The organism is Micromonospora sp. WMMD754, assembly GCF_049315235.1.
GTDB classification, from domain to species: domain Bacteria; phylum Actinomycetota; class Actinomycetes; order Mycobacteriales; family Micromonosporaceae; genus Micromonospora; species Micromonospora sediminicola.
Window position 1 is genome coordinate 1,412,201 of sequence record NZ_CP186058.1, and the last position, 892,591, is coordinate 2,304,791.

Below are 892,591 nucleotides of genomic sequence, written 5' to 3' on the forward strand. Positions count from 1 at the left end.
GTCACCGGCCGCGCTGCGCGGCCGCTACCAGGGCGTCTTCTCGCTCTCCTGGCAGCTCGCCGGCGCTGCCGCGCCGATCCTCGGCGGCCTGGTGCGCGAGCACGCCGGCAACAGCGCGCTCTGGCTCGGCTGCGCCGGCATCGGCGTCGTGGCGGCGGTCGCCCACCTGGTCTCCGGCCCGGCCCGGGAGCGGCGCGCGGCCCGGCTGCGCGCCGTCGGCACGACGGTCACGCCGGTCACCGCCACCCGCACCCCGGCGCCGGAGGCGGCCGAGGCCGCGGCCACCTCGCCCGCCGAGCCGGTTCGGGTCGGCTCCTGAGTACGCCCCCGCGTGCCGGCCGCCGGACCGGCGGATACGGTACGCGGGGGCATCGGTAAGGAAACCTTCCTGGAGGACGGGTGCGCGGCCTGCGGCGCTGGTGGGACGACACGGCCGGCGGCCTGCCCGCCACCTTCTGGTACCTCTGGTCCGGCCTGCTGATCAACCGGGCCGGCGCGTTCGCGCTGCTGTTCCTCTCGCTCTACCTGACCGCCGCGCGGGGCGCCTCGCCGTCGCTGGCCGGGCTGGTGGTCGGCGCGTACGGCATCGGGGGCGCGGCCGGCACACTGCTCGGCGGGGTGCTCGCGGACCGGTGGGGCCGGCGGGCCACGCTGCTCGCCGCGCACCTCACGGCGGCCGGCCTGATGGCGGCGCTGGCGTTCAGCCGGCACCTCGCGGTCATCGCCGTGCTCGCCGCCCTGGTCGGGGTGGCGCACTCGATGCCCAGCCCGGCGTTCGTGGCGGCCATCGTGGACGTGGTGCCGGAGGCCCGCCGGTCCCGCGCCTTCAACCTCCAGTTCTGGGCGTTCAACCTCGGCATGGCGGTGGCGTCGCTGCTGGCCGGGGTGCTCGCCGAGGCGAGTTTCCTGGCGCTGTTCCTGGTCGACGCCGGGGCCACCCTGGCGGCGGCCGTGGTGATCGCGCTGAAGGTGCCGGAGACGTTGACCCGCCGGCCGGCGGTCACTCCGCGCGCGGTGGTGGGGCGGCGTCCCGGGCTGCACACCGCGCTGACCGACCGCACCTTCCTCACCTTCGTCGGGCTGACCTTCCTGCTGGCCGTGCTGACCATGCAGACGTCGACCATCATGCCGCTGGCGATGCGCGCGGACGGACTGCGTCCGTCGGCGTACGGGCTGGTGGTGGCGTTGGGCGGGGCGCTGATCGTGGCCGGGCAGCTCTTCGTCCCCCGGCTGATCGAGCCGTACCGCAGGTCGACCGTGCTGGCGGTCTCCACCGGGCTGATGGCGCTCGGGTTCGGCACGCTGACCGTCGCCGACGGGCTGCCGCTCTACCTCGGCGCGGCGGTGGTCTGGACGGTCGGGCAGATGCTCGCCGCGCCGCCGAACGCGCAGATCAACGCGGACCTGGCCCCGCCCGAGCTACGGGCCCGCTACCAGTCGGTGTTCTACCTGACGTTCCCGGCGGCGTCGTTCGTGGCGCCGGCGCTCGGCGGGCTGAGCCTGGAACACCTCGGCGAGCGGCACTGGCTGGTGGTGGGCGGGTTGGGCCTGGTCGCCGCGGCCGGGCACCTGCTCGCCGGGCCGCCTCGGGAGCGCCGGGTCGCGGCGCTGCGGGCGGCGACGCGGCACCCGGTCCGCGCCGCGCGCTGAACCGGGCTCAGGAACGGCCGAGCGCCCACCCCGACCCCCGTCGAGATGGGCGCTCGTACCGTACGCCCGGCGGCGGCGGGCGACACTCACCCCCGTAAGCGTCGCCCGCTCGCGCCGCCGGTTCCACGGGCGGCACCGTCCCCCAACGGTGTGCTCCACCCGATCTTCGCGTCTCGCCTGCGCGGATCTGATCGATCCGCCGCTCCCCCGAACGAAAACAAGCGTGACGCGGTGCAATAAAGTTAGTTCGACCGGATTCCGGATTCAACCCAGATCGCTGTCTCGCCCGTCACAGCACGCGTGTCGGCTATCCGGCTGTCAGTGCTCCGGTCTCTGGGATGGCCAACACGGGGTTCCCGGCGACCATTCCCGCAAACCTCAGCCGTCCTCACGATTCGGGTTCTCGGTACGGAAGAAGTTGCTCTGCCGACCGTCCCGCATCTGCTCCTGGTAGATCAGGTTCAGCCGCCGTGAGTCGAACGTCCGGAACCAGTCGTCCCAGGTGACCTCCCGGATCCGGCTGCTCTCCCGGTAGCCGGGGATGTTGAACGTCAGCACCCCGGGCCGGTCGCCGCGCTCGGTCCCGGCGATGGTCGCCGGTTTCGCCCCCCGGGCCCGCGCCCACCGCTGGATCACCTCGTGATTGCGGGTGACCAGGCTCCGGCCGGGACGCTCCGGACGGTCCGCGAGCGAGGTGATGAGCTGCGAGGACCCGATCGACCGACTGGACGCCGGCCCGAGCCTCGGCGCGGCCTGCGCCCGCGCGGATGCGGCCTTCCGCGCCGGGGCCGCCTTGGCCCGCGACGGAGCAGCCTTCGCCCGGGAAGGAGCAGCCTTGGCCCGCGACGCCGCCTTCGCCCGCGAAGGGGCAGCCTTGGCCCGCGACGCCGCCTTCGCCCGCGAAGGGGCAGCCTTGGCCCGGGAAGGAGCAGCCTTCGCCCGGGAGGGCGAGGCCGTCGCGCGGGCCGACGACGCCTTGCGCGCCGGGGCGGCCTTCGCCCGCGAGGCGGTCGCCTTCGCGCGCGCCGGGGCCGCCCTGCGCGTACCCGTCGCCTTGGCCCGGGCGCCGGTGGCGCGGGCGGCCGGCGCGGACTTGGCCGGAGACGTGGCCTTCCGGCGGGCCGCCGTCGTCTTCTTCGCGGCGGCGGTCTTCTTCGCCGCCGTGGTCTTCTTCGCGGCCGGGCGACCGGCCGGGCCGGTGCTCCGCCGGGCCGCGCCGCCCCGACCCTCCGACCGCATGGTCCGGGCCAGGGTCTTCACCAGCTCCGGCTTGCGCAGCGCGGAGGTCCCGGAGACCCCCCGCCGGCGGAGCTGGTTCCGGATGTCGTCGACCTTCATCCGGGAGATGTCGGACTCCGACACCCTCGGGGTGTTCGGCGTCTGGTTACCGGGTTGCCGCTTGGTCCGGGTCGCGGTCGTGCCGCGACCTGAGCTGTTGCGCTGAGCCATGGGACACGCTCCTCGACAGTCCGTCCTCGGCTCGCGGTGGGTCCCCACACACACTCCGCACCGCGCGGTGCGGCATACCCGTCAGGAGGACTCCGAACCTCCGGCGGCCGAGCCGGCCGGCGTCGAGGGCTCGAAGAGGTGGGCGAACGCGGCCAGGTTGGCGGTCGACTCGCCCCGCTTCACCCGCCACTCCCACTCCCGTCGGATGGCGGTGCCGAACCCGATCTCCAGCATGCTGTCGAACGACTCGTCGGCGTAGGTCAGCACCGAGCCGAAGAGCCGGTCCAGCTCGTCGGCGTCGAGCCCGGCCAGGTTGACCCGGCCGGTCAGGTAGACGTCGCCGACCGTGTCGATGGAGAACGAGACGCCGTACATCCGCGCGTTGCGCTGCAACAGCCAGGCCCACAGCTCCTCGCGCCGCTCGTCGGGCTGGCGCATCACGAACGCCTCGATCCGCAGCGCGTGCTCACCGACGATCAGGTTGCAGATCGTCTTGAGCTTGTGCGTGCCGGGCAGGGTCACCGCGTACGACGCCTCGCCGGTGGCTTCCCACTCCAGCTCCCGCTCGGCACAGACGGCCTCGATCAGCGCGGCGACCTCACTTCTGCGGCTCATCGCACCCACTCTACGGTCGCCCGGCCCGCCCCGCCCGACGGCGACGGGTCACCAGGAACAGGTGAGGGCCGGGTCACCGAGCCGGCCGGCCAGCCGGGCCCGGTGCTCGGTGATCGCCTCCCCGTAGACCGCGAGCAGCCCGGAGACGGTCCGCTGCCAGGAGAAGGCGCGGGCGTGCCGCTCGGCGCCCCGGGCCAGCGAGGCGCGACGCAGCCGGTCGGGCAGCAGGCGGGCCAGCGCCCGCGCCCAGTCGACCGGGTCGTGCCCGTCGATGAGCATCCCGCTGACCCCGTCGCGTACGGCGGTGACCAGCCCGCCCACGGCGGCGGCCAGCACCGGCGTGCCACACGCCTGGGCCTCCAGCGCGACCAGCCCGAAGGACTCGTTGTGCGACGGCACGGCGACCAGGTCGGCCGCGCGGTAGAGATCGGGCAGGCGGTCGCCGGTCTGCGGCGGGAGGAAGCGCACCCGGTCGGCGACGCCCAACGAGTGGGCCAGCTCCATCAGGGCGGTCGGCCGGTCCAGGCCGCTGCCGCTCGGGCCGCCGCAGATCACCACGGTCACCTCGTCGGCCAGCGCGGGCTCCCGCTCGCGCAGCGCGGCCACCGCGCGGACCAGCACGTCCGGCGCCTTGAGCGGCTGGATCCGGCCGACGAACGCCACCACGTGCCCGTCGGTCGGCAGGCCGAGGCGGCGGCGGGCGGCGCGGGTCGCGGCCTCCCGGTCACCGGCGGCGGGACGGAACCGGTCCAGGTCCACGCCCGGCTCCACCACGGCCACCCGGCCGGGCTCGGCGGCGTACCGGTCGAGCAGGTCACGGGCCTCCACCCGGGTGTTGGCGACCAGCCGGTCGGCCTCGGTGACCACCTGCTCCTCACCGATCACCCGGGCCTTCGGCTCGGGTCGGTCCCCGACGGCGAGCCGGGCGTTCTTGACCTTGGCCAGGGTGTGCGCGGTGTGCACCAGCGGCACGCCCCAGCGCTCCTTGGCCAGCCAGCCGACCTGGCCGGAGAGCCAGTAGTGCGAGTGGATCAGGTCGTAGTGGCCGGGCGGTCGGGCCGCCTCGGCCCGCAGCACACCGGCGGTGAACGCGCAGAGCTGACCGGGCAGCTCCTCCTTGGTCAGCCCCTCCAGCGGCCCGGCGGTGACGTGCCGGACGGTCACCCCGGGCGCCATCTCCACCACCGGGGGCAGGTCGCCGGAGGTGGCCCGGGTGAAGATCTCCACCTCGACGTCGGCCTCGGCCAGTCGTCGGGCGACCTCCAGGATGTAGACGTTCATCCCGCCCGCGTCGCCCGTGCCCGGCTGGTGCAGCGGCGAGGTGTGCACCGAGAGGGTGGCGATGCGGCGCGGCCGGGGCCACGGCAGGGCACCTCGCTGACGACCGACACCGGTGTGCAACTCCGCCACGTCCGCTCCCTCTGTCACGGTTGATGCCGTCCCGCACGACCGGCGCTTCTCGGTCAACCCGTACGCCGGATGTCATCTTCCCCATCGGGGTTCGGAAATGCCTGCGGCGGGTTCCCCGGCGTGACGGACCTCATCACGGCGGGCAGCGGGGCGGCGGGAGAGAATGTCCGGATGACCTCAGTCGCCATCGTCACCGGAGCGTCCAGCGGGATCGGGGCGGCCACCGCCCGCCGCCTGGCCGCCGAGGGTTTCCACGTGCTCGCCGCCGCGCGGCGTACCGACCGGCTGGCCGCGCTGGTCGCCGAGATCGAGGCGGCCGGCGGCGCGGCCACCGCGGTGGCGTGCGACGTGACCTCGGACGAGTCCGTCGCCGGCCTGGCCGCCGCCGCCGACGCCGCGCCCGGGCCGGTCACCCTGCTGGTGAACAACGCCGGCGGCGCGCGCGGCCTGGACCCGGTCGAGACCGCCGACGTGCGCGACTGGCAGTGGATGTACGACGTCAACGTGCTCGGCACGCTGCGGGTCACCAAGGCGCTGCTGCCCGCGCTGGAACGGTCCGGCGCGGGCACCGTGGTGATCGTCAGCTCCACCGCCGGCCACGTCGTCTACGAGGGCGGCGGCGGCTACACGGCCGCGAAGCACGCGCAGACGGCGGTCGCCGGCACGCTGCGGCTGGAGCTGTGCGGCCGGCCGGTCCGGGTGGTCGAGATCGACCCGGGCATGGTGCGGACCGAGGAGTTCGGCCTGGTCCGGTTCGGCGGGGACGCGGACCGCGCCGAGGCGGTCTACGCCGGCGTCGCCGAACCGCTGGTCGCCGACGACGTGGCCGACTGCGTCGCCTGGTGCGCCACCCGGCCGCATCACGTCAACATCGACCAACTCGTGGTGCGCCCGCTGGCCCAGGCCGCCCAGCACAAGGTGCACCGGACGTCCTGACCGTGGAACCGCGCCGGCCGCTCGGGGTGGTCACCCGGGGCACGACGAATCCGAACCGGCTCCGGCGGGTGGACAACTGGATCGTCGAGACCTGCGGGGACGCGCTGCGCGCCGCCGCCGACCCGCTCGTGGTGGACCTGGGCTACGGCGCCACCCCGGTCACCCCGCTCGAACTGCGGGCCCGGCTCGCCGCCCGGGTCCGCGCGGACGTGCGGGTGGTCGGGCTGGAGATCGATCCGGTACGCGTGGCCGCCGCCGAACCGGCCGCGGACCCGCCCGGGCTCACGTTCGCCCGGGGCGGCTTCGAGCTGGCCGGGTTGCGCCCGGCGTTGGTGCGGGCCTTCAACGTGCTGCGCCAGTACGACGAGAGCGAGGTGGCCGACGCCTGGCGGACGGTCACCGGACGGCTGGCACCGGGCGGGCTGCTGGTCGAGGGGACCTGCGACGAACCGGGTCGGCTCGGCGCGTGGGTGCTGCTCGACGCGGCCGGCCCGCGCACGCTCACGCTGGCCGCGAAGCTGACCGCGCTGGAGAGCCCGGCGACGCTGGCCGAGCGGCTGCCGAAGGCGTTGATCCACCGAAACGTGCCCGGTGAACGCGTCCACGACCTGCTCGCCGCGCTGGAACAGGCCTGGCGCTCAGCCGCCGGCTACGCCCCCTTCGGCCCCCGGCAGCGCTGGCTGCGCGCCGTGGCGACGGTGCAGGAGTCGGGCTGGCCGGTCCAGGACGGCCCCCGGTCCTGGCGCCACGGCTACCTCACCCTCCCCTGGTCCACCGTCGCCCCGTCCTGACCGCCCCTCCCCCGTCGATCTCGCGGTTGCGCCCCTCGAAACGAGCCGGTCGGCATTGATTCACGTGCCCCGACGTACGGCTTACAGCTCACGGGCTCACGGGTGACGCGTCACGGCTCCCGCCTCACAGCTCCCGGCTCACGGCTCCCGCCTCACAGCTCCCGGCTCACGGCTCACGGCTCACGGCTCACGGCTCACAGCTCCCGGCTCACGGGCACGGACCACGGGATCACCCGGTCACGGGGGCACCCGGTCACGGGGGCACCCGGTCACGGGGGCACCCGGTCACGGGGGCACCCGGTCACGGGGGCACCCGGTCACGGGGGCACCCGGTCACGGGGGCACGGGGGCACGGGTCCAGGGATCGCGCCATCCGGGTCACCGGTCACCGGGTCACCGGTCTCCGGGGCACCGGTCAACAGGTCAACAGGTCAATGGGTCACGGCTGGGAGATCTTGGTACGGAAAGGCCCCTCCAGGGGCATTTTCGTACCAAGATCTCTCCGCGTCCCACGAAGTAGAACACCAATCCCAAGACGCGGACTTCCACCTCCTGTTTCGGCGATCTTGGAGTTGTGGCACCTCCGACAACGGTTCAAAACCGGCACACCATGGCACCACAACTCCAAGATCGCCGAGAGCCGAGAGGGGAGGGAGGGCGGAAGGGAGGCAGGGGCGGTCAGATGGTGCAGTTGATCAGGACGGGCTCGGGGTGCAGGGGGACGCCGAACCGGGCGTGGACGCCGTCGCGGATCTCGCGGGCCAGGGCCACCAGGGCGGCGGTGCTGGCCGCGCCGGAGCGGTTCGTCAGCGCCAACGTGTGCTTGCCGGAGATGGCGACACCCTCCGGGCCGGCGTACCCCTTGCCGAAGCCGGCCTTGTCGATCAGCCAGGCGGCGCTGACCTTCACCACGTCGCCCGCGCCGGGCCAGTGCGGCGGCTCGCCGAGGTCGGCCGCGCGCTCCCGGAGCAGCTCGTACGCCTCGCGCTCCAGCACCGGGTTGGTGAAGAACGAGCCCACCGACCAGGTGTCCGGGTCGGCCGCGTCGAGCACCATGCCCTTGCCCGCCCGCAGCCGGCGCACGGTGGCCCGGGCGTCGGCGAGCGGCACCCGGTCGCCCACCTCGACGCCGAGCGCCCGGGCCAGCTCGGCGTAGCGAACCGGCCCGGAGAGCGGCGAGCGGGTGAGCCGGAAGTCGACCGAGAGCACCACCCAGCGGTCGCTGTACTTGAAGATGCTGCCCCGGTAGGAGAACCCGCAGTCCGCCGCCGCCATCCGCACCACCTCGTGGTGAGTGCGGTCGTACGCCTCGACGGCGACGATCGTCTCGGCCACCTCCTGGCCGTACGCGCCGACGTTCTGGATCGGGGTCGCGCCGGCCGAGCCGGGGATGCCGGAGAGGCACTCCAGCCCGGACCAGCCGCGCTCGACGGTGGCCGCGACCAGGTCGTCCCAGGGCTCGCCGGCGGCGACGCGTACCGTGACGGTGTCGCCCTCCTCGGCGACGACCCGGAACCCGCGTGAGCGGACGAGCACGACGGTGCCCGGGAAGCCCTGGTCGCCGATCACCACGTTGCTGCCGCCGGCGAGCACCAGCACGGCCTCCTCGCGGGCCTCGGCCTCGCGCACCTTCCGCACGATCTCGTCGGCGTCGGTGGCGATCTCCAGCCGGCCGGCCGGACCGCCGAGGCGTAGCGTGGTGTAACGCGCCAGGGTGGCCGGATCGGTCGGGCCGGCGGCGGTCGTCGGTTCGGCGTAGACGTCTGACACGCCTTTCACCCTAGGCTGAGGGGTAGCCGCGGCACCCACTGGTGGCCCGGTCACCCCCGGGAGGATGGCGATGAGCAGACTGCACCACACGAAGGACTTCTGGATCGGCGCGCTGCGGACGGAGGGTCCGGCCTTCGCCGCGGCGGTGTCGGAGGCGCCTCCCGAGACACCGGTGCTGTCCTGTCCCGGCTGGACGGTCACCGATCTCGCCCACCACCTGACCAGGACCTACGTCTGGGCGGGCACGGTGCTGACCGCCGGTTCCACCTCCCGGCCGGAGCGGCGCGACCCGGAGCCGCCGGCCGGTCTGACCCCGGCCCAGTGGTACGTCCAGGAGTACGAGCGCCTGAACGCGCTCTTCGACGCGCTGGACCCGGAGGCGCCGGCCTGGAACTTCGCGCCCCAGCCGAAGAAGGCCGGTTTCTGGCCGCGCCGAATGGCGCACGAGACGGCGGTGCACCGGTGGGACGCCCAGCTGGCCATCGCGGCGGGTGAGCCGATCGAGGCCAAGCTCGCCGCCGACGGGGTGAGCGAGGTGCTCGACACCTGGCTGCCGGCCGGCCGGCGGACCCGACCGGGCCAGTGGCACGGCGTGGTGCAGCTGACCGCGACGGACGCCGCGCAGGAGTGGTACCTGCGGCTGCGTGGCGAGGGGATCGCGCTGCTGGACACCGCGACGATCCTGGACCACGACGACCACCGGGCCCGCGCCCAGGTCACCGGCACCGCCAGCGACCTGCTGCTGGCGCTGATGGGCCGGGTCAGCTTCGACACGTTGGGGGTGGCCGGCGACCGCGGCCTGCTGGACGGCCTGCGGGTGGGCTGACACAGCACCCGATACCGGGCGGAGAGGGGCGGTCATCGCCCCTCTCCGCTTTTTTCGGACGCTCTGAGAGCGCTCTCTTGACAGGATGGAAGCCACCCAGCACGCTGTCGTGAGAGCGCTCTCTTAGTACCGGAACCGCCTTCCACCACCCGTTACGACCCCGAGAGGTCAGGACAGCATGCTCACCTTCACGCGCCGTCGACTGGCGGCGGTGGCCCTGGTCGCCGCCACCGCACTGCTCGGCACCACCGGCTGCGGCGGCGGCGACGAGGCCGCCTCCGACGGGCCGATCACCCTCACCGTCGACACCTTCGGCCAGCTCGGCTACGCGGATCTCTACCAGGAGTACATGGCCAGCCACCCCGACGTGAAGATCGTCGAGCGGGGCACCGGCAGCAACCTCGACGAGTACTCGCCCAAGCTCACCCAGTGGCTCGCCGCGGGCAAGGGCGCCGGCGACATCGTGGCCATCGAGGAAGGGCTGCTGGTCGAGTACAAGGCCAACCCGCAGAACTTCGTCAACCTGCTCGACCACGGCGCGGGCGAGCTGAAGGGCAACTTCCTCGACTGGAAGTGGAACCAGGGCCTCACCGCCGACGGCAAGCAGCTCATCGGCCTCGGCACCGACGTCGGCGGCATGGCCATGTGCTACCGCAAGGACCTGTTCGCCAAGGCCGGGCTGCCCACCGACCGGGAGGCCGTGTCCAAGCTCTGGCCCACCTGGCAGGACTACATCAGGGTCGGCGAGCAGTTCACCGCGAAGAAGACCGGCGCCGCGTTCCTCGACGCCGCGACGAACACGTTCAACACCATCCTGCTCCAGAACGCCGGCAACACCACCGGCTACAGCTACTACGACACCAGCAACAACCTGGTCGTGGGCAGCAACCCGGCGGTACGCCAGGCGTACGACACCACGATGGACATCATCGACTCCGGCCTCTCCGGCAAGTACGGCTCCTGGTCGGAGGAGTGGGTCTCCGCCTTCAAGCAGTCGAAGTTCGCCACCATCGCCTGCCCGGCCTGGATGACCGGGGTGATCGAGGGCAACGCCGGCCCGGCCGCCAAGGGCAAGTGGGACATCGCCCAGATCCCCGGCAACGGCGGCAACTGGGGCGGCTCGTTCCTCGCCGTGCCGAAGCAGAGCAAGCACCAGGCCGAGGCGATCGAGCTGGCCAAGTTCCTGACCAGCGCCAAGGGTCAGATCGGCGCGTTCAAGGCGAAGGGCCCGCTGCCCTCGTCGCCGCAGGCGCTGGCCGACCCGGCGATCCTCGACTCGAAGAACGCCTACTTCTCCGAGGCCCCCGTCGGCAAGATCTTCGCCGAGGGCGCCAAGAGCCTGAAGCCGGTCTACATGGGCCCGAAGAACCAGGCCGTCCGCACCGAGGTGGAGAACGCCGTGCGCACCGTGGAGCTGGGCAAGCGCTCCCCGCAGCAGGGCTGGACCGACGCGGTCGCCAACGCCGAGAAGGCCGCCGCCAAGTAACCCGAGCAGCGCGTGCGGGCGGTCCCGGTGACGGGTGCCGCCCGCACGGCGGAAAGGAGTCCCGGGTCATGGCCGTCCAGCTCGACGCCCGCCCGCCGGTCGCACCGGCACCCCGACACAGCCGTCCCGCACGGGGTGCCCGGCTCAGCCGGTTCGACACGAAATACTCGCCCTACCTCTACATCGCCCCGTTCTTCCTGCTCTTCGGCGTCTTCGGGGCCTACCCGCTGGCGTACACGTTCTGGGTCTCGCTGCACGACTGGGACCTGCTCGGCGCCGAGCACCCGTTCATCGGGTTCGACAACTACAGCCAGCTGCTCGCCGACCCGGACTTCTGGCACTCGGTGGTCAACACGCTGGGCATCTTCGTCATCTCCACCGTCCCGCAGCTGCTGGCCGCGCTCTGGCTGGCCAACCTGCTCAACCGACAGCTGCGCGCCCGCACCACCTGGCGGATGGCGGTGCTGGTCCCGAACGTCACCTCGACCGCCGCGGTGGCGATCGTCTTCGCGGTGCTCTTCGGTCGCGACTTCGGCATGATCAACTGGCTGCTCGACCATGTCGGCGTGAGCGCGATCGACTGGAAGGCGAACAGGTTCGCCGCCTGGGTCGCCATCTCCACCATGGTCGACTGGCGGTGGACCGGCTACAACGCGCTGATCTTCCTGGCCGCCATGCAGGCCATCCCGCGCGACCTGTACGAGTCGGCGTCGATCGACGGCGCCGGCCGGGCCCGGCAGTTCTGGTCCATCACCGTGCCGCTGCTCAAGCCGACGATCGTCTTCGCGGTCATCATCTCCACCATCGGCGGCCTCCAGCTCTTCACCGAGCCCCGGATGTTCAACTCCGGCACCAACGCGATCCGCGGCGGGCCGCTGCGCGAATCGCAGACGGTGACCATGTACATGTTCGAGAACGCCTTCGCCCCGCACTACAACTTCGGCTACGGCTCGGCCATCGCCTGGCTGCTCTTCGCGCTGATCGCGATCGTCGCGGCGATCAACGTGCTGCTCCTGCGCCGGCTCGGCGGCGGCTCCCGCAAGGAGGTCTCCCGATGAACCGCCTCTGGTCGGCCAGCCGACTCACCTACCTGGCGCTGACCATCTCCGCGCTGCTGTCGATCTTCCCGATCTACTGGATGTTCGTGGTGGCCAGCCGCACCAGCGACGCGATGGGGCAGGTGCCGCCACCGCTCACCCCCGGCGGCAACCTCGGCGCCAACATCGCCCGGCTGTTCGACAACACCGACGCCTACTTCCTCACCGGCCTGATCAACTCGACGATCGTGGCCGTCACGGTGACCGTCTCGGTGGTCTTCTTCTCCACCCTGGCCGGGTTCGCGTTCGCCAAGCTGCGCTTCCGTGGCCGCAACGCGCTGCTGCTGGCGATCATCGCCACCATGATGGTCCCCACCCAGCTCGGCGTCATCCCGCTCTACCTGCTGATGACGAAGCTCAACTGGAACGACCGGCTGCCCGCCGTGATCGTGCCCGCGCTGGTCACCGGCTTCGGCGTGTTCATGATGCGCCAGTACGCCGGCCAGGCGGTCAGCACCGAGCTGATCGAGGCGGCCCGGATGGACGGCTGCAACACCGCGCGGATCTACTGGAACGTGGTGCTGCCCGCGCTGCGCCCGGCCGCCGCCGTGCTCGGCCTGCTCACCTTCATGACCACCTGGAACGACTTCCTCTGGCCCTACGCCGTGCTCAACGACCCGGAGAACCCGACCGTGCAGCTGTCGCTGCGGGCCCTCTCCGACGGCTACTACCAGGACATGTCGCAGGTGTTCACCGGCACGGCCATCGCCACGCTGCCGCTGCTGCTGGTGTTCGTCGTCTTCGGCCGCCAGATCATCGGCGGCATCATGGAAGGTGCGGTGAAGGCATGACGGGTCTCCGTTTCCCCGAGGGGTTCGTCTGGGGGGCGGCCACCGCCGCGTACCAGATCGAAGGCGCCGCCCGCGAGGACGGTCGCGGCCCGTCCGTCTGGGACACCTTCAGCCGTACGCCGGGGGCGGTGTTCCAGGGCCACACCGGCGACGTGGCCTGCGACCACTACCACCGGTACGCCGACGACGTCGCGCTGATGGCCGAGCTGGGGCTGCGGGCGTACCGGTTCTCGGTCGCCTGGCCGCGCGTGCGGCCGGACGGCACCGGCCCGGTCGAGCCGCGCGGCCTGGACTTCTACGACCGGCTCACCGACACGCTGCTGGACGCCGGCATCGACCCGATCGTCACGCTCTACCACTGGGACCTGCCGCAGGGGCTGGAGGACCGGGGCGGGTGGACCGTCCGGGAGACCGCCGAGCACTTCGCCGACTACGCGGTCGCCGTGCACCAGTGGCTCGGCGACCGGATCCGCACCTGGACCACGCTCAACGAGCCGTGGTGCTCGGCCTACCTCGGCTACGGCAACGGGGTGCACGCCCCGGGGCGGGGGGACGCCGGGGACGCGTTCCGGGCCGTACACCATCTGCTGCTCGGCCACGGCCTGGCGGCGCGGGCGCTGCGCGCGGCCGGCGCGGAGACGCTCGGGATCACGCTCAACCTGGCCGACGTGCAGCCGGCGGACGCCGGCAGCGCCGCGGACGCCGACGCGGTCCGGCTGGTCGACGGCCTGCACAACCGGATCTTCCTCGATCCGCTCACCGGCGCCGGCTACCCGGAGGACGTGCTGGCGCACGTGAGTCGGATCGTCCCGACCGACTTCGTCCGGGACGGCGACGAGAAGATGATCGCCGCGCCGCTGGACCTGCTCGGCCTGAACTACTACTCGCCCACCTACGTGGCCGGCCGGGCGGACGGCGGCGGCAGCGACGCGTACCCGGGCACCGCCGGGTCGGTCGAGTTCCTGCCGGCGACCGGGTCGCTCACCGACATGGGCTGGTCGATCGAGCCGGCCGGACTGACGCGACTGCTGGAGCGGGTGGCGGCCGACCACCCCGGGCTGCCGCTGATGATCACCGAGAACGGCGGCGCGTTCCCCGACTCGGCCCGGGACGAGTCGGGCCGGGTGGCCGACACCGACCGCACCGCCTACCTCGACGGGCACCTGCGCGCGGCGCACGCCGCCATCGCCCGCGGGGTCGACCTGCGCGGCTATCTCGTATGGTCGTTGCTGGACAACTTCGAATGGGCCGAGGGTTACCGGAAGCGCTTCGGGATCGTCCACGTCGACTACCTGACCCAGCGGCGCACACCCAAGCAGAGTGCCCGCTGGTACCAGGAGGTGATCGCCCGGAACGGGCTGTGACGAGGTGGTGGTAACGGGGATGACGACGGCACAGCGGCCGACCCTGGAGGCGGTGGCCCGGCGGGCCGGCGTGTCCCGGGCCACGGTCTCCCGGGTGGTGAACGGCTCCACCACCGTGGCCGAGTCGATCCAGCAGGCGGTGCGCCGGGCGGTCGAGGAACTCGGGTACGTCCCGAACCTCGCCGCCCGCAGCCTGGTCACCCAGCGCACCGACTCGATCGCGCTGGTGATGCCCGAGGCGGCCACCCGGGTCTTCTCCGACGACCAGGTCTTCCCGGGCATCATCCGGGGGGCGGCGCAGGAGCTGGAGGCGGCGGACAAGCAGCTCGTGCTGATGCTCGCCGGTTCGCCGGCCGGGCACGAACGGGTCGAGCGGTACACCACCGGGCGGCACGTCGACGGCGTGCTCTTCGCCTCGCTGCACGGTGAGGATCCGCTGCCCGGCCGGCTGGCCCGGCTCGGCATCCCGGTCGTGTGCAGCGGACGGCCGCTCGACGGCGCCGACGTGCCGTACGTGGACGTGGACCACGAGGGCGGCGTCACCCGCGCGGTGGAGCACCTCATCGCGACCGGCCGGCGGCGGATCGCCACCATCGCCGGACCGCAGGACATGGTCGCCGGCATCGAGCGGCTGATCGGCTACCGGAACGCGGTCACCGCGGCCGGGCTGCCGGAGCTGGTCGCGTTCGGCGACTTCACCCGGGAGTCCGGTACCGCCGCGATGCGTGAGCTGCTCGCCGCCGACCCGGAACTGGACGCGGTGTTCGCCGCCTCCGACCTGATGGCGCACGCCGCCCTGCGGACGCTGCGGGAGGCCGGCCGGCGGGTGCCCGAGGACGTGGCGGTGATCGGGTTCGACGACATCGAGACGGCCGCGTACACCGAGCCACCGCTGACCACGGTGCGGCAGCCGATAGTGGAACTGGGGCGGTCGATGACCCGGCAACTGCTGCGGATCGCGGCGGGCGAGGACGTCGAGCAGGCGCTGGTGCTGCCCACGGAGCTGGTCCTGCGCGATTCCGCGTAAGGAGGGGCCCCGGTTAACGCCTCCGGTATAGGAGGGGACCCCGCTTAACAAACCGGTCGCGACGCCGCCGAGGCGTGGCTAGGGTCGCCCGGATGACTGACGTCGAGATCCGTCGTGCCCGTGCCGAGGACGCGTCCGCCGTGGTGGCGTTGCGCGCGATCGTCTTTCCCTACCTGGTCCGGGGCGTCGCGTCGACCCGCCGGATGATCGCCGAGCCGCCGCCCGGCGAGGACTGGGCGGCCTGGGTCGCCGACGCGGACGGGCAGGTGGTCGGCTGGGCGTCGGCGTACCGCAACATCCAGACCTCGACGCCGGGCGTGGGTGAGATCTCCACCCTGCACGTCCATCCCGACCACCGCGGCCGGGGCGTCGGCACCGCGCTGTTCGACGCCGCGCTCGCTCACCTGCGGACCCTCGGGTCGACCCGGGTCCTCGCCAACGCACGCGCCGAGTCGCTGCCGTTCGCCCAGCGGCACGGCTTCACCGCCAGTCGGGAGATGCGCTACTCGGCGCTCGACCTGGACCCGGCCCCGCCGATGCCCGAGCCGCCGCCCGGCGTACGGCTGCTGCCGGCCGCCGGGCTCGACCCGCGCCGGGTCCACCGCATCGACGCCGAGTCGGCCCGCGACGAGCCGGGCGACGTGCCGACCGACGCGCTCGACTACGACCTCTGGCTGCACGAGTGCTGGGAGAACCTGGGGCTGGACCGGGAATCCAGCACGGTCGCCGAGGTGGACGGCGAGCTGGTGGCGTTGAGCCTGGTGAAGCGCGACGGGGACCGGATGTGGTCGGACTTCACCGGCACGCTGCCCGCGTACCGGGGGCGGGGGTTGGCCCGGCTGACCAAGCAGGCCGCGCTGCACGTCGCCGCGGCGCGTGGGGTGCGGACGGCGTACACCTCCAACGACGAGGCGAACGCGCCGATGCTGGCGATCAACGCGCGGCTCGGCTACCGGCCGGTGGACAGCCAGTGGTCGTGCCGGCGCACGCTCAGCTGAGCCCGGCGGCGACCCGCACCGCGGTCGCGTACGTGTCCGCGCCGAACAGCACCAGCCGGGCCTCGACGACGTGCGCCGGGGTGGCCGCGTGCAGCACGGTCAACGCCTGGGTCACCGCGTCCTCGACCGGCCAGCCGTAGATCCCGGCCGAGATCAGCGGAAACGCGACCCGGGCCGCGCCCAGCTCGTCGGCGGTCCGCAGGCTGTTGGCGTAGCAGTCCCGCAGCAGCGCCGACCGGTCCTCGTGCGGCGAGAAGACCGGCCCGACCGTGTGCACCACCCAGCGTGCCGGCAGCTCGCCGGCCGTGGTGGCGACCGCCTGGCCGGTGGGCAACCCCCGGCCGTAGCGGGAGGCGCGCAGTGCCCGGCACTCGGCCAGGATCGCCGGCCCGCCGCGCCGGTGGATCGCGCCGTCCACTCCCCCGCCGCCCAGCAGGGAGGAGTTGGCGGCGTTGACGATCGCGTCGACCCGCTGCGCGGTGATGTCTCCCTCGATCAGCACGGTGTCCATCTCAGTGCTCCTCGACGTGTTGCCCGAGCGACCGGCGGGCCAGCAGCGCGGCCCCGGCGACGGCGGCCGGCATGACCAGCACCGCGCCGAGCGGGATCAGGAAGCACAGGAAGACCGCCACCCCGAAGCCGAGCGCGGTCGGCCGGTCGGCCCGCAGCCGCGTCCGCCGGTCCGGCAGCCGCATCCCGCGCCGCTGGAACGGCGCGCCGACCAGCTCCAGGGCCAGGAACCAGCCACCGACCAGAGCACCGACCACCGGAACCACCGTCTGGCCCACCAGCGGGATGAAGCCGGCCGCGAACAGGGGTACGCCGATCAGCGCGGACAGCGCCACCAGGCGCAGCGAGTCGGCGACGCTGCGCCGCATCGAGGACCAGAACGGCACGTCCACCGCGCCGGGGGTGCCGCCGAGCCGGTCCTCGACCCGCTCGGAGATGGCCTCGTAGAACGGGTCACCGATGACGAGCGTGACGGCGGTGAACGTGAGCACTCCGACCAGCCCGGCCACGCCGACGACGGCCAGACCGGCGGCGACCCGGAGCAGCCCGCGCCAGGTCGACGACCAGTCGTCGGCGAACGGGGTGAACCAGGCGGCCAGGTCGTCCACGAAGTACAGCAGCGCGGCGAACAGGGCCAGGTAGAGCGCGCCGGAGATCAGCGCCGGCACCACGCCGAGCAGCATCAGTTTCGGGCTGCGGACGTACATGCCGAAGCCGCGCAGCAGCAGGCCGGCGCCGCCGAGGAAGCGGGTGGGCGCGCCGGTGACGGGCGCGACGGTACGGGAGGCGTTCACGACGGCACAGCCTAGTGCGCCGCCGCACGCCGCCCGGGTGTTAGGAAGGGCCCCCTCCAATCCGTATGCGTTAAGAGGGGGCCCTTCCTTACACAATGGGGGGGTGCGTGCGTCGCGGCTGATCTCGTTGGTGCTGCTGCTCCAGTCAAGGGAGACGATGACGGCCGCCGAGCTGGCCCGCGAGCTGGAGGTGTCCGAGCGCACCGTCTACCGCGACGTGCTGGCGCTCTCCGCCGCCGGTGTCCCGGTCTACGCCGACCGGGGCCGGGCCGGCGGCTACCGCCTGCTCGGCGGCTACCGGACCCGGCTGACCGGGCTGAGCCGGGACGAGGCCGAGGCGCTGTTCCTCGCCGGCCTGCCCGGGCCGGCCGGGGACATGGGCCTCGCCGACGCGGTGGCGGCCGCCGAGCTGAAGGTGCTGGCCGCGCTGCCGCCGAGCCTGCGCGACGCGCCCGCGCGGACCGGGCAGCGGTTCCACCTGGACGTGCCGGGCTGGTTCCGGGAGACCGCGCCGCCGCCCCGGCTGGCCGAGCTGGCCCGGGCCGTGTGGCGGGACCGGACGGTCGAGCTGCGCTACCGGCGCGGGGACCGGGAGGTGACCCGCGCGCTCGCGCCGTACGGGCTGGTGCTGAAGAACGGGGTCTGGTATCTGGTCGGACGGGTCGGCGACGGCTGGCGGACGTACCGGGTGGACCGGGTGGTCGACGTCGAGGTGGGCGCGGAGGGCTTCGACCGGGACGAGAGCTTCGACCTCGGGGCGTACTGGCGGGAGCAGGCCGGCGCGTTCCTGCGCGAACTGCTGCGGGAGCGGGTCACGGTGCGGCTCGGCCCGGCCGGCCTGCGGGTGCTGCGCCACCTGGTGGACGCGCCGTTCGTCTACGAGGAGGCGGTCGCCGCGGCCGGCCGGCCCGACGAGCGGGGCCGGCTGGTGCTCCGGCTGCCCGTCGAGTCGGTCGACGTGGCGTACGCCCAACTGCTGGCGCTCGGCCCGGAGGTCGAGGTGCTCGCGCCGCCGCAGCTGCGGGCCCGGTTCGCCGAGGCGGCCCGCCGCGCGGCGGCGCTCTACGCGGACGAGCCCGGTCAGCGGTAGCCGGCGTCGTCGGCCGGCCGACCCGGCTTGACCACCTCCTCGTGGTAGCGGGCCCAGTGCGGGCGGGTGCCGTCGAGGTCGGTGAAGCCGTATACCTGGGCCAGACCACCGCTGTCCAGCGACTGGCCGTTCCAGCGGGCCCGGTCCGGGTCGGCGGCGAGCGCGACGACCGCCCGCCCGACGAACGCCGGCGTCTCGGACATGACGAAGTGCGGCTCGGTCTTCGCGCCGTCGCGCCAGGTCGCCTCGGTGACGCCGAAGTGCTCCAGCATCGCCTCGGAGCGCAGCCAGCCGGGCGTCAGCGCGACGGCGGTGCAGCCGTACGGGGCCAGCTCGTGCCCCTGGCTGAAGCCGAGCCGGTTCACCGAGACCTTGGCCAGGTCGTAGAAGACCGACAGGCGGTACTCGCCGTCGTTGTACTCCTTGGTGCCGTCGCCGATCTCGACGACCAGCCCGCCCGGGTTGCGGATCAGCAGCGGCAGTGCGAAGTGACTGGTGATGATGTGGGTGTCGACGGCCAGCCGCAACGTGCGGAAGCCGGCGTCGAGGGGCTGCTCCCAGACCGGCTTCTCCCAGGTGATCAGCGGGTCGGCACCCCAGATGTCGTTGACCAGCACGTCGAGGCGGCCCTGTTCGGCGTCGATCCGCTCGACCAGGGCGCGTACCTGCGCGGGGTCGAGGTGGTCGACCGCGACCGCGATGCCGGTGCCGCCGGCGGCGGTGACCAGCTCGGCGGTCTCCTCGATGGTCTCCGGCCGGTCCATCTCCGAGCGGCGGTCCCGGGTGGTGCGGCCGGTGGCGTAGACGGTGGCCCCGGCGGCGCCGAGCTGGACGGCGATCTGCCGGCCGGCGCCCCGGGTCGCGCCGGCGACGAGCGCCACCTTTCCGGTCAGTGGTGAGTTCATGCGACCACCGTGTCACCGATACCTGACAGCCGAAGTCCGGTTTTCCCGATCGCGCCGCATCGGCGATCATGACGGCATGCACCTGCTGCTCTCCGGGATCGTCGGCTCGGTCGCGTACGGGCTGGCCGGGCCGGGCTCGGACACCGACCGGATCGGCGTCTTCGCCGCGCCCACGGTCGCGTTCCACGGCCTGCACCCGCCCCGGGAGTCGGTGGTGACCACCGACCCGGACGTCACGCTGCACGAGGCGCGCAAGTACGCGCTGCTGGCGTTGAGCGGCAACCCGACCGCCACCGAGCTGATGTGGCTGCCGGACGACTGCTACGAGACCCGCACCGACCTCGGCGAGCGGCTGATCGCCATCCGCTCGGCGTTCCTCAGCGCCTCCCGGGTCCGGGACGCCTACCTCGGCTACGCCTCGCAGCAGTTCCGCAAGCTCACCACCGCCCCGCCGGACGTCGGCGGCCGGCGGCGCTCGGCGAAGCACGCCCGCCACCTGGCCCGGCTGCTGCACCAGGGCCGGGTGCTCTACGCGACCGGGGTGCTGGAGATCCGGCTCGCCGACCCGGGCTGGTTCCGGGCGTTCGGCGAGCGGGTGGCCGGCGGCGCGCTGGGCGAGGCACAGGCCCTGGTGGCCGACGCCGAGGCCGAGTTCGCCCGGGTGCGTTCGCCGCTGCCGGAACGACCGGACGAGGAGACGGCGGAACGCTGGCTGCTCGACGTCCGGGCGGCGCACCTGCCCGGCTGAGTCAGTCCGCGAGCCGGACCCGGACCCGGCGGTTGGCCCGTCCCTTGCTCTCCACCTTGACCACCTGGACCTTGCCGATCTGGGCGGTGGAGGCGACGTGGGTGCCGCCGTCGGCCTGCACGTCCAGCCCGACGATGTCGACGATCCGCACCTCCTGCTCGTCCGGCGGGATCAGGTTGGACTGGGTGCGGATGATGTCCGGCAGGGCCAGCGCGTCGGCGCGGGGCAGGACCCGGACGGCGACCGAGCGGTCGGCGGCCACCTCGGCGTTGACCAGTTCCTCGATGCGGGTCTTGAAGTCGGGCGGCACCTCGGGGAGGTTGAAGTCCATCCGGGCCTCGCCCGGCTCCATGTTGCCGCCGGTGACCAACGCGCCGAAGTCCCGGAACACCACGCCGCAGAGCACGTGCAGCCCGGAGTGGGTGCGCATCAGCATGGTCCGCCGGGCGTCCTCCACCGCGCCGGTCACCTCGGTGCCGACCGGCGGCAACGGGTCTCCCTCGGCCGGAACCAGCCACAGGTCGTCACCCTTGCGGGTGCCCACGATCCGGGTCTGCACGCCCTGCCAGAGCAGCACCCCGTGGTCCGGCGGCTGCCCGCCGCCGCCCGGGTAGAACGCGGACCGGTCCAGCACGACGCCCTGCTCGGGGTCGGCCGCCAGCACCCGGCACGTCCACTCGCGCAGCGTGGGGTCGGCGAGGTCGAGGCGGTGCGTACGGCCGTGATGAGTGACGCCCATGGCAGGCGACGTTACCCGTTGAGGAACGTCGAGATGCGCTCCCGCAGGTCGGCGCGTTCGGTCCAGGCGAAGCCGGGCCGGTCGTACACGTGCAGGGTGGCGTGGGGCAGCGCGGCGGCCAACTGCTCGGCGACGGCGGCCGGGTGCAGGTCGTCGCCCTGGCAGCCGATGACCAGGGCCGGGGCGGTGACCGCGGCGAGCGCGCCGGAATCGGTCAGCGGGGACTGCTCGGGCAGGCCGGCCAGCCCGGGCGCCAGCCCGTCGCGCAGCAGCTGGTCGAGCCGCTGCCGCAGGTAGGCCCAACCGGCCGGGGTGTTGCGCACCGACGGCGGCAGTTCCAGCGACACCACGTCGGCCAGCGCCGAGGCGTCGCCGTCGGCAACCGCGTCGAGCAGGCCGGTGAGTCGGGCGCGGGCCGCCTCGCCGCGCGGGGTGTCCAGCACGGCGGGCAGGAAGAAGACGAGCTTCTCGAAGCGTTCCGGGCTCTCGGCGAGCAACCGGCAGAGCGCGCCGGCGCCGAGGCTGGCGCCGAACGCGCGGGTGGCCCCGCCAAGGTCGGCGACGGCCCGCAGGTCACGGGCCAGGTCGAGGTAGGTCCACATCCCGGGCGGTGAGTCCGAGCGGCCGTGGCCGCGGAACTGGAAGAAGATCCGCCGCCCGGTGACGCCACTGCCGAACGGTCGGGTGGTGGCGATGCCGTTGCCCAGCCCGTGCGCGAACACGGTCACCGGGTCGCCGGTGCCGGTGACCAGTCGTTCCAGGCTCACGCCGTGCGGGGTGGCGACCAGGTCCGTCTCCGGCTCGGGCAGGGCGGGCCGCCCGGTGCGCGGCCCACCCGGGCCGGGACCCCAGGTGCGGGGACCGCCGTCCGGCGGTGGGGGCCAGCGGAAACCTCTCACCAGGACCCTCGGCCGTCGTGCAGGTCCCGCAGGCCGGGCCGCACGTCGAGCCAGTAGATGAGACCGGCCGCGATGCCGATCAGTCCGAAGAGGCTGATCGGGCCGAAGCCGAGCAGGGTCAGCAGCAGGCAGACCGCCAGGATCGCGACCCAGCCGCCCTTGGGCAGGGTGCCGAGCGCGGCGAAGCCGTCGCCCCGCTGGGTGACCGCGTGCACCAGGGCCACACCCTGGATGACCAGGGCGAAGACGAGCAGGATCAGCTCGATCACGGAGCGGACTTCGAACGCGAAGATCGGCGCGGCGTAGGCCATGCCGGCAAGCTTATGCCGAGACCCCGGAAACGTCCGACAGGACGCTGTCCGGGGTCTCGGTGGGGCCAGGGGTCACTCGGCGGTCGGGCGGGTCCGCTTCGTGGCCTTCGGCAGCTTCGCCGACGGCGTGGCCGGCTTGGCGGCGGAGGCCTTGGTGGCGGTCGCCTTGGTGGCGCGGGTCCGCTTGACGGCGGCCGGCTGGGCGGCCACCGCCTCGGCCACCTCGGCCGGGCTGGGCACCTCGGTCTTCGCCGCGACGTCCGCCGTCGTGGCGGGAGCCGTCGTGGCGGGGGCCGGCGTGGCCTCGGTCGCCTCGATGTCGGCGTTCACCGTGTCGGCGGCCTCCAGCACACCGGCGCCGACGACGCGCTCACCCCGGGCGACCAGCTCGGCGTACGCGGCCAGGGCCCGCTCCTGCGCGGCGTACGCGCCGGCGACCACGGCGGCGGCGTTGCGGGTGGCGGCCTCGCGGAGCTTGTCCAGGTTGGCCGCCTCGCGGAGCTGGTCCAGGTCGGCGGAGCCGGCCCGTTCGCGCAGCCCGGTGGCGGTCAGGTTGGCGGTCTTGAGCGTGTCGGTCGCCTTCTGGCGCAGCTCGACGCCGGTCACGACGGCCTTGCCACCGAGGTCGGCGACGACCCGGGTGCCGAGGCCGCTGACCACGGTGGGCAGCTTGCGCAGCTGCTCGATGGCCAGCTCGCCGGCGCCGGCGGCGGCGTAGAGGGGGGCGGGGATGCGGTTGGTCTTCGGCTGGGTCATGACTGCTCCTCTTCGGCCGCGGCGGCGGCCTTCCGGGCCGCCCGGCGGGCGGTCGTGCGCTCGTTGGCGGCGGTGGTCGGGGCGGGCGCGGGGCCCGCTTCGGTGACGGCGACCGACTCGAGGACCGCCTCGGTCGGGGTGCCCTCCGGCGTGACGGGGCCGGTCGCGGCCGGCGCGACGGTGGCCGGGGCCTCCGGGGCGGCCGCCGGCTCGGCGGGTTCCGCCGCCCGGTCGGCGCCGGTCGCCTCGGCCAGGCGCGCGTTCTCGCGGCGGAACGTCTCGTAGATCTGGGTGAGCGACTGCTTCTGGGCCATGGTCAGCTCAGGGTCGACGGCGATCGCCGCGAGCACGCCCTGCCCCTCCTTGTCGTCCAGCAGCCCGGCCCGCAGGTACATGGCCGGCGTGGAGACCCGCAGCGCGCTGGCGAGCTGCTGGAGCACCTCGGCGCTCGGCTTGCGCAGCCCGCGCTCGATCTGGCTCAGGTAGGGATTGCTGACGCCGGCCTGCTCGGCGAGCTGACGCAGCGAGATCTTCGCGTTGCGTCGCAGGTCGCGAATGAACCCGCCGACATCGGGAAGGTCCTTGCTGGTGGCCATGACTCCACGCTAACCCGGCCTGCTAGCTGCTGCAAGCAAAACGCTAGCCAGAGTTAGCGAAGTCACCCGGGGGCTGTTGCGGTCCCGGTGTCCGGTCCGTACCGTTCCCTCGTGACCAAGATCGAAGTCAACGGCGCCGAGATCGCGTACGACGAGGCCGGCAGCGGCAGCGTCGTCGTCCTGGTGCACGCCGGCATCGCGGACCGGCGGATGTGGCGCGGCCAGGTGCCGGCGCTGGCCGCCCGGCACCGGGTGATCGCCCTGGACCTGCGCGGCTACGGCGCGTCGACGCTGCCGACCACCCCGTTCGCCCACCACGACGACCTGGTCGGCCTGCTGGACGCGCTGGGCGTCGAGCGCGCCGCGCTGGTCGGATGCTCGTTCGGCGGCCGGGTCGCGGTGGACACCGCGCTGGCCCACCCGGAGCGGGTGAGCGCGTTGGCCCTCTTCGGCGCCCCGGTGTCCGGCAACGAGTGGTCCGAGGAGACCGAGCGGCTCTGGGAGGACCTGGTCGGCGACGTGGACCCGGAGGACTTCGCCGCCACCGCCGCTGGCGAGGTGCGGTTCTGGGTGGTCGGCCCGACCCGCGAGCCGGCCGACGTCGACCCCGAGCTGATCCGGTTCGCCGAGGAGATGGATCGTCGGGCGCTCGCCGCCGAGCAGGCGCTCAGCGCGGTCGAGGTGGAGGAGCTGGACCCGCCGGCCGTCGACCGCCTGGGCGAGCTGCGCATGCCGGTGCTGACCGCGGCCGGGGCCGACGATCTGGCGGACATCCGCCGACTGGCCGACCGCATCGCCGACGAGGCCCCCCACGGCACGCGTCTCCCCGACGTCCCCGACGCCGCCCACCTGCTCCCCCTGGAGCGCCCCGCCCCCGTCAATGAGGCGCTGCTGTCCTTCCTTCCCTGACCCCCGGCGGGGTCACCAGAGGGGGCGGACGGCGCCGACCGGGAGGCCGCCGCCGAGCAGGGGGATCTCGGTGTACTCGGTCAGGATCGGCGCCTCGACGTCCAGGCGACGCAGCGCCGAGGTCAGGACCGGCATGCGGGGGCGGGACGCGCCATCGTCGATCTTCAGGGCGACCGCGCCGACGCCCGGGACCGCCGCCGCGATGACACCCTCCGCGCCCACCTTGGCCAGCAACCCGGGTACGCCGCGCATCAGCCGGGTGTCGTCCGCCTGGGTGCCGCCGACCAGCTCCGGGTACGCCCGCATCGCGTCCGCCACGGTCCGCTCCACCGTGCCCGGCTCGGCGGTGACCAGCCGCAGGAAGGCCCGCGCCAGCCCGGTCAGCGAGACGGCGAGCACCGGCGCGCCGCAGCCGTCCACCCCGACCGCCGCCGCCCGCTCCCCGGCGAACTCCTCCACGGTCGCGGTCAGGCGCCGCTGGAGCGGGTGCTCCGGCCGCCAGTAGCCGTCCAGCGGCCACCCGGCGGCCAGGCAGGTGAGCAGCATGCCGCTGTGCTTGCCGGAGCAGTTCATCGACACCCGCGCCGGCCCGCCGCCGGCACGCAGCACCGCCTCCCGGGCGGCCTCGCCGACCGGCAGTTCCGGCGGGCAGTGCAACGCCTCCTCGGTCAGGTCGGCGCGGCGCAGCAGGGCGGCGACCCGTTCGAGGTGGAACTCCTCCCCGGCGTGGCTCGCGGCGACCAGCGCCACGTCGGCCGGGTCGGTCAGCGGCAGCCCGGCCCGGAGCATGCCGACCGCCTGCATCGGCTTGTTCGACGACCGGGGAAAGATCGGCGAGGTGACGTCACCGGCGCCGGCGACCGGCGCGCCGGCGCCGTCGAGCACCACCACGGAGCCACGGTGGACGCCCTCCACGAAACCGGACCGGACCACCTCGGCGAGCGGCACGCCGCCCTCGTACGTCTTTCCCACGAGATGGACGGTACCGACGGGGCGGGCCCGTCCGACACGGGGGTGAGCTGCGACGTCAGCCTCGGGCGTACAAGGGCGGGTGCTCGTGTGCCACTTACACGCCGAGCAGCGTTCGGGCCTCGGCGGTGGTCAGCGGCGGGCGCTGGGCGAGCTGGGCGAAACCGACGGCGCGCGCGACGAGCTGCATGTTGGACTCCACCGGCCGGCCCTTGGCGTACGTGACCGTGTCCTCCATGCCGACCCGGAGGTGGCCGCCGGTGGACAGCGAGGCGAGCATCACCGGGATGGTGCTGCGCCCAATGCCGGTGGCCGAGAACGTGGTGCCCTCGGGCAGGTCGCGCAGCATCTGCTGGGCCGCCACCAGGGTGGCGGTGGTGCCCGGCATGCCGCCCGGCACACCCATGACGAAGTCCACGTGCACGTGTCCGCCGTGCGGCAGGCCGTACTTGCCGAGCAGCCGCTGCAACGCGGTGAGATGACCGAGGTCGAAGATCTCGTACTCGGGGACGACGCCCCGCTCCTGCATCCGGGTGTGCAGGTCGACGATGAACTCCCAGCGGTTGAGGAAGACGTCGTCGCCGAAGTTGACGGTGCCCATGGTGCAGGAGGCCATGTCCGGCCCGGCGTCGAGCACGGCGAGGCGGGCGGCCTCCGGGTCGGTCACCGCGCCGCCGGAGGAGAGCTGCACGATCAGGTCGGTGTTCTCCCGCAGCGCCGCCACGGTGGCCCGCAGCCGGCCCTGGTCGAGCGTGGGCCGCGCCTCGTCGTCGCGGATGTGGACGTGGATCACGGCCGCGCCGAGCGCCTCGCACTCCTTGGCGGTCAGCACCAGCTCGTCGAGCGTCACCGGCAGCGCCGGCACCTCCGCCTTGGCCGACTCCGCGCCGGTGGGGGCAACCGTGATCAACGTCCCTGTCGTCATGCCCGGATCCTAGACCCCCGCCCACTGCCGGGTCGACCGAAGATTTTCCGGCGCGAGAGGCGTTAAGCAGGGGCCCTTCCTCTACCGAAGGCGTTAAGCGGGGGCCCTTCCTTACATCGCGTCGATGGCGGCCGCGCTCTCGCCGACCATCAGGCGGGCGTCGTCGGGCGTGTTGCGCTTCACCACGGCGAGCGCGATCTGGCCCAACTCGAAGTGGTGCACCGCGGTGCCGACGAAGCCGACGGTCCGCCCGTCGACCGTCACCGGCGTACCGGCGACCGGCGGCTGGTCGCTGGCCACGCCGTCCAGGTGCAGCAGCACGAGCCGGCGGGGCGGCTTGCCCAGGTTGTGCACCCGGGCCACCGTCTCCTGCCCTCGGTAGCAACCCTTGTCCAGGTGCACCGCCGGGGCGATCAGGTCGACCTCGGCGGGGATGGTGCGGTGGTCGGTGTCCACGCCGGCCCGGGCCCGCCGGGCGGCCACCCGGATCGCCTCGTACGCCCACAACCCGGCCACCGGCACGCCGGCGCCCCGCAACTCGGCCACCACCTGCGCCATGGCCGGCCGGGGCACCAGCAGGTCGACGCCGAGCGCCACCCGCCGGGCCCACCCGCCCACCGGCAGCGGCTTCACGTCGTACACCACGGAGGGCCGCGCGGGCAGCTCGCCGGAGCGGAACTTCGGGCCCGGCACCCCGATCACGTCGGGGGCGGCCAGCCCGGTGACGCCCAGCGTGTCGAGCGCGCCGGCGGCCTCCGGGCCGACCAGCGAGAGCAACGCGTGGTCGGCGGTGGCGTCGCGGGGGTCGACCTTGCTGAAGAAGCGCATCCGCTCCAGGTAGGACAGGAGTCCGCCGGTCGTCCCCGGCTCGGTGTCCAGCCAGGTGGTCTCGCCGTCGTCGGCGACCATCGCGTGCTGCTCGACGTGCCCGTGCGGCGAGAGCACCAGCAGCTCGGTGCCCTGCCAGGGGGCCAGCGCGGCCAGGTGCTGGCTGGTCAGCGTGTGCAGCCAGCCGATCCGCTCCTCGCCCGGCACGGCGATCACGCCCCGGTGCGAGCGGTCCACCAGCCCGACGCCGGTGGCCAGCACGCGCTGCTCGCGCATCGGGTCGCCGTAGTGGGCGACCACCGGACCGACCCCGGCCGCCCGGTGGGCCGGCTCGGGCTGGTCCCGGGTCTCCTCGTCGATGGCGTCGGCGGCCACCGCGCCCGCGATGTCGATCATTTGTTGTCCCCGTCCTGTGCGCACCGACCGCAGACCCCGAAGAGCGCGACGTGCCCGATGTCGACCTGGAACCCGCGCTGCCCGGCCAACTGGTCGGCGAGCGGTCGGAGCATCTCCGGGGAGATCTCGTCGATCGCCCCGCACTCCCGGCACACCAGGTGCACGTGCTGGTGCTCGCCGGCCGCGTGATAGGTCGGCGAGCCGTGCGAGAGGTGGGTGTGCGTGACCAGACCGAGCCGTTCCAGCAGTTCCAGCGTGCGGTAGATGGTGGTGATGTTGACCCCGGCCGCCACCTCCCGGACCGCCGTGTGCACCTGCTCCGGGGTGGCGTGCCCCAGATCGAGGACGGCCTGGAGGATCAGCTGCCGCTGCGCCGTCAGCCGCAGCCCGCGCGAGCGGAGCATTTCCGCGAGGGAGGATTCGGACACCGTCCGATCATAGTTCGGCCGCCGCGTCGGTCCCGCTCGCCGCGAGGTACGCCACTACGCTGCGCCCGTGGAGGCGACACGGGTGGCGGTGCCCGGCCGGGGGCTGGTGCCGGCCGGCGAGCCGGTGCTGCGCGCCGACGACCGGGGTGTCCTGCACGGCGACGGCCTGTTCGAGACGCTGCACCTGCGCGACGGCCGACCCTGGCTGCGCGACGCCCACCTGGACCGGCTGCGCGCCGGCGCGGCGGCGATCGACCTGCCGCTGCCCCCGGTCGCGGTGCTGGTGGAGCTGCTGCACGCGGTGTGCGCCGGCTGGCCCGCGCGGACCGAGGGCGCGCTTCGGCTGGTCTGCACCCGGGGGCCGGAGGGCGGCGGGCCGCCCACGGTGTACGCCACGCTCGGCGAGGTGCCCGCGTCCGCCCGGCGGGCCCGTCGGGACGGGGTGACGGTGGCCACGCTGCCGCTCGGGGTGGCCGCGCGCTCCCGCCCGGAGCTGGGGTGGCTGCCGAGCGGCGTGAAGTCCACCTCGTACGCGCTCAGCACCGCCGCCCGGCGATGGGCGCGGCGGACCGGCGTGGACGACGTGCTCTGGCTCTCGACCGACGGCTACGTGCTGGAGGGGCCCACCGCCAACGTGGTGTGGCTGCGCGGCGGCCGTCTCCTCACGGTGCCGGCGGCGCAGACCGGGGTGCTACCCGGCGTGACCGCCCACCACCTGCTGGGCCGGGCGGCCGAGCTGGGCCTGGGGGCCGGCGAGCACCTGCCCACGGTGGCCGACCTGCGCGACGCCGAGGCGATCTGGCTGACCAGCTCCCTGCGCGGCCTCGCGGAGGTCCGCACCCTGGACGGAACCCCACACCCCCGCTCCCCCCTGACCCACCGCCTGCTCACCCTCCTGGGCTTCCCCCAGCCCGCCGACACACGGTGATCAAGGAGTTCGCGTCAGCGGAGAGATCGACTCCGACGCGAACTCCTTGATCGACGCAGAACCGGGGGTCAGCCGGCTACCCGGGTGAGGCGGGCGGAGAGGTGGGGGCTGAGGGGCTGGCCCACGGCGGCCATCTCCTGGGCGTAGAGCAGGGCGCCCTCGACGATGCCGAAGAGGCGGGCGCCGGCGGTGACCTCCTTCGCCGTGGCCGTGCGGACGACCGCGTCGGTGGCGAACTCGATCTGGGTGCCCTTGCGCTTGCCGATGTGCAGCTCCATCACGCCGGTCGGCGTGGTCATCAACGCCTCCAGCTCGTCGGTGACCCGGTCGCCGTCCATCACCGGACGCCACCAGCCCACCTCGCGACCGGCCGGGCGGACCGGACGGCTCTGCTCGTCCAGGATCCAGGCCCGCGACTCGTAGAACAGGAACGGCCGGCCGTCGTGGCTGATCCGGATCTCCTGCGCGAAGTCGAAGTCATCGATCGTCGGGAACCCGCCCCGGCCCCGCCCGCGCCACACCCCGATGTACGGCAGCAGCCCGTCCAGGCTCCGGTGCAGCTTCGGACCGACACGCAGGTCGTGGCTCTCCTCGTACGGGTACGGGTCGACCGGCGGCGCGTTCAGCCACGGCGGCTGAAGCGGATTCTCACTCACAGATTCACCACTTACCTCTTGCGATACGCACAGCGACATAGACCAGGCCACCGGCGAGCGCGCCCAGGCCGGCGACCAGCAGGCTGACGAACCCGATCTCGGTAACCATCCGGGCCATCCTATGCTGGGTGCCATGGCGCGCACTCTCGTCGTCAAGGCCACCGCGGGCGCGGACGCCCCGGAACGCTGTGCCCAGGCGTTCACCGTCGCCGCCACCGCCGCCGCGGCGGGGGTGGACGTGTCGCTCTGGCTCACCGGCGAGTCGACCTGGTTCGCGCTGCCCGGGCGGGCGGAGTCGTTCGAGCTGCCGCACTCCGCGCCGCTGGGTGAGCTGCTGCACGTCATCCTGACCACCGGCCGGGTGACGGCCTGCACCCAGTGCGCCGCCCGCCGCGACATCGGCACGGACGACGTGATCCCCGGCGTGCGGATCGCGGGCGCGGCGGTCTTCGTCGAGGAAGCCATGACCGAGGGCGCGCAGGCCCTCGTCTACTGAGCAACCCGCCCGGGTTGTCCATTCTGCCCTGAGAGCCGATCCCGTCCCGACATGTCCCCAGGCTGCCTACCATTCGGATGTGAGTGAGGCGACCGAGCGGTTCTTCGCGTCGTTGCCGGCGCGGGCCGCGTCCGTCCTGCGCAGCCCGATAGCCGGGACCCTGCAGATCGACCTGACCGACGGCAACCGCACCGGGCACTGGTTCGTGACGCTCGCTCCCGGGTCGGCCCAGGTGACCCGGGAGGAGCAGCGACCGCCGGACGCCGTGCTGACCGTGTCCACCCGGCTCTTCGAGAAACTGGTCACCGGCGAGGAGGCGGGCATGGCGGCGGTGCTGCGCAACGAGGCCACCTTCAGTGGAAAGGTGGCGCTGTTCCTGCTGTTCCGCCGCTTCCTGCCCGACCGGCCCGGGGTGCGGGACCCGCGGGAGACCGCCCGAGAACACGCCCGGCGGTCGGTGTGAAGGAACGGGTCAGCATCCTCGACGGCAACACGTTCCTGGTCAGCGACGGGCGCGGCAACATCGAGCCGTCGTACGACTTCCCCACCGGGCTGTTCTCCTTCGACACCCGGTTCATCTCCACCTGGATCCTGTCGCTCGACGGCCAACTGCTGCACGCGCTCTCGATCGACGACTCGCTGTCCTACAAGACCCGGTTCTTCATGGTGCCCGGCGAGCCGACGCACTACCTGGACGCGAAGGTCTCGGTGATCCGCAGCCGCTCGATCGGCGGCAGCTTCGACGAGGAACTGACCCTGCTCAACCACTCCGAGCAGGAGAAGGAGTTCCGCCTGCGGCTGGAGATCGGGTCGGACTTCGCCGACCTCTTCGAGATCAAGCACCAGCGGGAGAAGAAGGGCCGCACCACGCCGACCGTCGAGGAGAACGCCCTCCGGCTCACCTACCGGCGCGAGGCGTTCCACCGCGAGGCCCGGGTGACCAGCACCGCCCCGGCCGAGGTCGACTCGAACGGGATGACGTTCCGGATCCGGGTGCCGGCACACGGCGAGTGGACCACCCGGCTGCACGTCGCCACCGTGATCTACGGGGCCCGCGGCGAGGACATCCGGGCCACCCTGCCGCTGGGCGGGCACCGCTCGGCGTCGGAGATCCACGCCGAGCAGAACGCGCTCATCGAACGCGCCCCGAAGCTGGGCTGCGACTGCGAGCCGCTGGCCGGGGCGTACCGGCGCAGCCTGAACGACCTGGCCGCCCTCCGGTACGAGTCGATCACCCTCGGGGTCCGGCTGGTCGCCGCCGGCCTGCCCTGGTTCATGACCCTGTTCGGGCGGGACAGCATGTTCACCTCACTCCAGGCGCTGCCGTTCCTTCCCGAACTGGTCCAGCCGACCATCCTCATGCTGGCGGGACTCCAGGGCAGCCGGATCGACGACTTCCGGGACGAGGAGCCCGGCAAGATCCTGCACGAGCTGCGGTACGGCGAGACCGCCGGCTTCGAGGAGCAGCCGCACTCGCCGTACTACGGCGCGGCCGACACCAGCGCGCTGTTCGTGATCCTGCTCGACGAGTACGAGCGCTGGACCGGCGACGCGAAGCTGGTCCACCAGCTGGAGTACGAGACCCGGGCGGCGCTGACCTGGCTCGACACGTACGGGGACCTGCTCGGCACGGGCTACGTCTGGTACATGAGCCGCAACCCGGAGACCGGGCTGCCGAACCAGTGCTGGAAGGACTCGCCGGACTCCATCTCCTACGCCGACGGCCGGATGCCGGACTTCCCCCGCGCCACCTGCGAACTCCAGGGGTACGCGTACGACGCCAAGCTGCGCGGCGCCCGGCTGGCCCGCACCCACTGGAACGACCCGGCGTACGCCGACCGGCTGGAGCGGGAGGCGGCGGCGCTCAAGGAGCGGTTCAACCGCGACTTCTGGATCCCGGAGCGGGAGTACTACGCGTTGGCCCTGGACCCGCAGGGGCGGCACGTGGACGCGCTCACCTCGAACATCGGCCACCTGCTGTGGAGCGGCATCGTCGACGAGTCCCGGGCGCCGGCGATCGCCGCGCACCTGCTCGGACCGCGGCTCTTCTCCGGCTGGGGGGTACGGACGCTCGCCGACGACCAGGGCCGGTACAACCCGATCGGCTACCACGTCGGCACCGTGTGGCCGTTCGACAACTCGATCATCGCCTGGGGCCTGTGGAAGTACGGCTTCCGCGACGAGGCCGGCCGGATCTGCGAGTCGATGCTGAGCGCGTCCCGCTACTTCGACGGGCGGCTCCCCGAGGCGTTCGCCGGCTACGAGCGCGGCCTCACCGACTACCCGGTGCAGTACCCGACCGCGTGCAGCCCGCAGGCCTGGTCCGCCGGCACGCCGCTGCTGCTGCTCCGGGTGATGCTGGGGCTGGAGCCGCAGGGCGAGCACCTGATCATCGATCCGGCCGTGCCGCCGGGCATGGGCCGGGTGGAGCTGCTCGACATCCCCGGCCGGTGGGGCCGGGTGGACGCCCTGGGCCGCAGCCGCACCGCGCACGACGAGCACCGGGGCCACCGGCACTGAGCGGGGTCAGCCGGGGCAGGAGGTGGTGACCGCGACCCGGACCCGCTCGTCGACCCGCTCGGCCAGCACCGCCGGGTCACCCGCCCGGGCGTACCGGTCGGCGGAGTCCACCACCGGCGCGGCGCCGACGCCGAACGCGGGGGCGAGCGGCTGGTCGGCCGCCACGGCGGCCTCGGCGCGGGCGGTCCGTGTGGTCCCTCCGCCCGGGCAGGGCGCGGCCAGCACCTGGACCGGCCCGGTGGCGCCGCCCCAGCGGCCCAGCGCGCGGGCCAGCGCGGCGGACTCGGCGGCGGCGTCGGCGGCGGGAGCGCGGTAGCCCGCACCGACCGGCCGGCAGCCGGTGGCGGCCGTCAGCAGCACCCGGCCCGGCCCGCCGGACCGGCCCTCGACCGCGACGAACTCCCCGGCGTCGGCGCGCAGCAGCGGCTCGCCGTCGAGCGTCGAGACACCGGCGCGCCACTGCGCCGGCAGCCGGTCGGCCACCCGACGCAACACCTCCCGGACGTCGACGTCGCCGGTCGCCACCTCGACGCCACGTTCCAGGGACGCGCCGTCGTCCAGCGGCGTCACCCGGCAACCCCGCTCCAGCCGGTCCGGCAGGAGCGCCGGGACGCCGTCCGCCCCGATCGCGGCGGTCAGCACGCCGACCGCCCGGTCCACCACCGGGCCGGCCTGGTCCAGCGAGCGCTGCTCCTTGACCGTCGGCGGGTCGTTGCGCACCGACCACCAGGTCAGCCCGGCGAGCAGCACGGCCCACACCACCGTGGCGGCCACCAGCCAGCGCAGCCGACGCCGGCCGGCGGCGGGCCGGTCGGGAGGGGTGGGCGGGGCGTATCCCGCCTGGACGGCACTCACCGGGCCATGGTGCCACGTGCCGGCGACCCGGCCGCCCGCGCCTCGGCAACCCCGATCCCCGGAACGGCTCGTGGCCCGTCACCCCGGTGGGGTGACGGGCCACGGTCAGAGCGTGGGTCAGGCGGCGACCGCGACGGTCACCTCGTTGATCCCCCGGGCCGCGGTCACGGCGGTGTCGCCGTTGCCGTGGCGGGAGAGCGCCCGCAGGGTCCACGAGCCCGGCGCGGCGAAGAACCGGAACTGGCCGGCCGCCGAGGTCACCACCTCGGCGGTGAACTCGCCGGTCGAGTCGAGCAAGCGGACGTACGCGCCCGGCACGACCTCGCCGGACTCGGCCAGCACCCGGCCGGTGATGACGGTTTCCTTCTCCAGGTCCAGGCTGGCCGGGAGGGGGGCGGCCTGGTCCGGCGCGGCGCAACCGGCGGCGGTGGGAGCGGTCGGAGCGGTCATGTCAGGCCTCCCCGGGCTCGTCACCGAGCGCCACCGGCACGCCGACCAGCGAGCCGTACTCGGTCCAGGAACCGTCGTAGTTCTTCACGTTGCGGTGCCCGAGCAGCTCCTGGAGCACGAACCAGGTGTGCGAGGAGCGCTCGCCGATGCGGCAGTAGGCGATCGTCTCCTTGCCGTCGTCCAGCCCGGCGTCGGCGTAGATCTTGCGCAGCTCGTCGTCGGACTTGAACGTGCCGTCCTCGTTCGCCGCCTTGGACCACGGCACGCTGATCGCGGTCGGCACGTGACCGGCCCGCTGCGCCTGCTCCTGCGGGAGGTGGGCCGGGGCGAGCAGCCGGCCGGCGTACTCGTCGGGGCTGCGCACGTCGACCAGGTTCTTGGTGCCGATGGCGTCGACCACCTCGTCGCGGAACGCGCGGATCGAGGTGTCCGGCTCCTGCGCCACGTACTGCGTCCTCGGCCGCTCGACCGCGTCGGTGACCAGCGGACGGGCGTCCAGCTCCCACTTCTTGCGGCCGCCGTCGAGCAGCTTGACGTCGCGGTGGCCGTAGAGCTTGAAGTACCAGTACGCGTACGCGGCGAACCAGTTGTTGTTGCCGCCGTAGAGGACGACGACGTCGTCGTTGGCGATGCCCCGCTCGGAGAGCAGCGCCTCGAACTGGGACCGGTTGACGAAGTCCCGACGGATCGGGTCCTGCAGGTCGGTCCGCCAGTCGAGCTTGATCGCGCCGGCGATGTGGCCGGTGTCGTAGGCCGAGGTGTCCTCGTCGACCTCGACGAAGACGACGCCCGGGGCGTCGAGGTTCTTCTCGGCCCACTCGGCCGAGACGAGTGCGGTGTCGCGACTCATCAGATCACTCCCTGGTGAGGATGGGTGGTGAGCCTGCGCGCGGGGATCGAGGTCGGTAGGTGTCGCACCACGCGCGGGACCCAGAGCTAGGAACGGATCACGGGTACGTGCGACGGCGCCGCTGCCGGGCGTTCAGGGGGGTGTTGCGGACCCTTGGTGCCGATGGTCGCTCAGGCGACCGGGGACAGCCCCGCCGTCAGATGACGGGGCGACACAGGCAGGTGGCCACGCGGCACAGGTCGACCGCGCGCCGTTTGGTGAGGTGGGTCCCCATGGGGAGGGAGACTACCAGCCGACCCGGCCGTAGGGCACCGGGCCGACCAGCATCCGGGACGTCAGCGGGCGGAGTTGATCGGCACGTTCTTCGCGTCCGCGTCCACGGTCAGGCCCTCCGGCGTCGGCTGGACCTTGCGAACGTTGAGCTGGAACGGCAGTTCCGGCAGCGGCACGTCGATCGAGATGCCCTTGGCGTAGTTGGCCAGCAGGCTCCGCGCCAGCGGCACGTTCGGCAGCCCTTCGGCGGCGAGGTCGTTGAAGCGCAGCGCCACCTTGCCGTCGACCACTGTCACGTCGGCGGTGCCGTTGACGGTCAGCTTGACGCCGAGGATGTCCACCGGGGCGGTGACGGCGAGCTTGCCGTCGCGCTCGCCCAGCGTCAGCCCGGGCCGGTCCAGCAGCTTGGCCAGGCTGTCGTAGGTGACCGTGCCCCGGCCGACGACGCTCTCCGCCACCACGTCGCCCTGGCCGGAGCGGAGCGTGTCCAGCGACGCGGTCACGTTGCGGGCGTCCACGTCCAGCCGCGGCACGCTGACCGCGTCGCCCTGGACGTTGCCCTGCACGTCGGTCAGCTGGATCGAGATGCGCTCGTACCTCCCGGCGAGAACCTGGTTCAGGAACGGGAAGCCGCCCACCTCGACCTGGGGCGCGGCGGACTGCGCGTCCTGCTTCGCCACCTCCTGGCGCACCTGGTCGGCGATCGCCCGCTCGGCCACGCCGGCGGCCACCCGGTCGGCGACGACCAGCAGCCCGGCCAGCACGAGCAGCAGGACGACGAATCCGATGAGCACCTTCCGACCCCGCCGGCGGGGCCGGCCCTCCGCCGGGTACGCCTCTGCCACGCCGCCTCCAGTCCTCGCCGCCGTCACCGCGCCTCGCGGCGCAACCGTACTTACCCGAGGCGAATCCTCCCCAACCGCGGGCTCAGAGGAAGAGCACGCACATCGCGTACGCGGCCGGCGCGGCGAGCGCGAAGCCGCCCAGCGGCCCCTGCATGTGCCGGGCCACCCACATGGTCGGCGGCTCGCCGGCCATCAGCCGGCCCGCCTCGGCGTAGCCCACGGCGAGGTCGGCCAGCACGGCGGTGGCCGCGGCGACCACGCCGACCAGCGCGGCGCTGGTCGGGGTGAACCCGACCAGGTAGCTGCCGAGCACGGCGCTGGTCAGGGTGCCGAGCATGGCGCCCGCCACCACACCGGCCGCGCCGCGGGGCACCTGCGGGGCGAGCCGGGGCCAGGGGGCGATGGCGTCGGTCAACCGGGCCACCAGCAGGGCCACCCCGGCGGCGGTGAGGCAGAGCGTGATCGCCTGGGTGCCCTTGGGGATCCGGCTGAGCACGATCAACGTGCCGAAGGCGACCACGCCGACCACGATGAGCAGGGTGCCGCCCAGCGACTCGGTGACCCGGGCCCGGTCGACCCGGCGGACGAGCTGACCCAGCACGCCGAGCAGCAGTCCGGCGGCGGCCGCGTAGCCGAGCGGGGCCAGGCCGGCGACGTCCGACCGGACGGCGGCGACGTCCGCGATGACCGCCGCGCCGACGCTGACCAGCGCGACGACCAGGAGGGCGGGCGGTCGCATGGCCATCGTCCAGGCGAGCACGAAGAGCAGCTGGACGCCGAAGATGATGATCGCGAAGGGCAGCCGGTGCCCGGGGCCGGAGGTCTGTGCTCCGAGGACCAGCCCCACGCCGAGCAGCGCGGCGAAGCCCGCCACGGTCAGCGCCAGCGGCCGGCGGAACTCCACCGGCGGGACCTCCTCCTCGGGGGCCTCGCCGGGCTCGTCGTCGGGACGCCGACCGGGGCCGCCCTTGCGGAGCCGGCGCGGGCCCTTCCGCTCCCGCCGTTCGCCCTCCTCTTCAGCGGGCCCGGTACGCGGGGCGGGCAGGTAGCCACGGGCGGGGCCGGACGGCCCGGGTGGCGGGTCGTCGGCCCACGGTTCACGACCGCTGTCGCGCGAGGTGGAGGGAAACACGCCCCCGATCGTGCCAGACCCGGGCGGCTCGGCGGAGGTCACGGTTTCGGCAACGTTAAAACCTGCGCCGCGATCGAGGGCAGATGGGGCAAACGGGAAAGGACGCGAAGGTGACGGCCGGACGATCGGTTACGCTCAACCCGTTACCCCGCCCGTCAGCGACGCCGGGACCCACGCAAGTTCACAGCGCCGCCCCACACCCGGGCGTGCCGCTGGTCGCGTGCGGCCGAAGGGCCGCCGGGACGGAGGTGATCGTGGAGCTCCTGCTGCTCGTGACCGCACGGGCGGGTGAGCCGTCGGCGGTGTTGCCGGCGCTCGACCTGCTGCCGCACTCGGTCCGCACCGCACCCCGCGACGTCCGCACGCTGGTCTCCGGCCCGACCCCGGACGCCGTCCTGGTGGACGCCCGCTCGGAGTTGAGCGAGGCGCGGGCCACCTGCCGGATGCTCCACGCCACCGGGCTGGGCGTGCCGCTGGTCGCGGTGGTCACCGAGGCCGGCCTGATCGCGCTGAACGCCGACTGGGGCGTGGACGACGTGATCCTCGCCGCGGCCGGCCCGGCCGAGGTGGAGGCCCGACTGCGGCTCGCGGTCGGCCGGTTGAGCAACGCCACCGCCGGCGCCGGCGGCTCGATCCGGGCCGGTGAGCTGAACATCGACCCGGACACCTACGCCGCGAAGCTGAAGGGCCGCCCGCTCGACCTCACCTACAAGGAGTTCGAGCTGTTGAAGTTCCTCGCCCAGCACCCGGGGCGGGTCTTCACCCGGGACCAGTTGCTCCGCGAGGTCTGGGGCTACGACTACTTCGGCGGCACGCGCACGGTGGACGTGCACGTCCGGCGCCTGCGCGCCAAGCTCGGTTCCGAGTACGAGTCGATGATCGGCACGGTCCGGCAGGTCGGTTACAAGTTCGTGGTGCCGCCGTCGCGTTCGCTGCCCGAGTCGGAGCCCGCCCCGATTCCGGTCTGACCGCTCCCCCGACGGGGGAACAGTTTCACTGAATGCCCTTTTTGCCCCATCAGTCAGTCATATCCTGACTGCCGGATTTGGCGGGTAAAGGGGGCGACGGTGCGCGCGGTGACCACGGGGGCGACGAACGGCCGGTACCACTGATGTCGGGCGCGACCGTGCGCGCGACCGGCATCGTGACCGTGGTGCTGGCCGGCCTCCTGGCCTCGGCCTACGTGCTGGGTCGCAGCCTGGTGCCGGAGCAGCACCCGACGACCACCGGGGTGGCCAGTTCCACCGCCGGGCCGCACTACGCCGACCAGCCGCCGAGCACCGAGTTCCCCGCGGCACCGGGCCGGGCGCTCCCCGACACCTCACCGGACGCCGACCCGAGCGCCCCGGACGGTGGCGACGACGGCCCCGGCCCGTTCGGCGCCCTGACCGCCACCGGCTCCGCCCGTGTCGCGCTGACGTTCGACGACGGCCCCGACCCCCGGTGGACCCCGCAGGTGCTAGCCCTGCTGAGCCAGTACGGCGTGAAGGCCACGTTCTGCGTCGTCGGCGAGAACGTCGAGAGCCACCCGGACCTGCTCCGGTCGATCGTGGCCGAGGGGCACACCGTCTGCAACCACTCCTGGCGGCACGACGTCAACCTGGGCAAGCGGTCGCCGGAGACGATCCGCGCCGACCTGCTGCGCACCAACGACGCGATCCTGGCCGCCGCGCCCGACGCGCACATCGCGTACTACCGCCAGCCGGGCGGCGCCTGGACCGCCTCGGTGGTGTCGGTCTGCGCGGAGCTGGGCCTCACCCCGCTGCACTGGAACGTCGACCCGTCGGACTGGAAGGCGCCGGGCGCGACCACCATCGAGGCGACCGTCCGCACCCAGACCGGCCCCGGCGCGATCGTGCTCATGCACGACGCCGGCGGCGACCGTTCCGGCACCGTGGCCGCGTTGCAGCGCCTGCTGCCCGAACTGCTGTCCCGGTTCGAGCTGGAACCGCTGCCCGTCGACGCCCCGTGACGAGGGCCACCGCCACCCGCCCGGAGCCGGCGCGAACGGCGGCCCGCGGGCCGCTACCGTGACACGGATGAGCAGCACCGAGCCGACGAGCGACGCAGGGCGGAGTGCGGCCGAGGTCGCCCCGGCGGACCGGCTGACGCCGGACGAGGTCACCGAGGTGCTGGCGCTGGCCCGCGCCGCCGGCGACGCCGACGGTGCCGACCCGCTCGACGAACACGTACTGCTGCGGCTGCGCGACCCGGAGGCACCGGCCGTGCACCTCACCGCCCGGACCCCCGACGGCGCCCTGACCGGCTACGCGCACCTCGACACCACCGCCCCGGCCGACGGCGTCGGCGTGGAGTTGGTCGTGCACCCCGCGCACCGGCGCCGGGGCACCGGCCGGGCGCTGGCCCGGGCGGTGCTGGCCGCCGCCACCGGGCCGGTGCGCGCCTGGGCGCACGGCGACCACCCGTCGGCCGCCGCGCTCGCGGTCGATCTGGGCTTCACCCGGGCCCGGGTGTTGTGGCAGCTGCGCCGGCCGCTGACCGCCGCGCTGCCCGAGCCGGTCCTGCCCGAGGGGGTGGAGCTGCGCGCGTTCCGTCCCGGCCAGGACGACGAGGCCTGGTTGGCGGTCAACAACGCCGCCTTCGCCCAGCACCCCGAGCAGGGCCGGTGGACGCTGGACGACCTCCGCGTACGACTCGGCGAGTCGTGGTTCGACAGCGCCGGCTTCCTGCTCGCGGTCGAGTCCGGCACCGGCCGGCTGCTCGGTTTCCACTGGACCAAGGTGCACGAGCGGCCCGGGTCGGCCCCGATCGGCGAGGTCTACGTGCTCGGTGTCGACCCGTCCGCGCACCGTGGTGGGCTCGGCCGGGTCCTCACCGCCGCCGGCCTGACCTACCTGCGTGACCGGCGAGGGCTGGACCGGGTGATGCTCTACGTCGACGAGAGCAACACCGGCGCTGTCGCGCTGTACGAGCGGACCGGCTTCGCCCGCTGGTGTGGACACGTCAACTACCAGACGGTCTGACGGTGCGCGGCAGCCGCCGGGGCGCTTTCGCGGGGCTGCTGTCCGTGCTGTCCGTGATCGCCGCGTGCGGCCCGGCGCCGACCCGGGAGCCGACCCCCGGGGTCGCGTGCGCCCGCGGCACCCTGAACGGCCAGGGCTCCTCTGCTCAGGCGGACGCTGTCCAGGTGTGGTCGACAGCCTTCCAGAGGGCCTGCCCCGGGACGACGATCAACTACGAACCGTCCGGCTCCGGGGCAGGAATCACGTCTTTCATCGCCGGCGTCGCCGACTTCGCGGGGACCGACTCGCCGTTGTCCCCGGACGAGCTGGAGCAGGCCCGAACCCGGTGCGTGGGCGCCGCCCCGCTCGCGCTGCCGATGGCGGTCGGACCGGTGGCGGTGACCTACCACCTGCCCGGCAACCCTCCGCTCCGGCTCACCCCCGGCACGGTGGCCGCGATCTTCTCCGGGGCGGTGCGACGGTGGGACGACCCGGCGATCCGGGCGGACAATCCCGGCACCGCCCTGCCGTCGATCGGGATCACCCCGGTGCACCGCGCCGATTCGTCCGGCACCACCGAAGCCTTCACCACGTTCCTCGCCGAGACCGCCTCCGGGCGCTGGCCCTACGGTGCGAGCCGGAAGTGGCCGCTGCCGGGAGGCGTCGGCGTGTCCGGGTCCAAGCGGGTGCCGGACGCGGTGGAGGAGAAGCAGGGCAGGATCGGCTACCTCGAACTGTCGTACCTGCGCGGCAGGGATCTGCCCGCCGCGGCCGTGCGCAACGGCGCCGGTGAGTTCGTCGCCCCCAGCTCGCGGGCCACCGTCAAGAGCGTCGGCGCACTCGGGCCCGACCTGCGGCTCTCGCTGGAACGGGCCACCCGGGCACCCGGGGCGTACCCGCTGGCCCTGGTCACCTACGAGGTGATCTGCGAGCGAGGGCTGGCGGTCGACAAGGCTCCGCTCGCCCGGGCGTTCTTCCGCTACACGATCAGCAGCCAGGGTCAGGGCGCAGCGGGCGACCTCGGGTACGCCGCGCTGCCCGAGGCGGTGCGGCGGCGGGTGGGGACCGCCGTCGACCGCATCTCCTGAGATCGGACACTCGCCGCGGCGGGAGCATCACGGTGGCGTCACGGCCCGGTAGCGCCCAGGTCACGCGTCGCCGGACAAATAACGATAAGAGGGACTTGCCCCCGGCAGTTCATGTAATGGACAACACACTTACAGCTTCCCGTCGGCGAGCGGATCGGGCTTGTTCACCCCTCGTTCACTTCTGACCGGCGAACCGTCCACCTGGCCCTCCTAACTTTCACGTCAGCCGGTCAGCGCCGGCCCCCGGCACCCCGGGCGACCTGACCAAAGACGTGAAGGGAAACCCCTCCAGTGAAGCTCCAGCGGCACGGCGCCATCGCCTGTCTCGCTCTTACCGCGGTTCTCGGTCTCAGCGCCTGCGGCTCGGACAACAACGAGCCGGCCGCCGGTGCCACCGGTTCCGCCGCCGCGGCGGACTGCGCCACCGGCACGCTGAACGCGCAGGGCTCCTCCGCGCAGAAGAACGCCATGGCCGAGTGGATCAAGGCCTACCAGCAGAAGTGCTCCGGCACCACGATCAACTACGAGCCGAGCGGCTCGGGCGCCGGCATCCAGGCGTTCATCGCCGGCACCGCCGACTTCGCCGGTTCCGACTCCGCCCTCAAGCCGGAGGAGCAGCCGCAGGCCGACGCCAAGTGCGCCGGCGGCCAGGCCCTCAACCTGCCGATGGTGATCGGCCCGGTCGCGGTCGTCTACAACGTCAGCGGCGCGGACAACCTCCAGTTCAGCCCGGCCACCCTGGCGAAGATCTTCGCCGGCAAGGTCACCAAGTGGGACGACGCGGCGATCAAGGCCGACAACCCGGACGCCAAGCTCCCGTCGACCGCGATCCAGGCGGTGCACCGCTCCGACGAGTCGGGCACCACCGACAACTTCACCAAGTACCTGTCCAAGACCGCCGAGGCGGACTGGACCCTGGGCAACTCCAAGGCGTGGAAGGCCCCGGGCGGCGTCGGCGCGGCCAAGTCCGACGGCGTGGCCAGCAAGGTCAAGAGCACCGACGGCACCATCAGCTACGTCGAGTGGTCGTACGCCGAGAACTCCGGCCTGAAGATGGCCAAGGTCAAGAACGGCGCCGGCGAGTTCGTCGAGCTGACCGGCGACTCGGCCGGCAAGACCATCGCCGGGGCCAAGTTCGAGGGCCAGGGCAACGACCTCAAGATGTCGATCGACTACAACACCAAGGAGGCCGGGGCCTACCCGATCGTCCTGGCGACCTACGAGATCGTCTGCAGCAAGGGCCTCGCCGCCGACAAGCTGCCCCTGGTCAAGGGCCTGCTCGGCCACGCCGCCAGCGCCGAGGGCCAGCAGGAGCTGGTGGAGCTGGGCTACGCCCCGCTGCCCGAGACCGTCCGCACCAAGGTCGAGGCCGCGGTCAAGAGCCTCTCCTGACGCCCTGATCGACACCTCCTCAACGCGAAGCGAGCGAGCAGATGGGTGACACCCCTCACCGCTCGGCGCACGCCGGCACCGGCGGGACCCCCGTGGCCACGAGCCACGAGCGGCCCGCCGGTGCCTCGGCGCGTGTGGCCGAGCGCTCCGGAAACCCCCTTGGCCGCCCCGGCGGCGACCTCGGCGGGGGCGGCGGCCTGCCCCGCGCCCGCGCCTTCGGCGCGGAACGGGCGTTCCGCGGCCTCACCCTGGCCGCCGGCACCACGGTGCTGGTGATCATCGCGGCCATCGCGATCTTTCTGATCGCCAAGGCCGTGCCGGCGCTGCGGGCCAACACCGAGTCGTTCTGGACCTTCGAGGGCTGGTTCCCGAACGACAACCCGCCGAAGTTCGGCATCGGCGCGCTCGCCTTCGGCACCGTCCTGAGCTCGCTGTTGGCGCTGCTCATGGCGGTGCCCGTCGCGCTCGGCATCGCCCTCTACCTGTCGCACTACGCCCCCCGCCGGCTCGGCAACGGACTCGGGTTCGTGATCGACCTGCTGGCCGCGGTGCCGAGCGTGGTCTTCGGACTCTGGGGTCGCGACTACTTCGCCCAGCCGGTCGCCGACCTCTCCGCCTGGCTGAACACGTACTTCGGCTGGATCCCGATCTTCGGCGACGGCCCGTACGGAAGCTCGATCCTGCTCGGCTCCGTGGTGCTGGCGATCATGGTGCTGCCGATCGTCACCTCGCTCTCCCGCGAGGTGTTCCGGCAGACCCCGACCGCCAACGAGGAGGCCGCCCTCGCGCTCGGCGCCACCCGCTGGGAGATGATCCGCACCGCGGTCCTGCCGTACGGCCGGCCGGGCGTCATCGCCGCGGTGATGCTGGGCCTGGGCCGGGCGCTCGGCGAGACCATCGCGCTGGCGCTCACGCTCGGCTCGACGTACGCCATCTCGTTCAACATCCTGCAGAGCGGCGGCAACTCGATCGCCGCGAACATCGCCAACCGGTTCGCCGAGGCGAACGACACCGGCCGCGGCGCCCTGATCGCCTCCGGCCTGGTGCTCTTCGCGATCACACTGATCGTCAACATCACCGCGCGCGCGATCATCTACCGCCGCCGCGAGTTCACGGAGTCTGCGGCATGACCTCCACTCTCACCCCCTCCCGCCCGCGCCCGCCGGCCCAGCCGGCCACGCTGCGGGCCCGACGCCTCCCGGCGTACGCCGCGCCCGTCATCGCCGTCGCGGCGCTGCTGCTCGCGGCGGCCCTCGTGTACGGCGCCGGCATCGGCGGACCGGTCCTGGTCGTGGTGCTCGGCGCGCTGCTCTACCTGGTCGGTCTCTACGTCGCGACGAACGCGGTGGAGGGCCGGCGGTCCGCCCGCAACCGGACCTGGAGCGCGCTGATCCACTCCGCCTTCGTGCTGGCCGTGCTGCCGCTGGCCTCGGTGGTGTGGACGCTGGTCAGCAAGGGCTCCGAGCGGCTGGACGGCAACTTCTTCGGCACCTCGATGAACAACATCGGGGCGCGGGACGCCAACGGCGGCGCCTACCACGCGATCATCGGCACGCTGGAGCAGGTCGGCATCGCCGCCCTGATCACCGTGCCGCTCGGCGTGCTCTGCGCCATCTACGTGGTCGAGTACGGCCGGGGCCGGTTCGCGTTCACCATCCGCTTCTTCGTCGACGTGATGACCGGCATCCCGTCGATCGTCACCGGCCTGTTCGTGCTGGCGTTCTGGGTGCTGATCGTCTCGCCGTGGTTCAACGACGGCCGGCCGAGCTTCTCCGGCTTCGCCGCCGCGCTGGCGTTGAGCGTGCTCATGCTGCCCACCATCGTCCGGTCCACCGAGGAGATGCTCCGGCTCGTGCCGGCGCCGCTGCGCGAGGGCGCCTACGCCCTCGGCGTGCCGAAGTGGAAGACCATCCTGCGGGTCGTGCTGCCGACCGCGCTGCCCGGCATCGTCACCGGCATCATGCTCGCCATCGCGCGGGCCGCCGGCGAGACCGCGCCGGTGCTGCTCGTCGCCGGTGGTGGCGCCTCGATCAACTTCAACCCGTTCGAGAACAACCAGTCGTCGCTGGCCCTCTTCGTCTACCAGCAGGCCGGCGAGGCCTCGAAGTACTCGCCGGCGCGGGCGTGGACCGCGGCGCTCACCCTGGTCGCGCTCGTCCTCGTCCTGACCGTCGCGGCGAAGTTGCTGGCCCGTCGAAACCGGCTCGGCCGATGAACCCCGGAGGTACCGCCACCATGGCCAAGCGCGTCGAAGCGTCGAACGTCACCGCCTACTACGGCGGGTTCAAGGCGATCGAGAACATCAACCTGACCGTCGAGCCGAAGACGGTGACCGCCCTGATCGGCCCGTCCGGCTGCGGCAAGTCCACCTTCCTGCGGTCGATCAACCGGATGCACGAGGTGCTGCCCGGCGCCCGGGTCGAGGGCAACCTGACCATCGACGGGCAGGACATCTACGACCGCGACGTGGACGTCACGGCCGTACGCCGGATGATCGGCATGGTCTTCCAGCGGCCGAATCCGTTCCCCACCATGAGCATCTTCGAGAACGTGGTGGCCGGGCTGCGGCTCAACGGCGTCCGACGCAAGTCGATCCTGGAGGAGACGGCCGAGAAGGCGCTCCGCTCGGCGAACCTGTGGGACGAGGTCAAGGACCGGCTCGGCAAGCCCGGCGCCGGCCTCTCCGGCGGTCAGCAGCAGCGGCTCTGCATCGCCCGCACCATCGCGGTCGAGCCGCAGGTGGTGCTGATGGACGAGCCGTGCTCGGCCCTGGACCCGATCTCCACGCTGGCCATCGAGGACCTGATGTTCCAGCTGAAGGACAAGTTCACCATCATCATCGTCACGCACAACATGCAGCAGGCCGCGCGGGTGTCGGACCGCACCGCCTTCTTCTCGATCGAGAAGACCGGCGACCCGGGCCGCCTGATCGAGTACGACAACACCCAGAAGATCTTCAGCAACCCGAGCCAGAAGAAGACCGAGGACTACATCACCGGCCGCTTCGGCTGAGGTGTAAGGAGGGGCCCCCTGTTAACGCATTCTGCATAGCAGGGGGCCCCTTTTAACACCCCGCTCAGCGGAGCAGGAAGCGCGGCTGGGCACCGTCCAGGTCCTCGATGCGCGGCAGGATGGGCGTACCCGGGTCGCGGTCCGCGGCGGCGCGGGCCACGCCGGCCAGGTCGCCGGCGGCGGCGATCTCGCCCAGGGTGACCATCGTCGGCGGCAGCATGGTCAGCTCCCCCGCCTCCGCCCGGGCCAGCGCGTCCGCCGGGCGCAGCCACAGCGTGTGGTCGGCCTCGCCGGAGACGTCGCGGGTCCGCTGCCCCTCGGGCAGCAGCGCCACGAAGAAGTACGTGTCGAAGCGGCGCGGCTCGAACTCCGGCGTGATCCACCGGGTCCACGGCAGCAGCAGATCGGACCGGAGCGTCAGACCGCGCCCGGCCAGCAGATCCGCGAAGCCGGTACGCCGACCCACCAGGTCCTGCCGGGCCGCCTCCCAGTCGTCGCCGCTCACGTCGCCGACCACGGTGTCCGCGTCCGGGCCGGCCAGCAGCACGCCCGCCTCCTCGAAAACCTCGCGGGCGGCGGCGCAGACCACCGCCTGCGCGTCCGCCGGGTCGAGCCGGAACCGCTCACCCCAGGCCGCCGGCTCCGGGCCGGCCCAGCCCAGGTGCGCCTCGGAGTCGGAGCGGTCCACCCCGCCGCCGGGGAAGGCGTACATGCCGCCGAACGTCATCGCCGCGACCCGGCGGATCAGGTAGACCTCGAAGTCGTCACCGGCCGGGCGGAGCAGCAGCACGGTGGCGGCGACCCGGGGCACCGCCGGCACGCCACCCTCGGCGTGGAACCGGCGGGCGTGCTCCACCAGGGCGGGGGGTGCGGCGAAGCCGTCGATCGTCATGCGGCGAGCCTAGTTCCCCTGGGGCGTACCGGTCGGCGACGGTGCCCGCCGGCCCACGCGCCGCCCGCCCAGCCCGTCCCGACCGGTGGATCACCCTGCCGACGGCGACGCCGTCCGGGATAGCGTGCCGGCATGACGCGTTGGGGAATCCTGGCCACCGGGCACATCGCCGCCTGTTTCGCCGACGATTTGCGGCTGGTGCCGGACGCCGAACTGGTGGCGGTCGGGTCGCGCACCCGGGAGAGCGCCGAGACGTTCGCGCGGCGGCACGACGTGCCGCGGGCGTACGCCTCCTGGGCCGAACTGGCCGCGGACCCGGACCTGGACGCGATCTACGTGGCCACCCCGCATGCCGCGCACCACGAGGCGGCGCTGGCCTGTCTGGCCGGCGGCAAGGGGGTGCTGGTGGAGAAGCCCTGCACGCTGGACCTGCCCACCACCACCGAGCTGGTGGAGACGGCGCGCGCCCGCGGGCTCTTCCTCATGGAGGCCATGTGGATGCGGACCAACCCGCTGATCCTGCGGGTGCTGGAGCTGATCTCCGACGGCGCGATCGGCGAGGTGACCCACGTCCGGGCCGACTTCGGGGTGGCCGGGCCGTTCCCGCCCGAGCACCGGATGCGGAATCCCGCGCTGGGCGGGGGCGCGCTGCTCGACCTCGGTGTCTACCCGCTGAGCCTGGCCCACCTGGTGCTCGGTGCGCCGCAGCACGTGCGGGCGTGGGCGCGGCTGAGCCCGGAGGCGGTGGACGAGAACACCGGCATCGTCCTGGGCTGGGACTCCGGCGCGGTGGCGACGTTGAGCTGCGGGATGGTCGGCGCCACCGCGATCACCGCGTCGATCACCGGGACCACCGGCCGGATCGAGCTGCCGGAGCCGTTCTTCCGACCCGCGTCGGCGGTGCTGCACCGGCTCGACGCCGAGCCGGAGACCATCCCGGCGGACCTGACCGGCGGCGGTTACCAGTACGAGGCGATCGAGGTGGGGCGCTGCCTGGCGGCGGGGCTGACCGAGAGCCCGTTGGTGCCGCACGCCGCCACGCTGGAGGTCATGACCCTGATCGACGACATCAAGGCCCGGATCGGCGTCTCCTACGTGTAAGGAGGGGCCCCTTCTTAACATCGGATGTCAAGAAGGGGCCCCTCCTCTACCTGAGGCGTTAAAAGGGGGCCCCGCCTTAGAACAGCGGGCGCACCAGCAGGTACGCGAGGCAGGCGATGGCCGCCGCCGCCGGGAACGTGATGATCCAGGCGATCACGATGTTGCCGGCCACGTTCCAGCGCACCGCGGAGAGCCGCTTCGTCGCGCCCACACCCATGATCGCCGAGGTGATCGTGTGCGTGGTGGAGATCGGAGCCTTGAGCACCAGCGCGTTGAAGTAGAGCACCGCGCTGGCCACCGTCTCGGCCGCGAAGCCCTCCGCCGGACCGAGGTCGATGATCTTCCGGCCCAACGTCCGGATGATCCGCCAGCCGCCCGCGTACGTGCCGAGCGCCAGCATCGTCGCGGAGGTCCAGAACACCCAGCCCGGGATGTGCGTCTTGCTCTCCTGGAAGCCGCCGGTGTAGAGCGCCAGCACGATGATGCCCATGGTCTTGGCGGCGTCCTGCATGCCGTGGCCGACCGACATGGCGGCGGCGGACACGGTCTGCGCCCAGCGGAAGCCCCGGCTGAGCTTGCCCGGCTGCCCCTTCCGGAACAGCCACATGATCGCCAGCATCACCAGGAAGCCGAGCACCAGGCCGACCACCGGCGAGAGGACCATCGGGATGATGACCTTCTCCAGGATGTTGCCCCACTGGACGATGCCGTCGGCGGCGAACAGGGTCGCGCCGACCAGGCCGCCGAAGAGGGCGTGCGAGGAGGAGGACGGCAGGCCGAAGTACCAGGTGATCAGGTTCCAGGCGATCGCGCCGAGCACGCCGGCGAAGACCACGCCGAGGCTCTCCACCCCGGTCGGTAGCGTCACCAGTCCGTCGCCGACCGTCTTGGCGACCCCGGCGCCGAAGTGCGCGCCGACGAAGTTGCCGACGGCGGCCAGCGCGAGCGCGATCCGGGGGGTCAGCGCCCGGGTCGAGATGCTGGTGGCGATCGCGTTGGCCGCGTCATGGAAGCCGTTCGTGTAGTCGAACGCCATGGCGACCGCGATCACCGCCAGCACGGCGATGAGTTCGGGTGTCACGGGATCAGGACTCCTTGACCGCGATGGTCTCGACGGTGTTGGCGACGTGCTCGAAGGCGTCGCAGGCGGCCTCCAGCTCGTCGGCCACCTCCTTCATCTTCAGCACCGTCAGCGCGTCGTACTCACCGGAGAAGAGGCGGACCAGCAGCATCCGGTAGGCCTGGTCGCCGTCGTTCTCGAGCCGGTTGCACTCGATCCAGTAGTCCTCGAGGTCCTTCATCGACTTCAGTCGGGGCATCGCCTCGGCGGTGAGCTTGGCCTGCTGGTCGAGCACGTTGACCAGCTCGTGCAGCTCGCGCGGCAGCGACGGGAGCTTGGTCAGGCCGTACAGGTAGAGCAGGTTGCCGACCGCCTCCAGGTGGTCCATCACGTCGTCGAGCAGCGAGCCCAGCCGGTAGATGTCCTCCCGGTCGAAGGGCGTGATGAAGGTGGAGTTGATCTTCTTGTAGAGGTCGTGCGTGATCTGGTCGCTGTCGTGCTCGACCTCGGTCAGCCGCTCGCTGATCGACTGCACGTCCGCGCCGGGCAGACCCAGCTCGTTGAGCAGGTCGGTCCCCTTCACCAGGTTCTGCGCGGCCCTGGTGAAGAGCTCGTAGAAGGCGCCCTCGGTGGGACGGAAGGAAAACTTCACAGCACGGACCTCGTCGTGTCGGTGGAAGGGTGGCCGTCGCCTGCGAGAGGCGTCTGCTCTGGGCATGCTAGGGACACGGTCGAACCCGGCATCGACCGGCCCACCCCTGGTCAGGCCCGATTCACCGCTCGTTCACCTGCTGTTCACCTGATCACTTGCCGCCCTGGTCGCGCAACCGGTCACGCTCCCGTTCGACGTCGAAATCGGCAGGCGGATACCCCAGATCCAACCCGTCGAACGTCTCCCGCAGCAGGTGGGCCAGCGCCCAGTCGCGGTACCACTTGCGGTCCGCCGGCAGCACGAACCAGGGCGCGGCGTCCGTCCCGCAACGCTCCAGCGCCTCGGTGTACGCGGCCCGGTAATCGTCCCAGCGGGCCCGGGTGTCCAGATCGCTCGGGTTGTACTTCCAGTACTTCGTCGGGTCGGTGAGCCGCTCCATCAGCCGCTCGCCCTGCTCCGCGTACGAGATGTGCAGCATGACCTTCACCACGGTCACGGACTGCTCGACCAGCTCCCGCTCGAAGTCGTTGATGATCGCGTACCGGGACCGCCAGGTGGCCTCGTCGACCAGTTCCTCCACCCGGGCGATGAGCACGTCCTCGTAGTGCGAGCGGTTGAACACGCCCACGTAGCCCGGCGGCGGCAGCGCCCGCCGGACGCGCCAGAGGAAGTCGTGCCGCCGCTCCTCCTCGGTCGGCGGGCCGAAGGAACGGATGTGCAGCCCGAGCGGGTTCATCGCGCCGGCCACCCGCTTGACCGCGCCGTCCTTGCCGCCGCAGTCCATGGCCTGAAGCACCAGCAGCACCCGGCGCGGCCGGTCACCGGCCAGCCGTGCGCCGGCCTGGCTGGGCGCGCTGGTGGCGCTCCCCGGCCCGGCCGCGCCCTGGGCGGCGGCGTAGAGCATCTCCTGCTGCCGGCCCAGCTCCGCGCCGACCAGCTCGACCTGCCCACGGGCCCACTCCTTGCGCGCCGACCCGTGCCCGGCCGCCGCCGGCAACCCCGGTGTCGACCGGGGGTCGATCGCCGCCAGGTCCACCGCCCCCGGGCCCACCCGCAACAACTCCCGCATCGACCCGCCCTCGGGCCCCACCACGCCACTCATCCCCCGATCCTCACCCCGCAACCCCGATCATGGGTACGGCGTGCCCGCTACGCCCGTTTTGCGACTCACCCTCCATCCGCCCACCTCCTCCACCCGTTCCCCGGCCAGCCCCGCCCGTCGGCAGTCCCCCGCCCCCGCCCGCCCGTTCACGCACGTCACCCCCTCTCGGAACCAGCGCCTCACCGAACGGAATCGATCTTCCACAAAGTGGGATCGGTCGAGATCTTGGTAAGAACTGGCCCCTATAGGGGCCGTTTCGTACCAAGATCTCCCGCCGGACTGGGCCGGACGGGCGCGAACGGCCGAACGCCAGGCGGCTTGGTCACGGCGGCCGGGAGGGAAGGCGGGTGAACGGGGGAGCCGGGCGATGGACGGCAGGCGGCGAAGCCGGGGCGACGGACGGCAGGCAGCGGGCGGGCGCGGCAGCGGGCGGTGGGCGGTGGGCGGTGCGGGGTGGGCGAGCGGGAGAATGGGTGGGTGGACGAGCTTGCGGGGGAGTTCGAGGCGGAACGGGGGCACCTCCTGGCGGTCGCGCAGCGGATGCTGGGCAGCCGCAGCGAGGCCGAGGACGCCGTGCAGGAGACCTGGCTGCGCTTCTCGGGCGCACTCGCCGACCCGGCCGAACGGGCCCGCGTCCGCGACGTGCGCGGCTGGTTGACCACCACCTGTTCCCGGATCTGCCTGGACGTGCTCCGCTCCGCCCGCGTGCGCCGCGAGGCGTACCCGGGTCAGTGGCTGCCCGAGCCGGTGGTGCGCGGCCTACCGGCGGCGGACGGTTTCGCCCCCGACCCGGCCGAGCGCGCGGTCCGGGCCGACCAGCTCGGCACCGCGCTGCTGGTGGTGCTGGAGCGGCTGACGCCGGAGCAGCGGGTGGCGTTCGTGCTGCACGACGTCTTCGCGGTGCCGTTCGGCGACGTGGCCGACGTGCTCGCCGTGACGCCGGAGGCGGCGCGGCAGCTCGCGTCCCGGGGGCGTCGGGCCGTGCACGGGCCGGACGCGCCACGGCACAGCGCCGACCTCGCCGAGCAGCGCCGCGTGCTCACCGCCTTCGCCGCCGCGGTGGAGTCCGGCGAGCTGGACCAGCTGGTCCGGGTGCTGGCCCCGGACGTCATGTCGATCGGCGACTCCGGCGGGCACTTCCCGGCGGGGCGCCGCCCGGTGGTCGGCACCGACGCGGTCGGCCGCCTGCTCCTCGGCCTGTACGGCCAGGCCCGGGGGCGGGGCGCCCTGCGCGGCCGGCCGGTGCTGGTGGACGGCACGCTGGGGTGGCAGTCGGAGTTCCTCCACCGCGACGGGCGGACGATCCGGATGGTCACCTCGTTCGCGGTGCACGACGGGCGGGTCACCGGCGTGTTCAACCAGCTCAACCCGGACAAGGTGGCCGACCTGCCGCCGCTCGGGCCGGACGCCGCCTGGCCGCCGCGCTGGTGACCGCGGTTCAGACCACCAGGGCCAACCACTTGCGGTACGAGGTGGCGAACGGCTCGCTGCCGTCGCCGAGCGCGCCGAGCAGCCAGCGGGCCGCCGCCTCGGCCTCGGCGACCAGGTCGTCCGGGTAACTCCACCGGGCCCGGTGCTCGGCGAACTCGTCCTCGTCGCGCAGCTCGACGACGCCGGTCTCCCGGCGACGCACCACGTCCAGGTCGAGGTCGACCAGGTGGACCGTCTCCTCACCCTCCCAGCGGGCCGGGGTGGCGATGTCGCAGTAGACCTCGCTGGTGCGCGGCGGCGGGTTGAACATCCCGGTCCACCAGCCGTGCCGGGGCACCAGCAGGACGAACGGGATCTGCTCGACCGAGGGGCGGCCGTGGTAGACCGACTCGGTGCCGGCCGGCACGCCGAGCCAGACGCCGAGGTCGTCCTCGGCGAGCCGGCGGGCCGGGTAGTCGCGGTGCGCGCTGCCGTCGTACTTGCGGTAGATCACGCGGACCACGTCGCTCGGCATGCCTGGCACCCTAACCGATTCCGGCCACGCCTCGCGATCGGGAGGTAACCGGACGCGACGCATCGACCGCGCCACGCGGCCGGAGCGGCGGGACCCCCGTCGGTGCCGGCGGGTACGGTCGCACGGTGAGCCCGTCCCGCACCGCCACCGGCCCCGCTGTCCCGAAGAAACGCCGGGCCGGCCGCGCCGACGGCGGGGCGCTGCTGGCCGCCGCGGTGGGCGCGGTGCCGGGCGGCGCGACCCGGCCGGGCCAGCAGCAGATGGCCGAGGCGATCGAGCGGAGCATCGCCTCCGGCGAGCACCTGCTGGTGCAGGCCGGCACCGGCACCGGCAAGTCGCTGGCCTACCTGGCCCCGTCCCTGACCGTGGACGGTCCGGTGGTGGTCTCCACCGCGACCCTGGCGTTGCAGTCCCAGCTCGTCGACCACGACCTGCCCCGGCTGGCCGACGCGGTCGAGCCGGTGCTCGGCCGCCGCCCCACCTTCGCCGTGCTCAAGGGCCGCCACCACTACCTGTGCCTGGCCCGGCTGGACAGCTCGGTGGAGGACGAGCCGGACGACGCGCTCTTCGACGCGCCCCGTCCCGGCGGGACGAAGTGGCTGGGCGAGGCCGGCCGGCTGGGCAAGCAGGTGCAGCGGCTGCGCGACTGGGCCGAGAAGACCGCCACCGGCGACCGCGACGAGCTGGACCCGGGCGTCGACGACCAGGTGTGGCGCAGCGTCTCCATGCCGGCCCGGGAGTGCGTCGGGGCCAGCCGCTGCCCGTTCGGGCAGGAGTGCTTCGCGGAGGCGTCCCGGGCCCGCGCCCGGGAGGCCGACATCGTGGTGACCAACCACAGCCTGCTCGCCGTCGACATGCTCGCCGGGCGGCACATCGTGCCGCCGCACAAGCTGCTCGTGGTGGACGAGGCGCACGAGCTGGCCGACCGGGTCTCCTCGGCCGCCCAGGCCGAGCTGGTGCCCGAGCTGATCGACCGGTCCACCCGGCGGGCCCGGCCGCTGCTCCGGCCCGACCTGGCCGACCGGCTCACCGAGGCCGGCGACGCGCTGACGGTGGGGCTGGCCGAGGCGCCGGCCGGTCGGCTCACCGCCGGCCTGCCGCCCGCGCTGCGGGAGGCGTGCACGCTGCTCGACGCGGCGACCCGGGCCGCGCTGGAGTCGATCGGCGACGTGAAGGCCGACGACCCCGACCCGGTCCGCAAGCAGCAGGCGAAGGCGGTGCTGGACGAGTTGTCCACCACCGCCCAGCGGCTGCTGGAGGAGGCCGACCACGACGTGGCCTGGGTGGAGAAGCCGGAGAACGGCAGCCGGCGGGCGCTGGTGGTGGCGCCGCTGTCGGTGGCCGGCACCCTCGCCACCCACCTCTACGACGAGCGCACCGTGGTCGCCACCTCGGCCACGCTCGCCCTGGGCGGCCGCTTCGACACGGTGGCCCGGGCGCTCGGGCTGGAGGCCCCGCCGCCCACCCCGCCGTCGCCGGCCGCCGCCGCGCTGGCCTCCGCGGCCGCCGCGGGTCGCACCGCCGGGCCGGCGCCGGTGGCCAGCACCGAGGGCAGCCGGGCGGCGATCGGCACGGTCCCGGCCACGGAGGGGCCCGGCTGGCGGTCGCTCGACGTGGGCTCGCCGTTCGACTACGCCCGGCAGGGCATCCTCTACGTCGCCGCGCACCTGCCCCGCCCCAGCGTGTCCGGCCTGCCCACGGCCGCCGGCGAGGAGTTGTTGGCGCTGGTCGGGGCGCTCGGTGGGCGTACCCTCGGGCTCTTCTCGTCGCGACGGGCCGCCCAGCAGGCGGCGGAGCTGGTCCGGGCGCGGACCGACCTGCCCGTGCTGCTCCAGGGCGAGGAGGCGCTGCCGCTGCTGGTCCGCCGGTTCCGCCAGGAACGGGAGAGCTGCCTGTTCGGGGTGATGTCGCTCTGGCAGGGGGTGGACGTGCCGGGCGACGCCTGCCAGCTCGTGGTGATCGACCGGCTGCCCTTCCCCCGCCCCGACGAACCACTCGCCGCGGCCCGCGCGGCGGCGGTGGACGCGGGCGGCGGCTCCGGGTTCGCGGCGGTGAGCGTGCCGATCGCCGCGGTCCGGCTGGCACAGGGCGTCGGCCGGCTGATCCGGGCCACCGGCGACCGGGGCGTGGTCGCGGTGCTCGACTCGCGGCTGGAGACGGCGCGGGGCTACGGCCCGTTCCTGCGCCGGTCGTTGCCGCCGTTCTGGTACACCACCCGGCCCGAGGTGGCCCGGGGCGCGTTGGAACGGCTCGCCAAGAGCTGACGCCCGCGCCTCCCCGGGTGGGGTGACGCGGGCGTCGACGGGTCGGGCCGGGTCAGGGCGCCTGGGAGGCGACCACCACGGCGTCCGGCGGGGTGTCCGGCACGGTACGCGCGGCGAGCCGCCGGACCGCGGTGTTGAGCACGGCGATCAGCGGCACCGCGACCAACGCGCCGGCGATGCCGGCCAGCACCACGCCGGCGGCGATGCCGATGATCACGGCGAGCGGGTGGATGGCCACCGCCCGACCCATGATCAGCGGCTGGAGCACGTGCCCCTCGACCTGCTGCACGCCGATGACCACGCCGAGGATGATCAGGGCGGTCACCGGACCGCTGTCGACCAGCGCCACCAGCACGGCGACCACGCCGGACAGGAAGGCGCCGACGATCGGGATGAACGCGCCCAGGAACACCAGCGCGGCGAGCGGGAACGCGAACGGGATGTCGAAGACGACCAGGAAGATGCCGATGCCGACGGCGTCGATGAACGCGACCAGAACGGTGGCCCGGACGTACGCGCCGAGCGTCGCCCAGGACGCGCGCCCGGCGTCGTCGACCTTCCAGCGCGCGGCGACCGGCAGCAGCCGGACCAGGAACCGCCAGATGTTGTTGCCGTCGCGGAGGAAGAAGAACGTCGCGAACAGCACCAAAACGGTGCCGGTGAGCACCTCGGCCAGCGTGGCGGCGGTGCTGAGCGCGCCGCTGGTGAACCGCTCGGTGTTGCCGTTGATCCAGCTCTGCGCCTCGTCGATGTAGCGGTCGAGCTGGCTGTCGGACAGGTGCAGCGGGCCGGTCTTGAACCAGTCCTGGATCTGCCGGACGCCCTGGGAGGACTTCTCGCTCAACTTCGGCACGCCCTGGATGAACTCGTTCACCACCAGGGTCAGCGTGCCGATCACCGCGGCCAGGCCGCCGACCAGCACCACGCCGGTCGCCAGCGAGCGGGGGAACCGGGCCTTGAGCAGCCAGCCGACCGCCGGCGCTAGCAGCGCGGAGAGCAGGAGGGCGACGGTCAGCGGGATGATCACGATGCTGATCGTGCCGATGATCTTGAGCAGCGCCCAGGTGACGATGCCGATGACGATCAGGCGCCAGCACCACGCGGCGGCGATGCGCAGCGCGTGCGGCACCTCCGTGTCGTCGCGGCTGACGGTCGAGTTGTGCATCGCGGCCGGCGGCTCGGCGCCCACCACGGTCGCCGAGGGCGCCGCCACCGGACCGGGCGAGACGGGCGAGGCCACGCCCGCGCCGGGCGGCGCCGAGTCCAGCTCCTCCCGGCCGGACCGGACGGACTCCCGGCCCGACTCGTACGCGCGGCGGAGCCGTCCGCGCATCCGCTCGAAGCGGCTCAAGCGCACCTCCGGCAAAGTTGGCCCACCCACGTCACAGGGGGGACAGGATACGTCCGACCGCCCCACCCTAGGGCGGCTCCGCCACACATTGCCCCGCCACGGCACGGGCCAACCACGGCGGGATCGACAGCGGGGCACGCGGTAGCGTCTTCGCGTGACCGCCGACCAGAGTCTCGACGCCGGGCTGCCCATCCGCCTGCTGCACGACCGCGTGCTCGTGCGTACCGAGGGCGCCGAGGGGGAACGCCGCTCCACCGCCGGCATCGTGATCCCGGCGACCGCGGCGGTCGGCAAGCGGCTGGCCTGGGCCACCGCGGTCGGCGTGGGGCCGAACGTGCGCTCGATCGTCTCCGGCGACCGGGTCCTCTTCGACCCCGACGACCGCTCCGAGGTCGAGCTGCACGGGCGGGCCTACGTGCTGCTGCGCGAGCGGGACGTGCACGCCGTGGCGGCCGAGCGGGTGGAGACCACCGCCGCCGGCTCCACCGGCCTCTACCTGTAGCCCGCCCCGGGCGCTGTTTGCGGCGCTGCCCGGCGGGAAGCCCAGGCACCTCAGCGCCCTGGGGAGGGACCATGCCGGTAGTGATCAAGAAGATCCTCGCCTGGGGATTCCTCGCGTTCCTGATCTACTTCATGGCGTTCCGACCCGACGGCGCGGCGCAGCTGTTCAAGGGGATCGGGGTGGCGCTGATGGCCATCGCCCAGGGGCTCGGCGACTTCCTCACCGGCCTGGTGGCCTGACGGTCAGCCGCCCGGGTGCCACGGGTGCGGGCCGTGACCGACGGGGGGCGGTGGCGGGGCCAGCACCACCGGGATCGGCACCACCGGCTCGTCCGGCGCGTCGACCGTGCGCTGCGACCCGTCCGGAAACCGCAGGTGGTAGCGCTGACCGTCCCAGACCCCGACCGGCGCCTGCGGGTCCCGACCGACGAAGAACGACCGGTACGCGGCGATCGCGTCCAGCAGCTCCCGTTCCTCCCGTGCCGTCCGGTCCCGCTCGGCGGGCTTGCGGTCCAAGCCCCGGCGCATCCCGTCGCGCAGCAACGCCAACCGGGTCGCGGCGAACTGGTAGCCGCGCATCGCCTTCACGCCGCCGTCGCCGGCCACCCGGCGGGCCCAGGTGCGGGCCGCGTGCCGCCGGCCCAGACTGCCCAGCGCCGCCACCTCCGGCGGGGTCAGCCAGCCCGCACGCACGTAGTCGGGCAGGGTGCGCTCGGTGAGCCGCCCCTCCCAGGCCCGCAGCCACACCGCCAGCCCCACCATGGCGAAGAAGATCGGCACCATCACGCCGAGGTAGCCGTAGAGCACGATCACCGGCTGCCCGGTGGCCTGGGCCAGCGAGGGCAGCAGGTTCCAGGTGCCGTGCAGCATCATGGCCAGCAGCAGGCCGGCAAGCGGGGCGAGGATCCGGACCCGGCGGTCGGCGGTCCGCGCGGCCACCCCCAGCCCGACGCCGGTCATCGAGGTGAACAGCGGGTGGGCGAAGCCGAACAGCAGGATCCGCACGATGAAGATCGCGATGACCTGCTGGGCGCCGGTGGCCGGGCCGTACTCCTCCACGCCGGTGCGGTAGCCGTACCCGCCCAGGTAGAGGATGTTCTCGACCATGGCGAAGCCGACCGCGGAGAGCCCGCAGTAGACCAGGCCGTCGGTGACGCCGGAGAACTCCCGGCGGCGGAAGATCAGCAGCAGGATCGGGCCGGCCGCCTTGGTCAGCTCCTCGATGAACGGCGCGACCAGCACGGCGGTCAGCGCGGTGGGCAGCCCCCGGTCCTCGAACAGCCGCGCGCCCGTCTCGTTGACCAGCAGCGAGATCGCGGTGGAGACGAAGGCGCCCCAGGCGAAACAGAAGATCAGGTATTTCAGCGGCTCGGGCTCGTAGCGGTCGAGCCAGAGGAAGCAGGAGACCAGCACCGGCACCGGCAGGATCGCCGCGATCACGCCGACCAGCAGAGCCTCCGCGCCCAGGCTCTCGCCCAGCGTGAAGACCATGAACAGCGCGCCGGCCGCGATCAGCAGCACCACCCCGGCCAGCGCCAGGAAACGTCGCCAACCGAGCCGGCGCAGCGGCATCCGGGGCGTCGGCGCGCCGGGCGGCGGGGCGGCGGGCGCGGACGGCGGCGGCGGCGCTCCGCCGGGCGGGGTGACGACCATGCGGTCAGCGTAGTCACCCGCGCCCCACTGGTCCGGCCGCATCGCGACGGCTATGCTCCCGAACAGGTCACGAGCGCCAGCGTCAAGCCCCGGCTTGCTGGCCGGCAACCCTCGTCGAGGTTCGCGGTGGGGTGCCCCGGGTGATGACCGGGCCCGGCGCCGACCCGTGTGCTGGGCAAGCGCGGACCCCGTCCCGACACCTCGGGGTCCCCCGGTGACCCGGAGGCTCCGGCATGACCCTCACCCTCGTACCGCCCGCTCCCGTGCTGCCCACGCCGGTCCGGCCCGACCCGCTCGGCGTGCTCGGCGTACCGGGGGAGATCAACCTGGACCACGCCGCCAGCGCGCCGTGCGCGCGGGCCGCGGCCGACGCGGTGGCCGAGCTGCTTCCCTGGTACGCGAGCGTGCACCGCGGCGCGGGCGCGCTGTCCCGGCGCTGCACGCTGGCCTACGAGCGGGCGCGGCAGACCGTGGCGGACTTCGTCGGCGCCCGCCCCGACGATCACGTGATCTTCACCCGGAACACCACCGACGCGGTGAACCTGCTGGCCCGGGCGCTTCCCGCCGGCACCACGGTGGTCACGTTCGGCGGCGAGCACCACGCGAACCTGCTCCCCTGGCCGCGCGGCTCGGTGCGGCTGCCGGTCCCGGACAGCCCGGCCGGCGCGGTCCGGTCCCTCGCCGCGGCACTCGGCGAGCTGGCCCGCGACGCCCGACCCGGCCTGCCGGTGCTGGTCGCGGTGACCGGGGCCAGCAACGTGACCGGCGAGTGCTGGCCGGTGGCGGAACTGGCCCGGGTCGCCCACCGGCACGGCGCCCGCATCCTGGTCGACGCCGCCCAGCTGGCCCCGCACGCGCCGGTCGACCTGACCGCGTCGGACGTGGACTACCTGGCGCTCTCCGGTCACAAGCTCTACGCCCCGTTCGGCGCGGGCGTGCTGGTCGGGCGGGCGGACTGGCTGGATGCCGCCCCGCCGTACCTGGCCGGCGGCGGGGCCACCAGCCACGTCGGCGCGGCCACCCACGAGGTGCGCTGGGCGACCGGCCCGGCGCGCCACGAGGCGGGGACTCCGAACCTGCTCGGGGCGGTGGCGCTGGCCGCGGTCTGCGAGGCGCTCGCGGCCGCCGACCGGGGCGCGCTGCACGCCCGCGAGCAGGCGCTGCTGGCCCGGCTGCGGTCCGGCCTGGCCGCGCTGCCCGACGTGGTGGAGCTGCGCACGTTCGGCCCGGAGGCGCCCCGGGTGGGCATCGTCAGCTTCGTGGTCGCCGGGCGGGACTCGGCCGAGGTGGCCGCCCACCTGGCGACCCGGCACCGGATCGGGGTGCGCGACGGCCTGTTCTGCGCCCACCCGCTGACCCGCCGCCTGCTGTCCGAGGCCGCCGCGCGCTCCGGCCGCACCGACCTGCCCCCCACCGCCCTGCGCGCCAGCCTCGGCCTGGGCACCACCGCACAAGAGGTGGACACCCTCCTCACCGCCCTGACCACCCTCCCCTGACTGTGAGCCTGTCGGTTGGACAGTCAGCCGACGGGGGGTGCGGTGGGGGGCTTGGGGGCCGGGCTCTGCTCGGTGGGCTCGCCGCTGCGCTGCTCCTTCTCGCCGAACGCCTGCCGGATCAGCCGGTTCGCCTCCTCCTGGTCGACGCCGGAGGCCACCAACAGGTCGCTGGCGGTGGTCCGCACCTGCGCGATCACCACGCTGCCGGAGAAGCCCACCCCCTCGGCGTACGCCCGGCCGGCCTCGCTGACCGCGCGCAGCGACCGCTCGCGGGCCTGCTCCGGCTCCTCGCCGGCGGCGAACTCGTGCCGCAGCAGGCGTACCGACTCGGCGAGGTGGGCGATCGCGTCCGGCATCGGCTCGGGGATCGGCTCCTCGTCCTCGATCATGGTGACCGAGCGGCGGATCAGGGTGCCGCTGTTGCGCATCGCCCGGTCGATCGGCTCGGCCGCCTCGGCGTAGTGGGTCAGCTCGCTGCGCCGGTGCCAGCGGGCCGGCGAGATGGTGATGGTCTCCTTGGCGCCCTCGATCGCCTCGGAGAGCGCCGCCAGCTCCTCCTTGTTCTCCCGCAGCCGGAACAGCGCCCGCTGGGCGGCGCCCCGGTCCTGGTTGCGCAGCGCCTCGGCGCAGGTGTCCAGCTGACCGGCGAGCAGGTCCAGCGCGGGGCGGGCGGCCCGGTTGATGACCCGCAGCGGGTTGAGCGGGAGCAAGATGGCGGTGACCAGCAACGCGATGCCACCGCCGAGGAAGGCGTCGACGAAGCGGGGGAACTCCAGGTTCTGGGTGGACGGGCTGAGCGTCACGATCAGCACCGCGGTGGCCGCCGCCTGGATCACGATGGCCACGCTCGCCCCGGCGAAGATGGTCAACAGGATCGCCGACGTCACCACCAGCGCGAGCTGCCAGGCGCCGGTGCCGAGGAAGTAGATCAGCACGTCGCCGACGAGGACGCCGACCGCGACCCCGACGATCAGCTCGACGGTGCGCCGGAACCGCTGGCCCACCGAGGCGGCGAGCGTGCCCACCGCGGAGATCGGGGCGAAGACCGGCTGCGGGTTCTTCAGCAGCCGGTGCGAGATCAGGTACGCCAGGCCGGCGGCGAGCCCGGCCTGCAGCGCCAGACCGAAGGCGGTACGGACGCGGTGCAGCCGGTCGTGCAGGGTGGCCTTGCTCCGATCCCGCAGCTCGTCCATGGCGGCGCTGATCCGTGGCCCGTCGAGGTCGCCCAGCTTTTCGCGGTCCGTCATACGCCGCAGGAGCGGTGGTCGTCGGTCCCGGGCCTCGGCCATGGCCGGTACTACCCGTCCCACCCCGGGTGAATCCTCGCGCCGCCCGCGATGGGGCAGACTTCAGCCGATGGACGACCTGACGGCACGGTGGCGGGACGCCGCCCACGCGGCCGGCGCCACCGACCCGGTGGGCGTGGACCGGGCCGGGGCGCGCCTGCTGGCCGGCTGGCGGGAACCCCACCGGCGGTACCACACGGTGGAGCACCTGCGGGCGGTCCTCGACGTGGTGGACGCGTACGCGGACTCCGCCCGCCGACTCGACCTGGTCCGGCTGGCCGCGTGGTGCCACGACGTGGTCCACGACCCGCGGGCCGGCGGCGACACCAACGAGCGGGCCAGCGCCGAGCTGGGCGACACGCTGCTCGCCGCCGCCGGGCTGCCGGCCGCGGCGGTGACCGAGGTACGCCGCCTGGTGCTGCTCACCGCCGGCCACGCGGTCGGCCCGGACGACCCGGACGGCGCGCTGCTCTGCGACGCCGACCTGGCGGTGCTCGCCGGCCCACCCGACGGCTACGACCGCTACGCCGCCGCGATCCGCCGGGAGTACGCCCACGTCCCCGAGCCGGACTTCCGCGCCGGCCGGGCGGCTGTGCTGCGGCACCTGCTCGGCCTGCCGGCGCTCTACCGCCTACCCGAGCCGCACGCCCGCTGGGAGGACGCCGCGCGGGCCAACCTGAGCCGGGAACTCGCGCGCCTCGGCTGAGGCGCGGGGCTTGGGGCGGCGCAGGTCGGCGGCGCGCAGCAGGCGGACGATGTCCCGGGATCCGACCACCGTCGCGCCCAGCCAGACCGCGACCCGGAACCGCTCGGCGGGCAGGTCGTAGTGGTCCCGGTCGAAGCCGCGCCGGGGCGCGCCGAGCATCTCGGCGAAGGCGTGCAGCTCCGCGTAGGAGACGTCGCTGATCAGGTGCGACCACAGCCGGCCGCGCCAGGGCACCGTGGGCGGGTCCAGGTAGAGCACGGCGACCAACGGTACGCCGGTAGCCTTCCCGGCATGGCCGCCCATCCCCTCCTCGACGACCTGCGGGCCGCGCTCGGCGACGCCGCCGTGCTGACCGATCCGGACCTGCTGGCCGGGCACGAACGCGACGAGGCGGACCTGTGCGCCTCGGGCACCCCGCTGGTGGTGGTCCGGCCGCGGGACACCGAGGGCGTGGTGGCGGCGGTCCGCGCGGCCGGCCGGCACGGCGTACCGGTGGTGCCGCAGGGGGCGCGGACCGGGCTGGCCGGCGCGGCGAACGCGGTGTCCGGCGCGCTGGTGCTGAGCACCACGGCGATGGACCGGATCCGGGAGATCGACCCGGTCGGCCGGTTCGCCGTGGTGCAACCGGGCGTGGTCAACGCGGTGCTGGCCGGTGCGGTCCGGGAGCACGGCCTCTGGTATCCGCCGGACCCGGGCTCGTGGGAGTCGTCGACCATCGGCGGCAACGTGGCCACCAACGCGGGCGGCATGTGCTGCGTGAAGTACGGCGTGACGACCGAGTACGTGCTCGGCCTGGAGGTGGTGCTGGCCTCCGGCGAGGTGTTGCGCACCGGCCGCCGCACCGCCAAGGGCGTCGCCGGGTACGACCTGACACGGCTCTTCGTCGGCTCGGAGGGCACGCTCGGCGTGATCACCGAGGTGACGGTGGCGTTGCGCCCGGCGCCGCAGGAGTCGCTGACCCTGGTCGCGGTCTTCCCGACCACGGCGGCGGCCGGCGGCGCGGTGGCCGGGATCGCCCGGCGGGGTCTCACCCCGAGCCTGTTGGAGCTGCTGGACCGGACCCACCTGCTGGCGATCGAGGCGTACCGGCCGATGGGTCTGCGCACCGACGCCGAGGCGCTGCTGCTGGCGGCGGTGGACACCGGCGCCCGGGCCGCCGACGACCTGGCCCGGATCGCCGAGGTGTGCACCGGGGCCGGCGCCGACGAGGTCTGGGTGGCCACTGACGCGACCGAGGCGGCCGCCCTGCTCCAGGCCCGACGGCTGGCCCATCCGGCGATGGAACGGTTCGCCGCGGAGACGTTCCCCGGCGGCAACGGCGGCCTGGTCATCGACGACGTGGCGGTGCCGCGCGGCCGGCTCGCCGAACTGCTGGACGGGGTGGCCCGGATCGCCGAGGCGTGCGACGTGCCGATCGGCGTGGTCGGTCACGCCGGGGACGGCAACATGCACCCCAACATCGTGGTCGACCGGGCCGACCCGGTGAGTCTGGACCGGGGGCGGCGGGCCTTCGACGAGATCATGCGGCTCGGGTTGGAACTGGGCGGTACCTGCACCGGGGAGCACGGCGTCGGGCTGCTGAAGCGGGACTGGCTGGCCCGGGAGATCGGCCCGGTGGGCGTCCGGGTGCACCAGGCGATCAAGGCGGCGCTGGACCCGGCCGGGCTGCTCAACCCGGGCAAGGTGATCTGAGTCAGCCCTTGTCCTCGGCCGGGGTCGCCTGGGTGAGCAGCAGCAGCACGTCGTAGGCGACCGTCGGCTTCGGCTCACCCGGGCAGTCCTGGATGGTCACGGTCAGCCCGGGCGGGACGAGCAGCGTCGAGGTCAGCACGCCGATGCAGCCCTGCTTGTACTGCCGCGCCTGGTCGGTCTCCCCGACCAACGCCGGGTCGGTGAGCATCTGCTGCAACCGCTGCGTCTGCTCGGGGTTGAGCGTGCCGGTCGCGTCGACACCGTCGCCGGCGCAGTCACGGCACTGCCACCGGCCGGTCGGGTCCACGTCGAGCGTGCGGACCGGCCCGTCCGCACCCAGCCGCTGCACCAGGGAGACACGTTTCCCGGCCGGGGTCGGTGCGGCGGAGCCCTGCTGACCGGGTGTGGTGGCCCCTTCGGCCCGGCCGAAAAGTGTGCAGCCGGTCAGGGTGGTCGCCAGCAGAATGCCGGCGGAGAGGGCGGCGACGCGCGACCAGGTTGGGCGAACCACGCGGGAAACCTACACTTCCGTAGGTAGCGCGCACCACCGGCCGAGCGGCCGGTAGGGGTTCCGGTTTCCTCAGCGCGGCGAGGTGGGGAGTTCGGTCCCTCGGTCGGCGGCGAAACCGCGCACGTCCGGCGCGCCGAGCCGCGCCGCGTCGGCCGCGACGTCGTCCGACATGAGCTGCGACTCCCGCTCGGCCTCGACCCGCGCCCGGTAGTGGGCGACCTCCCGGGCCCGGGTCGCCGCGTCCCAGCCGAGCACCGCGCCCATCAACTCCGCGGCGTGCTCGGCCGACTCCATTCCGCGATGACTGGTCTCGATGGAGATCCGGGTCCGCCGGGTGAGCACGTCCTCCAGGTGCAGCGCGCCCTCGGCGCGGGCCGCGTACGTCACCTCGGCGGCCAGATACTCCGGCGCGCCGGCCAGCGGCGAGCCGAGCAGCGGGTCGGCGTCGACCAGGGCGAGCAGGTCCAGGGTGAGGTTGCCGTAGCGCTCCAGCAGGTGCTCGACCACGCCGACCGCCACCCCGTGCCGGCGGGCCAGGTCGGCCCGGTCCCGCCACAGGGCCGCGTACCCGTCGGCGCCGAGCAGCGGCAGGTCGGCGGTGCGCGACGGCCGGGTCTGCCCGAGCCGGTGCATGGCCCGGTCGACCACGTCGGCGGCCATCACCCGGTAGGTCGTGTACTTGCCGCCGGCCACCAGCAACAGGCCGAGCATCGGTTCCACCACGGCGTGCTCCCGGGAGAGCTTGGAGGTGGAGTCCGCCTCGCCGGCCAGCAGCGGTCGCAGCCCGGCGTAGACGCCCTCGATGTCGGCGGTGGTCAACGGCCGGTCCAGCACGGTGTTGACCTGCGACAGCAGGTAGTCGATGTCGCCCGCGGTCGCGGCCGGGTGGGACCGGTCGAGCTGCCAGTCCGTGTCGGTGGTGCCGATGATCCAATGGCCGCCCCACGGGATGACGAACAGCACGCTCGTCGCGGTACGCAGGATCAGCCCGGTCTCGCCGACGATGGCCGAGCGGGGCACCACGAGGTGCACGCCCTTGGAGGCCCGGACCCGCAGCTTGGGGCGGAGCCCGACGTCGTTGAGCATCCGCGACATGTCGTCGCTCCACACGCCGGTCGCGGCGATCACGGTGCGCGCGCGTACCTCGAACTCGGCGTCCGGCGCGTCGGCCGGCGCCTCCAGGTCGCGCACCCGGACGCCGGTCACCTCGCGGGCCTGGCGGATCAGGCCGACCGCCCGGGCGCTGGTGACCACTGTCGCGCCGAGGCTGGCCGCGGTGCGGGCCAGCGTCACCACGAGGCGGGCGTCGTCGACCTGGCCGTCGTAGTAGCGGATCGCGCCGGCCAGCGTGTCCGGCCGGAGGCTGGGGAAGATCCGCCGGGCGCCCTCGCGGGTCAGGTGCCGGTGCAGCGGCATCCCGCGGCCCCCGCCGAACACCCCGGCGAACACGTCGTACGCGGCCACGCCGAGCCCGTAGTAGGAGCGGCGGAAGATCCGTCGGGGCAGGTCACGAGCGCCGCCCTCGGCCGGCAGCGGCACCAGGATCGGCACCGGGCGGACCAGGTGCGGGGCGAGCCGGGTGGCCAGCAGCCCGCGTTCGGTCAACGCCTCGTGGACCAGGTGGAACTCCAACTGTTCCAGGTAGCGCAGGCCACCGTGGATGAGCTTGCTGGACCGGCTGGAGGTGCCGGCGGCATAGTCGCGCGCCTCGACCAGGGCGACCTTCAGGCCCCGGGACGCGGCGTCCAGCGCGGCGCCCGCACCGGTGACGCCACCGCCGATGACCAGCACGTCGAACCGCTCGGCGCGGAGCCGGCGCAGCTCGTCGGCGCGGCGCTCGGCGGAGAGCTGACCGGCCTCGGATCGGGACACATTGGGGTCGCGCACCCGTCCACGGTAACCGTCCCCGCGTCACCGCGACACGTCCCGGCCGTACCGTGATGACCATGCTCACCGGCCCGCCCGCTGTTCCCGTACCCCCGCCGCCGCCCCGCGAGACCGGGCCGTGGCCGGTCGTCGCGGCGGTGCTGACCGGCCTCTGGGCCGTGCTCGTCACCGTGCCCGGCCAGGTCACCGGCTGGTTGGTCGACCAGGTGGTGCTGGTCAGCGGGCTGGACCGGGCCCTGGCGGTGTGGCCGGTGGTGGCGGCGGCCACCGTGCTGCTGGTCGGCGCGCCCGCACTGGCGTTGGCGCTGGCGCCCCGCTCACCGGCACTGCGGGCGACCGGCCGCGCCTGGACCGCCGGTGTGCTCGCGCTGGGCGCGACGACGCTGCTCCGGGTGGTGCCGCCGGTGCACCACGAGGCGTACCTGGCGGCGCTGGCGGTGACCGCCGCGCTGCTCGCGTTCGCCGCGGAGCGGATCACCCGCCGTCGCCCGGTCGTCCCTCCGGCGGCGACCGGGGAGGCGGGCCGGGGCGGGCGGTTCGGGGCGGTGCCGTTGCTGGCGATCGCCGCCGGGCTGGCCACGCTGCTGCCCTGGGCCTGGATCGGCGCGCTGGGCGGGGCGTTGGAGACGCTGCTCGCCGGGCTGGCCGCCGCCGCGCTCGGCGTCCTCGCCGGGGTGCTGCTGGGTCCCGGGTTCTGGGCCGCGTTCGGCGCCGGGTCGTCGCGCCGGCCGGTCCGGGCGGCGCTGCTCGGCGGCCTGGTCGCCGGCGTCACGCTGACGTTGCTGGCCGCCGGGGCCGGGCAGTCCGGCGCGCAGCTCCCGGCGCTGGTCCTGCTGCCGCCGCTCGGTTTCGTGCTGGGCGCGCTGGACGCCGCGGCCCGGCACGGCGGCCGGGCGGCCGGCTCGGCGCCGGCGCGCTGGCTGGTCGGCCTGGCGCTCGCCGGGCCGCTGGCCTTCACCGACCCGGAGGAGGTCACGCTCCTGCTGGCCGCCGCCCGCGACGTGCCGTACTGGGTCGCGGTCGGCACCGGCGCCGGGTTCGCCGTCGCGGCGCTGCTCGCCGTCGGGTACGGCGTGCTGTTCGCCCGGAGCCGCGCCGGCGCGCCCCGGCGCGGTCCGGCCGCGCTGGCCGCCGGCGCGCTGCTGGCCGCCGTGGCGGTGGTGTACGTGGTGCCCGGCCAACCGGGCCTGCACGGCGAGCGGCTGCTGGTGGTGCTGCGCGAGCAGGCCGACCTGCGTGGCCTGCCGGCCGGCGCGCCGGGCCGGGCGGGACGGGACGCGCGGGCCGCCGAGGTCTACCGGCGGCTGGTGGCCACCGCCGACCGGACGCAGGGCGACCTGCGCCGCACGCTGCGCGGACTGCGCCTGAACCCGACGCCCTACTACCTGGTCAACGCGATCGAGACGGACGGTGGGCCGGCGGTGCGGGCGTGGCTCTCCGGCCGCCCCGAGGTGGCCCGGGTGCTGGTCGGCCAGCGCCCGCGCCCGTTGCCCGCGGCGGCGCCGCCGGCCCGGGGTGACGCCCCGGCCCCGACCGGTCCGACCTGGAACGTGTCGCTGATCGGGGCGGACCGGGTCTGGTCGGAGCTGGGCGTCACCGGTGCCGGCGTGGTGGTGGGCAGCTCGGACTCCGGGGTGGACGGCCGGCACCCGGCGCTCGCCGCCGGCTTCCGGGGCGGCGACGACTCCTGGTACGACCCGTGGGAGCACCGCCGCGCGCCGGCCGACCGGGGCGGCCACGGCACCCACACGCTGGGCAGCGCGGTCGGCCGCGACGGGATCGGGGTGGCGCCCGGGGCGCGCTGGGTGGGCTGCGTCAACCTGGACCGCAACCTGGGCAGCCCGGCCCGCTATCTCGACTGCCTCCAGTTCATGCTGGCCCCGTTCCCGCCCGGCGGGGACCCGTTCACCGACGGCCGTCCGGCGCGCGCCCCGGACGTGCTGACCAACTCGTGGGGCTGCCCGCCGCTGGAGGGCTGCGATCCGGGGGCGCTGCGCCCGGCCACCGCCGCGCTGGCCGCCGCCGGCATCCTGGTGGTGGCCGCCGCCGGCAACACCGGTCCGCACTGCGGGTCGATCGTCGACCCGCCGGCGCCGTACCCGGACGTGCTCACGGTCGGCGCGGTCGACCGGAGCCGCCGGCTCACCGACTTCTCCAGCCGGGGCCCGGCCGCAACGGTCGACAAGCCCGATCTGGTGGCCCCGGGTGCGGCGGTGCCGTCGGCGTTCCCCGGCGGTGGTTACGCCACCCTGGACGGGACGTCGATGGCGACGCCGCAGGTGGCCGGCGTGGTGGCGCTGATGTGGTCGGCCAACCCGGCGCTGGTCGGCGACCTGGACCGGACCCGGCGGATCCTCGCCGACACGGCCACCCCGGCCACGGTCCCCGCCGGCGCGCCCTGCGGGGGCACCCGCGACCTGGTCGGCGCGGGCCTGGTCGACGCGTACGCGGCGGTGCGGGCCGCCCGGGCGACCTCCAGCGGTTAGGAACCCTGTCCATTGCCGCGCCGATGACCTAGGGTCGGCGACCATGGACGTGGAGATCATCGAGCTGGGCCGGGACCGCCTGCCCGAGGTCGTCGAACTCTGCCGGCGGTCGCTCGACCTGCCGGAGGACGCGGCCGAGGCGTCGGCCGTGGTGACCACGCTGGCCGACCGCGCCGCGGCCGACCGGACCGTGCTGCGGCTCGGCGCGGTACGCGACGGCACGCTGGTCGGGGTGCTGGTCGGGTCGCTGTCGGGGACCGATCCCCGGCTCGGCCACGTCGACCTGGTCGCGGTGGCCCCGGCGGAACGCCGCCAGGGGGTCGGTGGCGCGCTGCTCGCGGAGGCGGAGGCCCGGCTGGCCGCGCTCGGCGCCACCGAGCTGCTGCTGGCCGGCAACCCGCCGCACTACGCCTGGCCGGGCATCGACGTGCGCTACACACCGGCGGTCTGCGCCGCGTCGCGGCTCGGCTTCCGGCAGGACCGGACGGCCTGGAACATGACCGCCGAGCTGACCGAGGGGTCACCGGCGCTGCGCTCCACCGAGGCCGCCGAGCAGCGGCTGGCCGGGCGGGGCGTGACCGTACGTCGGGCCGGACCGGCGGACCTGCCGGCGTTGACCGCGTTCGCCCGGGCCACGTTCGGCGGCACCTGGGACGGCGAGCTGGCCGGTTCGGTGGGTCGCCCGGACGCGGGCGCGCACCTGGCCGAGCGGGACGGGGAGATCCTCGGCTTCGCGGCCTGGGGGTCGGCGCGACCGAGCTGGTTCGGGCCGATGGGCACCGCCCCGGCGGCCGAGGGGTCCGGCATCGGCGGGGTGCTGCTGCGCCGCTGCCTGCGGGACCAGGCGGCGTCCGGGATCGGCGCGGCGCAGATCGGCTGGGTGGGCCCGGTGCCGTTCTACTCCGGCGCGGCGGGCGCCCGGATCGAGCGCGTCTTCTTCCTCTACCGGAAAGCCATCAAAAGGGCATAACGCCGTTCACCCTCCATGGCGTCACCCGGGACCTACGGTCGGTAGGCAGGAGGAGGCGGTGCATGAGCACGGATGACGAACGGGCCGACGACCCGGCCACGGGCCGACGCCCGACCGATGAGCTTCCCGGGCAGCTCCCGTTCGACCGGCTCGACGTCGGCGACGCCGAGCAGCTCGCCGAGCTGGCCGGGGCCGACCAGCCACCCGTGGAGGAGCCACGGCAACCGGTGGACGAACCGAGATGGCTGCCGCCCCCGTACGACCGGGCGAAGAAGCGCCGCAACCAACGGCCGCTGCCCACCTGACACGTACGCGGAAAGGGGGCGGACCGCTGACGCGGCCCGCCCCCTTCGGCGTACTGGATGGAGCTGGACTCAGAAGTCCATCTCCCCGCCACCCGGGCCCGCCGGGGCGGCCGGGGTCTTCTCCGGCTTGTCCGCCACGACGGCCTCGGTGGTGAGGAACAGCGCGGCGATCGAGGCGGCGTTCTGCAGCGCGGAACGCGTCACCTTGGCCGGGTCGATGATGCCCGCGGCCAGCAGATCCACGTACTCGCCGGTCGCGGCGTTGAGGCCGTGACCCGGGTCGAGGTTGCGGACCCGCTCGACGACGACGCCACCCTCCATGCCGGCGTTGACGGCGATCTGCCGCAGCGGGGCGTCCAGCGCGATCTTGACGATCTGCGCGCCGGTCGCCTCGTCGCCCGCCAGGTCCAGCTTGTCGAAGGCGGTCTTGCCGGCCTGCACCAGCGCGACGCCACCACCCGGGACGATGCCCTCCTCGACGGCGGCCTTCGCGTTGCGGACGGCGTCCTCGATGCGGTGCTTGCGCTCCTTCAGCTCGACCTCGGTGGCCGCGCCGACCTTGATCACCGCAACACCGCCGGCCAGCTTGGCCAGACGCTCCTGCAGCTTCTCCCGGTCGTAGTCGGAGTCGCTCTTGTCGATCTCGGCCCGGATCTGGTTCACCCGGCCCTGGATCTGCTCGGCGTCGCCGGCACCGTCGACGATGGTGGTCTCGTCCTTGGTCACCACGACCTTGCGGGCGCGGCCCAGCATCTCGAGGCCGGTCGCGTCCAGCTTGAGGCCGACCTCCTCGCTGATGACCTGGCCACCGGTGAGGATGGCGATGTCGGTCAGCATGGCCTTGCGGCGGTCACCGAAGCCCGGCGCCTTGACGGCGACCGACTTGAAGGTGCCCCGGACCTTGTTGACCACCAGGGTGGCGAGGGCCTCGCCCTCCAGGTCCTCGGCGATGATCAGCAGCGGCTTGCCCGACTGCATGACCTTCTCCAGGATCGGGAGCAGGTCCTTCACCGACGAGATCTTGCTGTTGACGATCAGGATGTAGGGGTCGTCGAAGACGGCCTCCATACGCTCCGGGTCGGTCATGAAGTAGGCGGAGATGTAGCCCTTGTCGAAGCGCATGCCCTCGGTGAGCTCGAGCTCCAGGCCGAAGGTGTTGCTCTCCTCGACGGTGATGACGCCTTCCTTGCCCACCTTGTCCATCGCCTCGGCGATGATCTCGCCGACGCTGGGGTCGGCGGCGGAGATGGAGGCGGTGGAGGCGATCTGCTCCTTGGTCTCCACGTCCTTGGCGAGCTTGAGCAGCTCCTCCGAGACGTTGGCCACGGCCGCCTCGATGCCCCGCTTCAGGGCCATCGGGTTGGCGCCGGCGGCCACGTTGCGCAGACCCTCACGGACCAGGGCCTGGGCCAGGACGGTCGCCGTCGTCGTGCCGTCACCGGCGACGTCGTCGGTCTTCTTCGCGACCTCCTTGACCAGCTCGGCGCCGATCTTCTCGTACGGGTCCTCGAGCTCGATCTCCTTGGCGATGCTCACACCATCGTTGGTGATGGTGGGGGCACCCCACTTCTTCTCGAGCACGACGTTGCGGCCCTTGGGGCCGAGGGTCACCTTCACGGCGTCGGCGAGCTGGTTCATGCCCCGCTCGAGGCCGCGGCGCGCCTCTTCGTCGAACGCGATCATCTTGGCCATACGGCGTTGTCCTCCTGGACACTCACGGGCCACCCGGATGCCCGGATGGGCCGTCTGGTGTACGCACCTTGGGGACGTCGCCACCTGGCGACGACGACGTCTCCTCGGTCGGGCCGGACAGCCCGCGACGACCGGCCTCGTACCGCTCCGACGCCCTTCGGGCACCGGCGCGATCGTGGCCCTACCGCCCCGACCTTCTGGCACTCACCGTACGCGAGTGCCAATGACTTGTTTAGCACTCTCCCTAGCCGAGTGCAAGCACGACAGCCCCGCTCAGCCGAGTTCCGCCGCCAGTCGGGCCGCGTTCACCGGGCCTTCCTGCGCCCGCTGTTCGGCGTACGCGACGACCAGCCCGACCAGCTGCGCCAGGTAGGCCGGCGCGGCCAACGCGGCGCCGACCACGGCCAGCGCCACCGCGCCGACGGTGGTGCCCGGCGCGCTCGTCGGGTCGGCCCCGAACACCACCCCGCTCACCGTGCTGACCACCAGGTCCAGCACGGTCGCCGCGAGCAGCGCGCACATCACCAGCGCCACCCGGCCCAGCACCATGCCGAACCGCTGGTGGAACATCCGCCAGGCCCGCCCGATCGGCTCCTGCCGCTCGAACAGGTAGACCGGGCCGAACAGGGCGACCGCGAACCCGACGTAGACGCCGGGCAACAGGCAGAGGCACGCGCCCACGGTGATCAGCAGCGAGGCCACGATGGTCCAGCCCCAGAGACCGAGCGCGCGGCGCAGCCCGTACCGGAGGGCCGCGCCGAGACCGGCCGGCTCACCGGCCGCCTGGCGGGCGACCACCCACGTGCCCGCGCCCCAGCCGGCGGCCTGCACCGGGCCGAAGATCAGCGCGGCGAGCAGAACCACGCCGTAGAAGGCGAACATGTGCTCCAGGTAGCCGTCGGGCAGCACCGGCGCACCGTCCGGCCCGGTCACCGGCTCGTCGGTGGGCACCAGGTAGAGCGAGAGGACCGAGATGATCGCGGCCGGGACGCACTGGGCGAGCAGCACGATCGGCAGCAGCTGACGCCAACCGCGCCGCACCGCGCCGGCACACCGCGAGAACCAGCCGGCGACACCGGCGTGCGGCGGGGTGACCAGCGGGTCGTTCGGGTCGGCGGGCGGATACCAGCCGTAGTGGCCACCGGGCATCGGCTGGGCCGGATACGGCGCGCCGGGCATCGGGTGGCCCGGATACGCCGGCCCGCCGGCCGGCCAGCCCCAGCCCGTCGACGGGTCACCCGGCGGCGCGGGCCAGCCGGGCGGGGGCGTGGCGCCGGACGACGCGGGCCAACCCGGCGGAGGCGTGGCCGGGGTGGCGGGGTCGGGGTGGGCGGGCTGCGACGCGCCGGGGCCCGGCTGCTCGGGCACGACCGGCCGGGCCCAGGGATCGGCGGCCGGCGCGGGCGATCCGGACGGGCCCGGCTGCCCCGGCACCGGCCCGGCGGTCGGCGGCGTGGACCGGGTCGGGTCGGTCGGCGCACCGGACGACGCCGGGGGCATCGGTTCGGTGGAACCCGACGGGGGCAGGTCGGACATGGGCCCTCCTCAGCGGCAACGGCTGGAACGGCTCATGATCTTCCACGGTGCGGGGCCGCACCGCAGCCCCGGTCGGGGTGGCTCGGCCGCCGACGGCGGGCCCGGCCGGGTCAGGCGATGACGCGGACCCGCTCGGCCTGCGGACCCTTCTGGCCCTGGGCGATCTCGAACTCGACCCGCTGGCCGTCGTCCAGCGCCTTGTAACCGTCCATCTCGATCGCGGAGAAGTGGACGAACACGTCCTGCCCGCCGTCGACGGCGATGAAGCCGTAGCCCTTTTCGGAGTTGAACCACTTCACGGTGCCCTGTGCCACGGTGCACTTCCTCACTCTGCGCGGCGTTCCAAGACCCGGGAACCGGCGGACCGGCACCGGCGGCGCACCGGTTTCGGCGATCGGCGACGGCCGCTGAATCGGTGACCGAAATCGCACGCTACACGAGGCGTGACGACCGCGCACGACCACAAATCGGGCATATTCCGGCCCGGAACGCGGCACCCGCGTACGCCGTCCGGGGACGGTCCGGTATGCATGCGACATGACCAGCACGACCGTCCTGACCACCGTCCGCCGGATCCGTCCGGAGGACGCCGCCCGGATGCGCGCCCTCCGGTTGGAGATGCTCGCGGACAGCCCGCTGGCGTTCCTGGAGACCGTGGCCGAGGCGGCGGCCCGCCCGCACGCCGACTTCGCCGCCCGGGTGGCGGCGGTCTCGCGCGGCGACCACACCGCCCAGTTCGTGGCCGACCCGGGCGGCCGCCTGGTCGGTCACGCGGGTGGGGTCGCCGCGCCGGACGAGCCGGGCCTGACGCTGGTCTACGCGGTCTACCTGACGCCGGCCCGGCGGGGAAGCGGGCTGCTGGCCGCGCTGGTCGACGAGGTGGCGGCCTGGTCCCGGGCCTGCGGGCGGCCCGAACTGATGATGGAGGTGGTGGTCGGCAACGACCGCGCCTACCGGGCCTACCAGAAGCTGGGCTTCACCGACACCGGCGTACGCGTCGCGCACCCGCGCATCCCGGGCCTGCACGAACTCCAGATGCGCCGCGCGGCCTGACGGGGTGTTAAGCGGGGGCCCCTTCTCTACCTGAGGCGTTAAGAAGGGGCCCCTCCTTTCACGCGTGCCGGCGGCTCTGCACGACGCGGAACCGGTTGGCCACGTACGCGCCGTCGGTCAGCGCGGAGTTCGCCGCCGGGTTGGCGCCGGAGCCGTGGAAGTCGGAGAACGCGGCCGACTGGTTGACGAAGACGCCGCCGGTCAGGTTGCAGGACAGGTGCACGCCGGCGTCGATCGCCGCCTTCTCGGCCGCGTCCAGCACCGCCTCGTCGGTGGAGTAGACCGCCGCGGTCAGCGCGCCCTTCTCCCCCACCGTCTCGCGCAGGATGCGCAGGCTGTGCTCGGTCGAGTCGGTGGCGATGGCGAACGAGATCGGCCCGAACCACTCCCGCGAGTAGGTCGCCGTGTCGCCGGCGTCCAGCTTGACCACGGTCGGCGTCCGCACCACCGCGCCCGGGAAGGACGGGTGCGCGACGGTCCGCGACTCCAGCACCGGCTCGCCGACCTTGGTGACCTCGTCCAGCCGCTCCAGCACGCCGTCGTTGACGATCGCGCCGGTCAGCTCGACGCCCCGGGCCGGGTCGGCGGTCAGCTTGGCGACCGCGCCGGCGATCCCGGCGGCCACCTCGTCGAAGCTCTTGTGCCCCTGGTCGGTGTCGATGCCGTCGCGCGGGATCAGCAGGTTCTGCGAGGTGGTGCACATCTGGCCGCTGTAGAGCGTGAGCGTGAAGCCGAGGTTGCGGCAGAGCCCGGCGAAGTCGTCGGTGGAGTCGATGACGACCGTGTTCAGGCCGGCCTTCTCGGTGTAGACGGCGGCCTGCCGGGCGTTCGCCTCCAGCCAGTCGCCGTACTCGGTCGAGCCGGTGAAGTCGACGATCTTCACGGCCGGGTGCAGGGCCAGCGTCGAGGCGAGCTTCTCGCCCTGCGCCTCGGGGGCGAGCTGCACCAGGTTCGGGTCGAACCCGGCCTCGGCGAGCACCTGCCGGGCGTACTTCACGGTGACGGCGAGCGGCAGCACCGCGCGCGGGTGCGGCTTGACCACCACCGGGTTGCCGGTGACCAGCGACGCGAAGAGACCGGGGTACGAGTTCCAGGTCGGGAACGTGTTGCAGCCGATGACCAGGGCCACGCCGCGGGGCACCACGTGGAACGTCTTGGTCATCCGCAGCGGGTCGCCCTTGCCGGCGGCCTTCTCCCAGCCGGCCGTCCCCGGGTGGCGGCTCATCTCCGCGTACGCGTAGGCCACCGCCTCCAGCGCCCGGTCCAGCGCGTGCGCGCCACCGGCCTGGAACGCCATCACGAACGCCTGACCGCTGGTGAACTGCACGGCGTTGGCCAGCTCGAACACGTTCTTGTGGAGGCGGTCGAGGATCTCCAGGCAGACCCCCGCCCGAGCCTGCGGACCGGCGTCGCGCCAGGCCGGCAGCGCGGCGGTCGCGGCGGACACCAGTTGGTCGGCGCCGGCGTGCGGGTAGCGCACGTCCAGCGGCACACCGAACGGGCTGGCCTCGGTGGCGACGCTGCTGCCGTCGCCCGGCTGGTCGAGCGGGAAGTCCCCGCCCAGGTACGCCTCGAACGCGGCCTTGCCGTCGGCGGCGGCGGTCTCGCCGTACACCCGGGGGCTGGGCGACTCGGGATAGGCCGACCAGTACCCGCGCTCCGTGATCGCGGTCAGCGCCCGGTCGAGGGTCTCGCGGTGCCTGTCGTACAGGGGGTGCGGGGTCTCCGTCATGCCCGCCATCATGCAACAGGAAGCCACCAGATCAGTAGGGGCGTGTCACAACTGAAGATCGGTCGCCGGCGAACGGATCGGGCCGGAACGGCGACAGGGCCAGCGGGTTTCCGCTGGCCCTGCGCGAGGTTGGTCGGGAGGGACGTCCGCACAACGCCTCCGGCGTTGGGTCGCAAGAACTTGAAAAGTCTCCGGCGGATGCCCTCCCGCACGAAGCATCTTGCGCCGTCCGGTTCCTGTCGTCAAGTCCTTGTCGGCGGGTTTCTGGCACTCACCGCACATCGCCGGTTACCCACCGGTCCTGCCCGATCCCCCACCCGGGCGAGTCCCACCTCCACCGCCCGACCGAGTCGATCAAGGCTCAGGTGAGGAGGTCGGCGTCGCGGGCGGCGCGGAGGCTGGGCTTGATGCGGTGGGTGGGGCCGACCTGGGCGGCCACCGCGTCGAGCGTCTTGAGACCCTCGCCGGTGTTGAAGACGACCGTCTCCGCCGTCGGGTCGAGCCGGCCCGACTCGACCAGCTTGCGCAGCACCGCGACCGTGACACCGCCCGCGGTCTCGGCGAACACGCCGGTGGTGCGGGCGAGCAGCCGGATACCGGCACGGATCTCGTCGTCGTCGGCGTACTCCATCCAGCCGCCGGTGCGGCGGACCGCCTCCAGCGCGTAGAGGCCGGCGGCCGGGTCACCGATGTTCAGCGACTTGGCGATGCCGGTCGGCTTGACCGGGACGATGGTGTCGCTGTCGGCGTGCAGCGCGGTGGCGATCGGGTTGCAGCCGGCGGACTGCGCGCCGAACACCCGCCAACCGCCGGCCGGCGCCTCGACCAGGCCGATCTCGACCAGCTCGGTGAACGCCTTGTCGATCTTGGTGAGCAGCTCGCCGCTGGCCATCGGGATCACCACCTGGGCCGGGATCCGCCAGCCGAGCTGCTCGGCCACCTCGTAGCCGAGCGTCTTGGACCCCTCGGCGTAGTAGGGCCGGACGTTCACGTTGACGAACGCGGTGTCCTCGAAGTCGTCGGTCTCCACCAGCTCGCCGCAGAGCCGGTTCACGTCGTCGTACGAGCCGTCGACGGCGACCAGGTCGCCGCCGTAGACCGCGGTGGTGACGACCTTGCCCTGCTCCAGGTCACCGGGGATGAAGACCACCGACGGCACGCCGGCGCGGGCGGCGTGCGCGGCGACGGAGTTGGCCAGGTTCCCGGTGGACGCGCAGGCGTAGCGGGTGAAGCCGAGCGCCCGGGCGGCGGTCAGCGCCACCGACACCACCCGGTCCTTGAACGAGTGGGTGGGGTTGGCGCTGTCGTCCTTGACCCAGAGCGGGCCGGTGAGGCCCAGTTCGGCGGCGAGGTGCGGGGCGGACACCAGCGGGGTCAACCCGGGGTCGAGGGTGACCCGGGTGGCCGGGTCCTGGCCGGCCGGCAGGAGGTCCGCGTACCGCCAGATGCTGTTCGGGCCGGCCTCGATGCGCTCCCGGGTGACGGTGGCCAGAGCGGCGGTGTCGTAGTCGACCTCCAACGGCCCGAAGCACTCGTAGCAGGCGTGCTGGGCGGCCAGCGGGTACCGCGCGGAACAGGCGCGACAGACCAGGGCGCGGGCCGGGCTGCGGGTGGTGTCGATGCCGGGTGCGGCGGGAAGCGTCGACGTCATGTCGAGGGTGTCCTCTCATCTTTCCCCGCATCGCCGGGTGCGGCGGGGACGGAATTGGCACCTGCCCGCGATCGCTCGTCGTCGAGCGCGCGGGTGGTTGCCGGGGCGTCGTCGGGCCGTATCCCTCAGCCCCTCTGGATGAGGTATGCAGTTGTGCCGCCGAGTCTATGCGCCGCTCACGGCCACGCCACCTCGGGATCCCACGCTGTGGGCCGGCTCAGCGACCGACCACCGCGACCGGCTCGACCACCGCCGGCCGGTCCACCACGACCGCCGGCACGGGGGTCGCCGTCGTGGCCCGCCGGGCCGGGGTACGGGTGACCAGGTTCGCCGCCACCAGGGCGGCGACGGTCAGCCCGGCGCCGACCAGCTCGACCGCGCCCGGCCGGTAGCCGCGCAGGATCTGCACCGCGAACGTGGTCACCGGGACCAGATTCATGAACAACGCGGCGTCCGCCGCCCCGAGCCGCCGGACGCCGGTGTTCCAGGCCAGCACCGCGATCACGGCGGCGACCAGCACCGCGTACGCGAGCTGGGGGGCGACCGCGACGAGGTCGGCGGCGTGCGGGGCGTGCTGGACCCCGGTGAGGTCGGCGGCGGCGCTGGCGGCGAGCATGGCGATCGTGCCGGCGACGGCGGTCAGCGCGGTGTAGCGCAGCGGCGACCACTCGGGGAACCGGGTCGCGCCGTGGGTGTAGAACGCCCAGCCGAGCACGGCGCCGACCATGAGCAGCCCGCCGAGACCGAACTCGCCCAGCCCGTCGAGCCGGCCGCGGGTGATCACCAGGCCGACGCCGACGAGCGCGACCAGGGAGAGGCCGAGCATCGCCGGCCGGGGCCGGACGCCGTCCCGCGCCCAGCGGACCAGCTGGGTGACGACCGGCACGGTGGCGGCGAACAGGGCGATCTGCTGCGGGGCCGCGTGCCCGAGCGCGAGGTTGGTGAGCGTGTTGAAGCCGGCGAAGCCGAGCGCACCGAGCAGCAGCACCTCGACCCCGCGTCGCTGCGTGGTCAGGGCGGTCACCCCCTCCCGGGCCAGGAGCAGGGCGACCAGCACGGCGGTGGCGAGCACGTACCGGGCGGTGGTCAGGTTGAGCGCGTCGACCCGGGTGAGCGCGCTGGCCAGGACGGGGAACATGACGCCCCAACTGAGCACCGCGAAGAGCGGGAGGGCGGCGGAACGGGAACGCATCGCAGCTCCTATGTTCGAGTATCGTCGAACCAACGGAGCCGACTCTAGGAGGTTGTTCGACGGATGTCGAACATGGGTTACCCTGGTCACATGGAGCTGCACGAACCCGAGTTGCGCGACGTGCCGGTGACCGCGGTGCTGGCGGCGCTGGCCGACGACGTCCGACTGCAGATCGTGCGCACGCTGGCCGGGGGCGGCGAGCACGCCTGCGGCACGTTCGAGTTCGGCGTCTCCAAGGCCACCCGCAGCCACCACCTCAGGGTGCTGCGCGAGGCCGGCGTCACCCGCACCCGCGTCGCCGGCACCAGCCGATACGTGCGCCTGCGCCGCGAGGAACTGGACCGCCTCTACCCGGGCCTGCTCGACGCGGTCCTCGCCGCGCCCGACCGGGTGGCATGATCACCGGATGCGGAACGCGGCGGCCCGACTCGGCGTCATCGCGGGGCTGACCCTGCTGACCGCCTGCACCCCGACGCCGCGCCCGATCGACCCGCTGCCCACGCCACCGCCACGGCCGGGCGACGCCGCCGACGCCGCGACCCCCACCCCGGCCTGCTCGCCGGAGGGCATCCGGATCGTCGAACTCGGGGTGAGCGCCGCGATGGGGCTGCGGGCGATGGGCCTCGACCTGGTCAACTGCGGCAACCGGCCGTACGAGCTGCGCGGCTATCCGGCGGTCGCGCTGCGCGACGCCGACGGGGACCCGATCACGGTGCGGGTGATCCCCGGGGCCGCCCCGATCACCTCGGGCTTCGACGACCCACCCACCGCGCTCGTGCTGCGCCCCGGCGAACGGGCCGGCGCCGCGCTGATCTGGCGCAACCTGGTCACCGACGCGACGGTGGTGGCGACCGACGGCGTCGAGCTGGACGTCGCCCCGGTGGCCGGCCGGCCGGCGTACCCGGTCGCGCTGGACGGGCCGATCGACCTCGGCAACACCGGTCGGCTCGGCGTCAGCGCCTGGAAGCGGCGCGACCCGGCGCCGACCACGCAGGCGCCCGCGCCGTCCGCGCCGATCGGTCCGCCGTCGCTCGCGACCACCCCGGTCAACCCGCTCTGAGGTCCTGGCACGGGACGGGGAGTCCCGCACCAGGGCCCGGTGGGGGACCGACTCAGGCGGGGACCGACGTGCGGGGCGCGGGAGTGGCGTCCGCGGGCTCGCCCCGACGGCGGGACAGCAGCGCGTCGAGCGCCCAGGTGCCGGGGCCGAGCACCGCGACCAGCAGGAACGACCAGCAGAACATCGCGGCCAGCTCGCCGCCGTTGCGGATCGGCAGCAGGCCGTGCGGCTGGTGCACCACGAAGTACGCGTACGCCATCGAGCCGGAGGCGAGCAGCGCGGCCGGCCGGGTGCCCAGGCCGACGAGCACCAACGCGCCGCAGACCAGTTGGATCAGCGCGGCCCACCAGCCCGGCCAGGTGCCGAGCGGGACCGCCCCGCCGGTCGCCGGGTTGCCGCCGAGTATTCCGAAGATCGACGCCGCGCCGTGGAGCAGGAAGAGCAGGCCGACGACGATGCGGAACAGGGAGAGCACAGGGCCTTTCAACTGGCTCGGGACCATGGGAAACCTCCTGGGACGGGTATCGGACGACGTCCAGGATGGCGGCGCAAAAGATTGAAGTTAATCAATTCCTTGCTGGCGGGACAACTTCGTGGGAACGCTCCCATGATATGGAAGTCCGAAAGCCGCCGGGAAGACCTGCGGCTCGACTCAGCCCGGCTCGGCGAACCCCAGTTAGTCAGGCCCTCCTCAGTCGGCCCCGCACGGTCGGGTCAAGCTTCTCCCGAGTGCGATATGACTCTGAGTCATAATTATGACTCAGAGTCATAAGAGGGTTAGAGGAGACATTGCTTCTGACGGAGCGTTGCGGAGAGTGACCGCCGTAACCAGGCGAGAGTCGAGCTGGCCGACAGCCGACCGGCCCCGACGGGTCGGTGACGGCCACCTCAGCTCGTGACGTCCTTGCGGGTGAAGCGCCAGAAGGCCAGGCCCCAGAACAGCGTGGCGTAGACGATCGCCGAGATCGCGCCCTTGACCACGTCGTCGGTCTGCATCGGCGACGACAGCAGCCCCAGCCAGGCGCTGCTGTAGTGGGTCGGCAGCAGGTTCCGCAGTCCGCCCAGCGCGGTGATCTGGTCCAGGATGCTGGAGAGGATCCAGAGCAGCACCGCACCGCCGACCGCACCGAGCGCGGCGTCCGTGGTCACCGAGAGCAGGAACGCCAGCCCGGCCACCACCAGCAGCACCACCGCCAGGTAGCCCAGCACGCCGAGCAGCCGGAGCAACCCGTCGGTCGGCGCCAGCTCGGCGGAGACCTGGCTGCTCAGCGGCTTCCACCCGTACCGCAGCGTGCCGGCGAGCAGCGCGGTGCCGGCCAGCAGCACCAGCGCCAGCCCGGAGTACGCGAGCGCGACCACCAGCTTCACCGCGAGCAGCCGGGCCCGGGGCACCGGCACCGCCAGCAGGTAGCGCAGGCTGCCCCAGCTCGCCTCGCTGGCCACCGTGTCGCCGCAGAACAACGCCACCACGACGACCAGCAGGAACGACGCCGACACCAGGATCGAGAACAGGGTGAAGTTGAGGCCGCCCGAGGTGGCCAGGTCGGCCAGGCTGGCGAACTCGCCCCGGCCGCCGCCGTCGTCGTCCCCGGAGTCGAACTGGAACGCCACCAGGATGATCAGCGGCAGCAGCACCATGAACCCCAGCGCGAGCTGGGTCCGGCGGCGCGACGCCTGCCGCCGGAACTCCGCGCCGAACGGCATCGTGGCCGACGGCCGGTAACCGGCCGCCGCACCACCCGCGCCGGGCGCAGCCGTGCCGCCGGGGGCGACCGCGCCACCGCCGGACGACGCCACCGAAGAACCCGCCATCACCGGTCACCGCTTCCCCGAGAGTTCTCGCCCACCAGGGCGAGGAACGCGTCCTCCAGGCGGCGCCGGGGCACCACCCGGTCCACCCCGATGCCGGCCCGGACCAGCTCCGCCACCACCTCGCTCCGGGCGGTGCCGTTGGTGTCGACCACCAGCCCGCCGTCGGAGTCCGGCAGCACCCGTACGCCGTCCAGCCGGTCGAGCACCGTACGCGCCGCGTCCGGGTCGCTCACCTCGAACAGCACGCTCGGCGACTCGCCGACGATCTCCTCGACCGGCCCGGAGGCCACGATCCGGCCCTTGTTCACCACCACCGCGTGCGTGCAGGTCTGTTCCACCTCGGCGAGCAGGTGGCTGGAGACCAGCACCGCGCGGCCGTCGGTGGCGTACCGCTGGAGCACCCGGCGCATCTCCGCGATCTGCGGCGGGTCCAGCCCGTCCGTCGGCTCGTCGAGCACCAGCAGCTCGGGCAGGCCGAGCATGGCCTGCGCGATGGCGAGCCGCTGCCGCATGCCGTGGCTGTACTTCTTCGTCCGCCGGTGCACCGAGTCGCCCAGACCGGCGATCTCCAGTGCCTCGTCGAAGTGGGCGTCCTCCCACGGCCGCCCGGTGGCCCGCCAGTACGCCTTGAGGTTGTCCAGACCGGACAGGTGCGGCAGAAAGCCGGGCCCCTCGACCAGCGCGCCGATCCGGGAGAGCACCGGCGAGCCGGGCACCAGCCGGTGGCCGAAGACGTGGATCTCCCCGGCGGTGGGCTGGGTCAGCCCCATCAGCACCCGCAGCGTGGTGGTCTTGCCCGCGCCGTTCGGCCCGAGCAGGCCGACCACCTGGCCGGGGTGCACCTCGAAGTCCACGTCGGAGACCGCGACGAACCCGTCCGCGTACTCCTTGCGCAGGTTGCGCACGGCGAGCGGGACGCCCGCGTACTCCGGGTGCACGGAGCTGTCCTGGCGACGGTGCCGGCGGCGGGTGACCAGGACGACCACGACGAGCCCGACCACGATCGCGGCGAGCAGACCGGCCAGCACCCAGCGCCACACCGCGGCGGTGGTCGGGATCGGCGCGGCGTCGACGGTGGGCAGCACCAACGGGCCGTCGCCGAGCGCCACCGTGTGCACGGTCGGCTCGGCCGGTGTGGCGTACGCCTGGTCCGACGTCGCCACCACGAGCCGCAGCCGATGCCCGGCCTCGACCCGGCGGACGATCGCCGGCAGCGTGACCGTGACCGGGGCCGCCGCGTCCAGCGTGCGCGGCAGGCCGGTCAGCCGCACCGGCGCGACCAGGCCGGACGGCAACGTGGACGCGCCCTGCGGGTCGACGTCGTAGAGCTTGACGAAGAGCACCGCCTCGCCGGTCGGTGAGGCGGCCCGGATCCGCACGCTCGGCGCGCCGACCACGTCGACCGGGTCGTCCAGCGGCGCCGACTCGAAGCGCGCGTGCTGGCCGGGGATGTCCCCGGCCACGCCGTCGAGCAACGACCCGAGCGCGCCCGCGAACGGCACCGCGGAGATCGCCGCCGGGTTGCCGTTGGGCGGCACGGCGACCGGCTGGGCCCCGCCGGTCAGGGTGATCTCCCGGCGGTCCTGGCCGGCGACGCCCGGATAGTCGTCGGTGCGGAAGCCGGTGGCCACCAGGCCGCGGTCGAGCGCGTCGAAGCCGGCGATCCGGGAGAAGGTGAAGGTGTCGCCGGGGGCCGGGCCGTCGCCCCTGACGTAGTGGTCGAGCCACTGGGCGGTCAGGAACTTCACCCGGTCCGAGTCGGAGGTCGGGCCGGCGCCCCCGTCGTGCCCGCCGGTGAACCAGGCGACCCGCACCGGCGTGCCGGCGGCGGCGATGCCGCGCGCGTTGGCGTCCGCCTCGGTGAGCGGGAAGAGCGTGTCGGCCTCGCCCTGGACCAGCAGGGTGGGCGCCTTGATCCGATCGAGCACACCGGCCGGCGACGACCGCCGCAACAGCGCGACCGCCGCCGCGTCGGCCCGGCCGGTGGTGGCGATGCGCAGGTACGCGGCGCAGACGTCGGCGGCGAAGCGACCGCAGGACGGATCGGCGGCGGCGCCACCCGGCGCCCGTCCGGAGCTGCTGCCCGGGCCGGCGCCCGGCTGCGGGCTCGCCGGGCCGGCCGACGCGGGAGCGCCCTCCGGCTGGGCCGCGGTGGCGCCGGAGAGACCGGCCGGACCGGAGCCGGCGTTGCCGCCACCGCCGAAGAAGATGCCGGCCCAGCCCTTCTTGAACACGCCGTCGGTGGGCTCCCGGCCGGTGCTCTCCGGCAGGAACGCCCGGGACAGGTCGTTCCAGGTGATCATCGGGACGATCGCGTCGACCCGCTGATCCTGCGCGGCCAGCAGCAGGGCCAGGCCGCCGCCGTACGAGCCGCCGACCACGCCGACGCGCGGGTCGCCGGCCGCGTCCAGGCGCACCTCCGGGCGGGCGGCGAGCCGGTCCAGCAGGCGCTGCGCGTCCCGCACCTCGTGGTCCGGGCTGTCCAGGTGGATCTGGCCGCCGCTGCGGCCGAAGCCCCGGGCGGTCCAGGTGAGCACCGCATACCCCCGGGCGACCAGGTCCTCGGCGTCGGCGCGGACCGACTCCTTGGTGCCACCGAAGCCGTGCGCCAGCAGCACCGCCGGCACCCGGTTGCTCTCCGAGGCGTCGTCGGGCAGGTAGAGCGTGGTGTCCAGGTCGACCGGCTCGTCCCCGGTCGGTCCGGACCGGACGGTCACCACGGCCGCCTCGGTCCGGAAGTCCGGTCCCTGCGGGCGGACCGCCCAGACCAGGGCGGCCACGACCAGGACGACCACCACGACGGCGGCGACGATCCGGCGCGGACGGCCGGCGAGGGCGCGCCGGACCCGCGCGACGGGTGATCTCATGCGGCACACGGTACGGGCCGCCGGCTGAGCGTTCCCTGAGATCCGCCGTACGTCCGTCCGGCTGGGCCGTTCGTCGCGTGCCGTCCGTCGTCCGCAGAAGGTCCAGACCATCCCAGCGGGATGTATTCGGATCACGTGAATTCACATCTACAACCGCAAATCACCGTCGATGTCGCGTCTCGCCACGTCGATCGAACGCTCCGTGTTCACCCCTTCGACGTTCCGTCATACCCACCGAAGTGACGTGAAGCCGACTCATCGACCGAGGTTCCGACCACGCCCGGTTCGGCTACTTTTCCGGTCCGGTGCACGGGACTGCGTACGGCGACCTCCCGGGGCACCGCATCACCCTGCCGTCGCCGGAGGAGACAGACCATGACAGTTCCCGCGCCGCGGGTCCGTCGGCGGCCCTCCGTACCGGGCCGTGTCCTGCCCCTGCTGCTGGTGCTGGCGCTGATCGCCCCGCTCGGTCTGCTCTTCGCCCAGGCCTCCGGCACCACCGCCGACGATCACGACCTGGCGACCCGGGAACGCCTCGGAGTCCGCTACCTGCGCGCCCTCGGGCCGGTCACCGACGCGCTGGTCGAGGCCCAGTCCACCGCCGTCGCCGGGGCGCCGGTCTCCCGCGCGGCGCTCAACGCCGCGATCGAGCGGGCGGCCGAGGTGGACGCCGCCGTCGGCGACGAGCTGCGCAGTCACGAGCGCTGGGCCGGGCTGCGGGCCAAGGTGGAGGCGCTGCCGGACCGCGGTCTCGGCGACCCCGAGGCGGCCTACCGGGCGTACGGGGAGGCCACCGACCTGCTGCTGGCCCTCTACCGAAAGGTGCGGGAGAGCTCCGGCCTGATCCGCGACCCCCGGGCCGACTCCTTCTTCCTCCAGGACGGCATCGGCGGCGACCTGCCCACCGCGACCGTGCTGGCCGGCCGGCTCGCCGACCTGGTCCGGCTGGCCCCCGCCCGCCCCGCCGCCGAGCGGGTGAAGACCGGTGCCGAGCTGGCCGAGCTGCGGGTGGCCGCGCTCGGGCCCGCCATGGACCTGGTCGCCGACCTGCGCTCGGCGGTGGACAGCTCGGAGAGCACCGACCTGGGCGCCAACGTGCTCACTCCGCTGGACACCTACCAGCGCTCGCTGGAGGCGTTCACCGCGTTCTCCGCGCCCGGCCCGGGGCGCGCCGCACCGAGCACCGACCAGCTCACCAACGCCGGCCTGACCGCCCAGAACTCCGCCAAGGAACTCCGCACGGTGATCCTCGACCAGCTCGACGCGCTGCTGGAGGAGCGGCTGGACACGCTCGACCGGGACCGGCTCCTGGCCCGGATCGCGGCCGTGGTCGCGGTCGCGCTGCTGGCCGGGCTCGCCGTGGTCCAGCTCGCCGCGTGGCGCCGGGGCCGGCACCGCTCCACCGAGGCGCGGGAGCCGGCCGAGGCCGGCCGGCCGCCGACGGTCCGCCCGGACCAGCCGGCCGCGACCCGGCCCGCCGACCGCCAGCCCGTCACGGTGGGCGGCGGCGACGCCGAGCGGTGGAGGCCGTTCGATGCTGCTCGCTAGATTGCGGATCCGGGGCAAGCTCGCCCTGCTGGTGATCATCCCGCTGCTCAGCATGGTCGGGCTGGCCGTGCCGGTGGTCGTCGACCGGGTGGCCACCGCGCAGCGCGCCGCCGACACCGCCGAGACCGTCCGCGTCGCCAGCCGGATCGGCAGCCTGGTCCAGGACCTCCAGCAGGAACGCCTGCTCTCGGTCGGGTTGCTGCTCGGCCGGGTGACCCGCACCGAGCTGATCCAGAAGTCCGTCACCGTCGACGACCGGGTCGCCGACCTGCGCGCCGAGACGCTGCCGGCGCCGGTCCGCGCGGCCCTCGACGGGGTACGCACGCTGGCCGACGTCCGCACCACAGTGCTCGCCGGGCGGGCCACGCCGGAACAGATCCTCACCGCCTTCGCCGCGGTCGACACCGCCCTGATCGAGTCGTTGCGGCTGCCGTTCCAGGTGGACACCGACACCCCGGCCGGGCGGCAGGTGCTGGCCCTGGACGCGCTGCTGCGCGCCGACGAGGGGCTGAGCTCCTGCGCCACCCAGATCGTGCTGGTCAAGGCGACCGGCGACGCGAAGGTGGCCGGCTCGTACATCGCCTGCATGGCCGCGCTCAACGTGGACAACCAGCGGTTCCGCAAGCTCATCACGCCGGAGCAGCTCAAGCTGGCCCGGCTGGACGACGCCGCCGTGGCGGCCCGGACCAGCCCGACGTTCCTGGTCGACAGCGTCCGGGACCCGATCGGGGCGATCGCGCCGGTGCCGCTGGACGCGCTCTTCCCCTCGGTCCGCTCGATGATCACCCTGGGCCAGTTCGTAGAGAAGAAGGTCGTCGCGGACGTGATCGCGGAGACCCGCACCGAGCAGCGGACCGCGTTGACCGCGGCCTGGCTGGTCAGCGTGGCGGCGGTCCTGATCCTCCTCCTCGTGGTGCTGCTGAGCATGACCGTGGCGCGGACGGTGGCCCGGCCGCTGAGCCGGCTCACCCGGTCCGCCGAACGCGTCGCCCGGGTCGCCGAGGCCGAGCTGACCCGGGTCGCCGACGACGAGACCGAGTCGGTGCCACCGGTCCGCCTCGACCCGGTGGACGTCGACGCCCGGGACGAGATCGGCGACCTGGCCCGCGCGTTCGAGCGGGTGCAGCACACCGCCGCCCGGCTGGTCGAGCGGCAGGTGGCCGGCCGGCGCAACGTGGCGCAGATGTTCGGCCACGTCGGCCGGCGTACGCAGAACCTGGTCGGCCGCCAGATCGCGCTCATCGACCGGCTGGAACGGCAGGAGGCCGACCCGGCCCGGCTGGAGCACCTCTACCGGCTGGACCACATCTCCAGCCGGCTGCGCCGCAACGCCGGCAGCCTGGTGGTGCTCTCCGGCGCCACCGGCTCGGACGGGCACGTGGCGCCGGTCCCGCTGGCCGACGTGGTGCGGCTCGCGCTCGGCGAGATCGAGGACTACACCCGGGTCGACGTGCAGGTGCCACCCGGCGTCTCGGCCGCGCCCGCGATCGCCGGCGACCTGGTGCTGGCGCTGGCCGAGCTGATGGAGAACGCCACCTCCTTCTCACCGCCGCACACCCGGGTGGTGGTGGCCGGTGAGCTGACCGACGGCGGCGCCCGCCTCACCGTGGTCGACCACGGCATCGGCCTCACCGCCGAGCGGCTCGCCGAGGAGAACGCCCGCTTCACCCGACGGGAACGGCTCGACCTCGCGCCGACCGAGGTGCTCGGCCTGTTCGTGGTGGGCCGGCTGGCCCGCCGGCACGGTTGGACGGTCCGGTTGGCCGCGACCTCGGGCGGCGGGGTCACCGCCGGCGTGGAGATCCCGGCCGCCTCGCTGGTGGTCCGCCGGCCGGAGCGCCCCTCCGCCACGGCGGCCCGGGCCACCGTCGCACCCGCGGAGCGGCAGCCGGCACCGGCGGCCGAGGCGCCGACGCCCGCTCGGCCCGCCGAGGGCCGGCCGGTCGACCCCCCGCCGGCCGCCGTCGAACCGACCGGGTTCGACGCCGAGCTGCTCACCCGGGCCACCCGCAGCATCGCCACCGGCGAGTCGTGGGACGCGTTCGGCAGTCAGGCCGACACCCCGGACCCGGCCGGTCCGCGGGACGTGCCGGTGGCCGCCCCGGCCGGCGGCGCGCCGGTCGACGATCTCCGCTTCCCCACCGCCGGGCCGCCGCCGGCCTGGCCGCCCGCCGCCGGGCCGGCGACCACGCCACCCGCCGGTCCGGCCACCTACCCCGCCGGCCCGGCCACGTACCCCGCCGCCCCGACCCCGCCGACACCGGTCGTCGGCCCGGCACCGGCCGCTCCCCCGGCCGCCGGGCCGACGACCGGCCCCGCCCGCGTACCGTCCGACGGCCCGCCGCCCGGCGCCGCCTTCCCGCCGGCCGGCCCGCCGCCGGTGGCCCCGGCCGGACGGCCGTCCACCGGACCGGCTCCGGTCGGCCCGCCGGCGGGGCGGCCCGGACCGGCCGGCACCCGGCCGATCCGCAAGCGGGTGCCCGGGGCGAACCTGCCCACTGGTGCCCCGGCGGGCCCCGCCGGCCCGGCGACCGGACCACTGATCGGGGTTCCCGCCGACCCGGCCTCGGTCCGGGCGCTGGTCGAGGCGTTCCAGGACGGCGTACGCCGGGCCGAGGACGACGTCACCCCGGCCCCGCCGACGCCGGGACGTCCCCGGCTCAGCCGGCGGGTGCCCGGAGCCAACCTGGCCGTCTCCCCGGTGCCGGCCGCGCCCCCGACCAGCTCCGACCCCGGCGACCCCGTCGAGGTCCGCAACCTCATCACCGAGTTCGAGGCGGGCGTCGCCCGTGCTCTGCGCGAAGTCAGTACCGACCGTCGCTACGAAGAGGATCCATCACGGTGACCAGCCCGTTCCTGCACGACAACGTCGAACAGAGCTCCACCGGCGACCTCAGCCCCGAGGCGCGTACCTTCAACTGGCTGCTCGACTCGTTCACCTCCAGCACGGCCGGGGTGATGGAGGCGATCGCGGTCTCCTCGGACGGGCTGCTGATGGCCATGTCCGCCATCAAGGACCGGTCCAACGCGGAGCGCCTCGCCGCCGTCGTCTCCGGCATGACCAGCCTCGCCGGGGGCGCCGCGAGCTGGTACGCGCTGGGCGCGCTCAACCGGGTGATCGTCGACATGGCCGAGGGCTACCTGCTGATCAGCGCGATCAGCAGCGGTTCGGTCCTCGGCGTGGTCGCCGACCGCTCGGCCAACCTGGGCACCGTGGCGTACGAGATGACGCTCTTCGCGGGCCGCGCCGGTGGCGCCCTGAGCCCCCGCCTGATCGCCGAGCTGAAGAACGCCGTCCAGCAATGATCCCGGGGGCCGCCGGCGGGGACCCGGAGCCGGAACCCGGCGTCCGGATCCGTCCCTTCCTGCGCGCGTCCGCCCCGCTCACCGGGTCGGACGCGGGCGACGGGGAGCCGACCGGCCCACGCCCGTTCGTGCTCACCGCCGGACGGGTGGACGGTGACCCGGCGATCGGCCTGGAGACCCAGGTGACCGCCCGCGCGGGCAGCGGCACCTGGGCGGTGACCGCCCGGCTGGCCCCGGAGCTGGCGGCGATCGTCGCGATCTGCGCCGAGCCGGTCTCGGTCGCCGAGATCTCCGCCCGTACCCGGATGCACTTCGGGGTGACCCGGGTGCTGGTCGGCGACCTGCGCGCCGCCGGTCATCTCGACGTGCACGTCGCGGACGTCGACGACGCCCTCGATCCCGACATCATCCTGCGAGTGATTGATGGACTCCGTGCGATCTCCTGAATGGCCGGCGGCGGCCCTGGGCGGGCCGTCCGCGAACAGCGCCCCCACCCGCTACGGCGGCCCGGCCCCGCTGATCGGCCGGGCCACACCGCCCCCGCCCGCGCCGCCGCCGCTGCCGTACCGGCCCCCCGGCGCGCCCGGCGAACCGGCCCCGATCGTGCGGCGGGCGCCCGCGCCCCGCCCGCCGATCCCGGTGAAGATCCTCATCGCCGGTGGCTTCGGAGTCGGCAAGACCACCACCGTGGGCGCCATCTCCGAGATCGCGCCGCTGACCACCGAGGCGGAGATGACCAGCGCCGGCATCGGCGTGGACGACCCGGGTGGGGTGGCCGGCAAGACCACCACCACGGTGGCGATGGACTTCGGCTGCGTGACCATCGACCGCAGCCTGAAGCTCTACCTCTTCGGCACGCCCGGCCAGGCCCGTTTCGGCTTCATGTGGGACGACCTGGCGCGGGGCGCGCTCGGCGCGCTGGTGGTGGTGGACAGCGCCCGTCTCGACGACTGCTATCCCGCGATCGACTTCTTCGAGCGGGCCGGGCTGCCGTTCGCCGTCGGCGTCAACGCCTTCGACGGGAAGCTGGCGCTGGACCTGCCGTCGATCCGCTGGGCGCTGGCGATCGCCGAGCACGTGCCGCTGGTGCAGTTCGACGCCCGGGACCGGCTCTCCGTCCGGGACGCCCTGCTGGTCGTCCTGGACCGGGCGCTGGACCGGGCGACCCGGTCCCGGGAGGGTTGAACCGACGCTCGATCCGGTCCGTTTTCTGGCGAAGGGGGTGGACGCGATGAGGGGTGATCTGGACGAGACACTGGCCCGGCTGGCGCGGCGCGAGGAGGCGCGGCGCCGACGGGAGCCGCTGCCCGGCGAGCCGGCCGAAGCGGCCGAACGGGGTGGCGCCGCCGACGGGCCGGTTCCGGACGGGCCGCCGGACCGGCGGGCCGGGCACGGCGCGTACCGGCTGCGGGGCGGCGAGGCGGCGCACCGGCGGGACCCGGTCGAGGAGGTCGCCGAGGCGGTCCGACGGGTGGTCGCCGAGCATCCCGGGCTCGACGTGACGCTCCGGGTCGAGCTGGGCGGCCAGGCGTACCCGCTGCGGGTCTCCTGGGCGGGCCCGGCGGTGACGGTCGGCCCGGCCGCCGCGCCGGCGCCCCCGCCGGCCTGGCCGATGTCGGTGAAGACGGTGCCCGCGCCCGGGCACGACCCGCTGGACACCGACCCGGCGGCCCGGCTCGCCGAGATGATCCGCCGGGACCCGTCCCTGCTGGAGGACCCCGGCCCGCGCTGACCCCCGGCGGGGTGTGGTGCCGGCGGCTACTGTCGGCGGGTGGCCGAACCCGACCTGACCCTGACCGCGAGCCTGCGGCCGGCCGCGCTGGACGCCCGCCGGGGCGTCGTACGCCTGCACCCCGAGGTGCTGACCGCGCTGGCCCTGCGCCCCGGCGACCCGGTGCGCCTGACCGGTCGCCGGGTGACCGCCGGCATCGCGGCCGCCGCCGAGCCGGGCACCAGCAGCGCCCTGCTGTACGCCGACGACCTGCTGCTCGGCAACCTCGGCGTGCGGGCCGGCGGGCAGGTCACGGTGAGCCCGCTGGCGGCCGCCCCGGCGCGCCGGGTGACAGTGGCCGGCCCGGCCGCGGTGGTCGCCGCGGTCCCGCCGGAGATGCTGCGGCTCGCGCTGCTGGGCAAGGTGGTCACCGCCGGCGACGACGTCTCGCTGCTGCCGCAGGACGTGCTCCCGGACGCCGCCGTGCGCGGCCTGGTCGAGGCGGCGCGGCGCAGCCTCGCCAGCTCCGTCGGGTACGCCTGGACCAGCACCCTGCTCACCGTGGTCGCGGCCGAGCCGGCGACCGGCGCGCTGGTCACCATGGACACGGTGGTGGGCTGGGAACACGGACCGGCCACCCGCGGCTCCGGCCCGGCGGACGTGTCCGACTCCGCGCCCGTCGCGACGGCGGCCGAGGGTCTGCTCGGTCCGGAGGACGCGCCGGACGTGGACGAGCTGCCCGGCCTGCGGGCCCAGGCCGAGGAGCTGACCGAGCTGCTGGACCTCGGCTTCCACCACGGGGAGGTGCTGGGCCGGCTGGGCACCACCGTCTCGCTCGGGGTTCTCGTCGAGGGCCCGGCGGGCTCGGGCAAGGCAGCGCTGGTCCGCGCCGTCGCCGCCCGGGTGGGCGCGCGAATCCGTCCGCTCTGGGCACCGGAGCTGGCCGCGTCGACCGCCGACGCGGCGGCCCGACGGTTGCGCGAGGCGGCCTCGGCGGTACGCGCCGGCGGACCCGCCGTGCTGCTGGTCACCGACGTGGAGGCGATCGCCCCGGCCGACGAGCCGGGCCCGCTGGCCACGGTGTTCCGGCAGGTCGTCGCCGAGACGGTACGGGCCGGCGCGGCGGTGGTCTGCACCAGCGCGCGCCCCGAGGCGGTGGACCCGGCCCTGCGCGGCCCGGACCTGCTGGCCCTGCGGATCACCGTGCCGCTGCCTGACCCGGCGCTGCGCCGGGAGCAGTTGACAGTGCTCACCCGCCAGGTGCCGCTGGCCGGCGACGTCCGGCTGGACGAGGTGGCGGCGCGTACCCCCGGTTTCGTCGCCGCGGACCTCGCGGCGTTGGTCCGGGAGGCCGGGGTGCGGGCGGCGCTGCGGCAGAAGACGGCGGAGACGCCGACCGTGGCGATGGCCGACTTCACCGCCGCGTTGGAGGTGGTCCGGCCGACCACCATGGCCGCCTCCACGCTGGAGCTGGCGTCGGTGACGCTCGACGACGTGGGCGGGCTGCACGAGGTCAAGCAGACGTTGACCGAGTCCGTGCTCTGGCCGCTGACCTATCCGGACACGTTCGCCCGGCTGGGGGTGACGCCGCCGCGCGGGGTGCTGCTCTACGGGCCGCCCGGCTGCGGGAAGACCTACCTGGTCACCGCGCTGGCCGGCTCCGGGCGCGCGAACGTGCTGTCGGTGAAGGGCGCCGAGCTGCTCTCCAAGTGGGTGGGCGACAGCGAACGCGCGGTCCGCGAGCTGTTCCGCCGGGCCCGGGAGGCGGCGCCCACCCTGGTCTTCCTGGACGAGGTGGACGCCCTGGCCCCGGTGCGCGGCCAGGCCACCGACGGGGGTACCACCGACCGGGTGGTCGCCGCGCTGCTCACCGAGCTGGACGGGGTGGAGGCGCTGCGCAACGTGGTGGTGGTCGGCGCGACGAACCGGCCGGAGCTGGTCGACCCGGCGCTGCTGCGTCCCGGCCGGCTGGAACGCCTGGTCTACGTGCCCCCGCCGGACGGTCCGGCCCGCGCCGAGATCCTCCGGGCGGCGGCGCGGAACGTGCCGCTCGCGTCGGACGTGGACCTCGACGCGCTCGGCGGCGACCTGGACGGCTTCTCCGCGGCCGACTGCGCCGCGCTGGTGCGGGAGGCGGCGCTGGCCGCGATGCGCGAGTCGCTGAGCGCCCGCACGGTCACCGCCGGGCACGTCGAGGCGGCCCGTGCCCGGGTACGCCCCTCCCTCGATCCGGCGCAGCTCGCCCACCTGGAGTCGTACGCCGCCACCCGGCGGTGACGGCTCAGTCGGTGGGCAGCAGCGGCCCGAGCGGGCCCAGGTCGAGGTTGAGGTCCTCGGGCGAGAGTCCGAAGTAGTCGAGGAGCTGGGTCATCTGCTCCTCCAGCGCCATCAGCGTGGCGCCGATGCGCTCGACCTGGTCGTCGTCGAGGTCGCCCAGGTCGACCCGGCGCAGCGCCTGCCGTTCCATCAGTTGGCGGAGCAGCTCGACCACGGTGAGCACCAGGCTGGCCAGGCCGCGCTCGACCGAGTTCTCGTCCACCGCGAGCCGCCGGTCCAGCGGCCGGACCCGGGGCGCGGTCCAGGTCGACTCGCCCAACGCCGCGGCCAGCTCGGCCGCCTCGTTCCGGGTGGTCACGGCGCCACCGCCGACTCCGGCGCGACGGTTCCCGGCTCGGGCGGGGCGAGTGCCCCGACGGACGCGATCAGCGCGCGCAGCGAGATCCGGACCAGGTCGACGTCCGCGATGGCCAGCGTGATGTCGCCGGTGACCACCACACCGGCGGCGAGCACCCGGTCGAGCAGGTCGACCAGCGCCACCTGCCGGTAGGCCGACGGGTCGTCGACGCTGCTCGGGGCCAGTGCCGTCACGGCCATGCCGACTCCGCCGCCGGTTCCGTCACGAACGAGTACGCCGGCCACGGGCCGGTCAGCTCCAACCGCAGCTCCGGGTGCCGGTCGGCGAGCGCTCCCGCCAGCGCGCGGAAGCCGTCCAGCCCGGCGCGGTCGACCAGGTACGCGCCGTTGAGCGCCATCGCGGTGGCCGCGCCGGAGAGCCGACGGTCCTGCGGCGCGTGCCGCCGGGCGGCCACCGCGTGCCCGGCGAGCACGGCGTGCACGGCCGCCGCCGCGTCGGCGGCGATCCGCTGCCCCTCCTCGCGGGCGGTGAGCTGGGCCCGACGCCGGCGCAGGTACGCCGCCCCCGCGCCGCCCCCGCCGCCCGGCTCCTCGGTGCGCGGGGTGACGCCCGGCACCACGTACCCCTTGACGCCCCACTCCTCGCGGCCGGTGAGCCGGGCCAGCGTGCCGGACAGCTCGTCGTGCCGCTCGGCCAACACCCGGGCCACCCGGTCGTCGTCGCGGTGGACGGTGGCGAGCCGGGCCGGCACCACGGCCCCGGCGCGGGCGAGCGCGTCGACCACCGCGTGGTGGGCCCGCGCGGCGCGCTCCAGCCAGCCCAGGTCCTCCAGGTTGCGGCGCAACGCCTCCTCGCCGTACTCGGCCAGCGGCGCGTCGCCGACCACGGCGACGAGGCCCGCGCCGGTGACCGCGCGCACAGGCGTGCCGGCGATGCCGGGGATCCCGGCCAGGGTCGTCGGGGCGACCTCCGCCACCACGCCGTGCAGCCAGACGCCGCTGCCGGTCTCCGGCGCCACCGGCGCGGGTTCAGCTGTCGTCGTCATCCCACTCCTCCCTCGCGACACGGGCGGCGACGCGCGGCCGGCGGGACGCCTCGACCTCCTCGGGGTCGCGGGGTCCCGGCTCGACCGGTGGGCGGGCCCGGGAACTGAGCCACGGGTCGTGCTCCCACCAGTCGATGCCGATCTGCCGGGCGGTGTCGACCGAGGCGATGACCAGCCGCAGCTTCAAGGTCAGCAACTCGATGTCGAGCAGGCTGACCCGGATGTCGCCGGCGATGACGATGCCCCGGTCGAGGACCCGTTCGAGGATGTCGCCGAGGTTCGCCGGCTCGTGTCCGGCGCCCATCACCTGGCCGGTGTTCTGCACCACCGGCGGTTGCCGCGCTGTGGTCATCTCAGCCCCCGTCCCCCTTGCCGCGCTGGTAGCGGCGCGTCCGCCGGTAGCCGAGCAGGTCACCGGTCATGTCCAGCTCCACCTCGTAGAGGCCGAGCAGGTCGGTGGACGCGGGGATGCGATGGTCCTCGACCACCTCCACCCCGACCAGCCAGCCGTCGTCGGTAGGCTGGATCGAGGTGATCCCGAGCGGGTCCTTGCCGGTCAGCGCCACGACCTGACGCAGCCCCTCCCGGGCCGCCTCGGCCGTGCTGATCGCCTCCTCGTCGTTCTCGTCGAGGTAGCGTTCCTCGGCCCGGCCGTCCTGCCGCTGGCGGTTGCCGTCGCCGCGGATCCGTGTCGACGTCATGTCCTCCCCCTCGCCCCCCGTTGCTGCTCCCCCCGCCGGCGGGCGGGGCGTCGCCGGGCGGACGGCGGCGGTTGATCGCCGCCGTTCGCCCGGGACGCGCTACGGCCGGTCGTCGCACCCTGCGGCGTCAGCCGGTCCAGCACGCGCTGCTGGCCCCGGTCGCGCTCCTCCGGCGTGATGTCGCCGGCTTCCGCCGCCCGGTCCAGCTCCTCCAGCTCGCGGCGGATGTTCACCGGGTCGTGCTGCTTCGACTCCGCCTCCCGGGCGACCACCCTGACCATCGCGGTGAGCCCGCGCACCGGCGCGTACGGCAGGGTCAGCAGCGCCCACAGGATGTCCATGCTCACTCCGCCAGTTGGTGCGCGCTGACGAAGTCGTACGGGGCGAGCGGGCCGATCAGCCGCGTCCGGATCAGGTCCCGGCGCTGCTCGGCGAACTCCTCCACGGCCCGGACGAACTCCTCCTCGTCGTCGTTCGCGACCAGGAAGGCGATGTGCACGGCGTCCAGCTCGTGGCTGGGCGCGCGGGCCGCGTCGGCGACCACGTGTCCGCCGACCGCGTCGATCAGGTCCCGGTTCTCCGCCTCCCGGCGCAGCTCGACCGCCTGGCTGATCATCTCGCCGAGGCGGATCCGCTGCTCCCGGCTCTCCGCCTCCGGCCGACCTCGCACCTGGTCGGCGAGGGCGGCGGCGTCGCGGTTGCCGGCGAGCAGCTCGCCGATGAACTCCTGCTCGTCGAAGCGCCCGTGCACCGTGTACTGCACCCGGTCCTCGAACTCGTCCAGCGCGTCGGCGAACCGGTCGTGGTGCGCGTCGAGCAGGTCCTCGACCGCGTCCTCGCCGGTCACCACCGTGCCGAAGCGGACCGGCAGCACGGGCGCGACCTCGGCCGTCCCGTCCAGCAACCGCTCGTACGCGGACAGGTCCGCCGGCCGGCCCAGTGGCTCCTCCAGCCCCACCTCGCTGACCAGCGCGGCCAGCTCGCCGTGCCGGATCGCGGTCACCTCGCCGGGCGGGGAGCCGACCCCCTCGGCGTCGGAGGTCGGCTCCACGTCGGACGGCACGATGCCGTAGATGAACAGCCCGCTCTCCCCGGCCATCTCAGCGCTCCCCGTCCCGCCGGCGCGACCGGTCGCGCAGCGAGTCCGCCACCGCGCCGCTGATCTCCTCGGCGGCCTTGCCCAGGCCGGAGATCGCCTTGCCCTTCGCGGCCGACCCGGCGACGCCGTCCACCAGGTCGGGCAACGTCTTCTGCTCCTTCGGCACGATGTTCATCCGGTCGACCGTCTCGGCGAACCGGAGGTACGTCTCGAGGCTGGCGACCACCACCCGGGCGTTCATCTCCAGCAGTTGGATCCCGACGACGGCGACCGACACCTGCGCGTCGATCACCACGCCCTTGTCCAGCACGGTCTCCACGACGTCGGCGAGGCCACCACCACCGCCGCCGGTGCGCTCCAACGCGCTGCCGGGACTCCCGGCCGCGGCGGCGACGCTCACTCCCCACGCTCCTCACGCCGACGGCGGACCACCGGACGGCGGGGCGCCTCGGGGGCACGACGGGCCCGCTCCTCGCGGGGTTCCCGCTCCGCGCGCTGCGGGCGGCGGGCCCGCTCGGGCTGCCGCCGACGCGGCGGCTCCTCCTCCTCGGGCTCCTCGTCGTACTCGTCGTCCTCGAAGTCCTCGCCGTCGTCGTAGTCCGCGTACTCCTCCTCCGCGGGCGTGGGGCGACGGCGTGCCGGGGGCCGGCGGCGGCCACGCTCGGCGGGCCGGCGCTCCTCCTCGGGCTCGGTCTCCGGCTCCTCGGCGCGGCCCTCCTGCTCCTCGCGGAGCGCGGTCTCGTGGTCCTTGACCACCTGGGAGTCCTCGATCTCGCCGCGCCAGCCCTCGACGGAGTCGGGGTCGAGCACGGTCTCGGTCATCACGTGCCGGACGAAGTGCTTCAGCTCCAGGCGCACGCGGCGACCCTGGGCCCGCCAGAGGTTGCCGGTGTGCTCGAACAGACCCTGCGGGTGGTACTCCAGCACCACCAGGATCTTGGTCAGCTCGGGGCCGACCTCGTGGAAGCTGACCGTCCCGTCGACGGAGCCCTTCTCGCCCTTCGACCGCCAGTGGATGAGCCGGTCCGGGATCTGCCGCACGATGGTCGACTCCCAGGTCCGGTGCGACCAGAGGACCTGCGCCTTCCAGGTCATCTTCTCGTCTTCGTCGTTGTCGGCCTGCTCGACCTTCTTCATGAAGCTCGGGAAGTCGCCGAACGTCGTCCACTGGTTGTAGGCCACCCGGACCGGCACCCCGACCTCGATGGTCTCGACGATGTTGGTGACCTTGAGCTTCTTGCCGCCGCCCTTGCCACCCTTGCCGCCGCCGAACGCCGACATCAGCTTCTCCTTACCGCCGGCCAGGCCGGCATGGAACATGGCCTTCAGCGGGGAGTTGCCGTCGGCGAGCTTCTGCGCGCCGGTGGCCGCGGCGACCAGGCCGGGACCGCCGCCCTGCTTCGCGTACTCGCTGAGTCGACCGGTGGCGCCGGTGACCCGCTCGGTGACCACCTGCACGGCCCGTTCCCCGATCGCGGAGGCGAGGTTGCGCAGCTCGTCGCCGATCTGTTCACGTGCCCGGTCCGTCAGGCTGGTGGGGGCCATCGTCACCGCCCCCGTCCACGACGGACCGGGGCCGGCCGCTCGGCCCGGTCCCCGTCGTCGCGGTCCTCGTCGTCGACCATGGGCTGCTCGTCGAGCTCCTGCTCCTCGTCGGGCGCCGAGCGCTCGCCTTCCGGCTGCTCGCCGGAGCGGCGGCGCAACGCGTCGGCGCCGCTGCGCAGCCTGCCGCTGACCGCGTCGATGCCGCTGCCGGCGGCAGCGGTCGCCGCGGCCCGGCCGGCGGTGACCAGCGGCGCGCCGAGCTTGCCGAGGTTGCCCAGTTGCGGGCTCGACCCGAGCAGGCCGGTGGCCATCTGCTTCAGGCCGCCGGGGTTCTGGCTGGCCCGGCCGGCCGCGACGGCGGCGGCCAGGGTGAGTGCGGTCCGCAGCTTCCTGCGGCGGCCGAGGACATATCCGAAACCGACCGCCAGGGCGATCCGAGCTCCGCTCTTCATCAGTTCTCCTTCGCTCCCCGGCGGAAGGGACACCACATGCTGGAGCAGACCCGGAAGACAACTGCCGGGGATCAGCGAAAAAGGGCCAGCGACCGGTGTCCCGCCATCAGCGGACCCGGCGGGCAGTACCCGTCAGCACATGCGCGAAACATTTCCCGAGGGAATGCGAAGGGCGTCGCCGAAAAGGATGAACCTCGCACTCAATCCCAAGTGAGCAGGGAGAACACGAGGTGATTGTCTTGCGGCAAGCGTGCGTTCAGTGGCTCGGAATGGCCGAGTCGAGACACATTCTCGCGTGAATCCTGCCGTTCTCCTCGTGCAATTCCGCGCCGCATCGGCGAAGAACGGAAAGAGCGCCGGCATTGTCCGGTGTGGTGTCCGCGACGACCGTGTGCATTCCGGCCGCCGCAGCGGCGTGCAGCAACTCCCGCAGCGCGGCGGCGCCCAGGCCCCGCCCCCGGGCCGACCGGCCCAGCCACATGCCGGTCTCCACCACCCCGGGCTCGTCGCGGCGGGCCATCCGCACCATCCCGACCACCTCGCCGCCGGAGACGACGGCGTACATGGCGGTGCGGGTCGGGCCGGCCAGACCGCCGAAGCTGGCCCGGTGGAACTCGCGGAAGGCGTCCCGACGGGCCAACGACCAGCCGGCCGGAGCGTCCACCGGAGGCATCACGTCCTCCGGCTCGGCCTCGGCCGCCGCTACGGAGAGCAACGGCTCCAGGTTGCGCTCGTCCACCGGCTCCAGCCGTACCGCACCCGTCACGAGCCGCAGTCTGCCGCCCGTTCCGCCGCGCGTCCACCCCTTTGCCGACCTACTGCCGGTACGGCGGAGCGGGTCGGCCGGTCGTACCCCCGGGGTGTTCCGCCTCACGCTGCGTTGTCATCCGACCGGTCCTTCCGCGCGTGAGCGTGCTCACCCGACGGGTCCGAACTCGCAGAGCGCCACCGAGGCGTCGTCGGTCCGCTTACGCCGGCGCAGCCGGTCCGGGTGGTCCCGCTCGGCCACGCGGACCCGGTCGATCAGCCCCTCCGGCCCCTCCACGGCCGCCACCTCCAGCAGGCCGGCCCAGTCGAAGAGGCCGAACTGCTCGACCGCGCAGGAGGCCCCGTCGCTGAGCAGCGCCGCCCGGCGCAGCGCCCCCGGCCCGCGCAGCGGAACCGTGCCGGTCACCGCGTGGTAGGCGGCGTCCGGATCGGCGGCCGCCGCCCAGTAGCCGTGGGTGCGGTTCATCCGCGTCCGCTGCACGCTCACCGCACGCCGGAACCGGACGGTCGGGTCGACCTCGTCGCCGGGCAGCGCGGCGGCGGCGCGCCGCAGGTCGGCCAGCGCGGTCTCCAGCCGGTCGTCGGTGACCACCTCGATCTCCCGATCGGTCTGCAGCACCAGCGGGCTGTCGCAGAGCACCAGGTAGTCGGCCCGGTCGCCGCCCTCGCGCAGCAGGCACACGGTCGACGACGGGGTCCCCGGGTGGTCGAGGTCGCACACCCCGCCGTGGTCGGCCCGCACCGCCAGGATCGCCGCCGCCAGGCTGCTCATCAGCGTCGCACCGGGTCGGGTGGCGACCGCCAGGCCGATCCGGGCGGCCAGGTGCCGGACGTACCAGGCCGGGCCGTGGACGCAGCCGGTGTCGAAGCCCTCCGGCACGGTCGCCCCGTCGAGGACGCCCACCAGCGGACCGAACCGGAAGACCACGTCCTCGTTCTCCGGCCGGCCGGGCGCCGGGTCGGAGGCGGAGCGCACCCGCATCAGCGGCGCCTGCCCCACCGCCCGGGCCGGGCTGCTGCCGGTCGCGTACCGGCGGTCCGGTGCACCCATCGAGCCGCTCCCTCCGTCGTCGCACGCCGCCTACCCGGACGGCGCGGAGCCATGCGGGCCGGCACCGCCGGCGCATCTCGGCAACCCTCCGTCACCACTCCGCAACAGCCGGTAGCGTCATTCCCGATCGGGTCGGACCGAGCGTCAGGGGGATCGCGATGTTGGAGCGGTTGCACGAGTCGGGAATCCGGGCGGAGCACGCCTACGTCGCCGGGTTCGTCAGCATCGGGCTCTCGTTCACCAGCTGGTTCCTCTCCAAGAGCCTGGAGCGTGCCGGGGTGGCGCGGGCGGACCGGTGGGGCATCTTCATCGGCGAGTGGGCGCCGACCTTCTTCGCCATCGGCAACGGGCTGCGCACGTACGAGAAGTGAGGCCGGTCAGCGCCGGCGGTTGCGCGCCCGCGACGAGCGGAGCCGCCGCAGCCGGCCGATCAGCACCGGCTCGGCGGCGAGCGCGGCCGGATGGTCCAGCAACGCGTTGAGCAGCTGGTAGTAGCGGGTCGCGGAGAGACCGAAGGTGTCCCGGATGGCCTGTTCCTTGGCGCCGGCGTGCTTCCACCAGCGGGACTCGAAGGCGAGGATCCGCCGCTCCCGCTCGGTGAGCCCGGCGACCGGCTCCTCCCCGACCGGCCCGGCCGCGTCGAGGGACGGCGACTCGTCGGGCAGCGCGGACTCGACCGGCGGTGCCGAGCGGGGCGGGGGGACGGTGGGCGGCGCGTCCGGGGTGGACGGCTCGGCCCGGTCGGTGGCCCGTGGGGTGGCGTCGGCGGACACGGCGCTCCTCTCCGACGGCAGATGACCGGCGCGGGGCACGCGCCGGCCGGGGGGACCCCAGCGTAACCAGGGCCGTCCCCGGCCGCATCGCACGCGCGGTCCGCGCCGCCGGCGACGGCCGGCGGCGCGGACGGCGGTCAGGAGATGTCCCGCCGGCGCATCGTCCAGAACGCCCCGACCAGGGCCGCCACGGCCCCGACGCCGAACACCACTGCCGACTGCTGCCAGGTCACCACGTACTTGGCCGGTTCGCAGGCGCCCTTGGCGAACTGGCAGGTGTCGTAGTCGAACAGCTCCGCCTGCTTCAGGAACCACGACTGGGCGTACGTGGAGAGCACGTAGCGGTCGCCGAACGGCACCGAGAGCACGCCGACCGCGATCCGGATGCCGATCTCGCTGATCGCGAAGACCGCCACCGCCGCGCCCAGGGCCATGGCGGTGTGCCGACCCAGCGAGGCGAGCGCGAACGCCACCGCGCCGACCACCAGCACCAGGGCCACCGCCCGCAGCCCGTCCAGGCCGATCGAGCGCCAGACGCCGGCGGTCATCTTCGCGGTGGTGCCGCGGGACGTGCCGATCAGCCAGAACGCCGCGGTCCAGAGCGCGCCGAGCACCACCGTCACGCCGAGCACGGTGGTGAGCAGGGCGGCCAGCTTGGTGCCCAGCACGGCGAGCCGTTTCGGTCGCCAGAGCAGCAGGTTCATCATCCCGCCGGTGTTCCACTCGGCCCCCACGAAGGAGGCGCCGACGATGAACGCGAAGAGCGCCACGGCCCCGGCGAAGACGGCGATGAACGTGGGGAACTCGGCCCGGAAGTCGAACTGGTAGGGCAGGTTCCACTTCGGGTCGAACATCTCGGGCTGCGGCTGGTAGTCCTTGCCGCAGTTCGGGCCGAACCGCTCCTCGGTCTGCTCGCCGCGGGCCTGGGCGGCCTCGCAGTCGGCCACGGTGCGCTTCCAGTCCTCCACCGAGCGCTTGTACTGGGCGTCGGACTCGGCCTGGGCGGCGGCGACCACCTCGGGCGAGAGCTTGTGGCTGGAGAAGCTGAACGCGGTGGCGACGGTGGCGAGCCCGACCAGCAGCAGGACGAGCAGCAGCCGGGTGAGCCGGCGCTTGCCGAGCCGGCGCAGCTCGGTGACGAACAGGCTCATGCGCCCCAACCTCCTGCGGTGCCGGTCTGGTCGACCTTGGCGGACTGATCGACCTGACGGTGCTGGCCGGGGACCGGCGCGGTCGCGGTCAGTTCGAGGAAGACGCTCTCCAGGTCGACCGCGACCGGGGTGAGCTCGCTGACGTAGAGACCCTGCTCGGCGAGGAGCCGGCTGACCTCGGCCGGCTTGTCCACGCCGGACAGCATCAGGTGGTCGGCCTCGCTGGTCGCGACACGGATGCCGGAGCGGGTCAGCGTCTCGGCGGCCTGGGGCAGGTCGCTGACCGCCTCCAGCCGCACCCGCACGCTGCCCTGCGAGTGCGCCGCGAGCACCTCCTCGACCGGCCCGTACGCGACCCGCCGGCCGAGCGAGATGATGGTGACCGAGTCACAGATGAGCTGGATCTCGCCCAGGATGTGGCTGGAGAGCACCACGGTCATCCCGGACTCGGCCAGCCCGCGCATCAGCCCGCGCATCTCCCGGATCCCGCCCGGGTCGAGACCGTTGGCCGGCTCGTCGAGGATCAGCAGCTTCGGGTTTTTGAGCAGCGCCGACGCGACGGCGAGCCGCTGCTTCATGCCGAGCGAGTAGGTCTTCACCCGCTCGCCGGCGCGGTCGCGCAGCCCGACCAGCTCCAGCACCTCGTCGACCCGCTGCCGGGGCAGCTCGCCGGCCTGGGCGAGCAGGCCCAGGGTGTCCCGCGCGGAGAAGTGCGGGAAGAACTGCGGGCTCTCCACGATGGCGCCGACCTGCCCGGCGACCGCCGGCAGCGCGTGCGGCAGCTCCTGGCCGAGGATCGCCATCCGGCCGCCGTTGGGGCGGATCAGCCCGAGCAGCGTACGCAGCGTGGTGGTCTTGCCCGAGCCGTTCGGGCCGAGGAAGCCGTGCACCTGGCCGGCCTCGACCCGCATGTCGAAGCCGTCGAGCGCGTGGCGTACCCCGCGTTTCCGGCTCCGGTACGTCTTGCGGAGACCCTCGATCTCCAGGACAGCCGACACAGCTGACCTCCCCCGATGAGTAGGTGACAGCGACACCATACGCGGTATGCACGCGAAGGCAATACCGGGTATGCAGTGTCGGCGTGTCAAGAAGGGACCCCTCCCATACCGGAGGCGTTAAGAGGGGGCCCTTCCTTGCACCTCAGGCGCAGACGACGTGCACGCCCGCGTCCCGGAACGCCTGCACCACCGTCGGGGCCGCACCGGAGTCGGTCACCAGCGTCTCGATCCGGTCCACCGGGCAGATCCGGGCGAACGCGTGCCCGCCCAGCTTGGACGAGTCGGCGATGACCACGACCCGCTTGGCCCGGGCCACCATGAGGCTGTTCATGGCCGCCTCACCCTCGTGGTGCGCGGCGGCGCCGAGCTGCGGGTCGATCGCGTCCACGCCGAGCAGCGCGACGTCCAGGGTGACCTCGCGCAGCAGCGCCCCGCCCAGCGGGCCGACCAGCTCGAACGACTTGGGCCGCACCACGCCGCCGGCCACCACCACCTTCATCCGCGAGCGCACCAGCAGCTCGTTGGCGATGTTCAGCGCGTTGGTGACCACGGTGAGCTGGGCGCCCTCGGCGCTGGTGTTGAGATCCGGACGGACCGCCAGGGCGCGGGCCACCTCGGTACTGGTGGTGCCACCGTTGAGCCCCACCACGGTGCCCGGGGAGACCAGCGCCGCGGCGGCGGCGCCGATCCGCTGCTTCTCCGCCGAGTGCTTGGCCGTCTTGTAGCGCAGCGGCAGGTCGTAGGAGACGCCGTTGGCGACCGCGCCGCCCCGGGTCCGCGTGATCATCTGCTGCTGGGCGAGCTGGTCGAAGTCCCGCCGGATGGTGGCCTGGGAGACGTCGAGCCGCTCGGCCGCCTCCTCGACGCTGACCCGGCCGCTGTCGGTCAGCATCTCGAGCAGCGCGTTCCAGCGCGCGTAGCGGTCCACCGCGGGGGCCTCCCCTGACTGTGCACGAACGGTGATTGATTGCGTGCACAGTAGTGCGCGAAACTGGGTCTGCGCAAAACCCTGTGCTGCGCGAACCGGGAGACGGTTGCCACAGCCACCCGACTTCGCGCAGAATGACGCGCGAAAGACGGCTGTATCGCGCCCTATTGCGCAAGGTCTCCCCTGGCGAGGAGTTGTCATGGCGTTCGTGCACGCGGAGATCGCGAGCCAGCCCGACTGCTGGCGGGAGGCGGCCCGGCTCGCCCCGACCGTCGCCGGCCAGCTGCCGCGCCCCGGCGAGCGGGTCGCGGTGGTCGGTTGCGGCACGTCGTGGTTCATGGCGGCGTCGTACGCGGGGCTGCGCGAGGGCGCCGGCCAGGGCGAGACGGACGCCTTCCAGGCCAGCGAGTTCCCCACCGGCCGCCACTACGACCGGCTGATCGCGATCACCCGTTCCGGCACCACCACCGAGGTGCTCGACCTGCTCGCCGCGCTGCGCGGGCGGATCCCCACCACGGTCCTGGTCGGCGACCCGGACTCCCCCGCCGTCGCCCTGGCCGACGCCACCGTCGCGCTGCCCTTCGCCGACGAGCGCTCCGTCGTGCAGACCCGCTTCGCCACCACCGCGCTCGCGCTGCTCCGCGCACACCTCGGTGAGGACCTCGGCCGGCTCGCCGCCGACGCCGAGGTCGCCGTCCGGGCGCCGCTGCCGATCGACCCGGCCCGCATCGAGCAGGTCACCTTCCTCGGTCGCGGGTGGACCGTGGGGCTGGCCCAGGAGGCCGCGCTGAAGTGCCGCGAGGCGGCCACGTTCTGGGCCGAGGCGTACCCGGCGATGGACTATCGGCACGGCCCCATCTCGGTCGCCGCCCCGGGCCGGCTGGTCTGGGCGTTCGGCGACATCCCGGACGGGCTGCCGGAGGACGTGGCGGCCACCGGCGCCGCGTTCGTGCACAGCCGCACGCACGGGTGCCGCACGGTGCTGACCAGTTGGGCGGCCGGCCGCAACCCGGTCGACCCGATGGCCGACCTGATCCTGGCCCAGCGTTTCGCCGTCGCGCTGGCCACCAGCCGTGGTCTCGACCCCGACGCGCCGAGGCACCTCACCAGGTCCGTGGTCCTGGCGTGAGGGGGCGCGACGAGGTCGTCGTCGCGCTGGACGTGGGCGGCACCGGGATGAAGTGCGCCCTGGTCCGGCCGGACGGCACGACCGTGCACACCGAACGGCACGCCACCGACGCCCAGCGCGGCCCGGACGCCGTGGTGGACACCGTCCTGGACGTGGCCGACGGGCTGGCGGGCAAGGCGCGCGCCGCCGGCCTCACGCCGGTGGCCTGCGGCATCGCCGTGCCCGGGGTGGTCGACGAGGCCCGGGGGGTGGCGGTCTGGTCGGCCAACGTGGGCTTCCGGGACGTACCGCTGGGCGACCTGGCGGCCACGCGCCTCGACCTGCCCGCGGCGCTCGGCCACGACGTGCGGGTGGGCGGCCTGGCCGAGGCCCGGCTCGGCGCCGGCCGGGACGCCGGGCACGTGCTCTTCGTCGCGATCGGCACCGGCATCGCCGCCGCGCACGTGGTCGACGGGTCGGCCGCCGTCGGCGCGCACGGCGCCGCCGGGGAGATCGGCCACATCCTGGTACGCCCCGGCGGCCCGCCCTGCGGCTGCGGCCGGGCCGGCTGCCTGGAGGCGGTGGCCTCGGCCTCGGCGATCGGCCGTCGCTACACCGAGCTGGCCGGCACACCGGCGACCGCCGCCGAGGTGGCCGACCGGGCGGCGACCGGCGACCGGCTCGCCGAGCGGGTCTGGCGGGAGGCGGTCGAGGCGCTCGCCGACGGTCTGGCCACCGGGCAGGCGCTCTACGATGTGGCGACCGTGGTGCTCGGCGGTGGCCTGGCCCAGGCCGGTCCCCGGCTGTTCGACCCGTTGCGCGACGCGCTGCGGGAGCGGCTGACCTTCCACCGCGAACCGCGCCTGGTCGCGGCCGCCCTCGGCGACGAGGCCGGCTGCCTGGGCGCCGCCCTGCTGGCCCTGGACACCCTGGCGAAGGAGAGTCGATGACCCGGCGCGTGACCGGCAAGGTGGTGACCCCGACCGGCGTCATCCGGCAGGGCTGCGTGGAGATCCGGGACGGTCGGATCAGCGCGGTGGCCGACTACCCGTCGGTGCGCGACGGTCACTGGATCGTGCCGGGCTTCGTCGACATGCACACCCATGGCGGGGGCGGCCACACGTTCACCACGGGCGACCCGGAGTCGGCCCGGCAGGCCGCCGCGTTCCACCTCGGACACGGCACCACCACGCTGCTGGCCAGCCTGGTCAGCTCCCCGTTCGCGCTGATGCGCGACGCCACCGCGGCCTTCCGCCCGCTGGTCGAGGAGGGGGTGCTCGCCGGCATCCACTTCGAGGGCCCCTACCTGTCGGCCGACCGCTGCGGCGCGCAGAACCCGGAGTTCCTCCGTGACCCGTCCACGGCCGAGCTGACCGAACTGATCGAGCTGGGTGGCGGCGCGGTGCGCATGGTCACCCTCGCCCCCGAGCGGGACGGCGCGACGGCGGCGATCGAGCTGCTGGTCGGGCGTGGTGTGGTCGCGGCGGTCGGACACACCGACGCCTCCTGGGCGCAGACCCGCGCGGCGGTGGCCGCCGGCGCGAGCGTCGGCACCCACCTGTTCAACGGGATGCGCCCGGTGCACCACCGCGAGCCCGGCCCGGTGGTGGCGCTGCTGGAGGCCCCGAACGTGGTCTGCGAGCTGGTCGCCGACGGCGTCCACCTGCACGACGGCATGCTCGGCTTCGCCACCTCGGTCGCCGGCCCGGAACGGGCCGCGCTGATCACCGACGCGATGGCCGCCGCCGGCATGCCCGACGGCGAGTACGAGCTGGGCGGCCAGGCGGTCACCGTGGCCGACGGCGTGGCCCGGCTCAGCCGGGACGGGGCGATCGCCGGCAGCACCCTGACCATGGACGCCGCCCTGCGGCACGCGGTCGACGCTGGGGTCGCGCTGCCGGACGCCTGCCGCATGGTGTCCACCACCCCGGCCCGCGCGATCGGCCTCGGCGACCGGGTGGGCGCCCTCCAGACCGGCCTGCGCGCCGACCTGGTGGTGCTCGACGACGACCTGAACGTGGTCCGGGTGATGCGCGGCGGCGACTGGGTGGAGTGACCCGGCCGTCAGGCGGTGGGGACCTCGACGCCGAGCACGGCCTGCTCGTCCGGGCGGTGCACCAGCACGTCGGCCAGGTAGGACTGCACGGCCCGGCGCATCCCGACGTCCCGACCGGCCTGCTCGGAGAGCAGCCACTTGTGCTCGATGATCTGCGCGAACAGCTCCTGTGGCTCCAGCTTGCGCCGCAGGTGGGCGGGCACGGCCCGGACCACCGGCTCGAAGACCTCGGTGAGCCAGCGGTGCGCCGCCTGCTGCTCGTCGGTGAGGTCGCTCTCCACCCGGTAGGCGTCCAGGTCGTTGAGCAGCTTGCGGGCCTGGTTCTCCTCGGCGTCCAGGCCGGTGAGCCGCAGCAGCCGTCGGGTGTGGTAGCCGGCGTCGACCACCTTGGGTCGCACCAGGTAGCGCCCGTTGTCGACGGTCGACATGGCCACCTCGGCGACGTCGAAGCCCAGCTCGTTGAGGCGCCGGATGCGGCCCTCGATGTCGTGCCGGGCGGCGCGTTCGACCTGCTGCTCGTAGGTGATCTCGTGCCAGAGCCGCTCGTAGCGCCGCACGACCTCCTCGCACACCAACTCGGGGTCGATCGACTCGTGCAGCAGGCCGGCGGCCTGCAGGTCGAGCGCCTCGCCGAAGATGTTGACCCGGGCGATCTCCAGGTCCTCGCCGCGCTGGCCGTTGGAGAGCGAGGGGTGCAGCGCGCCGGTCTCGGCGTCCACCAGGTAGGCGGCGAACGCGCCGGCGTCGCGCCGGAACAGCGTGTTCGACAGCGAGCAGTCGCCCCAGAAGAAGCCGGTCAGGTGCATCCGGACGATCAGCGCGGCCAGCGCGTCGAGCAGCCGGTTCATCGTCTCCGGCCGCAGCGTGTTGGAGAACAGCGCGCGGTAGGGCAGGGAGAACTGGAGGTGCCGGGTGATCAGCACCGGGTCGAGCGGCTCGCCGTCGTCGGTCTGCCGGTCGGCCACGATGGCGATCGCCTCCACCGAGGGGAAGTCGATCCGCTCCAGCGCCCGCAGCAGGTCGTACTCGCGTTCGGCGACCCGCTCGCCGGTCTCCTTCACCGCGTAGACGTAGCCGCCGAGCCGGACGAACCGCACGATGTGCCGGGAGATGCCCTGGGGCAGCGCCACCAGGTGCTCGGCAGGCCACTGCTCCAGCGGGGTCGACCAGGGGAGGTCGAGCAGCGCCGGGTCGACGAGGGCCGAGGTGATCCGCACGGCAACCAGTGTGACCGGTGACCCCCGCGCCGCGCTTCCCTTCGTGGCTCGGCACACAGCCACCGATCGGGTCGGCGCGGTCGGCCGGTAGCGTGGTCGCGTGCGCCAGACCTCAGGGGTACGCCGCGACCTGCGGCTGCGACCGGTCCGACCGGCCGGGTGGTGGTTCGACGGGCTGCTGCTCGCGGCCCTGGTGGCGCTGACCGTGGCGCTCGCCACCGACCATCTCCTCGGGCTCGACCGGGCGGTCGCCGACTGGGCCGCCGCGCACCGCCCGACGGCCGCCCGCTGGGTGGCGATGGCGCTCAACCTGCTCGGCCAGGGCACCCCGCTGACGCTGCTGGCGGCCGGGCTCGGTGTGCTGCTCGCGCTGCGGCTGCGCTCGGTACGGCCGGTGCTGCCGCCGGTGACCGCGTTCGTGCTGACCTTCTTCACGATCGGCCCGCTGAAGGTGTGGACGGCCCGCCCGGCGCCGAGCGCCTCGGTGAAGGAGCCGTTCCTGCCGGCCGAGCAGACGCTGCCGCTGTTCCAGCACGACCTGCCGGTGCGGTTCGCGCAGTCGTACCCGTCGGGGCACGTGGCCAACGCGATCGTCTGGTACGGCGTGCTCGCCCTGCTGCTGGCCCCGTTGCTGCGTTCGGTCGGCCGGGCCGTCGGACCCCGGCTGGTCACCGTGGTCCGGGTCGTCCCCCCGGCGGTGGTCTTCTGCACCACCGTCTACCTGGGCTGGCACTGGTTCACCGACTCGGTCGCCGGGCTGCTGCTCGGGCTGCTGCTGGACCGGCTGCTGCACCGGGTGCCGTGGGACGACCTGCCGCTGCCCGGGCGGCTCGGCCCGTGGGCCCGGCCGACCGACCAGCTGCGCTGACCTTCCCGCCTCTTGTCCCGACGGATCGACGCCGGTATACATTTAGCAACCTTAACAGTTAAGTTTGTTAAATGTAGGAGGTGCACGTGCTGGTGAGACGAATCAGCCGCTGGCTGTCGGCGGGCGCCGCCGGTCTGCTGACCGCGGCCCTGGCGGTCGCCGTCGCCCCGGACGCGCGGTCGGCCGTCGTCGACGACGAGGCCTGCCGGCCCGACGGGCTCTACCGCACGCCCGGGGTCGCGGTGCCCTACTGCACCGTCTACGACACCGCGGGCCGGGAGAAGATGGGCGCCGACCACCCGCGCCGGATCATCGGCTACTTCACCAGCTGGCGCACCGGCCGCAACGGCGCACCCGCCTACCTGGTGAACCAGATCCCGTGGCAGAAGATCACCCACATCAACTACGCGTTCGCCCACGTCGACGCGAACAACCGGATCTCCGTCGGCAACCCGGCCGCCCCGGACAACCCGGCCACGAACATGACCTGGCCCGGCGTGGCCGGCGCCGAGATGGACCCGAGCCTGCCCTACACGGGGCACTTCAACCTGCTGAACAAGTACAAGAAGCAGCACCCGAACGTCCGCACCCTGATCAGCGTCGGCGGCTGGGCCGAGACCGGCGGCTTCATCGACGACAACGGCAACCGGGTGGACTCCGGCGGCTTCTACCGGATGACCACCACCGGCACGAACACGGTCAACACCGCCGGCATCAACACGTTCGCCGACTCGGTGGTCACGTTCCTGCGCACCTACGGCATCGACGGCGTGGACATCGACTACGAGTACCCGACCTCCAACAACAAGGCCGGCAACCCGCTCGACTTCGCCCAGGCCGACGCCAAGCGGGCCGGGCTCAACGCGTCGTACCAGGTGCTGATGCGCACGCTGCGGGAGAAGCTCGACCGGGCCGCCGCCGCCGACGGCAAGCACTACCTGCTCACCGTGGCCGCGCCCGCGTCCGGGTGGCTGCTGCGCGGCATGGAGTCCTACCAGGCGTTGCAGTACCTCGACTACGTCAACGTCATGTCCTACGACCTGCACGGCGCGTGGAACCACTTCGTCGGGCCGAACGCGGCGCTCTACGACAACGGTGACGACGCCGAGCTGGCCTCCGGCGGCGTCTACGGCGCGTACTCCGGGATCGGCTACCTCAACACCGACTGGGCCTACCACTACTTCCGGGGCGCGCTGCCCAGCGGCCGGGTCAACATCGGCGTGCCCTACTACACCCGGGGCTGGCAGGGCGTCACCGGCGGCACCAACGGCCTGTGGGGGCGGGCGGCGCTGCCCGACCAGACGAAGTGCCCGGCCGGCACCGGCGGCTCGATCGGCTCCACCATCCCCTGCGGCAACGGCGCGGTCGGCATCGACAACCTCTGGCACGACCTCGACGCCGCCGGCGACGAGGTGCCCGCCGGCGCCAACCCGATGTGGCACGCGAAGAACCTCCAGCAGGGCATCACCGGCGACTACCTGACCGCGTACGGGCTCACCCCGGCCACCGACCCGGCCGACCGGATCAGCGGCAGCTACGCCCGGAACTACTCGTCGGCGCTGGTCGCGCCCTGGCTGTGGAACGCCGAGAAGAAGGTCTTCCTCTCCACCGAGGACGACCAGTCGCTCGCCGCCAAGGCCGACTGGGTCACGGCCAAGGGCGTCGGCGGCGTGATGATCTGGGAACTCGCCGGCGACTACGCCTACGACTCCGCCAAGGGCCAGTACGGCATGGGCGACACGCTCACCACGCTGCTCTACGACCGGTTCAAGGCCGCGCCCGCGTACGGGGCCCGCAAGGCGGGCACCACCATGCCCACGAAGACGCTCGACGTGGCGGTCGGCATGGGCGGCTTCGCGCTCGGCGACAACAACTACCCGATCAACCCGGAGCTGCGGCTGACCAACAACACCGGCGCGCCGATCCCGGCCGGGGCGCAGCTGGAGTTCGACTACCCCACCACCACCCCGGCCACGCTCAGCCAGCAGTCCGGCTGGGCGCTCACCACGGTCTCCACCGGCCACACCGGCAGCAACGTGGGCGGCCTCAAGGGCGACCACAACCGGGTACGCCTCACCGTGCCGGCCGCCATCGCGCCCGGCGCGTACGCCGAGGTGACGTTGAACTACCAACTCCCGATCTCCGGCCCGGCCAACCTCACGCTCACCTTCGGCGGCCAGACGTACGCGCTGACCGGCGACTGGGCGCGCGGCGGCGCGGTGGTCAGCCCGTCGCCGAGCCCGAGCGGCTCCACCCCGCCCGGCGGCGGCACCTGCACCGCCCCGGCGTGGTCGGCGGCCACCGCGTACTCCGGCGGCGCGACCGTCTCGTACGGCGGGCACACCTGGAGCGCGAAGTGGTGGACCCAGGGCGAGACGCCGGGCAGCGCGGCGGTCTGGGCCGACCAGGGCGCCTGCGCCGGCTCCCCGACGCCGACGCCCACCGCCTCCCCGACGTCCACGGGTGGGGCGTGCACGACGCCGGCCTGGGCCGCCGGCACCGCGTACTCCGGTGGTGCGGTGGTGTCCCACGGCGGGCACCGGTGGACCGCGCGGTGGTGGACCCAGGGTGACGTCCCGGGGGCCGACAGCCAGGGCGTCTGGACCGACAACGGGCCCTGCTGAACCGGGACCGGTGCCGCCGGCGGACCACGCCGGCGGCACCGGCCGTTCACGTCCCACCCCTAGGCTGCGGATGTGGAACGGCTGGCACGACGACTCGGCGTACCCGACGCGGTCGTCATCGGGTTGGGGTCGATGCTCGGCGCGGGCGTCTTCGTGGTCTTCGCGCCCGCCGCGTCGGCGGCCGGCGGCGCCGGGCTGCTGGTGGCGCTCGCGCTGGCCGGTTTCATCGCGTTCTGCAACGCCACCAGCTCGGCCCGGCTCGCCGCCCGCTACCCGGAGTCCGGCGGCACCTACGTCTACGGCCGGGAACGACTGCACCCGTTCGCCGGCTTCGTCGCCGGGTGGGGATTCGTGGTCGGCAAGACGGCGAGCTGCGCGGCGATGGCGCTGACCGTCGGGGCGTACCTGTGGCCGGGGCGGGCCCGGCTCGTCGCGGTCCTCACGGTGGTGGCGGTGACCGCGGTGAACCTGCGCGGCGTCGGCAGGACCGCGACCGCCACCCGGGTCCTGGTCGGCGTGGTGCTCACCGTGCTCGCCGTGGTGGCGGTGACCGGCGCGCCGCAGGTCGCCGTCGACCGGCTCACCGACGGCGGCGACATCGGGGCACGCGGCGTGCTCACCGCCGCCGGCCTGCTCTTCTTCGCCTTCGCCGGCTATGCGCGGATCGCCACGCTGGGAGAGGAGGTACGCGATCCGGAGCGCACGATCCCGCGCGCCGTGCCGCTCGCGCTCGGCGCGGTGCTGGCCGTCTACCTGACGCTGGCCGTGGTCGCGCTCGGCGTGCTGGGCACCGACCGGCTGGCCGCCGCCTCCGCGCCGCTGGTCGAGGTGGCGTCGGCAGCGGGTCGCCCCGGGCTGGCCTGGCTGGTCCGGGCGGGGGCGGCCGTCGCGGTGACCGGGGTGCTGCTCTCCCTGCTGGCCGGCGTCGGCCGCACCACGCTGGCGATGGCCCGCCGCCACGACCTGCCGGCGACCCTGGCGGCGGTGCACCCGCGCCACCGGGTGCCGCACCGCGCCGAACTGGCCGTGGCCGCCGTGGTGATCGTCGTGGTGGCGCTCGGCGACGTGCGGGGCGCGATCGGCTTCTCCAGCTGCACCGTGCTGGTCTACTACGCGATCACCAACGCGGCGGCGCTGACGCTGGGGCGGGACCCGGCGCGGAAGCTGCCGGTGCGGGCGCTCGCGGCCCTGGGACTGGTGGGCTGCCTGCTGCTCGCGGTCAACCTGCCGCTGCCCAGCGTGCTCGCCGGCTTCGGCGTGCTCGCCCTCGGCGCCGCCTGGTACGCCCTCCGCCACCGCTGACCAGGCTCACTCCGCCGCCTCGCGGGGCGCTGGTGGCCCGGTCGGCGCGGGCGGTGGCGCGGGTGTGGTCTCCCGGAGCAGGGCGGTCAGCCCGGCCCGCCGGGCCACCACGGTCAACCGGTCGCCGGCCTGCAGCACCATGCGCGGGTCGACCGACCAGTCGGCCTTCTGGCCGACGCGGGTGTGCGCCAGCAGGCGCACCTCGCCCGGGCGGGCCACCGTGCCGAGCGGTCGCCCGTCCAACGGGGAACCCGCCACCACCGGCACCTCGGTGACCAGCAGCGCGTGCCGGTCGACCGGGATGGTGGCGATCACCGCGCGGTCCAGCAGGGCCGCCGCGAACGACGGCGCGGCCAGGTAGGACACGCTGCGCGAGATGCCGATGCCGAACGCCTGCTGGATCCGCTCGGCGAAGTCGCCGTCGAACAGCCGCAGCACCACCCGCAGGTCGGGGTCGAGCGAACGGGCGATCAACGCGGCACGCAGGTTCGTCCCGTCGTCGGTCGAGACCACCACCAGCGCCTGGCAGGTGTCCACCGAGGCGGAGCGCAACGTCTCCTCCCGACCGGCGTCGCCGACGATCAACGGCACCCCCAGCCGGTGCGCGAGCGCGGCGCCGCGCGCCTCCGCGTTCCGGTCGATGGCCACCACCTCGACCCCGAAGTCGTGCAGCTGCGCCATCACCCGGGTGCCGATGTTGCCCAACCCGACCACGACCACGTGGCCGGACCGGTCGGGTTGGATCCGGCCGGCGTGCAGGGCCAGCCGGGCGTTCACGATGCCGTCGACCACGGCGGCCGTGATCAGTGGGATCAGCGCCAGCCCGGCCAGGTTGAGCACCACCTGCATGATCTGGGCGGCGACCGGTTTGTTGACGTCCGGATCCTGGCCGCTGAGCGTGGTGACCAGGGTGAGATAGAGCGCCTCGCTCCAACTGACATCGGCGGCCCGGGCATTGAGCCAGCCGAGCACCGCGATCACCCCGAGCAGCACCAGCACCGCGATGCCGATCTTGCGGGTGGCGAAGCTGCGGACCGCGCGGAGCAGCACCTCGACCGGCTGCCGGCGCCGCCGGGCCCGGACCAGCCGCCGCGCGGCCAACTCGGTGCCGGGCGGCTGGCCGGTCGCCTCGGCGAGCACCACGTCGGCCGCCGCCTCGTCGGCGGGAAGCACCCGGACCAGCTCCGGATCACCGGTGACGGCCAGGCCGCAGACCACGTCCTGCGGGCGTACGTCGGCGCGACGGGCCACGTAGAGCGTGCGGCCGGCGTGCCGGAAGTGGGTCGGGGCCAGCTCGCCCAGCGCGGCGGCGACGAACGCCGGGGCGGCCATCGAGGCGTCGGAGAGCACCGCCGAGTCGGGGAAGAGCTGCCGCAGCCCGTCGGCCAGGTTGGTGTTGAACATCCGGACCACCAGGCGCAGCCGGGGCTCGACCTCCTGGGCGCAGAGCGCGGCGTGCATGTTGCCCACGTCGTCCTGGTGCAGCAGGGCCAGCCCGGCCGCGTCGGCCAGCCCGGCCCGGCGGAACGTGGCCTCGTCGAGCCGGTCGGCCCGCACCACCCGGACCCCGGGCACGTCCCGCCCGTCCGGGCCCTCGGAGCGGCGGCGCTCCGGCACCACCAGCGTGACCCGCACCTGGCCGTGGGCCCCGTCCGTGGCGAGCAGGGCGCGGACCACCCAGTAGGCCAGCGGGTCGGAACCGCAGACCACGAAGTGGGGTCGTTCGTCACCGTTCATCCGGAGCCGCCAGCCGGTCGCGCGGCGCGCGCGGTCGCGCAGGGGCTCGGCCATGCCCGGATCGTAGTCAGCCGCTCGCGGTGGGCGCAGCCCCCTCGATCATGAACGCATGGCGTCGCCGGGTACGGGTAGAGCACCGGCATGCAGACGTTCCTGCCGTATCCGGACTTCCTGGCCAGCGCCCGGGCCCTGGACCAGAAGCGGCTGGGCAAGCAGCGCGTGGAGACCATCCAGGTGCTGCGCGGCCTGACCCGCCCGGACTACGGCTGGCGCAACCATCCCGCGGTGAAGATGTGGGCCGGGTACGAGGAGGCCCTGACCCGCTACGGGCTGGACATGTGCGCGGTGTGGTGCGAGCCGGGCCGGGCGGACACCTGCGCCGCCACGCTCGCCACCGACCTCGCCGCCGCCTGCGGCATCGCGGTGATCCGGACCCAGGCCGAGCTGGCCTCGACCGGCGAGCTGCCGCCCTGGCTGGGCCGGGACGACCTGCACCGCAGCCACCGCTCGTCGCTGCTGCGCAAGGACCCTGCCCACTACGCCCCGCTGTTCACCGACGTCTCTCCCGACCTGGAGTACGTCTGGCCCCCCTCCGACCGCCCCCGCCGCTGCCTGCCGTGAAAGGAAGGGCCCCTTGTTAACGCCTCCGGTAGAGGAAGGGCCCCTTGTTAACACCTACCCCGCGCCCGCGCGGCGCGCGCGGGGCGGGGGCGCGGGGCGCGGCGCGGGGCGCGGCGCGGGGCGCGGCGCGGGGCGCGGGGCGTTAAAAGGGGGCCCCGCACATCCGTATGCGTTAAAAGGGGTCCCTTCCTTTCACCTCAGGCAGACTGGGGGGACCGCCGACTGGAGGATGCCCCGTGGGTCTGTCGCAAGTGGTAGGTCGCCTCATCGGCGTACGGGAGCACCTGGTGGACCCGGGCGGCGGTGGCGCCCCGCGCGTGCCGCGACCGGTGTCGGCGCTGGTGGTGGGCGGCGGCATCGCCGGCATGTCGGCGGCGGTGGTGCTGGCCGAGCGCGGCGTGGAGGTGACCGTGCTGGAGGCCGCGCCGCACCTCGGCGGCCGGCTCGGCGCCTGGCCGGAGGAGCTGCCGGACGGCGTCCAGCGCAACGAGCACGGCTTCCACGCCTTCTTCCGGCAGTACTGGAACTGGCGCTCGATCCTGCGCCGGGTCGATCCGGCGCTGGGTTTCCTCAAGCCGATTCCGGGCTATCCGATCCTGTCCGCCGAGTGGCCGACCGAGGAGTTCGGCAAGCTTCCGCCGGCCCCGCCGGCCAACCTGCTGGCGCTGCTGCTGCGCAGCCCGAGTCTGCGGCTGGCGGACCTGCGGTCGATGGACCGCGACGCCGCGCTGCCGCTGCTCACCTACGACCCGGTGCGCACCTACGCCGAGTTCGACGAGCGGACCGCCGACGAGCTGCTCAGCTCGCTGCGGCTGCCGGACCGCGCCCGGGCGATGCTCTTCGAGGTCTTCTCGCACTCGTTCTTCAACCACGAGGCGGAGATGTCCGCCGCCGAGATGATCGCCCAGTTCCACTTCTACCTGCTCGGCAACCCGGAAGGGCTGGCCTTCGACTGTCCGGACGAGGACTACGCGACGGCGATCTGGGAGCCGTTGACCCGGCACGTGGAGAAGCACGGCGGCCGGGTGCTCACCGGCGCTCCGGCCGCCCGGCTGGACCGTACGCCGGAGGGTTGGCGGGTGGCCGGCGTCGACGGCGACGTCTGGGAGGCCGCGCACGTGGTGCTGGCGGTCGACCCGCCCGCCCTGGCCGCGCTGGTCGACGCCTCCCCCGGCCTGGCCGTGGCGGCGCCCGAGCTGGTGGCGCGGATGCCCGCGTTCGGTCGGCCCGGTCCCCCGTACGCCGTGGCGCGCTACTGGATGGACGGGGACGTGCGCCCGGAGCGGGCGGTGTTCAGCGGGGTCTCCCGGCAGCCCACCCTGGACTCGGTGACGCTATACCACCGGCTGGAGTCCGAGCCGCGCCGCTGGGCGGAACGCACCGGCGGCTCGGTGCTGGAGCTGCACGCGTACGCCTGCGAGCCGGACGTGCCGGCCGACGAGCTGGCCGCGCGGATGTTGCGGGAGCTGACCATGCTCTGGCCGGAGGTGGACGACCTGCGGGTACGCGAGCTGCGCGCCCGGGTCGAGGCGCAGGCCCCGGCGTTCACCCCGGGCAGCCACGCCGGGCGGCCCGGGGTACGCACCGACGCGCCGGGTCTCTACCTGGCCGGCGACGGGATCCGCACCGAGTTCCCGAGCGCGCTGATGGAGCGCTCGGCGGCGACCGGGATCATCGCCGCCAACCACATCCTGCGTGCCGAGGGGGCGGCGGCCGAGCCGGTCCGTTCGATCCGCCCGCGTGGTCTGCTGGCCCGTCGCTGAGGCGCGGGTGAGATCGAAATGCGTTGCCCGCCTCTCCGGTGTGGACCTACCGTGAACGCGCAAGGTCAACCGCCGCTCCAGGAGCCGTCGATGTCGCTACGACCCGCCACCACGATGACGTCGTGGCTGCTCAGCGACGGCTGCCGGGCGGGAGGCCCACGGCCCGGAAGGTCCGACTGACGCGCGCCGCGCGTTCGTGTCGTCGCCGCCCGGTCCCCGTGGACCGGGCGGCTTTTTCGTCGCCGTACCACCGATCGTGAAGGGAGAGCCCGGTGGACGCCGTCCTCGTCATCAACGCCGACCTCGGCCCGCTGCACCGGGTCACCGTCAAGCACGCGATCCGGATGCTCTGCCGCCGGGTCGCCGAGATCCACGAGTCCGAGCCGGACCGGGTGATCGGCGTCTTCCCGCTGCCGCGGGTGGTCCGCCTCGTCCGGTACGTGGTGACCCGCTGGCGGTTCACCTCCGGTCCGGCCTGGTCCCGGGCCGGGGTGCTGTGCCGCGACGGCCGACGGTGCGCCTACTGCGACGGCCCGGCCAGCACGATCGACCACATCCTGCCCCGCTCGCGCGGTGGCCGGAACACCTGGGGGAACACCACCGCCGCCTGCTACGGCTGCAACCAGCGCAAGGGTGACCGGACCCCGGCCGAGGCGGGCATGCCGCTGCGGCGGGAGCCGGTGACGCCGAGCTGGGCCGCACTGGCGCGGTGACGGACGGCCGGCGGGCACAGGGGGCGGTGTCGGGGACCTTCCCCGGCGCGGCGCCCGCCGGCCCCACCGTCCCGGTCGCCGGACCCGGGCGGTGACGGTGGTCAGCCGTCGAGCTGCCGGGCGAGTCCGTCGAGCAGCAGGTCGAGTCCGCCGCCGAACTCGTCGTCCGGGCCGACCGCACCGGCCGCGCGTGCGGTCTCGGCCAGCAGCGGGAACTCGTCGCGGGGCAGCGCGGCGATGACCGCCGTGCCGGGGCCGCCCAGCGCGCCGAGGTGCTCCATCTGGATCGCCCCGACCACGTACGCGAGCAGGGCGCGGAACGCGACCACCCGCCGGGTGCCGGCGAAGCCGCCCCGGGTCAGGACGGCGAGCGCCGCCTCGCCCCAGCGCAGGATCCCGGGCGAGCGGTGCCGGTGCGCGGGGAGCAGCGGTACCACGGCCGGGTGGGCGCCGACCGCGGCGCGCACCCGGTCGACCAGTTCCCGGATGCCGTCCGGCCACGGCACGTCGAGCGGCGGGCGCATGTCCACCCCGTCGAGGACCCGCTCGACGACCAGCGCCTCCAGCTCGTCGCGGTCGGCGACGTAGCGGTAGAGGGCCATCGTGCTGGTGCCGAGCCGCGCGCCGACCGCCCGCATGGTGAGGCCGGGGAGGCCGTCCCGGTCGAGCACCGCGAGCGCCGCGTCGGCGAGCTGGGCGGGGGTCAGGGAACGGGGACGGGGCATGGCCTTGACAGCGTACAAGATACGCCTACGGTTGTAGGAGTACGTTGTACGCCTACAACGGGAGCACGCATGGACGTCGTCACCCCCCGCCACCTGACCAGCGTCACCGGCGCCGAGGTCGCCCTGCCGGATCCGGACCGCCTGGTCCACCTCCAGTTCCGGCGGTTCGCCGGCTGCCCGGTCTGCAATCTCCACCTGCGCTCGATCGTCCGCCGGCACGCCGAGATCGAGGCGGCCGGCGTCCGTGAGGTGGTGCTCTTCCACTCCCCCGCCGACGAACTGCGGGAACACGTCGCCGACCTGCCGTTCGCCGTGGTGGCCGATCCCGACCGGCGGCTCTACCGGGAGTTCGGCGTGGAGTCCGCGCGGCGGGCTCTGCTCGACCCGCGCGCCTGGCTGCCGATCCTGCGCGCCGTGGCGAGTGGCACCTGGCACGTCCTGCGCGGCCGGGAGCGGCTGCCGTCGCGCACCCCGCACGGCGGTCGGCTGGGGCTGCCGGCCGACTTCCTGATCGCCCCCGACGGCCGGGTGCTCGCGGTGAAGCACGGTGAGCACGCCTCCGACCAGTGGTCGGTGGACGAGTTGCTGGTCCGGGTCAGCGGGAGCCGGTCGGCGCGGTGACCGCCGGATCGCCGGGGTGTTCCCGCAGGAACGCCTCGGCCCGGGGCGCGTCCCGGAGGATCTGCCAGCAGGCGAACGCGAACATCACGGTGGTGAAGCCGAACAGGAGGAACCACATCGGGGCGAGGCTGAGCAGCAGTTGGCCGAGGTTCAGCGTCACCAGCCCACCGATGATGGGGATCTGCCTCCGATTCCGGACCATCTGCGCGGCGGCGGTCCGCAGCCACGGGAGGTCGTCCGGCGAGTCCACCGCGCCGCGCCGAACCGCCCGGGCCAGCTCGCGGCGGCGGCGGAAGCTCACCGCCCACAGGCGGGACTCCCGGTCGGCCCGGTAGCTGCCGCTGCGAACCAGACCGACCAGCCCGACGATCTCGAGCACCAGGCCCAGCACCGCCAGGACCCCGCCGGTCACCTCCATCCAGCCGGGCGGGTCGCCGCGTTCCAGCCAACTGCCCGGGAACGCGCCGCCCGCCGTCAACCCGACCAGCAGCGACACCAGCGCGAACGCCAGCACCGTGCCGACCAGCAGCAGGCGGAACCGGCGCCGCTTCCGCTGGATCTCCCGACGCTCCGGATCACTGTCCATGATGGCCCCCGTTCGACGGTCGGGACGTACCCGTCGGGGGGTGTCGGTCAAACGGCGGTCAGCGGGCGGCCGGCGGGGTCCAGCCGAAGCGCGGGGGCCGGCGCTCGTTGATCGCCGACACCCCCTCGCGGGCCTCGCCGCTGTCCCGCACCTGGGCGTGCCACCAGGCCAGCCGGTCGGCGTCGGCGCGCCCGTCGACGATCTCCTTGGCGGCGGTCACGGTCAGCCGGGAGCGCTCGGCGATCGTGGTGGTCAGCGCCGCGACCCGATCGGCCAGCACGTCGGCCGGCAGCACCTCGTCGACCAGGCCGATCCGCAGCGCCCGCTCGGCGTCGACCAGCTCGCCGGTGAAGAGCAGGTGCTTGGCCGCGGACGGCCCGACCAGCCCGGCCAGCCGGCGGGTGGTCGGCGCCGGGTAGACCAGGCCGAGCCGCGCCGGTGGTACGCCGAACCGGGCGTCCGCCGCGGCCAGGCGCAGGTCGCAGGCGACGGCGAGCTGACACCCGCCACCGACGCAGGCGCCCTCGATCGCGGCCACCGTGGGGCGGCCGAACGCGGCGAGCCGTTCCTCGGCCGCCACCGCGATGCTGCCGTCACCGGCGGCCAGCAGCTCGTCCAGGTCACCGAGGTCGGCGCCGGCGCAGAACGTGCCACCCGCTCCGGTGAGCACCAGCACCCGGACCGCCGGGTCGGCCTCCAGGCCGTCGAGCAGCACCGGGAGCTGTCGCCACATGGCCGGGGTCATGGCGTTGCGGCGGGCCGGGTTGCGTATCACCACGGTCGCCACCGGGCCGTCCACCGTGACGGTCAGTTCCGCGTCGGACATGGCTCCGACCGTAACGGGAGGGGCCCGGTGACCACCCGCGTGGGGTGGCCGCCGGGCCCCGGGGTCGGGCGGTCAGGTCAGGAGACGTTGACCGCGGTGTCGTCCACGACGAACGAGGTCTGCAGCGAGCTGTCCTCGGTGCCGGTGAACTTCAGGGTCACCGTCTGCCCGGCGTACGAGGCCAGGGAGAACGACTTCTGGCTGTAGCCGCTGGCCTTGTTCAGGTTCGAGTAGGTCGCCAGCGTCGCCAGCACGGAGCCGGAGGAGCTGAGCACCTGCACGGTCAGCTTGTCGTACTGCACGCTCGAGGTGGTCTCCGCCGAGTCGATGTGCAGCCAGAAGCTGAAGTTGTACGTCGAGCAGCCCGACGGCAGGCTCACCGACTGCGAGAGCGTGTCGGTGTGGGTGCTGCCGTAGCCGTCCAGCCAGGCGTTCCAGGTCCCGCCGTGGGTGGGCTGGCCCTGGGAGCCGTACTGCCCGATCACGCCGGAGCTGGCGGACCAGACCGTGTTGCCGGACTCGAAGCCCGGGTTGCCGAGCTTCTGACCCGCGCCGGTGCAGCCGCCGCCGGTGCCGGTGACGGTCAGCGAGTAGGTCGCGGTCTTCGTGCCCGACGCGGCGCTGCCGGTGACCGTCACCGAGTAGGTGCCGGTCGGGGTGCTCGCGCTGGTGGCGATGGTGAGGGTGGACGAGCCGCCCGAGGTCACCGAGGCGGGGCTGAACGACGCGGTGGCGCCGGTCGGCAGGCCGGACGCGGAGAACGTCACGGTCTGCGCGGCCCCGTTGGTGGTGGCGGTGGCGACGGTGGCGGTGGCGGACCCGCCCTGGGTCACCGAGCCGGCGGTCGGGGAGAGCGAGACGGAGAAGTCGTTGCCGGTGGAGCTGCACGGGGCGTCGTTGCCGGCCACGTTCACCGCGGTCCACGCCGCCTGGACGGCCTTGTACTCGGTCGAGCAGTTGCCGTACAGGTCGGTCGCCGCCTTCAGGGTGTACGCCCGGGCGGTGTTCGACGGGGTGGTGTTGTTGACGTACGAGGTGTTCGAGGTGAAGTACACGTCGAGCGCCCGGTACCAGATCTTCTCCGCCTTGGCGCGACCGATGCCGGTCACCGCCGGGGCCGAGCCGCAGACCGGCGAGGTGCCGTACGCGGTGGAGCCGGTGCCCTCGGCGAGGTTGAAGAAGAAGTGGTTGCCGACGCCGGAGGAGTAGTGCACGTCCTTGTTCTTCGTGCTGGTGGACCAGCAGGAGTCGGACGAGCCGTCCAGCGACGGGTTGTACATGTAGCGCAGCGGCGTACCGTTGCCGTTGATGTTGATCTTCTCACCGACCTGGTAGTCGCCCGGGTCGCTCGGCGCGGCGGCGTAGAACTCCACCATGTTGCCGAAGATGTCGCTGGTGGCCTCGTTCAGGCCACCGGACTCACCGGAGTAGACCAGCCCGGCCAGCGCCTCGGTGACGCCGTGGCTCATCTCGTGCCCGGCGACGTCCAGCGAGACCAGCGGGCGGGAGTTGCCCGAGCCGTCGCCGTAGGTCATCTGGGACCCGTCCCAGAAGGCGTTGACGTAGTTGTTGCCGTAGTGCACCCGGCTCGGCACGCCCTGCCCGTTGCCGAAGATGCCGTTGCGGCCGTGCACGTTCTTGAAGTAGTCGAACGTCTTGGCGGCGCCGAAGTGGGCGTCCACGCCGGCGGACTGCCGGTTGGAGGTGGCGCCGTTGCCCCACGCGTTGTCCGCGTCGGTGAACGTGGTGCAGGTCGAGGTCCCGTTGTTCATGTCGCAGGTCCGGCCGTTGCCGTGCGACGGGTCGATCATCTGGTAGGTGCTGCCGGAGAGCGTCGTGTCGATGCTGACCGTGCCGGTGTAGATGCCCTGGCCGCTGCCGACCACCGACTCGATCTCGTCGTACGAGCCGATCACCTTGCCGGTGCTGGCGTCGGTGACCACGTGCAGCTTCGACGGCGTCTGCTTGTCCGCCTTCCACCCGGTGGCGACCGTCTCCCAGGCCAGCCGGCCCTTGCCGCTGCTGGCGTCGACGAACAGCTCCGGCGCGCCGATCGAGGTGAGGGTGCCGGAGAACGCCTTGCGCGCGCTGGCCTTGGCCGCGGACGCGCCCACCTTGGCGGTGGTGCCCAGGGTGAGCGGGGCGGACAGGCCGACCGAGGTGCCGGTCATGGTGCCGTTCGGGGCGGTGTGGACGACGAAGTCACCGCCGTAGACCCGCAGGCCACGGTAGGTCCGGGAGTAGCGGGTGTGCGCCGCCCCCGAGGGGTCGACCTTGGTGCGGACGGCCTGGTAGGCCTCCCCGCTGGCGCCCTGGACGGCGCCGGGGTTGGCACGGACCAGGCTGTCGGCCCGGGCCGCGGCGGCGGGCTCGGGGCTGGGGGCGCTGGGCGCTGCCGCGTGCGCCGTGGTGGTGACGCAGGTCAGCACGCCGCTGGTGAGCAGCGCTGCGCTGACGGCGGCGACGGATCTTTTCACGGGCCCTCCTCCGAAGGCGAAGTTGTGACGGGGGTAGTCACTGGTGTAGATATAGCGATACATCGAAGAACGTGAAAGAGGTCGACGGCTTCCCGTCCAAGACACTGACCGAACGGATGAGGAGGACGCGGTGGTCCGGAACCGGGTGGCCTCGCCGTGCGTCCGATCCGGCATGAGAGCAGCCCCCGCCGTGGCGGCCGCCGTCGCCGCCCTCCTGATCCCGCTCGCCGGCTGCGCCCGGACCGACTCACCGGCGCGCGTCGGCCCGGCCGTCACGTCACTGCCCGGCGTCGAGGTGGTGCTCGTGCGCTCGGGCGGCATCGCCGGGCTCACCGACACCATCACCGTGCACGCGGACGGCACCTGGACGACCACCGACCGGGCCGGCGCCGAACGCGAGGGCCGGCTCTCCGAGGCGGACCTCGACCGGTTGCGGCGGCTCGCCGCCGACCCCCGGCTCACCGCCGAGGCCGCCGTCACCGTGCCGGCGACCATGTGCGCCGACGCGTTCAGCTACCAGCTCACCATCGGGCCGACCACCAGCTCCTACGTGGACTGCCCGCCGCAGGCCACCCCGCCGGCCGCCACCGCCGAGGTGGTCGACCTGCTCACCCGCGCCACCGGCTGACCCGCCCGCTCACCAGCCGGGCGCCGCCGCCAGCAACGCCCGGCGCACGGCCTGGACCTCGCGCCGGCCGGCCACCGCCGGCCGCGCCGCGAGGAAGAGCGTATTGAGCGGGGGCACCGGCGGCGCGAGCAGCGCCCGCACCGCGCCGGAGGCCAGCTCACCCCGGCAGAGGTACGCGGGCAGCACGCTCGCCCCCGCACCGGCCACCACCGCCGCCCGGACCGCCCGCAGGTCCGCCACGACCAGGCTCGGCGTGCGGGTGAGCCGGGTGTCGAAGACGGTCCGCCAGTACCGGCGCAGGATCGGCGCCTCCTCCCCGTAGGCGACCAGCGGCACGTCCCGCAGCGCCGCCGGGGTCACCGGGTCCGGTAGCCGATCGGCCCAGGCCGGTGCCGCCACCAGCACGAACTCCTCGTCGTAGAGCGGCTCCACCACCACCCCCCGCCGACGCGGCCGCACGCTGGTCACCGCCAGGTCGAGCCGGCCGGCCACCAGGTCGTCCAGCAGCCGATCCGGCAGCCCGGCCGCGACCCGCAGCTCCAGCCCTTCGGCCACCAGCCCGCCCAGCGCCGGCAGCACCCGCTCCGCGAGCAGCTCGGCCGGCCCGCCGAGGAAGACCGTCCGGGCGTACGCGGCTTCCGGCTCGTCGGTCAGCACGGCCGCCAGCCGGTCCAGCGGCTCGGCCACCCGGCGGGCCAGCTCGTCCCCGGCGGCGGTCGGGGTGACACCGCGCGGCAGTCGGTCGAAGAGCGGCCGACCGACCGCCTCCTCCAGCGCGCGCAGTTGCGCGGTCACCGTGGGCTGCGCCACACCCAACAGCTCGGCCGCGCCGGTGACCGACCCGGCCCGGTGCACGGCGAGGAAGCTGCGGAGCAGGTCCAGGGACACCTTCACATCAGCAAACCTATCGCCGACGTGACTCTTGCCTATTGGTCAGCTATGGATCAGCGCGCCAGCATGGTGGCATGACTCGTGCACTCATCGCCCTGACCAGCCACTCCGAACTCGGTGCCACCGGCCGCAAGACCGGCTACTACGTCGGCGAGGCCGCCGAGCCGTGGGAGGTCTTCCGGGCCGCCGGGTACGACGTCGACCTGGTGTCCGTGGCCGGCGGCGAGCCGCCGGTCGACGGCCGGGACACCGACGACCGGACCCAGAACGACTTCCTGGCGACGGCCGGCGTGACGGACACCCCGAAGGCCGCGACCGTGGACCCGGACGGCTACGACGTGATCGTCTTCGCCGGCGGCCACGGCACCATGTGGGACTTCCCCGACGACCCGGACCTGGCCCGCATCGCCCGGGCGGTCTACGAGCGCGGCGGCGTGGTGGCCGCCGTCTGCCACGGCCCGTCGGCGCTGGTGAACCTCACCCTCTCCGACGGCTCGCGGCTGATCGCCGGCAAGCGGGTGGCCGGTTTCACCAACGACGAGGAGGCGGCCGTCGGCCTCACCGAAGAGGTGCCGTTCCTGCTCGCCGACAAGCTCACCGAGGCCGGCGCGCAGCACGTCCCGGCGCCGAACTTCACCGAGCACGTGGTGGTCGACGGCCGCCTGGTCACCGGCCAGAACCCGCAGTCGGCCCGCGCGCTCGCCGAAGCCGTGGTCAAGCTCCGCGGCTGACCCGTCGGGCGCGCCGCCCGCCTCGCGCGTCGTTCCGCGAGGCGGGCGTGGTTCGGGTGTCAGAACCGGTAGTCGTCGGGGAAGCCGGTGGCGCGCAGGTCGGGCGGCAGGTGGGCGGCGTCGTTCAGCGCGACCACCGTCGGCGGGCCGGCGTCGCTGTAGCGGATCACGGTCAGCGCGCAGTTGGCGTGGTTGAGCCCGATCCAGCGGCGCTCCGGCGCCTCCAGCGCGTGCCGGACCAGCCAGGCGACCAGGAAGTTGTGCGTGATCACCAGCTCCCGGACGTCGCCCTCGGCGGGGGCGGTGGCGAACCGGGCCACCGCCTCCGCCGTCACGCGCGGCCCGTCCCGCCGTTCCGCGTCGGTGAACTCGGCGAGGAACGCGGCGTACCGCGCCGGCAGGCCGGTCGGGTCGGTGTCGTGCGGCATGTGGTCGCCGGCCCGCTCGTCCTCGTGGACCGGAACGCCCGGCAGCTCCTTCGCGACCAGCGCGGCGGTCTCCGCGGCCCGGGCCAGCGGCCCGTGGTGCACGGCGTCGATGCGCGCGCCGCGCAGCCGCTCGCCGAGCAGCGTCGCCTGCCGGCGCCCCCGCGCGGAGAGGCCGACCTCCGGCGCCTCCGTCCCGGTGTCCTCCTGCTCGCCGTGCCGGGCCAGGAACAACAGGCGGCTCGCCATCGGTCACCCCTTCAGGATCGGGAGTGGCCGACCCTAGTCGGTCGCTCCCCGACCCCGCAGCCCCGTGGTCAGCCGTTCGCCCACTGCTCCCGCGGGTGCATCTGGCCGATCCGGATCCGGTTGCCGAACGGGTCCCGGATCCCGAAGTCGATCCCGTACGGCCGGTCGGTCGGCTCGTCGGTCACCTCGACCCCCTTGGCCACCAGATCCGCGTACGTCTTGTGCGCGTCGTCAGTGGTCAGGAACAGGAAGCCACCGGCGGCGCCCTTGGTGAGCAGCTCGCGGACCTGCTCGGCGGTCTTCGGGTCCAGCGCCGGCGGGCCGGGCTTCTCCAGCAGGATCTCCCGCTCGGCGTCACCCGGCACGTTCACGGTGAGCCAGCGCATGAAGCCGAGATCCTGGTCGGTGTTCACCTCCATGCCCAGCTTGCCGACGTAGAAGTCGAGCGCCTCGTCCTGGTCGAGCACGTAGATCTGCGAGCGGGAAATCGAAGTCATCGTCATGCCGTCGACGCTAGAGCACCGCCCTGACCTGCTGCTTATCCAAAACTGCTGGGTCTGGTCCAGGATTTGGCGAAGCAGCTCGGCACGTTCGCGGCGGCGGACCGGCGCCGCCGGAAGTCGCGGGGCGACTCCCCGACGATGTCGCGGAACGTCCGGCTGAACGTGCCGAGGCTGGTGAAGCCGACCGCGAGGCAGATGTCGGTGACGTCCCGGTCGGTCTCCAACAGCAGGGACATGGCCCGCTCGACCCGACGCCGCTGCAGGTAGCGGTGCGGCGTCTCGCCGAAGGTGGCCCGGAACGTCCGGATGAAGTGCGACTCGGAGACGTGCGCGATCCGGGCCAGCGCGGGGATGTCCAGCGGCTGCGCGTACGCCCGGTCCATCGCGTCCCGGGCCCGCAGCATGGCCCGGTTGGACTCCTCGGTCGCCCGACTCATCCGGCGACCACCAGGTCGAGGTCGGCGAGTTGGTCCGGGTCGGCCACCACCTCGATGCCGATGATCCGGTCGGTGACGGCGAAGCTGAGCGCGAGTCGGATCCGGCCGTCGAGCACCACCGCCGCGCCGGCCGCTCCGTCGACCCAGGCGGGCACCGCCGCCTGCGCCCGACCGTTGAAGAAGCCGGCGACCGCCGACGAGCCACGGACCTCGGCGCTGCCACCCATCCGTACGGCGGCGGCGTCCTCCCGCAGCACCACGTGCGGGTCGAGCAGCGCGACCAGGTCGTCGAAGCGACCCTCCCGGGACGCGGCGAGGAACGCCTCGACGACCCGACGCTGCCGGGCCGGGTCGGTCACCGGATCGGCGGAACGGCCCTGCACCCGGCGACGGGCCCGGCCGGCGATCTGCCGTACCGCCGGGGCGCTGCGGTCGACCACCGGCGCGATCTCCTCGAAGGAGACGGCGAACATGTCGTGCAGCACGAACACCAGCCGCTCGGTGGGGCCGAGCGTGCTCAGCACGACCTGGAGCGCGTGCCCGACCCGCTCGGCGAGCAGCGCCTCCTGCTCCGGCTCCGGCACGGTCGAGGGCTCCTCGCCCACCGCGTCGACGGTCTCCTCGTGCCGATGCCCGGCCGACCGCAACCGGTCCAGGCAGACCCGGCCGACGGTGGTGGTCAGCCAGCCCGGCAGGTTGTCGATCCCGGGAATGTCGGCCCGGTTCAGCCGCAGCCAGGCGTCCTGCACCGCGTCGTCCGCCTCGGCGGCCGAGCCGAGCATCCGGTGGGCCACCGCCCGCAGGCGGGGCCGCTGCTCCTCGAAGCGCCGGGCCACCAGGTCCGCGTCGGTCACGACCCCCCGCCCTTCACCGCCGCGTGATCGCCGTCACATCCGTCACACCACCGGCCCGGATCTCGACAGACGGGCGAGGACGGCGAACGGACGCCGCCCAGCCTACAAGGACAGGACGGACGACCATGAGCCTCGAAGCCCGCATGCCGAACCCGGCCGCGCTGCTCCCGGACACCGTCAAGGCGGTCAACCTGCTCTACCGGGCCGCGCACTCGGCCGGCGTGCCCGGCGGCACGTTGGAGCTGGTCCACCTGCGGGCCAGCCAGATCAACGGATGCAGCGCTTGCGTCGACTCGGGGGCGCGCGGCGCCCGCAAGAACGGCGAGACTGAGGAGCGGCTGTTCGCGGTGGCGGCGTGGCGGGAGACGCCGTACTTCACCGACGCCGAGCGGGCCGCGCTCGACCTGGCCGAGCACGCCACCCGTCTCGCCGACCGCGGCGACGCGGTGCCGGACGCGGTGTGGACCGAGGCGGCCCGGCACTTCGGGGAGAAGGAACTGGCGGCGTTGGTGCTCTGGATCGCCACCACCAACTTCTTCAACCGGATCAACGCGACCACCCGGCAGCCGGCCCCGCAGAACTGGGGCTGATCCTCGGGGCCGGCGCGGGCCCCCACCCTCGGCCTCCGCGCCGGCCCGGACCGGGTGGGCCCTCGACCGCCGACCCGCCGGGTGATACTTCGGTGCTCGCTGATCATCCCATCGAGGAGCAGCCACGTGGAATCGCCGTCCGCCCCGGTCGAGGACGCCGTCGCGCGCGCCCGTGACCTGGCCCTCGCCCAGGAGTTCCGGCCCGCGGTCGCGCTGCTGCGCGCGCACCTGCGGACCCACCCGGACGACAGCCTCGCGTGGCGTCGACTGGCCGGCGCGCTCATCGGGCTGGACGATTGGGCCGGCGCGATCGACGCGGCCGGTCGCGCGATCGACATCGACCCCGGCGACGTGGCGGCCTGGCGGCATCGGGCGCTGGCCCGGCACCTGCTGGGTCGGCACCGGGCGTCGTATGCCGACGCGCGACGCGCGGTCGAACTCGCCCCGGACGATCCCGAGGCGCTGAGCCTGCTCGCCGCCAATGTGCTCACCGTCGACCGCGACATGGCCCGGTTCCGCGAGCTCTACCGGCGGGCGCTCAGCGTCGACCCGAGCAGCGCGCCGGCCCGGCACAGCGCTCGGCTGGACCGGCGGATCCGCCGCCGTGGCGCGGCGACCCTTCTACTCCTCGCGGCACACCCGCCCTCGTGCCTGCTGTTCCTGCGCTGGATCGCCATCGACGACGGCTCCACCGACACCAGCTGGACGATGTGGCCCACGGTTGCCGGCGTGGCCGTCATGATCGTCGCCGCCGTGGTCGGCCGGACGGCGGGCACCGTGCCACTGGTGCTGACCTGGCGCGGGATCGTCGGGGCCGCGGGTGTGGCAGGGGCCGGTGCCGCCGGGGCGCTCTGGGGCGGTACCCGCACGGCGACCATGGCTGCCGCCTTCGGGCTCGCGGCCGTCGCGATATCGCTGCTCTTCTCGCTCGCGCTCCGACTCCGGCACCGGCGGGCGGGACGCCTGCCGGAGGAGGACGCCACCGGCGGCCCGGCGCGCGAGTCGGCCCGGGTCGCCTGATGGAACTGGAGCCCCCGGCCGGGATCGAACCGGCGACATCTCGCTTACAAGGCGAGTGCTCTGGCCAGCTGAGCTACAGGGGCGCGTGTGACGGGCTCAGCATAGCGAGTGGCCTCCGGAAATCCCGCCTGGCAGGGCTCCCGAGCACGGAAAACGTCAATTTCCCGACCGGCCGCGCCGACGGATCGTCGGTCTGACGCGCTTCGGGCGGGGAGATTGATGCCTCGCCGTGCCCGGCTGACCGAAATGTGTATGCCGTCCGTCCCACCCGCTGTTCCTCGTCTTGGCACGGCCGCGAAAGCCGTTTACGGTGCAGTGACACGGACGACACTCCGGTTGGCCTCGGCTGCCCTGAGCGACGACCCCGTTGGCCGGTGCCTTGGGCGCCGGTCGCTCCTTCACTCGGATCGTCCGGCACGTTCCTGCCGGTGAAAGGAAGCGCTCCATCATGGCTACGGTCACCTACGCGAAGGCGTCCCGGATCTATCCGGGCACCGAGCGCCCCGCCGTCAACCAGCTCGACCTCCAGATCGGTGACGGGGAGTTCCTCGTCCTGGTCGGCCCGTCCGGCTGCGGCAAGTCCACCAGCCTGCGGATGCTCGCCGGCCTGGAGGACGTCGACGACGGCGCGATCTACATCGACGACCGGGACGTCACCCACCTCCCGCCGAAGGCCCGCGACATCGCGATGGTCTTCCAGAACTACGCCCTCTACCCGCACATGACGGTGTACGAGAACATGGCGTTCGCCCTCAAGCTGCGCAAGACCTCGAAGTCGGAGATCGACCGGCGGGTCAAGGAGGCGGCCGGGCTGCTCCAGCTGGAGGAGTTCCTCAGCCGCAAGCCGAAGGCGCTCTCCGGCGGTCAGCGCCAGCGTGTCGCCATGGGCCGCGCGATCGTCCGCGAGCCGCAGGTCTTCCTCATGGACGAGCCGCTGTCGAACCTCGACGCCAAGCTGCGCGTCCAGACCCGTACGCAGATCGCCTCACTCCAGGCGAAGCTCGGCGTCACCACGGTCTACGTCACCCACGACCAGGTCGAGGCCATGACCATGGGTCACCGGGTGGCGGTCATGCTGGACGGCGTGCTCCAGCAGGTGGACACCCCGCGGGCGCTCTACGACACCCCGGCCAACGTCTTCGTCGCCGGCTTCATGGGCTCCCCGGCCATGAACATCAAGACGGTGCCGCTGGCCGAGCAGGGCGCCGCGTTCGCCGAGATGACCGTGCCGCTGACCCGCGAGCAGGTCGCGGCGGCCCGGGCCGAGGGCGGCGACGGCAAGGTGACCGTCGGCTTCCGTCCGGAGGACTGCGACCTGGTGAGCCCGTCCGAGGGCGGCATGCCGGTCGTGGTCGAGCTGGTCGAGGACCTGGGCTCCGACGCCAACATCTACGGCCACGCCGCGCTGGAGGGCCACAACGAGCGGTTCGTGGTTCGCACCGACCGGCGCAGCATGCCGAACATGGGTGACACCGTGTTCGTCAAGCCGCGTGCCGGGCGCAACCACGTCTTCCACGCCACCACCGGCAAGCGGATCTGACGTCAGCGACAGCGAAGGGGCGGTCCGCCGTGGCGGACCGCCCCTTCGTCGTACGTGCGGTCAGGCCTCGACGGACCGACGGCGGGCGACCTCGGCGAGCGTGACCGCGGCGGCGACGCTGGCGTTGAGCGACTCCACGTCCGAGACCATCGGGATGCTGACGGTGAGGTCGCAGGTCTCGCCGACCAGGCGGGACAGCCCGCGTCCCTCCGAGCCGACCACCACGACCAGCGGGCCGACCGCGGCCTCCAGGTCGTACAGGTCGGTCTGCCCGTCGGCGTCGAGGCCGACCACGACGAAGCCGGCGTCCTTGCACGCCTTGAGCGACCGGGTCAGGTTGGTGACCTGGGCGACCGGCACGCGCGCGGCCGCGCCGGCGCTGGTCCGCCAGGCGGTCGCGGTGATCCCGGCGGCACGCCGCTCGGGTACGAACACACCCTGCGCGCCGAACGCGGCGGCCGACCGGATGACGGCGCCGAGGTTACGCGGGTCGGTGACCCCGTCCAGCGCGACGAGCAGCGGGGCGGCCTGCTCCAGCGCGGCGGCGACCAGGTCGTCGAAGGGCTCGTAGGCGAACGGCGGCACCTGGAGGCCGACGCCCTGGTGCAGCACGCCGCCGGTCATCCGGTCCAGCTCGGCGCGGCTGACCTCCAGGATCGCGATGCCCCGGTCGGCGGCGGTGCGGACGATCTCCTTGACCCGGTCGTCCACGTCGATGCCCTGCGCGGTGTAGAGCGCGGTGGCCGGCACCTGGGTGCGCAGCGACTCCAGCACCGGGTTCCGCCCGACCAGCAGCTCGGGGCTGTCCTTCGCCGGGTTGGCCTTGCGCCCCGGCGCCACCCGGGGGCCGCCACGGCCGCCGGGCTTGCCCTTGCCGCCCTTCAGCGGCACGCCGGCCCGGGTGCCCTTGCCCCAGGTGGTGTCCTTGGTGCCCGGGTTGCCAATCTTGGGCGCGCGCCCTTCCTCGGCGGCGGCGCGGCGCTCCTTGTCCTGCTTCCAGGCGGTGCGCTGGGGCAGCTTCTCGGTGCCCGAGTACGCCTTGTGCCACGGCCGCTCGTCCGCCGGCAGGGTGCGGCCCCGCCCGGCGAGGGAGTCCTTGTTCTTGCCACCGGTGCCCTTGGGGGCGCCCGACTTCGACGTCAGTCGCCGGCCACGGCGCTGCGAGTTGCCGGCCATCAGTCCTGCTCTCCAATAGTCCAACGCGGGCCCTGGGGGGTGTCCTCGACGACCACGCCGGCCTGCTTGAGCTGGTCGCGGACCGCGTCGGCGGCGGTCCAGTCCTTGCGGCTGCGGGCCTGGGCGCGCTGCTCCAGGGCGAGCGCGATCAGCGAGTCCACCACACCGCGCAGGTCGTCCGTGCGCCCACCGCCGGTCCACGCCGGGTCCAGGGGGTCGACGCCGAGGATATCCAGCATCGCCCGCACGGCGGCGAGCGTCGTGCGGACGGTCACATCGTCGCCGGCGGTCAACGCCGTGTTGCCGTCCCGGACCACCTCGTGCAGCACCGCCAGCGCCGCCGAGGTGTTCAGGTCGTCGTCCATCGCCGCCGCGAAACCGGCCGGCAGGTCGCCGGGCCGGGCGGCGCCGACCCGTTCGACCGCCCGCTGCACGAAGCCCTCGACCCTCCGGTACGCGACCGCGGCCTCGCGCAGCGCGTCCTCCGAGTAGTCGATGCGGGAGCGGTAGTGCGCGGCGACGTAGTAGTAGCGCAGCTCCACCGGGCGGACCCCGAGCGAGGCCACGTAGTCGAGGTCGAGCGTGTTGCCCAACGACTTGCCCATCTTGGTGCCGCCGATGCCGAGCAGGCCGTGGTGCACCCAGTAGCGGGCGAACGGCAGGTCGGCGGCCTGGGACTGGGCGATCTCGTTCTCGTGGTGCGGGAACGTCAGGTCGAGCCCGCCGCCGTGGATGTCGAACTCGGCGCCCAGGTAGCGCCAGCACATGGCCGAGCACTCGATGTGCCAGCCGGGTCGGCCGCGACCCCACGGCGACGGCCAGTAGGCGTCGGCCGGCTCGTCCGGCTTGGCGCCCTTCCAGAGCGCGAAGTCACGCGGATCCCGTTTGCCCCGGTCGGGGGCGTCCCCGGCGGACTGCATGTCGGCCGGCGACTGGCCGGACAGCGACCCGTAGGCCGGCCAGGAGGCCACGTCGAAGTAGACGTCGCCGGAGCCGTCAGTGGCCGGGTAGGCGTGCCCGGTCTCGATCAACCGGGCGATCAGCTCCTGCATCTCCGGCACGTGACCGGTGGCCCGCGGCTCGTAGGTCGGCGGGAGCACGTTCAGTGCCCGGTAGGACGCGGAGAGGAGCTGCTCGTTCGTGTAGGCGATCGACCAGAACGGTCGCCCCTGCTCCATCGCCTTGGCCAGGACCTTGTCGTCGATGTCGGTGAGGTTGCGGATGAACGTGACCTCGAAGCCCTTGCTCAGCAGCCAGCGGCGCAGCACGTCGTAGTTGACGCCGGAGCGAAGGTGACCGATGTGCGGCGGGGCCTGGAGCGTGAGACCACACAGGTAGACCCCCACCTTGCCGGCTTCCCGCGGGACGAAGTCCCGCACCGATCGGGTGGCGGTGTCATACAGGCGTAGCGTCACCTCACAAGCGTAGCCGTCCGCACATTTCCCGGTTGGGCGGAGCCGGGCCGTACGCTGCGTGCGTGGACACGGCGGCACGCCCGGGTGAGACGGCGCAGACCCTGGACCGCGGGCTGCGCCTGCTGCACCTCGTGGCGGACGCCCCGGGCGGGCTGACCGTCACCGAGGCGGCGCAGCGGCTCGGCATCGGGCGCGCGGCGGTCTACCGGTTGGTCGGCGCGCTGACCGGGCACGGCATGCTCCGGCGCGACGGCGAGGGCCGGCTGCGGATCGGCATGGGCGTGCTGCACCTGGCCCGCCGGGCCCAGCCCTTGCTCGCCGAGGGGGCGCTGCCCGCGCTGCGCCGGCTCGCCGAGCGGACCGGGGCGACCGCCCACCTGACCGTCGTCGAGGGTGGCGAGGGGGTGGCGCTGGCCGTGGTCGAGCCGAGCTGGACCGCCTTCCACGTGGCCTATCGCACCGGCTCCCGGCATCCGTTGGAGCGGGGCGCGGCCGGGCGGGCGGTGCTGGCCGGGCGGGCCGGCGAGTCCGGGCCGGTCAGCACCAGCGGCGAGTTGCAGTCCGGCGCGTACGGGGTGGCGGCGCCGGTGCTCGGGGTGCCAGGGCTGGAGGGGAGCGTGGGGGTGGTCTCGCTGACCCCGCTCGACGTGATCGAGGTCGGCGCCCAGGTCACCGCCGCCGCCGAGGCGGTCGCCGCCGCCCTCTCCTGATCCGCCTCACCCGCCGACACGAGGCCTGGCCGGGCGGCCCACGCCAGTCCGCCGACGTGGCGGCATCACCACAGCCCGGACGCCACCACCTCGCCGAACTGCAGACGATCAACGACCGGGGACGCGCCGGCCAGACCACCCGACCCTCCCACCGCAGCACCGCCACCCCGGAAGTGACCCCACCGAAGCCCATCCCCCACCACTACGCCGAAGTTGCTGCATCACCACGCCCGGACGCCACCACCTCCCCGAACCGCAGTCGATCACCCTGCGGCCCGAGCGCGAGGCGTTACCACACCGGCGGCCGGGTGAGGCGGTTGTCCACAGGTCGCGGTGGATGGCTCGGCCGCGGCTGTCCACAGGGGTGTCGAGTGCCGCCCCGACCACGCCAGGCTGGTCGCATGCCACCTCATCCTCATCGACCAGCGGAGTTGGCCTGGCAGGTCTTCCGGGGCTCGGCCGCGATCCGGCGCGGCCTGCTGTCCCGACACCACCTCCGGGGGGCGTCCTGGATCCGGCTCCGGCAGGACGTCTACGCCGACGCGCGGCTCGACCGTGATCACGCGCTGACCTGCCGCGCGGCTCTGCTGCGCATGCCACCCGGCACTCTGGTCGCCGGCCCCTCTGCGGCCTACCTGCACGGTGTCGAGCACGCTGCCGGCTTCACGGACGACGTGCACGTCCTGCTGCCGGCCACGGTCAGGGCCGACTCGCAACCGGGTGTGCGGGTGCACCATGCCCCGATGTCGACCACCCGCTGCGGCCTCCTGGTCCCGGCCGGCACAGCCACAACCCCCGGCACCACCAGGGCCGCCGTCACCGGCGCGGCCGCGGGCACCACGCCGACCAGGCGCACCGGTCCGCCCGCTCGCACGCCCTCGTCGCCTGCGGCGGACCGATCATCGGGCCTGCCCCTGGTCATGACCGAGCCACCGCCCCGCACCGATCCGGTGACCTGTGCCTGGGAGACCGCGGTCTGGGCCGAGCCGGTGAAGGCGGTCGGCATCATCGACGGCCTGCTGCGCACCGGCTCGGTGGGCCGCGCGGAGTTGGCCAGCGAGGCGGCCCGGAACGTCGGTCGCCCCGGAGGCCGACGGGCGGCGTGGGTGTTCGGCCTGACCGACGGGCTGGCTCATTCTCCGCCCGAGTCCCACCTGCGGGTGCGGCTGATGTTCGCCGGCCTGCCCCGTCCGGTGGCCCAGCATCCGGTGCGCGTGTCGACCGGCCTGATCCTGCATCCCGATCTCGCGTGGCCGGAGTTCCGGGTCGCGGTCGAGTACGACGGCCAGTGGCACTCCGACGCCGACCGGATGCACCTGGACCGGCGGCGCCTCAACCAGCTCGTCGAGGCCGGCTGGCTGGTGCTGCACGTGACCGGCCGTCGCCTGCGCAAGGAGTTCCCCGCGCTGGTCCGGGAGATCCGCACTGCCCTGGTGGCCCGGGGCTGGCGGCCGTGACGAGCGCGAGAAAGCCGACGTGGCGGCGCCCGGGAGTACCGGACACCGCCACGACGGTCGAACGGGTGTTACGGGCGAGCGTTGGGCTTCAGCGGGGTCTTCACCGCGGCGTAGGCGTCGACGATGCCGTAGCCGTAGAAGCCGTTGAAGTTCAGCGAGCCCGCGCAGTACGCGTTGAACTCGGCGTCCCGACCCTCGTTGGTGTAGGTCTGCAGCCGCGGCTCCGGGCAGGCGTGCTCGGCCGCCGTCCGGTAGAGGTGCTGCTCGACCAGGTCCGGCGACATGCCGAAGCCGTTGCGGCCCTGCTGCTTGCCGTAGCGGCTGACGATCAGCGCCGCCACGCCCGCGGCGTGCGGGGACGCCATCGAGGTGCCCTGGAGGTAGGTGTAGTAGCCACACTCACCCTTGGCGGTGCACTGCTTGAACACCGAGTTCTCGAAGCCGGCGACGATGTTGCCGTCCTCGTCGACCGAGCCCTCCTCCTGCAGCACCTTCTTCGGGTACGTGGAGAGGATCATGTTGGCGTCGGCGCGGTAGGTGTCGGTGCCGAAGCCGTCGCGGAACCAACCGCCCGGAGCCGCCACCGAGATCTGCTCGGTGCCGTAGTTCGAGAAGTCGGCCTTCTTGCCGGACGGGCCGACGGCCGACACGCCGATCACGTGCGGGCCCTCGGTGGGCAGGTCCCAGCAGCTCGCGTTGTCGATCGGCCGCGGGTACGGGTCGGAGCCGTAGTCCGGGCTGCTCACGTCGGTGCGCGGGTTGCCGAGGTCCTCGTGGTTGTTGCCCAGCGCGCCGACCAGCGTGACGCCCTTGCGGTGCGCGAAGGTGAGCGCCCGCTTCATGGCCTCGATGATGGTCCGCTGCTCGGCCTGCGCCTCCGGCGAGTCGGCCGGGTTGGCGGTGCAGTTGTAGAGCCACGGGTCGACGTAGAAGGACATGTTGACCACGTCCAGGCCGGAACGGCCCGCGTAGACCAGGGCGTTGACCACCGGGTTGAGGAAGAAGTAGCCGCTGTCCTGGCCACCCTTCAGCTCGACCAGGGAGACCTTCGGCGCCACGCCGGAGAGGCCGAAGCCGTTGGCGGCGGCGCCGATGGTGCCGGCCACGTGCGTGCCGTGCCCGCCGTCGTCGGTGCCGACCGGGTCGAGGCAGCTCGCCACCTCGCACGGGCCGTCGACGTCGACGAGGTCCGGCGCGAAGTTGCGCGACAGCGCCCAGTTGAAGTTGGGGGCCAGGTCCGGCTGGCTGGCGTCGACGCCGGTGTCCAGCACGCCGACGGTCACCCGACGGTCACCCGGCTCGATCGTGCGGGCCTTGTCGGCCCGGATCATGTCCAGACCCCAGAGCTTGTCGTCCAAGGGGTCCATCTTCTTGGCCTTGCCCTTGGCGGCCTTGCCCTTGCTCGCGACGGCGGCCAGCAGGTGCTCCTGCTCGACCCGGTCCAGCTTCGGCTTGCTGCCGATCGCCTTCTCCTCGGCCGCACCGAGCAGCGCGCCGGCGGCGGTGGCCCGGCTGGCGAAGTCCGCCCGGTCGCTGGTCACCTGGAAGAGGCCGACGTCGTCGGTACGGGAGACGACCTTGCCACCGGCCGCGGTGATCGCGGCGATGGCGGCGTCGTTGGAGACGCCGCTCTCGGCCAGCACGGTGAAGGTCCGGGTGCTGGACGGCGCGGCGGCCGCCGGAACGCCCAGGCCGGTCACCGTGAGTGCCAGCGAGGCCGCAGCCGCGACCGCGCCGGCGGTGAAGCGCTTGCTCACCACATCAGATCCTCTCGTTGAGGGACGTGGTGTCATCCCACATCACGGGAGCGAGTTCCGCCAGATCCACGTCCGGTATAGACCCCAATCAGGCATTCGCACTTGTCAACGCCGCGATGGCCTCGGGCAATTCGGCCAGCGTGGACACCTCCGCGTCGGGGTCGAGCCCGGGCGGGCGGGGCAGTCCGCCCCGGTTGAGCCAGACCGCGCGCAGCCCGGCCCGCTGGGCGGCGACCACGTCGTGCTCCGGCGAGTCGCCGACGTGGACGATGCGCGCGGCCGGCAGTCCGGCGGCCGCGACCACGGCCGCGAAGAACGCCGGCGCCGGCTTCTTCGGTAGGCCGCCCTCGTGCGCGTACAGCTCGAAGGCGAACTGGCCGGGCAGGCCGCAGCGTTCGGCGCGGCTGTTGCCGTTGGTGGCGAAGCCCAGCAGGTGGTGCGGGCGCAGCGCGGCCAGCGCCGGCAGCGCGTCGGGGAACGGCCTGCTCAGCGCGTACCGGCGGGCGAAGAACAGCGTCGCGAACTCGTCCAGGTGCGCGTCCAGTCCGGCCCGGGCCAGCGACCGGGCCAGCGCGGCCCGTCGGATCTCCTGCACCGGTGCGGCGCTGAGCGCGCCGAAGACCGCACCCCAGTCCCCCTCCAGGTCCGCGAGGGACACGTCGGCCGCCGCCGGGGTCCGCCGCCGCATCTCCTCGAGTACGGCGACCAGCCCGCCGGTGACCGCCGGGCGCAGGTCGATCAGGGTCTCGTCGGCGTCGAAGACGACCGCGGCGCGGGGCGTGCTCATCGCTCGCCGGCCAGTGCCGGCGCGGGCGGAGCGGGTGCCGCCGACTCGGGTCCGGCCCGCAACTCGTCCATCCGGACCAGCGCGACGCCGCCGACGATGAAGACGCCGCCGACCAGTTGGATCCCGCTGGGCAACTCGTTCAGCACCAGCCAGGCGATCAGCACCGCGAACATCACCTCGGTCAGCCCGATGAAGGAAGAGAGCCGCGCACCGAGCAACCGGGCCCCGGCGACGCCGGCCAGGTAGGCGACGACGGCGGCGATCAGCGACAGCCCGACGATCGGCACCAGCCAGCTCATCCGGTGCCCGGCGAAGCTGACGTCCCCGGTGCCGGCGGCCAGCGGCAACGCCCCGACCGCGCCGAGCAGCAGCAGCACCAGCGCCCCGACGGCCATGCCGCCGCTGGCCATCACCACCGACGGCAGTTCGGCGTCGACGCGGCCGGCGATGACGTAGTAACCGGCCAGCCCGACGCCGGCGCCCAAACCCCAGAGCACGCCCACCGGGTCGAGGCCGCCGGCGCCGGTGAGGTCGAGGACGAGCGCCAACCCGCACAGGGCGGTCAGCGAGCCGGCCACGGTCAGCAGCCGTGGGCGTTGCCCGTGGACCAGCCACATCCATCCGACCACCATCACGATGCCGAGGTACTCCAGCATGAGCGCCACCCCGACCGGCAGATACTGGACGGCGTTGTAGAAGCAGGCCTGGGCCAGCGCCACGCCGAGCAGACCGAACAGCACCACCGCGACCCCGTTGCGGCGCAGCACCGGCCATCGGCCGCGCAGCGCGAGCAGGGCGGGCACGCCCAGCACCAGCGCGGCGACACCGACCCGGGCGATCACCACCGCGGCGGCCGACCACTCCCCGTCGAGCAGGGGGCGGGCGAACGTGCCCGAGGTGGCGAACGCGAGCGCGGAGAGCAGGGCCAGACCGAGCCCGGCGCGGGGCCGTTCACGCATGGGCAACTCCTGGTCATGAGTAAAAAAGCGTTATGCTGATGACGCTAGGCGGAACCTCCGACAGGAGTCAAGGTGCTCTTTGCTCATGACACGGAGTGCGCGCTGGTCGCCGCCGCCGCACTGGTGAACACGGCGGGTCCGGGCCGGGACGAGCTGCCCGACGTGGGCGCCCTCGACGACTTCGTCAGCGTCCACGGCTTCAGCGGCCGGCACGAACACACCGACGTCGAGCTGCGCCAGGTCCGCGCCCTGCGGCCCCGGTTGCACCGCGTCTGGCACGCCGACGCCGACGAGGTGGTGGACATCGTCAACGGCCTGCTCCGCGAGTCGCACGCGCTGCCGCAGCTCATCCGGCACGACGACGAGCCCTACCATCTGCACGCCGTGCCGCGGGACGCGCCGCTGGCGACCCGGATGGCCGTCGAGGCCGCGATGGCCCTGGCCGACCTGATCCGCATGGGTGAACTGCGCCGGCTGCGGCACTGCGACCACCCGGACTGCGCCAACGTGCTGGTCGACCTGTCGAAGAACCGGTCCCGCCGGTTCTGCGACGCCGGCTGCGGCAACCGGGCCGCGGTGAGCGCCTACCGCGCCCGCAGGGCGGCGTCCCACTCCTGACGCGCCGCGGGCCACTCCTCGCGGCGCAGCTCGTACTCCACCTCACCGTGCTCCGTACCCGGGATCGGGTCGTCGAACGTCAGGTGGAAGGTGCGCACCCAGCGCAACCCCGCGCGGGCCATCACCGCGCGCGAGCGATCGTTGACCGCCATGGTCTCGGCCCACACCCGCCGCACGCCGACCGTCTCGAACGCGTGCCGCACCAGCGCCCGCGCCCCCTCGGTGGCCAGGCCGTGCCCCCACACGGCGCGGCGCAGCCGGTAGCCCAGCTCCCCCTCGGCGCCGTCGTCGGACGGATCGAGCGCGAGCCAACCCAGGAACTCGCCGGTGAACCGGTCGAGCGCCGCCCAGCGGCCGAGCCCGGGGTGACGGCCGTACTGCCCCAGCAGCCGGGGCAACACCTCGTGCCGGATCGTCCCGGCGGGCGTCGGCTCACCGTTGGTGAGGAACCGCATGACCTCCCGGTCGGCGTCCAGCTCGACCAGCCGGCCCACGTCGTCCATGGTGAACCGGCGCAGCGTCAGCCGCGCGGTCTCCAGCAACACCCCGTCGTCAGGCACGGTCGGATCATCCCGCGCACCCGGTGACGGGGCGAGGCAATTACCGGCGTCGCGGCGTCCCGCTCAGGGGTGGGTCATCCGGAGCAGGTCCAGCGCCTCGTCGAGCTGGGTCTCGGTGAGCGTGCCCGAGTCGACGTGCCCCCGGGAGATCACCACCTCCCGGATGGAGACCTGCTTGGCCAGCGCCTCCTTGGCGATCGAGGCGGCCTCGTCGTAGCCCAGGTGGCGGTTGAGCGGGGTGACGATCGACGGCGACCCCTCCGCGTACGCCAGGCAGACCTCGGCGTCCGCGACCAGGCCGGCCACCAGGCGCTCGGCGAACAACCGGCTCGACGCGGCGATCAGCTTGATCGACTCCAGCAGGTTGCGGCCCATGACCGGGAGCATCACGTTCAACTCGAAGTCGCCCTGCGAGCCCGCGAACGCCACCGCCGCGTCGTTGCCGATGACCTGGGCGCAGACCTGGCGCATCGCCTCGGCCACCACCGGGTTCACCTTGCCCGGCATGATGGACGAGCCGGGCTGGAGGTCGGGGATGCGCAGCTCGCGCAGGCCGGCGCGCGGCCCGGAGCCCATCCAGCGTACGTCGTTGGCGATCTTGTAGAGGCCGACCGCGATGGTGCGGAGCTGGCCCGAGGTCTCCACGAGCGCGTCCCGGGCGCCCTGCGCCTCGAAGTGGTTACGCGCCTCGCTGAGCGGCAGGCCGGTGGAGTCCCGCAGCCGGCCGATCACCTTGCCGGCGAAGCCGAGCGGGGTGTTGATGCCGGTGCCCACAGCGGTGCCGCCCAGCGGCAGCTCGGCCAGCCGGGGCAGCACGGACTCCAGTCGCTCCACGCCGTAGCGGACCTGGGCGGCGTAGCCGCCGAACTCCTGCCCGAGCGTGACCGGCGTGGCATCCATCAGGTGGGTGCGGCCCGCCTTGACCACCGTCTCGAACTCGGCCGCCTTCTCCTCCAGCGCGCCCGCGAGCTGCTTCAGCGAGGGGATCAGGTCCTCCACCACGAACTGCGTGGCGGCCAGGTGGATCGAGGTCGGGAAGACGTCGTTGCTGGACTGCGAGGCGTTCACGTGGTCGTTCGGGTGGACGTCGCGGCCCAGCTCCCGGCCGGCCAGCGTGGCGATGACCTCGTTGGTGTTCATGTTGGACGAGGTGCCGGAGCCGGTCTGGAAGACGTCCACCGGGAACTGGTCGTCGTAGCCGCCGTCGGCAACGTGCGCGGCGGCGGTGGCGATCGCCTCCGCCACGTCCGCGTCGATCACCCCCAGCTCACCGTTGACCTGGGCCGCCGCCCCCTTGATCTGCGCCAGCGCCTTGATCTGGGCCGGTTCGAGCCCGCGTCCGGAGATCGGGAAGTTCTGCACCGCGCGCTGGGTCTGCGCCCGCCACAGCGCCTCGGCGGGCACCTCCACCTCGCCCATCGAGTCGCGTTCGATCCGGTAGCCGGTCGCCTCTGGAGTCGTCACGCATACCATCCTGCCGCGCCGGCCGTCGGCGTGCAGGGAAAGCGGGGGGCGCTCAACCCAGCTCGGCCAGCAACTCCTCGGTGGCCCACCGGTCCGGCGACTCGATCTGACGGAACAGCGCCACCGCCCGGTTGGCGTACCGCCGTGCCTGGTCGGAGTCGGTGTACCGCAGGCACCGGGCCATGCCGTCCAGCGCCCGGGCCTGCTCGTAGCGCGCGCCGAGCCGGGTGGCGTCGGTGAGCACCCGGCGGTGCAGGTCCAACGCGCTGCTGACGTCGCCCTGGTCTCCGATCGCCCGGGCGAGCAGGTTCCGGGAGGCGCACTGCCCGATCACGTCGCCGGCGTCGGTCATCGCGGCGAGCGCGGTCCGGTGCCGGGCGGCCGCCCGGTCCGGGAAGCCGGCCTCGCGTTCCAGCACGCCGATCTCGTTGAGCACCTCGCCCTCGCCGTAGCGGTTGGCGGCCCGGCGCTTGAGGCGCAACGCGACGTGGAGCAGCCGCCGGGCCGGGCCCCGGTGACCCAGCCGGTGCCGGGCCATCGCGACGTGCCCCACGGCCTGACTGAGCTGCCGGAAGTCACCGGTCTCCCGGGCCAGCACGAGATGCCGGCGGGACACCTCCAGCGCCTCGTCGTACCGCCCCCACAACAGCAACGACAGCGCCGTGTTGTTGAGCACGTTCGCCAGCGCCGCGGCCTCGTCCAGCTCCCGCGCGAGCTGCGTGGCGGCCGCGTACGTCTCGATCGCCCGCCGGTGGTCGCCGTTGTGGGAGTAGGCGGTGCCCAGGTTGTTCAGTGAGTTGCGGAGCGCGTGGCGCCGGCCGAGCCGCCGGTAGACCTCGACGGACGCCTCGGTGAGCCGCACGGCCTCGGCGAAGCGGGCCCGACGGAAGTGCGCCGAGGCGAGGTAGTTGAGCGTCATCGCCACGGCCTCGTCGTCCTGGAGGGCCAGGGCGGCGCGCAGGCCGATGGTGTGCGCCTCGACCAGCTCGTCGAGGTGACCCCCGTCGAAGTGCGCCTTCCAGCAGGCGCGGGCGAGCTGCCAGCAGTACCGCGGAAATCCTTCGACCTCCGCCAGCCGGATCAGGGCGAGCAGGGCGGCCCCGTTCTCGTCGAACCAGGGCCGGCCGAGGGGGGCGACGGCGGCCACGAGGTCCGGCCGGGCCGGCTCGGGCAGGTCGAACAGGTGACCGTTGCCGGGCAGCTCCATCACGCGGGCGATGGCGAGAGCGACCTGAAGGTGGTATTCGAGGAGCCGTTCCAGCGCCGCCCGCCGCTCCGCCGCGGTCTCCCGGTCCGCGCCGAGCGTGCGCCCGTACTCCCGGATCAGGTCGTGCAGCCCGTAGCGGCCCGGCTCCACCTCCTCGACGAGGTGTGCGTCGACCAGGTCGTCGAGTGCGTCCTGCGCCTCCGGCAGCGACAGGTCGGCGAGCGCCGCCGCCACCCGGTTGTCGACCCGGGCGCCCGGGTGCAGCCCGATCAGGCGGAAGACACGCTGCGCGGCCGGAGCCACCTGCTCGTACGACAGGGCGAAGGCCCGGGCCACCGAACGTTCCCCGGCGGTCAGCTCGGCCAGCGGATCCGCCGCGGTCGCCAGCCGCTCGGCCAGGTCGGCCACCCGCCACCGCGGCCGGTGCGCGAGCCGGGCGCCGGCCAGCCGCAGGGCGAGCGGGAGATGGCCGCAGCGACGGGCCACCTCCGCGGCGGCGTCGGGCTCCGCCCAGACCCGCTCCGCGCCGGCCACCCGGGCGAGCAGTTCGACCGCCTCGTCGGCGTCGAGCACCGGCAACGAGGACGGCCGGCCGCCGTCCAGGCCGATCAGCCGCCGACGGCTGGTGATCAGCACCAGGCAGTCCGGGCCGTTGGGCAGCAAGGGTACGACCTGGGCGGCGTCCGCCGCGTTGTCGAGCACCACGACGGCCCGCCGTCCGGCCAGCTCGGAGCGCCACATGGCCAGCCGGTCCGCCAGGTCCACCGGTACGCGTTCGGCCGGCACACCGAGCTGCCGGAGCAGGGTGGCCACCGCGGCGGCCGTGCTCAACGGGCTGCGTTCGCTGTGCCCGTGCAGGTCGACGAAGAGCTGCGCGTCCGGGAAGCGCTCGCCCAGCGCGGTCGCCACCTGGACGGCGAGCGTGGTCTTGCCGCTGCCCGCCATGCCGTCGACCAGGTGGACCCGGACACCGTCCTGTTCGATCTCCTTGACCAGCCGGGCCACGGTCTGCTGCCGGCCGGTGAAGTCGCTGATGGCCCGGGGCAGCGCCCGCACCGGCGTGGCGGCGCGCGTCTCCGACCCGCCCAGCGCCAGGTCACCGGCGAGCACCCGCTGGTGCAGTTCCTGCAACGCCGCACCGGGTTCGATGCCCAGCTCGTCGGCGTAGATCCGCCGGCCCTCCCGGTAGACGGCGAGCGCGTCCGCCTGGCGCCCGAGCGCGGACAGGGCCAGCATCAGCTGCCCGCGCAGCCGCTCGCGCAGCGGGTGGCGTTCGACGTTCTCGGCCAGCTCGTCGACCAGGTCGGCCGCGCGCCGCAGCCGCAGCTCCACGTCGACGCACTCCTCCAGCACCGCGAGCCGCTGCTCGTCGAGCGTCTGGGCCCGTCGCCGGACGCTCCGGGCCGGAACCCCCGCCAGCGCCGGACCCCGCCAGAGCGCCAGGGCCGCCCGGTAGTGCCGCCGCGCGTCCGCCACCCGGCCGCCGGCCGCCGCCGCGCGGGCCGTCTCCACCCCGCGGGCGAAGACCTCGGCGTCGAGGTCGTCCGGCTCGACCCGGATGCCGTAGCCGGCCGGGTCGGTGACGATGGTCTCGGCGGGCAGCCCGAGCAGGGCGAACCGCTGCCGAAGTCGGGACACGCAGATCTGGAGCTGGGCCCGCGCGGTGGCCGGCGGGCGCTCCTCCCAGACCGCGTCGACCAGTTCCTCGGTCGACACCACCCGCCCGGCGCGCAGCAGCAGCATGGCGAGCACGATCCGGTCCCGACCCGCGGTGACGGTGGCTTCACCACCGCCGACCCGCAGGGGTCCCAGGATCCCGAAGCGCATCTGTGCCACCACCCGCCCCCGTGAGTGCAACTTCCAGCAGCGTAGCCCGATGGTCACGGAATGCCCTGTCGAGGCGATAGCGATGTGATAGCGGATCGACAGCGACGGCGACCAGACTCGTCCCGGGTTGTCGGTGACGGCATCCGACGGGGGCGGTGCGCCCGTCCGGCCGTCCAGCCGGGCGGGCGCACCGATGTCGGTGCACAGCGGACACGCGGAGGGGCGCCCGGGAGGACTCCCGGGCGCCCCTCGCGCCGTCAGCGGGTCAGCGCCGGCCGACCGTGAGCACCGGCTTGGTGACCTCGGCGAAGAAGTCGTTGCCCTTGTCGTCGACGACGATGAAGGCGGGGAAGTCCTCCACCTCGATCTTCCAGACCGCCTCCATGCCCAGCTCGGGATATTCGAGCACCTCGACGTGCTTGATGCAGTCCTGGGCGAGGCGGGCCGCCGGTCCGCCGATCGAGCCGAGGTAGAAGCCGCCGTGGGCCGCGCAGGAGCGGGTGACCTGGCCGGACCGGTTGCCCTTGGCCAGCATCACCAGCGAACCGCCGGCGGCCTGGAACTTCTCCACGTAGGCGTCCATCCGGCCGGCCGTGGTCGGGCCGAACGAACCGGACGCGTAGCCCTCGGGCGTCTTGGCCGGGCCGGCGTAGTAGACCGCGTGGTCGCGCAGATATTGCGGCATCGGCTCACCGGCGTCCAGCCGCTCGGCGATCTTGGCGTGGGCGATGTCCCGGGCGACCACCAGCGGACCGGTCAGCGACAGGCGGGTCTTCACCGGGTATTTCGACAGCTCGGCGCGGATGGAGTCCATCGGCCGGTTCAGGTCGACGCGGACGACCTCCTCGGTCTCCAGCGTCTCGTCGGTGACGTCGGGGAGGAACCGCGCCGGGTCGGTCTCCAGCCGCTCCAGCCAGACGCCGGACGGGGTGATCTTGGCGACCGCCTGTCGGTCGGCCGAGCAGGAGACCGCGATCGCCACCGGGCAGGAGGCCCCGTGCCGGGGCAGCCGGACCACCCGCACGTCGTGGCAGAAGTAGCGCCCGCCGAACTGCGCGCCGATCCCGAAGTTGCGGGTCAGCTCCAGCACCTCGACCTCCAGCTCCAGGTCGCGGAAGCCGTGGGCGCTCATCGAGCCCTGCGTCGGCAGCGCGTCCAGGTATTTCGCGGAGGCGTACTTGGCGGTCTTCAACGCGTACTCGGCGGAGGTGCCGCCGATGACGATCGCCAGGTGGTAGGGCGGGCAGGCGGCGGTGCCGATCAGCCGCAGCTTCTCCTCCAGGAACTGCATCATCCGCGTCGGGTTCAGCAGCGCCTTCGTCTCCTGGTAGAGGTAGGACTTGTTGGCCGAACCCCCGCCCTTGGCCATGAACAGGAACTTGTAGGCGTCCGGGTGGCCGTCCGGGTCCTCGGCGTAGAGCTCCACCTGGGCGGGCAGGTTGCTGCCGGTGTTCCGCTCGTCCCACATGGTCAGCGGCGCGAGCTGGGAATAGCGCAGGTTGAGCCGGGTGTAGGCCTGGTAGACGCCGCGCGAGATCGCCTCCGCGTCGGCGCCGTCGGTGAGCACGTGCCGGCCACGCTTGCCCATCACGATCGCGGTGCCGGTGTCCTGGCACATCGGCAGCACGCCGCCGGCGGCGATGTTGGCGTTGCGCAGCAGGTCCAGCGCGACGAACCGGTCGTTCGGCGAGGCCGCCGGGTCGTCGATGATCGACCGGAGCTGGGCCAGGTGCGCCGGGCGCAGGAAGTGGGCGATGTCGTGCATCGCCTCGGCGGTCAGCGCGGTCAGCGCGGCCGGCTCCACGGTGAGGAACCGGCGGCCACCCGGGCCGTTGACGACGTCCACGCCCTCGTCGGTGACCAGGCGATACTCCGTCTGGTCGGGACCGGTCGGCAGCAGGGGTGCGTACGAGAAGGCGGCGGCACTGCTCATGACCGAAAAGCCTAGGGCAGAGCCGTCGATCGGTGACACCCGCAGGTCGGTCGTGGGACGGCGCTCTCACCCGGCGTCACTTGCCGTCGGCGCAGAGTTCCCGCTTCGGACCGCAGCTGCCCTGGTCAGTCGGCGGACGCCAGGTGTCACCCGGGTCGGGCGCGGGCACGGCGTCCTCGTTCGACGGCGGCGCTCCGGCGGCCCCGGCGCCCCAGCGCACGTACCCGATCTCCCGCCCCTCGCCGATGATCATGCCGTTCGGGCCGACCGCCAACGCGTTCGCCGACGTGCGCAGCTCGACCAGCACCCGACCCCCACGCGGCTCGACCGCGACCAGCCGGGACGGCTTCTCCTCGCTGATCACCGCCGCGTACGGGGTGAGCGCCGCGCCGCTCTTGCCGCCGGCCGGCCGGGTCCACCGGGTCCGGTCGGCGGACAGCTCCCGGCCGAGCAGCGAGTCCTTGTCGGCGCTGCGCACCACCGCGTACCGGTCGTCGACCGCGAGCAGCTTCTCGCCCTCCGCGCCGACCTGGAGCAGCCGGCCGTCGTAGCCGTCGAGGACCGCCTCCCGCCCGTCCGGGGCGACGCCGATGAGCACGTTGCGGGCACCCTGCGGATCCTCCCGCTGCACGCAGCCGGCGTAGTCGGCGGTGCGCAGGTTGATCCCGGCCCGCCGCCACACCTGCTGCCCGGTGGCCGGGTCGACGGCGGTGACGACGAAGTAGCAGCTCCCGTCCCGGGAGGTCGCCGCGATCCGGAGCAGCCGCCCGCCGACCACCGCCAGGCGCTCCTCCCGCCCGGGCTGGACGTTCTGCAGCACCCGGCCGGTGGCGGTGTCGACCACGTGCACCCGACCGTCGACCGGAAAGCCCAGCAGCGGCGGGACCGACTCCGGCCCGGCCACCCCGCCGTCGATCCGGGTCGCGCCCAGTCGTCGGGTGCCGAGCAGTTCGGGGTTGTCGGCGAGCACGCCGCTGTGCACGCCGGGCAGGAACGCGCTCCACAGCGGAGTCGTCCCGCGCGGCTCCCAGGCCCGCAGCGTGCAGTCGGTGGCCTGCACGCAGTACGCGTCCAGCAGCAGGTTCCGGTAGGTCCAGACGGCGATGGCCCGCTCGTCCCGGCGGCGGGTCACGCCGGTCACCGGGTCGAGCACCTCGTACCCCTTGTCCAGCAGCTTGCCCACCGCGACGACCGACTCCCGGCCGCTGCCCGCCACCGCCGACCAGTCGGCCTTGCGTTCCCAGAGCTGGCTGCCGTCGGCGAGCGTGCGCGCCTCGATCCGGGTGCGCTGCTCCACGATCACGGTGTCGCCGGCGATGGTGACGCTGCGCGGGGTGCCGCCGACGCGCTGCTGCCAGACCACGTCCGGCTCGGAGATCGGCTTGCTCCGGTCGACCCAGTCCCAGAGGCCGGGGAACGGGTTCCAGACCCCGGTGGCGGCGAGCACGACCACGGTGACGAGCCCGAGCAGCAACCAGCCGCGTACGCCTAGGCCCTTCACACCGCACACGGTAGCGACGATCACCGCTGCACCGGGCCGCCCGCGGGGCGTGTCGCGCCGCTTCTTGCCCGGGTTCGGATGTTAAGAGGGGGCCCTTCCTCTACCGGATGCGTTAAGCGGGGGCCCTTCCTTCCCCCCGGGCGGCGGAGCGGACGAGGGGGAGCGTGCGGTAGGGGATCTGCTCGGCCAGCGCGATGATGGTGGAGGCGCGCCGGATCCCCTCCGAGGCGACGATCTGGTCGATGACCCGCTGGAGGTCGGTGTTCGACCGGGCCACGATCCGGCAGAGCAGGTCGCTGGAGCCGGTGATGGTGTGCGCCTCCAGCACCTCCGGGATGGCGGCCAGGTGCGCGGTGACCTGGTCGTGGCCGTGCCGCTGGCTGATCTCCAGGGTGACGAAGCTGGTCACCCCGAAGCCGATCGCGGCCGGCGAGATGTCCGGCCCGAACCCGCCCACCACCCCGCGACCGACGAGCTTGTCGAGCCGCGCCTGGACCGTGCCCCGGGCCACGCCGAGCCGCCGCGAGCACTCCAGCACCCCGATCCGGGGCTCCTCGGCGAGCAGTTCGATCAAGCGGGCGTCCAGCTCGTCGAGCTGTACATCCTGACCAGTGTTCATGGCGACCAACCGTACCGAATGCGCAACCTGACCAGGAATATCGCCAACTATTGCCCACCTTACGGTCGGCCGTAGATCCTCGCCGGAAGAGCACATCCACGGCGGCCCACGAGGCCGGCCGGTACGCGAGGGAGGCCACCATGACCCAGGCGATCGACCGACCCCAGTCGACCGAGGACGTCGACGCCGACGTTCTCGTCGGCGCCGTCGACCATGACATCAGCCGGGACCCGTTCCCGGTCAAGGGCCTCGACCACCTGCACTTCCTGGTCGGCAACGCCAAGCAGGCGGCGCACTACTACTCCACCGCCTACGGCATGACCTGTGTCGCCTACCGCGGCCCGGAGCAGGGCTACCGCGACCACGCCCAGTACGTGCTGACCAGCGGCTCGGCCCGGTTCGTGCTGACCGGCGTGGTCCGCCCGGGCGCCGACGGCGAGGCGCACGTGGCCAGGCACAGCGACGGCATCTCCGACATCGCGCTGGAGGTGCCGGACGTGGACGCCGCGTACGCGCACGCCACCGCGCAGGGCGCGACCGGTCTGGTCGAGCCGCACGACGTCAGCGACGAGCACGGCACCGTCCGGATGGCGTCCATCGGCGCGTACGGGGACACCCGGCACACGCTGGTCGACCGGTCCCGCTACACCGGGGTGTTCCTGCCCGGCTTCGTCGCCCGCGGCCCGTTCGTGGACCGGCAGCCGATGATCGACGCCGGCCTCCAGCCGAAGCGCTTCTTCCAGGCCGTCGACCACGTGGTCGGCAACGTGGAGCTGGGCCGGATGGACGAGTGGGTCGAGTTCTACAAGCGCGTCATGGGCTTCACCAACATGGCCGAGTTCGTCGGCGACGACATCGCCACCGACTACTCGGCGCTGATGAGCAAGGTGGTGGCGAGCGGCACCCGCAAGGTGAAGTTCCCGCTCAACGAGCCGGCCGTGGCCCGCAAGAAGTCGCAGATCGACGAGTACCTGGAGTTCTACCAGGGCCCGGGCGCCCAGCACGTCGCCGTGGCCACCAACGACATCCTGGCCAGCGTGGACGCCATGCGGGCGGCGGGCGTCGAGTTCCTGGACACCCCGGACTCCTACTACGAGGACCCGGAGCTGCGCGCGCGCATCGGCAACGTCCGGGTGCCGATCGAGGAGCTCCAGTCCCGCAAGATCCTGGTGGACCGGGACGAGGACGGCTACCTGCTCCAGATCTTCACCAAGCCGGTGCAGGACCGCCCCACCGTCTTCTTCGAGCTGATCGAGCGGCACGGCTCCCTCGGCTTCGGCAAGGGCAACTTCAAGGCCCTGTTCGAGGCGATCGAGCGGGAGCAGGAGAAGCGCGGCAACCTGTAACACTGTCGGCGTGATCGAGCCTCCCCCGAGCAGCACGCCGCCGCCCGCCGGGCCCCCGCCCGCGGGCGGCGGCTTCGCGCCGCCCACCGGCCCCGCGGTGCCCGCGCAGCACACCCCGCCGACGTATGCCCACCTGCCCGGCTATCCGCCCCCACCCCCGGGGTACGCGCCGCACGCCGGGTTCGTGCCGCCGGCCGTCGCCCCGAACGGTCAACCGCTGGCCGGCTTCGGGGAACGGCTGGTCGCCTGGCTGATCGACACGGCTCTCGCGTCGGCGGTGCTGATGGTGCTCTTCGCGCCGGTCTTCGTCTGGCTCGTCGTCCGGATGATCGACCGGATGCCGGCGGCCGGACCGGACGGCACCGTGGCCGAACCCGACCCGTCGGTGATCTTCAGCGACATCTTCCTGCCGCTGCTCCTGGCCGAGCTGGGGCTGTTCCTGCTCCTGCTGGTCTTCTACTGGCTCTACCACGTCGAGTACGCCCGCCGGACCGGCCAGACGCTCGGCAAGAAGGTGATGAAACTGCGGATCGTGCCGCTCCAGCCGGACGCCCCGCTGACCCGGGGCGCCCTGGGCAAGCGGTACCTGGTCGAGTTCGTCGCCGGTTCGCTCGTGCCGTTCCTCAACTACCTGGACGGCTTCTGGCAGCTCTGGGACAAGCCCTGGCAGCAGTGCCTGCACGACAAGGCGGCCGGCACGGTCGTCGTTAAGGTTGCACCGTGAGCGCGAGGAGTGAGCCGGGCCTGCGAGCCCCGCAGTCGGGAACAAGGACGGCCCCGTGAGTGTGGAACCTGGCTGGCACGTCGACCCGGCCGATCCGGAGACCCGCCGGTGGTGGGACGGTGAGGGCTGGATCGGCGCGCCGATCCCGGTCGACGTCACCCCGCCCGACGGCCCACCGCCCGCCGAGCCCGAGCCGACCCCGGTGGCGGCGGGCGCCGACCCCACCGCCGCCCGGCCGACCTCGGGCGCGACCGGTGGCGCGGCCGTCCCGCCGGTCTCCGGGCCGGGCGCGGGCCAGCCGCCGGCCGGGCCGTACCCGCTCCCGCCGACCGCCGCTCCCGGGCAGCCGGGCCCGAACGGGCCGTGGCCGGGGCAGCCCGGGCAACCCGGACAGGCCGGGCCGTGGCCGGGGCCGCAGGGGCCGCCGCCGGGCTGGCCGTACCCGCACTGGCCGGGCCGGCCGCCGGCGCCGCGTCCGCACGGGTTGCCGCTCGCCTCGTACGGCTCGCGACTGATCGCCCGCCTGATCGACCTCGGCGTGGTGTTCCTGCTCAACGCCGTGGTCAACGGCTGGTTCGTCTGGCGCTACTTCGAGGCGGTCTCGCCCTACCTGCGCGAGTCGATGCGCCGGGCCCTGAACGGGGACACCTCCACCGAGGGGCTGCCGCAGATCGACGAGCAGGCCGGCGGGTTGCAGATCGCCATCCTGCTGATCGCCACCGCGCTCTGGTACGCGTACGAGGTGCCGTCGATGGCGGCGCGCGGGCAGACCTTCGGCAAGCGGCTGATGGGCGTACGCGCGGTGCCGATCGAGGCGGACCAGCCGCTCGGCTTCGGCCGGGCCACCCGGCGCTGGAGCACGATGGGCCTGCCCACGCTGCTCTGGTACTGCTGCGGGCTGGGCCTGCTGCTCCAGTTCGTCGACGCGGTCTCGCCGCTGTTCGACCAGCCGCTGCGTCAGGCTCTGCACGACAAGCGGGCGCAGACCGTGGTGGTCCAGCTCCCTCGTGACCGGACCGACCCCCGTACCGCCCCGCGCGACCGCGCCGACCCCCCGGGAGACACCCCATGACCGACACCGGACGTCACCAGCCTCCGCTGCGGCTCACCCGCGCCGACCTGGACGCGCTGCCCAACTACGTGCCCGGCCGCAGCCCGGCCGACCTGGCCCGGGAGCTGGGCCTGCCCGAGGCCATCAAGCTGGCCAGCAACGAGGTTCCGTACGGCCCGCTGCCCGGCGTGGTGGAGGCGGTCGCCGAGGCGGTCGCCGGTTCGCACCGCTACCCGGACATGGGCGTGGTGGCGCTGCGCCAGGCGCTGGCCGAGCGGTACGGCGTGGACGCCGACCGGATCGCCACCGGCTGCGGTTCGGTGGCGCTGGCCGAGCACCTGGTGCGGGCGACCTGCCTGCCCGGTGACGAGCTGCTCTACTCGTGGCGCTCGTTCGAGGCGTACCCGATCATCGCGGCGACCAGCGGCGCGACCAGCGTGCGGGTGCCGAACGACGCCGGCCACGGGCACGACCTCGACGCGATGGCGGCGGCGGTGACCGACCGGACGCGGATGGTCCTGGTCTGCAACCCGAACAACCCCACCGGTACGGCGGTGCGCCGGGCCGAGCTGGACCGCTTCCTCGACGCGGTGCCGGACGACGTGCTCGTGGTGATCGACGAGGCGTACCGCGAGTTCGTCACCGACCCGGAGGTGCCGGACGGCCTGACCTACCTGGACCGGCCGAACGTGGCGGTGCTGCGCACGCTGTCCAAGGCGTGGGGTCTGGCCGGGCTGCGGATCGGCTGGCTGGTGGCCGCGCCGGCCGTGGCCGCCGCCGTGCGCAAGGTGGTGACGCCGTTCTCCACCAGCATGGCCGCCCAGGCCGGCGCGCTGGCCGCGCTGGCGCAGGCCGACGAGGTCGAGCGGCGCTGCGCGCTGGTGGTGGCCGAGCGGGACCGGGTCACCGAGGCGCTGCGCAAGTTCGTGCCGGACGTGCCGGAGAGCCAGGCCAACTTCGTCTGGCTGCCGCTGGGCGAGCGCGCGGTGGCGTTCGGCAAGGCGTGCGAGGCGCGCGGCGTGATCGTCCGGCCGTTCCCCGGCGACGGGGTGCGGGTCACCATCGGCACCCCGGCTGAGAACGACGCGTTCCTGGCCGCCGCCGAGGCCGCGCTGGCCTGACCGGAACGCGTCCGAGGCCGGTCCGTCAACCCCCTACGGACCGGCCTCGGACGTCTCGTCCGACGACCATCGGCTGAGAGAACTGTAGTAGCTTTTGTCCGTTTTGTTAGCAGATTCGGTCACGTGGCGGCGAGCAGCACCGGCTCCGCCATCAGGAAGTACCCCTGGTCGTCGTCCTCCGGGCGGGCCCGCTCCCGCAGCCGCTCCACCGCGACGTAACCGTCCACCGCGTACGCCCGGCCCGGTCGCCAGGCGATCCCGTCCCGCCCGAGGTCCAGCACGGACGTCGACCGCGTCGCGCCGGTGATCGGATCCACGGTGACCAGCTCCCGCCGGTCGGTCAGCAGGTGCACCCGCCCCGGCTCGACCGCCAGCACCCGGGCCGGGTGGATGTCCGCCCGACGCCACAGCTCCTCGCCGGTGCGGGGCGACCGCCCGACCACCACCGGGCCGGACGTGTCCACCACCCGCTCGCCGTCCAGCGCCGTGTCCGGACCGTCCAGGCCCGGCGCGGCGGTCGGCTCACCCGGGTCCGCCACCAGCCAGCCCCGGCTGTTCTCGCCGCCGGGCCCGGCGGTCCGCAGCCCCCGGCAGCCGGAGTGCCCGTCGCGGCAACCCACCGGGCTGACCACCAGCTGGTCCGGCGCGTCCGGCGGCCGCCAACGGGTCCGTACCGCGCCGGTCGCCGCGTCCCGCAGCTCGACCGCGGCCGGCCCGGCGCAGCGGTCCACCCCGACCAGCTCGCCGCTGGCCGTCGTGCCCACGTCGGTCCGGCAGCCGCGCCCGACGTCGACGCGCCAGAGCCGGCGGCCGTCGCCGAGGTCGTACCCGCCGAGCGCACCCGGACCGGCGGCGAGCAGCACGGTCCGGCCGGCCGCCGTCCGGGCCACGTGCAGGCCGGCCGGGTCCCAGACCGTGGCGGCGTAGGTGCGGCGCGGCTCCGGCACCGACCCCGGCTCCGGGCCGTCCGCGCGCCAGGCCACCCGGCCGGTCCGCGCGTCCAGTGCCACCAGCGTCCCGTCGGACCAGCGGCTGACCACCGTGGTGCCCTCGGCGAGCACCCCGACGAGCGTCGCCGGCCAGCGGCGGTAGGACCAGAACGGGGTGACCCGATGCCGTCCGGTGACCGGCTGGTCCGCGTACACCTGGCGGGTGCCGGCGTAGACCCGGAGCCGGCCGTCCACGACCAGCGGCGCCACCGGCAGCCGCGCGATCACCCCGGCGGTCGGCGCGGGCGCGGCCGGATACGGGTCCCGGGCGACGGTCTCGACCTCGGCGGGCGCCAGCACCCGGACGACCACGGCGACCGACGCCGCGACGGCCAGCACCGCCAGCAGCGTCGTCAGGATCCGCCGCCTCGCGGCCTTCGCCATCCGCCACCTCCGCCCCGGCACCCTACCGGCCGGGTCCGGGCCGGGGTGCGGGGAGCGGTCGGGTCGGCTCAGGCGGCTTCGGCGGAACGGGCGGGGCCGGCGGCCAGCGCCAGGTCGGCCAGGTCACGCCGGAGCGCGCCCTCCACCGCGCGGGCGGCCAGGCCGCCGAGGATCAGGGCCAGCACCCGCCCGTACGGCCGGGTCGGCACCGCCTCCTGCTCGACGGTGACCTCGGTGCACCCGCGCCGCCGCCGCTCGACCGTGCGCAGCGTCCAGGTGATCCGGTAGTCGACGCCCGCGCCGCGCGAGTCGAGCACCAGGCGGGCCGGCGCCACCGCCTCGACCACCTCGTACTCCTCCGGCTCGGTGCCACCGTCCGGCCGCAGGCGGGTCTCCCGCCAGACCGTGCCGGGCGCGAAGCCGCCGGCGCCGAGGACCTCGACCGCGCCCACCGCCGAGAGCCAGTCGGCGCGGGCCGGGAGGTCGGTGAGCAGGCGCCACAGGTCGTCGTCCTGCGCTTCGATGAATGCGGAAACCGTCACCGTCGACATGGCACCTCCCGTGTCGTCCACGGTACGGGCCGTCACCGGAAACCGGGAGCCTTGCGGTGACATTTCCACCACCGGTGCCCCGAGCGGGGCACCGGGGCATCCGACGAGCGGTCAGCCGCGGAGCGTGCCGCCCCGCAGCGCGGTGACGAACGCCGTCCAGCCCGGCGGGCTGACCGCGAGCGCCGGACCGTCCGGGTCCTTCGAGTCGCGTACGCCCACCACGCCGTGCGCGGGGACCACGTTGGTCGCCACCTCGACGCAGAGGCCCTGATCGTTGGAGCGGCTGCTGGTGCGCCAGACGGCTCCGGTCAGCTCGGTCATGCTCGGTCCTTCCTGTTCGGCTTCTTCCGACTCGGGCGCGCCCCGGAGTGGCCGCCCGGGGCGTACGCGATCCGAGTCGATCAACGCGGAAGGAAACGGCCTCGATCGCACCCGATGTGCGATCGAGGCCGTCCGGCCGACAGGTGGTTCAGCGGGCGGGGAGGACCGTCCCGGTGACCTCGCCCAGCGCGATGGTGGTGCCGTCCGGGCCGGGCGCGGTGGCGGTGATCGTCACCGTGTCGCCGTCCTCCAGGAACGTCCGCTCGCTGCCGTCGGCGAGCTTGACCGGCTCGGACCCGCCCCAGGTCAGCTCCAGGAACGAGCCGACCTGAGCGCGCTCGGGGCCGGAGACGGTTCCGGAGGCGTAGAGGTCGCCGGTGCGCAGCGAGGCGCCGTTCACGGTGAGGTGGGCGAGCTGCTGGGCCGGGGTCCAGTACATGGTGGCGAACGGCGGCTCGGCGACCCGCTCGCCGTTCCACTCCACCGACAGGGTCAGGTCCAGCCCGAGGTGCGGGGTGTCCCGCAGGTAGTCCTGCACCGGCGGGTCCTGGTCGGGCGCGGGCACGAACGCGTCGGCAAGTGCCTCCAGCGGGGTGACCCAGCCGGAGACCGAGGTGGCGAACGACTTGCCCAGGAACGGGCCGAGCGGCTGGTATTCCCAGGCCTGGATGTCCCGCGCGGACCAGTCGTTGACCAGCACCACGCCGAACACGTGGTCGGCGAAGTCGGCCGTCGGCACCCGCTCGCCGAGCCGGCTCGGCACGCCGACCACGAAACCCACCTCGGCCTCGATGTCCAGGCGTACGGACGCGCCCGTGGTGGGGCCCTGCGCGCTGGCCCGCTGCCCGGAGGGGCGGACCACCGGGGTGCCGGAGACGACCACCGTGCCGGCCCGGCCGTGGTAGCCGATCGGCACGTGCTTCCAGTTCGGCAGCAGCGGCGGCTGGCCGGGCCGGAAGATCTGCCCGACGTTGCCGGCGTGGTGCTCGGAGGAGTAGAAGTCGACGTAGTCCGCGACCTCGAACGGCAGCAGCAGCTCGACCTCGCGCAGCGGCACCAGCAGCGGCTCCACCGCCGGGCGGTGCGCCGGGTCGGTGAGCAGCTCGACGACCCGCTGCCGGACGGCGGTCCACTGCGGGCGGCCGAGCGCCAGGAAGGCGTTCAGCGTGGGTCGGCCGAGCGCCCCACCGGCCAGCACCAGCCCGGCCGCCTCCGCGCCGGCCAGGTCGAGCGCGAAGTCGCCGATGCGAACGCCGATCCGCGGCTCGCGGTCGCCGTGCCGGAACACCCCGTACGGCAGGTTGGTCACCCCGAAGGCCGAACCCGCCGCACCCGAAACCCACGTCATGTCTCGTACCCCCCGTTCACCAGCCCCAGCCGGATCAGATCGGTCAATGGTTCGGAGATGCTGCACGAGCCGTAGCCGACCCAGAGCGGTCGCGCGGACTCGCGGCGGGCCCGGGCCGACTCGACCACGCGCAGCGGGTCGGTCGCGGCCAACAGCTCGGCGACGGCGTCCACCTGGGCGCCCTCGACCGCGGCCAGCGTGGCGGCCAGCACGTTGACGAAGCCGTGGTGGGTGAAGCCGGTCTCCGGGTCACGGTGCCGGATCGCGTGGTGCAGCCCGGCGGTGAGCTTGAACGGCAGCTCGCGGTCGCGGCAGGCGCAGATCACCGCGGCCAGCTCGACCGGCGTCGGGAACAACTCGGCGGCCAGCCCGCCGGTGCGGAACTTGGCCGCCACCGGAAGCCCGCCGGCCCGGGCCCGGGCGAGCGCGTCCAGCGCGTCCATCAGGCCGAGCGTCAGCGGGATCTCCGCGTACACGGAGGCGCCGTCGAGCCGGCCGGCGAGCGCGACCAGCTCGGCCACCCCGGGGGCGGGGTCCTCGCCGCGCTTGGCCACCGGCGCCTCGACCTGCCGGGCGGTCACGCCGTCCGGCGCCAGGGCCGACAGCGCGGCGGGCAGCCCGTCGAGGCCGGTGTCGCCGATCAGGCCGATGACGAGGCCCTCGGAGGGGTCGACCAGGCCGGTCAACGCACCGGCCCGGAGGTCGGAGGCGGGCAGCAGCAGCGGGCCGACCAGGTCGGCGTACCAGGCCGCGCGGTGCCGGCGGTGCGCGGTGACCGCGTCGGGCAGCGCGGCGTTGCCGGGCGGGAAGACCGCGGCGTCGTCGACCAGGCCGGCGAGGAGGCGGGGCACCTGCGTTGACACGAGACAAGAATGTACGGGACGCTACGAGGAACGGACAACCGCGTCCGATTATCGGACGCCACCGGCCGGAGAACGGGACATAACGGGAGGCGAGATGCCGTACTACCGCAGCGTCGGCGAGGTGCCCCGCAAGCGCCACACCCAGTTCCGGCAGCCCGACGGCACGCTCTACGCGGAGGAGCTGGTCGGCCAGGAGGGCTTCTCCTCCGACTCGTCGCTGCTCTACCACCGGCACGCGCCGACCGCGATCCTCGCCGCCGAGGAGTTCGCCCCGCCCACCGTCACCCGGGTGCCGAACCTGCCGCTCAAGCCGCGCCACCTGCGCACGCACAAACTCGACGGCGCCGGCGCGGACCCGGTGCTCGGCCGGCAGTATCTGCTCGCCAACGACGACGTCCGGATCGCGTACGTGCTGGCCGACCGGCCCTCACCGCTGTTCCGCGACGCCACCGGCGACCACTGCCTCTACCTGGAGTCCGGCTCGCTGCGGGTGGAGTCGCCGTTCGGCGTGCTCGACGCGGTGGCCGGTGACTACGTCGTCATCCCCACCTCGACCATCCACCGCCTGGTGCCCACCGGCGACGAGCCGACCCGGCTGCTCGCGGTGGAGGCGTCCGGCCACATCGGCCCGCCCAAGCGCTACCTCTCCGTACGCGGGCAGTTCCTGGAGCACTCGCCCTACTGCGAGCGTGACGTCCGGGGACCGGACACCCCGCTGCTGGTCGACGGCGAGGAGGTGGAGGTGCTGGTCAGGCACCGCCGCGGGTGGACGAGGTACGTCTACGCGAACCATCCGTTCGACGTGGTCGGCTGGGACGGGCACATGTACCCGTGGGCGTTCTCCATCCACGACTTCGAGCCGATCACCGGGCGGATCCACCAGCCGCCGCCGGTGCACCAGACGTTCCAGGGCCCGAACTTCGTGATCTGCTCGTTCGTGCCGCGCAAGGTGGACTACCACCCGGCCGCCATCCCGGTGCCGTACAACCACCACAACGTCGACTCCGACGAGATGCTCTTCTACACCGGCGGCAACTACGAGGCCCGGCGCGGCTCCGGGATCGGGCAGGGCTCGATCTCGCTGCACCCGTCCGGCTTCACCCACGGCCCCCAGCCGGGCGCCGCCGAGCGGTCGATCGGGGCGGACTTCTTCGACGAGCTGGCGGTCATGGTGGACACGTTCCGCCCGCTGGACCTCTGCGACGCGGCGACCGCCTGCGAGGACGACGGCTACGCCTGGACCTGGGCGCGCAAGCCCTGACGTACGCGAGAAGGGGCCGCGCCCGGCACGGACGCGGCCCCTTCGCACGGAGTCGTCAGAACGTCGAGGCGTCGATGACGAAGCGGTAGCGCACGTCGGACGCGAGCACCCGCTCGTACGCCTCGTTGATCTTCTCGGCTCCGATCACCTCGATCTCGGCGCCCAGCCCGTGCTCGGCGCAGAAGTCGAGCATCTCCTGGGTCTCGGCGATGCCGCCGATCATCGAGCCGGCGAACGACCGCCGGGCCGGGATCAGCGAGAACGCGCGCACCGACAGCGGGTCCTCCGGCGCGCCCACGTTGACCAGCGTGCCGTCCACGGCCAGCAGGCCCAGGTACGCGTCCAGGTCGATGGCCGCGCTGACCGTGTTGACGATCAGGTCGAACGAGCCGGCCAGGTCGGTGAACGTCGCCTCGTCCGAGGTGGCGTGGTAGTGGTCGGCGCCGAGCCGCAGCCCGTCCTCCCGCTTCTTCAGCGACTGGGACAGCACGGTCACCTCGGCGCCCATGGCGTGGGCCAGCTTGACGGCCATGTGGCCCAGACCGCCCATGCCGATCACGGCCACCCGCCGGCCCGGCCCGGCGTTCCAGTGCCGCAGCGGCGAGTAGGTGGTGATGCCGGCGCAGAGCAGCGGCGCGGCCGCGTCCAGCTCGATGCCGTCCGGGATGCGCAGCACGAAGTCCTCGGTGACCACGATGGCCTGCGCGTAGCCGCCCTGGGTCGGCTCGCCGTCCCGGCCCACCCCGCCGTACGTGCCGATGTTGCCCTTGAGGCAGTACTGCTCCAGGCCCTTGCGGCAGTTGTCGCACTCCCGGCAGGAGTCGACCATGCAGCCGACGCCGACCCGGTCACCGACGGCGAACTTCGTCACCGCGGAGCCGACCTCCCGCACCACGCCGGCGATCTCGTGACCCACCACGATCGGGTAGGTGGTCGGGCCCCACTCGCTGCGCGCGGTGTGGATGTCGGAGTGGCAGATGCCGGAGAACTTGATGTCGATCGCGACGTCGTCCGGTCCGAGGTCCCGCCGCTCGATGGTGGTCGGGGCGAGCGGTTCGGTCGCGGACGTCGCCGCGTAGGCATTGACGGTGAACACGGATTCCCGCTTCCTGCAGCCGGTGGTTTCCTTCCGCGCCGGGACACGCCCGGCCCGCGACACAGCCTGTCGCTCCGGCTTTCCTACCCCCGGGCCACCCCGGTCGACACGTTCGCTTCCTCACCCCGGGGACGGGAATAGCGGCACGGCTCAGCGGCGGGCGAGCACCGTGAAGCCCGCGAGGACGGTGGCGGTGACCGCCCCCACCAGCGGCCACGGGCCGCCGACCAGCGCGTACACCGCCAGCAGCAGCGGCGCGGCGGCCGCCGCGTAGATCGCCGGGGCCAGGCCGCGCGCCATCGCGTCGCGCAGCCCGGGCAGCCGGGACGCGGGCCGCCAGAACAGCAACCCGGCACCGACCGCGGCCAGCACGGCGAGAAGGCGGGACGCGCCCGGGGCGGCCGGGGCCAGCACCGCCACCAGCACGGCGGCGCCCAGCGACCAGCCGGCGGCGGACAGCACCAGCCGGCGCAGCCCGGCGTCCGCGGTGCGGGCCGGATCCACCCGCGCCGGGGTCAGGTCGACCACCTCGGTCAGGTCCTCCAGCGTCTCGGCGTAGCGGCGCCGCTCCAGCCGGGCCACGCCGGTGTCCTGCCGCGCCCCGGCCAGTTCCGGATCCAGCCGCAACGCCTCCCGGTAGGCCCGCTCGGCCAGGTCGAACAGTTCGAGGCGCACCGCGACCAGGCCGAGCACCAGATGCGCCTCCGGCTCGTCCGGCGCCAGCTCGACACCCCGCCAGGCCGCGTCGAGCGCCGCCTGCCCGTTCCGCGAGGCGGACAGGATCGCGGCGGCGCCGCGCTGCGCGTACGCGTCGGTCGGCCCGAGCGCGAGGATCTCGTCCGCGGTGGCCGCGGCGGCCTTCCAGCGCTCCAGGTCGAGCAGCGCGAGACCGCGTACCACCAGCGCCGGCACGGTGCCCGGTGCGGTCGCCGACGCCGCCTCGGACGCGGCGAGCGCCTCCGCGGGACGGTCGGCGGCGAGCTGCATCCGGGCCAGCATGGTCAGCGCCTCCAGATGCGCGGGTTGCGCCGCGATCAGGGCGGTGAGCTCGTCGATCCCCTCGTCGTAGCGGCCCAGCTCGGCGAGGAGGTGGGCACGCTGCAGGTAGCCGTCGGCGGCGGACTGGTCGGGGGCGGCGTCACTCGGCATCCCGGCGAGCGTAACCGCCGTCACCCCGCCGCGCGGAGCGGGTCAGTCCGCCGGCGCCTCGTAGACCAGGGCCACCGCGATGCCGGTCAGGCCCTCACCGCGGCCGGTGAAGCCGAGGCCGTCCGTGGTCGCCGCGGACACCGTCACCGGCGCGCCGACCGCCTCGGAGAGCACCCGCTGCGCCTCGTCCCGGCGCGGCCCGATCTTGGGCCGGTTGCCGATCACCTGGACCGAGACGTTGCCGATCCGGAAGCCCGCTGCACGCACCCGGCGGGCGCTCTCGGCCAGCAGCGCCACCCCGGACGCGCCGGCCCACTCCGGCTGGTCCACCCCGAAGTTCGCGCCCAGGTCGCCGAGGCCCGCCGCGGAGAGCAACGCGTTGCAGGCGGCGTGCGCCGCCACGTCGGCGTCCGAGTGGCCGGCCAGGCCGTCCTGCTCCGGCCAGTGCAGGCCCGCCACCCAGCAGGGCCGCCCGGCCTCGAACGCGTGCACGTCGGTGCCGACGGCCACCCGAGGAACGATCATGACCAGAGGGTACGCGCCGCGCCTCGGCTGCGGCCCGGACTGTGGTCAGCACTGGTTCTCGTACGCCCCAGCGCGCCGATCAACCGTCGACGAAATGGGATCCACGTTCCAGATCCCAGGATCTCGAAGCCACGCACCGGGGGAGGGCGGCGCGGGTCAGGCGCCTGTGGTCAGCAGGTGTTCGGCGAGGGCCAGGTCGAACGGGCGGGTGATCTTCAGGGCCAGCTCGGAGCCGGGTACGCAGGTCACCGCGCCCCCCTGCTTCTCGACCAGCCCGGCGTCGTCGGTGAGCGCGTCACCCGCCGACCGGTGGGCCGCGACCAGCACCGACCGGCGGAAGCCCTGCGGCGTCTGCACCGCCCGCAGCGCTGACCGGTCGACCGTGCCGAGCACCCGTTCGGCGGCGTCGACCTCCTTGATCGTGTCGACCACCGGCAGCACCGGGATCACCGCGTCGTGCCCGTCGCGGACCGCCGCGGCCACCGACTCGACCAGCTCGGGCGGGGTCAGCGCGCGGGCCGCGTCGTGCACCAGGACGATCTGCGGCCCGGCGGGGACGGCGGCGAGCGCGGCCGCCACGGATTCCTGGCGCTCGGCGCCTCCGGGCACCACGGTCACCGGCGCCACCGCGCCGAGCATCGCCCGCACCGACTCGACGTCGGCGGCCGGCGCGGCCACCACGATCGTGTGCACCGAGGGCGCGGCGGCGATCCGGCGTACGGCGTGCACCAGCAGCGGCTCGCCGGCGAGCAGCCGGAGCGCCTTCGGGGCACCGGGGCCGAGGCGTACCCCGGCACCGGCCGCAGGAACGAGGACCGCGACGTCACCGCGCGGATTGAGCTGCGCGGTCACGTCGCGGTCCTCGGATTCGTTCGCTGCGGGACGGGTAGAGGCAGAGGTGTGGATCAGGCCTCGGTCAGCACCTTGTCGAGCAGAGTCTCGGCCTCGTCCTTGGTGCTCTTCTCGGCCAGCGCGACCTCGCCCACGAGGATGTCACGGGCCTTGGCGAGCATGCGCTTCTCGCCCGCCGACAGGCCCCGCTCCCGCTCCCGGCGCCACAGGTCGCGGACGACCTCGGCCACCTTCAGCGGGTTGCCGGAGGCCAGCTTCTCCAGATTCGCCTTGTAACGCCGCGACCAGTTGGTCGGCTCCTCGGTGTGCGGTGCACGGAGCACGTCGAAGACCTTGCCCAGGCCCTCTTCGCCGACCACCTCGCGCACACCCACGATCTCGGCGTTCTCGGCGGGCACCCGGACCGTCAGGTCACCCTGCGCGACCCTCAGGACGAGGTACTGCTTCGGCTCGCCCTTGATGACCCGAGTCTCGATTGCCTCGATGAGTGCGGCCCCGTGGTGGGGGTAAACAACGGTCTCGCCGACACTGAAAACCATAGGTTCGAAACCCCTTTCGCTGTGTCTAGGGTAACACGCTCAGGCACCGATGTCTCACCGCTGTCCTGACCGTTGGCGCAGCTCAGGGGCCCTGTGAGAGGTATTTCTTCGGCTTGACAGGCGGTCAAGTCGATGGTTTCAACACGCTCCGTGACGAACGAATGACAACCCGGTACGGGTGACGGGAGCGTCCAGATCTAGGGCAATGCGCTCCTTCCATGGTAGCTCCGTAACTCCACTCGCGCCCAGGTGTGGCGGTACGGCCCCCGGTGCGGGACGCTGGTGGAGGACGCGACGTCCGCTCACCGAGACGTTCCTGGGGGTCCGATGGGCGTGCCTGACGCAGACGGCCAGGGGCCGCCGGACGGGCTGCCCGGGCTCCCGCCCGAGTGGGGCCGGGTGGTCGTCCCCGACGACGCCTCCGCGCTGGCCGACGAGGCCCGGCAGGTTCGCCGGGAGCTACGCCGCGACCCCCGGCAGGCGCCCCGGCCCGGCCCGGTCCGGGTCGGGCTCCCGGCACTCGCGCTGCTGGTCTCGGTGCTGGTCACGCTCGCCGGCCTGGCCGCCGTCACCTGGCCCCGGTCGAACCGCTCCGGCGGCGCCCCGACCGTGCTGCCCCGGACCACCGCCACGCCGCTGGCGGTCGGCCCGCTCCCCGCGCTCGACCTGGTCGGCAGCGACGACACGCCGGTGCCGCTGCGCAGCCTGCTGCCCGCCATGATCATCCTGGTGGACGCCTGCACCTGCGCCGACCAGGTCGGCACGGCGGCCGCCGCCGCACCTCCCGGAGTCACCGTGGTGACCGTGACCGAGGGCCGCAGCGCCGGCCCCGCCACCGTCCCCGGTGTGCGGCCCCTCGGCGACCCGGCCGGCGGACTGCGGTCCTACCTGCACCTCGTCGCCCACCCCGGCACCGCCGCCGCGCTGCTGGTGGACCGGCAGGGCACGCTGGTCCGGCTGGTTCCCGAGCTGGGCCCGGCGACCGACTACCGCGACGACCTGGTCCGGCTCGGCGGCTGAGCCGGGTTCAGTAGAGCCCCGCCAGGGTCGCGTCCAGGTCCAACTGCCGCTCGCCGGCGAAGAAACGGACGGTCACCGGCCCACCGGCGGCGACGAGGGGCTGGTTGATGGCCGCCCCACCGCAGTCGACCAGGAGCTGCGTCTCGTCCTCCTCCGTGCCCGTCCAGGACACGGTCAGCGGACCGGGGCCGCGGCAGGCCGCGCTGAGCAGGAGACGTGCCCCCGAGGCGGAACTTGCCTGCCGTTCCAACTGGTCGCCGGCCCGCAGGTGGGACCCGTCGTGCCAGAGCGGATCGGGGCGCACCTCCTCGCCGCCCGCCAGCACCGACCCGATGCCCGGCCCCGGACTCGCATCCCCGGTGCCCGGGTCGACGATCCACACGCGCGAACCCAAGGCGGGCTCGCTGGCCGGGCTGGGCTCCGCCGCGACGGTGGCGCGAGCCGCCGGGACCGGGGCGGCCGACCGCCACCACCACGCCCCGACCGTCAGGGCCAGCACGGTCAGACCGGCCAGCAGCGCCGACCGGGTCCGCTCCTCGGAGACCATGCGGCGAAGCGTATCGGGGGCCCGTGTCGCCCGCCGACCCTCAGGACTCCCGTTCGAGCAGTGCCGCGTAGAGCGTCAGCCCGGGACCGAACGCCAGCATCACCACCCGCCGGGGCGGGCGCTGCGCACGGCACAGCCGGTCCAGGATCAGCAACACCGTCGGCGACGAGCAGTTGCCGTGCTCGGCCAGCGTCTCCCGGGACGCGGCCAGCGCCGTGGGCGGCAGGTCCAGCTCACGCTCCACCACGTTGAGGATCCGCGGGCCGCCCGGGTGCACCGCCCAGCCGTCCACCTCGGAACGGTCGCACCCGTGCCGGGCCAGCAGGTCGTCGACCAGGTCCCGGACGTAGCGGGACAGCACCTGCGGCACCTTCGGCGACAGGCCCATCCGGAAGCCGGTGTCGGTGACGTCCCAGGTCATGTGGTCGGCGGTGGAGGTGTCGGTGACCGAGGTGACCTCGCGCAGCGCGTACCCCCGGCCGCCGGGCACCACCACGGCGGCGACCGCGGCGTCGGAGAAGAGCGCGTGCGAGACGATCTGCTGGGTGTCCACCCGGGCGCCCGGCGGCTGGATGTGCAGGCTGGTCAGCTCCGCGCAGAGCAGCAGCGCGGGCCGACCCCGGGCGGTGACGAAGTCGCTCGCCGCGCCGAGCCCGGGCAGAGCGGCGTAGCAGCCCATGTGCCCGACGAACATGCGCTGCGTGCCCGGGGCCATGCCGAGGTCCCGGGCGAGCAGGATGTCCAGCCCCGGGGTCGCGTACCCGGTGCAGGAGCAGACCACGAACAGGCCGACGTCACCGGCGTCGAGGCCGGCCGCGGTGAGCGCGCGCCCCACCGCCTCCTTGCCCAGCGGCAGCGCCTCGACCTGGTAGCGGCGCATCCGCCGTTCGGTCGGCCACTCCGAGACGTCCTCCAGCAGCGGGTTCACCGCCGCCTGCCGGCGGGTCACGCCGGAGTTCGCGAAGATCCGTTCGGCCAGCGCCCGGGTGGTCCCGGAGAAGTGCCGCGCGAAGAAGCCCGACCACAGCTCGTCCTGCGCGGCGGCCGGCGGCTGCGCCGTACCCAAACCCGCGATCACCGGTACGTCCACGTCCCCCACCTCTCGGATCCCTCAGCCCTCGCGCTCACCGGGCCGTCCTTCGTTCGCGACTGCGAGGCTCGCAACCCCGGCTCACTCCTCGCGCTCACCGGGCCGTCCTTCGTTCGCGACTGCGAGGCTCGCAACCCCGGCTCACTCCTCGCGCTCACCGGGCCGTCCTTCGTTCGCGACTGCGAGGCTCGCAACCCCGGCTCACTCCTCGCGCTCACCAACGAGGGGTCGAGCCGTCACGGTCCGGGTCGCCGCCGAGCGCCGCGATGCCGAGCCAGTCGGCGCAGACGTCGGACGTCGCCGGGTGCAGCGAGCCGCAGCGGGCGTCCCGGTAGAGCCGCTCCAGCGGATGGCCCCGGCGGGTCGCCGAGGTGCCCGCGGCCTCCAGCATGGACGCCGCCACCTCGGCCGCCGTGGTGCCGGCCAGCAGCTTGGCGCGCCACACCCAGCGGTTCGTCTCCGCGTCGCCGGGGGCCTCGTCGACCCGGCGGGCCGCCTCGGCGACCACCAGCTCGGCGGCGGCGGCGGCCGCGTCCGCCCGGCCCAGGCGGGCCCGGACCGCCGGTAGACCGGCCAGGTTGCGGGCGTTCAGGTGCTCGGCGGCGGCGTCGATGGCGGCCCGCGCCACCCCCACGTAGACGGCCGCGTAGCTGGCCACCAGCCAGTGCGGCATGAGCTGGGCGACCACCAGGGCCAGCCCCTCGACCCCGCCGAGCAGTCGGTCGGCGGGGACCGTCACGTCCAGGTGCAGGTCGTGCGAGGAGGTGGCCCGCATGCCCAGCGAGTCCCAGGTGGGCTCGACCGTGATGCCCTCGCCGGCCGGGACCAGGAACTGGGAGACCACCGACTGGTCGGTGGCGCTGCGGGCGGCCACCAGATAGCCGTCCGGGTGGCCGGCGCCGGAGCAGAACGTCTTGCTGCCCTTGATGTGCCAGCCGCCGTCCACCGGCTCGTAGACCGTGCTGAGCTGGGACAGTCGCGCGCCGGCGCCGCGTTCGCTCATCGCCACCGCGTACCAGGACCCGTCGGCCGCCGCGCGCAGCAGCCGGTCGCGGGCGGCCAGCGCCTCGTCCGGTACGCCGAGCGCCTCGGCCAGTTCCTCGGTGACCGCGCCCAGCGCCCCGGTGACCGAGGCGTGCATGTTGAACACCAGCGCGGTCGCGCCGTTGCCCCGGGCCAACTCGGTGGCGACCGCCGCGTACTCGGCGAAGCTGGCGCCCCGGCCGCCCAGCGCCTGCGGCACCATCAGCCCGAACAGGCCGGCCGCCCGGAGGTCGGCGAAGTCGTCCACCGGGAACGAGCCGTCCCGGTCGTGCTCGGCCGCGCGGGCGGCCAGTCGCGGCGCCAACCGGCGGGCCGCCTCCAGCGCGTGCACACTCATGTCGCCCCCTTCTCGGCGTCCCTTTACCCCGGGCCGTCCCGGCTACCCGCTCCGGCGCCCCCTGCCCTGATAGAGCACGGCGGTGGACCGGGTCGGCACGATGCGCGGCTCCGTCCGGGCCGGACGGTCGCCGCCGCGCCACCGGCGCAGCAGCCAGGCCAGCGTGCCGCCCAGCTCCGGCCGGACCCCGCGCAGCCGCAGCGACACGCCGTGCCGGGCGCACTCGGCGACCAGCGCGCGGGCGTCCACGAACAACCGTGGGTCGTGGATTCCGCGCGGCACGGTGGGCAGCCGCTCGCCCACCTCCACCGCGACCAGCCGGGCCAGCAGCGTGTCGTTGAGCGTGTCGAGCACCAGCAGGCCGCCGGGGCGCAGCAGGCGGCACGCCTCGGCCACCGCCCGCCGCCAGTCCGGCACGTGCTCCAGCAGCTCGCCGGCGGAGACCACGGCGGCGCAGCCGTCGGCCAGGGGCACGGCGGTGGCGTCGCCCTGGAGCACCGTCACGCCGTGCGCGGCGGCCTGGTCGAGCGCGGAGCGGGTCAGGTCCACCCCGACGTGCCGGTAGCCCTTCCCGACCAGGTGCGGCGCCAGCAGCCCGGCTCCGCAGCCGAGGTCGACCAGCAGGTCGTCCGGGGTGGACGCGGGCGGCACCAGGGCCGCGCGGGCGCGGGCCAGCCAGTGCAGCATCGCGAACGCGCCGTCCGGCCGCCACCACTCCCCGGCCAGGTCGTCGTACTGCCGGGGGTCGTTCGGCGGCAGCACCCGGTGCGGTGTGGACACCGGGGACGCTTCTGGCATGGTCCGAGCGTGGCACGACTCCCCGGTAACGACCAGACTTCCCTTATGTCGACGCGGGTGTTAGGGCTGGTCAGGGCGAGCCATCCGGAGCCGGCGGCGGCGGTCGTCGTGGTCGCCGCGCTGCTCGCGGCCGGCGTCGGGCACTCCGCCGTCGGCGTCGCCGTGGTGGCGTTGACGGTGCTGGCCAGCCAACTCGCGGTGGGCTGGAGCAACGACCTGATCGACGCCGAGCGGGACGCCGCGGTGGGGCGTACCGACAAGCCGGTGACCACCGGCGCGGTCGCCCGGCCGACGCTCGCCCGCGCCACCGCGGTGGCCGCGGTCGCCACCCCGCTGCTGGCGCTGGCCGGCGGACCGGCCGCGGCCGCGTGCGCCACCCTGGGACTGGTCTCCGCGCTGCTCTACAACCGGCCGCTGAAGTCGACGCCGGTGTCGGTGCTGCCCTACGCGGTCTCGTTCGGCGCGCTGCCCGCCTTCGTGGTGCTGGCCCTGCCCGGCTCGCCCGCGCCACCGGCCTGGCTGGTGGCCGCCGCCGCGCTGCTGGGCGCCGGGGCGCACTTCGCGAACGTCCTGCCGGACCTGGCCGACGACGCCCGGACCGGCGTGCGCGGACTGCCACACCGGCTGGGGTCCGGGGGCAGCCGGCTGGCCGCCGCCGGGCTGCTCCTCGCGGCCACCGTCGCGCTGGTGTTCGGACCACCCGGGCCGCCGTCGTGGACCGGCCTGTCGGCGGTCGCCGCCGCCGTCGCGGTGCCGGCCCTCGGCTGGTACGCGGGACGCGCCGCAGCCCGGGCCGGGGGCCGGCCGGTGACCGCCTTCCGGGCGGTGCTGGTGGTGGCGTTGATCGATGTGGTGCTGCTGGTGGCGAACGGCCGGGTGGTCTGAGAAGTCCCCTGCGCGGGGGGCATTGCCGGGTCCGCGTGCGGGCCTCGATCAGCTCCAACTACCCTGGAGTGCGGTCTGCGCGGGTATGGCCACCCCGTGCCCGGGGGTCGACCGGGCGGGGATCGTGACGAGGAGGACCGACGTGACGCGCTCGATCAGGGGTTCCCGGGGGCCGGCCCTGCTGCTGGCCGGCACGGCGGCGGCGGCGAGCCTGCTGCTGTCCGGGTGCGGCGCCGGGCAGATCGCCGAGACCGCCAACAAGATCCCGTCGGTACAGGGCGTCAACGTCCAGACCTCCGACAACCTCTACAAGGTGCGCGGGCTCTACGTGCAGTTCCCGGGTCCGAAGGGCTACGAGGCGGGCGCGACCGCGCCGCTCAACGTCGTGATCTACAACGACAGCCAGGCCCCGGTGACCGTGACCGTCACCACCGACAGCGCCCGCGAGATCCTGCTCACCGGCGGTGCCGGGTCCAGCGGCGCGGCCACCCCGACCGGCTCGCCGACCGAGCCGGCCTCGGCCTCGCCGACCGCCGCCGACCCGAGCGCCTCGCCCAGCCAGTCGCTCGACGTCACCGGCTCGCCGTCGGCGGGCGGGTCCGCCTCGGCCAGCCCGTCGCCGTCGGAGAGCGAGTCGGCGCCCGCCGGCCAGCCGGCCCGGATCGAGATCCCGGCCCTCTCCTACGCCCAGCTGAACAGCGGCAACCCGCAGTTCCTCCAGCTGGTCGGCCTGAACCAGAAGCTGCTCGTCGGCCAGCAGGTCAACCTGACCTTCGACTTCGGCGGCGGCAAGGTGATCAAGACCCCGGCCCCGATCGGCGTCCCGCTCACCCCCGAGGCCGAGCCGTCCGCGGTGGTCAACCCGCGCGAGCACGCCGGCGAAGAGGGTGGCGTCGAGGGCGGCAGCCACGGCTGACGCCGTTCCCCGTTCCGCCGACACCGCCGTTCGTGGCCAGCGCCACGCCGGCGGTGTCGTCGTTCGGAGGGTGGGCGTTCGTCGTACCGTCCGGTTAGCGTCCTGAGGTGACCTCGCCCCGATCGACCTCCTCCCGTGCCGGCGCCGGCCGTGGTCGCGCCGCCGCCCGCGAACCCCGCCCGGCCTACGAGTGCGACGCGTGCGGTCACCAGCCGCCGAAGTGGGTGGGCCGGTGCCCCGAGTGCGGCGAGTGGGGCTCGGTGGTCGAGTGCACCGTCACCGGCCCGCTGGTCTCCGGCCGGGTGGTCAGCTCCCGGATGCCGGCCGAGCCGGCCCGGCCGATCGCCACCATCAGCGCCGCTCCGGCCCGTGCCCGGCCGACCGGGGTCAGCGAGCTCGACCGGGTGCTCGGCGGCGGCCTGGTCCCCGGCGCGGTGGTGCTGCTGGCCGGCGAGCCCGGCGTGGGCAAGTCGACGCTGCTGCTCGACGTGGCCCAGCAGTGGGCGGTCGGCGCGGGCAGCCCGTCGCTCGTGGTCAGCGGCGAGGAGTCGGTGAGCCAGGTGCGGCTGCGCGCCGAGCGGATGGGCACCCTGCACGACCAGCTCTACCTGGCCGCCGAGAGTGACCTGTCGGCGGTGCTCGGCCACCTCGACGCGGTCAAGCCGGGGCTGCTGGTGCTCGACTCGGTGCAGACCATCTCCACCACCGGCACCGAGGGCGTGCCCGGCGGGGTCACCCAGGTGCGCGCGGTCACCGCGGCGCTGGTCGCGGTGGCCAAGGAGCGGGGCATCGCCACCGTGCTGGTCGGGCACGTCACCAAGGACGGCCAGGTGGCCGGCCCGCGGGTGCTGGAGCACCTGGTCGACGTGGTGCTGCACTTCGAGGGCGACAAGCACTCCTCGCTGCGGATGGTGCGCGGCGTGAAGAACCGGTTCGGCGCGGCCGACGAGGTGGGCTGCTTCGAGATGCACGAGGGCGGCATCAGCAGCCTCGCCGACCCGTCCGGCCTCTTCCTGACCCGCTATTCCGAACCGGTGCCGGGCACCTGCGTGACGGTGGCGATGGAGGGGCGGCGGGCGCTGGTCACCGAGGTGCAGGCGCTGATCGGGGCCACCGTCGCCGGTTCGCCCCGGCGCACCGTCTCGGGTCTCGACGGCGCCCGGCTGGCCATGGTCCTCGCGGTGCTCCAGCGGCGCACCGAGCGGCTGACGCTGCACGACCGGGAGGTCTTCGCCGCCACGGTCGGCGGCATCCGGGTGGTCGAGCCGGCGGCCGACCTGGCCGTGGCGCTCGCCGTCGCGTCCGGCGGGCTCAACCTCGCGCTCAACGCGCACCTGGTCGCCATCGGAGAGGTCGGGCTGACCGGCGAGGTGCGCCGGGTCGGCGCGGTCCCCCGACGGTTGGCCGAGGCCGCCCGGCTGGGCTTCCGGCTGGCCCTGGTGCCGCCCGGCTGCGGCCCGGGCAGCAGCGGCGTCGCCCCGGAGAACATGCGCGTGATCGAGGTCACTGACGTGCGCGCCGCGCTCCAGGCTGCCGCCCGGGCGTCGGCGGAGTGACGGTGGGTAGCGCTGGGGCGGGAGCGGTCGGGCGAATCGGACAGGTCGCGCAGGCGGGCGGCGAGCGCCGGAGCCGGGCATCGTGACACATCACAGTAACCACGAGAGCACCCACCGCACCGCAGTCCGTAGACTGTGCCCGTGCCGATCGACCGCGATGCCACCAAGCCCGCAACGGCGACGCCGCACGCCCGCACCGGCGCCGTGAGCGGAAACCCCGCCCGTGCCGCCATCAGCGTGACCGTCACCGGGAGCGTCGGTGGGGCCGGTGGCGATCCGCTGCGGGCCAATCTCGCCCTGATGGCACCGGGCACCGCGCTCCGGGACGGCCTGGAGCGGATCCTGCGCGGCCGCACGGGCGCGCTCATCGTGCTCGGCTACGACAAGGTGGTCGAGCAGATCTGCACCGGCGGCTTCCCGATGGACGTCGAGTTCTCCGCCACCCGGGTCCGCGAGCTGTGCAAGATGGACGGCGCCGTGGTCCTCTCCAGCGACGGCACCCGGATCGTCCAGGCCGGCGTGCACCTGATGCCCGACCCGTCCATCCCCACCGAGGAGTCCGGCACCCGGCACCGCACCGCCGAGCGGGTGGCCCGGCAGACCGGCTACCCGGTCATCTCGGTCAGCCAGTCGATGCGGATCATCAGCCTCTACGTCAACGGCCAGCGGCACGTGCTCGACGACTCGGCGGCGATCCTGTCCCGGGCCAACCAGGCCCTGGCCACGCTGGAGCGCTACAAGCTGCGGCTGGACGAGGTCTCCGGCACCCTCTCCGCGCTGGAGATCGAGGACCTGGTCACCGTTCGCGACGCGGTGGCCGTGGTGCAGCGGCTGGAGATGGTCCGGCGGATCGCCGACGAGATCGCCGGCTACGTGGTCGAGCTGGGCACCGACGGCCGGCTGCTGGCACTCCAGCTCGACGAGCTGATGGCCGGCGTGGACGCCGACCGCACCCTGGTCATCCGCGACTACCTGCCCGTCGGCCGCAAGTCGCGCACCCTCGACGAGGCACTCGTCGAACTCGACCTGCTCACCGCCACCGAGCTGATCGACCTGGTGGCGGTGGCGAAGGCGATCGGCTACCCGTCCGCCTCCGACGCGCTCGACGCGGCGGTCAGCCCGCGCGGGTTCCGCCTGCTGGCCAAGGTGCCCCGGCTCCCGGCGGCCGTGGTCGACCGACTGGTCGTGCACTTCGGCAGCCTCCAGCGGCTCCTCGGTGCGACCGTGGAGGACCTCCAGGCGGTCGAGGGCGTGGGCGACGCCCGCGCCCGGGGCGTCCGCGAGGGGCTGTCCCGGCTCGCCGAGGCGTCCATCCTGGAGCGGTACGTCTGACCCGGCTCAGCCGGTGACGGTCAGCTTCACCGGCTCGCTGATCTTGGTGCCCACCCGGGCGAAGACCTGGTACGTGCCGATCGGGGCGTACTCGCCGTTGGCCAGCCCGCCGGCACACCGGTTGTCCAGCCGGCCGTTCCAGCCCAGCTCGTAGGCGCGCTCGAAGTTCGGCGTGAACGACTGCACGTCGTTGCCCTTGCCGGTGCCGCAGGTGTCCGACGACCAGATTTTCTCCGCCCCGGCCTTCACGTACAGCTCCTGCAGGTCGGCGCCGACGTTCCGGCTGCACGTGCGGTCCGAGACGTTCTTGACCTTCAGGCGCAGGGTGACCACGGTGCCCCGCTGGGCGCTGGCCGGCACCGCCACCGGCGTCACCAGCAGTTCGGAGTCGGTGCAGGTGCCGTCGTCGGAGACCGGTTGCCCGGATGCCCCGCCGTCGCCCGTGCCCGAGCCGCCCCCGTCGCTCGTGCCGCCGCCGCTGCTCGATCCCCCACCGTCCGAGCCGGTGTCGCCCGAGGCGCCCGGTGTCGGCGACGGGCTGCCCGACTGCGGGCTCAGCACCGAGCCCGACGGGCCCGGGGCCGCCCCCGCGGTGCCGCTCGGCGACGGGTTGCCGGACGGCGGGCCGGCGTTGCGATCCGTGCCCGTGCAGGAATAGAGCAGGACAATCAGGAAGAGCAGCCCCGCACCGAGCACGACGGCACGACGCCGCCAGTACACGGCGGGGGGCAGGGGGCCGACCGTCAGACGCATGATGCGCCTACCGTATCCGCGCGGTGCGCGACGCGTGGGTCCGACGCGCCGGTGACACCGCGCCGCCCGGCCCGAAGCATCCACAGTGGAGGGCGACGTTCACCGAGCGACGTCGCCGGACCACTCCCGGTCAGAGATAGACCTGGCGCTGGTAGACGGCGTGCGCCCCGGCCACCCGGTCGAGAAAGAGCAGCCCGGCGCAGTGGTCGATCTCGTGCTGCAGCGCGCGGGCCTCGAAGCCGTCGGTGACCAGTCGCACCGGCTCCCCGCTGCCCGGCAGCGCCCCCTCCACCACGAGGCGACTCGCCCGCTTCACGTCCCCGGTCAGATCCGGCACCGACATGCAGCCCTCGCGACCGGCCTTCCAGCGGGTCGCCTCCACCACCCGGGCGTTGCACAGCACGAACGTGCCGTGCACGGTGACCGCCTTCGGATGGCCGGTCACGTCCACCGCGAACACCTGGGCGCTCACCCCGACCTGCGGTGCCGCCAGGCCCACACAGCCCGGCGAGACCCGCATCGTGGCCACCAGATCGGCGGCGAGTCGCACCACCTCGGGGGAGGTCGGGTCGACCGCCGGGCCCGGCCGGCTCAGCACCGGCTCCGGGGCGGCCACCACCTGACGTACCTCGCCGGGGACGCCCAGCTTCTCCGGCGTCCAGCCGCCCAACCCGGCGTACTCCTCGGCGGTCACAGCAGGTCCGTGTCCGCCGGGCGCAGGCTGACCCCGACGCCCAGCTCCGCGGCGGCGCGGGTGAGCCGGCCGGCGACCTCGTCCGCGCTGCCCGGCGGCAGCTCGACCTCGGCGACCACCACGTAGAGCGATCCGGTGAGCCGGGTGCTCAGATCGGTCACGTTGCCGCCCGCGTCGGCCAGCACCCGGGTCATCGCCGCGACGATGCCCATCCGGTCCGCGCCGTGCACCGCCAGCACGTACGGCTCGCCCGCCACCGCGCTGCCACCGTCCGGGGTCACCGCGCGTACGGTGGCCAGCAGGTGCCCGTCGGCGGCGAGCGGGGCCAGCGCGGCCTCCACGTCGGCGGCGGCCGGGCCGACACAGATCAGGGTCATCGCGAAGTGTCCCCGCAACCGGGTCATCGTCGAGTCGGTGAGGTTCGCGCCCAGCCGGGCGAGGACCTCCGCGACGTCGGCGACGATGCCCGGCCGGTCCCGGCCGATGACGGTGATCGCGAGCTCGTTCATTCGGACATTCTGCCCCGCCGTCCATGATCGGCCGCGTCGGCCCACCCGGGTCGCCCAACCAGCGGGATCTCCGCCCGTGACATCATCGTCAGCGCCATGACTGAGCCCACCTTCGCCGCCCAGGTCAGCCGCTGGTACGAGCGCAACGCCCGCGACCTGCCGTGGCGCCGGCCCGGCATCGGCGCCTGGGCGATCCTGGTCAGCGAGGTCATGCTCCAGCAGACCCCGGTGGTCCGAGTGGTGCCCGCCTGGGAGGCGTGGCTGGCCCGGTGGCCGGAGCCGCGCGCGCTGGCGGAGGACACCCCGGCCGAGGCGATCCGGATGTGGGGCCGGCTCGGCTACCCCCGTCGGGCGGTGCGCCTGCGCGAGTGCGCGGTGGCCGTCGTGGAACGGCACGGCGGCGTGGTGCCCGACCGGCTGGACCAGCTGCTGGCGCTGCCCGGCGTCGGCACGTACACGGCCCGGGCGGTGGCGGCGTTCGCCTACGGGCAGCGCCACCCGGTGGTGGACACGAACGTCCGGCGGGTGGTGTGCCGGGCGATCGCCGGCGAACCCGACGCCGGACCGACCACCCGCCCGGCCGACCTGGTCGCCACCGAGGAACTGCTGCCGATCGAGCCGGCCGCCGCCGCCCTGGCCAGCGCGGCCTTCATGGAACTCGGCGCGGTGGTCTGCACCGCCCGCGCGCCCCGCTGCGCGATCTGCCCGGTCGAGTCGAGCTGTGCCTGGCGGGCGTCCGGCCAGCCGGCGCCGGCTGGCCCGACCCGCCGCCCGCAGCGCTACGCCGGCACCGACCGGCAGGTACGCGGGCTGCTCCTCGCGGTGCTCCGGGACGCCACCGGTCCGGTGCCGCACCAGCGGCTGGACCAGGTCTGGCAGGACGACGTGCAGCGGGCCCGCGCCCTGGCCGGCCTGGTGACCGACGGCCTGGTGGAACCGGTGGGCGAGGAGTCCTTCCGCCTGGCCGGCGACGGCCCCGCCGTCCCCCTCCCCTGACAGCCCCCCGGCCCCGGCCCCCGCCCCGGACCCCGGCCGGGGCCTGCCCCGTCGATCATGAAGTTGGCGGCGACAAATCGGACGCCACGTGCGGTCAACCTCATGATCGACGGGGCGAGGGCGGGCGTGAGGGCGGGCGGGCGGCACCGGGAGCGAGGTGCGGTGGGCATGGGAAAGGCGGCGGCCCCGGTGGCTTTCGCCAGCCGGGGCCGCCGCCCTCGATGTTCCGCCCGGATCAGGCAGCGTCGTCCGCGCCGGTGGCGGCAGTGCCGCCGAGGTCCGCCGGGACCGCGTCCGGCACGGCGTCCGGCCGGTCCGCGCCCCGGAAGACGAGCTTGGACTTGTCGATGTTCTCGGGGTCGCCCTCGCAGTCGACCACCACGATCTGACCCGGGGTCAGCTCGTTGAACAGGATCCGCTCGGAGAGGTTGTCCTCGATGTCGCGCTGGATCGTGCGACGCAGCGGCCGCGCGCCCAGCACCGGGTCGAAGCCCTTCTTCGCCAGGTACTTCTTGGCGTTGTCGGTCAGCTCGAGACCCATGTCCTTGTTCCGCAGCTGCGACTCGATCCGCTGGATCATGATGTCGACGATCGAGAGGATCTCGTTCTCGCGCAGCTGGTGGAAGACGATGGTGTCGTCGATCCGGTTCAGGAACTCGGGCCGGAAGTGCTGCTTGAGCTCGTCGTTGACCTTCTGCTTCATCCGGTCGTAGTTCGACTCGGAGTCCTCAGAGGCCTGGAAGCCCAGCGAGACGGCCTTCGCGACGTCACGGGTACCGAGGTTGGTGGTCAGGATGATGACCGTGTTCTTGAAGTCCACGATCCGGCCCTGGCCGTCGGTGAGGCGCCCGTCCTCGAGGATCTGCAGGAGCGTGTTGAACACGTCCGGGTGGGCCTTCTCGATCTCGTCGAACAGCACCACCGAGAACGGCCGGCGACGCACCTTCTCGGTCAGCTGCCCGCCCTCGTCGTAGCCGACGTAGCCGGGAGGGGCACCCACCAGCCGCGACACCGTGTAGCGGTCGTGGAACTCGGACATGTCCAGCTGGATCAGCGCGTCCTCGCTGCCGAAGAGGAACTCGGCGAGCGCCTTGGACAGCTCGGTCTTACCCACACCGGACGGGCCGGCGAAGATGAACGAGCCGGACGGGCGCTTCGGGTCCTTCAGGCCGGCCCGGGTCCGCCGGATCGCCTTCGAGACCGCCTTGACCGCGTCCTCCTGGCCGATGACGCGCTTGTGCAGCTCGTCCTCCATGCGCAGCAGGCGCGAGGTCTCCTCCTCGGTCAGCTTGTAGACCGGGATGCCGGTCCAGTTGCCGAGCACCTCGGCGATCTGCTCGTCGTCGACCTCGCTGACGACGTCCAGGTCACCGGCCTTCCACTCCTTCTCCCGCTGCGCCTTCTGACCGAGGAGCTGCTTCTCCTTGTCGCGCAGCTGCGCGGCCCGCTCGAAGTCCTGCGCGTCGATCGCGGACTCCTTGTCGCGGCGCACCTGGGCGATGCGCTCGTCGAAGTCACGCAGGTCCGGCGGCGCGGTCATCCGGCGGATCCGCATCCGCGCGCCGGCCTCGTCGATCAGGTCGATCGCCTTGTCCGGCAGGAAGCGGTCGGAGATGTAGCGGTCGGCCAGGGTGGCCGCCGCGACGAGGGCCGCGTCGGTGATGCTCACCCGGTGGTGCGCCTCGTAGCGGTCCCGCAGGCCCTTGAGGATCTCGATGGTGTGCGCCAGCGAGGGCTCACCCACCTGGATCGGCTGGAAGCGGCGCTCGAGGGCGGCGTCCTTCTCCAGGTGCTTGCGGTATTCGTCGAGGGTGGTGGCACCGATGGTCTGCAGCTCGCCACGGGCCAGCATCGGCTTGAGGATGCTGGCGGCGTCGATCGCGCCCTCGGCCGCACCCGCACCCACCAGGGTGTGGATCTCGTCGATGAACAGGATGATGTCACCGCGGGTGCGGATCTCCTTGAGCACCTTCTTGAGGCGCTCCTCGAAGTCACCGCGGTAGCGGGAGCCGGCCACCAGGGCGCCCAGGTCGAGCGTGTAGAGCTGCTTGTCCTTGAGCGTCTCGGGCACCTCGCCCTTGATGATCTTCTGGGACAGCCCCTCGACCACGGCGGTCTTGCCGACGCCCGGCTCGCCGATCAGCACCGGGTTGTTCTTGGTGCGGCGGGACAGCACCTGCATGACCCGCTCGATCTCCTTCTCGCGCCCGATGACCGGGTCGAGCTTGCCCTCGCGGGCGGCCTGGGTCAGGTTGCGGCCGAACTGGTCCAGCACGAGGCTGGTCGACGGCGCGGCCTCGCCCGGCGCGGCGCCGGCCGCGGCGGGCTCCTTGCCCTGGTAGCCCGAGAGCAGCTGGATCACCTGCTGGCGGACCCGGTTCAGGTCGGCGCCGAGCTTGACCAGCACCTGGGCGGCGACGCCCTCACCCTCGCGGATCAGGCCGAGCAGGATGTGCTCGGTGCCGATGTAGTTGTGGCCGAGCTGCAGCGCCTCGCGCAGCGACAGCTCCAGCACCTTCTTGGCCCGCGGCGTGAACGGGATGTGCCCGCTCGGCGCCTGCTGGCCCTGGCCGATGATCTCCTCGACCTGCTGGCGCACGCCCTCCAGGGAGATGCCCAGGCTCTCCAGAGCCTTGGCGGCGACGCCCTCACCCTCGTGGATGAGGCCCAGCAGGATGTGCTCCGTACCGATGTAGTTGTGGTTGAGCATCCGGGCCTCTTCTTGGGCCAGGACGACAACCCGTCGCGCTCGGTCGGTGAACCGCTCGAACATGCCCTCGTGCTCCTCACGTGCCGTGCGCCTTGATGGTCAGATCTCGGCGGGGCCGGTGCGCGGACGTCCGGGACGGCGTCCGTGCCTCCTTACTCTATCGCCGCGGACCGTCTCCGCTGAGGTCGTGTGTCCCCGCGAATGACCGTTCCGACGTCGTTTCTGACAACCGTCCACGCTCAGGAGGTGTTCCGGGACCCCTACCTGTACGCGCAGAGCGAAATTCGACCGGCGGTGGAAAGTCCCGGTCGGGGGGTTCGGGCGGGGTGTACGCGCCCGCCACGGTCGTCCACAGCCTGTGGACGGAATCTCCACCGCCTGTGGACAACCGGTCCGGACGGGGTTTTCTTCCCGCCGGCGCGGGGTCGGCCCGGAACCGGACACGCGGCACCCCGGGGCGGAAACGGCGACGCCGGCCCGGAGTCGCACTCCGGTCCGGCGTCGGGTCGCCCGTCTCACGAGGGTCGGGGTCAGTGCCCCGCCTTCGCGTGGTACTCGTCCACGATCTCCTGCGGGATCCGGCCCCGGTCGGAGATGTCCTTGCCGGCCTTCTTGGCCCACTCGCGGATGGCACGGTTCTGCTCACGGTCGGCGGTGGCGCCGCCCCGACCGCGCGCGGCCCGGCCGCCCACGACCACACCCCCACGACCCACCCGCGTGCCGTGCGCGATGTACGGCGCGAATACGTCGCGCAATTTTTCAGCGTTGGAGGCGGAGAGGTCGATCTCGTACTGCACGCCGTCGAGCGCGAACTTGACAGTCTCGTCAGCGTCCCCGCCGTCCAGGTCATCGACCAGCTTGTGAATGATCTGCTTGGCCACGTCCCACATTCCTTTCGAGCAGGGTCACGCTCCTGCGAATACTCGCAAGCACGATAACCCGCCCGATGCTTGCTCCGTCAATAGGACCGGGTAACGAGCCGGAGAAGGTTTGCGCGCCTACTCGGGCCGGACCAACGGGAACAGGATGGTTTCCCGAATTCCCAGGCCGGTCAAGGCCATCAGGAGCCGGTCGATTCCCATTCCCATACCACCGGCCGGCGGCATTCCGTACTCCATGGCCCGGAGAAAGTCCTCGTCGAGTCGCATCGCCTCGTCGTCGCCGCGCGCCGCGAGCTGCGCCTGGGCCACCAGCCGCTCCCGCTGCACGACCGGGTCGACCAGCTCCGAGTACGCGGTGCCCAGCTCGAAACCGAGCACGTAGAGGTCCCACTTCTCGGCCAGGCCCGGCTCGCTGCGGTGGGCCCGGGTCAGCGGGCTGGTCTCCTCCGGGTAGTCGCGCACGAACGTGGGCGCCTGCAGGGACGGCACCACCAGTTCCTCGAACAACTCCTCCGCGAGCTTGCCCGGTCCCCACTTCGGGTCGACGGAGAGGCCGACCTTGTCCGCGTACTCGACCAGGCGTGACCTTTCCGTGCGGACGGTGACCTCCTCACCGAGCGCTTCGGAAAGAACACCGAACAGCGTCACCGACCGCCACTCGCCGCCCAGATCGAACTCCCGGCCGTCGGCGTGCGTCACCACCGTGGAGCCGGCGACCGCGACGGCGGCCTGCTGCACGAGATTTCTCGTCAGCTCCGCCATCGTGTCGTAGTCGCCGTACGCCTGGTAGGTCTCCAGCATCGCGAACTCCGGCGAGTGCGAGGAGTCGATGCCCTCATTACGGAAGTTGCGGTTGATCTCGAAGACGCGGTCCACGCCACCGACCACCGCGCGCTTGAGAAACAGTTCCGGCGCGATTCGCAGATACAGATCGGTGTCGAGCGCATTGCTGTGGGTCACGAATGGGCGGGCCGCCGCGCCACCGTGCAGCAACTGCAGCATCGGCGTCTCCACCTCGATGAAGTCCTGCCCGTGCAGCGTGTCGCGCAGGCTGCGCACCGCGGTGGCCCGGGTGCGCACCATCTGCCGGGCCTGCGGGCGCACCACCAGGTCCACGTACCGCTGGCGGACCCGGGACTCCTCGCTGAGCGGCTTGTGCGCCACCGGCAGCGGGCGCAGCGCCTTCGCGGTGACTGCCCACTCGTCGGCCAGCACCGACAGCTCGCCGCGCCGGCTCGTGATCACCTCGCCGGTCACGCCGACGTGGTCACCGAGGTCGACCAGGCGCTTCCAGTCGGCCAACCGCTCCGCGCCGACCCGGTCCAGCGAGAGCATCGCCTGAAGCTCGGTGCCGTCGCCGTCGCGCAGGGTGGCGAAGCAGAGCTTGCCGGTGTTGCGGATGAAGATCACCCGACCGGTGACCGAGACCCGGTCCCCGGTGGCCGTGTCGGTGGGCAGCTCGGCGTAGCGCTCGCGGAGCCGCGCGAGCGTGGTGGTCCGCGGGAAGCCGACCGGGTACGGCTCGACCCCCTCGGCGAGCATCCGGTCCCGCTTCTCCCGGCGGACCTTCATCTGCTCGGGAAGGTCGTCGGCGGGGTCGGTGGGCAGGGCGTTCTGCTCGGTCACGGCACGCTTCCTCAGGCCTTGGGGAACAACGGCGGGGTCAGCCCATGAGCGTACTCAAGCGGCGTGGCGACCGTTACGGGATAACCTGCCCGCCATGACCGACCCCACTCCGGCGCTCTCGTTCGGCGCCGCCGCCGCCGCGTACGACCGGTTCCGGCCCCGCTATCCCGAGGCGGCCCTGCGCTGGGCGCTGGACGGGCTGGACGCCCCGGCCCGGGTGGTGGACCTCGGCGCCGGCACCGGCATCCTCACCCGGGGCCTGCTGGCGCTCGGGCAGCACGTCGTACCCGTGGAGCCGGATCCGGGGATGCGGGCGCAACTCGCGGCCGCCACGCCGGGCACGACGGCGCTGGCGGGCGGCGCGGAGGCGGTGCCGCTGCCGGACGTGTCGGCGGACGCCGTGCTGGCCGGGCAGGCCTACCACTGGTTCGACCGGGAGCGGGCGCACGTCGAGATCGCCCGCGTGCTGCGCCCGGGCGGCACGTTCGCGCCGGTGTGGAACGTCCGGGACGAGCGGGTCGCCTGGGTGGCCGAGCTGACCCGGATCGCCCACCTCGGCGACACCGCCGGTGACGTGACCGGCCGGTACGCCGACTTCGGTCCCGCCTTCACGCCGGTCGAGGTGGGCGAGTTCGCGCACGCGACCACGCTCACGCCGGACCAGGTGGTGGGCATGCTGCACACCCGGTCGTACTGGCTGACCGCCACCCCGGCGGAGCGGGCCCGGGTCGACGACGGGCTGACCGAGCTGTTCGCCGGCCACCCCGACCTGGTCGGCCGGGACACCGTCGAGCTGCCGTACCGGACGCTCGTGCTCCGGGCCCGCCGGCGTTAACAGGGGGCCCTTCCTCTACCGGAGGCGTTAAGAGGGGGCCCTTCCTTGCACCTCAGGTGTTGCGCTCGTAGACCATCCGCAGGCCGATCAGGGTGATCATCGGCTCGTGGTGGGTGATGGTGCGGCACTCGCCGAGCACCAGCGAGGCCAGGCCGCCGGTGGCGATCACCGCCCTGACGTCGCCCAACTCCTCGGACATCCGCTCGACGATCCGGTCGACCTGGCCGGCGAAGCCGAAGTAGAGACCGGCCTGGAGGCACTCGACGGTGTTCTTGCCGATCACCGAGCGGGGACGGGTGGCCTCCACCTTGCGCAACTGGGCGGCGCGGGCGGCCAACGCGTCGAAGGAGATCTCGATGCCGGGCGCGAACGCCCCGCCGAGGAACTCGCCCCGGTCGCTGATCACGTCGAAGTTGGTGGTGGTGCCGAAGTCCACCACGATCGACGGCCCGCCGTAGAGCGTGTACGCGGCCAGCGTGTTCACCACCCGGTCCGCGCCCACCTCCTTCGGGTTGTCGATGGCGAGCTGCACGCCGGTGCGGACGCCGGGCTCGACGATCACGCTGGGCAGGTCCGCGTAGTAGCGGCCAAGCATGGTGCGCAGCGAGCGCAGCGCCGCCGGCACGGTCGAGCAGGCGGCCACCCCGGTGATCTCCACGGCGTCACCGGCCAGCAGCCCGCGGAACATCAGGCCCAGCTCGTCCGCTGTGGAACGGGCGTCGGTCTTGATCCGCCAGGAGTGCACCAGCTTGTCGCCGTCGAAGGTCGCCAGCACGGTGTTGGTGTTTCCGATGTCGATGCAGAGCAGCACAGCGGCAGCCTAGACGGCGCTCGCGCCGCGGTCGAAGCGCGCGGAGTGAGCCGGGGTGGCGAGCCGCACGTCATTCCTCGCGCAGGTCGAGGGCGATGTCGAGGATCGGCGACGAGTGGGTGAGCGCGCCGACGGAGAGGTAGTCGACACCGGTGGCCCCGTACTCGGCCGCCACCGGCAGGGTCAACCCGCCGGTCGCCTCCAGCTCCGCCCGGTCGCCGACCGCGGCCACCACGTCGCGCAGCTGCGCCGGGGTCATGTTGTCCAGCAGCAGGAACCCGGCCCCTGCCTCGACCGCCTCCACCGCCTCGGCCAGGGTGTCCACCTCCACCTGCACCGGAACCTCCGGGAACGCCGCCCGGACCCGGCGGAACGCCGCCCCGATCCCGCCCGCGCCCACCTTGTGGTTGTCCTTGATCATGGCGACGTCGTAGAGGCCCATCCGCTTGTTGGTGCCACCGCCGGCCCGGACCGCGTACTTCTCCAGCGCGCGCAGCCCCGGCGTGGTCTTGCGGGTGTCGAGCACCATGGCCTTCGTGCCGGCGAGCGCGTCGGCCCAGGCCCGGGTGTGGGTCGCCACCCCGGACATCCGGGAGAGCAGGTTGAGCGCCGTCCGCTCGGCGGTGAGCAGCAGCCGGGTCGGCCCGGTCACGGTGGCCAGCACGTCGCCGCGCGCCACCCGCTGCCCGTCGTGGGCCACCAACGACACCTCGACCGTACGGTCGGCGCCGGTCACCTCGCCCACCAGCTCGAACACCGCGGCCGCCACCGGCAGCCCGGCCACCACGCCGTCCGCGCGCGCCACCAGGTCGGCCGTGTCCTGCTGTTCGGCCGGAATGGTGGCGACGCTGGTGACGTCGAGGAAGTCCGGGCCGAGGTCCTCGGCCAGGGTGTCGACGACGATCCGCCGGATCGACTCCGGGTCCAGGCCGCCGTCCCGCAGCGCCCGCCGCGTCGACTCGATCACGAAACATCCTCCCAGTTCTCGGTCAGCCGCCCGTCCGGGCCCACCTCGGCCACCAGGTGGCCCCGCCACCTGTCGTCCGCCGACGGGAAGTCCTCCCGCCAGTGGCAGCCCCGGGTCTCCCGCCGGGCGTACGCGGCGGCGACCAGCGTCGACGCCACCGTGATCAGGTTCGTCGCCTCCCAGTCGGCGGTACGCGGCACGCCCCGACCCGCGCCCAGCGCGGTGAGCGCGGCGGCGGTGCCGGCCAGCGTGTCCGCCGAGCGGAGCACGCCCGCGCCCCGGGTCATCGCCCGTTGCAGGTCCGGCGTGCCCCCGGCCGGCACCAGCCAGCCCTGCCCGCCGACCCAGGCGCCGGTCTCCGCCGGCCGGACCTGCTCGGGCAGACCGGCGGCGATGTCCTCGGCGATCCGGCGGGAGAAGACCAGCCCCTCCAGCAGCGAGTTGCTGGCCAGCCGGTTGGCGCCGTGCACCCCGGTGCAGGCCACCTCGCCGCAGGCGTACAGGCCGGGGATCGAGGTGCGGCCGCGCAGGTCGGTCCGGACGCCGCCCGACGCGTAGTGGGCGGCCGGGGCCACCGGGATCAGGTCGGTCGCCGGGTCCACGCCGATGGCCAGGCAGGACGCCACGATGGTGGGGAACCGCCGGGCCAGGAAGTCGCCGCCGAGGTGCCGGGCGTCCAGGTGGACGTGGTCCACGCCGGTGGCGAGCAGGACCCGGTGGATGCCCTTGGCCACCACGTCGCGGGGGGCCAGCTCGGCCAGCTCGTGCTGGCCGACCATGAACCGCTTGCCGTCGCCGTCGACCAGGTGGGCGCCCTCGCCCCGCAGCGCCTCGGAGACCAGCGGCTGCTGCGCCAGGCCGGCGCCCGGCCCGCCGGCCGGCACGATCAGCGCGGTCGGGTGGAACTGGACGAACTCCAGGTCGGTGACGGCCGCGCCGGCGCGCAGCGCGAGCGCCACCCCGTCGCCGGTGGAGACCGCCGGGTTGGTGGTGGCGGCGAAGATCTGCCCCATCCCGCCGGTGGCCAGCACCACCGCGCGGCCGAGGACGGCGCCGACGCCGTCCTCGCTGCCCTCACCGAGCACGTGCAGGGTGATCCCGCAGGCCGGACCGAGTCCGCCCGGCCCGTCGCCGGGCGCGCGCAGCAGGTCCAGCACCAGCGCGTGCTCGACCAGCCGGATCCAGGGGTCGCGGCGTACCGCCGCGTGCAGCGCCCGCTGCACCTCGGCGCCGGTGGCGTCGCCGCCGGCGTGCACGATCCGGTCGGCCCGGTGCCCGCCCTCCCGGGTGAGCATCAGCGAGCCGTCCGGGTTGCGGTCGAACTCCGCCCCGATCCGCATCAGCTCGCGGAGCCGGGTCGGGCCCTCCTCCACCAGCGCCCGCACCGCGGCCGGGTCGCAGAGGCCGACGCCGGCCACCTCCGTGTCGTACGCGTGCGCGCCCGAGCTGTCCGCCGGGTCCAGCACCGCGGCGATGCCGCCCTGCGCCCAGCGGGTGGAGCCCTCGTCCATGTCGACCTTGGTGACGACGGTGACGTGCAGGCCGGCCTCGCGCAGGTGCAGCGCGGCGGTCAGCCCGGCGACCCCGGAGCCGACCACGATGACGTCGGTCGTCTCCACCCAACCGGGCGCGGGCGCGGCGAGCAGCCGGGGCAGCGCCGGCAGGTCGACGGTGGATAGGTCCATGCGGACAGTCAACCCGAAGCGTCCTCGCTCCGGGCCACGGGGGCGGGACGAGTGGTTTCGGCTACCTCGTCCGGAGCGGCAGCCCGGCCGGGCCGGCGCCCTTCAACGAGGCGGTCACGGTGCGGTCGCTGAGCCACAGGTAGCACCGGACGCCCCGGTCGCCCACCGCCCAGCGGGCCGCGCCGGGCGGGCGCACCACCACGCCGCTGCGGTAGCGCAGGACCGGGTCGGCGGGCACGCCGGTCCAGCGCGCGACGGCGCCGTAGCAGCCGTCGTAGAGCGGCGCCCAGTCCGCCGGCCGGCTCGGGTACGGGCGGGCCGGCGCGAGCCAGACGCCGACGAACTCGGCGTCGTGCGCCACCGCGCAGTCGACCGGGGTGAGCGTCTGCACCCGCCGCCGGTCCTGGCCGGTGCGCTGGCAGCCCAGACGCAGCGGGGACGGCGGCTTGAGCGCGTCCCGGAGGCTGCCGGTGCGGGTCACCACGGTGGCCGCCGCCTCGACCGTGTTCAGCTCGGTCAGGTCGCACCGGAACCAGCGGGAGCCGGCCGTCCAGCCGGCGCCGGTGGGCACCGCCACGGCCAGCCGGAGCCGCCCGGCCCGCCAGTCGTCGCCGACGAAGCCGCTGGCCCGGGTGTCGCACTCGGCGAAGGCGGTGCGCAGCTCGGGTGAGTCGAGCGGGGGCGGCGTGGCCCGGCCGACGGTGAACGCCCCGACGTGCACGGTCTCCACCCGGTGCGGCAGGTCGCAGCCGACCGGGGCGTACGCGGCCAGGCCGACCGTCGGGGTGAAGTCGGCGACCTGGCACACCCCGGCCGCCGGGGTGAACGGACCGGGCCGACCCATCGGCGCCCAGTCGTCGGTGAGGTCCCCGTCCAGCCCGCCCGAGGAGGCGCACCCGACCAGCGCCGCTGTCGCGACCACGGCGGCGAGCAGGCCCCGCGTCACACGGCCCATCGCGCCTCCCCCAGCCCGACGACCGTCGATTCCGACGGTCCGCTCAGGGTAGCCGAAAATGACCTTCCGGTAACAGACCGCGCCGGCCCCCACCTCCGACCCCGTGGATCTTGCAGTTACGGCCCGGATGAAAGGTGCAGACCGGGCGAACGAGGGGCCGAAAGTGCAAGATCGACGGGCGGGGGCGGGGGCGGGGGCGGGGGCAGGGGCGGGGTCAGTTCAGGGCGGCGGCGAGGGGGTTGGGGACGGGGTCGCCGGCGGTGCCGGGGGCGGCGGTGGTGGGGTCGGCGGTCAGGTCGACGACCCTGTTGTCCGCGTCGACGTGCACCACGCGGGGCTGGTAAGAGCGCGCCTCGGCGTCGTCCATCTGGCCGTACGAGATGAGGATGACCAGGTCACCGGGGTGCACCAGGTGCGCGGCGGCGCCGTTGATGCCGATCACGCCGCTGCCCCGCCGGCCCGGGATCACGTACGTCTCCAGCCGGGCGCCGTTGGTGATGTCCACGATCGCGACCTGCTCGCCGGGGATCAGGTCCGCCGCGTCGAGCAGGTCCTCGTCCACCGTCACCGAACCGACGTAGTGCAGGTCGGCCTGGGTCACCGTGGCCCGGTGGATCTTCGACTTGAGCATGGTCCGGAGCATCGGGGTGCCTTTCCGCGTTCGTGGTGGGGTCAGGGACGCGGCGCGAGGTGGAGCGCCGTGTTGTCGATCAGTCGGGTGGCGCCGACCCAGGCGGCGATCAACAGCCGGGCCGGGCCGGAGACCGGACCGGGCTCCAGGCCGGTGTCGGTGAGCACCAGGTAGTCGAGGCGGGCGTCCGGCGTACCCGGGTCGAAGGCCCGGTGCGCGGCGGCCAGCACCGCCCCGGCGTCGTCGCCCCGCTCGGCCGCCGCGACACCCGCGCGCAGCGCGGCGGACAGGCTCAGCGCGGCCCGCCGCTCGTCGGCCGACAGGTAGCGGTTGCGGCTGGACAGCGCCAGGCCGTCCGGCTCCCGCACGGTCGGCACCCCGACGATCTCGGTCGGCACGTCGAGGTCACGGACCATCCGGCGCACCAGGGTGAGCTGCTGGTAGTCCTTCTCGCCGAAGAAGGCCAGGTCGGGGCGGGTGAGCTGGAGCAGCTTCATGACCACGGTGAGCACGCCGTGGAAGAAGCCGGGCCGGCTCAGGCCCTCCAGGTCCTCGCCGAGCGGGCCCGGGTCCAGGCGCACCGTCGGCTGACCCTCCGGGTACATCTCGGCCACCGGGGGCGCGAACACCAGGTCCACCCCGGCCCGCCGGCAGATCTCCAGGTCGGAGTCGAGCGTGCGCGGGTAGCGGTCGAAGTCCTCGTTCGGGCCGAACTGCAACGGGTTCACGAAGATCGTCACCAGCACGTGGTCGGCCCGCTCGCGGGCGGCCCGCAGCAGCGTCTCGTGCCCGGTGTGCAGCGCGCCCATGGTCATCACCACGCCGACGGTGCCGGTCAGCCCCTCCCGGGCCGCCGCCAACTCCTTGCGCGTGTGCAGCACGTCCACCATCAGGCAGCCACCTCGATTCCGTCCAGCACGTCCCGCAGCGACGCGGCGTCCGCCGGGCGCAGCCGGCCCGCCGCGACGGCGCGGTCCGCCGTCCGTCGGGCCAACGCCAGGTAGGCCGGCACGGATTCCGGCGCGGTCCGCGCCAGCCGGTCCAGGTGCCGGCGTACGGTGCCCGCGTCGCCCCGGGACACCGGGCCGGTGAGCGCGTCGTCGCCGAGCCGCAGCGCGTTCTCCAGGGCCGCCCGCAGCAGCGGGGCGAGCACCTTCTCCGGCCGGTCCACCCCGGCGTCGCGCAGCCGGTCGGCCGCCTCGTTGACCAGGGTGACCAGGTGGTTCGCGCCGTGCGCCAACGCCGCGTGGTAGAGCGGCCGGTCGGCCTCCCCCACCCACTCCGGCACGCCGCCCAGGTCGGCCACCAACCGGGCCGCGAACGGGCGCAGCTCGGCCGGCGCGGTCACGCCGTAGGAACTGCCGGCGAGCCGGGACAGGTCGTCCGGCGTACCGGTGAAGGTCATCGCGGGGTGCAGCGCGAGCGGCCGGGCGCCGGCCGCGGCGGCCGGGGCCAGGACGGCCAGCCCGTGCGCGCCGGACGTGTGCGCGACCACCTGGCCGGGGCGCAACGCGCCGCTCGCGGCCAGGTCGGCGACCACGTCGGCCAGGGCGTCGTCGGGTACGGCCACAATCAGCAGGTCGGTGGCGGCGCGGGCCACGGCGGCGGCGGAGCGGAGCGGGGTCTGCGGCAGGAGCAGCGCCACCCGGGCCCGGCTGGCGCCGGAACCGCCCGAGGCGGCCACCACGCGGTGACCGGCGGCGGCGAGGGCCGCGCCGAGCACCGAACCGACCCGGCCGGCGCCGAGCACGCCGACGGTGAGGGTGCGGGGGAAGGCGAGCGGGGCGCGAGTGGCCCGCGGGCGCAGCGGTGCGCTCATGGCAGCGATCCAGTCCTCGAAGGGGGTACCGGTCGATGGCAAGTATGCGCCCGGGTGACAGACCGGAAACAAGAAGGTGTGAAAACCTTCACCGACCGCCCGAAGCGCCCGCCCCGGTGGCGGAGGAACCCCCCGTACGGGTACGTCCGCGCCGCTCGACGCCAGGTCGGCGGGTCGCCGGACGACCCCGGCCAGGGCGGGCCGTAGGGTCGGCCCGGTGACGTCCGGGTACCCCGCGCTGCGCTGGCGCGACGCGATGGAACGGGCCCTCTACGGGCCGGACGGCTTCTTCGTGGCCGGCCCCGGCCCCGCCGCCCACTTCCGCACCAGCGTGCACGCCTCACCGGTCTTCGCCGCCTGCCTGCTGCGGCAACTCGCCGCCGTCGACGAGGCGCTGGGGCGGCCGGCCCGGCTGGACGTGGTCGACGTGGGCGCCGGCCGGGGCGAGCTGCTCCGCGCGCTGCTGACGCGGGCCGACCCGGACCTGGCCGACCGGATCCACCCGGTCGCGGTGGAACGCGCCGAACGCCCCGCCGACCTGCCACCCGGCATCGACTGGCGCCACGAGATCCCCGAGGGGATCACCGGCCTGCTGCTGGCCACCGAGTGGCTGGACAACGTCCCCCTGGACGTCGCCACCCCCACCCCGGACGGCTGGCGCCACCTGCTGGTCGACCCCACCACCGGCCACGAGACCACCGGCCCCACCGTCTCCCCCACCGACACCACCTGGCTGACCCACTGGTGGCCCCCCACCCCGACCCGGGCGGAGGTGGGGAGGACCAGGGACGAGGCGTGGGCGGAGGCGGTGGGACGGGTCGAGCGGGGGCTGGCGCTGGCGGTGGACTACGGGCACCTGCGGGACGCCCGGCCCCTGGACGGGACGCTGACCGGGTACCGGGACGGGCGGCAGGTGTCGCCGGTTCCCGACGGGTCGTGCGACGTGACCGCGCACGTCGCCATGGACTCGGTGGCCGCCGCCGGCGCGCGGGTCGCGGGGTGCGCGTACACCCTGGTGTCGCAGCGGGAGGCGCTGCGGGCGCTCGGAGCCGACGGCGGCCGACCACCGCTGGCGCTGGCCTCCCGGGACCCGGTCGGCTACCTGCGCGCGCTGGCCGGTGCGTCGGCGGCGGCCGAGCTGACCGACCCGGCCGGACTCGGCGGGCACTGGTGGCTGCGGCAGCCGGTCGGCGTCGCGCCCGAGGCGACCATGGCACGATGACGGGCATGACCACGGACGCCGGCGACCTCCGCGAGCTGACCGTCGGGACCGGCGCCGGCGGTGAGCAGCTCGGCACCGACATGGTGCTCAACATCGGGCCGCAACACCCCTCGACGCACGGCGTGCTGCGGCTGAAGCTGGTGCTCGACGGGGAGCGGGTGGTCGCCGCCGAGCCGATCGTCGGCTACATGCACCGGGGGGCGGAGAAGCTCTTCGAGGTACGCGACTACCGGCAGATCATCGTGCTGGCCAACCGGCACGACTGGCTGTCGGCGTTCTCCAACGAGCTGGGCGTGGTGCTCGCGGTCGAGCGGTTGATGGGCATGGAGGTGCCGGAGCGCGCCACCTGGCTGCGGATGGCGTTGGCCGAGCTGAACCGGGTGCTGAACCACCTGATGTTCCTCGGCTCCTACCCGCTGGAGATCGGCGCGATCACGCCGATGTTCTACGCGTTCCGGGAACGGGAGACCATCCAGGCGGTGATGGAGGAGGTCTCCGGCGGCCGGATCCACTACATGTTCAACCGGGTCGGCGGCCTGAAGGAGGAGGTGCCCGCCGGCTGGACCGGCCGGGCCCGCGCCGCCATCGCCGAGGTACGCCGCCGGATGCCGGATCTGGACCACCTGATCCGGCGTAACGAGATCTTCCTGGCCCGTACCGTCGGGGTCGGCGTGCTCTCCGCGGCCGACGCCGCCGCGTTCGGCGCGTCCGGGCCGGTCGCCCGGGCCTCCGGGCTCGACCTGGACCTGCGCCGGGACGAGCCCTACCTGGCCTACGACCAGCTCGACGTGCCGGTGGTGACCAAGACCGCCGGGGACTGCCACGCCCGGTTCGAGGTGCTGCTCGACCAGGTGTACGCCTCGCTCGACCTCGCCGAGCAGTGCCTGGACCGGGTGGACCGGATCTCCGGGCCGGTGAACACCCGGCTGCCCAAGGTGGTCAAGGCGCCCGAGGGACACACCTACGCCTGGACCGAGAACCCGCTCGGCATTAACGGCTACTACCTGGTCTCCCGGGGCGAGAAGACGCCGTGGCGGCTCAAGCTGCGCACCGCCTCGTACGCGAACGTGCAGGCGCTGTCGACGCTGCTGCCCGGGTGCCTGGTCCCCGACCTGATCGCCATCCTCGGCTCGATGTTCTTCGTGGTCGGCGACATCGACAAGTGAGCCCGGGGCGCGGTCAGCGCCAGCGGTCGTCGGTGTCGCGGGGCGGCTGACCGTAGCCGCCGGGCTCCGGCCGGCGCCACTCCGGCTCGGGCTGCCGCCACTCCGGCTCGACCTCGCGCCACTCCGGCTGGCCGCTGCGCTGCGTCGGCGGTCGCCACTCCTGCGGTACCGGGACCCCGCCGGCCGGCAGCGCCGGGTGGCTCTCCGGCGACCAGCCGCCGCCCGGTGCGCCACGGACGGAGGCCCACCGGTCCTCGACCCGGTACTCGGTGCCCCCGCCGTCCTCGTGCACCGCGGCCCGCCGCTCCCCGACCCGGATCTCCCGCCCCCGGTCGTCGTCGCGGACCGCCGCCCAGCGGTTGCCGGCGGCCCGCACCTGCGACCAGTGCGCGCCGTCCGGCTCGGCCACCTGCGCCCGCCCGGCCTGCTCCGCGGGCGGCCAGGAGCGGTCGCCTCGCGCCCCGCCCGCCGCCGGACCGGTCCGGTCCTCACCCGGGCCGGACCAGTCGCGCTGCTCGTCCGCCGGCCGGTCCGATACCGGGCCCCGCGACCAGTCGTCGTCCGCCGGCCAGCCCCGCTGGCCGCCCGCGGCCCGGCCGACACCGGCCCAGGGGTGCTCGCGCCCGTCGCCGGTCCGCGCGTATCCGTCGCCGGACGGGCCGGGTCGGTAGCCGTCACCCGACGGGCCGGGTCGGTAGCCGTCGCCGGACGGGGCGGGCCGGTAGCCGTCACCCGACGGGCCGGGTCGGTAGCCGTCGCCGGACGGGGCGGGCCGGTAGCCGTCACCCGACGGGCCGGGTCGGTAGCCGTCGTCCGACGGGGCGGGCCGGTAGCCGTCGCCGGGCGCGCCGGCCCGGTAGCCGTCGTCGCGGGCGCCGTCGTCGCGGGGCCAGGTCCGTTCCGCGCCCGGGACGGACCGCAGGCCGCCCAGCCAGCCGTCCTCCTCCGAGCCGGACCATCCGGATCGGGCCGGCTCGTCCCGGCCCGACTCGCGGTGCCCGACGCCCCGGTGGTCGGCCGCCTCCGTACCCCTCGGCCGGTCGTCCGCTCCCGGTGACCAGCGGCCGGCGAGCCCGCCGTACCGGCTGCCCGCCGGTTCGCCACCGTCGACGATGGTGTGCCGGGTGGTGACGTGCACCGTCTCGGTGTGGTGGACCACGCCGACGGGGCGGGACTGCTCCGGCCGGGCCGGCTCGGCCACCCGCGCCGCGCCGTAGACGCCGGCCGACGACCGGTCCTGGCCGTATCCGCCGGGCGACGGCCGGTCCTGGCCGTACCCGCCGGCCGACGGCCGGTCCGCGCCCGGCGCGCCGGCGGACGGCCACTCCGTGCCGCGCGGGTCGGACCGGGCCGGTTCGGCGCCGTAGCCGGCGAACCCCGGGCGGTCCGCGCCGGAGCGGTCCGGGTCGGCCCGGTAGCCGCCCGGCTCCGCGCGCTCCCCGGCGTACGGGCCCGACGGGTCGGCGTCGTACGGCTCGGGCCGGCCCCAGCCCGTACCGGCGTGAGCGTCGGGGCGGTCGACGTCGTGCCGGGACGCGTCGTCGGCGCCGTAGCGCGCGCCCGACGACCGGCCCGGGGCGTCCTCGTCGCGGCCGGCCGGGTGCGCCCGTCCCGCGTCGTACGCGCCGGCCACCGGCACCCGGGCCCGTCCGCCCGGGCGCTCATCGGCGGGCGCGGCGGCCAGACCCGCGGCTGCCGCGTCGAGCCGCTGACGCACCGCGCCGGCCGTCTCCTCCGCCCGCCGAGCCTGGTCGAGCGCCTGATTGCCACGTTGGGCGGCGGCCACGATCTCGGACCGCAACTCGCGCCGGAGCTGCTCCAGCTCCTCGCGCAACTCCTCGGCCCCGGCGTCACCGGAGCCGTTCTCGGCCCGCAGCGCGATGGAGAGACCGATCAGCACCACGGCGAGGATCGCCAGCACGGCGCCGAACCGCAGCGTGCCGTTGCCGTCGGCGACCAGCAGGATGAGCGCCGCCAGGGGCGCCAACCCCACGCCGATCCAGAACAGGACGGTCAGCGGCGTCGGGGTGCGCTTGTCGGCGGGGGCGACCGAGGCGGGCATGGCTGAGCAGATTACCGAGAGTTCCACCGGAGGGGAACGGGTCGACGCGATCGGATGCACGGTCGCTGACCAGCAGCCCCGTCGGGGATCGCCGCCGGCCGGCCGGTTCGACCGGCCGGCGGCGACGGATCAGCTCGTGGCGAGCGCCGCGTCCGAGGAGAAGACGAGCCCGACGCTGGCGGCGCCGGTCTTCAGCGCGTTCTTGGTCTGCGGGCCACCCGCGTCCAGCGAACTGAACGAGCCGGCCTTGAAGTCGTAGACCTCGACCAGCCCGGCCTGGCACTTCGGCCGCTGCGGGCACTCCGGCGGACCGGCGAGCACGGTGGCCTGCCCGGAGCACTTCGCGGCCAGGTCGGAGAGCGTCGACAGGCCGTACTTCTCGGCGAAGGCCTTGGTCACCGCGAACGCGTTCTGGTCCTGCGCCTGGGAGGGCTGGCCGAACACCAGGCCCGCCTTGTCGCCCTCGGTCTTGAGCGCGGCGACGGTCTTCTCCAGCTCGGGGGACGAGACCGGCTGGGCGTCCTTGCCGTTGGCCTTGGTGTTGAGGAACTCGGCCATGGTGGCGGCGTATTCCGGGACGACCTGGACCTGGCCCTTCTCCAGGGCCGGCTCGTAGAGCTCCCGGTTGCCGATGGTCTGCACCTTGACCTGGTAGCCGGCCGCGGTGAGCGCGATCTTGTAGAGCTCGGCGACGGTCTGGCTCTCGCTGAAGTTGCCCGCGCCCACCGTCACCTGGCCGCCCGGACCCTTCTCGATCCCGTCGGTCACGCCGTTGGCGGCGGCGAACTCCTGCGCCGCCACCTGGGGCGTCTTCCGGTCGACGTCGACCGCCCGGTTGAGCTGGATCAGCTTGGGGGTGTCGAGCTTCGCCGAGACCTTGTCCAGCGCGGCGACCAGCTGCGGCGTCGCCGCCTTCTTGTTGATCGCGGGGAGGACGTTGTCGGTGTTCTGCAGCTTCTTGTCGTCGGTGAGGACGACCAGCTGGTCACCCGCCACCGGGGCGCAGCCGGCACCCGAGGCGCCCGCCTCGGGAGCGTCGGTGCCGGACGAGCCGGCGTCACCGCAGCCCGTGAGGAGAGTTGCCGCGGCGAGGGCGCCGAAGGCCCCCGCGGCCAGCCGTGCACGTGCGCGCATCAGTGCCCGCCTTCCGTGTCCCGGCGCGACCCCGATGGGGGCCGGCCGCGTGTCCGACGGGCGATCCGGACGGCCGCCCGCGACTTCACCCAACATCCTCCGGACCCGACCGACAAACTCGGAGCGGTTTTCGTCATCCGATCGTCACCAGCGGGTCGGATGCGCTGTGATGCCGGACTCACCGACGGGCCGGCGAGGGGCCGCCGGAAGATCAGCCGCCGGCCGTGGCCGCGGCCGCGCGGCGGTTCGCCCGCCGGCTGACCCGGCGCAGCGGGCGTGGCGTGACCACCCGCTCCAGCACCGCGAGGATCCCCTCGACCAGCAGCGCCAGGCCGGCCACCAGGACACCGCCGGCGATGATCTGGCCGCCGCCGGCCGCGATGTCCAGCCCGAACCCGGCCCGGATGATCTGGCCCAGCCCGCCACCGTTGACGAAGGATGCCAACGCCGCGGTCGCCACCACCTGCACGGCCGCGGTGCGGAACCCCGCCGCCAGGTAGGGCACCGCGAGCGGCAACTCCACCCGGCGCAGCACCTGCCCGCCGGAGAGCCCCATCCCGCGCGCGGCGTCCCGGGCCTCCGGGTCGGCCTGCCGCACCCCGGTGTACGCGTTCGCCAGCAGCGGCGGCACCGCGAAGACCGCGAGCGCCACCACCACCGCCGACCGGCCGAACCCGAGGAAGGTCAGCGGCAGGATGGTCAGCAGGGCCAGGGTCGGGATCGCCAACGTGACGTTGGAGACCAGCAGCACCAGCCCGCCGCCCCGGCCGCTGTGGCCGAGCCAGAGGCCGATCGGCCACGCCACCAGGCAACCCAGCAGCACCGCCAGGGCGGACATGCTCAGGTGCTCGCCGAGGCGGTCCAGCACGCCGCCGGGGTTGGTCCAGTTCAGCGGGTCGTTCAGCCAGAGCACCGCCTGCTGCACCGGGTTCACCGTGCCTGCCCTCCGTTCGCGACTGCGGGGCTCCGCTGCGCTGCACTCCTCGCGCTCACCGGACCCGCCCGCGCAGCCACGGCGTGAGCAGCCGGCCCACCCCCGCCAGGACCAGGTCGAGCACCAGCGCCAGCAGCACGCAGAGCACCGTGCCGGTCATGATCTGCGCCTTGTAGAAGTTGTTCTGGAAGCCGGCGAAGATGAGCTGGCCCAGCCCGCCCCGACCCACCACCACGCCCACGGTGACCAGCGCGACCGTGGAGACGGTCGCCAGTCGTACGCCGGTGAGGATGCCGGGCAGCGCCAGCGGCAGCTCGATCCGGACCAGCCGGCCCCAGCGGCCGTAGCCCATGCCCTCGGCGGCCTCCCGCACCTCCGGTGGCACCTGGTTCAGGCCGGCCAGCGTGTTGCGCACGATGACCAGCAGCGCGTAGAGCGCCACCACGGTGAGCACGGTGATCGCCCCGATGCCGAGGTAGGGCGCGAGGAAGGCGAACAGCGCCAGCGACGGGATCGTGTAGAGCACGCCGGTCAGCGCCAGGATCGACGCGGCCAGCGAGCGGAACCAGTACGCTGCCACCGCGAGCGGCAGCGCCACCAGCGCGGCGATCACCACGGCCCGGGCGGTCAACCAGGTGTGCTCGCGCAGCGCGGCGAGGATGGTGTCAGAGTTGTCCCGCACGTACTGCCAGGAGAACCACGGATTGCCCGGGGCGGCCCGGTAGCTCAGGTGGAGGAACACACGTGGACGTTACCCCGGGCACCACCGCCGGTCACGGCGCCGCCTCGATCACGCTGGAGCGCATCCGCAAGCGCTACCCGGACGGCACCGAGGCGGTCCGCGAGCTGAGCCTGGAGGTCAAGGCGGGCGAGCTGGTGGTGCTGATCGGCCCGTCCGGCTGCGGCAAGTCGACGGTGCTGCGGATGATCAACCGGCTGATCGAGCCGACCGACGGCCGGATCCTGCTCGGCGACGACGACGTCACCCGGGTCGACCCGGTGACCCTGCGCCGCCGCATCGGATACGTGATCCAGAACGTCGGCCTGTTCCCGCACCAGACCGTCGCCGCCAACGTGGCGACCGTGCCGGGGCTGCTCGGCTGGCCGCGCGAACGCACCCGCGCCCGGGTCGGCGAGCTGCTGGAACTGGTCGGCCTCGACCCGGCGCAGTTCGGCCGGCGCTACCCGCACGAGCTCTCCGGCGGGCAGCGGCAGCGGGTGGGCGTCGCCCGCGCCCTCGCCGCCGACCCGGTGGTGCTGCTGATGGACGAGCCGTTCTCGGCCGTCGACCCGATCGTGCGGACCCGGCTCCAGGAGGAGTTCCTGCGGCTCCAGGCCGAGGTGCGCAAGACCATCGTGCTGGTCACCCACGACCTCGACGAGGCGGTCCGGCTGGGCGACCGGATCGCGGTGCTCTCCGAGGGTGGCGTGCTGGAGCAGTACGACAGCCCGGCCGCGCTGCTCGGCTCGCCCGCCTCGGCGTTCGTCCGCGAGTTCGTCGGCGCCGACCGGGGCATCCGCCGGCTGGCGGTCACCCCGCTGACCCGCGCGGTGCTCGACCCGCTCCCGGCCGACGGCGGGACCGGGCTGCCCACGGTGCCGCTCGGCGACTCGGCCTACGACGCGCTGGGCGCGCTGCTCACCTCCGGCGCCGACCACGCGCTGGTCACCGAGGACGGCAGCCCGGTGGGGCTGATCGCGCGCAGCCGGGTGCTGAGCCTGGGCGCGGTGGACGGCGCCTGACCGGCCCGCGCGGCCGGCCGGACCGGTCACCGGAGGATCAGGCCCGGCCCGCCGTACGGCGAGTCAGGCCCGGCCGCCCAGGCTGGCCAGACCGACGATCCAGCCGGCGAAGAAGCCGTACGTGACGCCGCCGCTCGCGGCCTGGAAGGCGGCGAAGAGCGTGCCGTGCGGTCCGAGGAGCGTGGCGAGCAGGGCGGTGATCCCGCCGGCCAGGGCGTACGCGCCCCAACCGGAGAGGAACTGGCTGCCCGAGGCGGCCACCCGGTCCACCTGCGGGCCGGGCAGCAGGTAGAGCAGCGCCGCGGCGACCACGAGCAGCAGGATCGCCCGCAGGTTGGTGGTGAGCAACCCCTCGTCGGCGTGCCACCGCCAGGCCGGCCAGGAGAGCAGCCGCAGGAACCAGCCACCGGCTCCGGTCGGGTCGGTGCTGCCCTGCGCCCAGTCCCCGTACATCGGGCTGCCGCCGACCGCGACGAGCAGGAACGCGGCGAGCGTGCCGGTGCCGGCGGCCGTGCCGTACCGGGAGACGGTGCGGGGGCGGTTGGTGAGGGCCATGGAGCGGTCAGTTCCCGGGCCGCCGCGCCGGGCAAACCTGCGCGTCCGCGCGACCGCCGTCGGCCGGCGGGCGGCCACGGGTCAGTGCTTCATCAGGTAGTCGATGAAGGCGGCGCGCAGCAGCGGCGCGGACTCGTCGTAGCCGTGCCCGGTCAACTCCCGCCACAGCGCGTTGGCCTCGTCGATGGTCGGCCCGACCGAGTTCGGCGCGCCGTCCAGGGCGGCGGCCTCGTCGGCGTTCGGCAGGTGCCGCAGCACCGACCAGAAGAACCCCACGTCGCGACGCTCCCGGGCCAGGTGGAACGCCTGCTCGCGCAGCTCCTCGGTGGAGAGCTTGTCGAGCTCGTCGAAGGTACGGCCGCCGGGGGCAGGAGTCTCGCTCATGCCGCCGAGCCTAACCGGCGAGATCAGCTCCGGCCCGCCGGACGCGACCCCCGCCGGAGCCGACCCTCCTCGACGTCAGCGGTCGGCGTCCCAGCGCCGCGGCTCGCTCTCCCAGCGGGGCGCCTCCCAGGCGTCGACCGGGGTGTCGGTCTCGCGTACGGGCAGCACCGACGGCCAGGTGTCGGTCGGCTCGGGCGTCGGGGTCGTCGTCCAGCCGGTGCTGATCCGGCCGTCCCCGACCGGGCGCGGCGGGCCGGGCACGGCCGTCACGTGCGGGGCCGGGCGGGGCCGGCCGAACGTCTCGACCAGCCGGGTGACCAGCAGCCCGGCGCCGAGCACCGCCCCGCCCAGGGCCCACCGGCCGATCGACCAGTCGTGCGCCACGGTCCAGGCCAGGAACACCACCACCAGGCTGACCGCGATCAGCGTGCCGAAGACACCGCCGCGCCGGCCGTACGCGCTGGTGCCGCCGAGCAGGACCGTGCCGACCGCCAGCACCGTCCAGTCCAGCCCGGTGCCGGGGGCCACCGGACCGTCCCCGTTCGCGGCGATCAGCACTCCGCCGAGCATCGCCAGCACCGTGGAGCCGACGAGCGCCAGCGCGGTCACGACGGCGGCGACCGCCCCGCGCCGCCGGGCCGGGTCGGTGACCGGACGGAACCGGCCGATCAGCCGGCGCACCGGTTTGATCGCACCGAAGAGGCCACCGAGGACGGCCACCGCGGCGAAGCCGACGAAGAGGTAGAGCGCGGTGCGCCGGGGGTCGTACTCGCCCTGGACCGCGACCGGGGCGGTCCGCCGCTCCAGGTAGACGATCACGCCGGCCGCGCCGGCCAGGCTCGCCGCCCAGCCCGGCACGTGCAGCACCACCACGACCAGTGCGAGCGCCAGCCCGCCGACCGCGGCCACCGCGAGCGCCGGGAGCAGCGCCTCCCGGGCACCCCGGTCGCCCTGCTCGGCGAAGTGCATCGCGGCGGCCAGCGCGACCGGACCGACCGCCAGGTTCACCGCGGCGGCCCGCAGGCTCAGCCCGGCGGCCAGGGTGAGCAGGCCGAGCCCGGCCACGTCGACGAGCAGCGTCTTGAGCGCGCCGCCGCGCAGCGCGTCCGCGTCCTCCCGCCAGAGCAGCCAGGTCACCGCGGCCAGCCCGGCCAGCAGCAGGAACTCCCAGACCACGTGCACCGCGATCCGGTCCCGGCCGGGTTCGCCGTGGGACGGGTCGTCGAAGACGTTCTCCAGCACGGCGGCCGGTACGCCGGAGGAGGTCTCCGGTGACGCGGTCCGGTCCGCCTCGTCGTACCCCATTGGCCGCGCCTCCCAGGTGGCCGCGTCCGGCCCACGGGCGGGCGGACCGGTGGCGGCCGTCGCTCTCCGGTCGCCAGGGACGGTACCTGCGGGCCGGGGTGTGGGGAACCCCCTGATCAGAGGCGCCCGCGCGGGGTCTCCCGGTCGCCCGGCTCGCGGTCGGAGTCGTCCTCCTGCTCAGGCACCCGGCACGACCGTTCCAGCCAGAGCGCCGCCGCGACCAGGGCCAGCGAGGCGACCAGCCCGGCCACCGCGGCGGGGCGGTCGCCGACGGCGGCGTTGGTCGGCTCGACGAAGAGCCAGCCGGCCAGCCCGGCGTAGAAGCCGGCGAAGATCGCTCCGGCCAGCGCGGACGCCTTGGCGAGCACCACGAAGCGGGCGACCAGCAGCGGGTTCACCGGCTCCCGTCCGGGTCGCCGTTCGATCCGGCCCCGGGTGTTGACCGCCGCGTAGCCCTCCAACACGGCCAGCCCGGCCAGCGTGATCACCGGCAGCCAGGGCAGGTCGGCGGCGAAGTCGCCGTAGAAGTTGCTGATCAGCAGCCAGGCCACGGCGGCGGCGGCCAGACCGGCCACCACCAGCGTGGAGACCCGGGTCGGCCCCATCCGGAAGCGGTCGGGATCCTGTGGGGACCGGGTCGTACTCATGTGTCCGACTCTAGCGTCAGATCCGGTCGCGGGCTCAGTTCCAGGGCGTCGGCGGCCAACGGCTCGGCGTTGAGCAGGTCGGTCAGCCAGCCGTGCCCGGGTAGCCGGCCGTGCGGCTCGATGTCGATCCACGGGCGCAGCACGAAGGCGCGCAGGTGGGCGCGGGGGTGCGGCAGGGTCAGCTCGGGGTCGTCGTTGAGCACCGGGTGGCCGGCGTCGTCCCAGACCGCGATCACGTCCACGTCGAGCGTGCGCGGCCCGTACCGCCGGTCCGCGTCGCGGGTGCGCCCGGCCGCCGCCTCGGCGGCCCGGGCCCGCGCCAGCCAGTCGCCCGGCGTCGCCGCCGGGTCCGCGACCATCACCGCCGCGTTCAGGTACGCGGGCTGGTCCGCGTCCCCCCACGGTGGAGTCTCGTAGACGCCGGAGACCAGCAGCACGGCGTCGCCGAGCGCGGTCACCGCGCCGCGCAGGTGGTCGAGGCGGTCGCCGAGGTTGCTGCCGATCGACAGCACGGCCCGGGTCACCGGGTACGCCGCATGGTGACGGCCACGTCCCGGAAGGCGTGCGGGATCGGGGCCTCCGGCTTGTGCACGGTCACCGTCGCGGCGGCGACCAGCGGCTCGGCCAGGCAGACCGCGAGCAGCCGGTCGGCGAGCGTCTCGATCAGGTTCACCGGGTCGCCGGTGATCACCGCGACCAGCCGCTCGGCCATCTCGCCGTAGTGCACGGTGTCGGTCACCTCGTCCGAGCGGGCGGCCGGACCCAGGTCGAGCTCGAGCACGGCGTCGACGACGAACTCCTGGCCCTGGGCGCGCTCGAAGTCGTAGACCCCGTGCCGGCCGTGCGCGCGCAGGCCGGTCAGCTCGATCCGGTCGGTCATCGGTCCCCTCCTCCGGTCGCGCCGGCGCCCGCGGTGGCCAGCCGGGGGCGGCCGGTGGCACGCCAGACGGCGAGCGCGTCGGCGGTGCCCCGGACGTCGTGCACGCGTACCCCCCAGGCGCCGGCGGCCACGGCGAGCACACTGGTCGCGATCGTCGCGGCCTCCCGGCCGGCGGGGGGGCGGGGCGCGCCCGCCGGGTCGGTGAGCAGCCGGCCCAGGTAGGACTTGCGGCTGGCCCCGAACAGGACCGGGAAGCCGAGGTCGACCAGCTCGGGCAGGCGGGCGCTGAGTTCCCAGTTGTGCGCGGCGGTCTTGGCGAAGCCGAGCCCGGGGTCGACGACGATCCGGTCGGCGGCCACGCCGGCGGCGAGCGCCGCGTCGACCCGCGCGCCCAGCTCGGCCCGGACGTCGGCCACCACGTCCGTGTAGTGGGCCAGGTCGCGCATCTCGCGGGAGTGGCCCCGCCAGTGCATGAGCACCCACGGGCACCCGGCGTCGCGGACCACGCGGGCCATGTCCGGGTCGGCGAGCCCGCCGGAGACGTCGTTCACCACGGCCGCGCCGGCGGCGAGGACGGCCTCGGCGACCCGGGCCCGGCTGGTGTCGATGCTGACCGGGATGCCGGCGGCGGTCAGCTCCCGCACCACCGGCAGCACCCGGGCGGTCTCGGTCTCCGCGTCCACCCGGTCGGCGCCGGGCCGGGTGGACTCGCCCCCGACGTCGACCAGGTCCGCCCCGTCGGCGCGCAGTCGCACGCCGTGTGCGACGGCGGCGTCCAGATCGGCGTATCTGCCGCCGTCCGAGAAGGAGTCGGGCGTGACGTTGAGGACGCCCATCACCACCGGGGTCTCCGCCCGTACCAGATCGGTCACGGACCCGACAGTACCGTTCGCCGGCAGGACTTCCGGCGGCCGGGCGAGCCCCGGGCCGAGGGCCCTGACGTGCTCATTGGAACAGGTGTACGATCGGTCGTCCGGGTCGTTACGGGTCCACTCTTCGCGGCTTGTCGCAAAGGTGGCCGGCCCGTACGCTTTGGAATTGCCCAGCATCGAGATGGCGAAGCCTGGAGGGAGGGCCGAAGCGGGACGAATCCCCCCAGAGCTCGCCACGCTCCGTGGTGAGTGACGGACCCAGCGTCGACGGCGCTGTCTCTGACGAGCACCATCCCGCCAGGCTTGCCTAACTGCACCACCGCGGCACCGCCGGCCGCGACCTTTGGGGAGGTTTCCAGTGATCGCCATCGAGCTCATGGCAACGGCGTCGACCGCCGTCGACCACGCGCTCCACACCCTGGCGTCGACTCCACTCGCCGAGCCGGCCCCGAAAGGCATCGACACCGACAACGTCGTCACCTTCTTCGCCAGCAAGGTCGCGCCGATCCTGCTCGCCGTGCTCGGCGTGATCTTCATCGGCCGGGCCAGCCGCGGTGAGATCTCCAAGGTGCTGACCAGCTCGGCCATCGCCATCATCGGGCTGGCCTTCATCGCCGGCGCGGCCACACTCTTCTTCGTCGGTGACTACCTGATCAACCTCATCTTCGAGTAGGGCGTTGGGCGACGATGCGGCTGCGCACCGACGACGACATCTACCGGGCACGCCTCGTCTACCTGGGCCCGCCCGGCTACACCCTTCCCGTCCACCTGCCGTACGCCCAGTACGGCCTGTTCATGCTGCTCGTACCCCTCTACGTGTTCATCCACTGGTTGTTCACGCTCCAGATCGAGCTGTTCCCCGCCTGGGAGATCTCGCTCGCCATCGTGACGACCTCGTTCATCTTCCGGTACGTCGACCCGGACCGGCCGGCGCGCATGGTCATCCGGACCGCGCTGACCGACTGGCGACGCACCCGGGAGCCGGCCGCCGAGCTGCGGGACCCGCGCCTCGTCGCGAGCCGGATCAGGATCCGGGAGGAACTGGCATGACCAGGCGTACGCCGACGGCGCAGACGAACGACGCGGGTGAGGCGGTCGCATGAGTCGCTCTTCCACGCCGGGTTCCCCGGCCGGGCACCCGGGCGGATCGCCCGGTAACCGTGCGCGATCGTTCGACTACCCACCGGACGAGGACCTCGACGAGATCGTCCTCGACCCGGCGCTCGTCACCACTCCCGGCCACGGGCGGGTCGGCGTCTTCCAGCCTCCGCGTCCGCTCACCCCCCGGGGCGCCGAACCCCGCGAGCCGATCCGGCCCGAGGGCGACATCGACTCGCCCTTCCTCGACCTGTTCGGCGGCGCGCCGCCCCGGGTCCGTCGGCCGGCCGGCCCGCCCGCCGGGACGACCCCGCCCGCCGCGCCGGTCGAACCGGTGGTGGCGCCGCCCCGACGCGGTGTCGGCCGGGAGGCGCTGCCGATCCCGCACCAGCACGCCGCGCCGGTCGAACCGCCCCGACCCGAACCCGCGCCGCCGGCCCGGGAGCAGACCTCCGGCGTACGCGCGGTAGGCCGTCCCCGGCCGGAGCCGGCGCACGCCCTGCCCGAGCCCGTCCAGCCTCCCGCGCTCGACCCGCCGCCCCCGCCGCGCACGAGGGTGCCGCAGCAGGCCGGTGACCGCCTCCCTGCGCTCCGGCCCCCGGCCGAGCCGGAGCCGATCCACGAGGCGGCCGTCGCCCCGCCGCCGGCCGAGACGGCGCCCCCCGCGCGCCGCGTCGACCGGCGGGAGCCGGACCACGACCTGCCGGACCCGTACGCGGCGGCGCCGGCACCGACCCGCGAGGTCGGGCGGCCGGCGCACCGCGAGGTGGCGCCGCCCCGGCAGCGTTCCGCCGCCCGCCGGGACAAGCCGACCAAGCCGGTCCGGGTACGCGCTCCGAAGATCAAGTTCGGCGACCGCGACCCCGCCGTCGAGCTGGCCATCACCGAGATCGCCGGCCACCTCACGTTCACCCCCAACACGGTCACCGCCTGGTACTGGCTGCCCGAGGTCCGCTGGGCGTTCCGGCCCGACGCCGAACGCGAGGCGCTGCTCTCGGCGATCTCCGAGCAGTACGCCGGCCTGGCCGGGTTCCGGCTGCACCTGCGCCGCACCACCCGGCCGTTCCCGGCCGACGAGTGGGCGCGCACCATCGACACGCACACCGCCGCCCCGCTGCCGGACGTGCCCGGCACCACCGGCTGGGCCGACCACCTGGTCGCCGCCCAGCGGCACCTGATGGCGGTCAACCACGCCGAGGGCCAGACCTACCTGGGCGTCACCTTCGCCCGCCGGTCGCTCGGCGACTCGCTCACCGAGCGCCTGCTGCGCACGTTCGGCCGGGGCACCGCCGACGGCGAGCGCCGCCGGCTGGGCCGTACGGTCGAGCAGTTCGACGAGGTGCTCGGCGCGTTCGGCATGCGCGGGCGCCGGGTCACCGCGCCGGAGCTGGAGTGGCTGCTCTACCGCTCGGTGGCGCTCTGCATGGCGCCGCCCGGCGTGCTCTCCCCGATCACCAACGGCCGCTGGGAACGCGGCGACCTGCTGGCCCTGACCGAACAGGTCGAGCGCTACCGCACGCCCTACGGCTCGACGGTCAAGCTGGTCAACCGGATGACCGGCGAGGAACGGCACGTGGCCGTGCTCGCGGTCGGCCGGATGGAACCGCTGGAGATCCCCGAGCGACACGAGCCGTGGCTGCACTTCCACGAGCGGCTGCCCTGGCCGATGGAACTCTCCACCCGGGTCGACATCCTCGGCCCCAACGACTCCTTCCGGAACCTCGAACACCGGCTCCGGATGATCCGCTCCCAGCAGCTCGACTACGCCGAGCACGGCATCGACGCCCCGCCGGAGCTGGAACGCCTGGCCAAGCGCGCCCTGGTGATCGGCGACGAGATGACCACCGGGCTGCCGGTCGACTCGGCCCGCGCGCACGGGTGGCACCGGATCGCGGTCGGCGGCCGGACCCGGGAGGAGTGCCTGGAACGGGCCCGCCGGCTCATCCAGCTCTACTCGCGGGAGCTGCGGATCTCGCTGCAGCACCCGAAGAACCAGGACTGGCTGGCCCGCGAGTTCATCCCCGGCGAGCCGATCGCCAACACCGGCTACGTCCGGCGGATGCCGGTCAACCTGCTGGCCGCCGCGCTGCCCCAGGCCGCGTCCACCGTCGGCGACCGGCGCGGCGACCTGATCGGCCGCACCGCCGGCACCTGCCGTCGCCCGGTCTTCCTCGACCTGCACTTCCCGATGGAGGTACGCGAGCGCTCCGGCCTCGCCGTCTTCGTCGCCGAACCCGGCGGCGGCAAGTCCACGCTCCTCGGCGCGCTCGGCTACCTGGCCGCCCGGCGCGGCGTGCAGGTGACCCTGCTCGACCCGTCCGGCCCACTGGCCCGGCTCTGCGCCATGCCCGAGCTGGCGCCCTACTCGCGGGTGCTCAACCTGACCGGCTCGGAGCAGGGCACCCTGGCGCCGTACGCGCTGATCCCCACGCCCCTGCGCAGCGAGTTCGGCACCGGGGCGGCCGGTGATCGGGAGTTCGAGATCGCGGTCTCCAACGCCCGCGCCGAGCGCCGGATGCTGGTGCAGGACATCTGCATGATGCTGGTGCCGCCACAGGTGGCCCGGGAGGCGTCCACGGCCACCCTGTTCCGGCACGCCGTACGCCAGGTGCCGGCCGAGGAGACCTCCACCCTCGACGACGTGGTCACCTGCCTCCAGGGGCTCGACGACGACGCCGGACGCGAACTGGCCCACCTGCTGCTCGACACCGCCGAGATGCCGCTGGCCATGCTCTTCTTCGGCCGGCCGCCGGAGGGGCTGCTCGGCGCCGACGCCGCGCTCACCGTCATCACCATGGCCGGGCTCCGGCTGCCCGACCTGAAGATCGAGCGGGAATACTGGTCCGCCGAGGAGGCCCTCGCGCTGCCGATGCTGCACACCGCGCACCGGCTGGCGGTCCGCCGCTGCTACGGCGGCTCGATGTCCTCCCGCAAGCTGGTCGGCCTCGACGAGGCGCACTTCATGGAGGGCTGGCGCTCCGGGCGCTCGTTCCTGGTCCGCCTCGCCCGCGACTCCCGCAAGTGGAACCTCGCCGCGCTGGTCGCCTCGCAGAACCCGAAGGACATCCTCGGTCTCGACGTCCAGAACCTCGTCTCCACCGTCTTCGTCGGCCGGATCGCCGAGGACAGCGAGATCGCCTCCGAGGCGCTGCGGCTGCTGCGGGTGCCGGTGGACGACGGCTACGAGGCCACACTCGCCTCGCTCAGCCAGGCCGACAGCGGCTCGGCGTCCCGACTCGGCTTCCGCGAGTTCGTCATGCGCGACGTCGACGGCCGCGTGCAGAAGGTCCGGGTCGACGTGTCGTACGTCAACGGGCTGCTGGAACACCTGGACACCACCCCCGGCACGGTCGCCCCGGCCGCCGGGCAACTGCCGACCGTCCTGGCTGATCTGGAGGCGTGACATGGCAAGGGCCTGTGTCAGAGTCCCCGGTCGAGGCGAGGCGGAGTCCAGGCGGCGTCCGGCAAGGCGGAGATTCGTCCGGATACCGGTGTTGTATCTGGACGAATCTCCAACGCGGCCGGTCGTCGCCTGGGCCCGCCGCAGGCCGGCCAGGGACTCTGACACAGGCCCTCGGGCCCGGGCACGGATCGCGGCGCTCCTCCTCGCGCTCGGCGTACTCGCCGGGGCCACGATCTCCTGGCCGGTGATCGGAGCCGCCACACCGGCGTACGCCGCCGGCCCGACCGTCCAGGCCCGGGCCGAGCTGTGCAGCACCAAGGAGTGGCAGGCCGACTTCCGCGCCTGCGTGAACCGGCTCCAGGCGGTCAGCGAGGACCAGATCGAGTGCCGCAAGCCGCCGGTGCCGGCAGCGCCGGACTCCGGCCTGGCCGGCTGGTTCGCGTCCCGCCCCGACTCGGCCAAGGAGCCCGGCCCGAAGGGCCTCTACAGCGACTACGGGTACGCCGGCTACAGCTACGTCACGTACGACGTGGACGGCGGCTGCGCCTCGTCCGTGCTCCACCCCGACTACCGCTTCACCACCATGGTGGCGAACGGCGAGTTCATGTTCGCCAACGCGGTCATCGGCGCGTCGAACGCGCTGCGCGAACGGGCCTGGGACCCCCGGACCATGTGGCGCTGGGCGGACCCGCTGGTCGAGCAGGCCACCAAGGCCGTCTACCAGAAGGTGTTCAGCGTCTTCGGCATCATCACCATCTGCGTCGTCGGCCTCTACCTGCTGTGGCGCTCCCGCCAGTCGGACATGAGCAACGCGATGACCACGGCCGGTTGGGCGCTGCTCGTGATGGTGGCGGTGACCGCGCTGGCCGCGTGGCCGGTCAAGTCCGCGAACATGGCCGACAGCACGCTGATCACGACACTCGGCGTGGTGCACGACGCGGTCGGCCCGTCGTCGAAGGACACTCCTCCCGGCCAGTGCGACGACCCGAATCCCGAGGCGTGCAAAGACCATCGCCCGCCGGCGGTCCGGGCCAGTGACACCGCCACCGAGACCATGCTCTACCGGAACTGGTTGCGCGGCGTGCTCGGCTCGGCCGACAGCGAGACGGCCAAGAAGTACGGCCCGGCCCTCTACGACGCCAAGTCGCTGACCTGGGAGGAGTCGGAGAAGCTCCGCCAGAACCCGGCGACCCGTGAGGCCACGATCAAAGCCAAGCAGCAGCAGTGGGCCAAAGTCGCGCAACAGATCAAGACCGAGGACCCGGAGGCGTACGAGTACCTGCAGGGCACCCGTGACATGGACCGGATCGGCGCCGGTTTCATCGCGGTGCTGGCCTCGCTGCTCTTCGCCATGTTCGACCTCACCGCGTCGCTGCTCGTGCTGCTCGGCTTCCTGATCTTCCGGTGGGCGGTGATCGCCGCGCCCATTCTGGGCACCGTCGGCCTGATGCGCCCGGCCAGCGCCGGCCTGCGTCGGCTGGCGAACGCGGTGGTGGCCGCCGTGTTCAACATCGCCATCTTCGGCACCGGTGCGGCCATCTACCTCTTCGCGGTCGACCTGATCATGAACACCGCCACGCTGCCCGGCTGGCTCCAGGTGGTCCTGGTCTGGCTCTGCGGCGTGGTGGGCTGGCTGCTGCTGCGGCCGTACCGACGGATCACCCAGCTCGGCGGCAAGGACAGCAGCGAGGCGGTCAGTTCGGCCGGCTCGTGGCACCGCCGCTTCTTCCGGGACATGCGGATCGCCGCCCGGCTGGACGTGGCCGAGCCCGGCGGTACCAACGAGCCGGCGTTCGGCCGGCGCCGTACCGTCACGGCCGACCAGCGCAGCCTCCGGCCGGAGGCCCGGCACGAGGACCCGGCGCACGCCGCCACCTCCGTCGAGCGGGAGCGGCCGGACGGGCGGGAACGGCCCGAGGAGGCGCCCGTGGTCGAGCGCCGCGGCGACCGTCCGGCCGCCGCGCCCCGGCCCCGCCGAGCCCCCTCCACCTGGACCGAACCGGACGTGCCCGAGGAGGCGCCCTCCTACGCGGTCTACCGGCCGGACTCGGCGGACCGCGCCGCGCCGCCCGCCCGCCCGGCGCCGCGGATCCGTTCCGAGGCCCGGTGAGACCGGTGCGACGGGCACTCGAATTCCTCGTCACCCGGGTCCTCCGGTCCCGGCTCGGCATCGCGCTGGTGATCGCGGTGCTGGTCTTCGGCGTGATCGGCGCGGCCCGACTGGTCTCCGGGCCGGTCGACTCCGGTCTCGGGCTGACCACCCGCCCCACCCAGCCGATCAGCACCGTGGATCCCGGGGCCGGTGAGGACGGCGTGCTGTCCAGTCCCCCGGCGACGGTCGCCCCGCGGACCCGGCCGGGCGAGGCCACCCCCGAGCAGGTCGCCGGCCGGTTCACCACGGCCTGGTTGACCGGGCCCGGCACCACCGGCGACGCCTGGCAGGCGAAGTTGCGTCCGCTCTCCACGCCCGCGCTGGTGGAGAAGATGACCGGCGCCGATCCGGAGACCGTGCCCGCCCGGCGGACCGCCGGCCCGCCGACGCTGCGACCGCGCACCGAGTCCTTCGTGGAGGCACTGGTCCCACTGGACAACGGCACGCTCCGGCTCGAACTGGTCGCCGAGGACGGTCCGTGGCTGGTGGACGCGGTCGACTGGGAGCGGTCGTGAGCGGCGAGCCGGCCGTCGCCGCGCAGGTTCGCCGCAAGCTGCGCGTCGGCGTCCTCGCCACCGCGGTCACCGTCGCACTCGCCCTGCTCTGTTGCGTCGGCGGCGCCGGCGCGTTCTTCCTCACGGAGCTGGGCGGCGACCAGGAGGATCCGAAGCTCGCGGCCCTCGACTGCGACCCCGCCTACCGGGTGAACCTGACCGGGGACATGCCGCGCTTCGCCGAGTACGGCGAGGCTCAGCTGCGCAACGCGGCCGTCATCATCAAGGTCGGCCAGGACATGAAGGTCCCGGCCCGTGGCTGGGTCATCGCGCTGGCCACCGCGATGCAGGAGTCGGCGCTGCGCAACCTGGCCAACAGCACGGTCCCGGCGTCGCTGGCCCTGCCGCACGAGGGCGTCGGCGCCGACCACGACTCGCTGGGCCTGTTCCAGCAACGTCCCGGCTGGGGCAGCGTCGAGCAGCGGATGACGCCCTCGTACACGGCGCGCAAGTTCTACCAGAAGATGGTCAAGGTCCCGAACTGGCAGCAGCGGCCGCTCACCGTGGTGGCCCAGCGGGTCCAGGTCAGCGCGTTCCCGGATGCCTACGCGAAGCACGAGGAGCTGGCCGGGCGGATCGTCGACGCGCTGGCCGGCGGCGCGGCCCGGACCGTGGAGATCGCCGGCCGGGCCGTCTGCGACGCTGCCGCCGGGGCCCGGATCGCGGCCTCCGGATGGACCGCCCCGCTGCCCGGCGGGGTGGTGTCCGGCTTCCGCACCGCCGCCCGCCCGAGCCACAACGGGGTGGACCTGGCCGCGGGGAAACGCACCCCCATCCACGCCGCGTCGGCGGGCCGGGTGCTGGTCGCGCGCTGCGATCCGGACCGCTCGGGACGGCGGGACTGCGATCGGGACGGCTGGCCGGACAAGGGCGGCTGCGGATGGTTCGTCGACATCCTGCACGCCGGCGGGTTCATCACCCGCTACTGCCACATGATCGAACGACCTCGGGTCACGCCGGGTCAGGCGGTGGAGGCCGGCGAGGTGATCGGGCTCTCCGGCAGCAGCGGCAACTCCTCCGGCCCGCACCTGCACTTCGAGGTGCACAACAGCGGCGACCGGTCCAGTCGCGGCGCCGAGGACCCGCTGCCGTTCATGCGCAAGCGGGGCGCGCCCCTCGGCAAGTCCGAGTGAGGTGCCCCGCATGAGCAACCCGCTGCCCGACCCCTTCGCCGACCGTCCCGACTGGGCGCCGCTGCCACCCCGGCCGGTCGAGATCGTGCCGGCCACCGGCGGAACCGACCTGCGCGGCCGCCGCGTGCTGGTCGGTCTGCCCGGTCTCGGCTGGCGTGCCGACCTGCGGGCCGACGAGCGGGTGGTGCAGGGCAGCCGCACCTACGTGCCGGTCATCCCGGAGCACGAGTGGTATCGGGCCGAGTCCGAGCAGGTGGAGGTGTTCGCGCCGCTGGTACCGGTGGAGCGGGTCTGGGTGGAGACGATCGGTGACCGGCCGCCACCCGCCGCCGCGTCCGGGTCGGGCATCCGGCTGGTCTCGCTCGACGCGCCCACCCGCCGGCCGCCCACCCCGGCGTTCGAGGCCGACGCGGTGACCGGACGGCGCGTGGTGCACGTGGACGGCGGTGTGGAGCGACGCGACCTACGTGCGGTCACCGAGACCTACTCCGGCGCGGACGGCGACATCTGCGTCCGGGTGACGTCGGAGCTCGAGTGGTACCGGTGGGCCTGGCGCGGCCAGGCACCGACCACCCTGGAGGTTCCGGTTCACCTGCTCTGGCTGGAGTAACTTCCGTTTAGCCGACCTTCTCTGCCCCGCAGACACGCCAGCCATTCCGGTCGACCACACGGAACCGCCAGTCCTCACGCCGGCTACTCCGACTCTGTCCGTTGGCCGAGCTGGAGATGGTCAACGTCGTGGACACGTCCTCATCAACGCCCCTCTTGACTGTGCTCAACGGTCCCCAGCTAACTCTCACGACAACATCGAAGTTGGCCTCGCGTTGCTCTACCTCCGCACGCAGCGCGCGAACCGCGTCCAGGTCAGCCTCAGATGCACAGGCAAACTCCTGTGCTCTCGTGTCGTTGCGGTCAACCAAGAAAGCTCGAAGGTAGTTGTCGACCACCACGTCGGGGGCGCTGCGGTCCGGGGCTGTCGCCCGGTCGTAGAGGACGAACCCGACCACCGCTCCCCCCGTGCAGAGCAACGCGAGCACCCCCGCGACGACCATCAGCACGGTGCGCAGCGGGCGCTTGGGGCGTACCGGAAGCGGAGCCGGCGCGGGGGGCGCCATCTGCTCCGGCGGGGTCCGCTGCGCCGGTACGCGGGAGACCTGGGAACCGGCGGGGGGCTGCACTGATTCCACCTCCTGAGGCTATCGGCTGCGCGCCGCGTACCCAATGCCTCAGAACTGGCGGATCGTGGCGAACCGCCGGACGGACGCCGCCCGGCGCGCGGGCCGGCGCGGGGTGAGGCTGCTCACCGCCGCGCAGCTCACCGCGCCGACCGACATCCCGGTGGACGGCCCGCGCCTGGGTTACCGTCACTGATCGGGAGGAGATGTCGGCCTCGGGAAGAGAGGTGGACGCGGTGGCGACTCCGAAGGCGCGCGCCGGTCGGGCCGCCGCGCTGCACCGCCGGGCCGAGGCCGCCGCGACCGCGGCGGCGGGCATCCTCGACGAGATCCGGCCCGCCCCCGCCGATCACCACCGACAGTACGAGCTGGCCGAACGCCTGCGGGCGGCGGCCGAGCGGGCGGCGCCCGGGTGGGCCGGCGCGGCGGTGGAGGCCCTCACGCCGGCGACGCCACCGGGCGACGGTCCGCCGGCCCGGGTCCGGGTGGGCGCCGCCGCGCCGCTGGACGACGCCCGCTTCCCCGCGCTGGTCCCGCTGTTCGGCAGCGGTCACCTGAGCATCGACGCCGACGCCGCCGACCCTCGGGTGGCCGGGCTGCTCCGGGCCCTGCTGCTGCGCCTGTTCGCGGCCACGCCGGCGGGCGCGCTGCTGGCCCGGGCGGTCGACGGCGGTCCGGGCGACACCTTCGCCGGATTCGCGGCGCTCGCCGACGCGGGCCTGCTGCCCCCGCCCACCGCCGACCTGACCGGGCTCCGGGCGGTGCTGGCCGAGGCGGAGCAGTGGGTGGCCGCCGGGACCTCGCGGCAGCGCGGGCACGACCGTACGCTGCTGCTCGTGGTGGCCGCCCTGCCCGAGGGCGCGACCACCGCCGACCTGGACCGGCTCGCCGACCTGGCCGACCGGGGGCCGCGCGCCGGGCTGCACCTGGTGGTCGCCGGGTGGCCCGACGGCGGTCCGCTGCCCCGGGCCACCCCGCTCGCGGTGCGCACGGCGTACGCGCTGGTCGGTGACCCGCCGCTCACCGGGTTCAGCAGCCCGGGCGCCGAACCGCCGGGTGGTCTCCACTCGCCGGTGTTCCTGGACGAGGATCCGGCCACGGAGCTGGTCACCGAGGTGTGCCGCCGGCTGGCCCGGCAGATCGAGGACGGTTCCCGGCTCGCCCTGGCCGACCTGCTGCCCGCCGACGGGCTGTGGACGGCGGACTCGGTCGACGGGTTGAGCACCACGGTCGGTGACGCCGCCGGGCGTCCGGTCAGCCTCGGTTTCACCGAGCTGACCCCGCACTGGCTGGTCAGTGGCCGGTCGCAGGCCGGCCGGTCGGCGTTCCTCACCGACGCGTTGTTCGGCCTGGCCGCCCGGTACGGGCCGGAGGAGCTGACGCTCTACCTGGCCGACCTGGGCGACGGCGAGTCCTTCGTGGAGTTCCTGCAGACCGAGCGGGACCGGTCCTGGGTGCCGCAGGTGCGGGCCGCCGGGATGGCCGCCGACCGGGAGTACGTCGCCGACCTGTTCGGCGAGCTGGAGGCGGAGGTGCGCCGCCGGGAGGAGGCGTCCCGGCGGGCCGGCGGGCAGCGCTACGCCGAGTTGCGCCAGCACCAGCCGCTGCCCCGGATCGTCTGCGTGATCGACAACTTCCCGCTGCTGCTGCGCGACCGGGACCGGCTCGCCGCCGACGTGCTGGCCCGGCTGGACGCGCTGGCCCGCACCGCCCGGTCGTACGGGGTCCACCTGGTGCTGGCCGGCGAGGGCGACCTGGGCATCGGTGGTCCGCGTGACCCGCTGCTGGGCCAGTTTCCGGTGCGGGTGGCGTTGCCGGGCGGCTCGGCGGTGCTGGAGCCGGCCAACGACTCGGCGGCCGGCCTGCCGGTGGGCAGTGCGGTGGTGAACACGGCCGGCGGGCTGGGCGGCCCGCGCGGCGCGACCCGGGGGCACGAGCGGATGATCCGCTTCCCCGACCCGTACGAGGATCCGCAGGTGCTGGCGGACCTGCGGCGGCGGCTCTGGTCGAACCGGACCGAGGAGGCCGTCCCCCCGGTGGTCTTCGCCGGCTACGCCCGCCCGCTGCTCGCCAACGACCCCCGGCACCGGGCCGCCCTGGCCGGCCGGGCGCACGGGCCGGCCGCGCTGCTCGGCCGGGCGGTGGACGTCCGGCGCAGCACCGTGGCCGTCCCGCTCGGGCCGGCCGCCGGCCGGAACCTGGCCGTGCTGGGTCGCGACGAGGAGGCCGAGCGGCTGTTGGTCACCGCGGTGCGCAGCGCGGCGGCGGCCCATGCGGGCGCGGCGCGGTTCGTGCTGGCCCCCCTGGCGAACGGGTCGGCCGAGCCGGCCGGCGTGCTCGCCGCCGAGCTGGCCGGGCGGCACCGGGTGGAGACGGTCGACGCGGCCGGGCTGCGGTCGGCCGTGGAGTCGGACGAGCCCGGCTACCTGGTGGTGTTCGGGCTGGACGTGCCGGACGCCGCCGAGCTGCCGCCGGAGCTGCTGCGGTCGCTGCTGCTGGAGGGCCCGCCGGCCGGCCGGCACCTGCTCGGCTGGTGGCGGACGCCGGCGCCGCTGGCCGGGCTGCTCGGTCCCGAGGGCGAGGTGGACAAGCTCACCGCCGTGGCGGTCACCGACGTGCCGGGCGGTCGCCTGGAGCAGCTCTTCGACCGGCCGGTGTGGTGGCGGCCGCGGCCGGGCCGCGCGGTGCTCTGGGACGGCCCGGACGAGCAGGGCACGGTCTTCGTGCCTTTCGGCACCGGGGAGACGAGCTGATGAGCGAGACCGGCACGACGGTGCCCGGGCCCCGGGCCGGTGGCGCGACCGTGGCCGTGGACCCGGCCGAGTCGGCCTGGGCGGACTACGTGGCGGCCGCGCGGCAGCTCGACGGCGTACGCCGGGCGGCGGCCACCGCCGCCGGGGAGCAGGCCCGGTCGGTGGCGGCGGCCCGCGAGGAGTTGACCGCGGTACGCGAACGGCTGGCGCCGCAGCAGGCCCGGCTGCGTGAGCTGGGCGTACCGGCGATCTCCCTGGTGCCGACGCCGCCGGAGGTGACCGAGGCGGCCCGGTCGATGGCCGGCGGTCCGGCCGCGGTGCTGGCGGCGCTGCGTGCGGCCGGAGGGTGGGCGGACGCGGCGGACGACACGCTGAGCGCACGGGGTCTGCCCCGGCTGGCCCGCTGGCCGGCCCGCCCGCGCAACCTGCTGGTGTACGGGCCGCTGGCGCTGGTGGTGCCGCTGCTCCAGCTCGCCCTGTACGCGCTGGCCGGCGCGGGGCCGGTGACCGCGTTGGCGCTGCTGGTGGGGCTGCCGCTGCCGGCGGTCGCGTTCATGCTGGGCTGGCTGGCGGTGGGGCGGCTCTTCCGCCCCCGCCCGACCGACCGGGTGGACCGGACTCCTCGGTTCGGCGCCCTGGTCTGCCTGATTCCGGCGGTGCTCACCGCCGCCGTGCTGCTGCTGGCCATGCTGCCCGGCTGACGTTCCGCGACGGCGACGGCCGCGCCTCCCGGGTGGGAGCACGCGGCCGTCGAGGTTGCCGGGTCAGCGGTGCATGATCAGCGCCATGGCCTCGGCCCGCGACTTGGCGTCGTTCTGCAGGCCGCCCCGGACCGCCGAGGTGATGGTCTTGGCGCCGGACTTCTGGATGCCGCGCATCGCCATGCACATGTGCTCGCATTCGAGCACCACGATGACGCCGCGCGGCGCGAGGCTGGACATCAGCAGGTCGGCGATCTGCGAGGTGAGCCGCTCCTGCACCTGCGGCCGGCGGGCGAACACCTCGACCAGCCGGGCCAGCTTGGACAGGCCGGTGATCCGGCCGTCCGGGCCGGGGATGTAGCCGATGTGGGCGCTGCCCCGGAACGGCAGCAGGTGGTGCTCGCACAGGCTCATCACGTCGATGTCCCGGACCAGCACGAGTTCCTCGTGGTTGGCCTCGAAGGTGGTGCGGAGGACCTGCGCCGGGTCGACCCGCAGGCCGGCGAAGAGCTCGGCGTACGCGCGGGCGACCCGGGCCGGCGTCTGTTGCAGGCCGTCCCGGTCGGGGTCCTCCCCGACGGCGATGAGGATCTCCCGGACGGCCTTCTCGATCCGGGCTAGGTCGACGCTCTGCTCCACCGGGCCACCGGTCAGCTTGCCGCTGATCAGGCGCGCGGCCACGTAGTCGAGCGCGTCGTCGCCGTCGGGTTCGGTCGCGGAAACGGCCGGCTCCCGGTGAGGGGAGCCGGCCGTCGGGTCGGTGCTCAGTGCGTACCGTCCGAGTTGTTGCTGGACCCGCCGACCGAGATGCCGTCGGCCGTGGCCTGCTTCTGCAGCGCGTCCTTCTCGGCCGGGGTGAGCACGGGCGGCTCGGTCGAGGGCTGGCGCTTGCCGAAGCCGTGGTAGGGGGCCATCGGCGGGCGCTTGACCACCCGGGCGCAGATGCGGGCCATGTCGGCGGTGGAGAGGGTTTCCTTCTCCATCAGCTCCAGGACCATGTTGTCCAGGACGTCCCGGTATTCCACCAGGATCTCCCAGGCCTCGTCGTGGGCCAGCTCGATCAGCGCGCGCATCTCGCCGTCGATCTCGGCCGCGACCGAGTCGGAGTAGTCCCGCTCGTGGCCCATGTTACGGCCGAGGAACGGCTCGTCGCCGCTGGTGCCGTACTTGATCGCACCGAGCTTGGAGCTCATGCCGTACTGGGTGATCATCGCGCGGGCCAGCTGGGTGGCCTTCTCGATGTCGTTGCCGGCGCCGGTGGTCGGCTCGTGGAACACCAGTTCCTCGGCCGCCCGGCCGCCCAGCGCGTACGCCAGGGTGTCGATCATCTCGGCGCGGGTCTGGGTGTACTTGTCCTCCGTGGGGAGGACCAGCGTGTGGCCCAGCGACCGGCCCCGGGACAGGATGGTCACCTTGTGCACCGGCGCGGCGTGCGGCAGCGCCCAGGCGACCAGCGCGTGCCCACCCTCGTGGTACGCGGTGATCTTCTTCTCCTGGTCGCTCATCACCCGGGTCCGGCGCTGCGGACCGGCGATCACCCGGTCGATCGACTCTTCCAGCGAGTCGTTGGTGATCGCCCGCTGTTCCTTGCGGGCGGTGAGCAGCGCGGACTCGTTGATCACGTTGGCCAGGTCGGCGCCGGAGAAGCCCGGGGTACGCCGGGCGACCGCGTCGAGGTCGACGTCGGGCGTGAACGGCTTGCCCTTGGCGTGCACCCGCAGGATGGCCTTGCGGCCCTCCATGTCGGGGGCGTCGACCGGGATCTGCCGGTCGAAGCGGCCCGGGCGCAGCAGCGCCGGGTCGAGGATGTCCGGCCGGTTGGTGGCGGCGATCAGGATGACCCCGCCCTTGGTGTCGAAGCCGTCCATCTCGACCAGCAGCTGGTTGAGGGTCTGCTCCCGCTCGTCGTGGCCGCCGCCCATGCCGGCGCCACGGTGCCGGCCGACCGCGTCGATCTCGTCGACGAAGACGATCGCCGGCGCGTTCGACTTGGCCTGCTCGAAGAGGTCGCGGACCCGGCTGGCGCCGACGCCGACGAACATCTCCACGAAGTCGGAACCCGAGATGGAGTAGAAGGGCACGCCGGCCTCGCCGGCCACCGCGCGGGCGAGCAGCGTCTTACCCGTGCCGGGCGGGCCGAAGAGCAGCACACCCTTCGGGATCTTGGCGCCCAGGGCCTGGTATTTCGCCGGGTTCTGCAGGAAGTCCTTGATCTCGTGCAGTTCCTCGACGGCCTCGTCCGCACCGGCCACGTCCGCGAAGGTGGTCTTCGGCGTGTCCTTGGTGATCATCTTCGCCTTGGACTTGCCGAAGTTGAGCACCCGCGAGCCGCCACCCTGCATCTGCGACATGAAGAACAGCAGCAGGAGCACGAGCAGCGCGATGGGGAGGAGATTGACCAGCAGGCTGACCCAGATGCTGTCCGACGACACCTTGGTGTCGACCGGGCCGGTGATCCGGTCCGCCGCCTCGGCCTCGCGCACCTGGTTCCAGACCTGGCCGCCGACCTCGTACGGGAACTGCGCCTCGATCTTGTCGGTGTTGGTGTCGCCGAACTTGGCCTTGTCCTTCAGGTCGAGCTGGAGCGTCTGCTCCTTGTCCTGGAAGACGACCTTCTCGATACCGCCCTTGTTGAGCTGGTCGAGCGCGACGGACGTGTCCACGCGGTGGTAGCTGGGACCAGCGGTGAACAGTTGACTGAGCACAACGGCGCCGAGGATGACCAGGATGATCCAGACCACCGGTCGGCGGAAGAAACGCGTACGTTCCATGCTGTCGTCGGGCGCCGAGACGCCCGCATCCTCCTGATCGACGTCCTGACCGTCTGAATGGTGTCGCCGCCTCGGGCGGCGGCCGTGGCCGCCGTGCGGGCCGGCCCGACCCCCGGGGCGCGCGAACTGCCGCACCACGGTCATTCGACGGTACACCGTACGAGCGAGATGTGAGCTTGTGAGCCCGGCACTTACGCGTAGGGCGAACCAGGGTTTGAGCCGGCGTGGCGGGGAGCTCCGCACCCGACCCGCCCACACCGCCCGGTCACGCGGCTCGAGGGGTCGGGCGTGGAGGGTGCCTCCACGTCACCGGCCTCTACCGTAGACCGAAAGGCTGAGAGCCCGCTGAACGTCCGCTGACGAGCGACCCGACGGCGCTCAGGCGCGGGCGTAGACCTCGGGCTTGAGCACGCCGACGTAGGGCAGCTCGCGGTAGCGCTCACCGAAGTCGAGGCCGTAACCGACGACGAACTCGGTGGGGATGTCGAAGCCGACGTACTTCACCGGCACCTCGACCTTGACCGCGTCCGGCTTGCGGAACAGCGCGACCACCTCGACGCTGGCCGCCGAGCGCGACTCCAGGTAGCGCAGCAGCCAGGAGAGCGTCAGGCCGGAGTCGACGATGTCCTCGACGACGACCACGTGCCGGCCGGCGATGTCGCGGTCCAGGTCCTTGAGGATGCGGACCACGCCGGACGAGGTGGTGCCCTGGCCGTACGAGGAGACGGCCATGAACTCCAGCTCGGCGGGCGGGCCCTGGCGGCCCAGCGCGCGGGCGAAGTCGGCCATGAACATGACCGCGCCCTTGAGCACGCAGACGAGCAGGAGACCGTCCTCGACGTGTGCGTAGTCCGCCGAGACCTGCTTGGCCAGTTCCGCGGTCTTCTCGCGGATCTGCGCCTCGGAGATGATCACGTGGTCGATGTCGGCGTCGTACCAGGAGCCGTCAGCCATGCTCCTAGCCTGCCGTACGCCGGATGGCCTCCGTCGGCGGGGCCGCCCCTTTTGGCGCGGTCCCGCCGGGGATTTTCGGCGCGAACGAGGCAAATCACCTCAGCAGGTGCGGGAGCGCCAGCGCCGCCCGTCATCGGTCGGCTTCCAGTCGGCCGAGTCGCGGGTGTCGGCGGTGAGCCCGAGGGCGCTGGCGCCGACGAGCAGGAGCAGGAAGAGCAGGAGCAGGAGAACGGTCATGGCGGCGCTCGCTTTCGCGTGGTTCGGATGGTTTTCGCCGCCGGTGCGCACCGGACACCATCTAGTTTCCGACCCGCCGTCCGGTCCGGACAGTGGCAGGAATGCCAGCGGGCATCGATTTCCTGCCACCTCTCGGGTTACCCTCGTCACATGCTCCGCTCCGTCGCCGTCATCGCGCTCGACGAGGTCGCCGCGTTCGAACTCGGCGTCGTCGCCGAGGTGTTCGGCACCGACCGCACGGTCGACGGCTTCCCCGGCTACCGGTTCGACGTCTGCACCGCCGACGGCGCCCCGGTCCGCAGCCGCTCCGGCTTCCTGCTCACCCCGACCGCCGACCTCGCGCCCGTGGACGAGGCCGACCTGGTGGCGGTGCCGGCGCACGCCGAGGGGACGCCGGTGCCCGAGCCGGTGCTCGCCGCGCTGCGCCGCGCCGCCGACCGGGGCGCCTGGCTGCTCAGCGTCTGCGCCGGCGCGTTCGTGCTCGGCGAGGCGGGCCTGCTCGACGGGCGCGACTGCACCACCCACTGGCGGCACGTCGACGAGCTTCAGCAGCGCTTCCCGGCGGCCCGGGTCCGGTGCAACTCGCTCTACGTGCAGGACGGCCGGCTGCTCACCAGCGCCGGCACCGCCGCCGGGATCGACGCCTGCCTGCACCTGGTCCGCCAGGCGCACGGCTCGGCCGTGGCCACCCGGCTGGCCCGGCGGATGGTCGTCCCGCCGCACCGCGACGGCGGGCAGGCCCAGTACGTCGAGGCGCCGATCCCCCGCGCGCCGGAGGCCCCCACGCTCGAACCGGTGCTGGAGTGGCTGATGGGCCACCTCGACCGCACCGTGACCGTGGACGAGCTGGCCGCCCGGGCCGACATGGCGCCGCGGACCTTCGCCCGCCGGTTCCGGGCCGAGACCGGCACCACCCCGCACGACTGGCTGACCAACCAACGGGTGCTGCTCGCCCGACGACTGCTGGAGGACACCCGGCTCAGCGTGGAGAGCGTCGCCGACCAGGCCGGCTTCGGCGACGCGGCAGCGCTGCGGCACCACTTCACCCGCCGGGTCGGCACCACCCCGCACGCCTACCGGACCACGTTCCGCGAGCGCGCCGACGCCTGACCGTCGCCCCGCCGCGACGGTCAGCCGAGCAGGCGGTCGGCGTGACGGCGGACCGGACGACCGCCGGGCAGGTGCACCGGCCCCTGCCCCCGCCAGCCGGTGACCAGGGCGTCCAATGCCGCCACGTGCCGCTGCGACAGGGCAGCCGGCGCGGCCCCCAGCTCCCGGGCCCAGGCGTGCAGCACCCGGGTGCGCACCGCCGCGGGCAGCGCGGCCAGCTTGTCGACCGACAACCCCTCATCGCCGGCCCGGACGTCGGCCAAGGCGGCGTCGGCCAACGCGTCCAGGGCGGCGGTGTCGGCCGCGAGCAGCCGGGCGGTCCGGGCCAGGTTCGCCACCACGCCCGGGCCGAGCGCGGCGACGAGCGCCGGCAGCGCGTCGGCCCGGACCCGGGCCCGGGCGTACGCGGGGTCGGTGTTGTGCGGATCGGTCCACGGGTCGAGCCCGAGCGCGGCGCAGGCCGACCGGGTGTCGTCGCGCGCGACGTCGAGCAGCGGGCGCAGCAGCGGCACCCCGTCGAGGTCGCGCCGTTCCGGCATGCCGGACAGTCCGCGCGGGCCGGCGCCCCGGGCCAGCGCCAGCAGCACCGTCTCGGCCTGGTCGTCGCGGGTGTGCCCGAGCAGGACCCCGGCCGCGCCGTGCCGGCGGGCGACCTCGACCAACGCCTCGTAGCGGGCCCCGCGGGCGGCGGCCTCGGGACCGCCGGGCCGCCCGTCCACGCGTACCCGGAGCACCTCGACCGGGTCGAGCCCGGCCGTGCGGGCCCAGGCGGCGACCGCGTCGGCCCGCTCGGCGGAGCCGGGCTGGAGGGCGTGGTCGACCGTGACCAGTCCGGCCGGGCGGCCGAGCCGGGGAGCCACGAACGCGGTGGCGGCGGCGAGCGCCAGCGAGTCGGGGCCACCGGAGCAGGCCACCAGGACCGGTCCGGCGGCGGGCAGGTCGGTCAGCAGCCGCCGCACGGCGAGCCGCACGGCCGCCACGGACGGCGCGGGCGCCGGGCCGACCGGCGGCCGGAGGGCCGGGTCAGCCGGCGGCCGGGGTGGCACCGGCCGGCCCGTGCACCCGGTTCACCCAGGCGTCCGGATCGCCCAGCTCGTCGAGCCGGGGCAGGGTGAGCGGGGAGGAGAAGATCTTGTTGAAGCCGGCCATGCCGACCCGGTCGACCACGCCGTGCACGAACTTGCGGCCCTCGGCGTACTGGCGCATCTTGACCTCGATGCCGAGCAGCCGGCGGATCGCCTTCTCCAGCGGGTTGCCGGACTCCCGGCGGCGGTTGAACGCGGCCCGGATCGCGCCGACGCTGGGGATGACCTCGGGGCCGACGCCGTCCATCACGAACTCGGCGTGCCCCTCCAGCAGCGTCATCAACGCGGTCAGCCGGTCCAGCACGGCGCGCTGCGCCGGGGTCTGCACGATGTCGAGCACGCTGGCCCGGCTCTCCGGGTCCTTCACCGCGTCGGAGAGCGTCGCCACGCCGCGGCGCAGCCGCTCCAGCAGGTGCTCACCGCCCTGCGAGGCGTCCACGAACGCCTGCACCTCGCCGAGGAAGTAGGCGCGCATCCACGGCACGGCGGTGAACTGGGTCCGGTGGGTCACCTCGTGCAGGCACACCCAGAGGCGGAAGTCGCGCGGGTCCGCGCCGAGCTTCCGCTCCACCTCGACGATGTTCGGGGCCACCAGCAGCAGTTGGCCCGGGTCGCCGGCGAAGACCTCGTACTGGCCGAGGACCCGGCCGGAGAGGTAGGCCAGCACGGTGCCGGCCTGCACGCCGGTGAGCCGGGAGCCGATCGCCTCGGTGAGCGCGCCGGGCCGCTTGTCCCCGGAGAGCCGCTCGACCAGTGGCGTGACCACCTCGCGCAGCCCGGCGATGTTGGCCGCCGCCCAGTCCCGGCGGTCGACCACGCGCACCGGCGGGTGGGCCACCTGGGCGCGCAGCCCGGTGTAGTCGGCCACGTGACCGGCGGCCTCCTCGGTCAGCCGGCGCAGGTCGCCCACCACGTCGGTGGCCTCCGCGTATGACACGCGGGGGCCCGACTTGCCCAGCGCCCCCGCGGTCGCGGCGGCCAGATCCCAGTCCACGAACTGCGCCATGAACCCACCGTACCCGCGCCGCGACACCCCCACCCGGGCTCGCGTCGGCCGATCGACGTCGGTCGGTCAGCGGCAGCCGCAGCCGGCCAGCGCGGAGGTGATCCGGTCGAGCGCCTGCCGGGTCTCGTCCAGCGAGCCCTGCGTCCGGTCGGTGAGCACGGCGAAGGTGAGCAGCCGCCCGTCGGCGGTGAGCACCGTTCCGGCGATCGCGTTCACCCCGGTCAGGGTCCCGGTCTTGGCCCGCACCACGCCGGCGCCGGCGGCGGTGGCGGCCGCCCGGTAGCGCTCGTCGAGCGTGCCGGACCAGCCGCCGACCGGCAGCCCGCCGAAGATCGCCGCCAGCTCCGGGTGGCTGCCGTTCCCGGCGAGCGTGATCAGCTCGGTGAGCAGGGACGGGCTGATCCGGTTGGTGCGCGACAGCCCGCTGCCGTCGGCGAGGCTGATCTCGCCGGCCGGCAGTCCCAGCTCGCCGAGCACCTCGTCGGTGGCGGCCGCGCCCCCGGTGAACGAGCCGGGCTTGCCCTTGGCCAGCGCCACCTGGCGGGCCATCGCCTCGGCGATCACGTTGTCGCTGTCGCTGATCATGATGTCGACCAGCCGGATCACCGGCAGGGACTCGACCTTGCCCAGCTCGGTGCCGGGCGCCGGGCCGGCCGACCCGGAACCCCCGGCGGTCGGCGCCGCGCCCCGGGTCACCTGGGCGGCGCCACCGGTGAGCCCGAGCAGCTTGGCGAACTGCCGGCCGGCGGTCAGGTCCGGCTGGGGCACCCGCTCGGCGGCGTGGTTGGTCTCCTCGGCGGTGCGCCGCGCCAGCGCCGGGTCCTTGCGGGCGCCGTCGGTCATCAGCGCGGTGATCGCCGCGCCGAAGTCGCCGGTGGGGATGTCGGCGTCCCAGCCGGGCTCGAAGACCGGCCCGCTGAACAGCGACGAGTCGACGATCACCTTGGTCGGTGCGGTGCCGCCGAGCGCGTCGCGCACCTGGGCGGCCAGGTCGTCCAGCCGGGCCGCGCCCGGGTAGAAGCCGTTCTTGTCCACCGCGAGCGTGGGGTCGCCGCCGCCGACCAGCACCACCTCGCCGGGGTTCGGGCCGGCCACCGCGCGGGTGGGGATCCGGTAAGCCGGGCCACGCGCCGCGAGCACCGCGACACCGGTGGCGAGCTTGGTCACCGAGGCGGGCACGGTCGGCGCGTCCGGTCCCTTGCCGTAGAGCGCCTCGCCGGTGGCCACGTCCGCCACCGAGACGTTCACCCGGTCGCCGAGCGCGGCGGCGCCCACCAGCGGTTCCAGCGCGGCCCGGATCCCGGCCTCGGTGGGCAGCGGCGCGTTGGCGTCGGGACCGCCGAGCACGGCCGGCGGGTCCGGCTCGGGCGGCGCGGCGGTGGCACCGGACGGGGTGGCCTCGCCGCCCAGCAGACGGGCGACCGGACCCGGGCGGAGCACCGCCAGCCCGGCCACCGCGAGGACCAGCACCAGCACGCCCGCCAGCGCCGCGACCAGGCGGCCACGACGGCGGCGCGGCGGAACGGCGGGCGGGGGCGGCGGCGGGGCGGCGCCGACCGGCGGGACCGGCGGGCTCACCGGGATCGGAGCAGGCGCGCCGGGCCAGCTCACCGGGGCCGCCGCCGGGTCGCCGGTCGGGGTGACCCGGGCCGATCCGCTGGCCGGGGCCGGACGATGGGGAACGTTGGCGCCGGGGACGGACACCCGCCCGGTGGCTCCACCGGAACCGGATCCGACGGACCGTCGCCCGTCAACCCCCTCGGGGCGGTAGTGTGAATCTTCCCTCCCCACGGCCCCCTCCTCCCCGCTCGAAATCACCTTGGGTGACACTACTTCGGTCCGAACACTATGCGGCGGCCGGAGCCGGCGGGGGGCGTTCACCCGTGCGGGCGGCGAGCCGCTGGTTCCGTTAGCCAGCGTGGGCAAACGAGGGAGCGTGGGAAATGGATTTCGACGTCACGGTTGAGATCCCCAAGGGTCACCGCAACAAGTACGAGGTGGACCACGCGACCGGCCGGATCCGGCTGGACCGCACCCTCTTCACCTCCACGCAGTACCCGGCCGACTACGGCTTCATCGAGGGCACCCTGGGCGAGGACGGCGACCCGCTGGACGCGCTGGTGCTGGTGCCCGAGCCGACCTTCCCCGGCTGCCTGATCCGCTGTCGCACCATCGGCATGTTCCGGATGACCGACGAGAAGGGCGGCGACGACAAGGTCCTCTGCGTCCCCTACGAGGACCCGCGCCAGGAGCACCTGCGGGACATCCACCACCTGGGCGAGTTCGACCGCCTGGAGATCCAGCACTTCTTCGAGGTCTACAAGGACCTGGAGCCGGGCAAGTCGGTCGAGGGCGCGACCTGGGTCGGCCGGGTCGAGGCCGAGGCCGAGATCGCCGCGTCCTACCGGCGCGCCAAGGAGGCCGAGGAGCGCGGCGAGACGCTGCACTGACGGTCAGGTTCCTCGAACGGCCCGGGTCGCGCGTCGCGGTCCGGGCCGTCGCGTATTCAGGCGAGCAGGCCGCGGGCCCGGTCGTAGAGGTCGAGCACCGCGCAGGCCACCGGGACCACCGCGACCACCAGGGCGGTGTCGGTCAGGTCGGCCAGCCGGCCGAGGTACGGGGACACCGGTCGCCGGGCGTACGTGGCGCCGGCGGTCACCGCCACCAGGGCCAGGGCCAGCCCGCCGACGGTCAGCGCGAGTCGCCCGCCCGGACCGGCCCGTTCCGCCAGCACCGCGCCGAGCAGGGCGTACCCGGCGAGCCCGGCGACGACGGCCGGCAGCCGGTGCCGCACCGCCACGAAGAGCCGGGAGCGCAGCAGCAGCACCCCGCTGCCGACGGCGACCAGCAGCCACGCGGCGGTCCCGCCGGCCGCGACGAGCACCCCGATCGCGCCGACGGCCAGCGCGGCGTGGCCGATCAGCATCCCGGTCAGTACCTCCTCGGCGCGGGCCACGGCGGCGTGCACCCGTCCCCGGTCGGGCAGGTCACGGGTGCCGGCGGGAGCGGGCAGGGTGAGCGGCGGCAGCGGCAGCTTGCCGAGCCGGATGGCCAGCAGCGGCAGCCCGCCGAGCGCGAAGACCAGGACGGCGAGCAGCACGGCCGCGGTGCCGGCGGGCGTCAGCAGCAGCCCACCGAGCGCGGCCACCGCCCCGGCCGCGCCCACTGTGACGCCGGCCACGAAGACCCGGGACCGGCTGGCCACCCCGAGCAGGCCGAGCACCGCCACCAGCAGCAGCGCCACCGAGCCGACGAGCAGTTCGGGGGCGCCGATCCAGCGCAGCCCGGGGATCGGACCGACCGGGTCGCCCGAGCCGACCGCCAGCGCGCCGGCCGTCGCCGCCCAGGGCAGCGCGTACCCGCCGAGGGTGGCGCCGACCGGGCCGTCCCCGTACGCCCGGGACGCCGCGGTGGCGGCGAGCACCAGGATCAGGGTGACCGCCGCGGCGACCGGCCAGTCCCGGCCCCCGGCGCCGGCGGTCAGCACGGCGACCAGCCCGACGGCCAGCGGCACGCCGGCCCCGGCCAGCGCGGCGGCCCGGGTGGCCGGGGCGGACCAGGCGGCGCCCCGGCGTCGGGCCCCGTCGACGATCGCCTCGACCACGTCGTCGTACTCCAGTTCGGGCCACTCGGCGCGGGCCGGCACGAGGTGCAGCACCTCGCCGTCCCGGACGCCCTGCGGCAGCAGCGCCTGGGCGGTGGCGAGCACCGCGCCGTCGGTGCGCCGCAGCAGCCAGCCGCCGTGCCGTTCCCCGTCGTCGGCCAGCCCCTCCCCGGCGTGCCGGAGCACCTCGGGCAGCAACTCGGCCAGGGGGACCTGCTCCGGCAGGGCCACGTCGACCCGGCGCCGGGGCGCGCTGATGGTGACCCGGGCGAGCCCGCTTGTCATCGACGTATCTCCATCCGGGACCGGATCGGTGGGCTGACGGACGAGAGGACTTTACCTACTATGAGCCAGGCTCGGGTTACCGAGAGCCATGGGAGGATCGTTGTCCACTGTCGTCATCAAGCGGCCGCCGCGCCGCCCGGCCCCGGAGATCCCGGTCGGCGAGCTGCCCGTCGAGGCGCCGCCGGAGATCCCGGTGGCGACCGGGGGGCGCTGGCAGCAGGCGTTGATGGTGTTGCCGATGCTCGGCGGGACGGTGGCCATGGCGATGATGTTCGGCCGGGGCGGCGGGGCCTACTCGTACGCGGTGGGCGGCATGTTCGGGCTCTCCTCGCTGGCCATGCTGGTGACCACCTGGGGCAGCGCCGGCCCGAAGAAGTCCGAGCTGATGGCCGCCCGCCGGGAATACCTGCGCCACCTGGCCACGCTGCGCCGCCGGGTCCGGGAGACCGCCGGCGCCCAGCGGGCCGGGCTCTCCTACCGCCATCCCGAGCCGGGCCGGCTCTGGTCCACGGTGGACAGCCACCGGGTCTGGGAACGCCGGCCGGCCGACCCCGACTTCGCCGTGGTCCGGGTCGGTGTCGGGCCGCAGACGCTGGCCACGCCACTGGTTCCGCCGGTCACCCGGCCGCTGGAGGAGTTGGAGCCGATGACCGCCGGGGCGCTGCGGCGCTTCCTGGACGCGTACTCGGTGGTGCCGGACCTGCCGGTGGCGCTGTCGCTGCGCAGCTTCGCCCGGGTCTTCGTGCGCGGTCCGGCGGGTCCGGTACGCGGCGCCGGCTCGCCCGCCGCGCAGGCCCTGGCCCGGGCGGTGCTCACCCAGCTCGCGGTCTTCCACGCCCCGGACGAGCTGCTGGTCGCGGTCTGTGCCGGGCCGGAGCGCCGGGACCGGTGGGAGTGGGTGAAGTGGCTGCCGCACGCCCACCACCCGACGCGTACCGACGCCCTGGGCGCGGTGCGCCTGGTCACCAGCTCCGCCGCCGACCTGGAACGGCTCCTCGCCGACGTGCTCGGCAGCCGGTCCCGGTTCAGCCCGCACGGCCCGGCCACCGACGGGCCGCACGTGGTCGTGGTGCTCGACGGCGGCGACCTGACCGGCGCCGCCGACCTGGCCGGCGACGGCGGCATCGACGCGGTCACCGTGCTCGACCTGGACACCCCGCCCCCACGGCTGCTCGACCGCTACGCGCTGCTGCTCGACCTGGTCGACGGCCGGCTGCACTCGCACTCCGCGGAAGGGCACGCCGAGGTCGGCGCCGCCGACGCGCTGCCGGCCGCCGACGCCGAGGCGGTGGCCCGGCGACTCGCGCCGCTGCGGCTGGCCGGCACCGTACGCGGGCCGGACGCGCCGCCCGGCGCCGAGCCGGGCCTGCCCGAGCTGCTCGGCCTCGGCGACCCCGAGGGCTTCACCGCCGAGCAGGGGTGGGCGCCCCGGGCCGCGCGGGACCGGCTGCGGGTGCCGATCGGGGTGGGTGCCGACGGCGGGGCGATCGACCTCGACCTGAAGGAGTCGGCGCAGGACGGGATGGGGCCGCACGGCCTGCTGATCGGCGCCACCGGCTCGGGCAAGTCGGAGCTGCTCCGCACGCTCGTGCTCGGCCTGGCCGCCACGCACAGCTCGGAGCAGCTCAACTTCGTGCTCGTCGATTTCAAGGGCGGCGCCACGTTCGCGCCGTTCGAGCGGCTGCCGCACACCGCCGCCGTGATCACCAACCTGGCCGACGCGCTGCCCCTGGTCGACCGGATGGTGGACGCGATCAACGGGGAGCTGATGCGCCGACAGGAGCTGCTGCGCCGGGCGGGCAACTTCGCCAGCGTGCGCGACTACGAGCGGGCCCGGGCGGCCGGCACCCCGCTGGCCCCGCTGCCGTCGCTGCTGCTGATCTGCGACGAGTTCTCCGAGCTGCTCTCCGCCAAGCCCGACTTCATCGACCTGTTCGTGCAGATCGGGCGGCTCGGCCGGTCGCTCGGGGTGCACCTGCTGCTGGCCAGCCAACGGCTGGAGGAGGGCCGGCTGCGCGGGCTGGACACCCACCTGTCCTACCGGATCGGTTTGCGCACGTTCTCCGCGCTGGAGTCCCGGACCGTGCTCGGCGTGCCGGACGCGCACGAGCTGCCCCGCACCCCGGGCCACGGCTACCTGCGCTCCGGCACCGACCCGCTGGTCCGGTTCAAGGCCGCGTACGTCTCCGGGACGGTCCGCCGCCGCCCCGGCCCGGCGGGTACGGCCGGCGCCGGGAGCCCCCGCGTGCTCGCCTTCTCCAGCCACCTGGTCCCGGTGCCCGAGCCGGCCGCGCCGGCGGCCCTCCCGGTCGAGGAGGAGACCGGCGGGACCCTGCTCGACCTGCTGGTGGACCGGCTGGCCGGGCAGGGCCCGCCGGCGCACCAGGTGTGGCTCCCCCCGCTGGACGCCTCGCCGACGCTCGACGAGCTGCTCGGCGCGATCGGGAGCGACCCGGTGCGCGGGCTGACCGTGGCCAATCCGGAGCTGCACGGCGCGTTGCAGGTGCCGGTGGCCGTGGTGGACAAGCCGTTCGAGCAGCGGCGGGACCTCTTCTGGCTGGCCCTCGACGGCGCGGCCGGGCACGTCGGGGTGGTCGGCACCACCCGCAGCGGCCGGTCCAGCCTGCTGCGCACGCTGGTCTGCGCGCTCGCCCTCACCCACACGCCGGCCGAGGTGCAGGTCTACTGCCTCGACCTCGGCGGGGGGACGCTCGGCGCGCTGCGCGACCTGCCGCACGTCGGCGGGGTGAGCGGGCGCACCGACGGCACCGCGGTCCGCCGGACCGTCGGCGAGGTCGTCAACGTGCTCGTCGAGCGGGAGCGGCGCTTCACCGAGTCGGGGGTGGAGTCGATGGCGGCCTGGCGTCGGCGACGGGCCGCGGGCGGGCCGGGCGGCGCCGACCCGTTCGGGGACGTGTTCCTGGTGGTCGACGGCTGGAACACCCTGCGCGGCGAGTACGAGGACCTGGAGCCGCTGGTCACCGAGCTGGCCACGCGCGGCCTCGCGTACGGGGTGCACGTGGTGGCGACCGCGCTGCGCTGGTCGGACTTCCGGCCGGCGATCCGCGACCTGTTCGGCTCCCGGCTGGAGCTGCGCCTCGGTGATCCGGCCGACTCGGCGGTGGTCAAGCGGGCGCTGGCGGCGACCGTGCCGGAGGAGCGGCCGGGGCGCGGGATCACCGCCGGCGGACTGCACTTCCTCACCGCCGAACCGCGGGCCACCACCCTGGGCGCCGAGACCGGCGACCTGGTCAAGGCGGTCGCCGGCGCCTGGGCCGGTCCGGTGGCGCCCCGGGTGCGGCTGCTCCCGCCGGTGCTGCCGTACGCCGAGCTGGACCAGACCTCGACCACCGGGCTGGCGTTCCCGGTGGGGGTGGCCGAGGCGGACCTGTCCCCGGTGGTGCTCGACTTCGCCACCGAACCCAACTTCGTGGTGTTCGGCGACGCCGAGTGCGGCAAGTCCTCGTTCCTGCGCGCGTTGGCCACCTCGATCGTCCGCCGGTTCACCCCGGAGCAGGCCCGGGTGATCCTGGTGGACTACCGGCGCAGCCTGATGGGCACGATCGACACGCCGCACCTGATCGGGTACGGCACGGCCGCGCCGCACACCACCGAGCTGATCGAATCGGCGGCCGGCTACCTGCAGGGGCGGCAGCCCGGTCCCGGGGTGACGCCGGCCGAGCTGCGCGCCCGGTCCTGGTGGACGGGGCCGGAGCTGTTCGTGCTGGTGGACGACTACGACCTGGTGGCCGGCGGGCCGAGCAACCCGTTGCGCGCGTTGGAGGAGCACCTCCCGCACGCCCGGGACGTCGGGCTGCACCTGGTGCTGGCGCGGCGCTCGGGTGGCGCCGGCCGGACGTCGTACGAGCCGGTCATCCAGCGGCTGCGGGAGCTGTCCACGGCCGGGCTGGTGATGTCGGGGGGCCCGGAGGAGGGGCCGCTCGTCGGTCAGGTGAAGGCCGGCCCGCTGCCCCCGGGACGGGCCCGTCTGGTCACCCGCCGTGAGGGCGTACGTCTGGTGCAGTTGGCCCATCTTCCGCCCGGGTGACCGGGCGTGCGGAGTTGCCCCGTGACGGTCGGGACAACCGGTAATCTCCGAGCAGCATGTGTCGGACGCGACGGAATGGCTGGGGAATGTGACCAGGGAACGGCAGGGAGCTCCCGGCGTGCCATCCCGGCGTCTCACCGGACGGGCACTGCTCGCCGCGGTGTCGGCGCTGGTCGTCGCGGGCGGCCCGCTCGCGCCACCGGCGCACGCGACAGCGGCTGTCCCCGTCGCCCGTCCGCTGCCGGCCCGGGCGCCCGACGCGGCGGTCCGCACCGACCAGGTCCGCGACGAGCAGTGGCAGTTGGCGGAGTTGCGGGCGAAGACCGCCTGGCGCACCTCGACCGGTCGCGGCGTGGTGGTCGCGGTGATCGACTCCGGTGTGGACGGTGCGCATCCGGACCTGGCCGGGCAGGTGCTGCCCGGCCTCGACCTGGTCGACCCGGACGGCGCGGGCGGGCCGGACCCGGTCGGGCACGGCACCACGGTGGCCGGGCTGATCGCCGGGCGGGCCGACGACGACCGGGGCGTGGTGGGGCTGGCGCCGGACGCCCGGATCCTCCCGGTCCGCGTGCTGGACGCGGAGAACCGGTACGACGACGCACTGGTCATCGCGAAGGCCGTGCGGTGGGCGGTGGACAACGGCGCCCGCGTGATCAACCTGTCGCTCGGCGGCAGCGGTGACAGCCCGGCCCTGGCCGCGGCGCTCGACTACGCGTTCGCGCGCGACGTGGTGGTGGTCGCCTGCACCGGCAACCTGGCCACGTCGACCAGCACCAAGGTCTGGTACCCGGCCCGGGAGCCGGGCGTGCTGGCGGTGACCGGGCTGGACCGCAACAGCGAGAACCTCTGGTCCGGCTCGGTCACCGGCCGCGAGACCATCCTCAGCGCCCCGGCCACCGCCCTCTACGGCGCGCGGCAGCAGGGCGGCTACTGGCGGGTGCAGGGGACGAGCTTCGCCGCGCCGCTGGTCGCCGCGACGGCTGCCCTGGTCCGGGCCCGCTATCCGCGGATGCCGGCCGGGGACGTGGTGAACCGGCTGATCAGCACCGCCCGGGATCTCGGCCCGACCGGGCGGGACGACCGGTTCGGCTTCGGCATGGTGGATCCGGTGGCCGCGCTCACCGCCGACGTGTCGCCGGTGGGGCGCAACCCGCTCGACGACAACGCCTCCCCGGGTGTGGTGGGCTTCGGGCCGGCGCCCGGCGAGGGCCGGGACAGCCGGGCGGCGGGCGCGGGGCAGGGCGGCGATCCGCTCGGCCGTACGCAGCAGTCCGGGTGGTCGGCCCGCCCGGCCGGGCAGGCCGACGACTCCGCGCCGGAGCGGTTGTGGACCGGGCTGGCGTTGTTCGTCGCCCTGGTCACCGGCACCGCGCTGATGGTGCGCCGGTTCCGGCAGAGCCGCCGCTGACCGGCGCGGCCGGTCTGATCAGGCCGTGCCCTGGGTAGTGAACGGCGCATGAACACCACCGGTCCGACGTCCATGCGGGAGCGGTCCTGGCGGGCCCGCCGCCTCGACCCCGACCACTCGCTGGGTCTCCGGCTCACCCTGGCCGCCACCGCGGCCTTCCTGGTGCTCGTGCCGTTCGCCCTGCTCGCGCTGCTGGTGCTGGGTGCCTGGCCGCCGCTGCTCCGACTGGACGCGTCGATCACCGACACGTTCCACGGCTACGCGGTGGACCATCCGGCCTGGGTCCACGTGATGACCGTGTGGACCCACGCGCTGGGGCCGGGGCCGTTGCGGGTGGCCGCCGCGGTGGTGGTGGTGTGGCTGCTGCGTCGCGGCGCGCCCCGGCTGGCCGTGTGGGTGGTCGCCACCATGCTGGTCGGTGGGCTGCTCGGCGCGTTGCTGAAGCTGCTGGTCGGGCGGGACCGGCCGGAGCTGCTGGATCCGGTGGCGCGCGCGGCGGGCTACTCCTTCCCGTCCGGTCACGCGTTGAACGCGGCGCTGGCGGCCGGGGTGTTGCTGCTGGTGTTCCTGCCGTTCGCCCGGGACAGCCGGACCGGTCGGGTCGCGCTGTGGACGGCTGCCGCGCTGGTCATGGTGGTCACCGGGCTGAGCCGGATCGCGTTGGGCGTGCACTGGACCAGCGACGTGGTGGGCGGCTGGGTGCTCGGGGTGGCCGTGGTGGCCGCCACGGCGGCCGCCTTCGCCACGTGGCGGACCTCGACCGGCCGGCGGACCACGCGTCCGCTGCGCGAGGGGATCGAGCCGGAGCTGGCCGAACCGGGGCCGGACGACCCACGGGCGTAGTCCGGCGCGGATCTGGGTAGATGGCGGCCCATGTCCGATGTCGTGGTCCGGGTCACCCGGCGGGTCCTGCTGCCGCTGGCGCTGCTGTTCGCTCTCATGGTGGGGTTGGGACTCCTGGTCACCCGGGTCCTCGCGCACACCTGGCCGTTCACCGTGGAGGACGCGGTCAACCGCGAGCTGGCGGCCGACCGGACGGGGGGCTGGAACGACGTGTCGCTGGTCTTCAGCACGTTGGCCAGCACCCAGATGATCGTCGTGGTGACCGTGCTGGCCGCGCTGGTGCTGCGGTTGGTGCTGCACCGCTGGCGGGAGCCGCTCTTCCTCTGCGCGGCGGTGATCGCCCAGGCGTTGATCTTCCTCTTCACCACCATGGTCATCGACCGGAACCGCCCGGCCGTCGAGCACATGGACGCGTCCCCGCCGACGTCCAGCTTCCCGTCCGGGCACACGTCCGCCGCGACCGCGCTCTACGTCGGCCTCGCGGTGCTGCTGGCGCTGCGGGCGCGCAGCACCCCGGCCAAGGTCACCTGGTGGGCGCTGCTGGTGCTGGTGCCGGTGGGGGTGGCGTTGACCCGGATGTACCGGGGCATGCACCACCCCAGCGACGTGGTGGCCTCGTTCCTCAACGGCGGGACCTGCGTGGCGATCATGGCGCGCGCGGTGCTCGACCGCACGCTGACCTGGGGGCGCGCGAAACTGCCGCTGAACCGGTCGGGCGACGACGTGGCGCCGGCCGGCGCGCCGGCCGGGGGCTGAACCCCGCGCCGCCCGGCCGCCGTCGGCCGGCTCAGGTGCAGTCGCCGGTGCCCACTCCCCGGGTACGCTCCGCGCCCGCCAACGCCACCGACCGCGCCTCGGCCGCGGTCACCGCGAAACCGGTGTTCGGGTCGTCCGCGGCCGCCGCGAAGATCACCCCGAGCACCAGCCCGTTCGACGAGACCAGCGGTCCGCCGGAGTTGCCGCTGCGCACCAGCGCCCGGATGGTGTAGATCTCCCGGGTCACGTCACCGGCGGAGTAGATGTCCGGCCCGGTGATCCGGTCGACGTCGCGGACCCGGGCCGGGCGGGCGTCGTACGGGCCGTCGAGCGGGAAGCCGAGCACGATCGCGTCCGCCCCGCTGCCCGCCTCACCCGCGGCGAAGCGCAGCGACGGCCCGGGCAGGCCGGGCACGTAGAGCACGGCCAGGTCGCGGTTCGGGTCGTAGACGACCACCTCGCCGTCGTACCGCTCGCCGCGCAACTCCACCGCCACCGAACGGGTGCCGGCCACCACGTGCGCGTTGGTCATCACCCGGTCGTCGGCGTAGACGAAGCCGGAACCCTCGATCCGGCGCGAGCAGCTCGGCGCGGAGCCGAGCACCTTGACCACGGACCGCTTGCTGTTCTGCACCACCTGGGAGTTGGCCAGCGCCGGGTCGGGTGGGGACACCTGCCGGGCCGTGGTGCGGTCCAGCCCGTTGAACACGTCGGGGAAGCCGTTGGTGTCGACCGTGTCGCGCAGCGCCGTGGACAGTTCCTGCGCCTGGTCGGGCAGCACCCGGTCGACGACGGTGAGCAGCGCGCTGTTCTTGACCGAGGCGGCCAGCCAGGGCACCGAGGAGGAGCCCAGCGGCACCGCGACGAGCCAGGCCACCAGCATGACCGCGATGACGGAGATGAACGCGCCGCCGACGTCGTCGATCTTCTTCCCGGCCGGCCCGGTGATGGCCGCGCGCAGGTTGGAGCCGAGCCAGCCGGCCAGCGCCTGCCCCAGCACGGCGAGCCCGAAGATCGCCACCAGGGAGATCAGGACCCGGGTGCCGCTCGCCGCGAACTGCTGGGCGATCAGCGGGCCGATCTGGAGGCCGAGCAGCGCGCCCAGGAAGAACCCGGAGAACGACAGGGCCCCGATGACGAAGCCCTGGCGGTATCCGCTGATCGCGAACACGAGCATGAGCAGGAGCAGGACGAGATCCACGGCGGACACGCCCCAAGGGTACGGGCACCGGGCCCACGGGAGGCTCAGCGCTCGCTGAACGTGACCTGAGGGTGCGCCCGGGTGATCAGCGCACCCGGGTCTCGTCCACCGCGTCGGTGCCGGCCGACGGGGCGGGGGTGGCGCCCACCGGCGGCAACTCCACCACCCGGCTGCGCGGCCACGGCCGGGCCCAACCGCCCATCTGCAACAACGTGTCGATCACACCGGCGGTGAAGCCCCAGACCAGCATGCCGCGCACCGAGAAGGCGGGGCCGATCCAGCCGCTGGGATGGCGTACCCGCATGCGGTTGTCCGGGTCGACCAGCTCGGCGACCGGGAGCCGGGCGACGTGCGCGACCTCGGCCGGCTCGCGCGGGTGCACCGGGTGCGGCTCGTGCCACCAGGCGAGCACCGGGGTGACCACGAAGTCGCTGACCGGGATCCAGAGCCGGGGCAGCTCGGCCAGCACGGTGACGCTGCCGGGGTCGAGGCCGACCTCCTCGTTCGCCTCGCGCAGCGCGGTGGCGCGGGCGTCGGCGTCCTCCGGGTCGGCGGCGCCGCCGGGGAAGGCGGGCTGCCCGGCGTGGTTGCGCAGCGTCGCGGCGCGCTGGAGGACCAGCACGTCCGGCCCGGCGTCGGGTTCCTCGCCGAGCAGCACCAGCACGGCGCTCTCCCGGCCGCCGCTGTCCGGGGTGACGATCCGGGTGAAGTCCTCCGCCCGGGCGGTGCCCAGCCGGCCCAGCAGCGGGTCGAACCACGCGGGCGGCCTCCGGGTCACACCGTCACCCCGAGATGGGTGCGGACCAGCTTCGCGAGCCGGTCGTCGTCCAACGCGCCGGTCGCGTCGACGTGCCGGATCCGACCGTCGGCGTCGACCAGGACGGTCAGCGGGAACGCGTTGCGTTCGAGCGAGCGTTGGAATGCGTCACCCTGGTCGACGAGCATCGGGAAACCGACGCCGAAGTCCTCGCCGATGGACTGCGCGCCGCCCCGGCTGTCCCGGCTGTTCACGCCGATCACCTGGAACCGCCCGTCGGCCCGCTCGCTGAGCCGTTGGAAGGCGGGCAGCTCCTTGCGGCACGGGGCGCACCAGGACGCCCACACGTTGATCACCGCCGGGCCCTTGACGTCCCGCACCCGCACCGGCGCGCCGCCGGTGAAGCAGTTGAGGGTCAGGTCGGGCAGCTCGGCGCCGGCGGCGCCGGCCGGGGCCGGGGCGGCCGACGCGGGCGTGACGGTCAGCGGGGCGCAGTCGGCGAACGGCGACGGACGCTCGGCCCGGGTGGCCGGCGCCGGGCCGGCCGGCTCCTCGGCCGTGGCGGTGCAGCCGGCCGCCGCGAGCAGCAGCGGGACGAGCAGGTAGGCGAGCCGGCGCGTCACGGCACGTCCGCCGCGGCCGCCTGCTGCGGCACCAGGTCGGGGTCGAGGCCGACGGCGACCGCCAGGTCCCGCGCGCGGGGGCCCTTCAACAGCTTGGCCGCGGCCGCCGGCTCGGTCGGCCCGGTGCCATAGGCCGGGCAGAGCTTCGCCAGCGTGCACGCGCCGCAGGCGGGCTTGCGGGCGTGGCAGACCCGACGGCCGTGGAAGATGATCCGGTGCGACAGCATCGTCCAGTCGCGCTTCGGGTAGAGCCCGCCGATCGCGTGCTCGATCTTGACCGGGTCGGTCTCGCTGGTCAGCTGCCACCGTTGCACCAGCCGCTGGAAGTGGGTGTCGACGGTGATGCCGGGGACGTCGAAGGCGTTGCCGAGGATCACGTTCGCGGTCTTGCGCCCGATCCCGGGCAGCGTCACCAGGTCGGCCAGCTTGCCCGGCACCTCGCCGTCGTAGCGCTCGCAGAGCGCGCGGCCCAGGTTGATCAGGGAGCTGGTCTTGTTGCGGTAGAACCCGGTGGGCCGGATCAGCTCCTCCAGCTCGCCCCGGTCCGCCCCGGCGTAGTCGGCGGCGGTGCGGTAGCGGGCGAACAGCTTCGGCGTGACCTCGTTGACCTTCTTGTCGGTGCACTGGGCGGAGAGGATCGTGGCGACGGCCAACTCCAGCGCGTTGGAGTGGTCGAGTTCACAGTGCGCGTCGGGGTGGGTCTCGGTCAGCACCCGACCGATGCGGCGGGCGCGACGCGTACGACCGAGGTCGGTCTCGGGAGAGCGCGTGGTCACGCCGGCCAGCCTACGTCGCGGGGCCGACGCTCCGGCGGGTCCACGCGGGCGGCGTGCGCTCAGCCACCCGCCGACGCGCTGATCTTGCCGCTCGGGTCGAGCTTCGCACCGGTGTCCGGGAAGTCGGCCGCGGTCACCTCGCGGACCAGGCCGAGGCCACGGTCCTGCCGGTCGACCGACGGCTTGCCGACGCCGTTCATCGCGGTCGAGGTGAAGGTGCCGCCGACGAAGCGGCCCTCGGCGGTGAGCGACACCTTGAGCACGCCGCCCCAGCCGAGCCGGCCGGCGCTGTTCAGCGACTTCCCGCCGCCGGCGAAGTTGCCCAGGCTGTAGGCGATCAGCCGGCCCTTGTAGAACTCCATGCCCCGCAGCACGTGCGGCCCGTGCCCGATCACCAGGTCCGCGCCGGCGTCGATGACCGCGCGGGAGAAGCGCATCGGGTCGCCGCGGTTCTCGCCGACGTACGTCTCGGTGCCCGGCTTCACCCGGGCGCGGTCGGCGCCCTCGGCGCCCATGTGCACCTGGACCACCACGAGCTGGGCCTGCTCCTTGGCCAACTCGATCACCTGCTTGGCGGCGTCGATGTCGATCAGGCTGTTCGACCAGGGGTACGACGAGAAGCCGACCACCGCGACCTTGACGCCCTTGACGTCCACCACGGTGATCTCGCCCGGCGCCCCGGTGTGCTTGAGCCCGTGCGCCTCCAGCGCCGACTGGGTGTTCTCGTAGCCCTGCTGGCCGTAGTCGTTGCCGTGGTTGTTGGCCTGGTTGAGCAGCTGGAACCCGGCCGAGCGCAGGTGCGCCGCATAGCCGGGGGGCGCCCGGAACTGGTAGCAGTTCTTCGGGTTCGGGCCGCACTTGCCGGCACCCGTGTCGTCGGTGAGCGGCTCCTCCAGGTTGCCCATCACCAGGTCGCCCTTGAGCGCCGACTTCACGTCGTCGAAGAAGCCCTTGCCGCCGTTGGGGGGCAGCCGGTTCGGCGCGTTACCCATGATCACGTCGCCGGTGGCGGTCAGCGAGATCGTCCGGTCGGCCGCACCGTCCGCGGCCGGCTGGTCGGCCGTCGCGGGAGCGGCCGAGCCGGGGGTCCCCCCGCCCTGCCCGGTCTGCCACCGCGGGTCGTCCCCGCCGGAGGTCGAGCAGCCGGCGACCAGGAGGACGGCGAGGAGCGCGGCGAGCCCGGCGAGGCGTCGACCGGGGACGGCGGGACGCGGGCCGGGAGCGGCGGCGCGGCGGGACCAGGGCGCAGAGCGGGCGGAAGCGTACATCGTCGGCGACGCTACCGTCCCGGGATCGCTCCGACGAGGGCCGATCGGTCGGATTACCCGTCGTGGCACGTCAGACCCCCCGCCGGTCGGACCAGGGCACCACGGTGCCGGCGCCGCCCGCCCGGACGGCGGCGTGCACGGCCCGGGCCAGCGGGCCGCCCCAGGTCGAGCGGGGCCCGCCGTACGGGGCCGGGTCGCCGTCGGCGGGGCAGAGCACGGTGACCGCGTCGGTGGGGGTGCCGGTGGCCGGCAGGCCCAGCTCCCAGATCGCCTGCGCCTTCGCCTCGGTGGCCGTGGCCACCGCGTTGACCAGGGCGGCCTCGCCGAGCCGGGCCGGCACGTGCACGACGATGTTGACCGTGCCGACGCGTTGGGCGGGCGGCGCGGGCGCGGGCGCGGCGGCCCACACCGGGGTGCCCAGGCCGACGGTGGCCCAGACCCGGACGCCGCTGTCCGCGCGGTGCACCACCTCGGTCACGTCCACCCCGGTGAGCAGCCCGACGCCGGGCCCGTCCAGGTCGAGGTCGCGGGCCATCTCGGCCAGGTGGGCGGCGGGGTCGTCCCGGTCGTACGACATCGGCACGGTCGCGTTCACCACCCACCGGCGGACGCCGATCCCCCCGCCCAGCGGGGCGGAGCCGACCGCCAGCAGCGGCGCCTCGGACCGCCAGACCAGGAGCGGGATGTCCCAGCCGGTTTCGGACCGGGTGGTCAGGATCGGCGCACAGAGCACGCCGGTCACCCTACGATCGCAGGTGGGAACGGGTGGCGCCGGCCCGGGCCGGAGGCGGGATCCTAGCCGCTCACCAGGTCGGGCAGGTTACGCCCAACGATCAAGATTCCAGGGGTGCACCTCTGATTCCTGCTCATGTGCGCCTAGACTGGCGGCGCGCGAGGGATCAGCGGACGGCGGACCCGGCCGACGGACGGCACGCGCAGGCGGAGGTGCGCGATGGACGAGGTACTGGCCCGCAGCGGGATCTTCCAGGGTGTGGACCCGGAGGCTGCCGAGGCGCTCGCCAAGGAGATGGAGACGATCGAGGTCCGCAAGGGCGAGGTCGTCTTCAACGAGGGCGAGCCCGGAGACAGTCTCTACATCCTTCTGTCCGGCAAGATCAAGGTGGGTCGCCGCGCCGCGGACGGCCGGCAGAACCTGATCGCCGTGATGGGCCCGTCGGACATGGTGGGCGAGCTGTCGCTCTTCGACCCGGGCCCGCGTACGGCGACGGCCACGGCGGTCACCGACACCCGGCTGGTGCGGCTGCGCAAGCAGGCCCTGCGCCCCTGGCTCAACAACCGGCCCGAGATCGCCGAGCAGCTGCTGCGCGTGCTGGCCCGCCGGCTGCGCCGGACCAACGACTCGCTGGCCGACCTGATCTTCACCGACGTGCCGGGCCGGGTCGCCAAGAACCTGCTCCAGATGGCCGGCCGTTTCGGCACCCGGGACGGCGGCGTGCTGCGGGTGACCCACGACCTCACCCAGGAGGAGATCGCCCAGCTCGTCGGCGCCTCCCGGGAGACCGTCAACAAGGCGCTCGCCGACTTCGCCTCGCGCGGTTGGCTGCGCCTGGACGGCAAGAGCATCATCATCCTCGACCCGGAGCGCCTGGCCCGCCGCGCGCGCGTCTGACCTCCGCACCGGCTTTCCCGGCCCGGCCCGCCTCGCGCGGTCCGGGCCGGCGCCGTCTCTGCCCGGCGCAGAATTCCTGGACGGCCCGGCGGTCGGCGGCCAGGCTGGGGCGATGCGTGAACGTGTCGCCGTCCTCTCCGACATCCACGGCGTGCTGCCGGCGCTGGAGGCCGTCCTGGCCGAGCCGGACGTGGCCAGCGCCGACCTGATCGTGCTCACCGGCGACATCGCCGACGGCCCGCAGCCGGTCGAGGTGCTGGATCGGCTCGCCGCGCTCGGTGACCGGGCGTGCTGGGTGGGCGGCAACGGTGAACGTGACCTGGTGGCGGCCCATGCCGGCCGTCCAGCCCCGTACGACGTCTCCAACTGGGCCGCCGCCCAGCTCCGCGACGACCAGGTGGCCCGGCTGGCCGCGCTGCCGCAGCGCGTCACGCTGCCGGTCGCCGGCCTGGGTGAGGTGCTGTTCTGCCACGCGACGCCCCGCGACGACGAGGAGATGGTGCTCGTCGACTCCCGCCTCGACCGCTGGGCCGAGGTCTTCGCCGGCCTCCCCGCCGAGGCCACCACCGTGGTCTGCGGGCACACCCACATGCCGTTCGCGCGGCTGGTCGACCGCCGCCTGGTGGTGAACCCGGGCAGCGTCGGGATGCCGTACGGGGGCGCGGGCGCCTGGTGGGCCCTGCTCGGCCCCGGCGTGCAGCTGCGCCGGACGCCCTTCGACGTGGACGCCGCGTGCGCCCGGATCGCCGCCGGGTCCACCTTTCCCGACGCGGCGGCGTGGGCCGACGAGTACGTCCGCTCCCGCCACTCCGACGCCGACGCCCTCGCCGTCTTCGGGCCCCGCGACGGCCGCTGACCGTTAACAAGGGGCCCTTCCTCTACCGGAGGCGTTAACAAGGGGCCCTTCCTTTCAAAAAAGTCAGGCTTGACTGTTTGTTTCGAGGGCGGCAGGCTGTCCCCGTGCCCGCCGCATCGACCCGCGTCCCTCAGCAGGACCGCAGCCGCGCCACCCAGGCCCGACTGCTGGAGGCGACCGTCGAGTGCCTGGTGGAGCACGGCTGGTCCGGCACCACCACGACGGTGGTGGCGGCCCGCGCGGGCGTCTCCCGGGGCGCCCAGCTGCACCACTACCCGACCAAGGCGGCGTTGGTCACCGCCGCCGTCGCCCACCTGACCGAGCGTCGGGCGGTCGAGCTGCGCACCGAGGCGGAGGCCCTGCCGGCCGGCCCGCGCCGGCTCGACGGGGTGGTCGACCTGCTCGCCGCCGCCTTCACCGGCCCGCTCTTCGTCGCCGCGCTGGAGCTGTGGGTGGCCGCCCGCACCGACGCCGAGCTGCGCGACGCGCTGGTCCCGCTGGAGGCCCGGATCGGCCGCGAGATGCACCGGCTCACCGTCGAGCTGCTCGGCGTGGACGAGCGCCGCCCCGGCGTCCGCGAATCGGTCCAGACCACGCTCGACCTGCTCCGCGGCCTCGGCGTGGCCAACCTGCTCAGCGACGACTCGACCCGCCGCACCACCCTGCTGCACGCCTGGAAGCGCCAGCTCGCCGTGCTGCTCACCGCGGAGGGCGAGCGGCACTGATCCCCTGACGGCCCGTCCCGCCCGGAGGCACCATGGTCGACCTGACAGCACTGCTCGCGGATCTGGCCGCCGAGTCCGAGCAGCTCGACGCGCTCGTCGCGGAACTGCCGCCGGCGGGCTGGGACCGGCCGACACCGGCCCCCGGCTGGACCGTCGCCCATCAGGTCGCGCACCTCGCCTGGACCGACCACGTGGCTCATCTGGCCGCCACCGACGAGTCGGCGTTCTTCGCCTCGGTCACCTCCGCGCCGGACCCGTCCCGTCTGGTCGAGGACGGCGCCGAGTCCTTCCTCGCCCCGCCACCGGCGCTGCTGGCCCGCTGGCGGGCCGGCCGCTCGGCGCTCGCCGACGCGCTCGCCGCGGTCCCGCCCGGGCAGAAGATGCCCTGGTACGGCACGAGCATGTCACCCGCCTCGATGGCCACCGCCCGGCTCATGGAGACGTGGGCGCACGGCGAGGACGTGGCCGACGCGCTCGACGTCCGACGTACCCCGACCGCGCGGCTGCGGCACGTCGCGCATCTCGGCTTCCGTACCCTCGGGCACGGCTTCGCGGCCCACGGCCGCGCGGTGCCCACGGCGCCGGTGCGGGTCGAGCTGACCTCGCCCGCGGGCGGTGAGCCGTGGGTCTTCGGGCCGGCGGACGCGGCCGACCGGGTGACCGGGCCGGCGCTCGACTTCTGCCTGCTGGTCACCCAGCGCCGGCACCGCGCCGACCTGGCCCTGGTCGCGACCGGGCCGGTGGCCGACGAGTGGCTGGACGTGGCCCAGGCCTTCGCCGGCCCGCCCGGCGACAAGCGGGAGCCGGCGAGCGGAACGCCCTCATGAGCGTGCTGCGGGTCGGGAACGCGTCCGGGTTCTACGGCGACCGGTTCGACGCCTGGCGCGAGATGCTCGACGGCGGCGAGCTGGACGTGCTGACCGGTGACTACCTGGCCGAGCTGACCATGTTGATCCTCGGCCGGGACCGGATGCGCGACCCGTCGCTCGGCTACGCCAAGACGTTCCTGCGCCAGGCGGAGGGCGTGCTCGGCACCGCGCTGGAGCGAGGAGTCACGCTGGTCACCAACGCGGGCGGCCTCAACCCGGCGGGGCTGGCCGACGCGATCCGGTCGCTCGGCGACCGGCTCGGCCTCCAGGTGCGGGTCGGGTACGTCGAGGGCGACGCGATCCAGCGGCCGGACGCGCTGACCGCGAACGCGTACCTCGGCGCGTTCGGGATCGCGGCCTGCCTCGACGCAGGCGCGGACGTGGTGGTGACCGGGCGGGTCACCGACGCCTCGCTGGCGGTCGGCCCGGCCATCGCCCGCTTCGGGTGGGGCCGGGACGACCTCGACGCGCTGGCCGGGGCGACCGTGGCCGGGCACCTGATCGAGTGCGGCGCGCAGGTCACCGGCGGCAACTTCAGTTTCTTCACCGAGCTGCCGGACGGCGGGCGGCGCCCCGGCTTCCCGATCGCCGAGCTGCACCCGGACGGCTCGTGCGTGCTCACCAAGCACCCGGGCACCGGTGGCGCGGTCACCGTCGAGACGGTCACCGCGCAGCTGCTCTACGAGGTGGGCGGGCCGGACTACCTCGGGCCGGACGTGGTGACCCGGTTGGACACGGTGCGGCTGGACCGGGAGGGCCCGGACCGGGTACGCGTCACTGGGGTGCGCGGCACACCGCCGCCGGACACGCTGAAGGTGGGCGTCAACAACCTCGGCGGTTTCCGCAACTCGATGACGTTCGTCCTGTGCGGGCTGGACGTGCCGGCCAAGGCGGCCCTGGTCCGCAGCCAGATCGAGGAGTCGGTCGGCACCGAGGGGCTGGAGTTCACGCTGGCCCGCACCGACCACCCGGACGTCGGCGACACCGAGGCGGCGAGCGCGCTGCTGCACGTCCACCTGCGCGACGGCGACAGGTCGCGGGCCGGGCGGGCGTTCTCGGCGGCGGCGGTGGAACTGGCGCTGGCCTCCTATCCGGGCTGCACGCTGACCACACTGCCCGGCGACGCCACGCCGTACGGGGTGTTCACCGCCGACACCATCGCGCAGGACGCGGTGGAGCACGTCGCGGTGCTTCCCTCCGGCGAGCGCGTGCCGGTCCCGCCGCCGACCGTGACGAGCGGTTTGCAGGGGGCCCCTGTACAACACGAGGCGTTAACAAGGGGCCCTTCCTTGCACGCCACCCGGCGGGGGCCGCTGGGTGAGCTGGTGGGGGCGCGGTCGGGGGACAAGGGTGGCGACGCCAACCTCGGCGTCTGGGCCCGGACGGACACGACCTGGGCCTGGCTGCGCGGCTGGCTCACCGTGGAGCGGCTGTCCGAGCTGTTGCCGGAGACCGCGCCGCTGACCGTCGAGCGGTACGAGCTGCCGAACCTGCGCGCGGTCAACTTCGTGATCCGGGGGCTGCTCGGCCAGGGCGTGGCCGCCTCCACCCGGTTCGACCCGCAGGCCAAGGCGCTCGGCGAGCTGCTGCGCTCCCGGGTGGTCGACCTGCCGGCGGAGGTGTCGGCGTGACCATCGTGGACACCCCCGAGCGCCGCCAACTGCGCGAGCTGACCCGTTCCTTCGTCACCCGCGAGGTGCTGCCCCACCTGGCCGGGTGGGAGCGGGCCGGCGAGGTGCCCCGGTCGCTGCACGAGACCGCCGCGAAGATCGGGCTGCTGGGCATCGGCTTCCCCGAGTCGGTCGGCGGCAGCGGCGGCGACCTGCTCGACTCGATCGTGGTCACCGAGGAGATCATCCGCTCGGGCGGTTCGTCCGGGCTGATCGCCGCCCTGTTCACCCACGGCATCGCGCTCCCGCACATCGTCGCCGCCTGCGGCGACACCGCCGGCTCGGGCGCCGGCGGTCCGCAGCATCTGATCGAGAGGTACGTGCGGCCCACCCTGGCCGGGACCATGATCGGCGCGCTGGCGATCACCGAGCCGGACGGCGGTTCGGACGTCGCCGGCATCCGCACCTGCGCGGTCCGGGACGGCGGCCACTACGTGGTGAACGGCGCGAAGACCTACATCACCAGCGGGATCAGGGCGGACTTCGTGACCACCGCGGTCTGCACCGACTTCCCCGGGTCGGGCTCGCTGAACCTGCTCGTGATCGACAAGGGCTCGCCCGGGTTCGCCGTGGGTCGGCGGCTGGAGAAGCTCGGCTGGCACTGCTCGGACACCGCCGAGTTGTCCTTCGTCGACGTGCGGGTGCCGGTGGCGAACCGGATCGGCCCGGAGGACACCGGCTTCCTCGCCATCATGCAGCAGTTCGCCACCGAGCGGCTCTCGCTGGCCACCCAGGCGTACGCGACCGCGCAACGCTGCGTCGACCTGGCCGTGCGGTGGTGCCGGGACCGCTCCACGTTCGGCCGCCCGCTCGCCGGGCGGCAGCTCGTCCGGCACCGGCTGGCCGAGATGCACACCCGCGCCGAGGCGGCCCGGGCGTACGTGCACGAGGTGGCCGAGCGGGTGGCCGCCGGACAACCGGTGGTGACCGAGGTGGCGATGGCGAAGAACGTGGCGGTGGCCGCCTGCGACCAGGTGGTCGACGCCGCGCTGCAACTGCACGGCGGCTTCGGCTACCTGCGCGACGCCGAGGTGGAGCGGCACTACCGGGACGCCCGCATCCTCGGCATCGGCGGCGGCACCACCGAGATCATGAATGAGATCATCGCGAAGGGCATGGGCCTGTGACTGTCCTGCAGAGCACGATCGACACATCCGCGCCGGCCTTCACCGCCAACCGGGAGGCGCTGCGGGAACGCCTAGCCGAACTGGAGACCGCGCTCGACCAGGCCCGGGCCGGTGGCGGCGAGAAGTACGTGACCCGCCACCACGGGCGCGGCAAGCTGCTCCCCCGGGAGCGGATCGAGCTGCTGCTCGACCCGGACAGCCCGTTCCTGGAGCTGTCGCCGGTGGCCGCGTACGGCACCGACTTCCCGGTCGGCGCCAGCACCGTGACCGGCATCGGCGTGGTCGAGGGCGTGGAGTGCCTGATCGTGGCGAACGACCCGACCGTACGCGGCGGCGCGATCAACCCGTGGTCGCTGGCGAAGACGCGGCGGGCGGGCGAGATCGCGCTGGCCAACCGGCTGCCGATGGTGAACCTGGTCGAGTCCGCCGGCGCCGACCTGCCCACCCAGGCGGAGATCTTCATTCCCGGCGGGCGGGTGTTCCGCGACCTGACCCGGCTCTCCGCGGCGAAGATCCCCACGGTCAGCGTGGTGTTCGGCAATGCGACCGCCGGCGGCGCGTACGTGCCGGGCATGTCGGACTTCACCATCATGATCCGGGACCGGTCGCAGGTCTACCTGGCCGGGCCGCCGCTGGTGAAGATGGCCACCGGCGAGGTCACCGACGACGAGTCGCTGGGTGGCGCGACGATGCACGCCACCACGTCCGGCCTGGCCGACTTCCTCGCCGAGGACGAGCGGGACGGCATCCGCCTGGCCCGGCAGTGCGTCCGCCGGCTCAACTGGCGCAAGCACGGCCCGCCGCCGCGCACCCCCCACCCGCTGCCACCCCGGTACGACCCGGAGGAGCTGCTCGGCATCGCCAGCGCCGACCTGAAGGTGCCGTTCGACCCGCGCGAGGTGCTGGCCCGGGTGCTCGACGACAGCGCGTTCGACGAGTTCAAGCCCGGCTACGGCACCGCGCTGGTCACCGGCTGGGGTGAGCTGCACGGCTGGCCGGTCGGCGTGCTGGCGAACGCCCGGGGCGTGCTGTTCAGCGCCGAGGCGCAGAAGGCGGCCCAGTTCATCCAGCTCGCCAACGCGGCCGACACCCCGCTGGTCTTCCTCCAGAACACCACCGGCTACATGGTCGGCACCGAGTACGAGCAGCGCGGCATCATCAAGCACGGCGCCCTGATGATCAACGCGGTGTCGAACTCGACGGTGCCGCACCTGACGGTCAACCTGGGTGCCTCCTACGGCGCCGGCAACTACGGCATGTGCGGCCGGGCGTACGAGCCGAGGTTCCTGTTCACCTGGCCGAACGCGAAGTCGGCGGTGATGGGACCGGCGCAGCTCGCCGGCGTGCTGTCGATCGTGGCCCGGCAGGCCGCCGCCGCCCGGGGCCGCGAGTACGACGAGGACACCGACACCGCCATGCGGATGATGGTCGAGCAGCAGATCGAGTCGCAGTCCGGGGCGCTGTTCCTCTCCGGCCGGCTCTACGACGACGGGGTGATCGACCCCCGGGACACCCGTACCGTCCTCGGGCTCTGCCTGTCGGCGATCCACAACGGACCGGTGAAGGGCGCCGACGGTTTCGGCGTCTTCCGGATGTGAGGGGACAGCCATGATCACCACCCTTCTCGTGGCGAACCGGGGGGAGATCGCCCGCCGGGTCCTCGCCACCTGCCGGGCGCTCGGCGTGGCGACGGTCGCCGTGCACTCCGACGCGGACGCCGACGCGCCGTTCGTCGCCGAGGCCGACCAGGCGGTACGGCTGCCGGGGAACACGCCGGCCGAGACGTACCTGCGCGTCGACCTGATCCTGGACGCGGCCCGGCGGTCCGGCGCGGACGCCGTGCACCCCGGCTACGGCTTCCTCGCCGAGAACGCGGAGTTCGCCGCGGCCGTCACCGACGCCGGCCTGACCTGGGTCGGACCGTCGGCCAAGGCGATCGCCGCGATGGGCGACAAGATGGCCGCCAAGGCGCTGCTCGCCGACGCCGGCGTGCCGATGCTGCCCACCTGGACCGACCCCGGGCAGGTCACCGACTTCCCGGTGCTGGTCAAGGCCAGCGCGGGCGGCGGCGGCCGGGGCATGCGGATCGTCCGCGACGCGGCCGGGCTCGCCGAGGCCGTCGCGGGCGCGCGCCGCGAGGCGGCGGCGGCGTTCGGCGACGGCACGGTCTTCATCGAGCGGTACGTCGAGCGGGGTCGTCACGTCGAGGTGCAGATCTTCGGCGACACCCACGGCACGGTGGTGGCGCTCGGGGTACGCGACTGCTCGATCCAGCGCCGCCACCAGAAGATCGTCGAGGAGGCGCCCGGCGTGCTTCCCGACGAGGTACGCGAACGGCTGCACGAGGCGGCGGTGGCGGCCGGCCGGGCGGTCGACTACGTGGGCGCCGGCACGGTGGAGTTCCTGCTGGCGCCGGACGGCCAGGTCCACTTCCTGGAGATGAACACCCGCCTCCAGGTCGAGCACCCGGTCACCGAGCTGACCACCGGCCTGGACCTGGTCCGCCTGCAACTGCTGGTCGCCGAGGGCGAGCCGCTGCCGGTCAGCACCACGCCGGCCCCGGACGGCCACGCCATCGAGGTACGGCTCTGCGCCGAGGACCCGGCCCAGGGCTTCCGCCCGGCCACCGGCACGCTGCACCGGTTCGCGATCCCGGGGGTCGCCGCCGAGTTCGGGCCGACCCGCGGGCTGCGCCTGGACTCCGGCGTCGTGGACGGCTCGACGGTGCGCGTGCACTACGACTCGATGCTGGCCAAGTTGATCGCCTGGGCGCCCACCCGCGCCGAGGCGGCCCGCGCCCTGGCCGGCGCGCTGGCCCGGGCCGAGCTGCACGGCGTCGCCACCAACCGGGACCTGCTGGTCCGCGTGCTGCGCAGCGAAGAGTTCGCCGCCGCCGACGTGGACACCGGCTTCCTGGAGCGGCATCCCGAGGTCTTCGCGCCGCTGCTGCCGGCCGCGCAGTTCCCGCTGGCCGCGCTGGCCGCCGCGCTGGCCGGCGCCGCCGCGCGCCGGGCCGCCGCGCCGGTGCTGGCCGGGCTGCCGTCGGGGTGGCGCAACGTGCCGGCCGTTCCGCAGGTCACCCGGTTCACCGGGCCGGACGGCGCGGAGATCGAGATCCGGTACCGGCTCGACCGCACCGGCGCGCTCGCCGCGTGGTCGACAGATGCAAGGAAGGGCCCCCTCTTAACGGATTCGGTAGAGGAAGGGGCCCCTCTTAACAACGTGGTGGAGCTGGTGAGCGCCGCGCCGGATCGGGTGGTGCTCGACGTCGACGGGGTGCGGCGCGCGTTCCGCGTACACCGGGTGGGGTCGTCGGTCTTCGTGGACGGCCCGGACGGGGCGGCGAGCCTCACCGAGCTGCCCCGGCTGCCCCGGCCCGCCGCGGAGCTGGCGGCCGGGTCGCTGCTCGCGCCGCTGCCCGGCGCGGTGACCCGGGTGCACGTCGAGGTCGGCCAGCGGGTCGCCGCCGGTGACCTGCTGCTGACGCTGGAAGCGATGAAGCTCGAACATCCCGTGCTCGCACCCGCCGACGGCGTGGTGGCGGAACTGCCGGTGCCGGCCGGCGGCCAGGTCGAGACGGGTGCCGTACTGGCCGTGGTGGACCCCGAGGAGGACCCGCAGTGAACTTCGACCTCACCCCCGAGCAGGACCAGCTCCGCGACGCCGTACGGGAGCTGGGCCGCAAGTACGGCCACTCCTACTTCGTCGGGAAGGCGAAGGCGGGAGAGCACACCACCGAGCTGTGGCACGAGGCCGGCCGGCTGGGCTACCTGGGCGTGAACATCCCCACCGAGTACGGCGGCGGGGGCGGCGGCATCACCGACCTGGCGCTCGTGTGCGAGGAACTGGCCGCGGCGGGCTGCCCGCTGCTGCTGCTCGTGGTCTCCCCCGCCATCGCCGCCACGGTGATCAACAAGCACGGTACGGAGGAGCAGCGCAAGAAGCACCTCCCCGGCCTCGCGGACGGCTCCCAGAAGATCGTCTTCGCGATCACCGAGCCGGACGCGGGCTCGAACTTCCACCGGCTCGGCACCGTCGCCCGGCGCGACGGCGACGACTGGCTGATCTCCGGCCGCAAGGTCTACATCTCCGGCGTCGACGAGGCCGGGCACGTGCTCGTGGTGGCCCGCACCGAGGACGCCGCGAGCGGCAGGTTGAAGCCGGCGTTGTTCATCGTGCCCACCGATGCTCCGGGCCTGGAGAAGTCCAAGCTGGACATGGAGATCCTGTCCCCGGAGAACCAGTTCCTGCTCTACCTGGACGACGTCCGACTGCCCGCCGACGCGCTGGTCGGCGAGTCGCTCGACGCCGGGCTGCCGGCGCTGTTCGCCGGGCTCAACCCGGAGCGGATCACGGTCGCCGCGATGGGCGCCGGCACCGGCCGGTACGCGATCGAGAAGGCGTCCGACTACACCGCCACCCGCAAGGTGTGGGGCGGCCGGTCGATCGGCTCGCACCAGGGCGTCGCGCACCCGCTCGCCCACGCGGCCGTGCAGGTCGAGCTGGCCCGGCTGATGATCTACAAGGCGGCCACGCTCTACGACGCCGGTCGCGACCTGGAGGCGGGCGTCTCCGGCAACATGGCCAAGTACGCGGCCGGCGAGGCCGCCGCGCTCGCCGTCGACACCGCCGTCCAGGCGCTCGGCGGCGCCGGCATGACCACCGAGTACGGCGTGGCAACGCTGCTCGGCGCGGTACGGGCCGGCCGGATCGCCCCGGTCAGCCGCGAGATGATCCTCAACTTCGTCGCCCAGCACGTCCTCGGTCAGGACAAGTCCTACTGACCGCTCAGTCGACCGTGCGGCAGGCGGCGTCGATGCGGTGCACCGGGCGGACCCGGCGGCCCAGCCCTTCCAGCAGCGAGTCCTCCACGTGGAAGTCGCGCACCCGCAACTGCCGCCGGGGCAGCTCGTCCTCGCTCGGGCAGAGCACCTGGGCGCGTACCTGGTCGACCGGCAGGTAGCGCACGCCGCCGCGCTCCTGGAGCAGCACCACGTCGACGTCGTCCACGGTGACGACGTGGCCACGCACGTCCTCGGTGACGCCCGGCGCGGACTCGACGGTGGTCACGGTCAGCGGCAGCACCGGCGTGCTGATCACCGGCAGCGCGGCCCAGACCAGCATGGCCAGCACCGCCGCCTCGGTGATCGACGCGAGCGGCCGGATCACCGCCGCCGGCAGCGGGCCGGTCACGAACAGGGCCAGGACCGGGGGTACGACCAGCAGCACCACCGCGAGCGCCTCCCCCTGCCGGCCGGCGTCGAGCAGCGTGGGCCCCAGCAGCCAGAGGTAGCCGACGAAGCCGGCGCCGAGCAGCAGCAGCCGGGGCAACCGCTGCTCGTGCAGCCGCTCCGGGCTGAGCTGGAACGCGGCCACGAACGCCGGCAGCAGCAACGGCAGGTAGAGCAGCGGCCAGGTGACCAGCGCGAGCAGGAAGCTGGCCACCGCGAACCAGGCCGGGGTGCTGTCCACCCAGCGCGCGAAGAGCGGGCGGCGCATCCCCGACGACATCCGGTCCACGCTGACCCGCAGCACCGCGCCGAGCGCGAACACCGCGACCAGCGCGGTGGAGAGCAGGGCGGCGGCCGTGGTGAGGAAGCCGGCCAGCAGGTTCACCGTGCCGACGTTGGCCACCAGCAGCAATGTGGTCTGCAACTCGCCGCCGGCCTCGACGCCGAGCCGCAGCACCGAGAAGACGGCGGGCACGCCGACGACAGCGGTCCAGAACGACTGGCTGGCCCGGGCGCGGCGCTCGGCGGGGTCGGCCGGCCGCGGTGCGGGACGGGTCGACTCGACGGTGTCCGGCAGGGTCGCCGGCGCGGTCATCGCCGGGGCGCCTTGTCGTCGAAGTCGACGAGCTTCGGCACGTCGAGCGGCTGCGGCTGGGACTTGTCCGCCTTCAGCCACGGCCCGAGCGTGCGGTTGTACGCGGTCAGCCAGGGGCTGCTGATCCCGTCCCGCCCCTCCAGGTAGCTCTTCTGCAGGAAGAACGCGACCAGGTCGCGCAGCGCCGGGTCGCCGATCGGCACCCCGATGCCGAGCAGCTCGCTGGTGCCGAACGGCATGTCGACGATCTCGAACTCGGTCGGGTACTGGGAGAGGAAGCCGGCCAGGATGGTCTCGTCCGAGCTGACCGCGTCGTAGCGCCCCTCCCGGATGCCCCGGACGCAGTCGCCGACCTCCTTCACCACGTACGCCCGGACCTGGTGCTTCTCCAGCTCCGCCTCGGTGGTCGAGCCGCCGCTGGTGCAGATCTTCAGCTCGGGTCGGCGCAGGTCCTCGATGGTGCGGACGCGGTCGCGCAGCCGCTTCGGCACCATCACCTCCTGGGTGGTGACGAAGTACGGCCCGGCGAAGCTGACCAGCTTCTGCCGCTCCTCGGTGATGGAGAAGCTGGACACGACCAGGTCGACGGTGCCGCCCTGGAGCGCGGGGATGCGGTCCTCGGTGGCCAGCGACACCCACTCGATCCGCTGGTCGCCCGCGAAGCCGAGCGACGAGGCGACGTAGCGGGCGATCTCCACGTCGAAGCCGGTGTGGGTGCCGTTGCGCAGCTCGCCCATCAACGGCTCGGTGGTGGCCACCCCGATCTTGATCTTCGCCTGCCCGTCGATGTGCGACTCGCGCAGCTTGTCGAGGACCGAGGGCAGCGGCGGCTCGCGGCGGTTGTCGCAGCCGGCCACGGCGGCCAGCGTCAACGTCAGCGCCACCGCCAGCGTGGTGGCGAGGGAACGGAACCGGTGGCGGGAAAAGACCTCGAGCATCGGGCGACCTCGATCGGGAACACGACGACGGGCACTCAGGGTAGCGGTCGGCGCACACTGCGCCGCGCATCGCCGGGCCCGGGGTACGGCGGGTGCCCGATCACCCGCCGTACCCCGGGGGTTCCTCAGCGCACGGTCAGCGTGCCGACCGCGGGCCGCGGCGTCGCCACCGGCGGCAGCCGCTTCGGCTCGCCCCGGCCGGGCTCGCCGGCCTTGGCCAGCGCGCTCTTGGACGCGTCCGCGCGGTCGGCCGCCGGCTCGTCCTGGAACGGCTGCGCGTCACCGACGCAGACCGTGCCCTTGGCCGGCAGCTTGCCGGTGAGCAGGTACGTGTCGATCCGGCCGGTCACGCACGCCGACGTGCCGTACGCGGTGTGCCCCCAGCTGTCGCTGCTCAGCAGCCGGCTGTTCGGCAGCAGCTTGGCCGAGCCGACCGCGCCCTGGTAGTTGGTCGCCGGGTCCCAGTAGTTGCCGACCACCAGCACCGGGGCGGCGGTGACGCGGTTGAACGGCCCGGTCCAGGCGTCCTCGTCGCGCACGGTCCAGGTGTTGCGGGCGCAGGGCGCGGTGCCCCAGGCCCAGGCGCGCCCGAAGTACGGCGCCCGCCGGTCCTCCTTGGCCGACAGCGCCGGCCACGCGTCCGCGCTCTTCGGGTGGTACGCGTCGGTGCAGTCGACGGTCAGGAACGTCTCCAGCCCGTTGTCGTACGGGAAGTCGTACCCCCGCTGTTGGCGGGCCTGCGCCGCGCGGGCGGCGAGCGCCTGGCGGGCCGAGGCGGCGGCGGCCTTGCCGGCGGCCGGATCGGTCAGGGCCAGCAGCTGGCTGGTCAGATCCACCACGGAGGTCCAGCCGTACGGGTCGTAGAGCGCACCGAGCGTGGCGCCGACGAAGTCGGCGTAGGTGACGGTGAACGAGCCGAAGTCCGGGTCGTCGATCACCGCCGGCTTCTTGCGCAGCCGCTTCGCCACGGTCTCGTACGCGACGACCGGGTCGCCGGTGGCCGCCAGCGCGCACTGCTCCGGGCCGGCCTTGTCGCACCGGACGAGGATCTCGTGCAGCGCCTGGTACGCCCCGTCGGCGCTGCGCAGCCGGGTCTCCTGGAGCTGGTCGCGGGCCTTGCCCTGGCCGACCCAGGCGTTCGGGTTGAGCACCCCGTCGACGACGAGCGCGCGGAAGCGGTCCGGGAACATGTTGGCGTAGTACTGCCCCAGCGCGGTGCCGTAGCTGAAGCCCAGGTAGCTGAGCTTCTTGTCGCCGACCGCCCGGCGCAGCACGTCCATGTCGCGGGCCACCTCGGCGGTGGACGCGGCGCCGGTCAGCGGCTTGCCGGTGGTCGAGCACGCCTTGCCGACCGCCTTCGACGCGGCGACGTACGCCTTCTCCTCCGCCTTCGTCCACGGGAACGCGACGTTCAGCCCGGCGTACGCCCGGGTCTGGTCCTTCACCGACCGGAAGCACCTGATGTTCGAGCTGGCCTCGACGCCACGCGGGTCGACACCGACGATGTCGAAGCGGTCGAGCAGGTCGTCGCCGAGGAAGTAGGGTGCGGCGAGCGCGATGCTGGTGCCGGAGCCGCCCGGGCCGCCCGGGTTGAGGAAGAGGCTGCCGACCTTGTGCTGCTGGTCGCGGGCCTTGACCCGGAGCAGCGCGACCTCGGTGGTGGCGCCCTTCGGGTTGTCGTAGTCCAGCGGGAGCCGGACCGTGGCGCACTCGGCGTAGTCGTAGCAGGCGTACCAGTCGAGCTTCGGCGTCGGCACACGGTCCACCCGGCGTGCCTCGGCCGCGCTGGTGCGGTCGTACGCGGGCGGTTGCGGTGTCGCCGCCGCGGCGGGCGCGACGGCCGGTCCGGCGAGGAGGACGCCGGCGATCCCTGTTGCGGCGAGGGACCGGATTGCACGGGGCATGAGGCTGCCTTCCGTCGGGGAACAGTTCCGTCGAGGAGACCTCGACCCCCGTCACTTTAGGGAGAGACGGCCACGGGAGCTGCCCCCCAAACGCGGACCGACGCCGCAAACAGCCAAGGAATGTAACGATTTTTTCTCGATCGACGCTTTTCGCCGCTCCGAAGTGGAGCGTGGGTGACGGGAAGCCGTCCCGGGCCGGCGGTTGACAGGTCGACGCGCTGGGCCATGCTTGTCGGGTGAGTTCGTTCCCGAAGCCCGATGCGCGGGCGAAGGCCGTCGTCGCGTCCGTGGCGACGGTCGTCGCGGTGGTGACGCTGGCGGTCTGGCGACCGCCCGGCATCCTCTCGGTCGTGTTGGCCCTGGTCTGTGTCCTGCTCGGCATGGTCGCCGGGGTGACGGTCACCGCGGCCCGGCAGGCCGGCCCTCCGCCGGCCCCGGCGGAGAGCACCTGGCCGACCCAGGACCCGGGGTACGGAGTGGACGCCGACACGCTGGAGGCGATCGACCCGCGGGCGGTGCGAAACCTGCGCACCCCCGCCGGTCATCCGGTGGACGCGGACACGCTGGAGGCGCTCGACCCCCGGGCCGTCCGGCAGCAGCGGACCGTGAACGGGCTCAGCGACCGGTGAGGGTGGGGCTGGCGAGCGCGTCCACGCCCCGCCCGGCCAGACAGCGGTAGGTGCGGCCCGGCTCGGTCGAGGCGGGCGGCAGCACCTCCAGGTTCCACCCGGCCGCCGGCCCGATGCCGCTGACCAGCTGGAACGTGCCGACGTTGCAGACCTTGCGGACGGCCGGGTCGGCGACGACCGTGTCGTGGCCCGCCCCGGTGAGCGCGACGGGCAGGTCACCGGCCGCGTAGGTCTCCCAGGTGTGCCGACCGTCGCACGGCACCCGGCTCGCCTCGGCGCGGTCGCGCCGCAACCGCACCGGGCCGTAGCACTCCAGCTCGGCCGCGCAGTGTGCCCCGTCGGGGAGCCGGACGTCGGCGGAGGCACACCCCGGCACCGGTGTCGCCCCGACCACGCCGGTGGCCACCGGGGTCGGCGACACCACCGACGGCGCTCCGCCGGCCATCCAGGCGCCCCCGGCGGCCGACGCGGCCAGCGCGAGCACCCCGGCCCCGCCGAGGAACCAGCGCCGGGGCCAGCGTCGGCTCCGGGTCGGCACGGTCGGGTGGTCGTGCTCGGCCGGCGGTCGCGGGCTCGGCCCGCCGGCACGACCGTGCGGGCCGCCCGCGGCGCCACCGCCGGGAGTCAGGAACGGCGAGCCGCTCACCGGGATGTTCGGGTCGAGCGGGAGCGAGGCGAGCAGGCCGCGGAGTTCCACCGCGGAGGGGCGTTCGCCCGGGTCGTTGGACATTCCGAGGCGGAGCACGTCGATCAGCTCGTCGGGGACGCCGGGCAGGCCCGGGATCGGCTGCTGGAACATCTCCAGCACGGTGACCAGGCTCGGGTTGCGTTCGGACTGCCAGCGCGGGGGGCGGCCGTGCATCACCGCGTAGAGCGTGGCGCAGAGCGCGTAGACGTCGACCGCGGGGCTGGGCGGGCTGTGGCTGAACATCTCCGGCGGCGCGTACGCCGGGGTGAGCACCTCCAGTGTGACCGAGGCGTCGCGCACCTCGGCCAGCACCGCCAGGCCGAAGTCGGCCAGCACCGCCGAGTTGAACTCCGAGTGCAGGATGTTGGCCGGCTTGACGTCGCGGTGCAGCACACCGGCCGCGTGCGAGTGGGCCAGCGCGTCGGCGATCTTCACCCCGAGGTCGCGGGTCTCCAGCGGGCCCAGCGGCGAGGTCTTCATGCGCTCCGCGTACGAGCCGTCGCAGAGCTCCATGATGAGGTAGGGATGCTGGTCGACGGTGACGCCGACGTCGAAGAGGTCCACCACGTGCGGGTGGGACGACATCCGCCCGGCCGCGCGCGCCTCGCGCAGGAAGCGTGCCTGGTCGCGCTCGTGGTCCAGCGTCCGGTTCTCCACCTTGACCGCCACCTCGCGCCCGACGGAGATCTGGGTGGCCCGGTAGACGGTGGCGTAACCGCCCCGGGCAAAGACCTTCAGATCGGTCAGACCGGGCACGATGGGCAGCCGCAGGGCGCCGGGCGGGGTCTCGGTCACGGCTCGAAAATACCCAACGGTCCCGGTCGCTCAGCGCGCCGCGTCGGGGGCCGGCGCCGCCGCGGAGTCGTCGGGCCGGGTCGACCCGGCCGCGCCGGCGGCCGCCCGACGGGCGTCCCACCACAGGCCGACGGCGGTCGCGACCGCGCCCAGCCCCTCCCACGCCGCCACCCCGAAGAACCGGTCCGGCGCCACGTCGGAGAGCACCGCGATGGTGAACACGGTGAACGTGACCAGCCGGAACCAGACGGTGAACCGGTAGAACGGGCGCCACTCGGTGGCGACCGCGAGCAGGTAGTAGACCCCCATGTTGAAGGAGGCCATCGAGGACGCGGTGAGGAACGTGCCGGTGTAGTCACCGGGGGCGCGCTCCGTCGGCACCTCGAAGCCGAGCAGGCGCAGCTGCGTCTCCGGCCAGATCAGGCCCAGCGCGCCGAGCAGCAGCGCCAGCAGCCCGAAGACCGCGATCGTCCAGCCGGCGCCGGAGCGCGGCAGCCTCATCGTTCCTCCCCAGCAACGGTCCGCCGGTGGCCGCTCGGGCACACCGGTGGTGGCCGTCGATCCCGACGGCAGCGCCCCACGCTAACCGGCCCCACCGACGAGCACATCCCCGGAACCGGCAGAACAGGGGTGGGTGGTCAGCCGCCGGCGAGACGGGCCCGCAGCGCGTCGGCGGCGGCCCGCTCGCTGCGCTGCTCGGTGGCGTACGCCAGACGCACCGCCTCCTCGGCGCCGGCCAACGCCTCCGCCGGACGTCCGCAGGCGTCGAGCGCCTCGGCCAGGACCAGCTGCGCCACCACCTGACTGCGGACGTCCTCGGCCGGAGCGGAGACCGCCCGCCGCGCCCAGTCCAGCGCCTGCTCGCGCTGGCCGTGGGCGAGGAGCGCGGCGGCGTACCGGGCCATCGTCTGCCGGCGGGAGAACAGCAGCGACGGCGCGTTCGCCGCGCCGGTGGCGACCGGGGCGAGCAGTCCCACCGCGGTGCCCGGGTCGCCGGCCGCGACGCGGGCCATGGCGAGCAGCACCCGCGGCGCGACCTGGGCCGGAGCCTGCGGGTTGTGCGGCTCCACAGTGGTCAGCACCGACCGCGCCTCCCGCTCCGCGGTCTCGTGGTCGCCCATGTCCAGCGCCACGAAGCCGCGCAGTGTGCCGGCCATCCCGGTGAGCAGCGGGTGGGTGGTGCGGTCGGCGTAGGCCAGCGCGTCGGTGAACAGGTCGGCGGCGTGCTCCGGCTCGCCCAGCCCGCGGGCCACCACGCCACGCACCACCAGCGCGAAGCCCTGCCCCCAGTCGTCACCCACCTCGGCGAAGTCCCGGTAGGCGCGGCGGGCCGCCCGGTCCGCCTCGGCCAGGTCACCCAGTTCGGCGGTGGCGTACGCCTCGACCGCCCGCAACGTGCCCACCGCCCACGCCTCGCCGACCCGCTCCCCGAACGGCAGGAAGACCCGCGCCAGCCGGCACGCCTCCCGCAACCGACCGGCCAGCAGCCGGGCGAACGCGGTGGTGCCGCGCAGCCAGGCCCGCCCGTACGGGTCCTTCAGTTCGGCGAACAACCGGGCGGCCCGGCCGAGCACCGCGTCGGTGCCGGCGAAGTCGCCGCGGGTGGTGGTCACCCAGGCCAGGTTCTGCAACGACCAGGCCTGCCCGCGCGGATCCCTCGCGGCGAGACTGACCTGGTAGGAGGCGGCCAGGCGGCTGCTCGCCTGCCCCAGCCGGCCGGCGATGAAGTCGGCCATGCCGAGCCGGCGCATCGCCGAGGCCCGCACCGTGGGCAGCTCGGCGTCGGTGGCCACCTGCAACGCCTCCTGCCAGCTGCGCTCGGCCCGCTCGGCGTCGCCCAGCGTCTGCTGGGCCTGCCCGGCGAGCAGCAGCGCGGCGGCCCGGATGGTGGGTTCGCCGGTGTTCGCCGCGATCTTCTCGGCCGAGGCCAGCGCGTCGGCCGGGCGGCCGATCTGCAGCAGCGCCCGGGCGTGCACCACCCGGTCGGCCGGCGGCACCCCGTCGCGGGCCAGTTCGGCCGCGCGCTCGGCGTACTCGACCGCCATCGCCGGTTCCCCGGAGCGCAGCGACCGGCGGGCCGCCCGGCTCAGCGCGGCCACGCCCAGCGGGGCGACCGCCCGGGCCGGCGCGTCCGGGCGGAGCTTGACCGCGTCGGCGAGCCGGGTCGCCCGCTCGACGTGCTCGGCGACGAAGTCGTCCCGGGCCGCCTCGGTGAACCCGCCGGCCGGCGGGCCGGTCCCGTCCACGCTCTCCGGTGCGGCCCAGCGGGCCAGCGCGGCGTGCCGCTCGGCCAGCTCGGCCTTGCTCACCCCGGCGTACGCGGCCTCCCGCATCAGCGGCGTGGCGAACGCGAACCCGGTGCGGGTGCGGTGCAGCATCCGGCGTTGCAGCAGCTCCTCGATCGCCCGGTCCAGCTCGACCGCGGCCACCGCGGCGGGCCGGCCGTCCCGCCCGACCCGCTGTTCGCGCAGCGCCTCCAGCGCGCCGCCCGGCACGGTGTCACCGACCACCGCCGCGTCCCGCAGCACCGAGCGGGCGTCCGGCGGCAGCGCGTCGATCCGGGCCGCGAGCACGGCGGCGAGGTCCCGGGAGAGCAGCCGGCTGCCCAGCGAACCGGGGGCGAGGCGCCAGCCGACGTCCGCGCCGCGACCCGGCCCGGCGGTCAGCGCGCCGCGCTCCATCAGCAGCGTGACCAGCTCGGCCAGGTAGAACGCGTTGCCCTGGGCGGTGGCCAGCAGCCGGTCCGTGTCGGCCTGGGGCAGGCGGCCACCGGCCAGGTAGCTGGTGAGCAGCCGGGACGCGTCCGCGCCGCGCAGCGGCGGCAGCGCGTGCACCTCGGCGTCCGCGAGCCGGGTCAGGGCGCCGGCGGTCCGCACCAGCTCGGGCCGGCCGAGCAGGAGCACCAGCACCGGGCCGGAGAGCCGGTTGAGGGTCAGCGCCAACGCCTTGACCGTCTCGGCGGTGGCGTCGTGCAGGTCGTCCACCACGATCACCAGGGGCGCCTCGCCGGCGAGCGCGCTGAGCAGGTCCGCGACCGCGTTCGGCACCGCTTCGGCGTCCGGTGGCGGGGCCGCCGCGCTCCACTCGCCGGTCTCCGTCCCGGCGGGCAGTTCGGCGTACCCGAGCAGGGCCAGGAGCTGGTCGACGGCGATCGGCGGCAGGTCGCCGGGAAGTCGGGCGAGGCGCTGCCCGAGCCGGCGCAGCCGTTCCTCGACGGCGGCCCGGGTGATCGCGGTCGCCGCGTCGTTGGGCAGGCCGACCGCCGCGCGGACCAGGTCGGCCAGGGGCGCGAGCCGGCGGCGCTCGCCGAACGCGGCGCAGCGGACCGAGAGCACCCGGGCGCCGGTGTGCGCCGCGTACCTGCCCGCGCCGACGTCGTAGCCGGCGGCGAGGCGTTCCACCTCGGCCGCGAACCGGGACTTGCCGATGCCCGCCTCGGCGGTCACCAGCAGCACCCGGGGCTCACCCCGGTCGATCACCTCGGCGAGCCGCCCCGCGACCCGGCCGATCTCGGTCTCCCGGCCCACGAAGGGGGCCTCGTCACCGAGTCCGGAGCGGGTGCCCGGCGCGTCCAGCAGGCCCAGCAGCTCGTACGCCTCGACCGGCTCGCGCTTGCCCTTGAGCCGCAACGGGCGCAGCGCCCGCCAGGACGCCACGTGCCGGGTGGCGGCGGAGGTCCGCCCGCCGGCGTAGACCGCGCCGACCGCGGCGGCGTCGGCCAGCCGCGCCGCCGTGTTCACGGTGTCGCCGATGACGGTGTATTCGATGGCCGCCTGGATCCCGGCGATCACGTCGCCGGTGTTGAGCCCGACCCGCAGGCCCAGCGGCGCGCCGCCGCCCCGTTCGTCGTCGAGCACCCGGCGGACCGCCCGCTGCATGGACAGCGCGGCCCGCACCGCCCGCTCGGCGTCGTCCTCGTGCGCCACCGGCGCGCCGAAGACCGCCATGATCCCGTCGCCGGTGAGCTTGTCGACGTGCCCGCCGAACGTCTTGACCGCGCCGGCCAGCGCGGCCAGCACCCGGTCGGTGACCGCGCCGACCCGCTCCGGGTCCAGGTCCTCCGACCAGGAGGTGAAGTCGGAGAGGTCGCCGAAGAGCACGGTGACCACCCGGCGCTCGGCGGCCGGCAGCGTGGCGGCGGCCGGCAACGCGGCCCCGCAGTTGTGGCAGAACCGCGCGCCGGGCACGGCGACGGTTCCGCACACCGGGCAGGTCACGGCTGTTCCACCCCGAGGTATTCCAGCTGGGCGCGGACCGACCACTCGGCGGCCCACCACAGCGACCGGTCGACGTCGGCGTAGACCACCGCGACCACCTCGGGCGCGGTGGTGGCGCCGGCGGCCACCGCGGCACGCACCTGGTCGAGCCGGGCCCGCCGGTGGGCCAGGTAGAACTCGGCCGCCGCGCCGCAGTCGGCCAGCGCCGGGCCGTGGCCCGGCAGCGCCCGGACCCCGCGGTACGTGGAGAGCAGCTCCAGGCTGGACAGGTAGTCACCGAGGTTGCCGTCGGGGTGGGCGACCACGGTGGTGCCCCGGCCCAGGATCGTGTCGCCGGTCAGCACGACCCGTTCGTCGCCGTGCGCGGCCAGCAGGCAGACCGAGTCGGCGGTGTGCCCGGGCGTGCTCAGCAGCCGGACGTCGAGGCCCGTGTCGAACGTGCTGTCGGCGGTCAGCGGCGCCCCACCGGCGGTGTGCGCCGGGTCGGCGGCGAGCACCGGCACGCCGCCGAGCAGCTCGCGCAGCCGGGGTGCCCCCTCGGTGTGGTCCGCGTGCCCGTGCGTGATCAGCACCAGCCCGACCGGCCCGTGCGCCGCGATCGCGGTCAGGTGCGCCTCGTCGGCCGGCCCCGGGTCGACCACCACGGCCGGCGCGTCCGGGCCGGCCCGCAGCACCCAGGTGTTCGTCCCGTCGAGCGTCATCGGCCCCGGGTTCGGCGCCCGCAGCAGCGAGACCCACCCGGGCAGCTCATCCGCGAGCGCCCCTGCGGCCCCGCTCACACGCCCACCCATGGCAGCGATCGTACGACTCCGCCCGCCACTCCCCGCGATCTTGCAGCTCCGGCCCCGGGTTTGTCCCCGTCTGGGGGCTTGTGCCGGGGCGGGAACTGCAAGATCACGGGGACGGGGCGTTACGCCACCTCGACGATGACCTCGACCTCGACCGGGGCGTCGAGGGGGAGTTCGGCCACGCCCACCGCGCTGCGGGCGTGGCGGCCGGCCTCGCCGAAGACCGACCCGAACAGGTCGGAGGCGCCGTTGATCACGCCGGGCTGACCGGTGAAGCCGGATGCGCTGGCCACGAAGCCGGTCAGCTTCACCACCTTGACCACGTTCTCGAGGCCGACCAGCGCGTCGATCGCGGCGAGCGCGTTCAGCGCGCACCGCTGCGCCAGGTCCTTCGCCTGCTCGGCGGAGACGCCGTTGCCGACCTTGCCGGTGGCGAGCAGCTTGCCGTCGGCCATCGGGAGCTGACCGGAGACGTACACGTGCTGCCCGGACTGGACGGCCGGCACGTAGCTGGCCACCGGCGGCACCACCTCGGGCAGGTCGAGACCGAGCTCGGCGAGCTTCGCGTGGGGTCCGTTGCTCATGCGTCGATGTCCTTCGTTCGCGACTGCGGGGCTCGCAACCCCGGCTCACTCCTCGCGCTCACACTCAGCCCTTCGGGCGCTTCAGGTACGCGACGAGCTGCTCCGGGTTCGGGCCGGGCACCACGGAGACCAGCTCCCAGCCGTCCTCGCCCCAGTTGTCGAGGATCTGCTTGGTCGCGTGGACCAGCAGCGGGACCGTGGCGTATTCCCACTTCTGCATCGGAGGAAGGCTCCCTTGCCTGACTTGGACTTCGGTCAGGCACAGCCTACGGTCCGCCGCCCTCAGCGGGACGCGGGACGCTGCTCCGGCGCGGGCGGCTCGCCGCACGGGCCCTCGTGCTCGTAGCGCTGCGGGCAGCGGCTGCGGTCGGGCAGCAGCAGGTCGCAGAAGACGCGGTGCCGGTTGTTCTGGTCGTCGGCGGTGGAGACGGTGGTCTCGCCGGCGTCCAGCTCGACCAGGAAGCCCAGCGAGGTGGCCACCGTCCCGGCCAGCGCGGTGGCCGCCGCCAGATCGGGCACCCGCACGGGCAGGTGGATGACGTAGCCGGGCTCCTCCTCGTCGCGACCCCGCCCGGCCGGCCGGACCAGCGTGCGGACCACCTCGACCGGGGGCCGGTACGACCGCTCGTTGAACGGCGTGCCCGTGCCGGGAACCTCGGCGTCGCCGGGCCGCCCGGCCCGGTCGCCGGGGAACTGGGCTCGGGGAATGTTCTCCGCGTCGCGCATCCGCTGCCTCCGGGCGTCGTACCTGTTCACCACCACCACCGTCCGGCTCGGGACCTCCCCGGTCCGGCCCCCCGCGTCGCGACGAACGTAGGACCTGGAGCCAGTCCCGGCAACGGGACGCGCACGTCTGATCACGTCAAGTCACATATGCGACACAAGGCTGGTCCGGAACGCGACGACGACGCGGCGCCCGGCACGGGCGTACGCGGGGCTGGCAAGCGGCCCGGCGACCGCTACCCTTCCGGACTGGGCGCGCGCCGTCGCTCGCCCGCACCTCGACCTCGTGCCCGTCGCCTGGGGCGGCGACGGGCGCGCCGCAACCCGGGGGAGACACATGACCCAACCGCCCGTCGGGGGCGCCACCGGCACGCCCGGCGACCCGATCCCGCAGCCGGCGTCCGCCGGCCTCACGCCGCCCGGGCCCGGCGTTCCGGCCCCCGGCGCCACACCGCCGCCCGGGTCCGGTCCCGCTCCCGGCCACCCGGCCTACCCGGCGGGGCCGCCGCCGCGCAAGCGTCCGACCCTGTTGATCGCCTCCCTCGTGCTGGCCGCGGCGGTGCTGCTCTGCGGCGGCGGGGGGACGGCCGCGTTCCTCGCCCTGCGCGACGGCGAGGACGGCCGGGGCGCGAAGGAGCCGCAGGTGGCGGTGGAGGGCTTCCTCAAGGCGGTCTACCAGGAGCGGGACGCCGAGAAGGCGGCCACGTTCGTCTGCTCCGCGGCCCGTGACGACCGGAAGATCGCGGCCAAGGTCGCCGAGGTGCAGAAGTACGCCGGGCAGTACCAGAACCCCCGGTTCCGCTGGACCAACCCGGTGGTCGACAACCAGACCGGTGACCGGGCCACGGTCTCCACCCGGGTCACCATGACCACGGCCGACGAGAAGGTCGCCGACCAGGAACTGCGCTTCACCGTGGTGCAGAAGACGGGTTGGTGGGTCTGCGAGGTCGCCTGATCCGCCGGGCTGGTTAGGCTCGACGGGTGGCAGCGAGTGAGCAGCCGGCCGAGACCGCCGGCAGATGGCCGGCCCGCCTGCACGTGGTGACCGGCAAGGGCGGCACGGGGAAGACCAGCGTGGCCGCCGCGCTGGCCCTCGGGCTGGCCGCCGGGGGCCGGCGCACCCTCCTGGTCGAGGTGGAGGGGCGGCAGGGCATCGCCCAGCTCTTCGGCACCGAACCGCTGCCGTACGAGGAGCGACACCTCACCGACGCGCCGGGCGGCGGTGAGGTGCGGGCCCTGGCGGTCGACGCCGAGGCGGCGCTCCTCGAATACCTGGACATGTTCTACAAGCTGGGCGCCGCCGGCCGGGCGCTGCGCAAGCTCGGCGCGATCGACTTCGCCACCACCATCGCCCCGGGCCTGCGCGACGTGCTGCTCACCGGCAAGGTCAAGGAGGCGACCACCCGCACCAGCGGGTCCCGTCGGGCGTACGACGCGGTGGTGCTGGACGCCCCACCGACCGGACGGATCGGCCGCTTCCTCAACGTCACGGCGGAGACCGCGCGGCTGGCCAAGGTCGGCCCGATCAAGACCCAGAGCGAGGGCGTGTCCGCGCTGCTGCGCTCGCCGATGACCGCGGTGCACGTGGTGACGCTGCTGGAGGAGATGCCGGTCCAGGAGACGCTCGACGCGGTCGCCGAGCTGACCCAGCTCGGCTTCCCGGTCGGCCGGGTGATCGTCAACGGCGCCCGCCCGCCGGTGCCCGCCGGGCGCGCGGTGACCGCGGCGGAGCTGAAGCGGGGGTTGTCCGCCGCCGGTCTGCCGACCGATGCCCGGACCGTGGCCGGTCTCGCCGCCGAGGCGCGCGACCAGCGGGTACGCCGTGAGCTGGAGGACTCGCTCCGCGGTGACCTGGTGGAGCTGGGGCTGCCCCTGACCGAGCTGCCGCTGCTGCCCGACGGGGTCGACCGGGCCGGACTGGAGACGCTGGCCGAGGTCCTCGTCCGGGCGGATTGACTCACACCTGCGGCCGGCACGGAGCAGAGACGCCCTCGGGACCGATACGCTCGATTGGTGCCTTCCGAAGACGCGGCGCCTCCGCTGGACGTCGACCAGATCCTCGCCGACCCCGGCGTGCGGATCGTGGTCTGCTGCGGGGCGGGCGGCGTGGGCAAGACGACCACCGCGGCGGCGCTGGCGCTGCGCGCGGCCGAGCAGCACGGCCGACGGACGGTGGTGCTCACCATCGACCCGGCCCGCCGGCTGGCCCAGTCGCTCGGCCTGACCGAGCTGGACAACACGCCCCGGCAGGTCAAGGGCATCGACGTCGAGTCCAGCGGCGGCGAGCTGCACGCCATGATGCTCGACATGAAGCGCACGTTCGACGACGTGGTGCTCCAGCACACCGACCCGGCCAAGGCCGCGGAGATCTTCTCGAACCCCTTCTACCAGGCCATGAGCTCCACCTTCGCCGGCACGCAGGAATACATGGCGATGGAGAAGCTGGGTCAGCTGCACGCCCGGGGCGAGTGGGACCTGATCGTGGTGGACACGCCGCCGTCCCGCTCCGCGCTCGACTTCCTCGACGCGCCGGCCCGGCTGTCCCGGTTCCTCGACGGCCGGATGCTGCGGCTGCTGCTGGCCCCGGCGCGCACCGGCGGGCGGAGCATGTTCAGCCTGGTGACGGCGAGCTTCGGGATGTTCTCCAAGGTGGTGCAGAAGGTGCTCGGCGCGCAGCTGCTCACCGACCTGTCCGGCTTCGTCGCCGCGCTCGACTCGATGTTCGGCGGGTTCCGGCAGCGGGCCGAGCAGACGTACCGGATCCTGCAGGCCGGGGAGACGGCGTTCCTGCTGGTCGCGGCGCCGGAGCCGGACGCGGTCCGGGAGGCGGCCTACTTCGCGGGCCGGCTACGTGAGGAGCGGATGCCACTGGCCGGGCTGGTGCTCAACCGGGTGCACGAGCCGGCGGTGCCGGAGCTGACCGCCGCGGAGAGCCTGGCCGCGGCGGAGCGGCTGGCGGCCGAGGGCGGGCACGAGGGCACCGTCGAGGTGTTGCGCGCGCACGCCGCGCTGGCCCAGCAGGCGGTACGCGAGCAGCAGGTGGCGGCCCGCTTCACCGAGGCGTTCCCGGCGGTGCCGGCGGCGTCGGTGACGGCGCAGCCCGCCGACGTGCACGACGTCGACGGGCTGCGGACGATCGGTGAGACGATCAGCCGGCGATGATCCCGCCGACCCGCGTGGCGGTCAGGTGGCGGTGGTGACCAGGACCTTGTCCTTGCCGGCCTTCTCCTTGGCGTTCTTCTTCATGGCCGCCTCGAACATCTTGCGCCAGCTCGTCACCTGCGGGTGCCGCCGCAGCAGCGCGCGTCGCTCGCGTTCGGTCATGCCACCCCACACACCGAACTCGATCCGGTTGTCGAGCGCGTCGGCCAGGCACTCGTACCGAACTGGGCAGCTCCGGCAGATCCTCTTCGCCACGTTCTGTTCGGCGCCCTGTACGAACAACGCGTCCGGGTCCCCGTTCTGACACGCCGCCAGTGACGGCCAGTCAGTGATCATGCCCATCTGTACACGTCCCCCCTTGCAGTACCTACCGACTTCGCGCGAGCAGCCAGCTCTTCGGACCCCCCGGTCGTCCGCCCGGCCTCCCCAGGGCGGCGCGGACGACGTGTGGCTGCGGTCGCCGCCACCATCATGCTGTGTAGTCGCCCGATTACGCAACGTTGTCGGCTAAATCCATCATTCCGGACACTCCCGGCTTCCCGGGCCTTCGCCCGCCGTCTACCCGGCTCGGGTACGGGAAAACGCTGCGCCGCACGTGGAGTCCGGAGGACACTTCTGCGGATCTCACGCAACCCCGCACCAGGGCTCGTGCGTTTAGCACAACGAGGCCGGCGCGTGCAGGAAATGGGGAAAGTTCCCCGCGCGCCCGCCGATCCCTGCTCGCGTACCCTGTCGAGGTGACCTGGATGCGGAAACGTGACCACAACGTGTTTACCAACGCCGCATCGCTACTGATCTGTGGCCTGCTGGCCGGCGTGGTGGTCGCCGCGGCGGCCTTCCCCGCAGTGGCGATGTCCGGACTTGCCGCCAAGGCGGGTGCCGAGACATTCGGCGCGCTGCCCAAGGAACTGACGGTGGCCCGGGCCCCGCAGATCACCTACCTGCTGGCCTCGGACGGCAAGACGCCGCTGGCCACCATGTACGACGAGAACCGCAAGGACGTCAAGCTCAAGGACATCTCGCCGTACATGCAGAAGGCCATCGTCGCGGCCGAGGACCACGACTTCTACAAGCACAACGGCGTGGACCTCAACGGCGTGGCCCGGGCGTTCGTCAACAACCAGTCCGCCGGCTCGTCCCGGCAGGGCGCGTCGACGCTCACCATGCAGTACGTCCGGCTGGCCATCTCCTACTCGGCCACCCACCCGGCCGACGTGGTCGCCGCCACCGAGGACACCAGCACCCGCAAGCTGCGCGAGATGAGCCTGGCGCTCCAGGTCGACAAGGAGCTCTCCAAGGACGAGATCCTGGAGCGCTACCTGAACATCGCCGCGTTCGGCAACGGCGCCTACGGCATCTACGCCGCCAGCCAGGTCTACTTCGGCAAGCCGCCGAGCAAGCTCGACATCCAGGAGTCGGCCATGCTCGCCGGCCTGGTGAAGGCGCCGACCGACTTCAACCCCACCACCAAGGCCGGCTACCCGGACGCGGTCGGCCGGCGTGACTACGTCATCGACAACATGGTGCAGATCGGCGCGATCACCCAGGCCGAGGCGGACGCCGCCAAGAAGGTCAAGCTCGAGGTCAAGGGCAAGCGCACGCCGAACGGCTGCGTCCAGACCACCACCCGTTCCTGGGGCTTCTTCTGCGACTACTTCTACCGCTGGTGGCTCCAGCAGGAGACGTTCGGCGGCACCTCGTACGACCGCGAGCGGCGGCTGAAGAGCGGCGGCTACAGCATCGTCACCAGCCTCGACGTGCAGGCGCAGAAGGCCGCCGACAAGGCGGTGCGCAACCACCTGAGCGAGAGCAGCAAGGCGGCCCGGATGGTGGCCGTGATCGAGCCCGGCACCGGCCGGGTGCGGGCCGTGGCGGTGAACCGGAACTTCAAGCTCGACGACCCGGCCAACCCGCAGAACAAGATCTCCAGCGACCCGCGCAAGGCCAAGAAGAAGATCCGGGGCAACTACCCGAACACGGTGAACCCGCTGGTCACCGGCGGCCCGGGCATCGCCGGCTATCAGGCCGGCTCGACCTTCAAGATCTTCACGCTGGTGGCCGCGCTGGAGAAGGGCTACCCGCTCAGCTACACCATCAACGCGCCGGATCAGTTCAAGTCCGACTACCCGGTCGAGTTCAACTCACCGGCCGCCTGCAAGGGCACCAGCAAGTACTGCCCGACCAACGCCAACAAGTCGATGGCCGGCACGCACACCATGTGGAGCGGCTTCGGCTTCTCGGTGAACACGTTCTTCATCGACCTCCAGCAGCGGGTCGGCGCGGAGAACGCGGTCAAGGCGGCACAGAAGTTGGGCATCTCGTTCCGCTCGTCCAGCGACGCACAGCTCGCCGCCAACCCGCACCAGTGGGGCGCGTTCAGCCTCGGCGTCTCGCAGACCACCCCGCTGGAGCTGGCCAACGCCTACGCCACGCTGGCCGCCGACGGGAAATACTGCGAGCCGATCCCGGTGCAGGAGATCCGCGGGCCGGACGGCGAGAAGCTCGACATCGCCAAGCCGCACTGCGAGCAGCGGATCAGCACCGAGGTGGCCCGCGCCGCCGTCGACGCCGCCCGCTGCCCGGTCGGCGACCGCTCCTCCACCTCGAAGTGCGGCACCGCCACCGCCGGCAACGTCCGCGGCATCGTGAAGGCGCCGGTGGCCGGCAAGTCCGGCACCACCGACTCGGAGAAGACCTCCTCGCTGGTCGCCATGACCAAGCAGTACGCGGTGGCCGGCATCATGGCCGACCCGGACTGGGCCCAGACCACCCAGAAGATGGGCCACGACGTGCCGAACGGCATCAACCCGGCGGTCTACGAGACGCTGCGCGACGCCATGAAGGGTAAGGAGCGGAAGGACTTCACCCCGCCCAGCGGCAAGATCGTCCTGGGTGACCAGCGCTCGATCCCGGGCGTGAAGTGCGAGTCCGTCGAGACCGCGAAGTCCCGGCTGAAGGGCGCCGGCTTCGAGCCGGTCGTCTCCAGCAACAAGGTGCCGTCGGAGTGCCCGGCCGGCACCGCGGCCGGCACCAGCCCGGACGGACGCACCATCAAGGGCGGCGTGGTCATGATCGAGGTCAGCTCCGGCCAGGGCGGGCCGACGCCCGGCAACAGCGCCGGTCCGGGCGGGCCCCCCGCTCCCCCGGGCAACGGCAACGGCCGGCCGGGACGCCCACGCGGCTGACCGGCGAGCGACGACGACGGGCGGGCACCCCAGCGGGTGCCCGCCCGTTTCCGTCGGTCAGCGGCGGTCGGAGGCGGTCAGAGGCCGAGCTGGCGGCGTACCTCGGCGGCGACCCGGCCGCCCTCGGCCCGGCCGGCCACCGCGCCCTGGGCCGCCTTCATGGCCGGGCCCATCTGCGCCTTGCCGGTGAAGCCGCCCGCGGCGAGCGCCCCCGAGACCAGCTCGGCCAACTCCTCGTCGGAGAGCTGCTTCGGCAGGTAGCGCTCCAGCACCTCACCCTCGGCGGTCTCCTTGCCGGCCTGCTCGACGCGCCCGGCGTCGGCGAAGGCGGTCGCCGCCTCGCGCCGCTTCTTCGCCTCCTTGGTCAGCACCGCGAGCACCTCGTCGTCGCTGAGCTCGCGCTTTTCCCGGCCGGCGACCTCGGCGGTGCCGACGGCCGCGAGGGCCATCCGCAGCGTGGAGGTGGTCAGCTCGTCGCGCGCCTTCAGGGCGGCGCGCATGTCGGCGGTGAGACGGTCCTTCAGCGTGCTCATGGACGGTGAAACTACCCTGAACGCCATGCGAAAGCGCACACTATTCCGGCTCGCGGCCGGGACCGCCGCCGTCGGCGCGGCCACCCTGGCATACGCGTCGCTCGTCGAACGCAACCTGTTCACCCTCCGCCGGTACGACGTGCCGGTGCTCCCGACCGACGCCGAACCGCTGCGCGTGCTCCACCTGTCGGACCTGCACATGATGCCCGGCCAGCGCCGCAAGCAGGACTGGGTGGCCTCGTTGGCCGCGCTCGACCCGGACCTGGTGGTGGTCACCGGCGACAACATGGCCGACCCGGAGGCGGTGCCCGGCGTGCTGCGCGCCCTGCAACCGCTGCTCGACCTGCCCGGCGCCTTCGTCTTCGGCTCCAACGACTACACCGGGCCGGTCCTGAAGAACCCGTTCACCTACTTCCTGCCCGACCGGGAGTACACCGAGGGCGTGGCGCTGCCGTACGAGGAACTGCGCGACATCCTCACCGGCGCCGGCTGGGCCGACCTGAACAACGCCCGCACCACGCTCAAGGCCGGCGGCCGGGAGATCGAACTGGTCGGCGTGGACGACCCGCACATCGAGCGGGACGATTACGACGCCGTGGCCGGTCCGGTCGGCGACTCCGCCGCGCTGTCGATCGCCCTGGCGCACTCGCCGGAACCGGCGGTGCTGGACCGGATGGCCGCCGACGGCTTCGGTCTGCTGCTCGCCGGGCACACCCACGGCGGGCAGGTCTGCGTGCCCGGGTACGGCGCGCTGGTGACCAACTGCGGGCTGCCCCGGTCGATGGCGCGCGGGCTGCACCGCTGGCCCGGCTCGGACTCCTGGCTGCACGTCTCCGCCGGCCTGGGCACCCATCCCACCGCCCCGGTCCGCTTCGCCTGTCCGCCCGAGGCGAGCATCCTGACCCTGATCTCCCGCTGACGTCCGACCCCGGGCGCGGGGCACGGGGGTACCGAGTTTGACCACGGAGGCGGGTGGGCTACTATTTGTCGGCACGCCTCGGGGTGTGGCGCAGCTTGGTAGCGCGCTTCGTTCGGGACGAAGAGGTCGTCGGTTCGAATCCGGCCACCCCGACCAGGTGAGAGGGCACATCCGATTCATGGATGTGCCCTCTTGTGCATCCTGGGTGACCAACTGAGTGACTACGCCTCAGCAGTCGGCGCAAAGATGCGATCCATGACCGCCGCGCCCTGGAGCATCACCGGCCGGAGCTGGTGACGGTAGACCTTCTCCGTGACAGTGGTGCCCGAGTGGCCGCACAGGTCGGCGATGGCTTCCAGGCTGACCCCACTGTCGGAAAGCAGCGACACGAAGCTGTGCCGCAATTCACGAGGAGTCCAGGCGGCCGGATCCATGCCGGCCAGGGTGACCACGCGGCGGAAGGCCCGGCGGACGTTGGCCGCATCAAGGGCAGTGCCGACCGTGGTGGCGAAGACCAGTCCGAGCGCATGCCAGTCCTTGCCGGCGGTCTTGCGCTCCTGGTCCTGACGCTGACAGTGCAAGGCCAGCGCGGAGACACACCGGGCAGGCAATGCCAGGGTGCGTCGGGATTTCTTGGTCTTGGTGTCGCCGCCAGCCCGGACGGAGTGCCACACCTGCACGGAGGGCGGCAGCGGCGGATCGATGTCGGCTCGGCCATCCAGGTCCACTCGATCCCACGTCAGGGCGCGCAACTCCTCGGTACGCGCGCCGGTCAGCAGCGAGAGCACGACGTAGGCGTGCAGCCGGGTCCCCTCCGCAGCATCGAGGACCGCCTTGGCCTGATCGAGAGTCAGAGACTTGGAGGGCCGGCCCTCCTGGCCGCGCGGGACGGAGCACAGTGCGACGACGTTGCGCTTCACCTTGTCCCGGGCCATGGCTCGGTTGACCGAGCGGTTGAGGCACCCGTGCAGATCGCGGAGAGTCCGGGTGCTAAGGGTGGCGGCCTTGTCGGTCAGCCACCGGTCGACGTCCTGGGCGCGAAGCTCGCGCAGCTTCCGAGCGCCCAACGCCGGGAGGATGTGGGTGCGGCACAGGATCTCGCACTTAGTCTTGGTGCGATCTGATAGGCCGTTGAGTCCGTAGGTGAGCCAGTCAGTGACGGCTTCGGTGACGGTGTAGTGGTGCTCGGCGATGGCGAGCCCGTCTTCGTAGTCGCGGATCTTCTCCCGCAGTTTGGTGCGGGCTTCGGTCTTGGTCTTGCCGCTGCCTTTGCGCACGATGCGCTTGCTGGCCGGGGTGTAGCCGACGGTGACGGTGGCGATCCAGCGTTGCCGGGACTCGTCCCAGTGCAGGCCGCCTTCTCCTCGGGCGCGGCGGGTGGTCATCGGGTGCCTCCTTTCGTGGCTTCCAGTTCGAGCAGGTCGACGTAGGCGGTGATCGCGGCGGCCGGCACCAAGCGGGTTCGGCCTTGTCGGACGGTTCGCAGGCGGCCGGAGCGGATCTGTTCGTAGATGACCGAGCGGGACAGGCTGAGCAGGGTCATGGCTTCGGGGATGCGGTAGAGCGCCTTTCTCTCGGGTGCGGTCAGGGTTGTGGGCAATGGGCGTCCTCTCCTGTGTTGGGCGGTCGACCGTCAAGCCGGTCTTGACGGCGAATCGGTGGGCGGGTCAGGCAGCAGCGGCGAACTCCTCGCGGGCGATTTCACGGCGCTCTCGTGCCATGGCGGCGGCGGTGTTGGCGAGCAGGGCGTCTCCGGTGGTGCGCCAGCCGGAACCGGCGTAGGACAGGAGGCCGACGATCAGAGTCAACTCCTCGGGTTGCTCGGCGTACTCGTGGCCGAGTTCGGTGCGTCGCCAGATGGTGCGGGCGTCGCGCAGGATGCGGAAGGTGACGGAGTAGCGGCGGCTCTTGGTGAGGAAGTGGCCGCCGAAGCCGAGCATGTGCGCCCACCGTCGAAGCATCTGCCAGTCGCGGTGCTGGCCGATGGTCCAGCAGGCGTCGATGAGGCGTTCGGGGTGGGTGCCGTGCTCGTTGGCGTAGAGGTCGATGACGTCGCCGTCGAGGCGGCGGGAGACGTGTCCGGTGGCCTCGGTGCTCTTGGTGGCGTACTTGGCGAGGTAGCCGGCGACTTTTCCGTCGGTGACCTCGCCGTCGGCGGTGATGGTGCGTACGTCGATGCCTTTGTCCGGGTCGCCCCAGGTGATGCGCCACCCGGACGGGTTGGTGGGGTGTGGGCGGGTGGTGAACGCGACGGTCGCGGCGGCGTGCTTCACGGCGGCGGCCAGGTCGTCAACGCCGAGGCCGACTGGCGGCACGATGGCGTCAGGATCGGCGTCGACGCCGTCGAGGCGGACGATCGCGTGGTAGTGCACGACGGCCCGGCGTTGCATCTCCGCGACCTTCCCGAACGACGGTTTGACCGGTGCCACGCGGCGGACTGTGCCGCTGTCGGTCACCTGGACGACCGGCGGTAGACCGAGCTGGCGGGCGCGGGCGTGCAGGCGTTTGCGGATGCCTTCGCTGGTGCGGCGCCACAACTCCGGCGCGGAGTGGTTCCACACCACCTGCCCGGCATAGTCGTGGCAGTCCAGACACAACGGCTGGCCGAGCCGGGGATCGTCGTCCTCGTGCCGGGCCCAACACACCGTGGGTTGCCCGTGCTCGCACGGGCGGGCGGTGGGGTCTGTGGCGCGGCGGGGGTGGCAGGGTTCGGCCCGGCAGTCGCAGCGGCGGCGGCCGGCGCAGGTGTGGCGCTTCACGGCCCGGGTGTGCACGGTGCCGAACGACGGTGCGGTCAGGGTGACGAACACCGCCGGGTGGCCGGCGACGGTGTCAGGGATGCCTTTGCCGCCGGCGAGGCCGGCGCGCCCGTTCGCCGCTCAGCACGCCATCACCGGAGAAGTCCCACTCGACAGCGTCCGACGAGTCGCCGTGCTCACCGACGGAGTTGCTCGCCTGGTAGCCCTGTTCGGACTGCTCGACTGGCCCGACGTGCTCGACGTCCTAGAGCGCAACGGACCGACCGAGCTGATTCGCCGGGTACGCGCCATCGAGGCCGCCGACCCGTCCTGCATGAAATGGGCACGCAACAAGCGCAGCGACGACGCCACCGCTGTCTACGCGGCCTGAGCAGCAGTTCCGTACCTTGACCGGCCGACTGCCGGTGATGCCTGGTCTCGCATGATGGTTGACGGAACGGCGTCGCAGGACGCTTGACGTCAGGTCTAGATCGAATACTGGTGATCTGGTGCTGACGTCGATGGTATGGCGTGGCGGTGGTGTGCCTGGCCGACTGCTCTGGGTGTCGTGTTAGACGAGCCGGAGGATCTCTACGAGTTGGGAGAAGGTCGGGGTGACGGTCCGCCAGGAGCATTGCTTCGGGTCGGTCCAGAAGTCGCTGGCGACGACCCGGGGGTCGGCGGGGTCGGTGCGGTAGTCGAGGGCCATCGCGACGTCATCGCCGGGGATGCGGTTGACCGCGATGAGGACTGCCTGTTCTGCGTCGAGCCAGGGCAGTTCGACGCCCGCGGTGGAGATGCTGCCCCGTGCTTCCCGGAACAGGTGCGAGGAGGGTGGGTCGTCGGCAAACAGGGTGAGCGATCTGCTCTCGCCGCGTATCTGTTCGGAGCTGGTGAGGAAGTCCAGCGGAGATTCGAACCAGGGCATGAGATCACGAAGGACGTCGTCACCTGGATGTCGCCAGCGGCCACCGTTGAGCAGTTCGGTCAGCAAGGTGGGCAGCACCAGGCGATTGACGTCCAGGGTGTTCTCCACGCGCTCTTTCCCGTTTCCTCAGTATGGTGCCGACGGACGCGCCGGCGGGCATGGTGCCGATGACGAGACTAGGTGTCGTGTCGAGGTCAGCGCCGGGAGGTAGTTATCTGGTGTTTGGCCTTGGTTCGGTTCAGGTCGGTGGTGCTGCGGCGGGGCACGGCTGTGATCGGGGTGTCGGCGTCGTAGACGGTGACGGTGTGCTCGTCGAGGGCGACGGTGACGAGCTTGCGGGCGTGGGCTTTCCCGACTTGGATCTTCTGTCCGGCGACCTGGATGCTGCCGTTTATGGACACGATCCGCTGAACGGTCGGGGCGGTGGCCGGTGGTGGGATGGGGGAAGCGGGTCGGGCATCGCGGATGCGGCCAAGCGCGGTGGGCGGCAGTGGGCAGCGCAGGGTGCGACGCAGCTGCCCGGCGTCATCGATGACGTGCAGGAGGACCCCGTCGACGCGGATGCGGATCCGTTGACCGGCAAGCGGCATGCCGACGCTGATCTGCCGGCCGGCGATGCTGATCCCGCCGCAGGCGTTGACGACCCGGTCGACCTCGACAGCGGTGGTCTGCGGCTCGGTCTGCGGCAATGGCGGTGGTCCGGCGGGGACGCCGCCGTCGGCCAGGAGGCGGGCAAGGTCACGTTGGGACAGCCGGGACGGGCTGGACTTGATCCGGGCGCCGTCGGCGGTCAACACGTGCAGCCGGTCGGTGTCGACCCAGATCATGACCGGGGTGCCGGCGAGGACGGGGCCCAGCCACACCTGCTGTTGGGCGACGGTCAGGTTTCCCGACGGCGGAACGACCCGGACGAGCTGCACCGGCTGCGGCCGGCCGGTGGACACGGTCACCGAAGCGGTGTCGACCTCGACAGGGAGTGGCTTCCTGGGGCCGGTGCTGCGATGGGCAGCAGCCCACCCGGCAGGCGCAGCGGCAGGACGTCTGCCGCCGTCTGGCTCTGTCCCGGAGTCGGTCGGTGGAACCGGTCGGCAGGGAAGGCGTCGTCGATGCCCTGGTGGGGCCGGTCGTAGTTGTATTCCGCGGCGAACGCGTCCACCGCGGCCTGGGCTTCCTCCACGGTGGCGAACACCCGCCCGTCCAAGCACTCACCTTGCAGGCTCTGGTGGAACCGCTCAACCTTGCCGGTGGTCGTCGGGGTGCGGGGTCTCGTATTTCGAGCCACGATGCCGTTCTCCCTGCAGATCCGCTCGAACAGCACCTCACCCGGGCGGGGCTTGGTGAACCGGCCGGTGAACTGCTTGCCGTTGTCGGTCAGCACCTCACCCGGCGTCCCGAACCGGGTCAGAGCGGCGGCGAACGCGGCGCATACGGCCCGGCCGGTGGCCCGGCGAACCACGGTGGCGATGACGCAGTAGCGGGAGTGATCGTCCAGTCCGGTGACGACCTTCGCCTCCGTGCCGTCAGCGAGCAGTACCCCGCCGACGATGTCCATCTGCCACAGCTCCATCGGCTCCGGACGTTCCCACCGCCGATAGTCCTCCCGCCGACGCTTACGCGGCACGGCCGGCACCAAGTTGTTCCGCCGAAGGATCCGATACACCGTCGCCCGAGCCGGCGCAGGAGTGACACCGCGACGGCCGGCCTCGAACCGCAGCCGACGCGGACCCCACCGCGGATGATCCCGGCGCAGCTCACACACCAGCGCCTCCGTGGAGGGGTCTACCCGGTGCGGGCAGACATGCGGCCGGTGAGACCGGTCCTCCAAGCCCTTGATGCCCTCGGCCGCATAGCGGGCGAGCCAGTTGTGGATCGTCTGCCGCGACACCCCATACCGGGCGGCGACCTCTGTCTTCGGCGTGCCGCCCAGGCACTCCATCACGGCGTGAAACCGCTGCTCCATGACGCTCAACTCCGCGAGTCCCACCCGGTGCTCCTCCCGCCTGAGTTACAGGCGCAACGAGCACAGGCCGACCAGGTGTCAAACATCAGCCGAGGCCGCCGTGTCAAACATCAACCGGCGCAGGACAGCCGACTGCCGGTGAAGTGGTGAGAACTTTCTGTACGTCTTCAAGGCGGCCCTTGACGGGCCGCACGCGCCGCCGCCTGGGCGCGCGCCGGCCGCTGCCGCTGTCGCTCTGCGGCCGTCACGCCTGATGCCCGGCGGCTGGCGCGGAGAGCGGGGAGCCCGGGGCCGCCGCAAACGGGATAGCGGGGAGAGTGGTGGAGGTTCGTCGCCGGCAGCCGGCCGCGCCGCGCCCGAGCAGCGCGGCGCAGGGAAGGGCACGCCGGGGCCGTGCGGCGGGTCGCGGTGGCGAACCGGTCGCGGTCACTGCGCCTCCGGCGGGGGCGCAACGACTCCAGGATGGCCGGGGCTCCGTCCGCGCCTTGCGGTCCGTGGGTGGTTGCGCAGGGCCATCCCGCCAGCCACCGACCCGGGCAAGCCGAGCAGACCACCGCCCGGCCCGCCAGCGCCCGTACGAGCCGTCAAGGCCGTGTTGACGTGGCGGACCGGGCGGCGGCCCGCTCCCCGGAGGGCGGGTCGGCGGCAGACGGGATGGCAAACGGCGTGCGTTCTGTGGGTGTGCCCGATGCGTGCTCCTGGACAATCGCGTCGTACGGGTGGGATGCTCTGGATCATGGCTGACAACAGAAAGGCCCATGGGGCGTAAGCGTCCGGGCGCTTTGCGTGCCCTTGGCAGCGCGCCTGAACAGGAACTCGCCGACCGCATCCGGCTACCGGACATGCCACCCAGGGTGGCCACGGAGCTTCGACGTCGCAGGCTGGATCGGTCGTTCGCGTCGGCATATCGATCGTGGCGATCGTTCGTCTACAAACCTGGCGCGTACAGCTCGGACAGTCCGTACTACGGCTGCCCGTGTTGTGGCCCTAGCGACCCCCGTGACCGACTTCAGTGGGTCTTGGAGACGATGCCGGCGTGGTCTCGCGGTGCGCTAATCCAGCTCATTGCTCCCCTGGACCGTCAGTATCGAGCAATCACCTGGCCGGACCCGACCGCCCCGCAGACCTGGCCGTGGTGGTGGCGACGTGTTCGCTGAAGTACGGCGCTTCAGGCTGGGTGACCAACTGGGTGACGACGGCCACGAGCAAGGCCGGACGACCGTGGACTCTGGTGGACCGTTCGGGCAGCTGAACCCTGCTACTCGCGCAGCTCATCGACGGTTGAGCGTTCTTTCGGGACGAAGAGGTCGTCGGTTCGAATCCGGCCACCCCGACCAGAGGTCAGAGGGCACATCCGATCCACGGATGTGCCCTCTGGTGCGTCTTGGTGCCCAACCCCGGGCAGGGCCCGCAGCGATCCGAGCCAGCACCGCCGCGCACTTCCCGCCCGTTCACGTCCGGAAGATCTGCAGCTCGTCTCCCCAGCCTTCGAAGACGGGGGTCAGCACCGGCACGGAACGCTCGTCGTCGAAAGTCGCGCAGAGGCTCTCGACCCGCGCGAAGGTGGTCCGGATGGCGGCCGGATCGCCGTCCAGGGTGGCCTCCAGCAGGGACAGGAGTCCACCCGCCTCCCACCCGGGCAGCGGGTGTTCACCCAGTTCCCAGGGCAGGTACTTGTGGTAGGGGCGCACCCGCCCGGCCAACGTGAAGATGACGTCCAGCAACCAGGGCACCGACTCGGCGGCATCGAGCCGGCGTTCCAGTCCGCGCCCGTCCCGGTCGCTCTTGAGGGCGCGGTAGGCATGGTTCAGCCACCCGTCCAGGCGGTCGTGCTCGACCAGGATCGCCTCCGCCTCGTCGGGCGTGACCGTGGCCGCTCGATGAAGCGCTACCGGCAACCGGCCCTCGGTGCGGTCAAGGAGGATCGGGACCCAGGCGAACGACCAGCGGAACCACCAGCCCCCGCTCCCGAACGGCGGCACCTCTTCCAACTGGGACAGCGGGACCGGAATCTCGTCGACGTCAGGGGATCGGGTCGTCCTGCGGCCGCCCATGCCCCCGTCGGTGAGAACGACGTAGACGTCCAGGTCCGAGCGCTCGGTGGCGACACCCCGGCCCACCGAACCGGAGAGGACCAGGCCCAGCAGGTCCTCGCCGTGATCCGCGTCGTTCCGGGCCGCGAGCTCGATCAGCAGGCGGCGGCGCTGAGGGGAGAGACCTGACGGGATGGTCAGGCCGTGGGGAGAGTGCGTCACACGCAGCACCCTTCCCTCCCCGAACCGTCTGCGGCAAGCACGTTCCGCGTCTCCGGAGAAGGGCCGGGGTGACGGCGGTCACCGTCTCAGTAGGATGCCCACATGGCCCGGCCGGTGATCTTCGATCTGTTCCACACCCTGGTCCACGGGGCCGACGCCGAGCGCGACCGGGTGGTCGGCGAGATGGCGCTCGTCGTCGGGGTGCCGCCGGACGCGCTGGTCGCCGCGTACCACGCGACGTGGCGGGACCGGCTGGTCCGCTGGGACGTCGAGGAGACGATCCGGATCCTCGCCGGCCGGCTCGGCGTCACGCCGACCGACGAGCAGGTGAGCCGGGCCGCCGAGCACCGCCGGGCGCTCGCGCGCCGGGTGCTGGGCCGCGTCTCGCCCGCCGTCCTGGACGTGCTCGACGCGCTGCGCGCGGGCGGGCGTCCGCTCGCCCTGATCAGCAACGCGACCGCCGAGACCGCCGAGGCGTGGCCCGGAACCGCCCTGGCCCACCGCTTCGACGTCGCGGTCTTCTCCAGCGACGTCGGGCTGGCCAAGCCCGACCCGGCGATCTACCGCCACGCGGCCGAGCGGCTGGGCGTCGCCCCGGGCGACTGCGTCTACGTCGGCGACGGCGCGGACGGCGAGCTGGCCGGGGCCGCCGCGGTCGGGATGACCGTGCTGCGGACCACGGAGCACCAGGACACCGACCCGGGTTGGGACGGGCCCTCGTTCGCGAGCCTGACCGACCTGCCCGCCCTGCTCAGCGGATCGCTCCCAGGTCGAGCACGACCAGCTCCGCCTCCGTCGTACGCAGGGTGAGCACCTCGGGGATACACCCCGGTACGGCGGCCGCACCAGGCCGGGCCACGCCGCACCGAGCCGGGCGAGCGCCTCCTGTGCCAGGTCGGCCGCGTCGTGCGGGTTCGCGGTGAGCACGTACCCGTAGCGGACGAGCGCCGCCCACCGTGCCCGGACGAACTCCTCGAACGCCGGTTCGGCACCAGCCATCGGCCACCTCCTGCCACCGGGACGCCCGAGCGTTGTGGGCTGTTGCACCGTCACGGCGGCCGGCGCTCGGGGCGTCGAGCGGGACGGGAGGAAAGCGGTGCGAAGGCGTCCGGCCACGGGCGGTTGATCGATTCACCTGGCATGGTTGACGCATGCCAGCGATGATCCGATCCCGCCTGACCGATTGGACCACTGTCGTACCCCTGGTCGCCGTGCTCCTGCTCGTGGTCACGTGGGGCCGGGAGCTGCCCGGTGTGCTCATCGCCGTGGTGGCCGCCCTGCTCGCGGCCGCCGTGCTGGCGGCCGTGCACCACGCGGAGGTGGTGGCCCACAAGGTCGGTGAGCCGTACGGCTCACTCGTGCTGGCGGTCGCGGTCACCGTGATCGAGGTCGGCCTGATCGTCACCCTGATGATCAGCGGTGGGGACAAGACGCAGGCGCTGGCCCGGGACACCGTGTTCGCCGCCGTGATGATCACCTGCAACGGCATCCTCGGGCTGGCCCTGCTGCTCGGCGCGCTGCGCCGTCAGGTCGCGGTGTTCAACCCGGAGGGCACCGGCGGGGCCCTGGCGACGGTGGCCACCCTCGCCACGCTCAGCCTGGTGGTGCCGACGTTCACCACCAGCCGTCCCGGTCCGGAGTTCTCCCCGGCCCAGCTCGCCTTCGCGGCGGTCGCCTCGCTGGCTCTCTACCTGCTCTTCGTGATGGTGCAGACCGGCCGGCACCGCGACTACTTCCTCCCGGTCACCCAGGAGGGCAGCATCATGGCCGAGGACCGCGACGGCGACGGGCACGCCGAACCGCCGTCCACGCGTACCGCCCTGGCCAGCCTGGCGCTGCTGGTCGTGGCGCTGGTCGCGGTGGTCGGCGACGCGAAGACCATCTCCCCGGCGATCGAGTCCGCCGTCCAGGCGGCCAACCTGCCGCAGGCGTTCGTCGGCGTGGTCATCGCCCTGCTGGTGCTGGCGCCGGAGACGCTGGCCGCCGCCCGGGCGGCCCGGCGGGACCGGGTGCAGATCAGCCTCAACCTCGCCCTCGGTTCGGCCATGGCCAGCATCGGCCTGACCATCCCGGCCATCGCGATCGCCTCGATCTGGCTGGACGGCCCGCTGCTGCTGGGCCTGGGCGGCACCCAGATGACGTTGCTCGCACTGACCGCGGTGACCGGCGTGCTGACCGTGGTGCCCGGGCGCGCCACCGTGCTCCAGGGCGGGGTACACCTGGTGCTGCTCGCCGCGTTCGTCTTCCTGGCCGCCAGCCCGTGACCGGGTCGGCCGGTCAGTCGTGCAGTTCGGTGCGGGCCACTTCGGCGAACGCCGCGTTCAGGTAGTCGGCGAACGGGCGTCCGGTGACCGTGAGCAGGTCGGCCACGAGCAGCGGGGCGTGCCGGGCGACGGCCGCCGGGTCGGGCGGGTTCTCGTCGTCGCCCGGGTCGTAGACGCCGAGCGCGCCGGCCAGCAGCACCAGCAGCACGTGCGGGTCGACCTCGGGCCACCACGTGGCGGCCGACCGGGCGCAGCGCTCCAGGACCTGACGCACGTCGTCGCCGTCCAATCCGTCCGGGTGCCCCTCCTCCAGCAGCAGGCGCACCGCGCCGCCGAGCACCAGCCCGGCCCGGTCGGCCACGGCGAGTCGTTCGACGGCCGGGCGGTACGCGGCCGCGTCCCGGTCCCGGGCGGCGGCGACCGCGTCCGTGGCGGTCTCGGCGATCTCGCGGGCCGGGGCGGGCAGGTGGCGCCAGGTCGTGCTCACCGGGCCAGCATGGCAGACCGGGTGTGCTTGCTCACCTTCCGGCTCCGCGACCGTGGTGGGCGCGGGGTAAACGGGTCGCGGCCGTCGTACCCGCCGCACAGAATCCAGCCATGCTGCGCCGCGCCCTGCCCGCCCGTCCCGAAGCCCGCCGGATCCTGGTCGGCACGCTGCTCTCCGCGGTCGGGCGCGGCCTCACCCTGCCGTTCCTGTTCATCTACCTGACCGACGTACGCGGGCTGACCGACGCCCGGGCGGGTCTGGTGATCGGCTGGTTCGGCGCGGTGACGTTGGCGCTCTCTCCGCTGGGCGGGACGCTGATCGACCGGTTCGGCGCCCGGCGGGTGGTGCTGCCGTGCCTGGTGGTCGAGGCGGTCGGCACCGGGTCGCTGGCGCTGGTCGACTCGACCGCCTCCGCGTTCGGGGTGATGACCCTGGTCGCGCTCGGCAGTTCGGCGATCTGGGCCGGGCAGAACACCATCCTGGCGTCGCTCACCGGTGACGGTGAGCGACAGCGTGTCTTCGGGTTGAACTTCGCCCTGCTCAACCTCGGCATCGGCGTCGGCGGCCTGATCTCCGGCGCGGTGGTCGACGTGGCCCGGCCGGCCACGTTCCAGGCGATCTACGTGCTGGACGCGGTGAGCTATCTGACCCCCGCCCTGATCCTGCTCACCCTGCCCCACGTCGGGCGTCGCCCGGCCACGACCGCGGTCCCGGAGGGCGGCGTCACCCCGGTCAGCGGTGGCTACCTGACGGTGTTGCGGGACCGGCCGTTCCGTCGGCTGGTCGTCTTCGGCCTGGTGCTGACCACCTGCGGGTACGCGCAGATCGAGGTGGGCTTCGCCGCGTACTCGGTGCGGGTGGTGGAGGTCACGCCCCGCGTGGTGGCCTGGGCGCTGGCCGCGAACACCGTGATGATCGTGCTCTCCCAGCTGCTGGTGCTCCGCCGGCTGGAGGAGCGCAGCCGCACCGGCGCGCTGGCGACGGTCGGCGCGGTCTTCGCGGGCGCCTGGCTGGTGCTCGGTGCGGCCGGTGTCGTCGGCGGTGGCAACGCGGTGCTCGCGGCGCTCGGCGTGGTGGCCTGCTCGGCGATCTTCGGGTTCGGCGAGACGATGCTGTCGCCGGTGATGCCGGCCCTGACCAACGCGCTGGCCACCGACGAGCTGCGCGGTCGGTACAACGCCATGAGTTCGATGATCTTCGGGATCAGCGGAGTGGTCGGTCCGGTCACCGCCGGGCCCCTGATCGGCGCGGCCGACGGGCGGGTCTGGGTGGCCGTCGTGGTGGGCGGCTGCCTGGTCGCCTCACTGCTCGCGCTGTCACTGCGCCCCCTGCTCACCCAGGCCCAGGACGGCCGCCCGGCGCGGGGCCCCGAGCCCGTGCCGGTGGCCTGACCTCCCCCAGGCTCATCGACCAGGGAGTTCGCGTCACGCTTCGGCACCCTCCCCGACGCGAACTCCTCGACCGGCACGGACGCCAACGGGCCCCGGAGCAGCGCTCCGGGGCCCGTTGGCGGTGCGGTGCCGTCAGGCGGCGGGAACCTCCGCGGTGGTCCGGATCCGGTCCAGCGCCGGCGCGGACACCGGCGACTTCTCGGTCAGGTACGCGGTGAAGGCGTCCAGGTCGATCTGGCCGGTCACCGCGTTGGTGCCGCCGGTCAGGACGCTGAAGCCGTCGCCGCCACCGGCGAGGAAGTTGTTCACCGTGACGCGGTAGGTCGCGGTGTCGGTCACCGGGGTGCCGTTGATGGTGAGGCTGCCCCGGACCACCCGGGTGCCGGCGCACGGGGTGCCGGCCGGCGCGGTGGCGCCGTTGACGTCGACGACGTAGTTCACGGTCGAGGACGCGTAGAGCACCCGGGCCACGGTGAACTGCTGCTCCAGCATGCAGTAGAGCTGGGCGCCGGTCAGGTCCAGCGTCACCAGGTTGTTGGCGAACGGCTGGACGGTGAACGCCTCGGCGTAGGTGACCGGGCCGGCGTCGAGGTCGGCGCGGACGCCACCGGGGTTCATGAACGCGGCGACCGCGTTCTGCTCGGTGTCGGTCGCGGCGAGCTGGGCGTCCGCGATCAGGTTGCCCAGTGGCGACTCACCGGTCTGGTACGTCGGCTTGCCGTTCGCGTCGACCCCGGTCTGGTACAGGTTCTCCTGGGTCTTGGTGATCGCGGTGGTGGTCTCGCCGACAACCCGGTCGGCCACCGGGCCGAGGGCGGTCTTGTACCGGTTGATCAGCTCGGTCGAGGCCGGGTCCTTCTCGACGGTCCGGGTGACCACGACGTTGTTGGCCGACGCGCTGATGACGTCCCGGGTACGCGGGTCGATCTTCAGGTTGATGTCGGTGACCAGGCGGCCGAACGAGCTGGCGCTGGTGACCAGCTTGCCGTTGATGTTGCAGTTGTACGCGGCGTGGGTGTGCCCACTGACGATCACGTCGATGGACGGGTCCATCCGGTTGGCGATGTCGACGATCGGGCCGCTGAACCCGGTGCAGTCGTTGATGCCGCCGCCGTTCTGCACACCGCCCTCGTGCAGCAGCACGACGATGCTCTTGACGCCGAGCAGCCGCAGGATCCTGGCGTACTTGTTGGCGGTGTCGGCCTCGTCGGTGAAGCGCAGGCCGGCGACGCCCTGCTGGCTGACGATGTTCGGGGTGCCCTCCAGGGTCATCCCGATGAAGCCGATCGGCACGCCCTTGACGATCTTGATGCCGAACGGCTGCAGCAGCGGCAGGCCGGTCTTGGTCTTGAAGGCGTTCGCCGAGAGGTACTTGAACGTGGCGCCCTCGAACGGGGTGCCGTCGGCGCAGCCGTCCACCGGGTGGCAGCCACCGCGCTGCATCCGCAGCAGCTCGGCCGCGCCCTCGTCGAACTCGTGGTTGCCGACGCTGGCGAACTCGAGCCCGGCGAGGTTCATCTCCTCGATGGTGGGCTCGTCGTGGAACGCGGCGGAGAGCAGCGGCGAGGCGCCGATCAGGTCGCCGGCGGCGACCGTGACCGTGCCCTTGCCCTGCTGCTGGGCGGCCGCGCGCATGGCCTTCAGGTGGCTGGCCAGGTATTCCGCGCCACCGGCGGGCTGACCGTCGATGGTGCCGCTGGACCCGCTCGGCGGCTCCAGGTTGCCGTGGAAGTCGTTGATCGCGAGCAGCTGGACGTCGACCGGCTTCGAGTGGGCCTCGGCCTGGTCGGGGGTGACGGCGACCGCGCTGAACGCGGTCACGGCGAGTGCGGCCAGGCCGACGGCGGCCCGGCGGCGCATCCCGGGGACGGACATGGAACTCCTCGTGAGATACCGGCGCGTGGTGTCCGGACGATGGTTCGCCCGGTGACCCTGATCCGTGCCGTGACAGGGGTCGATCGCGGAAGGCGGCACTCGGGGGAACGCCGCCCCGCCGGGGGTAGCTTCTCATCCACCGGCCCGCAGGTCGACCGGGGCGGCATCCGGAATCCTCGCCCCGCTGGGCGACCCGTGCCGGTCTGCCCGACGAGTCCGACATGACGGTCAGGTGAATTCCCGCACGGGGCACGCTGTCGTTCCGCGGTGTCACCCAGGGCGCCGGCCCCCAGGGACCAGGGAGCCGGCGCCGTCGCTCATGTCACGCGGAAACCGTTGCGCTGGCAACCTTCCTAACCGGAAAAACTCCCGGCGGACCACCCGTCGCGAGCCGAACGGTCGTTCACACCGGACGGACCGGCACCCGAACCGAACTGTCCGAACTCGACTCACCGTCGGAGGGAGGTCCTCCGCCGGCCACCACGCGCAGCGCCGACCGGCTCCACCGACCGGCGACCCCGGGCCGGCCCGCCAGGTAGTCGACGGTCCGCGCGACGTCCCAGCCGTGCGCCTCCCGCAGCCCCCGCGCCAGCATGCCGAGGTAGACCGGCGCCGGCCGGGTCCACGGCACGTCCACCGCCCGGTGCGGGGCGGTGAACGTGAGCATCGGCAGGCCGTCGCGGGTGCCGACCCGCAGCAGCGTCTCGTAACGGCCCGCCCCGAGCGTGGCCCGGCCGGTGGTGATCGCCGCGCGGATGCCGCCCAGGTCGGCGCCCGGCGCCCGGTACATCTCCTGCGCCGCGATGTCGGCGAACTGTTCGACCGTCACCAGGTAGCCGCGCGCCGCCGCCCGGCCGGGCAACCCCGGGTCGTAGAACGCCATTCCGCCGGTCCAGGCCCGGGACTCACCGGCGAAGTAGACGCCGCCGGGGATCAGCGCCGCGACCGTCCGCTCCGGTGGTCGGCAGTCCCGGCAGCCCGGGTACGTGCGCAGCCCGCCCGGCGGACGCCCGCCGCGCAGGTACCAGTCGAGCCGCGCCGCGTGCAGGTTGGAGCCGTACGCGACATACCAGAGGAGCGGCACGGCGGTTAGAACCAGCAGGTCCGCCCCGCGGCGTGGCTCACCTGGACGGTGTGCGTGACGCAGCCACCGTCGGCCACCCGGTGCAGCAGGAACGCGGTCGGCTCGGCGACCAGGCCGATCTCCTCCTCGTCGGTCATGGTCAGGCTCGCCTGCACCCAGGTGCTCGGCGCGGTGGTCAGCACCGTGCCGGCGAACGCGCTGGTCACCGGGCGATGCAGGTGACCAGCGGCGACGCGTACGACGTGGGGGTGCCGCGCGACCACGGCGGCGAGCGCGTCCCCGTCGGCGAGCCGGATCGCGTCGGCGGCCGGGATGCCCACCGCGATCGGCGGGTGGTGCAGGCACACGACGGCGGGCGCCTCCGGGCGGCCGGCGAGCACGCCGTCGAGCCAGTCGAGCTGCTCGTCGCCGAGCCGCCCGTCGGAGCTGCCCGCGGTGAGCGAGTCGAGCACCACGAGCGTGGCGTCCGGATGGTCGACGTGGTAGTGCGCGGAGAACCCGCCGGCCAGGTGGGGGGTGCCGCCGAACGTGTCGAGCAGCGACTCGCGGTCGTCGTGGTTGCCGGTGGCCAGGTGGACGGGCAACGGGAAGCGCCCGACGATCTCGCGGAGGGCGAGGTATTCGTCCGGCCGACCGTTGTTGGTGAGGTCGCCGGTGATCACCACGCAGTCGGGCCGGGGACGCAGGGCGAGCACCGACCCGAGCGCCCGGTGCAGCCCGGAGGCCTGCTCGGCGGCGAGCGGACCGGTGGTCACGTGCGGGTCGCTGAGCTGGGCGATGAGCATCGGCGCCTCCTCGGAGCCCGGGGCCTCCACGCTATCGCCGGCGGGCCGCGCCGCGCAGGCCCGCCCGGTACCCACAGGCCGCGTCCACAGCCTGTGGATAGCACATGTGTACGAAGGTCGTCGGCCGCCGCGCTGAGTACATTTGATCGCACCCGACCCCCTCCGAGCAGGAACGACGTGGATCACGAGCGAGTTCTCCGCGACGTCACGGCACGCCTTCCCACGGCGTCGACCGTGCCGGAGGCGTGCCAGTGGACGGTCGCCGCGCTCGCCCGGCACACCCCGGCGACCGCGACGATCCTGCTCCGGGTCCACGACCGGCTCCGGTGCGTCGCGGCGACCGGCGCCTGGCAGGTCTTCTCGCACGTCCCGGCGACGACCGACGGGGCGCCGGCCCACCACCGGCCCGAGCCGTCCGTGGTGCGGCGGGTCTACGCCTCCGGGGAGACCGCCGCCGTGCCCGACGTGGCCGCCGACCCCGACTACCTCCCGGTCCGGCCGGACGTCACCGCGGAGCTCTGCGTGCCGGTACGCGACCCGGACGGCCACCCGATCGGCGTGCTCGACCTGCAGTGGAGCGAACCGGTCGGACTCACGCCGTGGCGGGAGACCGCCGAGCGGCTGGCCGACCGGCTCGGCGCCCGGATCGCGGCGCTCGGCGGCCCGCCGGCCGAGAGCCGCAGCGAGAAGCTGCTCCGGCACGCGGCCGCGTTCACCGCCGCGCCGACGGACTGGGACCTGACGACCGCCGCGATCGCCGCCGCCCGGGACGTGTCCGCGCTCGCCGCGGCCGTGCTGGTGCTCACCGGCCGGCGCGGACCCCAATTGAACGCGCCCACCGACACCCCGGGTGAGCTGGAGGCGCGGATCCGGGCCGAGCTGGCTGAGGCCGGGCCGGTCGCGCTGGACCGGATGATCGACCGTGCCCACCGGTACGGCTCGGCGTACACGCTGGGCGAGGCGGGGCACCCGCCGACCGAGGAGTATCTGCCGCTGACCCGGGCCGGCGCCCGCACGCTGGTGGCGGTGCCGGTCGGCACGCCGACCGCCGGCGGGGTGCTGCTGGTCGCCGACGAGCGACTGCTGCGCCCCGACCCGACCACTGTCAACCTGATCGAGTTGCTGGCCGGGCAGGCGTGGACCTGCCGGGACCGGTTGCGCACTCTGGCGCGGCTGCGCGAGCAGGCCAACTCCGATCCGCTCACCGGCCTCCGGCACACCGGCCCGTTCGGGCAGCGGATCGCCAGCGCCACGCCGGGGCGTACCGCCCTGCTGGCGATCGACGTGGACGGGTTCAAGGACGTCAACGACACGTACGGCCACCAGGCCGGCGACCGGCTGCTGGTAGGGCTGGCCCGGGCCCTGGAGGGCGCACTGCGGCAGGGCGACGAGCTGTACCGGACCGGGGGCGACGAGTTCGTCGCGGTGATCGAGGTGAGCCGCCCGGAGGAGGCGGTCCGGATCGCCGAGCGGTTGACCGAGGCGGCCCGCCGCACCGGCCGGACCATCAGCGTCGGCGTCGCACTGCCCCGCCCCGGCGAGACCCCCGAGCGCACCCTCCACCGCGCCGACCAGGCCCTCTACGCGGTCAAACGCCACGGCCGAGACGGCATCCACCTCTCCGCCGCCTGACCCGCCACCCCCACCCCCACCCCCACCCCCACCCGCCGTCGATCTTGCAGTTCCGGCCCCTAATGCGCGGCATATGTCCATGATGCCCGGGCACGAAGTGCAAGATCGCGCAGGAAGCGGGGGCAGGTCAGGAGGTCAGGAGGTCAGGGGGTGAGGGCCTTGGCGAGGAGTTCGGCGATCTGGGCGGTGTTGAGGGCGGCGCCCTTGCGGAGGTTGTCGCCCGTCACGAAGAGGTCGAGTGCTCTGGGGTCGTCCACGGCGCGGCGAATGCGGCCGACCCAGGACGGGTCGGTGCCGACCGCGTCGATCGGCATCGGGAACTCCCCGGCCGCCGGGTCGTCGACCAGGATCACGCCCGGCGCGTTGCGCAGCACCTCGCGGGCACCCTCGGCGTCCACCTCGGTGGCGAAGACCGCGTGCACGGCGACCGAGTGACCGGTCACCACGGGCACCCGGACGCAGGTGGCGGAGATCTTCAGGTCGGGCAGCCCGAGGATCTTGCGCGACTCGTTGCGGAGCTTCATCTCCTCGGAGGACCAGCCGCCGTCGGCCAGCGAGCCGGCCCACGGCACCACGTTCAGCGCCAACGGCGCCGGGAACGGGCCCAGCTCGTCGCCGACCGCCTGGCGCACGTCGCCGGCGCGGGACCCGAGCACCCGGTCCCCGGCGATCTTGCCGAGCTGGAGGTGCAGCGCGTCCACCCCGGCCTGCCCCGCCCCGGACACCGCCTGGTACGAGGCGAGGACCAGCTCGCGCAGGCCGTACTCGCGGTGCAGCGGGGCGATCGCCACGATCATGGCCAGGGTGGTGCAGTTGGCGTTGGCGATGATCCCCTTCGGCCGGTTGCGCACCTGCTCGGGGTTGATCTCGGGGACCACCAGCGGCACGTCCCGGTCCATCCGGAACGCGCCGGAGTTGTCCACCACCACCGCGCCGCGCGCCACCGCGACCGGCGCCCACTCGGCCGCCACGTCGTCCGGCACGTCGAACATCGCCACGTCGACACCGTCGAACGCGTCGGCGGTGAGCGCCTGGACGGTCAGCTCCTCACCTCGGCACAGGATGCGGCGACCGGCCGACCGCTCGGAGGCGAGCAACCGGATCTCGCCCCACACGTTGCGGCGGGAGGAGAGGATCTGGCACATCACCGTGCCGACGGCACCTGTCGCCCCGACCACGGCGAGGGTGGGTAACGACGCCATCCGCGCTACCGCCCGGTGCCGGCGTAGACGACGGCTTCGGTGTCACCACCCAGCTCGAAGGCGTCGTGGATGGCCCGGACCGCCTTGTCGAGGTCGGTGTCCCGGCAGACCACGGAGACCCGGATCTCCGAGGTGGAGATCATCTCGATGTTCACCCCGGCGGTGCCGAGCGCGGCGAAGAACCCGGCGGCGACACCCGGGTGCGAGCGCATGCCGGCGCCGATCAGCGAGACCTTGCCGACGTGGTCGTCGTAGAGCAGGCCCTTGAACTTGACCGACTCCTGGATCTTGCTGAGCGCGGCCATCGCGGTCGGGCCGTCCGCCTTGGGCAGCGTGAACGAGATGTCGGTGCGGCCGGTGCCCTCGGTGGACACGTTCTGCACGATCATGTCGATGTTGATCTCGGCGCCGGCCACGGTGTCGAAGATCCGCGCGGCGGCGCCCGGCTCGTCCGGCACGCCGACGATGGTGATCTTCGCCTCGCTGCGGTCGTGGGCGACCCCGGTGATCAGTGCCTGTTCCACAGGAAGGTCCTCCATCGATCCGGTGACCATCGTGCCGGTGTTGGTCGAGTATGACGAACGGACGTGGATCGGCAAGCCCGCGCGCCGGGCGTACTCGACGCTGCGCAGGTGCAGCACCTTCGCGCCGCAGGCGGCCAGCTCCAGCATCTCCTCGTAGGTGATCTGCTTGATGTGCCGGGCGTTCGGCACGATCCGCGGGTCGGCGGAGAAGATGCCGTCCACGTCGGTGTAGATCTCGCAGACGTCGGCGTGCAGCGCGGCGGCGAGCGCCACGGCGGTGGTGTCGGAGCCGCCCCGGCCGAGCGTGGTGACGTCCTTGGTGTCCTGCGAGACGCCCTGGAAACCGGCGACGATGACCACCGCGCCCTCGTCCAGCGCGCCCTTGAGCCGCCCCGGGGTCACGTCGATGATCCGGGCCCGGCCGTGCACCGAGGTGGTGATCACGCCGGCCTGGGAACCGGTGAACGAGCGGGCCTCGTACCCCAGGTTGTGGATGGCCATGGCGAGCAACGCCATGGAGATCCGCTCCCCGGCGGTGAGTAGCATGTCCAGCTCGCGGCCCGGCGGCAACGGGCTGACCTGGTTGGCCAGGTCGAGCAGCTCGTCGGTGGTGTCGCCCATGGCGGAGACCACCACGACCACGTCGTCGCCCGCCTTGCGGGCCGCCACGATGCGCTCGGCCACCCGCTTGATCCGCTCGGCGTTGGCGACGGAGGACCCGCCGTACTTCTGCACCACGAGTGCCACGACGGTGCACTCCCTCCCAGCGACGACCCTGAGCGTGCCGACGCCGCCGGGCGTTTCGTCCGGCGGCGTGTGTCAGACCTCCTCAGGGTATCGGGCGGGCCACGACGCCGGGTCGGGTGATCCCACCATCCGGCCCCGGCGTGGGGCGGCTCACCAGCCCCGCGGACCACGGACACGCCAAGCGGTACAGCCGTACGGTGGGCTGACCCGGGCCACCACCAGCCAGCAGAATGGGCCGGTGCACGCTCATCGACGCGCGGTTCCGAGGCGGACCGGCGTACTCGCGCTCCTCCTGCCGACGGTGCTGGCCGGATGCGGGGCCGACCCGCCGGCGGTGACCCCGACGGGCGGCGCCGACCCGGTCCCGGTGCAGGTCGACGCCGCCCGCGACGAGCTGGCCGGGGTGGCCGCCGCCGCGCAGGACCGACACTTCACCGCCACCTACGCCTTCACCCCCACCGGCGGCACTCCCCGCGCCGTCGCGGTGACCAGCGCCGACGACGGCAGCTGGCGGGTCGACGTGCCCGGCTGGGCGCACGACGGCACGGTGGACGTCTCGCTCGCCGCCACCTCCGACGGGCTGTTCCAGTGCGCCCTCCCCTCCGCCGGCCGGGCGGAGCCGGCCTCCTGCGCACGTCTCGGCGACGCCGACGACGCGGTGCCCCGCCGGCTGGACCCCCGGGTGCAGCACCCGTTCACCGACTGGCTGGAGGTGCTCACCGACCGGCGGGCCCCGCTGGCGGTCTCCCCCGCCGACGCGCCGACCGGCGTCACCGGCAGGTGCTACGCCGTCGACTCGACCTCGGCCTCGATGAACGCCCCGCTGGACGTCGGCATCTACTGCTACCGGGAGGACGGCACCCCGGTGGCGGTCCGCGCCGCGTTCGGCATGCTCACGCTGACCGGTGAGCCGGGCCCCGCGCCGGCGACGGTGGAGCTGGCCGGCGCGGTGGGCGACGGCGAACCGGTCGGCCGGGACGCGCCGGAGCCGACAACGTCGTAGCGCTTTGTCCGTTACGGGTGCCCTTGACCACATCTGGCGACCCCGGGGCGGCCCGATGACACACCCCTCGGGAAGTCTGTCCCCATGGCCGACCTGACCCCGCTGCTCGCCTTCCGGTGGAGCCCGCGCGCCTTCGACCCCGACGCGCGGCTGAGCACCGACGAGGAGGCCACCCTGCTGGAGGCCGCCCGGTGGGCCCCCTCCGCGGGCAACGCCCAGCCGTGGCGGTTCGCGCTCGGACACCGGCAGGACGAGACCTGGAAGCGCATCCTGGTCGGCCTGCCCGATGCCGACCAGGGCTGGGCCCGGCACGCCGCCGCCCTGCTGCTCGCCGCGCACGCCGGTGACGACCCCGAGCGGAGCGCGTACGACCTGGGCCAGGCGGTCGCCCACCTCACCGTGCAGGCCACCGCGCTGGGCCTGCACGTACGCCAGCTCACCCGGCTCGACCGGCCCCGCCTCGCCACCGAGCTGGACCTGCCCGACGACGTCCGGCCGCTGGTGGTGGTCGCCGTCGGCCGCCTCGGCGACCCGGCCACACTCCCGCCCGACCTCTACGCCCGGGAGACCGCGCTGCGCCGCCGGCGCCCCCTGCCCGCCCTGCTGCTGCGCTGAGCCTCGGACGATCGACCGTCGTGGCGCCGGCGGCCGGCGATGCCGGGTCAGACGCCGCGCGGGGCTCGGAGCAGAGCCGCCCCGACGTCGGTGTTGCGATAGAGCACGTGCCGCCCGACCCGGCAGCGGGCGACCAGCCCGGCCGCGTGCAGCGCGGTGAGGTGCTGGGAGACGTTTCCCGCCGACATCCCGGTCAGCCGGGCCAGGTCGGTCGTGGTCACCGCCGAGTCGAGCAGGTGCAGCAGCGCGGCCCGGCCGGCACCGACCACCCGGGCCAGCGGGTCGCCCGGTGACGCCGGGGCCCGCTCCCAGAGCGTCCCAACCGCCCGCACCGGGTACGACCCGGCGGGCAGCGAGTCCTCCAGCAGGTTCCACAGCACCCGCCGGTCGGTGAACACGCCCGGGTTCAGCGCCAGCCCCCGGCCACGCAGGTCGAAGTCGCGCTCGAACGGGTCGTCACTGACCACCCGGTCGCCGAGCCAGCGCAGGCTCGGGTGGATCTGCTCGAACAGCCGGCCCGCGCCACCCTCGGCGAGCTGGGTGGCCCGATGGGTCACGTCGGCGTCGAGCAGCGCCCGCATCCGGGGCCAGTCCGGGGCGATCGCCTCGTCGTGCCAGACACGGACCGCGTCGACGAGCTGCGGCAGCAGCCCGCGCGGATCGGCCAGCAGCGCCTCCCCGAACGGACTCAGCGGCCGTCTCGGGGTGGTCGCCAGCAGATCCTGGACCACCACTGCCGGCGGCGTCGCCGCGATCTGGTCGAGTTGCTCGACCATTCCCGCGTCCGGCCGGGCCGCCGGGGTGAGGAAGTCGGGCAGCCAGCGGCGCGGCCCGGTCAGCTCCACCAGCGGGCGGACCCGCACGGCCACCTCCGGGCGGCGCAGCGTCACCCGGGCCCGGTCGATCCACGGCAGGTGCACCGCGTAGCGGACCGGATCGGCCAGCGCCCACATGCTCATCACCGTCTCGTTGGCCGGCGACACGGCGAACCGCACGCCCGCCACATCGGCCAGGCTGAACCGCAACTCGGACACGCACACCCCCGGATGCAGGATTCGACCCAGACTAAAAGGCTCGACCGGAGCGTGGGGGACACGGTTGGCTCAATGGTCATGGGGGCCAGAGAGAACATCCGCACCGCTGTCCGACACGTCGTACCGCCGGCCGGGCTGACCCGCGCCCTGGCCGTGCAGGCCATGGTGTTCGCCGTCGGCCACGGTCTGTTCCAGGCCGGCAGCGCGGTCTTCTTCACCCGGGCGCTGGGGCTGAGCCCGGCCCAGGTCGGCCTCGGTCTCTCGCTGGCCGCCGGGGCGACGCTGCTCGGCACCGTGCCGCTGGGCGGCCTCACCGACCGGTACGGCCCGCAGCGGGTGTGGATCGTCTGCCTGCTACTCGACGCGGCGCTGTTCGCGACGTACCCGTTCGTCACTGGCTTCGCCGGATTCCTCGCCGTGGTGCTCGCGTTGGCCATCACCGGTGCGGCGACCGGGGTGGCCCGCCAGGTCTACTCGATCAACGTGTTGCGCCCGGAGGAACGGGTCACCGCGATGGCCTACCAGCGGTCCTCGCTCAACGTCGGCTTCGGGCTGGGCGCGCTGATCAGCGGCCTGGTGCTGGCCGTCGACACGATCTGGGCGTACCGGGGCATGGTCTGGTTCATCTCCGTGGTCTTCCTGGTGACCGCCGGCTTCGTGAACCGGCTCCCCCGGCTGCCGGAGGTGACCCGGCCGACCGAGCCGATGAGTCGGCTGGCGGTGCTGCGGGACCGCCCGTTCATGACCGTCTCGCTGCTGTCCGGGCTGCTCACCGCGCACCAGACGCTCTATCTCACCGTGATGCCGCTGTGGATCCTCACCCACACCGACGCGCCGAAGACGCTCATCGCCGCGCTGGTGCTGCTCAACACGGTCCTGATCGTGCTGCTGCAGGTGCGGGCCAGCCGGGGCGCGGACACCGCGTCGGGCGCGGCCCGGGCCTCCCGCCGGGGCGCGCTGCTGATCGCCCTGTTCTGCGTGGTCCTGCCGATCTCGGCGCAGACCCGGGGCTGGCTCACGGTGGTGGCGCTGGTGGCCGCCGCGACGCTGCTCATCCTGGCCGAACTGATCGAGTCGGCGGGCACCTGGGGGCTCACCGCCACGCTGCCGCCGGCCGCCCAGCGCGGCGCGTACGTGGGCGCGTTCGGCCTCGGCTCGCAGCTCCAGTTCCTGATCGCCCCGGCGGGGCTGACCGCGCTCGGTGTGACGACCGGCGGCTGGGGCTGGTATCCGACGGCGGCGATCTTCGTGCTGGTCGGGTCGGCGATCGTGCCGGCGGTGGCCTGGGCGGAGCGGACGCCCCGGCTGGGTGGAGTGCCGGAATCCACCGAAGCGGTGACTCCGGTCCCATAGTCCGGACCAGCCTTCCCACCACCCGTCCCACCACGTAGGGTGACCCTGTCATGTGGCAGGCGTACCTTCTCCTTGGCTGCCGCGACGAGGCCTGACCGGCCGGCACCTCGTCGCGGAGTTGAACCGCGCCGTCCAGCACATCCGATCTTCTTCTCGGCATCGCCGCGCACCGTCGCCCGGCATCTCGCCGACACCGTCCGATCTGCTGACGCCACATGTTCCAGGGAGCACTCCGAGATGGCTCAACCTGTCACCGAGACCGATCCGTTCGCCCGCCAGCGGCCCAGCCGGATGCCGGTCCACCGTTACCTCCCGTACGACCGGCAGTTCCGGGTCGACCTGCCCGACCGCGCCTGGCCCACCCGCCGCGTCGAGACCGCGCCCCGCTGGTGCGCGGTGGACCTCCGCGACGGCAACCAGGCGCTGATCGACCCGATGTCGCCGGAGCGCAAACGCCGGATGTTCCAGCTCCTGGTGCAGATGGGCTACAAGGAGATCGAGGTCGGCTTCCCGTCGGCCAGCCAGACCGACTACGACTTCGTGCGCCAGCTGATCGAGCAGGACCTGATCCCCGAGGACGTCACGATCCAGGTGCTGACCCAGTGCCGGGAGCACCTGATCGAGCGGACCTTCGAGTCGCTGCGCGGCGCCCGCCGGGCCATCGTGCACTTCTACAACTCGACCTCGACGCTGCAGCGCCGGGTGGTCTTCGGCCTGGACCGCGACGGCATCACCGACATCGCCACCCAGGGCGCGCGGCTCTGCCAGAAGTACGCGGAGATCCACACCCCGGACACCGACATCCACTACGAGTACTCGCCGGAGTCCTACACCGGCACCGAACTGGAGTACGCGCTGGAGGTCTGCGCGGCGGTGATCGAGGTCGTCGACCCCACCCCGGACCGGAAGCTCATCGTCAACCTGCCGGCCACCGTCGAGATGGCGATGCCCAACGTCTACGCCGACTCGATCGAGTGGATGCACCGGCACCTGCCCCGGCGGGACAGCCTGTCGCTGAGCCTGCACCCGCACAACGACCGGGGCACCGGCGTGGCCGCCGCCGAGCTGGGCCTGCTGGCCGGCGCCGACCGGATCGAGGGCTGCCTGTTCGGCAACGGCGAGCGCACCGGCAACGTCGACCTGGTGACGCTCGGCCTGAACATGTTCTCCCAGGGCATCGACCCGATGATCGACTTCTCGAACATCGACGAGGTCAAGCGCGCCGTCGAATACTGCAACCAGCTGCCGGTGCACGAGCGCCACCCGTACGCGGGCGACCTGGTCTACACCGCGTTCTCCGGCTCCCACCAGGACGCGATCAACAAGGGCTTCGCCGCGCTGCACGCCGACGCGGCGGCGGCCGGAGTGCCGGTGGACGAGTTCACCTGGGCCGTGCCCTACCTGCCGATCGACCCGAAGGACCTGGGCCGCACCTACGAGGCGGTCATCCGGGTCAACTCGCAGTCCGGCAAGGGCGGCGTCGCGTACATCATGAAGAGCGAGCACCAGCTCGACCTGCCGCGCCGCCTCCAGATCGAGTTCTCCGGCGTGGTCCAGGAGGTCACCGACCACGACGGCGGCGAGGTCGAGCCGGGCACCATGTGGGAGATCTTCGCCCGCAACTACCTGGTCGACCACCAGGTCGACCCGGCGGTCACGCTGGCCGGCTACACCATCGGCACCGTCGACGGCAAGGTCGAGATCGACGCCCGGGTCGGCGTCGACGGCGAGACCCGGCCGCTCACCGCCGTCGGCAACGGCCCGATCGACGCGTACGTCAACGCGTTGCAGTCGCTGGGCGTGGCGGTACGCGTGCTCGACTACCACGAGCACGCGCTGTCCTCCGGCGGTGACGCGCAGGCCGCCGCGTACGTGGAGTGCGAGGTGGACGGCCGCACGGTGTGGGGTGTCGGGGTGGACGCCAACATCGTCACCGCCTCGATCAAGGCGGTCACCAGCGCCGTCAACCGCACCCGCTCCTGAGGTGAAAGGAAGGGCCCCTTCTTAACGCCTCGTGCAGAGGAAGGGGCCCTTCTTAACACCCCCGCACCCTTCGGGCGTCGGTGTTAACAAGGGGCCCCTCCTCTACCGGAGGCGTTAAGAGGGGGCCCTTCCTTTCACCGGGCGGTGGATGAGCACCACGGCGAGCAGGGCGCCGCCCAGCAGCAGCCCCGCGCACCACGCCATCGCCCCCCGGTACGCGTCGGCCAACGCGCCCTTCTGCTCGTACCCGGTCCCGGAGAGTCCGACCAGCAGCGGCAACGCGGCCACCGCGAGCAGGCCGCCGGCGCGGGAGGCGGCGTTGTTGAAGCCGCTCGCCACCCCGGCGAACCGGTCCGCCACGGCGCCGAGCACCGAGGTGGTGAGCGGGGCGACCACCAGCGTGAGCCCGGCGCCGAACAGCGCCACGCCGGGCAGCACGTCCACCCAGTACGAGGCGCCCGGCCCGACCCGGCGCAGCAGCAGCAGGCCCGCCGCGGCGACCACCGGACCGACGGTGAGCGGCAGCCGGGGGCCGATCCGCGCGGACAACGCGCCCGCCCGGGGCGAGCCGACCAGCAGCAGCAGCGTCATCGGCACCGTGGCCAGGCCGGTGAGCAGCGCCGACCAGCCGACCACGTTCTGCAGGTAGACGGCGAGAAAGAAGGTGAACCCGCCGAGCGCCGCGTACACCACCACGGTGAAGACGTTGAGCACCGAGAAGAGCCGGCTGGAGAACAGCCCGGTGGGCAGCATCGCGGTGTCTCCGCGCCGCCGCTCGACGAGCACGAACACCACCACCGCGACCACCCCGACCACGGCGGCGGCCAGCACCGCCGGGGAGGCGCCCTGCGCCGGGGCGTCGATCAGCGCGTACGTGACGCCGCCGAGCGCCAGCGCGCCGAGCAGCGCGCCGGCCACGTCGAACCCCCGCCCTCCCCCGGTTCGCGAGACCGCCTCGTCCCGGCTCTCCGGCACCCAGCGCATCGCGGCGAGCACCACGCCGACGGCCAGTGGCAGGTTGACGAAGAAGATCCACCGCCAGGAGAGCGTGTCGATCAGCCAGCCGCCGAGCAGCGGCCCGAGTGCGGTGGACACACCGGACAGGCCGGACCAGGTGCCGATCGCCTTGCCCCGGTCGTCGGGATGGAAGCTGGCCTGGAGCACGGAGAGCGAGCCGGGGGTGAGCAGCGCCCCGCCCGCGCCCTGGAGGAACCGGGCGGCGACGAGCCAGCCGGTGCCCTGGGCCAGCCCGCAGAGCACCGACGCGACGGCGAACCAGGCCACCCCGATCAGGAAGACCCGTCGCCGGCCGAACCGGTCGCCCAGCGCGCCGCCGAGCAGCACGAACGCGGCCAGCATCAGCAGGTAGCCGTTGACGGTCCACTGGAGACCGGCCACCGTGGCGTCCAGCTCCGCGCCGAGACGCGGCAGCGCGACGTTGACCACGGTGCTGTCCAGGAACACCATGCCGGAGGCGAGGATCGCGGCGAGCAGGGTGCCACGCCCGGCGGCCGAGCCGGTACGCAGTGCGGGAGCGGGTGCGGTCACGGCTATCCACTCTGCCCGGCGCTCCACCCTCGACGCCACGAATCACGGAAACCGCCGCCGGGTACTGTGCGGACTCGCCCGGAGCCCGCAAGCTGGAGAGGTGTCGTCTGTGCGTACGAGATCAGGATTCCGAGCCGGGCTGACCGCCGCGCTCGCCGCGGTGCTCGCCCTCGGCGCGGCCGGTTGTGACCCCTCCGTCACCGAGCCGGACGCGCCACCGAGCGCCGCCGGGAACGTGAACCAGCAGCTCGGCGAGCTGACCGTGGCCGCCGCGGGGTCGATGAAGGGTTACAGCCGCTCCCGCTTCCCGCACTGGCGGGACACCGGCAAGAACTGCGACGTCCGGGACACCGTGCTGCAGCGCGACGGCGAGGGCATCAAGCTCTCCGGCTGCAACGTGGTCGGCGGGCGGTGGGAGAGCGTCTACGACGGGGTGGTGCTGACCGACCCCTCGGACGTGGACATCGACCACATCGTGCCGCTGGCCAACGCGTGGCGTTCCGGCGCGGACGAGTGGGAGGACTCGAAGCGCGGTGACTTCGCCAACGACCAGACCCGGCCGCAGCTCATCGCGGTTTCTCTGCGCTCCAACCGGGCAAAGGGTGACCAGGACCCGTCCCAGTGGAAGCCGGCGAACCGGTCGTACTGGTGCCAGTACGCGGCGGACTGGGTGACGGTCAAGCACTACTGGCGGCTGACGGTGACCAGTGCCGAGAAGGCCGCCCTCACCGACATGCTGGAGGGCTGCACATGGGCGAGCAAGCCGTGACCGGGGCGGGTGGCACACCGGCGCCGGAGAGGACGCCGGACGCCACCGGCGAGGACGCCGCGGCGGCCGGTGACACCACCGCGACCGGCCCGGCCTCGGCCGGGATGACGGCTGACGGTCGGCAGCCGGAGCCCGCCGACGTCTCCGGGGCGGGCATGTCCGCCGACGCGGTTCCGGGCGCGCCGACCGGGGGCGCCCCGGCCGGGCCGGCCGCCCGGACGGCCGACATCACCGCCGGTCCGGGTGGGGTGATGACCGACGAGGTCGGCGTGGTGACCGGCGAGCTGACCCTGCGCACCGAGCACGCCGACGGCCGGGTGACGCTGCGGGTGCAGTACAAGGACGCCGACGAGTGGTATGCGGTGACCGGCGGCAGCGCCCCGCTGGCCGACCCGGCCGCGGTGGACGCGGTGCACACGATCGCGGTGGGCCTGCTCAACCGCCCCGAGGGCTGAGCCGGCGGCGCGTCCCCGTCCGGGTCCGGGTGGGGACGCGCCGCCGCGCGCTCAGACGTACGAGCCGGGCTCGCTGGGCGCGGAGACCACGCCCGGCTCTTCGCCCTCGCCCTCGGGCCGGCTGATCGTCGCGGTCACCTCGTGCGGGCGCAGCTCGCCGGCGGCGATCTGCTCGGCCCAGTGGCAGGCCACCCGGCTTCCGCCGATCGGCCGCAGTTCGGGGCGTTCGTCGGCGCACCGGGTCGGCTGGGCCCAGGGGCAGCGGGTGTGGAACCGGCAGCCCGACGGCGGGTTGGCCGGCGACGGCAGGTCTCCGGCGAGCAGGATCCGCTCCCGCCGGTCCTCGACGTCCGGGTCCGGGACCGGCACGGCCGACATCAGCGCCCGGGTGTACGGGTGCAGCGGCTCGGTGTAGAGCCGCTCGCTCGGCGCCTCCTCGACCAGCGCGCCCAGGTACATCACGCCGACCATGTCGGAGATGTGCCGCACCACGGCCAGGTCGTGCGCGATCACCAGGTAGGTCAGGCCGAGGCTCTCCTGGAGTTCGTCCAGCAGGTTGACCACCTGGGCCTGGATCGACACGTCCAGCGCGGAGACCGGTTCGTCGGCGACGATCAGCTCCGGCCCGAGGACCAGCGCCCGGGCGATGCCGATGCGCTGCCGCTGGCCGCCGGAGAACTCGTGCGGGTAGCGGGAGAGGGCCCACTTCGGCAGGCCCACCGCGTCCAGCGTCTCGCCGATGATCCGCCGCCGATCGGCGCGGTCGGCGCCGATGCCGTGCGTCTGGAGGCCCTCGGTGAGGATCGACTCGACGTTCTGCCGGGGGTCCAGGCTGGACATCGGGTCCTGGAAGATCATCTGCATCCGGCGTCGCATCGACCGCAGCTTGCCGGCGGGCAGCGTGGTCAGCTCGACGCCGTCGAACGTCACCTCGCCGCCGGTCGGCGGGGTGAGCTGGAGCAGCGCCCGACCGAGCGTGGACTTGCCGCAGCCCGACTCGCCGACCAGGCCGTACGTCTTCCCGCGCGGGATGCTCAGGTCGACGCCGTCGACCGCCTTGACGTGCCCGACGGTCCGGTCGAACAGCAGCCCCCGGCGGATCGGGAAGTGCACCTTCAGGTCGCGGACCTCGACGAGGATCTCGTTGTCACTCATGGGGTGTCTCCTCCTCGCGCGCGGCCGGTCCGAAGCCCGGCACGGCCGGCGGGTCGGCGGGTTCGGCCTGGGCCGGCACCGCGCCGGGCGCGGCCTCGGTCGGCACGGTGGCCGCGACGTCCGCACCGGGGGTCAGGCCGGGCACCGGCACCGGGTTGACGCACCGGTAGCCCCGCCCGTCGTGGGCGATCACCAGCTCCGGCGGCTCGCCCACGCAGTCGTCGACCCGGCGCGGGCAGCGCGGGGCGAACGCGCAGCCGTCCGGCCAGGGCAGCAGGTCGCGTACCGAGCCGGGGATGGGGTTCAGCCGTTCGCCCCGGCCGGCGTCCAGGCGGGGCACGGAACCGAGCAGACCCTCGGTGTACGGGTGCCGGGGCTGGCGGAACAGCGGACGGCGGGTGGCCGTCTCCACCACCCGACCGGCGTAGAGGACGTTGATGGTGTCGCACATGCCGGCCACCACGCCGAGGTCGTGCGTGATCATCACGAGCGCGGTGCCCGAGTCGCGGACCAGGTCCTTGAGCAGTTCCAGGATCTGCGCCTGGATGGTGACGTCCAGCGCGGTGGTCGGCTCGTCGGCGATCAGCAGCCGGGGCTGGCAGGCGACCGCCATGGCGATCAACGCGCGCTGCCGCATGCCGCCGGAGAGCTGGTGCGGATACTCCTTGAGCCGGCGGCGCGGGTCCGGGATGCCGACCCGGTCGAGCAGCTCGGCGGCCTCCTTGGTGGCCGCCTCGCCCTTCATTCCCCGGTGCCGGGTGAGCACCTCGGTCACCTGGAGCCCGATCGGGATGACCGGGTTCAGCGAGGAGAGCGGGTCCTGGAAGATCATCGCGACGTCCCGGCCGCGGATGTCGCGGCGGGACCGGTCGTCGAGCTGGATCAGGTCGGTGCCGTCGAAGACCGCCTTGCCGCCGACCCGCAGGCCCGGCTGCTTGGGCAGCAGGCCCATGATGGCCAGCGACGTGACGCTCTTGCCGCAGCCGGACTCACCGACCAGGCCGACGACCTCACCGGCGTCGACCGAGAAGGACACCCCGTCCACCGCGTGCACGGTGCGCTGCCCGCGCCGGGCGAACGTGACGGAGAGGTCGTCCACTTCGAGCAGTGCCATGACTGACTGACCTACTTCCGCAGCTTCGGGTCGAGGGCCTCGCGCATCGCCTCACCGAGCAGGGTGAATCCGAGCGCGGTGATGATGATGCCGAGCGCCGGATAGACCGCCAGCCCGGGGCGGATGCCCAGGTAGGGCTGCGCGTCGGCGAGCATGACGCCCCACTCCGGAATGGCCGAGTCGGGGTTGCCGAGGCCGAGGAAGGACAGCGCGGCCGCCTCGATGATCGCGGTGGCCAACGTCAGGGTCGCCTGCACGATGACCGGGGCGATCGAGTTCGGCACCACGTGGGTGAGGGCGATCTTCGACCGCTTCACCCCCAGCGACGTCGCGGCCAGCACGTAGTCGCTGTTGGCCTGCGCGATCATCGAGCCGCGCAGCAGCCGGGCGAAGATCGGCACCGACACCACGCCGACCGCGATCATCACGGTGGTCAGGCTGGCGCCGAGCAGCGCCGCGATGCTCACCGCGAGGAGCAGGCTCGGCATGGCCAGCAGCATGTCGATGAAGCGCATCAGGGTGGTGTCGATCCAGCGTCCCCAGCGCCCGCCGAGGCCGGCCGCGGCGCCGGCGACGCCACCGATGAACGCGCCGACCGCGAGGCCGATCAGGGTGGAGACCACGCCGACCAGCAGCGTCTGCCGGGCACCGACGATCAGCCGGCTGAACTCGTCCCGACCCTGGTGGTCGAAGCCGAGCCAGTGGTCGGCGGAGGCACCCGGGATGATGCCCTGGCCGGACTTGACCAGCCCCTCGCGGATGCCGATGGAGTCCGTCGGGCTGTACGGGACGAGGAACGGACCGACGACGGCGACCAGGACGAAGACCGCCAGGATCACCACGCCGATGACGGCGGCCGGGTTGCGCCGGAGCCGGCGGAACGCCTCCTTCCAGAGGCTCACCCCCTGCTCGTCGTCGCGGGCGGCCAGCTCGGCGAGCCGGTCGATCTTCTCGCGCTTCTTGCCTGTGGTGATGGTCATCGCACCCTCACCCTCGGGTCGATCACGCTGTAGGAGAGGTCGACCAGGAGATTCACCAGCACGTACACCACCGCAATGATCATGATGAAGCCCATCAGCACCGGATAGTCCCGCTGACTGATCGACTCCGCGACGAACGCGCCGATGCCGCTGAACGCGAACACGGTCTCGGTGAGCACCGCGCCGGAGAGCAGGAGACCGGTCTGCAGACCGATCGAGGTGGCCACCGGCAGCATGGCGTTGCGCAGCACGTGCCGCCGGCGGACGGTCCGCTCGGTCAGGCCCTTGGCCTCGGCGGTCCGCACGAAGTCCTCGTTGAGCACCTCCAGCACGCTGGCCCGGGTGATCCGGACGATGATCGCGAGCGGGATGCTGGCCAGCGCGATGCCCGGCAGCACGAGGTGCCAGAGCGCGTCGGCGGCGGCGTCCCACTCGCGGGTCATCAGCCCGTCGAGGACGAAGAAGTTGGTGACCCGGGTCGCCCCGATGGTCGGGTCCTGCCGGCCGCTGGACGGGAACCAGCCCAGGTTCTCCGCGAAGATCGCCTTGAGCACGTACGCCAGGAAGAAGACCGGGATGCAGATGCCGATCAGCGACCCGCCGACGGAGGCGTGGTCGAGGAACCGGCCGCGCCGGCGGGCGGCCAGGTAGCCGAGCGGGATGCCGATGCCGACCGCGAGGATCATGGCCATGATCGTCAGCTCGACGGTGCCGGGGAACCGTTCCACGAACTCCGTGGTGACCGCTCGCTTCGTACCGGTCGAGGTGCCCAGGTCGAGCCGGATCATCCGCCGCAGGAAGCGGGCGTACTGGACCAGGATCGGCTCGTCGAGGCCGAGGTTGCGCCGGATGGCGGCGCGCGTCTCGGGCGTGCCCCGTTCACCGAGGATCGCGGTCTCGGGCCCGCCGGGAAGTCGGTGGAGCCAGATGAACAGCAGGACGGAGAGCCCGAACAGCGTGGGTATCAGCTGTAGCAGGCGTCTGACGATGAACCGGAACACGGGCGCCTCGGAGGGGGTGCGGAGGGGTGCGGGCGGGCGCCGTGGTCACAGCGCCCGCCCGCGTCAGTGCCTTCAGATCACTTGAACTCTGCGGTCGCGTACCGCTCGTCGGTGAGCGGGCTCGCCTTGATCCCGGTCACGTCCTTGCCGAACACGATCGCCGGCGGGGAGTGCGAGATCGGCACACCCGGCAGGAAGTCCATGATCGCCTTGTTGAGGGCCTTGTACTTCTCCGTCCGAGCCGCCGCGTCGGCGGTGGTGTCGGCGTCCTTGAACTGGGCGAAGAGCGCGGGGTTGTTGAAGCCCCACTCGTCCTTCGGCCGGTCGAAGAAGGTGCCGATGAAGTTGTACGCGTCGCCGTAGTCACCGGTCCAGCCGAGGAAGTGCAGGTCGTGCTTGCTGCCGGAGGTGGTGGCGTTGAGGTAGTCCGGGCTCCACTTGAGCGGGATGGCCTGGACGTTGATGCCGACCGCCTTGAGGTCCGCCGAGAGCAGCTCGAAGATGTCCTTCGGGTTCGGCATGTACGGCCGGGTGACCTCGGTCGGGTAGTGGAACTTCAGCGTCAGGTTCGTCGCGCCGGCCTCGGCCAGCAGCTGCTTGGCCTTCTCCGGGTTGTAGTCGTACTTGGTGACGTCGCCGTTCCAGCCCTCGACGGTGTCCGGGAAGAAGTTCATCGCGACCTTGGCGCCCGGGGGCAGCTTCGAGTCGACGAGCGCCTGCCGGTTCAACGCGTACGCGATGGCCTGCCGGACCTTGATGTCGGCCAGCTTCGGGTTCCCCTTCTGGTTGATCGCCAGGTAGAGGATGTTGAAGGCCGGGCGGGTGAGGACGTTGAAGCCCTCCTTCTTCAGCGGCTCCACGTCCGCCGGACCGACCAGGTCGTAGCCCTGGATGTCACCCGAGCGGAGCGCCTGCTTGCGGGCGTTCTCGTCGGAGATGGTCTTGAAGATGATGGTCTTCAGCTTGGCCTTGTCGCCGTAGTAGTCGTCGTTGCGCTCGATGGTGAGCGTCTTGTTGGCGACGTCCCACGACTTGAACTTGAACGGCCCGGTGCCGGTCGGGTGCTCCATCGCGTACGACGGGTACTTGATGTCCTCGGCGGTGCCGGTGACGTTGCTGGCGTCGTACTGCTCCAGCGCCTTCGGGCTCTGGATCGAGAACGACGGCAGCATCAGCGCGGCCGGGATCTTGCTGGAGACCCGGTTGAACGCCAGGTCGACGGTGGTGGCGTCCTTGGCGGTGCAGGACTTGAAGAGGCTCGGCGGCAGGTCCGGGTTCTCGTTCTTGGCGAACCCGCCCATGACGTCCTGCCAGTACGCGGTCACGTCCGGGCTCTGCATGAGGCCCTTGGCGTTGTACCAGCGGTTGAAGTTGTAGCAGACGGCTTCCGCGTTGAAGTCGGAGCCGTCGTGGAACTTGACGCCCGAGCGGAGCTTGAAGGTCCAGGTCGTGCCCGCCGCGTCCGGGGTCCAGGACTCGGCGAGGCCCGGCGTCACCTTGGTGCCACCCTCCTCGGGGCGGACCAGGGTCTCGAAGACCTGGCGGGCCACGCGCAGCGACTCACCGTCGCTGGCGAAGCTGGGGTCGAGCACCTTCGGGTCTCCGGCGACGCCGAAGACGAGGGTGTCCTTCTTGCTACCTCCGGAGCCACTGTCGCGGTCGCTCTCGGCGCAGCCTGCTACCGCGAGGGCCGCGACCGCGACGGCCGCGATCGCGGCCTTCGGCCTGGGTGCACGCATGGTGCTTCACCTCGTCCTTGGGGGTACGGACAACGTGGTGACAGGGGTCACCGATGTGCGGTGACCTTAGCCCCAGGGCGGAGCATGCGGAAACGCCAGGGGGGCGGGTTGGTATCGGATCGTGTCTTTTCCGCAGCGAGGCATTCGATTCGAAGGGTATCGCTGCTGTTCACCTAATGTTCGTCGGCCGAAGGGCCGAATTTGTTACGTCGATCCGGTCCCGGAGGCTCGTACCTGTCAGATCGACGAACGTCGGAGATCCGGTCCGGAGACACCGCCGGCGGGCACCCCGCAGGGCACCCGCCGGAGGCGACACGACGGTTCTCAGACCGCTCGACGGCCCTCGAAGGCACGACCCAGCGTGATCTCGTCGGCGTACTCCAGGTCGCCGCCGACCGGCAGGCCACTGGCCAGCCGGGTCACCGCGATCCCCATCGGCTTGACCATCAGCGCCAGGTAGGTCGCCGTCGCCTCGCCCTCGGTGTTCGGGTCCGTGGCGAGGATCAGCTCGCGGACCGCGCCGCTGCCGAGACGGGTCATCAGCTCACGGATCCGCAGGTTGTCCGGGCCGATGCCCTCCAGCGGATTGATCGCGCCACCGAGCACGTGGTAGCGGCCGCGGAACTCGCCGGTCCGCTCGATCGCCACCACGTCCTTCGGCTCCTCGACCACGCAGAGCACCTCGTCGGTGCGCCGGGGGTCGCGGCAGATCCGGCACTGCTCGGACTCGGCCACGTTGTAGCAGGTCGTGCAGAACCGGACCAGGTCCTTGACCTTGCGCAGCGCGCCGGCCAGCCGGTTGACGTCGGCCGGATCCGCCGACAGCACATGGAACGCGATCCGCTGGGCGCTCTTCGGGCCCACGCCCGGCAACCGGCCCAGCTCGTCGATCAGGTCCTGGATGGCACCTTCGTACATCTGCCGGCTCAGAACCCGGGCAGGCCGAGGCCGCCCATCCCACCCGCGACCGGGCCCATCTTCTTCTCGGTCAGCTCGCGGGCCGCCTCGGCGGCGTTGTGCACGGCCGCGACGACCAGGTCCTCCAGGGTCTCCACGTCCTCCGGGTCGACCGCCTTCGGGTCGATCTTGATCGCCTTCAGCTCACCGGTGCCGGCGACGGTGGCGGTGACCAGGCCACCGCCCGCGGTGCCCTCCAACTCCGCCTCGGCCAACTCGGCCTGGGCCTTGGCGATCTGCTGCTGCATCTTCTGCGCCTGCTTCAGCATCTGCTGCATGTTCGGCTGTCCACCTGGGCGCACGGACCGCTCCTTCTCGCACTCGTCTGCTCGGCCGCGCCCAGCCTAGTCGGGCCACGGCACCGCTCCTCCGGGTCGACCCGCGCTCAGCGCGCGTCCACCTCGTTGATCTTCTCGGCCCCGAACGTCTCGCGCAGCAGCTGCACCGCCTGCTCCTCGCTGGACTGCCGGGCGGTCCGCTCGTCGATCACCTCGTCCAGCGGCTCGTCGCCCGGGTCGAAGCCCTCGTACGCCGGTGCCGCGGCCGCCGGCGCCCGACCACCCCGGACCGGCCCGTCGAAGTCCGGGTCGTAGGGCGGCTCACCGGCCCACTCCGCGTCTGCGGTCTTCCGCGCCGGCTGCGCGGCCCGCGTCCCCTTGCCGGGCCCACCGCCGGCCGCCGCGGCCGCCGCGGCCGCGCGGGCCGCCGCGATGGCGCTGTTCTTCGGCCCACCGCCGCCCGCCGGCGCCGCCGGGGGCGCGGCCGGCTTCGGTACGGCCGGAGCGGCGGTCGCGGTCGCCGCGGTCGCCGTCGACCCGCCCGGACGGGCCGCCGCCGGCCAGTCCTCCCCGTCGACGGCGGGCGTCGCGGCGGGGGTACGCACCGGATTGGTGGCGCCACCGGGTCGCACCGGCTCCGGCCAGTCCTCCTCGTCGTCCTGCTTTCCGGCGGCCGGCGCACCCGCCGACGCCCGGGTCGACCCGCCGGCCGGCGCGGCCCCGGTGCCGGAGCGGCCGCCGCCCGGACCCGCCGGCCCACCGACGCGGTTGCCGTGGTCGTCGGCGCGGTTGCCGTGCGCGGACCGGGTGCCCGAGTCACCGGTCGAGCCGGCCGGTGCGGCCCCACCCGGGCCGGACGCCGAAGGCGCGGCCCCGCCGTTTCCGGAGTCCGGACGGCCGTCGGCACCGTCGGGCCCACCGGAGTCGGGGCGCCCACCGGCACCGTGCGGGCCACCCGGGCCCGGACGCCCGTCGGCGGCGTCCGGCGTCCCGGAGTCGGGGCGCCGGCGGGCGGCGTCATCCGGACCGGAGGTGGCCGGGGCCGGGACGGCCTCGGCGGGGGCGCGGCTCGCGCCGGACGGGCGGGACGGGCCGCCCAGCGAGGACGCGCCCCGCTCGCCGGCCACCTCGCACCGGATCTGCCAGCGACCGCCCAACTCCTCGTAGAGCGCGTCGGTGAGCACGGCGGCGTGGTCGGCCATCATCTTCGCCAGCACCGTCGACTTCACGGTCAGCACCAGCGTGTCGCCGTCCAGGTCACGCACCACCGCGTCACGCATCAGCGCGGCGATCCGCTTGTTGCTCCGGTTGACCTTGCCGACCACCTCCGGCCAGACCCGGCGCACCGCGACCGCGTCCAGCGCGCCGGGGTTCGCCGCGCCCGGGCGGGGCGGCTCGGGGGTGGCCGGGTCGGGCATCACCGCCGAGGGCGGCACCGGGCGGCGGGCCGGGGCGGCCGGGGCATCGGCCGTCGGGCCACCGGATGCGGCTTCGGCAGCCGGGGCACCGGCTGCGGCACCGGAGGCGCCGGGCGCGGCACCGCCCGCGGCGGCACCACGGGGGGAGCCGGCGGCCAGGGCGGCGGCGCGGGCGGCGGCCGCACCGGTCGGGGCGTCGGCAGCCGCCGGCGTGCCGGCGGTCTCCGGGTGGACCGCGGCGGCAGCCGCGCCCGGGGCGGGCGTCGCCGGGCGTACCTCCGGGGTTCCGGTGGCGTGCGCGGCGGCCGGCTCGGCGCCGCCCAGGGTGAGCCGGCGCTCCATCCGCTCCAGGCGCTGGAGCAGGCCGCCGGACGAGTCGTCGACGCCGGGCAGGAGCATCCGGGCGCAGATCAGCTCCAGCAGCAGCCGGGGCGCGGTGGTGCCGCGCATCTCGACCAGGCCGTTGTGCACGATGTCGGCGCAGCGGGACAGCGTGGCCGGGCCGAGCCGTTGGGCCTGCGCGGCCATCCGCTCGATCTGGTCGGCCGGGCCGTCGATGAGGCCCTTGGCGGCGGCGTCCGGCACCTGCTGGAGCACGATCAGGTCGCGCAGCCGCTCCAGGAGGTCGGTGGCGAACCGGCGCGAGTCGTGGCCGGCCTCGGCGACCCGGTCGACGGTGGCGTACGCGGCCGCGCCGTCCCCGGCGGCGAGCGCGTCGCACATCTCGTCGATCAGCGCGGAGTCGGTGACGCCGAGCAGCGCGGCGGCCCGGGCGTAGCCGACCCCCTCCGGACCGGCGCCGGCGATGAGCTGGTCGAGCACGGAGAGGCTGTCCCGCATGCTGCCGCCACCGGCGCGCACCACCAGGGGGAAGACCGCCGGCTCGACGGTCACCCCCTCCGCCTCGCAGAGCTGCTCCAGGTAGGGCCGGACCACCTTCGGCGGGTAGAGCCGGAACGGGTAGTGGTGCGTCCGCGACCTGATCGTGCCGAGGACCTTCTCCGGCTCGGTGGTGGCGAAGATGAACTTGACGTATTCCGGCGGCTCCTCGACCAGCTTGAGCAGGGCGTTGAAGCCGGCCGACGAGACCATGTGCGCCTCGTCGATGATGTAGATCTTGAAGCGACTGCGGGCCGGCGCGAAGAACGCCTTCTCGCGCAGCTCGCGGGCGTCGTCGACACCGCCGTGGCTGGCCGCGTCGATCTCGATGACGTCGATCGACCCGCCGCCGTCGGGGGCCAGCCCGCGGCACGAGTCGCACTGCCCGCACGGCTCGGGGGTGGGGCCCTGCTCACAGTTGAGCGAGCGGGCCAGGATCCGGGCGCTGGAGGTCTTGCCGCAGCCGCGGGGGCCGGAGAAGAGGTACGCGTGGTTGAGCCGACCGCTGCGCAACGCCTGGGACAGCGGCTCGGTGACCTGCTCCTGGCCGATCATCTCGGCGAAGGTGCGCGGCCGGTACTTGCGGTAAAGGGCCAGTGCCACCCGTCCCGCCTCCTCTCGACCGAGCCATTCTGCGCCGGTCGGCCCCGGGTGACCACCCACCACCCCGTGACTCGACCCGAGGCGACGTTACCGGGACCCGGAGACAGAAAGGCCTCCCGTGCACCCGGCAGAGCTCGCTTATCCTTGCTGCCTTCCGGCCCTGGGGAGGTTCACGAGATACCGCCGCACGGGAGGTGGGACCAGCCTACCCGACGCCGTGTGGATCTTCCGGGAGGGTGGGGTGGCCCGCCGTCGGGGGACCTGTATCCTGGCTCGCGGAGGATTCGCCTAGAGGCCTAGGGCGCACGCTTGGAAAGCGTGTTGGGTTCACACCCTCACGAGTTCGAATCTCGTATCCTCCGCCGTCGACGAAGGGCCGGCACCTCGGGTGCCGGCCCTTCGTCGTTCCCGCCGCCGTGATGCCGTCCGGCCCACCGACCAGCGACCCTTGACCGGTTCACAAGGCCTCCCGTTCGACGAGTGTTCGACTGGGCATTGACAAAGTTAACCGGTTAAGAAGACCATCGTTGATATCTTCGCCGGGTCGACCGCCGGGAGGGCAACCGACGGTCCGGCCCGTCCGGGCGACGAGGACTCCCCCGCACCCACCACCCGTACGGGAGTTCCTCATGAACCAGCGCACCCGCACGCGGGCGTGTCTGGCCGGGGCGGCCGCAGCCGTCACCGCGCTGGCCACCGCCCTCGTCACCACGCCACCCGCCCAGGCCGCCGCCGGCGCCTGCTCGGTGACCTGGCAGGTCACCAACGACTGGGGCGGCGGTGCCACCACCAACGTCACGATCACCAACACCGGGGCCGCCGTGAACGGCTGGACGCTGGGCTGGGCGTTCCCCGGCAACCAGGTGATCGGCGACATGTGGAACGCGACGAAGACGCAGTCCGGCGCGGACGCCACCGCCACGAACGTCTCCTACAACGCGAGCGTTCCGGCGGGCGGCACGGTCAGCTTCGGCTTCAACGTCACCTACACCGGGTCGAACCCGACCCCGACCGCGTTCACGCTCAACGGCGCGGCCTGCGGCGACACCGCGCCGCCGAGCCCGACCGGCAGCCCCACGCCCAGCCCCACCGGCAGCCCGAGCCCGAGCCCGACGGTGGACCCGGACCCGACCACCACCCCCACCGGCAACCTCGCGCTGAACCGGCCGGTCGCCGTCTCGTCGACGGAGAGCCCGAACGTCGCCGGCCAGGCGGTCGACGGCAACGGCGGCACCCGCTGGTCCAGCCTCTACGCCGACCCGCAGTGGATCCAGGTGGACCTCGGCGCCACGTACCCGATCACCACCGTGCGGCTGCGCTGGGAGGCGGCGTACGGCAGGGCGTACCAGATCCAGACCTCGACGAACGGCGCCACCTGGACCCCGGTGTTCAGCACCACGACGGGCGACGGCGGCACCGACGACGTCACGCCCGCCGGGGCCAGCGGCCGGTACGTCCGGATGTCCGGCACCGCACGCGGCACCGCCTGGGGCTACTCGCTCTACGAGTTCGAGGTCTACGCGGTGAAGCCGCCCGCCCCGCCCGGCCCGGACTGCGGCCAGGCGCCGGCCGACCCGCAGGCGAACTCGAAGGCCCGCAACCTGATCTGCTACCTGCGGACGCACACCTACGTCAGCGGTCAGACCGACCTGCCGGACGCGGACCGGGTGCAGCAGCTGACCGGCCGCTACCCGGCGATGGTGGCGTTCGACTTCATGGAGTACACCCGGGGCAGCATCCAGACCCAGCAGGTCATCGACTGGGCGAGGTCGCGCAACGGCATCGTCGCGTTCCAGTGGCACTGGTACTGCCCGCGCGGCGGCAACTACTCCGCGCCCTGCGACTTCCAGCCCGACCTGAACAACCCGTCGTCGAAGCTCTACCAGGACATCGACCTGGTGGTCCGCGAGCTGAAGAAGATGGGTGACGCCGGGGTGCCGGTGCTGTTCCGCCCGCTGCACGAGGCGAACAACAACTACATGTGGTGGGCGAAGAAGGGTCAGGACGCCTACAAGCAGCTCTGGCGGCTGATCTACCAGCGGGCCCAGCTCGCCGGCGCGCACAACATCGTCTGGGTGTTCAACGGCATGGCCAGCGGCCAGGGCACCTCGCTGGCGTCCTGGTACCCGGGCGACGGCTACGTCGACCTGGTCACCTCCGACTACTTCCAGAGCGCCTCCGACTTCGCCACCACCAAGGCGGTCAGCGGCGCCAAGACCACCGGTGTGGCGGAGACGTTCAGCCCGCTCAACCCGAACTCCGACCCGGCGTGGCCGTACTTCGTGGTCTGGGCCTCGCGTGACTGGAACGGCAGCGGCAAGGACGTGGCCGGGCTGTGGCGCACCGCGATGGCCAACCCGAGGACCATCTCCATCGACCAACTCCCCGACATGTCCGCGTGGTGACGACCTGATCGCCAGGGGGCCGGGCCCGTCGAAGGTCCGGCCCCTTCCGCGTACGCGCAGAGCAGCCAGCAACATATGCGCCGCCTGTATACCGCGCAGTCACGCAGCGAGTTCAATGAGCTGATGACCGCGATGACGAGGCGAGCAGGTTGCGCCCGCTGCGGGGCCGGCCTGGCGACGGACAACAACTCCGGGCGTTGCGCCCCCTGCCAACGGGCGGAGCGGGACCGGGTCGTCGCAGCGCCCGAGGTTCCGGCCACCTTCTGGTCGCACGAGCCGCTTTGGCGAGCCTTGGCGGAACGGCACCTCGGCCGCGTGATTCGGGCCTACCGCCACCATCCGTACCACGGCCGGCAGCCGCTGCCTCAGGCCACGGTGGCCGGTTGGTTCGGGGTCACCCAGGCGCAACTCAGCCGCGTCGAGACAGGGCCGCCGATGGTGCACCTCGACCGGCTCGCCCATTGGGCTCGGGTGCTGGGATTCCCGCCCACATCCTGTGGTTCCGCCTCCCGCCCGGGCGCGACGACGCTCCGCCACACGTCGACGGAGAAGCCGGTCCTCACCTGCTCAGCGCGCTTCGATGCGCCGACCGGCAGATCGGCGGATCGGCGGATCGGCGGACGGAACCTGTACCGCGGGGCGCTTGCGCACATCACCGCGTTCTTCCCGCCGACGAGGCAATCGTCCGCCCTCCCTCGGCCGACGCTGTTGGCGGCTGCGACGCTGCACGAGATGGCCGGCTGGATGGCGCACGATTCCGGCGACTCGACCACGGGCCGCCAGCACTTCCGTGACGCGTTGGCGCTCGCTGTCGACAGCGGCACCCGCCTCCTTGTCGGTCAGGTCCACGGCAGTCTCAGCCATCTCGCATCCCACGACGGCAACGCAGCGGCAGCCATCGCCCATGCCATCGAAGGGCTCGGCGTAATCGCGGACGAGGAAGCGGGCGCACGGGTCCGCGCACGGCTGTTCGCCCTACAGGCGCGCGGTCTCGCGGCAGCGGGCCGAGCCGCCGAGTGCCACTCGACTCTCCGTCTCGCCGAAGTCGCACTCGGCCAGGCAGCAGCGTCGCCAACCCCATGGCTGAGTCCGTTCGACCGCACCTCACTCGACATCGAGACGGCCCGGTGCCTACTTCGCCTCGGTGACGTGACGGCCGCGCTACGCCTGCTCGACGACATCGTGACCGACGAGCCGACCACCCGGGTACGCAGTCAGGCACTTGCCCGGACGCTCCTGGCCACGGCGCTGGTCGGGCAGGCCCGGATCGACGAGGCGTGCCTGGTCACCCATAAGACCATCGACCTCACCCACGGGCTCGGCTCCACCGTCGTCCTCGATCAGCTTCGGCATCTCGCACTACTGCTGCGGTCACATTCCATCCACCTCCCCGACGTGCCGCAGCTTCTGGACCGGCTTCGCGACACGTTCCGGGAACGGAGTTGGCTGGCGCTGCCACTGCCGACCGGATGACACCCATCGACAATGGGCCTCATGGCCGACGAGCGTCCCCTGTACGAGCGAGATCCAGCAGCCTGGCGCGCACACCTTGCGGAGGGCAATGCGCGCCAACCGCGCAAGCGGGTCGGGGTGGACGTGCTCCTGCGCAACGAGCGGGGCGAGGTCCTGCTGGTCGACCCTCGCTACAAGCCGGACTGGGATCTGCCGGGCGGCATGGCCGAGGCGAACGAGCCACCGCACGTCACTGCCGCACGGGAACTCCACGAGGAACTCGGGCTGGAGCTGCGCGTCGGGTCGATGCTGGTGGTGGACTGGGTGGCCCCGCACGGCCCGTGGGACGACAGCCTGATGTTCGTCTTCGACGGAGGCGTGCTGCCGGCCACGGAACAACTTCGGCCGACGGACGGCGAGCTGGCCGAGGCTCGTTTCGTTGCACTCGACGACGCGCGGGCGCTGCTTCGCCCGTACATCTGGCAGCGGTTGCGTCACGCGGTGGCCGCGCTCGCCGACGGACGCCCGAGGTATCTCGTCGGCGGCAACGTGGCGTGACGCCAGCCGGTGAGGTGTCATGCGCATCGTCGTCGACTTGCCGGAGCCATTCGGGCCGAGGAAGCCGGTGACGACCCCCGGCCGAACCTGGACGGTCAGCCCGTCCACGGCGACCCGGCCCCCGTAGCGCTTGGTCAACTCACGTAGTTCGATCACATGATCGACGCTAGGCAGCGCCGTCGGTCGCCAGAAGGCGGAAACCATCCGACTCCGTCCGGGGGTTTTCCGCCCCCCGTCCCCGGTAACGTCTCGGGACACACGGGAGGAGGCGTCGTACACATGTTCTATCCACAGGCTGTGGATGCCGAACGGGTCGGATGAGCTATCAGCTCAGCGCCGTGGTCGCCGACGTGGAGCTGCTCCGCGAGCGGACCGCCGGCCTGGACCACGCGGTGCTCGCCGCGCTCCGCCAGGACTTCGCGCTGCTGCCGGTGACTCCGCAGCTGGTCGAGGAGCTGACCGGCCGGCTGCCGGACTTCGCCACCGACGACCCGTGCGCCGAACGCCCGTTCCGACTGGTCCTCTCGCCTGCGCTGGCGGAGCTGCTGGCCGGCTGGTCGGAGAACGGGCCGGTGGCCTACCTGGAGGCGGAGTTCGCCGGCGGGCTCGGCCACCAGTCCGCGGTGGTCTGGCTGGGCGGCGACGTGAGCTGGGGGCCGCGCTACGACCAGGCGCTGGACCGGCCGCGCGTCGAGTGGCCGATCAACACCGCGCTGGCCCGGCTGGGCGCCGAGCCGGGCGCGTGGATCGACCCGTTCGCCGAGCTGGGCCTGCACCTGGAGCGCGACACCGAGGGCTGGCTGGCGCACGGCCGGCGCGGGCTGTCCGCCGACTACTGGGACGAACTGGCCGACGAATGGGAGCTACGCCAATCCGACCCGCACCAGCAACCTCGACGCCCCGGTCCCGTTGTGGACTGGGGGATTGCATGAAACTACGACAATTCGGCTTTATCGCCGCGCTGACCGCTGCCGCGTCCATCGCCGGCAGCGGCGTCCATCCACAGTGGCCGGCCCGGCCGGTCGGGGCCGCCGAGGTGGTCAGCCTCGACGGCCTGCGCAACGCGGAGTTCGGCGACACCGAGGAGGACCTCACCCGGCGCGGCCTGCTGCACACCGACGAGGAGGCCTGCGGGCCCACGCTGACCGGGCTCGGCTCGGTCAGCCCGATCTTCGTCGACGACCGGCTCGTCCTGCTCTGGCTCGACGACCCGATGAGCACGCCGGAGGGGATCAGCGCCGGCACGCCGGTCGCCGACGTCCGGTCCGCGTACCCCGGTGCCACCGCGCTGCCGGCGCCGCCCGGCAGTCACCGCTTCGCCGGGCTGCTCGCCCGCGACGGCGACCGCGCGTACCTGTTCCTGCACGACGGCGTCACGGTCCGAAAGATCATCGCCGGGTACGCGGACTGGGCCCGCCGCCTCTTCGACGAGGGCTACGGCCCCTGCTGATCCGACCCGTCGGAACTCAGGTGTGACCGATACAGCGACTCGACCAGTCCTTGAGGGTGGAAGCCGTCGGACACCAGGAGTGAGCTGTGGACCAGAACCTGCACGTGCTCTTCGAGCGGGCGCTCGGCGTCGAACCCGCGCCCCCGACCGGAGAACTGGCCCGGGAGGCCATGACGGCGGGAGCGATCCTGCGGCGCAGACGCCGCCTACTCGCCGGCGGTGCGGCAGCCGGCTTCGCCGCGGTCGCCGCCGCCATGGTCGCGCTGAACCTGCCCCTGACGCAGGGGGCGCCCGTGCCACCGGTGGTGGCGGCCGGGGCACTGATGCCTGCCACGAGCGCCGCCTGCGACCGGCAGGGCGGACACGCGACGGCCGACGTCCGGGTCTTTCTGCGGCAGGACGTCACCGATCAGCAGCGGCTCGACCTCCAAGACACGCTCCGATCCGATCCACTCGTACGCAGCGTGACATTCCAGGGCCAGGACGAGGCGTACGCCAGGTTCAAGGAGATGTACAGGGACAATTCGGATCTGGTCAATGCGGTCAAGCCGGAGCAGATGCCCGAGTCCTTCCAGGTCACACTCGCCAGGGCGGGGGACGCCGCCCGGCTCATCGCGGACTTCCACGACAGGGACGGCGTCGATCAGATCCTGGGCGGTCCGTGTCCGGCGCGCCCGGAATCCGGGGAGGGTGAGTGACCAGCGGCCAGATCGACGTGCGCGCCACGCCGTCCGCCGAACGCCCGGCCGGCCCACTGGCCCGGTGGAGCGCCGCCCGCCGTCGTGAGCGCAGCACCCGGGACGAGGACTTCAGCGCGTTCGTCGCGGCGACCGCACCCCGGCTGAGACGGACCGCCTACCTCATGTGCCGGGACTGGCACCTCGCCCAGGACCTCGCCCAGATCACGTTTGCCAAGATGTACGCCTCCTGGGGCCGGGTCCGGCACAGCGCAAACCTCGACGCGTACAGCCGTCGGGTGCTCATGAACGCCGTCTTCGACCAGCGAAGCCGGCGCAGCGACACCGAGGTGGTCTGCGCCGACCTGCCGGAACGGCCGGAACCAGCAGCGACGACCGACCTGCACGTCGCATTGATGTCCGCACTGGCGACACTGCCGATCCGGGACCAGGCGATCGTGGTGCTGCGACACTGGGAGGACCAGAGCGTCGCCACCGTCGCCAGGATCCTGGGGATCTCCGCTTCGGCGGTGAAGATGCGCGACGCCCGGGCACTGGGGCGGATCCGCACACTGCTCGGCGACGACTTCACCGGGAGCTGACCCGGAACGCGGAACGCCCGGTGTGATCCTCACGGATCGCACCGGGCGTTCTCGCTGTTCACGAGCGGTGGCGGCGGGATTTGAACCCGCGGAGGGCGTAAACCCTCACACGCTTTCGAGGCGTGCTCCTTAGGCCACTCGGACACGCCACCGCCGACGAGGGTACAGGACCACCGGTCTGGACGCCGAACCGGTATCCCTCCGGCCGGCCTGGCAGGATCTTTGCCATGAGTACGCACATCGGCGCTGAGCCGGGAGAGATCGCCGAGCGGGTCCTGATGCCGGGCGACCCGCTGCGGGCCAAGTGGATCGCGGAGACCTACCTCGAGGAGGCCCGCTGCTACACGACGGTGCGCGGCATGCTGGGCTTCACCGGGCGGTGGAACGGCGTCGACGTCTCCGTCCAGGGTTCCGGCATGGGCATGCCGTCCGCCTCCATCTACGCCCACGAGCTGGTCAACGAGTACGGCGTGAAGTCGCTGATCCGGGTCGGGTCCTGCGGGGCCCTGACCGAGGACCTGGCGCTGCGCGACGTGGTGGCGGCGATCGGCTCGTCCACCGACTCGAACATGAACCGGATGCGTTTCGACGGGCTGATCGACTACGCCCCGGTGGCCGACTTCGGGCTGCTGCGTACCTCGGTCGAGGTGGCCGAGCGGCGCGGCATCAGCATGCGGGTCGGGCCGATCCTGGCCGCGGACGCCTTCTACACCGACCGGCCGGACCTGTACGACACGCTCGCCGACTACGGCGTGCTGGCGGTGGAGATGGAGTCGGCGGCGCTCTACACGATCGCCGCCCGGTTCAAGGCCCGCGCGCTGACCATCCTGACCGTCAGCGACCACATCAAGACCGGCGAGAAGACCACGTCGCAGGAGCGTGAGCAGACCTTCGGCCAGATGGTCGAGATCGCCCTCGACACCATCATCGCCTGACCGATCCGTTCCGCCGACCGCCCCGTCACCACCAGGTGCCGGGGCGGTCGTCGTCCGGGCCGCGACGGGTTCCGGTTCGGGCGTCATGACTCAGCGGCATAAATATGCCTCAGAGTCATATCGCAGGAAAGCAACATGCCCGTCGGGCCGCGACACGCCGCGACCGACGCGCCGCGGCGCACCCGGTCAGCGAAAGAACGCGCGCAGCAGCGCCGCGCTCTCCACCTCCAGCACACCCCCGTACACCTCGGGGCGGTGCGTGACGCGGCGGTCGCGCAGCACGTCCCAGAGCGAGCCCACCGCACCCGTCTTCGGCTCCCACGCCCCGAACACCACCGTCGAGACCCGGGCCAGCGCGATCGCACCGGCGCACATGGTGCACGGCTCCAGCGTCACCACCAGGGTGCAGCCGTCCAGCCGCCAGCGGCCCAGCCGCTGCGCGGCCCGGCGCAGCGCCAGCACCTCGGCGTGCGCCGTCGGGTCGCCGGTCAGCTCCCGCTCATTACGCCCGATCGCCAGCTCGGCGCCGTCGGGGGCGTAGAGCACGGCGCCGACCGGCACGTCGTCGGCGTCCTCGGGGGTGTCGCCGTCCGGGCCGGTCACCGCGACCTCCAAGGCCCGGCGCATCCACAGTTCGTGCCGCTGCCGGCGACCCAGCTCGCCGGGCCCGGCCAGCCACTCGTCGGCACCCGGCCCCGCGCCCGGCGGTCCCACCGTCTCCAGCGCCGGATCGGTGGCGTCGACCGGTTCCGCCGCGCCGGGGGTGACCGACTCGCCCGGCTCAGACCTCACGCAGCTCCTCGACGTCGTCCGCGCAGCCGAGCACCTGGCAGATCTCGGCGGTCACGTCCGCCGGCATGGAACCCTCGTGGGCGCAGAGCGCGAGCAGCTTCTGCGCCGGGATGCCCAGGTCGGCGAGGAGGTCGGCGTCGCCCACCGGGTCGGCCTCCGGGTCCACGGCCGGCTGCTCGCTGTCCTCGTCGCCGCCGGTCGGGCGCGGCTCGTCGACATCTTCCAGCCCGGTGACCGAGGTCTTCAGGTCACCCACCAGCAGCGCGCCCAGCCGGGACTCCTCCGCGTAGGCCGAGTCGGAGCCGAAGACCCGCAGGTCCTCCCCCTCGTCCAGGCGCAGGATCACCAGGTACGTGTCGTCCGCCTCGACGAAGAGCAGGGAGAGGTCGGCGTCCGGCTCGACGTCGCGCAGCCGGTCGGCCACCTCCTCGATGTCGGTGACGCCCCGCAGGCTCACCTCGCCGGCGGTCCAGCCACCGTCGACGCGCGCCACGGCAGCAGCGAAGTACGACACGGTCCCCCCAAATTGGCCTCGGCAGCACGCCGACACGTCACGCGATGCACGTTAACCGGTCGGGTCGGCGGGCGACCGGTCAACGCCCCGTAAGGGGCCGGCCGTTCCTGGAGAAAGTGGTTCAGCCGGCGACGCGCCGACGGGTGGCGATCAGCTGGCGCAGCCGCTCGGTGCGCGCCCGCTGCGGCCGTTCGCGCTGCTGTACCGCACGCGCACCGGCCAACTCGGCGAGGAGTTGCAGGCGACGGCGGCTCCGCTCGGGGTCGAGCCGCGGCGGTGTGGTCCAGGCCATACCGCGAGCGTGAACCGTCACCACGCGTTCGTCAAGATGGTCTTCGCTACGCAGCGAAACCGGCACCCAAGGTCACCAGAGCGGCCAGTCGCCGGACTGCGCCCACCGCACCGCGACGACCGCGGCGGCGATGCTCCAGCCGCCCGCGGTGACGATGGCCACCCCGGTCGCCACCCCGCGGTCGCCGTGGCGGACCAGCGCCGCGGCGGCCGCCCAGGCCACCCCGCCGGCGAACAGCGTCCACCACGCGTAGCCGGGCACATCGCGGCCGACCAGCCCGAACAGCAGCAGCCAGGCGAACGCGGCCACCGCGCCCACCGCGACGCCGCCGCCGGTGACCGGGTGCGGTTCGCGGTAGCTGGGCCGCATGGGCCCGCCGGACGGGAAGAGCCCCGACGGCGTACGCGGCGGCGGGTGCGCCACCCCCGGACCGGGCCCGTCGGGTACGCCGTACCACCCGTTCGCCACCGCTGCCCCCTTCCCGGACGACCCACCTCGACAACCACGCACAGTCACCGATCTATGCGGCCGACTCTCGGCGTTCGTCCCCACGGTAGTGGTCTGCCAGGATGATCGGATGCGCTCGCCATCGATCGGACGCCGCACGCGTCCGGCGTACCCGGTCCTGCTGCTCGTGGCGGCGCTGGCCGCCGGGTGCGACCGCCCCGCCGCGCCCGCCGACGCCTGGCGGGACCCGAGCCCGATGGTGACCGCCGCTCAGCCGGCCGAGCCGGCGAGTCCCCGCCCGACCCCGCCGGCCGCCTCCTCCGCCGCCCCGACGCCGACCCGCACCGACGTGCGGCGGGTCTTCCCGGTCCGGGCCGGCAACGTCGACTACCACCCGACGCACGGCGGCTATCCGGGCACCGACCTCTTCGCCGACTGCGGCGAGCCGGTCGTGGCGGTCACCGACGGCGTGGTCCTGGAGGTCAGCCGGGTGGACCGGTTCGACAAGCGCGGGCCGCTCGGGCCGAACAACGGCGGACTCTCGGTGTCGCTGCTGGGCGACGACGGGGTGCGCTACTACGGCTCCCACCTGAGCGCGATCACCGCCGGCGTCGACGCCGGCGTACGCGTGCGCGCCGGCCAGCAGCTCGGCAAGGTGGGCCGCACCGGCAACGCCAACAACGTCTGCCACCTGCACTTCGGGCTGTCGCCGAAGTGCACCGGCACGAGCGACTGGTGGATCCGGCGGGGTGTGGTCTGGCCGGCGCCCTACCTGAACTCGTGGCGTAAGGGCGGTAACCGGTCGCCGGTCGCCGAGGTCACCGCCTGGCAGCGCAAGCACGGCTGCCCGACGTCGCCCGGCCGGTCGGCCGTCGGCGGCTGACCCCGACGCGCGGTGCGGGGCCGCCCGGCGGGCGGCGCGAGCGCGTAGGTTCCAGGGCATGACTGCCCGGGACCCCATCGCCGACCTGCGCCGGATCGCGTTCCTGCTGGAGCGGGCGAACGAGGCCACCTACCGGGTCCGGGCGTTCCGGTCGGCGGCCGCGGCGCTCGGCGCGCTGCCCGCCGGGGAGGTGGCGGAGCGGGCCCGCACCGGCAAGCTGACCGAGCTGGCCGGCGTCGGCGACGTGACCGCCCGCTGTGTCGTCGAGTCGCTGGCCGGCGAGGAACCCGTCTACCTGCGCCGGCTGGTCGCCACCGAGGGCACCGACCTGGACGAGGAGGCGGCGCGGCTGCGGGACGCGTTGCGCGGCGACTGTCACACCCACTCCGACTGGTCCGACGGCGGCTCGCCGATCGAGGAGATGGCGCTGGCGGCGGTCGAGCTGGGGCACGAGTACCTGGTGCTCACCGACCACTCGCCCCGGCTCAAGGTGGCCCGGGGTCTCACCGCCGACCGGCTGCGCCGGCAGCTCGACCACGTGGCCGCCGTGAACGAGGCGCTGCCGAAGGGCTTCCGCATCCTCACCGGCATCGAGGTCGACATCCTCGCCGACGGCTCGCTGGACCAGGACGACGAACTGCTCGCGCGGCTGGACGTGGTGGTCGGCTCGGTGCACAGCGGCCTGAGCGACGACCGGGCGCGGATGACCCGCCGGATGCTGGCCGCGATCGGCAACCCGCACCTGGACATCCTCGGCCACTGCACCGGCCGGATGGTCTCGTCCCGGCCGGCGGGCGTGACCGGGCCGGGCGACCGGGGCCACCGGGCCCGCACCCGCAAGGAGAGCGAGTTCGACCCGGACGCCGTCTTCGCCGCCTGCGCCGAGCACGACGTCGCCGTCGAGATCAACTCCCGGCCGGAACGGCAGGACCCGCCGAAGCGGTTGATCCGCCGGGCGCTGGAGGCCGGCTGCCGGTTCGCGATCAACACCGACGCGCACGCGCCCGGGCAGCTCGACTGGCAGCGCTTCGGCTGTGAGCGGGCGGCGCGTTGCGGCGTGCCGGCGGACCGGGTGGTCAACACGTGGACGGCCGCCCGCCTGGTGAAGTGGACGGCGGGCCGGGGCTGAGCGGTCAGCCCCGGGCGGCCGGCTCGACAGTGCGGGCCGCGGGGGCCACCGGTTCCGGCCGGCGTCCACGCCTGCCGAACAGGCCCTGCGCGACCGCCACCCCGACGAGCACCACCAGCGCGCCGACCGGCTGGTGCCAGTTCATCCGCTCGCCGAGCACCACCGCGCCGACCAGCACCGCGAACACCGGGATCAGGTAGGTCACCGTGGACGCCGTGCTCGCCCCGGCCAACCGGATGTTGCGCATGTTGATCACGAAGGCCAGCCCGGTGCCGAGCGCGCCGAGCGCGAGCACGCTGGCCGCCACCCGCAGCGACAGGTCGGTCGGCATCGGGGGTGCCCCCGCCACCAGCGGCGCGACCAGCGCGAGCTGCGCGGTGGCCACGAGCAGTTGCGCCGCCGACAGCGACAGCCCGGAGTGCGCGCTGCCCGCGATGAACTTCTTCTGGTACGGGATCGCCAGGCCGTAGCAGGCCGCCGCCCCGAAGCACATGAGCTGGCCGGTGAAGTGGGCGCCGCCCACGCCCTCCCAGACGCCGAGCACCACCAGCACGCCGACGAAGCCCAGCCCCAGCCCGACGGCCCGCCGCACGGTCAGCCGCTCGGTGCGGAACACCAGCACGGCCAGCGGCAGCACGATCAGCGGCGTGGTGGCGTTCCAGATGCCGGCCAGCATCGACTCGACCCGCTGCTCGCCGAAGCCGAAGAGGGTGAACGGCAGCGCGACGCCCAACGCGGCGACCACCAGCATGTGCGCCCAGACCCGGGGCTCGCGGGGCAGCCGGTCACGCAGCACGGCCAGCACCACCAGAAGCGTGACCGCGCCGGTGGCGACCCGGAAGAGGGTGAGGTGCACGGGGTGCAGCTCGGCCACCCCCACCTTGATGAAGAGGAAGCTGGAGCCCCAGATGGCGGCGAGCGCGACGAACCCGGGCAGCCAGCTCCGCAGCGGCGCGCGGTCAGGAGTGGTCTCGACTGTCACCCCTGACACTCTGCCCCCGGGGTACGACGATGTCGCGCGAAATTCAGACGCCGTGTCGACCACCACAGCAACCGCCTTACAGTGGAGGCGTTGACCAGCCGAGGAGGTGAGACGTCGATGGCCATGCCCACGCCGTTCGATCCGCTCGTCGACTTCGACGGGATGTGGACCACCGAGCTCGCCGACCGTTACCTCCCGTTGCGCGAGCTGCCGAACGCGCGCTACGAGTGCATCGACGGAAGGCTGGTCATGACCCCCGCCGAGACCGGCACCAACAGCTATGCCGAGGGCGAGCTGCTGCATCTGCTCAAGCCCGCGGCGAAGGAAGCCGGCTACTACGTCTTCGGCCAGGTGAACCTGACCTTCAGCCCGGACCGCTGGATCCAGCCCGACCTCACCGTCCTGCACGCTCTGCCCGAGACCGACCAGGATGATCGCTGGATCCCGGTGCGGCTGTGCACCATGGCGGTCGAGTTCGTGTCGCCCGGCAGCCGCCGTCAGGACTTCGTGGACAAGCCCCGCCGCTGCGCCGAGGCCGGCGTCCCGTACTTCATGCGGGTGCAGGTCGTCCGCCAGATCCGTCACGTCGGCGTCGAGTTCCTCACCCTCCGCGACGGCGGCTACGTCAGCACGGCGCAGGCGGTCAGCGGCCAACGACTCAAGCTGGACGCACCCTTCACGATCGACTTCGATCCGGTCGAGTTGCTGCCCTGAGCCGTCGGGTCGCCGCCGGCGAACACGGCAAACGCTGTCGACACCGGGGTGGCCCGGTCACGTAGGGTTCGCCCGTGGGACGAATCGATGACCTCGCCAACCGGTACGTGGCCGAGTGGGCTCCGCTGAGCCCGACCGGCGCCACCTACGTCGGCATCGCCGGCTACGACGACCAGCTCGACGACCTCACGCCGGACGGCTACGCGGCCCGGGCGGACCTGACCCGGCGCACGCTGGGCCAGCTCGACGTGACCGAGCCGGAGACCGAGGCGGAGCGGACCGCCAAGGAGGCGATGCAGGAGCGCCTCGGCCTGGAGCTCGCCCGGCACGACGCCGGGGAGACCACCAGCGAGATCAGCGTGATCGAGAGCGGCCTGCACGAGATCCGGATGGTCTTCGACCTGATGCCGACCGACGGCGAGGAGGCGAAGGCCAACGTGGCCACCCGACTCAACCGCTTCGCCTCGGCGCTGGAGGGCTACAAGCGCACGCTGCGCGAGGCCGCCGCCGAGGGCCGGGTCAGCTCGCGGGTGCAGCTCGTCGAGGTGGCCAAGCAGTGCGACGTCTGGGTGGACCCGGAGGGCGACAACTTCTTCCACGGCCTGGTCGAGCGGCTCGACGCGGACGGCGCGCTCGGCGCGGAGCTGCGCAAGGGCGCCGCCGCCGCGACCGCGGCCACCGCCGAGTTCGGTCAGTTCCTCCGCACCGAGCTGGCCCCGGTGGGGCGGGAGAAGCAGGCCGCCGGCCGGGAGCGCTACGAACTGGCCTCGCAGTACTTCCTCGGCGCCAAGGTCGACCTGGACGAGACGTACGCCTGGGGGTTCGCGGAGCTGGCCCGTCTGGAGGCCGACATGCGGATCGTGGCCGGGCAGATCGCCGGTCCGGGCGCCACGGTCGACGAGGCCGTCGCCGCGCTCGACGCCGACCCGGCGCGGACCGTGCGCGGCAAGGAGGCGTTCCGCGACTGGATGCAGGAGCTCGCGGACAAGGCGATCACCGAGCTGAACGGCACCCACTTCGACATCCCGGAGCAGGTCCGCCGGATCGAGTGCCGGCTGGCGCCGACGAGCGACGGCGCCATCTACTACACCGGCCCGAGCGAGGACTTCTCCCGCCCGGGGCGGATGTGGTGGGCGGTGCCGCAGGGCATCACCGACTTCTCCACCTGGCGCGAGGTGACGACCGTCTACCACGAGGGCGTGCCCGGCCACCACCTCCAGGTCGCCCAGACGGCCGTCCGGGCCGACCTGCTCAACCGCTGGCAGCGGCTGCTCTGCTGGGTCTCCGGGCACGGTGAGGGTTGGGCGCTCTACGCCGAGCGCCTGATGGACGAGCTGGGCTATCTGGCCGACCCGGGCGACCGGCTCGGCATGCTCGACGGGCAGGCGCTGCGCGCGGCCCGGGTCATCGTCGACATCGGCATGCACCTGGAGCTGGAGATTCCGGCGGACAACCCGTTCGGCTTCCACCCGGGCGAGCGCTGGACGCCGGAGCTGGGCTGGGAGTTCATGCGGGCGCACTGCCGGGTGCCGGACGAGAACCTGCGTTTCGAGCTGAACCGCTACCTGGGCTGGCCGGGGCAGGCGCCCTCGTACAAGGTGGGCGAGCGGATCTGGTTGCAGGCGCGGGAGGAGGCGAAGGCCCGCAAGGGCGCCGACTTCGACCTGAAGGAGTTCCACCGCCAGGCGCTCGACCTGGGGGCGCTGGGGCTCGACCCGCTGCGCCGGGCGCTGGCCCGGCTCTGAGCACGGCGACGGCCGGGAGTCGGAGTTCCCTCCGGCTCTCGGCCGTTTCGCTGTCCGCGCCGGTCAGGCCAGGTCGACCCGGAGCACCGGCCGGGCGGTGAGTGACTTCGAGTTCTCGTACGCCAGCTCGATCACCGGGTCGGTGAAGCTGATCGGGATCGGCGAGGTGATCGGGATGCCGTCCGGGAAGGGCAGGTCCGGCGTCAGCGTGATCTTGATGCCGAGCAGGTAGCCGACGAACCGGGTGGCGTAGAAGGCGACGTCGCCCTCGACGGTGAGCCGGTCGGTCACGTACCGCTGCTTCTTGCCGGCCGGGCCGCTGGCCAGCAGCGTGAAGTCGTCGGTGACCGCCTTGTCCATGGTGAACTTCAGGCACTTGAGCGTGCCGTCGCGGGTGGGCAGCTCGACGATGCCCTCGAAGCGCAGCCCCGTCATCGTGACCTTGGAGCCGGTGAGCCGGGACGGCGGGTCGGCGACGATCGGCTGGTCGGGGTCGGCGGCCAGCTTGGGCAGCGGCTTGCCCTCCTCGACCGGCTTCGGCTTGGTCGGCGCCGGCTTGTCGTCGTCGCAGTCGGCGCCCGGCTCGGCCGGGGTCGACGGCTTGGCGCTGCCGCTGGGCTTCGGCGTGGCGCTCCCACTCGGGGTCGCCGCGGCGGCGGCCACGGCCGACGCGGACGGCGACGGCGACGGCTCGGCCTTGTCGTCGTCACCGCCGGTGAACAGGCCGGTGATGCCGTCGACGATGTCGGTCAGCAGGTTGCCGTCCTTCTCCTCCGCCGGCTCGGCCGGCGCGGTGGTGCTCGGACTGGCCGACGGGGAGGCCGTCGGGGTCTTCGAGGCGGACGGCTTGGGCGCCGGGGCCGAGGTGGTCGGGCAGGCCGCCGGCGCCGCGATCGCCGGCCGTTCGTCGCGGATCGTGACCAGTCCGGCCGCGGAGACGGCGAGGACCAGCAGGATCGCGTACGCCCGGGGCGGCTGCCCGGAACCACGCGGCGCGTCCGCGGGCGGCGCGTCCACGGCCGGTTCCGCCGGGGCCGACTCCCGCAGCGGGTTGCGCGGCTCCGGCAGGGTGTCGGTGAGCACCCCGGTGGTGTCGTCCTCCCGCTGCCGGGGCAGCAGCTCGTCGACCAGGGCCGGCTCCGGCTCGTCGGCCGGCTCCTCGACCGGCTCGTCGTCGGTCGGTTCCGCCGGAGGCACGTCGGCGGCCGGGCCCTTGCGCGGCACCCAGGCGAAACCGAGCGCGCTGCCGACCATGCCGAGCAGCAGGCCGATGAAGAAGCCGCCGAGGTTCACGCCGATCAGCGAGTAGAGCGCGGTGATCGCCGCGACCACCGCGTAGAACATGCGCTGCGCCGGGCTGAACCAGAGCAGCATGCCGCAGGCCACGAGGATGGTGGGGATGAGCCAGGACAGGAAGCCGGTGGGCCCCATCTGGAAGGTGAGGCCGTTGAGGCTCAGCTGGGTGGTGGCGAAGATCTCCAGGCCGGCCAGGGTGGTGAAGAGCCCGCCCCAGAACGGCCGCGCCCGGCGCCACCGGCGGAAGCCACGCCACGCCTGGCCGAGCCGACCGGGCCGGGCCTGCTGCGTTTCGGCGGTTGTCACGTACTCCTCCTGGCGGTGCTGACGGGGTGAGACATGGTCGAGGCCCGCGGAGGGCGCCCTCCGCGGGCCTCGAGTTCAGATCAGAAGCATTCCTTGGCGTCCTTGCCCACGTTGACCTTGAGCTTCAGGCCGTTGAGGGTGAAGACGCCGGCGCTGGTGGAACGGGCCACCTGCTCCAGGTCCGTGATGGTCACCGCGTCGGCGCTCTGGCCGAAGGACTTCGGCACGACCGGCTGCGCCGGGTTCATGGAGGCCGCGTCCCGGCCGATCTTGATGTTCTCGAACCGGGCGTCGCCCTCGAGCGAGTCCATGTCGATCAGCAGGTTGGTGGCCGTGGCCGGCTTGCCGCCGCCGCCGGCGTTGATGGTCAGCACGATCGGCACGCCGGGGATGCTGGCGTTGACCGACTGGCAGAGGTCGTAGAGCTTGGCGTCGGCGATCTCGGAGACGGCGACCGGGTGCTGGGTGCCGTCCGACTCCTTGGCGATGCCGCCGTACTGCTTGAAGCCGGTGCCCTCCAGCTTCGAGGCGCCGACCTTGAAGGTCTGGCCCGACACGGCGAACGACGCCGCGATGGCGCCGTTGGCCATACCCAGCACGATGCCGCCGGCCACGACGGTCGCGGGCACCATCACCGCGGCGAAGCGCCGCCAGCGGGTGCCGCCACTCAGCTCGCGGTTCTCCGATTCACTCACAAGGTCCTCCTCGACGGGGGTGCGTCTCCGGACGCGGGACGCGACGCGGGACGGAAAGCTGCGGGGCGGCGCGGGTGCCGTTGTGCCGAACGGGCCGCGCGGTCGCGGATTGGATGCTCTCGCGAAGCGACAGACCTCACAAGCCCCTTGCTACTGACGGGTAACACAGCTGTGGTATCAAGATCGCCTACGGTTACCATCGGTTAACGTCCCGGCGACAAGCGGCCCCGGGCAAACCGGCCTGATTACGACACGATGGCGCAGAGGTTTCACCTGTGGTAGCCATCACGGTCAAACATCACAGTTCGGTAACGGCCAGCTGACAAGCCGCTGAGGGTGAGGTGCCGATCACCCGTCCGGCCGACCCGCGACGACGACCGGAGACCGGTCAGCTCCGGCCGTCCAACCACGACCCCAGCAGGTGGCGGTCGATCGAGTCGATCCGGCCGAGCGGACGACCGGCGGCGACCCGGGCGCGCAGCTCGTCCCGGGTGAACCAGCGCGCCTCCACCACTTCCGCACCGTCGACCCGGACCTCCGTCGACGCCGCCGTCGCCCGGAAGCCGACCATCAGCCCGGCCGGGAACGGCCACGCCTGCGAACCCTGGTAGACCACCCCGCGCACCGCGATCCCGGCCTCCTCGGCCAGCTCCCGCCGAACCGCGTCCTCCAGGCTCTCGCCGATCTCCACGAACCCGGCCAGCAGCGACCACGAGTCCTCGCCGGCGCCACGGTGCCGGGCCAGCAGGCAACGCTCCGGCTCACCGGACGCCTCCACCAGCATGATCACCGCAGGTTCGATCCGGGGAAAGAGCAGCCGACCGCACCCACCGCCGGTGCAGGCCCGGGTGTGCCCGCCCGCCCCGGCGACCGTCGCCGCACCGCACGCACCGCAGAACCGCTGACCCCGGTGCCAGTGCAGCAACCCCTTCGCGTACGCCTGGACGGCCGCCTCGGCCGCCCCCAGCCCGCCCACCAGGGCCCGGACGTCCACCGCCTCGACGGCGCCGGCCAGGTCGCGAGCCTCGCCCTCGGCGCGGCCGGAGAGGTCGGCGGCGAAGACCGCCCGGCCCTCCGCCAAGCCGAGGAAGACCGTCTCGTCGGCGGCGGCGAGCAGGCCGGCCGCACCGACCACCGCCGGTCGCACCGGCGTCCGCCCGGCGTCGACGAGGCACCGGTCCCGCCACAGCGGCAGCACCACGCTCTCCGGATCGGCCAACCGCCCGGCCAGCCAGGCCGGGTCGCCGCGCAACGCCGCCGCCCGGTCCAGCCACCCACCGCCGTACGCGGCCACCACCCGGTCATCCGTCCGCACCCGCCCACCGTGCCACGACCGGCCACGGAGCGGGGGCCCCGAAACGGGTGACGGGTACGACACCGGCACTCGCCCGACACGACTGCCGGCCGGAGACTCCCGACCGGCTCGAGCGTTGGTTACCGTAGGTGTCTCCCGCGGGGGAAGCGGTCCCCGCGTGTCTTTCCGATCGAGGTTGCAGTGACGATGTACGGCGAGAAGATGCCGGCTGCCGACGACCGGCCCACCATCAAGGTGGCGGCGGTGAGCTGGCCCGGCGTCGAGCTGGAGCCGGTCGCCACACCGCCCGACACGGGCGGCGGGGAGAAGCCCGGGCGGTCCCGGCGCGGCCGGCTGCTGCTGGCCGGCGGGCTCACCGCCGCCGTGCTCGCCGCGGGCGTCGGCGTCGGCGCCTACGCCTACGCCGGCGACGTGCCCCGCGGCACCACCGTGCTCGGCACCGAGCTGGGCGGTCGGAGCCGGGCGGACGCGGCCCGGGCGCTCCGCGCCGAGCTGGAGCGCCGCGCCGAGACGCTGAACGCCCCGCTCACGGTGACCGTGGGCGAGAAGAAGACCGAACTGAAGCCGGCGGACGTCGGGCTCGCCATCGACGTGGACGCCACCGTCGCGGCCGCCGCCGCCGCCGACGCGCACGCGGTCAGCCGGCTCGTCGGGTCCCGCACGGTCGAGCCGGTGGTGACCGTCGATCCCGCCCGGCTGGAGGCCGCCCTGCGCAAGGCGATGGGTTCCCAGGGCCGGGAGATGACCATGCCGGCCATCATCTGGACCGGCACCACTCCCAAGCCCGTCTACCCGAAGCCGGCGCTGACCGTGGACACGGCCGGCGCCACCGAGGCGCTGACGTCGGGCTGGCTCGCCGCCCGGCCGGTCACCGTGCCGCTGGTGGAGAAGTGGCCGGCGACCACCCGCGAGGAGGTCGACCGCCTCGTCGCCGAGCTGGCCCGGCCGGCCGTCTCCGCACCCGTCACGCTCACCACCGACGGCGGGTCGGTGACCATCCCACCTGCCGCCATCGCCCGGTCGCTGCGCTTCTCGGCCGACGACGCCGGGACGCTCACCCCCCGGGTCGACGTCAAGCGGCTGCGTGCCGCGCTCGGCGGCAAGCTGGCCACGCTCGAGGTGGAACCGCGCGACGCCGGGCTGACCATCAGCGGCGGCAAACCCAAGGTGGTGCCGAGCCGTGCCGGTCGCCAGGTCGACGCCGCCGCGCTCGGCCCCGCCCTGCTCGCGGTGCTGCCCAGGTCGACCGGCCGCTCGGTCAGCGCCGAGCTCAAGCCGGCCGCGCCGGAGCTGACCGAGGCCGCGCTCGCGGAGCTGGGCATCAAGGAACGCGTCTCCACCTTCACCACCCGGTTCCCCGGCGGCCTCTCCTCGCCGCGCAGCCAGAACATCGTCCAGGCCGCGAAGGACGTGGACGGAACGATCGTGAAGCCGGGGGAGATCTTCTCGCTCAACGGACACACCGGTGAGCGCGGCTACGACCAGGGCTACCAGGACGCGCCGACGATCGTGGGCGGCAAGCTGGTGCCGGGGGTGGGTGGCGGTGTCTCGCAGTTCACCACCACGCTGTTCAACGCGACCTACTACGCCGGGATGCAGGACGTCGAGCACAAGCCGCACTCGTTCTACTTCAGCCGCTACCCGGCCGTGATCGAGTCGACCATCTTCTGGCCCCAGCTCGACTTCAAGTTCCGCAACAACACGCCGCACGGTGTGCTCATCGACACGTCGTACACGTCCAGCACGATCACCGTGTCGATCTGGAGCACCAAGATCTACGACAGCGTGAAGACCGAGTACGGCCCGCGTCGGAACATCACCCAGCCGAAGACCGTCTACCTGAAGCCCGGGCCGGACTGCATCGCCGCGGCGGGCAGCGTGGGGTTCGCGCAGGACGCGTACCGGGTGATCAAGAAGGACGGCAAGGTGATCAAGCGGGAGAAGTTCAGCTGGCGCTACGACCCGGAGCCGCGCTTCATCTGCGCACCCGAGCCGGGCGCCTGACCCGCGCACACGACGAGGCCCCGCCCGGCATGGCCGGCGGGGCCTCTCGCTGTTCTCAGTGGTTCTCAGGGCCGCGCCGCGGCCAGGCCCTCCCGTACGCCGTCCGCGTCGCGGTCGGTGCCGTAGACCGGCGTGTCCGGCTGCTGGCGCCAGCTCTCGTCCAGCGTGCCGGCGTCCACCGGGTCGAAGCCCAGCTCGTCCACCAGCCCCATGACGATCCGCTTGGCGTCCGCGTCGTCGCCGGCCACCGGCAGGGCGATCCGGCCCGCGGCGCCCGCCGGCTTGCCGTTGTCCATCAGGTGCGCGGCCTGAATGTTGTTGAAGACCTTGACCACCCGTGCGCCCTTGAGGTGGTCCGCCGTCCAGCGGCTCGAGCTGAGGCTACGGTCCAGCAGCTCCGGGATCTCACCGTCGCGCTGGGCGTAGTAGTTGTTCGCGTCGACGACGAGCTTGCCGTCGAAGAGCGCCGCCGGCAGCTGCGGCACCGCCTTGAGCGGGATCGCGACGACCACCAGCTCCGCGCCCCGGACGGTGTCCTCCAGCCCGGCCGCCCGCGCGCCGGTCTCGGCGGCGAGGTCGGCGAGGCTCTCCGGCCCGCGGGAGTTGGCCACCGTCACGTTGTGGCCCAGTGAACTCAGACGACGGGTGAGGGTGCCCCCGATGTGCCCCGACCCGATGATTCCGATCTCCATGACCACTCCTGTACCCCGGCCGGTCCGTCCCGATCACGAACCCGCCGTACGCCACGTCACGTTTCCGTAGCCGCCAGGGGCGGCCGGGCGCACGGAAGGATCCCCGACCGACGGTACGAGACAGCCCGGGCCGGCCGTGGTGATTCCGGCCGGACCGGCGGGAGAAATGCGTCAGGGCCACCCCGTGCGGGGTGGCCCTGAGCTGAAGATTGTCCGGCGGTGTCCTACTCTCCCACACCCTCCCGAGTGCAGTACCATCGGCGCTGGAGGGCTTAGCTTCCGGGTTCGGAATGTTACCGGGCGTTTCCCCTCCGCCATGACCGCCGTAACTCTATGAACATGTCAACCAACCCACGTCGGGTGGTGTTTGTTCAGAGTTGCACAGTGGACGCGTAGCAGCTTGGTAGTCAAGTCCTCGGCCTATTAGTACCGGTCAACTGAACCCGTTACCGGGCTTACATTTCCGGCCTATCAACCCAGTCGTCTAGCTGGGGGCCTTACCCCACAAAGTGGGTGGGATACCTCATCTTGAAGCGAGCTTCCCGCTTAGATGCTTTCAGCGGTTATCCCTTCCGAACGTAGCTAACCAGCCGTGCCCCTGGCGGGACAACTGGCACACCAGAGGTTCGTCCGTCCCGGTCCTCTCGTACTAGGGACAGCCCTTCTCAAGTATCCTACGCGCACGGCGGATAGGGACCGAACTGTCTCACGACGTTCTAAACCCAGCTCGCGTACCGCTTTAATGGGCGAACAGCCCAACCCTTGGGACCTGCTACAGCCCCAGGATGCGACGAGCCGACATCGAGGTGCCAAACCATCCCGTCGATATGGACTCTTGGGGAAGATCAGCCTGTTATCCCCGGGGTACCTTTTATCCGTTGAGCGACACCGCTTCCACATGCCAGTGCCGGATCACTAGTCCCGACTTTCGTCCCTGCTCGACCTGTCAGTCTCACAGTCAAGCTCCCTTGTGCACTTGCACTCAACACCTGATTGCCAACCAGGCTGAGGGAACCTTTGGGCGCCTCCGTTACCCTTTAGGAGGCAACCGCCCCAGTTAAACTACCCACCAGACACTGTCCCTGAACCGGATAACGGTCCGAAGTTAGATACCCAAATCAACCAGAGTGGTATTTCAAGATTGCCTCCACCCATACTGGCGTATGGACTTCACCGGCTCCCACCTATCCTACACAAGCTAATTCAGATACCAATGTCAAGCTATAGTAAAGGTCCCGGGGTCTTTCCGTCCTGCCGCGCGTAACGAGCATCTTTACTCGTAATGCAATTTCGCCGGGCCTGTGGTTGAGACAGTGGGGAAGTCGTTACGCCATTCGTGCAGGTCGGAACTTACCCGACAAGGAATTTCGCTACCTTAGGATGGTTATAGTTACCACCGCCGTTTACTGGCGCTTAAGTTCTCCGCTTCGCCCCGAAGAGCTAACAGGTCCCCTTAACGTTCCAGCACCGGGCAGGCGTCAGTCCATATACATCGAATTACTTCTTCGCATGGACCTGTGTTTTTAGTAAACAGTCGCTTCCCCCTGCTCTCTGCGGCCATACAACGCTCCACCCGCGCGGGGCTTCACGTCTCCGGCCCCCCTTCTCCCTAAGTTACGGGGGCAATTTGCCGAGTTCCTTAACCACAGTTCGCCCGATCGCCTCGGTATTCTCTACCTGACCACCTGTGTCGGTTTGGGGTACGGGCCGCTCAGAACTCGCTAGAGGCTTTTCTCGGCAGCATAGGATCACTGACTTCACCTGAATCGGCTCGGCATCACGTCTCAGCCTACATGCACCGCGGATTTGCCTACGGTACGGCCTACACGCTTACCCCGGCACAACCACCGGCCGGGATCAGCTACCTTCCTGCGTCACCCCATCGCTTGACTACTACCCGCCAGGTTCCCACGCTCCCCGCATCAGACCCGAAGGTCATCCACGGTTTGGGTGGTTAGCACAACGAGGTTCATCAGGGTCGCTCTTTCGCGGGTACGGGAATATCAACCCGTTGTCCATCGACTACGCCTCTCGGCCTCGCCTTAGGTCCCGACTCACCCAGGGCGGATTAGCCTGGCCCTGGAACCCTTGGTCATCCGGCGGAAGGGTTTCTCACCCTTCTTTCGCTACTCATGCCTGCATTCTCACTCGTGCCGCGTCCACAGCTGGGTCACCCCGCTGCTTCACCCCCGGCACGACGCTCCCCTACCCATCCACACACCTGCACAAGGAATCAAGTCCAAGCGAGGTTGAAATGTGAATGCCACAGCTTCGGCGGTGTGCTTGAGCCCCGCTACATTGTCGGCGCGGAACCACTTGACCAGTGAGCTATTACGCACTCTTTAAAGGGTGGCTGCTTCTAAGCCAACCTCCTGGTTGTCTATGCGACCCCACATCCTTTTCCACTTAGCACACGCTTAGGGGCCTTAGCTGGTGATCTGGGCTGTTTCCCTCTCGACTACGAAGCTTATCCCCCGCAGTCTCACTGCCGCGCTCTCACTTACCGGCATTCGGAGTTTGGCTGATTTCGGTAAGCTTGTGGGCCCCCTAGACCATCCAGTGCTCTACCTCCGGCAAGAAACACGCGACGCTGCACCTAAATGCATTTCGGGGAGAACCAGCTATCACGGAGTTTGATTGGCCTTTCACCCCTAACCACAGGTCATCCCCCAACTTTTCAACGTTGGTGGGTTCGGCCCTCCACGCGGTCTTACCCGCGCTTCAGCCTGCCCATGGCTAGATCACTCCGCTTCGGGTCTAGAGCATGCGACTGAATACGCCCTATTCAGACTCGCTTTCGCTACGGCTCCCCCACACGGGTTAACCTCGCCACATGCCACTAACTCGCAGGCTCATTCTTCAAAAGGCACGCCGTCACCCCGCAAGGCTCCGACGGATTGTAGGCGAACGGTTTCAGGTACTATTTCACTCCCCTCCCGGGGTACTTTTCACCATTCCCTCACGGTACTCGTCCGCTATCGGTCACCAGGAAGTATTTAGGCTTACCAGGTGGTCCTGGCAGATTCACGGCAGATTTCAGGAGTCCGCCGCTACTCGGGAACACCCACAGAAGACTGGCAACTTTCACCTACCGGACTATCACCGTCTACGGTCAGCCATTCCAGACTGTTCGACTAGCCACCAGCTTTGTAACTCCTCGAGTGCGTGTCAGCACACTCAGCAGGGTCCCACAACCCCAACCACGCAACCCCTGACAGGTATCACACGCAGCCGGTTTAGCCTCAATCCGCTTTCGCTCGCCACTACTCACGGAATCACTATTTGTTTTCTCTTCCTACGGGTACTGAGATGTTTCACTTCCCCGCGTTCCCCCCACACACCCTATGTGTTCAGGTGCGGGTGACATCACATGACTGATGCCGGGTTTCCCCATTCGGACACCCTGGGATCACAGCTTGGTTGACAGCTCCCCCAGGCCTATCGCGGCCTCCCACGTCCTTCATCGGCTCCTGGTGCCAAGGCATCCACCGTTCGCCCTTGACAACTTGACCACAAAGATGCTCGCGTCCACTGTGCAATTCTCAACAAACAACCAACCCACAACCCACAGCCCCACACCAAACCCGACCACCGCCGGCGGTATGCAAGACCAGGCCATGCCTGGCGCCTCGACAAGCTTCCGCTCATCATCAAGGCTCTGAAAGACAACCACCACGGGTTGTTCCTTCAGGACCCAACAGGGTGCTTACATCAGTCACCAGCCGCACCACGAACTCGTTCCCACCACCCCCCAAAAGGGGCAGCTGTACTAGAAGATCCGCAGCCGTTGCCGGCACCCGACTTGCCAGTGTCTCCGCCATCTGAGCACCCCGCCACCACATTCGGGCAGCGCGGGCTCCATGCCACCTTTCAGTGGATGGTGCTCCTTAGAAAGGAGGTGATCCAGCCGCACCTTCCGGTACGGCTACCTTGTTACGACTTCGTCCCAATCGCCAGCCCCACCTTCGACGGCTCCCTCCACAAGGGTTGGGCCACCGGCTTCGGGTGTTGCCGACTTTCGTGACGTGACGGGCGGTGTGTACAAGGCCCGGGAACGTATTCACCGCAGCGTTGCTGATCTGCGATTACTAGCGACTCCGACTTCACGGGGTCGAGTTGCAGACCCCGATCCGAACTGAGACCGGCTTTTTGGGATTCGCTCCACCTCACGGTATCGCAGCCCATTGTACCGGCCATTGTAGCATGCGTGAAGCCCTGGACATAAGGGGCATGATGACTTGACGTCATCCCCACCTTCCTCCGAGTTGACCCCGGCAGTCTTCGATGAGTCCCCGCCATAACGCGCTGGCAACATCGAACGAGGGTTGCGCTCGTTGCGGGACTTAACCCAACATCTCACGACACGAGCTGACGACAGCCATGCACCACCTGTGACCGCCCCCGAAGGACCTGCCATCTCTGACAGTTTTGCGGCCATGTCAAACCCAGGTAAGGTTCTTCGCGTTGCATCGAATTAATCCGCATGCTCCGCCGCTTGTGCGGGCCCCCGTCAATTCCTTTGAGTTTTAGCCTTGCGGCCGTACTCCCCAGGCGGGGCGCTTAATGCGTTAGCTGCGGCACAGGGAACCGGAGAGGCCCCCCACACCTAGCGCCCAACGTTTACAGCGTGGACTACCAGGGTATCTAATCCTGTTCGCTCCCCACGCTTTCGCTCCTCAGCGTCAGTATCGGCCCAGAGACCCGCCTTCGCCACCGGTGTTCCTCCTGATATCTGCGCATTTCACCGCTACACCAGGAATTCCAGTCTCCCCTACCGAACTCTAGCCTGCCCGTATCGACCGCAGGCCTGGGGTTGAGCCCCAGGTTTTCACGGTCGACGCGACAAGCCGCCTACGAGCTCTTTACGCCCAATAAATCCGGACAACGCTCGCGCCCTACGTCTTACCGCGGCTGCTGGCACGTAGTTGGCCGGCGCTTCTTCTGCAGGTACCGTCACTTACGCTTCGTCCCTGCTGAAAGAGGTTTACAACCCGAAGGCCGTCATCCCTCACGCGGCGTCGCTGCATCAGGCTTCCGCCCATTGTGCAATATTCCCCACTGCTGCCTCCCGTAGGAGTCTGGGCCGTGTCTCAGTCCCAGTGTGGCCGGTCGCCCTCTCAGGCCGGCTACCCGTCGTCGCCTTGGTAGGCCATCACCCCACCAACAAGCTGATAGGCCGCGAGCCCATCCCAGGCCGAAAAACTTTCCACCACCAACCATGCGATCGGAGGTCATATTCGGTATTAGCCCCGGTTTCCCGGGGTTATCCCAAAGCCTAGGGCAGGTTGCTCACGTGTTACTCACCCGTTCGCCGCTCGAGTACCCCGAAGGGCCTTTCCGCTCGACTTGCATGTGTTAAGCACGCCGCCAGCGTTCGTCCTGAGCCAGGATCAAACTCTCCAACAAAAATCATTTGTCGGACACAATGTCCTGGCAACAAAAGTGTTGCCAAAGGAATCCCAACCAGCCAAACCAAACGGTCCGACCAGTCCGGGGTATAAAACAATTGGCACTGGCTTTACAAGCACCCTGTTGAGTTCTCAAAGAACAACCACACACCAACCAGAAGCCCCACACCCGTGGAACCCCGCTCGGGGCATCTCGTTCATGTCCGCCGCTCTCGCGCCGGGCACTTTTACTACGTTACCTCACCGTCTCCGCCGTGTCAAACCGTGTGTCCCGGTCTGTCATGCTTCGTACGGGTTGGCGCCGCTGACCGCACGCAGCGGCAAGCCGTGCGCTTGATCATCGGATTTGGCAGGCCGGCCGCTGCGGTTTCCCGCAGGCTCGCCCGGTGCCCTGCCGGTCGACAACCTTACCCGGTCGGTTCCGCTCCGCCAAATCCGCCCTGCGGCGTTTCGGCGGGCCTCGCCCGGACCGCGTCCTCAGGAGGCAGTGCCTCCGTCCGACCCGGTACCACCTCGGTTCGGCACTCCCGGGCTTTCGTCCCGTTTGCCCCGTTCCGCGCTGGCAGAGAGAAAGTTACGCGTCTGCGGGTTTGATCGTCAAATCCAGGGGTAGCGTCCCGCGTCACACCATCCTCGACCGCAAATCTCCCCAGCTCAGCACCGCATCCGCGCCGGCTCGGCACCTCGTCCGGCCCCGTTGACCAAGGAGTTCCGGTCAGGAGAACGGTCCCTGACGGACGCAAACTCCTTGGTCAACGCCGGGATTGTGGGAGAGGTAGGCGTGGGCGGGCGGAGGAAGTCAGCGGCGGCGGGTGGCGAGCCAGGCGCGGAGGCCGAGGACGCCGACGGTCGTCCCGATGGCCAGGGACGCGGCGATGAGCAGAGCGTGCACCCAGAGGAAGGCGGTGGGATCGCCCTCGCCGACGACGCCGGCGGACCAGGCCCGCGGGTCGTTCCAGATGGCGACCGCGAACCTCGGCCAGATCACCCAGGTCCACACGCCGACCCCGAGCAGGAACAACGACCAGCCACGCGACAGAACCATGGTCGGCCAGTATGCCAGCGGCAGCTCCCGGCGCCGGCGGGCCGGACGATCCGACCCGCCCGTGGACCCGAGGAACGGAACGGCCGGCGCGCGCGGACGGCCCGACCCACCGGCCGGGAGCGGAGACGTCAGAAGCAGGTGACCGCCCCACCGATGGCCGGGTTGGCCCGGTCGTGGTGGTGGACCACTCCCGACGGGTCGGTCATCGAGCCGCCCCAGACGACGCACCGGGCGCGGACGTAGCCGTGGACCGGGCCGGCGGCGTAGCGGCGGCTGCCCTGGTCGACCACGAAGGGCAGGTGTTCCGGACCGACGTAGACGCGGGTCTCGGTGAACGTGCCGGCGTACGCGGACTTGACCGTGACCGCGCAGCCGTAGCCGGTCAGGAGGTTGCGCAGCAGGTGCACGCTGCCGAGCGGCTCCCCGGTGGCGGCGTCGTGGATCGGGTCCTGGTCGACGGCGGCGTAGCCGGGACCGCAGAGCGCCTCGGGGAGCGACGTCGGGGTGGCGCCCGTGAGCGCGACCAGGACGGCCGTCGCGGCCGTCGAGACACCGACGCGTCGAATGAGCCGTTGCATCTGCACTCCTTTGTTCGCTGCCACCGATGCGGGCAGAGAATGGTCGACGCGGCGACCGCCGCCGAATGTGCGCCGGTCACACCACGGCTGGTCCGCCGATGTGCCGACCGACCGTCGTAGCGGCCCTGAACTGGGGCGGAGACGATACGGCGCGGGCTATGAGCTATCTCGCAGGAATGAGGCGAGGTGAATTCAAAATTGCGTCCGCGTTTCCGGCGGCGCTCGGCCGGGCACCGTCGATAGTGCCGAGACGACGATCCGGAGGTGCCGTGATGCAGCCGTTCAACCCGTGGTCCTGGCGGGATCCCGCCGCTCTCGCCGGGGGTTACCAGCAGACCGACCCGGACGACGTGCCGCAGCAGCGCTCCGGGGACGCTGACGACCGCCCGGACGCGCCCGGCCCGGGCACGCCGATCGACCTCACCGGCTACCGGGTGGAGGCGACCGACGGCCGGATCGGCTCGATCGACGAGGCGAGCGAGGACGCCGACGCCCGGTACCTGGTGGTGGACACCGGGCCCTGGATCTTCGGGAAGAAGGTGCTGCTGCCGGCGGGCACCGTCGCCCGGGTCGACCACCCGGAGCGCGTGGTGCACGTGGACCGCACGCGGGATCAGGTGAAGGAGTCCCCGGCGTTCGACCCGGACGACTTCGGCCGGCCCGACTACCGGGACCGGGTCGGCAGCTACTACACGGAGAGCTACCGGCAGCACTGACCGCCTGAGGGGCAGCCGGCGGCGCCGGCGAGCCGCTACCGTGTCAGACATGCCCCGGTCGAACACCTGCGACCCGGAGACCCCTGTCGGTCTCCGGGGTCGCCGTGCCGACGACGGCCGGGAGCAGATTCTCGACGTCCTTCGTGCCGGCGGGCTGCGGTTCCGCGCAGGCGGGCGATGGCGGCGCTCGCTCTGACGAGCCCGCCTCCACCGATCCGGGCCACCCGGGTCGGCCCGCGCATCCGCGCGTCCCCGCCAGCGACCGGCACGAAAGGCGTACCACCATGTCCTCAGCACGCATGCTCACCGGCGACCGCCCGACCGGGCGGCTGCACCTCGGCCACTACGTCGGCAGCATCGCCAACCGGGTGCGGCTGCACCAGCGCTACGAGAGCTTCTTCATCATCGCCGACCTGCACATGCTCACCACCCGCAACAGCCGGGCCGACATCGAGCGGGTCGCGCACAACGCCCGCGAGATGGTCACCGACATCCTCGCCGCCGGTGTCGAGCCGGACCGGGCCACGTTCTATCTCCAGTCGGCGATCCCCGAGGTCGGTGACCTGAACACCCTCTTCCAGAACCTCGTCACGGTGCCCCGACTGGAGCGGGTGCCGTCGCTGAAGGAGATGAGTCGGGACGCGGGCAGGGACGAGATGCCGTACGGGCTGCTCGGCTATCCGGTCCTCCAGGCCGCCGACATCCTCTGCGTGAAGGGGCAGGTCGTGCCGGTGGGCAAGGACAACGCCGCGCACGTCGAGGTGACCCGGGAGATCGCCCGCCGGTTCAACCACCTCTACGGCGAGGTCTTCCCGGTGCCCGACCTGATCATGTCGGAGACACCCACGCTGGTCGGCACCGACGGCGCCGGGAAGATGAGCAAGAGCAGGGGAAACGCGATCGCGCTCGCCGACGACGCGGCGACCGTGCGCCGCAAGGTGATGGGGATGTACACCGACCCGAACCGGGTCCGCGCCGACGTGCCCGGGACGGTCGAGGGGAACCCGGTCTTCGAGTTCCACGACATCTTCAACCCGGACCGGGCACAGGTCGAGGACCTCAGGACCCGCTACCGGGCCGGCCGGGTCGGTGACGTCGAGGTCAAGGAGGCCCTGGCGACCGCGCTCAACCGGTTCCTCGACCCGATCCGGGAGCGCCGCGCCCGGTTCGAGGCGCAGCCCGGTCTGGTCGACGAGCTGATCGTCGCCGGCACCGAGCGGACCCGCGCCGAGGTGCGCCGCACGCTCGTCGAGGCCCGCCGGGCGATGGGTCTGACCGGCGCGTACACCCAGGTGCGGCGACGGGCCGAGCGCTACCGCAAGGCCGTGGCCACGCCGGCCTGACGACCCGCCGGTCCGGGGTACGCGGTTGCGCGTACCCCGGACCGGCCGGTTACGCTGCCGACATGACCAGCGCGCAGGCGTACCCGACGGCGTCCTCCGACGTCCGGCTCGGCGCGCTGCGACGCCGGCGGTCCCGCGACCGCCTGCGCTGAGCCTTCCCCTCCTGCGACCGGCGGATCGAGCCGCCGGTCGTCGTCGATCGTCCTCGTTCCGCCGCAGTCCCGACCGGTGATCCGCGCGACGGATCCGAGCGAGATCGGCGTACCGATGGATCTTGAAAGGTTGTTGTCCGACCGGCTGGCGCCGGCGTTCGCGGCGGTGGCCGGCGTACCGGTGGACCCGGTCGTGCGGCGCTCGCAGCACGCGGACTTCCAGTCCGACGCGGCGCTGGGCCTGGCCCGGCGGCTCGGCCGGCCGCCGCGGGCGGTCGCCGAGGAGGTGCGGGAGCGCGCGGAGCTGGCCGACCTCTGCGCGGCGGTCGAGGTCTCCGGGCCGGGTTTCCTGAACCTGACCGTGGCCGACCGGACGCTCGGCGGGATGGTCTCCGCGCTCGCGGTCGATCCGCGGCTCGGGGTGCCGGTGGCCGCCACGCCGGAGACCGTGGTGGTCGACTACTCGGCGCCCAACGTGGCGAAGGAGATGCACGTCGGGCACCTGCGGTCGACGGTGATCGGCGACGCGGCGGCGCGGACGCTGGAGTGGCTGGGGCACCGGGTGTCGCGGGCCAACCACCTGGGCGACTGGGGCACCCCGTTCGGCATGCTGATCGAGCACCTGGTCGACCTCGGCGAGGCCGAGGCGGCGCAGGAGCTGTCGATGGGGGACCTGGACACGTTCTACACGGCGGCGCGGAGGAAGTTCGACGACGACGCGGCGTTCCGGGACCGGTCCCGGTCGCGGGTGGTGGCGTTGCAGGGCGGCGATCCCGCCACGCTCCGGCTGTGGCGGCTGCTGGTGGCCCAGTCCGAGAGCTACTTCCTGACCGTGTACGACCTGCTCGACGTGACCCTGTCCCGGGCCGACTTCCGGGGTGAGAGCAGCTACCACGATCTGCTCGCGCCCACCGTCGACGAGTTGGACCGGCTCGGGTTGCTGCGGCGCAGCGACGGCGCGGAGTGCGTGTTCCCGCCGGGTTCGGTGGGGCGTGACGGCGAGCCGCTGCCGCTGATCGTGCGCAAGTCCGACGGCGGGTACGGCTACCCGGCGACCGACCTGGCCGCGCTGCGGCACCGGACCGGCACACTGGGCGCGACGCGGCTGCTCTACGTGGTCGGGCTGCCGCAGCGGCGGCACTTCGAGATGGTCTTCGCGGCCGCCGCGCAGGCCGGCTGGCTGACCCCGCCGGCGCGGGCCGAGCACGTCGGGTTCGGGTCGATCCTGGGTGCGGACGGCCGGATGCTGCGCAGCCGGGCCGGTGGTTCGGTGAAGCTGGTCGGGCTGCTGACCGAGGCGGTGGAGCGGGCCACCGCGTTGGCCCGCGAGCGCAATCCGGAGCTGGGCGAGGCGGAGGCGGCCGAGGTGGGGCGCGCGGTCGGCATCGGCGCGATCAAGTTCGCGGACCTGTCCGGCGACCGGCACAAGGACTACGTGCTGGACTGGGAGCGGATGCTGGCGTTGGACGGCAACACCGCGCCGTACCTGCAGTACGCGTACTCGCGGATCCGGTCAATCTTCCGGCGGGCCGGCGTGGCCGCGCGTCCGGACGCGGGGATCTCGCTGGCCGAGCCGGCCGAGCGGGCGCTCGCCGTCGAACTGGTCGGGTTCGCGGCGGTGGTCGACGCGGTGGCCGGCAGCCTGGAGTTCCACCACCTGGCCGCGTACCTGCACCGGCTCGCCGCCGCGTTCAGCGCGTTCTACGAGCGGTGCCCGGTGCTGCGGGCGGAGGGGGCGGTGCGGGAGAGCCGGCTGGTGCTGTGCGACCTGACGGCCCGGGTCCTGCACCAGGGTCTGCACCTGCTCGGCATCCGCACCCCGGAGCGGTTGTGAGCGGGCCCGCTCATGCTCGGACCCTGACGGCCGGTGCCGTCCGTTAACCGATTCAGGCGTGCGCTCGGACGTGCCCAGGCTCGTGACGTCATCGATAACGTTCGAATAACGCGGTGTTTCCAGCGCTTGACGCTCGATACCTTAACCGGTTCAGTGAGCGGTGGCGACGGCCGGACATCGACGGACGCCGTCGCCGCCCGGTCGCCGCCGGCCCCGGCGGCACAGCTGCGGAGGTTTCCGATGACACTGCGCATCCGCCGGACCGTCGTCGTCGCGGTCCTCGCCGCGCTGGCGACGACCGCCCTGCCTGCCCCACCGGCAGGGGCCGGCGCCCGGCAGCAGGCACCCGACGAATCGGCCCGACGCGCCGACCACACGTTCGTGGTCCGCGACGGCACCCGGCTGACCCTCGCCGGGCGGCCCTTCCGATTCGCCGGACCCAACATGTACTGGCTGGGCCTGGACGAGAACGTCGGCGGCACCGACCCGGCCGACCCGCCGGCCGTCGACCACCCCACCTACTTCCGGATCCGCGACGGGCTCACCACGGCCCGGCGGATGGGCGCCACCGTGGTCCGCGCCCACACCCTCGGCGTCTCCACCGGACACCCACGGTCGCTCGAACCCGCGCTCGGCGAGTTCAACCCGGAGGCGTTCGACCGGATCGACTACGCGATCGCCGAGGCGCGCCGGCAGGGCCTGCGGCTGATCGTCCCGCTCACCGACAACTGGCAGTACTACCACGGCGGCCGGTACGACTTCCTGCGCTGGCTCGGTCTGAGCACCGACGACGACGGCGCGGCGTTCTACACCGACCCGGCGGCGCGCGCCGCGTTCAAGCAGTACGTCCGGACGCTGCTCACCCACGTGAACCGCTACACCGGCACGGCGTACACCGACGATCCGACGATCATGGCGTGGGAGTTGGGCAACGAACTCAACGGGATGACCGCCGACTGGGTCGACGACCTCGCCGGCCACGTCAGCACGCTCGCCCCACGCCAACTGGTCGCGGCCGGCAGCCAGCACGGCGTCGACCCCGCCGTCCTGGCCTCGCCGCACGTGGACATCAGCGACTCGCACTACTATCCGCCGACCGCGGCGGGCATCGCGGCGGACGCCGCAGCGGCCACCGCCGCCGGCAAGGTCTACATCGCCGGCGAGTTCGGCTCCGGGCAGGCCACCGACGAACTGCTGGACCAGGTGGCGGCCAACCCGGACGTGACGGGCGCGCTGTTCTGGTCGCTCTTCGGCCACCACGACCACCACGGTTTCGTGCCGCACGGCGACGGCTTCACGGTGCACTATCCGGGTGACACCCCGGCCATGCGGACGGCGGTCGCCGCCCTGACCCGCTTCGCCGGCCGGATGTCGGGCCGCCCCGCGCCGGCCGTGACCGGGGACCGACCGCTGCTGACCGCGATCGACGCCGACTACGGCATCAACACGCTGCGCTGGCGGGGAACCGCGGGCGCCGCCGGCTACCTGGTGCAGCGGCGCGGTCCGGGCGGGGCCTGGGCCACGGTCAGCGGCGCCGAGCCGGTGGGCGCCGACGACGCCCCGTGGTTCGACCTGACCACCCCGACCGGCCCGGTCACCTACCGGGTGGTGGCGGTCGACGCCACCGGCGCCGCCCTGGCCGTGTCCCGGCCGGTCGGCACCACCGGAAGCCAGGACCAGGTGTACGACCCGCTGGAGGACTGGTTCGTCAGCGCCGGGCACAGCGACTCGTTGCGCCGGACGCCGGCCGGTGACGGCGTGCTGGTCGCGCCCGAGCGGGGTCGCTCGGGCGAGCTGCGGTACCGACGCGCGGACCTGACCGCGGCCACGGTCACTGTCGCCTCGGCCGGGCGTCCCCGCGCCGTGCTCCAGGTGTCCGCCGACGGCACGAGCGGTTGGCGTACGGTGCGGCCCCGGATCGACCGGGTCGGCCCCGGCCGGTACGCGCTCTCCGTCTCCGGCCTGCGCGGGGTGGACGGGATGCGCGTGGTGTGGGGGCGGGACGCCCGCTTCGCGGTCGCCTCGGTGGCGCTGACCGCCCGCTCCGACGCGACGGCCAGCACCGCGCCGGGTGCCTTCGCGCTGACCGCGCCGGCGCCGGACGCGACCGGGGTGAGCCGGCTGGCGGCGCTGGACTGGTCCGCCGCGCCGGGTGCCGCGTACTACTCGCTCACCGTCTCCGAACACGCCGACCTGAGCGCGCCGCTGGTGGCGGTGTCGGGCCTGCGTACCCCCGGGTTCACGCCGACCACGGCGTGGCCCGCCGGGACCACGCTGCACGTGCGGATCACCGCCACCAACGGGTACGGCTCGACCGCCGCGACCGCGGCGTTCACCACCCGCGCCGACCTGCCCGGTGTGGTCGTCGACGACTTCGACACCTACCCGTCGGACGCCGCGCTGGCCGCCGCCTACCCGCGCAACACCGGCGGCGACCCGATCACCGCGACGCTGGCCCCGGCCGGGGAGGGCAGCGGGCACAGCATGCGGCTGGACTGGACGCCCGGCGCCAGCGGGTACGCGGGCGTCATCCGCAACCTGTCCGTGCCGCAGGACTGGCGCGGCACCACCGGGCTGCGGATGTGGGTCGAGCCGGGCGCGGACGGGCAACAGCTGACCGTCCAGTTCGTGGCGTCCGGCTTCTACTGGGAGAAGACGCTCACGTTCGCCGGGACCGAGGCGCGGGTGGTGGAGGTGCCGTTCGGCGACTTCGCGCCGCCGCCGTGGGCCACCCCCGGCCCGCTCGACCTGGGCTCGGTCACGCAGGTGTCGCTCTACCCGGGCGGGACCACCGGCGCGAGCAGCCTCCGGATCGACTCGGTCACCGCGTACGCGTCGTGACGGCGGGCGCCGGGTTGGGGAGGCCACCCCGGCCCGGCGCCCGCCCGGTGTCGGGGCCACTCAGCGGCGGTTGCGGGATCGCCGGAGCGCCCAGATCCCGCCGGCCACGGCCACCAGGGCCGGCAGCACGCAGACGACGGTCAGGACGGCCAGGTGCCACGGCTTGATCGCTCCCATGTGCCGAACGCTAGCCGTGAGCGTCCACCCGGGCCCTACGCGGAAGCCCGTGCCGCCCTGCCGTCGAGCCACAACGTGTCGGTGGCGTCGCGGTGCGAGCCGGTGGAGCCGACGTGCCTGGCGCTGATCGTCGGGCCCTTCCTGATCACGTGGACCAGGGCCATCGCGTGTCCCCGGCCCAGGCCGTACTCCTCCTTCAGCCAGTCGACGATCACGCCGGCCTTCACGTCGGTGCGGTCGTAGCCGCGCTGCCTGGCCTCGTCGACCAGGGCGCGCGGGGTCTTGCCGGTCCGGTCCTCGATCGCGTCGAGGTAAGCCTGGAAGGACATCTGGTCGCCCCCGGTGTCGTTCGTTCTCCGTTGTTGTCGACCACCAGCCTCGGTCAGCGGCACCGGGCGATCAACGACGATCGGGAGCACAACCGTTGCCTCACAGACAACGGTCAGGGAGCCCGACCCGCGTCCGCGCGGGTCGGGCTCCCGGTTCCCGGGTACGTCAGCGCTGCAGGGTGAGCAGGCCGGGGCGGTAGGGCAGCAGGCCGTAGTCGCCGCCGGAGTTGGTGGCGCGGCCCTGGTAGAGCAGTTGCAGGTTGCAGGGGTCGACGGTGAAGGTCTGGTCGGCGCTGGTGCGGATCAGCTCGCCGTGGCTGATGTCGTTGGTCCAGGTGGCGCCGCTGTTGGCCTTGCCGGCGAACGGGTTGCTCTCGGTCGCCGCCTGTGGGGTCCAGGAGCCGTTGAGGCTGGTCGCGGTGAAGGAGCGGAAGTAGCGGCCCTGCGCCCCGATCGCCTCGACGATCATGAGGTAGCGGGTCTGGCCCTGCAGTTTGTAGACCTGGACGGCTTCGAAGAGGTTGTTCGTCGAGTCGCTCATGATCGTGGTGTAGGTCGAGCCGAAGCTGCCGGGGAAGTTCCCGATCGGCATGCTGGCCCGGTAGATCTTGCCGTTGTCACCGGCGAAGAACAGGTACATGTTCTGGCCGTCGGCGATCAGCGTCTGGTCGATCGGGCCGGTGCCGGAGCCGGAGATGCTGCCGGTGAACAGCGGCTGCGCCGACGACCAGCCGTTGGGGTTGCTCGGGTCGGTCGAGGTCTTGTAGGAGAACGCGGTCGGACCCCACTGGTAGGCCAGGACCCAGATGTTGCGCGGAGCGAAGTAGAACAACGTCGGCGCGACGGTGCCCTGCGACATGGCGTTCTGAGTCGCCGAGGCCATCTCCGACCAGTTGCTGAACAACCCGAAGTTCATCGACCCCCACGACGACCCGTAGTCGTGCGTCGTCGCGTACACCAGATGCCGACCGTTGTACGGAGCGACCGTGAAGTCCTTCAACGACACCCAACCCGAGCGCGGGTTCGCCAACGGACCGGTCGAACTCCAGCGGTAGCTCGACGGCAGGCTGCACCCACCGCTCGGCGGCGGCGTGGTGGGGTTGCCCCCGCCGTCGACGCGGACGAGCTGCCACTGCTGGTTGCTGCCGTTCCAGTCGTCGTACTGGACGATGCTGCCGCCGTCGGCGGTCGAGGCGCCCTGCACCTCCACCACCTTGTTGCTGTTCCGGTTGATCAACCGGACGTAGCCGCTGTCCGAGTCGGCGAGCCGGAACTGCTGGTTGACGCCGTTGGCGTCGGACCACTGCACGATGTTGCCGCCGTTGGCGGTGGAGAAGTTGTAGACGTCCAGCACCTTGCCGGACAGCCGCGACCGAAGGCGGTAGTAGCCGCCACCCGAGTCCACGAACTGCCACTGCTGCTGGTTGCCGTTGTTGCGGGCCCACTGGACGATCCGCGCGCCGTCGTTCGTGGCCAGGTTGTAGACGTCGAGGGCCTTGCCACTGTTGCGGTTGACCAGCACGTACCACGCGCTGGTGTCGACCGTCGCCGCGGCGGCGGGGGTCGACACCACCGCCGCGGCGCCGACACCCGCCAGCACCGCCGTCACGCCGGCGGCGACGACCCGTGGCAGCCACCTGCGCCGTCGGGGCGACGACACGATCGATGGGGACCTATCGAGGGCGAACATGATCCTCCTCCGGTGAGCAGAGCCGTGCGATCCGCCCGGGGCCGGACGGACCGGGACGTGGGTCAGGACCTGTTAGCGCTAACACTTGGCGCTACGCATGGTGAGGCACGCCCGACCCAGGGTTCGACGAAGCAGGGCCTGCCCGGTAAGCCACAGGCGTCGCCGTCCTATGACATCGACTGTGAGCGATAACACGCTGTTCGTCAAGACGTAACGTCTTCACGCTCCACGCCGGAGGGACGCGAGCCGGACACACACATGTTGCGATCAGGTGGCCGATTTCTGTAAAAGTCTGGACTTTTGAATCATGCCTGATGCCCAAAAAGGGGCATAATATTGATCCCTCGCCGCACGTACGACGCCACCGCCGACACTCGCCGCACTCAGTCTTATGAGGACCGTGTCGCACCGGTGGGTTGATGGTGATCAACCTATGGACGCACTACGGTAGGCCGTCGCTTCATGTGCCCGCACGGCGCGCACACGAATACCTAAGGAAGACTCATGACAACCGCACCCATGCCCCAGGATGAGCCCCCGGTGTCGCTGGGCAGGGTTCGCGCGGAGCCGCTGGACCGCCTCTCCGCCGCGGACATCTCGCCGATCGTGCGCCGGGTCATGGCGGCTCACCTCGATCAGTCCAGGATCCCCGCCGCGAAGTTCTCGTCGTTCATCTGATCCGGCGATGTCCCCCGGGCCGGCCCGCGCGGCGCTGACCGAGTTCGTGCTGAAGGTCCACTCCAGATGCGATCTGGCGTGCGACCACTGCTACGTCTACGAACACGCCGACCAGAGCTGGCGCCGACGCCCGGCGCGGATGACGCCCGAGGTGCTCCGGGCTGCGGCCGGCCGGATCGCCGAGCACGCCGCCGCGCACCACCTGCCGCGCGTCTCGGTCATCCTGCACGGCGGGGAGCCGCTGCTGCTGGGCCCCGAGCGGCTGCGCCGGGTCCTCGCCGACCTCCGGGCCGCCGTCGCCCCGGTCACCGACCTGCGGATCGGCATGCAGACCAACGGGGTGCTGCTCTCCGAACGGTTCTGCGACCTGCTCGCCGAGTACGACGTCGCGGTAGGAGTCTCACTGGACGGCGACCGCGCCGCCAACGACCGGCACCGGCGGTTCCGCAACGGCGCCAGCAGCCACGACCAGGTGCTGCGGGCCCTCGCCCTCATCCGTCGCCCGGCCTACCGGCGGCTCTGGTCCGGGCTGCTGTGCACGGTCGACGTCCGCAACGACCCGCTCGCCGTCTACGAGTCGCTGCTCGCCGAGGGACCGCCCCGGATCGACTTCCTGCTCCCGCACGCCACCTGGGACAGCCCACCCCCACGGCCGGGCGGCGGCGCCGCGTACGCCGACTGGCTCCGCGCGGTCTACGACCGCTGGCGGGCGGACGGACGTCCGGTCCCGGTCCGCCTCTTCGACTCGCTCCGGTCCACGGCCGGCGGCGGTCCCAGCGGCACCGAGTGGCTCGGCCTCGACCCGGTCGACCTGGCCGTGATCGAGACGGACGGCGAGTGGGAGCAGGCGGACTCGCTCAAGACCACGTACGACGGCGCGCCCGCCACCGGCATGACCGTCTTCTCGCACTCGGCCGACGACGTCGCCGGAAGCCCGGAACTGGCCCGCCGCCGCGCCGGCCGCGCCGGGCTCAGCGACGAGTGCCGGCGCTGCCCGGTGGTCGCCCAGTGCGGTGGGGGCCTCTTCGCCCACCGCTACGGCGACGGGCACTTCGACCACCCCAGCGTCTACTGCGTCGATCTGAAAGAGCTGATCGTGCACGTGAACGAGAACCCACCGGCGTCCGCGCCGGCCCCGTTGGCCGCCGAGCCGGCCGACGACCTGATCGACCGTCTCGCGGCCTCGACCGGCGACCGGTCCGCCGTCCGCCGGCTCGTGGAGGCGCAGACCGCCATCGTCCGCGCGCTGCTCGGCGCGGTGGCCGGCGACCTGCCGGGCGCCGGCCCGGGGGCGGACGGCTGGGCGGCTCTGACCGATCTCGACCGGCACGCGCCGGATTCGGTCGCCCGGGTCACCGCCCACCCGTACGTCCGCGCGTGGGCGGTCGAGTGCCTGGCCGGCGCCGGCACCGGCGCCCGCTACGGAGCCGACTACCTCGCCGCGATCGCCGCCGCCGTGGCGCGCGACGCCGGTGTCACGCTCCGGCTCGCCGTGCCGGTCCGGGCCGGCCGCCTGCACCTGCCGACCGTCGGCACCGTGCTGCTGCCCGAGGTCGGCGACGGCGCGGCGGAGGTCCACGTCGGCCCCGGGTCGCTGCGGGTGACCGCCGGAGCGGTGACGGTACGCGTCGACGCGGCCGGGAACGAGCCCCGCTGGCAACCCACCCGGGCTCTGGTCGCGGACGACGTGACGGTCCTGCTGGAGGACGGCGACCCGCACCGCGACTGCCACCGGCTGCCCGCCGCCGGGCGGCTCGACGACGCGACCGCCGCCCACTGGGCGACCACGTTCGGCGCCGCGTGGACGATCGTCCGGGACGAGACGCCGGGCCACGCCGAGGAACTGCGCGCCGGCCTGCGGGCCCTGGTGCCGTTGCGACGCAGCGGCGCCGGTGTGAGCGAGGCCTCGACCGCGCGGCAGGCGTTCGGCGGCGTCGCGGCCACGGAGACCGACGCCGGCTCCCTGGCGGTGCTGCTGGTGCACGAGTTCCAGCACAGCAAGATGAACGCCCTGCTCGACCTCTACGACCTCGTCGACGGCACCCGGCCGGCAGGGATCACGGTCGGCTGGCGGCCCGACCCGCGCCCTCCGGAGGCCGTGCTGCAGGGCATCTACGCGCACGCGGCGGTGGCCGACATCTGGCGCGTCCGGGCCGACCGCCACGTCGACGGGGCGCAGGCGGTCTACCGGCGGTACCGGGACTGGACGGCCGAGGCCATCGGCGCCCTGGAGCGGGCGGACGCCCTCACCCCGGTGGGTTCGCGGCTGCTCCGGCAGGTGGCCCACGCGGTGGCCGGGTGGCCGTCGTGACCACCGCCGTCCGCGCCGGGCACCGACTCGGCACCCTCACCGCCGAGCTGCGGGCGTTGGGGCTGGGCCCCGGCGACGTCGTGCTCGTGCACTGCGCGATGCGCGCCGTCGGCCCGGTCACCGGTGGCGCGGCCACCCTGGCCCGGGCGCTCCGGGCGGCCGTCGGGCCGGCGGGCACCGTCGTGGTGCCGGCGCAGACCCCCGACAACTCGGTCAGCAGCGCGGCGTACCGCACCGCGACCGCCGGGATGACGGACGACGAACGCCGGGCGTACGAGGAGCGGATGCCCGGCTTCGACCCGGCCACCACACCGTCGTTCGGGGTGGGCGCGCTCGCCGAACACGTACGCCGGCTGCCCGGCGCGGTGCGCAGCCGCCACCCCCAGACGTCGTTCAGCGCGTGGGGCCCCCGGGCGCAGGCGCTGATGCGCGTCCACGACCTCGACTCGCACCTCGGCCAGCGGTCCCCGTTGGCCGCCCTGGAGGCCGCCGACGCGCGGATCCTGCTGCTCGGCGTCGGCTGGTCGTCATGCACCGCCCTGCACCTGGCCGAGTACCGGTCGTGCTTTCCGCCGATGATCCGCCCCTACCGCTGCTACGTGCTCCGGGACGGCCGCCGGGAGCGGCTCGACTTCGTCGCCCCGCACCTGGACGCGGCCCCGTTCGCCGCGATCGGCGAGGACCTCGACCGGGCGGACTTCACCCGCCACGGAAAGGTCGGGGACGCCGTCGCCCGTCTGCTGCCGATGCCGGCGGCGGTGCGCACCGCGGTCGGCTGGATGGATCACCACGCCGGACGGTGAGGCCTGTTCACCGGTGGGCACCGTCTCTTACTCTGATCGATACGCACAACGTGTCGACTGGAGAGCAGCGCGTGATCATTACCGGTTGGCGGTCGGAGGTTCCGTCCACGCTGGACGGGTCGTGCCGACGTGAGTCCTGAGAGGCCCGTCCTCGCCGGCGCACGCTACTTCTTCCTCAGCTACGTCCCCCCACCGACACACAGCGACCGCACCCTCGGCGACCACTGGGTCCGCCGCTTCTACCACGATCTCAACCTCGCCATCGACGGGCGCCCGGGTGCGCGGCTGCGCCGGCGGGGCTTCGCCGACTTCACCGTCCGGTTGTCGGAGGACCGGGCGGAACAGAAGCGCGTGGCGCTCGCCGAGGCCGAGGTGTTCGTCCCGCTCTACTCACCGGACTACCTCAACCGGGACGACTCGCGCCGGGAACGGGAGTGGTTCCGGCAACGGCTGCTACGGGCCGGCCGGCCGGCCGACGGGGACAACATCCTGCCCGTGCTGTGGACCCCGTCACCCGCCGCCGTCCACGCGACCGACCAGGCCCGGGCGCTGGCCATGGCCGCGGACGTGGAGGCCTACGCCGCCAACGGGATGAGCGCGCTCTGCCGCCTGCAGATCTTCCAGCGCGACTACCAGGAGGTCCTGGGCCGGCTGGCCCAGCACATCGTCGACACCGCCGAGCAGACTCCGCTGCAACCGGCCGAGCCGCCGACCGGGCCGACCGACGTGCCCTCGTCCCCGACCAGCGAGGTGCCCTTCCTGGCCGTGGTCATCGCCCCCGGTCAGCTGCCGGAGGCGGGCCGGCTCAACGGGCGGCCCGACACGCACGCCGCTCGGTGGCGACCGTTCCGCGACCGACCGCCGGTGGTCGACGACGTGACCGACGCGGTCCAGCGGTTGCGGATGCCCATCGACGTCCAGGACTTCGCGCCGGACGAGGGCCTGTTCCGGGGCTGCCCGGGTGTCCTCATGGTCGACCCGCGGGTGGTCGAGACGCCGGACGGCACGGAGGCGGTCCGCGCGGCCGTCGACTGCCTGCACAGCTGGGTGGGGGTGGTGGTGCTCATCGACGACCCGGCACCCGGTCGCCGCTCCCACGCCACGGTGCTGCTCGACCGGGCGGTGGCGATGTTCCCCCCGACGGCCCGCCCGCTGGCGGTCAGCACGTACGACGACTGGCGGGCCGGGGTGCACGGCCTGGTCGACCGGATGCGACGCCGCTACCTGGACGCGCGACCGGCCTACCCGCCGCCGGGACGGCCGATCAGCAAACCCCGGCTCTGGGAGAACCCGCCGCCCGACGAAGGAGTGGAGCCATGACCCGACCCGAGGGACAGGTCGTCACCTTCTACTCCTACAAGGGCGGCACCGGCCGGACCATGGCCCTGGCCAACGTGGCGTGGATCCTCGCCGCCAACGGCAAGCGGGTCCTGGCCGTCGACTGGGACCTGGAATCCCCCGGGCTGGCGCGCTTCTTCGCGCCCTTCATCGACCGCGACGCGCTGGAGAGCACCGGCGGGGTGATCGACCTGATCCGGGAGTACGAGTGGGCGACCACCACCACGCAGGACAAGGGCGACGACCGCTGGCACGAGCAGTACGCCCGCGTGCACAAGTACTCGTTCTCGCTGAACTGGTCGAACTTCCCCGGTGACGGCACGCTCGACTTCCTCTCGGCGGGCCAGCAGAACAACGACTACGCCGGCGCGCTGGCCGGGATGAACTGGGACGAGTTCTACGAGCGGCAGGGCGGCGGCCACTTCTTCGACGCGCTGCGCGCCGACATGAAGCGCAACTACGACTACGTCCTGATCGACAGCCGCACCGGCTTCTCCGACGTCGCCGACATCTGCACCATCCAGCTCCCGGACGTGCTCGTCACCTGTTTCACCCTGAGCGAGCAGGGCATCACCGGGGCGGCCAAGGTGGCCCGACTGGTCGAGCACCGCTACGGCTCGCGGCGGATCCGGGTGCTGCCCGTGCCGATGCGGATCGACCCGGCCGAGAAGATCAAGGCGGACACCGGGCGGGCCGTGGCCCGGCAGCGCTTCAGCGGCCTGCCGAGCGGGATGAGCGAGGCCGAACGGGACCGCTACTGGGCCCGGATGCAGGTCCCCTACCAGGCCTACTACGCGTACGAGGAGTTGCTGGCGACCTTCGCCGACCAGCCCGGCGTCAACGGCTCGCTGCTGTCGGCGTACGAGGTGCTGGCCCGGGAGATCACCCGGGGCGAGGTGGAGTCGCTGCCCCCGATGAGCGGCGCGGTGCGCGACCGGGTCAACGCCCGGTTCACCCGCACGTCCACCTCGGTGGAGAACGAGATCCTGCTGCGGCACGACCCGTACGACCGGGTGTGGGCGGAGTGGATCGGCAACCTGCTCGCCTCGGCCGACGTCCGGGTGACCGACCCCTGGTTCGCCGACGACGAGGCGCCCCGCACGGCCCGGGAGCTGATCATCGTCTCGGAGGCCAACGCCACCGAGGAGGCCGTGCTCGCCGCGCCGGACCGCTCACCCGACCAGGTGCCGCTGGTCGTCTACGTCGCGGACGTGCGGCGGCTCGCCAACGTGCCGGCCGCGCACAGCGTCTCGGTGGCCGGGCTGGAGGCCCGGACCGCGGCGACCCGCATCCTGCGCCTCGTCGGGCGGGAGGGCGTGAGCGCCGACGTCGAGCTGCCGACCGGCCCCCGGTTCCCCGGCCGGGACAACAGCGTCTTCGAGGTGCCCGGCCGGAACAAGCGCTTCACCGGCCGCGAGGCGGACCTGCGGGAGCTGCGGACGCTGCTGCGCAGCAGCCCGAAGGTGGTGCTGGCCGGCACCGGACCGGTGGCGTTGCAGGGCATGGGCGGCATCGGCAAGAGCCAACTGGCGCTGGAGTACGCCCACCGCTACCGCGCCGCGTACGACATGGTGTGGTGGGTCGACGCCGACCAGGTGCCGTTCATCGAGTCCGCGATCGGCGACCTGGCGCCCTACCTGGGCGTGCAGTCGTCGGAGTCGAACCGGGAGAACGCCCGGCTGGTCCTCCAGGCGTTGCGCCACACCGACCTGCGGTGGCTGCTCATCATGGACAACGCCGACGAGGTCGAGGGCGTGCTGCCCTACGTGCCGGACGGCAAGGGCCACGTCCTGATCACGTCCCGCAACCTCCAGTGGGTGGAGCGGGCGACCACCGTGCAGGTCGACGTGTTCAAGCGGGCGGAGAGCATCCAGCACCTCACCGAGCGGGTGCCGAACATGCGGCCGGACCAGGCCGACAAGATCGCCTCCCTGCTGGGTGACCTGCCGATCGCGGTCACCGCCGCGGCGGCCTGGCTGGCCGACACCGGCCACTCGGTCGACAGCTACCTCACCGAGATCGCCCGCTTCGGTCCGGGCGCGGTGATGGAACCGAACAGCAACGTCTCGGTGGAGGCCACCTGGGAGTTGTCCCTCAACCACCTGCGCACCCGGAACCCGGCGGCCTACCGGGTGCTCCAGCTCTGCTCGGTGTTCGCGCCGGAGATCTCGGCCGATCTGGTCTACAGCAACAAGTTCGCCGAGGCGCTGGTGCCGTTCCACCCGCAGGCGAAGGAGCGCCTGGTCCGCCAGCAGCTGGTGCAGCAGGCCAACCGGCTCGCCCTGGTCCGGGTCGACCTCCGGGCCGACAACCCGTCCGGCGGCGAGCGGAGCCGGGGCGGGCTCGTGCTCATGCACCGCCTGCTCCAGCACGCCGTCCGGTCCCGGATGACGGAGGAGGAACTCGACGAGGCGCGCGCCCAGGTCCACCTCGTGCTGGCCGCCTTCCGGCCCGAGGGCGAGGTGGACGACCCGGTCAACTGGCCCAAGTTCCGGGTGATCTGGCCGCACCTGGAGCCGTCGAAGGCGGCGCTCAGCCAGAAGGTCGAGGTGCGGGCGCTGATGATCGACCGGGTCCGCTACCTGCAGTTGCGGGGCGACCTGGAGACCGGCCGCCGGCTCGGCGAGGAGGTCGTCCGGACCTGGAAGGGGATGCTGGCGACGGAGACCGACGAGCGGGCGCGGGAGGACCTGCGCCGGCAGTTGCTGCACCTCCAGTTCAACCTCGCCAACATCCTCGCCTTCCTCGGGCAGTTCAAGGATTCCCGGGCGCTGGACGAGAAGGTGCTCGCGGCCCAGCGGGAACTGCTCGGCGACGACCACCCGCACACCCTGATGACGGCGGGCGGGCTGGCGCGCGACCTGCGGGGCATGGGCATGTACAGCGAGGCGCTGCGCCTCGACGAGGCCACCTTCAACGCCTGGAAGCGACTGTTCGCCGAGGACCATCCGCGTACCCTCGCCGCCCTGAACAACCTGGCCAGCACCCAGCGCCTGATGGGAGACTTCCAGGAGGCGCGCAAGAACGACGAGATGGTGCTGGAGGGGCGCCGCGGCACCCTCACCGACAGCCACCCGGACACGCTGGCCTCCTCCGCCTACGTGGGCATCGACATGCGCGACGCCGGAGACTACGAGCAGTCGATCGCCCGGCTGCGGGCCGTCCACCGGGACCTGCTGCACACCGCTGGCGCCGAACACCTGATCACCCTGCGGACGCAGACGAACCTGGCGGTGTCGCTCCGCGCGGCCGGGTACGCGGTCGAGGCGGGCAAGCTGCTCGAGGCCGCCTACGAGCTGCTGACCGAACGGTTCGGGCCGGACAACCCGGAGACCCTCACCTGCCGGCTGAGCCTGTCGATCAACCTGCTCACCGTCGACCTCCACCAGCGGGCCAGCCGGGAACTCACCGAGGTGCACCGCATCTACCGGCGCAACCTCGGTCCCGAGCACCCGTTGACCCTGGTCTGCCAGGTCAACCTGGCGATGGTGGCCCGTCGCGCCGGGGACTTCGTCGAGGCGCGGCAGCTCGCCGGCAGCTCGGCGGACGCGCTCGCCGCCGTGCTCGGCGACGCGCACCCGTACCCCCTCTCCGGCTGGATGAACCAGGCCATCTGTCTCGCCGAGCAGCCGGACCCGCCGGAGGGCCGGGAGGCGGCGGACCGGGCGGCGCTGGAGCTGTTGCAGCGTGCCTCCCGTGGTCTCGACCGCGTGCTCCAACCGGAGCATCCGAACGCGCTGCGCTGCCGGGCCAACCTGGTGCTGATGCGGGAGCGGATGGAATCCGGCCGGCGGGCGGAGATCGAGACGGTGGCCGACAAGCTCGCCCGTCGGTTGGGCGAGCACCATCCGGCGGTCGAGGCGCTCCGCCAGCACCGGTTCCAGCGGCGGATCATCGACCCGCATCCGATCTGACCGGGGTCCGCTCCGACGGGCGGGTCAGCCAGGCCAACATCTCCGGCAGCACCTCGACCGCGCCGAAGTGCGCGCTGCGGTGCTGCACGTGCAGTTGTGCGCCGGGGATCCGACCGGCCAGCCACCGGGTGTGGCTGGCCGGGGCGAAGTTGTCGTCGGCACCGTGCCACAGCCGTACCGGCATCCGGATCTCCGCCAGCGAGATGCCCCAGTCGGCGCGCAGCGCGAGGACGTCGTCGATCCAGCCGTCCGGCCCCCGCCGCAGCGCCTCGGCGTAGGCGTCGGTCAACTGCCGGCGGATCGGCACCCCGGCCACCACCCGACGGTCGGCCTCGGTCATCTGCTCGACCAGCAGCGCCAGCAACGAGCCCGGGTCGTCGATCGTCCGCTCCGCCCGCAGGCGCAACTGCTCGGCGAGGACCACCTCGTCGTGCTCGGCGGTCCCGTAGTCGCGGACGTTCGCCTCCGTCATGCCGCCGAACCAGTCCAGTCCGGTCGCGCCGGCCGGGGCGAGGCCGACCAGCACGGCGGTGCGCCGTACCCGCTCCGGCAGCAGCGCCGCGCAGGCCAGGGCGTGCGGGCCGCCCCCGGAGCGGCCGACCACCGAGAACTCGTCCAGGCCCAGGTCGTCGGCGATGGCCGCGACGTCGGCGGCGGCGTCGGCCACCCGGCGGCCCGGCAGCCGGCTGGAACCGCCGTAGCCCGGTCGGTCGTAGGAGATCAGCCGGACGCCGAGCCGGTAGAGCACGCTCGATCGCGGGCGCGGCCCGTTGCGGCTGCCCGGCGTGCCGTGCATCAGGAACACCGGCCAGCCGCGCTCCGCGCCGGCCACGTCGACGGCCAGGCTGCGCCTTCCGGATCGGACGATGTGCTCGCGGTGCGTGGGCGGGTGTGACAAACCGGGCCTCCGGGACGGTGGTGGTGGCGGGGGTGGCGGGCCGGGCCGGGCGCGCGGTCAGAACCCATCGGCGGCCGGGCCCTGATCGGTCGCCGCGAGGACGCGCAGCGTGTCGACGGCGGCCGTCAACGTGACGTCGGCGGGCACCCGGTCGTGCGCCCGCAGGTAGTCGAGGAGCAGCCGGCACAGGCTCGTCTCGTCGAGGAACTCGTCGGGCAGCCGGTGCGCGAGCAGGGCCGCCATGGTCCCGGGCCGGATCTTCCGCCAGGCCAGGTCGGCGTACTCGCTCAGCGCCATCAGCAACCACAACGCGGTGCGGTTGTCGACCCGCGCGGCGGCGAACTGCTCCGCCATCTCGGCGGAGACCACCCCGTCCTCCAGGGGCAGCTCGGCGAGCCGCCCCTCGATGTCGGCGAGCACCGCCCGCACCCGGGGCACGTACTCCGCCGGCAGCCGGTCGAGCCCGTGCCGGAGGATCAGCGCGTGCAGGACCGCGTGGTCCTCCGGCGTGCCGATCGAGTCGAGCAGCTCGGGAAACTCGTCGATCAGGTACGGGCACGAGATGATCAGCTCCGGGGGCGCGGTCACCGACCGGGGCAGTCGGTCCAGCGCCACCCGGGTCAACCCGCAGACCACCTCGCGGGGCAACTGCGCGCCGTCCTCGGCGAGGCATTCCAGCAGCACCGTGGCGCTGGTGCTGGACACCGCGCCCGGCGATTCGACGGCCCGTTCCCACAGCCGCCGGTAGCTGCGCTCGTCGTAGAGGATGAGCTGGTGCAACGACGGCACCGGCCAACGCCGGGTGGCCAGCGACACCAGGTCCGCGTGGAACCGGCCGGCCTCGAAGCTGTCCGGCTGCCGGCCGCGCCACGTCCGCGCGCCGGCCTGCAACTGGCCGTACGTGGTGATGTCGCCGAGCAGCCGGGCCTCCTCGGCGGCCACGCTCACGGTCTCGCCCCGGCGCTCGCGCCGCCGTTCCGCGGTGATCCGGCCGTCGGCGTCCCGCCCCAGCCAGCTGATCATGGCGAGCTGGCCCTTCTCGTCGAGCCCGGCCCGCCACAGCCGCACCGTGGAGACCCAGGTCTCGTCGTCCATCAGGTCGGTGTGCCGTACGCCGTCGGGCGACACCAGCGCGGCCAGCGCGACCAGGTTGGCGGTGTACGCGGCGAGCAGCCGCACCGGGTCGTAGGGCGACGGCCGGTAGCCGTCCACCCCGGCGACGTTGCCCCGCTGCCGCGCCTCGGCCAGCAGCTCGGCGACGGTCTCGATGATCGCGCCACGCTCCTCCGGGTGCCGGGCGCTGAGTTCCCGGGCGAACCCGACCACCGCCTCCCGTTTCACCAGGGGCTGGTGGGAGAGCAGGGCGCGGAACTGGCCGGTGTCCAGTTGGTAGCCGAAGCCGGCCGGGGTGCGGGTCCGCCGCCGCAGCTCGGCCAGTTCCCGCAACGACCCGATCACGTACTCCGCGATCAGGAAGTCGCCGATCGTCGCGTGCAGGAACTCGTAGGTCCGGCGGGCGTCCTCGCCCTGGAGGTCGTCCGGGCCGTACACGACGAAGAAGGCGGCGGTGACCAGTTGCTCCGGCCCGAGCACGTCGCCGAGCTCGAACCGGGTGCCGTCGCCGGAGCCGGAGCCGAAGCAGCCCAGGTCGTCGCGGAGCGCGGCCCGGTTCACCAGCTCCCGGTTGCGGTTGAACATGGCGAACGCGGTGATCGCCAGGTCGCGCCGCAGCCGGTGTTCCCGGGCCTCCCGCTCGCGTTGCGACAGGTCACCCGGCGCCTTCTCGCCGATCTGCCGCCGGATGAAGGCGGTGAGCAGGCCGGTGAACAGGTCGGACCGGGAGATGCCCAGGTCGGGGGGTCCTTCCACCCGGTGCTCGTCGTAGTAGATGGCCAGCAGGGTGAGCAGCAGCGGCTGCCGGGCCAGCTCGCCGTGCGACAGCAGGTCCCGGGCGGACAGGCGACGGTAGCCGGACCGGTCCTCGTTGGCTCCGTTGACGGCCGACACCCAGGTCGTCACCTGCGCGTCGGTCAGGTCCTCCAGCCGGACCAGCACGGTGCCCTGGGGCACGCTGGCCCGGTCCATCACCAGCATCCGTGAGGTGATCACCGGGATGACCGAGTAGCCCAGGTCCCACTGGGCCTCCTGGAACTCGGCCACCCGGTCGATGTACTGGGAGTGGGCGGTGCCGGTGACCTGGACGAGTTCGTCGAACCCGTCGAAGACGACCACGACCGTGGTGGTGCTCGTGGCGCGGCGCAGGTCCGCCCACCGGATGCGCTCGTCCATCAGCTGCTCGATCGCCGACTCGATCTGCTCGGTCGGCGAGGTGTCCCCGGACATCCGGCGCAGCGGTACGACGATGGCGGTGAACCGGTTCGCCGGCAGCCGGGCCGCGATCACCCGGGTCAGCAGCGTCTTGCCGGCGCCGGGCTGACCGAGGACCAGCAGCGGGCGGTGCAGGCTGGCCGGGTCGGTCAGGTAGTCGGAGAGGAACCCGACCAGGTCGCCGCTGCGCGGCTGCTCCTCCCACCAGCGCTCCCGCTCCGGCGCAGCGCGCTTGTCGTATTCCGCGACCCGGAAGTCGGGGCTGATGAACCCCCGCTCCACGGTGGGCAGCCGCAGGTGGAAGTCGATGTCCTTGATCCGCAGCAGCGGCTGCCGGAACACCGCGCCCAGCGAGCCGGCGAGCCGGTCGAGGGATTCCCGGAGCCGGTCCGGCTCGGGCGCGGCCGGGCCGGCCAGCCCGGCCAGGTTGCGGGACAGGTCCGCCAGCGCGTCCAGCCGGTCCGCGACCTCGGCGGTCAGCTTCCGGTTGTCGACCAGGTTGTGCTCGATCGCCTGCCGGACCATCCGGAACCCGAACTCCGGCAGGTCGGTGGCGAGCCGGTCGAAGCGGTCCTCGTAGTGCCACATGCTGCGCGCGACCACGCGGGACCGCAGCGAGGTGAGGTCGAGCCCGCGCCGCACCGCCGGCCAGGCGGCGAGGCCGTCGCAGAAGGCGATGGTGGCGTCGTACAGGGTGACGTAGGCCGCCTCGACGTCCCGCCGGGTGTCGTCCATGCCGTGCACCGACGACGGCAGCGGAAAGTATCCGGCGTCGATTTCCTGGGGCAGGGTGTGTCGACGTCGCTCGGCCGGCACCATGGCGACCTTTTCCGCGTCGGTCAGTTCCAGCCGGTCGAAGCCCGGGCCCACCTCGTCCCGGAATCCGTCGAAGAACGCGGACAGCGCCAGCACCGTGTGGCTGGCCTCCAACAGTTCGTAGTACGCCTTTCCGCCGGATGCGCGTATCCGGCCGGCCTGGTTGCCGGTGGCGTCCCGGACGAGCTGCATGAGCGCGTTCTTCGGACCGAGCAGGGCCAGCGCCGCACCGTGCGAGAGCGCGCCCGCGCCCAGGATTCCCGCGTTGACGACCTTGTCGGTCTCGGTGATGCGCGCGCTGCCGGGCGCCAACAGTCGTAACGCATCTCGATAGCTGAGGCTCGAACGGCGCGGCATGCCGCCCCTTTCGCTGCGGGCGATCGGATCCTTCAAGGATAGAAACTTCACTGACGGAAAGCTATCGATTCCGCACCGGGGCGAAGGCTTTAGCACGACTTGCCGCTCATTCATTTCATTCACCCGATAAATGGGAGTCAAGGGGTTGAAGGCGGTCATTTCATCGCGCACACCGGGGCCGGAGGTTTGGCGGGAGCCGCGATCGGTGAATGACGGCCCATGTCATCGCTGTCCGCGCGGACGCGCGGGGCCGCCTCCCGCGCCGCCGACAACTCCTGGCTGGAGCGCCTGACCCGGGCCGGCTTCGTCGGCTACGGCATCCTGCACCTGCTCTTCGCGTACGTGATCATGAAGGTCGCCCTCGGCGGGCCGGCCGCCGACGGGGACCAGTCGGGCGCCATGCAGCAGATCGCCGACGAGCCGTTCGGCGCGGCGCTCATCGGGGCGATCGTCGTCGGGTTGATGGCCATGGCGGTCTGGCAGGTGCTGGAAATCTTCCGGGAACGCCGGCTGACCGAGCGGGCGGCGTCGGCCGGCCGGGCGGCGTTCTACCTCTACCTCGCGTTCAGCGGGGTCAAGGTGCTGCGCGGCAAGAAGTCGTCCAGCGCCGACACCCAGCAGGACGCCGCCGCGGGGCTGCTCGCCTCCGACGCCGGCCGGGTCGCCGTCATGACGGCGGGCCTGATCCTGGCGGGGATCGGCGTCTGGCTGGCGATCGTCGGGATCACCAGGCGCTTCGAGAAGCACCTGCACGTCGGCCGGATGGCGGCGGCGACGCGACGGCTGGTCGGCCGGCTCGGCGCGGTGGGTTTCACGGCCAAGGGCCTGGCGTACGCGATCGCCGGGATCCTGTTCGTGGTGGCCGCGTGGCGGTACGACCCGGAGAAGGCGCGCGGACTCGACGCGGCGCTGCGCGCGCTCGCCGACGAGAGCTACGGCACCTGGCTGCTGCTCGTGGTGGCGGTCGGGTTCACGGCGTACGGCCTGTTCGCGGTGACCGAGGCGCGCTACCGCAAGGTCTGACCCGGGGCGCGCCGCCGGGCACCCCGTCAAGATCGATGCCGGGTATCGTCCGGGGACCGACCGGGAGGTGCGATGGGCGCGAAGACGGCGCTGTTGGCGTTCGCCGACGGCGACCTGCGGCCGTTGTTGCGGGCCGCGGGCGCCTCGGACCCGGCGGAGGCCGAGGCCGCCGTCCGGCAGGCCCTTCCCGGGTACGACCTCACACCGGCCGACGACAGCACGCTCGACGTGACCTGGCCGCCCGAGGACGTCACCCACGTCGCGGCGCTGCCCGGAGCCACGGTCCTGTGCGACCGCCGGCTGGTCCTCGACCGCCCGTCGGAACTGCCCGAGCACCTGCTCCGCCTCGGTACCGGCCGGCGGATCGTCATGCACGGCATGCACTCGGGCGTGGACGGGCTCTGTTTCGCGGTCTGGGAGGACGGGAAGCTGGTCCGCTCGCTCAGCCTGTCCCCGGACGGCGGCATCGCCGAGAACATCGGGGAGCCGTACGACTTCGAGCGCCCGTACTGGGACGGCCAACATCCGGCGAAACCGGTCCCCTACCCGCTGCCGTTCCACCCGCTGGAATTGGGCGAGGACGCCCTGCGCGCCCTGTTCGGCTTCACCATCGAGGGCCGGCGTCGGCCGGACGACGTCGACGCCGACGCCGTTCCCGTGCACGTCTTCCGCGTCGCGGACCCCACGGGTCGGGAACAGGCGGCGCGTGCGGCCGCCTACGCACAGGCGATGCGCGCCATGGGGCCGCCGCGAAGGTTCCGCCTGGGACCGGACGGGACGCTGGAGGAGGTCACGCCGTGACCTCACCGCCGCACATTCGCGCCGTGGCCGTCGCCGTGGTGCGACGCGGGGACGACCTCCTGGTCTTCGAGGCGCACGACGCGACGAAGCGGGAGACGTTCTACCGGCCGCTGGGCGGCGGCGTCGAGTTCGGGGAGTCGGCCGCCGAGGCCGTGCGGCGGGAGCTGCGGGAGGAGCTGGCCGTCGAGCTGTCCGGTGTGGAACTGCTCGGCGTCCTGGAGAACATCTTCACGGCGTTCGGCCGCGCCGGTCACGAGATCGTGTTCGTCTTCTCGGCCGACCTGGCCGACCCGTCGATCTACGACCGGGACGCCGTCGGGATCGTCGCGGACGAGGGCAGCCCGGTCAGCTGGCAGCCGCTGCGCCGCTTCGCCGGCGGCGAGGCGATCCTCTACCCGGACGGCCTCCTGGACCTGCTGCCCCGCGCCCTCCCGTGACCGCCCGGCCCTCAGCGTCGCCGCTTCCGCTTGTGCCGGATGCGGACGGTGGCGTCGGTGCCGCCCGCCCCTGGTGCGGCGGCCGGACGCGGCGGCGTACGGCGGCGTGACCGGCTCGGCCACCGGAGCCGGGACAGCGCGAGGGGAATCGCGACCACGAGGAGCATGAAGCCCGCCGCGCCGAGCCCGCCCTGGAGCCGGCCCCGGTGGCCGCTCAACTGGCCGAAGTCGGTGACGAAGTCGCCCGGGTCGACCCGGTTCACCCAGATCGGCACCTCGTCGCCGATCGACCGGCACACCTCGACGCAGGCCACCTCACGCTCGTACGTCCGGCCGTCCACCTCGTAACGGAAGTACATCGTCTTCGACGTGCCCCCGCGTTTCGTCACCTGGTCGTGCACGAGCGCCCGCGTCGGCACACCACGGGTGCGCAGCTCGGCCTGCCAGTCGTCCAGCTCGTTCTGGGTGTGGATCGGCAGCCAGAGCAGTGCACCACCGGCCACCAGCAGGAACACGCAGCCGAGGGCGGTCAGGGCCGGCGACCGCCACGGCGGGGTCGAGGAACGCACCGAGCCATCATGTCGGTCCGACGCAAGCGGTCACCACGGGTCGTGGGTGGTACCCGGCAGGCCGCGTCGAAGGGGTCGTGTCAGGCGGTGGGACGCAGCTCGGCGAGGAGCCCCTCCACCCGGGTACGGATGTCGTCGCGGATCGGGCGGACCGCGTCCACGCCCTTGCCGGCGGGATCGTCGAGCTTCCAGTCCTCGTACCGCTTGCCGGGGAAGACGGGGCAGGCGTCACCGCAGCCCATCGTCACGATGACGTCCGAGGACTCCGCGGTCTCGTACTCGAGGAGTTTCGGGGTCTGGTCGGTGATGTCGATGCCGACCTCGGCCATGGCCTGGACGGCCGCGGGGTTGACCGCCTCGGCGGGCGCGGAGCCGGCGGAGCGGACCTCGACGGTGTCGCCGGCGAGGTGGCGGAGCCAGCCGGCGGCCATCTGGGAGCGGCCGGCGTTGTGGACGCAGACGAACAGGACGCTGGGCTTGTCGCTCATGACGTTCTCCAGGGAGGTATGGTCGCCGCGCGGTGGGCCGCGGCGCGGTGCGGTCGAGTCACCTCGCGGCCTGGGTGCCGGGGGTGGGGAACAGCCGGCGGCGGGCCCACAACGACACGTAGACCAGGCCGACGAGGACGGGCACCTCGATCAGGGGACCGACGACGCCGGCGAGGGCCTGACCGGAGGCCACGCCGAACGTGCCGATCGCGACCGCGATGGCCAGTTCGAAGTTGTTGCCGGCGGCGGTGAACGCCAGGGTGGTCGTGCGCTCGTAGGTCAGGCCGATGGCCCGGCCGAGCAGGTAGGACCCGGCCCACATGACGGCGAAGTAGGCCAGCAGCGGCAGGGCGATGCGGGCGACGTCGACCGGCCGGCCGGTGATGGCTTCGCCCTGGAGGGCGAACAGGATCACGATGGTGAACAGCAACCCGTACAGGGCGACGGGCCCGACCCTGGGCAGGAACCGCTGCTCGTACCAGTCGCGGCCCTTGGCGCGCTCGCCGAGGCGACGGGAGAGGTAGCCGGCGAGCAGCGGGATGCCGAGGAAGACGAGCACGTTGCCGGCGATGTCCCAACCGGAGACCTCCAACGCGGCACCGTCCAGACCCAACCAGCCGGGCAGCACCGACAGGTAGAACCAGCCGAGCAGACCGAAGGCGAGGACCTGGAACACGGAGTTGAGGGCGACGAGGACGGCGGCGGCCTCCCGGTCGCCGCAGGCGAGGTCGTTCCAGATGATGACCATGGCAATGCAGCGGGCCAGGCCGACGATGATCAGGCCGGTGCGGTACTCCGGCTGGTCGGCCAGGAACAACCAGGCCAGGGCGAACATGAGGGCGGGGCCGACGATCCAGTTGAGGACCAACGACGAGACCAGCAGGCGCCGGTCGCCGGTGACGGTGTCGAGGCGGTCGTAGCGGACCTTGGCCAGCACCGGATACATCATGATCAGCAGGCCGAGCGCGATGGGCAGCGAGATGCCGCCGATCTTGACGGCGTCCAGGGCGGCGTCCAGCCCGGGAACGATCCGGCCGAGCAGCAGCCCGGCGACCATGGCCAGGCCGATCCACACCGGCAGGAGCCGGTCGAGGCGGGACAGACGTGCCGCCACCGGTGCGGCATGGTCGGCTCGGGTGGCGGTGCTCATGGAGACTCCCGTGGGTCGTCGGTGCTGGCGCGTGCGCGTCGAGCGAGGTCACCGACGTCGCGTGACGTTGGACTGGCGTATCCCGGGTCCTCGCCCGGGTGACCGGTGCGGGCGGGACGGTCGGCGAGCAGGTCTCGGACGCGGAGCGGATCGGTCGGCAACCTGGTCACATCGCCGTCGCCACCGGCGAGCCGGGCCGTGGGACCAGGATGCCGATCTGATCCAACAGGTGGCGGACGCGGCGTTCGACCTCGTCCCGGATGGGTCGCACGTCGGCCAGGTCGAGGCCGGCGGGGTCGTCGAGGTCCCAGTTCTCGTAGCGGGTGCCGGGAAAGACCGGGCAGGCGTCGCCGCAGCCCATGGTGACCACGACGTCGGCGGCGCGCACGACCTCGTCGGTCCACGGCTTGGGGAACTCCTGCGAGATGTCGATGCCGCGTTCGGCCATGGCGGCGACGGCGGCGGGGGCGACGGCGGCGCCGGGTTCGCTGCCGCCGGACCAGGCGACGGCCCGGTCGCCGGCGAGGTGGGCGAAGAACCCGAGCGCCATCTGGGAGCGACCGGCGTTGTGGGTGCACAGGAACAGCACCACGGGGCGACCGTCCCGGTGGTGACCCTCGACCCGGGCCAGAGCCTGCAGGCGCTGGCGGGCGAAGCGTTCGGCGAGCAGGGGCAGGTAGTGGGGGATGGTGCTGTCGGTGGCGAACTGGTCGTGGCTGGAGTGCAGGAACCGCTCGATCGTCTCGGCGCCGTAGACGCCGGTGAACTCCTCGGCGAGCCGCGTCGCCGCGGTGCGCAGGGCGACCTGCTGGTCGATGGAGACCTCTTGGCGGAGGTGGGGGCTGGTGTCAGTCATGACGGTTCTCCGGGCGCGATGGTGACGGCGGGGGCGACCCGGTCGACGCGGGCGGCGAGGTCGGCGAACGCGGCCTCGAACGCCTCGTCGGTGTCGACACGGACCGGATCGGGCACGGACCAGTGCAGGCGCGGGCGGACGGGCCCGGTGAGGTCTTCGTGGGCGTTGTCACACACGGCGATGAGCAGGTCGTCGTCGCGGGCGACGTCGGTGACGTGGGCGGTGGCGGTGGGATCCAGACGCAGCCCGTGCCGGCCGGCGACCGTCACGGCGCGGGGATGCACCCGGGAGGCCGGTTGCGTTCCGGCGGACGCAGCCGGGGTGTGGGTGCGGTCGCGCCAGAGCGCGGCGGCGAGTTGGGAGCGCGCGGAGTTGCGGGTGCAGACGAACACCACCCGGCCGACCCCGGTCAGCGGGGGCGGGGTCAGCACGGCCAGGGACTCCGCCCGGAGCCGCAGGTAGGTGCGGCGCTTGTCACCCTCGGAACGGCCCTTGACCACCAGGCCGGCTTCGGTGAGGACCTTGACGTGGTGGGCGACGAGGTTGGTGGGCAGGTCGAGGGTGTGGGCGATCTCCCCCGGGGACGCGTCACCGAGGGTGAGGGCGTCCACGATCGCCAGCCGCGCCGGATCGCCGAGCGCGGCGTGGATGCGCGCCCGCCCCGCCAGGGAGTTAAGCTCAACGTCCATTGACTCAACGTTAGCTGACTTAACGTCGATTGCCAACGCCACCCCCGGGAAGCACCCCTCCCGGACTCCCCGACAAGGACCGCCAGGGCCGCTACGGCGCGGCGGGCTCGACGGAGAGCAGCGACGCCAACTGGCGAAGGACGCCTTGCCGGGCGCGGTAGTAGACCCAGGTGCCGCGCCGCTCGGCGTCGACCAGGCCGGCCTCGCGCAGCGTCCTCAGGTGGTGCGAGATCGTGGGGCCGGTCAGGTCGAACGCCGGCGTGAGATCGCAGACGCAGGCCTCCCCGCCCTCGGCGGAGGCGATCATCGACATCAACTGGAGACGCACCGGGTCGCCGAGCGCCTTGAACGCCGACGCGAGCGCACCCGCCGCCTGCGCGGGCACCGGTCGTCGGGTCAGCGGCGCACAGCAGGAGGTCTCCGCGTTCAGGTCGATGGCGACGAGCGGCGTCGACTGCTTAGACATGCCTCTAGGTTGACATTCTTCTAATCAACGTGCAACTCTCTGATTTGACGGACGTCGAGACAGACCAGGCGGGAACGGCACGCGAATCCCGGGCCACCACCCGCATCGCTGATTCGACAGTTATCAACACAGAGGAGTTGCCTGATGAGCGCCCTGGACACCCTCCCGGTCGTGGTGATCGGCGCCGGACCCGTCGGCCTCGCCGCCGCCGCCAACCTGCACGAACGGGGCCTGCCCTTCCTCGTCCTCGAAGCCGGCGACACCGCCGGCGCGGCGGTGCGCCAGTGGGGCCACGTACGGGTGTTCTCCCCGTGGCGGTACGACGTCGACCCCGCCGCCCGGCGGCTGCTCGACGACGCCGGCTGGGTCGCTCCCGACGCCGACGCCCTGCCCACCGGCGCCGAACTGGCCGCCGACTACCTCCAGCCACTGGCGGAGCTGCCGGCGCTCAAGCCGCACCTGCGCTACGGCGCCCGGGTCGAGGCGATCAGCCGGCTCGGCCTGGACCGGCTGCGCACCGTCGGTCGCGACACCACCCCGTTCCTCATCCGCCTCACCGACGGCGAGGAGGTGCTCGCGCGCGCGGTCATCGACGCCTCCGGCACCTGGCGCACGCCGAACGTCCTCGGCGCCTCCGGCCTGCCCGCCCTCGGCGAGGCCGAGGCCGGCGCGTACCTCGAGCACGCCCTGCCCGACGTGCTCGGCGCCGACCGCGACCGCTTCGCCGACCGCCACACCCTCGTCGTCGGCGCCGGTCATTCCGCCGCCAACACCCTGCTCTCCCTGGCCGACCTCGCGGCCGAGCACCCGGGAACCGCGGTGACCTGGGCGATCCGCACCGCCTCGCCGGCGCGCACCTACGGCGGCGGCGACGCCGACGCCCTCCCCGCCCGCGGGGCGCTGGGCTCCCGGCTGCGGGCCCACGTCGACGCCGGCCGGATCCGGCTGCTCACCGGCTTCTCCGTCCACGCCCTCACCCCGACCGGTGACGACCGGGTGACCGTCGTGGTGCGCCACGGCGACGGCAGCGAAGAATCGGTCACCGTGGACCGCATCGTCGCCGCCACCGGTTTCCGCCCCGACCACTCCATAGCCGCCGAACTGCGCCTGGACCTCGACCCGGTCATGGGTGCCACCCGCGCCCTCGCCCCGCTCATCGACCCCAACGAGCACTCCTGCGGCACCGTGCCTCCGCACGGGGTGGACGAACTCGCCCACCCGGAGGTCGGCTACTACGCCGTGGGGATGAAGAGCTACGGGCGGGCGCCCACGTTCCTGATGGCCACCGGCTACGAGCAGGTCCGCTCCGTCGTCGCCGCCCTCGCCGGCGACTGGGCCGCCGCCCGCGACGTCCAGCTCGACCTGCCGGAGACCGGCGTGTGCAACAGCAACCCCGACGACTCCGCCACCGGCGACGGCTGCTGCGGACCCGCGCCGGCCACCGAGCCGACGTCACGCGGACTGGCCACCGGAATCTCCGGCGGGTTGCTCGCCGCGCCGCTGAACCTGGTCACGCTCGACGCCGCACCCGTCGACGCCCAGACCGGTGGCTGTTGCGGCAGCTGATGCCCACCCCCACGGCGGTCGCGCGATGCATGATCGCCGGCTCGATCACCGCCACCGGGGCTTGACAAGGAAAAAGCCTGACCCGCGTTTCCGCGGGTCAGGCTTTTTCCATCTTGTGCGCCCGAAGGGACTCGAATCCCTAACCTTCTGATCCGTAGTCAGGAGGAGAGGGTGCGCGTGACCTGCAGCTATATAGGTTTGTCCGGATACGGCATGTAGCAGTGTCGACGGAACGTGACGCTAGACCGCGTTCTCATCCCCCACGGTGCCACTCAAGTGGCACGGTTGATGCCGATGTGCAGCGAGACCGGCTACAGGCTCGCGACTGCTAACGGGCTAGCCGCCTCGTCCTGCAGGTACAGCGACGCCTCCGACCTGCTGAGGATTGCCCACCAATCAGTTGATGTTATGTGAACGAAGATCGAGTCCGGCTCGCGCAGGGCGATCCTATCGACCAAATTTCGCCTACACTTCGTGCGTGGCCGACAACGAACAGGTGTTGCTCGATCAAGTCCTGGTCCAGCGGCAGGCCGACCGGTCCATCCCAATCCGCGACGATGAGGCATTCGAGATCTTCGCTGCGGAGCAGGCACTCACCGCGCGGCAACTGTCCTCGGAGGAGGTAGCCGAGGGCGTCATCGGAGGCAGCAACGACGGGGCGATCGACGCGATCTACGTGTTCGTCGGCGGGGTGCTCCTCTCCGAGGACAGCGACGTGCTGCAGGACGGGTTCTCCGCGGTCAAACTACCGCGCGGCGTGAAGCTTGAACTCTGGTTGGTGCAGGCTAAGCGAGAGACGTCGTTCACCGAGACGGCCATCGACAAGGCTGGGAGCGCGCTTGCGCGGCTACTGAACCTCTCGGAGAACGAGGACGATCTCCTCAAGCTGTATTCGCCGGGCACGGTCTTGCGGACGGGGTTCTTTCGGAAGGCTCTCCGAGTGCTGGCCACGCGGCACCCTCAGGTCGAGATTCACTTCGTGTATGCAACCCGGGGGCGCGCCACCGGCCCGAACTCGATCAACACCAAGGTCGAGATCAAGGCTCGCGACCTGGAGGCTCAGCTCGCCAGCGTTATCCCCGGCGCCAACGGTCGCGTCGAGTTCCTCGGGGCCGCCGAGTTGTGGCGCAGGGCGAACGCTGTCCCGTCATACACGACGGAACTGACCTATCAGGAGAACGCGACCAGCGGCAACAGCCACGTCGCCCTGGTCAAGCTACGCGATTACCTGACCTTCCTGGCCGATGAGAACGGCCACCTACGACGGCACATCTTCGACTGGAACGTCCGCGACTACCAAGGCGATGTCGAGGTGAACCGGGAGATCCGACAATCCTTGGAGGACCCCGAGGGGCCGGAGTTCTGGTGGCTGAACAACGGCGTCACCATCGTCTGCTCCAAGGCCACCACGGTCGCCAAGACCTATTCTCTCGACGACGTGCAGGTGGTCAACGGATTGCAGTCATCGCACACCATCTTCAATTTCCTGCGAACGGCGCCCGCGGACCATCCAGCGTTCGAACGCTCGGTGCTGGTCCGCATCCTGGTGACCGGCGATGACCTAGCCACCCGGGATCTCGTCATCCGTGCAACCAACCGGCAGACATCGGTGCCGGCGGCGTCGTTGCGCGCGACCGACGACATTCAGCGCGACATCGAGGCGTACTTCCTCGGGCAGGACTGGTACTACGACCGGCGGAAGAACTTCTACCGCAACAGCGGGCGCAGCGCGGAACGGATCGTGAGCATCTCGCTGCTTGCGCAGGCTGTCATGGCAATGGGTCTCAGCCGCCCGGACAACTCGCGAGCCCGGCCATCGAGCCTCCTTAAGCGTGACGAAGAGTACCGGCGGATCTTCTCCAAGGAGTTCCCGGTGAAGATCTATCTCTGGGTCGCCAGGGCTCAGAAGGAGATCGACGCGTTCCTGGCGTCGGAGGCCGCCGGTGTCAGCGTGCCGGAGCGGAACAACTACCGCTTCCACTTAGCCATGGTGGCAGCCGCGAGGCTTGTAGGGCAGCCGGTGCGGTCCCCGAAGCAGCTCAACCACCTCGCGTCGGCAGGTACTCCGCTGGCCGAAGCGGATCTGCCGGCGGCCTTGGAGTTCCTACGGGATGAGTTCGCCGCGCACGAGCGCCGAACCGGCAACTCACCCGACAAGATCGCCAAGGGCCCCGACTTTGTCGAGCACCTGCTCGGGATACCCCCAGAGAAGATGTCCAAGGGACCAGACTTCGTTGAGCGCCTGTTCAAGCGCTTCTCGTAGGGCGGCAGTAGTGACAGGCCGCTGGTCTCGCGACTCTCCGCAGAGGCAACGGCGCCCCAGCGACTAACCCGGAGTGGCTGCATCGACCGGACGACAAGGATGTTCGACCACTCGCTTCGTTGGCCACACCCACCCGCCACGTCGTCTGGTCCGGGATGGCCAATGATCCGCGCAGTGACGATCCAGGACGCGGATTGATCGTCGGCAGGCGCAGGCCGCTCACCGCAAGCCACGCCGCTGGTCACGCTGTGGCAACTGCGGCGCACCCGTGCCACCGAAGTGGCACGAAAAACGCCCCCCTGGTCGATCACTATCGATCGCCAGAGGGGCGTTTCCGCAGGTCAAACCCTGTGCGCCCGAAGGGACTCGAACCCCTAACCTTCTGATCCGTAGTCAGATGCTCTATCCATTGAGCTACGGGCGCCCGGTGCTCGGCCAGTCTACACAACCGGCTTTCGCGCGGAGACTCCGGGATTCGAACCCGGGAGGGGCTTTAAGACCCCAACCGCATTAGCAGTGCGGCGCCATAGACCAGACTAGGCGAAGTCTCCCTGGTGGCCCGGAGGTCACCGCGCCCGAGAATACAGGTCCGCACCCGCCCGGAGCAAAGCGACTACCGGCGCCCGGTCCGGACGGCGTGTTTCCACCGTGTGCCAGATCACGTCCACGGCTACGCTCCATCGATATGCAGGAGCACCCGCCGAGCGATCCGCCCCGTCGCGAGCCCGCCGCCAAGGCCCGGCGGAGCCGCTCCCCCCGACCGACGTTCAGCCCGCCACCGGCACCGGAGCCCGCCCCGGTGGAGGCGACGGAGGACACACCGCCGCGCCGGCGACCGCGTCGGACCGCGCCGACCGTCCTCTTCCAGCCGCCGGCCCCGGCCGCCGAGGCGTCGCCGGCGCCTCGCCCACGCGCCGGCGGCGACCCCGCCGAGCCCGATCCAGGTTCGCCGTCCGGCCCGGCCGCCGCCGCGCCGGACGACACCGGCCCGGGTACGCGATCCGGCGGGGGGACCGCCGAGCGGGACGACGCCGGTTCCGGTACGCCGCCGGGCGAGCCGGAGGTGACCGGTCAGCCGCCGGCGGCCGTCGACCCCACGCCGAACGAGGTTCCCACCGGGAGTACGGCGTCCGGGGGGCCCTCGGTCGGGGCGACCGCGACCGGGGCGACCTCGGTCGCGAAGGCGACCCCGAAGCGGGCACGGCGTGCCGCCGAGGACAGGACCACGCCCGACGCGGAGACCACCCCGGCCGGGAAGACGACCGCCCCGGCGGCCAGGAAGGCCGCGCCCACCCCGCGAAAGGCGGCCGGTGCGAGCCGGAGAACCCCCGACGCGCCCGAGTTCACCGCGCCGGCCGGGGCTGGGGCGTCCACGGCCGGGCCGCAGCCCGCCGACGCCGAGCCGACCCCGGTCGAGGAGCCGGCAAGCCCGGTCCGCCCGGCGCGGGCCCGCCGGACCACCAAGGCCACCCCGGCGGCACGGACCAGCCCCGCGAAACGCACCGCCAGGCAGGCGGCCGGGGCTGTCCCGCCGACCCCGTCACCCGCCGATGCCCGGACGGACGCGGGCCCCATGGCGGAGATCCCGGACCGACCGGACACCGTGCCGGACGCCGGCCCCACGGCGGAGGGCCCGAACAGGGCGGACCCCCGGCCGGTCGCCGGGCCGACCTCGGACACCCCCGCGCACGGGGTCATCGGCAGGGACGCCGCAGCGGCGGGCACGGGTGAGCGGATCACCCGGGCCGCCGACGGGTCGGCGGCGGTGGCGCGTACCCCGGTGGAGGGCTGGCGGGCGGTGGGGCCGAGGTTGCGTGACCACCCCGGGTTCGCGCCGGAGTTGCTGGCCCTGGCCGCGGTGGACGCCCTCGGTCCGCGTGCCCGGGACTGGGTGGAGCAGGTCCGCCGGGCCTACCCGCAGGCGGACGCGGACGGGGTGGCCCGGTTGGCGACCCGGCGGTTCGTCCGGATGGCCGGCACGGGCGGCGCGTTGGCGGCGGGCGCCGGGCTGTTCGCGCCGGTCGCGGAGCTGACCGCCGTGCTCTGGACCCAGGCGAACCTGGTGCTGCACCTGGCCGCCGCCTACGGGCGGGAGCCGGCGCATCCGGACCGGGCGGCCGAGTTGCTGGTGCTGACGTCGGTGCACCCGGACGACGGCACGGCCCGGGCGGCGCTGGCGGCGGCCCGGGCAGCCGACGAGCCGGCGGACGGGCCGTGGGGGCGGGTGGCCGAGGCGGCCTGGCGGCTGGCCACGCCGGTGGCCGCGCAGGCGGGCGGGTGGCTCGGGTTGCGGCTGGCCGCCCGGTTGCTGCCGGGCGCGGCGGCGCTGGCGGCCGCGACCGGTGGGACGGCCGCCGCCGAACGGCTCGCCGCCCGGGCGGTCGCCCGGTACCGGCCCACCCGCGCCTGATCGACACCGGGTACGGCGAGGTGGTGGCATCACCCGCCACCTCGCCGACCTGGCGCAACGCTCAGAGCCAGCCGAACCAGGACCTCGGCAGCAGCGCGTAGCCGACGAAGGCGACCACGTCGAGCAGGGTGTGCGCGACGATCAGCGGGGCCACCCGGCGCGTGCGCAGGTAGAACCACCCGAAGATCAGCCCCATCACGGCGTTGCCGACGAACGCGCCGAAGCCCTGGTAGAGGTGGTACGAGCCGCGCAGCACCGCGCTGGTCGCGAGCACCGCGCCGATCCGCCAGTTGAGCTGCCGCAGCCGGGTGACCAGATAGCCGACCACGATCACCTCCTCCAGCACGGCGTTCTGCACGGCGGCGAGGATCAGCACCGGCACCGCCCACCAGAGGTCCGGCAGGGCGGCCGGAACGAGGGTGGCGTTGATGCCGAGCTGCGCCGCCACCCAGAACAGCGCCAGGCCGGGCAGGCCGATGAGCGCGGCCAGGCCCGCGCCGCGGACCAGGTCGGAGCCGGGCCGGCGGAGGTCGACGCCGAGCGTCCGCGCCGGGTCGCCGGGGTCGCGCGCCAGCAGGTGTACGGCGAGCAGCACCGGCAGCAGCGCGAAGACGATCCCGAGCAGCTGGTAGGTGAGGTCGAGGTAGGGCCGGGCGGACGCGGAGGTGTTCAGCGCGGCGGTCTGCTTCGACAGCCCGCCCGACGCGGTGAGCTTGGCGACCAGCGAGACCAGCGCGTACACGGCCGACTGGCCGAGGGAGAGACCGAGCACGAGCAGCGTCTCGGTGCCCAGCACCCGGCGGGAGACCGGCCGGGCCAGCTCGTCAACCGTCACCGGACCATGAAACCACCTCGGCGACGAGGTGGGCCGGTCGCACATCGTGTGCGACCGACGGACACGCTGCGTGGACATTCTATGGGGGCCGATCCGCCCGTACGGAGAAGGAGCGTGCCCCTGTGGAGAACTTCGCGCGGCTGCTGAAGGAGAGCTGGGCCCTGGTGGAGGAGCACCGGGAGCGGCTCAGCGGCCACTTCTACGCCCGGCTGTTCCTCCTCGACCCGGAGCTGCGCGCGCTCTTCCCGGTGCAGATGAACGGGCAGGGCGACCGGATCCTGGAGGCCATCGTCACGGCCACCCAGACGGTGGACGATCCGGAGAGCTTCGACGAGTACCTGCGCGCGCTGGGTCGGGACCACCGGAAGTACCACGTGTCGTCCGCCCACTACGAGACCATGGGCGTCGCCCTGCTCGACGCGCTGCGCAGCACCGCCGGCGACGGCTGGAACCTGGAGTACGACCAGGCGTGGCGGGAGGCGTACGCGAGCATCAGCGAGCGGATGCTCGCCGGCGCGGAGGCGGACGGGAACCCGCCGTTCTGGCACGCCGAGGTGCTCACCCACGAGCGGCACGGCCCGGACACGGCGGTGCTGACCGTCCGTGCCCTCCAGGATCCGCTCGCCTGGAAGGCCGGTCAGTACGTGAGCGTGGAGGTGCCCCGCCACCACCCCCGGGTGTGGCGGACGTACTCGGTGGCGAACGCCCCGAACGAGGAGAACGTGCTGGAGTTCCACGTCCGGACACCGGCCGGGGCGGCCGGCTGGGTCTCCGGCGCGCTGGTCCGCCGGACCAAGCCGGGTGACCTGCTGCGGGTGGCCGCGCCGATGGGCTCGATGACGCTGGACCCGGACTCCACCCGGGACATCCTCTGCGTGGCCGGCGGGGTCGGGCTGGCCCCGATCAAGGCGTTGGTGGAGGAGCTGGCCCGGGTCAACCGGACCCGCTGGGTGCACGTCTTCTACGGCGCCCGCCGCCCCGAGGAGCTGTACGGGCTGGCCGGCCTGGAGGAGCTGGTGGCGACCCACCCCTGGCTGTCGGTGACGCCGGCGTGCAGCGAGGACGCGGACTACGCCGGTGAGCAGGGTGACGTCTCCGAGGTGGTCACCCGGTACGGCCCGTGGACCACGCACGACTGTTACGTCTCCGGTTCGGCGGCCATGGTCCGGGCGACGCTGCGGGCGCTCGCCGCCGACGACGTTCCGCCGGACAACATCCGCTACGACACGTTCGGCAACCTCTGAGCCTTTCTCCCCCCGAGCCGGGTCGCGTGCCCCCGCCCCCTGGGGCACGCGACCCGGCCCCCGTGTCAGTAGCGCCAGGGGGTACCGGTCTCGCGGTATTCCTCCACCGGCACCAGCGGCACGCCGGGGGCCATCCGGTCGACGTACAGGCGCCCCTCCAGGTGGTCGATCTCGTGGGCGACCAGCCGGGCCATCGCGTACTCGAAGGACGTGATCACCCGGCTGCCGTCCCAGAGGGCGTGTTCCACGTCGATCCGCAGCGGTCGGGGCACCAGGCCGCGGTGGTCGAAGTAGGAGAGGCAGCCCTCGTACTGCTCGTCGGTCTCGGCGGCGGCGTCCACCACGCGGGGGTTGAGCAGCACCACCGGTTCGGCCGCCCGGTCGGCGGGGCGGACCAGGGCGGCGGCCCAGCCGAGGCCGAGCTGGGGTGCGGCGAGGCCGACGCCCTTGCTGAACGGGTGCAGCTCGTCCAGGCGGACCAGCATGCCGGCGAGCCGGTCGACCACCTTCCGGGCGTGCGGCTCCTCGGCCGGCAGGTCGAACGGGCGGGCCGGTTGCCGGAGCAGGTCGTCGCCGCGTTGCACGATGCCCACCGCGCGCATCCGGTCGCTGGCCCGCACCCGGCCGCCGGCCGGCGGGCCGTCCGGCTCGGCCTCCGGCGCCGGACTGCGGAACCGCCACTGCAAGCGGTAGCGGGCGTTCAGCGGCGGGTCGTCGGTCCCCCAGTCGAAGATCAGGCGGTCGTCGGCCGCGGTGCGCTGGATCGGCGTCCGCAGCGGTCCCTCCTCCGCCGACAGCGAGGTCTCCGCGCCCCACACCTTCGGGTCGAGGTCCGCGGGCAGGTCGAGGCGCACCGCCAGGTGCCGGGTGGGCAGGCGTACGGCGCGCTGGAACCAGGGGCCCCACTTGTCCCGGCCGACCTGGTACGCGTACTCGATGGTGACCCGGTCGCCCGGGTAGAGCGGGAAGCGGCCCTCGTCGTTCTCGAAGAGCAGCCAGATCTCCTTGAACGCGTCCCGGTCGTGTTTGGCCCGCCAGTGCATCGGCTCCCGCCCGCTGCCGTCGTCCCGGTACGCGGTGAGTTGCAGCTCGGCGAAGGTGAGCGGGTGCTCCCGGTGGTGCCGGTTGGAGCGGCCCGGATCGTTCGGGTAGCGGTCGACCGCGACCCGGACCAGGTAGCGGGTGACCGGCTCGGTGCCGGCGTTGTAGAGCTCCCGGCGGATGGCGCAGTGGTAGCCGTCGCCGGTGTGGGTGAGCGTGGCGACCTCGCGCTCGACCACCAGGCCGGTGCCGGGCGGCAGCCACTGGCCGGGTACCGGCGGGTCCCGGTGCGCCCCGGCGGCCCGGCCGTGCCGCAGTTCGTCGTACTCCCGGAAACGCTGCCAGATCGCGCCGCTGGCCTCCAGGACGGCCTCGGCCCGGCGGGCGAAGTCCTCGGTGGGCCGGTGGCGGCGCCCTTCGACGTGGCTGACGTAGGACGGGTCGAAGCCCATCAGCGTCGCCAACTGTTTCTTGGACAGCCCTCGGCCGGTCCGGTGCCGGGCGAGTTCGGCCGCGAACGAGTCGGCGGCACGCTCGATCGGTGAGGTCGTCATCAGCTTCCTCGTAGCCGGGACGACCATTTTCACGTTGGGTGGCCGGACGTGTACGGAAACTGCCTCGTATTCGACACTCGCCTTGACAATTCAACGGCGCACGTCGATGCTTGCGCGACCCGCCCGGCCCGCCCGGCGGCGTTTTCCGCCCACCCCGCCGGGTAGTACGCGACGGCGACGGAGTGACCGGGACCTCCCCCTGAAGCCCGTGGCACCACTTTCCCTCCGCCGGGGAATGTGGTTAGGCTAGCCTTAGCTTCGGTCGACGGCACGCGCCGGCCGGCAGGGCGACCAGACAGGGGACGGCCAGGTGACTGCGGTGATGCCGGGGCGCGAAGTCGCCACCCCGTTCGCCCCGGTGACCGCGACCCTGCGCGTCATGTTCGGCACCGACGACCTGCCCGGGCTCGCGCCCGGCCTACTGGTCCGCGACGAGCTGGACCGCTGGACCCCGGCCGCCCGCCTGGTCGACGGCACGCTGCTGCCCGAGTTCCTCACCGCCGCGGGCCGGCGCTGGGGCGGCACGCCGCACGCCTGCGCCGCGCTGGCCTGGAAGTCCTACAGCTACTGGACCGCGCTGCCGGCCGTGCTCGGCTGGGCCTCGGCCCGCCGGGTGCCGCTGCTCGACCCGGCCCACGTGCTGGTGCACTTCGAGGACCACCACCAGTTGCTCACCCTGGGGCTGCGCGCCTCGACCCCGGTGGCGGTGCTGCCCGGCGACCCGCTCGCCCTCAGCGGCGCGCCGGGGATCCGGGTGGTCGCCGACGAGACGGCACTGCTCGGCGAGCTGCGCGCGTCGCTGCTCGACGCGCACTTCGCCCCGCTGATCACCGCCATCCAGGGCGAGGTCCGGATCGGCACCCGTACGCTGCTCGGCTCGGTGGCGTCCGGCATCGCGCACGGCATCCTGCGCGCGGCGGACGCGCTGCCCGGCTCGTCGGCCGCGACCGTGACCACGCTGCTGGACGCGCTCGACCTGGGCGACCTGGTCGAGCTGGTGCCCGGCCCGACCGGCGAGCCGACCGTGCAGCGGCGCACCTGCTGCCTCGCGTTCACGCTGCCCCGGCCCAAGGTCTGCCAGGGCTGCTGCGTCCGTCAGGGCTGAGCGCCCGACGCGCTCAGTCCACCAACGGCCGGACGTTCCACAGCCACACCCCGCCGGAGCGGGTGGGCGTGATCCCGGTCAGCTCGGTCATCGCCCGGCGCAGCGCCTCGGCCTGCCGCAGCCGGGGGTCGAGGATCACCACGCCGGCCCGCCAGTACCGCAGGTCGTCGACGGCGGCCACCCGGTCCTGCGGAGTGATCGGGGGCACCGCGTCGGTGCGCCGCACCGTGTCGAAGAACGTGCTGGTGGGACGCGGTGGCGCGGTGAAGAGGGCGATCCGGTCGCCGCCCGGGCGGGTGTCCGGATAGAGGAAGTAGCCCCGGGCCAGCGGCATGTCCAGCCCGGTCTCGGCGGACCAGCGCAGCGGGACCGCGTACGTGGTGTCGGGCAGGGGGAGCGTGACGACGCTCCGCCCGTCGGCGACGTAGGGACGCCAGGTTCCGGCGGTGACGAACGCCGGGGTCGGGTCGAGTCGCTTGGCCGGCAGCGGGGTGGGCAGGATCGGCAGCAGCGCCATGGCCAGCACGGTGCCGGTGGCGAACCGGATCTGCCCGCGTGCCGCCGGGTGACGCGCGGCGAGACGTCGGGCCCGGTCGGCCCCGAGCGCGAGCAGCACGCCGACGATCGGGGTGAGCGCGAGCGACCAGCGGGTGGGCACCACCGAGTGCAGGACCGGCAGGTTCTCCAGCGCGGCCCACGGGCCCGGGACGCCGGTGTCCCGCCCGTCGAACCGGACCTGTCGGCCGAGCGAGAAGAGCGCGAACATCAGCCCCACCGCAGCCAGCCCGAGCACCACCGCGTCCCGGCGCAGCCACCAGACGAGCGCGGCCACCAGCACCACGAGCGGCCACCCGAAGAACGCGTTCTCCTCGGTGGCGTTCTTCACCAGTGGTTCGCTGCCCCGGGCGTCGCCGGCCACCGACTCCCGGGACCACGCGACGTACGCGGCGAGGTCGGTGGAGTAGCCCCGGATCAGGGTGGAGAGCCCGCTGTAGGCGCCGGGGCCGAAGAACTGCACCCGGAGCGGGTACGCGAGCAGCGCCCCGGCGACCACGGCGGCCACCCCGAGCCCGGCGGCGAACGGGCGTGCCGCCGACCGCAGCGCGGGCCGCCCGAGCGCCAGCGCGAGCACCACCACGCCCAGGCCGATGGCGGTCATCAGCAGGATCTCCAGGTTGAGGAACGCCTGCCAGACGATCACCAGGCCGAGCAGCACGCCGTTGCGCAGCCAGCGGCCGGGCTGCGCCAGCCGCAGCGTCCGCCAGACGATCAGGGGCACCACGAACTGGCTGACGATGTTCGGGTGGGCGTTGGCGTGCGACACCATCGCGGGCGCGAACGCGCAGAAGCCGGCGCCCAGCCAGGCCGGCCCGCGCGCGCCGATCACCACGCGGGAGAGCAGGAAATACCAGGCCGCTCCGGTGGCGGCGAGGCCGAGGGTGAGGAAAATGAGAAAGGACCACCGCGGCCCGCACCACAGCGTTATCGGCGACAGCGGCACCGAAACGGATAATACGGACGTATTGGCCATGAGATTGACCACGTCCGGCACATTCATCCGGTCCGAGGTGAACGGATAGGCGAAATCCGTGACGACGCGCGCACCGTGCGCCATCATCCATTCGAATTGCGCCTGATCGGTGCGATTGTCCCGGACCCCGTTCGCCGGATCCACCCAAAGGCGAGCGGTGACCCAGAACGCGAGCAGCACGAAGCTGAGCACGGCGAGGGCGTCGAACCGCCGACCACGTGGGCCCACGTCCGATTCCGGAGTAGTCATGACATTTCAGAGCGTAGTCAGGGTATGACGGGCCCGTGACATGTTTCCGGGACTCACGTACTATGTGCCGAGTTCGCCGACCGCCGATCACGTGCCCCACCCGACCGCAATTCGGCCACCCCGGTGCCCCGATTTCCCCACCAGCCATCCAGATGGTTGACTCTGACGGTCCAGGCGCGGGTCAGTCATATCGTGAGGAATCGACGCATGGCAGAAATCACTGGGGATCAGCGCGTCCAGTCGGAGGTGCTCGAAGGCCTGGCGACGGCGGTCAACCACCGACGGTGGTTCGTCGAGCTGGCCGTGCCCTACCTCGGTGACAACCCCATCGAGATCGGCAGCGGCCTCGGCGACTACGCGTTGGAGTGGGCCGAGCACCTGCCCCGGATCACCGCCACCGAGGCCGACCCGGAGCGGCTGATCAAGCTCAAGGAACGGCTGGCCGACCACCCGGGCGTCGAGGTCCGGCAGATGCTGCTGCCGCACACCGAGCGGGGCGACTACAGCGCCGCCGTCTCCTACAACGTGCTGGAGCACATCGACGACCACGTGGGCGCGCTGCGCAGCATGCGCGACCTGGTCCGGCCCGGCGGCGCGGTGGTCATCATCGTGCCGGCGTTCCAGTTCGCGATGAGCCCGGCGGACATCGCCACCGGCCACGTGCGGCGCTACACGAAGAAGACGCTCGGCGCGGCGATGACCGAGGCCGGGCTCACCGTGGAGAAGATCCACTACGCGAACGCGCTCGGCCTGATCGGCTACTTCATGGCCACCAAGGTCTTCCGGCTGATGCCGAAGGAGGGCCCGATGGTGAAGGTCTACGACACGCTGGTGCTGCCCGCGACCAAGGCCGCGGAGCAGCGGGTCCGGCCGCCGTTCGGCCAGTCCGTCTTCGCGGTCGCCCGCGTCCCCGCCTGAGGCGCAAGGAGGGGCCCCCTGTTAACGCCTCCGGTATAGATGGGGCCCCCTCTCACACCCGCGTGTTAAGAAGGGGCCCCTGCTTACCTCTGGTCAGTCCTTGACCTGGTAGGTCGGGCGGATCACGGCGCGGGCCAGGGTGTGGAACGCCAGGTTGAAGCCGACGAAGGCCGGGCTGGCGTCCTTGCCCACGTCCAGGCGCTCGACGTCGACCGCGTGCACCGCGAAGACGTACCGGTGCGGTCGGTCGCCCGGGGGCGGCGCCGCGCCGCCGTAACCGGTGTCGCCGTAGTCGTTGCGGATGCTGAACGCGCCCCCGAGGTCGGCCTCCGCCACCCCGGTGGGCAGCTCGGTGACGGACGCGGGCACGTCCACCAGCACCCAGTGCCAGAACCCGCTGCCGGTCGGGGCGTCCGGGTCGAAGCAGGTGACCACGAAGCTCTTCGTCTCCGCCGGGAAGCCGGACCAGGACAGGTGCGGCGACACGTTCTCGCCGCCGGCGCTGCCGTGCGCGTACCGCGCGTCCATCGGCTCGCCGTTGTGCACGTCGTCGCTGGTCAGGTCGAACGCCGACACCGTCGGCAGCAGCTCGTACGGGTCCGGGGCGATCGGTCGTTCCAGGGTCATCGAAACGGTCCTTCCGGGTGCGCGAAATGTTCTGCGCCCCTTCATACCCCGCTCTCGTGCTGCCGGCGCACCATCTCGGTGATCCAGATCGGCGCGTACGGCGACGTGCAGCCCGGCGGCGTCGGATAGTCCTTCAGCACCGCCAGGCGCTCGCCGACGGCGATCGCCCGGTCACGGTGCCCCGCGTGGTCGATCCCGATCTGGGCCAGGCAGTGGTTCATCGCCCACTGGAGGCGGTCCGGGGCGTCCCGCATCTCCGCCTCGATCACGTCCAGCAGGCCGGCCAGGTCGAGCCCGTCCGGCTTGCGCGCCACCCGCTCGGTGGTCAACGCCCAACCGGCGCTCGCCACCACCGGATCCGGGTCGGCGAGCCAGGCCAGCCGCAGCCGTTCGGCGTGCGGGCTCTTCTTCACCACGTAGGCCACGAGCCAGTCGTGCACCTTGGGCGTACGCGCCTCGCGCAGCATGCCGTCCAACTCGTCCGCCCCGAACGCCTTCGGCCGGCAGACCAGCAGCGCCAACAGCCGGGCCGCGCTGTCACCGGTCGCCCACAGCTCGCGGGCCAGCTCCTGCTGCGTCCTCAGCCGCTTCGCGACCGCCCGCAGCCTGCCCAGGTTGACCCCGTGGTCGTCGCCGTGCCGTTCGTTGACCGCGCGGACCCTCGGGTCCTCCAGCGCGACCAACTCGGCCATCACCTCGGCCAACGCCGCGTCCGTCACCTCGGCCTCCTGGGCGTTGCGGGCGGAGGGTGTGGGATTCGAACCCGAATAGAGCCCCACGTCATGGAGTCAGACCCCGCCCCGGCCTGCTGATAGCTCCGGTCGGCTCCTGTCTTCTCCGGTCTGCTCCGGGACCGCCCCCCCCCCAGATTCCCCCCACCGTCGGGGGCGGGAAGCATGCCGGCGACGGCGGTCATGATGCCCTCGTCGACCTCCGTCAGCAGGTGCCCGTACACGTCGGAGGTGACCGCGATCGACGCGTGACCCATCCGCCGGGAGATCGCCGTCAACGGCCGCCCCGCCGAGATCAGATGCGCCGCGTGGGTGTGCCGGAGGTCATGCAACCGCACACGCCCCAGCCCCGCCTCGTCGAGGATGCGGGGCCACACCCGTTGGCGGAAGTTCCGGGTCACCGGCCGCTCCCCGTCGAGGTCGGTGAACACCATGTCGTCCCGGTCCTTCCCGACGAGCAGCGGCGCCAGGGCGTGCCCGACCGCGGGCGGAAACGTCACCGTGCGCCGGGACCGCTCCGACTTCGGGTCGGTGAAGATAGGCACTCCCCCGATCCCGTCGTGCATCGCTTCGAGGACTTCGAGGCGGCCGGCGAGCACGTCCACCCGGCCGACCCGCAGCGCGGTCGCTTCCCCGTAGCGCAGGCCGGTGGCGACGAGCAGGGTGACGAGAGGCTTCCAGTGCTCGGGGGTGGCCGCGAGCAGCCGGCCGATCTCCGGGGTGGTGAGGAACCGCATCTCCTGGCGGCGGATGCGCGGCAGGCCGGTCGACCCAGCCGGGTTGATCCGGATGAGCCGTTGCGCGACTGCGGCGTCGAGGAGCTTGTGCAGGATCGCGTGCGAGTTCCTGATCGTCTTCGGGCTCAGCGGACGCCCGGCCGGGTACTGGCCAGCGGCGAGCCGGGACACGAACTGCTGCACGGCGAGCGAGTCGACCTCGTCGAGCGGCAGGCTGCCGAGGATGGGTCGGATGTGGTTGCGGACCCGGGAGTCCTCGGTGCGCTGGGTGGTGGGCTTCAGCGTCGCCGCGTACGACGGCCACCAGGCGTCGATCCACGAGTTGAGGGTGACCCGGCCGGCGCGGGGGTCGATGTACTCGCCGCGCCAGCGGTCGGCCGTCATCCGCGTCATGGCCGCCTTCGCGGCCGTCTTCGTCGGGTAGCCGGACTCGATCGTTACCTTCCGGCCACCGACCTGCTCGCGGATCCGCCAGCCCGGGCCGTGCTTCTCGACCCACACAGGGGATCAGCCTGCCCGGCGGGGTCGGCCCTCGGACGGGCGAGGCGCCGTCGCCTCGAACCACTCGTTGACCCGCGCGACGAAGCTCAGCAGCTCGGACCGGCGGTTCGGCTCGGCCGTCTGGTAGTGGTCGAGCAGCGCCTCCAGCTCCGGCGGCAGCTGCGTGGGCGTGGACGCCTGCGCGAAGCCCTCGGCGACGCCGGCGCGGGCGGCCAGGTCGTGGGCCGACACGTCGAGCGCTGAGGCGAGCTTCGTGATCGCGGCGAGGCTGGGCTTCTGCTTCCCGGACCGCCAGTTGCTGATCGCCGAGTGGCTGATGTCGGCGGCTTCGGCCAGCGCAACGTCGTAGCGGAACCCGCGGGCTTCCTTCAGCCGGTCGAGGTGGGCGACGAACGCCTCACGCTCCGGCCACTCGACTGTGCGCACGCGCACGAGATTAGGGACGGCTGCGCGACCTGTCACGTGCGTGTGATCACGCACATCGTCGATGCCTTGCGTGTGGGCGCCGAGGTTGGGCGACATCCTCTTGCTCTCCCCGCATTTCCCGGTGTGCGCGGCTCGCACATCCGACTTTCAGATGATGCCAGACCGTCCCTCTGTCCCTCTTGTGCGTGCGCGCACATTCGCGCTACCTTCTGTGCGCGGCCGAAAACCGGAGCAGACCGGAGAAGGCCGGAGAGAGATCGAAAGGAGGTACGCCATGACCAGCGAGAAGTGGCTGACGATCGACGAACTCGCCGAGCTGATGAACGTCAAGCGCTCCTGGGTGCGGGACAAGGTCACCGCCCGAGTGCTTCCCCACCGCCGCCCCGCCGGCGGCGTGCGCTTCGCGCCGGAAGACGTCGAGGCCATCAAGCAGCAGCTGTTCGAGCCGGCGATCACCGCCACCCCCAGCCGCGCCGCTGGCCGCGTTCGCCGCGCCGCTCGCCCGGCCGCCTGAACCCATCCCGGTGCCCGCCCGGGCCCCGGACAGCAAGCAGCCCCGCTCACCCAACCAAGAGCCGCGGGGCCGCCGTACCGAAAGGCAGGTTACCGGATGGCCGGGACCACCACCCAGACCAAGACCAGCCACCCCGCCGGCGGGTCGCCGCGCTGGACCGTCGCCGGGCCCGCGGGCTCCGTCGTCTTCGACGTCCTCGGCAACCACCTCGCCCTCATCCCCGCCAGCGGCGACATCGACTCGGTGATGGGCAAGACCCTCGCCCGGGTCCGCGAGTACGCCCAGCTCGGCGAGGACGACGTGGTCTTCCAGATCCTCGGCGACCTGTACCGCACCGAGCCGGAGTTCCAGGCGATCGTCGAGACGTCGTACACGGACCGGCGCTGCCGCCGCTGCGGCGCCACGCAGGACCTGAAGGCGCTGTACTCCGGGCTCGGCTACTCCCGCCGGGAGTGGGAGTGCTTCGACGGCTGCAAGGGCGGCCTGAAGTGACCGCCGCGCCCACCATCCCGAGCTACCCGCACTTCGCCCCCGGCGAGCACCGGCAGGCCATCGCCGCCATCAACCGCTGGCTGCGCACCAACGGCTGGACCCGCCTCGGCTCCTACGGCTACCGGTACAACGCCCCGAACATGGTCGACGCGACCGTGTGCATCGGCTGGTCGGACTCCTGCGAGCTGATCGGCGTCAGCCGGCGCGGCACGAACGGCGGCTGGCAGTTGACGCCGTTCCACCACCGGGTGACGCACCCCGCCGAGGCCGTGCGGTGCCTCATCGCGGTCGGTGTGCTCCCCGTCGGCTTCGAGCAGGTGACCCGGTGACCGCCCCGACGCTGCGGCCGGTGCACGTCACCGCCGCCTGCCGCGCCGAGTGCGCCCAGATTCGCCCCGCCGACCCGGCCGCCGACATCACCGCCCACACCGGCTGGACCCGGCCCGCACCCCACGGCGGAGACGACCTGCCCCCACCCACCCCCGACAACCCCACCCCCGGCCGACCCGGCCCCTGCCACCGGCCTTCTGTCGACGAGCTGTGCGCCGACAGCCGGGCCGTCGTCGCCGACCTGCACGAGGCCATCGCCCGGTCCCGCCGGGCACGCGGCGCCGACCTCCCGGAGGTGGCGTGATGACCGGCCCGATCAGCGTCTACATCACCCCGACCGGGCAGCCCGCCGGCATCCCCCCGTGCTGCCCCAACACCCCCACCGGCTGCCCCGACGACGACACCGCCTGCGGCACCTGCCTGCACGGCTGCCCCGCCCCCGCCGGTGAGCCCTGCTGCCTCGACGGGAGTGACCCCCGATGACCGCCCTCCTGCTCGCCGTGCTCGCCCTCGCCGCGCTCGCCGCCGCCTACCTGGCCGGCGTCCACGTCGAGCACCGGCGCACCGCCGCCGACTTCACCGCCCTCAAGGGCGAACTGGACAGCACCTACGCGGCGATGGTGTCGATCCCCGACTGGACCACCGACGCGGTCATCCACCGGCAGGAGGTCGGCATCGAGCACCGGCTCGCGCAGGCCGAACCCCGCGCACGTCTGGACTTCTACTTCGGCCAGGGCAGGGCGGCATGACCCGCCGCCGCACCTGGGGTGCCTCCCTCGCCATCGGTGCCGCCTTCTGGGCCGCCGTCATCTTCTTCCTGATCTGGAGCTTCTGACCATGACCGACCTGACCGACTTCACCGTCACCCTCAAGATGGCCCGGAGCACCGGCTCCCTCTCCGACGAGGTCGAGCACCGCACCTTCACCGTCACCGGCCCCGCCCGTCACGCCAAGGCCGCCGAGGCGATCGCCTTCGGGCTGGGCCACGGCATCAACGAGGCCAGCGGCTACGCCTGGAAGTTCTGCGGCGGCTCCGACAGCGTGACCGTCGAGACCGCCGACGAGACGCAGGCCGAGCTGAACCCGGCCGGCACCGCCTCGTGGCTGAAGAGCCGGGTCGCCGAGCTGACCGCCGACGCCGCCCGCGCCGACCGCCTCGACCAGGACAACACCACCCTCCGCGACGACAACGCCGACCTCGACCGCCGGCTCCGCGCCGCCAACGCCGAGATCGCCAGCCACAACAAGGCCGTCACCGCGTGGGCCCAGCAGGTCGAGGAGCTGAAGGCCGAGAACGCCAAGCTCCGACAGGACGGGATCTGGGAGGCACCGGCCGAGCCCGCCGACATCACCGCCGTCCGCGACCGCACCGGGCAGCTGTGGGTCTGCCCCGGACGCCCCGGCGACAACCTGTGGTGGCGCGACCAGCTCGGCCGGGGGATCGGCTACGAGTGGCACCAGCTCATCGCCGCCCTCGGCCCGCTGACGGCCGCCGCGAAGGCGGAGGTGGCCTGATGCCCGCCGACATCCTCGCCGCCACCATCCTCCCCACCGCCCTCTGCCTCAGCCTCGCCTGGGCGCTGCGCGGACAAGGCGGATCCCGCACCGCCGGCATGACCCGCCCCGACGCCCCCTACATGAACCCGCTCACCGCCCGGGAGCGGGCCGCAATCCGGAAGTACGCCCTGCTCGACCTGGAGGGCCGCACCCCGTACGTGAACACCGTCAACAGCGAGGTGACGTCGTGAGCGACACCAACTGGCGGCTCCGCGGCAGCTGCGTCACCCAGCGCGTCGACCCCGACGTCATGTACCCCGACAGCAACGCCGCCGACGAGTTCCTCGCCAAGCGCATCTGCAACGGCTGCCCCGTCTCCACCGACTGCTTCCTCGACTCCATCGCCAACCGCGACTGGGAGGGCGTCCGCGCCGAGATGACCGGCAAGCAGCGCAAGGACTGGTTCGACCAGAACCACCCCGACGGCAAGCAGGCCCGGCAGCGGCAGGTGGCGGCGTGACCCCCATCGCTTGCGCCGTCCCCGGCGGCGGCCAAACCCGCCGCCTCCACGACGACACCAACCACCGCTACCAGGTACCCGACATGGACACCGTCCTGGCCCGGGCCGCCGCACTCAAGCAGAGGAGGGCCGCCGCGTGACCACCACCGAGCAGATCATCACCGAACCCGGCATCCACGACGGCATGCCCGAGGACGTCTACCACGCCGACCCGGTCCCCGGCGGCAGCCTCTCCAGCAGTGGCGCCCGCCGGCTGCTGGAGACCTGCCCCGCCCGGTTCGACTACGAGCGCCGCAACCCTCCGGCCAGCCGCGAGGAGTTCGACCTCGGCAAGGCGTTCCACTCCTCCGCCCTCGGCGTCGGCGCCGAAACGGTCGTGGTCGACGCCAAGAACTGGCTCACCAAGGACGCCAAGGCCGCCCGCGCCGACGCGTACGCCGCCGGCAAGGTGCCGCTGCTCGCCCACCAGGCCGCCGAGGTCGCCGCCATGACCGACGCCGTCCGGCAGCACCCGCTCGCCGGCGCACTCCTGTCCAAGGGCGACGTCGAACAGTCCCTGTTCTGGGTTGACGACCGCACCGGCATCTGGCGGAGGGCCCGCATCGACCTGCTCCGCACCGACGCGATCGTCGACCTCAAGTCCTGCGAGTCCGCCGACGAAGAGCACATCCGCAAGGCGATCGCCCGGTACGGCTACCACGCCCAGGCCGACTACTACCAGGACGCCGCCCGGGCGCTCGGCCTCGGCGAGCTGCCGTTCCTGTTCGTGTTCGTCGAGAAGCGCCCACCGCACCTCGTGCACGTGGCGCAGCTCGGCGCGGACGAGCTGGCCGCTGGCCGGCACCTCAACAACCGGGCGGTCGACGTGTTCGCCGAGTGCCAGCGCACCGGGGTGTGGCCGGGCTACGCGTCCGACATCACCACGATCTCTCTCCCCGCCTACGCCCTCCGAACCCTGGAGTTCTGACATGGGCAAGCCCGTACCCGTCCGCGACCGGCTCATGGCCAAGGTCCAGATCGCCGACAACGGCTGCTGGAACTTCACCGGCGCCCACAGCGCCACCTACGGCCAGATCTGGTGGAACCGGCGCCAGTGGCTCGCCCACCGGGTCTCCTACGCGATCCACGTCGGCCCGATCCCCGAGGGCAAGCAGATCGACCACAAGTGCCGCAACCGGTCGTGCGTCAACCCGGACCACCTAGAGCCGGTCACCGCCTGGGAGAACGCCAACCGCGCCGGCATGCCCGCCGGCACCCGGCAGCGAAGCAAGACCCACTGCCCCGAAGGCCACCCGTACGACGAGGCCAACACCTACGTCGTCCCCAAGAGCGGCCACCGCCAGTGCCGCACCTGCAACAAGCGAAGGAGCGCAGCTCGATGACCGACGTCGCCATTCCCCAGGACATCGCCATCCGTGAGGGCCAGCAGTCCGCGGTCGTCGCCCACTCGGGGCACGACAGCGCAGTCGCCCGGCTCGCCGACTGGGCCCAGACCGCCGCCGCGATCCACAGCCTGGCCGAGCGGATCGTCCGCACTCAGTTCGTCCCCCAGGCGTACCGGGGCAAGCCCGACGAGGCCGCCGCCGCCATGCTCGCCGGCGCCGAGGTCGGCATCAGCCCCATGGCGTCGCTCCGGGCGTTCCACAACATCAACGGGACGCCCGCGCCGGCCGCGATCACGCTCCGCGCCGTCGTCCAGTCGCACGGACACGAGGTGCGGATCGAGGAGTCCGACGACCAGCACGCCGTCGTCATCGGCCGGCGCCGCGGGGAGACCACCTGGCAGACCTCCACGTGGACGGTCGAGCGGGCGCAGCAGGCCGGCTACGTCCAGAAGAACCCGAACTGGCGGAGCAACCCCGCCGCGATGCTCGTCGCCCGGGCCACCGCCGAGGTGTGCCGGTGGATCGCCTCCGACGCCATCATGGGCATGCCATACACCGCCGAGGAGATCCGCGACCAGGGCACCACCGTGGAGGCCCGGCCCGCGCCGCGGCTCGTCTCCGCCGCCGACTTCATCGAGCAGCCGGCCGTCGAGGCCAAGCCCACCCCCTACGGCGTCGACGAGGCCCTCGAGGACATCGCCGGCGCGGTCAACCAGACCCAGCTCGACGAGATCCGCGCCGCCTGCGCGGCGTCCGGCATCCGTGACCAGGAGGTCCGCGACGCCTGGTCGGCCCGGTCCGCGCAGTTCGCCGAGGCGGCCTGAGCCATGACCACCGCCACGCTCTCGAAGCAGCTACCCGCCAAGGGCCCATACGCCCGGGTGCCCTACTGCGACGAGCACAACCGGGCCGTCACCGGCTGCCCCAAGTGCCGCGCCTGGAACAACTGGCGCCTGCGCGTCTGGCGACGCCGCCGGGAGAACGGCCAACGCGCCACGGTCCCCGTCCCTGAGATCCGCGCGCACCTTGAGAAGCTCCGCGCCGCCGGCATGAAGGGCCGCGACATCTACACCGCGGCCGGGGTGTCCCGCGGCACCTACGAGGCCGTCGCCTACAAGCCGAACCGGAAGTTCGTGCTCGCCGACGTCGGCGAGAAGATCCTCGCCGTCCCGGTCCCCCCGAAACCGGACAGGCTCCCGCCACTGAGCAACCTCGTCGACCCCACCGGCGCGGTCCGCCGCGTCCACGCCCTCCAACGGATCGGCTGGACGTTCCGCGACATCTGCGAGGCCGGAGGACTCAGCACCAGAGTCGAAGGGATCGCCACCCAGACCTGGATCACCCGAGACACCGCCGCCGGTGTACGCCGCGCCTACGAGTCCCTCTCCATGACGCCCGGCCCGTCGGGGATCACCGCCAAGCGTGCCGCCCGAGCCGGATGGCCCCCGCCGTTGGCCTGGGACGACGCGACCATCGACGACCCGAACGCCGAGCCGGTCCTCAACGCCGAACCCGCCGGCGACCCGGACGCCTACGACCCGATCACCGTCGGCCTCGCCGTCGACGGGCGGCTCACCTACGAGCAGATCGCCGGGAACCGCGCCGACCTCGTCGAGGTCGTGCGTCGCCTCGCCAAGCAGAAAACCGACCAGCAGATCGCCGACCACCTCCGCTGGCCCGGCGCCGACGACGGCGAGGTCGGGAAGACCCGCGGACAGGCTGCCGTCTGCAAGCTCCGCAACCGCGAAGGCATCGCCGGGCCCGAGCGGTTCGAGGCCGTCTACGCCTACCGGCCCGGCGGCAAGCGCACCCCCCGCACACGCGCCAAGGCCGCCTGATGACGGCCCGCCCTGACACCGGAACCGGCCGGGACACCCGCGCTCACGTCGCGGCAGGGCGCCACACCACGACCACCACAACGACCAGGGGGGACCTGATGACCAGCACCACCCCGACCGCCGGCGGCATCCTCAACGCCGCCGCGGCCTTGCAGGACCCCACGCGACAGACCTTCACCCGCGCCGAGGTCGCCTACCTGATGCGCCTCGCCTACGACTCCGGGCGCACCGCCACGTACCTCGGCGACCTCGCCCAGCAGCACTGCACCTGGCTGGACAACGCGACCGCCCGTCGCACCTACGAGCAGCGCATCGCCGACGAACTCGCCGACATCGAGGCCCAGTACGGGCCGCCCCGCTACGGCGGAGGCCCCGTCGACTACGAGACGGGCCGCCCGATGCGGCACCTCGAGGTGGCGGCGTGACCGACATCGACCTGTGGGAAGGCATGGACACCGTGGCGCCACCCGAGCCCAACCCCTTCGGCGCCGGCACGCCCGAACACGAGGCGTGGCAGCGGCAAGAGGACCAGGCCCGCGCCGACGTGCTCGCCGCCCGCCGCAAGCAGCGCCAGGACGAAGAAACCGACCGGCAGCTCACCCTCATCCGCGCCCGGCACGCCGCCGAGCAGATGTGGGCCGAAGAGCAGGCCGCTCTCGCCAAGGCCGCCGCCGACGACGCAGCCCGCGTCCACGACGGCGCCACGTTCCTGCTCGACCTGCCACCCACCCCGCCCGCCCTGTGGGGCAAAGGCGAAGACATCCTGTGGGCCCGCGGCGAAGCACTGATGATCGCCGGACCGCAGGGCGTCGGGAAAACCACCATCGCCGGGCAGCTCCTGCGCGCCGTCGCCGGCCTCCACCACGAAGTCCTCGGCCTGCCCGTGGAGCCGTGCGAGCAGCGGGTGCTGTACCTGGCCATGGACCGGCCCGAACAGGCCCGCCGCAACCTCGGCCGCATGTTCGCCGGCAACACCGACGAGCGGGAGTTCCTCGCCGAGATCCTCCGCTTCTGGTCCGGGCCGCCGCCGTCGGACTTCGCCGCCGACCCCGCCAGCCTGCTGCGGCTCGCCCAGCAGCACGGGGCCGACGTGGTGTTCGTCGACAGCCTGAAGGACGCCGCGGTGGGCCTGTCGAAGGACGAGGTCGGCGCCGGCTACAACCGGGCCCGGCAGCTCGCCCTCGCCGAGGGTGTCCAGCTCGTCGAGCTGCACCACGTGGTGAAGAACGGCGCGGACGGCAGCAAGCCGAACAACATCAACGGCATCTACGGGTCCACCTGGCTGACGTCGGGGGCCGGGTCGGTGGTGCTGCTGTGGGGCGAGCCGGGTGACCCGGTCATCGACTTCGTGCACCTGAAACAGCCCATGAACGAGGTGGGTCCGCTGAAGGTGCTGCACAACCGGGACACCGGGCTGGCGGAGGTCTACCACAACGAGGACACGGACGTGGTGGCGCTGGCCCGCCGGTGCGCGAGCACGGGTGTGTCGGCGCGGGAGGCGGCTGGCTGCATCTTCTCCGCGGAGAAGCCGACCAACGCCCAGGTGGAGAAGGCCCGGCGGAAGCTGCGCGAGCTGGTGAAGCAGGGGCTGCTGACGGAGCGGGCGGCGAACGACGGGAAGGGCGGACGGGGGCAGGGGGACCGCTGGTTCGCGGCTGCTCCGGGGTCCTGGATTGAGGATGAGGAGCCCTCCGATGACCGATACGGGCAGTGACATGACGGGTGCGGAGCGTGGCGAAGAAACTCACGCGGAAACTCACACGGCCCTCTCCGGCGAAAACTCACGGGGAAAGTCACGCGTCGATACGTCCGCCGAGTTTGCGCAGGTCAGAAACTCACACGCGCCTTCACAGAAACTCACGCGGCCCCTCCCTCGGAAACTCACGTTTTCCGGCCTCTCTATAGGGAGGCCGGAACGTGAGCCCGAGAGGGGGGAGATCAACAAAACCACCGAGCCGGAGCCGGTCGGAGCCATCGCCGAACGCGTCCTCGACGACCTCGCCGCCCGACAACGCGAAGCACTCAACCGCCTCCGCCGCACCCTCGCCCCGAAGGAGAAGCCATGACCCAGCCCAGCCCGCCGGTGGCCGACGCCGACGACCTGCCGCCCACGCAGTACCTGATCCTCGAAGTCCTCGCCGCCCGGCACCGCACCGGCGAGACGCTGTGGACCTTCCCCGCCAAGCTCCGCCCCCACATGGACGCCCTGGCCAACCTCGGCCTCATCGGCTGGAAGAGCGGCATCACCGAAGGCACCATCCGCGCCTGGCTCACCGAGCAGGGCCTGGCCGCCGCCATCAGCCCCACCTACATCACGCCGAACGCCGAGTGGTCCATCCGCTACCCCGGCGGCACGGTCAACCGCGTCGGAACCTTCACCGAAGCAGGAGCCCGGCAACGCGCCGACGAACTCGGCGCTGAGGCCGTGTGGCGCCCGGTCGGCCCGTGGCAGCCCGCCCCGGCCACCGCCGAGGTGACCCGATGAGCCACTACCGGTCCGGCACCTGGTTCGAGCACAAGACCATCGACGACCTCCAGGACAACGGCTACGAAACCATCCGCGCTGCCGGAAGCAAAGGCAGCACCAAAGTCGACATCGTCGCCCTCAAGCCCGGGCAGTTGCTGTTCATCCAGTGCAAGCGCTCCGGCGCCCTGCCGCCCGCCGAATGGGACCGGGTCGTCGAGGTCGCCGGCTGGGTCGGCGCCATCCCGCTGCTCGCCGCCAACGGACCCCGCGGCCGAGGCGTCACCTACACCCGCCTGCTCGGCCCGAAGGTGCCCCGGGCCCGGATTCAGCCGTGCGAGCCGTTCCTGCTCGACCAGCTCGCCGAGGTGGCGTCGTGACCGCCTGGATCTGCCCCGACTGCGCCGACGGGCGCTGCGAAGACTGCCTCACCCCCCGCTGCGACCACGACTGCCAAGGCCTCAACGACATCGACCCCGAGCCGGCGTGACCCGCCTCGCCATCGCCGCATGCGGCCATGTCCTCTGCCACCCGCAGACCCCGACGCCGCGCACCCAGCCGATCAGCCTGCCGCCCTCGACCGGCTGGCGTGACCGCCTCGACGACGCCGACATTCGCGCCGCCCGAGCCGCCCGGCTCGCCGCGCAAGCCCGCGGCTTCGGCCTCGAACGCGACCCGATCATCCCCGCCCACTGCATCCCCAACGAGTGCGGATGCCCAAACCCGCCCGATGGCATGGTCCCCGACTGCTACTGGACCGGACAGCACCTCAAGGACCCGAAATGACCGAACTCCGCCACGGCTACACCATCGCCGACCTCCACACGATCGCCCGCCTCGCCGTGCACACCGCCGGCACCATGGCCTCCGACTGGCGCGACCGCTACGACACCGCCTGGTCCGCCATCGCCGAACACCTCTACGCCGCCGAGCACTGGCCACCACGCCACGCCCTCGTGCGCGCCGGCCAACTCGCCATCTACGCCACCGTCGACCAGGCACGGCAGGCGCACGGCTACTACCGGCGCAAAACCGACGGCGGCGTCCACGGCGCCGCCTCCTCGCCGGCGTTCCGCGCCTACTGGTGGGACCTGTGCGGCGCAACACCATCCCGGTCCCCGGAGAACCGCGTGGTGGAGCGGTACGCCCTGGCGCAGATCCTGCCGACTCTCACCCCAGCCCAACGCGAGGCGATCACCGCGCTGGCCGTGCACGACAACTACCAGAGAGCCGCCGACGCCCTCGGATTGAAGTACGCGACGTTCAAGGGCTACGTCGCGGCGGGCCGCCGCCGGTTCCTCGCCGCCTGGCACGAGGGAGAGAAGCCGAGCCGCCCGTGGGGCTGCGACCGGCGAGTCGGCTCGTACGCCGAGGTGGCGTCGTGATCCCGCAGACCGGCCCCGAAATCGCCGCCCGCATCCGACAAGCACCCGCCCGCGTCCGCCGACTCCTCATCGTCGCCGCCCGACGCCGCCGCACCCGCCCACTCATCGCCCGCAGGAGGCACTGACCATGACCCGCGACTGGAGCCCGATCATCTATGACCACGCCATCCGATCCGCTGGCGAGGTTCCGCAGCCCGGCCAGCTCATCGCCTGCTCCGACCGGCGCGCGTACCGAGTCCTGCGCGTCTTCGAGCGTGACTTCGTCAATTGGCACGAGCGCTCCGTCAAGGAGTGGGAGCGCGTCGGTCGCCCCGAGCCCGCGAAGTGGAAGGACCGCGAGCGCGGCCTGGAGCTGGAGCCCGTCGTCAAGCCCCACCCCAGCGGCAAGGAGCGCGTCGGCATGCGCGTCACGCCCTGGGCGTACAACCCGCAGTGGTGGGCGTTGCCTGACCCGTACCCGGCTTGCGTCGAGTGTCAGATGCTCTGGCCTTGCCCGTGCGACGACAGGAACCGTGCCGCCACCGCTGCGATGAAGGAGCTGGAGCGCCTCGGTGGCGTACTCCCCGGCTGCTGCTGGGCGTGCTCCGAGCCGATCACCTCCCGGCAGCACTCCATTGAGTTCGTCGGGGAGAACCTGCTCCTGCCGGGAGCACCATCACCGATCTTCCACACCTCGCACTCCCGCAAGGCGCATCAGGGCACCTGCCGGAGCGAGGCCGAGGCGTACGAGGAGAAGTGGGTGGCCGCTGAGCCGGGCCGCCTCGTGCGCCTCCGCTGCGACGGCGTCCTGTTCCGGCACTTCGGCTTCAGCGAGTGCACCGCTCAGGACGCCTGCCCGGGTGACAGCGCGACGCACAAGGACTTCGTTCACTGCACCACCGGGATGTACGTCGCCTGGAGCCAGGGCAGCGGAGGCGAGTCGATCAGCCCGCTCACCTCGTGCGGCGAGCGCGGCTGCCGCGGCCCGAAGCCATAAGCAGTGACCCGATAGCTCCCATTAACCCATGAGATCAACAGGCAAGACGATCACGAAAGGAGGGGTGATGACCCGCAGCGCCGCCCACCGGTTCGACAACGACCTCCGCCGCCGCGCCGAGGACCACCCCGACCAGACCGCCCTCACGCCGACGTACATCCTCGACCCGGTTCGGGAGATGCTCGGCGGCACCATCGAGCTGGACCCGTGCACCACCCCCGACAACCCGGTCGACGCGGTCCGCTTTTACACCCCGCCCGCCGACGGTGCCGCCGAGCCGTGGGACGCGGACACCATCTGGTGCAACCCGCCGTACGGCGAGGCCCGCGCCCGCTGGGTCAACCGGTGCATCGAGGCCGCCGCATTCGGCCGCCAGGTCGTGCTGCTCATTCCTGCTCACACCGACACCCGCACGTTCCAGAAGGCCCTGGAGCACGCCACCACCGCGCTGCTGATCCGAGGGCGGGTCAAGTTTGGTCTGCCCCGCGCCAACGGCCGGCAGGTCGCCGCCAGCCACCCCAGTGCTCTCATCGCCTGGAACGCCGACCTCGCCCGGTGCGCGCACCTTGGGCTGGTCATCAAGCCGGCGGTCGCCCAGGCAGACCTGTTCGGAGGTGCCGCGTGAGCCCCGAAGACATCGCGCGTCGTATCGCCGAGGCGATCGAAGGCGACTACCCCGAGGTAATGCTGGTCGCTCACATCGACAGCGACCCCACGGCGGTGTGGGTCGAGGCGACCGACAACGACGGCGTTACCCGCGAGTTCCGCCTGACCGTGGAGGCGCAGCCGTGACTGACCTCGTTCCCGTGCAGCGGCCGGGCGACCACCTCGCCCGGCTCGCCGCCACCTACCGCCGCCCGTAGGTCCATAAGCCCCGTTATGAACCCCACGAACGATCAAGGAAGGACCGAGATGAGTCAGCCGACCATCGTCCCGGTGGCGCTACCGAACGAGATCGACGGGGTCCCGCTGTCGTGGGAGCCGTGGGATCTCGCGCCGATCATGTCCCACATCCCGTACGACTGCGAGCACTGCGCATTCGATGGCGAGCCCGCTACGGCGCTGGCGACCTCGACCGAGCAGCGCGGCCGGTGGACGGCCGTGCGGTGCCGCCGGTGCCAGGCAACCACCGTCACGACGTTCCAGCCAGAAGCGGGCCGCCTCGGGCGCTACGTCCGGGTGTGGTCCGCCCCGCCGCAGCCCTGGACTGCGGAGGTGTCGGCATGACCGGCCTCGGCATCGTGCTCGCCCACCTCGTGGGCGACTACGTCATCCAAAGCCACTGGATGGCTTGCGAGAAGACCAAGCGATGGTGGCCCGCCGTTGCCCACGGCATCACCTACACGCTGCCGTACCTGCTGGTGACCCGCTCCCCGTGGGCGCTGCTGGTCATCGGCGGCACGCACATCGTCGTCGACCGGTACCGGCTGGCCCGGCACGTCGTGTGGGTAAAGAACCAGTTCGCTCCACGCGGCCAGTACCGGCCGGTGGAGCGCACGTCGACCGGCTACCCGCTCGACACCCCGCCGTGGATGGCGGTCTGGCTGATGATCGTCGCCGACAACACCCTGCACCTTGCGATCAACGCGGCGGCGGTGATGTGGCTGTGACTGACCTTGCCACCGTGGCCGAGCCGGGCGACCACCTCGCCCGGCTCGCCGCTACCTTCGTCAAGGCCAAAGGCCGCAAGAGCGAACACACCGAGGACGCCTACCGCCGCGACCTCGCCTCCTGGCTCACCTGGGCCCTCACCAACGGCATCAACCCGCTCGACGCCTGGCCCGCCCACATCCAGCTCTGGCTGGCCCACCTCGGCCAGCTCGGCGAAGCCGGCACCACCCAAGCCCGCCGGCTCGGCGCGGTGTCGTCGTTCTACGACTGGCTCATCCGCCACCAGACCGCCCCGCGCAACCCCGCCAAGCTCACCAAGGAGGAACGCCCCGTCCGCGCCCCGCGGCCCGCCGCCGCCCTCTCCGACGAACACGCTGCCCAACTCCTCGCCGCAGCCGACCGCGACACCCCACGCGCCGCGCTCATCGTCTGGCTGCTCCTGCACACCGGCCTGCGCGTCACCGAACTCGTCACCGCCCGCCTCGGCGACGTAGGCGTCGACCGAGGGCACATGGTGCTGCACGTCCACGGCAAAGGCGGCAAAGGCCGCACCGTCGTCCTCGTGCCCACCGTCGTCGCCCGCCTCGACGCCCACCTCGCCCAACGCCCCGACGGACCCGCCAACACCATGGTCCTCGCCGGGCAGGCCGGCGCCGGACGGGACCGGCCGCTCATCGCCACCGCCACCGGCAAGCCGCTCGGCCGGCACAAGGTGCGGCTGCTCCTCCAACGCCTCGCCCGCGCCGCCGGACTGCCGCAGGCGGTGGTGGACACGCTCAGCCCGCACTCCACCCGCGCCACCTACGTCACCGCCAGCCTCGCCAGCGGCGTGTCCATCTACGACGTCGCCCAAGACGTCGGCCACTCGTCCACGGACACCACACGCGGCTACGACCGCTCCCGGTACGACCCGGCCCGCTCTGCTGCGTACCGGCTGCAAGACCGCTTCGCCCGCCACCTACCGACCGGGGAGCGCTGATGGGCGTCCTCGCCCAGGCCCGCGCCCGCCACCAGCAGGAAGGAACCCCACTGTGAGCACTGACGACATGCAGCGCTACCGCGAGATCCGTGACAACGCCGACCCGGAGGACCCGACCAAGGCGTTCCTCGCCAGCCTCGCCGTCTCCTACGACCAAGCCATCGCCGAGGCGATCCGGCTGGAGCGCGGCGGCAAGTCCGGCAGCCTCGACCGGACGCTGCGCCGCATGGGGCTCACCGAGACCGCCGATCTGCTGAAGGAGCCGATCACCGGCAATGGCCGGTGCGGTGACATCGCTCCGAGCCTGGCCCTGATCGCCAGCCGCGTTCGTCAGGTGTGCTGCCTGACCGCCGGTCACGCCGGATGGCACCGCGGTGACGACGGCAGCGAGTGGTCGTACGGCCAACCGACCTGAGAACGACGGTGGGCCGGTCGGGGTCGCCCACCCCACACCGGCCCACCGGAGCAACCACCCAAAGGCAGCCAGCTCAACCACCGGCAAGCCTACAAGGGGGGACCACATGCACCAGCACCTTTGCGTCGCCGCGCACTGCCACACACCCCACCAGCACGGCCCCGCCTGCCCGGGCGGCAACTGCCGCGGCTGCCTGCCCCGACTCGCCGCCGACGGACTCCGGCTGTGCCCGGTCGACGTGCGCAGGCTCGCCGAGGACGCCCGGACTGCCGCCGTGCTCCACGAAGACCTCGCGCTCACCCTCATCCGGCGGGGCCGTGGCGGTGAGAAGGTCGCCGGGTCCAGCTCGGGGGCGCCCGTGCCAGACGACGAGGTGATGGAGGCGCGGACCGCGATCCGGGCGACGCTCGTCAGCCTGTGCCGCATGATCGCGGAGGAAAGGGGCTCTCATTTGCCCGTAGACGCGATTTCGGGGCTTGCCGAGTATGTCGCCCACCATGCGGTGTGGCTGGCCGCTCACGGGGCCGCTGACGAGCATGCCCGGGATTTGCGGGACATCGCCTCCGATCCGCGTACCCGGCGGCTGGCGTACCCGGCCGGGTCGGACCGGTTGTACATCGGCGACTGCCCGCTGGTGCTGGTCGACCTCGACGGGGTGGAGAGTGTGTGCGGGGAGCGGCTGTACGTGTACGGCGCCCACCACCTCGTGCACTGCGCCGGCTGCGACACGGAGGAGACTGTGGAGTGGTGGCAGAAGCAGCTCGTCGGTGAGGCGGGCGCGCTGGTGGACGCGTACGCGGGGGCGGCGGACCTGGCGATGCGGTACAACCGGCCGGTCGATCCGGGGCTGATCCGGAAGTGGGCGTCGCTGGACAAGGTGCAGCGGCATGGGCGGGACGGGAAGCGGCGGACGTTGTACGACGTGGCGGAGCTTCGGGCGTACGCGGCGCAGGTGTGGACGGAGGTGGCAGCATGAGCGGCGTGGACGACCTGGTGACCTGGATGCGTCAGCAGCTCGACGACGACGAGCGGGCAGCGCGGGCGTGGCTGCCCCTCGGCAACCCCGCCGCCGCTGACCGCGAGCACATCGCCCGCCACGACCCGGCGCGGGTGCTCGCCGAGGTGGACGCCAAGCGGCGCGTCATCGATGTGCTGCGCGGCTTCGAGCCGAACGACGAGTGGAGCACTCAGCCGGACATGGGGCTGCGGCAGAACAACGCCGCCGGCGCGCTCCGGGCGCTGGCCCTGCCGTACGCCGACCGGCCCGGCTACCGCGACGAGTGGCGGCCGTGACCAGCGGGCCAGCTTGACAGGATGTCGATCACGGAACACCATTACTGATAGCTTGAGATGACGTGTCGAAGGGGCCTGGCAGACGCCGGGCCCCTTTCGCATACCCAAAGAAGCCCCGGCACCTGCTCGCAACAGGCCCGGGGCGCGGCCGACTGGTTTGGAGTCGACATGGATCAGGTTACCTACCGCTGCTCGCTGACCCGCAAGGACGAGCGGGAGTGCCTTCAGCCAGTCCCGCCGGACGCACCAATGCGGCTGTGCATGCAGCATCTGCAAGAGGCATGGCTGTACATCACCGACCAAATCAAGGTCAGGTCGCAAGTCAACGCTATCGCCGCCAAGGCGGCATACGAGGCACGGACCTCGGACGCCTCGGTGGTCTACTACGTGCGGATACGTGACCACGTGAAGATCGGTACCACGGTCAACCTCCGGGCCCGGATGAACTCGCTCGATCCTGACGAAGTGCTAGCCACAGAGCCCGGCGGAGTGGACCTGGAGCGGAAGCGGCACCGGCAGTTCGCTCACCTGCGTGCGCGGCGCAAGGAGTACTTCGAGGCCGCCCCTGAGTTGATGGCGCACATCGACGCGATCAAGCGAGCAGCGTAGCCACTCAATCGAAGACCGAAGCCCCGCCGTCCCCCCGACCGGCGGGGCTTCGTCATGTCCGGGGGTGACCGGATGCCGCGAGCACTCAAAGCCTGCGCGGAACCCGGATGCCCCGAGCTGGTCAACAAAGGCAGATGCCCGACCCACGCACGGCAGGTCGACCGGGCACGAGGCAGCAGACAGCAGCGCGGCTACGACCGAGAGCATGAGCTGATCCGCGAGCAGCTGCTGCGTGACTTCGTGCCCGGCACCCCCTGCCCTGTGTGTGACCAGCCCATGTTGGCCGGGCAGAAGCTCGACGCTGGACACGGCACCGACCTGCGCGCCGACCGCAGAGCCAAAGCCGACCGGCTTGAGCACGCCGGCTGCAACCGAGGCTGGCGACGCCGGCAGTCACGGTGAGTGACCGAAGGGGTGGGGGGTGACCCCCATTGCCGCAGGTCGCAGGACCGCCGGGGAGGTGAGCCGGTGGTGCGCCGGGTTCAAACCGGTTTCAAGATCCACGACCGTCACGCGATGTGACGGTCCGTCCGATGCCGCGCGATGCGGCTGAGGGGTGATCGACGATGGGAAGCGGAGGCGCGCGAGCCCGCTCCGGGCCGGCTCCTGATCCGAACGCGCTGCGGCGCGAACGGGACCAGGGCGAGTGGACGATCCTCCCGGCATCGGGCCGCCCCGGCGAGCCGCCGGCGTGGCCGCTGGCTGGTCAGTCCGACCGCGAGGTAGAGCTGTGGACGGCACTCTGGCGCAAGCCGCAGGCGCTGATGTGGCAGCGGTACGGCCAAGAGCTTGAAGTGGCGCTGCACGTCCGGAACCTGGCCCTGGTGGAGATGCCCGGCGCTCCGGTGAACCTGGGGACGCTGGTCCGCCAGCAGCAGGACTCGCTGGGGCTGACGACCCCCGGCATGCGGGCAAACCGTTGGCGGATCCCGGGTGATGAGGTGGCGCAGAAGCGCGGCGACCGTTCGGCGCCGCCCGCGCCGGCCCAGACTGCGGCGCGCGATCGACTGCGCGGTATCGCAGGCGGGAAGGGTGCGTGAGGATCAGCCGCTGCTGGTCGCCCTGGATTGGATTCCACGCCATTGTGTGATCCCTGACGGGTTCCGCCGCGGCCGTCCGTTTAACCCGTACGACTACCAGTTCGAGTACCTGGCGAACTTCTACCTGGTGAAGGGCTCGGCCCGGTGGGTGCCGGCTGACCCGATCCTGGGGCCGGCGTTCGTTTACCGACGTGGCTTGCTGGTGGACCCGCAGAAGAAGGGCAAGAGCCCGCTGGCGGCCGGGCACATCTGCCTGGAGGGCGTGGGACCGGCCCTGTTCGCCGGATGGGCGGGCAAGGACGACGGCTACGCCTGCGTGGACCACGGCTGCGGCTGCGGCTGGGAGTACCCGTACCAGCCGGGCGAGCCGATGGGCATGCCGTGGCCGACTCCGCTGATCCAGATCACGGCCCTGTCCGAGGAGCAGACGGACAACGTCTACGACGCGCTGCGGCCGATGATCGAGCTGGGCCCACTGGCCGATCTGATCCCCAAGACGGGTGAGGAGTTCATCCGTCTGCCGGGTGGCGGCCGGATCGACACGGTGACCAGCTCGGCGCAGTCGCGGCTGGGTCAGCGGGTGACGTTCGTGCCGCAGGACGAGGTCGGGCTGTGGACGGCCGGCAACCGGATGACGAAGGTCGCCGACACCCAGTACCGCGGCCTGGCGGGCATGGGCGGCCGGGCCAGCCTGACGACGAACGCGTGGGATCCGGCGGAGCGGTCGGTAGCGCAGCAGCAGTACGAGTCGCAGGCCACGGACGTCTACCGGCAGTTCCGGCAGCCGCCGGCGAACCTGTCGTACCGCAACAAGGTGGAGCGGCGTCGCATCCATCGGTTCGTGTACGCGGAGGCGTTGCGGGAGAACGGCGGGCACATCGACCTCGACGCGATCGAGGCTGAGGCGGCGGACATGCTGGAGCGGGACCCGGCGCAGGCTGAGCGGTTCTTCGGCAACCGGCTGGTGTACGGCCAGGGTTCCTGGCTGCGTGAGGGATTGTGGGAGTCGCGGCAGGTGGCGGCGTGAAAATCCGCGCGTGCCTGGGCTTCGACGGCAGCCTCAACAACGACTGGACGGCGATCCGGGCCGAGACGGTGGACGGCTTCCAGTTCACCCCTAGGTACGGCCCCGACCGCCGCCCGACGTTCTGGGACCCGGCGCAGTGGGGCGGCGAAATTCCGCGTGGCGAGGTCCGGGCGGCGGTGGACGAGCTGTTCACCGAGTACGAGATCGAGCGGTCGTACTGGGACCCGGAGGACTGGGATAGCGAGATCGACGACTTCGCGCTGCGCTACGGCGAGCGCCGGGTGGTCGCGTGGCGCACGAACCGGGTGACGCAGATGTACGAGGCGATCCGGCGCATGGAGACGGACCTGATCACGGGTGCGATCACTCACGACGGGTGCAAGACGACCGCCCTGCACGTCGCGAACGCGCGGAAGGTCGCCAAACCGGGTCAGAAGTACGTGCTGGGCAAGCCGGCCGAACACCAAAAGATCGACCTTGCGATGGCGTCTGTGCTGGCTCACGAAGCTGCGGCCGACGCCAGGGCGGCGGGATGGTCCGCCGAGGAGCCCACCTCGAAGATGGTCGTCTTCCGTGGCAGGAACCGAGGTAGGAGGGGGTCGTAGCAGTGGCGATGACCCCGGAGGAGACCGTCTCCTACCTCGACGCGAAGCTGCTGAAGGCGCAGCGCCGCCTGCGGAAGCTGGACGCCTACTACGAGGGTGAGCAGCCGCTGCGGTTCCTCGCTCTGGAGTTGAAGCAGGAGTTCGGGGAGCGGCTGGCTGAGCTGGTCATCAACTGGCCGGAGATGGTCGCTGACGCCTACGAGGCGCGGCTGGATCTGACGGGCTTCCGGTTCCCGGGCTCCACCTCCAATGGCGTTGACGTCGACGAGGCCGACGCGGACGTGTGGGGCATCTGGCAGGACAACGACATGGACCGGCAGGCGCCGCAGGCGCACCTGGAGTCGATCGCGCTGGGCCGGTCGTACGCGATCGTGGGTGCCCGCCGCGGACTCGACGAGGGGCCTGCGGCTGACGTGCCGGACCCGTTCGACGAGGACACCGATTCGCCGCTGATCACGGTGGAGCATCCGACGCAGTGCATCACGGAGCAGGATCCGCGGACCCGGCAGCCGGTGAGCGCGTTGAAGCGGTGGAAGGACGCCGACAACGTGCAGCGGGCGACGTTGTACCTGCCGGACTCGACCCGGCATTTCTACCGGGCGCGCCGCTGGGTTGAGGTAGACCGGGATGAGCACCGGCTGGGTGTAGTGCCGGTGGTGCCGCTGGTGAACCGGGGTCGGATGCTGAAGCACGACGGCCGGTCGGAGTTCGCGTCGGTGATCCCGATCGCGGACGCGGCGAACAAGATGGCAACGGACATGATGGTGTCCGGTGAGTTCCACGCGATGCCGCGCCGGTGGGCGCTGGGCATGTCGCGGGAGGACTTCGAGGACGAGGACGGCAACCCGGTGTCGCCGTTCGAGCAGATCGCCGGCCGGATGTGGGCGCACTCGAAGAAGCCCGGCGAGGTGGCGGTCGGCCAGTTCCCCGAGTCGGACCTGGCGGTCTTCCACAACACCATCCGGGTTCTGGCGCAGATCGCCGCGCAGCTGGCGGCCCTGCCGCCGCACTACATGTCATTCACGACCGACAACCCGGCCAGCGCGGACGCCATCCGGTCGTCCGAGGCGCAGATGGTGAAGCGGGTCGAGCGGAAGCAGACCGGTCTTGGGGCGGATTGGCGGCGGGTGATGGCGATCGCGCTGCGGGTCCGTGACGGCGAAGGCTGGGATACGCGGGCACGGCGCATGAAGGTGGTGTGGCGCGACGCGTCCACGCCGACGGTCGCGCAGGCGGCGGACGCTTCGGTGAAGAAGCGGCAGATGGGCATCACGACGTTGCGGCAGGCCCGCATCGATCTCGGGTACGCGCCTGAGGAGATCCGGCGCATGGAGCAGGAGGACGCCGCCGAGCGGGCCGCCGACCCGGTGCGTGAGATCGCCCTCGGCTTGGCCGGTGGCGGACCGGCCGGTGGTGAGGACGTTGGCGACGCCGGCTGAGGTCGCGGCGGAACACGCCGCGCACCGGCGCCGCCTGGCGGTCGCCGCCGCCGCAGAGGCAACGAGCATGTGGTCGCAGGTCGACCCCGGGCGGGTCGCCGAGTCGTGGCTGGGCATGCTGGCTCGCCTGTTGGCGCTGGTGACGGGCGCGCAGCGGGTCGTCGCCGCGCGGGCGGACCGGTATCTGGCCGACGTGCTCGACGCCCAGCGGATTCGGGCGGCGCCGGTCGGCGAGGTTCAGCCCGGGGCGCTGGCGGGGGTCGCGTCGGACGGCCGCGGCTTGGACGGGGTTCTCTACCAGCCGGTGGTCACTGCGCTGGGGAGCGTCGGACGCGGCGCGTCGGTCGAGCGGGCCCTGGCCAGCGGCGCGGCGTCCCTCGACATGATCGTGCGGACGCAGGTAGCTGACGCTGGCCGGGCGGCGGACACGGTGGCGATGGCGGCCCGGCCGGGCGTGTCCGGCTACCGGCGGATGCTGGTGGGCGCGTCCTGCTCGCGGTGCGTGGTGCTCGCGGGGAGGTGGTACGGCTTCAACGCGGGGTTCGACAGACACCCGCGTTGTAGACCCGGGGCGACTGCGTGCACGTGCCGGCCCGGGAGGACACCGCCGAGGCGGTGCAGACGAACCCTCGGGCGTACTTCGACAGCCTGTCCCAGGCGGAGCAGAACAAGGCGTTCACGGTGGCCGGCGCGGAGGCGATCCGGCTCGGCGCGGACATCGGTCAGGTCGTCAACGCGCGGCGTGGCGCTCTGGGGCTGACGCCAGCCGGTGCGCGGATCACCGCTGCGGAGGCGCGGATGCTGCGCGGTGGCCGTGACCTGGGGCGCCTTCAGACCCGCGACGTGTTCGGCCGGCAGGTCTTCACGACCACCGAGGGCACGACGGTGCGCGGCCAGGCCGGCATCCGTCTCGGCGCCCGGGAGACGGGCGTGAGGCTGCCCGGCGGCCGGTACCGGTCAGCGAAGACACCCCGGCTGATGCCGGAGAGCATCCTCTCCGCCGCCGGCGGCAACCGCGACGAGGCTGTCCGCCTCCTGCGGAGGTTCGGATACATCACGTGACGCGGGCGCGACGCCCGGTCCCAACCTGGAAGGTCGCGATGACCCTCACCAGCACCAAGCCGGGGCTGCACGCCGCAGGCGACCTGCCGCTGCACCCCACTCTCACCCACCCGAAGACCGGCGCCCCGATCCGGGCGCTCGGTGTGCGCCGCAACGGTCAGGCGATCTGGCCGGTCCTCGGTGCCGCTCCGGACGACGGAGGCGAAGGCGAGGGTGGCGGGGACTCCGGCGGGCCCGAAGGCGCCAAGCCGGAGGGTGAGTCCGGGAAGCCCGAGGGCGAGGGCGACAAGCCACTCGGCCCGGGCGGCGAGAAGGCGCTCCGCGAGGAGCGGGAAGCCCGCAAGGCGCTGGAGAAGCGAATCGCCGTGCTGGCGCCGCTGGAGAAGCTCGCGGCAGCCCTCGGCGGCGGTGACGTCGACAAGGGCAAGAGCGAGGTGGAGCAGCTCACGGAGCGGCTCGCCGCGCAGGAGCGGGCCATCGCCGAGGAGCGGACCGCCCGCTGGCGGGCGGAGGTGCAGGCCGAGAAGGGCCTCACCGCGGCGCAGGCGTCCCGCCTGGTGGGCGGGAGCCGGGAGGAACTGGCGAAGGACGCGGACGAGCTGCTCGCCGCGTTCGCCGGCGCCCGTCAGGACGACGACGGCCAGGGGGGCACCCGGCGTCCGGGCATGCGCCCGGATCCGGCTCAGGGCGCGAGGCCCGGGCAGAAGACGTCGTCGCTGGACGCCGGCCGGTCTCTGTACGCCGAGCGGCACAACAAGACGAAGACCACGACAACCTAGGAGCGCGAGGGCATGAACCTCAACCCCGTGACCGAGACCTTCCAGAACGAGGACCAGCGGTGGCTGGGGTCGGCCCACGGCACCAGCTCGGCAGAGTCGATCACGCTCGACACGAGCGCGTTCACCGCCGGCACCCACTACCCCAACGGCTACTTCCCCAGCGGTCTGCCGCTCGGGAAGATCACCGCGACCGGGCTGTACGGCCCGTACGACGACGCCGCAGTCGACGGCAGGCAGACCCTCGTCGGGTTCCTGTTCTGCACCGTCGACGCGCCGAGCGTCAACACCCAGGACCCGCAGGGCGCGCTGCTCTGGCACGGCAAGGTCGTCGAGGCCCGCCTGCCGATCGCGGTCGACGCCAACGGCAAGGCCGACGTCGCCGGCCGCATCCGATTCGTCTGAGAGGGGGTAGCTGACCATGCTGCTCAACGCTGACTACATCGAGCCCGTCGAGCTGACCGGCTACGCCCGGGAGGCCGCGGCGAACCTGCCGGACAACCAGTTCACGCTGGCCCGGTGGCTGCCGAACCGGCCGATCGACGACCTGGAGTACCGGTTCACCAAGGGCGGTGAGGGTCTGATCGAGGCCGCCACCTACCGGGCGTACGACGCCGAGTCGCCGATCGGCTCCCGGCCGGGCCTGACCCGGGTGTCGGGTGAGCTGCCCCCGATCTCGCGGAAGATCCGGCTCGGGGAGTACGACCGGCTGCGGCAGCGCTCCGCGAACGCCGACGCCATCCGCAACAGCCTGCTCACCGACGCGGAGCGGATGACCCGCGCCGTGTCGGCCCGGCTGGAGCTGGCCCGCGGCGACGCCCTCGTGAACGGGTCCGTCACCATCAACGAGAACGGCGTCATCGCGACCGTCGGTTTCGGTCGCTCCGGAAGCCACTCGGTGGCGCCGGGCACGCTGTGGTCGACGATCGCGACGGCGACGCCGCTGGCGGACCTCCTGTCCTGGTCGCAGACCTACCGGAACACCAACGGTGAGGCGCCGGGCGCGATGGTCATGTCCAGCACCGTGCTGGGCTACCTGCTGCGCAACGCCGAGATCCGTCAGCTCGTCGGCAGCACCCTCGGCGCGCCGTCGCGGGTGTCGCAGGCCGCGCTGCGGGGCATCCTCGACGACCACGGCCTGCCGCCGTGGTACATCGTCGACGAGCAGATCAACGTCAACGGAGTAGCCACCCGGCCGATCCCCGCCGACCGGTTCCTGTACCTGCCGGCACCGGTGGACCCGAACGACGGTGAGGCCAGCCAGCTCGGTGCCACCCTGTGGGGCACCACCGCCGAGTCCCTGGACCCGCGGTACGGGCTGGAGGAGGGCGAGCGGCCGGGCATCGTGGCCGGCGCGTACGCCACCGAGGACCCGATCGCGCTCTGGACGAAGGCGGCCGGCATCGGCCTGCCGGTGGAGGCGAACCCGGACCTCAGCTTCGTGGCGGACGTGGCATGAGCGGGAAGCTGGCCACGTACGTGCACGTGGCGGACGAGCACGACCAGATGCACGTCTTCGGGCCCGACGACTCGGTTCCGGCGTGGGCGGCGAAGAAGATCACCAACCCGGGTGCCTGGGTCGGCGGCAAGGTGCCGTCCGCGGTCGAAGACCCGCAGGCGGAGGCGGACCGGCTGCGGGCTCGTGTCGCCGAGCTGGAGGCGCAGGCCGCCGGCGGTGGCGACGAGTCGCCGCAGGACGGTCCGCCGCCGAAGGGTGGCGCCGGTTCGGGTGCTCCGGCGTGGCGTGCCTACGCCGAGCGCAACGGTGTCGAGGTGCCGGCGGACGCGTCCCGCGAGGACGTCGTCGCCGCGCTCGACGCGGCGGGTGTCCGGACCGAGTGATGGGCGGGGCCGGGCGGTATGCGGGTGCCGTCCGGCCCACCAACCTGATGGGGGTGGGCGGTGGCTGACCTGTTCGAGCTGTCGCAGCTCGCCTCGTACATGCAGCAGGATCTGGACCTGGCGTCGGCGGAGTTGGCGCGGTCGCTGGCCACCGCGCTGATCCGCGCCGAGGTGGGGGCGACCCGGTTCGACGCGCTCACGGACCTGTCGCCGTTCCTCCCGGTCGCCTTGGAGGTGGCGCGTCGTGCGCTGCTGAACCCGGGCGGTGTGCGGTCGGAGCAGGTGGATGACTACTCGGTGACGTACGCGACGGAGTTCGTGGGCGGTGCCGCGTTGACGGAGGCGGAGCGGGCTCTGGTGGCCGCTGCTGCGGGCGTCCCGTCCGGGGGCGCGTTCACGATCAGGCCTGCCGGGTGGCGGCCGGTGCGGGCTTGTTGAGGAGCTGACGGTGGCCAACGGATACTTCACGCCCTTCACTGAGGGCCTGCTCGACGCGTCGATCGATCTGGACACGGCGGTCATCAAGGTGGCGCTCGTGCGCGGCTACACCTTCAGCGCCTCGCACAAGTTCGTCAGCGACGTGACCACGGCCGGCGGGACGATCAACGGCACGTCGGCGGCGCTGGCGAACAAGACGGTGACGGGCGGGGTGTTCGACGCCGACGACACCACGATCTCGGCGACGGCGAACGCCACCAACCACGGGCTGCTGCTGTTCCAGTCCAGCGCGGTGACGGGTGGCGCGGACGTGGCGGCCACCGCGCAGCGGGTGATCGCCTGGTACGACACCGGTACGGGTCTGCCGATCCAGCCGGGCACCGGCACGGTGACGATCACCTGGCCGGCTTCCAACCCGAAGATCCTGAAGGTGGGCTGATGGCTGCTCCGATCATCCGATCCATCACGGCGGCGAAGTCGACGCTGCAGCCGGGTGAGTCGACGCTGGTCACGGTGGACGCGTTCGACCCGGACGCCCGGACGGTCACCCTGTCGGGGGCGGTCACGGATGCGGGTGGGACGGTGTCGACGGTGTCGACGACGCTGACGGTCGGTGACCCGATCAGCTACGAGCTGACCAGCTCCGACCCGGCGGTGACGATCGTGGCGGACCCGCAGATGCCGGGTCGTTTCACGGTCACGGTCTGATGGGTTCCCGCCCGGTCACGTTGACCGCGCGGGTTCGCGACGCCGCCGGGCACGTCACCGCGACCACGACTTCGTTGACGGTGGGCCGGCCCGCGCTGCTGGGCTGGTGCCCGCCGGACTCGACGACCACGGACCTGACAGCGATGCTCGGCGCGTTCCCGAATCCGAAGGTGGTGCGCCTCTACACAGGCATCGGTGGTGGCCTAGCGTCATGGTCCTCGGGTCCGCTGTCGATGGTCCCGGCAACGTCGGTGTGCTGGTACAGCTTCAAGGACTGGGTGGCGTCGTCGAGTCCGCAGAAGATCCGAGACTGGTTGTCGGCGCGGCCTATAGCCCGCCGCGGTGTGGTCGATGTGGTGACCCTCGACCATGAGCCGGAGCAGCAGGACTCGGGGGATCCGACGCCGGCGCAGTTCCGGCAGGAGTGGGCGGAGTTTACTGCCGCCCTAGCCGGACACCCTCGTCGAAGCGAGGTGCGGCTGGTGCCGGTGTTCACGGAGTATTACGCGCGCCGGACCGCCAGCTGGTGGTCGGACTTCGGGCAGGTCGCCGCTCTGGCAGGCGTGAACGGGGTGGGCTTCGACATCTACGACACCGGCTACTCGACGTACCGGTCGGTGATGGAGCGCAACGAGTTCGCTCTGGCGACGGCGCGGCGGGCGGAGGTGCGCAAGCCGCTGCTGATCGCCGAGTGGGGGATCGCCCGCAAGACCGGTGATGACGGGTCAGGGGCGGCGAAGGCGATGCGGGACAACATGGCCTACCTGCGCTCCCAGCCGGATGTGGATCTGGTGTCGTGGTTCTACCGGGGTGGCTGTGATCTGACGAGTCGGGGGCCGGAACGGCAGGCGTTCGTCGAGCTGATGGGCTGACCGGGAGGGCGTTGTGGCGGTCTCCTACTTCGATGTTGCTGCGGGGAACTCGGAGTCGGCTACCCGCACCAGCTTCGACACCGCTCTGCCGGCCGGGTGGGCGGCTGGGGATGTGGCGGTGCTGGTCGGGCACGTGTCGGGTACGAACCTGACCATGGACCCGGGTGCCGGTTGGACCGAGGTGCCGGGGTCGTGGCCGGTGAACCAGGGCAGCAACAGCCGCATGTACGTGTGGTGGCGTGTGCTGCAGTCCGGTGACACCGCCCCCACGATCAGCAACTCGGGGTCGGTGACGGGCGGCTGGGAACTGGTGGTTCTGCGTGGGGCTGCCTCGGTTGTGCAGGCTTCCACCGCGGTGGTGTCGGCGTCGTCGCTGACCCTGCCGACCCTGTCCGGGGTGGGTGCCGGCTCGGCGCTGTTCGTGGCGGCGCACGCCCGGGTGGCGTCCGGGACGATCCCCACCAACTTGACCTTCGACGGCGTTTACACGGAGGTCGTCGACCACGCGACGTCGCGGAATACCGGCAGCGCGAATGTGCGGGCGGCCGTCGGGTATCGGTTGCTGGGCGCGGGCGGTTCGTACGGCGGGGAGTCGGTCACCTCGACGGGCTCGGCGTCGATGGTCGGCGTGCTCGTTGAGGTGTCGGCGGCGTCGGTGGACGCGACGGTCGCCCCTGACGGCGTGGCGGCGCCGGTCGACTTGGGTGTCCCGTCGGTGGACGGCACGCTGACCACCGCTGCGGATGGTGTGGCGGTCCCAACGTCGGTGGGTTCACCGGCTGTGGACGGCTCTCTGGGCGTCGCTGCGGGCGGGGTGTCCCTTCCGGTGGCGGCGGGGTCTCCTGGCGTCTCCTGGTCGCTCTCAGCGGCCCCTGACGGCCTGCCGTCGCCGGTCGCCGTTGGCGTTCCGGCGGTGGGCTGGTCGGCTGCGGCCACGCCGGACGGTCTGGTGGTCCCGGCCGCCGCTGGTGCCCCGTCGGTGGGCTGGTCGGTGCAGGTCGGCCCGGACGGCGTCGCGGTACCCACTGCGGTGGGCGGTCCGGTGCTGCTCGGTGCGGTGCTCAGCCCGGACGGCCTCGGTTTGCCGGTTCAGGTCGGTGGCCCGTCGGCGGGATGGGCTGGCGAGGTGGCCCCGGATGGGGCGGAGGTGCCGGTGCTGGTCGGCGCCGCGGGTACGTCGGTGCCGGGCCGGCAGGTGTCGCGTCCGTACACCGGTACGGTGGCCCGTCCTGCGGGTGTGGTTGTTCGGCCGTCTGTCGGGGTGGTGTCGAGACCGTAAGGGGGCGCGCGGGTGGATGCTCTGCTACACCGCGGCCGAGCCGCCGCCGAGCGGTTGATGGTCGACCAGTGCGTGGTGCGGCGTCCGTCCGGTGAGGGGTCGGATGATGACGGCAATGTCGTGGTCACCTACGAGCCGGTCTATGCCGGGAAGTGCCGGGTGCAGCAGCCGAACGCGCAGGCCGCCCAGTCCGATGCGGGCGAGGACTACCAGTTGCTGCTGCGGCTGGAGGTGCACCTGCCCATGTCGGTGGTCGGGGTGGAAGTCGGCGACGAGGTGGAGGTGACCGCCTCGGTGCACGACCCGGACCTGGTCGGCCGGGTGTTCCTGGTGCGGGACCTGGCCCACAAGACCCACGCGACGGCGCGGCGGCTGGGTGTGACAGAGCGGACGAGCTGATGGGCTTCAGAGTTGAGCACCGGGATCTGGATCGGTGGGTGGCGAAGCTTGACGGCGCGCTGTCGGGGGCGCCGAAGGAGGTCACCCAGGTGGTCGCCAGAGGGGCCCTCAATGTGAAGAAGGACGCGCAGGACAGGGCGAAGCGGATCGGCCGGCATGTGCGCCGGTATCCGTATTCGATCGGCTATGACCTGCGTCAGGGCCTGCGGGGGCCGGTGGCGGAGATCGGCCCGGAGGTGGGGCGGGGTCAGGGCTCGCTGGGCAGCATCTTGGAGAACGGTGCGCCGACCAGCCCTCCGCATCCGCACATGCTGCCGGCTGGTCAGGCTGAGGCGCCGCGGTTCGAGCGGGCGTTGGAGGACCTGGCGGCGCGGCTGCTGGAGGGGTCATGACGGTGCGGGCGCACGCGGACGCTGTGCTGGCTCTGCTCGCCGCCGCCCCGGGTAACCCGCTGCGGGTTCTGGATGGGGCGGTGCCGAAGGAGACCGCCCCGCCGTACGTGCTGGTGTACTTCGGTGACGAGGACCCGGAGCTGCCGGACAGCAGGGCGTTGGAGGGCTCGTCGGAGCGGTTCGTGCTGCGTGCGTGGGTGCACTGCGTGGGTGGGAACGCGGCGGCGGCGCGGGCGCTCGGTGAGCGGGTCCGTGCGGCGCTGCTGGACGTGGTCCCGTCCATCGCGGGCCGGTCGTGCTGGCCGATTCGCCGCGAGGAGGGCAGCCCGCCTCAGCGTGACGAGTCCACCGGCACGTTGGTGATGGATCGCGTTGACGTCTACCGGTTGGAGTCGGTGCCGGCTTAGCGGCGGGCGACGAACGTGAGCACGCCGTAGGTGATGGCGAAGACCAGCACGAACACGATGACGTGCGCGGTGCCGGTGGCACCGGCGAGCGCGCCGATCCAGCCGACGAGTAGGCCGATGATGACGGCCAGGAGCACCCGGTTGCCGGTGTGGGTGAGGGACCACCGCGATTCGTGCTGCTCAGAAGTCATGCCGCGCACCGTACCTGGGGTGCGCCAGTAGCGCCGCTGCCTGTTCGGGCGCGGTTGTAGGGATTCTCATTGAAGGGGGTGCGCCGGATGGCGCTGCTCACCGCAATCTCGGTCACCAGCACGGCGACCGCTATCACCGCGGCGGCGGTGGCGTCTTCCGACACGATCTCCGCCTCGGACATCGGCCCGAACGGGGCGCTGCTCCAGGTCATCAACGGCTCCGGCTCGTCGGTGAACGTGACGATCGCGGACCCCGGCACCACCGCGGTGGGCAACGCCGGCACGGCGGTCGCTCAGGCGGTGCCGGCCGGCGCGGACCGGTGGTTCCGGCTCAGCCCGGGCCACGTCAACCCGTCCACTGGTGTCGCGACGGTCACCTACTCGGCGACCACCTCCGTGACCTACAAGCTGATCCGCTGCTGAGAGGGCCTGTCATGGCGAAGACGAACTACTGGCTGACCGACGGGTACGGCGCGAAGGCGCTGGCCACCGGTGCGGAGGAGCGGGACCGGTGGGTGCCGCGCGGCTGGTCGGAGTCCACGGAGCCGGCCGGCTCCGACCAGGTGTGGATGCGGCACACCGACCACGGCGGTCACGCGCAGTTCGCGGCGGACGTGGTGGAGACGTGGCGGGCGCTGGGCTGGGAGCCGTCGGCGCCGCCAGAGCCGGTGGACGTGCTGCACGACGCGCAGCTCGTCGACGTGCAGTCCACCTCGACCGCCGCCAGTACCACCAGCACGTCCCCGACCACCTCGAAGCCGGCCAGCGGCGCACCGAAGGAGAGCTGATTCATGCCCGACATCACCAGTGACGGCAAGACCCGGGTCGCCTGGGTGCCGTCCATCAGCAACATCAACGCGCCGACGACGACGGAGCTGAACGCGGGGATGCTGCTTCAGTCGACGTTGACGGCGGACGGTCTGGTGGGTCTGCGGCCGGAGACCGCGGACGTGGACACGTCGGCGCTGGACAGCACCTTCAGCACCACGGTGAACGGTCGGACCTCGTTCTCCGGCACGATGCTGCGGCTGAAGAAGCAGTCCGGCACCGACACCATCTTCGACACGCTGGTGCGGGACGCCGCCGGCTACGTGGTGGTCCGCCGGTCGGTGGCCGCGTCCACGGCGTGGGCCAGCGCGCAGAAGGTGGAGGTGTACCCGGCGCTGTGCGGTGAGGTCGCGCGGGTGGACCCGGAGCCGAACACGGTGGAGCGGTACGAGATCCCCCTGAAGATCACGTCGAGCCCGGCGCTGCGCGCGGCGGTCGCCTGATCTCTCTGAGCGTGCCCGGCCGGTCCTGTCCCGGAGCCGGCCGGGCACCCCATCCGGGACCCGGGACAGGAGAGTCATGACCGACTTCAAGACGCTGCTCGCCGGCGCGAAGCTGCCCGAGCGGACGGTGCCGATCTGCCTGCGCGGTGACCTGACCGCCGAGTTTGAGGAGCTGGAGCAGCAGCTCGAAGACGCGCTGCGGGTTCCCGCGTCGTCGCTGGAGGGCGATGGGTCGGCGGCGATCGCCGAGCAGATCCAGGCGCTGCGGGAGCAGATGCAGGCGCACACCTACCGTTTCCGGCTGCGGGCGATGCCGCACCACGTGTGGATGGCGTTCTGCGCCGAGCACCCCCCGCGCAAGGACGACGAGGGCGGGGTCGACGAGCGGGACAAGCTGCTCGGGGTGAACGCGGAGACGTTCTGGCCGGCGCTGGTCCGCCGGTCGGTGGTCGACCCGCAGCTCGACGACGCGGAGTGGGCGACGCTGGGTGAGGCGTTGACGGACCGGCAGTTCAACGCGCTCGCCGACGCGGCGTGGGCGCTGAACCGCAGGGACGTGGATGTCCCTTTCTCGCCCGCCGCCTCCAGGATGACCCGGGGTACAGGGACCGAGTAGAGGCGGCCGAGCGGCTCGGTATCCCACCCAGCCGCTTCGACGGTCGGGAGCCGGTCGAGACGACGACGCATGTCTACAGCCGGCGGGGACGGCTGGTCCGGTCGGTCACCGTGCGGGAGCCGGAGTGGACCGAGCAGGACCGGGCGGAGATCCTCGCGCTCGCCCTGTACCGGTCGAAGCTGTGCCCGCTGCACGGTGGGCCGCTTGAGGAGTGCACCTCGGCGGAGGAGACCGGCACGCAGTTCGAGGCGGCCCGGTCGACGTGCCGCGCGCAACTCGCGCTGATCGAGGCGCAGCGGGCCGCTGACGACGGCAAGAAGCCCAGCCCGTACGCGGGTGCCCGGCTGTGGACGCTGCGGAAGAGGGGGTGACGGGATGGCGCTGCGAGTCGTTGGGGTGAAGCTCACCGCCGAGGTCGCCGGGTACATGAACGGCCTGAAGCAGGCCGGTACCGCCACCCGCAGCCTCGTCGGGGAGATGGACAAGGCCGCCCGGGCGGGGCACCTGGATCAGGTTGCCGACTCTGCCGCGGTCGCCGGCGCCGGGCTCCTCGGCCTGGCCGGCGCGGCCGTGAAGTTCGGCATGGACTTCGAGAAGCAGATGTCGGCTGTATCCGCGGCGACGCACGCCTCGGTGGGTGACATCGAGCGGCTGCGCGCTGCCGCGCTTCAGGCCGGGAAGGACACCTCGTACAGCGCGACGGAGGCGGCGCAGGGCGTCGAAGAGCTGGCCAAGGCCGGGGTGTCCACGGCGGCGATCCTCGGCGGTGGCCTACGTGGTGCCCTGGACCTCGCCGCGGCTGGCGGGCTGGACGTCGCCGAGGCCGCCGAGACCGCGGCCAGCGCGATGACCCAGTTCAACTTGCAGGGCTCGGACGTGCCACACATCGCGGACCTGCTCGCCGCCGCCGCCGGTAAAGCCCAGGGCTCCGTGCACGACATGGGGTACGCGCTGTCGCAGGCCGGTCTGGTCGCGCACCAGATGGGCATGTCGGTGGAGGACACCACGGGCACGCTGGCGGCGTTCGCCAGCGCCGGCCTGCTCGGCTCGGACTCCGGCACCAGCCTGAAGTCCGCCCTGTTGATGCTGGCCAGCCCGTCCGACAAGGCCGCCGCGCTGATGGGAAGGCTGGGCATCAACGCGTACGACGCGGCGGGGAACTTCGTCGGTATCGCGCAGATGGCCGGGCAGTTGCGCGAGAAGCTCGGCGGGCTCACCCAGGAGCAGCGCAACTCGGCGCTCGCGACGATCTTCGGTTCCGATGCGATCCGCGCCGCCTCAGTGCTGTACGAACAGGGCGCCGACGGCATTCAGGAGTGGATCGACAAGACCAACGACGCCGGGTACGCGGCCGAGACCGCCCGAATGCGGACCGACAACCTCGCCGGTGACATCGAGCGGCTGAAGGGCTCCCTGGAGACGCTGGCCATCGAGTCGTCGTCCGGCGCGAACGGTGGCCTTCGGACCCTGACCCAGGGCCTTGATGGCGTCGTGGGCGAGTTGTCGCAGCTACCGCCGGCGGTGGGGAACACGCTGGTCGTGCTCACCGCGTTGGGCGGCGCGACGACGCTGCTCGGCGCCGGGTGGGTGAAGACCCGCCGCATGAACGCCGACTTCCGCGCCGAGCTGGAGGCCACCGGACCGGCCGGGGCGCGGGCGGCGCGTGGGTTGGAGACGGCGTCGAAGTGGGCTGGGCGGGCGGCGGTGGCGTTCGCTGCGTTCCAGGTCGCGGGCGCGGTAGTCAATAAGATCGTCGGTGACCTTTCCCCGCAGGTGGACGCCCTGGCGACCGGCTTGGAGCGGTGGGGGCAGTCGGGGGCGCTGGCTGGTGAAGCAGCCCGCGTGCTCGGCGGCGACATGGCTGACCTGAACACGGGCTTGAAGTTCCTGGCGGACACGGACAACGACCGTCGCAAGTTCGCGCGCTGGGGCCAGGACATCCTCGAAGGGGTCGTGCCTGGGCTGGACTCGACGAACACGTCGCTGACGCGGACCCGGGAGCGGGTCATCGCGATGGACTCGGCGTTCGCGCAGCTCGTGTCCAGCGGGAAGGCGGATGCGGCGCGGCAGGCGTTCGACCGGCTCGCCGTCGAGGCCGGCAAGTCCGGCGTGTCGGTGGAGGAGTTGCGGAAGCTGTTCCCGCAGTACGCCGCGGCGATCGAGACCGCGGCGGGCGCCACCAAGGAGGCGGTGGCGCCGACGTCTGACCTGGCGGGGAAGACGCTGGAGTACAAGACCGCCGCTGATGCGGCTGCGGCTGCGGCGCGCGGCCAGCGCGATGCCCTCGCTGACCTGGCCGGCAAGATGAAGGCCGAGACCGATCCGGTGTTCGGTTTCATCGACGCGCAGAACGGCTTGGCGAAGGCGCAGAAGGATGCGGCGAAGGTGGTCAAGGAGCACGGACGTAACTCGGACGAGGCCAAGGCTGCTACCCGGGACTTGGCGTTGGCGGCGATCGAGCTTCAGGGCAAGGCGGGTGAACTGGGTGCCGCGTTCGACGGGAAGATGACTCCTGCGCTGCGGGCGACGCTGTCCGCGGCCGGTCTCACCGACAAGCAGATCGCGGACGTGGCGAAGCAGTTCAGGACGGCTAAGTCGGATGCCGAGAAGTACGACGGCGAGTACAAGGCGAATGCGTCTGCGCCCGGGGCGACCGAGGCGGACAAGAAGCTGAAGGAAGCCAAGGGTAAGGCTGACGCGTTCGACGGGGACTACAAGGCGGCGATTTCGCTGGTCGGCTACCCGGTGGCGCTGGAGCGGCTGGAGCGGCTGTACACGTATCAGCAGGCGTTGAAGAAGGGCACGATCCCGAAGGGCTTCCAGGGGCCGGTGCAGGGCCGGGACTACCATGCCGGCGGTTGGACGGGGCCGGGCAGCAAGTACGAGCCGGCGGGCATCGTGCACGCCGACGAGTTCGTCATCCGCAAGGAGTCCCGGCAGCAGATCGAGAAGCAGCATCCAGGTCTGCTGGAGGAGATGAACGCGACCGGCCAGGTGGCCGGGTATGCGCGTGGTGGCGCGGTGAGTCTGCCCTATCCGACGACGGTGCGGCAGACGCGGATCCCGTCGCGGCGTGAGGTCGCGGAGGCGGTGACGCCGGCGTTCGGGGATTGGCCGGCGAGCCCGGGTGCGCAGCGCGGGGACTCGGGGGTGTGGCGGGGCATCGTCGCGATGATCCGCGCCACCGGCCCGCTGTCCGGCGAGTTCGGCAACGGGTACCGGCCTGGTGATCCGCTGTGGCATGGGTCGGGGCGGGCGGTGGACTGGATGGGCTACAACCAGGACGCCCTGGCGCGGGTGTTGGCCGGCAGGCGGCCCTTGGAGCTGATCCACCGGACGAACAGCCGCGACTACGCGTACACCCGCGGCGTCAACAAGGGCTCGTTCAACAACAGCCTCATGGAGGCGCACCGCAACCACATCCACATCGCGATGGCGAACGGCGGGATCATCCAGGAACCGGTGTACGGGTACGGGCTGCGGTCCGGTAACTCCTACAGCTTCGGTGAGCGGGGCCCAGAGCGGGTCGTGCCCGGCGTCGGCGCCGGCGGCAGCACCACCGTGGTGCAGGTGACCCTGACCAACCACGGGGTTATCGGGTCGCAGCCGGAAGTGGAGAACTGGCTGGCCACCTCGCTGGACAACCTGAAACGGCAGGGCCGGGCATGAGTCTGCCGGACTACGAGGTGTGTATCGACTGGTCCGGCGACGGCCTGTTCACCGGCGTCGGGGAGGACGTCACCGCCCGGGTGTTCGACCGGGGCACCCTGCTGACCGCGCAGTATGGGCGGGAGAACGGCCGCGCGTTCGACCCGCTCGCCGGCGGCCGGGGCGGCTTCGAGCTGGACAACCGCTCCCGGGACTACACCCCGGAGAACGCGTCGTCGCCGCTGGCGGGGAAGCTCCGGTCGGGGCGGGAGCTTCGGGTGCGGGCCACCTACGGCGGCACAACGTACGGGCTGCTGCGCGGCTACGTGGACGACGTGGAGCTGCAACCCGCCCTGGAGCAGCGGTCCGTTCAGGTGACCGCCTTGGACGGGCTGGCCCGGCTGCGCAACGTTCGTCTGTCCACGCCGCTGTACTCGGCGGTGCGGACCGGTGCGGCGATCGGGCTGCTGCTCGACGCGGCGGGCTGGCCGGCGGACCGGCGGGACCTCGACGTGGGCGCGTCGACGCTGCCGTGGTGGTGGGCGGACGGGGTCGACGCGTTCGCCGCCCTGCAGCAGATCCTCGACTCCGAGGGGCCCGGCAGCCGGGTCGCGGTCGACACCAACGGAACGTTCGTGTTCCGCGACCGGCACCACCGGCTCCTACGGGCGGCATCGAAAACGGTGCAGGCGACATGGCGGTCCGGTGGTGTCGAGCCCTGCTACTCGGCGCCCATGTCGTACAACCCGGGCTGGCGGGACGTCGTCAACGACGTCACCTACAGCATCCCCGTCAGGGTGCCGTCTGGGCAGCTGGAGAACGTGTGGCAGATGGCCGGAACGCGGTCCCTTGCCGACGGTGAAACCGTCGCCCTGGCCGCCCGCTCCGGTGAGCCGTTCTTCGGGGCGGTCCCGCCGGTGGAGGGCGTCGACTACACCCCCGCGTCGGGGACGGTGACGACGTCGCTGTCGCGGACGTCGGGGCAGTCCACCACGGTGTACGTGACTGCGGTGGGCGGTCCGGCGGTCATCGACGGGATGGCGGTGCGCGCGTACCCGGTGGCGACGCAGACCGAGGTGGAGGTCCACGCGGAGGACGCGGCCAGTATCAGCGATATCGGCAGCCGGCAATCGTGGCCGTCCGAGCGTGAACCCTCTCTGGCCAGCCTTGCGGATGCGATCGCCATCGCGGACATCATTCTCGCCGGGCGGGCACGCCGGCAGCCGACGCTAACGGTGACGTTCCGCGGTGGGATCCCGGCACGGCTGATGCAGCAGTTGGGCCGCGACCTCAGCGACCGGGTGCGGGTCGTCGACTCGGGCACCGGCCTGGACGCGGACTGCTGGGTGGAGCGCATCGAACACGCTGTCGGCCGCGGCGACCACGTCACCACGTTCACGGTGGAGCGGATCCCGAAGGTGGCCACGAACCCGTTCACGTTCAACACGACCGGTCAAGGCTTCAACCAGGGCGTTTTCGGTGACACCGGCCGGGATGACGCCGCCACGGTGTTCATCTTCGACCACGCGACGCAGGGCAAGTTCGATGTCGGTCTGCTCGGCAACTGACAGGAGGCCGACGTGGCGCAGGCGTATGTGAATCACGGGCGTTGGGTGGCCGACTGCGGCCGGCCGTACTGCGGCGGCGCCGAGCAGGTCACGGCCGGGCAGGCGGTGTTGTCGTGCTCCAACTGTCGGCTGGTGCAGCCGGTCGCCTGGCCTGAGGACGCCGCCGCGATCTGGGCGGCCCTAGCTGTGAGGCCGGTGCCGCAGACCCGCAACTGGGCGCCGCCGGGGCACCGTCAGGCCGTCGCCTGCGGCGTGCCAGGCGGCCAGTCGGTGGCGGACCTGATCGATGAGACGCGAGAGCACGAGGTGGTCTGATGGCCTGGGTTTCCCCGATGACGGCAGTCGCGAACAGCGTGTTCACCGCCGCGCAGTTCAACACCCACGTCCGTGACAACCTGCTGGAGACGGCGCCAGCGAAGGCGACTGCCGCGGGCCGCATCATGGTGACCACGGGGCCGAACGCGATCGCGGAGCGGGTGGTCGGCTCGGACACGGTCATCACCGCGCAGACCACCGCGTCCACGCTGTGGACGGATCTGGGGACGGTGGGCCCGCAGGTCACGATCACTACCGGCACGACGGCGCTCGTCATCCTGTCGGCGCTGATGTCGAACAACACGGCCGGGGCGAACGCGCAGATGGGCGTGGCCGTGTCCGGGGCGTCGAGCGTCGGCGCGAACACCGACAACGCGGTGATCGTCGAATCGTCCGCGTCCGGTGACCTGTACCAGGTCAGCTACGCGTTCCCGATCACCGGGCTGACCGCCGGAACGAACACGTTCACGGCGAAGTACCAGGTCGGCGTGGGTGGAACGGGCACGTTCCAGCGGCGCCGGCTGATCGTGCTGCCGTTCGGCTGACCTGCGCCGAACCCCTGCTCTCACCTCTCTACGAAAGGCAGGCCCGATGGGTCGTCCTGTGATCTTCTGCGTCCCGCACCCCGACGACGAAACCCTGGGCGCGGGCGTCTCCATCGCCGAGCACGTCGCCGCCGGCCGGGACGTGCACGTGCTGCTGATGACGAAGGGCACCTCATCCGGCGCCATCGACAAAATCAACGGCAGTCTGTGGTCGCCGTGGTGGGGGGCCCCGCACAACCCGCCGGTGGAGGGCTACCAGCCGCTCGACGCGTACAGCCTGGGCGTGGCCCGGCTGCGGGAGATCCGCGCCGCCCTCGGCTGCCTCGGCGTGCCGGCCGACCGGATCCACTACGCCTGGGACCTGCTCGGCGAGGAGCCCCTCGACACGCAGGTCACCATCGCGCAGGCGAAGGCGGCCATCAAGGCGCTGCACGGCAAGGTGATGGCCGACAACCCGGACTCGGGGAACTGCGGCCTGTGGGCCCCCTCGCACACGGTGGACGACAACCCGGACCACCGGAACATCGGCCAGGCGTCGTGGGACCTGTACAAGGCCGATCCGGTGACGTGGGCGGACCGCCGCTACTGGGTGCTGCCGCCGTACTGGAACGACGCCCGCCTCAACCAGGTGCCGGGCCGGATGTGGGACTACCCGGCGGACGCGCAGACCGCCAACAGGGTGCGTAACGCGTGCCGGGCGTACGCGTCGTGGGCGCCGGCGGAGGGCTTGTACGCGTTCGGCTACCACTCGGTGGCGGACATGTTCGCGCTGATGGACGGCAGCACCAGCACCAACACCCCGAAGTGCCTCATCCACAAGTAGGAGGAGCTGGTGGCCACGACCGCACCGCAGACGCTGCTCGACGCCCGCCGGCTGCTGCTGGAGCACCTCGGCCGAGGCGGCCTTGAGTCCGTCGAAGTGGGCATCGTCGGAGACACCGCCCACCAGCGGCAAGGCGACTCCTACCACCTCGGCAGGCCGGAGCAGCGGTCGTACGGCTACTCGGTCAGCGAGTCCCCGCGGGACGCCGCCCTGACCGAGTTCGCCTGCGCGCTGGACATCGGCACCTTCTCGGTGCGTTCCGGCGGCGCCACGCACACGCTGCGGACGTTCTCCACCTGGCTGGTCGCCCAGTGCGCGGCCGGGACGGCGGACACCCGGGACATCCGGGAGGTCATCTACTCCCCGGACGGGCGGACGGTGCGGCGCTGGGACCGGCTCGGCAAGCGTTCGAGCGGCGACAGCAGCCACACCTTCCACACGCACATCAGCTTCCACCGGGACGCGATCCGCGCCGGCCGCGACCAAACCCCGGTGATCCGCCGCTACCTCACCACCATCGGACTCATCCAGGGAGACGACATGCCGCTCACCAAGGCCGACATACCGATCATCCGCGAGGCGTTGCACGGCTGCGAGATCGGCCGCTCCGGCGTCACCATGGGCGCCGTCCTCGACCTGATGCGCGGCATGCCGTCCCAGGTTGCCGCTGTGCGCGCCGACGTGGCCGGGCTGGCAGGTCGGGACCTGGTCGACGAGCAGCAGGTCGCCGTCCAGCTCGCCCCGCTGGTGCTCGCCGGCCTGTCGCCGGAGCGCATCGCCGCGGCGATCCCCGCCGAGCTGGCCCGGCAGGTCGCCGACGAACTCGCCGCCCGACTGGCGGACTGAGGCGACGATCGACAACTACATGACGGGGGCGGCGGATGGACCTGCTCGGCATACCGGGAGACGTACTCGCCGACCGAAGCGGCTGGGCAATCGCAGGGGTGTTCGTGCTCCTCATGGCCCTCGGACGCCTCATCCCACGGTCATCACACACTGACCGGGTCGACGACAAGAACTCCCAGATCGCTGACCTGAAAGAGACCATCAAGGTCAAGGATGAGCAGATCCGGGTAAGAGATGAGCAAGTAGCCAAGCTCCTGCCGAACACCGAACTCACGGTGCACCTGCTCCAGGAGCTGGCACGGGAGGCAGGCCGTCGTGATCTGGCGTCGTAAGCGCAGACCCGATTCCCGCGCGGTCGAGGAAGCACGCCGGATGCTCGAACGCGCCAAGGAGCAGCTGGAAGAGGCGCGCGCCGACGATGCGCCCGTCAACGAGGCCGCCCGGAAGCTGACTGAACTGCGCCGCCGCAACCACTTCGGGCCGATGATCACAGAAGCGTTGAGGGGGTCCCGGTGAGCAACCTGAACACGGCGCTCGCCGCGATCGGCGCCGCGGCGTGCTGGTACTTCGTGGTCGCGTTCTGGGTGACCACCGGCGGGGATTGGCGGCACAACCCGGGCGGCCGGCACGTCATGCAGTTCACCGCGAACCTGGGCCTGCTGATGTCCCTGATCGTCCTGGCGCGGGTGTGGCCGGACTACCCGGGTCGGGTGACGGTCACATTCGTGACGTTCGCCGCGCTGGTGGGCCAGGTCGTGTGGCGGTGCGTGCTGCTACACCGCGCCCAGCAGGCGCACCGCGAGCCTGCCGGCCGGCTTTAGTAGGCGTCGGGCCGGCGGACCCGCCACTGCCCGTCGAGGCCGCCGTCGGTGTAGATCCGCGCCAGCTCGGCCCGCGCATCCCGCTCGGCCTGGTCGCCGTCGAACACGGCCACCTGCGACGGCGCGCTGGCCGGCGAGTTCAACCTGATCTCCCACCGGCCGCTGCCGTCCCGGTGCTCGAACAACCTGACCAGCGCCAACGGCAGCCACGGGTCGTCAGGCCCGTACAACCAGCCCGCCTCGCGGAGCTGCGACATCCCAGCCACAACCGGCGACGCTACCCCGCGTCCCCGCCCGATTCCTAGGAGTCCTCGTGAAGCTGTTCGGTCGTGAGCCGGCCCTGGTCATCGGCGCCATCGGCGCCACGCTGACCGTGCTGGCCTCCCTCAACGTGCCCGGCATCGACGCCGGGGCCGCCGCCGCGATCACCGCGTTCGTGTCGGCGCTCATCATCGCCGTCACCACCCGGCCGGTCGCGCCGGCCCTGTTCACCGGTGTCGTCGCCGCCGGCGCCGCCCTGGTCGCGGAGTACGGCATGAACGTGCCCGACGGTGTCACGGGCGCCATCTCGGCGGCGGTGCTGGCCGGGTTCGCGCTGTTCGGGATCCGCCCGCAGGTGGAGCCGACCACCGGTAGCGCGGAGCCGGTCGGCGCGTACGAGCGCACCGCCTGACCTACCGCACGCTGCACAGACTGCGGCCCCCGCTGGAGCTTCGCGCTCCGGCGGGGGCCGCTTCTTTGTGCTCAGGCGGTGGCCAGGTACCGGCGGTGCACCAGACCCGAATCGCCGATCCCGTCGGCGTCGCTGTCGTCGATGGCCATCACGACCACGTTGCCGGTGACCCGCGGACCCTCCAGCGCCATCACCCGGGTCACGCCGGCCAGGAACTCCGCGTTGTGTCCGTCGGCGCGCTGCGGGTCCGGCAGCAGCCGGTACTCGCGTCCGGCAACGATCGGCCCGGCGGGGACCTGCTTGCCGGCCAGCGCCGCCGTGAGGTGCCGGGCGGCGGTGTGGTCGAGGGTCACGCTGCCGCTGGTGGTGAGGTGGATGAGGTCGTCGCCCTGGTCGACGGCGATGATGTTGCCGTCCGGGTCGGTGTAGCTGTACAGCTGCATGCCTTTTCTCCTATCGGGGGGTCAGTTCCTGCGAATGAGCGCTGTCCTGAGGGCTACCAGTCCCGGCCGTCCACCACCCCCACCACCTTCGGATCCGTCGCCTTCCGCGCCGCACACCACAAACCGTGCAGCTCATGCGCAGCCAGGCTCCGGTCAGCCTGAAACCGGCACATCGCCTCATACGCGGCCTCGTACACGTCCAAGTCCACGTCCAACACCAACGTGCCACCCGACACCACGGCCCCGCGATTGTTCACCACCAGCCACTGCCACAACCGGCCCGGACGACCCTCACCAGTCACCAGCGGCTTCCAGTCCGACGGCAACGGGAACTGCTCGAAGAAGCTAGGACGACCCCGGTACGTCGCCCACCGCCACACCACCAGCGGACTCACCGGACCGCCATCCACACACCAGCCGTGAACACCAGCGCGAACAGCAGACCGAACCCGGCCGCCAACTTCAGCACAATCGCCCACTGCTCAACGACCCGCCTGAACAGCCCCTTGATGGCCTTCTTCGTGGCCATCAGATCCCGGTAGGCGCGCTGGGCACGCGCGTACGCCTTCCCCACCGGCCAGGCCAACGCCGCCCCGACCAGCATCCCGATCACCAGCCCGGTCACGACTGCACCTCCACATCCCGCCGCCGGAACCGCTCCGTGTCCGCCTTCATCCGCCGCACCACCCGGCGCCGCTCCGCGTCCGTCGGATACGCCGCCCGGTACTTCCGGATCCCGGTCTCCGTCGCGAAGAACCCGATCCCCGCCGTCTCCTCCGTCTTCGGCAGCTCGTGCGCCGGATACAACTTCGACGACCCCGGCCCGAGGATCGTGTTGACGATCTCGTCGGAGGTCACCCGCAGACAGGTGACGTAGCCGAACAGGTCCCGCACGTCACCGATCGTCGACTTCTGCGACAGCTGCGAGCAGGCCAGCACACCGAACCCCGCCGCCCGGGCCGTCGACAGGAACACCAGGAACGCGTCCGACGCCTTCACCTGCGACCCGTCGATCCGCACCTTCGCCGAGCTGGTCGACATCGCCAGCACCGTCAACAGTTCGTCGATGACCATCAGGTCGAGCGGGTTCTCCCAGGTGAACGGGTTCTTCCGCAGCCCCGCCTTGCGGAGCATCGCCTGCCGGACCTCCATCGCCCGGATGGCGTGCTCCAGGAACTGCGGCCACTTCGTGGGGTTCCGCTCGTAGTAGTAGGCGGAGTCCTCCAGCTCGCCGAACTCCTGCCCGCCCTTCGGGTCGAACACCCGCACCCGGTGCGGGATCCCCGCCTCCTGCAACCCGTGCAGGGTCGCCCACACCTCGGACGACTTCCCGGCGCCCTGCATGCCGACGATCAGGTTCGGTAGGCGCATGTCCTTCTCGATCGCCTGGCCGTCCTCGTCCAGACCGACGACCACGGACAGACGCTTCGTCGGGGCGGGGAGGCCGGCGAGACGGATGATTCGGCGGAAAGGATCATCGAAGGTGAGTGTCCAGAGGTGGAAGCCACCTCCGGTGTCGGTCACCTTCACGTCCCGGCAACCGAACCCCGAACGCAGCTTGTCGGCCTTGCCGCGCACGTCCGCCGCCGACAGGCTCACGCCGCCGGCGTACACCTTGATGGTGACGCCGAGCGGAGTCGCCCGGACCCGCACGCGCTTCGGCATGCGCTTCACGGTGGACCCCTCGGCGGGCTGCTTCGCCCATCCACAGTCGGTCATCACCATCACCCAGCGTCGCCGGATCCTCTTCTGCCGCTTCCGGAATTTGGCAGACGTGTGTAGGATCGCGAGCGACTGCCGGCGCTCGCGCCCTCCCCAGTACGCCGATCCCATCGCCGCGCAGGACCCGACGACCCCGAGCGTGATGTGACCAACCGTCACGGGGGTTGCAGCCGCGAGAGTCACCGCGGCGCCGGCCGAGGCCCACGGGTGGCGGACGACCCGCCCGGCGACCCACCAGCCCACACCGGCAGCTTGATCACCGGCACGGACCAGCCGCCGCCCTACGCGGGCGGCGGTTTTGTTGTGCCGGGACGCGCGGCGCCCGGTGGGGGGTGGGGGTGCGGGGGTAGGGGGCGAGGCCCCGAGGTGGACCGCTGTCATGATGTGGGTTCCTCCCTGATGGGGTTGGAGGCGGTGCCCGGCCCGGCTGTAGGAGGTGGGACCGGGCACCGCGGCTTGTGGGTCAGGCACTGATCTGGTCCAGCTCGGCGGGCGAGTCCGGAACGTGGACCGGACCACCCTGCGACTCGCGCTGCTTCCGGTAGATGCGGACCGCCTCCGTCGCGTCGGCCTTCCGCCACCCGTACCGGTTCACCACCCGACTCACCGACTCCGGACCGTCCTGGTCAGCGGGGTGGTCCACCCACAGCTGGTCCACCATCGCCAGCACCCGCGGCGCGGGCTCACGCTGCGGCGTGGACCGGGTGGAACGGACGGCACGCTTCGGGGCGGTGGACCGCTTCGCCGGGATGTGGACCGGCGGCGTGTGGACCGGCGGCGTGTGGACCGGGGCCGGCTCGGTGTGGACCGGCTCGGCGTGGACCGGGGTGGACCACTGCCACGGGTCCACCGGCTCGGGGTCCACCACCAACGGCTCCGGGACGACATGGACCTCAGCCGGCTGGTCCACTGCGGCGGTCCGCTGCGCGGGACCCGAGCCGCCGAACACGCTGGCCGCCTCGACGAGCGTCACCAACAGGTGCACCGACAGCGCAAGCATCACCGCCGGGATCGCCGACACCGCGAACCGGACCTCCCGCTCCTCGATGACGAGCGCGGCCCCGGCCGGCGGGATGGCGTGCAGACCGTTGCAGGCGATCGAGATGGCCGCACCGACGAGGACGACTGCCCACGGGTACCACTCGGTCTTGCCGGTCAGCCGGCGCAGCACCACCGCAGCGATCGTCGCCACGGCCATCGCCCCGTCCACAGAGACCGGCAGGAGCCACGCCCACTCGGTGCGGATGCGTGAGGCGATGCCAACCGCGCGGATCGCGTCGTAAGAGAGCGCGAAGCCAGCGACGGTGACGGCGATCGTTCCAGCGGACGCGACGACGCCAGCGAGAACGCCGAAGGCGATCGTTCGGATCTTCGGCCAATTCACCGGTCCACCTCCACCGAGTCGATCAAGTCGCATCGGCCGAGGTCGTCGCACCGCCACACCAGCACCGAATCGGCGCCGACGCTCAGGGCGTGCTGTCGGGCCAGCTCCACCGCCTCGGTGTCGTCGGCGGCGGTGAACCGCCAGACACCGCGGTGGGTGCCGCGCTCGTAGATGTCGGCCTTGAAGTCCATGGCGGCAACCATACGTCTATACCAGGCTAGGTAGCAAGGACGTGTACAGTGCGACATGCGAAGGACTTGCGCCATAAGGCAGTAAGGTTCAGCGAAAGATCAGCCCAGCCGAAGGAGCGCCGGATCATGGGACAGCCGAGGTGGACGACCACCTCCGACCAGTACCTCACCCCGACCGCCGGCGACGCCTGGGCGAACGAAGCCGCCGAGACCGGCCAGCGGGGAAGCCAGCGCATCCTCGACGCCCGAACCGAGCCGGCACTAGCCGACATCACCGCGCACCTCGGCGCCGAGCCGGGCACCGAGGTTGTTCTGCGTCGGCGACTCATCCTCGCCGACGACTGGCCCGTCGAGATCGCCACCTCGTACTGGCTGGCCAGCCTCGCCGGGCTGACCGCCCTCGCGCAGCCCGCGAAGATCCCCGGCGGAACACCCCGCTACCTGGCCGAGCTGGGCTACGAGCCGGCCGAGGTGCGCGAAGACGTCACCACCCGCTGGGCCACCCCCTACGAGCAGACCACCATGGCGATGGAGAAGCCCGAGCCCGTGCTCAAGCTGACCCGCATCCTGCTCGACCACACCGGCCAGCCCTACCAGGTCGACGTCAACGTCATGCGCGCCGGCCGCCACATCCGCTACGTCCGCAAGGCAGGCTGACATGCCCACCCCGCGCGACCCACGACCCCGCTCCCACCAGATCGCCGCCGAACTCCGCGCGCAGATCATGGCCGGAGACCTCGCGCCCAAGGCGAAGCTGCCGTCAACCGCCGAGCTGATGAGGCGCTACGACACCTTCGGCGCCACCATCCAGAACGCGTTGAACATCCTCAAGGCCGAGGGCTACCTCGAAGGCAAGCCCGGCAAGGGCGTGTACGTCCGCGACACCCAGCAGCAGACCATCACCCCCGCCGACTACGCCCGCCCCTACACCCCCGGCGAGCCCTACGCGTGGATCACCGCCGCAGCCGAACACGGCCGCCGCGGCTCCTACCGACTCCTCGATGTCGGCGAAGTTCCCGCGCCCGTGCAGGTCGCCCACGCGTTCAACCTCGAACCCGGCACCCCGGTGTTGCGCCGGCAGCTGGTCGGCTCCATTGACGACGAACCGGTCGAGCTGGTGTGCACCTTCTACCCCCTCGACCTGGCCGCCGGCACCGCCCTCACCGGGAAGCGGCTCATCAAGGGCGGCTCACCGGCGGTGCTCGCCGAGCTGGGCGTGGAGCCTGTGACGTTCGAGGACGTCATCTCGACCCGGCCGCCGACGTCGGAGGAGTTCGTGGCGTTGGAGCTGCCGACGGAGGTGCCGATCCTGCGCACGTTCCGGGTGGCGGTCGCGGCGTCGGGGCGGCCGGTGGAGTGTCAGCTGATGGTGAAGGCGGGGCACCGGCACGAGGTGCGTTACCGCTGGCCGTCCTGAACTTGCCCGATCCGGTTATCTCGTCAAGAGGAGATGCAGTGAAGCTGCACGAAGAGACCATGCGCCTCAACGACATCGCCGAGCCGACGATCCATGAGCAGATCCACCTTCCGCACTGGACCGAGGCCGAGGCGGTGCTGTACCGCTTCTTCGACGACCGCGGCATGCTGCTTTACGTCGGCGTCACGGGAGCGCTGAAGACCCGCATGCAGAGCCACAGCCGCGGCCGGTGGTGGGACCACGTCGACCACAGTCGTACGAAGTTGGAGTGGCACTGGACGCGTGAGGGAGCGCTGCGCGCCGAGCGGGCAGCGATCCAGGCGGAAAAGCCGATCTGGAACATCCGCCCCTGGTAGCCGCTTGCCCGGGATCTACTCAACGCCCGAAGACGATCTACTCAGACGATCTGGCGGATGGTGCGAAACCAACCCGCGAGTAGCTGCCACAAAAACGGACACATCAACCGCGATCATGCTGACCGTACGGACACGCGCGATCACCAGAGGGTGCGAATCCCGCCCACCTATACGACGATGTACAGCTCACGGCCAGGCACGCGACACTCCTTGCCTGACGACAACCACGGTGGCGAGTTGAGCAGCCAGCCCGCCACCCACAGAAGTCCCGTGAGTCGGACGACGGAGATCACCACCGGGGGGAGGTGAGCCACATGCGCCGCAGCATCCACCGCGTCATCCTGATCGCCGGCCTCGGCGCCGGCGCCACCCTCGGCGTGCTCGCCCTCACCGACGACCCCGCCCGAGCGGACGACAAGCCGGCGGCCGTGGCCGAGCGCCCGGGGGGTGCGCTCGACCGCGGCCTGCCCGGACGGCCGGTGAAGAAGTTGCTCGACGCGGTCACCGACGTGGTGCCGGTGAAGGTGGACTCGAAGCCGGACGAGCCGGCCGACGAGCCCAAGCCGCCGGCGCCGAAGCCCGACCCGGAGCCGACCCGCGAACCCGAGCCCAAGCCGGAACCCACCCGCGACCCGGAGCCGGAGCCGACCAAGCCCGCCGAGCCGACCGCGGACCCGGAGCCGACCGCCGAGCCAACGCAGCCCGCCGAGGACCGCGACACCGACCAGACGTCCGAGCCGGAGCCCACCGAGGCCGCGCCGACACCCGAACCCACCCAGACGACCGCGCCCCTGTGCGACGTGCCGCTCGTCGACGGCGTCTGCCAGGCCGTCGAAGACGTCGTCGAGGTGGTCGACGAAGTCGTCCCCCCGGTTGAGGTCGACGTGCCCCCGGTCGTCGTGGACGTGCCCCCGCTGGTGGTCGACGTGCCGCCCATCGTCGTGGACGTCCCCCCGGTCGTCGTCACCCTCCCCGCCACCGACCCGGCCCCACTGCCCGACGCCGACGCCACCCCGCAGCCGACCACCACCCCGGCGCCGGTCGTGACCGCCCCCGGCAGCCTGCCCGTGCCCATCGGCCCCCAAGCCGCCGAAGCCACCACCACCGCGGTGGCCACCGTCGGCGAGCTACCCGCCGCGGCTCTCGAAGACCTGCCGCCACCCGACTGCGCCGAACCCGCCGACCAGACCACCGCCGGGCACGTCGACTACCGCACCGTGCTGGAACGCCACCGGCTCACCAAACGGGGCATGCGCGTCGGCACCCGCTCCGCGCCCGGCTGCCCGAAACCCGGCCAGCCCGACGGCGGCAAGAGCTGCACCGACGCCACCACCACCAGCGGCGGCAACGGCGGTCAGCAGCACGGGCAGCCCCTCGGCGACATCACCGCCATGCTCGCGCAGCCCACCCTCGACCAGCTGCGCCACGCCCGCCCGCGCTCGCAGATCCCGCCGTCACGGCACACCAGCATCGAGCCCGGCCCCGCCTGAGCCCGCCCCCGCCCACCGCGCGAACAAGTGGGCACGTGCCGGCTATGCCGGCAGGAGGCAGGGCGGACCGCGAACGAACCCGCCTCCGATCCCGTCCCAGGTCAAAGACGATCGGAGCTGAACAGACCGTGTACCACCAAGCGAAACGGCCGACAGCCGTCCTCTGGTCCATCGCCGGCGGAGTCTGCGCCCTCGGCGGCGTCTCGGTTGTCGCCCGCGCCCTCGACACCTACACCCACTTCACCCTGCGCGAGCCATTCGACAGCCTCTCGTTCGCGCTCGCCCTGATCTGCTGGTTCACCGGCCCCGCCATGGTGGGGTGGCTGCGCGCCCTGACCTACAAGCAGCAGGCAGCGGAGATGGCACACGAGAACCGGCTGCTGCGGGAGGACCGGCGACGCATCGACCAGCTCGCCGAAGCGATCCAGCGGGTCGACCAGCAGGCCGAGATCAACACGGTGCTTCTGCGCAAGGTGATGAAGACGCTCGAAGAGCAGCAGATCCCCGTGGGGGACACCCAGCCCATCGGCCGGCTTCACTCCATCAACGGCGGGGGTGGCGCCTGACTCCCCCCACCATCCCCCCATCAACGTTCAGCCCCGGCCTGAAAGCCGGGGCTGAGCTGCGTAAACGGGGCTTTGGTGATCGCGGAGGGTGTGGGATTCGAACCCACGAAGACATCGCTGCCTTACCGGTTTTCAAGACCAGCGCCATCGGCCACTAGGCGAACCCTCCCGACGTGCTCCCCGAGGGGAACCCGACCGCGCATAGTCTGCCACGAACCCGGGATCGGGTAAGACTGAGCCATGCGCGCGATCACGATCACCGAACCCGGCGGACCCGAGGCCCTCGTCTGGACGGAGGTGCCCGACCCCGAGCCCGGCCCCGGCGAGGTCGTCGTCGAGGTGCGGGCCAGCGCGGTCAACCGGGCCGACCTGCTCCAGCGGCAGGGCCACTACCCGCCGCCGCCGGGCGCGCCCGCGTACCCCGGGTTGGAGTGCTCGGGGACGGTCCGCGCGCTCGGTCCCGGCGTGACCGGCTGGTCGGTGGGCCAGGAGGTCTGCGCGCTGCTGGCCGGCGGCGGATACGCCGAGCAGGTCGCCGTGCCGGCCGGGCAGCTGCTGCCGGTGCCGGCCGGGGTGGACCTGGTCGACGCCGCCGCCCTGCCGGAGGTGGCCTGCACGGTCTGGTCGAACGTGGTCGACCTGGCCCGGTTGGCCGAGGGCGACACGCTGCTGGTGCACGGCGGCGGCAGCGGGATCGGCACGTTCGCGATCCAGCTCGGGGTGGCGCTGGGCGCGACGGTGGTGGTGACCGCCCGGTCGGCCAAGCACGACCGGCTGCGCGAGCTGGGGGCCGCGCACACGATCGACTACCGCGAGCAGGACTTCGTCGAGGAGGTACGCCGGGTCACCGACGGGCGCGGCGCGGACGTGGTCCTCGACATCATGGGCGCGTCCTACCTGCCCCGGAACGTGGCGGCGCTGGCGACCGGCGGGCGGCTCGTGGTGATCGGCATGCAGGGTGGCCGCAAGGGCGAACTCGACCTGGGGATGCTGCTGGCCAAGCGCGGCTCGGTGCACGCCACCGCGCTGCGGTCCCGTCCGGTGGCGGAGAAGGCGGCGATCACGCGCGGCGTCCGCGAGCAGGTGTGGCCGCTGGTGGAGGCCGGTCGGGTGCGCCCGGTGGTGCACGCCCGGGTGCGGATGGCGGACGCCGCCGACGCGCACCGGCTGGTGGAGACCAACGACCACCTCGGCAAGGTGCTGCTGGTGCGGTGACGCCTCAATCCCGGGGGAGCACCAGGCGGGCGCCCGGGCCCTCGGCGGCGAGCGAGTCGCCGGGGTTGTAGAGCGTGCAGCGCTGCAACGACAGGCAGCCGCAGCCGATGCAGCCGTCCAGGTCGTCGCGGAGCTTGCCGAGCAGCCGGATCCGTTCGTCCAGCCGGTCCCGCCAGGCTCGGGAGAGCGCGGCCCAGTCGTCCGGGGTGGGCGTACGCCCGGAGGGCAGCGAGTCCAGCGCCTCCCGGATCTCGTCCAACGAGACGCCGACCTGCTGGGAGATCCGGACGAAGGCCACCCGGCGCAGCTCCGTGCGGGCGTAACGACGCTGGTTGCCGCCGGTACGGGCGGCGCGGATCAGGCCCAGCCGTTCGTAGTAGCGCAGCGCGGAGGGCGCCACGCCGCTCCGCTCGGCGAGCTGGCCGATGGTCAGGGTTGCCTCATGCATCACAGGGCCTTGAGTTGAAGTTCGCTTCAGGTCCGAGGCTATCCGTATGACGACGACCACCGCCACCGAGCTGGCCGCGCTGCTGGACCGGGTCCGCGCCGGCCGCGAGTTCGGCCCGAACGTGTACTCGACGCTGGACGTGCTCCAGGTGCTCTACGACCGGGTGCTCCGGATCACCCCGGCCACCGTGGACGACCCCGACCGGGACCGGTTCCTGCTCTCCAAGGGGCACGCGGTCGCCGGCTACTACGCGCTGCTCGCCGCCCGCGGCTTCGTACCGGTCGAGTGGCTCGACGACCAGGGCGGCCCGGCGAGCCGGCTCGGCGACCATCCGGACCGCACCCTCGTGCCGGGGGTCGAGATCGGATCCGGCTCGCTCGGTCACGGCCTCGGGTTGGGCGTCGGCACCGCGCTCGGCCTGCGGGCCCAGGGACGGACCGGCCCCCGGGTGTACGTGCTGCTCGGCGACGCCGAACTGGACGAGGGATCCAACCACGAGGCGATCGCGTACGCCGGGGCGACGGGCCTGGCCGACCTGACCGCGATCGTGGTGGACAACCACTCGGCCACCCACGGCTGGCCGGGCGGCGTGGCGAGCCGGTTCACCGTGCACGGGTGGAGCGCCGCCACCGTCGACGGGCGCGACCACGACGCCCTGCACCGTGCCCTCATCGGACACGACCACCACCGGCCGCACGTCGTCGTCGCGGTCGTCGACAACGGGGAGTGACCATGACCACGACCATGCGCGAGGAGTTCGTCAACACGGCCGAGGAGGTGCTCGCCGACCCCCGGAGCGTGATCGTGCTCGCCGACATCTCCGCCGCCGCCTTCGAGCCGGCCGCCGCCCGCTACCCGGACCGGGTGGTCAACGTCGGCATCCGGGAACAGCTCATGATCGGCGTGGCCGGTGGACTGGCGTTGACCGGGCAGCGGCCGATCGTGCACAGCTACGCCCCGTTCCTCGTCGAACGCGCCTACGAGCAGATCAAGCTCGACCTCGGCCACCAGGGGGTGGGCGCGGTGCTGGTGGGCATCGGCGCCTCCTACGACCGGGCGGCGTCCGGACGCACCCACCTCGGACCGGCCGACGTGGCCCTGGTCGACACGCTCGACGGCTGGACCGTGCACGTGCCGGGCCACCCGGACGAGGTGCGACCGCTGCTGCGCGCGGCGGTGTGCGGGGCGGGTTCGGCGTACCTGCGGTTGTCCACCCGGAGCAACGCGACCGCGTACCCGGAGGCGGGTGAGCTGCGGGTCGTCCGGGACGCCGGACCGGGCGCGCCGCTGCTGGTGGCGGTCGGGCCGACGCTGGACGCGGCGCTGGAGGCGGTGGCCGCCCGGCCGGTCACGGTGGCCTACACCCACCGGCCCCGGCCGTTCGACACCGCCGGGCTGCGGGCGCTGGCCGGCGCCGAGGTGATCCTGGTCGAGCCGTACCTGGCCGGCACCTCGACCCGGGTGGTGAGCGAGGCACTGGCCGACCGGCCGCACCGGCTGCTCGCCCTCGGCGTCGGCCGGGCGGACCTGCGCCGCTACGGCGGGCCGGAGGACCACGACCGCTGGCACGGACTGGACGCCGCCGGGCTGCGCCGCTCGGTCGACGCGTTCCTCGGACCCACCGCATGAACCCGGACACGACAGGACCCCGCGACCCCGGCCGACGCCGGGATGCGGGGTCCTCGTGTCGTTCGGGTCAGCGCGCGGCGGCGGGGCCGACCGGGCGGCGCCGGGCGCGCTCGCGGGCCAGGATCCAGATCGCCTCGACGCCGTCCTTCCAGGTGATCTTCTTGCCCTCCTCGCGGCCCCGGGCCCGGTAGCTGATCGGCACCTCGTAGGGGCGGATCCGCTGGCGGAGCAGCTTGCCGGTGACCTCGGCCTCCATGCCGAAGCCGCGCGAGCGCACCTGGAGCGAGCGGTAGAGCTCCAGCGGCATCAGCTTGAAGCAGGTCTCCAGGTCGCCGATGTACGAGTTGTAGAGCACGTTGGCCGCCAACGTGACGCCCTTGTTGCCCATCACGTACCAGAAGCTGTAGGAGCTGTGGCTGCCGAAGGTGCGATTGCCGTAGACCACGGTGGCCCGGCCGTCGAGCACCGGCTCCAGCAGGCGCGGGATGTCCTGCGGGTCGTACTCCAGGTCGGCGTCGAGGATGACCATGTACTCACCCTCGGCGTTGTCCACGGCGGTCTTGATGGCCGCGCCCTTGCCGGCGTTACGCGGGTGGGTGATCACCCGCAGGCGGACGTCGTCCACCCGGCCGAGCACCTCGCCGGTGCCGTCCCGGCTGCCGTCGTCCACGACGACCAGCTCGATCTCGCAGGGGTAGTCCACCGCCAACGCCTGCTTGAGGGCGTCCGCGATGCGTTCTTCCTCGTTGTAGACCGGCATGAGGATCGAGAGCTTCACGGGTTCTCCACAAAGGCGGCGGCAGGTCGGGGCATAGCCTAGCCTGGTAAATCCCTGAGGTCACCCACAGCCCGCCCGGTCAGCCCTGCTTGGCCGGAACGACGACCAGTCGGGCCACTCCGCCGTCACCCTGCGTGGCCCCGGCTACGCCCACCGTGGTGCCGATCTTGATATCACTCGACCGAACGGTGGAACGGCGCTCCACCACCCGCAGCTTCTCGTCGTACGTCCAGGTCTTCGTGAAGCCGTCGGTGGACTTCACGGTCATCGAACGGTCATCGATGGCGGTGACCTCCCCCCGCTGCACCGCGACGGTCTTCGTGCCCTCCTTGGTCTGCACCACGACCTCGCCGTGCAGGGTGTTCTTGCGCAGCAGCACCCGGGCGCGGTGTCGCTTGCGCCACTCCTGCGCCCCGGCCTTGCGGTCCGGTCGGGCCTGCTCGTCCGGCGTGCCGGAGGCGGACGGAGCGGGCGCGGCGACCGGGTCGACGTCCAGGTCGGCGGCGTCCACCCCGAGCGCGGCGAGCGCCTGGCCGTCCGCGCCCATCGCGGCGGCCACCTCGACCGCGGTCTCCCGGACCGGCTCGGCGCCGACCCGGCCCGCGCCGCACCCGGACAGGCCGAGCGCCGCGGCGGCGAGCAGCGCGGTGGCGCCGGTGACGATTCGCTGGCGTGCCATCTGTGTTCCTCTCGTCGGTGGTGACGTCAGCGTTCCCCACCCCCACGAGCGGATCGTCAGGCCGATGTTCGAGCCAGGTAAGGATCTCCGGGCAGCCGGACGGTGAAGGCCGCCCCGCCCTCCGGGGCGTGCGCGGCGGTGATGTCGCCGCCGAGCCGGCGTACCAGCCCGGCGGCGAGCGCCAGCCCGAGGCCGCTGCCCACCTTGCGCACCCCCCGGTACCGCTGGTGCAACGCGCCCCGCTCGAACGCCACCGCCAGGTCGTCGTCGGTGAAGCCGGGGCCGCCGTCCCGGACCTCCAGCACGCCGCCGGCCGCCGGGTCCGCGCCGGCGGCCCGGACCGCGAGCACCACCGGCGCCCCCGGGGGTACGACCCGCAGCGCGTTCTCCAGCAACCCGTCCACCACCTGCCGGATCCGACCCGGATCGGTGTACGCGGGCACCGGCGCGCCCGGCGACTCGACCCGGAACGGCACCCCGACCGCCGCGCACCGGTCCGACCAGGTCCGCTCCGCGTCGGCGGCGAGCCGGCTCAGGTCCACCGGACCGGGATCCAGCGGGAAGTCGGCGGCCTCCAACCGGGCCAACGCGAGCAGGTCGCTGACCAGTCGGTCCAGGTGCTCCGCCTCGGCGAGCACGGTCCGGCCGGTCGCCGGCACCGCGTCGGCGTCGATCACGCCGTCGGCCAGCGCCTCGGCATAGCCCCGGATGGCGGTGAGCGGGGTGCGCAGCTCGTGCGAGACGGAGAGCAGGAACTCCCGCTGCCGGCCCTCGCTGGTGGCCAGCGCGGCGGCCAGCCCGTTCAGCGCGTACGCCAGGTCCGCCACCTCGTCGGGCGGCTCGACCGGCACCCGGACCGCCCGGTCACCGGCCCGGAGCCGGGCGGCGGCGGTGGCCGCGACGCGGATCGGCCGGGCCAGCCGGCGGGCGAGCAGCAGCCCGGCGGCCGCGCCGGCGGCGAGGCCGGCGAGCAGCGGCAGCCAGAGACCGCGCAGCACCTGCTGCCACGGGCCGGTGGTGACGGCCCGGGTGAGCACCACCCCGTCACCGCCCGGCAGCGCCCGCGCCTCGACCAGCCGGCGTTCCCCGTCGACCAGCCGTCGACCGGAAACGTTCTTGCCGGCGGCGACCCGGGTGACCAGCGGTGCGGGCAGGCCGGGGCGGTCGACCCGACCGCCCCGGATCACGTACACCTCGATCTTCTGCTGGCGGAGCTGGCGGATGAGCCGGTCCCCGGCGCTGTCCCGCTGGCGGACCGCCCGGACGCGGAGCACCTCGGCGGCGAGCCGGGCCTGGGCGGCCAGCGCCTCCTGGTCCCGCCGTTCGGCGCCGCGCACCGCCAGGGGCACCGCGACCAACGCGGTGACCAGCACCGACACCAGCGCGACGGCGCAGGTGACGAGCACCGCGCGGGCGGTCAGCGTGTGCGCGCTCCGGCGGCGGGCGGGCGGCGCCGGCGGGCCGACGACCGGCAGCGCGACGGTGGGGTGGTCAGGCATCGGCCGCGTACCCGACGCCGCGGTGGGTGCGGATCACGCTGGCCGGGCCGAGCTTCGCCCGAACCTGCGCCACGTGCACGTCGACGGTCCGGGTGCCGGCGTGCGCCGCGTACCCCCAGACGCCGGCCAGCAGTTCCTCCCGGGTGAACACCCGGCCGGGGCGGGCCATCAGGTGGGCGAGCAGGTCGAACTCGGTGGAGGTGAGCTGCACCGGTACGCCGCCGACGGTGACCGTGCGGCGGCCCGGGTCGAGGGTGACCGCGCCGAGCACCCGTGGTCGCTCGGCGGTGGCCGGTGTGCCCGACGTGCGGCGCAGCACCGCGCGGACCCGGGCGACCAGCTCGCGCGGGCTGAACGGCTTGGTGACGTAGTCGTCCGCGCCCAGCTCCAGCCCGACCACCCGGTCCACCTCGTCGTCGCGGGCGGTAAGGAAGATGACCGGCGTCCAGTCGCCCGACGTGCGCAGCCGCCGGCAGATCTCGGTGCCGGCCAGGCCGGGCAGCGCGATGTCGAGCACGCAGGCCACCGGGCGCAGGCGCCGCGCGGCGGCCAGGCCGGCGTCGCCGTCCCGTTCCAGGTGTACGCCGAAACCGTCCCGGGTCAGGTAGAGCCGGACCAGGTCGGCGATGGCCGGCTCGTCCTCCACCACGAGGACGAGCCCGCGCTGTGCGGCGTCGGCGGTCACCGGCCCATGATGACCGCTCGGTGGTCCCCGGGAAGGTCCGGGGAACGTTCGGGTCAGGTAAGAAGAACGTCAGCGCGCCGGCGCCGGGCGGAGCACGGCGGGCCGAGCGGCGGTCGGGGAGTCGCCGATGGTGGCGACGAGCCGTTCCGCCGGCGTCCGCAGCCGGGTACGGAAGGCGTGGTTCAGCAGGGCGTCGAGCTGCCACACCTGCTTCGGGTGGTGGGTGCGGATGAGAAACCGTTCACGGACCCCGTCGATCGCGGTGGCCGCCAGCTCCAGGCTGTGCGCCCGCGGGTCGGGGCTCCAGGTGACGTTGCTCAGCTCCCGCAGCTCGGTGTTGAGGTGCAGGCGGAGCCGGTGCAGCACCCGGGTCTGCCGGGTGACCACCAGCCGGCGGTGGGTGAGGAGCATCAGGTACTCGCCGCCGACCGGGTGGTCCGGGCGGCTGCATCGGGTGACCAGGATGGTGGCGTCGCCGGAGCCGACGCACCGGCGGAAAACCGGCATGTGTCGGGTGACGGTCTGGGTGGCCAGGCCGGTCTCGGCGGCGGCCGGAAGGAACGTTCGCGAGAACACGTCCATGCCCGGTGCAACGAGCGGCTGACCAGGGGTGATATGGGTCACGCCCGATTTTTGGAACTTCCACCCGTGCAAATCGCACCTGCGGTGCGACTGCGCCGACTCCGGCTCAGAGCAGCTCGACGATGGTGGCGTTGGCCATGCCGCCGCCCTCGCACATGGTCTGGAGGCCGTAGCGGATGCCGTTGTCCCGCATGTGCTGGAGCATCGTCGTCATGATCCGCGCGCCGGACCCGCCGAGCGGGTGGCCGAGCGCGATCGCGCCGCCCCGGGGGTTGAGCCGCTCCGGGTCGGCCTCGGTCTCGGCCAGCCAGGCCAGCGGCACCGGGGCGAACGCCTCGTTCACCTCGTACACCCCGATCTCCTCGATGCCCAGCCCCGCGCGGCGCAACGCCTTCGCGGTGGCCGGGATGGGCGCGGTGAGCATGGCGACCGGGTCGTCGGCGGCGACCACGGCGGTGTGCACCCGGGCGAGCGGACGCAGGCCGTGCCGGCTGGCCCACTCGCTGGTGGTCACCGCGAGCGCGGCGGCGCCGTCGGAGATCTGCGACGCGGACCCGGCGGTGACCACGCCGTCGGGGCGGAACGGGGTGGCCAGCTCGCCGAGCTTGGCCAGTGAGGTGTCGCGACGGATGCCCTCGTCGGCGGCGAACTTGGCGCCGTCGGCGAGCGCCACCGGCGCCAGCTCCGGGTCGAACGCGCCGGCGTCCTGCGCGGCGGCCGCCTTCTCGTGGCTGGCCAGCGCGAACTCGTCCAGCTGGGTACGCGAGAACCGCCACCGCTCGGCGATCAGCTCGGCGCCGACGCCCTGGTTGAACGGCAGCGGCGAGTCCTCGGCGACGCCCTCGACGCCGCGGTAGCGCTCCAGGATCGCCGGGCTGAACGGCATCCCGCCGGCCACGCTGGAGCCCATCGGCACCCGGGTCATCGACTCGACGCCGCCGGCGACGACCAGGTCGGCCTGGCCGGAGAGGACGGTGGCGGCGGCGAAGTGCAGCGCCTGCTGGCTGGACCCGCACTGCCGGTCGAGCGTGGTGCCGGGGACCGACTCCGGCCAGCCGGCGGCCAGCACCGCGTTGCGCGCCACGTTCCAGGACTGCTCGCCGACCTGCGACACACAGCCCCACATCACGTCGTCGACCTGGCCCGGGTCGATGGCGGTGCGCTCGGCGAGCGCGCGCAGCACGTGCGCCGACAGGTCGACCGGATGCACCCCGGCGAGACTGCCCTTGCGTCGCCCGACCGGGGTCCGCACCGCGCCGACGATGACCGCGTCACTCATGTCTACTCCCCGGTAACCTCGCTTGCCCCGATCCTACGTGCTGACCCGACCGGTCGTCCTCCCCCGCCCTGCGGGCACCGGCGGCTGGCATGCTGGTCGGATGGATCCACAGTCGTCACCGGCCCGACAGTGGCGGGTGCCGCGCACGTCGCCGGTGGTCAAGGCGCTCGGCGCGCTGCTCCTGCTGGCCCTGGGACTGCTGCTCGCCGCCGGCGACCCGGTCCGCCCGGCGCTCGCCGGGCTGGCTGCCGCCGGACTGCTCGCCTGGGCGCTGCGCGACGTCGTCGCGCCGGTCCGACTCGCCGTGGACCCGGAGGGGATCACCGTGATCCGCGGGTTCGCCGGGCGCCGCAGGCTGCCCTGGGCGACCGTGGAGGCGATCCGGCTGGACCGGCGCAGCCGCCGCGGGCTCACCGCCGAGACGCTGGAGATCGACGCGGGGGAGTCGCTGCACCTGTACGGCCGGCGCGACCTGGACGCGCCACTGGACGAGGTGGCCGCCGCGCTCACCGCCGCCCGCGCCGCCGCGCGCTGAGCCCCACACCGACCGTTCACGTGCGCCGCGCGACGCCCGCCGCCGTCAGGCTCGGGCGATCGCGCGCCTTCAGCCGCGGGCCGGCCGGACCGAGCCGATCGCCAGGGCCTGGCATCCCGGCCCGGACGGGACCGAGACGGGCCGAGCCGGGCCGAGCCGGGCCGAGCCGGGCCGGGAGGGGCGGTGGAAGCCGCAGGAGCGGGAGCCAGCGGGACAACTCATCACTGATGAGCGATATACCGCTCAGTCATAATTATGACTGAGCGGTATATCGCTCTCGGGCACACTGTCGCCGAGACGCGACCCGCCTCGTGGGAACACGCCCGAGGCGCGACGTCTCAAGGGTCACGCCCGAGGTGGACACGTCCAGAGGAACAAGCCCGAGGTCGACATGCCCAGGGAACACGCCCCAGGGACCACGTCCCAAGGAACACGCCGGAGAGGAGGCCTCCGGGGCGACCTGGCCGAAGGCAACCTGGCCGAGCGTTGCCCCACTGCGCGGCCCTGCCCGCGCAGTGCCACGCCTCGACCGCCGGACCTGCTCGCGCGAAACCGGGGTCGTCAGCCGCGGCAGCGGGTCAGCCGAGCAGCGCCGCGGTGCGGACGACGGCCAAGCCGATCAGGGCGACCAGCAGGATCGCGCCGCCCGCCGCCTGGAAGACGGTCCGCCGCATCCGCGGGGCGTACGCCAGGACCAGGGCCATCACCGCGCCGACCACGAGCCCACCGAGGTGCCCGGCCACGGAGATGCCCGGCACGGTGAACGTGAAGATCAGGTTGATCACCAGGATCGGCACGATCGCCGAGGTGTCCCGCCCGAGCCGACGCATGATCACGAAGATGGCGGCGAACAGGCCGAAGATGGCCGTCGACGCGCCGACCGCGGGCTGGTTCGGGGCGCTGAAGAGATAGACCGCGACGTTGCCGCCGAGCCCGGCGATCAGGTAGAGCGCCAGGAAGCGCAGCGGCCCGAGCACCGCCTCCAGCGTCCGGCCGAGCACCCAGAGCGCCCACATGTTGAGCAGCAGGTGCACCAGGCCGTAATGCAGGAACATCGCGGTGACCAGCCGGTACCACTGGCCCTCGGCCACCCCGCCGACCGTGCCGTCGGGGAACATCGCCTGGCCGAGCACCGCACCCCAGTTGGTCAGCGGCGTCGAGCCGCCCATCAGGCCGCCGAAGCCGGAGCCGCCGGCGGCCGCGTCACCTCCCCGGTCGGAGGCGATGGAGAGCAGCATGACCAGCACGTTCAGCGCGATCAGGACCTTGGTCACATAGCCCTGGCGGCCGGCGGCACCGCCACCGAAGGCGGTACGCGCCGGCCGCACGCTGCGGCGTCCCTCGGCGACGCACTCCGGGCACTGGTGGCCGACGGAGGCGTCCCGCATGCACTCGGGGCAGATCGGCCGGTCGCATCGGGTGCACCGGATGTACGTCTCCCGATCGGGGTGCCGGTAGCAGACCGGAGTGGTCGGCACCGGCCCCTCGGTGGCGTCACCTGCCTGCCCGGAGCGCTCAGTCATGCGAGCAAAGGTACCCGCGTGACGCTCAGGACGGCTGCCGCTCGATCTCGACCCGCTCGATCACCACGTCCTGCAGCGGCCGGTCACTCGGCCCGGTCGGGGTGTTGGCGATCGAGTCGACCACCTTCGCGGACTGCTCGTCGGCCACCTGTCCGAAGATGGTGTGCCGGTTGTTCAGGTGCGGGGTCGGCCCCACGGTGATGAAGAACTGCGAGCCGTTGGTGCCCGGCCCGGCGTTCGCCATCGCCAGCAGGTACGGCCGGTCGAAGCGCAGCTCCGGGTGGAACTCGTCGGCGAACTTGTAGCCCGGGCCGCCGCGCCCGGTGCCGGTCGGGTCGCCCATCTGAACCATGAAGCCGCTGATCACGCGGTGCGAGATCGTGCCGTCGTAGTAGGGCCCGCTGCCCGGCTGGCCGGTCCGCGGGTCGGTGTACTCCCGCGTGCCTTCGGCCAGCTCCACGAAGTTGCGGACGGTCTTCGGCGCGTGGTTCGGGAAGAGCTCCAGCCGGATCGGGCCGGCGTTGGTGTGCAAGGTGGCGTAGACAGCCTCGGCCACGGGTACTCCTCACTCGTTGGTCAGTTCCTTGCGGATCCTCCCATGTGCCCGATCTGGCCATGCGGAGGCATCCGAAGGTGGAGGATGACGAAGGAACAACTCCCAGGAGGTGGGACCGTGTTTGGAATCGGGCGGCGAAAGACCCAGGGCCAGCTCGCGAAGGCCGAGCTGAACCAGGGCATCGGTCACCTGCGGCAGGCCGCCACGCACGCGGCGAAGGGCGCCGGGGCCACTGTCGGTCCGCGGGTCCAGGCAGCCCGGGTCGCCGTCGCACCCACCGCCGTCCTGGTCCGGGACCGGGCGTCCAGCGGGGTCGCGTCGAGCGTCGCCGCTCTCGCCCCGGTGGTCCTCGCCGTGCGCAACGCGCGGACCGAGGCCGCCGGCAAGGCGTCGACCGGTCGCCGGGCCGTGGCGGCGAAGCAGTCCGCGATGACGAAGAAGGCGAAGAACATGAAGGTGGGCAAGAAGAAGCAGCGCAGGTCGCGTGGCATGACCACCGGCCTGCTGATCGCCGGCACCGTGGCCGGCCTGGCCGGGGCGATGGCCATGCGCCGCCGCCGCGAGCAGCAGGAGTGGGCCGAGTACGACCCGACCGGCACGCTCGGCCCGACCGGTCAGGACAAGCTGGAGCCGATGCGGGAGGACGTGGACACGATCGTGGTGGAGACCCCCGACGCGAGCGCGAAGGTGACCCAGGCCGGCCCGACCGGCGCCGGCAGCTCCGCCGTCGCCAACGGCAGCAGCTCGTCGACCACCGCCCCCGCCGGTGACCCGGTGATCCACCCGAACAGCAAGGTCCCCTCGGTCGCCGAGGGCGCCCGGGACGTCAGCGGCCGTCCGGCCGACGACATCACCAAGGCCACGCAGAACGGCAAGAGCGCCGCGAAGGCCAGCGGTCGCCGCTGACCCCAGGTTCTCGGAGCAGCGCCGGCGCGCGGGTACGTCCCGCGTGGCCGGCGCTTCCCGTTGCCGGCGGCGTGCCTACAGCCAGCCGTTGCGGCGGAACAGGCGGTAGAGCGTGAAGGACGCCGCCAGCATCAGCGCCCACACGCCCGGATAGCCGTACGTCCACCTCAGCTCGGGCATGTTGTCGAAGTTCATGCCGTAGATGCCGGCGATCGCCGTCCACACCGCACCGATCGCGGCCCAGGCGGCGATCTTGCGCATGTCGTTGTTCTGGTCGACGGTGACCTGGGCCAGCCGGGCCTGGAGGATCGAGTTGAGCAGGTCGTCGTAGGAGTTCACCTGCTCGACCGTGCGGCTGAGGTGGTCCTGCACGTCCCGGAAGTAGCGGCGCACCTCCTGCGGCACCGCGCGGTTGACCTGGGAAGTGAGCGTCATCAGCGGGCGCTGCAGCGGCACCACCGCGCGCTTGAACTCGACCAGCTCCCGCTTCATCTGGTAGATCCGCTGGATCCGGCCGCTGCTCTGGCGGTCGAAGACGTCCGCCTCCAGCACGTCGAGGTCGTCCTCCAGCCGGTCGGCGACCTCCAGGTAGAGGTCGACCACCCGGTCGGTGATCGCGTACGCGACCGCCCACGGCCCCTGCCGGAGCAGGTCCCGCTTCGCCTCCAGGTCGGCCCGGACCGGCGACAGCCGGCAGGCGTCCCCGTGCCGGACGCTGATCACGAAGTTCGGCCCGATGAAGAGCATCACCTGGCCGGTCTCCACCACCTCGGAGTTTTCGGTCAGCTCGGTGTGCTCGCAGTAGCGGGCGGTGCGCAGCACCAGGAAGACGATCTCCCCGAAGTGCTCCAGCTTCGGGCGCTGCTCGGCCTTGACCGCGTCCTCCACCGCCAGTTCGTGCAGGCCGAAGGTGGCGGCGATCTCGGTCATCTCGGCCAGGTCCGGCTCGTGCAGGCCGAGCCAGACGAAGCCGTCCCGCTCCCGGCGGGCGGCGGCCAGGGCCTCGGCGTACTGCGGGCGGCCGGGCTGACGCTCGCCGTCGACGTAGAGCCCGCAGTCGACGATGCCGCTGCGACCGGGGCCGGCCGGCTGGGGCGTACGCGGGGAGCCGTCGGCGTTGAGGATGCGGGACATCGCGCGTACCGGGGCGGCCCAGGCGCGTGGCCGGAGTGCCCGGCCGCCGTTCTCCCCGGCGGTGCGGTCGCGTGCCACCCGGTCCGTCATCTCTCGCCCCCTCTCCGCGAAGCTGCGGCTTGCAGGTTACGCCGATCGGGAGCGGGCGCGGCACGGGCGGACGCGGGTCCGGACGGGCGGCTGCGACGGGCGTCACGCGGTGTGGCGCCGGGCGGGCCGGGCCGCGTCAGGGGGGTGAGGGGCGACACGGCCCACCCGGCACCCCTTGGGGGCGGGAGTGATGCTGGGCGCGCCCCCGGCCCGGCCCGGGGCGGGGAACTGCCGCCCGGGGCGTGCGGGCCGGTCACCGGGAAAGGTGAGCGGCGCTCGCAGCATTGTGGGCCGCCGGCCGGCCCAGCGGGAGAGCCGAGCCGGCCAGCAGGGCCGTTCTGTCAAAAACCCGACAGAAAACTAGCCGCGAACCGCCGCCATCGCCTCGGCGAGCCGCCGGACACCCTCGTCGATCCGGTCCGCCGTCACGGCGGAGTAGGCCAACCGCAGCGCGTGCCGGCCGCCGTCGACCATGAAGTCGCTGCCCTTCACCACCGCGACGCCGCGCTCGGCGGCGGCCGGCGCCAGCCGGTCGACCTCGACGTCCTCCGGCAGCTCGACCCAGAGGAAGTAGCCACCGTCCGGCTCGACGAACCGGGCCTCCGGGATGTGCCGGCGCAGCGACTCGGCCAGCACCGCGGCCCGCTCGCCGAGCGCCGTGCGGACCGTCCGGATCGACTGCTCGATCGACCCGGAGACGCAGAACTGGTGCACGATCGCCTGGGCCACCATGCCCGGCGAGATGTAGAGGTTGGTGGCCCGCTTGGCGATCGCCGCGATCAGCTCCGCCGGGCCGACCAGGTAGCCGACCCGCACGCCCGGGCAGACCGTCTTGGTGAAGCTGGAGGCGTGCACCACCACGCCGCGGCTGTCCATCGACAGCATCGACGGCAGCGGCTCGCCCCGGAAGCGGACGTCCGCGTACGGGTCGTCCTCGAAGATGGTGAACTCGTACTCGGCGGCGAGATCGAGCAGCTCACGGCGCTTCTCCAGGGAGAGCGTCACGCCGGCCGGGTTCTGGTAGTTCGGGATCACGTGGGCCAGCTTCGGCCGGACCCCGGACTCCAGCAGCTTGCGCAGCTCGGCGGTGTCGAGGCCGTCCGGCTGGATGGTCACGCCGTGCACCTCGCCGCCCATCTGCTGGAGGTTGAGCAGCGTGCGGTCGTACGTGGGGCGCTCGACGACCACCGCGTCGCCGCGCCGGACCAGGTGGTCGAAGAGGAACGCGTCGGCCTGCAGCGAGCCGTTCGTGACCAGCACCTGATCCGCCTCGACGCCGTGCTTCTCGGCGATCCAGCGGCGGAGGGGCGGGTAACCGACGGAGGTGCCGTACGCCGTGACCCCGGCGGGGTCGGCGTCGAAGGCGCGGACGGCGGCGGCCTTGAGCCCCTCGACATCGACGATGTCCAGCGAAGGAGCCCCACGGGCGAAGGAGATCAGCTGCTCGGCGGTCATGCGCAGAGCCTAGGGCCTGCATCCGGCGGTCCGACCGGCATACACGCGAAGTTCAACATGCGGGCAGAACTCGGTGGGCCGGGCGTACCGTTTCGGCCCCCGTACTTGTTGTCCACTCGCCCCACCGGCCAAGATGGTGCGGTCCGGGCGGCGGGCACCCGCCGGCCGCCCGTCGACATCAGACAAGGTGGTGGATGGCAAGGTGTCCGACGACATCGATCGGCTCGACGATCAGGCCTTCGCGCGCTGGCTGGCCGGACGCGCCGGCGAGGCGCTGACCGCGCTGCGCGCCGGCCAGGGCTTCGCCGACCCGCGGGCGCTCAAGGACGCCGGCGACCAGGCCTCGCACGAGCTGATGCTGGCCGCGCTGGCCCGCTACCGGCCGACCGACGCGGTGCTCTCCGAGGAGCAGGCGGACTCCCGACAGGACTTCTCCACCGGCGACCGGGCGGCCCGCCTCGACGCCGACCGGGTGTGGATCATCGACCCGCTGGACGGCACCCGGGAGTTCTCGGAGGAGGGGCGCACCGACTGGGCCGTCCACGTGGCCCTCTGGGAGCGCTCGGCCGGCCCGGACGGCGGTCTGACCGCCGGCGCCGTCGGCATGCCGGCGCGGACCGGCGCGGACGGCACCCCGCTGATCCTGGGCACGGGCGAGCCGACGCCCGCCGCGGTCGACGGTCCGCTGCGGATCGCGGTCAGCCGCAGCCGGCCCCCCGCGTTCGTCCCCCAGCTCATCGAGGACCTCGGCGCGGAGGCGGTGCCGATGGGCTCCGCCGGCGTCAAGGTCTGCGCGGTGGTGACCGGCCAGGCCGACGCGTACGTGCACGCCGGCGGGCAGTACGAGTGGGACTCCGCCGCCCCGGTGGCGGTCGCGCTCGGGGCGGGGATGCACGCGTCCCGGATCGACGGGTCACCGCTGCGCTACAACGCCGCCAACCCCCGCCTGCCCGACCTGCTCGTCTGCCGGCCCGAGCAGGCCGAGCAGCTGCTGAAGGCCATCGACCGGTTGCTGTGACGGCACCGCACCGACCCGCCGCCTCGCTCGTTGCACTATGCGGTGACGCCGGTGCTGAGCCGGGAGACAGCTGACACGCCGATCCGGAGGAGGATCATGGGACCCGGCCCGTCAATCGCACCCGTTCGCGATGCCCACCCGGCCCCGACCCCACCCCCGGGCCGGCGGCCACGCCGCCTCTACCGGCGCGGCTGGCTCGTCGCCGTCACCGCGACCGTCGTCCTGCTCAGCACGACGGTCGCCGTCGCGGTCACGCAGGAGCGGGAGCCCGCACGGCAGCCGGCCCCGGAGGCGAACGGGCCGGGAAGCATCGCGACCACGCCCGGCGGGGCCGCGTCCCTGTCCGCCCGTCCGACCGGTGGGGTCGCCGGGCTCGGCGCCAACCCGAGCCTCTCGCCCGGCCAGTCCCCGTCGGCCAAGCCCGGCTTCCAGCCGTTCCCGGCGCCGCGGGCCACCCTGCCCGGGGCGAGCATCCACCTGGTCGGCGGCGAGAGCTTCAGCGCCGGCGTGGCCCGTTCCGACCGCACCTACGGCCCGTTGCGGATGGTCCGGGTGTTCTACCCGGGTCTGCCGCCCGCCTGGTCGGGCAGCCGCGCCGACGTGGTCGACCGGACCGTGGTGGTGTCCTTCAAGGCGCCGCCGGCGGAGGTCGCCGCCGGCAAGCACGACGCCCGGCTGACGCAGTGGTTCGCCTCGATCCCGCGCGACCACGACGTCTACTGGTCGTACTTCCACGAGCCGGAGAACGACGTGGAGAGCGGCAACTACACCACCGCCCAGTTCCGGGCCGCCTGGCGCCGGGTGGCCGGCCTCGCCGACCGGGCCCAGAACCCGCGGCTGCGGGCGACGCTGATCCTCATGTGCTGGACGCTGAACCCGAACTCCCGGCGCAGCTTCACCGACTACTACCCCGGCGGCGACGTCGTCGACGTGCTCGGCTGGGACTGCTACAACAGCGGCGGCAAGTACAACCGCTACACCGAGCCGGCCAAGGTCTTCGGGCCGATGATCAGCAAGTCGAAGGAGCTCGGCAAGCCCTGGGGCCTCGCCGAGACCGGCAGCGTGCGGATCGCCGGGGACAGCGGCACCGGCCGCGCCGCCTGGATCCGGTCGATGAGCAGCTACCTGAACGGGCAGCGCCCGCTCTGGGTGGCCTACTACGACTACAAGGTGTCCGGCGGAGACTTCCGGCTCACCGACCAACCCAGCAAGGACGCCTGGCGCGCCTGGTGCTCGGCGTCCGCCTGACCGCTCCGGCTCAGATGCCCCGACCGCGCTTGTGCAGCGTACGCAGGACGCGGTCGGGGTCCACGGCCTTGCTGGCCACGGCGAGCGCCAGGTAGGCGCGGGCCTCCTTCGGGTTGCCGGCCAACGTGCGGCGGGCCCAGCGGACGGCCTCCCGACGGTTGCCCATCGCGGCCTGGGCGAACGCGATCTGCCCGGCGACCCGGGCCTCCCCCGCCGGCACCGTGGCGAACTCGGGGTAGCGCTCCAGCAGCCACTGCAACGCGGTGGAGATGGTCTCCCAGCGCTGGGCGAAGTATGACCGCTTGTGCCAGCGCACCGTCACGTACGGCTCGGTCAGGTTGACCAGCGGCGCGTGCCGGGCGGCCCGGAGCAGGAACTCGTAGTCCTCCGCGTAGCTGCCCGGGATCTCCTCGTCGACCAGCCCGATCGCGTCGACAAGCGCGTCCCGCCGGATCAGGAACGTGGACGGGTGCAGTTCGGTGTGCCGGTCGCGCAGCAGCGACGCCAGCGGCACGCGGTTCATCGACAACGAGCGGTCGACCTGGCGGCCGTCGTAGTCGACCCGGATGCCGCAGCTGACGAACGCGCCGTCCGTGGTCGCCTCCAGCGCGGCGACCTGGGCGGCCAGCTTGCCGGGCAGCCACTCGTCGTCGTCGTCGCAGAACGCGACCAGCTCACCCTCGGCGGCGAGGATGCCGGTGTTGCGGGCACCCGCGAGGCCGGGGGTGCGGCTGTTGGTGATCACCCGGATCCGCGGGTCATCGGCGAGGGTGTGGTCGGGCTCGGACTGGTCGTAGACGACCACCACGTCGATCCCGCCCGGGTAGTCCTGACCCAGGATCGCGTCGAGGGCGGCGCGCAGCAGCACCGGCCGGTCCCGGGTGGGGACCACGGCGGTCACCTGCGGTGGGTTGCTCCCGGTCACGACGCCTCCGTGCTGTTGGTTCGGCCACCGCCGAGGTATCCGTAGCGCAGGCGCAGCGGCAGCGTCGCGGCGCTGACCACGGCCCGGCTGCGCGTCGGCAGGTTCTCCCGCCAGGCGTTGTCCTGGCGCACCTTCAGCGGACCCGCGCTGAACCGCAGCGGGTTGCCGGCGATGCTGTGCGCCCGGACCAGCGGCACCGGCGGCTCGTCGAGCACCCGCAGCGCGTCCGGGGTGTCGGTGAGGCCGGCGAACCGGCGCACCCGGGTCACGGTGCCGCGCGGGTCGGCGGTGAAGTCCTCGTAGCGCAGCCGGACCACCGGCGCCCGCTGGGCGAGCAGGTGGAACGCCGCGTTCTGCGCGGTCCACAGGCTGCTCACCGTGAACGGGGAGAAGGTCGGCATGTAGGCCTCGCCGTCCACCACCTCGGGGCGGCGGACCTGCTTGGCCCACGAGTAGGCGACCGCCCGGCTGTCCCGGACCAGGTGGACGACCCGCAGGTCGAGATCGGGCGCCCAGCGCAGGGCGAACGCCGTCGAGGCGTGCTTGCTGGAGTCCACCACCACCTCGGCGCCGGTGACCTCGGTCGCCGCCCGGTAGATGCGGGTGTAGAGGTCGGCGTAGCGGCGCACGGCGGCCAACTGCCCGGCCGGCAGGTCGCCCCGGGCCAACTGGGGGATGTGCCGGGTCCGGTCGACCTCGGCCTTGAGCGCCAGCACCTCGTCCCGGTCGACCGCGTCCCAACCGCCGAACGCGTGGTCGCCGACCTGCTGCCAGAACCCGCAGACCGTGAAGCGCTCGCCGCAGCCGCAGCGTTCGTCGCCACCGAGGGCCCGCTCCCAGAGGTGCACCACCTCACCCACGGCACAGACGTCGGGGTGCTGGGCGAGGATCAGCTCCAGCAGGGTGGAGCCGCTGCGTCCGAGGCCGCCGACGAAGAGCACGCGGACCGGCGCGGTCACCGCCACCACCGGCGTCGTCCCGACGCACGCTGGCGTACCAGGTCCTCGACGATCTGGCCGACGCGCGCCGCCGCGGCGGCGCGGGGGTCGGGGCGGTCCGGGTCGGCGTCCAGGCGGAAGGTCGCCGGGTCGACGAGCGCCTTGTCGAGCGCCTCGACCAGGTCGGCCTCGGTCTCGACCAGTCGCACCATGCCGGCGGAGCCGAGCCGGCGGGAGAAGAGCTGCTGGTGGTTGTCGACGTGCTCGTGGTGGGCGGGGTCGCGCGGGACCACGATCGGCAGGTGGCCGTTGCGTCGGGCCTCGGTGATGGTGGCCGGCCCGCCGTGGCAGACCACGACGTTCGCCTCGGCGATCGCCCGCTGCAACTCGTCGTGGGCCAGGAACGGCACCGCGTCCGGCAGGTTCGGCGGGGTGCTGCTGCCGTACTGGAGGACCAGCCGGACCTGCCGCGGACCGTCGGCGCGCGCGGTCCACCAGCGTTCCAGCCAGCCGACCAGCCGGTCGAACCTGTGCACGTCGGTGCCGACCATGGCCAGCACGGTGTCCGGCTCCGGTTCGGTCTGCCGCTGCCGGGGGATGAACGAGGTCACAGCAGATTCCCCACCACGGTGCCGTCGGGATAGAAGCGGCGCTGCTCCTCCCACTGCACCAGCATCGCCGAGAGGAACGGACGGCAGAGCCGGGCGGTGAGCGTGGGGCTGTCGATCCGGTCGTACACCTCGATGTAGACGGTGGGGATCCCGCGCAGCCGCGCCACCACGACGAACGGCAGCGCGACACCGGCACCGGTGGTGACCACCGCGTCGACGTTGCGGCGCTTGAGCGTCCGGACCGCGAGCAGCATGTTCCGGGCCAGGTTCTTCACGTTGCGGGTGGTGGGGTGGTGTGCCCACACGACCTGCTCCCCGTCGAGCAGCGAGCGCGCGTCCGGGGTGTCGAAGGTCACCCAGGAACGAGCGCGGTCGCGATACCAGGGTGCGAGCGCCAGCAGCTGGGCAAGATGCCCGCCACTGGAACCCACGAGCATGACTTCACCGGGCTCCACGTCTCCAACCGCCTCCCCCACCGCACACCCGTGCCACTTCCGTGGGACGGTCAGCTGAGCGCCGGAACAATCTAACGGCACCGCACGCGGAACAGAAGTGGGAGTCACGATTCACGTCCTGCCGGCCGGATTCCTTCACGCATTCCGCCAATCCCCGGCTCCTCCGATCGCGCCTACACTGCCGCTTGACATCCACCGGGGACGAGGAGAAGCGATCGATGACGGCCCAGCAGCCTGCGGCAGCGGACGGTTCCGGGGCGGGCGCTCCGTCCGGCACCGACCGGGTGACGGTGCTCTACGTCTGCGGGATGCCGCGCAGCGGTTCCACCCTGCTCGACCTGATGCTCGGCCAGTTCGTCGACCACTGCGACGTCGGCGAGCTGTTCTACCTGTGGCAGTCCGGGGTGGAACGGAACTTCCGCTGCGCCTGCGGGGAGCACTTCGACGAGTGCCCGTTCTGGGGTGAGGTCGGCCGACGCGCGTACGGCGGTTGGGCGAACATCGACGTGCAGGAGGTCCGCGCCCTGCAACGCCGGGTCGACGCCACCGGCAAGGTTCCGATGATCAAGGGGGCCCGGGTCGTGCCGGGCTTCCGGCAGGACCTGGAGCGCTACACGACCCTGATCACGAAGCTCTACCGGGCGATCGCCGAGGTGTCCGGCGCCAAGGTGGTGGTCGACTCGACCAAGCGCCCCTCGCTGGCGTACATCCTGGCCCGCGCGCCGGAGATCGACCTGCGGCTGGTGCACATCCTCCGCGACCCGCGCGGGGTGGCCTACTCCTGGAGCCAGCTCGTCGAGCTGCCCGAGGGCACCTCCACCAAGGGCCGGATGAACCAGCGCTCGGCCCGGCTGACCGCGCGGCGGTGGGTCACCGTCAACGCGATGATCTCGTCGCTCGCCCGGTCCGGCGTCCCGCGGGTGGTCGTCCGGTACGAGGACCTGGTCCGCGACCCACGGACGGAGCTGGGCCGGATCGCCGCCCTGACGGCCGACGTGACCGGCCAGGTCGACCCGCTGTCGTTCCTGCACGGCACCGAGTTCGAGCAGGCCGGGTCGCACGCGGTGGCCGGCGGACGGATCCGGATGCGCACCGGGCCGATCGCGCTCAGCCTCGACGAGAAGTGGCGTCGTGAGTACGCGCCCGGCCGCCGCCGGATGGTCGGTGCGATGACCTGGCCGCTGCGTCGGCGGTACGACTACCGCTGAGCGGCCGGTCCGGCGGGCCGGTCACCGGCCCGCCGGAACCGGTCAGGCCCTCGGGGTCGCCGCCGCGGCCAGGTGGGCGTCGAGGACGTCGAGCAGCTCCGGGTTGCGCTCGTAGTCGAACTTGCGGGCGAAGTGAGCACCGCTGGCCAACGCCCGGGGCAGGTCGTCGGCAGTGAGCGACTTCGGGTGGTTGAACGTGCTGTTCCGGAAGTCGAAGTAGCGCTTGCAGTCGGGCACCAGGTTGAACCGGTCCGCGCTGCACACGATGGTCTGGAAGACCGCCTCCACCGGCGAGAGGCAGTGCCGGAAGTAGTCGACCACGTCCGGCCGCCGGTCGAAGTATTCCCGCAGGTAGGCCACCACGGGCCAGGTCAACGACGAGAACGCCGACCCGCCGTGCAGCCGCAGGTCGGGTCCGAACGGGGTGCGGGCCCGCCGACCCACCACCAGCCCGTACGACACGTGCACCCGCATCAGCGGCTGGATCCGGTTGACCGCCTGCACCGGCCGGAGCAGCTTCTTGGCCCGCGGGCTGAGCCCGCGCAGCCGACGGTGCTGGAAGTGGTAGCGGGAGCGGACCCGACGTTGCGGCCAGTGGCTCTCCGGGCCGAACGCGTCCCAGTACTCCATGAACCCGTCGGCGCCGGAGCCGATCAGCTCGGCCTCCGCCTGGTCGAGCGGACGGATGGGGTAGTCCTGACCGGTGATGTTCACCAACCAGTCGACCTGGACACCCTCACCGTTCAGCCAGTCCACGGCCGCCATGTAGCGATCGACGTGACTGAAGTCGCCGTAACCACCCTCGTGGTACTGAACCGTCACGTCGCGTAGTGTGCGCAGCTCGGAGAGGTCGAGCGGAGCCCCGTTCACGTCATGGCTGATGTGCACGATACTGTCCGGACTGTACCGCTTCACCGCATGCACCAGCCTGGTCAGCTGGTCGGGCGAACGGTGACTCTGGATGTGATAGCAGAAGCGCACCAGTGCATTATCGTCCCGGCACCCTCCGGGCAGAAGTGGCGGACCCTCGGCGACTTCCACTCTCCGCTCCGATCAGGGAGACTCAGAATTCACCGTGGCGCGGACGTCCCACGGCTGACTGGCCGGTCCGGTCGAAAGGGAGCGACACACTCCGATGCCCTCACCTCACCGCCCCGATGTGCAGCACGACGCGGACGGGCCCACGCTGATGTCCTACCTCGAGTGGCTCCGCCGCCGATGGTGGATCCTCGCGCTCGCGGCCCTGCTCGGCATCGGATCGGGTCTGCTCGTCACCAAGCTGCAGACGCCCACCTACACCTCCACCACGTCGGTGCTGGTGCGCCAGGTCGGCCCCGACGCGGTGCCGGGCAGCAAGGTCAACCTCGACACCGAGGCGCAGGTGGTCCGTTCCCTGGTGGTGGCCGAGCGGGCCCGCGCCCTGCTGAAGACCAGCACCAGCAACGAGGACCTGGTGCGGTCGCTGTCGGTCACCGTGCCGCCGAACAGCCAGGTGCTCCAGATCGCGTACGAGGGCACCACGCCGCAGGCGGCGCAGAACGGCTCGCACTCGTTCGCGCAGGCGTACCTCGACCTGCGGCTCGCCACGGCGGCCAAGGCGGTGGAGAACGAGATCACCTCGATCAACCAGCAGATCGCCGAGGTCAACAAGCAGCTGACCGCGGCCGTCGGCAAGATCGCCGCGGCGCCGGCCAACTCCGCCGCCCGGGCCCAGGCCGAGGCCAGCAAGCAGGTCCTCACCAACCAGCTGACCCGACTCAACGAGCGGCTCAGCCCCCTGCAGGACAACGCGCCCGACGCCGGCCAGATCATCTCCGACGCGGCCCTGCCCCGGAAGCCCAGTTCGCCGAACCGCACGCTCAACCTGGCCAGCGGGATGGGCGCCGGGCTGCTCTTCGGCATCGTGCTCGCCCTGGTCCTGGACCGGCTCGACACCCGGGTCCGGCGGGGCCGCGACGTGACCGCCCGCACGGGCCTGGCGACGCTGCTGGAGCTGCCGCTGCGCGCGCCGTCGCTGAGCATCCTGCCGCCCACCCACCGGGTCTCGCGTGAGTTGGGCCGGCTGCGCAACGTGCTGCTCTCGATCATGTCGGAGCCCCGGCCGGGGCGCGGCCGCCAGCTGCTGCTCACCGACACCTCGCCCGGTCCGGTGGCCGGTTTCGTCGCCGGCAACCTGGCCGCCGCCTACGCCCGCACCGGCGCCCAGGTCGCGATCGTCACCACCCGGCCCGACTCGCCGCTGACCGCCATGTTCGGCGGGGCGAAGCCGCGGCACACCCTCGCCGACGTGCTGCGGCACGACGTCGGCGCGCTCGCCGCGCTCACCCCCGCCCCCGGGCTGAACACGCTGCGCGCCCTGCTGCCCGGCGAGCTGGACACCGACGTGGAGCTGCCGGTCGCCACCATGCTGGGGATCCTCGACGAGCTCGCCGACCGCTTCGACCACGTGCTGATCGAGACCGCCCGGCCCACCCAGGCCGTCGAGGCGCAGGCCCTGGCCCGGCACGTCGACGGCGTGATCCTCGTGATCGAGAGCGGGCGGACCCGGACCAGCGAGATCACCGCCGCCCTGCAGCAGTTCGAGCAGGTGGACGCGCCGGTGCTCGGCAGCGTGATGGCGCCCCGCCTGCCGGAGCAGGCCGGCGGCCCAGCCGCCGGCGCCCCGTCCACGGGTGACAACCAGCGGGACGACAGGCGACCGTCGCCCCGCCCGCGCCCGGAGCCCGTCTTCCGCCCGGGTGGCCAGCCGACGAGCGACAGCACGATGATCCTGCCCCGGCCGGTCGGCTCGTCGACCGGTGGTTCCGCCCCGCGCAAGCCGGCCCCGGGCCCCCGCAAGCCGACCCCGAACCCGGCCCCGAGCGCCGTGCCCGCCGCCAAGCCCGGCCCGCCCGCACCGGTCCAGGCCGGCGGCGCGGTCCGGCAGCCGCCGTCCACCGTCTACCGCTCGAAGCGCGACATCGACGGTGTCGACGGCCAGGGCCGGCTCTCGATGGCCTTCGACCCGGTGGAGGACCAGGAGTGAGGCTCCGACGGTCTGTCGTGGCGTCGGCCGTCGGGGTGCTGGTCGTCGCGCTGGGTGCCGCGTGCAGCGACCCGCCGCCTCCGGGTGCGACCGACCTGGTCGACCCGGGCACCCCGGCGCCGAAGCCCAGCCCGACGCCCAGCCTGCCGGCGGGGCCGCTCTCCGGGCAGCCGCTGACCCAGCCGGGCGTGGAGGCGCGGCAGGCGCTGGCGGTGCCTATCCGGGTGAGCGAGTCCGGCACCGCGACCGGCCTCGACGCGGCGGACCTGGTCTACCAGGAGTTCGCCGAGTCGGGCAGCCTGCACCTGAGCGCGGTCTACCAGTCCCGCGACGCCGCGAAGATCGGCCCGGTCGCCGAGATCCGCCCGGTCGACATCCGCAGTGTCGGCGTGCTCCGCCCCTGGCTCGGCTACGACGGTGGTCCCACCGGTTTCGTCAGCCAGCTCAAGGCCGCCGACCTCAGCGGCGTGACGCCGGCGCAGCGCAGCTCCGCGTTCCCGGGCGGAAACACCTCCACGACGGCACTGCGGGCCACCGCGCCGAAGGGCGGCGCCGCACCGGCGCCGCTGTTCGACTACGCGACCACGGGCACGCCGCTGGCCACCCGGGACGTGACACCCGCCGGGAAGCTCACCGTCTCGGTGTCCGGTCACCGCACCCAGACCTGGACCTACGACCAGGCGAAGCAGCAGTGGTCGGGACGGGTCGGGAAGACCACCGTGACCGCCGCCTCGATTGTCGTGCTCACGATGGAATACCGGACGCTCACCGTCCGCAAGCCCAGCCCCCGCTCCCTGCCGAGCGCCAACGTCTACGGCAAGGGCGCGGCCCTGATCGTGTCCGGGCCGTCGAGCGCCAAGGCGCAGTGGAGCAAGCCCGGGCAGAAGCTCGTCTGCAACGTCACCGACCTGGCCGGTTACCAGGTCCGCCCGCAGCCGGGCACCACCTGGATCGTCTACGCGCCGATGACGGCCCGGGTAGCGGTCACATGAAGACGCTCGTCCCGCTCCAGCCCTCGCGGCCGGAGCCGGTGCCGAGTGATCCGGTGCCGACGGGGGCGCCGGCCGGCGTACGCGCCGCCGGACGCCGAGGTCTGCCCACCGCGTGGCCGCTGATCGCGCTGTTCGTGCTCTACCCGGTGTGGTGGGCGCTCGGCCTGCCGTCGTTCATCTTCGCCATCCTCGCCGTGCCGATGGCGTTCCAACTGCGTCGGCGCGACCACATCCGGGTGCCCCCCGGCTTCGGGTTCTGGCTGATCCTGCTCGCCTGGGTGGTGCTCTCCGGGCTGATGCTGGACGTCACCGCGCCGAACACGCTGGCCCCGGACGGTTTCGGCCGGTACATCGGCTGGGGCATCCGGGTGATGAACTACACGGCGCTGACCATCACGATGCTCTACGTGCTCAACCTGAGCGAGAAGGAACTGCCGCGGATCCGGATGCTGCGGCTGTTCGGGTTCCTGGCCGTGGTCACCGTGATCGGCGGCTACGTCGGCGCGCTGCTGCCCGACCTGAAGTTCACCGCCCCGCTCAACTACATCCTGCCCGACGTCATCGCCAAGGAGCCGTTCGTCAACCGGCTCATGCACGTCGAGGTGGCCCAGGTGCAGGAGGTGCTGGAGGGCGAGGCCAGTTCCCCGCGTCCGGCCGCCCCCTTCGAATACACGAACACCTGGGGCGAGAACATGGGCATCCTGCTCATCTGGTTCCTCGTCGGCTGGGTGGTGTACGGCCGGGGGCTGCGCCGGCTCGGTGGATACCTCCTGGTGGCCGCCGCGATCTTCCCGATCGTGTTCTCCCTCAACCGCGGTCTCTGGATCGGGCTGGTGATCGCCGCCGTCTACGTCGCCCTGCGGCTGGCGCTGCGCGGCCGGATCGCCGTCCTCGCCGGCATGGCGCTGGCCACCGCGCTGGCCGGGGTGCTGGTGCTGGCCTCGCCGCTGGGCGGGCTGCTCGACGAGCGGATGCAGAACGGGCACAGTGACGAGATCCGGGCCACCCTGTCCAACGGGGCCGTCGAGGCGGCCAACCACTCACCGGTGCTGGGTTACGGCGCCAACCGGGCGCTGATCGGCAGCAACCGGTCCATCGCGATCGGCAAGTCGGCCGACTGCCAGCAGTGCGGCAACCGGGAGCTGGGCAGCAACGGGCAGGTCTGGAACCTGCTCGTGGGCCAGGGCTGGGTCGGCGCGTTCTGCTACAGCGCGTTCTTCCTCTGGTGCCTGTGGCGGTTCCGGCGCGACCATACCGCCATCGGCATCGCCGGCAGCGCGGTGCTGATCCTGATGCTGTTCTTCCAGTTCCTCTACGGCGCCCTGAACACCACGCTGGCGTACGGCCTGATCAGCGTGGCGGTGCTGGCCCGCAACGACTGGCACCTCCGGACGCTGCGCCGGGAGGCGCTGGCCGCGGCGGCGTCCGCCGTGCCGACCAACCGACGGGAACGGACCCGCTGATGACCGCAACCCCACGAGTCGATGACGCGCGCGCGGCGTACCTGCCCGAGCTGGCGGCCGTGGTCTGGCCGGAACCGGCCGGCCCGACGCTGCGCCGCGGCGGCGCCGGCTACGCCGTGGTGCCCTCGGCCGCGCGACCCCGGCTGCTGGTGCCCGCCGGCTCGCGGCGGGCCGCGGCCAGCGCGGTGCGGCACTCGACGGAGGCGGTGGGTACGAAGGCCCGGCTGCGCCGGTCGCTGCTGGCCACCGCCTTCCGCACCGGTCTCGGCCGGCTCGCCTTCCGGGACCGTCTCCAGGTCGGGGCGACCGGCGGAACGCTGGAGGAGCACCTGGCCGAGGTGCTCGGCCGCCCGGCGTTGCTGAGCGTGCACATCGGTCCGGCCCGCGCCAACCGCAAGCCGGTGATCCAGCTGCTCGACGACCACGGCCGACCGTTGGGGTACGCCAAGCTGGGCGTGGACCCGCTCACCCGCGGCCTGGTCGACGCGGAGGCCGAGGTCCTGCGCCGGCTCGCCACCGTCGACCTGCCCGGGATCGTGGTGGCCGACGTGTTGCACCACGGCGCCTGGGGCCCGCACGCCCTGCTCGTGCAGAGCGCGCTTCCCGTGGGGCTGCCCCGGGCGACGCCGGCGGCGGCCGCCGAGCGGGAACGCGAGGCGATGGTGGCGGTCGGCCGCTGCCTCGGCGTCGACCGCCGGCCCCTCGCGGGCAGCGGCTACGCCGACCGTCTCGCCGCCGAGGTCGAGGCGCTGGGTGACCGGCCGGAGACCGCGCGGCTGCGCGCGGTCCTGGCCACCGTCGTCGGGCTCGACCCGACGCTCGACCTCGGCGCCTGGCACGGCGACTGGAACGGCGGCAACAGCGCGGCGCTGGCCGACGGACGGATGCTCGTCTGGGACTGGGAGCGGTTCGCGGCGGGCGTGCCGGTCGGCTACGACGCGCTGCACCGACGGCTCCAGACGGCGATCACCAAGGCCGGGGTGGAGCCGACGACGGCGGCCCGCGAGCTGCTGGGCGGGGCGGCGGGCACGCTCGCCCCGTTCGCGCCGCCGGCCGGCACCGAGGACCTGGTGGCGGTGCTCTACCTGGTCGAGCTGGCCGCGCGCTACCTGCGCGACCGACAGGCCGAGGCCGGCGCCCGGCTGGGACACGTGGCCGCCTGGCTGTTGCCGGCGGTGGAGGATCACCTGGCGACCCGGCCGGGTGCGGGAGGAGTGCTGAGATGACGCTGGCCAAGGCCAAGGCCCGACGGGCCGTGCGGTCGGTGACGCGGACGGTCGGTCGGTGGACGGCGAACTCGCGGATGACCCCCGACTTCCTGATCGTGGGCGCCCAGCGGTGCGGCACGACGTCGCTGTTCAAGACGCTCTCCCAGCACCCGGGCGTGCTGCCGGCGGTCTACCACAAGGGCGTCCACTACTTCGACACCGGTTACGACCGGGGCATGGACTGGTACCTCGGGCACTTCCCGACGAACCGCCGGGCCGAGGCGGTACGCGCGCAGCTCGGTGTGCGCGGGGTGACCGGCGAGTCGAGCCCGTACTACATGTTCCACCCGCTGGCCGGCGAGCGGATCGCCGCAGACCTGCCCGAGGTCCGGCTGCTGGTGCTGCTGCGCGACCCGGTGGAGCGGGCGTACTCGGCGCACGCGCACGAGTCGGCCCGGGGCTTCGAGTCGGAGACGTTCGAGCGGGCGCTCGAACTGGAGCAGAGCCGCATCGCCGGCGAGCGGGAGCGCCTGCTCGCCGACCCGACCGCGCACAGCCACCACTACCAGCACAACGCCTACCTGACCCGGGGGCAGTACGTCGAGCAGCTGGAGCGACTCGAGTCGATCTTCGGGCGGGACCGGCTGCACGTGATCGACGCCGACGACTTCTTCGCCGACCCGCGGCCGGCCTTCGACGGGGTCTGCGACTTCCTCGGCCTGCCGCACTGGGCGGACATCTCGTTCGGCAAGCACAACTCGCGGTCCCGCTCGGCGATGGACCCGGAGCTGCGCGCCCGGTTGGAGGCGCACTTCACGCCGTACGACGAACGGCTCGCCGCCTGGTGGGGACGCGTACCGTCGTGGCGACGGTAACTCCCACCCGACCGGCGGGGGGCGCCGAGCTGGGCGGGGCCGCCCGGCACGGGGTGCTGAACCTGCTCGGCGTGGCGGTGGCGGCGGTCGCCGGCTTCGGGCTGAACATCGTGGTCACCCGTGGCTGGTCGATGGCGGACGCGGGTCTGTTCTTCGCCGCGACCAGCGCCTTCATGATCGCGTACGCGGCCGCCCGCCTCGGCACGGGCATCGGCTCCGTCTACTTCATCAGCCGCTACCGGACGCTGGGGCAGCCGGAGCGGATCCGGGCCTCGGTTCTGGCCGGGCTGCTTCCGCTGCTGGTCATGGGCGTTCTGCTCACGACGGTCGGCTGGCTGTTCACCCCGCGGATCGTCGAGCTGACCTTCGCCGAGCCGGTGCCGGGCGCGGTGCCCGCGCTGCGCGCGCTGCTGCTCTTCGTCCCGGTGGCCGCGCTCTGCGACTTCACGCTGTCCGCCTGCCGGGGCTTCGGCAAGATGCGTCCGCTGCTGCTCATCGAGCGGCTCGGACGCACCCTGCTCCAGTTCCTCGCCGTGCTGGTGGTCGCCGTGCTCGGCCTCTCCGCCACCACGGCGCTGCCGCTGGCGTGGGCGCTGCCGTACGTGCCGGCCGCGCTCGCCGCCGTGTTCTGGCTGACCCGCCTGGTCCGGCGGGCGGAACGCTCGGCCGGCCCGGACGCGCCGCGGCCGGTGAGCTGGCGGGAGGAGTTCGTCCCGTACTGGCGGTACAGCGGGCCGCGCGCGTTGAGCGGGCTCGCCCAGATGGTGGTGCAACGGCTCGACATCGTCCTGCTGGGCGCGCTGCGCGGGCTGTCCGAGGCGGCGCTCTACACGGCGGCCACCCGGTTCCTGACCCTCGGTCAGCTCTCCGGTCAGGCCCTGTCGACCGCCGTCCAGCACCGGCTGGCGGAGCATCTGGCCCGGGACGACCGGGCCGCGGCCGGCCGGCTGTACCAGGCCGCGACCGCGTGGCTGGTGCTGCTGGCCTGGCCCGCCTACCTGCTGTTCGCCTCGTTCGCCGAGCCCATGCTGTCCCTGTTCGGCTCCGGTTACGACGCCGGGCGGACGGTCACCGTCTACCTGGCCCTGACGATGCTGGTCGCCACCGGCTGCGGCATGGTCGACACCGTGCTGAACATGGCCGGGAAGACGGCCTGGACGTTCTACAACGCGCTCTCCGGCACGGTGGTCAACGTGGTCGCCAACGTGCTGCTCATCCCGCGCTACGGCGTCATGGGTGCGGCGATCGCCTGGTCCGCGTCCATCCTGATCACCAATCTGGTGCCGCTGGTCCAGCTGCACCGCGCGTTCCGGCTGCATCCGTTCGGGCCGGGCACGCTCACCGCCGCCGGGCTGGCGCTGGCCTGCTTCGGTGCGCCGTCGTTGGCGCTGCACGCGGTCACCGATCCGGGTATGGCGTCCCTGCTGGTGGTCGCCGCACTGGGCGGCGCCGGCTACGCCGCGGCGGTCTGGCGGCTCCGTGGCGTGCTCCAGCTCGACGCCCTGCGGGCGCTGCGGCGCCACCGGGGGCGATGACCGGCGACTCCACACGACATCGATCACCGGCCCGGCCGGTGGCACCAACACGGGGAGGCACGGCAATCATGAAGTGGGTCCGCAGTTCGGCGGCGCTCCTGATCGGAGCGACACTCGCCCTGACCGCCTGTCAGCGGGAGGCGCCCGCGCCCCTCACCCCGGCCCCGTCGACCGGCGGTCAGACCGCGCCGGTGAAGCCCCGGCCGGTGGGCGGCCTGGAGACCACCGGGCGGGGCCCGGAGATGCCGGCGCAGGGCGCCTGGCTCGGCGCCTGGGTGAAGCCGACCTGGCAGACGCCCGACGGTCGGGTCAGCGCCCTCACCGCCTTCGGTGAGCAGACCGGCGGCAAGGTGACGCTGGCGCACATGTTCCACGAGTGGGAGGACGACTTCCCCGGCCCGACCGAGAACGCGTTCCAGGCCGCCCAGATGCTGCAGATGATCTCCTGGTCCGGCGCGGACACCCGGTCGATCACCGACGGCGTGTACGACCAGCTGATCCGGCAGCGGGCCAAGAAGATCAAGGACTTCGGGGTTCCGGTGCTGCTGCGGTGGCGGTGGGAGATGGACCGGCCCAACCTGCGCCAGAGCGTCCGGTCGCCCGAGGACTACGTGGCCGCGTGGAAGCACATCCGGGCCATCTTCACGGAGGAGGGGGCGACGAACGCCGGCTGGGTGTGGTGCCCGCACGTGCTCGGCTTCGTGGACTCCAGCCGTAACGCCGCCGCCTACTACCCGGGTGACGACCAGGTCGACTGGCTGTGCACGGACGTCTACCCGGGCAAGGACTACGACGGCTTCGCCGAGCAGATGGACACCTTCATGGCCTTCGCCCGACAGCGGCCGCGACCGGTGCTGATCGGCGAGTTCGGCGTCACCCACGACGGCGGGCCGGGCCAGCGGGCGGCGTGGCTGCGGGAGGCGCGCACCTACATCAAGCAGCACCCGCAGATCAAGGCGGTGGTCTACTTCTCGGCCAAGCAGACCAAGGGCACCACGTACGACAGCACCTTCGACGACGACCCGGAGGGTCTGGCCGCGTACCGCGAGTTGGCCGGGGACCCGTACTTCTCGGCGCCCGCGCCGACGGCCACGCCGGGGGGCCCGGTGAACTGACCTCCACCGTTCGTGTGGCCGGTTCGCCTCTCCCGGTATCCGTCAGGTCGTGTGGACGGGTATAAAGGTCATCCGGGGTGGACGCCATAGCTGAAATGCGGAAGTGTGTGCCCATCACGCGTCAACCGGCCGTGCGCCCCCGATCGGCGACCCCTGCACCCCTCGCCCGATCGGCCGGGCCGGCCACCTCGTTCTCCGTCACTCCTCCGGAGCTGCCCGTGCTAAATCTTCCCGCGACCACGCGCCGATCATTCGCGCTGGTCACCGCCGCCTTCCTCGGTGTCGGTGGTGTGCTGTCGGCCAGCCCCGCGCTGGCCGCACCGGACCACAGCACCATGGTCAGCAGCACCCCCGCCACCACCACGCCGAACATCAAGGACGGCGCGGTCTACGCCATCTACGACGCCGGCAGCAAGGTGATCGCGGGCGGGTCCTTCACCGAGGTGCGTAACCGCGACAAGTCCCAGGACATCCCGCGCACCAAGCTGCTCTCCTTCGACAAGGCCACCGGCATCGTCGACCCCGCGTTCGCGCCCGTCATCGACGGCGACGTCTCGGCCGTCGTCGCCGGCCCCACCGCCGGCACGGTCTACATCGCGGGTTCGTTCAACACCGTCAACGGCGTCAACCGTCGGAAGCTGGCGCTGCTCAACATCGCCGACGGCTCGCTGGTCACCACGTTCAAGGGACCGGCCTTCAACGGTCTGGTCAACGACATCGTCAAGGTCGGCGACCGCCTGCTGGTGGGTGGCATCTTCACCACCGCGGGCACCGGCGTGAACCGCGGCGGCCTGGCCTCCATCGACGCCGACACCGGTGCGGTGGACGACTACCTGACCACCAACCTGACCGAGAACCACAACTGGACCGAGGGCAGCACCGGCACCGCCAAGGCGGGCGTGGGTCCGGAGAAGCTCGCCGTCTCGCCCGACCGCAAGCAGATGGTCGTCATCGGCAACTTCAAGAAGGCCGACGGCGTCGTGCACGACCAGATCGTCCGGATCAACCTGGGCGACAGCGGAGCCACCGTCGCCGACTGGAACACGGACGGCTACTCCGGCGCCTGCAAGTACGCCGCGTTCGACTCGTGGGTCCGCGACGTCCAGTTCTCCCCGGACGGCAAGTACTTCGTGGTGGTCACCACCGGCGCGTCCTACCCGGGCACGCTCTGCGACTCGGCCGCCCGCTGGGAGGCCGACGCCACCGGTGGCGGCCAGCAGCCGACCTGGACCAACTTCAGCGGCGGCGACACCTTCCTCTCCGTCGGCATCAGTGAGAAGGCCATCTACGTCGGTGGTCACTTCCGCTGGTCGAACAACCCGATCGCCCGCGACAAGGCCGGACCGGGCGCGGTGCCGCGGGCCAGCATCGCGGCCCTCGACCCGGCCAGCGGCCTGCCGCTGTCCTGGAACCCGGGCCGCCACCCGCGCGGCTACGGCGTGACCGAGATGATGGTCACCCCGCAGGGCCTCTGGCTCGGCAGCGACCAGGACTACATCGGCGCCGGCGAGCACCTGCGCAAGAAGATCGCGTTCTTCCCGCTGGACGGCGGCGACGCGCCCCACTCGACCAGCACCAAGGGCCTGCCCGGCGACGTCTACCAGGCCGGCCGGGCGGCGCAGACCGAGGTCCTCTACCGGGTCAACGCGGGTGGCCCGGCCATCCCGGCGACCGACGGCGGCCCGGACTGGGCGGCCGACACCGACGCCGCGCCGAGCCCGAACCACAACAGCGGCAGCAGCGCGAAGGCGTACCCCACCAACGCCACGTTCGACAGCACCGTGCCGGCGAGCACCCCGGCGACGCTGTTCAACACCGAGCGGTGGGACCAGACGACCGCCCCGGACATGCAGTGGGACATCCCGGTCGCGGCCGGCACCCGGGTCGACGTCCGCCTCTACCTGGCCAACCGGTACACCGGCACCGCCACCGTGGGCAAGCGCAAGCTCGACGTCACCATCGACGGCGTGCTCAAGCTGAACGACTTCGACCCGGTCGCCTCCGCCGGTGGCACCGACCGCGGCACCATGCGGTCCTTCTCGCTGGTCAGCGACGGCGTGGTCGACATCGACTTCGGCCGCGTGCTGGAGAACCCGCTCATCCAGGGCATCGAGGTGGTCAAGACCGCCCCGACGCCGGACGCCTCGGACGTGCTCTACCGGGTGAACGCCGGCGGCGACCAGCTGGCCGGCGCGAACGGCCCGGCCTGGGCCGCGGACACCCTGGCCGCGCCGAGCAGCCTGCACAACGACGGCAGCACGGTCACGACGTACCCCACGAACGCCTCGGTCGACGCCACCGTTCCGGCCGGCACCCCGGTCGAGCTGTTCAACAGCGAGCGGTGGGACCAGACGCCCACGCCGGACATGCAGTGGGACTTCCCGGTCCCGGCCGGCACGCCGGTGCAGGTGCGCCTCTACCTGGCCAACCGGTACGCCGGCACCGCCACCGCGGGCAAGCGCAAGTTCAACGTGAGCATCGACGGTGTGCTCAAGCTGAACAGCTTCGACCCGATCGCCGCGATCGGCGCCACCAACAAGGGCACCATGCGGGCGTTCCCGATCACCAGCGACGGCAACATCGACATCGACTTCGGTCGGGTCCTGGAGAACCCGCTGGTGCAGGGCATCGAGATCGTGAAGCTCCCGCCGGTGCCGCCGGCCACCACGGTGGACAGCATCACCAAGCGGTCGTACGACGGCGCGACCACGGTCGGCAACGCGATGTCGGTGGCGAACCCGGACGACACCCGCTGGTCCACCGTCAAGGGCGCGTTCTGGGTCGGCGGTGACCTGTTCTACGGCGTCGGTGGCGACCTCTACAAGCGCTCCTTCGACGGTGCCGAGTTCGGCAGCCCGAAGAAGCTGGACCCCTACCACGACGCGAAGTGGGACACGGTCATCACCGGCTCCGCGCCGGAGGGCCAGACGTACGCCGGCATGACGGTCAACTTCGCCGCCGAGCTGCCGAACGTGACCGCGATGTTCTACAAGAGCGGCCGGCTCTACTACTCGCTGGCCGGTCAGAGCACCCTGTTCTGGCGCTGGTTCACGCCGGACACCGGCACGGTCGGCGCGGAGCGGGCCACGGTTGCCGGCACCACGGCGTTCGCCGACGCGGGCGGTCTGTTCCTGGACGGCGACAACCTCTACGTCGTCTCCCGGACCACCGGCAACCTGTCCTCGATGGCGTGGTCGGACGGCGTGCCGACCGGCTCCGCGACGGTCCGCAGCGGTCCCGGCGTGGACAACGTGGACTGGCGCGGCACCGCGGTCTTCGTCGGCCCCTGACCGGGGCGGACACGACCTGACAGCACCGCAAAGCGACGATGGCCCGGCCGGTATCGGCCGGGCCATCGCCCGTTCCGGGCCGGATCAGGTCCCGGTCGGCGCGTGCTCCCGCGCCCACACCCGCATCAGGTCCCGCACCGAGATCACCCCGGCGACCTCCCGGCCGTCGAGCACGACCAGGTGACGGAATCCGCCCCGGGCCATCGCCGCGGCCGCCTCCTCCACCGTCCAGTCCGGGCCGGCGTAGACCACGTCCCAGGTCAGGTGGGCACCGGTGCGCTCGACGTCCGGGTCGAGCCCGGCGCCGATCGCCTTCAGCACGTCGCGCTCGGTCATGATCCCGACCCCTTCGGAGTCCGGGTCGATCACGACCGCCGACCCGACACCGCGGGCCGACATCATCCGGGCCGCCTGGCGGAGCGTGTGCTCCGGGCCGACCACGAGAACCTCACTGGACATCGCTTCCCGAACCTGCATCACACATCACTCCTGTGGGACGGCGACTGGGTACGGACATGGTGGGCCATCGATGCGTACCGGGACAAGAACGGGCATCGCCGGAACCGGTGCGGATGGCTACTGTCGGAGGGTGCCCACCGAGCCCCTCCGCTGTGCCGGCGCGCTGATCGTCGACGACGACGGCCGCATCTTCATCCAGCGCCGATCCCCCGAGCGGCGCATCTTCCCCAACTGCTGGGACATCGTCGGCGGCCACCTCGAACCCGGCGAGGAGATCGACGACGCGTTGCGTCGCGAGGTCGCCGAGGAGACCGGCTGGGCGGTGTCGCACGTGCTCGGCCTGGTCGGCGAATACCGGTACACCGCCAACGACGGGCTGGCCCGGGTCGAGACCGACTTCCTGGTCCGGGTGGACGGCGACCTCAGCCGGCCCCGGCTGGAGGCCGGCAAGCACACCGAGTTCCGCTGGCTGGCCGAGTCGGACGTCGCCCTGCTCGACGAGCACCGAGACGTCAACGACGGGTTGATCCGCCGGATCGCCGAGGACGGCTTCGCCGCCCTCCGTTCCATCGGGCTGTAGGGCGATCACGGGCTGCACCACGGCCGTCCGGCCGCCGACGATATCCTCGCCACGTGGAATCCGGTCGAGAAGAGGAGCGTGTCGGCATGATCGGGATGGTGCTCGCCGCCGGTGCGGGGCGCCGGCTGCGGCCGTACACCGACACCCTGCCCAAGGCCCTGGTGCCGGTCGACGGGGAGACCACCATCCTCGACATCGCGCTGCGCAACCTCGCCGAGGTGGGGCTGACCGAGGTGGTGATCGTGGTCGGCTACGCGGCGGACGCGGTCCGGCAGCGGCAGGCCGACCTGGAGCAGAAGTACGGCGTGACGCTCACGCTGGTGCACAACGACAAGGCCGAGGAGTGGAACAACGCGTACTCGCTCTGGCTGGCCCGGGAGCACTTCGCCCGCGGCGTGCTGCTGGTCAACGGCGACACGGTGCACCCGGTGAGCGTGGAGAAGACGCTGCTGGCCGAGCGTGGCCCCGGCATCCTGCTGGCCGTCGACACGCTCAAGGCGCTGGCCGAGGAGGAGATGAAGACCACCTTCGACGCCGCCGGCCAGCTCACCCGGATCACCAAGCTGATGGACCCGGGCGAGGCGTACGGCGAGTACATCGGCGCGACGCTGATCGAGCCGCAGGTGGCCGACGCGCTCGCGGACGCGCTGGAGGCGACCTGGCGGCGCGACCCGAACCTCTACTACGAGGACGGCTACCAGGAGTTCGCCGACTCCGGCGGCGAGGTGCGGGCGGCGCCGATCGGTGACGTCTCCTGGGTCGAGGTCGACAACCACGAGGACCTGGCCCGGGCGCGGGAGATCGCGTGCCGCTACTAGCCCGTAGCGTCCTCACCCCGCTGCACATCGACGTGCGGCGGGGCGCGGTGGCGGATCTGGCGGCGATCCTCTCCGACGGCCGGATCTCGGCCGGCGGCGACGTCGCCGTGGTGGTCGGTCCGGGGCAGGGCGAGAAGATCGCCGAACTGCTCCGGCCGTCGCTGCGTTCGGCGGACGTGTTCACGGTGGCCGGGGGCACCCTGGACGCCGCCGACGAGCTGGGCGGCAAGCTGCGCGCCCGCTCGTACGACGCGGTGGTCGGCATCGGTGGCGGCAAGACCATCGACGTGGCCAAGTACGCGGCCACCCGGCGCGGGCTGCCGATGGTCTCGGTGGCGACGAGCCTGGCCAACGACGGCATCGCCTCCCCGGTGGCGAGCCTGATCACCGAGGGCCTGAAGGGCTCCTACGGCGTGCACATCCCGATCGCGGTGATCGTCGACCTGGACTTCGTGGAGGCCGGCCCGGAGCGGCACAACCGCGCCGGGGTGGGCGACGTGGTGAGCAACATCAGCGCCCTGGCCGACTGGGAGCTGGCTCGTACGGTCCGCGGCGAGCCGTTCGACGGGCTGGCCGCCTCGCTGTCGCGGGCCGGCGCGGAGGCGGTGCTGAACCATCCGGGCGACATGACCGACGACGGGTTCGTCACGGTCCTCGCGGACGCGCTGATCTCCAGCGGTCTGGCGATGGCCATCGAGGGCACCAGCCGCCCGTGCAGCGGCGGCTGCCACGAGATCATGCACGCGGTCGACGCGCTCTTCCCCGGCACCGCCTCGCACGGCGAGCTGGCCGGGCTCGGCGCGCTGTTCTGCACGTTCCTTCGTGGCGACGATCGCCGGTTCGCCGAGATGTCGGCCTGCCTGGCCCGGCACGGGCTGCCCCGGCTGCCGGCCGAGGTGGGGTTGACCGACCACCAGTTCGTCGAGGCGGTGCAGTTCGCGCCGGCCACCCGACCGGACCGCTACACCATCCTCGAACACCTCGCGATGTCGTCTACCGAGACCCGGGAGCGGCTGGCAGACTACGCCGGTGCCCTCCGCGACCACCTTGGCTGAGCCCCGTCCCACCGTCGCCGACTTCCACCGGGTCAACCGGGGCGGCGGCCTGTTCAGCGAGTCGATCAGCCAGTGGATCGGGGCGGCCTTCGCGCTGGTCGCCCAGCGGCTGGGGCTGCGCCCGACCGCGCTGACCCTGGCCAACCTGGTGCTCGGGCTGGCCGCCTCGGTGACAGTGGTCGCGCTCGCCGACGAGGTGGCCGCCGGCTCCGTCCCGGCCTGGGTGGTCGGGCTGGTCGCCCTGGTCGGCTGGCAGGTCGCGTACGCGCTGGACTGCGCCGACGGGCAGCTCGCCCGGGTCACCGGTCAGGGCAGCGCGGCCGGCGCCCGGGTCGACGTGCTCTGCGACGTGGCCGCCCAGATCGCGCTGGTGGCCGCGCTGTCCGCCACGGCCGTGGCGCAGCGCCCGTCCACCCCGGTCTGGCTGGTCGCGGTCTTCGCCGGCACCTGGATGGTCAACCTGGTCACCTCGGTGATGCAGGCCGGCCCGAACGCGGCCAGCATGGTCACCTCGACCTCGTTCCCGGTGCGTGTGGTGAAGCTGGTCCGCGACTACGGCGCGGTGATCTTCCTGGCCGGGCTGGTGCTGGTGTTCGCGCCCGCACTCGCGTTCTGGGTGGTGGTGGCGTTCACGGTGGTCAACGGCGGCTTCCTGCTGGCCAGCATCGCCTTCTCCGCCCGCGCCTCCCTGCGCTGAGGTGCGGGAGACCTAGTCGGTGCCGGGCGCCGCGACCGGTAAGCCCACCGAGACGGCGATGTCCGACATCCGCTTGTCGTATGTGACCAGCGTGTCGAGCGCATCACCGAGGGCCTGGGCACTCGCCACGTGTAGCGCGTCCAACGTCCGGATGCCGGCGGGAAGGGCCGCCGCCGAATCACGGACCTCCTCGGTCACCAGGATCTCGGTGAAGTGCCGTACCAGCATCTGCATGGCGTCCGGGTAGTCACCGATCCAGTCGAGGGTGCGTACCGTCTCAACGAATCCGACTGAGCTGGTTCCCATCGGCATGCCCGCCCGGCTCGCCAGGAATTCCTGGAGTTCCGTGACGTAGGTACGGCCGGCGATCAGAGTGATCAGGGCGGACGAGTCCAGATAGATCACCGCTCGTCGTCCTCGCGGTCGGCCAACAGCAGCTCAAGGGGCGACGCGTCGGGCGGCACGTCGTAGCGGGGAAGCCGGTCGATGTCGCTCGTGGTGGTCGCCTTGAGGCGGATCACCCCTTTCGCCACCAGGGTGGAGTACCTGCCCAGCGTCCCCGAACCCGGCAGCAGCACGGCGATCACGCTGCCGTGCCGCGTGACCTCGATCGTCTCGCCCTGTTCCACGCGAGCGAACATCGCGCTGGGGTTGTAGGAGAACTCGCGCACGGACACGGTGCTCACCACCCACCTCCCTTGTGCCGACAACAGCCCAATTGTACTTACAAGCAGGCCTCGACGACCGCCACTCAGGTGAGCGAGGCGTAGACGTCGATCAGGCGCTTGGTGATCACGTCGGGGTGGAAGGTCCGCTCGTAGCGGCTCCGCGCCGCGCCCGCCAGCGCCGGCGCGTCCGCCGAGGCCAGCGGCAGGGCGGCGGCCAACGCCTCGACCTCCGGCGCCACCACCCAGCCGGCCTCGCCGCGCTGCACCCCCGACGGCAACGCGACCCGGCCGTCGCCCGGGGCCGCGGTGGCCACCTCGGCCGGCCCGGTGCCGGCGGGCTCGCGCGGGGTGTCCGCGCCCACCAGGTACGGGATGCCGCCGAGCGCGGTGCCGAGCACCGGCCGACCGGCGGCCAGCGCCTCGATGATCACGGTGGGCAGCACGTCGTGCCACGTCGAGGTGGCCAGCACCACGGAGCTGTCGGCCAGCGCGGCGCGTACCCCGGCCCGGTCGAGCTGGCCCAGGTAGTGGACGTCGGGCCGCTCGGCGGCGGCCTCCTCGGCCAGCGGGCGCAGCTCGCCGTCACCCGCGATGCGCAGCGGGCCGAGCGTGCCCACCGGGTGCCGCCGCCACGCCGCCAGCAGCAGGTCCAGCCCCTTCTCCGGGCTGAGCCGGCCCATGAAGAGGAAGCCGTTCCCGACCGGCGCCGGGGCGCCCGGGTCGGGCACGGCGTTGGGTTTCACCACGATCCGCTCGTCCGGGATGCCGTAGTCCCGGAGATGGTCGGCGACCGCCGTGGTCAGCGCGATGAAGCGGTCCACCGACTTCCAGGTGGGCCGGTGCACGGCGAGCGTGGTCGCCATCAGCGCGCTCTGCGCCCGGGAGTTGCGGTAGCAGCGGTGCACGACCGCCGGCACGCCCAACGCCCGGCCGCGGCAGTCCTGACAGATCACGCCGTCGCGGAAGTATAGGCCGGACGAGCACACCTGCCGGTAGTTGTGCACCGTCTGCACCACCGGCACGCCGCGCCGGTGCGCGGTCCGCACCACCCAGGGCGAGAGCAACGGGTACGGGTTGTGCAGGTGCAGCACGTCCGGCCGGTGCTCGGTGAGCAGGCGGTCGAGGTCGTGCTGGGCCTTCGGGGCCCAGATCGGCGAGATCGGCAGCAGCGCCTTGGCGGACCTGGACATCGACGGGATCTCGTCGGAACTGCGCAGGAACGGCAGCACCTCCACGCCGGCGGCGGTGAGCTCGGCGATCTCCGCGTCGACGATGGTGTTCTCGCCGGAGGGCTGAGCTTCCCGGTACCGGTTGTGCGCCACCACGATTCTCACGGAAAAGAAGGCTACCGTTGTCCCGTGCCTGAACTACCGGAGGTGGAAGCGCTCGCCGGTTACCTGCGTGAGCGGGCGGTGGGCCGGCGGGTCGACCGCTTCGAGGTCGCCTCGATCAACGCGCTCAAGACGTACGACCCGCCGCCGAGCACGGTCGCCGGGCGGACGGTCACCGGAGCCGGCCGGTACGGCAAGTTCCTCGACGTCCGGTTCGACGAGGGCCTGCACCTGGTGGTCCACCTGGCCCGGGCGGGCTGGCTGCACTACCGGGAGGCGTTCGCGTCCACGACGCCGCTGCGGCCCGGCAAGGGACCGATCGCGGTGCGGCTCCGCCTCGACGACGGCTCCGGCTTCGACCTGACCGAGGCCGGCACGCAGAAGAAGCTGGCCGCCTACCTGGTCACCGACCCGGCCCAGGTGCCGGGCGTGGCGAAGCTGGGTCCGGACGCGCTGGAGGCGGACCTGCCCACGTTCGCCGAGCGGCTGCGCAGCCGCCGGGGCCAGGTCAAGGGCGTGTTGACCGACCAGGCGGTGCTCGCCGGCGTCGGGAACGCGTACTCGGACGAGATCCTGCACGCGGCGCGGCTCTCCCCGTTCGCGATCACCGACCGGCTGACCGACGACCAGCTCGCCACCCTGCATGCGGCGACCCGGACGGTGCTCGGCGACGCGGTGCGGCGGTCGATGGGGCAGCGGGCCGCGGAGCTGAAGGGTGAGAAGCGCTCGGGCCTCAAGGTGCACGCCCGGAAGGGCCTGCCCTGTCCGGTCTGTGGCGACACGGTGCGGGAGGTCTCGTTCGCCGACTCGAGCCTCCAGTACTGCCCCACCTGTCAGACCGGCGGCAAGCCGCTGGCTGACCGAAGGTTGTCCCGTCTCGTACGGTGAGTGACCGAACCCGCCGACTACTGAGCGGAATCGTCCGGCGATCGCCGAAGGTCCCGGTCGCCGGCTCTACCCGAGCCGCCATCCATCGGTATAGTGGCTCGGTCCCCGGCTTCACAACTGACTCGGAGCCGGCCAGATCCCTACGGGCAACGTGGGAGACTGGGACGGTGAGCGACCCGGGTCCTTACGGCGAGTGAGGGCGCGGGTCATGCGGGAGGACATGGGTTGAGGTGACGACAAGCCTCCAGCGCCCGGTAACCGACACAGGCCGGAGCAAGAGCGTGCGGCACGTCGACAGCTTTGAGATCCAGCCGCCGACTCCGCCGTCGCACAACGGCGTACCCCGGTTGGCGTGGGCTCGCGCCCGGCGTCGGGTCTCCCGCTGGCACCGCCCCTACATCGCGATTCTGCTGCTGCTCGACTTCGGGGCGGCGGCCCTGGCCAGCTTCCTGGCCGTGCAGATCTTCGAGCAGGCCGACTCCGGTTTCAAGAATTCGCCGCAGGCGTGGTTCTACACGGTGGCGTTCCTGCTCCTGCCGCTCGGCTGGGTGCTCATCCTGTGGGGCAACCGGACCTACGACCGGCGTTACCTGGGGCTCGGGCCCGACGAGTACAAGCGGGTCATCCGCTCCGGCGTGGCGGTGGCCGCCACCGTCTCGTTCCTGGCCTTCGCCACGGTGACGTCACTGTCCCGGTGGACCGTCGGGTTCGCGCTGCTCGGCGCCATGCTGCTGATCCTGCTCGGCCGGATGATCGCCCGGGCCGGTCTGCACACGCTGCGCCGCCGCGCCGGTCACGCCGGGCACCGGATGGTGCTGGTCGGCACGCTGCCGGAGTGCCTGGAGGTCTTCACCACGGTCACCCGTCACCCCGGCGTCGGGCTGGTGCCGGTGGCCATCCACCTCACCGACGGGTACGCCGCCGCGCGGGGCATGGAGACGCCGGTGCCGGTGTACGCCGGCCGGGACGTGCTGGCCCTGGTCCGGGAGGTCGGCGGCGACACCATCGCGGTCTGCGGTTCGGCCAGCGCCGAGCCGGGCGAGCTGCGCCGGCTGGCCTGGCAGTTGGAGGGCTCCGGCGTGGACCTGGTGGTCGCTCCGCAGCTCACCGACATCGCCGGCCCGCGGGTGCACATCCGCCCCATCGAGGGCCTGCCGCTGCTGCACGTCGAGGAGCCGACGCTCTCCGGGCCGGCGCTGCTGCTCAAGAGCCTGATGGACCGGGTCGCCGCAGGGCTGGGCCTGCTGCTGCTGACCCCGCTGTTCGCCGCGATCGCGCTGGCCATCCGGATCTCCGACCCCGGGCCGGTCTTCTTCCGGCAGCCCCGGGTCGGGCACGAGGGGCGTACCTTCCGGGTCTGGAAGTTCCGCACCATGTACGTGGACGCCGAGGAGCGGCTGGCCGGCCTGGTCGACCAGAACGAGACCGACGGCATGCTGTTCAAGATGAAGCAGGACCCCCGGGTCTTCCCGGTGGGCCGCTTCCTGCGGGCCTCGTCGCTGGACGAGCTGCCCCAGCTGATCAACGTGCTCTGGGGCGAGATGTCGCTGGTCGGCCCGCGTCCGCTCCCCGCCGACGACGGCGACTTCCTGGGCGACGTCCGGCGCCGGCTGCTGGTACGCCCGGGCATGACCGGGCTGTGGCAGGTCTCCGGTCGCTCCGACCTGTCCTGGGACGAGGCGGTCCGGCTCGACCTCTACTACGTCGACAACTGGTCGCTGGCCTACGACCTGAGCATCCTGTGGCGGACCGTCGGGGTGGTGCTGGCGCGCAAGGGCGCGTACTAGCCTTCGCTGCGTGGGTGGCAACCTCTCGGCCGTCTTCGCCGTCGTCTCGCTGGTCACCGCGTTGGCCGCGGCGCTCTGGGCGGTGCTGCGCCTGCGTGCCCGGCGGGGCATCGCGACGGCCACCCAGCGGGCCACGTACGAGGTGCTGCACACGGCGGGCCTCGCCGCCGAGCCGCTGCGCGCGGGCCTGAGCACCGCGGACGCGGCGAAGGCCGTACGCCATCTGCGCGCCCTGGTGGGCGCGGCGGGCCTGGCGCTGACCGACCGGGACGCGCTGCTGGCCATCGACGGGCGCGGCGCGCACCACACCGACCAGCTGGTCGCGGCGGCCCGGCGGGCGGTCGGCAGCGGGCGCTCGACCGTGCTGCACGAGTCGGAGTTGCACTGCGACCTGGTCGACTGTCCGGTACGCGGCGCGGTGGTGGCGCCGCTGAGCGCGGACGGGCGGGTGGTCGGGGCGCTGGTGGCGGTGGCCGACGAACGGCCGGCGCCGGGCCTGGTGCAGGCCACGCTGGAGACCGCGCACTGGGCGGGGGACCAGCTCGCCCTGGCCGAGCTGGACTCGTCGCGGGAGCGGCTGGCCCGGGCCGAGGTCCGTGCGTTGCGCGCGCAGATCAGCCCGCACTTCATCTACAACGCGCTGACCGCGATCGGTTCGTTCGTGCGCACCGACCCGGAGCGGGCCCGGGAGCTGATCCTGGAGTTCGCCGAGTTCACCCGCTACTCGTTCCGGGCGCACGGGGAGTTCACCACGCTCGCCGAGGAGTTGCGCTCGATCGACCGCTACCTGACCATCGAGCGGGCCCGCTTCGGCGAGCGGCTCCAGGTGCGCCTGCAGATCGCCCCCGAGGTGCTGCCGGTGACGTTGCCGTTCCTCTGTCTCCAGCCGTTGGTGGAGAACGCGGTCCGGCACGGGTTGTCCCGCAAGCCGGGCACCGGCATGGTGAGCATCGAGGCCCGGGACGCGGGCGCCGAGTGTCACATCACGGTGGAGGACGACGGAGTGGGGATGGATCCGACGACGCTGACCGCCGGCATCGCCGAGGTGTCCGGCGCGGGCAGCGACCCGGCCGACGACCCGGGGCAGCACGTCGGCCTCTCCAACGTCGACGAGCGGCTCCGGTCGGCCTTCGGGGACCGGTTCGGCCTGGTCGTCGAGACCGGCCTGGGCTCGGGTACGAAGGTCAGCATGCGGGTGCCGAAGTTCCACCCGGGCGTCCGGGTGTCGTCGTGAGCGAGCGAACCGGGTCGGCGTGGTGAGCGCCTCCGGATTCCTGCGGGTGCTGGCGGTCGACGACGAGCCGCCGGCGCTCGACGAGCTGGCCTACCACCTGCGCGCCGATCCACGGGTGGCTCGGCTGCACACCGCCGGGGACGCCACCGAGGCGCTGCGGGTGCTCCGCGACGACGACGTGGACGTGGTGTTCCTCGACATCCGGATGCCCGGGCTGGACGGCATGGAGCTGGCCCGGGTGCTGCGCCGGTTCGCCCGGCCGCCGGCGATCGTCTTCGTCACCGCGTACGACGACGGTGCGGTGGACGCGTTCGACCTGGGCGCCACCGACTACGTGCGCAAGCCGGTCCGCGCCGAGCGGTTGGCCGAGTCGCTGCGCCGGGTGATCGGCTCGCGGGTGGTGCCGTCGCACCCGGCGGCGCTGGCCCGGGCGGAGGAGGATCCGACCATCCCGGTGGAGCTGGCCGGCACCACCCGGATGCTGCCCCGGTCGGCGGTGCGCTGGGTGGAGGCGCAGGGCGACTACGCCCGGCTGCACACCGCGGAGGGGTCGCATCTGGTCCGGGTCTCGCTGGCCACGCTCGCCGAGCGCTGGGCGGATGCGGGGTTCGTCCGGATCCACCGCTCCTACCTGGTGCAGCTGCGGCTCATCGCCGAGCTGCGGTTGGTCAACTCCGGCTACGTGGTGGTGATCGACGGGAGCGAGCTGCCGGTGAGCCGCCGGCACACCCGCGAGTTGAAGGACAAGTTGGTTCGCGCCGCCAAGCAGGACTGGAGCCGCTGACGCGCTGACGTACAATGTACGGCAGACGGTACGAGAGAGCGGAGAGCGCATGACCGATGACCGCTTCGACCCGGGCGCCGAATTCGACCGCCAGCTCGACCACCTGGTCCGGCTCGGTTACCCGGCCCTCGCCGGGCGCACCGAGGAGGCGTTCCGCACCCTGCTCGGCCCGCTGCGCGACGCGGCGGTCGCCGGCGCCGTCGGGTTGGCCGGCCCCACCGACGCGCGAGCGCCGTTCCTGCTGGTGACCACGCGGGAGCTGACACCGGTCCCGGAGCGGATCGCGCTCACCACACTCGCCGGCAGACGCAAGCCCGGCGTGCTGGACCGGAACTTCCCCGCCGACGACCTGCCCACGTTCCACCCGATCAAGGAGCTGGAGGTGCCGCCCGGGCCGGCGTACCTGCTCTTCGACGTGGACCGCGGCGAGGAGTACCGGAACCGGACACCGTCGGCCGCGCTGGAGGACATGACCGCGAAGGGCCGGCTGCCGATCACCATCGACGAGGGCCTGGCCCTCGTCACCCTGCGCCCGCAGGCGCTGGCCAGCAACCGGTGCTTCTCGCTGGTCGGCTCGCGCTGCGGCGACAAGCGGGTGCCGGCGCTCTGGATCAGCCAGGGCGCGCCGAAGCTCGGCTGGTGCTGGTTCGGCAACCCGCACACGTGGCTCGGCTCCGCCACCGCCCACCCGGTCCGGGTCGGCCTGGAGTGAGTCCACAGTCGATCCCGCCGGTACGGCTGATCGATGCCTGTCACACCTTGTCGCTATCCTTTCCGAGCCGATCCCGGACGGGGCGCGGGGGGCGGCGTGGGCGGAGCCTGCGTGGGGTCGCCCCGACCACTCTCACGTTGGGACGCAGATGCGCTTTGCCCTCGCACGTCGTGCCGCCACGGCGGCCGTCGTCACCGGCCTCCTGGTCCTGCCCGGGGTCACCCCGGCGCAGGCCGCGGAGACCAGCACGGTCAGCGGACGACTGACCACCAGCGCCGGCGCCGGTGCGGCCGACGCCCAGGTCGAGGTGTTCGACGCCGACAGCTACGCCACGGCGGGCTGGACCACCACCGACGGCGACGGCCGCTGGTCGGTGGGCGGTCTGGACGCCGGTCGCTACATCGTCGGCTTCCACCCGGTCGACCGCCCCGACCAGTACTACCGGCAGAAGGCCATGATCTGGGACGCCGACCCGGTGACGGTCGGCAGCGGCGAGAGCGTCACCGCCGACGACCAGCTCCGGGCCACCGGGCTGCTCACCGGGCGGATCACCGACACCGCCGGCGCGCCCGTCGCCTGGCTGAGTGTCTTCGCCGACGAGTCCGAGAACTCCGAGCACGCCTACGGGTCGACCGACGAGGACGGCCGCTTCCGGATCGCCGCCGTCCCCGGCAGCTACACCCTCTCCTTCCGCCCGATCGAGGGCTCCTACCAGACCCAGTACGTTCCGGGGAAGCTCGACGAGGTCGACGCCGGCCGTTACCGGGTGACCGCCGACGAGGAGACCGTCGTCGACGAGACGGTGCTGCCCACCGGCAGCCTCACCGGCCGTTTCACCACCGCGGCCGGCGAGCCGCTCGCCTCCGCCCAGGTCGCGGTGAACACCGCCAACATGTACGGCGGGGTCGACACCCAGACCGGGGCCGACGGCACCTTCACCGTCCCGGCGCTGCTGGCCGGCTCCTACAAGGTGCGCTTCGAGGCCGGCGACCGGACGCAGTACTACCGCGGCAAGCTCGACTACACCGACGCGAACCTGGTGGTGGTGCGGGGTGGCCAGCGGACCCGGATCACCGACGCGCTGGTCGGTACCGGATCCGTGCGGATCCGTGCCGTCGACTCGGTCAGCGGCGCCCCGGTGACCGACTTCTGCGTCAACTCGGACGAGACGTGCAGCGGAGGCACCGGCGTCGTCACCCTCACCGGCCTGCCGCAGGGCCGGCACGACCTCTACCTCCACTCACCCGATTCCCTGCACTTCGCCCGCCAGCTCACCGGCGTCAAGGTGGTGGCCGGCCAGACCACCGAGGTCGCACCGAAGATGCGGCCGGGCGCGGCCATCAGCACCACCATCGTCGACCGGGCCACCGGACGGCCGGTGGCCGACGTCTGCCTCGACGCCTTCCTGCCCAAGCAGGCCAGGCTGGTGGACGGGCACGGCAACTGCAGCGACCAGGCCGGTCGGATCCGGGTGGGTCCGCTGGCCGCCGGCACCTACCGGCTCTTCGCCGACCCGGGCCAGACCGCCTACGGCCGGCAGTGGGTGGGCGCCGAGGGCGGCACCGGTGACGAGCGGCAGGCCGCCACCGTCGCCGCGACCGTCGGCACGGTGACGGCCGGGCCGCAGGTCCGGCTCGACCCGGCCGGCCGGATCACCGGCACGGTGACGGACGCGGCCACGGGCGAGCCGGCGAACTCGGTCGACGTCTCGGTGCTGACCGGTCACCCCGGTGTGGGTGTCAACGATGCCACCACCGACGAGCAGGGCCGGTACACGCTCGACCGGCTCGGCCCGTACGACTGGCCGGTGGTGTTCAGCGCCCACCCGTACGCCCCCCACTGGTCCGGTGACGCGGTCAGCCGCTACACCGCCACGCCGGTGACGGTGACCGCCGGCGGCACGGCGACCCACGACACCACCATGCGGCCGGGCACCACGGTGACCGGCACGTTCACCGACCCGGACGGCGCGCCGTTCACCAGCGGCTGGGTCATCGCCCGCAGCGCCGACACCGGCGACATCGCCGGGGCCGGCTGGATGTCCGACGGGCGGTTCACCATGCGGGTCACCGGCAAGCAGCGCGTCTACTTCACCTACGACGTCAGGCTCGCCGACCAGGACTACTCCGGCCGCTACCTGGTGACCGGCCCGGACGGCACCCGCAAGCTGGGGCTGTTCGTCGTGCCGGCCACCGGCACGCTCACCGCGGACCTGGTGGTCCCGACCAGCTGATCCGGACGACCTCCGCGAGGGCCGGTCCGGTGGGACCGGCCCTCGCGGCGGCTCAGGGGGACGCCAGCAGGAACCGGTCCCAGGTGCGCCCCACCTGCCCACTCACGGGGCAGGAGGAAGGTTCCGGGCGACGCTCAGAAGATGTCGGCGATCGGCAGGACGAGCGGGAACGGCCGATCGGTGCGGTGCACCTCCGCCGCGGAGAGGACCGTCGCCTCGCGGTAGCCGGCACCGACGTGTTCCAGCACCGTCAGGGTCTGCTTGCGCGGCTCCACCAGCCAGTAGTGCGGAATGCCGGCCACGCCGTACTCGTGGCGCTTGAGCACCAGGTCACGCCCGGCGTTGCCGGGTGAGACGACCTCGACCACGAGCAGCACGTCCGCCGGAGCGAGCGCCGCGCCGCCCCGTTCCAGCGCCTCCTCGTAGGCGACGAAGACGTCCGGCACGAAGTAGGACGAGCGCTTCGCGCTGACCCCGACGTCCTGCCCCACCAGCAGACCGGCCGGGGCCTGCCGATCGAGGAGCCTGCGGAGGCGGTTGGCGATCGCCCCGTGGCGGACGTCCGCGTGTGGGGACACGAGCAGGCTCCCGTCGAAGATCTCGTAGTCCTGGCCGTCCTGGGGGAGGTCCTGGAGGTCGTCCACCGTCCAGAAGTCACCGCTGCTGGGCCGTGCCGGGGTGGTCACTGTCACACCTCCTCTCTACCGGGTCACCCTGACATCCCGCTCGGTCGTCCACAACGACTCCCCGCTCATCCACCGGCTTGTCCACAGGTGTGGAGCGTTATCCACAGGTTGTGCACAGGGGCGGCCGACGTGCTCTTGACATTCGGGCGGAGCAGGCGAGACTGCCGGGGGTGACCGGAGCCGAGGAAGAGCGTCGGCCGGGGCGGCCCGTCGAGGCGGCCCCGGTGCCCGGCCCGCGCCCGCCGCGACCGGCCGACCCGCCGCGGCGGACCCGGATCGTGCTGGCCGAGGTGTCCCGGTCCGGCAGCCGGGCCGACCGCACCCGCTCCGAGCTGACCCAGCAGACCCGGGTCGGCGAGACGCTGGTGCAGGGGCTGATGCGGGCCCAGCTCTCGCTCGCGCTGCGGCTCAGCCTGCTGGTGCTGATCGGGCTGGGCGGGCTGCCCTGGCTGTTCGCCATCGCGCCGTCGGTCGGCCGGGTCACCGTGCTCGGGGTCAACCTGCCGTGGCTGCTGCTCGGCGTGGCCGCCTTCCCGTTCCTGATCGTGGTCGGGTGGGCGTACGTGCGGCTGGCCGAGCGCAACGAGCAGGACTTCGTCGACCTGGTGCACCGGCCGGAGCGCTGATGTCCAACGGCTATGTGGTCCCGGCGATCGTGGCGGTCACCCTGGTCACCGTCGGCATCGGCTTCTACGGGCTGCGGCTGGCCCGCACCACCTCCGACTTCCTGGTCGCCTCCCGGGCGGTCAGCCCCACCTGGAACGCCGCCGCGATCGGCGGCGAGTACCTGTCCGCGGCCAGCTTCCTGGGCGTCGCCGGGCTGATCCTCAAGTACGGCGTGGACGTGCTCTGGTACCCGGTCGGTTTCGCCGCCGGCTATCTGGCGCTGCTGCTGTTCGTGGCCGCGCCGCTGCGCCGGTCCGGCGCGTTCACCCTGCCCGACTTCTGCGAGGTGCGGCTCGGCTCGCGCCGGCTGCGCACCCTGGCCACCGTCTTCGTGATCTTCATCGGGTGGCTCTACCTGGTGCCGCAGTTGCAGGGCGCCGGGCTGACCCTGGCCACGCTGACCGGCGCGCCCTACGCTGTCGGCGCGCTCCTGGTCGCCGTGGTGGTGACCGCGAACGTGGCGCTGGGCGGGATGCGGGCGATCACCTTCGTCCAGGCCTTCCAGTACTGGTTGAAGCTCACCGCGCTCGCCGTACCCGCGATCTTCCTGGCCTTGCAGTGGCAGGCCGACGCCCGTCCGGCGGTGGCCCCGCCCGACGGGCCGACGTTCCGGACCGCGACCACCGTGGTGGTCGAGCACCGCGCCACGCTCACCCTGCCCGACGGCGACGTCCGGGAGGTACGCCCCGGCGACCGCCTCGACTTCGCCGCCGGTGACCCCGTGCCCGAGGTGTCCGGCGCGGCGACCGCCGCCGTCGACTGGCTGCTGCCGGACACCGCCGGCGACGACGACCGGAGCCTGTTCGCCACGTACTCGCTGATCCTGGCCACGTTCCTGGGCACCATGGGGCTGCCGCACGTGCTGGTCCGCTTCTACACCAACCCGGACGGCGCCGCCGCGCGCCGCACCACGCTGGTGGTGCTGGCCCTGGTCGGCGTCTTCTACCTGCTACCCACCATCTACGGCGTGCTGGGCCGGATCTACACCCCGCAGCTGCTGGTCACCGGGCAGACCGACGCGGTGGTGGTGCTGCTGCCCGGCGCGGCGCTGGGCGACGGCACCACCGGCCGGCTGCTCGCCGCGCTGGTCGCCGCCGGCGCGTTCGCGGCCTTCCTGTCCACCTCGTCCGGCCTGCTCACCAGCGTGGCGGGGGTGATCTCCACGGACGTCCTGGGCCGGGGCTCGGTACGCGGCTTCCGGATCGCCACGGTGATCGCCGGCGGGGTGCCGGCGGTGCTCGCGTTGAACGTCTCCGGGCTGGACGTCTCCCAGGTGGTCGGGTTGGCGTTCGCGGTGGCCGCGTCGAGCTTCTGCCCGCTGCTGGTGCTGGGCATCTGGTGGCGCGGCCTGACCGACCTGGGCGCCGCCGCCGGGGTGCTGGTCGGCGGCGGCGCGGCGATCGGCGCGGTGCTGCTCACCGTGCTCGGCCCGCCGCTGAGCGGCTGGCCCGCGACGCTGACCACCCAGCCGGCCGCGTGGACGGTGCCGCTGGCGTTCACCGTGATGGTGGTGGTCTCCATGGCCAGCCGACGGCGGCTGCCCCGCGACGTGGGCGCCACCATGCTCCGCCTGCACACCCCGGAGTCGCTGCGCCTGTGACGCGGGGCCGCCGCCCCCACCGGACGGCGGGGGCGGCGACCACGGGGTCAGCAGGCGTCGGTGCCGGCGCAGAGGCGGTCCGCCACCGACGAGGCGGTCCGGCGGGCCTCGGCCGGGGTCGTCTGGTGGTCGATCCGGAGTTGTGCCACCAGGTCGCCTCGGCGGACGACGAGCCACCGGCTGGGAGTCCCCTCTATCTCACTGCCCACCAGCAGGGCGTCGTCCCCGCCCAACGATTCGGCGAGGATCGTCAACGAGTCACCGGAGCGGGCCGGCGCACAGCCGGTGACCAGTTGGCGGACCCGCTGCATCACGGTGGCGGCGGACGTGCCCGAGTGCCGGGTCACCCGCTGCACGATCCAGTCGCTGGGCGAGTCGAACTGCACCGACCTGCTCGCCACCTGCCCCACCTGGAGCGACGGCGACTCGTTCCCGCAGTAGATGGTCACCGACTCCAGGGACCAGTCGCCGTCGACAGTCGTCGTCCTGGTGAAGCCGGTGGGCAGGTCGGCGAGTTGCAGCATCGCCGCGGCGGGGACCGCCCGGCTCGGCGGTCGGGCGGAGGGCGTGCCGCTGGTGGCGGCCGGCGCGGACGGGGTGGTGCGGCTCGGGCTCCCGCTCGGCGTCGGCTCGGCCGACCGGGAGGGGCTCGGCGTGGGCGTCGGCGTGGTGGGCTCGACCGTCGCCGGGGGCACCGGCGGTGCGGTCTTCTCCGGCGGGCCGGCGAACGCGACCACGCCGGTCGCGACGACGCCGACCGCGACCGCGGCGGCCAGGCCGGCGGCGATCCGGGTACGCCGGGCGCGCTGCCGGCCCCGGCGGCGCACCTGGTCGGTGGGAGCCCAGATGAGGTGCTCGGTGTCCTGGTAGAGGCCCGAGAAGATCGGATCAGGCATGGCGGACCTCCTCCGGGAGAGTCACGTCGAGGAGGGTGGCGAGGGCCCTGCGACCTCGGGAGAGGCGGGCCTTGACGGTGCCGGTCGGCACGCCGGTCTGCGCGGCGATCTCCGCGACCGACAGGTCGGCCAGGTGGTGCAGGACGATGGCCTCCCGCTGCTCCGCGGACAACTGCCGCAGCGCGGCGATCAGCGCGACCGTGTTCTCCGAGGGTGGACCGACCGCCGGTTGCGGGCCGTGCCGACGGTAGGCGACGACACTGTTGCGCATCTTCCGCCACCGGTTGACCAGGAGCCGGTGCCCGACGGTGCGCACCCACGCCTCCGGGTCGTCGTACGCGCTGACCTGCGACCAGCGCTGCCAGGCGCGCGTAGGCCTCCTGGGCGGCGTCCTGCGCCTCGCCGCGGTCGCCGCCGAGCGCGTACAGCACCGTGACGACCCGTTGCCTGCTGTTCCGGTAGAACTCCTCGAACGCACTGTCCGGATCCATCTCTCTCCCCGTTGCCGTCCCTGCGCCTGACACCCACCAGCGGGGGTGTCGGTTGCACCCGGTCCGTGATCCGACTCGTACCCCTCAGGTATGACGCGAAGATCGTCCTTCGGCCGGACTGCGCGGTGGCCGGCGCGGGCTACGGTCGGACCATGACCGATCAGCACCCGGCGCTCTCCCTGCGTGGCCTGGCCAAGCGGTTCGACACCAAGGTCGCGGTGGCGGGCGTCGACCTGGCCGTGCCGACCGGCTCGTTCTACGGCCTGCTCGGCCCGAACGGGGCCGGCAAGACCACGACCCTCTCCATGGCCGTCGGCCTGCTGCGGCCCGACGCCGGCGAGGCGCGGGTGCTCGGGTACGACGTCTGGGCCGATCCGGTACGCGCCAAGAGCCTGCTCGGCGTGATGCCGGACGGGGTCCGGCTCTTCGACCGGCTGAGCGGGGCGGAGCTGCTGGCGTACCACGGGCTGCTGCGGGGCATGGACCCGAAGGTGGTCGACCAGCGCGCGGCGGAGCTGCTCGACGTGCTGGCGCTCTCCGACGCGGGCCGCACGCTGGTGGTCGACTACTCGGCCGGCATGAAGAAGAAGATCGGCCTGGCCTGCGCGCTGCTGCACGGCCCGCGCCTGCTGGTGCTCGACGAGCCGTTCGAGGCGGTCGACCCGGTGTCGGCGGCGCTGATCCGGGACATCCTGCACCGCTACGTGACCGGTGGCGGCACGGTGATCTTCTCCAGCCACGTGATGGAGGTGGTCGAGCGGCTCTGCTCCCACGTGGCGATCCTGGCCGACGGCCGGATCAAGCGGGTGGGCACGCTCGCCGAGGTGCGCGGCGACCGGTCGCTGGAGGACGTCTTCGTCGAGGTGGTCGGCGGCCGGACCGCGACCGGTGAGGAGCTGTCGTGGCTGTCCCGGTGACCGCCGTCGAGCCGCCGGCCCGGGCCGTCTCGCCCCGGCACTTCGTCCGGCTCAAGCTGCGGGTGCTGGGCAACAACTTCCGCGGCCAGGCGTGGCGGATCGCGCTGTTCGTGCTGGGCGTCCTGTTCGGGCTCTGGTTCGCCGGGGTCGGGTTCTTCCTGCTGGCCGCGCCGGGCCTGGCCGGCGAGTCCCGGTACGCGCTGATGGCCGCCGCGTTCGGCGGCGGCGTGCTGACGCTCGGCTGGCTGCTCCTGCCCCTCGTCTTCTTCGGCGTGGACGAGACGCTGGACCCGGCCCGGTTCGCGCTGCTCCCGCTCTCCCGCCGCACCCTGGTCACCGGCCTGCTCGCCGCCGCGCTGGTGAGCGTGCCGGCACTGGCCACCGTGGTCACGGTGGCCGGGCTGGTGGTCACCGCCGGCGCGCTGGGCGGATGGTCGGCCGCGCTGGTCGGCGCGCTCGGGGCGCTCGGCGGGCTGCTGGTCTGCGTGGCCGGGGCGCGCGCGGTGACCAGCGCGTTCGCCACCATGCTGCGCTCCCGCCGGGTGCGGGACCTGGCCGCGGTGCTGCTCGCGGTGCTGGCCGCGCTGCTCGGGCCGTTGCAGCTGTTCGTGGTCGCCGCCGTGCAGCAGGCCGACTGGGACCGGTTGACCGGGGTGGCCCGGGTGGTCGGCTGGACGCCGTTCGGCGCGCCCTGGACCGCCGGCGTCGACGTGGCCGAGGGCCGGGCCGGCGCGGCGGTGGCGAAGCTGCTGATCACGGCCGCGACGCTCGGCGTACTCCTGCTCTGGTGGTCGCGGTCGCTGGAGTCGGCGATGGTGGGCGCGGCGAGCGCCGGGCCGGCCCGCGCGCCGCGGGGTGCGGTCGGCGGCGCGGTCGCGCAGCTCTTTCCCCGTGCGGTCGGCTGGACCCGGCGGGACCGGTTCGGCGCGCTGGTCGCCCGGGAGTGCCGCTACTGGTGGCGGGACGCCCGGCGGCGGGCCAACCTGATCACGGTCGCGGTGGTCGGCGTGTTCGTGCCGGTGATGGTCAACCTCGGCGGGGCCAGCTTCGTGGTCGAGGGCGGCGCGGCGTTCGGCGAGGCCACCGCCGACGCGAGCCCCGTGCTGGTCAGCCTCTCCATGGTCTTCGTCGGGGTGCTCGCGTCGGTGACGCTGGCCAACCAGTTCGGCTTCGACGGCAGCGGGTACGCGGCGAACGTGGTGGCCGGCGTGCCGGGGCGGGTGGAGCTGCGCGCCCGGATGGTCGCGTTCTCGCTCTACGTGGTGCCGATCCTGGTCGTGGTCGCGGCCGTGCTGGCTCTGGTGCTGGGGCGCCCGCAGTGGCTCGGCGTGATGGCCGGCGGGCTGTTCGCCGCGTACGGGTGCGGGTTGGCGATCAACGGGTTCATCTCGGTGCTGGGTGCCTACTCGCTGCCGGAGACGAGCAACCCGTTCGCCATGAACACCGGCGCGGGGATCGCGAAGAGCATGTTCACGCTGCTCTCCATGGTCGCCTCGACGGTGGCGGCGGTGCCGTTCGTGGTGGCCGCCGCGCTGCTCGGCGACGTCTGGCTCTGGCTGGCGCTGCCGCTCGGCCTGGCGTACGGGGCGGGGGCGGCGCTGCTCGGCGCGTACCTGGCCGGGGATGCGCTCGACCGCCGGCAGCCGGAGCTGCTGGCCGCGGTCACGCCGAGGCGCTGATGCCGGTCGTCGAGGCGGTCACCACGGTTCCGGTCCCGCCGGACCTGGCCTTCGCCGTCTCCCAGACCGTGGCCCCGGTCCGCTACCGCTGGGACCCGTTCGTGCGGGAGCAGCACTTCGTCGACGGGGCGACCCGGCCGGGCCGGGGCGTGCGGACGTACACCCGCTCCCGGCACGGCCTGGTCATGGTCAGCGAGTACGTCTCCTGGGCTCCGCCGACGAACGTCGGCATGAAGATGGTGCGGGGGCCGTGGTTCTTCGAACGGTTCGGCGGCGGGTGGCGCTTCGCACCCGGGCCGGACCCCGGCACCACGGTCGCGACCTGGCGGTACAACTTCCGCTGCCGCCCGGCGTTCCTCCGCCCGGTGGCCGACCGGATCGGCGTCTGGCTGCTCGGTCGGGACATCCGCCGCCGGATCGCCGGGTACGCGGCCGGCTGCGCCGACCCGGAGGTGCTGGCCGCCGCCCGCCGCGCGCTCGCCGACCCAGGGCCGGGGCCGGTCAGGGCCGGCGAGGGCTGACGACGCCGTCCTGCCAGTGGGGGGCGCGGCCACCCGCTCCGCCCAACCACACCGACAGCGGACCCTGGTTCCGACCCATCGACCGACGCATGGCGTTGACCAGGTCCAGTTGCGCCCGGGCCGGCGCGGCCATCGCCCGCTCGAACTGCTCCTGGGACAGCGGCGCGGTGGTGGTGTCCACCGCCGTGGTGTCCAGGAGCACCTGTACCGCCTGACCGAACCTGTCGATCTCGGTGGCCACCGAGATCGGGGCGACGAGGCTGGCCGACATCAAGGCGGCGCTCCACGCCCCCCAGTCGTAGTCCCAACCCGTACGTCCCAGGTGGGCGCGACGCAGGATCATCGTGAACGTGGCGTACTCCCGCAGCAGGTCCTGGTAGGCCACGAGCTGCCGGTCCCGTAACCAGTGCCGGTCCTGGGCGCGGCGGGTGAGCATCCCGCCGGCGAGCACGCCGACGGTCGCCGAGAGCGCGCCGCCGATGGTGGTGACGGCGATCTCCAGCAGTGCCACGGAGCCTCCCGGGCTCAGGTGGTGCGGCGCACGGCCGCGTAGACGTGGTGGCCGTCGCCGACGCTGAGCACGTTGACCAGTTCCCAGCCGTAGTTCGACAGGTGCTCCACCGCCTCCATGAGCGGCGGGAACCCGCTGCTGCCCCACTTGTGCCGGGCGATCACCATCAGGTGCTTGTACGGGTAGGCGCGCAGGTCGACCTGCCCGCCGAGGACGGCGTCGGCGGTGACCACCCGGTCCTGGGCGAGCTTCTGCGGTGGGACGAGAGCCATGCCGGCAGGGTAGGCCGATCAGTCCAGCCTCGCCCGCCGCAGGTGCGCGACCAGGGACTGCCAGGTGTCGGCGGTGAGGGTGAGGGTCGGGCCGGAGGGGTCCTTGCTGTCCCGGACCAGCACCACGCCGGGGAGGTTGTCCGCCACCTCGACACAGTTGCCAGCGTTGTCGGATCGGGTCGACTTACGCCACCTCGGTTGGTTCACGCCGTCACCTTCAACTTTCGAATCAGGTCAAGTGAGGCATGCTCCGGCAGCGCCTCGCCGAGCAGGATCTCCCACTTGCGAAGCATCAGGCGAATCCACTCCGGATAGTCGGCGATCTGTCCACGGGCGGGATTGTCGAGGCAGAGCACATGCTCACCATCGGGCAGCTCGGCGATGGCGAACCCACCGCCCAGCGAGAGGTGTGCACCGACATCGAGCGGTAGCACGTGTAGGCGCACCTGGGGGTGCTCCGCAGCTTCGAGCAGACGGTCGAACTGGCCGTCCATCACCTCGGGCCCGCCGATGGATCGCTGCAATGCGCTCTCGTCGATGATGAAGACGCACTCCGGTGGATCGGACTTCGCCAGCACGTTCTGCCGGGCCATACGCAGCGCCAGCAGCTCCGCGACCTGCTCCGTGCGATACAGGCGTCCCGCCTCGAAGATCGCTCGGGCGTACTCCTCGGTCTGAAGAAGTCCAGGAACCGCACATGGCTCGAAGTTGCGCAGGAGCACCGCTTCATCCTCGTATCCCTGCCAAGGCAGGAACCAGGACGGCGAGCGGTCGCCCTCGTACTCCTTGAGGAGGCTCGCGAGGAGGCCGCCGGTGGTGAGGGCCTGGTCGGCGGCGACCGCGAACTCCATGGTCGGCCGGCGGCGGCCGGTCTCGATCGCGGCGACCGTCGACGGGCTCCAGCGAATGGTGGCCGCCAGCGCCTCCTGGGAGACGTCCGCCCCGGCCCGGGCGGCCTTCAGAGCCCGGATCCACACCTCGATGTTCATCCTTACCTCTCCGGTAAGTACGTGACCGCGCTGCGTAGTAAGCCCTGGAATCCTCCCTCGCCGACACGGCCGAGTCCAGGGTGGAGGCACGCGGCCCGGCCGGTGGAGGCGACGACCCGGCGGCCGGTCCTGCGCCGGGTCGCCCCGACCACTCCCGGCCGGGGCGACCCCTTCCGGGAGGACGCCGATGCGGAACGAGCGCGGACGAACGAGGTACGGCTCCAGCCCCGTGCGGAGTCGGGGACACCTGCCGATGCGGCCGGCGTGGCGGTGCCGGGCGTGCGGGGCGCCCTGGCCCTGCCAGCCGGCGCGGCTCGAGCTGCTGGTCGAGTTCCGGGGCGACCGGACGGCGTTGCTGTTCCACCTGGGCGGGCTGCTGGCCGAGGCGAACGCGCAGCTCACCGATGCCACCGACCTGCACCGGCGCTTCCTGGGCTGGGCCCGGGTCCGGGGCGGCACAATGTTTCACGTGAATCATGAGCCGGGTGCCGAGATCCACCACACCGATCCGTTCGCGGTGCCGGCCGGGCAGCGCTCGCCGGTACGCCGACTGCGCGGGCGGCTGGCCGCCCCGGTGACGCTCTGGACCGCGCCCGGCCCGGCCGGGCTGACCGTCTCGTCCACGCTGGTGGCCGAGGGGGAGCCGGACAAGCTGCTCGGCCTGGTCGACCCGGAGTCGGACCTGTGGGCGGCGGTCGAGGAGGCCGGGCGGTTCGCGGTCACACCGCTGGGTCCGCACCACCGGCAGCTCGCCGACCGGTTCGCCGGCCTGTTCCCGTCGCCCGGCGGACTGTTCGCGCTCGACGCGTGGACCGACACCCCGTACGGGCCGGTGCCGGCGGACGCCGGCGGCTGGGCCGGGTGTCGGCTCGACACCGCCCGGGAGTACGGCTGGGGCCTCCTGGTCGAGGCCACCATCGAGGCGGTGGACCTCCCCCAGGACACCCCACCCCTGCTGCACTACCGAGGCCGCTACCACGACCTGACCGACTGACCTCACCTCGTCGATCATGAAGTTGGCGGCGAAAAATCGGGCAACCGCCACTGCCAACTTCATGATCGACGCGGAAGGGGTGGACCGGTTAGCGGAGTGACGTGGGTCACTGGGCGCAGCGGGAGTGCCGTTCGGCGCAGGTGTCTGCCGGGGGTCGACCGGGCCTTTCCGGGCTGGGAGCGCGCTCTCTACCGTGCGCGAAACTCCCCACGCCTGCGAAGGTGGTGATCCACAGATGTCCACGGACACACCCGCGTCCGCACCCTCCGAGTCGACGGCGGACCGGTACCTCGCCGTCCAACGATCGGACGAGTTCGCCGGGTTGCGGCGCACGCTGCGCGGCTTCATCTTCCCGATGACCGTCGCGTTCTTCCTGTGGTACGCGCTCTACGTCATCCTCTCCGCGTACGCGCGGGGATTCATGGGCACGAAGTTGATCGGCAACATCAACGTCGCCCTCGTCTTCGGCCTGCTCCAGTTCGTCTCGACGTTCGTCATCGCCTGGCTCTACTCGCGGTTCGCCAACCGGCGGATCGACCCGGTCGCCGACCGGATCCGGGCCGAGATGGGGGAGGTGACCCATGAACACGGTCCTCGCGGCTGAGGCGGGCAGCACCACCGCCCGGAACCTCACCATCACACTGTTCCTGGTGTTCGTGGCGATCACGTTGGCGATCACCGTCTGGGCCAGCCGGCAGACCAAGACCGCCACCGACTTCTACGCCGGCGGCCGGTCCTTCTCCGGCTTCCAGAACGGCATGGCGATCGGCGGCGACTACATGTCGGCGGCGTCCTTCCTGGGCATCGCCGGCATCATCGCCCTCTACGGGTACGACGGCTTCCTCTACTCGATCGGCTTCCTGGTCGCCTGGCTGGTGGCGCTGCTGCTCGTGGCCGAGCTGCTGCGCAACTCCGGCCGGTACACGATGGCGGACGTGCTGGCGTTCCGGATGCGGCAGCGGCCGGTCCGGACCGCGGCGGCGGTCTCCACCATCACCGTGTCGATCTTCTACCTGCTGGCCCAGATGGTCGGCGCCGGCGCACTGGTGGCCCTGCTCCTGGGCATCAAGCCCGGCACCACGTTCCTCGGCATGGACGCCGACACCGCGAAGGTCGCCACCATCATCCTGGTCGGCGCCCTGATGATCATCTACGTCACGGTGGGCGGCATGAAGGGCACCACCTACGTGCAGATCGTCAAGGCGTTCCTGCTGATGAGCGGCGCGCTGGTGATGACGCTGCTGGTGCTCGCCAAGTACAAGTTCAACCTCTCCTCGCTGCTCGGCGACGCGGCCGACGCCTCGGGCAAGGGGGCGGCCTTCCTCGAACCCGGATTGCGCTACGGCGTGGAGACACCCGGCGACGCACTGAAGACGTTCTACAGCAAGATGGACCTGCTCTCGCTGGGCATCGCGCTGGTGCTCGGCACGGCCGGCCTGCCGCACATCCTGATCCGCTTCTACACCGTGCCGACCGCACGGGCGGCCCGCAAGAGCGTGCTCTGGGCGATCGGCATCATCGGCAGCTTCTACCTGCTCACGCTGGCCCTCGGCTTCGGCGCGGCGGCAATCGTCGGCGGCCAGGCGATCACCGCGCAGGACAAGGCCGGCAACACGGCCGCGCCGCAGCTCGCCGAGGCGCTGGGCGTGGACTTCCTCGGCGGGAGCCTGGGCGGCGCGACACTGCTGGCGATCATCGCGGCGGTCGCGTTCGCCACGATCCTCGCCGTGGTCGCCGGACTGACCCTGGCGTCGTCGTCCAGCCTGGCGCACGACTTCTACGCGAACGTGATGAAGAACGGTCAGGCGTCGGAACGGCAGGAGGTGACCGTCGCCCGGATCTCCGCACTGGTGATCGGCGCCGTGTCGATCGTCCTGTCGATCTTCGCGCAGAGCCTGAACGTGGCGTTCCTGGTGGCGTTGGCGTTCGCGGTCGCCGCCTCCGGCAACCTGCCGGCGATCCTCTACAGCCTGTTCTGGAAGCGGTTCAACACCTCGGGCGCGGTCTGGGCGATCTACGGCGGCCTCGTCTCCGCGGTGCTGCTGGTCTTCTTCTCCCCGGTCGTCTCCGGGGCACCGACGGCCATGTTCCCGGACCACGACTGGCACTGGTTCCCGCTGTCCAACCCGGGCATCATCTCGATCCCGATCGGCTTCCTGTGCGGCTGGCTCGGCACGATCCTGTCCAAGGAGAGCGACGACGACAAGTACGCCGAACTGGAGGTGCGCTCGCTGACCGGCGCTGGCGCCCACTGATCGGCATGCTGGACCGGAGGGACCCCCGTCCTGGGCGGGGGTCCCTCCTCACCTGTATAGGCTGGCCGGCATGAAGGTCGCTCCCCGCTTCGGTGCCGGACACCGCATCCTCGTCACCGGCGGCGCCGGTTTCGTCCCGTCCCACCTGGTCGACCGGCTGGTCGAGCGCGGCTGCTCGGTGGTGGTGCTGGACAACTTCGTCACCGGCTCCAAGGACAACCTGGTCCATCTGCTGGAGAAGCCGACCTTCACGCTGGTCGAGGCGGACATCTCGGACGGCCTGCCGACCCACCACCCGGCGGTGGCCGAGCGGTTCGACGCGATCCTGCACATGGCGTCGCCGGCCAGTCCCACCGACTTCGAGAAGCTGCCGGTGGAGATCCTCCGGGTCGGCTCGGTGGCCACGCTGGCGCTGCTGGAGCGGGCCACCGCCGACGGTGCCCGGTTCCTGATGGCCTCCACCTCGGAGGCGTACGGGGACCCGAAGGAGCACCCGCAGCGCGAGACGTACTGGGGCAACGTCAACCCGATCGGCATCCGGAGCGTCTACGACGAGGCGAAGCGCTTCTCGGAGGCGGCCACCATGGCGTACCACCGCAGCCGGGGCACCGACACCGCGATCGTGCGGATCTTCAACACGTACGGCCCGCGGATGCGCCCGGACGACGGCCGCGCGATCCCGACCTTCATCTCCCAGGCGCTGCGCGGCGACCCGATCACGGTGCACGGCACCGGCAACCAGACGCGCTCGATCTGCTACGTCGACGACCTGGTACGCGGCATCCTGCTGCTGCTCGACTCGACCGAGACCGGCCCGATCAACTGCGGCACCGAGCACGAGATGTCGATGCGGCAACTGGCCGAGACGATCGTGTCACTCACCGGAAGCACATCTGAGGTGAGCTACATCACTCGCGCCTCGGACGACCCGGAGATGCGCCGGCCCGATCTGACGCTCGCCCGCGAGCTGCTGGGATACGAGCCGACCGTGACGCCCGAAGACGGCCTCCGACGCACGATCGAGTACTTCCGCGGGCGGCTAGGGTACTGAACCCGGCTGGCAACCGGCTGACACCGGTGCGCGCCTGAGGGTGAGGGTGGCCGGGCCGACCTACCCTCGGTTACATGTCAGCGACCTCGTCTGCCGGCGCTCCGCTCCCGCGTCCCCTGAACCGCGGTGCGGGCCGCGCCCAGGTTCCCGGCCCCGGCCGGAGCACCGCCGCGCGCGCCCGTGCCACGGATGCCCGCTGGTACCCCTCGGCCGACGAGGCGCCCCGCTCGGGCGGCCCCGGCGGGCCGGTGGGACCCACCGGGCCGGGCGGACCAGGTGACGGGCCGGGCGGGCCGGGTCGACGCGGTCCCCGCCCGCGCTGGGGCCGGATCGGCCTGGTCGCCGGCATCGCGGTGCTCGTGCTGGCGCTGCTCGGCGGCGTCGGCGCCTGGCTCTACGCCCGCAATCTCGACGGCGACCTGGCCCGGACCGACCCGTTCTCCGAGATCACCGGCGGACGGCCGGCGAAGCAGGTCGACGGCGCGCTGAACATCCTGCTCGTGGGCAGCGACTCCCGGGACCCGGACGCCCCGGTCGACGGCGCCGGCAAGTGGCGCGCGGACACCGTGATCGTCATGCACATCCCGGCCGACCACAAGAGCGCCTACCTGGTCTCCATTCCGCGCGACCTGTACGTGCCGATCCCGGAGAACGCGGGCGCGACCTGCGACTCCGGCTCGCGTAACAAGATCAACGCGGCGTTTGCGTTCGGCGGCCTCCCGCTCGCGGTGAAGACCGTGGAGTGCTTCACCGACGTACGGATCGACCACGTCATGGCGATCGACTTCGCCGGCTTCAAGGACGTCACCGACGCCCTGGGCGGGGTCGACCTCAAGGTGGAGCGGACGATCACCTCGATCCACAAGCCGTACCGGACGTTCACCAAGGGCGTGAACCACATGAACGGCGCCGAGGCGCTGGACTGGGTCCGGCAGCGCAAGCAGTTCCCCGACGGCGACTTCGCCCGGATGCGCCACCAGCAGGAGTTCCTCAAGGCGCTGATGGACAAGGCGGCGAGCACCGGGACGCTGAGCAACCCGAAGAAGCTGAACGACTTCCTCCAGGCGGTCACCGCCGCCGTCACGGTCGACCAGGGGTTCTCGTTGACCGACATGGCGGTGCAGTTCCGCAGCCTGCGCGGCGAGAACCTGACGTTCGTCACCAGCCCCAACCTGGGCGGCCAGACCATCGACGGCCAGTCGGTGGTGGTTTCCGACCGGGAGAAGGCGCTGGCGATGTACCAGGCGATCGTCGGGGACAAGATGGCCGAGTGGATGCGGGCCAACCAGAAGAGCGCGGGCGACTGACCCCCACCGTGCGGCGCCACACCGGCCAACCGTCGTCCGGTCGCTCTCCCTCGCCCGTTCGGCTACAACTCGGGGAGATCGGCCGGTATTGACGGGAATAGCCGCCTCAGGAGGTCGCGAGAACGGGAACAGGTACGTACAGTGGTCCCGCCCCCGATCATCGAGCTGGAGCACGCATGTCGGTCCAGACCAGCCGCCGCCCGCACTCACTGGAGCCCGGATCATCCGGGCGGGTCCCCCCGATCATCCCCACCCAGCCCGGCCCCGGAGGCCGTGGACCCGGTGGCGGGAAGAAGAAGCGCACCAAGCGCAAGGACCCGCTCTGGGCCAAGCTCACCCTGGTGCTCGGCGCCGTCCTGATGGTGACCAGCGGGGTAGCGATCGTCGGCAGCAAGGCCGTGATCGGCCAGGCGACCAACAACATCGCCCAGCGCAACCTGCTCGGCGAGGCGGGCAAGAGCGAGGCCGAGGGCGGCAGCAGCCTGGAGGGCCCGATCGACATGCTGCTGCTCGGCGTCGACGCCCGGGCGCGCTGGGCGGCCGACGACGTGCGGTCGGACACGATCATCATCCTGCACATCCCGGCCAGCCACGACCAGGCGTACCTGATCTCGATCCCGCGGGACACCGAGGCTCGCATCCCGGCGTTCAAGGACAGCGGCTACAAGGGCGGCACCGACAAGATCAACGCCGCCTTCTTCCACGGTGCGCAGAACGGCGGCGGCTGGGAGGGCGGCGCCCAGCTGATGGCCAAGACCATCAAGGGCATGACCGGGATCAGCTTCGACGGCGCCGCGATCATCAACTTCGGCGGGTTCAAGAACGTCATCGACGCGCTGGGCACCGTGCGGATCTGCGTCAGCCACGAGGTTCCCTCCCACCACATGTCGATGGTCGAGGGCAAGCCGATGTGGAACGCGGACGCGAAGAAGACCGGCAAGCCCTACAAGCCCGTGGTGCACAAGAAGGGCTGCCGGGAGATGGAGGGCTGGGAGGCGCTCGACTACTCCCGCCAGCGCTACGGCCTGCCGAACAGCGACTACGACCGGCAGCAGAACCAGCAGCAGCTGATCAAGGCGATGGCCAAGAAGGCCACCGAGGGCGGCATGCTGACCAACCCGATCAAGCTGAACTCGCTGATGAAGGCCGCCGGCAAGGCGTTCGTCCTGGACACCGGCGGCGTGCCGATCGCCGACTTCATCTTCACGCTCAAGAACCTGAGCGGCAACGACCTGGTCACGCTGCGCACCAACGGCGGCACGTTCGCCGGCAACGGCAACGGCCGGGAGACGTTCAACGCGACGACCATGGAGATGTTCCAGGCGGTCAAGAACGACAAGCTGGCCGACTTCATCGTGGCCAACCCGACCGTCCTCTCCACCCGTAAATGACCGAAGCCGGCATCCGCCGGCCGATCCCCCCGTAGCCTGACGTGAGCGGGTCTCATGTCGCGACCACGGGGGGATCGTCACGTCCAGGCCAGCACGGAACCGACGCGGGCCGGCCCGACCGGCCCGCTGGCCCCGGTTCCTGCTCGGCGCCGGGCTCGCCCTGGTCCTGCTCGCCGCGCTCGGCGTCGCCGGGCTGAACTGGCTCACCCACCGCTACGACCGCACGGTGGCCAAGGAGCAGCTGCTCGACCCGACCGCCCGCAAGAAGCGGACGAACCTGGACGGGGCGCTCAACTACCTGCTGATCGGCTCCGACCACCGCCCCGGCGCGAACCCGGAGGACCAGCGCTCGGACAGCATCCTGATCGTGCACGTGCCGGCCGGGATGCGGCAGGCGTACCTGATCTCGGTCCCGCGCGACCTGCTCGTCGCGGTCCCGGCCGCGCCCGGCTTCCCGGGCGGCCAGGACAAGGTCAACGCCGCGTACGAGCACGGCGGTGGGGGCGAGGGCGGGGCCCGGCTGCTCAGCGCCACCCTCACCCGGCTCACCGGCATCCGCTTCGACGGCGCCGCGCTGATCGACTTCTCCGGCTTCAAGCAGGTGATCGACCATCTCGGCGGCATCACCATGTGCGTGGACACGCCGGTCCGCTCGATCCACACGAAGACCCGGTTCGACGTCGGCTGCCAGCAGATGGACGGGGCCCGGACGCTGGACTACGTCCGGCAGCGCTACGACCTGCCCGGGGGCGACTTCGACCGGCAACGGCACCAGCAGCAGATGCTGCGGGCCGTGCTCGACCGGGCCGGCGAGACGCACCTGCGCACCGACCCGGTGAAACTGGACCGGGTGCTGCGCGCCGTCGGCGGGGCGCTGACCGTGGACACCAACGGCGTACCCCTGGACGAGCTGCTGTTCGCGCTCCGCGGCCTGCCCGCGGACGCCCTGCGCGGCGTCCGGGTCCCCTCCTACCCACAGACCATCGATCAGGTGTCGTACGTGGTGCTGGACAACGGCGGCGACGGGCTCTTCACCGCGCTGCGCGACCGGCGGGTGCCGGAGTGGGCCGGCGCCAACTCCCGCTGGGTCACCCGGCTCTGACCGGTCCGGGCGGCTAGGCTTGGCAATCGTGTTCGGAGCCCAGCTTCCCAGCGTCCCCGCGTCGGCCGTGCCCGACGACGTCTACCTGCTCGACGTCCGTGAGGACGACGAGTGGGCCGCCGGCCACGCGCCGGCCGCCTATCACCTGCCGATGACCGAGCTGCCGGCCCGGCTCGCCGAGATCCCCGACGACCGTGAGGTGGCGGTGATCTGCCGCTCCGGCGGGCGCTCCGGCCAGGTCGTCGGCTACCTGCTCCGCAACGGTTGGGACCAGGTGCGCAACGTCGAGGGCGGGATGGGTGACTGGGCCGCCGCCGGCCGCCCGGTGGTCACCGACGACGGGCAGCCGGGCCGGGTCGCCTGAGGCACGTCCCGGCCATGACCGCCCCCCTGGTCTTCGCCCATCGCGGCTCCTCGTACGACCTGCCGGAACACACCCTCGCCGCCTACCTGCGGGCGCTCGACGAGGGTGCGGACGGGCTGGAGTGCGACGTCCGGCTGACCCGCGACGGTCACCTGGTGTGCGTGCACGACCGCCGGCTGGACCGGACCAGCAACGGCCGTGGGCTGGTCAGCGCGCGGACGCTCGCCGAGCTGGAGGCGCTGGACTTCGGCTCCTGGCACCCCGCCGCCGCGGTGGCCGAGGGCGCCGCGCCGCTCGACGAGTCGCACACCCGGCTGCTCACGCTGGAACGGCTGCTCGAAGCGGTGCTGTCCGCCGGGCGACCGGTCCGGATGCTGATCGAGACCAAGCACCCGTCGCGTCACCGGGGCGACGTCGAGCGTCGCCTGGTCGCCCTGCTGCGCCGGCACGGCCTCACCGAGCCCGGCCCGGACGACCCGGTCCAGGTGACCGTGATGTCGTTCTCCCCGCTGGCCGTGCGGCGGATCCGGGAACTCGCCCCGGCGCTGCCCACGGTGCTGCTGCTGGAGGTGCTGCCGCGCTGGCTGCGGCTGGGCCGGCTGCCCTTCGGCAGCCGGATCGCCGGGCCGGGGGTGGAGCTGGTGCGGGCCCGCCCGCAGCTGGTCCCGGCGCTGCGGGCGGCCGGGAACTCGGTCTACGTCTGGACCGTGAACGAGCCGGAGGACCTGGAACTCGTGCTCGCCGCCGGGGTGGACGGGGTGATCACCGACCGGCCCGCCCGTACCCTGGCCCGGTTGGGCCGGTGAACCTCGTCGATCCGTCCGGCGGACGGTCGCCCGGGTGGGGGTGTCCACGGCGCGGACGGCGCGGCACACTCGGGACATGCCGGAGCGAACCGACTACCCCGCCCTCATCGCCGGTCACACGTCCGTGATCAAGATGATCAACTCGGGCGAGTCCGGCCTCGCCGTGCTCACCAGCCTGCTCCGTGAGGTCGAACCCGCGGTCGGCGCGGCAGGCCTGGTCTTCGTGGAGTTCACCCCGGCCGGCGGTCGGGTGATCGCCGCGACCGGCAGCGCCGAGTTCGTGATCGGCCGCCCGCTGCCGGCCACCGACCCGGCCACCGTCTGCCTCCTGGCCGGCCCACCGGTGCGGGAGGTCCGGGTGGACGCGATCCCCGGCGCGCTCGCCGACGAGGTGGCCGGCCGGGGTCTGAGCCGGATGATCGTGGCGCGCGCGGAGATCGGCGGGCTGACCGTCGGCAGCCTGCACGCCCTCTACCCGGCGGGCGAGCCGCTGGACGCCTCGCAGCGCGCCGTCGTCGGCTACGTCGCCGCCTGCATCGCGCACATGTACGGCGACCAGACCGGCCTGCCGGTGCACGGCGACGGCCCGGTCGTGGCGGCGCTCGCGGACGGCCTGGCGGTGGTCGACCGCGACCACCGCGTCCGGCTCTGGAACCCGGCCGCGGCCCAGGTGACCGGCCGGCCGGCGGACGAGGCACTGAGCCGGCCGCTGCCGTTCCCGCTGCCCCCGCCCGGGCAGGTGCTGGACCACCGGATGGCGGACGGGCGCTGGCTGCGGATCACCTCGGGCGAGCTGCCCGGCCCGACCGCGCTGCGGGTGGTCACCTTCCGGGACATCACCGACCAGCAGCGGCGCGACCACGACCGCGACCTGTTCGTCGCGGTGACCAGCCACGAACTGCGTACCCCGGTCACCGTGATCAAGGGGTACGCGGACACGCTCACCGACCACTGGGAGTCGCTCAGCGACGACGACCGGCGGCAGGCCGCCCGGATCATCGGGCAGCGCGCCAACGAGCTGGCCCGGCTGGTCGACCGACTGCTGACCGCCGCCACCGAGCACCGCTCCGGCGGTGAGCCGACCGCCCCGTTCGACCTGGTCGACGCGCTGCGGGCGGCGGTCGCCGACCTGCCGGCGGACATCCGGCACCGGGTCGTGCTCGACCTGCCGGCCGACCTGCCGAAGGCCCTCGGCGATCGGCACAGCCTGAGCACCGTGCTGACCGAGCTGGGCACCAACGCGGGCAAGTACTCGCTGCCGGACACCCCGATCGAGATCCGGGCCGAGGCGAACGAGCGGACCGTGTCGTTCCGGGTCGCCGACCGGGGCATCGGCATCCGGCCGGAGCACGTGGAACGCGCCTTCGACCGGTTCTGGCAGGGGGAGTCCGGCGACCGTCGGCGCTATCCGGGGGCCGGGTTGGGGCTCTATCTCGTCCGCCAGATCGTTGAACAGCAGAATGGATGGGTATCCCTCCGACCAAGGGCCGGTGGAGGTACGGTCGCGGAGGTGCGGCTGCCCCGGGGTTGACCCGGGCGCCCACGGGGGTGGAAGGAACGACGTGTCGACGGGTTCGGCCGAACGATCGTGGTGCGTGGTGGTGCCCCACCACGCGACCGGTGCGCGCCTGGCCCGGCACCGGCTCGCCGACGAGCTGACCGGCCTCGTCCCCCCGGCCCTGCTGGCCGACCTGGTGGCGGTCCTCGCCGAGCTGGTCGGCAACGCGGTCCGGCACGCCGACCCGCTGCCCGGCGGGGTGGTGCGGGTGGCCTGGCGGCTGCGGACGACCGAGCGGGGGCCGAGCGTCCAACTCCGGGTGACCGACGGCGACTCCGGCGCCGGCCCGCGGATGCGGGTCGCGTCCCCGGACGCGGTCGACGGGCGGGGTCTGCACATCGTCTCCGGGCTCTCCAGCCGGTGGGGCGTCGACCGGGACGGCCTCGGTCAGAGCGTCTGGGCGGAGTTCGACCCGGCCGGATCGCACCGACCGGACCTGGTCGCCGCCGGCTGAGCCGGCCGGGCCCGCGGGTCCGCCCCCGGCAGGTCCGGATCGGCATCTAGGCTGTGGGGCCGTGAGCAAGCGTCGAAAGAGCCAACGGGCCGCAGATGCCACCCCGAAGCGGGAGAAGGTGCGCGACGTCTTCGTGCCCCGACCGTTCGAGGGTCTGACCGACGAGCCGGAGTGGATCGCCCTCCGCGAGCTGGTGCCGGCCGCGTCCGCGCCGCTGCGGCTGACCCCCGAGCTGGTCGAGGAGTACGGCGACCGCCCGGTCACCCTGGCCACCGTCCTGCCGATGGCCGCCCCGGCGATGACCAAGCCGGACGGGCGGGTCTTCATCGGCCTGCAGCGGCACCAGCAGTCCGGCGACGTCTCCCGGGACCTGGCCGACGCGCTGCTCAGCGCGCTGCGCACCGAGCCGGGCGGCCAGGTGAGCGTGCCGCCGCTGCCCGGGCCGGGCCCCCGCCTCCAGGACGTCCTGGTGGACGGCCCGCTGGAGATCAGCATGCACGACGGGTTCGAGTTCTGGCTGGACCCGGGTGCCGCCGACGACCCGAACGTGCAGGCGTCGCTGGAGCGGGCCAACGCGGCGATCTACCCGACGGTCAAGCTGGCGGCGGCCCGGGCCGCGTACTGGTGCCAGGTCACCGAGAAGGCACACGTGCGCTGGGTGCTGCCGGAGGACGAGGACACCGCGCTGGACGCGCTGTCCCGACTGTCCGCGGCCGGCTCGCTGCGGCTGGGCGACGACACCCGGTTCGCCGGCATGTTCCGGGCGCACGGCCGGCTGGTGCCGGTCTGGGACCTGCCGGAGGACACCCCGGCCGCCGAGTGGGAGGCGCCGGTCGCCGAGTTCGCCAAGCGCTACGCCGAGGCGGTGGCGGAGCGGGAGGCGCTGGACGCGGCCGGCCGCCGCGCCCGGCAGGGCCTGCTCGGTCGGCAGTTGACGCTGCGCTGAGCGGCCCCGGCCGGGCCGGTCTCACCCGCGCAGCGGCTCGCGTACCAGCGGGCAGGACATGCAGCGGGGGCCGCCCCGGCCGGAGCCCAGCTCCGAGCCGGCGATCGCGATCACCTCGATGCCGGCGCGCTCCAGCTGCGCGTTCGTCTCCACGTTGCGTTCGTAGCCGACGCAGAGCCGCGGCGCGAGCGCGAGCGTGTTGTTGCCGTCGTCCCACTGCTCGCGCTCGGCGGTGACCGGGTCCAGGCCGGTGTCGATCACCCGGAGCTGGTCCAGGTCCATCGCGTCGGCGGCGGCCCGCAGGAACGGCGCCGGCCCGTCCACCCGCGGCTCGCCGCCGTCCGCGCCGGCGATCACCGTGTACGCGGACAGCTCGCTGGCGATGTTCGGATACATCAGCACCGTGTCGACGTCGACCATGGTGCAGACCGTGTCCAGGTGCATGGTGGCGCGTTCCTGGGCGATCGGCACCACCAGGATGGTGTGCGCCAGCCCGGCGGCGAACACCTGCCGGGCCAGCCGCTCCGCGCCGGCCGGGGTGGTGCGCTCGCCGACGCCGACGGCGAGCACGCCCGGGGCGAGCAGCAGCACGTCGCCGCCCTCCAGGTGCTCCAGGCGCGGGTGGTAGACGAACTCGGTGCCGACGAAGCGCGGGTGGTGCCGGTAGATCGCGTCGGTCAGCGTGGTCTCCCGCCGGCGCGCCGGCATGGCCAGGCTGGTGACCCCGACCCGGTCGCCGATCCACACCGACGAGTCGCGGGTGAACAACAGGTTCGGCAGCGGGTCGATGACGAAGTCGTGCCGGTCCATCAGCGTCCAGACCAGACCGCCGGGCCGGTCGGCGCCGACGCGCAGCTCCTCGTGGGCGAGCCCGGCGACGAAGACGTCGGCCAGGGCGGCCGGATCGAGGTAGGCCAGGTGGTCGGCGACCCGGCGGCGGAGGGTGTCGCCGAGTCGGCGGGACCGCAGCACCTGCTCGGTCAGCTCGGCCCGGGCGTCCGGCACGGCGAGGGTTTCGGCGAGCAGGTCGGCCAGGTAGAGCACCTCCACCCCGCGCGAGCGCAGGGCGGCCGCGAAGGCGTCGTGCTCCTCCTGCGCCCGTCCCACCCATGGGATAGCGTCGAACAGAAGACTGTCGTTGTTGCGCGGGGTGAGGCGGGCGAGTTCCGGTCCCGGGCGGTGCAGCAGCACCGTGCCGAGTCGGGCCACTTCGCTGTCCACGTAGTGGGTCACCCTCGCAGCGTAGGGCAGGCTTCCGCACCATCCGGAAAAGAAGTGTGAATGAATATGGCATTCATCCGCACTCACTCCGGCGCTCCAACTTGCCGAGCCCCCCGGGGTGCAACGTAGGGTAGTGGAGACATAACTTCGAGAGACCTTTTGCCGGAGGTCGCGATGACTGTCTTTCCCGCTCGTCGAGCCGTACCGAGCCGGGCACTGCCGCCCCGCTCGGTGCCGCATCCCCGGGTCGAGGCCACGTCGGTGCTCGAGCCGGCCCGACCCACTCCCCTGGAGTGGGCGCGCCGCCGTCGGGCCGAACGGGGCGCCCGCCGGTTGGAAGCGGCCGGGGCCCGTGCCCTGGGGCAGCTCGACCACCTCGGCCCCGCGTGGCACGTGATCGAGTGGCCCCGGACGGATCCCGCCGACGCCCTCTTCGACCACGCCCACGACGACCGGGCCGGGTTCCTCGCGATCGGGCCGAGCGGGCTCTTCGCGGTCACCATCGCCGACCACGGCCGGGCCCGCGTCCTCGTCGCCGGCGACGTGGTGCAGATCAACGGCAAGCGTCCGCCCTATGTGGCGGAGGCGCGCCGCGACGCCAAGCGGGCCAGCAAGGCGCTCTCCGACGCGGTCGGCCTGCCGATCCCGGTCACCCCGGTGCTGACGTTCGTCGGCTCCGGGGTGATCAGCGTCTACGGCCTGCCGAAGGACTGCCTCATGGCCACCCACCGGGAGCTGGACCGGCTGCTCGTGGCCGCCGGCAACCGGATCAGCCCGGCCACCGCCGAGAAGCTGTCCCGGGTCGCCCAGGCGCCGTCGACGTGGCTCAACGGCACGTACCGTCCATCCGCCGACTACCGGTGGTATGACGAGGGCCGAACGGCCGCTGACAAGCGGGCCGCCCGCCGGTAACGTCTCCGACGACGCCACGCGGTCCACGGCTCCGCCCCGACCGGTTCCGTCGGTCCGCGTCGTCGCCGGCCGCCCGGCCCCGGGGTTCCCGTCGCACCGACGCCTGTCCCCCGGTCCCCGAGCCGTCCGACCCACGGGTGGCACCGGCGACCGGAAGCGCAGCGCGGCCGGGAGGCCGCCGTGCCGACCGGCTAGCGTGGACAGACCGTCGGTGTACATAGGAGGCGCGGTGGCCCACGTCGAGCTCTCACTCTCGGAAGTGTTCGGGAAGGCACCGGCCGAGCAGGAGTCCGACAACGTCGGGCAGTGGTCCGGCACCGTCTCCCGGGCCGCCGAGCCGTGCCTGCTGATCGACGCCGACACCTGCGTGGTGGCGATCTCCTCGTCCGGCTGCGACCTGCTCTGCCTGGGCGCCCCGGAGGACGTGATCGGCCTGCCGCTGCTGGAGGGCGGTCTGCGCCTGGTCGACTTCACCGCCAGCCCGAGCGAGCTCACCGAGCAGGAGACCGACAAGATCCCGCCGCTGCTCGCGCTGCACTCCGGCCGCCTCGCCCGCGGGCTGCTCCGGGTCCGCAGGCCCGGCTCCGACGCCGGTACCACGGTCGACGCGATCTCCACACCGGTGCTGACCGGCGCCTCGGTGGCCGGGTCACTCACGTTCTTCTCGGTGGTCTGACCACCGGTCTTTCACCCCGGCGGATGATCCTCCTACGATGGGCTCGGCCCTCGGGCCGCGTCGACGCCCCTCGATGTCGAGGACTCCACAGTGCCCCGCACCGCACCCCGCCGCCGGTCCGCCCCGGTGACGCTGCTCGCCCTGCTCGCGCTCACCGCGTGCGGCACCCCGCCCGAGCTGCGTGAGCCCGTCGCCACCGCCGGCCCCCGCGCCTCGACGTCCGCCACGCCCACCCCGAGCGCGCCGCCGACCCCACCGGTCACCCCGGCCGCGCCGCCGCCCACCACCCGGATCCCCGATCCGGCTGCCACACCCTGCCGGGGCAAGCCGTCCGGCGACCGGATCGTGGCGCTGCTGCGCGGTTCCGCCGGGGTGCTGCCCCGGGACGTGAAGGTCACCGTCCGGACCGGACCGCTCTGCGCCGAGGGCTGGCACTACACCGTCCTGGCGGTCACCGGGCACGAGGAACTCCAGGTGGTCACGCGTGGCTCGTCCGGCGCACCCACCCTGGTCACCGCCGGGACCGACGTGTGCGGCGTCGAGGTGCGCGCCGCCGGTCCCCCCGGCATCCGCACCCTGGCCTGCGACGGCGCCCCGGGTGCGTAGGCTGGTCGCCATGCCGGGAACACCGCCGACCCGCTTCGTCTACCTGGGCCCCGAGGGCACCTTCGCCGAGCAGGCGTTGCGCACCGTGCCCGCCGCCGAGCGGGGGGACCGCACGCCGGCCCGCAGCGTCGGCGAGGCGCTGGACGCCGTACGGGCCGGGGAGGCGGACGCCGCCCTCGTGCCGCTGGAGAACTCGATCGGCGGCGCGGTCGGCGTCACGCTCGACGAGCTGGCCGAGGGGGACCCGCTGGTGATCACCCGCGAGGTGGTCCTGCCGGTGGAGTTCGTCCTCGCCGGCCGACCCGGCATCACGCCGGCCGACGTGCGCAGCGTGGCGGCCCACCCGCAGGCGTCCACCCAGTGCCGGGGCTGGCTCCGCGACCACCTGCCCGACGCCACCGTGGTCGACGTGCTCTCCAACGGCGCCGCCGCGGCCGGCGCGGCGAGCGGCGAGTACGACGCCGCGATCTGCGCCCCCATCGGCGCCGCCCGGCACCGGCTCACCGTCCTCGCCGACAAGATCGCCGACCATCCGGACGCGGTGACCCGGTTCGCGCTGGTCTCCCGCCCCGGGCCGCCCCCGCCGCCCACCGGCGACGACCTCACCTCGCTGGCGGTCTACATCGCGCACGACCGGGTGGGCGCGCTGCTCGGGGTGCTCATGGAGCTGGCCGTGCGCGGGGTCAACCTGACCCGGATCGAGTCCCGCCCGACCGGTGAGGCGCTCGGCCGCTACGTGTTCTTCCTCGACTGCACCGGGCACGTCGCCGACGTACGCCTCGGCGAGGCGCTCCGCGGGCTCCGCCGGGTCTGCGCCGACGTGCGCTTCCTCGGGTCGTACCCCCGGCACCGCTGGGGCACGGCGGCGGCCGACCGGCCGACGCCCGCGCCGGCCGGCCTCTCCGACGCCGACTACGCCGACGCGGCGGCCTGGCTGGCCCGGCTGCGCGCCGGCGAGCTGAACTGAGACCGCGCCGGGTGCTCCCCCAGGGCGCACCCGGCGCGGCCGGTCACTGGAGCAGGCCGCCGAGCAGGCCACCCTGCTGCTGCTGGGCGCCGCTGCCGGCCACCGGCGGCTCCTCCGACGGCTGCACCACCACGAAGCCCTGCCCGGCGAAGCTCATCGTGAACGCCTCGCCGGTGCTGCGTCCCAGCAGCGTGCCGAGTCCGAGCTGCTCGGCCCGGTGGTAGCCGGTCTGGAGGTTGGCCGACCAGCAGACCGCCGCCTGCGGGTCGACGTACGTCGGGGCGTCCACGTTGAGCACCACCGGGGTGCCCTTGGTGGTGATCGCGATCCGGCCGTGCCCGGTGAAGACGCAGTTGAACAGGCCCGACGACGACGCCATCCCGGCGCCGCCGACCATCTTGATGTCGTACTGGAGGGTCGAGTCGAAGGCGAGCACGCTGGAGCCGTTGATGGACAGGGCGTCGCCGGGCTCCAGGTCGATGATGTGCACGTCCTTGGCCAGCTCGGCCAGGAACACGTCGCCGCGCCCGGTGAGCTTCATCAGCGGGACGCCCTCACCGGTCAGCCGCTGCTTGATGAACTTGCCGATGCCGCCCGAGCCGAGCGCCTGGAACTGCACCTGGCCCTGGTACGCGACCATCGACCCGACGCGGGCCATCGCCTCGCCGTTCAGCTCGATCTTCAGCATCTTGGAGTTCTGCAGCCGCATGCCCGGCTGCTGGGACTCCTTCTCGAGGTTCTCCGCGGAGAACAGCGCGCTGCGCATGGGGTTTCCTCCTGCATCGGGATGTGCCTGATCCGGAGGTTAGGGGACCGGCGCAACCGACGGGATCAGCCGAGCGGGGACGCGCCGGGGACCGGTCAGCCCCAGCCGAGGGCGTGCAGGCGCTCGTCGTCGATGCCGAAGTGGTGGGCGATCTCGTGCACCACCGTCACCGCGACCTCGTCGACCACGTCCTCGTCGGTGTCGCAGATCGCCAGGATCGGGTTGCGGTAGATCAGGATGCGGTCGGGCAGCACGCCGGAGTAGTCCCAGCCGCGCTCGGTGAGCGCGTGCCCCTCGTAGAGACCGAGCAGGTCCTCGCCCGGGGGTGGATCGTCCTCGACCAGGATGACCACGTTGCTCATCAGCCCGAGCAGTTCCTCGGGCACCTCGTCGAGCGCCTCGCCGACCAGTTCCTCGAACCGGTCCCGGCTCATCTCCACGGCCACGCGGCCCGGTCACTCCCTCGCGGTCGGCACGCGGTGCGACGGGGGCGCCCCGGAGGACGCCCCCGTCGTCCCGTACGTGGTGTCAGGCCAGACGGGCGTTCAGCGTGATCTGCGCGCCCGGGGAGAGGAGCCGGGAGATCGGGCAGTTCTCCTTGGCCGCCTCGGCCAGCTTGGTGAACTCCGCCTCGTCGAGGCCGGGGACCTGGCCGACGGTCTCCAGGTCGATGCGGGTCACGGTCATGCCCGCGTCGGTCTTGTCGAAGTGCACCTTGGCGGTCGTCTCCACCGACGTGTCGGTGGCGCCGGCGTCGGCGAGCTGCTTGGAGAGGGCCATCGAGAAGCAGCTCGCGTGCGCGGCGCCGATCAGCTCCTCGGGGTTGGTGCCCTCGCCCTCCTCGAAGCGGGACTTGAAGGAGTAGTTGCCGGACAGGCCGCCCTTGCCGGTGCGGACGGTGCCCGACCCCTCGGTCAGGTTGCCCTGCCAACGAGCGGAAGCGGTACGGATAGGCATGGCACCGACGCTAACCGAAAGCGGGCCGCCCCGCACCGGTCCGGCGGCTCGCGGTCCGGGTGCCCGGGTGTCGGCTGTGCCATGATTCGACGCAGGCCCGCGTACGGGAAGGGTGGCCGATGTCGCAGGATCTCCCCATCCCCAGGCAGGACGACCGGCACGACGGCACCACCGTCGTGGAGTGGGGTGACGCCGACACGACCCCGCCCGGCCGGGTCGGCCGGGCGTTTGCCGGCCTGGGCCGCGACCACCGCCTGCCGCCGGTGCTCGTCGGGCTCGGCGCGGTCGCCGCGCTCGCCTCGCTGATCGGCGAGTGGGTGGTGATCGCCATTCCCGCCGACTCGCGGGAGGAGGGCGCGCGGGCCCAACTGGCCGACGGCATCGCCGAGACGGGCGCCTTCGGGACGGCCTACCTGGTGGGTCTGCTCGGGTTGTCGGTCGCGCTGGTGTTGGCGCTGCGTGGCGCCCCGACGGTCCGGCGGCACGCCCGGATCGCCGGCCTCGGTCTCGCGGCGCCGCTGTTCGGCGTGCTGGTCGCGACCGCCGCGTCGCTCCAGCAGCTCGCCCGACGCATCCTCTTCTTCCCGACCGAGCAGAGCCTCCAGGTGGAGCACGGGCGGGGTCTGGTCACCGCGTTCCTCGCCGTCGCGCTGCTGGCGGCCGCGCTGCACCTGAGCGGCCGGACCGGCGACCGGGGGACCGATCCGGTGGAGGTCGGAGCGGAGCCGGGCGACGAGCCGCCGGGAACACCGGCCGGCCGCCGGCGGCGGCGGTCCGCCGAGGACGAGGCGCCCCCGGCGCCGGCCGACCTGACCGTGGAACCGACGGTGCCGTTCGCCGGCCCCGAACGCTCCCGCTGACGGGTCCGGCCCCCGCCGGGCGGTCACCTGGCGGCCGCCGGGGATTCGCGGCCGATTCGCCGGAAAGCCGTGGTTGCCGCCCGTTTCGCGAGATACGGTTGCTGCCCGTCGTTCGAGGGTCGCGGCACCGAGGACCTGGCGGCCGACGTGACGGCGGCGGGCGAAGGAGGAACCATGACCCGCCCGGGCCTGCCCAAGCTGATCGCCACCGACCTCGACGGCACGCTCGTCCGCAGCGACGACACCGTCTCCGCGTACACCCACGGGGTGCTGGACCGGGTGCGCGCCGCCGGGATCCCGGTGGTCGGCGCGACCGGACGCGGACCGCGTCTGACCGAGCTCACCCGCAACGACATCCGCGCCGCCGACTTCCTGGTGATGGCCGGCGGTGGCCGGGTGGTCGACCAGAGCGACCCGGCCGGGCCGCTGGTGCTGCGGGACGAGCGCCTGCGCGGTGAGGTGCTGGCCCAGCTCCTGACCGACCTGGAGGCCGCCGTCGGGCCGCTGACCGTGATGGTCGAGGCGTCCGACGAGCACGACGCGCCGCTCTGGGGCGACTACCACCCGAGCTGGCCCTACCCGGACCGGTTCGAGGCGCGCAGCCGCGCCGAGTGCCTCTCCTGTGACGTGATCAAGGCGTTCGCCCGGACCGCCGACCACCACGTCGACGACCTGCTGGCGGCGGCCCGCCGGATCGTCCCGCCGGAGGTGGCCACGCTCACCCAGGCCGGGCTGGGGTTCGTCGAGATCTGCCCACCGGGCGTGGACAAGGCCACCGGGCTGAGCGTCATCGCCGACCAGCTCGGGGTGGACCCCGCCGACGTGCTGGTCTTCGGCGACCAGCCCAACGACCTGCCGATGTTCGGCTGGGCCGGCTGGGCCCGGGTGGCGGTGGCGAACGCGCACCCCGACGTGCGCGCCGCGGCCGACGAGATCACCCTGCGCAACGACGACGACGGCGTCGCGGTCTACCTGGACCGACTACTCTCCCGGTGATGGGAGATCCACCTCGGCTCGTCGCGACCGACATCGACGGCACGCTGCTGCGCGACGACCGGACGCTCAGCCCGCGCACATCGGCGGTGCTGGCCCGGATCGTCGCCGCGGGCACGCCGGTCGTGCTGGTCACCGGCCGTCCGATCCGCTGGCTCCAACTCGTGTACGACCAGCTCGCCGCGCCGCTGCCGGCGATCTGCGCCAACGGCGCGGTGGTCTACGACCCGGTGGCGGACGAGGTGCTGCGTGCCGACCCGCTCGCCCCGGAGCTGCTGGCCGAGGTGGCCCGGCGGCTCCGGGCCGAGGTGCCCGGGGTGAGCTTCGCGGTGGAGATCGTGGACAGCCGGCAGATGCGGCACGAGGCGCACTACCCGCTGCGCTGGGACGCCGACGCGGAGGCGATCCGGGCGGTCGAGTCGCCCGAGGAACTGCTCGCCGCGCCGGCGGTGAAGCTGCTGGTCCGCGCCGGCGAGCAGGACCCGGACCTGTTCGTCCGGGTGGTGGCCGGCGCGCTGGAGGGGCTGGCCGAGGCGACCCACTCGTCCTACAGCGGGCTGATCGAGATCTCCGCCGCCGGCGTGACGAAGGCGGCCGGCCTGGCCTGGTACGCGGAGCGGCTGGGCATCGACGAGCGGGACGTGCTGGCCTTCGGCGACATGCCCAACGACGTGCCGATGCTGACCTGGGCCGGGCGGGCCGTGGCCGTGGCCAACGCCCACCCGGCCGTGCGGGAGATCGCACACGAGGTCACCGGGCCGAACACCGAGGACGGCGTCGCCGCGTACCTGGAAGAGGTTTTCGGGGTGGACTGACCGGCCGGGGCGCGTGACGCGCCCCGGCCGACGGGTCACAGGTACTGGCCGGGCGCGTGGCCCTCGTTGTTGCCGGGCATCCCCGGCATGCCGGGGATCATCCCGCCGGGGCCGCTGGGCAGCGCCTGCCGGCCGGACCGCATCTGCTCCAGCTGGACCCGGGCGGCCATCTGCTGGGCCACCAGCGCGGCCTGGATGCCGTGGAACAGCCCCTCCAGCCAGCCCACCAGCTGGGCGTGGGCGATGCGCAGCTCGCTCTCGCTGGGCGCCTGCTGCTCGGTGAACGGCAGTGAGATCCGCTCCAGCTCCTCGCGCAGCTCAGGGGCCAGGCCCTCCTTCAGCTCGACGATCGAGCGCTCGTGGATCTCCCGCATGCGATGCCGGCTGGCGTCGTCCAGCGGGGCGGCCTTCACCTCCTCCAGCAGCTGCTTGATCATGCTGCCGATCCGCATCACCTTGGCCGGCTGCTCGACCAGACGGGTCGGGTCCTCGCCCTTGCCCTCGTCGGTCTGCACCGTGCCGACCGGGCGGCCGTCCGGCCCGACCACCACCACGGTGCCGGGGATGCCATCGTTGCCCTGTTCGTCGTCGTGTCCGGCGGAGTGCGCTTCGGTCATGGCACCCATCTTTACCCACCCCGACCACGCGCACGCGCCCGGACCGGGGGCAGGTTACCGTCGCCGCATGTCCAGCGACCCGCGCGACGTGCTGACCCGGCCGGCTCCCCCGCCGGACGCGACCGTCGCCTACGGCGACCACCCGGACCAGTGCGCCGACCTGCGCCGACCGGCCGGCGACGGGCCCGCCCGCCCGCTGGTGGTCGTGGTGCACGGCGGCTTCTGGCGGGCCGGGTACGACCGCGCCCACACCGGCCCGATGGCGGCGGCGCTGGCCGCGCTCGGCCATCCGGTCGCCCAGATCGAATACCGCCGGACCGGTCAGCCGGACGGCGGATGGCCGCACACGCTCACCGACGTACGCACCGGGGTCGCCGCCCTGCCGGCGCTGGCCGCCGCCGCGCTGCCCGGCCGGGTGGCGCCCGTCCCGCCGCTCCTGGTCGGTCACTCGGCCGGTGGGCACCTGGCGCTGTACGTCGCCGGACGCGCCCCGGAGACGGTCGGCGGCGTGCTCGCGCTGGCGCCGGTCGCGGACCTCGCCGAGGCGTACCGGCTGGACCTGGACGCCGGCGCGGTGGCCGCGCTGCTGGGCGGCGGTCCGGCCGACGTGCCGGATCGGTACGCGGAGGCGGATCCATCGGCGTTGGTGCCGATCCGGACACGCACCGTAGTCATGCATGGTCTTCTCGACCGTCAGGTCCCGGCCGCGATCAGCCGCGCCTGGGTGGCCGCGGACCGGGCCGCCGGAGGCGAAGCCGCGCTGGTTGAGCTGCCGGAATGCGAACATTTCGGGTTGATCGCGCCGGACTCCGCGGCGTGGCCGCAGGTGGTCGGGGCGTTGCGGTCCCTTCACAATGATCATCCGGGCATTGACGCAGCGTTGCCGACCAGGTAGAACGCCGGAGGGGTGTGCATCATGGCCACCCCGTCGGGAAGGAATTTCGGTGGCACAGATGAACCGCAGGCGGGCGCTGCAACTGCTGGCCGCGCTGGGCACCACCGGGCTCGCGGCGGGCTGCGGTTCCGGTGACGACTCCACGGAGCAGGCCCCGGCCGGCAGCCCGATCAAGATCGGTCTGATCGTGCCCGGCGGTGGCCCGAACAAGGTCATCGGCGAAGAGATCACCAACGGCTTCCAGCTCTTCCTCAGCCTGCACTCCCAGCAGCTCGGCGGCCACCCGGTCACGCTGGTGCCGGCCGAGGAGGGCAACAGCGCCGCGACCGGCAAGGCCGCCGTCGACCGGCTGCTCAAGGAGGGCGTGCTCGCGCTCACCGGCGTGGTCGACCCGGTCGTCATGACCGGCATCAGGGACACCGTCGAGCAGGCCCGGGTGCCGCTCATCGGCTCCAACGCCTCCCCCGCCACGTTGCAGGGCGTCGTCTACATCTGGCGCACCTCCTACGTGCTCGACGAGCCGGGCGTGGCGCTCGGGCAGTACCTGCGGCAGAACCTGGACGCGTCCAGCCGGATCGCCATCTTCGGCACCCAGGGCCCCGGCAGCCAGGACGTCGTCGCCGGCTTCCGGCGCGGCTACGAGCAGGGCCGTCGCCTCACCGAGGACCCGATCTACACGGAGGACTACGCCACCCCGAGCAAGCGGGCCTACTCCGGCCCGATCCGCAAGGCGCTGGAACGCAAGCCGGACGCGGTCTTCTGCCACTACTCCGGCCCGCAGGCGGTGCAGTTCGTCAAGCAGCTCTACGATGAGGGCTACCGGGGGCCGGTCTACGCGCCCGGGTTCCTGACCGAGGGCACCGTCCTGGACCAGCTCGACGACGGCGAGAAGGGCCGCGACCGGCAGCTGATCGAGAGGTTCGGCATCGAGACCGCGCTGAACTACTCGGCCGACCTGAACAACACCGCGAACCGGGTGTTCGCCTCCGCGTACCGCAAGACGTTCAACGCCTCCCCGACCACCTACGCGATGGCCTCGTACGACGCCGCGCTGGTCCTCGACAAGGCGATCCGGCTGGTCGGCAGGGACCCGTCCCCGCAGCAGGTCAACCTGGCGCTCGGCAAGATCGGCCAGGTCGACAGCCCGCGCGGGTCCTGGCAGTTCAACCAGCCGCGTACGCCGCAGCAGAAGTGGTACCTGCGCAAGGTCCAGCTCGACGGCCGGATGCTCTCCAACGTGGTGATCAACGAGCTGGCCACGCTCGGTTGACACGCGAGAAAGGGCGGCCTCCCCCGGGGGAGGCCGCCCTTCGTGCGTGCGGGGGTCAGTGCCGCAGCTCGGCGATGCAGCACTTCACGCTGCCGCCGCCCTTCTTCAGCTCGGCCAGCTCCACCGGCACCGGGTGGTAGCCGGCCGCCTTCAGCTTGCCGGCCAGCCGGGTCGCCTCGTTGTTCAGCACCACGTTGAGCCCGTCGCTGACCAGGTTCAGGCCGAAGGCCAGGGCGTCCTCGTCGTCCGCCACGACCGCGTCGGGGAACAGCTGGGTCAGCACCCGCTGGCTGGCCGCGGAGAAGGCCCCCGGGTAGTAGACGATGTTCTCGTCGTCGATCGAGGCGAGCGCCACGTCCAGGTGGTAGAAGCGCGGGTCGACCAGGCGCAGCGAGACCACCGGCCGGCCGAGCGCCTCCTGCGCCTCGGCGTGCGCGGCCGGCTCGGTCCGGAAGCCGTGGCCGGCCAGGACCAGCCCGCCGTGCGCCTCCGGCAGGTACGCGAAGTCGCCCTCGCCCTCGTTGGTCTCGCTCGGCGCGATGAACCGCCAGCCCCGCTCCTCGTAGAACGCCCGGTGCGCGGCGGCCTCGGCGGCCCGCTGCTCGTGCTTGAACTGGGCGCCGTAGACCGTGCCGTCGACCACGAACGCCCCGTTGGCCGCGAAGACCATGTCCGGCAGGCCGGCCTCCGGCGTCAGCAGGTGCACCTCGTGACCGAGCCCGACCAGCGTCTCGCGCAGCCGGTCCCACTGCTTGACCGCCAGGTCGGCGTCGACCGCCGTGGTCACGTCCATCCACGGGTTGATCGCGTACTCGACCGCGAAGTGCTCGGGCGAGCACATGAGATATGTCCGCTTTCGCGAGACTCGCTGCTGGTTCACGGTCACCAAGAGTAGGTACGGTAGAACTTTGGTAACAGCCACAACCATTGCTTCCCAGAGGCGGAACGTTGCAGATAGACGCGGTCGACCAGCGAATCATTGCGTTGCTCGTGGCAGACGCCCGCGCCTCGTACGCGGACATCGGCACCCGGGTGTCACTCTCCGCCCCCGCCGTCAAGCGACGCGTCGACCGGCTCCGCGCGGCCGGGGTCATCCGCGGATTCACCGCCGTCGTCGACCCGGCCGCCGTCGGGTGGACCACCGAGGCGTTCGTCGAGCTGTTCTGCGCCGGCCGGACCACCCCGGCGCAGATCGGCGCCGCCGCCCGCCGGCACCCCGAGGTGGTCGGCGCCTACACCGTCTCCGGCGAGGCGGACGCACTGGTGCACCTGCGCGCCGCCGACATCTCCCACCTGGAGGAGGCGCTGGAGCGACTGCGGGCCGAGTCGTTCGTCACCTCGTCCCGCAGCACCATCGTGCTGTCCCGACTGGTCGAGTCCCCCGGCGTCGGACCCTCCACGCCTTGACCTCAACCCGGCTTCATGTCGTGCACTGGTGACCGGCTTGACGCAAGGGGGCGGTATGCGTGCGGTGTGGCTGCGGGAGTTCGGCGGACCCGAGGTGCTCGTGCCCGGGACAGCACCCGACCCGGCACCCGGACCGGGCCAGGTGCTCGTCGACGTGGCACACGCCAACATCACGTTCGTCGAGACGATGTTCCGGGCCAGCGGCTTCGGGCCGTTCGGCGCCGAACTGCCGGTGATCCCCGGTAACGGGGTCGGCGGCACGATCACCGCGCTGGGAGCGGGCGTCGACCCGGCGCTCGCCGGCCGCGTCGTGGTCACCGCCACCGGCGGCACCGGCGGGTACGCCGAGCGCGTCGTGGTCGACCGGAGCGCGCCGGTCCCCGTACCCCCGGGGTTGGCGCTCGACGCGGCGGTGGCGCTGATGGCCGACGGCCGGACCGCCCTGATGCTCGCCCGGGCGGCCGGGCTGCGGCGGGGCGACCGGGTGCTGGTCGAGGCGGCGGCCGGCGGCGTCGGATCGCTGCTGACGCAGCTCGCGGCCGCCGCCGGTGCGACGGTGGTGGCCGCCGCCGGCGGCGCCCGCAAGGTCGACGTGCTCCGCGCCGCCGGCCTCGACGTGGTCGTCGACTACCGGCAGGCCGGCTGGACCGACCGGGTCCGGGACGCCGTGGGCGCCGTCGACGTGGTGTTCGACGGCGTGGGCGGGCCGCTCGCCCGGCAGGCGTTCGACCTGCTGGACCGCGGCGGGCGGATGCTCAGCTTCGGACTGGCCGGCGGCGCCTGGGCGGACATCCCGGCCGAGTCCGCCGCCGCACGCGGGGTGACGCTGCTGAACCCCCGGCCCGGCCCGGACGAGCTGCGCGCCCTCACCGAGGCGGCGCTCGCCGAGGGCGCGGCCGGACGGCTGCGGCCGCTGATCGGGCAGCGCTTCCCGCTGGCCCGGGCCGCCGCCGCGCACGCCGCGATCGAGGCCCGGGAGACACTGGGCAAGACGCTGCTCGACGTGCGCTGACGCGCGGTCAGAGATACATGCCGGTGCGGTGCTCCTCGGCCCGCGCCGGCTTGTCGCCCTCGCCGAAGAAACGCTTGCCACCGAACTCGCCGTGCAGCCGGTCGTCCAGCTCGTCGGCCAGACCGGTCATCACCTGCACCGCCAGCATCAGGTGGGTGGCCTGGAAGTTGCGGCCGAAGACCGGGATCGACGCCCAGACCGTGTCGTCGGCGCAGTAGAGCCGGCCGATCGGCATCCGGTTGGTCAGCTCGGAGAGCTTCACGTAGAGCCGCTCGGTCGGCTCCACCTCGGTCAGCACCGGCGAGAAGACGTCGACCAGCGGCGGGTTGTCGCGCACCCGCACGAAGACCATCGCCGAGCCGGCCCGGATGTTGATGTCCCCGTCGGAGTCGACCTGGACCTGGTCGGAGTTCGACTTCAGCATCGTCGACACGACCGTCCGGACCCGCTCCTCCAGCGCCAGCACGTCGTTCTCGCCGGCCTGGGCCGCCGCCGCGGCCGCCAGCGCCTCGTCCAGGTCCGCCTCCACGTCCCGGTCCGGGCCGAACTCGCTGCGGGCCGTGCCCAGCGGCTCCACCGGCAACGGCTCACCCTCGGCGTCGTGCACCAGGTAGACCAGGAAGGCGGGGTGCGGGGCGCCGTAGACGTCGCGCAGCGTGCGGGAGAGCACGGCGGACAACCGGGTCGCCTCGTCGACGCCGCAGTCCAGGCCGAACTGCTCGCCCGAACCGGGCACCACCCCCGGCGGCGACCAACCCAGCGCGACCATGTCGGCCACCGCGGCCCGGTCCAGCCGGTAGCCCTGCGGCAGGGTGGCGTTGCCGACCGCCCGGGCGGACAGGCGACCCTCCTCGCCGGCGTCCGCGCTGACCGAGTAGACGGCGTCACCGGTGCCGGAGGCGGTCGGGTCGAGCGTGACCTCCAGGTGCCCGCCGGCGGGCAGCCCGCGCAGCCGGTCGGCCAGCGCCCGGGCGAACTCCCGCCAGGCCTCGGTCACCTTGGCCCGCAGATCGGCCGTGGTCGGCTCGTCGAGCAGGATCGACTCGTGCTGCTCCGGCGTACCGCCGGAAGGCTGGTCGACCGGCGCCGAGGGGTGGTCTGCCGTCATGATCGCCTCCGTCCGTTCCCGCCACCCTACCCATGGGCGGTGGGCGTCGAACCGCGCCCGAGCGCGGCTACTCCGCCGGTACGGTCCCGTCCAGTTCCACCGGCCAGGAACCGGCCAGCGCGCTGAGCCGCGCGGCCGCCGCGGCCGGGTCCGCGCCGCGTCCCACGGCGACCCCCAGCAGGTACGCGGTGACCGGCGCCCCCGGCCGGAGCACCTGGTGCGCCACGTCCCGGGCGACGTCGAGCACGCTCGACACCGGCACCTCGGCCGGATCCAGATCCAGCTCGGCGCAGGCCGCGGTGACCCAGTCGTCCAACACCGTCATCTCGTCCACTCCTCGGCCCGGCGTACGTCCTCGTCAGTGTCGCAGTCGAACCAGGGCGGCGGTCCCGAGCCGGTCCACGCCACCTCACGGACCGCGACACCGGCCAGCAACCCGCGTACCGACGCGCCGTCGACGGTGCCGCCCCGCTCCGCCGCCAGGCGGTCGAGGGCCGCCCGCAACGCCGTGACCCGCCACACGCCGCAGAGCTGCTGCCGACGCCCGTCACCGTCGACGTAACAGGCCAGCCCGGCCCGCGACCCGTCGAGCGCGCGCCGCAGCCCGTCCACCGCCGCGGCGGTGAGCAACGGCAGGTCCGCGGCGAGCAGGGCGACGGTGGTCGTACCGGGCCTCAGCAGCGCCAGCCCGGCCGCGGTGGCGGCCACGGGTCCACCGCCGGGAGGCTCCTCCCGGGTCACCCGCACCCCTGCGGGCACCGGACCGGCCGGGCCGACCACGATCCGCTCGTCCGCGCCGGCGACCGCCTCCAGCACCCGGTGCAGCATCGGTCGCCCACCGACCGGGCGGGCGGGCTTGTCCACGCCGCGCATCCGTCGCGCCGCGCCGCCGGAGAGCAGCACCGCCGCGTACCCCGTCACCGCCTCACCCTACCCACGGGCACCGCCCCGAACCGGTCCCGCGCCGGCGGGACGGGGGCGGGGTGCGGGGGCGGGCCGGCGCGGGAGCGGGACCGGACCACAGGGCCGTCGGGGGCGCGGACGCCGCGAACGTGCGGGTGGGGCGGCGCGCGGGGGAGGATGGCGGCATGGGACGGGCGACGGACCGGCGGAGCGTGCTGCGGATCGACCTCGGGGCGGCGGCCGACGGCCGGGCCCGGATCCGCCGGCAGGACACCCTGTCCGTGGAGGAGCCGCTGGAGATCCGGGTCGGGCCGGGCGGCCCGGGGCGACGCCGGCCGCTCGCGGTCACCATGCGTACGCCCGGCGACGACCTCGACCTGGCGATCGGCTTCCTGCTCACCGAGGGGCTGATCCGGTCGGCGGAGGACGTGCACACGGCGCAGCTCTGCGCCGGGGCGGAGACCCCGAACACCTACAACGTGGTCGACGTGGTGCTGTCTCCGGGCGTGCCGGAGCCGACCACCGACCCGGCGCGCAACTTCTACACGACCAGCTCCTGCGGCGTGTGCGGCAAGGCGAGCATCGAGTCGGTCCGTACCCGTTCCCGGTTCGCGGTGCGGGAGGACCCGCTCGCGGTCACCGCCGAGCTGCTGGCCGCGCTGCCGGACCGGCTACGCGCCGCCCAGCGCGCGTTCGACCGGACCGGCGGCCTGCACGCGGCCGGTCTCTTCACCGCCGACGGCGAGCTGGTGGTGCTGCGGGAGGACGTGGGCCGGCACAACGCCGTGGACAAGGTGATCGGCTGGGCCGTGCGGGAGGACCTGCTGCCGCTGGCCGGGCACGTGCTGCTGGTCTCCGGTCGGGCCAGTTTCGAGCTGACCCAGAAGGCGTGGATGGCCGGGGTGCCGCTGCTCGCGGCGGTCTCCGCGCCCAGCACGCTCGCCGTCGAACTGGCCGAGGAGGCCGGGATGACGCTCATCGGTTTCCTGCGCGGGCCGACCATGAACGTCTACGCCGGGGCGCAGCGCGTAGCCGGGTGAACGGCGCCGGCTCACCGGCGCGGACGGCGACGACGGCGGCGCAGCACCGACGAACCGGTGACGACGGGCCAGCCGTCCAGCTCGGACGGGGCCAGCCCACGGCGGAGCGCGTCGTCGAGGATCACCGCGAGCGAGTGGTCGGGGTGGGCCGTGAGCACCCGTTCCAGGGCGACCGCCGCCAGCGCGCCGTGCCCGGCCCGCCAGGCGGCGAACGCGAGCAGGCTGCCCGGCGCCCCGATCAGGTCCGGCTCGGCCCGGCGCAGGACGTCGGTCCAGAGGCTGATGTCGGTGTCCCGGCCGTCGGTGCGGGCCCAGGCGTGATCGCGAACCGGGATGTGGGTGAGCAGCACGGTCAGCCAGGCCACCTCGTCGTCGTCCAGCCGCTCACCGCGCCGTTGCCGCCGGAACGCCGCCCGCACCGCCGCCACGCCGGCCGCGCGCACGGCCCGCGCCGCACCGCCGGATCCGACGACCACCACGGGGTCACCCTCGGCCGGTGGCCCCTCCGCCGAGGTCTCCCCGGTGGGCGGGACATCGGCGGGGACACCGACCGTGACGTCCTCGGGCGGGGCGCCGTCGACGGATGCGCCGGCGAGCACGGCCAGCCGGCGGCGAGCCCGTGCGGTGGCCCGGCGCATGGCGAGCCGGACCGGGCCGTCGAGCGCGGACACCTGGGCGGCCAGCGCGGCCCGGTCGGGCAGGGCGACCTGACCGGCGAACACCGCCGCCGCGCCGACCTGGCTCGCGACCGGGTCGTACGGGGTGCCGTCGGCAGGGCAGCAGGCCGGCTCCGCGCAGAGGTAGGACCACCACCGGCCGTCGGTGACCCGCAGGGCGTCCAGGACGGTCAGCCCCGCCGCGTCCAGCGCGTCGCCGACCGCGTCCACGGTGCCGGTCACCCGGGCGGCCGGCCCGTAACCGACGACCGTGGCGGCGTCGACCTCCTGGCGGGCCACCACCTCGGCCAGGTGCCGGGCCGCCGGAGCGGGGTCGACGCCGGCCCCGGGCAGGTCGCCCCGCGCGGCGAAGACCACTCGCCGGCCGCGTACCGCGACCACCACGATGCTGTCGGCCGGGTGGAAGCCGAGCAGGTAGGGCACGGCCGCGACGAGGTCGCCGGGCGAGCGGACGGACAAGCGTGGGCGCTCGGTGGAGTTCATGCCGGGAGCGTCCGTGGTCGTCGGGGCCCGCGTCCGACCCTGTGGACGACACGCGGTCCGTCCCCAGATACGGAGCGTATCGGCGCAGGTGGCCGGCGATCGACGGCCGCCGCGGTTCCGTCACGGTCCCCGGCTGTCCCAGGTACCGGCTACCTTGCGCTCATGGACCTGGCATACCTGCGGGCACACCCGGAGCACCTGCCGACCTTCCTGACCCACCAGCGGATCCGGGAGACGCCGGTCTCCGGTGGCGACATCTGCACCGCGTCCCGGCTCACCCTGGACGACGGGCACTCCGTCTTCGCCAAGACCTGGCCGGAGCGGTCGGCGCGGCCGATTCCGGAGGGCTTCTTCGCCACCGAGGCGGCCGGCCTGCGGTGGCTGCGCGAGGCCGACGCCGTGCCGGTGCCGGAGGTGCTGGTCACGCTGCCCGACCTGCTCGCGCTCGACTGGGTGGAGCCGGGCGAGCCGACGCCGGAGGCCGCGGAGGCGTTCGGGCGCGGCCTGGCCCGGCTGCACGCGTCCGGCGCGACCGCCTTCGGCGCGGAGTGGACCGGGTTCATCGGCGCGTTGCCGCAGGACAACACGCCCGATCCCGGCCCGTGGCCGGACTGGTTCGCCCGCCGTCGACTGCTGCCCTACCTGCGGATGTCGGTCGACCGAGGGGCGCTCGACGGCGGGGGGGCCGCCCTGGTCGAGCAGGTCGTCGACCGGATCGGCGAGTTCGGCGGCGACGAGCCGCCGGCCCGGGTGCACGGTGACCTCTGGCCCGGCAACCTGCTCTGGGGCGCCGACGGCCGGGTCTGGCTGGTCGACCCCGCCGCGCACGGCGGCCACCGCGAGACCGACCTGGCCCAGTTGGCCCTCTTCGGTGGCCCGCCGCACCTGGAGCGGATCCTGGCCGCCTACCGGGAGGCCCGGCCGCCGGCCGACGGCTGGCGGGAGCGGGTGCCGCTGCACCAACTGCACCTGTTGCTGGTGCACACCGCGCTCTTCGGCACGGCGTACGCGGACGCGGTGGTCTCCGCCGCCCGTGGCGCGCTGCGGGGCGTCCGACGCGCTACGGTCGACGGATGACCGCCCCCCGGACGCCGGCCGACGGGGTCCTCGCCGACCGGTACGGTCGCGTCGCCCGGGACCTGCGGGTCTCGCTGACCGACAAGTGCAACCTGCGGTGCACCTACTGCATGCCGGCCGAGGGCCTGCCGTGGCTGGCCGGCCCGCAACTGCTGACCGACGACGAGATCGTCCGGCTGGTCGGCGTCGCGGTGGGCCGCCTCGGCGTCACCGAGGTGCGCTTCACCGGCGGTGAGCCGCTCATCCGGCCCGGCCTGCCCGGGATCGTGTCGGCGGTCGCCGCGCTGACGCCCCGGCCGCGCATCTCGGTGACCACCAACGGGATCGGGCTGGCCCGTCTCGCGCCGGCGCTGCGGGCCGCCGGTCTCGACCGGGTCAACGTCTCGTTGGACACGCTCGACCCGGCCCGGTTCGCCACGTTGACACGGCGGGACCGGCACGCCGACGTGCTCGCCGGGTTGGCCGGCGCGGCGGAGGCCGGGCTGACCCCGGTGAAGATCAACGCGGTGCTGATGCGCGGTGTCAACGACGACGAGGCGCCGGCCCTCCTCCGGTTCGCCCTGGCGCACGGCTACGAGCTGCGGTTCATCGAGCAGATGCCGCTCGACGCCCAGCACGGCTGGGACCGCTCGACCATGGTCACCGCCGACGAGATCCTCGCCGCCCTGCGGAGCGAGTTCGCGTTGCGCCCCGATCCCGCCGAGCGGGGCGCCGCACCGGCCGAGACCTGGCTGGTGGACGACGGGCCGGCCCGGGTCGGGGTGATCGCCAGCGTGACCCGGCCGTTCTGCGGCGACTGCGACCGCACCCGGCTCACCGCCGACGGCCAGGTGCGCAACTGCCTCTTCGCCACCGAGGAGTCCGACCTGCGGGCGGCGCTGCGCGGCGGTGCCGACGACGACGAGTTGGCCCGGCGCTGGCGCGCCGCGATGTGGGGCAAGCGGGCGGGCCACGGCATCGACGATCCGACCTTCCTCCAGCCGGCCCGGCCGATGTCCGCGATCGGAGGGTGAGCGTGGAACTGACCGTCCGCTACTTCGCCGGGGCGCGGGCCGCGGCCGGCCGCGCCGAGGAGACCGCATCCGCCGGCCGGTCGCTGGACGAACTCCTCGACGACCTGGCCGCCCGGCACGGCGAGCGACTGTCCGTGGTGCTGAAGGCGGCGAGTTTCCTGGTCGACGGCGTGGCCTGTCATGATCGTCAGGCACTGTTGCCGGCCGGGGTGACGGTGGACGTGCTGCCGCCCTTCGCGGGCGGCTGAGGAGGCCGACGTGCTGGCGATGGCGACATTCCTGATCTTCGTCGTGCTCGTCATCGGCCTGATCCACTTCTACCTGTGGAAGCGGCTGGTCCGGGACACCACCCGGCCGGGTCGGTGGCGCCGGCTCGGCGCGGCCGTGGTCGCCCTGCTCGCCCTGCTCGTGCCGGCGACCATGGCCGGCACGAGGAACGGCTGGTCCTGGCTGGCCTGGCCGGGCTACCTCTGGCTGGCGCTGATGTTCTACCTGCTGGTGCTGCTGCTGGTGCTGGAGGTGCCGATCGCGGTGGTCCGGCTCGTCCTGCGCCGCCGCGCCCGCGCCGCCGCCACGGGCCCCGCCCCCGAGCCGGCGCTGATCGGCGCCGGGGCCGGGGCCGTCCCGCCCGGGTCGACCGGCGACGCCGTCGGCACCCCGTCCGGCGGGACCGCCGACGGTGGCGACGCCCCGCCGGCGGACACCGTGCCCGCCGACCACGACCCGTCCCGCCGGTTGCTGCTCGCGCGCGGCGCGGCGATCTTCGCCGGGCTCACCGCCGCCGGCGTCACCGGGTACGGCGTCCGCACCGCGACGGGCCCGCCCCGACTGGACCGGGTCCGGATCCCGCTGGCCAAGCTGCCCAGGAGCATGGACGGCCTGCGGATCGCCACCGTCTCCGACATCCACCTCGGGCCGCTGCGCGGACGGGCGCACACCGAGCGGATCGTCGCCATGATCAACCAGCTGGACGCCGATCTGGTGGCGGTGGTCGGCGACCTGGTCGACGGGACGGTGGCCGAGCTGGGCTCGGCCGCGGAGCCGCTGCGCGACCTGCGCTCCCGCTACGGCAGCTTCTTCGTCACCGGCAACCACGAGTACTACTCCGGCGTGGAGGAGTGGGTCCGCGAGGTGGACCGGCTCGGCCTGCGGGTGCTGCAGAACGAGCGGCAGGAGATCCGGGCCCGCGGCGGGGTGCTGGACCTGGCCGGGGTCAACGACGTGACCGCCGCCGGCACCGGTCTGGCCGCGCCGGCCGACTACGCCGCCGCCCTCGGCGACCGTGACCCGAGCCGCCCGGTGGTGCTGCTGGCCCACCAGCCGGTGGCCGCGCACGAGGCGGCGAAGTTCGGCGTCGACCTGCAACTCTCCGGGCACACCCACGGCGGCCAGATGGTGCCGTTCAACCTGGCGGTGAAGCTCCAGCAGCCGGTGGTCTCCGGTCTGGGCGAGGTGGACGGCACCAAGGTCTACGTCACCAACGGCGCCGGGTTCTGGGGTCCGCCGGTGCGCGTCGGCGCCCCGCCGCAGGTGACGCTGGTCGAGCTGCGCGCCCCATAGCGCGCCGGGGACGCCGAGTCCAGCACCGCATTGCTCAGGTCACGCGTACGCGTGGCGGCGGGCGGGCGGGCAACCGGACGTGACAGGATGCGGCGTGCCTCCGTTCAGCGCCGCACCCCCCGGTGGCCTCCCGCCCTACGTCGCGGATCTGCACATCCACTCGAAGTACTCCCGCGCGTGCAGCCGTGACCTGACCCTGCCGAACCTCGGCTGGTGGGCCCGACGCAAGGGCATCGGGGTGCTCGGCACCGGCGACTTCACCCACCCCGCCTGGTACGACCACCTGCGGGAGACGCTGCACCCGGCCGAGCCCGGCCTCTACCGGCTCTCGCCGGAGGCGGAGCGGGACATCGCCCGGCGGCTGCCGCCCCGGCTGGCGAGCGCGGCGGAGGCGGACCCGGTCCGGTTCATGCTGAGCGTGGAGATCTCCACCATCTACAAGCGGGACGACCGGACCCGGAAGGTGCACCACCTGATCTACCTGCCGGACCTGGACGCGGTGGGCCGGTTCAACGCCGCGCTGGGCCGGATCGGCAACCTCGGCTCCGACGGCCGGCCGATCCTCGGGCTGGACTCCCGCGACCTGCTGGAGATCACGCTGGAGGCCAGCGGAGACGGCTACCTGGTGCCGGCGCACATCTGGACGCCCTGGTTCTCCGCGCTCGGCTCGAAGTCCGGCTTCGACGCGATCGCCGACTGTTACGCCGACCTGGCCGAGCACATCTTCGCGGTGGAGACCGGCCTCTCCTCCGACCCGGAGATGAACTGGCGGGTCGGCAGCCTGGACCGCTACCAGCTGGTGTCGAACTCGGACGCCCACTCGCCGCCGGCGCTGGCCCGGGAGGCCACGGTCCTCACCGCGGCCCGCGACTACTTCGCGATCCGGGAGGCGCTGCGCACCGGGGACGGGCTCGCCGGCACCGTCGAGTTCTTCCCGGAGGAGGGCAAGTACCACGCCGACGGGCACCGGCTCTGCGGGGTGAACTGGTCGCCCGAGCGCACCCGCGAGGCGGGTGGGCGCTGCCCGGAGTGCGGCAAGCCGCTCACCGTCGGCGTACTGAGCCGGGTCGAGGAGCTGGCCGACCGTCCGGTGGGGCACCGCCCGGCGCACGCCCGCGCGGTGGCGCACCTGGTGCCGCTGGCCGAGATCCTCGGCGAGATCAACCGGGTGGGCGCGCGGTCGAAGAAGGTGGCGGGCAAGCTCCACGAGCTGGTCGCCGCGCTCGGCCCGGAGTTGGAGATCCTGACCCGTACGCCGGTCGAGGAGATCGGCCGGGTCGGTGGCGAGCTGCTCGCCGAGGGCATCGGCCGGCTGCGCCGCGGTGAGGTCCGCCGGGTGCCGGGCTACGACGGCGAGTACGGGGTGATCACACTGTTCGATCCGGCGGAACTGGGCGCCACGGCCGGCGGGTCGGGGCAGGACGCGCTCTTCGACGTACCCGTGCCCGCGCAGCGACGGCCCGCGGAGCCGGCGCCGAGACCGAGGGCCAAGCGCCCGGCGGCGGCCCGGCCCGAGCCGAAGCGCACGCCGCCGCCGGCTCGCCCGATCGCGCCGCCGCCCTCCCCGCACGAGCCGTTCGAGCCGATGCTCGCCGGCATGGAGGAGGTCGGCACCGGCCTGCTGGACCGCCTGGACGCGATGCAGCGGGTGGCCGCGTCCGCGCCGGGCGGTCCGCTGCTCATCGTGGCCGGGCCCGGCACCGGCAAGACCCGGACGTTGACCCACCGGATCGCGTATCTCTGCGCGGAGTTGAACGTCTTCCCCGACCAGTGCCTGGCGATCACGTTCACCCGCCGGGCGGCCGAGGAGCTGCGGCACCGGCTGGACGGGCTGCTCGGCCCGGTCGCCGAGGACGTCACCGTGGGCACGTTCCACTCGCTCGGCCTGACCGTGCTGCGGGAGAACGCGGCGGCCGCCGGGCTGCCGGCGGACTTCCGGATCGCCGACGAGACGGACCGGGCGGCGGCCCGCGCCGAGGCCGGCGAGGACGACGAGCGGTACGTCGCGCTGCTGCGCAAGAAGGACCTGGTCGACCTGGACGAGCTGCTCACCCTGCCGGTGGCGCTGCTCAAGGGGGACCGGAAACTGGTCCGGGAGTACCGCGAACGGTGGAAGTGGATCTTCGTTGACGAGTACCAGGACGTCGACGCGGTGCAGTACGACCTGCTGCGGCTGCTCAGCCCCGCCGACGGCAACCTGTGCGCGATCGGCGACCCGGACCAGGCGATCTACTCGTTCCGGGGCGCCGACGTCGGCTACTTCCTGCGCTTCTCGCAGGACTTCACGGACGCCCGGCTGGTGCGGTTGAACCGCAACTACCGCTCGTCGGCGCCGATCCTGGCCGCCGCGGTGCAGGCCATCGCGCCGTCGTCGCTGGTGCGCGGTCGCCGCCTCGACCCGGCCCGGCTCGACCCGGAGGCGCCGCTGGTCGGCCGGTACGCCGCGACCTCGGTGGCCGACGAGGCCGACTTCGTGGTCCGCACCGTCGACGAGCTGGTCGGCGGCCTGTCCCACCGCTCGCTGGACTCGGGCCGCATCGACGGGCGGACGACGTCGCTCTCCTTCTCCGACATCGCGGTGCTCTACCGCACCGACTCCCAGGCCGCGCCGGTCGTGGACGCGCTGGCCCGGGCCAACATCCCGGTGCAGAAGCGCTCGCACGACCGGCTGCGCGACCGACCCGGCGTCACCGCCGTCGCCCGCGAGCTGCGCCAGGCCGGCCTCGACGGGTCGCTGGCCGCCCGGGTACGCCAGGCCGGTCAGCTCCTGGCGGAGCGCTTCGCCGTGCCCACGCTCGACGGCACCGGCGCGGTACGCCCCGAGGACGTCCGCACCGCCGTGGACCTGCTCACGCCGCTGGCCCGGCGCTGCGGTGACGACCTCGGGCTGTTCCTCAACCAGCTCGCCACCGGCGCGGAGGTGGACGCCCTGGATCCGCGCGCCGAGGCGGTCACGCTGCTCACGCTGCACGCGGCGAAGGGGCTGGAGTTCCCGGTGGTGTTCCTGGTCGGCGCCGAGGACGGCCTGCTGCCGCTGCGCTGGCCCGGCAGCGAGCCGGACGAGGACGCGGTGGCCGAGGAGCGCCGGCTCTTCTTCGTCGGCCTGACCCGGGCGCAGGACCGGCTCTACGTCAGCCACGCCGCCCGGCGGGCCCGGCACGGCGCGGAACGCGAGACCCGGCCGTCGCCGTTCCTCGACGTGATCGACCCGGCGCTGTTCGACCGGCTCGGCACGGCGGAGCCACGCCGGCCCCGGGATCACCAGCTCCGGCTGATCTGACCGGCGCGCCTCGCCCGCCGACACGCGCGCGGCGGCCTCAGGTGAGCAGGACGGCGAGCCAGGCGCCGGCGAGGATCGCCGGGCCGAACGGCAGCGGCGTGTCCCGGCGTACCCGGCCGGCGGCGAGCAGGACCAGCACCGTCACGCCGGCGAGCACGTGCGGGAGGAGCAGCCCGAGCCGGAGCGTCGGCCAGCCGAGCCAGCCCAGCGGGAGCCCGAGCGCGGCGGCGAGCTTCACGTCACCGAAGCCGAGCCGGGCGCCGGGCACCAGCGCCAGCAGCAGGTAGCCGGCGAGGGAGAGCGCGGCGCCGGCGCCGGCGGCGGTCAGGCGACCCGGCTCTCCGGCGGCCAGCGCGGCGCCGGCGAGGCCGAGCCCGCCGCCGAGCGCCAGCGCGCCGACCAGCGGGTCGGGCAGCCGCAGGGCGGTCAGGTCGGTGACCACGAGCAGCAGCCCGACGCCGGCGACCAGCAGCAGGGCCGGTAGCGCGGGCCCGGCCCCGTGGGCGGCGGCCAGCCCGCCGAACACCACCGCACCGGTCGCGGTCAGGACCGCCCGGCGCGGAGCGGGGCCGCCGCCCACCAGGGACCGACCCACCGGTACGGCCACCAGCCCGGCGAGCGCGCCGAGCAGCGCCACCCCGGTCACCAGCGCCGCCGACACGGGCCGGGACGCTACCGCTCCGCCGTCTCCCGGGCCGTCCCGTCCACGGCAGCCGGCGCGGTCCGGCGCGGACGCTCGGTGCTCACCACCACCGCCACGCCGGCCACGATGACCGCGCCGCCGAGCAGCACCTGCGCGGTGACCGGCTCGGCGACGAGCAGCGCGCCGAGCGCCACCGCGACCGCCGGGTTCACGTAGGCGTACGTGGACACCAGGGAGAGCGGCGCGTGCGCGAGCAGCCAGACGTACGCGGTGAAGGCGACCAGCGAGCCGGCCACCATCAGGTAGACCAGCGCCACCCAGGACCGCGTGGTCACCTCGGCGGGGGAGAAGTCGGCCAGCTCCCCGCGAGCGGCCGCGACCACCGCGAGCGCCACCGCTCCGGCCACCATCTCGTAGACGGTGGCCACGAACGGGTCGGCGGGCATCCGGATCCGTCCGGACAGGAACGAGCCGACGGACCAACTGACCGCGCCGGCCACCACGATCAGCGCGCCGACCAGCGGCACCCCGTCCACGCCGTCGCGGGGCAGCACCAGCAGGACCAGCCCGACGAAGCCGAGCGCCACGCCGGCGAACGTCCAGGCCCGGGGCCGGTCCCCGCCGGCCGTACGCAGCACCACCACCAGCAGCGGGACGGTGGCCACCAGCAGCGCGGCGACACCGGAGGGCACGGCGCCGCCCGGCGGGCCGGACTCGGCGAGCACCACCAGCCCGTTGCCGCCGGCCAGCAGCAGCACACCGACCAGCGCGGCCGAGCCGAGGCGTCGGGCCGGCACGCGGAGCGCACCGGGCCCGCGGCGCAGGCGCAGCACCAGCGCGAGCACCACGGCGGCCGCGGCGAACCGCATCGCCGCCGAGGTGAGCGGCGGCAGGGACTCGACCGCGACCCGGATGCCCAGGTAGGTCGAACCCCAGAGCAGGTAGACCAGGGCGAGGGCGGTCCAGATCAGGGCGGGGCGGGCCGACCGCGCCGGGCTGTCGGCGGCGGTCGTCGCACTCTCGGGGCGTGAGCTCATCGGTGGACCACGCTACGGTGACCACGGCGTCGGCGTCCCGTGTTGGTGGCCGGCCTCTCAGCACTGGCGTACGCAGGAGGCGTTCATGTCGAACTTCGGACCACCGGGCGGCGGCTCACCCGAGCCGTGGGGGGGACGGCGGCCCGACGACGGGTACGCCCCGCAGCCGGCCGACCCGCACTACGGCCCGGCGCCCGGCGGTCCGCAGTACGGGCCGCCGCAGCAGTACGGCGCTCCCACCGAGCAGTACGGCGTCCCGCCCCAGCAGTACGGGCCCCCCACCCAGCAGTACGAGCCGGCCGCGCCGGGGTGGGCGCCCGGTCCGCCGCAGTACCAGGGATACCCCGCCGACCCGGGCTACGGCGGGCAGCCGCCCTACGCCGGGGGGCAGCCGCCGTACGCCGGTGGCGAGCCGGCCTACGCCGAGCCCACGCCCCCGAAGCGGGGCAAGGGTCCGCTGCTGGTGGTGATGGTCGTGCTGGCGGTGCTGCTGCTGGGCGGCGCCGGCGCCTGGTGGCTGCTCGGCCGGGACGAGAAGAGCCCGACGGCCGGGACGACGGCGGCCACCGCGCCGGCCGCGGACCCGACGGCGGCGGCGCCGAGCGATCCGGCTGAGGCGACGCCCACCGCACCGGCCCCGGCCTCGTCGACCGACCCGCGCTTCGTCAAGGCGGGCCAGTGCGTCGCCAACGAGGGCGGGGGCGGCCAGCCCAAGCTGGTGATCGCCGACTGTGCGCCGAAGACCTACCAGGTGCTGCGCCGGATCGACGGCGCGACCAGCGGCAAGAAGGACGCCGAGGCCAAGTGCGGCAAGGTGACCGGCTACACCGACTGGTACTTCTTCGACAGCGAGCTGGACACGCTCGACTTCGTCCTCTGCCTGAAGCGGCGGTGAGCCGGTAGGCAAAACTAGGGCTGTCTAGCGTGGACGCTAGACAGCCCTAGTTTTACGTCGAGGCCGACACGCGGTAGCCACCTCTACGCACGTCTAGCCTGGCCGCTAGACGACCCGATACTGTGCGATTCGTGGATCCGGTCCGCAACCCGTACGCGCCGGGCGCCGGCCAGCGCCCGCCCGAACTCGCCGGGCGGGGGCGGGAGCTGGACGTCTTCGACGTGGTCCTGGAACGGATCGCCCGCGGCCGGCCGGAACGCAGCCTGATGCTCACCGGGCTGCGCGGAGTCGGCAAGACGGTCCTGCTCAACACGCTGCGCTCGGAGGCGATCAGCCACCTCTGGGGCACCGGCAAGATCGAGGCCCGACCGGACCAGTCGCTGCGCCGGCCGATCGCCGCCGCACTGCACATGGCGGTCCGCGAGCTGGCCCCCCGGCACCGGGCGCCCGACCGGATCGACGCCTTCCTGGGCGTGCTCAAGGCGTTCGCGCAACGGTCCACGCCGCCGAGCGGGCGGGGTGGCGCGGCGCCGAAGCTGCGCGACCGCTGGCAGCCCGGCATCGACGTGCCGGCCAGCAGCGGCCGGGCCGACTCCGGCGACATCGAGATCGACCTGGTCGAGCTGCTCAGCGACGCGGCGGCGGTCGCCACCGACGTGGGCACCGGCATCGCCGTGTTCATCGACGAGATGCAGGACGTCGGCGCCGAGGACGTCTCGGCGCTCTGCGCCGCCTGCCACGAGCTGTCCCAGCTCGGCGCGCCGCTGATCGTGGTGGGCGCCGGGCTGCCGCACCTGCCGGCCGTGCTCAGCGCCGCCAAGTCGTACTCCGAACGGCTCTACCGCTACCAGCGCATCGACCGGCTCGACCGGATCGCCGCCGACCAGGCGCTCTGCGCGCCGGCCGAGCGGGAGGAGGTCGAGTACGAGCAGAAGGCGCTCGACCTGCTCTACGAGAAGTCCGGCGGCTATCCCTACTTCGTCCAGGCGTACGGGAAAGCCACCTGGGACCACGCGCCGCGCTCACCGATCACCGCGGCGGACGTGCGGGTCGCCGCGCCCGAGGCGGAGGCGGAGCTGGCGGTGGGGTTCTTCGGCTCCCGGTTCGAGCGGGCCACGCCGGCCGAGCGCGAGTACATGCGGGCGATGGCCACGCTGGCGCTGGTGGACGGCGAGGAGGGCGGCCGGGACGACATGGACGCCGCGGTGCCCACCGCGGAGATCGCCCGGGCGCTCGGCCGCAAGCCGGCCAGCCTCTCCCCGGCCCGGGACGCGCTGATCAAGAAGGGCCTGATCTACTCCGGCGAGCGGGGAACCGTCGCGTTCACCGTCCCGCACTTCGGCCGTTACCTGCGCACCCAGCCCGCCTGAGCGACGCTCACACCCGCGACCAGGGCGGCGGGAAGACCACCTCGCCCGCCGGGGGTGGCGGCTCCTCGCCGGTGGACGGCGGCAGCACCAGCGCCTGCCACGGCTCCCCCAGCCCGGACCACGGGCTGGTCAGGCCCAACCGGTCCGCCGGGCCGAACCCGAACCGCCGGTAGTACGCCGGGTCGCCCAGCACCACCACGAGCCGCTCGCCCAGCTCGGTGGCGGCCTCGAGCGCCGCCTGCACCACCGCCGTGCCGTGCCCGACGCGTTGCCGGTGCGGGGCCACCGCCACCGGTCCGAGCGCCAACGCGGGCCAGGTGCCGCCGTCGGTGCGTACGCCGACGCGGGTGAGCAGCGCGAAGCCCACCACCTCGCCGCCGTACTCGGCGACCATGGCCAGCTCCGGGATCCACGCCGGGCCGTGTCGCAGCTCCTCGACCAGGCCGACCTCGGGCGGGGTGGCCACATCCGGCCGGGCGAAGGCGGCGGCGAGCACCCGGGCCACCGGTGCCTCGTCCGCCGGGTCCTCCGGGCGCAGTCGCAGCGTCGTCACCCGCGCGACCTTACCGAACACGGCCGGTCCATCCGCGACGGTCGCTGAAATCGGCGTGGCCCGGACGTCCACGTCGGCCGATACCTTTCGTGTGTTGCGGGGGTGACGACGCCCGCGACGGGGTATGACTGAGCCATGAAGCCCGTGCGCTCCCTCGCCCGAGTCATGTTGAGCGGCATCTTCGTGGTCAGCGGCGCCCGCAACCTGCGCAACCCGGAACGTTTGGTCCCCGCCTCCGAACCGGTCACCGACAAGATCGCCCCGCTGATCCAGAACCTGCACCCGCGCATCCCGACCGACACCGCGACGCTCATCCGGGCCAACGCCGCCACCCAGCTGGTCGGCGGCCTGATGCTGGCCACCGGCCGGTTCAGTCGCCCGGCCGCGCTGGTCCTCGCCGCCACGCTGGTGCCGACCACCGCCGCCGGCCATCCCTTCTGGAACAACGACGACCCCGCCGCGCGCAACAACAACCAGATCCACTTCCTGAAGAACCTCGGACTGCTCGGTGGGCTCCTCCTCGCCGCCGCGGACACCGAGGGCAGGCCGGGGCTGCGCTGGCGCGCCGGCCACCGGATCGACCACTCGCGCCGGTCGGTCAAGCGCGCGGTCCGCACCGCACGCCGGGAGGCGAAGATCGCCGTACGCTCCGCGGCGACCGCCCGTCGCATGCCCGGCTGACCTGCACCCGTACGGCCACCACCCCCCGCAAGGCCACCAATCACCTGAACCGCCCGACACCCGTTAACGCGGTGGAAATGTCGCGAAGACGTGTGGGATCGGACACGGTCGTGTAACGCGGGAGGCAGCGACGTGAGGCACCGTTCTAGGCTCCGTTCTGGACCTGGACGGGCACGACGACCTTGGTACGGGGGTGGCCACGCCATGCCGACGACAGTCGGTAGACGGACGGACCGCCTCGCCGAGGTCTCCCGTGTCCCGCGCGGTGTCGACCGTCGGATCGTCGTCCGCGTCGGCGTCGTGGCCGCCGTGTCGTACGCCGCGTGGCTCGCCGTCGGCGCGTTCGGCCGTCCCTACAACTTCTTCGACATGAAGATCTACCACGGTGCCGTGCTGTGGTGGGCGGGCGGCAACGAGCTGTACGACTTCGTCGCTCCCTCGACCACCCTCGGCTTCACCTACCCGCCCTTCGCCGCCCTGGTCATGTTGCCGATGTCCTGGCTGCCGGTCGACGGGGCCGGGTTCGTCAACGCGCTGGCCAGCATCGCCGCGCTCGCCGTGGTGCTGGCCGCGTTGCTACGTCCCATCGTGGACCGGCTCGGCTGGCCGCTGTGGTTCACCGTCGCCGTCGCCACCCCGGTCGCGCTGGCCATCGAGCCGTCCCGGGAGACCCTCGGTTACGGCCAGGTCAACCTGCTGCTCTTCGCGCTGATCATGGCGGACCTGGTCGGGCTGCGGTGGCGGGCCAAGCGGGGCACCCACCACGAGACCGCCGACTCGCCGCTGGCCCGGTTCGTCTACAGCGGCGCCTGGGCCGGGGTCGGCATCGGGCTCGCCACCGCCGTGAAGCTCACCCCGGCGCTGTTCGTCTTCTACCTGATGCTCACCCGGCAGTGGCGGGCCGCGATGATCGCGACCGGCACCGCCGTCGGGGTGACGCTCGGGACGTTCGGCGTGCTCGGTGCGGAGTCCCGCGCCTACTTCACCAGCGTGCTGTGGCAGACCGAACGGGTCGGCGCGGCGGACATGACCGCCAACCAGTCCCTCGCCGGCCTGCTGGCGCGCCTCTACGACTCGATCGAGACGCCCGGGCTGCTCTGGCTCGCCTTCTCGGTGCTGGTGCTGGCGCTGGGCCTGTCCCGGGCGCTCAGCGCGCGCGCCGACGGCGACGAACTGACCGCGTTCACGCTGGTCGGGCTCACCGCCAACGTGATCAGCCCGATCTCCTGGTCGCACCACCTGGTCTGGGTCATCCCGGCGATCATCGTGCTGGCCGACGCCGCGGTACGCCGCCGTGACGCCAGCCGCCGCCTGCCGCCGCGCGGCAACGGCATGCTCTCGGCCAACGGCGTGCCCACGCTGCGCCCGCCGATCTGGTACCCGACATTGACCGGGCTCCGGCACGGCGTCGGCGCGCTCGGGCTCTATCTGCTCTTCCTGATCTCGCCGATCTGGCCGTACGAGCACCAGCTCCCCGAGGTGTCCCACTACCAGGACGGCCTGTTCGGCGCGTTGATGGAGAACTCCCTGGCCATCGCGCTGATCGTGCTGGTCGCGGCGCTGCCGTGGCGCCCCGGCGCGGAGCCGGCGTTCTATCCCGAGCGGCTGGCCCGCACCGCCCCGCTCGCCGCCCGGCGCTGAGCCACCCCGCTCAGGGGCAGTTCACCCACTCCTCGGTGCCGTCGTCGAAGACCTGCCGCTTCCAGATGGGCAGCCGTGCCTTGACCTCGTCGACCAGGCGGGCGCAGGCATCGAACGCCGCCGCCCGGTGCGCCGTGCTGACCGCCGCCACCAGGGCGACGTCACCGATCTCCAGGGGCCCGATCCGGTGCGAGACAGCCACCGCGTAGACCGCCGGGTCGGCGGCGATCTCCGCCGCGACCTCGCGCAGCACCGCCTCGGCGCTGGGGTGACCCTCGTATTCCAGCCGGGTGACCGCACGCCCGTGGTCGTGGTCGCGGACCACGCCCTGGAAGGACACCACCGCACCGGCCCGGCGGTCGCCGACCGCCGCCTCGTGCGCGGCCAGGTCGAGCGGCCGGTCGGTGACCGCCCCGAGCACCATCCCCACCGGATCGATCACGACCGCTCCCCGGGCATCAGCGGCAGCGGGACGAGCGGCACCCGGTCGCCGGCCGCGCCGCTCGTGCCGGGCCGGATCACCGCGAAGCCGTCCGCGCCGGCCAGACCCCGCAGCATCGCCGAGCCGACGTGCCGCACCGGGTGCGCGGTGCCGGCGACCCGGTCCCAGCGAGCCAGCGCCAGGTGGGTGTGGTCGCCCCGGCCGGGCACCGGCTCGGCCAGGGTGACCTGCGGAAGCACCGGCATCGGCCGGCCGGTGAGGCCGGCGAGCAGGGGTGCGACGAGCGAGACGAGAGCCACCACCGCGGACTGCGGGTTGCCGGGCAGGCCGGCCACGAAACGCACCCGGCCGTCGCCGTCCACCAACCGGGCGAGCAGCATCGGGAAGCCGGGGCGCACCGCCACGGTGTTGACGACGTAGTCGGCGCCGAGCGCCTCCAACGTCGGGTGCAGGTGGTCGACCGGGCCGTGCATGGTGCCGCCGGTGGTGCAGACCAGGTCGGCGTTTGCCAGCGCGCCGCGCAGCGCCGCCACGTGCGCGGGCAGCGTGTCGGCGACCGGGCCGACCACGTCGCCGCCGCGCACCTGGCAGCCGTAGCGGCGCAGCCAGCCCGGCACCGAGGGGCCGAGCGCGTCGCGGACCCGGCCGGCGCCCGGCGGGCCCGATGTGAGCAGTTCGTCGCCGAAGACCAGCAGCGCCGCCCGGGGTGGGCGGCGGACCCGCAGCGTGTCGTACCCGCAGGAGGCGGCCAGGCCGATCACCGCCGGATCCACGGGCGTGCCGGCCGGCACCAACTCCTCGCCGAGGTGTGCCTCCTCGCCCGGCTCCCGCCACTCCGGCTGGGAGCGGGGTGTGCCGGCGACCCGACCGTCCGCCGTGCGGGTCGACTCCTCGATCCGCAGGATCGCGGTCGTGCCCGCCGGGACCATCGCGCCGGTGGCGATCTCCACGGTGCTGCCGTCCTCGTCCAGCGGGGACGCGGTCTGCCCGGCGAGCACCCGACCGGCCACCCGCCACGGCCCCGCCCCGCGCACCGCCCACCCGTCCACGCTGGAGGTGGGAAACGCCGGCAGGTCGGTGCGCGTGGTCAGCGGCTCGGCCAGGGTGTGCCCGTCGGTGTCGGCCAGCGGCCGGGCGACCGCGGGCAGCGCGGCGGAGAGACCGACCGCGTACACCCGGGAGCGGGCCTCCTCCCACCCGGCCGGTGGCGGCGTGCCCACCTCGGCCCCGGTGGTCTCGGTTTCGGTGCTCATCCGGCGAGCCTAGCGCCGGCGCACGCGCGCCGCGGGTTCAGTGGTCGCCCCCGCGGAGCTGGTCGACCGCGTGCCGCAGGATCGGCCCGAGCACGGCCAGCCCGTCGCGGGCCCCGCCGCGCGAGCCGGGCAGGTTGACCACCAGCATGCGGCCGGCCACCCCGGCCAGGCCGCGGGACAGCGCGGCGGTCGGCACCGTGTCGCGGCTGTGCGCCCGGATCGCCTCGGCGATGCCCGGGATCTCGTAGTCGAGCAGTGAACGGGTCACGTCGGGGGTGCGGTCGGTCGGGGTGATGCCGGTGCCGCCGCTGGTCACCACCACGTCGACGCCCTCGTCGCGGGCCGCCCGCAGCGCGGCGCCGACCGGCTCCCCGTCCGGCACCACCACCGGCGCGTCGACCGTGCAGCCCAGCTCGCGCAGGCCGGCGACGAGCAGCGGACCGCTGGTGTCCTCGTAGACCCCGGCGGCGGCCCGGTTCGAGGCCACCACCACCCGGGCCCGGATCACGGCCGGTCCTCCGGTCGCACCCACTCGCCGGTCTTGCCGCCGGACTTGCGGAGCACCCGGACGGCGTCCACCGAGGCGGCCGGGTCGACGGCCTTGACCATGTCGACCAGGGCCAGCCCGGCCACGGCCACGGCGGTGAGCGCCTCCATCTCCACCCCGGTGCGGTCGGCCGTCCGCGCGGTGGCGGTGATCTCGACGGTGTCGGCGGTGAGGCGCAGGTCGACGGTGACGCCGTGCAGCGCGATCGGGTGGCAGAGCGGGATCAGGTCGGGCGTGCGCTTGGCCCCCATGATCCCGGCGAGCCGGCCGACCGCGAGCGCGTCGCCCTTGGGCAGGCCGTCGCGGCGCAGCAGCTCCACCACCTCGGCGGTGGTGCGGAGCCGGCCGGCGGCGACCGCGAGCCGGCCGGAGACCGGCTTGGCGGAGACGTCGACCATCCGGGCCGCGCCGGCCGGATCGACGTGGGTGAGCTGCGCGGGTTCGGTCACCGCCCGACCCTATCCGCCGGGTACGACGACGGGCGTCGCTCGGGGCCGTCGGCGCCGCTCGGGCCGTCGGCGGGGAGGGACGTCGCGGCGGGTGCCGATGCGCCGGGCGACGCCCCTCCCTCACCTGCCCACCGTCGATCCGCTGGGGTGGATCGACGGTGGGGGCCTGGTCGGCCGGGTCCCGCGCGGGCGGGAACCCCCCGTTTGGCCGATGAGGGAACGCTAGACGGCACCGCGATAAGAAATCGATAAACCGGTTCAGGCGACTGGTGACGGCGGTTCGGCGAGACGCCGGCGGAGTTCGTGGCGCTCGGGCACGCCCATCCGGTCGAAGATCGCCAACGCCCGCTGCCGGTATCGACGCGCCTCCGCCGGCTGGTCGCCCTCCAGGTGCTCGGCCAGGCCGCACAACGCCCGACCCTGCTCGTACGGGTGCGCGATCCGGGTGGAGATGGTCAGCGCCTCCTGGAACATGGCCGCCGATTCCTTCCACCGCCCCGTCGCCCGGAGGGTGAGGGCCAACTCGTTGCGTGCCTCTGCCTGGACGTGACGCTCCCCCGACACGGTGGCGGCGTCGATCGCCGCCTCGTGGTGGCGCAGGGCGTCCTGGTAGCGACCGAGCTGCCGACACGTGCCGGCGAGGTCACTCAGGGTCTCGGCGCGGGCGAACCCGCTTCCGGTTCGGTCGCGGAGCGTCAACGAGGCACGAAGCAGGCGCTCCGCCTGGAGATGCTGACCCAGGCGGTACCGAACGCCGCCGAGGTGCCCCAGGGCGTTGGACATGTGGAAATGGTCGCGTCTGATCCGGGCGACATAGAGATGGAGCCGGTGCACGGCCATCGACTCGTCGTAGCGGCCCAGGTATCGAAGCGTGAGGCCGAGGTTGGGCAGAACGGGGATCGTGTCCGACACATTGCGCAACGCGCTGAGGTTGGCGTCGAGGGACTGCTGGAGCCGCCCGGTGAGCCAGTGCACAACTCCGAGGTTGACCCGGGCGCGCTGCGCGCCGTCGGCGTCCCCGAGTGCGGTACGGATGGACACGACCGCGTGCAGGTGGGCGGAGGCCTCGCGGTAGGAGCCGGTGCGGACGCAGGCGGAGGCCAGGTAGTTGTGCATCAACGCGATGGCGTGCTCGTCCCCCGATCGGCGCGCCGCCGTCAGCCCGATCTCGTGCGTGGCGGTGATGTCGTCGTAGTAACTGCGCGTGTAGGAGAAGCGCCAGCTCGCCCGGGCCAACCGCCACGCCATCGACTCGTGACCCTCCTGAGCGGCCTGCCGGACCAAGCCGTCCAGGTTCAGGCGCTGATCCTCCAGCCAGTTCAGATCACCGATGGCGCGCCCGTCGAGCAGATCGGGCCGAAGCGGGGCTTCGAGTCGTAGGTGCGCAGCGATCAGCTGTGGGTCCTCGATGAGCGCGGAGGCCCGGACCACCGAGTGCAGGACGTGGTCGAGCAGGCCCCATACGGCCTGCCTGCCCAATGTCGCCTGGTCCTCCCGGCGGGCGAGCTCGGTGGCATAGCGCCTCATCAGGTCGTGCAGGCGATAGCGCCCGGGGGTGGCTTCCTCCACCAGGTGGCGGTCGACAAGTTCGTCCAGCAGGTCGGCCGCCTGCGGCAGGCGCAGGTCCGTCAGAGCCGCCACCATGGCGCTGTCGAGGTGGTTCCCGGCGACCAGGCCGAACGACCGGAAGACGCGCCTCGCAGCCTCGCCGAGCGGCTCGTAGGACTCGGCGAAGGCTTCGGCCACGCTCCGCGCCTCGGCGCGCAGGCCGGGAAGGAACAACGGTCGCCGGCTCAACCTGTCCACCAGCTCCGACACCCGCCAGTCAGGCCGATGGGCCAACCGGGTCCCGGCCAGCCTGACGGCGAGCGGGAGGCAACCGCAGATGCTGACCAGTCGCCTCGCACCCTCCGGATCCGCTGCCAACCGTCGCCTACCGATCAGCGTGCCGAGCAGTTCGAGCGCCTCGGACTCGGTGAGCACCGCGAGAGACACCGGTGGTCGCTCGGTGAGGGCCAGCAGACGTCGCCGACTGGTGACGAGCACCGCCACGGAACCGTGGCTGGGCAGCAACGGCTCGACCTGTGCGCTGTCCGCTGCGTTGTCGAGCACCATCACGACGCGCCGCCCGGTCAGCTCCTGCCGCCAGGTCTCCAGCCGATCGGAGAACCGGGCCGGGATCCGACCGGCCGGTACACCCAGCTGGCGGAGCAGGATGTCCAACGCCGCAGCGGGTCGGATCCGGGTCTGCCGCGCGTGACCCCGCAGGTCGATGAAGAGCTGTCCGTCGGGAAAGGCGTCGGCCAGGTGAGCCGCCACGTGCAGGGCGAGGGTCGTCTTGCCACACCCCGCCATTCCGTCGATCATCCGCACCGTCGGGCCGGAGTCGTGGGCCTCGGCGAACTCACGCAGCAGCGCCTCGACAAGTGCCTCACGGCCGACGAGGTCCGAGACCGCCCGCGGTAGCCAGTTGGTCTGCGCCTGGCTCCTCTCCGCCGCGCGGGCGGCCTCCGGCGGACCACGTCGGGCGTCGGTCGCCGCAACCCGGAGGTGCTCCAACTCTTCGCCGGGTGGCAGTCCGAGCTGCTCGGTCAGGGCGTCCCGCGCCGCGTGGTACACGGTGAGAGCACCACTCGCGTCGCCGGTCTCGATGAGCGCCCGCATCAGAAGGACCTGCGCCCGCTCTCGCAGGCGTTGGCGTACGGCGTGCTCGCGCAGCAGCGGGACCGCAAGCTCCGCGCGGCCCAGGGCGAGGTATGCCTCCGCCAACAGTTCCAGCGCGGACTGGCGTTCCTGTTCCGAGGCCTCACGATGGGCGGTCAGCGCCGGACCCACGGCGAGTCCGGCCAACAGCGGAGCCGGACCGGGGTCGACCACGTCGCTCAACCCGGCGATCACCTGCGAGGGCTTTCCGGCGCGCATGAGTTCACGGGCGCGACGCCACCGGGCGCCGAACCGGTGAATGTCGATCAGCTCCTCGTCGGCAACGAGGCGGTAGCCGCCCGGTTCACGGACGATCCTCAGTCGGCCGCCCCCAGCGGAGTCGAGACCTCGACGAAGATTGGCGGCGTACGTCCGGACATTGGGAACTGCGGACCGGGGCGGATCGTCGGGCCACAACTCGTCCACCAAGTCGTGCAGAGTGACCAGTTGGTTGACCCGAACGGCGAGTAGCGCCAACACCAGCTGCTGCTTGGGTGTCCCGAGGGCGAGGTCGGCTCCGTCGAGCCGTACCGACAGGCCACCTAGCACTCGTATTTCCACGCCGCGTTTCCAGCCTTGTTCGGCACTCGTCCCAAACCGAACGCCAGGGTAATCCACTCGTCACTCGACCGTTGTCCCACGGCCCGTGGACGCACTCGGCACGACTCGTCGAACCCACAAGGGATCCGGCCAGAAGCACGGTTGTAATGTCTCCCCGCCCAGACGACGCTACAGAGGGCATGCGGTACCGCGCGATTTCGGATGGCACTGAGCGACAACGCGGGTACGCAAGGAGACGATCCGTTCCGCTCCGCATACAACTTGTGGACAGAACGTCATTTAAGCCGTGATAGTTCCTTATATTGCGCATAAGGACATTAATTCTTCCTTACCACTCACTCCTCCGCCTAGCCTGCTCTTCAACCGGCTGGGCACAGATACGCGCAGAAGCGATATCCGAGGAGGGTCGCGACAATGCGGCGCACCGATTGAGAGCGACGAACTCGGTCCGTGGCGATTCCGACCCGAAGCGATATCCGAGGAGGGGTGAACAATGCGCAGCACCGAATGGGGATGAGAGTTTCCCGGCCAGGAGCGACGCGGTAGGCTGCCGCTCATCGCGTACCGACGGTGAGCGGCGGGTGACTCCGGTTGAGCCGAACGACGGAAGGCCGAACGGCTGTCGACCCGGCCCTGCGCGGACTCGTCTACACCCTCGTCCTCGGGGCGGCGACCATCGCGCTCGTCGCGATCCTCGCCGCCCGCAAGCAGCCTCCCGACTCCGTGCGGGATCTCGTCACGGTAGCGACGCTCGTGGTGACGGTCGCACTGGCCACCGTCATCAAGACCCGGCTACGGATCCGGTCGACGACCTTCTACTTCGCCTGGGTCGAGACGGCGATCGTCATCGGCCTCGCCGTCGCCCCGCCCTCCTGGGTCGTCCTGGCCACCGGCATCGGGGTGGCCTGCGGGTCGATCACCCGGCTGGCGCCGATCAAGGTGGCGTTCGCCATCGCGAAGCACACCCTGGTGGCCGGTGGCACCGCGGCCACCACACTGCTGCTCGGAGCCGCCTGGCCACCACGCGAACCGGTCGGCATCATCGTGCTGCTGGGATTCGTCTACCTGGTGGCCGCGGTCCTCGACGACGTGCTCGCGATCCCGGTCATCGCGCTCGCCTCCCGTACGCCGATCCTCCGCCAGTTCCGCAACGATCTCGACCTGCGGATCGCCGGCTTCGGCGTGCGCTTCCTGGTGGCCGTCGCCACCGTGCTCATCTTGCGGATCGATCCTCGACTGCTGCCCGCCGTGCCGCCACTCGTGCTCAGCCTGCACCTGGCCTACTCGTCCAGGATCCGTACCCGCACCGAACAGCAGGCGTGGCAACGCCTCGCCCGCGCCACCGACGCCCTCAACGTGGTCGACCTCGACCAGGTGCTGACCACCGCCGTCACCGAAGCCGCCGAACTCTTCTCCGCCGACGAGGTCGAGGTCGAACTGCGCGAGGGTGGACGCACCGTGCGGGGCAGCGCCCCCGCGGTCGCGTACGACGGCACGGCGCCACCGCCCAGCGAGGTGGACGGCCGGATCATGCCGGTCACGCTGGAAGGTCACGACCGGACCGACAACCTGGGCATGCTGCGGCTCAGGTTCGCCGGGCCGGTGGAGCTCTCCGAACGCGAGCAGTACACGCTGCGCACCTTCGCCTCCGCCCTCTGCACCGCGGTGCGCAACGCCCAGGCGTACACCGAACTCGCCCGCATCGCCGACGCCCACGCCTACGCCGCCACCCACGACGCCCTCACCGGCCTGTCCAACCGCCGCCACCTGCTGGACGAGGGCACCACCCACCTCACCACCCGGCACGCCGACGGCGTCACCGCCCTGGTGCTGATCGACCTCAACCACTTCAAGGAGGTCAACGACACCCTCGGGCACGCCGCTGGCGACCGGGTGCTGATCCAGGTCGCCGAACGGCTACGCGGCGCGGCCCGACCCGACGACCTGGTCGCCCGGCTCGGCGGCGACGAGTTCGCGGTGCTGCTGCGCGCCCTGCCCGCCCCGGCCGTCGCCGCCCACCGGGCCGAGACTCTGCTCGCCGCCCTGCACGACCCGCTCGACCTGGACGGCATGCGGATCAGTGTGGAGGCCAGCGGCGGCATCGCCGTCGCCCCCGCCACCGGCGGGATGGCCGAGCTGCTGCGCCGCGCCGACGTGGCCATGTACCAGGCCAAACGGGCCGGCCAGCGGATCGCCACCTACGCACCCGCCCGCGACACCGCCGACCTGGGCCGGCTCACCCTCGGCGGGGAGCTGCCCCGGGCCGTCGCCGACCACGAGTTCACCGTCAACTTCCAGCCCATCGTCGACCTGGCCAGCGGCGAGGTCACCGGCGCGGAGGCGCTGGCCCGCTGGCACCACCCCACCCACGGGCTGATCGACCCGCTGCGCTTCCTCGAAGCGGTGGAACGCTCCGGGCTGCTGCCCGCCTTCGCCGAGGCGATCCTCGACCAGGCGCTGATCGCGGCCGGCACCTGGCGCGACGCCGGCTTCGACCTGCCCGTCTCGGTGAACGTCTCGCCCCGCAGCCTGCTCGACGCCCGCTTCCCCGGCGCCGTCCTGGCCCGGCTGCGCGCCCACGACCTGCCACCGGACCGACTCGTGCTGGAACTCACCGAGACCCTCACCCTCAGCCAGCTCGACGTGGTCGACCGGGTGCTCAGCCGGCTCCGCGACTCCGGTGTCCGGCTCGCCCTCGACGACTTCGGCACCGGCTACTCGTCCCTCTCCCTGCTCTCCCGCATCCCGGTCCACGAACTCAAGATCGACCGCAGCTTCGTCACCGCCATGGAGACCGCACCCGAGGCCGCCGCCGTGATCCGCTCCACCCTCGACCTCGGGCGCAGCCTCGACCTCACCGTGGTCGCCGAGGGCGTGGAGAGCGAACCGCAACGCCGCGCGCTCTGGGAATTGGGCTGCGCGGCCGGGCAGGGCCACCTGTTCGCCCGCCCGCTACCCGCCGGCGCGCTCCTCGCCGCCCTCCAGCGCGGCGCCGGCGGCCGACCCGGCGCGCTCGCGCCGCCCCTGCACGACACCGGCGCCGTCATCCGCCTGCCCGGCCGCCGCACCGGCGGCCCGCGCACCCGCCCCGCCGCACCCGCCGCCGACTCCCGGCAGCCCTGACCCGGCCGGGCCGCACCGCCGGTCTGCCAGACTGGCCCGCGTGACCGCCCACGCCGACCCGCCCGGCCCCGCCTCCCGCCGCTGGTCGGCACTCGACACCGCCGCCGGCGGCCTCGCCCTCGACCTGGGGCTCTACGCCGCCGCCACGATCTTCGCCGCGATCACCGCCGCCACCTCCACCCTGCCGCCGCACCGCGCCTGGGGCGCGATCGCCACCGTCGGGTACGCCCTCGCCACGCTCGCCGCCGCCACCCAACTCCTCGCCCGCCGCCGCGACCCCGGCACCGCCCTGGCCGGGCTGCCCGCCCGCTGGACGGTCACCGCACTCACCTGGGCCACCACCGCCCTGCTGCCCGTCGTCGTGCAGAGCGTCCAACGGGCCGGCGGACGCACCGACCGGGCCCAGGAGGAGGTGATCGTGGTCGAACACGCCGGGACGCGCCTCGCCGAGCACGGCACCCCCTACCTCGGACCCGACGCGATCGCCGCCCTGCCGCCGGGCGAGCAACTCCTCGGCTACACCCCCTACCAGCCCGGCATGGCGCTGTTCGGGCTGCCCCGCGCCGCCGTCGACGCCTGGTGGACCGACGCCCGCGTCTGGTTCGCCGTGGTCACCGCGCTCGTCCTCGCCGCACTGGTCACCACACTGCGCACCACCGGCGGCCCGACCACGCCCCGCCGCACCGCCGCCGTGCTGCGTGCCGTCCAGGCCGCCACCGTGCTGCCCGTCTGCGCGCTCACCCTCGCCACCGGCGGCGACGACCTCCCCGTACTCGCGCTCTGCCTGCTCGCCCTCGCCCTCGCCGCCGCCGACCGACCCGGCCGCGCCGGCCTCGCGGTCGGCGCCGCCGGCGCCCTGAAACTCTTCGCCTGGCCGGTGGCGATCGTGCTGGTCTGCTGGGCCGCCACCCGCCGCGCCGCCGGCCGCACCGCCCTCGGCGCCCTCGGCCTCCCCGTCCTCGCCCTGGTGCCGGTCCTCCTCGTCGACCGCGACGCCCTGGTCGAGAACGTGCTGCGCTTCCCCCTCGGCCACGGCCTGGTGACCAGCCCCGCCCAGTCCCCGTTCCCCGGCCACCTGATCGCCGAGACGCTGCCCGCCGGCCGCGCCGTCGCCGCCGCGCTGCTCGTCGCGGTCGGCCTGGCGATCGCCGTCCGGCTGCTGCGCCGACCGCCGCGCACCGCCGCCGCCACCGCCACCATCTGCGGGTACGGGCTGCTCGCCGCGATCCTCCTGATGCCCTCCACCCGCTTCGGCTACCTGCTCTACCCGGTCGCCCTGCTCGTCCTCGCCCCGGCGCTGACGCGCACCGAACGCCCGAACCGGGACCCCGGCGCCCCGCCATTCCCGGCAACCGCCCGCCGCGACGCGGCCGGAGGGCGTACACCTGAGGGATGACCACCTACCGCGACCGGACCGAGGCGGGACGCGACCTCGCCGAACGACTCACCGACCTCGCCGGCCGACCCGACGTCATCGTCCTCGGCCTGGTGCGCGGCGGCGTACCCGTCGCCCGGGTGATCGCCGACCGGCTGGGCGCCCCCCTCGACGTGCTGGTCGTCCGCAAGCTCGGCGTGCCCTGGGCGCCCGAGGTCGCGTACGGCGCACTCGGCCCCGGCGGCGTGCAGGTCCTCAACGACATGGTCGCCGGCCGGATCAGCGAGAACGACCGGGCCCAGGTCCGCCGCCGCGAACAGGCCGAACTGGAGCGCCGCGAACAGCGCTACCGCGCCGGCCGCCCACCCCTGGACCTGACCGGACGCACCGCGGTCGTCGTCGACGACGGGCTCGCCACCGGCGCCACCGCCCGCGCCGCCGTCCAGGTCGCCCGCCACCTCGGCGCCACCCGCGTGCTCGTCGCCGTCCCGGTCGGCTCCGAGCAGGCCTACGAAATGCTCGCCGACACCGCCGACACGGTCGTGAGCTGCCAACTCCCGCCGGACTTCGCCGCCGTCGGCGCCTACTACGACGACTTCCACGAGGTCTCCGACGACGAGGTGACGCAGGCGCTGACCGCCACCGCGTGAAATCACCCGGTACCGTCGATGTCATGCAGCTCACTTGTCCCAAATGCCACGGAGAGATGCGCCAGTACGAGCGCAGCGGAGTAGTCATCGACCAGTGCGGCGAGTGCCGCGGAATCTTCCTCGACCGCGGCGAGCTCGAGAAGCTGTTCGAGGCCGAGGCCAACTGGAACCAGCAGCACGGGGGCGCCCGACAGGCCGCACCCGCCGGCGCCGGCTACCCGCCGCCGCCACCCCCGCCCGCCGCCGCGCCGCACCAGCCCGGCTACGGCGCGGTCCCCCCGCCCCCTCCGCCGCCCCCGCCCGGCCACGGGTACCCGCAGCCCGCGTACGGCCACGGTCAGCAGCAGCACTACGGCTACCACGGTCACTACCGGCGCAAGAAGAAGCACGGCTTCCTCGGCGAACTGTTCGACTGACCGCTCGCCGCCCCTGTCGGCGGGGGTCCTTCCGGTCGTCTCGACGGCCTGGAGAGCCCCCGCCCGACCCCTCGCCGCCGTGCCGACCGTCCCGCGCCGTGGCAGGCTGCTCGGCATGAGCCCGATCCGGCCGCACGAGGCGCTGGCCCAGGCCTACGACGGCATCACCGCGGTCGTCGCCCCACTCGACGACGCCGGCCTGCAACGGCCCACCCGGTGCCGCGGCTGGCTCGTCGCCGACCTGCTCTTCCACGTGCTCTGCGACGCCCAGCGCGCACTCGTCGCCCTGGCCAGCCCGGCCCCCGGCCCGGCCGACGTGGACGACGTCAGCTACTGGCGGGCGTTCACCCCCGACGACGACGGGGCGGGCGCGCGACACGCCTGGTGGGCCCGGCGCTCGGCCGCCGCCTTCGACCGGCCCACCGGCATCGTCCGGATCTGGTCCGACACCGCCCCCGCGGCCGTCCGCGCGGCCGCGACCGCCGACCCCGACGGGTACGTGACCACGCAGGGCCACGTGCTGCGCGTACCCGATCTGCTCGCGACCCTGACCACCGAGGCGGTCGTCCACCACCTGGACCTGGTGGTGGACCTGCCCGACGCGCCGCTGCCGGCGGCGGACCCGACCCGGGTCGCGGTGACCACGATGGACGGCCTGCTCAGCGACGAGGCGGTGCGGCCGGCCGGGTGGGACGACCACGAGTATCTGCTGAAGGCCACCGGGCGGATGCCGCTGACCGACCGGGACCGGGTGGAGCTGGGCGAGGCCGCGGGGTGGTTCCCGCTGATGGGCTGACGCCGTCAGACGATGGCCATGTCCACGAACCGCGACAGGTGCAGCTGGGCCGCGACGGTGACGGTGTCCGTCGGCCCATTTCTGTGCTTGGCGATGATGAAGTCCGCCTCCCCAGCGCGGGGTGACTCCTTGTCATAGTAGTCATCACGGTGCAAGAGGATCACAACGTCAGCATCCTGCTCAATTGAGCCCGACTCGCGCAAATCAGACAGTTGCGGTCGCTTGTCGGTACGTTGCTCCGGGCCACGGTTCAGCTGGCTCACCGCGATCACCGGGCACTCGACCTCCTTGGCCAGCAGCTTCAGGCCACGGGACAGGTCCGCGACCTCCTGCTGCCGGCTCTCGGTGCGCTTCGGTGACGTCATCAGCTGGAGATAGTCGACCACGATCAGCTTGAGGTCGTGCCGCTGCTTGAGCCGCCGTGCCTTCGCCCGGATCTCCATCAGGTTCATGCTCGGGGTGTCGTCGACGAAGAGCGGCGCCTCGCTGATCTCGCCCATGCAGCGCGCCAGCTTGGTCCAGTCGTCGTCGGAGAGCTGCCCGCTGCGCAGCACGTGCAGCGGTACGCGCGCCTCGGCCGAGAGGAGTCGCATGACGATCTCGACCTTGCTCATCTCCAGCGAGAAGATCGCCGACGCCTGGTTGGCTCGAATAGCCGCATTTCGGGCAAAGTCCATTGAAGCCGTACTTTTTCCGAGACCAGGCCTGCCTGCCACAATGATCAATTGGCCGGCGTGCAGGCCGTTGAGCAGCCGGTCGAGGTCGGTGAAGCCGGTCGGCACGCCGGTCATCACCCCGCCCTGGGCGCCGACCGCCTCGATCTCGTCAAGGGTCGGCTGGAGCATGTCGGCCAGGACCGCGAAGTCCTCGCTGACCCGCTTCTCGGTGACCTCGTAGACGGCCTGCTGGGCCAGATCGACGACGTCGTCCACGTCCCGGCTGCCGCCCTGGCCGGTGCCGTAGCCGAGCTGCACGATCCGGGTGCCGGCCTCCACCAGGCGGCGGAGCACGGCCCGCTCGCCCACGATGCGGGCGTAGTAGGCGGCGTTCGCGGCGGTGGGCACGCTGGCGATCAGCGTGTGCAGGTAGGGCGCGCCGCCGATGCGGGCGAGGTCGCCGGAGTCGGCGAGCGCCGCTGCCACCGTGATCGGGTCGGCGGGTTCGCCCCGGCCGTAGATGTCGAGGATGGCGTCGAAGATGGTGGCGTGCACCGGGCGGTAGAAGTCGTTGGTCTTGAGGATCTCGACGACGTCCGCGATGGCGTCCTTGGAGAGCAGCATGCCGCCGAGGACGCACTGCTCGGCGGCTACGTCCTGGGGCGGCGTCTTCTCGAACGGCGCGTCGCGTGGCGGTTGTTCGGACGGTGGCCCCCCGGCCCGTTCCGCCCGTGTCTCGTCGGTGACCGACACGGGTCCCCCCTTGTTGCGTCGGGTCGAGTCCAGCTCTATCGCCTGGGTACGACAACTTCCGCCGACCCTCCGGTCGATCGGGGGTCATCGTCCGGCGGTCGGTGGCCACGATACGGAACCCGAGGTCAGCCACCAACAGGGCCGGTGGACGAGCCTCGGGACAACCTGTGGACGCACGGGGGGCGACATGTGCGCAGGGTGTGCACAGGGGTGTGGAAAAGTGATGGGGAATTCCGGGCCTATCGCTCCTGACCTGGGCTTTTCCCATCCCCACCCTGTGGACGGAAGATTTCGGGTCGAGCCTTGCCGCCGATCGTCCCGTACTATCGCTGCGAACGGCTACACCTGGACAGCGGGTTGCACTTTCGGGTTGAGAAGGGTCACGCTCCGGCCGTGAGACACCGGGACTGGGGAAGCGGGGAGGACAGCCCGCGCGAGCGCCGGCCGAGCGGTTCCTGGGACGATCCCGCCGGTTCGCGCGGTGTCGAGCCGTACGCGTCGGAACGTTCCCGCACCCAGAGCCGGCGGCGGGCGATCGAGCGTGGCCAGGACGAGCCGGTGGACGCCTACCTTCCGCGGTGGGCGGTGGAGTCGGGGATCAGTCGTGCGGACGGTGGCGGGCGGCATGCCGCGCCGGACGACGACGAGGTTGAGCCCTACTCCGTCAGTGACCGGCGGCCGGAGGCCGGCCGGCTACGGGACGACGGCCGGCGTGAGCTGCGGGCGATCGGCGCGGGCCCGGTGTCGGACCACACCGCCGAGTGGACGATGGACGCCCCGCAGGAGCAGGGGTACGTCGGGAGCCGGCGGGCCGAGGGGGCCGAGGACGGGCCGGTGTCGGGGGTGGCGCCGCGGGCGCGTCCCCGTCGTGCGGCGAGCCGCAAGCCGCAGGTGACCTGGTCGGGGCTGGCGGATGAGGCCGGTCCGGTCGGTGACTCCGGTGGGTGGGAGGCGGAACGGCCGACCCGGCGGAGCCGGCGGGCGGCCAGCGACTCGTCCTGGTCGCCGCCGGCGGCGGAGCCGTCGTGGTCTCGGCCCGCGGCGGCGGAGCCGTCGTGGCCGCAGCCCGCGGTCGACCCGTGGGAGCGGGGCCGGGCGGTGGAGCCGGGTCCGGCGGAACCGCCGGCGGTGGATCCGTGGGACGCGTCGGGTGTGCACGCGTGGGGTCGGGCGGCCACCGGGAGCAGGTGGGACCAGTCGGAGAGCCGGTGGGACCGCACCGAGCACACGGGTGAGTGGGACCGGTTCACCGATACGGGCCATCTGGAGCGGGTGCGCGACGGCGGCGACCGCTATGCGGACGTCGATCCCTGGGATCGGACGGCGCCGCCGGTCCGGGAGGGCTGGGCGTCTCCGGAGCGGGCCGAGGAGTTCTGGTCGGGTACCCGGCTGGCGGGTGACGATCCGCGCTGGATGGAGACGCCTCCGTCGGCGCCGCGGTCGCCGATGGTGGCGTACACCGCTCCGCGTCCGCGTGCCGCGCCGCGCCGGCGGCCGGTGGAGCCGGTGCGGTCGGGCGGGTCGGCGCTGCGGCAGCGGGTGGAGACGATCGGCGGCGGCTCGTGGAGCCGGCGGCTGGAGGACGACCTGCTGGACCCGGACCCGGGTGGTCCGTTGCGGCCGCTGGTCTACACGGCCGCCTGCTATCTGGTGCCGGCGGTGTTGCTCTTCCTGGGTCTGGTGTTCCTGAACGGGCAGGCTCCGGCGGGCTGTGTCACCGACCTCACCGGCGGGGGTTGCGACTCGCCGCGGGCGCATGCGCTCGCGTCGTTGTTGGCGGCGGCGCCGCGGTTCGGGCTGGCGATGGTGAGCAGCCTCGTGGTGGCGGTGCTGTTGCGGCAGGTCGGCACGACCTGGCGGTCGGCGACGGTGGCGTTGGCGGCGGCCGTGGTGGGTGGCGGGCTGTCCACGGTGGTGATCAGCGCGGTGACCGGCCAGCCGATCGGTTGACGTCGGCGCGGGGCGCGGTGGGATGCGGAAGGGCCCGCACCGGTGTCCGGTGCGGGCCCTCGCGTCGTGCTGGTGGCGTCAGCCCTTGACCACGTTCAGGTCGAACTTGGCGGTCACCTCGGGGTGCAGCCGGATGCTGACCGGGTAGGCGCCGAGCGACTTGATGTGGCCGGGCGTCTCCAGCCGGCGACGGTCCAGGGTCGGACCGCCGGCGGCCTTGACGGCCTCGACGATCTCGGCCGGGGTGACCGAGCCGAAGAGCCGCCCGCCGTCGCCGGCGCGGGCCTTGAGGTTGACCTTCAGGCCCTCGAGCTGGCCCTTGATCTCGTTGGCGTGGCCGAGGTCGCGGACCTCGCGGGCCGAGCGGGCCCGCTTGATGACCGTGACCTGCTTCTCGGCACCCTTGGTCCAGGCGATCGCGAAGCCCTGCGGCAGCAGGTAGTTACGGCCGTAGCCGTCCTTGACCTCGACGATGTCGCCCGGAGAGCCGAGGCCGGACACCTCCTGAGTCAGGATGATCTTCATGTCCGTGCCTCCTCTCAGCGGGTCGTGGCCGTGTACGGCAGGAGCGCCATCTCGCGGGCGTTCTTGACCGCACGGGCGATCTGCCGCTGCTGCTGCGAGGTCACGCCGGTCACCCGTCGAGCGCGGATCTTGCCGCGGTCGGAGATGAACTTGCGCAGCAGCGCGGTGTCCTTGTAATCGATGTAGGTGATCCCGTCCTTGTCGAGCGGGTTCACCTTCTTCTTCGGCTTGCGCAGTGCCGCAGCCTTCGCCATTGCTCTTGCTCCTGGTTTGCGATCGCGGGCGCTCGGCGCCATCAGAACGGGGGCTCCTCGTCGAAGTTTCCGCCGCCCGAACCACCGCGGGAGGGGGCCGGGGCAGCCGAGGCCCAGGGGTCGTCGAAGTTGCCTCCGCCGCCACCCTGGCCGCCACCACCACCGAAGCCGCCGCCACCGCCACCGGAGCGGGACATCTTCTGCACCTTCGCCGTGGCGTAGCGCAGGGACGGGCCGATCTCGTCGACCTCCAGCTCGATGACGGTGCGCTTCTCACCCTCGCGGGTCTCGTACGACCGCTGACGAAGCCGGCCGGACACGATCACCCGGGCGCCGCGCTGCAGCGACTCGGCGACGTTCTCGGCGGCCTGGCGCCAGACCGTGCACGAGAGGAACAGCGGCTCGCCGTCCTTCCACTCGCCGGACGCCTTGTCCATGAACCGGGGCGTCGAAGCGACCCGGAACTTGGCGACCGCCGCGCCGGAGGGGGTGAACCGCAACTCGGGGTCATCGGTCAGGTTGCCGATGACCGTGATGGTGGTGTCTCCTGCCATGACCATCTCCTCGCGCACTCATCTTTGTGCCGTACAGGCTCTCAGAGCCGTACGACAGCGTGGATGAGGCTTGTGATCCGGACGTGCCGGGTCTAGATGCTCAGCGCATCTCCGGGCGGATGACCTTGGTGCGCAGCACCGACTCGTTGAGTCGGAGCTGACGGTCCAGCTCGGCCACGGCCTCCGGCGACGCCTGGAGGTCGATGACGGCGTAGATGCCCTCGGCCTTCTTGTTGATCTCGTACGCGAGGCGCCGGCGGCCCCACACGTCGGTCTTCTCCACCGAGCCACCCGCGGTCCGGATCACGTTCAGGTACGTGTCGAGCGACGGGGCGACGGTGCGCTCCTCGAGGCTGGGGTCGAGGATCACCATGACTTCGTAATGACGCAAGACGTGCTCACCTCCTGTGGGCTAAGCGGCCACGGTCCTTCCGTGGCAGGAGGTCGTGCGTCGCTGCCCGCCCGGTGCCGGGGGAACCCGGCCGGACGCGGACAACCGGACCAGGATAGCCGGTCCGGACGATCATGCCCGGGCCGGTGGCCCGGACGCGGTGACAGGGGCCCACCGTCGACGTCGCGCGCCGTGCGGTGGACCCCTGTCCACGGGGCCGCGGGGCGTCCCGTCCGCATTCCTTGGGTGGGACCTGGGGAGGAACGACCACACCGATGAGGTTGGATCGAGGACGCCCCGCGGAGCTTTATCGTGTTGTCACCTGGTCTGACCATACAACGGCTCTCGTCACCACTTGGGGTAAATGGAGGAATTCGTCCATCTGGCTCCGGGTGGTGCCGGCGTACCGGCGGATCCCGCCCCGTCGTGCCGGGCCGCACGGCGGGGCGTCCCGTTACCGGGGGTCTCCGCTCATCCGTCCGTGCTGTGGACCACGTCCGGCGGAGCGTCGACCATCGATCCCACCTCGGACAACGACCGCCGGGGCGGGTGGTGACGCGTCCACCCGCCGGAACCCCCCGCGCGCGTGCGTACCGCGCGTCGCAGGCGAGACGTAGGCTGCCCTGCATGCGAATCGGAGCCCACGTCGATCCGACCGACCCGCTGGCCGAGGCGGCCGCCCGGGACGCCGAGGCGGTGCAGTTCTTCCTCGCCGACCCGCAGGGCTGGAAGGCCCCGAAGCCGCGGGAGGACGCCGAACGCCTCCGCGCCGCCGACGTCGACCTCTACGTCCACGCGCCGTATGTGATCAACGTGGCCACGCTCAACAACCGGATCCGCATCCCGAGCCGCAAGCTGCTCCTCGGCCACGCCGCCGCGGCGGCGGCGGTCGGCGCCAGGGGGCTGATCGTGCACGGCGGCCACGTCAACGCCGGTGACGACCTGGCGGTCGGCTTCGACAACTGGCGCAAGACCTTCGCGTACGCGGCGGACTCCGGCGGCTTCCCGCTCCCGGTGCTGATCGAGAACACCGCCGGCGGGGACAATGCCTGCGCCCGGCACCTGGACGCGCTGGCCCGCCTCTGGGACGCGCTCGGCGACCACGAGGTCGGTTTCTGCCTCGACACCTGCCACGCCCACGCCGGCGGCGAGGAACTGCTGGGCCTGGTCGACCGGGTCAAGGCGATCACCGGCCGGATCGACCTGATCCACGCCAACAACTCCAAGGGCGCCTTCAACTCGGGTCAGGACCGGCACGACAACCTGACCGGCGGCACCATCGACCCGGAGCTGCTGGTGGCGGTGATCCGGGCCGCCGGCGCGCCGGTCATCGTGGAGACGCCCGGCGGTGTCGACGGGCAGGCGGCCGACATCGCGTTCCTGCGCGGCCAGCTGGGCGCCACGGCATGACCACCGAGCAGTCCGGCGTCGGCGGCCGGTCCGACGCCGACTCGCGACCGGCGCCGGAGGAGACCGAGGCGGAGAAGCCGGCCGCGACCGGCGACACGCCGCCCAATGCCAGCTCGCGACCCGGCGGGACGGCGGCGTCCACCGACGCGGCGCGGGCCGACGCCGAACCCGGCACCGGGCGGCGGGCCGGCAGGAAGCGCCGGGCCCGGAAGAAGAGCCCGGCCGTGACCGCCACCGTGGCCGGTGGCGGCGCCACCGGCGACGAGGGCAGCGGGACGACCGCCGGTGACCGGGCCGAAACCGGCGACGACGCCGCATCGCGGGCCGGCGCCACCGGCGCCACCGACGACGACGCCGCAACGCAGGCCAGCGCCACCGAAGACGCCACCGGCGACCACGCCTCGGGCACCGACGGCGCCGAGGACGGGGACCGCGACGACAAGCCGGCCGATCCCTTCTCGGCGTTCGGGCCGGCGCCCGAGCCGGTGCTCGGCCGGGTGCGCCGCGCCACCCGCGCGGTGGGTCGGTTCCTGGTGCACGAGTGGACGCTCGCCGCCGTCGCCGCGCTGGCGGTGGCCGTGGCGATGACCTGGCCCACGCTGCGCTACCCGCGCTACACGTTGCCGCAGGACTACTGGGACCCGAGCCTGCAGGCGTGGCAGATGGCGTGGTCCGGGCACATCCTGCGCACCGACCCGGCGATGCTGTGGCACTCCAACGCGTTCTTCCCGGAGAACTGGAGCTTTGCGTTCTCCGACACCCTGCTCGGCTATGCCCCGGCGGGCCTGATCGGGGTCGGCCCGGAGCACGCCGTGCTCCGCTACAACATCATGTTCGTGCTGGCGCACGCGCTCGCCGCGTTCGGGGCGTACGCGTTGGCGCGGCAGCTGGGCGCGGGCCGGATCGGCGGCGCGGTGGCCGGGGCGGGCTTCGCGTACGCGCCGTGGCTGCTGGCCCAGGCGGGCCACCTGCACATCATCTCCAACGGCGGCATCCCGCTGGCGCTGGCCATGTTGGCCCGGGGGCACGGCTGGTCGCTGCGGTACGGCTACCGGCCGCGTCGCCGGCACGCGGGGTGGGCGTTCGCCGGCTGGCTGGTGGCCGCCTGGCAGCTCAGCCTGGGCTTCGGCATCGGGTTGCCGTTCGCCTACCTGCTGGCCGGTGTCGTGCTGGTCGCGGTGGTGCTGTGGTTCGTCCGGCGGCGCCGGGTGAAGCGTCCGTTCGGTCGGCGGCTGTTCCTGGCCGACCTGCTCGGCGGGCTGGTCTTCGCGGTGGTGGGCGGGTTGCTGGCGATCCCGTTCTTCAAGGTCGCCGAGCTGCACTCCAACGCGGCGCGCACGCTCGCCGAGATCCAGCTCTACTCGCCGCCGGCCAGCGGGTTCTTCACCGCGCCGGCCGAGTCCCGGGTCTGGGGCGAGCTGCACGAGGGGGCCCGGGCCGTGCTGCCCTGGAGCCCGGAGATGACGCTGCTGCCCGGCTTCGTGCTCTACGCGCTGGCCGCCGGTGGGCTGTTCTTCTCGGTCTGGCGGGTCCGGCACCGGCTGTTCCTGCTCGCCGGGGTGCTGGTGACGATGGCGCTGGGCATGGGCACCCGGTTCCTCGGCGGCCGGTTCACCTACGTGCCGCTCTTCGACTACCTGCCGGGATGGAACGGGCTGCGCACGCCGGGCCGGATGATGCTGTGGACCACCCTGCTCCTCGGTCTGCTCGCGGCCGGCGCGGTCACCGCGTTCTGCATGCGGGTGCGCGAGCTGGCCGCCGAGCGGGTCCCGCCATGGCCCGGCCCGTGGCTGCGGCTGGCCACGCTGGTGCCGCTGCTGCTGGTGCTGGCGGAGGGGCTGAACGTCACCCCGCACCCGGTGGTGCCGCAGCAGCCGGCGGTGATGCGGATCGTCGACGGCCCGATGCTGGTGCTGCCGAGCAGCCAGAACCTGGACCAGCCGGTGATGCTCTGGTCGACCGACAAGTTCCAGCCGATGGTCAACGGCGGCAGTGGTTTCACCCCGAACTCGCAGACCCAGATCCGCGAGGCCACGGTCAGCTTCCCCGACTTCGCCAGCATCGACTACCTGCGGCGGGTCGGGGTGAAGACCGTGGTGGTGCTCCCCGAACGGCTCGGCGGCACCCCGTGGGAGGGGATGCTCGACCGACCGGTCGAGGGGCTGGGCGTGAGTCGGGAGCAGGTCGCCGGGGCGGTGGTCTACCGGCTGTAGGGCCGGCCGGCTCCGCTCAGACGGGGACGGGTTCGACGGGGCGGTCGACGGCGCCCGAGCGCCAGCGTTGGTGCCAGGGCGCGTCGGGCGCGCCGTCGAGCAGCCCGCCGTCCGGGTCGTCGGCGTAGGTCTGGCGGACCGCGTCCCGCTCGGGCCGCAGGATGTCCCGGATCACGAAGCCGCAGAGCACCGCCACGGTGACCAGGCGCAGGCTGGACGCCAGCACGAACACGCCCTCGGGGAAGACCGGCCGGGACGTGGCGGTGCCGAGTAGTTCGCCGTAGAACGCCGCGAAGTAGCAGACCTCGGCGAACTGCCAGGCCAGGAACGCGCCCCAGCGGGGCCGGGCGAGCACCGCGAGCGGCAGCAGCCAGAGCACGAACTGCTGCGACCAGACCTTGCTGAAGATGAGGAACGCGGCGACCACCAGGAAGGCGAGCTGCGCCAACCGGGGCCGGCGCGGGGCGAGCAGCGCCAGCGCGGCGACGCCGAGGCAGGCCGCCCCGAACAGCAGGTACGACACCCAGTTGAGGGTGGAGATGTTGGCGTTGAGCCACTCGAACGGCCCGAGTTCGCCGGGCGCGGAGGGGCTGATCCGGCCGTCGAGGTAGCGGCCGATGTACCAGAGCGTGCCCCAGTCGATGGGGCGGGTGGTGTTGAGGTCGAAGAAGCGTTCCCAGTTCTCCCGGTAGGGGATGGCCACCGGAAGGTTCACCGCGACCAGCGCCACCAGTGCGGAGGCGGTGGCGACGAGCCCGGCCAGCAGTCGACCGGCCCGCGCGCAGAGGACGAGGATCGGCCCGAGGAGGAACAGCGGCCACATCTTCGCCGCGCCGCCGAGCCCGATCAGCACGCCGGCCAGCCCGGGCAGCAGCATGCCGTACCGGTCGGGTCGGGTACGGGCCCAGGCCAGCAGCCCGAACGCGGCCAGGCCGACGGCGAGCAGGTCCCAGTTGACGGTGGCGGTGAGCACCAGGGCCGGGGAGAGCGCGAACAGCGCCGCGTCCCAGGGTCGTCGCCGGCGCAGGTTGAGGATGACGGCGACGGTGGCGACGGCGAGCGCGCCGAGCACCAGTGCGGTCAGGTTGTAGAACCACTGGCCCTGGTTCATGCCGGGGTTGTCGACGCCGACGGCGTGCACCGGCAGGCCGATCGCGCCCATGAGGTAGCCGGTCAGCACCGGGTATTCCACCGGGTGGTCGGCGTAGGGCACCTTGCCCTCGTTGAGCCCCTCGGCGTAGTAGAGCGCCAGCACGTCGGTGTAGCACATCCGGGTGTACTGGACGTTGTTCTGCCAGGCGCCGTCCTGGCACGGCGACTTCTGCACCCAGTGCAGGGCGAGCGTCAGGCAGACCAGCGCCAGCACGATCCGCGCGGCGGTCCAGAACCGACCCTCCCGGCCGGCGGGCCGGTCCAACGCGGTGGCGTGGTCACCCAGCGGCCCGCCGATCAGGCCGGAGGTGCCCCGGACGAACCAGTCCGATCGGGACGGGTGGTCCACGGCCGTTGCGGGTCGTGGCACGGCCCCGGACTCGCCGGGCTCGTCGATGCCTGCGGGCGACTGGGTGCTCATGGAGAGGCATCCTGCCGTACGCCGGGGGTCGCCGTCCCGTCGCGCGCGGAGAAATTCCGGTCCGCGAAACGGCGGCGGCGGCCGGACCGCTGGGGTCCGGCCGCCGCCGTCAGGTCGTACGCGTCAGTTGGTCTGCCGCGTCGGTGGTGTGCTCGGGAGCAACCCGCCACCGCCACCGCCGCCACCGGGGAAGCCACCCCCACCGGGATTGCCCCCGCCGCCCTGGTCGCCGCCGCCGCCCGGGTTGCCACCGCCGGGGTTGCCCCCGCCGGGGGTGCCCCCGGGGCAGAACAGGCCCAGCGGGTCGCAGCCCGGGCCGCCGGGCTGACCCGGCTGGGTGGGCGGCGGCGGGGGCGCCTCGCCGTTGCCGGTGTCGTCCTTGCCCACGTTCGCCGCCGGCGGGAAGTCTTCCTTGTCCTTGCCCTTGAGCGCGGCGTTCATGAAGCGCTCGAAGATGTCACCGGGCATCTTGGCGCCGCTGATGCTCGCGCCGCCCTTGTACTTGATCGCCTTGCGGTCCTTGACGTTGCCGACCCATACGGCGGTGGCGAGCTGCGGCGTGTAGCCGATCATCCAGGCGTCGCCGTTGTCGGTGCTGCCGTCGCCGAGTTCCCAGGTGCCGGTCTTCTCGGCGGCCTTGCGTCCGTCGTCGAGCCGGTGGTTCACCTGTGCCGGGTACTTCTCCAGCACGGAGGTGACGTCGGCGACGATGTCCTTGTCGATCCGCCGCTGTCCCTTCAGCTTCTCGGCACCGACCAGGTCCCACTTGCCGGTCACCGGGTTCTGCTTCTCGACCTTCCGGATGAAGTGCGCCTTGTTGTAGATGCCCTGGTTGGCGAAGGTGGCGACGCCGTTGGCGTGGTCGAGCACGGTGATCGGGTACTGGCCGTAGCCGATCACGTGGAAGAACGGGTTGGGCGCCAGGTCCTTCGGGTCGGCCTTGGTCAGGTCGTGGGCCTTGGCCGGGTTCGTGTCGGTCTGCCACATGGTGGTGACGCCGGCCTGCTTGGCCATGTCGAGCACCTTGTCCGGGCCGATCTTCTCGGTGATGTAGTAGAACGGCACGTTCAGCGACTTGAGCGTGGACAGTTCCAGGGTGCAGGAGTCGCCGCAGGAGACCTTGTCCGCGCCGGCGTTGCTGACCTTGAACTTGGTGTCCTTCGGGGTGAACGCCGAGCCCTTCCACCGCGACTTGATCGAGATGCCGGCCTTGAGCGCCGCGGCCAGCGTGTAGATCTTGAAGCTCGAGCCCGGCGAGTGGCCGCCGCTGACCACGCCGTTCTCGACGTTCTTGCCGGCGTAGTCGGTGCCGGTGCCGTTGTCGCCGCCGTAGTAGGCGAGCACCCGACCGGTCTTCGGTTCGACCGACACCACGGCCGCCATCAGGTTGCTCGGCTGCCCGTTGAGCTCGGACTCCTTCCGGGCCCGCTGGGCCGCGTCGAGCGCCGCCTCCTGCATCTTCCGGTCGATCGTCGTGGTGATCTTGTAACCGCCGCGGCTGAGCGCCTTGGAGCAGAGCGGCTTGGCGTCGGTCGCCTCGGCCTCGTTGTCGGTGCACAGCTTCATCTCGCGCAGTTCCTGCGAGACGTAGTTGACGACGTTGCCGTACGGCGTGTCGATGCCGAAGCCACCGGCGCTGTTCTTGGTCGGCTTCTGCAGCGTCTTGGTCGGATACTCGGTGGGGTGGTCCGGCATGTTCGGCGCGTCCAGCCACTTCTCGGAGATCATGCCGTTGATCACGTAGTTCCACCGGTCCACCGCGGGCTGCGGGTTGATGGCCGGGTCGTAGCCCTTGTGCGTGGAGCTCGGCTCGGGCTGCTTGATCAGCGCCGCCAACACGGCGGCCTCGGCCACCGTGAGCTTGTCGACGTTCTTCTTGAAGTAGGTCTGCGCCGCCGACTGGATGCCGTACGCGCCGCGCCCGAAGTAGATGACGTTCAGGTAGTGCTGCATGATGACGCGCTTGTCGTAGCGGTCGTTCAGCTTCGAGGCGAGGATCGCCTCCTTGACCTTCCGGCCGTACGTGTCCTGGTTCAGGTTGTCGAACGCGTTGCGCGCGTACTGCTGGGTGATCGTCGACGCGCCCTGCTTGTCACCGCCGGTGAGGTTGTTCCAGGCGGCCCGGGCGATGCCCTTGTAGTCCACTCCGGAGTGCCGGTAGAAGTTCCGGTCCTCGGCCGCGGCGACCGCGTGCTGCACGTGCTCCGGGATCTGGTCGATGGTGACCAACTGCCGGTTCTGGTCGCCGATCCGGGCAATCATCTTGCCGCCCGAGTCGTAGACCGTGGTGGACAGCGGCGGGATGGTGTCCTGCGGGAGCGGCACTCCCTGCGAGTACCAGGTGAAACTGACCACGCCGATGCCGGCGAGCATGATGAACACCGCGAAGCTGGCGATCAGCATGTTGATCCGCCGCCGCTTCTTCGCCTGGGCCGGGTCACCGCCGCGGCCACCACGGCCGGGACCGCCGGGGCCGCCCGGCCCGCCCGGGCCAGCGGGCCCGCCCGGGCCAGCGCCGGAGAAGCCGGGTACCGAGGCCCGACCGCCGATCGACGCCGCGCCCACGCTCGCCCGCCCGGCGCCGCCGACGCTCGCCGCGCCCACCGAGGCGCGACCGGCCGGACCGGCCGGGGAGATCGGCACGGACGCCCGGCCCGCGCGCCCGGGCGCACCGGGAGCCGGCGAGACCGGCACCGAGGCCCGGCCCGCGCCGGCCCGGCCCACCGAGGCCGCGCCCGAGGCGCCCCGCGGCGCCGGCGCGGCGCCACCGACCGAGGCCCGGCCGCCGGTGCCGCGCGGTGTCACCGAGGCGCGCGCCGAGGCGCCGCCCTCCGGTGCGCCGGACCAACCGTTTCCGCGCGGACTCCGCTCGGAACCGGGGTCGCCGTTCGGGCCCGGGATCTGGGCCCGCCCACGCGAAGAACTGGGATCGCCGTAGTTCATTCCTCACACCCTGCCGGTCGCGGTGGGGCGCGGGGGCGCCACCACCGGGTTGCCGTGAGCTGGAACACGGGACGTTACCTGCCGGCCGCGCCGGCGTACGCCCGTCAAATCCGACCTATTCGGACCAATTACGCTTAATGGCTGTCGCTCGTGCCACCCGGTCACCGGGCCGGCAGCGGTCGGGACAGCCGCGTTCACCGTTGCGCCTCTCGCCTTCGCCGAGGGGTGGAGCCGTTGGCCGCGACCGACTCGCCCGCGTCCTCCGCCTCGCCCGCGAGACCGTCCCGACCGAGCAGGAACTGCTCGACGAGATGGTTCCAGTCGCAGCCGGGGCACACCTCCACCACGAACACCTGGAACTCACGCAGCGTCATGGCCAGGACGGGCAACTCGGCCCGGGTACGCGCCTGGCCGGCCGACTGCTTGAGTTCGTCACCGTAAATGTAGTGGACGTGGATCAGGTTCTCGCTGCGGCAGATCGGGCAGCGGTGGTCGGTCGGCTCACCGTGGAAGCGGGCGGCGTTCTTCAGGTACGGCGACGCGTCGCAGACGTCGTACGTGCCGATCCGCCCGGCGAGGAGCTCACGCAGCACCGCCCGCTTCTGGAGCGAGTAGTCGACGACCTGGCGCTGCGTACGCATGCGGCAAAGGGTACGCGCTCCGTCGAACCGAGGCGACCATGGTCACCATCGGTGACGACGGTGTCGCGTAACCCGGGGTTTGCCCTGCCCACCCCTCTCCGCTACCGTGCGATGTATCGGTCCGATACATCGCGGTGGTTAGCGCTCCGCGCAGGGGGAAAGAAGGGATGGCCCGTGCTCGAATTCGCCATCCTGGGCCTCCTGCAGGAGGCTCCGATGCACGGCTACGAGCTGCGCAAGGAGTTGACCGCCAAGCTCGGCGCCATCCGGGCGGCGATCAGCTACGGCACGCTCTACCCGACCCTGCGCCGGCTGCAGGCGGCGGGATGGATCACCGAAGCCGCCGAGACACCCGCGACCGCCGAGGAGGTTCCCGCGCTGACCAGCCGACGCGGTCGGGTGGTCTACACCATTACCGCGGAGGGCAAGGAACGCTTCGCCCAGCTCATAGCGCAGGCTGGACCCGAGACGTACGACGACACGGGCTTCGGGGTGCACTTCGCGTTCTTCGCCCGGACCGACCAGGCCACCCGGCTCCGGATCCTGGAAGGTCGTCGTCGAAAGATCGAGGAACGCCGCGAAGGTCTTCGTGACGTGCTCGGCCGGGCAGCCGAGCGTCTCGACGCGTACACCCTGGAACTGCAACGCCACGGGCTCGACGCCTGTGAGCGTGAGGTCCGCTGGCTGGAGGAGCTCATCGCCAACGAGCGCTCCGGCCGGGCCCCGACCGCCCCGCGACCCGGGACGACCGGTGGCCGAGGAGACAACGACAGCCCGCCCACGCCTGGCACGTCCAGGTCAGAGCGGCCGTGATGAAGAAGAAGGAGGCAGACGCTATGGGCTCCGTCCGCGTCGCCATCGTCGGTGTGGGTAACTGCGCCTCGTCCCTCGTGCAGGGCGTGGAGTACTACCGGAACGCCGACCCGAACGACCGCGTCCCGGGTCTCATGCACGTCACCTTCGGCGACTACCACGTCTCCGACGTGAAGTTCGTCGCGGCGTTCGACGTGGACGCCAAGAAGGTGGGCATGGACCTCGCGGAGGCGATCGTCGCCAGCGAGAACAACACGATCAAGCTCTGCGACGTCCCGCCGACCGGCGTGACCGTGCAGCGCGGGCCGACCTTCGACGGTCTGGGCCAGTACTACCGGGAGATCGTCGAGGAGTCGGACGCCCAGCCGGTCGACGTGGCGCAGGCGCTGCGCGACGCGCAGGTCGACGTGGTCGTCTCCTACCTCCCGGTGGGCTCCGAGCAGGCCGACAAGTTCTACGCCCAGGCCGCGATCGACGCCGGCTGCGCGTTCGTGAACGCCCTGCCGGTCTTCATCGCCTCCGACCCGGAGTGGGCGCAGAAGTTCACCGACGCCGGCCTGCCGATCGTGGGTGACGACATCAAGAGCCAGGTCGGCGCCACCATCGTGCACCGCGCCCTGGCGAAGCTCTTCGAGGACCGCGGGGTCGAGCTGCTGCGCACGTACCAGCTCAACTTCGGCGGCAACATGGACTTCATGAACATGCTGGAGCGCAACCGCCTGGTCTCGAAGAAGATCTCGAAGACCCAGTCGGTCACCTCCCAGATCCCGCACGAGATGAGCAAGAGCGACGTGCACATCGGCCCGTCCGACCACGTGCCGTGGCTGGACGACCGCAAGTGGGCGTACATCCGCCTGGAGGGTCGTTCCTTCGGTGACACCCCGCTCAACGCGGAGCTGAAGCTCGAGGTGTGGGACTCGCCGAACTCGGCCGGTGTCATCATCGACGCCGTCCGGGCCGCGAAGATCGCGCTGGACCGGAAGATCGGTGGCCCGATCCTCTCCGCCTCGTCCTACTTCATGAAGTCCCCGCCGGAGCAGTACGCCGACCACGACGCGCACGCCGCCGTCGAGGCGTTCATCGCCGGCGAGGTCGAGCGCTGACGCGCTGACCGGAACACCGTCGACGGCCGGGTCCGCAGGGGGCCCGGCCGTCGTCGTTCCGTCAGGCCGACATCTCCAGGTACGGCGACAGCCGCAATGCCAGCTCCTCGACCGAGTCGACCTCTCCGCTTTTCAACGCGTCCGTCAACGCCATGCGCTCCTTCGCCGGCATGGCCAGACGAAAGCCGGCACGGATCAGGAAGACGCGCATCGCGGCCCAGGCGAGCCCGGCATTCCACAGGTCGAGGGGACGCCAGATCATCAGCCCGTGCAGCAGTGCGGCGGCCTTGTCCAAGGCGGTCGGGTAGGCGGCCCGCCCGATCAACCGCGCGTGTGGCCGGGCCGCCGCCACCACCGGTATCCCGGCGTCCCGCACCTGGCTCCGGGGGCCGGTGTGTTCAGCGAGCAACGTCAGCAGGTCCTCCGCGTCCGGCCAGGGACGTGTCACCGGTCCCCAACATCTCGAAGAACTCGGCATCCTCCTTGAGAACCCTCCGCGCGGCCTGCCGGGTCCACTCGTCGCGCTCGTGCCGGTCCAGGTACGCCTGAACCGCCACCTCGACCGTCTTGTGCATCGAGCGGTGCTCCGCCTCGGCGAGCTCCTTGAGCCGTTGCTCGACCTCGGGTTTCAGGTTCAACGTCTCCTCCTCGATCAGCTCGGATCCAACCGGGCCAGATGATGGCGAGGATCGCTCGGACCGGGGCGGACATCGCGCTCAGCGAAGCCAGTCGCGGCGCAGCGCCGCCGAGGCCTCCAGCTCCAGCAGCGTCACCTTGCGCGGCAGCCCGCCGCCGAAGCCGACCAGCTTGCCGCCCGCGCCGACGATCCGGTGACAGGGCACGATCACCGGCACCGGGTTGCGGTTGCACGCCACCCCGACCGCCCGCGCCGCGCCCGGGTCGCCGAGCGCCCGGGCCACCTCGCCGTAGGTGGTCGTCTCGCCGTAGGGAATGCGGGTCATCTCCCGCCAGACCGCGCGCTCGAACTCCGAGCCCCGGGGCGCCGACACCGGCACGCTGAACTCGGTCAGCTCACCGGCGAAGTAGGCCCGCAGCTCGGCCACGGCCAGCCGGGCCAGGTCGTCGCCGGGCTCGTCGGCCGCCGACGCCACCCGGCCGAAGTGCGCGCCGCGCACGGCGTCGTCGTCCGTCCCCACGGAGAACTCCCCGATCGGCGAGTCGAGCACGGTCCAGCGCATGCCACCCATTGTCGCGCGGCGGGCAAAGTTTTCCCCGCCCCGGGCGTCGGAGAGACGGAGGTGGACGGTGGCGGAGGTCGACCGGGAGTTCACCGCGTTCGTCAACGAGCGCGGAGCGGTCCTGCTGCGGGTCGCGTACGCGCTCGCCGGCAACCAGCACGCGGCGGAGGACCTGCTCCAGAACGCGCTGGCCAAGGCGTACGCCCGGTGGCCCCGGATCCGCGGCGACGCGGAGCCGTACGTGAAGCGGATTCTCTACCACGACCAGGTCTCCGGCTGGCGACGGCGGGCGCGACGGGCGGAGGTGCCGGTGCCGGAGCTGCCGGAGCGGCCGGCGGCCGGCGACGACAGCGACCTGCGACTGCTGTTGCGCGACGCGCTGCGCGCGCTGCCGCCACGCCAGCGCGCCGTGTTGACGCTGCGCTACCTGGAGGACCTGAGCGTCGAGCGGACCGCCGCGCTGCTCGGCTGCCGGCCCGGCACCGTGGCCAGCCAGAGCGCCAAGGCGCTGGCCCGGCTCCGGCACCTCGTGCCGGCGCTCGACGAGCTGACCGACCGGTCGGAGGTGACCCGATGAACTCGCCGCTGGACGAGATGCTCCGCAGTGCCGTACGCGACCTCGCCGACGGTGCCGCACCCGCGCCGGACCTGGCGTCGCGGGCGCTCGGTCGGGGCCGGCGGCTACGCCGGCGCCGGCGCGTCGCCGCGACCGCCACCGCGCTGGTCGCCGTGGTGGCGGTGACCCTGCCGTTCGTTCTGCTGCGCCCCCGCACCGGCCCACCGCCGACCACGCCCACGACGCCGCAGGTCACCGTCACCCCCTCGCCCGCGCTCCGGGCCGCACCCGGCGCGGACTGGGCGCAGCGACCGCTGGTACTGCCCGGCGACTGGGTGGTCACCCGGGCCCAGGTGGCGGGCGGCTCCGGCAGCGGACTCCTGCTCGACCGCGGACGCGGCCGGTACTTCGCCACCGACCGCTACGACGGCATCTTCCCGGCTCCGACCGGTTCCCTCGTCGCGGTCCGGGACGACGACCGTCCCCGGGAGATCGGCCTGTTCGACCTGGCCACCGGACAGACCCGCTGGTACGAGGTCGGCCGCGCGCTGACCGCCCCACGCTGGTCCCCGGACGGACGGCGGCTGCTGTTCACCAGTCAGCAGGTCGACCACTTCGGTTTCGTCGTGCTCGACCTGGACGGCACGAAGAGGACGCATCCGGTCGGCCTGCTCGGCTGGCCCTGCGCCGACCGGTGCGAGTTCACCTGGACGCGCGACGGCCGGGAGGTCGCCCTGACGCTCAGCAAGCAGAAGTCGGAGGCGTGGCCCCGCGACCTCGCCAAGGGTGTGCAGCTCCTGTCGGTCGACGACGGCCGACCCACCCGCCTGCTCGACATGCCGGGCGGTCCGGTCGGTCCGGACGCCTGGTCGCCGGACGGGAAGCTGGTGGTGGTCCAGGGCCGGCAGGAGCCGCTGCTGGTGGAGACGGCGACCGGCCGGGTGGTGAATGCGCTGCCCACCGCCGACGTCGTCTGGGTGACCGACGACCGGCTGCTCTACCGTCGGCCGCTCGGCGCGGGCGACTTCGTGCTCGCCGACACCACCGGCCGGGAACTGGTCCGCCAGCCGCTGCCGAAGCAACTGGTCGGTCTGGAGCTGACGATCGCGCCGCGCTGAGCGGTCGCTCGGCGGAAGCTGAACGTTCGCTGCACGCAGTCGATGTTGCGCGACGTCGATACCGTGCAGGTCGTGGCCACGGGGACGCTCATCTTCCTGATCATCGGCGGAGCCGGGGTCGGCGTGCTGACGCTGGCCCTGCTCGGATCGGGCGTGCTGCACCTGGGCCACCCGGACGTCGACGGGCCGGTGTCGCTGGAGGCGGTCGCCGGGTTCACCGGGGCGTTCGGGTTCGGCGCCGCGATCGTCAACGAGCTGCTCGGGGGTCGTACCTCCGGGATGATCGCGGTGGCGGCGGCCGGCGGCGCGCTCGCCGCCGTGCCCACCGCCTGGCTGGCGGCCCGGTTGAGCCGCGCGGCCCGCACCATGCGCACGGACCCCACCCCCACCCGTGACCACCTGGCCGGCGCGATCGGCCTGGTGGTCACGCCGATCCCCACCGGCGGATACGGCGAGGTCCGGGTACGCCTCGCCGGGCAGCCGGTGAAGCTCAACGCCCGGGCCGACCGGCCGATCCCGATCGGTGCCCGCATCTTCGTGGTCGAAGCGCTCAGCGAGACCAGCGTGCACGTCGAGACCTACTGATCCCTCAGCACAGACGGGAACCCCCATGCCCCTGCTCGTCGCCATCGGCGGCGCGGTCCTCCTCGCCGTCCTGCTCGTCCTCTTCGTGCTCTCCCGGATCAAGGTGGCCGGGCCGAACGAGGCCTTCATCGTCACCGGTCGCAAGGGCCGGACCACCCAGACCGCCGACGGCCAGCGCTCCACCGACATGTCCGGGCAGAAGGTCGTGCTCGGCGCCTCGGTCTTCGTGCTGCCGGTGGTGCAGAAGCTGCAGTCCCTCGACCTGTCCAGCCGGCGGATCGACGTCGGCATCCGGGGCGCGGTGAGCAAGCAGGGCATCCGCGCCGACCTGCACGGCGTCGCGATCGTCAAGGTCGGCGGCACCGAGGACGCGATCCGGGCCGCCGCGCAGCGGTTCCTGCACCAGCAGGACGAGATCGACAACTTCACCCGCGAGGTGCTGGCCGGCGCGCTGCGCTCGATCGTCGGCCGGCTCACCGTCGAGGAGGTCATCCGGGACCGGGCCGCGTTCGCCAGCGCGGTCGCCGAGGAGGCCGAGCACTCGATGACCAACCAGGGCCTGGTGCTGGACACGTTCCAGCTCCAGGACATCCTGGCCGAGGGCTCCTACCTCGCCGACCTGGGCCGGCCGGAGGCCGCCCGGGTGCTCAAGGACGCCGCCATCGCCGAGGCCCGGGCCCGCCAGGCGGCCGAGCAGGAGCGGCTGCTCGCCGAGGAGGCGATCGCCGAGGCGAACCGGAACCTGTCGCTCAAGCAGGCCGGCATCCAGGCCGAGATCGACGCGGCGAAGGCACGGTCGGCCGCGGCCGGGCCGCTCGCCCAGGCCGAGCGGGACCAGGCGATCCTCTCCGAGCAGCAGAAGGTGGCCGAGCGCAACGCCGAACTCAAGCAGCGCCAGCTCGACACCGAGGTGCGCAAGCCGGCCGACGCCCAGCGGTACAAGGTGGAGCAGGAGGCCGAGGCGGCCCGCAACGCGGCGGTGCTGCGTGCCGACGCCGAGCGGCAGGCCACCATCGCCGCCGCGCAGGCCGTCGCCGAGCAGTCCCGGCTCACCGGTGAGGGTGAGCGGGCCCGGCGCGCCGCGCTGGCCGAGGCGAACGCGATCGAGGGCGCCAAGGAGGGTGAGGCGGAGCAGCGCCGGCGGTCCGCGATCGCCGAGGCGGTCGAGCGGGAGGGCCAGGCCGAGGCCGCGGCCATCCTCGCCCGGGGCCAGGCGGAGGCCGACGCGATGGCCCGCAAGGCCGAGGCGTTCGCCGCGTACGGCGAGGCCGCCGTGCTGGACCTGCTGGTCAAGGTGCTGCCCGAGGTGGTCGGCGCGGCGAGTGCCCCGATCGGCGCGATCGACAAGATGACCGTCATCTCCACCGACGGCGCGTCGTCGCTGACCAAGTCGGTGGCCGGCAACGTCGCCCAGGGCCTCCAGCTCGGCAGCGACCTGACCGGCATCGACCTGGCCGGGCTGCTGGCGCGGCTGGGCAGCGCGCACACCAACGGCAAGAGCACCGTGGACGGCAGCACCGTCAACCCCTGACGACGAGGGCGCCCGCCGGTTCCCCGAGGGGAGCCGGCGGGCGCCGTGGTGGTACGGGTCAGAGTGCGCTGAAGACGAACTTCTCGCCGGCGCCCAGACCGAGGGTCTCGCTCTCCCAGTCGATGACGCGGCTGGCGATGAGCTGGCTGGTGCCGGTGCTGCCCGCGGTGACCGCGTTGCCGTTGGCGTTGGCCCGCACGTAGACCGAGCCGTCGGCGTTGTAGTCGAGGAAGTCGAAGGCCTCCCAGGCGCCGACGGCGGTGGCCTTGGCGATCAGGGCCCGGTTTCCGCCGGCGTCCGCGGTGACGAACTGGTTGTTGATCAGCGCGCGCAGGGCGAAGAAGCCGTCGCCCAGGCTGACGACCTCGTACTTCTCCCAGGCACCGACCGTCGCGGCCCGGGCGATCAGCGGCTGCTTGCCACTGTTCTCGGCGGTCACGTACTTGCCGTTGGCCACCGCCTTGATGCCGACGACCGGGGCGGCCGCGTCGAAGTCGAACTTCTCCGCCGTGCCGATGGAGGTCTTGCTGGCGATCAGCGGGGTGGTGGCGTTCGACGCGGTGACGTACTTGCCGTTGGTCACGGCCTTCAGGCTGACGGTGCCGTCGGTGTTGGTGACGATCTGGAACTTCTCCCAGTCGCCGATCGAGGCGGACCGGGCGATCAGCGGCCGGTTGCCACCGCTCTCCGCGGTCACGAACAGGTTGTTCGTCACCGCCCGCAGACCGACGTAGCCGCTGCCGGCGTCCACCACGTCGTACTTCTCCCAGGCGCCGACCTCGACGCCGCGAGCGACCAACGGCCGGTTGCCGCCGCTCTCGGCGGTCACGTAACGGCCGTTGCCCCGGGCCTTCAAGCCGTACGACTCGCGCGCGACCACCGGGGCGCCGATGTGCAGGAGCCGGTCGGCGGAGCCCATGGTGTCGTGCACCGCGCCGTCGACACCGGTGCTGACGACGGAGTTGCGCACCTGCTGCGGCGTCCAGGTCGGGTGCTCCTCCAGCAGCAGCGCGGCGGCGCCCGCCACGTGCGGGGAGGCCATCGAGGTGCCGCTCATCGAGGTGGAGCCGGAGGTGGTGCCGGCCTTCGCCGAGACGATGCCGGCGCCCGGCGCGAACGTGTCCAGGCAGCTGCCGTAGTTGGAGAACCAGGCCCGCATGTCCAGCCGGTCGGTGGCGCCGACCGTAATGGCGGCCGGCACGTTCGCCGGCGAGGAGCCGCAGGCGTCGGTCCAGCTGTTGCCGGCCGCGACCGCGTAGGTGATGCCGGAGGCGATGGAACGCGCCACCGCGTCGTTGAGCGCCGGGTCGTTCTCACCACCGAGGCTCATGTTCGCCACGGACGGCCCGCTGGCGTGACCGGTGACCCAGTCGATGCCGGCGATGACGCCCTCGGTGGTGCCGTTGCCCTCGCAGTCGAGCACCCGGACCGCGACCAGCTTGACCTTCTTGGCCACGCCGTAGGTGGCGCCGCCGAGGGTGCCGGCCACGTGCGTGCCGTGGCCGTCGCAGTCCTGCGCGACGTCGTCCTGGTCGACGGCGTCGTAGCCGTTGCTGGCCCGGCCGCCGAAGTCCTCGTGGTCGATGTCGATGCCGGTGTCGATGACGTACGCGGTCACCCCGGCGCCGGTCGACGAGTAGGTGTACTCGCCGTCCGTTCTGGTCCTGGTCTGGTCGAGCCGGTCCAGGCCCCACGGCGGGGTGGTCTGGGTGTCGGTGGCCGTGTAGCGCTGGACCTGCTGCACGTACGCGACGTCCGGGTCGGCGGCGAGGCGCTCGGCCTGCCGACGGTCCATGCTGGCGGAATAGCCGTGCAGCGCCTTGCCGAAGACCCGGCGGACGGAGCCGCCGTGCTCACCGGCGAGCGCCGACGCGGCGGACTTCACCTTGGCCGGGGTGGCCTTGCCGTCCTTGAGGACGACGATGTAGCGGCCGGGAACGGCCCCGGGCAGGTCGGCGCCCCGGACCGGGGCCCGCTTGGCGTCGCCCGGGTCGGCCGAGGCGGCACCGCCGGTGGCGGCGCAGATGATCGAGGTGGCGGAGGTGAGGGCGAGCCCCACCAGCGCGGAGCGGCGCAGCGCGCCGGAACGTGACACCGAATTGTCTCCCCGTGTCCAGCGACCGTCCGGATCGGACGGGCGGATGTGATCAGGACAGCCGCACCCGTCGATCCGGGGGGCTGGTGATGACCAACATCATGCGGGAGACATCGACCGGAACGCGTCAACCGTTCGGTCGACACGCTGGCGTATCGTCGTCGTTTTTCCGCCGCGGGGTCAGCCGACGATGCCCTCGGCGCGGGCCCACCGCAGCAGCTCCGCCTCCGCCTCGTCGCGGTCCAGCGGACCGCGCTCCAGGCGCAGCTCCTTCAGGTGCTGCCAGGCCCGGCCGACCACCGGCCCGGGCGGCACGCCGAGCAGCTCCATGATCGCGTTGCCGTCCAGGTCGGGCCGGACCCGGGCCAGGTCCTCCTCGGCGGCGATCCGGGCGATCCGCTCCTCCAGCGCGTCGTAGTCGGCCGCGAGCTGGGCCGCCTTGCGCCGGTTTCGGGTGGTGCAGTCGGACCGGGTGAGCTTGTGCAGCCGGGACAGCAGGTCACCGGCGTCGGTGACGTAGCGGCGCACCGCCGAGTCGGTCCACTCGCCCCGGCCGTAGCCGTAGAAGCGCAGGTGCAGCCCGACCAGCTTGACCACCTGGGAGGTGATCTCCTTGGAGTAGCGCATCGCCTTCATCCGGGCCTTGGTCAGCCGGGCGCCGACCACCTCGTGGTGGTGGAAGCTGACCCGGCCGTCCGGGCCGACCGCCTTGGTGGCCGGCTTGCCGACGTCGTGCATCAGCGCGGCCATCCGCAGCACGAAGTCGCAGCCGTCCTCCTCCAGCGACATGGCGTTGCTGACCACGGTGAGCGTGTGCTCGTAGACGTCCTTGTGCTGGGCGTGCTCGTCGATGGTCAGCTTCAGGCCGGTCAGCTCGGGCAGGAAGCGCTCGGCCAGGCCGGTGTCGACCAGCAGCCGCAGCCCGGTGATCGGGTCGGCGCCGCAGAGCAGCTTGGTGAACTCGTCGCGGATCCGCTCGGCGGTGATCCGGTCCAGGTCCGTCGCCATCCGGGTCATCGCCGCCCGCACGTCCGGGTGGACGGCGAAGCGCAGCTGGGCGGCGAACCGGGCCGCCCGCAGCATCCGCAGGGGGTCGTCGCGGAACGACTCCTGCGGCGTGCCGGGGGTACGGATGATCTTGGCGGCCAGGTCGGCCAGGCCGCCGTACGGGTCGGTGAACCGGTGGTCCGGCAGGCTCACGGCCATCGCGTTCACGGTGAAGTCGCGGCGCTTCAGGTCCTCGGTCAGGCTGGTGCCGTACTGCACCACCGGATTGCGGCTGACCTGGTCGTAGACCTCCGCGCGGAACGTGGTGATCTCCAGGTTGAGGCCGTCGCGCTGGCAGGCGATGGTGCCGAACTCCCGCCCGGTCTCCCAGATCGACTCGGCCCAGCCCCGGATGATCCGGACGGTGTCGTCCGGGTGCGCGTCGGTGCAGAAGTCGAGGTCGTTGCCGAGGCGGCCGAGCAGCGCGTCCCGCACCGATCCGCCCACCAGGTGCAGTTCGTGACCGGCCCGGGCGAACCGCCGACCCAGCTCGTCGGCGACCGGGGAGACGCGGAGCAGCTCGGCGACGGCGTTGCGCTGTGCGGTGGTCAGCTCACGGCGGTCGGCGGCAGCGGAGGCGGAGGCTTCGGACATGGGAGCGCCAGCCTATCGGGCCGGGGGTGGATCGACCGCGCCGGGCGCGGGTAACGGGTCGAGGTTGACTAAGGTTCCGGTTGTGCGGGGCCGGCGGGGCCCGGTTCCGGCGTACCCCTTGGAGGCTGTGGAGATGAGCGGCGGCGGGCTCTACCGCAGCGCGAACGCGCACGACGGCGGCCTGCCGCCGGACGACGGCGCGACCTTCATCTCGGCGGAGCCGCTGAACCAGCCGGGCGTCGAGTCGGTCGCGCCGCCGCAGGAGGTGGTCGGCGAGACCAGCGCCGCCGCGAACAGCGCGGTGATGGCGATCGGCAGCCTGGTCAGCCGGGGCACGGGCTTCATCCGCAACCTCATGATCGGCGCGGCGCTGGGCGGCGCGCTGGTCGGCGACGCGTTCACCACCGCCATCTTCCTGCCGAACCAGGTCTACGAGTTCCTGCTCGGCGGCGTGCTCACCAGCGTGCTGATCCCGGTGCTGGTCCGGCGACGCAAGGCCGACCCGGACCGGGGCGAGGCATATTCCCAGCGGTTGCTCACGCTGGCCGTGCTGGCGCTGGCCGCCGTCGCGCTGATCGCCATGGTCGGGGCGCCGGTGTTGACCTCCATCTACGCGGGCGGCAAGGACGACAACTACCAGGACCTCGTCACCGGCCTGTCCTACCTGATGCTGCCGATGCTGTTCTTCACCGGCGTGAGCGCGCTGATCGCCGCGGTGCTGAACACGCGCGGGCACTTCGCCGCCCCGATGTGGGCGCCGATCCTGAACAACCTCGTGGTCATCGGCGTCTGCGCGCTCTACATCGCGGTCTTCGGCGCCAAGATCATCCAGCCCGGCGAGATGGGCTGGGACCGCATCCTGCTGATCGGCGGCGGCACGCTGCTCGGCGTGGCCGTGCAGACCGCCGGCCTGCTGCCGGCGCTGCGCAAGGTCGGCTTCCGGTGGAAGTGGCGGTTCGACTTCCGCGCCCTCGGCCTGAGCGAGCTGGCCCGGCTCGGTGGCTGGATGTTCTGCTACGTCGGGGTCAACCAGCTCGGTCTCTTCGTGGTGGTCAACCTGCTCACCCGCGCCGCCGGCGGCGACAACGCCGGCCTGCTGATCTACAACAACGTCTTCCTACTGCTGATGATGGCGCACGGCATCATCGCCGTCTCGATCATCACCGCGCTGATGCCCCGGATGAGCGCGGCCGCCGCCGAGAACCGGTTCGGCGACGTCACCGCCGACCTGTCCCGGGGCACCCGGATGGTCAGCGCGGTGCTCGCGCCCATCGCGGTCTGCTACGCGGTGCTGGCCGCCCCGATCTCCGTGGTGGTGTTCCGCTACGGCGCCTTCACCGGCGACAACGCGGTGGCCACCTCGACCGTGCTGCTGGTGGCGGCGCTCGGCCTGGTGCCGTTCGCGGTCAGCCAGCTCTTCACGTTCGCCTTCTACGCGCTGCCGGACACCCGCACCCCGGCCCTGGTCAACATCCCGGTGGTGATTCTGCGCGTCCTGCTCCAGGTGGGCCTCTTCCTGCTCTTCTCGAACACGTTCGCGGCGGCCGGGATGATGCTCGGCAACGCGGTGTCGTACCTGGCCGCGGCGATCATCTCGGCGATGCTGCTGCGGCCCCGGGTGGGCCGGATCGGGCTGGGCCGGATCATGCGGACGCTGGGTCGGGTGGTGGTGGCCGCGCTGGGTGCGGCACTGGTCGGCGTGCTCGTGGTGGCGGTGCTCCCCGGCGACCCGGCGGACCTGAGCTGGGCCGCCGCCGCGGTCCAGTTGGTGATCGGCGGCGCGGCGATCGGCGCGACCTACCTCGGGCTGGCCATGCTGCTGCGGATCGGCGAGATCACCGAGGTGGTCGGGATGGTCCGGCGGCGACTCGGGCGCTGACCCGCCGCCGGTGACCGACGGTGAACGAGGATCACCAGGCTGGGGATACGGCTGTGGATAACTCGGAATTCCGCCGTCCAGTGGGCCTCTCGGCCTGTGGACAACCAACCGTACGGACGAGGGTGCCCAGGCCGGGGGCGGGAACGCCACACCGGTACGCCCCTGCTCCGATCACTTGCGGTCAACCTCTAGATTGGCGGTACGTGTCCGGGTCGGGCGCCGGCGCGGGTGTTCCGACCTGTTCGGAACCGCGGTGACTGGCTTCCCACCGGCCGCAGCGGGAAGATGACATGTCGGAGAACCGGGCATCCCGGGTAAGGTCGCTCTCGACGGGTACGGCAGGTGCCGACGTGGGCGTCGGCGCCGGCGTGCCGGTTCCACCGAGGCCAGAGCGGGAAACACATGCCCAGCAACACGGGTCCATCGATCGACACGATCACCGAGGGAGGACGGGTGACCCAGGTCGGCGAGGGTCAGGAAGCGGAGGAAACCTCTCCTGCGGTCGTGACCTTCGGTGCTCCCTCGGTCGGTGAGCTCCTCGCCGAGCGCTACGAGCTGGTCGAGCACATCAACAACGACAGCGCGGGCCGGCTGGTCTGGCGCGGGGTCGACGTCATCCTGCGCCGTCCCGTCGCGGTGGTCCTCCGCTACCCGGGTGGCGACTCCGCCACCGAGATGCTCCAGGCCGCGGTCGCGGCGAGCCGGGTCATCCACCCCAACCTGGTCGGCGTCTACGACGCGATCGACGAGGACGACCGGGCGTACGTGGTCCGCGAGTGGGTGGACGGGCAGTCGCTGCGCGAGATGGTCGCCGCCGACGGACCGATGGACCCGACCCGGGCCACCGCGATCGGCAACGCCGTCGCCAGCGCCCTCGCCGCCGTCCACGCCACCGGCATGGTGCACGGCAACCTCCACCCCGGCACCGTGATGATCAGCGACGACGGCCGGGTGGTCCTGGCCGACGCGCGCACCGACGGGGCGGACAGCCAGGAGAGCGACCTGCGGGCCGTCGGCGGGGTGCTCTACTTCGCCCTCACCGGGCACTGGCCGCACGGCGAGGCCCCGCTGCACGGCGCCACCGCCGGGCACGGCCGGGCCGCCCTGCCGGACGCCGTCCGGGACGCCGGCGGCGCCATCGCCGCGCCCCGTCAGGTCCGCGCCGGCGTGCCGGCCTACCTCGACGACCTCACCATGGACCTGCTCGACCCGGAGATCGCCCCGCCCTCGTCGGACGTGCTGGCGGCCGAGCTGAGCCGGCTGGACATCCCGGCCGACGAGCAGTTCCTGGAGCAGGCCGGCCCGCTGCGCTTCACCGCCGACCCCGGCGAGGAGCCGTCGCCGCTGGCCGCCGCCGGCGGACGCCGGGTCGCCATGGGCATCGCCGGCCTCCTGGCGGTCGCCCTGATCGGGCTGCTCATCGGCGTCAACGCCCTCGGTGGCGGGGACGACGGCGACAAGGAGCCGGTGGCCCAGCCGTCCAGCAGCGCGCCCGCCGGCGGTGGCAGCAGCGAGGCCGCTCCGCCGGTCCGCAAGCTCACCATCCAGGACGTCCGGGTGATCGACCCGGACAGCAACGACCGCGCCGAGGTGCGCGACGCCGAGAAGGTGATGGACGGCAGCGACGACGAGGGCTGGGAGACCCAGACCTACAAGAACAACGGCAAGTTCGGCGGCCTCAAGAAGGGCATGGGGATCTGGATCGACCTCGGGGCACCGCACACGGTCAAGTCGCTCCAGGCCAGCCTGTCGTCCACCGACGCCTCGGCCGAGCTGCGCACCGGCACCAACGGTGACTTCCCGTCCACCTCCAAGGGCGACAAGGACCTCGTCGCGGCGTATCCGACCGCGATCGGGCAGCCGTTCGAGGACTACAACGGCACCACCATGACGTTCGACGGCTTCGACCCGGACAAGAAGTACCAGTACCTCCTCTTCTGGATCACCGAGCTGCCGAAGAAGGACGACGGCCCCGGGTGGAAGCTCGGCGTCCAGGAGATCACGGTCCAGGGCTCGTGATCCGTCCGCCGTACCCGTCGCGCCACCTCCGCCGGACGTGGTGATGGCGGGCTCCGGCGGCGGCGAGCCGGGCAGGTCCGACCTGGAGCTGCTCCGGGCCCATGTCGCGGGCGACCGGGACGCCTTCGCCGAGTTGTTCCACCGGCACCGGGACCGGCTCTGGGCGGTGGCCCTGCGGACCATCGGCGACCGCGAGGACGCGGCCGACGCGCTCCAGGACGCCATGCTGTCGGCCCACCGCGCCGCGGCCCGCTTCCGGGGCGACTCGGCGGTCACCACCTGGCTGCACCGGATCGTGGTGAACGCCTGCCTGGACCGGATGCGTCGGCGTCAGACCCACGCCACCGTCCCGCTGCCCGACGGGGTGCACACCGACGGCGAACCGGGCCGGCACACCGGCGGGATCGAGCCGGCCGCACCCGCCCGGGACCACGAGACCGCGCTGGTGGTCCGGCAGGCGCTCGCGGCGCTGCCGGCGGAGCAGCGGGCCGCGCTGGTCCTGGTGGACGTGCAGGGCTACCCGGTGGCCGAGGTGGCCCGGATGCTCGACGTCGCCGAGGGGACGGTGAAGAGCCGCTGCGCCCGGGGCCGGGCCCGACTCGCCATGCTTCTCGGGCACCTGCGCACCGGCTCGGACGACGCCGTGGACGTGCCCCGGGTCACGGCGGGGAACCGCCGGCCGTCCGAGGGCGTCGGATCCTCGTCGGGAGCGTCCCGGCACTCGGTCAGCCAGGAGGAGCCGTGACGTCCCGGGAGTTCAGCGAGGTCGACCACGACCTGCTCGCCGACTACCTCGGCGGGGCGCTGGAGGGCACCCCCGAGCAGGCGACCGTCGCCCGGCTGGTCGAGCGGGACCCGGCGTGGCGCGAGGCGTATGCGAGCCTGGCCCACGCGGTCGACCTGGTGCACGCCGACCTGGCCGACTGGGCCGCCGAGCCCGCACCGGAGATGCCGGTGGCGGTGGCGGACCGGATCACCGCCGCGCTCTCCGGCGCCGGACCGGCACCGGCCACCGACCCCGACCACGCGCTTCGGGACGTCGTACCGGCACAGCCGGGCCGGGTGACCCGCCCGCCGGGCACGGCGGAGCGCCCCGCGCGGAGCACCGGTCCGGGCCGGCGTTCCCGGCGCTGGGCCCGACTGGCCGGTCCGGTGGCGCTGGCCGCGGCCTCGGTCGCGGCGGTGGGCCTGGGTGTGGGTCGGCTGGCGGACGTGGGGGGCGACAGCTCCGGCAGCACTGCCGACCGGGCGGCCGGGGAGGCGGCTCCGATGGCCGCCGCGCCCTACCGGACGACCGGGCCGACGCTGCGCAGCGGCACGGACTGGACCCCGGAACGCCTCGCCGGCAGCCGGGCCAGCGCCGCGGCCGTCCCGTCGCCGAAGTCGATGCGACCGGACATGGCCGGGCCGTCGGGTGCGGCGGAGGGCGGCCGGGAGACGCCGTTCTCCGCGGAGAAGAACCGCCTCGGCGCCGTCGGCGGGCTGGACCGGCTGGACCGGCCCGAGGCGCTGGCCGGCTGCCTGACCGCGATCGGCGCCGAGCACGGCGCCACGCCCCTCACCGTCGACGTGGTGGACTACGCCCGGTTCCAGGGGGCGCCGGCGCTGGTGGTGACGTTCTCCGACGCCGACGGCACCCGATGGGGGTGGGTGAGCGGCCCGGAATGCGGCGTACCCGGGTCCGGCGCGGACACCCGGTTCCGTACGCGGGTAGGGTGAAACCGCGGTCACCGCGCCTGTCCCGCCACGTGACGTGACCCACCGGATGACCGGCTCGGGAATCCCCGCTTCGTACGATGGCGTTCTGCAAGTCAGGCGCCGGCGCCTCGGAGAGCCGTCGGCACTAGGGATCGACATCGGTGCGCACCGGTGACGAACACACACATCGGGAGACGGCAGTGGACGAGGTCCGCAACCTGATCATCATCGGCTCCGGGCCGGCCGGTTACACCGCGGCGGTCTACGCCGCGCGTGCCAACCTCAAGCCGCTGGTGATCGAGGGCGTGCAGTCCGGTGGCGCGCTGATGACCACCACCGAGGTGGAGAACTTCCCCGGCTTCGCGGACGGCATCCTCGGCCCCGAGCTGATGGACAACATGCGCAAGCAGGCCGAGCGGTTCGGCGCCGAGTTCCTCACCGACGACGTGACCCGGGTCGAGCTGAAGGACACCGGCGAGATCGGCTCCGACGCGGTGAGCACCGTCTGGGTGGGCGAGACCGCCTACCGGGCCCGGGCCGTCATCCTCTCCACGGGCTCGGCGTGGCGTCCGCTGGGCGTGCCGGGCGAGCAGGAATACCTGGGCCACGGTGTGTCGTCCTGTGCCACCTGCGACGGCTTCTTCTTCCGCAACCAGCACATCGTGGTGGTCGGCGGCGGCGACTCGGCCATGGAGGAGGCGAGCTTCCTCACCCGCTTCGCCGAGTCGGTGACGATCCTGCACCGCCGCGACTCGTTCCGCGCCAGCAAGATCATGGCCGAGCGGGCGCTGGGCAACGAGAAGATCAAGGTCGAGTGGAACACCACCGTCGAGGAGATCCTCGGCGAGGACGGCAAGGTCAGCGGCGTCCGGGTGCGCAACGTGCACACCGGCGAGAGCAAGGTGCTCGACGTCACCGGCGTCTTCGTGGCGATCGGTCACGACCCGCGCAGCGAGCTGTTCCGCGGCCAGGTCGAGATGGACGACGAGGGTTACGTGAAGGTCCAGGCGCCGAGCACCCGCACGAACGTGCCGGGCGTGTTCGCCGCCGGTGACCTGGTCGACCACACCTACCGGCAGGCCATCACGGCCGCCGGCACCGGGTGCGCCGCCGCGCTGGACGCCGAGCGCTTCATCGCCACCCTGCAGGGCTGAGAATTTTCACGAGGAGGAGGGGTTCATAGTGGGAGCCACCAAGGCGGTCACGGACGCGAGCTTCGCGAGCGACGTGCTGAAGTCCGACAAGCCGGTTCTGGTCGACTTCTGGGCGGAGTGGTGCGGTCCGTGCCGCAAGGTCTCGCCGCTGCTGGAGGAGATCGCGGGCGAGATGGCTGACCAGGTCACCATCGTCAAGCTCAACATCGACGAGAACCCCGAGACGGCGCGTACCTACCGGGTGATGTCCGTGCCGACGCTGACCATCTTCAAGAACGGCGAGCCGGTCCAGTCGATCGCCGGCGCCAAGCCCAAGGGCGAGCTGGTCCGACTCATCGAGTCGGCGCTCTGACCCGGACCGACACCGTCGGAAGCCCCGTCACCCCACCCGGGTGGCGGGGCTTCCGGCTTTCCTGACCTGCGTGAACACGAAGCCGGAGAGTGACGGGCCACGGTACGCTCCGTAAGCGTCCGTCGGAGTTCCCGGTCCGCCAACGTCCGTGCAGAGGGGGTCGTCGTGCGTCCGATCCGACCCGGTGACCGGGGACCCGCGGTGGCCGAGATCCGCACCGTCCTCGCCGGCCTGGAACTGCTCCCGGCCGACGGCCCTGGCCACGACGACTACGACACCGCGACGGAACGCGCCGTCCGTGCCTTCCAGCAGTCCCGGGGCCTCAGTGTCGACGGGCGGGTCGGCGCGGAGACCTGGCGGGCGCTGGACGCGGCCCGCTGGCGGTTCGGCGCCCGCGCCCTCTACCACGCCGTGCCCGAGCCGCTCACCGGCGAGGACGTCCGGTCCCTCCAGGAACGTCTGCTGGAGATGGGGTACGACGTCGGCCGGGCCGACGCCATCTACGGCATCCGCACCTCACGGGCGGTGGCCCAGTTCCAGCGCGAGATGGGTCTCAAGCCGGACGGCTCCTGCGGTCCGCACACCGTCAACGCGCTGCGCCGCCTCGGCCGCAAGGTCGTCGGCGGGCGGCCGCAGTGGCTACGCGAGTCCGACGCCATCCGCCAGGCCGGCCCGACCCTGGTCGGCCGGACCGTGGTGATCGACCCGGGTCACGGCGGCACCGACCCCGGCGTGGTGGTGCCGGACGGCACACTGCGCTGGACCGAGGCGGACCTGGTGCACGACCTGGCCAGCCGACTGGAGGGACGGCTCGCCGCCGCCGGCGTACGGGTGCAGTTGACCCGTGGCCCGGCACCGGCGACCTGCCTGCCCGACGCGGACCGGGCCCAGCTGGCCAACTCGCTCGGCGCCGACGTGTTCATCTCGCTGCACGTCGACGGGCACGCCAATCCGGAGGCCGACGGCGTCGCGACCTACCACTACGGCACCGACAACGGCGTCACCTCGGCCACCGGGGAACGCCTGGCCGGGCTGGTGCAGCGGGAGATCGTGGCCCGCACCGGGCTGCGCGACTGCCGCACCCACGCGAAGGCGTGGGAGCTGCTGCGCCTCACCCGGATGCCGGCGGTCCGCGTCGAGGTGGGCTACCTGACCTCCCCGGACGACCTGGGCCGGCTGGTCGACCCCCGGTTCCGGGACCGGGTCGTCGAGGCGATCGTGGCCGGGGTGCAGCGGATGTACCTGCCGATCGAGCGGGACGTGCCGACCGGCTCGATCGACGTGAGCGAGCTGCGGGCGATCGTGGCCGCCGGCACCGTGGTCGACTGACCCGGTCAGCTCGTCGAGCGGGTGGCCGGCGCCGGCCGCACCGGGCGCAGCAGCGTCTCCGGGCTCATCGACCCGAGCAGCTTCTCCAACGCGTATTCGACGTCGGACTTCCAGCTCAGCGCCGTCCGCAGTTCCAGCCGCAGCCGCGGGTAGCGCGGGTGCGGGCGGACGGTCTTGAAGCCCACCGAGAGGAAGAAGTCGACCGGCGCGAGGCAGGCCCGGGTCGGGCTGTCCGCGTCGTCGCCGAACTTGGCGTCACCGAACGCCTCGATCGCCTTGATGCCACGCTTGGTCAGGTCGCGGGCCACGCCTTGGACGAGCATTCGGCCCAGGCCGCCGTCGGCGAAGGCGGGCACCACGTGCGCCGTCATCAACAGCGCCGCATCCGCCGAGACCGGCGAGGTGGGAAAGGCCATCGAGCGCGGAACGTACGCCGGTGGGGCGTACATGACGAAACCGGCCGGCATGCCGTCGACGTAGACCAGCTTGCCGCAGGAGCCCCACTCCAGCAGCGTCTGGGAGACCCACGCCTCCTTCTCCAGGCCCGGGTCGCCGGCCGCGCAGGCCCGCTCGGCGGAAACCGGATCCAGCTCCCAGTAGACGCACCGCCGGCAGGATCGGGGAAGGTCCTCCAGGGTGTCCAGGGTCAGGCTGACCAGACGTCGCGACATGAGCGCACCCCACCAACAGTCTCGGAGCGTCGGCCTGCGCGGTGTCCCGCAGCCCTCCTGCCCCCGACGAGCGATCGTACGCCGCCACCCGCCGGTACGGGAGAGGACGCGCGAACCTCCACCCGGGCGGCGGACCGCCGGTCCGGGATGTGGACGTGTCCACACGGTGGGTCCCGTGACGGTCACCAGGGACTACGATCGACCAACCGGCCGCGTGCGCCGCCAATGGATGCCGGCATCGCGGGTACCACACCGGGCGGCAGCCCCGCCGACACCCGATCGAGGTGATGTCATGACCGGCACGACGCTCGACGACTACACCGACCGGTACGCCCGGCGCGTCCGGGGGATGACCGCGTCGGAGATCCGGGCACTCTTCGCGGTCGCCAGCCGCCCGGAGGTCGTCTCGCTCGCCGGTGGGGCTCCCTACATCGCGGCGCTGCCGCTGGACGCGGTCGGCGAGATGCTCGGCCGGCTCGGCGCGGAGCACGGCGCCACCACCCTCCAGTACGGCATCGGCCAGGGCACCCCGGAGCTGCGTGAGCGGATCTGCGAGGTGATGTCCCTCTCCGGGATCGACGCGTCGTGCGGCGCCTCCCCGGAGGACGTGGTGGTGACCGTCGGCGGTCAGCAGGCGCTCGACCTGGTGGCCCGCCTCTTCCTGGACCCGGGTGACGTGGTGCTCGCCGAGGGCCCGACGTACGTCGGCGCGCTCGGGGTGTTCCAGGCCGCCCAGGCCCAGGTGGCCCACGTGCCGATGGACGACGAGGGGCTCATCCCGGAGGCGTTGGAGGTGGCGATCGCCGACCTGGCCCGGGCCGGCCGGCGGGTGAAGTTCCTCTACACCATCCCGACCTACCAGAACCCGACCGGCGTGACGTTGAGCGAGGAGCGGCGGGAGCGGGTGCTCGACATCTGCGAGCGCGCGGGGCTGCTCGTGGTGGAGGACGACCCGTACGGTCAGCTCGGTTTCTCCGGTGAGGCGCCCGCGCCGCTGCGGGCCCGGCGGCGCGACGGCGTCTTCTACCTGAGCACGTTCTCCAAGACCTTCGCGCCCGGTCTGCGGGTGGGCTGGATCCTCGCCCCGCACGCGGTCCGCGACAAGCTGGTCATCGCCAGCGAGGCGCAGATCCTCTGTCCCAGCGGCTACGCGCAGGCGGCCGTCTCGACCTACCTGGGCACGATGCCGTGGCGGCAGCAGCTCAAGGTCTACCGCGAGGTCTACCGCGAGCGCCGGGACGCGCTGCTCGACGCGATGGCCGACCTGATGCCGGAGGGCACCACCTGGACCACGCCGGGTGGCGGCCTGTTCGTCTGGGCGACCCTGCCCGAGGGCCTCGACTCCAAGGCGATGATGCCGCGCGCCGTGGCCGCCCGGGTCGCGTACGTGCCGGGGACCGGCTTCTACGCGGACGGCACGGGCGCCGGGAACATGCGGCTCAACTTCTCCTTCCCGCCGCCGGAGCGGATCCGGGAGGGCGTCCGCCGGCTGGCCGGCGTGATGGAGCAGGAGATCGCGATGCGGAAGGTCTTCGGTGCGGTCGGCGGCGCCGGTACGCGCCGACGCCAGGGCGGCTCGGACGCGCCCGGCCCCGACTTGGCATGATTCCCGCATGGCCGACAGCCCTGCCGCACCGACTCCCGTGACCGGACCCACCTCCGACGAGCTGCGCGTGCTGGTGCTCGCCGGCGGACTCTCCTACGAACGGGACGTCTCGTTGCGGTCGGGCCGCCGAGTGCTCGACGCGCTGCGCGCGGTCGGCGTGGAGGCGGACCTCCGGGACGCCGACGTCGCGCTGCTTCCCGCCCTGACCGCCGACCCGCCGGACGCGGTGGTGATCGCCCTGCACGGCGCGACCGGCGAGGACGGCTCGCTGCGCGGCGTCCTCGACCTCTGCGACGTGCCCTACGTCGGCTGCGACGCCCGCTCCTCCCGGCTCGCCTGGGACAAGCCGTCGGCCAAGGCGGTGCTGCGCGAGGCGGGCATCCCCACCCCCGACTGGGTGGCCCTGCCGCACGACCGCTTCTCCGAGCTGGGTGCGGTGGCGGTGCTGGACCGGATCGTCGACCGCCTCGGGCTGCCGCTGATGGTCAAGCCGGCGCAGGGCGGGTCGGGCCTGGGCGCCGCCGTGGTCAGGGAGGCCGCGTCGCTGCCGGCCGCGATGGTCGGCTGCTTCGCGTACGACCAGACGGCGCTGGTGGAGCGCTACGTGCCCGGGATGGACGTCGCGGTCTCCGTGCTCGACCTGGGCGAGGGGCCGCGAGCCCTGCCGCCGGTGGAGATCGTGCCGCGCAACGGCGTCTACGACTACGCCGCCCGCTACACGGCGGGACGCACCACGTGGCACGCCCCCGCCCGACTCGACGCCGCGACCACCGCTCAGGTGACCGAGGTGGCGCTCGCCGCACACACCGCCCTCGGCCTGCGCGACCTGTCCCGGGTCGACCTGATCGTCGACGCGGAGGGCCGGCCGCACGTGCTGGAGGTCAACGTGTCGCCGGGCATGACCGAGACCTCGCTGCTGCCGCTCGCCATCCAGGCGGCCGGGCTCGACTTCGGCCGGGTGCTCGGCACGCTGGTGAGCCGGGCCGCCGCCCGCCGCCGCTGACCCGGGTCAGCCGGCGGTACGCGCCGAGGCCGCCCGCCCGCCGTTCCCGGAGGACCGGCCGTTCTCGTCCGTGACGCCGGCGGACGGCTCGTCGTTCTCGCCCTCCGGCTCGTCGCCCGCGGCCGCGCGTCCGGCGGTTCCGGCCTCGACGCTCCCGCTCTCCTCGCCCACCGGATCACCGTCGGCGTGCTCGTCGGCGGCGGCATCGGCGGGGTGGCCGCTGCGCATCTCCAGGTCTTCCGCGACATCCGCCTCGGCGGTCTGCTCCGCGGCCTCCGACTCGGGGATCTCGTCCGCCGCCTCGATCACCGATGCGGACTCCTCCTCGGGCTCCTCGGCCACGCTCGTGGGCGACGGCGAGAGGGTGGACGGCGCCTCCCACCGGATGCGGGGCGGCTCGGCGAGCGGACGACCACCGAACTCGGCGAGCCACGCGGCGACCATGGCGAGGTTCTCCCGCCACTGCTCCTCGGAGATCGGCGGCAGGATCGAGTCCCAGAGCGACAGGAACGTGCCCCGCAGTTGCAGTCGGCCGTACGGCCGGGCCAGGAACCACATGTGCAGGTGCGCCGAGCCGTCGCCCCACCGGTTGACGTGCACCCGGGCCACCCCGTCCAGCGAGCGGACGGCCCGCTCCAGACGGACGGTCATCACGCCCAGCTCGGCGGCGAGGAGGTTGGGCAGGTCACCGAGATCGAGGTGGGAGCGGGACTCCAGGATCAGCACCATCGGCAGCCCGGTCGGCCGGTCCATGGCGCGCACCCGCCACCGTTCGCCGACCCAGATGTACGCCTCGTCGGGCGCGTTGCAGGCGGTGCACTCGCGGTCCGCCTCTCCCCGGCGGGGAGGTTCGACCGCGACGGGATCGTCGATCTGCTTGACGCGGAGATCGCCCTCGAAGGGGAAGGAGGGCCACTGGGTGAAGTCCGGGACTGAGGGAGGGGTGTCCTGCACGACGCTGACCCTAACCGAGTTGGCGACGCCTGTCCCTACCCGTTCCCCCGGGCCATCGGTGGGCGGGCGACGATCCACAGCGCTTGTCCACCACGTTGTCCACAGGGTGCCGAGATCACCAGTACGGACCGTCATCCACAGCTCAGCAACGGTTTCCGCGCCGTGTTTCACGTGAAACGGGGCCAGCCTGTGGACAACGCCTGTGGATAACCGAGGGAGCTCGTTCGGAGCCTCGGCCCTCCCTTCTCAACGAGCGACGCATCGATCCGTGCCGGCGTTGTCGGTGCGGAAAGGTGGCGGTAGTCGCGCCCGGGGCTCCGAGGGCTTCGTCGCCGGCCGCCAGCTACCGCGGCGTTCGTTTCACGTGAAACCGGGCCACGGAATGACGGGTCGAAGCGGCTGCGAACCCCGGTCGCAGGCCCGTGCGGCGGGCCGGTCAGGGGTGGTCGCCGACAGGAGGGGCGTTCGGGGTGCCCGGCTCCCTTTCCCCGTTTCACGTGAAACGGCGGCCTCAGGGGCCCAGGAAGGCCGTTCTGGGGCGGATGCCTCCTCGGACCCCGGCTCGGCGATCTCGTCTGCCTGGTGACGACTCAGCGGCCTGGGCACGTCAAGACGGCGGCGAGGGTGGGGCGACGCGCAATTTCTGGGCTGAGGGCGAGGGGCGAGCGGGTGCTCGCGATGTCGGCCGGCTCTCTGCCGTTGGCGGTTCTCAACTCCCGAGGCCACCGGTTCGACGCCGTCCGCTCGCGCGACCGGGAGCAGTGACGGCCGACGTCGGACCGGGAGCAGTGACGGCCGACGTCGGTCGGGTAGCAGCGACGGCGGTCGGCCTCCGTGCCGGGCGCTGACCGTCCGCCGTTACCGGTCCGGTTCGGCGGGACGTCGCGGGGGCCTCGGCGGAGAGGCGGTCGGTCGACGATCGGCCCGGCGGCCCGGCGGCCCGGCCCGCAGGACGCCCAAGCCGACGAGCCGCCAGCCGGCCCGCCCGACACAGGTCGGCTCGACGCACGGTGGACCGTCGGATGTCGGCCCGACCGCTCGGCGATGTCGGGGACGTGGTGGCCGGCGACGGTTGGAGCCGGCAGCCGCTATCGCCCGAGCCCACCAACAACCCTGCCCCTCGAAGGCCAGGCGATCCAGGAAGGTCCGCGAGTGGGGGACTGTGAACCCCGGACGCGATCCCCGTCAGCCGCCCGGGCGCAGTGTTGGCCGACTCCCGCCGGTGGCCTCGGATCAGTCGAACCCGCCACGGCCACCATTTCGTCGGCCGACCGTCGCGCCCCTCCGACAATCCCCTCTCCCTGTTTCGACACCCGGGTTGGCCGTTTCACGTGAAACCGGCCGCCAGCGAGGGGCCGAAGCACCGTTCACGCCGGCCGCCCGTTGCGGATACCGGCTCGGCTCGCAGCTCGCCGGCGAGGACCGAGCAACGCGGAGACTTGCGAGACGCCGGACCGAATGAGTCCGGCCGCACCTCCCTCACGGGCGGTGCGGCCGGGAAACGAACGAGGGCCGGAACTCAATCGTCGGGTTGCTGCTCCTCGCCGACGCCGATGATGCCGACGATCCGCTCCAGGTCGTCGACGGTCGCGAACTCGATCGTGATCTTGCCCTTGCTCCGGCCGATGTCGACCTTCACCCGGGTGTCGAACCGGTCCGAGAGCCGGTCGGCCAGATCGGAGAGCGCGGGAGCGTGCGGCTTGGTCCGCCGCTTCGCCGCGGGTGCCTTCGCCGGTCCGTCCGCGAGCGCCAGCGCCACCAGTTCCTCGGTGCCGCGTACCGAGATGCCCTCGGCGACGATCCGGGTGGCGAGATGCTCCTGGGCGTCGGCGTCCTCCAGGCTGAGCAACGCTCGGGCGTGACCGGCCGAGAGCACGCCGGCGGCGACCCTGCGCTGTACGGCGGCGGGGAGGTTCATCAGCCGGATCGTGTTGGAGATCTGCGGGCGGCTGCGGCCGATCCGCCGGGCCAGCTCCTCGTGGGTGGCCCCGAACTCCTCCAGCAGTTGCTGGTACGCGGCCGCCTCTTCGAGCGGGTTCAGGTTGGCGCGGTGGATGTTCTCCAGCAGCGCGTCCCGGAGCATCGCGTCGTCCTTGGTCTCCCGGACGATCGCCGGGATGTTCTCCCGGCCGACCGCCTGGGCGGCGCGCCAGCGCCGCTCGCCCATGACGAGTTCGTACTTCTCCGGGTCGAGCTGCCGGACGACGATCGGCTGGAGGAAGCCGACCTCCTGGATCGAGGTTTTGAGCTCCTCCAGCGCGTCCTCGTCGAAGACGTGCCGGGGCTGCTTCGGGTTCGGCACGATGGCGTCGACCGGGATCTCGGCGAAGCGGGCACCCGGCACCGGGCTCAGCTGAGGCTCCGGCGCGACGGCGGGGGACGCGGTCCCGCCGCTCGCTCCGGTCACTGCTGCCGTGGCGCCGTTGGCGGAGGCCACCGGCGCGGGGGCCGCCGCCGTCGACTCGCCACCTTCCGGGTCGGCTCCTGCCACCGGCCCGGTGGGGATGAGGGCGCCGAGCCCTCGGCCCAGACCGCCGCGGGGACGGTTCTTCATGCGACGCCTCCCAGCGACATCTCCGCACTACGCATTCCGGCTCACCGGCTCCTTGACGCCTCGCTCGGCGATCTCCTGGGCGGCCTCGAAGTAGCTCGTGGCACCCCGCGAACCGGGATCGTAGGTCATCACCGACTGGCCGTAGCTCGGCGCCTCGGAGACCCGCACGTTCCGGGGGATCACGGCCTGCAGCACCTTGTCCCCGAAGTGGTTCCGGACGTCCTGCTCCACCGCGTCGGCCAGCCGGGTGCGCCGGTCGTACATGGTCAGCAGGATGGTCGAAACCTCGAGCTGCGGGTTCAGGTGCTGGCGTACCAGGTTGATGTTGTTGATCAGCTGGTTGAGCCCCTCCAGCGCGTAGTACTCGCACTGGATGGGGATCAGCACCTCCTGCGCGGCCACGAGCGCGTTGACCGTCAGGAGGCCGAGCGACGGTGGGCAGTCGATGAAGACGTAGTCGAAGTGCCCGGGGTACGCGGCGATGGCCCGCGCCAGGCGGGACTCCCGGGCGACCACCGAGACCAGCTCGATCTCGGCACCGGCCAGATCTATGGTGGCGGGCACGCACCACAGGTTGGGGATGCCCTCCACCGCCTGGGCCACCTCCTCCAGCGGCACGCTGTCGATGAGGCAGTCGTAGACGTCCGGCACGCCCGTGTGGTGGGGCACGTTGAGCCCGGTGGACGCGTTGCCCTGCGGGTCGAGGTCGACCACGAGCACCCGGTTGCCGTGCAGCGCGAGCGCCACCGCCAAGTTCACGGTGGTGGTGGTCTTACCCACGCCACCCTTCTGGTTGGCGACGCACATCACCCGGGTCCGGTCGGGGCGCGGCATGGTGACCTCGCCACTGGGATTCAGGATCTGCACGGCGCGCATCGCCTCCATAGCCAACGGTGGGTCATCCTCTTCGCGCGTCGGGGTTTCACGTGAAACGTACGTGGTGGCCCCGGTGTCGTCCCCGTACCCGGCTGCCGGTGGCGTGTCGGCCGGCACGGCCGACACGGGGGCAGAGTCAGGGGTGGGCTGATGCGGCACGGCGGACACCGGTGGTTGGGGCTCGAACCGGCCCGACACCGCCGCGTTCCCACGCGCGACCGCCGGGCGTGGGGTCGGCGCGTTCACCGGGCCCTCGCTCGGGTCGAGCGGGTCGCGGGCCGGCGGCACGTTGACCGGAACGGACGACACCGGGCGTACGGCGCCCGCCGCGGGAGCGTCCCGCCGCGGCGTCGGGTCGACGGGCTGATGCGGTGCCGCGTCGCGGGGATCGTTCACCACCCACTCCTGGTAGCTGGTTTCACGTGAAACGGGATCACCGGTGGGTTGCCCGTCGGGCCCGGTCAGCCGTGGATCGTCGTACCTGCCGTCGTCATGCACCTGTCATCCCTACCCGCTCCGGATGGTCGGTCCGCACCCCGTCAATCAGGCCTCGCGCTTCGCGCGACGTCATCGGCCCGGTGGGAGCGGTCGGGTTCGGACGCCGCCCGGCACCGCCGCTCCACACTATCGACGCGCGGTCAGCCTACGGCCGACGGGCGCGGCGGGTCCACGTCGGGTTGCGATCGATCAGGTCACGCCCACCCGGTCCAACGACCGGGTGGGGTGCCGGGAAAGCCCGCCCGGGTCAGCGATCCCGGTTACGACCACCGCGATTGCGGCCACCACGCGACCGCTTCGGCTTCTTCGCGCGCGGCGGGTTCACCACGCGCTCCCGGACCACCTCGACCACTGTCGCCGCCGGCTCGATGACCCCGGCGCCGCACCGGTGAAGTTCGGGTGTCCCGCCACCCAGGCGGACCACCGCGTCGGTGTGTTCGGCGATCTCGTCCGCCGCCGAGGCGCCCTTGAGCGCCAGGAGTCGACCACCCGGCACCGTCAACGGCAGGCACCAGGCGGCGAGCCGGTCCAGCGCGGCGACCGCACGGGCGGTGACGATGTCGGCGGCCAACGGGTCCCGGTCCCGCGACCCGGCTGCCGCCTCCTCGGCCCGTCCCCGAAAGACGCGAACGGACCGGGTGAGGCCGAGCCGCTGCACGGCCTCGATCAGGAACGACACCCGCCGGGCGAGCGGCTCGACCAGGGTGACGGTGAGATCGGGGCGCGCGATCGCCAGCACCAGACCGGGCAGTCCCGCTCCGGAGCCGACGTCGATCACGCTGGCCCCCTCCGGGATCCGCTCCGCCATGACCGCGCAGTTGAGCAGGTGCCGGTCCCACAGCCGGGGCGCCTCGCGAGGTCCGATCAGACCACGCACCACGCCCTCGGTGGCGAGCAGCTCGGCGTACGCCGCGGCGAGGTCCAGACGCTCACCGAAGAGCGTCCTGGCCGCCTCCGCCAGCTCGGGTGGCAGGGTCGCCTCGGCCGGATCGGGCGCCGCCTCCCCGAGAGGCGCGTCCGCACCGTCCACCGAGGACGGTTCCGGTTCGGCGAAGACCGGGCCGACCGGGCCGGACGGGGCGTCGGACGCCGCGTCCACCGGTGGTTCACCGGAGAAGGCCGGCATCACGTCGGCCGCGGGATCGGTCGCCACGGAGTCGCCGGTCGCCGCCGGCTCGCCGGAGAAGGCGGGCTCGACCGACGCGGCGGGCCGGTACGCCGGGTCGGCCGACCGGTCCTCGTCGGAGAAGACCGGATCGGCGCTCGGGTCGGGCCGCACAGCGGACGGCCCGGGCGGCGTACCGCCCGGGCCGGCCACGGCATCAGCCGTCGTGTCGTCGGAGACCACTGCCTCAGTCCGCCACCGGGCGGACGACGATGCGCCGGTTCGGCTCGACACCCTCGGACTCGCTCTCCACGTCGGTCATCGCGTTGACCACGTCGTGCACGCACTTGCGTTCGAACGCGGACATCGGCTCCAGGCGCACCGGTTCACCGTGCTCCTTGACCTTCTCGACCGCGTTCTTGGCCACCGCCGCCAACTCCTTGCGCCGGGCGGCCCGGTAGCCGCCGACGTCGAGCAGCAGCCGGCTCGGCGTACCGGTCTGCCGGAACACCGCCAGGCGGGTCAGCTCCTGGAGCGCCTCGAGGGTGGCGCCGCGCTGGCCGACCAGGTTCTGCAGGCGGCCACCGACCACCTCGACGACCGGGCGGCCGCCGGAGACCAGCTCGTCGATGTCGCCGTCGTAGTCGAGGATGTCCAGCAGGCCCTCGACGTAGTCGGCGGCGATCTCACTCTGCCGGAACAGGTCGCTGTCGGCCGGGGCCTTCTTCTCCCGGGCCTCGGCCGTGCCCTCCTCGGTCTCGGTGGCGGTGGCCGTGGGGGTCTCCTCGTCCAGGGACTGGTCGGCGCTGGGGATGCTGGTGTCGGTCACGGTCTCATCTCCGTACTCGCTCGGCCGGACCGTCGGGGTCCGCTGGTCTCCCGGGGGCCGGCGGGAGGTTCGCCGGGTGCCCACGGGCACGTCTGTACGGGCCAGTCTCGCCCGTGGCCGCGCTGCGCGCGGCGGTTCCGGCCCGGCGCCGACCCTCGGTGGCAGCTCGGGAACCGGACGGGCCACCGCCGGGTGGCGGTGGCCCGGCGGGGCTCAGCCCTGACGCTTGGCGGGTCGGCCCGCGCCCTTCTTCGGGTTGACCGGCTTGGCGCCCGGCTTCGGGCCGGCCACCTTCGGCGCGGCGGCCGGCGCCTTGACCGCGGGCTGGGCGGTCTTGCGGCCTAGTAGACCGGTCTTGGCCGGCTGAACGGGGCTCTTGCCCGGGGTGGCGTTCTTCTTCGGCGGCACCAGTGGCGGGAACTTCCGCAGCACCCACTGCTGCTGGCCCAGCGTGAACAGGTTGTTGGTGACCCAGTAGATGATCACACCGATCGGGAAGATCGCGCCCGAGACCAGCAGGGAGAGCGGGATGCCGTAGAGCATCAGCCGCTGCACCATCCGCTGCTGCGGGTCCTCGGCCCAGCCGGTCTTGAGGATCATCTGCCGGCTGGTCAGGTAGGTGGTGGCGATCATGATGAGCACCAGGATGCCGGCGACCACCTTGACCGTGCCGGTGTTCGCGCCCAGCCGGGACAGCTCCTCTGCGGTGGAGCCGAACTTGCCGGAGATCGGGGCGGTGAAGAGACTCGCGTTGGACGCGCTGTTGAACTGCTCGACGGTCCAGCCGTACAGGGTCTTGCCCGGGTTGTCGGGGTTGAGCCGCTTCAGCGTGTGGAACAGGCCCAGGAAGACCGGGATCTGGAGGAACATCGGAAGGCAGCCCATCAGGGGGTTGGCCTTTTCCTTCCGATAGAGCTCCATCATCTCCTTCTGGAGCGTCTCCCGGTCACCCTTGTGCTTCTCCTGGAGCTCCTTCACCTTGGGCTGGAGCGCCTGCATGGCACGCTGCGACTTGATCTGCTTGACGAAGACCGGGAAGAGGATCACCCGGACCGTCACCACGAGGAAGACGATGGCGAGGATCCAGGCCCAGTTCGTGCCGATCACCGCGTCGACGGGCACCCCGATGGCGTCCCAGGCCGAGTGCCAGGTCAGCAGGATCCACGAGATCGCGTAGTAGATCCAGTCGAGACTCAATTCTCAGGCTCCAGTCACGTCGGCACGGCGGCGATCGCCCGGCTCCGGCACCGGGTCGTGACCACCTGGGTGAAAGGGGTGGCAGCGCGACAGCCGCCGGACCGTCAGCCAGGCCCCCCGCAGCGCACCGTGCCGGGACACCGCCTCCACGGCGTAGGCACTGCACGACGGGTAGAACCGGCAGCGGGCCGGCAGTGCCGGACTTATCCACCGACGGTACGCGATGATGGGCGCCAGCAGCATGCGGGCACCGGTAGTCGGCGACGGGGTCGGGGGCGCACCGTTCACCGCGACCGCCGTCCCCGGGGCGACCGCGCGGCGGCGAGGGCGGCGTCCAGGTCGGCTCCGAGCCGGGCGTACGTGGCGTCGGCGGCCGGGGGCAGCGCGCGTACCACCAGGGTGGTGCCGGCGGGCAGTTCGGCCAGGCGTTCCCGGACCAGGTGCCGCAGGCGGCGACGGACCGTGTTGCGAACCACCGCGCCACCGACGGCCTTGGACACGACGAAGCCGGCGCGGCGGGGTGCGGAGATCTCCGCACCGCTGCTCCGCGCCGGCTCCGGCGAGGTGGTCCCGGTGGGGCCGGTCGGCTCAGGGAGGCTCAGGTGGACCACGACGGCGCCACGGCCGACGCGTCGGCCACCGCGAACCGCTGCGGCGAAGTCGCTACTGCGCCGCAGTCGCTGCGCGGCGGTCAGCACGACTGCCCACGTCCCCGGACCGGACCGGTCGGCCTCAGGCCGACAGGCGGGTGCGGCCCTTGGCGCGACGGGTCGAGATGATGGCGCGGCCGGCACGGGTGCGCATGCGCAGCCGGAAGCCGTGGGTCTTCGCGCGCCGGCGGTTGTTCGGCTGGTAGGTGCGCTTGCTCACGTCAGGCTCTCCGTTGTCGTACGCCCCGCGCGGCGGATCGCCCGGGGTCGTGTGCTGGTCCAGATCACCTCGGCGGTGACCTCCGATCGGCGCTGCCCGGTGACGCGACCCCCGACGGTGCGGGGCGACAGCCACGGACAGCAAGCATCCATCACCCTAGCAGAGGGCGAGAGAGCAGCCGCTCCAGCCTACGCAGGGGCGCAACGACCGTCAAACGTCACACTCCGGCTCCGACCTGCGCCGGAATGGCGACCGAAGGGGCGGTTTTCACTGATGTTGCCAACGCCGCCAGGGTGTCGGCGGTTGATGGTGTGGGGTCCCCGCTGTTAGCGTGCGCGATTGCGGTCGGCGTCGGGGGTCCGAGTTTGTCGCCGATCGGCAAGACCGGACAAGCTGTTGAATCGTTCGGCACGATGAACCCGCTTCAGCGCCTCCGCGAACCAGGGGGCAGGTCCGACCCGCGTCCGGTGGGCGGCCACAATCGGTCGGTACACACAGGCTGTGGATAACTTGTGGATGACGACCGGTCAGCCGTCCGGGCGGGCGTGAGGATCAGGCGAGGGGGTGGCACGACGGTGACCGGAGCGAACGACCTCGCCGCGGTGTGGACGGCGACCACCGAGGAACTCGCCGACGAGATCATCTCCGCGCAGCAGCGGGCGTACCTCCGGCTCACCCGGCTCCGGGCGATCGTCGAGGACACCGCCCTGCTCTCCGTCCCGGACGCCTTCACCCGGGACGTGATCGAGTCCCGGCTCCGCCCCGCCATCACGGAGGCGTTGAGCCGCCGGCTCGGCCGGCCGATCCAGGTGGCCGTCACGGTGCGGGTCGCCGAGGACCCGGCCGGACGCCCGGCCGGCACGGTGTACCGCAGCGCTCCGGAGCCGCTCGCCGAACCGGACGGCCCCGCGGACCTGCTTCCCGGCTTCGACCAGCCGGCCGCACCGGCCTTCCCCGCTCCCCGCCAGGAGCCCGGGTACGCCGAGGCGCGGCCGGACCAGCCGGTGGACGAGCCCGCCCCCCGGCAGCGGACCGCCGACGGCGGGCGACCCCAGCTGATCCCGGCCGGCCGGGACGGGCAGGACACCCTGTTCGGCGCCGCGTTCGCCGAGCCGATGCGGGCCGCGCCGGAACGCCGCCCCTACGACGAGCGGCCCCGGATCGAGCCGGCCGCTCCCGACGCCGGCGGGTACGAGCCCCGCTACCGCGAGGCCCCGGGACCGGTCGACCCTCCCCCGATGCGCGGCCTGCCCCGCGACGGCGCGACGGACAGCGGCCCGGGTCGCGGCGGCACCGACCACCACCGTCCCGGCGGCCAGGCCGACCGCCGGCTCCCCGGTGCCGGGGACAGCGGTGGCAACCGGCTCAATCCGAAGTACATGTTCGAGACGTTCGTCATCGGCTCGTCCAACCGCTTCGCCCACGCGGCGAGCGTGGCGGTGGCCGAGTCGCCGGCCAAGGCGTACAACCCGCTGTTCATCTACGGCAGCTCGGGGCTGGGCAAGACCCACCTGCTGCACGCCATCGGGCACTACGCCACCACGTTGGGCAACGCCCGCTCGGTCCGGTACGTCTCGACCGAGGAGTTCACCAACGACTTCATCAACTCGCTGCGGGACGACAAGACCAGCGCGTTCCAGCGCCGCTACCGGGACGTGGACATCCTCCTGATCGACGACATCCAGTTCCTGGAGAACCGGGAACGGACGCAGGAGGAGTTCTTCCACACCTTCAACACGCTGCACAACGCCAACAAGCAGATCGTGATCACCTCCGACCGCTCGCCGAAGCAGCTGGCGACGCTGGAGGACCGGCTGCGGACCCGGTTCGAGTGGGGACTGCTCGCCGACATCCAGCCGCCGGACCTGGAGACCCGGATCGCGATCCTGCAGAAGAAGGCGGCGCAGGAGCGGCTCTACGCCCCGCCGGACGTGCTGGAGTTCATCGCGTCCCGGGTGTCGAACTCGATCCGGGAACTGGAGGGGGCGCTGATCCGGGTCACCGCGTTCGCCAGCCTCACCCGTTCCTCGGTCGAGCTGTCGCTGGCCGAGGAGGTGCTGCGGGACTTCATCCCGGACGGCGCCGGCCCGGAGATCACCGCCGACCAGATCATGGTCTCCACCGCCGACTACTTCGGGGTGAGCCTGGAGGACCTGCGGGGTCACTCCCGCTCCCGGGTGCTGGTCAACGCCCGGCAGGTGGCCATGTACCTGTGCCGTGAGCTGACCGACCTGTCGCTGCCCCGGATCGGCCAGGCGTTCGGTGGCCGGGACCACACCACCGTGATGCACGCCGACCGCAAGATCCGTCAGCAGATGGCGGAGCGACGCTCGCTCTACAACCAGATCGCCGAGCTGACCAACCGCATCAAGCAGAACACCTGAGCCCCACCCCTGCGGCCCTCCCGCCCGTCACTTCGGCGCGGTGATCAAGGGCTTGGTGTCGGGGCGACCCGTTCTCGGTGACCCGCGCTCCCTGCTCGACACCAGAAGTCGGCCGCTGGCTGTCCTGCCGCGCTGCCCGCTCGCTCATTCCTTCCGCCCGGACGGGCCACCGGTCATGGACGTGTTTCGCCTCCGGAGGGGCCGAGATCCCGGGTTGCGGGGAGCGGGCGGCGGGAGCGGTTGACCCTCGACCCGGTGAAGGGCACAGGATCGGTCGCGTGCTCGTCCACAGCTCGTGCCCGTTGTCCACACCCCCTGTGTCACAGGCGGTGGAAAACCACCCTGTGCATTCGGCCGGTTACCCACAGACTGTGGACAACTCCTGGGGACGACGCTGTGGATGCCTGGGGACGACGGCTCCGTTGTCCACCGACGACGGTCCGCCTGTGGGCGGCCTGTTGAAGGTTCTGGGGACAACCGCGGTCGACGGCGTCGGCGCTGTCCACAGCACTGGGGAGAAACCCGGTGGATTACCGGTGGACAACCGGTGGACAGCCGTGGAAAACCCGGGAGCTGGCGACGGCTGTGGACCGGGACACGGGTTGTACCCCTGGTTCTCCACAGCCAAACCACCGGTGGATAACCTGTCTGACCTGCGCGGACGCGGGTTCTCCACAGTTTGCACAGGTGCGATGAAGACGATGAGTTATCTCTTCTAAACAACAAAAACCAATCATCACCGTTGGACTTCCTGTGGATCGGGCCGGAGCACTGCCGCCGGCAGTCGCCCGGGCACCTGGATCCACGGGGTCGGGCGCACAGCCGATGCCCACGCGCCCTAAGGTGCGATGGGTACCCGCACGGTCGGGCGGGACGGGTGGCAGCGGTCGGCATGAGAGAGTTGTCGCTGACGTCGACGCGGAGGCATTGATGAAGTTCCGAGTGGAGCGCGACGCGCTCGCCGAGGCGGTCGCGTGGACCGCCAAGAGCCTGCCCAACCGACCCTCCGTACCGGTGCTGGCCGGGGTGATGCTCCGGGTGACCGACGGCAACCTCCAGGTCTCCGGCTTCGACTACGAGGTCTCCAGCCAGGTGACCGTCGAGGTGCAGGGTGACGCGGACGGCGCCGCCCTCGTCTCCGGTCGACTGCTCGCCGAGATCACCAAGGCCCTGCCGGCCAAGCCGGTGGACATCGCCGCCGTCGGCGCCCACCTGGAGCTGGTCTGCGGCAGCGCCCGGTTCACCCTGCCGACCATGCCGGTGGAGGACTACCCGACCCTGCCGGAGATGCCGGAGAGCGCCGGCACCGTCGACGCCGCCGCCTTCGCCGCCGCGGTGGCCCAGGTCGCCGTGGCCGCCGGCCGGGACGAGACGCTGCCGATGATGACCGGCGTCCGGCTCGAGCTGTCCGGTGGCACCATGGCGATGCTCGCCACCGACCGCTACCGCCTCGCGCTGCGCGAGATGGAGTGGAACCCGGACGACCCGGAGATCAGCCTCAACGCGCTGGTTCCGGCCCGCACGCTGCACGACACCGCCAAGGCGCTCGGCCCGCTCGGCGGGCACGTCACCATGGCGCTCTCCTCCGGCGGCGCCGGCGAGGGCATGATCGGCTTCTCCGGCGGCACCCGCCGGACCACCAGCCGGCTGCTCGACGGCGCCAACTACCCGCCGGTGCGGTCGCTCTTCCCGGCCGACCACAACGCCGAGGCCCGCGTCCCGGTCGCCACCCTGATCGAGGTGGTCAAGCGGGTGGCGCTGGTCGCCGAGCGCACCACCCCGGTGCTGCTCAGCTTCAGCTCGGACGGGCTCGTGGTGGAGGCCGGCGGCACCGAGGAGGCCCGGGCCAGCGAGGCCATGGAGGCCACCTTCAGCGGCGACCCGCTCACCATCGGCTTCAACCCGCAGTACCTGATCGACGGCCTGAACAACCTGGGCGCCCAGCACGCCCTGCTGCGGTTCGTCGACGCGTTCAAGCCCGCGGTCATTTCCCCGGCCGGCGAGGATGGCGAGGTCATCCCGGGGTACCGGTACCTCATCATGCCGATCCGCGTGTCCCGCTGATCGCAGGCAGCACGACCCTGACGTACGGAGGTAGGAGCAGATGCAGCTCGGCCTGGTAGGACTCGGCCGGATGGGCGGCAACATGCGCGAGCGGCTGCGCGCCGCCGGGCACGAGGTGGTCGGTTTCGACCGTAACCCGGAGCCCAGCGACGCCGCGAGCCTCGCGGAGCTGGCCGAGAAGCTCGACTCGCCGCGCGCGATCTGGGTCATGGTCCCCGCCGGCGTCACCGACGCCACCATCGACGAACTCGCCGACGTGCTCGGCGAGGGCGACATCATCATCGACGGCGGCAACTCCCGGTTCAGCGACGACGCCCCGCGCGCCGAGCGGCTGAACGAGCAGGGCATCGGCTACATCGACGTCGGCGTCTCCGGCGGCGTCTGGGGCCGGCAGAACGGCTACGGCCTGATGGTCGGCGGCGCCCAGGAGCACGTCGAGCGGCTCATGCCGATCTTCAACGCGCTCAAGCCCGAGGGCGAGTTCGGCTTCGTGCACGCCGGTCCGGTCGGCGCCGGCCACTACGCCAAGATGGTGCACAACGGCATCGAGTACGGCCTGATGCACGCCTACGCCGAGGGCTACGAGCTGCTCACCGCCTCCGAGCTGGTGACCAACGTCCCCGGCGTGTTCAAGTCCTGGCGGGAGGGCACTGTTGTCCGGTCCTGGCTGCTCGACCTGCTCGACCGGGCGCTCGACGAGGACCCGGAGCTGGCCGAGCTGAGCGGCTACACCGAGGACACCGGCGAGGGCCGGTGGACGGTCGACGAGGCGGTCCGGCTGGCCGTCCCGCTCAACGTCATCACCGCCTCGCTGTTCGCCCGGTTCGCGTCGCGGCAGGACGACTCACCCGCCATGAAGGCCGTCGCCGCGCTGCGCCAGCAGTTCGGCGGCCACGCCGTCCACAAGCGCTGAGCGCTGTCCACAGCCTGTGTACGTCCGCCGGCTCGAACTGGTCGACTTCCGCTCCTACGAGCGGGTCGGCGTCGACCTGGAGCCGGGTCCGAACGTGCTCGTCGGCGCCAACGGCGTCGGCAAGACCAACCTGGCCGAAGCGCTGGGCTACGTGGCGACCCTGGACTCGCACCGGGTCGCCACGGACGCCCCGCTGGTGCGGATGGGCGCCACCTCGGCGGTGATCCGCTGCGCGGTGGTGCACGACGGCCGGGAGCTGCTGGTCGAGCTGGAGATCGTCCCGGGCAAGGCCAACCGGGCCCGGCTCGGCCGGTCCCCGGCCCGGCGCGCCCGGGACGTGCTGGGCGCGCTGCGCCTGGTGCTCTTCGCGCCGGAGGACCTGGAACTGGTCCGCGGCGACCCGGCCGAACGCCGCCGCTACCTGGACGACCTGCTCGTCACCCGCCAGCCCCGCTACGCCGGCGTGCGCGCCGACTACGAGCGGGTGGTCAAGCAACGCAACGCGCTGCTGCGGACGTCGTACCTGGCCCGCAAGACCGGTGGTACGCGCGGTGGTGACCTGTCCACCCTCGCCGTGTGGGACGCCCACCTGGCGCAGCACGGGGCCGACCTGCTCGCCGGCCGGCTGGAGCTGGTCGCCGCGCTCACCCCGCACGTGGCGAAGGCGTACGACGCGGTGGCCGCCGGCCGGGGCGCGGCCGGCATCGCGTACCGGCCGTCGGTCGAGCTGCCCGAGCCGGCGGCCGACCGGGCGGCGCTGGCCGAGGCGCTCACCGCCGCGCTCACCGCGAACCGGTCCGCCGAGATCGAGCGCGGCACCACGCTGGTCGGGCCGCACCGCGACGACCTGGCCCTCACGCTGGGCCCGCTGCCGGCCAAGGGGTACGCCAGCCACGGCGAGTCCTGGTCGTACGCGCTGGCGCTGCGGCTGGCCGGCTACGACCTGCTGCGGGCCGACGGGATCGAGCCGGTGCTGGTGCTGGACGACGTCTTCGCCGAGCTGGACGCCGGCCGGCGGGAACGGCTGGCCGAGCTGGTCGGCGGCGCCGGCCAGCTCCTGGTGACCTGTGCCGTGGACGACGACGTGCCGGCGACGCTGCGCGGCGCCCGCTACACGGTCGCGGAGGGGACGGTGCGACGTGTCGGATGACGAGGTGCGACTCCCGCCGGCCCGGCTGGGGCCGGGACGCGACGCGCGTACCCCCGGGAAGTCGGCGGACGGCGAGCCGGCCGCGGGCCTGCCGGAGGGCGCGAGCGGGCCGGAACTGGCCCGGGCGGTGCTCGACGCGGCGAAGGCCCGGCGCCAGACGGCGGCCCCCCGGCGGCGTGCCGCGGTGCGCGGCGACGGCGAGCGGCGGCTGCGCGGCTACTCCGGGGCCGGGCCGGACCCGCGTGACCCGCAGCCGCTCGGCGCGGTGCTGGACAAGCTGGTCAAGGCGCGGGGCTGGCAACAGCCGGCGGCCGAGGCGACCGTCTTCGGCGCCTGGGAGAAGGTGGTCGGGCCGGAGGTCGCCCAGCACAGCCGCCCGGTGAAGCTGGAGAACGGCGAGCTGACCGTGGAGGCCCGCTCGACGGCGTGGGCCACCCAGCTGCGCCTGCTGGCCGGCTCGCTGCTCAAGCAGATCGCCCGTGAGGTCGGCCACAACGTGGTGCGCAAGCTGCACATCCACGGTCCGGCCGCGCCGTCCTGGTCGCGGGGGCCGCGCCGGGTGCGCGGCCGGGGACCGCGCGACACCTACGGCTGACCGTCGCCCCCGGCCCGGCGGGCCTCCCGGCGGGCGCGCTTGAGTTCCCGTTGTTCGCGGCTCCACTGCTTGCGCCGCTCCAGGTCCTGTTTCCAGGCCTCGCGCGCCAGCCGCGAGCCGCCCTGCACGGCACCCTGCACCTGGGAGGGGCCGGCGAGGTTGCGGAAGACCCAGCCCAGGAGGCGTCCGCCCTGGCCGGAGGTGTCGCCCACCTGCTCGTCGCTGCTCATTGGCACCCTTCCCAGACGATTGGCGTACAAACAATTGGTACACCAATCGTTGGTATCATCGCAACGACGACGAGGAGGGCGCACGTGACCGACCGGGTCGAGGACGATCCCCTGGCGCTGGAGCAGCAGGTCTGCTTCGCCCTGTCCGTCGCCGCGCGCGGTGTGGTCGCCGTCTACCGCCCGCTGCTGGAACCGATGGGACTCACCCACCCGCAATACCTGGTCATGCTGGCGCTCTGGCAGCACGCGCCGCTGTCGGGCCGGGAGCTGAGCCGGTTGCTCCAGCTCGACCCGGGCACGCTGTCGCCGCTGCTGAAGCGCCTCGAAGCCGCCGGCTACGTACGGCGCGAACGGGACGCCTCCGACGAGCGCAGCCTGGCCGTCTCGCTCACCGCCGAGGGGCGGGCCCTGCGGGCGCAGGCCGAGCGGATCCCGCCGGCCATCGTGCAGCGGCTCGGCCTGCCGCTGGCCGACCTGCGGCAGTTGCACGACGCGCTCACCGAGGTGATCGCCGCCGCCAACCGGGCCACCACCGGGCCCGGCGGGGCGGGGAACCCGGGTCAGGCGTCGGCGTAGACCGCGAAGCCGCGCTCGGCGCACCGCCGGTAGAACGCGGCCAGCACGCTCAGCTCGGCGCAGGTGAAGTTCCACTGCGGCGGATCGCCGCTCTCGTCCCGCAACCGGTCCAGCCGGCTGTCCAGCCAGCGGAGCTGCTGCTCGGCGAGCCGACCGTCGCCGAGCAGCGCGCGCAACACCTCGCTGACCGACTCGAACGTGACCGCCTCGCCGTACGGGCGGTGTCGGGCGACGAACTTCTCCACGCCCTCGGCGATCCAGGAACACCCGTCCGGGTCGATCACCGGATCCTCGTCCTCGGCGGCGTTCTCCGTGGCGTAGAGCACATTCTCCAACCCGAGGATCAGGTCGACCAGCTCCGTGTACACGGTTGCCCGCACCGTGCCGGTCTTCGCGATCAGCTCGGCGAGCGCGGCGGTCGGTGCGGAGATCCGTGGCATGTCCACGATCTCGCCGAAGTCCACGAACTCAGCCGGCGCGACCGGGTCGTAGAAGCGGCCGGTACGCGGCCAGTGCACCGCGACGTTGTCCAGCCCCATCTGGCGTCACCTCTCACCAAGCGTCGTCGGACCATCTCCGGCGATGGTCCCCGGTTCGGGCGCGAAAGATCAAGACCGCAACGGCGGCGCCGCAAAAGGTACGGCACGTCGAGTTCCACCGCGACCCCCGGTCGGCGCCCGTCGTCGGCCGGGCCGGCGAGCGGCCACGGGTCGCGGCGGCCGATGGCGCGGCACGGCCCCAGTGGCGTGTAGGGGGAGTCGCGGGCAGCGAGGTTCGTCCGGCTACGGCATTCTCAGCCGCCTCGGAGAGGGTGCCGAGTGGCGGTTTGGTCGGCTCCGCACAGTAAGATTGGGGGCGAGACGAAAGACCCGACACGGAGCGACGGACGCGGGCCCCCAGGGCCCTTGATCATTGTCCCGCATCGGGTCCGAGCCGATCGCTATCCGCGGGCATCCGCGGCGACCGGTGTGCACGATCCGTGACCTGGCGATCCCGGGGGCGGCCCGTGCGCGCCGACGTCGCGTCCTGTCCGCCGAACCCGCGCCCCGCGCCCACGCGCGGCCGGTGCGAGAAAGTGGCCGAGGGTGGCAGCGGAGGACAACAAGAAGTACGGCGCCGAGTCCATCACCGTGCTGGAGGGCCTGGAAGCGGTCCGGAAGCGGCCCGGTATGTACATCGGGTCCACCGGCGAGCGCGGTCTGCACCACCTGGTGTGGGAGGTCGTCGACAACGCGGTGGACGAGGCGCTGGCCGGGCACTGCGACACCATCGACGTGGTGCTGCTCGGCGACGGGGGGGTCCGGGTCACCGACAACGGCCGTGGCTTCCCGGTCGACCTGCACCCCAAGCTGAAGAAGCCGGGTGTCGAGGTCGCGCTGACCGTGCTGCACGCCGGCGGCAAGTTCGACGGCAAGGCGTACGCGGTCTCCGGCGGCCTGCACGGCGTCGGCGTCTCGGTGGTGAACGCCCTCTCCACGAAGATGGCCGTGGAGATCCACAAGGACAACTTCGTCTGGCGCCAGCGCTACGACCACTCCAAGCCGACGCCGCTGGAGAAGGGTGAGCCGACCGACCGGACCGGTTCCGCGGTGTCGTTCTGGCCCGACCCGGACGTCTTCGAGACCGTCGACTTCGACTTCCACACCATCTACCGGCGACTGCAGGAGATGGCCTTCCTCACCCGCGGCCTCACCATCCACCTGCTCGACGAGCGGGTGCCGGAGGACGAGGAGGGGAAGCTCCGCGAGGTCACCTTCCACTACGAGGGCGGCATCGCCGACTTCGTCCGGCACCTCAACGCCTCGAAGAACCCGATCCACAAGACGGTGGTCGAGTTCGGCGCCGAGGAGACGGGCATGTCGGTCGAGATCGCCATGCAGTGGAACGAGTCGTACGGCGAGTCGGTCTACACCTTCGCCAACAACATCAACACCCACGAGGGCGGCACCCACGAGGAGGGCTTCCGGGCCGCGTTGACCAGCGTGGTCAACCGCTACGGCGCCGAGAAGAAGCTGCTCAAGGGCGACGAGCGGCTCTCCGGGGAAGACATCCGCGAGGGCCTGGCCGCGATCATCTCGGTCAAGCTCACCGACCCGCAGTTCGAGGGTCAGACCAAGACCAAGCTGGGCAACACCCCGGTCAAGGGCTTCGTGCAGCGGGTCTGCAACGAGTCGCTGGTCGACTGGTTCGACCGCAACCCGGCCGAGGCGAAGACCATCATCCAGAAGGCGTCCCAGGCCGCCCGGGCCCGCATCGCCGCCCAGCAGGCGCGCAAGCTGGCCCGCCGCAAGTCGCTGCTGGAGTCCGGCTCGATGCCGGGCAAGCTGGCCGACTGCCAGTCGACCGACCCGCGCGAGTCCGAGGTCTTCATCGTCGAGGGCGACTCGGCCGGTGGTTCGGCCAAGCAGGGCCGCGACCCGCGCACGCAGGCGATCCTGCCGATCCGCGGCAAGATCCTCAACGTGGAGAAGGCCCGGATCGACCGGGTGCTGAAGAACAACGAGGTGCAGGCGCTGATCACCGCGCTGGGCACCGGCATCCACGACGACTTCGACATCGAGAAGCTGCGCTACCACAAGATCGTGCTGATGGCCGACGCCGACGTCGACGGCCAGCACATCCAGACGCTGCTGCTCACCCTGCTGTTCCGGTTCATGCGGCCGCTGGTCGAGCTGGGGCACGTCTACCTGGCCGCCCCGCCGCTCTACAAGATCAAGTGGAACAAGAAGGGCGACGACGCCCAGTACGCGTACTCCGACCGGGAGCGTGACGGGCTGATCGCGCTGCGCCAGCAGAAGAAGCCCAACGCCCGGCCGGACGACATCCAGCGGTTCAAGGGTCTCGGTGAGATGAACTACCCCGAGCTGTGGGAGACCACGATGAACCCGGCCACCCGCACCCTGCGCCAGGTCACGCTGGACGACGCCGCAACCGCCGACGAGCTGTTCAGCGTCCTCATGGGTGAGGACGTCGAGGCGCGCCGCTCGTTCATCCAGCGCAACGCCAAGGACGTGCGGTTCCTGGACATCTGACGGACCGGTCCGGGCCGGCCGGAAATCCACCGGCCGGCCCGGCGGTCCACAGAGTTATCCACAGTCTGGCCGCTTTCCACAGCCGTTATCCACAGCGAGATCACGACTCTGAGTCTGATAAGGGTTAACAGTGACCGATACTCCCGAGTCCACCCCGAACGAGCCGGAGACCCCGGAGACAGTGGCCGCGGTCGTCCAGCACGACCGGATCGAGCCGGTCGGCCTCGAGGTCGAGATGCAGCGCTCGTACCTCGACTACGCGATGAGCGTCATCGTCGGGCGGGCCCTGCCGGACGTCCGGGACGGGCTCAAGCCGGTCCACCGCAAGATCCTCTACGCCATGTTCGACTCCGGCTACCGGCCGGACCGCGGCTACGTGAAGTGCTCCCGGGTCGTCGGCGACGTGATGGGCCAGTTCCACCCGCACGGTGACTCGGCCATCTACGACGCGCTGGTCCGGATGGCGCAGCCGTGGTCGCTGCGCTACCCGCTGGTCGACGGCAACGGCAACTTCGGCTCGCCCGGAAATGATCCGGCTGCGGCCATGAGATACTGTATTACGGCAGATGTCCGCATTCGCACCTTTGATGGTAGCTTCCGGATCGGCGACGTCGTGCCGGACGCGGCGCCGAGCAGCGAGACCGACGTCGACCTGAAGGTTCGCGACCGCAACGGCGACCTGGTCCGCGCCAGCAAGTTCTTCCACTCCGGCGAGCAGCCGACGCTGCGGCTGCGCACCCGCGAGGGGTACGAGCTGACCGGCACCCACAACCACCCGGTGCTCTGCCTGGTGAACGTGGCCGGCGTGCCGACCCTGCTCTGGAAGCTGCTGGCCGAGATCTCGCCCGGCGACCGGGTGGTCCTCCAGCGCAGCGTGCCGGACGAGATCGGCTACCCGATGCTGGAGCACGTCGAGGCAGCGGTGCTGGCCGGTGCGCTCGTTAGCGAGGGCTGGATCTCCCACGAGTGGGTCGAGTTCGCCAACGCGGACCGGGAGTTCTTCACCCGAGTTGTCGCGGCCTTCGACCTTGCCGTTGGTGGCAAGCGCTGGTTCGGCGAAGAGATCATGCCCTCGGGTAAGACCCTGCACCGGATGCGAGCGAGCATTCGGCAGCTTGCCTCTACTGCGCTCGGTGACCTGGTGGGCCGGCGCAGCGCCGCGAAGTTCGTGCCGGAGTTCGTCTGGCGCGGGTCGGCCGCGGTGAAGCGCGCCTTCCTTCAGGCGCTGTTCGAGGGCGACGGCTCCTCGTCGTTGCTGCCGCGCCACACCATCCAGGTCTCGTACTCCACCCGCAGTGAGCGCCTGGCCCGCGAGGTGCAGCAACTCCTGCTGGAGTTCGGCATCGTCAGCAAGCAGTGCCGGTACGAGAGTGGCGAGATCAAGGTCGTCGTCACCAACCGGCGGGACGCCCGGATCTTCGCCGCTCACGTCGGTTTCCTCGGCCGCAAGCAGGCCAAGTTGGAGTCCGAGCTGGCCCAGGTGCCGGCGAGCAGCACCGCGCTCTCCGGCGACCACGTGCCGTTCGTCGGCGACTTCATCCGTGAGCACGGCGCGAGCCGCTGGACCGAGCGTGACTGGCTGCGCCGGCACAACGTCGACCGGATCGAGCGCTGGGAGCGGGACCGCGACGAGATCGCGGGCCGGATCACCGAGCCGGGCATCCTCGACGTGGTCGAGCCGCTTGTCGACGGACGCTTCTACTACGCCGAGGTGACCGGGATCACCGACGCCGGGGTACGCCCGGTCTACAGCATCCGGGTGGACACCGACGACCACTCGTTCGTCTCCGACGGCTTCGTCAGCCACAACACCGAGTGCAAGCTCGACCCGCTCGCCATGGAGATGCTGCGGGACATCGACGAGGACACCGTCGACCTGCAGGACAACTACGACGGCCGGGCCAAGGAGCCCACCATCCTGCCGTCGCGGATCCCGAACCTGCTGATCAACGGATCCGAGGGCATCGCGGTCGGCATGGCCACCAAGATCCCGCCGCACAACCTGCGCGAGATCGGCGCGGCCGTGCAGTGGTGCCTGGAGCACCCGGAGGCCGACGAGGCGACCACGCTGGAAGCCCTGCTGGAGATCGTCAAGGGCCCGGACTTCCCGACCCACGGCCTGATCGTCGGCCAGGCGGGCATCCAGGACGCGTACCGGACCGGGCGTGGCTCGATCCGGATGCGCGCGGTGGTCGAGGTCGAGGAGGACAAGCGGGGCCGGCCGGCGCTGGTGGTCAGCGAGCTGCCCTACCAGGTCAACCCGGACAACCTCGCCGAGCGCATCGCCGAGCTGATCAAGGAGGGCAAGCTCGCCGGCATCGCCGACATCCGGGATGAGTCCTCCGGACGTACCGGCATGCGGATCGTGCTGGTGCTCAAGCGCGACGCGGTCGCCAAGGTGGTGCTGAACAACCTCTACAAGCACACCCAGCTCCAGGAGACGTTCGGCGCCAACATGCTGGCGCTGGTCGACGGTGTGCCGCGCACGCTCAACCTGGCCCAGTTCATCCGCTACTACGTCGAGCACCAGATCGAGGTGATCCGCCGGCGGACCGCGTTCCGGCTGCGCAAGGCGGAGGAGCGCGCGCACATCCTGCGCGGTCTGTCCAAGGCGCTGGACGCGCTGGACGAGGTGATCGCCCTGATCCGGCGTTCGCCCACGGTGGAGGACGCCCGGCAGGGGCTGATCCGGCTGCTGGACATCGACGAGGTCCAGGCGACCGCGATCCTGGACATGCAGCTGCGTCGCCTGGCCGCCCTGGAGCGGCAGCGCATCCTGGACGACCTGGCCAAGCTCGAGCTGGAGATCGCCGACCTCAAGGACATCCTGGCCAAGCCCGAGCGGCAGCGGCGGATCGTCTCGGAGGAACTGGGCGAGATCATCGCCAAGTGGGGCGACGAGCGCCGCACCAAGATCGTGCCGTTCGACGGCGAGGTCTCGATGGAGGACCTCATCGCCCGCGAGGACGTGGTCGTGACGATCACGCGCACCGGGTACGCCAAGCGGACGAAGGTCGACCTCTACCGGTCGCAGCGGCGTGGGGGCAAGGGCGTCAGCGGGGCGACGCTCCGGCAGGACGACATTGTGAGCCACTTCTTCGTATGCTCTACCCACGACTGGATCCTGTTCTTCACGAACAAGGGTCGGGTCTACCGGGCGAAGGCTTACGAGCTTCCCGAGGCCAGTAGGGTGGCCAAGGGCCAGCACGTGGCCAACCTGCTCGCGTTCCAACCGGACGAGCAGATCGCGCAGATCATCGAAATCCCGAACTACCAGGTGGCGCCCTACCTGGTACTGGCCACGAGAAACGGCCTGGTGAAGAAGACGCGGCTCGAGGAGTTCGACTCCAACCGTTCCGGCGGCATCATCGCGGTCAACCTGCGCGATGAGGACGAGCTGGTCGGTGCGGTCCTGGTGGCTCCGGAGGACGACCTGCTGCTCGTGTCGAAGAACGCGCAGGCGATCCGCTTCAACGCCACCGACGAGGCGCTGCGTCCGATGGGCCGGGCCACCTCCGGTGTGATCGGCATGCGCTTCAGCGGCGAGGACGAGTTGCTCGCGGTCGAGGTGGTCCGGGAGGGTCTGGACGTTCTGGTTGCGACGAACGGGGGTTACGCGAAACGTACCCCGATCGAGGAATACCCGGTCCAGGGCCGGGGAGGTAAGGGCGTGCTGACTGCGAAGATCACCGAGCGACGCGGTGGTCTGGTCGGCGCGGTCGTGATCGATCCGGAGGACGAGCTGTTCGCCATCACCAGCAACGGCGGCGTCATCCGGACTCCGGTGAAGCCTGTACGCCGTACGCGTGACCGGAACACAATGGGGGTCAAGCTGATGGACCTCCCGGACGGCGTGACTATCGTGGCGATTGCTCGCAATGCCGACGAGCCTGACGAACAGGACTAGTTGATGACGGAGACACAGGCGAAGTCGGGGAACAAGGGGACCTCGGCCACCCCGGTCGACGAGGAGGCCGCGCAGGGCGGTACACCAGCGACCGGCCGCGCGGCCGTGGGTCGGGCCACGGTCCCCGCCGACGCGCCTGCCCCGAAGTTCACCCGGGCCCCCGGCATGGCCCCGCCTCCCGACAAGCCCGGCGAGGACTCGGGGACAAGCGACGCCACCGAGACCAAGGTCGACGCGCCCACCTCGGCCGACGGCCTGGCCGCCCCGGCCGCGGCGAAGCCCGCCACGAGCACACCGCCGACCACGCCGACGGCGGCCGCCCGGCCGTCCCCCGGGACGACCGGCACCCAGCCGCGCATCGGCGCCGGTCTGGGCACCGCGCCCAAGCCGGCGCCCGACGCTGCCCGGCCCGCCGGCGGCACCCAGGCCCAGCAGCCCCAGGGCCGCCCCGCCAACGGCGGTGGCCTGCCGCCGGGGATCAGCGGCGCGGCGGCCGTCGGTGCCGCGCGCGTCGGTGAGGCGGTACGCGCCGCGCGTACCTCGGTCAGTTCGGCCGCGTCGCGCGGGCCGCGCCGGGCCCGGCTGAACCTCAAGCGGATCGACCCCTGGTCCGTGATGAAGTTCGCGTTCGCGGTCTCGGTCGTGCTCTTCATCGTCGTGGTCGTGGCGACCTCGGTGCTCTACCTCGCGCTCGACGCGATGGGCGTGTTCAAGAGCGTCAACGACAGCCTGACCGACCTGGTCAACGCCGGCGGCGGCTCGGGCGGCGGGGGCGGGTTCCGGATCACCGCCAAGGGCGTGATCCTGACCTCCGCGCTGATCGGCCTGGTCAACGTCGTGCTGTTCACCGCGCTGGCCACGCTGAGCGCGTTCGTCTACAACGTCTGCGCCGACCTGGTCGGCGGGATCGAGCTGACGCTCGCCGAGCGGGACTGAACCGGACGACGCCGGGGCGCCGCCGCGTAAAGCGGTCGCCCCGGCGTCGTGTCTCCGGGTAGGTTCCGTCATGGGCCCCCCGATTTGGGGGCGAAGAAGGCGATGGGTTAACCTTGCTCGTCGCTACGCGGGGCTATAGCTCAGTCGGTTAGAGCGCAGAGCTGATAACTCTGAGGTCGCTGGTTCGATTCCAGCTAGCCCCACCGCACACCGTCCGACGGTCGTCGAGCGCGAGGGGTCACGCCCATGTTCAAGAAGCTGCTGATCCTGGCCGGCATCGTCGGTGTGGCCGCCGTCGTGGCCAAGAAGGTCAAGGCCTCGAACGACGAGCGCGCCCTGTGGCACGAGGCCACCACCGCGCCCGACCTGCGCTGAGCTGACACCGGGCGGTTGCCGCCCGACACGGGGCCCTAGCTCAACTGGCAGAGCACTGCCTTTGCAAGGCAGGGGTTAGGGGTTCGAGTCCCCTGGGCTCCACCAGCACTTCCACCGGTTGATCTCGGTCCCGAGTGCAGCCATTCGTACAGCCAAGCGGTCACGCCGTCCCCTCCTCGCCGAGGACCCGGTCGATGGCCGAGGCAGCCTGACGAGCCCGCGCCGGCAGGACGTGCCCGTAGGTGTCGGCCGTCATCCGGATCGTGGAGTGCTCGAGCAGCTCCATCACCGTGGGCAGCTCCTCGCTTTCGTCGAGCAGGAACGTGGCGAACGCGTGCCGCAGGTCGTGCAGGTGCAGCCAGTCCAGACCGGCCGCCACGCGGAGCTGCTCGAAGTGCCGGTTGACGTTCCGCGGCTCCATCGCGGTGCCGATGGTGCTGGCGAAGACCAGGCCGAGATCCGACCACAGCTCCCCGGCCGCGAGCCGTTCCTTGGCCTGGCGTACCCGCTGCGATTCCAACGCCCGTACCGCGAGGGACGACAGCGGCAGCGGACGGCTCGACCGGTGCGTCTTCGGTGGCACGAACTCCAGCCCGCTATCTGTGCGCTGGAGCGTCTGCCGAACGAACAGCGCCTTCCCCGGCAGGTCGACATCCGACCAGCGCAGGCCCAACAGCCGCCCCGAACCCCGACCCTCCTCAGAGATGCCGCGGATCACCTCGCCGGGCACCACACGGGCTACCAGCCTCCCCGGACGGGGACAAGGTGGAGCGCCCTACCGGACGAACGACCTTGGCCCCGTCCGGGGAGGCTGGACGGTCTACGACTGCCCGACGAGGAGATCCGCTCAGCTACCGAGAGACCGCACCCCTGCGAGGAGCTGCCCGAATCGCTCTAGCGCCGCCTCGGCCTTGTCGAGCATCTTTTCTGCGTGAGTTGGGCCGAATCGTGCGGCGACTGCGCCAACGAACATTGCGTTACTGAAGGCGGTCGCCCAAGCATGTCCCGCCTCCGCTTGCCATGGATCGAGGGGACAACCTGCCACTTCCTCCCACGCCCGAAGATACGCGGAGAAGCCGCCTGACGACGCCTCGGCGGACAGGGCGACGTCTAGCATGATCGGGCCAACTCGCGCGCTTCCCCAGTCGATCAGTCGAGGCTGCGTACCCTCATCGTCTACAACGACAACGTTGTGTCCGTATACGTCGCCGTGTAAGAGCGCGGCGGGTAGCACGTGCAGCCCGACGTGGATGCGTTCGTCGCGGGACCATCGATGGAGCAGATCCAGGGCACGGTCGTGCACCGGATGGGGTTTTTCGCGCCGGGCATCGTGAATCCACGACGATGCGAAGTCCATCAACGCGTGGCGGCAGAAGCTCTCATCCACTCGAGGAAGATCTACGGGAAGCCTGCTCGAACGTCCGAGGTATCGGTGGTGCAACCGGGCCAAGCTCGCGAACACCACCTCCGGAACCTCCGCGTCCCACGGCAGCGTCGAGCCGGGATAGAACGGCGTCACCACCCACGGGCCGGAGCCATCAGTGCCAGCGTCAATCAGCTCCGGGAAGGCATCGGCGGCAGGTACCGTCGCGATCTCATGCAGGGCGATCACCTCGGCGGAAGATGCACGCTTTGCGACGACCTCGAACCGATCCCGCTCCCCGGTCGTCCGCACGGCGGTGACCTCGACCCGCTCGACAAGAGGTGAGTCCACGCCGCCGGCCAAGGGATGCCGCCGTCCGATCGCAATGGCGTCGAGATCAGTGGAGAGCCACCGGGCGAGGGCGACCTCCCGAACCGGAACGGTCAGGTTCGGCGGTGCCGTCATGGTGTCGGTGACCTTCCCTGGCTGCACAGCCAACCGTACAGCCACGCCAGCCGACAGGCACCGGTGAGGAGCGGCGGCATTCGACAGGCCGAGCAGATCAGCCGCACTGGCAGACGCCAGCCGACAGCGCTCCTGATCTTTGCAAGGCAAGGGGTTCGAGTCCCCTGGGCTCGACACAATTCTCTTATCTGCGGCTCTTGGCTGGACCGCAGTCGTCATGCGAACCAGTTGATCGAGGGTGCGAGTCTTTCCTGGCGAGCGAGCGATGATGCATGCATAATGAATGCATGGTTGCTCTCCAGATTCGGGACGTGCCGGAAGAAGTGCGAGACGCCCTGGCGGCCCAGGCCAGGGCGCGCGGGCAGTCACTCCAGGCATACCTGCTGGAACTGGTGGAGACGCAGGCTCGACGGCTGCGCAACACGGCGGCCCTTGATCGCTTCGCCGGCCGATCCGACGGTGCTCGCTCTCTGCCGGGGGAGAGCGCCGCAGAGTTGAACGACCAGCGGGAGCAGCGCGGATCGTGGGGAAGCGCCGCGTGATCGTCGTGGATGCGTCGGTTCTGGCCGACGCTCTGGTCGATGATGGCCCGGTCGGGGACGCGGCGCGGGCGGAACTGACCGGAGATCCGCACTGGGCCGCGCCGAGTCATCTTCTGGTCGAGGTCATGTCTGTGATCAGAGGCAAGGTCCTCGGCGGGAAGCTCGGCCTTGCCCGGGCTCAGGAGGCGATCGACACCCTGCCTTCGTTGGTCATCGACGAGGTTGGCGTCGCGATGCTGGTTGACCGGATGTGGCAGATGCGGGGCAATGTCACGGCGTACGACGCGGCTTACGTCGCGGCGGCGGAGTTGATGGCCTGCCCACTCGTGACCGGTGATGGTCGGCTCGCCAAGGCCAGCGGTATCCGCTGCGAGATCCGACTGCTTGCCGCGTCCTGACAGCGGCCGCCGGAGGATCATCGGCCAGACGCCCTTGGACCGGCCATCCTGAGTGGAAGCGGCTCACCGACAATCGTCGCACGGTGGTTCCTCGGGCCTGCCCGCACTTTCCCCGTTCGACCTGGAGTCCGAGTACAGTCAAGCGGTCATACCGGTCCCGGTCAGCGCTGGTCAGGGCGAGGGGGCAACGCACCTACAGTTCGTCCCGCTGACGTACTGTCGCCGGTCATGCCGCGAACCCCTCAGCCGCTGACAGCAACACCTCCGGCCGGCGGGGCACCGCCAATTTCGCCGCGCAGTCGGGTAGCCACTGGAATTCAGGCGTGTGAAGATCGCGCCGTGCTCACCTCGTCAGCATCGCCTCCGGTCGCCTTCCTGTGGGTCGCAGCGCTGTTCGGCATCGCTGTCGCAGCACTGGGGATCGGAACAATCGTCACGCGGCGTATCCCGTCGCTACTTCAAGGTCTTGCACGCCGGACGTCGCCACCGCAGCCGATGCGTAGAGGCGGCTGCTTGACTCTGGCAGGTGTCGCCATCGTCCTGAGAGTGTCAGCGTTGTTTCCGTCAATTCCGGATCCGGTCGCAGTGGCACTGACCGCAGCGGCTTCTGTCGCCATCGCGGCCTCTGCAGGCTGCCTGATCTTTGTGCGGCGCTGAAGCGAGGTCGCCTGGATCGACAACTCCAGCTCTGATGATCCGGGAGCCACGGGCCGAGGCGCCGCGACGAACCGTTGTGCTGTTCTGTCGACGGGCGTGCGGGGTCGCGACGGCGATGAGTCTCGCTCGGGTGTCCGGTCTGTACTGCCGGGAGCACCTGTCTCCCCGGCTCTCGCGAAGAGGGTCATGGCCGCTACGTACAGGAGGCAAGCGTGAAACTTCTTCTCACGTCCGCGGGCGTCATGAACCCGAGCATCCGCGATGCGCTGGTCGACCTGCTGGGCAAGCCGATCGCCGACTCCAGTGCCCTCTGCATCCCCACGGCGACGTATCCCATGGGCGGGCCGGCCTCGGCCTGGCGCTTCATCACCGGGCAGACGCCCCTACCCATGTGCGACCTGGGCTGGAAGTCGCTGGGCGTCCTCGAGCTGACAGCACTGCCCAGCATCGGTGACGAGCGGTGGGTCTCCTGGGTTCGGGAGGCCGATGTCATGCTCGTGGGCGGCGGTGATGCGACGTACCTGTGCCACTGGATGCGGCAGTCCGGGCTGGCCGATCTCCTGCCGTCGCTGCGGGACACCGTCTGGGTGGGGTTGAGTGCGGGGAGCATGGTGTTGACCCCCCGGATCGGCGCGGACTTCGTCGCATGGCAGTCCGCGCCCGACGACCGCACGCTGGGGGTCGTCGACTTCTCGATCTTCCCGCACCTGGGTCTCGAACCGGACAACACCATGGCTGGTGCGGAGAAGTGGGCGGCCGAGATCGGGGGGGCGGCGTACGCCATCGACGACCAGACGGCGATCAAGGTGGCCGACGGCACCGTCGAGGTCGTTTCCGAGGGGCACTGGAGGCAGTTCCCCGCGTAGCCGCTTCCTCGTCGCCGAGGTCCAGCATGAACGGCGATCCCGGACGAGTCGGCTGCCATCCGCGTCCGAGCGCCTGGCGTACGGCGGCGGCGACCGTCGAGGGCACCACCGTGGAGCCGGCGGCGTTCATCCAGTTGTCCGGTCGAGGGGACGCCACACGGACGACGAGGGCGGCGCAGCCAGGTGGGTCCGTCCGCTCGACGGCGAAGCTCAGCGGTGACCAGGCCAGGCCCTGGCCGTACGTCGGCTTCCGGCGGACCGACCAGCGATAGCTCTCGCCGTCGACGGCGATCGGCCTGACCGCGGCGAGGTCGACCACCGGAACGATCATGTCGCCCTCGTTGTATGCAAGCGGTGACTTGCCTATTGTGGTGGACGTGGGCGATCTCTTCCAGGCGCTGGCCGATCGCACCCGCCGCCTGATCCTCGACGAGCTGACCGAGCGCGACGGTCAGACCCTGTTCGAGATCTGCGGTCGGTTGGCGACGCGGCACCAGGTCGGCTCGTCCCGGCAGGCGATCTCGCAGCACCTCGACGTCCTGGAGACCGCCGGCCTGATCGTCACGCGGCGGCAGGGTCGCTACAAGTTCCACCACCTCGACACCCGCCCGCTGCGGTCCATCACCGAGCGATGGCTCAGGTCCGAACCCACCGAGGAGACGCCATGAGGATCAACCTGACGAGCGTGTACGTCGACGACCAGGAGAAGGCGCTGCGCTTCTACACCGACGTGCTCGGCTTCGTGAAGAAGACCGACGTGCCGACCGGGGAGCACCGCTGGCTGACGGTCGTCTCGCCCGAGGCCCCGGACGGCGTCGAGCTGCTGCTGGAGCCCGACGCGCACCCGGCCGCCAAGGCGTTCAAGGAGGCGCTGGCCGGCGACGGCATCCCGCTCACGCAGTTCGCGGTGGACGACGTCGCCGCCGAGCACGACCGGTTGCGCGGGCTCGGTGTGTTGTTCACGCAGGAGCCCGTCGACATGGGTCCGGTGGCCACCGCCGTGTTCGACGACACCTGCGGCAACCTGATCCAGATCGCGCAGTACAAGTAGCACTGGACACGGCCGGTCACCCTGACGGCATGACCCGGTGGCAGCGACCGTACTCACTGGACCTGGAGACCGCCGGCGCGCTTCTCGGCGTGCTGCTGACGGCCGGCGTCGGGGCGTTTCTCGTGGTCGGCGGCCTGTACGGAGTGGTCCCGGCGCCGGTGGCCGTGTTCGGTGCGGCCTGGCTCGCGCTCGGCCTCGTGGTCGGGGTCCGGCAGGCGATGCTGGGCGTCTACGTGAGCGACGTCGGCGTGCGCTCCCGTGCGATGTTCCGCACGACGACGGTGCCGTGGGCGTCGGTGGCGGAGATCCGCAGCGGCACGGGCTCGATGGCCGGGCTGGACATGGGTCGGCTGGCGATCGTCATCGACCGGGTCGACGGCGTGCCGGTGCAGACGCCGTTGCAGCGCGGCCACTTCCGGCTGTTCTCGTTCAACCCGGAGTTGGGCCGGCTGGCGACCTGGCCGGAGCACTACGACGAGATCCTCGCCACCCTGCGGGCGCACCACCGGGCGGCCCGGCCGGCGGGCCCGCCGGTCCGTCCGCCGTTCCCGACGGCGGAGACCGGGCCGGCCGGCTCACCCACGCTGAGCGCCGACCAGCGCCGGGACCTTCACGTGCTGACCCGCCAACACCAGCGGGGTGCGCTCACCGACGCCGAGTACGCCGCCGCGGTGGCGCGGCTGCGGGACGCCGGGTGAATCGTCAACCGAGTCGGGCGAGGAGGTCGCGGCTGCGGCCCACCACCTGCGCGGTCGCGTCGGCGTCGTACGACGGGAGGGAGCGGTCGGTGAACAGGTGCCGGTCGCCCGGGTAGACGTACAACTCGCCGCGCTCGGGGCCGACGATCGACACCAGCTCCCGAGCGGCGTCGACGTCACCCTCGAGGCCGAAGAACGGGTCCTGCTCCATGCCGTGCACCTGCACGGCCACGCCGTCGGGCCAGGGGCCGATCGCCCACTCGCCGGTCACCGGCAGGCAGGCCTCGTAGAGCAGGGCGGCCCGTGCGCCGGGCCGCGTCTGGGCGAGCCGCTGGGCGATGGCGGCACCCCAGGAGATGCCCGCGTAGACCAGGTCGGGGCGCAGGTCGGCGACGATCCGGTCGGCCCGCTGGTCGAGGACGTCGCCGCCGATCCGTTTGACCAGCGCCGAGCCGTCCTCCAGGGTCGCCGGCCGCTCGCCGTCGAAGAGGTCGGGGACGTGCACGGTGTGCCCGGCGGCACCGAGCGCGTCGGCGAGGGCGCGGACGCCGTCGGTGAGCCCCCGCAGGTGGTGGAAGAGGAGGATCTCGGCCATCCCTAGACTCCTGACTGTCGGACCAGAATCATCGAACGAACCAGAATCTTAGAACGGTCGAGAAATGTCGGTCAATCAGCGGATCCCGGACTACGACCTCGACGACCTGCTCGTGGTCACCGCCCCCGAGCAGTTGCGCGCGCTCGCCGACCCCCTGCGCGGCACCCTTCTGGAGCTGCTGCTGGAACGCGCGGCCACGGTGAACGAGCTGGCCCGTGCCGTGGACCGGCCCAAGAGCAGCGTGGCCTACCACGTGAACCAGCTGCTCGACGCGGGACTGCTGCGCGTGGTGCGCACCCGCCGGGTCCGGGCCATCGAGGAACGCTTCTACGGCCGGGTCGCCCGCACGTTCTACGTCGGCGCGCTCCACCGCGCCGAGGACAAGCAGGTCGTCGCCCGGATCAACGGACTGGCCGAAGCCGCGGCCGAGGCGGCCGCCGCGCACGCCGCCGACGAGCTGCGCTGCACGCTGGTGCACGCCCGCATCCCGATCGAGGACGTCCGCGAGTTCTGGGCGGAGGTGCAGGCGCTGGCCCGCAGATTCGCCCAGATCCCCCGCGCCGGCGACCAGGTGTACGGCTTCGCGGCCGGCCTGTACCCCACCGACGCGCCCAGCCTCCCCGACGCCGCCGACGAGCGGGACTGATCCGGCCGGGGTCCCGCCGGGTCGGCCTCCGGCGCAGGCTAGCGTCGGAGCGTGAGCACCGGAACCCCGCGCGTCCTGCCGGCCGACAGTGGCATCGACGAGGCCGCCGCCGTGCTGCGCGCCGGCGGGCTGGTCGCCTTCCCCACCGAGACCGTCTACGGGCTGGGCGCGAACGCGCTGGACGCCCGCGCCGCCGCGCGGATCTTCGAAGCGAAGGCCCGGCCCAGCTTCGACCCGCTGATCAGCCACCTGGCCGACGCCGCCGACCTGACCGCCCTGGTCGGTGCGGTGCCGGCGGCCGTGGCCGCGCTGGCGGACCGGTTCTGGCCCGGCCCGCTCACCCTCATCGTGGACCGGCCGGCGGCGATCCCGCCGATCGTCACCTCCGGCCTGGAGACCATGGCCGTGCGGGTGCCCGACGAACCGGCCGCCCGGGCGCTGATCGCCGCCGCCGGCGTGCCGGTGGCCGCCCCGAGCGCCAACCGGTTCGGCCAGCTCAGCCCCACCCGGGCCGAGCACGTCGTGGCCGGGCTGGGCGGCGCCGTGGACGTGGTGCTCGACGGCGGACCCACTCGGTGCGGGATCGAGTCGACCATCGTGGACGCGCGCGGCGACCGGCCGGTGGTGCTGCGGCTGGGCGCGCTGCCGGTCGAGGCGCTGGTCGAGGCGGTCGGGCCGGTCGACGTCCGCCTCGGCAGTTCCGGCCAGCCCGTCGCGCCCGGGACGCTGGCCGCGCACTACGCCCCGCGTACCCCGTTGCGGTTGGGCGCGGCGGGCGAGCCCGACGGCGGCCGGCGCGGGTTCCTGGCGTTCCGGGAGCCACCGGCGGAGGGTGACTGGGCGGCGGTGGAGGTGCTGTCACCGGACGGTGACCTCACCGCGGCGGCGGCGCGTCTCTTCGACGCGCTGCACCGGCTCGACGCGGCCGGGGTGACCGAGATCGTGGCCGAGCCGGTGCCCGACGAAGGGGTCGGGCGGGCCGTCAACGACCGGTTGCGCCGGGCCGCCGCCACCTGGCACTGAGGGTCAGGACGAGCCGGGCTGCGGCAGGCGGTCCACCAGCCGGGTCAGCGCGCCGTTGGCGAACGTCGCGCCCAACGCCGAGCCGGTGGCGATGGTCCAGCCCACCGGGCCCAGCGGCGTACACCCGAAGAACTGGCTGACCCCCGGCGTCTGCACCACCACGACCAGCACCCCGACGGACGCGGCGGTGGCCGCCAGCACGGTCGGGCTGGTGCCGCCGGCCAGCACGGTCTGGCCGAGCTGGGTGCCGATCAGCGAGGCGAGCGCGACGGTGCCGGCCCGGCGTCGGGTGCCGGTCCACCGGGCGATCGTCCAGCCCGCCGTCGCGCCCAGCGTGGTCGCCGCCGCCCGGAGCCCGATCTCCCGGGTCATGGTGGCGCCGAGCGAGGAGTCCGGTCCCTCGCGCAGCAGATGGTCGGCGCGGTCGTCGGCCGGCGGCCGGACCGCGATGGCGAGCGCCGGCGCGAGGTCGGTGAGCAGGTTGACCAGCAGCAGTTGGCGTCCGGTCAGGGCGGACCGGCCGGTCGACGCGGCGGTCAGCACACTGAACGCGATCTCGCCGAGGTTGCCGCCGACCAGGATGCTGAGCGCGTGGCGGACCGAAGACCACATCGCCCGTCCCTCGACCAGCGTGGCGATGATCGTCTCCAGCCGGTCGTCGGTCACCACCAGGTCGGCGGCCGCCCGGGCGGCCGGGGTGCCCCGCTGACCGAGGGCGATCCCCACGTCGGCGAGGCGGATCGCCGGGGCGTCGTTGGCGCCGTCGCCGGTCATCGCCACCGTCCGGCCCCGGCGCTGCAACGCCTGGATGATGCGGACCTTGTGCGCGGGCGTGCACCGGGCCACCACGTCGGTGGCCATCAGCCGCTCCGCCAGCGCGGCGTCGTCGAGCCGGTCCAGGTCGGTGGCGGTCACCACCCGCTGCTGCCCGTGGTCCGGGCTGATGGTGGCCGCGATCGCCTCGGCGGTCGCCGGATGGTCACCGGTGATCATGACGGTGTGCACGCCGGCCGCGCGGATCCGTTCCACCGACGGCCGGGCGCTCTCCCGCACCCCGTCGGCGAGCGTCAGGAAGCCCACGAACACCAGCCCGTCGACCTGCTCGTCGCTGACCGAGTCGGTGGACACGGGACACTCCGCGACGGCGAGGATGCGGTGCCCGGCGCCGGCCCGGGCGGCCAGCATGGCCTGCACCTCGTCCCGGCCGGCCGCGTCCAACGGGCGGTCGCCCCCGGCGGTACGCCGGGACGCGCAGCGCGGCAGCACCGACTCGGGCGCGCCCTTCACACTCAGCAGCAGGCCGTCGGCGGTCCGCCCGACCGTGGCGCTGTAGCCCCGCGACGGCTCGAACGGCAGCCCGCCCGTCGCGGTCCAGCCCGCCGCGCCGGTCTGCTCGGCCACCCCGGCCGCGTTCGCGCCCCGGCGTACCGCCCGGTCGGTCTGCTGCGGCAACTCGTCCGGGTCGGCGGCGAAGGGGGTGGCACGCAGCGCGGCCGCCAGCGTCGCCCGCAGCGGCTCGTCGAGCCGGTCCGCCGGGCCGTACCGGTCGTCGCCGGTGCCCACGCCGGCCAGCAGCAACTTCCCCTCGGTGAGGGTGCCGGTCTTGTCGAAGCAGAGCACGTCCACCCGGCCCAGCGCCTCGATGGTGCGCGGGTTGCGTACCAGGGCACCGTGCTCGGCCAGCCGTCGCGCCGCCGCCAGCTGCGCGGCGCTGACCAGGAACGGCAGCCCCTCCGGCACCGACGCCACGGCCAGGTTCGCGGCGGTCGCCGCCGTCTCGGCCAGGGGTACGCCCCGGAGCAGCCCCGCCCCGGCCACCGCGATCGCCGAGCCGGCAGCCAGCGGCACGGCGCTGCTGGTCAACCTGCCGAGCCGCGCCTCCACCCCACTGGTCGGCGGGGCCTCCCGGGCCATCGCCATGCTCCGCCCGGCCTCGGTCTCCGCGCCGGTGGCCACCACCACGGCGGTGCCGTGCCCGGCGGCGACCGTGGTGCCCTCGAAGAGCATCGAGTGCCGCTCCGCGATCGCGGCGGCGACCACCGGCTCCGGGCTCTTCGCCACCGGCAGGGACTCGCCGGTCAGTGACGACTCGTCGGACTCCAACCCGTCGCTGGTCAGCACCCGGCAGTCGGCCGGTACGGCATCCCCGGAGCTGACGCTGACCACGTCGCCGGGCACCAGCTCCTCGGCGGGCACCACCCGTTCCACGCCGTCCCGCAGCACCCGGGCGGTGACCGCGGAGCGGGACAGTAGCTCGGCCAGCGACCGTTCGGTGTTCCGCTGGTGCACGGCGCCGACCAGCGCGGAGCCGCCCACCAGGCCGCCGACCAGTGCCGCGTCGACGAGCGAGCCGAACGCGGCGGAGAGCACCGCCCCGGCGGCCAGCACCGGGGTGAGCGGGTTGGACAGTTCGTCGACGAACGCGCGGAGCAGGCCGGCCGGTCCGTTCCCGGCCCCGCCCGCCGGGCCGCGGCGGCGGGTCGCCTCCTCGTCGGTCAGCCCGGTCGGGTGGGTGCCGAGCTGGTCGAGGACCGTCTCCACCGGCATCAGGTGCCACGCGGTGAGCACGGGCACCGGCGCGCCGGTCCGGTCCGGCAGGCGGTGCGCCCGGAAGACCCCGTGCGCGAAGGCGGCCGCGGCGGCCCCGTTCACCGCCGCCATCGTCCGACCGGGCAGCTGCCGGGGGGCTGCGGTGAACGCGCCGAGCGCGCCGAGTCCGCTGCCGGCCATGGCGATCCTGAGGTTCTGCCCGGTCATCCGGCGAGCGACCCCGGCCGCGTCGATCAGCAGGGCGGGGATGCGCAGGTCGTCGCCGACGAGCAGGTGCGCGCCCCACGGGGGCAGGTCGTCCGGCGCGGCGACGCCGAGCCCGCAGTCGGCGGCCGCGAGAGCCGACCGCTCGCCCGAGACCACCATCACCACGGCACCCTCCCGTTGCAGGTCACGGACCGCTTCGGCCAGCCGTGACCCACCCGGTACGCGGCGGTCGGCGAAGTCGTACCGGCCGTCCTCGGCGCCGGCGACCACGAGGCGTAGGCCGGCCTGGCGGGCGGCGGACGCCAGCGCGTCCACCCCGGGTGCGGGTTCCGGCTCGACCCGGAGCACAGCGGCGAGCCGGCCGCCCCGGGCCAGCCCGAGCAGCCGTCCCCCGTCGGCGCGCAGCCACCCACTGTCCGGGGTGTCCCCGGGGTCCTCCGCGTCGATCCGGTCCAGCGGCCCGATCCGCCAGTCGTCGACGTCCCGTACGGCGTCCGGTTCGGCCGGGTCGAACAGCGCGAACGCCCGGGCGGCGACCTGCCCGGTGTCGGCGCCGGCCAGCGGCGCCAGGTCGGCCAGCACCCCACGGTCGGAGCCGAGGACGGCCGCGTCCAGCACGACGGTGTCGATCCGGTCCAGCTCCCGCAGCACGCTGCGGTCCATCGCGATCACGCCCCGGCGGGCGAGCATCCGGCCGAGCTGGGCCGCGTACCCCTCACGGCCGCTGCCCGGGGCCTTCGGCAACGAGGAGAGCGCCAGCGCGGCGGCCCGTTTGCCGCCGGCCACCGGGATGGCGGCGGCCCCGGCCACCGCGCCGGCCGCCAGCATCCGCTTGATGTAACGCTCGGCCTGGCCGTCCGGGACCGGGCAGGGCCGTTCCCCGTCCGGCACCCGGGCGACAGCCCGCTCCGGGTCGCCGGTCAGCGCCGGTTCGGCCCGGCTCCACGCGGCGAGCTGGGCCCGCGCCTCGCCCCACTGCACCACCCGCTGCGCGCCGTCGAGCACGATGCCGGCCCAACCGCCGGTGAGGCCCTGCACCACCGCCTCGGCGAGCGGGAAGAGCACCTCGGCGCGGGGGTCGGCCCGCAGGCCCCGGCCGGCCAACGCGTGCAGCTTCGGGTGCAGGTCGACAGCGGTGAGCAGGCCCGCCACCTCGCCGGGGACCGGAGTGAACGGCAGGATCCGGGTGGCCGCGGAGATGGTCAGGCCGAGCGCGTCGGAAGCCAGCGCGCCGAGCGTACGAGGGGTTCGCGGCCCCTCCTCGGGCGGGTGCGGCGGCGGGATCTCCGGGTCCGGCTCGTAGGGGCACGCCCGCTCGGCGCGCGCCACGGTCGCGATCAGGTCGCGCAGCTTCGGCGCCGGTCCGCCGGTCGCCACCACCACCCGGCCGGAGGGCGCGTTCACCCGCGCCCAGGTCACCCCCGGCACCGCCTCCAGCGCCGCCTCGACCTGCCGGGCCAACCGGTCTCCGCCGTCCTGACAGACGCCGTGCACCTCGATGTGGTGCCGGCCGTCCCGTGACCAGACGCGGCGTCGGGTCAGCCCGGCCAGGCGGGCCAACCGGCTGGCCGCCGTACCCATGCTTCCGGCCGCCTGCGCGACGGCCGGCGGCACGGGTGGGCCGGGCAGGGCCGACCCGACGGTACGCGCGACCCGCGCCATGGCGTCCGGTACGGCGGCCGGCGACAGCAGGAGACCGGCGATCCCGTACGCCATGTCGCCTCCCGGTCTCGTCCCGGCGGCCCGACTTCCCGGCGCGGCGTCCGTTATGCCCCTCGGGTGGGGGAAGTTTCCCTGCTGCCCGGGGCATGGACGCCGGGGGCGGTGGAATGCCGGTCGGGTCGATGCCGTCGCAACCGGGGAGGCAGGGATGAGCACGCTGACACGACACCTGAGCGGATCGCGGGAGATGGTCAGGGCCTACTGCCGCCGGGTGGAGGTTCCGCTGCTGGGCGAGGTGGCCGTGCCTCCGCCGGACAAGCTGGCCTACTACGCGGGCATCGGTGTGCTGGCCGCGTTGCAGGTCATCGAGTGGCCGCTCGCGTTGGTGATCACGGCCGGCCACGTGCTGGCCGACCAGCACTTCTCCGGGCTGGTGAAGGGCGTGGGCGAGGCGCTGGAGACCGCCTGACGAGACCGGGCACACAGTTGACCTCAACCGGGGTTGAGGTCCCAGGCTGGTGCCCATGACGACCGCCACCGCCGCACCGGCAAGCGACCCGCTCGATCTGTGGTCGCCGCGCCTGCGGGCCATGACCGTGGGCATCGTCGCCCTGGTGTCGCTGCTCGCGTTCGAGGCCCTCGCGGTGGGCACCGCCATGCCGACGGTGGCGCGCAGCCTGGACGGGCTCGGCCTGTACGCGCTGGCGTTCGGCGGTCCGTTCGCCTCCGGCGTGGTGGCGATGGTCGTCTCCGGCATCTGGTGCGACGCGCGCGGGCCACGCCCGGCGATGTGGCACGGGGTGGCCTGGTTCGTCGCCGGGCTGGCGGTGGCGGGTGCCGCCACGACCATGGGGACGCTCGTCGCCGGGCGGGTCGTGCAGGGCTTCGGCTCCGGGCTGCTCTCCGTGGCGCTCTACGTGATCGTCGGGCAGGCGTACCCGGAGGGGTTGCGGCGGCGGATCTTCGCGGCCTTCGCGGCGGCCTGGGTGGTGCCGTCGCTGGTCGGGCCGGCGGTGGCCGGGCTGATCGTCGAACACCTGGGCTGGCGCTGGGTGTTCCTCGCGGTGCCGGCGATCGCGGTGCCGGCGGTGCTGCTGGTCCAGCCGGGCCTGCGCGCACTGGCCGCACGGGTGCCGACCAGGCCGCCGACCGGCGCGCTGGCGCGGATCGGCTGGGCCTGCGGGGCGGGGGCGAGCGCCGCACTGCTGCACCACGGGGGGCAGCAGCGCGGCGTGCTCGCGGCCGGCCTGGTCGGTGCGGCGCTGGCCGGGCTGCTCGTTTCCGTGCCGCGCCTGCTGCCGGCGGGCTTCCTGCGGGCGGCGCGTGGACTGCCGACGGTGATCGGGCTGCGCGGATTGGCCTCGGCGGCGTTCGCCGGCGCGGAGGTCGTGATCCCGCTGATGCTCTCCCGCGAGCGCGGGTTCTCGCCCACCGGCGCCGGGCTGGTGCTGACCGTCGGCGCGCTCTCCTGGTCGGTGGGGTCGTGGATCCAGGGCCGGATCCCCGCACCCCGCTCGGCGGCGAGCCTGCCCCGGGCCGGCCTGGCCTGCATCGCCGTCGGCACGGCCGGCGTCACGCTGGCCCTGCTGCCGGGCGTGCCGGTCGCGCCTGCGGTGCTCGCCTGGTCGGTCGCCGGACTCGGCATGGGCCTGCTCTATCCCTCGCTGTCCGTGCTCACCCTGGAGTTGTCCGCCCCGGCCGAGCAGGGCCGGAACAGTTCGGCGCTGCAACTGGGGGACTCGCTGGCCGCGGCCACCGTGCTGGCGCTGACCGGCGCGGTGCTGGCCGCCGGCTCGTCGCCCGGCCCGGCGAGCTACGCGAGCACGCTGGCCGTCGCGGCCGGCTGCGGACTGCTCGGCCTGCTGCTCGCCGGCCGGGTCGTTCCCCGCACGGCCGCCTGACCGCCCCGCCCGTGCGGCTTCCCGCCCCCCGCCCGGTTCCGACCCTGCCGTCTCCGGGCTCTGAACCAGCGGCCTCCGGTCTCTGAACCTGCCGTGCCCAGGGTTCCGGCCCTGCCGTGCCCGCCGACTCCCGGTTCGGGCCTGCCCGGAACCCGAAAGGTGGCCCACCCTTTCCGCCGGTCCGGCGCGGACACGCTCCGTGACGCCCCGGCGAACGCTATCCACCTGTAGGCGTTATACCGCTACGTCATATTCATGACCCAGTGGTATATCCCCTCTCCGAGGAACCACGCTCCGCTCCGGTGATCAAGGAGTTTGCGTCAGATGCCGGGCCTCGCTTGACGGAAACTCCTTGGTCAACCGGGGGAGGGTCCGGGGATTGAGGCGGGCGCCGTGCGGACCGATCCGGGCCAGGGTGGTCGTCGGGTGGCGCAGGATCGGATGGGAGGCACCGGTTGCCCGGACCGGGCGGCGGTGGCCCGTCGGGCTGTCACGATCAGGGACGCCGCCTCGTCCCATCGCCGGGCCGGAGTGGATCGGCTGCGGACGGCCAGCCGTCACGCGGCGTCAACAGTCACGTGGAGCGCGGGCGTGAACGTGATCCGCGGAGCGTGGGTCAGCTGCGGGGCGCGCGGGCGTGAACGTGTTCCGCGGAGCGTGGGTCAGCTGCGCGGCGCGCGGGCGTGAACGCGCTGCGTGGGGCGGGGGGCGTAGACAGCGTTGCGTGAGGCGTGGACAGGGTTGGCGGCGCGTGGACGGAAAGCGCGCGGGCGTGTGTGGACCAGGGCGAGAAGGAGTGGCGATGCGGGTGCTGGTGACCGGGGCGACCGGACGGCTCGGGCAGGTGGCGGTACCGCGGCTGCGGGACGAGGGTTTCCTCGTCCGGGCGGTGAGCCGCCGGCCGCGTGACGGCGCCGGTGTCGAGTGGGTGACTGCCGACCTCGGCACCGGCGCGGGGCTCGCGGAGGCGGTCGACGGGATGGATGCCGTGCTGCACCTGGCCTCGTCGCCGAACCGGCGTACCCACGAGATCGACGTGCTCGGCACCCGCAGGTTGACCGTGGCCGCCGGGCACGCCGGGGTGCGCCACCTGGTGTACGTCTCGATCGTCGGCGTGGACCGGGTGCCGCTCGGCTACTACCGGCACAAGCTGGCGGCCGAGCAGGTGGTGGCCGCCGGCCCGGTGCCGTGGAGCGTGCTGCGGGCGACGCAGTTCCCCGGGTTCCTGGCGGACCTGCTGCGCGGCGCGAGCCGGCTCGGCCCGGTGCTCGGGGACCCGGCAGTGCTCGCCCAGCCGGTCGATCCCGGCGAGGTCGCGGACCGACTCGCGGTGCTGCTGCTCGCCGGACCGTCCCACCGCACCGAGGACTTCGGTGGGCCGGAGGTGCTCCGCTTCGACGAGGCGGCCCGGGCCTGGTTGGCCGCCCGCGGATCGCGTCGTCCGTTGGTTCCGCTGCGGATTCCCGGGCGGCTCGGCCGGGAACTGCGTGCCGGCGGCCTCACCACGTCCGCCGGCCCGACCGGTGTGCGGACCTGGGCCGACCATCTCGCCGACACGTACGGGGGAACCGGCGGAAGGTGAGACCTGGTCGGTTCCGGACCGACCTACCGTGACCGCATGCTGGTCTTCGTCGCCACCGTCGTGCTCTACGTCTTCGGCTTCGTCTTCCTCTACGGCGTGATCCGGGTCGGTGTCCGGCACGGCATCGAGGACGCCGAGGCGAACCGACCCGAGGTGCTGCGCCGGCGGCAGCTCGGCGCCACCGAGAACCGCGACTTCGCCCAGGAGAACGCGTTCCTCACCAACCCCAACTGAGGCGCGGGGCCGGGCCCCCGGGCTCATCGGATCCGGGAGTGGACGGGGTCCCGCTCACCAGGCGGGCCGACGAGCGGATGGCCGGCGCGGGTGCGAGGATCGCAACCGTGATGGGGACGTTGAAGACCGAGCCGGCCCGGGCGCGGCTGGACCTGCTGGCTGCTCCGGTCGCCGCGGCGGTGGAGCGGTGGCCGGACGAGGCTCCGGTGGACGTGGACGAGGTGCTGGTCGCCCCGATCGACGCCGAGCTGGCCGACACGGCGGCCTTCTGCGAGGCGTACGAGGTGGGGTTGGAGGAGTCGGCCAACTGCGTGGTGGTCGCCGGCAAGCGGGGCGGCGAGACGCGATACGCGGCGTGCATCGTGCTCGCGACCACCCGGGCGGACGTCAACGGCGTGGTCCGTCGGCTGCTCGACGTCCGCAAGGCGAGCTTCGCGCCGATGGCCGAGGCGGTGGAGCTGACCGGCATGGAGTACGGCGGGATCACGCCGATCGGGTTGCCCGAGGAGTGGCCGATCCTGGTCGACTCGCGGGTGATCGCCACGCCCCACGTGATCATCGGATCGGGCGTACGGCACAGCAAGATCGCCCTGCCCGGGCCGGCGCTCGGCGCCCTGCCCGGGGCGAGGGTGGTGGAGGACCTGGCCAGGCCGGCCTAGGGCCTCATCCGCATCGATCTTGTTCCACGTGAAACATCACCCGTCCGCTTCGCGCTGCGCCACCTCACGCAGCGCGGCGAGCAGCGTTTCCGGCTCCTGGGCGCCGGTCACCGCGTACTTCCCGGCGAGCACGAAGGTCGGCACGCTGGAGACGCCGAGCTGGTGTGCGCTGCTCAGGTCGGCGGCCACCTCGCGGCGGCCGAGGTTGGACTCGAGGTAGCGCCGGGCCTCGGTCTCGTCCAGGCCGACCTCGCCGGCCAGCGTGACCAGCGTGTCGACCGACCCGACGTCCAGGCCGTCGAGGAAGTGCGCCCGGTAGAGCCGCTCGACCGTCTCGGCGGCGCGGCCGTGCTCGGTGGCGAAGCGGACCAGCCGGTGCGCGTCGAACGTGTTCGCCGCGATCGCGCGGTCGAACCGCAGATCGAGGCCGGCGCCGGCGGCGACCTTGGAGACGTGGGCGGCCATGCCCTCGGCCTTGTCCCGGCCGCCGAACTTGTCACCCAGCGCGGCGAGCAGCGGCGTCGGCTCGGTGACCGGCGTCGGGTCGAGCTGGAACGGCCGGTACCGGACGGTCACCTCGCCGTCGTACGACTCCAGGGCCTGTTCGAGCCGGCGCTTGCCGATCCAGCACCACGGGCAGACGACGTCGGCGTAGATCTCGATCTCCATGACCAGCGACAACCCGCCGGTCAGGAGATCTGTTCCCGCACCTGGCGCTTGAGCCGGGCCAGGATGGCGGTGCCGCCGCGTACCCGGAGCGGGCTGATCGCCTGGGCCAGTCCCATCCGCTGGTAGAGGTCGTCCGGGACGGCCAGCACCTCCTCGGCGCTCGCCCCGGCCAGCCCTTCGGCGAGGATGCCGGCGAAGGCGCGCGTGGTGGGCGCCTCCGGAGGGCAGTCGAAGAGCGTGCTCACCGTCTTGTCCGCGTTGACTTCGGCGCGCAGGAAGAACGACGTCTGGCACTCGGGGACCTGCTCCAGCTCGGCCCGGTCCACGCCTTCGGGCAGGGGCGGGATCACGTCGGCGAACTCCAGCAGCATCTCCAGCACGACGTCACGCGGTGCGGCGGCGAACTCGTCGACGATCTCGGCCAGCTTGGTCGGCATCTCGGGCATGGGTCGAGGCTATCCGCCGCGTCGGGCGCGAGCGGGTGGGGTGTTAAGAGGGGGCCCCTCCTCTACCGGAGGCGTTAAGAAGGGGCCCCTCCTTTCACAGGTTCGGGGCTGCTTCGCTGATGTCGCTGAGTGCCGACCGGGGGTCGAGCTGCATGGCCAGGTCGCCGAGGGAGACGATGCCGACCAGCTTCCGGTCGCTGTCACAGACCAGCACCCGCCGGATGTTGCGCTCGCGCATCAGCGCCGCCGCCTCGTTCGCCGTGCAGTGCTGCTCGATCATGACGACCTCACGGGTGATGATCGACCCGATCGTGGTGGTGCCCGGGTCGGCACGCTCGGCCACCGCCCGCACCACGATGTCCCGGTCGGTCAGCATGCCCGCGAGGGTGGCGCCGTCGGTCACCACCACGTCGCCGATGTCCGACTCCTTCATCACCCGGGCCGCCTCGTCCAGCGGGGTTTCCGCCGGCAGGTAGACCACCTGTCTGGTCATCACATCACTGACGCGGTACATGAGAGCCTCCGAAAAACGCCTCGGTCGATCCTTCTGCGGTACCCGGTGGCGCGTTCGCTACACCCGGTCGCGGCGCGTCGCGCCCACCTCGTCGCGCAGCCGCTCGACGAGCGCCTCCACCGGCAGCTCGGTCCGCTCGCCGGTGGCCCGGTCGCGCAGCTCGACGTACCCGTCGGCGAGGCGGCGGCCGACCACGACGGCGCGCGGGATGCCGATCAGCTCGGCGTCGGTGAACTTCACCCCGGCGGAGACGTGGGTGCGGTCGTCGACCAGCACCCGCAGGCCGGCGGCGGCCAGCCGCCCGCCGAGGTCGAGCGCCGCGTCGAGCTGCGGCCCCTTCCCGGCGGCCACCAGGTGTACGTCGCAGGGCGCGACCGCGGCCGGCCAGACCAGCCCCCGGTCGTCGTGGTGCTGCTCGGCCACGGCGGCGACCGCCCGGGACACCCCGATGCCGTAGCAGCCCATGGTCGGCCGGACCGGCTTGCCCTCGGGCCCGAGCACGTCGACGGCGAAGGCATCGGTGAACCGCCGGCCGAGCTGGAAGATGTGCCCCACCTCGATGCCCCGCCGCGTGGTCAGCTCACCGTCCGGGCAGGCCGGGCAGGGGTCACCCGGGCGCACCTCGGCCGCTTCGATCGTGCCGTCGGGGACGAAGTCACGCCCGCATACCACGTCGGTGGCGTGCCGCCCCGGCTCGTTGGCCCCGGTCAGCCAGGTGGAGCCGGTCACCACCCGGGGGTCGACCAGGTAGCGGATGCCGTGCTTGGCCAGGATCTGCGGCCCGAGGTAGCCACGGACCAGCTCCGGGTGCGCGGACCAGTCGTCGAAGACCGCCACGGTGGCGGGGTGCAACACCGCCTCGACCCGCTTCAGGTCGACGTCGCGGTCCCCGGGGAGGCCGACGACCAGCAGTTCGGTCTCTTCGGCGCCGGGGCGGCGGACGGTCAGCACCACGTTCTTCAACGTGTCGGCGGCGGTCCAGCCGCTGCGGCCGCCGAGCGCCCGGGTGTTCGCCAGGTCGACCAGGGACGCGATGGTCGGTGTCTCCGGGGTGTCGTGCACCTCCGCGGCGCGGTGCGCGTCCGGGTCGCCGGCCGCCGGGGCACGGGTCACCACGGCCTCGGTGTTGGCCGCGTAGTCGCAGGCCGTGCAGCCGACGTAGGTGTCCTCACCGACCGGCGTGGCGGCCAGGAACTCCTCTGACGCGGAGCCGCCCATCGCCCCGGACGTCGCGGCCACCACCGTGACGTCCAGCCCGAGCCGGGTGAAGACGCGCCGGTAGGCCTCCCGGTGCCGGTCGTAGGCCGCCTGGAGTCCGACGGGGTCCAGGTCGAAGGAGTAGGCGTCCTTCATCAGGAACTCGCGTCCGCGCAGCACGCCGGCCCGGGGCCGGGCCTCGTCCCGGAACTTCGTCTGGATCTGGAACAGCGTCACCGGGAAGTCCCGGTAGGAGGTGAACAGGTCCTTCACCAGCAGCGCGGCCATCTCCTCGTGGGTCGGCGCGAGCAGGTGCTCGGCGCCCTTCCGGTCGGCGAGCGTGAAGAGCAGGTCCCCGTACTCCGTCCAGCGGCCGCTGGTGCGATACGGCTCGGCCGGGAGTAGCGCCGGGAAGTGCACCTCCTGGTCACCGATCGCCGTCATCTCGTCCCGGACGATCGCGGTGATCCGGTCCAGCACCAGCTTGCCCAGCGGCAGCCAGGTGTAGCCGCCGGGCGCGGCCCGGCGCACGTAGCCGGCGCGGAGCAGCAGCCGGTGGCTCGGCACCTCGGCGTCGGCCGGGTCCTCGCGCAGGGTCCGGAGCAGCAGGGTCGACATGCGCAGCAGCATTGGCGCAGCGTACGACCACGGTCACCGGTCGGCGATCCCTTTCCGGTTCCGATGACCGTCGTACCGCCGGGGTAGGAAGGCCACATGCAACAGCGCCCCCGGTTCTCGTTGACCACCACGGTGCTCGACGCACCGTCCGCCCAGGACCTCGCCGCCTTCTACGAGCGGCTGCTCGGCTGGCCTCGGAGTGAGGACGAGCCGGAATGGGTCGTCCTCACTCCGTCGGGCGGTGGCGCCGGCCTCGCCTTCCAGGACGAGCCGGCGTACGTGCGTCCGGTCTGGCCGGCCGGGCCGGGTGACCCGCCGATGATGCTGCACCTGGACATCAAGGTCGACGACCTCGACGCGGCATCGGCGTACGCGGTGTCGCTCGGCGCGACCGTGCCGGACTTCCAGCCGCAGGACGACGTGCGCGTGCATCTCGATCCGGCCGGGCACCCGTTCTGCCTCTACCTCTGAGCGGTGACGGGTGCAGCGCCGCATCCACGGATGCGGCGCTGCCTCCCGTACGACTGGTCAGCTGACCTTTTTCCGGTAGATCGCGGTCGCGGCGGCGTAGGCGGCGACGAGCAGGCCGGCGCACCAGGCGAGGGCGATCCAGATGTCGTTGCCGACGGGCTGCTCCGCGAACAGCGCGCGGAGGGTGTTCACGATCGACGTCACCGGTTGGTTCTCGGCGAACCACGCGACCGGGCCGGGCATCGAGTCGGTGGGGACGAACGCCGAGCTGATGAACGGCAGGAAGATCAGCGGGTAGCTGAACGCGCTCGCGCCGTCGACGGTCTTGGCGGACAGGCCCGCGATGACGGCGATCCAGGTGAGCGCGAGGGTGAACAGGATCAGGATGCCGGCGACGGCGAGCCAGTCGGCCACGGACGCCCCGGTGCGGAACCCCATGGCCAGCGCGACGCCGGTGACGATCACCAGCGAGGCCAGGTTGGCGACGAGCGAGGTCAGGACGTGCGCCCACAGCACGGACGGTCGGGGGATCGGCATCGACTGGAAGCGCTCGAAGATGCCGCCCTGCATGTCCAGGAACAGGCGGTACGCCGTGTAGGCGATGCCGGAGGCGATCGTGATGAGGAGGATGCCCGGCAGCATGTAGTTGATGTAGGAACCGCCGGATCCGATGTCTATGGCACCGCCCAGCACGTACACGAAGAGCAGCATCAGCGCGACGGGGGTGACCGCCGTGGTGATGATGGTGTCCGGGCTGCGGAGGATGTGCCGCAGAGAGCGGCCGGTGAGGGTGCCGGTGTCACTGAGGACGTGGGTGGTCATCGGGATTCCCCTCCGCTGTGGCCGACGAGGGCGAGGAAGACGTCCTCGAGGGTCGGCTGCTTCTCGACGTATTCGACCCGGGCGCTCGGAATGAGCTGCTTCAGCTCGGTGAGCGTGCCGTTCTGGATGATCGTGCCCTCGTGCAGGATCGCGATCCGGTCGGCGAGGTGTTCGGCCTCGTCCAGGTATTGAGTGGTCAGCAGGATGGTGGTGCCGTCCTCGGCGAGCTGCCGCACGGTCCGCCAGACCTCGATGCGGGCCTGCGGGTCGAGGCCGGTGGTCGGCTCGTCGAGGAACACGACCGGCGGGTTGCCGACGAGGCTCATCGCGATGTCGAGCCGCCGGCGCATGCCGCCCGAGTACGTCCCCGCCCGGCGGTTCCCGGCGTCGGTGAGCGAGAAACGGGCGAGCATGTCGTCGGCGACCGCACCGGGGTTCTTCAGGTGACGGAGCTTCGCGACCAGGACCAGGTTCTCCCGGCCGGTGAGCACCTCGTCGACGGCGGCGAACTGGCCGGTCAGGCTGATCGACTCGCGGACCTCGCGCGGTGCCGAGGCGACGTCGAAGCCGTGCACGGTCGCGGTGCCGCCGTCCGCCTTGAGCAGCGTCGAGAGGATCCGTACCAGCGTGGTCTTTCCGGCGCCGTTCGAGCCGAGCAGGGCGAAGATGCTCCCCGCCGCCACGTCGAAGTCGACGCCCCGCAGCACGTGCAGGTCCTTGTAGGACTTGGTGACGCCCCGCACGCTGATCGCGGGTTCGCGCGTTCCGGTGGTCATGCGTCCTTCTCCTCGCTGGTGTCGCCGGCGGCGGCGTCGATCGCCGTCCGGAGTCGCTCGCGCTCCTTGTCGATCCACTGCCGGCCCGAGTACGCCCGCAGGAACGTCTCGGCGAACTCGACCGGGTCGTCGCCGACGATCGCGCGGACCGGCGTGCCGTCGGCCGCCGCACGCTCCCAGAGGTCGACGAAGTCGCCGAGCATCGTGATGAGCGTGTTCCCGTCGACGATCCCGCCCTGGTACATGAAGTACCGCTGCAGGGCCTTGGCCGCGCCGCGGTGCGGCTCCGGCAGGGCCTCCATGCGGGCCATGTGCTGCTTGTACTGCTTCTTCTGGTCGAGCGATCCGACGAGCGTCTCGATCCACTTCGCGGCCATGGTCATGCTCCTTCGTCGTGTGCGTTGTCGGTGTCGCGAAGTTGCTCGATGCGCTCCGTGAGGACGCTCCACGTCCCCCAGAACTCGGCGAGTTGCTCCCGCCCCTTCGCGTTGAGCGAGTAGACCTTCCGCGGGGGCCCCTTCTCGGAGGGAACCTTCTCCACGTCCACGAAGCCGCGTTGCTCGACGCGGACGAGCAGCGCGTAGATCGTGCCTTCCGCGATGTCCGAGAATCCGCGGTCGCGCAGCCACGCGGTGATCTCGTAGCCGTACGCGGACCGGCGGGCCAGGATCGCCAGCACGATGCCTTCGAGCGTGCCCTTGAGCATTTCGGTCATCTGGTTGCCCACGTCGTCATCCCCTCGCTACCAAGTGACGCTGACTACCAGTAGAAAGTAACACTAGGTACCGCTAGATAGCAACGCTGAATACCGAGGTTCTGTCCTACCGTCGACGGGTGACCACCACACCGTCGGCTCGCGCCGTGAGCCAGTACGCGACGACGACCGACAACCTCACCGCGCGCATCGCGCTGCACGGGTACGGGACGAACCCGCAGGACTGGTACTCCTGGCTCGGCGAGCGGTTGCCGCTGGCCGGGGACGTGCTGGAGGTGGGCGCCGGCACGGGCGAGCTGTGGCGGCGGGTGGAGCGCCCCGCGGCCGGGCTGCGGCTCACGCTGACCGACTTCTCACCCGCGATGTGCGCGCGGCTGCGCGAGGTGCCCGGGGCCCGGGTGCAGCGCTGCGACGCCACCCGCCTGCCCTACGCCGACGCCGCCTTCGACGCGGTGATCGCCAACCACATGCTCTACCACCTCGACGACCCCGACGCCGCGCTGCGCGAGTTCGCCCGGGTGCTGCGCCCGGGCGGTCGGCTGGCCATGGCGCTGAACGGTCGCGACCACCTCGCCGAGCTGGACACGCTCGGGCCGGCGGTCGGCCGTGCCCAGGTGGCCGCCGGATTTCACCAGGACGGCACCACCGCCGAGGAGGCACCGGCCCGGATCGCCGCCCACCTGGGCGACGTGACGGTCGAGCGCTACCCGGACGAGCTGGCGGTGCCCACCGTCGAGCCGGTCCTCGCCTACCTCGCCAGCATGGTCGGGCCGCTCACCGCCGCGCAGGAGTCGGCCGTCCGGGACCGGGTCCGCGCCCGGATCGAGGCCGAGGGCACCTTCCGGGTACGCAAGCACACGGTGCTGATCAGCGCGACGCGCGGCCCCCGCTGACCCGGACGAAGGCGCGCCAGGCGGCCGGACTGAAGGTGAGGACGGGACCGGTCGGGTCCTTGCTGTCGCGCACGCCGACCACCCCGACAAGATTGTCCGCCACCTCGACGCACTCGCTCTGCCCGCTCCGCGTCGAGGTACGCCAGACAGCGCCGATCAGCTCCATGACTCGACCACTTCCTTCATCAGCTCGATCGACTGGCGGCGGGACAGCGCCTCGCTGCGGACGCTCTCCCACCTGGACAGCAGGATAGCCACGTCCTCATCGTTGTCGATCACCGTTCCGCCGAGCTGGTTCTCCAGATAGCCGACCCAGCCACCGTCGCCGCCGCGGGCTAGCGTGAACGGTCCGGTCAGTCCGATGTGCAGACTGACGTCGACCGGTATGACGTGAACGGCGACGTGTGGCAGCTCGCTCGCCTCGATCAGATGGGCCACCTGTTGACCCATCACCCCACGGAATGACTCGTCCGCACGTCGCAGCACGGCCTCCTCGATCACCGCGACGAATTTGGGTGGATCGGGGCGGGTGAGCACGGACTGCCGGTCCAGTCGGACCGCCAACCGACGGTCGGCCTCCTCGCTGTCCAGCATGTCGTCCGTGCGGATCATGGAGCGGGCATAGTTCTCGGTCTGCAACAGGCCGGGGATCAGGCTGGGCTGGTAACAGCGCAGCTGCTGGGCCTGGCGTTCGGCTTCGAGCCAGGGGCGGAACCAGCTCGGCTGGCCGTCCCGCTCGGCGAGCTTGAGCAGCGACGTGAGCAGCCCACCGGTGCCCAGCACCTCGTCGGCCCGCTTCAGGAAGAACCGGTCCAGCGGCCGCTGGCCCAGCTCCACCGCCGACACCTGCGAGTTGGAGAAGTGCACCAGCCTCCCGAACTCCTCCTGGCTCAGTTCGGCCTTGAGTCGCAGCCGCCGCAGTTGCGTGCGGATCAGCTCGGCGGTCGGCTCGTTCTCCACCCGTCCTCCTCGGTCACCCGCCGGTTTCCCGACCCCTCCCCGGGCCGACGCCGACGACTTCCGAGCGTAGTGGTGTCCTCAGCAGACTGTCACGCATGATCCTTCCCGTACCCCGGCTCGGGCCGCACCCGGACCGGCCCCGCCCCTACCCGCCGGACCACCCGGCGCACCTGCCGATCCGGCCCCTCTGGCTGTGCCGGGCGTGCGGCGCGCCGTGGCCCTGCGCGCAGGCACGCCTGCTGCTCAAGGTCGAGTACGCCGACCACCCCGTCGACCTGGCCGTCTACCTGTCCGGGCTCTACCACGAGGCCACCCACGACCTGTTCCGGCTCAACCCGCACGACGGGCCCACCCCGCGCGAGCTGTTCGAGCGGTTCATCGGCTGGGGGCCGTACCGGCGTGGCATCCGGGAATGACCACCGGTTGAGGCTTTCCGGCACCCTCGTGCGCCGAGGTGGCGTGAAGTCTCCACGGGAAGTTCAACGATACGATTCAAGGGCATGACCACCGGAGACTTCGCTCTGACCATGGACGAGCTGCGCGAGGTGACCCGCTACGTGGCCCGGCACGCGGAAGACGTCCTGCCGGTCTACGAACGGGCCGTACCCGGCGACCCGCGGCCCCGCGCGGCGATCGAGGCCGCCCGCGCGTTCGTCGACGGCGCCGACCGGACCAATCGGCAACGGGTCACCTCCGTCGACGCGCACCGGGCCGCCCGGTCCGCGCCGTCCGAGGCCGCGCGCCTGGCCGCACGGTGCGCCGGGGACGCCGCGTCGGCCGCGTACCTGCACCCCATCGCCCGGGCCACCCAGGTCGGCCACATCCTGCGCGCCGCCGCGAGCGCCGCACGCGTGGGCGAGCTGGCGGCGGGCGACGCCCCGGCGGTCGGCGAGGCGCTCCTGGAACGGTCCCGGCGGTGGGCCACGCCGACGCTCGTCGACGTGCTCCACCGGTACCCGCCCACGACCGGTGGCGGCAGCCGGGTCGCCCGGCTGATGAACGCCCTGGACACGGCGCTGCGGGGCACGCCGTCCACCGGATCGGAGCGCCGGTCGTGATCCTCCCGAAGGTGCGGGACCCCCGCTTCACCACCATCCGTCGGGGCGGGACCCTCACCGACGCCGACCACCACCTCCTCGCCCTGTGGGCCGCCGTGTGCGCGGAGCACGTGCTTCCCCTCTTCGAGGCGGCGCAGCCCGAGGACCCGCGTCCGCGCGAGGCGATCGAGCGGGTCCGAGCCTGGACGCGGGGTGAGGTGACGATGACGTCCTCGCGCACCGCCGGCGGGCACGCGATGGGCGCGGCCCGGCCGCTGCGCGGGGCGGCGCGCCATGCCGCGTACGCCGCCGGCCAGGCCGCCGTGGTCGCCCACGTCGCGGCGCACGAACTCGGCGCGGCCGCGTACGCGATCAAGGCGGTACGGGCGGCGGCGCCGGCCGACCGGAGCGTGGCGGCGGGGCGGGCCGAGTGCCGGTGGCAGCGCGACCGGTTGCCGGCGGCGATCCGCGAACTGGTGCTGGACGACCAGCGGTTGCGCAACGACATCTGCTGGTCGGTGTTCGACTGCTGAGCGCGAAGTCGTGGAAAGACGACCGGCCCGCCGGCAACCATTCCGCGACGGGGCGACGTCTGGAAGGGCATCCCCGCCGACGCACCACCTGACCCGAAGGACCGGCTCGTGTGGACCCTCTCCTGAGTGAGTTCGACTCGTTCGTGCGCACCCGAACGCCGGCGCTCCTGCGTTCGGCCTACCTGCTGACCGGTGACCAGCACCTCGCCGAGGACCTCGTGCAGTCGGCCCTGGCCCGCACCCACCGCTCGTGGAGCCGGCTGCACGACAGCGGCAACGCCGAGGCGTACACCCGGAAGATCATGTATCACCTCCAGGTCTCGTGGTGGCGCCGCCGCCGGGTGGCCGAGTCGATGCCGGGCGACCTGCCCGAGCCACGCGGAGGCGACTCGGCCCTCGACCACGCCCGCCAGATCACGCTGCGGCTCACCCTCCGGGCCGCGCTGGCCCGGCTCTCCGCCAAGCAGCGGGCGGTGCTGGTGCTGCGGTTCTTCGAGGACCGCACCGAGGCCGAGGCCGCCGACCTGCTCGGCGTGACCGTCGGCACGGTCAAGAGCCAGACCTCCAAGGCGTTGGCCAAGCTGCGCAACGTCGCGCCGGAACTCGCCGACCTGTACGCCACGGAAGGAACCACCCGATGAACCAGGACCGCCTGCGCCTCGACCTGGCCGACCTGGCCGACGAAGTCACCCCGGTCGACCTGCGGGACCGGGCCCTGCGTACCTCCCGACGGCTCGGTATCCAGCGGGTCGTCGTCACCTCGGCCGCCGCGCTGGCGGTGCTGGCCGTCGCGACCGGCACGGCGCTGGCGATCCGGCCGAACGGTCAGGCGCCCGCGCCGGCCGGGCCGTCGGTGACCAGCACCGCCCCGCCGGTCGAGCCCACCCCGACCGCGCCGGTCGAGCCGTCCCGTACGCCCTCGACCGCACCCGACGACACCACCGGCGGCGGACCCGGCGTCGACGGAACGATCGGCCGGCTCGTCTACGCCCCGTCCGAACTGGCGAACGCGCCGTCGTCGACGAGCACCGTCCGGCTGCAGTCCTGGCGACCGGGCGGTGACCCCGTCCGCCTGCTCGGTATCCCGTACCGGCCGGCGCAGCTCAACGTCGCCGTGGCACCGGACGGGCAGCGGGTGGCCTGGGTCGAGGAGACCGGCGCGGTGTGGGTCTCGGCGCTGGACGGGTCGGGGCGGCGCAAGCTCAGGGACGGAGTCGACGACATCTGCTGGTCGCCCGTCTGGTTGCCGAACTCACGACAACTCGTCGTGCGTCTGGCCGCCGACCGCGGCGGCTACTCCGACACCGGCCTGCTCGACATCTCCTCCGGGACGTTCACGAAGGTCACGGGCCTCGACGGCTGTCACGCCGTGTTCGCGGCGGACGGCACGCTGGCGTTCGCCGACGGTTCCGACGGGACCGTCGTCCTCACCGACCGGAGCGGCAGGACGCGACGGACGGTGCCGGGCCTGGGCGTCAAGGGCAGCCGGTACGTCTGCTTCGACCTGTCCAGCCTCTCCCCGGACGGCCGGCGGATCGCTCTGTACCGGATCGACCGGAGCGGCACGTACGGCGACGCGGCGCGGGACCTCGTGGTCAACGCCGTGCTCGACACCCGGAGCGGGAAGGAACTGGCGCTGCCGCTGGGGGGACGTCAGCTGCGGCAGGTCTTCTTCCAGTCCGACGGATCCATGGTGGTCCGGGTCCGCGACGGTGACCGCTACGCGGTGGTCCTCGTGGACGCCGCAGGCAACAAGATCGCGGAGCGGGCGGAGCCCTCCGGTCTGCGGGAGATGCAGATCGTCAGCGCGCTCGGCTGAGACGACGCGTCCCGGGTGGGCCACCGTCGGGTGGCCCACCCGCACAACGGTCAGCGCAGGACGGTGACCGCCGCGTCCGCGCTGACGTGCTTCCACGGCACCAGCACCACCGTCCCGTCCCGCTCCAGGACCTTCGCGTCGCTGCCCTCGGTGCCGGCCGACCGGGGTCCCTCGGCGAGCACCGCCGCCTTCCCGGTCGCCGGGTCGATCCGGACCAGCCGCGGCGCGAGGTCCCGGTGGTCGCCGACCTCCCAGGCGAGCACCCCCTGCTCGTCGAGGCGGATCAGCTCCACCTCGCTGTCGGTGTGCCCGGTCGAGACCCAGCGCCGCTCCCCGGTGGCCAGGTCGATCGCCACCACCTGGTTGGCCTGGCGCATCTTGCCCGGCACGTTCGCCGCCTCGGTGGGCAGGTAGAGCGTGTCGCCGTCGGCCAGGTAGGGCCGGACCGCCGGACCCTCCACCGTGTTCGAGCGGTTGACCGGCAGGTCGCTGAAGCGCGTACCGCCGACGGGGTTGCCGAACGTGGCCCGCGCCTTCCCGGCGGCGTCGCGCGCGACGAACGTCCGGCCCTCCAGGCCGGGCAGGCTGACCAGCGGGTCGACGCTGAGCACGCCGTCGCTCTGCTGCGCGTCGGGCAACTGCTGCCGCCAGCGCACCGCGCCGGTGGCCGGGTCCAGGCCGAGCAGCGCGCCCCGGACGCCGTCGCAGCGGGCGGTCACCACGGCCTGCGTGCCGGCGGCCTGCGCGTCGGTGACCCGGCAGTCCCGGCCGGGCAGCAGCCGGTCGGCGTCGGTCTGCCAGAGCCGCTTGCCGTCGGCCAGCGAGTAGCCGAGGACGCGCTGGTCGGAACGGACGACCACCTGCCCGCCGGCCACCGACAGGTCCGGCGCGGTGAGCATGCCCCGGCCCTTCAGGCGCTCGGCCGGGAACGTCACCTGCCAGGTCCGGGTGCCGGCGGCGGCGTCGAAGCCGACCAGCGTGTCGCAGGAGTCGGCGGAGCCGAGGGCCACCACGCCGCGCCCCTCGGCCAGCGTCTGGGCGGCGCCGCAGAGCGAGCTGCCCGGCGGCGCCGGAACGCCCCACGCCTGCCCGCCGTCGGTCAACCGGTAGGCGATGATCCCGTCGGGCTGGGCGCGCGCCACCGCGTCGCCGATCAGCCAGGCGCCGAACATGTCCTGCCCGTCGAACGTCTTCAGGCCGTTGCGCTGCCGTTCGGGGAAGTCGAGCACCCAGGCGGTGCGCAGCTCCCGCCCGTCGTCGTCGCCGCCGACCAGACGGGACACGCCGTAGGCGGTGCCGGCGGCGACCGCCAGCACGGCCACCAGCCCGCCGGCCAGGAGCAGCGCCAGACGCCCGCGCCGCTTCGGCGCCGCGGGCGGCGGACCGGCCGGGCCGGGCCAACCCGCCGGCGGGTACGCGTGCGGCGGCTGCTGGTGCTGGTGCTGGTACGTCATCCGTCGTCTCCGATCCGGCTCAGCGCGCCTGGGCGCGGACGTAGGAGGCCCAACCGGCCTGGAACTCGTCGAGTGACACGCCCAGGACGTCCCGGGCGGCGCGGTCGGTCGGGGTGCCGGCGTAGACGGCGTCGACGAAGCGGAACAGCTTCGCCTCGCCGTACTTCTCGGCCAGGTGGTTCATCGCCGCGTGCCCGAGCCAGTAGTGGAAGCTGACCCGGCCCGGGGCGTCCCACTCGCCGTTGCCCGGCAGCGTGCCGTTCCACCCGTCCCGGACGAGCCGCCGGGCCGCCGCCGTGCGCTCGCTCGCGCCCAGCGGGCGGCCGTGGAAGGCGACGTACTCGGCGAAGCCCTCGACCACCCACTCGTCGAGCCGGTCGAACGCGTCCACCTCGGCCAGGTCGGTCCGGGGGGTCATCAGCGAGTGCGCCACCTCGTGCCGGAAGACCATGCCGGCGTCGTTGCCGCCGCCGGAGCGGGTGAAGTAGTCCTCGCCGGTGTCGACGACCACGCGGGTGCCGCCGATGGTGAACTTCCCGTCCGTGCGCTCGGCCGCCACCAGGCCGAGGGAGAACCCCGCCTCGGTGGCTTTTTCCTTGCCGACCCGGTAGAGCGAGGTCAGCTCGTCCTTGCCCTTGGCCAGCGCGAGGACGAAGCCCTTCGGCACCGGGCCGGGCAGCCCGCCGGACCGCCACACGGCCAGGTCGTGGGCGACCGCGGCCTCGGCCGCCGGGGCGAGGCGCTTCGCCTCCGCGGCGCGGGTGGCGTCGGTGACGATCAGGGCGTGCGGCGTCCGCTCGACGTGGATGTCCCGCCACTTGTCCCACGGGCCGGGGTGGTAGACGGTCTTCGAGCTGCCCCCGGCGGCGGCCGGCGCGCCGGTGACGGCGGTGACCCGGATCGGCGCGTCCCGGCCGGTGCGGACGATCGTCCAGCGGTACCACTCGGTCACCGGGGCCAGGTCGAAGCCGTCGAACTGGTGCACGAAGGAGACGTCGAGCTGGAACGTGACACCCTGGCCGAACGCGTCGCTGGCCCGGCCCTGCTGCTCGACGGTCTCGTAGCGGGCCACCGACAGGGGCAGCTTGCCCAGGTTGCGGAAGAGCTGCGTCTGCCCGGCGACCAGGTCCTTGCGGGCCGGGTCGAACGCGGCCAGGTAGCCGTCCAGGTCCTTGTCGGCCAGCGCCCTGGTGTGCCGGTCGAGCAGGGCGGCCAGCTCGGCGTCGGTGACCGTGACGCCGTTGGCCGCGGCGGCCGCCTTCGGCGCGGCGCCCTCCTCGTCGCCGCCGCGCAGGCCCAGCCCGACGCCGACCAGCGTGCCGGCGCACACCGCCAGCGCGAGCGCGCCGGCCGCGAGCCCGATCCAGAGCGCCCGGCGGGACTTCGGCGGCGGCGGTGGTGGTGGCTGCGCCCACGGCGGCCCGGGTGCGGGCGGCGGGCCGGCCGGGGGGTGAGCGTTGCCGGGCGGTGGCCAACCTGCCGCCGGTGGGTGCCCCTGCGTCATGTGGTTCCTCGCTCGTGCCGTACGCGGGACCGGCCGGGCGGCTCGCCCGACCGGATGACGGCGAACATCATCCCCGGTCCGGCCGACGGATTCTGCCCCGCCCGGACGTGCCGGGGGTTTTGTCCGGTCGGCGGGCTGTCGGGAACAGGACGTCGAGACGTCCGCCACGTCCGGCCCCCAGGGGCGTCGGGACCGGCCCGGACGGTGACAGACTGAGCGACGCGATTCTGCCGGGACGTCTGAGGGGGAGGCGCCGTGCGCTGGCGCAGCTTTGTGGCGGTGGGCGACAGCTTCACCGAGGGCATGGACGACGCGTATCCGGACGGCAGCTACCGGGGCTGGGCCGACCTGGTCGCCACCCGGCTCGCCGCCGAGGCGGGTCCGGACTTCGGCTACGCCAACCTGGCCATCCGGGGCCGGCTGTTCCCGAACGTCGTGGCCGAGCAGGTGCCGTCCGCGCTGGCCATGAAACCCGACCTGATCAGCTTCGCGGCCGGTGGCAACGACGTGCTGCGGCGCAACTTCGACCCGGACTCGTTCGTGCCGCGCTTCGACGCGGTGGTCGGGCGGCTGCGCGGCGGCGGCAGCGACGTGGTGCTGTTCCGGTTCGCCGACGTGATGGCCCGGCTGCCCGGCCAGCGGCTGGTGGCGCCCCGGGTGACCCTGCTCAACAAGGTGGTCGGCGAGGTCGCCGAGCGGCACGGCGCGATCCTGGTCGACCTCTACGCCGACGAGGCCTACCTCAACCCGATGCTGTGGAGCACCGACCGGCTGCACCTGTCCGCGGCCGGGCACCGGCGGGTCGCCGCCCAGGTGCTCGACGCGCTCGGCGTCGGCTGCGACGAGGAGTGGCTGATGGTGCCGCCGCACCCGGCGCCCACGCCGTGGCTGGCCGCGCGCGCCGCCGACCTGCGCTGGGCCGGTCAGCACCTGGCCCCGTGGATCCGGCGGCGCCTGACCGGGCGGTCCTCCGGCGACTTCGTCACCGCCAAGCGGCCGGTGCTCGGCCCGGTCGAGGCCGACTGACCGGTGCGCACCGTGCACGCCGCCGACCTGCTGCGGCTCACCCTCGACGACGAGCCCCGCGCCGGGCTGGCGGTCCTGGTCAGCGGCGACCGGGTCGAGGCGGTCGCCTCGCCGGGCGAGCTGACCGACGCGTACCCCGGGGTGCGGGTGCGGCGGTGGGCCGGCACGCTCGGGCCGGCGCTGGTGCACGACGGGCCGCTGCCTGAGGCCCCGACGCCCCGTGAGCGGGTGCACGCGCTGTTCCGCCTCGGCGTCGCCGCGGTGCTCGACGCGCACGTCGCCGACCCGGCGCTGCGGGCCGCCGCGGTCCGCAACGAGGTGGCCGTGCTGCCCGGGGCGCGACCGGCCACGTTGGTGGTCGGCGGCCGGGCCGATCTGGCCGTGTTCGACGCGGACGGCTCGTGCCGGGCCACCGTGGTCGCCGGCCGGCTGGTGCACCGCCGCGCCTGACCGGCGCCGCCGCCCGCTGATCCGGCGTACCTTGGGGATCATGCCTGTGCCGAGCGATCCGCATCCCCGCCTCCAGTCGTACGCCGACCCGCAGCGCCTGGTCACCACGGAGTGGTTGGCCGAGCACCTGGGTGACGAGGGCCTCGTGGTGGTCGAGTCCGACGAGGACGTGCTCCTCTACGACACCGGCCACATCCCCGGCGCCGTCAAGGTCGACTGGCACACCGAACTGAACGACCAGGTCACCCGCGACTACCTGGACGCCGCGAGCTTCGCCGAGCTGTGCGCGGCCAAGGGCATCGGGCGCGACGACACGGTGGTCTTCTACGGCGACAACTTCAACTGGTGGGCCGCGTACGCCCTCTGGGTCTTCTCCCTCTTCGGCCACGCCGACGTGCGGCTGCTCGACGGCGGCCGGCAGAAGTGGACCGCCGAGGGGCGGGAGCTGACCCGGGAGAAGGTGAGCCGGCCGCGTGCCACCTATCCGGTGCCGACGCGCGACGACGCGCCGATCCGGGCCTACCGGGAGCAGGTGATGGCGCACGTGGCGGCCGGTCGGCCGCTGGTCGACGTGCGTTCGCCGGGTGAGTACACCGGCGAGATGCTGCACATGCCCGACTATCCGCAGGAGGGCGCGCTGCGTGGCGGGCACATCCCGGGCGCGGTGAGCAAGCCGTGGAAGTCCGCCGCGAACGACGACGGCACGTTCAAGTCGGCCGACGAGCTGCGCGCGATCTACGCCGACCAGCTCGGGTTGAGCCCGTCCGACGACGTGGTGGCCTACTGCCGGATCGGCGAGCGGTCCAGCCACACCTGGTTCGTGCTGCACCACCTGCTCGGTTTCCCGCAGGTGCGCAACTACGACGGCTCCTGGACCGAGTGGGGCAACCTGGTCCGGGCACCAGTGGTCAAGGGCGACCAGCCCGGCGGCCTGACCCGCTGAGCGTCCCGGCCGGCCCTCGTCCGGGGGCCGGCCGGTCAGCGGGCGGGCAACGACACCGGCCCGGTCACGTCGCGGGCCACCAGGTCGACCTCGCCGGTCTCCGGTCGCCAGCGGGCCAGGCCGGTGGGGTCGGAGCGGAACAGCACCGCACCGTCGGCCGACCACCCGAGCACCTCGCAGCAGGCCTTCGCCCGGTCCTCGCGGCCCAGGTCGAGCAGGCGGGTGACCGCCCCGGTGCGGGCGTCCACCACGGCCACGCCCTCCGCCCCGCCCATGCTGCCGGTGGTGGTCCAGCCCGCCTGGGCGATCCGGTCGCCGCGTTGCCAGCCCCGCCCGTAGACCTCGTCGAGCCGGTAGTCGGGCGGAAGGCCGTCGGTGCCCACCGGCCGCTGCTGCGGCGTGCCGCCGGTGCCGGGATAGCGGCGTACGGACAGGCCGTCCTCCGCGCCGCCGAGGGCGAGCAGGTCGCCGGGGCGGCCCGGCTCGGGCACGACCAGCCCCCACGGGTCGACCGGCAGCTCGCGGGCTTTCCCGCTGCCCCGGTCCAGCTCGTACGCGGTGTCGTTGTCGCCGACGAGCAGCCGGTCGCCGGCCCAGACGACGTGTTCCAGGTAGCCGGCGAGCGGGTAGCGACGCACGGAGGCGTCGGTCAGGTCGACCACGACCACCTCGCCGGTCTGCGCGAACGCGGCGGTCCGGCCGTCCGGCGACAGGCTGCCCGGCTTGAGCGGCGCGGCCTCGTTGCCACTGGCGTCCCGGGTGGGGGCGAGCGTCACCACGTCGAGTTCCCGGACCAACCCGTCGTCGCCGAGCACCCGGACCGGGCCGGCCTCGCCGGTCTTCGGATCGACCGGTTGGCGAAGTGCCAGCGCGCGGTCGACCGGCCGGGCGGAGAGCGGTGCGGCGACCGGGTCGCCGAGCCGGCCCAGCGGATCGGCGATCAGGCCGGGTACGAGCGGGGGCTGCTGCACCGGCGGCGCGCTCGGGGCCGGGCGTACCACCGGGTGGGCCGGGGCGGACGGGCCGGCGCGGTGCAGGAGCGCCGCCGTGCCGCCGGTGACCAGCGCGACGGCCAGCGCGGCGGCGCCGGCGGCCCGGCGGGCGCGACGGACCCGGCGGGCCCGTTCCCAGCCGGTGGCGGCGGGCCGGGTCGGCCGGACGTCCTCGGCGGCCCGGGTCAGCAGCCGGGTCAGGTCGGGTTCGTTCACGGGTTCGCCTCCATCCCGGTGACCAGGCCGTCGCCGGCGCCGCCGAGGTCGGGCGCCACCTGGCGGAGCCGGCGCAGCGCGTCGTGGCACTGGCTCTTGACGGTGCCGACCGTGACCCCGAGCGCCTCGGCGGTGGCCGTCTCGGTCAGGTCCTCGAAGTAGCGCAGCACCAGGACCGCCCGCTGGCGTGGCGGAAGCCGGTCGAGCGCGGCGCGGACGGAGAGCCGCAGCGCGTCGTCGGCGTCCGCGCCCGCCCGCTCCGGCGGGTACGCGCTGAGCCGTTCCCGCCGCCGGCGCCGCCACCAGGAGACCGCGTCCCGGTAGAGGATGGCCCGCACGTACGCGGCCGGGTCGCCGTCGCGCACCGACGGCCAGCGCAGCGCCAGCTTCAGCAACGCCTCCTGGAGCAGGTCCTCGGCCTGGTGCCGGTTGCCGCAGACCAGGTACGCGGCACGCAGCAGCCGGTGCTGGTGGGCCTCGACGAACGCGAGGTAGTCGGCCCGCCCGTCGTCCGCGGCACGCCCCATCCGGCTCCTCCCTCCGTCACCTCGCAGACGCGTGGGACGGGGGGAAAGGTTGGGTCAGGTAGCGCTGGATCGTCGGGCCGACCCAGACGGCCAGCTCCTCCGGGTCGAGGTCGACCACGGGCGGTAGCCGGACGACGTACCGGGTGAGGGCGAGGCCGAGGATCTGACTGGCCACCAGGCCGGCCCGGCGGGCGGCGGTGGCCGGGTCGGCGCCGGACCGGGCCACGGCGGTGGCGAGCTGGTCGGCGAAGATGCCGCGCATCCGTTCGGCCGCCCCGGGGTTGGTGCTGGCGGCCCGGAGCAGGGCAACCAGCGTCCCGTCCGCCTCCCAGCGGCGCACGAAGTGCCGGATCAGCGTCTCACCGAGCCGTTCCGGCGGCACCCGGGTCAGGTCGGGCAGGTGCAGGTCGAACTCGGCCGCCGCCGCGAAGAGCCCCTCCTTGCTGCCGTAGTAGCGCATGACCATGGACGGGTCGATCCGGGCGTCGGCGGCGATGGCCCGGATGGTGGCGCGGTCGTAGCCGTCGGCGGCGAAGCGGGCCCGGGCGGCGCGCAGGATGGCCGCCCGGGTGGCGTCCGAGCGGCGGGTGCGGGGGGCCGTGTCGGTCATGTCCACGACTGTAGGCCAACAGCCGTTGACATCGACGCTAGTGTTGGGTCAACAAGCGTTGGCAAACAGCTGTTGACCCAGCCGGAGGTGGAGCGATGCTGCCCGAGTCCACGGACGTCCTCGTGGTGGGAGCCGGGCCGACCGGCCTCGCCGTGGCGGTGGCCCTCGCCGGTCACGGCATGACCGCGACCGTGGTCGACCGGCTGGCCGAGCCGCCCGTCACCTCCCGCGCCGCCGTCGTGCACGCCGGCACGCTGGAGATGCTGGACCGGATCGGGGTGGCCGCCCCGCTGGCCGCCCGAGGGCTGCACTCGACCCGGTTCACCGTCCGCGACCGGGACCGCGTCCTCGCCGCAGTCCCCTTCGACCGGTTGCCGTCCCGCTACCCGTACGCGCTGCTGATCTCGCAGGCCGAGACCGAGGCGGTGCTCACCGACCGGCTCACCGCGCTCGGCGGGCGGGTGCGGCGGCCGTACGAGCTGACCGGCCTCGACCTCGACGACGGCGGCGCCACCGCGCGGTTCGCCGACGGCGGCACGGTCCGGGCCCGCTGGGTCGTCGGCGCGGACGGCATGCACAGCCGGGTCCGCGAACTGGCCGGCATCGGGTTCGGCGGCCCCGCCGACCCCGGCGAGTCGTTCCTGCTCGCCGACGTGCGGGTGGACAGCACGCTCCCGCGCGACCAGGTCACCCTCTTCCTGTCCCGACAGGGCCCGCTGATCTGGGCGCCGCTGCCCGACGGCACGGTCCGGCTGGTCGCCACCGTCACCGACGCGCCGCGCGAGCCGCAGGCGCGGCACTTCCAGGCGTTGCTCGACGAGCGGGGCCCGGTCCGCCGGCCGGACCGGGTCACCGACGTGGCCTGGGCGTCCCGGTTCCGGATCCACCACCGGATCGCGGACACCTACCGGTCCGGCCCGGTCCTGCTCGCCGGCGACGCGGCGCACGTGCACAGCCCGGCCGGTGGGCAGGGGATGAACCTCGGCCTGCGGGACGCGGTCGCGCTCGGCGACGCGCTCGCCGCCGGCCCGGAGGCCCTCGACGCGTACGCCGCCGAGCGCCGCCCCCGGGCCGAGGAGGTGCTCGGCTTCGCCGCCGGGCTCACCCGGCTCGCCGCCGCCCCGCCGGCCGTCCGGCCGCTACGGGACCTGCTGCTCCGCGTGGTCTCCGCGCTCCCGCCGGCCCGGCAGCGGCTCGCCGTCCGGCTGGCCGGCTTCGAGCCCGCCCGGGGGTGACCCGCCGCCGTCGTCCCGCAACGTCACCCAGGCGGCGACCGTCACCAGCGCGAACACGGTCACGGCGGCCCACCCGACCGGCGCCAGCCCGTACGCCCGGCCGGCGAACCCGGCGAGCGCCGCGCCGACCGGGGCGGCGGCCAGACCGAGCGTCCGTTGTGCCGCGCCGACCCGGCCGAGCAGGCCCGGGGGCACGTGCCGCTGCCCGTACGCGGACCAGAGGCTGTTCCAGATCGTGGTGCCGGCGGCCAGGCCGGCCAGCGCCAGCCCACCGGTCAGCGGGTGCCGGGCCAGCGCGAACCCGGTCAACGCCAGCGTCTGCCCGAGCAGCACCCCGCGCAGCGCCGGCAGCGTGCCGAACCGGGCGGCCAGCCGGCCGGCGAGCAGCGCGCCGACCAACCCGCCGGCGATCACGCCCGCCGAGAACAGCCCGTACGCCGCCGCCGGCACCCGCAGCACCTCCAGCGCGTAGAGCACGAGCACCGCCGCCAGCCCGCTGATCGCCAGATTCGATCCCGCCGACGCGAGTGCCAACCCCCGCAACCCCCGATCCCCCCAGACCCACCGCACCCCCTCCCACCCCTCCCGCCACACCCCGATGCCGCCGATCTTGCGGTTGCGGCCCATGATCCGTCCGTTTTCCGGGGTTTCGCCCGGGCCGGAAGCGCAAGATCGGCGGGGGATCGCGAGGACGAGGGCGGCGGCCAGGGCGAAGGTGAGGGCGTCCACGGTGAACGGGAGGGCCGCGGTGGTGGCGAAGAGGACGCCGGCGAGCGGGGCGCCGACGAAACCGCCCGCCACCGTGGTGCCGGCCTGGAGGTGGGCGTTGGCGCGGGGCAGCGCCGCCGGCCGGACCACGGCGGGCAGCAGGGCGAACGCGGACGCGTCGAAGAGCGTGCCCAACAGGGCGAGCAGCAGCGCGGCGGCGGCCAGCGTGGTGATGCCGGCCTGCCCGGTGGCCACGAGCCAGGCCAGCGCCGCCACCACCACGGCCCGGGCCCCGTCCACCACCGCCATCGTCCGCCGCCGGTCCCACCGGTCCGCGTAGACGCCGCCGAGCAGGCCGAGGAGCAGCGGCGGAAGCTGCCCGGCCACGGTCACCGCGGCGACCGCCCGGGGATCCCGGGTGAGCGTCGCGGCCAGCAGCGCCAGGGCCGGCGTACGCAGCGCGTCGCCGAGCCGGGAGCAGACGGCGGCGGACCAGAGCAGCCGGTAGCTCCGGCCCAGTGCGGCGGTGGTCATGCCGACGGACGGTGCGGCCTGCACCGGGTCGAGGGTCAAGCCGACCGACGGAAAGGGGGGCGGACACTGTCGGCCACGGCCGGTACGGTGAGCGCCGAAATCCGGCACCGGGAGCGCGATTGGACCGCACCTTCCAGGTCGACCTCCGTGGCGTGGTCGACCTGCTCAGTCATCACCTCTACGGCAGCCCGCGGGTCTACGTGCGCGAGCTGCTCCAGAACGCCGTCGACGCGATCACCGCCCGTCGGGCCACCGAGCCGGACGCCCCGGCCCGGGTCCGGGTCGAGCCGCCCGAGCTGACCGGCGACGGGACGCTGCGCGTGCACGACACGGGCATCGGCCTCACCGAGGCCCAGGTGCACGAGCTGCTCGCCACCATCGGCCGCAGCTCCAAGCGGGACGAGCTGGGCTTCTCCCGGCACGAGTTCCTCGGTCAGTTCGGCATCGGCCTGCTCTCCTGCTTCCTGGTCGCGGACGAGATCCGGGTGGTCACCCGGCACGCCGACCAGCCGACCGTGCTCTGGACGGGTTGGTCCGACGGGCGCTACGCGGTGCGGCTCGCCGAGCCGGAGCAGGCCCGCAGCGAGCCCGGCACCACGGTGACGCTGGTGCCCCGACGCGACGCCGACCAGTGGTTCGGCACCCCCACCGTCACCGAGCTGGCCCGCCTCTACGGCAGCCTGCTGCCGGTGGACGTCCGCGTCGGCGACACGCCGACCACCGCCGGCCCACCGCCCTGGCCGACCACGCCCGGCGCGGCCGTCGACCGGGCCGGGCTGGCCCGCTACGCCCGTGACCTGCTCGGCTTCGTCCCGTTCGACGTGGTGCCGCTGTCGGTGCCCGAGGCCGGCCTCACCGGCGTGGCCTTCATCCTGCCCACGCCGGTGAACCCGGCCGCGCGGGCCGGGCACCGGGTCTACCTCAAGCGGATGCTGCTCGCCGAGCACGCCGACGGCCTGCTGCCCGAGTGGGCGTTCTTCGCCCACTGCGTGGTCGACGCCGGCGAGCTGCGTCCCACCGCCAGTCGCGAGGCGCTCTACGAGGACGCCCTGCTCGGCGCCGTCCGGGAGTCGCTCGGCGACCAGATCCGCGGCTGGCTGGTCCGGCTCGCCACGCACGACCCGCACCGGCTCGCCGAGTTCCTCCAGGTCCACCACCTCGGGGTCAAGGCGCTGGCGCTGCACGACGACGAGATGCTCCGCCTGGTCGACCAGTGGTGGCCGATGGACACCAACGTCGGCACGCTCACGCTCGCCGAGTTCCGCAGCCGGCACGGCCTGATCCGCTACGCCGCCAGCCTGGACGAGTTCCGCCAGCTCGCCGCCGTGGCCGCCGCGCAGGACCTGGCCGTGGTCAACGGCGGCTACACCTACGACACCGAGCTGATCGAGCGGCTGCCCACGGTGGACCGTTCGGTGCTGATCGAGCGGCTGGAGCCGAGCGACCTCACCACCCGGTTCGAGATCCTCGACCCGGCGACCGAGCTGGCCCTGCGCCCGTTCCTCGCCGGGGCGCAGCGGGCCCTGGAACGGCTCGGCTGCGAGGTGGTGGTCCGGGCGTACGACCCGGTCTCGCTGCCGGCGCTCTACCTGGTCTCCCGCTCGGCGGCCTTCCACGACCAGCTCGCCGCCAGCCGCGACAAGGCCGACGAGCTGTGGGGCGGGGTGCTCGACGCGCTGGCCGCCTCCGCCCCGCCGGACCGGCCGCAGCTGGTCCTCAACCACCGCAACCCGCTGGTCCGCCGGGTCACCACGCTGACCGACCCGGAGCTGGTCGGGCTGGCCGTCGAGGCGCTCTACGGGCAGGCCCTGCTGCTCGGCCACCATCCGATCCGGGCGGCCGACGCCGCGCTGCTGAACAGTTCCTTCCTCGGCCTGCTCGGCCGGGCCGTACCGGGACAGGAGTGACCTCGTGACCGACGAAGACCTCTGGCGGATGCTGCGCGAGATCGAGTCCATGCCGTACGGCCCGGGGCAGATCGCGGCGCTGGAGCAGTTGCTGCGCCGGGCCGACGCGGGCGAGGACCGGCACCTGGCCTTCGCCGCCCGGATCACCGCGACCCCGGCGTACGTCCACGGTGGGGAGCCGGCGAAGTCGTTCGTCACGTTCTCCTGGTGCCTGGCCGAGTTCGACCGGGACCCGCAGCCCTACCACCAGGGCTACACCCACCAGCTCCTCTGGTACTTCAAGTACATGGTCAACGCCATGCTGAAGTTCCCCGAGCTGCCGCTGGACCGGACGTACGCGGTGCTCGACGACATGGAACGGCGTTACCGGGAGTCCGGGCACTCGCTCCAGGCGGTCCACAAGCACCGGTTCCTGGTCGCCGACCACCTGGGCGACGAGTCGGCGGCCGCCGAGGCGTACCGGTTGTGGATGACCACCCCCCGGGACGCGCTCTCCGACTGCGCCGGCTGCGACCCGACCACGCAGGTGGGCTACCTGGCCGACATCGGCCGGCACGACGAGGCGGTGGCGCTCGCCGAGCCGGTGCTCGCCGGCCGGCTGAACTGCGTCGAGCAGCCGCAGGGGATCCTCACCGCGCTGCTCGCCTCCTACCGCGAGACCGGTCGGCGGGAGCAGGCGCGGGACGCCCACCGGGAGGCGTACCGGCGGTTGCGCGGTCGCCTCGCCGACCTGTGGGAGATCGCCGACCACGTCGAGTTCTGCACGGTCACCGGCAACGGGGCACGCGCGCTGGAGCTGGTCGAACGGCACCTCGACTGGCTGGACCGGGCACCCACCCCGGCCGCCGGCATGCACTTCGCGGCCGCCGCCGCGGCGGCGCTGCGGCAGGTGCCGGCCGACCTGACCGTGCACCGTCGGGCCGCCGGTGACCGGCCGGCCGCCGACGTGCCGGCGGGCGCGCTCGCCGACGAGCTGGCCGACTCGGCCACCGCGCTGGCCGAGCGGTTCGACGCCCGCAACGGCACCACCCACCAGTCCGAGCGGATCGCCCAACGGATCGCGGCCGAGCCGGACGGCGAGCACCTCCCGCTCTCGGCGAGCCTGCGCCGCCCGCCGGTGCCCGCCCCGCGCTCCGGCGGCGGGCCGGTGACCGCCGCACCGGTCACCGTGCCGGCCCAGGCCGACCCCGACGAGCTGCTGGCGCTGGCCGAGGAGTGCTGGCGCACCAACCGGCGGGACGGGCTGGTCGCCGCGCTGCGCGCCTACGACGAGCGGTTCGGCGACACCGAGCTGCCGGCCGCCACCCGGGCCCGGCGGCTCGAACTGCGGGCCGGTGAGGTGTCCCAGGACGACGACGGCGTGCCGGTGGCGATCGAGGTCAACCGCGCCGCGCTGGCCGCCTGGCGCGAGGTGCCGGACCCGCTCCGGGCCCAGGTGGTGGCCGGTCGGCTCGGCGCGCTGCTCAGCACTGTCGAGGAGAGCGCCGAGGAGGGGCTGACCCTGGCCCGGGAGGCGGCCGAGCACCTGGCCGCGCACGGTGAGCCGCGCGAGCGCGCCGCCGCCTGGGACCGGCTCGCGCTGGCCCACGTGCACCGGGAGCGGTGGGCGGAGGCGTTGGACGCGCTCGACCGCGCCGACGCCGACGCCGGCCTCGACCCGTGGCTGGACGGCCGGGTGGCGTTGCACCGCACGCACGTACTGGAGCAGTTGGAGCGGGCCGACGAGTTCCGCGACGCGGCGGTGCGGGCCCGTCGGCTGGCCGGCGAGGTGGGTGACGGCGAGATGCTGACCGCCGCCTGCCTGGCGTACGTCCGCGCGACGGAGGACCCGGCCGATGCGGTGGCGGCGTGCGACGAGGCGTTGGCGGTCGCGCCGGCCGGCGCCCGATTGCCGCTGCGGGTCACCCGGGGGCGGGCGCTGCTCGCCGCCGAGCGGGCCGCCGAGGCGGTGGAGGACCTCGCCGAGGCGGTCACCCTCTGTGTCGAGCAGGGGCTGCCGGGCGACGCGTTGCTGCGTTGGGAGCTGGCCGAGGCCTACCGGGCCGCCGGTCGGCTGACCGAGGCGGCCGAGGTGGCGGAGGAGGCGGTGCTCGGCCTCGACCGGGCCGGCGCGCAGGCCGAGGCCGACCGTTGCCGGCACCTGCTGGCGGGGATCTACGAGGGGCTCGGCGAGCCCGACCTGGCGCTCGGGCTGCTCGACCAGTTGGCCGAGAACCTCGACGGGCCGGACAATCTCCCGCAGCGGGCGCAGGTGCTGGAGGAGGCCGGCGGCATCCTCTACGACGCCGACCGGGACGCGCTGGCCGCGCAGCGGTTCGCCGCGGCCTCGACCGCCTGGCGGCTGGCCGGGTACCCGGTGGACGAGCTGCGGGCCCGACGGCGGGAGATGCTCGCCCTGCACTGGTCCGGTGACCTGCCGGCGGCGGTGGCCGCGATCGAGCGGGTGGACGAGGCCGTCGGGGCGCTCGCCGGGCTGCCCGACGAGCCGCCCGTGGTGACGTACGAGCGGGCGATGGCCGCCGACGCGGTGGCCCGGGTGCTGATCGCCGAGGAGCGGATCACCGCCGCGCTGGACCGGGTGGACGGCGTGCCCGACCGGCTCCGGTCGATCGAGGCGTTCGGCGAGGCGGCGCAGGTCGAGGTCCTCACCGGTGAGCTGCTGCTGCGCGACGGTCGACCCGACCAGGCCGAACGTCTGCTGGGCCCGGTGCTCGCCGGGTTGCCCGCCGGTTCCCGTCCGGCGGCCCAGGCCGCCTGGTTGCTCGCCCGGGCGCTGGACGACCAGGACCGCCCGGCCGAGGCGGCGAAGATCCGGGCGGAGCACGGCATCGGGGAGGAGTGAGAGCGTGCCGGTGTGAGGCGACCGACGGGTAACCACGGCTGCCTCACCCGGGACGCGAGGTCTAGGCTGGCCCGGTGGCGGTGGAACAGCAGGCGCGGGGTGCGGCGGGCGCGGCCCGGCGTCGGTCCCGGCGGGACGAGATCCTGGAGATCGCGGTCGGCCTCTTCGCGGCCCGCGGCTACCACGGCGTGTCGATGGACGACATCGGCGCGGCCGCCGGCGTCACCGGCCCGGCGCTCTACCACCACTTCGCCGGCAAGGAGGCGATGCTCGTCGCCGCCCTGATCCCGGTGAGCGAGGGGTTGCTCGCGGGCGGGCGGGAACGGGCCGCCGGCCACCCGGACGACGCCCGCGGCGCGCTGGAGTCGCTGATCGACTTCCACGTCGAGTTCGCGTTGGCGAATCCGGCGGTGATTGCGCTGCACCTGCACGAGCTGGACCGCCTCCCGGACGAGCCGCGCCGCCGCATCCGCCGCCTCCAGCGGATGTACGTGGAGGAGTGGGTCACGGTGCTGACCGCGCTGCACCCCGGTCTGCCGGACGGCGCCGCCCGGGTGCTCGCCCACGCCGCGTTCGGCCTGATGAACTCCACCCCGTTCCTCGGTGGCGAGGTGGACCGCCGACGGCGGGCCGAGCTGCTGCGCGGCGCGACCCTGGCGGCCCTGCTCGCGCCCACCGACCCGACCTGACACGCCGCGCTCACCTTAACGCGTGTTAAGAAGGGACCCCGGCTTTGCGTCGAGAAGGGGTCACGTCCGTGCCGAACATGATCGAATCGTTGTTGGTCGCCAATCGGGGGGAGATCGCCCGGCGGGTGATCCGCACCGCCCGGCGGCTCGGGATCCGGGCCGTCGCGGTGCACTCGGAGGCCGACGCCGACCTGCCGTTCGTCACCGAGGCCGACGAGGCGGTCTGCGTCGGGCCGGCCAACCCGGCGCAGAGCTACCGCAACGTGGAGGCGATCCTCGACGCGGCCCGGAGCACCGGCGCGCAGGCGATCCACCCCGGCTACGGCTTCCTGTCGGAGAACGCCGACTTCGCCCGTACCGTCGAGGGGGCCGGCCTGATCTGGGTCGGACCCGGCGCGGACGCGATCACCGCGATGGGCGACAAGATCAACGCTCGCAACCTGATGGCGGCGGCCGGCGTGCCGGTCGCGCCCGGCACCACCGAACCGGCCGCCGACCTGGACGCGGCCGTCGCGGCCGCCGCCGAGATCGGCTATCCGGTGATGGTCAAGGCCGCCGCGGGCGGCGGCGGCATGGGCATGGGCGTGGCCGCCGACGAGGCCGCACTGCGCACCGAGTACGACAAGGTCCGCGCGTTCGCCGAGCGGATGTTCGGCGACGGTTCGGTGCTGATCGAGCGCTACTTCCCCCGGGTGCGCCACGTCGAGGTGCAGATCCTCGGCCTGGCCGACGGCCGGGTGGTGGCGCTCGGCGAGCGGGAGTGCTCGGTGCAGCGACGCAACCAGAAGCTGGTCGAGGAGTCGCCGTCCCCGGCGGTCTCGCCGGAGCTGCGCGAGCGCTTCCTGGCCGCGGCGGTCCGGGCGGGTGAGGCGGTGAACTACCGCAACGCCGGCACGGTCGAGTGCCTGCTCGATCCCGCCACGCAGGAGTTCTTCTTCCTGGAGATGAACACGCGGCTCCAGGTCGAGCACCCGGTCACCGAATACGTCTACGGCGTCGACCTGGTCGAGGAGCAGCTCCGGGTGGCGTCCGGCCTGGCGCCGACGTTCGACCCGGACGCGCTCACCCCGCGCGGCCACGCCATCGAGCTGCGGATCAACGCCGAGGACCCGAAGCGCTTCCTGCCCGGTCCCGGCGCGATCACCACCTGGAACGAGCCGTCCGGCGCCGGCGTGCGGGTCGACTCCGGCTACGTCGCCGGCAACACCGTCACCCCGTTCTACGACAGCCTGCTGGCCAAGCTGATCGTCAGCGGCGCGACCCGGGAGGAGGCGGTCGAGCGGGCGCGCGCGGCGGTCGCCCAGTTCGAGATCGTCGGCCCGAAGTGCAACCTGCCGTTCTTCGCCGAACTGCTGGAGAACCCGGAGTTCCTCTCCGGCGACTACGACACCGGCATCGTCGGCCGGATGCGCTGACCCGCGTCGGTGCCGGGCGGCCGGGCCGTGGCTAGCGGCCGTCCGGCACCGGGACGGGGTCGCCGTCGAGCTGGTCCCGGCGGCGGGTCAGGTAGGCGCGTTCCGCGGCGTTGCCGGCGAGACCGATCGCCCGGTCGTACGCCGCCCGCGCGTCGCCGCGTCCGAGCCGACGCAGCAGGTCGGCGCGGGCGGCGTGCAGGGCGTGGTAGCCGTCGAGGGCCGGGGCGAGCCGGTCGATCTCGGCGAGCCCGGCCCCGGGACCGTCGACCTCGGCGACCGCGACCGCGCGGTTGAGCCGCACGACCGGCGACGGGTCGAGCAGCACCAGGCGGTCGTAGAGGGCGACGATCGTGGACCAGTTGGTGTCCGCCGCGCACGGCGCCTCCATGTGGACCGCGTTGATCGCGGCCTGGAGCTGGTAGCGCCCGGGCGGGTCACCGCCGGCGGCGAGCGCCCCGATCCGCTCCCGGACCAGGGCCCTGCCCTCGGCGGCGCGGGCCCGGTCCCACGCGCCACGGTCCTGCTCGGCGAGGGTCACCAGCTCTCCGGTGCGGGACACCCGCGCCGGCCGCCGGGCGTCGACGAGGAGCATCAGGGCGAGCAGCCCGGCGACCTCGCCGTCGCCCGGGAGCAGGGTCCGGAGCAGCCGGCCGAGGTCGATCGCCCGGTCGCTGAGGTCGACGCGGAGCGGGTCGTCCCCCTCGCCGGCCAGGTAGCCCTCGTTGAAGACGAGGTGGACCACCGCGAGCACGCCGTCGAGCCGCTCGCGGATGTCGTCGGCCGACGGCACCCGGTACGGGATGCCCGCGGCTCTGATCTTCTCCTTGGCCCGGGTGATCCGCCGCGCCATCGCGGTCTCCCGCACCAGGAAGGCGCGGGCGATCTCGGCGACGGTGAGGCCGCCGACCAGGCGCAGGGTGAGCGCCACCCGGGCCTCCATGGCGAGGGCCGGGTGGCAGCAGACGAAGACCAGCCGGAGCCGGTCGTCAGCGATCGGGCCGGTCGGCCGGGGAGGGGTGTCGTCGTACATGACCAGGGCCGCCCGGTGTTTGGCGTCGCGCTGCGATTCACGACGGAGCCAGTCGATCGCCTTGCGGGTCGCCGTGGTGGCGAGCCAGCCACCGGGACTGGGCGGTACGCCCTCGCACGGCCACCGTGCCGTGGCCGCCGCGAACGCCTCCGCCGTCGCGTCCTCGGCGACGTGCAGGTCGCCGAAACGGCGCGTGAGGTCGGCGACCACCCGCGCCCACTCCTCGCGGTGGGCGCGGGTGAGCGCCCTCTCGGCGGTGACCGCCGAGGGTGCGTTCACCGCTCCCCGGAGACGGCGCGCCGGGCCTGCCCGGGGCCGCGGAACCGGTGCACCTCCTGCGGCCAGTCGAGCACGGTCGCGAGCCGGCCGGCCCAGTGCCGGGCCGCCTCGTCGTCCGCCACGTCCACGACGACGAACCCGCCGAGGTGCTCCTTCGTCTCGGCGTACGGGCCGTCGGTGAAGACGGGCCTGCCGTCGACCGACTCGACCCCGCACACCACGGTGGACCGGTCGAGCCCACCGTTGGTGAAGATCAGCACGTCCTCCGCCAGCATCTCGTCGATCACGGCCCGCACGGCCACGGCCTTCTCGCGAATCTCGTCCGCCGTGTGCTCGGGCACCCACTCGTCGTTGAAGGCGATCAGGTACTCCGTCATGTCGTCGTCTCCCTCGGTCCCGGGGCCGCGGCCCGATCGGCCGCCCCACCAGTTCCACGAACGGCGGCGGACCGATACGACACCATCACGGATCTGCCGGCAAGGCGACCCCGGTGGTGGTGTCACACTTCGGGGAGACGAGGCACGAACGACGTCACAGCGAGGTGACCCTTATGGCGGAACTGCCGGACCACGTCAGCATCCGTGAGGTCGGTCCCCGGGACGGGCTCCAGAACGAGGAGCCGATCCCCACCGACGCCAAGGTGCGGCTGCTCGACGCGCTGTCCCGGACCGGGGTGCGGCGCATCGAGGCCGTCTCCTTCGTCCACCCGAAGGCGATCCCGCAGATGGCCGACGCCGACGAGGTGTGGCAGCGGGCGGAGAAGGTCGACGGGGTGCGCTACTCGGCCCTGGTGCCCAACACCCGGGGCGCGCAGCGGGCGCTGGCCGCCGGCTTCACCGAGATCGAGGTGGTGGTCTCGGCCAGCGACACGCACAACCGGCGCAACGTCAACCGCTCGACCGAGGAGTCGCTCGACGACATCGCCGAGCTGATCGACCTGCTGCACGGCGCGGGCGCCACCGCCGAGGTGATCGTGGCGACCAGCTTCGGCTGCCCCTACGAGGGCGACGTCGACCCGCGGCGGGTCGCCGCGATCGTCGACCGCGTCGCCCGCGACGGCGCGGACCGCGTCGCCTTCGGCGACACCACCGGCATGGGTACGCCCCGACGGGTCCGCGAGCTGGTCACCGCCGTCCGCGACCGTAACGCCCACCTGCCGGTGCTGCTGCACTTCCACAACACCCGGGGCACCGCCCTGGCCAACATGCTGACCGCCATGGAGCTGGGTGTCACCGAGTTCGACGCCAGCGTCGGCGGGCTCGGAGGCTGCCCGTACGCCCCGGGCGCCAGCGGCAACCTGGCCACCGAGGAGGCGGTGCACATGCTGCACGACATGGGCATCGACACCGGCATCGACCTGGACGCCCTGATCGAGGCGGCGGAGTTGGCCGAGAGCCTGGTCGGCAAGAAACTCCCGTCGGGCGTCCTCCGCGCCGGTCCCCGCACCCGTCTCACCCCCCTCCCCTCCTGACCCCACCTCCCCGCCCCGCCCCTCCCCGTCCCGCCCACCCCCTCCCTGTTGATCAAGGAGTTTGCGTCGGCCCCGAACGCTCGGGTGACGCTAAGCCCTTAATCGCGGGGGCGGATGGGAGGGCTGGAGGGCGGGCAGGGGCGGGGACGCGGGGCATGGGCGGGGTCGGAGCGCCGGCGTGGTCGGGCTCAGGGTGCCGCCACCTCGGGGAACTGGTGGAGAGGGTCGCCAGCTCGGGGAGGTGGCTGGGTCCCGACGGCGTGGATGGCGCCACTACGCCGAACTGGCGAGCCGTCGGATTCGCCGGAGCCGCCCCGACCGCCCGGGCCGCCCCGACCGCGCGAGCCGGCCCGGCCGGAGGTGCGGGGCGCGGCGGGTGGTGGGTCGCCGGAGGGGGCGGGGGTGGGGTAGCCTAACGATCGTTCAGGTCGGTGGGGTGCAAGGGAGTCGGCGTGACGCTCGACGGTGAGGCTCTGGAGCAGCTGCGCAAGCGCGCCCGCGCCGGCGGTGCGGACAAATACCATGCGGCCAACGCCGCCAAGGGCAAGCTGTTCGCCCGCGAGCGCGTGGCCTACCTGGTCGACGAGGGCTCCTTCGTCGAGGACGGGCTCTACGCCAACGCCATGGCCGACGGGCTGCCCGCCGACGGCGTGGTGACCGGCACCGCGACCATCGACGGCCGGCAGGTCTGCCTGATGGCGAACGACTCCACGGTCAAGGCCGGCAGCTGGGGCGCGCGCACCGTCGAGAAGATCATCCGGATCATCGAGCGGGCCTACTCGACCGGCGTGCCGATGGTCTACCTGGTCGACTCGGCCGGCGCCCGGATCACCGACCAGGTCGACCTGTTCCCGGGCCGGCGCGGCGCCGGCAAGATCTTCTGGAACCAGGTCCGCGCCTCCGGTTCGATCCCGCAGGTCTGCGCGCTGTTCGGGCCGAGCGCGGCGGGCGGGGCGTACATCCCGGCGTTCTGCGACGTGGTGGCCATGGTGGACGGCAACGCCAGCATGTACCTCGGCTCCGACCGGATGGTCGAGATGGTCACCGGTGAGAAGACCACGCTGGAGGCGATGGGCGGCGCCAAGGTGCACTGCACCGAGTCCGGCGTCGGGCACTTCCTCTGCAAGACCGAGAACGACGCGCTCGACGTGGTACGGACCTACCTGTCCTACCTGCCGTCGAACTGGAAGCAGGAGCCGCCGGCCGCCGAGGCTGTGGACGCGCCGGCGAAGGCCGACCTGGCCGCGCTGGTCCCGGCCAGCGAGCGGCAGGCGTTCGACATGCGCCGGTACGTCAAGGGCCTGCTCGACGAGGGCAGCTTCTTCGAGATCCAGGCGCTGTGGGCCAAGGAGCTGACCATCGGGTTCGGCCGGCTGAACGGCGAGGTCGTCGGCGTGGTCGGCAACAACTCGATGTTCAAGGGCGGCGTGCTCTTCGTCGACTCGGCCGACAAGGCGACCCGGTTCGTGCAGCTCTGCGACGCGTTCAACGTGCCACTGCTGTTCCTCAGCGACGTGCCCGGCTTCATGGTCGGCAGCGCGGTGGAGAAGCAGGGCATCATCCGGCACGGCGCGAAGATGATCACGGCGATCTCGGAGGCGACCGTACCCAAGATCTGCGTGGTGGTCCGCAAGGCGTACGGCGCGGGTCTCTACGCGATGGCCGGCCCCGGCTTCGAGCCCGATGCCACGATCGCGCTGCCCACCGCGAAGATCGCGGTGATGGGCGCGGAGGCCGCGGTGAACGCGGTCTACGCCAACAAGATCGCCGCGATCGAGGACGAGGCCGAGCGGGCCGCGTTCGTCGCCGCCAGGCGCGAGGAGTACGAGCGCGACATCGACGTGGTCCGGCTCGCCAGCGAGCTGGTGGTGGACGCGATCGTCGAGCCGCACGAGCTGCGCGCCGAGCTGGTGCGCCGGTTCGCCGCCGCGCGCACCAAGGAGCGGCACTTCTCCCGGCGCCGGCACGGCGTCACCCCCGTCTGACCGGTAAGGAAGGGCCCCTTCTTAACGCCTGGTGCATGGAAAGGGGCCCCTCCTAACGCTTTCAGCCGCTCCCGGCGTCACGAGCGCCCGGCGGCCCGCCTTCCAGGAGGATCGACATGGACTTCCGGCTCGACGAGGAGCAGCAGGCGCTGCGGGAGAGCGTCCGGGACTTCGCCCGCGAGGTGGTCGCCCCGGTGATCGGCGAGCACTACGAGAAGCACACCTTCCCGTACGAGATCGTCCGGCAGATGGGCAAGATGGGCCTGTTCGGGCTTCCCTTCGCGGAGGAGCACGGCGGCATGGGCGGCGACTACTTCGCGCTCTGCCTGGTGCTGGAGGAACTGGCCCGGGTCGACTCCAGCGTGGCGATCACGCTGGAGGCGGCGGTCTCGCTCGGCGCCATGCCGATCTACCGGTTCGGCACCGAGGAGCAGAAGGCGCGGTGGCTGCCGAAGCTGCTCAGCGGTGAGGCGCTGGCCGGCTTCGGGCTCACCGAGCCGGGCACCGGCTCGGACGCGGGCGGCACCCGGACCCGGGCGGTGCTGGACGGCGACGAGTGGGTGATCAACGGTTCGAAGGCGTTCATCACCAACTCCGGCACCGACATCACCGCGCTGGTCACGGTCACCGCGGTCACCGGCACGAAGCCGGACGGCAGCAAGGAGTTGTCCACCATCATCGTGCCGTCCGGGACGCCCGGCTTCACGGTCGCGCCCGGTTACTCCAAGGTCGGCTGGAACGCCTCGGACACCCATGAGCTGACGTTCGACGACTGCCGGGTGCCGGCGGCCAACCTGCTTGGTGAGCGGGGTCGGGGTTTCGCGCAGTTCCTGCGCATCCTGGACGAGGGCCGGATCGCCATCGCCGCGCTGGCGGTCGGGCTGGCCCAGGGTTGCGTGGACGAGTCGATCACGTACGCCAAGGAGCGCCAGGCGTTCGGCCAGCCGATCGGCAACTACCAGGCGATCCAGTTCAAGATCGCGGACATGGAGATGAAGGCGCACACCGCGCGGCTGGCCTACTACGACGCCGCCGCCCGGATGCTCGCCGGTGAGCCGTTCAAGCGGCAGGCGGCGATCGCCAAGCTGCACGCCAGCACCGTCGCGGTGGACAACGCCCGGGAGGCGACCCAGATCCACGGCGGCTACGGCTTCATGAACGAGTACCCGGTGGCCCGCTTCTGGCGGGACTCCAAGATCCTGGAGATCGGCGAGGGCACCAGCGAGGTGCAGCGCATGATCATCGCCCGCGACCTCGGTATGTGAGCGACGCCCCGTTTCGGCCGTCTGTCGGATATCGGCGATGGACGGTCGGGTGGTTGACGATGGGCTGTGGAGCGTCGGACCCGATCCGTACTCTTCGTGCCCATGACTCCCGATCATGATCGTTCGCGGAGCCCCGGTGGTCGGACCCTGCTGTCCGATCTGGTACGCGGGCATCGGCTCGCCGCCGGCCTGACCCAGGCCGAGTTGGCGGGCCGGGCCGGCGTGGGCGTGCGCACGGTCCGTGATCTGGAACGGGGGCGGGCGACCCGACCCCAACGCACCACAGTGGATCTGCTGGCCGACGCGCTCGGGCTGACCGGCGACGACCGTCGGGAGTTCGTCACCACCGCCCGGCCCGCACCGACCGATCCGGCGCCGCGCGTCCCGGCCGCCGACGACCCGGGTACGCCGACCGCGTTGCCGCAACCGGTGGCGCTGCTCGGGCGGGACCGGGACGTGGCCGAGGTGTCCGACCTGATCGGCGCGCATCCGGTGGTGAGCCTGGTCGGGCTGGCCGGCGTCGGCAAGAGCGCCCTCGCGCTGACCGTCGCCCACGCGGTGGCGGCCCGCCATCCCGCCGGTGTGGTCGGGGTGCTGGTCGGCGAGGGCTCGGACACGGCCGACGTGCTGGCCGCCGCGGCGGCGGTCTTCGGCGTGAGCCGGCTGGCCGACCTCTCCTGCCGGCTCGCCGGCCGCCCGGCGCTGCTGCTGGTCGACGCCGTCGAGCGGGCGCCCGGGCCGGTGGCCGAGGCGCTGCGGTCGCTGACCGCCGCCGCACCGACGCTGCGGGTGCTGGTGACCGGTCGCCGGCCGGTCGGCCTCCCCGGTGAGCTGGTCCGGCCGGTGGCGCCGCTGGACGTGCCACCGCCGGGCGCGCGGCCGACGGAGCGGGCCGACCTGGACCGGTGGCCCGCCGCGGCGCTCTTCGCCGCCCGGCTCACCCAGGCCCGGCACGCGCCGCCCACCCCGGCCGAACTGCCGGCGCTCGCCGCGCTGGTCCGCCGGCTCGGTGGGCTGCCGCTGGCCGTCGAGCTGATGGCGGCCCGCGGCCGCATCCTCGACGTCACCGAGCTGCTCGACCGCTACGGCGACCGCGTCCTCGACCTGGCCGACGTGCGGCCCGGCGGGCAGCCGGCAGCCGGCACGGTGACGTTGCGCGAGGCGGTGGCGACCAGCTACCACCTGCTCGCCCCGGCCGAGCGGGCGGCGTTGCGCCGCCTGTCCGCCTTCCGCAACCGTTGGTCGGTGGAGCTGGCCGAGGAACTGCTCGCCACCGGCGCCGACCGGTGGGACGCCGTGCCGCTGCTGGACCGGCTGCGGGAGCTGGGCCTGCTCAGCGTCCGGGGGACGGGCCCGTTCCGGTTCCGGCTGCTGGACGCGGTGCGTGACTTCGCGGCCGAGCAGGCCGACGCCGAGGGCGAGACGGACGGGATCCGGCTCCGGCACGCGACGGTGGTCGCCGGGCTGGTCCGGCGTGCCGCCCCCGGCCTGGTCGGCGCGGAGCTGCCCGGCACCGTCCACCTGCTGGACGAGGCGACGAGCGACATCACCGCCGCGCTGGCGTACGCGGGCGAGCGGGCCCCGGCGACGGCGCTGCTGCTGGCCGCCGCGCTGCCCCGCTGGTGGCGGCTGCGGGGGCGGGACGTGTCCGGCCGCCGGTGGCTGCGCCGACTGCTGGACGATCCGCGTACCGCCGGGGTGCCGCCGGTGCTGCGCGCCTGGGCGCTGCTCGGTGCGGCCCGGCTGGCCGTCGAGCACGGCGCGGGGGCGGAGGAGTTGCCGGCGGCGCGGGCGGCGCTGGTCACCTTCACCGAGGTCGGCGACGTGACCGGGGAGCTGTCCGCCCGGTCGGTGCTCTGCGCGCTGCTGCGTGGGCTCGGCGCGCACGACGAGGCGCGTGAGCAGGCCGAGGCCGCGCTGTCGTTGGCCACCCGGCACGGCCGGGCACGCGAGATGGCCGTCGCCCAGCACCACCTGACCTGGCACGACGTACGCGTGGGGCAGTTGGCCGGGGCCCGGCGGCGGCTGGCCACGGTCGACCGGCTGGCCGCGCAGTGCGGCGACCAGCGCCTGCGCCTGCTGGCCCGGGCCGACCTGGCCGAGCTGACCCGGTGGGAGGGCCGCTACGCGGAGGCGGTCGAGCAGGGGCGGCGGGCCGCCGCGGCGCTGGTGGAGCTGGGCGATCCCGGGCGGCGTCGTCGGGTGGTCGGCACGGTCGGGCTGGCGCTCGCGCTCCAGGGGCGGATCGACGACGCGTCGGCCGTGGTGGCGGAGCTGTGGCCGTCCGGACCGGTGCCGGGGCCCCGTCGGCCGTCGGCCGCCGAGCGGTCCGACCCGCCCGGCGCGGGCCGGGACGTCCGTACCGAGGACGCGCTCCGCGGACTCATCGAGGGCCAGGTCGCGCTGCACCGGGGGGATCGTGAGCTGGCGGCGGAGTGGTTCGCCGCCGCGGCCGAGGCGGCGTCCGGCGGCGCGGACCGGCGGGACCTGGTCGAGGCGCTGGTCGGGTTGGCCGCCAGCACCGGCGAGGTGGCCGTGCTGGATCGGCTGGACCGCGCCCGGCAGGCCACCGGGGTCAGCCTGCTGCCCCGGGAGGAGGAACTGCTCTACTCCCTGGTGGCGCAGCGGGATCGCGCGAGGCGGGGCTGAGCGGAGGGCGCGGGGGTGGCGCGAGCGAAGTAGCCCCCTGGTGCTGCCCCTCGCTCCACGCTCGCGCCAGCACCCCCCGGTGCCCCCCGCTGCCGGAAGCCTATCCGTGCGTGCTGGGCGTTTTGCTGGCTTGTGACGGACTATGTCCTGATCCCAGGGCGGTTCTGCCGGTCATTCTGCCGGTGACCGACCGGTAGGCACGCCTCAGCAGGCCTGGGTGCCGGCCGGCTCGGTGCTGCCGGCGGTGGCGCCCGGGTGGACCGCGTCGCGCACCCGGCGCAGGCCGTCCAGGAGCCCGTCCAGCTGGGCCGGGTCGAGCTGGCCGGTGAACCACTGCTCGATGATCTTCAGGTGACCGGGCAGGATCTCGTCCAGTCGGCTCAGGCCGGCGGCGGTCACCACCGCGAAGGAGCTGCGCCGGTCGGACGGGCAGGCCCGTCGGCAGATCAGGCCGTCGCGCTCCATCCGGTCGACCACCCGGGTCACGCCGCTGGTCGAGAGCGAGGTCTGTGCCGCCAGGTCGGTCATCCGCAGCTGGTTCTGCGGCGACCGGGCGAGGCGGGTGAGCACCTCGAACTCGACAGGTGACAGGCCGTGCTCCTCGAACTGGGCGGCGAACCGGGCGGACAGCCCGGCGTGCGCCTCGACGAGCAGGCCGACGGCGGTGATCCGGGGGTCGTCGAACACGTTCTGGTCCACGCGACCATCCTAGCAACACTTGACACAGGGAATATTGCCGTAGCTATAGTTGCTCAGTCAGCCGTTGGGCTACTCAACAATCTTCTCCGGAGGAGAGCATCATGACCAGCAGCACCGAGGCGACTACCCGCGACTGGGAGGGCCTCACCATCCCCGCCCCCGGCACGTACCTCCTGGACGCCGCGCACAAGCGGGTGGGTTTCGTCGCACGGCACATGATGGTCAGCAAGGTACGCGGTGAGTTCGCCGACGCCACCGCCACCATCACCGTCACCGACGACCCGCTGGAGTCCGCGGTCACCGCCACCATCCAGGCCGCCAGCATCAACACCGCGCAGGCCGACCGGGACGCGCACCTGCGCAGCCCGGAGTTCCTCGACGCCGAGCAGTTCCCCACGCTGGAGTTCCGCAGCACCGGCGTGAAGTCGCGCTCGGGCAACGAGTTCGTGCTCGCCGGTGACCTGACCATCAAGGGCGTGACCCGCCCGGTCGAGCTGGAGGTGGAGTTCGAGGGCGTCGGCCGCAGCCCGTTCGGACAGGACATCTTCGGCTTCTCCGCGTCCACCGAGATCGACCGGGAGGACTTCGGTCTGACCTGGAACGTCGCGCTGGAGACCGGCGGTGTCCTGGTCGGCCGCAAGGTCAAGATCGAGATCGAGGGCGAGGCCGTCCGCCAGGGCTGACCCCACCAGGCCCGCGGGCCCGCGCCGTCTCCACGGCGCGGGCCCGTTCGCGTACGCGGGGTCGTGCGAATTGTCACGTGTTGTTCTTCGATCCCGGGCGCTGCGCGACGTCTCCGCTGGGTACAGGTGCAGACCTGCGACCGAGCGACGGATACCACCGGACCGGACGCACTTACGCACACCACGTGGATGGTTCACAATGCGTTGCGGAACGGTACGGTTCCGTCGCACCGGCGCCGGGAGGACACATGGGTAGGGACGTCGAGCAGGGCGCCTTCTCCCGGGAGGATCGGGTCCGCTACCGGCAGAAGGTCCGGCGGTGCCTGGACGTGTTCGCGCTGATGCTCGACGACTTCGGCTTCGACGCGGACCGCCCGATGACCGGCCTGGAGATCGAGCTGAACCTGGTCGACGCCGCAGCCGAGCCGGCCATGCGCAACGACCAGATCCTGGCCGACATCGCCGACCCGCTGTTCCAGACCGAGCTGGGGCAGTTCAACCTCGAACTGAACGCCTCCCCCCGGCTGATCGAGGGCGGCGGCTTCGCCGACTACGAGCAGGATCTGCGCAGCAGCCTCAGCCGCGCCGACGAGCGGGCCGCCAAGTCCGACGCGACCATCGTGATGGTCGGCATCCTGCCCACCCTCACCGAGCGCCACCTGGTCGCCGACAACCTCTCCACGGACGAGCGCTACCGGGTGCTCAACGACCAGATCGTCGGCGCCCGCGGTGAGGACATCGAGCTGGACATCAACGGTGTCGAGCGGCTGCGCACGCACACCGACTCGATCGCGCCGGAGGCCGCCTGCACCAGCCTCCAGTTCCACCTCCAGGTCGCGCCGGACAGCTTCGCCGACTACTGGAACGCGTCCCAGGCGATCGCGGGCGTGCAGGTCGCGGTGGGGGCCAACTCGCCCTTCCTCTACGGCCGGCAGCTCTGGGCGGAGACCCGCATCGCCCTCTTCGAGCAGGCCACCGACACCCGCCCGGACGAGTTGAAGGCCCAGGGCGTACGCCCCCGGGTCTGGTTCGGGGAGCGCTGGATCACCTCGATCTTCGACCTTTTCGAGGAGAACGTCCGCTACTTCCCGCCGCTGCTGCCGATCTGCGAGGAGGAGGACCCGGTCGAGGTGCTGCACGCCGGCGGCGTGCCCCAGCTCGGCGAGCTGCGGCTGCACAACGGGACCGTCTACCGCTGGAACCGCCCGGTCTACGACATCATGAACGGCCGCCCCCACCTGCGGGTGGAGAACCGGGTGCTGCCGGCCGGCCCGACCGTGGTGGACATGCTCGCCAACGCGGCGTTCTACTTCGGCCTCGCCCGTGGCCTGGCCGAGTCGGATCGTCCGATCTGGAGTCAGCTCACGTTCAGCTCCGCCGAGGAGAACTTCCACGCGGCCGCGCGGCGCGGGATGGACGCGGTGCTGCACTGGCCCCGGGTCGGCGACGTGCCGGTCACCCGGCTCGTCCTCGACACGCTGCTGCCCGTGGCGGCGCAGGGGCTGGACCGGTTCGGCGTCGCCCCGGCCGAGCGGGACCGCCTCCTCGGCGTGATCGAGGGTCGCTGCCGGACCGGCCGCAACGGCGCGGTCTGGCAGACCGAGACGGTGTGGGCGGCGGAGCGGCACCAGGGCATGGACCGGAAGGCCGCGCTGCACCACATGGTCCAGCGTTACGCCGAGCTGCAACGCGGCAACGAGCCGGTCCACACCTGGCCGGTCGACTGACCCAGCCCGCCCGGTCCGCCGCCACTTCGGGAAAGTGGTGGCATCGGACCGCCGCCGTTCCCGCCACTTCGGCGAGGTTGCGACGGGACCGGGGTGGTCAGGGCTTGCGGCGGGCCTTCGGTTCGTCGGTGCGCGCGGGCGGGGTCGAGTCCGAGCCGTTCTCGCCGTCGGGAGCGTCGGTGGCCGGCAGAGCGGCGTCGGGCTGCCGCTGGGGCGGTACTGCGCGGCCGGCACGGTCGGCGGCTACCCGCGAGGGGCGCCCCGACGAGCCGGCGCGCGTGCCGGACGACCGACTCGTGCGGCCCGCCGCCGGGGCCGGCCGATCCACCCGGGTGGAATCCGCGCCGGTACCCGAAGTCGGGTCCGGGTCGGCACCGGAGTCCGGGCCCGTTCCCCCGGTCGGCTCGTCGAGGCGACCGGCCGCCGTCTCCGGAGTGGTGGATGCCGGCTCGCTCGTCCGTACCGGCGCGGTTGCGGCGTCGGCGGCCGGCGTGGCCCGGCCCGCCCGGCGGCCGAAGAACCTCCGCGTCGGCTTGTCCTCCGTGCCCGGTGCCCGCTCGGCGCCGACGACGTCGGACCCGGTGGTCGACTCGGCGTCGCCACCGGATGACACGGGCTCCGACCCGGTGACGCCGGTCCGCCCCGGCTGCGGGTACCCGGCGAGGGTCGACGCCGGATCCGGCTCCCCGGCGCGCTGGCGGGGCACGGACACCGGCGGGCGATCGTTGGCTCGGCGGTCGGCCCGCTGGGCGAGCGCGGCCACCAGGACCGAGCCGGCCAGGCCGGCGATGACCGCGTACGGGGCGATCAGGTGGGCCGACAGCTGCTCGGCGGCGATCCCGGCGAGCCGCGGCACGGCCAGCAGGTAGGCCAGCGCGACCAGCAGCGGGCCGGCCGCACCGGAGGCCGCCGCGCCGACCCGGACGTCCGCCGGCCGCACCGCGCGGCGGGCGGCGAGCACGCCGATCACCAGCGCCGAGCCCAGGGAGAGCAGTACGCCCGGCCAGTAGAAGTAGTCCCGGATCCAGAATTCGGCCCGGTCCGCGCTGATCTGCCAGATGCCGAGCTGGGCGGTGCTGAGGCCACGGCCGGAGAGCACGCCGTCGATCACCGACACCACGGCGAGCAGCCAGAGCCAACCGGTGGTGGCGATCAGGTTGGTGGCGGCGGCACGGGTGTGCAGCGCCCAGGTCGCCAGCAGCACCCCGAGCACGAGCCCGACGGCCGCGTACGTCGCCGCGACGATCTGCGGCGAGGACGTGTCGGGCACCCGGGCCGCCCGGGCCGGCACCGCCACCAGCAGCACCGTGATCAGCGCGCCGGCACCGGCGGCGAGCGCGAGACCGAGCCGGGGCAGGGTGCCCACCGGTTCGTCGCCGCCACCCCGCAGTCGTTGGGCGCAGACCGCGCCGGCGATGACCGAGGTCGCCGCGATCCAGGTGGCCCAGGCGAGACTCGCCACCCAGGCCGCCTCGACGCGTACCGAGCCGGTCGGCGCCCAGTTGATGATGCCCAGCCCGTAGCCGAAGCCGAGCTGCGCGGCGCCCGCACCGGCGGCGACGCCGAGTGCGGCGGCGGTCGATCCTCCCCAGCCCCGTCTGGCCATGCGGGGGAGCGTAGCGTCCCGAGGTCGCCCCGGCGAGTCGTGGGATCCGGCGACCGGTCGCGGACGGCTTGGCGACACCGGCTACGGTCGCCGATGAACGAGGCGGGGGACGCGATGACGGACGATCGGCAGCCGGTACGCGACGACGGGACCGGCCCGGGGCGTACCCGGCTCTTTCTCGGCGGCGCTCTGGCGGTGGTCCTGCTGGCGGTGATCGGAGCCAGCGGTGGCTGGGTGCTCGCCGGTGAGCCGGACCCGCCCGCCGCCTCCTCCGGGGTCGTGCCGAGCGGTGGCGCGGCGACCTCCGGTCCGCCGGCCACGCCCAGCGCACCGTCCACCCGGCCCGCCGACGACCGTCCCAGCGGTCCACGGTCGCGTACCCCGTCCGGCCTCACCGTGCCGGATCTGGTCGGCGCCGACTTCGCGCGGGCCCGGCAGGAGTTGCGCGACCGCCGGCTCGGCTGGCGGCTGGTGTTCGGCGCCGGCTCCGGGCGCACCGTCGAGCGGACCTCGCCGGGCGCCGGCGAGCCGGTCAAGCGCGGCGTCACGGTCACCGTCTGGGTGGCCGGGCCGGCCCCGGCCGTCACCGTGCCCGACGTCGGCGCCCTGTCCTGCGCCGACGCGGCGGACGACCTGGTGGAGGCGGGGCTCTACCCGCGTTACCGCAGCGGCCGGCAGGGGCCGGTCACCGGGCAGGAACCGGCCGCGGGCAGCGCCGCCCGGTGGAACGACCAGATCGCGCTCACCTGCGGGGACGCGCCGACCACGAGTCCGTCGCCCACTCCCTGACGGCCGGCCCGGGCAGGACGGCGCGCTGATGCCGGCCGGCGTGGCCACGGACCGCTACCGTGGACGATCGAGGGCCGTGTGCCCCCGTCCCGGTGGGGAAAGGACGTGTGCCATGAGCGACGACCGTCAGGATCCACCCGCCGGTGACGCGGACGCCACCCGGGCGCTGCCCCCGCACGGGGACGACGCCGACGCCACCCGCGCCATGCCGCGGGGAGCGGGCGGCGAGGACGCCGACGCCACCCGCGCGATGCCCCGCAACCCCGGCGACGACCCCGACGCGACGCGGGCGGTGCCCGGCGGGGCGGACGGTGACGCCACCCGACCGCTGCCCGGCGAGGGACGCCGGCCGCTGGACGCCACCACCCGCCAGGAGCCGGTCGGCGGCGCGGCCTGGTCCGGGCGTGCCGGCGTGCCGCCGCCGCGACCGGCCGGCTACCCCGAGCCGGGCGCCGAGTGGTACGGCGACGAACAGGCCGGACGCCGCTGGTGGATGCCGATCCTGCTGGGCATCCTGGCGCTGGTCCTGCTCGGTCTGATCGCGGCCGGCGTGTGGCTGGCGCTGCGTGCCGCCGAGCGGAACGACGGTCCGGGCCCGACGCCGTCGGCGGTGCCCAGCACCTCGGCGCGGACCAGCGCCGCGCCGACCAGCGCGTCGCCGAGCAGTTCGCCGTCGAGCACGCCCCCGACCACGACGCCGCCCGCCGAGGTGCCGATGCCGCCGCTGGTCGGGCTGCCCGAGTCCGCCGCCCGGGCGGCGCTGGACCGGTTGGGTGTCGACTACCGGGTGCAGCGTCGGCCGTCGGACCGGCCGGCCGGCACGGTGATCGCCACCGACCCGGAGGCCGGTTACTCCGTCGGTGACGGCGACCGGGTCACGCTCGTGGTGGCCGCAGCGGCCCCGCCCACCACCGGCGCGACCACGCCGAGTTCCGCGCCGGCGACCACCACCACGCCCTGACGGTCACCACTGCCGGCGTCGGGTGCCCACCAGGCCGAGCCCGGCGAGCGAGATGGCGAGCCCGAGCAGGCCGGAATAGAACAGTGACCGGCCGAGGTCGGTCGAGTCCGTGGGGCGGTCCGCGAGCGCGCCCTCCCCGGCCCCGGAGCCCGCCTGATCGTCGTCGGACTCCTCGTCGATGTCGTCCGCCGTCGCCGACCCGGCCCCGTCCCGCTCGTCCTCGTCGGTTTCGTCCCCGTACGGCTGGGCCTCCGCCGGCTCGCCGGCCGACCGCGCGCCCTCGCCGGCCACGGTGATCTCCGGGGCGGGCACGGGCTCGGCCAGTTGCTGGGTGGCGGAGAAGGCCGGATGGCGGACCACGAGCGCGAGCACGGTGGCGAGGCCGAGGAAGAGGAAGAGCCCGAGGGCATAGCCGACACGGGACCGGTGGTGCCGCCGCGCGGCGGGCAGATTGACCATGACCATCCCAGGTTCAGGGTCCGTGGCGCGCGGGGTGGAACGGTGCCGGGGTGGGCGTACCGATTCTATGGCGGCGGCACGCCCTCCCGACCGGGAATCGTGAGGTCAGCCCACCCGGACCGGAGTCCGGACCACCGGACGTCGGGCCGTCCGTACGGTGTGCTGACGAGGGGCCGGTGCGGCCTGGACCTGCCGCAACCCCTCCTGAAGTACGAAGATCGACCGCCGGTTGACCGCGTCCCCCGCCGCGTTCAACTCGTAGCCGTCGAGCCAGAGCCAACCGTCGTAGGTCGGCCAGTCGAGCACCCGGATCACCCGGAACATGATCGGTCGGAAGAACTGGACACTCGCCGCGCGAGTCACGTGCAGTACGTCACCGGAGCGGGGAAGCACATGGGCTCCTGGGAAGGTTCGGCCGGCGGTTCGGGCCGGCGAGACGGAACGGGGGTCGGTGCGGTCCGGTGACGGGGGGTCTACCTCGGTGGACCGGCGGTCGGTGGGTCGGTGCTGGTCGGGCCGTACCCACGGTGGCGGACCGCCACCCGACCATCACCCGGCTGCTCCCGGTTACCGCTCCCGCCGCCGCAGCCGAGCCGGCGTGCAGCGGCGGGGTCTTCACCCCGGGGCAGGTCTCGCGGCGCGGGACGGCTCCCCTCCGGCCGTCCCACGGACCGTGGTGTCACCACGCCCGGAGATCATGCGAAGACGGTGAGTAACCCGTGCCATACCGACAGAGTGCATCAGCGACCTGCCGGATGCAAGTTGCACGTCGACTTTTGCCGATAGGTGAGTGGGACACGTGAACGGGGCGCTTGAACCCTCAGGTACCCAAACGGCACACTGGACGCCGGTTTCGCCCGTCGCGGCCGGTCGACGACCGGCACCACCCCTGCCGCGAACGCTCGCCCGCCGCCCCCGGGTCGCGCCCACGGCGGGTGCCGAACCGGGGCGCGACCGACCGGAGGTAGCCGGGTGTCTGTGAGTCCTGGTCCCGCGAGCCGGTGGGCGGCGTCATGAGTGAACGGCGCAGCCCGACCATCCGCCGGCGCCGGCTGGGTGCGGAACTCCGCCGGCAGCGGGAGGCCGCCGGCATCACCATCGAGGTGGTCGCCGAGCAACTGGAGTGTTCGGCGTCCAAGATCTCCCGGATCGAGACCGGCCACACCACCGCGACTCCCCGCGACGTACGGGACATGCTCCGGATCTACGGGGTGGTCGGCGCGGAGAGCGACGAGCTGGTGCAGATCGCCCGCGAGGCCCGGCAGAAGGGCTGGTGGCATCCCTACAGCACGGTGCTGGTCGGGGCGTACGTCGGCCTGGAGGCCGCGGCCAGCTCGATCCGCGCATACGAGCAGCAGGTCGTGCCCGGGCTGCTGGAGACCGAGGAGTACGCCGGGGCGATGATCCGCGCCGCCCGGCCGGACTTCACGGCCGAACAGGTCGAACAACGGGTGCGTGTCCGACTGGGCCGTCAGTCGTTGTTGACCCAGGACGATCCGGTCGATCTGTGGGTGGTGCTCGATGAGGCGGTGCTGAGCCGGCCGGTGGGCGGCGACACGGTGATGCGTGGCCAGCTCAAGCGGCTGGTGGAGGTGGCCGAACTGCCGAACGTGACGGTGCAGGTCCTGCCCTTCGAGGTGGGCGCGCACGCCGGCATGGACGGGACCTTCACCATCCTCAGCTTCCCCGAACCGAGTGATCCCGATGTCGTGTACGCGGAGAACGCCACGGGTGGGCTCTTCCTGGAGAAGAGCGACGAACTGCAGAAGTACAGCTTCATCTTCGATCACATTCGAGCAGCGGCCATACGCCCGGAGGAATCCATCGCACACATCGCGAAACTGGCAGAGGAGCCACTGTGGAAATGGCGACCAAGGAGTTCCCCGTGGACCTGACGCAGGCGACGTGGTTCAAGAGCTCGAAGAGCGGGCCGAACTGCGACAACTGTGTCGAGGTCGCGTACGTGACCGGGGCGGTCGGAGTCCGGGACTCGAAGGACAAGACGGGCCCGGCCCTGGTCTTCGCCCCGGGCGACTGGCACGCCTTCGTCGCCCGCGCCAGGGGCGGTGCGTTCGGCCGGAGCTGATCGCCACCGAAAGCGTGGTCCCGCCCGGCAGCGTCGCCGGGCGGGACCATTTCGTTCGGGTGCCGGCCGACGCCGGCCACCCGTCGCCAGTTCCGTTCCGCCTCGTTGAACCGCACGGATCGGCAACCGAACGAGGCAGGCGAGACGGATGACGACGATCGGTTCAGAGAACCTCACCAGCGGCCCGGGTAAGCCCGAGCGGTTCGGTGGCAAGTACCGCGGGGCGCGCCGGGACACCGTCCTCACCGAGGTGGTCTCCACCGACGGCGAGGAGATGGCCGCCGCGCCGGAGCAGTCCGCCGGGCCGCTCTCCCTGCCGTCGCTCGACCCCAACCCGCTCACCGAGCCGTCCTTCCCGCCCAGCGGTTGGCCGATGGAGCAGCAGGAGTCCCTGGTGGACCACCCGCTCCTGCGCGGCCTGCTGATGGAGCTGCCCCCGAAGGGCAGCGTCCCCCCGCCCGGCTGGCTGGACCGCTGGTTCGAGGCGACCCGGGCGATCCTGGAGCTGCTATACGTGCAGGGCACCGGCCGGACGCGCTGACACCGCCGTCGCCCGCGCGGGCGGCAACGCCCGCTCGGCGAGCCGGTTGTGTCGCAACGCGTGCCGTACCCCGATCGCCGACACCGCGAGCACCGCGACCGTGATCGCCGGGCCGGCGAGGCCCGGTGCGGCGAAGAGGTCGACCCCGACGGCCGGGAACACGGCGACGAGCACCGCGAGCGCGGTCGCCTGCAACGGCAGCGCGATCAGCGGGTGCGCGGCGGCGGCCCGCAGACCGTGCGGGGCCGGGATCCCGGGCGCCGCCGCGAAGGCGCCCGCGCCGGCCCGTACCCGCCGGACCCGGCGTACCGTGCAGGCCGCGACGACCGCCGCCGGGACGGCCGCGACGGCGAGACCGGCGGCGGCCCGGTCGACCGCCGTGTCGCCGGCGCTCTGCAGGCCCGCGGCCAGGACCGCCGTGGTGAGCGCGAGGCCGGTCAGCACCAGGGCGGACAACCATCCGGTACGCCGCCGCAGCGCCCGGGCCCGGTCCAGCCCGGGCAGGCCCTCGGCGACCAGGCCGGCGGCCAGCCAGACGGCGGCGACGGGAAGCAGCACGGCGAGACGGTCATCCATGGCCCCAGCCTTGCCCAGTTCGACGCCCGCCGAATCGGGGACGGCCCCCCGGTTCCCCCGGTACGCGTTCCCGTAGGGGTCATCGCGCCGGCGTTATGGCGGTTCCGGAATGTTCACAGTGGTCGTGTCGGCGACCTAGCATCGGGTCGACCGGTCTCCCGGAGCCTCACCCGGGCGACCGTCACCACCGCAGCCAACCTCTCCCACCGGCGTCCGGCGGTCCCCCTCACGGGTGGCCGCCGGACGTCGTCGGGTCAGACGTCGAAGGTGGCGGGGCGGCCGGTGGCCGGCGCCGGCGGGGTGGCCTTCCACAGGCCGGTCTTCTGCGCCGCCAACCGGGCCAGGTAGGCCGGGTTGAGGATGACGTAGCGGCGCCACAGCCGCTTCGGCTCCAGGCCGAGCCGCCAGAACCACTCCAGCCCGGCGCGCTGCATCCACGGGGGCGGATTGCGCAGCAGGCCGGCGTGGTAGTCGAACGCCGCGCCGACCGCCATCAGCGGCATGTCCAGCAGCGGCCGCATCGCGTACGCGAAGACCTCCTGCCGGGGGCAGCCGAGCCCGACCAGGACGAGGCGGGCGCCGCTGGCCCGGATCCGGTCGGCGATCTCGGCGTCCTCGCCCGGCGCGACCGCGCGGAACTTGGACGGCTCGACGCCGGCGATCTTCAGCGCCGGGAACCGGCGCTCCAGTGCCGGGACCAGACGGGCCAGCGTCTCCTCGGTGGAGCCGTAGAGGTAGACCGGCAACCCCTCGTCGGCGAACCGGGACAGCACGCGCAGCGTCAGCTCCGGGCCGTAGACGCGGTCGGTGAGGCCGGCGCCGTGCAGCAGGTTGAGCGCCCAGCGCACCGGCTGCCCGTCGGGGGTCACCACGTCGAACGAGTTGAGCCGGGCGTTGTGCGCCGGGTCGAGCACCCCGGTCATCACGCCGTGCACGGCCAGCGCGGTCAGCGCCATCGGGCGGCGTTCGTGCGCGGCCGCGACCACCGCCTCGGTGGCCCGGTCGTAGTCGGTCGCGTCGACCCCGACGCCGAGCACGTTGCGCTTCGTGTCGCCGGTCATGGCTTCGGCACCCACTTGTCGACGTTCGCCTCGTAGATCTCCCGGAGGATCATCGGCACGTCGTAGGTGATCTTCCAGGCCGGGTAGTGCTCCTCGAAGCGGGCCATGCTGCTGACGTACCACTGGTGGTCGCCGGTGCGGGCCTGCTCGACGTAGTTGATCTGCGCCTCGCGGCCGGTGATCTCCTGGGCGATCCGGAACGCCTCGATGTGCGAGGTGTTCGAGTGCCGGCCGCCGCCGAGGTTGTAGACCTGGGCGGAGCGCGGCTCGCGGAAGAACGCCTCGAACGCGGTGAGCACGTCCCGGGAGTGGATCGCGTCCCGGACCATCTTCCCCTTGTAGCCGAAGAGGTTGTACGTCCGGCCCTCCATCACGCACCGCATCAGGTACGCCAGGAAGCCGTGCAGCTCGGCCGCGGAGTGCGCCGGCCCGGTCAGCGTCCCGCCCCGGAAGCAGGCGGTCTTCATGTCGAAGTACCGGCCGTACTCCTGGACCATCACGTCCGCCGCCACCTTCGAGGCGCCGAAGATCGAGTGCAGCGACTCGTCGATCGACATGTCCTCGGTGATGCCGTCGTACCAGTGGTGGTCCTCGGGCAGCTCGTAGCGGGTCTCCAGCTCGACCAGCGGGAGCGAGTTCGGCCGGTCGCCGTAGACCTTGTTCGTGGAACAGTGGATGAACGGCGCGTCGATCGCGTGCCGCCGGGTGTTCTCCAGCACGTTGAGCGTGCCGCCGGCGTTCACGTCGAAGTCGGTGTACGGCTCCTTGGCGGCCCAGTCGTGGCTCGGCTGGGCGGCGCTGTGGATCACCACGGCGATGTCCCGGCCGTACCGCTTGAAGACCTGCTCCAGGCCGTCCCGGTCGCGGATGTCCACCGCGTGGTGGGTGTACGCGGTGCCGAGGTCGGCGGCGAGGCGGTCGAGGCTCCAGGCGGTCGAGCCGTCCTCACCGAAGAAGTACCGCCGCATGTCGTTGTCGATGCCGACCACGTCGAGACCCAGCCCGGCGAAGTGCCGGGCCGCCTCGGAGCCGATCAGACCGCCGGAACCGGTCACCAACGCGACACTCACACGCCACTCCTGGTCCATAGGAGGCAGGGAAACCATCGGAGCATAGCGTGACGTCCGGTACGCCCCGATACGGCGCGAGGGCCCCGCAGCCTGCGGAGCCCTCGTTCTGGTGGGGATGGGGGGAGTTGAACCCCCACGTCCTTTCGGACACACGGACCTGAACCGTGCGCGTCTGCCATTCCGCCACATCCCCGTGGCACGACCGGAACACCATATCGCATCCCGCGCCCGCCATCTGCGGCGGGTGCCGGGACATATTACGCTGTCCACTGGTCACGCCACGAACGATCACCGTTCGTGGCGGGCGAAACTGTAGCACGCTCGCGGGCCTGGTCACGAACGGGCCGACGGCAGCCGGCCGAGCGGCGTGTGAGCTGCGGAGGCGGTGTCCGGATACCATCATTGCCTCGGGACCCGAGGAGGAGCCGGTGAGCGTGCTGCAACGCTTCGAGAAGCGTCTGGAAGGCCTGGTCGAGGGGGCCTTCGCCAAGGTCTTCAAAGGGGTGGTCCACCCCGTGGAGATCCTCAACGCCATGCAGCGGGAGGCCGAGGCGCACAAGGCGATCCTGGCCGGTGGGCGCACGTTGGTGCCCAACCGCTACGTGATCGATCTCTCGCCCTACGACCACAGTCGCCTGGCGCCGTACGCCGCCGCGCTGGCCCAGGAGCTGGCCCAGTCGCAGGCGGAGTTCATCGGCGAGCAGGCCTGGACGGTCTACGGCGACGTGATCGTCGAGGTCGAACGTGGTGAGGGGCTGGACACCGGCATGTTCCGGGTCACCGCCGAGGTCTACACCGGCGGCGACGTCGCCCCGGTCTCGGCCCCCGGCGGCTACGACGCCGGCCCGGCCTACCCGGCCTACGACCAGGGCGGCGGCTACGGTCCCCCGCCCGGCCACGGCGGCGGCCGCAACGTCCGCCTGGTCTCCGGCGACGGCCGCACCTACCCGTTGCAGATGGGCTCGACCGTGATCGGCCGGGGCGACCAGGCCAACCTGCGCCTGCCCGACGTCGGCATCTCCCGACGCCACGCCCGGCTCGACTTCGACGGCGGCCAGGTCGTGCTGACCGACCTGGGCTCCACCAACGGCACCATGGTCAACGGCCAGCGCGTCTCGGCGGTCGCCCTCAACCCGGGTGACATGATCCAGCTCGGCACGACGACGCTGACCTTCCGCGTGGACGGCTGATCCCCGTTGCCGGAGCTCGTCATCACCGTCGCCCGGTTCGGGTTCCTCATCCTGCTGTGGATCTTCGTGTTCACGGTGGTCGGCGTGATCCGTCGGGACCTCTTCGCGGGGGCCCGGTCGGGTCGACTGGTGGCCGCGCCGCGCGGGGTCGGCGCCTCCACCGGAGCGCCGGCGGGGAAGCCGGCGAAGGCCAAGCGGGGTCGGGCCGCCCACCAGCTGGTGGTCACCGCCGGTCAGCTGGCCGGCACCCGGATCACCCTGGGCGAGGCCCAGATCACCATCGGACGGGCGGAGGACTCCACCCTGGTGATCACCGACGACTACGCCTCGGCGCGACACGCCCGGCTCGTGCCGCGTGACGGGCAGTGGTACGTCGAGGACCTCGGATCGACTAACGGCACCTACCTGGATCGCGCTAAGGTCACCGGACCAACCCCCGTCCCCCTCGGCGTGCCGATCCGGATCGGCCGCACTTCCCTCGAATTACGGCCATGACTCTGACCCTGCGCTACGCGGCCCACAGCGACCGCGGTCTGATCCGAGACGGCAACCAGGATTCCGTCTACGCCGGACCGCGGCTGCTCGCCGTTGCCGACGGCATGGGCGGCATGGCCGCCGGTGACGTCGCCAGCAACATCGTCATCGGTGCCATGGCGCCGCTCGACGAGGACGTCCCCGGTGACGCCCTGGTCGACGCGCTCCGCTCCGCCGTGGGCACCGCCAACCAGCAGCTCCGCGACACCGTGGACGCCAACCCGCAGCTGGAGGGGATGGGCACGACGCTCACCGCGACCCTCTTCTCCGGCAGCAAGCTCGGCATGGTCCACATCGGTGACTCGCGGGCCTACCTTCTGCGCAACGGTGAGTTCGCGCAGATCACCAAGGACGACACCTACGTCCAGATGCTCGTCGACGAGGGCCGGATCAGCGCCGAGGAGGCGAGCAGCCACCCCCAGCGCTCGCTGCTCACCCGCGCGCTGGACGGCCGCGACATCGACCCGGAGTACAGCGTCCGCCAGGTGCTGCCCGGCGACCGCTACCTGATCTGCTCCGATGGGCTCTCCGGCGTGGTCAGCGCGGACACCATCGGCGACACGCTGCGGGAGTACACCGACCCGCAGCAGTGCGTGGAACGCCTGGTGCAGCTCGCGCTGCGCGGCGGCGGTCCGGACAACATCACGGTGATCATCGCCGACGCCACCGACCGCGACATCGTCGAGGCGTCCCCGATCGTCGGCGGCGCCGCCGCCCGGGACCGGGGCATGGCGACCTCCGCCGACGACTCCACCCCGGCGGCCCGCGCGTCGGCGTTGTCCGCGCCCCGGCCGCCCGCTCCGGAGGAGCCGGTCGACACCCGCGACGACGAGCCCGAGCGACGCCGGCGGCACCCGCTGCGCACCGCCGCGATGGCGCTCGCGCTGGCGGTCATCGTCGCCGGCGGCGTCTTCGGCGGCTGGAGCTACACCCAGCGGCAGTTCTACGTCGGCGCCACCGACGACGGTCAGCTCGCGGTCTTCCGCGGCGTGCCCGGGCAGGTCGCCGGGCTCGACCTGTCGAACGTGCACGAGCGCAGCCCGGCGCGGCTCGACGACCTGACGTTGGCCGCGCAGGAGCGGGTGAAGCAGGGCATCCAGGCCAAGAGCGAACCGGACGCCGAGCGCCGGCTGGCCGAGCTGACCAGCGACGACCCGGCCAACCCGAACCTCAAGCCGCTCTGCCCGCCCGCTCCGACGGCCGGTTCGGTCAGCCCGACCCCGGTGACGACGGCCGGAGCGCTGACCCCGGTCATCACCGGCAGCGCCGTCCCGCCGACCCCGGCGACCGGCACGCCGACGCCCACGCCGACGTCGACCACCACGCCCGACGCCGTACCCTCCGACACCGTCGCGCCGGCCGACCCCGCCGGCTGCCGGTCGCCGGAGTGAGTGTCGGCTCGATCCTGAGGACGCATCCGTGACCGCAGCCGCCGTACCGGCAGCCTCGCCCGCCTCGACGGGCGAGCAGTCCGGCGTACGCCTGGCCCGGTCCCGGCGTAACGCCGAGCTGTCCCTGCTCCTGCTCGCCATGGTGCTGGTGGCGGCGTACGCGGCGATGATCGAGGCCAAGGCGCTGGACACGGTCACCCCGGACTTCTGGATCCCGGCCGCCGCGCTGGGACTGGTCTTCCTGGGGCTGCACCTGGTGATCCGCTGGCTGGCGCCGTTCGCCGATCCGGCCCTGCTGCCGGCGGTGGCGCTGCTCAACGGCATCGGCGTCGGTTTCCTGCGCCGGTACGACCTGGCGCAGGCCGCCCCGGCGGAGCGGGCGGACCTGGCCATCTTCGCCGGCACCGGCGGCCGCCAGCTCGCCTGGACGCTCGCCGCGGTGGTGCTCGCCGCCGCTCTGCTGGCGATCCTGCGCGACCATCGCTCGCTCTCGCGCTACGCGTACACCCTGGGCCTGGCCGGCATCGTGCTGGTGATGATCCCGGCGGTGCTGCCGGGGCGGTTCTCCGAGATCAACGGCGCGAAGCTGTGGATCCGGGTCGGCGGGTTCCAGATCCAGCCGGGTGAGTTCGCCAAGCTGGCCCTGCTCACGTTCTTCGCCTACTACCTGGTGCGCAAGCGCGAGGTGCTCTCGCTGGCCAGCCGGCGGGTGCTCGGCATCGACTTCCCGCGTGGGCGCGACCTCGGCCCGGTGCTGGTGGTCTGGCTGGTCAGCATCCTGGTGCTGGTCTTCGAGAAGGACCTGGGCACCTCGCTGCTCTACTTCGGCATGTTCGTGGTGACGCTCTACATCGCCACCGAGCGGGTCAGTTGGCTGCTCATCGGTCTGATCCTGTTCTTCGGCGGCGCCTACCTGGCATACGTGCTGGGCAGCACGGTGGGTGGGCCGTTCGCCAACTTCTACGACCGGGCGCAGATCTGGCTGGACCCGTTCGCCGAGCCGTACGACCGGGGCTACCAGCTGGTCCAGGGCCTGCTCACGCTCGGCACCGGTGGCCTGTTCGGCGCCGGTCCGGGTGGAGGCCAGCCGACCCTGCTGCCCGAGGTGCAGACCGACTTCATCTTCGCCGGCATCGGTGAGGAGATCGGCCTGTTCGGCCTCTCCGCGCTGCTGGTGGTCTACCTGCTGATCGTCGAGCGGGGCCTGCGCGCCGCGCTGGCGGTGCGGGACTCGTTCGGCAAGCTGCTCGCCGGCGGCCTGGCGTTCACCCTGGGCCTCCAGGTCTTCGTGATCGTCGGCGGGATCAGCAAGCTCATCCCGCTGACCGGCCAGACCACCCCGTTCCTGTCCGCCGGTGGCTCCTCGCTGATGGCGAACTGGCTGCTGATCGCGGTGCTGCTGCGGGTGTCCGACGGCGCCCGCCGGCCGGTGACCGGTGGGGGTGGCCCGGCGGCCCGGCCCGCCGGCGGTCCGCCGGAGCAGCTGCACGGCGCCCCGACGGAGGTGATCCGGCCGTGAACGCACCCCTGCGCCGCGTCGGTGTGGTCGTGATGGTCCTGTTCGGGCTGCTCTTCGCGAACCTGAACTGGATCCAGGCCTACAAGGCCGACGAATACCGCACCAGCGACTACAACGGTCGGGTCCAGGTCGCCGAGTACGACCGCAAGCGCGGCAACATCGAGGTCGGCGGCACCGCGTACGCGGTCAGCAAGGAGACCGGCGGTGAGCTGAAGTTCCAGCGCACCTATCCGGGTGGGAAGACGTACGCGCACGTGCTCGGCTGGAAGCCGGTGAACGGCGGCGCCAGCGGCATCGAGCGGGTGGAGAACGACTTCCTCGCCGGCACCAGCGACGCGCTCATCGCCAACCGGATCAAGGACATGTTCACCGGTGACGAGACCGGTGGCGGCAACGTGCTGCTGACGCTCTCCAAGCGGGCCCAGGAGACGGCGTACAAGCAGCTCAACGACAACCAGGTGGGCGCCACCAAGGGCGCGGCGATCGCGATCGACCCGCGTACCGGGGCGGTGCAGGCGCTGGTCTCCATGCCCAGCTTCGACCCGAACCCGCTGGCCAGCCACGACAGCACCGAGGCCGACCGGGCCTACAACGCGCTGGAGAAGGACAAGGACCGCCCGCTGGCCAACCGGGCGCTGTCCGAGGTGCTGCCGCCGGGCTCCACCTTCAAGATCGTCATGGCCGCGGCGGCGCTGGAGAACGGCATCGGCCAGCAGACCCAGATCCCGGCCGGGTCGAGCTACACCGCGCCGGGCGCCGGGAAGCCGATTCGCAACGCCGCCGACTCCATCTGTCCCGAAGCGCAGGTAACCCTGCGGGAGGCGGTGACCGAATCCTGCAACACCGGCTTCGCCCAGCTCGGTGTGCGGCTCGGCGCGGACAAGGTCAAGGAGAAAGCGAAGCAGTTCGGCTTCGAGCAGGAGGACCTGACGGTCGGGCAGGACGGTGACGGCGGCCTCCCGGTCGCGGCCAGCCGCACCGGCGACATGCAGAACCCGGACGGCAGCACCGACCCGGCCGCGCTGGCCCAGTCGTCGATCGGCCAGAACAACGTGCGGATGACGCCGTTGCAGGGCGCGCTGATCGCCGCCGCGGTGGCCAACGACGGCAGCCAGATGCGCCCGTACCTGGTCAAGCAGCTGCTCGGCCCGGACCGCACCACCGTCTACGACGCCGCCAAGCCGCGCGAGCTGCGCCGCCCGGTCAGCAGCCAGGTGTCGGCGGACCTGCGGTCGATGATGCAGAACGTGGTGAAGGAGGGCACCGGCCAGCGGGCCGCCATCGACGGCTACGTGGTCGGCGGCAAGACCGGCACCGCCCAGTCCGGCCCGGACACGCCGGACCACGGCTGGTTCATCGGCTTCGCGCTGGCCAAGGACGGCACCCCGCTCTCCGCGGTCTGCGTCGAGCTGGAGCAGGCCGGCAGCGGCGGCAGCGCCGAGGCGGCCCGGATCGCCGGCCGGATCATGGCGGCGGCGATCGCCGACTCCGGGAGGCGCTGACGTGCTCAGCCCGGGTGTGCAGCTCGGCAACCGCTACCGCCTGGACGAGCGGATCGCCAGCGGTGGCATGGGCGACGTCTGGCGCGGCACCGACCAGGTGCTGGGCCGTACGGTCGCGGTCAAGAGCCTGCTCCCCGCGCTGCTCGACGAGCCGGGCTTCGCCGAGCGGTTCCGTGGCGAGGCGCGGACCATGGCCACCATCAACCACCCCGGCGTGGTCGACGTCTACGACTTCGGCAGCGACCAGCAGATCGCCTTCCTGGTGATGGAGTACGTGGAGGGCGACGCGCTCTCCGCCACGCTCAGCCGGGTCGGCCGGCTCACCCCGGCCCGCACCATGGCGTTGCTGGCCCAGGCCGCCGACGCGCTGCACGCGGCGCACGAGAAGGGCATCGTGCACCGGGACGTGAAGCCCGGCAACCTGCTGGTGCGGCCGAACGGCACGCTGGTGCTCACCGACTTCGGCATCGCCCGCTCCGACCTGGTCGGGCAGCTCACCGCCGCCGGCTCGGTGCTCGGCACCGCCTCGTACATCTCGCCGGAGCAGGCCACCGGCGCGGTCGCCACCCCCGCCTCCGACGTCTACGCGCTCGGCGTGGTGGCCTACCAGTGCCTGGCCGGGCGGCGCCCCTTCGAGGGGGACAATCCGCTCGAGATCGCCATGAAGCACGTACGCGACGCGCCCCGGCCGCTCCCCGCCGACATCCCGCCCCAGGTACGCGCGATCGTCGAGCGGTCCATGGCCAAGGATCCGGCGGCCCGCTGGCCCAGCGCCGCCGCGCTGGCGAGCGTCGCCCGACAGGCCAAGCTCGCGCTCTCCCAGCAGGCGCGCGCCGGGCACCCGATCTCCGGCGCGCCGGCCTCACCCGCCGCGCCCGTCGCGCGGGCCCAGGTGCCGACCGCCGCCCCGCGCCCGCAGCCCCGCCCGCCCGTGGCCCCGGCCCGCCCACCGGTGGCGCCGCGTCCGACCATGGTCGCGCACCCCGCCCCGCAGGCCCGCCCACCGGTGGCGCCGCGCGGGGCGGCCCCCGTCCCACAGCCCCGACCGCAACACCACCCCCAGGGGTACGCCCGCCCGCCCGCCGCGCCGCCGCCCCAGCGCCGTTCCCGTTCCGGGCTCTGGACCACGGCGATCGTGGTGGCCGTGCTGGTCATCCTCTGTTCGGGCGTGATTTCTTTCTGGTACCGGAAATACGTGGCCGGTGCCGCCGGTCCGCCCGTACCGGCGAGTGTGAGCGTGACGTCCGGCGCGGTGCGGGCGTACGGGGGCGACTATCCGGTCCGCACGTCGTACCGTCGTGAGGTACGCCTCCAGCCGGCCGGCGGCGGTTCGACGACGAGCGAAGGACGAGAGACGCGATGACAGCGCAGGCCCGCCTGCTCGGTGGCAGGTACCAGGTCGGCGAGCTGCTGGGCTACGGCGGCATGGCGGAGGTGCACCGCGGTCGCGATCTCCGGCTCGGGCGGGACGTCGCGATCAAGATGCTTCGTGCCGACCTGGCCCGCGATGCCACGTTCCAGATGCGGTTCCGCCGGGAGGCGCAGAACGCCGCCTCGCTCAACCACCCGGCCATCGTCGCCGTCTACGACACCGGCGAGGAAACCGCACCGACCGGCGAGACGCTGCCGTTCATCGTGATGGAGTTCGTCAACGGACGGACCCTCAAGGAGGTCCTCGGCGTCGAGGGGCGGCTCCAGCCGCGCCGGGCGCTGGAGATCTGCGCCGACATGTGCGCCGCCCTGGAGTTCAGCCACCGGCACGGCATCATCCACCGGGACATCAAGCCCGGCAACGTGATGCTCACCCAGACCGGCCAGGTCAAGGTGATGGACTTCGGCATCGCCCGTGCGCTGGCCAGCGGCGCCACCACGATGACGCAGACCAGCGCGGTCATCGGCACCGCGCAGTACCTGTCCCCCGAGCAGGCGCGCGGCGAGGCGGTCGACGCCCGCTCCGACGTCTACGCCGCCGGGTGCGTGCTGTTCGAGTTGCTCTGCGGGCACCCGCCGTTCGTCGGCGACAGCCCGGTCAGCGTGGCCTACCAGCACGTACGGGAGCAGCCGCCGACGCCCAGCACGATCAACCCGGACGTCAACCCCGCGGTCGACGCCATCGTGCTCAAGGCGCTCTCCAAGAACCCGCTCAACCGCTACCAGAGCGCCGGTGAGATGCGGGCGGACCTGCTCCGCGCCGCCGCCGGCCGGCCGGTGCTGGCGACCCCGGTGATGCCGTCCGAGGAGACCATGCCGATGGCGGCCGCCGGAGGCGGCTACCACCAGGCGCAGCAGACCCAGATGATGGGCCCGCAGACGCGCCAGCAGGCGCCCGCCCGGGTCGGGGACCCGCGCAAGCGCAAGTCCTCCTCCTGGGTCATCGCCACGTTCGCCGCGCTCGGTGTGCTCGCGGTGATCGCGCTGGGCACCGCGCTCTGGCTCAACCAGACCGGGGCCGAGAAGGTCTCCGTGCCGAAGCTGGTGGACGGCACGCAGGCCGAGGCGCAGGCGGCGCTCACCCAGGCCGGGCTGCGCTACGTCAACGGAGACCCGGTGCAGAACACGGAGTGCAAGCCGGGCACCGTCGTCAACCAGAGCCCGGGCCCGGGTCTGCGGGTGGAGAAGAACACCGCGGTGTCGGTCCAGATCTGCACCGGCCCCGGCGAGGTCACCATCCCCAAGAACCTCAAGGGGTCCCAGGTCGCGAACGTGCAGGCACAGTTGCAAGCCCTGGGCCTGACCGTCGAGACCGAGAACATCGACAACAGCGCTCAGAAGGGCATCGTCGTCGAGGTCGACCCCGCTGAGGGCAGCACGGTGGCCGAGGCCTCGACCGTCAAGCTCAAGGTGTCCCGGGGCAACATCACCGAGGTTCCCGACGTGGTGGGACTCTCCGAGGACCAGGCCATCCGGCAGTTGCAGAACGCCGGCTACAAGGTGCGCACCCTGGACGGCGACGAGGTCACCGAGCCGGACAAGGTCGGCAAGGTCAGCAAGCAGAGCCCGAAGGGTGGCGCTGACCTCGCCCGGGACAAGCAGGTGACGATCTACGTCGACATCGCCGCACCGGAGGAGAGCGAGAGCCCGTCCCCGCCGGCGAGCCCGACTCCCAGCGGTTCGCCCAGCACGCCGGGTGGCGGCGGTGGCGGCTTCCCGTTCCCGACCGTCCCGCCGACGCGAAGCAACGGCTGACGCTGTCGAGCACGTGGCGGTGCCCCGGACGACCGGGACACCGCCACGCTGCCTCTCCGGACGCTTGAGTCGGCGTGGAACGGCCGCATCCCGGCGCGGGAAACACCCACCACGTTCCACCCGTTCCGCCCCCGTCGAGATCTTGGTACGGCCCCGCCCCCCTGAGGGCAGCCCCGTACCAAGATCTCGACTACGTGTCGTCCCCTCCCGAGCCCGTCCGCTGTTGACCATGAAGTTGGCGGCGACAAATCGGGCGAGACCTGCCGCCAACTTCATGATCGCCGGGGCGCGGGGCGCGGGGCGCGGGGCGCGGGGCGCGGGGCGCGGGGCGCGGGGCGCGGGGCGCGTCAGGCTGCGGCGAAGGCTGCTCGGCGGCGGGCGTCGACCTCGGCGGCCAGCTCCGGGGCGCGCTCCAGCGCCTCCGGGAAGCCGCACGTGGCCAGCCAGTTCGCCAGCATGACGTGACCGCCCTCGGTCAGCACCGACTCGGGGTGGAACTGCACGCCCTCGATCGGCAGCGTGCGGTGCCGCATCGCCATCACCACCCCGGAGGCGGTACGGCCGGTGACCTCCAGCTCGTCCGGGAGCGTCCCGGGCAGCACCGCGAGCGAGTGGTAGCGGGTGGCGGTGAACGGGTCGGGCAGGCCGGCGAGCACGCCGACGCCGTGGTGGTGCACCTCGGAGGTCTTGCCGTGCAGCAGCTCCGGGGCCCGGGTCACGGTGGCCCCGAACGCCTCACCGATGGCCTGGTGGCCGAGGCAGACGCCGAAGAGGGGGAGCCTGCCCGCGTACTCGCGGATGACGTCCAGGCAGATGCCGGCCCGGTCGGGGCTGCCCGGTCCGGGCGAGAGCAGCACGCCGTCCGCGCCGACGCGGCCCACCTCGGCGACGTCGATCTCGTCGTTGCGCCGTACCTCGCAGTCCACGCCGAGCTGGCCGAGGTACTGCACGAGGTTGAAGACGAACGAGTCGTAGTTGTCGATCACCAGGACGCGCATCGGGGTCACCTGTTCGGGGTGGAGGGCGGGGCGTTGTTGGTCTCGGTGCTGTAGGGGAGTTCCTCCTCCTCGCCCGGCAGCCCGGTCGGGTCGGTGAGCCCTCCCCCGGGGGCGTCGCCCGGTACGCCGGAGTCCTGCGTGACCTGCACGTCGTCGAAGGGCAGCAGCGGCTCGGCCCAGGGAAAGACCACGAGCCAGAGCAGGGCGACCGTGGCGGTGGCCAGCAGCACCGAGCCGATCAGCTTCCCGGGCAGGCCGAACGGCAGCTTCCGCCAGATCCACGAGTACACGGGTCAGGCCTCCAGTTCGGCCGGGCGGCCCGCCGACTTCGCCTGGGCGTGGTCCAGCCGGGCGTGGACGATGAGCCGCTGGTAGTTGTCGAACTTGGGGTTGCAGGTGGTCAGCGTGAGCAGCTTCTCGGTCGCCTTCCGGTCCGGTTTGCCCGGCACCGGCGCGACCACCTCCACCTGGGAGGGCTTGACGATCCGCTGCTGGTAGACCCGGTAGACGAGCCAGTCGGTCTTGGTCTCGACCACGATGACGTCGTCGGCCTTCAACTCGTCCAGCCGCCAGAAGGTGGAGCGGATGCGGTGACCGGCGACGGAGAAGTTGCCCACCTCGCCCGGCATGGCGCTGTCCGGGTAGTGGCCCGGGGCGTACCGGATGTCGTCCGGGCTGACGCCCTCCACCACCACCCAGTGCTTGTCGAACTTGGGGATGTAGAGGCCGGCGACGGGCTTCCCCTCGGCCGGCGGCTTCGGCTTCACGCTCGGCCCGGTGGTCGGGCCGACGGTCGGGTCCGTCTCCCACTCCCGGGCGAGCTGACCGCTCAGGTCGCTCTGGTGGGCGTCGACGATGACCGACTTGCCCCAGATCTCGTAGCCGGCGAAGAGCAGCACCACCAGGCCGAAGGTGATCAGTACCTCGCCGGTGCCGCGAATCACCGAGCGCAGCCGGGAGCCCGTGGTCGGGCGGGTCAGTTCGGAGTAGACGCTGCGGTAGCCCTCGCCGGTCTGTTCCGGCCGGAGCTGCACCACCCGCTCGCCGCGCCGTGGGCGCGGCGGCTCCGCCGGTGGCTCGTCGCCGCCGTCGCCGGTGTCCTGCACCGGGGGTACGGCGCCCATCAGCGCTGTGGAGTCCAACCGCGGATCGGCGGGCGGGTGGCTGACCGGGCGCAGCACCGCCGTCGCACCCGGGTCGCCGGGCTGCTCGGGGCCGGCGCCGTGCCGTCGCGACGCGCGGGCACGCGGCTCGGACGCGCCGGCCCGCTCTCCCACCGGCGGCAGGAAGTCGGTCGGCCCGTCGGCGGGGGCGGCCGGTCGGATCGGGCCGGGAGCACCACCGCGAGCGCCGGACGGAGTCGCCGGCGCGCGATCCGGGTCGGCGTGGTGCTCGGAGGGGCCGACGGGGCCCGGCGGGGGTTGGTCGGCGCGGGCCGTCGGATCGAACCGGCGGCCGGACGGCCCCGAGAAACGCCGGTCCTCGGGGGTGGCCGGGCCGCCGACTCCGCTGCGGCTGTCGGAGCGGTACGGGTCGGCGGGCCGGGCATCCGCGGGCCCGGACGGCCGGTTCTCGATCGCTCGCCCACCCGCCGTCCCGGGGCCGTCCGGGTGCCGGCCGTCCGGACCGGTGGGCGGGCGGCCGAGGCCGCGCGCCGACCGCGGGGCGTCCTCGTGGGGCGGAGGCGGGTACGCCTCGACGCGCGGCGCGGACCGGGTCCCGGCGTGGGGCGACGGCGGATACCCCTCGGCGCGTGCCGGCTGACGGGTCTCGGGGTGGGACGAGGGCGGGTACGGCTCGGCGCGTGCCGGCTGACGGGTCTCCGGGCGGGGCGACGACCGGTACGACGGGGGGCTGGTCTCGGTGTGGGGCGTCGGTGGGTAGCCCTCGGCGCGCGCCGGCCCGTGCGGCTCGGCTCGTGCCGCGGTGCTCGACGGACGGGCCTGGTTGCCCGGCCAGGCGGGCGGGGGCGGGGCGCTGGGCCGGCCGCCCGCGTCGCCGTGGCCGTGGCCGTGGTTGCGGCGTTCCGGCTCCCGGCCGCCGGTCTCCCGGCCGCCGGTCTCCCGGCGGGCGGGTTCGCGGCGGGTGGGTGTGCGGTCGCCGACGCCACGGCCGTCGGGTGCGCGGTCGCCGACGTCCCGGCCGTCGGGTGCACGGCGGCCGACGTCCCGGCCGGCGGGGTCGCCTCGGTCCGGCCCCTGGCCACGGGGATCCCACCGGTCGGGTAGCCCACGGCTCGGGTCACCGGCGCCAGGGTCACGGCCCACGCCACGGACGTCGAGTTCACGGCCCAGCCCACGGGCACGGAGGTCACGGCTCAGGTCACCGGCGTCAGGGTCACGGCCCGGGCCACGGGCGCCCGGGTCACGGCCGCCGAGGCCGCGACGGGCCGGGGACGAGTGGGTCGGGCCGGCGTCCGGCCAGGGCAGGTCGAGCGGGGGCCGCGCCGGGGCGGGCGCCGGACGGTCGACGGTGGGGAGGAACGCGGTCGGCTCCTCGTGCGGGTCGTCGGCGCGACCGTGGCGTTCCGCGGGGCGGTCGCCGGTCACCTGGGCACCGTCGCCGATTGCAGCGCGGTGGAGTCCTCGAACGCCGGCACGGTGACGGTGGAGACCCGCTCGACGTAGCCGAGCTGGTAGTGGTCGGCCACTTCCTTGAACACCCGGACTCCCTCAGAGGCGGCGAGCGCCCGCTGGAACTCCGCGGGATCGCCGATGGCCACGATCTTGAAAGGAGGGGAGTAAACCCGGCCGTGCAGCAGCAGGGTGTTACCGACGCAGCGTACCGCGCTGGTGCTGAGGACGCGGACGTTCATGATTGACATGGCCTCCGCGCCGCCGGCCCAGAGCGCGTTCACGACCGCCTGCACGTCGCCCTGGTGCACGACCAGGTCGTCGTTGCTGGCGCCCTTGGGCAACGGCTGGCCGGGGCCCCAGTCGGCGTCGTTCAACTCGATGGTGATCCCGGTGCCGGTGAGCGCGGTGAACCCGGCGGCCTGCCGGCTGGCGGCGGCCCGGTCCCGCTGGAGCTTGACCGGCCCGTCGGTGCCGGCCAGCGCCTCGGTCTGCTGCTCGACCTCGTCGCGCAGCCGCGCCGCCTTCGCCTCGCTGGCCGCGACCTGCTCGCGCCGGTCCTCGATGAGCTGGGTGAGCTGTGGCCGCCGGTCCTCGCGCAGCGAGGTGCCGCCGGCGGTGGTCGCGGTGGTGGTGAAGAGCAGCCCCGCCGCGGCGGCGATCAGGGGCACGCCGATCGACCAACCCGGGCGGCGCTGACGCGCTCGTCGGGGCAGCAGACCGGCAACCGCGCGGCGGAGGACCTTCTGCCAGGAGGCGGCGCCGGACGTGTACTCCACCGGGCGTTCCCTTTCCCGTCGTCTCGTTCCGGCCCGCGCCGATGCGAACCGACCTGCTCGACCCGAAAAGTCCCGCTCTTTTCGGTCACTCCGTGCACCGGCCTGACCCCATTCGTGGCCTGGACGGTCCGTCGGGACTACGCTAGCTGTCGAACATTATTGGCCATGGACCGTCGCCCCCGCGCCCGGTTGTCAGGCCGGACGAGGTCGTACCCCCCTCTGGAGAGCGTCGTGCCCAAGTCTCAGGTCCGCAAGAAGAAGGTGTACACCCCGCCGACGGACGTCCGCCCGACGGCGACGGCGGCGACGCGCAAGCCTAGCCCGGTCTGGCTGCCGATCACCGCCGTCGCGCTGATCGCGGTGGGCATCGGCTGGCTGGTGATCTACTACCTCTCCGAGCAGGCCTACCCGGTCGCCTCGTGGGGTTACTGGAACCTCGCGGTGGGCTTCGGCGCGATGGTCTCCTCGCTGATCCTGCTCTCCCGCTGGCGCTGAGTCGCCCGGTCGCACGTCACGCCACGCCGCCCCTGTCCGGCACCCGGACTCCGCTGCACCTAAGGTGTCCGCAGGGCGGCGTGGCCGGTGCGAGAAGACTCACGTTACTGCTGGGTAACCTTCCGCGTAGGCTGCACTGACAAGCAGCAGACCGGGAGGCCAACTCGATGGGCAGCGTCCAGATCGTCACCACGATCCTCGCGGCCGCCATCACCGCCGTTGCGGTGTGGCTTGCGGTGCGCGCGGTCATGAAGATGACGGCCGTCATCCGGCTGGGGCAACCCGCGCCGGAGCGGTTCGCCGACAAGGGCGCCCGCACGAAGAAGATGCTGGTGGAGACCGTCGGTCACACCCGCATGCTGAAGTGGAGCGTGGTCGGCGCCGCGCACTGGACCGTCATGGTCGGCTTCGTCGTGCTGTCGCTGCTGGTGCTGGAGGCCTACTTCGAGGTCGTCACCCCGACCGGTGGGTTGCCGATCATCGGGTCCTGGACGATCTTCGGTCTGGTCACCGAGTGGATCGGCATCCTCGGCCTGATCGGCATCGTGGTGCTGATGGCGATCCGGCTGCGCAACCGGCCCGGTCGCGCCGAGAACCGCTCCCGCTTCACCGGCTCGACCATGTGGCAGGGCTACTTCGTCGAGTGGATCGTGCTGCTGGTCCTGATCTTCGGCTTCGTCATCCGGGGCTTCAAGGTCGCCACCGACCACTTCGAGTACCCGGTCTGGGCCACCCCGCTCAGCCACGCCGTCGGCGCCGCGCTGCCGGGCTGGGAGAACGGCGCGAGCATCGCCGCGCTCATCAAGATCGTCATCTCGATGACCTGGCTCATCGTGATCTCGCTGAACGTCACGATGGGTGTCGCCTGGCACCGGTTCCTGGCCTTCCCGAACATCTTCTTCAAGCGCGACCCGGAGAAGCCCGCCGGTTCCGGCCTGGGCCCGCTGCGCCCCATGACGAGCGAGGGCAAGCCGCTCGACTTCGAGGAGGCCGACCCGGAGAAGGACCAGTTCGGTGTCGCCCAGGTCGAGCAGTTCAGCTGGAAGGGCCTGCTCGACTTCAGCACCTGTACCGAGTGCGGCCGGTGCCAGTCGCAGTGCCCGGCCTGGAACACCGGCAAGCCGCTGTCGCCGAAGCTGCTCGTGCTCAGCCTGCGCGACCACGCGTACGCCAAGGCGCCGTACCTGCTGGCCGGCGGCGGCAAGGACCTGACCGGCGAGGAGAAGGCCACCGAGGCGCAGCTCGCCCACATGGACGTGCTGGCCCTGGCCGAGGCCGACCGCCCGCTGATCGGCACCGCCGAGGAGGGCGGCGTCATCGACCCGGACGTGCTCTGGTCCTGCACCACCTGCGGCGCCTGCGTCGAGCAGTGCCCGGTGGACATCGAGCACGTGGACCACATCGTCGACATGCGCCGCTACCAGGTGCTGATCGAGTCGAGCTTCCCCTCCGAGGCCGGCGTCATGCTGCGCAACCTGGAGAACAAGGGCAACCCGTGGGGCGCCCCGCAGAACACCCGTGAGGACTGGACCAAGGGCCTCGGCTTCGAGGTGCCCCGGGTCGGCGAGGTCGACGACTTCGAGTACCTGTTCTGGGTCGGCTGCGCCGGCGCGTTCGAGGACCGGGCCAAGAAGACCACCCGCGCGGTCGCCACGCTGCTCGACGAGGCGGGCGTCTCCTTCGCCATCCTGGGTGAGGGCGAGACCTGCTCCGGTGACCCGGCCCGGCGCATCGGCAACGAGTTCGTCTTCCAGATGCTCGCCCAGCAGAACGTCGAGACGCTGAACGAGGCGTTCGAGGGCCGGGAGAAGAGCAAGCGGAAGATCGTCGCGACCTGCCCGCACTGCTTCAACACGCTGGGCAACGAGTACGGCCAGCTCGGCGGCGAGTTCGAGGTGGTGCACCACACCCAGCTGCTGGCCCACCTGGTCAGCGCCGGCAAGCTCACCCCGGTGCAGCCGGTCGACGGTGGCGTGACCTACCACGACCCCTGCTACCTGGGCCGGCACAACCGGGTCTTCGCCGCTCCGCGTGAGGTGCTCGGCGACTCCATCCAGGGCGAGCTGACCGAGATGCCGCGCAACAGCGAGCGCTCCTTCTGCTGCGGCGCCGGCGGCGCCCGGATGTGGATGGAGGAGAAGATCGGTAAGCGGATCAACGTGGACCGGGTCGAGGAGGCCATGTCCACCGGCGCGAAGACCATCGCGGTCGGCTGCCCGTTCTGCTCGACGATGCTCAACGACGGGGTGAACGGCAAGGGCGCCGGCGAGGACGTCGAGGTGGTCGACGTGGCCAGCGTGCTGCTGCGCTCGGTCAAGCCGGACGCGCCGGCCGGCGAGAAGGAGACCGCTCCGGCGGCCGGCTGAGGCGTACCCCGGCGGGAAGCCGGACCACGACGGCGGCGGCACCCACGCGGGTGCCGCCGCCGTCGTCTCAGCTGGTCGTGGTGACGCTGATGGCGGCGGTGGCGGTGGTCGCGACGATCACCGCGGCCTGCATCTCCTCGATCGCCTTCTTCACCGCGGCGGAGGCCCAGTCACCGGCGGCGATCTCGGTCATCCGGGCCTTGACCCGGTCCTTCGGCAGCTCGCGGAAGAGCTTGCGATCCAGGCCGACCGCCCGGGTCAGGGTGAGCAGCGCGGCGGTCCGGGCGTCGACCGGGCCGTCGCCGACCAGCGCGTCCACCATCCGCCGCCGGGCCGCCGTCTCCACCGCCGGCTCCGCGCCGGTCGGCGAGGGATAGCGGGTACGCGGGAAGACCAGCAGCACCCGGTCGGAGTCGCGGCGCAGCGCCCCGGAGCCGACCAGACCGTCGAGCACCCGGTCCGGCAGTCCCTTGGCGAGCTTGCCGATCCAGTCCTTCGGCTTGCGGGGCCGCCCGGCCCCGACGGTGGCCAGCGCCTCGTCGAGCAGGGGCACGCCGGTGGGGGCGGGGTCGGTCACCACCAGCCGCTTGTCCACCACCTCCACCCGGCGGGCGAGGGCCAGTTCCAGCAGCACCGCCCCGGCGAGGCCGTAGTCCAGATGGGGGCGGCCGAGCCGGTTCGTGCCGGCGTCGTCGTAGGCGAGCAGGACCAGTTCGTCGGTGAGCAGCAGGCCGTCCATACCCGCCACGCTACGGGTGCCGCACCACCGGCGCCCACGTGCCACAATCACGCCCATCGACGGCCTGTTGGTTCTGACGCTGTTGCCCCTGGTCGGCTTCGTGCTGCTGACCGCGGGCAACGCCTTCTTCGTCGCGGCCGAGTTCGCCCTGGTCACGGTCGACCGCGCGGAGATCGACCGGCGGGCCGACGAGGGCGACGGACGGGCCGCCACGGTGCGTCGGGCGCTGCGGGACCTGTCCTTCCAGCTCTCCGGCGCGCAGCTCGGCATCACCATCACCGCGCTGCTCACCGGCTATCTGGCCGAGCCCGCCCTGGCCCGGCTCGTCGCGCCGGCCCTGCACCCCTTCGGCGGGGCGGACCGCTTCTCCGGGCTGCTCGCCCTGGCGCTGGCCACGCTCGTCTCGATGCTCTTCGGCGAGCTGGTGCCGAAGAACCTGGCGCTGGCCCGCCCGATGCCGGCGGCCCTGGCCACGGCCGCGCCGATGCGGGGGTTCTCCCGCGCCTTCGGCTGGCTGATCCGGCTGCTCAACAACTCGGCCAACCGGCTGGTGCGCCGCCTCGGCGTGGAGCCGCAGGAGGAACTCGCCAGCGCCCGTTCCCCGGAGGAGCTGGGACTGCTGGCCGCCATCTCGGCGCGGGCCGGCGCGCTGCCGCCGGACACCGCGATGCTGCTGCGCCGCACCATCCGCTTCGGCGACAAGCGCGCCGCCGAGGCGATGACCCCCCGGGTGGACGTGATCGCGTTGCGGGCCACCGCCTCCGTCGCCGAGCTGCTGGAGGCGTCCCGGCGGACCGGCCGGACCCGGTTCCCGGTGTACGAGGAGACGCTCGACCTGGTCACCGGTGTCGCCGGGGTGCCGGACGCGCTCGGCGTGCCGCTGGCCCGTCGGGCCGGCACCACCGTCGCCTCGGTCGCCCGGGAGCCGGTGTACGTGCCGGAGAGCCTGGACCTCGACGGGGTGCTGGCCGCGCTGAAGGACGCCGGCGCGGACCTGGCCATCGTGGTCGACGAGTACGGCGGCACGGACGGCGTGGTGACCGTGGAGGACCTGGTCGAGGAGTTGGTCGGGGAGATCGCCGACGAGTTCGACCCGGACGCGGTGGGCGGCGGCTTCGGGCCGGCGGAGCTGACCGTGCCCGGTGGCGAGCGGACCGTCCTGGTCGACGGCGTGCTGCGGGCCGACGAGCTGGTCGAGCAGACCGGCTTCCGGCTGCCCGAGGGGCCGTACGAGACGTTGGGCGGGTTCCTGATGGCCCGGTTCGGCCACATCCCGGTCGCCGGTGAGACGGTCGACGAGGCGGGCTACGAGTTCACCGTGGTGGAGGTCGACCGGCATCGGATCGAGCAGGTCCGGGTGGTCCGTCCCGAGGAGCCCGACGACGGTGCCTGAACTGCTGGTCGCCCTGGTGCTGCTGCTCGGCAACGCGTTCTTCGTGGGCAGCGAGTTCGCGTTGATCGCGTCCCGGCGCACCGTGATCGAACCGCTCGCGGCGACGTCGAAGCGGGCGCGCTGGGCGCTGGCCGCGATGAACCAGATCCCGCTGATGATCGCCGGCGCGCAGCTCGGCATCACGGTCTGCTCGCTCGGCCTGGGCGCGATCGCCGAGCCGGCGCTGGCCCACCTGCTGGAGGTGCCCTTCGAGGCGCTCGGACTGCCGGCGTCGGCGGTGCACCCGGTGGCGTTCGTGATCGCGCTGGCCGTGGTGGTGTTCCTGCACACCGTGGTCGGCGAGATGGTGCCGAAGAACATCACGCTGGCCGGGCCGGAGCCCTCGGCGTTGTGGCTCGGCCCGGCCATGCTCGCGTTCTGCCTGGCCACGAAGCCGCTGCTGGTGGCGATGAAGTGGTCGGCGCGGCAGGTGCTGCGGTGGTGGCGGGTGGAGGCGACGGACGCGGTCAAGACGGTGTTCACCGCCGAGGAGTTGGCCGGCCTGGTTTCCCAGGCGCGGACCGAGGGGTTGCTGGACGCCGAGGAGCACGCCCGGATCACCGGCGCGCTCGCCCTGCACAGTCGTACCGCGGCCGACGCCCTGCAACCCTGGTCGACGGTGACCACGGTGGCCGAGGACGTCTCACCGGCCTCGCTGGAGGTGCTGGCGACCCGCACCGGCCGGTCACGTTTCCCGGTGGTGCAGCGGGCCACCCGCCGGGTGCTCGGTTTCGTGCACGTCAAGGACGTGCTCGGGTACGCCGGGGCGAGCCGTCGGGCCCCGGTGCCGGCCGACATCTACCGGCCGCTGGCCGTGGTGCCGCCGGACCGTACGCTCGCCGATCTGCTGCTCGCGATGCGCCGCGAGCGCCGGCACATGGTGCTGGTCAGCGACGGTCGTCGGCCCCTCGGCGTGGTGACGCTCGACGACGTATTGACGGCCATCGTGGGCAAGTGAATGAACACCCTTGGTGTGCAACCGATTGCGGATACGTGATTGAACAAAAGGTCGCCTTGATTCCACCCGGGTGCTTTCCCTAATGTGGGGCACCGACCGCTGTGGGTCGTCTGCCTCGACCTTCCCTCTCGCGAGGCGCCCGGCGGTCGGTTGCAAAGGAGTCCGTGCCGGTGGCAACCATGCCCCCTCGACGTCACGCCCCGAGCGCTCGACCCGGCCGTCCGGCCGGGTTCCACCGGGTGGTACGCCGTCTCCTCACCCTGGTCGCGGCCGCCGCGGTCGGCGCCGGGATGCTGGCGGCCCCGGCGCACGCGGCGCCCTCGGTGGACGAGATCGACGCCCAGATCGACAAGCAGTGGGAGAAGCTCGAGCCCACGATCGAGCAGTACAACAAGGTCCGCTCCCTGCTCAAGGTCAACAAGAAGAAGTCCGACGACCTGCGGAACAAGATGGTGCCGCTGGAGCTGGCCTCGACGCTGGCCATGAACAAGGTCGGCGACATCGCCGCCCGCTACTACATGCGGGGCCCGTCGCAGGAGATGGGCGCGCTGCTGGTGAGCACCAAGCCGGGCACGCTGGCCGAGCAGCTCGTCATGCTCGACCGGATCGCCGACGACCAGCGCAGGCAGATCGCCGGTGTGCTTGCGGCCCGCGACAAGTTCAACCGGGAGAAGCGCAAGCTCGACCAGCTGATCGAGACCGAGCTGAAGCAGGAAGCCCAGCTGGCCACGCAGAAGAAGCAGATCGACGCGGAAATCAAGCGGCTGACCGCGATGCTGCCGGTGACCTCGATCCGTCCGGCGGGCTGCCCGGCCATCGACGGCGTGGTGAGCAGCGCCGCGCGTACCGCGATCAAGACGGCGTGCGCCCAGGTGGGCGACCCGTACGTGTGGGGCGCCACCGGCCCGAACTCGTTCGACTGCTCCGGCCTGACCCAGTACGCCTACAAGGCGGCGGGCATCTCGCTGACCCACTTCACCGGCGCCCAGTGGAACGAGGGCCGTCGGGTCTCCCGGTCCGAGGCCAGACCCGGTGACCTGGTCTTCTTCGGCAGCGACCTGCACCACGTCGGGCTCTATCTCGGCAACGGGGTGATGGTCCACGCGCCCCGGACCGGCAAACCGGTCCAGGTGTCGAGCATCAGCACCCAACCGCTCGCCGGCTTCGTCCGGGTCAGCTGACCCGTCCGCGCCACGGAAAGGCCCCCGGTCCAGCTGGACCGGGGGCCTTCTCGTGTCGGTGGGCCGTTACCGTGGCGCGCCGATCGGCGACGGCAGGACCAGCACGTCGTCGAGGTTCACGTACATGATCCGGTGACCGAACTGGACCTGCACGTAGCGGTTCTCGCCGCGCACCACGGTCCGGTCACCCGGCGCCGAGCCGTCGAACGAGACCGCGCGGTAGTACTCGCCGGGCAGCACCCCGCCGACCGCGTACCGCTGGCCCGCCGCGAGCGTGTACTGCAACGGCGAGATGGTCTGGTAGGGGATGGTGTCCGGGTAGGCGGCCTGCTCCGGGTAGGCGCGGCCGTACACCGGGATCGTGGCCCTGCCGGGCCGCGGGGTCACCACGAAGCCGGTGGCCCACTTCGCGGTCGGCGCCGACGCCGGGTTGAGGAACCACGCCTTCTGGCCGAGGTACCAGATCGCCGTCCAGTCGCCCTGCCGCCCGGCCACCGCGTACGTCTGGCCGGCGGAGGCGCGGGCGCCGTGGTCGGAGATGTACATCGTGTCCGGCGTGCCGTCCGGGCGCAGCCCGAGGTCGTTGACCAGCGGGGCGTCCGCGCTCGGCGCGGTCCGCAGGACCACCGCGGAGGAGCCGCGCGACGGGCAGGTCTCGGCCGGCGGGGTGGGCGTCGGGACGCCCGGCGGCTGCTGGTTGCAGCCGACGAACGCCGGCCGGTTGGTGGCGAAGTCCGGGTCGATGGTGACCAGCCCGGTGCGGGCCGTGCCGGTGCTCCGGAACGGCGCCTTCATCAGGTCGAAGTAGTGCGACCAGTCCCAGTAGGGGCCCGGGTCCCAGTGCATGCCCTTCACCGTGCCGGCGGTGGTGCCCGGCACGTTGTCGTGCCCGATGATGTGCTGCCGGTTGAGCGGGATGCCGAACTTCAGCGCGAGGTGGCGGACCAGCTTGGCCGAGGCCCGGTACATCGCCTCGGTGTACCAGGTGCCCTGACCGGCGAAGCCCTCGTGCTCCAGGCCGATGGACTTGGCGTTGACGTACCAGTTGCCGGCGTGCCAGCCGACGTCCTTGGCCTTGATGTGCTGGGCGACGTAGCCGTCCACCGAGCGCAGCGTGTAGTGCCAGCCCAGGTAGTCGGCCCGCTTGACCAGGTCGACGCTGGGGCCGAAGTAGCCCTCGGTGTCGTGGATGACGATGTATTCGATCTTCTGCTGCTTCGGCCGGTTGCCCAGGTCGTGGTTGCCGTAGTCGCCCGGGTCGGCGCTGAGCTGCTCGTACGGCGCGGGGATCCACTCACAGGCCAACCGGACCGGGCACTCCAGGCCGTCCGGCCGCTGCGCGTGGCGCAGGCCGAGCCGGGCCAGCCGGGACCGGTCCGGCCGGGCGGTGGTGGCGGCCAGCGTGACCCGCTGCCCGTCGTCGGTGGTCCGGGTCGCGCCCTGGCCGAGCTGGTCGTAGACCTCGTCGGCGAAGGCCGCCGCCGCGTCGGCGGTGTCCGCGCCGGAGTAGCGGGCCACCGCGCCGTACCAGGCCGCCGCGTCGGTGCCGGCGCCGACCGGCCCGCCCAGTGCCTTCTGGTAGGACGCGAGCAGCGCCGCGCCACCGCGGATGTTCGCCGCCGGGTCGGTGCGCAGCGTCTGCGCGTCGAGCCCGGTGAGCGTCGCGGCGGTGTCGATCGTCTGCAGCGAGGCGCGGGGCAGCGGGGTCTCCCGTGCCGGCGCGGCGGCGGTGGCCGGGTCGAGGGTGAGCGGGCGGGAGTCGTCGCCGCGCGGGTCCTCGTCCTCGTCGACGTGGGCGCTGCCCGGGGTGGCGAGGACGTGCGCCGCGTCGGTCAGGTGCATCGGGCCGTAGCCGCCGCTGGTGCTGGGCTGGCCCGGGTGGGTGTCCCAGCGGGACTCCAGATAGGAGACGCCGAGCAGCACGTTCTGCGGCACGCCGTACTCGGTGGCCGCGGCGGCGTACTGCTGCTGCCGGTCGGTGGCGGGTCCGGCCGTCTCCGGCGCGGCGGTCACCGGGCCGGTGACGGCCAGCGCGGTGGCGGTCGCCACGGCGGCGGCCAGCAGTATCCGTCCGCCCGACGGCGGGGTGGAGAGGTGCATCGAACCTCCTGGACAGGGATGGGGGTCACTGCGTCCCCACCCTCACTCCGCAGACCCGCGAGGGTCAATACCTTTCCAGCAGGTAATCCTTAATGAAAGAAAACTTCACCCAGGTGTCGGTACGGAGTGTCACGGCGTCCCGAGTTGCGGATCGATAACGACGGCTCCTACTCTGGTGAATCGTCGGCCGCCAGTCTCACCGTCCAACCCGGTCGGTGACGGTCCGACACCGCCGAGTCGCCCACGGGCGAGCCGGGGAACCAGGTACCTGGGGTGAATCCGCAGCGGAGCTGCGGTAGGGCGGCTCCCTTCCCGTCCGAATCCGTCAGCTAACCCGGTAGGCGGTCAGGAAGAAGGAGTACGGACGCCCGGTGGCACTCCATGCCCCGCGGCCGTCGTCGAGCCGGTCGGTCGACCGGCACGTCGTCGCGCCGCGTTCCCGCTGGTCCCGCTTCACCACCGCCCTCGCCGCCCTGGTCGGCACCGCCGTCGTCCTGACCGGCGGCGCCACGGCGGCCCACGCCGAACCCTCGGTCGCCGAGATCGAGGCCCAGATCGACCGCGACTGGAACAAGCTCGAACCGGTCATCGAACAGGTCAACGCCGTACGCGAGCAGCTCGCGGTGCGGCGCAAGCAGGCCGACGCGCTCGGCCGGCAGATCGCCCCGCTGCAGGCCCGGGTGGACGCGGCGCTCGGCCAGGTCGGCGGGCTCGCCGCCGACGCGTACAAGGGCGACAACCTCTCCACCGTCAACGCCCTGCTGGGCAGCCGCTCGCCGGGCGACCTGGTCAGCGGCCTGGAGCTGCTCGACCGCTTCGCGCACCACCAGCAGGAGCAGGTGCGTGCCGTCGCCGAACTGCGCGACGAGCTGGCCGCCAAGAAGCGGCCGCTGGACCAGATGGTCGCCGACCTGAGCCGCACCGAGGCGCAGCTCGCGACGAAGAAGAAGCAGATCGACGGCGAGATCGCCCGACTGCAGAAGCTACGTCTGAAGGTCTACGGCAACGGCGGCGGCGGCCCGCTGCGCCCGGCGCCCTGCCCGTCCGGCTACCCCGGCGGCGCGGCCGGGGTCGCGGTCAAGTTCGCCTGCGCCCAGATCGGCAAGATCTACGTCTGGGGGGCCGCCGGCCCGGACCACTTCGACTGCTCCGGCCTGACCATGGCCGCCTGGGCCAAGGCCGGGGTCTCGCTGCCGCACAACGCCCGGCAGCAGCACGACGTGACGAAGCGGGTCAGCCGGTCCGAGCTGCGCGCCGGTGACCTGGTCTTCTACTACGGCGACCTGCACCACGTGGGGATGTACGTGGGCGACGGCTGGGTGGTGCACGCGTCCCAGTCCGGCAAGCCGATCACCATGAAGCGCGTCGACGACGGCGACATCAACAGCTACGGCCGCCCCGCCTGAGGTGTAAGGAAGGGCCCCCTCTTAACGCATTCTGCATAGGAGGGGGCCCCTCTTAACAAGCGGCGCTCGGCGTCAGCGGGTCGGCCAGGTGCGCCAGCTCTGCCAGGACCGGCTCGGCGTCGGGCCGCGCTGGCCCTGGTAACGCGATCCGTAGACGGCCGAGCCGTACGGGTGCTCGGCCGGCGAGGAGAGCCGGAAGATGCAGAGCTGACCGATCTTCATCCCCGGCCAGAGCGTGATCGGCAGGTTCGCCACGTTGGACAGCTCCAGCGTGACGTGGCCGGAGAAGCCCGGGTCGATGAAGCCGGCGGTGGAGTGGGTCAGCAGGCCGAGTCGGCCCAGACTGGACTTGCCCTCCAGCCGCCCGGCGAGCTGGTCACCCAGCGAGATGACCTCCAGCGTGGAGGCGAGCACGAACTCGCCCGGGTGCAGCACGAAGGGCTGGCCCTCCGGCACCTCCACCATCGACGTCAGGTCGTCCTGCTGCACCGACGGGTCGATGTGGGTGTAGAGATGGTTGTTGAAGACCCGGAACAACCGGTCCAGGCGTACGTCGATGCTGGACGGCTGCACCAGCGTGGGCTCGAAGGGCTCCAGCGCGAGCGTGCCCGACTTGATCTCGGAGACCAGGTCGCGGTCGGAGAGCAGCATCGGAACACCATAGCGACCGGTACGGGTGACCTGCGTGTCGCACTACTTCTTCGTACACGTGTTCGATAGAATGTCCGCATGGCTTCCTGGTCCGAATTCGCCGCCGACGAGCCCCGCCTCGCCGACGAGATCCGCCTTCTGATGCAGCAGTACGGGCCGGGCTTCGGCTACCTCGCCACGGTCCGCGCCGACGGCGGCCCCCGGGTGCACCCGGTCTCCCCGGTGATCACCGCCGACGGGCTCTGGTGCTTCGTCATCGACTCCCCGAAGCGCCGCGACCTCGAGCGGGACGGCCGCTACGCGCTGCACTCCTTCCCGCCGGAGGAGAGCGACGACGAGGCCTACGTGGCGGGCCGGGCCCGTCCGGTGACCGATCCGGCCACGGTGGCCCGACTGGCCCGGGTCGCCCGGGCGGCGCCGCAGGGTGACTGGCGGCTGTTCGAGTTCACCGTCGACGTGGCGATGCTGACCCGACGCGACCCGGTGGCCCAGCCGGGTGCCGGCCGGCCGCAGATGCGGGTCTGGCTCGACCCGCGGGGCGCCACGCCGGCATGCCGTGACCCGCTCGCCGCGGACGGCCGGCGCGGCCGGCACGGCTTCGACACCCGCCGCCCGGCTGCCTGAGCCGCCTGCCGAAACGACAGGTGCCGGCCCCGTCCGAGAACGGGACCGGCACCTGTCGTGTGGTGCGGGTGAGGTCAGGCAGCGCGGTAGGCGTTCCACGCGGTGAGCATGCGGCTCGCCTGGCCGGCGGTGAACTGGTACATGCAGGAGTCGTAGGTGTAGTCCATGAAGTTGGTGATCGGGTCCTTGCCGGCGGTGGAGCAGGTGTCCCGGCCCGTCGGGCACTGGTAGGCCGGCGACGCCTCGGCCGGGGTGTCCGAGACGCTGTCACCCGAGCCGGAGCAGCCGCCCTGGAAGGTGTGGTAGAGGTTCAGCCAGTGGCCGACCTCGTGCGTACCGGTGTCGCCCTGGTTGTAGTTGGTCGCCGTGCCGCCGGGCAGCGACTCGCTGAGCACGACCACGCCGTCCATGCTGTCCAGCTTCCGCTTCGGGAAGGTCGCCCAGCCGAGCAGGCCGTCGCTCAGCTCGCCGAGGTAGATGTTGAGCGTGTTCTTGCCGCCCGTGCGCAGCGAGGTCTTCATCGAGCGCTCGGCCGAGGAGCCCTGCACGATCGGGTACCACGACGGGTTCGTCACCCGGTTGATCTTCGTGAGCTGGAACGCGAACGCGGTGGCCGCGCCGCCGGTCGAGCCCGCGTACGACTGGTTGAGCACGGTGATCTGCTGGTTGATCAGCGAGTCCGGGATGTTGCCGCCGGCCCGGGTGCTGTTCTCCTGGATCACGTGCACCACGACCGGGATGGTCACGGAGGCCAGCGGGGTGACGGTGGGGCCGGTCCGGAAGTTGGCCCGCTCGCGCTGCGCGGCGGCGAGGTCGGCCTCGCGCTCGCGGACCTGCTGGGCGGTCAGGTGGTTCGGGTCGAGCCGGGGGTGGCCGCCCTTGGCGACGCGGGCGTCGGCGTGGCCGTGGGTGTCGGCCGGCTCGGCGCAGACGCCGGCCGGGGCGGCCGAGAAGGCCGAGGCAGCGGGGACGACGCCGACGGCGGCGGTGCTGAGCAGCAGCGCGAGGGTCGACGTCGCGACACCGGCGGTACGCCGGGTCAGCAGGTTGGGACGGGGTCCCATGGGCCCACCTCTTTCTGACGGCGTGGCAGGGGGTGTGTCACGCCGGGTCGGAAACGTGGAGCAGACGTTACATCCCATCGACGGATTTGAGAACGCCCATATGTTGCCGGCACGCAACATCCTTGATCCACTCCGGCGCGGCGGCGGGGCGGGGTGCCTGGGTGCACGGGCGTGGTGACCTCAGGTACAGTGGTGCCGCCTGCGGGTGTAGTTCAATGGCAGAACATCAGCTTCCCAAGCTGACAGTGCGGGTTCGATTCCCGTCACCCGCTCCAGCACGAAGGCCCTGGCCAGGACTCGCCTCCCGGCCAGGGTCTTCGACGTTCCACCGGCCATCAGCGCCCGTCCGGCCGCCACGGGCCACTGGCCACCGCCGTCATCAGCACGGCCCGCAGCAGTCAGTACGCCCTCGCGGCCGTCGTCTCCGAGACGCCGTTGCCGAGCAGCCTCGCCCGCCACTCGCGGATCATCGGCGTATCCAAGCGGCTCAGCTCCACCCCGCCCAGGTACGGGGTGATGCCCCTGCCGAGGCAGCCACCGGTACAGCGCCGCCTCAGCAGCCTGTCCAGGGCTGATGTTTCCGGATGTGCCCTCCCGTGCCCGCCGCTTCGCTCCTACGTGAGGGGGTCGGTGCTGATGTGGAGCACCATCCCGACCAGAGCCAGCACATCCACCGTCAAGAGGACGAGGTGTGCATACCGGTACCGGCGCACCATCGTGCCGGCTGCAAGTGTCGCCGGCGTGTGGTCCAAGAGCGCCGCGATCTTGTTCAAGCGCGTTTGGTACCCGCCCGGACGCACCCGGTTGTAGCCGCCTACGCCCGGGGTCAGGGCGGCAATCGGAATGGGCGAGTGTCCGGAGACCTGCAGCTCGATGCTGAACCCATCGATGCGGACTCCCTCAACCAGTGACCGCGGAACGCCGTATCTGACGAGCGGATTGCCCACGACGACATGCGTGCGGGTCACCGCCACGAAGGCAGCCGGCCCCGCAAGGTACATGAGCAGCACAAGCGTGCCGATCGGCGTAAGAAACAACAGCAGTAGTGTCTGTGGGGTGTAGGGGATGCGGGAGGGCGCCACGAAGACGAAAATGCCGGCCGCCGTTAACATGGCGATCGCCAATAGGGCGAGCGGGTCATTCCGCCGGATCATGGCCTCAACTCCCCATCAGGCCAGCTGACCGTCCCACGCTGATACGGTCAAGGTCACCAACTGCACCGAGGGCTCCGGTCTGCGTCGGTGCCCCAGGCTAGCGGCAGGTCCCACACCGGCTGACAGCAGTTCTGACCTTTGCAAGGCAGGGTCATGATGTACGCGTGGCGTGGAATGCGCGGAAGGCACTGGACCGCTGGTGCGGGCGTACACCCGGAAAGGCAGCACGAGTTGGGTGGTCCCTCGCCTTCCTTGCTGGCTACGCGCTATGGGGCTGGGCCGTGCACGACTGGGCCGATGCCCACGGCTACCGCGGCTTGCTCGATGGATGGCGCCCGTGGTACTTCGCCGTCGCCGCCGTGACCTACTGGCCGCCTGTGTGCCTCCTCTGGTGGTCGATGTTCCCGAGGACAGGACTACTTCCTTGGATGCGCGGGTGAAGGAGCCGGCCGGGCCATCCACGGGCCACAAGGTGGTTGTCGCCAAGGGCCAAACCAGTCCACGTGAGAGCGCGCCGGACGGGCGTAGGGCCGCCTGCGCAGCCGATCTTGTGAGATTCCCAAGTGCCGATGGCGCGCCATTAGCTCTGCTCGGAGGAGGCCGCCATGCCTACAAAGCTGACCCGGGACGAGGCCGTCGCCCTTGTTGAGCGGATCATGCGGCTCGACTATGCCGACGAAACCGAACTGAACAACTGGCTGGACAGACTCGATCGGGACCTCGTCTATCCCGCCGTCTCCGAGCTGATCTTCATGATCACCCCAGAGTTGACGGCCACCGAGGTTGTCGACCGTGCTCTGGCTTACCGGCCGATCGGAATGCGTGCCGTGCCGTGGTCCGAGCCACCGGTCAGCCAGTGCCGTGACCATGAACGTTGACCGGAGATCCCGTTTCGGGCGACGACGACGCCTCCCGGCCGGGCTGGGCCTGGTGCGCGGATCGTCGATGATGTCGTTGCGGGTGCTCATGGGGCCTACGGCGCTCGGCGTTGTCGCGTCACATGAATGGAGGTCGGAAGTGCCGATCGACATGAACGAGGTGCGCGTGTGGCGACTGGGCCGCATAACGAGGGTCTTCGCCGGCCTGCTGTTGGGCGTCATGACCATTGTGGCGGTAGCGGTCTTCGCCTACCAGGCTTCCACGCCCGACGGCGACCTGCGGCCGGCGCTCGCCATCGCGGTGCCGTACGGCTTGCTGGGATTTCTGGTGTGGCGGCAGATATTCCATCCTCGGCTGTCCGTGGATGCCGAAGGACTGATCCTGCGCGGCCCGTGGCGTACGACGCGTGTTCCATGGCCAGCCGTGGTTCGGTGTGATCCGGGCTATTTCGGAATCGCCATCACCTGCGCCGACGGCAGTTGGGTGATGGCTCCCGCGCCGCAGAAGTCGAACCTGAGCCGCTGGCTCGGACGTGGAACCCGAGCGGACGACGTCGCCGACTATCTCGAACGGCGTGCTCGTGAGCACCGACGGGAGGCGAAGCAACCGGCGTACCGGGTGGGTGACGACCTGGCTGAGGACAGGTAGGGCCCCGGCCAGGACTCGCCTCCCGGCCAGGGCCTTCGATGTTCCGCTCACCTCACCGGACGGCCCTCAGGTGTCGGGCGAAGAACCGGTTCCCGTCGTCGCCCTCGTGTACCGGGATGCCGGTGTGCCCGCCCATGTTGGCGTGCAGCGTCTTCGCCCGGGAGCCGAACGCGTCGAACAGGTCCAGCGCCAACTGCCGGTCGTTCCCCTCGTCGTCCCACTGCAGCAGGACCAGCAGTGGGATGGTGACCTGCCGCGCCTCCTCGAACATGACCCGGGGCACGTAGCTCCCGGCGAACAGCGCGGCGGCCGAGATGCGCGGCTCGACCACGGCCAGCCGGACGCCGATGGCGATCACGCCGCCCGCGTACCCGACCGGGCCGTCGATCTCGGGCAGCGCGAGGAGCGCATCCAGGGCGGCGCGCCACTCGGGGACCGCCTGGTCGACCAGGGGGAGGACGAGCCGTTCGACGATCTCGTCGGCGACCGGTTCGCCGGCCTGGATCGCGCGACGCAGGTCGGCGCGGGCCTGATCGGCGGCGGCGGAGCGGGGCCGGGCGCCGGCGCCGGGCAGTTCGAGGGTGGCCGAGGCGTAGCCCGCCGCCGCGGCGTGCCGGGCCCGGGCCGCCAGGCGCGGATACATCCGGCGCAGGTCGCCGGGGTGGCCCTGCAGGATCAGCGGCGTCGGCCCGGATGCCGACGGCGGCGTCCACAGGATGCCGGGGATCTCGTCGAGGATGAACTCGCGCTCGCGTACGCCGTCGTCGAGGCGTCGTTCGGAGATGAATCGCACGGTCGTGCCCTTCGGGAGTGCGCTGAACGGCGCTCCCGGACGACCTATCGCCCGACCGTGACCCCGGAGGGGAGCACCCGCGTCGATACGTTCACGGGTACCACCTCCTCGTCAGCTGCACGGCCTCCGGCACGGTAGCAGTGGCCGCCGAGGGGCCGCCAACGGTTTTCCGCGCGGGTCAGGGCGCGTAGTCGGGGTGGGCGACGGTCTCCGCGACGCGGGTCAGCCAGTGGAGGTCGTTGGCGCGGGATTCCGGGCCGGCCCCGGAGTGGAGGATGCTGTCGAGGAACGCGGCGACGTCGTCGAGGTGCCGCTCGGCGCGGTAGTAGCTCAGCGTCGTCGGGTCGGGCTCGTAGGGACCGTAGCCGCGACGGAAGAGGTCGGCGCGGCGCGCGTCGACCGGATGGTCACCGAAGTCCCGGCTGAGGACGAACATCAGGTCGCGCTCGCGCGGCGCGAGGATCGGCGCGTCCCAGTCCACGACGTGCAGGGGACCGGCGCCGTCGGCGATCAGGTTGCCGGGGTGGATGTCGGCGTGGCAGATGACGTGTCGACCCCGGGGGACCCGGGCGGCGAGGTCGTCGACCAGTGCCGACAGCCGGTGCAGCGCGTCGCCGTACCGGTGCCAGAACCCGCCCAGGTCGGGGCTCGCCGCGGCCTGCCCGCTGAGGGCCCGCAGCCGCTCGCCCGCGCTCGACCGGTACGTCTCCGCGGGCAGCGCCGCGGCGACCTCGGCGCTCGGCGTGATCGCGTGCAGCCGACCCAGGAACTCCCCGTACTCGGTCCACTGCCGGTCGGTGAGCCCTCGACTCCAGAGGCTGCCGCCGTCGTGGAACGGGTAGAGCAGCAGCTGGTGGTCCCCGAACTCGCGTCCGCCGCCACCGTCGGGCGGGTCGATCGGCGCGACGACCTGCCGGAGGCCGTGCGCGCGGAGGAAGCCCGGCAGCAGGACGGCCGCCCGGGTGAACGCGCCGTGCCGCAGTTTCAGGAAGTAGCGCTGGCCGTGGGCGGTGTCGACCCGGTAGGCCCAGGCGCGCCCGTCGAGCCCGACCGGCAGGAATGCAAGCTCGGCAACGTCCACGGCCCACGCGGCACTCACCGTGGCGGCCAGCGCCCGCTCGTCGACGTCGGGCTTGTCGATCACCACCAGAGCGTCGCAGCCCACGCCGAGGCCGACAACGCGATTTTCGCGGAACCCACCGACGTCGACGTCCGCGCCGCCCACCTGGCCGGCGCTGACCGGTCGGGCGTCAGGATGCCTGGCGGACGCGCATGTCGGCCAGCCAGACGTCGGCCAGCTCGGAGAGCGGGACGCCGAGGGCCTGGCTGAGGCAGACCACGGTGCCGAACGCCGGCGCGGGGAGACGACCCGCCTCGATCTTGCGCAGCGTCTCGGGGGAGATGCCGGCCGCCAGTGCCACCTCGCCCAGGCTGCGCCCGGCGCGCGCGGCCCGGAGCGCGACCCCGAGGCGTTGGCCCGCGGCGATCTGTTCGGCGGTGAGCGGTTGGCGAACCATGCGAGCAGGATATCCCTCCGGGAGGCGGCGCCGGACCGGCGTGGTATAAAAATACCGCATCGGAGAGGGAGGCTGTCGTGATCGAGCTGAAGTCCGTCGAGGAGATCGACCGGATGGCGGTGACCGGCCAGTTCGTCGGCGAGCTGCTCGCCGAGCTGGGCGCCGTCGCCGACGTCGGCGTGAACCTGATGGACCTCGAACACCACGCCCGGCGGCGGATCAAGGAGCGCGGCGCCGAATCCTGCTACTGGGACTACGCCCCGTCGTTCGGCCGTGGGCCGTTCCGCAACGTGCTGTGCCTGTCGGTCAACGACGCGGTGCTGCACGGCCTCCCGCACGACTACGTCCTGCGCGACGGCGACCTGCTCAGCATCGACATGGCCGTCGGCATCGACGGCTGGGTCGCCGACTCCGCGCTCTCCGTCGTCGTCGGCACCCCCGACCCGGCCGACCTAAAGTTGATCGAGGCCACCGAGGTCGCGCTGGAGGCCGCCATCGCCGCCGCCCGGCCTGGCGCCCGCCTCGGTGACGTCTCCGCCGCCATCGGCGAGGTCGCCGGCTCCTACGGCTACGGCGTCAACGGCGAGTTCGGCGGCCACGGGATCGGTCGCACCATGCACGAGGCCCCGCACGTGGCCAACAGTGGCCGTCCCCGCCGTGGCCTGCGGCTCGACCCCGGCCTCACCATCGCCATCGAGCCCTGGTTCTGCCGCACCACCGACAAGATCAAATTCGACGAGGACGGCTGGACGATCCGCTCGGCCGACGGCTCCCGCACCGCCCACTCCGAGCACACGGTCGCGATCACCGAGGCCGGACCCCGCGTCCTGACCCGCCGCCCAGCCTGACGGCATCCACCGGCGCGTTCGATCGACTCCAGCTCGGGGAGGTGGCGGGGTCGCGGCCCGTTGGATGCCGCCACCTCGGCGGTCTGGTGTGGATCATAGGGCCATGAAGGAACCGTACGTCCTGGGTCGCGGTGCGGGCCCCCGGTGGACCGTGCACCCGCCCGTCGATCCGTACGGGGACGGCTACGTCCACACCGCCGTGATGGAGTTGCGGGAGGACGGGCTGACCGCGTCGACCGTGGCGGAGCTGGACGGCGTACCCATGGCGGGGCCGCAGGTGACGACGCTGCCGGCCTTCCTCGACGGGCTGGCGGCCGGCTGGACCGGGTGGCCGGGGGCCCGGACGTGGCGCTCGCTGGGTGGGCAGCTCGCCCTCGACGCGCGGCACGACGGACGTGGACACGTGACGCTGGGCGTGACCCTGCGCCGGCCCGGTCACGACATCGACGGCACGGCCTGGTCGGCCCGGTGCGTCTTCGTGCTGGAGGCGGGCGAGGAGACCAGCCGGTTCGCCCGCGACCTCGGCGCCCTGCTCGAAGCGTGACCGGAGCGGCGCACGGCCGCCCCGGTCAGACCGGAGATTCCCGGGTCAGGTCGCGGACGTGGCGTAGCCCCGGCTCGCCGCCCAGGTCCACCTCGCCGTCCGGCACGAACCCGGTACGCCGGAGCACGGCCAGCGAGGCCGGGTTCGCCAGCGCCGCCGACGCGACCAGGCGGCGTAGGCCGTACTCGTCGCGGGCCAGCTCGCAGACGCGCCGGACGCCCTCCTGGGCGACGCCGCGCCCGGCGGCGCGTTCGGCCACCCGGTAGCCCAGCTCGGCGCTTCCGTCGGCCACGTCCACGAGGTTGAACCGTCCGATCACCCAGCCGTCGTCGTCCACCAGCACGTGGAAGTGGCACGTGCCCCGGTCCTGCTCCAGGAGCAACGCCACCTGCCGGTCGGCGAACTCGTCGAAGTAGTCGTCGCCCCGGTCGGGCACGTACCGGGCGAAGTAGGCCCGGTTCTGCCACTCGAACCGGTAGACGAGATACGCGTGGCGGGCGGCGAGGCGTTCGAGCTGCGGCACCGCGCCAGGCTAGCCAACCTCGCCCGACGGGTAGGTGCGCAGTTCGACGGTGTTGCCGTCGGGATCGCGGACGTAGATCGAGGTGCCGGTGCCCAGGGCCCCGAAGCGCGGCACCGGCCCGGTCAGCACGGTGAACACGCCCGACTCGACCACCGGCTGCCAGTCGATCGGCTCCACCACCAGGCAGAAGTGGTCCATGGTGGAGCCGCCCGGATCGCCCCGGACCAGGTCGATGATGGTGCCGGCGTCGACGCGTACCGACGGGAAGGGCACCTCCCCGGCGCGCCACCGGTCGACGCGCACCGGGGCCAGCCCGAGCGTGCCGCAGTAGAAGTCGAGGGAGCGTTCGACGTCGCTCACCGTGAGCACCAGGTGGTCGAACCCGGTCACCCGCATCGTCATCAGATCCTCCTGGATCGTGTGGGAACACCGTCGAGCCTGGTCGGAGGCGGGCGCGGGACCAAGCCCCGATCGCACTACCATCGTTGACCGGGAGTCAACGACGGGAGCGCCGGGTGCTGGAGCGGTACGAGATCGAGGCGTTCCTGACCCTGGCCTCCGAGCTGCACTTCGGGCGCACCGCCGAGCGGCTGGGCGTGACCACCGGGCGGATCAGTCACGTGGTGCGCCGGCTGGAACGGCGGATCGGCGCGCCGCTGTTCGAGCGCACCAGCCGGGTCGTCCGGCTCACCCCGATCGGCGCCCGCCTGGCCGAGGAGATGCGCCCGCTGGTGACCGGCATCGAGGAGGCCGTCCAGCGGGCCGTCGACGCCGGTCGCGGGCTCACCGGCGAGCTGCGCGTGGCGTACGTGGGCGAGTCCGCCGCCCCGGTGCTGCTCCGCGCCGTGTCCCGGTTCACCGAACGGCACCCGGACTGCGCGGTGCACGTGCACGAGGCCCCGCTGGCCACCACCCGGTCGAGCCTGGTGGACGGCACGATCGACGTGCTGATCGCCGCGTACCCGTTCGACGGGATGGCGAACGGCCCGGCGCTGCTGCACGAGCGCCGGATGCTCGCGGTGGCCGCGGACCACCCGCTGGCCCGCGCGGAGTCGGTGTCGCTGGAGGTGCTCGGCGACCATCCGGTGGTGCAGTACCCGGCGGTCACGTCGGCCGCGTTCAAGCAGGACCGCACGCCGGACCGGACCCCGGCGGGCCGGCCGGTGCCGAAGGGTCCGGCCGGCGGCACGTTCTCCGAGATGCTCGCGCTGGTGGCGCTGGGCCGCGGGGTCCTGCCGGTCGGCGAGCGGACCCGGCACTACCACGCCCGGCCCGACCTGGCGTACGTGCCGATCCACGACGCGCCGCCGATCCGCCGAGGTCCCGTCTGGCTGGCCAGCAACACCACCACCCGGGTACGCGAGTTCGTCCGCGCCGCGGTCGACGCCAACCCGCTCCCGGCGGCCTGACACCGTCGTACCCGGCTGGCACCATCGGCGGGATGCGGGACGAGATCAGGGCCGTGGTCGAGGAACTGCCGCCGGGCGACGAGTTGGAGGCGCGGCACCGGGAGGCGGCGCTGGCCTGGCTGGCCGGCACGGAGGACATCTTCCGCCGGGCCAAGCCGCGCACCCCGTCGCCGCACCTGGTCGCCTACTTCCTGCTCCGCGACCCGTCCGACGGCGCGGTGCTGCTGGTCGACCACCGCCTCGCCGGGATGTGGCTGCCCAGCGGGGGCCACGTCGAGCCGGGCGAGCACCCGGCCGAGACGGTGCGCCGCGAGCTGCGCGAGGAGTTGGGCGTGCCGGCCGTCTTCGCGCCGCCGTTCGGCGAGCGGCCGGCGTTCCTCACCGTCACCGAGACCGTCGGCCCGCCGGAGCAGCGGCACACCGACGTCAGCCTCTGGTACGTGCTGACCGCCCACCGCGACCAGCGGTTCACCCCCGACCCGGTCGAGTTCCGGGGGGTCCGCTGGTGGACCCCGGCCGAGGTGACCGACGCGCCGGCCGGCACGGTCGAGCCGCACCTCGGCCGGATGCTGGCCAAGCTGGCGGCCGTCGCGGCTTGACCTGTCCCCTGCGGCAGGGCCGAGCGTGGTCCGTGCCGGCCACCGGGGCCGGCACGAGGAGGAGGGCGCCGTGCGGCTGATGACCATCGGGGCGTTCGCCCGTGCGGCCCGGCTGTCGCCCAAGGCGCTGCGGCTCTACGACGACTCCGGCCTGCTGCCGCCGGCGGCGGTGGACCCGCACTCGGGCTACCGCTACTACGCGCCGGAGCAGCTCGGCCGGGCGCGGATGATCGCCGCGCTGCGGCGGGCCGGCATGCCGTTGGCCGAGATCGCGACCGTCTGCGACCTGCCGTCGGGTGCCGCCGCCGAGGCGTTGGACGCCTGGTGGCGGCGGGTCAGCGCGGACACCGCGACCCGCGGCCGGGCGGTCGCGCTCCTCGTCGACCAGCTCACCGAGAGGGGCACCACCATGTCCGACACCCGATTCCGGTACGCCGTGCGGTGCGAGACCGGCACGGTCCGGGACTCCAACGAGGACACCGCGTACGCCGACGACACGCTGCTCGCGGTCGCCGACGGCGTACGCGGTCCGGCCGGGGCCGCCGCGAGCGCCGCCGCGGTGGACGCGCTGCGGTCGCTGGAGCCGGCCGACGCGTCGGCGGCCGACCTGCTCGCCGCGCTGGCCGGGGCGGTGACCCGCGCCGACCGGGCGGTGCGCGGCCACGCCTCCGGCGACGACCGGCCGGCCAGCACGCTCACCGCGCTCGTGCGGCGCGGCACCCGGCTCGTGCTGGCGCACGTCGGGGACAGCCGGGCCTACCTGTTGCGCGGCGGTGAGCTGTCCCGGCTCACCCAGGACCACACGTACGTGCAGACGCTCGTCGACCAGGGTCGGCTCACGCCGGCCGAGGCCGGCGCGCACCCGCGGCGGGCACTGCTGGCCCGGGCGCTCGGCGCGGGCGGCGAGGTCGAGGCGGACCTGGCGGTGCGCACCGCGCTGCCCGGCGACCGCTACCTGCTCTGCTCGGACGGCCTGTCGGCGGTGGTCGACCCCGGGGCGGTGCACGCCGCGCTGGCCGGGGCGGACGACCCGGAGAGCGCCGTCGGGCGCCTGGTCGACCTGGCGTACGCGGCGGGCGCGCCGGACAACATCGCCTGCGTGGTGGCCGACCTGGTGGCCGCGTAGCCGGTCCGACCCGGGTCGGGGTGTCCGACCCGGGTCGTACCCTGGCGCTCATGCGAATTGGCATCGTGATCCTGCCGGACCAGCGCTGGTCCGAGGCGCGCCGGCGGTGGGCGCAGGCCGACGAGTGGGGCTTCGACCACGCCTGGACCTACGACCACCTGGGCTGGCGTGACCTGGTAGACGGGCCCTGGTTCGACTCGTGGACGACGCTGACCGCGGCGGCCACGGTGACCTCCCGGGTCCGGCTGGGCACGCTGGTCGCCTCGCCGAACTTCCGCCACCCGGCGGCGTTCGCCCGCCAGGTGACCGCGCTGGACGACGTCTCCGGCGGCCGGGTGCTGCTCGGGCTGGGCGCCGGCGGCATCGGCTTCGACTCGGCGGTGCTCGGCGGCGAGACGCTGCCACCCCGGCAACGGGTCGACCGGTTCGCCGAGTTCACCGAGCTGCTCGACCTGGTCCTGCGGGAGGACGGCACGACCTGGCGTGGCGAGTGGTTCACCGCGGTCGACGCCCGCAACAACCCCGGCTGCGTGCAGCGGCCCCGGGTGCCGTTCGTGGTCGCCGCCAACGGGCCCCGCTCGATGCGGCTGGTCGCCCGGTTCGGGCAGGGCTGGGTCACCACCGGGCTCGACGGTGACGACCTGGAGGCCTGGTGGGGCACGGTGACGGAGCTGTCCGACCGGATGACGCGGACGCTGGAACAGGCCGGCCGTGACCCGGCGACGCTGGACCGCTACCTCTCCCTCGACTCGGCCCCGGTCTTCTCGCTGAGCAGCGCCGACTTTCTCGCCGAGCAGGTCGCCCGGGCGGCCCGGCTGGGCTTCACCGACGTGGTGACGCACTGGCCGCGCGAGAGCAGTTGGTATGCCGGCGACGAGGCCGTGCTGGTCGAGGCGGCGGCGATGCTGCCGGAGCTGCGCCGCGCCTAGGGACCTCAGGTGCCGACGCTGCCCTCGGTGGAGACCAGGCGGAACCGCAGGCAGACGATCTGGCTGTCGTCGGTGACCGGCGTGCCCAGCCGGGCCCAGTAGGCGCCGTGGCCGGCCCGCCACTCCTCGATCGACCGGTCGCCCTCGCCCTCGGAGCGGGCGAAGTCCCACGGCACGTCGGCGAAGCGCACCACCTCGACGCCGGTCACCTCCACGACGCCGACCAGCGCGTCGTGGTCGTCGACCAGGGCGAGCCGTTCACCGACGTGTTCCAGCTCCTCGTTCTCCTCGGCGTACTCGCCGAGCCGGCCGGCGGTGGCGGTCTTCACACCGGAGAGCACGAGGGTGTTGAGGTCGGCGCGCAGCTCGCCGGGGGTGCCGAGGGCGAGCGCGCGCAGTCCGCCGATCCGGGGCCACATCCTGCCGAGGCTACGGCACGCCCGCCCGCGTCCGGCTCAGATCAGGTGGCCGGCGTAGCCGGGTGCGACCAGCACCCGCTCGTCGCCGGTCGCCTGGTGCGCCTCCAACACCGCGTCGGCCAGCTTCACCACGTGCTCGTCGCCGTGCCGGGCCGCCCGGGCGAACACCTCCGCCGGGTCGACGGATCCGCCGACCGGCGGCGCGGCGGCCGGCGTGGGTGAGGCGTACACCGAGGTCACTGCCGCCGTCGCGGCCCAGGCCGCGGCGACGCTCGGCGCCCGCAGCGCCGGGTCGAGAGCCGGCAGGGTACGCAGCACCGCGGTGGGTGCGGTGACCGCGTGCACCAGCATCACCGGTGCGCCGTGCCCGAACCGCAGGTAGTCCAGCGCGGCCCGGTGCACCACCTGGACGAGCGTGCGGGCGGCCCCGCCCGGGTCGGCCGGCGGGCGCAGCCCGGTCACCGCGCCGGACCATCCGGGTACGTCGGTCAGCCGGCCCAGCCGTTCCCGGATGCCGCCCGTCTGGTCCGGGATCCGGGGCACCGCGGCCAGGGCCGAGGCGGCGTCGGAGCGCCCGGTGAGCGGCCCGGCCCCGGGCACCGGCTGCCATCGGGCCGCCCAGTAGCCGAGCGCCTGCCCCAGCTCGGCCCGGCGCTCCGGCGTCTCCCCGTCCGTACGCAGCACCCGCACGGCGTGCCCGACCCGGATCACACCGTGGGTGGCGCCGGCCGCGATCCCGGGCAGCAGTCGGGGCCACCACTCGCCGAGCACCTCCGTCCACTGCCGTTCCCGCAGCTCGCGGTCGAAGTGGATCAGCCAGTCGCCGGCCCGTTTCGGGTCGCCGAGCGCGGCCCGCCAGTCGTCGATCGGCCGCAGCCCGCGCGGCAGCTCGTCCAGCCGGCGCAGGTAGCCGTCGAGCCAGCGGTGCACGCGTGCGCCCTGCCCGTGCCGGACCAGCGCCTCGGCGGCCATCGGTCCGTGGTTGGAGAGCCAGCCCTCGAACTCGGGGCCGGTGCGGTGCAGTCGGTGGTACGCCTCGTCGAGGATGCCGTCGTCCATCCGGCGATCGTCCGGGTTGAACCTCGCTTGAGGTCAACCCTCGGGCAACCGGTCCCCGTCGAGCAGGGCGCGCAGCCGCAACCGCGCGGCGACCTCGGGCGGGCACGTCGCCACCAGCGCGGCGGTGCCGACGACCACGGCGCCGGCGTCGCGGACCACCCGGTGCAGCGCGTCCAGCTGCGCCCCGGTGTCGACCCAGTCGTCGACCAGCAGCACCCGGTCGCCCGGCTCCAGCCGCCGGTCGTCCACGCCGACGCGCAGCCGCCGGCCGCGGTGGTCCGGTGGCGTCTCGGCCCACCGCATCGCCCCGACCCGGTGCCGCTCCCCACCGTCCTTGTACGCGGGCACGAACCCGGCGCCGGCGGCGACCGCGACCAGCGGGCCGAGCAGCAGCCCGGTCACCTCGGGCGCGACCACCACGGTCGGCCGCGCGTCGGGGACGAGGGCGGCCAGGGCCGGGCCGACCTCGGCGAGCACGGCCGGGTCGCGCCACCAGCCGGAGAGGTCGCTGACGAGGTGGGTGCTGTCCGGTCCGGGGTCGATCCACCGGAACAGCTCGACCAGGCGACGGCTCAGCACGGCACCATCCTGCGGCATGGAGGCCGACCAGCGCACCTTCCGCCGTTCGGCCGAGTGCGGATGGCTTGATCGGCTACACGTACCCGGGTAAATGCGGGCATAGCACCATGATCACGTTGACTTCGGAAGTGCTTCTCTCGTTACGGTCCGGGCCGGTTTGTTCAGTTGACGAAAGGACCGGGCCGGTGGCTGCTAGGCACCTTCGTACCCGCAAGTTCTCCTCGCCCGCCGGCATCGCCGCCACCGCGGCGGTCGGCGTGGTGCTCGCGGTCGGCGGCACCGTCGGCGCCGTGCAGCTCACCTCCGCCGAGCCCTCGGCCGAGCCGGTCGCGGTCGAGGCCGTGCCGAGCACGCCCGCTCCCACCTCGGCCAGCCCGTCGCCGAGCGCGTCGGCCTCGCCGAGCCTCAGCCCGTCGCCGAAGGCCACCCCGAGCCCGACGTCGAGCCGTACGCAGGCGGCGTCCCGGGGCAAGACCCGGACCGCGCCGAAGCCCACGGCGACGAAGAAGACCACCGCCCCCAAGGTGGTGGACAGCGGATCCTGCGGCGCCTCGTTCTACGACGAGGGGCAGATGACCGCGAACGGCGAGACGTTCAACCCGAACGCGCTGACCGCGGCGCACAAGACGCTGCCGTTCGACACGAGGGTCCGGGTCACCAACCCGGCCAACGGCAAGTCGGTCGTGGTCCGGATCAACGACCGTGGCCCGTACATCGACGGTCGGTGCATCGACCTGTCCCGCGCCGCGTTCGCGGCCATCGCCTCGACCGACCTCGGTGAGGTGGACGTCCGCTACGAGGTGCTGGGCTGACCGACCTGTCAGACAGAACTTCCGCGACGGACGGGCCAGGTTCATTCACCGCTTCACGTCCATCAGGCATGCTGTCCGATGTACGCACGCAACCCTTCCAGCCGGGCCACGGCCCGCTGAGCCCCGGATCCCGCGCCGGCCTCGGTGCGGCCCTCGCGCTGCTCGCGATCGTCTCGGCCGCGGAGTTGGCCGACGGCCGGCCGGCGCACTACCTCGCGCTGACCGCCGCCGCGCCCGTCCTCGCCGGAGCGCTGACGTCCTGGCGGGTGGTGCTCGCCGTGGGCGCGCTGGCCACCGCCGCCGGTGTCGCCTTCGCGGTGGTCGAGCGCGGCGCCTCGCTGGTGACCGCGGTCAACGTGGCCACCGTCGCGCTGGTCACCGTGATCGCGGCCGCGACGGCCGCGGTCCGGCAGCGCCAGGCGGAACGGATCAACGAACTGTCCCGGCTCGCCGCGGTCGCCCAGCAGGCGGTGCTGCGCCCGCTCGGCCCGCAGGTCGGCACGCTGGCGGTGGCGGCGCGCTACATCTCCTCCACCGCGACCGCCGAGATCGGCGGCGACCTGTACGAGGTGATGGACACCCCGTACGGCGTCCGCATGATCATCGGCGACGTACGCGGGAAGGGGTTGGACGCGGTCCGGCTCGCCAGCATCGTGCTCGGCTCCTACCGTCACGTGGCGTACGAGCGGGCCGACCTGCGCGCGGTGGTGGCCGACCTGGACCGGGCGGTGGCCCGCAACGTCGGCGACGAGGACTTCGTCACCGCCGCGCTGGTCGAGGAGCGTGGCGGCACCCTCACCATCGTCAACTGCGGGCACCCGCCACCGCTGCTGCTGCGCCGGGGCGCGGTGATCCCGCTGGAGCCGCCGGCGCCCGCACCGCCGCTCGGCTTCATGCCGGTGGTCCGGCCCCGCGTCGAGCGGCTGGAACCGGGTGACCGGCTGCTGCTGTTCACCGACGGGTTGGGCGAGGCGCGGCGGGACGGGGAGTTCTTCCCCACCGCCGACCGGGCGTGGCGGCTGCTCGGCCACGGCACGGTCGGCGACGGGCTCGCCTCGCTGGAGACCGCCCTGGTCGAGTGGGTGCACGGCCGACTCGACGACGACATCGCGCTGGTCCTGATGGAGTACGCGGGCCCGCGCAGCGCCACCGCCGCTCCGGTGCCGAGCTGGGAGGTCGGCGCCGCCGACGGGTGAACCGGAGGTGTGTAATCGCTGTCACTTCCGAGATCGGCTTGTCGATGGCTACCGGTGAGTAATACAGTCTGGAGTTACTGATCGGTAACACCTGTCCGGAAGCGGGGCCAGCGAGCATGACCCACTACAAGAGCAACCTTCGGGACCTCGAGTTCAACCTGTTCGAGGTGTTCGGGGCGGACCGGACGTTCGGCCAGGCGCCGTACACGGACCTGGACGTCGACACCGCCCGCAGTTTCCTCTCGGAGGTCGACCGCCTGGCCCGCGAGGACCTGGCCGCCAGCTACGCGGACAGCGACCGCAACCCGCCGGTCTTCGACCCGGCCACGCACACCGCGCCGCTGCCGGAGTCGTTCAAGAAGTCGTACCAGGCGTTCATGGACTCGGAGTTCTGGCGTCTCGACCTGCCGGAGGCCCTCGGCGGCACGAACGCCCCGCGCGCCCTCTGGTGGTCCCTGGCCGAGCTGGTGCTCGGCGCCAACGCCCCGGTCTGGATGTACGCCTCCGGCCCGTCCTTCGCGCACGTGCTGCACGTCGAGGGCACCGAGGAGCAGAAGACGTGGGCCCGCCTCTTCATCGAGAAGCAGTGGGGCTCGACCATGGTCCTCACCGAGCCGGACGCCGGCTCCGACGTGGGCGCCGGCCGTACCCGCGCGATCCAGCAGCCGGACGGCTCGTGGCACATCGAGGGCGTCAAGCGCTTCATCACCTCCGGTGAGCACGACCTGAGCGACAACATCGTCCACTACGTGCTGGCCCGCCCGGTCGGCGTCGAGGGCGTCGGCGGCCCGGGCACCAAGGGCCTGTCCCTGTTCGTGGTGCCGAAGTTCCACTTCGACGCCGAGACCGGCGAGCTGGGCGAGCGCAACGGCGTCTTCGCCACCAACGTCGAGCACAAGATGGGCCTGAAGGTCTCCAACACCTGCGAGGTGACCTTCGGCGAGCACGGCGTACCGGCCAAGGGCTGGCTGCTGGGCGAGAAGCACGACGGCATCCGGCAGATGTTCATGATCATCGAGTACGCCCGGATGATGGTCGGCACCAAGGCGATCGCCACGCTCTCCACCGGCTACCTGAACGCCCTGGAGTACGCGAAGAACCGGGTGCAGGGCGCCGACCTGATCCAGCAGGCCGACAAGACCGCTCCCCGGGTCACCATCACCCACCACCCGGACGTGCGTCGCTCGCTGCTGATGCAGAAGTCGTACGCCGAGGGCCTGCGCGCGCTGGTCTGCTACACCGCCAGCTGGCAGGACAAGGTCGCGCTCGCCGAGGCGGCCGGTGACGAGAAGGCCACCAAGCTGGCCAAGCGGGTCAACGACCTGCTGCTGCCGCTGGTCAAGGGCGTCGGCTCGGAGCGGGCGTACGAGCTGCTCGGCCACGAGTCGCTGCAGACGTTCGGCGGCTCCGGCTTCCTCCAGGACTACCCCCTGGAGCAGTACGTCCGCGACGCGAAGATCGACACCCTGTACGAGGGCACCACGGCCATCCAGAGCCTCGACCTGATCTTCCGGAAGATCGTCCGAGACAACGGCAAGGCCCTGATGGCGGTCGCCGGCGAGATCCAGGAACACATCACCTCCGAGGCCGGCAACGGCCAGCTCAAGGAGGAGCGGCAGGCGCTGGGCAAGGCGCTCGCCGAGATCCAGAACATCCTCGGTGTGATGACCGGCTGGCTGGGTGAGGCGCAGGGTGGCGACACCCGCGCGCTCTACAAGGTCGGCCTGAGCAGCCGCCGGTTCCTGCTGGCGATCGGCGACCTGGTGGTCGGCTGGCTGCTGCAGAAGCAGGCGGACGTCGCGCTGAAGGCGCTCGCCGGCGAGGTCTCCGCCTCGGACAAGGCGTTCTACACCGGCAAGGTGGCTGCCGCCCGGTTCTTCGCCCGCGAGGTGCTCCCCCGCATCGGCGCCGACCGGCGGATCATCGAGGGCGTCGACCTGGAGATCATGGACCTCCCGGAGGAGGCGTTCTAAGCCCTTCCGGGGTCCTCATCCCCTGAAGCGTCATTCTCCCCCTCACCGACGGCCGGCGGGCGACAGCCCGCCGGCCGTCGGCGTTGCCGGCCCAGGGTGGATAGGCGGCCGGAGGGCGGGTAACCGTCGCGGACCACGACCGGAGCACGCCCAAGGGCCATCGCACGGGGGAGTGCAGCGCACATGGGCATTGGTAGCGCCATCTTTCTCATCGCGCTCGGCGCGATCATGACCTTCGCCATCCGGGCCAACGTCTGGTGGATCGACCTGCGCGCGGTCGGCTGGGTCTTCATCCTCGCCGGGCTGGGCGTCCTGCTGACCACGCTGTGGTTCTGGCAGGACCGACGCAAGCGCGCCCGCACCCTCATCGTGGAGGAGAACCGCCTCTCCCACCCGACCGCGATGATGCCGCCGCCGCCCGACCCGCCCCCGCCGACGGCCCCGCCGTCCTGACGGGCTGCGCCGTCTGGCGTCGGGCTGCGCCGTCTGGCGTGCGCCGTCTCGCGCTGGGGTGCGCTTCCTCGCGCCGGACCGCGTCGGGCCGTCTTGTCCTGCCGGGACGCGCTGTCCACGCCGGCTCTCCGCGCCCGGGCTGCGCCGTCGGGGCTGGGCCGCGACGTGCTCGCGCTGGTTCGGCTGGCTTCCTCGCGCTGGGAGCCCGGTGACTGTCCGTAACCAGCACGGAGGATGCACCGCTAAATAAGCGATATACCGCTGAGTCATAATTATGACTCAGCGGTATATCGGTCTAAATTCACCTGCCGACCTGCCGACCTGCCGACCTGCCGACCTGCCGACCTGCCGACCTGCCGACCTGCCGACCTGCCGACCCAGCCAAGCGAGGCAGCCAAGCGAGGCCAGCCAAGCGGCGAAGGTCGGCGGCGAGCGCGGTCGGCTCCGCGGTGCCGCGGTGGCTGCGGGCTGGGGACCCGCGGTCCGAGTCGACGAGGCCGCGTGGCGGGCAGGTAGCGGCAGCGGCGACCGGGGCCGGCGTCGCTGGCTGCGGTGAGCGGACCGGGACCTGAGCCGCTCAGCCGCGAGCGGTGTGGCGGGCGGTGAGGGGCGCGCGGGTCAGGTCGGCCCAGCGGGTGGTGGGGCGGTGCACCACCAGGTCGGTGGTGCGCAGGCCGTCCGGATCCGCCCGTTCCGGGTCGAGCAGCGCGGAGAGCAGTGAGATACCCGGATTGTGCGCGACGAGCAGCACCGTGCCCGCCGCCGGGTCGACCGCCCGTACCAGGTCCAGCAGTTCGTCCGGGTGCGCCTCGTACGCCGTCGGTTCATAGCGCACCGCGGGCGTGGACCCGGCCGGCCCGCCCTCGGGCGGGGAACCCGTCATGCCCATCGCCACGCCGTGCCAGGTCTGGCGGGTGCGCCGGGCCGGGGAGCAGAGGACCACGTCGGGGAGCAGTTCGTGCCGGGCCAGCCAGGCGCCGGCGGCCGCCGCGTCGGCGTGCCCACGCGCGGTGAGCGACCGCTCCGCGTCCGGGGCGTCCCGCTCCTGCTCGGCCTTGGCGTGCCGCAGCAGCACCAGCGTCCGCTCCCCGTTCCTGCCGTCCGTCATGCGCCCAGCTTGCCTGATTGGCGATCAGAGCGCCTGGGTATGTCGATGTGTGCCGCTACCTCATCCATGGCCGCGGCGGGCAGGAAACGCCAGCAGGACGCCAAGGAGGCGACGTCATGGGCATCGGTGCCAGCATCTTCCTCATCGCGCTCGGCGCGATCTTCGCGTTCGCCATCGACGCCAACCTGGGATGGCTGAACCTCAACGTGGTGGGCTGGGTGCTCATGCTCGCCGGTCTGGCCGGGCTGCTGACCACGCTCTACTTCTGGAACAGCCGCCGCCGGGTGGTGGCCGCGCCGGTGCGCGAGCAGGTCGTCGCCGAGCCGGTCGTGCCGGTGCAGGGCGACCGGGTCGTGCGCGAGGAGTACCGCGAGGTGCGCCGCCCGGGCTCGGGCTACCCGGCCTGACCCCCACAGACCCGAGGGCCCCGCAACGGCGCGGGGCCCTCGTGCGTGTCCGGGGCGCGGTTGCCGGACCGGCTCAGGCGAAGAGCGCGAAGTAGATCGCGATGTGGTGGCAGATCGCCGCGACCAGCGTGCAGGCGTGGAAGAACTCGTGGTGGCCGAAGACGGTGGGCCAGGGGTTCGGCCGGCGCAGCGCGTAGAACACCGCGCCCACGCTGTAGATCGCGCCGCCCACGCTCAGCAGCACCAGCGCGGTCACCCCGCCGCCGTGCAGGATCTGCGGCAGCATGGTCACGGCCACCCAGCCCAGTGCCAGGTAGAGCGGGGCGGAGACCCAGCGCGGCGCGTGCGGCCAGATCAGCTTGACCGCGACGCCGGCCAGCGCGCCGCCCCAGACCAGGGCCAGCATGATCGTGGCGTGCCGGGGGTCCAGCAGCAGGGCGCAGAACGGCGTGTACGTGCCGGCGATGAACACGAAGATCATCGAATGGTCCATCCGGCGCATGATCTGGTACCCGCGCTCGGACCAGACCCGCCGGTGGTAGAGCGCGCTGGTGCCGAAGAGCCCACAGACGGTGAGGCTGTAGATCAGGCAGCTGACCAGCGGCGCCCAGCCGGGGCGGGTGGCCGCGATCGAGCAGAGCACGATGCCGCAGACGAGCGCGGCGAAGAACGCGTAGGCGTGCAGCCAGCCGCGCATGCGCGGCTTTCCGATGTCGACCGGCCGGAGCCGGAGCGGTGCGGAGGTGGTCACCTCATCAGGTTACGACACCGTAGGTTACTTGCAAGTAGTGTGGACCGTCACGTCGGCTGACGCGAGGATGGCCAGATGCGGATCCGGCCCGTCGGGGCGCACGCCCTGCTGCTCGACTGCGACGACGCCGACCAGGTCGAAGCCTGGCGGGCCGAGCTGTGGCACCGGCGGGACGCCGGCGAGCTGACCGCCCGGGAAATCGTCCCGGCGGCCGTCACCGTTCTGCTCGACGGCGTGCCGGACCCGGCGAGCACGGCCGCGCGGATCGCCGGGTGGCGGCCACGGAACACCGTCGGCGGCGCCGACTCCGTCGAGGTCCGGGTGCCCACCGTGTACGACGGGGCGGACCTGCCCGCCGTCGCCGACCACTGGGGCGTCGACGTGCCCGCCGTGGTGGCGCGGCTGCGGCGTACCGAGTTCCGGGTCGCGTTCTGCGGTTTCGCGCCGGGGTTCGCCTACCTCACCGGGCTGCCCCCGGAGTTGGCCGTGCCCCGGCTCGCCACCCCGCGTACCCGGGTGCCGGCCGGCTCGGTCGCGCTCGCCGGCCCGTACGCGGGGATCTATCCCACCGCGTCGCCCGGCGGCTGGCTGCTGGTCGGGCGGACCGACCTGCAGCTGTTCGACGTGCACGCCGACCCGCCGGCCCGGCTCACCCCCGGCACCCGGGTCCGGCTGGTCGAGACCTCATGATCGAGGTGCTGCGGGCCGGCCCGCTCACCACCGTGCAGGACCAGGGCCGACCCGGCTGGGCCCACCTCGGCGTGCCCCGGTCCGGCGCGCTCGACCCGGACGCGCTGCGCCTGGCCAACCGGCTCGTCGGCAACCCCGAGCACGCCGCCGGCCTGGAGATCACCCTGACCGGCTGCGTGCTGCGCGTCACCCGGGCGGTCACCGTCGCGCTCACCGGCGCTCCCGCCGACGTTCTGGTCGAGTGGCCGCCGACCGGCCCGGCCACCGTGCCCGGGCCGATGGCCGCCGACCGCCGCACCGACCGCGGGACCGTCGAGGCCCGAGCCCAGGTGACGGCGGGTACGCGACGGCCCGCTCACATGACGGCGGGTACGCGACGGCCCGGTGACGTGGGTCGGCTGCTGGCACTGCCCGCCGGGGCGGTGCTGCGGGTCGGCCCGGCTCGCGCCGGGGTGCGGACCTGGCTCGCGGTCAGCGGCGGGATCGCGGTCGAGCCGGTGCTCGGCAGCCGGGCCACCGACACGCTCTCCGGGCTCGGCCCGCCGCCGCTGCGCGACGGCGACCGGCTGCCGCTGGGCACGCCGGCCGGACCGCCGGCCCCGGTCGACCTCGTCGTCACCCGGCCGGCGCCGGCCGAGGTGCGGCTTGCCGTGCGCCCCGGCCCCCGGCAGGACTGGTTCACCCCGGACGCGTTCGACCTGCTGTGCCGCAACGCGTACACGGTGGGTCCGGACAGCAACCGGGTCGGCGCGCGGCTGGCCGGCGCGGCCCTGCCCCGCGCGGTGGCCGGCGAACTGCCCAGCGAGGGCCTGGTGCTCGGCGCGGTGCAGGTGCCGCCGGACGGCCAGCCGCTGGTCTTCCTCGCCGACCACCCCACCACCGGCGGCTACCCGGTCATCGGGGTGGTGGACGACGTGACAGCGCTCGCCCAGGCCCGCCCAGGGACTACGGTGAGGTTCCATGGACCTCAACGCTGACCTGGGTGAGGGATTCGGCAGCTGGCGGCTCGGCGACGACGAGGCGCTGCTCGGCCTGATCAGCTCCGCCAACGTGGCCTGCGGCTTCCATGCCGGCGACGCGGCCACCATGCACCGGGTCTGCGCCGCCGCCGCCGAACGTGGTGTCGCGGTCGGCGCGCAGGTCGGCTACCGGGACCTCGCCGGCTTCGGCCGGCGGCACATCGCCTACGACTTCGCCGAGCTGCGCGACGAGACGATCTACCAGCTCGGCGCGCTGGACGCGTTCTGCCGGCTGTACCGCACCCGGGTGCGCTACCTGAAACCGCACGGCGCGCTCTACCACGCGGCGGCGTGCGACGAGGCGCAGGCCGCCGCGCTGGTGGCGGCGATCAGCGGGTACGACCACGAGCTGCCGGTGCTCTGCCAACCCGGCACGGTGCTCGCCCAGCTCGCGGCCGGCGCCGGCCTGCGGGTGGTGGCCGAGGGCTTCGCCGACCGCAACTATCTGCCGAACGGGACGCTGGTGCCCCGCAGCGCCCCGAACGCGTTGGTGACCGACCCGGACCAGGTCGCCGTCCGGGCGGTGCGGATGGCGGTCGAGCGGACCGTGGTCGCCGTCGACGGCAGCGTGGTCCCCTGCCCGGTCGAGTCGATCTGCCTGCACGGGGACACGCCGGGGGCGGTGCGGTGCGCGGAGCTGGTGCGCGCCGCGCTCATCGACGCGGGGGTCACGCTCACTCCGTTCGCGTGAAAGGAGGGGCCCCCTGTTAACGCATTCTGCATAACAAGGGGCCCCTCCCAACACTCGTCAGGTCAGGACTCGTCCAGGCCGCGTAGCACCAGCGGCAGACGGGCGGCGCCACCGGCCACCACCCGCACCGGTACGCCCCAGTCCTGCCGGGTCAGGTGGCAGGCGGCGTGCTCGACGTCCGCGTCGCACGTCGCCGCCTGGGCGGTCACCTGCAACACGCCCTGCGCCACGTCCCCGCTGACCACCAGCCGGCGGGACAGGTCGGTGGTCGTGCCCGCACCCTCCACCAGCAGTTCCGGCGGGGACGCCGACACCACCAGGCGGGTCGACGGCCCGTACGTCTCGTCGAGCTTCTGCCCCGGCGACGGCGTGAAGATCACGTCGAGCGTCAGCTCGCCCGCGGTCACGTCCGTGGGTCTGCGCTCCAGCCGGTGGCGCGGGCCCTGTACCGTGTTCGCGCCCGCCGCGGTCAACGCGCCCGGCGCCAGCCGGGTCAGCCGGTGCGCGGCCGACTCGACCACCAGCACCTCGCCGTCGGCGGTGAGCACCAGGTCGCTCGGCTCGGCCAGCCCGTCGGCCACGGTGCCCACCTGCCCGGTCTCCGGGTCGAAGCGACGCACCGCGCCGTTGTACGTGTCCGCGATCAGGACCGAACCGTCGGGCAGCGCGCACACCCCCAGCGGATGTTGGAGCAGCGCCTGGTCGGCCGGGCCGTCGACGTGCCCGAAGTCGAACAGGCCCTGGCCCACGGCGGTGTGCATCTCGCCGGCCTCGACCCAGCGGATCGCGCTGGTCTCGCTGTCGGCGATCCAGAGCCGGGCGCCGTCGGCCGAGACGGCGAGCCCGGACGGCTGCGCCATCCAGACGTCCGGCAGCGGCCCGTCCCGCAGCGCCTCGACCGTGGTACCGGCGTACATGCCGGCGGTCCGCTTGATCGGGTCGAACCACCAGAGCTGGTGGATGCCGGCCATCGCCACGACCACCCGGTCGTCGTACCAGGCCACGTCCCAGGGGGAGGAGAGGTCGACCGAGCGCGCGTCGTGGGCGTGGTCGTCGACCGTCGAGCGCCACTGCCGCCCGGTGCCGGCCACGGTGACCACCTCGCCGGTCTCCAGCCGTACGCCGCGCAACAGGTGGTTGACCGTGTCCGCGACGACCAGGTCGTAGCCGGCGACCTCGGCCACGTGCGGCGGCAGCAGGCACAGGCCCTGCGGCTCGGCGAACGTCGCGCCCTCCGCCGGGCCGTCGGTGCGGCCACGGGTGCCGGTGCCGATCCGGCGGACCACCGTCTCCGCGTCCGGGGCCAGCTCGACCACTGAGTGTCGGGCGGAGTCCGAGACCAGCAGGTTGCCGCCGTCGAGCGGCACGGCCTTGCCGGGGAAGCGCAGCGCCGTCTCCGGCTCGGCCGGCGGTACGTACGGGCCCTCGCCCCGGTGCAGCGTGCCCTTCGCCTCGTGCGTGGCGATCAGGTCGTCGACCAGCCGGGCCAGGCCCTCGGCGTGCCCCTCACCGGCCATCGTGGCGACCACGTAGCCCTCGGGGTCGACCACCGACAACGTCGGCCACGCCTTGGCGGCGTACTGCTGCCACATGTCCATCTCGGGGTCGTCGAGCACGGGGTGGTGCACGCCGTACCGCTCGACGGCCGCGGCCAGCGCGTCCGGGTCCTTCTCGTGCTCGAACTTCGGCGAGTGCACCCCGATCACGACCAGCACGTCGCCGTACTTCTCCTCGAGCGGGCGCAGCTCGTCGAGCACGTGCAGGCAGTTGATGCAGCAGAACGTCCAAAAATCGAGGACGACTATACGACCTCGAAGGTCCCGCAATGTCAGATTTCGTCCGCCTGTGTTGAGCCAGGCTCGGCCGCGAAGTTCGGGCGCTCGTACGCGGGGCGAGGTAGCCATGTGCCAACCCTCCCACGGCGTTGCCGAGGGAGGCGCGGGGGATCGGTCAACGTGATGCGGCGAACGGCAGCGGATCAGGCGGTGTCACGGCCCGAGACACCTACAGGACTATGAGAAGAGGCCTCGGAACGTCACTCGTGACGCCTTCCGCAACTCGCCCTGCCCTTCGCGGCGCTCCCCCTGCCCAGGACGCAAAAGACCTGCCCGGTCGGGTGCCATGCTGGCGGTGTGAGTGAGCTGACCCGGGACGAACTGCTTGCCCTCCTGCGCGTTGTCATGCCGATTCAGGCCGAGGTGATGCTGAACCGGCTCGGCGACAAGGCGGTGCGGAAGATGGCCGACGCCTTCGGCGACTTCGAAGAGCTGTCTTCGGTAGCGCCGGACTCCGCTCGCGTCATGCAAGGGCTCGAAAGGCTCAACCACCGCTTGCGGCTGGCGATGGGTGAGGCGGTGCTACCGGACGATGCCCGGCCACTCAGGTGACCGGGCATCGCGTTCAGCTCGGGGTTACCGCTGGCGGAGTTCCCCGCTGCCGCCCGAGGCGGACAGGGACGCCCCAGTGAACGGACGCACACCGGGCAACGCGGAGCGCCCGCCCCGGCTGGGGACGGGCGCTCCGGGAGTACGGGTTACTGACCGGCCGGCTTCAGGCAGAGCACCCGGTTGGTGCCGCCGCCCTGGAGGTCGACAGTGGGCTGGGACAGGTCCGCGCACTTGTCCTTGTTGTCCACCTTCGACACCACGGTGAACGCGCCCTGCTCGCCGCAGTCCGCGGCCACCGCGCTCTGCCCCGACTGCTTGATGCAGGAGCCGACCGCCGGGTCGAAGCCCGCCGGCTTGTCGTCACCCACCTTGCCGAGCAGGGTGAGCAGGCCGAGCGGCACGGCGAGGATGAGCACGGCCGCGACCAGCACGGCGGCCAGCACCCGGCCGTTGCGCACCTTCGGCGTGGGCGCCTCGGTCTTCGGCTCGGCCTCCGGCTTGAACGCGTCGAACCGGCCCTGGTCCTGATCTCCGGACGGACCGTCGGGGGACCAGGCCGGCGGGGCCTGCTGCGGCGGCGGCGGGAACGCGGGCGGGAAGCCGCCCGGCTCGCCGCCCTGACCGGGCACCGCGACCGAGGCGCGTCCACCGGCCGGCGGGCCGTAGCCGTCCTGCGGCCCGCCGAACGGGTCGGGACGCCCACCGGGGCCGCCGAACGGATCCTGCTGGCCTCCGGGACCGCCGTACAGGTCCTGGTTGCCGTACGGGTTCTGCGGACCGCCGGTGCCGCCGAACGGGTCGCGCGGGCCGCCGGGCTGCTCGCCGTGCGGGTGGACGCCGTTGGCGGGACGGTCGTTGCCGGGTGGGTCGACGAAGGACGGTACGCCCATCGGGAAGGGCGGCGGGGCGGCCGGTGACGATTGCGGCGCGTCGGCGTATCCGTGCGGCCCGTCGTCGTCCGGCCGCGACTGCGGCCCGGCGAACCCGGACGGACCGTCCTGCCGCGGGCCGTCCGGCCCGGGGTAGCCGGACCGGTCGTCCTGCCGCGGGAACCCGGGACGGTCGTCGTGTCCGGGGAACCCGGGACGGTCGTCCTGCCCGGGGAACCCGGAGCGGTCGTCGTGTCCGGCGAACCCGGAGCGGTCGTCGTGTCCGGCGAACCCGGGACGGTCGTCCTGCCCCGGGAAACCGGGACGGTCGTCGGGCCCGGCGAAGCCGCGCGCGTCGTCCGGGCGGGACTGCGGGCCGCCGAAGGCGGGTGCCTCGTCCGCCTCGGGAGTCTCGTCGGGCTCCGGTCGGGCCGGCCGGCCGTACACCCGGGGCTGCGGCGCCGGTGCGCCGGTCGGGTGCAGGGGCTGGTCGGACGGCGGGGTGACCCGGCTGGTCATCGGCACCGACGCGCTGGCCGAGACCGGGCCGGACTCGGGCGACGTACGCGGGCCCGGCACGGCCGGGCCGGCGGGCGACTGCGGCTCCTCGTGCCCGGGGCGGGCCGCGCCCCAGCCGGCGTCACCGTGCTCCGGCTCGTACGCCTGGGGTTCGCGCTCGGCCGGTGCGTAGGGCGCGGCCGGGTGGTCGGCGGGCGGCGAGGCTGCCAAAGCCGCGCCCGGCACCCGCCGCTGCTCCTGGGCGGGCAGCGGCACCGCGTTGCCGGCGGAGATGCCCGGCGCGGGCGCCGGCTGGTAGACCGGCGCGCTCTCGGGCTGCCAGCCCGGCGACGCCGCCTGACCGCTCTCGTCGGCCCGTCCCCAGGCCTCGTCCGGCGACCACGGCTCAGCGTCCGGCACGGCCGGGCGCTCGGCGCCGCGCTCGTCCTGGTGGCCGCGCCGGCCGTCCGGCTCCGGTACGGACACGCTGGCCCGGGCCGACGACTCGGCGGCGGCTCCCCAGGCCGGCTGCGCCGGCTCGTCGGTCGGCCGCTCGGGCTCACGCTGCTGCGGCACGGCGGAGGCGCCGCTCCACCCGCCGGCGGAGCGGGACTGCTGCTCCGGACCGCCCCAGGCCCCCGGCTGCGGTGCTTCGGCCCGGCCGCCGGCGGCCCAGCCGCCGGAGCGGTCCGGGTCGTCGTCGCGGGTGGACTCGTCCCAGCCACCGGACCGGCTCTCGGCCTGCGGAGCGGGCCATCCACCGGAGCGGTGCGGGTCGTCCTCGGCGCCGGTCGGGCGGTTGTCCTGGTCGGACTGCTCCTGGTTGGACCAGGCGTCGGGCCGGGCGGTGCCGGGCACGGAGACCTTGGCGGCGGCACGGGCGGGCGGCTCGGCGGGCGGCCAGGTCGCGCCGGTTTGCGGGCCCGGCGGGGTCCAGGCCGGCTGGCTGTCGCGGGGCGTCCAACCGCCGGAGCGGTGCGGGTCGTCGCCGGCGGGCTGCTCGTCGCGCGGCGTCCAGCCGCCCGAGCGGTGCGGGTCGTCCGGCTGGGCGGCGGCGCCGACGGCCCAGCCGCCGGAGCGGCCCGGGTCGTCGTCCTGCTGCCCGGCGCCCGGGGTGAACCCGCCGGAGCGGTGCGGGTCGTCAGCGCCGGCCGGGGTGGCCCAGGACTCGTTCGGCACGGTGGCCGGGGCCGGGACGTAGCCGGTGCCGCGGGCACCCGCGTCGCCGGACTGGGCCCACGCCGGCTGCTCGCCGGAGGATCCGCCGGCGTTCCACGTGGGACTGTTCTGCTCGGTGGCCCAGGCCGGGGGCGCCGGCTCGGCGGGACCGCTCGGTGGCGCGGCGGCCCATGCCGGCGGCGCCGGTTCGGTGGACCGCTCCGGGCCGGGCTGCTCGGGCGTGGCCCACGTCGGGTTGCCCGGGCCGGACGCGGCCCAGGCCGGCACGCCCTGCTCGGGGGCCCCCCAGGCGGGCTGCTGGCCCCGGCCGCCCTGGTCGGCGGGCGGCGGAACCTGGGCGCTGGCCCGGCCGCTGACCGGCTGGCCCGGGGGCGGGCCCCAGGCGGGTGGCTGGTCGTCGGGCGCGGCCCAGGCGGGGGCCGGCTGGGTGGGCCGACCGGCCGGCGGGGGCGGGGCCCAGCCGAGGTCGGACGACCCGTTGTACCCGTTGTCCTGCTGCGCCGGCTGATCGCCGTACGGCACCGGTCCGCCGGTGCCCGGCGACACCTCGCCCGGCTCCTGGCCGGGGCGGTGCGGAGCCTCGGACGTCATGGGTGCGCCTCCTCCATCACAGGTCGGCCGCCGATGCCGGTCGGGAACCGTCGGCATGGCCACCGGCGTCGCCGGCGGGTACCGGCCGTGCGGGCTCCCCGCACCGTATCCGGTGGTCGCCCGAAGGCGCTCGGGGGAGCCTCAGCCGCCACCGAGAGTCACCGGGCGACGTCGATGGGTTTCGCTTCTCGCGTCGGTCCGGAGGCAGTCGGTTGGCGACCGTGCCAACCGTACCGGGCGGTGCGGCGGGGTGGAATCCCGGTGCCGACCGACCCCGGATACGCCGAAGACCCGCCCGGCGTGCCGGGCGGGTCTTCGGACTGGAGGAGGTGAGAAAGGTCGGTGGCGTCAGCTCATGTGACGCTGGGCGATGGCGAGAAGCTCGTTCCGGACCGCGGGCGAGTTGGCGGAACGCAGGGCGTGCTCGATGGCACGGGCCCGGCGGTTGGCGTCGCGGCGGGTGCGGATTCGCTCGATCATGCTCATCTTGGGTCTCCTCCTGGCTATTCGGTTGTCAGCCCCTTGATGTCTCTATTGAAGCGCATGAGGCCGCCGAGCGCCATCGATTATTAGGTGAGCTGAACCACGCACCTAAGGATCGTAGGTTAGATGCCCTCACGGGCCGATGATTTCGCCTCCCAACGGCAACGGCCGGTGTGCCGGGCGTTCACCCGTGGCACACCGGCCGTCGACCGGAGCGGTGGTAGGTCAGGTCCAGGCGAGCAGCGCCGCCTCCGGGTCGGCCAGGAAGTCCCCGATGTCGCGGAGGAACTTCGAGCCCAGCTCACCGTCGATGATCCGGTGGTCGAAGGAGAGCCCCAGCGTGGTGACCAGACGCGGCTTCACCTTGCCCTTGTGCACCCAGGGCTGCTCCCGGACCGCGCCGAAGGCGAGGATCGCCGACTCGCCCGGGGGCAGGATCGGCGTACCGGTGTCGACGCCGAAGACGCCGACGTTGGTGATGGTGAGCGTGCCGCCGGACATGTCCGCCGGGGAGGTCTTCCCCGACTTCGCGGTCTGCACCAGGCCGGTCATCGCGTCCGCCAGTTCGCGCAGCGAGAGCCGGCCGGCGTCCTTGATGTTCGGCACGATCAGGCCCCGCTCGGTGGCCGCCGCGATGCCCAGGTTCACGTACTCCTTCACCACGATCTCGTCGCCGGCCCAGGTCGAGTTGACCATCGGGTGGCGCTTGACCGCCAGCAGCACCGCCTTGGCGACCAGCAGCAGCGGCGAGACCCGCACGTCGCGCCACTCCCGCCGGTCGCGGAGCCGGTCCAGCGCCTTCATCGCCCGGGTCACGTCGACGGTGAGGAACTCCGTCACGTGCGGGGCGGTGAACGCCGAGCGGGCCATGTTCTCCGCGGTCAGCTTGCGTACCCCCTTGACCGGGATGCGCTGCTCGCGGTCCGCGCCGAAGCTCGCGACCGACGTCGCCGGCGCGGTGACCGTCAGCGGCTCGGCCGCCGCCGGGGTCCCGCTCGCCGCCCGCTGTACGTCCTCCCGGGTGATCGAGCCCAGCGGACCCGAACCGGTCAGCGTGGCCAGGTCGACCCCGAGGTCCTTGGCGAGCTTGCGGACCGGCGGCTTGGCCAGCACCGGACCGGAGACCCGGCCGTTGCCGTTCACCGCCGGAGCGGGCGCGACGGGGGCCGGCACCGGCGCGACCGGCGCCGGGGCGGCGGCCTGGGCCGGCACGTCGCCCTTGCGCGCCCGGCGCTTGGCCGGAGCGTTGCGCGGGCCGTAGCCGACCAGCACGGCGGTCCGCCCGCCCGGGGCCGCGCCGCCGATCAGGCCCGGCTCGACCATGCCCTCGGCGGGCGCGACCTCGACCGCGGCCAGCGAGGCGGCCGACGGGGTCGGCAGCGCCGACGCCGGGGCGCCGGTCGTCGACTCCTCCACCGGCCCGGCGCCCGGGTCGGTGTCGATCGCGATGATCGGTACGCCGACCTCGACCGTCGAACCCTCCGGGTGGAAGATCGCCTGCACCCGGCCGGCCCACTTCGCCGGGATCTCGACCGCCGCCTTCGCGGTCTCCACCTCGACGATCGGCTGGTTCAGCTCGATGTCGTCGCCCACCTTGACCAGCCAGGCGAGGATTTCGCCCTCGGTCAGGCCCTCGCCCAGGTCGGGCAGGTTGAACGTCTTGATCCGGGACATGTCGCTCACCAGCCGAAGGTGCGGTCGACGGCGTCGAGCACCCGGTCGAGGTCGGGCAGGTACTCCTCCTCCACCCGGGAGGCCGGGTAGGGGGTGTCGAAGCCGGTCACCCGCAGCACCGGGGACTCCAGGGAGTAGAAGCACTCCTCGGTGACCCGGGCCGCGATCTCCGACCCGAGGCCCAGGTTGCCCGGGGCCTCGTGCACGACCACGCAGCGGCCGGTGCGCCGCACCGACTCGTACGCGGCGGTCAGGTCCAGCGGGGACAGCGTGCGCAGGTCGACGACCTCCAGCTCCCGGCCGTCCTCGGCCGCGGCGGTGGCCGCGTCCAGCGCGGTGCGCACCATCGGCCCGTAGGCCAGCACGGTGGCGTCCGTGCCGGGCCGCGCGACCCGGGCCGAGTGCAGCGGGTACGCGTCGGCGAGCGGCGCGTCCAGGTCGACCGGACCCTTCTCCCAGTAGCGCCGCTTCGGCTCCAGGAACACGATCGGGTCGTCCGAGGCGATGGCCTGCTGGATCATCACGTACGCGTCCTGCGGGTTCGCGCAGGTCACCACCTTGAGGCCCGCGGTGTGCGCGAAGTAGGCCTCGGGCGACTCGGAGTGGTGCTCCACCGCGCCGATGCCGCCGCCGTAGGGGATCCGGATGACCATCGGGATCCGCACCTTGCCCTGCGAGCGGTAGTGCATCTTCGCCACCTGCGACACGATCTGGTCGTACGCGGGGTAGACGAAGCCGTCGAACTGGATCTCACAGACCGGCCGGTAGCCGCGGATGGCCAGGCCGACCGCGGTGCCGATGATGCCGGACTCGGCCAGCGGGGTGTCGATCACCCGCTGGTCGCCGAAGTCCTTCTGCAGGCCGTCGGTGATGCGGAACACGCCGCCGAGCTTGCCGACGTCCTCGCCCATGATGACGACCTTGGGGTCGTTCTCCAGGGCCCGCCGCAGGCCGGTGTTGAGCGCCTTGCCGAGGGTGAGCGTCTCCGTGGCCATCAGTGGGCGCTCCCCTCGAACGACTCCATGTACTGCGAGAACCGGGCCCGCTGCTCGTCCAGCTCGGGCGACCCGTGCGGGTAGACGTGGTCGAACATGCTGACCGGCTGCGGGTCGGGCATGGTGAGCACCCGCTCGCGCAGGTGCACCGACTCGGTGCGGGCCTGCTCGTCGACCTCGGTGAAGAACGACTCGTCGGCGATCTGCTGCTTGAGCAGGAACGCCTTCATCCGGGCGATCGGGTCCTTGGCCTGCCACGCCTCGACCTCGCTGGCGATCCGGTAGCGCGTCGGGTCGTCGGAGGTGGTGTGCGCGCCCATCCGGTAGGTGTACGCCTCGATCAGGCTCGGCCCTTGGCCGTTGCGCGCGTTGTCCAGCGCGTGCCGGGTCACCGCGTACGACGCGAGCACGTCGTTGCCGTCCACCCGGACGCCGGGGAAGCCGAACCCGCCGGCCCGCCGGTAGAGCGGGACCCGGGTCTGCCGCTCCAGCGGCTCGGAGATGGCGTACTGGTTGTTCTGGCAGAAGAACACCAGCGGGGCGTTGAAGACGCTGGCCCAGACGAACGACTCGTTGACGTCGCCCTGGCTGGTGGCGCCGTCGCCGAAGTAGGCGATCACCGCCTCGCCGTCCTCGCCGCCGGTCTTGCCGTCCATGGCGACACCCATGGCGTACCCGGTCGCGTGCAGGGTCTGCGCCCCGATCACGATCGTGTACATGTTGAACTTGAACTCGTTCGGGTCCCAGCCGCCCTGGTCCACGCCGCGGAACAGGCCCAGCGGCATGATCGGGTCGATGCCGCGGCAGTAGAGGACGCCGTGCTCCCGGTAGGTGGGGAACGCCATGTCCTGCGCGCGCAGCGCCCGGCCGGAGCCGACCTGGGCGGCCTCCTGGCCCAGCAGGCTGGCCCACAGGCCCAGCTCGCCCTGGCGCTGCAGGGCGGTGGCCTCGGCGTCGAGCTTGCGGACCAGGACGAGGTCGCGGTAGAGCCCGCGGTACTCGTCGTCGGTGAAGTCGACGCGGTACTCGGTCCCGTCCGGGCCGAGCGCGGTCTCGATCCGCTCACCCTCGGGGGTGAGCAGCTGTACGAGTTCCGGTTCGCCGGTCGCGGCGGTGCGCCTGGTACGGGGTGCGGCCCGCTTGCTGCGGGTGGCGGCCCCGGGGTCGCCCTTTGCCATCCGTCTCTCCCTGTCTGTCTGCGCCGGCGCCGGGGGTGACCCGAGCCGCGCACCTCGTGCGCCCGCCCGGCTGCTGCCGGGTCGGTCCCTGGCGACCGCGCCTAGCCCCGGTGAGGGTTGCCGCGCGGCGTGAGCCGGGGTCCGTCGGGGGACCCAGGCCCGGGAGCGCCGGCGCCGTGCCGCACCAGCCGCGGGGTGCGCGGAGGTGGCGGCTGCGTTGCCGTCGTGCCTGAATGATTGCAGAGGAGGTGAGCGGGCCCACAGTATGGCCTCCCCCGCCGGTGACGTTCGATCGGGTTCGCGACGCATAGACGTTTTTGCCCGATGTGTCAGGTCGGGCCGACGGACAAATTGTGTGTCGACACGCGGTGGCGACTGGTGAACTGAGCGTCACTGGTCCAAGCTGACGGTGAGCCTTCGCGCGGCATTTGTCCGAATATGCGCGCGTGCTCTCCGGTCCATGTCGACGCGTACGAGGAGTGTGCCCGGTGTCCGAGCCAGAGGGTCCTCCCGGTGCTCCCTTCCTCGGCCGGCACCGGGCCCTGCCCGCCGCCCGCTACCGCCGCGTGGTCGGCGCGCACCGGGCTCCCGGAGCCGGCGGACCGAGCCGCGGCTACCTGCTGACCGTGGCGCTGCTCGCCGGCACCGCGTCGATGCCGATCCTGGCCGCGATCAGCGCCGGCTCGGCGACCGTGGGGAACAGCGCCCTCCCGGACACCAGCACCCCGTTCCTCCCCACGCCCTCGGTCGGCCCGGTGGTCGTCCCGCTGCCGCAGACCACCCAGGCCCCGGTGCTCCCCGCACCCACGCCCGTGGCCGGCGCCACCACCGTGCCCCCGCGACCGGTGCTGCCGGCCGCCCCGGTCCCGGCCGACGACAGCGACCTCGTCCGCGAGCGTCGGTCCCGGCCGGCCACCGCGCCGACGCCGCCGGCCACCCCGACCCGGCCCACGCCGGTCCGGCCGCCGCGCCCGTCGCCGGTGCCCTCCCCGTCGCCCTCGCCCAGCGACCCCGGCACACCCGGGCCGAGCCCAAGTCCTGAGCCGTCCGGCTCGTCCGCCGAACCGACGCCCGGTCCGACGGGCGGTTCGGCGGAGCCGACCTCCGAGCCGAGCGAGGAGCCCGCGCCGAGTGGCGGCCCCGCGCCGAGTGGCGGCCCCGCGCCGAGTGGCGGCCCCGCGCCGAGTGGCGGCCCCGCGCCGAGCGGAGAGCCGGACGATACGCCGCTCCCGAGCGCGACGGTCGCGCCCAGCCGGTCCGCGCCGAGCCCGTTCTCGCTCGGCCAGCCCGCGCCGGGGTGGTTCGCGTCACCGACGGTGCCGGCTCCGGCCACCGCGTAGCCCGTCCACCCGCACTGCCTGGCGCGCTCGGTCGGCTGCGGCCTGGGCGGCTTCGGTCGATCCGGCCGGGCCTGGCCTGCGAGCGCCTGGTTGTCCGGCCGGCCCGCCGCCGGATGGACCGACCGGTCACGAGCGATATGACCAGGAGTCATATTTATGACTCTCCGGTATATCGCTTTCTTCCCGAGGCTTCGCCTCTCGCGTCACGCAGGGTCACGCGAGAGGCACATCCGGACAAACCGGTGTTGATCATTTGCAGCCGGCACGCAGGCACCGGCACACGGTCCGGTCAGGCGGGGTCGTCGGTGAGGCGGTGCCGGTTGGCCTCGATCCAGGCGTTCAGCGCCTCCGGGTCGTCCGGGTCCACGCCGTCCGCCATCAGCTGGGCCACCGCCGCGGTGGCCGGGCTGCGCCGTTCACCGGTGCTGTAGAGCCGGGCGAACTCGGGCACCATCTCGGTGATCGTCTCGTCCGTCCGGTCGGCCGCCGGCTGCGACAGCCCCCGCTGCCGGGCCGCGTACGCCGCCCAGGCGCGGAGCACCCGGGGCAGCATCGCCGCGTCGTCCATGTCCAGCACGGCCCGACGGTGCACCCAGTCGAGCAGGAACAGCTCGGCCACCATCGGGCTCCACCGCATCGGGTCCGCGTCCGGGAAGCTCGCCGCATGGTCGAGCAGCAGGCCGAGGCAGAAGTGCAGGGAGGCCAGCTCGCCGTCGGCGACCTGGGGCAGGCCGAACCGGGCGGCCTCGGGCGAGTCGAGGAAGGCGCGTACCAGGCGGGTCCGTTCCTCGTCGGTGGGCGGGAGCACGACGGCCGGTCCGGCCGGCGGGGCCTGCCCGGGCAGCACGGCCAGCCGGGCGCCCACCAGGGCCCGGTCGGTGGCGAGCGAACCCTGGGTGGGCAGCTCGGCGAGGTCGTCGGTGACCGCCAGGTGACGGCTCACCTCCGCGTGCATCCGGGCCGGGTCCTCGGTGCGGAACCAGGTGAACTCGTCCTCGGTGCAGATCTCCCGGGCCTGCTCGACGATCCGGGCCGCCGGGCCGCCGACGAACACGTCCTTGGTGATGCCGATGTTGTGGTCGACGAGCGCCACCAGGGCGTGCTCCGGGCCGCCCTGCTCCTCGTCGTCGTACGCGAACGTGGCGAGGTAGGAGGTCTGGTCGCCGTACACGTCGCCGTACGCCCAGGTGCCGGTGACGCGCACCCGGCCGAGCTGGCCGGCCCATGCCGGGGCGTGCGCGCCGGGCCGGACCCGGGCGGCGCCCTCGGCGTCGGGCACCAGGGTGGCGAAGACGGCGCGAATGGTGGTGGCGGCGGCGCTGCGCCGGCGGGACGTGGCGGCGAGGAAGCCGGCCACGAACTCGCGGACGGCGTGCTCGCGGTCGTGCTCCGCGACGGCGTAGACGCTGCCCAGCAACGCGGCGCCGAGCATCTCCGCGTCCAGGGCGGAGTCGAGCCTCGTCACGTCGCGCGCGGCGTGCAGCACCGCGTCGTAGGGGGTCTGTGGCGTGGCCATGCGTCGACCCTACGCCGCGCTGCCGGCCACCACATCGGCCAGCGCGCCGGGTTCAGCGCCGCCCGGCGTCCCGCACCGCGTCGCGGGCCGTGCCGTAGCGCGCCAGCACCGCCCAGACCGGGTCCAGCACGTATTTCTCGCCGACGCTGCCGACCGAGGTGAGCAGGCGCTGCTCGGCCCGACGCCGGGCCCGCCGGGCCGCCCAGCCGACCACCGGGCGGGTCAGGGCCGCGACCAGCAGCCCGGCCAGCAGCCCGCCGAGCAGCAGCACTGTGGGCCAGGGCACCTCGCCGAGCTTCGGGTGCTCCAGCGGCGGCAGGCCGAGCAGGCGCAGCGCGTACCCGAGGACCAGCCAGACCAGCCCGCCCAGCGCCGCGAGGGTGACCAGCCACTGGAGCCCGCCGACCACCCGCCACCAGCCCGGGCGGCGGTCCATGCCGAGGTCGGTGGCGGCCACCGCGTGGTCGAGCGCGCCCGGCAGCTCGCCCAGGCGGGACCGGGCCGCGCTGGTCACCGCGGTCGGCCACGGCGCCGGCAGCTCGGCGCTGGACCGGTCGGCCACCGCCCGGATGGCCAGGTTCAGCGCCGACCGCTGCGCGGCCGTCGGATCGGGTACGGAGGTGGCCGCGACCAGGCTCTCCGCCGGCGCGTCCGGGTCCCGCCCGGGCAGGTGCAGCCGGCGCAACGGGTCCGGCCGCAGCTTCCGCCACCCCCGCACCAGCGGCCAGCCGGTGCTGGCGACGGCCCGGTGCCGGTAGGCCCCCTCGACCGCGTGCGCGACGGTCGCCACGCCGGCCGCGCCGGCCAGCGCCCGGGTGAGTTCCTGGGCCGAGGCGTCACCGGGTCGGGTGGCCGGTGGCTCCGGCCCGACCAGCGGTTCGAGGTCGGCCACCACGGCGTCCACGTCGCCGGAGAGCCGGCGCAGGGCGGCCTGCCGTTCGGCGACCGTACGCTCCAGCTCACCCCGCAGCCCGTCCAGCCCGGCCGGATCCACCGCCACGGTGGGCAACAGCGGCACGCCGCCCAGCCCGTCGGCGTCGAGCAGCCGGCGCAGGTCGTCGAGGACCCGGGGCAGCTCGGTCGGGGGCAACCGGTCGGCCTGGTTGAGCACCACGACGGTGACGTCCTTGTGCCGGTGGAACTCGCGCAGGTAGCTGGTGTGGATCACGCGGTCGGCGTACTTCTGCGGGTCGACCACCCAGACCACGAGGTCGACCAGGCCGAGCAGCCGGTCGACCTCCAGCCGGTGGGTGTGCTGGACCGAGTCGAAGTCGGGCAGGTCCAGCAGGACCAGCCCGTGCAGGGTGGACTCGTCGTCGCCGTCGAGCGGGCTCTCCCGGACGAACCGGTGCCGGGGGAGCACCCCGACCCAGTCGAGCAGCCGGACCGCGCCGTCGAGCGGGCCCCAGACGCAGGCGTGGGTCACGCCGGTGGTCGGGCGGCGGACGCCGACCGGGGAGAGGTCCATCCGGGCCAGCGCGTTGAACAGGCTGGACTTGCCGCTGCCGGTGGCACCGGCGAGGGCGACCACGGTGTGGCGGCCGGAGAGGGCGAGCCGGTCACCGGCCCGCTCGACCACGGTGTGCGCGGCGACGAGCTGGGCGTCGGGCACCTGGCCGTCGACCGCGCCGAGGAAGCGCTGGACCGCCTGGAGGCGCGCGATCAGGACGTCCGGGTCGACCCGCTGGTCACCCCGGAACGCCTCGCGCATCCGCCCCACGATGTTGCTCATGCGCGACCGTCCTGCTCGGTGGTGGGCAGCGCGGCCCGGTCGGCGCGGGTCAGGCCGCTGCGGTGCCGGGCCCGCTCGACCTCGGTCGCGGCCCGCCGCAGCGTCGCGCCGGCGTCGGCGGCCGGGCGGGCCGCCTCGGTGCGGGCGAGGAAGCGGCCGGCCTCCTCGGCCAGCAGCGCGCCGACCCGGTCGAGCAGGTCCACCCGCGCCGTGCGGGCCAGGTTGCGCACCGCCTGGTCGCCGAAGATGGCCTGGAGCACGGTCTGCCCGGCGACCGCCGTGCCGGTGCCGGCGGCCACCTCCAGCCCGGTCGGGATGAACGCGGTGGAGGCGAAGACGCCGATCATGACGGCCAGGCCGGTGGCGTTGACCGCGTACGCGGCCGTGCGGGCCACGAACCGCCGGTCCCCGCCCTCGACCCGGACCAGCTCCAGCACCCCGCGCTGCCAGTCGCGGACGAGTTGCTCGGCGCGAGCGGGCAGGTCGGCCGAGGCGTGCGCCAGGTCCGGCTCCAGCAGCGCCGCGCCGGCCGGGTGCGCCTTCCACCCGGTGTACGCGTTCTCGGCCGCCTCGGCGGCCACCCCGCGCAACAGCGTGACCAGCTGGGACTCGATCGCCGTGCGCAGCTCGGCCGCCGGCGCGGGCCGCCCGGTGACCGCCGCGACGACCCGGTCGCGCAGCCGGCCGATCCGCGCCTCCAGGCTGCGGAAGAACTCCCCGGTGCCGACGAACTCCTGCCAGCGGGCCAGCACCTCGCCGCGGAGCAGCCGGCCGTCCTTGAGCCCCTGGTCGACGGTCCGCTCGGCGCCCCGGTAGGCGGCGCGGACCCGCTCGTCCAGCGCGTCGGCCGAGGTCGCCTGCTCGTCGGCGGCCTCGGCCAGCGCCTCCACCACCGGGTGCAGGGCGGCGAGCGCGCCGTCGAGCGTCTGCCGGACCACCGCCGCGCGGGCGTCTGCGTCGGCGGCGAGCCGGGCGAACCAGCCGCTCAGCGGGGCGGTCATCCGGTCGGGCAGCAGCCCCTGACCGTCCACCCACGTCTCCGGCAGCACGAACAGCGGCGCGGCGCCCAGGTCCTGCGATGCGAGCATCTCCGACAGGTGGGCGGCGATCTCGTCGGCGGCCTCCGGCGGGACCCGGTCGAGCACCATGGCGACGGCGGTGCCCCGGGCCCGGGCGCTGCGCAGCAGCTCCCAGGGGACGGCGTCGGCATAGCGGGCGGCGGTGGTGACGAACAGCCACAGGTCGGCGGCGGCCAGCAGTTGCCCGGCCAGCGCCCGGTTGGCGTCGACCACCGAGTCGATGTCGGGCGCGTCGAGGAAGGCCAGGCCGGGCGGGAGCGCCGGGGCGGTGACCAGCTGGAGGGTGCCGGGCTGCTCGCTCGGCTCGGTGGTGCGGGTCAGGCCGGGCAGCAGGTCGCCCTGGCGGAACCAGGCGGCGTCGCTCGGGCTGCAGACCAGCACCGGCGAGCGGGTCGTCGGGCGGAGCACGCCGGCCGCGCTGACCCGTGCCTGGACCAGGCTGTTGACCAACGTCGACTTGCCGGCGCCGGTCGACCCGCCGACGACCACCAGCAGCGGGGCGTCGAGCCGGGCCAGCCGGGGAAGCAGGTAGTCGTCGAGCTGGTCGGTCAGGCTGCGGGCGGCGTGCCGAGCCGGCTCGGCCGAGGCGAGCGCGAGCGGGAAGCGAGCCGCGTCGATCGCGGCCCGCAGGCCGGTGAGCGCGGCGGGCAGGCCCGCCGCGGCTTCGGCGGGCTGGTCCTCGCCGGTGGGAGGTCCGGTGCGGGCTGCGACGGCGGGCGCGCCGGCACGGGTGGCGGAATCGCCATGCGTCGTCACCGCTAAAGCGTGCCCGACCGACGCAAGGTAAGACAACCGGACGGTAATAACGGTCAGGTTGCGCCGGGTCGGCTCAACCCCGACTTGCGGATTGCCGATCGCGTGGCACTATTGAGTCAAGTTCACTCAACTTGTGGTGCGGTCGCTTCCGGGCGACCCGCCGGGCAGGCCACCTGACCTGCTCACCCGTTACGAAGCGAGGAAGCGAACATGGCACGTGCGGTCGGCATCGACCTCGGCACGACGAACTCCTGCGTCAGCGTTCTCGAGGGCGGTGAGCCCACCGTCATCGCCAACGCCGAGGGCTCGCGTACGACTCCCTCGATCGTCGCGTTCGCCCGCAACGGCGAGGTGCTCGTCGGTGAGGTCGCCAAGCGCCAGGCGGTGACCAACCCCGACCGGACCATCCGCTCGGTCAAGCGGGAGATCGGCACCAACTGGACCGTCGACATCGACGGCAAGAAGTACACCCCGCAGGAGATCTCGGCCCGCACGCTGATGAAGCTCAAGCGGGACGCCGAGGCCTACCTGGGCGAGCAGATCACCGACGCCGTGATCACCGTCCCGGCCTACTTCAACGACGGCCAGCGTCAGGCCACCAAGGAGGCCGGCGAGATCGCCGGCTTCAACGTGCTGCGGATCGTGAACGAGCCGACCGCGGCGGCCCTGGCGTACGGCCTGGACAAGGGCTCCAAGGAGCAGACCGTCCTGGTCTTCGACCTCGGTGGCGGCACCTTCGACGTGTCGCTGCTGGAGCTGGCCGAGGGCGTGGTGGAGGTCAAGTCCACCAGCGGTGACAACCAGCTGGGCGGCGACGACTGGGACCAGCGCATCATCGACCACCTGGTGAAGACGTTCCGCGGCGAGCACGGCATCGACCTGTCGCAGGACAAGATGGCCATGCAGCGGCTCAAGGAGGCCGCTGAGAAGGCCAAGATCGAGCTGTCCGCCGCCACCACCAGCAACATCAACCTGCCCTACATCACCGCCGGTTCGGCCGGCCCGCTGCACCTCGACGTGACGCTGAGCCGCGCCGAGTTCCAGCGCATGACGCAGGACCTGCTGGACCGCTGCAAGGGCCCGTTCGAGCAGGCCGTCAAGGACGCCGGGATCAAGATCTCCGACGTCGACCACGTGATCCTGGTCGGCGGCTCCACCCGGATGCCGGCCGTGACCGACCTGGTCAAGCAGCTCACCGGCCGTGACCCGAACAAGGGCGTCAACCCGGACGAGGTCGTCGCCGTCGGCGCCGCCCTGCAGGCCGGCGTGCTCAAGGGCGAGGTCAAGGACGTCCTGCTGCTCGACGTGACCCCGCTGAGCCTGGGCATCGAGACCAAGGGCGGCATCTTCACCAAGCTCATCGAGCGCAACACCACCATCCCGACCAAGCGCTCCGAGGTCTTCACCACGGCGGACGACAACCAGCCGTCGGTGCTGATCCAGGTGTTCCAGGGCGAGCGGGAGATCGCGGCCTACAACAAGAAGCTCGGCACCTTCGAGCTGACCGGCCTCCCGCCGGCGCCGCGCGGCGTGCCGCAGATCGAGGTCACGTTCGACATCGACGCCAACGGCATCGTCAACGTGCACGCCAAGGACCTGGGCACCGGCAAGGAGCAGAAGATGACGATCACCGGCGGCTCCTCGCTGCCGAAGGACGACATCGAGCGGATGCGCCGGGACGCCGAGGAGCACGCCGACGAGGACAAGCGTCGCCGTGAGGAGGCCGAGACCCGCAACGTGGCCGAGGCGCTCCAGTGGCAGACCGAGAAGTTCCTCGCCGAGAGCGGCGACAAGCTGCCCAGCGAGAACCGGGACCAGCTCAACGAGGCGCTCGGCGAGCTGCGCAGCGCTCTCGGCGGCCAGGACATCGACAAGATCAAGTCGGCCCACGAGAAGCTGGCCCAGGTCTCCCAGCAGGCCGGCTCGCTGCTCTACGCGCAGCAGCAGGAGGGCGAGCAGACCGCCCCGGGCGCGGCCGGGCCGGGCGCCGGCGCGGGTGCGGCCGGCGGCCCGCAGGCCGGTGGCGCCGACGACGTGGTCGACGCGGAGATCGTGGACGAGGACAAGAAGTGACCTTCGGTCCCGGGCACGGTCCGCACGGCAGAGGGATGAGGTAACCGCATGACGGACAAGCCACGAGCGTCCGACCCGGGTTCCACCGGGTCGGCGCCGGGCGGCTCCGCGGGCACCGGCAAGGACGCCGGTGACGAGCCGCGGGTCGTCATCCGCGACAAGCGCAAGCTCGGCAAGGTGACCGAGCAGCCGGCGAACGACGCCTCGGCGGCCGACGCGGCCGCCGACGCGCCCGCCGAGGGGCTGGTCGAGGAGGCCGAGGTCGTGGTCGACGAGATCGGCGGCGAGGCCGAGGTCTCCGGCCCGCCGGTGGTCGACTCACCGGCCGAGCCGAGCGGGGAGACCGGCAAGGCGGCGCCGCTCGGCGCCGAGCTGGAGGCCCTCCGCGGGGACCTGGAGGAGCGCACCCGCGACCTCCAGCGGGTCTCGGCGGAGTACGCCAACTACCGCAAGCGGGTCGACCGGGACCGCAGCCTGGTCCAGGAGCAGGCCACCGGCACGGTGCTCACCGCGCTGCTGCCGATCCTGGACGACCTGGACCGGGCCCGCGAGCACGGCGACCTGGTGGGACCGTTCGGCAGTGTGGCCGATCAGCTCACCGCCGCGCTCGGCAAGTTCGGCCTGACCGCGTTCGGCGAGCAGGGCGACCCGTTCGACCCGACCCGGCACGAGGCGGTGGCGCACCAGACCTCCGCCGACGTCACCGAGCCGACCTGCGTGCAGGTCATGCGCCGGGGCTACCAGCTCGGCGAGCGCCTGCTGCGGCCGGCTCTGGTCGCGGTCGCGGACCCGGAGTAGTGCCCACCCGTGACGTCCCGTCCGCCCCTGTCGGGCGGGCGGGACGACCGGGATCGGACCCGTGGAAGGGGGTGGACCGGTGAGTTCCAAGGACTGGATCGAGAAGGACTACTACGCCGCGTTGGGCGTGGACAAGTCCGCCTCCTCGGACGAGATCAAGAAGTCGTACCGGAAGTTGGCCCGGGAGTCGCACCCGGACCACAACCCCGGTGACCCCAGGGCCGAGGAGCGGTTCAAGACCGTCTCCGAGGCGTACGCGGTGCTCGGCGACGAGAAGAAGCGGCGCGAGTACGACGAGATGCGGTCGCTGTTCGGCTCGGGCGCCTTCCGGCGCAACGCCCGCGGTGCGGGCCAGCCGGGCGGCGCGCCGTTCGACGTCTCCGACCTGTTCGGCGGTGGCGGCGGCGACACCCGCTTCGGCGGCGGTGGCTTCACCGACCTGTTCAGCACGATCTTCTCCGGCGGCGGCGGCGGTGGCGGCGGTGCGGCGCGTCCGCGCGGTCCGGCCCGGGGTCGGGACGTCGAGGCCGAGGTGGCGCTGGACTTCTCCGACGCGGTCCGCGGCGTCACCCTGCCGCTGACGTTGCGCGCGCCGGGCGTCTGCGACACGTGTCACGGCAACGGCGCGAAGCCCGGCACCCAGCCGGTGGCGTGCCCGGTCTGCCACGGCGCCGGCGTGACCACCCGCAACCAGGGGTCGTTCAGCTTCTCCGAGCCGTGCCGCAACTGCCAGGGCGTGGGCACGATCGTCGAGGAGAAGTGCCCGGAGTGCCACGGCACCGGCGGGGTCACCAAGACCCGCACGCTGAACGTGCGCTTCCCGGCCGGGGTGGCCGACGGGCAGCGGATCCGGCTGGCCGGCCGGGGCGAGCCGGGTGAGCGGGGCGGTCCGGCGGGCGACCTGTTCGTGCACGTTAAAGTCCGCCCGGACGAGCTGTTCGGGCGTACCGGGGACGATCTCACCCTGAACGTCCCGATCACGTACGCCGAGGCGGTGTTCGGCACCGATCTGCGGGTGCCGACCCTGGACGGCACGGTGACCCTGCGGGTGCCGCCGGGTACGCCCAGCGGACGGGTGCTGCGCGCCCGTGGCAAGGGCGTCGTACGCAAGGACGGCCGCGCCGGTGACCTGCTGGTCACGCTCGACGTGGTGGTCCCGGCGAAGGTGTCGGACGAGGCGCGGGCGGCCTTGGAGACCTTCGCGGAGCAGACCCCGCCCGCCGCGCGGGAACATCTGGACGCGCGGGTACGTCGGTTCGGTTGACGGCGGCAGCGGAGGTGAGCGGGCATGTCGGAGGAGTACGTCGGCGCGGGTGACCCGGCCTACGAGGCCAAGGTTCTGATGATTTCGGTGGCCGCGCGGATGGCGGGCATGCACCCCCAGACACTGCGCCAGTACGACCGGTTGGGGCTGGTCCAGCCGGGCCGGGCGGCCGGTGGCGGTCGCCGCTACAGCGTCCGGGACGTGGTGCTGCTGCGCGAGGTGCAGCGGCTCAGCCAGGACGACGGGATCAACCTGGCCGGGGTCAAGCGGATCATCGGGCTGGAGCGCCTGCTGGAGGAGGCGCAACGGAGGGTGGCCCGGCTGGAGGCGGAGTTGGACGCCGCGTACCGGCGGATCGCCGAACTGGAGTCGCTCGGTGGCTTTCCCCGTGGCGACCTGGTGCCCACCAACCGCACCTCGACCGCGCTCGTCGTCTGGCGACCCCGCCGCACCCCCGACCGCTGACCGCACGAGGGCCGGCGCCGCCCCCGCCCGGGGCGCGCGCCGGCCTTCGCCGTTCCCGCGCCGACCTCCGGCGGGGTTGGGGAAAGCGCGGTGCGACAGGGGCGCGGTCCACTACGCTTCTCAGCAGGGCAAAAGCCCCTAAATCGCACTCCGGGCTGGCGGGGGGAGCCATGGCGGAACCGGCGAAGAAGGTGGCGGAGCGGGCGGAGGAACGGCTGGAGAAGGTGGCCGAGAACGTCCGGGAGCGATTCGACCGGGTCACCGAGGGTCGTTTCAGCGACAAGGTCAAGGAAGGGCGCTTCGCCGACCAGACGGACCACGGCGTGGACCGGGCGAGGGACGACGAGCGGCGCAGGAAGCAGGGCGGGTCGACCTGACGATCCGTCGACGTGCGGGCCGGGACCCACGGGGGGTCCCGGCCCGTTCGCCGTCAGAGGCGGCGGTTCTCCCGGACCAGGCCGCCCTCGCACCAGTCGCGGTAGACGAAGAGATCCGGGCGGGCGAGCAGGACCCGGCTGTTGTGCGCCCAGTTGCGCATCAGGTCGTCGCCGGCCCGCTCGGCCTGCTCCACCAGCTTCCGGACGCGGCGCTTCGGGTGGGCCCGGAAGTTCGTCCGGATGCCGTCGGCGGCGTAGATGTAGAGGCAGTGCAGCGCGAACCGGCGGGCCGGGCAGGAGCGGTCCATGGCCAGGTCGAACAGGGTCTGCACCAGGTGGTCACCGGCGACCAGGAGGTCCCAGTCCGGCGGCATCGAACTCAGCGGCACCGAGTCGGGCTGGTAGGCCCAGGCCCGCAGCTCGGCGGGCGAGGGGTCGACCGGGTTGGCGAAGCCGTGAAACGTCTCTTCCTGCACGCTCACCGGCCGACCTTCCGCTTGCGCTGGCGGGGGCACCGGCCACCCGCGGACCCTGGCTGCTGGGGCGACACGTTAACGCGGTTGGGCGGAGCAGTGGTAGACCTTCCCGGAATCAATTTGACAACCGTTGGCCGGGCCGGATCCGCCGTGCGGCCGATCCGACCCGGCCGAGGTCAGTCGCCCACCCTTACCGGAGCGGGCGGCCGGCTGGCGGCGGCGCGGCGGCGCAGCCACTGCTTGAACCAGGGCATGTCCGGCAGTCGGGCGAGCAGCGGCCCGGTCACCACCGTGATCAGCACGTACGCCGTGGCGAGCGCGGCCAGCTTGGGCTCCACCGGGTAGACGGCGGCGACGGCCAGCCCGGCGATGACGATGGAGAACTCGCCGCGCGGGGTGAGCGCCAGCCCGGCCCGCCAGCGACCGGGCTCGGCGATCCCGGCCCGCCGGGCGGCCAGGTAGCCGGTGGCCACCTTCGTCGCCATGGTGACCACGGCCAGCAGCAGCGCGGGCAGCAGCACCGGCGGCATGTCCAGCGGGTTGGTGACCAGCCCGAAGAACACGAAGAAGACCGCGGCGAAGAGGTCCCGCAGCGGCGAGAGCAGCTCGGTGGCGTGGTGGGCCACCGGGCCGGACAACGCGATGCCGACCAGGAACGCGCCGACCGCGGCGGAGACCTGGAGCTTGGCCGCGATGCCGGCGACCAGCAGGGTCAGGCCGAGCACCCCGAGCAGCAGGGCCTCCGGATCCTTGGCGGAGAGCGCGGCGGAGATCAGGTGCCCGTACCGGATCGCCACGGCCAGCACGACGACCACGGTGAACACCGCGACGGCGAGCGCGATGCCGCCCTTCACCAGGCCGACCCCGGCGAGCAGCGCGGTGACCAGCGGCAGGTAGAGGGCCATGGCCAGGTCCTCGATCACCAGGACGGAGAGGATCACCGGAGTCTCCCGGTTACCGACCCGGCCCAGGTCGCCGAGCACCTTGGCGATGACCCCGGAGGACGACACCCAGGTGACGCCGGCGAGCACCACGGCGGCGACCCAACCCCAGCCCAGCAGCAGCGCGAAGGCGAAACCGGGCAGCGCGTTGAACACCGCGTCGATGAGCCCGGCCGGCGCGGCCGAGCGGAGGTTGCCCACCAGCTCGTTCGCGCTGTATTCCAGGCCGAGCATGACCAGCAGCAGGATCACGCCGATCTCGGCGCCGACGGCGAAGAACTCCTCGCTGGCGTTGAGCGGCAGCAGCCCGCCGTGCCCGAAGGCGAGGCCGGCGAGCAGGTAGAGCGGGATGGGTGAGACGCCGACGCGACGGCTGAGCCGGCCGAGCAGGCCGAGCAGGAGCAGCAGCGCGCCGACCTCGACGAGCAGGATTTGGGTTTCGTGCATACGCGTCAGCCGTCCGGGTCGGTCTCGGCGAGGATCGCGGTGACGCCGTCGAGACCCTGACGGGTTCCGACCACGACGATCACGTCGCCGGCTTCGAACCGGAAGGTGGGGTCGGGCGAGACGTTCACCTCGCCCTGACGCAGCACCGCCACGATGGAGGCGCTGGTCCGGGTGCGTGCCTTGGTGTCGCCCAGCCGCCGGTTGACGTACTTCGAGCCGGCCGGCATCACGATCTGCTCGGTCAGCAGCCCGGCGGCCTGCTCGCGCAGCCCGGAGAGCTGGCCCAGCATCAGCGACGCGCCGAGGATGTCGGCCAACGCCTCGGCCTCGTCGTCGGTCAGCGGTATGTCGTGCTGGCAGGAGTCGGGATCGTCCGGGTCGTAGAGGACCAGGTCGCGGCGGCCATTGCGGTGGGAGACCACGCCGAGCCGGCGGCCGGATTCCGTCATGAGGTCATGACGTACGCCGATTCCGGGTAAGGCGGTCTGTTCGACACGTACTCGCACGCAGGCGAGGCTACCCCTGCCGGGGCATGTGCTGGTTGGCTGGCCGCGTCGGCCGGCTCGCCTACTTGGACTCGGCGACGAACACGCCGACGCCTTCGAGCGTCTCGGTGAGGCCGGTCGCTCGAAGGATCATCATCGCCTTACCGACCACCGTGTCGGAGACGCCGTACTCCTTGCACAGTTGAGCGCGACTCGGCAGCTTGTGGCCGGGCGGCCACTCTCCCGAATCGATCTTGCTCTTCAGTTCGTCTGCGAGCATCTGGTACTGCTGCTTGGGCATACACACTCCCCGGGTGGCACGCCCATTCGATCACGTCTCCGCCTCCGACCTCAAGCAATCGTGGGTCGATCGTTGACCTACAACTGGTACCAATTGTAGGTTGCTCGTGAACGCTCCCGGGTGGCACTTGGAGCGCTTCCCCCGGGTCGGGACGGGCGTCCCCGAGGCTCGTCCCGACCCCCGCCCAGCGAGAAGGGACAAGCGTCGTGCGCAACCTCTTGCGAATCCGGCCCCGGCGGCGGGACGTCGGCCCGTCCAACGTCGCGCCGCCCGGCGCCTACCGCTCCACGTCGTACCTCCCGCTGCGACCCTGGCAGGTGCGGGGCCGCAGCTTCCGGACGCGCCGCCGAGGGCTGGACCCGGCCGAGGTCGCCGCGTTCCTCGACCGCGTCGCCGGGGATCTCGCCGCCGCGTACGCCGAGGTGGCCCGCAGTCGGGACGAGACGGCCCGGATCAAGGGCGCGTTGCGGGAGTGGCAGTCCCGGCAGGCGCCCACGATGCGCGACCTGGTCGGTCGGCCGTGACGGGGCGGTACGTGATCCATTTGCCGGTGCGGGCGGCGGACCTGGCGCGGGCGAAGATCCTCGGGCGCACCGCCGGCCGGGCGCTGGGGTTCCTCGCGGTGGTCGAGTTGGGCGGGATCACCGTCTCGGCCGAGGACGACCAGTGCGTACGCCACTGGGTGTTCTGCGACCGCAAGCTCGACGGCGGCCGGCGCTGTGTGTTGCGCGCCGACCATGTGACGCCCTGCACCGCGCGTCTGCCCGGCCGCCGCAGTCCCTGACGACCGGGTGCATCCGCACATCGGGTCCGCTCAGCGGAGCCCGGCGAAGAACTGCCGAATGTCGCCGACCAGCACGTCGGTGGCCTGGTGTGCGGCGTAGTGCCCGCCGACGTCCCCGCCCCGCTCGGGTCCCGCGTTGAAGGCGTGCCAGCTGACGATGCCGGCGTGGTCCCGGTCGGCGAACCGGCGGATCGACTGGAAGTCCCCGGGGAACATCGCCACCGCGGTCGGCGCCGTCGTCGGCCCGGTCGGCTGCTCGCCGGCGTGCGCGTCCTCCCAGTAGAAGCGCATCGACGAAGCGGCGGTGCCGGTGAACCAGTAGACCGCGATGTTGGCCAGGACGAAGTCCGGGTCGAGGTTCTCGTCGAGGAGCTGCCCGTTCCAGGCGAGCAGGCCGACCGGCGAGTCGGCCAGCGCGAACGCCAGCGTCTGCGGCTGCTGGCTGTGCACCTGGTTGAAGGAGAACTTGTTCTCGTAGAACCACTGGAGGTGGCGCAGCGCCGCCTGGTCGGCGTCGGAGAGCCCGTCGAACTCGGCCGGGTCGCCGGACGGGAACGAGAAGAGCTGGGTGACGTGCACGCCGAGCACGTGGTCCGGGTCGAGGCGGCCGAGTTCGGGCGAGATCATCGAGCCGGCGTCGTTGCCGACCGCGCCGTACCTGTCGTAGCCGAGGCGGGCCATCAGCTCGGCCCAGGCCCGGGCGGTGCGGTAGCGGTTCCAGCCGGCGCTGCGGGTCGGGCCGGAGAAGCCGAATCCGGGCAGCGACGGGATCACCAGGTGGAACGCGGGCGCGGCCGGGTCGGCCGGCTCGGTCAGTGGGGCGATCACGTCCAGGTACTCGACCACGGAACCGGGCCAGCCGTGGGTGAGCACCAGCGGGGTGGCGTCCGGCCGGGACGACCGGACGTGCAGGAAGTGGATCTCCTCGCCGTCGATCTCGGTGACGAACTGCGGGTGCGCGTTCAGTCGGGCCTCGACCGCCCGCCAGTCGAACGTCTCCAGCCAGTAGGTCGCCAGCTCGCGGACCCGCGCGGTCGGCATGCCGTACGCCGTGCCGGCGTCGGGCAGCTCGCCCGGCCAGATGGTGCGCCGCAGCCGGTCGGTGAGGTCGTCCAGGGCGGTCTGCGGGATCTCGACGCGGTAGGGACGGAGAGCGGTGGCCGACATGACTTCTCCCTCGGAACGGAATGTTTCGTTCCGCTCTAAGGTAGCAGAGCGGAACGATCCGTTCCACTGTTATCGTCGACCCATGTCGAACCCGACTGACGACCTCCCGCTGGCCGGTCGGCGCGCGCAGGCGGCCCGCAACGACGCCGCGATCCTGGCGGCGGCACGCAGCGTCTTCCTGGACGACCCGAAGGCGCCGATCGCCGCCGTCGCCGAGCGGGCCGGCGTCGGCATCAGTGCCCTCTACCGCCGGTACGCCGGCAAGGAGGACCTGCTGCGCACGCTCTGCCACGACGGTTTGCTCCGGTTCGTCGCGGCGGCCGAGGAGGCCGCCGCCGAGCCGGACGACTGGGCCGCGTTCGCCGGCTTCCTGGAGCGCGTCGTCGACGCCGACGTGCACTCCCTCACCGTGCACCTCGCCGGCACCTTCACGCCCACCGAGGAGATGGGCCGGGCCGCGGTGCGCGCGAACGAGCTGGTCGACGGGCTGGTCGGGCGGGCGCGGGACGCCGGGCGGCTCCGACCGGACGTGGTGACGCAGGACGTCGGGCTGCTGCTGGAGGGGTGCGCCGCGATTCGCGTACCCGATCTCGACCGGACCCGGCAGCTGCGCCGCCGGCACCTCGCGGTGCTGCTGGCCGGCCTGGCCGTGCCCGGGCCGCCGCTGCCCGGGCCGCCGCCGGCGGCGGGGGAGTTCGACTGGCGGTGGCGATCGAAGTAGTGACTCGGGTCACACCGTCGGAGTTGAGCGGAATAGACTCAAGTCTGGTTGTGTCGTTCCCAGTGGACACGCCGATCCGGGGGAGCCCATGAACACGGAACGCCTCACCACCAAGAGCCGCGAGAGCATCACCGGTGCCGTCGCGCTGGCGAACCAGCGCGGCCACGCCACCGTGGAGCCCTGGCACCTGCTGCTGTCACTGCTGGACACCGACGGTTCGACCGCGGCGGGCCTGCTGCGCGCCGTCGGGGCCGACCCCGCCGAGCTGCGCCGGGTCGCCCAGCGTTCGGTCGACGCGCTGCCGGCCGCACGCGGGTCCAGCATCGCCGAGCCCACGCTGGCCCGCGAGTTCGTCAACGCCATCGGCGCCGCCGAGCAGATCGCGCGGCCGCTGGGCGACGAATACACCTCCACCGAGCACCTGCTGGCCGGGCTGGCCCGGGTCGGCGGCGCGGTCTCGGTGGCCCTGAAGAACGCCGGCGCCACCGAGGAGAACCTGGTCGCCGCGTTCCCCACCGTCCGGGGCGGGGACCGCCGGGTCACCACCGCCGACCCGGAGCAGACCTACCAGGCCCTGGCGAAGTACGGCGTCGACCTCACCGCCAGCGCCCGCGACGGCAAGATCGACCCGGTGATCGGCCGGGACTCGGAGATCCGCCGGGTGATCCAGGTGCTGTCCCGCCGCACCAAGAACAACCCGGTGCTGATCGGTGAGCCGGGTGTCGGCAAGACCGCGATCGTGGAGGGCCTGGCCCAGCGGATCGTGGCCGGCGACGTGCCGGAGTCGCTGCGGGACAAGAAGCTGGTCTCGCTCGACCTCGGCGCGATGGTGGCCGGCGCGTCCTACCGCGGGCAGTTCGAGGAGCGGCTGAAGTCCGTGCTGGAGGAGATCAAGAACTCCGACGGCCAGGTCATCACGTTCCTCGACGAGCTGCACACCGTGGTCGGCGCCGGCAAGGGCGAGGGCTCGATGGACGCCGGCAACATGCTCAAGCCGATGCTGGCCCGGGGCGAGCTGCGGATGGTCGGCGCGACCACGCTGGACGAATACCGCGAGCACATCGAGAAGGACCCGGCGCTGGAGCGCCGCTTCCAGCCGGTGCTGGTCGGTGAGCCGACCATCGAGGACACCATCGGCATCCTGCGCGGGCTCAAGGAGCGCTACGAGGTGCACCACGGCGTACGCATCACCGACGCCGCGCTGGTCGCCGCCGCGTCCCTGTCCGACCGCTACATCACCGACCGGTTCCTGCCGGACAAGGCGATCGACCTGGTCGACGAGTCCGCGTCCCGGCTGCGGATGGAGATCGACTCGCGCCCGGTCGAGGTGGACGAGATCGAGCGGGCGGTACGCCGGCTGGAGATCGAGGAGATGGCGCTGGCCAAGGAGCCGGACGCCGCCTCCGCGGAGCGGCTGGAGCGGCTGCGCAAGGAGCTGGCCGACAAGCGCGAGCAGCTCACCGCCCTCTCCGAGCGGTGGCAGACCGAGAAGAGCCACATCACCAAGCTCTCCACCGCCAAGGAGGAGTTGGAGCGCCTCGGCGGCGAGGCCGAGCGGGCCGAGCGCGACGGCGAGCTGGAACGCGCCGCCGAGCTGCGGTACGGCCGGATCCCCGCGCTGCGTGCCGAGCTGAAGCAGGCCGAGGAGGAACTGGCCCGGCTCCAGGCCGACGGCGCGATGCTCAAGGAGGAGGTCGGCGCGGACGACATCGCCGCCGTGGTCGCCTCCTGGACCGGCATCCCCGCCGGCCGGCTGCTCGAGGGCGAGACGGCCAAGCTGCTGCGGATGGAGGAGTCGCTGCGGGGCCGCGTGGTGGGCCAGGCCGAGGCGGTGGGCGCGGTCTCCGACGCGGTCCGCCGCGCCCGGGCCGGCGTCGCCGACCCGGACCGTCCGACCGGCAGCTTCCTCTTCCTCGGCCCGACCGGTGTCGGCAAGACCGAGCTGGCCAAGGCGCTCGCCGAGTTCCTCTTCGACGACGAGCGGGCCATGGTCCGCATCGACATGAGCGAGTACGGCGAGAAGCACTCCGTGGCCCGCCTGGTCGGCGCCCCGCCCGGCTACGTCGGCTACGAGGAGGGCGGCCAGCTCACCGAGGCGGTGCGCCGCCGGCCGTACTCGGTGATCCTGCTGGACGAGGTGGAGAAGGCCCACCCGGACGTCTTCGACGTGCTGCTCCAGGTGCTCGACGACGGTCGGCTCACCGACGGTCAGGGCCGCACCGTGGACTTCCGCAACGCCATCCTCATCCTCACCTCGAACCTGGGTTCCTCGGTCATCAGCGACCTGACGCTGAGCGAGGAGGAGCGTCGGGAGGGCGTGCTCGCGGTGGTCCGGTCGCACTTCAAGCCGGAGTTCCTCAACCGCCTCGACGACATCGTCGTGTTCGCCGCGCTCCAGGGCGGGGACCTGCGGGCGATCGTGGACATCCAGCTCGACCGGATGCGCCGCCGACTGGCCGACCGCCGACTGGGCCTGGAGATCACCGACGCGGCCCGCACCTGGCTGGCCGAGCACGGGTACGACCCGATCTACGGCGCCCGCCCGCTGCGCCGGCTGGTGCAGTCGGCGATCGGCGACCAGCTCGCCAAGGCGCTGCTGGCCGGCGAGATCCGCGACGGCGACACGGTCCGCGTCGACCTGTCCGACACCAAGGAGTCCCTGGCGGTCACCGCCGCCTGACCCGTAGCACCCCGCGAAGGCCCGGCCGTCCAGGCCGGGCCTTCGCCATCCGGTGGGACGGACAGCGCCGCGGGCGTCGGCCGAATATCCTGCCCGGAACGTCAATCGACAGTTAGGAGCCGCAGATGCGCCTCGGCCTGCTGACGGTCCCCGCTTCGCCGCGAGAGCACACCGCTCGCTGACGCTTCGCCGCCGGGTCCCGGCGGCGTGGTGCTCCTCGCCGCGAAGCGGTCCCTCATGACCGTTTCCCTTCCTGGCTCGAGGAGCTCTTCTTGCGTGCCCTTGTTTCCGCGCGTCTCGGCGCGGACTTCACCAGACTGTGGACCGCCTCCGCGGTCTCCACCATCGGTGACGGTGTCACCATGGCCGCCGGCCCACTGCTGGTGGCCTCGGTCAGCGACGACCCGGCCCTGATCGCCGGTGCCGTCTTCGCCCAACAACTGCCCTGGCTGCTGTTCGCCCTGGTCAGCGGCGCCTACGTCGACCGGCTCGACCGTCGGCGGCTGGTCGTGGTCGTCAACCTGCTGCGCGCCGCGGCACTGGCCGGTCTGACGCTCAGCGTCGCCACCGACTCGGTGACCGTGGCCGTCGTCTACGCGGTGCTGTTCCTGCTCGGCGCAGGTGAGACCGTCGCGGACACCGCGATGGGCGCCCTGCTTCCGGCGGTGGTAGCACCGGAGAGACTGCCCGCCGCCAACGCCCGGCTGTACGCGACGTTCACCGTCGGCAATCAGTTCGTCGCCAAGCCGCTGGGCGCGTGGCTGTTCGTCGTCTCCGCCGCCGTACCGTTCGGGGTCGACGCGTTGACCTTCGTGGTGGCGGCGGCTCTGGTCGCCGGTATCCGACCGGCCCCCGTACCCGTGCCGGAGGAGCCTCGTCCGCGCGGCTCGCTGCGCGGCGAGATCGGCCAGGGCGTGCGCTGGCTGTGGCGGCGCCGCCTGGTACGGACGCTCGCGGTGAGCATGGGCCTGGGCAACGTCGCGTTCGGCGCGGCGTTCGCCGTGTTCGTGCTCTACTGCCGCCAGCGACTGGGCCTGTCCGACGTCGGATACGGCTTCCTGCTGACCTCGTTCGCCGTCGGTGGCCTGTTCGGCACGACGGTGGCGACCAGACTCACCCGGACCTTCGGTGCCGGGGCGGTGCTGCGTGGCGGCCTGGTCGTCGAGGTCGTCACCCACGTGACCCTGGCGGTCACGACGACGTCCTGGATCGCCGCCGCGGTCCTGATCATCTTCAGCGTCCACGCCATGGTCTGGGGCATCACCGCCGCGTCGGTCCGGCAGCGAATCGTGCCGGCCCACCTTCGCGGGCGGGTCGGCAGCGTGTACGCGCTGCTCGATCTGGGCGGGGCCGCGCTCGGTGCGCTCCTCGGCGGTCTGCTGGCCGGGACCTGGCAGATCACCACACCGTTCTGGGTCGCCGCGGGGGCGATGGCGGCGATCGCCGTACTCGCCTGGCGCCCGCTGGGCGAGGCGACCCGGCTGACCTGACCGAACCGTTCCACCACTCCTTGATCGATGGGGCGCCCTGCGTGCCGCTGGTGCTGCGCGTCGTGGGCGTTAACAAGGGTCCCTTCCTCTACCGGAGGCGTTAACAGGGGTCCCTTCCTTACCTGCGAGGGGTGAGGGGTGGGCGGGGTGGGCACATAGTGGGGCATGAGCGGGAAGTGGGAGCGGGAACTCGAGGGCGCGGACACCCTGGCCTTCGGCGGGGTCGGGTTCGCGGGGCAGGTCCTGCCCGCGACCGAGGCGTACCGGCAGGCGGAGCAGGCGCTGCGCGAACACCCGGAGGCGGCCCGGAAGAAGATCGACCGGCTGCTCCGGAAGGGCTCGCCCGCCGGAAGGGCCTACGCGGCGACGTTGCTGGAGGCGGTCGACCCGGCGGCCGGGCGGGCGGCCTGGGAACGGCTGCGCGACGACGACGGGGAGTTCACCACGTTCAGCGGATGCGTGATGGGTCGCGCGACGCTGCGTGAGTACGCCGCCGAGCGGCTGACCGGCGGCCGAGAGTAGCTGACCGCACACTCAACGAACGGCACTTCGGCGGGGGTGCGCGGGGTTGTTACCGTCTCCGCCGATGCATGTTGGGGGGAGGCGCTCGTGAACGGTTCGGTGGCGTACCTGGTGACGACGCTGGGGTGCCTGGTCGGGGTGGCCGGCGTGGTGATCGCCGTGATCGCGCTGCGCCGGTCCCGCTCGGCGGCCCGCCCGCAGGCGGCGACGCCCGGGGACCCGTTCCGGGACCGGGACACGGACGCGCTGCGGGGTGACCCCCGCGCGCTCAAGCCCGGCGACATCATCGAGATCCGGCAGGTCCCCTACACCGTGCGCGGCTCGGTGCACCTGGTCGAGGGCGGCTGGAGCTGGGCGGAGCACCTGCTCGACGACGCGGGCGGGGTGAAGCGCTGGCTCTCCGTCGAGGCGGAGCCGGATCTGGAGATGGTGCTCTGGACCAGCGAGCCGGGCGCCACGGTGACGCCGGGCGCCCCGACGCTGGAGATCGCCGGCCGTCGCTACAACTGGGACGAGTCGGGCCAGGCGCGCTACACCGCGACCGAGGGCACCGGCCTGGACCCGCGCGGCACCATGCGCTACCACGACTACCAGGCACCCGGCGGGGCCCGGCTGTCGTTCGAGGCGTACGGAGAGGCCGGCTGGGAGGTGAACCTCGGCGAGGAACTGCGCCGGGCCGAGGTGATGATCTACCCGCAGGGCGGCCCGGACCAGGTGAAGTAGGCGTGCTCGTCGCCCTGCACACCCCGTACGTCGACAGCCGCGCCGCCGACCTCAGCCTGACGCTCGGCGGCCCGGAGCTGCCGGCGCTGGCCGTGCGCGACCTCGACCTGCCGGGCGGCGCGCGGCTGCGGCTGCGTCTGCTCGGCGCCTCCCACCAGGTGGTGCTGGGCGGGCTGACCGAGACGGTCGCCTGCCTGCCCGGCCGCCCGCCGCACCTGCCGGACACGCTGCACGACGAGACCGTCGGCTACCGGTTCACCGCCACGGTGCTCCGCCCGGTCGGCGACGGCCTCCGCACCCGGGTCGCGGCGCTCCGCGCCGAGCTGGCCGACGACCCGTACGCGCTGGTCGGCGTCTTTCCCGGCGACGAGGACGCGGTCACCGCGCTCGCCGTCCGCCCCGATCCGCCCGGCGGCACGCTGGCCTGGCGCACGTGGCACGCCTACCCCCAGACCAACGAGCTGGTCCTGACCGAGACGGTGGTGGAAGAGCTGTGACGTACCGACGGTGGTTCGTGGTCGGGGTGGCGGTCGCCGTCGTCGGCGCCCTCATCGCCGCCTTCACGATCTTCTACGGCAACTTCTCGCCCCGCGGCTACGTGGAGGACCACTTCTCCCGCGCGTCGGGCCGGGACATCGGCGCCCAGGCGGTCGCCTACACGTCGAAGCAGTCGCCCAGCCAGGTGTCGAAGGAGATCACCGACGCCTGGCAGCCGGCCGACCAGTACGTCGACGGCAGCGGCGTCTACCTGCGCTACGACGACGACTCGGTGGTGATCCTCCCGCTCGCCGTCGGCTCGGTGATCCTGCTGGAGAAGATGTCCACCGCCTACCCCCGGTACCACCGCGTCGTCGGCAACAGCTGGGGCTGGGGCCGGGGCAGCACCGTCCGGGGCGGCGGCCCCGGCGCCGGCAAGTAGCCCGTCCGACCCCCTCACCCTGGAGTCCCTGTGCAGCATCTCGTCACCGATCTGCTGGTCACCCTCGCCTACGGCGTGGTCGGCGTCGTCCTCATGGCGATCGGCTACGCGCTGGTCGACCTGGCCACCCCCGGCAAGCTCCACGAGCTGATCTGGACCGAGCGCAACCGCAACGCCACGGTGCTGCTCGCCTCCAACCTGCTCGGTGTCGGCACCGTGGTGGTCGCCGCGATCGTGGCCAGCGACGACGACTTCGCGCTCGGGCTGGCCGGTTCCGCCGCGTACGGGATCCTCGGGCTGGTCATCATGGCGGCGGCCTTCGTGCTGCTCGACGTGGTCACCCCCGGCAAGCTCGGCGAGCTGCTGGTCGACCCGGAGCCGCACCCGGCGGTCTGGATCTCCGCCACCGTGCACGTCGCCACCGGCGCGATCATCGCCGCCGCGATCAGCTGATGGCCGGAAAGGCCACCGCGACGCAGAACAAGCGCCGACAGGCGCTGATCTGGACGGTGATCATCGGTATCACGGTCGGCGCCTGCGTCATCGGTGCGATCACCGGCGACTCGGACACCGACGTGCCCGCCCCGGCGGCCGACGAGCGCTCCGGCACCGTGCCCATCCTCCGGGCCGCCGCCGACAGCCAGGGCATCTGCTACGGCTGGCAGCTGGTCGACACGTACGACCCGGTGAGCGTCGGCTCGAACCTCGGCGACGGCACGGCGGTCGCGGACGCGCCCGGCTGCTCCCGGTGGATCGAGGTGTACGCCAACGTCATCTACACGTCGTCCAGCAGCGAGTCGAACGACTCCGCCAGCATCCGGGTGAAGGGGTCGGACGACATCGAGTTCAGCGACCTGGCCGCGATCGAATCCGGGCTGGGCCGCTTCGGGCTGGACGAGGACGCGTTCGTCGACGACCCGGGCTGGGCCGTCACCCGGGCCGCGACCATGCTGCCGCTGCTCGCCACCGAGCGAGGGCTGGCCGACCCGGCCGCCACCCCCACCGCCGAACCGGCCACCCCGGCCGCCCCGCTGCCGGACGCCGGCAGCGACTTCTGGCGGGACCGCTGGATCCTGCTGCTCGCCACCGTTGGGCTGTTCCTGCTCGCCGCGCTCTTCGTCACTGTGGGCGTGCGACAGCGACGACGGCAGCTCCGGGGACGGGTGCCCGCGCAGCGCGCCGGGGCGGGCGCCGCCGGGCGTACCCGGGAGAAGGCGTGACCGTCGACGCGCCCGCACGGCCGCGGTGGCGCCCGGCCCGCGCGGCGGTCCTGCTCGCGGTCTTCGTCTGCGCGGCCTGCGGCCTGGTCTACGAGCTGGCCCTGGTCGCGCTGGGCAGTTACCTGATCGGCGACGCGGTCGGCCAGGCGTCGATCGTGCTCGGCGTGATGGTCTTCGCGATGGGCGTCGGCGCGCTGGTGGCGAAGCCGTTGCAGTCCCGGGCGGCGGCCGCGTTCGCGGCGATCGAGCTGACCCTGGCGCTGCTCGGCGGCCTCTCCGTGCTCGGCCTCTACGCCGCGTTCGCCTGGCTCGACCTCTACGGCCCGGCGCTGGTCGGCACCGCGTTCGTGCTCGGCCTGCTGATCGGCGCGGAGATCCCGCTGCTCATGGTCATGCTGCAACGCATCCGGGAGCAGTCCGCGGGCAGCGCGGTGGCCGACCTGTTCGCCGCCGACTACGTCGGCGCGCTGCTCGGCGGGCTGGCCTTCCCGTTCCTGCTGATGCCGATCTTCGGCCAGCTCAAGGGCGCGTTGGTGGTCGGCGCGGTGAACGCCGTTGCCGGAGTGGCGCTGGTCTTCACGGTGTTCCGCGACGAGCTGAGCCGCCGGGCGCGGGTCGGCCTCGGCGCCGGCTCCGTCGTGGTCGCGCTCCTGCTCGGGTACGCCTGGGTGACCGCCCACGACTTCGAGGTGACCGCCCGCCAGCAGCTCTACCGGGATCCGGTGGTGCACGCCGAGCGCAGCCGCTACCAGGAGATCGTGCTGACCCGCTCGGTGCGGGAGGTCGGCCACACCGACACCGACCTGCGGCTGTTCCTCAACGGCGACCTCCAGTTCAGCTCCGTGGACGAGTACCGCTACCACGAGGCGCTGGTGCACCCGGCGATGCGCGGGCCGCACGGCGACGTGCTGGTGCTCGGCGCCGGCGACGGGCTGGCCGCGCGGGAGATCCTCAAGTACCCGGACGTGCGCTCGGTGACCCTGGTCGACCTCGACCCGGCCGTGGTCGCGCTGGCCCGCAGCGAGCCGCAGCTGCGCGAGCTGAACCGTCGGTCGCTCACCGATCCCCGGGTCCGGGTGTTGAACCTGGACGCGTTCGGCTGGCTGCGGACCGCCACGGAACGCTTCGACGTGGTGATCGCCGACCTGCCCGACCCGGACGAGACGGCCACCGCGAAGCTCTACACGGTCGAGTTCTACGCGCTCGTCCGGCCGGTGCTGGCTCCGGGCGGCCGGCTCGTCGTCCAGTCCGGCTCGCCCTACTTCGCGCCCCGGTCGTACTGGTCGATCGAGCGGTCGGTGCGGGAGGCGGGCTTCGCCACCACGCCGTACCACGTCGACGTGCCGAGCTTCGGCGACTGGGGCTTCGTGCTCGCCGCGCCGGGCGACGCCGCGCCGGAGCTGGCGCTGCCGGCCGACGCGCCGCCGCTGCGCTTCCTCACCCCGCCGGTGCTCGCCGCGGCCGCCGCCTTCCCCGCCGACCGGGCCCGGGTGGACGTGCCGGCCTCGACGTTGTTGCAGCCCAGGGTGCTGGAGTACGCCCGCGAGGAGTGGCGCGGCTACTAGGTTTCGGGGCATGCCACCCGGACCGTCCCACCACCCGCCGGGGCTCGGCTGGCTGGTCCGCCGGCTGCCGCCCCGGGCGATCGGCGCCGCCTCCCACCTCCAGGCGTTCGTGCTCTCCGGCGTGGTCACCGTGCTGGCCGTCCGCGCCTACCTCCAGGCCGCCGACTACCCGCAGCTCGGCGGCGGCGGGCTGCACATCGCGCACGTCCTCTGGGGTGGTCTGCTGCTCGCCGTGGGGCTGGGAATCCCGCTGGTCTTCCTGGGCGACGGATCCCGCACCGCCGGGGCGGTGGTCGGCGGGGTCGGGTTCGGGCTCTTCATCGACGAGGTGGGCAAGTTCGTCACCGCCCGCACGGACTACTTCTACGCCCCGGCCGCCGCCATCATCTACGTGGCCTTCGCCCTGCTCGTCCTGCTCGTCCAGGCGGTACGCGGGCGCACCGGCCGGTCCCGGCTGACCCCGGCCGAACGCACCGCCAACGCGCTGGACGTGGTGCTCAGCGCGCTGCCCGGCGGGCTGACCGACCGGCGACGGGCGGCCGTGCTGCGCCTCGTGCAGGGCACCGGGCCGGCCACCGAGGCGGCGCTGGCGCAGCTGCTGGACGTGGTGCCCCGGCGGGAACCGCCGCCGGTGCGCTTCTGGCAGCGCGGGGCGGAGCGGGCCCGCCGGCTCGGCGCCTGGGCCGCCGGCCGGCGCTGGCTGGTCTGGCCGGTGGTGGTCTACCTGGTGGTGGAGCCGCTGGTGACGGTCGTGGCGGTGCTGGTCGACGGCGTCACCGGGGAACTGGACCAGGAACGCGAGTGGGGCGCGGTGCTCGGCGTGAGCGCCACCGCTCTGGTCACCGCCGTGCTGAGCCTGTGGGCGGCCTGGCTGCTGCGGCGGAATCGCACCGAGGCGTTCCGGTTGTTCAAGCTGGCGCTCCTGGTGGACCTGCTGTTCGGGCAGGTCTTCAACTTCACCGTCAACCAGTTCGGCGCCGTCTTCACGGTCGCGCTCGACCTGGCCCTGCTCGGCGTGGTCACCGCCGAGCACCGCCGGCTGCGGCGCGCCGCGGACCGGTGAGCCTTTCCGACGTGCCCACCTGGTGTGAGATCGCTACGGTGGTCATCTCATCGAGGGAGGGAGAATCATGGTCGATGCTCCGGGCACCACGCCCCGCGCGCGTCCCAGTGTGGTGACGCTTTCCAGCTGGCTGCTCATTCTCGTCGCCGTCATCCAGGTGCTGAACCTGATCGTGACGCTGTCCGTCATCGGCACGATCCGCGACGTCCTCAAGGACGCGTACGCGGGCACCTCGGCCGAGTCGGCTGGCGACATCGCGTACGCCTTCACCATCGGCTCGTCGATCCTGACGCTGCTGCTCGCGGCCGGCCTGGTCGTGCTCGCGCTGCTGAACAACCGGGGGAAGAACGCCTCCCGGATCACCACCTGGGTGCTCGGCGGCATCCTGCTCTGCTGCACCGGCGGTGGCCTGCTCAACGGCGTCTCCGGCGGCACGATGGGCGGTGGCGGCAACTCCAGCGGCGACCTGCCCAGCGGGCAGGAGATCCAGCGTCGGCTGGAGGACGCGCTGCCGTCCTGGTACGGCCCGGTCAGCCTGCTGCTCGGCATCGTCGCGCTGCTCGCCCTGCTGGCCGCGCTGATCCTGCTGGCGCTGCCGAAGGCGAACGAGTTCTTCCGCAAGCCGAAGGCGGCCTGGGAGCCCCCGGTGCCGGGTGGCGCCTACCCGGCGTACCCGTCGACCCCGGGCCAGTCGACCGACCCGGCCTACCCGTCGACCCCCGGCCAGCAGCCGACCGGCGGCACGCCCCCGACGGCCCCCGGTGGCCAGCCGCCGGCCGGGCCGACCGGTCAGCCGGGCGAGCGCCGCGACCCGGAGCCGCCACCCGGAAGTTGACGGCAGGATTTCAGCGACGCCGACGATCCCTCCGAGTAGGTTGCAAGCCGACGCCTACCGGAGGGATCTGTCGTGTCCAACCCCGATCGGGTAGCTCCCCGCCGACCGGGCACGGTCGTCGCCGCGGCGGCGGTGCTGCTGCTGATGGCGGTCGGCGCCGTGGCGTACGCGGTGACGAACCTGGCCGTCGCGGGCGGCACGGTGGACCGGTTCCGGGCCGCGGCGGCGGACACCGGCGCGGGCGGCGGCGACATCGACCGGGTGGCCGGCCTGCTGCGCGGCTCGACCGTGCTGGCCGCCGTGCTCGGCGTGCTGGCCGCGCTGCTGCTGCTCGGGCTCGCGCTGGGCCTGCTCGCCGGCCGCCCAGGGGCGCGGGTGGCCACCTGGGTGGTGGCCGGGCTGGGCCTGCTCTGCGGGTGCTGCGGTCTGGCGGTGCTGGTCGGGCAGCGCGCCGCGCCGCTGCGGCTCGGCGCCGACGACCGGGTCACCGCCGACCTGCTGGGGCTGGTCGGTGACGCCTATCCCGCGTGGTGGATCCCGCTGAACGCGGCGCTGTCGGTGGCGCAGATCCTCGGCTACCTGGTGGTCGCCGCGCTGCTCACGCTCCCCTCGGCGAGCGCCTTCCTGCACCGCCCGGCCGCGCCGCGTTCCGGCCCGGCGACCGGCTACGGCGCGACCGTGTCCGGCGCTCCGGTCTCCGGGCCGACGCCGTGGGGCCCGCCGGCCGGTCTGCCGCCGTCGTCGGCCCCGCCCGGGTCGGTGCCGCCGTACGCCCCGCCCGGGCCGATGCCGCCATCGTCGGCTCCGCCCGGGCCGATGCCGCCGTCGTCGGCTCCGCCCGGGCCGATGCCGCCCTCGTCCGCCCCCACCGGGCCGACGCCACCCCCGACCGCCCCGCCGGTGACGCCGCCGTCCGGGCCGACGCCGCCCCCGGAGGACCGCCCGTGACCGTTGACCCCCACCCCTCCCGGCGCTGGGCCCTCGTCACCGGCGCCAGTCTGGGCATCGGCGAGTCGTTCGCCCGCCGGCTCGCCGCGGACGGTTGGAACCTCGTGCTCGTGGCCCGCGACTTCGCCCGGCTCGACGCCCTGGCGACCGAGCTGGCCGGCCGGCACGGCGGCGAGGTGAAGACGATCCCGGCCGATCTGTCCACCGACGACGGTTGTGCGGTGGTCGAACGCCGGTTGACCGCCGGCCCGCCGGTGGAGCTGCTGGTGAACAACGCGGGGATCAGTCTGAACACGCCGTTCGTCCGGTCGACCGTCGCGGACGAGGCCCGGCTGGTCCGGCTCAACGTGCTGGCGGTGCTCCGGCTGACCCACGCCGCCCTCGGTCCGATGATCGAGCGGGGTGAGGGGGCAGTGATAAATGTCTCTTCGGTCGCGGGTTTCGGCGTGCCCATGCCGGGATCGACGTACTCGGCCAGCAAGGCGTGGGTGACGAACTTCAGCGAGTCGATCGGCCAGTCGGTGGCCCCGCTCGGCGTACGCGTGATGGCGCTCTGCCCCGGCTACACCCGCACCGGCTACCACGAACGCGCCGGCATCGACATGTCGCGCACGCCCGCGTGGATGTGGCTGCGGGCCGACGACGTGGTCGACGAAGGGCTGCGTGACCTGGGCAAAGGCAAGTTGGTCAGCGTGCCGAGCTGGAAGTACAAGCTGGCTGTGGCCGGGCTGCGGCACGCGCCGAAACGGTTGCTGCGCGGCGCCGTCCGGGACACCCGGGGAAAGGTCGACCGGGCCCGCGGCTGACGGTCGGCGGTCCCGCCACCGGCCCGGCCGCGCCGCCGGCCCTGGATGGACGGTCGCGCAGAGTAGCCGGACATTGCCAAGCATCGGTTGCCCGCCGGGTGATCCGGGCGGACCCCACGGACGGCGTCCAGACTTGCGAAGTACGCTCTATCGCCATGGGGGACCACGACGACCTGCGTAAATTCATCACTGACCTGGCCGTGGTCCACGGTCGGGTGGTGCTCTCATCGGGCCGTGAGGCGGACTGGTACGTCGATCTGCGTCGCGTCACGCTCCATCACCGGGCCGCCCCGCTGATCGGCCGGGTGATGTGCGACCTCACCGCCGACTGGTCGTACGACGCGGTCGGTGGACTGACCCTGGGCGCCGATCCGGTGGCGGGCGCGATGCTGCACGCCTCGGCCGGCACCGACCGCCCGTTGGACGCGTTCGTGGTCCGTAAGGCGGGTAAGGCGCACGGTCTCCAGCGCCGGATCGAGGGGCCGGACGTCGCGGGTCGCCGGGTCCTGGCGGTGGAGGACACCTCGACCACGGGTGGCAGCGTGTTGACGGCGGTCGAGGCGTTGCGTGAGGCCGGGGCCGACGTGGTGGGCGTGGCGGTTATTGTTGATCGAGGCGCCGGCGACGCGGTGCGAGCCGCCGGATTGCCGTATCGGGCGGCCTATACGTTGGCTGACCTCGGCCTTGTGGCGTAAAAGTTTGCCGATTCGGATCTGCTGATATGCAGGCGGATCGATGCTGCTGGTGGAAGGATGGAATACGTGGGAACTGCGTTGGCTGAAATGACCATGCCTCAGATCTCGCCGCTTGCCGGCGAGCCGATCGAACGCGCCGACGCCGAGCGGCTGGCGGGGGTCCTCAAGGCCCTCGCCGACCCCGCCCGGCTCCGGCTGCTCAGCCTGATCCAGTCGGCTCCCGAGGGGGAGGCGTGCGTGTGTGACCTCACCGCGCCGCTCGGCCTCTCGCAGCCGACGGTCAGCCACCACCTGCGCATCCTCACCGAGGCCGGCTTGCTGGAGCGGGAGAAGCGTGGGGTCTGGGCGTACTACCGGCTGGTGCCGACCGCGATCGCCACGATCGCGGATCTGCTCACCCCGCCGCGGAAGCGGGCCACCAAGAAGGCTCGCTGAACCACGGCCCGTCCGAGGACGGGCCGGCCGGCCGAGGCCCCGGCGCGATGGCACGCGCGCCGAACCCGGCAGGCCGTCCCGCCCGGGTGCGGGTGACCGGTGGCGTGCCAGGGGTGGCGTCACCAGTCGCACGGCGACGGCTGAAGCCGTCCGTGCCAGTGGTTCGACAGGTCACGCATGTGCGAAGGCCGGCTCCCGTCCGGGGGCCGGCCTTCGGTGTCCGCGCGGTCAGCGGCGGTGCTGCCCGCCGTGCCCGTGCGGGTGGTCGTCGCCGTCGACGGCGTCCCGGGCGGCCTCCACCGCGCCGGCCGCGGTCGCCGCCGCGATCACCGCCACCGCCTCGCCGCGCTTGCGCGCCTTCCGGTCGCGGAGGAACTCGAAGAAGATCGGCAGCACCGAGATCACGATGATCAGCGCGACCACCGGCAGGATGTACCGGTCGATCTTGTCGCCGATGGCGTCGTAGATCTGGCGGGCCAGCAGGTAGCCGATCAGCAGGATGCCGTCCACCCAGAGGATCGCGCCGACCACGTTCCAGACGAAGAACTGCCGGGCCGGCATGCCGAGCACGCCGGCCACCGGGTTGAGGAACGTCCGCACGATCGGGATGAAGCGGGCCAGCACCACGGCCTTGGCCGGGCCGAACTTCTGGAAGTAGTACTCCGCCTTCTCCACGTACTCCCGCTTGAAGAGGCGGGAGTTGGGCTTGTCGAACATGCGCCGGCCGTAGCGTGCGCCGAGCCAGTGCCCGAGCTGGGCGCCGGCGATCGCGCAGAGCGGGCCGCCGATCATCAGCCCGGCCAGCGAGAGCCGGGTGCCGTCGCCGAAGATCGCGTCGGCCACCGGGGAGGCGGCCACCCCGGCCAGGAAGAGCAGCGAGTCGCCCGGGAAGAAGAACCCGACCAGCAGGCCGGTCTCGGCGAACAGGATCGCCCAGACGCCGATCATCCCGAAGGTGTGGATGAGGTCCTTCGGATCGAGCGGGTTCAGCGCCACGTTCTCGGAGATCATCCGGGTCTTCTCAGCTGTGTCCACGGCCACACAGGTTACCCGGGCCCGGTCCGGCGTCGCGCCGGACCGGGCCCACCGTCGTCTACAGGCGCGGGTCCACGGGTTCGGACTCGCAGGCGAGGATCGCGAAGACCAGCTCGTGGCGGCGCCAGAGCGGGGCGTCCTCGGCCAGCGCGTCCAGGGCGGCCAGGCCCAGGCCGTGCTCACGCAGCGCCAGCCCGCGCTTGCGGCCCAGCGAGCGCCGCCGCAACGCGGCGAGCTGACCCGCCCCGGTGTAGCCGGGGCCGTAGATGATCCGCAGGTACTCCCGACCGCGGCACTTGATCCCCGGCTGGAGCAGCGAGCCCTTCGGCGAGCGGGCGGCCGGGCCGGCGTACGGCTTGACCACCATGCCCTCGCCGCCGGACCCGGTCAGCGCCAGCCACCAGTCCGTCGCGGCCGCCACCGCCGCCTCGTCGGCCAGCTCCACCACCCGCCGACGCGTCGGGGTGAAGAACTCCGGGTCGGCCGCGCAGAGCCGGTCGGCCAACGCCAGGTGCCACCCGTGGTCCCGGTCCGCGTAGCTCGTGCCCGCGCCGGCCAGCACGGCGAACGGCGCGAGCGTCACCCCGCGCAGCCCGTCGGTGCGACCCACGTACGCCCGGTACGCCGCCGAGTAGGCGGTCACCTCGGCCGCCCGCTCGGCGGTCCGGGCGTGCAGCTCCGTCACCGGCAGGCCGCGCCCCGCGGCGGCGTGCAGCGTGGCGAGCACCGCCGGCAGCGCCGCCCGGCCGGCCGCGCCCACCCCGGCGTACTGCTCACGGATCAGCCCGCCCGCCTTCGCCGACCACGGCAGCAACTCCGCGTCGAGCAGCAGCCAGTCGGTGTCCAGCTCGGCCCAGAGGCCGGCGGTGGTGACCGCCGCGCGCACCCGGGCCAGCAGCTCGTCGTCGAGCGGCGGACCGAAGAACGGCCGACCGGTACGGGTGTGCACGGCGCCGCCGCCGAACCGGCCCGGCTCCCGTTCCACCAGCACCACGGCCCGCGAGCCCATGTGCTTCTCCTCGCAGACCACCCGGTCGACGCCGGCCGCACGGTAGTCGGCGAACGCCTCGGCCGGGTGCTCCAGGAACCCCTCGACGGTGGACGTCGAGCAGGGCGCCATGGTCGGCGGCAACCAGACCAGCCGACCCGGGTCCACCGCGTACCGGCTCATCACCTCCAGCGCGGCGGCCGCGTTCTCCGCCGGCACGGTCAGCGACCCGTACGCGTGGGTGAGGTGCCGCCGCCCGGTCACGTCGGCCAGGTCGAGCACGGTGTCCGGGCGGGCCGGCGGGGGCGGCACCAGCGGGCGGGCCGGGGCGTACCACTCCTGCACCGCCGGGACCGCGACCAGCTCCTTCTCCGGGTAGCGCAGCGCGGTCAGCTTGCCGCCGAACACGCAGCCGGTGTCCAGGCAGATGGTGTTGTTGATCCACTCCGGCTCGGGCGTCGGGGTGTGCCCGTACACGACCATGGCCGAGCCCCGGTAGTCGCGGGCCCACGGGTAGCGCACCGGCAGGCCGTACTCGTCGGTCTCGCCGGTGGTCTCGCCGTAGAGCGCGAACGACCGCACCCGGCCGGACGCCCGGCCGTGGTAGGCCTCCTTCAGGCCGGCGTGCGCCACCACGAGCCGCCCGCCGTCCAGCACGTAGTGGCTGACCAGACCGTCGATGAACGTCTCCGCCTCGGCGACGAACTCCGGCGTCTCGGCGGCGAGCTGCTCCATCGTCTCGGCCAGGCCGTGGGTGAGCCGGACGTCCCGGCCGCGCAGCTTGCGCAGCAGCTTCTGCTCGTGGTTGCCCGGCACGCAGATCGCGTGGCCGGCCGCCACCATGCCCATGACCAGGCGGAGCACGCCGGGCGAGTCCGGGCCGCGGTCGACCAGGTCACCCACGAACACCGCGGTACGCCCCGACGGGTGCGCCGCGTCCACCGGGCGGCCCGCGTCGTCGTGCCGCAGCACGTAGCCGAGCCGGGACAGCAGCGTCTCCAGCTCGGCGCGGCAGCCGTGCACGTCCCCGACCACGTCGAACGGGCCGGTCAGCTCCCGCCGGTCGTTGAACAGCCGCTCGAAGCGGATCTCCGCGGCGTCGATCTCCTCCACCCCGCGCAGCACGTGCACCTTGCGGAAGCCCTCGCGGGCCAGCCGCCCGTACGACTGCCGCAGGTCGCGGCGCATCCGGGTGAGCACCTGCCGGCCGTGCGTCCGGTCGGCGCGGGCCTCGGTGCGCTCCCAGGCCACCGCCTCCGGCACGTCCAGCACGATCGCCACCGGCAGCACGTCGTGCTCCCGGGCCACCCGGATCAGCCCGGCCCGGGCGTGCGGCTGGAGGTTGGTCGCGTCGACCACGGTCAGCCGGCCCCGCCGCAGCCGGATCCCGGCCACGTGGTGCAGCGCGTCGAACGCGTCGCCGGACGCGGACTGGTCGTTCTCGTCGTCCGCCACCAGGCCACGGAAGGTGTCCGAGGAGAGCACCTGGCTGGCCGCGAAGTGCCGGCGGGCGAACGTGGACTTGCCGGAGCCGGAGACGCCGACCAGCGCCACCAGGGCGAGTTCGGGAATGTCCAGGACGGTCATCGGGTCGTCTCCTCCTTCCGGTCGTTGCGGGTCAGCACCGCCAGCTGCGTCGGGGTGCCCACCTCCGGGTCGGCGTCGCCCACCCCGGTGATGGTGGCCGTGTAGCCGTGCGCCGCCGCCACCCGCTCGACCCAGGCGGCGAACTCCGCCCGGGTCCACTCGAACCGGTGGTCGGCGTGCCGGAACCGACCCGGCGCCAACCCCTCGTAGCGGACGTTGTACTCGACATTCGGGGTGGTCACCACCACGGTGCCCGGTCGGGCGTGACCGAACACCGCGTCCTCCAGCGCCGGCAGTCGCGGCGGGTCGAGGTGCTCCACCACCTCCATCAGCACCGCCGCGTCGTAGCCGCGCAGCCGGTCGTCCCGGTAGGTCAGCGCGGACTGTCGCAGGTGGATGCGGTCCCGCTGCCGCTCGGGCAGCCGGTCCAGCCGCAACCGGCGGGCGGCCAGACCGAGCGCCCGGTCGGAGACGTCGACGCCGACCACCTCGGTGAACCGCCGGTCGGCGACCAGCGCGGTGAGCAGCGCGCCGCCGCCGCAACCCAGGTCCACGACCCGGCTCGCGCCGCTGTCCCGCAGCGCGGCGAGCACCGCCTCCCGCCGCTGTGCGGCCAGTGGGACCCGTCGCGGGTCCCCGGCCGGGCCGGCGTCGTCGGCGGTCGGGTCGATGCTGTCGTCGGCGTCGGGCTCGTCGGCCAGGCGCAGCTCGGCGAGGCGGGCCAGCGCCGTACCGGCCAGGGCCCGCCGGTGCGCCAGGTAGCGCCGGGTGATCAGGCCCCGCTCCGGGTGGTCGGCCAGCCAGCCGGAGCCGGCCCGCAGCAGCTTGTCCACCTCGTCCGGCGCGACCCAGTAGTGCTTGGCGTCGTCCAGCACGGGCAGCAGCACGTACAGGTGGTTGAGGGCGTCGGCGAGGCGCAGCGTGCCGGTCAGCGTCAGGTCGACGTACCGGCTGTCACCCCATTCCGGGTACGTCTCGTCGAGCGGGATCGGCGTGGCCGTCACGGTCCAGCCGAGCGGGGCGAACACCCGTACCGCCAGCTCCGCGCCGCCCCGGCAGCGCAGCACCGGCACCCGTACGGTCAGCGGGATCGCGGTGGCGGCCAGCTCCGCGCGGTCCCGCGACTCGCCGCGCAGCGCCGAGCGGAAGACCTTCGCCAGCGCGGAGGAGAGCAGGCTGGACGCCGCGTACGGGCGGTCGTTGACGTACTGCCCGAGGGTGGAGCCCTCCGGCGCGGTCGCCTGCCGGCGGCCCCGACCGGCGCCCAGCTTCAGCGGGTCGACCTCGACCAGCAGCGCCGCCGTGCACCGCGCCTCGTCCGCCTCGGGGTAGAACACGTGCGCGACGCCGGCGGGCAGGTCGAAGCTCTGCACGCGGTCCGGGTGCTTCACGAGGAGGTGGCCGAGGTCGGTCGCGGGACGGTGGGTCGTGGTGAGGGTCAGCAGCACGTGGTTGATGCTCTCAGTAGTGTCGATCAATTTCTTTGGTCGCGGTGGGGGTTTCCGGGGAGCCCGACCCGCTCCGGGCGGTCAGGCTTGATCCCTGCGCGGGTCGGGCTCCCCGGAAACCTGACGTGGTCGTTCTCCGTCCGCATGGCGCTGTGTGGGTTGGTCTTTCGTGGTGCTTCGGATACGGCGGTGCCCCGCCGACCGGGGTGGTCGGCGGGGCACCTCGGTGTGCTTGGTCAGGCGACGAAGCGGGTCTTGCGGCGGCGGGCCACCACGTAGCCGCCGAAGCCGGCGGCGAGCAGCAGCGCGCCGATGCCGGCGATCAGGCCGGTGGAGGAACCGGTGATCGGCAGCGTGCCGCCGTCACCGCCACCCTGGCCGCCGTCGCCACCCGGAGCGGCGTTCACCACGAGCTTCGCGGCGTCGTTGGCCTTGTTGGTGTCGTCCTGGAAGCCGTCGCACTCGCACTTGGCGTTGATGACCACGGCGCCGGTCGCGTTCGGGATCACCTTGTCGATGCGGAGGCCCAACTCGACGGTCTGCTCCTCGCCGGCCTTCAGGAAGATGCCCGTGTAGCAGCGGTAGGCCTTGGCGCCCGGGGTGCCCGGCTCCTCCCAGTCACCCTCGTTGTCCTTGAGCGGCACACAGTTGTCGGCCACCTCGACCGCGGTGGTCCCGGTCGGAACGGTAAAGTCGATCTTGGTGACGGACGATCCGCTCCGACCGAAGTCGAGCGTGGCGGGACCGTTGTTGCGGACGCCCACGGTCGCCTTGACCACGTCGCCGGCCTTGCCGGTCACCGAGTCACCGATGGCGGCGAGGTCGACGCCGTTCTTCCCGGTGATCTTGACCTCCATGCCGGACCAGTTGTTCTCCGGGTTCGGGTCGGCCTGGAAGGACCGCGCCTGCACGGAGGACTGCTTGGTGAGCACCAGCGGCCCGTCGGTGCCCGGCTCGCCGACGGAGATGTCCCGGCTGTCCAGGTAGTCGACGAAGTCGTCGAACTCCGCGACCGTCATCCAGTTGTGGTACGCGTAGTCGGCGCCGGGGGCGTACGCGTCCTTGGCCACCGTGTAGGGCACGGTCGCCGCGAAGGTCTCGCCGGCCGCCACGGAGAGGTCGGGGAAGGTGCAGGTGCGCAGCCAGTCCTCGGCGTAGGTGCAGTTGCTGTAGTGCTTGCTGGTCCGGATGCCGTAGTCCTGGTCGAAGACCACCACGGCGCCCTTGGCGGTCGTCTCACCGGCGTTGCGCAGGGCGAGCGGCGCGGTGAAGGAGCCACCCGGGGCGGCGGTGCGGGTCACCTCGGGGCCGCCGGCGAGGTCGACGCTCTCGCCGACCTTCACCTTGGCGGTGTGGCTGGCCGAGGTCACGCCGTCGGCGCTGACCGTGACCTTGAGGTCGCCGGAGTCGCCGTCCTTCGCGCCGTCGACCGGCGCGATGTTGATGTTGAGCAGGCCGGCCATGCCCCACTCGTCGATACCGACCTCGAAGTGCTCCTGGCAGAGCAGGACGTTCTTCTCCGGGGTGGTGCAGTCGCCCGCGATCTCCGGGGTGATCTTCGCCTTGCCGGCGAGCCCGGAGTAGTCGTAGCGAACGGTCAGGTTGTTCACCACGACCGGCTCACTGGCGTAGATGTAGGGCGTCTCGACCTTGCCCTCACTGTCAAGGGCGACGGTGGTGTTCGGGAAGTAGAGCGCAAGCTGAACGGCCGGATCCGCGGCCGCGGCGGAGGTGGCGGAGGCGGCGACGAACGCGCCTGCGACGCCCAACCCGGCGAGCCAGCGCCGGGTGGAGTTGCTGAGCATGAGGGGGGTCCTCCCGTGGGGGTGATCAGGTGGAGCCCGTGGAGCTTAAAGATTCCTTAAGTCGACCCGCTGCCCCGGTCGGCGAACATTGACCGAACGGTTGATCACGGTTGCCGCAACGTTCCGGCCGCCCGTACCCGTCCACCAATCGGGACACCGGGAGGTGCAGTGACGTACGAGGAGTTCGCCGACGCGCGGCTGGGCGCCCTGCTGCGGTACGCGGTCATGCTGACCGGTGACCCGCACCAGGCCCAGGACCTGGTGCAGGAGACCATGGTCCGGGTCCAGCTGAACTGGCGCCGGGTGGCGCGCAGCGACGTGCCGGAACGGTACGTGCGCCGGATGCTGACCAACCAGTTCGTCGACTGGCGGCGCGGCTCGTGGGCCCGTCGGGTGCTGCTGCGCGGCGAGCCGGACGAGACGGTGCCGGCACCGGCGGACCACGCGCAGTCCGCGGTGGACCGGGACCAGGTCTGGACCTGGCTGTCCGGGCTGCCGCGCCGGCAGCGCGCGGCGCTGGTGCTGCGCTACTACGAGGACCTGCCCGACGCGGAGATCGCCGAGGTGCTCGGCTGCGCGGTCGGCACCGTCCGGTCCAGCATCTCGCGCGCCCTGGCCACCCTCCGAGCCGAACACGTGGAGGTCTGCTCATGACCGAGGACGAGCTGCGGGCGGCGTTCGCCCGCCACGAGGAGCTGGCCCCGCCGACCGGCCCGGTCCGCGCCGCCATCGACCAGGCGGTGGTGCGTCGCCGTCGCCGTCGTCGCCGGGTGCGCCTCGCCGGCACCGCGCTGGCGGTCACCGCGACGGCGCTGGTCGGGTTCACCGTGGTCGCGCCCCGGCCGCCGGCACCCGCCCCGCCGGCCGCCGCGCCGACGTCCATCCCCACGGGGGCGATGAACGTGCTGCTGCTCGGCGTCGACCAGGCGGGCCCGGACCGGCGGGCCGATTCGATCCTGCTGGTGCACGTGCCGGCCGACCGGAGCCGGATCTACCTCGTCTCCATCCCGCGCGACCTGCTGGTGCCCATGCCGGACGGCGCCGCCGGCAAGATCAACGCGACCTTCTCCCGGGCCGCCGCGTCGGGGGACCTGGCCGCCGGCTACCGGGCCACCCGCCAGGCGGTCACCCGGCTGACCGGGGTACGCGTCGACGCCGGCGCGGTGCTGACCTACGCCGCGACCCGCGAGCTGACCGACGAGGTCGGCGGCGTGCCGGTCTGCCTGCCGGCGCCGGTGCGCTCGGTGCACACCGACCACCGGTTCCCCGCCGGCTGCCAGCGGCTCGACGGCACCCGGGCGGTGGACCTGCTCCGCCAGCGGTACGGCCTGCGCGAGGGCGGGCTGGACCGGGACCGCAACGCCACCCGGTACGCGGCCGGCCTGCTGCGGCAGGTGCGGGAGCGGGGGACACTGACCGACCCGGCGCGGCTCGGCCGGTTGGTCGGTGAGATCGGCCCGGGGCTGACCGTCGACACCGGTGGGACGTCCCTGCCGCTGCTGCTGTCGGTGGTCGCGCGGGCCGCCGCCGCCGAGCCGGTCGCGCTCGGCCTGCCGATCCGCTACGAGGACTGGACGGACCGCGGCTTCGAACAGCCGGACCCGACGCTCGCCCCAGGCTTCCTGGACGCGCTACGCACGGACCGGGTGGCCGGCTGGACCGCCGCCCACCCGGACCACGTCACGCCCCTGCGTCAGCGGTAGTCGTCCTCGTCGGCGGTGACCACCCGGGCCTGCTCCATCGCGTCCCAGTCGGCGACCTCCAGGCCCCGGTGCGGCTCGCCGTCGGTGTCGTCCGGGGTGGCCGAGGCGGCCTGCTCGACCGCGTCGGCCGGCTCCGCCTCGAGATCCCGCTCCTCCGGAGCGAGGTGGTCACTCGGGGCGAAGTCCTCGTCGGGCTGACCCATCGTCCCTCCCTGCGTCTCGTGCGGGCGTCTGCCACCACCACCGTACGGGCTGGTCCGGGCCTCCGCTCGGCGCCGGGCGGAACGGTGGAGTCGGCGATTGTCCCCTCCCCGGCGCGTGGCCCCTGCCAGGATGGTCCCGTGGGCTTCCTGATCCGACTGGCGATCACCGCGATCGCGTTGTGGGTCACCACGCTGATCGTGCCCGGGGTGGAGGTGACCGGCCGCAACGGTGGCACCACCGTGTTCACCCTGATCGTGGTGGCGCTCGTCTTCGGCGTGGTCAACGCCGTGCTCAAGCCGCTCATCAAGGTGTTCGGCTGCGTGTTCTACCTGCTCACGCTCGGTCTGTTCGCGCTCGTGGTGAACGCCCTGCTGTTCCTGCTCACCGACTGGATCGCCGGCCTGTTGAAGCTGCCCTTCCACGTGGACGGCTTCTGGGCCGCCTTCTGGGGGGCCATCGTGGTCGCCGTGGTGAGCTGGCTGATCAGCGTCGTCGTGCCGGACCGCCTGGAGGAGCGGTGAGCCGGCGCCGGGTCGGTTGTGCCCTGCCGGCGCTCCTACGGGATACTGCCCGCGGTGGACAGCGCGGTCCGGCGTACCCGTGGAAGTCAGCGGCCGGAACGGCCGCCTCCATGGAAGACAGCGGCCTGCACGGCCGAGAGCGGTAAGTAAGGAGCGTTCGACATGCCCATCGCTTCCCCCGAGGCTTACGCGGAGATGCTGGACCGGGCCAAGGCCGGCCGGTACGCGTACCCCGCGATCAACGTGACCTCCTCGCAGACGCTGAACGCGGCGCTCAAGGGCTTCGCCGACGCGGAGAGCGACGGCATCATCCAGGTCTCCACCGGCGGCGCGGAATACCTGTCCGGCCCGTCGATCAAGGACATGGTGACCGGCGCGAGCGCGTTCGCCGCGTACGCGCACGAGGTGGCCAAGAAGTACCCGGTGAACATCGCGCTGCACACCGACCACTGCCCGAAGGACAAGCTGGACAAGTTCGTCCGGCCGCTGATGGCGATCTCTCAGGAGCGCGTCAAGAACGGCCAGGAGCCACTGTTCCAGTCGCACATGTGGGACGGCTCGGCCGTGCCGGTGGCGGAGAACCTGGAGATCGCCGAGCAGCTCCTCGCCGAGGCCGCCAAGGGCAAGATCGTCCTGGAGATCGAGGTCGGCGTCGTCGGTGGCGAGGAGGACGGCGTCGAGAACGCCATCAACGACAAGCTCTACACCACCGTCGAGGACGGCCTGGCCATGGTCGAGGCGCTGGGCCTGGGCGAGAAGGGCCGCTACATGGCGGCGCTGACCTTCGGCAACGTGCACGGCGTCTACAAGCCGGGCAACGTGAAGCTCCGCCCCGAGGTGCTCAAGCAGATCCAGGACGCGGTCGGTGCCAAGTACGGCAAGGAGAAGCCGCTCAGCCTGGTCTTCCACGGCGGTTCCGGCTCGCTGCTGTCGGAGATCCGGGAGGCGCTGGACTACGGCGTGGTGAAGATGAACATCGACACCGACACCCAGTACACGTTCTCCCGCCCGGTCGCGGACCACATGTTCCGCAACTACGACGGTGTGCTGAAGGTCGACGGCGAGGTCGGCAACAAGAAGATGTACGACCCGCGCGTCTGGGGCAAGGCCGCCGAGGCCGGCATGGCCGCCCGCGTGGTGGAGGCCTGCGAGCACCTGCGCTCCACCGGCACCACCATGAAGTGACACCCCTGATGTAAGGAAGGGCCCCTTCTTAACAGCTCGCTGTTAACAAGGGGCCCTTCCTCTACCGCAGGCGTTAACAAGGGGCCCTTCCTTGCACGGTCAGCGCACGAGCAGCGCGACGGCTTCGCGGACGTCGTCGGTGAGGTGGATCGTGTGCGACAGGTCACCGAACGGGGAGGCGGCGAAGAGCGGCCGCAGCAGCGACTCGACCGGCAGCTCGGCGGTCCAGAACGCGCGGTCGAGGAAGACGTACGCCCCGCTCGCCCCGTCGGTGCCGTAGAACGTCTTGGTGGCCGCCTGGAACACCTCCTGCACCGTGCCGGCCCGGCCGGGCGCGAACACGATCCCGCCCCGGGCCAGGCGCAGGATGGTGTCCTCCCGGATGGCGTTGGAGAAGTACTTGGCGATCCGGCCCGCGAACAGGTTCGCCGGCTCGTGGCCGTACAGCCAGGTGGGGATGGCCAGCCCGCCGGACCGGGCCCACTCCGTGTCGGGCGCCGCCGGTCGGGGTGAGGGCAGCGACGGGCCGTCCGCGTACCGCTTGCGCACCGCCAGCGCCGCCGCCGTGTAGCGGTCGTGGTCGGTGAAGTCCGGCGCGACGGCGAGCAGGTCGATCGCGGCGGACAGCTCGTCCGCCGGCCAGGCGGCGAGGAACGCGCCCAGGTTCGCCGCCTCCATCACGCCCGGACCGCCGCCGGTCACCACCAGCCGGTCGGCCCGCGCCAGCTCCCAGCCCAGCACCGCCGCCATCCGGTACGCGACGCTGCCGCGCGGGACCGCGTGTCCGCCCATCACGCCCACCACCGACTGCGGGCCGTGCACGGCCAGCCAGGCGCGGGTGGCGTCGGCGAGCGCGTTGTCCACGCCGTGGTCGTGCAGCCGTTGGCCGAGCGCCTCCCGGACGTCCGGCAGGGCCCCGCCGTGCGCCCGGAAGTGCGCGTACACCCGGGTGTCGTACATCTGGGTGAACCCGCCCTCGGCGAAGCCGGCGGCCAGTTCGTCGGCCGTGTAGAGGTGGGACGGCTGGGTCGGGTAGGGCAGGCCGGAGAACGGCGGGACCACGTTGGCGCCGCGCCGGACCAGGTCGGCGCCCACCTCCCGGTCGGCGAACCGGCAGCCCACGAAGAGCGTGCCGGCGACGTCGACGGCGCGCAGGTCGGGGACCGGGTCCAGGTCGAGGCGGAGGCCCTGCACGGTCAGGCCGGCGAGGGTCCCCCCGGCCAGCCGCCGGTCGAACTCGGCGCGGGTCTGGACCTCGTCGACGTGAGGCGCGTGCGGCTCGATGACGTCCGCGGGTGGTGGGGTCGGCACCCGATCATCCTGCCCCGGGCGGGCAACGTCGCAAACCCGGGCGGTACGGACAGGAGCCCGGCGGGCACGCCGCCGGGCTCCTGCGTAACCGGGTCCTGGGGAGGCTCCGGATCTGTAGTTGTAGTGCAAGAACCACGCCGGCGGCATGGGCCGCGGGTACGTCCGCTCCCGCCGCAGGCGTGACGAAACCCTCAGCCGTTCAGCCACCCGACCCGCCCGACCCCCTCGCGCGCCCCAGGGCGAAGCGGGTTGAATGGGGCGATGCAGAACCTGTTGCCTGAGCCCCCGGCCACCCTGCTCCCGGCCGACGAGGAGGCCGACGCCACGCTGGCGACGGCGGTCGAGCAGGGCACCGACGAGGCGTACGCCGAGGTCGCGGCCCGCTTCCCGACCTACAGCGCGGCCTGGGGGGCGCTCGCCGGTCGCGCGCTCGCCGCGGGCCAGGTCGTCCCGGCGTACGCGTACGCCCGCACCGGCTACCACCGGGGCCTCGACCAGCTGCGTCGCAGCGGCTGGAAGGGGCACGGCCCGGTGCCCTGGTCGCACGCTCCGAACCAGGGCTTCCTGCGCTGCCTCTACGTGCTCTCCCGGGCCGCCGGCGAGATCGGCGAGGCGGATGAGGCCGCCCGTTGCGCCCAGTTCCTCCGCGACTGCGACCCGGCCGCCGGGGACGCGCTGGCCAGCGCCTGACCACTACCGCGACGGCCGGTCCCGACCCGGGCACCGGCCGTCGCGCCCGTCCTACAGCCCTTCCGCCACCGACGCGGCGATCTTCAACCAGGCGTCCCGCGTCGCGGAGGAGAGCTGGCCGTACCGCAGCGGCTCGCCGGTGTCGATGAGCCGCTCGTACGGCGCCAGCAGCACCGCCCGGGTACGTGCGGCGAAGTGCGCCTGGATGGCCGGCAGGTCGATCTCCTTGCGGGACGGCGGCATCGAGACCACCGTGACCGCCTGCCGGACCAACCGCTGCCGGCCGCTCTGCTCCAGGTGGTCGAGCATCCGGGCGGCGGTCTCGGCCGAGTCGTTCCGCGCCGACATGGTGACCACGAGCTGGTCGGTGGCGTCCATGGCGGCCTGCCAGTTCTGCGCCCGGACGTTGTTGCCGGTGTCCACGAAGATCAGCTTGTAGAAGCGGCTGACCACCTCGCGGATCTCGGCGAACGCGGCGGCGGTCAGCATCTCGCCGCCGGTCGCGGACTCGTCCGAGGCGAGCACGTCGAACATGCCCTCGCCCTGCGAGCGGACGTACTGCGACAGGTCGCCGACGCGACCGTGCGGACCCTGGAACTGGGCGAGGTCACGCAGCATGTCCCGGACCGTCCGGGCGTGGAAGTCCTGCTGCGCCCGCATGCCGAGGGTGCCCTGGGTCTCGTTGTTGTCCCAGGCCAGCACGTACCCGCCGCGCTTCTGGCCGAACGTCATGGCGAGCAGCAGGATGGCCACCGTCTTGCCGGCGCCGCCCTTGGGGTTGACCACGGTGACCTGGCGCAGTCCGCCGAAGTTGCGGCGGACCATCTCGATGTCCCGCTTCACCTCCTGCTCGTGGCGGCCGGGCGCGAGCCGGACCAGCCCCATCCGGTTCACCACCGCGCGTACCCCCATGGTGGCCACCGGGTCGACCGGTCGGGCCTGGCGGCGGCGGGCGAAGTCCTCGGCGGTCGGCGGCGCCGCCTGCTGCGGCGTCCAGCCCTGCTCCGGGTACGGCGGCTGCGGGGGCGCGCCGGCCGGGCCGGGAGCCGGCGGCGTGTGCGGCTGGACGGGTCCGGCCTGGTGCGGCGCTCCGGCCTGGTGCGGCGCTCCGGCCTGGTGTGGCCCGGGGCTCTGGTGCGGCGTGGGGTTCTGGTGCGGCCAACCGGGCGGGTACCAGCCCGGCTGGCCGGGTTGCGGCGGGTACCCCGGCGGCGGGTAGGCGGCGCCGTTGCCGTAGGGCGGCTGCTGCATCGGTACGCCCGGCGACGGCGGGAACGGGCCGAGTCGGGGCGCGCCCTCCTCCGCGGACCCGCCCGGCCCGTCCGTCGACGGCGACGGGACCGGAGCCGAACCGGTGGCCGGCCAGGCGCTGACGGGCCCGGGGGGCACCGGCCCGGCGGTCGACGGTTCCGTGCCCGCGGGTCCGGGGCCGGGTCCGGGGCCGGGTGCGGGTCCGGACCCGGGGCCCGGGGGTCCGGGGTTCGCGGGGTCAGGGCTCGCGGGGCCGGGATTTCCGGGACCCGCGGTCGCCGGCCCGGGGTTCGGGGCTGCCGGTCCGCCGGCGGCGGTTGCGGTGTCGGCGGGGTTCGTCGGGCCGGCGGTCTCGGACGCGGCGCGCTGGGGCGGCTGCGCCCACGGGGACTCGGCCCGCCCGTTCACGGCCGCGTCGCTGTCGATCCCGGACACGGGCGCGCCGGGCAGCGCGTCGGTCCCGGAGGTGGGCGCATCGGTCCCGGGCGCGGCGGGCGGCGCGTCGTCGGCCCCGGACGTGGGCGCGCCGGAACCGGGCACGGTCGGCGGCCCGTGGGTGGCCGCCGCCGTCGGGGCGTCGACGCGCGGCGCCGGCGGGGTGCCCGGGGCCGGCTGATCGAGCGTGAACGGGAGGTCCAGGTCGACCGGCAGCGGGCGGGTCGCGTCGGGCACCGGGACGCCCGGCGGCGGAACCGGCTCCGCCGGGCGGGTCACCTCGGGTGCCGGGACGACCGGCGGCGGCGGGGGAGCCTCGCCGAACGGGAGCGGCCAGGGCATGTTCGGCTGGACCGGTGCCGCCCAGGGCGGCGCGGTGACCACGCCGTCGGTCTCCTCGGGCGGCCAGAGCGGTTCGACGTCCCGCTCCGGCACCTGCGGTCGGCCCGGCACGTGTGCCGGGTCGTCGTTCTCGTGCACCACGGTTCCTCCCCATTCCCCCCGCCGAGGATAGGCGGTCCGGTCAGCCGGGCCACCCGGGCGAGGATCGACCGGGGTCAGCCCGCCCAGACCGCCCAGGCGCCGGGCTCGGTCCACCAGGACCGCTTCCGGCTCAACTCGCCCTCGACACCGTCGTCGAGGAAGGGCACCTTCTCGTCGCGGGGCACGACCGCCACCGCCCGTCCCCGGGCCCGGCGTACCTCCAGCCGGACCTTCTTCCGGCCCAACGCGGACCGGGTCACCACGGGCACGGCCACGGCCACCGCCACCCGGCCGTCGGTCGGGTCCGGGTCGGCCAGCAGGTCCACCTCGCCGAGGCGCGCGTAGCCGCCGGCGTTCCCGATCGCGCAGGCCGTGATCGGCTCGCTGCCGTCGCTGAGCACTGTGCCGTCGACCTCGACGCGGGCCCGCCAGTGCAGCGGTCGGCCGGCGTCGTCGGCGGCGCCGAGCAGCGCGCCGTCCAGCGTCACCGAACCGCCGTCGTTGCGCAGCAGGTCCAGCCGGCGCGCCGTGCCGTCGAGCACCGCCGCCGCCACGGCCGCCGGGTCGCGCGGCAGCCCGAGCTGCGCGGCCAGGTCCCGCGCCGCGCCGGACCGGGCCGGGTCCAGCGGGAGTACGCCCACCGGGGGCAGGTCGGGCAGCGTCCGGTTCCCGGCCAGGTCCGCCGGGCGGCGGCTGGGCGGCGGGGCGTACCGGCGCACCATGCGGCGCAGCACGGCGCGCAACTGAGCGTCACTGGCCGTGGCCACCACCAGCCGGGTCTTGCCGTCCTGGTCGGGCCAGGTGAGGCCGTCGGCGCGGGCCGGGCCGTCCAGGCGGGCCAGCACCTCGTCGATCTCGGCGTCCGAGCGGGCGGTCGCCGTGGTCACCCGGGCACCGCGGGCGGTCAGCGCGTCCGCGCAGGCCAGCACCGGCACGCGGGGCGTCTCGCAGCGTTCCGGGTCGGTCGTGGCGACACCGTCGTCCGTGCTACCGCAGCAGGCCCCGCCACTGCCACAGCCTCCGCCGGGAGCGTCCCGCTCCGAGCCGAGGGTGAGCAGCACCACGTCGTACACGAAGGAGCCTCCTGCTTCTCGACGAACCCCTGCCGGTCCCGTCGTCACTACTTGTTAGCCTGACACCCCGGGCTCGCTGACCGGTCGCCGCCTGGCACCCGAGCCTTCTGGAGGCGAGAAGATGCCAGCGATCGTGCTCCTCGGCGCCCAGTGGGGCGACGAGGGCAAGGGCAAGGTTACCGACCTGCTGGGTGAGCGGGTCGACTACGTCGTGCGCTACTCCGGCGGCAACAACGCCGGCCACACGGTGATCACGCCGGACGGCCAGAAGTACGCGCTGCACCTGATGCCGTCCGGCGCGCTCTCGCCGAGCGCGATGATCGTCATCGGCAACGGCGTGGTCGTCGACCCGAAGGTGCTGCTGGAGGAGATCGACGGGCTCGCCGAGCGCGGCGTGGACGTCTCCCGGCTGCGCATCTCCGGCGACGCGCACCTGATCATGCCGCACCACCGGGCACTGGACCGGGTGGTCGAGCGCTACCTGGGCAGCTCCCGCATCGGCACCACCGGCCGGGGCATCGGCCCGGCGTACGGCGACAAGGTCGCCCGGATGGGCATCCGGCTCCAGGACCTGCTCGACCCGGGCATCCTGCGTAAGAAGCTGGAGCTGGCGCTCCGGGAGAAGAACCAGCTCCTGTTCAAGGTCTACAACCGCAAGGCGATCGACGTCGAGGAGACCGTCGAGGAATACCTGCGCTACGCCGAGCGGCTGCGGCCGTACATCGCGGAGACCCGGGTGATGCTCTGGGACGCGCTGGACCGCGGCGAGACCGTGCTGCTGGAGGGTGCCCAGGCCACCATGCTCGACATGGACCACGGCACCTATCCGTTCGTCACCTCGTCGAACCCCACCGCCGGCGGGGCGTGCGTGGGCGCGGGCATCCCGCCGACCGCGATCACCAAGGTCATCGCGGTGAGCAAGGCGTACACCACCCGGGTGGGCTCCGGTCCGTTCCCGACCGAGCTGTTCGACGAGAACGGGCAGCACCTGCGCAAGATCGGCCACGAGTACGGCACCACCACCGGCCGGGAGCGCCGCTGTGGCTGGTTCGACGCCGTGGTGGCCCGCTACGCGTGCCGCCTGAACGGCGTCACCGACCTGGTGGTCACCAAGCTGGACGTGCTGACCGGCCTGGCCAAGGTGCCGATCTGCGTCGGGTACGAGATCAACGGCGAGCGCTTCGACGACATGCCGATGACGCAGACCGACTTCCACCACGCCACGCCGATCTACGAGGAGCTCGACGGCTGGTGGGAGGACATCACCAAGGCGAGGACCGAGCAGGAACTCCCCGAGAACGCAAGGCGCTACATCGCCCGCATCGAGGAACTCACGGGCACCCGCGTGAGCGTGGTCGGAGTAGGCCCAGGCCGAGAAGAAAACGTCCTCCGCCACCCCCTCCTCCCCTAACCCACCCCCCCCGGGGGGCCTCACCCCGCCTTGTTGATCAAGGAGTTCACGTCGGATTCCGCGCGGTGTCAGACCTAAACTCCTTGATCAACGGATCGGGGTGGGGCCGGGTGGGCAGGGCTTTCCACAGGGTTGTCCACAGGGGTTTCGGGGGTGGGCGGCCCGCGGGAATGTGCGCGGGTGGGTGATTTCGACGAACTGAGGCGCGCGGTCGTCCGGCAGGGCGGGTTCGTGACGGCGGCGCAGGCTGTGCGGCTCGGCTTCAGCCGGGACCAGGTCCGTCACCTGGTCCGGTCCGGGCGCTGGATCCGCCTGTCGCGTGGCTGCTACCTGCCGATGGCAGATCCGCCGGGGGCCGCCCTGCGGCGCACCCGGATCCGCGCCACGGTCGCGAGCCTGGGTCCGGGCGCGGTGGCCGTGCTGGACACCGCCGCCGAGCTGCACGGTATCGGCGGCCTCCAATCGGCCGCGACCATCCACGTCTCCGTGCCGACCGCCCGTCCGCACGTGCAACGTCGGGCGGAGCCAGGGCTGGAGCTGCACCAGCTGAGGCTCGATGCGGCAGAGGTCTGCCGTGTCGACGGGGTGCCGACGACGTGTCCGGCCCGCACGGTCTCCGATCTCATCCTGCGCGTGAATCGGTATGCGGCCGTGTCTGTGCTCGACTCCGCTCTCAACCGGGGACTGCTGAGCGAGGCAGACCTGCCCATGGTGCTAGCGGGCGTCGCACGCCGCCGGGGCGCCGTTGCCGCGCGCGGGTATCTGGCTGAGGCGGACGGGCGGGCCCAGTCACCGTTGGAGACCCGCACCCGGCTCCGATGCGTCGACGGTGGTGTGCCGCCCGACGCCCTGCAACTGCAGGTCCGGGACGACGACGGTCACCTGCTGGGCATCGGGGACATCGCCTGGCGTGGTGCGCGGTTGATCGCGGAGGCCGATGGCCGGGTGCCGCATCTGACTCCGGACGCGGTATTCGCCGATCGGTTCCGACAGAACCGTCTCGTCAACGCCGGCTGGCGCATCCTGCGCTTCACCTGGGCCGACACTCTCCGCCCCGACTACATCCCGGCCACGGTCCGACAGGCCCTGCGCCGAGCCTGTTGACCAAGGAGTTCGCGTCGGCAGGAGCGGGATTCTGGGACGCAAACTCCTTGATCGACGGGGTGGGAGGTGGGGGTCAGTAGGATGCCGGTCGTGCGGGTTCTTCTTGTGGGTGGTGGTGGGCGGGAGCATGCGCTCGCGCTCGGGTTGGCTGCGGATCCGGCCGTCGAGGCGCTGGTGGCGGCTCCGGGTAATCCGGGGATCGCCGAGGTCGCGTCGCTGCGGGAGGTGACAGCCACCGACCCGGCGGCCGTGGCGGCGCTCGCCGTCGACGTGGCGGCCGACCTGGTGGTCGTCGGGCCGGAGGCGCCGCTGGTGGCCGGGGTGGCCGACGCGGTACGCGCCAAGGGCATCGCGGTGTTCGGCCCGAGCGCGGAGGCGGCCCAATTGGAGGGCTCGAAGACGTTCGCGAAGGACGTGATGACCGCCGCCGGCGTACCGACCGCGCGCGCGTACACCTGCGTCGACGCGGCGGCCGTCGCCCGGGCGCTGGACGAGTTCGGCGCGCCCTACGTGGTGAAGGACGACGGGCTCGCCGCCGGCAAGGGCGTGGTCGTCACCGACGACCGGGCGGCCGCCGAGCGGCACGCCGCCGAGTGCGGCCGGGTGGTGATCGAGGAGTACCTCGACGGTCCCGAGGTCTCGCTCTTCGTGGTCACCGACGGCGAGGCCGCCCTGCCGCTGCTCCCGGCGCAGGACTTCAAGCGCGTCGGCGACGGCGACACCGGGCCGAACACGGGCGGCATGGGGGCGTACACGCCGTTGCCGTGGGCCCCGCCGGGCCTGGTCGACGACGTGATGCGCGACGTGGTGCACCCGACGCTGGCCGAGTTGCGCCGCCGGGGCGCCCCGTTCGCCGGCCTGCTCTACGTGGGCCTGGCGATCACCGCGGCCGGCCCCCGCGTGATCGAGTTCAACGCGCGCTTCGGCGACCCGGAGACCCAGGTCGTGCTCGCCATGCTGGAGACCCCGCTGGCCGGGCTGCTGCACGCCGCCGCCACCGGCACGCTGGCCGGGCATCCGCCGCTGCGCTGGCGCGACGGTGCGGCGGTCACCGTCGTGGTCGCGGCCGAGGGCTACCCGGCGGGCCCGCGTACCGGTGACGTGATCACCGGCGCGGACCGCGCCGGGATCATCCACGCCGGCACCCGCCGGGACGCCGACGGCACGCTGCGCTCCGCGGGCGGCCGGGTCCTCTGCGGTACGGCCACCGGCGCGGACCTGGCCGCCGCGCGCGACGCCGCGTACGCGCTGGTACGCGGCGTCGACCTGGCCGGCGCCCACCACCGGGGCGACATCGCGTCCGCGGCGGTGGACGGCCGGATCACGATCCCGGGCTGACCGTGGGCCTCGGCGCGGCGGGCGGCAGCATGCCGAGCGCCGCGCCGATGACGGCCTGGGCGGTCCGGCTCAGCTCCTCGCTCTTCGCGTCCGTCGCGGTGATCGAGTATTCCACCCGGAACCGGCCGTCCCGGGTGGCGGCGACGCCGGCGAGGTAGCCGTAGCGGCTGCCGGTCTTGAGCCACAGGGTCTGCCCGCCGACCGGCATGGCGGTCAGCCCGGCGCTGTACTCGCCGGTGGTGTGGTCGGCCAGCACCGGCCGGGTGAACATCTCGGTCAGCCACGGCTCGGGCACCACCCGGCCGGCGAACAGCGCGGTCATGAAGGTGTCCAGGTCGGACAGGCTGGAGATCAGGTTGCCGGCGGCCGGAGTGAAGGTCTGGCTCCACACCGTCGCGTCGACCAGCTCGGTCCGGCCGTCGCGGACCACGGCCTGGTAGCCGTGGGCGTGCGGCCCACGGATACGCGGGTCGTCGCCCGGCGCGTACGTGTCCCGCAGGCCGAGCGGCCGGGCGATGCGCCGCCGCACCTCCTCGGCGTACGGGTGTCCGGTGACCTTCTCGATCAGCATGCCGGCCACGATGTAGCCCATGTTGGTGTAGTGCTGGTCCGTGCCGGGCTCGAACTCGCGCGGGTTGCGCAGGCCGAGGCGGACGATCTGCTCCGGGGTCCACCGGTCGTAGCGGTGGGCGAGCTGCCACTCGATCCCGCCCGGCAGGGTCGGGCTCGGTATCCCGTTGGTGTGGTTCAGGAGTTGGCGGACGGTCACCGGCGGGTAGTCGGCGGGCAGCAGGCCGGGCAGGTACCGCTGCACCGTGCCGTCCAGGTCGAGCCGTCCCTCGGCGACCAGTTGCAGCGTCACCGCGGCGGTGAACACCTTGGTGACGCTGCCGGCGCGGAAGCGGGCGTGCGGCGGCACCGGGGCGGACCCGCGCAGGGCGCGTACGCCACTGGTGCCGGACCAGCATCCGTCGGGAGTGGTGATCCGGACCTGGGCGCTCGTGGCGTCGCCGGTGGGTAATCCGGCGATCGCCTGCCGCATCGGGGTCGGGTCGAGGGTGCCGATGGCGCAGTCGGGCCCGTGGGCACCGGACGGCGCGGCGAGGGCGGCGCCCGGTACGACGGTGGCGACCAGGGCTCCTGCCAGCGCGGCGGCGACCGCACGGCGACGGGTGACATCCATGATCTTCATGTCGTCGATCCTGTCGTCCCCCGGTCGGCGGGGGCATCCGGGTGACACCCGCACCCCACCCCGGTCGGCCCTCGGTGGAACCCCGCGACCGGACCCCTAGGTGGTGCGGCTCCGGCCGACGATCCGGTCGAGCACGTTGGCGGTGGCCCGCTCGATCCGTGGGTCGCGGTGCCCGCGCCGGTCGAGCGCCATCGTCCAGCCGAGCGTGCCGGCGGCCGCGCCACCGACGAGGAGGCCGAGCGCCGTGCGCCGCCGGAGTCGGACCATCGCGCTGTTCCCCGCTCACCCCGCTGAAACCGTCCCAGGTGGTCGGCCGATCAGCCGAAGTACCGGCGCAGTTCGCGCCCGAGCACCTTGCCCGTCGCGTTGCGCGGCAGGTACTTGACGAAGACCACGTCGCGGGGCACGGAGAAGCGGGCCAGGTAGTGCCGGACGTACTCGCGGACCGCCTCCGGGTCGAGCGTCTCGCCGGGCCGCAGCGCCAGGAACGCGGCCAGTCGCTGGCCGTACTCCGGGTCGGGCACGCCGATCACCGCGACCTCGCGGACCTGCGGCAACCGGGCGATCAGATCCTCGACCTCGGAGGGGAAGACGTTCTCCCCGCCCGAGACGATCATGTCGTCGGCGCGCCCGTCCACGAAGAGCAGGCCGTCCGGGTTCAGCCGCCCGAGGTCACCGGTGTCCAGCAGGCCGTCGCGGCTCTCCCGGCCGGCGCCCGAGGTGTAGCCCTCGAAGAGCATCTCGTTGCCCACGAAGATCCGCCCGACCTGGCCGTCGCGGACCGGCTGGCCGGCCTCGTCCAGGATCTCCAGCCGGGTGCCGTGCGGCGGTCGGCCGGCCGTGGTGGGCGCGGCGCGCAGCTCGGCCGGGCCGGCGATGGACGCCCAGGAGACCTCGGTCGAGCCGTAGAGGTTGTAGAGCACGTCGCCGTAGCGGTCCATGAAGGCCGTGGCCAGGTTGCCGGGCAGGGCCGAGCCGCTGACCGCGACCACCTTGAGCGGCGGCCGGGGCTGCGGCGGCGCCACCTCCATGAGCCGTTGCAGCATCACCGGTACGGCGAAGACCGCGTCGCAGGGCTGCGCGGCCAGCGCGGCCACCGTGGCGGCCGGATCGAAGCGGCGGTGCAGCACCACCGTGGCCCGCAGCGCGAAGGAGACCTGGAGGGCGGCGTACCCCCAGGTGTGGAAGAGGGGCGCGGCGATCATCACGGTGTCCCGGGCGTGCAGCGGGATCCGGTCGATGATGGACACCAGCGGGCCGAAGCCGTGCGGGGTGGGCCGGCGGGCGCCCTTGGGCGTGCCGGTGGTGCCCGAGGTCAACACGATGGTCCGACCGTCCCGCTCCGGCGGCTGGAGCCGGTCCCCGGGCACCGCGCCGGCGATCAGCTCCTCCTGCCGCCGCTCGTCGACCCGCTGCAGCTCGGCCGGGAGACCGAGGACACGTTCGGCGAACTCGGCGTCGTGCACCAGGACCCGCAGGCCCTGCTCCTCCGTGACGGTGGCCAACTGCGCCGCGGAGAGGCCGGTGTTGACCAGGACGGCGTCCGCGCCGAGCAGCATCGCCGCGACGATCGCCTCGATCAGCCCGTGGTGGTTGCGGCAGAGCAGGCCGACCCGGTCGCCGGTCCGCACGCCGAGGCCGGCCCGCAGGGACCGGGCCAGCCGCTCCGACCGGTCGAGCAGTTCCTGGTACGTCAGCGCGGCGCCGTGCTCGTCGACCACGGCCACGCGCCCGGGGTCGCGGGCGGCGGCCTGGCGCAGCTCGCCGGCGAGACTCCAGCCCCAGCGGCGCAGCGCGTTCAGTTGCGAGGCCACCCGGATCGGGCGGCCCGGGGTGAGCAGTCCGCGTCGGGTGAGCGTGGCGACGATGAACGGCAGGTCCAAGGCGCAACCTCCTTCGCGTTCGTGGTCTCCCGATCATGCATCCGGGCGGTCCGTCCGCCCAGCCGGCGTGATCATCAGCCCAACCTGCGGACACCCGCGGTCGTGGCCACTCCGGTCACGGACCGGCGGCCCGACCCGCGACGGGGTACGCCCGGCACGGCGTGCCGTCGCGGGTCGGGTCGGGGTCCGCCGGCGATCAGCGGATCTGCATCCCGGAGATGGCCCGGGAGATGACCAGTCGCTGGATCTCGGAGGTTCCCTCGAAGATGGTGTAGATCTTGGCGTCCCGGTACCAGCGCTCGACCGGGTGGTCGCGCAGGAAGCCGGCCCCGCCGAGGAGCTGGACCGCCCGGTCGGTCACCGAGACCGCCACCTCGCCGGCCTTGAGCTTGGACATCGAGCCCTCACCCGCGGTGAACGGCCGGTTGTTGCGGCCCATCCAGGACGCCCGCCAGACCAGCAGCCGGGCGGCGTCGATCTCCATCTTCATGTCGGCGAGCGCGAACGCGACCGCCTGGTTCTCGATGATCGGCCGACCGAACTGGACCCGGTCCTTGGCGTAGTCGAGGGCGTACTCGTACGCGGCGCGGGCCACGCCGAGCGCCTGCGCGCCGACGGTGGGGCGGGACAGTTCGAACGTCCGCATCGCGGCCTGGCCGGAGGCGCGCTGCCCGGACCGGGCCCGGGCCAGCCGCTCGTCCAGGGCGTCCTTGCCGCCGAGCAGACAGCGGCCCGGCACCCGGACGTCGTCGAGGAAGACGTCGGCGGTGTGCGAGGCGCGCAGCCCGAGCTTGCGCAGCTTGCGGGTGGCGTTGAGGCCGGGCGTGCCCGGGGGTACGACGAACGCGGCCTGCCCGCGCGAGCCCAGCTCCGGCTCGACCGAGGCGGTGACCACGTGCACGCCGGCGATGCCGCCGTTGGTGGCGTACGCCTTCTGCCCGTTGAGCACCCACTCGTCGGTGGCCTCGTCGTAGACGGCGCGGGTCCGCATCGACCCGACGTCGGAGCCGGCCTCCGGCTCGGTCGTGCAGAACGCGGCGACGGCCGGGGAGTCGACGTCCCCGAAGCACTGCGGGACCCACTCGACGAGCTGGTCGGGGGTGCCGGCGCCGTAGATCCCGGCGACCGCGAGGGCGGTGCCGAAGATGCTCAGGCCGATGCCGGCGTCGCCCCAGAAGAGTTCCTCGCTGGCGATCGGCAGGGAGAGGCCGGTGGGGTCGGCCCAGCAGGTGGCGAGGAACTCGAACCCGTACAGGCCGACCTTCGCCGCCTCCTGGATGACCGGCCAGGGAGTCTCCTCCCGGGCGTCCCACTCGGCCGCGGCCGGGCGCACGACCTCGGCGGCGAAGCCGTGCACCCAGTCGCGAAGGTCCCGCTGTTCCTCGTTCAGGTCGAGCGAGAACTCGGCCATGGTCAGGCCTTGGGGATGTCGAACAGGTTGGCGATGTTGGCGGCCAGGCCCAGGTCGCCCTTGGCCTTCAGCTTGCCGGTCATGAACATCATCACCGGGTTGGCGCCGCCGGAGACGATCTTCAGGAACTCGACCGGGCCCATGGTGAGGCTGAGCTTCGGGTCCCGGGTCGGGGTCTCCGAGACGGTGCAGGTGCCGTTCTCGATGACGATCTCGTAGGTGTCGGTGCCGCCGTCCGGACGACCGGTGATGTTCCAGTGGATGACCGCGTTGGTGGAGCCGGCGCGGTCGGCGCGGAACAGCGTGGGCATCCGGTTGAAGACCTCGCTGAGGATCTTGCCGCGCGCCTCGCCGGACATGATCTCGGCGATCTTGTCGTCCGGGGTGGACTTGACCAGCTGCGCGAACTCCTTCGGGCCGACGTTCGCGAAGTTGGCCGGGTCGAAGTCAGTCATGGGGGAATGCACCTCTCGGGCGGGGCCGACTTTGGTTACTCTCGCGTAACCTTACGCACGAGTAGGTATGCTCGCAAGAGTGTCCAGCACGCCGACCTTCAAGCGCCTCCCCCGGGCCGTACGCGAGCAGCAGATGCTCGACGCGGCGGTCAAGGTCTTCTCCCGCCGGGGCTTCCACGCCGCCAGCATGGACGAGATCGCCGACGACGCCGGCATCTCCAAGCCGATGGTCTACGCCTACCTCGGCACCAAGGAGGAGCTCTTCGTCGCCTGCCTGCACCGCGAGGGCACCCGGATGATGGAGGCCATCGCCGGGGCCGCCGCCCCGGAACTGCCCGCCGACGAGCGGCTCTGGCGCGGGCTGCGCGCGTTCTTCGGGTTCGTCGGCGCGCACCGCGACGGCTGGGCCGTGCTCTACCGCCAGGCCCGCGGCTCCCAGCCGTTCGCCGCCGAGCTGGCCGCCATGCGCGGCCGGCTGGTCGAGGTGGTCGCCGGGATGCTCGACCACGCGCTGCGCGCCTCCGGCCGCGAGGTCGGCGCCACCGACCTGGAGGTGGTCGCGTACGCCCTGGTCGGCGCCACCGAGTCGCTCGCCGACTGGTTGGCCGACCACCCCGAGGCCGACGCCGAGAAGACCGCCACCCGGATGATGAACGTGGCCTGGCTCGGCGCCGACCAGTTGCTGCGCGGCGTCACCTGGCACCCGGGGGAGGTGTAAGGAAGGGCCCCCTGTTAACGCCTGCGGTAGAGGAGGGGTCCCCTGTTAACACCCGCGCCGCGCGAATCCGCGCCGCCCGGCGGCCCCGGACCCAGCGCACCACCTCCACCACCAGCGTCACGGTGAGGGCCAGCCCCAGCCCGAACAGCAGGCCGCGGAGCGGGTCCCGCTCGAAGGCGAGCCCGCCCAGGTAGCCCACCGACGCCGAGTAGGCGCCCCAGGTGGCGGCGGCCAGCGCGTCGAAGGCGAGGAACCGCCGGCGCGGGAACCGGGTCGCCCCCATGGTGAGGGTGACCGCGGTCCGGCCACCCGGCACGTACCGGGCCACGGTGAGGATGAGCCCACCCCGCACCGCGATGCCCCGCCGGGCCCGGTCCACCGCGGCCCGCCGCCGACCGTCGCGGGGCACACGGTCCAGCAGCCGCGCGCCGCCGTGCCGGCCGATCGCGTAGGAGACGTGGTCGCCGACCAGCGCGCCGAGCGCGGCCACGCCGATCACCAGCGGCAGGTCGGGCTGGCCGGTCGCGGCGAACACGCCGGCGGTGATCACGGCGGTCTCGCTCGGTACGACGGGGAAGAACCCGTCCACCACGGCGATGGCGAACAGGGCCAGGTAGACCCAGGGCGACGAGATCGTGTCGTGGAGCAGTTCGAGAGCGGCATCCATGACGTCGATGCTGGTCGGGGCGGCGGCGGGTGGAATCTGTCGACGGTCTGCCCCGGGGGTCCACTTTCGTCGTGCCGTACCCCGAGGTGGTCTCGGGGTCGGCACCCAACCCTCCCCGAGCCCGGTCCCGCCGCGGGCCGACCGGGCCTAGGCTCGCGGGGTGACCACCTGGCCGGGCGCCGTCCGGCGCGTCGAACCGTACCTGCCGGTGCTGCTGGCCGGGGCGGTGGCCGCCGCCACCTGGGCCTCGGCGACCGGTGGGCTCGGCGTCCGCTCGCCGCTGCCGACGGCGGTGATCCTCCTGCTCGCGCTGGCGGCGGGCGCCTCGGTGCTCTCGTCACGCCGCTGGGCGCTCCCCGCCGCGGCCGCCGTGTGCTGGCTGGTCCTGGCCGCCTGGGCGGCCGTCGTGGTCGCGTCCTGGCGGGCCGGCACCGGCCTGCGCGGCCGGCAGCTCGCCGCGTACCTGCTCGGGACGTTCCCGGTCATGCTCGTCGGCGTGGCGGTCGGCAGCGCGGTGGGTGGCGAACGCCGCCTGGTCATGGCCACTCCCGGGAACGCGGTGGTGTTCTACGCCTGGCTGGTGATCGCTCCGGCGATCGTCGGGCTCTGGATCCGGGCCCGGCGGGACGCCCTGGCCGCCCTGCGGGACCGGGCCGAGCGGCTGGAGCGGGAGCAGGAGGCGCGAGCCGACCGGGTCCGCGCCGAGGAGCGGGCCAGGATCGCCCGGGAGATGCACGACGTGGTGGCGCACCGGGTCTCGCTCATGGTGGTGCACGCGGGCGCGCTGGAGGTGACCACCGCCGACCCGGCCACCGTCGAGACGGCCGCGTTGATCCGGTCCACCGGCCGGGCCGCGCTGACCGACCTGCGGGAGGTGCTCGGCGTGCTGCGCCAGGAACCGCCGCTGCCGCTGCCCGGCCGGGACGCGGTCGGCGAACTGGTCCGCGAGTCGCGCGCGGCCGGCCTCCGGGTGAGCCTGACCGACGAGGTGGCGCCCGGCCCGGTGCCGGGCGCGGTGGCCCGGACCGTGCACCGGGTGGTCCAGGAAGGGCTGACCAACGTGCGGAAACACGCCCCGGACGCGGCGGTCGCCGTCCGCCTGCGGCACCTGCCCGAGGGGGTCGAGGTCACCGTCCGCAACGACCCGTCCGCCCGTACCGGCCCGGTGCTGCCCGGTGCCGGGCTCGGACTGGTCGGCCTGCGGGAACGGGTGGAGCTGACCGGTGGACGGCTGACGGCCGGACCCACCCCCGACGGGGGATTCCTGCTGCACGCGGTGATGCCGGCCGGGGAGGCGACGTGATCCGGGTCGTGATCGCCGACGACGAGCAGCTCATCCGCGCCGGGCTGCGGCTGATCCTGGAGGCGGCGCCGGACATCGCCGTGGTCGGCGAGGCGGCCGACGGGACCGAGGCGCGGGCCGCCGCCGAGCGGCTGCGGCCCGACGTGGTGCTGCTGGACGTCCGCATGCCCGGCCTCGACGGGCTGGCCGCGGCCCCCGCGATCGTGGCCGCGGGCCCGAAGGTGGTCATGCTGACCACCTTCGACCTGGACGAGTACGTGCACGAGGCGCTCCGTGCCGGCGCGGTCGGCTTCCTGCTCAAGGACACGCCGCCCCGGGAACTCGCCGCCGCGGTACGGACCGTCGCCGCCGGGAACGCCATGCTCGCCCCGACGGTGACCCGGCGGCTGATCAGTTCGTTCGCCGAGCGCGGTCCGGCGCGGCGGGAGGCCGCCCGGCAGCGACTGGCCCGGCTGACCGACCGGGAGGCGGTGATCGTCCGCGAGGTGGCCCGGGGGGACGGCAACGCCGAGGTGGCCCGCCGGGTCGGGGCCAGCGAGGCGACCGTGAAGACGCACGTCAGTCGCGCGTTGGCCAAGCTCGGCGTGGCCAACCGGGTGCAGCTCGCCATCCTCGTGCACGACGCCGACCTGCTGGAGTGACCGGCAGCGGTCAGCGGTGGGCGGCCCGGGCGCGGGCCCGACGGCGGGCCCAGCGGGCCGCCTCGAACAGCCCGGTGACCGCCAGCGAGAGGCCGACGCCGGCGAGCAGGGCGGTGACCGGGTTGTGCTCGAACGCCAGCCCGCCGAAATAGCCGAGCAGCCCGCAGTAGATCCCCCACGTGGCGCAGGCCAGCGCGTCGTACAGCAGGAACGAGCGCGTCGGGTAGCGGACCGCGCCCATGGTGAGCGTGACCGCGGTCCGGCCGCCGGGGACGTACCGGGCGGTGGTCAGGATCATCCCGCCCCGCCGGTCGACCGCCCGGCGGGCCCACTCGGAACTCGCCCGCCGCCGGCTGTCCGCCGGCAGCCGGGCCAGCCGGTGCGCGCCCCCACCGCGCCCGATGGCGTACGAGACGTGGTCGCCGATCAGCGCGCCGAGCGCGGCGGTCACGATCACCAGTGCCAGGTTCGGCTCGCCGCCGGCGGCGAACACCCCGGCGGTGATCACCACGGTCTCGCCCGGCACCGCCGGGAAGAACGCGTCGACGGCGGTGACCGCGATGATCACCAGGTACACCCACGGCGAGGTCACCGTGTGGTGCAGCAGGTCGAGCACGTCCCCCATGTCTCCCATGCTCGGCGCTGCGGTGTTAAGCGGGGGCCCTTCCTATACAAATGGCGTTAACAAGGGGCCCTTCCTTCTCCTCGGCGGTGGGGCCGTGCGAGGTGAGCACCACGGGCGCGCCGAGCGCCGCCGAGACGGCCGCCGGCCAGTCGTCCGGCTCCTCGTCCAACACCGGCCGGGCCCGCATCAGCCGGGCCGTCAACGCCGCCTGCCGTCCCAGGTCACCGGCCGGCCCGGGGACGAGCCGGTCGATCCCGTCGTAGCGGCGGCAGATCCGCAGCTCGGGGCCGGCCAGGTCGAGGTGGGTCAGCGCCAGCCCGTCCACGCCGCCGGTCACGTCGAGGGCGTACCGGTGGGCGACCGCGTCGAAGTGCCCGAACCGGAACCGGCCCTGCCACGGGTTGGTCGGATTGCGCGGGTCGGTGAACGGCAGCGCCGGGTCCTCCGTGACCAGCGGCCCCGGGCCGTGCCGGGTGGTGGTCACCCGCAGCACCCCGAGCCGCTGCGCGGTGCCGGCCATCCCCGCCTCGGCGAGCAGCGTCTCGGCGTTGGCGAACGTCGTGGTGCTCCACGTGGTGTACGGGTGGAATCCGTGCCACTCGTCCAGCAGCACCCCCTGCGCGCCCTCGAACACGCAGGTGCCCTCGCGCAGCGCCCCGGCGAGCCAGCTCCGGTCGACGATCGCCACCCGGTCGGCGAACGCGGCGTATGCGGGCAGGCAGTCGTCCACCGGCGGCGCGTCCAGCGGCCCCAGCTCGGCGGTGAGCCGGTCGCGCAGCGCGGCCAGCCGACGGCGCAGCACCGCCGGGTGGCGGCAGTCCGCCACCCGGGGCGCCTCGTCGGGGTGGGCGAGGCCGTACGCGACCGCCTCGCCCACCCCGAGCCCGCAGGAGCCGTGCCGGTCGGCTCCCCGGGCGATCTCCCGGGCCCGGTTGGCGGCCCGGTGGTACGGGGTGGCCAGCAGCGCCTCCCCGTCCACGGTCAGCCGGTCGAGCGCGTCGGGCACCCCGACCGCCGCGAGGTGGTCGGCCTCGGCGGCCAGCGCCAGCGGGTCCACCACGACGTGCCGGGCCAGGTGGGTCCGTACGCCGGGGCGGAACGTGCCGGCCCCGAACTGGGCGAACGTGTGCGCCCGCCCGTCGCGCAGGACGACGTTGTGCGCCGCCTGCGCGCCCCCGTTGAACCGGACCACCGTGTGCACCGGCCGGGTGGCGCAGAGCAGGTCGACGACCGTGCCCTTGCCGGCGTCGCCGTAGCCGAGATCGACCACCGTCACGTGGTTCACAGCCGGGTGACCCCGCTTCCGCCGTCGGTCGGGGTGAACGGCATCGTGGCCACCGCGCGTCGGCCGGAGCCGAGCCGGGCCAGCGCCCGGGAGACGGTCCGGGTGGCGGTCGAGCCGGCCCGGTCCAGGTCGCGCAGCCCGTCGTCCAGGTCGATGGCCTGCTCGCCGAGGCCGACGGTGAGCGCGATCGTCTCGCAGACCGCGTCCAGGTCGTCCAGCTCGACCGCGTTCTGCCCGAGCAGGCCGCGCCAGAAGTCGAGCACCTTGCGGTTGCCGGCGTAGTGGCTGCCGGCGGGAAGCAGGTAGTAGGTGTCCCAGCGGGCGGTCACCTCGTCCACGATCTGCCGGACCGGCACGTCCTCGCGCAGGTCGTCGCCGATCAGCCGGGCCACCTCGCCGGCCTTCACCCGGGGGTACGCCAGCTCGTCGCCGATGATGAACAGGTAGCCGCGCCGGCCACGCTTCTCCCAGCTGTCGGTGGCCGTGTGCCGGGCCATGAAATAGAGCGCCAGCTCGTACGACTCCATCATCTGGCCGCCCCCGCCGCCCTCCAGCACGATCCGGCCGAGGTCGTCGTCCATCCGGTTGTCGGACTCGAACTGCCCGACCTGCAACGGCACCCGGTCGCACGTGGCGTCGCCGATCGCGCCGAACATGACCTGCGGGTCCTTCGCGTACCCCTGGCGCAGCAGCAGGCCGAGCAGCTGCGGCAGCTTGCTCTGCAACACCCGGGGCACGTGCCCCATCGAGCCGGTGACGTCGAACAGCACGGCGATCGGCGTCGACCGCGGGTGCTCGGCGGAGTCGCGGCTCTCCCGCGCCGCGTCGCGCGGGTCGAGCGCCGGGTGCACCGTGCGGGCGCCGCTGTCGCTGTAGGAGAACGCGCTCCTGCCGGTGCGACGCCGGTAGCGGTCGGCGGCGTCGTACACGTCGGTGGACCAGATTCCACTGCCCATGGCAGCCTCCCTAGGGGTTGAGGGTGAAGGGTCGGAAGGTGCGCGGCCCGTAGAGCCGGTGCAGCACCTCGTCCAGTTCGCGCAGCAGCCGCCAGGCGTCGTCGGGTCGGGCGGACAGCGTGGGCTGCCGGCAGCCGTCGGCGAAGGCGCGCAGCTCGTGCGGGGCGCGGTCGCCCATCAGCCAGGTCATGCAGCGGGCGGCGAGCGCGATGTCGGTGCCCGGGCCGCTCTGCCGCTTCGCGGCGACCTCCGGCGGATACCAGTCCTCCTGGCCGGGCACCAGCGCCGGCACGAGGCCGCCCGGCTCGGCCGAGAAACACCAGTCCACGAGCACCAGGCCGTGCGCGTCCGGCTCGATCAGCACGTGCCGGGGCAGCACCGCGCCGTGCACCACGCCGGCCCGGTGGGCCAGGCCGAGCGCCACGAGCAGCCGCCGCCACATCCAGGCCGCGTCGCGCGGGTCGACCCCGTCCGGGTACGCCCGGCGCACGTCCTCCAGGCTGTGCAGCCCGGGCGGGGTGGCCAGCACGTTGACCAGGCGTTCGGCTCCGGTCGACGGGTCACGCACCGGGTGGGAGTCGACCAGCCGGGGCACGTAGGCCAGGTGGCGCGCGTCGCCGCGCTCGGCGATCCGCCGCAACGCCCGCGCCTCGCGCGCCATCAGGTCGTTGTCGCCGGGGTGCCGGGGCACCTTGATCAGGTGATAAGAAGGGGCCCCTCCTCTACCGGAGGCGTTAAGAAGGGGCCCTTCCTTGCGGTGCAGGGTGGCGATGTCGCCGGTGTACGCCTCGGGGTTGCGCCAACGGGTGGTGACCGTGGTCAGGGCGGCGGTGGCGGCGGCGCGGACCCGGGGGTCGGCCGCGGCCAACCGGTCGGGGTGCAGCGCGCCGACCAGCTCCCGGTAGCGGCGGGCCGGCGCCTCGGCGCCGAACAGGTCGGCGTGACTGCGGGCGGCGGTGACCAGCCGGATCGCCTCCTCGGTGGTCATCGCACCGTCTCCTCCCGGGCGGGGCGCAGCAGCGCCGGGTGGAGCAGCCGGGCGTCGCCGGCGCGGTAGAGCTTGGCGCGGGGGCCGCCGCGCGCGCCGCCGCGTTCGGTGCTGGCGCCGGTGCTCTCCACGAAGCCGGGCACGGAGAGCACCTTGCGGTGGAAGTTGCCGGCGTGCAGCGGGTGGCCCCAGACCGTCTCGTAGACCTCGCGCAGCTCGGTGATCGTGAACTCGGGGGCGAGGAATCGGGTGGCCAGCGGCGTGTACTCCAGCTTGGACCGGGCCCGCTCCAGCCCGTCGTCGATGATCCGGCCGTGGTCGAAGGCGAGCTGCCGGCTGGTCAGCGCGGTGACCGGCAGCCAGATCGCCTCGTCGGCGTCGGTGTCGGCCACCGGGTCGGGCAGGTCGGGGGCGAACGCCAGGTGGGCGATCGACACCACCCGCATGCGGGGGTCGCGGTCGGGGGCGCCGTAGCTGCCGAGCTGCTCCAGGTGCACCCGGCGCAGCCGGTCGCCGCCGAGCCCGGTCTCCTCGGCCAGCTCGCGCCGGGCGCCGGCGGTGAGGTCCTCGTCGGGGTGGACGAAGCCGCCGGGCAGCGCCCAGTGCCCCGCGTACGGCGGTGCGCCGCGCCGGATCAGCAGCAGGTGCAGCGCGCCCTCGCGGATGGTCAGCGCGACCACGTCGACGGTGACCGCGACCGCCGGGTAGTCCCGGGGGTCGTATCCGGCGAGGAAGTCCTGCTCGTTCACGGCGCTCACTCTCTCATGTTGAGAACAACTCAATCTGAGAACAACTTAGCGCAGGAAAGAGGGGGCCGACAAGCCCCCTCTTTCCTCAGCGGACGGTGCCGACCAGGTGTGGCCGTCCGTCCCGCGCGCCGTGCAGCCCGAAGTCCCAGCCCGCGCCTCCGGTGGTGGCACCGAACGCCACAGTGGACGGCAGCGGCACCGGCAGCTTGAACGCCACGTCCACGGTGTACGCGTCGGGCAGCCGACTCTCCAACGCGGCCAGGCAGCGGGCCTTGCTCCACATGCCGTGCGCGATCGGACGCGGGAAACCGAACAGCCGCGCGCCCAGCTTCGAGGTGTGGATCGGGTTGTGGTCGCCCGAGACGCGCGCGTAGTCCGTGCCGACCCGGGGCGTCACCCGCCACTGCGCGGAGAAGGCCGGCGGCGCGGGCCGGTCGCCCCGGTCGCGCCGCGGGCCGCCGCCGGCCGCGCGCTCCTTACCGAGGTACGTCGACACCCCCCGCCACACCTCCTCGCCGTCGACCGAGCCGACCAGCACCACGTCGAGCTGCCGGCCGCGTTCGTGCGGGCGCAGGTTCTCCGCGTACGTGCGGAAGTCGACGCTCTCGCCCACCTGGACCGGGCGGGCCACGGTGATCCGGTTGGCCACGTGCACCACGCCGGTGAGCGGGATCGGGAAGTCGGCGGCGGTCATCAGCCGCAGTGACAGCGGAAACCCGAGCACGTGCAGGTACGTCGCCGGCAGCCGGTCGGCCAGCCGGAACCCGCAGACCCGGTCGTAGTCGGCCAGATGCGCCCGGTCCACCGTCACCCCGGCCACACTCAGCTCCAGAGCGGGCAGCTCCCGCCCCCGCCGACGACCCGTGCCGGGCAGCGCCCCCAGCAGCGCCCGCCGATAGAGCGCCCCCGCCCCCGGCAGCCGCCCCAGCTCGACACGCACCCGCTCGCCCTGCCCCCCACGGCTCCGTGGATCTCCGGAAGTGCCGTCAACCTCATGATCGACGGGGCGGGGTGGAACGAGCGCCGAGAGGTCCTGGGTCGCCTCGGCCTGGGGCGTGCGCGCGGCCAGGGCCGCCCGGGCCGAGGTGAGGTCCTGGGTGGGGCCCTCGATCAGGTCGTGCAGGGTGAGGTCGTCGGGCTCGTGGTCGCGGGACGCCATCACGCCCCCAGCAGGCTCTGGCCGCAGACCCGGACCACGTTGCCGCTGACCGCGCCGGTCGCCGGCCAGGAGAGCCAGCCGATCGTCTCGGCCACGTCCACCGGCAGGCCGCCCTGGGCCAGGCTGTTCATCCGCCGCCCCGCCTCGCGGATCATCAGCGGGATGCGCGCGGTCAGCCGGGTCTCGATGAACCCGGGCGCGACCGCGTTCAGGCTGATCCCGCGCTCGCGCAGCACCGGGGAGAGCGAGTCGACCAGGCCGATCACGCCGGCCTTGCTGGTCGCGTAGTTGGTCTGCCCCCGGTTGCCGGCGATCCCGGCGATCGAGGAGACCGAGACGATCCGGCCGCCGGCCGGGATCAGGTCGCGCTCCAGCAGCACGTCGTTGATTCGCTCCTGGCTGGACAGGTTCACGTCGATCACCGAGTCCCACCGGTCGGCGTCCATCCGGCCGAGCGTCTTGTCCCGGGTGATGCCGGCGTTGTGCACCACCACGTCGACCCGGCCGTGCCGGGACGCCAGGTGCTCGGCCAGCCGGGCCGGCGCGTCCGGCGCGGTCAGGTCGAGCTGCACCGCGCTGCCGCCGATCCCGTTGGCCACCGCCGCCAGTTCGTCGCCGGCCGCCGGGATGTCCAGCGCCACCACCTGCGCGCCGTCCCGGGCGAGCACCGTCGCCAGCGCCGCGCCGATGCCCCGGGCCGCGCCGGTGACCAGCACGACCTGCCCGTCCAGCGGCCGGTTCCAGTCGGCCGGCGCGACGCCGGCGCCGGCGCCGACCCGGATCACCTGGCCCGAGACGTACGCGGAGCGGCCGGAGAGCAGGAAGCGCAGGGTGGACTCCAGGCTCACCGGGGTGCCGGCGTCGCCGTCGCGGGTGACGTACACGAGCTGGGCGGTGACACCCCGGCCGAACTCCTTGCCGATGCTGCGGGTCAGCCCCTCCAGGGCGCGCTGGGCGGTCGCCTCCCGGGGTGAGCCGCACTCGGCCGGCGGCGTGCCCAGCACGATCACCCGGCCGCTGGGCAGCACCGACCGGGCCTGCGGGTGGAAGAAGTCGTAGAGCTGGCGCAGCTCGGCGGAGTCGGTGATGCCGCTGGCGTCGTACACCAGGGCGGCGAAACGGCTGTCGGCGGTGGTGGCGGCCGGGTCGGTCAGCTCGACCCCGGCGGCGGCCAGGATCTTGCCGGCCGGCTCGGCGAGCCGGCCGCCGGTCGAGGAGCCGAGCAGGACCGGCCCGGGAACGAGCGGGTCGCCCGGCGTGTGCCGGCGCAGTCGGGGCGGGTCGGGCAGCCCGAGGCGCTTGACCAGCGCGCGACCGGCCCCCGTCTGGACGAAGCTCGCGTACCTGTCGGTCATAGGCGTAGCCTACTGGCGAGTAGGGTTCGGGCAACAGCTTCGAGGAGGCCGATCGTGCAGAGTGTCCGGCGGGTCGCGGTGATCGGCGGCAACCGCATCCCCTTCGCCCGGTCCAACTCGCGCTACGCGCACGCGTCGAACGCGGACATGCTGGGCGCGGCGCTCGACGGGCTGGTCGCCCGGTTCGGGCTGGCCGGCGAACGGCTCGGCGAGGTGGTGGCCGGCGCGGTGCTCAAGCACTCCCGGGACTTCAACCTCACCCGGGAGGTGGTGCTCGGCTCCCGCCTCGACCCGCACACCCCGGCGTACGACGTCCAGCAGGCCTGCGGCACCGGTCTGGAGGCCGCCATCCTGGTCGCCAACAAGATCGCCCTCGGGCAGATCGACGCCGGCATCGCCGGTGGCGTCGACACCACCTCCGACGCGCCGCTCGCGGTCAACGAGGACATGCGCCGCACGCTGATCCAGCTCAACTCGGCCCGGACCCTCGGCGAACGGCTCAGGATCGCGGCGAAGCTGCGCCCGCTCCAGCCGTTCCAGCCGGAGATCCCGCGCAACGCCGAGCCGCGTACCGGGCTGTCCATGGGCGAGCACGCCGCGCGCACCGCGCTGCGCTGGAACATCGACCGGGCCGCCCAGGACGAGTTGGCGCTCCGGTCGCACCAGCGGCTCGCGGCCGCGTACGACAAGGGGTTCTTCGACGACCTGATGACCCCCTACCTGGGGTTGACCCGCGACCAGAACCTCCGCGCGGACACCAGCGCGGAGAAGCTCGGCTCGCTCAAGCCGGTCTTCGGCGCCAAGGGCCCGGATGCCGAGCGTGCCACCATGACCGCCGGCAACTCGTCCCCGCTCACCGACGGCGCGTCGACCGTGCTGCTCGCCTCGGAGGAGTGGGCGCGGGCGCACAACCTGCCGGTGCTGGCCTGGTTCTCCTGGTCCGAGGCGGCTGCCGTCGACTTCGTGCACGGCGACGAGGGGCTGCTGATGGCCCCCGCGTACGCGGTGCCCCGGATGCTGTCCCGGGCCGGGCTGACGCTTCAGGACTTCGACTTCTACGAGATCCACGAGGCGTTCGCCTCGCAGGTGCTGGCCACGCTGGCGGCCTGGGAGTCGCCGGAGTTCTGCAAGGAGCGCCTCGGCCTGGACGCGCCGCTCGGCTCGATCGACCGGGACAGGCTCAACGTCAACGGCTCGTCGCTGGCGGCCGGGCACCCGTTCGCCGCCACCGGCGGCCGGATCGTCGCCACGCTGGCCAAGCTGCTCGACGCCAAGGGGAGCGGGCGCGGCCTGATCTCCATCTGCGCGGCCGGCGGGCAGGGCGTGACCGCCATCCTGGAGCGCTGACCGGGTGGCTGTCAGCCCGACGGGTGGCAAAGCGGACTAAAACTCACATAGAGCGCGAATGAACCTCACGATGGGAGCAACTCGTCCTCATCGGGAGGTTCATCGTGAAAACTCGCCGCTGGTTGCTGGCCGCGCTGTCCGGCGCGGCCCTGACGCTGGCACCCGGGCCGGCGCTGTCCGCCCTCGGGCCCTCGGCAGCGCTGGCCCAGGCCACCGTGGTCGACGAGCGGACCGCCGGTCCGCAGGCCGGCCCGGTCGGCCCGAGCCTCTGCTCGCCCGGGCTGCCGCCGACGGCGCCACAGACCACCCAGTTCTACGACAACAACCGGCTCCTCGGGCCGGCCACCCTGCCCACCGCCTCGCCGGTCGGTCCACTGCTCGCCGGCTACCAGCGGCTCGGCGCCCAGACCGAGACGGAATGGCTGAAGAACTGGACCAGCGGACCCACCACCCTGCTCTTCCCGCCGGAGGACGGCTTCGTCCTGGACCCGCACGGTGCGCCGGTCAAGACCCGGCAGGTCCTGCTCCCCGGCTACCGGGTGGACCGCTTCGGCAACCCGACCGGCGCCTTCCTGGCACCGCTCGGCACCCCGTTCAGCTCGCGCTCGCTGGCGCCGCAGAGCCTGAACACCCCGCCGACGCCGCCGGCCACCACGCCGGCCGCCCCGCTGGCCAACTACCACACGTACTGCGTGGTCAAGCCGTTCCCGGTGGACTCCGGGCCGATCGCGCCGTGGTTCGCCCAGCCCGGCATGGGCACCCAGTTCGAGCTCAACCAGGCCTACTTCCCGCAGGCGTCGGACCCGGTGAACGTGCAGTGGCTGATCGACCACGGGTTCCTCGTGGAGGAGTATCTGGACGGCCTCTGCACCGACCCGACCGGGTGGGCGCAGTCGTCGCAGATCTGCTGAACCGATCGGAGGTCGGGCGTGGACCGGTACGAGTTGCGCGCCGCGCTGCTGGCCGCGGGGGTGTCCCCCGACGCCTTCCAGCTGGCGGACGCGCACGAGCACCAGCCGGTCCCGCCCGACTTCTGGTTCCTCCGGCCCGGCGACGGCGGCTGGGAGATCGGCCCCTACGAACGCGGCCGGTACAAGCTGTGGCGGCGGTACGCCACCGAGGCGGAGGCGAGCGCCGCCCTGTTCCACATCCTCGCCGAGCATTCCACCTCCTGAGCAACCCGGACGGGGGCGTGCTCCGTCACCTGGGCATGAGGCGAACGAGGGGCTTCGGGACGTGAACCGGGCCGAGGAAGACGAGTACCGGCAGTTCGTCACCGCCCGGATGGAATCGTTGCGCCGCACCGCGTACCTCCTCTGCCGCGAGTGGCACACCGCCGACGACCTGGTCTCCATCACCATCGGCAAGCTCTACCGACACTGGCGCCGGGTCCGCGCGGTGGAGAACGTCGACGCGTACGTGCGCGGGATGCTCACCAACGCGTGGCTGGACGAGCGGCGGCGACCCTGGCGGCGCGAGCACAGCACCGACGAGGTGCCGGAGACCGCCGACATGATCCTGCCGGAGCCCACGCTCGCCGAACGCGACATGCTGCTCGCCCTGCTCGGTCAGCTGCCGCCCCGCCGCCGTGCCGTGCTGGTGCTCCGCTACTACTGCGACCTGTCCGTGGACGAGACCGCCCACATCCTCGGCATCAGCGCCGGCACGGTGAAGAGCCAGGCGGCTCGGGGCCTGGACGCGTTGCGCCTGCTGCTGACCGGCATCCCGTCGACCCGGGGGGAGCTGTCATGACGTACCGGCAGTTGTTCGACGACCTGATCGGTGAGACGCCGGTCTCCACCGTGGACGTGGACCGGGTGATCGGCGGACAGCGCCGGGCCCGGCGGCTGCGGATCGGTGCCGGCACGACGGCGGTCGCCGCGGTGGTGGCCGCCGTGCTGGTCGGCACCACCTCGCTCATCGGCAAGCCGCACGCCCAGCCGGCCAAACCGGTACCGGCCGTCACCACGATCCCCGGCAGCGACCAGGACCTGGACCGGATCGACGCCGCGGTGATCACGGCCTTGACCCGCGCAATGCCGCGGCTGGCCTGGGCGGTCAAGGACGGGCCGGTGATCGACACCCCCGCCTGGGCCTCCGACGTGATGGGGCAGGCCGGCTCCCTCGGTTACCGGGGAAACGGCGGCTTCCGGGTGGACGGGGTCGACCTGGTCGCGAGCCTGCAGATCACTCCCGACGGCGCGAAGAGCTGGCAGGCCGAGGAGTCTCGGGCGTGCTCGAAGGCCGCCGCCGAGTGCGGCGAGCAGACGGGTCCGGACGGCGAGAAGATCAGGTACCACCGGTCGGTCTGGGAGCAGGAGGTGCCACCGCAGCTCCGGGATCGGATGCCGAGCCGGACAGAGAGCGCTGGCGTGACAGCACTGCGTCGGGACGGCACGTTTCTGAACCTGAGCCTCAGGACCGTCACCGCCGAGGACAACCTCCCGATCGCCGTCGGGCAGTTGATCCCGGTCGTGCTGGATCGCGCCGTCGCTCTCGCGCCGAAGCCGTCCCCCACACCCGCAGCCTCGTCCACTGTCACCACCGTCGCGGGCACCGCTGCGGATGCGGCACGTCTCGACGCGGCGCTGACCAGCGCCCTGCGCCGGCAGGCGCCGGACTTCACCTGGACGACCAGGTGGGGCGGCGAAGACAGCCCGACCCCGGTCGGGTTCGAGCCGAAGGGCCGGCTGAACGTCGACGGCCCGGTGCTGGATGCCGCCGCGTTCCGGGTCGGCAACCGGGCCGGGCAGGTCACGCTACGGCTGGTGCGCGAGGGGGAGCGCGCCTGGTCGGCCGCCCCGCCCTGCCCGACCGCCGCTCTCGCCGCCCGCCACTGCACGGTGACCGAAAATCCTGGTGGCGAGCGGGTGCGGGCGCGGCGCCTGCTCACCCGTTTCGGCTTACGCCCCGACTCGACGCGACCGGCGGCGAGCAACAACTACCTGATCGAGTCGCTCCGCCCGGACGGCACGCTGGTCCGCCTCTACGTCACGCAGGACAAGCCGGCGCTCTCGATGGATCAGACGATCGAGGTGGCTCGGGAGGCAACGCTCGTCCTGGCCCCACGGCCACCGGCGGGAACCGCCACCACCGGGTTCTACGGTCTGCCTAGCTGGGATTACGACAGCGTCGGGCAAGGATCGGCCGTCGCTGCGCTCGACGCCGTCTCACCGGACGGAATGATCTATCTGCTGCCCTTCCAGGAGGGGAGCGGCGGACCGAACGGCGCGACTCTCCTGTCATACAACTTCATGGTGCAGCGAGGCGGACTGGCCGGCGACGGCGAGATCATCGTGGAGCGCCGCGCCGCGCTGGTGCTGAGCTGCGCCACGGTCGGCGCGCTCCCGCCGGCGATGCACCGGGGACACGCGCATGACGGCGAGTGCACCGAGTCGACCCGACCGGACGGTAACCGGGTCGTCACGATCGTCTCTCGTCCGTCCGGGTCGGTGGTCTACGGCGTGTTCGTCCAGCGACCCGACCGCGGCACGGTCGAGGTGGTGATCGACAACCGGCCGAACACCGGAGCCGCCTCGGACATGCCGACCGACGGAGACTTCGGGCGCCGCTGGCCGAAGGGCGTCCAGGGCGGTGCCACCCCGCCGCTCACCCTGGAGCAGGTCACGGCGCTCGCCGCCCATCCGGATCTGATCAACCTGTTGCCCTGACCGGAGAAGACGGACGCCCCGGGCCGGTCCGGCCCGGGGCGTCCGCGAGCAGCGGGCCGACCGGTGGCGGCGCGAGCCCGTACGCGAGAATGAGGGCCGTGACGACGATCCCGAACGTGCTCGCCAACCGGTACGCCTCACCCGAGCTGGTCGCCCTCTGGTCTCCGGAGGAGAAGGTCCGGATGGAGCGCCGGCTCTGGCTGGCGGTGCTCAAGGCCCAGCGTGACCTCGGCGTGCCGGTGCCCGACGGGGTCGTCGAGGCGTACGAGCGGGTGGTCGACGACGTCGACCTGGCCTCGATCGCGGCGCGCGAGCGGGTCACCCGGCACGACGTGAAGGCGCGGATCGAGGAGTTCAGCGCGCTCGCCGGGCACGAGCACGTGCACAAGGGGATGACCTCCCGCGACCTCACCGAGAACGTCGAGCAGCTCCAGATCCGCGCCTCGCTGGAGCTGATCCGGGACCGGGTGGTCGCCACGTTGGCCCGGCTGGGCTGGCACGCGGGCGAGTATTCCGCGCTGGTGATGACCGGCCGGTCGCACAACGTCGCCGCGCAGGCCACCACGCTCGGCAAGCGCTTCGCGTCGGCGGCGGAGGACCTGCTGATCGCGTACGAGCGGTTGGAGGACCTGATCGGCCGCTACCCGCTGCGGGGGATCAAGGGTCCGGTGGGCACCGCCGCCGACCAGCTCGACCTCTTCGACGGCGACGCCGGCAAGGTCGCCGAGCTGGAGCAGCGGGTGGCCGGGCACCTCGGGTTCGCCCGGGTGCTGGACAGCGTCGGCCAGGTCTACCCGCGCTCGCTGGATTTCGACGTGCTCTCCGCGCTGGCCCAGGTGGCCGCCGCGCCGTCGTCGCTGGCCACCACGATCCGGCTGATGGTGGGCCAGGAGCTGGTGACCGAGGGCTTCAAGCCGGGCCAGGTCGGGTCCAGCGCGATGCCGCACAAGATGAACACCCGCTCGTCGGAGCGGGTCAACGGCTTCGCGGTGATCATCCGGGGTTACCTGTCGATGGTCGGCGAGCTGGCCGGTGACCAGTGGAACGAGGGGGACGTCTCCTGCTCGGTGGTGCGCCGGGTGGCGCTGCCGGATGCGTTCTTCGCCGCCGACGGCCTGTTCCAGACGTTCCTCACCGTGCTGGACGAGTTCGGCCCGTACCCGGCGGTGATCAACCGGGAGCTGGAGCGGTTCCTGCCGTTCCTCGCCACCACGAAGATCCTGGTGGCGGCCGTACGCCGGGGGGTGGGCCGGGAGGTGGCGCACGAGGTGATCAAGGAGCACGCCGTCGCCGTGGCGCTGGCCATGCGGGAGAAGGGCACGGCCGAGAACGACCTGTTCGACCGCCTCGCCGCCGACGGCCGCCTGGGCCTGACCCGGTCCGAGATCGACTCCCTGGTCGCCGACCGCAACGCCTTCGTCGGCGCCGCCCCCGACCAGGTCACCAGGGTGACCGCAAGAATCACCAAGATCGTCGAAACGCACCCCCAGGCCGCCACCTACTCCCCGCCCCCCATCCTCTGACCGTCCCGCACTTTCCCGTCGATCATGAAGTTGGCGGCACTCAGGGAGATCATTCCTGCCGTCAACTTCATGATCGACGCGGCGGACGGGTGGTTCAGGTGCCGGTGGGGGTTTCGGCGGCGGAACTCAGGTTGGGGGCGCTCGCGGGTTCGGCGATGCCGCCGGGGGCGGAGGCGATCTCCGGGTCGTGGGCGGTCTCGGCCGCGATCATCGGCTGGTCCGGCGGCATGACGTCGGGCATCTTCGGCGCGACGATCACCGCCGTGCCGTAGGCGCAGATCTCCATCCACATCTCGCCGCAGTCGCGGCTGTCGAAGCGCATCCCGATCACCGCGTTCGCGCCGAGCCGCTGCGCCTCCTCGCCCAGCCGGGCCACCGAGTCGGTGCGCCAGCGGGTGAGGTTGTCCGGCGCCATCGGGTCGTAGGCGCCACCGCGCAGGTTCTTGACCCCCTCGCGGTACGGGTTGCGGGTCCTCGCCATGGAGGAGACCACTTCGCCGAGGATCTGGCGGATCTCGTAGCCGGGCAGTTGATCCGTCGTCACGACCAGCACGGTTCCGATGCTGTCAGGCACCGGCCGGGTGGTTCGCGACAGGTGTTCACCTGACCGGATGCTGCAAAACGGCGCGGCGCGGACGGTCGGGCGGCTCCCGACCCATCCGCGCCGCAACGACGTCATCGGTCAGACACCGGCCACCGAGGTGATCCAGGACCGGTTGTACGCGACACTGCCGTAGTTCTGGATGCTGGAGCCATCGGCGGTGGAGGCCACGCCGACCTGCCGGCCGTTGTAGAACTGCGGGCCGCCGGAGTCGCCCCGCCAGGCGTTGCCGTTGACCCGGGTGCTCCGGATCGCCTGCCCGCCGTACGCGTCGGTGACGCTGGTGCTGGTCACCCTGACGTTCGCGGTCTTGAGCTGGGGCGACGCGCCGCAGCCGCTGTAGCAGGTCATGCCCCAGCCGTAGATCGAGTTGGTCGAGCCGACCGGCGGGTTGCTGCTGGCCAGCGTCACGGTGGAGGTGCTGACCGCGCTGGACAGGCGCAGCAGGGCCAGGTCGTAGCGGGTGTAGGAGGCGCTCACGGTGCGGGTGACGCCGCCGGAGGCGTAGTAGACGCTGCCGACCCGGACCGACATGGTGCCGCTGACGCAGTGCCGGGCGGTGAGCACCCACTGGGACGCGATCACGCTGCCGGAGCAGGTGAACGAGCCGTTGCTGAAGACGGCCGCGGCCCAGGGGGCGGACGAGACGGTGCCGCCGCCGATGATCGGCTGCGGCCCGGCCGGTGCGGCGGTGGCGCCGGACGCGGTGGCCAGGACGCCGGCCAGCGCGGTGGTCAGCACGGCGAGCAGGGGACGGAGGCGCATGTGGGGGCTCCTTCGGCGCGGGCGCCCGGGGTTGCCGGGCCGGTCGGGGCCCGCCGGGCGGGTGACCCGGCGAGGTGCGTCGATCAATAGCATCGACGTCTGACGATGGATGCTACGGGCGTGCCACGCTCTGTCACAAGACGTGAATCGAGATACGCCGATGACTGTGTCCGTCTCGGCGGCGTGTCGGACCGGCTGTCGGAAACCGGTCCCGCGGCCCCGTCATTGAGGGCAAAATGCCTGGTGAGAGGCGTTCTGGACGACCGTTGACCTTGAGGTTGGGCAACAAATCCGTATCGACGCCGCAACGAACGCGCAACGGTCTCCGGCCCGGGCGGTCGGTCCCGCCGATCACCGCCCGAACTGTCCCCGGCCGGTGCGGGCGGGGCGATATCTGCCAGGTAGGCTGGCTGCGCTCGCCCGTTTGTGGGCCGGCACCCAACTGCGTACACAGTCAGGAGTGCCCAGTGCCTCGCGTCGTCGTCGACGTCATGCTCAAGCCCGAGATCCTCGATCCGCAGGGCCAGGCCGTCGCAAACGCGCTGCCCCGGCTCGGCGTCAGTGACGTCGCCTCCGTCCGGATCGGCAGGCGGATCGAGATCGAGTTCACCGGCGAACCGGACCTGGACCGGGCCCGCGAGATCGCCGACAAACTGCTCGCCAACCCGGTCATCGAGGACTTCACGGTCCGCGTGGTCGACGCCGACGAGACCGCGGGCGCGCACTCGTGACCGCCCGGGTCGGTGTGGTGACGTTCCCCGGCTCGCTCGACGACGGGGACGCGGCCCGGGCCGTCCGGATCGCCGGCGCCGAGCCGGTCCGGCTCTGGCACGGCGACCCGGACCTGCACGGGGTGGACGCCGTCGTCCTGCCCGGCGGCTTCTCCTACGGCGACTACCTGCGCTGCGGCGCCATCGCCCGGTTCGCCCCGGTGATGGAGACGGTCGTCGAGGCCGCCCGTGGTGGCCTGCCGGTGCTCGGCATCTGCAACGGCTTCCAGATCCTCTGCGAGGCCCACCTGCTGCCCGGCGCGCTCACCCGCAACCAGCACCTGCACTTCCGCAACCGGGACCAGGTCCTCCGGATCGAGGCCACCGGCACCGCCTGGACCAACGCGTTCCAGCCGGGGCAGGAGGTGCTGATCCCGGTCAAGAACGGCGAGGGCTGCTACGTCGCCGACCCGGCGACGCTGGACCGGCTGGAGGCCGAGGGCCGCGTCGTCGCCCGGTACGTCGGCGGCAACCCCAACGGATCGCAGCGCGACATCGCCGCGATCACCAACGAGGCCGGCAACGTGGTCGGCATCATGCCGCACCCCGAGCACGCGGTGGAGGCGCTCACCGGCCCCTCGCTGGACGGCCTCGGCTTCTTCACCTCGGTGCTCAAGCACCTGGTGGGAGCGCCCGCGTGAGCGCGATGAGCGCGAGCGCCGGCGAGCGCAGCAAGGAGACGTCATGACCACCCATCCGGACCCGACCCTGCGCGGGCCGCAGGGCGTCGTGCCCCAGGCCGGCCCGACCGACGACTGGGCGCCCGGCGTGGACACCGTCCCCCGGGCCACCGGCACGCCGGAGGAACTCCAGCCGTACGCCGAGCTGGGCCTCCGCGACGACGAGTACGACCGGATCCGGCACATCCTCGGCCGGCGCCCCACCCAGGCCGAGCTGGCCATGTACTCGATCATGTGGAGCGAGCACTGCTCCTACAAGTCGAGCAAGGTGCACCTGCGCCAGTTCGGCGAGAAGGCGCCGCCGAGCGACCGGCTGCTGGCCGGCATCGGCGAGAACGCCGGCGTGGTCCGGGTCTCCGACGAGCTGGCCGTGACCTTCAAGGTCGAGTCGCACAACCACCCGAGCTTCGTCGAGCCCTACCAGGGCGCGGCGACCGGCGTCGGCGGCATCGTCCGCGACATCCTCGCCATGGGCGCCCGCCCGGTGGCCGTGATGGACCCGCTGCGCTTCGGCGCGGCCGACCACCCGGACACCGCCCGGGTGCTGCCCGGCGTGGTCGCCGGCGTCGGCGGCTACGGCAACTGCCTCGGCCTGCCCAACATCGGCGGCGAGGTGGTCTTCGACCCCTGCTACCAGGGCAACCCGCTGGTCAACGCGCTCTGCCTGGGCGTGCTGCCGGTCGACCGGCTGCAGAAGAAGGACGCCACCGGCCCCGGCAACGTCGTGGTGCTGATGGGCGCCAAGACCGGCCGCGACGGCATCGGCGGCGTGTCCGTGCTGGCCAGCGCCACCTTCGACGAGGGCAGCGAGCAGCGCCGCCCGTCCGTGCAGGTGGGCGACCCGTTCATGGAGAAGCTGCTCATCGAGGCGTGCCTGGAGCTGTACGACGCCGAGCTGGTCGTCGGCATCCAGGACCTCGGCGGCGCCGGCCTGACCTGCGCCCTCACCGAGACCGCCGCCTCCGCCGGCACCGGCATGCGGGTCTGGCTGGAGCGGGTCCCGCTGCGGGAGCCCTCGATGGAGCCGCACGAGATCCTGGCCAGCGAGTCCCAGGAGCGGATGCTGCTGGTCGTCACGCCGGAGAAGCTGGAGGCGGTGCTCAAGACCGCCGAGAAGTGGGGTGTCTGGGCCACCGCCATCGGCGAGGTCACCGCGCCGTCGCCGGACGGCCAGCCGGGCCGCCTGGTCATCACCTGGCGTGACCAGCTCGTGGTCGACGTGCCCCCGGGCTCGCTGGTCGACGACGGTCCGGTCTACGCCCGGCCGATGCGGGAGCCGGCCGACCTGATCCTGCTCCAGGCGGACCGGGCCGAGACGCTGCCCCGACCGAGCACCCCGGACGCGCTGCGGGAGACCGTGCTGCGCATGATCGCGTCGCCCAACCTGGCCGACAAGACCTGGGTCACCGAGCAGTACGACCGCTACGTGCTGGGCAACACCGTGCTCGCCCAGCCGGAGGACTCCGGCGTGATCCGGATCGACGAGCGCAGCGGCCTCGGCGTCGCCCTCTCGGTCGACGGCAACGGCCGGTACGCGCGCCTCGACCCGTACCAGGGGACGAAGCTGGCGCTCGCCGAGGCGTACCGGAACGTGGCGGTGACCGGCGCGAAGCCGATCGCGGTGACCAACTGCCTCAACTTCGGCTCGCCGGAGGACCCGGGCGTGATGTGGCAGTTCGCCGAGGCCGTGCGCGGCCTGGCGGACGGCTGCCTGGAGCTGGGCATCCCGGTCACCGGCGGCAACGTCAGCTTCTACAACCAGACCGGCGCGGCGGCCATCCACCCGACCCCGGTGGTCGGCGTGCTGGGCGTGCTGGACGACGTCGCCGAGCGGGTGCCGATGGGCTTCGTGCCGCGGCCGGCCGGGGACCACGACCAGCTCTTCCTGCTCGGCGAGACGCACGTCGAGCTGTCCGGCTCGGAGTGGGCCTGGGTGACCCACGAGCACCTCGGCGGCATCCCGCCGCAGGTCGACCTGGCCCGCGAGCGGCAGCTCGCCGAGCTGCTGGCCGAGGCGGCCCGGGTCGGGCACCTCAGCTCGGCGCACGACCTCTCCGACGGCGGCCTGGCCCAGAGCCTGGTCGAGTCGAGCCTGCGTCGGGGCGTCGGAGCCAGGATCGCGCTGCCGGAGCACTTCGCCGACGGCTCGATGCCGTTCGTGTTCCTGTTCAGCGAGTCCGCCGGCCGGGTGCTGGTGTCGGTGCCGCGCGGTCACGAGAAGGCGTTCACCGCCCTCTGCGGCGAGCGCGGGGTGCCGTGGGAGTTCATCGGCGTGACCGACCCGACCGGCGGCGTCCTGGAGGTGCACGGCCAGTTCCGGATCGGTCTGGACGAGCTGCGCGAGGCGCACGCGGCGACGCTGCCGCGCCTCTTCGGTGACGCGGAGGCGCCCCGGGTGGAGGTGGCCGCGACCCGTACCGGTACCACCACCGTGCTGCCGGCGACCGCCGAGCAGCCGGTCGGGGTGGACCCGGCGCAGGTCGCCGCCGAGCCGATCGCCGAGCACGGCCCGGAGACGGCCGCCAAGTCGCCTGGCGCGGAAGCCCCGACGGGAGCCGACACCGCGCCGAGCGGGTCGACTCCGGCCGAGGACGGGACCGGGTCCGCCGCGGCGGACGACCCGTCCCGGCAGGTGACGGCGACTGCCGGGTCCCCGACCGGCGGCGGGTCGACCGTCGAGGGCGACCGCACGTCGACGGACGACCCGGAGGGCGTCGCCCCGGCGACCGCGCCGGACGACACCGACACGGCCTCCGATGAGCCGGACCAGCGATCCGCGCCGGACCAGCGCTGAGGCCCTGGCCCTGGCGGTCTTCGCCCAGCCCGGCGCCGGTGCCCGGTTCGACTGGGGACTGACCGGGGCCGCGGAACTCGGCCGGGTCTGCGCCGCCCTGGTGGTGGTGGACGTGCTCTCGTTCACCACCACCGTGGAGGTGGCGGTGAGCCGCGGCATGCGGGTGCACCCGTTCCCCTGGGGCGAGCAGGCCGCCGAGTACGCCCGCCGGGTCGGCGCGGTCGCCGCTGTGGGCCGGCGGAGGACGACAGCGGAACATCCGTGGTCGCTCTCCCCGGCGGCGCTGCAGACCGCGCCGGTCGTCGCCGACCTGGTGCTGCCGTCGCCCAACGGCTCGGCGATCAGCGCCGCGGCGAGCGCCACCGGCATTCCGGTGGTCGCGGCATGCCTGCGCAACGCGCGCGCCGTCGGGCGGTGGCTCCGCGATCAGGGGTACGGCACGAACGACGCCCCGATCGGCGTGGTGGCCGCCGGGGAACGCTGGCCCGACGGGTCACTGCGTCCCTGTGTGGAGGACCAGCTCGGGGCCGCCTGCGTGCTGGACGCCCTGGCCGGGGTGCCCGGGGGACTCTCGGTGGAGGCGGCGATGGCGCTGGCCGCGCTGGCCAGCACCCCGGACGTGCCGGCGGCGGTCCGGGGTTGCGTCTCCGGCCGGGAACTGGCCGAGGGCGGCTTCGCCGGGGACGTCGCGGTGGCCACCGAGGTCGGCGTCTCCGACGTCGTACCGGTGCTCCGCCAGAACTTCTTCGCCCCCGCCTGACCTCCGCGCCGGCTCGCCCCGCCCCGCGCTCCCGTCGATCTTGGGGTTGTGGTGCCCAGGATGGCGGATCTGGCCCGGTTTGGTAGGTGCCACAACTCCAAGATCGGCGACTGGTCGGGCGCCGGCAGCGGGATTGACGACAGTGGCCGCCCGCGGAGCGGGCGGCCACTGTCGGTCGTGCGGGGTGCGGGTCAGTCGTCCAGCCAGTCGAGGCGACGACCGCCCCGCTCCGACGCGCCGTCCGGGCGGGCGCGACCGGCCTGGGCCGGGTCGTTGTGGTAGCCGCCCTGGTTGTCGTAGCCGCCACCGCGCTGCTGCGGCGGCTCCTGGCCGTAGCCGCCCTGCTGTCCGTAGCCGTCGCCGTAACCGCCGCGCTGGTCGTAGCCGCCCTGCTGGTCGTAGCCGCCCTGCTGGTGGCCGCCGTCGTAGCCGGAGCCGTAACCGCCGCCGGCCGGGCCGCTCTCGTAGCCGCCCTGCTGCCGGCCGTCGTAGCCGCCGCCCGGATTGTCGCCGTAGCCACCGGCGGGGTTGTCGCCGTAGCCACCGGCCGGCGCGTCACCGTAGCCGCCCGGGGTTCGGCCACCCTCGTAGCCGCCGGCGGGGGCGTTGTCGTAACCGCCGGTCGGGGCGTCGCCGTAGCCGCCGGCCGGGTTGTCGCCGTAGCCGCCCACCGAGGCGGTGCCGTGACCGCCGGTCGGGGCGGCGCCGTGACCGCTCACCGGGGCGGCCCCGTAGCCGCCAGCCGGTCGGCCGGCGTAACCCGGGTCGTCGCCGTAACCGCCCGCCGGGGCATCGCCGTAGCCGCCCGGAGCGCCGGTGTAGCCGCCGGTGGGCACGTCTCCGTATCCGCCCTGTTGACGGCCGTTGTCGTAGCCCCCGGCCGGACCGTTGTCGTAGCCGCCCGGCGCGGCGCCGTAACCGCCACCGGCGCCGTAGCCGTCGCCCTGCTCCGGGCCGCGGCCGTACTGGCCCGGGCTGGCCTGGTCGTAACCCCGACCCTGCTCCGGCTGGTAGGTGCTGGTCGGGTACGGGTCGGCCGGCGGCGCGTACTGGGTGCTGTCACCGGTGTAGCGGCCGGTGGGCTCGTCGAAACGCTCGTTGCCGTAGCCGCCGCCCTGAGCCGGCGGGTAGGCCCCGGCGCCGGCGGCGTAGCCGGCACCGGAGGACGGGCCGTTGCCGTAGCCGCCGCCCGAGGAGGGCGCGTTGCCGTAGCCGTTCGCTCCGCCGTAGCCGCCCTGCCCGGGCGCCTCGTCGCCGTAGCCGTAGCCACCCTGCCCCGCCCCGACGCCGTACGCGGGTCCGGGCGGTGCGCCGTACGGGTCCGGCGGGACGTCGTCCACGACCGGCCGCTGCAGCATGGTCGGCGCGTCGCTGATCGCCGCGCCGCCGACCGTCGTCGGAGCGGGCCCGGCGCCCATGCCGTTGACCACGCGGGTCTGGTCGTCGGCGCCCCGGTAGGCGCCCCGGGCCGCGGGAACCGCGCCGGCCATGGCGGCCCCACCCGGACCGCCGGGACCGGTCGGCCCACCCGGACCGTCGCCGTCGCCATCACCGTCGTCGTTCTTGCGCCGCATGTAGAGCAGCACGATGGTGCCCACGCCGACGGCCACGAACAGGCCGCCGAGCAGGATCAGCAGCCAGGAGCTGAAGCCGCCGGAGTCCTCGTTCGCGGTCGGCTGCTGGGCGGCGGGCGCCTCGGTGGCGGGGGTGTCGGTCACCTCGTCCTCGGTCGGCTCCTCGGACGGGAGGGCCGACTCACTGGCCGACGGGGTGGCGCTCGGGCTCGCCGAGGCCTTGACCGCGATGCTGAGCCGGAGGCCGGTCACGGACTGGCCGGCGGCCGCATTGATCGACTTGGCGCTAGGGCTGGCGCCGTCGGTCGAGGCGCCGAGGTCGATCCGGCCGGGCAGGATCGGGTTCGAGGCGGAGCCGCTGAAGCTGAAGTTGCCGCTGCCGTTCGTGGTCGTCTGGCGCGGGTTGCCGGAGCTGTCGCGCAGCATGACGAGCGCGCCGGAGATCGGCTCCCCGTCGGAGTTGACCACCTTGCCGGAGACCGTCTTCACGGTCTGCGGCTGCTGCGGCGAGGGCGGAGCGGCCTTGCCCTTGACCGTGAGGTTGAAGTTCGCGGTGGCCGGCCGGCCCACCCCTTGCACCCGGACCGTGACGGAGGCGTTGGCATCGCCCGCGTTGTCGTTCGCACGGAGGGTTAGGAGTTGGACCTTCGGGGTACCGGGAGGGTTGAACTCGACGCCGCCGCAGCCGCTGGTGCAGCTGACCCCGGCGGGCAGACCACTCAGGCTGATGTCGCCGTTGGTGTCAGTGCCCTCGGGATTCACCGTCACGGTGATCGTGGCGTCACTGCCGGCGTTGATCGTGGTAGATCCGGGCGACACGCTGACGCTGGCCGCGAGGGCGGGTGTGGCGGGGACGGTGAGCAGGGCGCCGAAGACCAGCGCTACGACCACACCGGCCCGATGCTTCCAGGCACGTCGGTGTGTTGACACGTCCACCGCCTTCCGGGTCTGATCTCCCCGCTGGCCGCTCCGGCCGGGTTGATCACTCACGGTACGAAATACGCCGTCGGCAACTATGCCTTGTCTGACCGGATCATCTCTACCCAGGGCCGGCGTCGTGCGGCCTTCTGCCGGGTCGTATCGTCCCGTCGTGTCCTCTCCGCACGCTTATTCCGACGTGGTGTCAGCCGCCCTGACGGCGCTGGACGAGGGGCGTACGCCCGAACGGCCGGTGCTGCGGGAGGCGGTCCGGACGCTCTTGGCCGCCCTTGCGGAGCGCGCCCCCGGCCGATCGGTGGAGGTGCGTGTCCCACCCTACGGCGCGGTGCAGTGCGTGACCGGTCCGCGACACACCCGCGGCACCCCGCCGAACGTGGTGGAGATGGATCCGGCGACCTGGCTGGCGGTGGCCACCGGACGCCTCGGCTGGGCGGAAGCGGTCACCGAGGGTCGCGTACGGGTCTCCGGCATCCGGGCCGACCTCTCCGCGTACCTCCCGATTTAGCCGGACCGACGCGGCGGGGTGTCGTCACCCTCGGCGGACGGTTCGTGACTGTCGGTGTCGACTCCTGTTCGCGTACACTGGTGCCCGACGACGGTCCCGGCCCACGGTGCGGAGCTGCCCCCCGACTCCGCCAGGCCAGTCCAGACCCCCACCATGAGGGAGCGGCAGGTGCCCCGAGGCGATGGCCGGCTGAGCCACGACCTTGACCCCCAGCGACCCGGCCCCCAGGACGCGTGCGGCGTCTTCGGCGTCTGGGCGCCCGGGGAAGAGGTCGCCAACCTCACCTACTTCGGGCTCTACGCCCTCCAGCACCGGGGTCAGGAGGCCGCGGGCATCGCGGTCAGCGACGGCTCCGGTGTGGTGGTCTACAAGGACCTCGGGCTGGTCGCCCAGGTGTTCGACGAGCCGACCCTGGCGAGCCTGCGCGGGCACGTCGCCATCGGGCACGCGCGCTACTCGACCACCGGCGGCTCGACCTGGGAGAACGCCCAGCCGACGATCCGGGCCACCACCGCCGGCACGACGATCGCGCTGGCCCACAACGGCAACCTGGTCAACACCGCCGAGCTGCGCCGCGAGGTGTCCGCCCGGGGCGTCGACTCCGACGGCTCGACCAACGACACCTCGCTGGTCACCATGCTGCTGGCCAGCCGGCCCGACCTCTCGGTCGAGGCGGCCGCGATGGAGGTGCTGCCGCAGCTGCGGGGCGCGTTCAGCTTCGTCTTCATGGACGAGTCGACGCTCTACGCGGCGCGCGACGCGCACGGCGTGCGCCCGCTGGTCCTCGGCCGGCTGGAGCGCGGCTGGGTGGTGGCGAGCGAGACCGCCGCGCTGGACATCGTCGGCGCGAGCGTGGTGCGCGAGGTGGAGCCGGGCGAGCTGATCGCGATCGACGAGAACGGGCTGCGCTCCAGCCGGTTCGCCGCGCCGGAGCCCAAGGGCTGCCTCTTCGAGTACGTGTACATCGCCCGGCCGGACGCCACCATCGCCGGCCGCAACGTGCACGCCGCCCGGGTGCAGATCGGCCGGCAGCTCGCCAAGGAGCACCCGGTCGAGGCCGACCTGGTGATCCCCGTGCCGGAGTCGGGCACCCCGGCGGCCATCGGCTACGCCGAGGAGTCCGGCATCACCTACGGCCAGGGTCTGATGAAGAACCCGTACGTGGGGCGCACCTTCATCCAGCCCTCGCAGACGCTGCGCGCGCTCGGTGTCCGGCTCAAGCTGAACCCGCTGCGGCAGAACGTGCGCGGCAAGCGGCTGGTGGTGGTGGACGACTCGATCGTCCGGGGCACCACGCAGCGGGCCATCGTTCGGCTGCTGCGCGAGGCGGGGGCGCTGGAGGTCCACGTCCGGATCTCGTCGCCGCCGGTGAGCTGGCCCTGTTTCTACGGCATCGACTTCGCCACCCGGGCCGAACTGCTGGCCAACGGGCTGGACAACGAGGGCATCCGGCGCTCGATCGGTGCCGACACGCTGGGCTACGTGTCCCTGCCCGGTCTCATCGCCGCGACCGAGCAGCCGAAGACGCGGCTCTGCCGGGCGTGCTTCGATGGGGAGTACCCGATCGAACTGCCGGCCGGGAACCTGATCGGCAAGCACGTGCTCGAGGGAGTGGGTCGCCGGGTCGCCGCCGAGGCGGTCGAGCCCACCGTCCCGCTCGTCGCCACACCGACCCACCACCCGTAGCACCACCGACGCGGGTCCGGCCGCTCCGGTCCCGCGGGAACCACAAAGGGGAGAACCGTGACGCACGTGTCCGAGCGCAGCGGCGCAGGATCCAGCCCGACGGGCGCCGGCGGCGACCGCCAGCCCTGGACGGCGGGATCCGGCCGGACGCAGCGCAAACGCTCGGTCTCGTACGCTGACGCCGGGGTGTCGATCGAGGCGGGCGACCGCGCGGTCGAGCTGCTCAAGTCCAAGGTCAGGGAGACCCGGCGCCCGGAGGTCATGGGTGACCTCGGTGGCTTCGCCGGCCTGTTCCGGCTGGACACCAAAAAATACAAGAACCCGATCCTCGCCTCCTCGACCGACGGCGTGGGCACCAAGCTGGTGATCGCCCAGCAGCTCGACATCCACGACACGGTCGGCATCGACCTGGTCGCGATGGTCGTCGACGACCTGGTCGCCTGCGGCGCGGAGCCGCTGTTCCTGCTCGACTACATCGCCACCGGCGAGGTCGTGCCGGACAAGGTCGCCGAGATCGGCGCGGGTATCGCCGACGGCTGCCGGTACGCCGGCTGCGCGCTGCTGGGCGGCGAGACCGCCGAGCACCCCGGCGTGCTGCGCCCGGACGAGTACGACATCTCGGCCACCGGCGTGGGCGTGGTGGAGGAGAGCGACATCCTCAGCCCGGAGCGGGTCGAGGTGGGCGACGTGGTGATCGCCATGCGCTCCTCCGGACTGCACTCCAACGGCTACTCCCTGGTCCGGCACGTGCTGCTGGGCGCCGGCCGGATGCGGCTGGACGTGGTGATCGACGACTTCGGCCGCCAGCGCACGCTGGGCGAGGAGCTGCTCACCCCGACCAAGATCTACGCGCAGGACTGCCTGAAGCTGATCGCCGAGGCGGAGGTGCGGGCCCTGGCCCACGTCACCGGCGGCGGCATCCCGGGCAACCTGGTCCGGGTCCTGCCGGAGCACGTCGACGCGGTGGTCAACCGCTCCACCTGGAAGCCGCAGCCGATCTTCGACCTGATCCAGTCCAAGGGCCGGATCGAGGACCCGGAGATGGAGGCGACGTTCAACATGGGCGTCGGCATGTTCGCGATCGTCTCCGCCGAGGACGCCGACCGCGCGCTGGCCACGCTGACCGGCCGTGGCGTCGAGGCCTGGCAGGCCGGCGAGATCATCGAGGGCTCCGGCAACGTGCAGATGGTCGGCCAGCACACCCGGGGATGATCACGCTCCGCTGATCAGCCGGGCACCTGATCGGGGGTTCACCCGAGCGGCCACCGCCGCCTAGCCTGAAGGTTCGGTTTCCAGGCACGCGGGGGAGGGGTCGATGGCTGCGCGCACGCCCGAGGGGATGCGGGGCATCGCCGCCGTCCCCTCGTACGTGGTCATGCAGCCGACCACGCTCTGCAACCTCGACTGCGCCTACTGCTACCTGCCGCTGCGCGCGGCGGACCGGCGGATGCCGGTGGCGGTGGCCGAGGCGGTGGCGGCGTCGGTGAACCCCTGGTCGGCCGGGGGGCGCTTCTCCGTGGTCTGGCACGGCGGTGAGCCGCTCGCGGCCGGTCGGGAGCACCTGGCCGCGCTGCTGGCCCCGTTCGGGCCGGACGTCGAGCACCACGTGCAGACCAACGCCACCCTCGTCGACGACGCCTGGTGCGCGTTCTTCGCCGAGCACCGGGTGCGGGTGAGCGTGAGCGTGGACGGCCCGCGGGCGCGCAACGCCGAGCGGGTCACCCGGGGCGGGCGTCCGGCGTACGACCGGATCGTGGCCGGGGTGGCGGCGCTGCGCCGGCACGGGCTGCCCTTCTCGGCGCTGGCGGTGGTCTCCCGGCCGGAGCCGGGGCTGGCGACCGAGCTGTACGACTACTTCCTCGACCTGGGCTGCGAGGTGCTGGGCGTCAACATCGAGGAGACCGAGGGCGTCAACACCCGGACGAACGCCCGGGACGCGGCCGACGTCACCGGCTTCTGGGCCGAGCTGGTCGCGGCCTGGCGTCGTGATCCCCGGATCCACCTGCGCGAGGTGGAGTGGTCACTGCGGTACGCGGGGGCGGTCCTGGCCGGCACGGCGGACGAGCTGCTGCCCCGTCACCTCGACCCGATCCCGACCGTCGGCCACGACGGCTCGGTGGTGGTGCTCTCCCCCGAGCTGGCCGGCTTCAGCGACCCCCGGTACGGCGACTTCGGCAGCGGGAACGTGCTGACCACCCCGCTGAGCGAGATCCTCGCCGGCGCCGGGCGGACGCCCTGGGTCGGTGAGTTCCTCACCGGGGTGGAGGCGTGCCGGTCGTCCTGCGCCTACTTCGGGTTCTGCGGTGGTGGTCACGCCGCCAACCGCTACTTCGAGCTGGGGCGGTTCGACGGCACGGAGACCGAGCACTGCCGCAACAGCAAGATCCGCCTATTGGAGGGAGTGTTGGAGCATGCCCGAGATCACCAGTGACAACGACCGGGACGTGGTCGCCGACCGGGTGCGGGACGCGGCCGCGGGGCTGACCGCGCTGCTCCACGAGGCCGAGGCGGCTCGGCTGCTGCGGTCGGAGGTGTCGGGGGGCGACGGCGCCAGCGCGGTGTGCGCGTGGAACCACTTCGAGAACATCCCGACGTTCTACAACTGGAACAACCGACCGCGCTGAGGGAACGGTTCCGCGATCAAGGACCTGCCGGTGCGGCCGGGGGTCGCCCCGGTGCGGCAGGTCCCTGATCGTCGGTCGTACGCCGGCTCGGCAGAGCACATGCGTGAGCACGCGGGGGTTGCCGCGTGCTCAGATGTGATGGGAGGTCAGCGGGTCGGGCGGGCCCAGGTGTCCGGGTCGTCGTCCGCGTGGTCCTCGTCATCGTCGTCGACATACTCTTTGTAGTCGTCGTCGAAGTTGTGCTCAGACTTACCACTACCCGCCAGTTCGCGCTGCAAGGCGGTTAGGTCGGTGTTCGGGGAGTGGTACTTCAACTCCCGGGCCACCTTCGTCTGCTTGGCCTTAGCACGGCCGCGCCCCATGGCTCGACCCCCTCGCACAGAATGCGGGGCAGCCCGAAGGCGGGCCCCGATGACGTCAGGCATCTCTCGTGGCTCTTACGGTACATGGGGATGCCACCGTTCGGCACCTCGGGTCACCGTCGACCGGCCCTGCGCGTCGCAGTGTTCCAGCCGTCACAAAGTGTACCGGGTAAGGGGCGACGGCCGGTGCCGGCCGTGACAGCGCGCAAACCGGACGAAATATCCCGAGGATCAGCTTAACGCCGTACCCGGTCCGGCGTGTGCCCGGGGGCGGAGCCGGCGGCCCGCCCCCGGGTGACGTTCAGCGCAGGTGGATGGTGCGCAGCCGGCCGACCTCGGCCATCCGCCGCTCGGCGAGCCGGTCCGCGGCGACCGCCGGCGGGACCCCCTCGTCGTCGGCGAGCCGCAGGATCTCCCGCGTGGTGTCGAAGATCCGGGTGGCGCGCAGCTTGGCCCGATCGAAGTTGAAGCCCTCGATCTCGTCCGCGACCTGGATCACGCCACCGGCGTTCACCACGTAGTCGGGGGTGTAGAGGATTCCCCGGTCGGCGAGTACCTTCTCGATGCCCGGGTGGGCGAGCTGGTTGTTCGCCGCGCCGGTGACCACCTTGGCCCGCAGCACCGGCACGGTCTCGTCGTCGAGCGCGCCGCCCAGCGCGCACGGGGCGTACACGTCGATGTCGGACGCGACCAGGGCGGCGGTGTCGTCGACCAGGGTGACCTGCGGGTGGGTGGTGCGCACCCACTCCCGGGCGCGCGGGTTGACGTCGGTCGCCACGACCTCGGCGCCGTCCTCCAGCAGGTGCGCGGTCAGGTACTTGCCGACCTTGCCCAGGCCGGCCACACCGACCCGCCGGCCGGCGAGCGTCGGGCTGCCCCAGACGTGCTCGGCGGCGGCCCGCATGCCCTGGAAGACGCCCCAGGCGGTGAGGATCGACGAGTCGCCCGCGCCGCCGTGCTCCACGCTGCGACCGGTGACGAAGCGGGTCTCCCGGGCGATGACGTCCATGTCGGCGACGTAGGTGCCGACGTCGCAGGCGGTGTAGTAGCGGCCGTTCAGCGACTCCACGAAGCGGCCGTAGGCGCGCAGCAGCGCCTCGCTCTTGATCTGCTCCGGGTCACCCCAGATGACCGCCTTGCCGCCACCGAGGTCGAGGTTGGCCAGGGCGTTCTTGTACGCCATGCCCCGCGAGAGGTCGAGCACGTCGGCGAGGGCCTCGGCCTCGCTGGCGTACGGGTAGAACCGGGTGCCGCCGAGCGCGGGGCCCAGCGCGGTGGAGTAGATCCCGATGATCGCCTTCAGGCCGGACTGCTTGTCCTGGCAGAACACGACCTGCTCGTGACCCGTTGATACCGGGTCGTCGGTGCTGGCGAATACGCCCATGGCTGACTCCTGTGTCGGTGTGCGCCCTTGTGGGGCGCGGAACCTTCGGTGGCACGCCGGCGGGATGGTGCCGGTGTCGTTGAGCCTAATATCGGCCGGAACCGTACTGTCGCGCACGTCACGCCGCCGGCGTGACGGCGGCGACGGGGGGTCCCGTCTCGTGGGAGGATCGCGCCGTGCCGTCGCTCTTCGCTTCATACCTGCGCGTGTACGAGCCGTTGACCGCCTTCGACCGGGACCGGCAGTCGTACTGGCGCCGGTACGTGAGCGAGGGTCGGGCGATCGCCCCGCTGGAGGGGCCGGTGCGGCAGCGGACGGCGGTGATCGAGGCGCTCGGCGCGGGCTGGACCCGGCTGCCCGACCTGCCGGACGAGGCGTACGTCCTGGAGACCGACGAGGCGCTGCTGGTCTGCCCGTGGAACCTGCGCATCCGGGTCGCCGAGGCGGCTCTCAGCGCGCGGGACGGGGTGCCGTCGGTGCTCGCCGACGCGTTCGTGCCGCCGGTGCTGGCCGGGCAGGCCAAGGCCGTGGTGGAGGACTGGCGCAGCGGGGCCCGGGTGCTGGAGCACGGGGTGCCCCGGGTGCACGAGCAGATCGCCACCTGGGGTGTGCCGCTGCGTTGGTTCGTGCTGTTCGAGGCCGGGGAGCGGCATCTGGTCACCGAGCCGGAGCGGCGTGCGCTGCGCTTCCGCACGGAGATCTCCAAGGCGCGGCGCCGCTCCTCGCGGGCGCTGTCCGTGCTGCGCAAGTCGGTCGGGGAGGCGCCGATCACCGAGGCGGTCGAGGAGGCCGCCCGCTGGTTGGAGGAGTTCCACCCGCGGTCGGTGGTCGAGCTGGACTACGGCGGCCTGGTGCAGCTGCTGCCGGACGAGACGTTGGCGGCCGACGACTCGACCGAGCTGGTCGCGGAGGGGCTGGCCGGGCTGGCCCGGGGCGAGGCCGAGGAGGCCTCGGCGGCCTACGACAAGCTGGTCGCGCGCTGGCGTGCGGTGCAGCTGCTGGAGCGCTGCAACTGACGCCCGGTTTGCCCTCTTTCGTGGGACGGGATACGAGAGTGTCTCGTAGTTGACGCATCACGAACCGTGATCATGAGTCCGAATAAGGTAGTTTCTGCGGCATAAAAGTCGTAAAAATCGGGCATGCTTCATCCGTCCGTCTAGGGACCTTCAGCCGTTCGGCCCATGTCGGACATCGGGGACTAGCCGGACCATGGGAGACGCGTCGGCCGGCGGGACCCCGGCCGATGTCTATACATGTGGAGGAGTGACCCCGATGGCATCGCGAACGCACGAACCAGAGCCGCTACTCACACCGGCCGAGGTGGCGTCGATGTTCCGTGTCGACCCGAAGACGGTGACCCGGTGGGCCAAGGCTGGCAAGCTCAGCGCCATCCGGACCCTGGGCGGCCACCGCCGTTACCGCGAGTCGGAGGTTCGGGCCCTGCTGCAGGGGCAGATTCCCCAGCAGCGTCAGGGAGACTGACGACCCGAAGTTCCTCAGGAAATCCCGATCAGGGGCGGTCGGCCGACGGGCCACCGCCCTTAATCGTGTCCGGGGGCCGGTCCGTCCAGGACGATCCGCAGCCCCACCGTGCCGCCCTCCCCCCGGCGCAGCCGGCTGCCCAGCAGGCTCAGCCGGCCGATCAGCCGGTACTTGTGCTTGAGCAGGCCCCGGATCCGCCGCGTGCTCTCCTGGTCGCTGATCGTCGCGTGCGCCGGCACCGCCTCCCCGTGGGGGCGTCCGCGCACGTCGCACGGTGCGACAGTGACCCGGCCGTCGCGCCGGATCCGCTTGACCTTGCCGGAGTCGGACACGGTCCACACCGCCAGCGCGTCGCCGTCGCGCACCGCCCACACCGGGGTCGCCACCGCCCGACCGTCCTTGCGGAACGTGGTGAGCAGGACGTACTTCTCCGCCGCCAGGCGGTCCAGGTCGGTCACGCCGCCCAGGATACGGCTGCGACAGCGGCGCCGAGCCCGGATAGCGTGCTCTCTCATGACCGGGGAACCCGAGATCGGCGACGTGTTCGGCGAGATGATCCGCGACGCGTACGCGGTGGCGACCGGCGTCGGTCCCCGACCGATGGCCGGCGGGCGCCTGCCCCGCCCGGTCATCGAGATCATCGAGCGCGACGACGGGCTGGTCAACGGCGCGCCCGCCGGGCACTACCTCGACCCGCCGGACCGCTGGCAGCCGCACGACCACCGGGCGGTCGACCGGGTCCACGGGCACGTGCTCGACGTCGGCGTCGGCGCCGGCCGGATCGCGCTGCACCTGCAGGAGCGCGGCGTGCCGGTCACCGGCCTGGACACCTCGCTCGGCGCGCTGCGGGTCAGTCGGCACCGGGGCGTACGCGAGCTGGTGCACGGCACCGTCGACGAGCACGTCGCCGACGGACGGCGCTACGACACGTTCCTGCTGCTCGGCAACAACCTCGGCCTCTTCGAGGGGCGGGAGCGGGCCCCCGCGCTGCTGGCCGCGCTCGCCGCGCTGGCCCGGCCGGGGGCGACGGTGATCGCGCACGGCACCGACCCGTACGGGACCACCGACCCGGTGCACACCGGCTACCACGAGCGGAACCGGCGGCGGGGCCGGCTGGGCGGGCAGCTGCGGCTGCGGCTGCGCTACCGGCTGCTCGGCACCGAGTGGTTCGACTACCTGGTCTGCTCGCCCGAGGAGTTCGCGGAGCTGGTCCACGGCTCACCGTGGCGACTGACCGACGTGGACGACACCGACCACCCCTACTACCTCGCCACGCTCGCGCTGCGGCGTTAGGAAGGGCCCCTTTCAAGCGCCTACGCGTTAACAAGGGGCCCTTCCTTGCATCTCAGACCTGGACGGTGGGGGTCGTCTGCTCCGGCGGCAGGCCACCGTCGCCGTCGACCACCTCGTCCGGGGTGCCGTCCTCGTCGATGTCGACCATGGTGATGTCCACCTTGCCGTCGCCGTCGGTGTCGAACTGGAACAGGTCGGCCTTGCCGTCGCCGTCGGTGTCCACCACCCAGACGTCGGTCTTGCCGTCGTTGTTGGTGTCCGCGCGGAGCAGGTCCACCCGCTCGTCGCCGCGCGTCTCGACCGTCTCGGTGTTCTGCGCGCTCTCCGGTGCCTGGCTCATCTCGATCCTTCCTTCGGCGTTGACGGCCGTCTGTACCCCGTCCGCTCCGCCCCCACGCATGCCCGGCGGCCCGGCCCTGCATAGGGTCGCATCCAGGAGCGAGCGGCCGGGCCCGGCGCGGCGGAGACCCCGCCCGCCCCCGCCGCGGCGAGGGGACGTCGATGAGTGGTCGTTTTGTGGTCGTCGGGGCCGGCACCATGGGCCTCGGCATCGCGTACGTGGCGGCCGGCGCCGGGTACGCGGTCGAACTGGTCGAGGTCGACCCGGCCCGGGGCGCCGACGCCGTCCGGCGGCTCGGTGAGCTGTGGGAGCGCGGGGTGCGGCGGGGCAAGCTGACCGAGGAGGCGGCGACCGCCAACCGGGCGCGGGTCACCCTGCGCGCCGGCCTGGCCGAGGTGGCCGAGGGGCCGGACGTGATCGTGGAGGCGGTGCCCGAGCGGCTCGACCTCAAGCGGGCCGTGCTCCGCGAGGCCGAGGGCCGCCGACCGGTGCTGCTGGGCAGCAACACCTCCAGCATCCCGATCGCCGAGCTGGCCGACGGGCTGGACCGCCCGGCGGACTTCCTCGGGCTGCACTTCTTCAACCCGGTCTGGGCGATGGCACTGCTGGAGGTGGTGATCGGCCCGGCCACCGCGCCGGAGACCACCGAGGCGGCCGTCGCGCTCGCCGGCCGGCTGGGCAAGGACCCCGTCGTGGTACGCGACATGCCCGGCTTCGCCACCTCCCGGCTCGGCGTCACGCTCGGCCTGGAGGCGATCCGGATGGTGGCCGACGGGGTGGCCAGCCCGGCCGACATCGACAAGGCCATGGTGCTCGGCTACCGGCACCCGGTCGGCCCGTTGGAGCTGACCGACCTGGTCGGACTGGACGTCCGGCTCGACATCGCGCGCACCCTCCAGGCCGCGTACGGGGACCGGTTCGCGCCGCCGCCGCTGCTCGTCGAGATGGTGGCCGCCGGGAAGCTGGGCAAGAAGTCCGGCCAGGGCTTCTACACCTGGGAAGACGGGGTGAAACGATGAGCGGGCTGCGGATCGAGGAACTGCCGGACCGCCTCGTGGTCACGCTGGACCGGCCGGAGAAGCGCAACGCGATCGACGCCGACCTGGTGGGCGAACTGCACGCGGTCTGCGCCGAGTTGGAGGCGCGGCCCCGGCTGATGCTGCTCACCGGCGGCGCCGCGGGCATCTTCGCCGGTGGCGCGGACATCGCCCAGCTCCGCGAACGCGGCCGGCTGGACGCGCTGGCCGCGATCAACCAGGGCGTCTTCGCCCGGATCCGGGCGCTCCCGATGCCCACCGTGGCGGCGGTCGACGGCCCGGCGCTGGGCGGTGGGGCCGAGCTGGCGTACGCGTGCGATCTGCGGGTGTGCACGGGCCGTGCGATGTTCGGTCAGCCGGAGGTGCGGTTGGGCATCCTGGCCGGCGCGGGCGCGACCTACCGGTTGCCCGCCCTGATCGGCGAGGCCCGGGCGAAGGAGCTGCTCTTCACCGGCCGGCGGGTGGACGCCGACGAGGCGCTGCGGATCGGTCTGGTCAACCGGGTGGTGGCCGACCCGGCGGAGCTGCTGCCCACCGCGCACGGGCTGCTCGACGAGATGGCCAAGGGCTCGGCGCTGGCGTTGCGGTTGACCAAGCTGGCCGTGGACGCGCCGCCGGCCGCGCACCCGCAGCTCGACCTGCTCAGCCAGGCCGTGCTCTTCGAGGACGAGGAGAAGCGGCGGCGGATGACCGAGTTCCTGGAACGCCGGAAGGCCCGCTGAGACGGCGGGGGCCGCACCGGTCGTCCCGGTGCGGCCCTCGCCGTACGCGCGTCTCAGCTGGTGATCTGGATCCCGGCGTCGGCCAGCGCGATGATCGCCGGCATGGACTCACCGAAGCCGATCAGCAGCACCGCCTCCGGACCGAAGCCCTTGATCTCCTGGGCGAGGCCACCGAAGTCGACGGGCGTGTTCGGGTCCTCCGGCGGCAGGTAGGTGAGCAGCTTGAGCCGGTCCGCGCCGACCCCGGCCTTCTCCAGTTCGGCCCGGACGTTCTCCTGGAGACCCTCGCCGTAGGAGTCCTTGCGGGCCAGGATCACGATCTTGCGAGGCCCGTCCCGCAGCATCACGTCGGCCAGGGCGCGGCCCTGGAGGCTGTCCGGCGGCGCGGTGCGGAAGTAGAGCCCCTTGTCGTCCACGGTGCTCAGGCCCGCGTCGGTGTTCGACGGCGAGAACAGGATCCGGCCGGCGGCCACCACGTCCGGCAGCACCGCGCGGGAGATGCCGGAGGCGCCGGCCCCGATGATGACCTGGACGCCCTGCGCGACGTGCGAGGCCACCGTCGCCTTCGCCACCGCCGGGTTGGTGCCGTCGTCGCCGTCGACCCACTTCACCGGCTCGCCGAGCACGCCGCCGGCCGCGTTGACCTCGGCGAGGGCGAGCGCCGCGGCGGCCGCCATCGGCGGGTACGCCAGCGCCAGGTCACCGGTCTTCGGCAGCAGGCCGCCGAGCACCAGCGGGGCGTCCTTTGCCTTGCCGTCGCGCACCTTGCGACCACGCGGCGGAGCCTTGCTGCTCGCGCCCGAGTCCTCACCCGCGCCGACGAACTCGGTCTTCGCGTCGTCGATCTTCTCGTTGTCGAAGTGCAACGTGCCGTAGCTCGCGGTGGCCGGCTCGCCGGTGTCGGTGAACCCGGCCCGGGTCAGCGACACGCCCCGGTACTCGATGTCCTGCCCGGCGCGCGCGAGCTGGAGGCAGGCCGCCACCTCGTCGCAGCGCTGACCGCCGGTGGTCACCCCGACGATCTGCTTGGCGATCTCGGCCGGCGCGGTGGTGCCGGCGAGCTGGGCGGCCAGCGCGCTGATCACCACGGCGTCGTACGACTCCGCCGAGTACAGATAGTCGGTCAGCTTCGGGTCTACGTTGCGTAGCCGCTCCTTGAAGCTCTCCGGCAGCGGCGTGAGAGGGGTGGTGCCCTTCATGCCGTTCAGGAGATCCGCCCGGTCCTTGAGGGACGCGGCGTAGGAGTTGAGCATGTTGCCGTCGGTGCCGTAGAGGCGTACCTGGGTGGTGGTCGCGTCCTTCGGCTCGTCGCTCCCGCAGGCGCTGGTGGCGAGCAGGAGCGCCGCGCAGGCCGTGGACAGGGCCGCGCGCGACGTGCGTGTTCTCAGCATGGTCGTCCTTCCTCGGGCGAAGGTCCGCTGCGCACATTAGCGTGCCGACGCGGCGGGCGGGACTGTGGAGTGGGCTCCGTCGGCACCCCGACTGCGGGAATCACTGTGCGTGATCGTCGGGCCGATCCGGGGTCACCGCTTGACCCCCGGCGCTACTGTTCCGCAGGTGACCGACGAAGCACAGCAGACGCTGGACGACGCGACCGCCGTGCTCCGTTCGGCGCTGGTCGGGGACGGCGCCGGCGTGGTCGGCGCCTTCGACGCGGTCGTCGACCGCTCGGGGCTGTCCGGGGCGTACGGGGTGGCCTGGTGCCTGGCCGCCACCATGCTCGGCGACGACGCGCCGGCCGGCGCCGCCGCGCTCGACTTCCCCGGCATCGACCAGGCCGACTACGACACCCGCTGGGTGGCGCGCTTCGTCAGCGCGTGCGCCAACGACGACGCCGACACCGGCGAGGCGCTGTTCGGCGCGGCGGCGGCCGACGGGCTGCTGCCCGACTGCCTGCTCACCCTGGCCGGCTCGACCATCGCCACGTTGCGCAGTCGCGAGGACTGAACGCCCGCACCCGACGGCGCTGTGATAGCTCTGGGGCATGTCCGAGGCGATGCTCAGCAAGGTGCGCAAGCTGCTCGCCCAGGCCGAGGACCCGGCCTGCACCCCCGCCGAGTCGGCCGCCTTCATGGCCAAGGCGACCGAGCTGATCGCCCGCTACGGCGTCGACCGCGCGCTGCTGGCCGCCGCCGACCCGACCCGTGACCCGGTGGGCGACCGGGTGGTCGAGGTCGTCGCCCCGTACGCCCGGGACAAGGCCGGCCTGCTCGCGGCGGTCGCCGACCCGCTGCGCTGCCGCTGCGTACGCCGCCGGCAGGGCTCCGGGTTCGCCATGCACCTGTTCGGCTTCGCCAGCGACCTGGAACGGGCCGAGCTGCTCTTCACCTCGTTGCTGGTGCAGGCCGCCCACGGGTTGGCCGGGGCGGTCGTGCCGGACGGCGAGCATCCGGCCGCGTACCGGCGCACCTGGCTGGCCGGTTTCGCCCAGGTCGTCGCCGAGCGGCTGCGCGCGGCGGAGGCCGGCGCGGTCGCCGAGGCCGGGGCGCCGTCGATGGCGCTGGTGCTCGCCGACCGCTCCGACCGTGTGCAGCGGCGGCTCGCCGAGGTGTACCCGCGGCTGCGTACCGCCCCGCGCCGCCGCCTCGCCGGAGGTGGCTACCGCTCGGGCGCGGACGCCGGCCGGCGGGCCGACCTGGGCGGGACGGGGTTGGGCGGCCCGGGCGTGGGCCGGGGCATCACCGGCTGACCGCCTCTCGGCTCCGGTCAGTCCTCCGCGCGGGCCGCCGTCGCCAGGTAGCGGCAGAGCAGCTCGTGCCAGCCCGCCGTGAGCGCCTGGCGGTAGCCCTCGGCCGCCGCGCCGTGCCGGTCGAAGTAGCGGTGCTCCACGTCCACCCGGGTCGACCCGGCGTCCTCGGGATGGAAGAGGACCTCCACCTCGCTGGCCCGCGCCGGGTCCGGCACCGGCACCCGGTCCGGCCCGATCTGCCAGGTGAAGACCAGCCGCCGGGGCGGGTCCCAGGTCAGCACGCGACCCCAGTCGTTCCGGAAGCCGTAGGGGCCGATCTCGTAGAGCATGCCGCCGGCCCGCGGCTCGATGCCGAGCCCGGCCAGCGCCTGCGGCCCGGACCAGGTGTATTCGCGGACCCACCAGTCGGACAGCGCGCCGGTGAAGACGGCGTACGCCCGCTCCACGGGCACGGGGACCAGGAGGCTGCTGCGGAGGGAGAAGCGGTCGGATTCCTGCCGGACCTCGTCCGGATCGGCCATCTCCTGTCCCATAGGCCCGGACCATACCGGCTCATGTCTCGCTGTGCAGCTTTCGTCGCGCCCGCTTCCGGACAGCGGGAAGCCCGTGTTTCCGACAGCCGGGGACGGGCGGAATCGTCGATCGACGGGACCCGGTCGCGGCCGACGGATGCCGTACCGCAAAGCGGGTAACCGCCGCTGACCCGGACCGGACGGACCGGCCGACGGGGGAGCGGGGAGCATGAGCGAGAGTCGAGCCAGCGAACGCGGGCCGGAGCCTGCCGACGAGCGGCCGGAGCAGGGGGGCGGCGCCGGGCCGGAGCCGGACGTCCTGCTCGATGTGCCGGAGTTGTCGGTCGACGAGATCCGGCTGACGGTCGACGGGCTGGACGCGGACCTGTCGTTGCGGGCCCGGCTGGCCAACCTGCTCCAGCTCGACGCGGGCGTCCGGGTGCACCTCGAGGGCGTCGAGCTGGACATCACCGGCGTCCGGGCCGAGGCGCTGCTCAAGGTCCGGTTGGAGAAGCTGGTGCAGATCCTGGACCGGGCGCTGACCACCATCGACCGGAACCCGCAGGTGATCGACGCGCTGGCCCGGTCGGTCGGGGCGACGGTCGAGGACGTGCACCGCGCGGCCGGTCGGCTCGGCGAACCGGTCGTGGACCGGGCGGCGGCCGAGGTCACCGCATCGGCGGTCCGGCCGGCCGAGGAGACCGCGGCCGAGTTCGCCGCCGGTTCGGGGGTCGGCAGCGGCCCTGCCCGCGAGAGCGAAGGCCCGAAGGCCGGGCCCGAAGCCGGTTCGGGCTCCGCTCCTGACGCCGACTCGGGAGACGGGGACTCCGGCCGCGACGCGGGGCCGGGCGGCGAGGGTCGTCGAAGCGGCGACGCCGGGTCGGGTGGTGCGGGCGGTACGAGCGACGACGCCGGCTCGGGTTCGGCCGCCGGCGCGGCGCAGCTGGCGGGTCAGGCCGGGCAGACGTTGCGGCAGGCGGGCCGGAGCGTGTGGGAGGCGATCCAGGGCGGCATGGCCCAGAACCGCCCTCCACGCCGGGGCCGCTGACGGATCCGCGATCTCAGGCGGGGTCCGCTCCGGGGCCGAGGGCCGTGTGGCGGGTGAGCAGCGCCCGCAGGGCGGTGATCTCGGCGAGCAGGGCCCGCCGGCCCTCCCGGGTGATCCGGATCCAGGTTCTCGGACGACGACCGTGGTAACCCTTCTCCACCTGGATCAGGCCCGCCTCCTCCAGCACGGTGAGGTGCCTCGACAGGTTGCCCGCGGTGAGTTCGAGGGCCTCCCGGAGATAGACGACCTCCACCCGCTCACTCTCCGCGGCGATGGTCAGGATGCCGAGCCGGTGCCGCTGGTGGACGGTGTCGTCGAGGCCGTTCGTCGGGTACGCCGGCGCGCTGCGGGGGCCGTCCTCGGTGCTCACGCGTACCCATTGTGCTGCTGCCTGGTGGCGGCGAGCGCGACACCCCCGCCGATCAGCAGGACCGGTACGGGAAGCAGGGCCGCCAGCATGAAGCTGAACCGGTGGAGGTCGCCCGGTTGCAGGTCGGCGACCTGGAACCAGGCGTTCACCGCGACGAGCACGGCGGTGTGGAGACCGACCACGAGCCACAGGCGTCGGCTGCGTTCCAGGTGGGCGAGGACCGCCAGGCCGAGGGCGATGACGAGGTGCGGCAGCATGCCGCGGTTGGCGGCGCCGAGCAGCGGGCCGGTCAGCCACCGGGTGCCGTCCGACACCGGTGCCGCGGTGTTGAACAGCAGGAATTCCAGCACGACGGGGAGGACGAGGCCGACGAGCGTGCCGGCGATGCCGGCGACGACGTACGCCCGGGTCGGGGTCTGCACGCCGGCGCGCCGGCCGTGCCGCCGGTACCAGGCGAGGCTGAGCAGGTAGCCGCCGACGAGCGCGGCCAGCCAGTACCAGCCGAGCGCGGCCGACCGCTCCAGGAAGTCACCGCCGAGGCCGGTGAGCGGCGGGTTGTCCGGAGTGGCGCGCAGGGCGGCCGGTTCCGTCGACTCGACGTACAGCGGCGCGGCCGCGGCGGTCAGCACGCCGAACAGCAGGAGCGGGAACCAGTACGCCTGTCGGGCCGCCCGCGCTCTGCGGCGCAGGGTGGTCACCGAATCGAGCAGTTCCTCCGGGCTCTCCTCATGGGGTGACGGTGCGGATGACATGGTTCCTCCCGGGGCGTCGAGCTGCTGTGGCCCAAACAGGTTTGCATTACAAACCTTGAGGCGCAAGAGGATTGACATTTCTTCCTACGCTCGACGTCATGAGAGCGCTGGTCGGCTTGCTGGTGGTCATCGCGGTGCTGATGATCGGGGCGTTCGTCCTGGTGGCCCGCCGGGACCGGGCGCGGCTGTCCGGGCCGGAGGACACCGCCGCCGCGCGGGCCGCGCGATTGGAGCAGGAGCGGCACACCGCCGAGCGGCACGGCGTGCAGAGCGAGGTGTGGCGTCGCGGCCAGACGCCGCAGTGAGTCACGTCGGTCGCGTCGGAGGCCGGCGACCGGCGCCGCGACCCGCAGCCTGATCTCACGCGCCGCCGTCCCCGCGGCTGTTTCGACGATCCTCTAGGTTGACAGATCTCAAAACAGTGGGCAGGCTGGGAACTGCTTCGAAGAACATCTAGACAAGGAGACGTCATGTCCCGTGTCCAGCTCGCCCTGCGCGTGGCCGACCTCGAAGGCTCCGTGGCCTTCTACAGCAAGCTGTTCGGCGTCGAGCCGGCCAAGCGCCGCCCCGGCTACGCCAACTTCGCCGTCGAGAACCCGCCGCTGAAGCTCGTCCTGCTCGAAGGGGAGGCCGGCCGGCCCACCGTGATGGACCACCTCGGCGTCGAGGTGGCCAGCACCGACGAGGTCGCCGCCGCCACCGGCCGCCTCACCGACGCCGGCCTGGTCACGCTTGAGGAGAACGACACCGAGTGCTGCTACGCGCTCCAGGACAAGGTCTGGGTGCGCGGCCCGGGCGACGAGCCGTGGGAGGTCTACACCGTCAAGGCCGACTCCCCGCAGCTGGCCAAGGCGGCCGAGGGCACCTGCTGCGCCTGAGCGGCGGGTCGCCGACGATGCGGCGTGACGATCCCCGGCGGCGTCCGCGCCGGCCGGGGATCTCCGCGCGGCCCGGCGACGGTTACGCGCTCGGGTCCAACGGTCGCCGCGGCGCGGCCAGGGCGGCGAAAAGCTCCTCTTCGTGCCGTACGACCAGGGCTCGGTCCGCCCGCGCCCACGCGACCGCCCACTCGGCGTGGCGACGCCGCGCGGGAGAGTGTCGCGGATCGCGCAGGTTGGCCTCCTCCACCTCGGCGAGCTCGGTCTGCCTGCGCAGAACGGCCCGGATCAGCGACTGGGGCTCGACATCGCCGTAGCCGTCGCGTAGCTCACGAAGGTGACGGGCCTGGTCCGCCACCGGTACGTGGCCCTGCGATTGGATGCACCAGGTCCACGCCATGTAACCGATGTCGTCGAACCGGTCGCCCGGGCGACACGAGTCCCAGTCGATGAAGGCGACCGGGAGGCCGTCCCGGAAGATCGTGTTGAAGGGACCCGGATCACCGTGGACGACGCACTCGGCGCCGTCGGCCAGGGCGTGGCCGGAGGTGGCATCGTGCAGGGCGCGGAGCATTTTCCCGCCCAGGGCGTACGCTCCGGCCGCCCGCTGGCTGGGGTGGTCCGTGGTTTCCCCGGGGATGAAGGTGAGCATCTCCCGACCCTGTGGGTCGACTCCCAGGTGCCGCGGCGCGTACGGGTAGCCGACGGCTTCCAGGTGGGAGAGCAGCCGCACGCTCAACGCGTTCTCCGTGCCGCCTCTGCGGTGCACGGTCCCGCCGATCCGGACGACCTCACGAGCGATGTGCCCACCCGTCAGCGGAACCTCGGTCATGCCGCACCCTAACGCTCCCCTCGGACCGGACGGTCGGGCCCATCGAGCGCAAAGCAGAGCGCCCGACCTACGTTTCCGCTGGTCGGCGCTCCTGTAGCAGGGCGAAAGGCTATGTGGCCAAGGGAGGGGTCGAACCGCGGTCCTTCCGATTTTCAGGCACCGCATTTCTGCAGGTCAGACGGTCTGCGTACCCCGTCGTGCAACTAGCTCCGCATGGTGATGTGTTCCGGGGCAGCCGTGCAACATCGCCATGCACGGTCAGCTGCCCTCATCGGTCGAGCCTAATTTCTGACCAGGCGTGCGCTGCCGAGACGCGCTGCGGACCTCCGCTACCGCCACTGAGCGCGACCGCAGACGGCATCCGGATCTGCCGAATTGCGGAGGCCCAACGCCGGTCTACGGGGCGTGTACGACAGGCTGATCACCTCCCCACATCTCCACCACGGTTCCACCGGCTCCCTCTCGGATGAGATTCAAGACGACGGAGACAACCTCGGCCGGAGGAATCAATGGGCGAGATGCCGCACGTTCGTCGGCACTCATGCGCTCCCACTGGGCCTGGGCTCGGCTCAGCCCGATCCAGTCTGGCGCTACGCACATCATCCGGACCCCATGGCTACTTTCCAAGCTGGCCAAACTGGTGGTGAAGCGAATCAGACCAGCCTTGGCGGCCCCGTACTCGGGCGAGCCGTAGGACTCGAAGCCAATGCCCCCGCTGGATGCGATGTTGATGATCGCGCCACCACCCTGTTCCCGCATGGTGTCCAGAACGAGCTGACTGAGGAGCATCGGGGCCGTGAGGTTCAAGCTGATCGTCGCGGCCCACTCGGCAGGGGTCGCCTGCGGATACTGCCGCTGCGGGGTCCAGCCGCCGGCATTGTTGACGAGCACGTGAGGACCGCCGAGCTTCTGCGCTGCCGCGACGATGCGGTTCATGTCACCGCGCTCTCGTACATCGGCGCCCAACGCTTGTGCCGGCTGCCGGCAAGGACACGATCACCCGCGCTCTCACCGACGCTAATCCCACATTCAGGCTGTTCCGCCGCCTCGAAGCAGGACCAGGGCGGACCGCCGGCTATCGGATGGCCACCGTCGAACGGCTCCAGGGCCTCCGATGCCGCGGAGATGTGGTGTGGGAGAACGACCGGTACGGAGCCCGGTACGTAGTTGATCGACCGGCGCTGCGTAGCGACCTCACCGACCACGTGCCCATCGTGCATCTCGGCCAGGTCCAAGCCGTCGAGGCGGTCAGGTCCGCCATCGAAGGGGCACACTGGCTCACCGTCTACGTGTGGTGCCCACGGGCTGTAGCGGAGGACCGGATAGAAGCTCGCGCAATCGGCGATACCAGCGACCGACTCCGGGCATGGGACGGCACGCCACCGCTCCCCGGCGCAGACCTGACCATCAACTCCGCAGAGATCGCATCCACCGAGGCGGCTCGACGGATCCGAGAGCGGCTATCTCGCATAGGGGACACGGCTTAGCCGCGCCGCGCGCCAACCAACTGAAGACGTGGACGGCTTGGAGGGCTCGCCTCCCGGCCACCATCAAGGACGATGGGCACAAGGCCGAAAACGTGGAGATTCAGTTCCTCGGTCGTGAGGCTTAAAGCGTCTGCGAGCGAAATTCTCTCCTCATCGTGACGGAGAGAGGCGAAAACCTTACCTAGGAGCTGAGAGCTTTCACGAGTAATGCCGCCAGGTTCGCCGCGCCGGTAGCCCAACTGAGCTAGCCGCTTCGAAACGGCCTTATATTTCCACTCGGAAAGCAGCCCTAGATCATGCAGGCGATAAGTGAGGGCGACGGCAGCTACCTTCCACTTACGCTTAGCCAGCAGGATTCTGTCTGGCGTCGCATCGCGCAAGGACTGCGCCAATATGCCGGCGCGAGGCATCAGGAATGCCGATGCAAACTTGTTGGCTTGCTCCTCGGCTTCCACGCCGTGGGCCAGCCTGTCATCTGCATGAAGAACTAAGTGGCCCAACTCGTGGGCTGCATCAAACCGGCCCCGTTCGCCCGACTTTCGGGTATTCAAAATACAAAACGGTCTTCCCTTGTGCCTCAGGGAATATGCGTCAATGCTCTCGCAGTCTCCCGCCAAGGAGAATACACGGACACCGTTGGCCTCCAACAGGTGCACCATGTTGGGGATGGGCGCTTCCCCCAAGCCCCACAGTGCTCGAACACGCTCCGCGGCTTCCTCGGGACCTAAGTGAGAGAGTGTCGGCACGTTGGTCGCCGGCAGACGGAAATGCCGTTCGTTCCATTCGTTGATTAGAGCTGATACCTGACCGGCTCCAAGGGCTGCCTCGCGGTCCAGTGCGCTCATCTTCGAGAGAGCTCTGAAGCTAACCGAGCCCAGAGGAATCTCGTCAATTGGCGGCCCGTGGAAGAAAGGTCGCGGGAAGCGCAGTGCCTCAGAAAGTGCGTCCAGAGTGTCGGACCCAGGTTGTTTGTGGCCGTTCTCGAAGGCTGTGATGCTTCGAACCGAAACCCCAGACGCAACTGCCAGTTGGGCCAGAGTCATGCGCCGCCGCTTCCTCGCCACGACAAGCCGTGATGGCGTCAACATGACCCTGACCTCTCAATCCATTCGTTTCTAGCCTTTATCTAGGCAATCCGCTCAACGGGAACGTCCACTACTTCATTGATCTGATCGGTGAAGACGTCCAGGTCTAGCTTAACGCCGCCGTCACCGCCGTACCCTGCGGGTCCAACAATGATGTGCTCGCGCCAGCGATTAACCGAGCTACCCAGCATGTCGACTGGCAACGAAAGTTCGAACATGATGCCTTCGGATGTGGCCTTGTAGAGCAAAAACCAGGTGGGATGCATGTCGGGTTCGAACTGCTCCGCAGGGAAATCGAGCCCCGGGAGGAAATCAGCGTTCCGCGCGCCACCAGCGACCGAGTAGTTGTAACGGACAAGCGTAGCGACGGCGGCACCCTTCGGGTTGCGTGTCTGCACTTGACCTCCCGGCACGCCAACAGCCCCCGCTCCGCTGATTGCCGAGATGCTGAATGATCCGTCAGGGCTGATGGTTCGGAGGATGTTGTCCCTGTTGGTCCATCCCCAACCCTGAGGGATCAATCGCTCCCTCAGGTAGCGGTTCCCTCGGGTCCAGAAGACGTACCCAGCAGCGCCGGGAGCATCCACCTCGGTGCAACCCGCCGCGTCTACTGCGGCCAGCTCCAGCGGCTCGATCAGGTCTGCCGGCTCCAAGCCCATCTGCCTCAGCCGGGCTTCAGCCTCATCCCCTGTGAGCCAGACTTCCTCCGGCTCGACCAGTTCGTTGCGATCCATCGCCCCTCCTCATCCAGGTTCCAAAAACCGTACCTCCCAGGAGGTCGAATTTTTGGAACCTGCTTCGGCGTGTCGAGCCGCACCGCCGTGATCAAGAGCGTAGAACGCGCGTTCGATCGGCGCAAGTTCCACGAGTGGGAAGCAGGGCGGACGGAGAGCGAGGGCCTCAGGGTGAGCTGGCTCCGAGAGGGTCGAGGTTAGTCCTGCCGGCAGTCGTCTGTCAGGCGTTGCCGAATTCCGCTGTATCAGATCAAGGCGGCCCGCAAAGCGGGCCGCGCCGGCCCGGCCCCGGCCTGCTGGCGACCTCCGGCCGGCATCGGCCGGGCCGGCTGGCCACAGGCGGAAATCAGGGAGCATGAGCGGCAAGGGGCCGTGACGATCGCCGTCGGGGTTGCTCGTCGTCCTGGTTGGGGCGATCGCTGCCGCGCAGCAGGGCTGCTTGCCCCCGGAGTCTGTTGGGTGGCGCCCGCCGTTCGATGACGACGGCGACCAGGGCGTGAACCATCCCCCGGATGCCCGATTCTCTACGCCACCCGAACGGCCTCAAGGGCGCTGCGCGTCGGCACGCCGATGGCCTACGGCCACCCGTGACCCCGATCGGCCGCCGCAGTCCTTGGCATCTATCCGGGGGATGGAGGCAGACTGGCGGCCACCACTCGCCGGGAGGCCGGAGGTCCAGCGTCGGCCCGACAAGGAGTCACCGCCAGTCAGACGATCATCCCTGCGATCGCTACCAAGAAGGCACCAACCAGGGCCGCCGCTAGCGACTCCTGCACCCGACGATGCTTGGTGCAGGCGATCCTGCTCATCACCACCAGCTGGCGGCTCAGCATTGGCAGAGGGTCGAGATCACGCAGGGCCTGTTCAAGCGGTTCTGGCGACCAGTGCTGAAGGTGGCCGAAGTAGATGAAGTTGGCCGGCCATTCGGTTGGGACGTTCTTGTTCCTGGTCCGCGGCATCACCACCAAGACGGCCAGCACTACGGCTACGGCCAGCAAGCCCACGCCGACCCAAAAGGTGAGAAGCGGCCACACCCCGTGCAGGTTGCCGAACCGGGAGCCGGAGTTTGACAGCCCGACCGCTCCTGCCAACACCGCCGACTCGATCGTGAGGGCAAACGAGGCCTTCGCGTCTACCTTGCCGGTCCAGTCGGCCAGCGCTGCGTGGATCTTCCAAGCGGTGTCGGTGGAGTCTGGCACCGTCATGGCGTCCACTGCCAGGACGAGCGGTAGACAGTGACAGCGGCCCCGCCAGCGTCTTGGCTGTAGGGGCCGTCCCACATGAGCTTCCCGTCGGAGTACTTCGCCTCGTCGTGCAGGTTCTTGAAGACGTCCGAGGTGATGTACGAGGCGTAGGGCCAAGCCCTGACGTCGCTGAGCTTCGCTGCAACGTTCGGCGGTCGGCCGATGGAGACAAGGTCGTTCCCGCCTCGAACGCCGCCTCGGACGATGAGCGCAGGCCCTGACGCGACGCCAACGCAGTGCCGCAGCTCAAAACCTTTGCTCTTGAGCGAGGTCAGGCGTGCCTCAAGGGTGGGCCGAAGTATCTCGCGGACCACATAGTTGATGTTGAGGGCACACTTGGCGGCACTGGTGTTCTTCGAGCTACCCATGAAGATCGCCATCACGCGGTCTCCGTCAAAGCTGCGGATCTCGCCGCCTCGGAACTTGATAACGCGACATGTTGCGTCGAGGTAGGCCCGGATCACCTTCGCGGCGGTCTTAGGGGCGAAGTCCCTTGCGAGGCCCGAGGAGTTGGCCAAGTCGGCGTAGAGGTAGACAGCGTCAACCTCAACGGCCCCGTTGCTGAGCGCGACGTTGTCTGTGGTGGGTACCACAGTGCCGGTGCGTACGTTCCAGTCCGAGTTGACGACCGCTCCTACAGCGGTGCTGATGTCGTCTGCTAGCCCCATGGTCTCTCCACGGTGATGAAGTTGTGTGCGATCCGCGTGCGAGAATGGCCGGTAGCTAACGGGTGATCAAGGTGAACCACGGTCAAACCCGCCAAGATCAAAGGCCCTTGAGACAAAACAACGCCGACCGGCGTTTCCGCTGGTCGGCGTTGCTGTAGCCCGGCGAAAGGCTATGTGGCCAGGGGCGGGGTCGAACCGCCGACCTTCCGATTTTCAGTCGGACGCTCGTACCAACTGAGCTACCTGGCCGTGGTGCTCGGCACATGCTACCGCATGGGCCGATACGCAGAACGCCGCGCATGAGGTGCGCGGCGTCAGCGCTTGCGGTCCTGACGGGACTTGAACCCGCGACCTCCGCCTTGACAGGGCGGCGAGCACTCCAACTGCTCCACAGGACCTGGCTGGTGTTGCATCCGGCGCGAGCCGGACCGTGCCCCCAACGGGATTCGAACCCGTGCTACCGCCTTGAAAGGGCGGCGTCCTGGGCCGCTAGACGATGAGGGCGGCCCCGCCATCATTGCACACTCGCAACTTCAAGCGGACTTGCTCCCATCCGGCCCCGCCGGAGGCATGAGAAGCATATGCCATGCCTCCTCGGACGACCAAACCGGTATGGCCGTCGGCACACCGGCGGACAAGAGTGCAGGTCAGACGCGGTTTCACCGGAGCCGGACGATCCCGTACCGCCGCTTGAGGTCCGGAATCAGGCGCCGGCAGGCGGCCATCGTCTGGGTCCGGTCGCCGCCCGCGTCGTGCATCAGCACGACCGAGCCGTGGTGGGTCGCCGACTCCACCCGCTTGATGATCGTCTTCGCCGGCGGGTGGTCCCAGTCCTGCGGGTCGACGCTCCAGTGCAGCGGACGCAGCCCGAGCTGCCGGACGACGGTGAGCTCCTCGGCGGTCCAGCGGCCGCCGGGCTGCCGGAACCAGGTGATCGGCGCGCCGGGGGCGGCGGCGCGGATGGCCCGGTTGGTCCGCTCCAGGTCCGCCCGGATCTCCGCCACCGGGCGCCGGCCGAGGTCCACGTCGTGGTGCCAGCTGTGGTTGCAGAGCTGGTGGCCCTCGCGGACGATCTGCGCGACCAGCTGCGGGTAGCGCTTGGCCTGCCGGCCCACCACGCAGAACGTCGCGGTGACGTGGGCCGCCCGGAGCTGGGCCAGGATCTGCGGCGTGTAGCGGGGGTCCGGACCGTCGTCGAAGGTCAACGCCACCCCCGGGCTCCCACTGGCCCGGTGCAGGCCCGGCGGCAGCTTCTTCGGCACCGGCCGCAGCTTCGGCTTCGGCGGTGGGGTGGTGCGGGTCGGCCGCGGTTTCGGGCTCGGGGTCGGGCTCGGCTCCGCCGTGGCCGAGGCCGAGGGTTGGGCGGTGACCTTCTCCGGGGTCTTGCCCGGATCGCCGCAGCCGGTGACGAGGAGCACCAGGCCGAGGGCGAACGCCAACAGGGTGCGGGGACGCATCTGTCGCTCCCGGAGGGGGTCGGGGTCAGACGGACTTTCCGACCGTAGTGGACGCCGCCCCGGAGCGGAAAGGCCCTCAGCCCGCCGCCGACTGGTCCAGCGAGTCCCGTACCGCCACGGCAAGCGAGAGCGCCTCGGCCAGATCCACCGGTCGGACCACCCCGGCCGGCAGCGAGTCGGCCCGCCACCCCGGCCCGGCGGCGAGCACCAGCAGGGGCCGGCGCGGGACCGCCAGCAGCGCGGCGAGTTGGTGCGGACCGGCCGTGGCCCGGGTGTGCGACCAGAGCACCACGGCCGCCGGCCCGGTCCGGTTGACCGCCTCGACCAGGGCGGCCACCGGCACCCGGGCGCCGAGCATGCGGTAACTCACGCCGGCCTCCGCCAGCGCGGCGGCCAGCGCCTCCAGCGGCAGCGAGTGCTGCTCCTCGTCCGCGCAGGAGAGCAGGATCCGGGGCGGCCCGACGGTCGGGTGCGCCCGGGCCACCGAGGCGAGCGCCTCGGAGACGCACCGGGACATCAGGTGCTCCACCTCGATCAGCCCGGCCGTGGCCGCGTGCCGCTCCCCGATTCCGGCGAGCACCGGTCGCAGCAGGCCCTCCCAGGTCGCCACCACGCCGTCGGCGGCGAGCGAGTCGCCGATGGTGCGGCCGATGGTCAGCGAGTCCAGGCGCATGGCGGCCCGGGCCAGGCCGCGGGCGACCGGCCCGGCCCGTCCGACCGGGATGGTGGTGCCGCCGCCGTCGCGGACCGTGGAGGTGCGGGCCTTCAGGCCGAGCCGGTCCGGTGGGAGCACGGCCGGCGCCTGGCGGGCCCAGCGGGCCGCCTCGGCCGGCGCGACGCCCTCCCCGGTGAGCCGTCGCATGATCTCCAGGCGGGCGAGGTCGGCGGGCGTGTAGCGCCGGTGGTGGCCGGGCACGTGTTCGCTCGGGCCGAGGCCGTAGCGCTGGTGCCAGGTGCGCAGGGTGGTGACCGCCACGCCCAGCCGGCGTGCGACCGCCCCCGCGCTCAGTGCCTCATCGGCCACCCGACCGCTCCGGTGCCTCGTCGGCCGGCGCGCCGGACCGGGCCACGCCGACCGGGTGCAGAAGCCGGTTCACCACGCCGCCCAACCAGGGGGCGTACGCCCGCGGGTCGGTGTCGAGGTCGGCCAGCACCGCGACCGGGTCCACCCAGCGCAGGTCGGCCACCTCGTCGGGGTCGGGCCGGGTCGGCAGGTCGGCGGGCACCTCGGCGCGCAGCACGTGGTCGTACTCGAACTCGACCCGGCCGGTGGCCGGATCCTCGGCGTAGTAGAGGTAGACGCCCACCTCGGTGAGGTCCACCGGGCCGAGGCCGAGTTCCTCGGCGAGCCGGCGGTTGGCGGCGTCGGCCAACGACTGGCCGGGCAGCGGGTGCCCGCAGCAGGAGTTGGCCCAGCGGAGCGGGAACCGGGTCTTGACCGCGGCCCGCTGCTGGAGCAGTACCCGGCCGTCCGGGTCGACCAGCAGCACCGAGAAGGCCCGGTGCAGCCGGCCGGGCGGCTGGTGGGCGGCGGCCACGGTGGTCTCGCCGAGCACCCGGCCGCCGTCGTCCACCAGCTCGACCAGGTGCTCCTCCCGGCCCATCAGGAGTCCCCGGTGATGCGCGCGGCGGCCAGCTTGCCGCTGATCAGCACCATCGGCACGCCCACCCCGGGCTGGGTGCCGGAGCCGACGAAGACCACGTTGCCCAGCGTCCTGTGCAGGTTCGACGGGCGGAACGGGCCGGTCTGGAAGAGGCTGTGCGCGGCGGCGAACGGGGTGCCGGCGGCCATGCCCTGCGCCGCCCAGTCGGCCGGGGTGACCGCGTGCAGCACCTCGATGCCGTCGCCGAAACCGACGTAGCCGCGCTCCTCCAGCGTCGCCACGAGCTGACCGGCGTAGCGGTCGGTGAGGTCACCGGACCAGTCGAACGGCGCCCGGTCGAGGTTGGGCACCGGGGCCAGCACGTAGTAGGTGTGCTTGCCGGCCGGCGCCACCGACGGGTCGGTGCGGCTCGGATTCGTCACCAGCAGCGACGGGTCGGTCATCAGCTCGCCTCGCCGGATCACCTCGTCGAACGTGCCCTTCCAGGCGCGTCCGAAGTGGATGTTGTGGTGGGCGATCTTGCCATAGCCCTGCTTCGAACCGACGTGCAGCACCACGCACGACGGCGAGTAGGTGAGCCTGCGCTGCCGGCTCTCGGGCAGCAGCTCCTGGTAGGCGACCGGCAGGTCGGGGTTGAGCACCACCACGTCGGCGGGCACGACCTCGCCGTCGGAGGTGACCACCCCGGTGGCGCGGCCGTGTGCCGTCTCCACCCGGCTCACCGTGGTGCCGTACCGGATCTGCACGCCGTGCTTCTCCGCCGCGCCGGCCATGCCCCGGGAGACCGCGTGGATACCGCCGCGCGGGAAGCTCACCCCGGCCACCGAGTCGAGGTACGCGATGACCGTGTAGATGGCCAGCGCGTCGTGCGGCGACAGCCCGGCGTACATCGCCTGGAAGGAGAAGATCCGCTGGGTACGCGGGTCGTGGAAGAACTGGTTGATCTTCGTCTGGAGTCGCCGGAACGCGCCGTTGGCGAACAGCTTCAGCAGGTTGCCGGTGAGCAGGTCGGTCGGCGCGTCGAGGTTGCGCTCGATGAAGTCGGCGCGTTCCCACTTCCACAGGTTGCGGGCGTAGTCGACGAAGCGCAGGTAGCCGTCCGCCTCCCGGGGGCCGCAGACCTTGGCGATCTCGGCGGCCATCCGGGTGGTGTCGGTGATGACGTCCAGCGTCGACCCGTCCGGGTAGTAGGCGCGGTAGGCCGGGTCGAGCGGGGTCAGGTCGAGCCAGTCGGTCAGCTCCTCGCCGACCGCGCCCAGCGCCTCGGCGATCAGGTCGGGCATGGTGAGGACGGTCGGGCCGGTGTCGAACTCGTACCCGTCGACGCTGAGCCGGCCGGCGCGCCCGCCCGGCACCGGCTCGCGTTCCAGCACGGTCACCTGCCGGCCGCTGCCGGCCAGGTGCAGCGCGCACGCCAGCCCACCCAGCCCGGCCCCGACCACGACCACCCGGTCGGTCCGTCCGTTCACGGTGCGCATTCCGGCTCCCTTGCTCGTGCTCACGAAGGTGCTCATCAGGACCGCCGCGCGGTGGCGGCGGTGGCGAGGCCGGTCAGCGCGGTGCGCGCCGTCTCGTCGATCGGTGCGGTGTCGAGCGCGGCCAACGCCTCGGCGACCCGCTCGGAGATCATCCGTTCCACCCGGGTGGCGGCCCCGGTGTCCCGGACCAGGTCGGCCAGCCGGGCCACCTCGCGGTCGCCGGTGACCGTGCCGGCCCGGTCCAGGGCCCGGCGCTGGGTCGGGTCGGCGAGCTGCCGGGCCAGCATCAGCAGCGCGGTCGGCTTGCCGGTACGCAGGTCGTCCCCGGCCGGCTTGCCGGTGGTCTCCGGGTCGCCGTAGACGCCGAGCAGGTCGTCGCGGAGCTGGAACGCCTCGCCGACGGCCAGCCCGTAGCGGGTGTACGCGGCGATCAGCGGACCGTCCGCGTCGGCGCCGGCCAGGCAGGCGCCGAAGAGCAGCGGACGCTGGACGGTGTAGCTGGCGGTCTTGTAGCGGGCCACCCGCAGCGCCCGGTCGACCGACCAGTTGGCCGCGTCGTGCTCGCCCAGTATGTCGAGGAACTGCCCGGCGACCGTCTCCACCCGCATCTGGTCGTAGCAGCGACGCACGTCGAGCAGCCGGTCCGCCGGCACGGCGGCGTGCGCCATCAACCGGTCGGCCCAGACCATGCAGAGGTCACCGATGAGCACGGCGACCGCCTCGCCGTAGCGGTCGGGGTCGCCGGCGTGCCCGGCGGCCCGGTGTCGCGCGGCGGCGGCCCGGTGCGCGGTGGGCAGGCCGCGCCGGGTGTCGGAGGCGTCCATCACGTCGTCGTGCACCAGCGCGAACGTGTGCAGCAGTTCCAGCGCGGACAGGGCGGGCAGCACGTCCTGCACCGCCGCCTCGCCGCCGATCACCCCGCGCCAGCCCCAGTACGCGAACGTCGGGCGGACCCGCTTGCCGCCGGCCAGCACGGCGTCGCGTGCCGTCGCGGCGAAGCCACCCATCGCTGCGTCGATCTCGGTGAGTGAGTCGACCTCGGTGGCCAGGAACCCCGCCAGGGTGTCGTCAACCCCCTTGACCAGGTCTTTCGTGAACGCGGCCAGTACGCCGCGGACCGGATCGTCCGTCGCTTCCGGCTGTGCCGGCGCGACGCGGAGCGCATTACCCGCAACTGCGTCGTTGGCCATGTGGGGGAGCGTACCCTAGGGTTACGAGTTGCGTCGATTGCTGCGTCGAAAACCGAGGAGGGCCGGTGGACACCGATCTCACCGCTGCCTATGACCGTTGCCGCGAGCTGCACCGGCGTCACGGCCGTACCTACTATCTCGCCACCCGGCTGCTCCCCGCTTGGAAACGACGGCATGTGCACGCGTTGTACGGATTCACCCGCTACGCGGACGAGATCGTCGACCGCACCGAGGACCTGCCGCCGGCCGAGCGGGCCGCCCGGCTGCGCGAGTGGTCGGACCGGTTCGTCGCCGGCCTGCACGGTGCGTCGGTCGACGATCCGCTGCTGCCGGCGGTGCTGCACACCATCGCCGTCTTCGACCTGGACCGCGACGACTTCGCGTCGTTTCTGCGCAGCATGGCGATGGACCTGACGGTCATGTCGTACCCGACCTACGACGACCTGCTCGACTACATGGAGGGCTCGGCCGCCGTCATCGGCACCATGATGTTGCCGATCCTGGGCAGCTCCGACCCGGCCGCCGCCCGCGAGCCCGCCCGCCAGCTCGGCTTCGCGTTCCAGCTCACCAACTTCATCAGGGACGTCGCCGAGGACCTCGACCGGGGTCGGACCTACCTGCCCGACGAGGACCTGGCCAAGTTCGACGTCACCCGCGACGACCTGCTCGCCGCCAAGGCCGCCGGACGCACCACGCCCCGGATCCGCGAACTGATCGAGTACGAGGTGACCCGCGCCCAGGCGCACTACCTCGCCGCCGCGCCCGGCATCCCGCTGCTCAACCCCGCTTCGCAGGCGTGCATGCGCACGGCGTACGCGCTCTACGGCGGGATCCTCGACGAGGTGGCCGGACAGGGTTTCGACGTCTTCGTCCGGCGGGCCCTGGTGCCGCAGCGCCGGCGGATGTCGGTGGCCGCCCGGGCGCTGCTCACCCCGGCCGGCACGCCGGTGCGGGTGCCCGGCCCGGCGCTCCAGCCGGCCCTGGCCGGATGACCGAGCGTACGGCGGTCGTGCTGTTCACCCGCGACCTGCGGGTGCACGACCACCCGGCGCTGGCCGCCGCCGTCTCGGCGTTCGACCGGGTGGTGCCGCTCTACGTGCTCGACCCGGCGCTGCAGAAGCTCTCCCCGAACCGGACCCGGTTCCTCCACCAGAGCCTCGCCGACCTGCGCGAGGCGCTCCGCAAGCGCGGCGGCGACCTGGTGGTCCGGCGCGGCGACCCGGTGGCCGAGACCGTGAAGCTGGCCCGCAAGGTGGGTGCCGAGGGGATCGGGCTCTCCGCCGACGTCAGCTGCCACGCCCACCGCCGGGAACGCCGCCTGCGCGCCGAGTGCGACCGACACCGGATGTTCCTGCGGCTCTTCCCCGGCCTGACCATCGTCGAGCCGGGCGCGCTGCGGCCCGCCGGCGGCGACCACTACCGGGTGTTCAGCCCCTACTTCCGGGCCTGGCAGGGTGTGCGGCTCCGGGAGGAGCTGGCCGCGCCGAAGCGGATCCGGCTGCCCGAGGGCGTCGACCCGGGCCGGCTGCCCGACCCACCGAAGGGCGACAGCCCGGACGCCGCCGAGGGCGGGGAGAGCGTCGCCCGGCGCCGCCTCACGACGTGGCTGCCCACCCTCGACCGGTACGACGACATCCACGACGACATGGCCGGTGACGACACCTCCCGGCTCAGCCCGTACCTCCGGTGGGGTTGCGTCTCGCCGCTGGCGGTGGCCAACCGGGCCGGCGACCGCGACGGGCCGTTCGTCCGGCAGCTCTGCTGGCGCGACTTCTACCACCAGGTCGTCGCCGGCTTCCCCGACCTGTCCACCACCGCCTACCGGCGGGGCGCCCGGGAGGACTGGCGCGACGACCCGCACGCGCTGGAGGCCTGGACCGAGGGGCGGACCGGCATGCCGATCGTCGACGCCGGCATGCGGCAACTGCGCGCCGAGGGCTGGATGCACAACCGGGCCCGGCTCATCACCGCCGGCTACCTGACCAAGCACCTCGGGCTGGACTGGCGGCCCGGCCTGGAGGTCTTCTTCCGCTGGCTGCTCGACGGCGACCGGGTCAACAACTCGGGCAACTGGCAGTGGGTGGCCGGCACCGGCAACGACACCCGGCCGTACCGCGGCTTCAACCCGGTGCGGCAGGCCGAACGCTACGACCCCGACGGCGCGTACGTGCGGCGCTGGGTCCCGGAGCTGGAGTCGGTGCCGGGCAAGGCGGTGCACCAGCCGTGGCGGCTGCCCGACGAGACGCGCCGGGCGCTCGACTATCCGCCGCCGCTGGAGGTGCCCGGCGCCGACCCGGTCTGGTTGCGCTGACGCGGGCGACGGGTCAGAGGCAGGAGTGCAACGCCTCGACCAGCTCGTCCACCCGGTCGTGGTCGGCCAGCCGCGCCGTCACGTACGCGAAGGTGTAACCCCGCTCCGGGTCCGCCCAGGCGCTGCTGCCGCCGATCCCACCCATGCCCCAGCTGCCGTCCGGCTCCCACTGCATGCCGAGCGTCCAGTGCGCCGTCCGGTCCAGCACCAGGTCCGGGCCGGCGTACTGCACCCGGGTCGCCTCGGCGACCAGATCCGGGCCGAACAGGCGTACCCCGTCGAGGGTGCCGCCGGCCAGCAGCCCGGCGTAGAGCCGGGCCAGCGCGGACGCGGTGGCGTGCAGGTTCACCGCCGGGATCTCGGCGGCCCGCCAGCGGTCGCCGTTCACCACGGCGACGTCCCGCCCGCCCGGCGGGTTGTCCAGCGCGCGGGCGCGCAGCGAACCCGGCTCGCCGCGGACCAGGTCCGGCCAGCCGGGGTCGCCGTAGGACAGGTCGGCGCAGCGCCGCCGGTCCGCCGGTCCCAGGCCGAAAGCCAGGTCCAGCCGCCACGGACCGGCGATCTCCTCGGCCAGGAAACGGCCCACCGCCCGCCCGTCGACCCGGCGGACCACCTCACCCACCAGGTGCCCGTACGTCCAGGCGTGCTCGCCCGCGACGGAGCCCGGCGTCCACTCGGGTTCGGCGGCGGCCAGGTCGGCGCAGAGCAGGTCCCAGTCGGTGATCGCGGCGGCGGGCCGGGGCACCGGGAAGGCGGGCAGCCCGGCGGTGTGGGCGAGCACCTGCCGTACGGTCGCCGGGGCGCGGAACCCCGGCCAGTACGCGGCCACCGGCGCGTCCAGATCCACCCGCCCCCGGTCGACCAGCAGCAGCAGGCAGAGCGCCACCACCGGCTTGCCCACCGAGTAGACGTCGACGAGCGTGTCCGGCCGCCACGGCCGGTCCGCGCCGACGGCCGGCACCACCACGCCCGGCGGGACCGCCGCCGAGGTGCCGCCCACCAGCTCGATCACCGGTACGCCGTCGTGCCACACGGTCAGCGCGGCACCGGTCTCCCGGCCGGCGGCGAAGAGGTCGTGGAAGCAGTCCCGGACCGGGGCGAAGCGCGCGTGCATCCGGCCACGGTAGGCCGTCCCGATCGTGACCGGCACGGGAATTCCGGCCGGGTCCGGTGGCCGGCGGCGCGGCGGTGCGGAATGCTGGCGGAATGGCGGAGCCGGAACTGGTGGACGTGGTCGTGGTCGGGCTCGGGGTCGGCGGCGAGGAGGTGGCCGGGCGGCTCGCCGAGGCCGGCCTCACCGTGGTCGGCGTCGAACGGGACCTGGTCGGCGGCGAGTGCCCCTACTGGGGGTGCGTGCCGAGCAAGATGATGATCCGGGCGGCCAACGCGCTGGCCGAGGCGCACCGGGTGAACGAGCTGGCCGGCTCCGCCCAGGTGCGACCCGACTGGGCGCCGGTGGCGAAGCGGATCCGCGAGGAGGCCACCGACACCTGGGACGACACGGCGGCGGTGGACCGGTTCACCGGCAAGGGCGGCCGGTTCCTCCGGGGCAGCGGCCGGCTCGACGGCCCGAACCGGATCCGCGTCGGCGACCAGGTGTTCCAGGCGCGGTACGGCGTGGTCCTCGGCACCGGCACCCGCCCGTCGGTCCCGCCGATCGACGGGCTCGCCGACACCCCCTACTGGACCAACCACCAGGCCATCGAGGTGGAGGAACTGCCCGCGTCGCTGCTGGTGCTCGGCGGTGGCGCGATCGGGCTGGAACTGGCCCAGGTGTTCGCCCGGTTCGGCGTCCGGGTGACGGTCGTCGAGGCGGCCGACCGGGTGCTCGCCGTCGAGGAGCCGGAGGCGTCCGCGCTCGCCGCCGAGGCGCTGCGCGCCGACGGAGTGGAGATCCACACCGGGGTCAAGGCGGGCCGGGTCAGCCACGACGGCGGCGCGTTCACCGTGCACGCCGACGACGCCACGTTCACCGGCGAGAAGCTGCTCGTGGTGACCGGCCGCAAGGCCCACCTGGAGGAGCTGGGCCTGGACACGGTCGGCGTCGACGCCGGGCAGCGCTACCTGCCGGTCGACGACCGGATGCACGTCACCGAGGGAATCTGGGCGGTCGGCGACCTCACCGGCGAGGGCGCGTTCACCCACATCGCCATGTACCAGGCCGGCATCGTGGTGGCGGACGTGCTCGACCACATGCGGCGCGCCAAGGGCGGCCCGGACGCCAGCGGCACCGCCAGCGTGGTCGGCGGCGCGGCCGGGGTGGTCAGCGCGGTCGGCGGCGCGATGAGCGCGGGCGGCTCGACGGTCGCGCCGGGCAGCGTCCCGGTCGCCGACTACCGGGCGCTGCCCCGGGTCACCTTCACCGACCCGGAGGTGGGCGCGGTCGGCCTCACCGAGCAGCAGGCCCGCGAGCGCGGCGTCAACGTCCAGGTCGGCTACACCGACCTGACCTCGTCGGCCCGCGGCTGGATCCACAAGACCGGCAACGCCGGCTTCATCAAACTGGTCGCCGACGCCGACCAGGGCGTGCTGGTGGGCGCCACCTCGGCCGGCCCGACCGGCGGCGAGGTGCTCTCCGCGCTGGTGGTGGCCGTGCACGCGGCGGTGCCGATCAGCCAGCTCCGGCACATGATCTACGCGTACCCGACGTTCCACCGGGCCGTCGAGGACGCGCTGCGCAACCTGAAGTGACGCCTCAGCCGGCCGGCGCGCCGTGCCGGCCGGCCCCGGCGGCGAACCGGCCGGCGCCCTGCCCCCCGTCCACCGCCAGCGACTCCATGCCGTAGGCCAACTCGGTGGCGAGCGCCTCCGGCTCGGGCCGGGCGGCGCCGGCGAGCAGCGCCGCCCGGTCGTTGCGCAGGCAGGTCTGCGGATGCCGGGCGATCCCGGCCGCCAGCCGCTCGGCCTCCGCCCGCGCCGCACCGGGCGCGACCAGCCGGTTCACCAACCCCATCGCGTACGCCTCGTCGGCGGGCACCGGGCGGCCGGTGAGGATCAGATCCATCGCGCGGCTCTCCCCGATCAGCCGGGGCAGCCGCACCGTCCCGCCGTCGATCAGCGGTACGCCCCACCGCCGGCAGAACACGCCCAGCGTCGCGTCCGACTCGGCGACCCGCAGGTCGCACCAGAGCGCCAGCTCCAGGCCGCCGGCCACCGCGTACCCGGAGATCGCGGCGATCACCGGCTTGGACAGCCGCATCCGGGTCGGGCCCATCGGCCCGTCGCCCTCGGCCTCGACCCAGTTGCCGCGCGGGGTGCCGATCGCCTTGAGGTCGGCGCCGGAGCAGAACGTGCCGCCCGCGCCCCAGAGCACGGCCACCGACGCGTCCGGATCGGCGTCGAAGGCGCGGAACGCGTCGGCCAGGGCCCGGGCGGTCGGCCCGTCCACGGCGTTACGGGCCTCCGGCCGGTCCAGGATCACCGTGGTCACGCCGTCGGCGTGCTCGACGCGTACACCCATGGGGTCAGCATGCCCCCGACGTCGCCCGGGGGCCAGCGCACACAAGCCGCGTTCGGAGATCCGGTCGGGGCATCTCACCCAACCTTCACGAACGGTAGTTGCGCTTGTCGAGCAACTCGTCGAAGTCACCGGCCCGCCCGCGTTCAGCCAGTTCGGCCAGAGCTCGGGCGCGGCGCGGGCGAGCGGTGCCATCCCGCAGGTCCAGGCGGACCAGGGGGAGGCGGGCGTCCACGTCGGCCGGCAGCGGGCCGTCGCCGGTCAGCTCGGGGATGCCCAGGGCACGGCCCAACGCCGCGGCTGCCCGCCGGTGCCGCTGCCGGTAGCGCGCGAGCCGCTGCCGTACCTCCTCGCCGGCCAGCACGGTCGCCCGCGCCGGCACGCCCCGGTCCGGGCCGTTCCACACCCGCACCGCCGGATCTGCGGAGACGTTGCGGAACCACTGCGACCCCCGGCCGTAGCCGGAGGCGAGGAAGAGCGCGCCCGGCTCCCGGTCGACCACTTCCAGCACCACGTGGCGGGGCAGTCCGGAGCGGCGGCCCCGGTGCTCCAGCATCATCAGCCGGCCGCCGAGCAGCCGGCCGAGGCCGTGGCGGTAGAGCGGAATGGGGGCGCGGGCGAGCCAGCGGGGGATGCGACGGCGTGCCATGCCTCCGACGGTACGCCCCGGCCCACCTGCGAGGGATTTCCCGGCCGTCCGGTTTGGGGGCCCTCCGGCCGGGAAGTCGGAACACGTGCGCGAACTGATGACGAAGCTCGAACAGGCCTCCGGACTCGACCGGGTGGGTGACCGCCTGCAACGCGCCGTCCAGGGGACGCTGCGCTCGCAACGGGTCCGGGACGCGCTGCACGGCGTCTGGCTGGGGCACCCGCTGCACCCGGCGATGGTGCAGGTCCCGGTCGGCGCGTGGATCTCCGCCGCCGTGGTGGACCTGCTGCCCGGCCAGCGTCGGGCCGCCACCGCCCTGGTCGGGCTCGGCACGGTCAGCGCCCTGCCCGCCGCGGTCGCCGGATGGAACGACTGGGCCTCCCTCTCCCGGGACCAACGCCGGATCGGGCTGGTGCACGCGGGGGCGAACATCGTCGGCCTGACCCTCTACGCCGGCTCGCTCGCGGCCCGGCTGAACGGGCGGCACGGCCTCGGCCGGGCGCTGGCCTACCTGGGCCTGTCCGCGGCGAGCGGCGGGGCGTACCTGGGCGGGCACCTGGCCTACAAGCAGGGCGCCCAGGTCAGCCAGAGCGTCTCCGAGATGCACCTGATCAGCGACGGCTGGCACGCCGTGGGCGACCTGGGCAGCCTGCCGCAGCGGGAGCTGGTCACCCGGGAGATCGACGACGTCTCGGTGATCCTCTACCGGCACGGCGACGACGTCACCGTGATGCTGGAGCGCTGCCCGCACCAGAGCGGCCCGCTCGGTGAGGGCGAGGTGCAGCAGATCGACGGCCACGCCTGCGTGGTCTGCCCGTGGCACGGCAGCGCGTTCCGGCTCAACGGCGGCGAGGTGGTGCACGGCCCGGCCGCCAACGACCAGGTCGTGCTCCCCACCCGCGTGGTCTCCGGCCGGGTCGAGGCCCGGCTGCCCTGACCCGGGTCAGTCCCGGCGGTGCCGACCGCTGCCGAGCGCACGGGCGGGGACCGGCCGCCGGCGCAGGCCGAGGACCGCGCCGATCTGCGCGCCCACGATGCTCGCCACCGCCAGCACCGCCGAGATGGCCAGCGGTCGGTTGATGCCCTCCTCGGCCGTCGCCCGGGACGCCCCCGCCGACATGGCCGGCGGCTGCCCGTCCGGTGCCGCCACGGTCGGCGTGGTGTCCCGGGTCGTGGTTTGCGGCGCGGGCTTCGGCTTCGACGCCGTCGACGACGCGCCACCCCCACCCGGCTTCGCGGGCGCCGGCTGCGCCGACGTCACCACCAGGCGGCCGTTCGCGTGCCGCTGGGCGCCGGAGTCCACCGCGCCCTCGGGCAGCCGGATGAGCTGGCCGGGACGGATCCGGTCCGGGTCGGCGAGCCGGTTCAGCCGGGCCAACTCCCGATAGCGGTCGAAGTCGTCCAGATAGCGGTCGGCCACCTCACCCAGGTAGTCGCCCTTCGCGACCCGGTACACCGCCGGGTCGGTGGTCACCGAGGCGGTCCGCGCCGGTGCCGCGGCCTGCGTCACGGTGGCGGCCGGGGCGGCGGCCACGGCCTGCGGTGCGGACAGCGCGGCGGCGCTCGCCGCGGCCGGGCTCGCGGCCAGGATCAGCGCCACCGAGCCCACCAGCGCGGCGGCGGCCCGCTGCTGGCGGTGCATGCCGGGCAGCTTCGGCGCGGGCCGGCGCAACGCCGACGCGGACAGCTCCACCAGGACGGAGAACGCGAACGTGGCCCAGCCGAACCAGCCCACCACGGCCAGCGCCCGCAGGAACAGCTGCCCGTCGTCGCGGCTGGTCAACGCCGTACCCACCTCGGCCAGGGTGGGCAGATGGTCGGGGAGCGGGTTGCCGGCGAAGGCCAGCAGCGCGACCGGCCCGCCGGCCAGCACCCCGACGAGCACGACGAGGGCGCCGAGGCCGGTGAGGACCTGGCCGGTGCGGTGGACGGCGGAGCGTCGGGGTGCACCCATGGTGGCCTTCCTTCCTACGGTGGTGGCGCGGTGAGCGTCCGAGCGGTGGCCTCACCGGTGACGGTGGCGGTCTGCGGCGCGCCGAAGAGACCGAGCAGGTCCCGGCGGTAGGTGATCCGCACGCGTACCCGGATCTGGGTCTCGGCGCCGACCACGGGGAAGTCGACCTCGTGACCGCCCACCCCGCCGGCGGCGGCGAGGTAGTCGGCGACGGCCCCGCGGGCGGCGACCTGGTCGATCCGGGTCGGACCGCCCTCGATGGCGCCCGCGCGGTCGATCATCTGGCCGCCGCTGCGGGCCGCCTCGGCGGCCAGGTTGTCCGCCCGTTGCAGGGTGCGCAGCTGCCCGGCGCCGTCGTAGGCGAGACCGATGACGGCGAGCACGCCGGTCATCGCCACGGCCAGGAAGAGACTCACCCGGCCGCTCTCCGCCCCGCGTCGCCCGGTCATCCGCGGCTCCGGTAGGTGTCCAGCGGCGAGGTGAAGCTCGCCGCGACGGTCTTGCCGCCCGGCACCCCGGGCAGCCCCGGCGCGCTCAGGTCGTCGAAGGACACGGTGCAGGTCACCGTCACCGTGACGGTCGCCGGCACGCCGGGCGCGCTACGGTACGCGGCGGCGAAGCTGGTCGGCTTCCCGGCCACCGAACCGGCCAGGTCGAGCCGGGGCGGCGCCGTGCAGCGCAGGCCGGACCAGTCGAGCTGGGTGCGGGCCGCGTTCTCGGCGGCCTCCTCGCCGTCGTCCGCGGTGCGGGCCAGCGAGGCGGCCCGGGCGGCGTCGTGCGCGGCTGACTCCACCGCCTCGTCGGCGACGGCCGTCCGCCCGGCGACCCCGGCGAGCACCATCAGCCCGATGAAGGCGGGGGCCAGCACCGCCACCTCGATCGAGACGGATCCCCGGTCCCGTGGCACCGGCCTCACCCCGCGGTCCAGCGTTCGGCGGGGCCGTGCGCGGTCTGCGTGACCTCGAAGGAGACCCCCGGGATGACCGACAGGGAGCGGCCCCGCACCGTGCAGGTGACGCCGTCGCCGATCTCGGCGCAGGTCGGCCCGGTCCTCTCCCAACCGACCAGCCAGTCCCCGGAGCGGCGGAGGAAGTTGGTGGCCCGGTCCCGGCCGGCGTCCGGCGCGGCGTCGAACGTGCGCTGGGCGTTGACCCCGGTCTGGGCCGCGTTGAGCGCGGTGGACCGGGCGACGAACCAGACGGCGACCTGGATCGAGCCGAAGAGCAGCACCAGGATCACCGGCATCATCACCGCCAGCTCGACCGGGTTGGCGCCCCGCTCACGCCCGCCCGCGTCGAGGCGGGCGCGCAGGGCGGCGGCGATCCGCCCCGGACCGCGCGGGCCGGCGGGCCGGCCGGCGGGTGCCGGCCGGCTCCGGACCGTACGGGCGGGGCGGGGCATCACGGTGCCTTCGGCGCCGTGTTGTTCGGGATGGCGTTCATCCAGTTGTTCGCCTTGGCCAGGGCGAGCCCGGTGACCGCCATGGCCACCGCGACCAGCCCGAAGATGATCACGGCGGTCGGCACCGGGCTGTCGCCGCGCTCGGAGTCCCGGCGCAGCTCGGCGAGGCGGGTGCTCACCGTCGCGTACAGGTAGGCGTAGAGGTGCATCGTGTTCTCCTTCTCGGGGTGGGATCACAGGCGGGCGATGAACGGGTAGACGGCGAAGCCGAGCAGGACGAAGACCAGCAGCGAGCCGGGGATGTCCAACTTGCTGGTCACCCCCTCGGCCCGGGTCAGGTTGTCGGTGCGGATCTGGTCGCGCAGCGAGTCGGCGCGGGAGCGCAACGTCTCGTGCACCTGGGCGCCCTCGCTGCCCGAGGAGCGCATGATCGCGCCCACGTCGCCCAGCTCCGGGATGCCGATCCGGTCGGCCAGCTCCTGCAACTCGTCCCAGGGCGAGTGCATCTGGAGCTGGGCGAGCCGCAGCGCCTCCCGGATCCGGTCGAACACCCAGCCGTCGCAGACCGCCGCCGCGCGTTCCAGCGACTGCACCGGCCCGTGCGCGGCGGAGAGCTGCAACGCCACCAGGTCGAGGTAGGTGCAGACCGCCTGACGGAACTCGTCCCGGGCGGCGTCGGCCCGGGCCAGCACCGAGCGGTGCGCGAGCAGGCCGGCGACCAGCGCCAGGCCCAGGCTGGCCAGCACCGGTACGGCCACCGGGAGCGCCACCCCGCCCAGAAAGAGCACGGCCGAGGCGACCGCCGGGGTGGCGAAGCCGACCAGCGCGGAGAGCAGCACGGACAGGGCGTACTGCTCGGGGGTCCGGTCGAGCAGCGCGAGCTGGCGGTGCGGCGGCCGCAGCCAGCGGGCGAAGCCGCCCAACCAGTCCGGCCCGGCGCCCGCCGCCGGGGCCTGGCCGGGCGGCTGGTGCAGCCGACGCAGGGCCGGTCCGAGCGCCGGGGTGGCCGGCAACGCCTCGCGGACCACCAGGAACAGCCCGAGCCCGACCGCACACCCGCCGAGCACCGCGATCGTCATCTGCCAGTTGAGGACCACTACGCGATCGCCTCCTCCAGGTCGGGCGCCGGCAGGAAGCGCGCCGGACGCGGCGGCTGGCTCATCGAGCGCACCCAGACCAGCAGCCCGATGAAGGCCGCACCGAGCACCGCCATCACGAGCTGCCCGGTGACGGTCCCGTAGGGGCGGATGTAGTCGCTGTTCACCAGCCCGTACGCGAGCGTCGCCAGGGTCATGCCGGTGAGGAAGCGGACCGCGAACCGGGGCTGGGTCCGCTTCGCCTCGACCTCGCGCCGGGTGGCCACCTCGGCCGACGCGGCGCCGGCGATCGACCCGAGCACGTCGCCGAGGCGTTCGCCCCGGTCGGTGAGGTGCAGGATGAGCGCGGCCACCACCTGGTCGCCGACCGGGTCGGCGATCTCGTCGGCGAAGGCGAGCAGCGCGGAGCGCGCCAGCCAGCCGGCCTGGAGACGGGCGGCCAGCGTGCGCACCTCCTCCTGGATCTCCTCCGGCGCGGTCGCGATCGTGCCGATGATGGCCTGCTGGAGCCCCTGCCCGGTGGCCGAGATGTCCTTGAGCCGGCGGGTCCACTCGCCGACCGCCTCCACCCGGGCGATGGCCCGCTGCTCGGCCCGGCCGACCGCGAACAGCCACGGCACGCCGGGCACCGCGAGCGCCACCAGCAGGCCGACCACCGGCAGCCCGGTGAGCAGGAACGCCGCCGCGCCGGCCACCACGGCGACGCCGAGCAGGAGCTGGTGCCGCTGCCGGTCGGCGCGGCTCGCCCCGGAGCCGTTCCAGAGCCGGCTCAGGCCCGGCCCGGCGCCGCCCGGCGCCGACCTCGGTGGCCGGCGGGTGCCGACCAGCGCGACCACGGTCAGCACCAGCCCGGCCACGCAGGCCGCACCGGAGACCAGCGCGATCAGTTCGATCCGGGTCACGCCGGGCCCCCGTTCGGCCGCCGCCCGAGGCGGGTGTGCCGGGGCCGCCGCCAGGCGCCCATCCCGGCCTCGACGAACCGGGTGAGCAGCCGGGCGTCGTAGCCCACCCGCAGCAACTGGTCGCGGATCCGTTCGGGCAGGTGGCGGGGGACCGCCCGGCCGTCCGGTCCCGGGCCGAAGACCGTGGTGGTGGTGATCCGGTTGCCCTCGCCCACGCCGATGACCTCCTCGACGTGCGAGACGAACCGGTGCTTGCGCCCACCGATCGCGGTCTCGTCGTCGACCGTGACGTAGACGATCAGGTCGAGCGCGTTGCCGGCCATCCGGCGGGCCTGGTCGACGGTCATCTCCCGGCCGTGGGAGAGCGCCAGCTCGATGATCCGTTCGCTCACCCCCGCCGGGGTACGCGCGTGGATGGTGCACATCGACCCGCGACTCGTCGTCATCGCCTGGAGCATCGGCACGATCTCCCGGGACCGCACCTCGCCGACGATGATCCGCAGCACGCCCATCCGCAGCGAGACCGGGATCAGGTCGGCGATGCTGACCTCACCGGCGGGTCGCCCGTCGGCCCCGCGCTCCCCGTGTCCCTCGCGGGACTCGAAGCTCATCACCGCCCGGTGCTTGTGCCCGCGCCGCGCCGGCAGCAGCTCCCGGCTCTCCTCCAGCAGCACGTACGGCTCGTCGGCCGGGATCTCGTCCATGAGCGCGCGGATGACGGTGGTCTTCCCGGCCCCGGCCAGCCCGGCGACCATGATGTTCAGCCCGGCCCGCATGGACGCGCGGAGGAAGTCGCGCAGCAGCGGGTCGATCATCTCGTCCAGGTCGGCTCGGCCGCCCGCGATGTCCTCCAGGCTCACCGCGAGCGTGTTGTGCTTGCGGATCACCGCGTACGGGCGGTGGCTGACCAGGAACACGGCGGCCAGCCGGCTGCCGTCGGGCAGTTGCAGGTCGAGGGTGGGCTTGGAGGTGGAGAGCGATCGTTCGGTCGCCCCGGCCCGCCGGGCCGCCGCCTGGAGGATCTCCACCAGCTCGTCGTCGGTCTCGGCGATCGGCTCGGCCCAGTCGACGCCGCCACCGTGCCGGGTGATGCGCACCTGGTCGCAGCCGAGGATGTGCACCTCCTCGATGGTGTCGTCGACCAGCAGCGTCTGGAGCCGGCCCAGGCCGACCAGCTCGGCGGTCACCTGGTCGAGCAGCAGCCGTTCCGCGTCGGCGGGCATCGGCGTGCCGCCCCGGCGGACCGAGTCCGCGTACGCGGAGACGACCGCGACGGCCAGCCGGGCCCGCTCGACCTCCTCGGCGTCGGCGTCGAACTCCCGCCCCCGCTGCCAGTGGGTGAGCCGTTCGCTCAGCTCCCGGCGCAGTTCGCGGACCACCGCGAAGTCGACCCGGGGGCGCGGCGGCGCCGGCGGCGCCGCCGGCGCGGGCGCGGTGACCTGGTGCCGACCGTTCGGCGGGGCCAGCGGCGGGACCGTGGAGACGACGCCGGGCTGCTGCCCGCGCGGGTCGTGGGAGACCGGCTCAAACCGCACCGGGCACCCCCGGTGCGGTCGGTTCGGCCACCGCGCGCGCGGCGGTGGTGCCGGGCCAGGCCAACCGGGCCCGGCGCCGGTCCAGCAGCGCCCGGATCGGCACCTCCAACGCGCCGGCCGCGCGCATCAGCGGCCGGTTGCCGCGCACGGTGCCGCCGTGGCCGAGCACCTCGGCGGTACGCGGGTCGTGCGGCAGCCGGGCGATCACCGGCAGCCGCAGCGCCTTGCTGATCTCGCTGGTGCCGTGCCCGTCCCCGACCACCAGCAGGCGCAGGGTGCCCGGGGGGACGCGGTGTTCGCCGAGGTCGCGTTCGATCGCCCGGATGGTGGCCCGGGTGGCGGAGAGGTCGGGCAGGTGCGCGCGGGTCACCAGCAGCACCACCGCGGCGGCCCGGAGCAGCGGCCACGGTGGACCGCCGACCGCCAGCCGGCCGCAGTCGACCAGCACGTCGTAGGGCGGCACGCCCCGCTCCAGGCCGGTGAAGTAGTCGGCGAACCGCTGCCAGAGCGGGATCACGCTGCCGGCCTGGGCCGGGTCGACCACGCCGGGCAGCAGCAGCCGCTCCCGGCGCGGCGCGTCCAGGTCGACCAGCTGCGACCAGAACGCGCTCTCCAGGCTGCCGTCGCGCAGTTCGCCGACGGCCAGCTCGCCGATGCCGCGCGGACCGTCCAGCGCCCCGCCCAGGTAGCCGGCGAGGATCGAGCCCCCGGCGGGGTCGCACTCGGCCAGCACCAGCCGGCGGTGCCAGCTCAGCGCCGCGGCCAGCGCGGTGGTGGTGACGCCCGGCGAGCCCTTCGCCGAGACCAGGGCGATGATCGCCATCAGGCGGCCTCGGTCAGCACGAGCGCGATCCGGTCGTCCGCGGCCAGCGCCACCACTGCCGGTACGTCCCGGACGGCCAGCGCCAGGTAGACGACCGTGTCGTCGTTCTGCGGCGTCGCGGTGTCGATCACGGTGCCCTCGAAGCGGGTGCCGCCGGCGCGCGCCGCCGCGCTGCCGTTGGCACTGGCGTCCGGCGTGCTGACCAGCAGCACCTTGTCGCCGGGGTGCAGCTTGCGGGCCGGCACCTGGTCGGGCTCCAGCCCGAGCGCGATCTGCTGCTGGCCGGGGCCGAGCAGCGGGGCGTCGGTGAGCTGGGCCGGGGTGAGCAGCGTGCCCGGGGTGAGCCGGACCGCGGCCCGCAGGCCCAGCACGTCCTTCACCCGGTCGGCCGGCACCGGCCGCAGCTCGCGCCCGCCGGAGACGCGGACCGGCACCAGGTCGTCGGCGGTGACCTGCTGGCCCACCTCGACCGGCCGGGCCACCGCCAGGTAGCTGCCGGTGGACCGCACCGAGGTGACCGCGAACGCCGCGCCCAGCCCGCCGACCGCGATCAGCAGGATCGCCAGGCCCAGCAGGCCGGGCCGGATCCGCCGCTGCCGGACCACCTTGGGGGGCGCCACCGGCGCCTCCACCGGGGTCCCGTTCCGGGACGCCACCACACTCATCGGGTCACCACCTGAAGTTCGTTGATCTGCACCGGGACCACACCGCTGACCCGGCTCTGGGGGATCACGCCGCTCTCCCCGCCGCCGGACCACTCCACGGTCCAGAAGGTGGTGGCGCTGACCTGGTAGGTGGCCGCCGTCGGGTATCCGTGGGGGAGGCCGCAGTCGGGCGAGGCCGCGCCGGCGTCCGGGCCGTCGGCGTCGTAGGGGGTGCCCGGCCCGTGGCATGTGACGTCGATGTCGTCGGACATGTGCCAGACGATCCGGTCCACCTTCGCGGTGATCTCGACGGTCAGCCCCCGGTCGGAGGCGGAGGCGGACAGTGGCCCGAAGTACGACGGGCCGGGGCTGGCCCACATCCAGACCGGCAGGCCGACCAGGCCGGGTCCCTTGCTGCGCCGGGGTGCGACAGCGACCCGGGGCGGCAGCAGCGAGATCGAGGCCAGCGCGCGGCGGGCCAGTTCCTCGGGGTCGGGCGGCGTGCCGAAGCCGGGCGGCGGGGCGGCGAGCAGGACGTTGCCCTGCTGGCCGGTGGCGCCCCCGACGCAACTGGCGGTGTACCACTGCTGGCCGGCCGGCGCCGGCAGCTGCGGCTCGGTCAGCTTGTAGTAGCACCCGTCGCTGTTGTTGAACCAGCCGAGCAGGTCGTCGTAGCACTTGACGACCTGACCGTTCCACTGGCACTTCGCGGTGCCGCCGCCGTTGCCGCCCCCGCCACCGTCGTTCCCGCCGCCGCCCGGTCCGCCGCCGCCGCCCGGGACACCCGGGTCGTCGTCCCACACGTCGCAGTCGGTCTGGTCGGGCGGGCAGGAGCCGCCCGGGTCGGCGGCACGCGCGGGCGCGCCGGTCAACGTCAGCAGCGCCGCCAGGCCGGCGGCCAGCAGCAGCCGTCGGGACGCCCCGGCCCGGGTCCGGCGGGCCGGGGCACCCCCACCTCCCCAGGTCAACACGGCTGGTCCTGGTGCGCGGCGCCGGTGTTGACCAGCCACCGGCCGTCGGGGTAGCGGGCCGCGGTCGCGGTGGCCAGGTAGCGACGGCCGCGGGTGCCGGGCACGGTCTTGCGGTCCTTGACGGTGACGAGCCGGTAGTCGCGCGCGTCGAGGCAGTCCTGGATCTCGACGGTGGGCGGGTCGGCGGCCAGGTCGACCGAGACGACGGTGGGGTCGGAAACCAGTTTTCCGGTACGCATCGCGCCGTGCTCCTTCGCGTCACGAATTGCCAGCCGGACCCGGGTCAGCAGTGGATCGGCCAGAAAACGGGGCAGTGCGGGATGCCCGGGATCGCTGCGCGCGCTCGCCGTCCGGGACGCGTCGAGATAGCCGGAATAGGCGGCGAGCGCGGCCTTGGCGGCGGCGTTCTCCTCGGCGTCGGAATGGGCGACGGGTGCGGCGGCGCGCCCGGTCAGCGGACCGGTCGTCGCCTCCGGCCCGCTGCCGCAGCCGGCCGCGCCGACCGTCAGCGCGAGGCTGAGCAGGCAGATTTCCCATCGACGGGATTGCCGTGTGCGCAACGCCGAGCCCTCCTCGGTGCCGGCCCGGTGCGGTCGATCCGACCCGCTCCGGGCATGCGGAAGCGCGCCCGGATCTGTCCGGCCGGGCCTCGACCGCCACCGCGTGCATTTACCTGTGCTGATCTTCAAGAATGGGGAACTGATGTCTTCGGTCGGCCTCCGACGCCTATTGATCGGGGGGTTGCGTCGTACCCAAGGGGCGAGCATAGGCTGACGTCGGCCGATGCAACAGAGGCAATTCACGTGAACACGGTGAGTGAAGACGGGTGGTGGCGACCGGTGGATGGCCGGACGGTGAGCGGCGGGCGACCGCCGGCCCTCCCGGGGGCGGGAGTGCGCCCACCCGCACCCGTCGCCGTGCCCCCGGAGGCCGGGCCGGCGGCCGCCGGTATGGGTGGGGTGCGACCCGCGAGTCCGATCCGTCCTGCCGCCCCGGCCGGCCCGGGACGCGCCGCCGTCGCAGGTCGCCCCGGTGACGCGGGCGGCGCGCCGGAGGCCGTTCGTCCCGCCGTCCGCCCGCCGGTGTTCGGCCGAACTTCACTCTGCGTGCTCCAGAGTGGAACGGTCGGCGACCGGACGGGAGCACTGATGTGACCGCCGAACGGGTGCACCGCGCCGCCCCGGCGGCCGTACCGTCCCGCCCGGTCGTCCGGCTGCTCGCCGTCCTCACGGTCGTGCCGCCGGTCCGCCTGGCGGTGGCCCGCTACGCCGTACCGCCGGACGCCCCCGACCGCGCGGCCTGCGACGCCTGCGGCACCCCGATCGGTCTGGACCGCCCCCTGCCGGCGCTCGGCCCCACCGCCCGCTGCCCGGGATGCCGGGCCCGGGTCGGCGCGCCACCCGCGCTGGTGGAGGTGGCGCTGCTGGCCGCCGTGACCGCGCTGGTCCTGGCCGGCGGGCCGCCCGCGACCCGCCTGGCGCTGGCCTGGTGGCTCGGCTGGGCGGTGCCCATGGCGCTCGTGGACGCCGCCTCCCACCGCCTGCCCAACCGCCTGACCTGGCCCGCCGCGGCCGGCACCTGGGTGCTTCTCGGGGTGGCCGCGCTGGCCGGGCCCGGTCCGTCGCCGTGGCTGCGGGCCACCGCGGCCGGGCTGGCCCTCGGCGCCGGCTTCGCGGCGACCACCCTGCTGCTCGGTCGGCGCGGCTTCGGCCTCGGCGACGCCAAGCTGGCGCTGGGCGCCGGCGCGCTGCTCGGCTGGTACGGCTGGCCGGTGCTGGTGGCCGGCCTGGTCCTCGCGGTGACCCTCTCCGGCGTGGCCGGGGTGGTGCTGCTCGTCCTCCGCCGGGTCCGCTGGTCGGCCCACCTGCCGTTCGGGCCGTTCCTCGTCCTGGCCAGCGCGGTCACGCTGGTGCTGGCCACCTGAGCCGTGTGCTCGGACACCCCCGGGTGGCCGCGCGGCCCGCCGCGGGTAGCGGGATCCCAGCCACCTCCCAGCCGGGTCTGGTTCGGTGGCGGTCCACGCACCGAACCCGGGAGGGCACGTGTCGCACGACGGATGGCGCATCCGGCGCACCAGCGCGGACCTGGACCGGATCGGCGAGACCGAGTCGGTGTTCGCGCTGGCCAACGGCTGGGTGGGCTGGCGCGGCACGCTCGACGAGGGCCAGCCGTACGGCATGCCCGGTAGCTATCTCAACGGGTTCCACGAGCGGCACGAGCTGAGCTACCCCGAGGGCGGGTACGCCTTCCCCGAACGCAGCGACACCGTGATCAGCGCCCCCAACGCCGCGCTGGTCCGGCTCTGGGTCGACGGGGAGCCGCTGGACCTGCGCACCGGCACGATCCGGCGGCACCACCGGGAGCTGGACCTGCGGGCCGGGGTGGTGCGCCGGGAGACCGAGTGGATCTCACCGGGCGGGCGGGGCGTCCGGGTCGTCAGCACCCGGCTGGTCTCGCTGCCCCGCCGGCCGGTCGCCGCCGTCGACTGGACGGTCGAGCCGCTGGACGGCCCGGTCCCGGTGCGGATCTGCTCCGACCTGCTCGCCAACGAGCGGGTGCCGGAACGCGCCGACGACCCCCGGGCGGCCTCGGTGATCCACGACCCGCTCACCGCCGAGACCGGCCGGCACGACGGCACCGACGGCGTGCTGGTGCACCGGACCGAACGCAGCGGCCAGCGGGTCGCGGTGGCGGTCGCGCACCGGGTCGCGGCCCCCGACGACACGGCCACCGACGCCGAGCTGACCGGTGACCGGTTCCGGCTGGCGCTCACCGGTCCGCTGCGCCCGGGTGAGCGGATCCGGGTCACCAAGTTCGCCGCGTACGAGTGCGCGGACGTGGACGGCACCCCGGCCGACGAGCTGGCCGACCTGGTCGTCGCGGAGGCGGACGCGGCCCGGGCCGACGGGTTCGACGCCCTGCTCGACGCGCAACGGGCCGCCCTCGACGCGGCCTGGGCCACCGCCGACGTCGAGCTGGCCGGTGACCCGGAGCTGGAGCAGGCGGTGCGCTTCGCGGTGTTCCACCTGATCCAGTCCGGCCGCGCCGACGGCGACCGCACCATCCCGGCGAAGGGCCTGACCGGCAACGGCTACGACGGGCACGTGCTCTGGGACACCGAGGGGTACGTGCTGCCGGTGCTGACATACCTGGCGCCGGAGCTGACCCGCTCGGCGCTGCGGTGGCGGCACGCCCACCTGCCCGAGGCCCGGCAGCGCGCGGCCGAGCTGCGGCTGACCGGGGCGACCTTCCCGTGGCGGACGCTCGGCGGCCGGGAGTGCTCCGGCTACTGGCCGGCCGGCAGCGCCGGCCTGCACGTCAACGCGGACGTCGCGGACGCGGTGCTGCGCTACGTCGCGGCCACCGGGGACACCGCGTTCCTCGCCGAGTGTGGCGCCGAGGTGCTCGTCGAGACCGCCCGGCTGTGGCACGGCTACGGCCACTGGGACGACGCCGGCGCCTTCCACCTGACCGGTGTCACCGGCCCGGACGAGTACTCGGCCCTGGTCGACGACAACATCTTCACCAACCTGATGGCCCGGCGGAACCTGCGCGGCGCCGCCGACGCCGTCCAGCGGTGCCCGGAGGTGGCCGACCGGCTCGGCGTCGACCCGGCCGAGGTGACCGGCTGGCGGGCCGCCGCCGACGCGGTCCACGTCCCGTACGACGGCAAGCGCGGCGTGCACCAGCAGTCGGCCGGCTTCACCGAGCAGCCGGAGTGGGACTTCGCCGGCACCGGCGAGGACGACTACCCGCTGCTGCTGCACTTCCCCTACCTGGAGCTGTACCGCAGGCAGGTGGTCAAGCAGGCCGACCTGGTCCTGGCCATGCTGCGCTGCCCCGGCGAGTTCACCGCCGAGGAGAAGGCCCGCAACCTGGCCTACTACGAGGCCCGCACGGTCCGGGACTCGTCGCTGTCCGCGTCCGCGCAGGCGATCCTCGCCGCCGAGGTCGGCCACCTCGATCTGGCGTACGACCTGCTCGCCGAGACGGCGTTCCAGGACCTGGCCGACCTGGGCGACAAGACCGCCGACGGGCTGCACCTGGCGTCCCTGGCCGGGGCGTGGCTGGTGGTGGCGCAGGGCTTCGGCGGGCTGCGCGACGACCGGGGCGTGCTCTCCTTCGACCCGCGGCTGCCCCGCCGGATCACCCGGCTGGTGTTCCACCTGCGCTGGCACGGGCACCGGCTGCGGGTCACGCTCACCCCGGACACGGCCGGCTACGCGCTGCCCGACGCCGGCCCGGGCGACGCGGTCGAGTTGTGGCACCACGGCGAGCGGCTGCGCGTCACCGGCGGCGCGTCGGTCACCCGCCCGATGCCGCCGGTGCCGGACCCCGGCCCCGAGCCGTCCTCCCCGCCCGGCCGTCGCCCCGCCCGGCGCGCTCAGGAGGCGGCGGGCGGCGACTGAGCGGGCACGCCGGACATCCGCTCGACGATCTCCTCCAGCGCCTCGAACGCGTACGCCCAGTTGTGGCACTTGAAGCTGCGCAGGCCGGTGATCGGGGTGCGGCAGTCGGCACAGTGGACACCGGGGATCGCCTCCGGCACCTCGGTGTTGACGTACTTCCGCTCGCCGAGCACCACCCGGGCGATCATCGCCCGGTCGTGCACCTCGTGCAGCGCCGAGGAGACGATGTCGTACCAGGTCACCCGCCGCCCGCACTTCGGGCAGTCCGGCTCGTCGCCGCTGACCCACAGCGGCGCGCCGACGCTGCGCGCCGGGATGTTCAGCAGCTTCTCCAGTCGCCGCACGTCCGCCTCCGGCGTGGTCCACCGGTGCCGCCCCGGCAGCGAGGCGGGCGAGTCGTAGACGGCGCGGAACACCACCGGGTCGACCTCCACGGTCTTCCGTCCACCGGTCATCGGTACCTCCTCGAATCGGCTGGTCCCACCGTCGTACCAGGTCAACCGCGTGGGCAAGCGGATCACGGACACGTCGGGTCAGCGGTGTGTCGCCCAGAGTGCTAGACATCAGGGCGTGACGGAGGCCGAGACGCGACCCAACGTCGCCCGGATGTACGACTACTACCTGGGTGGCTGCCACAACTTCGCCGCCGACCGGGCCGCCGCCGAGGAGATCCTGAAGATCTTCCCGGACACCGGCGTGGCGGCCCAGACCAACCGCGCGTTCCTGCGCCGGGCCGTGCGCTGGGCGGCCGAGCAGGGGATACGCCAGTTCCTCGACGTCGGGGCCGGCCTGCCCACCCAGGGCAACGTGCACGAGGTGGTCCGGGCGGTCGCCCCCGACGCCCGGGTGGTCTACGTCGACCACGACGAGGTCGCCGTGGCGTACGCCCGGCGGCTGCTGCCCACCGACGGCCGCACCGTGGTGCTGCGGGGCGACCTGCGGCGGCCGGACGAGATGCTGGCCGACCCGCTGCTGCGCGCCACCGTCGACCTGACCGAGCCGGTGGCGCTGCTGCTGGTGGCGGTGCTGCACTTCGTGCCGGACGCGGACGACCCGTGGGCGGCCGTGGCGCGACTGCGGGACGCCACCGCCCCGGGCAGCATGCTCGCGGTCTCCCACCTGACCCTGGACGGCGCGCCGCCGCTGCCCGCCCAGGCCGGCACGGCGGTCTACCGGCGCAGCAGCGCGCCGCTGGTGCCCCGCACCCACGCCGAGGTGGCCCGCTTCCTCGACGGCTACGACGTGGTCGAGCCCGGCCTGGTCCGGTTGGCCGACTGGCGGCCGGACGGCGAGCCCCGGGCCGCCGTGTCGCACGGCTACGGCGGCGTCGGCGTCCGCCGCTGAGCCGTCCGGCCGGACGCGCTGGAGAGCCGCACGACACCCGGCCGCCCGCCGGCCCGGCGCACCCGGCCGCCGAGCAGACCGGTCAACCGGTCGCGCCCCGGCGCACCGCCTCCGCGGCCAGCCGGGCCCGCCGCCGGTCGTCGTTGCTGACCAGGTCGAACTTGTCATAGAGGCGAGTCAGGTGCTTCTTGACCGCGCTCTCGCTCACGCCCAGCGCGCCGGCCAGCACCCGCACCGACGGCGGCTCGGGGAACGCCAGGCCACCGTCCGAATACGGGCGGCAGAGCACGTCGAGCAGCTCCCGCTCCCGGCGGGTCAGGGGCGGTGGCGCGGGCGGTGGCTCGACCGCGAGCGTGTTCGTGCCGTGCTTCGCCGGCGCGCGGAACACCAGCCGCGCCGGGCCGATCTCCACCCGGTCCCCGTCGTGCAGGGTGCGCGCGTCGCGCAGCGGGGCGCCGTTGACCGTGGTGCCGTTGGTGCTGCCCAGGTCGCGGATGATCCAACCGGAGGGGAAACGCTCGACCAGCGCGTGCAGCCGGGACACCTGGCGGTCGTCGATGGGCAGCTCGTTGTCCGGCGCGCGACCGATGGTCAGCGCGTCCGGGCTGAGCGGGACCAGCCGGACCGGACCGGTCCCGTGCACCTCGAACCAGCCGCCGGTCATCGGTCGCACCACGGCGCGGTGGCAGCCGACGTCGCCTCGCCGGAGCGGGTCACCGTCACGGTGGCAGTGGCGGTGACGCAGCGCCCGGTCGACGGCGACGGCTCCGTCCACAGCTCGTACGCCTGCCCGGCGGCGCGCTGCCGGGTGTCCGGGCCGTCCCCGCGCACCGCCACGTCCACGGTCCAGGTGCCGCCGCCGGTGGAGATGTTGTCCCGGTACTGCTTCCACACCCACACGTACGCCATCGCGGTCCGGCAGCTCGGCGACCAGTACTGCTTCACCGAGATGGCCCGCAGGCCCCCGGCGTAGCCGTAGGCCGACGCGCCGACCTGGTGGGCGTCGGCGTAGCAGCGGCCCGGCGGGGCGTCGTCCTGGACTGCCCGGCGCGGCGCGGCCGTGCCGGAGACGGGGGTGCCGAACCGTCGGTCGGCCACGGTCACCTCCAGCACCGCCCGCAGCGGCCCCGCCTCCCGGGGCACCGCGACCAGCCCGACCGCACACCCCTCGCCGGGGGCGAGTCGACTCGTCCCGCACCCGTCCGAGGTGATCCGCAGCGCGTCCCGGGACGGGCCGGTCACCGCCACCGGGCCGAGCGTCACCGGGTGGTCGCTGCGGTTGCGGACCTGCACCATCCGCTCGTCGGACTGCGCGTGCATGGTCAGCTCTCCGAGCGCCAGCCGGTCCGGCAGGGCCACCGGCGCGGGCGTCGGCGGCGCCTGCGCGTACCCGGTGGCCAGCACGGCCGCCACCGCGACCGCCAGCCCGGCCGACCGGCGCAGCACGCGCCCGCGTACCCCGGTGGCACTGGTCACGGTGGCGGAGAGCGCGAGGGCCGCGCGGCGGCGGGCCGACAGCGACCGGGGCCGGTCGGCCGGCGCGGCCGGCGGCGGCGCCGGGTCGGCGGACACGTCACCCAGGACGAACGGGGTCACCGGCAGGCCGGCCGCCGCCTGCGCCGCACGCAGGTCGGCGGCGAACTCCGCCACCGACCCCGGTCGCCGCGCGGGCTTCTTGGCCAGCGCGCGGTCCAGCGCCGCGCACACCTCGTCGGGTACGCCGAGCGGGCGCGTGTCCGGGGGCGGGTCGACGGTGATCCGGCGCAGCAGGGACGGGGTGGGCTCGCCGTCGGCCGGGGCGAACGGCGGCGCGCCGCGGATCCAGTGCAGCACGGTCGAGGCCAGCGCGTAGACGTCGGAGGCGACCGAAGCCGGCTCGCCGCGCAGCACCTCCGGGGCCGTGTGCAGCACGCTGGCGGTGACCGTGGCGCGGGAGCCGGCGCGCTCGGCGTCCGGGCGGGCCTGGCCGAAGTCGGCGAGTTTCGGCTCGCCGTAGCCGGAGACCAGGATGTTCTCCGGTTTCACGTCGCGGTGCAGCACGCCGGCCCGGTGCGCGGTCTCCAGCGCGCCGGCCACCGCGATCCCGCCGGCCACGGCCGTCCGCCAGTCACCGGCCGTCCCGGCGCGCAACCGGTCGCCGAGCGAGCCGCCCTCCTCGTACGCCATCAGCAGGTACGGGTTCCCGGCGGCGGTGCGGCCGGCCTGGTGCAGGGTGACGATGTGCGGGTGGCCGGAGAGCCGGCCGAGGGTGCGCAGCTCCCGTTCGAAGCGGGCGCGGGACGGTCCGGCCCAGTCGGCGGCGAGCACCTTCACCGCGACCCAGCGGGAGTAGTCGGCCTGCCAGGCCCGGTAGACCACACCGAAGCCGCCCCGGCCGACCTCGATCGCGTCGGCGCAGCCGGCGATCCCCAGATCGACGTCCGGGCCGGGCGTCACCGGCTGCTCGCTGTGGACCATCGCCGTCGAATGCTACCGATGGGCCCGGACGCGGCCCGCGGCGCTCGGCGTGCGACGTCGGGAGGTGCCCCGGGGCCGGCCGGTCACGCCGGCCGGCCCCGCCCCCCTTCGGCGGATCAGTAGTCGTTGTAGAACCGGTAGGCGCGGCACTCGCTCTCGTGGCCGTCCTTGTAGCGGCAGAAGAGGAAGCCGATGTAGCGGTTCTCCGGCAGGTTGTACGCGCCGCCCTCGCTGGCCCGGTGGGTGGCGCAGTTGCCCTCGCCGCCCCGGGTGAAGCTGTACCGGGTCGCCCCGTACGCGTCGTCCAGGCTGACGTACATCTTCACCGCGTAGCCGTCGGCGTCCGTGTCGCAGATCTTCAGGATGTCGCCGTGCTCGGTGAAGTACGCCTCGCCGCTGTAGTCGAAGATGCCGCCGCCGAACGCGTCGCCGGTGTTCATCACGTGGTACGAGTCCGACGCCATGGCCGGGCTCTGCAGGCCGACGACCAGCGCGGCCGCCGCCGCGCCGATGGTCAGCGCGGTGCGCTTGATTCGCATGTGGTTCCCCTTCAGCAGACGGTGCTGGTGGACCCGCCGGTCGAGTTCAGGTAGCCGGTGACGTGGGTGCAGTGCGCGGCGGTGTTCGCCGCCCGGCCCCACAGCTCTGCCCGGGTGGTGTTGTTCAGCTCGCCCACGCCGTAGTCGGTGCCACTGTCCGACTCGTCGACGACGTGCACGTACAGGTCCCAGTTCGAGTGGCTGGCCCGGTACTGCTCCCAGACGTAGATGTAGGCGTAGTTGTAGCCGCAGCCGTAGTACTGCTTCACGGACGCCGCCTGCATGCCGCCGACGGTGAGCACCCGGGTGGTGCCGATCTGGCGGACGCTGGAGCAGCTCGACGGCGTACTGGCCAGCGCCGGTGACGCGTCGACCAGGGCGACGGCGCCGGCGGCGAGGGCCACGGAGGCGGTGGCGAGGGTACGGCGGAGCATCGACATGACACCCTGCTTTCTGGTCGAGGTCAGTTCCTCGACCGAGACAACCAGGGTGGGCGTGCGGCCGACAGGTGACGAAGCGGGGAGGGTTTCCTCCCCTGCGGTGTCCCGGTCAGCCGAGGCCGCGGTGTGCGGCCCAGAGCGCGGCGGCCCGGTCGGCCGCCGCCGCGACCAGCGCGGCCAACTCCGGCCGGTCGGGCACCCGGAACGACACGTACGCGCCGCGCCCGCCCGCCGTGGGCCGGCCGTACGCCTTCGCCGCGAGGCTCCCGTCCGGCAGCAGCCGGACGTTGAGCGTGGTCAGCGTGAACTCCTCGCCGCGCCGGGTGTCGGTCCAGCGCAACGCCTCCGGGACGGTCACGTTGATGGCCAGGGCGCTCACGTCGGGCGGGACGTCGCTGCTCATCCGGGCATCGTCGCACGGCCCGCCGCTCACCGGCGCAGTGTGTTCTCCCGGTTCATGTGCGACAGCTTCTCCGGGTTGCGCACCGCGTAGAGCCCGCTGATCCGGCCGTCGTCGAGGCGGACCGCCACGACCGTGTCCAGCTCGCCGTGGAGCCGGACGACGAGCGCCGGATAGCCGTTGACCTGTGCCGGTTCCATCGAGGCCACGGGTGCGACCCGGCCCCAGCCGCCGGCCAGCAGCCGGGCCACCTTGTCCACGCCGGTGACCGGGCGCGGGACGGCCTGCTTGATCCCGCCGCCGTCGCCGACCAGCACCACGTCCTCGGCGAGCACGGCGAGCAGCGACCGGAGGTCACCCGTCTCGACCGCCCGCCGGAACGCCTCCAGCGCGTCGCGGGTCTCGGCCGCCGAGACGGTCTGCCGGGGCCGGCGCGCCGCGACGTGGGCCCGGGCCCGGTGGGCGATCTGCCGGACCGTGGTCGGGCTCCGGTCGACCGTCGCGGCGATCTCGTCGTAGCCGACGTCGAAGACCTCCCGCAGCACGAACACGGCCCGCTCGGTCGGGGTGAGCGTCTCCAGCACGAGCAGCATCGCCATCGACACGCTGTCGGCCAGGGCCACGTCGTCGGCCACGTCGGGCGTGGTGAGCAGCGGCTCGGGCAGCCAGGACCCGACGTACGACTCCTTGCGGCGGCCCAGCGCGCGCAGCCGGGACAGCGCCTGGCGGGTGGTGATCCGCACCAGGTAGGCGCGCCGGTCGCGGACCTCGTCGAGGTCGACGCCGGCCCACCGCAGCCAGGTCTCCTGCACCACGTCCTCGGCGTCGGCGGCCGAGCCGAGCATCTCGTACGCGACGGTGAAGAGCAGGTTCCGGTGGGCGAGGAAGTCCTCGGTGGCCGGGTCCGCCATGGCTGGCTCCTTCGCTGCTCGGCTGCGTTCCCCACCAGACGCCGACCGAAGGCGCGGTGTGACGTCCCGTCGCTGTGTCGGTGGTCACCGGGCCACGCTGTCACGCCGGCGCGGCGGCCGGCATCTCGTGGTCGTCCGACACCACCCCAGCAGAGAGGTCGGAACGATGGAGACCCGAATCAACCTGTTCGAGAACGCGGTCGCGGCGAAGTTCATGAAGCGGTTCGCCAACGCGGGCCTGGTGCTCCAGCAGTCGCCGCTGCCGCACGCCGTCCAGGAGTTGGTGTCGCTGCGGGCCAGCCAGATCAACGGCTGCGGCTGGTGCATCGACATGCACGTCAAGGAGGCGGCGGCCGCCGGGGAGAGCGCGGTCCGGCTGCACCTGGTCGCCGCCTGGCGCGAGTCGACCGTCTTCACCGAGGCGGAGCGCGCGGCGCTGGCGTTCGCCGAGGAGGGCACCCGGCTCGCCGACGCCCACCAGGGGGTGTCCGACGAGACCTGGGCCCTGGTGCGCGAGCACTACGACGACGACCAGGTCGCGGCGTTGGTCTGCCTGGTCGGCCTGATCAACGCGGCGAACCGGTTCGCGGTGATCGTGCACCAGCGCGGCGGGGCGTACGAGGCGGGGATGTTCGCCGCGGCACTGGCCTGAGCGGCGGGATCGGCCGGCCCGGGAGGTCCCGGGCCGGCCTGCCGCGCGCTCACCGCAGGTCGTCGAAGAAGGCGCGGACGTCCGCGACGAACAGGTCCGGCACCTCCAGGGCGGCGAAGTGGCCTCCCCGGTCGAACTCGCTCCAGTGCCGGATCTGGTACGTCAGTTCGGCGAGCGGGCGGACGGACCGGGTGATGTCGTGCGGGAGGACGGCGACGCCCACCGGCGGCGGGCAGGGCGCGGGCGGTCCGCCGAGCGCGCTCTCCCGGACCAGTCGGGCCGACGACGCCGCGGTGCCGGTGAGCCAGTAGAGCGACACGTCGGTGAGGATGCGGTCCGCGCTGATGGTGGAACGTGGGTCGGCCCACTCGGTGAACTTCTCGGCGATCCAGGCGAGTTGGCCGGCGGGTGAGTCGTTCAGCGCGTACGACACGGTCTGCGGGCGGCTGGCGTAGAGGATCTGGTGCGGGTGCCGGTGCGTCATGAGGTGCCGGATCCGCGCCAGCCGGCCCCGGTCCTGTTCGGACAGGTCGCCCTCGCCCGTCCAGCCCGGCGGTGGGGGTGTGGGCAGGTAGGTGAGGTGCACGCCGACGACGTTGTCCGGGGCGATCCCGCCCAGGCGGGTGGAGATCACCGAGCCCCAGTCGCCGCCCTGGGCGCCGTACCGCCGGTAGCCGAGCCGGCGCATCAGCTCGGCCCAGGCGCGGGCGACGCGGGTGACGTCCCAGCCGCGTTCCCGGGTGGGGCCGGAGAAGCCGAAGCCCGGGATCGACGGGACGACCACGTGGAACTGCCGGGACAGCGGCCCGATCACGTCGAGGAACTCCACCACCGAGCCGGGCCAGCCGTGGGTGAGGATCAGCGGCAGCGCGTCCGGGTCGGCGGAGCGGACGTGCAGGAAGTGCACGTTCTGCCCGTCGATCTCGGTGGTGAACTGCGGGTACCGGTTCAGTTCGGCCTCGTGCGCACGCCAGTCGTACCCGGTGCGCCAGTGCTCGGCCAGCTCGCGTACCCGGGCCAGCGGGATGCCGTAGTCGGCGCCGGCGTCCGGCAGTTCGTCGGGCCAGCGGGTCCGGGCCAGGCGGTCGGCGAGGTCGTCGAGGTCGCGCTGGGGGATGTCGACTCGGAACGGCTTGATCATGATCTGCCCTTCGTTGGTCGTCCTAACGTTGGTGCGACCAACAGTATGGGTCCGCTTCGTTGGTTGCACCAACGTTTCTGGTTAGGCTGCTCACATGGACACTCCGGATCAGGACGTCGTGCCGGCCCGACTGGCCGGCCTGCCGAGTTGGCTGATCAGCCAGACCGCCGTCCGCGCCGGACGGATGGTGGGCGACGGGCTCGCCGCGGTGGACGCCCGCGGTTACCACTTCCGCCTGCTCGCCACACTGGACGAGTTCGGGGCGGCCAGTCAGGCGGCGCTCGGCCGCCGCAGCGGCATCCACGTCAGCGACGTGGTCGCGGCGCTCAACGAACTCGCCGACCGCGACTACGTGACCCGCGAGCCGGACCCGGCCGACCGGCGCCGCAACGTCGTCACCATCACCCCGGCCGGGCGGCGGCAGCTGCGGCGGTTGGAGACGCGGCTCGCGGTGGTGCAGGACGAACTGCTCGCGCCGCTCTCGCCGGAGGAGCGCGCGCAGTTGTCCCGGCTGCTCACCCGGGTGCTGCGCCACCACTCGGCCTGACCCCTACCGTTATCACTATCAATAGTGATAACGTTCCGCCATGGCGATGTCGAGGGAGCGGTGGGCCGAACTGGCCCTGCATCCGGTGCGGATCCGGATCCTGCGGGCGGTCGCCGGCACCCGGCTGACCACGCACGACCTGGTCGAGCTGCTGCCGGACGTGCCGCAGGCCACCCTCTACCGGCACCTGGCGACGCTGGTGAAGGCCGGGCTGCTCGACGTGGTCGAGGGGCGCAGGGTGCGCGGGGCCGTCGAACGGGTCTACGCGCTGCCCGCGCACGGCGCCACGCTCGACGCCGACGCCCTGGCCGCCGCCACGCCCGAGGACCACGAGCGCTACTTCACCGCGTTCGTGTCGAGCCTGCTCTCGGAGTTCTCCCGCTACCTGGCCCGGGATCGGGTGGACCTCGCCGCGGACGGCGCCGGCTACCAGCAGATCGTGCTCCACCTGACCGACGCCGAGCTGGGTGAGTTCGCGGCCGGGTTCAACGCGCTGGTCGGCCCGCTGCTCGGCAACCGGCCCGGCGACGGGCGGAAACCGCGCCTGCTGGCGACCGTCCTCATGCCCGCCGACCTGCCGCCGACCGGCACCGAAGACGCACCGGAGTCGGCGAACGACTCCGACCCGACGAAGGGGGACAGCTGATGGCCACCGTCATGCTCACCGGCGAGGTGATCGACGTCCGGTTCACCGGATGGGAGCGCGTCTGGACCGGGCGGGAGCGGTTCGTGCTGCCCGTCGGCGCGGTCCGGCACGTCGCCCCGGTGGGTGAGCCGGTCCGGCTGGCCCGCGGCGCCCGGCGCGGCTTCGTGGTGTCCGGCCTCGCCAAGATCGGTGTCTGGGGCCTGTTCGGCGGTCCCCGGCAGCTCGTGGCGGCCCGCCGCGGCGAACCCGGGTTGCACCTCGTGCTCGACCGCGCGGCGGCCGGCGGCGAGTTCGACGAGGTCGTGCTCTCCACTCCGGACGCACCGGCGCTCGCCGCCGCGATCGCGCGCGGGACGGCGGCGCGACCGTGAGCGGCGAACGGCTGGCGATCGAGGTGTCGCGCCTGACGAAGCGCTACGGCGACGCGACCGTCGTGCGGGACCTGACGTTCACCGTGGCACCCGGCGTGGTGACCGGATTCCTCGGTCCGAACGGCGCCGGCAAGACCACCACCATGCGGATGATGACCGGGCTGGTGTCGCCCACCAGCGGCACCGCCACGATCGGCGGGCTGCCGTACGCGCGACTGGCCGAGCCGGCGCGCACCGTCGGCGCGATGTTCGACGCCAACGCCTTCCATCCCGGCCACACCGCCCGCGACCACCTGCGGGTCTACGCCGCGATGAGCGGCTGCCCGGACGGTCGGGTCACCGAGCTGCTGGACCTGCTCGGCCTCACCGGGGCCGCCGACCGCCGTACCCGTGGGTTCTCCACCGGCATGCGGCAGCGGCTCAACCTCGCCACCGCGCTGCTCGGCGACCCCCGGGTCCTGCTGCTCGACGAACCGGGCAACGGGCTGGATCCGGCGGGCATGTCGTGGCTGCGCGACCTGCTGCGCCGACTCGCCGACGAGGGGCGCACCGTCCTGATCTCCAGCCACGTGCTCAGCGAGGTCCAGCAGCTCGTCGACGACCTGGTGGTGATCCGGCGGGGTGAACTCGTCGCCGCCGGCCCGCTGTCCCGGCTCGCCGGCCCGCCGACCGTGCTGGTCACCTCGCCCGACGCCGATGCGCTCGCCGCCGCCCTGCCCGCCGGCGCCGTCGAACCCGCCGGGCCCGGACAGCTCCGGGTACGCGGACTGGACGCGCCGGCCGTCGCCGACCTCGCGGCCGCCCACCGTCTCCGCGTCCACGAGCTGGTCGCCGCGCCCGCCGACCTCGAACGCCTCTTCCTGGACCTGACCAGCGACCCGGTGGCCGCCCGATGAGGCCCCTGATCAGAGCGGAGTCGCGCCGGTTGCTGGCGACCCGGATGTGGCGCGGGCTGCTGCTCGCCGCCGTACTGCTCGGCGGTGGACTGGTCGGCCTCATGGCGCTGGTGGGTCCGGAGAACTTCGACCCGCCCCTGCCCGGGCTGGACACCGAGGTCGGCCTCCGCTCGGTCCTCGGCATCCTCGGCTACACCGCGTTCGTGCCGGCCGCCGCCGGCACGCTCGCGGTCACGTCCGAGTACCGGCACGGCACCGCCGCCGTCACGTTCCTGTTCGCGCCGCGCCGCGGGCGCGTGCTCGCCGCCAAACTCGCCACCCACGCGGTCGTCGGCCTCGCCTACGGGATCGTTCTCGCCGGCTCCGCCGCGGTGGCGCTGTTCGCCGTCACGGCCGCCCGGGGCGTACCGCTCGGGCTGCCCGCGCCGACCGTGCTGGCGCTGCTCGCCCGGATCGGGATCGCGATGACGGTCTACCTGCTCATCGGCGTCGGCGTGGGCGCGCTCCTGCGCAACCAGGTCGCCGCCCTCGCCGCCGTGGTCGGCTACCTCTACCTCGGCGAGCCGGTGCTCATGATGATCCCCGGGGTCAGCGCGCTCTATCCGGTCCTGCCCGGTGGGGCGACCGCCGCGCTGACCGACTTCACCTACCTCGCCGACGCCATGTCCGACCAGACCGGCGGCGACGCCGTCCACCTCCTGCCGCCGCTCGGAGGAGCGCTGCTGCTGACCGCGTACGCGCTGGTTGCCGCGGCGGTGGCGGTGATCGTCCCGATGCGCCGGGACGTCACCTGACCGACCGGGCCGGGGGCACGCGGACGGCCCGGCCCGTCCTGACGCGTGGCGCTCGGGGGGCCGATCTCCGAAAGTTTCGGTGGCACTTCTCGATCCGGGTGCCGGTGCTGCCCGGGGCCCTTTTCGCGGGAACCCGCGTGGCCATCGACGTTGACCGATCACGGAGCCGCGAGTATCTTGCTGGGCAAGTTACCGGTACGTTTCCGAAAAGTTTCGGAGCCGGGGCCCCGAGAATCCTCGCGGCACCGGCTCCCGCACGGCAGGTACGCGGGCCCGCGTTTCCTCACGACCTTGCACATCCCCCGATATGCACAGGAGTGTCATGAAACGTCTACTGAAGCACGGCCGTTACCGTCTGGCTGCGGCCGCCGCCGCCGGCGCGCTGACCCTGGCCGGCGCGGCGCTGATCGTGCCGGGTCCGGCCCAGGCGGCGAGCACGCTGGGTGCGGCGGCGGCGCAGTCGGGCCGTTACTTCGGCACGGCGATCGCGGCGAGTCGGTTGAACGATTCGACGTACAGCACGATCGCGGGTCGTGAGTTCAACATGATCACGGCTGAGAACGAGATGAAGCCGGACGCGACGCAGCCGCAGCGGGGTCAGTTCAATTTCAGCTCCGGGGACCAGATCTACAACTGGGCGACGCAGCGTGGTCTGAAGGTGCGGGGTCACACGCTGGCGTGGCATGCGCAGCAGCCGGGGTGGATGCAGAGTCTGAGCGGTGGCAACCTGCGTCAGGCGATGATCGACCACATCAACGGGGTGATGGGTCACTACCGGGGCAAGTTGGCCGCGTGGGACGTGGTCAACGAGGCGTTCAACGAGGACGGCAGTCGCCGGCAGTCGAATCTGCAGGGCACGGGCAACGACTGGATCGAGGTGGCGTTCCGTACGGCGCGGGCGGCGGATCCGTCGGTGAAGCTGTGTTACAACGACTACAACATCGAGAACTGGTCGTACGGCAAGACGCAGGGTGTCTACCGGATGGTCCAGGACTTCAAGTCCCGTGGTGTGCCGATCGACTGTGTGGGGTTGCAGACCCACTTCACCGGCGGTAGTTCCCTGCCGGGCAACTTCCAGACCACGCTGTCGAGCTTCGCCGCGCTCGGTGTGGACGTGGCGCTGACCGAGGTCGACGTCACCAACGCCTCCACGTCCCAGTACGCGGGGCTGACGCAGGCGTGCCTGAACGTGCCGCGCTGCATCGGCATCACCGTGTGGGGCGTGCGCGACAGCGACTCCTGGCGCTCGAACGAGAACCCGCTGCTGTTCGACGGCGGAGGCAACAAGAAGGCCGCGTACACCTCGGTCCTCAACGCCCTCAACGCCGCCGGCCCGGCACCGACCGGCACCCCGACGGCGACGCCGACCTCCACGCCGACCACGCCGCCGCCGTCCGGCGGCGCCAACCGGATCCTCGGCAACCAGTCCGGCCGGTGCGTCGACGTGCCCAACGCGTCGCAGACCAACGGCACCCGCGTGCAGCTCTACGACTGCCACGGCCAGACCAACCAGCAGTGGACCTACACCGCCAGCCGGCAACTGACGATCTACGGCGGCAGCCGCTGCCTGGACGCCGCCGGCTCCGGCAACGGCGCAGCCGTCCAGATCTACAGCTGCAACGGCCAGACCAACCAGCAGTGGAACGTCAACTCCAACGGCACCATCACGGGCGTCCAGTCCGGCCGCTGCCTCGACGTCTGGGGCACCGGAAACGGGCAGCAGGTCCAGCTCTACGACTGCAACGGGCAGGCGAACCAGCGGTTCCAGCTCGTGCCCATCAGCTGACCCGACCGTCCATCGTGGGTGACGGGCAGACGGCGCGCGGCCGTCTGCCCGTCACTCCGCCAGCCACGAGTGGGCCTCGACCGACCACGGCTGGCCGGGGTCCTCCCGGTGGGCCACCTTGCCGAGCGGGAGGCCGGCCAACCCGGCCACGGCCGGGTCCCGCTCGGCGACGTGCTGGATGCACGTGACGACCACGGCATCCGGCTCGTTCGGGTCGTTCACGCCGTCGCCGACGATCCACGCGTTGTCGTCCGTGTGGATGATCTCCCGAGCCGGTTCCACGCCCTCCAGCACGGTTCGTTGCACGACCGCACCGAGCTGGTCCGGGAACCGGTCATCGGTGAAGGGAAAGGGCAGGGACCGGAACACCTCGTGCTGGTCGTCGTGCTCGTACGACTCGACTGCGTGATCGTCCACGGCGACACCCTAGACCCGACGTGGCCCGGCACCGGGCCGGAGTGTCGGTCGTCGTCACCAGGGTGCCGCCCGTGGAAGACGATGGTGGCGCCCTGCCGGTCGCGCTGGCGGAAGCTCACGAGGTCGGCTTCGACCACCGGGACGGGGACGGCGTCGACTTCGAGCCGTACGACCGGTTCCTGGACCCCGGCGAGACCGCCGAGTGGTGGCGGGCCTGGACCGGGAACGCGGCCCAGGACGGATCCGAGTTCCGGGTGTTCGGGCAGGACGGCACCGGTGGCCTGGCCGCGTTCTGGCTGGTGCGTGGCGGCGAGCCGATCGAACGCCAGCCGGTGGTGTTCCTCGGCTCGTAGGGCGAGACGTCCGTCGTGGCGCGGGACCTGTCTGCCTACCTGTGGCTGCTCGCCGACGGCTTCGGCCCCTGGGAGGCAACGGCGTACCCCGACCACGAGCATCAGCCCCGCGCGGACGCTCGCCTCGCCGCGATCGCCCAGCGGTGGGCGGCCAACCGCCGCGCCTCCGCCGAGGAGGTCATCGCGGCGGCGAGGGCGGAGTTCCCCGACTTCGACGAGATGATCGGCGGGCTCTGCCGCTAGGTGGCCCCACCTGACCAGGAGCGGGGCCACACCTCGAAGGCGCGAGTTGCGTACGAGTGGGCCCGCCCATCCGCTCACCAGTTCCGATTGGCGATCAGCCGTTCGGTGTCCGCGTCCGCGAACCCGTAGCTCGTCGCGACGACCCAGAAATCCTCGCCTATCGCTTCGCGCGCCACCGTCTCGATCTCGCTGCCGGCCGCCTCGAACTCCGCCTCCAACAGGTTGAACTCATCCGTCGCCGCGTCGGTCAACGCGTAGAGGGCCGCCAGGTCCTGCGGGCGCTCCGCCTCGATGCGCTGACACAACCGCAGCAGGATCGCGCGGCCCTTGTCGACGACGTGGCCCGGAAAGTAGCCGTCCGCGTACAACTCCTCCAGGAAGGCGTGCCGGGCCATCTGTCGGTTTGCGAGGGACGCGGTCATCTGTTCCTTCGGGGATTCCACGAACCGATCCTGCGACACGGGACCGACACTTCATCGCTTGGAGGCGGCCGGCCCGGACCGGCGGGCGCGGCTCCGCCACCGCGGGACACGGCGGACTCGGGGCCGGGGGACGTCAGGCCGGTGTCTGCGGCCAGGGCCGCAGCGCCTCCAACCGGGTGCCGAGCCGGCCGAGGAAGTCACGGAACCCCGCCTCGCCGTGCGGCGTGTCGATCTCGTCGGTCAACGGGCCGTCGTACCGCAGCGCCTGGACGATCGCGTCCGCGTACGCGTCGGGGCCGGCACCGAAGTAGCGCCGCTCGACCATCGCCGCGGCCATCTGGCCGGCGGTGTCATCATCCAGCTGGGGGGTGAACATCAACCCGTACAGGATCTGGTTGACGATGCCCTTCCAGTCGTCACTGGCCACTCGCAGACACCCTTTCCGATTCCGACAGTCAGTTCAGCCGGGTACGGCCGTCGAAGCCGAAGAGCGGAACGTTGTTGACGCCGTTGCGGCCCAGTTCGTCGGTGACCTGTCGCATGTGCTGCGGAGTCGGCTGGTAGTGCCCGCTCGCCGAGGTCACGTACTGCACCTTACCGTCGACCACCGCGATCTCCCCGGCCGCGGCGACCGGCTTGCCGTTGCCCAGCGTGGAGTGGTGGAACTTACCGACCTCCTGGTAGGTCGACGCGTAGATGTTGCCGCGCTCGTCCATCACGAAGATCGCCCGGCCCCCGTCCTGGCTCCAGTGCGTGCTGGCGTTGCGGGTGTCGAACGGCTGCCCGTCCCGGGCACTGCGCATGATGCCGTCCGAGTCGATGTAGACCCGGTGCTGCTCCAGTTGCGCCTCGTCGAGCCGGCGTACGGAGCTGGGTCGGAACGGGTTGCCCGGGTGGTCGCCCATGGTCTCGTACCGGTACTTGTCCAGCATCGGCTTGCCCTGGTAGCGGATGTCCCGCAGCGGCCCCGGCACCTTCGGCGGACGTCCCGGGCCACGGCCCGGCTTACGGGTGAACCGACGGAGCAGCGTCTTCGCGCGACGGAGCAGCCGGGGAATGATCTCGTTGACGACCCGGTCGATGACTTCCTTGATGATCCGGCGGATCGCGACCCGGGCCATGCCGATCGTCACCGGGATCTGCGCCAGCGACCCGCCCAGCGTGGGAGCGGCCGCCGCCAGAGCCATCGCGACCTGGACCACCACGATGATCAGCTGGACGATCGTGAGGATCTTCTGGGTCAGCGTGATCACGGCCATCACCAGCAGCGCGGCGGCGATCAGCTCGGCGGCCTCGGCGCCGTCCTCGATGCGCCGGGTCGGACCCTCCTCGCCCCGCCACATGGTGTCGAACGCGGTGACGTCCCGGCCCCGGTTGGCGACGCCGACCGTCGCGGCGCCGGCGTTCGCCTCGGCGCCCGCCGCGCGCAGCGTCCCGGCGAAGGCCGTCCACGCCTGGGCCGCCTCGACCAGCAGTTCCTCGTCGGCCTCGGGCCAGGTGAAGCCCACCCAGTTGAGGGCCTCGGCCAGCTCAGGTGGTAACTGCAGGCCCACCGGGCAACTCCAGTCCTTTGAAGAGGGCGGCGTTGTCCATGTCGGTGCGCTCGTGGTCGGCGGCGACCGTGTCGAGCCGCTCGGCCACGTCCACCAGCTGGTCGGCCGTCGAGGCGTACACGTCGAGGGCGTGCTGGAGCACCTCGGTGTAGGCCATCCCGAAGATGCTCCCGGCCTCGTCGCCACCCCACGGGTTGCCCGAACCGCTGACCGTGCCCTGGAGCCGCTGCACCTCGCCGGTGAGCCGCTCGCCGCCGCCCCGGATGGTCCGGGCCGCCGACCGCAGCGCGGCGACGTCGACCTCGATCCCGCCGGTCAACCGGTCACCGCCGATCGCGGTCGAGTCGGCGGACCATCGCGTCCAGGTCACCGATCATCCCGTCGAGCCCCCGCCAGGCCTGCTCGGCGACCCCCTCGAGCTGCCGGTGCAGCGCCGCCTGGTCGACCTCACCGCCGAGCGCCTCCTGGCGCTGCCGCCGCTCGTCGTCCTGGGCGGCGGTCACGGCCTCGACCACGTACTGGGCGATGGCCGTCGTGCCGGAGCGCAGCAGGGTCGGGTTGATCTCCAGCGACTCCAGCCGCCCGTAACCGCCGACGACCGCCTCGACCAGGCCGTCCCCGCCCGTGCCACGCCCGCGCAGCGGGGTCTCCTCGACCGGGGATGTGGGGTCCGCCGACCTGGTGGGCCCGGTCGCCTGGCCGAGCAGGCGCATGGCGGCCTCCAGGGAACGGCCGACCGCAGCATGGTCCGTACGCTCTTGATCCGCCATTCGCACCGCCCCGATCTCCGGCTCGACGAGCAATCCGGCGGATCTTACCGACGTGAACGTCCCGGCACGAGCCCGGCCGACATCCCACAATGGTCCGCGGCGTGGTCCGGGCGTATCACTTGTGGACACCGGGACGCCTGACTGGCCGACTGGGAAAGATCCGACGACTGGCCGACTCCTCCAGTGCGTCTTCGGCCGTCGTCCCATCCCGACCAGACGGGGAATTCATTGTTCAACCACAACGTGGGTACCGGGACCCTTCGCGTGCTGCGGGCGGGTCCCTCGCGACCGCTGTCGTCGCGTCACTGCTCACCGCTCTGCCCGGCGCGGCCACGGCCGCGCCGAATCCCGCCGACGTCGTCCTGGGCCTCACCACCGACCCGGGCGAGGTGGGACCGGCCGGCGGTCGCGTACGTCTCACCGTTTCGGCACGCAACGCGGGGGGGCTCCGACGCCACCGACACCACCCTCAAGCTGATCCTGCCGTCCGGTGCCACTCTCGACCTCGGTGACTCCCTCGGCGGCTGGACCTGCGACGCCACGGCCGCCAAGTGCAGGTACGGCACCCTCACGGCCGGCGCCGGCGTGTACACCACCTGGTGAGGTCAGGACTGACGGAGGCGTCGCTTGCGCCGTCGCTGACGGGCTCGACTACGGCCGGTCTCGGAAGTCGCGCGAGGACGGCGCACCACGGGCTTCGCCCTCAGCGGTCGTCCGGCAATCATGCAGGCCACGGCGGTCATGGTGAAGACCACGAGCCAGATAGGCACCGCGACAGAACCATCGACGTCGTCCGGCAGGCGGGGATCGACCAAGCCCTCCGGGTCCCGGATCACCGTGACCCGCGCGCCGACCTCGCCTTCGGGATTGTGGTTCGCGCCGATCTCCGCGCCCGGCCATGCCCCCAACTCGCCGGGAATGCGTGTCCCCTCCGGATCCACCAGTGCGTAGTAGAGGTGGCGCCCCTTCTCGGTGCCGTCGCGTACCTGCGTCACGGTGGCCTCGACCCGCTCGCCGCGCGCTTCGAGGACGGCGGTGTAGAAGCCCATCGTGCTGGCGAACATGAGCAGCCCGGACACGAGCCAGGCCAGGCACAGCAGGCCCATGCGCGGAGGTTGTGCGAAGGCCGTCACGAGCACCGCCGCCACCAAGGCGAGGCACCACACGATCGTGCCCGGCACGGCCGCCACGTCGGCGCGGATCCACGTGGTCGCGATCAGTGCACCGCCGAGTGACGACACGACGGTCAACATGGTCAGATACGCCGCACCGAGCCGATTCACCAGCCGGAGATCGCGAATCAGCACGAGCCGGAGTGTAGAGCGCCAGTACAACGCCTCACTGTGCGCGGATTCGCTTCGCCGGCCGCTGGATGGCGCAAGCGACCTGCCCCGCCGTACGCGATGTCATTCGAGGTTGGCGGAGATCAGGTGATCTGACGGAGGCCGCTGCCGTGGTCGAAGAACCGGCCGGGCGTGACCCCCATCAGCTCGGCCACCTGACGCTGGTTGACGTCCCGGCCAGATCTCGGCCGCAACTCCTTGATGTTGCTCGCGAACCCCGGAGAGTGAGTGTCGACCAGCGGACGTCCCAGGCTCGGACCGACCACGTCATGGAGTGGGCCGCCAGGGACTCGAACCCTGAACCTATGGATTAAAAGTCCACAGCTCTGCCATTGAGCTAGCGGCCCGCAGAGCACAGGCTACCCGAAGCGGATGAGCCGGGCGGGCATCGTACGCCCGGCCTCTCGATCTTGCCGACGCTGTCATCCAAGCCGCGCGGGGCCCTCCGGGCCGTGCGCGGACGGCTACGCTTCGGCCATGTCGAGCTGGCGGTGGCGCGACCGCGCGGCGACGGTGGCCCTGGTGCCGGCCGTCGCCCTGGTGGCCCTCCTCGGCCTGCTGGTGCAGGCGGACGGCCTCGACACCCCGACCGAACTGGTGGCGCTGCTGGTCGTGCTGGCCGCCGCCGGCGCGCTGTACGCCCGCCGGCGGTATCCGGTGGCGGTGGGGGTCGTGGCACTGGTCGCGGTCAGCGCCTACGGGGTGCTGCTGCACCGGCCCGGGCCGGTCATGCTCGTGTTCGTCGTCGCGTTGTACACGGTCGTCGACGAGGGGCACCTCGCCGTCGCGGTGGGGCTCGGCCTGGCCTCGGTCGTCTCCTTCGCCGTCGCCGACAGCTGGACCCGGACCGGCGCCGGGGGGAACGGCGCGACGCTGCTGCACGCCGGGTGGCTGGTCGCGGTGATCGTCGGGGTGACCCGTAACCGCCGGGCCTACCTGGCCGAGGTGCGGGCCCGGGTGCGCGCCGCCGAGCAGGGCAAGGAGGAGGAGGCCCGGCGCCGGGCCACCGAGGAGCGGCTGCGCATCGCCCGCGAGCTGCACGACCTGCTCGGTCACCATCTCTCGTCGATCAACGTGCAGGCGAGCGCGGCGCTGCACCGCCCGGATCCGGAACGGGCCGAGGCGGCGCTCACCGCGATCAAGCAGACGAGCAGGGAGACGCTGCGGGAGCTGAGGACGATGCTGGGGATCCTCCGTGCGGAGGCCACGCCGCCCGCCCCCGGGCTGGACCGCCTCTACGAGCTGGTCACCTCGGCCGGGCGGTGCGGGTTGGTGATCCGTACCGAGGTGGCCGAGACCCGGCCGCTGCCGTCGGAGGTGGACCTGACGGCGTACCGGATCGTCCAGGAGGCGCTGACGAACGTGACCCGGCACGCCGCCGCGACCAGCGCGACCGTCCGGGTCCGACCGGACCGCGACGACCTGCTGGTGGAGGTGGAGGACGACGGGGCCGGCGCCTCGGCCCCGCCCGGGAACGGGATCCTCGGCATGGGTGAGCGGGTCCGGGCGCTGGGCGGCTCGCTGACCACCGGTGCCGGGCCGGCCGGCGGTTTCCTGGTGCGTGCCCGCCTCCCGCTGCGGCCGGGCCCGCCGCCGGTCCGGGTGCCGGCGGCCCGGTCGGAACCGGAGGGCGCGGCGTGATCCGGGTGCTGCTCGCCGACGACCAGAACCTGGTCCGCGCGGGCTTCCGCTCCATTCTCGACGGCGAGGACGGCATCGAGGTGGTCGGCGAGGCCGCCGACGGCGCCGCCGCGGTGCGGCTGGCCCGGCAGCTGCGGCCGGACGTCGTCCTCATGGACATCCGGATGCCGCAGCTCGACGGCCTGGCCGCCACGCGGGAAATCACCGCGCGCGGTGACGGCCGGGTGGTCATCCTGACCACCTTCGACCTCGACGAGTACGTCTACGACGCGCTGCGGGCCGGGGCGAGCGGCTTCCTGGTCAAGGACACCGAGCCGGCGGAGCTGATCCACGGGGTGCGGGTGGTGGCGCGGGGCGACGCGCTCCTCGCGCCGGCGATCACCCGCCGGCTGATCGCGGAGTTCGCCGCCCGCGCCCGGCACCCGGAGCCGGGGCCACGGCTCAACGCGCTCACCGAACGGGAGCGTGAGGTGCTCGTCCTGGTCGCCGCCGGCCTGTCCAACGACGAGATCGCGGCCCGGCTGGTGCTGAGCCCGGCCACCGCGAAGACGCACGTCAGCCGGATCATGACCAAGACCCGGGTCCGGGACCGGGCGCAACTGGTGGTGCTCGCGTACGAGTCCGGGCTCACCGTGCCCGGCTGGCTCACGTCCTCCTGACCGTCGCGGTCAGGTGGTGCGGCGGGCCCGGGCCGACGCCCACCCACCCAGGCCCGTGCCGACGACCCCCAGCACCACGCCGACGATCGCCCCGGCCCGTCCCTGCCCGTTCCCGAACCCGTCCGAGGTCAGGGCCAGGTGCACGGCGCTGAGCACCAGGCCGACCAGCCCGGCCGCCAGCGCCAGCAGGGCCCGGCCACGCCCGCCCGAGGTCGGGCGGGCCACCGCCAGCCCGCCGATGATCGCGCCGGCCAGGCTCACCGCGGCGAACGTGGTGGCGCCGAACCGTCCGGAGCCGCCGATCCCACCCGCGGCGACCGAGACGTGCGCCGCGGCCGGGGCGGCGAATCCGAGCCCGCCGGCCAGGGCGGCGGTGGTGGCGGTGGCGAGCAGATGACGGACGGGCATCGGAACTCCCTCGGTCGGGGGCGACAGGTACAGGCGGCAGCGTATGGACGGGACCGGCCCCGGGTCGTCCTGCCGGAGTTGCCGATCGGGTTACCACGCTGGGCGTACCTTCCCGGTCGTCCGTACCCCGGCGGTTGTGGTCCGGACGAACCCCCGTCCGTGAGCGGTTGCTGTCCGCTTCAGCGGGTATCGCACCGCGTATGCGCATCGTGATCGTGGGGGCCACCGGCAACGTGGGGACCGCCGTGCTGCGTCGGCTGCGGCGGGAGGCGGGAGCGGAACTGGTCGGGGTGGCCCGCCGGCTGCCCGGGCCGGACGCCGGTGAGCCGTACGACGACGTGGAGTGGCACTCGTGCGACATCGGCGCGCCCGGTGCGGCCGACGAACTCGTGCGGATCTTCGCCGGGGCGCGGGCGGTGGTGCACCTGGCCTGGCAGATCCAGCCCAGCCACGACCGGCGCACGCTCTACCGGACCAATGTCGGCGGCAGCCGCGCGGTGATCGAGGCCGCCGTCCGGGCCGGCGTTCCCGCGCTGGTGTACGCCTCGTCGGTCGGCACCTACGCGCCCGGCCCGAAGGACCACCCGGTCAGCGAGAACTGGCCGGCGACCGGGGTGGAGACGTCGTCGTACAGCCGGGACAAGGCCGAGGTGGAGGCGCTGCTGGACGGTGTGGAGCGGGAGCACCCGGGGCTGCGCGTGGTCCGGCTGCGGCCGGGGCTGATCTTCCAGCGGGAGGCCGGCACGGAGATCAGCCGCTACTTCCTCGGCCCGCTGGTGCCGGTGCGGCTGCTCCGCTACGGCCGGATCCCGCTGGTCCCGTCGAACCGGCGACTGCGGATGCAGGCGGTGCACGCCGACGACGTCGCGGACGCGTACGCCCGGGCGGTCGTGGGCGACGCGCGCGGCGCGTTCAACGTGGCGGCCGACCCGGTGCTGACGCCGGAGCTGGTGGCCCGGCACTTCCACGGCTGGACCGTGCCGGTGGCGGTGCCGGTGCTGCGCGCGGCGGCGGCGGTGACGTGGCGGGCCCGGCTGCAACCGGTCGACACCGGTTGGGTCGACCTGGCGCTGAACGTGCCGCTGATGTCCAGCGGGCGCGCCGAGACCGAGCTGGGCTGGGAGCCCCGGGTCGACACCGTGACCGCCCTGCGGGACCTGATCGCCGGCATGTCCACGCGCGCCGGCACCGACGCCCCGCCCCTGTCCCCGGACCCCACTCTGCCGGGCCGCCCCGCCGCCCTCACCAGGGGCGACCTCCCCGGCCACCCCAACCCCTACTGACCGCCCCGCCCGGGGTCAGGAAAGGCGGGAGGAGGTGACGGTCGGGGGGCGGGCGCCGAGGAAGAAGATGCCGGGGAAGCCCTTCGTCTCGAAGCCCCGGCTGGGGTTCTTCCGCAGGGTGCTGCCCTCGATGGTCATCGTGCCGGTGCGGTTGTTGCTGACGAAGAAGACCGCGCCGCCGCCCTCGTTGGCGCTGTTGTTCTCGACGACCGTGCCGGCGAGCCGGACGGTGAACTCGTTGCCGTCGCAGTAGATCGCGCCGCCGCTGCCGCCGCCCGGGGTGCCGCCCCGGGCCGGGTTCGCGCCGGTGCCCACCGCCCGGTTGTCGCGGAAGACGCTGTTCAGCACCGTCCAGGAGACGCCGATGCTGCTCAGCGCCGCGCCGTTGGCGCACACCCCGCCGGTGAAGGTGCTGCTCACCACGTACACCGGCTTGTTCTCGAACTGGCTCAGCACCCGCACCGCGGCGCCGCCGAGGTCGGGGCCGGTGCGGTCGCAGCGGTTGTCGACGAACCGGGAGTTGACCACCTTGAGCCGACCGCCCCGGACGAAGATCGCGCCGCCCCCGCCGCCCTCGGCGGTGTCGCCGGTGGAGTTGCCGGCGGCGAACGTCAGGTTCTGCACGGTGAGCTGCGGGTGGTCCTGGTTCTGGCAGTGCGAGGTGGTCCAGCCCTGGGCCTGGTCGCAGGTGTTCATGTAGAGGATCCGCCGGCTGCCGCCGCCGCTCAGCGTGACCTTGCCGCCGCCGTCCAGCACCACGCGCGGGCCGTGCGAGTTCACCACCTTGGCGGTGGCCTTCATCGTGATGGTCACCGGCGCCGGACCGCAGTCGAAGGTGATCACACCGCCGGCCGCGACCGCCTTCACCACCGCCGCGGAGGTGCAGCTCGCCGGCGTACCGCTGCCGACCGTGCGGGTCGGGCGCGAGGTGTCCACCGCCCGCGCCTCGGCCGGTACGGCGGCACGCCCGTCCGGGTTGCCGGCGCGGAACGCGACGGGGGCCGTGCTGGGGCTCGGCGTGGCGCTGCCGAGGCCGGCCCGGGCGCTCGGCGAGGCGGCCGGGGCAGCGGCCGGACCGGTCGGTGCGCCGGAGCCGGTGGCGGCGGCCGGCGCGGGCGTGCCGCCCGGGTCGTCGCCGCCGCACGCGGGCAGCGTCGCGGTGGCCAGGGTGAGGGCGAGCAGGGAGACAGCGGACTTCACGCGCACCGCCCGATGCTAGGAGGCCGAGCCGTCCCGGCACGACTCCGCCGGCGATCCTTAACCCGCCGCTAAGCCGTCAGGCGTGCGAGAGGGCGAACGCCACCAGGAAGCCGAGCACGGTGATCAGGCCGACCAGCAGGTGGGCGTCCTCGAACGCCTCCGGCACCATGGTGTCGGTGATCATCGCCAGGATCGCGCCGGCCGCGAGCGCGGTGATGGTGGCCAGCACCTCGGGCGGGGCACTGCCGAGCAGCGTGTACCCGGCCAGCGACGCGGCGCCGGAGAGCAGCGCGATGGCGGTCCAGAGCCCGAAGACGTAGCGCCGGGTCCGCCCGGCCTGCCGCATGCCGGCCGCGCTGGACAGCCCCTCCGGCACGTTGCTGAGGAACACCGCGATCACCGTGACCAGGCTGACCGGGCCGCCGGCCAGCAGGCTCGCGCCGATCACCACCGACTCCGGTACGCCGTCGAGCAGCGCGCCGACCGCGATGGCCGACCCGGAGCCGGGCTGTTCCTGCTCGGACGGCTGCTCGTCGCCGGAGCGCTTGCGGTGCCGGGCACCGTGCCGGGCCAGCAGGACGTTCGCGCCGGTGTAGGCGAGCGCGCCGGCCGCCGCCCCGATCGCCACCGGCAGCAGCCCGCCCTGCTCGTGCGCCTCGTCGATCAGCTCGAACGACACGGCGGAGAGCAGCACGCCGGCGCCGAACGCCATCACCGACGCGGTCATCCGGCGCGGCACCCGCGCGAAGAACCCGACGGCCGCCCCGATCAACAGGGCGGACCCGGCGAGCAGGCCCCAGAATCCCGCTTGCAACCACTCCGGCACGGGCAGGACCCTACCCCCGGCCGGGCGCCGCCAACCGGGTCAGAAGTCGGCGAACAGGTAGGGCAGCTCACGGGGGAAGAGCCGGCGCAGCTCGACCGCGGCGTCCACCGGCACCTCGCCCAGCCCGCGCACGGCCACCTCGGCCGGGTCGAGCACCCCGTACGCCAGGGCGGACAGCCCGGCGGCGGTCAGCCGGGCGGCCGGCACGCTGCCCTCGGCGGCGGTCTCCGCCGGCAGCACCGCCAGCTTGCCGGTGGCGCCGTCGAGCAGGTGCCGGCCGGCGAGCCAGCGGTCACCGACCAGCTCGACGAGCGCCCGGCCGGCGCCGACCGGCTGGTCGGCGAGCGCGTCCAGGCTGAGCAGGCGGGCCATCGGCGCGGTCGGGTCGGGCCGCGACACCCGCGCCTCGACGTGCACGTCGAGGTCGGTGAGCCACAGCTCGGGCAGTTCGTCGGGCGGCAGCTGGACGCTGACCCGGGCCACCTGGTCGACGTGCCGGGCGAAGAACTGAAGCAGCGACGCCCGGGCGTACGGGTCGTCGAAGAGCAGGTCGTCGGCGATCAGCGTGCCGGCGTGGTCGTCGATCCGGTAGGTGACCGCGCCGACCGTCTCGCCGTCGCGCACCACGCTGGCCAGCCAGCGGTCGTCGCGGTCGCGCAGCCCGACCGCGCGGAAGTCCGGGAACACCGCGAACCCGTGCCGCTCCCGCAGGCACCGGTCGGTGTAGGCGCGCCACCGCGGGTAGCCCACGCCGATCCGCTCCCAGACCAGCTCGTCGGGCAGCTCGGCCCGCAGCAGCGGCGTCAGGTCCGCCGGGGCGAACACCGCGGTACGCCGCCGGGGCAGCCCGACGTAGCCGAAGCGCTCGTAGAACGAGGCGCGGAACGGGTGCAGGGCGGTGAGCTGGTGCCCCTCGTCCCGCATGCCGTCGAGGAGCTGGTGCATCAGCGTCCGGACGTGCCCGCGCCGGCGGGCCAGCGGGTGGGTGGCCACGCCCGCGACACCGGCCATCGGCAGCACCGCGCCGCGCAGGTTCTGCCGCATCGGGATCGCCGAGACCGCCGCCGTGGTGACGTCGTCCTCCTCCACCACGAGCGTGGTGTTTCCCGCGTTGTAGGGCAGGTAGGCGCGGAACTCGTCGGTCCGGGCCGCCGCCATGGGGGACGCCTCGAAGGCGTACGCCTGGAGCGGGAAGCTGGTGGTCAGTCGTTCCTCGGCGGCCAACCGGCGGATGCGCATCCGTTCATCCCAACCCGGGGCGGCGGGCGTCGCAACCCGAATCGGCGCGGATCAGGCCTCGGTGACGTCGGAGATGACCACGGTGACGTTGTCCGGCGCGCCGGCCTGGTGGGCCAGCTTCACCAACTGTTCGCCGCACTGCTGCCGGTCACCGTAGGTGGCGAGCGCCGCGGCGATGGCGGCGTCCTCCACGTAGTCGGAGAGGCCGTCGCTGCACAGCAGCAGCCGGTCGCCGGCGAACACGGTGAGCGCCCCGACCGCCGGTGGCGCGTCCGAGCCCTGCACGGCCCGGGTGACCAGCGAGCGCTGCGGGTGGTGCCGGGCCTGGTCGCGGGAGAGCGCGCCCTGGTCGACCAGCGCCTGCACGAACGTGTCGTCGCGGGTGAGCTGGGTCAGCTCGTGGTCGCGCAGCAGGTAGCACCGGGAGTCGCCGACCTGGGCGAGGACCAGCGTGTCCCCGGCGAGCAGGGCGGCGGTCAGCGTCGTGCCCATGCCGTCGCGGGCCGGGTCGACCGTGATGGCGGCGCGGATGCGCTGGTTGGCGGTGCTGACCACGGCGCGCAGCGCGTCGGCTGCCTCGTCGGCGCCGGTGGGCGGGGTCAGCTCGTCCAGGATGCGGATGACGATCTCGCTGGCCACCTCGCCGGCGGGCAGACCGCCCATGCCGTCGGCCACCGCCACCAGGCGGTCACCGGCGAGGGCGGAGTCCTCGTTGTTGGTCCGGACGAGGCCGACGTCGTTGAGGATGGCCGAGCGGAGGATGAGCGTCATGGGTCAAGCTTGCCAAGAAGACCGGCCCCGCGTCTGCACGCGTTGGCTGGTCGGCTGAAAGAAATGTCATCCGCTTGCATCCTGGGTATGCGTCAACTGTCCGGTGTGGACGGACGCGGATAGCGGAGCAGGAGGCTCGCCCGGACCTCGTCGTCGCCCACCGCCGCGTAGCTGTGCGGCACGTCGGAGGTCCAGCGCAGGTATTCGCCCGGCCCGGCGGTGGACGGGGCGTCCACCGGCCCGGCGCGGAGCACGCCGGAGAAGACCGTCACGTGTTCGGTGACCCCGGCCTGGTGCGCGGGGGAGAGCTGGGCCGGCCCCGGGCCGACCCGCATCCGGTACAGCTCATAGGTGGCGTCGCGGTCGTGGAAGACCTCCAGCAGCGTGGCGCCGACCGCGGCCCCGCGTACGGTCGGCGTCTGCTCGGGCGCGGACAGCACGGCGGTCAGCGGCACGCCGAGCTGCGCGGTGATCGCGTACAGGGTTTCCAGGGTGGGGTTGCGGACGCCGTTCTCCAGGCCGGAGAGCGTGGCCTTGCCGACGCCGGCCAGCCGGGCCAGCTCGGAGAGGGAGATCCCGCGTTCCATCCGGAGGGCGCGGATGCGCCGGCCGACGTCCATCGGGTTATCGTGCTACATCGCGTCGTTCCGTAAACGGAACACCCGGAGGGGGATGCATGGCCGGTCGACTCCAACCCGTCCTGGCCGGCGTGGTGACCGCCCTGGTCGGCTTCGCCAGCTCGTTCACCGTCGTCCTGGCCGGGCTGCGCGCGGTCGGCGCCGACCCGCGCCAGGCCGCCTCCGGCCTGCTCGCGCTCTGCGTGGCCAGCGGCGCCTGCGCGGTCTGGCTCGGCCTGCGCCACCGGCTGCCGCTCGCCATCGCCTGGTCCACGCCGGGCGCGGCGCTGCTGGTGGCCACCGGGCAGGTCCCCGGTGGCTGGCCCGCCGCGGTCGGCGCCTTCCTCCTCGCCGGCCTGCTGATCGTCGCGGCCGGGCTGATCCCCGCGCTCGGCCGCGCGGTCGCCGCCATCCCCGGGCCCATCGCCTCCGCCATGCTCGCCGGGGTGCTGCTGCCGCTCTGCACCGCGCCGGTACGCGCGCTGGTGGAGGTGCCCCGCCTGGCCGGGCCGGTGGTGCTCGTCTGGCTGCTGCTGCACCGGTTCGCCCGTCGCTGGGCGGTCCCCGGCGCGCTCGCCGTGGCCGTGGTGGCGATCGCGCTGACCACCTCCGGGCCGGCCCGGCTGGACGCGGCCCCGGTGGTCGCGCTGACCGCGCCGGCCTGGACGCTGCCCGCGGTCGTCGGCCTCGCGCTCCCGCTGTTCCTGGTCACCATGGCCGCGCAGAACGTACCCGGCGTCGCCGTGCTCGCCGGCTACGGCTACCGGGCCCCGCTGGGCTCCGCGCTGCGGGTGACCGGACTCGCCACCGCACTCGGCGCACCCGCCGGCGGCCACGCGGTGAACCTGGCCGCGATCACCGCCGCGCTCGCCGCCGGCCCGGACGCCCACCCCGACCCGGACCGGCGTTGGATCGCCTCGGTCACCGCCGGGATCGGCCTGGCGCTGCTCGGCCTGGGCGCCGGCGCGGCGACCGCGCTGGTGCTGCTCTCCCCGCCGGTGCTGGTCGAGGCGGTCGCCGGGCTCGCGCTGCTCGGCGCGCTGGCCGGAGCCGTCACGGCGGCGGTCGCCCAGCCGGACGCGCGGGAGGCGGGAGTGGTGACGTTCGTGGTCACCGCCTCCGGGGTGAGCCTGCTCGGGGTCGGTGGCGCGTTCTGGGGGCTGGTCGCGGGCTGCCTGATGCTGCTGCTCTTCCGCCGCCGCCCGGCCGGGGCGCGACCTGGCCGGACGCCGGCTGACGCGGCCGACGGCGAGGTCGTCCCCGTCCGCTCCGCCTGACGTGCGGCCGTCACTCCTCGGCGGGTAGCTCCGCGGCCGGGACGGTGAGGCGTACCGCGCCGTCGCTCACCCCGGCGATCCGGTCGGCCAGCACGTAGACCGCGCCGGTCGGGGTCAGCTCGGTGGAGACCTTGAGGTAGCCCTCGCGCAGCAGCCGGGCGGCCAGGTCGGCCGGCACCTCCGGCTCGTCGACGGCGGCCGACTCGATCAGCTCGTCGAGGCTGCCGCCCGGGTCGACCGGGGTGGGTGCCTGCACGGTCACCGCCGCCGGGTCACCGCGTTGGACGAGATCCACGGTGCCCACCTCGACGCCGGTGGCGTCGACCACCCGCATGCCGGTGGTGACCCGGGAGACGGTGTCCTGCTGCTGGCTCATGCAGGAGCGGTTCCCGGGGCGCGCGGGCGCTAAACGGATCGTGGGCGCGCCGGCCGCCGTCCCGTAGCGGTCGGGGCGGGGCGCTATCGGGGCTGTTCCGGGCGTGTCGGGGCTGATGGAAGAGGGTCGGGTGAAGCGATATACCTGAGAGTCATGATTATGACCCTCAGGTATATCGCCCTCGGGTGACCGTTCCTCTGGCGTGGTCACGCACGGTCACCGGCAGCGGACCTAGGTGGGCGGGGCCCAGCCGCCCGGCGGGCGGGGGGACAGCTCGCGCCAGGTGTCCGGCCCCTCCAGCAGCGCCCGGACCGTCTCCTCGGCCTCCTCCACGCTGGCGTGCTCGTAGAACCGGGAGACCCCCTCGGCGCCGCCGGCGCGCTGCTCCACGTGCCAGCGGTCGCCGTCCACCCGGAGGAAGACGTCCCGCCGGGCCAGCCGTCCCCACTTCCCGTTCCACCAGTGCCTGCGCTGCTCCATGCCGGGACTCTATCGAACATGTGTTCGATACACGTCGGCCCCCGCGGGATTCCCACGGGGGCCGATCGGCTATGCGTCAGCGCGGGGTCGGCGGCTCCTGCCGGCGGCCGAGCACGTCGTCCAGCGCGCCGCGCTGCGCGGGCGTGCCATGGCTGCCGGCGAGCAGCGCGTCCCGGATCTCGGTCAGCAGCTTCACCTCTTCGCTGGGCGCGGAGGGCGGGGGCTCCTCGCCGCGCTTGCGCCGCTCGGCGAGCCGGTTCATCGGGTAGACGACCAGGAAGTAGAGCGCCGCCGCGGTGAGCACGAACGTGATCGCCGCGTTGACGAACGCCACCCAGTCGAACGGGATGCCCCGGAACTTGGGCGTCGAGCCGCTGAGGCCGTCCTTGCTGCCGGTGATCAGTGCGATGAACACCCGTACCAGCGGTTCCAGGAACGACTTGGTCAGCTGGGTGACCACGCCGGTGAACGCGGCGCCGATGACGACGCCGACCGCCAGGTCGACGACGTTGCCGCGCATGATGAAGTCTTTGAAGCCCTTGAGCATCAGCTCTCCCGTGCTGTCCGAATCTCCGTCGGGGACAACCTATGCCCGGGAGGGTCCTTCGAGAAAAGCACCGGCCTCGATCGCCGCCCGCTGCGGATCGCCGGCCCGGATCGCCTCCACCAGTCGACCGTGGTCGACGTACCGCTCGGGGGTCAGCGCGGTGCCCATGGCCTGGGCGACGGTGCTGCGCAGCGCGGCGCCGACCGAGGCGTAGAGCTCGGCGAGCATGGCGTTGTGCGCGGCGGCCACCACCACGGTGTGCAGCGCGGCGTCGGCCTCGACGAACTCGTCCACCCGGCCGGAGCGCCACGCGGCCTCCCGGTCGGCGAGCGCGCCGTCGAGCGCCGCCAGGTCGGCCGGGGTACGCCGCAGCGCGGCGAGCCGGGCGGCCTCCACCTCGAACGCGCGCCGGACCTCGATCACCTCGGCCATCCGGTCGTCGGTGAGGCGACGGGCCACCACCGGGGCCAGTTCGTCGGTCGACACCACGTAGGTGCCGGAGCCCTGCCGGCACTCCAGCACCCCGGCGTGCACCAGCGCGCGGACCGCCTCGCGGACCGTGTTGCGCCCGACGCCGAGCGCGGCAACCAGTTGCGGCTCGGTGGGGATCCGCCCACCCACCGGCCACTCGCCACCCAGGATCCGCTCCCGGAGCTGCTCGATGGTCTGCCGGACCCGGTGACCGCGCGGTGGCACGGCGACGGAATCCACGGCGGGTGTCACCGGTTACACCTCCTGCCGAAATTCATCCCATGATTGTAGGTTCGAGGTCATGACCCCGCCACCCGTGCCCACCGCGACCGTGCCCACCACCGACGTCACGCCCGGTCCGGCCCCGGCCGCCGCCCCGGCCCCCGGCGTGGGTCCGGCGCGGGGTGGGCTGCTCGTGCTGGCCGGGATGCTGCTCGTCGCGCTGAACCTGCGGGCCGCGGTGACCAGCCTGGGCGCCCTGCTCGACGAGATCCGCGTCGGGCTCGGCCTCTCCGGCGCCATGGCCGGCGTGGTCACCACACTGCCCACCGTCGCGTTCGCCGGGCTGGGTGCGCTCACCCCGTGGCTGGTCCGCCGCTGGGCGGCGCCCCGGGTGCTCGTCCTGGCCATGATCGCGCTCACCGTCGGGCAGGTGCTGCGCGCGGTCACCGGGTCGGCGGCGGTCTTCGTGCTCACCAGCGCGCTCGCGCTGGCCGGCATCGCGGTGGCGAACATCCTGCTGCCGATGCTGGTCAAGCAGCACTTCCCGCACCGCACCGGACTGGTCACCGGGGCGTACACGATGGCCCTGACGGTGGGCACGACGGTGGCCGCCGCGTCCGCCGTGCCGGTGGCCCACGCCTTCGGCTCCTGGCGGGCCGGGCTGGGCGTCTGGGCCGGGCTGGCCGCGCTGGCCGTGATCCCGTGGGTGCCGCTGGCGCTGCGGGCCCGCGCGGCGCGACGGGCCGCGCCCCCGGCGGCGGCGGTCGCCACCCCGACCCGGGTACGGCCCGGGCGGACCCGGCTCGGCTGGGCCATGGCGGTCTACTTCGGGGCGCAGTCGCTCAGCGGGTACGCGATCATGGGCTGGCTGGCCCAGTTGTTCCGGGACGCCGGGTACCGGCCGGAGGCCGCCGGGCTGCTGCTCGCCGGCGTCACCGCGCTCGGTGTGCCGGTGGCGCTGATGATGCCGGCGCTGGCCGGCCGGTTGGCCACGCTGCGGCCGCTGGTGCTGTCGCTGACCGTGTTCTCCACCGCCGCGTACCTCGGGTTGGCGCTCGCGCCGCGCGGCCTGGCGCCGCTGTGGGTGCTGCTGCTCGCGCTCGGCCAGGGCGCGTTCCCGCTGATCCTGACCACGATCGGGCTGCGCGCACGGACCGCCGAGGGCACCGTCGCGCTGTCCGCCTTCGCGCAGAGCACCGGATACGTGATCGCCGCGCTCGGCCCGCTGCTGGTCGGCATCCTCTACGAGGCGACCGGCGGCTGGACCGCCCCGATCGGTTTCCTGCTGGTGGCGCTCGCCGTGCAGACGACCGCGGGCATGGTCATCGCCCGTCCCCGCTACATCGAGGACGAGCGCTGAAAAGTTTCAGTCAGGAGGAGGCCGGGGTGGGGTCGCCGGCGACGGCCTGCTCCACCGTCGGGTAGGTGTGCAGCACCTCGACCAGGCCGCTGACCTCGAGGATGCGCAGCACGCCGCGCTGCGGGGCGGCCAGCCGGACCACGCCGCCGGCCTCGTCGCAGCTGTTCTTGGCGCGGACGAACACCGACAGCCCGGTCGAGTCGCAGAACGACACCTCGGCCAGGTCGAACACGAGCCGGCTGCGCCCCTTGTCCAGCAGATCCGTGATCTGATCCTGGAGCTGCGGTGCCGTGGCCATGTCCAGCTCGCCCGCGACCGACACGACGACCACATCGCCGCGCTGTTCCGTGTGCACCGTCAGGGACATTCGTCGACCTCCTGTGTTCGGAGGAACGGTATCCCACGACGGGCGTCTCGCGCAGAACGGGAGCCGGCACAGGTGCCGTCGATCATCTCTTTGCTCCGCGACAACTAGTGCGGTGACCCCCGGTGATAGAGTCCGCCCGTCCAGATCAGGGAGGTCACCATGGCGTTGAGCGCCGAACAGGGTGGTCGGCTCGCCCACCTGCTGAGCCAGCACGCCGACCGGCTGGCCGAGCGCTGGACGGAGATCGTCGCCAGCTCGCTGCGCGGCCGGCTGAGCCGGGCCGAGCTGAACCGCCAGGTGCAGGAACTCCACCGCGCGCTGGTCGACGCCGGCCAGCA

At 73.1% G+C, this 892,591-nt stretch carries 885 protein-coding genes, 15 tRNA genes, 3 rRNA genes, 1 other RNA gene, 12 pseudogenes and 3 riboswitches (2 of these 919 cut by a window edge); of the genes and pseudogenes, 477 read left to right on the forward strand and 439 right to left on the reverse strand.

Going from position 1 to position 892,591, the window contains the following annotated elements; translation table 11 throughout:
• Nucleotides 1-319, forward strand: partial view of an MDR family MFS transporter gene (locus tag ACN27B_RS06655; protein WP_422743939.1) — the end only. The gene continues 1,007 nt to the left of window position 1, outside the view; the window shows 319 of its 1,326 coding nt (coding positions 1,008-1,326); its start codon lies beyond the left edge, outside the window; it ends in the stop codon at nt 317-319.
• An 80-nt stretch (nt 320-399) separates the two neighbouring features.
• The gene (locus tag ACN27B_RS06660; protein WP_099163535.1) at nt 400-1,650 is read left to right on the forward strand and encodes an MDR family MFS transporter; all 1,251 of its coding nucleotides are present in this window, start codon (nt 400-402) and stop codon (nt 1,648-1,650) included.
• Between the two features lie 378 nt (nt 1,651-2,028).
• Here ACN27B_RS06660 and ACN27B_RS06665 read toward each other — a convergent pair whose 3' ends face one another.
• The 3 genes from ACN27B_RS06665 to mshA all read right to left on the reverse strand — a co-directional run bounded on the left by ACN27B_RS06665 (nt 2,029) and on the right by mshA (nt 5,124).
• The gene (locus tag ACN27B_RS06665) at nt 2,029-2,889 is read right to left on the reverse strand and encodes a hypothetical protein (protein WP_422745862.1); all 861 of its coding nucleotides are present in this window, start codon (nt 2,887-2,889) and stop codon (nt 2,029-2,031) included.
• Between the two features lie 291 nt (nt 2,890-3,180).
• The gene (locus ACN27B_RS06670) at nt 3,181-3,714 is read right to left on the reverse strand and encodes a YbjN domain-containing protein (protein ID WP_091569278.1); all 534 of its coding nucleotides are present in this window, start codon (nt 3,712-3,714) and stop codon (nt 3,181-3,183) included.
• Between the two features lie 48 nt (nt 3,715-3,762).
• Nucleotides 3,763-5,124, reverse strand: a complete 1,362-nt coding sequence (gene mshA, locus ACN27B_RS06675) for a D-inositol-3-phosphate glycosyltransferase (RefSeq protein ID WP_091569275.1) — start codon at nt 5,122-5,124, stop codon at nt 3,763-3,765.
• 171 nt (nt 5,125-5,295) lie between these two features.
• Between mshA and ACN27B_RS06680 the strand changes: the two genes are divergently transcribed.
• A complete protein-coding gene (locus tag ACN27B_RS06680; protein ID WP_091569269.1) occupies nt 5,296-6,060 on the forward strand; it encodes an SDR family NAD(P)-dependent oxidoreductase in 765 nt (254 codons plus the stop codon).
• A 2-nt stretch (nt 6,061-6,062) separates the two neighbouring features.
• The gene (locus tag ACN27B_RS06685; RefSeq protein ID WP_422743942.1) at nt 6,063-6,851 is read left to right on the forward strand and encodes a class I SAM-dependent methyltransferase; all 789 of its coding nucleotides are present in this window, start codon (nt 6,063-6,065) and stop codon (nt 6,849-6,851) included.
• A 678-nt stretch (nt 6,852-7,529) separates the two neighbouring features.
• On the opposite strand, the gene ACN27B_RS06690 is transcribed toward ACN27B_RS06685, so the two are convergent.
• Nucleotides 7,530-8,621 (reverse strand): UDP-N-acetylmuramate dehydrogenase, encoded by a 1,092-nt coding sequence (locus ACN27B_RS06690; protein WP_422743944.1) that lies wholly within the window; start codon nt 8,619-8,621, stop codon nt 7,530-7,532.
• Nucleotides 8,622-8,691: 70 nt separating this feature from the next.
• Between ACN27B_RS06690 and ACN27B_RS06695 the strand changes: the two genes are divergently transcribed.
• The 7 genes from ACN27B_RS06695 to ACN27B_RS06725 all read left to right on the forward strand — a co-directional run bounded on the left by ACN27B_RS06695 (nt 8,692) and on the right by ACN27B_RS06725 (nt 16,210).
• The gene (locus tag ACN27B_RS06695) at nt 8,692-9,447 is read left to right on the forward strand and encodes a maleylpyruvate isomerase family mycothiol-dependent enzyme (RefSeq protein ID WP_099164896.1); all 756 of its coding nucleotides are present in this window, start codon (nt 8,692-8,694) and stop codon (nt 9,445-9,447) included.
• 178 nt (nt 9,448-9,625) lie between these two features.
• Nucleotides 9,626-10,933 carry an ABC transporter substrate-binding protein gene (locus ACN27B_RS06700; RefSeq protein WP_099163531.1) on the forward strand — a complete coding sequence of 436 codons (1,308 nt, stop codon included), beginning with the start codon at nt 9,626-9,628 and terminating at the stop codon, nt 10,931-10,933.
• A gap of 68 nt (nt 10,934-11,001) precedes the next feature.
• On the forward strand, nt 11,002-11,991 hold the full coding sequence (locus tag ACN27B_RS06705) for a carbohydrate ABC transporter permease (protein WP_099163530.1): 990 nt from the start codon (nt 11,002-11,004) through the stop codon (nt 11,989-11,991).
• On the forward strand, nt 11,988-12,821 hold the full coding sequence (locus ACN27B_RS06710) for a carbohydrate ABC transporter permease (RefSeq protein WP_091569244.1): 834 nt from the start codon (nt 11,988-11,990) through the stop codon (nt 12,819-12,821). The genes ACN27B_RS06705 and ACN27B_RS06710 overlap by 4 nt, the downstream gene beginning before the upstream one ends.
• On the forward strand, nt 12,818-14,185 hold the full coding sequence (locus ACN27B_RS06715; protein ID WP_422743947.1) for a GH1 family beta-glucosidase: 1,368 nt from the start codon (nt 12,818-12,820) through the stop codon (nt 14,183-14,185). Before ACN27B_RS06710 ends, ACN27B_RS06715 begins: the two co-directional genes overlap by 4 nt.
• A gap of 19 nt (nt 14,186-14,204) precedes the next feature.
• Nucleotides 14,205-15,212, forward strand: a complete 1,008-nt coding sequence (locus tag ACN27B_RS06720; protein ID WP_099163528.1) for a LacI family DNA-binding transcriptional regulator — start codon at nt 14,205-14,207, stop codon at nt 15,210-15,212.
• 92 nt (nt 15,213-15,304) lie between these two features.
• Complete coding sequence (locus ACN27B_RS06725) at nt 15,305-16,210, forward strand: GNAT family N-acetyltransferase (RefSeq protein WP_099163527.1); 906 nt, start codon at nt 15,305-15,307, stop codon at nt 16,208-16,210.
• Here ACN27B_RS06725 and ACN27B_RS06730 read toward each other — a convergent pair.
• Together ACN27B_RS06730 and ACN27B_RS06735 are read right to left on the reverse strand one after the other, a co-directional pair.
• Nucleotides 16,203-16,721 carry an O-acetyl-ADP-ribose deacetylase gene (locus tag ACN27B_RS06730; RefSeq protein WP_099163526.1) on the reverse strand — a complete coding sequence of 173 codons (519 nt, stop codon included), beginning with the start codon at nt 16,719-16,721 and terminating at the stop codon, nt 16,203-16,205. The two genes, ACN27B_RS06725 and ACN27B_RS06730, sit on opposite strands and share 8 nt — an antisense overlap.
• A gap of 1 nt (nt 16,722) precedes the next feature.
• Nucleotides 16,723-17,514, reverse strand: coding sequence for an EI24 domain-containing protein (locus ACN27B_RS06735; RefSeq protein ID WP_422743950.1), 792 nt, complete (start codon nt 17,512-17,514; stop codon nt 16,723-16,725).
• Nucleotides 17,515-17,617: 103 nt separating this feature from the next.
• Here ACN27B_RS06735 and ACN27B_RS06740 point away from each other — a divergent pair, with 103 nt between their 5' ends.
• On the forward strand, nt 17,618-18,604 hold the full coding sequence (locus ACN27B_RS06740; protein WP_422743952.1) for a helix-turn-helix transcriptional regulator: 987 nt from the start codon (nt 17,618-17,620) through the stop codon (nt 18,602-18,604).
• Here the strand turns inward: ACN27B_RS06740 and ACN27B_RS06745 are convergent.
• Nucleotides 18,595-19,509 (reverse strand): SDR family oxidoreductase, encoded by a 915-nt coding sequence (locus ACN27B_RS06745; protein WP_422743954.1) that lies wholly within the window; start codon nt 19,507-19,509, stop codon nt 18,595-18,597. The genes ACN27B_RS06740 and ACN27B_RS06745 overlap by 10 nt on opposite strands.
• Here ACN27B_RS06745 and ACN27B_RS06750 point away from each other — a divergent pair.
• The gene (locus ACN27B_RS06750; RefSeq protein WP_371682239.1) at nt 19,508-20,257 is read left to right on the forward strand and encodes a nucleotidyltransferase domain-containing protein; all 750 of its coding nucleotides are present in this window, start codon (nt 19,508-19,510) and stop codon (nt 20,255-20,257) included. The two genes, ACN27B_RS06745 and ACN27B_RS06750, sit on opposite strands and share 2 nt — an antisense overlap.
• A gap of 1 nt (nt 20,258) precedes the next feature.
• Here the strand turns inward: ACN27B_RS06750 and ACN27B_RS06755 are convergent, their stop codons facing one another.
• The 5 genes from ACN27B_RS06755 to ACN27B_RS06775 form a co-directional block, all read right to left on the reverse strand.
• Nucleotides 20,259-20,996 (reverse strand): alanyl-tRNA editing protein, encoded by a 738-nt coding sequence (locus tag ACN27B_RS06755; protein ID WP_091569210.1) that lies wholly within the window; start codon nt 20,994-20,996, stop codon nt 20,259-20,261.
• Nucleotides 20,997-21,007: 11 nt separating this feature from the next.
• Entirely contained in the window at nt 21,008-21,895 is an 888-nt protein-coding gene (locus ACN27B_RS06760) for an alpha/beta fold hydrolase (protein WP_422743957.1), read from the reverse strand.
• A complete protein-coding gene (locus ACN27B_RS06765; RefSeq protein WP_091569207.1) occupies nt 21,892-22,206 on the reverse strand; it encodes a DUF2516 family protein in 315 nt (104 codons plus the stop codon). Before ACN27B_RS06765 ends, ACN27B_RS06760 begins: the two co-directional genes overlap by 4 nt.
• A gap of 72 nt (nt 22,207-22,278) precedes the next feature.
• Nucleotides 22,279-22,962, reverse strand: a complete 684-nt coding sequence (locus ACN27B_RS06770; RefSeq protein ID WP_422743959.1) for a hypothetical protein — start codon at nt 22,960-22,962, stop codon at nt 22,279-22,281.
• Complete coding sequence (locus ACN27B_RS06775) at nt 22,959-23,558, reverse strand: helix-turn-helix domain-containing protein (RefSeq protein WP_099163518.1); 600 nt, start codon at nt 23,556-23,558, stop codon at nt 22,959-22,961. The genes ACN27B_RS06770 and ACN27B_RS06775 overlap by 4 nt, the downstream gene beginning before the upstream one ends.
• Before the next feature lie 111 nt (nt 23,559-23,669).
• On the opposite strand from ACN27B_RS06775, the gene ACN27B_RS06780 reads away from it, so the two are divergent.
• A complete protein-coding gene (locus ACN27B_RS06780; RefSeq protein WP_422743961.1) occupies nt 23,670-24,467 on the forward strand; it encodes an alpha/beta fold hydrolase in 798 nt (265 codons plus the stop codon).
• Between the two features lie 12 nt (nt 24,468-24,479).
• Here ACN27B_RS06780 and ACN27B_RS06785 read toward each other — a convergent pair whose 3' ends face one another.
• From ACN27B_RS06785 to ACN27B_RS06800, 4 genes are all read right to left on the reverse strand, one after another.
• Nucleotides 24,480-25,439: an asparaginase gene (locus tag ACN27B_RS06785; protein WP_422743963.1), complete on the reverse strand. Its 960-nt coding sequence runs from the start codon at nt 25,437-25,439 to the stop codon at nt 24,480-24,482.
• Between the two features lie 94 nt (nt 25,440-25,533).
• Nucleotides 25,534-26,361, reverse strand: coding sequence for a 3-keto-5-aminohexanoate cleavage protein (locus ACN27B_RS06790; protein WP_099163516.1), 828 nt, complete (start codon nt 26,359-26,361; stop codon nt 25,534-25,536).
• Nucleotides 26,362-26,472: 111 nt separating this feature from the next.
• Nucleotides 26,473-27,585 (reverse strand): YgfZ/GcvT domain-containing protein, encoded by a 1,113-nt coding sequence (locus tag ACN27B_RS06795; RefSeq protein ID WP_422743966.1) that lies wholly within the window; start codon nt 27,583-27,585, stop codon nt 26,473-26,475.
• Nucleotides 27,582-27,989, reverse strand: a complete 408-nt coding sequence (locus tag ACN27B_RS06800) for a Fur family transcriptional regulator (protein WP_091569188.1) — start codon at nt 27,987-27,989, stop codon at nt 27,582-27,584. The genes ACN27B_RS06795 and ACN27B_RS06800 overlap by 4 nt, the downstream gene beginning before the upstream one ends.
• Before the next feature lie 91 nt (nt 27,990-28,080).
• On the opposite strand from ACN27B_RS06800, the gene ACN27B_RS06805 reads away from it, so the two are divergent.
• Nucleotides 28,081-28,941 (forward strand): aminotransferase class IV, encoded by an 861-nt coding sequence (locus ACN27B_RS06805; RefSeq protein WP_422743968.1) that lies wholly within the window; start codon nt 28,081-28,083, stop codon nt 28,939-28,941.
• 68 nt (nt 28,942-29,009) lie between these two features.
• On the opposite strand, the gene ACN27B_RS06810 is transcribed toward ACN27B_RS06805, so the two are convergent.
• Both ACN27B_RS06810 and mtfM read right to left on the reverse strand, forming a co-directional pair.
• Nucleotides 29,010-29,636 carry an FABP family protein gene (locus ACN27B_RS06810; RefSeq protein ID WP_422743970.1) on the reverse strand — a complete coding sequence of 209 codons (627 nt, stop codon included), beginning with the start codon at nt 29,634-29,636 and terminating at the stop codon, nt 29,010-29,012.
• Entirely contained in the window at nt 29,602-29,706 is a 105-nt protein-coding gene (gene mtfM, locus ACN27B_RS06815) for a small membrane protein MtfM (RefSeq protein ID WP_013288813.1), read from the reverse strand. Before mtfM ends, ACN27B_RS06810 begins: the two co-directional genes overlap by 35 nt.
• Before the next feature lie 12 nt (nt 29,707-29,718).
• Here mtfM and ACN27B_RS06820 point away from each other — a divergent pair, with 12 nt between their 5' ends.
• From ACN27B_RS06820 to ACN27B_RS06830, 3 genes are all read left to right on the forward strand, one after another.
• Nucleotides 29,719-30,093, forward strand: a complete 375-nt coding sequence (locus ACN27B_RS06820) for a DsrE family protein (RefSeq protein ID WP_422743972.1) — start codon at nt 29,719-29,721, stop codon at nt 30,091-30,093.
• 79 nt (nt 30,094-30,172) lie between these two features.
• Nucleotides 30,173-30,556, forward strand: a complete 384-nt coding sequence (locus tag ACN27B_RS06825) for an SCP2 sterol-binding domain-containing protein (protein WP_099163512.1) — start codon at nt 30,173-30,175, stop codon at nt 30,554-30,556.
• A complete protein-coding gene (locus ACN27B_RS06830; RefSeq protein WP_422743974.1) occupies nt 30,553-32,613 on the forward strand; it encodes a glycogen debranching N-terminal domain-containing protein in 2,061 nt (686 codons plus the stop codon). Before ACN27B_RS06825 ends, ACN27B_RS06830 begins: the two co-directional genes overlap by 4 nt.
• Before the next feature lie 6 nt (nt 32,614-32,619).
• On the opposite strand, the gene ACN27B_RS06835 is transcribed toward ACN27B_RS06830, so the two are convergent.
• The 6 genes from ACN27B_RS06835 to ACN27B_RS06860 form a co-directional block, all read right to left on the reverse strand.
• Nucleotides 32,620-33,468, reverse strand: a complete 849-nt coding sequence (locus ACN27B_RS06835; RefSeq protein WP_422743976.1) for a hypothetical protein — start codon at nt 33,466-33,468, stop codon at nt 32,620-32,622.
• Nucleotides 33,469-33,585: 117 nt separating this feature from the next.
• A complete protein-coding gene (locus tag ACN27B_RS06840; protein ID WP_091569169.1) occupies nt 33,586-33,918 on the reverse strand; it encodes a DUF1416 domain-containing protein in 333 nt (110 codons plus the stop codon).
• A gap of 1 nt (nt 33,919) precedes the next feature.
• The gene (locus tag ACN27B_RS06845) at nt 33,920-34,768 is read right to left on the reverse strand and encodes a sulfurtransferase (RefSeq protein WP_091569166.1); all 849 of its coding nucleotides are present in this window, start codon (nt 34,766-34,768) and stop codon (nt 33,920-33,922) included.
• 196 nt (nt 34,769-34,964) lie between these two features.
• Entirely contained in the window at nt 34,965-35,042 is a 78-nt protein-coding gene (locus ACN27B_RS06850; RefSeq protein ID WP_310503780.1) for an Ms5788A family Cys-rich leader peptide, read from the reverse strand.
• Between the two features lie 61 nt (nt 35,043-35,103).
• Entirely contained in the window at nt 35,104-35,886 is a 783-nt protein-coding gene (locus tag ACN27B_RS06855; RefSeq protein ID WP_099163509.1) for a DUF2993 domain-containing protein, read from the reverse strand.
• Between the two features lie 82 nt (nt 35,887-35,968).
• Nucleotides 35,969-37,018 carry a hypothetical protein gene (locus ACN27B_RS06860; protein WP_422743979.1) on the reverse strand — a complete coding sequence of 350 codons (1,050 nt, stop codon included), beginning with the start codon at nt 37,016-37,018 and terminating at the stop codon, nt 35,969-35,971.
• Nucleotides 37,019-37,266: 248 nt separating this feature from the next.
• On the opposite strand from ACN27B_RS06860, the gene ACN27B_RS06865 reads away from it, so the two are divergent.
• The 8 genes from ACN27B_RS06865 to pstB all read left to right on the forward strand — a co-directional run bounded on the left by ACN27B_RS06865 (nt 37,267) and on the right by pstB (nt 45,473).
• On the forward strand, nt 37,267-37,986 hold the full coding sequence (locus tag ACN27B_RS06865; protein WP_216642299.1) for a winged helix-turn-helix transcriptional regulator: 720 nt from the start codon (nt 37,267-37,269) through the stop codon (nt 37,984-37,986).
• A 143-nt stretch (nt 37,987-38,129) separates the two neighbouring features.
• Nucleotides 38,130-38,990 (forward strand): polysaccharide deacetylase family protein, encoded by an 861-nt coding sequence (locus ACN27B_RS06870; protein ID WP_099163507.1) that lies wholly within the window; start codon nt 38,130-38,132, stop codon nt 38,988-38,990.
• A gap of 67 nt (nt 38,991-39,057) precedes the next feature.
• Entirely contained in the window at nt 39,058-40,002 is a 945-nt protein-coding gene (gene mshD, locus ACN27B_RS06875) for a mycothiol synthase (RefSeq protein WP_099163506.1), read from the forward strand.
• Between the two features lie 2 nt (nt 40,003-40,004).
• Nucleotides 40,005-41,069 carry a phosphate ABC transporter substrate-binding protein PstS gene (gene pstS / locus ACN27B_RS06880; RefSeq protein WP_422743982.1) on the forward strand — a complete coding sequence of 355 codons (1,065 nt, stop codon included), beginning with the start codon at nt 40,005-40,007 and terminating at the stop codon, nt 41,067-41,069.
• 291 nt (nt 41,070-41,360) lie between these two features.
• Nucleotides 41,361-42,461: a phosphate ABC transporter substrate-binding protein PstS gene (gene pstS, locus ACN27B_RS06885; RefSeq protein WP_091569153.1), complete on the forward strand. Its 1,101-nt coding sequence runs from the start codon at nt 41,361-41,363 to the stop codon at nt 42,459-42,461.
• Nucleotides 42,462-42,502: 41 nt separating this feature from the next.
• The gene (gene pstC, locus ACN27B_RS06890) at nt 42,503-43,591 is read left to right on the forward strand and encodes a phosphate ABC transporter permease subunit PstC (RefSeq protein WP_099163503.1); all 1,089 of its coding nucleotides are present in this window, start codon (nt 42,503-42,505) and stop codon (nt 43,589-43,591) included.
• The gene (gene pstA / locus ACN27B_RS06895; RefSeq protein ID WP_098747710.1) at nt 43,588-44,676 is read left to right on the forward strand and encodes a phosphate ABC transporter permease PstA; all 1,089 of its coding nucleotides are present in this window, start codon (nt 43,588-43,590) and stop codon (nt 44,674-44,676) included. Before pstC ends, pstA begins: the two co-directional genes overlap by 4 nt.
• A 20-nt stretch (nt 44,677-44,696) precedes the next feature.
• Nucleotides 44,697-45,473, forward strand: coding sequence for a phosphate ABC transporter ATP-binding protein PstB (gene pstB / locus ACN27B_RS06900; protein WP_091569147.1), 777 nt, complete (start codon nt 44,697-44,699; stop codon nt 45,471-45,473).
• Between the two features lie 64 nt (nt 45,474-45,537).
• On the opposite strand, the gene ACN27B_RS06905 is transcribed toward pstB, so the two are convergent.
• Nucleotides 45,538-46,365, reverse strand: coding sequence for an NUDIX hydrolase (locus tag ACN27B_RS06905; protein WP_099163502.1), 828 nt, complete (start codon nt 46,363-46,365; stop codon nt 45,538-45,540).
• 132 nt (nt 46,366-46,497) lie between these two features.
• On the opposite strand from ACN27B_RS06905, the gene ACN27B_RS06910 reads away from it, so the two are divergent.
• Nucleotides 46,498-47,466, forward strand: a complete 969-nt coding sequence (locus ACN27B_RS06910; RefSeq protein ID WP_422743986.1) for a Gfo/Idh/MocA family protein — start codon at nt 46,498-46,500, stop codon at nt 47,464-47,466.
• A gap of 76 nt (nt 47,467-47,542) precedes the next feature.
• Here ACN27B_RS06910 and ACN27B_RS06915 read toward each other — a convergent pair whose 3' ends face one another.
• The 3 genes from ACN27B_RS06915 to ACN27B_RS06925 all read right to left on the reverse strand — a co-directional run bounded on the left by ACN27B_RS06915 (nt 47,543) and on the right by ACN27B_RS06925 (nt 50,280).
• Nucleotides 47,543-48,547 carry an inorganic phosphate transporter gene (locus ACN27B_RS06915; RefSeq protein WP_099163500.1) on the reverse strand — a complete coding sequence of 335 codons (1,005 nt, stop codon included), beginning with the start codon at nt 48,545-48,547 and terminating at the stop codon, nt 47,543-47,545.
• Nucleotides 48,548-48,551: 4 nt separating this feature from the next.
• A complete protein-coding gene (locus ACN27B_RS06920; protein ID WP_089157475.1) occupies nt 48,552-49,178 on the reverse strand; it encodes a DUF47 domain-containing protein in 627 nt (208 codons plus the stop codon).
• Between the two features lie 151 nt (nt 49,179-49,329).
• Nucleotides 49,330-50,280, reverse strand: a complete 951-nt coding sequence (locus ACN27B_RS06925; protein ID WP_099163499.1) for a PPK2 family polyphosphate kinase — start codon at nt 50,278-50,280, stop codon at nt 49,330-49,332.
• A gap of 477 nt (nt 50,281-50,757) precedes the next feature.
• On the opposite strand from ACN27B_RS06925, the gene sigJ reads away from it, so the two are divergent.
• Nucleotides 50,758-51,711, forward strand: coding sequence for an RNA polymerase sigma factor SigJ (sigJ, locus tag ACN27B_RS06930; protein ID WP_091576897.1), 954 nt, complete (start codon nt 50,758-50,760; stop codon nt 51,709-51,711).
• A gap of 7 nt (nt 51,712-51,718) precedes the next feature.
• Here the strand turns inward: sigJ and ACN27B_RS06935 are convergent, their stop codons facing one another.
• A complete protein-coding gene (locus ACN27B_RS06935) occupies nt 51,719-52,225 on the reverse strand; it encodes a DUF402 domain-containing protein (protein WP_422743990.1) in 507 nt (168 codons plus the stop codon).
• 125 nt (nt 52,226-52,350) lie between these two features.
• Between ACN27B_RS06935 and ACN27B_RS06940 the strand changes: the two are divergent.
• Both ACN27B_RS06940 and ACN27B_RS06945 read left to right on the forward strand, forming a co-directional pair.
• Nucleotides 52,351-53,682 (forward strand): annotated as a pseudogene (locus tag ACN27B_RS06940) (ATP-dependent DNA helicase); the annotation flags it as partial.
• A gap of 120 nt (nt 53,683-53,802) precedes the next feature.
• Nucleotides 53,803-54,489 (forward strand): annotated as a pseudogene (locus ACN27B_RS06945) (ATP-dependent DNA helicase); the annotation flags it as partial.
• A 52-nt stretch (nt 54,490-54,541) separates the two neighbouring features.
• Here ACN27B_RS06945 and ACN27B_RS06950 read toward each other — a convergent pair.
• Nucleotides 54,542-55,822 carry an AI-2E family transporter gene (locus tag ACN27B_RS06950; protein ID WP_371682312.1) on the reverse strand — a complete coding sequence of 427 codons (1,281 nt, stop codon included), beginning with the start codon at nt 55,820-55,822 and terminating at the stop codon, nt 54,542-54,544.
• Nucleotides 55,823-55,994: 172 nt separating this feature from the next.
• On the opposite strand from ACN27B_RS06950, the gene ACN27B_RS06955 reads away from it, so the two are divergent.
• Nucleotides 55,995-56,342 (forward strand): GroES family chaperonin, encoded by a 348-nt coding sequence (locus tag ACN27B_RS06955; protein WP_099163495.1) that lies wholly within the window; start codon nt 55,995-55,997, stop codon nt 56,340-56,342.
• A gap of 71 nt (nt 56,343-56,413) precedes the next feature.
• Nucleotides 56,414-56,581, forward strand: a complete 168-nt coding sequence (locus ACN27B_RS06960) for a hypothetical protein (RefSeq protein ID WP_172967907.1) — start codon at nt 56,414-56,416, stop codon at nt 56,579-56,581.
• A 3-nt stretch (nt 56,582-56,584) separates the two neighbouring features.
• On the opposite strand, the gene ACN27B_RS06965 is transcribed toward ACN27B_RS06960, so the two are convergent.
• Nucleotides 56,585-58,036, reverse strand: a complete 1,452-nt coding sequence (locus ACN27B_RS06965; protein ID WP_099163494.1) for a PrsW family intramembrane metalloprotease — start codon at nt 58,034-58,036, stop codon at nt 56,585-56,587.
• A 23-nt stretch (nt 58,037-58,059) separates the two neighbouring features.
• Nucleotides 58,060-58,182, forward strand: a riboswitch (SAM riboswitch).
• Nucleotides 58,183-58,227: 45 nt separating this feature from the next.
• Here ACN27B_RS06965 and ACN27B_RS06970 point away from each other — a divergent pair.
• Nucleotides 58,228-59,490, forward strand: coding sequence for an aminotransferase class V-fold PLP-dependent enzyme (locus tag ACN27B_RS06970; protein WP_422743993.1), 1,263 nt, complete (start codon nt 58,228-58,230; stop codon nt 59,488-59,490).
• 23 nt (nt 59,491-59,513) lie between these two features.
• On the opposite strand, the gene ACN27B_RS06975 is transcribed toward ACN27B_RS06970, so the two are convergent.
• Nucleotides 59,514-60,737, reverse strand: coding sequence for an FUSC family protein (locus ACN27B_RS06975; protein ID WP_422743995.1), 1,224 nt, complete (start codon nt 60,735-60,737; stop codon nt 59,514-59,516).
• Between the two features lie 109 nt (nt 60,738-60,846).
• Here ACN27B_RS06975 and ACN27B_RS06980 point away from each other — a divergent pair, with 109 nt between their 5' ends.
• Nucleotides 60,847-61,482, forward strand: a complete 636-nt coding sequence (locus ACN27B_RS06980; protein WP_422743997.1) for an HD domain-containing protein — start codon at nt 60,847-60,849, stop codon at nt 61,480-61,482.
• On the opposite strand, the gene ACN27B_RS06985 is transcribed toward ACN27B_RS06980, so the two are convergent.
• The gene (locus tag ACN27B_RS06985; protein WP_396823047.1) at nt 61,408-61,740 is read right to left on the reverse strand and encodes a DUF4031 domain-containing protein; all 333 of its coding nucleotides are present in this window, start codon (nt 61,738-61,740) and stop codon (nt 61,408-61,410) included. The genes ACN27B_RS06980 and ACN27B_RS06985 overlap by 75 nt on opposite strands.
• A 33-nt stretch (nt 61,741-61,773) precedes the next feature.
• Between ACN27B_RS06985 and ACN27B_RS06990 the strand changes: the two genes are divergently transcribed.
• Nucleotides 61,774-63,174, forward strand: coding sequence for an FAD-binding oxidoreductase (locus ACN27B_RS06990; protein ID WP_422743999.1), 1,401 nt, complete (start codon nt 61,774-61,776; stop codon nt 63,172-63,174).
• 1 nt (nt 63,175) lies between these two features.
• On the opposite strand, the gene ACN27B_RS06995 is transcribed toward ACN27B_RS06990, so the two are convergent.
• Together ACN27B_RS06995 and ACN27B_RS07000 are read right to left on the reverse strand one after the other, a co-directional pair.
• On the reverse strand, nt 63,176-63,685 hold the full coding sequence (locus ACN27B_RS06995; RefSeq protein ID WP_091569111.1) for a hypothetical protein: 510 nt from the start codon (nt 63,683-63,685) through the stop codon (nt 63,176-63,178).
• Between the two features lie 69 nt (nt 63,686-63,754).
• Nucleotides 63,755-65,557 carry a glycerol-3-phosphate dehydrogenase/oxidase gene (locus ACN27B_RS07000; protein ID WP_396823189.1) on the reverse strand — a complete coding sequence of 601 codons (1,803 nt, stop codon included), beginning with the start codon at nt 65,555-65,557 and terminating at the stop codon, nt 63,755-63,757.
• A gap of 68 nt (nt 65,558-65,625) precedes the next feature.
• Between ACN27B_RS07000 and ACN27B_RS07005 the strand changes: the two genes are divergently transcribed.
• The 3 genes from ACN27B_RS07005 (at nt 65,626) to ACN27B_RS07015 (ending at nt 69,333) form a co-directional block, all read left to right on the forward strand.
• Nucleotides 65,626-68,058: a S8 family serine peptidase gene (locus ACN27B_RS07005; protein ID WP_422744001.1), complete on the forward strand. Its 2,433-nt coding sequence runs from the start codon at nt 65,626-65,628 to the stop codon at nt 68,056-68,058.
• Nucleotides 68,059-68,101: 43 nt separating this feature from the next.
• Nucleotides 68,102-69,028, forward strand: a complete 927-nt coding sequence (locus ACN27B_RS07010) for a GNAT family N-acetyltransferase (protein ID WP_099163488.1) — start codon at nt 68,102-68,104, stop codon at nt 69,026-69,028.
• Between the two features lie 62 nt (nt 69,029-69,090).
• Nucleotides 69,091-69,333 carry a hypothetical protein gene (locus ACN27B_RS07015; RefSeq protein WP_091569104.1) on the forward strand — a complete coding sequence of 81 codons (243 nt, stop codon included), beginning with the start codon at nt 69,091-69,093 and terminating at the stop codon, nt 69,331-69,333.
• Nucleotides 69,334-69,402: 69 nt separating this feature from the next.
• Here the strand turns inward: ACN27B_RS07015 and groL are convergent, their stop codons facing one another.
• The 3 genes from groL to ACN27B_RS07030 all read right to left on the reverse strand — a co-directional run bounded on the left by groL (nt 69,403) and on the right by ACN27B_RS07030 (nt 72,875).
• On the reverse strand, nt 69,403-71,025 hold the full coding sequence (groL, locus tag ACN27B_RS07020) for a chaperonin GroEL (RefSeq protein ID WP_018787968.1): 1,623 nt from the start codon (nt 71,023-71,025) through the stop codon (nt 69,403-69,405).
• A 273-nt stretch (nt 71,026-71,298) separates the two neighbouring features.
• Nucleotides 71,299-72,561, reverse strand: a complete 1,263-nt coding sequence (locus ACN27B_RS07025) for a hypothetical protein (RefSeq protein ID WP_099163487.1) — start codon at nt 72,559-72,561, stop codon at nt 71,299-71,301.
• 110 nt (nt 72,562-72,671) lie between these two features.
• Nucleotides 72,672-72,875 (reverse strand): cold-shock protein, encoded by a 204-nt coding sequence (locus ACN27B_RS07030; RefSeq protein ID WP_067305333.1) that lies wholly within the window; start codon nt 72,873-72,875, stop codon nt 72,672-72,674.
• Between the two features lie 223 nt (nt 72,876-73,098).
• Between ACN27B_RS07030 and ACN27B_RS07035 the strand changes: the two genes are divergently transcribed.
• Complete coding sequence (locus tag ACN27B_RS07035) at nt 73,099-73,614, forward strand: GNAT family N-acetyltransferase (RefSeq protein ID WP_099163486.1); 516 nt, start codon at nt 73,099-73,101, stop codon at nt 73,612-73,614.
• Nucleotides 73,615-73,672: 58 nt separating this feature from the next.
• Here ACN27B_RS07035 and paaN read toward each other — a convergent pair whose 3' ends face one another.
• The 3 genes from paaN to ACN27B_RS07050 all read right to left on the reverse strand — a co-directional run bounded on the left by paaN (nt 73,673) and on the right by ACN27B_RS07050 (nt 78,189).
• Nucleotides 73,673-75,346, reverse strand: coding sequence for a phenylacetic acid degradation protein PaaN (gene paaN, locus ACN27B_RS07040; protein WP_422744005.1), 1,674 nt, complete (start codon nt 75,344-75,346; stop codon nt 73,673-73,675).
• A gap of 361 nt (nt 75,347-75,707) precedes the next feature.
• A complete protein-coding gene (thrC, locus tag ACN27B_RS07045) occupies nt 75,708-76,997 on the reverse strand; it encodes a threonine synthase (protein ID WP_099163484.1) in 1,290 nt (429 codons plus the stop codon).
• Between the two features lie 12 nt (nt 76,998-77,009).
• Nucleotides 77,010-77,142, reverse strand: a riboswitch (SAM riboswitch).
• A gap of 72 nt (nt 77,143-77,214) precedes the next feature.
• Nucleotides 77,215-78,189, reverse strand: a complete 975-nt coding sequence (locus tag ACN27B_RS07050) for a DMT family transporter (RefSeq protein WP_422744007.1) — start codon at nt 78,187-78,189, stop codon at nt 77,215-77,217.
• A 90-nt stretch (nt 78,190-78,279) separates the two neighbouring features.
• On the opposite strand from ACN27B_RS07050, the gene ACN27B_RS07055 reads away from it, so the two are divergent.
• Both ACN27B_RS07055 and ACN27B_RS07060 read left to right on the forward strand, forming a co-directional pair.
• The gene (locus tag ACN27B_RS07055; RefSeq protein WP_099163482.1) at nt 78,280-78,588 is read left to right on the forward strand and encodes an ArsR/SmtB family transcription factor; all 309 of its coding nucleotides are present in this window, start codon (nt 78,280-78,282) and stop codon (nt 78,586-78,588) included.
• Nucleotides 78,589-78,595: 7 nt separating this feature from the next.
• Nucleotides 78,596-79,249 (forward strand): DUF4232 domain-containing protein, encoded by a 654-nt coding sequence (locus ACN27B_RS07060; protein ID WP_422744010.1) that lies wholly within the window; start codon nt 78,596-78,598, stop codon nt 79,247-79,249.
• Between the two features lie 52 nt (nt 79,250-79,301).
• Here ACN27B_RS07060 and ACN27B_RS07065 read toward each other — a convergent pair whose 3' ends face one another.
• The 3 genes from ACN27B_RS07065 to ACN27B_RS07075 form a co-directional block, all read right to left on the reverse strand.
• Nucleotides 79,302-79,751 (reverse strand): DoxX family protein, encoded by a 450-nt coding sequence (locus ACN27B_RS07065; RefSeq protein WP_099163480.1) that lies wholly within the window; start codon nt 79,749-79,751, stop codon nt 79,302-79,304.
• A gap of 386 nt (nt 79,752-80,137) precedes the next feature.
• Nucleotides 80,138-81,061: an ABC transporter permease gene (locus ACN27B_RS07070; RefSeq protein WP_099163479.1), complete on the reverse strand. Its 924-nt coding sequence runs from the start codon at nt 81,059-81,061 to the stop codon at nt 80,138-80,140.
• Nucleotides 81,061-83,928 (reverse strand): alpha/beta fold hydrolase, encoded by a 2,868-nt coding sequence (locus ACN27B_RS07075; protein WP_422744013.1) that lies wholly within the window; start codon nt 83,926-83,928, stop codon nt 81,061-81,063. The genes ACN27B_RS07070 and ACN27B_RS07075 overlap by 1 nt, the downstream gene beginning before the upstream one ends.
• 375 nt (nt 83,929-84,303) lie before the next feature.
• Between ACN27B_RS07075 and ACN27B_RS07080 the strand changes: the two genes are divergently transcribed.
• From ACN27B_RS07080 to ACN27B_RS07110, 7 genes are read left to right on the forward strand one after another with little or no spacing between them, the layout of a single operon-like run.
• Nucleotides 84,304-85,476 carry a hypothetical protein gene (locus tag ACN27B_RS07080; RefSeq protein ID WP_396823059.1) on the forward strand — a complete coding sequence of 391 codons (1,173 nt, stop codon included), beginning with the start codon at nt 84,304-84,306 and terminating at the stop codon, nt 85,474-85,476.
• Entirely contained in the window at nt 85,463-88,321 is a 2,859-nt protein-coding gene (locus ACN27B_RS07085; protein ID WP_422744015.1) for a nitrate- and nitrite sensing domain-containing protein, read from the forward strand. The genes ACN27B_RS07080 and ACN27B_RS07085 overlap by 14 nt, the downstream gene beginning before the upstream one ends.
• Nucleotides 88,318-88,782, forward strand: coding sequence for a roadblock/LC7 domain-containing protein (locus ACN27B_RS07090; protein ID WP_091569071.1), 465 nt, complete (start codon nt 88,318-88,320; stop codon nt 88,780-88,782). The genes ACN27B_RS07085 and ACN27B_RS07090 overlap by 4 nt, the downstream gene beginning before the upstream one ends.
• Entirely contained in the window at nt 88,779-89,228 is a 450-nt protein-coding gene (locus ACN27B_RS07095) for a DUF742 domain-containing protein (RefSeq protein WP_091569069.1), read from the forward strand. The genes ACN27B_RS07090 and ACN27B_RS07095 overlap by 4 nt, the downstream gene beginning before the upstream one ends.
• Nucleotides 89,206-89,967 carry a GTP-binding protein gene (locus ACN27B_RS07100; protein WP_172967905.1) on the forward strand — a complete coding sequence of 254 codons (762 nt, stop codon included), beginning with the start codon at nt 89,206-89,208 and terminating at the stop codon, nt 89,965-89,967. The genes ACN27B_RS07095 and ACN27B_RS07100 overlap by 23 nt, the downstream gene beginning before the upstream one ends.
• 46 nt (nt 89,968-90,013) lie before the next feature.
• Nucleotides 90,014-90,514: a hypothetical protein gene (locus tag ACN27B_RS07105; RefSeq protein WP_099164892.1), complete on the forward strand. Its 501-nt coding sequence runs from the start codon at nt 90,014-90,016 to the stop codon at nt 90,512-90,514.
• Between the two features lie 39 nt (nt 90,515-90,553).
• Nucleotides 90,554-92,770 (forward strand): AAA family ATPase, encoded by a 2,217-nt coding sequence (locus ACN27B_RS07110; protein ID WP_099163475.1) that lies wholly within the window; start codon nt 90,554-90,556, stop codon nt 92,768-92,770.
• A 4-nt stretch (nt 92,771-92,774) separates the two neighbouring features.
• Here the strand turns inward: ACN27B_RS07110 and ACN27B_RS07115 are convergent, their stop codons facing one another.
• The 12 genes and pseudogenes from ACN27B_RS07115 to ACN27B_RS07170 form a co-directional block, all read right to left on the reverse strand.
• Nucleotides 92,775-93,128 carry a gas vesicle protein K gene (locus tag ACN27B_RS07115; RefSeq protein ID WP_422744019.1) on the reverse strand — a complete coding sequence of 118 codons (354 nt, stop codon included), beginning with the start codon at nt 93,126-93,128 and terminating at the stop codon, nt 92,775-92,777.
• Nucleotides 93,125-93,367 carry a gas vesicle protein gene (locus tag ACN27B_RS07120; protein WP_099163474.1) on the reverse strand — a complete coding sequence of 81 codons (243 nt, stop codon included), beginning with the start codon at nt 93,365-93,367 and terminating at the stop codon, nt 93,125-93,127. The genes ACN27B_RS07115 and ACN27B_RS07120 overlap by 4 nt, the downstream gene beginning before the upstream one ends.
• Nucleotides 93,358-94,173 (reverse strand): GvpL/GvpF family gas vesicle protein, encoded by an 816-nt coding sequence (locus ACN27B_RS07125; protein WP_422744021.1) that lies wholly within the window; start codon nt 94,171-94,173, stop codon nt 93,358-93,360. Before ACN27B_RS07125 ends, ACN27B_RS07120 begins: the two co-directional genes overlap by 10 nt.
• Nucleotides 94,174-94,324: 151 nt before the next feature.
• Nucleotides 94,325-94,477, reverse strand: a pseudogene (gvpJ, locus tag ACN27B_RS07130) (gas vesicle protein GvpJ); the annotation flags it as partial.
• Nucleotides 94,478-94,526: 49 nt separating this feature from the next.
• Nucleotides 94,527-94,874 carry a gas vesicle protein gene (locus tag ACN27B_RS07135; protein ID WP_091569055.1) on the reverse strand — a complete coding sequence of 116 codons (348 nt, stop codon included), beginning with the start codon at nt 94,872-94,874 and terminating at the stop codon, nt 94,527-94,529.
• Nucleotides 94,871-95,215, reverse strand: a complete 345-nt coding sequence (locus ACN27B_RS07140) for a gas vesicle protein GvpG (protein ID WP_099163472.1) — start codon at nt 95,213-95,215, stop codon at nt 94,871-94,873. The genes ACN27B_RS07135 and ACN27B_RS07140 overlap by 4 nt, the downstream gene beginning before the upstream one ends.
• 2 nt (nt 95,216-95,217) lie before the next feature.
• The gene (locus ACN27B_RS07145) at nt 95,218-95,973 is read right to left on the reverse strand and encodes a GvpL/GvpF family gas vesicle protein (protein ID WP_422744024.1); all 756 of its coding nucleotides are present in this window, start codon (nt 95,971-95,973) and stop codon (nt 95,218-95,220) included.
• A 181-nt stretch (nt 95,974-96,154) separates the two neighbouring features.
• Nucleotides 96,155-96,334, reverse strand: a pseudogene (gene gvpJ, locus ACN27B_RS07150) (gas vesicle protein GvpJ); the annotation flags it as partial.
• A gap of 35 nt (nt 96,335-96,369) precedes the next feature.
• Nucleotides 96,370-97,518 carry an SRPBCC family protein gene (locus tag ACN27B_RS07155; protein WP_099163469.1) on the reverse strand — a complete coding sequence of 383 codons (1,149 nt, stop codon included), beginning with the start codon at nt 97,516-97,518 and terminating at the stop codon, nt 96,370-96,372.
• Nucleotides 97,519-97,520: 2 nt separating this feature from the next.
• Nucleotides 97,521-97,970, reverse strand: coding sequence for a hypothetical protein (locus ACN27B_RS07160; RefSeq protein ID WP_216642297.1), 450 nt, complete (start codon nt 97,968-97,970; stop codon nt 97,521-97,523).
• Between the two features lie 256 nt (nt 97,971-98,226).
• Nucleotides 98,227-98,736, reverse strand: coding sequence for a GNAT family N-acetyltransferase (locus ACN27B_RS07165; protein ID WP_099163468.1), 510 nt, complete (start codon nt 98,734-98,736; stop codon nt 98,227-98,229).
• 150 nt (nt 98,737-98,886) lie between these two features.
• Nucleotides 98,887-99,789 (reverse strand): hypothetical protein, encoded by a 903-nt coding sequence (locus ACN27B_RS07170; RefSeq protein ID WP_422744027.1) that lies wholly within the window; start codon nt 99,787-99,789, stop codon nt 98,887-98,889.
• A gap of 158 nt (nt 99,790-99,947) precedes the next feature.
• Between ACN27B_RS07170 and ACN27B_RS07175 the strand changes: the two genes are divergently transcribed.
• Nucleotides 99,948-100,160, forward strand: a complete 213-nt coding sequence (locus ACN27B_RS07175; protein WP_091569036.1) for a hypothetical protein — start codon at nt 99,948-99,950, stop codon at nt 100,158-100,160.
• 6 nt (nt 100,161-100,166) lie between these two features.
• Here the strand turns inward: ACN27B_RS07175 and ACN27B_RS07180 are convergent, their stop codons facing one another.
• From ACN27B_RS07180 to ACN27B_RS07195, 4 genes are all read right to left on the reverse strand, one after another.
• The gene (locus tag ACN27B_RS07180) at nt 100,167-100,562 is read right to left on the reverse strand and encodes a DUF3263 domain-containing protein (RefSeq protein WP_357624046.1); all 396 of its coding nucleotides are present in this window, start codon (nt 100,560-100,562) and stop codon (nt 100,167-100,169) included.
• Between the two features lie 137 nt (nt 100,563-100,699).
• The gene (locus tag ACN27B_RS07185) at nt 100,700-101,713 is read right to left on the reverse strand and encodes an ABC transporter permease subunit (protein ID WP_099163465.1); all 1,014 of its coding nucleotides are present in this window, start codon (nt 101,711-101,713) and stop codon (nt 100,700-100,702) included.
• Nucleotides 101,710-102,711 (reverse strand): ATP-binding cassette domain-containing protein, encoded by a 1,002-nt coding sequence (locus ACN27B_RS07190; protein ID WP_099163464.1) that lies wholly within the window; start codon nt 102,709-102,711, stop codon nt 101,710-101,712. Before ACN27B_RS07190 ends, ACN27B_RS07185 begins: the two co-directional genes overlap by 4 nt.
• Nucleotides 102,712-102,853: 142 nt before the next feature.
• A complete protein-coding gene (locus tag ACN27B_RS07195) occupies nt 102,854-103,639 on the reverse strand; it encodes a DeoR/GlpR family DNA-binding transcription regulator (RefSeq protein WP_099163463.1) in 786 nt (261 codons plus the stop codon).
• Between the two features lie 199 nt (nt 103,640-103,838).
• Between ACN27B_RS07195 and ACN27B_RS07200 the strand changes: the two genes are divergently transcribed.
• From ACN27B_RS07200 to nagA, 3 genes are read left to right on the forward strand one after another with little or no spacing between them, the layout of a single operon-like run.
• Entirely contained in the window at nt 103,839-104,768 is a 930-nt protein-coding gene (locus ACN27B_RS07200) for an SIS domain-containing protein (protein WP_099163462.1), read from the forward strand.
• Nucleotides 104,765-105,697, forward strand: coding sequence for an ROK family protein (locus tag ACN27B_RS07205; RefSeq protein WP_098747663.1), 933 nt, complete (start codon nt 104,765-104,767; stop codon nt 105,695-105,697). Before ACN27B_RS07200 ends, ACN27B_RS07205 begins: the two co-directional genes overlap by 4 nt.
• Nucleotides 105,694-106,803 carry an N-acetylglucosamine-6-phosphate deacetylase gene (gene nagA / locus ACN27B_RS07210; protein WP_422744031.1) on the forward strand — a complete coding sequence of 370 codons (1,110 nt, stop codon included), beginning with the start codon at nt 105,694-105,696 and terminating at the stop codon, nt 106,801-106,803. The genes ACN27B_RS07205 and nagA overlap by 4 nt, the downstream gene beginning before the upstream one ends.
• A gap of 8 nt (nt 106,804-106,811) precedes the next feature.
• Here nagA and ACN27B_RS07215 read toward each other — a convergent pair whose 3' ends face one another.
• On the reverse strand, nt 106,812-108,020 hold the full coding sequence (locus ACN27B_RS07215; RefSeq protein WP_091569017.1) for a DUF4032 domain-containing protein: 1,209 nt from the start codon (nt 108,018-108,020) through the stop codon (nt 106,812-106,814).
• Nucleotides 108,021-108,150: 130 nt separating this feature from the next.
• Between ACN27B_RS07215 and ACN27B_RS07220 the strand changes: the two genes are divergently transcribed.
• From ACN27B_RS07220 to ACN27B_RS07230, 3 genes are all read left to right on the forward strand, one after another.
• Nucleotides 108,151-108,888, forward strand: a complete 738-nt coding sequence (locus ACN27B_RS07220; RefSeq protein WP_422745865.1) for a phosphatase PAP2 family protein — start codon at nt 108,151-108,153, stop codon at nt 108,886-108,888.
• 86 nt (nt 108,889-108,974) lie between these two features.
• Nucleotides 108,975-111,512, forward strand: a complete 2,538-nt coding sequence (locus tag ACN27B_RS07225) for a chitinase C-terminal domain-containing protein (protein WP_422744033.1) — start codon at nt 108,975-108,977, stop codon at nt 111,510-111,512.
• Nucleotides 111,513-111,584: 72 nt separating this feature from the next.
• A complete protein-coding gene (locus ACN27B_RS07230) occupies nt 111,585-112,814 on the forward strand; it encodes an APC family permease (RefSeq protein WP_422744035.1) in 1,230 nt (409 codons plus the stop codon).
• 6 nt (nt 112,815-112,820) lie between these two features.
• Here the strand turns inward: ACN27B_RS07230 and ACN27B_RS07235 are convergent, their stop codons facing one another.
• Nucleotides 112,821-114,605, reverse strand: a complete 1,785-nt coding sequence (locus tag ACN27B_RS07235) for a potassium channel family protein (RefSeq protein WP_371682238.1) — start codon at nt 114,603-114,605, stop codon at nt 112,821-112,823.
• Nucleotides 114,606-114,692: 87 nt separating this feature from the next.
• On the opposite strand from ACN27B_RS07235, the gene ACN27B_RS07240 reads away from it, so the two are divergent.
• From ACN27B_RS07240 to ACN27B_RS07250, 3 genes are all read left to right on the forward strand, one after another.
• Nucleotides 114,693-115,172, forward strand: coding sequence for an MSMEG_6728 family protein (locus tag ACN27B_RS07240; RefSeq protein WP_099163457.1), 480 nt, complete (start codon nt 114,693-114,695; stop codon nt 115,170-115,172).
• A 236-nt stretch (nt 115,173-115,408) separates the two neighbouring features.
• Nucleotides 115,409-116,935, forward strand: coding sequence for an FAD-dependent oxidoreductase (locus ACN27B_RS07245; RefSeq protein WP_422744038.1), 1,527 nt, complete (start codon nt 115,409-115,411; stop codon nt 116,933-116,935).
• A gap of 272 nt (nt 116,936-117,207) precedes the next feature.
• Nucleotides 117,208-117,648, forward strand: coding sequence for an HNH endonuclease (locus tag ACN27B_RS07250; RefSeq protein ID WP_091569006.1), 441 nt, complete (start codon nt 117,208-117,210; stop codon nt 117,646-117,648).
• Between the two features lie 101 nt (nt 117,649-117,749).
• On the opposite strand, the gene ACN27B_RS07255 is transcribed toward ACN27B_RS07250, so the two are convergent.
• The gene (locus ACN27B_RS07255; protein ID WP_172967904.1) at nt 117,750-118,373 is read right to left on the reverse strand and encodes a TetR/AcrR family transcriptional regulator; all 624 of its coding nucleotides are present in this window, start codon (nt 118,371-118,373) and stop codon (nt 117,750-117,752) included.
• Between the two features lie 69 nt (nt 118,374-118,442).
• Here ACN27B_RS07255 and ACN27B_RS07260 point away from each other — a divergent pair, with 69 nt between their 5' ends.
• Complete coding sequence (locus ACN27B_RS07260) at nt 118,443-118,994, forward strand: peroxiredoxin-like family protein (RefSeq protein WP_099163454.1); 552 nt, start codon at nt 118,443-118,445, stop codon at nt 118,992-118,994.
• On the opposite strand, the gene ACN27B_RS07265 is transcribed toward ACN27B_RS07260, so the two are convergent.
• From ACN27B_RS07265 to ACN27B_RS07275, 3 genes are all read right to left on the reverse strand, one after another.
• A complete protein-coding gene (locus tag ACN27B_RS07265; protein WP_422744041.1) occupies nt 118,969-119,580 on the reverse strand; it encodes a hypothetical protein in 612 nt (203 codons plus the stop codon). The genes ACN27B_RS07260 and ACN27B_RS07265 overlap by 26 nt on opposite strands.
• A 58-nt stretch (nt 119,581-119,638) precedes the next feature.
• Nucleotides 119,639-120,406: an enoyl-CoA hydratase/isomerase family protein gene (locus ACN27B_RS07270; RefSeq protein ID WP_099163452.1), complete on the reverse strand. Its 768-nt coding sequence runs from the start codon at nt 120,404-120,406 to the stop codon at nt 119,639-119,641.
• 77 nt (nt 120,407-120,483) lie between these two features.
• Entirely contained in the window at nt 120,484-122,883 is a 2,400-nt protein-coding gene (locus tag ACN27B_RS07275) for a M4 family metallopeptidase (RefSeq protein ID WP_099163451.1), read from the reverse strand.
• Between the two features lie 172 nt (nt 122,884-123,055).
• Between ACN27B_RS07275 and ACN27B_RS07280 the strand changes: the two genes are divergently transcribed.
• A complete protein-coding gene (locus ACN27B_RS07280) occupies nt 123,056-123,511 on the forward strand; it encodes a protealysin inhibitor emfourin (RefSeq protein WP_157779171.1) in 456 nt (151 codons plus the stop codon).
• Between the two features lie 9 nt (nt 123,512-123,520).
• On the opposite strand, the gene ACN27B_RS07285 is transcribed toward ACN27B_RS07280, so the two are convergent.
• Complete coding sequence (locus tag ACN27B_RS07285) at nt 123,521-124,405, reverse strand: LysR family transcriptional regulator (protein WP_422744044.1); 885 nt, start codon at nt 124,403-124,405, stop codon at nt 123,521-123,523.
• A gap of 71 nt (nt 124,406-124,476) precedes the next feature.
• Between ACN27B_RS07285 and ACN27B_RS07290 the strand changes: the two genes are divergently transcribed.
• Nucleotides 124,477-125,133 carry a type 1 glutamine amidotransferase domain-containing protein gene (locus ACN27B_RS07290; RefSeq protein ID WP_422744046.1) on the forward strand — a complete coding sequence of 219 codons (657 nt, stop codon included), beginning with the start codon at nt 124,477-124,479 and terminating at the stop codon, nt 125,131-125,133.
• A gap of 59 nt (nt 125,134-125,192) precedes the next feature.
• Here the strand turns inward: ACN27B_RS07290 and ACN27B_RS07295 are convergent, their stop codons facing one another.
• The 4 genes from ACN27B_RS07295 to ACN27B_RS07310 form a co-directional block, all read right to left on the reverse strand.
• A complete protein-coding gene (locus ACN27B_RS07295; protein WP_422744048.1) occupies nt 125,193-125,807 on the reverse strand; it encodes a histidine phosphatase family protein in 615 nt (204 codons plus the stop codon).
• A gap of 68 nt (nt 125,808-125,875) precedes the next feature.
• Entirely contained in the window at nt 125,876-126,310 is a 435-nt protein-coding gene (locus ACN27B_RS07300; protein ID WP_091568982.1) for a VOC family protein, read from the reverse strand.
• A gap of 35 nt (nt 126,311-126,345) precedes the next feature.
• Nucleotides 126,346-126,747 (reverse strand): helix-turn-helix domain-containing protein, encoded by a 402-nt coding sequence (locus ACN27B_RS07305; RefSeq protein ID WP_091568979.1) that lies wholly within the window; start codon nt 126,745-126,747, stop codon nt 126,346-126,348.
• Complete coding sequence (locus ACN27B_RS07310; RefSeq protein WP_422744050.1) at nt 126,744-127,601, reverse strand: sigma-70 family RNA polymerase sigma factor; 858 nt, start codon at nt 127,599-127,601, stop codon at nt 126,744-126,746. Before ACN27B_RS07310 ends, ACN27B_RS07305 begins: the two co-directional genes overlap by 4 nt.
• 125 nt (nt 127,602-127,726) lie before the next feature.
• On the opposite strand from ACN27B_RS07310, the gene ACN27B_RS07315 reads away from it, so the two are divergent.
• Together ACN27B_RS07315 and ACN27B_RS07320 are read left to right on the forward strand one after the other, a co-directional pair.
• Nucleotides 127,727-128,191 (forward strand): carboxymuconolactone decarboxylase family protein, encoded by a 465-nt coding sequence (locus ACN27B_RS07315; RefSeq protein ID WP_216642296.1) that lies wholly within the window; start codon nt 127,727-127,729, stop codon nt 128,189-128,191.
• A 126-nt stretch (nt 128,192-128,317) separates the two neighbouring features.
• Nucleotides 128,318-129,211, forward strand: coding sequence for a tetratricopeptide repeat protein (locus ACN27B_RS07320; RefSeq protein WP_422744052.1), 894 nt, complete (start codon nt 128,318-128,320; stop codon nt 129,209-129,211).
• A gap of 6 nt (nt 129,212-129,217) precedes the next feature.
• Here ACN27B_RS07320 and ACN27B_RS07325 read toward each other — a convergent pair.
• Nucleotides 129,218-129,294: transfer RNA gene (locus ACN27B_RS07325), tRNA-Thr, on the reverse strand.
• A 365-nt stretch (nt 129,295-129,659) separates the two neighbouring features.
• Here ACN27B_RS07325 and ACN27B_RS07330 point away from each other — a divergent pair.
• Nucleotides 129,660-130,751 (forward strand): ABC transporter ATP-binding protein, encoded by a 1,092-nt coding sequence (locus tag ACN27B_RS07330; protein ID WP_099163439.1) that lies wholly within the window; start codon nt 129,660-129,662, stop codon nt 130,749-130,751.
• A gap of 60 nt (nt 130,752-130,811) precedes the next feature.
• On the opposite strand, the gene rlmB is transcribed toward ACN27B_RS07330, so the two are convergent.
• A complete protein-coding gene (rlmB, locus tag ACN27B_RS07335; RefSeq protein WP_091568801.1) occupies nt 130,812-131,927 on the reverse strand; it encodes a 23S rRNA (guanosine(2251)-2'-O)-methyltransferase RlmB in 1,116 nt (371 codons plus the stop codon).
• Nucleotides 131,927-133,342 carry a cysteine--tRNA ligase gene (gene cysS, locus ACN27B_RS07340; protein WP_099163437.1) on the reverse strand — a complete coding sequence of 472 codons (1,416 nt, stop codon included), beginning with the start codon at nt 133,340-133,342 and terminating at the stop codon, nt 131,927-131,929. Before cysS ends, rlmB begins: the two co-directional genes overlap by 1 nt.
• A gap of 62 nt (nt 133,343-133,404) precedes the next feature.
• Between cysS and ACN27B_RS07345 the strand changes: the two genes are divergently transcribed.
• Together ACN27B_RS07345 and ACN27B_RS07350 are read left to right on the forward strand one after the other, a co-directional pair.
• The gene (locus ACN27B_RS07345) at nt 133,405-134,052 is read left to right on the forward strand and encodes an IclR family transcriptional regulator (RefSeq protein WP_099163436.1); all 648 of its coding nucleotides are present in this window, start codon (nt 133,405-133,407) and stop codon (nt 134,050-134,052) included.
• Between the two features lie 401 nt (nt 134,053-134,453).
• Complete coding sequence (locus ACN27B_RS07350) at nt 134,454-135,509, forward strand: hypothetical protein (protein WP_422744055.1); 1,056 nt, start codon at nt 134,454-134,456, stop codon at nt 135,507-135,509.
• Between the two features lie 68 nt (nt 135,510-135,577).
• Here ACN27B_RS07350 and ACN27B_RS07355 read toward each other — a convergent pair whose 3' ends face one another.
• From ACN27B_RS07355 to ACN27B_RS07365, 3 genes are all read right to left on the reverse strand, one after another.
• Nucleotides 135,578-137,266, reverse strand: coding sequence for a S8 family serine peptidase (locus ACN27B_RS07355; RefSeq protein ID WP_422744057.1), 1,689 nt, complete (start codon nt 137,264-137,266; stop codon nt 135,578-135,580).
• 88 nt (nt 137,267-137,354) lie between these two features.
• Nucleotides 137,355-138,053: an HAD family hydrolase gene (locus ACN27B_RS07360; RefSeq protein ID WP_099163434.1), complete on the reverse strand. Its 699-nt coding sequence runs from the start codon at nt 138,051-138,053 to the stop codon at nt 137,355-137,357.
• Nucleotides 138,050-139,012: an EamA family transporter gene (locus ACN27B_RS07365; RefSeq protein ID WP_099163433.1), complete on the reverse strand. Its 963-nt coding sequence runs from the start codon at nt 139,010-139,012 to the stop codon at nt 138,050-138,052. The genes ACN27B_RS07360 and ACN27B_RS07365 overlap by 4 nt, the downstream gene beginning before the upstream one ends.
• Nucleotides 139,013-139,084: 72 nt before the next feature.
• Between ACN27B_RS07365 and ACN27B_RS07370 the strand changes: the two genes are divergently transcribed.
• Nucleotides 139,085-139,630, forward strand: a complete 546-nt coding sequence (locus tag ACN27B_RS07370) for a CGNR zinc finger domain-containing protein (RefSeq protein WP_422744060.1) — start codon at nt 139,085-139,087, stop codon at nt 139,628-139,630.
• Here ACN27B_RS07370 and ACN27B_RS07375 read toward each other — a convergent pair.
• From ACN27B_RS07375 to ACN27B_RS07400, 6 genes are all read right to left on the reverse strand, one after another.
• Nucleotides 139,597-140,190, reverse strand: a complete 594-nt coding sequence (locus ACN27B_RS07375) for a GNAT family N-acetyltransferase (RefSeq protein ID WP_099163431.1) — start codon at nt 140,188-140,190, stop codon at nt 139,597-139,599. The two genes, ACN27B_RS07370 and ACN27B_RS07375, sit on opposite strands and share 34 nt — an antisense overlap.
• A 63-nt stretch (nt 140,191-140,253) precedes the next feature.
• The gene (locus tag ACN27B_RS07380) at nt 140,254-141,663 is read right to left on the reverse strand and encodes a class II fumarate hydratase (protein WP_176558977.1); all 1,410 of its coding nucleotides are present in this window, start codon (nt 141,661-141,663) and stop codon (nt 140,254-140,256) included.
• Nucleotides 141,664-141,706: 43 nt separating this feature from the next.
• A complete protein-coding gene (locus ACN27B_RS07385) occupies nt 141,707-144,688 on the reverse strand; it encodes a BTAD domain-containing putative transcriptional regulator (RefSeq protein WP_422744063.1) in 2,982 nt (993 codons plus the stop codon).
• Nucleotides 144,689-144,953: 265 nt separating this feature from the next.
• On the reverse strand, nt 144,954-146,621 hold the full coding sequence (locus ACN27B_RS07390) for a fumarate hydratase (protein WP_422744065.1): 1,668 nt from the start codon (nt 146,619-146,621) through the stop codon (nt 144,954-144,956).
• A gap of 76 nt (nt 146,622-146,697) precedes the next feature.
• A complete protein-coding gene (locus tag ACN27B_RS07395) occupies nt 146,698-148,131 on the reverse strand; it encodes a PQQ-binding-like beta-propeller repeat protein (protein WP_422744067.1) in 1,434 nt (477 codons plus the stop codon).
• 103 nt (nt 148,132-148,234) lie between these two features.
• Nucleotides 148,235-148,741 carry an Lrp/AsnC family transcriptional regulator gene (locus ACN27B_RS07400; RefSeq protein WP_099163427.1) on the reverse strand — a complete coding sequence of 169 codons (507 nt, stop codon included), beginning with the start codon at nt 148,739-148,741 and terminating at the stop codon, nt 148,235-148,237.
• A 140-nt stretch (nt 148,742-148,881) separates the two neighbouring features.
• On the opposite strand from ACN27B_RS07400, the gene hppD reads away from it, so the two are divergent.
• From hppD to hisC, 4 genes are read left to right on the forward strand one after another with little or no spacing between them, the layout of a single operon-like run.
• The gene (gene hppD / locus ACN27B_RS07405) at nt 148,882-150,087 is read left to right on the forward strand and encodes a 4-hydroxyphenylpyruvate dioxygenase (protein WP_422744069.1); all 1,206 of its coding nucleotides are present in this window, start codon (nt 148,882-148,884) and stop codon (nt 150,085-150,087) included.
• A gap of 10 nt (nt 150,088-150,097) precedes the next feature.
• Entirely contained in the window at nt 150,098-150,811 is a 714-nt protein-coding gene (locus ACN27B_RS07410; protein ID WP_422744071.1) for an RDD family protein, read from the forward strand.
• A 55-nt stretch (nt 150,812-150,866) separates the two neighbouring features.
• A complete protein-coding gene (locus ACN27B_RS07415) occupies nt 150,867-151,883 on the forward strand; it encodes an RDD family protein (RefSeq protein WP_099163425.1) in 1,017 nt (338 codons plus the stop codon).
• Nucleotides 151,880-152,983 carry a histidinol-phosphate transaminase gene (gene hisC, locus ACN27B_RS07420; protein ID WP_099163424.1) on the forward strand — a complete coding sequence of 368 codons (1,104 nt, stop codon included), beginning with the start codon at nt 151,880-151,882 and terminating at the stop codon, nt 152,981-152,983. Before ACN27B_RS07415 ends, hisC begins: the two co-directional genes overlap by 4 nt.
• Nucleotides 152,984-153,102: 119 nt before the next feature.
• Here the strand turns inward: hisC and ACN27B_RS07425 are convergent, their stop codons facing one another.
• The 5 genes from ACN27B_RS07425 to ACN27B_RS07445 all read right to left on the reverse strand — a co-directional run bounded on the left by ACN27B_RS07425 (nt 153,103) and on the right by ACN27B_RS07445 (nt 157,439).
• A complete protein-coding gene (locus tag ACN27B_RS07425) occupies nt 153,103-154,356 on the reverse strand; it encodes a PQQ-binding-like beta-propeller repeat protein (protein ID WP_422744074.1) in 1,254 nt (417 codons plus the stop codon).
• 68 nt (nt 154,357-154,424) lie between these two features.
• The gene (locus ACN27B_RS07430; protein ID WP_091568749.1) at nt 154,425-154,907 is read right to left on the reverse strand and encodes an SRPBCC family protein; all 483 of its coding nucleotides are present in this window, start codon (nt 154,905-154,907) and stop codon (nt 154,425-154,427) included.
• A 111-nt stretch (nt 154,908-155,018) separates the two neighbouring features.
• Entirely contained in the window at nt 155,019-155,228 is a 210-nt protein-coding gene (locus ACN27B_RS07435; RefSeq protein ID WP_099163422.1) for a DUF397 domain-containing protein, read from the reverse strand.
• Nucleotides 155,229-155,376: 148 nt separating this feature from the next.
• Nucleotides 155,377-156,576 carry a fumarylacetoacetase gene (fahA, locus tag ACN27B_RS07440; RefSeq protein ID WP_422744076.1) on the reverse strand — a complete coding sequence of 400 codons (1,200 nt, stop codon included), beginning with the start codon at nt 156,574-156,576 and terminating at the stop codon, nt 155,377-155,379.
• Nucleotides 156,573-157,439: a hypothetical protein gene (locus ACN27B_RS07445; protein WP_422744078.1), complete on the reverse strand. Its 867-nt coding sequence runs from the start codon at nt 157,437-157,439 to the stop codon at nt 156,573-156,575. The genes fahA and ACN27B_RS07445 overlap by 4 nt, the downstream gene beginning before the upstream one ends.
• A gap of 94 nt (nt 157,440-157,533) precedes the next feature.
• Between ACN27B_RS07445 and ACN27B_RS07450 the strand changes: the two genes are divergently transcribed.
• On the forward strand, nt 157,534-158,700 hold the full coding sequence (locus ACN27B_RS07450) for a homogentisate 1,2-dioxygenase (protein ID WP_422744080.1): 1,167 nt from the start codon (nt 157,534-157,536) through the stop codon (nt 158,698-158,700).
• A gap of 55 nt (nt 158,701-158,755) precedes the next feature.
• Here ACN27B_RS07450 and ACN27B_RS07455 read toward each other — a convergent pair whose 3' ends face one another.
• The 5 genes from ACN27B_RS07455 to ACN27B_RS07475 form a co-directional block, all read right to left on the reverse strand.
• A complete protein-coding gene (locus tag ACN27B_RS07455) occupies nt 158,756-159,796 on the reverse strand; it encodes an NAD(P)-dependent alcohol dehydrogenase (protein ID WP_422744082.1) in 1,041 nt (346 codons plus the stop codon).
• A 150-nt stretch (nt 159,797-159,946) separates the two neighbouring features.
• Complete coding sequence (locus tag ACN27B_RS07460; RefSeq protein WP_099163417.1) at nt 159,947-160,945, reverse strand: tetratricopeptide repeat protein; 999 nt, start codon at nt 160,943-160,945, stop codon at nt 159,947-159,949.
• A 42-nt stretch (nt 160,946-160,987) separates the two neighbouring features.
• Nucleotides 160,988-161,470 carry a 2-C-methyl-D-erythritol 2,4-cyclodiphosphate synthase gene (gene ispF, locus ACN27B_RS07465; RefSeq protein WP_099163416.1) on the reverse strand — a complete coding sequence of 161 codons (483 nt, stop codon included), beginning with the start codon at nt 161,468-161,470 and terminating at the stop codon, nt 160,988-160,990.
• Between the two features lie 156 nt (nt 161,471-161,626).
• Nucleotides 161,627-162,322 (reverse strand): 2-C-methyl-D-erythritol 4-phosphate cytidylyltransferase, encoded by a 696-nt coding sequence (gene ispD, locus ACN27B_RS07470; RefSeq protein ID WP_099163415.1) that lies wholly within the window; start codon nt 162,320-162,322, stop codon nt 161,627-161,629.
• Nucleotides 162,323-162,375: 53 nt separating this feature from the next.
• Nucleotides 162,376-162,861, reverse strand: coding sequence for a CarD family transcriptional regulator (locus ACN27B_RS07475; protein WP_007073334.1), 486 nt, complete (start codon nt 162,859-162,861; stop codon nt 162,376-162,378).
• Between the two features lie 327 nt (nt 162,862-163,188).
• On the opposite strand from ACN27B_RS07475, the gene ACN27B_RS07480 reads away from it, so the two are divergent.
• The gene (locus tag ACN27B_RS07480; RefSeq protein ID WP_422744085.1) at nt 163,189-163,881 is read left to right on the forward strand and encodes a hypothetical protein; all 693 of its coding nucleotides are present in this window, start codon (nt 163,189-163,191) and stop codon (nt 163,879-163,881) included.
• 7 nt (nt 163,882-163,888) lie between these two features.
• On the opposite strand, the gene ACN27B_RS07485 is transcribed toward ACN27B_RS07480, so the two are convergent.
• The 4 genes from ACN27B_RS07485 to ACN27B_RS07500 all read right to left on the reverse strand — a co-directional run bounded on the left by ACN27B_RS07485 (nt 163,889) and on the right by ACN27B_RS07500 (nt 167,697).
• Nucleotides 163,889-164,428, reverse strand: a complete 540-nt coding sequence (locus tag ACN27B_RS07485) for a hypothetical protein (RefSeq protein ID WP_099163413.1) — start codon at nt 164,426-164,428, stop codon at nt 163,889-163,891.
• A 40-nt stretch (nt 164,429-164,468) separates the two neighbouring features.
• On the reverse strand, nt 164,469-165,518 hold the full coding sequence (locus ACN27B_RS07490; RefSeq protein ID WP_099164887.1) for a type III polyketide synthase: 1,050 nt from the start codon (nt 165,516-165,518) through the stop codon (nt 164,469-164,471).
• Nucleotides 165,519-165,732: 214 nt separating this feature from the next.
• The gene (locus tag ACN27B_RS07495; RefSeq protein ID WP_099163412.1) at nt 165,733-166,899 is read right to left on the reverse strand and encodes an acyl-CoA dehydrogenase family protein; all 1,167 of its coding nucleotides are present in this window, start codon (nt 166,897-166,899) and stop codon (nt 165,733-165,735) included.
• A gap of 42 nt (nt 166,900-166,941) precedes the next feature.
• Complete coding sequence (locus ACN27B_RS07500) at nt 166,942-167,697, reverse strand: methyltransferase domain-containing protein (RefSeq protein WP_091568718.1); 756 nt, start codon at nt 167,695-167,697, stop codon at nt 166,942-166,944.
• 45 nt (nt 167,698-167,742) lie between these two features.
• Between ACN27B_RS07500 and ACN27B_RS07505 the strand changes: the two genes are divergently transcribed.
• The 4 genes from ACN27B_RS07505 (at nt 167,743) to disA (ending at nt 172,386) form a co-directional block, all read left to right on the forward strand.
• Nucleotides 167,743-168,582 (forward strand): UbiA family prenyltransferase, encoded by an 840-nt coding sequence (locus ACN27B_RS07505; RefSeq protein ID WP_422744089.1) that lies wholly within the window; start codon nt 167,743-167,745, stop codon nt 168,580-168,582.
• A gap of 142 nt (nt 168,583-168,724) precedes the next feature.
• On the forward strand, nt 168,725-169,498 hold the full coding sequence (locus ACN27B_RS07510) for a hypothetical protein (RefSeq protein WP_422744091.1): 774 nt from the start codon (nt 168,725-168,727) through the stop codon (nt 169,496-169,498).
• A gap of 107 nt (nt 169,499-169,605) precedes the next feature.
• Nucleotides 169,606-171,054 carry a DNA repair protein RadA gene (radA, locus tag ACN27B_RS07515; RefSeq protein WP_099163409.1) on the forward strand — a complete coding sequence of 483 codons (1,449 nt, stop codon included), beginning with the start codon at nt 169,606-169,608 and terminating at the stop codon, nt 171,052-171,054.
• 141 nt (nt 171,055-171,195) lie between these two features.
• Nucleotides 171,196-172,386, forward strand: coding sequence for a DNA integrity scanning diadenylate cyclase DisA (gene disA, locus ACN27B_RS07520; RefSeq protein WP_091576858.1), 1,191 nt, complete (start codon nt 171,196-171,198; stop codon nt 172,384-172,386).
• A gap of 6 nt (nt 172,387-172,392) precedes the next feature.
• Here disA and ACN27B_RS07525 read toward each other — a convergent pair whose 3' ends face one another.
• From ACN27B_RS07525 to ACN27B_RS07535, 3 genes are all read right to left on the reverse strand, one after another.
• The gene (locus tag ACN27B_RS07525) at nt 172,393-173,139 is read right to left on the reverse strand and encodes a hypothetical protein (protein ID WP_099163408.1); all 747 of its coding nucleotides are present in this window, start codon (nt 173,137-173,139) and stop codon (nt 172,393-172,395) included.
• A 130-nt stretch (nt 173,140-173,269) separates the two neighbouring features.
• Nucleotides 173,270-173,833: a peptide deformylase gene (locus ACN27B_RS07530; RefSeq protein WP_099163407.1), complete on the reverse strand. Its 564-nt coding sequence runs from the start codon at nt 173,831-173,833 to the stop codon at nt 173,270-173,272.
• A complete protein-coding gene (locus ACN27B_RS07535; RefSeq protein ID WP_099163406.1) occupies nt 173,830-174,342 on the reverse strand; it encodes a glycine cleavage system protein R in 513 nt (170 codons plus the stop codon). The genes ACN27B_RS07530 and ACN27B_RS07535 overlap by 4 nt, the downstream gene beginning before the upstream one ends.
• A 96-nt stretch (nt 174,343-174,438) precedes the next feature.
• Here ACN27B_RS07535 and ACN27B_RS07540 point away from each other — a divergent pair, with 96 nt between their 5' ends.
• Nucleotides 174,439-175,338, forward strand: coding sequence for an A/G-specific adenine glycosylase (locus tag ACN27B_RS07540; RefSeq protein ID WP_422744095.1), 900 nt, complete (start codon nt 174,439-174,441; stop codon nt 175,336-175,338).
• A 235-nt stretch (nt 175,339-175,573) separates the two neighbouring features.
• Here ACN27B_RS07540 and ACN27B_RS07545 read toward each other — a convergent pair whose 3' ends face one another.
• The 3 genes from ACN27B_RS07545 to lysS form a co-directional block, all read right to left on the reverse strand.
• Nucleotides 175,574-178,111: an ATP-dependent Clp protease ATP-binding subunit gene (locus ACN27B_RS07545; protein ID WP_099163404.1), complete on the reverse strand. Its 2,538-nt coding sequence runs from the start codon at nt 178,109-178,111 to the stop codon at nt 175,574-175,576.
• Nucleotides 178,112-178,578: 467 nt separating this feature from the next.
• Nucleotides 178,579-178,929, reverse strand: a complete 351-nt coding sequence (locus ACN27B_RS07550; protein ID WP_172967898.1) for a histone-like nucleoid-structuring protein Lsr2 — start codon at nt 178,927-178,929, stop codon at nt 178,579-178,581.
• 117 nt (nt 178,930-179,046) lie between these two features.
• The gene (lysS, locus tag ACN27B_RS07555) at nt 179,047-180,555 is read right to left on the reverse strand and encodes a lysine--tRNA ligase (protein ID WP_091568691.1); all 1,509 of its coding nucleotides are present in this window, start codon (nt 180,553-180,555) and stop codon (nt 179,047-179,049) included.
• A 94-nt stretch (nt 180,556-180,649) separates the two neighbouring features.
• Between lysS and ACN27B_RS07560 the strand changes: the two genes are divergently transcribed.
• The gene (locus ACN27B_RS07560) at nt 180,650-181,390 is read left to right on the forward strand and encodes a class I SAM-dependent methyltransferase (protein WP_422744098.1); all 741 of its coding nucleotides are present in this window, start codon (nt 180,650-180,652) and stop codon (nt 181,388-181,390) included.
• A gap of 52 nt (nt 181,391-181,442) precedes the next feature.
• Here the strand turns inward: ACN27B_RS07560 and ACN27B_RS07565 are convergent, their stop codons facing one another.
• From ACN27B_RS07565 to ACN27B_RS07595, 7 genes are all read right to left on the reverse strand, one after another.
• Nucleotides 181,443-182,201: a type III pantothenate kinase gene (locus ACN27B_RS07565; protein ID WP_099163401.1), complete on the reverse strand. Its 759-nt coding sequence runs from the start codon at nt 182,199-182,201 to the stop codon at nt 181,443-181,445.
• 70 nt (nt 182,202-182,271) lie between these two features.
• Entirely contained in the window at nt 182,272-183,168 is an 897-nt protein-coding gene (gene nadC, locus ACN27B_RS07570) for a carboxylating nicotinate-nucleotide diphosphorylase (RefSeq protein WP_099163400.1), read from the reverse strand.
• Nucleotides 183,165-184,853 carry an L-aspartate oxidase gene (locus tag ACN27B_RS07575; RefSeq protein ID WP_422744101.1) on the reverse strand — a complete coding sequence of 563 codons (1,689 nt, stop codon included), beginning with the start codon at nt 184,851-184,853 and terminating at the stop codon, nt 183,165-183,167. Before ACN27B_RS07575 ends, nadC begins: the two co-directional genes overlap by 4 nt.
• Before the next feature lie 61 nt (nt 184,854-184,914).
• Complete coding sequence (locus ACN27B_RS07580; protein WP_099163398.1) at nt 184,915-185,808, reverse strand: septum formation family protein; 894 nt, start codon at nt 185,806-185,808, stop codon at nt 184,915-184,917.
• 214 nt (nt 185,809-186,022) lie between these two features.
• Complete coding sequence (panD, locus tag ACN27B_RS07585; RefSeq protein ID WP_099163397.1) at nt 186,023-186,451, reverse strand: aspartate 1-decarboxylase; 429 nt, start codon at nt 186,449-186,451, stop codon at nt 186,023-186,025.
• 29 nt (nt 186,452-186,480) lie between these two features.
• Nucleotides 186,481-187,329 carry a pantoate--beta-alanine ligase gene (panC, locus tag ACN27B_RS07590; RefSeq protein WP_422744104.1) on the reverse strand — a complete coding sequence of 283 codons (849 nt, stop codon included), beginning with the start codon at nt 187,327-187,329 and terminating at the stop codon, nt 186,481-186,483.
• A complete protein-coding gene (locus ACN27B_RS07595) occupies nt 187,329-188,258 on the reverse strand; it encodes a Rossmann-like and DUF2520 domain-containing protein (RefSeq protein WP_396823119.1) in 930 nt (309 codons plus the stop codon). Before ACN27B_RS07595 ends, panC begins: the two co-directional genes overlap by 1 nt.
• 256 nt (nt 188,259-188,514) lie before the next feature.
• Here ACN27B_RS07595 and ACN27B_RS07600 point away from each other — a divergent pair, with 256 nt between their 5' ends.
• A complete protein-coding gene (locus ACN27B_RS07600; RefSeq protein WP_422745867.1) occupies nt 188,515-189,480 on the forward strand; it encodes an SAM-dependent methyltransferase in 966 nt (321 codons plus the stop codon).
• A complete protein-coding gene (locus tag ACN27B_RS07605) occupies nt 189,477-190,646 on the forward strand; it encodes an NADH-quinone oxidoreductase subunit D (RefSeq protein WP_172967897.1) in 1,170 nt (389 codons plus the stop codon). The genes ACN27B_RS07600 and ACN27B_RS07605 overlap by 4 nt, the downstream gene beginning before the upstream one ends.
• 13 nt (nt 190,647-190,659) lie before the next feature.
• On the opposite strand, the gene ACN27B_RS07610 is transcribed toward ACN27B_RS07605, so the two are convergent.
• The 4 genes from ACN27B_RS07610 to ACN27B_RS07625 form a co-directional block, all read right to left on the reverse strand.
• The gene (locus tag ACN27B_RS07610) at nt 190,660-192,708 is read right to left on the reverse strand and encodes a hypothetical protein (protein ID WP_422744106.1); all 2,049 of its coding nucleotides are present in this window, start codon (nt 192,706-192,708) and stop codon (nt 190,660-190,662) included.
• 129 nt (nt 192,709-192,837) lie between these two features.
• On the reverse strand, nt 192,838-193,842 hold the full coding sequence (locus tag ACN27B_RS07615) for a glycine betaine ABC transporter substrate-binding protein (protein WP_098747605.1): 1,005 nt from the start codon (nt 193,840-193,842) through the stop codon (nt 192,838-192,840).
• Between the two features lie 211 nt (nt 193,843-194,053).
• Entirely contained in the window at nt 194,054-194,776 is a 723-nt protein-coding gene (locus ACN27B_RS07620; protein ID WP_422744109.1) for an ABC transporter permease, read from the reverse strand.
• 55 nt (nt 194,777-194,831) lie between these two features.
• A complete protein-coding gene (locus ACN27B_RS07625; protein WP_099163391.1) occupies nt 194,832-195,518 on the reverse strand; it encodes an ABC transporter permease in 687 nt (228 codons plus the stop codon).
• 2 nt (nt 195,519-195,520) lie between these two features.
• On the opposite strand from ACN27B_RS07625, the gene ACN27B_RS07630 reads away from it, so the two are divergent.
• Complete coding sequence (locus ACN27B_RS07630) at nt 195,521-196,519, forward strand: ABC transporter ATP-binding protein (protein WP_091568659.1); 999 nt, start codon at nt 195,521-195,523, stop codon at nt 196,517-196,519.
• Between the two features lie 63 nt (nt 196,520-196,582).
• On the opposite strand, the gene ACN27B_RS07635 is transcribed toward ACN27B_RS07630, so the two are convergent.
• The 7 genes from ACN27B_RS07635 to folP all read right to left on the reverse strand — a co-directional run bounded on the left by ACN27B_RS07635 (nt 196,583) and on the right by folP (nt 201,162).
• The gene (locus tag ACN27B_RS07635) at nt 196,583-197,074 is read right to left on the reverse strand and encodes a hypothetical protein (RefSeq protein WP_396823122.1); all 492 of its coding nucleotides are present in this window, start codon (nt 197,072-197,074) and stop codon (nt 196,583-196,585) included.
• Nucleotides 197,075-197,155: 81 nt separating this feature from the next.
• On the reverse strand, nt 197,156-197,458 hold the full coding sequence (locus ACN27B_RS07640; RefSeq protein ID WP_091568655.1) for a hypothetical protein: 303 nt from the start codon (nt 197,456-197,458) through the stop codon (nt 197,156-197,158).
• 75 nt (nt 197,459-197,533) lie between these two features.
• Complete coding sequence (locus ACN27B_RS07645; RefSeq protein ID WP_099163389.1) at nt 197,534-198,763, reverse strand: ABC transporter permease; 1,230 nt, start codon at nt 198,761-198,763, stop codon at nt 197,534-197,536.
• Between the two features lie 116 nt (nt 198,764-198,879).
• On the reverse strand, nt 198,880-199,368 hold the full coding sequence (locus ACN27B_RS07650) for a DUF3180 domain-containing protein (RefSeq protein ID WP_172968059.1): 489 nt from the start codon (nt 199,366-199,368) through the stop codon (nt 198,880-198,882).
• Between the two features lie 38 nt (nt 199,369-199,406).
• Complete coding sequence (gene folK, locus ACN27B_RS07655) at nt 199,407-199,934, reverse strand: 2-amino-4-hydroxy-6-hydroxymethyldihydropteridine diphosphokinase (protein ID WP_422744114.1); 528 nt, start codon at nt 199,932-199,934, stop codon at nt 199,407-199,409.
• On the reverse strand, nt 199,931-200,290 hold the full coding sequence (folB, locus tag ACN27B_RS07660; RefSeq protein WP_422744116.1) for a dihydroneopterin aldolase: 360 nt from the start codon (nt 200,288-200,290) through the stop codon (nt 199,931-199,933). Before folB ends, folK begins: the two co-directional genes overlap by 4 nt.
• A complete protein-coding gene (folP, locus tag ACN27B_RS07665; RefSeq protein ID WP_422744118.1) occupies nt 200,287-201,162 on the reverse strand; it encodes a dihydropteroate synthase in 876 nt (291 codons plus the stop codon). The genes folB and folP overlap by 4 nt, the downstream gene beginning before the upstream one ends.
• Nucleotides 201,163-201,520: 358 nt before the next feature.
• Between folP and ACN27B_RS07670 the strand changes: the two genes are divergently transcribed.
• The 7 genes from ACN27B_RS07670 to ACN27B_RS07700 all read left to right on the forward strand — a co-directional run bounded on the left by ACN27B_RS07670 (nt 201,521) and on the right by ACN27B_RS07700 (nt 210,112).
• The gene (locus tag ACN27B_RS07670; RefSeq protein ID WP_091070155.1) at nt 201,521-201,835 is read left to right on the forward strand and encodes a hypothetical protein; all 315 of its coding nucleotides are present in this window, start codon (nt 201,521-201,523) and stop codon (nt 201,833-201,835) included.
• 14 nt (nt 201,836-201,849) lie between these two features.
• Nucleotides 201,850-202,212 carry a hypothetical protein gene (locus tag ACN27B_RS07675; RefSeq protein WP_099163385.1) on the forward strand — a complete coding sequence of 121 codons (363 nt, stop codon included), beginning with the start codon at nt 201,850-201,852 and terminating at the stop codon, nt 202,210-202,212.
• Nucleotides 202,213-202,261: 49 nt separating this feature from the next.
• Nucleotides 202,262-205,663 carry an ATP-binding protein gene (locus tag ACN27B_RS07680; RefSeq protein WP_422744120.1) on the forward strand — a complete coding sequence of 1,134 codons (3,402 nt, stop codon included), beginning with the start codon at nt 202,262-202,264 and terminating at the stop codon, nt 205,661-205,663.
• Nucleotides 205,664-205,850: 187 nt separating this feature from the next.
• Entirely contained in the window at nt 205,851-207,773 is a 1,923-nt protein-coding gene (locus ACN27B_RS07685; RefSeq protein WP_422745869.1) for an MFS transporter, read from the forward strand.
• Nucleotides 207,770-208,330: a hypothetical protein gene (locus ACN27B_RS07690; protein WP_357624168.1), complete on the forward strand. Its 561-nt coding sequence runs from the start codon at nt 207,770-207,772 to the stop codon at nt 208,328-208,330. The genes ACN27B_RS07685 and ACN27B_RS07690 overlap by 4 nt, the downstream gene beginning before the upstream one ends.
• Entirely contained in the window at nt 208,327-209,502 is a 1,176-nt protein-coding gene (locus tag ACN27B_RS07695) for a M23 family metallopeptidase (RefSeq protein ID WP_281588545.1), read from the forward strand. The genes ACN27B_RS07690 and ACN27B_RS07695 overlap by 4 nt, the downstream gene beginning before the upstream one ends.
• 10 nt (nt 209,503-209,512) lie before the next feature.
• Nucleotides 209,513-210,112: a hypothetical protein gene (locus ACN27B_RS07700; protein ID WP_396823129.1), complete on the forward strand. Its 600-nt coding sequence runs from the start codon at nt 209,513-209,515 to the stop codon at nt 210,110-210,112.
• 7 nt (nt 210,113-210,119) lie between these two features.
• Here the strand turns inward: ACN27B_RS07700 and ACN27B_RS07705 are convergent, their stop codons facing one another.
• Nucleotides 210,120-210,680 carry a hypothetical protein gene (locus tag ACN27B_RS07705; RefSeq protein WP_098747595.1) on the reverse strand — a complete coding sequence of 187 codons (561 nt, stop codon included), beginning with the start codon at nt 210,678-210,680 and terminating at the stop codon, nt 210,120-210,122.
• A gap of 64 nt (nt 210,681-210,744) precedes the next feature.
• Here ACN27B_RS07705 and ACN27B_RS07710 point away from each other — a divergent pair, with 64 nt between their 5' ends.
• Genes ACN27B_RS07710 through ACN27B_RS07720 form a run of 3 tightly spaced genes read left to right on the forward strand, consistent with a single transcriptional unit; the run spans nt 210,745 to nt 214,131 of the window.
• The gene (locus ACN27B_RS07710) at nt 210,745-210,873 is read left to right on the forward strand and encodes a hypothetical protein (RefSeq protein WP_422744123.1); all 129 of its coding nucleotides are present in this window, start codon (nt 210,745-210,747) and stop codon (nt 210,871-210,873) included.
• 31 nt (nt 210,874-210,904) lie between these two features.
• A complete protein-coding gene (locus ACN27B_RS07715; RefSeq protein ID WP_422744125.1) occupies nt 210,905-213,430 on the forward strand; it encodes an FtsK/SpoIIIE domain-containing protein in 2,526 nt (841 codons plus the stop codon).
• Nucleotides 213,430-214,131 carry a hypothetical protein gene (locus tag ACN27B_RS07720; RefSeq protein WP_396823131.1) on the forward strand — a complete coding sequence of 234 codons (702 nt, stop codon included), beginning with the start codon at nt 213,430-213,432 and terminating at the stop codon, nt 214,129-214,131. Before ACN27B_RS07715 ends, ACN27B_RS07720 begins: the two co-directional genes overlap by 1 nt.
• A 63-nt stretch (nt 214,132-214,194) precedes the next feature.
• On the opposite strand, the gene folE is transcribed toward ACN27B_RS07720, so the two are convergent.
• The 4 genes from folE to ACN27B_RS07740 all read right to left on the reverse strand — a co-directional run bounded on the left by folE (nt 214,195) and on the right by ACN27B_RS07740 (nt 218,093).
• Complete coding sequence (folE, locus tag ACN27B_RS07725; RefSeq protein ID WP_091568630.1) at nt 214,195-214,812, reverse strand: GTP cyclohydrolase I FolE; 618 nt, start codon at nt 214,810-214,812, stop codon at nt 214,195-214,197.
• A gap of 83 nt (nt 214,813-214,895) precedes the next feature.
• Nucleotides 214,896-216,902 (reverse strand): ATP-dependent zinc metalloprotease FtsH, encoded by a 2,007-nt coding sequence (gene ftsH, locus ACN27B_RS07730; protein WP_091568628.1) that lies wholly within the window; start codon nt 216,900-216,902, stop codon nt 214,896-214,898.
• 378 nt (nt 216,903-217,280) lie between these two features.
• Nucleotides 217,281-217,856: a hypoxanthine phosphoribosyltransferase gene (hpt, locus tag ACN27B_RS07735; protein ID WP_091568626.1), complete on the reverse strand. Its 576-nt coding sequence runs from the start codon at nt 217,854-217,856 to the stop codon at nt 217,281-217,283.
• A 99-nt stretch (nt 217,857-217,955) separates the two neighbouring features.
• Complete coding sequence (locus ACN27B_RS07740; RefSeq protein WP_172967895.1) at nt 217,956-218,093, reverse strand: hypothetical protein; 138 nt, start codon at nt 218,091-218,093, stop codon at nt 217,956-217,958.
• 150 nt (nt 218,094-218,243) lie between these two features.
• Here ACN27B_RS07740 and ACN27B_RS07745 point away from each other — a divergent pair, with 150 nt between their 5' ends.
• Nucleotides 218,244-219,203, forward strand: coding sequence for a GlxA family transcriptional regulator (locus ACN27B_RS07745; RefSeq protein ID WP_091568625.1), 960 nt, complete (start codon nt 218,244-218,246; stop codon nt 219,201-219,203).
• A gap of 20 nt (nt 219,204-219,223) precedes the next feature.
• On the opposite strand, the gene tilS is transcribed toward ACN27B_RS07745, so the two are convergent.
• The 3 genes from tilS to dacB all read right to left on the reverse strand — a co-directional run bounded on the left by tilS (nt 219,224) and on the right by dacB (nt 222,872).
• Nucleotides 219,224-220,174, reverse strand: coding sequence for a tRNA lysidine(34) synthetase TilS (tilS, locus tag ACN27B_RS07750; RefSeq protein WP_099164885.1), 951 nt, complete (start codon nt 220,172-220,174; stop codon nt 219,224-219,226).
• A 52-nt stretch (nt 220,175-220,226) separates the two neighbouring features.
• A complete protein-coding gene (locus ACN27B_RS07755) occupies nt 220,227-221,294 on the reverse strand; it encodes a zinc-dependent metalloprotease (RefSeq protein ID WP_091576847.1) in 1,068 nt (355 codons plus the stop codon).
• Between the two features lie 66 nt (nt 221,295-221,360).
• Nucleotides 221,361-222,872, reverse strand: coding sequence for a D-alanyl-D-alanine carboxypeptidase/D-alanyl-D-alanine endopeptidase (gene dacB, locus ACN27B_RS07760; protein WP_422745872.1), 1,512 nt, complete (start codon nt 222,870-222,872; stop codon nt 221,361-221,363).
• A 365-nt stretch (nt 222,873-223,237) separates the two neighbouring features.
• Between dacB and ACN27B_RS07765 the strand changes: the two genes are divergently transcribed.
• A complete protein-coding gene (locus ACN27B_RS07765) occupies nt 223,238-223,744 on the forward strand; it encodes an inorganic diphosphatase (RefSeq protein ID WP_013288994.1) in 507 nt (168 codons plus the stop codon).
• A gap of 56 nt (nt 223,745-223,800) precedes the next feature.
• Here the strand turns inward: ACN27B_RS07765 and eccD are convergent, their stop codons facing one another.
• Nucleotides 223,801-225,183, reverse strand: coding sequence for a type VII secretion integral membrane protein EccD (gene eccD, locus ACN27B_RS07770; protein WP_422744130.1), 1,383 nt, complete (start codon nt 225,181-225,183; stop codon nt 223,801-223,803).
• Between the two features lie 100 nt (nt 225,184-225,283).
• Between eccD and eccCa the strand changes: the two genes are divergently transcribed.
• From eccCa to ACN27B_RS07790, 4 genes are all read left to right on the forward strand, one after another.
• Nucleotides 225,284-229,231, forward strand: coding sequence for a type VII secretion protein EccCa (gene eccCa / locus ACN27B_RS07775; protein WP_422744132.1), 3,948 nt, complete (start codon nt 225,284-225,286; stop codon nt 229,229-229,231).
• Between the two features lie 88 nt (nt 229,232-229,319).
• Nucleotides 229,320-230,639, forward strand: a complete 1,320-nt coding sequence (gene mycP / locus ACN27B_RS07780; protein ID WP_172967894.1) for a type VII secretion-associated serine protease mycosin — start codon at nt 229,320-229,322, stop codon at nt 230,637-230,639.
• A gap of 48 nt (nt 230,640-230,687) precedes the next feature.
• Nucleotides 230,688-231,482: a phosphatase PAP2 family protein gene (locus tag ACN27B_RS07785; RefSeq protein WP_099163372.1), complete on the forward strand. Its 795-nt coding sequence runs from the start codon at nt 230,688-230,690 to the stop codon at nt 231,480-231,482.
• Nucleotides 231,483-231,512: 30 nt separating this feature from the next.
• On the forward strand, nt 231,513-232,238 hold the full coding sequence (locus ACN27B_RS07790; RefSeq protein WP_422744135.1) for a phosphatase PAP2 family protein: 726 nt from the start codon (nt 231,513-231,515) through the stop codon (nt 232,236-232,238).
• A 31-nt stretch (nt 232,239-232,269) separates the two neighbouring features.
• Here ACN27B_RS07790 and ACN27B_RS07795 read toward each other — a convergent pair whose 3' ends face one another.
• From ACN27B_RS07795 to ACN27B_RS07820, 6 genes are all read right to left on the reverse strand, one after another.
• Entirely contained in the window at nt 232,270-233,448 is a 1,179-nt protein-coding gene (locus ACN27B_RS07795; protein ID WP_098748020.1) for a MarP family serine protease, read from the reverse strand.
• A gap of 76 nt (nt 233,449-233,524) precedes the next feature.
• Nucleotides 233,525-234,217 carry an NUDIX hydrolase gene (locus tag ACN27B_RS07800; protein WP_422744138.1) on the reverse strand — a complete coding sequence of 231 codons (693 nt, stop codon included), beginning with the start codon at nt 234,215-234,217 and terminating at the stop codon, nt 233,525-233,527.
• Entirely contained in the window at nt 234,214-234,819 is a 606-nt protein-coding gene (locus ACN27B_RS07805) for a TlpA family protein disulfide reductase (RefSeq protein ID WP_422744140.1), read from the reverse strand. The genes ACN27B_RS07800 and ACN27B_RS07805 overlap by 4 nt, the downstream gene beginning before the upstream one ends.
• On the reverse strand, nt 234,816-235,595 hold the full coding sequence (nth, locus tag ACN27B_RS07810) for an endonuclease III (RefSeq protein ID WP_422744142.1): 780 nt from the start codon (nt 235,593-235,595) through the stop codon (nt 234,816-234,818). Before nth ends, ACN27B_RS07805 begins: the two co-directional genes overlap by 4 nt.
• Nucleotides 235,596-235,654: 59 nt before the next feature.
• On the reverse strand, nt 235,655-236,863 hold the full coding sequence (locus tag ACN27B_RS07815) for a CapA family protein (protein WP_422744144.1): 1,209 nt from the start codon (nt 236,861-236,863) through the stop codon (nt 235,655-235,657).
• A gap of 70 nt (nt 236,864-236,933) precedes the next feature.
• Nucleotides 236,934-237,596: an adenosylcobinamide amidohydrolase gene (locus ACN27B_RS07820; protein ID WP_099164884.1), complete on the reverse strand. Its 663-nt coding sequence runs from the start codon at nt 237,594-237,596 to the stop codon at nt 236,934-236,936.
• Between the two features lie 219 nt (nt 237,597-237,815).
• Here ACN27B_RS07820 and ACN27B_RS07825 point away from each other — a divergent pair, with 219 nt between their 5' ends.
• From ACN27B_RS07825 to ACN27B_RS07865, 9 genes are all read left to right on the forward strand, one after another.
• A complete protein-coding gene (locus ACN27B_RS07825; protein WP_007073398.1) occupies nt 237,816-238,493 on the forward strand; it encodes a Crp/Fnr family transcriptional regulator in 678 nt (225 codons plus the stop codon).
• Nucleotides 238,494-238,605: 112 nt separating this feature from the next.
• Complete coding sequence (locus ACN27B_RS07830) at nt 238,606-239,349, forward strand: metallophosphoesterase family protein (protein WP_099163367.1); 744 nt, start codon at nt 238,606-238,608, stop codon at nt 239,347-239,349.
• 104 nt (nt 239,350-239,453) lie between these two features.
• A complete protein-coding gene (locus ACN27B_RS07835; RefSeq protein ID WP_099163366.1) occupies nt 239,454-240,074 on the forward strand; it encodes a TetR/AcrR family transcriptional regulator in 621 nt (206 codons plus the stop codon).
• A 32-nt stretch (nt 240,075-240,106) separates the two neighbouring features.
• Nucleotides 240,107-240,901 (forward strand): TIGR03084 family metal-binding protein, encoded by a 795-nt coding sequence (locus tag ACN27B_RS07840; protein ID WP_422744148.1) that lies wholly within the window; start codon nt 240,107-240,109, stop codon nt 240,899-240,901.
• Complete coding sequence (locus tag ACN27B_RS07845; protein ID WP_422744150.1) at nt 240,898-242,574, forward strand: acyclic terpene utilization AtuA family protein; 1,677 nt, start codon at nt 240,898-240,900, stop codon at nt 242,572-242,574. The genes ACN27B_RS07840 and ACN27B_RS07845 overlap by 4 nt, the downstream gene beginning before the upstream one ends.
• Nucleotides 242,571-243,740, forward strand: a complete 1,170-nt coding sequence (locus tag ACN27B_RS07850) for an acyl-CoA dehydrogenase family protein (protein WP_422744152.1) — start codon at nt 242,571-242,573, stop codon at nt 243,738-243,740. Before ACN27B_RS07845 ends, ACN27B_RS07850 begins: the two co-directional genes overlap by 4 nt.
• Nucleotides 243,737-245,338: an acyl-CoA carboxylase subunit beta gene (locus ACN27B_RS07855; protein WP_099163362.1), complete on the forward strand. Its 1,602-nt coding sequence runs from the start codon at nt 243,737-243,739 to the stop codon at nt 245,336-245,338. The genes ACN27B_RS07850 and ACN27B_RS07855 overlap by 4 nt, the downstream gene beginning before the upstream one ends.
• A gap of 10 nt (nt 245,339-245,348) precedes the next feature.
• Nucleotides 245,349-247,364 carry an acetyl/propionyl/methylcrotonyl-CoA carboxylase subunit alpha gene (locus ACN27B_RS07860; protein WP_422744154.1) on the forward strand — a complete coding sequence of 672 codons (2,016 nt, stop codon included), beginning with the start codon at nt 245,349-245,351 and terminating at the stop codon, nt 247,362-247,364.
• Nucleotides 247,361-248,524 carry an acyl-CoA dehydrogenase family protein gene (locus ACN27B_RS07865; protein ID WP_099163360.1) on the forward strand — a complete coding sequence of 388 codons (1,164 nt, stop codon included), beginning with the start codon at nt 247,361-247,363 and terminating at the stop codon, nt 248,522-248,524. The genes ACN27B_RS07860 and ACN27B_RS07865 overlap by 4 nt, the downstream gene beginning before the upstream one ends.
• Before the next feature lie 4 nt (nt 248,525-248,528).
• Here the strand turns inward: ACN27B_RS07865 and ACN27B_RS07870 are convergent, their stop codons facing one another.
• The 3 genes from ACN27B_RS07870 to ACN27B_RS07880 all read right to left on the reverse strand — a co-directional run bounded on the left by ACN27B_RS07870 (nt 248,529) and on the right by ACN27B_RS07880 (nt 252,408).
• A complete protein-coding gene (locus ACN27B_RS07870) occupies nt 248,529-249,566 on the reverse strand; it encodes a hypothetical protein (RefSeq protein ID WP_422744157.1) in 1,038 nt (345 codons plus the stop codon).
• The gene (locus ACN27B_RS07875; RefSeq protein WP_422744159.1) at nt 249,563-250,504 is read right to left on the reverse strand and encodes a transporter substrate-binding domain-containing protein; all 942 of its coding nucleotides are present in this window, start codon (nt 250,502-250,504) and stop codon (nt 249,563-249,565) included. The genes ACN27B_RS07870 and ACN27B_RS07875 overlap by 4 nt, the downstream gene beginning before the upstream one ends.
• A 125-nt stretch (nt 250,505-250,629) precedes the next feature.
• Complete coding sequence (locus ACN27B_RS07880) at nt 250,630-252,408, reverse strand: alpha/beta hydrolase (RefSeq protein ID WP_422744161.1); 1,779 nt, start codon at nt 252,406-252,408, stop codon at nt 250,630-250,632.
• Nucleotides 252,409-252,644: 236 nt separating this feature from the next.
• Between ACN27B_RS07880 and ACN27B_RS07885 the strand changes: the two genes are divergently transcribed.
• Nucleotides 252,645-253,037 carry a hypothetical protein gene (locus ACN27B_RS07885; protein WP_091568570.1) on the forward strand — a complete coding sequence of 131 codons (393 nt, stop codon included), beginning with the start codon at nt 252,645-252,647 and terminating at the stop codon, nt 253,035-253,037.
• Here ACN27B_RS07885 and ACN27B_RS07890 read toward each other — a convergent pair.
• From ACN27B_RS07890 to ACN27B_RS07920, 7 genes are all read right to left on the reverse strand, one after another.
• On the reverse strand, nt 253,024-254,520 hold the full coding sequence (locus tag ACN27B_RS07890) for a serine/threonine-protein kinase (protein ID WP_422744163.1): 1,497 nt from the start codon (nt 254,518-254,520) through the stop codon (nt 253,024-253,026). The genes ACN27B_RS07885 and ACN27B_RS07890 overlap by 14 nt on opposite strands.
• 30 nt (nt 254,521-254,550) lie before the next feature.
• Nucleotides 254,551-255,021 (reverse strand): hypothetical protein, encoded by a 471-nt coding sequence (locus ACN27B_RS07895; RefSeq protein WP_091568566.1) that lies wholly within the window; start codon nt 255,019-255,021, stop codon nt 254,551-254,553.
• Between the two features lie 137 nt (nt 255,022-255,158).
• A complete protein-coding gene (locus ACN27B_RS07900) occupies nt 255,159-258,737 on the reverse strand; it encodes an AAA family ATPase (RefSeq protein ID WP_422744165.1) in 3,579 nt (1,192 codons plus the stop codon).
• Nucleotides 258,734-259,528 carry an MBL fold metallo-hydrolase gene (locus ACN27B_RS07905; protein WP_099163355.1) on the reverse strand — a complete coding sequence of 265 codons (795 nt, stop codon included), beginning with the start codon at nt 259,526-259,528 and terminating at the stop codon, nt 258,734-258,736. The genes ACN27B_RS07900 and ACN27B_RS07905 overlap by 4 nt, the downstream gene beginning before the upstream one ends.
• A 119-nt stretch (nt 259,529-259,647) precedes the next feature.
• The gene (locus ACN27B_RS07910) at nt 259,648-260,109 is read right to left on the reverse strand and encodes a RidA family protein (RefSeq protein WP_091568559.1); all 462 of its coding nucleotides are present in this window, start codon (nt 260,107-260,109) and stop codon (nt 259,648-259,650) included.
• A 64-nt stretch (nt 260,110-260,173) separates the two neighbouring features.
• Nucleotides 260,174-260,329 (reverse strand): DUF4177 domain-containing protein, encoded by a 156-nt coding sequence (locus tag ACN27B_RS07915; protein WP_013289021.1) that lies wholly within the window; start codon nt 260,327-260,329, stop codon nt 260,174-260,176.
• A 62-nt stretch (nt 260,330-260,391) separates the two neighbouring features.
• Nucleotides 260,392-260,835 carry a hypothetical protein gene (locus ACN27B_RS07920; RefSeq protein WP_099163354.1) on the reverse strand — a complete coding sequence of 148 codons (444 nt, stop codon included), beginning with the start codon at nt 260,833-260,835 and terminating at the stop codon, nt 260,392-260,394.
• A gap of 334 nt (nt 260,836-261,169) precedes the next feature.
• Here ACN27B_RS07920 and ACN27B_RS07925 point away from each other — a divergent pair, with 334 nt between their 5' ends.
• Genes ACN27B_RS07925 through ACN27B_RS07935 form a run of 3 tightly spaced genes read left to right on the forward strand, consistent with a single transcriptional unit; the run spans nt 261,170 to nt 263,994 of the window.
• Nucleotides 261,170-261,787 (forward strand): hypothetical protein, encoded by a 618-nt coding sequence (locus tag ACN27B_RS07925; RefSeq protein WP_099163353.1) that lies wholly within the window; start codon nt 261,170-261,172, stop codon nt 261,785-261,787.
• A 26-nt stretch (nt 261,788-261,813) separates the two neighbouring features.
• Nucleotides 261,814-262,788 carry an ArsA-related P-loop ATPase gene (locus tag ACN27B_RS07930; RefSeq protein WP_099163352.1) on the forward strand — a complete coding sequence of 325 codons (975 nt, stop codon included), beginning with the start codon at nt 261,814-261,816 and terminating at the stop codon, nt 262,786-262,788.
• A gap of 54 nt (nt 262,789-262,842) precedes the next feature.
• Nucleotides 262,843-263,994: an ArsA family ATPase gene (locus ACN27B_RS07935; protein ID WP_422744169.1), complete on the forward strand. Its 1,152-nt coding sequence runs from the start codon at nt 262,843-262,845 to the stop codon at nt 263,992-263,994.
• A 21-nt stretch (nt 263,995-264,015) separates the two neighbouring features.
• On the opposite strand, the gene ACN27B_RS07940 is transcribed toward ACN27B_RS07935, so the two are convergent.
• Nucleotides 264,016-264,336 (reverse strand): WhiB family transcriptional regulator, encoded by a 321-nt coding sequence (locus ACN27B_RS07940; protein ID WP_043327856.1) that lies wholly within the window; start codon nt 264,334-264,336, stop codon nt 264,016-264,018.
• Between the two features lie 404 nt (nt 264,337-264,740).
• On the opposite strand from ACN27B_RS07940, the gene ACN27B_RS07945 reads away from it, so the two are divergent.
• On the forward strand, nt 264,741-267,179 hold the full coding sequence (locus ACN27B_RS07945) for a transglycosylase domain-containing protein (protein ID WP_099164883.1): 2,439 nt from the start codon (nt 264,741-264,743) through the stop codon (nt 267,177-267,179).
• A gap of 77 nt (nt 267,180-267,256) precedes the next feature.
• Here the strand turns inward: ACN27B_RS07945 and ACN27B_RS07950 are convergent, their stop codons facing one another.
• Entirely contained in the window at nt 267,257-267,712 is a 456-nt protein-coding gene (locus ACN27B_RS07950; protein WP_396823160.1) for a GatB/YqeY domain-containing protein, read from the reverse strand.
• 25 nt (nt 267,713-267,737) lie between these two features.
• On the opposite strand from ACN27B_RS07950, the gene ACN27B_RS07955 reads away from it, so the two are divergent.
• Both ACN27B_RS07955 and ACN27B_RS07960 read left to right on the forward strand, forming a co-directional pair.
• Nucleotides 267,738-268,631, forward strand: a complete 894-nt coding sequence (locus tag ACN27B_RS07955) for a metallophosphoesterase (RefSeq protein WP_099163349.1) — start codon at nt 267,738-267,740, stop codon at nt 268,629-268,631.
• A 79-nt stretch (nt 268,632-268,710) separates the two neighbouring features.
• Nucleotides 268,711-268,787, forward strand: a tRNA-Pro gene (locus ACN27B_RS07960).
• Nucleotides 268,788-268,852: 65 nt separating this feature from the next.
• Here ACN27B_RS07960 and ACN27B_RS07965 read toward each other — a convergent pair.
• The 3 genes and pseudogenes from ACN27B_RS07965 to ACN27B_RS07975 all read right to left on the reverse strand — a co-directional run.
• Nucleotides 268,853-270,016, reverse strand: a complete 1,164-nt coding sequence (locus ACN27B_RS07965) for a site-specific integrase (protein WP_422744172.1) — start codon at nt 270,014-270,016, stop codon at nt 268,853-268,855.
• Complete coding sequence (locus ACN27B_RS07970) at nt 270,013-270,174, reverse strand: excisionase family DNA-binding protein (RefSeq protein WP_245666528.1); 162 nt, start codon at nt 270,172-270,174, stop codon at nt 270,013-270,015. Before ACN27B_RS07970 ends, ACN27B_RS07965 begins: the two co-directional genes overlap by 4 nt.
• A gap of 124 nt (nt 270,175-270,298) precedes the next feature.
• Nucleotides 270,299-271,498 (reverse strand): annotated as a pseudogene (locus ACN27B_RS07975) (replication initiator); the annotation flags it as partial.
• A gap of 64 nt (nt 271,499-271,562) precedes the next feature.
• Between ACN27B_RS07975 and ACN27B_RS07980 the strand changes: the two are divergent.
• Nucleotides 271,563-271,760: a hypothetical protein gene (locus ACN27B_RS07980; protein WP_422744174.1), complete on the forward strand. Its 198-nt coding sequence runs from the start codon at nt 271,563-271,565 to the stop codon at nt 271,758-271,760.
• A gap of 180 nt (nt 271,761-271,940) precedes the next feature.
• Here the strand turns inward: ACN27B_RS07980 and ACN27B_RS07985 are convergent, their stop codons facing one another.
• The 3 genes and pseudogenes from ACN27B_RS07985 to ACN27B_RS07995 form a co-directional block, all read right to left on the reverse strand.
• Nucleotides 271,941-272,405 carry a hypothetical protein gene (locus ACN27B_RS07985; RefSeq protein ID WP_422744176.1) on the reverse strand — a complete coding sequence of 155 codons (465 nt, stop codon included), beginning with the start codon at nt 272,403-272,405 and terminating at the stop codon, nt 271,941-271,943.
• Nucleotides 272,406-272,491: 86 nt separating this feature from the next.
• Nucleotides 272,492-274,266: pseudogene (locus tag ACN27B_RS07990) on the reverse strand (IS481 family transposase).
• A 1,442-nt stretch (nt 274,267-275,708) separates the two neighbouring features.
• Nucleotides 275,709-276,521: a nucleotidyltransferase domain-containing protein gene (locus ACN27B_RS07995; RefSeq protein ID WP_157779169.1), complete on the reverse strand. Its 813-nt coding sequence runs from the start codon at nt 276,519-276,521 to the stop codon at nt 275,709-275,711.
• Between the two features lie 93 nt (nt 276,522-276,614).
• On the opposite strand from ACN27B_RS07995, the gene ACN27B_RS08000 reads away from it, so the two are divergent.
• Together ACN27B_RS08000 and ACN27B_RS08005 are read left to right on the forward strand one after the other, a co-directional pair.
• Nucleotides 276,615-277,322, forward strand: coding sequence for an HAD family hydrolase (locus ACN27B_RS08000; RefSeq protein ID WP_422744178.1), 708 nt, complete (start codon nt 276,615-276,617; stop codon nt 277,320-277,322).
• Between the two features lie 350 nt (nt 277,323-277,672).
• The gene (locus tag ACN27B_RS08005) at nt 277,673-278,776 is read left to right on the forward strand and encodes a calcium:proton antiporter (RefSeq protein ID WP_099163346.1); all 1,104 of its coding nucleotides are present in this window, start codon (nt 277,673-277,675) and stop codon (nt 278,774-278,776) included.
• A gap of 13 nt (nt 278,777-278,789) precedes the next feature.
• On the opposite strand, the gene ACN27B_RS08010 is transcribed toward ACN27B_RS08005, so the two are convergent.
• Nucleotides 278,790-279,263 (reverse strand): hypothetical protein, encoded by a 474-nt coding sequence (locus tag ACN27B_RS08010; protein ID WP_091568493.1) that lies wholly within the window; start codon nt 279,261-279,263, stop codon nt 278,790-278,792.
• A 110-nt stretch (nt 279,264-279,373) separates the two neighbouring features.
• Between ACN27B_RS08010 and ACN27B_RS08015 the strand changes: the two genes are divergently transcribed.
• Nucleotides 279,374-280,654 (forward strand): MFS transporter, encoded by a 1,281-nt coding sequence (locus ACN27B_RS08015; protein WP_422744181.1) that lies wholly within the window; start codon nt 279,374-279,376, stop codon nt 280,652-280,654.
• A 132-nt stretch (nt 280,655-280,786) separates the two neighbouring features.
• On the opposite strand, the gene ACN27B_RS08020 is transcribed toward ACN27B_RS08015, so the two are convergent.
• The 3 genes from ACN27B_RS08020 to ACN27B_RS08030 form a co-directional block, all read right to left on the reverse strand.
• Entirely contained in the window at nt 280,787-282,529 is a 1,743-nt protein-coding gene (locus ACN27B_RS08020; protein ID WP_099163343.1) for a bifunctional metallophosphatase/5'-nucleotidase, read from the reverse strand.
• 403 nt (nt 282,530-282,932) lie between these two features.
• The gene (locus ACN27B_RS08025; RefSeq protein ID WP_422744183.1) at nt 282,933-283,613 is read right to left on the reverse strand and encodes a histone deacetylase; all 681 of its coding nucleotides are present in this window, start codon (nt 283,611-283,613) and stop codon (nt 282,933-282,935) included.
• 5 nt (nt 283,614-283,618) lie between these two features.
• Nucleotides 283,619-284,398 (reverse strand): phosphodiesterase, encoded by a 780-nt coding sequence (locus ACN27B_RS08030; RefSeq protein WP_099164881.1) that lies wholly within the window; start codon nt 284,396-284,398, stop codon nt 283,619-283,621.
• Between the two features lie 177 nt (nt 284,399-284,575).
• Between ACN27B_RS08030 and ACN27B_RS08035 the strand changes: the two genes are divergently transcribed.
• The gene (locus ACN27B_RS08035; protein WP_422744185.1) at nt 284,576-286,030 is read left to right on the forward strand and encodes a diguanylate cyclase domain-containing protein; all 1,455 of its coding nucleotides are present in this window, start codon (nt 284,576-284,578) and stop codon (nt 286,028-286,030) included.
• A gap of 143 nt (nt 286,031-286,173) precedes the next feature.
• Here the strand turns inward: ACN27B_RS08035 and ACN27B_RS08040 are convergent, their stop codons facing one another.
• Nucleotides 286,174-287,232, reverse strand: coding sequence for an aspartate-semialdehyde dehydrogenase (locus ACN27B_RS08040; RefSeq protein WP_091568476.1), 1,059 nt, complete (start codon nt 287,230-287,232; stop codon nt 286,174-286,176).
• 5 nt (nt 287,233-287,237) lie between these two features.
• Nucleotides 287,238-288,503: an aspartate kinase gene (locus ACN27B_RS08045; protein WP_091568473.1), complete on the reverse strand. Its 1,266-nt coding sequence runs from the start codon at nt 288,501-288,503 to the stop codon at nt 287,238-287,240.
• A 238-nt stretch (nt 288,504-288,741) separates the two neighbouring features.
• Here ACN27B_RS08045 and ACN27B_RS08050 point away from each other — a divergent pair, with 238 nt between their 5' ends.
• Nucleotides 288,742-289,506, forward strand: coding sequence for a hypothetical protein (locus ACN27B_RS08050; protein WP_099163341.1), 765 nt, complete (start codon nt 288,742-288,744; stop codon nt 289,504-289,506).
• 84 nt (nt 289,507-289,590) lie between these two features.
• Nucleotides 289,591-290,121 (forward strand): nitroreductase family protein, encoded by a 531-nt coding sequence (locus ACN27B_RS08055; RefSeq protein WP_099163340.1) that lies wholly within the window; start codon nt 289,591-289,593, stop codon nt 290,119-290,121.
• Nucleotides 290,122-290,168: 47 nt separating this feature from the next.
• On the opposite strand, the gene ACN27B_RS08060 is transcribed toward ACN27B_RS08055, so the two are convergent.
• Nucleotides 290,169-291,155 (reverse strand): MarR family transcriptional regulator, encoded by a 987-nt coding sequence (locus tag ACN27B_RS08060; RefSeq protein ID WP_422744189.1) that lies wholly within the window; start codon nt 291,153-291,155, stop codon nt 290,169-290,171.
• Nucleotides 291,156-291,233: 78 nt separating this feature from the next.
• Here ACN27B_RS08060 and ACN27B_RS08065 point away from each other — a divergent pair, with 78 nt between their 5' ends.
• Nucleotides 291,234-292,508 carry an MFS transporter gene (locus tag ACN27B_RS08065; protein ID WP_157779167.1) on the forward strand — a complete coding sequence of 425 codons (1,275 nt, stop codon included), beginning with the start codon at nt 291,234-291,236 and terminating at the stop codon, nt 292,506-292,508.
• A gap of 237 nt (nt 292,509-292,745) precedes the next feature.
• Nucleotides 292,746-294,491, forward strand: a complete 1,746-nt coding sequence (gene leuA / locus ACN27B_RS08070; protein WP_422744192.1) for a 2-isopropylmalate synthase — start codon at nt 292,746-292,748, stop codon at nt 294,489-294,491.
• Nucleotides 294,492-294,605: 114 nt separating this feature from the next.
• On the opposite strand, the gene ACN27B_RS08075 is transcribed toward leuA, so the two are convergent.
• On the reverse strand, nt 294,606-296,039 hold the full coding sequence (locus ACN27B_RS08075; RefSeq protein WP_091568446.1) for an MFS transporter: 1,434 nt from the start codon (nt 296,037-296,039) through the stop codon (nt 294,606-294,608).
• A 109-nt stretch (nt 296,040-296,148) separates the two neighbouring features.
• Here ACN27B_RS08075 and ACN27B_RS08080 point away from each other — a divergent pair, with 109 nt between their 5' ends.
• Together ACN27B_RS08080 and ACN27B_RS08085 are read left to right on the forward strand one after the other, a co-directional pair.
• A complete protein-coding gene (locus tag ACN27B_RS08080; protein ID WP_091568442.1) occupies nt 296,149-296,808 on the forward strand; it encodes an HNH endonuclease family protein in 660 nt (219 codons plus the stop codon).
• A complete protein-coding gene (locus ACN27B_RS08085) occupies nt 296,790-297,263 on the forward strand; it encodes a hypothetical protein (protein ID WP_099163336.1) in 474 nt (157 codons plus the stop codon). Before ACN27B_RS08080 ends, ACN27B_RS08085 begins: the two co-directional genes overlap by 19 nt.
• Before the next feature lie 51 nt (nt 297,264-297,314).
• On the opposite strand, the gene ACN27B_RS08090 is transcribed toward ACN27B_RS08085, so the two are convergent.
• The 9 genes from ACN27B_RS08090 to ffs form a co-directional block, all read right to left on the reverse strand.
• A complete protein-coding gene (locus ACN27B_RS08090) occupies nt 297,315-298,418 on the reverse strand; it encodes an ABC transporter ATP-binding protein (protein ID WP_422744195.1) in 1,104 nt (367 codons plus the stop codon).
• The gene (locus tag ACN27B_RS08095) at nt 298,411-299,532 is read right to left on the reverse strand and encodes an ABC transporter ATP-binding protein (RefSeq protein WP_099163334.1); all 1,122 of its coding nucleotides are present in this window, start codon (nt 299,530-299,532) and stop codon (nt 298,411-298,413) included. The genes ACN27B_RS08090 and ACN27B_RS08095 overlap by 8 nt, the downstream gene beginning before the upstream one ends.
• An 11-nt stretch (nt 299,533-299,543) precedes the next feature.
• Complete coding sequence (locus ACN27B_RS08100) at nt 299,544-300,512, reverse strand: ABC transporter permease (RefSeq protein WP_099163333.1); 969 nt, start codon at nt 300,510-300,512, stop codon at nt 299,544-299,546.
• The gene (locus ACN27B_RS08105) at nt 300,509-301,513 is read right to left on the reverse strand and encodes an ABC transporter permease (protein ID WP_091568422.1); all 1,005 of its coding nucleotides are present in this window, start codon (nt 301,511-301,513) and stop codon (nt 300,509-300,511) included. Before ACN27B_RS08105 ends, ACN27B_RS08100 begins: the two co-directional genes overlap by 4 nt.
• 77 nt (nt 301,514-301,590) lie before the next feature.
• Nucleotides 301,591-303,252 carry an ABC transporter substrate-binding protein gene (locus tag ACN27B_RS08110; protein WP_099163332.1) on the reverse strand — a complete coding sequence of 554 codons (1,662 nt, stop codon included), beginning with the start codon at nt 303,250-303,252 and terminating at the stop codon, nt 301,591-301,593.
• A gap of 324 nt (nt 303,253-303,576) precedes the next feature.
• A complete protein-coding gene (gene recR, locus ACN27B_RS08115) occupies nt 303,577-304,170 on the reverse strand; it encodes a recombination mediator RecR (protein ID WP_091568414.1) in 594 nt (197 codons plus the stop codon).
• 8 nt (nt 304,171-304,178) lie between these two features.
• On the reverse strand, nt 304,179-304,487 hold the full coding sequence (locus ACN27B_RS08120) for a YbaB/EbfC family nucleoid-associated protein (protein WP_216642399.1): 309 nt from the start codon (nt 304,485-304,487) through the stop codon (nt 304,179-304,181).
• A 107-nt stretch (nt 304,488-304,594) separates the two neighbouring features.
• Entirely contained in the window at nt 304,595-307,387 is a 2,793-nt protein-coding gene (locus ACN27B_RS08125) for a DNA polymerase III subunit gamma and tau (protein ID WP_422744199.1), read from the reverse strand.
• A 107-nt stretch (nt 307,388-307,494) separates the two neighbouring features.
• Nucleotides 307,495-307,584: signal recognition particle sRNA small type (gene ffs, locus ACN27B_RS08130), an RNA gene on the reverse strand.
• Nucleotides 307,585-307,664: 80 nt separating this feature from the next.
• Between ffs and ACN27B_RS08135 the strand changes: the two genes are divergently transcribed.
• The 4 genes from ACN27B_RS08135 (at nt 307,665) to ACN27B_RS08150 (ending at nt 311,802) form a co-directional block, all read left to right on the forward strand.
• A tRNA-Ser gene (locus ACN27B_RS08135) sits at nt 307,665-307,749 on the forward strand.
• A gap of 267 nt (nt 307,750-308,016) precedes the next feature.
• Nucleotides 308,017-309,792 carry a glycosyl hydrolase gene (locus ACN27B_RS08140; protein ID WP_422744201.1) on the forward strand — a complete coding sequence of 592 codons (1,776 nt, stop codon included), beginning with the start codon at nt 308,017-308,019 and terminating at the stop codon, nt 309,790-309,792.
• Nucleotides 309,793-309,915: 123 nt separating this feature from the next.
• Nucleotides 309,916-311,265 carry a helix-turn-helix domain-containing protein gene (locus tag ACN27B_RS08145; protein ID WP_422744203.1) on the forward strand — a complete coding sequence of 450 codons (1,350 nt, stop codon included), beginning with the start codon at nt 309,916-309,918 and terminating at the stop codon, nt 311,263-311,265.
• A 21-nt stretch (nt 311,266-311,286) separates the two neighbouring features.
• A complete protein-coding gene (locus ACN27B_RS08150; RefSeq protein ID WP_099163328.1) occupies nt 311,287-311,802 on the forward strand; it encodes an NUDIX domain-containing protein in 516 nt (171 codons plus the stop codon).
• A gap of 18 nt (nt 311,803-311,820) precedes the next feature.
• On the opposite strand, the pseudogene ACN27B_RS08155 reads toward ACN27B_RS08150, so the two are convergent.
• Nucleotides 311,821-311,958, reverse strand: a pseudogene (locus tag ACN27B_RS08155) (ATP-binding cassette domain-containing protein); the annotation flags it as partial.
• A gap of 161 nt (nt 311,959-312,119) precedes the next feature.
• Here ACN27B_RS08155 and ACN27B_RS08160 point away from each other — a divergent pair.
• The 4 genes from ACN27B_RS08160 to ACN27B_RS08175 all read left to right on the forward strand — a co-directional run bounded on the left by ACN27B_RS08160 (nt 312,120) and on the right by ACN27B_RS08175 (nt 314,531).
• Nucleotides 312,120-312,734: a hypothetical protein gene (locus tag ACN27B_RS08160; protein WP_422744205.1), complete on the forward strand. Its 615-nt coding sequence runs from the start codon at nt 312,120-312,122 to the stop codon at nt 312,732-312,734.
• Nucleotides 312,731-313,252, forward strand: coding sequence for a hypothetical protein (locus ACN27B_RS08165; RefSeq protein ID WP_099163326.1), 522 nt, complete (start codon nt 312,731-312,733; stop codon nt 313,250-313,252). Before ACN27B_RS08160 ends, ACN27B_RS08165 begins: the two co-directional genes overlap by 4 nt.
• Before the next feature lie 86 nt (nt 313,253-313,338).
• Nucleotides 313,339-313,950, forward strand: a complete 612-nt coding sequence (locus ACN27B_RS08170; protein ID WP_422744207.1) for a permease-like cell division protein FtsX — start codon at nt 313,339-313,341, stop codon at nt 313,948-313,950.
• Entirely contained in the window at nt 313,947-314,531 is a 585-nt protein-coding gene (locus ACN27B_RS08175; protein WP_253866134.1) for a SigE family RNA polymerase sigma factor, read from the forward strand. Before ACN27B_RS08170 ends, ACN27B_RS08175 begins: the two co-directional genes overlap by 4 nt.
• Before the next feature lie 65 nt (nt 314,532-314,596).
• Here the strand turns inward: ACN27B_RS08175 and ACN27B_RS08180 are convergent.
• Nucleotides 314,597-314,683, reverse strand: a tRNA-Ser gene (locus ACN27B_RS08180).
• A 75-nt stretch (nt 314,684-314,758) separates the two neighbouring features.
• On the opposite strand from ACN27B_RS08180, the gene deoD reads away from it, so the two are divergent.
• Nucleotides 314,759-315,466, forward strand: coding sequence for a purine-nucleoside phosphorylase (gene deoD / locus ACN27B_RS08185; RefSeq protein ID WP_091568373.1), 708 nt, complete (start codon nt 314,759-314,761; stop codon nt 315,464-315,466).
• Nucleotides 315,467-315,652: 186 nt separating this feature from the next.
• Here deoD and ACN27B_RS08190 read toward each other — a convergent pair whose 3' ends face one another.
• From ACN27B_RS08190 to ACN27B_RS08205, 4 genes are all read right to left on the reverse strand, one after another.
• Complete coding sequence (locus ACN27B_RS08190) at nt 315,653-316,180, reverse strand: nucleoside deaminase (protein WP_371682311.1); 528 nt, start codon at nt 316,178-316,180, stop codon at nt 315,653-315,655.
• 67 nt (nt 316,181-316,247) lie between these two features.
• Nucleotides 316,248-316,772, reverse strand: a complete 525-nt coding sequence (locus ACN27B_RS08195) for a tRNA adenosine deaminase-associated protein (protein WP_091568366.1) — start codon at nt 316,770-316,772, stop codon at nt 316,248-316,250.
• A gap of 121 nt (nt 316,773-316,893) precedes the next feature.
• On the reverse strand, nt 316,894-317,064 hold the full coding sequence (locus ACN27B_RS08200) for a hypothetical protein (protein WP_172967891.1): 171 nt from the start codon (nt 317,062-317,064) through the stop codon (nt 316,894-316,896).
• Between the two features lie 72 nt (nt 317,065-317,136).
• Entirely contained in the window at nt 317,137-317,433 is a 297-nt protein-coding gene (locus tag ACN27B_RS08205) for a hypothetical protein (RefSeq protein ID WP_091576827.1), read from the reverse strand.
• A gap of 334 nt (nt 317,434-317,767) precedes the next feature.
• Here ACN27B_RS08205 and ACN27B_RS08210 point away from each other — a divergent pair, with 334 nt between their 5' ends.
• Together ACN27B_RS08210 and ACN27B_RS08215 are read left to right on the forward strand one after the other, a co-directional pair.
• A complete protein-coding gene (locus ACN27B_RS08210) occupies nt 317,768-318,394 on the forward strand; it encodes a M23 family metallopeptidase (protein WP_422745875.1) in 627 nt (208 codons plus the stop codon).
• Between the two features lie 58 nt (nt 318,395-318,452).
• Nucleotides 318,453-319,523 carry a PHP domain-containing protein gene (locus tag ACN27B_RS08215; RefSeq protein WP_396823181.1) on the forward strand — a complete coding sequence of 357 codons (1,071 nt, stop codon included), beginning with the start codon at nt 318,453-318,455 and terminating at the stop codon, nt 319,521-319,523.
• A 4-nt stretch (nt 319,524-319,527) separates the two neighbouring features.
• Here ACN27B_RS08215 and ACN27B_RS08220 read toward each other — a convergent pair whose 3' ends face one another.
• Entirely contained in the window at nt 319,528-320,505 is a 978-nt protein-coding gene (locus tag ACN27B_RS08220; protein ID WP_422744211.1) for a DMT family transporter, read from the reverse strand.
• A gap of 90 nt (nt 320,506-320,595) precedes the next feature.
• On the opposite strand from ACN27B_RS08220, the gene ACN27B_RS08225 reads away from it, so the two are divergent.
• Together ACN27B_RS08225 and ACN27B_RS08230 are read left to right on the forward strand one after the other, a co-directional pair.
• On the forward strand, nt 320,596-321,219 hold the full coding sequence (locus ACN27B_RS08225) for a Uma2 family endonuclease (RefSeq protein WP_218012420.1): 624 nt from the start codon (nt 320,596-320,598) through the stop codon (nt 321,217-321,219).
• 74 nt (nt 321,220-321,293) lie between these two features.
• Complete coding sequence (locus ACN27B_RS08230) at nt 321,294-322,964, forward strand: DUF885 domain-containing protein (RefSeq protein WP_099163320.1); 1,671 nt, start codon at nt 321,294-321,296, stop codon at nt 322,962-322,964.
• A 63-nt stretch (nt 322,965-323,027) separates the two neighbouring features.
• Here ACN27B_RS08230 and ACN27B_RS08235 read toward each other — a convergent pair whose 3' ends face one another.
• The 3 genes from ACN27B_RS08235 to nudC form a co-directional block, all read right to left on the reverse strand.
• Nucleotides 323,028-324,566, reverse strand: coding sequence for a DUF6114 domain-containing protein (locus ACN27B_RS08235; protein ID WP_099163319.1), 1,539 nt, complete (start codon nt 324,564-324,566; stop codon nt 323,028-323,030).
• A gap of 80 nt (nt 324,567-324,646) precedes the next feature.
• A complete protein-coding gene (locus ACN27B_RS08240; RefSeq protein WP_099164878.1) occupies nt 324,647-325,198 on the reverse strand; it encodes a DUF6230 family protein in 552 nt (183 codons plus the stop codon).
• Nucleotides 325,199-325,649: 451 nt separating this feature from the next.
• The gene (gene nudC, locus ACN27B_RS08245; RefSeq protein WP_422744214.1) at nt 325,650-326,576 is read right to left on the reverse strand and encodes an NAD(+) diphosphatase; all 927 of its coding nucleotides are present in this window, start codon (nt 326,574-326,576) and stop codon (nt 325,650-325,652) included.
• A gap of 186 nt (nt 326,577-326,762) precedes the next feature.
• Between nudC and ACN27B_RS08250 the strand changes: the two genes are divergently transcribed.
• On the forward strand, nt 326,763-328,580 hold the full coding sequence (locus ACN27B_RS08250) for a VanW family protein (protein ID WP_422745877.1): 1,818 nt from the start codon (nt 326,763-326,765) through the stop codon (nt 328,578-328,580).
• A 65-nt stretch (nt 328,581-328,645) separates the two neighbouring features.
• Here ACN27B_RS08250 and ACN27B_RS08255 read toward each other — a convergent pair whose 3' ends face one another.
• From ACN27B_RS08255 to ACN27B_RS08280, 6 genes are all read right to left on the reverse strand, one after another.
• Nucleotides 328,646-329,272 carry an NADPH-dependent F420 reductase gene (locus ACN27B_RS08255; protein WP_355520396.1) on the reverse strand — a complete coding sequence of 209 codons (627 nt, stop codon included), beginning with the start codon at nt 329,270-329,272 and terminating at the stop codon, nt 328,646-328,648.
• A gap of 211 nt (nt 329,273-329,483) precedes the next feature.
• Nucleotides 329,484-329,600 (reverse strand): 5S ribosomal RNA (gene rrf / locus ACN27B_RS08260).
• A 75-nt stretch (nt 329,601-329,675) separates the two neighbouring features.
• A 23S ribosomal RNA gene (locus ACN27B_RS08265) occupies nt 329,676-332,784 on the reverse strand.
• A 379-nt stretch (nt 332,785-333,163) separates the two neighbouring features.
• A 16S ribosomal RNA gene (locus ACN27B_RS08270) occupies nt 333,164-334,678 on the reverse strand.
• The 16S, 23S and 5S rRNA genes sit together here, the layout of an rRNA operon.
• A gap of 801 nt (nt 334,679-335,479) precedes the next feature.
• Nucleotides 335,480-335,725, reverse strand: a complete 246-nt coding sequence (locus ACN27B_RS08275) for an SCO4848 family membrane protein (protein ID WP_099163316.1) — start codon at nt 335,723-335,725, stop codon at nt 335,480-335,482.
• Nucleotides 335,726-335,853: 128 nt separating this feature from the next.
• Complete coding sequence (locus ACN27B_RS08280; protein ID WP_422744217.1) at nt 335,854-336,303, reverse strand: hypothetical protein; 450 nt, start codon at nt 336,301-336,303, stop codon at nt 335,854-335,856.
• A gap of 272 nt (nt 336,304-336,575) precedes the next feature.
• On the opposite strand from ACN27B_RS08280, the gene ACN27B_RS08285 reads away from it, so the two are divergent.
• The 4 genes from ACN27B_RS08285 (at nt 336,576) to ACN27B_RS08300 (ending at nt 343,189) form a co-directional block, all read left to right on the forward strand.
• Complete coding sequence (locus ACN27B_RS08285; protein ID WP_422744219.1) at nt 336,576-337,019, forward strand: PRC-barrel domain-containing protein; 444 nt, start codon at nt 336,576-336,578, stop codon at nt 337,017-337,019.
• A gap of 284 nt (nt 337,020-337,303) precedes the next feature.
• On the forward strand, nt 337,304-338,362 hold the full coding sequence (gene trpS, locus ACN27B_RS08290; protein ID WP_355527140.1) for a tryptophan--tRNA ligase: 1,059 nt from the start codon (nt 337,304-337,306) through the stop codon (nt 338,360-338,362).
• Between the two features lie 267 nt (nt 338,363-338,629).
• The gene (gene argS, locus ACN27B_RS08295; protein ID WP_422745879.1) at nt 338,630-340,348 is read left to right on the forward strand and encodes an arginine--tRNA ligase; all 1,719 of its coding nucleotides are present in this window, start codon (nt 338,630-338,632) and stop codon (nt 340,346-340,348) included.
• 240 nt (nt 340,349-340,588) lie between these two features.
• The gene (locus ACN27B_RS08300) at nt 340,589-343,189 is read left to right on the forward strand and encodes a carbohydrate binding domain-containing protein (protein ID WP_422744221.1); all 2,601 of its coding nucleotides are present in this window, start codon (nt 340,589-340,591) and stop codon (nt 343,187-343,189) included.
• A 212-nt stretch (nt 343,190-343,401) separates the two neighbouring features.
• Here ACN27B_RS08300 and ACN27B_RS08305 read toward each other — a convergent pair whose 3' ends face one another.
• Both ACN27B_RS08305 and ACN27B_RS08310 read right to left on the reverse strand, forming a co-directional pair.
• A complete protein-coding gene (locus ACN27B_RS08305) occupies nt 343,402-343,785 on the reverse strand; it encodes a DUF4287 domain-containing protein (RefSeq protein WP_422744223.1) in 384 nt (127 codons plus the stop codon).
• A gap of 76 nt (nt 343,786-343,861) precedes the next feature.
• Complete coding sequence (locus ACN27B_RS08310; RefSeq protein ID WP_422744225.1) at nt 343,862-345,385, reverse strand: non-reducing end alpha-L-arabinofuranosidase family hydrolase; 1,524 nt, start codon at nt 345,383-345,385, stop codon at nt 343,862-343,864.
• Nucleotides 345,386-345,889: 504 nt separating this feature from the next.
• Here ACN27B_RS08310 and ACN27B_RS08315 point away from each other — a divergent pair.
• From ACN27B_RS08315 to fxsT, 5 genes are all read left to right on the forward strand, one after another.
• Nucleotides 345,890-346,063, forward strand: coding sequence for a hypothetical protein (locus tag ACN27B_RS08315; protein ID WP_176558965.1), 174 nt, complete (start codon nt 345,890-345,892; stop codon nt 346,061-346,063).
• A gap of 7 nt (nt 346,064-346,070) precedes the next feature.
• Complete coding sequence (locus ACN27B_RS08320) at nt 346,071-348,374, forward strand: FxsB family cyclophane-forming radical SAM/SPASM peptide maturase (protein WP_422744227.1); 2,304 nt, start codon at nt 346,071-346,073, stop codon at nt 348,372-348,374.
• Nucleotides 348,362-349,177, forward strand: a complete 816-nt coding sequence (locus ACN27B_RS08325) for an aminoglycoside N(3)-acetyltransferase (protein ID WP_422744229.1) — start codon at nt 348,362-348,364, stop codon at nt 349,175-349,177. The genes ACN27B_RS08320 and ACN27B_RS08325 overlap by 13 nt, the downstream gene beginning before the upstream one ends.
• A 129-nt stretch (nt 349,178-349,306) precedes the next feature.
• Entirely contained in the window at nt 349,307-350,497 is a 1,191-nt protein-coding gene (locus ACN27B_RS08330; protein WP_422744231.1) for a TIR-like protein FxsC, read from the forward strand.
• Nucleotides 350,494-354,429, forward strand: a complete 3,936-nt coding sequence (gene fxsT / locus ACN27B_RS08335; protein ID WP_422744233.1) for an FxSxx-COOH system tetratricopeptide repeat protein — start codon at nt 350,494-350,496, stop codon at nt 354,427-354,429. The genes ACN27B_RS08330 and fxsT overlap by 4 nt, the downstream gene beginning before the upstream one ends.
• On the opposite strand, the gene ACN27B_RS08340 is transcribed toward fxsT, so the two are convergent.
• Complete coding sequence (locus tag ACN27B_RS08340; RefSeq protein WP_098747472.1) at nt 354,407-355,327, reverse strand: alpha/beta fold hydrolase; 921 nt, start codon at nt 355,325-355,327, stop codon at nt 354,407-354,409. The genes fxsT and ACN27B_RS08340 overlap by 23 nt on opposite strands.
• Before the next feature lie 57 nt (nt 355,328-355,384).
• Nucleotides 355,385-358,828 carry an NACHT domain-containing protein gene (locus ACN27B_RS08345; RefSeq protein ID WP_099163306.1) on the reverse strand — a complete coding sequence of 1,148 codons (3,444 nt, stop codon included), beginning with the start codon at nt 358,826-358,828 and terminating at the stop codon, nt 355,385-355,387.
• 219 nt (nt 358,829-359,047) lie between these two features.
• On the opposite strand from ACN27B_RS08345, the gene ACN27B_RS08350 reads away from it, so the two are divergent.
• The 3 genes from ACN27B_RS08350 to ACN27B_RS08360 all read left to right on the forward strand — a co-directional run bounded on the left by ACN27B_RS08350 (nt 359,048) and on the right by ACN27B_RS08360 (nt 361,089).
• Nucleotides 359,048-359,851, forward strand: coding sequence for a DUF1206 domain-containing protein (locus tag ACN27B_RS08350; RefSeq protein WP_422744236.1), 804 nt, complete (start codon nt 359,048-359,050; stop codon nt 359,849-359,851).
• A 72-nt stretch (nt 359,852-359,923) separates the two neighbouring features.
• Nucleotides 359,924-360,652: a DUF6928 family protein gene (locus tag ACN27B_RS08355; RefSeq protein WP_422744237.1), complete on the forward strand. Its 729-nt coding sequence runs from the start codon at nt 359,924-359,926 to the stop codon at nt 360,650-360,652.
• Nucleotides 360,649-361,089 (forward strand): NUDIX hydrolase, encoded by a 441-nt coding sequence (locus tag ACN27B_RS08360; RefSeq protein ID WP_253866117.1) that lies wholly within the window; start codon nt 360,649-360,651, stop codon nt 361,087-361,089. The genes ACN27B_RS08355 and ACN27B_RS08360 overlap by 4 nt, the downstream gene beginning before the upstream one ends.
• 11 nt (nt 361,090-361,100) lie before the next feature.
• On the opposite strand, the gene ACN27B_RS08365 is transcribed toward ACN27B_RS08360, so the two are convergent.
• The 6 genes from ACN27B_RS08365 to ACN27B_RS08390 form a co-directional block, all read right to left on the reverse strand.
• Nucleotides 361,101-361,658 (reverse strand): DUF3592 domain-containing protein, encoded by a 558-nt coding sequence (locus tag ACN27B_RS08365; RefSeq protein ID WP_396824956.1) that lies wholly within the window; start codon nt 361,656-361,658, stop codon nt 361,101-361,103.
• 80 nt (nt 361,659-361,738) lie between these two features.
• Nucleotides 361,739-362,146 carry an arsenate reductase ArsC gene (locus ACN27B_RS08370; protein WP_099163304.1) on the reverse strand — a complete coding sequence of 136 codons (408 nt, stop codon included), beginning with the start codon at nt 362,144-362,146 and terminating at the stop codon, nt 361,739-361,741.
• 58 nt (nt 362,147-362,204) lie between these two features.
• On the reverse strand, nt 362,205-363,296 hold the full coding sequence (gene arsB / locus ACN27B_RS08375) for an ACR3 family arsenite efflux transporter (protein WP_422744240.1): 1,092 nt from the start codon (nt 363,294-363,296) through the stop codon (nt 362,205-362,207).
• A 166-nt stretch (nt 363,297-363,462) separates the two neighbouring features.
• Nucleotides 363,463-364,152 (reverse strand): arsenate reductase ArsC, encoded by a 690-nt coding sequence (locus tag ACN27B_RS08380; RefSeq protein WP_396824958.1) that lies wholly within the window; start codon nt 364,150-364,152, stop codon nt 363,463-363,465.
• Nucleotides 364,149-364,841, reverse strand: a complete 693-nt coding sequence (locus tag ACN27B_RS08385; RefSeq protein WP_355523538.1) for a helix-turn-helix domain-containing protein — start codon at nt 364,839-364,841, stop codon at nt 364,149-364,151. The genes ACN27B_RS08380 and ACN27B_RS08385 overlap by 4 nt, the downstream gene beginning before the upstream one ends.
• 91 nt (nt 364,842-364,932) lie before the next feature.
• Nucleotides 364,933-365,307, reverse strand: coding sequence for an ArsR/SmtB family transcription factor (locus tag ACN27B_RS08390; protein WP_099163300.1), 375 nt, complete (start codon nt 365,305-365,307; stop codon nt 364,933-364,935).
• 144 nt (nt 365,308-365,451) lie between these two features.
• On the opposite strand from ACN27B_RS08390, the gene ACN27B_RS08395 reads away from it, so the two are divergent.
• Together ACN27B_RS08395 and ACN27B_RS08400 are read left to right on the forward strand one after the other, a co-directional pair.
• On the forward strand, nt 365,452-366,873 hold the full coding sequence (locus ACN27B_RS08395) for an FAD-dependent oxidoreductase (RefSeq protein WP_099163299.1): 1,422 nt from the start codon (nt 365,452-365,454) through the stop codon (nt 366,871-366,873).
• Nucleotides 366,874-367,351: 478 nt separating this feature from the next.
• A complete protein-coding gene (locus ACN27B_RS08400; RefSeq protein WP_157779164.1) occupies nt 367,352-369,136 on the forward strand; it encodes an AIPR family protein in 1,785 nt (594 codons plus the stop codon).
• Between the two features lie 351 nt (nt 369,137-369,487).
• Here the strand turns inward: ACN27B_RS08400 and ACN27B_RS08405 are convergent.
• The 3 genes from ACN27B_RS08405 to ACN27B_RS08415 all read right to left on the reverse strand — a co-directional run bounded on the left by ACN27B_RS08405 (nt 369,488) and on the right by ACN27B_RS08415 (nt 370,639).
• Nucleotides 369,488-369,560: transfer RNA gene (locus ACN27B_RS08405), tRNA-Arg, on the reverse strand.
• A gap of 36 nt (nt 369,561-369,596) precedes the next feature.
• Nucleotides 369,597-369,687: transfer RNA gene (locus tag ACN27B_RS08410), tRNA-Ser, on the reverse strand.
• Between the two features lie 520 nt (nt 369,688-370,207).
• Nucleotides 370,208-370,639, reverse strand: a complete 432-nt coding sequence (locus tag ACN27B_RS08415; RefSeq protein WP_172967763.1) for a hypothetical protein — start codon at nt 370,637-370,639, stop codon at nt 370,208-370,210.
• A gap of 70 nt (nt 370,640-370,709) precedes the next feature.
• Here ACN27B_RS08415 and ACN27B_RS08420 point away from each other — a divergent pair, with 70 nt between their 5' ends.
• Nucleotides 370,710-371,546, forward strand: a complete 837-nt coding sequence (locus ACN27B_RS08420) for a hypothetical protein (RefSeq protein ID WP_357628479.1) — start codon at nt 370,710-370,712, stop codon at nt 371,544-371,546.
• A gap of 61 nt (nt 371,547-371,607) precedes the next feature.
• Here ACN27B_RS08420 and ACN27B_RS08425 read toward each other — a convergent pair whose 3' ends face one another.
• Nucleotides 371,608-372,381, reverse strand: a complete 774-nt coding sequence (locus ACN27B_RS08425) for a CPBP family intramembrane glutamic endopeptidase (protein ID WP_099163297.1) — start codon at nt 372,379-372,381, stop codon at nt 371,608-371,610.
• A gap of 122 nt (nt 372,382-372,503) precedes the next feature.
• On the opposite strand from ACN27B_RS08425, the gene ACN27B_RS08430 reads away from it, so the two are divergent.
• Nucleotides 372,504-373,625: a globin domain-containing protein gene (locus ACN27B_RS08430; protein WP_099163296.1), complete on the forward strand. Its 1,122-nt coding sequence runs from the start codon at nt 372,504-372,506 to the stop codon at nt 373,623-373,625.
• A gap of 65 nt (nt 373,626-373,690) precedes the next feature.
• On the opposite strand, the gene ACN27B_RS08435 is transcribed toward ACN27B_RS08430, so the two are convergent.
• Nucleotides 373,691-375,220 (reverse strand): peptide deformylase, encoded by a 1,530-nt coding sequence (locus ACN27B_RS08435; protein WP_099163295.1) that lies wholly within the window; start codon nt 375,218-375,220, stop codon nt 373,691-373,693.
• A gap of 322 nt (nt 375,221-375,542) precedes the next feature.
• Between ACN27B_RS08435 and ACN27B_RS08440 the strand changes: the two genes are divergently transcribed.
• Nucleotides 375,543-376,325, forward strand: coding sequence for a hypothetical protein (locus ACN27B_RS08440; RefSeq protein WP_422744246.1), 783 nt, complete (start codon nt 375,543-375,545; stop codon nt 376,323-376,325).
• A 13-nt stretch (nt 376,326-376,338) separates the two neighbouring features.
• On the opposite strand, the gene ACN27B_RS08445 is transcribed toward ACN27B_RS08440, so the two are convergent.
• Nucleotides 376,339-378,105, reverse strand: a complete 1,767-nt coding sequence (locus ACN27B_RS08445) for a hypothetical protein (protein WP_422744248.1) — start codon at nt 378,103-378,105, stop codon at nt 376,339-376,341.
• Nucleotides 378,106-378,312: 207 nt separating this feature from the next.
• On the opposite strand from ACN27B_RS08445, the gene ACN27B_RS08450 reads away from it, so the two are divergent.
• Nucleotides 378,313-379,023: a class I SAM-dependent methyltransferase gene (locus ACN27B_RS08450; protein ID WP_091568193.1), complete on the forward strand. Its 711-nt coding sequence runs from the start codon at nt 378,313-378,315 to the stop codon at nt 379,021-379,023.
• 93 nt (nt 379,024-379,116) lie between these two features.
• Here ACN27B_RS08450 and ACN27B_RS08455 read toward each other — a convergent pair whose 3' ends face one another.
• The 4 genes from ACN27B_RS08455 to ACN27B_RS08470 are packed head-to-tail and all read right to left on the reverse strand — an operon-like array spanning nt 379,117 to nt 382,045.
• The gene (locus tag ACN27B_RS08455) at nt 379,117-379,650 is read right to left on the reverse strand and encodes a YbhB/YbcL family Raf kinase inhibitor-like protein (protein WP_099163292.1); all 534 of its coding nucleotides are present in this window, start codon (nt 379,648-379,650) and stop codon (nt 379,117-379,119) included.
• A gap of 41 nt (nt 379,651-379,691) precedes the next feature.
• Nucleotides 379,692-380,342 (reverse strand): DNA alkylation repair protein, encoded by a 651-nt coding sequence (locus ACN27B_RS08460; protein ID WP_422745881.1) that lies wholly within the window; start codon nt 380,340-380,342, stop codon nt 379,692-379,694.
• 23 nt (nt 380,343-380,365) lie between these two features.
• Nucleotides 380,366-381,619: a tyrosine-type recombinase/integrase gene (locus ACN27B_RS08465; RefSeq protein WP_422744251.1), complete on the reverse strand. Its 1,254-nt coding sequence runs from the start codon at nt 381,617-381,619 to the stop codon at nt 380,366-380,368.
• A gap of 6 nt (nt 381,620-381,625) precedes the next feature.
• Nucleotides 381,626-382,045, reverse strand: coding sequence for a helix-turn-helix domain-containing protein (locus tag ACN27B_RS08470; RefSeq protein WP_422744253.1), 420 nt, complete (start codon nt 382,043-382,045; stop codon nt 381,626-381,628).
• Nucleotides 382,046-382,319: 274 nt separating this feature from the next.
• Here ACN27B_RS08470 and ACN27B_RS08475 point away from each other — a divergent pair, with 274 nt between their 5' ends.
• The 48 genes from ACN27B_RS08475 (at nt 382,320) to gp17 (ending at nt 410,639) form a co-directional block, all read left to right on the forward strand.
• Nucleotides 382,320-382,559, forward strand: coding sequence for a helix-turn-helix domain-containing protein (locus ACN27B_RS08475; RefSeq protein WP_422744255.1), 240 nt, complete (start codon nt 382,320-382,322; stop codon nt 382,557-382,559).
• Between the two features lie 96 nt (nt 382,560-382,655).
• Entirely contained in the window at nt 382,656-383,051 is a 396-nt protein-coding gene (locus ACN27B_RS08480) for a hypothetical protein (protein WP_422744257.1), read from the forward strand.
• Nucleotides 383,048-383,380, forward strand: a complete 333-nt coding sequence (locus tag ACN27B_RS08485) for a hypothetical protein (RefSeq protein WP_422744259.1) — start codon at nt 383,048-383,050, stop codon at nt 383,378-383,380. The genes ACN27B_RS08480 and ACN27B_RS08485 overlap by 4 nt, the downstream gene beginning before the upstream one ends.
• Complete coding sequence (locus tag ACN27B_RS08490) at nt 383,377-383,685, forward strand: hypothetical protein (RefSeq protein ID WP_422744261.1); 309 nt, start codon at nt 383,377-383,379, stop codon at nt 383,683-383,685. Before ACN27B_RS08485 ends, ACN27B_RS08490 begins: the two co-directional genes overlap by 4 nt.
• The gene (locus tag ACN27B_RS08495) at nt 383,685-383,864 is read left to right on the forward strand and encodes a hypothetical protein (protein ID WP_422744263.1); all 180 of its coding nucleotides are present in this window, start codon (nt 383,685-383,687) and stop codon (nt 383,862-383,864) included. Before ACN27B_RS08490 ends, ACN27B_RS08495 begins: the two co-directional genes overlap by 1 nt.
• Nucleotides 383,861-384,130 (forward strand): hypothetical protein, encoded by a 270-nt coding sequence (locus ACN27B_RS08500; protein ID WP_422744265.1) that lies wholly within the window; start codon nt 383,861-383,863, stop codon nt 384,128-384,130. The genes ACN27B_RS08495 and ACN27B_RS08500 overlap by 4 nt, the downstream gene beginning before the upstream one ends.
• An 88-nt stretch (nt 384,131-384,218) precedes the next feature.
• Nucleotides 384,219-384,896, forward strand: a complete 678-nt coding sequence (locus tag ACN27B_RS08505) for a hypothetical protein (protein WP_422744267.1) — start codon at nt 384,219-384,221, stop codon at nt 384,894-384,896.
• Complete coding sequence (locus ACN27B_RS08510) at nt 384,896-385,129, forward strand: hypothetical protein (protein WP_422744269.1); 234 nt, start codon at nt 384,896-384,898, stop codon at nt 385,127-385,129. Before ACN27B_RS08505 ends, ACN27B_RS08510 begins: the two co-directional genes overlap by 1 nt.
• Nucleotides 385,126-385,398, forward strand: a complete 273-nt coding sequence (locus ACN27B_RS08515) for a WhiB family transcriptional regulator (protein ID WP_422744271.1) — start codon at nt 385,126-385,128, stop codon at nt 385,396-385,398. Before ACN27B_RS08510 ends, ACN27B_RS08515 begins: the two co-directional genes overlap by 4 nt.
• Entirely contained in the window at nt 385,395-385,538 is a 144-nt protein-coding gene (locus ACN27B_RS08520; RefSeq protein WP_422744273.1) for a hypothetical protein, read from the forward strand. The genes ACN27B_RS08515 and ACN27B_RS08520 overlap by 4 nt, the downstream gene beginning before the upstream one ends.
• Nucleotides 385,535-386,365, forward strand: a complete 831-nt coding sequence (locus ACN27B_RS08525) for a PD-(D/E)XK nuclease-like domain-containing protein (protein ID WP_422744275.1) — start codon at nt 385,535-385,537, stop codon at nt 386,363-386,365. Before ACN27B_RS08520 ends, ACN27B_RS08525 begins: the two co-directional genes overlap by 4 nt.
• A 1-nt stretch (nt 386,366) precedes the next feature.
• The gene (locus ACN27B_RS08530; RefSeq protein ID WP_422744277.1) at nt 386,367-386,780 is read left to right on the forward strand and encodes an HNH endonuclease signature motif containing protein; all 414 of its coding nucleotides are present in this window, start codon (nt 386,367-386,369) and stop codon (nt 386,778-386,780) included.
• The gene (locus tag ACN27B_RS08535; protein WP_422744279.1) at nt 386,777-387,607 is read left to right on the forward strand and encodes a hypothetical protein; all 831 of its coding nucleotides are present in this window, start codon (nt 386,777-386,779) and stop codon (nt 387,605-387,607) included. Before ACN27B_RS08530 ends, ACN27B_RS08535 begins: the two co-directional genes overlap by 4 nt.
• A gap of 3 nt (nt 387,608-387,610) precedes the next feature.
• Nucleotides 387,611-388,621 carry a hypothetical protein gene (locus tag ACN27B_RS08540; RefSeq protein ID WP_422744281.1) on the forward strand — a complete coding sequence of 337 codons (1,011 nt, stop codon included), beginning with the start codon at nt 387,611-387,613 and terminating at the stop codon, nt 388,619-388,621.
• Between the two features lie 98 nt (nt 388,622-388,719).
• Entirely contained in the window at nt 388,720-389,046 is a 327-nt protein-coding gene (locus ACN27B_RS08545; protein ID WP_422744283.1) for a hypothetical protein, read from the forward strand.
• Nucleotides 389,043-390,335, forward strand: a complete 1,293-nt coding sequence (locus ACN27B_RS08550; protein ID WP_422744285.1) for an AAA family ATPase — start codon at nt 389,043-389,045, stop codon at nt 390,333-390,335. Before ACN27B_RS08545 ends, ACN27B_RS08550 begins: the two co-directional genes overlap by 4 nt.
• Entirely contained in the window at nt 390,316-390,687 is a 372-nt protein-coding gene (locus ACN27B_RS08555) for a hypothetical protein (protein ID WP_422744287.1), read from the forward strand. The genes ACN27B_RS08550 and ACN27B_RS08555 overlap by 20 nt, the downstream gene beginning before the upstream one ends.
• Entirely contained in the window at nt 390,684-391,106 is a 423-nt protein-coding gene (locus ACN27B_RS08560) for a hypothetical protein (RefSeq protein ID WP_422744289.1), read from the forward strand. Before ACN27B_RS08555 ends, ACN27B_RS08560 begins: the two co-directional genes overlap by 4 nt.
• Nucleotides 391,103-391,465: a restriction endonuclease gene (locus ACN27B_RS08565; protein ID WP_422744291.1), complete on the forward strand. Its 363-nt coding sequence runs from the start codon at nt 391,103-391,105 to the stop codon at nt 391,463-391,465. The genes ACN27B_RS08560 and ACN27B_RS08565 overlap by 4 nt, the downstream gene beginning before the upstream one ends.
• Nucleotides 391,466-391,571: 106 nt before the next feature.
• Entirely contained in the window at nt 391,572-391,871 is a 300-nt protein-coding gene (locus ACN27B_RS08570; RefSeq protein ID WP_422744293.1) for a hypothetical protein, read from the forward strand.
• A complete protein-coding gene (locus tag ACN27B_RS08575; RefSeq protein ID WP_422744295.1) occupies nt 391,868-392,470 on the forward strand; it encodes a hypothetical protein in 603 nt (200 codons plus the stop codon). The genes ACN27B_RS08570 and ACN27B_RS08575 overlap by 4 nt, the downstream gene beginning before the upstream one ends.
• Nucleotides 392,471-392,597: 127 nt before the next feature.
• The gene (locus tag ACN27B_RS08580; RefSeq protein ID WP_422744297.1) at nt 392,598-393,446 is read left to right on the forward strand and encodes a hypothetical protein; all 849 of its coding nucleotides are present in this window, start codon (nt 392,598-392,600) and stop codon (nt 393,444-393,446) included.
• Between the two features lie 67 nt (nt 393,447-393,513).
• Nucleotides 393,514-394,071, forward strand: a complete 558-nt coding sequence (locus ACN27B_RS08585; protein ID WP_422744299.1) for a DNA N-6-adenine-methyltransferase — start codon at nt 393,514-393,516, stop codon at nt 394,069-394,071.
• Nucleotides 394,068-394,238: a hypothetical protein gene (locus tag ACN27B_RS08590; protein WP_422744301.1), complete on the forward strand. Its 171-nt coding sequence runs from the start codon at nt 394,068-394,070 to the stop codon at nt 394,236-394,238. The genes ACN27B_RS08585 and ACN27B_RS08590 overlap by 4 nt, the downstream gene beginning before the upstream one ends.
• 120 nt (nt 394,239-394,358) lie before the next feature.
• Entirely contained in the window at nt 394,359-394,673 is a 315-nt protein-coding gene (locus tag ACN27B_RS08595; protein ID WP_422744303.1) for a hypothetical protein, read from the forward strand.
• The gene (locus ACN27B_RS08600) at nt 394,670-395,056 is read left to right on the forward strand and encodes a DUF3307 domain-containing protein (protein WP_422744305.1); all 387 of its coding nucleotides are present in this window, start codon (nt 394,670-394,672) and stop codon (nt 395,054-395,056) included. The genes ACN27B_RS08595 and ACN27B_RS08600 overlap by 4 nt, the downstream gene beginning before the upstream one ends.
• Nucleotides 395,053-396,036: a tyrosine-type recombinase/integrase gene (locus ACN27B_RS08605; protein WP_422744307.1), complete on the forward strand. Its 984-nt coding sequence runs from the start codon at nt 395,053-395,055 to the stop codon at nt 396,034-396,036. Before ACN27B_RS08600 ends, ACN27B_RS08605 begins: the two co-directional genes overlap by 4 nt.
• Nucleotides 396,037-396,088: 52 nt before the next feature.
• On the forward strand, nt 396,089-396,451 hold the full coding sequence (locus ACN27B_RS08610) for a hypothetical protein (RefSeq protein WP_422744309.1): 363 nt from the start codon (nt 396,089-396,091) through the stop codon (nt 396,449-396,451).
• Nucleotides 396,452-396,998: 547 nt separating this feature from the next.
• Nucleotides 396,999-397,427: a hypothetical protein gene (locus tag ACN27B_RS08615; RefSeq protein WP_422744311.1), complete on the forward strand. Its 429-nt coding sequence runs from the start codon at nt 396,999-397,001 to the stop codon at nt 397,425-397,427.
• A complete protein-coding gene (locus tag ACN27B_RS08620; protein WP_422744313.1) occupies nt 397,424-397,744 on the forward strand; it encodes a DUF6221 family protein in 321 nt (106 codons plus the stop codon). The genes ACN27B_RS08615 and ACN27B_RS08620 overlap by 4 nt, the downstream gene beginning before the upstream one ends.
• A 168-nt stretch (nt 397,745-397,912) precedes the next feature.
• Complete coding sequence (locus ACN27B_RS08625; RefSeq protein ID WP_422744315.1) at nt 397,913-398,353, forward strand: GIY-YIG nuclease family protein; 441 nt, start codon at nt 397,913-397,915, stop codon at nt 398,351-398,353.
• 566 nt (nt 398,354-398,919) lie between these two features.
• The gene (locus tag ACN27B_RS08630; RefSeq protein WP_422744317.1) at nt 398,920-399,393 is read left to right on the forward strand and encodes a hypothetical protein; all 474 of its coding nucleotides are present in this window, start codon (nt 398,920-398,922) and stop codon (nt 399,391-399,393) included.
• 46 nt (nt 399,394-399,439) lie between these two features.
• The gene (locus ACN27B_RS08635) at nt 399,440-400,420 is read left to right on the forward strand and encodes a hypothetical protein (RefSeq protein ID WP_422744319.1); all 981 of its coding nucleotides are present in this window, start codon (nt 399,440-399,442) and stop codon (nt 400,418-400,420) included.
• Complete coding sequence (locus tag ACN27B_RS08640) at nt 400,417-401,025, forward strand: hypothetical protein (RefSeq protein WP_422744321.1); 609 nt, start codon at nt 400,417-400,419, stop codon at nt 401,023-401,025. The genes ACN27B_RS08635 and ACN27B_RS08640 overlap by 4 nt, the downstream gene beginning before the upstream one ends.
• Nucleotides 401,026-401,033: 8 nt before the next feature.
• On the forward strand, nt 401,034-402,464 hold the full coding sequence (locus ACN27B_RS08645; RefSeq protein ID WP_422744323.1) for a phage portal protein: 1,431 nt from the start codon (nt 401,034-401,036) through the stop codon (nt 402,462-402,464).
• Nucleotides 402,465-403,043: 579 nt separating this feature from the next.
• Nucleotides 403,044-403,526 carry a hypothetical protein gene (locus ACN27B_RS08650; protein ID WP_422744325.1) on the forward strand — a complete coding sequence of 161 codons (483 nt, stop codon included), beginning with the start codon at nt 403,044-403,046 and terminating at the stop codon, nt 403,524-403,526.
• 38 nt (nt 403,527-403,564) lie between these two features.
• Nucleotides 403,565-404,305, forward strand: a complete 741-nt coding sequence (locus ACN27B_RS08655) for a hypothetical protein (protein WP_422744327.1) — start codon at nt 403,565-403,567, stop codon at nt 404,303-404,305.
• A 12-nt stretch (nt 404,306-404,317) separates the two neighbouring features.
• On the forward strand, nt 404,318-404,707 hold the full coding sequence (locus ACN27B_RS08660) for a head decoration protein (protein ID WP_422744329.1): 390 nt from the start codon (nt 404,318-404,320) through the stop codon (nt 404,705-404,707).
• A 16-nt stretch (nt 404,708-404,723) separates the two neighbouring features.
• The gene (locus ACN27B_RS08665; protein WP_422744331.1) at nt 404,724-405,761 is read left to right on the forward strand and encodes a major capsid protein; all 1,038 of its coding nucleotides are present in this window, start codon (nt 404,724-404,726) and stop codon (nt 405,759-405,761) included.
• Nucleotides 405,758-406,144, forward strand: coding sequence for a hypothetical protein (locus tag ACN27B_RS08670; protein ID WP_422744333.1), 387 nt, complete (start codon nt 405,758-405,760; stop codon nt 406,142-406,144). Before ACN27B_RS08665 ends, ACN27B_RS08670 begins: the two co-directional genes overlap by 4 nt.
• A gap of 60 nt (nt 406,145-406,204) precedes the next feature.
• Entirely contained in the window at nt 406,205-406,582 is a 378-nt protein-coding gene (locus ACN27B_RS08675) for a hypothetical protein (protein ID WP_422744335.1), read from the forward strand.
• Between the two features lie 10 nt (nt 406,583-406,592).
• On the forward strand, nt 406,593-407,021 hold the full coding sequence (locus ACN27B_RS08680; protein WP_422744337.1) for a hypothetical protein: 429 nt from the start codon (nt 406,593-406,595) through the stop codon (nt 407,019-407,021).
• Entirely contained in the window at nt 407,021-407,290 is a 270-nt protein-coding gene (locus tag ACN27B_RS08685) for a hypothetical protein (RefSeq protein ID WP_422744339.1), read from the forward strand. Before ACN27B_RS08680 ends, ACN27B_RS08685 begins: the two co-directional genes overlap by 1 nt.
• Nucleotides 407,290-408,162 (forward strand): hypothetical protein, encoded by an 873-nt coding sequence (locus ACN27B_RS08690; protein ID WP_422744341.1) that lies wholly within the window; start codon nt 407,290-407,292, stop codon nt 408,160-408,162. Before ACN27B_RS08685 ends, ACN27B_RS08690 begins: the two co-directional genes overlap by 1 nt.
• Nucleotides 408,163-408,175: 13 nt before the next feature.
• Nucleotides 408,176-409,441: a hypothetical protein gene (locus tag ACN27B_RS08695; RefSeq protein ID WP_422744343.1), complete on the forward strand. Its 1,266-nt coding sequence runs from the start codon at nt 408,176-408,178 to the stop codon at nt 409,439-409,441.
• 12 nt (nt 409,442-409,453) lie between these two features.
• Nucleotides 409,454-409,840, forward strand: a complete 387-nt coding sequence (locus ACN27B_RS08700) for a DUF6093 family protein (RefSeq protein ID WP_422744345.1) — start codon at nt 409,454-409,456, stop codon at nt 409,838-409,840.
• Nucleotides 409,841-409,878: 38 nt separating this feature from the next.
• A complete protein-coding gene (locus ACN27B_RS08705; RefSeq protein WP_422744347.1) occupies nt 409,879-410,232 on the forward strand; it encodes a hypothetical protein in 354 nt (117 codons plus the stop codon).
• Nucleotides 410,229-410,639: a tail completion protein gp17 gene (gp17, locus tag ACN27B_RS08710; protein WP_422744349.1), complete on the forward strand. Its 411-nt coding sequence runs from the start codon at nt 410,229-410,231 to the stop codon at nt 410,637-410,639. Before ACN27B_RS08705 ends, gp17 begins: the two co-directional genes overlap by 4 nt.
• On the opposite strand, the gene ACN27B_RS08715 is transcribed toward gp17, so the two are convergent.
• Nucleotides 410,636-410,830 carry a hypothetical protein gene (locus tag ACN27B_RS08715; protein WP_422744351.1) on the reverse strand — a complete coding sequence of 65 codons (195 nt, stop codon included), beginning with the start codon at nt 410,828-410,830 and terminating at the stop codon, nt 410,636-410,638. The two genes, gp17 and ACN27B_RS08715, sit on opposite strands and share 4 nt — an antisense overlap.
• Before the next feature lie 87 nt (nt 410,831-410,917).
• Here ACN27B_RS08715 and ACN27B_RS08720 point away from each other — a divergent pair, with 87 nt between their 5' ends.
• The 14 genes from ACN27B_RS08720 to ACN27B_RS08785 all read left to right on the forward strand — a co-directional run bounded on the left by ACN27B_RS08720 (nt 410,918) and on the right by ACN27B_RS08785 (nt 421,283).
• A complete protein-coding gene (locus ACN27B_RS08720) occupies nt 410,918-411,253 on the forward strand; it encodes a hypothetical protein (protein WP_422744353.1) in 336 nt (111 codons plus the stop codon).
• An 11-nt stretch (nt 411,254-411,264) separates the two neighbouring features.
• Nucleotides 411,265-411,618, forward strand: coding sequence for a hypothetical protein (locus ACN27B_RS08725; protein ID WP_422744355.1), 354 nt, complete (start codon nt 411,265-411,267; stop codon nt 411,616-411,618).
• Nucleotides 411,619-411,621: 3 nt separating this feature from the next.
• Nucleotides 411,622-412,101, forward strand: coding sequence for a hypothetical protein (locus ACN27B_RS08730; protein ID WP_422744356.1), 480 nt, complete (start codon nt 411,622-411,624; stop codon nt 412,099-412,101).
• Between the two features lie 76 nt (nt 412,102-412,177).
• The gene (locus ACN27B_RS08735) at nt 412,178-412,717 is read left to right on the forward strand and encodes a hypothetical protein (protein ID WP_422744357.1); all 540 of its coding nucleotides are present in this window, start codon (nt 412,178-412,180) and stop codon (nt 412,715-412,717) included.
• Nucleotides 412,718-412,827: 110 nt separating this feature from the next.
• Nucleotides 412,828-413,088 (forward strand): hypothetical protein, encoded by a 261-nt coding sequence (locus ACN27B_RS08740; protein ID WP_422744358.1) that lies wholly within the window; start codon nt 412,828-412,830, stop codon nt 413,086-413,088.
• A gap of 4 nt (nt 413,089-413,092) precedes the next feature.
• The gene (locus ACN27B_RS08745; RefSeq protein ID WP_422744360.1) at nt 413,093-416,386 is read left to right on the forward strand and encodes a phage tail tape measure protein; all 3,294 of its coding nucleotides are present in this window, start codon (nt 413,093-413,095) and stop codon (nt 416,384-416,386) included.
• Complete coding sequence (locus ACN27B_RS08750; RefSeq protein ID WP_422744362.1) at nt 416,383-417,933, forward strand: hypothetical protein; 1,551 nt, start codon at nt 416,383-416,385, stop codon at nt 417,931-417,933. The genes ACN27B_RS08745 and ACN27B_RS08750 overlap by 4 nt, the downstream gene beginning before the upstream one ends.
• A gap of 12 nt (nt 417,934-417,945) precedes the next feature.
• Entirely contained in the window at nt 417,946-418,248 is a 303-nt protein-coding gene (locus ACN27B_RS08755) for a hypothetical protein (protein WP_422744364.1), read from the forward strand.
• 38 nt (nt 418,249-418,286) lie between these two features.
• Nucleotides 418,287-418,793, forward strand: a complete 507-nt coding sequence (locus tag ACN27B_RS08760; protein ID WP_422744365.1) for a hypothetical protein — start codon at nt 418,287-418,289, stop codon at nt 418,791-418,793.
• Between the two features lie 46 nt (nt 418,794-418,839).
• The gene (locus ACN27B_RS08765; protein ID WP_422744367.1) at nt 418,840-419,616 is read left to right on the forward strand and encodes a PIG-L deacetylase family protein; all 777 of its coding nucleotides are present in this window, start codon (nt 418,840-418,842) and stop codon (nt 419,614-419,616) included.
• A gap of 9 nt (nt 419,617-419,625) precedes the next feature.
• A complete protein-coding gene (locus tag ACN27B_RS08770; protein WP_422744369.1) occupies nt 419,626-420,462 on the forward strand; it encodes a hypothetical protein in 837 nt (278 codons plus the stop codon).
• A 35-nt stretch (nt 420,463-420,497) separates the two neighbouring features.
• A complete protein-coding gene (locus ACN27B_RS08775; protein WP_422744371.1) occupies nt 420,498-420,794 on the forward strand; it encodes a hypothetical protein in 297 nt (98 codons plus the stop codon).
• Between the two features lie 40 nt (nt 420,795-420,834).
• Nucleotides 420,835-420,978: a DUF7620 family protein gene (locus ACN27B_RS08780; protein ID WP_422744373.1), complete on the forward strand. Its 144-nt coding sequence runs from the start codon at nt 420,835-420,837 to the stop codon at nt 420,976-420,978.
• On the forward strand, nt 420,975-421,283 hold the full coding sequence (locus tag ACN27B_RS08785; RefSeq protein ID WP_422744375.1) for a putative phage holin: 309 nt from the start codon (nt 420,975-420,977) through the stop codon (nt 421,281-421,283). The genes ACN27B_RS08780 and ACN27B_RS08785 overlap by 4 nt, the downstream gene beginning before the upstream one ends.
• Here ACN27B_RS08785 and ACN27B_RS08790 read toward each other — a convergent pair.
• Entirely contained in the window at nt 421,280-421,549 is a 270-nt protein-coding gene (locus tag ACN27B_RS08790; RefSeq protein WP_422744377.1) for a hypothetical protein, read from the reverse strand. The two genes, ACN27B_RS08785 and ACN27B_RS08790, sit on opposite strands and share 4 nt — an antisense overlap.
• A gap of 47 nt (nt 421,550-421,596) precedes the next feature.
• Between ACN27B_RS08790 and ACN27B_RS08795 the strand changes: the two genes are divergently transcribed.
• A complete protein-coding gene (locus ACN27B_RS08795) occupies nt 421,597-421,956 on the forward strand; it encodes a hypothetical protein (protein ID WP_422744379.1) in 360 nt (119 codons plus the stop codon).
• 71 nt (nt 421,957-422,027) lie between these two features.
• On the opposite strand, the gene ACN27B_RS08800 is transcribed toward ACN27B_RS08795, so the two are convergent.
• The 4 genes from ACN27B_RS08800 to ACN27B_RS08815 are packed head-to-tail and all read right to left on the reverse strand — an operon-like array spanning nt 422,028 to nt 424,064.
• Nucleotides 422,028-422,399, reverse strand: coding sequence for a hypothetical protein (locus ACN27B_RS08800; RefSeq protein ID WP_422744381.1), 372 nt, complete (start codon nt 422,397-422,399; stop codon nt 422,028-422,030).
• A gap of 53 nt (nt 422,400-422,452) precedes the next feature.
• Nucleotides 422,453-422,794 carry a hypothetical protein gene (locus ACN27B_RS08805; protein WP_422744383.1) on the reverse strand — a complete coding sequence of 114 codons (342 nt, stop codon included), beginning with the start codon at nt 422,792-422,794 and terminating at the stop codon, nt 422,453-422,455.
• The gene (locus ACN27B_RS08810) at nt 422,791-423,024 is read right to left on the reverse strand and encodes a hypothetical protein (protein ID WP_422744385.1); all 234 of its coding nucleotides are present in this window, start codon (nt 423,022-423,024) and stop codon (nt 422,791-422,793) included. Before ACN27B_RS08810 ends, ACN27B_RS08805 begins: the two co-directional genes overlap by 4 nt.
• Nucleotides 423,021-424,064 (reverse strand): FtsK/SpoIIIE domain-containing protein, encoded by a 1,044-nt coding sequence (locus tag ACN27B_RS08815; protein ID WP_422744387.1) that lies wholly within the window; start codon nt 424,062-424,064, stop codon nt 423,021-423,023. Before ACN27B_RS08815 ends, ACN27B_RS08810 begins: the two co-directional genes overlap by 4 nt.
• On the opposite strand from ACN27B_RS08815, the gene ACN27B_RS08820 reads away from it, so the two are divergent.
• A complete protein-coding gene (locus ACN27B_RS08820) occupies nt 424,063-424,269 on the forward strand; it encodes a hypothetical protein (protein WP_422744389.1) in 207 nt (68 codons plus the stop codon). The genes ACN27B_RS08815 and ACN27B_RS08820 overlap by 2 nt on opposite strands.
• A gap of 315 nt (nt 424,270-424,584) precedes the next feature.
• Here the strand turns inward: ACN27B_RS08820 and ACN27B_RS08825 are convergent, their stop codons facing one another.
• Together ACN27B_RS08825 and ACN27B_RS08830 are read right to left on the reverse strand one after the other, a co-directional pair.
• On the reverse strand, nt 424,585-425,538 hold the full coding sequence (locus ACN27B_RS08825) for a DUF2637 domain-containing protein (RefSeq protein ID WP_422744391.1): 954 nt from the start codon (nt 425,536-425,538) through the stop codon (nt 424,585-424,587).
• A complete protein-coding gene (locus ACN27B_RS08830; RefSeq protein WP_422744393.1) occupies nt 425,502-425,696 on the reverse strand; it encodes a hypothetical protein in 195 nt (64 codons plus the stop codon). The genes ACN27B_RS08825 and ACN27B_RS08830 overlap by 37 nt, the downstream gene beginning before the upstream one ends.
• Before the next feature lie 126 nt (nt 425,697-425,822).
• Between ACN27B_RS08830 and ACN27B_RS08835 the strand changes: the two genes are divergently transcribed.
• The 5 genes from ACN27B_RS08835 (at nt 425,823) to ACN27B_RS08855 (ending at nt 429,525) form a co-directional block, all read left to right on the forward strand.
• Complete coding sequence (locus ACN27B_RS08835; RefSeq protein WP_422744395.1) at nt 425,823-426,353, forward strand: UTRA domain-containing protein; 531 nt, start codon at nt 425,823-425,825, stop codon at nt 426,351-426,353.
• Nucleotide 426,354: 1 nt separating this feature from the next.
• Complete coding sequence (locus tag ACN27B_RS08840; protein WP_422744397.1) at nt 426,355-427,113, forward strand: GntR family transcriptional regulator; 759 nt, start codon at nt 426,355-426,357, stop codon at nt 427,111-427,113.
• A 38-nt stretch (nt 427,114-427,151) separates the two neighbouring features.
• On the forward strand, nt 427,152-427,469 hold the full coding sequence (locus ACN27B_RS08845; protein ID WP_422744399.1) for a GIY-YIG nuclease family protein: 318 nt from the start codon (nt 427,152-427,154) through the stop codon (nt 427,467-427,469).
• Between the two features lie 314 nt (nt 427,470-427,783).
• Nucleotides 427,784-428,959 (forward strand): hypothetical protein, encoded by a 1,176-nt coding sequence (locus ACN27B_RS08850; protein ID WP_422744401.1) that lies wholly within the window; start codon nt 427,784-427,786, stop codon nt 428,957-428,959.
• Between the two features lie 128 nt (nt 428,960-429,087).
• A complete protein-coding gene (locus ACN27B_RS08855) occupies nt 429,088-429,525 on the forward strand; it encodes a hypothetical protein (RefSeq protein WP_422744403.1) in 438 nt (145 codons plus the stop codon).
• An 82-nt stretch (nt 429,526-429,607) separates the two neighbouring features.
• Here ACN27B_RS08855 and ACN27B_RS08860 read toward each other — a convergent pair.
• Nucleotides 429,608-429,694, reverse strand: a tRNA-Ser gene (locus tag ACN27B_RS08860).
• Between the two features lie 71 nt (nt 429,695-429,765).
• On the opposite strand from ACN27B_RS08860, the gene ACN27B_RS08865 reads away from it, so the two are divergent.
• Nucleotides 429,766-430,740, forward strand: coding sequence for an NAD(P)H-quinone oxidoreductase (locus ACN27B_RS08865; protein WP_422744405.1), 975 nt, complete (start codon nt 429,766-429,768; stop codon nt 430,738-430,740).
• 4 nt (nt 430,741-430,744) lie between these two features.
• Here the strand turns inward: ACN27B_RS08865 and soxR are convergent, their stop codons facing one another.
• The gene (gene soxR, locus ACN27B_RS08870; RefSeq protein ID WP_099163291.1) at nt 430,745-431,188 is read right to left on the reverse strand and encodes a redox-sensitive transcriptional activator SoxR; all 444 of its coding nucleotides are present in this window, start codon (nt 431,186-431,188) and stop codon (nt 430,745-430,747) included.
• A 46-nt stretch (nt 431,189-431,234) separates the two neighbouring features.
• Here soxR and ACN27B_RS08875 point away from each other — a divergent pair, with 46 nt between their 5' ends.
• Complete coding sequence (locus tag ACN27B_RS08875) at nt 431,235-431,918, forward strand: transketolase (RefSeq protein WP_422744408.1); 684 nt, start codon at nt 431,235-431,237, stop codon at nt 431,916-431,918.
• Between the two features lie 14 nt (nt 431,919-431,932).
• The gene (locus ACN27B_RS08880) at nt 431,933-432,817 is read left to right on the forward strand and encodes a transketolase family protein (protein WP_099164872.1); all 885 of its coding nucleotides are present in this window, start codon (nt 431,933-431,935) and stop codon (nt 432,815-432,817) included.
• Between the two features lie 67 nt (nt 432,818-432,884).
• Here the strand turns inward: ACN27B_RS08880 and ACN27B_RS08885 are convergent, their stop codons facing one another.
• From ACN27B_RS08885 to ACN27B_RS08910, 6 genes are all read right to left on the reverse strand, one after another.
• Nucleotides 432,885-433,595, reverse strand: coding sequence for a glycosyltransferase family 2 protein (locus ACN27B_RS08885; RefSeq protein WP_099163290.1), 711 nt, complete (start codon nt 433,593-433,595; stop codon nt 432,885-432,887).
• Nucleotides 433,596-433,674: 79 nt separating this feature from the next.
• Nucleotides 433,675-434,274, reverse strand: a complete 600-nt coding sequence (locus tag ACN27B_RS08890; RefSeq protein WP_099163289.1) for a hypothetical protein — start codon at nt 434,272-434,274, stop codon at nt 433,675-433,677.
• Nucleotides 434,275-434,330: 56 nt separating this feature from the next.
• Entirely contained in the window at nt 434,331-435,773 is a 1,443-nt protein-coding gene (locus tag ACN27B_RS08895) for a sensor histidine kinase (RefSeq protein WP_099163288.1), read from the reverse strand.
• Nucleotides 435,766-436,458 (reverse strand): response regulator transcription factor, encoded by a 693-nt coding sequence (locus ACN27B_RS08900; RefSeq protein ID WP_422744411.1) that lies wholly within the window; start codon nt 436,456-436,458, stop codon nt 435,766-435,768. Before ACN27B_RS08900 ends, ACN27B_RS08895 begins: the two co-directional genes overlap by 8 nt.
• A gap of 69 nt (nt 436,459-436,527) precedes the next feature.
• Nucleotides 436,528-437,040, reverse strand: a complete 513-nt coding sequence (locus ACN27B_RS08905) for a hypothetical protein (protein WP_099163287.1) — start codon at nt 437,038-437,040, stop codon at nt 436,528-436,530.
• Nucleotides 437,041-437,146: 106 nt separating this feature from the next.
• Complete coding sequence (locus ACN27B_RS08910) at nt 437,147-438,319, reverse strand: thiolase family protein (protein WP_099163286.1); 1,173 nt, start codon at nt 438,317-438,319, stop codon at nt 437,147-437,149.
• Nucleotides 438,320-438,419: 100 nt separating this feature from the next.
• On the opposite strand from ACN27B_RS08910, the gene ACN27B_RS08915 reads away from it, so the two are divergent.
• Complete coding sequence (locus ACN27B_RS08915; protein WP_172967888.1) at nt 438,420-438,854, forward strand: PH domain-containing protein; 435 nt, start codon at nt 438,420-438,422, stop codon at nt 438,852-438,854.
• A gap of 578 nt (nt 438,855-439,432) precedes the next feature.
• Here ACN27B_RS08915 and ACN27B_RS08920 read toward each other — a convergent pair.
• On the reverse strand, nt 439,433-440,377 hold the full coding sequence (locus ACN27B_RS08920; RefSeq protein WP_099163284.1) for a rhomboid family intramembrane serine protease: 945 nt from the start codon (nt 440,375-440,377) through the stop codon (nt 439,433-439,435).
• A gap of 25 nt (nt 440,378-440,402) precedes the next feature.
• Nucleotides 440,403-440,933, reverse strand: a complete 531-nt coding sequence (locus ACN27B_RS08925; protein WP_091568142.1) for a peptidylprolyl isomerase — start codon at nt 440,931-440,933, stop codon at nt 440,403-440,405.
• 84 nt (nt 440,934-441,017) lie between these two features.
• Between ACN27B_RS08925 and ACN27B_RS08930 the strand changes: the two genes are divergently transcribed.
• The gene (locus ACN27B_RS08930) at nt 441,018-441,839 is read left to right on the forward strand and encodes a hypothetical protein (protein WP_099163283.1); all 822 of its coding nucleotides are present in this window, start codon (nt 441,018-441,020) and stop codon (nt 441,837-441,839) included.
• A gap of 75 nt (nt 441,840-441,914) precedes the next feature.
• Here ACN27B_RS08930 and corA read toward each other — a convergent pair whose 3' ends face one another.
• Nucleotides 441,915-443,063: a magnesium/cobalt transporter CorA gene (corA, locus tag ACN27B_RS08935; protein WP_091568134.1), complete on the reverse strand. Its 1,149-nt coding sequence runs from the start codon at nt 443,061-443,063 to the stop codon at nt 441,915-441,917.
• Nucleotides 443,064-443,423: 360 nt separating this feature from the next.
• Nucleotides 443,424-444,518: a PLP-dependent aminotransferase family protein gene (locus ACN27B_RS08940; protein WP_422744415.1), complete on the reverse strand. Its 1,095-nt coding sequence runs from the start codon at nt 444,516-444,518 to the stop codon at nt 443,424-443,426.
• Between the two features lie 202 nt (nt 444,519-444,720).
• Here ACN27B_RS08940 and ACN27B_RS08945 point away from each other — a divergent pair, with 202 nt between their 5' ends.
• Complete coding sequence (locus tag ACN27B_RS08945; protein WP_371682236.1) at nt 444,721-445,536, forward strand: 3'(2'),5'-bisphosphate nucleotidase CysQ; 816 nt, start codon at nt 444,721-444,723, stop codon at nt 445,534-445,536.
• 96 nt (nt 445,537-445,632) lie between these two features.
• Nucleotides 445,633-446,784 carry a hypothetical protein gene (locus tag ACN27B_RS08950; protein WP_422744417.1) on the forward strand — a complete coding sequence of 384 codons (1,152 nt, stop codon included), beginning with the start codon at nt 445,633-445,635 and terminating at the stop codon, nt 446,782-446,784.
• 10 nt (nt 446,785-446,794) lie between these two features.
• Here ACN27B_RS08950 and ACN27B_RS08955 read toward each other — a convergent pair whose 3' ends face one another.
• The 4 genes from ACN27B_RS08955 to ACN27B_RS08970 are packed head-to-tail and all read right to left on the reverse strand — an operon-like array spanning nt 446,795 to nt 449,695.
• Complete coding sequence (locus tag ACN27B_RS08955) at nt 446,795-447,709, reverse strand: glycosyltransferase family 2 protein (protein ID WP_099163279.1); 915 nt, start codon at nt 447,707-447,709, stop codon at nt 446,795-446,797.
• A complete protein-coding gene (locus ACN27B_RS08960) occupies nt 447,706-448,677 on the reverse strand; it encodes a sulfotransferase family protein (protein WP_099163278.1) in 972 nt (323 codons plus the stop codon). The genes ACN27B_RS08955 and ACN27B_RS08960 overlap by 4 nt, the downstream gene beginning before the upstream one ends.
• Entirely contained in the window at nt 448,665-449,198 is a 534-nt protein-coding gene (locus ACN27B_RS08965; RefSeq protein WP_098747576.1) for a glycosyltransferase, read from the reverse strand. Before ACN27B_RS08965 ends, ACN27B_RS08960 begins: the two co-directional genes overlap by 13 nt.
• A 56-nt stretch (nt 449,199-449,254) precedes the next feature.
• Nucleotides 449,255-449,695 (reverse strand): UDP-N-acetylglucosamine--LPS N-acetylglucosamine transferase, encoded by a 441-nt coding sequence (locus ACN27B_RS08970; RefSeq protein ID WP_099163277.1) that lies wholly within the window; start codon nt 449,693-449,695, stop codon nt 449,255-449,257.
• 236 nt (nt 449,696-449,931) lie between these two features.
• On the opposite strand from ACN27B_RS08970, the gene ACN27B_RS08975 reads away from it, so the two are divergent.
• Nucleotides 449,932-450,921, forward strand: coding sequence for a sulfotransferase (locus ACN27B_RS08975; RefSeq protein WP_091568104.1), 990 nt, complete (start codon nt 449,932-449,934; stop codon nt 450,919-450,921).
• 42 nt (nt 450,922-450,963) lie between these two features.
• Here the strand turns inward: ACN27B_RS08975 and ACN27B_RS08980 are convergent, their stop codons facing one another.
• A complete protein-coding gene (locus ACN27B_RS08980; protein WP_141561954.1) occupies nt 450,964-451,743 on the reverse strand; it encodes an N-acetylglucosaminyltransferase in 780 nt (259 codons plus the stop codon).
• A gap of 337 nt (nt 451,744-452,080) precedes the next feature.
• Between ACN27B_RS08980 and ACN27B_RS08985 the strand changes: the two genes are divergently transcribed.
• The 8 genes from ACN27B_RS08985 (at nt 452,081) to ACN27B_RS09020 (ending at nt 464,424) form a co-directional block, all read left to right on the forward strand.
• A complete protein-coding gene (locus ACN27B_RS08985) occupies nt 452,081-453,946 on the forward strand; it encodes a Wzz/FepE/Etk N-terminal domain-containing protein (protein ID WP_305777688.1) in 1,866 nt (621 codons plus the stop codon).
• Between the two features lie 17 nt (nt 453,947-453,963).
• On the forward strand, nt 453,964-454,938 hold the full coding sequence (locus ACN27B_RS08990) for a DUF3048 domain-containing protein (protein WP_422744421.1): 975 nt from the start codon (nt 453,964-453,966) through the stop codon (nt 454,936-454,938).
• Entirely contained in the window at nt 454,935-456,401 is a 1,467-nt protein-coding gene (locus tag ACN27B_RS08995; protein ID WP_216642292.1) for an O-antigen ligase family protein, read from the forward strand. Before ACN27B_RS08990 ends, ACN27B_RS08995 begins: the two co-directional genes overlap by 4 nt.
• Nucleotides 456,401-457,627: a hypothetical protein gene (locus tag ACN27B_RS09000; RefSeq protein WP_099163273.1), complete on the forward strand. Its 1,227-nt coding sequence runs from the start codon at nt 456,401-456,403 to the stop codon at nt 457,625-457,627. The genes ACN27B_RS08995 and ACN27B_RS09000 overlap by 1 nt, the downstream gene beginning before the upstream one ends.
• On the forward strand, nt 457,624-458,484 hold the full coding sequence (locus ACN27B_RS09005; RefSeq protein WP_091568082.1) for a sulfotransferase domain-containing protein: 861 nt from the start codon (nt 457,624-457,626) through the stop codon (nt 458,482-458,484). The genes ACN27B_RS09000 and ACN27B_RS09005 overlap by 4 nt, the downstream gene beginning before the upstream one ends.
• A complete protein-coding gene (locus ACN27B_RS09010; RefSeq protein WP_422744424.1) occupies nt 458,472-460,019 on the forward strand; it encodes a lipopolysaccharide biosynthesis protein in 1,548 nt (515 codons plus the stop codon). Before ACN27B_RS09005 ends, ACN27B_RS09010 begins: the two co-directional genes overlap by 13 nt.
• 68 nt (nt 460,020-460,087) lie before the next feature.
• Entirely contained in the window at nt 460,088-461,134 is a 1,047-nt protein-coding gene (locus tag ACN27B_RS09015) for a glycoside hydrolase family 26 protein (RefSeq protein ID WP_099163272.1), read from the forward strand.
• 218 nt (nt 461,135-461,352) lie between these two features.
• Nucleotides 461,353-464,424, forward strand: coding sequence for a malectin domain-containing carbohydrate-binding protein (locus ACN27B_RS09020; protein ID WP_253866103.1), 3,072 nt, complete (start codon nt 461,353-461,355; stop codon nt 464,422-464,424).
• An 84-nt stretch (nt 464,425-464,508) separates the two neighbouring features.
• Here the strand turns inward: ACN27B_RS09020 and ACN27B_RS09025 are convergent, their stop codons facing one another.
• The gene (locus tag ACN27B_RS09025) at nt 464,509-464,901 is read right to left on the reverse strand and encodes a cyclic nucleotide-binding/CBS domain-containing protein (RefSeq protein ID WP_091568068.1); all 393 of its coding nucleotides are present in this window, start codon (nt 464,899-464,901) and stop codon (nt 464,509-464,511) included.
• A gap of 112 nt (nt 464,902-465,013) precedes the next feature.
• Here ACN27B_RS09025 and ACN27B_RS09030 point away from each other — a divergent pair, with 112 nt between their 5' ends.
• From ACN27B_RS09030 to ACN27B_RS09045, 4 genes are all read left to right on the forward strand, one after another.
• Nucleotides 465,014-465,463, forward strand: coding sequence for an NUDIX domain-containing protein (locus tag ACN27B_RS09030; protein WP_422744427.1), 450 nt, complete (start codon nt 465,014-465,016; stop codon nt 465,461-465,463).
• 86 nt (nt 465,464-465,549) lie between these two features.
• Entirely contained in the window at nt 465,550-466,281 is a 732-nt protein-coding gene (locus ACN27B_RS09035; RefSeq protein WP_099163269.1) for a sugar phosphate nucleotidyltransferase, read from the forward strand.
• Nucleotides 466,269-467,336, forward strand: coding sequence for an iron-containing alcohol dehydrogenase family protein (locus ACN27B_RS09040; RefSeq protein ID WP_099163268.1), 1,068 nt, complete (start codon nt 466,269-466,271; stop codon nt 467,334-467,336). Before ACN27B_RS09035 ends, ACN27B_RS09040 begins: the two co-directional genes overlap by 13 nt.
• A complete protein-coding gene (locus tag ACN27B_RS09045) occupies nt 467,311-468,033 on the forward strand; it encodes a CDP-alcohol phosphatidyltransferase family protein (protein WP_099163267.1) in 723 nt (240 codons plus the stop codon). Before ACN27B_RS09040 ends, ACN27B_RS09045 begins: the two co-directional genes overlap by 26 nt.
• A gap of 12 nt (nt 468,034-468,045) precedes the next feature.
• Here the strand turns inward: ACN27B_RS09045 and ACN27B_RS09050 are convergent, their stop codons facing one another.
• The 3 genes from ACN27B_RS09050 to ACN27B_RS09060 form a co-directional block, all read right to left on the reverse strand.
• A complete protein-coding gene (locus ACN27B_RS09050) occupies nt 468,046-468,438 on the reverse strand; it encodes a type II toxin-antitoxin system VapC family toxin (protein ID WP_422744430.1) in 393 nt (130 codons plus the stop codon).
• Nucleotides 468,435-468,719, reverse strand: a complete 285-nt coding sequence (locus ACN27B_RS09055; protein WP_099164870.1) for a type II toxin-antitoxin system Phd/YefM family antitoxin — start codon at nt 468,717-468,719, stop codon at nt 468,435-468,437. The genes ACN27B_RS09050 and ACN27B_RS09055 overlap by 4 nt, the downstream gene beginning before the upstream one ends.
• Nucleotides 468,720-468,784: 65 nt before the next feature.
• Nucleotides 468,785-470,035 (reverse strand): glycosyltransferase family 4 protein, encoded by a 1,251-nt coding sequence (locus ACN27B_RS09060; RefSeq protein WP_422744432.1) that lies wholly within the window; start codon nt 470,033-470,035, stop codon nt 468,785-468,787.
• Between the two features lie 24 nt (nt 470,036-470,059).
• Between ACN27B_RS09060 and ACN27B_RS09065 the strand changes: the two genes are divergently transcribed.
• From ACN27B_RS09065 to ACN27B_RS09090, 6 genes are all read left to right on the forward strand, one after another.
• On the forward strand, nt 470,060-470,920 hold the full coding sequence (locus ACN27B_RS09065) for an Fpg/Nei family DNA glycosylase (RefSeq protein ID WP_099163264.1): 861 nt from the start codon (nt 470,060-470,062) through the stop codon (nt 470,918-470,920).
• 281 nt (nt 470,921-471,201) lie between these two features.
• Nucleotides 471,202-472,707, forward strand: a complete 1,506-nt coding sequence (locus ACN27B_RS09070; RefSeq protein ID WP_099163263.1) for a sugar transferase — start codon at nt 471,202-471,204, stop codon at nt 472,705-472,707.
• Between the two features lie 10 nt (nt 472,708-472,717).
• Nucleotides 472,718-473,941: a sensor histidine kinase gene (locus ACN27B_RS09075; protein WP_091568039.1), complete on the forward strand. Its 1,224-nt coding sequence runs from the start codon at nt 472,718-472,720 to the stop codon at nt 473,939-473,941.
• A gap of 22 nt (nt 473,942-473,963) precedes the next feature.
• The gene (locus tag ACN27B_RS09080) at nt 473,964-474,725 is read left to right on the forward strand and encodes a LytR/AlgR family response regulator transcription factor (RefSeq protein ID WP_091576795.1); all 762 of its coding nucleotides are present in this window, start codon (nt 473,964-473,966) and stop codon (nt 474,723-474,725) included.
• Nucleotides 474,726-474,774: 49 nt separating this feature from the next.
• The gene (locus ACN27B_RS09085; protein WP_422744436.1) at nt 474,775-475,437 is read left to right on the forward strand and encodes a DUF5701 family protein; all 663 of its coding nucleotides are present in this window, start codon (nt 474,775-474,777) and stop codon (nt 475,435-475,437) included.
• A gap of 148 nt (nt 475,438-475,585) precedes the next feature.
• Nucleotides 475,586-477,670, forward strand: coding sequence for a carboxypeptidase regulatory-like domain-containing protein (locus tag ACN27B_RS09090; protein ID WP_422744438.1), 2,085 nt, complete (start codon nt 475,586-475,588; stop codon nt 477,668-477,670).
• A gap of 134 nt (nt 477,671-477,804) precedes the next feature.
• Here the strand turns inward: ACN27B_RS09090 and ACN27B_RS09095 are convergent, their stop codons facing one another.
• The gene (locus ACN27B_RS09095) at nt 477,805-478,356 is read right to left on the reverse strand and encodes a Uma2 family endonuclease (RefSeq protein WP_422744440.1); all 552 of its coding nucleotides are present in this window, start codon (nt 478,354-478,356) and stop codon (nt 477,805-477,807) included.
• Nucleotides 478,357-478,580: 224 nt separating this feature from the next.
• On the opposite strand from ACN27B_RS09095, the gene ACN27B_RS09100 reads away from it, so the two are divergent.
• Complete coding sequence (locus ACN27B_RS09100) at nt 478,581-478,982, forward strand: hypothetical protein (protein WP_099164869.1); 402 nt, start codon at nt 478,581-478,583, stop codon at nt 478,980-478,982.
• Complete coding sequence (locus tag ACN27B_RS09105) at nt 478,982-480,622, forward strand: cation acetate symporter (protein WP_099163259.1); 1,641 nt, start codon at nt 478,982-478,984, stop codon at nt 480,620-480,622. Before ACN27B_RS09100 ends, ACN27B_RS09105 begins: the two co-directional genes overlap by 1 nt.
• 47 nt (nt 480,623-480,669) lie before the next feature.
• On the opposite strand, the gene ACN27B_RS09110 is transcribed toward ACN27B_RS09105, so the two are convergent.
• Together ACN27B_RS09110 and ACN27B_RS09115 are read right to left on the reverse strand one after the other, a co-directional pair.
• Complete coding sequence (locus ACN27B_RS09110; protein WP_253866099.1) at nt 480,670-481,518, reverse strand: hypothetical protein; 849 nt, start codon at nt 481,516-481,518, stop codon at nt 480,670-480,672.
• A pseudogene (locus ACN27B_RS09115) lies at nt 481,511-482,009 on the reverse strand (SigE family RNA polymerase sigma factor). Before ACN27B_RS09115 ends, ACN27B_RS09110 begins: the two are co-directional and overlap by 8 nt.
• Nucleotides 482,010-482,161: 152 nt before the next feature.
• Between ACN27B_RS09115 and ACN27B_RS09120 the strand changes: the two are divergent.
• The 3 genes from ACN27B_RS09120 to ACN27B_RS09130 are packed head-to-tail and all read left to right on the forward strand — an operon-like array spanning nt 482,162 to nt 485,126.
• Entirely contained in the window at nt 482,162-482,926 is a 765-nt protein-coding gene (locus ACN27B_RS09120; protein ID WP_422744443.1) for an ABC transporter ATP-binding protein, read from the forward strand.
• On the forward strand, nt 482,911-484,605 hold the full coding sequence (locus tag ACN27B_RS09125; RefSeq protein WP_099163257.1) for an ABC transporter permease: 1,695 nt from the start codon (nt 482,911-482,913) through the stop codon (nt 484,603-484,605). Before ACN27B_RS09120 ends, ACN27B_RS09125 begins: the two co-directional genes overlap by 16 nt.
• Nucleotides 484,605-485,126: a type II toxin-antitoxin system RatA family toxin gene (locus ACN27B_RS09130; protein ID WP_099163256.1), complete on the forward strand. Its 522-nt coding sequence runs from the start codon at nt 484,605-484,607 to the stop codon at nt 485,124-485,126. Before ACN27B_RS09125 ends, ACN27B_RS09130 begins: the two co-directional genes overlap by 1 nt.
• Here the strand turns inward: ACN27B_RS09130 and ACN27B_RS09135 are convergent.
• Genes ACN27B_RS09135 through ACN27B_RS09150 form a run of 4 tightly spaced genes read right to left on the reverse strand, consistent with a single transcriptional unit; the run spans nt 485,107 to nt 486,898 of the window.
• Nucleotides 485,107-485,637, reverse strand: a complete 531-nt coding sequence (locus ACN27B_RS09135) for a hypothetical protein (RefSeq protein WP_099163255.1) — start codon at nt 485,635-485,637, stop codon at nt 485,107-485,109. The genes ACN27B_RS09130 and ACN27B_RS09135 overlap by 20 nt on opposite strands.
• Before the next feature lie 14 nt (nt 485,638-485,651).
• Entirely contained in the window at nt 485,652-485,909 is a 258-nt protein-coding gene (locus ACN27B_RS09140; protein ID WP_422744446.1) for a hypothetical protein, read from the reverse strand.
• Between the two features lie 18 nt (nt 485,910-485,927).
• Nucleotides 485,928-486,116, reverse strand: a complete 189-nt coding sequence (locus ACN27B_RS09145; RefSeq protein WP_422744448.1) for a DUF397 domain-containing protein — start codon at nt 486,114-486,116, stop codon at nt 485,928-485,930.
• The gene (locus tag ACN27B_RS09150) at nt 486,113-486,898 is read right to left on the reverse strand and encodes a helix-turn-helix domain-containing protein (protein WP_422744450.1); all 786 of its coding nucleotides are present in this window, start codon (nt 486,896-486,898) and stop codon (nt 486,113-486,115) included. Before ACN27B_RS09150 ends, ACN27B_RS09145 begins: the two co-directional genes overlap by 4 nt.
• Before the next feature lie 253 nt (nt 486,899-487,151).
• Here ACN27B_RS09150 and ACN27B_RS09155 point away from each other — a divergent pair, with 253 nt between their 5' ends.
• From ACN27B_RS09155 to ACN27B_RS09210, 12 genes are all read left to right on the forward strand, one after another.
• Nucleotides 487,152-487,892, forward strand: a complete 741-nt coding sequence (locus ACN27B_RS09155) for a flavin reductase family protein (RefSeq protein WP_099164867.1) — start codon at nt 487,152-487,154, stop codon at nt 487,890-487,892.
• Between the two features lie 235 nt (nt 487,893-488,127).
• A complete protein-coding gene (locus ACN27B_RS09160; RefSeq protein ID WP_099163252.1) occupies nt 488,128-488,496 on the forward strand; it encodes a DUF485 domain-containing protein in 369 nt (122 codons plus the stop codon).
• Entirely contained in the window at nt 488,474-490,147 is a 1,674-nt protein-coding gene (locus tag ACN27B_RS09165) for a solute symporter family protein (protein WP_099163251.1), read from the forward strand. Before ACN27B_RS09160 ends, ACN27B_RS09165 begins: the two co-directional genes overlap by 23 nt.
• Nucleotides 490,148-490,217: 70 nt before the next feature.
• Nucleotides 490,218-491,198: an NAD-dependent epimerase/dehydratase family protein gene (locus ACN27B_RS09170; protein ID WP_099163250.1), complete on the forward strand. Its 981-nt coding sequence runs from the start codon at nt 490,218-490,220 to the stop codon at nt 491,196-491,198.
• A gap of 74 nt (nt 491,199-491,272) precedes the next feature.
• Complete coding sequence (locus ACN27B_RS09175; protein WP_099163249.1) at nt 491,273-492,505, forward strand: LCP family protein; 1,233 nt, start codon at nt 491,273-491,275, stop codon at nt 492,503-492,505.
• A 176-nt stretch (nt 492,506-492,681) separates the two neighbouring features.
• Nucleotides 492,682-493,896, forward strand: coding sequence for an LCP family protein (locus tag ACN27B_RS09180; RefSeq protein ID WP_099163248.1), 1,215 nt, complete (start codon nt 492,682-492,684; stop codon nt 493,894-493,896).
• A gap of 166 nt (nt 493,897-494,062) precedes the next feature.
• Nucleotides 494,063-494,998, forward strand: a complete 936-nt coding sequence (locus tag ACN27B_RS09185; protein ID WP_172968051.1) for an LCP family protein — start codon at nt 494,063-494,065, stop codon at nt 494,996-494,998.
• 28 nt (nt 494,999-495,026) lie between these two features.
• Complete coding sequence (locus ACN27B_RS09190) at nt 495,027-495,362, forward strand: rhodanese-like domain-containing protein (protein WP_422744454.1); 336 nt, start codon at nt 495,027-495,029, stop codon at nt 495,360-495,362.
• Between the two features lie 14 nt (nt 495,363-495,376).
• On the forward strand, nt 495,377-496,168 hold the full coding sequence (locus ACN27B_RS09195) for a glycerophosphodiester phosphodiesterase (protein ID WP_422744456.1): 792 nt from the start codon (nt 495,377-495,379) through the stop codon (nt 496,166-496,168).
• A 76-nt stretch (nt 496,169-496,244) separates the two neighbouring features.
• On the forward strand, nt 496,245-497,699 hold the full coding sequence (locus ACN27B_RS09200) for an ATP-binding protein (protein ID WP_091567954.1): 1,455 nt from the start codon (nt 496,245-496,247) through the stop codon (nt 497,697-497,699).
• A 64-nt stretch (nt 497,700-497,763) separates the two neighbouring features.
• The gene (locus tag ACN27B_RS09205; protein ID WP_253866095.1) at nt 497,764-498,180 is read left to right on the forward strand and encodes an ATP-binding protein; all 417 of its coding nucleotides are present in this window, start codon (nt 497,764-497,766) and stop codon (nt 498,178-498,180) included.
• Between the two features lie 61 nt (nt 498,181-498,241).
• Nucleotides 498,242-499,126 carry a DUF5926 family protein gene (locus ACN27B_RS09210; protein WP_422744459.1) on the forward strand — a complete coding sequence of 295 codons (885 nt, stop codon included), beginning with the start codon at nt 498,242-498,244 and terminating at the stop codon, nt 499,124-499,126.
• 21 nt (nt 499,127-499,147) lie between these two features.
• Here the strand turns inward: ACN27B_RS09210 and ACN27B_RS09215 are convergent, their stop codons facing one another.
• Nucleotides 499,148-500,359 carry an arginine deiminase gene (locus tag ACN27B_RS09215; RefSeq protein ID WP_099163244.1) on the reverse strand — a complete coding sequence of 404 codons (1,212 nt, stop codon included), beginning with the start codon at nt 500,357-500,359 and terminating at the stop codon, nt 499,148-499,150.
• Between the two features lie 162 nt (nt 500,360-500,521).
• On the opposite strand from ACN27B_RS09215, the gene ACN27B_RS09220 reads away from it, so the two are divergent.
• The 4 genes from ACN27B_RS09220 (at nt 500,522) to pheA (ending at nt 503,508) form a co-directional block, all read left to right on the forward strand.
• Nucleotides 500,522-501,259, forward strand: coding sequence for a hypothetical protein (locus ACN27B_RS09220; RefSeq protein ID WP_099164865.1), 738 nt, complete (start codon nt 500,522-500,524; stop codon nt 501,257-501,259).
• Nucleotides 501,260-501,488: 229 nt separating this feature from the next.
• Complete coding sequence (locus ACN27B_RS09225) at nt 501,489-501,935, forward strand: hypothetical protein (protein WP_099163243.1); 447 nt, start codon at nt 501,489-501,491, stop codon at nt 501,933-501,935.
• A 90-nt stretch (nt 501,936-502,025) separates the two neighbouring features.
• Nucleotides 502,026-502,541, forward strand: coding sequence for a hypothetical protein (locus ACN27B_RS09230; RefSeq protein ID WP_422744462.1), 516 nt, complete (start codon nt 502,026-502,028; stop codon nt 502,539-502,541).
• 10 nt (nt 502,542-502,551) lie between these two features.
• Nucleotides 502,552-503,508 (forward strand): prephenate dehydratase, encoded by a 957-nt coding sequence (pheA, locus tag ACN27B_RS09235; protein WP_422744464.1) that lies wholly within the window; start codon nt 502,552-502,554, stop codon nt 503,506-503,508.
• A gap of 43 nt (nt 503,509-503,551) precedes the next feature.
• Here pheA and ACN27B_RS09240 read toward each other — a convergent pair whose 3' ends face one another.
• The 3 genes from ACN27B_RS09240 to ACN27B_RS09250 all read right to left on the reverse strand — a co-directional run bounded on the left by ACN27B_RS09240 (nt 503,552) and on the right by ACN27B_RS09250 (nt 505,231).
• Nucleotides 503,552-504,274 (reverse strand): AIM24 family protein, encoded by a 723-nt coding sequence (locus ACN27B_RS09240; RefSeq protein WP_099163240.1) that lies wholly within the window; start codon nt 504,272-504,274, stop codon nt 503,552-503,554.
• Between the two features lie 95 nt (nt 504,275-504,369).
• Nucleotides 504,370-504,714 carry a metallopeptidase family protein gene (locus ACN27B_RS09245; protein ID WP_172968049.1) on the reverse strand — a complete coding sequence of 115 codons (345 nt, stop codon included), beginning with the start codon at nt 504,712-504,714 and terminating at the stop codon, nt 504,370-504,372.
• 88 nt (nt 504,715-504,802) lie between these two features.
• On the reverse strand, nt 504,803-505,231 hold the full coding sequence (locus tag ACN27B_RS09250; RefSeq protein ID WP_099163239.1) for an OsmC family protein: 429 nt from the start codon (nt 505,229-505,231) through the stop codon (nt 504,803-504,805).
• Between the two features lie 119 nt (nt 505,232-505,350).
• Here ACN27B_RS09250 and ACN27B_RS09255 point away from each other — a divergent pair, with 119 nt between their 5' ends.
• From ACN27B_RS09255 to ACN27B_RS09265, 3 genes are all read left to right on the forward strand, one after another.
• Nucleotides 505,351-506,091 carry a hypothetical protein gene (locus ACN27B_RS09255; protein WP_422744466.1) on the forward strand — a complete coding sequence of 247 codons (741 nt, stop codon included), beginning with the start codon at nt 505,351-505,353 and terminating at the stop codon, nt 506,089-506,091.
• A 174-nt stretch (nt 506,092-506,265) separates the two neighbouring features.
• Entirely contained in the window at nt 506,266-507,087 is an 822-nt protein-coding gene (locus ACN27B_RS09260) for an HAD family hydrolase (protein WP_091567909.1), read from the forward strand.
• Nucleotides 507,087-507,899: an HAD family hydrolase gene (locus tag ACN27B_RS09265; protein ID WP_422744469.1), complete on the forward strand. Its 813-nt coding sequence runs from the start codon at nt 507,087-507,089 to the stop codon at nt 507,897-507,899. The genes ACN27B_RS09260 and ACN27B_RS09265 overlap by 1 nt, the downstream gene beginning before the upstream one ends.
• A gap of 35 nt (nt 507,900-507,934) precedes the next feature.
• Here the strand turns inward: ACN27B_RS09265 and ACN27B_RS09270 are convergent, their stop codons facing one another.
• A complete protein-coding gene (locus ACN27B_RS09270; protein WP_099163237.1) occupies nt 507,935-508,525 on the reverse strand; it encodes a bacterial proteasome activator family protein in 591 nt (196 codons plus the stop codon).
• Nucleotides 508,526-508,583: 58 nt separating this feature from the next.
• Between ACN27B_RS09270 and ACN27B_RS09275 the strand changes: the two genes are divergently transcribed.
• Together ACN27B_RS09275 and ACN27B_RS09280 are read left to right on the forward strand one after the other, a co-directional pair.
• A complete protein-coding gene (locus tag ACN27B_RS09275; protein ID WP_099163236.1) occupies nt 508,584-509,411 on the forward strand; it encodes an alpha/beta hydrolase family protein in 828 nt (275 codons plus the stop codon).
• A gap of 49 nt (nt 509,412-509,460) precedes the next feature.
• Nucleotides 509,461-510,681 (forward strand): ABC transporter substrate-binding protein, encoded by a 1,221-nt coding sequence (locus ACN27B_RS09280; protein WP_099163235.1) that lies wholly within the window; start codon nt 509,461-509,463, stop codon nt 510,679-510,681.
• Between the two features lie 55 nt (nt 510,682-510,736).
• Here the strand turns inward: ACN27B_RS09280 and ddaH are convergent, their stop codons facing one another.
• A complete protein-coding gene (ddaH, locus tag ACN27B_RS09285) occupies nt 510,737-511,570 on the reverse strand; it encodes a dimethylargininase (protein WP_172967886.1) in 834 nt (277 codons plus the stop codon).
• A 59-nt stretch (nt 511,571-511,629) separates the two neighbouring features.
• Between ddaH and ACN27B_RS09290 the strand changes: the two genes are divergently transcribed.
• Nucleotides 511,630-512,088 (forward strand): Lrp/AsnC family transcriptional regulator, encoded by a 459-nt coding sequence (locus tag ACN27B_RS09290; protein WP_099163234.1) that lies wholly within the window; start codon nt 511,630-511,632, stop codon nt 512,086-512,088.
• Between the two features lie 55 nt (nt 512,089-512,143).
• A complete protein-coding gene (locus ACN27B_RS09295) occupies nt 512,144-513,100 on the forward strand; it encodes a zinc-binding dehydrogenase (RefSeq protein ID WP_422744472.1) in 957 nt (318 codons plus the stop codon).
• Between the two features lie 7 nt (nt 513,101-513,107).
• Here the strand turns inward: ACN27B_RS09295 and ACN27B_RS09300 are convergent, their stop codons facing one another.
• The 3 genes from ACN27B_RS09300 to mobA all read right to left on the reverse strand — a co-directional run bounded on the left by ACN27B_RS09300 (nt 513,108) and on the right by mobA (nt 515,129).
• Complete coding sequence (locus tag ACN27B_RS09300) at nt 513,108-514,208, reverse strand: T3SS (YopN, CesT) and YbjN peptide-binding chaperone 1 (protein ID WP_281588939.1); 1,101 nt, start codon at nt 514,206-514,208, stop codon at nt 513,108-513,110.
• A 67-nt stretch (nt 514,209-514,275) separates the two neighbouring features.
• A complete protein-coding gene (locus tag ACN27B_RS09305; protein WP_091576787.1) occupies nt 514,276-514,533 on the reverse strand; it encodes a DUF6457 domain-containing protein in 258 nt (85 codons plus the stop codon).
• The gene (gene mobA, locus ACN27B_RS09310; protein WP_422744474.1) at nt 514,530-515,129 is read right to left on the reverse strand and encodes a molybdenum cofactor guanylyltransferase; all 600 of its coding nucleotides are present in this window, start codon (nt 515,127-515,129) and stop codon (nt 514,530-514,532) included. The genes ACN27B_RS09305 and mobA overlap by 4 nt, the downstream gene beginning before the upstream one ends.
• Nucleotides 515,130-515,296: 167 nt before the next feature.
• On the opposite strand from mobA, the gene fdhD reads away from it, so the two are divergent.
• On the forward strand, nt 515,297-516,151 hold the full coding sequence (fdhD, locus tag ACN27B_RS09315) for a formate dehydrogenase accessory sulfurtransferase FdhD (RefSeq protein WP_099163231.1): 855 nt from the start codon (nt 515,297-515,299) through the stop codon (nt 516,149-516,151).
• A gap of 11 nt (nt 516,152-516,162) precedes the next feature.
• Here fdhD and ACN27B_RS09320 read toward each other — a convergent pair whose 3' ends face one another.
• Nucleotides 516,163-517,311, reverse strand: coding sequence for a DUF4192 domain-containing protein (locus ACN27B_RS09320; protein WP_099163230.1), 1,149 nt, complete (start codon nt 517,309-517,311; stop codon nt 516,163-516,165).
• Nucleotides 517,312-517,473: 162 nt separating this feature from the next.
• Here ACN27B_RS09320 and ACN27B_RS09325 point away from each other — a divergent pair, with 162 nt between their 5' ends.
• From ACN27B_RS09325 to ACN27B_RS09345, 5 genes are all read left to right on the forward strand, one after another.
• A complete protein-coding gene (locus tag ACN27B_RS09325) occupies nt 517,474-518,388 on the forward strand; it encodes a fructosamine kinase family protein (protein WP_099163229.1) in 915 nt (304 codons plus the stop codon).
• On the forward strand, nt 518,385-519,401 hold the full coding sequence (gene moaA, locus ACN27B_RS09330) for a GTP 3',8-cyclase MoaA (RefSeq protein ID WP_099163228.1): 1,017 nt from the start codon (nt 518,385-518,387) through the stop codon (nt 519,399-519,401). Before ACN27B_RS09325 ends, moaA begins: the two co-directional genes overlap by 4 nt.
• Before the next feature lie 2 nt (nt 519,402-519,403).
• Nucleotides 519,404-519,649: a MoaD/ThiS family protein gene (locus tag ACN27B_RS09335; protein ID WP_091567854.1), complete on the forward strand. Its 246-nt coding sequence runs from the start codon at nt 519,404-519,406 to the stop codon at nt 519,647-519,649.
• A 10-nt stretch (nt 519,650-519,659) separates the two neighbouring features.
• On the forward strand, nt 519,660-520,961 hold the full coding sequence (locus ACN27B_RS09340) for a metallophosphoesterase (protein WP_422744478.1): 1,302 nt from the start codon (nt 519,660-519,662) through the stop codon (nt 520,959-520,961).
• A 94-nt stretch (nt 520,962-521,055) separates the two neighbouring features.
• Complete coding sequence (locus tag ACN27B_RS09345) at nt 521,056-524,241, forward strand: UvrD-helicase domain-containing protein (protein ID WP_422744480.1); 3,186 nt, start codon at nt 521,056-521,058, stop codon at nt 524,239-524,241.
• Between the two features lie 37 nt (nt 524,242-524,278).
• On the opposite strand, the gene ACN27B_RS09350 is transcribed toward ACN27B_RS09345, so the two are convergent.
• Nucleotides 524,279-524,902: a prepilin peptidase gene (locus ACN27B_RS09350; protein ID WP_422744482.1), complete on the reverse strand. Its 624-nt coding sequence runs from the start codon at nt 524,900-524,902 to the stop codon at nt 524,279-524,281.
• A gap of 11 nt (nt 524,903-524,913) precedes the next feature.
• Complete coding sequence (locus ACN27B_RS09355) at nt 524,914-525,921, reverse strand: EamA family transporter (RefSeq protein WP_422744484.1); 1,008 nt, start codon at nt 525,919-525,921, stop codon at nt 524,914-524,916.
• Nucleotides 525,922-526,006: 85 nt separating this feature from the next.
• On the opposite strand from ACN27B_RS09355, the gene ACN27B_RS09360 reads away from it, so the two are divergent.
• Nucleotides 526,007-526,816 (forward strand): LppU/SCO3897 family protein, encoded by an 810-nt coding sequence (locus ACN27B_RS09360; RefSeq protein ID WP_422744486.1) that lies wholly within the window; start codon nt 526,007-526,009, stop codon nt 526,814-526,816.
• A gap of 131 nt (nt 526,817-526,947) precedes the next feature.
• A complete protein-coding gene (locus ACN27B_RS09365) occupies nt 526,948-528,186 on the forward strand; it encodes an ATP-binding protein (protein ID WP_099163222.1) in 1,239 nt (412 codons plus the stop codon).
• A 7-nt stretch (nt 528,187-528,193) separates the two neighbouring features.
• On the opposite strand, the gene ACN27B_RS09370 is transcribed toward ACN27B_RS09365, so the two are convergent.
• Nucleotides 528,194-528,739, reverse strand: a complete 546-nt coding sequence (locus tag ACN27B_RS09370) for a GNAT family N-acetyltransferase (protein WP_091576785.1) — start codon at nt 528,737-528,739, stop codon at nt 528,194-528,196.
• Between the two features lie 135 nt (nt 528,740-528,874).
• On the opposite strand from ACN27B_RS09370, the gene ACN27B_RS09375 reads away from it, so the two are divergent.
• Entirely contained in the window at nt 528,875-529,420 is a 546-nt protein-coding gene (locus ACN27B_RS09375; protein ID WP_091567828.1) for a DoxX family protein, read from the forward strand.
• Between the two features lie 204 nt (nt 529,421-529,624).
• Complete coding sequence (locus ACN27B_RS09380; protein ID WP_422744490.1) at nt 529,625-531,061, forward strand: glycosyltransferase 87 family protein; 1,437 nt, start codon at nt 529,625-529,627, stop codon at nt 531,059-531,061.
• Nucleotides 531,062-531,071: 10 nt separating this feature from the next.
• Here ACN27B_RS09380 and ACN27B_RS09385 read toward each other — a convergent pair whose 3' ends face one another.
• The 5 genes from ACN27B_RS09385 to ACN27B_RS09405 all read right to left on the reverse strand — a co-directional run bounded on the left by ACN27B_RS09385 (nt 531,072) and on the right by ACN27B_RS09405 (nt 536,935).
• Nucleotides 531,072-531,485, reverse strand: coding sequence for a molybdenum cofactor biosynthesis protein MoaE (locus tag ACN27B_RS09385; RefSeq protein ID WP_098747581.1), 414 nt, complete (start codon nt 531,483-531,485; stop codon nt 531,072-531,074).
• A 14-nt stretch (nt 531,486-531,499) separates the two neighbouring features.
• The gene (locus ACN27B_RS09390) at nt 531,500-532,756 is read right to left on the reverse strand and encodes a molybdopterin molybdotransferase MoeA (RefSeq protein ID WP_099163220.1); all 1,257 of its coding nucleotides are present in this window, start codon (nt 532,754-532,756) and stop codon (nt 531,500-531,502) included.
• A 37-nt stretch (nt 532,757-532,793) separates the two neighbouring features.
• Nucleotides 532,794-533,264 (reverse strand): MogA/MoaB family molybdenum cofactor biosynthesis protein, encoded by a 471-nt coding sequence (locus tag ACN27B_RS09395; protein ID WP_099164861.1) that lies wholly within the window; start codon nt 533,262-533,264, stop codon nt 532,794-532,796.
• Nucleotides 533,261-533,752 (reverse strand): cyclic pyranopterin monophosphate synthase MoaC, encoded by a 492-nt coding sequence (moaC, locus tag ACN27B_RS09400; RefSeq protein WP_098747552.1) that lies wholly within the window; start codon nt 533,750-533,752, stop codon nt 533,261-533,263. Before moaC ends, ACN27B_RS09395 begins: the two co-directional genes overlap by 4 nt.
• A gap of 258 nt (nt 533,753-534,010) precedes the next feature.
• Entirely contained in the window at nt 534,011-536,935 is a 2,925-nt protein-coding gene (locus ACN27B_RS09405; protein WP_422744493.1) for a tetratricopeptide repeat protein, read from the reverse strand.
• A gap of 714 nt (nt 536,936-537,649) precedes the next feature.
• On the opposite strand from ACN27B_RS09405, the gene ACN27B_RS09410 reads away from it, so the two are divergent.
• The 5 genes from ACN27B_RS09410 (at nt 537,650) to ACN27B_RS09430 (ending at nt 543,376) form a co-directional block, all read left to right on the forward strand.
• Nucleotides 537,650-540,139, forward strand: coding sequence for a putative bifunctional diguanylate cyclase/phosphodiesterase (locus ACN27B_RS09410; protein WP_422745886.1), 2,490 nt, complete (start codon nt 537,650-537,652; stop codon nt 540,137-540,139).
• Between the two features lie 40 nt (nt 540,140-540,179).
• Nucleotides 540,180-541,535 carry a glycosyltransferase 87 family protein gene (locus ACN27B_RS09415; RefSeq protein WP_422744495.1) on the forward strand — a complete coding sequence of 452 codons (1,356 nt, stop codon included), beginning with the start codon at nt 540,180-540,182 and terminating at the stop codon, nt 541,533-541,535.
• Nucleotides 541,532-542,164, forward strand: a complete 633-nt coding sequence (locus ACN27B_RS09420; RefSeq protein ID WP_422744497.1) for a phosphoribosyltransferase — start codon at nt 541,532-541,534, stop codon at nt 542,162-542,164. Before ACN27B_RS09415 ends, ACN27B_RS09420 begins: the two co-directional genes overlap by 4 nt.
• 23 nt (nt 542,165-542,187) lie before the next feature.
• Entirely contained in the window at nt 542,188-542,580 is a 393-nt protein-coding gene (locus ACN27B_RS09425) for a zf-TFIIB domain-containing protein (protein WP_099163216.1), read from the forward strand.
• 115 nt (nt 542,581-542,695) lie between these two features.
• Complete coding sequence (locus ACN27B_RS09430; protein WP_422744499.1) at nt 542,696-543,376, forward strand: maleylpyruvate isomerase N-terminal domain-containing protein; 681 nt, start codon at nt 542,696-542,698, stop codon at nt 543,374-543,376.
• Between the two features lie 5 nt (nt 543,377-543,381).
• On the opposite strand, the gene dnaB is transcribed toward ACN27B_RS09430, so the two are convergent.
• Nucleotides 543,382-544,785: a replicative DNA helicase gene (dnaB, locus tag ACN27B_RS09435; protein ID WP_099163215.1), complete on the reverse strand. Its 1,404-nt coding sequence runs from the start codon at nt 544,783-544,785 to the stop codon at nt 543,382-543,384.
• Nucleotides 544,786-545,178: 393 nt separating this feature from the next.
• On the opposite strand from dnaB, the gene ACN27B_RS09440 reads away from it, so the two are divergent.
• Nucleotides 545,179-546,735, forward strand: coding sequence for a hypothetical protein (locus ACN27B_RS09440; protein WP_422744501.1), 1,557 nt, complete (start codon nt 545,179-545,181; stop codon nt 546,733-546,735).
• 78 nt (nt 546,736-546,813) lie between these two features.
• On the opposite strand, the gene rplI is transcribed toward ACN27B_RS09440, so the two are convergent.
• The 4 genes from rplI to rpsF form a co-directional block, all read right to left on the reverse strand.
• A complete protein-coding gene (rplI, locus tag ACN27B_RS09445; RefSeq protein WP_091567774.1) occupies nt 546,814-547,260 on the reverse strand; it encodes a 50S ribosomal protein L9 in 447 nt (148 codons plus the stop codon).
• A gap of 14 nt (nt 547,261-547,274) precedes the next feature.
• Nucleotides 547,275-547,514, reverse strand: coding sequence for a 30S ribosomal protein S18 (gene rpsR / locus ACN27B_RS09450; protein ID WP_013289355.1), 240 nt, complete (start codon nt 547,512-547,514; stop codon nt 547,275-547,277).
• A 41-nt stretch (nt 547,515-547,555) separates the two neighbouring features.
• A complete protein-coding gene (locus ACN27B_RS09455; protein WP_172967885.1) occupies nt 547,556-548,086 on the reverse strand; it encodes a single-stranded DNA-binding protein in 531 nt (176 codons plus the stop codon).
• Between the two features lie 82 nt (nt 548,087-548,168).
• Complete coding sequence (rpsF, locus tag ACN27B_RS09460) at nt 548,169-548,459, reverse strand: 30S ribosomal protein S6 (protein ID WP_046563719.1); 291 nt, start codon at nt 548,457-548,459, stop codon at nt 548,169-548,171.
• A gap of 627 nt (nt 548,460-549,086) precedes the next feature.
• On the opposite strand from rpsF, the gene ACN27B_RS09465 reads away from it, so the two are divergent.
• Together ACN27B_RS09465 and ACN27B_RS09470 are read left to right on the forward strand one after the other, a co-directional pair.
• Entirely contained in the window at nt 549,087-549,869 is a 783-nt protein-coding gene (locus ACN27B_RS09465) for a deoxyribonuclease IV (RefSeq protein WP_396823358.1), read from the forward strand.
• Complete coding sequence (locus ACN27B_RS09470) at nt 549,866-552,082, forward strand: hypothetical protein (protein ID WP_422744506.1); 2,217 nt, start codon at nt 549,866-549,868, stop codon at nt 552,080-552,082. The genes ACN27B_RS09465 and ACN27B_RS09470 overlap by 4 nt, the downstream gene beginning before the upstream one ends.
• A gap of 16 nt (nt 552,083-552,098) precedes the next feature.
• Here ACN27B_RS09470 and ACN27B_RS09475 read toward each other — a convergent pair whose 3' ends face one another.
• From ACN27B_RS09475 to ACN27B_RS09485, 3 genes are all read right to left on the reverse strand, one after another.
• The gene (locus tag ACN27B_RS09475) at nt 552,099-553,655 is read right to left on the reverse strand and encodes a glycosyltransferase family 87 protein (RefSeq protein ID WP_099163211.1); all 1,557 of its coding nucleotides are present in this window, start codon (nt 553,653-553,655) and stop codon (nt 552,099-552,101) included.
• A 123-nt stretch (nt 553,656-553,778) separates the two neighbouring features.
• Nucleotides 553,779-556,598, reverse strand: coding sequence for a transglycosylase domain-containing protein (locus ACN27B_RS09480; protein ID WP_099163210.1), 2,820 nt, complete (start codon nt 556,596-556,598; stop codon nt 553,779-553,781).
• A 194-nt stretch (nt 556,599-556,792) separates the two neighbouring features.
• On the reverse strand, nt 556,793-557,239 hold the full coding sequence (locus tag ACN27B_RS09485; RefSeq protein ID WP_091567755.1) for a DUF5318 domain-containing protein: 447 nt from the start codon (nt 557,237-557,239) through the stop codon (nt 556,793-556,795).
• Between the two features lie 174 nt (nt 557,240-557,413).
• On the opposite strand from ACN27B_RS09485, the gene ACN27B_RS09490 reads away from it, so the two are divergent.
• Together ACN27B_RS09490 and ACN27B_RS09495 are read left to right on the forward strand one after the other, a co-directional pair.
• Nucleotides 557,414-558,052, forward strand: a complete 639-nt coding sequence (locus ACN27B_RS09490; protein WP_091567752.1) for a PadR family transcriptional regulator — start codon at nt 557,414-557,416, stop codon at nt 558,050-558,052.
• Between the two features lie 23 nt (nt 558,053-558,075).
• Entirely contained in the window at nt 558,076-559,155 is a 1,080-nt protein-coding gene (locus tag ACN27B_RS09495) for an inositol-3-phosphate synthase (protein WP_091567747.1), read from the forward strand.
• 61 nt (nt 559,156-559,216) lie between these two features.
• On the opposite strand, the gene ACN27B_RS09500 is transcribed toward ACN27B_RS09495, so the two are convergent.
• From ACN27B_RS09500 to ACN27B_RS09510, 3 genes are all read right to left on the reverse strand, one after another.
• Nucleotides 559,217-559,531 carry a hypothetical protein gene (locus ACN27B_RS09500; RefSeq protein WP_422744510.1) on the reverse strand — a complete coding sequence of 105 codons (315 nt, stop codon included), beginning with the start codon at nt 559,529-559,531 and terminating at the stop codon, nt 559,217-559,219.
• 22 nt (nt 559,532-559,553) lie between these two features.
• Nucleotides 559,554-559,793, reverse strand: a complete 240-nt coding sequence (locus ACN27B_RS09505) for an Arc family DNA-binding protein (protein WP_422744512.1) — start codon at nt 559,791-559,793, stop codon at nt 559,554-559,556.
• 78 nt (nt 559,794-559,871) lie between these two features.
• A complete protein-coding gene (locus ACN27B_RS09510) occupies nt 559,872-560,354 on the reverse strand; it encodes a methylated-DNA--[protein]-cysteine S-methyltransferase (RefSeq protein WP_099163206.1) in 483 nt (160 codons plus the stop codon).
• A 67-nt stretch (nt 560,355-560,421) separates the two neighbouring features.
• On the opposite strand from ACN27B_RS09510, the gene ACN27B_RS09515 reads away from it, so the two are divergent.
• From ACN27B_RS09515 to ACN27B_RS09530, 4 genes are read left to right on the forward strand one after another with little or no spacing between them, the layout of a single operon-like run.
• On the forward strand, nt 560,422-560,931 hold the full coding sequence (locus tag ACN27B_RS09515) for a SigE family RNA polymerase sigma factor (protein ID WP_253866084.1): 510 nt from the start codon (nt 560,422-560,424) through the stop codon (nt 560,929-560,931).
• On the forward strand, nt 560,928-562,028 hold the full coding sequence (locus ACN27B_RS09520) for a hypothetical protein (protein ID WP_422744515.1): 1,101 nt from the start codon (nt 560,928-560,930) through the stop codon (nt 562,026-562,028). The genes ACN27B_RS09515 and ACN27B_RS09520 overlap by 4 nt, the downstream gene beginning before the upstream one ends.
• 42 nt (nt 562,029-562,070) lie before the next feature.
• Nucleotides 562,071-562,613, forward strand: a complete 543-nt coding sequence (locus tag ACN27B_RS09525) for a hypothetical protein (protein WP_091567732.1) — start codon at nt 562,071-562,073, stop codon at nt 562,611-562,613.
• Nucleotides 562,614-562,638: 25 nt separating this feature from the next.
• On the forward strand, nt 562,639-564,144 hold the full coding sequence (locus tag ACN27B_RS09530; protein WP_099163203.1) for a flotillin family protein: 1,506 nt from the start codon (nt 562,639-562,641) through the stop codon (nt 564,142-564,144).
• A 58-nt stretch (nt 564,145-564,202) separates the two neighbouring features.
• On the opposite strand, the gene ACN27B_RS09535 is transcribed toward ACN27B_RS09530, so the two are convergent.
• Both ACN27B_RS09535 and ACN27B_RS09540 read right to left on the reverse strand, forming a co-directional pair.
• Nucleotides 564,203-566,239, reverse strand: coding sequence for a S8 family serine peptidase (locus ACN27B_RS09535; RefSeq protein WP_422744518.1), 2,037 nt, complete (start codon nt 566,237-566,239; stop codon nt 564,203-564,205).
• A gap of 180 nt (nt 566,240-566,419) precedes the next feature.
• The gene (locus tag ACN27B_RS09540) at nt 566,420-567,880 is read right to left on the reverse strand and encodes a CCA tRNA nucleotidyltransferase (protein WP_099163201.1); all 1,461 of its coding nucleotides are present in this window, start codon (nt 567,878-567,880) and stop codon (nt 566,420-566,422) included.
• 133 nt (nt 567,881-568,013) lie between these two features.
• Between ACN27B_RS09540 and murJ the strand changes: the two genes are divergently transcribed.
• The 7 genes from murJ (at nt 568,014) to ACN27B_RS09575 (ending at nt 576,311) form a co-directional block, all read left to right on the forward strand.
• Nucleotides 568,014-569,759: a murein biosynthesis integral membrane protein MurJ gene (murJ, locus tag ACN27B_RS09545; protein WP_422744520.1), complete on the forward strand. Its 1,746-nt coding sequence runs from the start codon at nt 568,014-568,016 to the stop codon at nt 569,757-569,759.
• Nucleotides 569,760-570,161: 402 nt separating this feature from the next.
• Nucleotides 570,162-571,778: a protein kinase family protein gene (locus ACN27B_RS09550; protein ID WP_422744522.1), complete on the forward strand. Its 1,617-nt coding sequence runs from the start codon at nt 570,162-570,164 to the stop codon at nt 571,776-571,778.
• Between the two features lie 43 nt (nt 571,779-571,821).
• A complete protein-coding gene (sigM, locus tag ACN27B_RS09555; protein WP_422744524.1) occupies nt 571,822-572,523 on the forward strand; it encodes an RNA polymerase sigma factor SigM in 702 nt (233 codons plus the stop codon).
• Entirely contained in the window at nt 572,520-573,497 is a 978-nt protein-coding gene (locus tag ACN27B_RS09560) for a hypothetical protein (protein WP_422744526.1), read from the forward strand. The genes sigM and ACN27B_RS09560 overlap by 4 nt, the downstream gene beginning before the upstream one ends.
• 179 nt (nt 573,498-573,676) lie before the next feature.
• On the forward strand, nt 573,677-574,630 hold the full coding sequence (trxB, locus tag ACN27B_RS09565) for a thioredoxin-disulfide reductase (protein WP_091567702.1): 954 nt from the start codon (nt 573,677-573,679) through the stop codon (nt 574,628-574,630).
• 28 nt (nt 574,631-574,658) lie between these two features.
• Nucleotides 574,659-574,982 (forward strand): thioredoxin, encoded by a 324-nt coding sequence (gene trxA, locus ACN27B_RS09570; protein WP_091567699.1) that lies wholly within the window; start codon nt 574,659-574,661, stop codon nt 574,980-574,982.
• A 165-nt stretch (nt 574,983-575,147) separates the two neighbouring features.
• Nucleotides 575,148-576,311, forward strand: coding sequence for an N-acetylmuramoyl-L-alanine amidase (locus ACN27B_RS09575; protein ID WP_396823371.1), 1,164 nt, complete (start codon nt 575,148-575,150; stop codon nt 576,309-576,311).
• Between the two features lie 5 nt (nt 576,312-576,316).
• Here the strand turns inward: ACN27B_RS09575 and ACN27B_RS09580 are convergent, their stop codons facing one another.
• Nucleotides 576,317-576,982 carry a GNAT family N-acetyltransferase gene (locus ACN27B_RS09580; protein WP_091567690.1) on the reverse strand — a complete coding sequence of 222 codons (666 nt, stop codon included), beginning with the start codon at nt 576,980-576,982 and terminating at the stop codon, nt 576,317-576,319.
• A 292-nt stretch (nt 576,983-577,274) separates the two neighbouring features.
• Between ACN27B_RS09580 and ACN27B_RS09585 the strand changes: the two genes are divergently transcribed.
• Both ACN27B_RS09585 and ACN27B_RS09590 read left to right on the forward strand, forming a co-directional pair.
• Nucleotides 577,275-578,588, forward strand: a complete 1,314-nt coding sequence (locus ACN27B_RS09585) for a PLP-dependent aminotransferase family protein (RefSeq protein WP_099163197.1) — start codon at nt 577,275-577,277, stop codon at nt 578,586-578,588.
• Between the two features lie 7 nt (nt 578,589-578,595).
• Nucleotides 578,596-579,591 carry a D-alanine--D-alanine ligase family protein gene (locus tag ACN27B_RS09590; protein ID WP_099163196.1) on the forward strand — a complete coding sequence of 332 codons (996 nt, stop codon included), beginning with the start codon at nt 578,596-578,598 and terminating at the stop codon, nt 579,589-579,591.
• Nucleotides 579,592-579,597: 6 nt separating this feature from the next.
• On the opposite strand, the gene ACN27B_RS09595 is transcribed toward ACN27B_RS09590, so the two are convergent.
• The 9 genes from ACN27B_RS09595 to rpmH form a co-directional block, all read right to left on the reverse strand.
• Nucleotides 579,598-580,545, reverse strand: a complete 948-nt coding sequence (locus tag ACN27B_RS09595; protein ID WP_422744529.1) for a hypothetical protein — start codon at nt 580,543-580,545, stop codon at nt 579,598-579,600.
• Between the two features lie 1,519 nt (nt 580,546-582,064).
• Nucleotides 582,065-583,099, reverse strand: coding sequence for a ParB/RepB/Spo0J family partition protein (locus ACN27B_RS09600; protein WP_422744531.1), 1,035 nt, complete (start codon nt 583,097-583,099; stop codon nt 582,065-582,067).
• Between the two features lie 27 nt (nt 583,100-583,126).
• Nucleotides 583,127-584,473: an AAA family ATPase gene (locus ACN27B_RS09605; RefSeq protein ID WP_422744533.1), complete on the reverse strand. Its 1,347-nt coding sequence runs from the start codon at nt 584,471-584,473 to the stop codon at nt 583,127-583,129.
• Between the two features lie 247 nt (nt 584,474-584,720).
• The gene (gene rsmG / locus ACN27B_RS09610) at nt 584,721-585,599 is read right to left on the reverse strand and encodes a 16S rRNA (guanine(527)-N(7))-methyltransferase RsmG (RefSeq protein WP_172968047.1); all 879 of its coding nucleotides are present in this window, start codon (nt 585,597-585,599) and stop codon (nt 584,721-584,723) included.
• 226 nt (nt 585,600-585,825) lie between these two features.
• On the reverse strand, nt 585,826-586,407 hold the full coding sequence (locus tag ACN27B_RS09615) for a protein jag (protein WP_099163192.1): 582 nt from the start codon (nt 586,405-586,407) through the stop codon (nt 585,826-585,828).
• Between the two features lie 213 nt (nt 586,408-586,620).
• Nucleotides 586,621-587,604 carry a membrane protein insertase YidC gene (gene yidC, locus ACN27B_RS09620; RefSeq protein ID WP_099163191.1) on the reverse strand — a complete coding sequence of 328 codons (984 nt, stop codon included), beginning with the start codon at nt 587,602-587,604 and terminating at the stop codon, nt 586,621-586,623.
• A 3-nt stretch (nt 587,605-587,607) separates the two neighbouring features.
• Nucleotides 587,608-587,847: a membrane protein insertion efficiency factor YidD gene (gene yidD, locus ACN27B_RS09625; protein WP_091567651.1), complete on the reverse strand. Its 240-nt coding sequence runs from the start codon at nt 587,845-587,847 to the stop codon at nt 587,608-587,610.
• A 41-nt stretch (nt 587,848-587,888) separates the two neighbouring features.
• On the reverse strand, nt 587,889-588,302 hold the full coding sequence (rnpA, locus tag ACN27B_RS09630; RefSeq protein WP_099163190.1) for a ribonuclease P protein component: 414 nt from the start codon (nt 588,300-588,302) through the stop codon (nt 587,889-587,891).
• Between the two features lie 34 nt (nt 588,303-588,336).
• The gene (gene rpmH / locus ACN27B_RS09635; RefSeq protein WP_074478258.1) at nt 588,337-588,474 is read right to left on the reverse strand and encodes a 50S ribosomal protein L34; all 138 of its coding nucleotides are present in this window, start codon (nt 588,472-588,474) and stop codon (nt 588,337-588,339) included.
• Nucleotides 588,475-589,049: 575 nt separating this feature from the next.
• Between rpmH and dnaA the strand changes: the two genes are divergently transcribed.
• The 5 genes from dnaA (at nt 589,050) to ACN27B_RS09660 (ending at nt 595,580) form a co-directional block, all read left to right on the forward strand.
• Nucleotides 589,050-590,858: a chromosomal replication initiator protein DnaA gene (gene dnaA, locus ACN27B_RS09640; RefSeq protein ID WP_099163189.1), complete on the forward strand. Its 1,809-nt coding sequence runs from the start codon at nt 589,050-589,052 to the stop codon at nt 590,856-590,858.
• A 930-nt stretch (nt 590,859-591,788) separates the two neighbouring features.
• A complete protein-coding gene (gene dnaN, locus ACN27B_RS09645; RefSeq protein WP_091567631.1) occupies nt 591,789-592,922 on the forward strand; it encodes a DNA polymerase III subunit beta in 1,134 nt (377 codons plus the stop codon).
• A gap of 40 nt (nt 592,923-592,962) precedes the next feature.
• Complete coding sequence (gene gnd, locus ACN27B_RS09650) at nt 592,963-593,835, forward strand: phosphogluconate dehydrogenase (NAD(+)-dependent, decarboxylating) (protein ID WP_422744537.1); 873 nt, start codon at nt 592,963-592,965, stop codon at nt 593,833-593,835.
• 16 nt (nt 593,836-593,851) lie between these two features.
• On the forward strand, nt 593,852-594,985 hold the full coding sequence (gene recF, locus ACN27B_RS09655; protein WP_099163187.1) for a DNA replication/repair protein RecF: 1,134 nt from the start codon (nt 593,852-593,854) through the stop codon (nt 594,983-594,985).
• Entirely contained in the window at nt 594,975-595,580 is a 606-nt protein-coding gene (locus tag ACN27B_RS09660; protein WP_091567619.1) for a DUF721 domain-containing protein, read from the forward strand. Before recF ends, ACN27B_RS09660 begins: the two co-directional genes overlap by 11 nt.
• Here ACN27B_RS09660 and ACN27B_RS09665 read toward each other — a convergent pair.
• Nucleotides 595,571-595,810 carry a hypothetical protein gene (locus tag ACN27B_RS09665; RefSeq protein WP_091567615.1) on the reverse strand — a complete coding sequence of 80 codons (240 nt, stop codon included), beginning with the start codon at nt 595,808-595,810 and terminating at the stop codon, nt 595,571-595,573. The two genes, ACN27B_RS09660 and ACN27B_RS09665, sit on opposite strands and share 10 nt — an antisense overlap.
• Before the next feature lie 84 nt (nt 595,811-595,894).
• Between ACN27B_RS09665 and ACN27B_RS09670 the strand changes: the two genes are divergently transcribed.
• On the forward strand, nt 595,895-596,386 hold the full coding sequence (locus ACN27B_RS09670; RefSeq protein ID WP_099163186.1) for a MarR family winged helix-turn-helix transcriptional regulator: 492 nt from the start codon (nt 595,895-595,897) through the stop codon (nt 596,384-596,386).
• On the opposite strand, the gene ACN27B_RS09675 is transcribed toward ACN27B_RS09670, so the two are convergent.
• Nucleotides 596,371-596,925, reverse strand: coding sequence for a hypothetical protein (locus ACN27B_RS09675; RefSeq protein WP_091567607.1), 555 nt, complete (start codon nt 596,923-596,925; stop codon nt 596,371-596,373). The two genes, ACN27B_RS09670 and ACN27B_RS09675, sit on opposite strands and share 16 nt — an antisense overlap.
• Nucleotides 596,926-597,471: 546 nt before the next feature.
• Here ACN27B_RS09675 and gyrB point away from each other — a divergent pair.
• The 6 genes from gyrB to ACN27B_RS09705 all read left to right on the forward strand — a co-directional run bounded on the left by gyrB (nt 597,472) and on the right by ACN27B_RS09705 (nt 604,741).
• Nucleotides 597,472-599,418 (forward strand): DNA topoisomerase (ATP-hydrolyzing) subunit B, encoded by a 1,947-nt coding sequence (gene gyrB / locus ACN27B_RS09680; protein WP_099163185.1) that lies wholly within the window; start codon nt 597,472-597,474, stop codon nt 599,416-599,418.
• Nucleotides 599,419-599,548: 130 nt separating this feature from the next.
• Nucleotides 599,549-603,325: an intein-containing DNA gyrase subunit A gene (gyrA, locus tag ACN27B_RS09685; RefSeq protein WP_422744542.1), complete on the forward strand. Its 3,777-nt coding sequence runs from the start codon at nt 599,549-599,551 to the stop codon at nt 603,323-603,325.
• A 3-nt stretch (nt 603,326-603,328) separates the two neighbouring features.
• On the forward strand, nt 603,329-604,261 hold the full coding sequence (locus ACN27B_RS09690) for a DUF3566 domain-containing protein (protein WP_099163183.1): 933 nt from the start codon (nt 603,329-603,331) through the stop codon (nt 604,259-604,261).
• A gap of 129 nt (nt 604,262-604,390) precedes the next feature.
• Nucleotides 604,391-604,464 (forward strand) — tRNA-Ile (locus ACN27B_RS09695).
• Between the two features lie 43 nt (nt 604,465-604,507).
• Nucleotides 604,508-604,636: a DLW-39 family protein gene (locus ACN27B_RS09700; RefSeq protein ID WP_013283222.1), complete on the forward strand. Its 129-nt coding sequence runs from the start codon at nt 604,508-604,510 to the stop codon at nt 604,634-604,636.
• 29 nt (nt 604,637-604,665) lie between these two features.
• Nucleotides 604,666-604,741: transfer RNA gene (locus ACN27B_RS09705), tRNA-Ala, on the forward strand.
• Nucleotides 604,742-604,796: 55 nt separating this feature from the next.
• Here ACN27B_RS09705 and ACN27B_RS09710 read toward each other — a convergent pair.
• Both ACN27B_RS09710 and ACN27B_RS09715 read right to left on the reverse strand, forming a co-directional pair.
• On the reverse strand, nt 604,797-605,366 hold the full coding sequence (locus ACN27B_RS09710; protein ID WP_422744545.1) for a site-specific integrase: 570 nt from the start codon (nt 605,364-605,366) through the stop codon (nt 604,797-604,799).
• 117 nt (nt 605,367-605,483) lie between these two features.
• Complete coding sequence (locus tag ACN27B_RS09715) at nt 605,484-606,464, reverse strand: phosphotransferase family protein (RefSeq protein ID WP_422744547.1); 981 nt, start codon at nt 606,462-606,464, stop codon at nt 605,484-605,486.
• Nucleotides 606,465-606,751: 287 nt separating this feature from the next.
• On the opposite strand from ACN27B_RS09715, the gene ACN27B_RS09720 reads away from it, so the two are divergent.
• From ACN27B_RS09720 to ACN27B_RS09745, 6 genes are all read left to right on the forward strand, one after another.
• Nucleotides 606,752-607,006 carry a FitA-like ribbon-helix-helix domain-containing protein gene (locus ACN27B_RS09720; protein ID WP_018788540.1) on the forward strand — a complete coding sequence of 85 codons (255 nt, stop codon included), beginning with the start codon at nt 606,752-606,754 and terminating at the stop codon, nt 607,004-607,006.
• The gene (locus ACN27B_RS09725; RefSeq protein ID WP_422744549.1) at nt 606,988-607,404 is read left to right on the forward strand and encodes a type II toxin-antitoxin system VapC family toxin; all 417 of its coding nucleotides are present in this window, start codon (nt 606,988-606,990) and stop codon (nt 607,402-607,404) included. Before ACN27B_RS09720 ends, ACN27B_RS09725 begins: the two co-directional genes overlap by 19 nt.
• 869 nt (nt 607,405-608,273) lie before the next feature.
• The gene (locus ACN27B_RS09730; protein ID WP_422744551.1) at nt 608,274-608,927 is read left to right on the forward strand and encodes a Type 1 glutamine amidotransferase-like domain-containing protein; all 654 of its coding nucleotides are present in this window, start codon (nt 608,274-608,276) and stop codon (nt 608,925-608,927) included.
• Nucleotides 608,928-609,256: 329 nt separating this feature from the next.
• A complete protein-coding gene (locus ACN27B_RS09735; protein ID WP_281589067.1) occupies nt 609,257-609,595 on the forward strand; it encodes an ArsR/SmtB family transcription factor in 339 nt (112 codons plus the stop codon).
• Nucleotides 609,592-609,978 carry a VOC family protein gene (locus ACN27B_RS09740; RefSeq protein WP_098744247.1) on the forward strand — a complete coding sequence of 129 codons (387 nt, stop codon included), beginning with the start codon at nt 609,592-609,594 and terminating at the stop codon, nt 609,976-609,978. The genes ACN27B_RS09735 and ACN27B_RS09740 overlap by 4 nt, the downstream gene beginning before the upstream one ends.
• A 29-nt stretch (nt 609,979-610,007) precedes the next feature.
• Nucleotides 610,008-610,676: a PH domain-containing protein gene (locus tag ACN27B_RS09745; protein WP_422744554.1), complete on the forward strand. Its 669-nt coding sequence runs from the start codon at nt 610,008-610,010 to the stop codon at nt 610,674-610,676.
• A 4-nt stretch (nt 610,677-610,680) separates the two neighbouring features.
• On the opposite strand, the gene ACN27B_RS09750 is transcribed toward ACN27B_RS09745, so the two are convergent.
• Complete coding sequence (locus tag ACN27B_RS09750) at nt 610,681-611,271, reverse strand: dienelactone hydrolase family protein (RefSeq protein WP_422744556.1); 591 nt, start codon at nt 611,269-611,271, stop codon at nt 610,681-610,683.
• Nucleotides 611,272-611,335: 64 nt separating this feature from the next.
• Between ACN27B_RS09750 and ACN27B_RS09755 the strand changes: the two genes are divergently transcribed.
• Nucleotides 611,336-611,917: a winged helix-turn-helix domain-containing protein gene (locus tag ACN27B_RS09755; RefSeq protein ID WP_099163178.1), complete on the forward strand. Its 582-nt coding sequence runs from the start codon at nt 611,336-611,338 to the stop codon at nt 611,915-611,917.
• Nucleotides 611,918-611,992: 75 nt separating this feature from the next.
• The gene (locus ACN27B_RS09760; RefSeq protein ID WP_396825026.1) at nt 611,993-612,940 is read left to right on the forward strand and encodes an L-threonylcarbamoyladenylate synthase; all 948 of its coding nucleotides are present in this window, start codon (nt 611,993-611,995) and stop codon (nt 612,938-612,940) included.
• A gap of 3 nt (nt 612,941-612,943) precedes the next feature.
• Here the strand turns inward: ACN27B_RS09760 and ACN27B_RS09765 are convergent, their stop codons facing one another.
• A complete protein-coding gene (locus tag ACN27B_RS09765) occupies nt 612,944-617,359 on the reverse strand; it encodes an HAD-IC family P-type ATPase (RefSeq protein WP_422745889.1) in 4,416 nt (1,471 codons plus the stop codon).
• A gap of 208 nt (nt 617,360-617,567) precedes the next feature.
• Here ACN27B_RS09765 and ACN27B_RS09770 point away from each other — a divergent pair, with 208 nt between their 5' ends.
• The 5 genes from ACN27B_RS09770 (at nt 617,568) to ACN27B_RS09790 (ending at nt 621,735) form a co-directional block, all read left to right on the forward strand.
• A complete protein-coding gene (locus tag ACN27B_RS09770) occupies nt 617,568-617,828 on the forward strand; it encodes a hypothetical protein (RefSeq protein WP_091567565.1) in 261 nt (86 codons plus the stop codon).
• Between the two features lie 55 nt (nt 617,829-617,883).
• Complete coding sequence (locus ACN27B_RS09775; RefSeq protein WP_091567561.1) at nt 617,884-619,260, forward strand: MFS transporter; 1,377 nt, start codon at nt 617,884-617,886, stop codon at nt 619,258-619,260.
• An 802-nt stretch (nt 619,261-620,062) separates the two neighbouring features.
• The gene (locus ACN27B_RS09780) at nt 620,063-620,842 is read left to right on the forward strand and encodes an SDR family oxidoreductase (RefSeq protein ID WP_099164854.1); all 780 of its coding nucleotides are present in this window, start codon (nt 620,063-620,065) and stop codon (nt 620,840-620,842) included.
• Between the two features lie 36 nt (nt 620,843-620,878).
• Nucleotides 620,879-621,076 carry a hypothetical protein gene (locus ACN27B_RS09785; protein ID WP_091567555.1) on the forward strand — a complete coding sequence of 66 codons (198 nt, stop codon included), beginning with the start codon at nt 620,879-620,881 and terminating at the stop codon, nt 621,074-621,076.
• Between the two features lie 110 nt (nt 621,077-621,186).
• Entirely contained in the window at nt 621,187-621,735 is a 549-nt protein-coding gene (locus ACN27B_RS09790; RefSeq protein ID WP_091567552.1) for a YbaK/EbsC family protein, read from the forward strand.
• A 36-nt stretch (nt 621,736-621,771) separates the two neighbouring features.
• Here ACN27B_RS09790 and ACN27B_RS09795 read toward each other — a convergent pair whose 3' ends face one another.
• The 4 genes from ACN27B_RS09795 to ACN27B_RS09810 form a co-directional block, all read right to left on the reverse strand.
• The gene (locus ACN27B_RS09795; protein WP_422744560.1) at nt 621,772-622,404 is read right to left on the reverse strand and encodes a DsbA family oxidoreductase; all 633 of its coding nucleotides are present in this window, start codon (nt 622,402-622,404) and stop codon (nt 621,772-621,774) included.
• Nucleotides 622,405-622,424: 20 nt separating this feature from the next.
• Nucleotides 622,425-622,850 carry a SufE family protein gene (locus ACN27B_RS09800; protein ID WP_099163175.1) on the reverse strand — a complete coding sequence of 142 codons (426 nt, stop codon included), beginning with the start codon at nt 622,848-622,850 and terminating at the stop codon, nt 622,425-622,427.
• A gap of 94 nt (nt 622,851-622,944) precedes the next feature.
• A complete protein-coding gene (locus tag ACN27B_RS09805; protein ID WP_098744237.1) occupies nt 622,945-623,364 on the reverse strand; it encodes a CBS domain-containing protein in 420 nt (139 codons plus the stop codon).
• A gap of 57 nt (nt 623,365-623,421) precedes the next feature.
• Complete coding sequence (locus ACN27B_RS09810) at nt 623,422-625,191, reverse strand: proline--tRNA ligase (protein WP_422744563.1); 1,770 nt, start codon at nt 625,189-625,191, stop codon at nt 623,422-623,424.
• A gap of 84 nt (nt 625,192-625,275) precedes the next feature.
• Here ACN27B_RS09810 and ACN27B_RS09815 point away from each other — a divergent pair, with 84 nt between their 5' ends.
• Entirely contained in the window at nt 625,276-625,650 is a 375-nt protein-coding gene (locus ACN27B_RS09815) for a VOC family protein (protein ID WP_099163173.1), read from the forward strand.
• 57 nt (nt 625,651-625,707) lie between these two features.
• On the opposite strand, the gene ACN27B_RS09820 is transcribed toward ACN27B_RS09815, so the two are convergent.
• From ACN27B_RS09820 to ACN27B_RS09835, 4 genes are read right to left on the reverse strand one after another with little or no spacing between them, the layout of a single operon-like run.
• Complete coding sequence (locus ACN27B_RS09820; RefSeq protein ID WP_355521955.1) at nt 625,708-626,472, reverse strand: ABC transporter permease; 765 nt, start codon at nt 626,470-626,472, stop codon at nt 625,708-625,710.
• Nucleotides 626,469-627,248, reverse strand: a complete 780-nt coding sequence (locus ACN27B_RS09825) for an ABC transporter ATP-binding protein (RefSeq protein ID WP_091566243.1) — start codon at nt 627,246-627,248, stop codon at nt 626,469-626,471. Before ACN27B_RS09825 ends, ACN27B_RS09820 begins: the two co-directional genes overlap by 4 nt.
• On the reverse strand, nt 627,245-627,625 hold the full coding sequence (locus ACN27B_RS09830) for a DUF1048 domain-containing protein (protein WP_099163170.1): 381 nt from the start codon (nt 627,623-627,625) through the stop codon (nt 627,245-627,247). Before ACN27B_RS09830 ends, ACN27B_RS09825 begins: the two co-directional genes overlap by 4 nt.
• 2 nt (nt 627,626-627,627) lie before the next feature.
• The gene (locus ACN27B_RS09835) at nt 627,628-627,975 is read right to left on the reverse strand and encodes a PadR family transcriptional regulator (protein WP_099163169.1); all 348 of its coding nucleotides are present in this window, start codon (nt 627,973-627,975) and stop codon (nt 627,628-627,630) included.
• 107 nt (nt 627,976-628,082) lie between these two features.
• On the opposite strand from ACN27B_RS09835, the gene ACN27B_RS09840 reads away from it, so the two are divergent.
• Nucleotides 628,083-628,856 carry a class I SAM-dependent methyltransferase gene (locus ACN27B_RS09840; RefSeq protein ID WP_099163168.1) on the forward strand — a complete coding sequence of 258 codons (774 nt, stop codon included), beginning with the start codon at nt 628,083-628,085 and terminating at the stop codon, nt 628,854-628,856.
• On the opposite strand, the gene ACN27B_RS09845 is transcribed toward ACN27B_RS09840, so the two are convergent.
• Both ACN27B_RS09845 and ACN27B_RS09850 read right to left on the reverse strand, forming a co-directional pair.
• Nucleotides 628,831-629,022 carry a DUF397 domain-containing protein gene (locus tag ACN27B_RS09845; RefSeq protein ID WP_091566227.1) on the reverse strand — a complete coding sequence of 64 codons (192 nt, stop codon included), beginning with the start codon at nt 629,020-629,022 and terminating at the stop codon, nt 628,831-628,833. The genes ACN27B_RS09840 and ACN27B_RS09845 overlap by 26 nt on opposite strands.
• Entirely contained in the window at nt 629,013-629,816 is an 804-nt protein-coding gene (locus tag ACN27B_RS09850; RefSeq protein WP_099163167.1) for a helix-turn-helix domain-containing protein, read from the reverse strand. Before ACN27B_RS09850 ends, ACN27B_RS09845 begins: the two co-directional genes overlap by 10 nt.
• A gap of 95 nt (nt 629,817-629,911) precedes the next feature.
• On the opposite strand from ACN27B_RS09850, the gene ACN27B_RS09855 reads away from it, so the two are divergent.
• The 5 genes from ACN27B_RS09855 (at nt 629,912) to ACN27B_RS09875 (ending at nt 633,205) form a co-directional block, all read left to right on the forward strand.
• Nucleotides 629,912-630,232 (forward strand): hypothetical protein, encoded by a 321-nt coding sequence (locus ACN27B_RS09855; RefSeq protein ID WP_099163166.1) that lies wholly within the window; start codon nt 629,912-629,914, stop codon nt 630,230-630,232.
• 84 nt (nt 630,233-630,316) lie between these two features.
• Nucleotides 630,317-630,874 (forward strand): putative immunity protein, encoded by a 558-nt coding sequence (locus ACN27B_RS09860; protein ID WP_172967884.1) that lies wholly within the window; start codon nt 630,317-630,319, stop codon nt 630,872-630,874.
• On the forward strand, nt 630,871-631,386 hold the full coding sequence (locus ACN27B_RS09865; protein WP_099163165.1) for a putative immunity protein: 516 nt from the start codon (nt 630,871-630,873) through the stop codon (nt 631,384-631,386). The genes ACN27B_RS09860 and ACN27B_RS09865 overlap by 4 nt, the downstream gene beginning before the upstream one ends.
• A gap of 110 nt (nt 631,387-631,496) precedes the next feature.
• Nucleotides 631,497-632,027 carry a SigE family RNA polymerase sigma factor gene (locus ACN27B_RS09870; protein WP_396824998.1) on the forward strand — a complete coding sequence of 177 codons (531 nt, stop codon included), beginning with the start codon at nt 631,497-631,499 and terminating at the stop codon, nt 632,025-632,027.
• The gene (locus ACN27B_RS09875; RefSeq protein ID WP_422744569.1) at nt 632,024-633,205 is read left to right on the forward strand and encodes a hypothetical protein; all 1,182 of its coding nucleotides are present in this window, start codon (nt 632,024-632,026) and stop codon (nt 633,203-633,205) included. The genes ACN27B_RS09870 and ACN27B_RS09875 overlap by 4 nt, the downstream gene beginning before the upstream one ends.
• A gap of 50 nt (nt 633,206-633,255) precedes the next feature.
• On the opposite strand, the gene ACN27B_RS09880 is transcribed toward ACN27B_RS09875, so the two are convergent.
• On the reverse strand, nt 633,256-634,659 hold the full coding sequence (locus ACN27B_RS09880; RefSeq protein WP_422744571.1) for a PQQ-like beta-propeller repeat protein: 1,404 nt from the start codon (nt 634,657-634,659) through the stop codon (nt 633,256-633,258).
• A 19-nt stretch (nt 634,660-634,678) separates the two neighbouring features.
• On the reverse strand, nt 634,679-636,163 hold the full coding sequence (locus ACN27B_RS09885) for a hypothetical protein (protein WP_422744573.1): 1,485 nt from the start codon (nt 636,161-636,163) through the stop codon (nt 634,679-634,681).
• Between the two features lie 255 nt (nt 636,164-636,418).
• On the opposite strand from ACN27B_RS09885, the gene ACN27B_RS09890 reads away from it, so the two are divergent.
• The 3 genes from ACN27B_RS09890 to ACN27B_RS09900 are packed head-to-tail and all read left to right on the forward strand — an operon-like array spanning nt 636,419 to nt 638,582.
• Nucleotides 636,419-637,189: an SGNH/GDSL hydrolase family protein gene (locus ACN27B_RS09890; protein WP_099163161.1), complete on the forward strand. Its 771-nt coding sequence runs from the start codon at nt 636,419-636,421 to the stop codon at nt 637,187-637,189.
• Nucleotides 637,190-637,192: 3 nt separating this feature from the next.
• The gene (locus tag ACN27B_RS09895) at nt 637,193-637,639 is read left to right on the forward strand and encodes a hypothetical protein (RefSeq protein WP_422744575.1); all 447 of its coding nucleotides are present in this window, start codon (nt 637,193-637,195) and stop codon (nt 637,637-637,639) included.
• Nucleotides 637,640-637,679: 40 nt separating this feature from the next.
• Nucleotides 637,680-638,582, forward strand: a complete 903-nt coding sequence (locus ACN27B_RS09900; RefSeq protein ID WP_098744219.1) for a sulfurtransferase — start codon at nt 637,680-637,682, stop codon at nt 638,580-638,582.
• Nucleotides 638,583-638,617: 35 nt separating this feature from the next.
• Here the strand turns inward: ACN27B_RS09900 and ACN27B_RS09905 are convergent, their stop codons facing one another.
• The 3 genes from ACN27B_RS09905 to ACN27B_RS09915 are packed head-to-tail and all read right to left on the reverse strand — an operon-like array spanning nt 638,618 to nt 640,933.
• Nucleotides 638,618-639,790, reverse strand: a complete 1,173-nt coding sequence (locus ACN27B_RS09905) for a hypothetical protein (RefSeq protein ID WP_422744577.1) — start codon at nt 639,788-639,790, stop codon at nt 638,618-638,620.
• On the reverse strand, nt 639,787-640,317 hold the full coding sequence (locus tag ACN27B_RS09910) for a SigE family RNA polymerase sigma factor (RefSeq protein ID WP_099163158.1): 531 nt from the start codon (nt 640,315-640,317) through the stop codon (nt 639,787-639,789). Before ACN27B_RS09910 ends, ACN27B_RS09905 begins: the two co-directional genes overlap by 4 nt.
• A gap of 16 nt (nt 640,318-640,333) precedes the next feature.
• Entirely contained in the window at nt 640,334-640,933 is a 600-nt protein-coding gene (locus tag ACN27B_RS09915) for a TetR family transcriptional regulator (protein ID WP_099163157.1), read from the reverse strand.
• Nucleotides 640,934-641,022: 89 nt separating this feature from the next.
• Between ACN27B_RS09915 and ACN27B_RS09920 the strand changes: the two genes are divergently transcribed.
• Nucleotides 641,023-642,162 carry an FAD-dependent oxidoreductase gene (locus tag ACN27B_RS09920; protein WP_396824924.1) on the forward strand — a complete coding sequence of 380 codons (1,140 nt, stop codon included), beginning with the start codon at nt 641,023-641,025 and terminating at the stop codon, nt 642,160-642,162.
• Here the strand turns inward: ACN27B_RS09920 and ACN27B_RS09925 are convergent.
• Nucleotides 642,067-643,404 (reverse strand): MFS transporter, encoded by a 1,338-nt coding sequence (locus ACN27B_RS09925; RefSeq protein ID WP_422744580.1) that lies wholly within the window; start codon nt 643,402-643,404, stop codon nt 642,067-642,069. The genes ACN27B_RS09920 and ACN27B_RS09925 overlap by 96 nt on opposite strands.
• A 119-nt stretch (nt 643,405-643,523) precedes the next feature.
• On the opposite strand from ACN27B_RS09925, the gene ACN27B_RS09930 reads away from it, so the two are divergent.
• The 4 genes from ACN27B_RS09930 (at nt 643,524) to ACN27B_RS09945 (ending at nt 650,257) form a co-directional block, all read left to right on the forward strand.
• A complete protein-coding gene (locus ACN27B_RS09930) occupies nt 643,524-645,311 on the forward strand; it encodes an HSP90 family protein (protein ID WP_422744582.1) in 1,788 nt (595 codons plus the stop codon).
• A 4-nt stretch (nt 645,312-645,315) separates the two neighbouring features.
• Nucleotides 645,316-648,153, forward strand: a complete 2,838-nt coding sequence (locus ACN27B_RS09935; protein WP_422744584.1) for a hypothetical protein — start codon at nt 645,316-645,318, stop codon at nt 648,151-648,153.
• A 74-nt stretch (nt 648,154-648,227) separates the two neighbouring features.
• Complete coding sequence (locus ACN27B_RS09940; RefSeq protein WP_098744212.1) at nt 648,228-648,842, forward strand: TetR/AcrR family transcriptional regulator; 615 nt, start codon at nt 648,228-648,230, stop codon at nt 648,840-648,842.
• 77 nt (nt 648,843-648,919) lie between these two features.
• Nucleotides 648,920-650,257 carry an acetyl-CoA carboxylase biotin carboxylase subunit gene (locus tag ACN27B_RS09945; RefSeq protein WP_422744586.1) on the forward strand — a complete coding sequence of 446 codons (1,338 nt, stop codon included), beginning with the start codon at nt 648,920-648,922 and terminating at the stop codon, nt 650,255-650,257.
• A 31-nt stretch (nt 650,258-650,288) separates the two neighbouring features.
• On the opposite strand, the gene ACN27B_RS09950 is transcribed toward ACN27B_RS09945, so the two are convergent.
• Both ACN27B_RS09950 and ACN27B_RS09955 read right to left on the reverse strand, forming a co-directional pair.
• A complete protein-coding gene (locus ACN27B_RS09950; protein ID WP_422744588.1) occupies nt 650,289-651,566 on the reverse strand; it encodes an RNA polymerase sigma factor in 1,278 nt (425 codons plus the stop codon).
• Complete coding sequence (locus ACN27B_RS09955) at nt 651,563-651,943, reverse strand: YciI family protein (protein ID WP_422744590.1); 381 nt, start codon at nt 651,941-651,943, stop codon at nt 651,563-651,565. The genes ACN27B_RS09950 and ACN27B_RS09955 overlap by 4 nt, the downstream gene beginning before the upstream one ends.
• A gap of 182 nt (nt 651,944-652,125) precedes the next feature.
• Here ACN27B_RS09955 and ACN27B_RS09960 point away from each other — a divergent pair, with 182 nt between their 5' ends.
• The 4 genes from ACN27B_RS09960 (at nt 652,126) to ACN27B_RS09975 (ending at nt 658,936) form a co-directional block, all read left to right on the forward strand.
• Complete coding sequence (locus ACN27B_RS09960; RefSeq protein ID WP_172968044.1) at nt 652,126-653,037, forward strand: hydroxymethylglutaryl-CoA lyase; 912 nt, start codon at nt 652,126-652,128, stop codon at nt 653,035-653,037.
• 452 nt (nt 653,038-653,489) lie between these two features.
• On the forward strand, nt 653,490-655,022 hold the full coding sequence (locus ACN27B_RS09965) for an acyl-CoA carboxylase subunit beta (RefSeq protein WP_099163149.1): 1,533 nt from the start codon (nt 653,490-653,492) through the stop codon (nt 655,020-655,022).
• Nucleotides 655,023-655,138: 116 nt separating this feature from the next.
• Nucleotides 655,139-656,287 (forward strand): acyl-CoA dehydrogenase family protein, encoded by a 1,149-nt coding sequence (locus ACN27B_RS09970; RefSeq protein WP_099163148.1) that lies wholly within the window; start codon nt 655,139-655,141, stop codon nt 656,285-656,287.
• Between the two features lie 102 nt (nt 656,288-656,389).
• Nucleotides 656,390-658,936 (forward strand): ATP-binding protein, encoded by a 2,547-nt coding sequence (locus ACN27B_RS09975; protein WP_099163147.1) that lies wholly within the window; start codon nt 656,390-656,392, stop codon nt 658,934-658,936.
• A 204-nt stretch (nt 658,937-659,140) separates the two neighbouring features.
• Here ACN27B_RS09975 and ACN27B_RS09980 read toward each other — a convergent pair whose 3' ends face one another.
• A complete protein-coding gene (locus ACN27B_RS09980; protein ID WP_396824915.1) occupies nt 659,141-659,635 on the reverse strand; it encodes a MarR family winged helix-turn-helix transcriptional regulator in 495 nt (164 codons plus the stop codon).
• Between the two features lie 101 nt (nt 659,636-659,736).
• Here ACN27B_RS09980 and ACN27B_RS09985 point away from each other — a divergent pair, with 101 nt between their 5' ends.
• Nucleotides 659,737-660,318, forward strand: coding sequence for a YceI family protein (locus ACN27B_RS09985; protein WP_091566135.1), 582 nt, complete (start codon nt 659,737-659,739; stop codon nt 660,316-660,318).
• A gap of 248 nt (nt 660,319-660,566) precedes the next feature.
• Nucleotides 660,567-662,045: a glutamate--cysteine ligase gene (locus ACN27B_RS09990; protein ID WP_091566131.1), complete on the forward strand. Its 1,479-nt coding sequence runs from the start codon at nt 660,567-660,569 to the stop codon at nt 662,043-662,045.
• A 418-nt stretch (nt 662,046-662,463) separates the two neighbouring features.
• Here ACN27B_RS09990 and ACN27B_RS09995 read toward each other — a convergent pair.
• A pseudogene (locus ACN27B_RS09995) lies at nt 662,464-663,651 on the reverse strand (hypothetical protein); the annotation flags it as partial.
• 114 nt (nt 663,652-663,765) lie between these two features.
• On the opposite strand from ACN27B_RS09995, the gene ACN27B_RS10000 reads away from it, so the two are divergent.
• Together ACN27B_RS10000 and ACN27B_RS10005 are read left to right on the forward strand one after the other, a co-directional pair.
• A complete protein-coding gene (locus ACN27B_RS10000) occupies nt 663,766-664,440 on the forward strand; it encodes a PASTA domain-containing protein (protein ID WP_253866070.1) in 675 nt (224 codons plus the stop codon).
• A gap of 112 nt (nt 664,441-664,552) precedes the next feature.
• Nucleotides 664,553-665,401 carry a PASTA domain-containing protein gene (locus tag ACN27B_RS10005; RefSeq protein WP_422744595.1) on the forward strand — a complete coding sequence of 283 codons (849 nt, stop codon included), beginning with the start codon at nt 664,553-664,555 and terminating at the stop codon, nt 665,399-665,401.
• A gap of 3 nt (nt 665,402-665,404) precedes the next feature.
• On the opposite strand, the gene ACN27B_RS10010 is transcribed toward ACN27B_RS10005, so the two are convergent.
• Together ACN27B_RS10010 and ACN27B_RS10015 are read right to left on the reverse strand one after the other, a co-directional pair.
• A complete protein-coding gene (locus tag ACN27B_RS10010) occupies nt 665,405-665,866 on the reverse strand; it encodes a hypothetical protein (RefSeq protein WP_099163143.1) in 462 nt (153 codons plus the stop codon).
• A 99-nt stretch (nt 665,867-665,965) separates the two neighbouring features.
• Nucleotides 665,966-666,253, reverse strand: coding sequence for a hypothetical protein (locus tag ACN27B_RS10015; protein WP_091566115.1), 288 nt, complete (start codon nt 666,251-666,253; stop codon nt 665,966-665,968).
• Between the two features lie 620 nt (nt 666,254-666,873).
• Here ACN27B_RS10015 and ACN27B_RS10020 point away from each other — a divergent pair.
• The 3 genes from ACN27B_RS10020 to ACN27B_RS10030 all read left to right on the forward strand — a co-directional run bounded on the left by ACN27B_RS10020 (nt 666,874) and on the right by ACN27B_RS10030 (nt 668,487).
• Nucleotides 666,874-667,755 (forward strand): helix-turn-helix domain-containing protein, encoded by an 882-nt coding sequence (locus ACN27B_RS10020; protein WP_422744597.1) that lies wholly within the window; start codon nt 666,874-666,876, stop codon nt 667,753-667,755.
• A complete protein-coding gene (locus ACN27B_RS10025; RefSeq protein ID WP_091566110.1) occupies nt 667,725-667,946 on the forward strand; it encodes a DUF397 domain-containing protein in 222 nt (73 codons plus the stop codon). The genes ACN27B_RS10020 and ACN27B_RS10025 overlap by 31 nt, the downstream gene beginning before the upstream one ends.
• Before the next feature lie 148 nt (nt 667,947-668,094).
• Complete coding sequence (locus tag ACN27B_RS10030; RefSeq protein WP_091566106.1) at nt 668,095-668,487, forward strand: hypothetical protein; 393 nt, start codon at nt 668,095-668,097, stop codon at nt 668,485-668,487.
• Here the strand turns inward: ACN27B_RS10030 and ACN27B_RS10035 are convergent.
• From ACN27B_RS10035 to ACN27B_RS10050, 4 genes are all read right to left on the reverse strand, one after another.
• Complete coding sequence (locus ACN27B_RS10035) at nt 668,455-669,063, reverse strand: hypothetical protein (RefSeq protein WP_099163141.1); 609 nt, start codon at nt 669,061-669,063, stop codon at nt 668,455-668,457. The genes ACN27B_RS10030 and ACN27B_RS10035 overlap by 33 nt on opposite strands.
• Before the next feature lie 254 nt (nt 669,064-669,317).
• Nucleotides 669,318-670,124, reverse strand: a complete 807-nt coding sequence (locus ACN27B_RS10040; RefSeq protein ID WP_091566098.1) for a WecB/TagA/CpsF family glycosyltransferase — start codon at nt 670,122-670,124, stop codon at nt 669,318-669,320.
• The gene (locus ACN27B_RS10045; RefSeq protein ID WP_172967882.1) at nt 670,121-671,230 is read right to left on the reverse strand and encodes an NAD-dependent epimerase/dehydratase family protein; all 1,110 of its coding nucleotides are present in this window, start codon (nt 671,228-671,230) and stop codon (nt 670,121-670,123) included. Before ACN27B_RS10045 ends, ACN27B_RS10040 begins: the two co-directional genes overlap by 4 nt.
• 71 nt (nt 671,231-671,301) lie before the next feature.
• A tRNA-Leu gene (locus ACN27B_RS10050) sits at nt 671,302-671,387 on the reverse strand.
• A gap of 208 nt (nt 671,388-671,595) precedes the next feature.
• Here ACN27B_RS10050 and ACN27B_RS10055 point away from each other — a divergent pair.
• From ACN27B_RS10055 to pknB, 7 genes are read left to right on the forward strand one after another with little or no spacing between them, the layout of a single operon-like run.
• Nucleotides 671,596-672,384 carry an FhaA domain-containing protein gene (locus tag ACN27B_RS10055; protein WP_026267912.1) on the forward strand — a complete coding sequence of 263 codons (789 nt, stop codon included), beginning with the start codon at nt 671,596-671,598 and terminating at the stop codon, nt 672,382-672,384.
• A gap of 6 nt (nt 672,385-672,390) precedes the next feature.
• The gene (locus ACN27B_RS10060; RefSeq protein WP_099163140.1) at nt 672,391-672,879 is read left to right on the forward strand and encodes an FHA domain-containing protein FhaB/FipA; all 489 of its coding nucleotides are present in this window, start codon (nt 672,391-672,393) and stop codon (nt 672,877-672,879) included.
• On the forward strand, nt 672,876-674,309 hold the full coding sequence (locus tag ACN27B_RS10065; protein WP_422744601.1) for a PP2C family protein-serine/threonine phosphatase: 1,434 nt from the start codon (nt 672,876-672,878) through the stop codon (nt 674,307-674,309). The genes ACN27B_RS10060 and ACN27B_RS10065 overlap by 4 nt, the downstream gene beginning before the upstream one ends.
• A gap of 28 nt (nt 674,310-674,337) precedes the next feature.
• Nucleotides 674,338-675,828 (forward strand): FtsW/RodA/SpoVE family cell cycle protein, encoded by a 1,491-nt coding sequence (locus ACN27B_RS10070; RefSeq protein ID WP_091566083.1) that lies wholly within the window; start codon nt 674,338-674,340, stop codon nt 675,826-675,828.
• Nucleotides 675,825-677,330 (forward strand): peptidoglycan D,D-transpeptidase FtsI family protein, encoded by a 1,506-nt coding sequence (locus ACN27B_RS10075; RefSeq protein WP_099163138.1) that lies wholly within the window; start codon nt 675,825-675,827, stop codon nt 677,328-677,330. The genes ACN27B_RS10070 and ACN27B_RS10075 overlap by 4 nt, the downstream gene beginning before the upstream one ends.
• A 1-nt stretch (nt 677,331) precedes the next feature.
• Complete coding sequence (locus ACN27B_RS10080) at nt 677,332-678,693, forward strand: serine/threonine-protein kinase (protein WP_099163137.1); 1,362 nt, start codon at nt 677,332-677,334, stop codon at nt 678,691-678,693.
• Nucleotides 678,690-680,516 (forward strand): Stk1 family PASTA domain-containing Ser/Thr kinase, encoded by a 1,827-nt coding sequence (gene pknB / locus ACN27B_RS10085; protein ID WP_422744604.1) that lies wholly within the window; start codon nt 678,690-678,692, stop codon nt 680,514-680,516. The genes ACN27B_RS10080 and pknB overlap by 4 nt, the downstream gene beginning before the upstream one ends.
• 347 nt (nt 680,517-680,863) lie before the next feature.
• On the opposite strand, the gene ACN27B_RS10090 is transcribed toward pknB, so the two are convergent.
• The 4 genes from ACN27B_RS10090 to ACN27B_RS10105 are packed head-to-tail and all read right to left on the reverse strand — an operon-like array spanning nt 680,864 to nt 684,866.
• Nucleotides 680,864-681,514: an aminodeoxychorismate/anthranilate synthase component II gene (locus ACN27B_RS10090; protein ID WP_422744606.1), complete on the reverse strand. Its 651-nt coding sequence runs from the start codon at nt 681,512-681,514 to the stop codon at nt 680,864-680,866.
• A gap of 5 nt (nt 681,515-681,519) precedes the next feature.
• On the reverse strand, nt 681,520-681,804 hold the full coding sequence (locus ACN27B_RS10095) for a hypothetical protein (RefSeq protein ID WP_091566062.1): 285 nt from the start codon (nt 681,802-681,804) through the stop codon (nt 681,520-681,522).
• A 3-nt stretch (nt 681,805-681,807) separates the two neighbouring features.
• Complete coding sequence (locus tag ACN27B_RS10100; RefSeq protein WP_422744608.1) at nt 681,808-684,063, reverse strand: class E sortase; 2,256 nt, start codon at nt 684,061-684,063, stop codon at nt 681,808-681,810.
• Nucleotides 684,060-684,866, reverse strand: a complete 807-nt coding sequence (locus ACN27B_RS10105; protein WP_091566060.1) for a DUF881 domain-containing protein — start codon at nt 684,864-684,866, stop codon at nt 684,060-684,062. Before ACN27B_RS10105 ends, ACN27B_RS10100 begins: the two co-directional genes overlap by 4 nt.
• A gap of 231 nt (nt 684,867-685,097) precedes the next feature.
• Here ACN27B_RS10105 and ACN27B_RS10110 point away from each other — a divergent pair, with 231 nt between their 5' ends.
• Together ACN27B_RS10110 and ACN27B_RS10115 are read left to right on the forward strand one after the other, a co-directional pair.
• On the forward strand, nt 685,098-685,361 hold the full coding sequence (locus tag ACN27B_RS10110; RefSeq protein WP_091566056.1) for a cell division protein CrgA: 264 nt from the start codon (nt 685,098-685,100) through the stop codon (nt 685,359-685,361).
• 167 nt (nt 685,362-685,528) lie between these two features.
• A complete protein-coding gene (locus ACN27B_RS10115; protein WP_422744611.1) occupies nt 685,529-687,727 on the forward strand; it encodes a (Fe-S)-binding protein in 2,199 nt (732 codons plus the stop codon).
• Nucleotides 687,728-687,794: 67 nt separating this feature from the next.
• Here the strand turns inward: ACN27B_RS10115 and ACN27B_RS10120 are convergent, their stop codons facing one another.
• Nucleotides 687,795-688,466: a GOLPH3/VPS74 family protein gene (locus ACN27B_RS10120; protein ID WP_422744613.1), complete on the reverse strand. Its 672-nt coding sequence runs from the start codon at nt 688,464-688,466 to the stop codon at nt 687,795-687,797.
• An 82-nt stretch (nt 688,467-688,548) separates the two neighbouring features.
• Here ACN27B_RS10120 and ACN27B_RS10125 point away from each other — a divergent pair, with 82 nt between their 5' ends.
• The 3 genes from ACN27B_RS10125 to ACN27B_RS10135 all read left to right on the forward strand — a co-directional run bounded on the left by ACN27B_RS10125 (nt 688,549) and on the right by ACN27B_RS10135 (nt 692,037).
• On the forward strand, nt 688,549-689,859 hold the full coding sequence (locus ACN27B_RS10125; protein WP_422745892.1) for a hemolysin family protein: 1,311 nt from the start codon (nt 688,549-688,551) through the stop codon (nt 689,857-689,859).
• A complete protein-coding gene (locus ACN27B_RS10130) occupies nt 689,852-690,856 on the forward strand; it encodes a hemolysin family protein (RefSeq protein WP_422744615.1) in 1,005 nt (334 codons plus the stop codon). Before ACN27B_RS10125 ends, ACN27B_RS10130 begins: the two co-directional genes overlap by 8 nt.
• 170 nt (nt 690,857-691,026) lie before the next feature.
• On the forward strand, nt 691,027-692,037 hold the full coding sequence (locus tag ACN27B_RS10135) for a C40 family peptidase (protein ID WP_099164848.1): 1,011 nt from the start codon (nt 691,027-691,029) through the stop codon (nt 692,035-692,037).
• Nucleotides 692,038-692,103: 66 nt separating this feature from the next.
• Here ACN27B_RS10135 and ACN27B_RS10140 read toward each other — a convergent pair whose 3' ends face one another.
• Nucleotides 692,104-694,137, reverse strand: coding sequence for an N-acetylmuramoyl-L-alanine amidase (locus tag ACN27B_RS10140; protein WP_099163131.1), 2,034 nt, complete (start codon nt 694,135-694,137; stop codon nt 692,104-692,106).
• Nucleotides 694,138-694,357: 220 nt separating this feature from the next.
• A riboswitch (cyclic di-AMP (ydaO/yuaA leader) is annotated at nt 694,358-694,495 on the forward strand.
• Between the two features lie 13 nt (nt 694,496-694,508).
• Here ACN27B_RS10140 and ACN27B_RS10145 point away from each other — a divergent pair.
• Nucleotides 694,509-695,543, forward strand: coding sequence for an NlpC/P60 family protein (locus ACN27B_RS10145; protein WP_396824590.1), 1,035 nt, complete (start codon nt 694,509-694,511; stop codon nt 695,541-695,543).
• A gap of 72 nt (nt 695,544-695,615) precedes the next feature.
• Here the strand turns inward: ACN27B_RS10145 and dcd are convergent, their stop codons facing one another.
• Complete coding sequence (gene dcd / locus ACN27B_RS10150) at nt 695,616-696,194, reverse strand: dCTP deaminase (RefSeq protein WP_091566035.1); 579 nt, start codon at nt 696,192-696,194, stop codon at nt 695,616-695,618.
• A 78-nt stretch (nt 696,195-696,272) separates the two neighbouring features.
• Between dcd and ACN27B_RS10155 the strand changes: the two genes are divergently transcribed.
• A complete protein-coding gene (locus ACN27B_RS10155; protein ID WP_422744619.1) occupies nt 696,273-696,818 on the forward strand; it encodes a pyridoxamine 5'-phosphate oxidase family protein in 546 nt (181 codons plus the stop codon).
• A 74-nt stretch (nt 696,819-696,892) separates the two neighbouring features.
• Here the strand turns inward: ACN27B_RS10155 and ACN27B_RS10160 are convergent, their stop codons facing one another.
• Nucleotides 696,893-697,882, reverse strand: coding sequence for a zinc metalloprotease (locus tag ACN27B_RS10160; protein ID WP_422744621.1), 990 nt, complete (start codon nt 697,880-697,882; stop codon nt 696,893-696,895).
• A 201-nt stretch (nt 697,883-698,083) separates the two neighbouring features.
• On the opposite strand from ACN27B_RS10160, the gene ACN27B_RS10165 reads away from it, so the two are divergent.
• Nucleotides 698,084-698,157, forward strand: a tRNA-Gly gene (locus ACN27B_RS10165).
• Nucleotides 698,158-698,496: 339 nt separating this feature from the next.
• Here the strand turns inward: ACN27B_RS10165 and ACN27B_RS10170 are convergent.
• Nucleotides 698,497-699,036 carry a hypothetical protein gene (locus ACN27B_RS10170; protein ID WP_422744623.1) on the reverse strand — a complete coding sequence of 180 codons (540 nt, stop codon included), beginning with the start codon at nt 699,034-699,036 and terminating at the stop codon, nt 698,497-698,499.
• Nucleotides 699,037-699,641: 605 nt separating this feature from the next.
• Here ACN27B_RS10170 and ACN27B_RS10175 point away from each other — a divergent pair.
• A complete protein-coding gene (locus ACN27B_RS10175) occupies nt 699,642-699,914 on the forward strand; it encodes an e9imm peptide (protein WP_099163127.1) in 273 nt (90 codons plus the stop codon).
• Between the two features lie 139 nt (nt 699,915-700,053).
• Entirely contained in the window at nt 700,054-700,563 is a 510-nt protein-coding gene (locus ACN27B_RS10180; RefSeq protein ID WP_422744625.1) for a PH domain-containing protein, read from the forward strand.
• Between the two features lie 52 nt (nt 700,564-700,615).
• On the opposite strand, the gene ACN27B_RS10185 is transcribed toward ACN27B_RS10180, so the two are convergent.
• The 3 genes from ACN27B_RS10185 to ACN27B_RS10195 all read right to left on the reverse strand — a co-directional run bounded on the left by ACN27B_RS10185 (nt 700,616) and on the right by ACN27B_RS10195 (nt 702,873).
• A complete protein-coding gene (locus ACN27B_RS10185; protein WP_422744627.1) occupies nt 700,616-701,356 on the reverse strand; it encodes an alpha/beta hydrolase in 741 nt (246 codons plus the stop codon).
• Nucleotides 701,357-701,534: 178 nt separating this feature from the next.
• Nucleotides 701,535-702,500, reverse strand: coding sequence for a phosphotransferase enzyme family protein (locus ACN27B_RS10190; RefSeq protein WP_422744629.1), 966 nt, complete (start codon nt 702,498-702,500; stop codon nt 701,535-701,537).
• 106 nt (nt 702,501-702,606) lie between these two features.
• Nucleotides 702,607-702,873 (reverse strand): helix-turn-helix domain-containing protein, encoded by a 267-nt coding sequence (locus ACN27B_RS10195; protein WP_422744631.1) that lies wholly within the window; start codon nt 702,871-702,873, stop codon nt 702,607-702,609.
• A 77-nt stretch (nt 702,874-702,950) separates the two neighbouring features.
• On the opposite strand from ACN27B_RS10195, the gene map reads away from it, so the two are divergent.
• Together map and ACN27B_RS10205 are read left to right on the forward strand one after the other, a co-directional pair.
• Entirely contained in the window at nt 702,951-703,721 is a 771-nt protein-coding gene (gene map / locus ACN27B_RS10200) for a type I methionyl aminopeptidase (protein ID WP_422744633.1), read from the forward strand.
• A gap of 103 nt (nt 703,722-703,824) precedes the next feature.
• Nucleotides 703,825-704,265, forward strand: a complete 441-nt coding sequence (locus ACN27B_RS10205; protein WP_099163122.1) for a DUF6228 family protein — start codon at nt 703,825-703,827, stop codon at nt 704,263-704,265.
• Nucleotides 704,266-704,290: 25 nt separating this feature from the next.
• Here the strand turns inward: ACN27B_RS10205 and ACN27B_RS10210 are convergent, their stop codons facing one another.
• Nucleotides 704,291-704,788, reverse strand: coding sequence for a GNAT family N-acetyltransferase (locus ACN27B_RS10210; protein ID WP_099163121.1), 498 nt, complete (start codon nt 704,786-704,788; stop codon nt 704,291-704,293).
• A 9-nt stretch (nt 704,789-704,797) separates the two neighbouring features.
• A complete protein-coding gene (locus ACN27B_RS10215) occupies nt 704,798-705,190 on the reverse strand; it encodes a VOC family protein (RefSeq protein ID WP_253866062.1) in 393 nt (130 codons plus the stop codon).
• Nucleotides 705,191-705,303: 113 nt separating this feature from the next.
• Here ACN27B_RS10215 and ACN27B_RS10220 point away from each other — a divergent pair, with 113 nt between their 5' ends.
• From ACN27B_RS10220 to ACN27B_RS10235, 4 genes are all read left to right on the forward strand, one after another.
• On the forward strand, nt 705,304-706,197 hold the full coding sequence (locus ACN27B_RS10220; RefSeq protein WP_422744636.1) for a LysR family transcriptional regulator: 894 nt from the start codon (nt 705,304-705,306) through the stop codon (nt 706,195-706,197).
• A 32-nt stretch (nt 706,198-706,229) separates the two neighbouring features.
• Nucleotides 706,230-706,796, forward strand: coding sequence for an NUDIX hydrolase (locus tag ACN27B_RS10225; RefSeq protein WP_422744638.1), 567 nt, complete (start codon nt 706,230-706,232; stop codon nt 706,794-706,796).
• A gap of 70 nt (nt 706,797-706,866) precedes the next feature.
• The gene (locus ACN27B_RS10230) at nt 706,867-707,922 is read left to right on the forward strand and encodes a MerR family transcriptional regulator (RefSeq protein WP_422744640.1); all 1,056 of its coding nucleotides are present in this window, start codon (nt 706,867-706,869) and stop codon (nt 707,920-707,922) included.
• A gap of 50 nt (nt 707,923-707,972) precedes the next feature.
• The gene (locus ACN27B_RS10235) at nt 707,973-708,851 is read left to right on the forward strand and encodes an LLM class flavin-dependent oxidoreductase (protein ID WP_281589229.1); all 879 of its coding nucleotides are present in this window, start codon (nt 707,973-707,975) and stop codon (nt 708,849-708,851) included.
• 5 nt (nt 708,852-708,856) lie between these two features.
• Here the strand turns inward: ACN27B_RS10235 and ACN27B_RS10240 are convergent, their stop codons facing one another.
• Genes ACN27B_RS10240 through ACN27B_RS10250 form a run of 3 tightly spaced genes read right to left on the reverse strand, consistent with a single transcriptional unit; the run spans nt 708,857 to nt 710,926 of the window.
• The gene (locus ACN27B_RS10240) at nt 708,857-709,270 is read right to left on the reverse strand and encodes an ASCH domain-containing protein (protein ID WP_396824577.1); all 414 of its coding nucleotides are present in this window, start codon (nt 709,268-709,270) and stop codon (nt 708,857-708,859) included.
• A gap of 36 nt (nt 709,271-709,306) precedes the next feature.
• On the reverse strand, nt 709,307-710,329 hold the full coding sequence (locus tag ACN27B_RS10245) for a hypothetical protein (RefSeq protein ID WP_422744643.1): 1,023 nt from the start codon (nt 710,327-710,329) through the stop codon (nt 709,307-709,309).
• A 33-nt stretch (nt 710,330-710,362) separates the two neighbouring features.
• Complete coding sequence (locus ACN27B_RS10250) at nt 710,363-710,926, reverse strand: phosphoribosyltransferase family protein (RefSeq protein WP_172967879.1); 564 nt, start codon at nt 710,924-710,926, stop codon at nt 710,363-710,365.
• A 167-nt stretch (nt 710,927-711,093) separates the two neighbouring features.
• On the opposite strand from ACN27B_RS10250, the gene ACN27B_RS10255 reads away from it, so the two are divergent.
• From ACN27B_RS10255 to ACN27B_RS10270, 4 genes are all read left to right on the forward strand, one after another.
• Entirely contained in the window at nt 711,094-711,720 is a 627-nt protein-coding gene (locus ACN27B_RS10255; RefSeq protein WP_422744645.1) for a septal ring lytic transglycosylase RlpA family protein, read from the forward strand.
• A gap of 68 nt (nt 711,721-711,788) precedes the next feature.
• Entirely contained in the window at nt 711,789-712,916 is a 1,128-nt protein-coding gene (locus ACN27B_RS10260; protein WP_396824573.1) for a PP2C family protein-serine/threonine phosphatase, read from the forward strand.
• Nucleotides 712,917-713,032: 116 nt separating this feature from the next.
• Nucleotides 713,033-714,889 (forward strand): acyl-CoA dehydrogenase, encoded by a 1,857-nt coding sequence (locus ACN27B_RS10265; RefSeq protein WP_091565991.1) that lies wholly within the window; start codon nt 713,033-713,035, stop codon nt 714,887-714,889.
• A gap of 183 nt (nt 714,890-715,072) precedes the next feature.
• Nucleotides 715,073-715,342, forward strand: coding sequence for a DUF6458 family protein (locus ACN27B_RS10270; RefSeq protein WP_013283345.1), 270 nt, complete (start codon nt 715,073-715,075; stop codon nt 715,340-715,342).
• Nucleotides 715,343-715,919: 577 nt separating this feature from the next.
• On the opposite strand, the gene ACN27B_RS10275 is transcribed toward ACN27B_RS10270, so the two are convergent.
• Entirely contained in the window at nt 715,920-716,450 is a 531-nt protein-coding gene (locus ACN27B_RS10275; RefSeq protein WP_091565985.1) for a SixA phosphatase family protein, read from the reverse strand.
• A 116-nt stretch (nt 716,451-716,566) separates the two neighbouring features.
• Here ACN27B_RS10275 and ACN27B_RS10280 point away from each other — a divergent pair, with 116 nt between their 5' ends.
• Nucleotides 716,567-716,857 (forward strand): DUF6458 family protein, encoded by a 291-nt coding sequence (locus ACN27B_RS10280; RefSeq protein WP_091565981.1) that lies wholly within the window; start codon nt 716,567-716,569, stop codon nt 716,855-716,857.
• Between the two features lie 73 nt (nt 716,858-716,930).
• Here the strand turns inward: ACN27B_RS10280 and trhA are convergent, their stop codons facing one another.
• Nucleotides 716,931-717,608, reverse strand: a complete 678-nt coding sequence (gene trhA / locus ACN27B_RS10285) for a PAQR family membrane homeostasis protein TrhA (protein WP_099163114.1) — start codon at nt 717,606-717,608, stop codon at nt 716,931-716,933.
• Nucleotides 717,609-717,683: 75 nt separating this feature from the next.
• Between trhA and ACN27B_RS10290 the strand changes: the two genes are divergently transcribed.
• The 3 genes and pseudogenes from ACN27B_RS10290 (at nt 717,684) to ACN27B_RS10300 (ending at nt 720,008) form a co-directional block, all read left to right on the forward strand.
• A complete protein-coding gene (locus ACN27B_RS10290) occupies nt 717,684-718,298 on the forward strand; it encodes a 5-oxoprolinase subunit B family protein (RefSeq protein ID WP_422744649.1) in 615 nt (204 codons plus the stop codon).
• Nucleotides 718,295-719,275 (forward strand): annotated as a pseudogene (locus tag ACN27B_RS10295) (biotin-dependent carboxyltransferase family protein); the annotation flags it as partial. The gene ACN27B_RS10290 and the pseudogene ACN27B_RS10295, both read left to right, overlap by 4 nt.
• Nucleotides 719,259-720,008 (forward strand): LamB/YcsF family protein, encoded by a 750-nt coding sequence (locus tag ACN27B_RS10300; RefSeq protein WP_098744178.1) that lies wholly within the window; start codon nt 719,259-719,261, stop codon nt 720,006-720,008. The pseudogene ACN27B_RS10295 and the gene ACN27B_RS10300, both read left to right, overlap by 17 nt.
• A gap of 62 nt (nt 720,009-720,070) precedes the next feature.
• On the opposite strand, the gene ACN27B_RS10305 is transcribed toward ACN27B_RS10300, so the two are convergent.
• Nucleotides 720,071-721,912 (reverse strand): NHL domain-containing thioredoxin family protein, encoded by a 1,842-nt coding sequence (locus tag ACN27B_RS10305; RefSeq protein WP_099163112.1) that lies wholly within the window; start codon nt 721,910-721,912, stop codon nt 720,071-720,073.
• Between the two features lie 228 nt (nt 721,913-722,140).
• Here ACN27B_RS10305 and ACN27B_RS10310 point away from each other — a divergent pair, with 228 nt between their 5' ends.
• On the forward strand, nt 722,141-722,395 hold the full coding sequence (locus ACN27B_RS10310) for a hypothetical protein (protein ID WP_422744652.1): 255 nt from the start codon (nt 722,141-722,143) through the stop codon (nt 722,393-722,395).
• Between the two features lie 146 nt (nt 722,396-722,541).
• Here the strand turns inward: ACN27B_RS10310 and ACN27B_RS10315 are convergent, their stop codons facing one another.
• From ACN27B_RS10315 to ACN27B_RS10355, 9 genes are all read right to left on the reverse strand, one after another.
• A complete protein-coding gene (locus ACN27B_RS10315) occupies nt 722,542-725,532 on the reverse strand; it encodes an LppU/SCO3897 family protein (protein ID WP_422744654.1) in 2,991 nt (996 codons plus the stop codon).
• A 348-nt stretch (nt 725,533-725,880) separates the two neighbouring features.
• Nucleotides 725,881-726,018 (reverse strand): hypothetical protein, encoded by a 138-nt coding sequence (locus ACN27B_RS10320; protein WP_172967877.1) that lies wholly within the window; start codon nt 726,016-726,018, stop codon nt 725,881-725,883.
• Nucleotides 726,019-726,240: 222 nt separating this feature from the next.
• Complete coding sequence (locus tag ACN27B_RS10325) at nt 726,241-727,689, reverse strand: dihydrolipoamide acetyltransferase family protein (RefSeq protein WP_422745894.1); 1,449 nt, start codon at nt 727,687-727,689, stop codon at nt 726,241-726,243.
• A 5-nt stretch (nt 727,690-727,694) separates the two neighbouring features.
• Nucleotides 727,695-728,684, reverse strand: coding sequence for an alpha-ketoacid dehydrogenase subunit beta (locus tag ACN27B_RS10330; RefSeq protein WP_091565947.1), 990 nt, complete (start codon nt 728,682-728,684; stop codon nt 727,695-727,697).
• Complete coding sequence (gene pdhA, locus ACN27B_RS10335) at nt 728,684-729,862, reverse strand: pyruvate dehydrogenase (acetyl-transferring) E1 component subunit alpha (protein ID WP_099163109.1); 1,179 nt, start codon at nt 729,860-729,862, stop codon at nt 728,684-728,686. Before pdhA ends, ACN27B_RS10330 begins: the two co-directional genes overlap by 1 nt.
• A 613-nt stretch (nt 729,863-730,475) precedes the next feature.
• Nucleotides 730,476-731,195, reverse strand: coding sequence for a hypothetical protein (locus ACN27B_RS10340; RefSeq protein WP_422744657.1), 720 nt, complete (start codon nt 731,193-731,195; stop codon nt 730,476-730,478).
• Nucleotides 731,196-731,491: 296 nt separating this feature from the next.
• Nucleotides 731,492-732,718, reverse strand: a complete 1,227-nt coding sequence (locus tag ACN27B_RS10345; RefSeq protein ID WP_099163108.1) for a hypothetical protein — start codon at nt 732,716-732,718, stop codon at nt 731,492-731,494.
• A 52-nt stretch (nt 732,719-732,770) separates the two neighbouring features.
• Entirely contained in the window at nt 732,771-734,450 is a 1,680-nt protein-coding gene (locus ACN27B_RS10350; protein ID WP_422744659.1) for a GTPase, read from the reverse strand.
• Nucleotides 734,447-736,285, reverse strand: a complete 1,839-nt coding sequence (locus ACN27B_RS10355; RefSeq protein WP_422744661.1) for an ABC transporter — start codon at nt 736,283-736,285, stop codon at nt 734,447-734,449. The genes ACN27B_RS10350 and ACN27B_RS10355 overlap by 4 nt, the downstream gene beginning before the upstream one ends.
• Before the next feature lie 210 nt (nt 736,286-736,495).
• On the opposite strand from ACN27B_RS10355, the gene dnaK reads away from it, so the two are divergent.
• From dnaK to ACN27B_RS10380, 5 genes are all read left to right on the forward strand, one after another.
• The gene (gene dnaK, locus ACN27B_RS10360; protein WP_099163105.1) at nt 736,496-738,358 is read left to right on the forward strand and encodes a molecular chaperone DnaK; all 1,863 of its coding nucleotides are present in this window, start codon (nt 736,496-736,498) and stop codon (nt 738,356-738,358) included.
• 48 nt (nt 738,359-738,406) lie between these two features.
• Nucleotides 738,407-739,156: a nucleotide exchange factor GrpE gene (gene grpE / locus ACN27B_RS10365; RefSeq protein ID WP_091565928.1), complete on the forward strand. Its 750-nt coding sequence runs from the start codon at nt 738,407-738,409 to the stop codon at nt 739,154-739,156.
• Nucleotides 739,157-739,235: 79 nt separating this feature from the next.
• Nucleotides 739,236-740,420 (forward strand): molecular chaperone DnaJ, encoded by a 1,185-nt coding sequence (gene dnaJ / locus ACN27B_RS10370; protein ID WP_422744664.1) that lies wholly within the window; start codon nt 739,236-739,238, stop codon nt 740,418-740,420.
• 24 nt (nt 740,421-740,444) lie between these two features.
• Complete coding sequence (locus ACN27B_RS10375; RefSeq protein ID WP_091565919.1) at nt 740,445-740,885, forward strand: heat shock protein transcriptional repressor HspR; 441 nt, start codon at nt 740,445-740,447, stop codon at nt 740,883-740,885.
• Nucleotides 740,886-741,055: 170 nt separating this feature from the next.
• Nucleotides 741,056-741,262: a hypothetical protein gene (locus tag ACN27B_RS10380; RefSeq protein WP_091565916.1), complete on the forward strand. Its 207-nt coding sequence runs from the start codon at nt 741,056-741,058 to the stop codon at nt 741,260-741,262.
• A gap of 53 nt (nt 741,263-741,315) precedes the next feature.
• On the opposite strand, the gene ACN27B_RS10385 is transcribed toward ACN27B_RS10380, so the two are convergent.
• The 4 genes from ACN27B_RS10385 to ACN27B_RS10400 form a co-directional block, all read right to left on the reverse strand.
• On the reverse strand, nt 741,316-741,744 hold the full coding sequence (locus ACN27B_RS10385; RefSeq protein WP_422744666.1) for a hypothetical protein: 429 nt from the start codon (nt 741,742-741,744) through the stop codon (nt 741,316-741,318).
• A gap of 170 nt (nt 741,745-741,914) precedes the next feature.
• Nucleotides 741,915-743,126 (reverse strand): cation:proton antiporter, encoded by a 1,212-nt coding sequence (locus ACN27B_RS10390; RefSeq protein ID WP_098744167.1) that lies wholly within the window; start codon nt 743,124-743,126, stop codon nt 741,915-741,917.
• Nucleotides 743,127-743,131: 5 nt separating this feature from the next.
• Nucleotides 743,132-743,632: a cation:proton antiporter regulatory subunit gene (locus tag ACN27B_RS10395; RefSeq protein ID WP_091565906.1), complete on the reverse strand. Its 501-nt coding sequence runs from the start codon at nt 743,630-743,632 to the stop codon at nt 743,132-743,134.
• Between the two features lie 61 nt (nt 743,633-743,693).
• A complete protein-coding gene (locus tag ACN27B_RS10400) occupies nt 743,694-743,912 on the reverse strand; it encodes a winged helix-turn-helix domain-containing protein (RefSeq protein WP_099163102.1) in 219 nt (72 codons plus the stop codon).
• Nucleotides 743,913-744,118: 206 nt separating this feature from the next.
• Between ACN27B_RS10400 and ACN27B_RS10405 the strand changes: the two genes are divergently transcribed.
• Together ACN27B_RS10405 and ACN27B_RS10410 are read left to right on the forward strand one after the other, a co-directional pair.
• On the forward strand, nt 744,119-744,436 hold the full coding sequence (locus ACN27B_RS10405) for a DivIVA domain-containing protein (protein WP_422744669.1): 318 nt from the start codon (nt 744,119-744,121) through the stop codon (nt 744,434-744,436).
• On the forward strand, nt 744,433-744,696 hold the full coding sequence (locus ACN27B_RS10410; protein ID WP_099163100.1) for a hypothetical protein: 264 nt from the start codon (nt 744,433-744,435) through the stop codon (nt 744,694-744,696). The genes ACN27B_RS10405 and ACN27B_RS10410 overlap by 4 nt, the downstream gene beginning before the upstream one ends.
• Before the next feature lie 30 nt (nt 744,697-744,726).
• On the opposite strand, the gene ACN27B_RS10415 is transcribed toward ACN27B_RS10410, so the two are convergent.
• The gene (locus tag ACN27B_RS10415; protein ID WP_422744673.1) at nt 744,727-745,863 is read right to left on the reverse strand and encodes an epoxide hydrolase family protein; all 1,137 of its coding nucleotides are present in this window, start codon (nt 745,861-745,863) and stop codon (nt 744,727-744,729) included.
• Between the two features lie 82 nt (nt 745,864-745,945).
• Between ACN27B_RS10415 and ACN27B_RS10420 the strand changes: the two genes are divergently transcribed.
• The 16 genes and pseudogenes from ACN27B_RS10420 to ACN27B_RS10495 all read left to right on the forward strand — a co-directional run bounded on the left by ACN27B_RS10420 (nt 745,946) and on the right by ACN27B_RS10495 (nt 760,485).
• Complete coding sequence (locus ACN27B_RS10420) at nt 745,946-746,584, forward strand: TetR/AcrR family transcriptional regulator (protein ID WP_099163098.1); 639 nt, start codon at nt 745,946-745,948, stop codon at nt 746,582-746,584.
• An 88-nt stretch (nt 746,585-746,672) separates the two neighbouring features.
• Nucleotides 746,673-749,264, forward strand: a complete 2,592-nt coding sequence (gene clpB, locus ACN27B_RS10425; RefSeq protein WP_099163097.1) for an ATP-dependent chaperone ClpB — start codon at nt 746,673-746,675, stop codon at nt 749,262-749,264.
• 272 nt (nt 749,265-749,536) lie between these two features.
• Nucleotides 749,537-750,754, forward strand: coding sequence for an MFS transporter (locus ACN27B_RS10430; protein ID WP_422744676.1), 1,218 nt, complete (start codon nt 749,537-749,539; stop codon nt 750,752-750,754).
• A 165-nt stretch (nt 750,755-750,919) separates the two neighbouring features.
• Complete coding sequence (locus ACN27B_RS10435; protein WP_422744678.1) at nt 750,920-751,276, forward strand: hypothetical protein; 357 nt, start codon at nt 750,920-750,922, stop codon at nt 751,274-751,276.
• Between the two features lie 87 nt (nt 751,277-751,363).
• The gene (locus tag ACN27B_RS10440) at nt 751,364-751,999 is read left to right on the forward strand and encodes a DUF4178 domain-containing protein (RefSeq protein ID WP_098744163.1); all 636 of its coding nucleotides are present in this window, start codon (nt 751,364-751,366) and stop codon (nt 751,997-751,999) included.
• Nucleotides 752,000-752,001: 2 nt separating this feature from the next.
• Nucleotides 752,002-752,496 carry a DUF2617 family protein gene (locus ACN27B_RS10445; RefSeq protein ID WP_099163093.1) on the forward strand — a complete coding sequence of 165 codons (495 nt, stop codon included), beginning with the start codon at nt 752,002-752,004 and terminating at the stop codon, nt 752,494-752,496.
• Nucleotides 752,493-752,918, forward strand: a complete 426-nt coding sequence (locus ACN27B_RS10450) for a DUF4247 domain-containing protein (protein WP_091565875.1) — start codon at nt 752,493-752,495, stop codon at nt 752,916-752,918. Before ACN27B_RS10445 ends, ACN27B_RS10450 begins: the two co-directional genes overlap by 4 nt.
• A gap of 30 nt (nt 752,919-752,948) precedes the next feature.
• Nucleotides 752,949-753,371: a DUF350 domain-containing protein gene (locus ACN27B_RS10455; RefSeq protein WP_396824555.1), complete on the forward strand. Its 423-nt coding sequence runs from the start codon at nt 752,949-752,951 to the stop codon at nt 753,369-753,371.
• On the forward strand, nt 753,371-754,138 hold the full coding sequence (locus ACN27B_RS10460) for a hypothetical protein (protein WP_422744681.1): 768 nt from the start codon (nt 753,371-753,373) through the stop codon (nt 754,136-754,138). Before ACN27B_RS10455 ends, ACN27B_RS10460 begins: the two co-directional genes overlap by 1 nt.
• Nucleotides 754,135-755,703, forward strand: coding sequence for a polyamine aminopropyltransferase (locus ACN27B_RS10465; RefSeq protein WP_422744684.1), 1,569 nt, complete (start codon nt 754,135-754,137; stop codon nt 755,701-755,703). The genes ACN27B_RS10460 and ACN27B_RS10465 overlap by 4 nt, the downstream gene beginning before the upstream one ends.
• 64 nt (nt 755,704-755,767) lie before the next feature.
• Entirely contained in the window at nt 755,768-756,766 is a 999-nt protein-coding gene (locus ACN27B_RS10470) for a hypothetical protein (RefSeq protein ID WP_422745896.1), read from the forward strand.
• Between the two features lie 67 nt (nt 756,767-756,833).
• Nucleotides 756,834-757,601 carry a hypothetical protein gene (locus ACN27B_RS10475; RefSeq protein WP_099163089.1) on the forward strand — a complete coding sequence of 256 codons (768 nt, stop codon included), beginning with the start codon at nt 756,834-756,836 and terminating at the stop codon, nt 757,599-757,601.
• A gap of 72 nt (nt 757,602-757,673) precedes the next feature.
• Nucleotides 757,674-758,258 (forward strand): annotated as a pseudogene (locus ACN27B_RS10480) (hypothetical protein); the annotation flags it as partial.
• Between the two features lie 287 nt (nt 758,259-758,545).
• Entirely contained in the window at nt 758,546-759,355 is an 810-nt protein-coding gene (locus tag ACN27B_RS10485) for an SDR family NAD(P)-dependent oxidoreductase (protein WP_099163088.1), read from the forward strand.
• Nucleotides 759,356-759,510: 155 nt separating this feature from the next.
• On the forward strand, nt 759,511-760,050 hold the full coding sequence (gene pyrE, locus ACN27B_RS10490) for an orotate phosphoribosyltransferase (RefSeq protein ID WP_091576739.1): 540 nt from the start codon (nt 759,511-759,513) through the stop codon (nt 760,048-760,050).
• Nucleotides 760,051-760,107: 57 nt separating this feature from the next.
• Nucleotides 760,108-760,485: an ArsR/SmtB family transcription factor gene (locus ACN27B_RS10495; protein ID WP_007073957.1), complete on the forward strand. Its 378-nt coding sequence runs from the start codon at nt 760,108-760,110 to the stop codon at nt 760,483-760,485.
• 228 nt (nt 760,486-760,713) lie between these two features.
• On the opposite strand, the gene ACN27B_RS10500 is transcribed toward ACN27B_RS10495, so the two are convergent.
• The 4 genes from ACN27B_RS10500 to ACN27B_RS10515 all read right to left on the reverse strand — a co-directional run bounded on the left by ACN27B_RS10500 (nt 760,714) and on the right by ACN27B_RS10515 (nt 767,348).
• On the reverse strand, nt 760,714-761,496 hold the full coding sequence (locus tag ACN27B_RS10500; protein WP_091565846.1) for a DedA family protein: 783 nt from the start codon (nt 761,494-761,496) through the stop codon (nt 760,714-760,716).
• Nucleotides 761,497-761,578: 82 nt separating this feature from the next.
• On the reverse strand, nt 761,579-764,095 hold the full coding sequence (locus ACN27B_RS10505) for a polynucleotide kinase-phosphatase (RefSeq protein WP_422744687.1): 2,517 nt from the start codon (nt 764,093-764,095) through the stop codon (nt 761,579-761,581).
• Nucleotides 764,092-765,543, reverse strand: coding sequence for a 3' terminal RNA ribose 2'-O-methyltransferase Hen1 (locus ACN27B_RS10510; RefSeq protein ID WP_422744689.1), 1,452 nt, complete (start codon nt 765,541-765,543; stop codon nt 764,092-764,094). Before ACN27B_RS10510 ends, ACN27B_RS10505 begins: the two co-directional genes overlap by 4 nt.
• Nucleotides 765,544-765,779: 236 nt before the next feature.
• Complete coding sequence (locus ACN27B_RS10515) at nt 765,780-767,348, reverse strand: LPXTG cell wall anchor domain-containing protein (protein WP_099163085.1); 1,569 nt, start codon at nt 767,346-767,348, stop codon at nt 765,780-765,782.
• Nucleotides 767,349-767,516: 168 nt separating this feature from the next.
• Between ACN27B_RS10515 and ACN27B_RS10520 the strand changes: the two genes are divergently transcribed.
• Nucleotides 767,517-768,002: a SigE family RNA polymerase sigma factor gene (locus ACN27B_RS10520; RefSeq protein WP_099163084.1), complete on the forward strand. Its 486-nt coding sequence runs from the start codon at nt 767,517-767,519 to the stop codon at nt 768,000-768,002.
• Nucleotides 767,999-769,051: an LCP family protein gene (locus tag ACN27B_RS10525; RefSeq protein ID WP_422744692.1), complete on the forward strand. Its 1,053-nt coding sequence runs from the start codon at nt 767,999-768,001 to the stop codon at nt 769,049-769,051. The genes ACN27B_RS10520 and ACN27B_RS10525 overlap by 4 nt, the downstream gene beginning before the upstream one ends.
• Here the strand turns inward: ACN27B_RS10525 and ACN27B_RS10530 are convergent.
• Nucleotides 769,042-769,254, reverse strand: coding sequence for a hypothetical protein (locus ACN27B_RS10530; RefSeq protein WP_091565819.1), 213 nt, complete (start codon nt 769,252-769,254; stop codon nt 769,042-769,044). The genes ACN27B_RS10525 and ACN27B_RS10530 overlap by 10 nt on opposite strands.
• Nucleotides 769,255-769,392: 138 nt before the next feature.
• Between ACN27B_RS10530 and ACN27B_RS10535 the strand changes: the two genes are divergently transcribed.
• Nucleotides 769,393-769,776: a phage holin family protein gene (locus ACN27B_RS10535; RefSeq protein WP_091565815.1), complete on the forward strand. Its 384-nt coding sequence runs from the start codon at nt 769,393-769,395 to the stop codon at nt 769,774-769,776.
• A 162-nt stretch (nt 769,777-769,938) separates the two neighbouring features.
• On the forward strand, nt 769,939-770,961 hold the full coding sequence (fbaA, locus tag ACN27B_RS10540) for a class II fructose-bisphosphate aldolase (RefSeq protein WP_091565811.1): 1,023 nt from the start codon (nt 769,939-769,941) through the stop codon (nt 770,959-770,961).
• 99 nt (nt 770,962-771,060) lie between these two features.
• On the opposite strand, the gene ACN27B_RS10545 is transcribed toward fbaA, so the two are convergent.
• Nucleotides 771,061-772,272: an LOG family protein gene (locus tag ACN27B_RS10545; protein ID WP_422744695.1), complete on the reverse strand. Its 1,212-nt coding sequence runs from the start codon at nt 772,270-772,272 to the stop codon at nt 771,061-771,063.
• A gap of 261 nt (nt 772,273-772,533) precedes the next feature.
• Here ACN27B_RS10545 and ACN27B_RS10550 point away from each other — a divergent pair, with 261 nt between their 5' ends.
• Nucleotides 772,534-772,962: a DUF3151 domain-containing protein gene (locus tag ACN27B_RS10550; protein WP_091565804.1), complete on the forward strand. Its 429-nt coding sequence runs from the start codon at nt 772,534-772,536 to the stop codon at nt 772,960-772,962.
• 51 nt (nt 772,963-773,013) lie between these two features.
• Here the strand turns inward: ACN27B_RS10550 and ACN27B_RS10555 are convergent, their stop codons facing one another.
• Nucleotides 773,014-775,131, reverse strand: a complete 2,118-nt coding sequence (locus ACN27B_RS10555) for a chromosome partitioning protein (RefSeq protein ID WP_422744697.1) — start codon at nt 775,129-775,131, stop codon at nt 773,014-773,016.
• Between the two features lie 74 nt (nt 775,132-775,205).
• Entirely contained in the window at nt 775,206-776,204 is a 999-nt protein-coding gene (locus ACN27B_RS10560; RefSeq protein WP_422744699.1) for a hypothetical protein, read from the reverse strand.
• A 121-nt stretch (nt 776,205-776,325) separates the two neighbouring features.
• Between ACN27B_RS10560 and ACN27B_RS10565 the strand changes: the two genes are divergently transcribed.
• The 3 genes from ACN27B_RS10565 (at nt 776,326) to purD (ending at nt 780,057) form a co-directional block, all read left to right on the forward strand.
• On the forward strand, nt 776,326-777,615 hold the full coding sequence (locus ACN27B_RS10565) for an adenylosuccinate synthase (protein ID WP_091565793.1): 1,290 nt from the start codon (nt 776,326-776,328) through the stop codon (nt 777,613-777,615).
• A gap of 180 nt (nt 777,616-777,795) precedes the next feature.
• Nucleotides 777,796-778,719 (forward strand): type IV toxin-antitoxin system AbiEi family antitoxin domain-containing protein, encoded by a 924-nt coding sequence (locus ACN27B_RS10570; protein ID WP_422744701.1) that lies wholly within the window; start codon nt 777,796-777,798, stop codon nt 778,717-778,719.
• 90 nt (nt 778,720-778,809) lie between these two features.
• Nucleotides 778,810-780,057, forward strand: a complete 1,248-nt coding sequence (gene purD, locus ACN27B_RS10575; RefSeq protein WP_099164839.1) for a phosphoribosylamine--glycine ligase — start codon at nt 778,810-778,812, stop codon at nt 780,055-780,057.
• Here purD and ACN27B_RS10580 read toward each other — a convergent pair.
• The 5 genes from ACN27B_RS10580 to ACN27B_RS10600 all read right to left on the reverse strand — a co-directional run bounded on the left by ACN27B_RS10580 (nt 780,041) and on the right by ACN27B_RS10600 (nt 784,998).
• On the reverse strand, nt 780,041-781,249 hold the full coding sequence (locus ACN27B_RS10580) for a serine hydrolase domain-containing protein (protein WP_216642289.1): 1,209 nt from the start codon (nt 781,247-781,249) through the stop codon (nt 780,041-780,043). The two genes, purD and ACN27B_RS10580, sit on opposite strands and share 17 nt — an antisense overlap.
• A gap of 96 nt (nt 781,250-781,345) precedes the next feature.
• Nucleotides 781,346-781,516, reverse strand: a complete 171-nt coding sequence (locus tag ACN27B_RS10585) for a hypothetical protein (protein WP_157779159.1) — start codon at nt 781,514-781,516, stop codon at nt 781,346-781,348.
• A gap of 50 nt (nt 781,517-781,566) precedes the next feature.
• Nucleotides 781,567-783,132: an AMP-binding protein gene (locus ACN27B_RS10590; protein WP_422744704.1), complete on the reverse strand. Its 1,566-nt coding sequence runs from the start codon at nt 783,130-783,132 to the stop codon at nt 781,567-781,569.
• 196 nt (nt 783,133-783,328) lie between these two features.
• A complete protein-coding gene (locus tag ACN27B_RS10595; protein WP_091565785.1) occupies nt 783,329-784,543 on the reverse strand; it encodes an acyl-CoA dehydrogenase family protein in 1,215 nt (404 codons plus the stop codon).
• 2 nt (nt 784,544-784,545) lie between these two features.
• Complete coding sequence (locus ACN27B_RS10600) at nt 784,546-784,998, reverse strand: SCP2 sterol-binding domain-containing protein (RefSeq protein ID WP_091565780.1); 453 nt, start codon at nt 784,996-784,998, stop codon at nt 784,546-784,548.
• A 79-nt stretch (nt 784,999-785,077) separates the two neighbouring features.
• Between ACN27B_RS10600 and ACN27B_RS10605 the strand changes: the two genes are divergently transcribed.
• Nucleotides 785,078-785,716 carry a TetR/AcrR family transcriptional regulator gene (locus ACN27B_RS10605; RefSeq protein ID WP_172967875.1) on the forward strand — a complete coding sequence of 213 codons (639 nt, stop codon included), beginning with the start codon at nt 785,078-785,080 and terminating at the stop codon, nt 785,714-785,716.
• On the opposite strand, the gene ACN27B_RS10610 is transcribed toward ACN27B_RS10605, so the two are convergent.
• Nucleotides 785,691-786,383 carry a DedA family protein gene (locus ACN27B_RS10610; protein ID WP_422744707.1) on the reverse strand — a complete coding sequence of 231 codons (693 nt, stop codon included), beginning with the start codon at nt 786,381-786,383 and terminating at the stop codon, nt 785,691-785,693. The two genes, ACN27B_RS10605 and ACN27B_RS10610, sit on opposite strands and share 26 nt — an antisense overlap.
• 160 nt (nt 786,384-786,543) lie before the next feature.
• On the opposite strand from ACN27B_RS10610, the gene ACN27B_RS10615 reads away from it, so the two are divergent.
• A complete protein-coding gene (locus ACN27B_RS10615) occupies nt 786,544-787,686 on the forward strand; it encodes a sensor histidine kinase (protein ID WP_422744709.1) in 1,143 nt (380 codons plus the stop codon).
• Nucleotides 787,683-788,327 (forward strand): response regulator transcription factor, encoded by a 645-nt coding sequence (locus ACN27B_RS10620; protein WP_357627589.1) that lies wholly within the window; start codon nt 787,683-787,685, stop codon nt 788,325-788,327. Before ACN27B_RS10615 ends, ACN27B_RS10620 begins: the two co-directional genes overlap by 4 nt.
• A 10-nt stretch (nt 788,328-788,337) precedes the next feature.
• Here ACN27B_RS10620 and ACN27B_RS10625 read toward each other — a convergent pair whose 3' ends face one another.
• From ACN27B_RS10625 to ACN27B_RS10655, 7 genes are all read right to left on the reverse strand, one after another.
• Nucleotides 788,338-788,952 carry a DedA family protein gene (locus tag ACN27B_RS10625; RefSeq protein ID WP_422744712.1) on the reverse strand — a complete coding sequence of 205 codons (615 nt, stop codon included), beginning with the start codon at nt 788,950-788,952 and terminating at the stop codon, nt 788,338-788,340.
• A gap of 25 nt (nt 788,953-788,977) precedes the next feature.
• Nucleotides 788,978-790,237: an adenylosuccinate synthetase gene (locus tag ACN27B_RS10630; RefSeq protein WP_422744714.1), complete on the reverse strand. Its 1,260-nt coding sequence runs from the start codon at nt 790,235-790,237 to the stop codon at nt 788,978-788,980.
• A complete protein-coding gene (locus tag ACN27B_RS10635; protein ID WP_422744716.1) occupies nt 790,234-791,193 on the reverse strand; it encodes a hypothetical protein in 960 nt (319 codons plus the stop codon). The genes ACN27B_RS10630 and ACN27B_RS10635 overlap by 4 nt, the downstream gene beginning before the upstream one ends.
• 10 nt (nt 791,194-791,203) lie before the next feature.
• Nucleotides 791,204-792,181: a serine/threonine protein kinase gene (locus ACN27B_RS10640; RefSeq protein ID WP_099163071.1), complete on the reverse strand. Its 978-nt coding sequence runs from the start codon at nt 792,179-792,181 to the stop codon at nt 791,204-791,206.
• Nucleotides 792,178-792,930 carry an NUDIX hydrolase gene (locus ACN27B_RS10645; protein WP_099164838.1) on the reverse strand — a complete coding sequence of 251 codons (753 nt, stop codon included), beginning with the start codon at nt 792,928-792,930 and terminating at the stop codon, nt 792,178-792,180. The genes ACN27B_RS10640 and ACN27B_RS10645 overlap by 4 nt, the downstream gene beginning before the upstream one ends.
• A gap of 85 nt (nt 792,931-793,015) precedes the next feature.
• Nucleotides 793,016-794,089, reverse strand: a complete 1,074-nt coding sequence (locus tag ACN27B_RS10650; RefSeq protein WP_422745899.1) for a MaoC/PaaZ C-terminal domain-containing protein — start codon at nt 794,087-794,089, stop codon at nt 793,016-793,018.
• Nucleotides 794,089-795,444 carry a 3-oxoacyl-ACP reductase gene (locus tag ACN27B_RS10655; RefSeq protein ID WP_099163069.1) on the reverse strand — a complete coding sequence of 452 codons (1,356 nt, stop codon included), beginning with the start codon at nt 795,442-795,444 and terminating at the stop codon, nt 794,089-794,091. Before ACN27B_RS10655 ends, ACN27B_RS10650 begins: the two co-directional genes overlap by 1 nt.
• 54 nt (nt 795,445-795,498) lie before the next feature.
• Between ACN27B_RS10655 and ACN27B_RS10660 the strand changes: the two genes are divergently transcribed.
• The 6 genes from ACN27B_RS10660 to purB all read left to right on the forward strand — a co-directional run bounded on the left by ACN27B_RS10660 (nt 795,499) and on the right by purB (nt 801,985).
• Nucleotides 795,499-796,791, forward strand: coding sequence for an acetyl-CoA C-acetyltransferase (locus tag ACN27B_RS10660; RefSeq protein WP_422744719.1), 1,293 nt, complete (start codon nt 795,499-795,501; stop codon nt 796,789-796,791).
• 104 nt (nt 796,792-796,895) lie between these two features.
• Nucleotides 796,896-797,702, forward strand: a complete 807-nt coding sequence (locus tag ACN27B_RS10665; RefSeq protein ID WP_422744721.1) for a TNT domain-containing protein — start codon at nt 796,896-796,898, stop codon at nt 797,700-797,702.
• A gap of 18 nt (nt 797,703-797,720) precedes the next feature.
• Nucleotides 797,721-797,966: a hypothetical protein gene (locus ACN27B_RS10670; protein WP_099163066.1), complete on the forward strand. Its 246-nt coding sequence runs from the start codon at nt 797,721-797,723 to the stop codon at nt 797,964-797,966.
• A gap of 61 nt (nt 797,967-798,027) precedes the next feature.
• Complete coding sequence (locus tag ACN27B_RS10675; RefSeq protein ID WP_281589367.1) at nt 798,028-798,543, forward strand: SigE family RNA polymerase sigma factor; 516 nt, start codon at nt 798,028-798,030, stop codon at nt 798,541-798,543.
• On the forward strand, nt 798,540-800,462 hold the full coding sequence (locus ACN27B_RS10680) for a hypothetical protein (protein WP_422744724.1): 1,923 nt from the start codon (nt 798,540-798,542) through the stop codon (nt 800,460-800,462). The genes ACN27B_RS10675 and ACN27B_RS10680 overlap by 4 nt, the downstream gene beginning before the upstream one ends.
• An 89-nt stretch (nt 800,463-800,551) precedes the next feature.
• Nucleotides 800,552-801,985 (forward strand): adenylosuccinate lyase, encoded by a 1,434-nt coding sequence (gene purB / locus ACN27B_RS10685; RefSeq protein ID WP_422744726.1) that lies wholly within the window; start codon nt 800,552-800,554, stop codon nt 801,983-801,985.
• A 94-nt stretch (nt 801,986-802,079) separates the two neighbouring features.
• On the opposite strand, the gene ACN27B_RS10690 is transcribed toward purB, so the two are convergent.
• Both ACN27B_RS10690 and ACN27B_RS10695 read right to left on the reverse strand, forming a co-directional pair.
• Nucleotides 802,080-802,664: a YbjQ family protein gene (locus ACN27B_RS10690; RefSeq protein ID WP_172967874.1), complete on the reverse strand. Its 585-nt coding sequence runs from the start codon at nt 802,662-802,664 to the stop codon at nt 802,080-802,082.
• 3 nt (nt 802,665-802,667) lie between these two features.
• Nucleotides 802,668-803,351: a S1 family peptidase gene (locus ACN27B_RS10695; RefSeq protein ID WP_099163063.1), complete on the reverse strand. Its 684-nt coding sequence runs from the start codon at nt 803,349-803,351 to the stop codon at nt 802,668-802,670.
• A gap of 467 nt (nt 803,352-803,818) precedes the next feature.
• Between ACN27B_RS10695 and purS the strand changes: the two genes are divergently transcribed.
• The 4 genes from purS to ACN27B_RS10715 are packed head-to-tail and all read left to right on the forward strand — an operon-like array spanning nt 803,819 to nt 808,355.
• Nucleotides 803,819-804,082, forward strand: coding sequence for a phosphoribosylformylglycinamidine synthase subunit PurS (purS, locus tag ACN27B_RS10700; RefSeq protein ID WP_091565725.1), 264 nt, complete (start codon nt 803,819-803,821; stop codon nt 804,080-804,082).
• A complete protein-coding gene (gene purQ / locus ACN27B_RS10705) occupies nt 804,079-804,762 on the forward strand; it encodes a phosphoribosylformylglycinamidine synthase subunit PurQ (RefSeq protein WP_091565722.1) in 684 nt (227 codons plus the stop codon). The genes purS and purQ overlap by 4 nt, the downstream gene beginning before the upstream one ends.
• A gap of 43 nt (nt 804,763-804,805) precedes the next feature.
• Nucleotides 804,806-807,595: a phosphoribosylformylglycinamidine synthase subunit PurL gene (gene purL / locus ACN27B_RS10710; RefSeq protein ID WP_422744729.1), complete on the forward strand. Its 2,790-nt coding sequence runs from the start codon at nt 804,806-804,808 to the stop codon at nt 807,593-807,595.
• Nucleotides 807,558-808,355 carry a 2-phosphosulfolactate phosphatase gene (locus tag ACN27B_RS10715; protein WP_172967873.1) on the forward strand — a complete coding sequence of 266 codons (798 nt, stop codon included), beginning with the start codon at nt 807,558-807,560 and terminating at the stop codon, nt 808,353-808,355. Before purL ends, ACN27B_RS10715 begins: the two co-directional genes overlap by 38 nt.
• A gap of 191 nt (nt 808,356-808,546) precedes the next feature.
• On the opposite strand, the gene ACN27B_RS10720 is transcribed toward ACN27B_RS10715, so the two are convergent.
• A complete protein-coding gene (locus tag ACN27B_RS10720) occupies nt 808,547-810,820 on the reverse strand; it encodes a carboxypeptidase regulatory-like domain-containing protein (protein ID WP_422744731.1) in 2,274 nt (757 codons plus the stop codon).
• A gap of 229 nt (nt 810,821-811,049) precedes the next feature.
• Between ACN27B_RS10720 and ACN27B_RS10725 the strand changes: the two genes are divergently transcribed.
• From ACN27B_RS10725 to amcA, 5 genes are all read left to right on the forward strand, one after another.
• Complete coding sequence (locus ACN27B_RS10725) at nt 811,050-811,373, forward strand: sterol carrier family protein (protein ID WP_091576717.1); 324 nt, start codon at nt 811,050-811,052, stop codon at nt 811,371-811,373.
• Between the two features lie 168 nt (nt 811,374-811,541).
• The gene (gene purF / locus ACN27B_RS10730) at nt 811,542-813,059 is read left to right on the forward strand and encodes an amidophosphoribosyltransferase (RefSeq protein ID WP_091576715.1); all 1,518 of its coding nucleotides are present in this window, start codon (nt 811,542-811,544) and stop codon (nt 813,057-813,059) included.
• Between the two features lie 57 nt (nt 813,060-813,116).
• Nucleotides 813,117-814,271, forward strand: a complete 1,155-nt coding sequence (purM, locus tag ACN27B_RS10735; RefSeq protein ID WP_091565718.1) for a phosphoribosylformylglycinamidine cyclo-ligase — start codon at nt 813,117-813,119, stop codon at nt 814,269-814,271.
• Between the two features lie 127 nt (nt 814,272-814,398).
• Nucleotides 814,399-815,490 carry a cyclophane-forming radical SAM peptide maturase AmcB gene (gene amcB / locus ACN27B_RS10740; RefSeq protein WP_172968041.1) on the forward strand — a complete coding sequence of 364 codons (1,092 nt, stop codon included), beginning with the start codon at nt 814,399-814,401 and terminating at the stop codon, nt 815,488-815,490.
• A complete protein-coding gene (gene amcA, locus ACN27B_RS10745; RefSeq protein ID WP_091565709.1) occupies nt 815,471-815,683 on the forward strand; it encodes a multiple cyclophane-containing RiPP AmcA in 213 nt (70 codons plus the stop codon). Before amcB ends, amcA begins: the two co-directional genes overlap by 20 nt.
• 146 nt (nt 815,684-815,829) lie before the next feature.
• On the opposite strand, the gene ACN27B_RS10750 is transcribed toward amcA, so the two are convergent.
• On the reverse strand, nt 815,830-816,045 hold the full coding sequence (locus ACN27B_RS10750) for a DUF3073 domain-containing protein (protein WP_013283429.1): 216 nt from the start codon (nt 816,043-816,045) through the stop codon (nt 815,830-815,832).
• A 301-nt stretch (nt 816,046-816,346) separates the two neighbouring features.
• Nucleotides 816,347-817,429, reverse strand: a complete 1,083-nt coding sequence (locus ACN27B_RS10755) for a Glu/Leu/Phe/Val family dehydrogenase (RefSeq protein ID WP_422744734.1) — start codon at nt 817,427-817,429, stop codon at nt 816,347-816,349.
• 176 nt (nt 817,430-817,605) lie between these two features.
• Between ACN27B_RS10755 and ACN27B_RS10760 the strand changes: the two genes are divergently transcribed.
• Together ACN27B_RS10760 and ACN27B_RS10765 are read left to right on the forward strand one after the other, a co-directional pair.
• Entirely contained in the window at nt 817,606-818,445 is an 840-nt protein-coding gene (locus tag ACN27B_RS10760) for a hypothetical protein (protein WP_099163060.1), read from the forward strand.
• 256 nt (nt 818,446-818,701) lie between these two features.
• Nucleotides 818,702-818,911 (forward strand): BldC family transcriptional regulator, encoded by a 210-nt coding sequence (locus ACN27B_RS10765; protein WP_007073996.1) that lies wholly within the window; start codon nt 818,702-818,704, stop codon nt 818,909-818,911.
• A gap of 59 nt (nt 818,912-818,970) precedes the next feature.
• Here ACN27B_RS10765 and ACN27B_RS10770 read toward each other — a convergent pair whose 3' ends face one another.
• Nucleotides 818,971-819,369 (reverse strand): PPOX class F420-dependent oxidoreductase, encoded by a 399-nt coding sequence (locus ACN27B_RS10770; RefSeq protein ID WP_099163059.1) that lies wholly within the window; start codon nt 819,367-819,369, stop codon nt 818,971-818,973.
• A gap of 55 nt (nt 819,370-819,424) precedes the next feature.
• On the opposite strand from ACN27B_RS10770, the gene ACN27B_RS10775 reads away from it, so the two are divergent.
• Entirely contained in the window at nt 819,425-820,204 is a 780-nt protein-coding gene (locus ACN27B_RS10775; protein ID WP_396824425.1) for a class I SAM-dependent methyltransferase, read from the forward strand.
• Nucleotides 820,205-820,256: 52 nt separating this feature from the next.
• On the opposite strand, the gene ACN27B_RS10780 is transcribed toward ACN27B_RS10775, so the two are convergent.
• Nucleotides 820,257-820,544 (reverse strand): hypothetical protein, encoded by a 288-nt coding sequence (locus tag ACN27B_RS10780; RefSeq protein WP_091565690.1) that lies wholly within the window; start codon nt 820,542-820,544, stop codon nt 820,257-820,259.
• 161 nt (nt 820,545-820,705) lie between these two features.
• Here ACN27B_RS10780 and ACN27B_RS10785 point away from each other — a divergent pair, with 161 nt between their 5' ends.
• Nucleotides 820,706-821,563 carry a 3-hydroxyacyl-CoA dehydrogenase family protein gene (locus ACN27B_RS10785; RefSeq protein WP_099163057.1) on the forward strand — a complete coding sequence of 286 codons (858 nt, stop codon included), beginning with the start codon at nt 820,706-820,708 and terminating at the stop codon, nt 821,561-821,563.
• The gene (locus ACN27B_RS10790) at nt 821,560-822,303 is read left to right on the forward strand and encodes an enoyl-CoA hydratase/isomerase family protein (protein ID WP_099163056.1); all 744 of its coding nucleotides are present in this window, start codon (nt 821,560-821,562) and stop codon (nt 822,301-822,303) included. Before ACN27B_RS10785 ends, ACN27B_RS10790 begins: the two co-directional genes overlap by 4 nt.
• Before the next feature lie 53 nt (nt 822,304-822,356).
• Here the strand turns inward: ACN27B_RS10790 and ACN27B_RS10795 are convergent, their stop codons facing one another.
• A complete protein-coding gene (locus tag ACN27B_RS10795) occupies nt 822,357-823,694 on the reverse strand; it encodes an ABC transporter substrate-binding protein (RefSeq protein WP_099163055.1) in 1,338 nt (445 codons plus the stop codon).
• A 166-nt stretch (nt 823,695-823,860) separates the two neighbouring features.
• Between ACN27B_RS10795 and ACN27B_RS10800 the strand changes: the two genes are divergently transcribed.
• Together ACN27B_RS10800 and ACN27B_RS10805 are read left to right on the forward strand one after the other, a co-directional pair.
• Nucleotides 823,861-824,250, forward strand: coding sequence for a hypothetical protein (locus ACN27B_RS10800; RefSeq protein ID WP_091565673.1), 390 nt, complete (start codon nt 823,861-823,863; stop codon nt 824,248-824,250).
• A gap of 37 nt (nt 824,251-824,287) precedes the next feature.
• Nucleotides 824,288-824,992, forward strand: coding sequence for a DUF2786 domain-containing protein (locus ACN27B_RS10805; protein WP_422744738.1), 705 nt, complete (start codon nt 824,288-824,290; stop codon nt 824,990-824,992).
• Between the two features lie 17 nt (nt 824,993-825,009).
• Here the strand turns inward: ACN27B_RS10805 and ACN27B_RS10810 are convergent, their stop codons facing one another.
• Nucleotides 825,010-825,525, reverse strand: coding sequence for an SRPBCC family protein (locus ACN27B_RS10810; RefSeq protein WP_172967872.1), 516 nt, complete (start codon nt 825,523-825,525; stop codon nt 825,010-825,012).
• A gap of 208 nt (nt 825,526-825,733) precedes the next feature.
• Between ACN27B_RS10810 and ACN27B_RS10815 the strand changes: the two genes are divergently transcribed.
• Complete coding sequence (locus ACN27B_RS10815) at nt 825,734-826,552, forward strand: hypothetical protein (protein WP_422744740.1); 819 nt, start codon at nt 825,734-825,736, stop codon at nt 826,550-826,552.
• A gap of 13 nt (nt 826,553-826,565) precedes the next feature.
• On the opposite strand, the gene ACN27B_RS10820 is transcribed toward ACN27B_RS10815, so the two are convergent.
• Nucleotides 826,566-826,922, reverse strand: coding sequence for a winged helix-turn-helix domain-containing protein (locus ACN27B_RS10820; RefSeq protein WP_422744742.1), 357 nt, complete (start codon nt 826,920-826,922; stop codon nt 826,566-826,568).
• A complete protein-coding gene (locus ACN27B_RS10825; protein ID WP_422744744.1) occupies nt 826,919-827,674 on the reverse strand; it encodes a hypothetical protein in 756 nt (251 codons plus the stop codon). Before ACN27B_RS10825 ends, ACN27B_RS10820 begins: the two co-directional genes overlap by 4 nt.
• Before the next feature lie 98 nt (nt 827,675-827,772).
• Here ACN27B_RS10825 and ACN27B_RS10830 point away from each other — a divergent pair, with 98 nt between their 5' ends.
• Together ACN27B_RS10830 and ACN27B_RS10835 are read left to right on the forward strand one after the other, a co-directional pair.
• Nucleotides 827,773-827,979: a hypothetical protein gene (locus ACN27B_RS10830; RefSeq protein ID WP_099163050.1), complete on the forward strand. Its 207-nt coding sequence runs from the start codon at nt 827,773-827,775 to the stop codon at nt 827,977-827,979.
• Nucleotides 827,980-828,144: 165 nt separating this feature from the next.
• Complete coding sequence (locus tag ACN27B_RS10835) at nt 828,145-828,552, forward strand: ArsI/CadI family heavy metal resistance metalloenzyme (RefSeq protein WP_422744746.1); 408 nt, start codon at nt 828,145-828,147, stop codon at nt 828,550-828,552.
• Nucleotides 828,553-828,634: 82 nt separating this feature from the next.
• On the opposite strand, the gene ACN27B_RS10840 is transcribed toward ACN27B_RS10835, so the two are convergent.
• The 15 genes and pseudogenes from ACN27B_RS10840 to ACN27B_RS10910 all read right to left on the reverse strand — a co-directional run bounded on the left by ACN27B_RS10840 (nt 828,635) and on the right by ACN27B_RS10910 (nt 840,331).
• A complete protein-coding gene (locus ACN27B_RS10840) occupies nt 828,635-829,384 on the reverse strand; it encodes a phosphotransferase (protein ID WP_422744748.1) in 750 nt (249 codons plus the stop codon).
• Nucleotides 829,385-829,780: 396 nt separating this feature from the next.
• Entirely contained in the window at nt 829,781-830,320 is a 540-nt protein-coding gene (locus ACN27B_RS10845) for an SDR family oxidoreductase (RefSeq protein WP_422744750.1), read from the reverse strand.
• Between the two features lie 547 nt (nt 830,321-830,867).
• Nucleotides 830,868-831,716 carry an ImmA/IrrE family metallo-endopeptidase gene (locus ACN27B_RS10850; protein WP_422745903.1) on the reverse strand — a complete coding sequence of 283 codons (849 nt, stop codon included), beginning with the start codon at nt 831,714-831,716 and terminating at the stop codon, nt 830,868-830,870.
• An 81-nt stretch (nt 831,717-831,797) separates the two neighbouring features.
• Nucleotides 831,798-831,959: pseudogene (locus ACN27B_RS10855) on the reverse strand (helix-turn-helix domain-containing protein); the annotation flags it as partial.
• Between the two features lie 38 nt (nt 831,960-831,997).
• Complete coding sequence (locus tag ACN27B_RS10860) at nt 831,998-832,690, reverse strand: hypothetical protein (RefSeq protein ID WP_422744752.1); 693 nt, start codon at nt 832,688-832,690, stop codon at nt 831,998-832,000.
• A 707-nt stretch (nt 832,691-833,397) separates the two neighbouring features.
• A complete protein-coding gene (locus ACN27B_RS10865) occupies nt 833,398-833,895 on the reverse strand; it encodes a Pycsar system effector family protein (protein WP_422744754.1) in 498 nt (165 codons plus the stop codon).
• Complete coding sequence (locus tag ACN27B_RS10870; protein WP_422744757.1) at nt 833,892-834,602, reverse strand: adenylate/guanylate cyclase domain-containing protein; 711 nt, start codon at nt 834,600-834,602, stop codon at nt 833,892-833,894. The genes ACN27B_RS10865 and ACN27B_RS10870 overlap by 4 nt, the downstream gene beginning before the upstream one ends.
• A 175-nt stretch (nt 834,603-834,777) precedes the next feature.
• Nucleotides 834,778-834,851: transfer RNA gene (locus ACN27B_RS10875), tRNA-Phe, on the reverse strand.
• A gap of 75 nt (nt 834,852-834,926) precedes the next feature.
• A tRNA-Asp gene (locus tag ACN27B_RS10880) sits at nt 834,927-835,000 on the reverse strand.
• Nucleotides 835,001-835,033: 33 nt separating this feature from the next.
• Nucleotides 835,034-835,106, reverse strand: a tRNA-Glu gene (locus ACN27B_RS10885).
• 155 nt (nt 835,107-835,261) lie between these two features.
• Nucleotides 835,262-836,059 carry a polysaccharide deacetylase family protein gene (locus tag ACN27B_RS10890; RefSeq protein WP_099163044.1) on the reverse strand — a complete coding sequence of 266 codons (798 nt, stop codon included), beginning with the start codon at nt 836,057-836,059 and terminating at the stop codon, nt 835,262-835,264.
• A gap of 76 nt (nt 836,060-836,135) precedes the next feature.
• Complete coding sequence (locus ACN27B_RS10895) at nt 836,136-837,083, reverse strand: MerR family transcriptional regulator (RefSeq protein WP_422744759.1); 948 nt, start codon at nt 837,081-837,083, stop codon at nt 836,136-836,138.
• Nucleotides 837,073-837,666: an isopentenyl-diphosphate Delta-isomerase gene (gene idi, locus ACN27B_RS10900; protein WP_422745906.1), complete on the reverse strand. Its 594-nt coding sequence runs from the start codon at nt 837,664-837,666 to the stop codon at nt 837,073-837,075. Before idi ends, ACN27B_RS10895 begins: the two co-directional genes overlap by 11 nt.
• Nucleotides 837,663-839,141: a phytoene desaturase family protein gene (gene crtI, locus ACN27B_RS10905; protein ID WP_422744761.1), complete on the reverse strand. Its 1,479-nt coding sequence runs from the start codon at nt 839,139-839,141 to the stop codon at nt 837,663-837,665. The genes idi and crtI overlap by 4 nt, the downstream gene beginning before the upstream one ends.
• A 35-nt stretch (nt 839,142-839,176) precedes the next feature.
• Nucleotides 839,177-840,331: a polyprenyl synthetase family protein gene (locus ACN27B_RS10910; RefSeq protein ID WP_099163040.1), complete on the reverse strand. Its 1,155-nt coding sequence runs from the start codon at nt 840,329-840,331 to the stop codon at nt 839,177-839,179.
• A gap of 65 nt (nt 840,332-840,396) precedes the next feature.
• On the opposite strand from ACN27B_RS10910, the gene ACN27B_RS10915 reads away from it, so the two are divergent.
• Nucleotides 840,397-841,323 carry a phytoene/squalene synthase family protein gene (locus ACN27B_RS10915; protein ID WP_422744764.1) on the forward strand — a complete coding sequence of 309 codons (927 nt, stop codon included), beginning with the start codon at nt 840,397-840,399 and terminating at the stop codon, nt 841,321-841,323.
• Nucleotides 841,320-842,642, forward strand: coding sequence for a cryptochrome/photolyase family protein (locus tag ACN27B_RS10920; RefSeq protein ID WP_099163038.1), 1,323 nt, complete (start codon nt 841,320-841,322; stop codon nt 842,640-842,642). Before ACN27B_RS10915 ends, ACN27B_RS10920 begins: the two co-directional genes overlap by 4 nt.
• A gap of 13 nt (nt 842,643-842,655) precedes the next feature.
• Here ACN27B_RS10920 and ACN27B_RS10925 read toward each other — a convergent pair whose 3' ends face one another.
• Nucleotides 842,656-843,756 (reverse strand): serine hydrolase domain-containing protein, encoded by a 1,101-nt coding sequence (locus ACN27B_RS10925; RefSeq protein WP_422744766.1) that lies wholly within the window; start codon nt 843,754-843,756, stop codon nt 842,656-842,658.
• A gap of 92 nt (nt 843,757-843,848) precedes the next feature.
• Here ACN27B_RS10925 and ACN27B_RS10930 point away from each other — a divergent pair, with 92 nt between their 5' ends.
• The gene (locus ACN27B_RS10930) at nt 843,849-845,333 is read left to right on the forward strand and encodes a dihydrolipoyl dehydrogenase family protein (protein ID WP_422744768.1); all 1,485 of its coding nucleotides are present in this window, start codon (nt 843,849-843,851) and stop codon (nt 845,331-845,333) included.
• 4 nt (nt 845,334-845,337) lie between these two features.
• On the opposite strand, the gene ACN27B_RS10935 is transcribed toward ACN27B_RS10930, so the two are convergent.
• Nucleotides 845,338-846,102, reverse strand: coding sequence for a crotonase/enoyl-CoA hydratase family protein (locus ACN27B_RS10935; RefSeq protein WP_422744770.1), 765 nt, complete (start codon nt 846,100-846,102; stop codon nt 845,338-845,340).
• Nucleotides 846,103-846,187: 85 nt separating this feature from the next.
• The gene (locus tag ACN27B_RS10940) at nt 846,188-846,748 is read right to left on the reverse strand and encodes a nitroreductase family deazaflavin-dependent oxidoreductase (protein WP_422744772.1); all 561 of its coding nucleotides are present in this window, start codon (nt 846,746-846,748) and stop codon (nt 846,188-846,190) included.
• A gap of 85 nt (nt 846,749-846,833) precedes the next feature.
• On the opposite strand from ACN27B_RS10940, the gene ACN27B_RS10945 reads away from it, so the two are divergent.
• Complete coding sequence (locus ACN27B_RS10945; protein ID WP_099163032.1) at nt 846,834-847,685, forward strand: Rieske 2Fe-2S domain-containing protein; 852 nt, start codon at nt 846,834-846,836, stop codon at nt 847,683-847,685.
• A gap of 6 nt (nt 847,686-847,691) precedes the next feature.
• On the opposite strand, the gene ACN27B_RS10950 is transcribed toward ACN27B_RS10945, so the two are convergent.
• The 12 genes from ACN27B_RS10950 to ACN27B_RS11005 are packed head-to-tail and all read right to left on the reverse strand — an operon-like array spanning nt 847,692 to nt 856,635.
• Nucleotides 847,692-848,702 (reverse strand): LysM peptidoglycan-binding domain-containing protein, encoded by a 1,011-nt coding sequence (locus ACN27B_RS10950; protein ID WP_099163031.1) that lies wholly within the window; start codon nt 848,700-848,702, stop codon nt 847,692-847,694.
• A 14-nt stretch (nt 848,703-848,716) separates the two neighbouring features.
• Nucleotides 848,717-849,151: a pilus assembly protein TadG-related protein gene (locus ACN27B_RS10955; protein ID WP_422744775.1), complete on the reverse strand. Its 435-nt coding sequence runs from the start codon at nt 849,149-849,151 to the stop codon at nt 848,717-848,719.
• Complete coding sequence (locus ACN27B_RS10960; protein WP_422744777.1) at nt 849,148-849,618, reverse strand: TadE/TadG family type IV pilus assembly protein; 471 nt, start codon at nt 849,616-849,618, stop codon at nt 849,148-849,150. Before ACN27B_RS10960 ends, ACN27B_RS10955 begins: the two co-directional genes overlap by 4 nt.
• A complete protein-coding gene (locus ACN27B_RS10965) occupies nt 849,615-850,103 on the reverse strand; it encodes a TadE family protein (RefSeq protein ID WP_422744779.1) in 489 nt (162 codons plus the stop codon). Before ACN27B_RS10965 ends, ACN27B_RS10960 begins: the two co-directional genes overlap by 4 nt.
• On the reverse strand, nt 850,103-850,312 hold the full coding sequence (locus ACN27B_RS10970) for a hypothetical protein (protein WP_091565586.1): 210 nt from the start codon (nt 850,310-850,312) through the stop codon (nt 850,103-850,105). Before ACN27B_RS10970 ends, ACN27B_RS10965 begins: the two co-directional genes overlap by 1 nt.
• A gap of 24 nt (nt 850,313-850,336) precedes the next feature.
• Nucleotides 850,337-851,182, reverse strand: coding sequence for a type II secretion system F family protein (locus tag ACN27B_RS10975; RefSeq protein ID WP_099164834.1), 846 nt, complete (start codon nt 851,180-851,182; stop codon nt 850,337-850,339).
• A 17-nt stretch (nt 851,183-851,199) separates the two neighbouring features.
• Entirely contained in the window at nt 851,200-852,156 is a 957-nt protein-coding gene (locus ACN27B_RS10980) for a type II secretion system F family protein (RefSeq protein WP_371682310.1), read from the reverse strand.
• Entirely contained in the window at nt 852,099-853,637 is a 1,539-nt protein-coding gene (locus tag ACN27B_RS10985; protein ID WP_099163027.1) for a CpaF family protein, read from the reverse strand. The genes ACN27B_RS10980 and ACN27B_RS10985 overlap by 58 nt, the downstream gene beginning before the upstream one ends.
• Nucleotides 853,627-854,460: a ParA family protein gene (locus ACN27B_RS10990; protein ID WP_099163026.1), complete on the reverse strand. Its 834-nt coding sequence runs from the start codon at nt 854,458-854,460 to the stop codon at nt 853,627-853,629. The genes ACN27B_RS10985 and ACN27B_RS10990 overlap by 11 nt, the downstream gene beginning before the upstream one ends.
• Nucleotides 854,460-855,125 carry an SAF domain-containing protein gene (locus ACN27B_RS10995; RefSeq protein ID WP_422744782.1) on the reverse strand — a complete coding sequence of 222 codons (666 nt, stop codon included), beginning with the start codon at nt 855,123-855,125 and terminating at the stop codon, nt 854,460-854,462. The genes ACN27B_RS10990 and ACN27B_RS10995 overlap by 1 nt, the downstream gene beginning before the upstream one ends.
• Nucleotides 855,122-856,075 carry a hypothetical protein gene (locus ACN27B_RS11000; protein WP_099163024.1) on the reverse strand — a complete coding sequence of 318 codons (954 nt, stop codon included), beginning with the start codon at nt 856,073-856,075 and terminating at the stop codon, nt 855,122-855,124. Before ACN27B_RS11000 ends, ACN27B_RS10995 begins: the two co-directional genes overlap by 4 nt.
• Nucleotides 856,069-856,635: a hypothetical protein gene (locus ACN27B_RS11005; RefSeq protein ID WP_422744784.1), complete on the reverse strand. Its 567-nt coding sequence runs from the start codon at nt 856,633-856,635 to the stop codon at nt 856,069-856,071. Before ACN27B_RS11005 ends, ACN27B_RS11000 begins: the two co-directional genes overlap by 7 nt.
• 605 nt (nt 856,636-857,240) lie before the next feature.
• Between ACN27B_RS11005 and ACN27B_RS11010 the strand changes: the two genes are divergently transcribed.
• On the forward strand, nt 857,241-857,999 hold the full coding sequence (locus ACN27B_RS11010; protein WP_422745911.1) for a prepilin peptidase: 759 nt from the start codon (nt 857,241-857,243) through the stop codon (nt 857,997-857,999).
• A 118-nt stretch (nt 858,000-858,117) separates the two neighbouring features.
• Nucleotides 858,118-860,484, forward strand: a complete 2,367-nt coding sequence (locus ACN27B_RS11015; RefSeq protein ID WP_422744786.1) for a glycoside hydrolase family 65 protein — start codon at nt 858,118-858,120, stop codon at nt 860,482-860,484.
• Here ACN27B_RS11015 and ACN27B_RS11020 read toward each other — a convergent pair.
• Complete coding sequence (locus tag ACN27B_RS11020; RefSeq protein ID WP_098746131.1) at nt 860,460-860,939, reverse strand: hypothetical protein; 480 nt, start codon at nt 860,937-860,939, stop codon at nt 860,460-860,462. The genes ACN27B_RS11015 and ACN27B_RS11020 overlap by 25 nt on opposite strands.
• Before the next feature lie 115 nt (nt 860,940-861,054).
• Between ACN27B_RS11020 and ACN27B_RS11025 the strand changes: the two genes are divergently transcribed.
• On the forward strand, nt 861,055-861,828 hold the full coding sequence (locus ACN27B_RS11025; RefSeq protein ID WP_099163021.1) for an SAM-dependent methyltransferase: 774 nt from the start codon (nt 861,055-861,057) through the stop codon (nt 861,826-861,828).
• An 82-nt stretch (nt 861,829-861,910) separates the two neighbouring features.
• On the opposite strand, the gene ACN27B_RS11030 is transcribed toward ACN27B_RS11025, so the two are convergent.
• The 6 genes from ACN27B_RS11030 to ACN27B_RS11055 all read right to left on the reverse strand — a co-directional run bounded on the left by ACN27B_RS11030 (nt 861,911) and on the right by ACN27B_RS11055 (nt 866,575).
• A complete protein-coding gene (locus tag ACN27B_RS11030; RefSeq protein WP_422744789.1) occupies nt 861,911-862,492 on the reverse strand; it encodes an FHA domain-containing protein in 582 nt (193 codons plus the stop codon).
• Nucleotides 862,489-864,285, reverse strand: coding sequence for a serine/threonine-protein kinase (locus ACN27B_RS11035; protein WP_099163020.1), 1,797 nt, complete (start codon nt 864,283-864,285; stop codon nt 862,489-862,491). The genes ACN27B_RS11030 and ACN27B_RS11035 overlap by 4 nt, the downstream gene beginning before the upstream one ends.
• Nucleotides 864,286-864,401: 116 nt before the next feature.
• A complete protein-coding gene (locus tag ACN27B_RS11040; RefSeq protein WP_099163019.1) occupies nt 864,402-864,824 on the reverse strand; it encodes a hypothetical protein in 423 nt (140 codons plus the stop codon).
• 11 nt (nt 864,825-864,835) lie between these two features.
• A complete protein-coding gene (locus tag ACN27B_RS11045) occupies nt 864,836-865,264 on the reverse strand; it encodes a hypothetical protein (protein ID WP_091565540.1) in 429 nt (142 codons plus the stop codon).
• 109 nt (nt 865,265-865,373) lie between these two features.
• The gene (locus ACN27B_RS11050; RefSeq protein WP_099163018.1) at nt 865,374-865,667 is read right to left on the reverse strand and encodes a hypothetical protein; all 294 of its coding nucleotides are present in this window, start codon (nt 865,665-865,667) and stop codon (nt 865,374-865,376) included.
• Between the two features lie 26 nt (nt 865,668-865,693).
• Complete coding sequence (locus tag ACN27B_RS11055; RefSeq protein ID WP_422744792.1) at nt 865,694-866,575, reverse strand: RNA polymerase sigma-70 factor; 882 nt, start codon at nt 866,573-866,575, stop codon at nt 865,694-865,696.
• 166 nt (nt 866,576-866,741) lie between these two features.
• On the opposite strand from ACN27B_RS11055, the gene ACN27B_RS11060 reads away from it, so the two are divergent.
• Nucleotides 866,742-867,227, forward strand: coding sequence for a carboxymuconolactone decarboxylase family protein (locus ACN27B_RS11060; RefSeq protein ID WP_422744794.1), 486 nt, complete (start codon nt 866,742-866,744; stop codon nt 867,225-867,227).
• Between the two features lie 49 nt (nt 867,228-867,276).
• Here ACN27B_RS11060 and ACN27B_RS11065 read toward each other — a convergent pair whose 3' ends face one another.
• Nucleotides 867,277-868,368: an epoxide hydrolase family protein gene (locus ACN27B_RS11065; RefSeq protein WP_357627484.1), complete on the reverse strand. Its 1,092-nt coding sequence runs from the start codon at nt 868,366-868,368 to the stop codon at nt 867,277-867,279.
• Nucleotides 868,369-868,462: 94 nt separating this feature from the next.
• Between ACN27B_RS11065 and ACN27B_RS11070 the strand changes: the two genes are divergently transcribed.
• The 6 genes from ACN27B_RS11070 to ACN27B_RS11095 all read left to right on the forward strand — a co-directional run bounded on the left by ACN27B_RS11070 (nt 868,463) and on the right by ACN27B_RS11095 (nt 873,408).
• Nucleotides 868,463-868,915: a MarR family winged helix-turn-helix transcriptional regulator gene (locus ACN27B_RS11070; RefSeq protein ID WP_422744796.1), complete on the forward strand. Its 453-nt coding sequence runs from the start codon at nt 868,463-868,465 to the stop codon at nt 868,913-868,915.
• A 40-nt stretch (nt 868,916-868,955) separates the two neighbouring features.
• Nucleotides 868,956-869,561, forward strand: a complete 606-nt coding sequence (locus ACN27B_RS11075) for a helix-turn-helix domain-containing protein (RefSeq protein ID WP_172967871.1) — start codon at nt 868,956-868,958, stop codon at nt 869,559-869,561.
• Nucleotides 869,561-869,932 carry a hypothetical protein gene (locus tag ACN27B_RS11080; RefSeq protein WP_422744798.1) on the forward strand — a complete coding sequence of 124 codons (372 nt, stop codon included), beginning with the start codon at nt 869,561-869,563 and terminating at the stop codon, nt 869,930-869,932. Before ACN27B_RS11075 ends, ACN27B_RS11080 begins: the two co-directional genes overlap by 1 nt.
• Nucleotides 869,929-870,828, forward strand: a complete 900-nt coding sequence (locus ACN27B_RS11085) for an ABC transporter ATP-binding protein (protein ID WP_422744800.1) — start codon at nt 869,929-869,931, stop codon at nt 870,826-870,828. Before ACN27B_RS11080 ends, ACN27B_RS11085 begins: the two co-directional genes overlap by 4 nt.
• The gene (locus ACN27B_RS11090) at nt 870,825-871,622 is read left to right on the forward strand and encodes an ABC transporter permease subunit (protein WP_099163012.1); all 798 of its coding nucleotides are present in this window, start codon (nt 870,825-870,827) and stop codon (nt 871,620-871,622) included. Before ACN27B_RS11085 ends, ACN27B_RS11090 begins: the two co-directional genes overlap by 4 nt.
• 322 nt (nt 871,623-871,944) lie before the next feature.
• Nucleotides 871,945-873,408, forward strand: coding sequence for an endo-1,4-beta-xylanase (locus ACN27B_RS11095; protein ID WP_422744802.1), 1,464 nt, complete (start codon nt 871,945-871,947; stop codon nt 873,406-873,408).
• A 51-nt stretch (nt 873,409-873,459) separates the two neighbouring features.
• Here the strand turns inward: ACN27B_RS11095 and ACN27B_RS11100 are convergent, their stop codons facing one another.
• Nucleotides 873,460-873,825 carry a hypothetical protein gene (locus ACN27B_RS11100; protein WP_422744804.1) on the reverse strand — a complete coding sequence of 122 codons (366 nt, stop codon included), beginning with the start codon at nt 873,823-873,825 and terminating at the stop codon, nt 873,460-873,462.
• A gap of 71 nt (nt 873,826-873,896) precedes the next feature.
• Between ACN27B_RS11100 and ACN27B_RS11105 the strand changes: the two genes are divergently transcribed.
• Together ACN27B_RS11105 and ACN27B_RS11110 are read left to right on the forward strand one after the other, a co-directional pair.
• The gene (locus ACN27B_RS11105; protein WP_422744806.1) at nt 873,897-874,178 is read left to right on the forward strand and encodes a hypothetical protein; all 282 of its coding nucleotides are present in this window, start codon (nt 873,897-873,899) and stop codon (nt 874,176-874,178) included.
• A 15-nt stretch (nt 874,179-874,193) separates the two neighbouring features.
• Nucleotides 874,194-874,421, forward strand: coding sequence for a hypothetical protein (locus ACN27B_RS11110; RefSeq protein WP_422744808.1), 228 nt, complete (start codon nt 874,194-874,196; stop codon nt 874,419-874,421).
• A gap of 74 nt (nt 874,422-874,495) precedes the next feature.
• On the opposite strand, the gene ACN27B_RS11115 is transcribed toward ACN27B_RS11110, so the two are convergent.
• From ACN27B_RS11115 to ACN27B_RS11145, 7 genes are all read right to left on the reverse strand, one after another.
• Nucleotides 874,496-874,864 (reverse strand): DUF5713 family protein, encoded by a 369-nt coding sequence (locus ACN27B_RS11115; RefSeq protein WP_422744810.1) that lies wholly within the window; start codon nt 874,862-874,864, stop codon nt 874,496-874,498.
• A 112-nt stretch (nt 874,865-874,976) separates the two neighbouring features.
• A complete protein-coding gene (locus ACN27B_RS11120) occupies nt 874,977-875,270 on the reverse strand; it encodes a hypothetical protein (RefSeq protein WP_091565469.1) in 294 nt (97 codons plus the stop codon).
• Nucleotides 875,271-875,298: 28 nt separating this feature from the next.
• On the reverse strand, nt 875,299-876,396 hold the full coding sequence (locus tag ACN27B_RS11125) for a hypothetical protein (RefSeq protein ID WP_422744812.1): 1,098 nt from the start codon (nt 876,394-876,396) through the stop codon (nt 875,299-875,301).
• Complete coding sequence (locus ACN27B_RS11130; RefSeq protein ID WP_422744814.1) at nt 876,374-876,766, reverse strand: WXG100 family type VII secretion target; 393 nt, start codon at nt 876,764-876,766, stop codon at nt 876,374-876,376. The genes ACN27B_RS11125 and ACN27B_RS11130 overlap by 23 nt, the downstream gene beginning before the upstream one ends.
• Nucleotides 876,720-877,109: a YbaB/EbfC family nucleoid-associated protein gene (locus ACN27B_RS11135; RefSeq protein ID WP_422744816.1), complete on the reverse strand. Its 390-nt coding sequence runs from the start codon at nt 877,107-877,109 to the stop codon at nt 876,720-876,722. Before ACN27B_RS11135 ends, ACN27B_RS11130 begins: the two co-directional genes overlap by 47 nt.
• Nucleotides 877,110-877,771: 662 nt before the next feature.
• Complete coding sequence (locus ACN27B_RS11140; protein WP_422744818.1) at nt 877,772-878,473, reverse strand: hypothetical protein; 702 nt, start codon at nt 878,471-878,473, stop codon at nt 877,772-877,774.
• 311 nt (nt 878,474-878,784) lie between these two features.
• Nucleotides 878,785-878,856, reverse strand: a tRNA-Lys gene (locus ACN27B_RS11145).
• A 130-nt stretch (nt 878,857-878,986) separates the two neighbouring features.
• On the opposite strand from ACN27B_RS11145, the gene ACN27B_RS11150 reads away from it, so the two are divergent.
• Together ACN27B_RS11150 and ACN27B_RS11155 are read left to right on the forward strand one after the other, a co-directional pair.
• Entirely contained in the window at nt 878,987-880,150 is a 1,164-nt protein-coding gene (locus tag ACN27B_RS11150) for a sensor histidine kinase (RefSeq protein ID WP_422744820.1), read from the forward strand.
• Complete coding sequence (locus ACN27B_RS11155; protein WP_396820930.1) at nt 880,147-880,809, forward strand: response regulator; 663 nt, start codon at nt 880,147-880,149, stop codon at nt 880,807-880,809. The genes ACN27B_RS11150 and ACN27B_RS11155 overlap by 4 nt, the downstream gene beginning before the upstream one ends.
• Before the next feature lie 9 nt (nt 880,810-880,818).
• Here ACN27B_RS11155 and ACN27B_RS11160 read toward each other — a convergent pair whose 3' ends face one another.
• A complete protein-coding gene (locus tag ACN27B_RS11160) occupies nt 880,819-881,217 on the reverse strand; it encodes a DUF6223 family protein (RefSeq protein WP_355517162.1) in 399 nt (132 codons plus the stop codon).
• 200 nt (nt 881,218-881,417) lie between these two features.
• Between ACN27B_RS11160 and ACN27B_RS11165 the strand changes: the two genes are divergently transcribed.
• Entirely contained in the window at nt 881,418-882,500 is a 1,083-nt protein-coding gene (locus tag ACN27B_RS11165; protein ID WP_099162986.1) for an NAD-dependent epimerase/dehydratase family protein, read from the forward strand.
• Nucleotides 882,501-882,515: 15 nt separating this feature from the next.
• On the opposite strand, the gene ACN27B_RS11170 is transcribed toward ACN27B_RS11165, so the two are convergent.
• The 5 genes from ACN27B_RS11170 to ACN27B_RS11190 all read right to left on the reverse strand — a co-directional run bounded on the left by ACN27B_RS11170 (nt 882,516) and on the right by ACN27B_RS11190 (nt 887,156).
• On the reverse strand, nt 882,516-883,700 hold the full coding sequence (locus ACN27B_RS11170) for a hypothetical protein (protein ID WP_099164825.1): 1,185 nt from the start codon (nt 883,698-883,700) through the stop codon (nt 882,516-882,518).
• Nucleotides 883,701-883,776: 76 nt separating this feature from the next.
• Nucleotides 883,777-884,526: a ZIP family metal transporter gene (locus tag ACN27B_RS11175; RefSeq protein ID WP_422744823.1), complete on the reverse strand. Its 750-nt coding sequence runs from the start codon at nt 884,524-884,526 to the stop codon at nt 883,777-883,779.
• A 39-nt stretch (nt 884,527-884,565) separates the two neighbouring features.
• Entirely contained in the window at nt 884,566-885,765 is a 1,200-nt protein-coding gene (locus tag ACN27B_RS11180; RefSeq protein WP_422744825.1) for a GNAT family N-acetyltransferase, read from the reverse strand.
• 51 nt (nt 885,766-885,816) lie between these two features.
• Nucleotides 885,817-886,536, reverse strand: coding sequence for a PP2C family protein-serine/threonine phosphatase (locus ACN27B_RS11185; protein ID WP_099162983.1), 720 nt, complete (start codon nt 886,534-886,536; stop codon nt 885,817-885,819).
• 92 nt (nt 886,537-886,628) lie between these two features.
• Nucleotides 886,629-887,156, reverse strand: coding sequence for a helix-turn-helix domain-containing protein (locus tag ACN27B_RS11190; RefSeq protein WP_422744828.1), 528 nt, complete (start codon nt 887,154-887,156; stop codon nt 886,629-886,631).
• Between the two features lie 56 nt (nt 887,157-887,212).
• Here ACN27B_RS11190 and ACN27B_RS11195 point away from each other — a divergent pair, with 56 nt between their 5' ends.
• Nucleotides 887,213-888,430 (forward strand): benzoate/H(+) symporter BenE family transporter, encoded by a 1,218-nt coding sequence (locus tag ACN27B_RS11195; RefSeq protein ID WP_099162981.1) that lies wholly within the window; start codon nt 887,213-887,215, stop codon nt 888,428-888,430.
• 10 nt (nt 888,431-888,440) lie between these two features.
• Here ACN27B_RS11195 and ACN27B_RS11200 read toward each other — a convergent pair whose 3' ends face one another.
• From ACN27B_RS11200 to ACN27B_RS11215, 4 genes are all read right to left on the reverse strand, one after another.
• Complete coding sequence (locus ACN27B_RS11200; RefSeq protein ID WP_099162980.1) at nt 888,441-888,806, reverse strand: hypothetical protein; 366 nt, start codon at nt 888,804-888,806, stop codon at nt 888,441-888,443.
• A 231-nt stretch (nt 888,807-889,037) separates the two neighbouring features.
• Nucleotides 889,038-889,286, reverse strand: a complete 249-nt coding sequence (locus ACN27B_RS11205) for a hypothetical protein (protein WP_099162979.1) — start codon at nt 889,284-889,286, stop codon at nt 889,038-889,040.
• A gap of 76 nt (nt 889,287-889,362) precedes the next feature.
• Nucleotides 889,363-889,833 (reverse strand): large conductance mechanosensitive channel protein MscL, encoded by a 471-nt coding sequence (gene mscL, locus ACN27B_RS11210; RefSeq protein WP_099162978.1) that lies wholly within the window; start codon nt 889,831-889,833, stop codon nt 889,363-889,365.
• A 39-nt stretch (nt 889,834-889,872) separates the two neighbouring features.
• Nucleotides 889,873-890,556 (reverse strand): FadR/GntR family transcriptional regulator, encoded by a 684-nt coding sequence (locus tag ACN27B_RS11215; protein WP_422744831.1) that lies wholly within the window; start codon nt 890,554-890,556, stop codon nt 889,873-889,875.
• Nucleotides 890,557-890,605: 49 nt separating this feature from the next.
• On the opposite strand from ACN27B_RS11215, the gene ACN27B_RS11220 reads away from it, so the two are divergent.
• Nucleotides 890,606-891,886 (forward strand): MFS transporter, encoded by a 1,281-nt coding sequence (locus ACN27B_RS11220; protein WP_422744833.1) that lies wholly within the window; start codon nt 890,606-890,608, stop codon nt 891,884-891,886.
• A gap of 10 nt (nt 891,887-891,896) precedes the next feature.
• Here ACN27B_RS11220 and ACN27B_RS11225 read toward each other — a convergent pair whose 3' ends face one another.
• The gene (locus tag ACN27B_RS11225; RefSeq protein ID WP_088642031.1) at nt 891,897-892,253 is read right to left on the reverse strand and encodes an STAS domain-containing protein; all 357 of its coding nucleotides are present in this window, start codon (nt 892,251-892,253) and stop codon (nt 891,897-891,899) included.
• Between the two features lie 159 nt (nt 892,254-892,412).
• Between ACN27B_RS11225 and ACN27B_RS11230 the strand changes: the two genes are divergently transcribed.
• On the forward strand, nt 892,413-892,591 hold the 5' portion of the coding sequence (locus ACN27B_RS11230; protein WP_099162976.1) for an STAS domain-containing protein. It continues 682 nt past the right edge of the window; the window shows 179 of its 861 coding nt (coding positions 1-179); it begins with the start codon at nt 892,413-892,415; its stop codon lies beyond the right edge, outside the window.

Excerpts from the sequence above, each read along its gene's own strand:
- ACN27B_RS06665 (WP_422745862.1), bottom strand. The coding sequence starts at position 2,889 with ATGCGGTCGGAGGGTCGGGGCGGCGCGGCCCGGCGGAGCACCGGCCCG.
- ACN27B_RS06670 (WP_091569278.1), bottom strand. The coding sequence starts at position 3,714 with ATGAGCCGCAGAAGTGAGGTCGCCGCGCTGATCGAGGCCGTCTGTGCC.
- ACN27B_RS06680 (WP_091569269.1), top strand. The coding sequence starts at position 5,296 with ATGACCTCAGTCGCCATCGTCACCGGAGCGTCCAGCGGGATCGGGGCG.
- ACN27B_RS06695 (WP_099164896.1), top strand. The coding sequence starts at position 8,692 with ATGAGCAGACTGCACCACACGAAGGACTTCTGGATCGGCGCGCTGCGG.
- ACN27B_RS06700 (WP_099163531.1), top strand. The coding sequence starts at position 9,626 with ATGCTCACCTTCACGCGCCGTCGACTGGCGGCGGTGGCCCTGGTCGCC.
- ACN27B_RS06705 (WP_099163530.1), top strand. The coding sequence starts at position 11,002 with ATGGCCGTCCAGCTCGACGCCCGCCCGCCGGTCGCACCGGCACCCCGA.
- ACN27B_RS06710 (WP_091569244.1), top strand. The coding sequence starts at position 11,988 with ATGAACCGCCTCTGGTCGGCCAGCCGACTCACCTACCTGGCGCTGACC.
- ACN27B_RS06715 (WP_422743947.1), top strand. The coding sequence starts at position 12,818 with ATGACGGGTCTCCGTTTCCCCGAGGGGTTCGTCTGGGGGGCGGCCACC.
- ACN27B_RS06720 (WP_099163528.1), top strand. The coding sequence starts at position 14,205 with ATGACGACGGCACAGCGGCCGACCCTGGAGGCGGTGGCCCGGCGGGCC.
- ACN27B_RS06725 (WP_099163527.1), top strand. The coding sequence starts at position 15,305 with ATGACTGACGTCGAGATCCGTCGTGCCCGTGCCGAGGACGCGTCCGCC.
- ACN27B_RS06730 (WP_099163526.1), bottom strand. The coding sequence starts at position 16,721 with ATGGACACCGTGCTGATCGAGGGAGACATCACCGCGCAGCGGGTCGAC.
- ACN27B_RS06750 (WP_371682239.1), top strand. The coding sequence starts at position 19,508 with ATGCGACCACCGTGTCACCGATACCTGACAGCCGAAGTCCGGTTTTCC.
- ACN27B_RS06745 (WP_422743954.1), bottom strand. The coding sequence starts at position 19,509 with ATGAACTCACCACTGACCGGAAAGGTGGCGCTCGTCGCCGGCGCGACC.
- ACN27B_RS06755 (WP_091569210.1), bottom strand. The coding sequence starts at position 20,996 with ATGGGCGTCACTCATCACGGCCGTACGCACCGCCTCGACCTCGCCGAC.
- ACN27B_RS06765 (WP_091569207.1), bottom strand. The coding sequence starts at position 22,206 with ATGGCCTACGCCGCGCCGATCTTCGCGTTCGAAGTCCGCTCCGTGATC.
- ACN27B_RS06770 (WP_422743959.1), bottom strand. The coding sequence starts at position 22,962 with ATGACCCAGCCGAAGACCAACCGCATCCCCGCCCCCCTCTACGCCGCC.
- ACN27B_RS06775 (WP_099163518.1), bottom strand. The coding sequence starts at position 23,558 with ATGGCCACCAGCAAGGACCTTCCCGATGTCGGCGGGTTCATTCGCGAC.
- ACN27B_RS06790 (WP_099163516.1), bottom strand. The coding sequence starts at position 26,361 with ATGACGACAGGGACGTTGATCACGGTTGCCCCCACCGGCGCGGAGTCG.
- ACN27B_RS06795 (WP_422743966.1), bottom strand. The coding sequence starts at position 27,585 with ATGATCGACATCGCGGGCGCGGTGGCCGCCGACGCCATCGACGAGGAG.
- ACN27B_RS06800 (WP_091569188.1), bottom strand. The coding sequence starts at position 27,989 with ATGCTCCGCTCGCGCGGGCTGCGGCTGACGGCGCAGCGGCAGCTGATC.
- ACN27B_RS06810 (WP_422743970.1), bottom strand. The coding sequence starts at position 29,636 with ATGTCGCTGTGCGTATCGCAAGAGGTAAGTGGTGAATCTGTGAGTGAG.
- mtfM (WP_013288813.1), bottom strand. The coding sequence starts at position 29,706 with ATGGTTACCGAGATCGGGTTCGTCAGCCTGCTGGTCGCCGGCCTGGGC.
- ACN27B_RS06820 (WP_422743972.1), top strand. The coding sequence starts at position 29,719 with ATGCTGGGTGCCATGGCGCGCACTCTCGTCGTCAAGGCCACCGCGGGC.
- ACN27B_RS06840 (WP_091569169.1), bottom strand. The coding sequence starts at position 33,918 with ATGACCGCTCCGACCGCTCCCACCGCCGCCGGTTGCGCCGCGCCGGAC.
- ACN27B_RS06845 (WP_091569166.1), bottom strand. The coding sequence starts at position 34,768 with ATGAGTCGCGACACCGCACTCGTCTCGGCCGAGTGGGCCGAGAAGAAC.
- ACN27B_RS06850 (WP_310503780.1), bottom strand. The coding sequence starts at position 35,042 with ATGGGGACCCACCTCACCAAACGGCGCGCGGTCGACCTGTGCCGCGTG.
- ACN27B_RS06870 (WP_099163507.1), top strand. The coding sequence starts at position 38,130 with ATGTCGGGCGCGACCGTGCGCGCGACCGGCATCGTGACCGTGGTGCTG.
- mshD (WP_099163506.1), top strand. The coding sequence starts at position 39,058 with ATGAGCAGCACCGAGCCGACGAGCGACGCAGGGCGGAGTGCGGCCGAG.
- pstC (WP_099163503.1), top strand. The coding sequence starts at position 42,503 with ATGGGTGACACCCCTCACCGCTCGGCGCACGCCGGCACCGGCGGGACC.
- pstA (WP_098747710.1), top strand. The coding sequence starts at position 43,588 with ATGACCTCCACTCTCACCCCCTCCCGCCCGCGCCCGCCGGCCCAGCCG.
- pstB (WP_091569147.1), top strand. The coding sequence starts at position 44,697 with ATGGCCAAGCGCGTCGAAGCGTCGAACGTCACCGCCTACTACGGCGGG.
- ACN27B_RS06905 (WP_099163502.1), bottom strand. The coding sequence starts at position 46,365 with ATGACGATCGACGGCTTCGCCGCACCCCCCGCCCTGGTGGAGCACGCC.
- ACN27B_RS06910 (WP_422743986.1), top strand. The coding sequence starts at position 46,498 with ATGACGCGTTGGGGAATCCTGGCCACCGGGCACATCGCCGCCTGTTTC.
- ACN27B_RS06925 (WP_099163499.1), bottom strand. The coding sequence starts at position 50,280 with ATGAGTGGCGTGGTGGGGCCCGAGGGCGGGTCGATGCGGGAGTTGTTG.
- ACN27B_RS06935 (WP_422743990.1), bottom strand. The coding sequence starts at position 52,225 with ATGCCGAGCGACGTGGTCCGCGTGATCTACCGCAAGTACGACGGCAGC.
- ACN27B_RS06950 (WP_371682312.1), bottom strand. The coding sequence starts at position 55,822 with ATGCGCGGACGGCTCCGCCGCGCGTACGAGTCGGGCCGGGAGTCCGTC.
- ACN27B_RS06960 (WP_172967907.1), top strand. The coding sequence starts at position 56,414 with ATGCCGGTAGTGATCAAGAAGATCCTCGCCTGGGGATTCCTCGCGTTC.
- ACN27B_RS06965 (WP_099163494.1), bottom strand. The coding sequence starts at position 58,036 with ATGCGGCCGGACCAGTGGGGCGCGGGTGACTACGCTGACCGCATGGTC.
- ACN27B_RS06970 (WP_422743993.1), top strand. The coding sequence starts at position 58,228 with ATGACCCTCACCCTCGTACCGCCCGCTCCCGTGCTGCCCACGCCGGTC.
- ACN27B_RS06975 (WP_422743995.1), bottom strand. The coding sequence starts at position 60,737 with ATGACGGACCGCGAAAAGCTGGGCGACCTCGACGGGCCACGGATCAGC.
- ACN27B_RS06980 (WP_422743997.1), top strand. The coding sequence starts at position 60,847 with ATGGACGACCTGACGGCACGGTGGCGGGACGCCGCCCACGCGGCCGGC.
- ACN27B_RS06990 (WP_422743999.1), top strand. The coding sequence starts at position 61,774 with ATGGCCGCCCATCCCCTCCTCGACGACCTGCGGGCCGCGCTCGGCGAC.
- ACN27B_RS07005 (WP_422744001.1), top strand. The coding sequence starts at position 65,626 with ATGACCATGCTCACCGGCCCGCCCGCTGTTCCCGTACCCCCGCCGCCG.
- ACN27B_RS07010 (WP_099163488.1), top strand. The coding sequence starts at position 68,102 with ATGGACGTGGAGATCATCGAGCTGGGCCGGGACCGCCTGCCCGAGGTC.
- ACN27B_RS07015 (WP_091569104.1), top strand. The coding sequence starts at position 69,091 with ATGAGCACGGATGACGAACGGGCCGACGACCCGGCCACGGGCCGACGC.
- groL (WP_018787968.1), bottom strand. The coding sequence starts at position 71,025 with ATGGCCAAGATGATCGCGTTCGACGAAGAGGCGCGCCGCGGCCTCGAG.
- ACN27B_RS07025 (WP_099163487.1), bottom strand. The coding sequence starts at position 72,561 with ATGTCCGACCTGCCCCCGTCGGGTTCCACCGAACCGATGCCCCCGGCG.
- ACN27B_RS07035 (WP_099163486.1), top strand. The coding sequence starts at position 73,099 with ATGACCAGCACGACCGTCCTGACCACCGTCCGCCGGATCCGTCCGGAG.
- paaN (WP_422744005.1), bottom strand. The coding sequence starts at position 75,346 with ATGACGGAGACCCCGCACCCCCTGTACGACAGGCACCGCGAGACCCTC.
- thrC (WP_099163484.1), bottom strand. The coding sequence starts at position 76,997 with ATGACGTCGACGCTTCCCGCCGCACCCGGCATCGACACCACCCGCAGC.
- ACN27B_RS07050 (WP_422744007.1), bottom strand. The coding sequence starts at position 78,189 with ATGCGTTCCCGTTCCGCCGCCCTCCCGCTCTTCGCGGTGCTCAGTTGG.
- ACN27B_RS07055 (WP_099163482.1), top strand. The coding sequence starts at position 78,280 with ATGGAGCTGCACGAACCCGAGTTGCGCGACGTGCCGGTGACCGCGGTG.
- ACN27B_RS07060 (WP_422744010.1), top strand. The coding sequence starts at position 78,596 with ATGCGGAACGCGGCGGCCCGACTCGGCGTCATCGCGGGGCTGACCCTG.
- ACN27B_RS07065 (WP_099163480.1), bottom strand. The coding sequence starts at position 79,751 with ATGGTCCCGAGCCAGTTGAAAGGCCCTGTGCTCTCCCTGTTCCGCATC.
- ACN27B_RS07070 (WP_099163479.1), bottom strand. The coding sequence starts at position 81,061 with ATGGCGGGTTCTTCGGTGGCGTCGTCCGGCGGTGGCGCGGTCGCCCCC.
- ACN27B_RS07075 (WP_422744013.1), bottom strand. The coding sequence starts at position 83,928 with ATGAGATCACCCGTCGCGCGGGTCCGGCGCGCCCTCGCCGGCCGTCCG.
- ACN27B_RS07080 (WP_396823059.1), top strand. The coding sequence starts at position 84,304 with ATGACAGTTCCCGCGCCGCGGGTCCGTCGGCGGCCCTCCGTACCGGGC.
- ACN27B_RS07085 (WP_422744015.1), top strand. The coding sequence starts at position 85,463 with ATGCTGCTCGCTAGATTGCGGATCCGGGGCAAGCTCGCCCTGCTGGTG.
- ACN27B_RS07095 (WP_091569069.1), top strand. The coding sequence starts at position 88,779 with ATGATCCCGGGGGCCGCCGGCGGGGACCCGGAGCCGGAACCCGGCGTC.
- ACN27B_RS07100 (WP_172967905.1), top strand. The coding sequence starts at position 89,206 with ATGGACTCCGTGCGATCTCCTGAATGGCCGGCGGCGGCCCTGGGCGGG.
- ACN27B_RS07105 (WP_099164892.1), top strand. The coding sequence starts at position 90,014 with ATGAGGGGTGATCTGGACGAGACACTGGCCCGGCTGGCGCGGCGCGAG.
- ACN27B_RS07120 (WP_099163474.1), bottom strand. The coding sequence starts at position 93,367 with ATGGCCGTGACGGCACTGGCCCCGAGCAGCGTCGACGACCCGTCGGCC.
- ACN27B_RS07125 (WP_422744021.1), bottom strand. The coding sequence starts at position 94,173 with ATGACGACGACAGCTGAACCCGCGCCGGTGGCGCCGGAGACCGGCAGC.
- ACN27B_RS07135 (WP_091569055.1), bottom strand. The coding sequence starts at position 94,874 with ATGACGTCGACACGGATCCGCGGCGACGGCAACCGCCAGCGGCAGGAC.
- ACN27B_RS07140 (WP_099163472.1), bottom strand. The coding sequence starts at position 95,215 with ATGGACATCCTGTGGGCGCTGCTGACCCTGCCGTACGCGCCGGTGCGC.
- ACN27B_RS07145 (WP_422744024.1), bottom strand. The coding sequence starts at position 95,973 with ATGGCCGGGGAGAGCGGGCTGTTCATCTACGGCATCGTGCCGTCCGAC.
- ACN27B_RS07155 (WP_099163469.1), bottom strand. The coding sequence starts at position 97,518 with ATGGCCCCCACCAGCCTGACGGACCGGGCACGTGAACAGATCGGCGAC.
- ACN27B_RS07160 (WP_216642297.1), bottom strand. The coding sequence starts at position 97,970 with ATGAAGAGCGGAGCTCGGATCGCCCTGGCGGTCGGTTTCGGATATGTC.
- ACN27B_RS07170 (WP_422744027.1), bottom strand. The coding sequence starts at position 99,789 with ATGGGTGCACCGGACCGCCGGTACGCGACCGGCAGCAGCCCGGCCCGG.
- ACN27B_RS07175 (WP_091569036.1), top strand. The coding sequence starts at position 99,948 with ATGTTGGAGCGGTTGCACGAGTCGGGAATCCGGGCGGAGCACGCCTAC.
- ACN27B_RS07185 (WP_099163465.1), bottom strand. The coding sequence starts at position 101,713 with ATGAGCCTGTTCGTCACCGAGCTGCGCCGGCTCGGCAAGCGCCGGCTC.
- ACN27B_RS07200 (WP_099163462.1), top strand. The coding sequence starts at position 103,839 with ATGGCGTTCGTGCACGCGGAGATCGCGAGCCAGCCCGACTGCTGGCGG.
- nagA (WP_422744031.1), top strand. The coding sequence starts at position 105,694 with ATGACCCGGCGCGTGACCGGCAAGGTGGTGACCCCGACCGGCGTCATC.
- ACN27B_RS07235 (WP_371682238.1), bottom strand. The coding sequence starts at position 114,605 with ATGGCCGAGCCCCTGCGCGACCGCGCGCGCCGCGCGACCGGCTGGCGG.
- ACN27B_RS07240 (WP_099163457.1), top strand. The coding sequence starts at position 114,693 with ATGCAGACGTTCCTGCCGTATCCGGACTTCCTGGCCAGCGCCCGGGCC.
- ACN27B_RS07255 (WP_172967904.1), bottom strand. The coding sequence starts at position 118,373 with ATGCCCCGTCCCCGTTCCCTGACCCCCGCCCAGCTCGCCGACGCGGCG.
- ACN27B_RS07260 (WP_099163454.1), top strand. The coding sequence starts at position 118,443 with ATGGACGTCGTCACCCCCCGCCACCTGACCAGCGTCACCGGCGCCGAG.
- ACN27B_RS07265 (WP_422744041.1), bottom strand. The coding sequence starts at position 119,580 with ATGGACAGTGATCCGGAGCGTCGGGAGATCCAGCGGAAGCGGCGCCGG.
- ACN27B_RS07270 (WP_099163452.1), bottom strand. The coding sequence starts at position 120,406 with ATGTCCGACGCGGAACTGACCGTCACGGTGGACGGCCCGGTGGCGACC.
- ACN27B_RS07280 (WP_157779171.1), top strand. The coding sequence starts at position 123,056 with ATGAGAGCAGCCCCCGCCGTGGCGGCCGCCGTCGCCGCCCTCCTGATC.
- ACN27B_RS07290 (WP_422744046.1), top strand. The coding sequence starts at position 124,477 with ATGACTCGTGCACTCATCGCCCTGACCAGCCACTCCGAACTCGGTGCC.
- ACN27B_RS07295 (WP_422744048.1), bottom strand. The coding sequence starts at position 125,807 with ATGGCGAGCCGCCTGTTGTTCCTGGCCCGGCACGGCGAGCAGGAGGAC.
- ACN27B_RS07300 (WP_091568982.1), bottom strand. The coding sequence starts at position 126,310 with ATGACGATGACTTCGATTTCCCGCTCGCAGATCTACGTGCTCGACCAG.
- ACN27B_RS07305 (WP_091568979.1), bottom strand. The coding sequence starts at position 126,747 with ATGAGTCGGGCGACCGAGGAGTCCAACCGGGCCATGCTGCGGGCCCGG.
- ACN27B_RS07315 (WP_216642296.1), top strand. The coding sequence starts at position 127,727 with ATGAGCCTCGAAGCCCGCATGCCGAACCCGGCCGCGCTGCTCCCGGAC.
- ACN27B_RS07330 (WP_099163439.1), top strand. The coding sequence starts at position 129,660 with ATGGCTACGGTCACCTACGCGAAGGCGTCCCGGATCTATCCGGGCACC.
- rlmB (WP_091568801.1), bottom strand. The coding sequence starts at position 131,927 with ATGGCCGGCAACTCGCAGCGCCGTGGCCGGCGACTGACGTCGAAGTCG.
- ACN27B_RS07350 (WP_422744055.1), top strand. The coding sequence starts at position 134,454 with ATGCCACCTCATCCTCATCGACCAGCGGAGTTGGCCTGGCAGGTCTTC.
- ACN27B_RS07360 (WP_099163434.1), bottom strand. The coding sequence starts at position 138,053 with ATGAGCACGCCCCGCGCCGCGGTCGTCTTCGACGCCGACGAGACCCTG.
- ACN27B_RS07365 (WP_099163433.1), bottom strand. The coding sequence starts at position 139,012 with ATGCGTGAACGGCCCCGCGCCGGGCTCGGTCTGGCCCTGCTCTCCGCG.
- ACN27B_RS07380 (WP_176558977.1), bottom strand. The coding sequence starts at position 141,663 with ATGGTATGCGTGACGACTCCAGAGGCGACCGGCTACCGGATCGAACGC.
- ACN27B_RS07385 (WP_422744063.1), bottom strand. The coding sequence starts at position 144,688 with ATGCGCTTCGGGATCCTGGGACCCCTGCGGGTCGGCGGTGGTGAAGCC.
- ACN27B_RS07390 (WP_422744065.1), bottom strand. The coding sequence starts at position 146,621 with ATGAGCAGTGCCGCCGCCTTCTCGTACGCACCCCTGCTGCCGACCGGT.
- ACN27B_RS07400 (WP_099163427.1), bottom strand. The coding sequence starts at position 148,741 with ATGAACACTGGTCAGGATGTACAGCTCGACGAGCTGGACGCCCGCTTG.
- hppD (WP_422744069.1), top strand. The coding sequence starts at position 148,882 with ATGACCCAGGCGATCGACCGACCCCAGTCGACCGAGGACGTCGACGCC.
- hisC (WP_099163424.1), top strand. The coding sequence starts at position 151,880 with ATGACCGACACCGGACGTCACCAGCCTCCGCTGCGGCTCACCCGCGCC.
- ACN27B_RS07425 (WP_422744074.1), bottom strand. The coding sequence starts at position 154,356 with ATGGCGAAGGCCGCGAGGCGGCGGATCCTGACGACGCTGCTGGCGGTG.
- ACN27B_RS07430 (WP_091568749.1), bottom strand. The coding sequence starts at position 154,907 with ATGTCGACGGTGACGGTTTCCGCATTCATCGAAGCGCAGGACGACGAC.
- ACN27B_RS07435 (WP_099163422.1), bottom strand. The coding sequence starts at position 155,228 with ATGACCGAGCTGACCGGAGCCGTCTGGCGCACCAGCAGCCGCTCCAAC.
- fahA (WP_422744076.1), bottom strand. The coding sequence starts at position 156,576 with ATGACGTGGGTTTCGGGTGCGGCGGGTTCGGCCTTCGGGGTGACCAAC.
- ACN27B_RS07450 (WP_422744080.1), top strand. The coding sequence starts at position 157,534 with ATGCCGTACTACCGCAGCGTCGGCGAGGTGCCCCGCAAGCGCCACACC.
- ACN27B_RS07460 (WP_099163417.1), bottom strand. The coding sequence starts at position 160,945 with ATGCCGAGTGACGCCGCCCCCGACCAGTCCGCCGCCGACGGCTACCTG.
- ispF (WP_099163416.1), bottom strand. The coding sequence starts at position 161,470 with ATGATCGTTCCTCGGGTGGCCGTCGGCACCGACGTGCACGCGTTCGAG.
- ACN27B_RS07475 (WP_007073334.1), bottom strand. The coding sequence starts at position 162,861 with ATGGTTTTCAGTGTCGGCGAGACCGTTGTTTACCCCCACCACGGGGCC.
- ACN27B_RS07480 (WP_422744085.1), top strand. The coding sequence starts at position 163,189 with ATGGGCGTGCCTGACGCAGACGGCCAGGGGCCGCCGGACGGGCTGCCC.
- ACN27B_RS07485 (WP_099163413.1), bottom strand. The coding sequence starts at position 164,428 with ATGGTCTCCGAGGAGCGGACCCGGTCGGCGCTGCTGGCCGGTCTGACC.
- ACN27B_RS07495 (WP_099163412.1), bottom strand. The coding sequence starts at position 166,899 with ATGAGTGTGCACGCGCTGGAGGCGGCCCGCCGGTTGGCGCCGCGACTG.
- ACN27B_RS07500 (WP_091568718.1), bottom strand. The coding sequence starts at position 167,697 with ATGCCAGAAGCGTCCCCGGTGTCCACACCGCACCGGGTGCTGCCGCCG.
- ACN27B_RS07505 (WP_422744089.1), top strand. The coding sequence starts at position 167,743 with ATGTCGACGCGGGTGTTAGGGCTGGTCAGGGCGAGCCATCCGGAGCCG.
- ACN27B_RS07525 (WP_099163408.1), bottom strand. The coding sequence starts at position 173,139 with ATGCGTCTGACGGTCGGCCCCCTGCCCCCCGCCGTGTACTGGCGGCGT.
- ACN27B_RS07535 (WP_099163406.1), bottom strand. The coding sequence starts at position 174,342 with ATGAACGAGCTCGCGATCACCGTCATCGGCCGGGACCGGCCGGGCATC.
- ACN27B_RS07540 (WP_422744095.1), top strand. The coding sequence starts at position 174,439 with ATGACTGAGCCCACCTTCGCCGCCCAGGTCAGCCGCTGGTACGAGCGC.
- ACN27B_RS07545 (WP_099163404.1), bottom strand. The coding sequence starts at position 178,111 with ATGTTCGAGCGGTTCACCGACCGAGCGCGACGGGTTGTCGTCCTGGCC.
- ACN27B_RS07560 (WP_422744098.1), top strand. The coding sequence starts at position 180,650 with ATGACCGACCCCACTCCGGCGCTCTCGTTCGGCGCCGCCGCCGCCGCG.
- ACN27B_RS07575 (WP_422744101.1), bottom strand. The coding sequence starts at position 184,853 with ATGGACCTATCCACCGTCGACCTGCCGGCGCTGCCCCGGCTGCTCGCC.
- ACN27B_RS07580 (WP_099163398.1), bottom strand. The coding sequence starts at position 185,808 with ATGGGCCGTGTGACGCGGGGCCTGCTCGCCGCCGTGGTCGCGACAGCG.
- panD (WP_099163397.1), bottom strand. The coding sequence starts at position 186,451 with ATGCTCCGGACCATGCTCAAGTCGAAGATCCACCGGGCCACGGTGACC.
- panC (WP_422744104.1), bottom strand. The coding sequence starts at position 187,329 with ATGGTGGACGTGCTGCACACGCGCAAGGAGTTGGCGGCGGCCCGGGAG.
- ACN27B_RS07595 (WP_396823119.1), bottom strand. The coding sequence starts at position 188,258 with ATGAGCGCACCGCTGCGCCCGCGGGCCACTCGCGCCCCGCTCGCCTTC.
- ACN27B_RS07600 (WP_422745867.1), top strand. The coding sequence starts at position 188,515 with ATGGAACGGGCCCTCTACGGGCCGGACGGCTTCTTCGTGGCCGGCCCC.
- ACN27B_RS07605 (WP_172967897.1), top strand. The coding sequence starts at position 189,477 with ATGACGGGCATGACCACGGACGCCGGCGACCTCCGCGAGCTGACCGTC.
- ACN27B_RS07610 (WP_422744106.1), bottom strand. The coding sequence starts at position 192,708 with ATGCCCGCCTCGGTCGCCCCCGCCGACAAGCGCACCCCGACGCCGCTG.
- ACN27B_RS07615 (WP_098747605.1), bottom strand. The coding sequence starts at position 193,842 with ATGCGCGCACGTGCACGGCTGGCCGCGGGGGCCTTCGGCGCCCTCGCC.
- ACN27B_RS07635 (WP_396823122.1), bottom strand. The coding sequence starts at position 197,074 with ATGGCCCTCACCAACCGCCCCCGCACCGTCTCCCGGTACGGCACGGCC.
- ACN27B_RS07640 (WP_091568655.1), bottom strand. The coding sequence starts at position 197,458 with ATGAGCGAGACTCCTGCCCCCGGCGGCCGTACCTTCGACGAGCTCGAC.
- ACN27B_RS07645 (WP_099163389.1), bottom strand. The coding sequence starts at position 198,763 with ATGGGGTACGACGAGGCGGACCGGACCGCGTCACCGGAGACCTCCTCC.
- ACN27B_RS07650 (WP_172968059.1), bottom strand. The coding sequence starts at position 199,368 with ATGGGGCCGACCCGGGTCTCCACGCTGGTGGTGGCCGGTCTGGCCGCC.
- folB (WP_422744116.1), bottom strand. The coding sequence starts at position 200,290 with ATGACCGACCGGATCGAGCTGACCGGCCTGCGCGCGCACGGCCGGCAC.
- ACN27B_RS07675 (WP_099163385.1), top strand. The coding sequence starts at position 201,850 with ATGCGGCTGCGCACCGACGACGACATCTACCGGGCACGCCTCGTCTAC.
- ACN27B_RS07680 (WP_422744120.1), top strand. The coding sequence starts at position 202,262 with ATGAGTCGCTCTTCCACGCCGGGTTCCCCGGCCGGGCACCCGGGCGGA.
- ACN27B_RS07700 (WP_396823129.1), top strand. The coding sequence starts at position 209,513 with ATGAGCAACCCGCTGCCCGACCCCTTCGCCGACCGTCCCGACTGGGCG.
- ACN27B_RS07720 (WP_396823131.1), top strand. The coding sequence starts at position 213,430 with ATGAGCGAGACCGGCACGACGGTGCCCGGGCCCCGGGCCGGTGGCGCG.
- ftsH (WP_091568628.1), bottom strand. The coding sequence starts at position 216,902 with ATGGAACGTACGCGTTTCTTCCGCCGACCGGTGGTCTGGATCATCCTG.
- hpt (WP_091568626.1), bottom strand. The coding sequence starts at position 217,856 with ATGGCTGACGGCTCCTGGTACGACGCCGACATCGACCACGTGATCATC.
- ACN27B_RS07740 (WP_172967895.1), bottom strand. The coding sequence starts at position 218,093 with ATGACCGTTCTCCTGCTCCTGCTCTTCCTGCTCCTGCTCGTCGGCGCC.
- ACN27B_RS07745 (WP_091568625.1), top strand. The coding sequence starts at position 218,244 with ATGCTCCGCTCCGTCGCCGTCATCGCGCTCGACGAGGTCGCCGCGTTC.
- ACN27B_RS07755 (WP_091576847.1), bottom strand. The coding sequence starts at position 221,294 with ATGGCGCAGTTCGTGGACTGGGATCTGGCCGCCGCGACCGCGGGGGCG.
- ACN27B_RS07765 (WP_013288994.1), top strand. The coding sequence starts at position 223,238 with ATGGATTTCGACGTCACGGTTGAGATCCCCAAGGGTCACCGCAACAAG.
- eccD (WP_422744130.1), bottom strand. The coding sequence starts at position 225,183 with ATGACAAGCGGGCTCGCCCGGGTCACCATCAGCGCGCCCCGGCGCCGG.
- ACN27B_RS07785 (WP_099163372.1), top strand. The coding sequence starts at position 230,688 with ATGAACACCACCGGTCCGACGTCCATGCGGGAGCGGTCCTGGCGGGCC.
- ACN27B_RS07790 (WP_422744135.1), top strand. The coding sequence starts at position 231,513 with ATGTCCGATGTCGTGGTCCGGGTCACCCGGCGGGTCCTGCTGCCGCTG.
- ACN27B_RS07815 (WP_422744144.1), bottom strand. The coding sequence starts at position 236,863 with ATGTACGCTTCCGCCCGCTCTGCGCCCTGGTCCCGCCGCGCCGCCGCT.
- ACN27B_RS07825 (WP_007073398.1), top strand. The coding sequence starts at position 237,816 with ATGGACGAGGTACTGGCCCGCAGCGGGATCTTCCAGGGTGTGGACCCG.
- ACN27B_RS07830 (WP_099163367.1), top strand. The coding sequence starts at position 238,606 with ATGCGTGAACGTGTCGCCGTCCTCTCCGACATCCACGGCGTGCTGCCG.
- ACN27B_RS07840 (WP_422744148.1), top strand. The coding sequence starts at position 240,107 with ATGGTCGACCTGACAGCACTGCTCGCGGATCTGGCCGCCGAGTCCGAG.
- ACN27B_RS07845 (WP_422744150.1), top strand. The coding sequence starts at position 240,898 with ATGAGCGTGCTGCGGGTCGGGAACGCGTCCGGGTTCTACGGCGACCGG.
- ACN27B_RS07860 (WP_422744154.1), top strand. The coding sequence starts at position 245,349 with ATGATCACCACCCTTCTCGTGGCGAACCGGGGGGAGATCGCCCGCCGG.
- ACN27B_RS07870 (WP_422744157.1), bottom strand. The coding sequence starts at position 249,566 with ATGACCGCGCCGGCGACCCTGCCGGACACCGTCGAGTCGACCCGTCCC.
- ACN27B_RS07875 (WP_422744159.1), bottom strand. The coding sequence starts at position 250,504 with ATGCTCGAGGTCTTTTCCCGCCACCGGTTCCGTTCCCTCGCCACCACG.
- ACN27B_RS07880 (WP_422744161.1), bottom strand. The coding sequence starts at position 252,408 with ATGCCCCGTGCAATCCGGTCCCTCGCCGCAACAGGGATCGCCGGCGTC.
- ACN27B_RS07895 (WP_091568566.1), bottom strand. The coding sequence starts at position 255,021 with ATGAGGCTGCCGCGCTCCGGCGCCGGCTGGACGATCGCGGTCTTCGGG.
- ACN27B_RS07905 (WP_099163355.1), bottom strand. The coding sequence starts at position 259,528 with ATGGGTGGGCGTGTGAGCGGGGCCGCAGGGGCGCTCGCGGATGAGCTG.
- ACN27B_RS07910 (WP_091568559.1), bottom strand. The coding sequence starts at position 260,109 with ATGAGCAACGGACCCCACGCGAAGCTCGCCGAGCTCGGTCTCGACCTG.
- ACN27B_RS07915 (WP_013289021.1), bottom strand. The coding sequence starts at position 260,329 with ATGCAGAAGTGGGAATACGCCACGGTCCCGCTGCTGGTCCACGCGACC.
- ACN27B_RS07920 (WP_099163354.1), bottom strand. The coding sequence starts at position 260,835 with ATGCGCGACGCGGAGAACATTCCCCGAGCCCAGTTCCCCGGCGACCGG.
- ACN27B_RS07925 (WP_099163353.1), top strand. The coding sequence starts at position 261,170 with ATGACCCAACCGCCCGTCGGGGGCGCCACCGGCACGCCCGGCGACCCG.
- ACN27B_RS07940 (WP_043327856.1), bottom strand. The coding sequence starts at position 264,336 with ATGGGCATGATCACTGACTGGCCGTCACTGGCGGCGTGTCAGAACGGG.
- ACN27B_RS07945 (WP_099164883.1), top strand. The coding sequence starts at position 264,741 with ATGCGGAAACGTGACCACAACGTGTTTACCAACGCCGCATCGCTACTG.
- ACN27B_RS07950 (WP_396823160.1), bottom strand. The coding sequence starts at position 267,712 with ATGAGCACGCTGAAGGACCGTCTCACCGCCGACATGCGCGCCGCCCTG.
- ACN27B_RS07955 (WP_099163349.1), top strand. The coding sequence starts at position 267,738 with ATGCGAAAGCGCACACTATTCCGGCTCGCGGCCGGGACCGCCGCCGTC.
- ACN27B_RS07965 (WP_422744172.1), bottom strand. The coding sequence starts at position 270,016 with ATGACCACCCGCCGCGCCCGAGGAGAAGGCGGCCTGCACTGGGACGAG.
- ACN27B_RS07970 (WP_245666528.1), bottom strand. The coding sequence starts at position 270,174 with ATGACCCTGCTCAGCCTGTCCCGCTCGGTCATCTACGAACAGATCCGC.
- ACN27B_RS08000 (WP_422744178.1), top strand. The coding sequence starts at position 276,615 with ATGGCCCGGCCGGTGATCTTCGATCTGTTCCACACCCTGGTCCACGGG.
- ACN27B_RS08005 (WP_099163346.1), top strand. The coding sequence starts at position 277,673 with ATGATCCGATCCCGCCTGACCGATTGGACCACTGTCGTACCCCTGGTC.
- ACN27B_RS08015 (WP_422744181.1), top strand. The coding sequence starts at position 279,374 with ATGCTGCGCCGCGCCCTGCCCGCCCGTCCCGAAGCCCGCCGGATCCTG.
- ACN27B_RS08020 (WP_099163343.1), bottom strand. The coding sequence starts at position 282,529 with ATGTCCGTCCCCGGGATGCGCCGCCGGGCCGCCGTCGGCCTGGCCGCA.
- ACN27B_RS08030 (WP_099164881.1), bottom strand. The coding sequence starts at position 284,398 with ATGCTCATCGCCCAGCTCAGCGACCCGCACGTGACCACCGGTCCGCTC.
- ACN27B_RS08040 (WP_091568476.1), bottom strand. The coding sequence starts at position 287,232 with ATGGCGTCGTTACCCACCCTCGCCGTGGTCGGGGCGACAGGTGCCGTC.
- ACN27B_RS08055 (WP_099163340.1), top strand. The coding sequence starts at position 289,591 with ATGGCCGACCTGACCCCGCTGCTCGCCTTCCGGTGGAGCCCGCGCGCC.
- ACN27B_RS08065 (WP_157779167.1), top strand. The coding sequence starts at position 291,234 with ATGGGGGCCAGAGAGAACATCCGCACCGCTGTCCGACACGTCGTACCG.
- leuA (WP_422744192.1), top strand. The coding sequence starts at position 292,746 with ATGGCTCAACCTGTCACCGAGACCGATCCGTTCGCCCGCCAGCGGCCC.
- ACN27B_RS08085 (WP_099163336.1), top strand. The coding sequence starts at position 296,790 with ATGGGCGAGCAAGCCGTGACCGGGGCGGGTGGCACACCGGCGCCGGAG.
- ACN27B_RS08090 (WP_422744195.1), bottom strand. The coding sequence starts at position 298,418 with ATGAGTGACAACGAGATCCTCGTCGAGGTCCGCGACCTGAAGGTGCAC.
- ACN27B_RS08095 (WP_099163334.1), bottom strand. The coding sequence starts at position 299,532 with ATGGCACTGCTCGAAGTGGACGACCTCTCCGTCACGTTCGCCCGGCGC.
- ACN27B_RS08100 (WP_099163333.1), bottom strand. The coding sequence starts at position 300,512 with ATGACCATCACCACAGGCAAGAAGCGCGAGAAGATCGACCGGCTCGCC.
- ACN27B_RS08110 (WP_099163332.1), bottom strand. The coding sequence starts at position 303,252 with ATGCGTGCACCCAGGCCGAAGGCCGCGATCGCGGCCGTCGCGGTCGCG.
- recR (WP_091568414.1), bottom strand. The coding sequence starts at position 304,170 with ATGTACGAAGGTGCCATCCAGGACCTGATCGACGAGCTGGGCCGGTTG.
- ACN27B_RS08120 (WP_216642399.1), bottom strand. The coding sequence starts at position 304,487 with ATGCAGCAGATGCTGAAGCAGGCGCAGAAGATGCAGCAGCAGATCGCC.
- ACN27B_RS08140 (WP_422744201.1), top strand. The coding sequence starts at position 308,017 with ATGAACCAGCGCACCCGCACGCGGGCGTGTCTGGCCGGGGCGGCCGCA.
- ACN27B_RS08145 (WP_422744203.1), top strand. The coding sequence starts at position 309,916 with ATGACCGCGATGACGAGGCGAGCAGGTTGCGCCCGCTGCGGGGCCGGC.
- ACN27B_RS08150 (WP_099163328.1), top strand. The coding sequence starts at position 311,287 with ATGGCCGACGAGCGTCCCCTGTACGAGCGAGATCCAGCAGCCTGGCGC.
- ACN27B_RS08160 (WP_422744205.1), top strand. The coding sequence starts at position 312,120 with ATGAGCTATCAGCTCAGCGCCGTGGTCGCCGACGTGGAGCTGCTCCGC.
- ACN27B_RS08165 (WP_099163326.1), top strand. The coding sequence starts at position 312,731 with ATGAAACTACGACAATTCGGCTTTATCGCCGCGCTGACCGCTGCCGCG.
- deoD (WP_091568373.1), top strand. The coding sequence starts at position 314,759 with ATGAGTACGCACATCGGCGCTGAGCCGGGAGAGATCGCCGAGCGGGTC.
- ACN27B_RS08200 (WP_172967891.1), bottom strand. The coding sequence starts at position 317,064 with ATGGCCTGGACCACACCGCCGCGGCTCGACCCCGAGCGGAGCCGCCGT.
- ACN27B_RS08205 (WP_091576827.1), bottom strand. The coding sequence starts at position 317,433 with ATGCGGCCCAGCTACCGCGAACCGCACCCGGTCACCGGCGGCGGCGTC.
- ACN27B_RS08210 (WP_422745875.1), top strand. The coding sequence starts at position 317,768 with ATGGTGACCGCCGCTCAGCCGGCCGAGCCGGCGAGTCCCCGCCCGACC.
- ACN27B_RS08215 (WP_396823181.1), top strand. The coding sequence starts at position 318,453 with ATGACTGCCCGGGACCCCATCGCCGACCTGCGCCGGATCGCGTTCCTG.
- ACN27B_RS08240 (WP_099164878.1), bottom strand. The coding sequence starts at position 325,198 with ATGGTGCCCGCGACCGTCGTGGCCGGCGGCATCGTGCTGGGTATGGCC.
- ACN27B_RS08250 (WP_422745877.1), top strand. The coding sequence starts at position 326,763 with ATGTACGGCGAGAAGATGCCGGCTGCCGACGACCGGCCCACCATCAAG.
- ACN27B_RS08255 (WP_355520396.1), bottom strand. The coding sequence starts at position 329,272 with ATGGAGATCGGAATCATCGGGTCGGGGCACATCGGGGGCACCCTCACC.
- ACN27B_RS08275 (WP_099163316.1), bottom strand. The coding sequence starts at position 335,725 with ATGGTTCTGTCGCGTGGCTGGTCGTTGTTCCTGCTCGGGGTCGGCGTG.
- ACN27B_RS08280 (WP_422744217.1), bottom strand. The coding sequence starts at position 336,303 with ATGCAACGGCTCATTCGACGCGTCGGTGTCTCGACGGCCGCGACGGCC.
- ACN27B_RS08285 (WP_422744219.1), top strand. The coding sequence starts at position 336,576 with ATGCAGCCGTTCAACCCGTGGTCCTGGCGGGATCCCGCCGCTCTCGCC.
- trpS (WP_355527140.1), top strand. The coding sequence starts at position 337,304 with ATGTCCTCAGCACGCATGCTCACCGGCGACCGCCCGACCGGGCGGCTG.
- argS (WP_422745879.1), top strand. The coding sequence starts at position 338,630 with ATGGATCTTGAAAGGTTGTTGTCCGACCGGCTGGCGCCGGCGTTCGCG.
- ACN27B_RS08300 (WP_422744221.1), top strand. The coding sequence starts at position 340,589 with ATGACACTGCGCATCCGCCGGACCGTCGTCGTCGCGGTCCTCGCCGCG.
- ACN27B_RS08310 (WP_422744225.1), bottom strand. The coding sequence starts at position 345,385 with ATGTTCGCCCTCGATAGGTCCCCATCGATCGTGTCGTCGCCCCGACGG.
- ACN27B_RS08315 (WP_176558965.1), top strand. The coding sequence starts at position 345,890 with ATGACAACCGCACCCATGCCCCAGGATGAGCCCCCGGTGTCGCTGGGC.
- ACN27B_RS08320 (WP_422744227.1), top strand. The coding sequence starts at position 346,071 with ATGTCCCCCGGGCCGGCCCGCGCGGCGCTGACCGAGTTCGTGCTGAAG.
- fxsT (WP_422744233.1), top strand. The coding sequence starts at position 350,494 with ATGACCCGACCCGAGGGACAGGTCGTCACCTTCTACTCCTACAAGGGC.
- ACN27B_RS08345 (WP_099163306.1), bottom strand. The coding sequence starts at position 358,828 with ATGCCGCGCCGTTCGAGCCTCAGCTATCGAGATGCGTTACGACTGTTG.
- ACN27B_RS08350 (WP_422744236.1), top strand. The coding sequence starts at position 359,048 with ATGTCATCGCTGTCCGCGCGGACGCGCGGGGCCGCCTCCCGCGCCGCC.
- ACN27B_RS08355 (WP_422744237.1), top strand. The coding sequence starts at position 359,924 with ATGGGCGCGAAGACGGCGCTGTTGGCGTTCGCCGACGGCGACCTGCGG.
- ACN27B_RS08370 (WP_099163304.1), bottom strand. The coding sequence starts at position 362,146 with ATGAGCGACAAGCCCAGCGTCCTGTTCGTCTGCGTCCACAACGCCGGC.
- arsB (WP_422744240.1), bottom strand. The coding sequence starts at position 363,296 with ATGAGCACCGCCACCCGAGCCGACCATGCCGCACCGGTGGCGGCACGT.
- ACN27B_RS08380 (WP_396824958.1), bottom strand. The coding sequence starts at position 364,152 with ATGACTGACACCAGCCCCCACCTCCGCCAAGAGGTCTCCATCGACCAG.
- ACN27B_RS08385 (WP_355523538.1), bottom strand. The coding sequence starts at position 364,841 with ATGGACGTTGAGCTTAACTCCCTGGCGGGGCGGGCGCGCATCCACGCC.
- ACN27B_RS08390 (WP_099163300.1), bottom strand. The coding sequence starts at position 365,307 with ATGTCTAAGCAGTCGACGCCGCTCGTCGCCATCGACCTGAACGCGGAG.
- ACN27B_RS08395 (WP_099163299.1), top strand. The coding sequence starts at position 365,452 with ATGAGCGCCCTGGACACCCTCCCGGTCGTGGTGATCGGCGCCGGACCC.
- ACN27B_RS08420 (WP_357628479.1), top strand. The coding sequence starts at position 370,710 with ATGGCGGAGATCCCGGACCGACCGGACACCGTGCCGGACGCCGGCCCC.
- ACN27B_RS08435 (WP_099163295.1), bottom strand. The coding sequence starts at position 375,220 with ATGACGACCTCACCGATCGAGCGTGCCGCCGACTCGTTCGCGGCCGAA.
- ACN27B_RS08440 (WP_422744246.1), top strand. The coding sequence starts at position 375,543 with ATGCCGGGGCGCGAAGTCGCCACCCCGTTCGCCCCGGTGACCGCGACC.
- ACN27B_RS08445 (WP_422744248.1), bottom strand. The coding sequence starts at position 378,105 with ATGACTACTCCGGAATCGGACGTGGGCCCACGTGGTCGGCGGTTCGAC.
- ACN27B_RS08450 (WP_091568193.1), top strand. The coding sequence starts at position 378,313 with ATGGCAGAAATCACTGGGGATCAGCGCGTCCAGTCGGAGGTGCTCGAA.
- ACN27B_RS08455 (WP_099163292.1), bottom strand. The coding sequence starts at position 379,650 with ATGACCCTGGAACGACCGATCGCCCCGGACCCGTACGAGCTGCTGCCG.
- ACN27B_RS08460 (WP_422745881.1), bottom strand. The coding sequence starts at position 380,342 with ATGGCCGAGTTGGTCGCGCTGGAGGACCCGAGGGTCCGCGCGGTCAAC.
- ACN27B_RS08475 (WP_422744255.1), top strand. The coding sequence starts at position 382,320 with ATGACCAGCGAGAAGTGGCTGACGATCGACGAACTCGCCGAGCTGATG.
- ACN27B_RS08480 (WP_422744257.1), top strand. The coding sequence starts at position 382,656 with ATGGCCGGGACCACCACCCAGACCAAGACCAGCCACCCCGCCGGCGGG.
- ACN27B_RS08495 (WP_422744263.1), top strand. The coding sequence starts at position 383,685 with ATGACCGGCCCGATCAGCGTCTACATCACCCCGACCGGGCAGCCCGCC.
- ACN27B_RS08500 (WP_422744265.1), top strand. The coding sequence starts at position 383,861 with ATGACCGCCCTCCTGCTCGCCGTGCTCGCCCTCGCCGCGCTCGCCGCC.
- ACN27B_RS08505 (WP_422744267.1), top strand. The coding sequence starts at position 384,219 with ATGACCGACCTGACCGACTTCACCGTCACCCTCAAGATGGCCCGGAGC.
- ACN27B_RS08510 (WP_422744269.1), top strand. The coding sequence starts at position 384,896 with ATGCCCGCCGACATCCTCGCCGCCACCATCCTCCCCACCGCCCTCTGC.
- ACN27B_RS08530 (WP_422744277.1), top strand. The coding sequence starts at position 386,367 with ATGGGCAAGCCCGTACCCGTCCGCGACCGGCTCATGGCCAAGGTCCAG.
- ACN27B_RS08535 (WP_422744279.1), top strand. The coding sequence starts at position 386,777 with ATGACCGACGTCGCCATTCCCCAGGACATCGCCATCCGTGAGGGCCAG.
- ACN27B_RS08540 (WP_422744281.1), top strand. The coding sequence starts at position 387,611 with ATGACCACCGCCACGCTCTCGAAGCAGCTACCCGCCAAGGGCCCATAC.
- ACN27B_RS08545 (WP_422744283.1), top strand. The coding sequence starts at position 388,720 with ATGACCAGCACCACCCCGACCGCCGGCGGCATCCTCAACGCCGCCGCG.
- ACN27B_RS08555 (WP_422744287.1), top strand. The coding sequence starts at position 390,316 with ATGACCGATACGGGCAGTGACATGACGGGTGCGGAGCGTGGCGAAGAA.
- ACN27B_RS08560 (WP_422744289.1), top strand. The coding sequence starts at position 390,684 with ATGACCCAGCCCAGCCCGCCGGTGGCCGACGCCGACGACCTGCCGCCC.
- ACN27B_RS08565 (WP_422744291.1), top strand. The coding sequence starts at position 391,103 with ATGAGCCACTACCGGTCCGGCACCTGGTTCGAGCACAAGACCATCGAC.
- ACN27B_RS08575 (WP_422744295.1), top strand. The coding sequence starts at position 391,868 with ATGACCGAACTCCGCCACGGCTACACCATCGCCGACCTCCACACGATC.
- ACN27B_RS08580 (WP_422744297.1), top strand. The coding sequence starts at position 392,598 with ATGACCCGCGACTGGAGCCCGATCATCTATGACCACGCCATCCGATCC.
- ACN27B_RS08585 (WP_422744299.1), top strand. The coding sequence starts at position 393,514 with ATGACCCGCAGCGCCGCCCACCGGTTCGACAACGACCTCCGCCGCCGC.
- ACN27B_RS08595 (WP_422744303.1), top strand. The coding sequence starts at position 394,359 with ATGAGTCAGCCGACCATCGTCCCGGTGGCGCTACCGAACGAGATCGAC.
- ACN27B_RS08600 (WP_422744305.1), top strand. The coding sequence starts at position 394,670 with ATGACCGGCCTCGGCATCGTGCTCGCCCACCTCGTGGGCGACTACGTC.
- ACN27B_RS08620 (WP_422744313.1), top strand. The coding sequence starts at position 397,424 with ATGAGCGGCGTGGACGACCTGGTGACCTGGATGCGTCAGCAGCTCGAC.
- ACN27B_RS08625 (WP_422744315.1), top strand. The coding sequence starts at position 397,913 with ATGGATCAGGTTACCTACCGCTGCTCGCTGACCCGCAAGGACGAGCGG.
- ACN27B_RS08630 (WP_422744317.1), top strand. The coding sequence starts at position 398,920 with ATGGGAAGCGGAGGCGCGCGAGCCCGCTCCGGGCCGGCTCCTGATCCG.
- ACN27B_RS08645 (WP_422744323.1), top strand. The coding sequence starts at position 401,034 with ATGACCCCGGAGGAGACCGTCTCCTACCTCGACGCGAAGCTGCTGAAG.
- ACN27B_RS08655 (WP_422744327.1), top strand. The coding sequence starts at position 403,565 with ATGACCCTCACCAGCACCAAGCCGGGGCTGCACGCCGCAGGCGACCTG.
- ACN27B_RS08660 (WP_422744329.1), top strand. The coding sequence starts at position 404,318 with ATGAACCTCAACCCCGTGACCGAGACCTTCCAGAACGAGGACCAGCGG.
- ACN27B_RS08665 (WP_422744331.1), top strand. The coding sequence starts at position 404,724 with ATGCTGCTCAACGCTGACTACATCGAGCCCGTCGAGCTGACCGGCTAC.
- ACN27B_RS08670 (WP_422744333.1), top strand. The coding sequence starts at position 405,758 with ATGAGCGGGAAGCTGGCCACGTACGTGCACGTGGCGGACGAGCACGAC.
- ACN27B_RS08685 (WP_422744339.1), top strand. The coding sequence starts at position 407,021 with ATGGCTGCTCCGATCATCCGATCCATCACGGCGGCGAAGTCGACGCTG.
- ACN27B_RS08690 (WP_422744341.1), top strand. The coding sequence starts at position 407,290 with ATGGGTTCCCGCCCGGTCACGTTGACCGCGCGGGTTCGCGACGCCGCC.
- gp17 (WP_422744349.1), top strand. The coding sequence starts at position 410,229 with ATGACGGTGCGGGCGCACGCGGACGCTGTGCTGGCTCTGCTCGCCGCC.
- ACN27B_RS08715 (WP_422744351.1), bottom strand. The coding sequence starts at position 410,830 with ATGACTTCTGAGCAGCACGAATCGCGGTGGTCCCTCACCCACACCGGC.
- ACN27B_RS08720 (WP_422744353.1), top strand. The coding sequence starts at position 410,918 with ATGGCGCTGCTCACCGCAATCTCGGTCACCAGCACGGCGACCGCTATC.
- ACN27B_RS08725 (WP_422744355.1), top strand. The coding sequence starts at position 411,265 with ATGGCGAAGACGAACTACTGGCTGACCGACGGGTACGGCGCGAAGGCG.
- ACN27B_RS08730 (WP_422744356.1), top strand. The coding sequence starts at position 411,622 with ATGCCCGACATCACCAGTGACGGCAAGACCCGGGTCGCCTGGGTGCCG.
- ACN27B_RS08735 (WP_422744357.1), top strand. The coding sequence starts at position 412,178 with ATGACCGACTTCAAGACGCTGCTCGCCGGCGCGAAGCTGCCCGAGCGG.
- ACN27B_RS08745 (WP_422744360.1), top strand. The coding sequence starts at position 413,093 with ATGGCGCTGCGAGTCGTTGGGGTGAAGCTCACCGCCGAGGTCGCCGGG.
- ACN27B_RS08750 (WP_422744362.1), top strand. The coding sequence starts at position 416,383 with ATGAGTCTGCCGGACTACGAGGTGTGTATCGACTGGTCCGGCGACGGC.
- ACN27B_RS08765 (WP_422744367.1), top strand. The coding sequence starts at position 418,840 with ATGGGTCGTCCTGTGATCTTCTGCGTCCCGCACCCCGACGACGAAACC.
- ACN27B_RS08775 (WP_422744371.1), top strand. The coding sequence starts at position 420,498 with ATGGACCTGCTCGGCATACCGGGAGACGTACTCGCCGACCGAAGCGGC.
- ACN27B_RS08780 (WP_422744373.1), top strand. The coding sequence starts at position 420,835 with ATGCTCGAACGCGCCAAGGAGCAGCTGGAAGAGGCGCGCGCCGACGAT.
- ACN27B_RS08800 (WP_422744381.1), bottom strand. The coding sequence starts at position 422,399 with ATGCAGCTGTACAGCTACACCGACCCGGACGGCAACATCATCGCCGTC.
- ACN27B_RS08820 (WP_422744389.1), top strand. The coding sequence starts at position 424,063 with ATGCGCTTCACGGTGGACCCCTCGGCGGGCTGCTTCGCCCATCCACAG.
- ACN27B_RS08815 (WP_422744387.1), bottom strand. The coding sequence starts at position 424,064 with ATGCCGAAGCGCGTGCGGGTCCGGGCGACTCCGCTCGGCGTCACCATC.
- ACN27B_RS08825 (WP_422744391.1), bottom strand. The coding sequence starts at position 425,538 with ATGCGACTTGATCGACTCGGTGGAGGTGGACCGGTGAATTGGCCGAAG.
- ACN27B_RS08830 (WP_422744393.1), bottom strand. The coding sequence starts at position 425,696 with ATGGACTTCAAGGCCGACATCTACGAGCGCGGCACCCACCGCGGTGTC.
- ACN27B_RS08835 (WP_422744395.1), top strand. The coding sequence starts at position 425,823 with ATGGGACAGCCGAGGTGGACGACCACCTCCGACCAGTACCTCACCCCG.
- ACN27B_RS08840 (WP_422744397.1), top strand. The coding sequence starts at position 426,355 with ATGCCCACCCCGCGCGACCCACGACCCCGCTCCCACCAGATCGCCGCC.
- ACN27B_RS08850 (WP_422744401.1), top strand. The coding sequence starts at position 427,784 with ATGCGCCGCAGCATCCACCGCGTCATCCTGATCGCCGGCCTCGGCGCC.
- ACN27B_RS08865 (WP_422744405.1), top strand. The coding sequence starts at position 429,766 with ATGCGCGCGATCACGATCACCGAACCCGGCGGACCCGAGGCCCTCGTC.
- soxR (WP_099163291.1), bottom strand. The coding sequence starts at position 431,188 with ATGCATGAGGCAACCCTGACCATCGGCCAGCTCGCCGAGCGGAGCGGC.
- ACN27B_RS08875 (WP_422744408.1), top strand. The coding sequence starts at position 431,235 with ATGACGACGACCACCGCCACCGAGCTGGCCGCGCTGCTGGACCGGGTC.
- ACN27B_RS08880 (WP_099164872.1), top strand. The coding sequence starts at position 431,933 with ATGCGCGAGGAGTTCGTCAACACGGCCGAGGAGGTGCTCGCCGACCCC.
- ACN27B_RS08890 (WP_099163289.1), bottom strand. The coding sequence starts at position 434,274 with ATGGCACGCCAGCGAATCGTCACCGGCGCCACCGCGCTGCTCGCCGCC.
- ACN27B_RS08895 (WP_099163288.1), bottom strand. The coding sequence starts at position 435,773 with ATGCCTGACCACCCCACCGTCGCGCTGCCGGTCGTCGGCCCGCCGGCG.
- ACN27B_RS08905 (WP_099163287.1), bottom strand. The coding sequence starts at position 437,040 with ATGGACGTGTTCTCGCGAACGTTCCTTCCGGCCGCCGCCGAGACCGGC.
- ACN27B_RS08910 (WP_099163286.1), bottom strand. The coding sequence starts at position 438,319 with ATGAGTGACGCGGTCATCGTCGGCGCGGTGCGGACCCCGGTCGGGCGA.
- ACN27B_RS08915 (WP_172967888.1), top strand. The coding sequence starts at position 438,420 with ATGGATCCACAGTCGTCACCGGCCCGACAGTGGCGGGTGCCGCGCACG.
- ACN27B_RS08920 (WP_099163284.1), bottom strand. The coding sequence starts at position 440,377 with ATGACTGAGCGCTCCGGGCAGGCAGGTGACGCCACCGAGGGGCCGGTG.
- ACN27B_RS08930 (WP_099163283.1), top strand. The coding sequence starts at position 441,018 with ATGACGAAGGAACAACTCCCAGGAGGTGGGACCGTGTTTGGAATCGGG.
- corA (WP_091568134.1), bottom strand. The coding sequence starts at position 443,063 with ATGACGGACCGGGTGGCACGCGACCGCACCGCCGGGGAGAACGGCGGC.
- ACN27B_RS08940 (WP_422744415.1), bottom strand. The coding sequence starts at position 444,518 with ATGACCGCCGAGCAGCTGATCTCCTTCGCCCGTGGGGCTCCTTCGCTG.
- ACN27B_RS08950 (WP_422744417.1), top strand. The coding sequence starts at position 445,633 with ATGGGACCCGGCCCGTCAATCGCACCCGTTCGCGATGCCCACCCGGCC.
- ACN27B_RS08965 (WP_098747576.1), bottom strand. The coding sequence starts at position 449,198 with ATGGTCGGCACCGACGTGCACAGGTTCGACCGGCTGGTCGGCTGGCTG.
- ACN27B_RS08970 (WP_099163277.1), bottom strand. The coding sequence starts at position 449,695 with ATGCTCGTGGGTTCCAGTGGCGGGCATCTTGCCCAGCTGCTGGCGCTC.
- ACN27B_RS08975 (WP_091568104.1), top strand. The coding sequence starts at position 449,932 with ATGACGGCCCAGCAGCCTGCGGCAGCGGACGGTTCCGGGGCGGGCGCT.
- ACN27B_RS08995 (WP_216642292.1), top strand. The coding sequence starts at position 454,935 with ATGAAGACGCTCGTCCCGCTCCAGCCCTCGCGGCCGGAGCCGGTGCCG.
- ACN27B_RS09000 (WP_099163273.1), top strand. The coding sequence starts at position 456,401 with ATGACCGCAACCCCACGAGTCGATGACGCGCGCGCGGCGTACCTGCCC.
- ACN27B_RS09005 (WP_091568082.1), top strand. The coding sequence starts at position 457,624 with ATGACGCTGGCCAAGGCCAAGGCCCGACGGGCCGTGCGGTCGGTGACG.
- ACN27B_RS09015 (WP_099163272.1), top strand. The coding sequence starts at position 460,088 with ATGAAGTGGGTCCGCAGTTCGGCGGCGCTCCTGATCGGAGCGACACTC.
- ACN27B_RS09025 (WP_091568068.1), bottom strand. The coding sequence starts at position 464,901 with ATGCAGGTTCGGGAAGCGATGTCCAGTGAGGTTCTCGTGGTCGGCCCG.
- ACN27B_RS09035 (WP_099163269.1), top strand. The coding sequence starts at position 465,550 with ATGATCGGGATGGTGCTCGCCGCCGGTGCGGGGCGCCGGCTGCGGCCG.
- ACN27B_RS09085 (WP_422744436.1), top strand. The coding sequence starts at position 474,775 with ATGACCGATGACCGCTTCGACCCGGGCGCCGAATTCGACCGCCAGCTC.
- ACN27B_RS09090 (WP_422744438.1), top strand. The coding sequence starts at position 475,586 with ATGCGCTTTGCCCTCGCACGTCGTGCCGCCACGGCGGCCGTCGTCACC.
- ACN27B_RS09105 (WP_099163259.1), top strand. The coding sequence starts at position 478,982 with ATGTCCAACGGCTATGTGGTCCCGGCGATCGTGGCGGTCACCCTGGTC.
- ACN27B_RS09110 (WP_253866099.1), bottom strand. The coding sequence starts at position 481,518 with ATGCCTGATCCGATCTTCTCGGGCCTCTACCAGGACACCGAGCACCTC.
- ACN27B_RS09120 (WP_422744443.1), top strand. The coding sequence starts at position 482,162 with ATGACCGATCAGCACCCGGCGCTCTCCCTGCGTGGCCTGGCCAAGCGG.
- ACN27B_RS09130 (WP_099163256.1), top strand. The coding sequence starts at position 484,605 with ATGCCGGTCGTCGAGGCGGTCACCACGGTTCCGGTCCCGCCGGACCTG.
- ACN27B_RS09140 (WP_422744446.1), bottom strand. The coding sequence starts at position 485,909 with ATGGCTCTCGTCCCACCGCAGAAGCTCGCCCAGGACCGGGTGGTCACC.
- ACN27B_RS09150 (WP_422744450.1), bottom strand. The coding sequence starts at position 486,898 with ATGAACATCGAGGTGTGGATCCGGGCTCTGAAGGCCGCCCGGGCCGGG.
- ACN27B_RS09155 (WP_099164867.1), top strand. The coding sequence starts at position 487,152 with ATGCGGCCGGCGTGGCGGTGCCGGGCGTGCGGGGCGCCCTGGCCCTGC.
- ACN27B_RS09160 (WP_099163252.1), top strand. The coding sequence starts at position 488,128 with ATGTCCACGGACACACCCGCGTCCGCACCCTCCGAGTCGACGGCGGAC.
- ACN27B_RS09165 (WP_099163251.1), top strand. The coding sequence starts at position 488,474 with ATGAACACGGTCCTCGCGGCTGAGGCGGGCAGCACCACCGCCCGGAAC.
- ACN27B_RS09170 (WP_099163250.1), top strand. The coding sequence starts at position 490,218 with ATGAAGGTCGCTCCCCGCTTCGGTGCCGGACACCGCATCCTCGTCACC.
- ACN27B_RS09175 (WP_099163249.1), top strand. The coding sequence starts at position 491,273 with ATGTCAGCGACCTCGTCTGCCGGCGCTCCGCTCCCGCGTCCCCTGAAC.
- ACN27B_RS09180 (WP_099163248.1), top strand. The coding sequence starts at position 492,682 with ATGTCGGTCCAGACCAGCCGCCGCCCGCACTCACTGGAGCCCGGATCA.
- ACN27B_RS09195 (WP_422744456.1), top strand. The coding sequence starts at position 495,377 with ATGACCGCCCCCCTGGTCTTCGCCCATCGCGGCTCCTCGTACGACCTG.
- ACN27B_RS09200 (WP_091567954.1), top strand. The coding sequence starts at position 496,245 with ATGCCGGAGCGAACCGACTACCCCGCCCTCATCGCCGGTCACACGTCC.
- ACN27B_RS09220 (WP_099164865.1), top strand. The coding sequence starts at position 500,522 with ATGACTGTCTTTCCCGCTCGTCGAGCCGTACCGAGCCGGGCACTGCCG.
- pheA (WP_422744464.1), top strand. The coding sequence starts at position 502,552 with ATGCCGGGAACACCGCCGACCCGCTTCGTCTACCTGGGCCCCGAGGGC.
- ACN27B_RS09240 (WP_099163240.1), bottom strand. The coding sequence starts at position 504,274 with ATGCGCAGCGCGCTGTTCTCCGCGGAGAACCTCGAGAAGGAGTCCCAG.
- ACN27B_RS09250 (WP_099163239.1), bottom strand. The coding sequence starts at position 505,231 with ATGCCTATCCGTACCGCTTCCGCTCGTTGGCAGGGCAACCTGACCGAG.
- ACN27B_RS09255 (WP_422744466.1), top strand. The coding sequence starts at position 505,351 with ATGTCGCAGGATCTCCCCATCCCCAGGCAGGACGACCGGCACGACGGC.
- ACN27B_RS09260 (WP_091567909.1), top strand. The coding sequence starts at position 506,266 with ATGACCCGCCCGGGCCTGCCCAAGCTGATCGCCACCGACCTCGACGGC.
- ACN27B_RS09265 (WP_422744469.1), top strand. The coding sequence starts at position 507,087 with ATGGGAGATCCACCTCGGCTCGTCGCGACCGACATCGACGGCACGCTG.
- ACN27B_RS09270 (WP_099163237.1), bottom strand. The coding sequence starts at position 508,525 with ATGGGTGCCATGACCGAAGCGCACTCCGCCGGACACGACGACGAACAG.
- ACN27B_RS09275 (WP_099163236.1), top strand. The coding sequence starts at position 508,584 with ATGTCCAGCGACCCGCGCGACGTGCTGACCCGGCCGGCTCCCCCGCCG.
- ACN27B_RS09295 (WP_422744472.1), top strand. The coding sequence starts at position 512,144 with ATGCGTGCGGTGTGGCTGCGGGAGTTCGGCGGACCCGAGGTGCTCGTG.
- ACN27B_RS09300 (WP_281588939.1), bottom strand. The coding sequence starts at position 514,208 with ATGACGGCAGACCACCCCTCGGCGCCGGTCGACCAGCCTTCCGGCGGT.
- ACN27B_RS09305 (WP_091576787.1), bottom strand. The coding sequence starts at position 514,533 with ATGACGGTGTTGGACGACTGGGTCACCGCGGCCTGCGCCGAGCTGGAT.
- fdhD (WP_099163231.1), top strand. The coding sequence starts at position 515,297 with ATGGGACGGGCGACGGACCGGCGGAGCGTGCTGCGGATCGACCTCGGG.
- ACN27B_RS09320 (WP_099163230.1), bottom strand. The coding sequence starts at position 517,311 with ATGAACTCCACCGAGCGCCCACGCTTGTCCGTCCGCTCGCCCGGCGAC.
- ACN27B_RS09325 (WP_099163229.1), top strand. The coding sequence starts at position 517,474 with ATGGACCTGGCATACCTGCGGGCACACCCGGAGCACCTGCCGACCTTC.
- moaA (WP_099163228.1), top strand. The coding sequence starts at position 518,385 with ATGACCGCCCCCCGGACGCCGGCCGACGGGGTCCTCGCCGACCGGTAC.
- ACN27B_RS09355 (WP_422744484.1), bottom strand. The coding sequence starts at position 525,921 with ATGAGCTCACGCCCCGAGAGTGCGACGACCGCCGCCGACAGCCCGGCG.
- ACN27B_RS09360 (WP_422744486.1), top strand. The coding sequence starts at position 526,007 with ATGTCGAACTTCGGACCACCGGGCGGCGGCTCACCCGAGCCGTGGGGG.
- ACN27B_RS09375 (WP_091567828.1), top strand. The coding sequence starts at position 528,875 with ATGAAGCCCGTGCGCTCCCTCGCCCGAGTCATGTTGAGCGGCATCTTC.
- ACN27B_RS09380 (WP_422744490.1), top strand. The coding sequence starts at position 529,625 with ATGCCGACGACAGTCGGTAGACGGACGGACCGCCTCGCCGAGGTCTCC.
- ACN27B_RS09385 (WP_098747581.1), bottom strand. The coding sequence starts at position 531,485 with ATGGTGCTCGGGGCGGTCACCGACCGGCCGCTCGACCTGGCCGCGCAC.
- ACN27B_RS09390 (WP_099163220.1), bottom strand. The coding sequence starts at position 532,756 with ATGAGCACCGAAACCGAGACCACCGGGGCCGAGGTGGGCACGCCGCCA.
- ACN27B_RS09420 (WP_422744497.1), top strand. The coding sequence starts at position 541,532 with ATGACCACCTACCGCGACCGGACCGAGGCGGGACGCGACCTCGCCGAA.
- ACN27B_RS09425 (WP_099163216.1), top strand. The coding sequence starts at position 542,188 with ATGCAGCTCACTTGTCCCAAATGCCACGGAGAGATGCGCCAGTACGAG.
- ACN27B_RS09430 (WP_422744499.1), top strand. The coding sequence starts at position 542,696 with ATGAGCCCGATCCGGCCGCACGAGGCGCTGGCCCAGGCCTACGACGGC.
- rplI (WP_091567774.1), bottom strand. The coding sequence starts at position 547,260 with ATGAAGATCATCCTGACTCAGGAGGTGTCCGGCCTCGGCTCTCCGGGC.
- rpsR (WP_013289355.1), bottom strand. The coding sequence starts at position 547,514 with ATGGCGAAGGCTGCGGCACTGCGCAAGCCGAAGAAGAAGGTGAACCCG.
- ACN27B_RS09465 (WP_396823358.1), top strand. The coding sequence starts at position 549,087 with ATGCGAATCGGAGCCCACGTCGATCCGACCGACCCGCTGGCCGAGGCG.
- ACN27B_RS09470 (WP_422744506.1), top strand. The coding sequence starts at position 549,866 with ATGACCACCGAGCAGTCCGGCGTCGGCGGCCGGTCCGACGCCGACTCG.
- ACN27B_RS09475 (WP_099163211.1), bottom strand. The coding sequence starts at position 553,655 with ATGAGCACCCAGTCGCCCGCAGGCATCGACGAGCCCGGCGAGTCCGGG.
- ACN27B_RS09480 (WP_099163210.1), bottom strand. The coding sequence starts at position 556,598 with ATGAACTACGGCGATCCCAGTTCTTCGCGTGGGCGGGCCCAGATCCCG.
- ACN27B_RS09485 (WP_091567755.1), bottom strand. The coding sequence starts at position 557,239 with ATGCGTACGCAGCGCCAGGTCGTCGACTACTCGCTCCAGAAGCGGGCG.
- ACN27B_RS09495 (WP_091567747.1), top strand. The coding sequence starts at position 558,076 with ATGGGCTCCGTCCGCGTCGCCATCGTCGGTGTGGGTAACTGCGCCTCG.
- ACN27B_RS09510 (WP_099163206.1), bottom strand. The coding sequence starts at position 560,354 with ATGCGCTGGACCGTGCTCGACTCGCCGATCGGGGAGTTCTCCGTGGGG.
- ACN27B_RS09520 (WP_422744515.1), top strand. The coding sequence starts at position 560,928 with ATGAACTCGCCGCTGGACGAGATGCTCCGCAGTGCCGTACGCGACCTC.
- ACN27B_RS09525 (WP_091567732.1), top strand. The coding sequence starts at position 562,071 with ATGTTGCGCGACGTCGATACCGTGCAGGTCGTGGCCACGGGGACGCTC.
- ACN27B_RS09530 (WP_099163203.1), top strand. The coding sequence starts at position 562,639 with ATGCCCCTGCTCGTCGCCATCGGCGGCGCGGTCCTCCTCGCCGTCCTG.
- ACN27B_RS09540 (WP_099163201.1), bottom strand. The coding sequence starts at position 567,880 with ATGTCCGAAGCCTCCGCCTCCGCTGCCGCCGACCGCCGTGAGCTGACC.
- murJ (WP_422744520.1), top strand. The coding sequence starts at position 568,014 with ATGAGCGGCGGCGGGCTCTACCGCAGCGCGAACGCGCACGACGGCGGC.
- ACN27B_RS09550 (WP_422744522.1), top strand. The coding sequence starts at position 570,162 with ATGCCCAGCAACACGGGTCCATCGATCGACACGATCACCGAGGGAGGA.
- sigM (WP_422744524.1), top strand. The coding sequence starts at position 571,822 with ATGGCGGGCTCCGGCGGCGGCGAGCCGGGCAGGTCCGACCTGGAGCTG.
- ACN27B_RS09580 (WP_091567690.1), bottom strand. The coding sequence starts at position 576,982 with ATGTCGCGACGTCTGGTCAGCCTGACCCTGGACACCCTGGAGGACCTT.
- ACN27B_RS09585 (WP_099163197.1), top strand. The coding sequence starts at position 577,275 with ATGACCGGCACGACGCTCGACGACTACACCGACCGGTACGCCCGGCGC.
- ACN27B_RS09590 (WP_099163196.1), top strand. The coding sequence starts at position 578,596 with ATGGCCGACAGCCCTGCCGCACCGACTCCCGTGACCGGACCCACCTCC.
- ACN27B_RS09600 (WP_422744531.1), bottom strand. The coding sequence starts at position 583,099 with ATGAAGAACCGTCCCCGCGGCGGTCTGGGCCGAGGGCTCGGCGCCCTC.
- rsmG (WP_172968047.1), bottom strand. The coding sequence starts at position 585,599 with ATGCCGGCCTTCTCCGGTGAACCACCGGTGGACGCGGCGTCCGACGCC.
- yidD (WP_091567651.1), bottom strand. The coding sequence starts at position 587,847 with ATGCTGCTGGCGCCCATCATCGCGTACCGTCGGTGGATAAGTCCGGCA.
- dnaN (WP_091567631.1), top strand. The coding sequence starts at position 591,789 with ATGAAGTTCCGAGTGGAGCGCGACGCGCTCGCCGAGGCGGTCGCGTGG.
- gnd (WP_422744537.1), top strand. The coding sequence starts at position 592,963 with ATGCAGCTCGGCCTGGTAGGACTCGGCCGGATGGGCGGCAACATGCGC.
- ACN27B_RS09665 (WP_091567615.1), bottom strand. The coding sequence starts at position 595,810 with ATGAGCAGCGACGAGCAGGTGGGCGACACCTCCGGCCAGGGCGGACGC.
- ACN27B_RS09675 (WP_091567607.1), bottom strand. The coding sequence starts at position 596,925 with ATGGGGCTGGACAACGTCGCGGTGCACTGGCCGCGTACCGGCCGCTTC.
- ACN27B_RS09690 (WP_099163183.1), top strand. The coding sequence starts at position 603,329 with ATGACGGAGACACAGGCGAAGTCGGGGAACAAGGGGACCTCGGCCACC.
- ACN27B_RS09700 (WP_013283222.1), top strand. The coding sequence starts at position 604,508 with ATGTTCAAGAAGCTGCTGATCCTGGCCGGCATCGTCGGTGTGGCCGCC.
- ACN27B_RS09715 (WP_422744547.1), bottom strand. The coding sequence starts at position 606,464 with ATGACGGCACCGCCGAACCTGACCGTTCCGGTTCGGGAGGTCGCCCTC.
- ACN27B_RS09720 (WP_018788540.1), top strand. The coding sequence starts at position 606,752 with ATGGTTGCTCTCCAGATTCGGGACGTGCCGGAAGAAGTGCGAGACGCC.
- ACN27B_RS09735 (WP_281589067.1), top strand. The coding sequence starts at position 609,257 with ATGTCGCCCTCGTTGTATGCAAGCGGTGACTTGCCTATTGTGGTGGAC.
- ACN27B_RS09740 (WP_098744247.1), top strand. The coding sequence starts at position 609,592 with ATGAGGATCAACCTGACGAGCGTGTACGTCGACGACCAGGAGAAGGCG.
- ACN27B_RS09745 (WP_422744554.1), top strand. The coding sequence starts at position 610,008 with ATGACCCGGTGGCAGCGACCGTACTCACTGGACCTGGAGACCGCCGGC.
- ACN27B_RS09750 (WP_422744556.1), bottom strand. The coding sequence starts at position 611,271 with ATGGCCGAGATCCTCCTCTTCCACCACCTGCGGGGGCTCACCGACGGC.
- ACN27B_RS09755 (WP_099163178.1), top strand. The coding sequence starts at position 611,336 with ATGTCGGTCAATCAGCGGATCCCGGACTACGACCTCGACGACCTGCTC.
- ACN27B_RS09765 (WP_422745889.1), bottom strand. The coding sequence starts at position 617,359 with ATGGCGCGGGTCGCGCGTACCGTCGGGTCGGCCCTGCCCGGCCCACCC.
- ACN27B_RS09770 (WP_091567565.1), top strand. The coding sequence starts at position 617,568 with ATGAGCACGCTGACACGACACCTGAGCGGATCGCGGGAGATGGTCAGG.
- ACN27B_RS09775 (WP_091567561.1), top strand. The coding sequence starts at position 617,884 with ATGACGACCGCCACCGCCGCACCGGCAAGCGACCCGCTCGATCTGTGG.
- ACN27B_RS09780 (WP_099164854.1), top strand. The coding sequence starts at position 620,063 with ATGCGGGTGCTGGTGACCGGGGCGACCGGACGGCTCGGGCAGGTGGCG.
- ACN27B_RS09785 (WP_091567555.1), top strand. The coding sequence starts at position 620,879 with ATGCTGGTCTTCGTCGCCACCGTCGTGCTCTACGTCTTCGGCTTCGTC.
- ACN27B_RS09790 (WP_091567552.1), top strand. The coding sequence starts at position 621,187 with ATGGGGACGTTGAAGACCGAGCCGGCCCGGGCGCGGCTGGACCTGCTG.
- ACN27B_RS09795 (WP_422744560.1), bottom strand. The coding sequence starts at position 622,404 with ATGGAGATCGAGATCTACGCCGACGTCGTCTGCCCGTGGTGCTGGATC.
- ACN27B_RS09800 (WP_099163175.1), bottom strand. The coding sequence starts at position 622,850 with ATGCCCGAGATGCCGACCAAGCTGGCCGAGATCGTCGACGAGTTCGCC.
- ACN27B_RS09805 (WP_098744237.1), bottom strand. The coding sequence starts at position 623,364 with ATGTACCGCGTCAGTGATGTGATGACCAGACAGGTGGTCTACCTGCCG.
- ACN27B_RS09810 (WP_422744563.1), bottom strand. The coding sequence starts at position 625,191 with ATGCTGCTGCGCATGTCGACCCTGCTGCTCCGGACCCTGCGCGAGGAC.
- ACN27B_RS09815 (WP_099163173.1), top strand. The coding sequence starts at position 625,276 with ATGCAACAGCGCCCCCGGTTCTCGTTGACCACCACGGTGCTCGACGCA.
- ACN27B_RS09820 (WP_355521955.1), bottom strand. The coding sequence starts at position 626,472 with ATGACCACCCACGTCCTCAGTGACACCGGCACCCTCACCGGCCGCTCT.
- ACN27B_RS09825 (WP_091566243.1), bottom strand. The coding sequence starts at position 627,248 with ATGACCACCGGAACGCGCGAACCCGCGATCAGCGTGCGGGGCGTCACC.
- ACN27B_RS09830 (WP_099163170.1), bottom strand. The coding sequence starts at position 627,625 with ATGGCCGCGAAGTGGATCGAGACGCTCGTCGGATCGCTCGACCAGAAG.
- ACN27B_RS09845 (WP_091566227.1), bottom strand. The coding sequence starts at position 629,022 with ATGGAGCTGATCGGCGCTGTCTGGCGTACCTCGACGCGGAGCGGGCAG.
- ACN27B_RS09855 (WP_099163166.1), top strand. The coding sequence starts at position 629,912 with ATGATCCTTCCCGTACCCCGGCTCGGGCCGCACCCGGACCGGCCCCGC.
- ACN27B_RS09860 (WP_172967884.1), top strand. The coding sequence starts at position 630,317 with ATGACCACCGGAGACTTCGCTCTGACCATGGACGAGCTGCGCGAGGTG.
- ACN27B_RS09875 (WP_422744569.1), top strand. The coding sequence starts at position 632,024 with ATGAACCAGGACCGCCTGCGCCTCGACCTGGCCGACCTGGCCGACGAA.
- ACN27B_RS09880 (WP_422744571.1), bottom strand. The coding sequence starts at position 634,659 with ATGACGTACCAGCACCAGCACCAGCAGCCGCCGCACGCGTACCCGCCG.
- ACN27B_RS09885 (WP_422744573.1), bottom strand. The coding sequence starts at position 636,163 with ATGACGCAGGGGCACCCACCGGCGGCAGGTTGGCCACCGCCCGGCAAC.
- ACN27B_RS09900 (WP_098744219.1), top strand. The coding sequence starts at position 637,680 with ATGCCTGTGCCGAGCGATCCGCATCCCCGCCTCCAGTCGTACGCCGAC.
- ACN27B_RS09910 (WP_099163158.1), bottom strand. The coding sequence starts at position 640,317 with ATGGGGCGTGCCGCGGACGACGGGCGGGCCGACTACCTCGCGTTCGTC.
- ACN27B_RS09920 (WP_396824924.1), top strand. The coding sequence starts at position 641,023 with ATGCTGCCCGAGTCCACGGACGTCCTCGTGGTGGGAGCCGGGCCGACC.
- ACN27B_RS09925 (WP_422744580.1), bottom strand. The coding sequence starts at position 643,404 with ATGACCACCGCCGCACTGGGCCGGAGCTACCGGCTGCTCTGGTCCGCC.
- ACN27B_RS09945 (WP_422744586.1), top strand. The coding sequence starts at position 648,920 with ATGATCGAATCGTTGTTGGTCGCCAATCGGGGGGAGATCGCCCGGCGG.
- ACN27B_RS09955 (WP_422744590.1), bottom strand. The coding sequence starts at position 651,943 with ATGACGGAGTACCTGATCGCCTTCAACGACGAGTGGGTGCCCGAGCAC.
- ACN27B_RS09970 (WP_099163148.1), top strand. The coding sequence starts at position 655,139 with ATGGACTTCCGGCTCGACGAGGAGCAGCAGGCGCTGCGGGAGAGCGTC.
- ACN27B_RS09975 (WP_099163147.1), top strand. The coding sequence starts at position 656,390 with ATGACTCCCGATCATGATCGTTCGCGGAGCCCCGGTGGTCGGACCCTG.
- ACN27B_RS09985 (WP_091566135.1), top strand. The coding sequence starts at position 659,737 with ATGACCAGCAGCACCGAGGCGACTACCCGCGACTGGGAGGGCCTCACC.
- ACN27B_RS09990 (WP_091566131.1), top strand. The coding sequence starts at position 660,567 with ATGGGTAGGGACGTCGAGCAGGGCGCCTTCTCCCGGGAGGATCGGGTC.
- ACN27B_RS10000 (WP_253866070.1), top strand. The coding sequence starts at position 663,766 with ATGACGGACGATCGGCAGCCGGTACGCGACGACGGGACCGGCCCGGGG.
- ACN27B_RS10005 (WP_422744595.1), top strand. The coding sequence starts at position 664,553 with ATGAGCGACGACCGTCAGGATCCACCCGCCGGTGACGCGGACGCCACC.
- ACN27B_RS10010 (WP_099163143.1), bottom strand. The coding sequence starts at position 665,866 with ATGGTCATGGTCAATCTGCCCGCCGCGCGGCGGCACCACCGGTCCCGT.
- ACN27B_RS10020 (WP_422744597.1), top strand. The coding sequence starts at position 666,874 with ATGAGTGAACGGCGCAGCCCGACCATCCGCCGGCGCCGGCTGGGTGCG.
- ACN27B_RS10025 (WP_091566110.1), top strand. The coding sequence starts at position 667,725 with ATGGCGACCAAGGAGTTCCCCGTGGACCTGACGCAGGCGACGTGGTTC.
- ACN27B_RS10030 (WP_091566106.1), top strand. The coding sequence starts at position 668,095 with ATGACGACGATCGGTTCAGAGAACCTCACCAGCGGCCCGGGTAAGCCC.
- ACN27B_RS10035 (WP_099163141.1), bottom strand. The coding sequence starts at position 669,063 with ATGGATGACCGTCTCGCCGTGCTGCTTCCCGTCGCCGCCGTCTGGCTG.
- ACN27B_RS10040 (WP_091566098.1), bottom strand. The coding sequence starts at position 670,124 with ATGACCGGCGACACGAAGCGCAACGTGCTCGGCGTCGGGGTCGACGCG.
- ACN27B_RS10045 (WP_172967882.1), bottom strand. The coding sequence starts at position 671,230 with ATGGTTTCCCTGCCTCCTATGGACCAGGAGTGGCGTGTGAGTGTCGCG.
- ACN27B_RS10065 (WP_422744601.1), top strand. The coding sequence starts at position 672,876 with ATGACTCTGACCCTGCGCTACGCGGCCCACAGCGACCGCGGTCTGATC.
- pknB (WP_422744604.1), top strand. The coding sequence starts at position 678,690 with ATGACAGCGCAGGCCCGCCTGCTCGGTGGCAGGTACCAGGTCGGCGAG.
- ACN27B_RS10090 (WP_422744606.1), bottom strand. The coding sequence starts at position 681,514 with ATGCGCGTCCTGGTGATCGACAACTACGACTCGTTCGTCTTCAACCTC.
- ACN27B_RS10115 (WP_422744611.1), top strand. The coding sequence starts at position 685,529 with ATGGGCAGCGTCCAGATCGTCACCACGATCCTCGCGGCCGCCATCACC.
- ACN27B_RS10120 (WP_422744613.1), bottom strand. The coding sequence starts at position 688,466 with ATGGACGGCCTGCTGCTCACCGACGAACTGGTCCTGCTCGCCTACGAC.
- ACN27B_RS10140 (WP_099163131.1), bottom strand. The coding sequence starts at position 694,137 with ATGCACCTCTCCACCCCGCCGTCGGGCGGACGGATACTGCTGGCCGCC.
- dcd (WP_091566035.1), bottom strand. The coding sequence starts at position 696,194 with ATGCTGCTCTCCGACCGCGACCTGGTCTCCGAGATCAAGTCGGGCACG.
- ACN27B_RS10155 (WP_422744619.1), top strand. The coding sequence starts at position 696,273 with ATGGCTTCCTGGTCCGAATTCGCCGCCGACGAGCCCCGCCTCGCCGAC.
- ACN27B_RS10160 (WP_422744621.1), bottom strand. The coding sequence starts at position 697,882 with ATGGGACCCCGTCCCAACCTGCTGACCCGGCGTACCGCCGGTGTCGCG.
- ACN27B_RS10170 (WP_422744623.1), bottom strand. The coding sequence starts at position 699,036 with ATGATCCGGCGGAATGACCCGCTCGCCCTATTGGCGATCGCCATGTTA.
- ACN27B_RS10175 (WP_099163127.1), top strand. The coding sequence starts at position 699,642 with ATGCCTACAAAGCTGACCCGGGACGAGGCCGTCGCCCTTGTTGAGCGG.
- ACN27B_RS10195 (WP_422744631.1), bottom strand. The coding sequence starts at position 702,873 with ATGGTTCGCCAACCGCTCACCGCCGAACAGATCGCCGCGGGCCAACGC.
- ACN27B_RS10205 (WP_099163122.1), top strand. The coding sequence starts at position 703,825 with ATGAAGGAACCGTACGTCCTGGGTCGCGGTGCGGGCCCCCGGTGGACC.
- ACN27B_RS10215 (WP_253866062.1), bottom strand. The coding sequence starts at position 705,190 with ATGACGATGCGGGTGACCGGGTTCGACCACCTGGTGCTCACGGTGAGC.
- ACN27B_RS10225 (WP_422744638.1), top strand. The coding sequence starts at position 706,230 with ATGCGGGACGAGATCAGGGCCGTGGTCGAGGAACTGCCGCCGGGCGAC.
- ACN27B_RS10235 (WP_281589229.1), top strand. The coding sequence starts at position 707,973 with ATGCGAATTGGCATCGTGATCCTGCCGGACCAGCGCTGGTCCGAGGCG.
- ACN27B_RS10240 (WP_396824577.1), bottom strand. The coding sequence starts at position 709,270 with ATGTGGCCCCGGATCGGCGGACTGCGCGCGCTCGCCCTCGGCACCCCC.
- ACN27B_RS10245 (WP_422744643.1), bottom strand. The coding sequence starts at position 710,329 with ATGGACGACGGCATCCTCGACGAGGCGTACCACCGACTGCACCGCACC.
- ACN27B_RS10250 (WP_172967879.1), bottom strand. The coding sequence starts at position 710,926 with ATGCCGCAGGATGGTGCCGTGCTGAGCCGTCGCCTGGTCGAGCTGTTC.
- ACN27B_RS10260 (WP_396824573.1), top strand. The coding sequence starts at position 711,789 with ATGCTGTCCGATGTACGCACGCAACCCTTCCAGCCGGGCCACGGCCCG.
- ACN27B_RS10265 (WP_091565991.1), top strand. The coding sequence starts at position 713,033 with ATGACCCACTACAAGAGCAACCTTCGGGACCTCGAGTTCAACCTGTTC.
- ACN27B_RS10270 (WP_013283345.1), top strand. The coding sequence starts at position 715,073 with ATGGGCATTGGTAGCGCCATCTTTCTCATCGCGCTCGGCGCGATCATG.
- ACN27B_RS10275 (WP_091565985.1), bottom strand. The coding sequence starts at position 716,450 with ATGACGGACGGCAGGAACGGGGAGCGGACGCTGGTGCTGCTGCGGCAC.
- ACN27B_RS10280 (WP_091565981.1), top strand. The coding sequence starts at position 716,567 with ATGGGCATCGGTGCCAGCATCTTCCTCATCGCGCTCGGCGCGATCTTC.
- ACN27B_RS10290 (WP_422744649.1), top strand. The coding sequence starts at position 717,684 with ATGCGGATCCGGCCCGTCGGGGCGCACGCCCTGCTGCTCGACTGCGAC.
- ACN27B_RS10300 (WP_098744178.1), top strand. The coding sequence starts at position 719,259 with ATGGACCTCAACGCTGACCTGGGTGAGGGATTCGGCAGCTGGCGGCTC.
- ACN27B_RS10305 (WP_099163112.1), bottom strand. The coding sequence starts at position 721,912 with ATGGCTACCTCGCCCCGCGTACGAGCGCCCGAACTTCGCGGCCGAGCC.
- ACN27B_RS10315 (WP_422744654.1), bottom strand. The coding sequence starts at position 725,532 with ATGACGTCCGAGGCTCCGCACCGCCCCGGCCAGGAGCCGGGCGAGGTG.
- ACN27B_RS10320 (WP_172967877.1), bottom strand. The coding sequence starts at position 726,018 with ATGAGCATGATCGAGCGAATCCGCACCCGCCGCGACGCCAACCGCCGG.
- ACN27B_RS10325 (WP_422745894.1), bottom strand. The coding sequence starts at position 727,689 with ATGTCCCGGATCAAGACGTTCAACCTGCCCGACCTGGGCGAGGGCCTG.
- ACN27B_RS10330 (WP_091565947.1), bottom strand. The coding sequence starts at position 728,684 with ATGGCCACGGAGACGCTCACCCTCGGCAAGGCGCTCAACACCGGCCTG.
- pdhA (WP_099163109.1), bottom strand. The coding sequence starts at position 729,862 with ATGGCAAAGGGCGACCCCGGGGCCGCCACCCGCAGCAAGCGGGCCGCA.
- ACN27B_RS10345 (WP_099163108.1), bottom strand. The coding sequence starts at position 732,718 with ATGGCCACGCCACAGACCCCCTACGACGCGGTGCTGCACGCCGCGCGC.
- ACN27B_RS10350 (WP_422744659.1), bottom strand. The coding sequence starts at position 734,450 with ATGAGCAACATCGTGGGGCGGATGCGCGAGGCGTTCCGGGGTGACCAG.
- dnaK (WP_099163105.1), top strand. The coding sequence starts at position 736,496 with ATGGCACGTGCGGTCGGCATCGACCTCGGCACGACGAACTCCTGCGTC.
- grpE (WP_091565928.1), top strand. The coding sequence starts at position 738,407 with ATGACGGACAAGCCACGAGCGTCCGACCCGGGTTCCACCGGGTCGGCG.
- ACN27B_RS10375 (WP_091565919.1), top strand. The coding sequence starts at position 740,445 with ATGTCGGAGGAGTACGTCGGCGCGGGTGACCCGGCCTACGAGGCCAAG.
- ACN27B_RS10380 (WP_091565916.1), top strand. The coding sequence starts at position 741,056 with ATGGCGGAACCGGCGAAGAAGGTGGCGGAGCGGGCGGAGGAACGGCTG.
- ACN27B_RS10390 (WP_098744167.1), bottom strand. The coding sequence starts at position 743,126 with ATGCACGAAACCCAAATCCTGCTCGTCGAGGTCGGCGCGCTGCTGCTC.
- ACN27B_RS10400 (WP_099163102.1), bottom strand. The coding sequence starts at position 743,912 with ATGCCCAAGCAGCAGTACCAGATGCTCGCAGACGAACTGAAGAGCAAG.
- ACN27B_RS10415 (WP_422744673.1), bottom strand. The coding sequence starts at position 745,863 with ATGTCGGCCACCGCTCTCCGTCCCTACCGCGTCGAGATCCCGCAGACC.
- ACN27B_RS10420 (WP_099163098.1), top strand. The coding sequence starts at position 745,946 with ATGTCGAACCCGACTGACGACCTCCCGCTGGCCGGTCGGCGCGCGCAG.
- clpB (WP_099163097.1), top strand. The coding sequence starts at position 746,673 with ATGAACACGGAACGCCTCACCACCAAGAGCCGCGAGAGCATCACCGGT.
- ACN27B_RS10435 (WP_422744678.1), top strand. The coding sequence starts at position 750,920 with ATGAGCGGGAAGTGGGAGCGGGAACTCGAGGGCGCGGACACCCTGGCC.
- ACN27B_RS10460 (WP_422744681.1), top strand. The coding sequence starts at position 753,371 with ATGGCCGGAAAGGCCACCGCGACGCAGAACAAGCGCCGACAGGCGCTG.
- ACN27B_RS10475 (WP_099163089.1), top strand. The coding sequence starts at position 756,834 with ATGGTCGATGCTCCGGGCACCACGCCCCGCGCGCGTCCCAGTGTGGTG.
- pyrE (WP_091576739.1), top strand. The coding sequence starts at position 759,511 with ATGGGGGACCACGACGACCTGCGTAAATTCATCACTGACCTGGCCGTG.
- ACN27B_RS10495 (WP_007073957.1), top strand. The coding sequence starts at position 760,108 with ATGGAATACGTGGGAACTGCGTTGGCTGAAATGACCATGCCTCAGATC.
- ACN27B_RS10500 (WP_091565846.1), bottom strand. The coding sequence starts at position 761,496 with ATGATCTCCGAGAACGTGGCGCTGAACCCGCTCGATCCGAAGGACCTC.
- ACN27B_RS10505 (WP_422744687.1), bottom strand. The coding sequence starts at position 764,095 with ATGACCGTCCTGGACATTCCCGAACTCGCCCTGGTGGCGCTGGTCGGC.
- ACN27B_RS10515 (WP_099163085.1), bottom strand. The coding sequence starts at position 767,348 with ATGCTCAGCAACTCCACCCGGCGCTGGCTCGCCGGGTTGGGCGTCGCA.
- ACN27B_RS10525 (WP_422744692.1), top strand. The coding sequence starts at position 767,999 with ATGACCGAGGACGAGCTGCGGGCGGCGTTCGCCCGCCACGAGGAGCTG.
- ACN27B_RS10530 (WP_091565819.1), bottom strand. The coding sequence starts at position 769,254 with ATGGGTCAGCCCGACGAGGACTTCGCCCCGAGTGACCACCTCGCTCCG.
- fbaA (WP_091565811.1), top strand. The coding sequence starts at position 769,939 with ATGCCCATCGCTTCCCCCGAGGCTTACGCGGAGATGCTGGACCGGGCC.
- ACN27B_RS10550 (WP_091565804.1), top strand. The coding sequence starts at position 772,534 with ATGCAGAACCTGTTGCCTGAGCCCCCGGCCACCCTGCTCCCGGCCGAC.
- ACN27B_RS10565 (WP_091565793.1), top strand. The coding sequence starts at position 776,326 with ATGCCAGCGATCGTGCTCCTCGGCGCCCAGTGGGGCGACGAGGGCAAG.
- ACN27B_RS10580 (WP_216642289.1), bottom strand. The coding sequence starts at position 781,249 with ATGAAGATCATGGATGTCACCCGTCGCCGTGCGGTCGCCGCCGCGCTG.
- ACN27B_RS10585 (WP_157779159.1), bottom strand. The coding sequence starts at position 781,516 with ATGGTCCGACTCCGGCGGCGCACGGCGCTCGGCCTCCTCGTCGGTGGC.
- ACN27B_RS10595 (WP_091565785.1), bottom strand. The coding sequence starts at position 784,543 with ATGGCCGAGTTCTCGCTCGACCTGAACGAGGAACAGCGGGACCTTCGC.
- ACN27B_RS10600 (WP_091565780.1), bottom strand. The coding sequence starts at position 784,998 with ATGACTGACTTCGACCCGGCCAACTTCGCGAACGTCGGCCCGAAGGAG.
- ACN27B_RS10610 (WP_422744707.1), bottom strand. The coding sequence starts at position 786,383 with ATGGATGCCGCTCTCGAACTGCTCCACGACACGATCTCGTCGCCCTGG.
- ACN27B_RS10625 (WP_422744712.1), bottom strand. The coding sequence starts at position 788,952 with ATGGGGGACGTGCTCGACCTGCTGCACCACACGGTGACCTCGCCGTGG.
- ACN27B_RS10635 (WP_422744716.1), bottom strand. The coding sequence starts at position 791,193 with ATGGGCAGTGGAATCTGGTCCACCGACGTGTACGACGCCGCCGACCGC.
- ACN27B_RS10640 (WP_099163071.1), bottom strand. The coding sequence starts at position 792,181 with ATGACCACCGAGGAGGCGATCCGGCTGGTCACCGCCGCCCGCAGTCAC.
- ACN27B_RS10650 (WP_422745899.1), bottom strand. The coding sequence starts at position 794,089 with ATGGCGTCCCGCGACCACGAGCCCGACGACCTCACCCTGCACGACCTG.
- ACN27B_RS10655 (WP_099163069.1), bottom strand. The coding sequence starts at position 795,444 with ATGACCGACAGGTACGCGAGCTTCGTCCAGACGGGGGCCGGTCGCGCG.
- ACN27B_RS10680 (WP_422744724.1), top strand. The coding sequence starts at position 798,540 with ATGACGTACCGGCAGTTGTTCGACGACCTGATCGGTGAGACGCCGGTC.
- purB (WP_422744726.1), top strand. The coding sequence starts at position 800,552 with ATGAGGGCCGTGACGACGATCCCGAACGTGCTCGCCAACCGGTACGCC.
- ACN27B_RS10690 (WP_172967874.1), bottom strand. The coding sequence starts at position 802,664 with ATGACGTCGTTGCGGCGCGGATGGGTCGGGAGCCGCCCGACCGTCCGC.
- ACN27B_RS10695 (WP_099163063.1), bottom strand. The coding sequence starts at position 803,351 with ATGCGCCTCCGTCCCCTGCTCGCCGTGCTGACCACCGCGCTGGCCGGC.
- purL (WP_422744729.1), top strand. The coding sequence starts at position 804,806 with ATGACCACCCATCCGGACCCGACCCTGCGCGGGCCGCAGGGCGTCGTG.
- ACN27B_RS10715 (WP_172967873.1), top strand. The coding sequence starts at position 807,558 with ATGAGCCGGACCAGCGATCCGCGCCGGACCAGCGCTGAGGCCCTGGCC.
- amcB (WP_172968041.1), top strand. The coding sequence starts at position 814,399 with ATGCGGGGCATCGCCGCCGTCCCCTCGTACGTGGTCATGCAGCCGACC.
- amcA (WP_091565709.1), top strand. The coding sequence starts at position 815,471 with ATGCCCGAGATCACCAGTGACAACGACCGGGACGTGGTCGCCGACCGG.
- ACN27B_RS10750 (WP_013283429.1), bottom strand. The coding sequence starts at position 816,045 with ATGGGGCGCGGCCGTGCTAAGGCCAAGCAGACGAAGGTGGCCCGGGAG.
- ACN27B_RS10755 (WP_422744734.1), bottom strand. The coding sequence starts at position 817,429 with ATGGGCGTATTCGCCAGCACCGACGACCCGGTATCAACGGGTCACGAG.
- ACN27B_RS10765 (WP_007073996.1), top strand. The coding sequence starts at position 818,702 with ATGGCATCGCGAACGCACGAACCAGAGCCGCTACTCACACCGGCCGAG.
- ACN27B_RS10775 (WP_396824425.1), top strand. The coding sequence starts at position 819,425 with ATGACCGGGGAACCCGAGATCGGCGACGTGTTCGGCGAGATGATCCGC.
- ACN27B_RS10780 (WP_091565690.1), bottom strand. The coding sequence starts at position 820,544 with ATGAGCCAGGCACCGGAGAGCGCGCAGAACACCGAGACGGTCGAGACG.
- ACN27B_RS10785 (WP_099163057.1), top strand. The coding sequence starts at position 820,706 with ATGAGTGGTCGTTTTGTGGTCGTCGGGGCCGGCACCATGGGCCTCGGC.
- ACN27B_RS10790 (WP_099163056.1), top strand. The coding sequence starts at position 821,560 with ATGAGCGGGCTGCGGATCGAGGAACTGCCGGACCGCCTCGTGGTCACG.
- ACN27B_RS10795 (WP_099163055.1), bottom strand. The coding sequence starts at position 823,694 with ATGCTGAGAACACGCACGTCGCGCGCGGCCCTGTCCACGGCCTGCGCG.
- ACN27B_RS10805 (WP_422744738.1), top strand. The coding sequence starts at position 824,288 with ATGTCCGAGGCGATGCTCAGCAAGGTGCGCAAGCTGCTCGCCCAGGCC.
- ACN27B_RS10810 (WP_172967872.1), bottom strand. The coding sequence starts at position 825,525 with ATGGGACAGGAGATGGCCGATCCGGACGAGGTCCGGCAGGAATCCGAC.
- ACN27B_RS10815 (WP_422744740.1), top strand. The coding sequence starts at position 825,734 with ATGAGCGAGAGTCGAGCCAGCGAACGCGGGCCGGAGCCTGCCGACGAG.
- ACN27B_RS10825 (WP_422744744.1), bottom strand. The coding sequence starts at position 827,674 with ATGTCATCCGCACCGTCACCCCATGAGGAGAGCCCGGAGGAACTGCTC.
- ACN27B_RS10830 (WP_099163050.1), top strand. The coding sequence starts at position 827,773 with ATGAGAGCGCTGGTCGGCTTGCTGGTGGTCATCGCGGTGCTGATGATC.
- ACN27B_RS10835 (WP_422744746.1), top strand. The coding sequence starts at position 828,145 with ATGTCCCGTGTCCAGCTCGCCCTGCGCGTGGCCGACCTCGAAGGCTCC.
- ACN27B_RS10840 (WP_422744748.1), bottom strand. The coding sequence starts at position 829,384 with ATGACCGAGGTTCCGCTGACGGGTGGGCACATCGCTCGTGAGGTCGTC.
- ACN27B_RS10845 (WP_422744750.1), bottom strand. The coding sequence starts at position 830,320 with ATGAACCGCATCGTCGCGGCAGCGCAGAAGCTCGGCGGTCCTCACGTG.
- ACN27B_RS10850 (WP_422745903.1), bottom strand. The coding sequence starts at position 831,716 with ATGAGCGCACTGGACCGCGAGGCAGCCCTTGGAGCCGGTCAGGTATCA.
- ACN27B_RS10860 (WP_422744752.1), bottom strand. The coding sequence starts at position 832,690 with ATGGATCGCAACGAACTGGTCGAGCCGGAGGAAGTCTGGCTCACAGGG.
- ACN27B_RS10865 (WP_422744754.1), bottom strand. The coding sequence starts at position 833,895 with ATGACGGTGCCAGACTCCACCGACACCGCTTGGAAGATCCACGCAGCG.
- ACN27B_RS10870 (WP_422744757.1), bottom strand. The coding sequence starts at position 834,602 with ATGGGGCTAGCAGACGACATCAGCACCGCTGTAGGAGCGGTCGTCAAC.
- ACN27B_RS10890 (WP_099163044.1), bottom strand. The coding sequence starts at position 836,059 with ATGCGTCCCCGCACCCTGTTGGCGTTCGCCCTCGGCCTGGTGCTCCTC.
- crtI (WP_422744761.1), bottom strand. The coding sequence starts at position 839,141 with ATGCGCACCGTGAACGGACGGACCGACCGGGTGGTCGTGGTCGGGGCC.
- ACN27B_RS10910 (WP_099163040.1), bottom strand. The coding sequence starts at position 840,331 with ATGGCCAACGACGCAGTTGCGGGTAATGCGCTCCGCGTCGCGCCGGCA.
- ACN27B_RS10920 (WP_099163038.1), top strand. The coding sequence starts at position 841,320 with ATGACCGAGCGTACGGCGGTCGTGCTGTTCACCCGCGACCTGCGGGTG.
- ACN27B_RS10925 (WP_422744766.1), bottom strand. The coding sequence starts at position 843,756 with ATGCACGCGCGCTTCGCCCCGGTCCGGGACTGCTTCCACGACCTCTTC.
- ACN27B_RS10930 (WP_422744768.1), top strand. The coding sequence starts at position 843,849 with ATGGCGGAGCCGGAACTGGTGGACGTGGTCGTGGTCGGGCTCGGGGTC.
- ACN27B_RS10935 (WP_422744770.1), bottom strand. The coding sequence starts at position 846,102 with ATGGGTGTACGCGTCGAGCACGCCGACGGCGTGACCACGGTGATCCTG.
- ACN27B_RS10940 (WP_422744772.1), bottom strand. The coding sequence starts at position 846,748 with ATGGCACGCCGTCGCATCCCCCGCTGGCTCGCCCGCGCCCCCATTCCG.
- ACN27B_RS10950 (WP_099163031.1), bottom strand. The coding sequence starts at position 848,702 with ATGGGTGCACCCCGACGCTCCGCCGTCCACCGCACCGGCCAGGTCCTC.
- ACN27B_RS10955 (WP_422744775.1), bottom strand. The coding sequence starts at position 849,151 with ATGACCGGGCGACGCGGGGCGGAGAGCGGCCGGGTGAGTCTCTTCCTG.
- ACN27B_RS10965 (WP_422744779.1), bottom strand. The coding sequence starts at position 850,103 with ATGCCCCGCCCCGCCCGTACGGTCCGGAGCCGGCCGGCACCCGCCGGC.
- ACN27B_RS10970 (WP_091565586.1), bottom strand. The coding sequence starts at position 850,312 with ATGCACCTCTACGCCTACCTGTACGCGACGGTGAGCACCCGCCTCGCC.
- ACN27B_RS10975 (WP_099164834.1), bottom strand. The coding sequence starts at position 851,182 with ATGACGATCGCGGTGCTCGGCGGGTGTGCGGTCGGGCTCGGGCTGTTC.
- ACN27B_RS10990 (WP_099163026.1), bottom strand. The coding sequence starts at position 854,460 with ATGGCGATCATCGCCCTGGTCTCGGCGAAGGGCTCGCCGGGCGTCACC.
- ACN27B_RS10995 (WP_422744782.1), bottom strand. The coding sequence starts at position 855,125 with ATGAGTGTGGTGGCGTCCCGGAACGGGACCCCGGTGGAGGCGCCGGTG.
- ACN27B_RS11020 (WP_098746131.1), bottom strand. The coding sequence starts at position 860,939 with ATGACCGGTGGACGGAAGACCGTGGAGGTCGACCCGGTGGTGTTCCGC.
- ACN27B_RS11030 (WP_422744789.1), bottom strand. The coding sequence starts at position 862,492 with ATGACCGGCGGCTGGTTCGAGGTGCACGGGACCGGTCCGGTCCGGCTG.
- ACN27B_RS11035 (WP_099163020.1), bottom strand. The coding sequence starts at position 864,285 with ATGGTCCACAGCGAGCAGCCGGTGACGCCCGGCCCGGACGTCGATCTG.
- ACN27B_RS11040 (WP_099163019.1), bottom strand. The coding sequence starts at position 864,824 with ATGCGAATCAAGCGCACCGCGCTGACCATCGGCGCGGCGGCGGCCGCG.
- ACN27B_RS11045 (WP_091565540.1), bottom strand. The coding sequence starts at position 865,264 with ATGTCGATGCTCCGCCGTACCCTCGCCACCGCCTCCGTGGCCCTCGCC.
- ACN27B_RS11050 (WP_099163018.1), bottom strand. The coding sequence starts at position 865,667 with ATGAGCAGCGACGTCCCGCCCGACGTGAGCGCCCTGGCCATCAACGTG.
- ACN27B_RS11055 (WP_422744792.1), bottom strand. The coding sequence starts at position 866,575 with ATGGCGGACCCGGCCACCGAGGACTTCCTCGCCCACCGGAACCTGCTC.
- ACN27B_RS11060 (WP_422744794.1), top strand. The coding sequence starts at position 866,742 with ATGGAGACCCGAATCAACCTGTTCGAGAACGCGGTCGCGGCGAAGTTC.
- ACN27B_RS11065 (WP_357627484.1), bottom strand. The coding sequence starts at position 868,368 with ATGATCAAGCCGTTCCGAGTCGACATCCCCCAGCGCGACCTCGACGAC.
- ACN27B_RS11070 (WP_422744796.1), top strand. The coding sequence starts at position 868,463 with ATGGACACTCCGGATCAGGACGTCGTGCCGGCCCGACTGGCCGGCCTG.
- ACN27B_RS11075 (WP_172967871.1), top strand. The coding sequence starts at position 868,956 with ATGGCGATGTCGAGGGAGCGGTGGGCCGAACTGGCCCTGCATCCGGTG.
- ACN27B_RS11080 (WP_422744798.1), top strand. The coding sequence starts at position 869,561 with ATGGCCACCGTCATGCTCACCGGCGAGGTGATCGACGTCCGGTTCACC.
- ACN27B_RS11090 (WP_099163012.1), top strand. The coding sequence starts at position 870,825 with ATGAGGCCCCTGATCAGAGCGGAGTCGCGCCGGTTGCTGGCGACCCGG.
- ACN27B_RS11095 (WP_422744802.1), top strand. The coding sequence starts at position 871,945 with ATGAAACGTCTACTGAAGCACGGCCGTTACCGTCTGGCTGCGGCCGCC.
- ACN27B_RS11135 (WP_422744816.1), bottom strand. The coding sequence starts at position 877,109 with ATGCGCCTGCTCGGCCAGGCGACCGGGCCCACCAGGTCGGCGGACCCC.
- ACN27B_RS11150 (WP_422744820.1), top strand. The coding sequence starts at position 878,987 with ATGTCGAGCTGGCGGTGGCGCGACCGCGCGGCGACGGTGGCCCTGGTG.
- ACN27B_RS11160 (WP_355517162.1), bottom strand. The coding sequence starts at position 881,217 with ATGCCCGTCCGTCATCTGCTCGCCACCGCCACCACCGCCGCCCTGGCC.
- ACN27B_RS11165 (WP_099162986.1), top strand. The coding sequence starts at position 881,418 with ATGCGCATCGTGATCGTGGGGGCCACCGGCAACGTGGGGACCGCCGTG.
- ACN27B_RS11180 (WP_422744825.1), bottom strand. The coding sequence starts at position 885,765 with ATGCGCATCCGCCGGTTGGCCGCCGAGGAACGACTGACCACCAGCTTC.
- ACN27B_RS11185 (WP_099162983.1), bottom strand. The coding sequence starts at position 886,536 with ATGACGCTCATCCTCCGCTCGGCCATCCTCAACGACGTCGGCCTCGTC.
- ACN27B_RS11190 (WP_422744828.1), bottom strand. The coding sequence starts at position 887,156 with ATGGACGTCGGCCGGCGCATCCGCGCCCTCCGGATGGAACGCGGGATC.
- ACN27B_RS11195 (WP_099162981.1), top strand. The coding sequence starts at position 887,213 with ATGGCCGGTCGACTCCAACCCGTCCTGGCCGGCGTGGTGACCGCCCTG.
- ACN27B_RS11200 (WP_099162980.1), bottom strand. The coding sequence starts at position 888,806 with ATGAGCCAGCAGCAGGACACCGTCTCCCGGGTCACCACCGGCATGCGG.
- ACN27B_RS11205 (WP_099162979.1), bottom strand. The coding sequence starts at position 889,286 with ATGGAGCAGCGCAGGCACTGGTGGAACGGGAAGTGGGGACGGCTGGCC.
- mscL (WP_099162978.1), bottom strand. The coding sequence starts at position 889,833 with ATGCTCAAGGGCTTCAAAGACTTCATCATGCGCGGCAACGTCGTCGAC.
- ACN27B_RS11220 (WP_422744833.1), top strand. The coding sequence starts at position 890,606 with ATGACCCCGCCACCCGTGCCCACCGCGACCGTGCCCACCACCGACGTC.
- ACN27B_RS11225 (WP_088642031.1), bottom strand. The coding sequence starts at position 892,253 with ATGTCCCTGACGGTGCACACGGAACAGCGCGGCGATGTGGTCGTCGTG.